The sequence below is a fragment of the Trinickia violacea genome, from assembly GCF_005280735.1.
GTDB lineage: Bacteria > Pseudomonadota > Gammaproteobacteria > Burkholderiales > Burkholderiaceae > Trinickia_A > Trinickia_A violacea.
The window spans coordinates 172,456-1,085,829 of record NZ_CP040077.1; the positions used below are offsets into that span (position 1 = coordinate 172,456).

General features: G+C 62.6%; 822 protein-coding genes, 4 tRNA genes, 1 other RNA gene, 22 pseudogenes and 2 riboswitches (2 of these 851 cut by a window edge). Of the genes and pseudogenes, 452 read left to right on the forward strand and 397 right to left on the reverse strand.

The genetic code is table 11. The annotated features are described in order from the left end of the window. The 5 genes from FAZ95_RS00730 to FAZ95_RS00750 all read right to left on the reverse strand — a co-directional run. On the reverse strand, window positions 1-13 hold the start of the coding sequence (locus tag FAZ95_RS00730) for a sensor histidine kinase (RefSeq protein ID WP_137330678.1). 878 nt of this gene lie to the left of the window's left edge; only the first 13 of its 891 coding nucleotides appear in the window; it begins with the start codon at window positions 11-13; its stop codon lies off the left edge, out of view. A gap of 515 nt (window positions 14-528) precedes the next feature. After that, window positions 529-1,299 (reverse strand): ferredoxin--NADP reductase, encoded by a 771-nt coding sequence (locus FAZ95_RS00735; protein WP_137330679.1) that lies wholly within the window; start codon window positions 1,297-1,299, stop codon window positions 529-531. Between the two features lie 156 nt (window positions 1,300-1,455). Further along, window positions 1,456-2,100, reverse strand: coding sequence for a LysE family translocator (locus tag FAZ95_RS00740; protein WP_175425485.1), 645 nt, complete (start codon window positions 2,098-2,100; stop codon window positions 1,456-1,458). A gap of 116 nt (window positions 2,101-2,216) precedes the next feature. Further along, complete coding sequence (locus FAZ95_RS00745) at window positions 2,217-3,026, reverse strand: endonuclease/exonuclease/phosphatase family protein (protein WP_137330681.1); 810 nt, start codon at window positions 3,024-3,026, stop codon at window positions 2,217-2,219. An 18-nt stretch (window positions 3,027-3,044) separates the two neighbouring features. Then, a complete protein-coding gene (locus FAZ95_RS00750; protein WP_137330682.1) occupies window positions 3,045-3,548 on the reverse strand; it encodes a hypothetical protein in 504 nt (167 codons plus the stop codon). Window positions 3,549-3,852: 304 nt separating this feature from the next. On the opposite strand from FAZ95_RS00750, the gene FAZ95_RS00755 reads away from it, so the two are divergent. The 3 genes from FAZ95_RS00755 (at window position 3,853) to FAZ95_RS00765 (ending at window position 6,743) form a co-directional block, all read left to right on the forward strand. Next, window positions 3,853-4,830 carry an AAA family ATPase gene (locus FAZ95_RS00755; protein WP_137330683.1) on the forward strand — a complete coding sequence of 326 codons (978 nt, stop codon included), beginning with the start codon at window positions 3,853-3,855 and terminating at the stop codon, window positions 4,828-4,830. Between the two features lie 304 nt (window positions 4,831-5,134). Beyond that, on the forward strand, window positions 5,135-6,253 hold the full coding sequence (locus tag FAZ95_RS00760; RefSeq protein ID WP_137330684.1) for an NAD(P)/FAD-dependent oxidoreductase: 1,119 nt from the start codon (window positions 5,135-5,137) through the stop codon (window positions 6,251-6,253). 175 nt (window positions 6,254-6,428) lie between these two features. After that, complete coding sequence (locus FAZ95_RS00765; RefSeq protein WP_137330685.1) at window positions 6,429-6,743, forward strand: high-potential iron-sulfur protein; 315 nt, start codon at window positions 6,429-6,431, stop codon at window positions 6,741-6,743. A gap of 114 nt (window positions 6,744-6,857) precedes the next feature. Here the strand turns inward: FAZ95_RS00765 and FAZ95_RS00770 are convergent, their stop codons facing one another. Beyond that, on the reverse strand, window positions 6,858-7,556 hold the full coding sequence (locus FAZ95_RS00770) for a dienelactone hydrolase family protein (RefSeq protein ID WP_137330686.1): 699 nt from the start codon (window positions 7,554-7,556) through the stop codon (window positions 6,858-6,860). A gap of 604 nt (window positions 7,557-8,160) precedes the next feature. Here FAZ95_RS00770 and FAZ95_RS00775 point away from each other — a divergent pair. Further along, complete coding sequence (locus FAZ95_RS00775) at window positions 8,161-9,309, forward strand: branched-chain amino acid ABC transporter substrate-binding protein (RefSeq protein ID WP_137330687.1); 1,149 nt, start codon at window positions 8,161-8,163, stop codon at window positions 9,307-9,309. Window positions 9,310-9,444: 135 nt separating this feature from the next. On the opposite strand, the gene FAZ95_RS00780 is transcribed toward FAZ95_RS00775, so the two are convergent. Next, entirely contained in the window at window positions 9,445-10,656 is a 1,212-nt protein-coding gene (locus FAZ95_RS00780; RefSeq protein WP_137330688.1) for an MFS transporter, read from the reverse strand. Between the two features lie 206 nt (window positions 10,657-10,862). Between FAZ95_RS00780 and FAZ95_RS00785 the strand changes: the two genes are divergently transcribed. The 3 genes from FAZ95_RS00785 to FAZ95_RS00795 all read left to right on the forward strand — a co-directional run bounded on the left by FAZ95_RS00785 (window position 10,863) and on the right by FAZ95_RS00795 (window position 13,719). Then, window positions 10,863-11,528 (forward strand): HugZ family pyridoxamine 5'-phosphate oxidase, encoded by a 666-nt coding sequence (locus FAZ95_RS00785; protein ID WP_137330689.1) that lies wholly within the window; start codon window positions 10,863-10,865, stop codon window positions 11,526-11,528. 398 nt (window positions 11,529-11,926) lie between these two features. Beyond that, complete coding sequence (locus FAZ95_RS00790; protein ID WP_137330690.1) at window positions 11,927-12,226, forward strand: H-NS histone family protein; 300 nt, start codon at window positions 11,927-11,929, stop codon at window positions 12,224-12,226. 299 nt (window positions 12,227-12,525) lie between these two features. After that, window positions 12,526-13,719 carry a cation diffusion facilitator family transporter gene (locus FAZ95_RS00795; protein ID WP_137330691.1) on the forward strand — a complete coding sequence of 398 codons (1,194 nt, stop codon included), beginning with the start codon at window positions 12,526-12,528 and terminating at the stop codon, window positions 13,717-13,719. Between the two features lie 20 nt (window positions 13,720-13,739). Here FAZ95_RS00795 and FAZ95_RS00800 read toward each other — a convergent pair whose 3' ends face one another. The 3 genes from FAZ95_RS00800 to FAZ95_RS00810 form a co-directional block, all read right to left on the reverse strand. Continuing rightward, the gene (locus FAZ95_RS00800) at window positions 13,740-14,198 is read right to left on the reverse strand and encodes an Lrp/AsnC family transcriptional regulator (protein ID WP_085228732.1); all 459 of its coding nucleotides are present in this window, start codon (window positions 14,196-14,198) and stop codon (window positions 13,740-13,742) included. Window positions 14,199-14,290: 92 nt separating this feature from the next. Continuing rightward, window positions 14,291-14,941, reverse strand: a complete 651-nt coding sequence (locus tag FAZ95_RS00805) for a 3'-5' exonuclease family protein (RefSeq protein WP_137330692.1) — start codon at window positions 14,939-14,941, stop codon at window positions 14,291-14,293. Further along, window positions 14,938-15,582: an MBL fold metallo-hydrolase gene (locus FAZ95_RS00810; RefSeq protein ID WP_137330693.1), complete on the reverse strand. Its 645-nt coding sequence runs from the start codon at window positions 15,580-15,582 to the stop codon at window positions 14,938-14,940. The genes FAZ95_RS00805 and FAZ95_RS00810 overlap by 4 nt, the downstream gene beginning before the upstream one ends. A 640-nt stretch (window positions 15,583-16,222) precedes the next feature. Between FAZ95_RS00810 and FAZ95_RS00815 the strand changes: the two genes are divergently transcribed. Then, window positions 16,223-16,810 (forward strand): septal ring lytic transglycosylase RlpA family protein, encoded by a 588-nt coding sequence (locus tag FAZ95_RS00815; protein ID WP_137334373.1) that lies wholly within the window; start codon window positions 16,223-16,225, stop codon window positions 16,808-16,810. A gap of 98 nt (window positions 16,811-16,908) precedes the next feature. On the opposite strand, the gene rsmI is transcribed toward FAZ95_RS00815, so the two are convergent. After that, complete coding sequence (gene rsmI / locus FAZ95_RS00820) at window positions 16,909-17,781, reverse strand: 16S rRNA (cytidine(1402)-2'-O)-methyltransferase (RefSeq protein WP_137330694.1); 873 nt, start codon at window positions 17,779-17,781, stop codon at window positions 16,909-16,911. On the opposite strand from rsmI, the gene FAZ95_RS00825 reads away from it, so the two are divergent. From FAZ95_RS00825 to FAZ95_RS00855, 7 genes are all read left to right on the forward strand, one after another. Continuing rightward, window positions 17,780-18,211, forward strand: a complete 432-nt coding sequence (locus tag FAZ95_RS00825; protein ID WP_137330695.1) for a YraN family protein — start codon at window positions 17,780-17,782, stop codon at window positions 18,209-18,211. The genes rsmI and FAZ95_RS00825 overlap by 2 nt on opposite strands. A gap of 136 nt (window positions 18,212-18,347) precedes the next feature. Next, window positions 18,348-18,935: a phosphoheptose isomerase gene (locus FAZ95_RS00830; protein WP_137330696.1), complete on the forward strand. Its 588-nt coding sequence runs from the start codon at window positions 18,348-18,350 to the stop codon at window positions 18,933-18,935. A gap of 44 nt (window positions 18,936-18,979) precedes the next feature. After that, the gene (locus FAZ95_RS00835; RefSeq protein ID WP_137330697.1) at window positions 18,980-19,786 is read left to right on the forward strand and encodes a BON domain-containing protein; all 807 of its coding nucleotides are present in this window, start codon (window positions 18,980-18,982) and stop codon (window positions 19,784-19,786) included. Further along, window positions 19,783-20,121, forward strand: coding sequence for a c-type cytochrome (locus FAZ95_RS00840; RefSeq protein WP_137330698.1), 339 nt, complete (start codon window positions 19,783-19,785; stop codon window positions 20,119-20,121). Before FAZ95_RS00835 ends, FAZ95_RS00840 begins: the two co-directional genes overlap by 4 nt. Window positions 20,122-20,197: 76 nt before the next feature. Continuing rightward, window positions 20,198-20,273, forward strand: a tRNA-Ala gene (locus FAZ95_RS00845). A gap of 165 nt (window positions 20,274-20,438) precedes the next feature. Further along, window positions 20,439-20,897 carry an Arm DNA-binding domain-containing protein gene (locus FAZ95_RS00850; RefSeq protein ID WP_137330699.1) on the forward strand — a complete coding sequence of 153 codons (459 nt, stop codon included), beginning with the start codon at window positions 20,439-20,441 and terminating at the stop codon, window positions 20,895-20,897. Window positions 20,898-20,899: 2 nt separating this feature from the next. Continuing rightward, window positions 20,900-22,120 (forward strand): tyrosine-type recombinase/integrase, encoded by a 1,221-nt coding sequence (locus FAZ95_RS00855; RefSeq protein ID WP_137330700.1) that lies wholly within the window; start codon window positions 20,900-20,902, stop codon window positions 22,118-22,120. Between the two features lie 263 nt (window positions 22,121-22,383). Here the strand turns inward: FAZ95_RS00855 and FAZ95_RS00860 are convergent, their stop codons facing one another. The 6 genes from FAZ95_RS00860 to FAZ95_RS00885 all read right to left on the reverse strand — a co-directional run bounded on the left by FAZ95_RS00860 (window position 22,384) and on the right by FAZ95_RS00885 (window position 26,288). Further along, window positions 22,384-22,863, reverse strand: coding sequence for a 3'-5' exonuclease family protein (locus FAZ95_RS00860; protein ID WP_137330701.1), 480 nt, complete (start codon window positions 22,861-22,863; stop codon window positions 22,384-22,386). A gap of 6 nt (window positions 22,864-22,869) precedes the next feature. Further along, window positions 22,870-23,142 carry a hypothetical protein gene (locus FAZ95_RS00865; RefSeq protein WP_137330702.1) on the reverse strand — a complete coding sequence of 91 codons (273 nt, stop codon included), beginning with the start codon at window positions 23,140-23,142 and terminating at the stop codon, window positions 22,870-22,872. Between the two features lie 15 nt (window positions 23,143-23,157). Continuing rightward, window positions 23,158-23,535: a helix-turn-helix transcriptional regulator gene (locus tag FAZ95_RS39825; protein WP_254699771.1), complete on the reverse strand. Its 378-nt coding sequence runs from the start codon at window positions 23,533-23,535 to the stop codon at window positions 23,158-23,160. 718 nt (window positions 23,536-24,253) lie between these two features. After that, window positions 24,254-24,937 carry a hypothetical protein gene (locus FAZ95_RS00875; protein WP_137330703.1) on the reverse strand — a complete coding sequence of 228 codons (684 nt, stop codon included), beginning with the start codon at window positions 24,935-24,937 and terminating at the stop codon, window positions 24,254-24,256. A 1-nt stretch (window position 24,938) separates the two neighbouring features. Further along, the gene (locus tag FAZ95_RS00880) at window positions 24,939-25,715 is read right to left on the reverse strand and encodes a hypothetical protein (protein ID WP_137330704.1); all 777 of its coding nucleotides are present in this window, start codon (window positions 25,713-25,715) and stop codon (window positions 24,939-24,941) included. 39 nt (window positions 25,716-25,754) lie between these two features. After that, a complete protein-coding gene (locus FAZ95_RS00885) occupies window positions 25,755-26,288 on the reverse strand; it encodes a hypothetical protein (RefSeq protein ID WP_137330705.1) in 534 nt (177 codons plus the stop codon). A gap of 1,858 nt (window positions 26,289-28,146) precedes the next feature. Here FAZ95_RS00885 and FAZ95_RS00890 point away from each other — a divergent pair. Then, window positions 28,147-29,508, forward strand: a complete 1,362-nt coding sequence (locus tag FAZ95_RS00890) for a phage integrase N-terminal domain-containing protein (RefSeq protein ID WP_137330706.1) — start codon at window positions 28,147-28,149, stop codon at window positions 29,506-29,508. Window positions 29,509-29,816: 308 nt separating this feature from the next. On the opposite strand, the gene FAZ95_RS00895 is transcribed toward FAZ95_RS00890, so the two are convergent. The 4 genes from FAZ95_RS00895 to tnpA are packed head-to-tail and all read right to left on the reverse strand — an operon-like array spanning window position 29,817 to window position 32,761. After that, window positions 29,817-30,413 (reverse strand): plasmid pRiA4b ORF-3 family protein, encoded by a 597-nt coding sequence (locus FAZ95_RS00895; protein WP_137330707.1) that lies wholly within the window; start codon window positions 30,411-30,413, stop codon window positions 29,817-29,819. Window positions 30,414-30,453: 40 nt separating this feature from the next. Continuing rightward, a complete protein-coding gene (gene tnpC, locus FAZ95_RS00900; protein WP_137330708.1) occupies window positions 30,454-32,037 on the reverse strand; it encodes an IS66 family transposase in 1,584 nt (527 codons plus the stop codon). 29 nt (window positions 32,038-32,066) lie between these two features. Beyond that, window positions 32,067-32,414 carry an IS66 family insertion sequence element accessory protein TnpB gene (tnpB, locus tag FAZ95_RS00905; RefSeq protein ID WP_137330709.1) on the reverse strand — a complete coding sequence of 116 codons (348 nt, stop codon included), beginning with the start codon at window positions 32,412-32,414 and terminating at the stop codon, window positions 32,067-32,069. Then, window positions 32,411-32,761, reverse strand: a complete 351-nt coding sequence (tnpA, locus tag FAZ95_RS00910; RefSeq protein ID WP_137330710.1) for an IS66-like element accessory protein TnpA — start codon at window positions 32,759-32,761, stop codon at window positions 32,411-32,413. The genes tnpB and tnpA overlap by 4 nt, the downstream gene beginning before the upstream one ends. 91 nt (window positions 32,762-32,852) lie before the next feature. Here tnpA and FAZ95_RS00915 point away from each other — a divergent pair, with 91 nt between their 5' ends. After that, window positions 32,853-33,185, forward strand: coding sequence for a cyclic-phosphate processing receiver domain-containing protein (locus tag FAZ95_RS00915; RefSeq protein ID WP_137330711.1), 333 nt, complete (start codon window positions 32,853-32,855; stop codon window positions 33,183-33,185). A gap of 441 nt (window positions 33,186-33,626) precedes the next feature. On the opposite strand, the gene FAZ95_RS00920 is transcribed toward FAZ95_RS00915, so the two are convergent. The 9 genes from FAZ95_RS00920 to FAZ95_RS00960 form a co-directional block, all read right to left on the reverse strand. Continuing rightward, window positions 33,627-36,263 (reverse strand): AAA family ATPase, encoded by a 2,637-nt coding sequence (locus FAZ95_RS00920; protein ID WP_137330712.1) that lies wholly within the window; start codon window positions 36,261-36,263, stop codon window positions 33,627-33,629. Beyond that, entirely contained in the window at window positions 36,260-37,375 is a 1,116-nt protein-coding gene (locus tag FAZ95_RS00925; protein WP_137330713.1) for a metallophosphoesterase family protein, read from the reverse strand. Before FAZ95_RS00925 ends, FAZ95_RS00920 begins: the two co-directional genes overlap by 4 nt. A 36-nt stretch (window positions 37,376-37,411) precedes the next feature. Beyond that, window positions 37,412-38,710: a hypothetical protein gene (locus FAZ95_RS00930; protein WP_137330714.1), complete on the reverse strand. Its 1,299-nt coding sequence runs from the start codon at window positions 38,708-38,710 to the stop codon at window positions 37,412-37,414. Between the two features lie 379 nt (window positions 38,711-39,089). Then, entirely contained in the window at window positions 39,090-39,296 is a 207-nt protein-coding gene (locus FAZ95_RS39705) for a hypothetical protein (RefSeq protein WP_137330715.1), read from the reverse strand. 123 nt (window positions 39,297-39,419) lie between these two features. After that, complete coding sequence (locus tag FAZ95_RS39135) at window positions 39,420-39,827, reverse strand: hypothetical protein (RefSeq protein ID WP_175425486.1); 408 nt, start codon at window positions 39,825-39,827, stop codon at window positions 39,420-39,422. Between the two features lie 38 nt (window positions 39,828-39,865). Beyond that, the gene (locus FAZ95_RS00945) at window positions 39,866-40,255 is read right to left on the reverse strand and encodes a hypothetical protein (protein WP_137330716.1); all 390 of its coding nucleotides are present in this window, start codon (window positions 40,253-40,255) and stop codon (window positions 39,866-39,868) included. Window positions 40,256-40,313: 58 nt separating this feature from the next. Then, on the reverse strand, window positions 40,314-40,499 hold the full coding sequence (locus FAZ95_RS00950) for a hypothetical protein (RefSeq protein ID WP_137330717.1): 186 nt from the start codon (window positions 40,497-40,499) through the stop codon (window positions 40,314-40,316). Between the two features lie 97 nt (window positions 40,500-40,596). Next, window positions 40,597-41,016, reverse strand: a complete 420-nt coding sequence (locus FAZ95_RS00955) for a hypothetical protein (RefSeq protein ID WP_137330718.1) — start codon at window positions 41,014-41,016, stop codon at window positions 40,597-40,599. Window positions 41,017-41,358: 342 nt separating this feature from the next. Beyond that, window positions 41,359-41,640, reverse strand: coding sequence for a hypothetical protein (locus FAZ95_RS00960; RefSeq protein ID WP_137334375.1), 282 nt, complete (start codon window positions 41,638-41,640; stop codon window positions 41,359-41,361). A 109-nt stretch (window positions 41,641-41,749) separates the two neighbouring features. Between FAZ95_RS00960 and FAZ95_RS00965 the strand changes: the two genes are divergently transcribed. The 8 genes from FAZ95_RS00965 to FAZ95_RS01000 all read left to right on the forward strand — a co-directional run bounded on the left by FAZ95_RS00965 (window position 41,750) and on the right by FAZ95_RS01000 (window position 56,464). Beyond that, window positions 41,750-43,846 carry an AAA family ATPase gene (locus FAZ95_RS00965; protein ID WP_254699773.1) on the forward strand — a complete coding sequence of 699 codons (2,097 nt, stop codon included), beginning with the start codon at window positions 41,750-41,752 and terminating at the stop codon, window positions 43,844-43,846. Between the two features lie 45 nt (window positions 43,847-43,891). Next, window positions 43,892-45,391, forward strand: a complete 1,500-nt coding sequence (locus tag FAZ95_RS00970) for a DUF2779 domain-containing protein (RefSeq protein WP_137330719.1) — start codon at window positions 43,892-43,894, stop codon at window positions 45,389-45,391. A gap of 48 nt (window positions 45,392-45,439) precedes the next feature. Further along, window positions 45,440-46,438: a helix-turn-helix transcriptional regulator gene (locus FAZ95_RS00975; RefSeq protein ID WP_254699774.1), complete on the forward strand. Its 999-nt coding sequence runs from the start codon at window positions 45,440-45,442 to the stop codon at window positions 46,436-46,438. Window positions 46,439-47,148: 710 nt separating this feature from the next. Beyond that, window positions 47,149-48,852: a DUF262 domain-containing protein gene (locus FAZ95_RS00980; protein ID WP_137330721.1), complete on the forward strand. Its 1,704-nt coding sequence runs from the start codon at window positions 47,149-47,151 to the stop codon at window positions 48,850-48,852. 22 nt (window positions 48,853-48,874) lie between these two features. Then, the gene (locus FAZ95_RS00985; protein WP_137330722.1) at window positions 48,875-51,184 is read left to right on the forward strand and encodes a DUF262 domain-containing protein; all 2,310 of its coding nucleotides are present in this window, start codon (window positions 48,875-48,877) and stop codon (window positions 51,182-51,184) included. Between the two features lie 342 nt (window positions 51,185-51,526). After that, a complete protein-coding gene (locus FAZ95_RS00990; RefSeq protein WP_137330723.1) occupies window positions 51,527-53,638 on the forward strand; it encodes a hypothetical protein in 2,112 nt (703 codons plus the stop codon). Beyond that, window positions 53,616-55,571, forward strand: coding sequence for a P-loop NTPase family protein (locus FAZ95_RS00995; RefSeq protein ID WP_137330724.1), 1,956 nt, complete (start codon window positions 53,616-53,618; stop codon window positions 55,569-55,571). Before FAZ95_RS00990 ends, FAZ95_RS00995 begins: the two co-directional genes overlap by 23 nt. Continuing rightward, window positions 55,568-56,464, forward strand: coding sequence for a hypothetical protein (locus FAZ95_RS01000; RefSeq protein WP_137330725.1), 897 nt, complete (start codon window positions 55,568-55,570; stop codon window positions 56,462-56,464). Before FAZ95_RS00995 ends, FAZ95_RS01000 begins: the two co-directional genes overlap by 4 nt. Before the next feature lie 85 nt (window positions 56,465-56,549). Here FAZ95_RS01000 and FAZ95_RS01005 read toward each other — a convergent pair whose 3' ends face one another. The 7 genes from FAZ95_RS01005 to FAZ95_RS01035 all read right to left on the reverse strand — a co-directional run bounded on the left by FAZ95_RS01005 (window position 56,550) and on the right by FAZ95_RS01035 (window position 61,399). Continuing rightward, on the reverse strand, window positions 56,550-57,191 hold the full coding sequence (locus FAZ95_RS01005; protein ID WP_137330726.1) for a hypothetical protein: 642 nt from the start codon (window positions 57,189-57,191) through the stop codon (window positions 56,550-56,552). Next, window positions 57,185-57,589, reverse strand: a complete 405-nt coding sequence (locus tag FAZ95_RS01010) for a hypothetical protein (RefSeq protein ID WP_137330727.1) — start codon at window positions 57,587-57,589, stop codon at window positions 57,185-57,187. Before FAZ95_RS01010 ends, FAZ95_RS01005 begins: the two co-directional genes overlap by 7 nt. Beyond that, a complete protein-coding gene (locus FAZ95_RS01015) occupies window positions 57,586-57,933 on the reverse strand; it encodes a hypothetical protein (RefSeq protein ID WP_137330728.1) in 348 nt (115 codons plus the stop codon). The genes FAZ95_RS01010 and FAZ95_RS01015 overlap by 4 nt, the downstream gene beginning before the upstream one ends. Window position 57,934: 1 nt before the next feature. Next, a complete protein-coding gene (locus FAZ95_RS01020; RefSeq protein WP_137330729.1) occupies window positions 57,935-58,855 on the reverse strand; it encodes an ATP-binding protein in 921 nt (306 codons plus the stop codon). 254 nt (window positions 58,856-59,109) lie between these two features. Next, window positions 59,110-59,295 (reverse strand): hypothetical protein, encoded by a 186-nt coding sequence (locus FAZ95_RS01025; RefSeq protein ID WP_137330730.1) that lies wholly within the window; start codon window positions 59,293-59,295, stop codon window positions 59,110-59,112. A 1,432-nt stretch (window positions 59,296-60,727) separates the two neighbouring features. Further along, window positions 60,728-60,898: a hypothetical protein gene (locus FAZ95_RS39710; RefSeq protein ID WP_217497417.1), complete on the reverse strand. Its 171-nt coding sequence runs from the start codon at window positions 60,896-60,898 to the stop codon at window positions 60,728-60,730. Window positions 60,899-61,021: 123 nt separating this feature from the next. Continuing rightward, window positions 61,022-61,399, reverse strand: a complete 378-nt coding sequence (locus FAZ95_RS01035) for a hypothetical protein (protein ID WP_137330732.1) — start codon at window positions 61,397-61,399, stop codon at window positions 61,022-61,024. Window positions 61,400-61,713: 314 nt separating this feature from the next. On the opposite strand from FAZ95_RS01035, the pseudogene FAZ95_RS39830 reads away from it, so the two are divergent. From FAZ95_RS39830 to FAZ95_RS01100, 13 genes and pseudogenes are all read left to right on the forward strand, one after another. Beyond that, a pseudogene (locus tag FAZ95_RS39830) lies at window positions 61,714-61,934 on the forward strand (DNA repair exonuclease); the annotation flags it as partial. A gap of 295 nt (window positions 61,935-62,229) precedes the next feature. Continuing rightward, window positions 62,230-62,544, forward strand: a complete 315-nt coding sequence (locus FAZ95_RS39835; protein WP_254699775.1) for an ATP-binding protein — start codon at window positions 62,230-62,232, stop codon at window positions 62,542-62,544. Window positions 62,545-62,646: 102 nt separating this feature from the next. Continuing rightward, the gene (locus FAZ95_RS01050) at window positions 62,647-63,375 is read left to right on the forward strand and encodes a hypothetical protein (protein WP_137330733.1); all 729 of its coding nucleotides are present in this window, start codon (window positions 62,647-62,649) and stop codon (window positions 63,373-63,375) included. A gap of 232 nt (window positions 63,376-63,607) precedes the next feature. Further along, window positions 63,608-63,814, forward strand: a complete 207-nt coding sequence (locus FAZ95_RS01055; RefSeq protein ID WP_137330734.1) for a hypothetical protein — start codon at window positions 63,608-63,610, stop codon at window positions 63,812-63,814. Between the two features lie 657 nt (window positions 63,815-64,471). Continuing rightward, a complete protein-coding gene (locus FAZ95_RS01060; RefSeq protein WP_137334377.1) occupies window positions 64,472-65,281 on the forward strand; it encodes an SIR2 family NAD-dependent protein deacylase in 810 nt (269 codons plus the stop codon). A 198-nt stretch (window positions 65,282-65,479) separates the two neighbouring features. Then, entirely contained in the window at window positions 65,480-69,082 is a 3,603-nt protein-coding gene (gene recC / locus FAZ95_RS01065; RefSeq protein ID WP_254699776.1) for an exodeoxyribonuclease V subunit gamma, read from the forward strand. Further along, window positions 69,079-72,879 carry an exodeoxyribonuclease V subunit beta gene (recB, locus tag FAZ95_RS01070; protein WP_137330735.1) on the forward strand — a complete coding sequence of 1,267 codons (3,801 nt, stop codon included), beginning with the start codon at window positions 69,079-69,081 and terminating at the stop codon, window positions 72,877-72,879. Before recC ends, recB begins: the two co-directional genes overlap by 4 nt. Further along, window positions 72,879-74,996 (forward strand): exodeoxyribonuclease V subunit alpha, encoded by a 2,118-nt coding sequence (gene recD, locus FAZ95_RS01075; RefSeq protein WP_137330736.1) that lies wholly within the window; start codon window positions 72,879-72,881, stop codon window positions 74,994-74,996. Before recB ends, recD begins: the two co-directional genes overlap by 1 nt. Window positions 74,997-75,030: 34 nt before the next feature. Then, the gene (locus FAZ95_RS01080) at window positions 75,031-76,584 is read left to right on the forward strand and encodes a hypothetical protein (RefSeq protein ID WP_175425489.1); all 1,554 of its coding nucleotides are present in this window, start codon (window positions 75,031-75,033) and stop codon (window positions 76,582-76,584) included. An 87-nt stretch (window positions 76,585-76,671) separates the two neighbouring features. Continuing rightward, window positions 76,672-77,076 (forward strand): hypothetical protein, encoded by a 405-nt coding sequence (locus FAZ95_RS01085; protein ID WP_254699777.1) that lies wholly within the window; start codon window positions 76,672-76,674, stop codon window positions 77,074-77,076. Between the two features lie 20 nt (window positions 77,077-77,096). Beyond that, the gene (locus tag FAZ95_RS01090) at window positions 77,097-77,915 is read left to right on the forward strand and encodes an SIR2 family NAD-dependent protein deacylase (protein WP_137330738.1); all 819 of its coding nucleotides are present in this window, start codon (window positions 77,097-77,099) and stop codon (window positions 77,913-77,915) included. 100 nt (window positions 77,916-78,015) lie between these two features. Beyond that, window positions 78,016-79,035: a helix-turn-helix transcriptional regulator gene (locus FAZ95_RS01095; RefSeq protein ID WP_137330739.1), complete on the forward strand. Its 1,020-nt coding sequence runs from the start codon at window positions 78,016-78,018 to the stop codon at window positions 79,033-79,035. 10 nt (window positions 79,036-79,045) lie between these two features. Beyond that, complete coding sequence (locus FAZ95_RS01100; protein ID WP_137330740.1) at window positions 79,046-80,680, forward strand: ATP-binding domain-containing protein; 1,635 nt, start codon at window positions 79,046-79,048, stop codon at window positions 80,678-80,680. Window positions 80,681-80,760: 80 nt separating this feature from the next. Here FAZ95_RS01100 and FAZ95_RS01105 read toward each other — a convergent pair whose 3' ends face one another. Beyond that, on the reverse strand, window positions 80,761-81,276 hold the full coding sequence (locus FAZ95_RS01105; RefSeq protein ID WP_137330741.1) for a hypothetical protein: 516 nt from the start codon (window positions 81,274-81,276) through the stop codon (window positions 80,761-80,763). Window positions 81,277-81,567: 291 nt separating this feature from the next. On the opposite strand from FAZ95_RS01105, the gene FAZ95_RS01110 reads away from it, so the two are divergent. Next, window positions 81,568-82,131, forward strand: a complete 564-nt coding sequence (locus FAZ95_RS01110; RefSeq protein ID WP_137334379.1) for a recombinase family protein — start codon at window positions 81,568-81,570, stop codon at window positions 82,129-82,131. A 30-nt stretch (window positions 82,132-82,161) separates the two neighbouring features. Here the strand turns inward: FAZ95_RS01110 and FAZ95_RS01115 are convergent, their stop codons facing one another. Next, complete coding sequence (locus FAZ95_RS01115; protein ID WP_137330742.1) at window positions 82,162-82,734, reverse strand: recombinase family protein; 573 nt, start codon at window positions 82,732-82,734, stop codon at window positions 82,162-82,164. Window positions 82,735-83,006: 272 nt separating this feature from the next. On the opposite strand from FAZ95_RS01115, the gene FAZ95_RS01120 reads away from it, so the two are divergent. From FAZ95_RS01120 to FAZ95_RS01145, 6 genes are all read left to right on the forward strand, one after another. Continuing rightward, window positions 83,007-84,239, forward strand: coding sequence for an EAL domain-containing protein (locus FAZ95_RS01120; RefSeq protein WP_137330743.1), 1,233 nt, complete (start codon window positions 83,007-83,009; stop codon window positions 84,237-84,239). A gap of 221 nt (window positions 84,240-84,460) precedes the next feature. Beyond that, window positions 84,461-85,561, forward strand: coding sequence for a coiled-coil domain-containing protein (locus FAZ95_RS01125; RefSeq protein ID WP_137330744.1), 1,101 nt, complete (start codon window positions 84,461-84,463; stop codon window positions 85,559-85,561). Between the two features lie 50 nt (window positions 85,562-85,611). Further along, complete coding sequence (locus tag FAZ95_RS01130) at window positions 85,612-86,697, forward strand: hypothetical protein (protein ID WP_137330745.1); 1,086 nt, start codon at window positions 85,612-85,614, stop codon at window positions 86,695-86,697. Beyond that, a complete protein-coding gene (locus tag FAZ95_RS01135; protein WP_137330746.1) occupies window positions 86,681-87,982 on the forward strand; it encodes a nucleotide sugar dehydrogenase in 1,302 nt (433 codons plus the stop codon). Before FAZ95_RS01130 ends, FAZ95_RS01135 begins: the two co-directional genes overlap by 17 nt. 207 nt (window positions 87,983-88,189) lie before the next feature. Beyond that, entirely contained in the window at window positions 88,190-88,693 is a 504-nt protein-coding gene (locus FAZ95_RS01140; RefSeq protein WP_137330747.1) for a glycoside hydrolase family 16 protein, read from the forward strand. Beyond that, complete coding sequence (locus FAZ95_RS01145) at window positions 88,690-89,907, forward strand: glycosyltransferase family 2 protein (RefSeq protein ID WP_137330748.1); 1,218 nt, start codon at window positions 88,690-88,692, stop codon at window positions 89,905-89,907. Before FAZ95_RS01140 ends, FAZ95_RS01145 begins: the two co-directional genes overlap by 4 nt. 474 nt (window positions 89,908-90,381) lie before the next feature. Here FAZ95_RS01145 and FAZ95_RS01155 read toward each other — a convergent pair whose 3' ends face one another. Beyond that, window positions 90,382-90,714 carry a cyclic-phosphate processing receiver domain-containing protein gene (locus FAZ95_RS01155; protein ID WP_137330750.1) on the reverse strand — a complete coding sequence of 111 codons (333 nt, stop codon included), beginning with the start codon at window positions 90,712-90,714 and terminating at the stop codon, window positions 90,382-90,384. 308 nt (window positions 90,715-91,022) lie between these two features. Between FAZ95_RS01155 and FAZ95_RS01160 the strand changes: the two genes are divergently transcribed. From FAZ95_RS01160 to FAZ95_RS01185, 6 genes are all read left to right on the forward strand, one after another. Then, window positions 91,023-91,703, forward strand: a complete 681-nt coding sequence (locus FAZ95_RS01160) for a hypothetical protein (RefSeq protein WP_137330751.1) — start codon at window positions 91,023-91,025, stop codon at window positions 91,701-91,703. Between the two features lie 154 nt (window positions 91,704-91,857). After that, window positions 91,858-92,238, forward strand: coding sequence for a hypothetical protein (locus FAZ95_RS01165; protein ID WP_137330752.1), 381 nt, complete (start codon window positions 91,858-91,860; stop codon window positions 92,236-92,238). After that, complete coding sequence (locus tag FAZ95_RS01170; protein WP_137330753.1) at window positions 92,235-94,727, forward strand: Hsp70 family protein; 2,493 nt, start codon at window positions 92,235-92,237, stop codon at window positions 94,725-94,727. The genes FAZ95_RS01165 and FAZ95_RS01170 overlap by 4 nt, the downstream gene beginning before the upstream one ends. A 140-nt stretch (window positions 94,728-94,867) precedes the next feature. After that, window positions 94,868-96,193 (forward strand): ATP-binding protein, encoded by a 1,326-nt coding sequence (locus tag FAZ95_RS01175; protein ID WP_254699778.1) that lies wholly within the window; start codon window positions 94,868-94,870, stop codon window positions 96,191-96,193. Window positions 96,194-96,287: 94 nt separating this feature from the next. Next, window positions 96,288-97,937, forward strand: a complete 1,650-nt coding sequence (locus tag FAZ95_RS01180) for a hypothetical protein (RefSeq protein WP_137330755.1) — start codon at window positions 96,288-96,290, stop codon at window positions 97,935-97,937. 3 nt (window positions 97,938-97,940) lie between these two features. Then, on the forward strand, window positions 97,941-99,527 hold the full coding sequence (locus tag FAZ95_RS01185) for a tetratricopeptide repeat protein (protein ID WP_137330756.1): 1,587 nt from the start codon (window positions 97,941-97,943) through the stop codon (window positions 99,525-99,527). A gap of 964 nt (window positions 99,528-100,491) precedes the next feature. Here FAZ95_RS01185 and FAZ95_RS01190 read toward each other — a convergent pair. The 3 genes from FAZ95_RS01190 to FAZ95_RS01200 form a co-directional block, all read right to left on the reverse strand. After that, a complete protein-coding gene (locus tag FAZ95_RS01190; protein WP_175425490.1) occupies window positions 100,492-101,982 on the reverse strand; it encodes an AAA family ATPase in 1,491 nt (496 codons plus the stop codon). A 481-nt stretch (window positions 101,983-102,463) separates the two neighbouring features. Then, window positions 102,464-102,793: a hypothetical protein gene (locus FAZ95_RS01195; protein ID WP_137330758.1), complete on the reverse strand. Its 330-nt coding sequence runs from the start codon at window positions 102,791-102,793 to the stop codon at window positions 102,464-102,466. Window positions 102,794-104,781: 1,988 nt separating this feature from the next. Further along, window positions 104,782-105,633, reverse strand: coding sequence for a hypothetical protein (locus tag FAZ95_RS01200; protein ID WP_137330759.1), 852 nt, complete (start codon window positions 105,631-105,633; stop codon window positions 104,782-104,784). 189 nt (window positions 105,634-105,822) lie between these two features. Between FAZ95_RS01200 and tnpC (FAZ95_RS01205) the strand changes: the two are divergent. Next, window positions 105,823-106,988, forward strand: a pseudogene (gene tnpC, locus FAZ95_RS01205) (IS66 family transposase); the annotation flags it as partial. A 305-nt stretch (window positions 106,989-107,293) separates the two neighbouring features. On the opposite strand, the gene FAZ95_RS01210 reads toward tnpC (FAZ95_RS01205), so the two are convergent. From FAZ95_RS01210 to FAZ95_RS01225, 4 genes are all read right to left on the reverse strand, one after another. Then, window positions 107,294-107,668, reverse strand: a complete 375-nt coding sequence (locus FAZ95_RS01210; protein WP_137330760.1) for a hypothetical protein — start codon at window positions 107,666-107,668, stop codon at window positions 107,294-107,296. Window positions 107,669-107,791: 123 nt separating this feature from the next. Continuing rightward, entirely contained in the window at window positions 107,792-108,940 is a 1,149-nt protein-coding gene (metK, locus tag FAZ95_RS01215) for a methionine adenosyltransferase (RefSeq protein ID WP_137330761.1), read from the reverse strand. A gap of 118 nt (window positions 108,941-109,058) precedes the next feature. Then, window positions 109,059-109,487, reverse strand: coding sequence for a DUF3293 domain-containing protein (locus tag FAZ95_RS01220; protein ID WP_137330762.1), 429 nt, complete (start codon window positions 109,485-109,487; stop codon window positions 109,059-109,061). A 28-nt stretch (window positions 109,488-109,515) separates the two neighbouring features. Further along, window positions 109,516-109,621: riboswitch (SAM-I-IV-variant riboswitch) on the reverse strand. 200 nt (window positions 109,622-109,821) lie between these two features. Next, complete coding sequence (locus tag FAZ95_RS01225; RefSeq protein WP_137330763.1) at window positions 109,822-110,475, reverse strand: NUDIX hydrolase; 654 nt, start codon at window positions 110,473-110,475, stop codon at window positions 109,822-109,824. 136 nt (window positions 110,476-110,611) lie between these two features. Between FAZ95_RS01225 and FAZ95_RS01230 the strand changes: the two genes are divergently transcribed. From FAZ95_RS01230 to FAZ95_RS01255, 7 genes are all read left to right on the forward strand, one after another. Then, on the forward strand, window positions 110,612-111,118 hold the full coding sequence (locus tag FAZ95_RS01230; RefSeq protein ID WP_254699779.1) for a YbjN domain-containing protein: 507 nt from the start codon (window positions 110,612-110,614) through the stop codon (window positions 111,116-111,118). A gap of 88 nt (window positions 111,119-111,206) precedes the next feature. Further along, complete coding sequence (locus FAZ95_RS01235) at window positions 111,207-112,115, forward strand: ADP-ribosylglycohydrolase family protein (RefSeq protein WP_137330764.1); 909 nt, start codon at window positions 111,207-111,209, stop codon at window positions 112,113-112,115. Window positions 112,116-112,370: 255 nt separating this feature from the next. After that, window positions 112,371-113,015 (forward strand): T3SS (YopN, CesT) and YbjN peptide-binding chaperone 1, encoded by a 645-nt coding sequence (locus FAZ95_RS40835; RefSeq protein WP_437437715.1) that lies wholly within the window; start codon window positions 112,371-112,373, stop codon window positions 113,013-113,015. Window positions 113,016-113,103: 88 nt separating this feature from the next. Continuing rightward, window positions 113,104-114,036 carry a metallophosphoesterase gene (locus FAZ95_RS01240; protein ID WP_137330765.1) on the forward strand — a complete coding sequence of 311 codons (933 nt, stop codon included), beginning with the start codon at window positions 113,104-113,106 and terminating at the stop codon, window positions 114,034-114,036. Between the two features lie 262 nt (window positions 114,037-114,298). Further along, entirely contained in the window at window positions 114,299-117,463 is a 3,165-nt protein-coding gene (locus tag FAZ95_RS01245) for an SNF2-related protein (protein ID WP_137330766.1), read from the forward strand. A 24-nt stretch (window positions 117,464-117,487) separates the two neighbouring features. Beyond that, window positions 117,488-119,185: a hypothetical protein gene (locus FAZ95_RS01250; RefSeq protein ID WP_137330767.1), complete on the forward strand. Its 1,698-nt coding sequence runs from the start codon at window positions 117,488-117,490 to the stop codon at window positions 119,183-119,185. A gap of 217 nt (window positions 119,186-119,402) precedes the next feature. Beyond that, complete coding sequence (locus FAZ95_RS01255) at window positions 119,403-123,131, forward strand: AAA family ATPase (RefSeq protein WP_254699780.1); 3,729 nt, start codon at window positions 119,403-119,405, stop codon at window positions 123,129-123,131. Between the two features lie 254 nt (window positions 123,132-123,385). On the opposite strand, the gene FAZ95_RS39840 is transcribed toward FAZ95_RS01255, so the two are convergent. Beyond that, window positions 123,386-123,634 carry a hypothetical protein gene (locus tag FAZ95_RS39840; RefSeq protein WP_254699781.1) on the reverse strand — a complete coding sequence of 83 codons (249 nt, stop codon included), beginning with the start codon at window positions 123,632-123,634 and terminating at the stop codon, window positions 123,386-123,388. Window positions 123,635-124,007: 373 nt separating this feature from the next. Between FAZ95_RS39840 and FAZ95_RS01265 the strand changes: the two genes are divergently transcribed. The 6 genes from FAZ95_RS01265 (at window position 124,008) to FAZ95_RS01285 (ending at window position 133,988) form a co-directional block, all read left to right on the forward strand. Next, entirely contained in the window at window positions 124,008-124,202 is a 195-nt protein-coding gene (locus tag FAZ95_RS01265) for a type II toxin-antitoxin system antitoxin (RefSeq protein ID WP_137330768.1), read from the forward strand. Continuing rightward, a complete protein-coding gene (locus FAZ95_RS01270; protein ID WP_137330769.1) occupies window positions 124,199-127,324 on the forward strand; it encodes an anti-phage-associated DUF499 domain-containing protein in 3,126 nt (1,041 codons plus the stop codon). The genes FAZ95_RS01265 and FAZ95_RS01270 overlap by 4 nt, the downstream gene beginning before the upstream one ends. A 2-nt stretch (window positions 127,325-127,326) precedes the next feature. Further along, window positions 127,327-127,959 (forward strand): anti-phage-associated DUF3780 domain-containing protein, encoded by a 633-nt coding sequence (locus FAZ95_RS01275; RefSeq protein WP_137330770.1) that lies wholly within the window; start codon window positions 127,327-127,329, stop codon window positions 127,957-127,959. Further along, window positions 127,956-128,111 (forward strand): hypothetical protein, encoded by a 156-nt coding sequence (locus FAZ95_RS39145; RefSeq protein ID WP_175425491.1) that lies wholly within the window; start codon window positions 127,956-127,958, stop codon window positions 128,109-128,111. Before FAZ95_RS01275 ends, FAZ95_RS39145 begins: the two co-directional genes overlap by 4 nt. Window positions 128,112-128,265: 154 nt before the next feature. Beyond that, window positions 128,266-131,223 carry an anti-phage-associated DUF1156 domain-containing protein gene (locus tag FAZ95_RS01280; RefSeq protein WP_137330771.1) on the forward strand — a complete coding sequence of 986 codons (2,958 nt, stop codon included), beginning with the start codon at window positions 128,266-128,268 and terminating at the stop codon, window positions 131,221-131,223. An 11-nt stretch (window positions 131,224-131,234) separates the two neighbouring features. Next, a complete protein-coding gene (locus FAZ95_RS01285) occupies window positions 131,235-133,988 on the forward strand; it encodes a phospholipase D-like domain-containing anti-phage protein (RefSeq protein WP_137330772.1) in 2,754 nt (917 codons plus the stop codon). Window positions 133,989-134,002: 14 nt separating this feature from the next. Here FAZ95_RS01285 and FAZ95_RS39150 read toward each other — a convergent pair whose 3' ends face one another. Beyond that, the gene (locus FAZ95_RS39150) at window positions 134,003-134,140 is read right to left on the reverse strand and encodes a hypothetical protein (RefSeq protein ID WP_175425492.1); all 138 of its coding nucleotides are present in this window, start codon (window positions 134,138-134,140) and stop codon (window positions 134,003-134,005) included. Between the two features lie 53 nt (window positions 134,141-134,193). Continuing rightward, on the reverse strand, window positions 134,194-134,835 hold the full coding sequence (locus FAZ95_RS01290; RefSeq protein ID WP_137330773.1) for a hypothetical protein: 642 nt from the start codon (window positions 134,833-134,835) through the stop codon (window positions 134,194-134,196). 1,203 nt (window positions 134,836-136,038) lie between these two features. Here FAZ95_RS01290 and FAZ95_RS01295 point away from each other — a divergent pair. From FAZ95_RS01295 to FAZ95_RS39155, 7 genes are all read left to right on the forward strand, one after another. Then, window positions 136,039-138,834 (forward strand): type VI secretion system Vgr family protein, encoded by a 2,796-nt coding sequence (locus FAZ95_RS01295; protein WP_254699782.1) that lies wholly within the window; start codon window positions 136,039-136,041, stop codon window positions 138,832-138,834. Window positions 138,835-138,856: 22 nt separating this feature from the next. After that, on the forward strand, window positions 138,857-141,043 hold the full coding sequence (locus tag FAZ95_RS01300) for a T6SS effector phospholipase Tle3 domain-containing protein (protein WP_137330774.1): 2,187 nt from the start codon (window positions 138,857-138,859) through the stop codon (window positions 141,041-141,043). 287 nt (window positions 141,044-141,330) lie between these two features. Next, complete coding sequence (locus tag FAZ95_RS01305) at window positions 141,331-142,662, forward strand: type VI lipase adapter Tla3 domain-containing protein (protein WP_175425493.1); 1,332 nt, start codon at window positions 141,331-141,333, stop codon at window positions 142,660-142,662. Window positions 142,663-142,797: 135 nt separating this feature from the next. After that, entirely contained in the window at window positions 142,798-143,175 is a 378-nt protein-coding gene (locus FAZ95_RS01310; protein WP_137330776.1) for a hypothetical protein, read from the forward strand. 100 nt (window positions 143,176-143,275) lie between these two features. Then, entirely contained in the window at window positions 143,276-143,536 is a 261-nt protein-coding gene (locus tag FAZ95_RS01315; RefSeq protein WP_137330777.1) for a PAAR domain-containing protein, read from the forward strand. 367 nt (window positions 143,537-143,903) lie between these two features. Beyond that, the gene (locus tag FAZ95_RS01320) at window positions 143,904-144,635 is read left to right on the forward strand and encodes a DUF3592 domain-containing protein (RefSeq protein ID WP_437437716.1); all 732 of its coding nucleotides are present in this window, start codon (window positions 143,904-143,906) and stop codon (window positions 144,633-144,635) included. A gap of 191 nt (window positions 144,636-144,826) precedes the next feature. Continuing rightward, on the forward strand, window positions 144,827-144,994 hold the full coding sequence (locus FAZ95_RS39155) for a hypothetical protein (protein WP_175425494.1): 168 nt from the start codon (window positions 144,827-144,829) through the stop codon (window positions 144,992-144,994). Between the two features lie 83 nt (window positions 144,995-145,077). On the opposite strand, the gene FAZ95_RS01325 is transcribed toward FAZ95_RS39155, so the two are convergent. The 3 genes from FAZ95_RS01325 to FAZ95_RS01335 form a co-directional block, all read right to left on the reverse strand. Next, window positions 145,078-145,524 carry an SRPBCC family protein gene (locus FAZ95_RS01325; protein WP_137330779.1) on the reverse strand — a complete coding sequence of 149 codons (447 nt, stop codon included), beginning with the start codon at window positions 145,522-145,524 and terminating at the stop codon, window positions 145,078-145,080. 119 nt (window positions 145,525-145,643) lie between these two features. After that, window positions 145,644-146,276 (reverse strand): Vgb family protein, encoded by a 633-nt coding sequence (locus FAZ95_RS01330; protein WP_137330780.1) that lies wholly within the window; start codon window positions 146,274-146,276, stop codon window positions 145,644-145,646. 41 nt (window positions 146,277-146,317) lie between these two features. Beyond that, complete coding sequence (locus tag FAZ95_RS01335) at window positions 146,318-147,538, reverse strand: helix-turn-helix domain-containing protein (RefSeq protein ID WP_137330781.1); 1,221 nt, start codon at window positions 147,536-147,538, stop codon at window positions 146,318-146,320. A gap of 141 nt (window positions 147,539-147,679) precedes the next feature. Between FAZ95_RS01335 and FAZ95_RS01340 the strand changes: the two genes are divergently transcribed. The 5 genes from FAZ95_RS01340 to FAZ95_RS01360 all read left to right on the forward strand — a co-directional run bounded on the left by FAZ95_RS01340 (window position 147,680) and on the right by FAZ95_RS01360 (window position 153,180). Then, window positions 147,680-148,477: a DUF2182 domain-containing protein gene (locus FAZ95_RS01340; protein ID WP_254699783.1), complete on the forward strand. Its 798-nt coding sequence runs from the start codon at window positions 147,680-147,682 to the stop codon at window positions 148,475-148,477. A gap of 310 nt (window positions 148,478-148,787) precedes the next feature. After that, window positions 148,788-149,855, forward strand: a complete 1,068-nt coding sequence (locus FAZ95_RS01345) for an SGNH/GDSL hydrolase family protein (RefSeq protein ID WP_137330783.1) — start codon at window positions 148,788-148,790, stop codon at window positions 149,853-149,855. 3 nt (window positions 149,856-149,858) lie between these two features. Beyond that, entirely contained in the window at window positions 149,859-151,016 is a 1,158-nt protein-coding gene (locus FAZ95_RS01350) for an amidohydrolase family protein (RefSeq protein WP_137330784.1), read from the forward strand. A gap of 39 nt (window positions 151,017-151,055) precedes the next feature. After that, complete coding sequence (locus FAZ95_RS01355; RefSeq protein WP_137330785.1) at window positions 151,056-152,885, forward strand: carbamoyltransferase family protein; 1,830 nt, start codon at window positions 151,056-151,058, stop codon at window positions 152,883-152,885. Then, the gene (locus FAZ95_RS01360) at window positions 152,878-153,180 is read left to right on the forward strand and encodes a hypothetical protein (RefSeq protein ID WP_137330786.1); all 303 of its coding nucleotides are present in this window, start codon (window positions 152,878-152,880) and stop codon (window positions 153,178-153,180) included. The genes FAZ95_RS01355 and FAZ95_RS01360 overlap by 8 nt, the downstream gene beginning before the upstream one ends. Window positions 153,181-153,190: 10 nt before the next feature. Here the strand turns inward: FAZ95_RS01360 and FAZ95_RS01365 are convergent, their stop codons facing one another. Continuing rightward, window positions 153,191-153,856 (reverse strand): TetR/AcrR family transcriptional regulator, encoded by a 666-nt coding sequence (locus FAZ95_RS01365; RefSeq protein WP_137330787.1) that lies wholly within the window; start codon window positions 153,854-153,856, stop codon window positions 153,191-153,193. Window positions 153,857-153,978: 122 nt separating this feature from the next. On the opposite strand from FAZ95_RS01365, the gene FAZ95_RS01370 reads away from it, so the two are divergent. The 3 genes and pseudogenes from FAZ95_RS01370 to FAZ95_RS01380 all read left to right on the forward strand — a co-directional run bounded on the left by FAZ95_RS01370 (window position 153,979) and on the right by FAZ95_RS01380 (window position 156,380). Then, window positions 153,979-154,404 carry a tautomerase family protein gene (locus tag FAZ95_RS01370; protein ID WP_137330788.1) on the forward strand — a complete coding sequence of 142 codons (426 nt, stop codon included), beginning with the start codon at window positions 153,979-153,981 and terminating at the stop codon, window positions 154,402-154,404. Window positions 154,405-154,681: 277 nt separating this feature from the next. Next, window positions 154,682-155,691: pseudogene (locus FAZ95_RS01375) on the forward strand (IS110 family RNA-guided transposase). Window positions 155,692-155,978: 287 nt separating this feature from the next. Continuing rightward, a complete protein-coding gene (locus FAZ95_RS01380) occupies window positions 155,979-156,380 on the forward strand; it encodes a GFA family protein (RefSeq protein WP_137330789.1) in 402 nt (133 codons plus the stop codon). A gap of 135 nt (window positions 156,381-156,515) precedes the next feature. Here FAZ95_RS01380 and FAZ95_RS01385 read toward each other — a convergent pair whose 3' ends face one another. The 8 genes from FAZ95_RS01385 to FAZ95_RS01420 all read right to left on the reverse strand — a co-directional run bounded on the left by FAZ95_RS01385 (window position 156,516) and on the right by FAZ95_RS01420 (window position 167,963). After that, window positions 156,516-157,313 carry a BPSS1780 family membrane protein gene (locus tag FAZ95_RS01385; protein ID WP_137330790.1) on the reverse strand — a complete coding sequence of 266 codons (798 nt, stop codon included), beginning with the start codon at window positions 157,311-157,313 and terminating at the stop codon, window positions 156,516-156,518. Between the two features lie 72 nt (window positions 157,314-157,385). Further along, window positions 157,386-158,537: a DUF1700 domain-containing protein gene (locus tag FAZ95_RS01390; RefSeq protein WP_137330791.1), complete on the reverse strand. Its 1,152-nt coding sequence runs from the start codon at window positions 158,535-158,537 to the stop codon at window positions 157,386-157,388. After that, window positions 158,534-158,884, reverse strand: a complete 351-nt coding sequence (locus tag FAZ95_RS01395; RefSeq protein ID WP_137330792.1) for a PadR family transcriptional regulator — start codon at window positions 158,882-158,884, stop codon at window positions 158,534-158,536. Before FAZ95_RS01395 ends, FAZ95_RS01390 begins: the two co-directional genes overlap by 4 nt. Before the next feature lie 254 nt (window positions 158,885-159,138). Continuing rightward, window positions 159,139-160,494, reverse strand: coding sequence for a sigma-54-dependent transcriptional regulator (locus FAZ95_RS01400; RefSeq protein ID WP_137330793.1), 1,356 nt, complete (start codon window positions 160,492-160,494; stop codon window positions 159,139-159,141). Beyond that, window positions 160,487-162,349: a sensor histidine kinase gene (locus tag FAZ95_RS01405; RefSeq protein WP_137330794.1), complete on the reverse strand. Its 1,863-nt coding sequence runs from the start codon at window positions 162,347-162,349 to the stop codon at window positions 160,487-160,489. The genes FAZ95_RS01400 and FAZ95_RS01405 overlap by 8 nt, the downstream gene beginning before the upstream one ends. Before the next feature lie 110 nt (window positions 162,350-162,459). After that, entirely contained in the window at window positions 162,460-163,803 is a 1,344-nt protein-coding gene (locus FAZ95_RS01410; protein ID WP_254699879.1) for a 2-hydroxycarboxylate transporter family protein, read from the reverse strand. Window positions 163,804-163,927: 124 nt separating this feature from the next. Then, entirely contained in the window at window positions 163,928-166,636 is a 2,709-nt protein-coding gene (locus tag FAZ95_RS01415) for a CoA-binding protein (protein WP_137330796.1), read from the reverse strand. Window positions 166,637-166,676: 40 nt separating this feature from the next. Further along, window positions 166,677-167,963, reverse strand: a complete 1,287-nt coding sequence (locus tag FAZ95_RS01420; RefSeq protein ID WP_137330797.1) for an ATP citrate lyase citrate-binding domain-containing protein — start codon at window positions 167,961-167,963, stop codon at window positions 166,677-166,679. A gap of 547 nt (window positions 167,964-168,510) precedes the next feature. On the opposite strand from FAZ95_RS01420, the gene rbsK reads away from it, so the two are divergent. The 8 genes from rbsK (at window position 168,511) to FAZ95_RS01460 (ending at window position 177,828) form a co-directional block, all read left to right on the forward strand. Then, window positions 168,511-169,398, forward strand: coding sequence for a ribokinase (rbsK, locus tag FAZ95_RS01425; protein ID WP_137330798.1), 888 nt, complete (start codon window positions 168,511-168,513; stop codon window positions 169,396-169,398). Further along, a complete protein-coding gene (gene rbsD, locus FAZ95_RS01430; protein ID WP_137330799.1) occupies window positions 169,398-169,796 on the forward strand; it encodes a D-ribose pyranase in 399 nt (132 codons plus the stop codon). Before rbsK ends, rbsD begins: the two co-directional genes overlap by 1 nt. An 18-nt stretch (window positions 169,797-169,814) precedes the next feature. Then, window positions 169,815-171,323: a sugar ABC transporter ATP-binding protein gene (locus FAZ95_RS01435; RefSeq protein WP_137330800.1), complete on the forward strand. Its 1,509-nt coding sequence runs from the start codon at window positions 169,815-169,817 to the stop codon at window positions 171,321-171,323. An 83-nt stretch (window positions 171,324-171,406) separates the two neighbouring features. Continuing rightward, window positions 171,407-172,357 carry an ABC transporter permease gene (locus FAZ95_RS01440; protein ID WP_217497419.1) on the forward strand — a complete coding sequence of 317 codons (951 nt, stop codon included), beginning with the start codon at window positions 171,407-171,409 and terminating at the stop codon, window positions 172,355-172,357. A 48-nt stretch (window positions 172,358-172,405) separates the two neighbouring features. After that, on the forward strand, window positions 172,406-173,350 hold the full coding sequence (rbsB, locus tag FAZ95_RS01445) for a ribose ABC transporter substrate-binding protein RbsB (protein ID WP_137330801.1): 945 nt from the start codon (window positions 172,406-172,408) through the stop codon (window positions 173,348-173,350). Between the two features lie 91 nt (window positions 173,351-173,441). Continuing rightward, window positions 173,442-174,455 carry a LacI family DNA-binding transcriptional regulator gene (locus FAZ95_RS01450; RefSeq protein WP_137330802.1) on the forward strand — a complete coding sequence of 338 codons (1,014 nt, stop codon included), beginning with the start codon at window positions 173,442-173,444 and terminating at the stop codon, window positions 174,453-174,455. A 256-nt stretch (window positions 174,456-174,711) separates the two neighbouring features. Then, the gene (locus tag FAZ95_RS01455; RefSeq protein ID WP_137330803.1) at window positions 174,712-176,376 is read left to right on the forward strand and encodes a methyl-accepting chemotaxis protein; all 1,665 of its coding nucleotides are present in this window, start codon (window positions 174,712-174,714) and stop codon (window positions 176,374-176,376) included. Window positions 176,377-176,520: 144 nt separating this feature from the next. Beyond that, a complete protein-coding gene (locus FAZ95_RS01460) occupies window positions 176,521-177,828 on the forward strand; it encodes a solute carrier family 23 protein (RefSeq protein WP_137330804.1) in 1,308 nt (435 codons plus the stop codon). Window positions 177,829-177,855: 27 nt separating this feature from the next. Here FAZ95_RS01460 and FAZ95_RS01465 read toward each other — a convergent pair whose 3' ends face one another. After that, window positions 177,856-179,529 (reverse strand): Na+/H+ antiporter, encoded by a 1,674-nt coding sequence (locus tag FAZ95_RS01465; RefSeq protein ID WP_137330805.1) that lies wholly within the window; start codon window positions 179,527-179,529, stop codon window positions 177,856-177,858. Between the two features lie 346 nt (window positions 179,530-179,875). Here FAZ95_RS01465 and FAZ95_RS01470 point away from each other — a divergent pair, with 346 nt between their 5' ends. The 6 genes and pseudogenes from FAZ95_RS01470 to FAZ95_RS01495 all read left to right on the forward strand — a co-directional run bounded on the left by FAZ95_RS01470 (window position 179,876) and on the right by FAZ95_RS01495 (window position 188,180). Beyond that, on the forward strand, window positions 179,876-181,159 hold the full coding sequence (locus FAZ95_RS01470; protein ID WP_137330806.1) for a sensor domain-containing phosphodiesterase: 1,284 nt from the start codon (window positions 179,876-179,878) through the stop codon (window positions 181,157-181,159). A 67-nt stretch (window positions 181,160-181,226) separates the two neighbouring features. Beyond that, window positions 181,227-181,946, forward strand: a complete 720-nt coding sequence (locus tag FAZ95_RS01475; protein ID WP_137330807.1) for a copper homeostasis protein CutC — start codon at window positions 181,227-181,229, stop codon at window positions 181,944-181,946. Between the two features lie 476 nt (window positions 181,947-182,422). Beyond that, a complete protein-coding gene (locus FAZ95_RS01480; protein WP_217497420.1) occupies window positions 182,423-184,216 on the forward strand; it encodes a B12-binding domain-containing radical SAM protein in 1,794 nt (597 codons plus the stop codon). A gap of 145 nt (window positions 184,217-184,361) precedes the next feature. Further along, window positions 184,362-184,473 (forward strand): annotated as a pseudogene (locus FAZ95_RS40840) (IS5/IS1182 family transposase); the annotation flags it as partial. Between the two features lie 630 nt (window positions 184,474-185,103). Further along, window positions 185,104-187,296: a penicillin-binding protein 1A gene (locus FAZ95_RS01490; protein WP_137330809.1), complete on the forward strand. Its 2,193-nt coding sequence runs from the start codon at window positions 185,104-185,106 to the stop codon at window positions 187,294-187,296. A gap of 389 nt (window positions 187,297-187,685) precedes the next feature. Further along, window positions 187,686-188,180: an LEA/WHy family protein gene (locus FAZ95_RS01495; protein ID WP_137330810.1), complete on the forward strand. Its 495-nt coding sequence runs from the start codon at window positions 187,686-187,688 to the stop codon at window positions 188,178-188,180. Window positions 188,181-188,236: 56 nt separating this feature from the next. On the opposite strand, the gene FAZ95_RS01500 is transcribed toward FAZ95_RS01495, so the two are convergent. The 5 genes from FAZ95_RS01500 to FAZ95_RS01520 form a co-directional block, all read right to left on the reverse strand. Next, the gene (locus FAZ95_RS01500; protein ID WP_137330811.1) at window positions 188,237-189,502 is read right to left on the reverse strand and encodes a leucine-rich repeat domain-containing protein; all 1,266 of its coding nucleotides are present in this window, start codon (window positions 189,500-189,502) and stop codon (window positions 188,237-188,239) included. A gap of 279 nt (window positions 189,503-189,781) precedes the next feature. Further along, entirely contained in the window at window positions 189,782-190,324 is a 543-nt protein-coding gene (locus tag FAZ95_RS01505; RefSeq protein WP_137330812.1) for a hypothetical protein, read from the reverse strand. 176 nt (window positions 190,325-190,500) lie between these two features. Then, entirely contained in the window at window positions 190,501-190,959 is a 459-nt protein-coding gene (locus FAZ95_RS01510; RefSeq protein WP_137330813.1) for a hypothetical protein, read from the reverse strand. A 551-nt stretch (window positions 190,960-191,510) separates the two neighbouring features. Beyond that, window positions 191,511-192,284 (reverse strand): maleate cis-trans isomerase family protein, encoded by a 774-nt coding sequence (locus tag FAZ95_RS01515; RefSeq protein WP_137330814.1) that lies wholly within the window; start codon window positions 192,282-192,284, stop codon window positions 191,511-191,513. Next, window positions 192,281-193,525: a D-amino acid dehydrogenase gene (locus FAZ95_RS01520; protein WP_137330815.1), complete on the reverse strand. Its 1,245-nt coding sequence runs from the start codon at window positions 193,523-193,525 to the stop codon at window positions 192,281-192,283. The genes FAZ95_RS01515 and FAZ95_RS01520 overlap by 4 nt, the downstream gene beginning before the upstream one ends. A 365-nt stretch (window positions 193,526-193,890) precedes the next feature. Between FAZ95_RS01520 and FAZ95_RS01525 the strand changes: the two genes are divergently transcribed. Genes FAZ95_RS01525 through FAZ95_RS01540 form a run of 4 tightly spaced genes read left to right on the forward strand, consistent with a single transcriptional unit; the run spans window position 193,891 to window position 198,569 of the window. Then, a complete protein-coding gene (locus tag FAZ95_RS01525; protein WP_137330816.1) occupies window positions 193,891-195,093 on the forward strand; it encodes a branched-chain amino acid ABC transporter substrate-binding protein in 1,203 nt (400 codons plus the stop codon). 36 nt (window positions 195,094-195,129) lie between these two features. Next, window positions 195,130-196,029, forward strand: coding sequence for a branched-chain amino acid ABC transporter permease (locus FAZ95_RS01530; RefSeq protein ID WP_137330817.1), 900 nt, complete (start codon window positions 195,130-195,132; stop codon window positions 196,027-196,029). A gap of 3 nt (window positions 196,030-196,032) precedes the next feature. Beyond that, a complete protein-coding gene (locus FAZ95_RS01535) occupies window positions 196,033-197,856 on the forward strand; it encodes a branched-chain amino acid ABC transporter ATP-binding protein/permease (protein ID WP_137330818.1) in 1,824 nt (607 codons plus the stop codon). Beyond that, the gene (locus tag FAZ95_RS01540) at window positions 197,844-198,569 is read left to right on the forward strand and encodes an ABC transporter ATP-binding protein (protein WP_137330819.1); all 726 of its coding nucleotides are present in this window, start codon (window positions 197,844-197,846) and stop codon (window positions 198,567-198,569) included. The genes FAZ95_RS01535 and FAZ95_RS01540 overlap by 13 nt, the downstream gene beginning before the upstream one ends. 17 nt (window positions 198,570-198,586) lie before the next feature. On the opposite strand, the gene FAZ95_RS01545 is transcribed toward FAZ95_RS01540, so the two are convergent. The 13 genes from FAZ95_RS01545 to FAZ95_RS01605 all read right to left on the reverse strand — a co-directional run bounded on the left by FAZ95_RS01545 (window position 198,587) and on the right by FAZ95_RS01605 (window position 214,443). Beyond that, the gene (locus tag FAZ95_RS01545) at window positions 198,587-198,877 is read right to left on the reverse strand and encodes a type II toxin-antitoxin system RelE family toxin (protein WP_137330820.1); all 291 of its coding nucleotides are present in this window, start codon (window positions 198,875-198,877) and stop codon (window positions 198,587-198,589) included. After that, window positions 198,864-199,106, reverse strand: a complete 243-nt coding sequence (locus tag FAZ95_RS01550; protein WP_137330821.1) for a type II toxin-antitoxin system Phd/YefM family antitoxin — start codon at window positions 199,104-199,106, stop codon at window positions 198,864-198,866. The genes FAZ95_RS01545 and FAZ95_RS01550 overlap by 14 nt, the downstream gene beginning before the upstream one ends. Before the next feature lie 270 nt (window positions 199,107-199,376). Continuing rightward, window positions 199,377-202,973 (reverse strand): indolepyruvate ferredoxin oxidoreductase family protein, encoded by a 3,597-nt coding sequence (locus tag FAZ95_RS01555; protein WP_137330822.1) that lies wholly within the window; start codon window positions 202,971-202,973, stop codon window positions 199,377-199,379. Between the two features lie 308 nt (window positions 202,974-203,281). Next, window positions 203,282-204,253 carry an ion channel gene (locus FAZ95_RS01560; protein ID WP_137330823.1) on the reverse strand — a complete coding sequence of 324 codons (972 nt, stop codon included), beginning with the start codon at window positions 204,251-204,253 and terminating at the stop codon, window positions 203,282-203,284. A 143-nt stretch (window positions 204,254-204,396) separates the two neighbouring features. Continuing rightward, window positions 204,397-204,642: a hypothetical protein gene (locus tag FAZ95_RS01565; RefSeq protein ID WP_137330824.1), complete on the reverse strand. Its 246-nt coding sequence runs from the start codon at window positions 204,640-204,642 to the stop codon at window positions 204,397-204,399. A gap of 62 nt (window positions 204,643-204,704) precedes the next feature. After that, the gene (locus FAZ95_RS01570; protein WP_137330825.1) at window positions 204,705-204,926 is read right to left on the reverse strand and encodes a hypothetical protein; all 222 of its coding nucleotides are present in this window, start codon (window positions 204,924-204,926) and stop codon (window positions 204,705-204,707) included. A gap of 117 nt (window positions 204,927-205,043) precedes the next feature. Further along, on the reverse strand, window positions 205,044-205,955 hold the full coding sequence (locus FAZ95_RS01575; protein ID WP_137330826.1) for a carbohydrate kinase family protein: 912 nt from the start codon (window positions 205,953-205,955) through the stop codon (window positions 205,044-205,046). Next, window positions 205,952-207,409: an AGE family epimerase/isomerase gene (locus FAZ95_RS01580; protein ID WP_137330827.1), complete on the reverse strand. Its 1,458-nt coding sequence runs from the start codon at window positions 207,407-207,409 to the stop codon at window positions 205,952-205,954. Before FAZ95_RS01580 ends, FAZ95_RS01575 begins: the two co-directional genes overlap by 4 nt. After that, window positions 207,406-208,434, reverse strand: a complete 1,029-nt coding sequence (locus FAZ95_RS01585) for a LacI family DNA-binding transcriptional regulator (RefSeq protein ID WP_137330828.1) — start codon at window positions 208,432-208,434, stop codon at window positions 207,406-207,408. Before FAZ95_RS01585 ends, FAZ95_RS01580 begins: the two co-directional genes overlap by 4 nt. A 163-nt stretch (window positions 208,435-208,597) precedes the next feature. Then, complete coding sequence (locus FAZ95_RS01590) at window positions 208,598-209,290, reverse strand: aspartyl/asparaginyl beta-hydroxylase domain-containing protein (protein ID WP_137330829.1); 693 nt, start codon at window positions 209,288-209,290, stop codon at window positions 208,598-208,600. A 214-nt stretch (window positions 209,291-209,504) separates the two neighbouring features. Further along, window positions 209,505-211,370, reverse strand: a complete 1,866-nt coding sequence (locus FAZ95_RS01595) for an EAL domain-containing protein (RefSeq protein WP_137330830.1) — start codon at window positions 211,368-211,370, stop codon at window positions 209,505-209,507. A 135-nt stretch (window positions 211,371-211,505) separates the two neighbouring features. Beyond that, window positions 211,506-212,684, reverse strand: a complete 1,179-nt coding sequence (locus tag FAZ95_RS01600) for a GGDEF domain-containing protein (protein WP_175425496.1) — start codon at window positions 212,682-212,684, stop codon at window positions 211,506-211,508. Window positions 212,685-213,417: 733 nt separating this feature from the next. Next, a complete protein-coding gene (locus tag FAZ95_RS01605) occupies window positions 213,418-214,443 on the reverse strand; it encodes a bile acid:sodium symporter family protein (protein WP_137330832.1) in 1,026 nt (341 codons plus the stop codon). A 579-nt stretch (window positions 214,444-215,022) separates the two neighbouring features. Here FAZ95_RS01605 and FAZ95_RS01610 point away from each other — a divergent pair. Together FAZ95_RS01610 and FAZ95_RS01615 are read left to right on the forward strand one after the other, a co-directional pair. Beyond that, complete coding sequence (locus FAZ95_RS01610) at window positions 215,023-215,502, forward strand: peptide-binding protein (RefSeq protein ID WP_137330833.1); 480 nt, start codon at window positions 215,023-215,025, stop codon at window positions 215,500-215,502. Window positions 215,503-215,982: 480 nt separating this feature from the next. Further along, window positions 215,983-217,095 carry a porin gene (locus FAZ95_RS01615; protein WP_137330834.1) on the forward strand — a complete coding sequence of 371 codons (1,113 nt, stop codon included), beginning with the start codon at window positions 215,983-215,985 and terminating at the stop codon, window positions 217,093-217,095. Window positions 217,096-217,213: 118 nt separating this feature from the next. On the opposite strand, the gene FAZ95_RS01620 is transcribed toward FAZ95_RS01615, so the two are convergent. Continuing rightward, window positions 217,214-218,581, reverse strand: coding sequence for an MFS transporter (locus FAZ95_RS01620; RefSeq protein WP_137330835.1), 1,368 nt, complete (start codon window positions 218,579-218,581; stop codon window positions 217,214-217,216). 279 nt (window positions 218,582-218,860) lie between these two features. On the opposite strand from FAZ95_RS01620, the gene FAZ95_RS01625 reads away from it, so the two are divergent. The 4 genes from FAZ95_RS01625 (at window position 218,861) to FAZ95_RS01640 (ending at window position 225,307) form a co-directional block, all read left to right on the forward strand. Further along, window positions 218,861-219,805, forward strand: coding sequence for a LysR family transcriptional regulator (locus FAZ95_RS01625; RefSeq protein ID WP_137330836.1), 945 nt, complete (start codon window positions 218,861-218,863; stop codon window positions 219,803-219,805). Between the two features lie 95 nt (window positions 219,806-219,900). Beyond that, window positions 219,901-223,320, forward strand: a complete 3,420-nt coding sequence (locus FAZ95_RS01630; RefSeq protein ID WP_137330837.1) for a methylmalonyl-CoA mutase family protein — start codon at window positions 219,901-219,903, stop codon at window positions 223,318-223,320. A 771-nt stretch (window positions 223,321-224,091) separates the two neighbouring features. Further along, window positions 224,092-224,697 (forward strand): hypothetical protein, encoded by a 606-nt coding sequence (locus tag FAZ95_RS01635; protein WP_137330838.1) that lies wholly within the window; start codon window positions 224,092-224,094, stop codon window positions 224,695-224,697. 217 nt (window positions 224,698-224,914) lie between these two features. Continuing rightward, the gene (locus FAZ95_RS01640) at window positions 224,915-225,307 is read left to right on the forward strand and encodes a DUF805 domain-containing protein (RefSeq protein ID WP_137330839.1); all 393 of its coding nucleotides are present in this window, start codon (window positions 224,915-224,917) and stop codon (window positions 225,305-225,307) included. Window positions 225,308-225,416: 109 nt separating this feature from the next. Here FAZ95_RS01640 and FAZ95_RS01645 read toward each other — a convergent pair whose 3' ends face one another. Next, window positions 225,417-226,376 carry an NAD(P)H-dependent flavin oxidoreductase gene (locus tag FAZ95_RS01645; protein ID WP_137330840.1) on the reverse strand — a complete coding sequence of 320 codons (960 nt, stop codon included), beginning with the start codon at window positions 226,374-226,376 and terminating at the stop codon, window positions 225,417-225,419. A 337-nt stretch (window positions 226,377-226,713) separates the two neighbouring features. Here FAZ95_RS01645 and FAZ95_RS01650 point away from each other — a divergent pair, with 337 nt between their 5' ends. After that, on the forward strand, window positions 226,714-227,613 hold the full coding sequence (locus tag FAZ95_RS01650; protein WP_137330841.1) for an alpha/beta fold hydrolase: 900 nt from the start codon (window positions 226,714-226,716) through the stop codon (window positions 227,611-227,613). Here FAZ95_RS01650 and FAZ95_RS01655 read toward each other — a convergent pair. After that, complete coding sequence (locus FAZ95_RS01655; protein WP_137330842.1) at window positions 227,610-228,182, reverse strand: Lrp/AsnC family transcriptional regulator; 573 nt, start codon at window positions 228,180-228,182, stop codon at window positions 227,610-227,612. The genes FAZ95_RS01650 and FAZ95_RS01655 overlap by 4 nt on opposite strands. 117 nt (window positions 228,183-228,299) lie before the next feature. Between FAZ95_RS01655 and FAZ95_RS01660 the strand changes: the two genes are divergently transcribed. Next, window positions 228,300-229,208: a DMT family transporter gene (locus FAZ95_RS01660; protein WP_137330843.1), complete on the forward strand. Its 909-nt coding sequence runs from the start codon at window positions 228,300-228,302 to the stop codon at window positions 229,206-229,208. Window positions 229,209-229,464: 256 nt separating this feature from the next. On the opposite strand, the gene FAZ95_RS01665 is transcribed toward FAZ95_RS01660, so the two are convergent. Genes FAZ95_RS01665 through FAZ95_RS01685 form a run of 5 tightly spaced genes read right to left on the reverse strand, consistent with a single transcriptional unit; the run spans window position 229,465 to window position 232,601 of the window. Continuing rightward, the gene (locus tag FAZ95_RS01665) at window positions 229,465-229,896 is read right to left on the reverse strand and encodes a MaoC family dehydratase (protein ID WP_137330844.1); all 432 of its coding nucleotides are present in this window, start codon (window positions 229,894-229,896) and stop codon (window positions 229,465-229,467) included. Further along, on the reverse strand, window positions 229,893-230,138 hold the full coding sequence (locus FAZ95_RS01670) for a DUF1289 domain-containing protein (protein ID WP_137330845.1): 246 nt from the start codon (window positions 230,136-230,138) through the stop codon (window positions 229,893-229,895). Before FAZ95_RS01670 ends, FAZ95_RS01665 begins: the two co-directional genes overlap by 4 nt. Continuing rightward, the gene (locus tag FAZ95_RS01675; protein ID WP_137330846.1) at window positions 230,135-230,653 is read right to left on the reverse strand and encodes a YbaK/EbsC family protein; all 519 of its coding nucleotides are present in this window, start codon (window positions 230,651-230,653) and stop codon (window positions 230,135-230,137) included. The genes FAZ95_RS01670 and FAZ95_RS01675 overlap by 4 nt, the downstream gene beginning before the upstream one ends. 46 nt (window positions 230,654-230,699) lie before the next feature. Then, window positions 230,700-231,623, reverse strand: a complete 924-nt coding sequence (locus tag FAZ95_RS01680) for a hydroxymethylglutaryl-CoA lyase (RefSeq protein ID WP_137330847.1) — start codon at window positions 231,621-231,623, stop codon at window positions 230,700-230,702. A gap of 36 nt (window positions 231,624-231,659) precedes the next feature. Then, window positions 231,660-232,601 (reverse strand): 2-hydroxyacid dehydrogenase, encoded by a 942-nt coding sequence (locus tag FAZ95_RS01685; protein ID WP_137334385.1) that lies wholly within the window; start codon window positions 232,599-232,601, stop codon window positions 231,660-231,662. 155 nt (window positions 232,602-232,756) lie between these two features. Here FAZ95_RS01685 and FAZ95_RS01690 point away from each other — a divergent pair, with 155 nt between their 5' ends. Next, window positions 232,757-233,359, forward strand: a complete 603-nt coding sequence (locus tag FAZ95_RS01690) for an RBBP9/YdeN family alpha/beta hydrolase (RefSeq protein WP_137330848.1) — start codon at window positions 232,757-232,759, stop codon at window positions 233,357-233,359. 130 nt (window positions 233,360-233,489) lie between these two features. Here FAZ95_RS01690 and FAZ95_RS01695 read toward each other — a convergent pair whose 3' ends face one another. The 14 genes from FAZ95_RS01695 to FAZ95_RS01760 all read right to left on the reverse strand — a co-directional run bounded on the left by FAZ95_RS01695 (window position 233,490) and on the right by FAZ95_RS01760 (window position 249,608). Further along, entirely contained in the window at window positions 233,490-235,631 is a 2,142-nt protein-coding gene (locus FAZ95_RS01695; protein ID WP_137330849.1) for a phosphocholine-specific phospholipase C, read from the reverse strand. Window positions 235,632-235,710: 79 nt separating this feature from the next. Next, window positions 235,711-235,998, reverse strand: a complete 288-nt coding sequence (locus FAZ95_RS01700) for a hypothetical protein (protein WP_137330850.1) — start codon at window positions 235,996-235,998, stop codon at window positions 235,711-235,713. A gap of 246 nt (window positions 235,999-236,244) precedes the next feature. Then, the gene (gene bioB, locus FAZ95_RS01705; RefSeq protein WP_175425498.1) at window positions 236,245-237,318 is read right to left on the reverse strand and encodes a biotin synthase BioB; all 1,074 of its coding nucleotides are present in this window, start codon (window positions 237,316-237,318) and stop codon (window positions 236,245-236,247) included. Window positions 237,319-237,353: 35 nt separating this feature from the next. After that, the gene (gene bioD / locus FAZ95_RS01710) at window positions 237,354-238,085 is read right to left on the reverse strand and encodes a dethiobiotin synthase (protein WP_137330851.1); all 732 of its coding nucleotides are present in this window, start codon (window positions 238,083-238,085) and stop codon (window positions 237,354-237,356) included. Continuing rightward, window positions 238,082-239,269, reverse strand: a complete 1,188-nt coding sequence (gene bioF / locus FAZ95_RS01715) for an 8-amino-7-oxononanoate synthase (RefSeq protein WP_137330852.1) — start codon at window positions 239,267-239,269, stop codon at window positions 238,082-238,084. Before bioF ends, bioD begins: the two co-directional genes overlap by 4 nt. Continuing rightward, window positions 239,269-240,612, reverse strand: coding sequence for an adenosylmethionine--8-amino-7-oxononanoate transaminase (gene bioA / locus FAZ95_RS01720; RefSeq protein ID WP_137330853.1), 1,344 nt, complete (start codon window positions 240,610-240,612; stop codon window positions 239,269-239,271). Before bioA ends, bioF begins: the two co-directional genes overlap by 1 nt. Window positions 240,613-240,989: 377 nt before the next feature. Then, entirely contained in the window at window positions 240,990-242,288 is a 1,299-nt protein-coding gene (locus FAZ95_RS01725) for a dienelactone hydrolase family protein (protein ID WP_137330854.1), read from the reverse strand. 353 nt (window positions 242,289-242,641) lie between these two features. Beyond that, window positions 242,642-243,100, reverse strand: coding sequence for a YchJ family protein (locus FAZ95_RS01730; protein WP_137330855.1), 459 nt, complete (start codon window positions 243,098-243,100; stop codon window positions 242,642-242,644). Window positions 243,101-243,115: 15 nt separating this feature from the next. Next, complete coding sequence (locus tag FAZ95_RS01735) at window positions 243,116-244,246, reverse strand: acyl-CoA dehydrogenase family protein (RefSeq protein ID WP_137330856.1); 1,131 nt, start codon at window positions 244,244-244,246, stop codon at window positions 243,116-243,118. Window positions 244,247-244,270: 24 nt separating this feature from the next. Continuing rightward, the gene (locus FAZ95_RS01740; protein WP_137330857.1) at window positions 244,271-244,948 is read right to left on the reverse strand and encodes an SDR family oxidoreductase; all 678 of its coding nucleotides are present in this window, start codon (window positions 244,946-244,948) and stop codon (window positions 244,271-244,273) included. Between the two features lie 65 nt (window positions 244,949-245,013). Next, on the reverse strand, window positions 245,014-246,207 hold the full coding sequence (locus tag FAZ95_RS01745) for an acetyl-CoA C-acetyltransferase (RefSeq protein WP_137330858.1): 1,194 nt from the start codon (window positions 246,205-246,207) through the stop codon (window positions 245,014-245,016). Continuing rightward, complete coding sequence (gene can / locus FAZ95_RS01750) at window positions 246,200-246,970, reverse strand: carbonate dehydratase (protein WP_137330859.1); 771 nt, start codon at window positions 246,968-246,970, stop codon at window positions 246,200-246,202. The genes FAZ95_RS01745 and can overlap by 8 nt, the downstream gene beginning before the upstream one ends. Before the next feature lie 68 nt (window positions 246,971-247,038). Next, window positions 247,039-248,859 (reverse strand): bifunctional isocitrate dehydrogenase kinase/phosphatase, encoded by a 1,821-nt coding sequence (gene aceK, locus FAZ95_RS01755; RefSeq protein ID WP_137330860.1) that lies wholly within the window; start codon window positions 248,857-248,859, stop codon window positions 247,039-247,041. A 317-nt stretch (window positions 248,860-249,176) separates the two neighbouring features. Continuing rightward, entirely contained in the window at window positions 249,177-249,608 is a 432-nt protein-coding gene (locus FAZ95_RS01760; protein ID WP_137330861.1) for a MerR family transcriptional regulator, read from the reverse strand. Between the two features lie 180 nt (window positions 249,609-249,788). Between FAZ95_RS01760 and FAZ95_RS01765 the strand changes: the two genes are divergently transcribed. Next, window positions 249,789-250,865 (forward strand): MBL fold metallo-hydrolase, encoded by a 1,077-nt coding sequence (locus FAZ95_RS01765; RefSeq protein ID WP_137330862.1) that lies wholly within the window; start codon window positions 249,789-249,791, stop codon window positions 250,863-250,865. Window positions 250,866-251,046: 181 nt separating this feature from the next. On the opposite strand, the gene FAZ95_RS01770 is transcribed toward FAZ95_RS01765, so the two are convergent. The 3 genes from FAZ95_RS01770 to FAZ95_RS01780 form a co-directional block, all read right to left on the reverse strand. Beyond that, entirely contained in the window at window positions 251,047-251,634 is a 588-nt protein-coding gene (locus tag FAZ95_RS01770) for a hypothetical protein (RefSeq protein ID WP_137330863.1), read from the reverse strand. 36 nt (window positions 251,635-251,670) lie between these two features. Beyond that, a complete protein-coding gene (locus FAZ95_RS01775) occupies window positions 251,671-252,231 on the reverse strand; it encodes a hypothetical protein (protein ID WP_137330864.1) in 561 nt (186 codons plus the stop codon). Between the two features lie 124 nt (window positions 252,232-252,355). Next, entirely contained in the window at window positions 252,356-253,978 is a 1,623-nt protein-coding gene (locus FAZ95_RS01780; RefSeq protein WP_137330865.1) for a hypothetical protein, read from the reverse strand. Window positions 253,979-254,259: 281 nt separating this feature from the next. On the opposite strand from FAZ95_RS01780, the gene FAZ95_RS01785 reads away from it, so the two are divergent. Beyond that, window positions 254,260-255,861: a methyl-accepting chemotaxis protein gene (locus tag FAZ95_RS01785; RefSeq protein ID WP_137330866.1), complete on the forward strand. Its 1,602-nt coding sequence runs from the start codon at window positions 254,260-254,262 to the stop codon at window positions 255,859-255,861. Window positions 255,862-255,909: 48 nt separating this feature from the next. Here the strand turns inward: FAZ95_RS01785 and FAZ95_RS01790 are convergent, their stop codons facing one another. Further along, window positions 255,910-256,284 carry a hypothetical protein gene (locus FAZ95_RS01790; protein ID WP_137330867.1) on the reverse strand — a complete coding sequence of 125 codons (375 nt, stop codon included), beginning with the start codon at window positions 256,282-256,284 and terminating at the stop codon, window positions 255,910-255,912. A 149-nt stretch (window positions 256,285-256,433) separates the two neighbouring features. Between FAZ95_RS01790 and FAZ95_RS01795 the strand changes: the two genes are divergently transcribed. Further along, the gene (locus tag FAZ95_RS01795; protein ID WP_137330868.1) at window positions 256,434-257,696 is read left to right on the forward strand and encodes an EAL and HDOD domain-containing protein; all 1,263 of its coding nucleotides are present in this window, start codon (window positions 256,434-256,436) and stop codon (window positions 257,694-257,696) included. Between the two features lie 36 nt (window positions 257,697-257,732). Here the strand turns inward: FAZ95_RS01795 and FAZ95_RS01800 are convergent, their stop codons facing one another. The 3 genes from FAZ95_RS01800 to FAZ95_RS01810 form a co-directional block, all read right to left on the reverse strand. Then, window positions 257,733-259,016: an RNA polymerase sigma factor gene (locus FAZ95_RS01800; protein WP_137330869.1), complete on the reverse strand. Its 1,284-nt coding sequence runs from the start codon at window positions 259,014-259,016 to the stop codon at window positions 257,733-257,735. 63 nt (window positions 259,017-259,079) lie between these two features. Beyond that, complete coding sequence (locus FAZ95_RS01805; protein WP_137330870.1) at window positions 259,080-259,499, reverse strand: YciI family protein; 420 nt, start codon at window positions 259,497-259,499, stop codon at window positions 259,080-259,082. Window positions 259,500-259,655: 156 nt separating this feature from the next. Further along, complete coding sequence (locus FAZ95_RS01810; protein WP_137330871.1) at window positions 259,656-260,009, reverse strand: YciI family protein; 354 nt, start codon at window positions 260,007-260,009, stop codon at window positions 259,656-259,658. Window positions 260,010-260,336: 327 nt separating this feature from the next. Here FAZ95_RS01810 and FAZ95_RS39160 point away from each other — a divergent pair, with 327 nt between their 5' ends. From FAZ95_RS39160 to FAZ95_RS01825, 4 genes are read left to right on the forward strand one after another with little or no spacing between them, the layout of a single operon-like run. Next, a complete protein-coding gene (locus FAZ95_RS39160; protein ID WP_175425499.1) occupies window positions 260,337-260,510 on the forward strand; it encodes a hypothetical protein in 174 nt (57 codons plus the stop codon). A 45-nt stretch (window positions 260,511-260,555) separates the two neighbouring features. Continuing rightward, window positions 260,556-260,723 carry a DUF6726 family protein gene (locus FAZ95_RS01815; RefSeq protein WP_367872586.1) on the forward strand — a complete coding sequence of 56 codons (168 nt, stop codon included), beginning with the start codon at window positions 260,556-260,558 and terminating at the stop codon, window positions 260,721-260,723. 27 nt (window positions 260,724-260,750) lie between these two features. Beyond that, window positions 260,751-261,482, forward strand: coding sequence for a hypothetical protein (locus FAZ95_RS01820; protein ID WP_137330873.1), 732 nt, complete (start codon window positions 260,751-260,753; stop codon window positions 261,480-261,482). Between the two features lie 17 nt (window positions 261,483-261,499). Next, window positions 261,500-262,168, forward strand: coding sequence for a flagellar basal body L-ring protein FlgH (locus FAZ95_RS01825; RefSeq protein ID WP_137330874.1), 669 nt, complete (start codon window positions 261,500-261,502; stop codon window positions 262,166-262,168). A 712-nt stretch (window positions 262,169-262,880) separates the two neighbouring features. Here the strand turns inward: FAZ95_RS01825 and FAZ95_RS01830 are convergent. From FAZ95_RS01830 to FAZ95_RS01840, 3 genes are all read right to left on the reverse strand, one after another. Continuing rightward, window positions 262,881-263,642, reverse strand: a complete 762-nt coding sequence (locus tag FAZ95_RS01830; protein WP_137330875.1) for a response regulator — start codon at window positions 263,640-263,642, stop codon at window positions 262,881-262,883. A gap of 126 nt (window positions 263,643-263,768) precedes the next feature. Further along, window positions 263,769-264,407 (reverse strand): hypothetical protein, encoded by a 639-nt coding sequence (locus FAZ95_RS01835; RefSeq protein ID WP_254699784.1) that lies wholly within the window; start codon window positions 264,405-264,407, stop codon window positions 263,769-263,771. A gap of 37 nt (window positions 264,408-264,444) precedes the next feature. Continuing rightward, the gene (locus tag FAZ95_RS01840; RefSeq protein WP_137330876.1) at window positions 264,445-264,930 is read right to left on the reverse strand and encodes a hypothetical protein; all 486 of its coding nucleotides are present in this window, start codon (window positions 264,928-264,930) and stop codon (window positions 264,445-264,447) included. A gap of 301 nt (window positions 264,931-265,231) precedes the next feature. Between FAZ95_RS01840 and FAZ95_RS01845 the strand changes: the two genes are divergently transcribed. From FAZ95_RS01845 to FAZ95_RS01850, 3 genes are all read left to right on the forward strand, one after another. Next, a complete protein-coding gene (locus tag FAZ95_RS01845; protein ID WP_137330877.1) occupies window positions 265,232-265,651 on the forward strand; it encodes a hypothetical protein in 420 nt (139 codons plus the stop codon). A gap of 115 nt (window positions 265,652-265,766) precedes the next feature. Further along, the gene (locus FAZ95_RS40475; protein WP_302674739.1) at window positions 265,767-265,901 is read left to right on the forward strand and encodes a hypothetical protein; all 135 of its coding nucleotides are present in this window, start codon (window positions 265,767-265,769) and stop codon (window positions 265,899-265,901) included. A gap of 226 nt (window positions 265,902-266,127) precedes the next feature. Then, window positions 266,128-267,708: a tetratricopeptide repeat protein gene (locus tag FAZ95_RS01850; RefSeq protein ID WP_137330878.1), complete on the forward strand. Its 1,581-nt coding sequence runs from the start codon at window positions 266,128-266,130 to the stop codon at window positions 267,706-267,708. 11 nt (window positions 267,709-267,719) lie between these two features. Here the strand turns inward: FAZ95_RS01850 and FAZ95_RS01855 are convergent, their stop codons facing one another. From FAZ95_RS01855 to argS, 6 genes are all read right to left on the reverse strand, one after another. After that, window positions 267,720-269,330, reverse strand: a complete 1,611-nt coding sequence (locus tag FAZ95_RS01855; protein ID WP_137330879.1) for an ABC transporter substrate-binding protein — start codon at window positions 269,328-269,330, stop codon at window positions 267,720-267,722. A 283-nt stretch (window positions 269,331-269,613) separates the two neighbouring features. After that, window positions 269,614-270,435, reverse strand: a complete 822-nt coding sequence (locus FAZ95_RS01860; RefSeq protein WP_137330880.1) for a helical backbone metal receptor — start codon at window positions 270,433-270,435, stop codon at window positions 269,614-269,616. A 4-nt stretch (window positions 270,436-270,439) separates the two neighbouring features. Beyond that, window positions 270,440-271,237: an SDR family oxidoreductase gene (locus FAZ95_RS01865; RefSeq protein ID WP_137330881.1), complete on the reverse strand. Its 798-nt coding sequence runs from the start codon at window positions 271,235-271,237 to the stop codon at window positions 270,440-270,442. A 19-nt stretch (window positions 271,238-271,256) separates the two neighbouring features. Continuing rightward, window positions 271,257-271,895, reverse strand: coding sequence for a thiol:disulfide interchange protein DsbA/DsbL (locus FAZ95_RS01870; RefSeq protein ID WP_137330882.1), 639 nt, complete (start codon window positions 271,893-271,895; stop codon window positions 271,257-271,259). Between the two features lie 150 nt (window positions 271,896-272,045). Next, the gene (locus tag FAZ95_RS01875) at window positions 272,046-272,870 is read right to left on the reverse strand and encodes an SPOR domain-containing protein (RefSeq protein ID WP_137330883.1); all 825 of its coding nucleotides are present in this window, start codon (window positions 272,868-272,870) and stop codon (window positions 272,046-272,048) included. Between the two features lie 61 nt (window positions 272,871-272,931). Further along, entirely contained in the window at window positions 272,932-274,716 is a 1,785-nt protein-coding gene (gene argS / locus FAZ95_RS01880) for an arginine--tRNA ligase (RefSeq protein ID WP_137330884.1), read from the reverse strand. A gap of 334 nt (window positions 274,717-275,050) precedes the next feature. On the opposite strand from argS, the gene FAZ95_RS01885 reads away from it, so the two are divergent. Further along, window positions 275,051-275,377, forward strand: coding sequence for a DUF1840 domain-containing protein (locus FAZ95_RS01885; RefSeq protein WP_137330885.1), 327 nt, complete (start codon window positions 275,051-275,053; stop codon window positions 275,375-275,377). Between the two features lie 153 nt (window positions 275,378-275,530). Here the strand turns inward: FAZ95_RS01885 and FAZ95_RS01890 are convergent, their stop codons facing one another. From FAZ95_RS01890 to FAZ95_RS01915, 7 genes are all read right to left on the reverse strand, one after another. Then, entirely contained in the window at window positions 275,531-275,974 is a 444-nt protein-coding gene (locus tag FAZ95_RS01890; RefSeq protein ID WP_137330886.1) for a hypothetical protein, read from the reverse strand. Window positions 275,975-276,201: 227 nt separating this feature from the next. After that, window positions 276,202-276,405, reverse strand: a complete 204-nt coding sequence (locus tag FAZ95_RS01895; RefSeq protein ID WP_137330887.1) for an acid-shock protein — start codon at window positions 276,403-276,405, stop codon at window positions 276,202-276,204. A gap of 193 nt (window positions 276,406-276,598) precedes the next feature. After that, window positions 276,599-279,316, reverse strand: a complete 2,718-nt coding sequence (metH, locus tag FAZ95_RS01900; protein ID WP_254699785.1) for a methionine synthase — start codon at window positions 279,314-279,316, stop codon at window positions 276,599-276,601. Window positions 279,317-279,397: 81 nt separating this feature from the next. Continuing rightward, window positions 279,398-280,465, reverse strand: a complete 1,068-nt coding sequence (locus tag FAZ95_RS39845) for a homocysteine S-methyltransferase family protein (RefSeq protein ID WP_254699786.1) — start codon at window positions 280,463-280,465, stop codon at window positions 279,398-279,400. 216 nt (window positions 280,466-280,681) lie between these two features. Beyond that, entirely contained in the window at window positions 280,682-280,939 is a 258-nt protein-coding gene (locus tag FAZ95_RS01905) for a BTH_I0359 family protein (RefSeq protein WP_137330888.1), read from the reverse strand. Between the two features lie 243 nt (window positions 280,940-281,182). Continuing rightward, entirely contained in the window at window positions 281,183-282,415 is a 1,233-nt protein-coding gene (locus FAZ95_RS01910; RefSeq protein ID WP_137330889.1) for a DUF3108 domain-containing protein, read from the reverse strand. Window positions 282,416-282,486: 71 nt separating this feature from the next. Continuing rightward, window positions 282,487-283,398 carry an IclR family transcriptional regulator gene (locus FAZ95_RS01915; protein ID WP_137330890.1) on the reverse strand — a complete coding sequence of 304 codons (912 nt, stop codon included), beginning with the start codon at window positions 283,396-283,398 and terminating at the stop codon, window positions 282,487-282,489. A gap of 170 nt (window positions 283,399-283,568) precedes the next feature. On the opposite strand from FAZ95_RS01915, the gene FAZ95_RS01920 reads away from it, so the two are divergent. The 7 genes from FAZ95_RS01920 to rfaE2 all read left to right on the forward strand — a co-directional run bounded on the left by FAZ95_RS01920 (window position 283,569) and on the right by rfaE2 (window position 290,904). Beyond that, window positions 283,569-284,561 carry a fumarylacetoacetate hydrolase family protein gene (locus tag FAZ95_RS01920; RefSeq protein WP_137330891.1) on the forward strand — a complete coding sequence of 331 codons (993 nt, stop codon included), beginning with the start codon at window positions 283,569-283,571 and terminating at the stop codon, window positions 284,559-284,561. Between the two features lie 47 nt (window positions 284,562-284,608). Continuing rightward, on the forward strand, window positions 284,609-285,790 hold the full coding sequence (locus FAZ95_RS01925; RefSeq protein ID WP_137330892.1) for an ABC transporter substrate-binding protein: 1,182 nt from the start codon (window positions 284,609-284,611) through the stop codon (window positions 285,788-285,790). A gap of 77 nt (window positions 285,791-285,867) precedes the next feature. Beyond that, window positions 285,868-286,695 (forward strand): enoyl-CoA hydratase/isomerase family protein, encoded by an 828-nt coding sequence (locus FAZ95_RS01930; RefSeq protein WP_137330893.1) that lies wholly within the window; start codon window positions 285,868-285,870, stop codon window positions 286,693-286,695. Between the two features lie 95 nt (window positions 286,696-286,790). Next, entirely contained in the window at window positions 286,791-287,612 is an 822-nt protein-coding gene (locus tag FAZ95_RS01935) for a PhaM family polyhydroxyalkanoate granule multifunctional regulatory protein (RefSeq protein ID WP_137330894.1), read from the forward strand. Between the two features lie 54 nt (window positions 287,613-287,666). After that, window positions 287,667-288,857 (forward strand): patatin-like phospholipase family protein, encoded by a 1,191-nt coding sequence (locus FAZ95_RS01940; RefSeq protein WP_137330895.1) that lies wholly within the window; start codon window positions 287,667-287,669, stop codon window positions 288,855-288,857. A 513-nt stretch (window positions 288,858-289,370) separates the two neighbouring features. Continuing rightward, the gene (locus tag FAZ95_RS01945) at window positions 289,371-290,246 is read left to right on the forward strand and encodes a ferritin family protein (protein ID WP_137330896.1); all 876 of its coding nucleotides are present in this window, start codon (window positions 289,371-289,373) and stop codon (window positions 290,244-290,246) included. Between the two features lie 172 nt (window positions 290,247-290,418). After that, window positions 290,419-290,904 (forward strand): D-glycero-beta-D-manno-heptose 1-phosphate adenylyltransferase, encoded by a 486-nt coding sequence (gene rfaE2, locus FAZ95_RS01950; protein WP_137330897.1) that lies wholly within the window; start codon window positions 290,419-290,421, stop codon window positions 290,902-290,904. Window positions 290,905-290,908: 4 nt separating this feature from the next. On the opposite strand, the gene FAZ95_RS01955 is transcribed toward rfaE2, so the two are convergent. The 3 genes from FAZ95_RS01955 to FAZ95_RS01965 form a co-directional block, all read right to left on the reverse strand. Continuing rightward, window positions 290,909-291,148: a hypothetical protein gene (locus FAZ95_RS01955; protein ID WP_137330898.1), complete on the reverse strand. Its 240-nt coding sequence runs from the start codon at window positions 291,146-291,148 to the stop codon at window positions 290,909-290,911. 122 nt (window positions 291,149-291,270) lie between these two features. Next, complete coding sequence (locus FAZ95_RS01960; RefSeq protein WP_137330899.1) at window positions 291,271-292,077, reverse strand: type III pantothenate kinase; 807 nt, start codon at window positions 292,075-292,077, stop codon at window positions 291,271-291,273. Further along, window positions 292,078-293,007: a biotin--[acetyl-CoA-carboxylase] ligase gene (locus FAZ95_RS01965; protein WP_137330900.1), complete on the reverse strand. Its 930-nt coding sequence runs from the start codon at window positions 293,005-293,007 to the stop codon at window positions 292,078-292,080. Between the two features lie 95 nt (window positions 293,008-293,102). Here FAZ95_RS01965 and FAZ95_RS01970 point away from each other — a divergent pair, with 95 nt between their 5' ends. The 9 genes from FAZ95_RS01970 (at window position 293,103) to FAZ95_RS02010 (ending at window position 300,586) form a co-directional block, all read left to right on the forward strand. Continuing rightward, the gene (locus FAZ95_RS01970; protein ID WP_137330901.1) at window positions 293,103-294,236 is read left to right on the forward strand and encodes an MlaE family ABC transporter permease; all 1,134 of its coding nucleotides are present in this window, start codon (window positions 293,103-293,105) and stop codon (window positions 294,234-294,236) included. Further along, the gene (locus FAZ95_RS01975; protein WP_137330902.1) at window positions 294,233-295,111 is read left to right on the forward strand and encodes an ABC transporter ATP-binding protein; all 879 of its coding nucleotides are present in this window, start codon (window positions 294,233-294,235) and stop codon (window positions 295,109-295,111) included. Before FAZ95_RS01970 ends, FAZ95_RS01975 begins: the two co-directional genes overlap by 4 nt. Before the next feature lie 97 nt (window positions 295,112-295,208). After that, a complete protein-coding gene (locus FAZ95_RS01980) occupies window positions 295,209-296,174 on the forward strand; it encodes an MlaD family protein (RefSeq protein WP_137330903.1) in 966 nt (321 codons plus the stop codon). A 33-nt stretch (window positions 296,175-296,207) separates the two neighbouring features. Next, the gene (locus FAZ95_RS01985; RefSeq protein WP_137330904.1) at window positions 296,208-296,858 is read left to right on the forward strand and encodes an ABC-type transport auxiliary lipoprotein family protein; all 651 of its coding nucleotides are present in this window, start codon (window positions 296,208-296,210) and stop codon (window positions 296,856-296,858) included. A 59-nt stretch (window positions 296,859-296,917) separates the two neighbouring features. After that, complete coding sequence (locus tag FAZ95_RS01990; RefSeq protein WP_137330905.1) at window positions 296,918-297,241, forward strand: (2Fe-2S) ferredoxin domain-containing protein; 324 nt, start codon at window positions 296,918-296,920, stop codon at window positions 297,239-297,241. A gap of 13 nt (window positions 297,242-297,254) precedes the next feature. Beyond that, the gene (locus FAZ95_RS01995) at window positions 297,255-297,899 is read left to right on the forward strand and encodes an alpha/beta hydrolase (protein WP_137330906.1); all 645 of its coding nucleotides are present in this window, start codon (window positions 297,255-297,257) and stop codon (window positions 297,897-297,899) included. Between the two features lie 204 nt (window positions 297,900-298,103). Further along, window positions 298,104-299,330 carry a D-alanyl-D-alanine carboxypeptidase family protein gene (locus FAZ95_RS02000; protein ID WP_137330907.1) on the forward strand — a complete coding sequence of 409 codons (1,227 nt, stop codon included), beginning with the start codon at window positions 298,104-298,106 and terminating at the stop codon, window positions 299,328-299,330. Window positions 299,331-299,343: 13 nt separating this feature from the next. After that, on the forward strand, window positions 299,344-300,276 hold the full coding sequence (locus tag FAZ95_RS02005; protein ID WP_137330908.1) for a D-amino acid aminotransferase: 933 nt from the start codon (window positions 299,344-299,346) through the stop codon (window positions 300,274-300,276). Between the two features lie 40 nt (window positions 300,277-300,316). Next, window positions 300,317-300,586: a DUF493 family protein gene (locus FAZ95_RS02010; RefSeq protein ID WP_137330909.1), complete on the forward strand. Its 270-nt coding sequence runs from the start codon at window positions 300,317-300,319 to the stop codon at window positions 300,584-300,586. Window positions 300,587-300,625: 39 nt separating this feature from the next. On the opposite strand, the gene FAZ95_RS02015 is transcribed toward FAZ95_RS02010, so the two are convergent. The 3 genes from FAZ95_RS02015 to FAZ95_RS02025 all read right to left on the reverse strand — a co-directional run bounded on the left by FAZ95_RS02015 (window position 300,626) and on the right by FAZ95_RS02025 (window position 303,692). Then, the gene (locus FAZ95_RS02015) at window positions 300,626-301,543 is read right to left on the reverse strand and encodes a hypothetical protein (protein WP_137330910.1); all 918 of its coding nucleotides are present in this window, start codon (window positions 301,541-301,543) and stop codon (window positions 300,626-300,628) included. A gap of 4 nt (window positions 301,544-301,547) precedes the next feature. After that, window positions 301,548-302,633, reverse strand: coding sequence for a type IV toxin-antitoxin system AbiEi family antitoxin (locus FAZ95_RS02020; protein ID WP_137330911.1), 1,086 nt, complete (start codon window positions 302,631-302,633; stop codon window positions 301,548-301,550). A 102-nt stretch (window positions 302,634-302,735) separates the two neighbouring features. Then, a complete protein-coding gene (locus FAZ95_RS02025) occupies window positions 302,736-303,692 on the reverse strand; it encodes a transcriptional regulator GcvA (protein WP_137330912.1) in 957 nt (318 codons plus the stop codon). A 101-nt stretch (window positions 303,693-303,793) separates the two neighbouring features. On the opposite strand from FAZ95_RS02025, the gene FAZ95_RS02030 reads away from it, so the two are divergent. The 3 genes from FAZ95_RS02030 to lipA all read left to right on the forward strand — a co-directional run bounded on the left by FAZ95_RS02030 (window position 303,794) and on the right by lipA (window position 305,995). Next, window positions 303,794-304,120: a DUF2917 domain-containing protein gene (locus tag FAZ95_RS02030; RefSeq protein ID WP_137330913.1), complete on the forward strand. Its 327-nt coding sequence runs from the start codon at window positions 303,794-303,796 to the stop codon at window positions 304,118-304,120. 74 nt (window positions 304,121-304,194) lie between these two features. Next, entirely contained in the window at window positions 304,195-304,995 is an 801-nt protein-coding gene (gene lipB, locus FAZ95_RS02035; protein ID WP_137330914.1) for a lipoyl(octanoyl) transferase LipB, read from the forward strand. Beyond that, window positions 304,988-305,995, forward strand: coding sequence for a lipoyl synthase (lipA, locus tag FAZ95_RS02040; protein ID WP_137330915.1), 1,008 nt, complete (start codon window positions 304,988-304,990; stop codon window positions 305,993-305,995). The genes lipB and lipA overlap by 8 nt, the downstream gene beginning before the upstream one ends. A 255-nt stretch (window positions 305,996-306,250) precedes the next feature. On the opposite strand, the gene FAZ95_RS02045 is transcribed toward lipA, so the two are convergent. Then, window positions 306,251-307,327: a hypothetical protein gene (locus FAZ95_RS02045; protein ID WP_137330916.1), complete on the reverse strand. Its 1,077-nt coding sequence runs from the start codon at window positions 307,325-307,327 to the stop codon at window positions 306,251-306,253. Between the two features lie 440 nt (window positions 307,328-307,767). Beyond that, on the reverse strand, window positions 307,768-309,594 hold the full coding sequence (locus FAZ95_RS02050; protein WP_137330917.1) for a methyl-accepting chemotaxis protein: 1,827 nt from the start codon (window positions 309,592-309,594) through the stop codon (window positions 307,768-307,770). A 226-nt stretch (window positions 309,595-309,820) separates the two neighbouring features. On the opposite strand from FAZ95_RS02050, the gene tauA reads away from it, so the two are divergent. From tauA to FAZ95_RS02080, 6 genes are all read left to right on the forward strand, one after another. Beyond that, a complete protein-coding gene (gene tauA, locus FAZ95_RS02055) occupies window positions 309,821-310,861 on the forward strand; it encodes a taurine ABC transporter substrate-binding protein (protein WP_137330918.1) in 1,041 nt (346 codons plus the stop codon). A gap of 50 nt (window positions 310,862-310,911) precedes the next feature. Further along, on the forward strand, window positions 310,912-311,709 hold the full coding sequence (locus tag FAZ95_RS02060; protein WP_137330919.1) for a taurine ABC transporter ATP-binding protein: 798 nt from the start codon (window positions 310,912-310,914) through the stop codon (window positions 311,707-311,709). Then, window positions 311,706-312,593, forward strand: coding sequence for an ABC transporter permease subunit (locus FAZ95_RS02065; protein ID WP_137330920.1), 888 nt, complete (start codon window positions 311,706-311,708; stop codon window positions 312,591-312,593). The genes FAZ95_RS02060 and FAZ95_RS02065 overlap by 4 nt, the downstream gene beginning before the upstream one ends. 379 nt (window positions 312,594-312,972) lie before the next feature. Next, a complete protein-coding gene (locus tag FAZ95_RS02070) occupies window positions 312,973-314,256 on the forward strand; it encodes a dicarboxylate/amino acid:cation symporter (RefSeq protein ID WP_137330921.1) in 1,284 nt (427 codons plus the stop codon). A gap of 78 nt (window positions 314,257-314,334) precedes the next feature. Beyond that, window positions 314,335-316,317 carry a sensor histidine kinase gene (locus tag FAZ95_RS02075; protein WP_137330922.1) on the forward strand — a complete coding sequence of 661 codons (1,983 nt, stop codon included), beginning with the start codon at window positions 314,335-314,337 and terminating at the stop codon, window positions 316,315-316,317. 36 nt (window positions 316,318-316,353) lie between these two features. Then, window positions 316,354-317,760, forward strand: coding sequence for a sigma-54-dependent transcriptional regulator (locus tag FAZ95_RS02080; protein ID WP_137330923.1), 1,407 nt, complete (start codon window positions 316,354-316,356; stop codon window positions 317,758-317,760). Between the two features lie 19 nt (window positions 317,761-317,779). Here FAZ95_RS02080 and FAZ95_RS02085 read toward each other — a convergent pair whose 3' ends face one another. Together FAZ95_RS02085 and FAZ95_RS02090 are read right to left on the reverse strand one after the other, a co-directional pair. Next, on the reverse strand, window positions 317,780-318,310 hold the full coding sequence (locus FAZ95_RS02085) for a TlpA disulfide reductase family protein (protein WP_137330924.1): 531 nt from the start codon (window positions 318,308-318,310) through the stop codon (window positions 317,780-317,782). Between the two features lie 189 nt (window positions 318,311-318,499). Continuing rightward, entirely contained in the window at window positions 318,500-318,958 is a 459-nt protein-coding gene (locus FAZ95_RS02090; protein WP_137330925.1) for a hypothetical protein, read from the reverse strand. 402 nt (window positions 318,959-319,360) lie between these two features. Here FAZ95_RS02090 and FAZ95_RS02095 point away from each other — a divergent pair, with 402 nt between their 5' ends. Continuing rightward, window positions 319,361-319,891 carry a hypothetical protein gene (locus FAZ95_RS02095; protein ID WP_137334388.1) on the forward strand — a complete coding sequence of 177 codons (531 nt, stop codon included), beginning with the start codon at window positions 319,361-319,363 and terminating at the stop codon, window positions 319,889-319,891. Between the two features lie 334 nt (window positions 319,892-320,225). Here FAZ95_RS02095 and FAZ95_RS02100 read toward each other — a convergent pair whose 3' ends face one another. Then, window positions 320,226-321,827: a YifB family Mg chelatase-like AAA ATPase gene (locus FAZ95_RS02100; RefSeq protein WP_137330926.1), complete on the reverse strand. Its 1,602-nt coding sequence runs from the start codon at window positions 321,825-321,827 to the stop codon at window positions 320,226-320,228. A 101-nt stretch (window positions 321,828-321,928) separates the two neighbouring features. Further along, complete coding sequence (locus FAZ95_RS02105; protein ID WP_137330927.1) at window positions 321,929-322,183, reverse strand: accessory factor UbiK family protein; 255 nt, start codon at window positions 322,181-322,183, stop codon at window positions 321,929-321,931. A gap of 440 nt (window positions 322,184-322,623) precedes the next feature. Here FAZ95_RS02105 and FAZ95_RS02110 point away from each other — a divergent pair, with 440 nt between their 5' ends. The 7 genes from FAZ95_RS02110 (at window position 322,624) to ptsP (FAZ95_RS02140) (ending at window position 330,378) form a co-directional block, all read left to right on the forward strand. Beyond that, window positions 322,624-322,962 carry a P-II family nitrogen regulator gene (locus FAZ95_RS02110; protein WP_137330928.1) on the forward strand — a complete coding sequence of 113 codons (339 nt, stop codon included), beginning with the start codon at window positions 322,624-322,626 and terminating at the stop codon, window positions 322,960-322,962. Window positions 322,963-322,993: 31 nt separating this feature from the next. Beyond that, window positions 322,994-324,484 carry an ammonium transporter gene (locus tag FAZ95_RS02115; RefSeq protein ID WP_137330929.1) on the forward strand — a complete coding sequence of 497 codons (1,491 nt, stop codon included), beginning with the start codon at window positions 322,994-322,996 and terminating at the stop codon, window positions 324,482-324,484. 238 nt (window positions 324,485-324,722) lie between these two features. Then, window positions 324,723-326,012: a glutamate--cysteine ligase gene (gene gshA, locus FAZ95_RS02120; RefSeq protein WP_137330930.1), complete on the forward strand. Its 1,290-nt coding sequence runs from the start codon at window positions 324,723-324,725 to the stop codon at window positions 326,010-326,012. 114 nt (window positions 326,013-326,126) lie between these two features. Then, window positions 326,127-327,083 (forward strand): glutathione synthase, encoded by a 957-nt coding sequence (gene gshB, locus FAZ95_RS02125; RefSeq protein ID WP_137330931.1) that lies wholly within the window; start codon window positions 326,127-326,129, stop codon window positions 327,081-327,083. 353 nt (window positions 327,084-327,436) lie between these two features. Next, a complete protein-coding gene (locus FAZ95_RS02130) occupies window positions 327,437-327,952 on the forward strand; it encodes a PTS sugar transporter subunit IIA (protein ID WP_137330932.1) in 516 nt (171 codons plus the stop codon). Between the two features lie 43 nt (window positions 327,953-327,995). Continuing rightward, a complete protein-coding gene (locus FAZ95_RS02135; protein ID WP_137330933.1) occupies window positions 327,996-328,265 on the forward strand; it encodes an HPr family phosphocarrier protein in 270 nt (89 codons plus the stop codon). A gap of 355 nt (window positions 328,266-328,620) precedes the next feature. Continuing rightward, on the forward strand, window positions 328,621-330,378 hold the full coding sequence (ptsP, locus tag FAZ95_RS02140; protein WP_137330934.1) for a phosphoenolpyruvate--protein phosphotransferase: 1,758 nt from the start codon (window positions 328,621-328,623) through the stop codon (window positions 330,376-330,378). 94 nt (window positions 330,379-330,472) lie between these two features. Here the strand turns inward: ptsP (FAZ95_RS02140) and FAZ95_RS02145 are convergent, their stop codons facing one another. From FAZ95_RS02145 to gpmA, 3 genes are all read right to left on the reverse strand, one after another. Beyond that, the gene (locus FAZ95_RS02145; protein ID WP_137330935.1) at window positions 330,473-331,231 is read right to left on the reverse strand and encodes a HesA/MoeB/ThiF family protein; all 759 of its coding nucleotides are present in this window, start codon (window positions 331,229-331,231) and stop codon (window positions 330,473-330,475) included. Window positions 331,232-331,379: 148 nt separating this feature from the next. Next, entirely contained in the window at window positions 331,380-332,957 is a 1,578-nt protein-coding gene (locus FAZ95_RS02150) for a S41 family peptidase (RefSeq protein WP_137330936.1), read from the reverse strand. Window positions 332,958-333,217: 260 nt separating this feature from the next. Beyond that, window positions 333,218-333,964: a 2,3-diphosphoglycerate-dependent phosphoglycerate mutase gene (gpmA, locus tag FAZ95_RS02155; protein ID WP_137330937.1), complete on the reverse strand. Its 747-nt coding sequence runs from the start codon at window positions 333,962-333,964 to the stop codon at window positions 333,218-333,220. Window positions 333,965-334,114: 150 nt separating this feature from the next. On the opposite strand from gpmA, the gene FAZ95_RS02160 reads away from it, so the two are divergent. The 4 genes from FAZ95_RS02160 (at window position 334,115) to FAZ95_RS02175 (ending at window position 336,417) form a co-directional block, all read left to right on the forward strand. Beyond that, a complete protein-coding gene (locus FAZ95_RS02160) occupies window positions 334,115-334,540 on the forward strand; it encodes a rhodanese-like domain-containing protein (protein WP_137330938.1) in 426 nt (141 codons plus the stop codon). Next, window positions 334,537-334,797: a glutaredoxin 3 gene (gene grxC, locus FAZ95_RS02165; RefSeq protein WP_137330939.1), complete on the forward strand. Its 261-nt coding sequence runs from the start codon at window positions 334,537-334,539 to the stop codon at window positions 334,795-334,797. Before FAZ95_RS02160 ends, grxC begins: the two co-directional genes overlap by 4 nt. Before the next feature lie 125 nt (window positions 334,798-334,922). After that, entirely contained in the window at window positions 334,923-335,399 is a 477-nt protein-coding gene (gene secB, locus FAZ95_RS02170; RefSeq protein ID WP_137330940.1) for a protein-export chaperone SecB, read from the forward strand. Between the two features lie 19 nt (window positions 335,400-335,418). After that, window positions 335,419-336,417, forward strand: coding sequence for an NAD(P)H-dependent glycerol-3-phosphate dehydrogenase (locus tag FAZ95_RS02175; protein WP_137330941.1), 999 nt, complete (start codon window positions 335,419-335,421; stop codon window positions 336,415-336,417). A gap of 81 nt (window positions 336,418-336,498) precedes the next feature. Here the strand turns inward: FAZ95_RS02175 and trmL are convergent, their stop codons facing one another. Together trmL and FAZ95_RS02185 are read right to left on the reverse strand one after the other, a co-directional pair. After that, window positions 336,499-336,969, reverse strand: a complete 471-nt coding sequence (trmL, locus tag FAZ95_RS02180) for a tRNA (uridine(34)/cytosine(34)/5-carboxymethylaminomethyluridine(34)-2'-O)-methyltransferase TrmL (protein WP_137330942.1) — start codon at window positions 336,967-336,969, stop codon at window positions 336,499-336,501. Between the two features lie 18 nt (window positions 336,970-336,987). Further along, on the reverse strand, window positions 336,988-337,653 hold the full coding sequence (locus FAZ95_RS02185; protein ID WP_137330943.1) for a ComF family protein: 666 nt from the start codon (window positions 337,651-337,653) through the stop codon (window positions 336,988-336,990). Window positions 337,654-337,883: 230 nt separating this feature from the next. On the opposite strand from FAZ95_RS02185, the gene FAZ95_RS02190 reads away from it, so the two are divergent. From FAZ95_RS02190 to FAZ95_RS02220, 8 genes and pseudogenes are all read left to right on the forward strand, one after another. Continuing rightward, window positions 337,884-338,861 (forward strand): methyltransferase domain-containing protein, encoded by a 978-nt coding sequence (locus FAZ95_RS02190; RefSeq protein ID WP_137330944.1) that lies wholly within the window; start codon window positions 337,884-337,886, stop codon window positions 338,859-338,861. Between the two features lie 235 nt (window positions 338,862-339,096). Beyond that, window positions 339,097-339,573, forward strand: a complete 477-nt coding sequence (locus tag FAZ95_RS02195) for a DUF2244 domain-containing protein (RefSeq protein WP_137330945.1) — start codon at window positions 339,097-339,099, stop codon at window positions 339,571-339,573. An 84-nt stretch (window positions 339,574-339,657) separates the two neighbouring features. Next, window positions 339,658-340,923: pseudogene (gene coxB / locus FAZ95_RS02200) on the forward strand (cytochrome c oxidase subunit II); the annotation flags it as partial. Between the two features lie 71 nt (window positions 340,924-340,994). Further along, entirely contained in the window at window positions 340,995-342,611 is a 1,617-nt protein-coding gene (ctaD, locus tag FAZ95_RS02205) for a cytochrome c oxidase subunit I (protein WP_137330946.1), read from the forward strand. A 113-nt stretch (window positions 342,612-342,724) separates the two neighbouring features. Beyond that, window positions 342,725-342,859, forward strand: a complete 135-nt coding sequence (locus FAZ95_RS39715) for a cytochrome oxidase small assembly protein (protein WP_217497421.1) — start codon at window positions 342,725-342,727, stop codon at window positions 342,857-342,859. Between the two features lie 53 nt (window positions 342,860-342,912). After that, window positions 342,913-343,518 carry a cytochrome c oxidase assembly protein gene (locus FAZ95_RS02210; RefSeq protein WP_137330947.1) on the forward strand — a complete coding sequence of 202 codons (606 nt, stop codon included), beginning with the start codon at window positions 342,913-342,915 and terminating at the stop codon, window positions 343,516-343,518. Window positions 343,519-343,537: 19 nt separating this feature from the next. After that, window positions 343,538-343,744, forward strand: coding sequence for a DUF2970 domain-containing protein (locus FAZ95_RS02215; protein WP_137330948.1), 207 nt, complete (start codon window positions 343,538-343,540; stop codon window positions 343,742-343,744). Window positions 343,745-343,898: 154 nt separating this feature from the next. Next, complete coding sequence (locus FAZ95_RS02220) at window positions 343,899-344,756, forward strand: cytochrome c oxidase subunit 3 (RefSeq protein WP_137330949.1); 858 nt, start codon at window positions 343,899-343,901, stop codon at window positions 344,754-344,756. 215 nt (window positions 344,757-344,971) lie between these two features. On the opposite strand, the gene FAZ95_RS02225 is transcribed toward FAZ95_RS02220, so the two are convergent. Further along, window positions 344,972-345,184, reverse strand: coding sequence for a twin transmembrane helix small protein (locus FAZ95_RS02225; protein WP_137330950.1), 213 nt, complete (start codon window positions 345,182-345,184; stop codon window positions 344,972-344,974). Between the two features lie 87 nt (window positions 345,185-345,271). Here FAZ95_RS02225 and FAZ95_RS02230 point away from each other — a divergent pair, with 87 nt between their 5' ends. Genes FAZ95_RS02230 through FAZ95_RS02250 form a run of 5 tightly spaced genes read left to right on the forward strand, consistent with a single transcriptional unit; the run spans window position 345,272 to window position 349,453 of the window. Continuing rightward, window positions 345,272-346,033: an SURF1 family protein gene (locus FAZ95_RS02230; RefSeq protein ID WP_137330951.1), complete on the forward strand. Its 762-nt coding sequence runs from the start codon at window positions 345,272-345,274 to the stop codon at window positions 346,031-346,033. A gap of 59 nt (window positions 346,034-346,092) precedes the next feature. Beyond that, window positions 346,093-346,764: an SCO family protein gene (locus FAZ95_RS02235; RefSeq protein ID WP_137330952.1), complete on the forward strand. Its 672-nt coding sequence runs from the start codon at window positions 346,093-346,095 to the stop codon at window positions 346,762-346,764. Window positions 346,765-346,813: 49 nt separating this feature from the next. Further along, entirely contained in the window at window positions 346,814-347,923 is a 1,110-nt protein-coding gene (locus tag FAZ95_RS02240; protein WP_137330953.1) for a COX15/CtaA family protein, read from the forward strand. A gap of 5 nt (window positions 347,924-347,928) precedes the next feature. Then, window positions 347,929-348,831, forward strand: a complete 903-nt coding sequence (gene cyoE, locus FAZ95_RS02245; RefSeq protein WP_137330954.1) for a heme o synthase — start codon at window positions 347,929-347,931, stop codon at window positions 348,829-348,831. Between the two features lie 7 nt (window positions 348,832-348,838). Then, entirely contained in the window at window positions 348,839-349,453 is a 615-nt protein-coding gene (locus FAZ95_RS02250; RefSeq protein WP_137330955.1) for an SCO family protein, read from the forward strand. Window positions 349,454-349,486: 33 nt separating this feature from the next. Here the strand turns inward: FAZ95_RS02250 and FAZ95_RS02255 are convergent, their stop codons facing one another. Beyond that, a complete protein-coding gene (locus FAZ95_RS02255) occupies window positions 349,487-349,774 on the reverse strand; it encodes a YciI family protein (protein ID WP_137330956.1) in 288 nt (95 codons plus the stop codon). Window positions 349,775-349,884: 110 nt separating this feature from the next. Here FAZ95_RS02255 and FAZ95_RS02260 point away from each other — a divergent pair. Both FAZ95_RS02260 and FAZ95_RS02265 read left to right on the forward strand, forming a co-directional pair. Then, window positions 349,885-351,363: pseudogene (locus FAZ95_RS02260) on the forward strand (methyl-accepting chemotaxis protein); the annotation flags it as partial. A 245-nt stretch (window positions 351,364-351,608) separates the two neighbouring features. After that, window positions 351,609-352,421, forward strand: coding sequence for a MetQ/NlpA family ABC transporter substrate-binding protein (locus FAZ95_RS02265; protein ID WP_137330957.1), 813 nt, complete (start codon window positions 351,609-351,611; stop codon window positions 352,419-352,421). A 157-nt stretch (window positions 352,422-352,578) separates the two neighbouring features. On the opposite strand, the pseudogene FAZ95_RS02270 reads toward FAZ95_RS02265, so the two are convergent. Next, window positions 352,579-353,007: pseudogene (locus FAZ95_RS02270) on the reverse strand (MarR family winged helix-turn-helix transcriptional regulator); the annotation flags it as partial. Window positions 353,008-353,530: 523 nt separating this feature from the next. On the opposite strand from FAZ95_RS02270, the gene nagA reads away from it, so the two are divergent. The 4 genes from nagA to nagE all read left to right on the forward strand — a co-directional run bounded on the left by nagA (window position 353,531) and on the right by nagE (window position 360,183). Beyond that, window positions 353,531-354,634, forward strand: coding sequence for an N-acetylglucosamine-6-phosphate deacetylase (gene nagA / locus FAZ95_RS02275; RefSeq protein ID WP_137330959.1), 1,104 nt, complete (start codon window positions 353,531-353,533; stop codon window positions 354,632-354,634). After that, complete coding sequence (locus tag FAZ95_RS02280) at window positions 354,627-355,634, forward strand: SIS domain-containing protein (RefSeq protein ID WP_137334389.1); 1,008 nt, start codon at window positions 354,627-354,629, stop codon at window positions 355,632-355,634. Before nagA ends, FAZ95_RS02280 begins: the two co-directional genes overlap by 8 nt. Window positions 355,635-355,647: 13 nt before the next feature. After that, window positions 355,648-358,248 carry a phosphoenolpyruvate--protein phosphotransferase gene (ptsP, locus tag FAZ95_RS02285; protein WP_137330960.1) on the forward strand — a complete coding sequence of 867 codons (2,601 nt, stop codon included), beginning with the start codon at window positions 355,648-355,650 and terminating at the stop codon, window positions 358,246-358,248. A gap of 171 nt (window positions 358,249-358,419) precedes the next feature. After that, window positions 358,420-360,183, forward strand: a complete 1,764-nt coding sequence (gene nagE, locus FAZ95_RS02290; protein ID WP_137330961.1) for an N-acetylglucosamine-specific PTS transporter subunit IIBC — start codon at window positions 358,420-358,422, stop codon at window positions 360,181-360,183. A gap of 341 nt (window positions 360,184-360,524) precedes the next feature. Here nagE and cydX read toward each other — a convergent pair whose 3' ends face one another. From cydX to rpoH, 5 genes are all read right to left on the reverse strand, one after another. Continuing rightward, window positions 360,525-360,641, reverse strand: a complete 117-nt coding sequence (cydX, locus tag FAZ95_RS02295) for a cytochrome bd-I oxidase subunit CydX (protein WP_137330962.1) — start codon at window positions 360,639-360,641, stop codon at window positions 360,525-360,527. A 60-nt stretch (window positions 360,642-360,701) separates the two neighbouring features. Further along, a complete protein-coding gene (gene cydB, locus FAZ95_RS02300) occupies window positions 360,702-361,838 on the reverse strand; it encodes a cytochrome d ubiquinol oxidase subunit II (RefSeq protein WP_137330963.1) in 1,137 nt (378 codons plus the stop codon). A gap of 34 nt (window positions 361,839-361,872) precedes the next feature. Beyond that, window positions 361,873-363,468 carry a cytochrome ubiquinol oxidase subunit I gene (locus FAZ95_RS02305; protein ID WP_137330964.1) on the reverse strand — a complete coding sequence of 532 codons (1,596 nt, stop codon included), beginning with the start codon at window positions 363,466-363,468 and terminating at the stop codon, window positions 361,873-361,875. After that, window positions 363,455-363,742 (reverse strand): cytochrome oxidase putative small subunit CydP, encoded by a 288-nt coding sequence (gene cydP / locus FAZ95_RS02310; protein WP_137330965.1) that lies wholly within the window; start codon window positions 363,740-363,742, stop codon window positions 363,455-363,457. Before cydP ends, FAZ95_RS02305 begins: the two co-directional genes overlap by 14 nt. A gap of 331 nt (window positions 363,743-364,073) precedes the next feature. Beyond that, on the reverse strand, window positions 364,074-365,009 hold the full coding sequence (gene rpoH, locus FAZ95_RS02315; protein ID WP_137330966.1) for an RNA polymerase sigma factor RpoH: 936 nt from the start codon (window positions 365,007-365,009) through the stop codon (window positions 364,074-364,076). Window positions 365,010-365,368: 359 nt separating this feature from the next. Between rpoH and FAZ95_RS02320 the strand changes: the two genes are divergently transcribed. Then, entirely contained in the window at window positions 365,369-365,932 is a 564-nt protein-coding gene (locus FAZ95_RS02320; protein ID WP_137330967.1) for an acyloxyacyl hydrolase, read from the forward strand. Window positions 365,933-365,977: 45 nt separating this feature from the next. Then, entirely contained in the window at window positions 365,978-366,361 is a 384-nt protein-coding gene (locus FAZ95_RS02325; protein WP_137330968.1) for a nuclear transport factor 2 family protein, read from the forward strand. Window positions 366,362-366,528: 167 nt separating this feature from the next. Here the strand turns inward: FAZ95_RS02325 and leuA are convergent, their stop codons facing one another. Continuing rightward, window positions 366,529-368,199 (reverse strand): 2-isopropylmalate synthase, encoded by a 1,671-nt coding sequence (leuA, locus tag FAZ95_RS02330; protein WP_137330969.1) that lies wholly within the window; start codon window positions 368,197-368,199, stop codon window positions 366,529-366,531. Between the two features lie 394 nt (window positions 368,200-368,593). Beyond that, a complete protein-coding gene (gene ybiB, locus FAZ95_RS02340; protein WP_137330971.1) occupies window positions 368,594-369,571 on the reverse strand; it encodes a DNA-binding protein YbiB in 978 nt (325 codons plus the stop codon). A gap of 178 nt (window positions 369,572-369,749) precedes the next feature. Here ybiB and FAZ95_RS02345 point away from each other — a divergent pair, with 178 nt between their 5' ends. Together FAZ95_RS02345 and maiA are read left to right on the forward strand one after the other, a co-directional pair. Beyond that, the gene (locus FAZ95_RS02345) at window positions 369,750-370,448 is read left to right on the forward strand and encodes a fumarylacetoacetate hydrolase family protein (protein ID WP_137330972.1); all 699 of its coding nucleotides are present in this window, start codon (window positions 369,750-369,752) and stop codon (window positions 370,446-370,448) included. Window positions 370,449-370,480: 32 nt separating this feature from the next. Next, window positions 370,481-371,125, forward strand: a complete 645-nt coding sequence (maiA, locus tag FAZ95_RS02350) for a maleylacetoacetate isomerase (protein WP_137330973.1) — start codon at window positions 370,481-370,483, stop codon at window positions 371,123-371,125. A 95-nt stretch (window positions 371,126-371,220) separates the two neighbouring features. On the opposite strand, the gene ftsY is transcribed toward maiA, so the two are convergent. Next, window positions 371,221-372,360: a signal recognition particle-docking protein FtsY gene (gene ftsY, locus FAZ95_RS02355; RefSeq protein WP_137330974.1), complete on the reverse strand. Its 1,140-nt coding sequence runs from the start codon at window positions 372,358-372,360 to the stop codon at window positions 371,221-371,223. A gap of 269 nt (window positions 372,361-372,629) precedes the next feature. Here ftsY and rsmD point away from each other — a divergent pair, with 269 nt between their 5' ends. The 3 genes from rsmD (at window position 372,630) to FAZ95_RS02370 (ending at window position 374,241) form a co-directional block, all read left to right on the forward strand. Continuing rightward, a complete protein-coding gene (gene rsmD / locus FAZ95_RS02360) occupies window positions 372,630-373,244 on the forward strand; it encodes a 16S rRNA (guanine(966)-N(2))-methyltransferase RsmD (protein ID WP_137330975.1) in 615 nt (204 codons plus the stop codon). 111 nt (window positions 373,245-373,355) lie between these two features. Further along, complete coding sequence (gene coaD, locus FAZ95_RS02365; RefSeq protein WP_137330976.1) at window positions 373,356-373,862, forward strand: pantetheine-phosphate adenylyltransferase; 507 nt, start codon at window positions 373,356-373,358, stop codon at window positions 373,860-373,862. A gap of 121 nt (window positions 373,863-373,983) precedes the next feature. Continuing rightward, on the forward strand, window positions 373,984-374,241 hold the full coding sequence (locus FAZ95_RS02370; protein ID WP_137330977.1) for a YfhL family 4Fe-4S dicluster ferredoxin: 258 nt from the start codon (window positions 373,984-373,986) through the stop codon (window positions 374,239-374,241). Window positions 374,242-374,332: 91 nt separating this feature from the next. On the opposite strand, the gene hisC is transcribed toward FAZ95_RS02370, so the two are convergent. The 8 genes from hisC to FAZ95_RS02415 all read right to left on the reverse strand — a co-directional run bounded on the left by hisC (window position 374,333) and on the right by FAZ95_RS02415 (window position 381,536). Beyond that, window positions 374,333-375,400: a histidinol-phosphate transaminase gene (gene hisC / locus FAZ95_RS02375; RefSeq protein ID WP_137330978.1), complete on the reverse strand. Its 1,068-nt coding sequence runs from the start codon at window positions 375,398-375,400 to the stop codon at window positions 374,333-374,335. Window positions 375,401-375,460: 60 nt separating this feature from the next. Further along, a complete protein-coding gene (gene pth, locus FAZ95_RS02380; protein WP_137330979.1) occupies window positions 375,461-376,063 on the reverse strand; it encodes an aminoacyl-tRNA hydrolase in 603 nt (200 codons plus the stop codon). 129 nt (window positions 376,064-376,192) lie between these two features. Beyond that, window positions 376,193-376,813: a 50S ribosomal protein L25/general stress protein Ctc gene (locus FAZ95_RS02390; RefSeq protein ID WP_137330980.1), complete on the reverse strand. Its 621-nt coding sequence runs from the start codon at window positions 376,811-376,813 to the stop codon at window positions 376,193-376,195. A gap of 163 nt (window positions 376,814-376,976) precedes the next feature. Further along, a complete protein-coding gene (locus FAZ95_RS02395; protein ID WP_137330981.1) occupies window positions 376,977-377,933 on the reverse strand; it encodes a ribose-phosphate pyrophosphokinase in 957 nt (318 codons plus the stop codon). 43 nt (window positions 377,934-377,976) lie between these two features. Then, window positions 377,977-378,053, reverse strand: a tRNA-Gln gene (locus FAZ95_RS02400). Window positions 378,054-378,106: 53 nt separating this feature from the next. Then, window positions 378,107-378,988: a 4-(cytidine 5'-diphospho)-2-C-methyl-D-erythritol kinase gene (gene ispE, locus FAZ95_RS02405; protein WP_137330982.1), complete on the reverse strand. Its 882-nt coding sequence runs from the start codon at window positions 378,986-378,988 to the stop codon at window positions 378,107-378,109. Between the two features lie 59 nt (window positions 378,989-379,047). Then, window positions 379,048-379,680 (reverse strand): lipoprotein insertase outer membrane protein LolB, encoded by a 633-nt coding sequence (gene lolB, locus FAZ95_RS02410; RefSeq protein ID WP_137330983.1) that lies wholly within the window; start codon window positions 379,678-379,680, stop codon window positions 379,048-379,050. Further along, window positions 379,680-381,536, reverse strand: coding sequence for a tetratricopeptide repeat protein (locus tag FAZ95_RS02415; protein ID WP_137330984.1), 1,857 nt, complete (start codon window positions 381,534-381,536; stop codon window positions 379,680-379,682). Before FAZ95_RS02415 ends, lolB begins: the two co-directional genes overlap by 1 nt. An 87-nt stretch (window positions 381,537-381,623) precedes the next feature. Between FAZ95_RS02415 and mutM the strand changes: the two genes are divergently transcribed. Both mutM and mutY read left to right on the forward strand, forming a co-directional pair. Further along, window positions 381,624-382,454, forward strand: coding sequence for a bifunctional DNA-formamidopyrimidine glycosylase/DNA-(apurinic or apyrimidinic site) lyase (gene mutM / locus FAZ95_RS02420; protein ID WP_137330985.1), 831 nt, complete (start codon window positions 381,624-381,626; stop codon window positions 382,452-382,454). A 23-nt stretch (window positions 382,455-382,477) separates the two neighbouring features. Next, complete coding sequence (gene mutY, locus FAZ95_RS02425) at window positions 382,478-383,578, forward strand: A/G-specific adenine glycosylase (protein ID WP_137330986.1); 1,101 nt, start codon at window positions 382,478-382,480, stop codon at window positions 383,576-383,578. 32 nt (window positions 383,579-383,610) lie between these two features. On the opposite strand, the gene FAZ95_RS02430 is transcribed toward mutY, so the two are convergent. The 12 genes from FAZ95_RS02430 to kdsD form a co-directional block, all read right to left on the reverse strand. Further along, on the reverse strand, window positions 383,611-384,246 hold the full coding sequence (locus FAZ95_RS02430; RefSeq protein WP_137330987.1) for an LON peptidase substrate-binding domain-containing protein: 636 nt from the start codon (window positions 384,244-384,246) through the stop codon (window positions 383,611-383,613). 36 nt (window positions 384,247-384,282) lie between these two features. Beyond that, window positions 384,283-385,176 (reverse strand): RNase adapter RapZ, encoded by an 894-nt coding sequence (gene rapZ / locus FAZ95_RS02435; protein ID WP_137330988.1) that lies wholly within the window; start codon window positions 385,174-385,176, stop codon window positions 384,283-384,285. Between the two features lie 84 nt (window positions 385,177-385,260). After that, window positions 385,261-386,229, reverse strand: coding sequence for an HPr(Ser) kinase/phosphatase (gene hprK, locus FAZ95_RS02440; RefSeq protein WP_137330989.1), 969 nt, complete (start codon window positions 386,227-386,229; stop codon window positions 385,261-385,263). 140 nt (window positions 386,230-386,369) lie between these two features. Further along, window positions 386,370-386,882, reverse strand: coding sequence for a PTS IIA-like nitrogen regulatory protein PtsN (ptsN, locus tag FAZ95_RS02445; protein ID WP_137334390.1), 513 nt, complete (start codon window positions 386,880-386,882; stop codon window positions 386,370-386,372). 11 nt (window positions 386,883-386,893) lie between these two features. Beyond that, entirely contained in the window at window positions 386,894-387,124 is a 231-nt protein-coding gene (locus FAZ95_RS02450; protein ID WP_137330990.1) for a hypothetical protein, read from the reverse strand. Then, window positions 387,121-387,492, reverse strand: a complete 372-nt coding sequence (gene hpf, locus FAZ95_RS02455) for a ribosome hibernation-promoting factor, HPF/YfiA family (protein WP_137330991.1) — start codon at window positions 387,490-387,492, stop codon at window positions 387,121-387,123. Before hpf ends, FAZ95_RS02450 begins: the two co-directional genes overlap by 4 nt. Before the next feature lie 169 nt (window positions 387,493-387,661). After that, window positions 387,662-389,170, reverse strand: a complete 1,509-nt coding sequence (locus FAZ95_RS02460) for an RNA polymerase factor sigma-54 (RefSeq protein WP_137330992.1) — start codon at window positions 389,168-389,170, stop codon at window positions 387,662-387,664. A 191-nt stretch (window positions 389,171-389,361) separates the two neighbouring features. Beyond that, the gene (lptB, locus tag FAZ95_RS02465; protein ID WP_437437727.1) at window positions 389,362-390,162 is read right to left on the reverse strand and encodes an LPS export ABC transporter ATP-binding protein; all 801 of its coding nucleotides are present in this window, start codon (window positions 390,160-390,162) and stop codon (window positions 389,362-389,364) included. A gap of 5 nt (window positions 390,163-390,167) precedes the next feature. Beyond that, window positions 390,168-390,848 carry a lipopolysaccharide transport periplasmic protein LptA gene (gene lptA, locus FAZ95_RS02470; RefSeq protein ID WP_137330993.1) on the reverse strand — a complete coding sequence of 227 codons (681 nt, stop codon included), beginning with the start codon at window positions 390,846-390,848 and terminating at the stop codon, window positions 390,168-390,170. Window positions 390,849-390,877: 29 nt separating this feature from the next. Continuing rightward, on the reverse strand, window positions 390,878-391,474 hold the full coding sequence (lptC, locus tag FAZ95_RS02475) for an LPS export ABC transporter periplasmic protein LptC (RefSeq protein ID WP_137330994.1): 597 nt from the start codon (window positions 391,472-391,474) through the stop codon (window positions 390,878-390,880). Between the two features lie 5 nt (window positions 391,475-391,479). Beyond that, window positions 391,480-392,019, reverse strand: a complete 540-nt coding sequence (locus FAZ95_RS02480) for a KdsC family phosphatase (RefSeq protein WP_137330995.1) — start codon at window positions 392,017-392,019, stop codon at window positions 391,480-391,482. Between the two features lies 1 nt (window position 392,020). Next, window positions 392,021-393,004, reverse strand: a complete 984-nt coding sequence (gene kdsD / locus FAZ95_RS02485; RefSeq protein WP_137330996.1) for an arabinose 5-phosphate isomerase KdsD — start codon at window positions 393,002-393,004, stop codon at window positions 392,021-392,023. Between the two features lie 148 nt (window positions 393,005-393,152). Here kdsD and FAZ95_RS02490 point away from each other — a divergent pair, with 148 nt between their 5' ends. From FAZ95_RS02490 to purU, 5 genes are all read left to right on the forward strand, one after another. Continuing rightward, window positions 393,153-395,156 carry a monovalent cation:proton antiporter family protein gene (locus FAZ95_RS02490; protein ID WP_137334392.1) on the forward strand — a complete coding sequence of 668 codons (2,004 nt, stop codon included), beginning with the start codon at window positions 393,153-393,155 and terminating at the stop codon, window positions 395,154-395,156. A gap of 124 nt (window positions 395,157-395,280) precedes the next feature. Then, window positions 395,281-395,847, forward strand: a complete 567-nt coding sequence (locus FAZ95_RS02495; RefSeq protein ID WP_137330997.1) for an adenine phosphoribosyltransferase — start codon at window positions 395,281-395,283, stop codon at window positions 395,845-395,847. Between the two features lie 44 nt (window positions 395,848-395,891). Next, window positions 395,892-396,506 carry a LysE family translocator gene (locus tag FAZ95_RS02500; protein ID WP_137330998.1) on the forward strand — a complete coding sequence of 205 codons (615 nt, stop codon included), beginning with the start codon at window positions 395,892-395,894 and terminating at the stop codon, window positions 396,504-396,506. A 24-nt stretch (window positions 396,507-396,530) separates the two neighbouring features. After that, window positions 396,531-397,376, forward strand: coding sequence for an NUDIX hydrolase (locus FAZ95_RS02505; protein ID WP_137330999.1), 846 nt, complete (start codon window positions 396,531-396,533; stop codon window positions 397,374-397,376). A 65-nt stretch (window positions 397,377-397,441) separates the two neighbouring features. Then, window positions 397,442-398,311 (forward strand): formyltetrahydrofolate deformylase, encoded by an 870-nt coding sequence (gene purU, locus FAZ95_RS02510; protein ID WP_137331000.1) that lies wholly within the window; start codon window positions 397,442-397,444, stop codon window positions 398,309-398,311. Between the two features lie 91 nt (window positions 398,312-398,402). Here purU and FAZ95_RS02515 read toward each other — a convergent pair whose 3' ends face one another. Together FAZ95_RS02515 and uvrA are read right to left on the reverse strand one after the other, a co-directional pair. Then, entirely contained in the window at window positions 398,403-399,491 is a 1,089-nt protein-coding gene (locus FAZ95_RS02515) for an AI-2E family transporter (RefSeq protein ID WP_137331001.1), read from the reverse strand. A 63-nt stretch (window positions 399,492-399,554) separates the two neighbouring features. Further along, complete coding sequence (uvrA, locus tag FAZ95_RS02520; protein WP_137331002.1) at window positions 399,555-402,416, reverse strand: excinuclease ABC subunit UvrA; 2,862 nt, start codon at window positions 402,414-402,416, stop codon at window positions 399,555-399,557. A gap of 157 nt (window positions 402,417-402,573) precedes the next feature. Here uvrA and FAZ95_RS02525 point away from each other — a divergent pair, with 157 nt between their 5' ends. Further along, a complete protein-coding gene (locus FAZ95_RS02525) occupies window positions 402,574-403,731 on the forward strand; it encodes an MFS transporter (protein ID WP_137334393.1) in 1,158 nt (385 codons plus the stop codon). 151 nt (window positions 403,732-403,882) lie between these two features. Beyond that, window positions 403,883-404,404, forward strand: a complete 522-nt coding sequence (locus FAZ95_RS02530; protein ID WP_137331003.1) for a single-stranded DNA-binding protein — start codon at window positions 403,883-403,885, stop codon at window positions 404,402-404,404. Window positions 404,405-404,537: 133 nt separating this feature from the next. On the opposite strand, the gene FAZ95_RS02535 is transcribed toward FAZ95_RS02530, so the two are convergent. After that, complete coding sequence (locus FAZ95_RS02535) at window positions 404,538-404,678, reverse strand: entericidin A/B family lipoprotein (RefSeq protein ID WP_137331004.1); 141 nt, start codon at window positions 404,676-404,678, stop codon at window positions 404,538-404,540. 236 nt (window positions 404,679-404,914) lie between these two features. Between FAZ95_RS02535 and FAZ95_RS02540 the strand changes: the two genes are divergently transcribed. The 9 genes from FAZ95_RS02540 (at window position 404,915) to FAZ95_RS02580 (ending at window position 415,632) form a co-directional block, all read left to right on the forward strand. Continuing rightward, window positions 404,915-405,493 carry a transglycosylase SLT domain-containing protein gene (locus FAZ95_RS02540; protein ID WP_137331005.1) on the forward strand — a complete coding sequence of 193 codons (579 nt, stop codon included), beginning with the start codon at window positions 404,915-404,917 and terminating at the stop codon, window positions 405,491-405,493. A gap of 203 nt (window positions 405,494-405,696) precedes the next feature. Further along, the gene (locus FAZ95_RS02545; protein WP_254699789.1) at window positions 405,697-406,335 is read left to right on the forward strand and encodes a response regulator; all 639 of its coding nucleotides are present in this window, start codon (window positions 405,697-405,699) and stop codon (window positions 406,333-406,335) included. A gap of 164 nt (window positions 406,336-406,499) precedes the next feature. Continuing rightward, window positions 406,500-407,180 carry a response regulator gene (locus FAZ95_RS02550; protein ID WP_137331006.1) on the forward strand — a complete coding sequence of 227 codons (681 nt, stop codon included), beginning with the start codon at window positions 406,500-406,502 and terminating at the stop codon, window positions 407,178-407,180. Between the two features lie 51 nt (window positions 407,181-407,231). Next, entirely contained in the window at window positions 407,232-407,876 is a 645-nt protein-coding gene (locus FAZ95_RS02555) for a response regulator (protein WP_137331007.1), read from the forward strand. Between the two features lie 187 nt (window positions 407,877-408,063). Beyond that, the gene (gene aqpZ, locus FAZ95_RS02560) at window positions 408,064-408,780 is read left to right on the forward strand and encodes an aquaporin Z (RefSeq protein ID WP_137331008.1); all 717 of its coding nucleotides are present in this window, start codon (window positions 408,064-408,066) and stop codon (window positions 408,778-408,780) included. A 10-nt stretch (window positions 408,781-408,790) separates the two neighbouring features. Next, entirely contained in the window at window positions 408,791-413,242 is a 4,452-nt protein-coding gene (locus FAZ95_RS02565) for an ATP-binding protein (RefSeq protein WP_254699790.1), read from the forward strand. Between the two features lie 129 nt (window positions 413,243-413,371). Beyond that, window positions 413,372-413,764, forward strand: a complete 393-nt coding sequence (locus FAZ95_RS02570; protein ID WP_137331009.1) for a surface-adhesin E family protein — start codon at window positions 413,372-413,374, stop codon at window positions 413,762-413,764. A 282-nt stretch (window positions 413,765-414,046) separates the two neighbouring features. Next, on the forward strand, window positions 414,047-414,481 hold the full coding sequence (locus FAZ95_RS02575) for a CHRD domain-containing protein (RefSeq protein WP_137331010.1): 435 nt from the start codon (window positions 414,047-414,049) through the stop codon (window positions 414,479-414,481). 191 nt (window positions 414,482-414,672) lie between these two features. Further along, window positions 414,673-415,632, forward strand: coding sequence for an alpha/beta hydrolase (locus tag FAZ95_RS02580; RefSeq protein ID WP_137331011.1), 960 nt, complete (start codon window positions 414,673-414,675; stop codon window positions 415,630-415,632). On the opposite strand, the gene FAZ95_RS02585 is transcribed toward FAZ95_RS02580, so the two are convergent. Further along, window positions 415,602-416,444: an EcsC family protein gene (locus FAZ95_RS02585; RefSeq protein ID WP_137331012.1), complete on the reverse strand. Its 843-nt coding sequence runs from the start codon at window positions 416,442-416,444 to the stop codon at window positions 415,602-415,604. The genes FAZ95_RS02580 and FAZ95_RS02585 overlap by 31 nt on opposite strands. 125 nt (window positions 416,445-416,569) lie before the next feature. Here FAZ95_RS02585 and FAZ95_RS02590 point away from each other — a divergent pair, with 125 nt between their 5' ends. After that, on the forward strand, window positions 416,570-418,162 hold the full coding sequence (locus FAZ95_RS02590) for an MDR family MFS transporter (protein WP_137331013.1): 1,593 nt from the start codon (window positions 416,570-416,572) through the stop codon (window positions 418,160-418,162). 29 nt (window positions 418,163-418,191) lie between these two features. Then, window positions 418,192-418,650 (forward strand): MarR family winged helix-turn-helix transcriptional regulator, encoded by a 459-nt coding sequence (locus tag FAZ95_RS02595; RefSeq protein WP_137331014.1) that lies wholly within the window; start codon window positions 418,192-418,194, stop codon window positions 418,648-418,650. 80 nt (window positions 418,651-418,730) lie between these two features. Here the strand turns inward: FAZ95_RS02595 and FAZ95_RS02600 are convergent, their stop codons facing one another. Continuing rightward, on the reverse strand, window positions 418,731-420,008 hold the full coding sequence (locus FAZ95_RS02600) for an amino acid deaminase (protein ID WP_137334396.1): 1,278 nt from the start codon (window positions 420,006-420,008) through the stop codon (window positions 418,731-418,733). 136 nt (window positions 420,009-420,144) lie between these two features. Here FAZ95_RS02600 and FAZ95_RS02605 point away from each other — a divergent pair, with 136 nt between their 5' ends. From FAZ95_RS02605 to FAZ95_RS02615, 3 genes are all read left to right on the forward strand, one after another. Continuing rightward, window positions 420,145-421,038 carry a MurR/RpiR family transcriptional regulator gene (locus tag FAZ95_RS02605; RefSeq protein ID WP_137331015.1) on the forward strand — a complete coding sequence of 298 codons (894 nt, stop codon included), beginning with the start codon at window positions 420,145-420,147 and terminating at the stop codon, window positions 421,036-421,038. Window positions 421,039-421,041: 3 nt separating this feature from the next. Next, window positions 421,042-422,523, forward strand: coding sequence for an N-acyl-D-amino-acid deacylase family protein (locus FAZ95_RS02610; protein ID WP_137331016.1), 1,482 nt, complete (start codon window positions 421,042-421,044; stop codon window positions 422,521-422,523). 102 nt (window positions 422,524-422,625) lie between these two features. Then, window positions 422,626-423,018, forward strand: coding sequence for a RidA family protein (locus FAZ95_RS02615; RefSeq protein ID WP_137331017.1), 393 nt, complete (start codon window positions 422,626-422,628; stop codon window positions 423,016-423,018). A 130-nt stretch (window positions 423,019-423,148) separates the two neighbouring features. Here the strand turns inward: FAZ95_RS02615 and queF are convergent, their stop codons facing one another. From queF to ilvA, 3 genes are read right to left on the reverse strand one after another with little or no spacing between them, the layout of a single operon-like run. Continuing rightward, window positions 423,149-423,976, reverse strand: a complete 828-nt coding sequence (gene queF, locus FAZ95_RS02620; RefSeq protein ID WP_137331018.1) for an NADPH-dependent 7-cyano-7-deazaguanine reductase QueF — start codon at window positions 423,974-423,976, stop codon at window positions 423,149-423,151. Further along, window positions 423,973-424,878 (reverse strand): 5'-nucleotidase, encoded by a 906-nt coding sequence (locus FAZ95_RS02625; RefSeq protein ID WP_137331019.1) that lies wholly within the window; start codon window positions 424,876-424,878, stop codon window positions 423,973-423,975. The genes queF and FAZ95_RS02625 overlap by 4 nt, the downstream gene beginning before the upstream one ends. Before the next feature lie 18 nt (window positions 424,879-424,896). After that, window positions 424,897-426,420 carry a threonine ammonia-lyase, biosynthetic gene (gene ilvA / locus FAZ95_RS02630; protein WP_137331020.1) on the reverse strand — a complete coding sequence of 508 codons (1,524 nt, stop codon included), beginning with the start codon at window positions 426,418-426,420 and terminating at the stop codon, window positions 424,897-424,899. Window positions 426,421-426,973: 553 nt separating this feature from the next. Between ilvA and FAZ95_RS02635 the strand changes: the two genes are divergently transcribed. The 18 genes from FAZ95_RS02635 (at window position 426,974) to FAZ95_RS02720 (ending at window position 449,543) form a co-directional block, all read left to right on the forward strand. Then, window positions 426,974-431,044: a DUF3683 domain-containing protein gene (locus FAZ95_RS02635; protein WP_137331021.1), complete on the forward strand. Its 4,071-nt coding sequence runs from the start codon at window positions 426,974-426,976 to the stop codon at window positions 431,042-431,044. 32 nt (window positions 431,045-431,076) lie between these two features. Then, window positions 431,077-431,505, forward strand: a complete 429-nt coding sequence (locus FAZ95_RS02640; RefSeq protein WP_137331022.1) for an HIT family protein — start codon at window positions 431,077-431,079, stop codon at window positions 431,503-431,505. A gap of 90 nt (window positions 431,506-431,595) precedes the next feature. Beyond that, entirely contained in the window at window positions 431,596-432,009 is a 414-nt protein-coding gene (locus FAZ95_RS02645; RefSeq protein WP_137331023.1) for a gamma-butyrobetaine hydroxylase family protein, read from the forward strand. A 128-nt stretch (window positions 432,010-432,137) separates the two neighbouring features. Beyond that, a complete protein-coding gene (gene ubiE, locus FAZ95_RS02650) occupies window positions 432,138-432,869 on the forward strand; it encodes a bifunctional demethylmenaquinone methyltransferase/2-methoxy-6-polyprenyl-1,4-benzoquinol methylase UbiE (RefSeq protein WP_137331024.1) in 732 nt (243 codons plus the stop codon). Window positions 432,870-432,905: 36 nt separating this feature from the next. Beyond that, entirely contained in the window at window positions 432,906-433,919 is a 1,014-nt protein-coding gene (locus FAZ95_RS02655; RefSeq protein WP_137331025.1) for a Tim44 domain-containing protein, read from the forward strand. Window positions 433,920-434,027: 108 nt separating this feature from the next. Further along, window positions 434,028-434,675 carry a ubiquinone biosynthesis accessory factor UbiJ gene (locus FAZ95_RS02660; protein WP_137331026.1) on the forward strand — a complete coding sequence of 216 codons (648 nt, stop codon included), beginning with the start codon at window positions 434,028-434,030 and terminating at the stop codon, window positions 434,673-434,675. A 15-nt stretch (window positions 434,676-434,690) separates the two neighbouring features. After that, entirely contained in the window at window positions 434,691-436,268 is a 1,578-nt protein-coding gene (gene ubiB / locus FAZ95_RS02665) for a ubiquinone biosynthesis regulatory protein kinase UbiB (protein WP_137331027.1), read from the forward strand. Window positions 436,269-436,310: 42 nt separating this feature from the next. Further along, a complete protein-coding gene (locus tag FAZ95_RS02670) occupies window positions 436,311-436,955 on the forward strand; it encodes a class I SAM-dependent methyltransferase (protein ID WP_137331028.1) in 645 nt (214 codons plus the stop codon). A gap of 158 nt (window positions 436,956-437,113) precedes the next feature. Next, window positions 437,114-437,491 (forward strand): FmdB family zinc ribbon protein, encoded by a 378-nt coding sequence (locus tag FAZ95_RS02675; RefSeq protein WP_137331029.1) that lies wholly within the window; start codon window positions 437,114-437,116, stop codon window positions 437,489-437,491. A gap of 103 nt (window positions 437,492-437,594) precedes the next feature. Beyond that, window positions 437,595-438,245, forward strand: a complete 651-nt coding sequence (locus FAZ95_RS02680; protein ID WP_137331030.1) for a DUF502 domain-containing protein — start codon at window positions 437,595-437,597, stop codon at window positions 438,243-438,245. Between the two features lie 59 nt (window positions 438,246-438,304). Further along, window positions 438,305-440,107, forward strand: a complete 1,803-nt coding sequence (gene aspS, locus FAZ95_RS02685) for an aspartate--tRNA ligase (RefSeq protein ID WP_137331031.1) — start codon at window positions 438,305-438,307, stop codon at window positions 440,105-440,107. A gap of 207 nt (window positions 440,108-440,314) precedes the next feature. Continuing rightward, window positions 440,315-440,791, forward strand: coding sequence for a dihydroneopterin triphosphate diphosphatase (nudB, locus tag FAZ95_RS02690; RefSeq protein ID WP_137331032.1), 477 nt, complete (start codon window positions 440,315-440,317; stop codon window positions 440,789-440,791). Window positions 440,792-440,844: 53 nt separating this feature from the next. Next, window positions 440,845-442,080 carry a phospholipase D-like domain-containing protein gene (locus tag FAZ95_RS02695; protein ID WP_437437728.1) on the forward strand — a complete coding sequence of 412 codons (1,236 nt, stop codon included), beginning with the start codon at window positions 440,845-440,847 and terminating at the stop codon, window positions 442,078-442,080. A gap of 212 nt (window positions 442,081-442,292) precedes the next feature. Next, a complete protein-coding gene (locus FAZ95_RS02700) occupies window positions 442,293-442,892 on the forward strand; it encodes a TetR/AcrR family transcriptional regulator (protein ID WP_137331034.1) in 600 nt (199 codons plus the stop codon). Between the two features lie 54 nt (window positions 442,893-442,946). After that, window positions 442,947-444,734, forward strand: coding sequence for an acyl-CoA dehydrogenase C-terminal domain-containing protein (locus FAZ95_RS02705; protein ID WP_137331035.1), 1,788 nt, complete (start codon window positions 442,947-442,949; stop codon window positions 444,732-444,734). 133 nt (window positions 444,735-444,867) lie between these two features. Next, the gene (locus FAZ95_RS02710; RefSeq protein WP_137331036.1) at window positions 444,868-447,300 is read left to right on the forward strand and encodes a 3-hydroxyacyl-CoA dehydrogenase/enoyl-CoA hydratase family protein; all 2,433 of its coding nucleotides are present in this window, start codon (window positions 444,868-444,870) and stop codon (window positions 447,298-447,300) included. Window positions 447,301-447,475: 175 nt separating this feature from the next. Continuing rightward, the gene (locus FAZ95_RS02715) at window positions 447,476-448,675 is read left to right on the forward strand and encodes an acetyl-CoA C-acyltransferase (protein ID WP_137331037.1); all 1,200 of its coding nucleotides are present in this window, start codon (window positions 447,476-447,478) and stop codon (window positions 448,673-448,675) included. 13 nt (window positions 448,676-448,688) lie between these two features. Continuing rightward, on the forward strand, window positions 448,689-449,543 hold the full coding sequence (locus tag FAZ95_RS02720) for an enoyl-CoA hydratase (protein WP_437437729.1): 855 nt from the start codon (window positions 448,689-448,691) through the stop codon (window positions 449,541-449,543). Window positions 449,544-449,581: 38 nt separating this feature from the next. On the opposite strand, the gene fdhD is transcribed toward FAZ95_RS02720, so the two are convergent. Next, complete coding sequence (gene fdhD, locus FAZ95_RS02725) at window positions 449,582-450,403, reverse strand: formate dehydrogenase accessory sulfurtransferase FdhD (protein ID WP_137331039.1); 822 nt, start codon at window positions 450,401-450,403, stop codon at window positions 449,582-449,584. 139 nt (window positions 450,404-450,542) lie between these two features. Between fdhD and FAZ95_RS02730 the strand changes: the two genes are divergently transcribed. Together FAZ95_RS02730 and FAZ95_RS02735 are read left to right on the forward strand one after the other, a co-directional pair. Then, the gene (locus FAZ95_RS02730) at window positions 450,543-451,025 is read left to right on the forward strand and encodes a nitrate reductase associated protein (RefSeq protein WP_137331040.1); all 483 of its coding nucleotides are present in this window, start codon (window positions 450,543-450,545) and stop codon (window positions 451,023-451,025) included. Between the two features lie 157 nt (window positions 451,026-451,182). Then, complete coding sequence (locus FAZ95_RS02735) at window positions 451,183-454,299, forward strand: sensor domain-containing protein (RefSeq protein ID WP_137331041.1); 3,117 nt, start codon at window positions 451,183-451,185, stop codon at window positions 454,297-454,299. Between the two features lie 79 nt (window positions 454,300-454,378). On the opposite strand, the gene FAZ95_RS02740 is transcribed toward FAZ95_RS02735, so the two are convergent. Then, window positions 454,379-454,774: an acyl-CoA thioesterase gene (locus FAZ95_RS02740; RefSeq protein WP_137331042.1), complete on the reverse strand. Its 396-nt coding sequence runs from the start codon at window positions 454,772-454,774 to the stop codon at window positions 454,379-454,381. 336 nt (window positions 454,775-455,110) lie between these two features. Here FAZ95_RS02740 and FAZ95_RS02745 point away from each other — a divergent pair, with 336 nt between their 5' ends. Then, entirely contained in the window at window positions 455,111-457,063 is a 1,953-nt protein-coding gene (locus FAZ95_RS02745; protein WP_137331043.1) for an ABCB family ABC transporter ATP-binding protein/permease, read from the forward strand. On the opposite strand, the gene murU is transcribed toward FAZ95_RS02745, so the two are convergent. Together murU and FAZ95_RS02755 are read right to left on the reverse strand one after the other, a co-directional pair. Beyond that, window positions 456,990-457,742, reverse strand: a complete 753-nt coding sequence (gene murU / locus FAZ95_RS02750; RefSeq protein WP_137331044.1) for an N-acetylmuramate alpha-1-phosphate uridylyltransferase MurU — start codon at window positions 457,740-457,742, stop codon at window positions 456,990-456,992. The two genes, FAZ95_RS02745 and murU, sit on opposite strands and share 74 nt — an antisense overlap. A gap of 6 nt (window positions 457,743-457,748) precedes the next feature. Next, entirely contained in the window at window positions 457,749-458,783 is a 1,035-nt protein-coding gene (locus tag FAZ95_RS02755; protein WP_137331045.1) for an aminoglycoside phosphotransferase family protein, read from the reverse strand. A gap of 228 nt (window positions 458,784-459,011) precedes the next feature. On the opposite strand from FAZ95_RS02755, the gene FAZ95_RS02760 reads away from it, so the two are divergent. From FAZ95_RS02760 to rsmA, 4 genes are all read left to right on the forward strand, one after another. Next, window positions 459,012-461,393: an LPS-assembly protein LptD gene (locus FAZ95_RS02760; RefSeq protein ID WP_137331046.1), complete on the forward strand. Its 2,382-nt coding sequence runs from the start codon at window positions 459,012-459,014 to the stop codon at window positions 461,391-461,393. 76 nt (window positions 461,394-461,469) lie between these two features. Beyond that, on the forward strand, window positions 461,470-462,840 hold the full coding sequence (locus FAZ95_RS02765; RefSeq protein WP_496543829.1) for a peptidylprolyl isomerase: 1,371 nt from the start codon (window positions 461,470-461,472) through the stop codon (window positions 462,838-462,840). Window positions 462,841-462,848: 8 nt separating this feature from the next. Continuing rightward, on the forward strand, window positions 462,849-463,847 hold the full coding sequence (gene pdxA, locus FAZ95_RS02770; protein WP_137331048.1) for a 4-hydroxythreonine-4-phosphate dehydrogenase PdxA: 999 nt from the start codon (window positions 462,849-462,851) through the stop codon (window positions 463,845-463,847). A 30-nt stretch (window positions 463,848-463,877) separates the two neighbouring features. Beyond that, window positions 463,878-464,708: a 16S rRNA (adenine(1518)-N(6)/adenine(1519)-N(6))-dimethyltransferase RsmA gene (gene rsmA, locus FAZ95_RS02775; RefSeq protein WP_175425502.1), complete on the forward strand. Its 831-nt coding sequence runs from the start codon at window positions 463,878-463,880 to the stop codon at window positions 464,706-464,708. Window positions 464,709-464,722: 14 nt separating this feature from the next. Here rsmA and FAZ95_RS02780 read toward each other — a convergent pair whose 3' ends face one another. Further along, window positions 464,723-465,655 carry a DMT family transporter gene (locus FAZ95_RS02780; RefSeq protein ID WP_137331050.1) on the reverse strand — a complete coding sequence of 311 codons (933 nt, stop codon included), beginning with the start codon at window positions 465,653-465,655 and terminating at the stop codon, window positions 464,723-464,725. Between the two features lie 229 nt (window positions 465,656-465,884). On the opposite strand from FAZ95_RS02780, the gene gloA reads away from it, so the two are divergent. Continuing rightward, window positions 465,885-466,271 carry a lactoylglutathione lyase gene (gene gloA, locus FAZ95_RS02785; RefSeq protein ID WP_137331051.1) on the forward strand — a complete coding sequence of 129 codons (387 nt, stop codon included), beginning with the start codon at window positions 465,885-465,887 and terminating at the stop codon, window positions 466,269-466,271. 16 nt (window positions 466,272-466,287) lie between these two features. Here the strand turns inward: gloA and FAZ95_RS02790 are convergent, their stop codons facing one another. The 7 genes from FAZ95_RS02790 to FAZ95_RS02820 form a co-directional block, all read right to left on the reverse strand. Beyond that, a complete protein-coding gene (locus FAZ95_RS02790) occupies window positions 466,288-467,154 on the reverse strand; it encodes a M48 family metallopeptidase (protein WP_137331052.1) in 867 nt (288 codons plus the stop codon). A gap of 45 nt (window positions 467,155-467,199) precedes the next feature. Continuing rightward, window positions 467,200-467,958, reverse strand: coding sequence for a lysophospholipid acyltransferase family protein (locus FAZ95_RS02795; protein ID WP_137331053.1), 759 nt, complete (start codon window positions 467,956-467,958; stop codon window positions 467,200-467,202). 48 nt (window positions 467,959-468,006) lie between these two features. Then, the gene (gmhB, locus tag FAZ95_RS02800; protein WP_137331054.1) at window positions 468,007-468,570 is read right to left on the reverse strand and encodes a D-glycero-beta-D-manno-heptose 1,7-bisphosphate 7-phosphatase; all 564 of its coding nucleotides are present in this window, start codon (window positions 468,568-468,570) and stop codon (window positions 468,007-468,009) included. A 10-nt stretch (window positions 468,571-468,580) separates the two neighbouring features. After that, complete coding sequence (gene glyS / locus FAZ95_RS02805) at window positions 468,581-470,710, reverse strand: glycine--tRNA ligase subunit beta (RefSeq protein WP_137331055.1); 2,130 nt, start codon at window positions 470,708-470,710, stop codon at window positions 468,581-468,583. 92 nt (window positions 470,711-470,802) lie between these two features. Then, the gene (gene glyQ, locus FAZ95_RS02810; protein WP_137331056.1) at window positions 470,803-471,810 is read right to left on the reverse strand and encodes a glycine--tRNA ligase subunit alpha; all 1,008 of its coding nucleotides are present in this window, start codon (window positions 471,808-471,810) and stop codon (window positions 470,803-470,805) included. A 190-nt stretch (window positions 471,811-472,000) separates the two neighbouring features. Next, complete coding sequence (gene lnt, locus FAZ95_RS02815) at window positions 472,001-473,728, reverse strand: apolipoprotein N-acyltransferase (protein WP_137331057.1); 1,728 nt, start codon at window positions 473,726-473,728, stop codon at window positions 472,001-472,003. A gap of 96 nt (window positions 473,729-473,824) precedes the next feature. Further along, window positions 473,825-474,718, reverse strand: a complete 894-nt coding sequence (locus tag FAZ95_RS02820; protein WP_137331058.1) for a CorC family transporter — start codon at window positions 474,716-474,718, stop codon at window positions 473,825-473,827. Between the two features lie 258 nt (window positions 474,719-474,976). On the opposite strand from FAZ95_RS02820, the gene FAZ95_RS02825 reads away from it, so the two are divergent. Together FAZ95_RS02825 and FAZ95_RS02830 are read left to right on the forward strand one after the other, a co-directional pair. After that, window positions 474,977-475,573 (forward strand): DUF4337 domain-containing protein, encoded by a 597-nt coding sequence (locus FAZ95_RS02825; RefSeq protein WP_137331059.1) that lies wholly within the window; start codon window positions 474,977-474,979, stop codon window positions 475,571-475,573. A gap of 307 nt (window positions 475,574-475,880) precedes the next feature. Next, window positions 475,881-476,075 (forward strand): hypothetical protein, encoded by a 195-nt coding sequence (locus FAZ95_RS02830; protein ID WP_137331060.1) that lies wholly within the window; start codon window positions 475,881-475,883, stop codon window positions 476,073-476,075. 54 nt (window positions 476,076-476,129) lie between these two features. On the opposite strand, the gene FAZ95_RS02835 is transcribed toward FAZ95_RS02830, so the two are convergent. The 4 genes from FAZ95_RS02835 to miaB are packed head-to-tail and all read right to left on the reverse strand — an operon-like array spanning window position 476,130 to window position 479,829. Next, a complete protein-coding gene (locus FAZ95_RS02835; RefSeq protein ID WP_137331061.1) occupies window positions 476,130-476,780 on the reverse strand; it encodes a gamma-glutamylcyclotransferase in 651 nt (216 codons plus the stop codon). A gap of 40 nt (window positions 476,781-476,820) precedes the next feature. Then, window positions 476,821-477,312, reverse strand: a complete 492-nt coding sequence (gene ybeY, locus FAZ95_RS02840) for an rRNA maturation RNase YbeY (protein ID WP_137331062.1) — start codon at window positions 477,310-477,312, stop codon at window positions 476,821-476,823. A gap of 51 nt (window positions 477,313-477,363) precedes the next feature. After that, on the reverse strand, window positions 477,364-478,428 hold the full coding sequence (locus FAZ95_RS02845) for a PhoH family protein (RefSeq protein WP_137331063.1): 1,065 nt from the start codon (window positions 478,426-478,428) through the stop codon (window positions 477,364-477,366). Window positions 478,429-478,458: 30 nt separating this feature from the next. Beyond that, a complete protein-coding gene (gene miaB / locus FAZ95_RS02850) occupies window positions 478,459-479,829 on the reverse strand; it encodes a tRNA (N6-isopentenyl adenosine(37)-C2)-methylthiotransferase MiaB (protein ID WP_137331064.1) in 1,371 nt (456 codons plus the stop codon). 285 nt (window positions 479,830-480,114) lie between these two features. Between miaB and FAZ95_RS02855 the strand changes: the two genes are divergently transcribed. From FAZ95_RS02855 to ribB, 3 genes are all read left to right on the forward strand, one after another. Next, window positions 480,115-481,290, forward strand: a complete 1,176-nt coding sequence (locus FAZ95_RS02855) for an MFS transporter (RefSeq protein ID WP_137331065.1) — start codon at window positions 480,115-480,117, stop codon at window positions 481,288-481,290. A 159-nt stretch (window positions 481,291-481,449) separates the two neighbouring features. Then, window positions 481,450-482,127, forward strand: a complete 678-nt coding sequence (locus tag FAZ95_RS02860; RefSeq protein WP_137331066.1) for a helix-turn-helix domain-containing protein — start codon at window positions 481,450-481,452, stop codon at window positions 482,125-482,127. 163 nt (window positions 482,128-482,290) lie between these two features. Beyond that, window positions 482,291-482,468, forward strand: a riboswitch (FMN riboswitch). 123 nt (window positions 482,469-482,591) lie between these two features. Beyond that, window positions 482,592-483,293, forward strand: a complete 702-nt coding sequence (gene ribB / locus FAZ95_RS02865; RefSeq protein WP_137331067.1) for a 3,4-dihydroxy-2-butanone-4-phosphate synthase — start codon at window positions 482,592-482,594, stop codon at window positions 483,291-483,293. 119 nt (window positions 483,294-483,412) lie between these two features. On the opposite strand, the gene FAZ95_RS02870 is transcribed toward ribB, so the two are convergent. From FAZ95_RS02870 to glpD, 4 genes are all read right to left on the reverse strand, one after another. After that, window positions 483,413-484,099 carry an HAD family hydrolase gene (locus tag FAZ95_RS02870; protein ID WP_137331068.1) on the reverse strand — a complete coding sequence of 229 codons (687 nt, stop codon included), beginning with the start codon at window positions 484,097-484,099 and terminating at the stop codon, window positions 483,413-483,415. 162 nt (window positions 484,100-484,261) lie between these two features. Further along, window positions 484,262-484,969, reverse strand: coding sequence for an MIP/aquaporin family protein (locus tag FAZ95_RS02875; protein ID WP_137331069.1), 708 nt, complete (start codon window positions 484,967-484,969; stop codon window positions 484,262-484,264). A gap of 113 nt (window positions 484,970-485,082) precedes the next feature. Further along, the gene (gene glpK, locus FAZ95_RS02880; protein ID WP_137331070.1) at window positions 485,083-486,582 is read right to left on the reverse strand and encodes a glycerol kinase GlpK; all 1,500 of its coding nucleotides are present in this window, start codon (window positions 486,580-486,582) and stop codon (window positions 485,083-485,085) included. 146 nt (window positions 486,583-486,728) lie between these two features. Then, window positions 486,729-488,318, reverse strand: coding sequence for a glycerol-3-phosphate dehydrogenase (gene glpD / locus FAZ95_RS02885; RefSeq protein WP_137331071.1), 1,590 nt, complete (start codon window positions 488,316-488,318; stop codon window positions 486,729-486,731). A 165-nt stretch (window positions 488,319-488,483) separates the two neighbouring features. On the opposite strand from glpD, the gene FAZ95_RS02890 reads away from it, so the two are divergent. Beyond that, window positions 488,484-488,867 (forward strand): hypothetical protein, encoded by a 384-nt coding sequence (locus FAZ95_RS02890; protein ID WP_137331072.1) that lies wholly within the window; start codon window positions 488,484-488,486, stop codon window positions 488,865-488,867. Between the two features lie 192 nt (window positions 488,868-489,059). On the opposite strand, the gene FAZ95_RS02895 is transcribed toward FAZ95_RS02890, so the two are convergent. Both FAZ95_RS02895 and FAZ95_RS02900 read right to left on the reverse strand, forming a co-directional pair. After that, window positions 489,060-489,257, reverse strand: a complete 198-nt coding sequence (locus tag FAZ95_RS02895) for a hypothetical protein (RefSeq protein WP_137331073.1) — start codon at window positions 489,255-489,257, stop codon at window positions 489,060-489,062. A gap of 385 nt (window positions 489,258-489,642) precedes the next feature. Next, the gene (locus FAZ95_RS02900; RefSeq protein WP_175425504.1) at window positions 489,643-490,422 is read right to left on the reverse strand and encodes a DeoR/GlpR family DNA-binding transcription regulator; all 780 of its coding nucleotides are present in this window, start codon (window positions 490,420-490,422) and stop codon (window positions 489,643-489,645) included. A 283-nt stretch (window positions 490,423-490,705) separates the two neighbouring features. On the opposite strand from FAZ95_RS02900, the gene FAZ95_RS02905 reads away from it, so the two are divergent. The 3 genes from FAZ95_RS02905 to FAZ95_RS02915 all read left to right on the forward strand — a co-directional run bounded on the left by FAZ95_RS02905 (window position 490,706) and on the right by FAZ95_RS02915 (window position 494,133). Further along, the gene (locus tag FAZ95_RS02905) at window positions 490,706-492,343 is read left to right on the forward strand and encodes a gamma-glutamyltransferase family protein (RefSeq protein WP_137331074.1); all 1,638 of its coding nucleotides are present in this window, start codon (window positions 490,706-490,708) and stop codon (window positions 492,341-492,343) included. Window positions 492,344-492,613: 270 nt separating this feature from the next. Beyond that, entirely contained in the window at window positions 492,614-493,417 is an 804-nt protein-coding gene (locus tag FAZ95_RS02910) for a ferritin-like domain-containing protein (protein WP_437437730.1), read from the forward strand. A 164-nt stretch (window positions 493,418-493,581) separates the two neighbouring features. Then, the gene (locus FAZ95_RS02915) at window positions 493,582-494,133 is read left to right on the forward strand and encodes a hypothetical protein (RefSeq protein WP_137331076.1); all 552 of its coding nucleotides are present in this window, start codon (window positions 493,582-493,584) and stop codon (window positions 494,131-494,133) included. 25 nt (window positions 494,134-494,158) lie between these two features. Here the strand turns inward: FAZ95_RS02915 and FAZ95_RS02920 are convergent, their stop codons facing one another. From FAZ95_RS02920 to FAZ95_RS02940, 5 genes are all read right to left on the reverse strand, one after another. Next, window positions 494,159-495,808: a DEAD/DEAH box helicase gene (locus FAZ95_RS02920; protein WP_137331077.1), complete on the reverse strand. Its 1,650-nt coding sequence runs from the start codon at window positions 495,806-495,808 to the stop codon at window positions 494,159-494,161. A 190-nt stretch (window positions 495,809-495,998) separates the two neighbouring features. After that, on the reverse strand, window positions 495,999-496,619 hold the full coding sequence (trhA, locus tag FAZ95_RS02925) for a PAQR family membrane homeostasis protein TrhA (protein ID WP_137331078.1): 621 nt from the start codon (window positions 496,617-496,619) through the stop codon (window positions 495,999-496,001). A 138-nt stretch (window positions 496,620-496,757) separates the two neighbouring features. Further along, a complete protein-coding gene (locus tag FAZ95_RS02930) occupies window positions 496,758-498,056 on the reverse strand; it encodes a c-type cytochrome (protein WP_137331079.1) in 1,299 nt (432 codons plus the stop codon). Window positions 498,057-498,077: 21 nt separating this feature from the next. Further along, window positions 498,078-498,812, reverse strand: a complete 735-nt coding sequence (locus FAZ95_RS02935) for a c-type cytochrome (RefSeq protein WP_137331080.1) — start codon at window positions 498,810-498,812, stop codon at window positions 498,078-498,080. Between the two features lie 237 nt (window positions 498,813-499,049). Next, entirely contained in the window at window positions 499,050-499,307 is a 258-nt protein-coding gene (locus FAZ95_RS02940) for a BufA1 family periplasmic bufferin-type metallophore (protein WP_137331081.1), read from the reverse strand. A gap of 379 nt (window positions 499,308-499,686) precedes the next feature. Here FAZ95_RS02940 and FAZ95_RS02945 point away from each other — a divergent pair, with 379 nt between their 5' ends. Continuing rightward, window positions 499,687-500,619 carry a CopD family protein gene (locus tag FAZ95_RS02945; RefSeq protein ID WP_137331082.1) on the forward strand — a complete coding sequence of 311 codons (933 nt, stop codon included), beginning with the start codon at window positions 499,687-499,689 and terminating at the stop codon, window positions 500,617-500,619. A gap of 42 nt (window positions 500,620-500,661) precedes the next feature. On the opposite strand, the gene FAZ95_RS02950 is transcribed toward FAZ95_RS02945, so the two are convergent. Then, window positions 500,662-500,964: a hypothetical protein gene (locus FAZ95_RS02950; RefSeq protein ID WP_137331083.1), complete on the reverse strand. Its 303-nt coding sequence runs from the start codon at window positions 500,962-500,964 to the stop codon at window positions 500,662-500,664. A 220-nt stretch (window positions 500,965-501,184) separates the two neighbouring features. After that, on the reverse strand, window positions 501,185-502,333 hold the full coding sequence (gene dgoD / locus FAZ95_RS02955; RefSeq protein WP_137331084.1) for a galactonate dehydratase: 1,149 nt from the start codon (window positions 502,331-502,333) through the stop codon (window positions 501,185-501,187). Window positions 502,334-502,496: 163 nt separating this feature from the next. On the opposite strand from dgoD, the gene FAZ95_RS02960 reads away from it, so the two are divergent. Together FAZ95_RS02960 and FAZ95_RS02965 are read left to right on the forward strand one after the other, a co-directional pair. Then, a complete protein-coding gene (locus FAZ95_RS02960) occupies window positions 502,497-503,210 on the forward strand; it encodes a FadR/GntR family transcriptional regulator (RefSeq protein WP_137331085.1) in 714 nt (237 codons plus the stop codon). Between the two features lie 98 nt (window positions 503,211-503,308). Then, window positions 503,309-503,905 (forward strand): class I SAM-dependent methyltransferase, encoded by a 597-nt coding sequence (locus FAZ95_RS02965; protein ID WP_137331086.1) that lies wholly within the window; start codon window positions 503,309-503,311, stop codon window positions 503,903-503,905. Between the two features lie 317 nt (window positions 503,906-504,222). Here FAZ95_RS02965 and FAZ95_RS02975 read toward each other — a convergent pair whose 3' ends face one another. From FAZ95_RS02975 to FAZ95_RS02995, 4 genes are all read right to left on the reverse strand, one after another. Further along, complete coding sequence (locus tag FAZ95_RS02975) at window positions 504,223-506,172, reverse strand: putative bifunctional diguanylate cyclase/phosphodiesterase (protein WP_254699791.1); 1,950 nt, start codon at window positions 506,170-506,172, stop codon at window positions 504,223-504,225. Window positions 506,173-506,588: 416 nt separating this feature from the next. After that, complete coding sequence (locus FAZ95_RS02980) at window positions 506,589-507,731, reverse strand: porin (protein ID WP_137331089.1); 1,143 nt, start codon at window positions 507,729-507,731, stop codon at window positions 506,589-506,591. Window positions 507,732-508,311: 580 nt separating this feature from the next. Further along, on the reverse strand, window positions 508,312-508,752 hold the full coding sequence (locus FAZ95_RS02990; protein ID WP_137331090.1) for a hypothetical protein: 441 nt from the start codon (window positions 508,750-508,752) through the stop codon (window positions 508,312-508,314). 29 nt (window positions 508,753-508,781) lie between these two features. Continuing rightward, on the reverse strand, window positions 508,782-509,567 hold the full coding sequence (locus FAZ95_RS02995; protein WP_137331091.1) for a COG4705 family protein: 786 nt from the start codon (window positions 509,565-509,567) through the stop codon (window positions 508,782-508,784). A gap of 246 nt (window positions 509,568-509,813) precedes the next feature. On the opposite strand from FAZ95_RS02995, the gene FAZ95_RS03000 reads away from it, so the two are divergent. Further along, complete coding sequence (locus FAZ95_RS03000) at window positions 509,814-510,887, forward strand: LpxL/LpxP family acyltransferase (RefSeq protein WP_137331092.1); 1,074 nt, start codon at window positions 509,814-509,816, stop codon at window positions 510,885-510,887. Between the two features lie 10 nt (window positions 510,888-510,897). Further along, window positions 510,898-511,236 (forward strand): annotated as a pseudogene (locus FAZ95_RS39860) (MFS transporter); the annotation flags it as partial. Window positions 511,237-511,470: 234 nt separating this feature from the next. Here the strand turns inward: FAZ95_RS39860 and FAZ95_RS03010 are convergent. The 3 genes from FAZ95_RS03010 to FAZ95_RS40620 form a co-directional block, all read right to left on the reverse strand. Next, window positions 511,471-512,376 (reverse strand): TIR domain-containing protein, encoded by a 906-nt coding sequence (locus FAZ95_RS03010; RefSeq protein ID WP_175425505.1) that lies wholly within the window; start codon window positions 512,374-512,376, stop codon window positions 511,471-511,473. Window positions 512,377-512,801: 425 nt separating this feature from the next. Continuing rightward, window positions 512,802-514,811, reverse strand: a complete 2,010-nt coding sequence (locus tag FAZ95_RS03015; protein WP_137331095.1) for a site-specific integrase — start codon at window positions 514,809-514,811, stop codon at window positions 512,802-512,804. A gap of 918 nt (window positions 514,812-515,729) precedes the next feature. Beyond that, window positions 515,730-515,969 (reverse strand): helix-turn-helix domain-containing protein, encoded by a 240-nt coding sequence (locus FAZ95_RS40620; RefSeq protein ID WP_137331096.1) that lies wholly within the window; start codon window positions 515,967-515,969, stop codon window positions 515,730-515,732. Window positions 515,970-516,317: 348 nt separating this feature from the next. Between FAZ95_RS40620 and FAZ95_RS03025 the strand changes: the two genes are divergently transcribed. From FAZ95_RS03025 to FAZ95_RS03055, 7 genes are all read left to right on the forward strand, one after another. After that, a complete protein-coding gene (locus tag FAZ95_RS03025; RefSeq protein WP_137331097.1) occupies window positions 516,318-516,776 on the forward strand; it encodes a hypothetical protein in 459 nt (152 codons plus the stop codon). Window positions 516,777-516,856: 80 nt separating this feature from the next. Then, window positions 516,857-517,336, forward strand: coding sequence for a hypothetical protein (locus tag FAZ95_RS03030; RefSeq protein ID WP_175425507.1), 480 nt, complete (start codon window positions 516,857-516,859; stop codon window positions 517,334-517,336). A gap of 557 nt (window positions 517,337-517,893) precedes the next feature. Next, window positions 517,894-518,382 (forward strand): HAD domain-containing protein, encoded by a 489-nt coding sequence (locus tag FAZ95_RS03040; RefSeq protein ID WP_254699792.1) that lies wholly within the window; start codon window positions 517,894-517,896, stop codon window positions 518,380-518,382. Then, window positions 518,379-518,588, forward strand: a complete 210-nt coding sequence (locus FAZ95_RS03045; RefSeq protein ID WP_137331100.1) for a BPSL0761 family protein — start codon at window positions 518,379-518,381, stop codon at window positions 518,586-518,588. The genes FAZ95_RS03040 and FAZ95_RS03045 overlap by 4 nt, the downstream gene beginning before the upstream one ends. Window positions 518,589-518,867: 279 nt before the next feature. Beyond that, entirely contained in the window at window positions 518,868-519,125 is a 258-nt protein-coding gene (locus FAZ95_RS40625) for a helix-turn-helix domain-containing protein (RefSeq protein ID WP_367872591.1), read from the forward strand. Between the two features lie 256 nt (window positions 519,126-519,381). Continuing rightward, the gene (locus tag FAZ95_RS40630) at window positions 519,382-519,630 is read left to right on the forward strand and encodes a type II toxin-antitoxin system ParD family antitoxin (protein WP_367872593.1); all 249 of its coding nucleotides are present in this window, start codon (window positions 519,382-519,384) and stop codon (window positions 519,628-519,630) included. A gap of 132 nt (window positions 519,631-519,762) precedes the next feature. Continuing rightward, the gene (locus FAZ95_RS03055; RefSeq protein ID WP_254699793.1) at window positions 519,763-521,061 is read left to right on the forward strand and encodes a type II toxin-antitoxin system HipA family toxin; all 1,299 of its coding nucleotides are present in this window, start codon (window positions 519,763-519,765) and stop codon (window positions 521,059-521,061) included. A 93-nt stretch (window positions 521,062-521,154) separates the two neighbouring features. Here FAZ95_RS03055 and FAZ95_RS03060 read toward each other — a convergent pair whose 3' ends face one another. Next, complete coding sequence (locus FAZ95_RS03060) at window positions 521,155-521,406, reverse strand: hypothetical protein (protein ID WP_137331103.1); 252 nt, start codon at window positions 521,404-521,406, stop codon at window positions 521,155-521,157. A gap of 313 nt (window positions 521,407-521,719) precedes the next feature. Here FAZ95_RS03060 and FAZ95_RS03065 point away from each other — a divergent pair. Further along, window positions 521,720-522,170, forward strand: a pseudogene (locus FAZ95_RS03065) (DNA polymerase ligase N-terminal domain-containing protein); the annotation flags it as partial. Between the two features lie 166 nt (window positions 522,171-522,336). Here the strand turns inward: FAZ95_RS03065 and FAZ95_RS03070 are convergent. The 4 genes and pseudogenes from FAZ95_RS03070 to FAZ95_RS03085 form a co-directional block, all read right to left on the reverse strand. Continuing rightward, on the reverse strand, window positions 522,337-522,573 hold the full coding sequence (locus FAZ95_RS03070) for a hypothetical protein (protein ID WP_137331104.1): 237 nt from the start codon (window positions 522,571-522,573) through the stop codon (window positions 522,337-522,339). A gap of 59 nt (window positions 522,574-522,632) precedes the next feature. Beyond that, window positions 522,633-522,932, reverse strand: coding sequence for a hypothetical protein (locus tag FAZ95_RS03075; protein ID WP_137331105.1), 300 nt, complete (start codon window positions 522,930-522,932; stop codon window positions 522,633-522,635). Between the two features lie 220 nt (window positions 522,933-523,152). Further along, window positions 523,153-523,389 (reverse strand): annotated as a pseudogene (locus FAZ95_RS03080) (NAD-dependent deacetylase); the annotation flags it as partial. Between the two features lie 844 nt (window positions 523,390-524,233). Continuing rightward, window positions 524,234-525,085 carry a hypothetical protein gene (locus tag FAZ95_RS03085; RefSeq protein ID WP_137331106.1) on the reverse strand — a complete coding sequence of 284 codons (852 nt, stop codon included), beginning with the start codon at window positions 525,083-525,085 and terminating at the stop codon, window positions 524,234-524,236. Between the two features lie 263 nt (window positions 525,086-525,348). Between FAZ95_RS03085 and FAZ95_RS40845 the strand changes: the two are divergent. Both FAZ95_RS40845 and FAZ95_RS39870 read left to right on the forward strand, forming a co-directional pair. Further along, window positions 525,349-525,459: pseudogene (locus FAZ95_RS40845) on the forward strand (hypothetical protein); the annotation flags it as partial. A gap of 133 nt (window positions 525,460-525,592) precedes the next feature. Next, entirely contained in the window at window positions 525,593-525,682 is a 90-nt protein-coding gene (locus FAZ95_RS39870) for a helix-turn-helix domain-containing protein (RefSeq protein WP_254699881.1), read from the forward strand. A gap of 2,092 nt (window positions 525,683-527,774) precedes the next feature. Here FAZ95_RS39870 and FAZ95_RS03095 read toward each other — a convergent pair. Beyond that, complete coding sequence (locus FAZ95_RS03095) at window positions 527,775-529,595, reverse strand: bifunctional diguanylate cyclase/phosphodiesterase (RefSeq protein ID WP_175425508.1); 1,821 nt, start codon at window positions 529,593-529,595, stop codon at window positions 527,775-527,777. A gap of 745 nt (window positions 529,596-530,340) precedes the next feature. On the opposite strand from FAZ95_RS03095, the gene FAZ95_RS03100 reads away from it, so the two are divergent. The 3 genes from FAZ95_RS03100 to FAZ95_RS03110 all read left to right on the forward strand — a co-directional run bounded on the left by FAZ95_RS03100 (window position 530,341) and on the right by FAZ95_RS03110 (window position 532,754). Further along, window positions 530,341-531,891, forward strand: a complete 1,551-nt coding sequence (locus tag FAZ95_RS03100) for a methyl-accepting chemotaxis protein (protein WP_137331108.1) — start codon at window positions 530,341-530,343, stop codon at window positions 531,889-531,891. A gap of 364 nt (window positions 531,892-532,255) precedes the next feature. Next, complete coding sequence (locus FAZ95_RS39875) at window positions 532,256-532,462, forward strand: DUF2442 domain-containing protein (protein WP_367872596.1); 207 nt, start codon at window positions 532,256-532,258, stop codon at window positions 532,460-532,462. Window positions 532,463-532,550: 88 nt separating this feature from the next. Further along, entirely contained in the window at window positions 532,551-532,754 is a 204-nt protein-coding gene (locus tag FAZ95_RS03110; RefSeq protein ID WP_137331109.1) for a cold-shock protein, read from the forward strand. Window positions 532,755-532,892: 138 nt separating this feature from the next. Here FAZ95_RS03110 and FAZ95_RS03115 read toward each other — a convergent pair whose 3' ends face one another. The 8 genes and pseudogenes from FAZ95_RS03115 to FAZ95_RS03150 all read right to left on the reverse strand — a co-directional run bounded on the left by FAZ95_RS03115 (window position 532,893) and on the right by FAZ95_RS03150 (window position 537,463). Next, window positions 532,893-533,102 carry an RNA chaperone Hfq gene (locus tag FAZ95_RS03115; RefSeq protein ID WP_367872044.1) on the reverse strand — a complete coding sequence of 70 codons (210 nt, stop codon included), beginning with the start codon at window positions 533,100-533,102 and terminating at the stop codon, window positions 532,893-532,895. Window positions 533,103-533,247: 145 nt separating this feature from the next. Then, window positions 533,248-533,457 (reverse strand): hypothetical protein, encoded by a 210-nt coding sequence (locus FAZ95_RS03120; RefSeq protein ID WP_137331111.1) that lies wholly within the window; start codon window positions 533,455-533,457, stop codon window positions 533,248-533,250. Window positions 533,458-534,079: 622 nt separating this feature from the next. Beyond that, window positions 534,080-534,484, reverse strand: coding sequence for an FKBP-type peptidyl-prolyl cis-trans isomerase (locus FAZ95_RS03125; RefSeq protein ID WP_137331112.1), 405 nt, complete (start codon window positions 534,482-534,484; stop codon window positions 534,080-534,082). Between the two features lie 632 nt (window positions 534,485-535,116). After that, a pseudogene (locus FAZ95_RS03130) lies at window positions 535,117-535,791 on the reverse strand (DUF429 domain-containing protein). 109 nt (window positions 535,792-535,900) lie between these two features. Further along, window positions 535,901-536,137 (reverse strand): type II toxin-antitoxin system Phd/YefM family antitoxin, encoded by a 237-nt coding sequence (locus FAZ95_RS03135; protein WP_137331113.1) that lies wholly within the window; start codon window positions 536,135-536,137, stop codon window positions 535,901-535,903. Between the two features lie 86 nt (window positions 536,138-536,223). After that, window positions 536,224-536,538, reverse strand: coding sequence for a hypothetical protein (locus FAZ95_RS03140; RefSeq protein WP_137331114.1), 315 nt, complete (start codon window positions 536,536-536,538; stop codon window positions 536,224-536,226). Window positions 536,539-536,733: 195 nt separating this feature from the next. Then, window positions 536,734-537,147: a hypothetical protein gene (locus FAZ95_RS03145; RefSeq protein ID WP_137331115.1), complete on the reverse strand. Its 414-nt coding sequence runs from the start codon at window positions 537,145-537,147 to the stop codon at window positions 536,734-536,736. Between the two features lie 97 nt (window positions 537,148-537,244). Then, complete coding sequence (locus tag FAZ95_RS03150) at window positions 537,245-537,463, reverse strand: hypothetical protein (protein WP_137331116.1); 219 nt, start codon at window positions 537,461-537,463, stop codon at window positions 537,245-537,247. A 310-nt stretch (window positions 537,464-537,773) separates the two neighbouring features. On the opposite strand from FAZ95_RS03150, the gene FAZ95_RS03160 reads away from it, so the two are divergent. Further along, window positions 537,774-538,172: an ADP-ribosylglycohydrolase family protein gene (locus tag FAZ95_RS03160; RefSeq protein ID WP_137331118.1), complete on the forward strand. Its 399-nt coding sequence runs from the start codon at window positions 537,774-537,776 to the stop codon at window positions 538,170-538,172. Window positions 538,173-538,383: 211 nt separating this feature from the next. Here the strand turns inward: FAZ95_RS03160 and FAZ95_RS39885 are convergent, their stop codons facing one another. Beyond that, window positions 538,384-538,647 carry a hypothetical protein gene (locus FAZ95_RS39885; RefSeq protein ID WP_137334399.1) on the reverse strand — a complete coding sequence of 88 codons (264 nt, stop codon included), beginning with the start codon at window positions 538,645-538,647 and terminating at the stop codon, window positions 538,384-538,386. Window positions 538,648-539,000: 353 nt separating this feature from the next. Between FAZ95_RS39885 and FAZ95_RS03170 the strand changes: the two genes are divergently transcribed. Beyond that, on the forward strand, window positions 539,001-539,189 hold the full coding sequence (locus FAZ95_RS03170) for a hypothetical protein (RefSeq protein WP_137331119.1): 189 nt from the start codon (window positions 539,001-539,003) through the stop codon (window positions 539,187-539,189). Window positions 539,190-539,700: 511 nt separating this feature from the next. Here FAZ95_RS03170 and FAZ95_RS03180 read toward each other — a convergent pair. Then, window positions 539,701-540,243 carry an arsenate reductase ArsC gene (locus FAZ95_RS03180; protein ID WP_137331120.1) on the reverse strand — a complete coding sequence of 181 codons (543 nt, stop codon included), beginning with the start codon at window positions 540,241-540,243 and terminating at the stop codon, window positions 539,701-539,703. 391 nt (window positions 540,244-540,634) lie between these two features. Between FAZ95_RS03180 and FAZ95_RS03185 the strand changes: the two genes are divergently transcribed. Further along, window positions 540,635-540,940, forward strand: coding sequence for an acylphosphatase (locus FAZ95_RS03185; protein ID WP_137331121.1), 306 nt, complete (start codon window positions 540,635-540,637; stop codon window positions 540,938-540,940). 244 nt (window positions 540,941-541,184) lie between these two features. Here FAZ95_RS03185 and FAZ95_RS03190 read toward each other — a convergent pair. Next, a pseudogene (locus FAZ95_RS03190) lies at window positions 541,185-541,427 on the reverse strand (branched-chain amino acid ABC transporter substrate-binding protein); the annotation flags it as partial. 135 nt (window positions 541,428-541,562) lie between these two features. Here FAZ95_RS03190 and FAZ95_RS03195 point away from each other — a divergent pair. From FAZ95_RS03195 to FAZ95_RS03210, 4 genes are all read left to right on the forward strand, one after another. Continuing rightward, on the forward strand, window positions 541,563-541,823 hold the full coding sequence (locus tag FAZ95_RS03195) for a DUF1289 domain-containing protein (RefSeq protein WP_137331122.1): 261 nt from the start codon (window positions 541,563-541,565) through the stop codon (window positions 541,821-541,823). Window positions 541,824-542,051: 228 nt separating this feature from the next. Then, window positions 542,052-542,630, forward strand: coding sequence for a hypothetical protein (locus FAZ95_RS03200; protein ID WP_137331123.1), 579 nt, complete (start codon window positions 542,052-542,054; stop codon window positions 542,628-542,630). Window positions 542,631-542,770: 140 nt separating this feature from the next. Continuing rightward, entirely contained in the window at window positions 542,771-543,223 is a 453-nt protein-coding gene (locus tag FAZ95_RS03205; protein WP_217497422.1) for a cupin domain-containing protein, read from the forward strand. Between the two features lie 174 nt (window positions 543,224-543,397). Beyond that, complete coding sequence (locus FAZ95_RS03210) at window positions 543,398-543,814, forward strand: H-NS family nucleoid-associated regulatory protein (protein ID WP_254699795.1); 417 nt, start codon at window positions 543,398-543,400, stop codon at window positions 543,812-543,814. Window positions 543,815-544,142: 328 nt separating this feature from the next. Here the strand turns inward: FAZ95_RS03210 and FAZ95_RS39720 are convergent, their stop codons facing one another. From FAZ95_RS39720 to FAZ95_RS03225, 3 genes are all read right to left on the reverse strand, one after another. Then, window positions 544,143-544,379: a hypothetical protein gene (locus FAZ95_RS39720; RefSeq protein WP_217497423.1), complete on the reverse strand. Its 237-nt coding sequence runs from the start codon at window positions 544,377-544,379 to the stop codon at window positions 544,143-544,145. Between the two features lie 53 nt (window positions 544,380-544,432). Further along, window positions 544,433-544,684, reverse strand: coding sequence for a hypothetical protein (locus FAZ95_RS03220; RefSeq protein ID WP_137331125.1), 252 nt, complete (start codon window positions 544,682-544,684; stop codon window positions 544,433-544,435). Window positions 544,685-544,942: 258 nt separating this feature from the next. Continuing rightward, the gene (locus FAZ95_RS03225) at window positions 544,943-545,224 is read right to left on the reverse strand and encodes a hypothetical protein (RefSeq protein WP_254699796.1); all 282 of its coding nucleotides are present in this window, start codon (window positions 545,222-545,224) and stop codon (window positions 544,943-544,945) included. Window positions 545,225-545,379: 155 nt separating this feature from the next. On the opposite strand from FAZ95_RS03225, the gene FAZ95_RS03230 reads away from it, so the two are divergent. Further along, window positions 545,380-546,090, forward strand: a complete 711-nt coding sequence (locus tag FAZ95_RS03230; RefSeq protein WP_137331126.1) for a lysophospholipid acyltransferase family protein — start codon at window positions 545,380-545,382, stop codon at window positions 546,088-546,090. Between the two features lie 78 nt (window positions 546,091-546,168). On the opposite strand, the gene FAZ95_RS03235 is transcribed toward FAZ95_RS03230, so the two are convergent. Both FAZ95_RS03235 and FAZ95_RS03245 read right to left on the reverse strand, forming a co-directional pair. Further along, window positions 546,169-546,369 carry a hypothetical protein gene (locus FAZ95_RS03235; protein ID WP_137331127.1) on the reverse strand — a complete coding sequence of 67 codons (201 nt, stop codon included), beginning with the start codon at window positions 546,367-546,369 and terminating at the stop codon, window positions 546,169-546,171. Between the two features lie 348 nt (window positions 546,370-546,717). Then, window positions 546,718-547,032 carry a hypothetical protein gene (locus tag FAZ95_RS03245; RefSeq protein WP_137331129.1) on the reverse strand — a complete coding sequence of 105 codons (315 nt, stop codon included), beginning with the start codon at window positions 547,030-547,032 and terminating at the stop codon, window positions 546,718-546,720. Window positions 547,033-547,119: 87 nt separating this feature from the next. Between FAZ95_RS03245 and imuA (FAZ95_RS03250) the strand changes: the two genes are divergently transcribed. The 3 genes and pseudogenes from imuA (FAZ95_RS03250) (at window position 547,120) to FAZ95_RS40995 (ending at window position 549,574) form a co-directional block, all read left to right on the forward strand. Next, complete coding sequence (imuA, locus tag FAZ95_RS03250; RefSeq protein ID WP_137331130.1) at window positions 547,120-547,827, forward strand: translesion DNA synthesis-associated protein ImuA; 708 nt, start codon at window positions 547,120-547,122, stop codon at window positions 547,825-547,827. After that, a pseudogene (locus tag FAZ95_RS03255) lies at window positions 547,757-548,665 on the forward strand (Y-family DNA polymerase); the annotation flags it as partial. The gene imuA (FAZ95_RS03250) and the pseudogene FAZ95_RS03255, both read left to right, overlap by 71 nt. A 327-nt stretch (window positions 548,666-548,992) precedes the next feature. Beyond that, window positions 548,993-549,574, forward strand: a complete 582-nt coding sequence (locus tag FAZ95_RS40995; protein WP_496543831.1) for a PKD domain-containing protein — start codon at window positions 548,993-548,995, stop codon at window positions 549,572-549,574. Window positions 549,575-551,258: 1,684 nt separating this feature from the next. Here the strand turns inward: FAZ95_RS40995 and hfq (FAZ95_RS03265) are convergent. Both hfq (FAZ95_RS03265) and FAZ95_RS03270 read right to left on the reverse strand, forming a co-directional pair. Beyond that, a complete protein-coding gene (hfq, locus tag FAZ95_RS03265; protein WP_137331132.1) occupies window positions 551,259-551,504 on the reverse strand; it encodes an RNA chaperone Hfq in 246 nt (81 codons plus the stop codon). Between the two features lie 77 nt (window positions 551,505-551,581). Next, a complete protein-coding gene (locus tag FAZ95_RS03270) occupies window positions 551,582-551,791 on the reverse strand; it encodes a hypothetical protein (RefSeq protein ID WP_137331133.1) in 210 nt (69 codons plus the stop codon). Between the two features lie 595 nt (window positions 551,792-552,386). On the opposite strand from FAZ95_RS03270, the gene FAZ95_RS03275 reads away from it, so the two are divergent. The 4 genes and pseudogenes from FAZ95_RS03275 (at window position 552,387) to FAZ95_RS03290 (ending at window position 555,392) form a co-directional block, all read left to right on the forward strand. Beyond that, window positions 552,387-552,944, forward strand: a complete 558-nt coding sequence (locus FAZ95_RS03275; protein WP_254699797.1) for a Uma2 family endonuclease — start codon at window positions 552,387-552,389, stop codon at window positions 552,942-552,944. A gap of 307 nt (window positions 552,945-553,251) precedes the next feature. Next, window positions 553,252-553,398: pseudogene (locus tag FAZ95_RS39890) on the forward strand (lysophospholipid acyltransferase family protein); the annotation flags it as partial. A gap of 255 nt (window positions 553,399-553,653) precedes the next feature. Beyond that, complete coding sequence (locus FAZ95_RS03285; RefSeq protein WP_137331134.1) at window positions 553,654-554,157, forward strand: hypothetical protein; 504 nt, start codon at window positions 553,654-553,656, stop codon at window positions 554,155-554,157. Window positions 554,158-554,852: 695 nt separating this feature from the next. Beyond that, complete coding sequence (locus FAZ95_RS03290) at window positions 554,853-555,392, forward strand: hypothetical protein (RefSeq protein ID WP_137331135.1); 540 nt, start codon at window positions 554,853-554,855, stop codon at window positions 555,390-555,392. 196 nt (window positions 555,393-555,588) lie between these two features. On the opposite strand, the gene FAZ95_RS03295 is transcribed toward FAZ95_RS03290, so the two are convergent. The 4 genes from FAZ95_RS03295 to FAZ95_RS03310 all read right to left on the reverse strand — a co-directional run bounded on the left by FAZ95_RS03295 (window position 555,589) and on the right by FAZ95_RS03310 (window position 558,861). Next, the gene (locus FAZ95_RS03295) at window positions 555,589-555,822 is read right to left on the reverse strand and encodes a hypothetical protein (RefSeq protein WP_137331136.1); all 234 of its coding nucleotides are present in this window, start codon (window positions 555,820-555,822) and stop codon (window positions 555,589-555,591) included. A 424-nt stretch (window positions 555,823-556,246) separates the two neighbouring features. Beyond that, complete coding sequence (locus tag FAZ95_RS03300) at window positions 556,247-556,705, reverse strand: HU family DNA-binding protein (RefSeq protein ID WP_137331137.1); 459 nt, start codon at window positions 556,703-556,705, stop codon at window positions 556,247-556,249. Between the two features lie 882 nt (window positions 556,706-557,587). Further along, a complete protein-coding gene (locus FAZ95_RS03305; protein ID WP_254699798.1) occupies window positions 557,588-558,145 on the reverse strand; it encodes a hypothetical protein in 558 nt (185 codons plus the stop codon). A gap of 128 nt (window positions 558,146-558,273) precedes the next feature. Next, a complete protein-coding gene (locus tag FAZ95_RS03310) occupies window positions 558,274-558,861 on the reverse strand; it encodes a hypothetical protein (protein WP_137331138.1) in 588 nt (195 codons plus the stop codon). Window positions 558,862-559,546: 685 nt separating this feature from the next. Between FAZ95_RS03310 and FAZ95_RS03315 the strand changes: the two genes are divergently transcribed. Then, window positions 559,547-559,819 carry a hypothetical protein gene (locus FAZ95_RS03315; RefSeq protein WP_137331139.1) on the forward strand — a complete coding sequence of 91 codons (273 nt, stop codon included), beginning with the start codon at window positions 559,547-559,549 and terminating at the stop codon, window positions 559,817-559,819. Window positions 559,820-560,221: 402 nt separating this feature from the next. Here FAZ95_RS03315 and FAZ95_RS03320 read toward each other — a convergent pair whose 3' ends face one another. Next, window positions 560,222-560,530, reverse strand: coding sequence for an acylphosphatase (locus FAZ95_RS03320; RefSeq protein WP_137331140.1), 309 nt, complete (start codon window positions 560,528-560,530; stop codon window positions 560,222-560,224). A gap of 344 nt (window positions 560,531-560,874) precedes the next feature. Then, the gene (locus FAZ95_RS03325; protein WP_137331141.1) at window positions 560,875-561,678 is read right to left on the reverse strand and encodes an alpha/beta hydrolase; all 804 of its coding nucleotides are present in this window, start codon (window positions 561,676-561,678) and stop codon (window positions 560,875-560,877) included. Between the two features lie 457 nt (window positions 561,679-562,135). Here FAZ95_RS03325 and FAZ95_RS03330 point away from each other — a divergent pair, with 457 nt between their 5' ends. The 8 genes from FAZ95_RS03330 to FAZ95_RS03365 all read left to right on the forward strand — a co-directional run bounded on the left by FAZ95_RS03330 (window position 562,136) and on the right by FAZ95_RS03365 (window position 566,421). Further along, window positions 562,136-562,681: a Uma2 family endonuclease gene (locus tag FAZ95_RS03330; protein ID WP_254699799.1), complete on the forward strand. Its 546-nt coding sequence runs from the start codon at window positions 562,136-562,138 to the stop codon at window positions 562,679-562,681. Between the two features lie 163 nt (window positions 562,682-562,844). Further along, window positions 562,845-563,081, forward strand: coding sequence for a DUF2442 domain-containing protein (locus FAZ95_RS03335; RefSeq protein WP_137331142.1), 237 nt, complete (start codon window positions 562,845-562,847; stop codon window positions 563,079-563,081). 272 nt (window positions 563,082-563,353) lie between these two features. Next, complete coding sequence (locus FAZ95_RS03340) at window positions 563,354-563,557, forward strand: cold-shock protein (RefSeq protein WP_137331143.1); 204 nt, start codon at window positions 563,354-563,356, stop codon at window positions 563,555-563,557. Between the two features lie 282 nt (window positions 563,558-563,839). Beyond that, window positions 563,840-564,136, forward strand: coding sequence for a helix-turn-helix domain-containing protein (locus FAZ95_RS03345; protein WP_137331144.1), 297 nt, complete (start codon window positions 563,840-563,842; stop codon window positions 564,134-564,136). 224 nt (window positions 564,137-564,360) lie between these two features. Then, window positions 564,361-565,101 carry a 3-ketoacyl-ACP reductase gene (locus tag FAZ95_RS03350; protein ID WP_137331145.1) on the forward strand — a complete coding sequence of 247 codons (741 nt, stop codon included), beginning with the start codon at window positions 564,361-564,363 and terminating at the stop codon, window positions 565,099-565,101. Between the two features lie 191 nt (window positions 565,102-565,292). Beyond that, entirely contained in the window at window positions 565,293-565,628 is a 336-nt protein-coding gene (locus FAZ95_RS03355; RefSeq protein WP_137331146.1) for a hypothetical protein, read from the forward strand. Between the two features lie 188 nt (window positions 565,629-565,816). Continuing rightward, window positions 565,817-566,089, forward strand: a complete 273-nt coding sequence (locus tag FAZ95_RS03360) for a DUF1488 family protein (protein ID WP_137331147.1) — start codon at window positions 565,817-565,819, stop codon at window positions 566,087-566,089. 104 nt (window positions 566,090-566,193) lie between these two features. Next, window positions 566,194-566,421, forward strand: coding sequence for a hypothetical protein (locus tag FAZ95_RS03365; RefSeq protein ID WP_137331148.1), 228 nt, complete (start codon window positions 566,194-566,196; stop codon window positions 566,419-566,421). A gap of 689 nt (window positions 566,422-567,110) precedes the next feature. On the opposite strand, the gene FAZ95_RS39895 is transcribed toward FAZ95_RS03365, so the two are convergent. The 7 genes from FAZ95_RS39895 to FAZ95_RS03405 all read right to left on the reverse strand — a co-directional run bounded on the left by FAZ95_RS39895 (window position 567,111) and on the right by FAZ95_RS03405 (window position 572,193). Beyond that, window positions 567,111-567,362, reverse strand: a complete 252-nt coding sequence (locus FAZ95_RS39895; RefSeq protein ID WP_137331150.1) for a hypothetical protein — start codon at window positions 567,360-567,362, stop codon at window positions 567,111-567,113. A 417-nt stretch (window positions 567,363-567,779) separates the two neighbouring features. Continuing rightward, complete coding sequence (gene phaP / locus FAZ95_RS03380) at window positions 567,780-568,346, reverse strand: TIGR01841 family phasin (protein WP_137331151.1); 567 nt, start codon at window positions 568,344-568,346, stop codon at window positions 567,780-567,782. A gap of 371 nt (window positions 568,347-568,717) precedes the next feature. After that, window positions 568,718-568,927: a hypothetical protein gene (locus FAZ95_RS03385; RefSeq protein WP_137331152.1), complete on the reverse strand. Its 210-nt coding sequence runs from the start codon at window positions 568,925-568,927 to the stop codon at window positions 568,718-568,720. A gap of 518 nt (window positions 568,928-569,445) precedes the next feature. Next, entirely contained in the window at window positions 569,446-569,967 is a 522-nt protein-coding gene (locus FAZ95_RS03390) for a hypothetical protein (protein ID WP_137331153.1), read from the reverse strand. A 235-nt stretch (window positions 569,968-570,202) separates the two neighbouring features. Continuing rightward, window positions 570,203-570,775, reverse strand: coding sequence for a TIGR01841 family phasin (phaP, locus tag FAZ95_RS03395; protein WP_137331154.1), 573 nt, complete (start codon window positions 570,773-570,775; stop codon window positions 570,203-570,205). Between the two features lie 885 nt (window positions 570,776-571,660). Then, window positions 571,661-571,906 (reverse strand): RNA chaperone Hfq, encoded by a 246-nt coding sequence (gene hfq, locus FAZ95_RS03400; protein ID WP_175425509.1) that lies wholly within the window; start codon window positions 571,904-571,906, stop codon window positions 571,661-571,663. Between the two features lie 77 nt (window positions 571,907-571,983). Continuing rightward, on the reverse strand, window positions 571,984-572,193 hold the full coding sequence (locus FAZ95_RS03405; RefSeq protein ID WP_137331155.1) for a hypothetical protein: 210 nt from the start codon (window positions 572,191-572,193) through the stop codon (window positions 571,984-571,986). A gap of 699 nt (window positions 572,194-572,892) precedes the next feature. Between FAZ95_RS03405 and FAZ95_RS03410 the strand changes: the two genes are divergently transcribed. Continuing rightward, a complete protein-coding gene (locus FAZ95_RS03410) occupies window positions 572,893-573,426 on the forward strand; it encodes a Uma2 family endonuclease (protein WP_137331156.1) in 534 nt (177 codons plus the stop codon). Between the two features lie 515 nt (window positions 573,427-573,941). Here FAZ95_RS03410 and FAZ95_RS03415 read toward each other — a convergent pair. Beyond that, window positions 573,942-574,142: a hypothetical protein gene (locus tag FAZ95_RS03415; RefSeq protein ID WP_137331157.1), complete on the reverse strand. Its 201-nt coding sequence runs from the start codon at window positions 574,140-574,142 to the stop codon at window positions 573,942-573,944. A gap of 348 nt (window positions 574,143-574,490) precedes the next feature. Continuing rightward, window positions 574,491-574,805 carry a hypothetical protein gene (locus FAZ95_RS03420; RefSeq protein ID WP_137331158.1) on the reverse strand — a complete coding sequence of 105 codons (315 nt, stop codon included), beginning with the start codon at window positions 574,803-574,805 and terminating at the stop codon, window positions 574,491-574,493. Window positions 574,806-574,892: 87 nt separating this feature from the next. On the opposite strand from FAZ95_RS03420, the gene imuA (FAZ95_RS03425) reads away from it, so the two are divergent. The 6 genes from imuA (FAZ95_RS03425) to FAZ95_RS03450 all read left to right on the forward strand — a co-directional run bounded on the left by imuA (FAZ95_RS03425) (window position 574,893) and on the right by FAZ95_RS03450 (window position 585,404). Continuing rightward, entirely contained in the window at window positions 574,893-575,600 is a 708-nt protein-coding gene (gene imuA, locus FAZ95_RS03425; RefSeq protein WP_137331159.1) for a translesion DNA synthesis-associated protein ImuA, read from the forward strand. After that, window positions 575,530-576,999, forward strand: coding sequence for a Y-family DNA polymerase (locus tag FAZ95_RS03430; protein WP_175425510.1), 1,470 nt, complete (start codon window positions 575,530-575,532; stop codon window positions 576,997-576,999). Before imuA (FAZ95_RS03425) ends, FAZ95_RS03430 begins: the two co-directional genes overlap by 71 nt. Before the next feature lie 6 nt (window positions 577,000-577,005). Next, window positions 577,006-580,155, forward strand: a complete 3,150-nt coding sequence (locus FAZ95_RS03435; protein WP_137331160.1) for an error-prone DNA polymerase — start codon at window positions 577,006-577,008, stop codon at window positions 580,153-580,155. A 75-nt stretch (window positions 580,156-580,230) separates the two neighbouring features. Next, the gene (locus FAZ95_RS03440) at window positions 580,231-581,190 is read left to right on the forward strand and encodes an SOS response-associated peptidase family protein (RefSeq protein WP_137331161.1); all 960 of its coding nucleotides are present in this window, start codon (window positions 580,231-580,233) and stop codon (window positions 581,188-581,190) included. A gap of 155 nt (window positions 581,191-581,345) precedes the next feature. Next, window positions 581,346-583,760 (forward strand): hypothetical protein, encoded by a 2,415-nt coding sequence (locus tag FAZ95_RS03445; protein WP_137331162.1) that lies wholly within the window; start codon window positions 581,346-581,348, stop codon window positions 583,758-583,760. Window positions 583,761-584,489: 729 nt separating this feature from the next. Further along, window positions 584,490-585,404, forward strand: a complete 915-nt coding sequence (locus FAZ95_RS03450; RefSeq protein WP_137331163.1) for an H-NS family nucleoid-associated regulatory protein — start codon at window positions 584,490-584,492, stop codon at window positions 585,402-585,404. A gap of 113 nt (window positions 585,405-585,517) precedes the next feature. On the opposite strand, the gene FAZ95_RS03455 is transcribed toward FAZ95_RS03450, so the two are convergent. From FAZ95_RS03455 to FAZ95_RS03470, 4 genes are all read right to left on the reverse strand, one after another. Further along, on the reverse strand, window positions 585,518-585,985 hold the full coding sequence (locus FAZ95_RS03455) for a Mov34/MPN/PAD-1 family protein (protein ID WP_137331164.1): 468 nt from the start codon (window positions 585,983-585,985) through the stop codon (window positions 585,518-585,520). After that, window positions 585,982-587,757, reverse strand: a complete 1,776-nt coding sequence (locus tag FAZ95_RS03460) for a ThiF family adenylyltransferase (protein WP_217497424.1) — start codon at window positions 587,755-587,757, stop codon at window positions 585,982-585,984. Before FAZ95_RS03460 ends, FAZ95_RS03455 begins: the two co-directional genes overlap by 4 nt. 7 nt (window positions 587,758-587,764) lie before the next feature. Beyond that, window positions 587,765-588,682 carry a cyclic GMP-AMP synthase DncV-like nucleotidyltransferase gene (locus FAZ95_RS03465; protein WP_137331166.1) on the reverse strand — a complete coding sequence of 306 codons (918 nt, stop codon included), beginning with the start codon at window positions 588,680-588,682 and terminating at the stop codon, window positions 587,765-587,767. Window positions 588,683-588,801: 119 nt separating this feature from the next. Then, the gene (locus FAZ95_RS03470) at window positions 588,802-589,923 is read right to left on the reverse strand and encodes a CBASS cGAMP-activated phospholipase (protein ID WP_137331167.1); all 1,122 of its coding nucleotides are present in this window, start codon (window positions 589,921-589,923) and stop codon (window positions 588,802-588,804) included. 132 nt (window positions 589,924-590,055) lie between these two features. Here FAZ95_RS03470 and FAZ95_RS03475 point away from each other — a divergent pair, with 132 nt between their 5' ends. The 3 genes from FAZ95_RS03475 to FAZ95_RS03485 all read left to right on the forward strand — a co-directional run bounded on the left by FAZ95_RS03475 (window position 590,056) and on the right by FAZ95_RS03485 (window position 593,431). Continuing rightward, complete coding sequence (locus FAZ95_RS03475; protein ID WP_137331168.1) at window positions 590,056-590,403, forward strand: helix-turn-helix domain-containing protein; 348 nt, start codon at window positions 590,056-590,058, stop codon at window positions 590,401-590,403. A gap of 76 nt (window positions 590,404-590,479) precedes the next feature. After that, complete coding sequence (locus FAZ95_RS03480; protein ID WP_137331169.1) at window positions 590,480-592,303, forward strand: hypothetical protein; 1,824 nt, start codon at window positions 590,480-590,482, stop codon at window positions 592,301-592,303. A gap of 57 nt (window positions 592,304-592,360) precedes the next feature. Beyond that, complete coding sequence (locus tag FAZ95_RS03485) at window positions 592,361-593,431, forward strand: COG3904 family protein (RefSeq protein ID WP_137331170.1); 1,071 nt, start codon at window positions 592,361-592,363, stop codon at window positions 593,429-593,431. Window positions 593,432-593,544: 113 nt separating this feature from the next. On the opposite strand, the gene FAZ95_RS03490 is transcribed toward FAZ95_RS03485, so the two are convergent. From FAZ95_RS03490 to FAZ95_RS39900, 4 genes are read right to left on the reverse strand one after another with little or no spacing between them, the layout of a single operon-like run. Continuing rightward, on the reverse strand, window positions 593,545-594,210 hold the full coding sequence (locus FAZ95_RS03490; RefSeq protein WP_137331171.1) for an HhH-GDP family DNA glycosylase: 666 nt from the start codon (window positions 594,208-594,210) through the stop codon (window positions 593,545-593,547). Beyond that, entirely contained in the window at window positions 594,207-594,827 is a 621-nt protein-coding gene (locus FAZ95_RS03495; protein WP_137331172.1) for a 7-cyano-7-deazaguanine synthase, read from the reverse strand. Before FAZ95_RS03495 ends, FAZ95_RS03490 begins: the two co-directional genes overlap by 4 nt. After that, window positions 594,824-596,155 carry a nucleoside 2-deoxyribosyltransferase gene (locus FAZ95_RS03500; protein ID WP_137331173.1) on the reverse strand — a complete coding sequence of 444 codons (1,332 nt, stop codon included), beginning with the start codon at window positions 596,153-596,155 and terminating at the stop codon, window positions 594,824-594,826. The genes FAZ95_RS03495 and FAZ95_RS03500 overlap by 4 nt, the downstream gene beginning before the upstream one ends. A 2-nt stretch (window positions 596,156-596,157) precedes the next feature. After that, entirely contained in the window at window positions 596,158-596,745 is a 588-nt protein-coding gene (locus FAZ95_RS39900) for a hypothetical protein (protein WP_254699800.1), read from the reverse strand. Between the two features lie 862 nt (window positions 596,746-597,607). Here FAZ95_RS39900 and FAZ95_RS03510 point away from each other — a divergent pair. Together FAZ95_RS03510 and FAZ95_RS03515 are read left to right on the forward strand one after the other, a co-directional pair. Continuing rightward, on the forward strand, window positions 597,608-598,381 hold the full coding sequence (locus tag FAZ95_RS03510) for a hypothetical protein (RefSeq protein ID WP_137331174.1): 774 nt from the start codon (window positions 597,608-597,610) through the stop codon (window positions 598,379-598,381). A 42-nt stretch (window positions 598,382-598,423) separates the two neighbouring features. Further along, window positions 598,424-598,717, forward strand: coding sequence for a histone H1-like repetitive region-containing protein (locus FAZ95_RS03515; protein WP_137331175.1), 294 nt, complete (start codon window positions 598,424-598,426; stop codon window positions 598,715-598,717). Window positions 598,718-599,435: 718 nt separating this feature from the next. Here the strand turns inward: FAZ95_RS03515 and FAZ95_RS03520 are convergent. Together FAZ95_RS03520 and FAZ95_RS03525 are read right to left on the reverse strand one after the other, a co-directional pair. Further along, a complete protein-coding gene (locus FAZ95_RS03520; RefSeq protein WP_137331176.1) occupies window positions 599,436-600,971 on the reverse strand; it encodes a hypothetical protein in 1,536 nt (511 codons plus the stop codon). A gap of 76 nt (window positions 600,972-601,047) precedes the next feature. Next, window positions 601,048-601,347: a hypothetical protein gene (locus tag FAZ95_RS03525; RefSeq protein WP_137331177.1), complete on the reverse strand. Its 300-nt coding sequence runs from the start codon at window positions 601,345-601,347 to the stop codon at window positions 601,048-601,050. Window positions 601,348-601,673: 326 nt separating this feature from the next. Here FAZ95_RS03525 and FAZ95_RS03530 point away from each other — a divergent pair, with 326 nt between their 5' ends. Next, entirely contained in the window at window positions 601,674-601,979 is a 306-nt protein-coding gene (locus FAZ95_RS03530; RefSeq protein ID WP_137331178.1) for a hypothetical protein, read from the forward strand. 449 nt (window positions 601,980-602,428) lie between these two features. Here the strand turns inward: FAZ95_RS03530 and FAZ95_RS03535 are convergent, their stop codons facing one another. The 6 genes from FAZ95_RS03535 to FAZ95_RS03560 form a co-directional block, all read right to left on the reverse strand. After that, window positions 602,429-603,550: a site-specific integrase gene (locus FAZ95_RS03535; protein WP_137331179.1), complete on the reverse strand. Its 1,122-nt coding sequence runs from the start codon at window positions 603,548-603,550 to the stop codon at window positions 602,429-602,431. A 1,063-nt stretch (window positions 603,551-604,613) separates the two neighbouring features. Next, window positions 604,614-606,320 (reverse strand): site-specific integrase, encoded by a 1,707-nt coding sequence (locus tag FAZ95_RS03540; protein ID WP_137331180.1) that lies wholly within the window; start codon window positions 606,318-606,320, stop codon window positions 604,614-604,616. 163 nt (window positions 606,321-606,483) lie between these two features. After that, window positions 606,484-606,560 (reverse strand) — tRNA-Met (locus tag FAZ95_RS03545). A gap of 112 nt (window positions 606,561-606,672) precedes the next feature. After that, the gene (locus tag FAZ95_RS03550; protein WP_137331181.1) at window positions 606,673-608,331 is read right to left on the reverse strand and encodes an MFS transporter; all 1,659 of its coding nucleotides are present in this window, start codon (window positions 608,329-608,331) and stop codon (window positions 606,673-606,675) included. A gap of 226 nt (window positions 608,332-608,557) precedes the next feature. Further along, complete coding sequence (locus FAZ95_RS03555) at window positions 608,558-610,189, reverse strand: sensor histidine kinase (RefSeq protein ID WP_137331182.1); 1,632 nt, start codon at window positions 610,187-610,189, stop codon at window positions 608,558-608,560. Window positions 610,190-610,198: 9 nt separating this feature from the next. Then, window positions 610,199-610,954: a response regulator transcription factor gene (locus tag FAZ95_RS03560; RefSeq protein ID WP_137331183.1), complete on the reverse strand. Its 756-nt coding sequence runs from the start codon at window positions 610,952-610,954 to the stop codon at window positions 610,199-610,201. A gap of 275 nt (window positions 610,955-611,229) precedes the next feature. Here FAZ95_RS03560 and recA point away from each other — a divergent pair, with 275 nt between their 5' ends. The 8 genes from recA (at window position 611,230) to FAZ95_RS03600 (ending at window position 619,661) form a co-directional block, all read left to right on the forward strand. After that, window positions 611,230-612,300 (forward strand): recombinase RecA, encoded by a 1,071-nt coding sequence (recA, locus tag FAZ95_RS03565; protein ID WP_137331184.1) that lies wholly within the window; start codon window positions 611,230-611,232, stop codon window positions 612,298-612,300. 7 nt (window positions 612,301-612,307) lie between these two features. Further along, a complete protein-coding gene (recX, locus tag FAZ95_RS40855; protein WP_254699801.1) occupies window positions 612,308-613,057 on the forward strand; it encodes a recombination regulator RecX in 750 nt (249 codons plus the stop codon). A gap of 138 nt (window positions 613,058-613,195) precedes the next feature. After that, entirely contained in the window at window positions 613,196-613,870 is a 675-nt protein-coding gene (locus tag FAZ95_RS03575; RefSeq protein WP_137331186.1) for a DUF2889 domain-containing protein, read from the forward strand. A 49-nt stretch (window positions 613,871-613,919) separates the two neighbouring features. After that, a complete protein-coding gene (gene sucC / locus FAZ95_RS03580; RefSeq protein ID WP_137331187.1) occupies window positions 613,920-615,086 on the forward strand; it encodes an ADP-forming succinate--CoA ligase subunit beta in 1,167 nt (388 codons plus the stop codon). A 28-nt stretch (window positions 615,087-615,114) separates the two neighbouring features. After that, entirely contained in the window at window positions 615,115-615,996 is an 882-nt protein-coding gene (sucD, locus tag FAZ95_RS03585; protein WP_136894786.1) for a succinate--CoA ligase subunit alpha, read from the forward strand. A 273-nt stretch (window positions 615,997-616,269) separates the two neighbouring features. After that, on the forward strand, window positions 616,270-617,010 hold the full coding sequence (locus FAZ95_RS03590; RefSeq protein ID WP_137331188.1) for a TerC family protein: 741 nt from the start codon (window positions 616,270-616,272) through the stop codon (window positions 617,008-617,010). Between the two features lie 109 nt (window positions 617,011-617,119). Further along, on the forward strand, window positions 617,120-617,731 hold the full coding sequence (locus tag FAZ95_RS03595; RefSeq protein WP_137331189.1) for a pilin: 612 nt from the start codon (window positions 617,120-617,122) through the stop codon (window positions 617,729-617,731). A 142-nt stretch (window positions 617,732-617,873) separates the two neighbouring features. Further along, window positions 617,874-619,661: a PglL family O-oligosaccharyltransferase gene (locus FAZ95_RS03600; RefSeq protein WP_137331190.1), complete on the forward strand. Its 1,788-nt coding sequence runs from the start codon at window positions 617,874-617,876 to the stop codon at window positions 619,659-619,661. Between the two features lie 71 nt (window positions 619,662-619,732). On the opposite strand, the gene moaC is transcribed toward FAZ95_RS03600, so the two are convergent. After that, window positions 619,733-620,209: a cyclic pyranopterin monophosphate synthase MoaC gene (gene moaC, locus FAZ95_RS03605; protein WP_137331191.1), complete on the reverse strand. Its 477-nt coding sequence runs from the start codon at window positions 620,207-620,209 to the stop codon at window positions 619,733-619,735. Between the two features lie 308 nt (window positions 620,210-620,517). On the opposite strand from moaC, the gene FAZ95_RS03610 reads away from it, so the two are divergent. Next, window positions 620,518-622,230 (forward strand): M48 family metalloprotease, encoded by a 1,713-nt coding sequence (locus FAZ95_RS03610; RefSeq protein ID WP_137331192.1) that lies wholly within the window; start codon window positions 620,518-620,520, stop codon window positions 622,228-622,230. A gap of 74 nt (window positions 622,231-622,304) precedes the next feature. Here the strand turns inward: FAZ95_RS03610 and FAZ95_RS03615 are convergent, their stop codons facing one another. The 6 genes from FAZ95_RS03615 to FAZ95_RS03640 all read right to left on the reverse strand — a co-directional run bounded on the left by FAZ95_RS03615 (window position 622,305) and on the right by FAZ95_RS03640 (window position 626,871). Next, window positions 622,305-622,886: a DUF2946 family protein gene (locus FAZ95_RS03615; RefSeq protein WP_137331193.1), complete on the reverse strand. Its 582-nt coding sequence runs from the start codon at window positions 622,884-622,886 to the stop codon at window positions 622,305-622,307. Further along, entirely contained in the window at window positions 622,879-623,919 is a 1,041-nt protein-coding gene (locus FAZ95_RS03620) for a YheT family hydrolase (protein ID WP_254699883.1), read from the reverse strand. Before FAZ95_RS03620 ends, FAZ95_RS03615 begins: the two co-directional genes overlap by 8 nt. A 78-nt stretch (window positions 623,920-623,997) precedes the next feature. Further along, on the reverse strand, window positions 623,998-624,450 hold the full coding sequence (locus FAZ95_RS03625; RefSeq protein WP_137331195.1) for a nuclear transport factor 2 family protein: 453 nt from the start codon (window positions 624,448-624,450) through the stop codon (window positions 623,998-624,000). 82 nt (window positions 624,451-624,532) lie between these two features. After that, on the reverse strand, window positions 624,533-625,567 hold the full coding sequence (waaF, locus tag FAZ95_RS03630) for a lipopolysaccharide heptosyltransferase II (RefSeq protein ID WP_137331196.1): 1,035 nt from the start codon (window positions 625,565-625,567) through the stop codon (window positions 624,533-624,535). A 127-nt stretch (window positions 625,568-625,694) separates the two neighbouring features. Beyond that, entirely contained in the window at window positions 625,695-625,889 is a 195-nt protein-coding gene (locus FAZ95_RS03635; RefSeq protein WP_137331197.1) for a zinc-finger domain-containing protein, read from the reverse strand. A 61-nt stretch (window positions 625,890-625,950) separates the two neighbouring features. Next, on the reverse strand, window positions 625,951-626,871 hold the full coding sequence (locus FAZ95_RS03640) for a branched-chain amino acid transaminase (protein ID WP_137331198.1): 921 nt from the start codon (window positions 626,869-626,871) through the stop codon (window positions 625,951-625,953). A 223-nt stretch (window positions 626,872-627,094) separates the two neighbouring features. Here FAZ95_RS03640 and FAZ95_RS03645 point away from each other — a divergent pair, with 223 nt between their 5' ends. The 9 genes from FAZ95_RS03645 (at window position 627,095) to FAZ95_RS03685 (ending at window position 636,804) form a co-directional block, all read left to right on the forward strand. Beyond that, a complete protein-coding gene (locus FAZ95_RS03645) occupies window positions 627,095-627,868 on the forward strand; it encodes an AzlC family ABC transporter permease (protein WP_137331199.1) in 774 nt (257 codons plus the stop codon). After that, a complete protein-coding gene (locus FAZ95_RS03650; RefSeq protein ID WP_137331200.1) occupies window positions 627,865-628,191 on the forward strand; it encodes an AzlD domain-containing protein in 327 nt (108 codons plus the stop codon). Before FAZ95_RS03645 ends, FAZ95_RS03650 begins: the two co-directional genes overlap by 4 nt. 334 nt (window positions 628,192-628,525) lie before the next feature. After that, window positions 628,526-629,719: a phosphoglycerate kinase gene (locus FAZ95_RS03655; RefSeq protein ID WP_137331201.1), complete on the forward strand. Its 1,194-nt coding sequence runs from the start codon at window positions 628,526-628,528 to the stop codon at window positions 629,717-629,719. A 467-nt stretch (window positions 629,720-630,186) separates the two neighbouring features. Then, window positions 630,187-631,623 carry a pyruvate kinase gene (pyk, locus tag FAZ95_RS03660; RefSeq protein ID WP_137331202.1) on the forward strand — a complete coding sequence of 479 codons (1,437 nt, stop codon included), beginning with the start codon at window positions 630,187-630,189 and terminating at the stop codon, window positions 631,621-631,623. Window positions 631,624-631,829: 206 nt separating this feature from the next. Continuing rightward, the gene (gene fba / locus FAZ95_RS03665) at window positions 631,830-632,894 is read left to right on the forward strand and encodes a class II fructose-bisphosphate aldolase (RefSeq protein ID WP_137331203.1); all 1,065 of its coding nucleotides are present in this window, start codon (window positions 631,830-631,832) and stop codon (window positions 632,892-632,894) included. Window positions 632,895-633,084: 190 nt separating this feature from the next. Continuing rightward, entirely contained in the window at window positions 633,085-633,975 is an 891-nt protein-coding gene (locus FAZ95_RS03670) for a phosphoribosylaminoimidazolesuccinocarboxamide synthase (protein ID WP_137331204.1), read from the forward strand. Window positions 633,976-633,992: 17 nt separating this feature from the next. Next, entirely contained in the window at window positions 633,993-634,514 is a 522-nt protein-coding gene (gene purE / locus FAZ95_RS03675; protein WP_137331205.1) for a 5-(carboxyamino)imidazole ribonucleotide mutase, read from the forward strand. 12 nt (window positions 634,515-634,526) lie between these two features. Continuing rightward, window positions 634,527-635,747 (forward strand): 5-(carboxyamino)imidazole ribonucleotide synthase, encoded by a 1,221-nt coding sequence (locus FAZ95_RS03680; protein WP_137331206.1) that lies wholly within the window; start codon window positions 634,527-634,529, stop codon window positions 635,745-635,747. A 16-nt stretch (window positions 635,748-635,763) separates the two neighbouring features. Continuing rightward, window positions 635,764-636,804, forward strand: a complete 1,041-nt coding sequence (locus tag FAZ95_RS03685; RefSeq protein WP_137331207.1) for an L-threonylcarbamoyladenylate synthase — start codon at window positions 635,764-635,766, stop codon at window positions 636,802-636,804. 125 nt (window positions 636,805-636,929) lie between these two features. On the opposite strand, the gene FAZ95_RS03690 is transcribed toward FAZ95_RS03685, so the two are convergent. The 3 genes from FAZ95_RS03690 to dacB all read right to left on the reverse strand — a co-directional run bounded on the left by FAZ95_RS03690 (window position 636,930) and on the right by dacB (window position 641,072). After that, the gene (locus FAZ95_RS03690; RefSeq protein WP_137331208.1) at window positions 636,930-638,120 is read right to left on the reverse strand and encodes an SGNH/GDSL hydrolase family protein; all 1,191 of its coding nucleotides are present in this window, start codon (window positions 638,118-638,120) and stop codon (window positions 636,930-636,932) included. A gap of 94 nt (window positions 638,121-638,214) precedes the next feature. Then, window positions 638,215-639,153 carry a sterol desaturase family protein gene (locus FAZ95_RS03695; RefSeq protein ID WP_137331209.1) on the reverse strand — a complete coding sequence of 313 codons (939 nt, stop codon included), beginning with the start codon at window positions 639,151-639,153 and terminating at the stop codon, window positions 638,215-638,217. A gap of 293 nt (window positions 639,154-639,446) precedes the next feature. Continuing rightward, the gene (gene dacB / locus FAZ95_RS03700) at window positions 639,447-641,072 is read right to left on the reverse strand and encodes a D-alanyl-D-alanine carboxypeptidase/D-alanyl-D-alanine endopeptidase (protein WP_137331210.1); all 1,626 of its coding nucleotides are present in this window, start codon (window positions 641,070-641,072) and stop codon (window positions 639,447-639,449) included. A 283-nt stretch (window positions 641,073-641,355) separates the two neighbouring features. Between dacB and FAZ95_RS03705 the strand changes: the two genes are divergently transcribed. The 6 genes from FAZ95_RS03705 to FAZ95_RS03730 all read left to right on the forward strand — a co-directional run bounded on the left by FAZ95_RS03705 (window position 641,356) and on the right by FAZ95_RS03730 (window position 647,054). Further along, complete coding sequence (locus FAZ95_RS03705; protein ID WP_137331211.1) at window positions 641,356-642,018, forward strand: response regulator; 663 nt, start codon at window positions 641,356-641,358, stop codon at window positions 642,016-642,018. Between the two features lie 13 nt (window positions 642,019-642,031). Then, window positions 642,032-643,330 (forward strand): ATP-binding protein, encoded by a 1,299-nt coding sequence (locus FAZ95_RS03710; RefSeq protein ID WP_137331212.1) that lies wholly within the window; start codon window positions 642,032-642,034, stop codon window positions 643,328-643,330. A gap of 142 nt (window positions 643,331-643,472) precedes the next feature. Next, window positions 643,473-644,960, forward strand: a complete 1,488-nt coding sequence (locus FAZ95_RS03715) for a DegQ family serine endoprotease (protein ID WP_137331213.1) — start codon at window positions 643,473-643,475, stop codon at window positions 644,958-644,960. A gap of 179 nt (window positions 644,961-645,139) precedes the next feature. Then, window positions 645,140-645,628, forward strand: coding sequence for a carboxypeptidase-like regulatory domain-containing protein (locus tag FAZ95_RS03720; RefSeq protein ID WP_137331214.1), 489 nt, complete (start codon window positions 645,140-645,142; stop codon window positions 645,626-645,628). Window positions 645,629-645,898: 270 nt separating this feature from the next. After that, a complete protein-coding gene (locus FAZ95_RS03725; RefSeq protein ID WP_137331215.1) occupies window positions 645,899-646,258 on the forward strand; it encodes a DUF427 domain-containing protein in 360 nt (119 codons plus the stop codon). A 34-nt stretch (window positions 646,259-646,292) separates the two neighbouring features. Further along, entirely contained in the window at window positions 646,293-647,054 is a 762-nt protein-coding gene (locus FAZ95_RS03730; protein WP_137331216.1) for an SRPBCC family protein, read from the forward strand. A gap of 62 nt (window positions 647,055-647,116) precedes the next feature. On the opposite strand, the gene FAZ95_RS03735 is transcribed toward FAZ95_RS03730, so the two are convergent. Next, on the reverse strand, window positions 647,117-648,115 hold the full coding sequence (locus tag FAZ95_RS03735; protein ID WP_137331217.1) for a helix-turn-helix domain-containing protein: 999 nt from the start codon (window positions 648,113-648,115) through the stop codon (window positions 647,117-647,119). A 153-nt stretch (window positions 648,116-648,268) separates the two neighbouring features. Here FAZ95_RS03735 and FAZ95_RS03740 point away from each other — a divergent pair, with 153 nt between their 5' ends. Beyond that, complete coding sequence (locus FAZ95_RS03740; protein ID WP_137331218.1) at window positions 648,269-648,925, forward strand: cysteine hydrolase family protein; 657 nt, start codon at window positions 648,269-648,271, stop codon at window positions 648,923-648,925. A gap of 72 nt (window positions 648,926-648,997) precedes the next feature. Here the strand turns inward: FAZ95_RS03740 and FAZ95_RS03745 are convergent, their stop codons facing one another. Beyond that, window positions 648,998-649,645, reverse strand: a complete 648-nt coding sequence (locus tag FAZ95_RS03745; protein ID WP_137331219.1) for a TetR family transcriptional regulator — start codon at window positions 649,643-649,645, stop codon at window positions 648,998-649,000. A 401-nt stretch (window positions 649,646-650,046) separates the two neighbouring features. On the opposite strand from FAZ95_RS03745, the gene FAZ95_RS03750 reads away from it, so the two are divergent. From FAZ95_RS03750 to FAZ95_RS03760, 3 genes are read left to right on the forward strand one after another with little or no spacing between them, the layout of a single operon-like run. Continuing rightward, window positions 650,047-651,267 carry an efflux RND transporter periplasmic adaptor subunit gene (locus FAZ95_RS03750; RefSeq protein ID WP_137331220.1) on the forward strand — a complete coding sequence of 407 codons (1,221 nt, stop codon included), beginning with the start codon at window positions 650,047-650,049 and terminating at the stop codon, window positions 651,265-651,267. A gap of 18 nt (window positions 651,268-651,285) precedes the next feature. Further along, the gene (locus FAZ95_RS03755) at window positions 651,286-654,477 is read left to right on the forward strand and encodes an efflux RND transporter permease subunit (RefSeq protein WP_137331221.1); all 3,192 of its coding nucleotides are present in this window, start codon (window positions 651,286-651,288) and stop codon (window positions 654,475-654,477) included. 1 nt (window position 654,478) lies between these two features. Next, window positions 654,479-656,050, forward strand: coding sequence for an efflux transporter outer membrane subunit (locus FAZ95_RS03760; protein ID WP_137331222.1), 1,572 nt, complete (start codon window positions 654,479-654,481; stop codon window positions 656,048-656,050). Window positions 656,051-656,217: 167 nt separating this feature from the next. On the opposite strand, the gene FAZ95_RS03765 is transcribed toward FAZ95_RS03760, so the two are convergent. Further along, window positions 656,218-657,591 (reverse strand): nucleobase:cation symporter-2 family protein, encoded by a 1,374-nt coding sequence (locus FAZ95_RS03765; RefSeq protein ID WP_137331223.1) that lies wholly within the window; start codon window positions 657,589-657,591, stop codon window positions 656,218-656,220. Between the two features lie 408 nt (window positions 657,592-657,999). Here FAZ95_RS03765 and FAZ95_RS03770 point away from each other — a divergent pair, with 408 nt between their 5' ends. The 3 genes from FAZ95_RS03770 to fghA all read left to right on the forward strand — a co-directional run bounded on the left by FAZ95_RS03770 (window position 658,000) and on the right by fghA (window position 661,612). After that, a complete protein-coding gene (locus FAZ95_RS03770) occupies window positions 658,000-659,421 on the forward strand; it encodes a xylulokinase (protein ID WP_137331224.1) in 1,422 nt (473 codons plus the stop codon). 220 nt (window positions 659,422-659,641) lie between these two features. Next, window positions 659,642-660,748: an S-(hydroxymethyl)glutathione dehydrogenase/class III alcohol dehydrogenase gene (locus FAZ95_RS03775; RefSeq protein WP_137331225.1), complete on the forward strand. Its 1,107-nt coding sequence runs from the start codon at window positions 659,642-659,644 to the stop codon at window positions 660,746-660,748. A 15-nt stretch (window positions 660,749-660,763) separates the two neighbouring features. Continuing rightward, complete coding sequence (gene fghA / locus FAZ95_RS03780; RefSeq protein ID WP_137331226.1) at window positions 660,764-661,612, forward strand: S-formylglutathione hydrolase; 849 nt, start codon at window positions 660,764-660,766, stop codon at window positions 661,610-661,612. A gap of 1 nt (window position 661,613) precedes the next feature. Here fghA and FAZ95_RS03785 read toward each other — a convergent pair whose 3' ends face one another. Genes FAZ95_RS03785 through FAZ95_RS03800 form a run of 4 tightly spaced genes read right to left on the reverse strand, consistent with a single transcriptional unit; the run spans window position 661,614 to window position 664,723 of the window. Beyond that, window positions 661,614-662,396 (reverse strand): metal ABC transporter permease, encoded by a 783-nt coding sequence (locus tag FAZ95_RS03785; protein WP_137331227.1) that lies wholly within the window; start codon window positions 662,394-662,396, stop codon window positions 661,614-661,616. Further along, a complete protein-coding gene (locus FAZ95_RS03790) occupies window positions 662,389-663,315 on the reverse strand; it encodes an ABC transporter ATP-binding protein (protein ID WP_137331228.1) in 927 nt (308 codons plus the stop codon). Before FAZ95_RS03790 ends, FAZ95_RS03785 begins: the two co-directional genes overlap by 8 nt. Then, complete coding sequence (locus FAZ95_RS03795) at window positions 663,312-664,232, reverse strand: metal ABC transporter solute-binding protein (protein ID WP_137331229.1); 921 nt, start codon at window positions 664,230-664,232, stop codon at window positions 663,312-663,314. Before FAZ95_RS03795 ends, FAZ95_RS03790 begins: the two co-directional genes overlap by 4 nt. Beyond that, complete coding sequence (locus FAZ95_RS03800; RefSeq protein ID WP_137331230.1) at window positions 664,229-664,723, reverse strand: Fur family transcriptional regulator; 495 nt, start codon at window positions 664,721-664,723, stop codon at window positions 664,229-664,231. Before FAZ95_RS03800 ends, FAZ95_RS03795 begins: the two co-directional genes overlap by 4 nt. A gap of 214 nt (window positions 664,724-664,937) precedes the next feature. On the opposite strand from FAZ95_RS03800, the gene FAZ95_RS03805 reads away from it, so the two are divergent. The 6 genes from FAZ95_RS03805 to FAZ95_RS03830 all read left to right on the forward strand — a co-directional run bounded on the left by FAZ95_RS03805 (window position 664,938) and on the right by FAZ95_RS03830 (window position 671,052). Then, complete coding sequence (locus FAZ95_RS03805; protein WP_137331231.1) at window positions 664,938-665,714, forward strand: L-iditol 2-dehydrogenase; 777 nt, start codon at window positions 664,938-664,940, stop codon at window positions 665,712-665,714. A 164-nt stretch (window positions 665,715-665,878) separates the two neighbouring features. Beyond that, the gene (locus FAZ95_RS03810) at window positions 665,879-667,204 is read left to right on the forward strand and encodes an ABC transporter substrate-binding protein (protein ID WP_137331232.1); all 1,326 of its coding nucleotides are present in this window, start codon (window positions 665,879-665,881) and stop codon (window positions 667,202-667,204) included. A gap of 188 nt (window positions 667,205-667,392) precedes the next feature. Further along, window positions 667,393-668,328, forward strand: coding sequence for a carbohydrate ABC transporter permease (locus FAZ95_RS03815; RefSeq protein ID WP_137331233.1), 936 nt, complete (start codon window positions 667,393-667,395; stop codon window positions 668,326-668,328). After that, window positions 668,325-669,188 carry a carbohydrate ABC transporter permease gene (locus tag FAZ95_RS03820; protein WP_137331234.1) on the forward strand — a complete coding sequence of 288 codons (864 nt, stop codon included), beginning with the start codon at window positions 668,325-668,327 and terminating at the stop codon, window positions 669,186-669,188. Before FAZ95_RS03815 ends, FAZ95_RS03820 begins: the two co-directional genes overlap by 4 nt. Then, a complete protein-coding gene (locus FAZ95_RS03825; RefSeq protein ID WP_254699802.1) occupies window positions 669,185-669,907 on the forward strand; it encodes an HAD family hydrolase in 723 nt (240 codons plus the stop codon). The genes FAZ95_RS03820 and FAZ95_RS03825 overlap by 4 nt, the downstream gene beginning before the upstream one ends. 29 nt (window positions 669,908-669,936) lie before the next feature. Beyond that, a complete protein-coding gene (locus FAZ95_RS03830) occupies window positions 669,937-671,052 on the forward strand; it encodes an ABC transporter ATP-binding protein (protein ID WP_137331235.1) in 1,116 nt (371 codons plus the stop codon). A gap of 71 nt (window positions 671,053-671,123) precedes the next feature. On the opposite strand, the pseudogene FAZ95_RS39905 reads toward FAZ95_RS03830, so the two are convergent. Beyond that, window positions 671,124-671,627 (reverse strand): annotated as a pseudogene (locus FAZ95_RS39905) (transposase family protein); the annotation flags it as partial. A gap of 280 nt (window positions 671,628-671,907) precedes the next feature. Between FAZ95_RS39905 and FAZ95_RS39175 the strand changes: the two are divergent. From FAZ95_RS39175 to FAZ95_RS03855, 6 genes and pseudogenes are all read left to right on the forward strand, one after another. After that, window positions 671,908-672,078, forward strand: a complete 171-nt coding sequence (locus FAZ95_RS39175; RefSeq protein WP_175425513.1) for a hypothetical protein — start codon at window positions 671,908-671,910, stop codon at window positions 672,076-672,078. A 252-nt stretch (window positions 672,079-672,330) separates the two neighbouring features. Further along, on the forward strand, window positions 672,331-673,518 hold the full coding sequence (locus tag FAZ95_RS03835) for a radical SAM protein (protein ID WP_175425514.1): 1,188 nt from the start codon (window positions 672,331-672,333) through the stop codon (window positions 673,516-673,518). Window positions 673,519-673,833: 315 nt separating this feature from the next. Next, window positions 673,834-674,940 (forward strand): hypothetical protein, encoded by a 1,107-nt coding sequence (locus tag FAZ95_RS03840; protein WP_137331237.1) that lies wholly within the window; start codon window positions 673,834-673,836, stop codon window positions 674,938-674,940. 13 nt (window positions 674,941-674,953) lie between these two features. Further along, the gene (locus FAZ95_RS03845; protein ID WP_437437717.1) at window positions 674,954-676,234 is read left to right on the forward strand and encodes an HlyD family secretion protein; all 1,281 of its coding nucleotides are present in this window, start codon (window positions 674,954-674,956) and stop codon (window positions 676,232-676,234) included. A gap of 15 nt (window positions 676,235-676,249) precedes the next feature. Continuing rightward, window positions 676,250-678,424, forward strand: coding sequence for a peptidase domain-containing ABC transporter (locus FAZ95_RS03850; protein WP_137331238.1), 2,175 nt, complete (start codon window positions 676,250-676,252; stop codon window positions 678,422-678,424). Beyond that, window positions 678,421-679,854: pseudogene (locus tag FAZ95_RS03855) on the forward strand (TolC family protein); the annotation flags it as partial. The gene FAZ95_RS03850 and the pseudogene FAZ95_RS03855, both read left to right, overlap by 4 nt. Window positions 679,855-680,017: 163 nt before the next feature. Here the strand turns inward: FAZ95_RS03855 and FAZ95_RS03860 are convergent. The 3 genes from FAZ95_RS03860 to dalD all read right to left on the reverse strand — a co-directional run bounded on the left by FAZ95_RS03860 (window position 680,018) and on the right by dalD (window position 684,048). Continuing rightward, window positions 680,018-681,007: a sugar-binding transcriptional regulator gene (locus FAZ95_RS03860; RefSeq protein ID WP_137331240.1), complete on the reverse strand. Its 990-nt coding sequence runs from the start codon at window positions 681,005-681,007 to the stop codon at window positions 680,018-680,020. Between the two features lie 33 nt (window positions 681,008-681,040). Further along, window positions 681,041-682,522, reverse strand: a complete 1,482-nt coding sequence (xylB, locus tag FAZ95_RS03865; protein ID WP_137331241.1) for a xylulokinase — start codon at window positions 682,520-682,522, stop codon at window positions 681,041-681,043. A 122-nt stretch (window positions 682,523-682,644) separates the two neighbouring features. Continuing rightward, window positions 682,645-684,048, reverse strand: coding sequence for a D-arabinitol 4-dehydrogenase (gene dalD / locus FAZ95_RS03870; RefSeq protein ID WP_137331242.1), 1,404 nt, complete (start codon window positions 684,046-684,048; stop codon window positions 682,645-682,647). A gap of 349 nt (window positions 684,049-684,397) precedes the next feature. Between dalD and FAZ95_RS03875 the strand changes: the two genes are divergently transcribed. After that, window positions 684,398-685,942: an FGGY-family carbohydrate kinase gene (locus FAZ95_RS03875; RefSeq protein ID WP_137331243.1), complete on the forward strand. Its 1,545-nt coding sequence runs from the start codon at window positions 684,398-684,400 to the stop codon at window positions 685,940-685,942. Window positions 685,943-686,011: 69 nt separating this feature from the next. Here the strand turns inward: FAZ95_RS03875 and kynA are convergent, their stop codons facing one another. The 3 genes from kynA to kynB form a co-directional block, all read right to left on the reverse strand. Then, on the reverse strand, window positions 686,012-686,998 hold the full coding sequence (gene kynA / locus FAZ95_RS03880) for a tryptophan 2,3-dioxygenase (protein WP_254699803.1): 987 nt from the start codon (window positions 686,996-686,998) through the stop codon (window positions 686,012-686,014). A gap of 10 nt (window positions 686,999-687,008) precedes the next feature. Further along, entirely contained in the window at window positions 687,009-688,259 is a 1,251-nt protein-coding gene (gene kynU, locus FAZ95_RS03885; RefSeq protein ID WP_137331244.1) for a kynureninase, read from the reverse strand. A gap of 83 nt (window positions 688,260-688,342) precedes the next feature. Next, window positions 688,343-688,978: an arylformamidase gene (kynB, locus tag FAZ95_RS03890; protein WP_137331245.1), complete on the reverse strand. Its 636-nt coding sequence runs from the start codon at window positions 688,976-688,978 to the stop codon at window positions 688,343-688,345. Window positions 688,979-689,116: 138 nt separating this feature from the next. On the opposite strand from kynB, the gene FAZ95_RS03895 reads away from it, so the two are divergent. Beyond that, window positions 689,117-689,608: an Lrp/AsnC family transcriptional regulator gene (locus FAZ95_RS03895; RefSeq protein WP_137331246.1), complete on the forward strand. Its 492-nt coding sequence runs from the start codon at window positions 689,117-689,119 to the stop codon at window positions 689,606-689,608. A gap of 38 nt (window positions 689,609-689,646) precedes the next feature. Here FAZ95_RS03895 and FAZ95_RS03900 read toward each other — a convergent pair whose 3' ends face one another. Then, the gene (locus FAZ95_RS03900) at window positions 689,647-690,156 is read right to left on the reverse strand and encodes a flavin reductase family protein (RefSeq protein ID WP_137331247.1); all 510 of its coding nucleotides are present in this window, start codon (window positions 690,154-690,156) and stop codon (window positions 689,647-689,649) included. A 217-nt stretch (window positions 690,157-690,373) separates the two neighbouring features. On the opposite strand from FAZ95_RS03900, the gene msrA reads away from it, so the two are divergent. Further along, complete coding sequence (gene msrA / locus FAZ95_RS03905) at window positions 690,374-690,925, forward strand: peptide-methionine (S)-S-oxide reductase MsrA (RefSeq protein WP_137331248.1); 552 nt, start codon at window positions 690,374-690,376, stop codon at window positions 690,923-690,925. A 46-nt stretch (window positions 690,926-690,971) separates the two neighbouring features. On the opposite strand, the gene FAZ95_RS03910 is transcribed toward msrA, so the two are convergent. The 3 genes from FAZ95_RS03910 to pdxH form a co-directional block, all read right to left on the reverse strand. Continuing rightward, on the reverse strand, window positions 690,972-692,183 hold the full coding sequence (locus FAZ95_RS03910; protein WP_175425515.1) for a DUF72 domain-containing protein: 1,212 nt from the start codon (window positions 692,181-692,183) through the stop codon (window positions 690,972-690,974). 39 nt (window positions 692,184-692,222) lie between these two features. Beyond that, entirely contained in the window at window positions 692,223-693,437 is a 1,215-nt protein-coding gene (locus FAZ95_RS03915; protein ID WP_137331249.1) for a class I SAM-dependent methyltransferase, read from the reverse strand. Window positions 693,438-693,634: 197 nt separating this feature from the next. Then, entirely contained in the window at window positions 693,635-694,273 is a 639-nt protein-coding gene (gene pdxH / locus FAZ95_RS03920; RefSeq protein ID WP_137331250.1) for a pyridoxamine 5'-phosphate oxidase, read from the reverse strand. 138 nt (window positions 694,274-694,411) lie between these two features. Here pdxH and tcdA point away from each other — a divergent pair, with 138 nt between their 5' ends. Further along, a complete protein-coding gene (tcdA, locus tag FAZ95_RS03925) occupies window positions 694,412-695,275 on the forward strand; it encodes a tRNA cyclic N6-threonylcarbamoyladenosine(37) synthase TcdA (RefSeq protein WP_137331251.1) in 864 nt (287 codons plus the stop codon). Window positions 695,276-695,306: 31 nt separating this feature from the next. Here the strand turns inward: tcdA and trxA are convergent, their stop codons facing one another. The 4 genes from trxA to tsaE form a co-directional block, all read right to left on the reverse strand. Beyond that, window positions 695,307-696,155, reverse strand: coding sequence for a thioredoxin (trxA, locus tag FAZ95_RS03930; protein WP_137331252.1), 849 nt, complete (start codon window positions 696,153-696,155; stop codon window positions 695,307-695,309). Between the two features lie 113 nt (window positions 696,156-696,268). Next, complete coding sequence (locus FAZ95_RS03935) at window positions 696,269-697,150, reverse strand: pirin family protein (protein WP_137331253.1); 882 nt, start codon at window positions 697,148-697,150, stop codon at window positions 696,269-696,271. 169 nt (window positions 697,151-697,319) lie between these two features. Further along, window positions 697,320-698,891, reverse strand: a complete 1,572-nt coding sequence (locus tag FAZ95_RS03940) for an N-acetylmuramoyl-L-alanine amidase (RefSeq protein ID WP_137331254.1) — start codon at window positions 698,889-698,891, stop codon at window positions 697,320-697,322. Continuing rightward, the gene (tsaE, locus tag FAZ95_RS03945; RefSeq protein WP_137331255.1) at window positions 698,873-699,421 is read right to left on the reverse strand and encodes a tRNA (adenosine(37)-N6)-threonylcarbamoyltransferase complex ATPase subunit type 1 TsaE; all 549 of its coding nucleotides are present in this window, start codon (window positions 699,419-699,421) and stop codon (window positions 698,873-698,875) included. Before tsaE ends, FAZ95_RS03940 begins: the two co-directional genes overlap by 19 nt. A 17-nt stretch (window positions 699,422-699,438) precedes the next feature. On the opposite strand from tsaE, the gene queG reads away from it, so the two are divergent. From queG to plsY, 5 genes are all read left to right on the forward strand, one after another. After that, entirely contained in the window at window positions 699,439-700,743 is a 1,305-nt protein-coding gene (gene queG, locus FAZ95_RS03950; RefSeq protein ID WP_137331256.1) for a tRNA epoxyqueuosine(34) reductase QueG, read from the forward strand. A gap of 113 nt (window positions 700,744-700,856) precedes the next feature. After that, the gene (locus FAZ95_RS03955) at window positions 700,857-701,330 is read left to right on the forward strand and encodes a methylated-DNA--[protein]-cysteine S-methyltransferase (RefSeq protein ID WP_137331257.1); all 474 of its coding nucleotides are present in this window, start codon (window positions 700,857-700,859) and stop codon (window positions 701,328-701,330) included. A gap of 8 nt (window positions 701,331-701,338) precedes the next feature. Beyond that, complete coding sequence (gene xerD, locus FAZ95_RS03960; RefSeq protein WP_137331258.1) at window positions 701,339-702,289, forward strand: site-specific tyrosine recombinase XerD; 951 nt, start codon at window positions 701,339-701,341, stop codon at window positions 702,287-702,289. Between the two features lie 39 nt (window positions 702,290-702,328). After that, the gene (gene ybaK / locus FAZ95_RS03965) at window positions 702,329-702,820 is read left to right on the forward strand and encodes a Cys-tRNA(Pro) deacylase (RefSeq protein ID WP_137331259.1); all 492 of its coding nucleotides are present in this window, start codon (window positions 702,329-702,331) and stop codon (window positions 702,818-702,820) included. Between the two features lie 164 nt (window positions 702,821-702,984). Then, window positions 702,985-703,620, forward strand: a complete 636-nt coding sequence (plsY, locus tag FAZ95_RS03970; RefSeq protein WP_137331260.1) for a glycerol-3-phosphate 1-O-acyltransferase PlsY — start codon at window positions 702,985-702,987, stop codon at window positions 703,618-703,620. 48 nt (window positions 703,621-703,668) lie between these two features. On the opposite strand, the gene FAZ95_RS03975 is transcribed toward plsY, so the two are convergent. Next, window positions 703,669-704,154, reverse strand: a complete 486-nt coding sequence (locus FAZ95_RS03975; RefSeq protein WP_137331261.1) for a YajQ family cyclic di-GMP-binding protein — start codon at window positions 704,152-704,154, stop codon at window positions 703,669-703,671. A 176-nt stretch (window positions 704,155-704,330) separates the two neighbouring features. On the opposite strand from FAZ95_RS03975, the gene murB reads away from it, so the two are divergent. After that, window positions 704,331-705,398: a UDP-N-acetylmuramate dehydrogenase gene (gene murB, locus FAZ95_RS03980; RefSeq protein WP_137331262.1), complete on the forward strand. Its 1,068-nt coding sequence runs from the start codon at window positions 704,331-704,333 to the stop codon at window positions 705,396-705,398. An 89-nt stretch (window positions 705,399-705,487) separates the two neighbouring features. Here the strand turns inward: murB and argF are convergent, their stop codons facing one another. Continuing rightward, window positions 705,488-706,417: an ornithine carbamoyltransferase gene (argF, locus tag FAZ95_RS03985; RefSeq protein ID WP_137331263.1), complete on the reverse strand. Its 930-nt coding sequence runs from the start codon at window positions 706,415-706,417 to the stop codon at window positions 705,488-705,490. A 431-nt stretch (window positions 706,418-706,848) separates the two neighbouring features. Here argF and FAZ95_RS03990 point away from each other — a divergent pair, with 431 nt between their 5' ends. Beyond that, entirely contained in the window at window positions 706,849-707,187 is a 339-nt protein-coding gene (locus FAZ95_RS03990; RefSeq protein ID WP_137331264.1) for a DUF3579 domain-containing protein, read from the forward strand. Window positions 707,188-707,380: 193 nt separating this feature from the next. Here the strand turns inward: FAZ95_RS03990 and rpsT are convergent, their stop codons facing one another. Next, on the reverse strand, window positions 707,381-707,656 hold the full coding sequence (gene rpsT, locus FAZ95_RS03995; RefSeq protein ID WP_137331265.1) for a 30S ribosomal protein S20: 276 nt from the start codon (window positions 707,654-707,656) through the stop codon (window positions 707,381-707,383). 368 nt (window positions 707,657-708,024) lie between these two features. Between rpsT and murJ the strand changes: the two genes are divergently transcribed. Together murJ and FAZ95_RS04005 are read left to right on the forward strand one after the other, a co-directional pair. After that, entirely contained in the window at window positions 708,025-709,641 is a 1,617-nt protein-coding gene (murJ, locus tag FAZ95_RS04000; RefSeq protein ID WP_367872599.1) for a murein biosynthesis integral membrane protein MurJ, read from the forward strand. A gap of 5 nt (window positions 709,642-709,646) precedes the next feature. Then, the gene (locus FAZ95_RS04005) at window positions 709,647-710,486 is read left to right on the forward strand and encodes a SirB1 family protein (RefSeq protein WP_137331267.1); all 840 of its coding nucleotides are present in this window, start codon (window positions 709,647-709,649) and stop codon (window positions 710,484-710,486) included. A 111-nt stretch (window positions 710,487-710,597) separates the two neighbouring features. On the opposite strand, the gene FAZ95_RS04010 is transcribed toward FAZ95_RS04005, so the two are convergent. The 5 genes from FAZ95_RS04010 to lpxK form a co-directional block, all read right to left on the reverse strand. Beyond that, complete coding sequence (locus tag FAZ95_RS04010) at window positions 710,598-711,356, reverse strand: 3-hydroxyacyl-CoA dehydrogenase (protein ID WP_137331268.1); 759 nt, start codon at window positions 711,354-711,356, stop codon at window positions 710,598-710,600. Window positions 711,357-711,627: 271 nt separating this feature from the next. Beyond that, on the reverse strand, window positions 711,628-712,290 hold the full coding sequence (gene adk / locus FAZ95_RS04015; RefSeq protein ID WP_137331269.1) for an adenylate kinase: 663 nt from the start codon (window positions 712,288-712,290) through the stop codon (window positions 711,628-711,630). A gap of 217 nt (window positions 712,291-712,507) precedes the next feature. Continuing rightward, complete coding sequence (kdsB, locus tag FAZ95_RS04020; RefSeq protein ID WP_137331270.1) at window positions 712,508-713,335, reverse strand: 3-deoxy-manno-octulosonate cytidylyltransferase; 828 nt, start codon at window positions 713,333-713,335, stop codon at window positions 712,508-712,510. A 24-nt stretch (window positions 713,336-713,359) separates the two neighbouring features. After that, window positions 713,360-713,566, reverse strand: a complete 207-nt coding sequence (locus FAZ95_RS04025) for a Trm112 family protein (protein WP_137331271.1) — start codon at window positions 713,564-713,566, stop codon at window positions 713,360-713,362. After that, the gene (gene lpxK / locus FAZ95_RS04030; RefSeq protein ID WP_137334412.1) at window positions 713,547-714,563 is read right to left on the reverse strand and encodes a tetraacyldisaccharide 4'-kinase; all 1,017 of its coding nucleotides are present in this window, start codon (window positions 714,561-714,563) and stop codon (window positions 713,547-713,549) included. The genes FAZ95_RS04025 and lpxK overlap by 20 nt, the downstream gene beginning before the upstream one ends. 442 nt (window positions 714,564-715,005) lie before the next feature. Here lpxK and xseA point away from each other — a divergent pair, with 442 nt between their 5' ends. The 8 genes from xseA (at window position 715,006) to FAZ95_RS04070 (ending at window position 728,766) form a co-directional block, all read left to right on the forward strand. Continuing rightward, complete coding sequence (gene xseA, locus FAZ95_RS04035) at window positions 715,006-716,409, forward strand: exodeoxyribonuclease VII large subunit (RefSeq protein ID WP_137331272.1); 1,404 nt, start codon at window positions 715,006-715,008, stop codon at window positions 716,407-716,409. A gap of 185 nt (window positions 716,410-716,594) precedes the next feature. Continuing rightward, complete coding sequence (sodB, locus tag FAZ95_RS04040) at window positions 716,595-717,176, forward strand: superoxide dismutase [Fe] (RefSeq protein ID WP_137331273.1); 582 nt, start codon at window positions 716,595-716,597, stop codon at window positions 717,174-717,176. Window positions 717,177-718,253: 1,077 nt separating this feature from the next. Further along, window positions 718,254-719,450 carry a reverse transcriptase domain-containing protein gene (locus FAZ95_RS04045; protein WP_137331274.1) on the forward strand — a complete coding sequence of 399 codons (1,197 nt, stop codon included), beginning with the start codon at window positions 718,254-718,256 and terminating at the stop codon, window positions 719,448-719,450. A 2-nt stretch (window positions 719,451-719,452) separates the two neighbouring features. After that, a complete protein-coding gene (locus FAZ95_RS39725; protein ID WP_217497425.1) occupies window positions 719,453-720,715 on the forward strand; it encodes an HNH endonuclease in 1,263 nt (420 codons plus the stop codon). Window positions 720,716-720,838: 123 nt separating this feature from the next. Continuing rightward, a complete protein-coding gene (locus tag FAZ95_RS04055) occupies window positions 720,839-722,674 on the forward strand; it encodes an AAA family ATPase (protein WP_175425516.1) in 1,836 nt (611 codons plus the stop codon). A 1,438-nt stretch (window positions 722,675-724,112) separates the two neighbouring features. Continuing rightward, window positions 724,113-725,024, forward strand: a complete 912-nt coding sequence (locus FAZ95_RS04060) for a PDDEXK family nuclease (protein WP_137331276.1) — start codon at window positions 724,113-724,115, stop codon at window positions 725,022-725,024. Next, complete coding sequence (locus FAZ95_RS04065; RefSeq protein ID WP_137331277.1) at window positions 725,021-727,294, forward strand: TnsB C-terminal domain-containing protein; 2,274 nt, start codon at window positions 725,021-725,023, stop codon at window positions 727,292-727,294. The genes FAZ95_RS04060 and FAZ95_RS04065 overlap by 4 nt, the downstream gene beginning before the upstream one ends. Beyond that, window positions 727,291-728,766, forward strand: coding sequence for an AAA family ATPase (locus FAZ95_RS04070; protein WP_137331278.1), 1,476 nt, complete (start codon window positions 727,291-727,293; stop codon window positions 728,764-728,766). Before FAZ95_RS04065 ends, FAZ95_RS04070 begins: the two co-directional genes overlap by 4 nt. Before the next feature lie 19 nt (window positions 728,767-728,785). On the opposite strand, the gene FAZ95_RS04075 is transcribed toward FAZ95_RS04070, so the two are convergent. After that, the gene (locus FAZ95_RS04075; protein ID WP_137331279.1) at window positions 728,786-730,255 is read right to left on the reverse strand and encodes a TnsD family Tn7-like transposition protein; all 1,470 of its coding nucleotides are present in this window, start codon (window positions 730,253-730,255) and stop codon (window positions 728,786-728,788) included. A gap of 105 nt (window positions 730,256-730,360) precedes the next feature. Between FAZ95_RS04075 and FAZ95_RS04080 the strand changes: the two genes are divergently transcribed. The 3 genes from FAZ95_RS04080 (at window position 730,361) to FAZ95_RS40640 (ending at window position 732,868) form a co-directional block, all read left to right on the forward strand. Continuing rightward, a complete protein-coding gene (locus FAZ95_RS04080) occupies window positions 730,361-730,717 on the forward strand; it encodes a helix-turn-helix domain-containing protein (RefSeq protein ID WP_175425517.1) in 357 nt (118 codons plus the stop codon). After that, window positions 730,707-732,266 carry a TniQ family protein gene (locus tag FAZ95_RS04085; RefSeq protein WP_137331281.1) on the forward strand — a complete coding sequence of 520 codons (1,560 nt, stop codon included), beginning with the start codon at window positions 730,707-730,709 and terminating at the stop codon, window positions 732,264-732,266. The genes FAZ95_RS04080 and FAZ95_RS04085 overlap by 11 nt, the downstream gene beginning before the upstream one ends. A 437-nt stretch (window positions 732,267-732,703) precedes the next feature. Further along, window positions 732,704-732,868: an ATP-binding protein gene (locus tag FAZ95_RS40640; RefSeq protein ID WP_367872601.1), complete on the forward strand. Its 165-nt coding sequence runs from the start codon at window positions 732,704-732,706 to the stop codon at window positions 732,866-732,868. Window positions 732,869-732,976: 108 nt separating this feature from the next. Here the strand turns inward: FAZ95_RS40640 and FAZ95_RS04095 are convergent, their stop codons facing one another. Further along, entirely contained in the window at window positions 732,977-733,270 is a 294-nt protein-coding gene (locus FAZ95_RS04095) for a hypothetical protein (protein ID WP_137331283.1), read from the reverse strand. Between the two features lie 330 nt (window positions 733,271-733,600). Between FAZ95_RS04095 and FAZ95_RS04100 the strand changes: the two genes are divergently transcribed. Together FAZ95_RS04100 and FAZ95_RS04105 are read left to right on the forward strand one after the other, a co-directional pair. Then, on the forward strand, window positions 733,601-733,783 hold the full coding sequence (locus tag FAZ95_RS04100; RefSeq protein ID WP_137331284.1) for a hypothetical protein: 183 nt from the start codon (window positions 733,601-733,603) through the stop codon (window positions 733,781-733,783). Between the two features lie 59 nt (window positions 733,784-733,842). Further along, window positions 733,843-734,898 carry an AI-2E family transporter gene (locus tag FAZ95_RS04105; protein WP_137331285.1) on the forward strand — a complete coding sequence of 352 codons (1,056 nt, stop codon included), beginning with the start codon at window positions 733,843-733,845 and terminating at the stop codon, window positions 734,896-734,898. Between the two features lie 44 nt (window positions 734,899-734,942). Here the strand turns inward: FAZ95_RS04105 and FAZ95_RS04110 are convergent, their stop codons facing one another. Next, entirely contained in the window at window positions 734,943-735,686 is a 744-nt protein-coding gene (locus tag FAZ95_RS04110; RefSeq protein ID WP_137334414.1) for a TetR/AcrR family transcriptional regulator, read from the reverse strand. Window positions 735,687-735,942: 256 nt separating this feature from the next. Between FAZ95_RS04110 and FAZ95_RS04115 the strand changes: the two genes are divergently transcribed. The 6 genes from FAZ95_RS04115 to FAZ95_RS04140 are packed head-to-tail and all read left to right on the forward strand — an operon-like array spanning window position 735,943 to window position 745,459. Next, entirely contained in the window at window positions 735,943-737,046 is a 1,104-nt protein-coding gene (locus FAZ95_RS04115; protein WP_254699804.1) for an efflux RND transporter periplasmic adaptor subunit, read from the forward strand. Then, complete coding sequence (locus FAZ95_RS04120) at window positions 737,043-740,216, forward strand: efflux RND transporter permease subunit (protein WP_137331286.1); 3,174 nt, start codon at window positions 737,043-737,045, stop codon at window positions 740,214-740,216. Before FAZ95_RS04115 ends, FAZ95_RS04120 begins: the two co-directional genes overlap by 4 nt. Further along, window positions 740,216-741,682, forward strand: coding sequence for an efflux transporter outer membrane subunit (locus FAZ95_RS04125; protein WP_137331287.1), 1,467 nt, complete (start codon window positions 740,216-740,218; stop codon window positions 741,680-741,682). The genes FAZ95_RS04120 and FAZ95_RS04125 overlap by 1 nt, the downstream gene beginning before the upstream one ends. A 19-nt stretch (window positions 741,683-741,701) precedes the next feature. Then, complete coding sequence (locus FAZ95_RS04130; protein WP_137331288.1) at window positions 741,702-743,057, forward strand: paraquat-inducible protein A; 1,356 nt, start codon at window positions 741,702-741,704, stop codon at window positions 743,055-743,057. Window positions 743,058-743,105: 48 nt separating this feature from the next. After that, on the forward strand, window positions 743,106-744,701 hold the full coding sequence (locus FAZ95_RS04135) for a PqiB family protein (protein WP_137331289.1): 1,596 nt from the start codon (window positions 743,106-743,108) through the stop codon (window positions 744,699-744,701). Next, complete coding sequence (locus tag FAZ95_RS04140) at window positions 744,698-745,459, forward strand: PqiC family protein (protein WP_137331290.1); 762 nt, start codon at window positions 744,698-744,700, stop codon at window positions 745,457-745,459. The genes FAZ95_RS04135 and FAZ95_RS04140 overlap by 4 nt, the downstream gene beginning before the upstream one ends. 62 nt (window positions 745,460-745,521) lie before the next feature. On the opposite strand, the gene FAZ95_RS04145 is transcribed toward FAZ95_RS04140, so the two are convergent. Continuing rightward, window positions 745,522-746,274 carry a TetR/AcrR family transcriptional regulator gene (locus FAZ95_RS04145; RefSeq protein WP_137331291.1) on the reverse strand — a complete coding sequence of 251 codons (753 nt, stop codon included), beginning with the start codon at window positions 746,272-746,274 and terminating at the stop codon, window positions 745,522-745,524. Between the two features lie 126 nt (window positions 746,275-746,400). Between FAZ95_RS04145 and FAZ95_RS04150 the strand changes: the two genes are divergently transcribed. The 9 genes and pseudogenes from FAZ95_RS04150 to FAZ95_RS04195 form a co-directional block, all read left to right on the forward strand. After that, window positions 746,401-747,501, forward strand: a complete 1,101-nt coding sequence (locus tag FAZ95_RS04150; RefSeq protein WP_137331292.1) for a VOC family protein — start codon at window positions 746,401-746,403, stop codon at window positions 747,499-747,501. Window positions 747,502-747,535: 34 nt separating this feature from the next. Continuing rightward, window positions 747,536-748,492: a fumarylacetoacetate hydrolase family protein gene (locus tag FAZ95_RS04155; protein WP_137331293.1), complete on the forward strand. Its 957-nt coding sequence runs from the start codon at window positions 747,536-747,538 to the stop codon at window positions 748,490-748,492. Continuing rightward, a complete protein-coding gene (locus tag FAZ95_RS04160; protein ID WP_137331294.1) occupies window positions 748,489-750,498 on the forward strand; it encodes an acyl-CoA synthetase in 2,010 nt (669 codons plus the stop codon). Before FAZ95_RS04155 ends, FAZ95_RS04160 begins: the two co-directional genes overlap by 4 nt. Before the next feature lie 659 nt (window positions 750,499-751,157). Beyond that, window positions 751,158-751,862 carry an OmpW/AlkL family protein gene (locus tag FAZ95_RS04170; protein WP_137334416.1) on the forward strand — a complete coding sequence of 235 codons (705 nt, stop codon included), beginning with the start codon at window positions 751,158-751,160 and terminating at the stop codon, window positions 751,860-751,862. Between the two features lie 92 nt (window positions 751,863-751,954). After that, the gene (locus FAZ95_RS04175) at window positions 751,955-754,933 is read left to right on the forward strand and encodes a molybdopterin-dependent oxidoreductase (protein ID WP_137331296.1); all 2,979 of its coding nucleotides are present in this window, start codon (window positions 751,955-751,957) and stop codon (window positions 754,931-754,933) included. Between the two features lie 10 nt (window positions 754,934-754,943). Next, complete coding sequence (locus FAZ95_RS04180; protein ID WP_137334417.1) at window positions 754,944-755,807, forward strand: 4Fe-4S dicluster domain-containing protein; 864 nt, start codon at window positions 754,944-754,946, stop codon at window positions 755,805-755,807. A 260-nt stretch (window positions 755,808-756,067) separates the two neighbouring features. Continuing rightward, window positions 756,068-756,790, forward strand: a complete 723-nt coding sequence (locus tag FAZ95_RS04185; RefSeq protein WP_137331297.1) for a TetR/AcrR family transcriptional regulator — start codon at window positions 756,068-756,070, stop codon at window positions 756,788-756,790. A 59-nt stretch (window positions 756,791-756,849) separates the two neighbouring features. Next, window positions 756,850-757,770, forward strand: coding sequence for a LysR family transcriptional regulator (locus FAZ95_RS04190; RefSeq protein ID WP_137331298.1), 921 nt, complete (start codon window positions 756,850-756,852; stop codon window positions 757,768-757,770). A gap of 3 nt (window positions 757,771-757,773) precedes the next feature. Then, window positions 757,774-758,136: pseudogene (locus tag FAZ95_RS04195) on the forward strand (Tn3 family transposase); the annotation flags it as partial. Between the two features lie 676 nt (window positions 758,137-758,812). Here the strand turns inward: FAZ95_RS04195 and FAZ95_RS04200 are convergent. The 3 genes from FAZ95_RS04200 to FAZ95_RS04210 form a co-directional block, all read right to left on the reverse strand. Beyond that, complete coding sequence (locus FAZ95_RS04200; RefSeq protein WP_137331299.1) at window positions 758,813-759,373, reverse strand: hypothetical protein; 561 nt, start codon at window positions 759,371-759,373, stop codon at window positions 758,813-758,815. 10 nt (window positions 759,374-759,383) lie between these two features. After that, a complete protein-coding gene (locus tag FAZ95_RS04205; protein ID WP_137331300.1) occupies window positions 759,384-759,575 on the reverse strand; it encodes a hypothetical protein in 192 nt (63 codons plus the stop codon). 63 nt (window positions 759,576-759,638) lie between these two features. Then, entirely contained in the window at window positions 759,639-760,793 is a 1,155-nt protein-coding gene (locus FAZ95_RS04210; protein ID WP_137331301.1) for a M48 family metalloprotease, read from the reverse strand. A gap of 915 nt (window positions 760,794-761,708) precedes the next feature. On the opposite strand from FAZ95_RS04210, the gene FAZ95_RS04215 reads away from it, so the two are divergent. Both FAZ95_RS04215 and FAZ95_RS04220 read left to right on the forward strand, forming a co-directional pair. Further along, window positions 761,709-763,418, forward strand: coding sequence for a hypothetical protein (locus FAZ95_RS04215; RefSeq protein ID WP_137331302.1), 1,710 nt, complete (start codon window positions 761,709-761,711; stop codon window positions 763,416-763,418). 264 nt (window positions 763,419-763,682) lie between these two features. Next, on the forward strand, window positions 763,683-763,946 hold the full coding sequence (locus FAZ95_RS04220) for a hypothetical protein (protein ID WP_137331303.1): 264 nt from the start codon (window positions 763,683-763,685) through the stop codon (window positions 763,944-763,946). 456 nt (window positions 763,947-764,402) lie between these two features. Here FAZ95_RS04220 and FAZ95_RS04225 read toward each other — a convergent pair whose 3' ends face one another. From FAZ95_RS04225 to FAZ95_RS04250, 6 genes are all read right to left on the reverse strand, one after another. Continuing rightward, complete coding sequence (locus FAZ95_RS04225; RefSeq protein ID WP_137331304.1) at window positions 764,403-765,293, reverse strand: bestrophin family protein; 891 nt, start codon at window positions 765,291-765,293, stop codon at window positions 764,403-764,405. Further along, window positions 765,290-766,000 carry a carbonic anhydrase gene (locus tag FAZ95_RS04230; protein ID WP_137331305.1) on the reverse strand — a complete coding sequence of 237 codons (711 nt, stop codon included), beginning with the start codon at window positions 765,998-766,000 and terminating at the stop codon, window positions 765,290-765,292. Before FAZ95_RS04230 ends, FAZ95_RS04225 begins: the two co-directional genes overlap by 4 nt. Before the next feature lie 184 nt (window positions 766,001-766,184). Continuing rightward, on the reverse strand, window positions 766,185-766,814 hold the full coding sequence (gene clpP / locus FAZ95_RS04235; protein ID WP_137331306.1) for an ATP-dependent Clp endopeptidase proteolytic subunit ClpP: 630 nt from the start codon (window positions 766,812-766,814) through the stop codon (window positions 766,185-766,187). A gap of 114 nt (window positions 766,815-766,928) precedes the next feature. Next, on the reverse strand, window positions 766,929-768,203 hold the full coding sequence (locus FAZ95_RS04240) for an EAL domain-containing protein (RefSeq protein ID WP_137334418.1): 1,275 nt from the start codon (window positions 768,201-768,203) through the stop codon (window positions 766,929-766,931). A 225-nt stretch (window positions 768,204-768,428) separates the two neighbouring features. Beyond that, on the reverse strand, window positions 768,429-769,880 hold the full coding sequence (mdtD, locus tag FAZ95_RS04245) for a multidrug transporter subunit MdtD (RefSeq protein ID WP_137331307.1): 1,452 nt from the start codon (window positions 769,878-769,880) through the stop codon (window positions 768,429-768,431). Between the two features lie 72 nt (window positions 769,881-769,952). Then, a complete protein-coding gene (locus tag FAZ95_RS04250; RefSeq protein ID WP_137331308.1) occupies window positions 769,953-771,389 on the reverse strand; it encodes an aminotransferase-like domain-containing protein in 1,437 nt (478 codons plus the stop codon). A 140-nt stretch (window positions 771,390-771,529) separates the two neighbouring features. Between FAZ95_RS04250 and FAZ95_RS04255 the strand changes: the two genes are divergently transcribed. After that, on the forward strand, window positions 771,530-771,835 hold the full coding sequence (locus FAZ95_RS04255; RefSeq protein WP_137331309.1) for a DUF2917 domain-containing protein: 306 nt from the start codon (window positions 771,530-771,532) through the stop codon (window positions 771,833-771,835). Window positions 771,836-771,849: 14 nt separating this feature from the next. Here FAZ95_RS04255 and FAZ95_RS04260 read toward each other — a convergent pair whose 3' ends face one another. Further along, window positions 771,850-773,088 (reverse strand): citrate/2-methylcitrate synthase, encoded by a 1,239-nt coding sequence (locus tag FAZ95_RS04260; RefSeq protein WP_137331310.1) that lies wholly within the window; start codon window positions 773,086-773,088, stop codon window positions 771,850-771,852. Between the two features lie 199 nt (window positions 773,089-773,287). Between FAZ95_RS04260 and FAZ95_RS04265 the strand changes: the two genes are divergently transcribed. Both FAZ95_RS04265 and FAZ95_RS04270 read left to right on the forward strand, forming a co-directional pair. Beyond that, a complete protein-coding gene (locus tag FAZ95_RS04265; RefSeq protein WP_137331311.1) occupies window positions 773,288-774,688 on the forward strand; it encodes a CoA transferase in 1,401 nt (466 codons plus the stop codon). 335 nt (window positions 774,689-775,023) lie between these two features. Then, entirely contained in the window at window positions 775,024-775,503 is a 480-nt protein-coding gene (locus FAZ95_RS04270; RefSeq protein ID WP_137331312.1) for a FapB/FapC family functional amyloid domain-containing protein, read from the forward strand. A gap of 123 nt (window positions 775,504-775,626) precedes the next feature. Here FAZ95_RS04270 and FAZ95_RS04275 read toward each other — a convergent pair whose 3' ends face one another. Then, a complete protein-coding gene (locus FAZ95_RS04275) occupies window positions 775,627-776,373 on the reverse strand; it encodes a GntR family transcriptional regulator (RefSeq protein ID WP_137331313.1) in 747 nt (248 codons plus the stop codon). Between the two features lie 186 nt (window positions 776,374-776,559). Here FAZ95_RS04275 and FAZ95_RS04280 point away from each other — a divergent pair, with 186 nt between their 5' ends. Further along, complete coding sequence (locus tag FAZ95_RS04280) at window positions 776,560-777,405, forward strand: aldo/keto reductase (RefSeq protein ID WP_137331314.1); 846 nt, start codon at window positions 776,560-776,562, stop codon at window positions 777,403-777,405. 62 nt (window positions 777,406-777,467) lie between these two features. Here FAZ95_RS04280 and FAZ95_RS04285 read toward each other — a convergent pair whose 3' ends face one another. The 11 genes from FAZ95_RS04285 to FAZ95_RS04335 all read right to left on the reverse strand — a co-directional run bounded on the left by FAZ95_RS04285 (window position 777,468) and on the right by FAZ95_RS04335 (window position 790,248). Then, window positions 777,468-777,908: a hypothetical protein gene (locus tag FAZ95_RS04285; protein ID WP_137331315.1), complete on the reverse strand. Its 441-nt coding sequence runs from the start codon at window positions 777,906-777,908 to the stop codon at window positions 777,468-777,470. A 265-nt stretch (window positions 777,909-778,173) separates the two neighbouring features. Then, window positions 778,174-778,944, reverse strand: coding sequence for a hypothetical protein (locus FAZ95_RS04290; RefSeq protein WP_137331316.1), 771 nt, complete (start codon window positions 778,942-778,944; stop codon window positions 778,174-778,176). A gap of 461 nt (window positions 778,945-779,405) precedes the next feature. After that, the gene (locus FAZ95_RS04295) at window positions 779,406-781,508 is read right to left on the reverse strand and encodes a dipeptide ABC transporter ATP-binding protein (protein ID WP_137331317.1); all 2,103 of its coding nucleotides are present in this window, start codon (window positions 781,506-781,508) and stop codon (window positions 779,406-779,408) included. Further along, window positions 781,505-782,368, reverse strand: coding sequence for an ABC transporter permease (locus FAZ95_RS04300; protein ID WP_137331318.1), 864 nt, complete (start codon window positions 782,366-782,368; stop codon window positions 781,505-781,507). The genes FAZ95_RS04295 and FAZ95_RS04300 overlap by 4 nt, the downstream gene beginning before the upstream one ends. Then, the gene (locus tag FAZ95_RS04305; protein ID WP_137331319.1) at window positions 782,365-783,375 is read right to left on the reverse strand and encodes an ABC transporter permease; all 1,011 of its coding nucleotides are present in this window, start codon (window positions 783,373-783,375) and stop codon (window positions 782,365-782,367) included. The genes FAZ95_RS04300 and FAZ95_RS04305 overlap by 4 nt, the downstream gene beginning before the upstream one ends. Window positions 783,376-783,443: 68 nt before the next feature. Beyond that, complete coding sequence (locus FAZ95_RS04310; RefSeq protein WP_137331320.1) at window positions 783,444-785,120, reverse strand: ABC transporter substrate-binding protein; 1,677 nt, start codon at window positions 785,118-785,120, stop codon at window positions 783,444-783,446. A gap of 260 nt (window positions 785,121-785,380) precedes the next feature. Further along, entirely contained in the window at window positions 785,381-785,881 is a 501-nt protein-coding gene (locus FAZ95_RS04315) for a cupin domain-containing protein (protein ID WP_137331321.1), read from the reverse strand. 108 nt (window positions 785,882-785,989) lie between these two features. Next, window positions 785,990-788,101, reverse strand: a complete 2,112-nt coding sequence (gene fusA, locus FAZ95_RS04320) for an elongation factor G (RefSeq protein ID WP_137331322.1) — start codon at window positions 788,099-788,101, stop codon at window positions 785,990-785,992. Between the two features lie 313 nt (window positions 788,102-788,414). Then, window positions 788,415-788,915, reverse strand: a complete 501-nt coding sequence (locus FAZ95_RS04325; RefSeq protein WP_137331323.1) for a DUF192 domain-containing protein — start codon at window positions 788,913-788,915, stop codon at window positions 788,415-788,417. Window positions 788,916-789,066: 151 nt separating this feature from the next. After that, window positions 789,067-789,267 carry a hypothetical protein gene (locus tag FAZ95_RS04330; RefSeq protein ID WP_137331324.1) on the reverse strand — a complete coding sequence of 67 codons (201 nt, stop codon included), beginning with the start codon at window positions 789,265-789,267 and terminating at the stop codon, window positions 789,067-789,069. A gap of 411 nt (window positions 789,268-789,678) precedes the next feature. After that, window positions 789,679-790,248 (reverse strand): pseudouridine synthase, encoded by a 570-nt coding sequence (locus FAZ95_RS04335; RefSeq protein ID WP_137331325.1) that lies wholly within the window; start codon window positions 790,246-790,248, stop codon window positions 789,679-789,681. 373 nt (window positions 790,249-790,621) lie between these two features. Between FAZ95_RS04335 and icd the strand changes: the two genes are divergently transcribed. After that, on the forward strand, window positions 790,622-791,878 hold the full coding sequence (gene icd / locus FAZ95_RS04340; RefSeq protein WP_137331326.1) for an NADP-dependent isocitrate dehydrogenase: 1,257 nt from the start codon (window positions 790,622-790,624) through the stop codon (window positions 791,876-791,878). A gap of 83 nt (window positions 791,879-791,961) precedes the next feature. Here the strand turns inward: icd and FAZ95_RS04345 are convergent, their stop codons facing one another. Further along, entirely contained in the window at window positions 791,962-793,767 is a 1,806-nt protein-coding gene (locus FAZ95_RS04345) for a hypothetical protein (protein WP_137331327.1), read from the reverse strand. 675 nt (window positions 793,768-794,442) lie between these two features. Between FAZ95_RS04345 and FAZ95_RS04350 the strand changes: the two genes are divergently transcribed. Together FAZ95_RS04350 and FAZ95_RS04355 are read left to right on the forward strand one after the other, a co-directional pair. Next, a complete protein-coding gene (locus FAZ95_RS04350) occupies window positions 794,443-794,835 on the forward strand; it encodes a hypothetical protein (protein WP_137331328.1) in 393 nt (130 codons plus the stop codon). Window positions 794,836-794,990: 155 nt separating this feature from the next. Continuing rightward, the gene (locus FAZ95_RS04355; RefSeq protein ID WP_137331329.1) at window positions 794,991-796,658 is read left to right on the forward strand and encodes a multicopper oxidase family protein; all 1,668 of its coding nucleotides are present in this window, start codon (window positions 794,991-794,993) and stop codon (window positions 796,656-796,658) included. Window positions 796,659-796,785: 127 nt separating this feature from the next. Here the strand turns inward: FAZ95_RS04355 and cspD are convergent, their stop codons facing one another. Continuing rightward, entirely contained in the window at window positions 796,786-796,992 is a 207-nt protein-coding gene (gene cspD / locus FAZ95_RS04360; RefSeq protein WP_017776809.1) for a cold shock domain-containing protein CspD, read from the reverse strand. 543 nt (window positions 796,993-797,535) lie between these two features. On the opposite strand from cspD, the gene clpS reads away from it, so the two are divergent. Both clpS and clpA read left to right on the forward strand, forming a co-directional pair. Then, window positions 797,536-797,850: an ATP-dependent Clp protease adapter ClpS gene (gene clpS, locus FAZ95_RS04365; RefSeq protein ID WP_137331330.1), complete on the forward strand. Its 315-nt coding sequence runs from the start codon at window positions 797,536-797,538 to the stop codon at window positions 797,848-797,850. Next, on the forward strand, window positions 797,847-800,144 hold the full coding sequence (clpA, locus tag FAZ95_RS04370; RefSeq protein WP_137331331.1) for an ATP-dependent Clp protease ATP-binding subunit ClpA: 2,298 nt from the start codon (window positions 797,847-797,849) through the stop codon (window positions 800,142-800,144). The genes clpS and clpA overlap by 4 nt, the downstream gene beginning before the upstream one ends. A gap of 110 nt (window positions 800,145-800,254) precedes the next feature. Here the strand turns inward: clpA and dut are convergent, their stop codons facing one another. The 6 genes from dut to FAZ95_RS04400 all read right to left on the reverse strand — a co-directional run bounded on the left by dut (window position 800,255) and on the right by FAZ95_RS04400 (window position 807,545). After that, entirely contained in the window at window positions 800,255-800,701 is a 447-nt protein-coding gene (dut, locus tag FAZ95_RS04375; protein WP_137331332.1) for a dUTP diphosphatase, read from the reverse strand. A gap of 21 nt (window positions 800,702-800,722) precedes the next feature. Continuing rightward, the gene (locus tag FAZ95_RS04380) at window positions 800,723-801,739 is read right to left on the reverse strand and encodes an LLM class flavin-dependent oxidoreductase (protein ID WP_137331333.1); all 1,017 of its coding nucleotides are present in this window, start codon (window positions 801,737-801,739) and stop codon (window positions 800,723-800,725) included. Between the two features lie 41 nt (window positions 801,740-801,780). Further along, on the reverse strand, window positions 801,781-802,995 hold the full coding sequence (gene coaBC, locus FAZ95_RS04385; RefSeq protein ID WP_137331334.1) for a bifunctional phosphopantothenoylcysteine decarboxylase/phosphopantothenate--cysteine ligase CoaBC: 1,215 nt from the start codon (window positions 802,993-802,995) through the stop codon (window positions 801,781-801,783). 27 nt (window positions 802,996-803,022) lie between these two features. Continuing rightward, on the reverse strand, window positions 803,023-803,523 hold the full coding sequence (lspA, locus tag FAZ95_RS04390; protein WP_137331335.1) for a signal peptidase II: 501 nt from the start codon (window positions 803,521-803,523) through the stop codon (window positions 803,023-803,025). Beyond that, a complete protein-coding gene (ileS, locus tag FAZ95_RS04395; protein ID WP_137331336.1) occupies window positions 803,523-806,360 on the reverse strand; it encodes an isoleucine--tRNA ligase in 2,838 nt (945 codons plus the stop codon). The genes lspA and ileS overlap by 1 nt, the downstream gene beginning before the upstream one ends. Before the next feature lie 180 nt (window positions 806,361-806,540). After that, a complete protein-coding gene (locus FAZ95_RS04400; protein ID WP_137331337.1) occupies window positions 806,541-807,545 on the reverse strand; it encodes a bifunctional riboflavin kinase/FAD synthetase in 1,005 nt (334 codons plus the stop codon). A 114-nt stretch (window positions 807,546-807,659) separates the two neighbouring features. Here FAZ95_RS04400 and purN point away from each other — a divergent pair, with 114 nt between their 5' ends. The 6 genes from purN (at window position 807,660) to nadC (ending at window position 814,755) form a co-directional block, all read left to right on the forward strand. After that, complete coding sequence (purN, locus tag FAZ95_RS04405; protein WP_137331338.1) at window positions 807,660-808,313, forward strand: phosphoribosylglycinamide formyltransferase; 654 nt, start codon at window positions 807,660-807,662, stop codon at window positions 808,311-808,313. After that, complete coding sequence (locus FAZ95_RS04410) at window positions 808,310-809,713, forward strand: RsmB/NOP family class I SAM-dependent RNA methyltransferase (RefSeq protein WP_137331339.1); 1,404 nt, start codon at window positions 808,310-808,312, stop codon at window positions 809,711-809,713. Before purN ends, FAZ95_RS04410 begins: the two co-directional genes overlap by 4 nt. 62 nt (window positions 809,714-809,775) lie before the next feature. After that, the gene (locus FAZ95_RS04415) at window positions 809,776-811,140 is read left to right on the forward strand and encodes a mechanosensitive ion channel family protein (RefSeq protein WP_137331340.1); all 1,365 of its coding nucleotides are present in this window, start codon (window positions 809,776-809,778) and stop codon (window positions 811,138-811,140) included. 204 nt (window positions 811,141-811,344) lie between these two features. After that, window positions 811,345-812,541, forward strand: a complete 1,197-nt coding sequence (locus tag FAZ95_RS04420; RefSeq protein WP_137331341.1) for a DesA family fatty acid desaturase — start codon at window positions 811,345-811,347, stop codon at window positions 812,539-812,541. A 166-nt stretch (window positions 812,542-812,707) separates the two neighbouring features. Continuing rightward, window positions 812,708-813,856, forward strand: coding sequence for a quinolinate synthase NadA (gene nadA / locus FAZ95_RS04425; protein ID WP_137331342.1), 1,149 nt, complete (start codon window positions 812,708-812,710; stop codon window positions 813,854-813,856). Then, complete coding sequence (gene nadC / locus FAZ95_RS04430; protein ID WP_137331343.1) at window positions 813,856-814,755, forward strand: carboxylating nicotinate-nucleotide diphosphorylase; 900 nt, start codon at window positions 813,856-813,858, stop codon at window positions 814,753-814,755. Before nadA ends, nadC begins: the two co-directional genes overlap by 1 nt. A 15-nt stretch (window positions 814,756-814,770) precedes the next feature. Here nadC and nadB read toward each other — a convergent pair whose 3' ends face one another. The 4 genes from nadB to radC form a co-directional block, all read right to left on the reverse strand. Next, entirely contained in the window at window positions 814,771-816,369 is a 1,599-nt protein-coding gene (nadB, locus tag FAZ95_RS04435) for an L-aspartate oxidase (protein WP_137331344.1), read from the reverse strand. A 166-nt stretch (window positions 816,370-816,535) separates the two neighbouring features. After that, the gene (gene rpmG / locus FAZ95_RS04440) at window positions 816,536-816,703 is read right to left on the reverse strand and encodes a 50S ribosomal protein L33 (RefSeq protein ID WP_004185395.1); all 168 of its coding nucleotides are present in this window, start codon (window positions 816,701-816,703) and stop codon (window positions 816,536-816,538) included. Between the two features lie 10 nt (window positions 816,704-816,713). Continuing rightward, window positions 816,714-816,947 (reverse strand): 50S ribosomal protein L28, encoded by a 234-nt coding sequence (gene rpmB / locus FAZ95_RS04445; protein ID WP_004186391.1) that lies wholly within the window; start codon window positions 816,945-816,947, stop codon window positions 816,714-816,716. Window positions 816,948-817,238: 291 nt separating this feature from the next. Then, complete coding sequence (gene radC / locus FAZ95_RS04450) at window positions 817,239-818,006, reverse strand: RadC family protein (protein WP_137331345.1); 768 nt, start codon at window positions 818,004-818,006, stop codon at window positions 817,239-817,241. Window positions 818,007-818,276: 270 nt separating this feature from the next. Between radC and FAZ95_RS04455 the strand changes: the two genes are divergently transcribed. From FAZ95_RS04455 to FAZ95_RS04495, 8 genes are all read left to right on the forward strand, one after another. After that, a complete protein-coding gene (locus tag FAZ95_RS04455) occupies window positions 818,277-818,732 on the forward strand; it encodes an FKBP-type peptidyl-prolyl cis-trans isomerase (RefSeq protein ID WP_137331346.1) in 456 nt (151 codons plus the stop codon). Window positions 818,733-818,734: 2 nt separating this feature from the next. Continuing rightward, window positions 818,735-819,694 carry a 4-hydroxy-3-methylbut-2-enyl diphosphate reductase gene (ispH, locus tag FAZ95_RS04460; protein WP_137331347.1) on the forward strand — a complete coding sequence of 320 codons (960 nt, stop codon included), beginning with the start codon at window positions 818,735-818,737 and terminating at the stop codon, window positions 819,692-819,694. Between the two features lie 322 nt (window positions 819,695-820,016). Beyond that, the gene (locus FAZ95_RS04470; protein ID WP_137331349.1) at window positions 820,017-820,790 is read left to right on the forward strand and encodes a type 1 periplasmic-binding domain-containing protein; all 774 of its coding nucleotides are present in this window, start codon (window positions 820,017-820,019) and stop codon (window positions 820,788-820,790) included. Between the two features lie 222 nt (window positions 820,791-821,012). After that, window positions 821,013-821,963 carry a branched-chain amino acid ABC transporter permease gene (locus tag FAZ95_RS04475; RefSeq protein ID WP_137331350.1) on the forward strand — a complete coding sequence of 317 codons (951 nt, stop codon included), beginning with the start codon at window positions 821,013-821,015 and terminating at the stop codon, window positions 821,961-821,963. A gap of 18 nt (window positions 821,964-821,981) precedes the next feature. Beyond that, window positions 821,982-823,151: an ABC transporter permease subunit gene (locus FAZ95_RS04480; protein WP_137331351.1), complete on the forward strand. Its 1,170-nt coding sequence runs from the start codon at window positions 821,982-821,984 to the stop codon at window positions 823,149-823,151. A gap of 67 nt (window positions 823,152-823,218) precedes the next feature. Continuing rightward, window positions 823,219-823,989: an ABC transporter ATP-binding protein gene (locus FAZ95_RS04485; protein ID WP_137331352.1), complete on the forward strand. Its 771-nt coding sequence runs from the start codon at window positions 823,219-823,221 to the stop codon at window positions 823,987-823,989. Then, window positions 823,989-824,702: an ABC transporter ATP-binding protein gene (locus FAZ95_RS04490; RefSeq protein ID WP_137331353.1), complete on the forward strand. Its 714-nt coding sequence runs from the start codon at window positions 823,989-823,991 to the stop codon at window positions 824,700-824,702. Before FAZ95_RS04485 ends, FAZ95_RS04490 begins: the two co-directional genes overlap by 1 nt. Window positions 824,703-824,818: 116 nt before the next feature. Next, window positions 824,819-825,943 (forward strand): branched-chain amino acid ABC transporter substrate-binding protein, encoded by a 1,125-nt coding sequence (locus FAZ95_RS04495; RefSeq protein ID WP_254699884.1) that lies wholly within the window; start codon window positions 824,819-824,821, stop codon window positions 825,941-825,943. 135 nt (window positions 825,944-826,078) lie between these two features. On the opposite strand, the gene FAZ95_RS04500 is transcribed toward FAZ95_RS04495, so the two are convergent. The 3 genes from FAZ95_RS04500 to FAZ95_RS04510 form a co-directional block, all read right to left on the reverse strand. Continuing rightward, the gene (locus FAZ95_RS04500) at window positions 826,079-826,543 is read right to left on the reverse strand and encodes a GNAT family acetyltransferase (protein ID WP_137331355.1); all 465 of its coding nucleotides are present in this window, start codon (window positions 826,541-826,543) and stop codon (window positions 826,079-826,081) included. Window positions 826,544-826,563: 20 nt separating this feature from the next. Further along, a complete protein-coding gene (locus FAZ95_RS04505; RefSeq protein ID WP_137331356.1) occupies window positions 826,564-827,748 on the reverse strand; it encodes an acetylornithine transaminase in 1,185 nt (394 codons plus the stop codon). Between the two features lie 300 nt (window positions 827,749-828,048). Then, complete coding sequence (locus FAZ95_RS04510; RefSeq protein ID WP_137331357.1) at window positions 828,049-829,080, reverse strand: CDP-6-deoxy-delta-3,4-glucoseen reductase; 1,032 nt, start codon at window positions 829,078-829,080, stop codon at window positions 828,049-828,051. A gap of 66 nt (window positions 829,081-829,146) precedes the next feature. Between FAZ95_RS04510 and FAZ95_RS04515 the strand changes: the two genes are divergently transcribed. Further along, on the forward strand, window positions 829,147-830,169 hold the full coding sequence (locus FAZ95_RS04515; protein WP_137331358.1) for an NAD-binding protein: 1,023 nt from the start codon (window positions 829,147-829,149) through the stop codon (window positions 830,167-830,169). Between the two features lie 77 nt (window positions 830,170-830,246). Here FAZ95_RS04515 and FAZ95_RS04520 read toward each other — a convergent pair whose 3' ends face one another. The 6 genes from FAZ95_RS04520 to FAZ95_RS04545 form a co-directional block, all read right to left on the reverse strand. Then, window positions 830,247-830,435: a hypothetical protein gene (locus tag FAZ95_RS04520; protein WP_137331359.1), complete on the reverse strand. Its 189-nt coding sequence runs from the start codon at window positions 830,433-830,435 to the stop codon at window positions 830,247-830,249. 178 nt (window positions 830,436-830,613) lie between these two features. Further along, window positions 830,614-831,318 (reverse strand): pseudouridine synthase, encoded by a 705-nt coding sequence (locus tag FAZ95_RS04525; protein WP_137331360.1) that lies wholly within the window; start codon window positions 831,316-831,318, stop codon window positions 830,614-830,616. Between the two features lie 86 nt (window positions 831,319-831,404). After that, window positions 831,405-832,226, reverse strand: a complete 822-nt coding sequence (locus tag FAZ95_RS04530) for a quaternary amine ABC transporter ATP-binding protein (RefSeq protein WP_137331361.1) — start codon at window positions 832,224-832,226, stop codon at window positions 831,405-831,407. Window positions 832,227-832,306: 80 nt separating this feature from the next. Continuing rightward, window positions 832,307-833,314, reverse strand: a complete 1,008-nt coding sequence (locus tag FAZ95_RS04535; RefSeq protein WP_137331362.1) for an ABC transporter permease — start codon at window positions 833,312-833,314, stop codon at window positions 832,307-832,309. 92 nt (window positions 833,315-833,406) lie between these two features. Then, on the reverse strand, window positions 833,407-834,450 hold the full coding sequence (locus FAZ95_RS04540) for an ABC transporter substrate-binding protein (RefSeq protein WP_137331363.1): 1,044 nt from the start codon (window positions 834,448-834,450) through the stop codon (window positions 833,407-833,409). A gap of 38 nt (window positions 834,451-834,488) precedes the next feature. Continuing rightward, window positions 834,489-835,625 carry a mandelate racemase/muconate lactonizing enzyme family protein gene (locus FAZ95_RS04545; RefSeq protein WP_137331364.1) on the reverse strand — a complete coding sequence of 379 codons (1,137 nt, stop codon included), beginning with the start codon at window positions 835,623-835,625 and terminating at the stop codon, window positions 834,489-834,491. A gap of 169 nt (window positions 835,626-835,794) precedes the next feature. Here FAZ95_RS04545 and FAZ95_RS04550 point away from each other — a divergent pair, with 169 nt between their 5' ends. The 4 genes from FAZ95_RS04550 (at window position 835,795) to FAZ95_RS04565 (ending at window position 839,240) form a co-directional block, all read left to right on the forward strand. Beyond that, complete coding sequence (locus tag FAZ95_RS04550; protein ID WP_137331365.1) at window positions 835,795-837,225, forward strand: aminotransferase-like domain-containing protein; 1,431 nt, start codon at window positions 835,795-835,797, stop codon at window positions 837,223-837,225. A 226-nt stretch (window positions 837,226-837,451) separates the two neighbouring features. Continuing rightward, complete coding sequence (locus tag FAZ95_RS04555) at window positions 837,452-837,835, forward strand: DUF2946 domain-containing protein (protein WP_137331366.1); 384 nt, start codon at window positions 837,452-837,454, stop codon at window positions 837,833-837,835. A 104-nt stretch (window positions 837,836-837,939) separates the two neighbouring features. Continuing rightward, entirely contained in the window at window positions 837,940-838,863 is a 924-nt protein-coding gene (locus FAZ95_RS04560) for a hypothetical protein (protein WP_254699805.1), read from the forward strand. 2 nt (window positions 838,864-838,865) lie between these two features. Continuing rightward, window positions 838,866-839,240, forward strand: coding sequence for a copper resistance CopC family protein (locus tag FAZ95_RS04565; RefSeq protein ID WP_137331367.1), 375 nt, complete (start codon window positions 838,866-838,868; stop codon window positions 839,238-839,240). 11 nt (window positions 839,241-839,251) lie between these two features. Here the strand turns inward: FAZ95_RS04565 and FAZ95_RS04570 are convergent. Continuing rightward, window positions 839,252-839,593, reverse strand: a pseudogene (locus tag FAZ95_RS04570) (porin); the annotation flags it as partial. A 47-nt stretch (window positions 839,594-839,640) separates the two neighbouring features. Between FAZ95_RS04570 and FAZ95_RS04575 the strand changes: the two are divergent. The 9 genes and pseudogenes from FAZ95_RS04575 to FAZ95_RS04615 form a co-directional block, all read left to right on the forward strand. Next, a pseudogene (locus FAZ95_RS04575) lies at window positions 839,641-839,835 on the forward strand (MFS transporter); the annotation flags it as partial. 176 nt (window positions 839,836-840,011) lie between these two features. Then, window positions 840,012-841,025, forward strand: a complete 1,014-nt coding sequence (locus tag FAZ95_RS04580) for an ABC transporter substrate-binding protein (protein ID WP_137331369.1) — start codon at window positions 840,012-840,014, stop codon at window positions 841,023-841,025. A gap of 102 nt (window positions 841,026-841,127) precedes the next feature. Next, complete coding sequence (locus tag FAZ95_RS04585) at window positions 841,128-841,925, forward strand: ABC transporter ATP-binding protein (RefSeq protein ID WP_137331370.1); 798 nt, start codon at window positions 841,128-841,130, stop codon at window positions 841,923-841,925. A 25-nt stretch (window positions 841,926-841,950) separates the two neighbouring features. Further along, window positions 841,951-842,811: an ABC transporter permease gene (locus tag FAZ95_RS04590; RefSeq protein ID WP_137331371.1), complete on the forward strand. Its 861-nt coding sequence runs from the start codon at window positions 841,951-841,953 to the stop codon at window positions 842,809-842,811. A gap of 117 nt (window positions 842,812-842,928) precedes the next feature. Next, window positions 842,929-844,311 carry a sensor histidine kinase gene (locus tag FAZ95_RS04595; protein ID WP_137331372.1) on the forward strand — a complete coding sequence of 461 codons (1,383 nt, stop codon included), beginning with the start codon at window positions 842,929-842,931 and terminating at the stop codon, window positions 844,309-844,311. Beyond that, window positions 844,308-844,982: a response regulator gene (locus tag FAZ95_RS04600; protein WP_137331373.1), complete on the forward strand. Its 675-nt coding sequence runs from the start codon at window positions 844,308-844,310 to the stop codon at window positions 844,980-844,982. Before FAZ95_RS04595 ends, FAZ95_RS04600 begins: the two co-directional genes overlap by 4 nt. A 193-nt stretch (window positions 844,983-845,175) precedes the next feature. Continuing rightward, complete coding sequence (locus FAZ95_RS04605) at window positions 845,176-846,306, forward strand: porin (protein ID WP_137331374.1); 1,131 nt, start codon at window positions 845,176-845,178, stop codon at window positions 846,304-846,306. A 111-nt stretch (window positions 846,307-846,417) separates the two neighbouring features. After that, window positions 846,418-848,043, forward strand: coding sequence for a methyl-accepting chemotaxis protein (locus FAZ95_RS04610; protein WP_137331375.1), 1,626 nt, complete (start codon window positions 846,418-846,420; stop codon window positions 848,041-848,043). Next, the gene (locus FAZ95_RS04615; RefSeq protein WP_137331376.1) at window positions 848,040-848,393 is read left to right on the forward strand and encodes a DUF3579 domain-containing protein; all 354 of its coding nucleotides are present in this window, start codon (window positions 848,040-848,042) and stop codon (window positions 848,391-848,393) included. Before FAZ95_RS04610 ends, FAZ95_RS04615 begins: the two co-directional genes overlap by 4 nt. Here FAZ95_RS04615 and FAZ95_RS39910 read toward each other — a convergent pair. From FAZ95_RS39910 to FAZ95_RS04640, 5 genes and pseudogenes are all read right to left on the reverse strand, one after another. Then, window positions 848,354-848,656 (reverse strand): hypothetical protein, encoded by a 303-nt coding sequence (locus FAZ95_RS39910; protein WP_254699806.1) that lies wholly within the window; start codon window positions 848,654-848,656, stop codon window positions 848,354-848,356. The genes FAZ95_RS04615 and FAZ95_RS39910 overlap by 40 nt on opposite strands. A 119-nt stretch (window positions 848,657-848,775) precedes the next feature. Beyond that, window positions 848,776-849,078 carry a hypothetical protein gene (locus FAZ95_RS39915; protein WP_254699807.1) on the reverse strand — a complete coding sequence of 101 codons (303 nt, stop codon included), beginning with the start codon at window positions 849,076-849,078 and terminating at the stop codon, window positions 848,776-848,778. 312 nt (window positions 849,079-849,390) lie between these two features. After that, a pseudogene (locus tag FAZ95_RS40860) lies at window positions 849,391-849,468 on the reverse strand (transposase); the annotation flags it as partial. Between the two features lie 436 nt (window positions 849,469-849,904). Beyond that, on the reverse strand, window positions 849,905-850,189 hold the full coding sequence (locus FAZ95_RS40645; RefSeq protein ID WP_137331377.1) for a hypothetical protein: 285 nt from the start codon (window positions 850,187-850,189) through the stop codon (window positions 849,905-849,907). Window positions 850,190-850,307: 118 nt separating this feature from the next. Continuing rightward, a complete protein-coding gene (locus FAZ95_RS04640; protein ID WP_137331378.1) occupies window positions 850,308-850,595 on the reverse strand; it encodes a hypothetical protein in 288 nt (95 codons plus the stop codon). Window positions 850,596-851,210: 615 nt separating this feature from the next. Between FAZ95_RS04640 and FAZ95_RS04645 the strand changes: the two genes are divergently transcribed. Both FAZ95_RS04645 and FAZ95_RS04650 read left to right on the forward strand, forming a co-directional pair. Further along, window positions 851,211-851,495 (forward strand): hypothetical protein, encoded by a 285-nt coding sequence (locus FAZ95_RS04645; protein WP_137331379.1) that lies wholly within the window; start codon window positions 851,211-851,213, stop codon window positions 851,493-851,495. A gap of 141 nt (window positions 851,496-851,636) precedes the next feature. Then, window positions 851,637-852,707, forward strand: a complete 1,071-nt coding sequence (locus FAZ95_RS04650; RefSeq protein WP_367872227.1) for a S1 family peptidase — start codon at window positions 851,637-851,639, stop codon at window positions 852,705-852,707. A gap of 95 nt (window positions 852,708-852,802) precedes the next feature. Here FAZ95_RS04650 and rpsU read toward each other — a convergent pair whose 3' ends face one another. Beyond that, window positions 852,803-853,015 carry a 30S ribosomal protein S21 gene (gene rpsU, locus FAZ95_RS04655; protein ID WP_137331380.1) on the reverse strand — a complete coding sequence of 71 codons (213 nt, stop codon included), beginning with the start codon at window positions 853,013-853,015 and terminating at the stop codon, window positions 852,803-852,805. Window positions 853,016-853,441: 426 nt separating this feature from the next. Between rpsU and FAZ95_RS04660 the strand changes: the two genes are divergently transcribed. Beyond that, the gene (locus FAZ95_RS04660; protein WP_137334423.1) at window positions 853,442-853,645 is read left to right on the forward strand and encodes a cold-shock protein; all 204 of its coding nucleotides are present in this window, start codon (window positions 853,442-853,444) and stop codon (window positions 853,643-853,645) included. Window positions 853,646-853,833: 188 nt separating this feature from the next. Continuing rightward, window positions 853,834-854,058: a hypothetical protein gene (locus FAZ95_RS04665; protein WP_137331381.1), complete on the forward strand. Its 225-nt coding sequence runs from the start codon at window positions 853,834-853,836 to the stop codon at window positions 854,056-854,058. Window positions 854,059-854,121: 63 nt separating this feature from the next. Here the strand turns inward: FAZ95_RS04665 and FAZ95_RS04670 are convergent, their stop codons facing one another. From FAZ95_RS04670 to infA, 4 genes are all read right to left on the reverse strand, one after another. After that, entirely contained in the window at window positions 854,122-854,337 is a 216-nt protein-coding gene (locus tag FAZ95_RS04670; RefSeq protein ID WP_137331382.1) for a hypothetical protein, read from the reverse strand. A 70-nt stretch (window positions 854,338-854,407) separates the two neighbouring features. Further along, window positions 854,408-854,647 carry a hypothetical protein gene (locus tag FAZ95_RS04675; RefSeq protein WP_137331383.1) on the reverse strand — a complete coding sequence of 80 codons (240 nt, stop codon included), beginning with the start codon at window positions 854,645-854,647 and terminating at the stop codon, window positions 854,408-854,410. 76 nt (window positions 854,648-854,723) lie between these two features. After that, on the reverse strand, window positions 854,724-855,014 hold the full coding sequence (locus tag FAZ95_RS04680) for a hypothetical protein (protein ID WP_137331384.1): 291 nt from the start codon (window positions 855,012-855,014) through the stop codon (window positions 854,724-854,726). A 324-nt stretch (window positions 855,015-855,338) separates the two neighbouring features. Beyond that, window positions 855,339-855,605 carry a translation initiation factor IF-1 gene (infA, locus tag FAZ95_RS04685; protein ID WP_137331385.1) on the reverse strand — a complete coding sequence of 89 codons (267 nt, stop codon included), beginning with the start codon at window positions 855,603-855,605 and terminating at the stop codon, window positions 855,339-855,341. A 639-nt stretch (window positions 855,606-856,244) separates the two neighbouring features. Here infA and FAZ95_RS04690 point away from each other — a divergent pair. The 6 genes from FAZ95_RS04690 to FAZ95_RS04715 all read left to right on the forward strand — a co-directional run bounded on the left by FAZ95_RS04690 (window position 856,245) and on the right by FAZ95_RS04715 (window position 861,607). Further along, a complete protein-coding gene (locus FAZ95_RS04690) occupies window positions 856,245-856,619 on the forward strand; it encodes a response regulator (RefSeq protein ID WP_254699808.1) in 375 nt (124 codons plus the stop codon). Between the two features lie 403 nt (window positions 856,620-857,022). Beyond that, the gene (locus tag FAZ95_RS04695; protein ID WP_137331386.1) at window positions 857,023-858,171 is read left to right on the forward strand and encodes a c-type cytochrome; all 1,149 of its coding nucleotides are present in this window, start codon (window positions 857,023-857,025) and stop codon (window positions 858,169-858,171) included. Window positions 858,172-858,184: 13 nt separating this feature from the next. Then, a complete protein-coding gene (ctaD, locus tag FAZ95_RS04700) occupies window positions 858,185-859,945 on the forward strand; it encodes a cytochrome c oxidase subunit I (protein ID WP_137331387.1) in 1,761 nt (586 codons plus the stop codon). Next, window positions 859,942-860,553 (forward strand): cytochrome c oxidase subunit 3, encoded by a 612-nt coding sequence (locus FAZ95_RS04705; RefSeq protein ID WP_137331388.1) that lies wholly within the window; start codon window positions 859,942-859,944, stop codon window positions 860,551-860,553. Before ctaD (FAZ95_RS04700) ends, FAZ95_RS04705 begins: the two co-directional genes overlap by 4 nt. Next, window positions 860,550-861,257 (forward strand): heme-copper oxidase subunit III family protein, encoded by a 708-nt coding sequence (locus FAZ95_RS04710; protein WP_137331389.1) that lies wholly within the window; start codon window positions 860,550-860,552, stop codon window positions 861,255-861,257. Before FAZ95_RS04705 ends, FAZ95_RS04710 begins: the two co-directional genes overlap by 4 nt. A gap of 8 nt (window positions 861,258-861,265) precedes the next feature. Further along, window positions 861,266-861,607 (forward strand): cytochrome C oxidase subunit IV family protein, encoded by a 342-nt coding sequence (locus tag FAZ95_RS04715; protein ID WP_137331390.1) that lies wholly within the window; start codon window positions 861,266-861,268, stop codon window positions 861,605-861,607. Window positions 861,608-861,870: 263 nt separating this feature from the next. On the opposite strand, the gene FAZ95_RS04720 is transcribed toward FAZ95_RS04715, so the two are convergent. Beyond that, entirely contained in the window at window positions 861,871-862,428 is a 558-nt protein-coding gene (locus tag FAZ95_RS04720; RefSeq protein ID WP_137331391.1) for a glycine zipper domain-containing protein, read from the reverse strand. A gap of 786 nt (window positions 862,429-863,214) precedes the next feature. On the opposite strand from FAZ95_RS04720, the gene FAZ95_RS04730 reads away from it, so the two are divergent. Further along, window positions 863,215-863,736 carry a hypothetical protein gene (locus FAZ95_RS04730; protein WP_254699809.1) on the forward strand — a complete coding sequence of 174 codons (522 nt, stop codon included), beginning with the start codon at window positions 863,215-863,217 and terminating at the stop codon, window positions 863,734-863,736. 12 nt (window positions 863,737-863,748) lie between these two features. Here the strand turns inward: FAZ95_RS04730 and FAZ95_RS40865 are convergent. Further along, a pseudogene (locus tag FAZ95_RS40865) lies at window positions 863,749-863,899 on the reverse strand (IS256 family transposase); the annotation flags it as partial. Window positions 863,900-864,376: 477 nt separating this feature from the next. On the opposite strand from FAZ95_RS40865, the gene FAZ95_RS04735 reads away from it, so the two are divergent. Then, the gene (locus FAZ95_RS04735; protein WP_175425520.1) at window positions 864,377-864,799 is read left to right on the forward strand and encodes a DUF2244 domain-containing protein; all 423 of its coding nucleotides are present in this window, start codon (window positions 864,377-864,379) and stop codon (window positions 864,797-864,799) included. A gap of 38 nt (window positions 864,800-864,837) precedes the next feature. Here FAZ95_RS04735 and FAZ95_RS39920 read toward each other — a convergent pair whose 3' ends face one another. The 4 genes from FAZ95_RS39920 to FAZ95_RS04755 all read right to left on the reverse strand — a co-directional run bounded on the left by FAZ95_RS39920 (window position 864,838) and on the right by FAZ95_RS04755 (window position 867,748). Further along, complete coding sequence (locus tag FAZ95_RS39920) at window positions 864,838-865,047, reverse strand: hypothetical protein (RefSeq protein ID WP_254699810.1); 210 nt, start codon at window positions 865,045-865,047, stop codon at window positions 864,838-864,840. A 262-nt stretch (window positions 865,048-865,309) separates the two neighbouring features. Beyond that, window positions 865,310-865,394 (reverse strand) — tRNA-Leu (locus FAZ95_RS04745). Window positions 865,395-865,534: 140 nt separating this feature from the next. After that, entirely contained in the window at window positions 865,535-866,692 is a 1,158-nt protein-coding gene (locus FAZ95_RS04750; RefSeq protein WP_137331394.1) for an ABC transporter substrate-binding protein, read from the reverse strand. A 114-nt stretch (window positions 866,693-866,806) separates the two neighbouring features. Next, entirely contained in the window at window positions 866,807-867,748 is a 942-nt protein-coding gene (locus FAZ95_RS04755) for a CysB family HTH-type transcriptional regulator (RefSeq protein ID WP_137331395.1), read from the reverse strand. Window positions 867,749-867,963: 215 nt separating this feature from the next. On the opposite strand from FAZ95_RS04755, the gene FAZ95_RS04760 reads away from it, so the two are divergent. The 6 genes from FAZ95_RS04760 to cobA all read left to right on the forward strand — a co-directional run bounded on the left by FAZ95_RS04760 (window position 867,964) and on the right by cobA (window position 874,214). Further along, on the forward strand, window positions 867,964-869,643 hold the full coding sequence (locus FAZ95_RS04760; protein WP_137331396.1) for a nitrite/sulfite reductase: 1,680 nt from the start codon (window positions 867,964-867,966) through the stop codon (window positions 869,641-869,643). 28 nt (window positions 869,644-869,671) lie between these two features. Beyond that, window positions 869,672-870,217, forward strand: coding sequence for a DUF934 domain-containing protein (locus tag FAZ95_RS04765; protein ID WP_137331397.1), 546 nt, complete (start codon window positions 869,672-869,674; stop codon window positions 870,215-870,217). After that, window positions 870,214-870,975, forward strand: a complete 762-nt coding sequence (locus FAZ95_RS04770; protein WP_137331398.1) for a phosphoadenylyl-sulfate reductase — start codon at window positions 870,214-870,216, stop codon at window positions 870,973-870,975. The genes FAZ95_RS04765 and FAZ95_RS04770 overlap by 4 nt, the downstream gene beginning before the upstream one ends. Before the next feature lie 81 nt (window positions 870,976-871,056). Then, window positions 871,057-872,022, forward strand: a complete 966-nt coding sequence (gene cysD, locus FAZ95_RS04775) for a sulfate adenylyltransferase subunit CysD (RefSeq protein WP_137331399.1) — start codon at window positions 871,057-871,059, stop codon at window positions 872,020-872,022. Between the two features lie 25 nt (window positions 872,023-872,047). Then, window positions 872,048-873,361 carry a sulfate adenylyltransferase subunit 1 gene (locus FAZ95_RS04780; protein ID WP_137331400.1) on the forward strand — a complete coding sequence of 438 codons (1,314 nt, stop codon included), beginning with the start codon at window positions 872,048-872,050 and terminating at the stop codon, window positions 873,359-873,361. Between the two features lie 85 nt (window positions 873,362-873,446). Continuing rightward, window positions 873,447-874,214 carry a uroporphyrinogen-III C-methyltransferase gene (gene cobA / locus FAZ95_RS04785; protein WP_137331401.1) on the forward strand — a complete coding sequence of 256 codons (768 nt, stop codon included), beginning with the start codon at window positions 873,447-873,449 and terminating at the stop codon, window positions 874,212-874,214. Window positions 874,215-874,298: 84 nt separating this feature from the next. On the opposite strand, the gene FAZ95_RS04790 is transcribed toward cobA, so the two are convergent. Genes FAZ95_RS04790 through lptF form a run of 3 tightly spaced genes read right to left on the reverse strand, consistent with a single transcriptional unit; the run spans window position 874,299 to window position 876,975 of the window. Further along, window positions 874,299-874,685, reverse strand: a complete 387-nt coding sequence (locus tag FAZ95_RS04790) for a sirohydrochlorin chelatase (RefSeq protein WP_137334426.1) — start codon at window positions 874,683-874,685, stop codon at window positions 874,299-874,301. Between the two features lie 40 nt (window positions 874,686-874,725). Then, entirely contained in the window at window positions 874,726-875,874 is a 1,149-nt protein-coding gene (gene lptG, locus FAZ95_RS04795) for an LPS export ABC transporter permease LptG (RefSeq protein ID WP_137331402.1), read from the reverse strand. Between the two features lie 3 nt (window positions 875,875-875,877). Further along, window positions 875,878-876,975, reverse strand: a complete 1,098-nt coding sequence (lptF, locus tag FAZ95_RS04800; RefSeq protein ID WP_137331403.1) for an LPS export ABC transporter permease LptF — start codon at window positions 876,973-876,975, stop codon at window positions 875,878-875,880. A gap of 139 nt (window positions 876,976-877,114) precedes the next feature. On the opposite strand from lptF, the gene FAZ95_RS04805 reads away from it, so the two are divergent. The 3 genes from FAZ95_RS04805 (at window position 877,115) to FAZ95_RS04815 (ending at window position 880,505) form a co-directional block, all read left to right on the forward strand. Continuing rightward, window positions 877,115-878,626 carry a leucyl aminopeptidase gene (locus FAZ95_RS04805; RefSeq protein WP_137331404.1) on the forward strand — a complete coding sequence of 504 codons (1,512 nt, stop codon included), beginning with the start codon at window positions 877,115-877,117 and terminating at the stop codon, window positions 878,624-878,626. A 259-nt stretch (window positions 878,627-878,885) separates the two neighbouring features. Beyond that, on the forward strand, window positions 878,886-879,302 hold the full coding sequence (locus tag FAZ95_RS04810; protein ID WP_137331405.1) for a DNA polymerase III subunit chi: 417 nt from the start codon (window positions 878,886-878,888) through the stop codon (window positions 879,300-879,302). A gap of 99 nt (window positions 879,303-879,401) precedes the next feature. Next, complete coding sequence (locus FAZ95_RS04815) at window positions 879,402-880,505, forward strand: DUF2486 family protein (protein ID WP_175425521.1); 1,104 nt, start codon at window positions 879,402-879,404, stop codon at window positions 880,503-880,505. Window positions 880,506-880,610: 105 nt separating this feature from the next. Here the strand turns inward: FAZ95_RS04815 and ilvD are convergent, their stop codons facing one another. Then, on the reverse strand, window positions 880,611-882,284 hold the full coding sequence (gene ilvD / locus FAZ95_RS04820) for a dihydroxy-acid dehydratase (protein ID WP_137331407.1): 1,674 nt from the start codon (window positions 882,282-882,284) through the stop codon (window positions 880,611-880,613). Between the two features lie 153 nt (window positions 882,285-882,437). On the opposite strand from ilvD, the gene FAZ95_RS04825 reads away from it, so the two are divergent. Beyond that, complete coding sequence (locus tag FAZ95_RS04825; protein ID WP_137331408.1) at window positions 882,438-883,430, forward strand: LysR family transcriptional regulator; 993 nt, start codon at window positions 882,438-882,440, stop codon at window positions 883,428-883,430. A gap of 89 nt (window positions 883,431-883,519) precedes the next feature. Then, window positions 883,520-884,425 (forward strand): prolipoprotein diacylglyceryl transferase, encoded by a 906-nt coding sequence (gene lgt / locus FAZ95_RS04830; RefSeq protein ID WP_137331409.1) that lies wholly within the window; start codon window positions 883,520-883,522, stop codon window positions 884,423-884,425. A 101-nt stretch (window positions 884,426-884,526) separates the two neighbouring features. Here the strand turns inward: lgt and FAZ95_RS04835 are convergent, their stop codons facing one another. The 5 genes from FAZ95_RS04835 to FAZ95_RS04855 form a co-directional block, all read right to left on the reverse strand. Then, complete coding sequence (locus FAZ95_RS04835; RefSeq protein WP_137331410.1) at window positions 884,527-885,258, reverse strand: SIMPL domain-containing protein; 732 nt, start codon at window positions 885,256-885,258, stop codon at window positions 884,527-884,529. A gap of 105 nt (window positions 885,259-885,363) precedes the next feature. After that, window positions 885,364-885,822 carry an EVE domain-containing protein gene (locus FAZ95_RS04840; RefSeq protein WP_137331411.1) on the reverse strand — a complete coding sequence of 153 codons (459 nt, stop codon included), beginning with the start codon at window positions 885,820-885,822 and terminating at the stop codon, window positions 885,364-885,366. Between the two features lie 65 nt (window positions 885,823-885,887). Further along, a non-coding RNA gene (gene ssrS, locus FAZ95_RS04845) (6S RNA) lies at window positions 885,888-886,069 on the reverse strand. 229 nt (window positions 886,070-886,298) lie between these two features. Further along, window positions 886,299-886,613 (reverse strand): cell division protein ZapA, encoded by a 315-nt coding sequence (locus tag FAZ95_RS04850; RefSeq protein WP_137331412.1) that lies wholly within the window; start codon window positions 886,611-886,613, stop codon window positions 886,299-886,301. Next, the gene (locus FAZ95_RS04855; protein ID WP_137331413.1) at window positions 886,610-886,966 is read right to left on the reverse strand and encodes an ATPase; all 357 of its coding nucleotides are present in this window, start codon (window positions 886,964-886,966) and stop codon (window positions 886,610-886,612) included. The genes FAZ95_RS04850 and FAZ95_RS04855 overlap by 4 nt, the downstream gene beginning before the upstream one ends. A 403-nt stretch (window positions 886,967-887,369) precedes the next feature. Between FAZ95_RS04855 and FAZ95_RS04860 the strand changes: the two genes are divergently transcribed. The 5 genes from FAZ95_RS04860 (at window position 887,370) to cobC (ending at window position 891,912) form a co-directional block, all read left to right on the forward strand. Then, complete coding sequence (locus FAZ95_RS04860; RefSeq protein WP_137331414.1) at window positions 887,370-888,404, forward strand: FecCD family ABC transporter permease; 1,035 nt, start codon at window positions 887,370-887,372, stop codon at window positions 888,402-888,404. Continuing rightward, a complete protein-coding gene (locus tag FAZ95_RS04865) occupies window positions 888,401-889,267 on the forward strand; it encodes an ABC transporter ATP-binding protein (protein ID WP_437437732.1) in 867 nt (288 codons plus the stop codon). The genes FAZ95_RS04860 and FAZ95_RS04865 overlap by 4 nt, the downstream gene beginning before the upstream one ends. A gap of 157 nt (window positions 889,268-889,424) precedes the next feature. Beyond that, window positions 889,425-890,480: a nicotinate-nucleotide--dimethylbenzimidazole phosphoribosyltransferase gene (gene cobT, locus FAZ95_RS04870; protein ID WP_137331416.1), complete on the forward strand. Its 1,056-nt coding sequence runs from the start codon at window positions 889,425-889,427 to the stop codon at window positions 890,478-890,480. A gap of 77 nt (window positions 890,481-890,557) precedes the next feature. Beyond that, window positions 890,558-891,316, forward strand: a complete 759-nt coding sequence (locus FAZ95_RS04875) for an adenosylcobinamide-GDP ribazoletransferase (protein ID WP_137334427.1) — start codon at window positions 890,558-890,560, stop codon at window positions 891,314-891,316. After that, the gene (gene cobC / locus FAZ95_RS04880) at window positions 891,301-891,912 is read left to right on the forward strand and encodes an alpha-ribazole phosphatase family protein (protein WP_137331417.1); all 612 of its coding nucleotides are present in this window, start codon (window positions 891,301-891,303) and stop codon (window positions 891,910-891,912) included. Before FAZ95_RS04875 ends, cobC begins: the two co-directional genes overlap by 16 nt. A gap of 86 nt (window positions 891,913-891,998) precedes the next feature. Here cobC and FAZ95_RS04885 read toward each other — a convergent pair whose 3' ends face one another. Genes FAZ95_RS04885 through cobU form a run of 4 tightly spaced genes read right to left on the reverse strand, consistent with a single transcriptional unit; the run spans window position 891,999 to window position 895,516 of the window. Then, the gene (locus FAZ95_RS04885) at window positions 891,999-892,937 is read right to left on the reverse strand and encodes a cobalamin-binding protein (RefSeq protein ID WP_137331418.1); all 939 of its coding nucleotides are present in this window, start codon (window positions 892,935-892,937) and stop codon (window positions 891,999-892,001) included. Beyond that, window positions 892,934-893,995 (reverse strand): threonine-phosphate decarboxylase CobD, encoded by a 1,062-nt coding sequence (gene cobD / locus FAZ95_RS04890; protein WP_137331419.1) that lies wholly within the window; start codon window positions 893,993-893,995, stop codon window positions 892,934-892,936. The genes FAZ95_RS04885 and cobD overlap by 4 nt, the downstream gene beginning before the upstream one ends. Before the next feature lie 22 nt (window positions 893,996-894,017). Continuing rightward, on the reverse strand, window positions 894,018-894,953 hold the full coding sequence (gene cbiB, locus FAZ95_RS04895; RefSeq protein WP_437437733.1) for an adenosylcobinamide-phosphate synthase CbiB: 936 nt from the start codon (window positions 894,951-894,953) through the stop codon (window positions 894,018-894,020). After that, a complete protein-coding gene (gene cobU, locus FAZ95_RS04900) occupies window positions 894,953-895,516 on the reverse strand; it encodes a bifunctional adenosylcobinamide kinase/adenosylcobinamide-phosphate guanylyltransferase (protein WP_137331421.1) in 564 nt (187 codons plus the stop codon). The genes cbiB and cobU overlap by 1 nt, the downstream gene beginning before the upstream one ends. A gap of 61 nt (window positions 895,517-895,577) precedes the next feature. Between cobU and FAZ95_RS04905 the strand changes: the two genes are divergently transcribed. Then, on the forward strand, window positions 895,578-897,113 hold the full coding sequence (locus FAZ95_RS04905; protein ID WP_137331422.1) for a cobyric acid synthase: 1,536 nt from the start codon (window positions 895,578-895,580) through the stop codon (window positions 897,111-897,113). Between the two features lie 163 nt (window positions 897,114-897,276). Then, window positions 897,277-897,693: a DoxX family protein gene (locus tag FAZ95_RS04910; RefSeq protein ID WP_137331423.1), complete on the forward strand. Its 417-nt coding sequence runs from the start codon at window positions 897,277-897,279 to the stop codon at window positions 897,691-897,693. Window positions 897,694-897,880: 187 nt separating this feature from the next. Here the strand turns inward: FAZ95_RS04910 and FAZ95_RS04915 are convergent, their stop codons facing one another. Next, on the reverse strand, window positions 897,881-898,300 hold the full coding sequence (locus FAZ95_RS04915) for a PaaI family thioesterase (protein WP_137331424.1): 420 nt from the start codon (window positions 898,298-898,300) through the stop codon (window positions 897,881-897,883). 178 nt (window positions 898,301-898,478) lie between these two features. On the opposite strand from FAZ95_RS04915, the gene FAZ95_RS04920 reads away from it, so the two are divergent. Further along, window positions 898,479-899,108: a ParA family protein gene (locus FAZ95_RS04920; protein ID WP_137331425.1), complete on the forward strand. Its 630-nt coding sequence runs from the start codon at window positions 898,479-898,481 to the stop codon at window positions 899,106-899,108. A gap of 3 nt (window positions 899,109-899,111) precedes the next feature. On the opposite strand, the gene panD is transcribed toward FAZ95_RS04920, so the two are convergent. The 4 genes from panD to FAZ95_RS04940 form a co-directional block, all read right to left on the reverse strand. Next, window positions 899,112-899,498: an aspartate 1-decarboxylase gene (gene panD, locus FAZ95_RS04925; protein ID WP_137331426.1), complete on the reverse strand. Its 387-nt coding sequence runs from the start codon at window positions 899,496-899,498 to the stop codon at window positions 899,112-899,114. 77 nt (window positions 899,499-899,575) lie between these two features. Beyond that, on the reverse strand, window positions 899,576-900,409 hold the full coding sequence (panC, locus tag FAZ95_RS04930; protein ID WP_137331427.1) for a pantoate--beta-alanine ligase: 834 nt from the start codon (window positions 900,407-900,409) through the stop codon (window positions 899,576-899,578). Between the two features lie 257 nt (window positions 900,410-900,666). Continuing rightward, window positions 900,667-901,539 (reverse strand): segregation and condensation protein A, encoded by an 873-nt coding sequence (locus FAZ95_RS04935; RefSeq protein ID WP_137331428.1) that lies wholly within the window; start codon window positions 901,537-901,539, stop codon window positions 900,667-900,669. A gap of 2 nt (window positions 901,540-901,541) precedes the next feature. Then, entirely contained in the window at window positions 901,542-901,727 is a 186-nt protein-coding gene (locus FAZ95_RS04940) for a DUF3460 family protein (protein WP_137331429.1), read from the reverse strand. A 399-nt stretch (window positions 901,728-902,126) separates the two neighbouring features. Here FAZ95_RS04940 and FAZ95_RS04945 point away from each other — a divergent pair, with 399 nt between their 5' ends. Next, window positions 902,127-903,848 carry an autotransporter assembly complex protein TamA gene (locus FAZ95_RS04945; protein ID WP_437437734.1) on the forward strand — a complete coding sequence of 574 codons (1,722 nt, stop codon included), beginning with the start codon at window positions 902,127-902,129 and terminating at the stop codon, window positions 903,846-903,848. Window positions 903,849-903,867: 19 nt separating this feature from the next. Further along, window positions 903,868-908,142 carry a translocation/assembly module TamB domain-containing protein gene (locus FAZ95_RS04950; protein ID WP_137331430.1) on the forward strand — a complete coding sequence of 1,425 codons (4,275 nt, stop codon included), beginning with the start codon at window positions 903,868-903,870 and terminating at the stop codon, window positions 908,140-908,142. A 93-nt stretch (window positions 908,143-908,235) separates the two neighbouring features. Here FAZ95_RS04950 and metG read toward each other — a convergent pair whose 3' ends face one another. Next, window positions 908,236-910,404 carry a methionine--tRNA ligase gene (gene metG, locus FAZ95_RS04955; protein ID WP_137331431.1) on the reverse strand — a complete coding sequence of 723 codons (2,169 nt, stop codon included), beginning with the start codon at window positions 910,402-910,404 and terminating at the stop codon, window positions 908,236-908,238. 486 nt (window positions 910,405-910,890) lie between these two features. Then, entirely contained in the window at window positions 910,891-911,556 is a 666-nt protein-coding gene (locus FAZ95_RS04960) for a YiaD family glycine zipper/OmpA-like lipoprotein (protein WP_137331432.1), read from the reverse strand. 317 nt (window positions 911,557-911,873) lie between these two features. On the opposite strand from FAZ95_RS04960, the gene apbC reads away from it, so the two are divergent. Together apbC and FAZ95_RS04970 are read left to right on the forward strand one after the other, a co-directional pair. Further along, window positions 911,874-912,962: an iron-sulfur cluster carrier protein ApbC gene (gene apbC, locus FAZ95_RS04965; RefSeq protein WP_137331433.1), complete on the forward strand. Its 1,089-nt coding sequence runs from the start codon at window positions 911,874-911,876 to the stop codon at window positions 912,960-912,962. Between the two features lie 218 nt (window positions 912,963-913,180). Continuing rightward, window positions 913,181-913,374, forward strand: the start of a protein-coding gene (locus FAZ95_RS04970; protein WP_137331434.1) for a superoxide dismutase family protein. It continues 346 nt past the right edge of the window; the window shows 194 of its 540 coding nt (coding positions 1-194); the start codon lies at window positions 913,181-913,183; its stop codon lies off the right edge, out of view.

Below are 913,374 nucleotides of genomic sequence, written 5' to 3' on the forward strand. Positions count from 1 at the left end.
TCGACGTGTCCATGGATTTCCCTACGGGTCACACAAGCAGGCTTCCGGCGCGTCTCAAAAGCCGCCGCCAAAGCGGTCAAAAAGACGAGGCGCGACGGACAAACGGTAACGGCACAGCGTAACGTTTTTTACATCTCGTAACAAATCGACGCTAACCCTATGATTGTTTCAAAACCTTCCCACCGCGCCGCGATGATATCCCAAAACAATTTAAAAGTCTGATGAGACAAGGCTTCCAGTGTTGTTTGCCATCAAAGATTCACATCTGGCGCGGGTTTTCGTGTAGGAAAAACACCGACATGAAAAGTGGCGGTAAGGAATTGATTTGTAACGTTAGGACAGGTTGGGCGGAACTGCGGCAATGAGCGGGACGGGCCGCGCAGGCGCATGCGGCAATCCGCTGTGCAGCTTTGCATGGGACCCGAGTAACCGCTGAAGCGCTAACTCGGGTCGACATAAAAAAACCGGAGCGCGCGGCTCCGGTTTTTAAGATATTCGTCAGACTAAATCTGCACTGATCGCCCTCGATCAGCCGACGAACGCCTTTTCGACGACATAGTGGCCCGGCGCATTGTTGCTGCCTTCCTCGAAGCCGAGACCGTCGAGCAACTCGCGCGTGTCGCGCAGCATGTGCGGGCTGCCGCACAGCATGACGCGGTCGTTCTCTTTCGAGAACGGCGGCACCTCGAGGTCTTCGAACAGCTTCTTCGTGTCGATCAGCTCGGTGATCCGGCCCCGGTTCTGGAACGTTTCGCGCGTAACGGTCGGGTAGTAGACGAGTTTTTCGCTCACCAGCTCGCCGATGTGCTCGTGCGCCGGCAGGTGATCGGTGATGTATTCGTTGTACGCGAGTTCGTCGACGAACCGGCAGGTGTGTGTCAGCACGATCTTTTCGTAGCGATCGTAGACGTCCGGATCTTTGATGATCGACATGAACGGCGCGAGGCCCGTGCCGGTCGACAGCAGCCACAGCGTCTTGCCCGGCAACAGGTTGTCGCACATCAGCGTGCCGGTCGGCTTCTTGCCGATCAGCACCTGGTCGCCCACCTTGAGGTGCTGCAGGCGCGAGGTCAGCGGGCCGTCCTGAACCTTGATGCTCAGGAATTCCAGGTTTTCTTCGTAGTTGGCGCTCGCCATGCTGTAGGCGCGGATCAGCGGCTTACCCTCGACCTCGAGGCCGACCATCGTGAATTGGCCGTTTTCGAAGCGGAACCCCGCGTCGCGCGTGCAGGTGAAGCTGAAAAGCGTGTCGGTCCAGTGATGGACGGAGAGAACGGTTTGAGAATTCAGGTTGCTCATGGCTTCTTGGAGATGCGCCGCTGCGCCGGGGCGCCGATGGCGCCGGACAGGGAGTCGCAAAACGACGGGAAAACGCGCATTTTAACGCGGCACGCGTTATGCGTCTTCGACACCCCTTACATATCGAAATAACTCGACGGTATAAGGGGGCGGGCTTTAGCGCTCGGCGACGAGCTTCGCGCCCAGGCCGACCAGCGCGGCGCCGCACAGGCCATCGATCGGCCGGCGCAGCTTGCGGTAGCCGCGCTGCGTGCGCTCGGACGCGAACATCAGCGCGACGCCGCCGTACCACCCGGCCGACAGCACGCCGATCATCGCGAGCACCACGCCGTAGAACCAGAGCGGCGGATGCGCGGGAAACATGGCCGCGAACACGCTGGTCCAGAACACGCAGGATTTCGGATTGGTGAGGCAGGTGACGAGACCGGACCGATACGCGCGCCAATAGGCTGCGACATCGTGTGCCTCGGGCTCGGCGGTGTCCGGGGCGGCGGCCGCCGCCGGTTCGGCCTTGGCGCTCGAGCGCAGCAGCTTGAGCCCGAAGTAGACGAGGTAGACCGCGCCCATGATCCGGATGCCGGTGTAGAGCCACTCGATCTGCTGCAGGACGGCCGCGAGGCCAAGCATCGCAAGCGTCGCCCACGTCACCGATGCCGTGCCGACGCCGAGCGCCGAAGCGGCGCCGAGCCCGCGCCGGCCCGAGAGCGAGAGCTGCGTGATCATGAAGAAGTTCGGTCCCGGGCTGATGGCGGCGACCAGGTAGACGACGGCGATTTGCAGCAGGATCGGCAGGTAATGCACTATGGCGTGCCTCGGGCTAGGCGGTGGCGTGAAGCCGCTACTGTATCTGCATGCAGAAAATCGCGAGCGGGAAATCCCTTATACGAGCGTTGCCACTGACACGACCGTTGCCGCGCTCATTCGAGCCGCAGCCGAGCCATGTACGGCAGATGGTCCGACAACCAAGCCGTTTCCTGCGCCGGCTGAATCCATTCGACGGGCCGCATGCCGCGCACGAACATCTTGTCGAGCGCGAGCGCCGGCGAGAACGCTGGAAACGTGCGGCCCGCTTCGCCGAGCCACGTCGCCACTTCGCGCAGGCCGAGCTCGCCGAAGAGCGGCACCGAATCGTTGCGCCAGTCGTTGAAGTCGCCCGCGAGGACGAGCGGACCGTCGGGCGCCTCGCGCGCGATCCAGTGGGCGATCCAGTTCATCTGACGCAGCCGCGCCGCGCGCGTGAGCGCGAGGTGCGCACACAGCAGCGTGACCGATTTCCCCGCGAACGCCGCCCGCGCGACGAGCAGCCCGCGGCGCTCGAAGCGGTGCGCCGAGATATCCCAGCGCCCGCCGAGATCGAGCGGATGCGGCGACAAAATCGCATTGCCGTGCCGCCACGACGGCTTGAACACATTCGGCCCGAGCGCGATATCGAGCTCGAGCGAGCGGGCGATTTCGGTCGCCTGGCAATGCCAGACGTCTTCGAGCGGATCGTGGATGACGGGCGAGCCGAAGCTCGTCGCGAGCACCGGGCCGGGCATGCGGCGCGCCATCGCTTCCTGCAGAAAGTAAGCGTCGGCGTGCGTCGATTCCACCCAGCGCTGCATCGCGTTCCACGCCGTGAAGCCGAGCGGTGAGCGGCCTTTGTGGAGGTTCCAGCTCACCGCCATGAAGTCCTTTTTCAGCGGACTCTCATGTTTCAGTTGTGTCAGTTCTTCGGGATTTCGCATTGCCGCGTCGTTCCCACTTCAATTCGTTTTCAAAGGCGGAACACTGGCGCGCACGCGGTATACCAGCGTCGGATTCTTATCGACGATCGTCCACGTTGCCCATTGACCGTTCGGTATCGTCAGTCCAGGGTGGCTCGCCGTGACTTCGCGCGGCTGCGGCGGCAGCTTGCAGCCTTCCACCGTTTGCGGCGCGCTGTCGTCTTCGAGCGTTTCCTGCGCTTCGATCGCGAGCGTCACGGAGTCGGTGCTCGCCTCAGTGGGCGAGACCGTCAGCGTGCGCGAGAGATCGATGTTGCCCGCCGGCTTGTCCTTGCAGCCGACGTCATGCGTGACGTCGTGATGATGCGTCTCGGTGTGCGCCTGGCCGACCGTCGTCGTGGCGTCGAAGGAATCGATCTGCTGCCCGTCGCGCATGATCTGCAGCTCCCAGTGCACCGCCGGCTGCGCCGCGGTTTGCGCGTGCGCGGCGATAGACAAGGTGAACCAGGCGGCTGACAGCACGGCGGCACGGGCTTTCCACATGCAGGGTCTCTCCACGGCGCTCTAAAAAGCATAGGCGCCCATCTTACGCTCTCTCGAAAATACGGTTTTCAGACTGCGCAGCGGGGGACGGGTTCAGTCGGCGCGAGCGCGGTCCGAACGCAGCCCGCCGTATCAGCAGCACAGCGCGTCGGCTGCTCGCTTGCGCATGAATATTGCGCCGTTACACTCAAATCACGGCGTGTCGGAATGTGCGCCAAATCGAGGTATCGCGCGTTATATCGATACCCGATCGGGCCGAGCATCAGGGGCCGACCGTCAGCACGCACGAAGAGCGAGGTGAGCGATGACAACCGCCATGGTCAAACAGGAACTCGCGTTGGCGTCGTTCAGCAAGGTCTACGATCTCGACGAGGTCGAAACCGCGCTGAACGAACTCGGGGAAGGCGCGAATGAAGCGCTGCGCGTCATGTACGAAAAGATGCTGAAGGTCGGCAATCTGCGATTTTGCGTGAAGCCGAACCGGATGCCGTCGATCGACGCTCTGATCGACGCGCTGCCCAACTTCGCGGAACCGCTCGACGACGTGCGCAAGCAAGTCGCGCTGTGCCTCGAAACCGACGACCGGCTCGAACTGATGCCGATTCTCTTGCTCGGCGACCCCGGCATCGGCAAGACGCATTTCGCGAAGCAGCTCTCGCGTTTGCTTGGCACATCGTATCAATACGTGGCGATGAGCTCGCTGACGGCGGGGTGGATCTTGTCGGGCGCGTCGTCGCAGTGGAAGAACGCGAAACCCGGCAAGGTGTTCGATGCGCTCGTGCACGGCAGCTACGCGAACCCGGTGATCGCGATCGACGAAATCGACAAGGCGAGCGGCGATTCGCAATACGATCCGCTCGGCGCGCTCTACGCGCTGCTCGAGCAAGAGACCGCGCGCACCTTCATCGACGAGTTCGCCGAGATCCCGATCAACGCCGGCCATGTGATCTGGATCGCGACCGCCAACGACGAGCGCGCGATCCCCGAGCCGATCCTCGACCGGATGAGCGTCTACGAAATCGCCGCGCCCGATCGCGACGGCGCGCGGCGCATCGCGCAGTCGATCTACGAAGAGATCCGCTCGGCACACGTGTGGGGCCAGCGCTTTCCTGCGGCACTCGCCGACGACACGCTCGACGCGCTCGCGCTGGCATCGCCGCGCGACATGCGCCGCGCGATATTGAACGGCTTCGGCGCGGCGCGCGTGGCCGGGCGCGATCAAGTGCGTCCCGGCGACATCCGGCTCGAACACGGCACGCGGCGCAAGCCGATCGGTTTTTGAGGCGCTCGGCTAGAGGCGCGCCGCGGTTTGGTGTGAAAAATCTCCCGATCGAGCGCAAATGCACGAGGTTTCACCAAAGCGATCCGACGCCAATGCCGGTTGGCGCACGATCGTCGCGCTTCTGTCACGTTCCTGTCACGCCGTCCGCAGTAGTTGTACGGATGTGGACGTTTGCGTGCTCCTCCAAGTCGTACAATTTATGTGAAGCGCGAAAGCGAACAGTGTGCGCAGCGAGCCTGGCGCACCCTGTGTCCAACGCGGGTGGAGAGGCGCAGTGCATGGCGCCGCAAGGACAAACACACATATGGATCAGATCGAATGCGTAGTGATCGGCGCAGGGGTGGTCGGTCTTGCCGTGGCGCGCTCACTGGCGGCGCGCGGACGCGAAGTGATCGTGCTCGAAGCGACCGAGGCCATCGGCACCGGCACGAGCTCGCGCAATAGCGAAGTCATTCACGCGGGCCTGTACTATCCGCGCGGCTCGTTGAAAGCGACGCTCTGCGTGCGCGGCCGCGAAATGCTCTACGAATATTGCGCGGCGCGCGGCGTGCCGCACGAGCGCTGCGGCAAGCTCTTGGTCGCCACGGCGCGCAACCAGATTCCGCAACTCCAGGCGATCGAGGCGCGCGGCAAGGAAAACGGCGTGCTGGACTTGATCCGCATGACAGGCGACGAGGCGCATGAACTCGAGCCCGCGCTGTCGTGCGTCGCCGCGGTGTTCTCGCCGCAGACGGGCATCGTCGACAGTCATCAACTGCTGCTCGCGCTGCAAGGCGATGCGGAGAACGACGGCGCGGTCTGCGTGTTTCATGCGCCGGTCGAATCGATCGATTGCCGCAACGGGCGCTTCATCGTGAGCGTCGGCGGCGCGTCGCCGACGACGATCAGCGCGGCGTGCATCGTCAACAGCGCGGGGCTGCAGGCGAACGCGATCGCGCGCAAGATCCACGGGCTCGATCCGCGCCACGTGCCGCCGCTCTATCTGGCGCGCGGCAACTATTTCACCGTGTCGGGACGCGCGCCGTTCTCGCGGCTCGTCTACCCGATGCCGAACGAAGCCGGACTCGGCGTGCACCTGACGATCGATCTCGGCGGACAGGCGCGCTTCGGTCCCGATGTCGAGTGGATCGATGCGATCAATTACGACGTCGATCCGCATCGCGCCGATTCGTTCTACGCGGCGATCCGCGAATATTGGCCCGCGCTGCCCGAGGGCGCGCTGCAGCCCGCGTATGCGGGGATTCGTCCGAAGCTCTCCGGCCCCGGCGAGCCGGCCGCCGATTTCGTCATCCAGGGGCCGGCCGCGCATGGCGTGCGCGGGCTCGTGAATCTGTTCGGGATCGAGTCGCCTGGCTTGACGGCGTCGCTCGCGATCGCGCAGCGCGTGTGCGAGGTGGCGGGGCGCGGTTTGTCGAGCGCCTGACCCAATGACTAACCGCAGGCCGAGCGCGCGGCCGAGGCAGCCGCGCTCCTCGCCAGCTAAGCAATCCCTTATCTCTACCATTTCGGGCGCCACACGGCGCCGCTTCGTTGCTATGCTCTGACACGGCCGTCGCTAGAACGGCGTCCAAGTTCATATAACGTGGAGTGAGTCCCCAATGAAATCATCTCGTCGGACGTTCTTGATCACGAGCATCGGCGTCGCGTCGACGCTCGCGTTGTCGCGCCAGGCCGCCTTCGCTGACGCGCCGAAAGTGACCGAAGCCGATCCCACCGCGCAGGCGCTCGGCTATAAGGAAGACGCGACCAAAGTCGACAAGGCCAAATGGGCGAAGTACGCCGCCGGCCAGGATTGCGGCAACTGCAGCTTCTACCAAGGCAAGGCGGGCGATGCGTGGGCGCCGTGTCCGATGTTCGGCGGCAAGCAGGTGTCGGGCAAGGGCTGGTGCAGCGCCTATAACAAGAAGGCCTGATTCATCCCGGTGCGGCCGCAAGCGGCGGCCGCCGGTCGAAGGACGGCCGCGCGGCTTCGCGCCGCGCGGCCGGGTCGTGCTTGCCGCGCAATGGGCAAGCCAGAGCGACAAGTCTTACAGATGCTCGCCGAGGAACGTCAGCGTGCGGCCGTGCGCGAGTGCGGCGGCGTGCTGGTCGTAGGCCGAGCGGTCCGTGCAATTGAAGCCGTGATGCGCGTTCGGATACAAATGGAACTCGACGTCGTCCCGGCCGACGAAACGCTCCTTCACTTGGCCGACCGCCTCGAGCGGAATGCCCGCATCCAGCTCGGCGTAGTGGAATTGAATCGGCGCTTTGATCTTGGCCGCTTGATCGAGCAGGTTCTGAATGCCGCCGCCGTAATACGCCACCGCGACGTCGATCGAACCCTGCGCCGCCGCCAGATAAGCCAGCCGTCCGCCGAAGCAATAACCGATGGCCGCCACGTTGCCCGCCACTTCGGGCATCGCGCGCAGCGCTTGCGCGGCCGCGCCAATATCGGCCACTGCGAGGTCGACGTCGGTCTTCTGCAGGATCTCGATGCCCTTGTCGCGATCCGCGCCTTCGTAACCGAGTTCGATGCGCGGCTGCGTGCGCCAGAAGATGTCCGGCGCGAGCGCCACGTAGCCGTCGAGCGCGTACTGATCCGCGACCGAGCGGATATGGCCGTTCACGCCGAAGATTTCCTGAATGATGACGACGGCCGGCCCCTTGCCGCCCTTGGGCAACGCCAGATAGCCAGGAAAGTGGTCGTTGCCGGTGGGGATGTCGATCCAGCGAGATGTGACGCTCACGTCGCTCTCCTATTAGAACGTGGGGGAGAAAATCGGGCCGCCAGTGTGCCACCAATCGGAGACTGTTGCAGAGGCGGTGCCAAGCGGCGGGGCTTGGTGCATGGAGTGAAACGATCGCGCTGCGCATTGGCCCGTCATTGACCTATATGGCGTGGCAAGTCCGCTTATCCGATTTGGCTCAATAGATGGAGCGCGGCAAAAGCCTCCGGAAGCCGCGACTTATAGCCGTCATATTCGTCGCGGCCAATGGTCTCAACTGCCTTCGCACACGCAAATCGCAGGCATCAGCAAAAACCCTGGTTTTGCCGAAAGCCGCATGGGACGGGCGTTTCGGGGCAATCTTCAAGTATGCGGATTGCGCTGCGAACGATCGCGCTATTAGTAGTCGTCCCACTTTCTCAAAAAAATCCCATAAATTAATTTGATGACCTACACTTGCGCGCAAGTACGGGATGCCACCTGCCAAAAACGAGTTGGCTCACGTGCTTAGCCAAGTGCATGACCGATGCATCCGGCGTGGTCGTCCAACGGGATCTATACGGATAAGACTGAAGCGGGGCACAGGGCGATTACGTTGTTTTTGGGACCGAAACTGGAGACTTACATGAATATTAAGATGCAAAAGCTGTTGCCGATCAGCGCTGCAGCCATGCTGTTTGCGACGATGGCGACGGGCGCCGCGGCGGATCAAGTCGTCAAGATCGGCCACGTCGCACCGCTGACTGGGCAAATCGCTCACCTCGGCAAAGATAACGAAAACGGTGCGCGCCTCGCGGTCGAGGAAATCAACGCGAAGGGTCTCACGATCGGCGGCCAGAAGGTCACGCTCGAACTCGACGCTCAAGACGACGCAGCCGACCCGCGTACGGCGACCCAAGTGGCGCAGAAGCTCGTCGACGACAAGGTCGTCGCGGTGGTGGGCCACCTGAACTCAGGCACGTCGATCCCGGCTTCGAAGATCTACAGCGATGCAGGCATCGTGCAGATCACGCCGTCGGCAACGAACCCGGCCTTCACGCAGCAAGGCTTCAAGACGACCTTCCGCGTGGTGGCGACTGACGCGCAGCAGGGCCCGGCACTCGCCAACTATGCCGCGAAGGAGTTGAAGCTCAAGAGCGTCGCGATCGTCGACGACTCGACCGCTTACGGCCAAGGTCTCGCTAATGAGTTCGAGAAGACCGCCAAGTCGCTCGGCATGAACGTGATGTCGCATGACGCAACCAACGACAAGGCCGTCGACTTCCGCGCGATTCTGACAAAGATCAAGGGCGAAAACCCGGACGCGATCATGTACGGCGGCATGGACGCCACCGGCGGCCCGTTCGCGAAGCAAGCGAAGCAATTGGGCCTGCGCGCGAAGGTGCTCGCGGGTGACGGCGTCTGTACCGACAAGCTGGCCGACTTGGCCGGCGAAGCAACCGACAACGTCGTCTGCTCGGAGGCAGGCAGGTCGCTCGAGAAGATGGGCAAGGCGGGTGAGGAGTTCCAGGCGAAGTTCCAAAAGCGCTTCGGCCAGCCGATCCAGATCTACGCGCCGTTCACGTATGACGCCGTGTACATCATCGTCGACGCGATGAAGCGCGCGGGCTCCACCGATCCGGCGAAGATCGTCGCCGTCATGCCGACCACCGACTACAAGGGTGTGATTGGTGAAACCACGTTCGACTCGAAGGGCGACCTCCAGCACGGCGTGATCTCGCTCTACAACTACAAGGCAGGCAAGAAGTCGCTGCTCAGCGAAGTGAAGATGTAATTTGCTCCGTTGGCTTCAGGGGCCGTCACAGCCCCTGGCAGCGACGAAAAGCGCGGATGCTTTGCCAGCATGCGCGCTTTTTCGTATGGGCTTTTGTGTGTTGTCATCGTTCACGCTATGCGGCGCGAGGACGCGTCAAATCCGGAGCCTCCCGAGCACCTTCGGCCCGACAAAAGCGACGAGCGCCGCGCATAGCGCGACGATCGAAAGGCCGATCGACAGGTTCGTCGCCTGCGTCACGCCGCCGATCACGACCGGACCGAAGAGCAGGCCGAAGTACGCCAGACCGGCGACATGCGCGAGACCTTCGGCGGCGTGAATGCCTTTGACGCGTGCCGCGGCGGCAAACAGCACCGGCATCATGTTCGCAAGCCCAAGACCCATCAGCGCGAAGCCCGTCAACGCGGCAAACGAATACGGCAGCAGCAATGCGCCGATCATCCCCGCGCAAGCGAGCGATGCGCTCGCCCGCACGAGCTGCGGCGCGCCGAAGCGGGCGCGCACGGTATCGCCTGCGAAGCGGCCCGCCGCCATGCCGCCGGAAAACGCCGCGTACGCCGCGCTCGCGAGCGCGGGCGTCGCCGCGACGACATCGCGCATATAGACCGTCGCCCAGTCGTACATCGCGCCTTCGGCGATCAGCGCGATCAGCGCGATGGCGCCGAGCGCCCACAGCACCGGCGAGCGCCAGCGGTTGGCGCGCGAGCCGTGGTGGTGAGGATCGTCGGCATGCGGCACGTGCGGCAGCACGGCGGGGCACGCGAGCAACAGGACGATCGCGCTCACCGCCGCCGCGAGCGCGAGGTGCAGCGCCGGCGCCATGCCGCGCGAGAGCAGCGCGCCGCCGACGGCCGCGCCCGCCATCCCGCCGACGCTGAACATGCCGTGCAGCGTCGACATGATCGGCCGCGCGAGCGCAGTCTCGACGGCGCTCGCTTCGGCGTTCATCGCGACGTCGAGCGTGGCCATGCCGGCGCCGAAGAGCGCAAGCACGGGAAGCAACAGCCAATAGAACGGCACGACGAGAATCAGCGCCGCGCAGAGCGACATCGTGAGTCCGCCCGCCAGACACGCGCGGCGCGTGCCGACGCGCGCGATCCATTTGGCGTTGGTCGCCATCGCCGCAATCGAGCCGCCCGCGACGGCGAGCAGCGCGATCGACAGCAGCGCCGGGCTCAAATGGAACTTGTCGCGCACGGTCGGCACGTGCACGCCCCACGACGCGTACACCATGCCGGCGATAAAAAAGAGCGCCATCGTTGCATTGCGTGCACGGTTGCGCGCCGCCGCCGGCAGGTTGCGATGCACGGCGGGGAGCGGGGCGAGTTCGGGGGAGTGGTCGGACACGGAGGGCTCGTCAAACGGCGGGTTGCGGGTGGATGGGCGGCGGATGAATGGCGAAGCGCTACGATGCGCCGCGTAGCCGCTGAGCCGTTGATTCTATCGGAGCGCCTGCCGCCTTGCTTGCGCGGTAATCTAAGCTGTCTGTGCAAGGCCAAGCCGTGGGGCGTGCCCCGGCCGGGCAAGCCAGCTCAATTCTCGAGGACCTCGACTTGAACATTCCCGCCCACGCTCCGCTTCACCTGCTCCATAGAACCGGCGTCGGAACGCTCGCGACGCATTCACGCGAGCCGCAAGGTTTCCCTTACCCAACCGTGCTGCCGTTCGCGACCGACGCACGGCATCGTCCGCTCGTGCTCGTGAGCCGGCTCGCCGAACATACGCGCAATCTACAGGCTGACCCGCGCGCCGGCTTTCTCGTCGTGCAAGCGCCGGACGGGGACGTGTTGAACTCGGAGCGAGTCACGCTGATCGGCCGCTTCGAGCCGCTCGAGCCGACTCCGGCTGTCGTCGCGCGCTATCTGCGCTATCACGCCAATGCCGAGCGCTATCTTGCGCTGGGCGACTTTTCGTTTTGGATCATGGCGATCGAGCGGCTGCGCTATATCGGCGGCTTCGGTGCAATGGGGTGGCTCGACGCCGCCGACCTGGACCCGCTCACTCCGCTGCCGTCCGAAGAAGAAATGGCGCTCACAGCATTCTTCACGCATCATCCGCGGCGCTCGGCTCAGCTCGAATTGGCGGGAGTGGACCGCTATGGCGCGGATTTAAAAGTCGGCGGCGTGCTCGAACGCGATGCATTCGACGAGCCGAAACAGACCATTGCGGAACTCGAAAGTGCACTGGCCGATTGCATCGAGCGCCGCGCCGCAAAATAGTGTCGTGTTTATCCTAATCGGGAAAACTCTGACTAGTTCGTTTTTAGTAAAGATGACCGCGAACCTCATCTCTGTTTAACCGCCAACCTTTCATCGCATGAGAGGTTTTTATGAGATGGTTTGATATTAATTTCATACCTTGGGAATTATGCCTGTTGGGCTAGTCCAACCTGTCTGATTTCAAGATATGCAACAAAACGTAAAAATGCCGTCTACGCTCATGCGCTCTGCGAGCTAATCAGTGAATTGAAATCCCCGTTTTTTATTTTTTTGTCTTTCAGCCTTTTCTTCGGTTTCTTGTTTGTGCTAATCTCGCTCCGAAATATCCGAGGCACCACGCATTGAAATGGCAAGCCGGCTTAAGACCTGCGTCATTTATCGAAACCACAAGGGAATGTATGTCTTCTTACAAGGAACTTCTCGCTCAACGAGAAAAGCTGGAGAAGCAGATCGAAGAGGCGAAGGCGCGTGAATACGCGGAAGTGCTTAACGAGATCAAACAAAAAATGGCCGACTACGGCATTACGCTTGCCGAACTCGGTGTAAGTCGCGGTAAGCATGCGAAAGTTGGCCGTCCGCGCGCCGGCGTCGCGCCGAAATATCGCGATCCCGAAAGCGGCAGCACCTGGTCGGGCCGCGGCAAACCGCCGAAATGGATTGCCGGCCAAGATCGCGATCAATTTCTGATTCAGAAGTAATCGGCTCAAAGGCCATCGGTACGAGCGGCTTGCTTAAGCCCGCGACGGCCGAAACAAAAAACCGCGCACTTCAGGGGGCGCGGTTTTTTTATGTCCATGGAAAGTCTGACTTCATCGCTTTACGCATGGCGTGAAACGATCGCCCGCTCTCACCTCGGACGCGCAGATATCGAAACACGAATACGTCGCGTTTCGATAAGCATATGATTTAAAACGAAAATGTAGGGCTATGCGACGGTTTGTCATGGTTGCGCTGCTAGAATTCGCGCATTCAAAACCAACAACGCTACGGTAGACCCATGTCGCAAAGTTTCGACAGTTTCGATGCCGATACGGCCGAAAAGCAGGTCGTCGCCCGCAAGACCACGTTCGTCAGCATCGTGGTGAACCTCGTGCTGACGACGCTGCAGATCTTTATCGGCGTCATCGCTCATTCTCAAGCGCTCATCGCGGATGGCGTGCATTCGCTTGCCGATCTCGTGTCGGATTTCATCGTATTAATCGCGAATAAAGCGAGCGGCGCGAAGCCGGATGCCGATCACAATTACGGACATAACCGCTACGAAACCGTGGCGTCGCTTTTTCTGGGCGCCCTGCTGATCGCTGTCGGCGTCGGCATGCTGTGGCGCGCGGGTGAACGGCTTGCGCATCTCGACGACATTCCCGCAGTGCACATCAGCGCACTGGCCGTCGCGATTCTCGTGCTGGTTTCGAAGGAAGGGCTCTTTCGCTACATGCTGCGCGAGGCGCAGCGCGTGCGCTCGGCGCTCTTGATCGCGAACGCGTGGCACGCGCGTTCTGATGCGGCGTCGTCGCTGGTGGTGGCGATCGGCATCGTCGGCAGTCTCGCGGGCGTGCGCCTGCTCGATCCGATCGCGGCGGCGATCGTCGGCTTCATGGTGGCGCGCATGGGCTGGACCTTCGGCTGGGATGCCTTGCAGGACTTGTCCGACCGCGCGCTCGATGAAGACGCCACCGACGAGGTGCGCAAGCTGTTGATGTCGACGCCTGGCGTGCGCGACGTGCACGAGCTGCGCACGCGAAAGATGGGCGACTTGGCGCTCGTCGATGCGCATATCCTCGTCGATCCGCTGATCTCGGTGTCGGAGGGGCACTACATCGCCGAGTCCGCGCGTTCGCGCGTGCTGACCGACAAGCGCGTGCTCGACGCGCTGATCCACGTCGATCCGGAGAACGATGCGCTGAGACACCCGGCCGCGAACTTGCCGCCGCGCGAAGCGGTGATCGAGGCGCTCGACGCCGAACTGGCGAAACGCGGCTTGCGCGCTGTCAGTCTCAATCTCCACTACTTGAGCAGCGGGCTCGACATCGAGGTGACGTTCGCGGTAGACGAGCGCGACGCCGACCTGGCAAACCGCCTGAACCTCGACGATCTGGCCGCCCGGCTCGAGGCGCGCAAGATTACCGTGCAACGCTTGCTCGATACGGCGAGCCGCTCGCCGGATCGGCAGGCGGCGGCGCGCGTCAGTTAAGCGGGAACAGGTTGCCGCGGCTACAGCGGCAACTGCGTATCGAATTTGATCTCGCGCAGCACTACGCTGGTGCGCACCTGCGCCACGGCAGGGATCTTGAAGATGCGCTCGTGCAGGAACGAGTCGTACGCTTTGATGTCGGGGGCGACGATTTTCAGAATGTAGTCCGCTTCCCCGGTCGTACTGTAGCACTCGGTGACTTCAGGACAGGTGGCGATTTCGCGTTCGAATTGCTCGACGCCGCCTTCCGTGTGTCTCGTCAGATGAATATGAGCCAGCGCGCAGACATGCAGCCCCAGCTTCTCGCGATCGAGCAGCGCGGTATAGCGCTGAATCACGCCTGACTGCTCCATGTCCTTGATGCGCCGCCAGCAAGGCGTGCTGGACAAGCCGACCTGATCCGAGATCTCCTGGACCGACCGTCGCGCGTCGAGCTGCAGCAGACGCAGAATTTTTTGAGAAAACGTATCGAGGGTCACGCGTGCCTCCCAGTTCGGCCGCAACATTTCCTAAATGTTAGAGGCGACGGAAAAGAAAGGCAATGTGAGACGCCAGCGCTGAGGGGATTTCCCTAATTTGCCGGGTTGCTCGCGGCGTTTTGTCCTGCGCCGTCCTCTGCGGCCGATTCAGGCGGGGAGGCGTTCGGAATGATGCCGAGCGCGGCTTGCTGGCTGCGCAATTCTGCCAGCATGTTGCAAAAAAGCGCGCCTTGCTCGATCGCATCGTCGAGCGCGACGTGCGTGTGAGGGTGGTCGTCGAACCAGCGCTTCGGCATGCGCGGCTTGATGCATTTGCGGTACGGCAGGTCCGTCATCGCGAACGCGAGCGTCTTGATGTCGAGCGCGGACCACGAGAACGGGCAGCGCCCCGCAAAGCGCATCATGTACCAGAACATGAAGGTGAAATCGAAGCCCGCCGGCATCGCCACGAACACGGGCTTGCCCGGCAGCGACTCGACCCATTCGACGTACGTGACGAGCGCCGTTTCTGGCTTTTGCAGATCGGCGCGGCATGCCGCCCACGCTTCCTTCTGGGTCTTCCACCAAGCCGCCTGGATCGGATGCGCCTCGGCGCCAGGAAGCGTTTCCAGATTGGCGGAGAACGTGCCGATCAGTTGCTTGTCCGCGGTGTAGGCCGCCGACGCGAAGCTGAGCATCGAGTGCGGACCGGGAATCGGGCCGTCCGCTTCGACGTCGGTGCTGACATAGATCTCGGCTGTCATGCGCCCACCCCGTCCGCCACGTACGGATTCGTGCGCCGCTCAGCGCCGAACGTCGACGTGGGGCCGTGCCCGGGGACGAACGTGATGTCGTCGCCGAGCGGCCAGAGCTTGCTGCGGATCGACGCGAGCAGGTCCGCGTGGTTGCCGCGCGGAAAATCGGTGCGTCCGATCGAGCCGGCGAACAGCACGTCGCCGACGAGCGCGAGCCGGTGAGCGTCGCTCACGAACACGACATGGCCGGGCGTATGGCCCGGGCAGTGGTAGACGTCGAGCGTTTCGTCGCCGAACTGCACGGTGTCGCCGTCCGAGAGCCAGCGATCGGGTTCGAACGCCTCCGCTGCCGGAAAACCGAAGCGCTGGCTTTGCGCCGGCAGTTGGTCGAGCCAGAAGCGCTCGTCCTGATGGGGTCCTTCGATGGGCACGCCGTAGTGCGCCGCCAGTGTCTTCGCGCCGGCGCAGTGGTCGATGTGCCCGTGGGTGAGCAGCACCTTCTCGACGCTCACGCCCAGCCGGGCGACCGCCTCCTGAATCCGCTCCAGATTGCCGCCCGGATCGACCACGGCGGCGCGGCCCGTGGCCTCGCAGACGAGCAGCGAGCTGTTTTGCTGGAACGGCGTGACGGGGATGATCGAGACTTTCATCGGCAATGCGGCAGGACGGCGAAAAGCTCGATTGTACCGGCGGCGCGAAGCCGTCGCTGATCGGCCGAACGGACGATGGCAAATCTCGATTTTTACATCCATAGTGAGAATCAATGGCTCCCATGTAGGTTGACAGGTGATTTAAAGGTCCTTTTGCTATAATGCGACCCATTGTGCGTGGAACACCCACGCTGCCAATTGACGATCCGGTCTCGTTTAAGGGCGAGCACAGCCGGGTCGCCGTCAAGTAAGTGTCCGTCGATTAGGACGGCACAAACCTTGCATCGGATAGGTTATTCGATGCACACGTCTTGCCCAGCCAGGCGCCGCGCGCCTGCAACGGCCTTGCTGCCGTGACGCTGGGTGGGGCCTACGCCGCTGTTCCTGTACGTCTTCGGACGTGCATAGAACGTGCAATTTACGTTCGATGGCGGCATGTGGGGTCTGGTCAGGCTGCCGGGGACAGGTTGCGCCAGACGTGAAAACTAACCGGGCGGAAAGCGGCGTAGATGGCCGCACCCGAGTGCCTGTGCACGACTCGCTGGATAGCGAGCGGAGCCACGTCGTGCCTCGGTCGCCCGAGCCGTAAGCGATACGAAAGATTTACGTGCTGCGGCTCGACACTGTTGGGTTACGTCTTATGAAATCTCGATTGCCTCGACTGGGGAGTCTGCTTGCCTTTTTTGCCTTGGCAGGCTGTGCGGTTCCTCACGGTCCGGCTGATCAGGCCAACGCCTCGCCGATGCGCACGCAGGGCGCCCTGGCAAACGCCGCGTCCGCGCCCCTCGGCTACGACGCGCTGGGCAAGCCGACCGCCGCCGACTCGAAAGCGAGCCTCGCCGATGCGAAGCCTCTCGAAGCAGGCCCGGATGTCTCCGATTTCCACCAGTCCGGCCGCGCCTCCTGGTACGGCATGAAATTCCACGGCCGCAAGACGGCGAGCGGCGAGCGCTACGACATGAATGCGCTGACCGCTGCCCACAAGACGTTGCCGCTCGCGTCCTACGTGCGGGTGACGAACACGACCAACAACAAGTCGGTCGTCGTGAAGATCAACGATCGCGGACCGTACGTGCGCGGGCGCATCATCGATGTGTCTTACGCCGCGGCTCGTCTGCTCGGTCTGCGCAAGGCCGGCACGGCGAGCGTGAAGATCGAAGGTTTGTCGCAGCAGGAAGCGAAGACCGAGCAGGCCGAAATGCTGGCCGACAATTCGCTCAACAAGTAAGCGCTGGACAGCAGGGGTGCGGTGCCGTGCTTCGCGCGGTTCGCCTCGCTACTGCGTAGAATCGATTCGAACCCTGAAGGGCCGTCGTGTGCGGCCCTTCAGTCTTTCTTGAGCTCGAGTGCGCGTGCGTACAGCGTGTTGCGCGCCGCGCCGGTGATCGCGGCAGCCACCTTCACCGCGCCGCTTACGGGCAATTCTTCGAGCAAGATATTCAGGAGTGCGTCGTGATCTTCGGCGCCCGGCTCCGCCTGCGGTGCGCCTTCGACGACCAGCACGAACTCGCCGCGCTGCCGGTTGGCGTCGGCGGCGAGCCACGTTGGCCCTTCGGCCAGGGTGCAGCGGTGAAGGGCCTCATGTAACTTGGTCAACTCTCGCGCGATCAAGAGGCGCCGCGCGCCGCCGAATGCATCGGCGAGCGCCTGCACGGTCTCGACGATGCGATGCGGCGCTTCGTAGAAGACCAACGCCTGCGTGTGCGCGGCCAATTGCTGAAGCTGGGACGCGCGCTGCTTGGTCTTGGTCGGCAAAAAGCCCAGGAACGAGAAGGTGCCGGTCCAGTCGCCCGCCACGCTGAGCGCGGTCGTCAGCGCGCTTGCGCCTGGCAGGGGAACGACGGCCAAGCCGGCTTCGCGCACGGCATCGACGAGCCGAGCGCCAGGGTCCGAGATGCCGGGCGTGCCCGCATCCGACACATAGGCGACGCGCTCGCCGGCCCGCAGGTGCTCGATCACGCGCGCGGCGGCCGCACGTTCGTTGTGCTCGTGCACGGCGATGAGCGGCTTGGCGATGCCGTAGCGGGCGAGCAGCTGGCCGCTGTTGCGGGTGTCCTCGGCGGCGATGCGGTCGACCGCCCCGAGCACGTGCAGCGCGCGCAGCGTGATATCGGCGACGTTGCCGATCGGCGTTGCCACCACATACAGAGCGCCGGCCGGGTACTGCTGCCCTTGCGCGAGTTCGAGGAGATCAGTCATGACGCAGAAAACGCGGAAAAGCGGAACAAGGCCGACATTGTGCCACGCGCCGGACGACAACTTTTCTGGCCGGTCCGGGTCGAAGAGCGTCGGCACGGCTTTCGAAGCGCGTGCGCTCGAGTATTTGCGCCGGCAGCGCATGCGACTCGTCGCTCGCAATGTGACTTGCCGTGGCGGTGAGATCGATCTCGTGATGCGCGATCGCGACGGCGCGCTGGTGTTCGTCGAAGTGCGCGCGCGTGCGGACAAACGCTTTGGCGGAGCGGCGGCGAGCGTCGGCTGGCAGAAGCGACGGCGCATCGTGCACGCGGCGCAGGTCTTTCTCGCCAGGAGCCGCGGCGCCGTGAGCGCGTGCCGCTTCGACGTCGTTGCGTTCGACGGCACCCGGCTCGTGTGGCTGCGAGACGCTTTTCGCGCCGATGACGTATGAACAGTGTTTCGGCGCTTGCCGAGTGCGGTAAACTTGCGCGCAAATGTCACCAGCACGCTCCACAATCGGCGCCGAAAGGCGCACCATGGATGCAGCGGCGAGGTTGCTCGACAACCTCGTTATTAGTTAGAGATCGATGTCAGTCGAACGCATTCAACAGCACTTCCGCGACAGCGCGGCAGCCAAGCTCGAAGCACTGGAAACCCTCTCGATGCCGATCGCCGTGGCGGTCGACACGATGTTCGCCGCGCTCGCGAACGGCAACAAGATTCTTGCGTGCGGCAACGGCGGATCGGCAGCCGACGCGCAGCGCTTCGCGTCCGAGCTGATCGGGCGCTTCGAGCGCGAGCGGCCGGGCTTGCCGGCCATCGCGCTCACCACCGATTCCTCCATCCTGACGGCGCTCGGCGACGACTACGCTTTCGACGAGATCTACTCGAAGCAAGTCCGCGCGCTCGGCCACACGGGCGACGTGCTGCTCGCGTTGAGCACGACCGGCAACTCGGCCAACGTGCTCGCGGCGGTGGCCGAAGCGCACGAGCGCGAGATGGTCGTGATCGCGCTGACGGGCCACGGCGGCGGAAAAATGAACGAGACGCTGACCGATATGGATATCCATATCAGCGTGCCGTCCGAGCGCCTCGCGCGCATTCAGGAAGTGCACATGCTGACGATTCATTGTCTGTGCGACGGCATCGATGCGATGCTGCTCGGCGAAGATTGACCACTAAATTGACGATTGAATTGACCACGAAAGGGAGTGCGTTGATGAGCGGAAATCGCGTCAAGAAGACGCTTGTGAGGACCACGCTCGTGGTCGGATTGGCGGCGGGACTCGCCGCCACGTTGCAGGGTTGCGTGCTGGCGCTGGCCGGCGCGGCTGGGGGCGGCGCGCTGATTGCGACCGATCGGCGGACGGTCGGCGCGCAGACCGAGGACCGTGAGATTCAGATCAAGGCCTCGACGCAAATCGCCCAATCGCTGCCGGACGACGCGCACGTCAACGTGACCGTGTTCAACCAGCGCGTGCTGCTGACGGGTGAAGTGCCGAGCGAGCAGAACAAGCAGCAGGCCGAGACGATCGTGCGCGGCATCGATAACGTCAGCCGGATCGTCAACGAGCTGGCGGTGCAGCCGAAGAGCACGCTGTCGTCGCGGGCGAACGACTCGTACCTCGAAGGCCGCGTGAAGACCGCGTTGATCGCGGAGAAGGGCATTTCGGCGAACGATTTCAAGGTGGTTTGCGAACGAGGCAACGTCTATTTGATGGGGCTCGTGACGTCGAATGAAGGCGATACCGGCGGCGATGCGGCGAGCCGCGTGCCGGGTGTCATGCAGGTCGTGAAGGTGTTCCAGTACATCAAGCCGCAGGAAGCGCAGGCGCTCGAGGCGTCCGCGTCGACGGCCGCCAGCGCGCCGGGTGCGGCGCAAGCGCCGGCGGCGGATTCGAGTGAGCCGACGGTGGGGGCCGTGCAGTCCGCGACGATCAGCTCGCAGCCGCTCGGTCAGCAGGCGCCTGCGCCGGTGACGAATTCGAACGCGGTTCATTCTGGCAACCCGAAGGCGATGCAATGAGTTTGGTTAGCTGGAAGTGGGGCGGGGTGGTTGTGTTGGCGGTAGCGTCGGCTGGTGCGTACGCTGCCGATGTGCCGGGTGGGCTCGAGATCGCCAAGAGCAACGCGTGCATGGGGTGTCATGCGGTCGATCGGAAGCTCGTCGGGCCGTCGTTTCAGCAGATCGCCGGGAAATATAAGGGCGATGCGCAGGCGCCGGCTAAACTCGCGGTGAAAGTGCGTGACGGTGGCTCGGGGGTTTGGGGCGCGATTCCGATGCCGTCACACCCGCGTATGAGCGATGCCGATATTCGCACCGTCGTCGCGTGGGTGCTGGCGGGGGCGCCGGGGAAGTGACTGCTGGGCGCCTGCGGCGGCGCGCTGGGGTGCTTGTCAAACGGTTCCGGCGCTGTGCTAGAATTGGCGCTTCGTTGGGGCGGTAGCTCAGCTGGGAGAGCGTCGCGTTCGCAATGCGAAGGTCGGGAGTTCGATCCTCCTCCGCTCCACCAACAAGATTCCTAGCAACACCAAAGTTTGACCAAAAAACCCCGCCGGGCTTGGCTCCGCGGGGTTTTTTGTTGCAAACTACCACTGGATTCTCCCAGTGATTGCAACCCCCACGCCGGGGTAACCCTGGGGGTCGCTCCCAAGCCTCCTGGACCTGTTACCCCAAAATGGCCAAAGCTGCTCGGACTCCTTTGACAGACGCGGCAATCCGCGCCGCGGAGCCGCACGTCAAGATCTGGCGGCTGTACGACAGCCTGGGGTTGATCCTCGAGGTCCATCCCTCGGGTGGAAAGTACTGGCGGCTCAAGTATCGAGTGGCGGGCAGGGAAAAGCGGGTATCGCTTGGCGTTTTTCCCGATGTGAACGTGAACGAGGCCCGCAGGCGACGCAACGAAGCGCGCGAGATGCTTGCAGCAGGCATTGATCCGTCGGAAATGAGGAGAAAGGAGCGCGCCGGCCAAGGGGCCGGACAGGAGCGTAGGGAGGTGGTGATGCGCTTCGCACTGGATAATGACGGAGCCTTGTCGCTGCGGCTGGGTAAACGATGCATGAACCTGACCGGCGCGGAAACCGCTGAGCTTCGAGCCTTTCTCGATGCGACACGCGCGGTCATTCCAAGGGGGTGACCATGGCACTTACTGATCTGAAGGTGCGCAACACCAAGCCCACCGACAAGCAGCAGAAGCTGTTTGACGAACGGGGGCTGTATCTGCTTGTTACCCCCGCCGGAGGTAAGTGGTGGCGACTGAAGTACCGGTTTGGCGGGAAGGAGAAGAGCCTGTCTATGGGCGTGTTTCCTGACGTCACGCTGAAGGAAGCGCGTGAGCGCCGGGACGCCGCTCGCAAGCTGCTGGCCAACGGCGTTGATCCAGGCATTGAGCGCAAGGTGCGGCGTGCTGGAGCGGCGGAGCGTGCGGCCAATAGCTTTGAGGCTGTCGCCCGAGAGTGGTTTGCGAAGTACAAACCGGGATGGGCAAAGTCCCACGCCGATAAGATCATGGGGCGCCTCGAGAAGGACGTGTTTCCGTGGCTTGGCGGTCGCCCCATTGCCGAGATTGCCGCCCCAGAAGTGCTTGCGGTACTTCGCCGGGTCGAAGCGCGCGGAGCGCTCGACACCGCACACCGCGTCCACCAGAATTGTGGCCAGGTTTTCCGCTACGCTATTGCGACCGGGCGAGCCGCGCGCGACGTCAGTGCGGATCTGCGCGGCGCGCTGCCGGCGGCGAGTCACACCCATTTCCCCTCCGTTACCGAGCCGTCCGAGGTGGCGGAGCTGTTGCGCGCGATCGATGGTTTTAAGGGTACGTTCGTCGTTCAGTGTGCGTTGCGGCTGGCTCCGCTGCTGTTTGTCCGGCCCGGTGAGCTGCGCACGGCCAAGTGGGCGCAGTTCGACCTAGACAAGGCACAATGGCGTTATACGGTCTCCAAGACCAAGACAGAACATCTGGTCCCGCTCGCCACACAGGCTGTCGTAATCTTGCGCGAGCTCCACGCGCTCACAGGCCGCTGGCAGTTCGTGTTCCCTGGCCGCGATCCAAAAAAGCCAATGAGTGGTGCTGCGGTGAACGCGGCACTAAGGCGGATGGGATTCGACACAAAGACGGAAATCACCGGTCACGGCTTTCGCGCGATGGCACGGACGATTCTGCATGAACATCTGCGCTTCCCGAGTGAAGTCATTGAGCACCAGCTCGCACACAAGGTACCCGACGCACTCGGTACGGCCTATAACCGGACAAAGTTCATCTACGATCGAATAAAGATGATGCAAGCGTGGGCGGACTATCTCGACGCCCTGAAGTCCGGGGCGGAACTTGTTCCAATCGATACGTTATCGCGAACGGCGTGATCCAGCGGACAGGCAGGCAGAAATTCCGCGCTGAAACCGTCGCCGGACCGCCGCGACGTGGCGTCCTTTTCTACGGATTTCGTGGCGGTCAACCGTAACCGTCCCGAATGGCCGACTGCAAGGTCTCCCTCGAATTCGCGAGCGCCGACTTCTTCTTGAAACACGACAAGCCCAACGTGGTACGTGCTGAACTCGGAAACCGGTAATCCGCGCTGTCGACTTTCAAACAGTCCCAAAAAGGGACTGTGAGCAGTTACAGGACATCAAATAAAGGCGCGGCAGTTCGCGCGGGCGTCGTGTAGCGCGTGATGCTCGTGGCCGTGCTCGGCAAAGTAGGCCGCAAGCCGTTGGTTATCGAGACGGGTGTAGACGTTTTCGGTCTTCCAGCCTTTCGGCAGTGGGCCGCCGATCAGATGTTCTACTAGATGAAGGTCGCCCACATAGTCAAAGCAGAGCACTGGCTTCGGCTTCGTGGGCACCTGGGCGAGCCAAGCGCGCAACTCGTGACGAAGCGCTTCGAAAGGCATTGCGCGGCCGGGAAACTGGCCGAGCTGCGGCAGCACCGTTTCACATACGAAGTCGCTGCACAGCGCGCACTCAAAGTCTGAGCGCTCGCCGTAGAACTCGCGGCCGTCCTCGCCAACGATCGCCACGCTGATGAGCTGACAGTCATCGAAAGAGGTGAACTCAGTATCGACGAAATAGCGGGGCTTGAACGGGGCACGCGGGCGATGGTTGATCATAAAGGCTCACCTTGCGGGGACGTGATGAAAACCGCCTGCTCGAGAAAATCGCGCGGTGTGGCAAGTGAGCCTAGCTAATAACTCGTGCTCGCCCCCGCCAGCTTGATGGACCGCGACGCACGAACCGAGGCAGTCTCGTTTGCGATAGCCGCCAGTGACGACTATCAGCTGTATCACGATCGCGATCGTTTTATTGAAGGCGGTTTCGTTGTCCTGCACGATAACGCGCGCATCAGGCGGCCTGGTTTTCAGGACGGCGATCAGTTGGGTGACGACCATGTGGACTTCCGGTCGTCAACTAGTCTTGTCGGTCTTCGCCGTCCGTGCCGGCTTCGAGATGACGCCTTTGAGGGCCGCCACGCCGTCAGCGGGAATTGCGTCAGCACTCGCCGATCGGCGCGCATCGGAATCTGCTTTTTCGGTGGTCACCTGCACTTGATATTCATTTGGATTTTTCATCCAGAGATGCACTTCCTCGTTCCTATACACTGTGCAACGTTGCGACCAGCGCTGCGGCTGGGGCGCACGACCCTGTTTCACCAGCTTGCGCCAAGTCTCGTGGGAGACCGGAATGAAGCGCTTCAATTGGCTCCACCGGGAAAATCCAACGGTCGGTAGAGTTTCAAGGGGCGCGTCGCCATCCGGTCGCCGATTAGCGGAATTGCTATTCATTTTTTTACCCCCTAACACTTTAAATTGAAGTTGAGTCAGTTTGCCTGTTTCAGTGGTCCTCTAGTGGTGGAAAAACGGGCTTTAATGGCGCACATTTAGTTGAAGTCGGGCGCATGAAGCCGCTATCAAGTAGCGATAGACGAAGCTGCGGCTGTAACCGAAGGCGTTCCGGCAGCATTCGAAGAAGGTCACGCTGTCGGGGATAACTCGATAAAGCTTTGCGGCCTTAGCTGGTTTAGGCATGTTCTTCCCGTTCCTTGCCTCGGGGCCTGGGAGCCGTTGCCAACTCGGACTTTGGCGCGTGGAAGCAATAATTTTGGAACGGGCGCTCTGAGGAAGTGAAGGCTGCGGGTAAAGCCGAGCTCGAACCGCAAATCCCACGTTTTGCGCCATCAACGCTTTGGCTTTTCTTTTGAAATCAAGGGTGTGCCCGTCCACTTTTGTCTCACGATGAGACGGCTCAGCCCGGAGGCGAATACCCAATCGGGCGCTGAGGGCGCGAGGGAGTTCAAGGGAGGTGCGGAGGGTGGCCGTCCCAGCAAGGAATGGCGCCGCGCGTGCTGGACCTTGGTCGGTTCTGGGGCTTCACGCCGAACGTTCGGGCGCTAGTATCGCGGGTACCGAGGGCGGGTTCAGTAGGGCAGGGCGCTGCGATCGCCGCATCGCGTCTCCCGAAAGCCGACGGCGGGAGGGACAAAGATGCGGTGGAGGCACGTCGTTATTGCGTTGCGTCTCGGAGGCGTAAAAGCAGAAAGCCAAACTCAACAATGGCCAAGAGCGTGATAGCTGGGGGCATGGCGTCAATGCACCACCGTCGAACGCGCACGAGGAGAGTGAGCACCCAAGTGAGTAGCCGCCGGGCGCGACTCGCGCCAGGTGGTGTGACTGGGATGGGGGGCTTACCGAGCACGGCGTCCTCCAGGTTGCGGGCCAAGACCTCACTGGCCGCGACCATGTCTGCGCACATCTTTGACGTACGCGACTCCGATTCCCTAATGAGCCTGGCTAGCTTGTCATCTGCCTTCGACGCATGGGCCTCCGAGTCTCGAACGAGCTTGATCAGTTTGTCCTCGGCAACGGACAAACGTCGATCGAGCCGCGTCGTTGCCGCCGTCAGCTCTTGAGTGACGAGCCGCTCCAGAGCGGCATAGCCATTTTCGTGGACCGCAGCAGATAGCTTCTCAATGACCCGGTCGAGCCGCACCCCTTCCTGCGCGGCAGCGAGATCGATGCGGGCCTCTGCGCCCGCCTCGCGGAGAAGCGCGATGAACTCCATTTGAGCGGCTAAGGCATGCTGATATTCGGTCAGGATCGCGCGTTGCTCCCGTTCGATCTGCAGAGTTCTGTCGAACAGGAGCGCTGTGCGAGCCTGCTCCTGCTCGGGTTTGGCCGGCGGATACATGCTATGCCACCCCCGACGGCTCGGTGGCCTTGGTCGGAACGACGATCGGACCAATGTTAAGCCGCTCATACACTCGGTCGAACACCCGGCTTGCTGCACGAGCCATCATCTGAACAGTGATCTTATTGACAATCTCAAGGCGCGCTGCGTCGAGTCTGCCTTCCGTCGCAGCAAGCTGGGCTTGATAGTCCGTCGTGTCGGCCATCAGCTCGGCCCACGACTTTCTCAACGAAACCATGGTTGAGAAGAGCGGTTGATTCTCAAGAAAGCATTCCGGGTCGACCTTAAGGCGAGGATCGGCGTCAGCCAGCGCGAAAAGGTAGTGAAACTGCATCTGGATGGGATTCACCTGCGTCGGCCTCGTCGCCTTGTTGAGGAGGATCCTCACGCGGTCGACGTCTAGGCCGGCGTCCAGCAGCGTGTGAATTGTCGTGACCGTTTCCGTTTGGGCACGCTGCGTGCGGTCGGTCGGGACAATTACATAGTCGAACATTTGCAAGGCACCCGTTTGCATCAGCCCATTCAGGAAAACAAGGAAACAGCTCGCGCCAACGTCGGTTACCGTGTTGCCCGGTGCCGCCGTCAGTGACGAGACATAGTGAGTGAAATGCTCAGGGTCAAAGCGCTTGACCTTCTGGCCAAACTGGGCGGCGTCCAGGTTCGTCGTCTCGACGGACAGCAGATCGCCTTCCCCCAGTCGGGGCATAAGCAGAACGCCGGCGAGCGCGCTCTTGCCGAGGCTGCCGCACGTGTGGATAACAAGAAAGCGTTTGGCCAATTTAGTTTTCCTTAGTGGTAGGGCTAGGCTGCGCCCGGGTCAAAGGGTTTCCTGGTACTGCTTCAGCAGGTAACGCGTGAATATTTCCTGGTTTTCCGGCGTGCTCCCATCACAAACGACCAGTTCAACCTGTTTAGGGAGAACGGGTGGAGCCGCCGCAGGGGGGGCCGCGGCGGAAGCGGTGTTTCCCCGACGCTTGTCGCCATCATAGAGTTGATTTTGGCTCGCATCGCCTTGAAAAGCAGCGCTTTTAAGGCCGTCATTCGATGCGTTGCTGACTTGCTTTTCCTTCGGGGTGGTCGGATGAACATCAAGATCAACAATCGTTTGATTCGTACTATCGACCTGAGGGCGATTGGAAATGCGCGTTTCATATTTGAGCGCCTCCCTTCGGAAGTGCTTTGCCACAGCCTGCTTTGAGACCCTGACTGACTCAAATGTCTCTAGGTACTCAGCGATGTCGGCACAGTTGTAGCCTGCCTCCCTCAACCTCTTCATCAGTTTGACGTACGGGCCCAACTTGCCAGTGCCAACGCGTGCACGACGTACTCGGAGAAATTCAACATCGTCCATTGCGTGATGACTCCGGTGGTGCTCGTCAACCGCGTGATTGCGAGCGTGTTAGTTCAGCGCAAGGAATTGTCGCCTCGTTTGACGCGATGTCGCAGACGAAAAGCGGCATGTTTGTACCTCGCATTCGCGAAACTCGGGCCGGTTGTAAACCGACGGAGACCCGCGGAAACCACAGGAAACCAGTGCGGCGGAATCTAATGGAGACCGCTGGCGGAACGGACGAAAAGCAGTGCCGCCCGGAGGAAAGCAATGGGAACCGATGTCGCCCGATGGAAAACACTCGACACCAACGAAAACCAATGGTGCAAAAGCACATCGGAAGGATCGCAGTACAGGCAGGCGGCGCCGATTGAATGCGTCGGAGTTGCTGGCCACTGGGGAGACCAGGTGATCCACCGTCGAAGGCCACCTGGAAGCGCGCGAACAACACGGTCCGGCAAGAAGTGGCTGCGGAACATCATGGACCATGGCTCATGGGACGATGAGCGTGCTCTGATGGCGGAAGGGGAATCGCGTGCGCAAAGAATTTCTGGCGGAGGCTCCGGTGAAGTCAAGGGAGCTTGGCGATTGGCATGAGAGACATGCGTGAACCATCGGAAACTGGCGGAACGCACAGGAAATATTCTGAAATTTAGATATGCAAACCGGACAACCTACGGAGACCTCAAATAACTAGCGACAACTTTTGGAAACCTGTCGAAACCTTGAGAAGCCGACAGCTCGCTCTGGGCATGAATCGAAAAGCTGATGGGTCAGACCAACCGTATCTACCCGTTGCGGGAGAAGCTACGTGAGCGAGAGAGAAGGAGTCGAACTGATATTCGCTTAAGGGAAGAAAGCAAAGCGCCGTTTCCAGACATATTTATTAATAAATCTTTAGGCGTTAGACGACAATTGGACACAGAGGTAAGGCAAACCCCTTGACCCGTGTGACTGAGCGCGAAGTTTTAGGCTACTAAACACACACAAACGCGTGGTCCAATTCTCTTCGTCGTCATATAGGAGCGGGCTGGAAGCGGCGCATAAGGGCGAGAGCGACGTTGCAAGTCCGACTGGACTGTGCTTTACTTCTGCCATCGCCACCCCCGGCTAGCCGGCATGCGTGTCGCGATACAGTATTTTCAACGAGCCGCCGATGCGGCAGCAGTACGTCCCTGAACTCGCACGGGACACCCTCAGATTCCGCGAAGCCATTCGCGCGAACGCTTTTTTGGAATCAACGCCCTGTGGGCGTTTTTTCAATCGATCGCGGTTAGACGACAATTGGACATAGAGGCAGGGCAATACCCTTGCCACGTGCAGCCGAGCGGGAAGTACTCGGCTACTAAACACACACAAACGTGTGGTCCAATTCGCACCCTAACCCATCCACAAACGGATGCCTCACCGTCCCAGCGACGGGCTGCGATTCATCGCGAGAGCGAGGGGATCGTGGGCGGCATCGCCTGCCTATCGGGGCGGGAGAATCAATCCAGCGAGCTACGTCGCGCTAGCTCTTAAACCACCGTCATCACGACGATGGACGCGCGCAGGTTGGCCAACCGTAATGGCCAGCGCCTAGTACGGCAACGTGCTGGGCAACTTGGTGACCGTAAGGGCCGAGCTGAGCAGGAAGAGTTGGTCCGCTTCCACTCGGAATCGAACATTTTAACGACGATCCGGCTTTTTCACGATGTGATATGCGGGAGTGCCAGCTCTCGGGTGCGCAGATTCAAGCGTACGAGCTCCGACCGACGGCGAGATCGGATTTGGGTGCCTGGTGAATATCGAGGCATGGGGTTCAAGGCGCGTGCGATGAACCAGCCACGCCAATGCCATCCCGGCACGGGCGTGGCACTTCACATTACGGGAGTGTGAGATGGCTAAGTATGAGCGCGAGATTGACGACCGTAAGGCGGGTGCCAGCAAATACGGTGGCGACAAAGTTGCAAGCGAAGCTAAGGGTTGGAGGGACCGAGTGCAAGAGATCATCACCGCGAACGTCCACAAACGAGTGAATGGCCGGGTTGCTTCGAACCGTACGATGGAGCACAACGCAACGGTGATCTTCTCTGCAATGAACACGCTGCACCGCCTGGGCTACCCGGTGAAAAACCCCTACAACCTGGGTGACAAGCATGTCAGGACGCTGGTTCAGCACTGGTACGAGGAGGATAAAGCTGCTTCAACGATGCGCAACGAGCTCTCCGTGTTGCGCAAGTTCTTCGGATGGTTGGATAAGCCCAATGTCGTGAAGTCGCTTGAGGAGTACTTGCCCGGCGCGAGCCCCGGACGCCTGACAGTCAGCTCGAGCGCAAAGGTGACGAAATCCTGGAGTGCGAACGGAATCAACGTCGAGGAAAAGCTCCAGCAGGCCTTCGAAATCGATGACCGCTTCGGGATGATGATCGGAGCCCAGTTGGCTTTCGGTTTGCGTCGCAAGGAGGTGATCTGTGTACGCCCATGGGTGTCCGATCAGCGTGACCTTGGTAAGGATGTGTTCATCTTGTTCACGCGCGACGGGACTAAGGGTGGCAAGCAACGACTCATCCCGATCGAGTTCCAGTTCCAAGTGCAAATCCTCGACTACATCAAGGAGCGAGTCGGCAAGCGAGACGCTATCGGCTGGAAGAAAACGATCCGCGGAGAGAACGCTGACCTAGAGAAGAACGTCAAGCGCTACAACTACTACATGTCCAAACTCGGCATCACGAAAGCAAGCTGCTCGGTGTGCGGGCATGGGCTGCGAGCAGAGTACGCCGAGAATTGCGCGCTGCTTGAAGGGTTCACACCCGCGACATTGGGCGGAATCGGTGACGAGATGACCCCCGACGAGCTGAAGATCGCGAAGATCCGCGTCAGCGAGCGTCTCGGGCACAGCCGTCCGCAGATCACGAACAGCTACTTCGGGTCCGCCAAGACCAACGCTAAAAAGGCCGCGGCGGCGGCCAAGGTAGAAGGGGCCGCTGAACCGGTGCCGCTCTTGCTCACTCATGCGAAGGCGGACGTACCGGCGGGGAACGAGCCGAACGAGACGCCGGGGATTACTGAGCCAGTCACGGAGGAAGTCGGGATGGCGGAGTTGAGGGCGAATATAGCGCCGCATGGGCTTGCCTTTTTCAACGGCTATTACCAGAACGCTCCGAAAGGCCGCAAACACCCGGACGATCTGGACACAATCCCGGCCAAAACCAAGGCAGCTGCTGACAAAGGGACATCCGACTGCGTCGACGGCGCGTAGCACCAAGCTCCGGTAAACAAGGGCAAAGAGAGTGCGAGTCGCCCACGTTGTCAACCATGTCACTCGGGAGGTGGTTAATCACGTGAGATGTCGTTCAATGTCGCGGTTACGGGAGGGTGAGGAGGGCGCGACGGAAGGACTATGTGCGGTCACGGTAAGGCGCCCTATGGCTAATGAGCGGGTGCTATGAGGGCGACGAACAAGTGACGATTTTCGTAGCGTATCCCAACTCTACCCGGCCAACGAGCCGGGACACGGAGGCGCTGGTCAAAAGTAAGCGTAGCGTCGACCGCGTCTTGACTGGGAATCTACTTTCCGCCCCAACGATTCCAAGCCATGCGTAAGAGCGTCGCGTTAGCGGCGCGCCGGTCGAACAATTCGGCATCGAAGTCGTGCCCAGCCCAGCGCTTATAGCCATTGGCCTCCTCGCTTTCGGGGTGTGCACGCAGCGTGTCGAGGAACGCCTGATATCCGAACGGACCGCCGACATCTTCGGGTGGGCATGCCCGAGCTCCGGCAATAACGTGTGGACAACCGCTCGGCTCGCCTTCGATGATCTCGACTTTCTCCACAACGATGTCGTGTTCCCAGCCGTCACCGAAGTCGTATTTGTAGACGAACCTCATGCCGGGGTAGGCAGCTTTCTCCAGCTTGGTCTTGCGATCATCGAAGGTGTTGTCCGGGTCCATCGATTCGAGCACGTCGTCGAGCTCGAACATGGCATAGGTCTTGTCGTCGATCTCGAACTCGTGCTGATGCGAGTCGGTCCAGCCGAATGCGGCCTGGAGGGTGTGATGTAGTCTGCGTAGCGAGTCGAATCCCTCGATCTGGATGCGGCGCCAGATGGGTGGGTTGATGTCGCGAATCTGAGCGTGAAGGGTATACAGTCGAAAGGACTTGGCCATGAGGTCAGCGAGAAGCGCAGGGGCGAACGGTATTATCGCCTCACTCCCCTTGAACCCTCACGTTCCATGGCAGCAGTTCACCGATGCGATTGATCGGGTGCTCTGCGATGCGCGCAAGCACGTGGCGCAGATACGCCTCGGGGTCGACATCGTTCAGCTTTGCGGTGCCGATTAAGCTATAGATCGCGGCGGCACGTTCACCACCGGAATCGGCACCCGCGAAGAGGTAGTTGCGGCGGCCGATGGCCACGCCGCGCAGGGCACGCTCGACTGGCAAATTATCGATCTCAAGTCGTCCGTCATAGCAATAGCGCGTCAACGCCTCCCAGCGATTGAGCGCATAGAGAATCGCCTTGCTCGTATCAGACTTGCGCGAGAGTGTAGCGAGCACCTCGCTCAGCCAGGCATGGAGCTGATCGAGTAACGGCCTGGCGTGCACCTGGCGATAGGCCCGGCGTTCATCGGGAGGCTTGCCGCGGATGGCCTCTTCGACTTTATAGAGTGCCCCAATTCGCTCAAGCGCTTCGGTGTTGAAGGCGTTTGGCCGAGCCGCGTGAAGTTCGTAGACCTGTCGTCGCGCATGCGCCCAGCAGGCCGCCTCGACTACGCGCCCCGTGTCGTATATCGCTTGATATCCGCTATACGCGTCGGCCTGCAGCGTGCCGGCAAATGACTCGAGATGTTGCTGCGGATGAATGCCTTTGCGGTCAGGCGTGTAGGTGAACCATACGGCAGCCGGCGTTGCATCGCCTGATGGCCGATCGTCGCGCACATACACCCATAGTCGTCCGGTCTTGGTCGTGCCGTTGCCGGGGGCGAGCACCGGTACGGGTGTGTCATCGGCGTGCAGTTTCGAGGCCGCCATCACGTGGCGCCGGATCGCTTCGACGAGGGGTTGCAGCAACGCAGCGCTATGGCCAACCCACCTGGCCAGCGTCGAACGCTCGAGCTCGACGCCTTCGCGCGCATAGATGACCGATTGCCGATAGAGCGGCACATGATCGCCGAACTTGGAAACGAGCACATGTGCCAGCAAGCCCGAACCCGCTAGGCCGCGTTCGATGGGGCGGCTCGGCGCGCTCGCCTGCGCGATGTGATCGCAGCACGTGCATGCGAACTTGGGCCGTACATGCCGGATCACCCTGAAGCTTGCCGGCACGTATTCAAGTTGCTCCGAAACGTCTTCGCCGAACTGCTTCATCGTGGCACCGCACTGCACGCACACTTCGGCTGATTCGGGGAGATATGTTCGCGTATCGCGCGGCAGATGTTCAGGTAGTGGTTTGCGTTGCGGTACCTGCGGCGCGCTGCGCGTCGTCTTCGGGATCTCGACGGGAGCGGCGCCTTCGTCGGCCTGCAGGTCCTCCAGGCGTAGCTCAAGTTGCTCGATCTGGCGATCCAACTTCTCCGACTTACGGCCGAACTGCATGCGGCGCAACTTCGCAATCAGCAACTTCAGGTGCTCCACTTCGGCAGCGCGCGAAGCGAGCGCAGCCTTCTGCGAGTCGACCGTCTCTTGCAGCGTGAGCACTTGCGCGTTGCGCTCGCGCAGCACCGCTTCCTGTGCGAGCAGCATGGCCTTCAGAACATCAATGTCGTCGGGAAGTGTGCTCGCGCGGGTCATGTCGGCAGTTTACGTGCCGGCCGAGAAGTTTACAACGCCGATGTGGGGCGTGCTGTCCGTACGGGCTGACGCCAGTCGATGCCTTCGAGCAGCATCGACAGTTGCGCCGGACTCAGACAAACGGTGCCGCTATCGGCTTGGGGCCATATGAAGCGTCCCTTCTCGAGTCGCTTCATCAGCAGGCACATGCCATCGCCACTCCACCACAGCACCTTGAGGAGATCGCCGCGCTTGCCGCGAAACACGAACACGTGGCCACAGAAAGGATCGCGCTCCAGCACCGTCTGGATCTTGGCAGAGAGGCTGTTGAAGCCGGCTCTCATATCCGTCACGCCGGCAGCCAACCAGACGCGCGTTCCGGCGGGCAGGCCAATCACGATGCTGACCGCAACGTCGCCAGCACCGTCCTGAGTACACCTAGGTCGAGCGGCCCGTCGAAGCGAACCCGCACGGCGCCGCACTCGACGATGAGACTTGACGTCACTTGAGCCGGCACGGGCAACTGCACGGGAATGAACGTTTCGGTGGGTTGAACTTGCGTGGTCGATTGGCGGCGCTCGTGCGCGCGACGCCAACGCGCGATCATGTTGGCATTCAAACTGTGCTCGTGCGCTACTTCCGCAATTGAGCGCGCCGGATCGTTCGCTTGCGCAACGACCATTGCCCTGAATTCCTTCGAGTAGTTCTTGGAGCCGCGTCGGCGTCCCGGTGCCTTCTCTTCCATCGTTCTAATTCCCACTAGATCTGGTGGGAATCAGATTGCCGACTTCCGGCCCTCACGAACAGACGGTGATGGCGCAACGCTTACGGTCAAAATGACAAACGATTGCTATCAACTATTCATCGACGACCTCCGCGACCCCGTATCATCTTCATGGGTAATTGCTCGCACGTCCGCGGAGGCCGTCGCGATGCTGGAAACTCGTGGATGTCCATGCGAGATATCTTTCGACGATGACCTTTGGGGCGACGATACGGCAATGGTCGTGGTCAAACGACCGATAGAAATCGACCTGGACGCCGCCGGTCGCTTCATTCCCGCCAACTTCGCATTTTCCGTGCATAACGCCAATCCACTCGGCAGGGAGAATATCGAGGGGCTGTTGCGTTCGTATCTGCATCACCGCGCTCATCAAGGTCCCGGCTAAACTCGAAGCAGTCAGAACACCATCTCTGGTTGCACTTGGGCAGTACCAGATCGTCGTCATGCCGTCGCGCACAGCACTCGCAAGATGCCAACGTCGGACTGCGACACCCCCTGGCAACGCCTCGATATGCTGAAGTATTGCGACGTCAGGTAGCAACCACATACTCCGCAGTGCCGATCGTCGAATGACGTTGACGTAACGCACCTCTCGCTCCCCTTTCTTTCGCCTCCGGAATGCTCTGTCCAGGCTAGGACCCGGGCTCAACCTCGACGCTTCCAGTCGGGTGGTAGCAGGTGCCGCGAACATTTTCCTTGTTGATTTGCGTCCTTCGCGTTGGGGTGGTGCTCAGCAGCGCGAACGCTGCCTGATGTGCGCCCTCCGCGCCCCGCCGATGATTGTACTCAGCGACGCGCGAAACCTCGGTCGGGTCAACGTCAACCGTCACGCAGCCGCCCGCGAAGCAGCTTTCAGGTCTTCCAGATGGCGTTGCTTCACGCCCAAATCATTCCAGGCGGACGGATGGCAGGTGAACACCAGAATCTGGTGACGCGATGCTGCGTCCAACAGCGCGCGCTTGATGGCGTCGCGTCGCGCGTCATCCGTATGCACCACCGCATCGTCGAAAAGCAGCAACGTCGGCTTGCCGGCAGACTGGAGAAGATCGGCATAAGCGAGCCGCGCCAGGAACCCCAACTGCTCCTGCGTGCCGTAGCTGAGCGAATCGAGCGTTTCGAACTGCGAGCCGCGAAGTAGCCCGACGGGCGTGAGGCCATCGTCGACCGTCATCTCGCCCGTCGGAAAGATGCGCTTGAGATAGTGCTCGATGCGACCTGTCAACGGCTTCCGTAAAGCAGCAACGGCCGCGTCGCGCTCTTCGACGAGGACCGATTCCAGCAGGTTCAGCGCATCCGCGCGCCTCCGCAGCTCGCCACGCCGGCTTTCCGCCTGGTCGATGGTCGCCACGGTCTGCGCCAACCGGTCGCCAAGTCCGGTCCCGCCGAGCGTTTCAAGCTGTACACGCAGTGAACTGATTTTCTGCTGCCGCGCGAGCTGCTCCGCTCGCATGAGCGTCGCGGACTGCGTGTACCGCTCCGCTTCCGTGCGCGGGTCGTCCAGCTTTGCAATGTCGAGCTGCTGCGTGGACATCTCCAGGTTGCGCTTGTACTCGCTGATATGTGATGCCTTGTCGACGAGGTCGGTCTGGCACCGCTGACGCCGCGCGACAAACTCCGGGTCCTTCAAGCGTGCTTCGCTCCCTTCAAGCCGCTCACGGATGCCGCTTGCGCCAGCAGCCGTCTGCGTCTTTGCTTCTGATGCGCTCATGAGCGTCGTGCGCGCGGCCTCGAGCTGAATGCGCGCGGTATCGAAGCTGGCCTTTGCGTCGGCGACCGGCAACGCGCTTGACACGTCAGGCAGCCCTTGGAGACGCTCCTGCGTCGCGGCAAGGCGGCCTCGCGCCTGCTCGAGCTCAGTTCGCAAGGCATCGAGTCCCTTTGGTGCATGCGCATCGAGAATCTTCGCGTGACTTGTCTTCTCCGCGGTGAGCGATTTCCAACGCGTGTGTCGCTCGACTGCATCCACAAGACTCGAAACCCCGAGCTCGAGAAGCAATTTTCCACGCTCGGTCTCGAGGTCTTGCAGCGCGGCAATGAGTTCGGACACATCCGAGACGCCAGGAATGATGACCAGCTCGCCGAGGCCTGGAAGACCAATCGTCTTCTGTCCGTCGAGCAGGACAACACCTTCCCCTTCGACGGGGGCGCCGTCGACCGTGATGGTTCCAGTCAGCCGGTACTCGATGCGTGTGAGGGCGGCATCCCTTCGCGCCTGGAGAGGAACCATCTGGTCGCAGACCGCCTGCAACGTCTTCATCTTCTCCGCATCGATTTCCGTCAGCGCCGCCTGCCGCGTCAGTTCGCGGACCACCTCGCTGGCCTCGGTTGCCTTCCCAAGCGCCTCTTCGATGCGGCTGATGTCGCTGCGCTGGGCCTCGAGCTGGCGCTTCAGTTCGTTCGCCAGCACCGCAGCATTCGCTGTCTCCAACAGCGCATTGGCTTCGTCATTGGCCTTCTGGGCGGTGGCGACGCAATCGGCTGCGCGCTGATACGCTTCGCCGGCCTGCCCGGCGGCAGCCAGTGCTGCTTCGAGGGCTTCGCTGTCATTTTTCGCCGACGTCTCGAGCTCGACTGCCAACTGTTCCTGCTGCAACAGGGCTTTGTGCTCCATGACAGCGATTTCAAGCTTTTGGGCAAGCTCCTTATGCTTGCGCTCCATCTGGTCGAAAGACTCCGCGCGCTTTAGCGCGGCCGCGGCTTTCTCCTGCAGTGCTTCCCAGGGACGCGACCTCTGCACTTCGCCGAACTCGGCCTGCAAAGTGCCCAGGCGGTTGATGTCCTCATCGAAGTTGCGCAATTGCTGCTCCAGCGTATCGCGCTCGTTTTGCAACCGACTCAGGTCGGCTTCCACCGCCGCCAGGGAGCCAGTCGGCTTTTTCGCTTTCTCCGTGAGCAGCTTGAAGAGCTCCCCTTGCACCTTATTAATAAGGGCGTCGTCGCCGCGGGATGTCTCGCCACCGGCAAGTTTCGAGAGCGCCTCGCGGATGTAGCCCGACGCGTGGCCGCCGGGGTCCCGCACGTCATTTGTCTGACCCTGACGGACCCAGAGCAGGCCCGGAATACCCGCATGTTCCGGGCGGCTGGCGCCACGCTCGGCGCGCGAGAAGCCGACGAGCTTCGCCAGCTCTTCTTCTGCCTCATCTTCTGTGAAGACTTGCGTACCGATACGAAGCTCACACCGCTGCTTTCGAACAAATTGCTTCTTGAGAGTATGCTTGACCCCGCGTATGTCGAAGCTGACTTCAACCGTCGGCTGACCGTCCGGGCGCGACTTCGGGACGAGTCCGCCAAGACCCGACACCTTGTAGCGCTCGAGAAACGCGATGCGTATCGCTTCGGCGATGGTGCTCTTGCCAGCTTCGTTTGGACCGCAGATGAGATTTAACCCGGGCGTAAGCTCATCGATAACAAGCCGGTCTGCAAGTTTGCGGAAATCCTGGATACCTATGCTTTCGAGAATCACGCTGCCCCCGTATCGCGTTGGAATCGTGCCAGCATCAGCAGCGCTTCGGATGCGACTGCGGCCTGCGTCGCGTCGCCCTGCAGGGCACGCAGCCGCTCGACCACTCTGGCCAGATAGCCGCTTTGCGCGCCGAGCGCTGCAAGGTCATCTTCCGTCGGCAGAACCTTGATGCCGTTAGTCGATGAACGCAGGGCACGCACACGGGCGCGCGTCTCCTCGATAAGGACGTTCACCGCTTCCGCATCGGCGAGTGCGAGGGCACCTGTGACTTCGATGCGAAGAATGTCTTTTTCACCCAAAGCCTCCAGCTGTGTCCGCAACTGCGCCACGTCGCTCGACACGTTGAGGGGCGGCTTCAGGAGATGCCACTGGTATTTGCCGACGCGCGTGCGCTGGACGATAGGCTCGACGCCCGGGGCAGGCAGCTCGACCTCGAGCACGTAGCCCGGCTCGTTGCTGCGAAAGCGGTCCTGTTCGTGTGTGCCGGAGTAGCAGATGCGCTCGTTCACCCGGTACTCGCCGTGCCAATCGCCAAGCGCGAGGTAGTCGAGCCGCGCCGTCTGCGCGCGAGTCGGCGCAATCGGGTTCTTGGAGTCGACTTCTTCCTGCAGGATGCCCGTCACGCTGCCGTGCGCGAGGCCGATTCGCAGGTAGCCTTCCGGAGTCTCAACGTTGTCGAAGAAGGCGGTCGTGTCTTCGTAGGTATTGCGCTGCGTGAGCGGTGCGCACAACAGCGCAGCCTTAAGCTCGTGGAGCAATGTGGCGCCAGGCTCGAGCAGAAGGTGCGCATTGGAAGGTACACATCCGACCCGCTGCGCGCGAGTCCAGACGCTTTCGGCAAGCGCCGCGTCGTGGTTGCCCGGAAGCAGATACCAGGGCCCTGCGTAGCCAGAGAGCGCTGCGAAGAGCTTGCGGATGAGCGTCTCGGACACCGTCTGCTGGTCAAATACATCGCCGGCGACGACCACGGCATCCACGCCACGCCCCGTCGCAAGGCTGGCGATATTGCGAACCGTCTCGAAGCGCGCTTCGGTCAGATGCGCGGCCTCCTCCGGTGTGAACTGGCCGAACTGAGTACCTATCTGCCAGTCTGCTGTGTGCAGAACTTTCATCTTCTATGTCCTCTCGTTGGCTTATCGGCCATCTTCTTACTTGAGGCACGCCACTGTTACGCATTCCTCGTTTATGAAGCTGGTCTGGCATAAGACGATGTCGCGTGGGTTCCGAGAGAGCTCGGCATTCAGAATGTTGACCCAACGTTCCTCGACCGCGTGGTGGCCCTCACCATGGGCTGTGGCCACGACGGCGGTTAGCCCTCGAACCTTCAATAGACCGAGCGCGCAGCCAGCGGTGACGCCGGGCTGAGCCACATCCCCGTTACCGGCAGGTAGTACGGAAACTTTCAACGTGCCCGCCACTAGCGTCCCGGGCAGTAACTTGTCGTCCGAGTAACGCAATTTGCGCTCGTCGATGGAAAACGTCCCGATTGCCATTTCGCTGGATAGGTTGACATCGCCGCGTACCACGCACGGCACTGTCCGCCAGAATGAAGTGACGTTCGTATCGACACACTCGAAGTCGCCCTTCACCTCCTCGAGGTCGAGCGGAAAGCGACCGCCTTCGAAACACTCCCCGATTACCTGCACGCGCTCGTCCACAGTCCAGCGCCCCGCGTTGGTCTGAAAAAATTTCGTAATACCCCATCGCCGAAACCAGTCCCGTTCTTTGCGCACGGCAAGGATACTGTTCAGGACAGGTCTGCTGTGAGACGCTATCTCGTGAACAGGACAGCCCCCTGCAAAATCTTCAGGCAAAGCGTTCGCCCATTCGGCCTGGTCAAAACGTAGTCCGTGGACCACCGACGCATAGCCATCGAGAAGTGCGGTCGACAGATATGCGCCGATGCGCCGTATGTCCCAGTGCCAGCCACGGTCATCGTCCGTCCAGCTCCTGAGAATGCTTTCGACCTCATCGGTCAGCCCGTTGGCGTTCGCCCATTCACGCGCACGGTGGACGACGTAGACCCGTTCAAAGTCGACGTGGCCCAACTGCCGTTTCTCGTGCTGGAAACCTTCGTAACGCCAACGGCCGAGCAGCCCCTCGCACGACATGGCATAGATGTCAAACCGGAAGTGCGCGTCTCCGCAGACGCGAAGAAACTCATTCGCAAGTTCATTTGCTCGCGCCGGGTCGTCGGTACGTGCGCAGAACACATCAGCGATGACATCACAACCGCCAGACAGGATAAAGATGCCCCACTTGCCCGCGTCGTCGCGGTTCCGGATGGAACTGTAGAAGTAATATTCCGGTCGACCGATGGTCGGAGCGTTGCTCAGGGAGCCCGGTTCAGGCCCGGGAGTTCGCTGCCCCTCCGGCGGAACAGATTCGCAAACGTCGCGCACACGGCGCTGCACTGCCTTCCAGAACGCCTCAACTCTGCCACCCACGAACGCCCCCGGATTTTGGTACTCGATGTCGTTTTCGACGATTCTAGCGGACTGCTATTGCGTCTTGAAAGAAACGCAACGCAGCCGCATGCGTTCCGGGGTTGCGCGCTCCCCGGTGAAAAAGTAACGTACCGACACAAGACGCGAATCTCGTTTTGGCAAAACTCTCCAGCCAGTCGGCAACGCTACCGACGCCCGGTCAGGGGAACACTTCGACCGCGATGCTGAGCAAAGAACTAATAGAGCATCGACGCCGGAGGAACCCGCCGCCCTCGCCTCTCCGGAGGTTGCCGTAGCAAACCTCGAGGTCGCCATTGTCTCGGAACGTCATCAAGAATTTTGTTTTCCCGCCCAGGCACTTGAGTTCCTCGCAACACGACTATTTGACCGTACGCCAAACCAGCCCGGCAAGCTGGTTTCCCGTACCGACAATCCGGAAGTGACTGTCCCGGGTCCTGTCTTCTCGCGGGTCGTATTCGCCGACACGGTTAAAATGGGCATCCCGCGCGACCTGTTTGCCGCTCGAATCCGTTTCGATGCTGCCTATGATCTTAAAGTGGTCGTTCCTCAGGTATTCCGTGCTCATTCAAGTCCCCGCAGTTGGTCAGGTATTGTGCTGTTTCTCGTTGGCCCCAATTCGGGACCGTCTTGCGCGCACAAGCCAGTCTACGTCTTGATTGAGACACTCCGTGTCCTGAAAAATGTCACCTCAGAAATTATCGGCCCATCGCTCCCAGAAACCCGGCTCGTCGTGGTGCGCATTCTTCATCGCGTCCTCCAGCGGCACGACGTAGAACTTCACGTCGTCGAAGCGCATGCTGCCGTCTGGATACTCAAGGAATTCCTGAACCCTCCGGTACTGAGCGTCGCGATCATCAAAAGGCACATTGATAAAAACCTCGCCGGCGTACGAGCGCGTGACCGTTTCCGAAGCATAGGGACCACACTCGCGCCACGGTATTGACTCATCGTCCAACCACTGCAGGATGCGTTTTCGGCTGGGCAGGGTCTTGAAGTCCTCGTAATATGGTCGCTCCGCGCGCACGAAAGCGAGATACAGGACGTCGCGCTTGAGCTGTCGGGCTATCGCGTCGATGTGTTCAAGTAGCTGCGGCATGTCTCCTCCCCCTGTTCTGGCACTGTCTGCAACACGCGTCAGTCGCACAGATAACCCACTGCCACGGCGCAGGGAGCACAGAGTGTCCGCATCCGCCCAGCACCCTTGCGCAACGTTCCCGGCGAGCCACAAAACTCGCAAGTGCGCATGCTATGGCATTCCGCACTGGCAACCCAATCCCGCACGGCCTCGGTCACTGCGCCTCGGCAATAGATGCGCAGCGCACCCAATTTCTCTTTGACCTGAATCACAGTCAGGTCGTCGCGGACCCTGCGCGCTTCGGCCTCAAGCTTTCCGGAGAGCTCGGCAATTATGTCGTACCAGCCGTCACCGCACTCGAGCCGCTCTGTGTTCGCGAAGCGCGACTCGAGCAGTCGGTAGATGGTCGGGTGCTCCAGAAGAAGGGCTTTTTCGCGCCACGGGCTCATCGTCGTCGTCCTTCCGTCGTTTCCGTGCACCGTCGGTCGCCGGCAGGAACCGGCACAATTACTCGGCGACCAGCGTCGCGTCGATTTTCGACGTTAACTCATACATGGCTTCGTCACGCTCCTCGAGCACTCGGATGAACTCGCGTGCAGCCACCGGCTCCGACAAGTTCGCATCGTCTGCAGCACCGTGAATCACTTCTACGAGCTCGTGCGCATCTTGAGGACCCGGAAATGTCGCTACCATGAAAGCGACTTCCACTTGATGCAAGCCGAAACCGAGGGTCGGCGATTACGGTTGTCACGCATTAGAACGATTCAATCAAATCGAAGCCAGAGGTTATTTAACCCGCCCAATACATTTCGCGTTGCTGTATCTGGATCACCTCAATTTGAAGCCCGCCAATCTGCAGCATCCTGTCCCAGTCCCCTCTGAGATGGTGGTCGAAAAGGTCGTGGAACAGCCAGCAGAAATGCATATCGGAAAGCGGGTGCGGCTCGCTCTCCCAAACTTCATTCCAGTTCCGACGGTCGAGCTTGTTCCCTTCAACCAGTAACAGGCCCGCATTGAGCGTGGCAATGATGTTGTCTTCATCCGGATTAAATTCGGGATGCGTTTCGTTGAGGATGCAGCAAACCTTTGCGTCCACTTCGACGTCCTCGAACGTCTGTTCGTCAAGCCTGCACCGTTTCAGTCCCCCGGACTTGTAATAGTCGAATAAGCATCGAGCTGCGCGACGATGAATCCATTGCTCGGTCTCCATGAGCCTGTCATTCAGAAATCGAAGTTGTGCGAGTTCCCGCACAGTCATATCGGTCAATTTTCGTCCATGTCTTGGCGGAGTTGGCATTGGTCATCCCGCAGGGTGGTCTGTATCGTCGTGGCTGCTGACCGCACAGCCGGTTGATATGCCGGCTTTCACGTGACACATCCTAGAGGTCGATATCATGGCCTGCCCGTAGGACATTTCATGTCTCGACTGCAATTGTGCGGCGCCGACTTTTCCGTGGAGGGCTGCCCTTGCATCGAAACTTCGTTCACGACGTTCCACGCGTATGCCCCCTCCGGAGTTCCGCGTGTCAAGGTGTTGGTGCTTGAAGGGAGGCTATGAGAGTATCGGTCGTTGTTGCGACGTAAGTGAACGATTCGAGGCGGATTGGCGCGCTCGAGGATAGAGAACTGATGAGCCTGGGAGTCCCCCAAGATGCCGATAATCCAGGCGACCGAAAGGCGAAATCGATCTTGTGGCAGCTTTCGATGAGAAGGTGGGCTCGACTGAGATCAGCGTGCACGGCATGCGGTGCACGGTCCCTAGCGTGAGGCCAGCGGCCCTCGCGAGTCGCGTCATCCTGTCGCCTTCCGGATGGCTCCCACCCAATGTGCGCATCACGGCGGACGCCCGCTGCAGCGTTAGCTAGAAGGCGAGGCCTGCACCGGCTGCGACACATCTTGCCGCAGGCATCCGTAGGATTCTCCTATTGAACAGGGAGATCCCCATGCCTTTGCGTCGCAGCCGTTCCCGCAATTCCGATCCTGCGTCGGACGTTCCGCCGTCGGTCCAGCGGTGGCTGCTCCGGATGCTCGTCCCGCTTGGCGGGCACCGCGCGTTCGTCAACCGCGCTGGCTTTCAGGACGACTCGCTGGCCGAGGTGCTCGGCCTTCAGGAGTGGCTCGCCCCCGAGGTGGACGACTTTAATCCCAAGACCGTCCGGATCCAGCTACGCAAGCTCCACAAGGAATGGGAGAACCAATGCTCGGGGGCCGGGCTTTCGGCCTGTCTCGACGCCAACGTCGCGCGCCTTGCGAAGCTCGTCGGGCTGTCCGCCACGGATTGCCGGATTCTCGAATTCGTCGCAATGCTCAAGAGCGAACGTCTCCTCGACGACACCGCTGACTGGCTCGGGCACCTGACGTCCGCCAAGGTTATTCATGTGTTGGCGGTGCTGCTTGATCTACCGGAGTTGGAGATCCGCGACGCGTTGAGCACGCACGGCGCGTTGGTGCAATCGGGCCTGGTCTCGCTCGACCGTGGTCACCCCGGGACGTTGAGCGGTAAGCTGGAATTGCTGTCCGACCAGTTCGCCGACCACATCGTCTCGTCGGAGGTCGACCCCGTCGTCCTTTTGCGGGACATGGTTGCGCCGGCGGCCCCCTCGCAATTGAAGCTGTCGGACTACAAGCACGTCAGGGCATCGTTGTCGGTGCTCCGCCCGTACCTGCGGCGAGCGCTCTCATCCGGCCGAACCGGCGTCAACGTCCTATTCCACGGCGCGCCAGGCACTGGCAAAAGCCAGCTTGCGAAGGCATTGGCAGCGGCTCTCGGCTGTGAGTTGTTCGAGGTCGCCAGCGAGGACGGCGACGGCGATCCGATCAACGGCGAGAGGCGGCTCCGCGCGTTCCGAGCTGCCCAGAGCTTCTTCGGACAGCGGCGCGCGATGATCGTCTTTGACGAGGTCGAGGACGTGTTTAACGACGGCGACAATATCTTTGGACGCAAGAGCACGGCGCAGACGCGCAAAGCGTGGATCAACCGGATGCTCGAGACCAACCGCGTGCCCACGCTGTGGATCTCCAACTCGGTCGGCTGTCTCGACGCAGCGTTCGTCCGGCGCTTCGACATGGTCGTCGAACTGCCGGTGCCTCCGAAAAGCCAGCGCACGAAGATCATCGAAGGCGCCTGCGGGGGCCTCCTCGACGCCCGCGCCGTGGACCGCGTCGCCGAGTCCGAAATGCTGGCGCCGGCTGTCGTCACGCGCGCGGCGTCGGTGGTGCGAGCCATCCGTCGAGACCTGGGCGCCGAGCGGGCAGCCGCTGCCATCGAGCTCTTGATCAGCAATACGCTGGAGGCGCAAGGGCACCGGGCCATCCGCAAGTCGGATCCTAACCGTCTGCCGGAGACCTATGACCCGGCGTTCGTTCATGCCGACGCCGATCTGACGGAAGTTGCCGCGGGCCTTGACCGGAACAAGGCAGGCCGGTTGTGCCTGTACGGACCCCCGGGAACCGGAAAGACCGCCTATGGCAGGTGGCTTGCCGAGAAACTGGGCGCCCCGCTCCACTTGAGGCGGGCTTCCGACCTAATGTCCAAATGGGTTGGAGAAAACGAGAAGAATATTGCCCGCGCCTTCCGGCAGGCCGAACAGGAGGGGGCGGTGCTCCTCATCGATGAAGTCGACAGCTTCCTCCAGGATCGCCGCGACGCTCAACGAAGCTGGGAGGTCAGCCTAGTGAATGAGATGCTGACGCAAATGGAGTCTTTCGCAGGCGTCTTTGTGGCCTCGACCAATCTCGTTGACGGCCTCGATCAAGCCACATTGCGGCGCTTCGATCTGAAGGTCAAGTTCGGATACATGAAGCCCCGACAGGTGTGGAATCTATTTCGCCGCCATTGCCGCGAGCTCGCGCTCGGCGCCCCTTCGCCGGATCTGCAGGCGCGGCTCGATCGGCTGCAGAAGGTCACGCCGGGTGACTTTGCGGCGGTGGCTCGCCAGCATCGCTTCCGGGCGCTGACGAGCCCTGTCGGACTGATTGCCGCTCTCGAGGCCGAGTGCGCAATGAAAGAAGGTCCGAAAGGCACGCTCGGCTTTCTTTGACGCTGGCTCGTGGAATAATCTTCTTGCCTGAGAACAAGACAACACATGCGCACATTGTCCAAGTCCAAATTGATCGCCTTCCGGCAATGCCCGAACCGGCTGTGGCTGGAGCTTCACCGTTCCGAATTGTGTGAAGACTCCGATGCAACTCAAGTCAGCTTTCAGGTGGGACACGAGGTGGGCGAGATTGCCCGGCGGCTCTACGACTCGAAGCAAAACGGCGTGCTGATCGACGCGCAGCAAGAGGGATTCGACTCGGCATTCGCTTGCAGCCGGGCGTTGCTTGGAACCGCGCAGCCGATCTTCGAAGCCGGATATTCCGCGGGCGGCGCGCTCGCCTTTGCTGACGTAATGCTGCCGGAGGGCACGCCGGGAATGCGGAGTTGGCGCATGATCGAGGTCAAGTCGACGACGCGCGTCAAGGACTACCAGCGCGACGACGTGGCGATCCAGGCCTTTGTTGCCAGGAGCGCTGGAGTGCCGCTTTCGTCGGTTGCGGTCGCGCATATAGACAGCGGCTGGACGTATCCTGGTGCGCAAGACTACGAGGGGCTGCTGACTGAGCACGACTTGACTGACGACGCGTTTGCACGGACAGACGAGGTGCAAGGCTGGATTGCCAATGCACATGCAGTCGCGAGGCAGGCTCGCGAGCCGGACAGACAAACGGGCCAGCACTGCTTGGATCCCTACGAGTGCGGCTTCCTCGGCTATTGCCAGAGTGGGGAGCCTCAGCCGGAGTACCCCGTGCAGTGGCTCCCACGCGTCGGGACGAAGCCGCTCAAGTCCCTTATCGAAGATGGCTTCGCCGACATGCGCGAAGTGCCCGACGATCTCCTCAACGAACGGCAGCTCCGCGTCAAATCGCACGCCTTGTCGGGAAGAACGTTCTTCGATGCTGCCGGCGCGATAGCCGACCTCGCCGGCCACAAGCTGCCCGCGTACTTTCTCGACTTCGAGACGATCCAGTTTGCCGTGCCGATCTGGAAAGGAACGCGCCCCTATCAGCAGATTCCCTTTCAGTTCAGCGCACACCGCCTTTCACGAACCGGCAAGCTCGAGCATCAGGCATTTCTCGACGTTTCGGGCGACGACCCTTCGCGCGCGTTTGCGCAAGCGTTGATCGCAGGTTGTGGGGAGTGCGGTCCTGTGTTCGTGTACAACGCCGGTTTCGAAACTACGCGCATCCGTGAGCTGGCCGACCGCTTTCCGCGTCTTGCGACCTCACTGCTGGCAATCCGAGACCGAATCGTCGACTTGCTCCCGATCGCGCAAGACCGCTATTACCATCCCTCGCAACAGGGCAGCTGGAGCATCAAGAGGGTCCTGCCGGCGGTCGCCCCCGACTTGCGATACGACGCACTCGATGAAGTCCAGGACGGCGGCATGGCCATGCGCGCTTATCAGGAGGCGATCCACCCGGGCACCGCCCGCGCGCGCAAGGAGCAGATCGAGCAGCAGCTGCTTGACTATTGCGGACTGGATACCTTTGCGATGGTGCGCCTCTGGCAGTTCCTCGCGGGATGCCACGACCTCGAACTATGATCCTATATGTCCAAGCGTCCTGACACGCCGGAGACCGTCCGGCTCGCCGTGGAGCTGCTGCGCCGCATTCCACGCAATCGTAAGGTTTCGGCAACCGAACTCCATGACCAGTTGACGAATGCCGGATTGGCTAGAGATCTCCGGACCATCCAGCGTCAGCTCGAAATGCTCAGCGAGCATTTCGACATCGAGCGCGACGACCGTAGCAAACCCTACGGTTACCGCTGGAAAGAGCGGGCATGCGGGCTGTCGATGCCTGGAATCAGCGAACAGGAGTCACTGTTGCTGACGCTGGCCGAGCAGCACCTGCATAATTTGTTGCCGGCCAGTCTGATGAAGTCGATGGCGGGATTCTTCGAGCAGGCGCGCATGAATCTCGGACCGCACGCGAATGCCAAGAGAGAACGAACGTGGCTGTCCAAAGTGCGCGTGGTGAGCACGACGCAGCCGCTCTTGCCGCCTCGGATCAAGCCCGGCGTGTTTGAGGCCGTGAGCAATGCTCTGTATGCGGATCGCTGGCTCAAGGTCGAATATGTGAATGCGGCCGGCAAGCGCTCAGCTGCCGACCTTATGCCCTTGGGGCTCGCGCAGCAGGGGTCGAGGCTGTATCTCGTGGGGCGCTACGAGGGCTACGGCGACGAACGCATTCTCGCGCTGAACCGCATCGTCTCGGCACAGGCTTCGACACGGACGTTCGAGCGGCCGGCGGACTTCGATCTCCAGCAATACGATGCGGACGGGCGCTTCGGGTTCGGGGAAGGTAAGCAGATCCGTCTCAGCTTCCGTATCCACAAGGAGGCGGGGTTGCACTTGCTGGAATCACCTCTGTCGCTGGACCAGCAAGTGAAGGAAGTCGGGAATCAGCTCGAGATTCGTGCGACCGTTGTCGATACGGCGCAGCTCGAATGGTGGCTGCGCGGGTTCGGCGACCAGGTGAGCAAGGTGCGGCGCGTGGCGGTGCGGGCTTCCCGAGCGCAGCGGCCGACGGACGACGTGCGAGCCGCCGACCCGCCTGCTGCTCTGGCAGGAAGGAAGGCCGACCACTGATGTCGCTAGCCGCTCACTCTTCGGGGCTCAGGAAGTCGTGCCGGGCGACGAAAACAGGAAAAGCGTGAATCGCTGGGCGATTCGGAATGCGGTGGTGCAGGGAATGCATTTCCATACCATAGGCGGGGAATCAAAATGGAACAGCCATCGATGAACTCAATTTACCAAGACGCTTTGAACATGTTGTATGACCGCCGTGCCTGGGTGCCGCGGGCACGCCTGGCTGCGTCGGCCCCCTAAGCGTGTCGTGCGCTGACCTTTACGAGATCCGTCACACTAACACGCGGCATGACTGCTCGACCCTGCCGGAAGCCACGGAAAAGGGGACTTCTTCCTGCGCGGACATCGAATGCCGGCCTTCCGGGCGAATAGGCCTTGACTAGCCGCGCATATGCCGCACGCAATACACCGACAGGAATGTCAGCTAGTGAGTGCGACCACCCTAAAGGTTTCGGCGGCTCGACCGATATCGCGTAGTGGGGCGTCAGCGCAGGGACCGTGCCCTGTGTCACGAGCGACTATCGTCTCGACTAACTTAGCGTCCGTGCACGCGACCCCGTGATTTGCTGGAAACGTCGTCCCCAGGCAATGTGCACGATTGCCCGCGAGGCGACGGATATGATCAGATAAGCGATTTCCCCAGAGAGAAATCAATGCCAATACCCAATTCTTCCTCCACAGCGGCGCCGGCCGGACCAGCATACGCGTTGATGCACAAAACGATAGGCGCAATACGCGGTCGGTTTTTTGTCCCCGGCTATCAGCGTGGTTACCGATGGGACAAATGCGACGTCACGCGCCTGCTTGATGATATCTGGGGCAGTAACGGCAGTGAGTATAGCCTGCAGCCGATCGTTGTGAAGTTGCACAAGCACTCGGAGGAACTCGCCAGTCAGGAATGGGAGTTGATAGATGGTCAGCAAAGGCTGACGACGCTTTATCTGATTCTGCAATATATGAGGCGGGATGCCTCGCAGGGCATAGGGGCGCCCTATTCCCTGCGCTACGAAACGAGGCAAGGCAGTGAGACCTACGTCGATACGCTCGATGAGGCGAAGCATGGTACCAATATCGATTTCTTTCACCTTTACCATGCGTACCAGGCTATTGATGAGTGGTTCAAACAGCATGGAGATGAATATGTACGCAATAGTGTAGCGAGCACACTTCACAACCACTTGTTCAAATCCGTGCGGGTGATTTGGTATGAGGCGCCTGCCAGTGTTGAAGCCATTCCCCTCTTTACGCGCCTCAATGTAGGCCGTATTCCGCTAACGGATGCCGAGCTGATCAAGGCAGCTCTTCTTTCGAAGGTGCGTAGTCAGTCACCGGATCGTGCCCTGGAAATCGCGGCACAGTGGGATGCCATAGAACGAGATCTACACCACCACGATATCTGGGCGTTCGTGGCCGGAGCGGGGGCCGGTGTGGGAGATGACAAATATCCGACACGTATCAGTCTGCTGCTAGACACCCTTGCGGACGAGCAGGGCGGCCCACCGGGCGTGCGCCCTCGCTACCACACGTTTGACGTCTTGCAGCGCCGTATTGAGCAGGACTTTTCAGAATTCTGGAAAGACGTTGTGGCGCTGCACGCACAGATACTTGGATGGTTTGACGTTCCCAAGATTTACAACAAGATTGGCTTTATTATCGCGAGTGGTCGCCCCTTCGGTGAACTCGCCTTTGAAGTCAAACACAAGAGAAAGAGTGAATTTGAGCAGGGCCTTATTGCGCGGATCAAGAAGAATCTCGGTGTGAACGACGACGACCTGGAAGATCTGAGCTATGAGGAAAGGAAGCGGGGCTATCCAAAATTGATGGATCTGCTTCTGCTCATGAACGTTGAGACATGCAGCCGTTTCGGAGTTCGATTTCCATTCTCGGAACACTTGGGGAATAAGTGGACGCTCGAGCATATTCACGCGCAAAATGCCGATGCACTAAACAAAGCGGAGCAGTGGAGGACTTGGCTCATCACTCACAGGAATGCGATCGACGCTGTGATTTCGGAGCACGAAGCTAAAAAGCAACTAAAAGACGAAATCCAGGCGGCCGTTGACGAACTTGTGGCGGAAAAGGCCGGCGGGTTCTCCGGCGAGAAATTCAATTTACTGAGCACGCGCATCTTGGAGCTGCTGAACCAAGATCAGCTACCTGACCACTCGATACGGAACCTCGCTTTGCTCTCTAGTAGTGACAATAGCCGATTGAACAGCTCTGTATTTGAAGTGAAGCGACAGATGATATTGGAACTTGATCGCGCGGGGAAATACGTGCCGTGCTGCACCCGAAACGTCTTCTTGAAGTACTACGCGGCAGCGGATGCCAGCCAGCCGCACTTTTGGGGCAAGCAGGACAAGGACGACTACCTCGAGGCAATTCGCGACGTACTCAAGCCCTACCTGAACTAACTCGTGCTGACACATCCTTTCTATGAACGCCCCCGTATCCATGACTCTAACGTCCCCTTCGCTTGCCAGCTTTGCTGATTTGTTCGGACGTGAAATATCGAATCTGGTTATTCAAGAGATTGAGATCCCGCTTATTCAGCGCGATTATGCCCAAGGTCGCAACACCGAATCGGTCAAGCGTATCCGAGATAATTTCATCCGCACCCTTTGCAGCGCAGTCATGCCCCGAGGTGGCACCGTCGACCTTGATTTTGTCTTTGGCGACGTAGAGAGTTCAGGTAAATTTTGCCCGCTCGACGGACAGCAGCGGCTAACGACGTTGTTCCTGCTGCATTGCTACCTCGCCTGGCGAACCGGCACCATCGGCAAGAATGAACCGTGGTCCAGGTTTACCTACGCGACTCGGCCCAGTGCGCGCGATTTCTGCTATTTTCTGGTCAGCTGTTTCCCGGACTTTTCTGCTTGTTTGTCTGAGTGGATTCGAGATCAGTCAGACTATCTGCCGACCTGGGAACACGATCCGTCAGTCCAGTCGATGCTGACCGTGCTAGACACCATACATCGTTCGTTTGAAGGGGCCGAACTATCTGATTTCCAGGCCGCGTGGAAGCGCCTTATCGACAAAGAGAACCCGGCGATTCGCTTTCATGTGCTCCCAATGGCGGCCAACGGTCTGACCGATAGTCTGTACATCAAGATGAATTCGCGCGGCAGGCCGCTCACTGCGTTCGAGAATTTCAAGGCGCACTTTGAGGCGCTTCTCAAACGAGCAGGACACAATGGAGTCGAATACTTTAGCAAGAATGTTGACACCGTCTGGTCCGACATCCTCTGGCCGTATCGAGGCGTGGACAATCTCATCGACAATGAATTCATGCGCTATTTCCGCTTCATAACGGAGATCAATGCATGGAGGGTGAACCTCGAATTCAAGGCCGGATTGCACGACGACTATCTTGCTGAACAAGTGTATGGTGTGGACGCGCCCGAAGCGGCTGATAGTGTCGACTTTCTCTTCAAGGCATTCGACGCCTGGAAGCAAGTGCACATCAAGCAGGAGTTCGCGAACGTCTTGACCAGTCAGAGGAGCGCTCAAAGCGGCGCGCTGCTGATCTTCAATTCCTTTGAAGAAGAGGATGTTGACCTCTTTCACGCGTGTTGCCGGCACTATGGAACGCGTAAATGGACCTTGGCACATACGCTTCTTCTTTACGGAATCCTTATTCACCGCATTCACCGAACCGAAGAGTTCCCAAAGAGGATACGGATACTTCGTAACCTGGTGGAAGCGTCAGAGGATGAGATCCGCGCTGGCGAGCGGAACAATATGCCGAAATTGCTGGATGAGACAAGCGCGGTTATAGTCCATGGTGACTTGGAGCAAGTCGCCACATTCAACCAGGTGCAAGTCGAGCACGAGCAATTGAAGGCTCAGATGCTGCAAGCTGTGAGGGGATTGGAGGCTGACTTGCACGCCGTGGAAGACCACGATTTAATGCGCGGCGGCCTGACCGTATTTGATCTCGCCCCCCAACACTTCGGGCAGCGGGCCAAGGCATTTCTCGCTATTTTCGATAAATCGGCCCATCCGCAGCAGTGGAAAACCTTGACCGCCGCCCTACTGACAAAAGGCGACTATTCGCGCAGAGAGGTTCGCTGGACAGGCCATCGCCTAGCGGATATCGGCGCCCCCAAAAACGACGAACCTTGGCGAGAGCTATTTCGCCGCCGGAAATTTGAAAGAGTCCATCCGGCATCCAATTCATTGATGGAGCTACTGGATGCAGTTTCCGTAGGCAAAATGGCACTCGGCGACCTGACGCAAATCTATTTGAACGCTGATACGACGCTGAAGGACTGGCGCTACTACTTCGTTAAGTACGATGTGATGCGCGACGGCGCGTCGGGCAGGTACACGATCAGCCCGAACGGAGGTTATCAGGTATGCATGCTCGACAAGGAACGACTGAGCAGTTATTACCGCGACCCGTATCTGCTCGCCATCGTCCATCAGAGCGGCATCGCGGGAAATAGAATTGCCAATCCGGGTTGGCCGTACAGCTTTTCGGGTTTAGAAACGGGCCCGAGAGTGCTGACTCTGGCGAGAAGCGGGATTCAAATCCAGTGTGTGCAGGAAGGTTGGAGAATTAGCTGCGAGCCGAGCAATTCAAATCAAACAGTAATACTGGACCAGATCTGCACCTCTCTCAACATCGCCACCGACGGGCCGAATCGCTTGTACTCGATCCCACAGACAGGCGGCGTGGATGACGTGGACCGTGTGCATGTCGGGGCCACCCTCTTGTACGAGATGGTGGCTGCTGGCCTGTAGCTTCCATGTGGTCGTCTGGAGCAGCATCCAAATCCCGGGAGACAGTCTCCAACAACCAATGGCGGGTATGGCCGCGCAGTATCCGGGATTCGAGAGCGTGATCGCCGAAATCAACGGCACCACACCGGATTTCGCGCCACCGGACGTTGGGCCGGAGGATCGAGCCGATCAGGATCTTTCGGGGGCACCCGCTGGCTTCTCGCTCCCGAATGTACGCACGTAATCCGAGTAGCCGCTGAGAACGAATGTGAAACGACGGTCGCACGGGGGATTTCAATAGACCGTCTGTTGCTCCGTAAAGGTCGAATCAGGCAAATCAAGCATATGACATTCAATAGCAGATTGATCGAACAGGTGGAACACGCGCTGACGCGAGTCTTGCGAGCCGGCGACGGCGCGATAAAGCGCAAGGATGTATCCGATGCGATAGTCGACGTGATCCGCAAGCTCCGGATCGCGCGTGAGCTCAATGAACGCTATTACATCGCGGTGGCGGGCACTCAAGGTGCCGGCAAGACGCGGTTGATCCGCGAACTGTACGGCCTCGACCGGACGTGGCTCGATGACAACGAAGGACGCGGTGAACGCCTGCCAGTTTTCGTCGTGGAGGAAGAGGGGATCGACGAACCATATGGCGTCGTCCAGTCCGTCAACAGTCAAGGCGACATCGTAGAGCGTCGGCTCAGCGGCGAGGACTTCCGCAACCGGATCGTCAGTTGGCGCGACGAGAAGGATGACAGCGACCTGCTGCCGATGCTGCTGGTGCCACGCAGATATTTCAATGGCAGCAAGGTGGGCTTCGTGCTGCTACCTGGCTACGAGGTCGAGAACGAGAGCAACTCCGTCTGGCAACGACTGATGCGCCGAACGCTGACGCTAGCTCTGGGGACGATCATCGTGACGGACGTGGGGAGGCTTGCGGAGAGCACTCAGCTCGACATTCTCCGAGACCTGTCCACGACCTGTCTCGAGGCGCGCAAGCCCGTGATCGTCGCCAGCAAGACCGAGAACGTCGATGCGAGCGAACGTGTCAGGATTGGCGATCGGGTCGCGGAAGTCTTCGGCGTTCCAGACGGCGAGCGAGACCGTATCGTGCCTTCCGGCGTCGGCAACGCGGACTACGTCGCCGGCTGGTCGCAAGCGCTGATCGACGGGCTGAATCGGTACGCGCTACATGCGGCCGAGTCCGACGAGCTGCGCGTCACGGATATGCTCGACTTGCTTGACGGCGAACTGCCGAGAGTGCAGGCCGCGCTTGAGCATGCGCTGGTCGACGAAGGTGTGGTGAGCAGCGTCGCCGAGCTGCAACGCGCGAGCATCGTCGAGAAATTCACGGCGGCGGTCGCGAAATACCGGCGCAGCTACGAGCGGGAACTGCGCAGGCAGATCCGCGACTACGCCAACCGCGCGCGAGACGCAGCCAAAAGACGCTACGCCGACGAGGAAACCGGGTTCAGGAACAAGGCGCGCCACGTCAAGGAGTTTCTGCAGCTTCGCTCGGGAGAAAGAGAACAGGCGCACATCGACCGGATAATCGACTGCTGGCGCGCGCCGGGCGGCCAGGAAGGCCCGACGAACCCGATGGAGACCGACTTTCAGGTTCTGTCGAGAATGGCGAAGACGCATCTGCAACTCGAATCTCAAGCCGGTGCGTTGTCTGAGAAAAGCGCGAATCTGCCCGCGCTGCTCGGCTATGAAGGCGGGGTGCCCGACGCGTTGGAGGATGCGCCGTGGGCCGCCCCGTACGTGCTCAGGGGATTGAAACACGTGTTGTCCGCCTCGTCCAAGGACGATGCCGACGTCAGCACCCACGAAGATCGAGAAGCGCTTCAGCGCGTAGTGCAGCTGATTCCTGCGATTACGATGGAGTTCATTCGCATCAATCAGGCCTTGCTGATGTCGGGACCGGGCATGAACGTGAGCTTGGTCCAGGCGGAAAAGCTGGGCGACCAGGCCGTGAAGCTGAGTGGCGCAATCGCGCTCAACAACTCGCTCAGGAACGTACTGCGAACGGTGGCATGCATCCTCGCCGTCGATGTGGCGATCGATGGCAGCCTGGATACGATCCCGAGCCTGATGAACGCCATCTTCGGCGCGGCTACCGCGGCCACCGGGATCGGGGCAACGCTCTCGCTCATTGCGTCCGGTGTCGTCGCCGGCGGCTTTCTTGCTTACGCGGCCATCAAGGAGGTTCACCAATACGACGCGGCAAGGCGCGGCTATATCGACACGGTAATGGATCATCTGGCCGCGGCACACGTCGACAGGCACCTCGAGATCTATGACGAACTGATGGAGTTGATCGAGGAGCGGATGCAGCGGGCGCTCGGCGCCGCCTATCGCCTCGACGTCTCGCTCGGCTTCCGGGACCAGTTGTTACGCGGTATCGCCGCGCTCGAACGCGCGCGGTTGAAATTGATGAGTGACGTTCGTGATCGACAAGTTCTGGCTTGACCTGCACGAGACGCGTCACCAGTGGGCGTACGATGCCTATTCGCAATTCGTCGAAGGCATCGACGCCGACTTGAAGGCCGACTACAACCGCTCGGACCAGGTGACAGTCGTAGTGTACGGATCTACCCAGGTCGGCAAGACCACGCTCATGCTCGATATGCTGGGCGTAGACCGGGCCCATGCTGCGGAAGTGAGCGGTGTGTTGCGTGGCGGCCGGACCGTCGGCAAGTCATCCACGGCGACAGCGATGCGCTACCGAAAGTCCGAAAGCGACGGATGGCGGATCGGCAAAACTGGCAAGGATCTGGCGGGCGGCGAAGCGGAAGCGTGCTTCGCCGCGCTTCGCGCAAAAGTGGAGTCGGGGTCTGACGAAGTACCGGATGTCGTCGATGTCTATATTCCTCGTTGCTTCTTCTCACCCGCGGCCATTACCTTAGCGGCGGAAATCCGTCTCCTGGACTTGCCCGGACTGAACGCTGCCAACCCGAACGAAGCGAATCACGTGCGACGCGTAGCGAGGACGTACGTACCCATCGCGGACCTGATCGTGCTGGTCGGTCGCGCCGACAATCTGGGCTTTGCCCATCCCGCTGCGCTGCAATTGCCGGAGTTGCAGGACTGGGCAAGCCACCCGAAGCGCTTTCGCGTCGTCTGCACGTATTCATTCTCCTCGGCGAGTTTTCGCGAATGGTTCGCGGAGCAGTCTCGCTCCGCCGACGATGTGAGAGCGCGGCTGATGAAGCAGCTGAGGTTGCACGACTATCCGCTTCCGAAAGCGCTCGGACGTTATGTCTATCCGCTCGAATTCGGCACGTCGTGGGTCGATCTGCAGCAGTCGAATGCCGAGTACTTCGCGAGCGCGAAAAGTGTCGTCGACGAGGTGTGGGCCGATTTCATGGACAGCGTGGGTCGTGCCTCCAATCCCTACTCTCGCGTGAAAATGGCATTTGAGATTCAGCAGATTGCTGACCGGAAAGTCAGCCAATTCCGGAAGGAGAACACTTCTCGCAGGGAGGTGCTGGCGAGCCGGATTGCGAGTCAATTGAGCGCGCTCGAAGTCTGCAAAAAGGAGATCGGTGGCCTTGATCGACGAATCGAGGAGCTCGACGAAAGGCTGGAAACATTGACCAATCTTATGAGTGGCGCATGGCTCGATTCGGCACTGGAGTCGGCTTTTCCGCAGTCCGAGATTGCGCCTGCGGTACCAGAAAGCACGCGGCCGTCGGTCTTGGTGGCCGTGGCGCAGGAAAAGCGCCGCAAGCTACGCGCTTTATGGGGGGCACTATCCGAGCGTGAGCTCATGATGGACACGCCACCGCTGCGTGAACCAGCCCTTTCCTCCGATCGGACGGTGGACGGCGACGTTGAGCGGGATAGCGGGTCGCCAGCCTTCATCCTCGATCTGGGGGCGCCCCCGACGATGCGGGCGATCGACGAGCACATCGATAGTCTCGAGGACCACTGGTTCGACTGGTATTCCCCTGTATTTTCGCGTTTCGAGAACGACTTCCAGGCGTTGGTAAAGACGGTGATGGACGTCCGCAGGACATTCATCGCCACGGCCCGCCGGAAGGTCACCGCTCAATTGACCACCGAGCAGGATCGCCTGCAAAAGGAGCGGGCACGATTCAAGAGCGCGCGTATTGCCTTCGCGTCGCGCCAGGAGCGGTTGTGCACAACGCTCGATGCGGATCGCGCCGCAATCGAAAAAGCGGCCCAAGCCCTCGAGGATTTTGAGGTGCGAATGCAACACAGCATCGAACACGGAAAGCGCTTTCACGACCACATGACGAGCGCGCACGCCACCGCGTTGTCGGATGCTGAGCGTCGTTTTCACAAGGAATCGGACCCGGTCAAGCGCTTTTATCGGTTGTTGTTCAGGAAGCTGATTGAGCCGGAGCTTCAAAGAATGATGGATGGGGAAAACGAATGACTACATCGGACATGACCAGTGCCGCCGAGGCTGACTTGGCGGAGTTGTTGGCCAACATGGTCAATCGGCCTGTTATCGATAAGCTGGACGCCGCAGTGAAGAAACTCGGTCACGATTTCAGGGCGGCGGCGGAAGGCGTCGGCACGGATGTTGGACGCAAGTTTCAATCTGTCCGCGATCTACAGGAAACGGTCGGCGACCGACTAGACGAGATATCCAATGCCGAGGCGCGCGCGGCGACCGCGATTCAGCGGATCCTCGAGGCATTGACGGCGAAGTTGTTGCCGAGCTTGACCTCGCTGATAGATGGTCAACAAGCGCTGAACGAAGCGCAGCGCGAATCGGCGCAGCAACATCGGGCATTGCAAGCGGCTGTTGACGAAGGCCGGGCTCGCAGCGAACGCCGCTTGGAGCATGTGGATGTGCGGCTCGAACGGCTAGTAGAATCCTGCGTTGCCTTTGACGAAAAGGCCCGCATTCGGTTCGGCGAGTTCACCGCAGACGAGAGGAAGCATCGGGCCGTGGCGGACACCCGCATATCGGCAATCGAAGCATCGATCGTCGAAAATGTTCGTATCATCAAGGGGATCATCGACGAGCGAGCGAGAGCGAGCGAACGTCACGTCGAACAGCTTGTCAGGCAGATCGAGCAGGTCAGCACGCGGTGCGACGAATTCCACGGGCGCGTGGAAACCCAGCTAGGCGCGATCGAGCGGAATTCCGCCGGATATCGTATCGCGGCGGAGCGGCAGCTTGGGGAAATTGAGGCGTCGATTGCGCGGATCGGCTCGCGTCAGGACAAGTTGATGCGAATCCTGTATGGCGCCCTTGGCATGTCCGCGATGGGCGTGATGGTGCTCTTGATCGAAGGATTGCGCTTGGGCGTGCACTAGTTGCGTGCTCTCGCTGAATTGCTTATCACCCAATGGACCTCACGCACTGAGGCCCATTGAGAAGACCTTTGCTCGAGGCTTTGTATCACTGATCGTCAAGATCAAACGACACGTTATCAAAGACGGACTGAGATTTGCTTAGTCTTATCAGTTCAACCCGCCCGCCGGACTTCTGATCGATCGGGTTTTCGGTCGAAACATGCCACTCCGGGTATATTTTCGATGAATTGCTGGAAATCCAGGCGAGGCTGAAATTCATTAATTCTCTCTTGCGCCATACCCTGTTTGCATAATTATCGAAGAGAGATCTTTCAAAAACATAGGGATCCTGGGAGCCTTGTTTCTTTGCGTAGTCGAAGAAGTCGTCAATGAAGACATGCTCGATTAGTCTAAGCCGATCGGTCGACAAACTTGACTGCAAAAAACTACTCACAATTTTCTCTTTGCTCTCCGTGGATTGCTTCGAGAAAATCGAAGAGAATCCGCTGGCGTCGAGGGACCGAGCTTTCTGATCGATTTCCTTTAAAACCTTGCGCTCATTGTACCAGCCAAAAGCCATTAGGACCAAAATGAGTATGCCGGCAGACCAAAAGAATTTCGCTCTGTAGTCATACGCCAGCCACGCTAAAAACCCGAGAAGTAACACGATACGGATATGTCTTATCACCTTCTGGAGTAGTCCCACCACGATGAGGCCGGCAATGACAACAAGAATCAAATCTAGCATGGCGTGGGCCTTTCGTAATCAAAAGTGATTTTCTTTTTCTCTTTTATGGCCTGCTGATACTCTTGAGTAAATGCCCACGCAATATTGATAGCCTTTCCACGAACGGCTTTTTTGACCCATTTGGCAGCCTTGTCTTTGAAGTAAAACTCGGCGTCCAGATAGAACTGGTCACTCTCGGCAAGCACGAGATGGACTTCGCCTGCCGCATAGGAAACGTCATCTCCCTTCTCAATAGCGAGAATGTAGTGATCCAGTTCCTTGGCCTTTTTATTGATGTAGTCTTCGAAGCTACCCTGGTCTTTTTGGATAATAAAGTCGCTTGCCTCAGCCGCCGCCTCTACTCCTTCTTGGATGAAATTAAACACAGGGATGCCGCGTAGCTTTGGATTCCTTTTCATGCTAGCTCCAGCTTAAGTTCTTCGGAAATGTCAATTTCTTTTTCGGTTTGCTCAAGCTTTCTCCGGATGTGCTCGGGCAGTTCATCCGCGGTGATGGTTTTGGTTGTGACGGTCTCTTGCCATTGACCGGCTTTGTCTTTTGAGTAAAATTTGTAGGCTACTCTAATTCCCTCTCGCCAGTCACCTGATTGAACATAGGCGGCTACGCCAACAATAGCTGCCGATATGATTTGTTTTACCTTCTCTGCCGCTAGCTGGAGATATTTTTTGATTTGATCCCAAAAGCTAACGGCAACGATGACTGCGCCTGCCAAGAGGCCACCCAGGAGGAGGAAAGGTATCATGCTAAATTCTCAATTGTTGTTCGACGTAGTCTTCAGGTACGTGTCGACTGGCTAAATTTGTGTGGTTTGATGCGTTTTGCCGCTTGCTCTCTTTAATGAGTGAAATCTGCTTATTGATATCATGTGTGGTAACACTGAGCCTGCTTTCTGACGCGGCAGAAAAGGCCGCCATGAGGGTGGAGTTTTCAATGTCGGCAGCACTTAGCCCTGCGGAAATCCCGGCAAGTTCATCGATGTCTATATTGTCGGACATGCACCCTGGGATATATTTTTCGAAGAGCTCTTTTCTGATTGCGTAATCAGGCAGGTTGAACTTTACATGCTTTGAAATTCTTCGCATGAAAGCTGAGTCATAGTTTGAGATGAAATTGGTCGCAAAAATGATATCCCCATCGAACTCGTTGAGAATATTCAGCATGACGGAGCGGGTCTGATTGACGCTTGTATCCGTGGAGCTCTGCATGCTTGTGACTCTCTTGCTTAGAATTGCGTCGGCTTCATCAAAAAAGATGACGCAACTCTCAAGCTTGGCGAAATCAAAAACCCTCTTGAGATTTTTCGGGGTGTCCCCGACATATTTGCTTTCGATTTGAGAGTAATCGATAAGCAGTATTTTCTTGCGGAACTCTTTTGCGATGGCATGAGCCGCAATGGTTTTCCCCGTGCCCGGCTCGCCGTAAAAATTCACGACAAAACGCTTTGAATATTTGTGGGTGGAGGAGAAGCCCATTCTCTCGAACACCAGCGTGTGATCTCTCTTGTGAGAAATGAGCGCGTTGATCTCGCTGCGCGTCTCCGTGTCGAGAATGATATCACCGAGAGAGTATTTCGGCTCGGAAAGCTCGAAGTCTGTCGCTTTGTCGCCAGGCGAATTATGGGCACTAGGCGCGGTGTAACTTTGCACCGGCTTACCAAGGGGCACGGGCATCTCCTTAAAGGCTCGCCTGCGGTCTGCGGGCATATAGAAAATTACCGATGGAAATCGATTTTTGCAAGAGTCACCTAATCCATACTTATCCATCGCAATACGTTGCAGCCTTGGCTAGCGGAGAGATGCTCTTGGGTCGTTCATTAGCAGCGCGGTCGACCCTTGATCATCTTCGTCTGAGAAATGACATGTCAGAAACGGACGTGAACGGCGTTCCGGCGCTAACGCGTCACTGCGGTTTGCGTGATTCAGTGGATCGGTTCGATGCGCCAGTCCAGACCCGGTTTCACGAGCCGCCGGTTTAAGATCCCCTCGGAAAGCAGCTCGTTCGCCTCGTTGGCGCTCGTGTTCGTCTTCTCTTCGAAGATTGCACTCGCACTCGCAGCCAAATATTCGTGTGCGGCTGCAACCATCTCGCCGTAGTTGTCCATCATGTCGTTCTCTGTTCAAACCGAATTCAAGGCCGCTACCCGAACTCGTTTACGTCCGCGCGCCGTGATTCCTGAACCCCAATTTTTGATGCTAGCCACCTTTCGGAGTGGCCGGCCTCCAAGGGCTGACGCTTGAGCAGCGTGCCGCGCGGCGAGGCGTTGTCGTCAAGGATCAGAGCGCATGTGCGCATATTTGTTTTTTTCTGGCTTTTGAGATTGAAGACGTGTGAAGAGCCTGTCGCGCCACCATAGGTGTCGACCTCAAAAGTCCCGCGATCCAGGTGATTCCGATTCCGACCCAACGGGGGGCCGGCTTGCGGGCGGGCACCTCCGGGAAGGCACATGCTGCCCGCAAGGCCCTCCTGGTCTCGTGAGCAGTCGGCCGGATCCCGGATGACCGCGCCGCAGGCGGAAGGAAGCTACTTCGCGCTGGTACTGCTTTTCTGACGACCTCTCTCATCGTAGGTAAAAGTGAACGAACCCCGACGAATGTTGACGGTGCCGGACGTATACCCTTTAAGGCCATACTGCGGGCCATTTCCCGCCGAAAGGGAGCGCAGCTGTCGTCCCTTTTCGTCATAGATGTAAACGAAACTACCCCGTTGCACTGCGCTGCCAATCGCCATTCCTGTTCTCCAGTCTGTACCGAAACTGCGCGACGTAGTTCCCTTTTACCACGCCACCACCGCACATTGTGTGAGTCGTTGCTTCGCGCTTGGCCGGCGGGTGTCGCCATGAGAGCCTGCGCCTGGTCCCAATCGGGGCGTTCACTAACGTGAACGCTATCCATTTAAGGGGCGACACCCGCGTCGAAAGTACAAAGAAATTGAGACAACTGGTGTCCCGATTGGATGGCAACGCAAGCACTTGGCACGCTAGCCGCTGCGGTCCGGAAATACACAATGTGACCGGCCGTTTCAGGACGTGTCCGGCGATTTCGGCAACGTAACCGAGCGGACGGGAAGACAGGATTGGCGTTGCTCATGACATCAACCACGCGAGCTGGCTGGCGGGCTTTTGCCGGAGAGCTGATGCCGGCGCATTAGATGAGCATGTGCAGGATCAAAGGGTCTAACAAGTCCAACGAAGACCGGGAAGTCCTTATCCCGCAAGGCTCCCGGCATTTTCTTGTCCAGACCTCTTCCACGTTTCGTGCAAGATCGTCCAACGTCCGCGCCTAGCATCCGGGCGCTCTTTGTAGCAGGATTACTGCGTGCCGGCGTTCAGGTACAGATGCGGCGCTCGAACTTGTCCGGAATGAACGCGACTGGAAAGCCAGCCGCAGGCCGAATGGACGATGCTTGGCAAGAGCTGAATGCTATCGCAACAAGAGGCAAGTTGCGAGGTGAACCCACCCGTACGGCTTGGCCGGTGGGACGGACCATTATTACTTTTCTGAGTGAATGCATTAATTTGGAGGGAGCGCCGTTTACGCTCATGGAATCTGAATGCTGCTCAAAGCTATCACCCCCAAAATGATAGCGGCCATAACTACAACGACAGCAAGAGTGCTTTTCAATAAATTCGCTGCAATGTGCCTTAAAACCCCTGTATTTCTGAACAGGATGGCGAGCAAAATAAGCGCGACAATCACAAATACGGGCATTCAATCCCCCTGTGGAGCCCCGTACACCACCGAACTAGTGGCGCCAGTATTTCTCCTGCTGTCGTATCACAGCAACCTCTACCCAGATGCCGCCGATATTGAGCACTCGACCCCACTCCCCGTTCAGGTGATGGGCATAAAGTTCGTGAAATAACCAGAAAACCGCATATCTCCGAGCGGATGAGTTTCCAAGTCGCGTACTTCATTCCAGCTTCCGTGCACGGCATGAGCGTCGGTCAGCAAGAGCCGACCTCCGTCGAGCGTAGCGATGACATTGTCCTCGTCCGACGCGAAATCATGATGCGATTCACGAAGAATGCAGAAAACGCTTACGTCAGTACGAGCATCCTCTTGCGTCGTCGTGTCAGTGTTGTCTGTATTCGCACCGCCAGACCTGTGGTAGTCAAAGAGGCTTCGCGCGGTCCGATAGCGAATCCAGTGCTCCGCCTGCGAAAGCCTCTTGTTCAGCATTCGAAGTGCCACCAGCTCAGATACGGTCATGTCGGCAAGTCGTCGACTGCAGTGTCCCAAAGCTGTCATCTTTCCCGGAGTCTCGATGTTCCATGACCCGCCCGATGAGCGTCGCCTTCTTCGCCGAATTCGGGCGACAGGGGAATTGTTCCGCAGAATCGGGACATTTCGCGTCCGGACAAGGCTTTAGTTTTCTGCGATACGGCCTGGGCTTTTCTATCGGGACGCAAGTTGTCCCAGCGGAAGATTTCGCTCGACGCTGAATCGAATTGGTTTCACTTAGAATTGGCGCTCGGTTGCCCCATTTGCACCGCAGCAGCCAATCGACATATCGAGGCGTCGACATGCGGTTCATTCACGCAGCGGATATCCGTCTGGATAGCCCACTTCATGTCTTGAGCCGCTATCCGGATGCGCCTGCGGTGATGCTGCGAAAGTTGACTCGCGAGGCCTTTTACGCCTTGGCGTCGACTTCGTGATTATCGCCGGGGACCTGCACGACGGAACCTGCCGGGACCACAATACCGGCATCTTCTCGTGTCAGGAGATGGGCCGCTTCCGTCAACGCGTGGCGAGATTGCAAACGAGCTTGCCGCGGGCCGCCAGCAGCTGGCGACCATTGTGGGTGGCGCAAACGCAGCGATCGCCGAGGTAAAGCGACAGGAGGCGCCCGCTGTCATGGCCGACGCGGCGGAACGCGTTGTCAAAGTGGAGACTGCTTCGACCTTACTGCGCTGGGCCTTCGGCCGTTACTGCGAACGTCGGCAGGGTCCGATGCTTTCTCTCGTGCGAGTGCGATCTTTTCAGAGCTGACGCTTGGGGCATTCGCGCGTCTCTCGGTCGACTACGATAGGCAGCCGATGGCCCTATCGGCGGTTCGCGCCAACGGTGAACGTGTGCAGATTTCAGGCATGAGCGAAGGTACGCGCGACCAGCTCTACATGGCACTTCGGCTTTCCGCACTGGAACTGCATTGTGAGCAGACGTCTCCGCTGCCGTTCGTTGCCGACGATCTTTTCATCTATTTCGACAACAAGCGCTCGCGTGCCGGTCTTCGCGTCCTGGCGGAAATCGCAACGCGTACGCAGGTGATCTTTCTTAGTCACCACGACCACATGGTCGATATCGTCAAGGAGATCTTCGGAACGGCGGCGAATATCCGGCATCTGGGGTAATTCGCGCATCGGGTGGTGGCAGGATTCAATCGAGACACAAAATGTCCGAATTGGATCGCACAATGGGGACCGCATCGTCCGACATTCAGGAAACTGGCACGCATGAACCAACTTTTTCTCAAACCCGGCGGACGACTGGAATACGTCAGGAGCGTCTTCAACGAAGACACGGAGAAGGCTGATGACGTTGCCATCGACGTAACCGAAAGTGCAGCTTCCTACCTGCTCGAACCCATCATATTCGAAGGCGAGATCCATGTACGCGACGTCTTCTTGTTGCTGGGCGCAAGCCCCGCGTTGCTCGAAGTATTCGCGCGACAGCACGCGATCGCGTACCTCGACGAAGCACGCAAGGGCAATGCGCGACCCTACACCGGCCAATACGATCCGAATGGCACTGAATATCTCGAACTGTTTTATGACTGGCAGGTTGCGTGTGAATGCGGACAACTTGACGGAACTCATCGGCTGTGGCTGCGCGGTGTCGGCTATGAATTGCAAGAGGACATCGAAGAGAGCAGCGGCTTCAAGTACAAGCGGGGAGCGCGGATTCATTGGAGTGTGATGTTTTCTCCGGTCGCTGACCTTTTGAATTTGCCACTGCGTGTCAATCCCGAGGTGTCCGTCACGCAATCCGATGGCGGTTACGAACGCATGAATCAGGCGCTGTACCGCTTCAATGTGACCCGACCGACACTGGCTCAGGTCATTCAAGGCCTGCTGTGGGAACTCTCCTTCGGTGGCGACCCTGAGCAGACTGATGAGATCGTCCAGGACCTGCTCGACGCGAGGAAGGAAATGGACCCGCTGGCCGGGCAGGACGAAACCTGAACGCCAGCGTTTTTTCGTTCTCGGCAACGGGCAGCGATTACAGGTCCGCAACGGGGCCTTTGGCTTTTGTCGGTCGATACCCTGGGCACTGATCTCAAGCTTGGGGGATGAAAGTCATCGGGACGCGAATTGTCCAGACTCCAGCCTATAGTCCCATTCTGACATCTGCCGGCGCAGCGCCGGGCTGTGATGCACGACACGAACGACTAGTCAACGCTACGAGGGGGCGCCCATGGCAATCGAATACCTGCGAGACGACCACTACCACATCATCGGCAGCATCGAAAATGGACCGGGCTGCAAGCAGATCGCACGTGACGCCCATTTCCATCGGGTTGGCGAGTACGATCCGAAATTCGATCAGACGCGTGACAGCAACTTCCGGATCGTGGGCACTGGCAATCAGCTTTCGGCCTTGATCTGGCGCACGGTCAAATAGCGCTGTCATGCAAGGAGTGCCCGTTGGCATGCCGCTTACATCAATGATTAAAGAATGCATGTGGCGTGCCGTAATTGAGCTGGAGCGGCCTGGGGCATGACGCCAGTCGCCCCGATTTTTAAATTCGCACTTCTCCGAAAGGATCGATATGGTGACCAATAACTCGCCCCTCGAAAGTCTCGCAGCATTCGCGATTGTCTTTGCCGCAGGTATTGTGTCGACGTGGGCGCTTGGAAAGTACGTCGAAAAGGTGCGTTGCGACGCGCAACACGCAGTAGTGTGTGCCGAATAGGCGGAGACGTTGCCACTGCTGCCCCCTTGTTGCTAAAACGCTGCGTCTATGCCATTTCCAGCCCGCCCGATGAAAATGACATGCCGCTCATGCGGCTGGCACCGTGTGTACAAGCAGCGCAGCGACGTATTGGTGCTGCCGAGCGCATGCCCGACGTGTGGCAGCGAGGACATGGTGCGGACCGTCGCGGGTCCGCTTGACGGTCCGGCAATGCTGCTCGACACCGCATTGCGCTGGATTAAGAGATTCCCGCACATGAAGCGGTAGCGACGGACCGCGACGCATTGATGGGACCATGCAGTCTGCGGCAGCACCGCAAACGGGGACGCGAGGGTTCGAACGTGACGAAAGAGCAACAACAGGCAATGCGGAAGGCTGTCGAATGGCTGCGCGAGGCAGACGGCCTGCTTGTGACCGCGGGCGCGGGAATGTGCGTGGATTCTGGGCTGCCCGATTTTCGCGGCAATGAAGGTTTGTGGCGCGCGTATCCCGCGCTGGGCGCGGCGCAGCGCAGTTTTCAGTCGATCGCGAATCCGGCCGCTTTCGACGAAGACCCCTCGCTTGCCTGGGGCTTTTACGGCCACCGCCTCAAGCTTTACCGCGAGGTTCAACCTCACGCAGGGTTCGCTGTGCTCAAGCGGTGGGCGGACGGCATGGAGCGCGGCGCGTTTGTCTTCACGAGCAATGTCGACGGGCAGTTCCAGCGCGCAGCCATAGCCGAAGACCGAGTCGCCGAATGCCACGGCTCGATTCACTTCCTTCAATGCAGTACGCCGTGCGGCTCGCACATCTGGCCTGCGACTGATTTCATCCCGCAGGTGGACGAGCAATCATGTCGTCTCATCGGTCCGGTGCCTCGCTGTCCCGAATGCGGCGGGGTCGCGCGCCCCAATATCCTTATGTTCTGGGACGCGGAATGGCTGTCCCGGCGGACGGATCAGCAGGAGTCACGTTTTGAGCACTGGATCGCGTCGGTGAGGCGACCCCTGATCGTCGAAGTCGGTGCGGGTACCGCACTGCCGACGGTGCGTCGCTTCAGCGAACGTCACGGGCCGCGCGTCATCCGCATCAATGCGCGCGAACCGCAGATTGATCCCGCATTCGGTATCGGTATCCAGGGCAGCGCTCTCGCGACGCTCACCGGGCTCGATCACATGCAACGCGCTCATCGATAATGACGGCGCACAGCGGGGCACGCGCGCTTACTCATCCTCAAACGCACATCAACGACAAGAACGAAATTCGGCCATGACGCCATCCGCGGACGTGCGTTCCACGACTCAACCCAAAACGACGCGTACGTCGAGAACGGACCTCGGCCACGCCTTAGCCGCGTGTGCAGAGTCACTTGGCGTGCACTTACGGAGCTTTCCTTGACCTCAAATTCCATTTCTCCGGGGCTGATGCTGATACACGGCAATCAATCCGAGCGGCTCCGCGATCTGCTTGTTGAATGGATGAAACGTTATCCACTCGCTCCGCTCGAGAGCGAGACGATACTGGTACAGAGCAACGGCATCGCGCAGTGGCTCAAACTCGCGCTTGCCGCCGACAGCGATCGCGTGAGTGGCGAGGGCGGCTGCGGCATCGCCGCCGCGCTCGAAATTTCGTTGCCGTCGAGCTTCATCTGGCAGGCGTATCGGGCGGTGCTGGGCGCATCGTCGGTGGCGGAAGATTCGCCATTTGACAAGTCGCGGCTCGTCTGGCGCCTGATGCGGATCTTGCCTGCAGTGGTCGATCGGCCGGTGTTCGAACCGCTCAGGCGCTTCATCAGTAACGACGACGACCGTCGCAAGCGTTTTCAGCTTGCGGAGCGCATAGCCGATCTGTTCGATCAGTACCAGATGTATCGCGCCGACTGGCTGGCAAGCTGGGCGCAGGGCGACGACGTTGTGCTTGACGCGCGCGGCGAACGTCATGCGTTGCCCGACGAACAGTGCTGGCAGGCGGCTCTCTGGCGCGAACTGGTCACCGACGTGGCGAACTCGAGGATTGGCGACGCGTCGCAGGAAATCTTGTCAAATGGCGGCCGTGCCGCGGTACACGACGCGTTCTTGCGACGGGTCAACGCATGGCAGAGCGACGAACGGCCAGCGGGACTACCGCGGCGAATCATCGTGTTCGGTATATCGAGCCTGCCGCGTCAGTCGCTGGAGGCGTTGGCTGCGCTTGCACGCTGGACTCAGGTGCTGATGTGCGTGCCGAATCCGTGCGCGCACTACTGGGCCGACATCGTCCCTGACAAGGAACTTCTGCGCGCTGAACATTCGCGCCAGCGGCGGCGAGAAGGCTCACCTGCTGAGCTGCACGCCGACGAGCTGCATCTGCACGCGCATCCGTTGCTTGCGTCGTGGGGCAAGCAGGGGCGCGACTTCATCGGCCTGCTCGACGAGTTCGACAGTGCCGAAGCGCGCGAGCGCTACCGCCCGCAGTTTGCGGGCATTGGTCAGCGTATCGATCTGTTCGAGGAACGCGACGCGCCCACACTTCTGCAGCAATTGCAGGACGACATCCGCGATCTGCGTCCGCTGCGCGAGACACGAGTCGAATGGCCTGCCGTCGATCCGGCGTGCGATGGTTCGATTCGTTTTCATGTTGCGCACAGTGCGCAGCGTGAAGTGGAGATCCTGCACGATCAGTTGCTCGCGGCGTTCAACGCGGACCCGAGCCTGCGGCCGCGCGACATTATCGTGATGGTGCCGGACATCGAGGCCTACGCGCCGAATATCCAGGCCGTCTTCGGGCTACTCGACCGGGACGATCCGCGCCACATCCCATATAGCGTCGCCGACCGCGGCCAGCGCAAGGCCGATCCGCTCGTCGGCGCGATCGAGACGCTGCTGGGCTTGCCGCATTCGCGTCTGACCATCAGTGATCTGCTCGACCTGCTCGACGTACCCGCGCTGCGCAAGCGTTTTGGCATCGACGAAGGCGACCTGCTGAAGCTGCGCGGGTGGATTCGGGGCGCGAACATCCGATGGGGGCTGCACGCGGAGCAGCGCGCAAGCGTCGGGTTGCCACTCGATGAAGACGCAGCTGCGCCGCACACGTGGGCGTTCGGCCTGCGACGGATGCTGCTTGGTTACGCTGTCGGCAGCGATGCGGGCGCATGGCGCGACGTCGAGCCGTTCGGCGAAGTGGGCGGACTCGATGCCGCGTTGCTCGGGCCTCTCATCAAGCTGATCGATGAACTCGACAACGCGTGGCGTACGCTGCGCGAGCCCGCGACAGTCCCTGAGTGGTGTGAGCGTCTGCGCGCACTGAAGAATGCCTTCTTCAGTAGCGACGACGCCGACGATGCCTACACGCTCGCCCGCCTCGACAACGTGCTGCACACTTGGCTCGACGCGTGTAACGAGGCGGGCTTGACAGACACTTTGCCGCTGTCAGTCGTCGGTGATTATTGGCTGACCCAGCTCGACGAAGGTGGGCTCTCGCAACGCTTCTTCGCGGGCGCGGTCACGTTCGCGACGCTGATGCCAATGCGCGCAATTCCCTTCCGTCGCGTGTACCTGCTTGGAATGAACGACGGTGACTATCCGCGTACGCGCGTGCCAATGGATTTCGATCTGATGCGCCGCCACTACCGGCCGGGCGATCGCTCACGTCGCGAGGACGATCGTTACCTTCTGCTCGAAGCCGTACTGTCGGCGCGCGATCATCTTCATGTGTCGTGGGTCGGGCGCAGTATCAACGACAACAGCGAACGTCCGCCCTCCGTGCTGATTGGTCAGCTTCGCGACCACCTGGCCGCCGGCTGGCGGCTCGCGGGCGCAACCGAGGTCGACCGTCATGCGCTACTCGAGGCCTTGACCGTCGAGCATCGCCTGCAGCCGTTCAGTGCCGAGTATTTCCCCGTCGATGCCAATGCGTCGCTGCTCTTCACCTATGCGGCCGAGTGGCGCACCGTACCGCCGGCGGCGAGGGAGCGCGCGCCCTCGGTGGACGCACCGCTGTCGGCCGTCGTGCGCGAGGAGCCACTGACGCTTCGAGAACTCACGGATTTCCTGAAGAACCCGGTCAAGGCGTTCTTCAGCCAGCGTCTGCGCGTCGCGCTCGACGCGGAGGAAGCCGCGAGCGACGATCAGGAGCCGTTCGAGCTCGATGCGCTTGAAAACTGGAAGTTGCAAGACGAGCTGATCCATGCGCAGGCCGCGCAAGTGCACGACGAAGCGGCAATAGTCGCCGCGCGTGAAGCGCGAATGGCCGTCATCCGTCGCCGGGGAGATGTGGCGACAGGTGGTTTCGGGGACCTCGCGAGCGAAAGGCTGCTCGAGCCGATGGACAAACTGTTCGAAGACTACCGGCAGCAACTCGCGCGTTGGCCTGTTGCAATCGAGCGCGAACAGGAGATCCGTTTTCAGACCGCTGGCCAGCATCAGCCGCTGGCGTTGGCCGATTGGCTCGGTCAATGGCGCGCCGATGCCGATGGCAATCAGTCGCGCGTCGTGCTGGAAACGAGCGCACTCGTTGAGGGGAGGGCGTATCGCTATCCCAAGCTGGTCGGTCCTTGGGTCCAGCATCTGGCGGCGAATCTCGCAGGTCGGTCAGTGACGACGGTGATCGTCAGCAAGAAGGGGACCGTCGAGTTGAAGCCGCTAAAGGATGGCGAGGCCGAGGCGCAACTCGCTACGTTGCTGCGCGCGTGCGAAGACGGCATGCGCAGACCGCTACCGCTAGCCTTGGAGTCGGCATACGAGTGGCTGTTCAAGAGCGGTGCCGCGGATGGCAATGGCGCGAAGTCCGAGCAGGCGCTAGAAGAGGCCGCGAGCGCAGCACGTTCGAAGTACGAGGGTGGCTTCAGCAGGGGCGAGGTTCAGAAGAGCGCGAGCTTGCGGCGCGCGTATCCCGACTTCAACGCTTTGTCCGCCAGCGGCGAGTTCGCTTTGCTCGCCGTGCTGCTGCTCGGGCCACTGGTCAGCGCAGTCAAGAAGAACGATAGGGCCGCGGCCAACGCGGCAGGAGTCAACGAATGAATTCGCCGACGTCCCCAGTGAACGCGATGCACACACCGCAGCCGCTCGACCCGCTCCGCTTTTTGCTGTCCGGCCGCAGCCTGATCGAAGCCAGCGCGGGCACCGGCAAGACCTTCACGATTGCGATGCTGTATGTGCGGCTGGTGTTGGGCCACGACCCGTCGAATGACGGCATGCGTCCTTTGACACCGCCTGAGATTCTCGTCGTGACCTTCACCGATGCCGCTACCAAGGAGCTGCGCGATCGTATCCGGGCGCGACTCACCGAAGCAGCAGCGTATTTTCAGGTCGAGCCGGACGCCGTGGAGCCTCTTGCGCCGGGCGAGGTGGACCTATTGCACGCTCTGCGAGGCGAATACCCGCCGCACGAGTGGCCCGCATGTGCGCGAAGGCTGCAACTCGCGGCCGAATGGATGGATGAAGCGGCTGTATCGACGATTCACGGCTGGTGTAACCGCATGCTGCGCGAACATGCATTCGATAGCGACAGCCTGTTCACTCAGACGCTCGAAACCGACCAGAGCGAGCTGCTGGCCGAAGTCGTGCGTGACTACTGGCGCACGTTTATGGCGCCGCTCGGCGCCGCGGACGCCGCAACGATTGCCGAGAGGGTGTCCGGCCCGCGAGACTTGCAGAAGAAGCTGCGCAATCTGATTGCTGTCGCGCCTCTGCTTTCGGACGCATCGGCACCTACTGCTGCGTTGGAAGAGGCGCGCGACAAACATGCCCGGGGCCTCGCCGAAATCAAGGCGCGGTGGCAGGTATGGCCCGTCGAAATGAAGGAATTGCTGGACGAGGCGCGGGCCGCTGGGCAGTACGTTGGAGCACATGTCGGGCAGGCCAACTGCGACCGCTGGCTGAAAGAGCTGAGCGCATGGGCCAATGATCCTCTGAAAATCGAGCCATCCCTGACCCCAACCGCATGGGGACGACTAACACCGGCGGAACTGGCGCAGTACTGCCAGCACGGCACGCCCCCCGCGCATCCCGGCTTCGACGCGCTCATGACGTTGCGCACGGAACTCGCCGCGCTGCCGACGGCCCACGGCGATGTCCTATCGCACGCTGCCCGATGGGTGGCCGAGCGCTTCTCCGCGGAGCAGGCGCGCCGCGCGCAGATGGGTTTCGACGATCTTCTGACGCGTCTCGACGCCGCGCTGCATGGCCCGAACGGCGAGCGACTTGCCGATATCATCCGCAGCCAGTTTCCGGTCGCGCTGATCGACGAGTTTCAGGACACGGACCCCGTCCAGTACCGCATTTTCAACGCCGTGTATCGTCTTGCCGATGAGCATGAGAAGAGCGCACTCATCCTGATCGGCGATCCCAAGCAGGCGATCTACGCGTTCCGCGGCGCGGACATCTATACCTACCTCGCCGCGCGGCGCTCGTGCGGCACGCAGCTTTACACGTTGGCGAAGAACTTCCGTTCGACCCACGCGATGGTCGAAGCGACAAACCATTGCTTCAATGTCGCCGAGCAGCGTAACGAAGGCGACGGCGCATTCCTCTTTCGCAGCGGCGACGGCAATCCTGTGCCGTTCATCAATGTAAGCGCACAAGGTCGTGACGATGCGTTCGTCGTCGACGGCGTACCGCTGCGCGCGCTGACGGCATGGTGGCTGCCGCCCGGCGACGACAACAAGCCGCTCGCCAAGACCGCATATATCGAGCAGATGGCAGCGAGCTGCGCGACCGAGATGGTGCGCCTGCTGAACCTCGGGCAACGCGGTACCGCCGGGTTTGTCGGCGACGACGGCCAGCGGCCGCTCCGTCCCGCCGACATGGCCGTGCTAGTCAACAATCGCCAGGAGGCCGACGCGATTCGCAAGGCGCTTGCGGCGCGCAACGTGCGCACTGTCTATCTATCTGACAAGGACTCGGTGTTTCAAAGCGCGCAGGCCGCCGAGCTGCAGCACTGGCTCGCCGCCTGCGCGGATCCGAATGATGGGCGGCTCGTGCGCACCGCGCTCGCGACTTCGACGCTCGGCCTTGGCTGGACTGAGCTCGACGCGCTGTATAGCAACGAAATGGCGTGGGAAGCGTGCGTGTTGCAATTCCGCGGCTATCGCGAATGCTGGCGCCGTCAGGGCGTGCTTCCGATGCTGCGTCGTCTCTTGAACGATTTTCGCGTTCCCGCGCGGCTCCTCGGCCTGCACGCGGACGGCGCGCAAAGCGTGCAAGGTGGCGAGCGGATCCTGACCGATGTGTTGCACCTGGCCGAGTTGCTGCAGCAGGCGAGCACGATGATTGAAGGCGAGCATGGCTTGATCCGCTATCTCGTCGAACAGCGCGAAGCGTCGGAAGACGGCAACGGCGGCGGCGACGTGCGTCAGATCCGGCTGGAAAGTGACGGCGACCTCGTCAAGGTTGTGACGATTCACAAGTCGAAGGGTCTCGAATATCCGCTCGTGTTTCTTCCGTTTGTGTGCGCGCATCGTCCAGCTGAAGCGAAAGACCTGCCACTCAAATGGCACGATGCGGACCGCATGCTACACGTCGCGCTTGCCGATGCAGACGGCGTGCTGCAAAAGGTCGACAACGAACGCCTCGGCGAAGACCTGCGCAAGCTCTACGTGGCGTTGACGCGCGCCCGTTACGCTACGTGGATCGGCATAGCGCCGCTCAAGGACCTTGAGCGCAGCGCGATCGGCTATCTGCTCAGCGGCAGGCAGCCCGTTGTAGCCGGCGAGTTGGAGCGCTGCCTGGAAAAGGGGCTCGGCGCATCGGCAAACATCGCGGTGATGCCAGCACCGGAATCTGGCGATGAACGGCTTGCACAGCAAGGAGCGGAGTTCCGCCACGGAAAGGCACGTGAGTCGGATTGCGTGGTGCGCGAACCATGGTGGGTGGCCAGCTATTCAAGCATGAAGACGATCGGCGGCGGCCAGCATGCCGCGCCGGACACGTCGAGTGAAGACGGGTTCATCGAGGCGCGGGACGCCGAAATCGAGATCGATGATGAGAAGGCCGCCTTGTTTGCGGAACCAGCACGCCGGGCTCCCGCGATGCAGTCGAACGCCCGCGCACTGCACGATTTTCCGCGCGGTTCGGACCAGGGCAGCTTCCTTCACGATATGCTCGAATGGGCCGCGAAACAAGGGTTCGACCAAGTCGCCACCGACGCCCAGTCGCTGCGCGAAGCGATCGCGCGTCGTTGCAGTGTTCGCGGCTGGGAGCGCTGGATCACGCCGTTGACCGAATGGGTCCAGCAGATCGTATCGACGCCGCTGGTGCTGAACGAGGGGCACGGCATCAGGGCTACGTCGATCAAGCTGTCCGAGCTACGGACCTCGATCGCCGAGATGGAGTTCTGGCTTGCGGTGCATCGCGTCGATACGGCAGCGATTGACCAGCTGGTGCGCGAGTACACGCTCGCCCGGGCAGAGCGCCCGGCGCTCGAATCGGCGCAGCTGAACGGCATGCTGAAAGGCTTTATGGACCTCGTGTTTGAACACGAGGGCCGCTATTACGTCGCAGACTACAAGTCAAACTGGCTCGGGTCCGATGACGAGGCGTATACCGCGGAGGCGATGTGCGCGCAAATTCTTCGGTCGCGCTATGACCTGCAGTACGTGCTGTATCTGCTCGCGCTGCACAGGCTTCTCAAGGCGCGACAGCCCGACTACGACTACGACAAGCACATCGGCGGCGCGGTCTATCTGTTCCTGCGGGGACTGAATGCATCGACGCAGGGCGTGTACGCCGAGCGGCCGCCACGTGAACTGATCGAACGGCTGGACGCACTATTTGCGGGCGACACCGACGCCCAGCTAGCTGATATGGAGGAAGCGTGATGGCAACCCTTTCGGATACGTCCGTCGCCGTGCCCCACGGCCCGGGAAGCTTTGGGCAGATCACGAGGCTACTCGCGGGCTGGGTAGAACGCGGATGGTTGCGCGAAATCGATGCCGCGTTCGCCGGATTTATCGCGCGCGAGGTGCCGGATGCACACGAGCTGCTAATCCTCGCCGCAGCCCTTGCAAGCCATCAGTTGGGTCGCGGCCATGTCTGCCTCGATCTTGCCGCGACGCTCGCCAATCCCTCCGTCGTGCTGTCGCTGCCACCCGATGGGCTTGCCGTGCAGGAAGTCGATGACCTCGATGTCATGGTCGCGCTGCCGTCGCAAGTGCTCGCGGACGTCACGCTGGAGCGCTGGCAGGCGGCGCTCACTCATCAGGAGATCGTTGGCGACGGGCCAGGTGAGACGCCGCTGGTGCTGACCGGCACTCGGCTCTATTTGCGGCGCTACTGGCAATACGAACAGAACGTATGCCGCGAGATTGGTCGGCGCCTCGAAGCGTCGGTGAAACTTGAAAGCGCGTTGCAAGGCGGTGGATTGAGTCAAGCGCTCGACACGCTTTTCCCGCCGCGCGCGACGGATGCCGATGCGAAGCCCGACTGGCAGAAGCTCGCTTGCGCGCTGGCGGTGCGCAGTGCGTTTAGCATAATCACAGGCGGCCCCGGCACTGGCAAGACGACGACCGTCGTAAAGCTGCTTGCGTTGCTGCAATCACTGGCACTCGAGACCAGCAAGGATGGACGCCCGCTGCGCATTCGCCTCGCGGCGCCCACTGGTAAGGCCGCCGCGCGCCTCAACGAGTCGATTGCGGGTGCTGTCGCGCGTCTACCGCTCGATGCTTTCGCTCAAGCCGAGGCGATACGCGCCGCGATTCCGGTGGTCGTTACGACGCTGCATCGTCTGCTCGGCACGCGCCCGGACTCACGGCGCTTCAGACATCACGCAGGCAACCCGCTGTCGCTCGACGTGCTCGTCATTGACGAAGCGTCGATGGTCGATCTGGAGATGATGAACGCGGTGCTCGATGCGCTGCCGGAGCGCGCTCGCCTGATTCTGCTCGGTGACAAGGACCAGCTCGCGTCGGTGGAAGCGGGCGCCGTGCTTGGCGAGTTGTGTCAGCGCGCGAGTAAGGGGAACTACATGCCGGAGACGCAGGCTTGGCTGCAGCAGACAACGGGCGAGCAGATCGATCCGACGCTCATCGATGCGACCGGAAGCGCGCTCGATCAGGCGATTGTGATGCTGCGGCATAGCCATCGTTTCTCTGCGGACAGCGGGATTGGCAAACTGGCTGAAGCAGTCAACAAAGGCGAGCCGAAAGACGTCGCCGACGTATGGGCGCATGGCTATGCCGATCTCGCGCTGCTCGAGTGCTCGGAGAAGAACGATACGGTGCTTAAGGCACTCATCGTCGACGGCGTGGTGCGCGATGCCGTGAACGTTCGCGGCCCTTCCGAGAGTGTGCGGCAAGGCTATCGGCACTATCTGAAAACGCTGCGTGACAAACATCCGTCGCACGACGCAAATCAAGAAGCGTTCGATGCGTGGGCGAGGGTCGTGCTGGGCGCGCATGGCAAGTTCCAGCTGTTATGCGCGCTCCGGCGTGGCGCGTGGGGCGTTGAAGGATTGAATCGGCGCATCGCGCGTCTGCTTCAGGAGGAGCGTCTGATTAACGCGACGGGCGAGTGGTATCTCGGGCGCCCGGTTCTCGTCACGCGTAACGACTACGAACTCGGGCTCATGAACGGCGACATCGGCATCACTCTTGAGCTGCCTGCGGCAAACGGCAGCTGGAGTCTGCGCGTCGCTTTTGCAGCGGGTGATGGGTCACACCGGATCAAGTGGGTGCTGCCTAGCCGTCTGCAAGCTGTTGAAACTGTCTTCGCGCTGACGGTGCACAAGTCGCAAGGCTCGGAGTTCACGCACGCCGCTCTGGTGTTGCCTGACTCGCTCAGTCCCGTGCTCACGCGTGAGCTTGTCTACACGGGCATTACCCGGGCGCGCAGCTTTCTGACTATCGCCAGCGTTGGTGGCAAGTCGATCGTCGAACAGGCCGTAAAGGCGCGCGTGCTGCGGGCAAGTGGCCTGTCGGCCGGCTTCGAGTCGCAGTGAACGTTTTGAACCTATGGAAAAGGGAGCTCGATTGATGGACCGGAAGGCGTTTCTCGCTCAGTCCCACGTGACGGGCTTTATTGCATGGCTAGTAGATCGTTTGCCGACGCTGCCAGTTTCGCTGCGTTTTTTGCGTAGCAAGTTCGTTCCCGACGGAATCGACGTACAGGTGGAAGGCATCGAATCAGTCCACTCGCACTACTGCTGGAGGACAAGCTGGATCGATCGGAGAACTGGTCAAGCGATCGAGTCCGACAATTGGGAGAGCACGCGGATGTCGCTTGAACAATTGAGCGCCTGGCTGCGTGCTAGCGTGGCAAGCGGCGACGAACAGGCCGCAGGCGCGGCGGCGCGCGAAGTGCTGCGCTGGGGTGGTGTGCGTGGGGCGATTCCGTTCATCGAATCGAAGGTCCGGCAGAATGCGCTTTGCAGATATTTGGGGGAGCTTGCGTCGCTGTTCACACTTGATGGTCAGCATCGGCTCGACGCATTGCATGCAGGCAACGTGCAGCGCTTCGATGCGGGGCTGACCAAGGTCCATGCGCTGCTCGACGTGACGGGCTCACCGATTTATGACAGTCGAGTCGGCGCGGCATTGGCGATGCTCTATGAATTGTTTCGGCGCGACGCCGAGCGCGACGGCATTCGACATGGCCGGCTTAGTTTCCCGTCCGGGCAGGCGCGCGGACTCCAGATTCGCGACCCCGGCGACTTCGGCTTTGCCCCCGCGCCGCAGTTCTACACGAATGAAGTTGCCCGGGAGGACTGGGCGCGCTGGCAATTGCGCGCGGGCTGGATCATTCGCGCAGTGCTTGAGGAGACGACATTGTTCGTAAGTGAGCGCGCTGGCGAAGCCGTGAGCCATATCGCTGCACGGTGCCACGCATTCGAAGCGGCGCTATTTATGCTCGGATATGACCTTCGATGCCTGATCGGCGATCGCGTGGCTCCGGTTGCCAAGGATGTCGACGGTCCACCACTGGATCCCGAGGGAGGTGGAAACTGGGTGCCCACAAGCCATCCGTTTAGCACCGTGCTGAGCGTGTATAACGAATATCGTGAGACATTGCCGGCCGATCCGGGTGCCGATGGTTTTGCGAACTGGCTACGGACGCTTCCGGAGGAGGAGCGCTGTCTCGGCCTCAAGAGGAATTTTCGGAGCTATACCTATCCATTTCGGGAGCGCGAGTTCAACCTCTTCGACCGTTCACCGGATGAGATTCGGCTGATCGAACAAGGTGGTGAAGATGGACTGTACGCGGCGAACAATGGTGAGCGGGAATTTATTGCCGGGGACGAGCGTGAAAAAGTCTGCCTGGTCTGTGCGGGGCTGGCCGGCTACTGCCAGCAAATTGAAGCGACGCCCGCTGCACGCAAGAATCGCCTCACCAAAAAAGCGTTTGCCGGGACAGAGAAATCAGCGAGCACGCTGTTATCGGTTGGCCGAAGCGTCGGCAGGCATTTCGGCTTGCTGGATGACAACGACAACCCTACAGCACTTTTCCACAGGTTCTTTGGCGATGATTTCAGCGATTTTCGTGATCGGCTTGGCATCGACCGGGATGGTCGCGACACGGACCCACGCTAATCGTTTGAGCGATGCCGGGACAGAAAACGTCCGTTCCGTCTGACGGAATCGTGGTCCATCCATTCCCTCAACGCGGCCATGCCCCAAATGATCGAACATATCGACGCCATCGCGCGTCGAAAGCAGCGCGACGCACTGTTCGTGACGTTCTTCGACGACCCGTCGGGTGAGCGTTCGCCCTACCGCTGGGTCGACCATCCCGCGAGAGCGACCATCATCGCGTGGCTTGACGCGCACGGTTACGCCTGGGAACCCTGCGGAGAAGTCGCAGATGAACGAGTCATGCGAAGCTATCGCGGGTCGATCTACATCGATGCTCCATTCGATCGCGGCGATTCGTTGTATCGCGAACTCGAAGCGTTCCTCGAATATCCGGACGGTTCGTTGCGTCTGCCCCATATGCGCTTCCTAGTAATCGGCCTTGAATACGCCCAAGAAAATGCTCACCACGACGAGCCGGGCTTTTGGGAGCGTTGGGCCGAAGATTTCTGAATGCACGGAGAGCAACGACAATGAACGATAACCCCGAAATTAGGCGTGCGGCAGATTGGGTCCGTAGCGCCGACGGTATTGTAATTGCGGCCGGTGCGGGCATGAGTGTGGATTCCGGTCTGCCGGACTTTCGCGGCACCGGCGGCCTGTGGACGTCGCTTCTGCCTGCCGGCATGACCGAGTGGGATGTTGGTTCTCTGACACAGGGTGAATGCTTCATAGACAAACCTGTTGACGCATGGCGCTTCTACGGACGCGCGCTGCAGGTATGTCGACAGGTCGCACCGCACGCCGGCTACGCGATGCTCCGGCGTTGGGCAGAGCGCGCGAGCCGCGGCGCATTCGTTTTCACGAGCAACGTCGATGGTCACTTTCAGGCGGCCGGCTTCGACGAAGCGCGAATTGTCGAATGTCACGGTACGATCAACTTCATGCAATGTGCCGAACCGTGCAGCGACGCAATCTGGGTGTCGGGCAGCGTCATGGATGGCGTTGATATCGATACCCTTACGCCTTCCGATTTGCCGCGCTGCCAGCATTGTGGCCGTCTCGCGCGTCCGAACTTTTTGATGTTTGATGACACGTCTTGGATCGGTACAAGAACGTCGCTGCAGTGGGAACGCCTGCGTACCTGGCTCGGCACAGTCGCCAAACCAGTGGTGATAGAGCTGGGCGCAGGAACTGTGGTGCTGAGCGTGCGTATGTTTTCTGAGTCCGTTCGCGGGGCGCTGATTCGTATCAACCTCTCGGAATGTGCGGTAGTGGGAGACGGCGTCGGTATTCGAGGCTCGGCGCTCCAAATACTGAGTGCGATCGATGAGGTAATGCGCAAAGCCTGAGTGTCAGCTAATGGGCCCGTAGCGATAGACCTCGATTAAAGAAGCCTTTAAAAACTGCCGATAAATTAGCGATTTTCCACAAAACGGGAATTTTCATTCAATGTCTGAGATCGACCGCGAAATCATGCGCGTGCTTCCCGATGGGGGCACGCAAGGCGAGTACATTAGCACCCCGGAGATTCACCGACGTCTGCTAAAGACAGTGCTCGACACGCCTTCATCAAAGACGGTTTACCGCCATCTTGAGAAGCTTGAGCAGGAAGGACTCGTCGAGATGGATCACCGCGGAACAGCGTCGGTGTGGCGAAGGAGGGCAGGCGCAAGCGGCATGGCGGCCAAGGCGGGGTCCATGATGACTTTCGACGAAGCCCTCGCACTGCAGACGCTAAGACGTTTTTCGTCGCGCCAGATTCCGGAGCTGGTGGCCGAGTCACTCTCCGCAATGTTTGATATTGCAGAAGCGCGCCTTCAAAAGATAAACAACGAAACGGAGCGGAAATACTCTCGCTGGGCGAGCAAGGTTGCAGTGGAGGGAGGTGGCTTCACACTACTCTACCCGATCATCGATCGTGATCTGTTCGCAACCGTATCGAGAGCGCTTTTCGAAGAGCGCAAGCTCGAGATTGTGTACAGGCCCCGGAACAACGCCGACAACGATCGTTCGAGGGTCATTCTGCCTCTCGGGCTAGTCGAAGTCGGTGGCCTGGTCTATCTGGTAGGGGGCACTGAAGGCAAGCCCGATCCGACAATGTACCGTATGGACCGCCTTTGGAGCGCCGAAGCGATGCTCGAGTCATTCGTCTATCCTTCGTCGTTCTCGCTTGACGCGTACGTCAAGCAGCAACGTCGGTTCGATTTTATGGTCGAGAAGGAGGTGCCGCTCAAGCTGAAATTCATCGAAGGTGCTGGCGATCATTTGCTCGAAGCACCAATGTCGACGGATCAAAAGAGCACACGCAAAGATGATGCGCTCTACGTGCAAGGGACCGTTATGCTCAGCCAGAGACTGCGCTGGTGGTTGCGCTCCTTTGGGCCAAACGTGGAGGTGCTGGGACCCGCGAACCTTCGCGCGGAGCTTACCGAGGAAGCGCACTCGCTTGCCAAGACTTACAGCAAATAGTTGACTTCGAATGGCTCAGATATTCCCAAGCGGATGGAACGATCAACTGGTAAGCGCGTCTGCCCAGCGGGAGATCGAGACGCTCAAGCTCTTGCAAGGGGGGCTGCCCGACACGTACGTCGTGTACCACGGCGTTCATTGGACGCAATTGAACAAAGGGTTTTCGATTTTCGGCGAAGCCGATTTCGTAGTGATCAGTCCGTCGGGGCGCGCGCTCGTCATCGAACAGAAATCGGGGGGGCTGGAAGAGACGCCCGATGGTCTAACGAAAGTCTATTTAGGCAAGACCAAGAGTGTTTCAGCTCAAATCGCAAGGACGATTGGCGGGATGCAGGGCCGCTTCAAGGCGGCATTTGGTGCACAGAACTACAAGCTCGAGGAGATGTTGTACTGTCCCGACTATCGGGTGAAATTTCCGGCCATATCTGGCGTCAATCCGGCGAGGATCGTTGACGCGACGCGCTGTGGGAATCTAGTCTCGATTATCGAGGCGATCTTGCCCCCTGACGAGCCGCCGCTGCCTTGTCTCGATCGCATTCACGCTTTTCTCGCTGATGAGCTTTCGCTTACCCCCGACGTTAGGGCGATGATCGGAGAAGTATCGAAATTCGTGACGCGGGTATCTGGGGGGCTTGCGACCTGGGCGCGTTCCATCGAGTTCAAGCCGTTCAGGTTGCGGGTGATTGGAACGGCAGGTTCGGGCAAGACACAGCTTGCGATCCGGGTTCTGGATGACGCCGTCAAAGCCGGGCAACGAGCATTGTATTTGTGCTACAACCGGCCGCTCGCCGATCACCTTCGACGCATCGCGCCGGCTGATTCGACGGTATTCACGTATCACCAGCTCTGCCAGCACGTAGCGACGCGTACGGGCGACGCGATTGATTTCGCCGATCCCAGCGCATTCGATACGCTTGAACACGCGTTGCTCGAGTGGCAGCCTGGCGATACGGATCGGTTCGATACGATCGTCGTCGACGAAGGGCAGGACTTCCGCCAGGAATGGGTGTCGCCGATCGAACGACTGTTGCGAGAGCACGGTCGATTCTGGTGGCTGGAAGACCCGATGCAGAATCTGTACATGCGCAAGAGCGTCGAGCTTCCGGACTGGGTGGAAGTGCGGGCAATGTCAAATTACAGAAGTCCTCGCGACGTGGTTCGTTTCATTGGAATGCTCGCAGGCACGCCGATGAAAATCGACGCGGCTGGACCGTACGACGCGTCGGATATTGGCATGATCACCTATGAGGGCAACAGCGCAGCGCAGGCAACGAAAGAAGCAGTGGCACAGGCGATTGCTGCGGGCTTTCAATCCACAGAAATTGCACTCCTGACGTTCAATGGCCGTGAAAAGTCGCTGTTTTCGGTGCTGGACCGACTAGGGTCGTACGCCCTGCGCAGCTTCGCGGGCGCCTATGACGCGAGCGGCGAACCAGTTTATCGTGACGGCGATATCACGTTCGAATCCGTATATCGCTTCAAGGGGCAAAGCGCGCCCTGTGTCATCCTGACCGAAGTGGATTTCGAGCAATTTGATGAGGCAATATTGCGGCGCCTCTTTGTGGGCGCGACACGGGCGACGATGAAACTGATTGTCGTGATGTCGGGTCGCGCGGCGGCGCGGCTGCTGGAGCGAGTCAGCTGAGGACCGCATCGTATCGATCTGCACGCGCGCGGCTTCGATAGAGGTGGGTGCGACACGCAAGCCGAAACCTGAGCTGGCACTCAGTCAACGTCAAGTTTCTGCGCGATCATCGAGAGCAGATCGCGTCGCACCGCGCCCGCTTCCATGAGATGAGTAGAGGACGCCGCAATCAAATGGGCAAGCCGGCCAAGTGCGACCCGCGGCGACAACCTGCCGGCTACCGCCCAATGTCCTGCGCGCGCGCGGGGCAACTGACGTTCATTGCCAGAGAACAAGACCAAATCAGTACGGCCCTCCGATAGCGACCGCATCAATGCGTAGTTGGCACCCGCGCAGTTCCAGCAAAATGCACTACCGGTCGCTCGTGACGGTTTGACGACGTGGACAACGATATCGGCGTCACTCGCAAGCTTTTCACGCAAGATCGCCCACGTGATCAAACCGTTCAGTCGAGGCAACTCGCCCATCCATGACTGAAAATGCGACTCTTCGAATCCCCAAAGCCTCAACGCGACGCGCAGCGTTTGCCGATCGTTATGTTCAGCGCGGTTGCACTGTGTTTCGTCAGTAAAATTCGTGCTCGTCGACTTTTCCATGGACCTCTCGTGCTCCCCATTCTTGTCTGAGTGATCAGTCTGCCCGGGCTTTGAGTCAAACCATGTCCCGAACTTAAGGCGCTACCTGACCCGAGTTAAGACATACATTGTCCGATTCGCCAACTACTGTCTCGTCCAATTCCTTGGCGGTCGAAGTGAGGATAGCTGTGCATCAGGAACTAGTTGTTGCTTCAACTTAGCGGGCAACTAGGCGCCGAATGATAGGAAAGAGCTGGTGCCTCCATTTAAGTCCGGTCGGCTGGCCTGATCGTGCAACACACACTTAGAAGAATGAGAATTGGATACGCGAGAGTTTCTACGGATGATCAAAACCTTGATTTGCAACTTGCGGCGTTGAAGGCAGCAGGATGCGATCACGTATTCACTGATCAGGGAATCTCAGGCGCGAAATTTTGTCGACCGGGTCTCGAGCGAGCAATGGCCGCGCTGTCGCAAGGTGACACGCTGGTCGTCTGGCGCCTGGATCGCCTCGGTCGATCGCTTAGCAAGCTTATTGAGCTAGTCGACGATCTTGGAGCCAAGTGTATTCAATTCGCTTCACTCACCGAGTCAATCGATACAACATCACCGGGCGGAACGCTGCTGTTCCACATCATGGCTGCACTGGCTCAATTTGAACGCTCGCTCATCGGAGAGAGAACGCGCGCGGGCATGCTCGCTGCCAAGGCACGTGGGCAGCATGTCGGGAGACGGCGCTCCATGAGCGAAAGCGAGTGCCTGGAAGCGCGTCGACTTCTGACCGATCACTCGACGGACGTTGTCGCTCAACACTTTGAAGTTCATCCGCGTACGTTGCTTCGTAGCGTGCGCAGATATGCTCTCGATGCTCAATAGCACCGTCTCGCGTGAATTCAAATACGATCTTCAATTTTCACCGTTGCCCAAATCGCTCGAGTCCCGCAGAATTCGTTGAACCGTTCGCGGATGGACATGGAATTTCGCCGCAACATCATCGATCGGTAAGCTACTTAAGAGGTGGAGCGCCTCTTGCCGCTGTGTTGATGTCAGTGATGGGCGCCGGCCGATGTGTTGGCCTCTTTCGCGAGCCGCCTTCATTCCACATCGGGTTCGTTCGCTGATTAAGGTCCGTTCAAACTGAGCCAAAGCGGCCATCATGTGGAAGATGAACATACCGCTACCTGAGCTGGTGCTAATTGCTTCGGTGAGAGACTGAAACTGGATGCCTCGAGCATCCAAGGTTTCGATTAGCTCGACGAGCTTCATCAACGATCTCCCCAATCTATCAAGACGCCATACGACAAGCGTATCGCCGCTATCCAGTCGCATCAGAGTTTCATCCAAACCCGGTCGTCGGAACGTCGCGCCGGAGACACCGTGATCGTGAAAGAGAAGGTCGCAGCCAGCGTTTGTCAGCGCTGAAACCTGCAAGTCGAGGTTCTGTTCTTCCGTCGAAACTCGAGCGTAACCGATCTTCATGGTATCGCCTTCTCAAAATCACGCTGCTCATTTGCCGCCTGCATGAGCGAATGAACAACACAAATGCAGTCTCACAAGAAGCACTGCCGGCAATTATTGACACAAAGGTTCCCTTTTGTCCGATCGGTTTTTGGCGATAGCCAGTGCTCCCGATCCATGATTTCCCTCTGGTTTTTTTAAAGATTCAGCCTATGCTTGAGCATGACACAAAGGAACCCTTTTGCACCGGCTCGTTGCCTCGTAACATCGAGGGGTGATGCGGGATCGGTAGCATGAGAACCACAAAGCCACAGTTGTCCGATTTCGGGCTGCTCTACTTTCGAAGGGACTCGGTCGCCGAGTCGGGACAGCACGGTGACTTGGGAACGTCGCTATGCATTGTTGCGACCATCGTCAACTTTCCGCAGATTGAACAGGCATACGGACACACTTTTGCGAGTGCGATGTGCCACCTTGTACACGAACGTGCGCGCGCGCTATCGGAGCACTGTTCGGCTACAGTGGCCGTAAGCCGTGAACGGATGCTGTTTGTCTTTGACAAATCCGGCAGTCTCGGCCAGGAACGCGGTGGATACGAAAGGCGGGGGGCAAAAGACCTGAACTGCGTTCTGACTAGTTTGAGCAGCAGCCCGATCACCTCCGGCGATACCGTTGCGTTTCCCGTCATCGAGGCCAGCGTCGCCACTCTCGATGACAAGCCGTTCAATATCGTCGACGCAGGATCGAGTCGCATGATATATGGCCAGCCAGGAACCGAATGGCGAGCCCAATACATTGCAGATACGAAAACGGCCTTGCGCATCTTCCAAGCCATGGCCGATGGGCGCATCGACTTCGACTATGAGCACGTGCGCGATGCCTCAGGCGCTCAATTGACGGCGTACCGTGAAGCATTGCTTTGCGAAATATCAGATAGGACGAGCGAGCACAGACGGATCGGTGTCGATGTGCACTCTTTAGAACGCATTGGACTTGTGCGTAGGCTCGACCAATGGGTAGTCGAGTCGATTGTCGCGAAGCTTCGTGCTGCGCCCGATGACAAACTTGGCTGCAACATTTCAGCACAGAGCGCGACGCTGGACGCGTGGTGGGCGCTGACCATTGGTGCATTGGCGGACGAACCGGACGTGGCGTCGAGGTTGACGCTGGAAATAACAGAAACGTCGCCCCTAGATGATTTCGAGAGGGCACGCGAGTTTGTTCGAACGCTTCGAGAACTCGGTTGCAGCGTCGCGCTCGACGACTTGGGAAGTGGCTATAGCAGCATGCGAAACCTAACGGAGCTCGGCGTCAACATCGCGAAGGTAGGAAGGTCGTTTGTAGCTGCCGGCCGTGCGGATTCGTTGGACGCCAAACGCTTGTCACAACTCGTTGGATTTGCCAAAGCCTTTGCCCCGTCCGTCGTCATCGAGGGAGTTGAGACGGAGATTGACGCACGACTGGCGTTGGCAAGCGGTGCCACGCATCTTCAAGGGTACTTCTACGCCCGCAACGGGACATCTTAAGCGCGCCGCAACAAGCTAGAAGATAAAAGAAGCAGTCCAAGCGCTTCATCCCTCATCACAAACGGTACGTCAACCTGCGATCGCTGTGCCGCCTGCGCACTGAAACCAGACGTACCAACCGGCTAAAAAAATCCGCGTGCCCCGCAATCACAAGGGACACGGATTGTCCCGAACACTGAGCAGAATGAAAGTCATGCAAGCAAATACCGGAGCGAGTGTCGATGCAAATGTATAGCGGGACGGCGAATGGAGGAACCCGGAAACTGAACTTCAAGCAATTTCAAAGCTACATCGTTCTAACCTATCGGCTTACGATGAGTGCGATTTTGCTGATCATTGTGATCGGCGTGCTGTCTTACCTGTTCCTGATGGGGTTCTATGCGGTCAATCGAAACTGGTCAGCGCCTATCGTGCTGTCGCCGACACAGGAAAAGGTGCTGGCTTACCAGCCCCAGGTATCGGCGCTTGAGGCGAATCTGCTCAAGAATCGCGTCGATCTTGCTGTCGCTGCCGAAAAGAAGCGAATCGTTAGCGAACAGATCGTCGAACTGCGCTCGCTGATCAGTCGGTTCGACTCGGCGGCGCGTAGTGAGTCGGGTGAATTTGCGAGAAACGAAGCGGAGATAAGCGGTGTGTTGAAGGAAAAGCGTATCGACACTGGCGAAGAGGAAGAGACACTTGACGGCCTCAACCCGCTTCTAGCGACGATTGACGCAGAATTGAAGGCGGGCTTGATCACGAAGGATGAAGCGATCTCGCGGCGTCTGAATGTCCAGTCCGCACGCAATGCGATTACGGATTCCCGTGTTAGCGAGATTTCGCTTCGGGAGCAAGCACGAGCTGCGGCGAACGCCGGCAAAACGCTCAATGGAAGCGAGAACTCGTCACTGGCAGCGCTGCAGTCGCTAGGCAACGAGGCGCAACTGAGAGCCACGCTTGCACAGGCTGAGCTTGACGCCGAGGCGGCGCGGCAATCGGTGGACCAATTGAGCGCGACGGTGGCCGACTCAGAGCGCGTGTTGACGGTCGCAAAGCTTTCACCGTATTACCAGGCGTTGACGGATAGCGTTCCGGTGGTTTTTGTTCAATACGACAACCTCGCGTATGCAAAGCCGGGTGCTCCGGTCTTCGATTGTTACCTGCAAGTTATCGTATGTCGCCGGGTAGGAACGATCGACCGCGTATACGACGCAGAGGAGTACGCGCGGCAACCGTTGTTCAAGACGGACATCAAGGGCAAGTTTGTCGGTGTCACCTTTAACGTGAAGGCCGCTGCGGAATCACCCATCGTGTTCATCGGACATAAGCCGCTGCTGTTCTAGGACGAGCCCGCTTCTGCGTGCGTTCTCTCTTCCACGTTACCTTCAAGTAAATGTCAATTAAACGCAACACGTTTCTGATCGCAACACTGTTGTTCACTACGAGTTCGGGTGCAATTGCACAAACCAGCTTGGACAGCGAAAGGCAAACGTACTGTCAATATGTAGAGGACCAGGCCGATGCCGAGCGGACTCTGGACAGCGGTGTGACCGGATTCGGTAATTTTGGCGAGTCGGATACGAATCCCGGATTGAAGCAGGTAGTCGTTGGTCTGTCCAAGAGTCTGTCGAAGCATCTTCAGGGCGATTCGGCCACACGGTCGGCCGCACTGCAATGTCAGTTATACGGTCTCACGCTCGAGGTTGATCGCAACGTGAAATACGCCATGGCAGCGTTGGACAAGCGAGTTGCGGCTGAGCAGGTGACGGACCTTAAACATGTACTCGATGTCGTCAACGAGGAAATCGGTCGCGCGGAAAGTCGGCGGCGTTCGGGCAACGCCACCTTGGCGGATGTGCTGCAGCTGAGTCAGCAGCGCGACGAGATTTACACACAGTACATGTCTGCTCGAAACGCGGCCGAGGCACAGACGGTCCCTGACGTTCCTCAAATCGATCTGCGACAGGCGCTGCAACAGATCGACGACGTGACAATGTCTCTCGAGGATGAGCTCAATCACAAAGAGAAGTTGCAAGCGTGGGATGTCTCGCTGGTCGGCGGGGTACAAAAGCCGGTGTTCGGCGAGCCGGATAGCACACCGACGCGGTTTCAACCGTTTGTCTCGATCGTGTTCACCTACAACTTCAACGCGGCTTCGTATGGGCGGAAGCTGGACAGCGCGACTCACTCGCTGCTGAACATGCGCAGCCAGTCGAACGACGATCTTTCCGAGCAGGTCGACATGCTGCGAAAGGATGTCGCTGCCCGGCTCCAGGTACAGCGCGAGAGTCTGCAACGGCTGCTCGAGGAGCAAGACATGCTGAGCGCGGAATCCGACCGTGTGCGCGACCTGGACACGTCTGAGGCTCTCCGAACCAAATCGCAGATTCGGATCGGCCTCACGATAGCCACGATGAAGATCGATCTTTCACGTTTACAAATTGCCCTTTTGACCGATAGCTATGCGCAATTTCAATAGGATAGTCGTGGTGGGGCTCGGGTATGTGGGGTGCCCGCTCGCTTTCGAACTATCGCGGCATTTCGAGGTGACCGGCTTCGATATCGACACCGGCAGGATTCTCGAACTGTCCGACGGATTTGATCGAACAGGAGAGCTCCTTGAGCGCGAACTCAAAGCGGCGGCGTGGCGCCTGTCGAGCGACCCGGAAGCGGCAATTCGCGAGGCAGATGTCATCATCGTGACAGTGCCGACGCCAGTTACCGATGCGAATGTTCCCGACCTCGAGCCGGTGATGGGTGCAACAAGAACGATTGCCAAGCACATGACAGCGGGCACGACGATAATTTTCGAAAGCACGGTTTACCCAGGCGTGACCGAAGATATCTGCGTACCGTTACTCGAACAGCGGGGGGAATATACCGGGGCGGCTCGTCTGCAACATGGCGTCGACTTTTGGGTTGCGTATTCTCCGGAGCGCATCAATCCCGGCGACCGGGTTCATACGCTCACGACCACAACCAAGATTGTGTCCGGAGACAGCGTAGAGACGCTCGAGCTTGTTGACCAAATGTACTCGAAGATCACCAATACCTATCGGGCACGCAGCATCAAGGTTGCTGAGGCGGCAAAGGTCATCGAGAACACTCAGCGAGACGTCAACATAGCGCTGATGAATGAACTCTCGCAGATTTTCTCGCGGCTAAATATCGACACGCATGATGCGATTGACGCCGCGGCGTCAAAATGGAACTTCCATCGCTACGTCCCAGGGTTCGTGGGCGGCCATTGTATCTCGGTGGACCCCTACTACCTGACGTATCGGTCCGCGCAGGTGGGATACATCCCGTCACTGATCCTCGCGGCGCGGGAAGTCAACGACAGGATGCCCGCCTTGCTTGCCGAGAAGACGCTGAAGGCGATGCGCCATAGTGGATTGCCTCACGACTCCAGAATCACGGTCCTCGGGATTACCTTCAAGGAGAACGTGCCCGACATCCGCAATTCGAAGGCGGCGGCCCTGGTCAGGGAACTCATGAGTTGGGGCATTGACGTGCAGGTCATCGACCCGCTTGCGGATCCCGACGAAGTCTGCCGCGAGTACGGAATCACGCTTACGCCTGCCGAGCGGCGACAGAAGGCTAGCGCGGTGGTGCTGGCCGTTGCCCACGACGAATTCGTTCGATGCGGGTGGAGGATGATCGAGGAGCACATCAATCCGCGGTACGCCGCGGTCGTGACAGACGTCAAAGGTGTGCTTGAACGTGGCTGCGAACCCCCTAATGTGAATCTCGTGCGTGTGTAGCCGTGCATTGAAGATGGTGAGCAGATGAGGAAAACGTGGTGCGCCGCATTGGCGCTATCGTGCCTATTGACCTTTTCCGCAGCGTCGGCTCGCGATTTGGTCTGGGCGGGAACGGCGTGGCACCTTCGAAGCGGCGGGGGGCAGCCGTGTGCGTCCGGCGTGTGGAATGAGCGTGGGGCGTGGGTTGATGACCGAGGATGGCTCCACGTGAAGATCACGCAATTGCAGGACGGGAGATTTGCGTGCGTGGAGCTGGAGTCGCTCAGGCAATTCGGGTTCGGCCGATACGCGTTCGAGGTTCGCGGTCCGATCGGTGCGATCGATCCGAACGTCGTCCTGGGTGTTTTTCTCTACCCGCCCAAGGATGTCGGCCCCGATGGTACCAACGAAATCGACGTCGAATTGGCGCGATGGGGCATTTCGGATGGGCCACAAGTCAATTACACCGCCTGGTATCGCAGTCACAAGGGCAATCGCCACAGTACGATGCGAGTGCCGAGCGGATTAGATGACGCCAGCTTTGAGCTTAACTGGCAGCCGGAAGAGGTCGATTGGGATTCTTCCTTGCAAGCAGACGGCAAAGTAGGCTTTCGTAAAGATCTCGCCGAGAAGCCACAGACGCTGGTGATCAATCTCTGGTTGTACAAACGTCCACGCCCCGTGAGCCAGGGGAAGTTGGAATTCTTGATCAAGTTCAGGGGACCGTTGTGATCGACACGTTCGTGCAACTCATCTTCGCTCTGCCGTTAATTGTCATGGTAATGAACTTTGGCGTGACGTTGTTGTTGCGCATCGGTGCAAAGTCCACGTTCATGGAAAAGAACTATGCGCTTCAGCCGCAGGTGAGCGTGCTGCTACCTTGCTTCAACGAGGGGGAGCACGTGTTTCGCACGATTGAAAGCATTCTTGCGAGCGACTATCCGATGGAGAAAGTGGAGGTCATCGCCGTTGACGACTGCTCTGCGGATGACACATTCGTATGGATCGAACGTGCGGCGCAACGCTGGAACAACGTGCGCGCGTTCAAGAACCCGGTGAATTCCGGCAAGCATCAGACGCTGTCGCGTGCGCTTTCGCATTCTTCGGGCGAAATTCTTATCTGCATTGATTCCGATTGCATCTTTGATAAACGGGCGATCGCGGAGCTTACCGCGTGCTTTAATGACGACTCGATTGGAGCCGTGGGTGGCCGCGTAGGTATCAGCAACGCGCGGGAAAACGTGCTCACCCAGTGTCAGACGGTGGTTTACTACTACAGCTTCCAGATCATGAAGATGTTGCAGAACTGGACAAGAAACGTTATCTGCATCTCAGGGTGTCTCTTCGCTATCCGGCGAGAGCACTTTGAAGCGATCGAAGAGCAGGTAAAACATAGAAACTGGTTCGGCGTCGGCGTGCGCGATGGTGAGGATCGTTACATGACGCATTTGTTGTTGCTGAAGGGGTTAAAAACGTACATCAATATCAGCGCGCAATGCTGGACGGCAGCGCCCAATAACTTCAAACAGCTTTTCATGCAACAACTTCGCTGGCGGCGCAGCGGTCTGCGAGATTTGTTCTGGACGCTTCGGCAGTTTGGACGGAATTTGAAGATCTTGCATCCATTGTCGATGGTCAACCTACTTGTACCTGGTGCGCTGCAGGTGCTCTGGCCGGCCATGTGCATATACGGCCTCGCGACTGGCTGGCTTGCCGAGCATTTCTTCCGCGACATGCAGTTCTATTTTGGGCTGTGGGTTGTCGTTGGCTTGCTTTTCAATTTTTATGTGCGTAGGCGCAATCCTGAGCAGAAGGTGAGCCCCTTGCTTATAGGCGCGCTAGGAATGTGGTTTATCGCGGATTCTTTTTTGATTACGCTTGTCGCGCTTTGTACGTTCGACGTGGGTGAGTGGGGCACTCGCGGCACGTCGGTGAGAAAGGTGTGAAATGATCGTCTGATCGGCGTTCCGTAAAGGGACTCGGACTCACGATGACGATCAAGTTCTCGCCGTTCCATCGAGAAGAGCCAGCAGGCGCTGCAATCGCTGCCGTTGCGAATTGGTAAGCCCAGGTGTCACGGTCACTTGCATGATCCGTGTGCGCCAGTAATTTGCGCTGAATACCACGAGGGCTTCGTACGTAGAAAGCGCTTGTTCCAGGTGCGCGATTGCGTCGTCTACGTTTTGAAGCGTGTACGGGCTGTGGGTGGATTCGGCTTTCCCGCTAGGGGTTTTCATTTGTTTGGCTGGCCAGGAGGTTCGGTGCGTAGTGCGTCGTTCCCCTATGGCGCGTGGCGGACGCCAGTTATTGTTTATTCGCGCTGAGACAAACGATGTCTCAATGCCGAAACATTCGATCCGGGCTATAAGCGGAACGCTGTGTAGAGCGATGTCAGGGCGGTGTTGGCGCTTTGAAGAGCGTCAAGTTCTCCCTTGTCGTGCACGGTGCTGCAGGTAGGCGCGCAAGAGGCCTACGATATTGTCTCTGCCAACGGGATTGGCACTATGCACGGTGAATGCGAAGTCGTCAGGTATGAAGTGGCCACCCGCGTTTAGATCCATTTCGATCAGCTGTTTGACCACCGCCATTGCGGTATCGTCATCGCCGAGGTCGTGATCGAACGATATCTCGGAAGGGCATCCGCGCGTCGCCAGCAGGGCAATCGCCTGCTTGGAAGTGCGGGCGACAACCCAGGATGGCGATGCGGGCTCGCGTAGGTCGTCAATAAAAAGCCTATATCGATCCTTTGTCATTCCTGCCCCGCTGCATGTGTTCTTGAACCTGCTGATCCGTGCGGGAGGAGAGGGCTCCCCGGCGCGCAAGTGTCTTAAACTTGAATTGTCCAACCGTGTCAGGACAGTGCGCGTCCCGAGGGTAGCCTGCTCACAATCCGCAAGTCGCGTTCCCGTTGAGACAAAAATTTTCCAAAATGCGGTTTAGACTAGATACATTTCCAGCTTGACTTAGAATTCATGCGTTTGCGTCGCACGGTTGGCGATAGGATGAGGTGTGCTGGAGTCTCTCGCAGCAAACTACAAACTAATACGAACGGGGTATTCGAATGATCGAACGCCAAGCCAAGGACCTTCACTTCTCGCGGTCACGCGAGCCGATTCCCACCGTCGAGGTGGATATGAACAGCATTCCGGACGACCTCTTTGGATACAGTGAGACGGTGGTGACGTCGCTTCGAGCGCTCGCCGCCGCGTCCCCGGAGCTGCGGGCGACGATCTATGTTTATCAGGGCCAGAGCATCAATTTTCACACCCCTTCCTGGTCGGCCTTTATCGGTGTTGATGGACCGGTTTCTTTTCTCAAGTTGATCCATCACGAGTTCGAAGGCATCCCTGGGGTAAAGGTTAGGATGAGCGACTACATTCACCCGTCGCAGGGGTTGTGTGAGTTCCACATCGAAGATGGAAAGGTGTGGCGGCCCGTCGATGCAGTGACCTGGCATGCCGAGGATGCCGCGGTAAAAAATGTCGTCGAGGACGAGTGGGGAAACGAGCCAGAGGCGGAGCAGGCGGAGTCGGATGACGAGGGCCCGGAGGGTGTCGGGGCTCGAGCCAGGACTCCAGGTCGGCTCAGGGCAGCGCGCGGAGATGCGAGCGTGGGCAGAATCCGCCGAAAGATCGAGGAGGTCTTCGGCCTCCCGGAAGGATCGGTTGCACTTTGCGGCCCCGATGGCCAAGCGCTCAGAGCAGACGCGCGGATTGCAACCCTGAGAAAGCGTTGGGGCTGAGCTGCCGGCACGGTGAAGGGCGATGACCGGATAAGCGCGAACCGGACGTTCTGATATAGTCACAATCGACCAAATGAGGGGCCCTAGAAACTTATGCGCCAAATGGCGAGGCCGCCCCCATGCATTTTAAATATCACAACCGGCCGGGGAAAGCATGGACGAGATACGCCGTGACGTGGGCGAAAACGCCGAGAGGAAGGCGTTAATCGACATTTCGGTAGAAGGGTGGCGTTTTACCAAGGTATTTGGCCGATTGCTTGATAAGCTCGACTCGGGTGAGGCAACACGATATGCCAATCAAGCCCGCTATTTTCATAAAAAGATCGACGATGGGCTGAGCGCTTTCGGTCTTCGTCTTGTCACTCTTGAGGGCCAGCCCTACGATCCTGGCATGGCCGTCTCAGCCTTGAACATTGCTGACTTCGGCCCCGACGACTTCTTGGTTGTCGACCAGACGGTTGAGCCCATCGTCATGGGCCCCGAGGGTTTGGTGCGCAGCGGCACGGTGATGCTTGCGAAGGCAGAACGCCAATGAAGAACTACATCGGAATCGACCTGGGAACGACGAACAGTGCAATCTGCGCGTATGACGGTGAAAGTCTGCGGTTGTTCAAGAGCCCTGAGCAGAACAACGTCACGCCGTCGGCCATATTCATCGACAAGCGCAACAACAAATATTTCGGCAAACGTGCATACGACAACGCCGCTCGCAATCCAGAAAACGCTGCGACCATATTCAAGCGCTTAATGGGCACCAGCACGCCAGTCCGCCTGCCAGGGCTTGATTTGACGATGACCCCGGAAGAGTGCTCCGCCGAAATCCTGCGCGTGCTATTCGGATACCTGCCCGAGGAAATCCGCAATGCTCCGGATACCGGGACAGTGATTACTGTTCCTGCGGCCTTCAATCAGATGCAGAAGGACGCAACGATGGCTGCTGCTGAAAAGGCTGGGCTGGGAAGCGTCGCCCTCATGCAGGAGCCCGTCGCCGCCGTCATGAGCGTCATGCGCCACCGCAAAAGCGACGGAATGTTCCTGGTCTACGATTTAGGTGGCGGAACCCTTGACATCGCCATCGCTGAGAGCATCAGCGGGCGAGTCAGTCTCTTATCACACGGCGGCATTGCGATGTGTGGCGGACGGGATTTCGACCGCCTGTTGCTCGACAATGTTGTTAAACCTTGGCTTCTCGCGAACTTCGACTTGCCGGAAAATTTCTCCACCGACAAACACTACGCGACCCTGCGCCACCTGGCCATTTGGGCGGCCGAGAAAGCGAAGATCGAGCTTTCGTCTAGCGATGAGGCGGTGATCGCGCTCGACGACAGCGAACTGCGAGTGCGCGATGAGTCCGGAACGGATATCTACCTTGACATCGCCATAACCCGGGAGCGCTTCGACGAGTTGATCTCCGAGAAAGTCGGGGAATCTATCGCCGCGGCACGCGAGGCAATGGTCAAGGCCGGACTGAGTCCCCATGACATTGGACGCGTAGTATTCGTAGGAGGGCCGACCCAATACAAGCCGCTTCGCGACAAGGTGGCCTTCGAGCTGGGTATCGCGGCATCCACTGATGTCGACCCGATGACAGCCGTGGCCGAAGGCGCTGCTGTATTCGCAGAATCGATCGACTGGGCAAGCCAAAACCGAGGCCGAAAAAGTGGACGCGGGTCGCTGGCTGCCGGCGGTGCGCTCGATTTGTCCTTCAACTTTCAGGCACGCACGCCCGACTTAAAGGCCAAGTTGATTGCCAAGGTAGGTGGCAAGGCGGCGGACGGCACCGCCTTCCAAATTGACAGTCTGGATACTGGGTGGACCTCGGGTCGAGTCGTCCTCAGAGATGGCGCGACAATTGAAGTCCCGCTCGCTAAACCCGGCGAGAATCTGTTCAAAGTGTTCGTGTTCGATGCCGCAGGCGGGTCGGTGAAGTTGCCTGAGGACAAACTCGCGATTTCGAGGACTGCAGCGCAGATTGATGCGATTCCCGCCTCCCATTCCATAGGAGTGGAAGCCCGAGAGAAAATCGGCGGTCGGGTCGTCTTGGACTACCTGGTTCGTGAGGGCGACCAGCTCCCTAAAAGCGGCAGCAAGACCTTCAAGGCCGAGGAGTCCCTGCGCGCCGACGCAGCTGGATCGATCAAGTTCAAGCTATGGGAGGGGGCGATCGAGGATCCAGTTTCGGACAATGAGTTTATTGGCATGTTCGAGATCAAGGGAACGGACTTCTCCGATGGTGTGATCGCCAAGGGCGCTGATTTACTGTGCGAATACGAGGTGCTTGACTCCGGCAACATCGTTCTCGAGGTTACCGTCCCCTCCATCGGCGGCTCCTTTCACAGCGGCCGCAACTTCTATTCGCGCCAGGAAGGGCAGATCGACTATAGCAAGGCGGCCAAGCGCATCGAGGACGAATCTGAGCGCGTCGGTCGCCGGCTCCAGGAAATCTCACTTCAGGTCCACGACTCGCGCCTCGATCAGGCAAGCAACCGGCTAGAACGGGCATCTAGCTTAGGCGGCGAGAGCGATCCCGAGTCTGCCAAGCAAGCAATGGACGACGTCCGGGAGGCAAAAAAACTTCTGGCGCAAGCGCGCAAGGAGCACCTTGCGGTCATCCGTCGGATGGAGCTGGACAAAGCTGTCGAATTCTTCGACTCGGTCATTCGGAAATTCGCACGGCCCGCGGAGGGCGGAGCGTTTGACAACCTCGCTAAAACAGCTCAGCGCGCGATCGACAACAACAGCGGCGATTTCGAGTCGCTCCTTGATGAGATGCGTGGAAGAAACTTCTCAATCCTCTGGCGTCAGGACTGGTTTGTCATCGACCGACTCAAATGGTTTTCAGAGCGCGCATTCGAGTTTTCCGATGCCGCACAGCATGACCAGCTGTGCCGTCTCGGACGTGAAGCTCGGGAGTCAAATGACATCGACAGGTTGCGACAGATCGTCGGTCAGCTCGACTTGATCCGGGTTGTCACCTCGAACGAGGATGATCTGCTCGCGGGATCGAACATTCTGGTGGGGTAATTGTGGCACTCGAGAGCTGGTTGCCAATCGGATACATACTACCGGACGGCGCGAGTTGCGGGCGCCCGCTCCACGCAGCCGCAAACTGGCAAATCGTCGAGACTCGCGGCGGCGGAAATGCATTGATCTCTCGGGAGGACTTGTTCACCAAGTGGTTGTCCTCCGGACTGATTGAGCTCGGTGACTTCTACCGGTTCACGTTCGGGGCCGAGACCTATCACGAGGTTTCCTCCGGCCCGAGCCAACTGCTTGCGCCACTGTCCGATTGCCGCTCACCCAACAATAAGAATGAGGCCCTCACGTTCGCTACTGCCCTGCGCGAGACTCGCGCGATCGACCCGGACAGCGCTCTTCACGACTCCATCTACGTCGAAAGATTCAGCCGCCTGCTACCCACCTATCGGACCATCTCACGCGTAGAGGACGACGTCGTGCTCGGCTCTTTGCTGACCGGCGGCGCGCAGGTTTCCGCCAAGTCGTTCCGGCGCCTGCACCAGATGCTCACGTGGATCGGAGCCGGGAACCTTCGCGAAGTCATCGCAGCGGCGCGAATCGACATTGCCGATGACGACTCGCCTACCGATGCGGTCAGAGTCGCTAATCTTCCGGATTCCCGGAAACACGAGACTAAGCCAGAGGAGAACGCTGCTGCTGGCTCCATTGTGAAGCGCGAGGCTGGCATGAGCTTGGGTAAACCGTTCGAATTAATCGGACGCCCGCAGCTCGAGTCCTTCTTCAATGAGCACGTCGTCGATATCGTTCGTTACAAGGACCGCTACCGCGCGCTGGGCATCGATTTTCCCTCGGCGACTGTGCTGCACGGCCCGCCAGGGTGCGGAAAGACCTTTGCGGTCGAGCAACTGGTTGAGTATCTAGGATGGCCGAGTTTCCAAATTGATGCATCCTCCGTTGCGAGCCCCTACATCCACGAAACCAGCCGAAAGGTTTCCGAGATGTTTGACAAAGCAATGCAAAACGCGCCGTCAGTGTTGGTGATTGACGAAATGGAGGCGTTTCTGGCCGACCGGGAAATTGGCGGAGGCGGGGGCCACCACCGGGTCGAGGAGGTCGCCGAATTCTTGCGGCGCATCCCCGAGGCTATCAAAAACGAGGTTCTGATCATTGCGATGACTAACCGGGTGGAGATGATTGATCCCGCGATCATGCGCCGCGGTCGGTTTGACAATGTCATCGAGGTCGCCTATCCGGACGAGGTTGAGGTGGCGGCATTGCTCGTAAAGTTGCTGGCAACCCTACCGAAGGACCAGACCGTCGATCCACTGCTTTTGGCCAAGGCGCTCGCGGGTCGTCCACTTTCAGACGCCGCGTTTGTGGTTCGCGAAGGTGCGCGGCTATCTGCGCGCGCTGGGAGCGACATGCTTGGCCAAGACTTCCTCCTCGCCGCACTCGAAGCCGCGCCGTCACGCACCGGGGAGGACTCCGAGCGGCGCATCGGATTCGTCTGAATCGGCGCCGAACTCCACTATCGGCAACTACGAGACACAATATGCACTGCGGCTAGTGGCGATTTGACCCAAGGGACGAAGAAACGAGATTGAGATGAGCAAGAAAACGAACGAGACGTCCCTGCACGCTAGCCCGTTCTGTGTCCTTGGTGTCACCACTCGCGATGATCGACGGAAGATCGTCGCGATGGCCGAAGAACGCGCCCTGCAACTAGATGATGACGTTTGTCAGAAGGCTCGCTCCGACTTGACTAATCCTAGGACGAGGCTCTCAGCGGAAATGGCTTGGTTGCCTGGGGTCGCGCCGAGGGTCGCCGAGAACATGATTCGCGCCCTTTCCGAAGATCCCGAGGGTGCCAGGTTCACACGGGGGCTCCCCGGCCTGCCGCGAGCAAACCTTATGGCGGCTGCCTGCGAATTAGTTCCGGACAACGAGCCCGTCTCGTCCGTGGCGGAGTTCATTCGAGATTTTGCCGAAATTGTCGAATCCATCGATCCGGAGAAGGTGCTCCGCGACGTAAACGAAGATCGCAGCGTTTCCGGATTTCCTCAGGTTCAGGGAGCGGAAATAATCGAGCAGGAGCTCTCTGCGCGGCGCAGGGCATACCGGGTGGCCCTGAAGAACCTTCTTGACACGATGGAGCCGGCAAGATTGATTGAAACGATGACTGAGGTCGTGCGTAGAACCACTGATGGCGGGAGGACGCACGCACCCATGCTGATTGACGACCTTGTTGACAGCTACGAGGTAGAGACCCAAGGCTTCCTGCAGAAGGAGGCGCAGAACGTCTCAGCCCTGATCAAACAGGCTCGCGAAGCAGCGCCGAGAGGAGCCTTGGCAGTCGATCCGATCCTCGACCGGCTCGAAAAGGTGGCTCGCAATTGGCACGGCGTCGCGCTACCGATTCTGACTAGCGCAATGTCCCGCGGGACGGTCCACCGCCCGAGTCAGGACACCGCCTGGGAGATGCGGGGCTTGTCCCTCACGTTGAACAACGAGCACGGGATGCTTAATCAGGCCGACCGGATGACCCATCTGTTGCGCCAATTGTTCGCTGAGCTCCCGGACGTCGCAGAGAAGCTCGGTGAGGATGCTGAGGCGCTTGATGGATTGCGACGGCAGGCCGACGAGCAAGCTCGTAATAACGAGCAGTGGGAACGCGAGATCACCTTTCGCGCCGACGTTGGACTGCTATTCAAGGAGGAACTTGCGATTTCGCCGCGCGGCATCCGCTGGAAGGGAGGCCACATTCCCCTGGATTCGGTAACGCGGGTCCGTTGGGGTGCCGTGCGGAAGTCGGTCAACGGCGTCCCAACCGGAACTGACTACACGATCGGCTTCGGCGACAGCCGCTCCGACCAGCGCGTCGAGCTGCGCAATGAAGCTACCTACTCAGGCTTTACGGGAGCGTTGTGGCGGGCCGTCTGCGTACGGCTGATATTTGAGACGATTGCCGCTCTCGAGAAAGGGCAATCCTTTTCCTTCGGGGACATCGTGGTGGAGAACGACGCCGTCACGCTGGTCCGGCACAAGTTCATGGGGTCCGAGCGTGTGCGCCTTGGGTGGCATGAAGTCCATGTTTGGAGTGCCAATGGCAGTTTTCTGATCGGTAAGCGGGATGACAAGAAGGTCTACGGGTCGGCGTCCTACATCAACGGGTGGAACACGCACATCCTCGAGCACCTCGTCCGCGGCGGCTTCAAGAAAGGTGTCCGGAAGCTAAGCGACTACCTCAAGGATTGATAGATGATGGCGAACGATAATGGAAAGAAGGGATTTGCAGGGCTGGACTCGATGATTTCAGACGTCGCGTCCGCGCCGGAGTCTTCCGCGCCGGCGAATCCCCCAGAGACCGCGGAGCCTTCCCAGATCTTTACGGGATCGCCGGTAGCAGGCTCTAGATCTGGTGGCTCCCGTGAAATGTGGGGTGTCGCAATTGCTGTTGCGATCGCGCTCTTCGCCTGGCTGGTGATCTCAAACAAACCGCCGCAGCCGCGTCCACCGACAGCCTACGAAGCGACTGCCCCGAGCACAATGGCGGCCCCCACCACCGACGAGGCCGTCTCACCATCAACGGTTCCATCCAATGGCAACGCGCTCACCGTGGCGCAGAACGGAACAGTGCCTTCTTACTCCTCATACGAGGAAACCGTGCCACCTGTAGGCACTGGGCTGACGCTGGAGCGGCCACAGATTCGTTATTGCCTCTCGGAAAGAATCCGGATGGAAGCGTGGCAAGGACAGCTAAACATAAATTCACAGACTTCGGTGGATGCGTTTAACGCGTCGGTGAACGATTACAACGCCCGCTGCTCGAATTACCGCTACCGCAGCGGTGATCTTGAAAGTGTCCGCGCGGAGGTCGAGTCGAACCGTGCGGCTCTGGCGCAGCAGGGAGTGTCCAGGGCCGCGAGCGTGAATGCATCAGCGCCTGTCGAACAGAATTTACCGGCTATCAGAACGAGCTTTGATTGCACAAAGGCGCGTTCGGACGCAGAGCATCTTATTTGCAACGACGCGCAACTTGCGGCGGCCGATGTCGATCTGGCAAATCTCTTTGCCAGTGCAAAAGCGGTGGCTGCAGACCAGGTTGCGTTTAAGGAGCACACGCGGGAGCAATGGAACTACCGCGAGCGTAATTGCCACGACCGTGATTGCCTCGTTCAGTGGTATGCAGAGCAGCGGCAGTGGCTAACGAACGTCGTGAGTAATTCAAATGTGCCCACTCAGCCGGAGGAGACGGCAAGCTCGCCGTCGGTCGCCGCGCCAGCAGGAAATTGTGTGACCACTGCCGAATGCGCAAAGGCAATGCTGGTATTTGCAGGCTCCGAAAATCTTGCGGGTGCAATGGATGCAGCAAGGACGATCGATTTACTACCCAAACCGCAACGGGGCGACCGCGCAACAGCTCGGAAGCTCAATCAAGATGCGCTTTCCGCGCTCAATGCATCTAGGCCCGACGACGCGGTGAAACTGCTCGAGCAGGCAAATCAGGCAGACCCCGGCGATGAGGAGATTGCTAGCAACCTCGCTTATGCATATGCTGCGGATGGCCAACTGGCAAAGTCCGAGGACACTGCTGTTCTCGCGCTGTCGCTTAATCCGCGGCGAACGGCCGTTTGGGCGCCGTTGGCAGTTACGCTAGCCAAGGAAAATCGCCTCGACCAGGCGACAGAGGCAATGTGGCTCGCATATCAATTCTCAGCCGATAAACAAAAGACGCTGAATTTCATTGATTCCCGTCTTGCCCTGGAGACGGATCCAGCGGTGGTGAAAATGTATTCCTCAAGTAAAGATTGGCTTATGAAAAATACAAAGCCGACTTTTCACTGAAAGTCGCTGGAATGGCGGTCGAAGGCAGCTGAAAGCACCAGGTCGCAAGGCTCTCTGCTCCCACAGCGGTGTCGAAGCTTGACCGGCTTGGATGCGAGCCATCGGCTATCGATGTGCTTGCATCACATGCGGGGTTGTATGGAGTGGCAGCTCGGGCACCTCGACCACTGGATGGCGGAAATCGAAACACTGGCAGTCATCGAACTGGGGGCGGGCAAGCAAGACCATTCCGACTGTACGTCACCGCAGCAAGCGAAGCGGTCCGCGCGTCGTCGGCATCAATCCAGGCGACTTCGCCATCGCTCTGCACATCGGGGTCGGACTGGCCGGCATGCGCTCCAGATGCGTCGGCATATTGATTCGTTGCTGGCAATGTGAGACGTCGCCCGCGGCGTACTGCGGCGGCGTCCGGCTGCGGCCTTGGCGCAGAAGTCGGCCTGCCTGGACAATGCAGTAATACTGAACACTTCAGAGACCGGGCAACACAATGAGCGCCGTCCGCCGATGGCGGGGAGGACGCGTCTGCATCGATCATTGACGTTGCTGGCGCGAGCATCTGATGCCCCGCATCCTGCCCGAAAGCTGGCAGGCCGTGCAGCTAATCAGCGGCATGCAGCGGGAAATCGAGACGCCGCACCTTCTCGAATAATCCCTTCCCGATGCCTACGCGGTATACCATTCGGTTCACTGGACGAGACTCGGGAAAGGCTCGTCCGTTGTCAGCGAACTCGATTTCGTCGCGGTAGCGACGTCGGGGCGGATCCTGGTCATTGAGCAGAACTCAGGGTTGCCGGTAGAGACCGCAGCCGGCCTAACCGAGGCCTGCGTTGGCACCACCAAAAGTGTGGCGATCCAGCTGTCCCGTTCGGTGCATGCCCCGCAGTGGCGGCTGTGGGGCGCATCCTCGGGCGGGAACCGTATCCCGAATTCAGCCGCGATTCGCATCGCGAGCGCATCCGGGGGCTCAGGCGCCGGTGCTCTTGGCGGCAAGCACGGATCGTGCGGCCGCCGCGACATCGGCTGGCCGGATCTCAGCGATGTTCTCTCGAATGGCCCGGGTGGCGGCACGGTTTACGGCTTCAGAGATCACCGCGTCCGCGTCCGCAATCGAGCGTCCGGAGAGCTCGGCCATGCATTGGGCGAATGTGCCAAGTATCACCGAATAGCGTCGCTTGGCGATTCGCCCCAACGTCGCGTTGATGTAGCGCCGCAGGTCCGCACTGTCCGGCACGTCAAACCGGACCTTCTCACTGAACCGGCCACCGCGCAGAGCCGCAGGATCCATCCGGTCTTGATGATTCGTGGCCGCAATGAAAATGACGTCCCGGATGCCCCCGCCGGCACCGTCGAGGGTGGTGAGGATTTTGTTGGTCAACGACACGACATTCGAGTACCGACGATCAACAAGAATGTCGTCAGCTTCGTCGATGAACGCGATCGCCGGGCGGATATCACGGGCCTCCCGCACGAGGCGCTCCCAGGAGTCGGGCCGCGCAATGAGGTCGGCGCCCGTAGTCTTGAGGAACGCATAGCCGGACGCTTTCGCGAGCGCCATTGCGGCCTGCGTCTTGCCGGTCCCGGGCGGTCCGTAGAAGAGCAGGCCCCGCGGCAGGCAGCCGCCGAGTCGCTCGAGCCGGTGCACCTCACGCATCCGGTAAGCGAGGTCGTGCAGCACGTTGCGGGAAGCCGTGGGCATGACGATATCGTCCACCGCCTTGACGTTTTCAGGCAGCTGGCCGCGGCGCCCCTGAAGCAGGCGCATAGCCCGCATTGCGATGTCGAAGGTGACCAGACCGCTGAACTCACCGTCGCGATGCATATCCCGTAACTGGCGTCCTAGCGAACTCAACCGTGATGCGCTGAATCCCTCCCATCGACCGGCTAAAACTTCTGCGGTGGCGCGTGCGACGGTTTTAGGACCCAAGTGATTGCAGATAGAGTGGCCGATCAGGTTGACGCGTGCCTTCAGGTCGGGCGGCGGAATCTCAATCTTGAAGTCGAAACGTCCCTCACGGATGCCGGCGGTATCCAACTGGTCGATGAAGTTGGTCGCCGCTACCAGGATCACCTTCGATCCACGCAGGTTCACGATTTCCGTAAGCATCGTGTTCACGATATCCCGATCCATCGAGTGCACGTTGGCGCCGTTATCGCGGGGTTTGAGGAACGAGTCGATTTCATCGATCAAGAGCACGCAGGCCCCCGCCTCGAGTGAGGTACGGAAGACAGCCTTGATTTTCTCCGGCGTCTCGTTGATCCATTTCGACGCCGTGTCGCCAAAGGCGATCGGCAGGAACGGTACCGCGAGTTCACCGGCGAGTGCCTCGGCAAAGAGCGTCTTGCCGTTGCCCGGTTCGCCGAAGAGGAGAATGCCGTTGCGCGGCTCGTCGTTCCCATCGTCGCCCTCGAGAATGTCCAGCGCGGCGCGCAGCAGTCGCCGCTTGGTCTCTGCCATCCCCACCACGTGCTCGAACGTACGCCGTGGCAGACGGACGCTGCTGCCGAAGTCGTGCTCCGACTTTGTCCGAGGGACAGGTGTCGGTGGCTGTTCAGTGACTACGCGTCGCTTCGGGACGGACTTTCGGATGGCCGGCTCCTTTGAGGCTACCGAGACAGCAGGGGCGGCAGGGTCAGCAGGAGCCACGGACGTCACTGTAATGGGGGAAACCGTTGGCGCCGCGTCAACCGGCTGCGGGACTGCGCGCTTAGTGACAGTGGGCGCGGCGCGCGTGATCTTTGCGTCGACCGTAACCCAGGCACGGGGCCCGTCGAGGATGAGTTGTTCCTGTTCGTGACGCGAGCGATACAGCTTCTGAAAGACGGAGAGATTCATGTGCTCCTCGAATCCAAGAAAGGGATGGGGCGAAGTTAGTCGCGCTTGACTTCTGGTGTCCAGTTTCTCGCGAGACGTCGCCGACACAAGTCCAGTGGCGTAGTCAGGTCATGTGGGACGTCCACACCGGAATGCCCCATCGGCGGCGATAAAAACCGCGTGCTCCGCGACGCCGATAGCGCGGTGCGCGTACTGGCACGTGACGCTCCACGCGCTGGCGTCCATGGAGTCGCTTCGTGCGTTCGCGAAGCCCTTCACGCGCCTCGCGGCGCTTCCATGCTACGGGACGTGCGATCCGGTCTTGGATCCGGTGTAGGAAGTGCTCGATCACTTCAATGGGAACCTCGGTGGGCGCCAAGAACTTGGCGCGGCCGTCGGTTACGGCGACGACTTCCCGGTTGTTGGCAGCAAAGGTGAAGCGGTGGATTTCCATTGCGTATCCTTCAGTTCATTGAGCGCGGGGCTACGACATCCAACGCGCGTTAAGTTCATTTGAAGCGCTGCCTGATCCAGCGGACGATCAAGATCAGGGGCTGAATGCAATCAAGAAAGAAGTCGCGGCACTCATTCACGAAGACCTTCCATAGTGGTTGATGGTCCATTCTTTCTTCTCCATTGATAGAAAGCGGGTAGGGTGGCCAAAGCCGAGCGTCTGAGCGGATTGGGTGCGGCCCGATGTGGCGGGGACAGCGCGACAGCGACGCCGATCCAGGCGACGTCATCTGCAACAGTCGTCGTGGGGGCGAGATTCAACGAGGCGGTCGTCGCCAATACTTGTACCTGCGCCAACGAGGGCATCCCTTAGCGAACGACATGGCCATCCTCCATGCGCGCTCTGCGGTCCGCCGTCAGAGCGGAGGATGTCGATGGCGTCGCTTGGTTGCGTTGTCCACAATCGGCGCTCGACTGTAGGTATCCTCGGACAATCCAGTAGTACGTTGCCGAGGTCATCAAGCGCAGATGTAACGATTTGCTGAAGCAGGAGCTCGTCATGCGAAGGCGGAACTTTGGCCCAAGGGATAAGGTTGACCGGACTGGGGCTGGTGTCGGTGGGGCAATCCCGGTGGGCCTCAGGGCAGTCGCATCCGTTCTGGTATGCGTATTGGCCGAATGCCGGACAGCTGCAACAGACACGGCGTGACGGACCATCGATTGATTCATAAGAGTTTCCCTTGAGGTTAAGGGCCTAGAAACCTGCAAGCAGGCCGACGCACATGCGTGCCGTGGGGCAGGCGGGGCAACCGGCCCGCTAACCCATCACCGGCCTCTTCCTGTCGCCGCGTACTTCGTTGTGGCGACAACACCAGGTTCTCACGCGACTTTGCGAACGCAAGTCGACGCAACCGGGGCAGGGGCGGGATGAGAGGCCAGAATCGGCGCGAGAAGAGACTTGGTGCTGCCCCGGGGCCTGGTAGTGTCCCTTGCGCAAGTCGATCGACGGGAACGCTTTGGTAAACGAGCTCTTGTTTCCGAAGCCGCCGAATAAGATTTGCGGGACGACATTGACGAACCCCCACAGCTTGCTTGGCTCGTCTTTGAAATAGCCGACCACGAATGCCTCCATTCCCCCTCGAAGTTGGCGCAGGCGAGCCGGGGCGCAGCGTAGCGGTTCGTATCCGGCAAACAGCTCACGGCCCAGAGGGCGAACTCCCTGCGACGCGGGACCGGAATGCGTGCGACCGCATACAAGGGGAGCAGCCCCAAGGCGGGCGGGGACACGGGGTGCCCGCGAAACTTTTCGAGCTTCACCGCGGACCGTTGAACCTGCCCCGCCGACAAGACGATTCGATCGCCGACGTCCCGACGGTTGAACGATTCCGGCGACGACTCCCACTCGCTCTACTCTTGGGGCGGCAGGACCAAGTAGAACTTCGTGTCGCAGATGACGTTAGACGCTTGGGCAGTGTCCAGGATCACCAGCCTCATTTGCTCAGCTCGATGGATGAGGCCCCGCTCCGTCTTTTTGAAGGTTGCTCGCAGTTTCGAAAAGAAGGCGAAGCCGATGATGTAGTCGTGGTTCCGACAGTGCGCTGCAAATCTGTGGAGACGTCGATCGGCTGGCCAAGAGATATCTTCTCGCCGGGAAATTCCAGCAGGCGGAATCCGCAGTGACTCCTTTGCGCCGCCGCTCACGCAGCTTGTGCGGCGCCGGAGAAGAACCGACAGGTAAGCCTGCCCGCATTTGCGCGTCAGCAAAACCATGACCTGGTGCGCCTGAAGGGCATTGGCGAAGTGGGCGCGTCGCGTCTCGGGCTCGAACTGTTCTGGCGACCGTTCAGCAACCCGCGCCAGATGGGGGCGTGCGTCGTGGCTGGAGCCGCAGTCCTACAAAAGCGGCAAGATCCACGTAGATCAGTGCATTGGCAAGCGGGGCAACCGACGAAGGCGAGCCCCACCAGTCGAGCGCTCTTGAACATGTTGCTAGAGCAGCGACTCCAAGTCCTTAAAGCTGGCAAGCACCGAAGCGGCCAACGCGCGTTGATCAAGCTCGCGAGGTCTGCCATCAGAAGGCGCGCTGACGGGGACAACGGAGAACCGATATTGCCAGATTGGTAGCCTCGAATTAATCAGCTGCTGCTTGTCGCGATAGTTCATCTGTCGAGATAGTTGAAGCGCTTCGTCACTCATGCCCAGCATCGACGCCGCAGTCAGGTCGTTCGAATCGCGTAAGGAGTCCATTGCTTCGACGACTGCCTTGTTGGCCAAGCGAATCTTCTCCGCAGGAATCGCTCCGACTTTGAAGACGAAGTCATCGAAGTCCGCCATTGAACCTTGCGCAGGAGGCCTACGATTAGCGCGGGGTAGCAGGCCGCCCAGCGTGAACCGCACATTCCGGAAATGTTCGTAGGTCTTAGGGGATACCTGAGCGAGCTGATCGACGTGGGTTTGGAGTTCGTCCAGCATCGACATGAGTTCCTTCATCTGCTCGATTCGAACACTCAGTTGTACTTGCCCGACGTTAAGTTTGTCTTCGATGCTGTGAAGGTCGGCCTCGGCGGCGTCTCTTTGTTCTGTCATGCGCCGTAGCGACGTCTCACACTCGCTTAACAAGCGCGCATTCCGGTCCGCCCTTGCAGTTTCTTCGGCTATCTTGCGCGTTGCTTCCTTTGATTCCACCTCGAGGCCGGAAAGGCTGGCATTGGCGGCGAGGAGCTGGGCCGTGATTTCGTCGACTTCCTTCTGTAGCGACGTGGGCGATTTGGTGGCCCCGTGAGCGGCTATGTTCGTTTCTGCCGGGGGGGTGCCTGGTGCCTGGTGACGCTTTGTTTCCACTGGCTTTGTTGTAGTTCCTTTCCTAGGGCTTGACATTCGACCTCCGATGGACCGGGATATTTTGTACGCCGGGCTAGGTCGCCAAAACTCGCGTTCTGGTGTTCCCAAGTCGGCTCCTATATCTCTGGTTGTCGGCCTTGAGTCGAGGAAATTTAGTGTGTCAAAGCAAATTCTCGCTGGCTTGAATAGATGTCCGAGCAACTCGCCCGGATCGCGGCGATATTCAAGGTGATTCGCACGATCCGGCGCAAGATAGTTTGTCCGTGCGGCAACCACTTCTCGCAACCGCCCATGCCCGGCCTGCCGATCACGCGCGGCATCGCCCATCCAAGCCTGCTGGCCGACATCCTCGTCTCGAAGTACGCTGACCACGCCCCGCTGTATCGGCAGTCGCAGATTGCCGCGCGCGATGGCGTCAAGCTCGACGCGGCCAGTATGGGACGCTGGGGCGGCCAGTGTGAGGCCCTTTGCGAAGCGCTGACCGAGGCGCTGCGCCGCTACACCATGGCACCGTCGAAGGTGCACGCAGACGACACGCCGATCCCGGTGCTCGCGCCGGGCAACAAGAAGACGAAGACTGGGCGACTCTGGGTGTACGTGCGCGACGACCGCCGGTCGGGCTCGGCGGAACCGGCCGCGGTGTGGTTTGCCTACTCGCACGATCGCAAAGGCATCCATCCCCAGACCCATCTGGCCGGATTCGAGGGCATCCTGCAGGCCGACGCCTACGACGGCTTCAACGAGCTGTACGAGAGCGGCAAGGTCCGTGAGGTCGGACGCAGGGATCATGCCAGGCGGTACGTCTGCGACGCTCACGCCCGCATGCCTACAGAAGCGACCCGACAGGTGCTCGAACTGATCGGAGAACTTTACGGCATCGAGGCTGGCATCCGTGGCAAACCAGTTGCTGAGCGGCTGCGCGTGCGGCAAGAGAAAAGCGCGGCGCTGCTCGTGACCATCAAGACGTGGATGACGGACAGACTCGCAACGCTGTCAAAGAAATCCGAACTGGCCAAAGCGATCCGTTACTCGCTCAACTAGCGGGACGCGCTCGCGCTGTACTGCGAAGAAGGCCGTGCCGAGATTAACAAGGCCCTAGCCTAAAACGCGCTGCGCTGTGTGAGTCTGGGGCGAACTTCCTGTTCGCCGGCTCCGATAGCGGGGGCGAACGGGCTGCCGCGATGTACGGTCTGATCGGAACGTGCAAACTCAACGGGATCAACCCGCACGCCTACCTCGAATACGTCTTGACCCATATCGCTGATCATCCCATCAACCGCATCGACGAACTGTTGCCCTGGAACGTTGCCGGGAAGCTGTCCCGACAGTCCGGCCCACCAACGTCTGCTGCCTGACAGCTAGCCAGTGAGAGTCCGGTAGGCCGCTTCCCGATCATGCCTCACGCGGGCGTCGCGTTGCGGATGGCCGTCGCGAGGTGCATATGTTGCTGCTGAGATGTGCCGCGCCTATCAAGCGGCAGGTCGAGCGCGACCTGCCTTACTCGCAGATCTTCACGCGAACTTGCTCGTCGCGAAAGCGTGCATTCTTCGAGGGGCTTGACGTCAGGGCTTCGCCGAGGCGGCCCGATGGTACCGGCGCACGCCTGAACCGGGACAGGCGGTTGTCCAATACAACGTGGGCCGTCGCTATCGGATAGGGGCTATATTGGCGCGGAGAGTCGTTCAAGCGCTTTCATCGTTCGCTCTGGCGACTCGGCGTAGTAAAGCTGGAAATTTGATGACATTCCAGGTCCGTCTTCAAAGGTCCAATACCTCACGGCGTCCGCAAGTTCATCGACTTCCGAGAGAAGTTGGTCAAATCTATCCGAACCGTCGCAGCTGGGGTTCCCGCCGTTCTGTTCGGCTGCGCTCAGCAGACGGGCGTTGAAAGCGTCAAAGAGGACCCCGCTCTCGACCGTTCTAAATGTCACTTCCACGTTCAGCAGAAGGTGGGGGCAGCTTCCAAGCTCGTCACAGTACGGACAAACCGGCGGCTCCTCGCTGTAGATATTGACTTCGTCATAATCGTTATCCATTTTTCGATCCTGTGGTGTGTGTAAGCGAAAGCTGGAAGGTCGACGACGGTTCGGACACTTTGGTATATAGCCTATAGCCTTCATGAAACTGAAGCGATCGGCGCTTCCCCACACGCCGCCATGTCAGGTCACCGATTCCCACGGTAGTCTCAGATCGTCGCGTCCAAAATGCCCGTATGCGGCCGTTGGATAGTAGATTGGCCGCAACAGGTCGAGCGTGTCGATGATCCCTTGCGGACGAAGGTCGAATTCGCGCGCGAGTTGGACGGCGATATCCCGTCGCGTATCCGTGGCGGTTCCGTAAGTCTCCACGACGAAGCTCACGGGCTCGGCGACGCCGATTGCATAGGCCAGTTGAACCAGCGCCCGTCTGGCCCAGCCACGCGCCACGACTTGGCGCGCGAGGAAGCGGGCCATGTAGGCGGCCGACCGATCCACCTTCGACGGATCCTTGCCCGAGAAAGCGCCACCACCATGGGGCGCCGCGCCGCCATAGGTGTCGACAATGATCTTGCGGCCGGTCAGTCCAGCATCGCCTTTGGGGCCACCGGTCACGAAGCGTCCTGTCGGGTTAATTAACGTGCGCAAAGACTTCGAGCGTAACGCTTCGGGAATCACCGGATTGATGACGTGCTTTTGCACGGCGTGCCGCAAATCTTCGAGATCGATGCCGTCATCGTGCTGGGTCGACAGGACGACGGCCTCGATGGCCACTGGGCGCCCGTCTACATAGCGGAGCGTGACCTGAGACTTCGCGTCGGGCTGGAGCCAAGGAAGTGCTGCGGTCTTTCTAAGCTCCGCCTGCCGACGGACGAGCCGATGCGCGTACACGATCGGCGCGGGCATCAACTCAGGCGTTTCGTCAGTCGCGTAGCCGAACATCAGTCCTTGATCGCCCGCTCCCAGTACGCCATCAGCGCGGTCGACGCCCTGACTGATATCCTGCGATTGGCCGTTGAAGCGGATCTGGATCTCGCACCGGTCCGGCGAAATGCCCGTCTCGGCATCGCGGTACCCGGTTTCGCGCAGCACGTCGCGGACCAGGGATGCGGCAGACTCGCGCACGGCGTGAAAATCGTCGATCCGCTTCGTTTTAAATTCACCTGCGACGATCACGCACTGGTCGGCAAGCAGCGTCTCGCAGGCCACCCGTGCGTAAGGGTCTTTGGAGAGGAATGCATCGAGGATGCGGTCGGAAATCCGGTCGGCGAGCTTGTCAGGATGTCCCTCGGAAACGGATTCTGAAGAAAAAAGCCCGTTTTGAATTGTCATCAGCAACTCCTGTTTAGCCGCGTTCGACAAATGTCGGGGGCGGCAATCTGGAACAAATCCCCCCGGTCCTTTCCCACATGGGCGGCAGACCAGCCGTACGTCATGCATTGAGCGCGGGTCAGCGCAAGAGAATCAGCTGAGGCACGGCATCGGCTCCGCACCAGATGATCGCGTTCTGCCCGTGTCTTGAGCCCAAGGTCTTCGCGACGTCGACATTCGCGCCCAGCACAAGGAAGCTCGCTTCGGCAGGCCAGTCATTTGAGGGATGTTTGCCGACACCCTCGATGAACGTAAGGCCTTGTCCTTCCAGGTCGCGTGCCAGCTCCTCGTGCCGAGCGGCATTGGCCTCTGGGTCTAGGCTCTGGCTGAACGGATTGCAGGCAGTGACAAACGCGCTCGCCGTGACTCGACGGGCTTCATGAAGGACGGCGAGGGTGGCGTTGAACTGGCCGACGAGCAACGTCGTCGGCGTGTCGCCTCTCACGTGGTAGTGGGTTTCCAGGTAAGCCTGGATAGTGTTGCGTGGGATGTCTGAGTCTGGAAACAAAAAACCCTCCGATAAAGGAGGGTCGACGCGTTGCCCGCTTGGTTGCTCCCGTAGGAGCCACATCCGCTTTCGCGATCCACCTTGCCCGGGAAGGCAGGTTGGCTTGGGCGTCGACCCAATTCAGAATGCGCCGCAATTTAAGCACGTCGCCTCGAAACATGTCAATCATCATTCGCGTTGGCGAAAATTCGTCGCTACGGATGCCTCGCGAGAGCGGTCAGACTTGGTGCGGGGAGCGCTACCAGGCTGCCTGCGGCTCAGCGACCATGGCCGTTGAATCGAGCAAGCGCGTCGGATGTCATGCACTTTGACGCGGCGCGAGGGCGGCACAGGATCAAAAGCGAAATCCATCGTCTGCGCGATACAACTGCGCTGGCCGCTGGGCACCGCGCAAAAACTCACCCTCAAGCTCGATCAGACCGGGCTCGTCTTTTAGGCGCCTTCGGAAGGCGCTCTTATCGAGCGGCCGACCGAGGATGACTTCACACGTTCGCTGCAAGTCGGTGAGCGTGAAGCGCGCAGGCAACAGGTGTAGCGGTAGTGCGGCGCGCTGCACCTTGTCACGCAATCTCGCGTGCGCCGTTGCCAACAGGTTAGCGTGGTCGAATCCGAGCGGGACCGCAGGTGTGAAGGCTTCGACCCATTTGATTTCTTCGGTCTTCTCGCCCGCCACTGCGGGAACTTGATCGCGCGGCAATAGCGCGTAATAGAGCACGCTTAGCGACCATCCCCGAGGATCTCGCTTGGCGCCGCTGAACGTCGCGACTTGCTCCAGAAAAGGCACATCGACGTGGGTTTTCCCTGAAAGCACCCGTCGAGCCGTGTCATCAAGGCTGCAGTCCTTTCCCGGATCGAGCACGCCGCCGGGCAGGGCCCACGTGCCTTGCTCGGGTTCGTTCGCGCGCTTGACGAGCAGCACTCGCAAGCTGTGGTCTTCGATCGTAAATAGCGCGACGTCAGCCGTCACGAGAGGGAACAGTTTTTTCATCGACTCTTAGTTGCAATTTGCCACTATCATGACTACACTAGTAAGTAGTGTACTGCAACTAAGTTACGCGGCGACATGGATGGCGCGAGCGGCTGGTACTCACGGACTGCGACACGACGTTTGACGGGGAGATAGCATGCAAAAAATCTGGACGGAAAAAGACATCACACTTGAAACCCTCGCGGCTCACATCGAGGATTCCGGCGTGTCGTGCAAGCTGGAGCAAGCGAGGATCGCGCTGCATACGGCGGCCGGAATCGGATATCTCGTCGTGCTCGACGAGGACAGGAAATTCGTTCGATTCATTACCTATCTACCGGTGGCAAAGGACGCATTCGAAGAGCAAAAGCGTGAATTCGAGCACCGCTTGAACGCGGAAGTCTTCATGGCGTCGTTCTGGCTAGACGATGACAATGACTTGGTGGTGGACTACCCCATGACGTATGTTCACGGCCTCATCGCAGGCCAGTTCATGGTCAACTTGCATCGGTTCGCGTCGATGCTCGAGTACGTCACGGGTTCAAAGAATGAGGACGGCCTCATTACTCTTGACCAAAAAAACGAGCAGCAGGAGCAAGTAAATGACGGCGAGCCGACCGACTCCTGTCGCCTGACAAGCCACGCTGCGAGGCTGCTGAATTGATGGCTTTTCCGCGCGCGATCACGCTACCGTGATCGACGCGTATGACGCATCTGGCGATAACTGACCAATATGGCAGAACGGGGTGGAAATGAACAAAGTGGATCGCTTTCGTGGGTGTCTTCTCGGTTTGGCGTGCGGGGACGCCGTTGGAACAACGGTTGAGTTTCGGCCGCGGGGGACATTCAAGCCCGTCGTCGATATGACGGGCGGTGGCCCGTTCAATCTGAAGCCCGGGGAGTGGACCGACGACACCTCCATGGCGCTTTGCATGGCTTCCAGTCTTGTTGAACTCGACAGATTCGATGCGCGGGACATGATGGAGCGCTTTTGTCGATGGATGGACGAGGGATATCTAAGTAGCAATGGTTCGTGCTTTGACGTCGGTGGCACAGTCGACGACGCCCTATGGCGATTTAAGGAAACGGGCGAGCCGTTCAGCGGATCGACGGACCGCTTTGCCGCGGGAAATGGTTGCCTCATGCGATTGGCGCCAATACCCATGTTCTTTCACCACGACCTCGAGCAGGTCATCGAGAGGTCCGGGCAAAGCTCGCGTCTGACACACGGCGCACGGGAGTGCGTGGAAGCGACCCGGCTTTTTGGCGCGATGCTCTTTCGGGCACTAAGCGGCGAAACGAAAGAGGCGATTATGGCTACGAGCGGCTTGCCAGTCGGGGATTGTGAAAGCGTGAGAGCGATCGCTGCCGGAAGCTATCGCAGCAAGACCGAAAATGGAATTCGGGGCTCGGGATACGTCATCGATAGCCTTGAAGCGGCGCTCTGGTGTTTTGCCAATACCTTTACGTTCGAGGAGGCGATCCTGCGCGCAACCAACCTCGGTGACGATGCGGACACAACTGCCGCGATCTGCGGGCAGCTCGCCGGCGCTCACTATGGCATGGCGGAAATTCCTCAACAGTGGCTAGACACATTGGTGATGAGAGACGAGATCCGCGGGTTAGCCGACAAGCTCGCTCGTCCAAAAGACGTGCAATGAATCGGCTACAAGTTGGAACTCGATTTCGATCGCCATTGCATACGGTCGCGTGACGTTTTGAAGCGACTTATCGGCCTACGCGCCGTCCCGAAAGGCATGAGAAATGAAGCACGATAGTGCTGAAAACCTTGCCCGACGGGCCGCTGGACGTCGTTGGACATATCCACCCCGAGTCCGAGTGGTATTGCAATGGGGCCGCACGTTAGTGGCGTTCATTTTCAACCGTTAGCGACCCAGAGTGCCATGTAACACAATGTGGAGCGCTGCACGGTTACCGCGCTGAGGCAGGCGACCAGCACCGAGGACCTCGAATTCGACGAAGATCGGGATGTCGCGATCGGCTGTCGCAGCGCCGTAGTGTTTGTCCGACTGATCGGGGATCAACAGCACGTTCGCCTAGATTCGCGGATCCTTAGTGACGTCGCAGACGATCCGAGGATTTTTTCTCGACTGGATGATATCAATGCCAATGAGGCGCTAGTTCGCCTCATTTTCCGAAATCAGACGATCTATGGTCTCGCTGAGATATCCTCTGCGCCGTTTGTGCCTGCGCATGTCGTTCAGCTACTTCATCATTTTTGTACGGTAGCAGACAGTATGGGCGCGTTGCTGCAGGGAGAGTTCGGTGGTCGAACGGCGTTAGCTGAATCCGCAAACAGTTTAACAAAACATTACGTTCATTCCGAGAACGGAACTTTAGCCTCACCCGCAAAGGGTCTCCATGACCTGTGGGACAGGCGACTGACGCCTTGTAGTTGCCCGATGACAACTGGAAGCAGCTCCCGGACCGGCGCGAGCCCAAGGCTTGACCTATCGTGGCTGAAACACCTGTCGCTCATCCTGCGGCTTGAGCGGTCGCTCCTGGGTCAAGGGCGGTGTGCGGCGGCAGTGGCAGGTTAGGGTAAATGTGGAGGCGAACCTCCACCCACGTTTGCTAGGTTGGTCTGTGGTGATTCCAAACGTACGACAATGACAATACGGGGGGCGTGTGAACTACGACATCATCGGGGATATCCACGGCCAAGTCGGCAAACTCCGAACATTGCTGGAGAAACTTGGCTACCGCGAGCGCAATCGCACTTGGTGGCAGGCTGGCCGCCAAGCGATCTTTGTCGGTGACTTCATCGACCGCGGACCGCACCAAGTTGAAACGCTCAAGTTGGTTCGTCGCATGATCGACGCAGGGAATGCACTGGCGGTGATGGGAAACCACGAATTCAACGCCATTGCCTGGTCTCTGTCAGATCCTTCCGTCCCGGGTGATTTCCTGCGCACGCACCAAGGCGCGCAGGGAGCGAAGAACCTCCACCAGCATAAAGCCTTCCTCGAGGAAGTGAAATCAAGGCCTCGGTTGCACAGACATTTCATTGACTGGTTTCTGACACTTCCCCTTTGGCTCGATTTGCCTGGGCTGCGCGTGGTACACGCATGTTGGCATCACGGCTATATGGCCGAAGTCGCGCCGCGCCTCAAGCCGGGCCAAACGCTTGATGAGTCGCTGATGGTCGCTGCAAGCCGGGAGTGTTCGATGGAGTTTCGTACGATCGAGGGGCTCACCAAGGGACTCGAGATCGATCTACCCGACGGCCACGTGTTTTTCGACAAAGACGGGATCGAGCGCTCGCGAGTGCGCTTGTGCTGGTGGGATACGAATGCAGCGACATACAAAGCGGCGGCCATGATCGATGCCGAGACGCGCGCGCAGTTGCCCGAGATGCCCATTCCGCGGGGATCGATTCCCGGCTACACGGCCGACAAGCCGGTGTTTTTTGGTCACTATTGGCTGACTGGCACGCCGAAGCTTCAGTCGTCCAAGGTCGCCTGCGTCGATTACAGTGCTGGCAAGGGCGGGCCGCTCGTCGGGTACCGCTGGGACGGGGAGGCCGAATTGGACGCAGGCCATTTTGTATGCTCCAACTAGTGGAGAGCTTGATGTCGTCAGAAATCAAAGCCGAGTTCGAATGGGCAAGCCAGGGGATGCGAAGGCGCAATTTGCACTGCCACAAGCGCACCAAACGGGTGACCGGACCGACCAGTTTCGCCTAAGCGCTGCGCTGTTGCGCACGGCTTGTTCGGTCAATATTCCCTCGGCTCGTCTGCGGTTTCTCGCAAGAGGCCGAGCTGAATTGCTCTAGCAGTTACTTTTTAACCGGAATTCTCTAAAAGACGCGGTGACTTCTGGCATGGAAAATTCAGCCGAATTAACTACTTCGGGATGCAATCTGACCACTTGGGCACCTGGAACGGACGTCCGGCGTATCGATAATCCCGGCAAGATCGGAGCGACCACCGGGCAAATTCGCAACCGGGGAAGCGTGCACTATCACGGGGTGCGTTGGCAGGACGGCTCTCTCGATTACGTTGCTGAAGACCAACTCGAAGAAGTGTGCGTCATCGCTTCGAAGGACCGATTCGAGCTGATCGAAACAGGTCGCTATGGGCGTTCGGAGGATTTGCGCCGCAGTTTGACGCACGTGCACCTTTCTGGTCGCCTGGCAAATCTCGTGTATTCGATGGGCGTGACCAATACCGATTTTTATCCCCACCAGTACAAGCCGCTGTTGACGCTGCTTGAATCTCCGGCAGATGGCTTGTTGATCGCGGACGAGGTTGGTCTTGGCAAGACGATTGAGGCAGGAATCATCTGGACGGAACTTCGCGCGCGCGAAGACATGCGCCGCCTACTGATCGTTTGTCCGGCAGTGCTTCGCGAAAAATGGCGTGACGAATTGAAGCTTCGATTCGGCATCGACGCGACCATCGTTGATGCGAGGACTTTAGCAGATGAGCTAGCGCATGCTTCCGGCACCGGAGCTGCCAAAGCCTGGATAGCAAGTTATCAGGCGCTCCGGCCGCCGAAAAGCTGGCGACCTGGCACTGAGTCCCTCGCCAGAAAAGCTTCTGGAAGACAGATTCTCGCAAATTTGCTTGATGAGCATGGGGAGGAAGAGCCACTGGTGGATCTCGTGGTCTTTGATGAAGCGCATTACATGCGCAACCCAGAGAGCGCGGTACACCACTTAGGGGAAATGTTGCAGAAAGTTTCACATCAGCGGGTGCTCCTGTCGGCGACGCCGATCAATCTGCATAACGATGATCTGTTCCACCTGCTACAGTTGTGTGACCCGGATCACTTTCAATATCCTTCGAGCTTTCAGGAACTGCTAGCGGCCAATCAGCCATTGGTCGGGGCACGCGACGCGGCACTCAACCCCGCTTCAAGCGCGTCGACAATCATTGAGTACATCCGGCAGGCAGCCGACAGTGACTTACTGCGTAATTCGCGACAGTTAGCAACCCTATTAGAGAACCCACCTACCGACGAGCTACTGACTAAGTCCGATTATCGCGCTGAACTTGCCGCTAGCTTCGAGCGAGTCAATCTTCTCGGGCATGTACTTACGCGTACACGCAAGCGTGACGTTCAATTAGAGCGCCCGCTGCGCAAAGTCTACCCAGAAAAGGTGCCCATGACGCCGGCCGAGGACGCCTTTTACAAGTACGTGACAGAGGTAACTCGCGACTATGCATGGCGACGCGGCATTTCTGATGGATTCCTGCTGGCGACACCGCAACGGCAATTTTGCAGCTGTCCGGCAGCCTTTGCCCGTGCCTGGCTTGGTGGCGACAATTCCTTGGTAGAGGACTTGGCGGACCAAGCCGCAGAGGAGTATGAAGAGACGGACGAGGAAAAGGAGCTAGAGGACATCAGCCTCTCCCTCAAAGAGTTCCTATTGGCTCAACGGCCGCGCGATTTGGACGTGGAAGCCTTAGAGCGTACGGATTCCAAGCTACGGCGTCTTGTCGCGGTGCTGAAAAGCTACTTCGCCAAGAACCCGCGTGAGAAGGTGATTCTCTTTACGTCGTTCCGAGTGACTGCGCGGTACCTAAGTGAGCGCCTGTCTTCGCTTGGCATGCCGAGCAGGTTGCTGTGGGGGAATATGGCGGAATCAAAGCAGGACATAATCAACGAATTCCGCGAGCGTTCGGACCTCCGCATTCTAGTTGCGACCGAGGTGGCTTCCGAGGGTGTTGACCTGCAGTTCTGCCGCTTACTGGTCAATTATGATCTGCCGTGGAATCCCATGCGTGTGGAGCAGAGGATTGGACGTATTGATCGCTTGGGACAGAGCGCGCAAGTGATTCACATCTGGAATCTTTTCTATCAGGAAACGATTGACGAGCGGATCTTCAGCCGATTGTTGGCGCGCCTGCGAGTATTCGAGCAAGCTCTCGGCGAGCCAGAGCCGATCATCGGTGAGACCATCAAGCGGTTGGAGTCGAGGTTACTGACTAGCCGACTGACCCCCGCGCAAGAAGAGGAAGAAATTCAGCGAGCAGCTCAAGCGCTAGAGAATGTGCGCAAGCGACAAGAGGAACTCGAGAGGAACGCATCGCAGATGATGGCACACGGTGGCCTGGTGTTAGAACGTATCGCCGCTGCCCAGGAGCTCTCCCGCCGAGTAACGGAGCGCGATCTAGTCATATATATCCGAGACTTCCTGAATCGCCATGCACCGGGGCATCAATTCCAACAATTGGAGGCGACCACCGAGTTTTCGATCCGACTGCCCGCAAGTACGGCGGCAGATTTGGATGACTTTTGTCGACGAAAGGGTATTGTCGGGCAAACCTTGCTTGGCAACGGGCTACCGCGGCAGTGCCGGTTTCTGAACAACCTCACTAGTCCAAGCAGCAACGCATGGGAGAGCATCCATCAGTTTCATCCCCTGATCCGCTTTGTGAGTGAGCGCCTTAAAGAGCTAGACGAGGCATTTTTTCCGCTGGTCTCAGTAAGGGTTTCAGCGTCAAATGCTGGAGGTACTCCACCGGGCGACTACGTGTTCGCTCTGCGGCGATGGACCTTCAGCGGGGTACGCGATGAGGAGTGGTTGCAAGCTGCTGTGTGCGGAATTGCTGACCGTATTCCGCTAGGCGACGATCAGGCTGAAGCGCTCATCAACCTTGCCCGACTACAAGGGTCGGACTGGATCGAGGCTCCCAATATCGTGTCGGCGGAGATAGCGAGCGCGTGCCTTGATGTGTTGGAAGTCCACTTGAACGAAGCCTACCTACGTGCGAAAAAGCGCAAGCAGGATGAGAACGCCGATCGCCTAATGTTTCAGCTTCACGGAATCGATCAACACCTGCAACGAAGGTTGCAGACTTTAGAGGCGGTACTAGAGCAGCACGCATCTTTGGGTAGACAAGGACTTGTCCGGGCCACGCAAGGTCGTATTGACAAGCTTCGCGCCGTCGTGGACCTGAAGCAAGAACAGATCCGTCGCAAAGAACGCATGCAACCGGACGACGCACCGGTATGTGCTGGAGTGATTCGCATCGAATAAGAAGGCCGGCAAAGGGGGGGCGCAATGAACGACTGGAAGAGCGCATTACGCGCGATCAAGAAGCAGTCGCTAACCGCTAAGACGAAGGAAGAAAGGCGCAGGCAGGATGCGGACTCCAAACCCAGAGAAATTAGGGGTATTGACGCGACGACCTGGCTCGAGTCACTAAAAAAAAATCCTAAGTCCGGACCGCACGAAACATCAGCATGCAAATCGCCACCCACAGTGCATTCACAACAGAATTCGGAGAATCGACTTCGAGCGGCTACTTCGACGCCGATAGCAAAGACGCGAAGCATTTGCACCCTCAAAAGAAATGCCGAATCGGAAGAGCTGAAAGGCGTTCCAGAGACGCTTGACCAGCAGCAGCGCGGCGCGCTGACAAGGCGATCGTTTTATAAGTCACCTGAGCCCTGGGTTACAGCGGGGGCTCGGAGTCAATATACTCCATCGCCAAGTAGCCGGCCGCTGGACATTGTGATCGGACTGGATTTCGGCACCTCATACACGAAGGCCGCCGTGGGAATGAGAGATCAGATCTTTCCAGTTGGCTGGGAAGGCATATCCGCGGCGCCAGATAAGTATCTTCTGCCAACTGAATACAGCGAGCTGGACGACGGAAGTTGCCATATTGGACAGGCACCCGGTGTACCCTTCGAGCGAGTGCGTCAGCGCCTTAAGCAGCCGTTTATCGAACCAGCTGTGTCCGCGGAGTCGATTGCGACGGCAGCCGTATTTGTGGCGATCGTACTTCGCTATGTACGTGCATGGATATATCGCCACCATGGGAGCAAGATCGGTTTGGGCCATATTCGCTGGCTGCTAAACATTGGCGTGCCGAGTAACGGTCTCGAGACTGAGCGGATGGAGGTCACGTACAAGAAACTGGGCAGTTTGGCGTGGTCTCTGAGTCTGGGAGAGGCGGATATCCATCTGAAGCAAGCGCGAGAAGGCGTCTTGGCCGGGAAGCTGAATACTGGATCGAACGATCTGATCGATCTGCGAGCTCTGCCGGAATTTGTGGCTCAAATTGCAGGTTACGTTCAATCGCCGCAGCGAAAACTAGGCCTCCATGCTCTAGCCGACGTCGGAGGTGGTACCTTTGATCTCGTGACTTTCATCGTTCACGAAAGAGATGAGGAGTCCGTTTTTCCTTTTCTCGTACCTGAAGTTCGACTGCTCGGTACACAAATGCTTAACCAGAACAGGCTGGTGGGGGCATCACCACCCGACAACGCGACTCTTCCTGATGAACTTCAGCCTGTGCCCAACGCGAAAGAATATGCCGAGGCCAGTGGCATCTCCGAAGATCAAATCCGTCTGCGCGATGGAATCTTTTGGAAAGCGGTTAGTGGCATGGTTGAGAACGTACTATGCCGAACCAAACAGCTACGCTACCGGTTATCCCCCGCGTGGCACGACGGTCTGCCAACATTCCTGACGGGTGGCGGTGCCAAGGTGGATGGTTATGCCGTCTCTGTACAGGCAGGCGGACAACGGTCGGCGCGGGTAGTCAATTTGATGCCCTTGCCTTTGCATCCACGCTTGGCCGATTTTTCAGGAGAGCGCGACGAGTACCAACGAATTTCGGTGGCGTGCGGATTGGCATTGGATGCGTTTTCACTTGGCCAGATTGTACCGGCCAAGGACGTGGAGGACGATGTCCCCATCCGTAGTAAGCCAATAGAACGGCCTGATCGCGACGAGCTTTATCCGGACTAGAAAGATTGGTTCCGCAAACGGACAGGCGGACCGACACTCGCTTTAAACTCAGTACGGTGTCGAAAGCGGCATCATCGAGACATTCCACGGGGGATACGAAATGATTCAAGGCGCACGCGTTCTACCGGTCCAACATCTAACTATTCGGGTACCTTGGCACGACTCCGGCTGGAAGGGCACTTTTTGTCAAGGTTGCACTGCAAACACCAGTTGTACAGTGCTTCCGCGTATTGCGACAGGGCGTGACGACGCCTTTGAACTGCTGCATGCCGGCGAAAGCTTTGAGTCGCTGGATCGCTTCCAGCATCCGCCATGTGTTGATGAGCATGGAACCTTCATGGCGAAGTTTCCGCTGTCGATGCAGAAGAAGCATCCCTATTCAGAGAGTGCCAAGCTCACGCATGGGCATTTCGCTGACACGCCCTACACAATCCGCCCGTACTCGGTCGCAGCCATTCCGTTTCGCTGGATGTTGCGCGAGCAGGTGGAAGGCAATAAGAAGTGGGGCGTACCAAGTCTGAAAGAAATCCTGCAGTTGGGCTACCAGACCGAACGCGAGCCGGATCTCACTGTCAACAAGGGTTGGGAAAAAGACAAGAAGACCTGGGTTCAAGAAGGCACCAACCAGCGCGTCATCCTTGACACGTTTTTTAGCGTGGCCAAGCCGAATGAGTCTCTGGTGTTCTTCTATGCCAAGCGCACACCGCTGATAGAGGATGCGCGTCGCGTGATCATCGGTGTGGGACGCGTTAAGTCAGTGAGTGCGCCGATCGAGTATCACTACCTAGGTGGTCAGAAACCGAAGGATAACATCAGCGGGTATCTTTGGGAACGTAACATTGAGCACTCGATCCGACCGAAAGACTCGGACGGTTTCTTGCTGCCCTACCAGGATTTGGTGCAAGCTGCGGAGACAGATGAATCCATTGACCTTGCTGCTTGTACCGCATTCGCTCCAGACGAATACTTTGGTAGCTACTCCTACGGCACCGAACATCTGGCACACGACGGCGCCATTTCTTCGTTGCTGGCCATCGAGAAAGCCATTAAGACGATGCGCCAGTACTTGGCCGACGAGCCCTGGGAGGAACATCTGGCATGGATCGATGCGGAGCTGAACCGGCTCTGGGAAGTGCGTGGCGCCTTCCCTGGATTGGGCGCCGCCCTGAACGCGTTCGGCTTTCCTCACGGCAACTTGTTGGCCTGGTATCTGGCTAGTCAGGGCGACGAGAAATTAGACCCCTGGCCAGCCTTGGCAGAACTGCTCAAAAAGCCAGAAGGTCTACCTGCTTACCTGCGCGATGGCATCGGCGACACTCTCAGAAAGAAGTGGGAGAAGCTGCAGCCCGAGCGGCGTGCACTGTTGATGTTGTTAGCACGGTTCAATCTGACCGATGCTCAAGCTCTGCGCTGGTATCAGCCGACGGAGCGTACGAAAGCCGGTATTGATCTGGGTGATGCAGCAATCCTAGCGAATCCTTACTTGGTCTATGAAGAAGACCGGTTGCAGGCCGATCCGGTGGCTTTTGAGATCGTGGATCGTGGCATCTTCCCCCCAGAGTCGATCCGTACGGCATTTCCGCTGCCCGAGCCAAGCCTCGTGCGCGAAGCCATCGATGAGCGACGTGTACGCGCGGCAATGCTCCTGACGCTGGAAGAGGCAGCTCGAACGGAGGGGCATACCTATCTCATGGCCACGTGGGTGGTTCAGCGAATTCGTGACCGCGCCCTGCAGCCCGACTGTCCGTTGGACATGGACACACTCTCGATTCTTGAAGACGGGCTGGCACCCAAGATTGAAAGCATCCAAGTCAAGGACGGCCTCCAGGCGTTTCAGTTGGATCGCTATGTCGAGACTTCGACCCTGATCAGGGCGAAGATTAGTAAGCGCAGATCCCGCAAGGCCAACACCGGAGAACACAACTGGGCAGCGCTGGTCGATGCAGCAATTGATTCAACGAAGGACAAGGGCGCCGCCAAGTCGAACCCGAACAACCGGGACGTAGCTGCGCGCAAGGAAAAGTCGGCGGCTTTGGAGGTGCTCTACAAGTCCGGAGTCTCTGTGCTCATGGGAGCAGCTGGCACGGGAAAGAGCACCTTGCTGAAGGCATTGTGCACTATTGATAGCGTAAAGAACAAGGGAATCCTGCTGCTTGCGCCAACTGGAAAAGCTCGCGTGAGGCTGGAACAGGCGAGCGGTATGCCCGGCCAAGGAAAGACAGTCGCCCAGTTCTTGAATGGATTCGAGCGGTACGACGGTAAGACCGGGCGGTATTTCGTCAATGAGGATGCGGACCGCTCGGCCGTGCATGCCACAGTCATCATTGATGAATGCTCCATGCTAACCGAAGAGCAACTCGCAGCACTTTTGGATGCGGTTGAAAGCGTAGATAGGCTAGTTCTGGTGGGTGACCCCAAGCAACTGCCACCGATCGGTGCGGGTCGGCCCTACGTGGACATCGTCAATTTCTTGAAGCCGGCCAATATCGAGAGCTTGCGAACACGCGTCGCAGGGTGCTTCGCAGAACTGACCGTTACGATGCGCCAAGGAGCTGAGGACGGCGATGTTCGCGATGACGTGCTGCTTGCTCAGGCTTTTAGTGGCAGACCACTGGATGCTGGCGCCGACGAGATCTGGCAGACCGTGGCGTCCGGAAAGTCGAACTTTGTGAAGCTGGTTCGGTGGAACAAGCCGGATCAGCTTCAACAGTTACTGCTCGATGAGCTGAAGGCTGAGTTGAAGCTGAAGTCGATCACTGATGAAGTGACTTTCGAAGAGTCACTGGGCGGCGTCTTTTCCGAGTTCGACGGCGGCTCAACCGTGTTCTTCAATACCCAGTACAAGGATCGGCCAGGAGCATCCAAGAAGGCCGAAGCGTGGCAAATCCTCTCGCCAATCAAGCAGTACCAAGCGGGTGTCACCGGAATCAACCGCGCGCTGCAGCAGCAGTTTAGGAAGTCCTTCCTCAAGATGGCTGCTCAAACCGGCTGGACCAAGAAGATCCCAAGCCCTGCGGGCCCAGAGGGAATCATCTACGGCGACAAAGTTATCAACGTCATCAACAAGAGCGGGCGCGAGACCTATCCGGAAACGGATGATGCCTATGTTGCGAACGGCGACATCGGCATCATCACAGGGCACCGCAAGACCAAGGCGAGAAATTGGTCGCCCTACGAAGTCGAAGTTGAGTTGGCCTCGCAGCCCGGGGTTTCCTACAAGTACAAGCCGTGGGAATTCGATTCGCAGGAGAGTACACCACCGCTTGAACTGGCCTATGCTCTGACCGTGCACAAGACGCAGGGGAGTGAGTTCGGCAAGACCTTCGTTGTGGTTCCGAACCCCTGCCGCAACCTGACACGTGAGATGCTCTACACCGCCCTGACGCGCCAGAGGGACAAGATCATCATTCTCCACCAAGGGGACTTCCGGGATCTGCGGCACTTCAGCCAAGAGGCAGCATCGGAGATCAACCGGCGGATGACAAATCTCTTTGCACCGTCGGCGCCGGTAGAAATCAAGGTACGAAACAAGTCTGTCTTCCTGGATGAGAAGTTGATCTACCTGACGGAAAACGGTGAATTGGTCCGGTCAAAATCCGAATGGATCATCGCCGACAAGCTGAAGGCTGCAGGAATCAAATATCAGTACGAGCAACCACTCGTTTTGGATGGCATTGAACGATCGCCTGATTTCACGATTCGCGACGAGGATGCCGGCACGGTCTGGTACTGGGAGCACAACGGGATGCTCTCCGATGACGAGTACAAGAAACGTTGGGAGCGCAAAAAGGCTGCCTACCGTAAGGCAGGGATTCTTCCTTTGCCGTTGCCTGAAATGGACGATAAAAGGGTGGGGACTCTGCTAGTAACCGAAGAACACGAAGGTATGGGATTAGACCTGAACGCGATTCTGGCCAACATCAAACTCATACTTGGGCGAGACTGATTGATTTGCTTGACATCCCACCATGAGATTTCGGATCGTCGGCGGAATCTGTGGGTGAATTGGTGTGCGCGCCTAGCCAAGTGGAGCTTGATTCAGATACTGATAGAGCTTGCGACAAGTTGCATCAAAGGCATTTTGTGCGGACTCGGAGATCGCTGGCCAGATTAGGGGGCCGCCGTCTTCCTCGATGAGTTTGTCCAGGAGGGTTGCCACCGGAAGGGTAAGGAGATCGGGATCTTCGTGGCGGCGCCGGATCATTTCGCCGCCGGCATCCAGATGTCATCGCGGTGCCGAAGCAATGTGTTGCGTGCATATCCCAAGGTTACGAGATGCTCAAGGAAAGGCGTGAATATGGCCACGATTGCCTGTCCAGTCGGAATATCATCGTCGGCGACTCGCCACGACGCAGGCCAGTTATGCAGATCTGGGACGTACTGCGCAAGCGCTTGCTGTTCGGGGACAACGGCGGCTCTGTCCTTGCCGGTTCTGGGCTTGTTGACCATGTTGCTGACCCGTCTGCTTGACGCCTGCCATCATTTTCCCGGCTTTGTATACGAAGGGGCGCGGCTGTGCGAGGCAACTCAATCCATCGAGATCGACGCCTTATAGAACAAAGCACCTCGATCGTCTCGTCATTGGCATGCATTCATCGAGAAACGCTACTTCAGACTTGGCTTACGGCAGAAATTCCGCCGTCATGTCTGGAAAGCATTTCTCTGCCACCAAGTCTCCGATTCGCTCTTGCCGTGCATCTTTCAGCTACGTGCCCTCACCCGACTCCTACAGCGTCCATCCGTCTCCTCGCCGCATTGTGGGAAGTCATTCAATGCTGTAAAGTGCAGTACATTTACAGTGACAACGGTTTCCGGAGAGGCTATGGCCGCAAGCAAGAGTGCCACGCTGACATTTCGTATCGACCCCGGATTAAAGGAAGCGCTTCGTGTTGCGGCGGATTTGGAACATCGATCCATTGCAAACATGGTCGAGGTTCTGATTCGGGATTATTGCGAGCAACGCGGCATTGCGATTTCGCTCTCCAACACCAAGAACAATCACGGGGTGCGTTCATGATCAAGACGGTCAAGCAGGCTTGCAGGTTCAATCCCATCATCCGCGACTACCGGATGAGCCAGGGAATTGAAAACCTTGCAGAGCTCATCAAAGACGAAGGTGACGGGAGCGAATTTTTCTCGCGTAATTTCGTCACCCATGGCATGGATCAGCTTTTCCGTGAGGGGCTGCTGCGCCTGTCCGGCAAATCCGACCAGGCCGTCTTTGAACTGACCCAAGCGATGGGCGGCGGTAAGACGCACATGATGATTGCGCTCGGTCTGCTTGCCCGACATCCTCATTTGCGCAACGACGTCCTGCCTGCCGATCTGGCGTCTCGAGCTGAGTTCGGTCAGGCGCGCATTGCCGCATTCAATGGTCGCAATAATCCGGAAAACTATATCTGGGGCGAGATTGCGACCCAGCTTGGCGCAGCAGAAGCCATCAAGCAGCACTGGGTCAATGGGCCAAAGGCCGTCGATCAGCGTCAATGGAAAGAAATCATCGGTGACCAGCCGACACTGATCCTGCTCGACGAACTCCCGCCCTATCTGGACAACGCCAGCACGCAGGTTTTCGGGCAAGGCACCCTCGCCAATATGGTGGTTTACAGCCTGAGCAGTTTGATGAGCGCGGCACTGGAGCTGCCCAACTGCGCCATTGTCATCGCCAACCTCTCGGGCAGCTACAAGGCGCAAACCAAGGCGCTAGGCGACGCCATCTCTAACCTGCAGCAGGAAACTCGTCGTCAGGCTATGACTATCACGCCGGTGCAACTGGCGGGTAATGAAATTTACGAGATCCTCAAGAAGCGGCTCATCGACGAACTGCCGGACGAACGTGTTATCTCTGATATCGCAGAAGAGTACGCTCAGCAGATCAAGAAGGCCGAAGATGGCGGCTACATTGTGGCTAGCAGCATTGAGCAAATTGTGGAGCAGATAAGGGAGACCTATCCCTTCCATCCGTCCTTCAAGCATCTTGTAGCGCTATTTAAGGAAAACGAAGGTTTCCGACAGACCCGTGGCCTGATGCAGTTCACTGCGCGTCTGCTAAAGAGCGTGGAAGAACGCGATGCGGACGACATCTTTCTGGTCGGCACGCAGCATCTCGACCTCAATGACAATCAGGTCAAGGATGAGATCGAGCGCATTGCTCCAAAGCTGATGCCTGCAGTAACGCGTGATATTGCCGACAAGAGCAACGCTATCGCCGAGCACATTGATATCGAACTAGCAGGGGATGCCGCACAGCAGGTGATGACCTTGCTGCTCGCATCCAGCCTGTCGCGTGCCGTCGGCGGACGCATCGGTTTGTCCGAAAGCGAGTTGATCGAATTCCTTGCTGCGCCGCAACGCAAGCCGGACGAGTTTCTACAGGCATTGCAGCGCCTGCGCGAATCGGCGTGGTATCTCCATCGCGAAGAGCAACGCTTCTTTATCAAGGAAACCGAGAACCTGTCGCGTCAGATCGAGCGCAATGCCAAGGAAGTTCCTCAACCCAAGGTTGATCAGGCGCTCATCAACCGCCTCGCAGGCATCCTTGATCCAGTTCGCAAAATTGCGTATCAGGACGCGCAAGTGCTGCCCAAGCTGGACGAACTCAAGCTTGGTGGTCCGCGCACACTGATCGTCGTCAAGCCCGACGGGAAGATGCCGCCCAGCGAATTGCAGAACTTTTTCGATTACCAACAGGAGAAGAACAATCTGCTTGTGTTGACAGGCCAAGACAGCCTTTTGGCCGACGTGGTCGAGGAGCGACTACGTGAGTTGTACGCTATCGAACAGATTCACAAACGACTCAAGCCTAACGATACCTTGTTCGAGGAGGCACGAGATCGCCTCGAAGAATCAGAGGATCGCTTCGGAAAGGCGCTGTCTGCAGCGTACAACCGTCTTTACTTCCCCGCCAATGACCCCGTAGACGGTCGTGACGTACTGGCCGGGGTGACCATTGATCAGGGTCTTAAAATCGGAAAAGATGATCAGTCAGCCGAAGTGCAGGTCGAAAAACTGTTGGCGAGCCCGCGCGCCGATTACAAGCTCGTACCCGAACTGATTAAGGACAACCTCGACGAGTATTTCGCGCAGGCCGAGGAGTACCTGTGGCCGTCCGGTAAGGACAACCGTCGCACTCCTTGGAAGGATGTTGTCACCCGAGCCAAGTGCTCGCCTATCTGGCCTTGGATGCCGGGCTCAAGCGGGTTAGATACGCTCAAGACCGAATCACTGAAGCAGGGGCGCTGGCGTCTGGGCGAGGACGGTTACATCGAGAAGGGACCGTTCCCCAAGGACAAGGCGACCGTTAACGTCTCCGTAATCAACGTCAAATCAGACACCGGCGAAACGGTATTGAGCCTCACGCCGCGCCATGCGGGTGAAAGCCCGGTTATCTATTGGTCGACCAAAGCCGATGTATCGGACAAGGATCACAAAGTAGATGACCTAGAGAACTTTACTACGTCTGAAGGTACGCTGTATTTCTGGGTCAAGGACACTACCGGCCAGCACGAGAGCGCAGCGGCCACGCGCTGGCTCGCTGATCTCAAGGTACGTCATCAGGTCGAGCCTGCTGCAGACAAACGCCGCGTCACTCTAGCTGCCACACCACATGCCGAGCTTTTCTACACTTTCGACGGCTCGAATCCCAAGGGCGGAAACCGCTATGAGGCGCCGTTCGAGATCGATTCTGCGAGCTGCCGTTTGCTGGTATTCGCCCGAGCGGGTGAAGCCAATAAGACGGCGGACTTCCAGATTCCCGCCAGCGGAGACAAGACGGTTCAAATCGTCGACAGCAAGCCCGCGCGCCTGCAAAGCAAACGTGTCACTCTCGATACGACTGATCGTGTATTCGGCATCATCAATCGTTTCCGTGATCAGCCGGGCACGCGCTTTAAGGGTGTACGTGTCGAAATAGGCGAGGGCGAGAACACCGTGACTATTCGATTCCAGGAGCGCGAGGTTACGGCGACGATCATCGAGGGCATCGTCAACAGCCTGCGCGAAGTGCTGGGCGAGCCCGAGGCTCTAGTCAATATTGCAATTGCAGATGGAGTGCAGTTCGATACAGGTTTCGCACTGAAAGAATTTGCCAAGCTCGCAGGGATTGAATTGAAACCCGGTGAAGTTATTCAGGAGGATTGAAAATGGCGAAAGCCAAGTTCGTAGCCAATACCGAATTGCCACAGGAGCGTGCACAGGTACAGCACACACTAGGCTTCGGCGTGCCGGCGACCTCCGACCCTCACCACTTCACGGTCGTGATTCCCAGGGGGAGCACGAGCAAGGTTCAGATCAGCGAACATCTTGGCTTGCAGGCCGCTAGTGTGGACAGCGTGGTGATCGACCGTGTCTTGCTGGATCGTCCACGCTGGACCGCCATTCGTGCGGAAGTGCAGCGTGCCTTCAATGCGCGCTTGGCGACGCACGGCTTGAAATCCAGCGCATGGAAGGTCGGCGACAACCGTGTGGACCGCTTACTCGGCAAGGAGCTGTGCGTGCTGGCGTGGGCAGTCGAGCAGATGGACGCGGAGAAGATCCCGGTCGCCGTCCGCAACTGGCTGGCATTGCGCCCGGAAGAACGGTGGTGGCTTTTCGGAATGACAGCGATAAGTACGGGCGGCCTCATGGATGCGGACAGGGGCTGGCGCGTCGCGCTCAAGCACGCCTTGGGCGATGTCGCGCAAAGTGACTTGTTGGCTCCACGCTCGCGCCGTAGCGGGCGCGGTAAGGATGACATTCGGACCTCACTCGACCTGTTTGGGGACGAGACTTCATGAATGCTTTGCTCGCACCGCCGCAACCGAAGATCGACCACATCGCTTACGTGAACCGCTTGGTCGAAGACTTTGAGTCCCGCTGCAGTCTCGAATTGCAGGTCACCGTGCATTGGGCACTGAGCTGCGAAGGCACGGCCCAACATGACGCGTAACGCGTCAGCTCCATGCCTGGACCATGCGCAAGCGGGAGCTTAAGGCAAACAAACTCACCATCGCGGAAAACGACTGAGGTCACAGGGCTGGTTCGCGCCCGAAACCGCCACGGCTCATTGAACAATTACACACACAATGCACGCAAAAACACACATGGCAACGCTCACGCCCCTGGCTCTCAAAGATGCGCCTGCGCTGATTGAATCGGTATTCCCGGCGCAGAAGGTGTCATTTGAGGCGCAGAAGGAACGCAAAGCGGGAGCTGGTCAAACCTTGACTGCACTCGGATCGTACTGGAAAGGTCGCAAACCGCTGATTCTTGTGCGCGCCATTGTGCTGGGCAGTCTGCTTCCTCCCACCGGTGACGGGGAAGCCGATCTAGCCATTTTCGAAAAGCTGATGGCCTTCGATGATGAGGGTCTTGCCCGCCGTGCACTGGCCGCCAACGCCTACTCGGCGGCGAAATTGCAGGAGCTGATCCCGATTTCTGATCCGGAGCGCTACTTTAGCGGGCGCGGTTGGCGGCGGGACATAACTGATGACGAGAAGCTTGTGCTTTACCGCCGTGCACTCGCCACGCTTCCCAGTTACGAGGAGAAAGCAAGTCTCTGTAAACGTCCAGAGGAAATGGATCAGGGATGGCTGTACGCTCCTGTATGGCCAGTCGTCAATCAGCACTATGGCGACCTCGGCCTCAATGCATGTTCCTTCGCTGACTTGGTCGAGCAACTGGGTATCTTGCGTTATGGGAAGCGTCCGAGAGTGGGTGACACCTTTAGTGGCGGTGGCTCCATTCCTTTCGAGGCCGCGCGTATTGGTTGCGACACCTATGCGTCGGACCTGAATCCGATAGCTTGCATGCTGACTTGGGGCGCACTCAATATCGTTGGCGCAAGCCAAGAACATAGAGCTGAAATTGAGAGCGCGCAGCGTGCGGTGGCTGACGCTGTAGACCGAGAGATCAGCGGCTTCGGTATTGAGCACGATGCTAATGGAAATCGTGCTAAAGCATATCTCTATTGCTTGGAGACGCGCTGCCCGGAAACTGGATGGCTAGTTCCGATGGCACCCTCATGGGTTATATCAAAAGCACATAATGTCATCGCCCGCCTGAAGCCCGATTCCGCGAACAAGCGCTTCAATATTGAGATTCTTGCTGATGCATCCAACGCGGAATTAAAGGCCGCTGAAAATGGCACGGTACAGGGCGGTGATCTGGTGTATGAATTGGCTGGCAAGCTCTACCGCACGCCCATAAAGACGCTACGTGGAGACTACCGATTGCCTGACGGTGGCACTGGCAATAGGCTCCGGCGTTGGGACGTGAGCGACTTCAAGCCCCGTCCAGATGATGTTTTCCAGGAGCGCCTCTATGCGATCATGTGGATATCCAATGAATCGCTGGGGAAATCACGACCTGATGTCTTCTTGGCAGCCCCGTCGGAAGCAGACTTTATTCGTGAAAAGCAGGTCGACGCCATTGTTTCCGAAAATCTCACGGAGTGGCAGGCAAATGGACTTATTCCGGATATGGCGATCGAGCCGGGCGACAAGACCGACGAGCCTATCCGGACACGCGGTTGGACGCACTGGCATCACCTTTTCTCCCCTAGGCAGCTGCTAATGTTAGCGTTGCTAAGGAACGAGGTTCGAAAATTAGAGGGAAGACTTCAAAGCGAAGTCAGTGTATTTCTCCCGGACGCGATTCAGCGATCCGCAAAACTATGTATCTGGGACTCGTTTCCCGGTCCGGGGCGGATGCCAAAAATCGCGCAAGTATTTAGCGATCAATCGCTGAGTACGCCAATGAATTGGGGAGTTAGGGCTTGGAATTATCTCGCGCCTGTATTCATTGGAATTTCAGATATCCATGACCGCCCCCCTGTTACACGAAGCGGCTTCGTGCAGTCATCCGAGGCGTCTGCCATTTCTGAAGAATGTGAGCTTTTTATTTCTGATCCGCCATATGCAGACGCGGTGATCTATCACGAAATAACGGAATTCTTTATTGCTTGGCTTCGCAAGAATCCACCTCAGCCCTTTGATGAATGGGTGTGGGATTCCAGGCGGGCGTTGGCAATCAAGGGTTCCGGTGAGGATTTCCGTCGAGGTATGGTGGCTGCCTACAAGACAATGGCTGAGCACATGCCGGATAACGGCACGCAGTGCGTGATGTTCACGCATCAGGATACTAGCGTCTGGGGCGATCTAGTAGGCGTCTTCTGGGCCGCCGGACTGCAGGTCGTAGCTGCTTGGTATATTGCAACAGAGACCACATCTGGAAAGGTTGGGGCGTTCGTTCAAGGCACTGTCATCCTGATGCTTAAGAAGCGCACCGCTGGTGAACGTACTGGCTTCAAGCAACGTCTGTTGCCCGCTGTACGGCAGGAAGTGGCCAGCCAGATCGAAACCATGATGCATCTGAACGACACGGTGAAGGCACATCATGGTGAGCCGGTGTTTAACGACTCCGACTTGCAGATGGCCGGTTATGCAGCGGCGCTCAAGGTCCTGACTGCTTACACCCACATCGGTGGCGAGGATGTCACCAGCTTCGCACTGCGTCCTCGTGCGCGGGGCGAAGTCACGGTGGTGGACGAAATCGTGCAACAGGCGGCAGAAACTGCGTCCAGTCTGCTGGTGCCAGAGGGGTTGGCGGCTGACACTTGGGCCAAGCTCACTGGTATCGAACGATTTGTCCTGAGAATGCTGGACATGGAAACCACCGGGGCAGCCAAGCTGGACAACTATCAAAATTTCGCTAAAGCCTTCCGTGTCGAGGACTATACTCGCGTGATGGGCGACATGCGGCCCAACCACGCGCGCCTGAAGCGTGTAAGCGAATATGCCTCGCGCGATCTGACTGACACAACCGAGATCGGTGCGACCCGGCTGGGGCGCCTTATCATCGCCGTGCAGCAACTACTGAAGGACACCGAGCCGCAGGTCATCGTTGATCAGATGCGCGGCGAGATGGTCGACTTCCTCGAAGTTCGCTCTCTGCTGACTGACATGCTTGCCTTCATCGAGCGCAAGTCACGCGAGCCGGAAGCACGACACGCCGCGGAGGTGTTGGGTGCACGCCTGAAGAATCTGCGCTTTGGCGAGTGAGGGATCTAAGGATGAGCATCCGGCGATTTTCTTCGCGTACCCACCCGCTGGATGCGAGCTTCCTGATGCAGCATTTGATCGGCGCGAAAAGCTACAAGCGCATCGCGGGCTACTTCACCAGTTCCTTGTTCGAGGTGGCAGGTGAGGCTCTGGAACAGATTCCAGAGGTCAAGATCGTCTGCAACGTGGACATCCACCCGGACGATTTGAAGATTGCGCAACTGCGCGAGAGCAAGATGCTGGGCCGCTGGAACGAACGCGGTCTAGAAGCTGAGGCGCTGTTGAACCGTGAGCGTTATCGGCGCTTAGATTCCTTCCTCCAAAAGCATGGGCCTGCAGTGCGTGTCGCGCCTGACGACATCTGCGGTTTCGTGCATGGCAAGGCGGGCGTGATCGAGCTAGCAGATGGGCGTAGACTCGGATTCGTCGGCTCGATGAACGAGACGCGCAATGGCTGGCAACGCCACTACGAGATCCTATGGGAAGACGAGTCGCCGGACGGCGTAGCATGGATCGAGGAGGAATTTGACTTTCTCTGGAACGCTGCCAAGCCCCTGCCGCAGGCAGTAATCCGCGAGGTGCATCGGCGCAGCTATCGGCGCGAGATCGAGTTTACTGAGATCGAAGACGATGAGAACCTTGCACCTGCGGCGCTGATCGAGTCACCGCTGTATCGTGAGGGCCAACAACTCCAGCCGTGGCAACAAGGTTTCCTGACTGAATGTCTGCGGCATCAACGCTTGTACGGAACAGTACGCCTGCTGCTAGCTGACGAGGTAGGCTTGGGTAAGACGCTCTCTCTAGCCACCGCAGCACTGACGCTGTGCCTGCTATCCGACAAGGAAAACGGCCCGCGCCGTCCGGTGGTGATCTTCGCCCCCGCCACACTAACCGAGCAATGGCAGACCGAGATGCTAGACAAGCTCGGCGTTCCAACCGCACGTTGGGATACGGTAGGCAAGGTTTGGCTGGACGCAGAGGAGCGCATCATTTCCCCTGCGGGGCGCGAGCAGATTGCTCATTGCCCGCTGCGGATCGGCATCGTCTCCACCGGTCTGATGATGCGCGATTCGCTGGAAAAGTTGCACCTGCTCGGTATGCACTTCGGCGTCGTCATTTTAGACGAGGCTCACAAAGCGAGAACCCGCCAAGGCTTCGGCACGGAGGCTGGGACACCCAACGAGCTGTTAGCCTTTATGCGTGAAATTGCCGCACGCTCAGATCATGTGCTATTGGGTACGGCAACACCGATTCAGACCAGCCCCGCTGATCTGTGGGATTTGCTAGGCATCCTGCATCAAGGTCCCGGGCGCTTTGTGCTAGGTCATGACCTCGCCCCGTGGAATCGTCCTGACGACGTGCTCGATATCCTTTCGGGCCGTGTGGAAGTAGCGACACTCGCCCATGCTTGGGAGTTGCTGCGCTCACCGCTGCCGCGCACGGAGTCGACCATAGAACCCCGCGCTCGACGCTTGTTCTCTGCTATCCGACAAGACTTAGGTCTACAGAACGGTGGATGGCAGACTGACCGTTCACTTGCTAACTTAACGGAAGAAACGCGGGAAATTCTAGAGGAGGAATTGGAGCGCCGCATTGCTGGCGCTACCTTTTTCCAGCGTGAAAATCCGGTGGTACGGCATGTCGTGCTGCGCAAGCGCCAACAGCTCGAGGAAACAAAAGACAAAGACGGTAAGCCTTTGCTAACCCCAGTGGGTGTGGATGTCCATCCCGAACGCGAGCAGATCACCGAACAGCGTGCCTTCGATGCGTTGTTCGAGGGCAAGGCGCTACGCACCTCGGAGAACTTCCGCCAGGCGTATGGAGAGGCCCGCGCTTTTGGCAAAGCACTGGCCAAACGCGGCAAGGGCAGCGGCTTCATGAAAAACCTGATGGAGCAGCGCATCTGCTCCAGCGTCTATGCGGGCTTAGCAACTGCGCGGCGCCTGCTAAAAGGCGACGCCGAACATGAAGAAAACGAAGAGCAAGAAGCGGACGTCAAGGTCGAGACAGGCGAGGAGCGCGAGGTGCTGCAACGCCTGATCGACCGACTGGAAAGACTGGATGCCGACCCGAAGATGGAGGCAGTCGTTCACTTCCTCGATAAAGAGAAGTGGCTGATCTTGGGCGTCATCATCTTCAGCCAGTACTACGACACCGCAAAGTGGCTGGCCGATTCTCTGGCGGCGCGTTATCCCGAAGAGGCGGTCGGCCTATACGCGGGTGCGGACCGCAGCCGCCTGTACCAGCGCGGCGACAGCGTGACCGTCGAACGCGAAACGCTCAAGCGCATGGTGGCCGAACACCAGATCCGTGTCATGGTGGCGACCGACGCCGCTTGCGAGGGCTTGAATCTGCAAACCCTTGGCACGCTGATCAATATCGATCTTCCGTGGAATCCGACGCGTCTCGAACAACGCATCGGCCGCATTAAACGCTTCGGGCAGCGGCGAGCAACCGTGGACATGCTGAACCTCGTGTTCGAGCAGACCGTAGATGAGAAAATTTACGAGCGCCTATCCGAGCGCATGAAGGACCGCTACGATCTCTTTGGATCGCTGCCGGACACCATCAAGGATGAGTGGATCGATGACATCGAAACGCTCGGCGAAAGGCTGGATGAGTATATCAATGCGCAAAAGAAAGCAACGGGCTTCGATTTACGCTACACCGGCATGATGATGCCACTGGAGAAAGATTGGCGAGAATTTACAGAAGTTTTATCGCGACGAGATCTTGCAACATTGATGAGTGCAGCGTGGGGATAAGGGCGATGATCTGACTATTGAGTCGTCAGCGCTGCCGACAGCGCCGTCTGAAACACGATCAGCCCAGCCTGCACACCGAGCCGCGTCTGATCATCGAGTGGGAGATCGTTGACGATCGTCAGCGGATCGTTTCGCTGAAAAGCGTTTGCCACGATGAACCGTCGCCCGGCACTTCGTAAAACCAGTTCGTCGCGTCGCTACGGATTCACATCCATTCAGGAATGGCACCGAGATTCGTCGAGAAAGCGTTTCCGCCCCACGACGAGAAATTGCTGAAGTTGCCGACCCAGTAGCCGAGCTGTTTCAGATACGCGAGCTCGAAGAGTTTCAACTTTCCGCTTGCGCTGTCGTACGGGCACGGGCCAACGCAACCGTAGTTGGCATTCAGCGGCGCCGCGCGCAAGCGCATAGCTACCTGAAATGCGCCCAATGGAATCGGCTGCGTTAGGACAAGTGCCTGAGCGCTGCTTGAATGCGGTGCGACAATGCCAATGCCCCACGGATATTGCGTGGCGATGGCGCCCGTCACTCCCTGATTACGCGGTGTGAAGCCGGACAGTTGCGGGACCGTGTCCGTCGCGCCATGCGATGCGTTCCGTGTAATCGTTGCGCCTGAACCTGCCACCGCCACATTCGCGTTCATGAAATTCAGCGACCCCGGAGCCACGGCCTTGATGATGTCGCCCTGTTCAACAGCGCAGAGTGTGCCGACAAGAGACAACCCTGCTCCAAGCTTGCCGCCTTCGATCACCTGCAGGTTCGCGCCGCCCGAGAGCGACTTGAAGACGAGTAATTGCGCGGTCGAATTCTCTGCGTCGAAAATCGGAGCGCCACTGACTTCATTCAATGCCCCGGTGACCGTGCCACCGGGCCAGGTCAGCGCCAGACTTCCTGCGCCGTTGTCCGTGATGGAGGTGCGTCAAGTCTGATGATAGTGCGACTGCTGCTTCAGCGCGACTGAGCTTGCGCCAACAATGCAGGGTTGGGGGGTAGTTTTGGGGGTATCTAGGGAAGCGTATAAGAAGAAAAATCTTTAAATATTGGACATTAGACGTTTTGTTCGATTGTCCTCCGCACCATTAAGTATTCCACGAAGATCCGCAGTATTCCGCAAACCCCGCGTCCCGTAAGGCTCGCGGGGTTTTTGTTTCCATGTCGGAATTGTGGTTTCCGTTGACAGCCAGGCTCCCCGCTTTAGGCCACTGCCTGGCCAGAATTCTTTTTGGTTGCGATCGGTGCCAACGTAGGCACTAAAGTCGCAGGCAGTGGCGTCGGCTAGATCGCTGATTGCCAGCTAGAACGTGCGGTAATCTTCCACGTCAACACAGAAATCAACGGTCGCTTACCCCACTGTCCCGCGCTGAGGAAAAATGCATGTCACTTCGAATTCAATCGGCACTTGCTCTCAGTCATCTTTTATTGACTTCATCAACTCTCCTCGGTCATTCGGGGATTCAGAGGCTGTTGCGCATCGATCAAAGCCAACCTTTCTTTATTCTCGTTATCCGAGTTGCATTCCCAGCTGCGCTCAGCGTTGAATGGCGACAAGTAATCTAAGTTGAAAGAAGGGTTTGGCTGAGTAAAGTAGCGCGATCGACTGTCGTCAAAGAGCCCGCTCAAATTGCCTGAGTTGGAGGGCTTTATGAAACGTCTGTGCAGAGCTCTTGATTTTCGTATCGGGGCCGTACATTAAGCGCTTATGCCTAGTGGCGCGAACTTCCCGGTGATACTGGAATTGATTGCGTGTGACAGACCCATGCGTCGGGCGGCGTAGCGGTCTGAACTCCCGCAGTGATGGACGGTGCACTAGCGCGCTGATCCGCCGGGCGGTGAGTGAGATTCGGCAACAATTCCCGATGCATGCATTATCGAGAAATAAATGCTGCAATTTATTCTCATATTTGACAGCACGAAAGCGCCCTGATATTTTCGCGCGATTTAGTCCGAACAACGTAAAACTCAGCCTGCATCAAATTGGGTAGTTTTTTGCAAATTTTTGCGGGCGACCCGTTTTGCGTAAATCTGTATTCCGAATTCGGGGGAACAGGACGTGAATTATCCCGCCATAACACGCGTATTTGTCGGAGCTCTGCCATCGCAGGACAACCGCCCTTTTCGTTTATTCTGGAACAGTTCCCAGAAAGACTTGGCAGGTTTGCTGCTGATTCAGCGCATCGACATTCGCGAAGAACTGTGCGGTGGTATCGAAGGTCGCCTTTCCTGTATTTCGACCAGCATCGGCGTACAACTCGAAACATTCCTCGGCCAGCCTGTTACGGTCCAACTGGTCACCGATCAAGGTGGGCTGCATTCGATCTGCGCGATTGTCACCGACGCGCATGAAGGCGAATCAGACGGCTCGCTGGCGACATACCAACTGGTTATCCGGGACGCGCTCTCAATAATGGAGCGGCGCATCAACACCCGCATATTCCGTCAAAAGAGCGTTATCGACATTATCCAAATGCTCGTGCAGGAATGGCGGCGCAAAAGCACCACTCTGGCCGGCACCTTCGATCTGGATGTCTCGAACCTTGATACCTCAAAATATCCGGTGCGCGAGCAGACGTTTCAGTTCAACGAATCGGACGCAGATTTCATTCGGCGGCTGTGTCGCCGTGATGGTATTGCGTGGTTTGTGCGAGCAGGCAGCAGCCAGGGGAATACGGGCAACGGCACGCAGCCGTCCCACACGCTGGTGCTGTTCGACGACTCGATGAAGCTGGCGCAGTCGACGGCGGGCACGGTTGATTACCACCCGGACGCAACCACCGGCACGCGAGATTCAATCACGCTGCTGTGCATGGGACGTCAGCTTGTGGCTGGTTGGGTTCGGCGGGCTAGCTGGGATCTCAAGCCCAGCCGAATCGACCAGACCGAGGGGGCCACGGGCGTCGAGCAGGGCCCGGCGGGCAATGACCTCGCACAACTGCTCTCGGACGCGCGCATCGATTCGCCGCACATGGCCGATTCTTGGGCGGACTACGATCGGCTGGGCCAAGCTCGCCAGAATGCGCACAGCGCCCGAGCAGCCCGGGTCGACGCGGCAAGCGGTGTCCGTGATCTCGCTGTAGGTTACTGGATCAGCGTGTCAGGACATCCGGAACTGGGACGGCTGCCGGAGGATAAGCGCCGCATTGTCGTTACCGTGTTGCACCATCGCGGCGAGAACAATCTGCCGAAGGACTTGAACGAACGCTCTGAGGCCCTCTTTACCGCAAGCCGCTGGTCGTTCGAGACGCCGCCAGTATCGGTCAATACACGGGCACGTCCGGCTACCATCGATGGCTCAACTCCGAGCCGCTATGAGAACACCTTCAGCGGCGTGTCGCGCGATACGCCGCTTACCCCTACCTATGATCCGCGCAGTGATCTGCCGCCTGTCTACCCGATCATCGGTAAGGTGACGGCGCCCGAAGGCGAGGAGGTGTACTGCGATGAGTATGGTCGCGCCAATGTCCAAATTCAGGGGCTAGACCCAGCCGACCATGAGCACGCGAACGGCGCCGGCACCAGTGGCACGCATGCCGATAGTGCTTCTGTGCGCGTGCTGACCGGCTGGGCGGGCGACTCGTTCGGCGAGCACGTACCGCTGCGTGTAGGCATGGAAGTACTGCTCGATTTCGCAAATGGCGATCCGGACCGCATGTATGTGGCGGGCGTATTCAGCAACAGCAAGAATATGCCAGCAACGTTCAGCCGCACGGGATCACTACCTGGCAACCGCTACCTGTCGGGCCTGCGGTCGCGAGAAGTGAAAGGGCAGCGGTATAACCAACTGCGGCTGGATGATTCGCCGGGGCAAATCAGTGCGCAGTTGGCGAGCGAGCACAGTTATTCACAGCTGAATTTGGGTTACCTCACGCAGCCGCGGGAAAACGGGCAGGGCTCGGACCGTGGAGAGGGGGCGGAGCTGCGCACGGACGCGGCGGCGGCGCTACGGGCCGCGCAGGGCATTCTGCTCACCACCTACGCGCGGTCCCAGGCGAGCGGTAACCAGCTCGACCGAGACGAACTGCTCCAACTGCTTGGCGAGTGCACGGAACTGTTTAAGTCGCTGGGGGACTATGCCGGACAGCACGGCGGTCAGGCGACCGATGCGACGGGGCAGCAGGCCGTTGCCTCCGCGTTCAAGAGTTGGTCTCCAGGCAGTGGCACGTCGGAAACCGGTGCTGCATCAGCGTCCAGTTCGCATGCGCTAATGGCGTTCGGTGCGCAGGCCGGGTCCGTCAACGTGACGCCGAAAACACACGTGACCTATGCGGGCGAGAACATCGACCAGGTCGCGCAGCAGCACCTTCAATTGGTCAGCGGCCAACGCTGGGTGGCACATGCAGGCCAAGGCATGCAGTTGTTCGCGATGGCCAATGGGCTCAGCGCCGTAGCGAATCAGGGCGATGTCCAGGTCCAGGCCCAGGCGGGCGATGTAGTCATACAGGCGCAGAAGGATCTGCACCTGGCCGCCACCAAGGACGTCTATATCACCGGAGAAAAGATTCATATCGTGGCGGCCGACGGCAGCTACTACACCATCGGCGGCGGCCACGAAATCGGCTCCAACGGACGTCTCACTGTGAAGACGGCAGGTCACTCGTTCAACGGACCTTCGACGCAACAATCTTCGCCACCGAACTTCGGCAAGGATGGCACGAAGCAGCGTTATCAGCTGCATTACCCGGGACACACCGAAGACACGCCAATGCCAGTAGCAAATCAGGCTTACAAGATCACCATGAGCGACGGGCGCGTGATTCAGGGTACTTCAGACGCGAAAGGCTTGACGGATCTGATGCAGGACGACGTGATGCGTATCGCCAAGATCGACATTTTGAAATCGCAACTTTGAGTCTCCGACAGGATGTACCGATATGACGGACGCTAAACAACACGTTGTCGCTAGCGCTACAGCGGTCACCGACCCGAATTACAACGATCAACCGCGACTCGTTGAGGTCCCGCCGGATCGACCTGGGATCGTGATCTTCCTGCACGGCGTGAACGACCCGGGGGCGACCTATGAAAATGTCGAGCGCGGCATTTGTGAGGGGTTGAACTGGCGATTGAATCGCACGGATCTTAGAGCCGGGGAATATGGCGTCGCATGGCGTGACGCCAAGCAGAAGCAGGCGGAAGCGGCGAAGAGCGGGGCCAAACTCACGGAGGACGTCAAGGCCATCGTCTACGATCCGGATACGCAAATATATAAACGTACGGAATCGGAAAAGAGCAATAGCGTTTTTATCCCTTTCTATTGGGGATACAGAGCGGCGAACGGCGAAATCGCCAAGGACCGACAAGGAAACCCCATCAAGCTGCGCAGTCAGCATCAGGACACCAAGGGAAATCGGCTGGATGCTAATTTTGCGAAGGAGGGGGGGTACTTCGATAACGCGACCAACAACATCCCCGATATGTATGGCGAGGGATTCAAGACGGGCGTGAAAGAAGGCGCAGTCAACCGTCTTGCTGATCGATACACCTACATCGGGGATAGCCCGGTGCGACTCTATTTTGTACTGGCGGCACATCGGCTTGCCATGCTGATCCGGCAAATTCGCGAAGCAAGCACGGGTCAAGGTACCGCAGACGAAACGATAACGGTGATCGGTCATAGCCAAGGCACCATCATAACCTTGCTCGCTCAGGCGATCTTGGCCAAGGAGAATGTGCGGCTTGCTGACAATATGATCATGGTCGACAGCCCGTACGCGGTATGGGAAAACGATGATGAGCACCAGACGTCGCAGGCTAAGCTGAAGACGCTTGCAAATATCGTTGAGGCAGTGACCAGCGCCCGGCATCAGCAGCCTGCTATGACTGAGCTCGCTTGCACCGACCAGAACCCGAAGCACGGAGGGCGTACGGGTCCCAAGTGGTCGCCGACTCAGGGCATACGACCCCTTGGGGCGGGCGGGGCAGATGTTGGCTTCAACGAGCGAGATAACCGCGGCAAGGTCTATTTGTATTTCTGTACAGACGACACGGTGGTTGCGCTGGACAACATCCGCGGCATAGGAACCTACGGTCTGCCTAACAGTGTGACTGCAGTGGCGTTGGGCTCGACTGCAAGCGCTTGGGGGCAATACGTTCAGTTGGCTGCGATGGATGCCTTCAAGAAGGCCCCCGGCCGCTTCGCGTTCTATCAACGCCTGTGGACCAAATTGAAACGCGATGGCAAGCCGGTATATGTCGGGCTTGCTCCGCAAACGATTTCCGCACGCACGTCGAACGAGCCGCGCTTCCCGGGGGGCTCAGGCGCTACGGAGATAGCTTCTCAGCACCCCTACCGCACGGCTTGGTCGGGAGCCCCAGTGGACGGAAGTCTTGATCGTTGGATCAACGGCGAGCAGATCGACCCAGCTTATGCGCCCAATCTGTTCGGTGGCGAGACGCATGACAAAAAAAGGACCCCCACGGGTCAAATGCCGGCGGATGATGTGGGCGTCGACGTCGCGCTGGGGAATCCGCTCGCAGGTTACGGATCGAAGTTAATTACCGGTATTCCTGCTTCTGTTTTGGCGCAGGCCAATCAACAGAAAACCGATGCGGCTTCGGCCGCGGTGGTCAAGCAGTGGTACAACGGTCAGCATGACGATGAAAACGACCAAACGAGCAACGTGACGGCGCTCGACGGGACTAATTTCGTGCGCGACGAGACGCCGAACGAAGTTCGGGCACGATTGGCCGGGAAAGACGCGACGGACAACAACTACCACTCCGGCATCTTGAACGATGCGGCAAACGTGCGCGCGATCGCCGCAATGGATGTGGCGGTTGGCCAGGCGAAGACACTGGACGATCCCGTTTGGCGCGCAACCTTGATAGCGTTTGCGAATTGGCGCACGAACTGGGAAAAGGTTTCCCCCCAAATCAGCGTCTGCTTTAATACCTTTGGCAAGGATGCTAAGGATCTCGCGTACGCAACCCAACAATACTACTTTAGCGGGAAATTTCCCGAAGAGAAGTGTGTACCTCGCACCTGGCCCCCTCTCGTGAAAAGCCAAACCCACGATGAGCGAGCGAGTGGAAAGAATGACCCAGGGGTTGTCGCGTGAAAGCTGCGATGCATCCGCGTTCGGACCGTTATTTGGCGTTGTTCGCCACTTGGTCCGTGGGCTGGACGGGATACACCATGTATTACGATGCTTGGTCAAAAAATCAATTCGAGGCAATAGGGATGGCGAGAACGATTATGTGGGGAATATTGGCGGGCGCAGCATGTTTGACGATTGTGTTCTTTGGCGCATGGCGGCTACGCGCGGGATCTATGTCGACAGGGAGCGGTACCGCTGCCACAGCGTCCCGGGCGGCTGTGCCTGCAGCTGCGAGTGGCGTGCCGGCAGTGGCCGCTGCAGATCCTCGTCCACAGATACTGGAACTGCGTGGCGTTGGAATGCGGGTGGACGCATGGGCGCAAAGCCAAGTGTGGGATTTGGTAAAGGAGCAGAAAGACGCCTATCGCAGCGCGCTTTCGGACAATCCCAAGGATTACCCAAGTAGCTCAGACGGTGTCAACGACAAGGCGTCGAGAGGTCTTGGGTCGTCCTTCAAGTACAGCGCGGGCGAGGGCGTTGAAAGATGGCCGATTCCGGTGATCATTTTCGGTCCTCCCAGGGGCGCAGATCGGGAAACCCATGTAGCCAGTTTCATCACGTCCAATCGTCAGGATGCAAGCTTGGCGCAGCACATGTTCCTCTCCGTGCAGGCGGTTAACGTCGATAACCCGCAGGCCCAGATCGACTACGTGTTCGATTTCTTCGACCGGAACCCGACCGTTCCCGAAGTGCTCGTTTACGGCTTCGATGGCATGCCCGCCCGTATGTGGTTTGGGGATACTGATCTGCCTGCGGGACAGTATGTACCATCACAATTCGATGCAATGGTCGGCCTGCTGGTCTCCCGATCGGACCGCGTGAACCACTACATGCGCCCCTACATCAACAACGATCCTGATGGTGCGGGTCCCGATGACCGGCAGTACGACACGATCAAGCTGGCTAATTTCTTTTGGAACGTAGACGCCGAGCCCAAGGAGGGCTTCGACGTTTCTCCTCCGTCGGTCTCGCACTGGCAATCCAAGTTGCCGCTCTTGTGGCAATCGCTGAACAACAAGGGGCCGGGTTCGTTCAAACCGGATAACTGGTTCCCGGCGCGTTGGGCACAGTGGCAACTAAAGGAGTTTGACGACGCACCCATGCTTGGGTATCTGTATCGCCCGGTGACGGTAAGCCTCAAGGACGCTGACGGTCATCCGCTGCGAGGCAAAGCTCAAGCGGACGCGTTGCGCGAGGGCTGGCAGAGGGTGCAGACCCAACTCCCCAAAGGGGACAACGTCGCAAGGTTGTTCTACGACAGTGTCGCGACTCCGCCAGTCCTGCCGTTGCTGCACACACTGGACGCCGATAACCGCTTGGATCCGACCAGTCTCACGGAGGGCTTCGACGTTGGTCATCGTCTGGGCAATCTGGGGATCATGGGGCCGATGGTCGGTCTCGCGCTGTCCGCGATGGCGAGCTACGACGCCGGGCACGGCAGCGTCACTGTCAACATGACAGCGGACGGAGACCTGCATTTCATGCTCGTTACACCTCCCGATGCTGCGGAAAAAGCAGCCAATACCCAGGTCCGTGGCCTGCCGGCCGATCCCTTCAATCATCTGATGCCTGGAGGTTAGGCCATGTCGTTCTGCAAGTTGCGACCTGTGGCGCTTGCCACGCTCACGGCTGGCACCGTCCTATGCTCGACTGCGTACGCCGAAGGGTTGGCGGGTACGTATGAGATATGTCGAACAAAGATCGATGAGCGGCTTATGAACCCAGCAAATCGAGATTTTCGAATTCGGATCGACGAAGAAGCAGGGAAGTACGCAGTCACTGTTCAGCTCGAAGCAAATGGTCCATGGGGCTCGTTTTCTTCTGGCGATGAGGCAATACCGGGGTCGCAATTCAAGGAACTCCTCGGCTCGCCCTATCTTTCGCGACATGATCTTCCCGACGGCGTCAGACCGTCAAAAACCGTGCCGGTGGCGGCCCTGCTCGTACCGGGCAAGGCCGGGTTCATTTTGATGCCGCCGCGATGGTTCCAACGGAACAAAGAGACGAATGTCTCCTATAACGCGGAGCTCATCATGATCGCCGGTGCAACTTATGGCGGCGGCTCAAAGCCGGCACTGCTCTGTCGCGTTTGATGTCAATACGGGACCGGGGTGTGCCGTCTTGCTACATGCAAGTGAGTAACGAACCAGGTACAAGCGGATTTTCTATGCTCTTTGGAAGAAGGACGAGGCGATGGCCCGCCGATTTATTTGTGTAGGTGACAAGCATAGTCATGGAGGCAGGGTCGTCAGTGGAGCTTCTCAATCGGACATAGATGGCAAACCGATTGCCCGCGTTGGCGACAAGGCGGTATGCAATGTCCATGGCTCTGTCGACATTGTCTCTGGAGACGCCAACGTTACCTTTGACGGAAAGGCCGTCGCGCGCGAAGGCGATAAGCTGAGCTGCGGCGCGGTATTAACCGCGGAGCAGCAATCAACGGGAAGCGAGTGATGGGGAGATTGGTGCGAGGCGAATCAGGGTATGCGCGTAAGGGCGGAAATTCAGTTTTTCCTGATGCGTCTCGACGGACGGATCTTGGGTTCCGGGGCGTATTTAACCAAACTGAACCGGTTGGCCAGTGACCATCGGGCCTGATTCGACCCGTGTTGCCGCGGCTAGCTCGCTCGAACGTCTGCCACTCGGCACACTTACGAAGATTGCTTTCACGCTTAGTGTTGCACTGTTAACGCTGGTACTGATTTGGATTGGATCATCGCTATTTGCGACGCGGGGGATGATACGAACCGACGGAACCGTCGTTCGGTTTGCCGAAGATCCTCGTCACGCGCCGTCCTTCCAGCTCGTTATCCGATATCCAATGGCTGACGGGACATTTGCGGAAGTGACGGGCAAGACATCGTCAATGCAGCCGCCGTACGAAATCGGGCAAGTTATGCGCGTCTATTGCGACGCGAGTCGTCCGAATAAAGGAGCGATTGTCGACGACTTCTGGCAACGATGGTTTCCGGTGAGCATCGTGACCTTGCTTGCAGTCGCCTGCATGGGTTTCGGGATTGTTCTACATCTAGGTGATCGCGGCGTTGCTCGATCTGGAGAGAGGCCCACCATCGTCTCGTCCTATGCGCAACGCCGGCGACATCGCAGTCGACAGATGCTTTTGATTGGCGCAATCCCGATAGTGCTGGGGAGCGGTTTTCTGTTCGGCGCTGCCGCCTCTGTAGTCCACGAGATCAGCATCATCAAGAACTTTGTTCGCACCACGGGCACAGTTGTCAGCATTCAAGAGCGCGAGAGACCGTACGAGGCTCATTCGCATATGTTTTCCGCGGTCGTCGTGTTCAAGACGGACGCAGGCGGAGACGTCACCTTCGTACAAGGCTCGTCTTCATTGCATAACGGCTTGCGAGAGGGGCAAACCGTCAATGTTCTTTACGACAAAGGGACGCCAGAAACAGCAATGATCGATAGCTTTGGGGAGCACTGGGGCACAGCAGCTATTCTGATAGCGATTGGGCTTCCTCTCTTTGCCGCAGGCTTATTCATTTTGATCACCGTGGGTTCGTCTGCAGAGAGTCGACGACGGCGTTGATTGCGCACTCGTTGACGGCAAGTCCGTCGCGCGTCCGTGTACGGATTGACTGGGCAGAGCTTGTTAAATGCAGCCCCGGTTACTACGGAATCGGCGGAACGGACCTGATTCTCGTGAAGGAATCGGGTATATGGCCGATCGACGACGCGTACGCTTTCGGGGCATCTGGAGGATTGCCAAAGCAGTTCGATATGTCGATCGACGACTTCGACGGAATGCCCGGTATGGTTCATCTTGAGACCGACAAGAAGTATCTCGTCTACCGGTACGTTTCCGGAAAAGGCCAGCCCAATGAGAGCACGGCAACCGATCAGCTGCCTGCGTCGATTCATGCGTTGCTTCCTGTGCGGCCGCGGTGATGCTTTGCTCACTCAGCGCTGGTAACGCGCTGTACCAGCACCCCCTCGAACTCGCAGTGAGCGGGCCGTAAGCCCGCCCCTCATCACCCCGGAATCTCCGCCTCCACCAACAACGCCAGCAACGTCAACGACTCCTGCCACCCCAGATAACAAGCCTCGACAGGAATCGCCTCCGGCACACCCTCCTGCACCACGGTCAACTCAGTCCCACAAACCACGGGCCGCAGCGTTACCGTCGTCACCATCACCCCGGGCAAATTCGGATCATCAAACCGGTCCGTGTGCCGAATAAGCTCATTCGGCACCAACTCGAGATACTCGCCGCCAAACGAATGCCCGCCGCCCGAGCTGAAGTTCGTAAACGACATCCGATAGCTGCCGCCCACCTTCGCTTCCAGCTGATGAACCTTGCAGGTGAACCCGTTCGGCGGCATCCATTTGGCGATGGCGTCGGGGTCCAGGAACGCGCGATAAACACGCTCAGGCGTGCAACGCAGCACGCGATGAAGCCGGATAGTGCCTGTAGTCATGAGATCAACTCCAAGAGCAGAGGAAAAGCCCTCCGATCCTATACGACGAACGCGGCGGATTGAAATTGACATGCCGACGCTCAAAATCGCGGCTCAAATCGCCCCAACGGCGCACCACTTCACCGAGGCCGCCGAACCGCTCTCACCTTCCCACTGCTCCCACCACCACAAAAGAACTGATCCCCGCCATCCGACTCAAGTCCCGACACCCCAATCCCCGCCGGCATCTCAAGACTCTCCAGCACTTCCCCCGTGCTCGGATCGATGTGCCGCAATTCGCTCGCGTCATCTTCCCACGTCGCGTGCCAAAGCTCTCCCTCGACCCAGGTGACGCCAGTGACGAACCGGTTGGTCTCGATGGTCCGAAGCACCGCTCCCGTCTGCGGATCGACCTGATGGATCTTCCGCTCGCGATACACCCCCACCCAGAGCGTCCCTTCGGCCCATGCCATCCCCGAGTCGCCGCCGCCGCCCGGCGCCGGGATCGTCGCCAGCACCTGGCCGGTTTTCGGATCGATCTTCTGAATGCGATCCTCGGCGATCTGGAACAGGTGCTCGCCGTCGAACGCGGTGCCCGCGTGCGAGGCGACGTCGATCGAGCGCACGGTCTTGCCGCTCGCGGGATCGAGGGCCTCGAGTGTGTCGCCGGTGGCAAACCAGACCTGCTGTCCGTCATAGGTGACCCCATTCACCCTTTCGACGCCGGGGAAGGGGCCGTATTCACGAACGACTTCGGCCGCTGATCGTTTCATGTTTCCTCCGTCCTGATCACTTGGTAGTGGTGCGTGTCATCCTAATCGCCCGGCAGCGGAGCGGGGAGTAACAAGGTCGTCGCGAATCCCGGCACGGGCGGGGTCATCCAGCGCAGCGCGCGTCCGCGGCCGTACGACTGCACCTTGCCTGCCTCCGCGAGCGAGTCGAGCGAGCGCTGCACGGTGCGCTGGCTCGCTCCGAGCGCAAGCGCCAGCGCCGAGCTCGTCCACGATTCGCCGTCGCTGAGAAAGGCCAGCACCGCGGCGTGTTTTTCTTCGACGGGGCGAGCCAGCACTACAACTTCGCGCGCGCCGCTGGGCTCCAGCGCAAACCCCCGCGGCGTCGCGTTCACGCTCGCCAGTGCCTGTATCTCGCTGCGCAACCGTCCGACTTCGACGCGCAACCGCGCGCGATGCGATTCGTCGGCGAGCTTCAGGCGGAAGGCGCGGGCGACGAGCGTGTCTCTCGGCACGTCGTGCGGCCACGCTTCGGCGAGCGCGCGTGCCAGCGTGAACAGAACCGGCCGCGTGGCAAGCGAGACGACCGTGCCTGCATCGCGAACCACGTAGCGGCACGCGTCCACGACGAGCGCGTCCGTCGCCAACAACGCTTCCACCTCTTCGAGCAGGACAAGCCGTTCTTCGCCGCGCACGATCAGGCGCGCCGCGGGCGTGCTCATGACGCGAGAGGCGCTTTCGACCTCCGCCGTCAGCGCGGGGATGCCGGCGTGGCGCGCGGCGAACGTGGCGCGCTCGAGCGCGGCGCGCGCGGTCTTCGTCTGGATGCGCCGCAGCGCGACGCCTGCGACGACCAGTTCGTGGACAGCCCGCAACGCGGGCGGAAGCGGCATGGGGGCGAGGGCGGCGAGCGTCCGCTCGGTTTCGTCGAGGCGGCCGACAAGGAGAAAGCGCCGGAGTTCGAGATACCTCGCATGCGCGGCGTTGACCAGGTCGCCGTGCGCTTCGAGCGTGGCGCGCGCGGCGTCGAGCGTCTTGGCGGGCCAGCCGAGGTCGCGTGAGGCGAGCGCGATCTCGGCCTCGGCGACGATGCACCGCGCGCGGGCCACGGCCTCTTTAGGACCGAACGCGCGCGCCGCGTTTCGCAGCAGCGCCTTGGCCCGCACGAAGTCGCCGAGCTGCGCCATCGCGATGCCGCGCAGCGCAAGCGCGGGCGCGTCGTCGCGCAGGGCGACGCGCTTGAGCGCGCCGAGGGGATCACCGGCCGCGAGCGCGCGCGCCGCGGCCGTGATCAGTGAGTCCATCCGAATCCCGCCACACTTGTCACTCCCGCCGTTCCGAGGTCCGGACCTAGTCTATCTCACAACATCAACCGTTTCGTCGCACCGCGAACCGATCGCACCGGACGGCGAAGCGCTTCTGAATGGCATGGGATGGGCTTAGTCATGATTTCCGAACGAACCACGTCGCAGCGCGCCTTCATCGGCGTCATGTCGCTGCTCTTCGCCGCGAGCACGGCGGCGACGATTTACTGGTGCGCGTCGATGTCGTCGATGCATGGGATGTCGATGCCCGGTGGCTGGACGATGTCGATGACGTGGATGCTCGCGCCCGGGCAGTCGGGACCGCGCGCGGCGGTGTCGTTCCTGCGTATGTGGGTCGTGATGATGGTGGCGATGATGCTGCCGTCCCTGATGCCGATGCTGATGCGCTATCGCAAGTCCGTGGCCGGCGCAGAAGCGGCGCGCCTCGCTTGGCTGACCGCACTGGTGGGCTTCGGCTACTTTGCCGTGTGGACCGCGTTTGGCATGGCCGCGTTTCCAGCGGGCGTCGCACTCGCGGCCGCCGAGATGCAGTTGCCGGCGCTGGCGCGCGCCGTGCCGAGCGCGGTCGGGGTAGTGGTCCTCATGGCGGGCGCGCTCCAGTTCACGGCGTGGAAGGCGCATCACCTCGATTGTTGCCGGGCGCCGTCAGGGCGCGGCCAGTGCCGCACGCTGCCGGCGGACGCCGCCACGGCATGGCGGCACGGGCTGCGCCTCGGTCTCCACTGCGGCTATTGTTGCGCCGGCCTGACGGTGGTCCTGCTCGTCATCGGCGTCATGGACTTGCGTGCCATGGCCGTCGTAGCCGCGGCCATCACTGCGGAACGCCTTGCGCCGGGCGGTGAGCGCGTGGCGAGAATCATCGGGGGTGTCGCTGTCGCAGCGGGGGTGTTCCTTATCGCGCGGGCGGCGGGGTTCTGAGGGCTCGAAAAAGACGGTGTGCCTCCGCACGCACGGTTGCCGAATTCAACTAGGTGATGGCGTTTCGTCACGATGCCGCCGCGTTACCTTCTCAATCACTGGCGGTACGAGCCGTTGTTCTGGCGGTTAGAGGCGCGTATGTAAGCAGTCCGTCGGCACCGAGCCGGCCGCCCGGCGCGCCTCTGGGCGCGGCGCATTAAAACGAGAAGGGATTGCCTCGTTCATTAGGATGACGATAGAAGCCATGCGCGCATTGGTGAGACGAAATGCGCGACGAACGGCAATCAAGAATCAGGAGACCGAGACGACCATGGATGCGCGCACGGAGGCGCCTGCGCTGCACAGGCGGCTGATGCAATACGACCCGGTCCTGGGCTATCGATTTGCGGCCGGGCTCAAAGTCCGGATCCCGCACGAGGGCGGCGGGTATCTCGTGAAGAGCAACCGCGACGGCTTTCGCTGCGATCACGAAGTCACGCCACGGAAGAACGGCCGGCACCGTGTGCTGGTATTCGGCGATTCCTACACGGCCGGTGACGGCGTCAGCAACGGGAAACGCTACTCGGACGTGCTCGAGCAAAAGCTGCCCGACACCGAGGTGCTCAATTTCGGGCTCAGCGGCAGCGGCACGGATCAGCAGTACCTGATTTATCAGCAGTACGCGGACCAGATCGACTATGACGCGGTGGTGATCAGCGTGCTGGTGGAGAACATTCAGCGCAATGTGCTGAAGGACCGCGGCTGGGCGGACCGCGAGGGTGGCGCGATTCGCGTGCCGAAACCCTGGTTCGAACTCTCCCGCGACGACGAGCTGACGCTGAAAGGCGTGCCGGTTCCGCAGCCCTATAAGGCCGATTTGACGTCCGAGGCGCAAGGGGGCGTCAAAGCGCTGGTTCGTTCGGGCATCCACAAGATGGCCGGCCGCCTCGGGCCGGAATACAAGGACCTGTGCCAGAAGCTGACGAAGTTCCAGCCGCTTCCGGAGTACCACTCCGCCGACAACTCGAGCTGGAAGCTCATGCAGGCCATCCTGAGAAAGTGGGTGTCGGAGCTCAAGGTGCCGGCCGTGATCGCGGTCGTGCCCGTCTACCAATACGTCGAGGAAACGGCCAGCTACAAGGACGTCAGAACGCGCTTCGGCGAACTCGCCCAATCGATCGACGTGCCCGTCTATCACGTCGTCGACGACCTGGTGCGGCACCCGGCCGAAGTCAGACGAATGCTTCGCTTCGAGAAGGACGTCCACTTCACGCCGTTCGCGCACAAGCTGGTAGGGGAAGCGCTCGCGAAGGTCGTGGCGCCGTTGCTGGACGGCGGCGCCTCGGAAGCGAACTCGATGCCCCACGCCGCCGCCTCGATTGCGATGCATGGACGGTGACCTATGGGCATGGTCGATATCGGCGCTTGCGAAACGGCTCGATGGGCGATCGTCGATACGCTGTACTTCGATTCGCTCCGGCATCGCTTCGTACGCGGCGACATCGAAATAGACGATTCGCGCATCGCGCGCATCCTGCCGCCTCGCACGTCGGGGCGCGCCTGCACACTCGCGGGCGAGGCGACGGTGTGTCTTCCCGGGTTGATCGATTCCGATGCCGGGCCGGGGCAACCAGACTGGAACCGGCACTCACGCGAACTCGCGGCGCTCGGGGTGACGACGGCGGGCGTGTTCTGCCGCGGGCTGGCCGAATGTGCCGCGTTCGCCGCGGCGGAAGGCGTGCGCCGCCTCCTATATGTCGAGCTTGGCGAAGGCAGCGGCGCGAATGCTGGTGCCGCCGCGAGCCCGCCCGTGCTCGAGGGCTTCGCGCGCGTCGCAGCGTCGCTCGCGCTCTCCCGCTGCGAGGTGTTTCCCGCCGTCGTGCCGAGCGAGATATGGTCGGCGGCGACGCTGCTCGCCGCCGCGTCGATTGCCGAGACCGTCGGCCGCCGGCTGTGCGTGCGCCTCAGCGCGACGCACGGCGATGCCAAGCGCTACAAGGAAACGCGCTTCTTCACCGAGGTCGGGCTGTTGTCCTACTTGTCGCTGCTGTCGCAGGTGACGATCTTCAACGTCTCGCAATTGACGCGCAGCGATGTGGGGATGCTGAACGATTCCGCCGCGAACCTCGTATGCGCGCCGGGGGCGGTCAGCGAGTCGCTGCTCGAGCAGCACTTCGCGCGCTTGTCGCTAAAGGACCGGGCACTGGGCTTTTCGATCAACGGCCATGCCGTGACGGAAGCGGAGCGCTACGAATCGCTGGTGGTGTTGTCGATGACGCTCATCCACCAGGCGGGGGACGCTGCCGCCACGTGCGACGTCGTGGTCGACGCCTTGACGCGTTCGGCCGCGCTGGCGCTCGGCATCGCGAACATCGGCGCGATCGCGGCGGACATGAAGGCCGATCTCTGCCTTTTCGAGCGGCCCGGCGATTTCGCCGAGAACGGCGACAGCCGCGACTTCATCAAGCTGCTGGCCAACACGAAGCCGCGTGACGTGTTGATAGACGGTTCCCCGGTGGTGCTCGACGGAGCAATCGTGCGCGAGCCGGAACAAGCGTAGTTCAAGACGACCCATCATTCATCGTCGCGGGGGTAAGCAATGACCAGGTATGTGCTAGGCGTGTCGGCCTTCTATCACGATTCGGCAGCTGCGATCCTGAAGGACGGCAAGATCGTTGCGGCAGCGCAGGAAGAGCGCTTCAGCCGAAAGAAACACGACCCGCGTTTCCCGCGCGGCGCGATCAACTACTGCCTCGAAGAAGCGGAGATCGACGGCAGCGATCTCGCGGCCATCGCGTTCTATGACGACCCGGCGCTGACCGCCGACCGCATCATCCGCTCGTCGATCGCGTTCGCGCCGGATGCCGAAGCGTTTTTCACGCGGGCCGTCCGCTCGTTCTTCGGCGTCAAGCCTTACTTCAAGGAGCTGATCGAAGCGATGCTCGCGTGCGACGTCCCGATCTATTACGCGCGGCATCACTATTCGCACGCGGCGTCGGCGTTCTTTCCGTCGCCGTATGAAGAGGCCGCGGTGCTGTGCGTCGACGGCGTCGGCGAGTGGTCGACGACGAGCCTCGGTATCGGGCGCGGCAGCCACCTCGAAATCTTGCGCGAAATTCGCTATCCGCATTCGCTCGGCCTGCTCTATAGCGCGTTCACGTTCTTCTGCGGATTCAAGGTCAATAGCGGGGAATACAAGCTGATGGGGCTCGCGCCCTATGGCCGGCCCCGCTACGCGGGCAAGATCAAGGAGCACCTCATCGATATCAAGGAGGACGGGTCGTTCCGGCTGAACCTCGACTTCTTCGATTTCCATCAAGGGCTCACGCTGACCAACGAGCGCTTCCATCGGCTCTTCGACGGGCCGCCGCGCGTGCCGGAATCGAGAATCACGCAGCGCGAGATGGATCTGGCCGCGTCCATTCAAGCCGTGACGGAAGAGGTCATGCTGAAAATCGCGCGCACGATGCGGCAGCTGACGGGCGCAGCCAACCTGTGTCTTGCGGGGGGCGTCGCATTGAATTGCGTGGCCAATGGGAAGATCCTGCGCGCTGGCATCTTCGACGACATCTGGATCCAGCCGGCCGCCGGCGACGCGGGCGGCGCGATCGGCGCGGCCTATCTCGCCGACTTCAACATGCTCGGCGGCAGCCGTCCCGCACTGGCCGGCGCCAAGGATTCGCAGCAAGGGAGCTTCGTCGGCCCCGAGTACAGCGACGGCGAGATTCTCGCGTTCTTGTCGGACACGGGTGCCCAGTATCACGCGCTGGACGGCGCCGATGCGGGCGCCGCGCAGATCGCGGGCCTGCTCGCCGAGCAAAAGATCGTCGGCATGTTCGCCGGCCGCATGGAGTTCGGACCGCGCGCGCTCGGCGCCCGCTCGATACTCGGCGATCCGCGCGCGGCATCGACGCAATCGCGCATGAACCTGAAGATCAAGTTTCGCGAGTCGTTCCGGCCGTTCGCGCCGATCGTATTGAAGGACCGCGCGGCGGACTATTTCGAGCTCGGCGCCGACAGCCCGTACATGCTGCTCGTCGCGCCGGTGAGAGAAGCGCATCGGCAGGTTCCGGACGCGCCGTCCGATCCGGAAGACATGCTGGAGATCGTCAACGCGGTGCGCAGTTCCGTTCCGGCGATCACGCACGTCGACTACAGCGCGCGCATCCAGACGGTGGAAGAGGACGTGAACCCGCGGATGTACTCGGTATTGAAGGCATTCGAGGCGCTGACCGGATGCCCGCTGCTCGTCAACACGTCGTTCAACGTGCGCGGCGAGCCGATCGTCTGCACGCCGGAGGACGCCTACCGCTGCTTCATGCGCACGGAAATCGACGCGCTCGTGATGGGCAACGTCATCCTCTATCGCGACGAGCAGGCCCCGGTCGAAACCGACGACTCATGGAAGAAGGAGTATCAACTTGACTGACGCCGACCTTGGAAAATTCTTCCGCACGAAGCTCGCGCCCGCGCAGCGGCAAGTCGCGCCGTTCATGCTGGCGAACACCGATCCTGCCTGCACGTCGTATTTCCTGCATGTCTTCGAGCCGGAACCGATCGTCGCGCATGAAGACATGATCGGCGCGCTGATCGAGATCTGGCGCGAGCTTGGGCTCGACGCGCTGGTGGCGCTCGAGCCGGACCTGCGCAAGATGGCAAAGGCGCTTCGCGCGCCGGCCGAAGAAAGCGAAGCGGTGTCGCAGTTCGTGTACGCGATGTACTGACGCGCGGCTTTCAGCGCTTCTTGGGCGTTGCTGAGGCGGACGATCGCGAGCCGGCGCGGGGCGTTGCGCGCTTCGCGCGCGGCGGCTTATCCGCCACGCCCGCCGCCGTCATCGCCGCCGCCATCTTGCCGACCGCCTGCGCGATGCGCTCCGACAGCGCCGGGTCCGGCACCGCGCGCGCCAGCGTGACGCCGCCCGACAGCATCGCAAGCAGCGCGATCGCTTGGTCTTCCTGATCGGTGCCCGCGCCGGCCGGCATGCCCGAACTCACCTCGTCGATGAGCCGGCGCAGTTCCGCCTCGTACGCCTCGCGCGTTTCGTCGTCCGCCCGCACCATCTCCGGCGAAAAGCTCGGTAGCGCGCAGCTTTCCTCGACGGCGCACGTGCGCTTGGGGCCCAGGTAGAGCTCGATGAACGCCTTGATCCATTGCGTCCCGCGGCTCGCCTTGAGCCCGGCGACCGCGAGCCGCAATTCTTCGAGGCCCGAGAGCACCACCGTGCGGAACGCCTCGCTCTTCGATTTGAAGTGTCCGTAGAACGCGCCGTTTGTCACGCCGGCGGCTTTCGTCAGGCCATCGATGCCCGAGCCGCCATAGCCGTCGCGGCGGAACAGCTGGCCGGCTGCCTCGAGGATGCGGCTGCGGGTTTCGGTCTTGTGTTCGGCTGAGTAACGCATGACTCACTCACTTTGAGAGCGATCACTCTTTTTTCTTGAAAAGAGAGTGATCAGTGTCTATACATAGAGAGCAGTTGATATTTATACCACCACGAGTCGTTGCTCACCTTAGAGGATCTGCCATGCCGATTACGCTGACCGTACCCGAAGGATTGCTTTCCCCTGAAGCCGAGGCCCGTGCTTTCTCCCAGTTGACCGAGGCGCTCTTGAAGGTCAACCAGCTCGACGGCAACCCGTTCATGGAGCCCAACGTCGTCGGGACATTGAACGTCTTGCCGAAGCAGCACGTGTTTTCGGGCGGCAAGCCCGCCCCGGCGGTGTTCATCGAACTCAAGCTGCCGCCTATTGCGCTTGCGACTCCGGAAGCCAAGCAGGCTTTTACCGAAGCGGCTACATCGATTCTGGAAAAGGCCGCGGAAGGGCGTGTCAAGCGGGATCACATCTGGACCAACGTCGTCTATGCCGCCGAGGGGGCGTGGGGGATAGGCGGTCGCGCCTATAGCAATTCGGAGCTCGTCGACGCGATTCAGCACGCTGCTGCGCGCTGAGGGGGGCGCTCGCGAAAACGGTACGCAACGGTCATGCAGCGGAGCGCCGCCCGACGAATGTCGCCCGGCGAAACGCCGGTCAGCAAAACGGCGTTCGCAAGGTGTCCTCTCGCTTATGATCGTTGCATTCGCGACGTCTCACGGAGAATGAAATGAACGCGTCCCACCCGAGAACGTGAGAACAAGAGAAGGTGGATCCTCACGGGCCACGGCATCGATGTACCCAGGTGGAAAATGCACGCATTTCCCGGCAACCGGAGGATCCACGATGAACAGTATGGCCGTGGGCGTCGATATCGCCAAGCAGGTTTTCCAGGTGCATTACGTCGATCAGGAAACCGGACAGATCGTGAACAAGCCGATCAGGCGAGCCAAGTTTTTGGAGCACTTCGCGAATCGAGGGCCCTGCCTGATCGGAATGGAAGCATGCGGTGGAGCGCACCACTGGGCTCGGCAACTGACGCAAATGGGGCACGTGGTCAGGCTGATGCCGGCCGAGTTCGTGAAGGCATTCAACATTCGCAATAAGAACGATGCGGCGGACGCGCGGGCGATCTGGCTGGCGGTGCAGCAGCCGGGCAAGCCGGTGGCAGTGAAGACCGAGATGCAGCAGGCGATGCTGGCGCTGCACCGGATGCGCGAGCAGTTGGTGAAGTTCCGCACGATGCAGAGCAACGGACTGCGCGGATTGCTGGCGGAATACGGCGAGGTGATGAGCAAGGGACGGGCGAAGCTGGACAAGGAAATACCGGCCGCGCTGGGCCGAATCGCGGAGCGCCTGCCCGCGGTGCTGATCGATACCTTGCGGGAACAGTGGAACGGGTTGACCAAGCTCGATGAGCAGATTGCGCAGATCGAGCAACGCATGCGCGAATGGAAAAGCAAGACTTAGCAGTGCAAGCGATCAGCGAGATTCCCGGTGTCGGGCTGCTCACGTCAACGGCGGCGGTGGCGATGATGGGCGACCCGAAAGCGTTCAGTTCAGGGCGGCAATTTGCTGCTTGGACGGGGCTTGTGCCCAAGCAGACCGGGTCGGGCGGTAAGGTGAACCTGCACGGGATCAGCAGGCGGGGCGACACGTATCTGCGCACGCTGCTGATTCACGGTGCGCGAGCAGTGTTAGCGCATGCGAAGGAACCCGGCGAGTGGGTCGAGCAGATGAAGAAGCGGCGACCGGCCAATGTCGTCATCGTCGCGCTGGCCAACAAGATCGCGCGGACGATCTGGGCGGTGCTCGCTCATAACCGGCCGTACCGCAAGGACTACGTGAGCGTGAAGCCGACCTGATCGGCTCACGCGAGGTAGAAGATCAACGTTTAAACACAGGGTGAACGTCGAAAGGTTGCGCAGCTATCGAGTGTGATGACAAGCCAGGTAAGACCGGGGCCCGCTAAACCTGAATCGCACCAAGAGCTTTGAGCTCGTCAGGAGAATGAGGCGCGGGTCAGCGAATTTCATAGAGGCCCGCAGCAGCAGTACCGGCTGCATCAAGGCCGGATATAGAGCTGCAGCCCACCCTGTCCGTCAGAACACACGAGAACTGTTGCAAACGGGACGCGTTCATATAGAGTGCGATGCTCACAGGCGGCTGCTTTTGCGGAAACGTTCGCTATGAAGTGTCCGGCGAAATTGTCGATTCCACGATTTGTCATTGCGCCGATTGCCGGCGCGTCGCGGGGGCACCTTTTGTCGCTTGGTTTACCGTGAAGCGCTCGGCGTTTCGTTTTGTCGATGGCGAACCCAGGACCATCGCTTCCAGCAAAGCGGTATTGCGTATGTTTTGCGCCGATTGCGGGACGCACCTGACCTACCGGCACACGGATTTCGCCGACGAGATCGACGTGTCGACGTGCAGTCTCGATGCGCCCGAACAGGTGCCGCCGAGGCATCACACCTGGAAGGCGCAAAAGCTGCCTTGGGTTCATTTGCCCGATGCCTTGCCGCAATATCGAGGCGCGTATCCGAATGCCGATTGAACGCTTCGTTTGCATGGTCTGTGCGATAGCGCTGGCGCGGGCGCGTTGTTCATCCTGCTGATCGTGACGGGCGTGAGCGCCATGACACCCAGCTAAGCCGCGCGACGCCCGAAACGCTTCAATCGCCCCTATCGCTCAACGCCCGACGAATACGTCGCGATACCCGCCGTACATCGAGAGCAGCATCAGCGCCGCGAGCGCAGGCGTCACGACGAGCGCGAACGCCGTCAAATGCATCATCGGCGCGACCCATGCGGCGAGCGTCAGCGCGATGAGGTAGACGAGCGCCATCGGCCAGTTGCGCAAGACACCCTTGATGCTGGCTGCGATCGCATCGAGCGGCGTCATGTCGTGCAGCATCGCGAGCGCGGGAGCAAACCAGGCCGCGGCAAGCGCGAGCGCAAAGATCGGCACGCCGGCCATCGAACCCATCACGCCGCGCCAATCCTGTCCGCCGACGTAGGCGATCAAGAGACCATGCGTGCCGTTCGCCATCGCAGCCGCCTTCATCGATACGTGGAGCGTCGCGAACAGGATCGCGTAGCCGGCGACGACGATCGCCGCGCTGGTGAGCCCGATCGCGATCAGCGCGTTGCGGTGTTGCGCGACTGCCTTGAGCACCTCACTCAGCGTCGCGGGCTCACCGGTGCGCGCACGCGCCTGCGCAAACACCAGGGCGCCGATGACGAGCGGCGCGAGCAGCACCGCAACCGGCCGAAACATCGGAAACAGATGGAGAAGCGTGGCGAAGTCGGCGCAGCCGAGGATCGCGGCGAGCCACATCACGGGTTGGACGCGCGCCGCTTGAAAACCACTTGCAAGCCACTTGACGACGGCGATAGCGCCGACTTCCTGTCCTTCGGGATACCGCAGCGCCGGAGCGCGTTGAAGACGGACAACAGGTGAAGCGCTGTTCAGGCAATCGGTGTTCATGGCGATTCCTTTGTCTTAGCGATAAGTCAATGGGCCCGCGACAGCCTCGACTCGAGGCCGACCGCCGGCGTTTCAAGTGGCCTGCTCGCGGTCGAGGCTGGCCGTTACGATGTCGATCTGGTGCTTCACATAGCGAGCCAGCGCACGCCACGTGAAGCGGGTCAGCCAAACGCACAGCACCAGACCGAGGATGCCGAACGCGAGCATGGCGAGCGCGTACCCGAAAGCCATGCCGTGGTTTGCCGAATTGGCGAGCAAGCCGCCTGAGTTGCTGATCTGCACGTGGTCCTTGCCGTTCGCGATCGCAATCTTGGTGCCGTCGATGGTGACCGAATCCTCGCCGCTCTTGATGACGAGGCGGCTCGTGTGGCCGTTGGGGTCCTGCTCGAACGACACGTTCTCGTCGTCCTCACCCCGGATGTGCCATGCCGATTTTCCATTCGGACCGGTGCGCGCGAACGAAACGCGGTCGCCGTCCTCGTCGCGCAGGTCGAGCACGGTGACGTCGTCGCGGGCGATGCTGAGCGTGCTGTCCTGACCGTTGGTGAGCAGGGCGCGTGCGGCGTCGCTCGGCGCCGTGATTTCGAGCTTGTCGTTGTCTTTGCGGATGGCGAGCGGCCCTGCGCGCGTGACGAGGTTCACCTTGCCGCCGTCTTGCAAATCGAAGACGAAGCGGTTGCCGACGATCTTCAGGTCCTTCATGTCGCTGAGCGCGTCGGCGGCTTTTTCATCGGCGCTCGCGGCATCGCCGGAGAGGGCAGCGTTGGTGGATGCGTCGTTGCTTTCGGTCAACGAAAAGGGCAGGGCGTCGAGCGCGGGCTTGCCGAAGAAGTGATGGCTCGTAATCGCGAGCACCGTGACGAGCCCCGCAATGGCGAGGGCGCTCGAGATCACGTAGCCCAGCGTCAGCACGAACAGGTAAAGCAGGAACGGCACGAGCAGCACCAGTTGCAGGAAGCCGAGCCCGGCGACCGCGCCGACCACACGCATCAGGTTGCCGAACGAGCGGCGCTTTTCCCACTGGCGGTAGTTCGCCTGCGCCTTCAGTTCGCGAGCGAGCTTGACCGGGTCGCCGAGCGCGGCGATCACTTCTTCTTCCTGGCGGCCGGCGGCGAGCGCGTCGCCGATGTACTCGCGATAGTCGGCGACGATTTCATCGACGGCTTCTTTCGGCAGGCGGCCTAGCTCTTGGCGCAATTGCTGGATGAATGCGTCCTGCTTCATTGCTGTTCTCCTTTGTCCTGCTTGTCCTGCCTCGTGCCGGGCAGTCCCAGCACGCCATTGACTTCATCGACGAAGCTCTTCCATTCCTCTTCCATCTCGGCGAGCGCTTTGCGCCCTGGCCCGGTCAGCGAGTAGTACTTGCGCGGCGGGCCCGAGGTCGATTCGACGAGGTAGGTCGACACCCACGCCTCCGCCTGCAGCCGGCGCATCAGGGGATAGATGGTTCCTTCGCTGATCTCCATCGTTTCCGAGAGTGTCGAAACGAGCTCGTAGGCGTAGCTGTCGCCGCGGGCCAGCACGGCCAGCACGCACATGTCGAGCGTTCCCTTTTTCAGTTGAGTCTTCATGCCATTCCAAGTTAGTGCGCGCCGGGCCGCCCCAAGCGCACTAACCGCCCCCGCGGGGGGCAGCGAACGCAGTGAGCGTGGGGGCAGTTCCGTCTAGTGCTGTGCTTTGCAAGGTACTTTGCTATGCACTGTCGGCGGATGGACTAAGGCCCTGGCCAACGTGAAGCGAAGGATAGCAGCCGGTATTGTTTTATGCAAGGTACCGTTTTATGCACGCTATACCGATCCGGCTAGCGGCGGGCGGCGCCTGCTGCTTATTCCATCCCCGCCGACCCATCGCCCGCGGCGAGCTTGAACTGCCGCATCTTGTGATAAAGCGTCTTCTTCGGCATGCCGAGCGCGGCGCTCGCGTCGCTGACATTGCCGTGGTGGCGGCGCAGCATTTCTTCGATGAGCACGAACTCGAAGTGCGCGAGCTGCTCGGCGAGCGTGCCGGCGGGCGCCGCGCGGCCTTCGTCGGGCACCAGCGTGTCGCCGGCGAGGCCGAGCACGAAGCGGTCGGCGACGTTCTGCAATTCCCGCACGTTGCCCGGCCACTGATGCGCCATCAGCTCGGAGACCTGCGCCGCCGAGACGATCGGCGCGGTCTGCCCGAAGCGCTGCGCGGCGGACAGCACGAAGTGCTCGAATAACAGCGGCACGTCCTCGCGGCGTTCGCGCAGCGGCGGCAGCTCGATCTGCGCGACGTTCAGCCGATAGAGCAGGTCCGCGCGAAAACGCCCGTCTTTCGCGAGTTCCCCGAGATCCGCCTTCGACGCCGCCACGATCCGGCAATCCACTGAAATCGGTTCGTTCGTGCCGAGGCGCTCGATCTGCCGCTCCTGCAGCACGCGCAGCAGTTTGATCTGAAGCGGCACGGGCATCGTCTCGATCTCGTCGAGAAAGAGCGTGCCGCGATGCGCCCATTCGACCTTGCCCACGCGGCTTTTCACGGCGCCTGTGAACGCGCCGGACTCGTGCCCGAAGAGCTCGCTCTCGAACAGCGGCTCCGGCAGACCGCCGCAATTGAGCGCGACGAAATGATGGTCGCGCCGGTTGCCGAACTCGTGGAGACCGCGCGCGATCAGCTCCTTGCCGGTGCCGGTTTCGCCCGTGATCAGCACCGACACCGACGTATCCGCGAGCCGGAGAATCTTCTTGCGCACCTCGGCCATCGCGGGCGACTTGCCGAGCACCGCTGCCTCGATGCCGCGCCAGTTGTTGAGCGCGTCGCGCAGGCCCTGGACTTCGAGCGTGAGCCGCCGCTTCTCCACGGCGCGCGCGACGCGGCTCGCGATGTGTTCGGAGGAAAACGGCTTCTCGATGAAGTCGTATGCGCCGACGTGCATCGCGCCGACCGCGGTCGAAATGTCGGCGTGTCCGCTGATCAGCACGACGGGGATCTGCGGATCGGCTGCGAGCACGCGCGCGAGGAGTTGCAGGCCGTCGATTTCCGGCATCCGCACGTCGGAAACGAACACCACGGGCGCGCCAGGCGCGGCCTCGGCGAGGGCCGAGGCCGCGGACGCATACGCACGCACCGGAAAACCCGCCAGCGCGATCGCCTGCTCGACGCCGAGCCGCACGTTCTCGTCGTCCTCGACCACCACCACGCTGATTTCGTTACCCATCGACTACCCCTGTTTCCGTCATGCTCATGAATTCGATCGTGAACTGCGCGCCCCCGTCGGGCCGGTTCGATGCCGAGATGCGCGCGCCGAAGCCGAGCACGAGCCGCGACGTGATCGCGAGGCCGAGCCCTAAGCCGCGTCCGCGCGGCTTGGTCGTGACGAACGGCTCGAACAGATGCGCGAGGACGTCGGGCGCGATGCCCGCGCCGCTGTCGGCGATCGAGAACAGCACGCGGCCCGGTTGCTCGGCGGGCTGCGCCTCGATCGAGATGTGGCGCTGCGGCTCGGAAGCGACGGCGTCGAGCGCGTTGCCGAGCAGGTTGACGAGCACCTGCTGCAGCTGGCTCGGCTCCGCGCAGACCATCGTGCCGGCCGGAATGCGAACGTCGACCTGCACCTCGTCCGTGCGCATCCGCGCTTCGTAGATCAACAGCGCGTGGGCCACGGCATCGTCGAGCGAAACCGCGACGCGTTCGACGTCGGACTTCCGCGCGAACGTCTTCAATTCGCTCGTGAGCACCGCCATCCCGTCGACGAGCTTCGAGATGCGCTCGAGATTCGCGATCGCGAGCGGCTGCTGACCGCGCTCGATAAACGCGCGCGCATTGTCCGACAGCGTGCGGATCGCGCCAAGCGGCTGGTTCAGCTCGTGCGTGAGACCGGCCGCCATTTGCCCGAGCACCGCGAGCTTGCCCGCGTGCACGAGCTCCTGCTCGGTGCGCGCGCGCTCCGCGATTTCGCGCTGCATGCCGACGTTGGCCGCCGTCAGTTCCGCGGTACGCGCTTCGACGGTCGCTTCCAAGCGATCGTTTGCGCGGCGCAGTGCGTCTTGCCCCTTGAGCTTTTCGGCGATCGCGCGGCGGCGCTGGATCGCATACAGCGTGTACAGCCCGGCGATCATGAACAGCGCGGTGACGAAGGCGAATGCGGTGCGCTGCTGTCGCATGGCCGGCTCGACGTCGAGCAGCACCCGGATCGAGTCGCCGGCCTGCGGCGCGGGCCGCGACAGCTCGAGATAGCGTGTGTCGTGGCCGGGCCGCGTCCAGTCGGGATAGCGCGCGAAACGCGCCGACGCGTCCCAGTCGTCGAGCCGGCGATGCGGCAACAGCGGCACGGCGCGGCCCGCGTATTGCTTGGATGCCTCGATCTGCCGCTGCCGGTCCGGCGTGATCGGCGTGAGCGCGGTGAACTTCCACGCGGGCACGGTCGAGATCACGATCACGCCGTTGCCGTCGACCACCATCGCGGCCTCGCCCGGCGAACGCCACGCCGATTCGAGGGCGTCGACGCTCACCTTCACCGCCACCGCGCCGATCGGCTTTCCGGCATCGAGCACGGCGCTTGCGAAGTAAAGGCCGGGCATCCCGGTGTTCGTGCCGATGCCGAAAAATCGACCCGAGCCGCGAGCCAGCGCGTCCTGAAAGTACGGCCGATAGGACACGTTGGTGCCGATGAACGAGAGCGGCTGGTTCCAGTTGCTGGCGGCGATCACCTCGCCGTGCAGGTCGATCACGTCGACCGCGACGCCGCCGGTGTCGCCGTTCACGGCTTCGAGATAGTGATTGACGATGGGCAGCAGCGCTGCGCGTGCCGCGTCAGGCTGAGTGCGCAACAACGCACGCACGCTGTCCTGCCGCGCGACGATGCCGGGCACGGTCTCGTAGCGTCCCAGCTCGCTTCTGAGCGCAGCGGCATAGAGGTCGAGCCGATGGCTGCCGACCTCGGCGATCGAATCGATCGACCGCTGCCATGCAATGTCGACGGCGAGCCCCGCTGCAACGACATACAGCGCGGCTGCCGCCATCCATCCCCATAGGGGAATGCCCCGCACTTTGATGCGCGCGAACGACCTCATCGATGCCCCGCCGGCGTTAAACGTCGGCTCATTTTGGCAAATCGGCGATGCGGCGTACAGCTTGCCGAACCGGCGCGGGGCTCCGCCAAGGCGCTCGGCGTGCCGCCGGATCATCCGACGTGCGCGAGCACGAGCAGCGTCAGCGTGACGACGATCGCGCCGCCGATGCGCGTCGCGATCTGCGCGAACGGCATCAGCTGCATGCGGTTCGCGGCCGTGAGGATCGCGACGTCGCCGGTGCCGCCCTGGCCGCTGTGGCAGGCGTTCACGATCGCGGTGTCGATCGGGTACATCTTCAAGAGACGCCCGACGACGAAGCCGGTGCCCATCAGCGTCGCCACGGTGACGACGATCGTGATCACGTTGGCGAACGTGAACGACGCCACGAGCTTGTCCCACGGCGTCATCGCGACGCCGATCGCAAACAGCAGCGGATAGGTCACGGCGGTCGAGAAGAACTTGTAGACGACGAACGCGCCTTCCTGCAGTTGCGGCGAGACCGCGCGCGCGAGCTTCACGAACACCGCGATGAACAGCATCGCGACCGGCGCCGGCAGGCCGAACAAGTTGCGGCACATGAGGCCGAGCAGATACAACGTGATCGCGGTGATGCCGGCGGCGGCGATATGGGTGACATCGACGTGACCGGTGATCTCTTCCTTACCGGTCTCCGGCTCGTCTTGCTCGCCCACTTGCAGACGACCCTGGCCGGTGAGATGCGGCAGGCGCTTGCCGAGCATGTCGAGCGCGCCGGACAGCACGATCGCCGTGAGGCTGCCGAGCATCACGGGCGGCAGCACGGCTGCGAACATTTCGCCCTGCGGCAGATGCAGGATCTCCGAATACCCGACCGACAGGGGAATCGCGCCTTCGCCCACGCCGCCCGCCATGATCGGCACGACGATATAGAGGAACGTGTGGCGCATGCCGAGCCCGAGCGCGGTGCCGACCGCCGTGCCGACGATCATCGCGGCGATGGTGCCTGCCGCGAGCGGCACGAAAATCTTGATGAAGCCGCGGATCAGCACGCGCCGGTCCATGCCGAGAATGCTGCCGACGATGATCGAGGCGATGAACAAATAGAGGAAGTTGGTCTGCTTCGTGAACTCCGTCGTCAGCGACAGAATGGGCTTCGGCAGCAAGTGGTAATAGGTGAGCGCCGACGGAATGAAGGTGGCGAAGATCGCCGCCGCGCCGATATGGCGGACGATCGGCAAGCGCTTGCCGAACTCGGCGCACGTGAAGCCGAAGAAGGCGAGCACGGCGATCGCCATCGAGATCTCGCCCGGCACCTTGCCGGAAATCGCGAAACCGCCGATCAGCAAGAGCAGCATCACGTAGACCGGCAGCGGGATGATCCCGATCCGGTATTCCATCAGCTTCCACCAGCCTTCGGGCCAGAATTTCGGTTGAGCGTCGAGCCGTTGCGCCGGTTGAGTTGGCTGCGCCGGCAGCGGGGTTGCGGACGAGGTGCTATGCACGGCATGTCTCCTGACAAGGGAAGGCCGGTGGTCCCACGCCGCGGTTTTGCGGCCCGGCCTTCTGATTTGAGTTAAAGGTTGGTTTGAGGTCCGTTGGTTAGGCGACGAAGCGCACCTCGGATTGCGGCGTTCGCGTATCGAGGTTGCGGCCCCGGTTCATGTGGTCGTCGATCTCCGCCGCGCAGCCGATCATCCGGCCGTACAGGAACACCGTGAACGCAGCGGTTTCGAGCGCCTTGTCGGAGATGTCACCCGAGCGGTAGCGCGCCCACAGCATCTTCAAGAGCAGCGAAGCGATGACCGCATCGACGTTGACCGCGAACACGTTGCGCGTGACGTTCTCGTCATAGAGCGCCTGCACCAGCGTGCGGTAGTAGTCGTGGAAGATGTTGTACTCGCCGCGCGCTTCGAACAGCTCGCGCACGAACGCTTCGCGCGGATCCACGTTGACGGGCTTGCCCTTGAACACCGGGTGGTTGATGCAGGGCAGCGCGCGGGCTTGCTCGGCGCCCACCTCCTTGCGCTCGGTGCGCTCGGCCCCGTAGGCGCGCGCGAACTCGGCGGCCATCGTCTGCAGGTCCAGGCCGTGCGCGCGATCGCCAGGGTTGGCAAGCGTCACGCCCTTGAAGCGTTCGAGCAGGAACGAAACGCCCTCGTAGCCGTTGCCGCCATGCGCGTAACCCGCATGCGTGAGGAAGCCGACCATCGCCTTGTTCAACTGGATGCGCTCCGGCGTCTCCGGGCCGTCGGCCGATACCGCGCCCTTCGCGCCTTGCGCGGAAATCGCGCCCGGTCCGTTCGTGAGCAACAGGCCCACGAGCGTCTGGAATCCGAACAGATCGGTCTCATTGGGCACGGCTCCGATCAGCGCGGAACAGGCGACTTCGGTGAGCGAGCGCTCGCCGAGGAGCTCGTCGGTGGAGATGCCGCAGAAGCGGTGAGGCGTGTGCCGCTCGGCATCGACCGACGCGCCGATCAACGTGCCGAAGAGGCGCATCCACCAAGGCAGGTTTTCGACGGTGAGGCGGCATACGCGCTTGCGCATCAAAGGCCCCCAGCCGATCGTCGTCGTGATCGCAGCGAGGACGGCGTCGGCGGTAGGGTGGCCGTCGAGCGTTCGCAGGTAGCGCACGAAGACCGACTTCGCTTCGCGCTTGGCGAGGCCCGCGAGCATCGCTTCGGCTTTTTCGTCGGGTGTGGCGCTTGTGAGCAGCGCGCGCGTGTCGGCATCGGTTGCTTCGAATGCTGAGGTGTCGAAGCCTTCGTCAAGCGCGTCTTGCAAACCCGCCGCCGCGCCGAGCTCGATCAGCGCTTTCGCTGCGCGTCGTGCGCCGTTCGCTCGGCCCGGTCCGACGATGCTCAATGCCGCGGCCAGCACGCTGTTCGGTGCGTTGCCCGCCTCGCGCGCGGCCTGCGCGGCGACGAGCGTCGCATCGCCTGCGAGGTTGACTTCGGCGCCTACCGCGACGCTCGCGAGCTTCGCGTCGTTCACGCCGCCGGGCTCGTGCAACAACGCGAGGCACAGGTTCGCTTCGAGCGGGTACTGCGCGGCTTGTAGCATCGTCACGCCGTGCAGGCTCGTGACTTGCGTCTTCGGGTCCATCTGCGAGGCGCCCGAGGCGTCCTTCATGTTCTGGCGCGGCAGCACGACGCCGATTTGGCGGTTCAATCCGGCGATCTGCGCGTCGTAGGGCGGCATCGCCGTGACGGCCGGCAGATCGAGTTCGGGCGGCAGCGCGAGGGCGCGCGTCGAGCGGAACCAGGGCTTCAGCGCCAAGCTGCCCTCGGGCGCGAAGTCGGGTCGCGCGCCGTTCTCGCGCATCACGGCCGTGAGCGCCGCGGGAATGTGTGCGATGTTGGTCACGACCGCGCCCTTCGCGCTCACGACAGGGTCTTCCGGCGTGAACACGCGGTCAACCTCGAACTTCTCCATGAACCAGCGTTCCTTCGCCGACGCGTCGTCGTCGCCGCCCGCGAGCGCGCCCGCGTGGCCGACCGCGCGCGTGAGCTTCTTCTTCCAGCGCCCGACGACGCATGCCACCACCGGCTTCGTGAAGTCCGCGTCGCGCTCGTAATAACCGCCTGGCTCCGAATAGAGCACAGCGGCCTTGCTGCGTGCGTCGTTGGCGAGCGCGAACGCGAATTCGGGCGCGGCGAAGTGGATATAGACGTCCTTGCCGCTCGACATCAGCGTCGTCGTGCCCCAGCCGGCCATGCGCAGGTAGGTGGCGATCGTCGTCGTGAAGTTGCCCGAGTTCGAGAAGATCGCGATCGAGCCTTTCTTGAGCGCCTCGTCGGGGCTGTCGCCGCCGAGCGCGCCGCCGATGCGCACGCGGTTCCATGCATCGGCGATGCCGAGGCTGTTGCCGCCAAAGATGTCGATGCCGTTGTGCTGACCCATCGCGCGGATCTCGCGCGAGTCGTGCACCGAGAGCTTTTCGGTGACGATGAAGATCTTCTTCAGCTCGGGATTCACGCGGATCAATTCCGCCACGCCGTCGCGCGCAGCCGACGGCGGCAGATAGATCACGCCGCAATTGAAGCGGTGCCCCGCTTGCAGCCCTTCGAGCACCGTGTTGTAGACGGGGATGTTGCCCGCCGCGGTTTCGAGCACGTGCCCGCGCCGCCCCGGCGACGTGCCGAACACGACGTTCCCGCCCGAATAGGCGTGGCCGACGGGCGTCACTTGCTTCGATTCGCCGCCGAGGATGTTCAGCACGCACACGCGGTCGTCGCGCGTCGCGGCTTGCGCGAGCGAGCTGATGCCGACGTAGTACTTGAATTGCCCTGCGCCTTGCTTGTCCATTGTGTTCCTCCGACTCCGTTCTTTGCCGTTTGCGCGACGTTCAAGCCAGCGCGGCCGGGGCCGCGTTGATCATCGCCGCGACCTGCTCGCGTCCGCCCGCTTTCATCCACGCATCGGCCGCCTTCGCGTAGTGGATGACCTCGCTGATGTCGGAGTCGAAGCCGAAGATGCTGTAGGGCAGGCCGAGCGCGTCGCAGGTGTCGCGCATCGCGCCCATGCCGCGGATCAGGTTGGGACCGCCGCGGCCGACCACGACATAGAGCGGCGTCGGCCCGTGCTGGCTGAAGTGCTCGCGCAGCGCATCGGCCATCGCGCGCAGCGTCTCGAAGATGTCGGTGTTGTTCGACTTGCCGCCGATGATGAACAGCACGTTCGCCTGCTTGAGCCAGTGCTTGAAGCAGATGCGCGCGACCTCCTTCATCTTTTCGTAGGGCGGGTTGCCGCCGAAGTCCGACGAGATGATCGCGTCGTCGCCGAGCATTTCGGAGACGAGCGAGTTGGCGCCGCCGCCGAACGTCGGCGCGAGGATCGTGCCGCGCTCATTGATCACGTAGACGTCGCTTTGGCCCTGGTAGGTGCGCAGCTGGTTGATCTCCGATTCGAAGTCGGAGAAGTCGACGGCAAAGAGGTGGGCGGGCAGATTCAGGCGCTGCCAGCGCGGGTCGTCGCGATCGAACCCGCATTTGAAATCGCAGGCGACGGGTGTCAAGCGCCCGTCCTTGCCGGGCTGCATGCGGATCGGATTCAGCTCGAGCGTGGTCATGCCGAAGTTGTGATACAGCTCCCAGAGCTTCGGCAGATGCTGGACGAGCGGCGAGATGATTTCCTTCGGCGCGTTCAGCTGCGAGAGCGCGTTGGCGACGACGAACGCCTTCAAGCCCGTGAGCGGATCGAACGGCACTTGCGCGATCATGCCGGGCTCGAGCTCTTCGATGTCGACGCCGCCGTGATGCGTGAGCGTCATCGTGGGCGCGCGAAAGTGCGTCGAATCGGAGATCGAGAAGTAGACCTCGTGCTCGGCCGGCACCGCGCCTTCGAATGTCACGCCGTTCGCCTTCGCGCACTGATTGCCGTGGCGGTGCTCGACGAAGTAGAGGCGCTCTTTTTCCTTCAAAGCGGTCCTTAAGTCGCTCGCGCGGCCCACGAGCCCGGCCTTGCCTTTCTTGCCCACGCCGCCTTTGAACACGGGCTTCACGAACACGGAACCGTGGCGGTCGATCAGCGCCTTGATCTGCTCTTCGCTGGCATCGGGGCCGAGCACGTCGGCGGTCGGAAATCCGCCAAATTGCAGCAGTTTCGAGCCGTACAGCATTCCGGTGACTTGCATAGCGTCTCCTTGCGGGGCGTTCCCTGACGGATGGGTTGATGCGGGTGTCGAGGCTGTTGCCGACCTGCGCCGTGCGGCGGCGGGCGCGGCTAAGCCAAAGGAAAAGGGGCGACTAGCGAAGGGCGGTCGCGTAAGCGGGGCGGCGTGGGGTCACGGTTGTCTCCATAGAGCGGCTCGGACGCCGCGTGTCGTTCATGCTGTGCCGGCGGCAACGAGGCGTTGCGCGCGGGACGGGTTTGTCGCGGGAGACAACGCAATGTGTATGCCATGCGCACGAGGGCTTTGTCGCGAGGCGTGCGCCTTTGATTTGATTGAGTTTTTTGTGAAGGAGCCGGAGGCGGGTGAGGGCCTCCGGCTTAAAACTCAGAATCGGGACGTTTGCGTGGCCGAAATCTCGGCCTCGGAGGATCAGTCAGGTAATTCCCTAGTCCCACTTCCATCCATGTGCGGCCTCTGGTATAACTCCGCCCCAAGCTGATTACGTTTTAGCTGAGAGAATAACGATGCCGCAGCAGGTACGGCGTCAAGGGCACCCAAGGAGGCTGCGATGGCACGCGTTGTGGTGGTGGGCAGCATCAACATGGACCTGGTGACGGAAACCGATACGTTTCCGCGCCTCGGCGAGACGCTGTTCGGCAAGCGCTTTGCGCAATATCCGGGCGGCAAGGGCGCGAACCAGGCGGTGGCGGCGGCGCGTCTCGGGGCCGAGGTCACGATGATCGGCTGCGTCGGCGCCGATGCGTTCGGCGACGCGATGAAGGCGATGCTCGTGAACGAGGGCGTCGATACGCGCTGGGTGTCCACTGGGCGCGAGGCCACGGGAATCGCGGCGATCACGCTGTCCGCGGGCGACAACGCAATCGTCGTGGTGCCGGGCGCGAATCACGAGCTGTCGCCGGCCGACGTCGATCGCGCCGAGCAAGCGTTTCACGATGCCGACGTCGTGCTCGCCCAGCTCGAAGTGCCGCTCGCGACCGTGCGCCATGCGGCGCGCGTCGCGCACGCATACGGCAAGCCGTTCTTCCTGAACCCGGCGCCTGCCGTGGCGCTCCCCGACGAGCTGCTCGAGCTGACCACGCTGCTCACGCCGAACGAACACGAGCTCGCGACCGCGCTGCAGACCCACGGCGCCGACTGGAAGGCCGTGCTGCAACGCATGCCGGGCCGCATCGCGATGACGCACGGCAAGGACGGCGCGTACTACACGACCGACGACGGCGACCTGCAACATCAGCCGGGCTTTGCCGTGCAGGCGGTCGATACGACCGGCGCCGGCGATACCTTCAACGGTGCGCTCGCGGCGTTCTGGCATCTGGGCGTCGCCGAGGCGATGCGCCGCGCAAACGCGGCCGGCGCGCTGTCGGTCACGCGCGCAGGCGCGCAAGGCGGCATGCCTACCCTTTCCGAACTCGAACGGTTCCTCACGAATCCCTGATGAAAAAACTCGGACACCTGAATCGCGACATCGCGCGCGTCCTCGCCGGCATGGGCCATACCGACAGCCTCGTGATCGCCGACTGCGGCCTGCCGATTCCCGATGGCGTCGAATGCATCGATGTCTCGCTGAAGATCGGCACGCCCGGCTTCTTCGACGTGCTCGATACCGTGCTCGCCGACTTCAAAGTCGAGCGCGCGGTGTTCGCCAGCGAAAGCCTCACGCAGAACACCGCGGTCGCAGGCCGCGCCGGGCAATTCGCGAAGACGGGCGTCGGCATCGAATACGTCGCGCACGAGGACTTCAAGCGCCTGTGCAAGCACGCCAAAGCGGTGATCCGCACGGGAGAGTGCAGCCCGTACGCGAATGTGATCCTGCATTCGGGCGTGATTTTCTAAGTTTCCAAGAGGCGAGCGATGCAAGTCACCCTGCACGGCATCTGCAAGGCGTTCGGGCCGGTGCGCGTGCTCGAAAACGTCGACTTCAACATCGGCGCCGGCGAGATCCATGCGCTGATGGGCGAAAACGGCGCGGGCAAATCGACGCTGATGAAGATCCTCTCCGGCGTCTACCAGGCCGACGCGGGCGAGATCGCCATCGACGGCAAGTCCGTGCAGATCCGCCATACCGTCGACGCCGAGCGCCTCGGCATCGCGATCATCCACCAGGAACTGAATCTGATCCCGCAACTGACGGTGATGGAGAACCTGTTCCTCGGGCGCGAGCCGCGCCGCTTCGGCGTGGTCGACACGGGCGCGATGCGCCGGCAAGCGCGGAAGTGGCTCGACATGCTCGGCGCCGCGCGCATCGATCCGCACATGGAAGCGGGGCGGCTGTCGATCGGCCAGCAGCAGATGGTGGAAATCGCGAAGGCGCTGTCGCTCGACGCGCAGGTGCTGGTGATGGACGAACCGACCGCCGCGCTGACCGACCGCGAAATCGAGACGCTCTTCAAGATCATGCGCGACTTGAAGGCGCGCGGCGTGGCCATCGTCTATGTGTCGCATCGGATGGAAGAGATCTTCCAGATCTGCGACAAGCTCAGCGTGCTGCGCGACGGCAAATTCGTCGGTGAGCGGGCCATCGCGGACACGCATTTCGAAGACGTGGTGCGCCTGATGGTGGGCCGCGAAATTGGCGAGCGCTTTCCGCGCCGCGATACGACGCCCGGCGAAGTGCGCTTGAAAGTCTCGAACCTCGCCGACGACGGTCATATCTCCGGCATTTCGTTCGACGTCCGCGCGGGGGAAGTGCTGGGCGTCGCGGGCCTGATGGGCGCGGGCCGCAGCGAAATCCTCAAGGCCCTGTTCGGCGCGAGCCGCAAGACGGCGGGGCAGATCACGCTCGACGGCCGCGCGCTCGACATTCGCGATCCGTCGAGCGCAATCGGCGCCGGTATCGGCTTCGTCACCGAAGACCGCAAGAGCCAGGGGCTCGTGCTCGGCATGTCGGTGCGCGAGAACGCCACGCTCGTTCACTTGAACCGATACGCGCGGCTTGGCGTCGTGAGCGATTCGGCGGAACGCGCGGCCGTCGCCGGTCTCATCAAGCAACTGCGCATTCGCACGCGCGACGCCGAACTCGACGTCAAGGCGCTCTCCGGCGGCAATCAGCAGAAGGTGGTGTTCGCCAAGTGGCTCGCGGAACCGCCGAAGGTGCTGCTGCTCGACGAACCGACGCGCGGCGTCGACGTGGGCGGCAAGGCCGAGATCTACACGATCGTCAACCAGCTCGCGGCGCTGGGCGTGGCGATCGTGATGGTGTCGTCGGAATTGCCGGAAGTGCTCGCGATGAGCGACCGCATCCTCGTCATGCACCAGGGCCGCCAAAACGGCATCTTCGCCGCCGCCGACGCCACCCAGGAATCGATCATGACCGCCGCCACGGGCGGCACGCCGGCGCAAGCGGCGATGGCCGCCGCTTGAATCCCATGAGAGTCGCATGACCGAAGCCGCGCCATTGTTCATTCAACCGGCGGCCGCTCCCGCCGCTACCGAGTACCGAGACCGTGCAATCCATCCTGACACCCAGTAACAAGGCCACGCTGCAAAAGCTCGGGCCGTTCATCGCGCTCGTGATCGTGGCGGTCGGCCTGTCGCTGACGAGCCCCGATTTCCTCACCGTCGGCAACTTGCTCAACGTGATGCGCCAGGCGTCGATCAACGCGTTGATCGGCTTCGGCATGACGCTCGTGATCCTGCTCGGCGGCATCGATTTGTCGGTCGGGTCGATCCTGGCGCTGTCGTCGGTGACGATCGCGAGCCTGATGCAGTCGGGCATGCCGCCGATGCTGGCCACCGCGCTCGGCATCGTCGCCGGCGGTCTGATGGGCCTCGTCAACGGTCTCGTGATCAGCAAGGGCAAGGTCGCGCCGTTCATCGCCACGCTCGGTTCGATGACCGTGCTGCGCGGCCTCGCGCTGGTGGTCTCCGACGGCAGCCCGATCAGCAACTTCAACAGCGATGTCTTCTCGATGCTCGGCGGCGGCTACGTGGCGCGCCTGATCCCGATTCCCGTCGTGCTGATGCTGATCATGTTCGGCGTGTTCTGGTTCGTGCTGCGCAAGACCGTGTTCGGCCGCCACGTCTACGCGACGGGCGGCAACGCCGATTCGGCGCGGCTGTCGGGCGTGAAGGTCGATCGCGTGCAGCTGTGGGTGTACTCGATTTCCGGCGTGATGGCGGCGCTCGCGGGCGTGGTGCTCACCTCGCGCCTGAATTCCGCGCAGCCGACCGCGGGCACCGGCTACGAACTCGACGCGATCGCCGCCGTCGTGCTCGGCGGCACGAGCCTGACGGGCGGCCGCGGCTGGATCTTCGGCACGCTCGTCGGCGCGCTGCTGATCGGCGTGTTGAACAACGGCCTGAATCTGCTGGGCGTCTCGTCGTTCTATCAGCAAGTCGTCAAGGGCGGCGTGATTCTGCTGGCCGTGCTGATCGATCGCGCGAACAAGAAGTAAGCAAGAAGCAGTTCATCACTCTACATAGACATGAATAGGAGATCACCCATGAAACGAATCATTTCGCCGCTCGTCGCGAGCCTGCTGGTGCTCGGCATCGTCGCGTGCTCGAAGCAGGGCCCGGACAGCACGGCCGCATCGGCCGGCGATCAGGCATCGGGCAGCGCGGCCAACGGCGCCATGACCGTGGGCTTGTCGATTTCGACGCTCAACAATCCGTTCTTCGTCTCGCTCAAGAAGGGCGCCGAGGACGAAGCGAAGAAAGAAGGCATCACGCTCATCACCGTCGACGCCCAGAACGACCCGGCCAAGCAGCAAGCGAGCGTCGAAGACCTGATCCAGAAGAAGGTCAGCGTCATCCTGATCAACCCGACCGACTCGTCGGCCGTCGCCAACGTCGTGAAGGAAGCGACGGGCAAGGGCATCAAGGTGGTGTCGCTCGACCGCAGCGTGAACGGCGCGGATGTGAGCTCGCACATCGCGTCGGACAATACGGCAGGCGGCAAGATGGCAGCCGATTTCATGCTCTTGAAGCTCGGCGGCAAGGGCAACGTGGTCGAGCTGCAGGGGATTCCGGGCTCGTCGGCCGCACGCGAGCGCGGCGCCGGCTTCGATACGGCCATCGCTGCCGGCAACGGCGTGAAGGTTGTCACCAAGCAGCCGGCCGACTTCGATCGCGCGAAGGGGCTGTCGGTGATGGAAAACGTCATCCAGGGCAACAAGGACATCCAAGGCGTGTTTGCGCAGAACGACGAGATGGCCCTGGGCGCGGTCAAGGCGATCCAGGCGGCGGGGCTCAAGAACGTGATCGTGGTCGGCTTCGACGCCACCGATGACGCCGTCGCCGCCGTCAAGGCCGGCAACATGGCCGCGACCGTGCAGCAGCAGCCGGAGCTGATCGGCCAGTACGGCGTGCAGACCGCGAAAAAGCTCGTCGACGGCCAGCCGGTCGACAAGTTCATCCCGGTCCCGCTCAATCTCTACAAGCCGTAAGAGAGCAGGCAAAGCGAGTATTTTGCCCATCACGCCGGCGTAGTACTATCGGGCCCTGACATCTGCCTGTCTGCCGAGAGGAAACGCCAGCGTGACCCAGTTCGAGCGCCTGACCATCGACGATATTGCCCGCCTCGCGAAAGTTTCGCGCACGACGGCGAGCATGGTGCTCAATGGCTACGCCGAACGCTACCGCATCTCGGCGGCCACCGTCGAACGCGTCTTGCAGGTCGCGAAGGAACATCACTTCACGCCGTCGCAATCGGCCCGGGCGCTGCGCTCGCGGCGCAGCAACACCATCGGCCTCGTCATCCCCGATCTCACCAACTCCGCGCACGCGGCGCTCGCGCAGTCGATGGAAACGCTATGCCGTGACGAATACGGCTATCAGCTGGTGGTCGTGACCAGCGACGAAGACCCGACGCGCGAAACCGAAGGCATCGCGCATCTGGTCTCGCATCAGGTGGACGGCATGATCGTGGTGCCGTGCACGGCCGACGCGAAGCGCTATCAAAAGTGGGTGAAGCGGCTGCCGCTGGTGTTCGCCGACCGTCGCGTCGACGATGCCGATATCCCCTACGTCGTGACCGACGCCACCGAAACGGTCGCGACGCTGATCGGCGATGCGCTGACGCAGGGCGCTCGCGAGGTTGTGTACTTCGGCGGCCAGCCGGAGCTGTCGGCGAGCCGCGACCGGCTGGCGGGCTACCGCCAGGCACTGGCGGCGCACGGCGTGACGGAGCACGACGATTGGGTGTTCCAGCGCGACTACCAGCGCGAATCGGGACACGCGCTGATGGAGGCTTGGTTCGCGGCTCACCAGCGTTATCCCGAGGTGCTGTTCGCGGGCTCCATCACGTTGCTCGAGGGCGTGCTGTCGTTCATCAATCAAGCGCATAAGCTCGGTCAAGCGCCGGGCCGGCTGATGGTATTCGACGATCATCAACTGCTCGACTGCCTGCCGCTTTCCATCGACGCCATCGTGCAGGATAGCCAGCAACTGGCGGCTCAAAGCTTGCGACGGGTGCTCGATATGCTCGAAGGGGCGGGTAAGCCGGAGTCGCTGCAGGTGCCGGCGCGGATTCACTATCGGCGCACGCGATAACACCGGGCACAGCGATGGGCTTCATCGCGTGGCGGGTCGATGCTGACCAGCACACCTGATCAAACGACAAGCGTCGCCGAAAAATGGCACGCCCGATCTTTTCATTCCGACCATTATTCGCCGGGCCTTATGCCCGATATCCGGCACATCAAGAGCGGATAACGCGTGCCGTAAACGCAAGCTGAGCGCATTCCGGAGCGGCGGGAGACACCGCGGCATGCGCGACACAACTCAATTGCGTAATAAGGATGGCGAAATGAAATGGTTTGACAATTTGACTGTCCTGAGAAAGCTGCTGTGCGCGTTCGCCGTCGTCATCGGCTTCGGCGTGCTCGTGGGGGTGGCGGGGTTGCGGAGCCTGTCGTCGATGCACCAGATCGCCGACGACATCGGCAACCGTCACATGGACGGCCTCTACTGGATGGAAGAGGCGAACAAGCACAAGCTCGATACCGATCTCGCCGCCGCGAACATGAGCTTTGCGCCCGATGATGCCGCCCGGCAGCAACTGAAGGACGGCATCGCCGCTTCGCTCAAGGAGATGCACGACGGGTTCGACCACTATCGGGCGACGCTGTCCACCGACAAAGGCCAGGCGCTGTTCGACGAGGTCCTGAAGAAGAACGCCGTCTGGGAAGGCATTGTGCGAGTCGAGGTCGGTGTCGACCCGGCGCCGGCCGGCGTCGATCATGCGGAGCTCGTGCGCCGGGCGATTGCGGCGAGTGTCGCGCTGCGCGACACGATCGGCACGCTGATCGAGTATCAGCGCTCGCTTGCGACCGACGCGCAGAAAAACGCGATCGCGACCTTTCAGTCGATGCGGCGCGTGATGATCGCGCTGCTGCTCGCGTCGATCGCCGCGGGCGCGCTGCTGGCGGCGCTGATCGCACGCCGCCTGTCGCGCCAGCTGGGCGGCGAGCCCGGCTACGCGATGGAGATCGCCAGCCGGATCGCGGCGGGGGACTTGGCGGTGCGCGTCGATACGCGCGCCGGCGACAGCACGAGCCTCCTCTATGCGCTCGAGGACATGCGCGACAAACTGGCCGGGATCGTCGGCGGCATCGGGGAGTCGAGCGAGTCGATTTCGCTGGCTTCCCACCAGATCGCGCAGGGCAACGCCGATTTGTCGCAGCGCACCGAAGAGCAGGCGGCGTCGCTCGAGGAAACCGCGTCGAGCATGGAAGAGCTGACCTCGACCGTGAGGCAGAACGCCGACAATGCGCAGCAAGCGAGCGGGCTGGCGCATGGCGCGTCGGAGGTCGCCGCGAAGGGCAGCGTGCTGGTCGGCGAGGTGGTCGAGACGATGCGCGAGCTCGCGAGCGGCTCGAAGCGGATGACTGACATCATCGCCGTGATCGAGAGCATCGCGTTCCAAACCAACATCCTGGCGCTGAACGCGGCCGTCGAAGCGGCGCGCGCGGGCGAGCAGGGGCGCGGGTTCGCGGTCGTGGCGGGCGAGGTGCGCTCGCTCGCGCAACGCAGCGCGGTGTCGGCCAAGGAGATCAAGGAGCTGATCGAAAGCTCGACGGAGCGGGTCGGCAGCGGCGCGGCGCTGGCCGAGCGGGCCGGCGAAACGATGGCGGAGGTCACGCAGGCCGTGCGGCGCGTGACCGACATCATGGGCGAGATCTCCGCGGCTTCCTCGGAGCAGAGCAAGGGTATCGAGCAGGTCAGCCTGGCGGTCGCGCAGATGGATCAGGTGACGCAGCAGAACGCGGCGCTCGTCGAGGAGGCGGCGGCCGCGGCGGGATCGATGGCCGATCAGGCGCGGCAGTTGAAGGCCGCTGTCGCCGTGTTCGATCTCGGCCGCCGGGAGCGGCGCGGCGTAGGCGCGCGGCACATTGAGCGGCACGTCGAGCGGCACGTCGAGCATCCGGCGGCCGCCGGCTTGGCCGCGACCGCCGAGTGGGCGCAATTCTGATCTGCTTGTCAGCGCCGGTGGCGCTCCTTAAACTCGCGCGTGATTCCAATACCCGCGCCGCATCGATCGTGCGCCGCGCCCATGCCCGGCGCCACGACGCCCGGTGCATTCACGCCGACTAAGAGCTAGAGGAGAACCCCCGCAATGGCCGATTCCTATTTCCCGCGCTGGCGCGAGCAGCCGCGTGCCGTCGAAGGCCGGGTCGTCAATACCGACGAGCGCCTGCCGTGGCCGCAAATGCTCGCGATGGGCGTGCAGCACGTCGTCGCGATGTTCGGTTCGACCGTGCTCGCCCCGCTTCTGATGGGCTTCGACCCGAACCTCTGCATCTTCATGTCCGGGATCGGGACGCTGCTCTTTTTCGTGCTCGTGGGCGGGCGCGTGCCGAGCTATCTCGGCTCGAGCTTTTCGTTCATCGGGCTGGTGATCGCGGTGACCGCCTATTCGGGCCACGGGCCGAACCCGAACATTCCCGTCGCGCTCGGCGGGATCGTCGCCTGCGGCGTCGTGTACGCGATCATCGGGCTCATCGTCTCGGCGGTCGGCACGAAGTGGATCGAGGCGCTGATGCCGCCCGTCGTGACCGGCTCGATCGTCGCGGTGATCGGCTTGAATCTCGCGCCGATCGCGGTCAAGGGCGTGAGCGGGTCGAGCTTCGATTCGTGGATGGCGGTCGTGACGGTGCTGTGCGTCGGCGGCGTCGCGGTGTTCGCGCGCGGCATGCTGCAACGGCTCTTGATTCTGGTCGGTCTCTTGATCGCTTACGTGATCTACGCGATCGTCACGAACGGGATGGGGCTCGGCAAGCCGATCGATTTTGCGATCGTCGCGAACGCGGCGTGGTTCGGTCTGCCCCACTTCATGGCCCCCACCTTCGACCCGCACGCGATGACGCTCCTCGCGCCGATCGCGGTGATCCTCGTCGCCGAGAACCTCGGGCACATCAAGGCGGTCAGCGCGATGACGGGGCAGAATCTCGATCCGTACATCGGCCGCGCCTTCATCGGCGACGGCTTGGCGACGATCGTTTCGGGCTTTTCGGGCGGCACGGGGGTGACGACCTACGCGGAGAACATCGGCGTGATGGCCGTCACCAAGATCTATTCGACGCTGGTGTTCGTGGTGGCGGCCCTGATCGCGCTGCTGCTCGGCTTCTCGCCGAAGTTCGGCGCGGTGATCCAGACGATTCCGGGGCCGGTGCTTGGCGGCGTGTCGATCGTCGTGTTCGGGCTGATCGCCGTGACCGGCGCGCGGATCTGGGTGGTCAACAAGGTCGATTTCTCGGACAACCGCAATCTGATCGTCGCGGCCGTGACGCTCGTGGTCGGCGCCGGCGACTTTTCGCTCAAGCTCGGCGGCTTCGGGCTGGGCGGGATCGGGACGGCGACCTTCGGCGCGATCATTCTGTACGCGATTCTGCGGCGCGAGGCCGTGCGCGGGCCGGTGCTGTAGGCGCCATCGAACGGCGGCCGTCCGCGCTCACGCCGGCGACCGCCCCTTCCCCCGCGTCACCACCGCCGTCTCCGACAAATCCACCTCCCGCATCAGCTTGTTCAGCGTTTCGTCGTTGATCTTGTGTTCGGCGAGGAGCTTGAGCAGCACCGCGCGCTCGGCGCGCATCGCAGCGATCCGCATCTGCTGCTCGAGCGCTTCCATGCGCCGCGCGACGTCGCTCGACGTCTTGCCGTCGCTGCCGAGCGCCGCGAGCCGGCGCCGGTAGACCTCCATCACGCGCGCCGTGACGTCCGCGAGCGACGCCGACGCCGACTCGTCGAGATCGGCCACGAGCTTGTCCTGCGCGTCGTGAAGCGCGCGGATCGCGGTCTGGGCTGCGAGGATGCGTGCGTTGCGCTCCTCGCCTGCGTGCGGGTCGAGTCCGATGCGCAGGCCGCGCAGCAAGAGCGGCAAGCCGATCACCGCAATCAAGAGCGAACCGAGAATCACGCCTGACGCGATGAAGATGGCCATCTCGCGTCCCGGCAGCGGCGCGCCGTTCGGCAGCACCTCCGGCAGCGACAGCACGGCCGCCAGCGAGATCGCGCCGCGCACGCCGCTCACCGTCGTCACGGCCGCCGTGCGCAGCCCCGGCACGGCGTTCGCCACGCCGTGCTTCGCCGCGCTGCGGCTCGCGAACCAGCGCAAGAGCCACACCCACGCGAAGCGGATCGCATAGAGCACCGCGAGCATCGCCGCGACATAGCCGACCAGGAGGATGACGAGCGCGTCGCTTTCGTGATGGGCGCTGATGAGCGCGCTGCCGATGATGTGCGGCAACTGCAGCCCGAGCAGGATGAACACCATCCCGTTGAAGACGAATTCGATCATCGTCCAGGTGCCGGCGGCGCGAACGCGCGCCGACACCGGCACTTTCTGCGAGGCGGCCGCGACGCCCATCGTCATGCCCGCGGCCACGGCGGCGAGGACGCCCGACCCGCCGAAGTGCTCGGCGAACAGATACGACGCGAACGGCACGAGCAGGCTCAGCACGATGCCGGGCGCGGGGTCGCCTTCGTCGCTGGACGGCAGAAATCGCCCGGCTATGAACGAGAAAATCCAGGCCACGGCCACGCCGGTCGCGAGGCCGCCCGCCGCGATGAACAGGAAGCTCGTCGACGCCTCGCGCAGCGAGAACACGCCGGTCAGCGCGGCGGCGATCGCGAACTTCAAGGCGACGAGACCGGACGCGTCGTTCATGAGCGCCTCGCCTTCGAGGATGTGCATCAAGTGCGGCGGAAGCCGGTTCTTGCCGGTGATGGCGCTGAGCGCGACGGCGTCGGTCGGCGACAAGACCGCCGCGAGCGCGAAGGCGACCGGCAGCGGCAGGCCCGGAATCACGAGATGCGCGAAGTAGCCGACCGCCAGCACGGTCATGAAGACGAGCCCGAGCGCGAGCATCAGGATCGCGCGGCGCTGCATGAAGAACTCGCGTTTCGGGATGCGCCAGCCGTCCGCGAAGAGGAGCGGCGGGATGAACAGCAGGATGAAGAGCTCGGGATCGAACTTGACGTGCAGGCCGAGCCGGGGCCAGGCGAGCAGCGCGCCGATCGCGATTTGCATCAGAGGCAAGGGCGGCTTGAGCGGCAGCAGGCGGGTGACGATGCCGGACACGGCAACGGCGAGCAGCAGAATCAGAACGGTGAAGACGATTTCCATCGACAGCATCAGTGAGGCGGGACCGAGAGTTCCGCAGTGTAGCGTGTTGCAGTGCGGCATCGCCCTAGATTGCGATGGCCGCGCTGCACCGATTCGGCGCATCCGCGGAAGGCGCGGCAAGGGCGGCTTGCACCGCGGCGGTGCGGGTGAGCTGACGCGCTGCGCGCTCCACCTTGCGTGGCATGCAATCCATGCGATGAGCATGCGATAAGCCGCCGCGCCGGCGTGCGTCGCCGCGCGCATGGACCTTGCTTAAACGTGCCCTGAGACTACATTGTGAAATTCAGAGGCCGTCGATGACGACACCCGTCTTCCGTTCTTACATAACCGTTGCGCCGAGGGCGACATGGTAACTGCGCTGCAGGAGACAAAAACCATCCCGGCGCTGCCGCCCGGATTCGAATTGAGCGTCACGTCGGGGCTGCAGCGCTATGCCGTGCAGCACGACGACTTGACGCTCACGAGCGCGTTTCAGCCGATCTTCAGCGTGTCGCACATGCGCGCGGTCGGCTACGAAGGGCTGCTGCGCGCGCACGATGCGCTCGATCGCGTCGTGCCCGCGCTCGACGTGTTCGGCGAGGCGGCCCGCCACGGCGAGCTGCACCTCGTCGACCGGCTCGCGCAGGCGCTGCATCTCGAGAACTTCAAGATGCTCGGCGCCGAGCGCGAGTGGCTGTTCCTCAACGTCCATCCCGAAGCGCTGACCGATCCGTATCATGCGGCGGCGCTGTTCGCGAACCTGAAGCGCCTCGAGCTCTCGCCGCGCCGCGTCGTGCTCGAAGTGCTCGAGCAGCGCGCCGGCGACATCGAAAAGCTCGCCGAGGGCGTGCGCCATTTCCGCGAAGAGGGCTTCCTGATCGCGCTCGACGATTTCGGCGCGGGCCACTCGAATATCGAGCGGATCTGGCAGTTGAATCCCGATATCGTGAAGCTCGACCGCATCATGCTGTCGCACGCCGCGCACCGCACGGACATGGCGACGATCCTGCCCGGCCTCGTCGCGCTCTTGCACGAGGCGGGCAAGCTGGTGCTGATCGAAGGGATCGAGACCGAGCACGAGGCGCAGCTCGCGCTCGCCTGCGATGCCGACTTCGTGCAGGGCTTTTTCTTCGGCCGGCCGAACCCCGGGCTCGCGGACGGCACGCAGGCGGCGGCCTGCATCGGCGAGCTGACCGAGCGCTACCGTGCGCAGGCCGAGGCGCGCGAGCGGGCGACGGCGAGCCGCCTCCAGCCGTACGTGCGTGCGTTCGAGCGCGCGGCCGAGCGGCTCGCGGCGGGCGAGCCGCTCGAAGAGGTCTGCTGGAATTTCCTCGCGCTCGATCACGCGGCGCGCTGCTTCCTGCTCGATTCGAACGGCCGGCAGGCGGGGCGCAACGTCGTGCTGCGCGCCGACCGCGCCGCCAAGGACACGGGTTTCCTGCCGCTCGCCGACGCGCAAGGCGCGAACTGGCTGCGCCGGCCGTATTTCCGCGACGCGATCAATGCGCCGGAGCGCGTGCACATCACGCGGCCTTATCTGTCGATCAACGAGGCGACGCCGTGCGTGACGTTGTCGATCGCCACGCGCGTGGGTTCGCAGATGTGCGTGCTGTGTGGCGACATCGATTGGATCGAGGAGGCGTCGGGTTAAGCCGGGTTGAAGGCGTAGCGTCTCCCATCGCGTACGATGGGCGCATTTTCGTTAGCGGGCAGAGAAGATGCGCACACAACCGATTTTGCTCGAAGTCATCGCGACGACGGTCGCCGATGCGAAAGCCGCCGAGCGCGCCGGCGCCGACCGGCTCGAACTCGTCACCGCGGTGGGCGAAGGGGGCTTGACGCCTAGCGTCGGGCTGATCGAAGCGGTGGTCGATGCGGTGACGATTCCAGTCAACGTGATCGTGAGGCCGCACAGCCGCTCGTTCGTGTTCGATGCCGACGACTTTGCGGTCATGGCGCGCGACGTTCGCGCCGTGGCGGCGGCTGGCGCGAACGGTGTTGTGACCGGCATGCTCACTTCAGAGGGAGAGATCGACCGCGAAGGGTTGCGGCGCTTGACCGATATCGCGAGCGAGGCCGGCGTGGCGGTCACGTTTCATCGCGCGTTCGATGAGGCGCGCGATCTCGCGGAGGCGTTCGATGTGCTGCTCGGGTTCGATGCGGTGACGACCGTGCTGACTTCGGGCGGCAAGCCATCGGTGCTCGACGCGCGCGAGACGATCGCCGAACTCGTGCGGCGATCGCGCGGCACGCGGTGCACGGTGCTGGCGGGCGCGGGGCTGACTATCGACGCGGTGGCCGGCTTCGTGCGCGATACCGGCGTCGATGCCGTACATTTCGGTAGCGGGGTTCGGATCGGCGGCAGCGGCTTGGGCGCGGTCGATGAGGCACGCGTCGTTCAAGTGTGCGCGGCGCTGGATGCGGTGGCTGGTGCGTAAACGTAGAGGGCGGCCGCATTGCGCAAAAAAGCGGGTCGTGAGTGTTGGTAGCACTTGCGGCCCGCGCTGCGTTTACGGCATCAGATGCGTGCGTGCCTCCTGTGTAAGCGGTTGCGTTTAGCGGAAGTCATCGAATCACTGTATGGATAATCAGTTGTCCGATCAACTTATCCGTTCGGCAGAGGGTAAATGCAGGGAATCGGAATTGGTGAGACTGCGACCGGGGGTGTGGGACTGCAATTATCGATCGGCGCGGCAACTCGCCACGAAGCCCGCCGTGTCATAGTTGTTGCTGGCCCCAACAGGATCCCCATCCTCGAAACTTGGCGCCTGCGGCATTGTAAACACAGCAGGGGGCCAGGCGGGTAGGATGCGGGTTGTTGTACTGCTTGCCAGTTCACGATCCATCTCCGTTTTTCTGAAGACGGACGACCTTCGCGGTTTTGTGACTTCCAGACAGGGCTACAGAGCACACCATGGACACGATGTACTCGATTCCTGACAGCTTCCGATTCTCTCTCGTCCTCATCAAACCGACCCATTACGACGACGACGGCTACCCGATCCAGTGGCTCCGCTCGGTCATGCCTTCCAATACACTCGCCTGTATGTATGCGCTCGCTGATGACGCGCGAAAGCGAGAGCTGCTGGGCCCTGGCGTCGATTTCGAGATCGAAACATGCGACGAGACCAACCAGCGGGTGTGGCCAGAGCGCATCATTCGTGACCTGAAGGCAAAGGGCGGGAGATCGATGATTGGTCTGGTCGGTGTCCAGTCGAACCAGTACCCGCGCGCACTCGACCTCGCCCGCCAGTTCCGTGCCGCAGGCTTGCCGGTTGCGATCGGTGGCTTCCACGTTTCTGGCTGCATCTCCATGCTGCCCGAGATGCCCGCTGAGCTTAAGGAAGCGCAAGCAATGGGTGTGGCGCTCTTCGCTGGGGAGGCTGAGGAACGGCGTCTTGATGAGGTTCTTCTCGACGCGTGGAATGGTGCAATGAAGCCCTTGTATAATTTCATGGACACGTTACCTTCGCTCGAAGGTACTCCCCAGCCCTTCTTGCCGCGCAAGCATATCGAACGCACGGCCGGTACCTATACCTCGGTTGACCTCGGTCGTGGTTGCCCGTATCAGTGCTCGTTTTGTACCATCATCAACGTGCAGGGGCACAAGAGCCGCTTTCGCACCCCCGACGATCTCGAGAAAATCATCCGCGAGAACGCAAAGCAGGGCATCGACCGGTTCTTCATCACGGATGATAATTTCGCCCGCAACCACGACTGGGAGATCCTTCTCGACCGCGTCATCGAACTTCGGGAAAAACAAGGCATTCACTGCGGCTTCACGATCCAGGTCGATACGCTCTGTCACAAGATTCCAGGCTTCATCGAGAAGGCAACGCGCGCGGGTGTGCGTCGCGTGTTCATTGGGCTTGAGAATATCAATCCCGAGAATCTGATCGCGGCGAAGAAGCGGCAGAACAAGATCACCGAATACCGCGCCATGCTGCAGATGTGGCGCGCCCACGGCGCGATTACTTACGCTGGCTATATCATTGGATTCCCGGCGGACACGAAAGAATCGATCCTGCGCGACATCGAGATCATCAAGCGTGAATTGCCAATCGACATTCTCGAATTCTTCATGCTCACGCCGCTTCCAGGCTCCGAGGATCATCAGACGATGGTAAGGAACGGTGAATGGATGGACCCGGACATCAACAAATACGACACCAACCACCGGGTCACGCACCACCCGAAAATGTCGGACGCTGAATGGGAAGAAGCGTATCGGTGCGCCTGGAGCGCGTTCTACTCGTACGAGCACATCCGCACGATCGTCAAGCGGGCAGCGCAGATCCCGAACGGTCGACCGAAGACGATCATGCGCACAATCGCCTGGTTCAGACTGATGATCGAACACGAGGGTGTGCATCCGCTCGAAGGGGGAGCCCTGCGGATGAAACGCCGCCGCGACCGCCGGTGGGGACTACCGGTCGAATCGCCGCTTCGCTTCTATCCGCGCTACTGGAGTGAGACCGTTGTCAAGCTGACAAAATATCTGCGCTTCTACCTCAGGACAGAGGCTACCCTCCGGGAAGTCTTGAAGGCACCGGAACGTTACACCTACACGGATATCGCCATCACGCCGCTGCAGGAAGAGGAGTTCGAGCAGCTTGGACTCTTTCACGCCACGAGCGGCGGCGAGGCAGCGCTGGCTGTCCACCACCGGCGTATTGCCATCCGGTCATCGGGCCCGTCTGCAGCGTGATATCGTTGACAATGTCACCCAGTTTTCTTGGGAAACTACCTATTTTCTGGTCTAGCAGGCTGTTGAAATAGCTCCCGCCGCCGTCATCGGAGCGGGAGCGGTAAACGTTGAAACAGGGGGAACGGAAAGCACTGAGACCGAAACGATGCGCGGAGCGGACGGTTTCACCGAGGCGATGTTCACAATGGCGAAGCTGGATGACTTCGTTCCTGCCAGCCATCCCTTGCGCCCGATTCGTATCTGGCTTAAGGACGCTCGGCATCAATTCGACACGAACCAAACCTACGCGGCGGCTCTTTGGAAAAGCGTGCCGCGCATCGGTGAGGTGTATTTCACCAGCCTGCCAGGTCACCGGCAGTCGATAGCTTCAACCACTATTGCTCGTGCGTCGAAATGCGGACGTCTCTTGTGCGTACGAATTCGACATTCGAATGACCGCACTCGCGCATCTACCAAGGTCTGTTTTTGGCCGGACTCGGCCTGACGCGTTCGGCTGAGTTCGACCCTGAACTACCTGTCGACCCAGCGCAGACTCAGCGGCGGCCTTTAAGTGCAGAACCCCCACCCGGTTTGCTGCAGCCGCAAGCCATCACACGTTCGGTCCGATGTGGTGTGCCTCCCTATTTGCGCCCGACGCGCTCACGAGGTGCAGTACTTGGACGCTGTCCAATCGCGTTCGATCATTTTTACCGCGCCCCGATCGCACGCAGACGACCACCGCAAAACCGGTGGCAAAGGTCGCGAACGTTGTCCACACGAAACAAATGTAATCGTCTGTTAATGCCGCCTGGCGCAGCCCTGTTTGACGACAGAAGCGCCCTTCCGTTTTGATACGATCCGGCCTTTTCCGTCATCGCCCCTCCACCGTGAATCGCCGATACGTATCGTTGCTGCGTGAACATTGCGCACGGTGGCTCGCCCGCATCCGACCGTTGGCCGCCGCCGGCAGCACGAAAGCCGGACTCGTTTTCAACAGCGCGTCGCGCCCCCTTCGCCACCCGACGCGACGCGGCATCACGCTGACGCTTGCCGCGTTGCCGACGCTGTTCCTGCTGTACGTGCTCGCGCTCGTACCATTTACGCCGGGCATCGGCGACATCCGCAAAGCCCGCGTCGATCGGCCAGCGCTGATCGTGTCGGCCGACGGCAAACTGCTTGCGGAATTCAAGGCGGTCAATCGCGAGTGGGTGTCGCTCAAGCAGATCTCACCGTATATGGTGGATGCATTGATTGCAACCGAAGACCGCCGCTTCTACGAGCATCACGGCATCGACTGGAAGCGCACCACGTCGGCCGCGCTGCACACGTTCTCCGGCGACCGGCAAGGCGGCTCGACGATCACGCAGCAGCTCGCACGCAATCTCTATCCCGACGAGATCGGCCGCGCGCCGACCCTCACGCGCAAGCTCAAGGAAGCGATCACGGCATTCAAGATCGAAACCGTGTACAGCAAGGATCAGATCCTCGAGACGTACCTGAACACGGTGCCGTTCCTGTACAACGCCTACGGCGTGGAGATGGCCGCACGCACCTACTTCGGCAAATCGGCCGATCAGCTCGACATCCTCGAAAGTGCGACGCTCGTGGGCATGCTGAAGGCCAACAGCGCCTACAACCCAGTACTCAATCCCGAGCGCGCAGTGCAGCGGCGAAACACGGTGCTCTTGCAGATGAACAAGTTCGGAAAGCTCACGCCCGACGCCTACAACTGGTTGAAACGACAACCGCTCAATGTCGATTTCGAATTGCAGACCACGCCACTGGGCGCCGCGCCGCATTTCGCGGCCCAATTGCGCAAGTGGCTGATCGCATGGGCCGATCGCAATGGCTACAACATCTATGCCGATGGGCTGGTCGTGCGCACGACCATCGATTCCCGACTGCAAGCGATGGCGACGCAGGCGACGGACTGGCAGACGAACCAGTTGCAACGGATCGCAAATGACGCATGGAACGAAGCCACGGGCTGCGGGCCAGGCAACGACCTGTTCCGCACGTTCATCCGGCAGACGCGCGACTACCGCGCCGCGCGCGATGCCGGTCAATCGGATCAGGCCGCGCTCGTGAAGCTAGGCGCAAACACCACGTTCGTCCGTGCGCTCTGCCGGAGCAAGACGCAGATCCAGGCGGGATTTGTCGCGATCGATCCGCGCAACGGAGATATCAAGGCATGGGTCGGCAGCCGCGATTTCAGCGACGAACCGTTCGATCACGTGCAGCAGGCGCGGCGTCAGCCGGGTTCGACGTTCAAGCCGTTTGTCTACGGCGCGGCCTTCGCGGATGGCGCGCAGCCGAGCGACACAATCGTCGACCGGAATGTCGCCATTCCGCTTTCCGCGCATGCGATTTGGCGCCCGACCGACTCGGAACCGCCCACCGGCCGACCAATGACGCTGCGCGACGCGCTCGCGTATTCGCGCAACCGCGTCACCGCTCAGCTCATGGAAAAGGAAGGCCCCGAGAAAGTCGCGCGGCTCGCGCGCGCGATGGGCGTACGCGAGAGTCCGCTCGAAGCGGTGCCGTCCCTTGCGCTCGGCACGAGCCCGGTCACGCTCAAGGAAATGGTCTCGGCGTACAGCACGATCGCGAACCACGGCGCGTATATCGAGCCGCGCATGGTCACGCGCATCGAGGATCACGACGGCAGGGTGCTCGCCGAATTCGCGAGCGCATCGCCGGAACAGGCGCTGCCCACCGGCGCAGCGCAAACGCTCGTCGACGTGATGCGCGACGTCGTGAACCGGGGCACGGGCGCGGGCATCAGGACGCGCTTCGGGATTCGCGCCGACCTAGCCGGCAAGACGGGCACGACGCAGGACAACACGGATAGCTGGTTCATCCTGATGCATCCGCAACTGGTCGCGGGCGCGTGGGTGGGTTTCGACGATGCACGTGTGACACTCGACAACGACTATTGGGGCGAGGGCGCGCACAGCGCCTTGCCGATGGTGGGCGCGTTCTACGACATGGCGCTGCGCGCGAGAGTCATCGATCCGCGCGCGCAGTTCGGCCCCGAGAGTCGGCCTTCTCGCACGGTCCATGCACGACGCCATCGACACTTCCTCTTCTGGCAGTTCTGATGTCGGCGCTGGCGGATGCGACATTCGCATTCGGCAGCGCTGCCGGCGCGGCATCGCAATCCGAGCCGGCCGGCCATGGCCCGCTTAGCGTACTCTCGATCCGGATCGCTCTTTTCCCACAGCGGCGTCCAGTTCCCGTGCTCGCTCACGACAACGCGCGCAAAAAGACGCGCGAACTGCGTGCATGAAGCAACGTTCGTCTTCCGCACGTGAATGGCCGTTTGTCGGTGCGGAGCCGTCGTTTGAACGTCCGACCGATGGTACGGGCGAATGACGCCTCATGGCCGGCAGGCGACCAGCAACTGGACCAGCCGCCATATCGCAGATAACCACGCACGAGACCCGGTACACTAATCGGCACACGGACTCTCTCCGGTGAGGTGCCTGCCATGCCTTCTTTCGATGCGGGGCGCTCAGTCCGCCTCTTCTACACAGTCCTTTGCCTGGTCATATCGTTCAGCGGCTGTGCGTCATGGATGGGACAAGAGCCGTTGCGAGTCAACGTAGCGGGTATTGAACCGCTCCAAAGTGAAGGGATGGAGATGCGCTTCAACGTCAAGCTCCGCGTCCAGAACCCGAACGCTTCCGCGGTCGAATACGACGGTGTGTCGTTAGAACTCGAACTGAATGGCAACTCGTTCGCCAGTGGCGTCAGCGATCAGCGCGGGGCTGTACCCCGTTTCGGCGAAGCACTGATCGACGTGCCATTGACTGTGTCCGCGTTTTCCGCCGTGCGCCAGGCCTTCGCAGTCGCGGATAGCGCGCAAGCCGGCCGCTTCCCGTACGTGCTGCGCGGGCGACTGGCGGGCGGTATCGTTGGCGGCACACGTTTCATCGATCAGGGCACGCTGTCACTGCCGGCGGGCAACATGATGGACCAATGAACGAGCCGTTGCTCAATGTATTGCGCGACGTTCAAAGAGCGAGTTCGGGGCGTTGATCACCACACGATTCGCGTTTTTGGCAGCGCCGCTTTGAGAGCGTCGACGTTCCTGGCCTGGGTGCCATATAGAACGAGCTCTCGCAGGCCAGTGAGCCCCTTCAGCGCGTCGACGTCTTCGACAGGGGTGTTCGCAAGGTAGAGTTCCTGCAAACCGGTTAAACCTCGCAGTGGGTCGATGTTTCGAACCCTGGTGCGAAAGAGATTGAGCATGCGCAGGCTTTTCAGGTCTGTCAGCGCATCGACGTTCTCGACCCGGGTGTCCGCGAGATTGAGCCTTTGCAGACGGGTGAGCCCCTTCAATGCATCAATGTTCGACACTTGCGTGCGAGCGAGCACCAGCGTGTCCAACTGGAGCATGCCCTGCGCCGCGTCGATATCATCCACTTTCGAGCCGTCCAGCACGAGCGTCCTGAGCGAGGACATGCCCTTTAGTGCGTCAATGTCTCGCAACGGCGTGTTCGCGAGATAGAGCGCTTGCAGACCGCGGAGTTTTTTCAACGCACTGACGCTGTCGACCTGGGTTTCGTTGAGGTCGAGCGTCTGCAAGGCGGCGAGTTGGCTGAGCGCGTCGACGTCCCGGACGTTCCTCGCGCCCCCGAGTTTGAGCGTTTCCAGATGCGGCAAATCTTCGAGCGGATCGAGATCGCGAACCTGTGTATCCCGCAGGTCGAGTGCTCGCAGATCGCGCAGGTTCTTGAGCGCGTCGAGATTCGAGACGCGGGTATCCCAGAGGTTCAGCGATTGCAGACCGGTCAGCCCTTTTAGCGCGGCGATGTTTTCGACTTGGGTGCGATGGAGCACGAGCCTTTTCAGCGAGTGCATTTCCTTCAGGGCGTCGAGGTTCCAGACTGGCGTGTCCGTCAGGTCAAGCGATTCCAGATCGTCCAGTCCATTCAGCGAATCGAGGTTATCGATCTGGGTGCCTGCCAGATTCAGTTCGATCTTGCGGTCGGAATTCTTTAGATGTGGCAAAGCGGCCGCGACCTGAGATGCCGTCATTGTCGGTTTCGCCCGCAACGCCAGGCATTCCGAGTCGGGCGTGGCTGTCGACGCGTCGCTGTCGTTGCAGGTGCCTTTGATGAATCCCAGTTCCGTCAGCGCCCGTTCATCCGGGCTCTTGTGGATCGGGTTGAAGATCAGCAGCAAAATGCCGAGCAACAGCACGATTGCGCCGCCGACGGCCCACGCCTTGGTGATTCGCGGCACGGACGGGTTCGGATCTTCAGCGGTTGAGTTCGTGGTTGACGGCGGGGTTTCGGGCACGGCGGGCTCCCGTAGTACAGGCTGCCTCCTTTATACACGAAGAGCGGGGCGCATTCCGCCCAGGCAATGTCGCTCTTCGCGCTACGCGTGAGAGCCAGCGACACCTTCTGCCAGCTTGACGTCGTAGCTCGAATGAATGTGCACGCGCTAGACTGATTACTGACGGTGGCGGCGTCGAGTAGCCGAACGTCAGCTTCCGGCATCAGCGAACTCACGTTCCCGACCCATTAGGGACGTTCGATTTCACCGAAAGCAGCCGTCCAGTGTGGAGCAAAGCTCCTAGCTAACCCTTGCTTCGCCAGTCGCGTAGTCAAGCCGATACACAGTTCGATTGAAATCCACGGCTTCGATGTGGTCTGGCAGCAAACGAAAGCCTTCAGAGAACACGTCGGCGCCAGATGTCTGCCAAATCAGCTCTCCCTCTAATGACAGGCGAGAAATCTCCAGTTCCCCATGTGAAATGAGGGCACCCCGACTATGTTTCCAGTAGATACCGAAGCACGTGGCCATATCGACCTGCGCGGACCAAACCAACCGATGGGGCAATGATAAAGAAAGGCAGGCGACATGATCGCCGACCGCTAGGTAAAGCTTGTCGTCGAGCACTAGCGCAGAATGATCATGTACCGATGAGCAGCCTCCGCCCGCGCCGACGACCATTATTCCCCTACCGTTCAACGCTATCCCGTAGATGGATGTAAGCCGGTCTCGCGTAAGCAGTACTTCGAGCTCGTACGACTGCACATTGTCCTGCGACTCGAACGAATACGCGGGCGCGTTCACAACGTTGAGCAAGCCAAATTGCGTGTCTATTTCTTGCACTTGAAATTGTCGTCCGTCGTGGTAGGTAGGATTGTCGTCGATTCATGCATCGACATCGAACGTCCGATTGTGGCCGAAGCCGGTCCGATGGCGTCGTGCGCTGCTTCAAGTGCCTTCCTCGGACTCTACTGCTTTGTCGCCTGGTGTAGGGAATACAGGAGATCGTCTGTCATGTCTCAGCGCACCGGTTCGATCTTGAAAGCATCGACCGCTACACCAAGGTCCACGCCTTCACCGCTGCCGCTCAACGCCATCGACGTAGTTCCCTTGGTCAGCACCTGGGCAGTACCGCTCCTCCCTGCGCCGGCAGAAGCGCCGGCCTGCGCGTAGCTGCCGTACACCTCCCTGATGCTGTAGACGTTGGTGATCTCGCCGCGGCCGCTGACGCGGAACTTGCCGGCGGTCAGGCCGCCGCCGTGCACGCTGATCGTGACCGCGGCCCTTTGCCCGTTACTGCAGCTGACTTTGCCGCGTCCTTCGGCATGCTGATAAATCGCCGACCATCCGGACATGCTGAAGGTTAGATGGCATTTCACCGGCGCGCTGCCTGCCTGAGCCGAGTTGGCGGTCAAGCCGGCCAGGGCACCCGCGCACAGCAACTTGGTGGCAGTCGATACAACGATATGCTTGCTCATCGAAGGCTCCTTGCACATGAACATGGGTTATCCAGTGTAGCTGTCATTCGCAGTGGATCGGCTGACGGACACCCGAACGACCCGTTGCGGCCGCCCGATTTGCTCCAAAGCGGTCGCTCATGTGTCGAATGTCCGGCCTGTTCACGATCATCAAGTGGGTGAATGGGTCGACGCTCGACGCGTCAGGGCTTGAGCTTGATGCATGAGCATCGGACTGTGGGGCGCGAGGGTTTGAGGCTGACGTGCGACGGTCAAACGCGCGGCGTGCGAGGGTTTGAGGCTGAAGCGCGAGGATCAAACCGTGGGGCGCGAGGGTTTGAGGCTGGCGCAAGAGGGTCAGACTGTGGCGCGCTGTGGTTTGAGACTGGCAATTCCAGGACCGCTTATCCGCTCAGTATTTGCTCAAATTTGAGCGGATACTGAGCGGATACGACAAATTTGAGCGAATACTGAGCAGATTGTCGGACGTGAGCGGTTTGAGCCGTTACCCCTGCGCTAACTGACGCGCACGCATGGCGCGGGCTTAGGCGCCCGTGGGCAGCGCGCCCAAATTAAACCGTGAACAGCCGCCCGAACTCCGGCAACGCATCCGCAACCCCCGCGAGCCGCAGCGCGTGCCAGGCCATCGCATGATTGCTCGAGGTCACCGGCTTGCCGAGCTCCGCCTCGATCTCAGTGACGGTGTCCGCGATCCGCAGGCTCGTGCACGACACGAACACCGCTTCGACATCGGCACGCTCGCCGAGCGTGAGGATCGCGCGCCGGATCGACTCGGCGTCGATTCGCGCGACTTCGTTGTCGTCGCTGTGCTCGAACGAACCCATCCGTACGACCTCGAGGCCGCGAGCCTGCAGATAGGCGCGCATCGCGTCGTTGATCCGGCGCACGTACGGTGTCAGGAGCGCGATCTTGCGTGTGCCGAGCGCTTCCATACCGGCGCGCGCCGCGGTGATCGGCGTCGTGCACGCCACGCCGGGCCGCACTTCGCGGATGCGCGCGAACACGGTTTCCTCGCCGAGCACCATCGATGCCGACGTGCAGCCGAACGCCACCACGTCGAGCCGCTGCCCCGGCCGGATCACTTCGGTGCCGGGGCCGATGCGGCCCTCCATCTCGACGAGCGTTTCGGGCGTGATCTGCGCCGGGCTCGCCACGCGGCTTTCATAGAGCGCGACGCCTTCGAGCGCGAGCCACTTGCGCCACTCGTACTCGATCGTGTTGTCCGTCGCGAGCACGATCAGGCCGATCGACGCGCGCCGCGCCGTGCCTTCGTCGAGTGTGAAGCTCAGATGCAGGTAGTCGTCGGAAACGTCGGTTGTGCTCATTTCAATGTGAGTCCCGTCATATCCAGCTCCGGCGTGCGGCCTTGCATGATGTCAGCGAGCACGCGCGCGGTGCCGCACGACATCGTCCAGCCCATGTGTCCGTGGCCGGTGTTGATGAAAAGGTTGCGATGGCGGGTCGCGCCGATGATCGGCGTGCCTTCCGGCGTCATCGGCCGCAGGCCCGCCCAGTACGACGGCCGGCTGTAATCCGCGCCGTTCGGAAAGAGCCCGCGCGCGGTGGCCAGCATGTGCGTGAAATCGGCCGGCTTGTGCCGCGTGTCGTAGCCCGCGAACTCCGCCGTCGCGGTAAAGCGCAGACGGTCGCCGAAACGCGCCCAGGCGACGAGGTTCTTCTCATCGACGCCGCCGAGATCGGGCGGCGTGTGCCCGCTCTCGACCGGCAGCGTCACCGAGTAGCCCTTCACCGGATACACCGGTATCCGGTAGCCGAGCGTGCGTCCGAGAAACGGCGAGTAGGAGCCGAGCGCGAGCACGAAGCGGTCGCCTTTGATCGGGCCATGCGAGGTCTCGATCTGATCGATGCGGTCCGCGCTCGCGCTCGCGCGCTGGATCTCGGTGTTGAACTGGAACGTCACGCCGAGCGCGACACAGCGTTCGTAGAGCGCCTTCGTGAACAGATACGCGTCGCCGCTTTCGTCGGTCGGGCAGTAGATCGCGCCGGCCAACGCGTCGCGGGCGGACGCGAGCGCGGGCTCCTTGGCGATCGTGTCCTGCGGGGTGAGGGTTTCGAGCGGCAGGCCGTTATCGGTGAGGATCGACATGTGCGCGACGCCGCTCGCGAATGCGGCTTCGTCGCGATAGAGATAAAGCAGGCCGCGGCTGATGCGCTCGTAATTCAACTGTTCGGCGGCCGTAAGCGCGTGGAGCTGCGCTTGCGAATAGCGGCACAGGCGCACCTTGCGCGAGGTGTTCAGGCGCGCGCGCTCCTCGGTGCAGTTTTGCAGGAAGAGCCAGCACCAGGCCCACATGTGCCAGTCGGCCGTGAGCCTCAGGCGCAGCGCCTGACCCTCCTGGAATAGCGACTTGAGCATGATCTTCGGCGCGCGCGGCGACGCCCAGGTGTACGAATGGCCGGGCGCGACGAGGCCCGCATTGGCGAAGCTCGTCTCGAGCGCGACGCCCGCGCGCCGGTCGACGACGGTGACGTCGTCGCCCGCTTTCGCCAGGAAATAGGCGGACGTGACCCCGACGATTCCTCCGCCCAGCACGATCGTCTTCATGGAAGCGTCTCCGGTCGACCTGATCCCAGGATAGTACGGAACGCGCCGTCCTTCAGGCGCCCGCGCAGGCGATCCCGGCATGCCGGCGACGGACTCCAGGAGAGCAGACGAATCGCGAGAAAGTCGGCACTCGCTCCTGGCGCACTGTGGGATGACGCACAGTGAAAGCCCTGAAAAAACCGCACGCTCATCGAGCATGGGTCGCTGCGCGCCGTCGTACGTGTTTCCACGTCCTTCATATCAGGGGGAACGAGACCTATCATGAATCGAGCGCTTTCGGGGTAGCACCTTATGAACCCGATAGCCGGCCCCCGCCCCTCCTCGCCCGAAACGCGCCGATCCTTCTTAAAACAAGGAGAAACGAAATGACCAAAGGAAATGATGGCGCGCGTCGCGCGAAGAAACTGGTGTTGCGGCCGCTCGCGCTCGTGCCGCTCGTCGCCATGGCGGTGGCCGCCGGCCTCGCGCCGGGCGTCGCGCAGAGCCAGGGCGACACGATCAAGATCGGCGTGCCGGTGCCGCTCTCCGGCAGCTCGGCGAACGCCGGCCAGGATATCGTGAACGGCGCCAAGCTCGCCGCCGCGAAGATCAACGCGGCGGGCGGCGTGCTCGGCAAGCAGATCGAGCTGGTTCCCGAAGACGATGCCTGCGACGCGCAGACGGCAGTCCAAGCGGCGCAGAAACTCGTCGACGCGGGCGTGGTTGCGGTGGCGGGCGGTTATTGCTCGAGTGCCGCGCTGCCGGAGCTGACCGCCTTTCACCGCGCGGGAATTCCCTATGTGCTCGACGCCTCGACCAATCCTCAGTTGACTGAGATGGGGTGGGACAACGTGTTCCGCACGATCGGCCGCGACGACGAACAAGGGCCGTTTGCCGCCGGTTTCATGAAGAACTTCCTGCACGCGAAGAAAGTGGCCGTGATCGACGACAACACGACCTACTCGAAGGGCCTCGCGCAGAACACGGTGTCGGCGCTGAAGAGCCAAGGGGTGGACGTGGTCTACGCGAACTCGATCACGCCGGGCCAGATGGACTATTCGCCGACGCTCACGCGCGTCAACTCGCTCTCCCCCGACGTCATCTACTACACCGGCTATTTCGCGGAAGGCGGGCTGATGGTGAAGGAGGCGCGGCAGCTCGGCTATAAGGCGACGTTCATGGGCGGCGACGCCAACAACGACCCGACACTCTTCAAGACCGCCGGCCCCGCGGCCGAGGGCATGATCATCACGACGGCGCCGCTCGCGCAGTTCCTGTCCACGGCGCACGGCTACGTCGACGACTACACGAAGACCTACGGACAAGGGCCGGGACCGTATTCGGTCTACGAGTACGACGCCGTCGGCGTGACCGCGAAGGCGATCGCGGACGCGAAATCGACGAACCCCGCCGCGATCGTCGCTGCGTTGCACAAGATCACCGACTACAAGGGCGTGACCGGCTCGATCGGCTTCAATCCGAAGGGCGACCGCAGCCGCGCGGTGTACGTCACGGTGATCGTCAAGAACGACGAGTTCGTGCCGTATCAGTCGTTGAGCGCCAGCGGGAAGTGGGTGGCGATGAAGTAGGGCGCGTGAGCTTGGGGCGGCCCGGCGCGCGCTGACATGAGCACCTTCTTTCAGTACGTCGTCGAGGGGCTGACGATCGGCTCGTTCTACGCGCTCGTCGCCCTCGGCTACACGATGGTCTACGGGATCATCCGTCTGATCAACTTCGCGCATGGCGACTTGTTCATGGTCGGCGCCTTCATCGGCTGGACCGCGTTGTCGGCGCTCGCGGCCTCGAATATGCCGTGGCTGCTGGCGCTCGGGCTCGCCCTGCTCGCGGCGATGCTGGCGACCGGCGTGCTCGGGCTCGCGATCGAACGGCTCGCGTATCAGCCGCTCCTGCGCGCGCCGCGGCTGTCGATCCTGATCACGGCGCTGGGGGTCTCGCTCGCGCTCGAGAACGGCGTGCTCCTGATGTTCGGCCCGGGCTTCAAGACCTATCCGCATCTGCTCACGCAGACCGGCTTCTACCTCGACGGCGTGCAGATCACCTATGCGCAGATCGGCATCGTCGCCTGCAGCTTCGCGCTGATGCTGGCGCTCTATTTCTTCGTTCACCACACGTTCATCGGCACCGCGATGCGCGCGCTCGCCATCGATCAGGACGCGGCGCGCCTGATGGGCATCGACGTCGAACGGATGATTCAGCTGACGTTCTTCCTCGGCTCGATGCTGGCGGCGGTGGCCGGCGTGATGGAAGGGCTCTACTACACGCAGATCAACTTCTTCATGGGCTTCGTTTTGGGCTTGCGCGCGTTCACGGCGGCGGTGCTCGGCGGCATCGGCAACATTCCGGGGGCGATGGCGGGCGGCATCCTGATCGGCCTGCTCGAAGCGTTCGGCGCGGGCTACGTGTCGTCGCAATGGACCGACGTGTTCGTGTTCGGCGTGCTGATCGCCGTGCTCGTCGTGAAGCCGACCGGGCTCTTCGGCGAGCGCGTCGTCGAGAGGATGTAGGCCATGAGCACCGTCACCGCTTCCGCTTACAAGCGCGGTTCGATCGGCGTGGCGCTGTTCGCCGCGGCGGCCGCGCTGCCGGTGATCGCGAGCAACTACATCGTCGATGTCGGCCTCACGATCCTCACGTATTCGATCCTCGGGCTCGGGCTCAATATCGTCGTCGGCTATGCGGGGCTGCTGGACCTCGGCTATGCCGCGTTCTTCGCGATCGGCGCGTACACCACGGCGCTGATGGAAACGCTGCTGCATTTTTCGTTCTGGGAGACGCTGCCGTTTTCGATTGTGTTCGCGGGTGCGTCGGGGATCGTGATCGGCTATCCGACATTGCGTTTGCGCAGCGACTATCTCGCGATCGTCACGCTGGGTTTCGGCGAGATCGTGCGCATCATCGCGACCAACCTCGACATCACCGGCGGTCCGAACGGCATCTTCGGAATCGAGCCCCCGAAGTTGTTCGGCTACGAGATCGCGTCGCCGCGTGCGGTCTATGAGCTCGGGATCGTGTTCGCGGGGTGCGTGCTCGTGTTCGCGATCCGGCTCGGACAATCGCGGCTCGGCCGGGCGTGGACCAGCATCCGTGAGGACGAGGCCGCAGCCGAGGCGGTCGGCGTGCCGACGCTACGCACCAAATTGCTTGCCTATGTGATGGGCGCGCTGATCGGCGGACTGGGCGGCAGCCTCTTTGCCGCGCGCTTCGGCACCATCGATCCGACCGGCTTCACGTATCTGCAGTCGGTCACGATCCTGATCATCGTCGTGCTCGGCGGGCGGGGCAGCATTCCCGGCGTGCTGATCGGCGCGGCTATTGTGGCGGGCCTGCCCGAGATGCTGCGGTTTCTATCGCTGTGGCGGATCTTCGGCTTTGCGATCGGGCTCGTGATCCTGATGCTGCTGCGGCCGCAAGGGCTGTGGCCGGCCGCACTGCGCCGCGTCGCGCCGCCGAAGCAGACGGCGCTCGGCGAGGCGACGCCCGCGCCCGCGCCGGCGCCGCGCGAGATCGCCGCCGGCGAGACGCTGCTCGACGTGAGCGATATGACGAAGCGCTTCGGCGGCGTGCTTGCGGTGGGCGGCGTGAGCTTCACCGTGAAGGGCGGCGAAATCTTGAGCGTCATCGGGCCGAACGGCGCGGGGAAGACGACCGTGTTCAATTGCCTCACCGGCGTGATCCGTCTGACGAGCGGCCAGGTGCGCTGGCTCGGCGCGCCGCTCGCGGGCGGTGCGCCGCATCGGATCGTCCATCGCGGCATCGCGCGCACGTTCCAGGGCATACGGCTCTTCGGCAACATGACCGCGTTCGAGAACGTGCTCGTCGGCATGGACCACCGCTTCAAAGCGCCGATCGTCGCCGAGCTGGTGGCGCTGCCGTTCGCGCGCACCGAAGCGGCCAGCCACGCGGCGGACGGGTTGCGCTGGCTCGATTTCGTCGGCCTGCGCGCGCGGGCCGGCGAGCGCGCGGCGGACTTGCCGTATGGCGATCAGCGGCGGCTCGAGATCGCGCGGGCGCTCGCGAGCAACCCGCGGTTGCTGCTGCTCGACGAGCCGGCCGCCGGCATGAACCCCACCGAGAAGCAATCGCTGATGGAGTTGATCCACCGGATTCGCGACTACGGCGTGACCGTCCTTCTGATCGAGCACGACATGATGCTCGTGATGGGCGTGTCAGACCGCATCATCGTGATGGACCACGGCGTGATCATCGCAGAGGGCAAGCCGGCCGAGATCCAAGCCGACCCGCGCGTGATCGACGCGTATCTCGGCACCGCGGAAAAAGACGAAGCCGCCGAGGACGGCAAAGCCGGGGAGGCATCGCTGTGGGACTCCTAGAGATCCGCGATCTGCACGTGAGCTACGGGAAGGTCGAGGTGCTGCACGGCATCTCGCTCGACGTGGGCGCGGGGGAGATCGTCGCGCTGCTCGGCAGCAACGGAGCGGGCAAGACCACGACGCTGCGCGCGATTTCGGGGCTGGTCCGCGCGCGCGCCGGGCAGATCACGATGGACGGGCAGCCGCTCAACGACTTGCCCGCGCACCGCATCGTCGCGCTCGGGCTCGGGCATGTGCCGGAGGGGCGGCGCATGTTCGGGGCGTTGACGGTGGAGGAGAATCTGCGGCTCGGCGGCTATTTGATCCGGCGTGAGGCGGGCTCGATCGAAGCGCGCTTGGAGACCATGTTCGAGACGTTTCCGCGGCTTCGCGAGCGGCACAACCAGCTCGCGGGGACTTTGAGCGGCGGCGAGCAGCAGATGCTCGCGATTGCGCGTGCGCTGATGGTCAAGCCGCGGCTCGTGGTGCTCGACGAGCCCTCGATGGGGCTCGCGCCGAAGCTCGTGCGCGCGATCTTCGCGATGATCGCGAAGATCCAGAGCGAGGGGACCGCGATTCTGGTCGTCGAGCAGAATGCGCGGCAGGCGCTCAGGATTGCGTCGCGCGCGTACGTGCTGGAGAGCGGAAAGATCGCGCTGTCCGGGCAGTCGCAGGAGCTGGCGCAGGATAGCCGGGTGAGGGCGGCGTATTTGGGGGGGAGTGCGGGGGCTTGATGCCGAAGCCGTTCATGTCAATTGAGCCGTTTGAATGCGGCGCTATACGCCGCATTCCGCTCGCGCTTCCCAATGGCGATGACCACTACCGTGACCGTACCGTCGTCCACCTGATAGACCAACCGATACCCCAGGGCAAGCAACTTGATCTTGTAGCAGTCCGGCATATTGCGTAGGCGTGCGGACTCGACGCGTGGATTCCGGAGCCGCTCGGCGAGCTTGCTCTTGAGCTGCTCGCGCACGGTTCTGTCGAGTCGTTCCCACTCTTTTAGCGCGGACGGCAAGAACTTCAGTTCATAGGTCTTCAAGTTTCACGCTCACGGCTTGTTCGCCGCTGCGCGCCCTGACGATCTCAGCCAGCTCGAAATCCTCAAGTCTTTCGCAAATCGCTTCCCACTCGCGGGCGGGAATCAGGTACGCGACCGGCTTGTTGCGGTTGAGCACCGCGATTGGGCCGTCAGCTTGCTCAATGGCGGCGGTCGGGTTGACTTTGAGTTCGCTGATGCCTATCGAGGCGCGGGCAAGAATGCTTTCCATGGGGTGACCCCTCGGCGTTCAGAACCGGACAAGGGCACGCGGATGCCGTCGTCTGGACCTTCGTATGAGAACCTGGTGGCGAGAGTTTTGAAACTAGGCCCAATGGCCGGGGAGTCAACGACTGCCCGGCCATTCTGAGTTCTAGTTGGTCAACTAGAAGACCAAATATTAGGTTAATTGATTGGTCTCGTCAACGCTGGCGGGACTTAGGCGAATCTCAGTCTGCAGATCAAGACCATCGCCCCGTCGCTACGGGCAAAGCCGCCTCCCTCACTTCGCCACCACCACCGGAATCCCCCGCAACGTCCCCGCGCCCTTCGCTTCATCGAGCGCCTTTTGCACGTCACGGCTCGTCGCCGCATCGACGCCGAGCTTCACCGCAAGATCGCGTTCGCTGCGCTTCACGCCCGCGAGGTTCGCGAGCTTCACGTGCCCATAGCCGCGCACACGTGCGTGCAGCTCGGCGAGCTTCGCGGCATCGTCGGCATTGGCTGCGTTCAACACCGCGAACGCACGCCCCATCGTCGCCTCGTAGTCGCCCGCCAGCGCCCGCTCCATGCGCCGCTCGACCGTGCGGCCGAACGGATCGAGCGCCGTGCCGCGCAGGCCGCGCCATTTCGCGAGCGTGCCGAGCACCGGCCAGAACCACTGGCCGAACTCCTTCTTGCGCGGCACGCTGCCGTGCTCGGGCTTGGCGATGGTCGGTGGCGCGAGGTTGAACTTCACCGTGAAGTCCTTGCCCGCCGTGCCTTCGAATTGCGCTTCGAGCGCTTCGCGGAACGCCGCGTCCGTGTGCAGGCGCGCGACTTCGTATTCGTCCTTCACCGCGAGCAGTCGATAGAAGGTCGTCGCAACCGCGCGCGAGACGCGCTCGCCGCCGATGCCCGCTTCCGCACGTCGCGCCGCGTCGACGAGCGCGCGATAACGCGTGACATAACGCGCACCGCCGTACGCCGCGAGACGCGTTTCGCGATCGGCGATCAGCGCATCGAGCGATTCGACCGCCGCTGCCGCCGCCGAAGCCGTAGGCTTGGCAGCATGACGCGCCGCCCACAGCGCATCGAGCGCAGCCGGATCGCCCGCCGCAAGCCGCCCCACCGCGAACGCAAGCTGATTCATCGGCACCGCGACATTGTTCAGCTCGATCGCGCGCATCATCGCCGCGTGCGACACCGGCACGAGCCCCAGCTGCCACGCGAAGCCGAGCATCAGGATGTTCGCGCCGATCGTGTCGCCGAGGAACTTCGTTGCGAGCTTCTGCGCGTCGCAGGCCGACATGAAGTCCTCGCCGGCGGCGTGGCGCATCTTGTCGATGAGCGCGTCGGCGTGCAGGCTCGCATCGGGGTTCTGCACGAACGACGCGTTCGGGATCGCGTGCGTGTTGACGACGATCCGCGTGCGGCCGTGCCGCACCGATTGCAGCGCCTCGGCGCTCGCGCCCACCACCATGTCGCACGCGAGCAGCACGTCGGCCTGCTGCGTGTCGATGCGCACTTGGTTCAGCCATTCGTCGCGCGCCGCGAAGCGCACGAACGACAGCACCGAGCCGCCTTTTTGCGCGAAGCCCATGAAGTCGAGCACGGAGGCGCTCTTGCCTTCGAGGTGCGCCGCCATGCTGATCAGCGCGCCGACCGTCACGACGCCCGTGCCGCCCACGCCGGTGACGAGGATGTCGTACGGCGCGGCGTCGAGATGGGTGGCCGGGATCGGCAGCGCATCGACGCGCGCAGCGAGTGCCGCTTCATCGAAGGCGGCGCCCGCCGCCTTCTTGAGCTTGCCGCCTTCGATCGTCACGAAGCTCGGGCAGAAGCCGTTCACGCACGAAAAGTCCTTGTTGCACGACGATTGATCGATGCGGCGCTTGCGGCCGAGCGGCGTCTCGACGGGCTCCACCGACAAGCAGTTCGACTGCACGCCGCAATCGCCGCAGCCTTCGCAGACTTCCTCGTTGATGAAGAGGCGCTTGTCCGGATCGGGGAACTCGCCTTTCTTGCGGCGGCGGCGTTTTTCGGCGGCGCAGGTCTGGTCGTAGATCAGCACCGTGACGCCTTCGATTTCGCGCAGCTCGCGCTGGACGGTATCGAGCTCGCTGCGATGGTGGAACGTCGTGCCGTTCGGGAAGAGGCCGTGATGGCCATCGTATTTCTCGGGTTCGTCGCTCACCACGACGAAGCGCGACACGCCTTCGGCCTCGACCTGCCGCGCGATTTGCGGCACGGAGATGCTGCCGTCGACGGGCTGTCCGCCCGTCATCGCGACCGCGTCGTTGTAGAGGATCTTGTAGGTGATGTTCGTGCCCGCCGCGACGGCCTGACGGATCGCGAGAATGCCCGAGTGGAAATAGGTGCCGTCGCCGAGATTCTGGAAGACGTGGCGCGTTTTCGTGAACATCGAGTGCGAGGCCCAGTCGACGCCTTCGCCGCCCATCTGGATGAGGCCTGTCGTATCGCGCTCCATCCACGACGCCATGAAGTGGCAGCCGATGCCTGCCTGCGCGATCGAGCCCTCCGGCACTTTCGTCGACGTGTTGTGCGGGCAGCCCGAGCAGAAGTAGGGCGTGCGCCGCACCGCGTCGGCGGCGTTCGAAAGAATTTGCGGCGCGACGAGATCGACCACGCGCTCGCGCCGATCGAGCGCGGGCTTGTGGCGCGCGAGCCAATTCGCGAACACGGGCAGGATGCGCGACGGGCGCAGCTCGCCGAGGTCGGACAGCAACGGCGTGCCGTCGATGTCGTGCTTGCCGATCACCGCGGGGCGCGTACCCGTGCTGCGGTTATAGAGGGCGTCCTTGATCTGCTGCTCGATAACGGGGCCTTTCTCTTCGATCACGAGCACTTCCGAGAGACCTTCGATGAACGTATCGATACGCGTCATCTCGAGCGGGAACGACAGGCCGACCTTGTAGATCCGCACGCCGGCCGCCTCGAGATCGGCGACGCTCAAGTCGAGACGCCGCAGCGCTTCCATCAGGTCCAAGTGCGCCTTGCCGCACGTGATGATGCCGACGTTCGCCTGCGGGCTCGGCGCGATCCATTTGTCGATGCTGTTGGTGCGCGCGAAGCGCCGCACGGCGTCGAGCTTCGCGTGAAGCCGCGACTCGATTGTGAGACTCGGCAGATCGGGCCAGCGGTTGTGCAGGCCTCCCGCGGGCGCCTGGAAATCGTCGGGATCGGTCCAATTCGTTTTCAGCGCGTCGAGGTCGACCGTCGAGCCGGATTCCACCGTTTCCGAGATCGCCTTGAAGCCGACCCACGCGCCCGAAAAGCGCGACAGCGCCCAGCCGTAGAGGCCGAACTCGAGCATGTCGGCGATGTTCGACGGATTCACCACCGGCATGTGCCACGACATCATTGTGAAGTCGCTCTGATGCGGCATCGACGACGACACGCAGCCGTGATCGTCGCCCGCCACCACGAGCACGCCGCCGTGCGGCGACGAACCGTAGGCGTTGCCGTGCTTCAGCGCGTCGGCGGCGCGGTCGATGCCCGGGCCCTTGCCGTACCACATCGCAAACACGCCATCGACGGTCTTCTCGCCATCGGCCTCGACGCGCTGCGTGCCGAGCACGGCCGTGCCGCCGAGCTCTTCGTTGATCGCGGGCAGAAAGCGCACGTCGCTCGCGTCGAGCAGCTTGCTGGCCTTCCACATCTGCTGATCGACCATGCCGAGCGGCGAGCCGCGATAGCCGGACACGAAGCCGGCCGTGTTCAGGCCGCGCGTTTTGTCGAGCGCGCGCTGCGAGAGCATCAGGCGCACGAGCGCCTGGGTGCCGGTGAGGAAAATGCGGCCGCGCGTGGCGGTGAGGTTATCGGTGAGGCGGTAGTCCGACAGGGCAGGCGTGTCGAGCGACGGCGGGCGGGCGGTCATGAGGGGAGTCTCCGGTTCTTATGCCATCCGCGGCGAGTTGGGGAACCAAGCGGATCGGGCGGATGGAGCGGACGTGCGACGGTTTGTCCGCGGAGACTCTATTTTTCAGCGGCAATAAGGGAAGATTTTTGCTATCTCGTGATCGTTGCGCCGCTGGCGAGCAAATTGTTCTCGAACGTATGAATGACTTGAGTAGTAACTGCTTTTGTGTGCTGCGGTGTAGTGCGGTGGCGAACCCGCGAAGGCCACGCGCGAGCCCGCGCGATCGAAGAGCGCGAAATCGCGGCGCTCGTCAAACCGCATTAGCCTTAGCAAGGCCGCGCGCCGGACTGAACCTCCTCCAGTGTGGGCTCCTTCCCGGGAGCTTCCATCGGCACGACCTTGTCGAAGTTCCGGTAGTCGATGTGTGTGACGCCGTCCTCGTCGTCGCGCAGCAGGTCGGCGAAGCGATGGTGCCAGAGGACGTCGCTGTGCGACCACTCGTAGCGCGCTTGCATCGTCTGCGCAGTGGTTTCGTCGGAGCCCTCGATCATCACCATGAACGACGCGTCGGACTGCGCGAGGGTCTCCGCCGTTTCCCCGTAGAGGGGGCTCGTCTCGTCGATCACGTGCACGAGAAGCCATCCGAGCAGGAAGATCGGATGCTGATCGCGCACGAGGTCGAGATCGCGGATGCGCCATAGCGTGTCGCCTTCGGGCGTCGTTTCGCGGCGCACGAGCCGCAGCTTCGCGTGCGCCTCGGCGATCACGTTCTGCCGCGCGTTGGCGGCGCGCACCATCAGGGTCATCCGGCCGTCGTACAGCCGCACCACGGTGCGGCGCGCAAAGATGATCTTGGCGCGCGGCCTCGAGAAGCGCGCGAATATGAGACCGGTGGCGAGCGCGATCCCCGACATCCCCGTGAAGATCTCCAGCGTGGCGATCATGTGCGCGTAATAAGTCTTCGGATGCATGTCGCCGTAGCCGACCGTCGCGAGCGTCTCGACGCTGAAGAAGAACGCGCCCGGGAAGCCTTTCGGATACTGATTCGCGATCGGGTCGGTGCCGAGCATGTAGAGGCTCGCGAACACCATGTTCAAGATCAGGAACATGGCGGCGAGCGCGCCGAAGAAGGTCGGCCAGTTCAGGTTCAGCGCGCGATGGTAGAGATCGAACCACGCGCGCGCCGGCATGCCGTGCGCGATCACGGTGCCGGAGCTGGTGGTGAGCTTGCGGCCACGGGGGACGTGCCGCTCGGCTTCGGGTTTGTGGTCGGAGGTCCAGGGGGATCGGGTTGACATGGGCGGTAAGCGCGCGGGTTCTTATCGCTTGGAGCGTAGCACGCCGCTCGCGCTTTTTTGTCCGCAGCAGTACTGAGCAAGGCCGCTTTCGGCCTGGCTTGCCCTGTTTCGCTGATTTACCTGCTTACTGGATTATTGCCGGCTCACGGAAACGAGCGCGGCTTCGGCACGCCGGCGCCGTGGTCGATATCGGCGACGGCTTGCTTGTGCGCGGCATCGACCGCCGCCGCTACGTCCGCGTAGCCGCTGTCGCCGCCGACCGTCGTCCACTTCTGCACCGGATGGTCGCGGTGGCGGATTTCGTACTCGGCATCCCAGCGTGCGCCCTGCAGTTCGAGCGGGCGAACGTGGATCGAATACACCCCGTAGAGAAAGAGTTGCTCGGCCATTTCCGCCTCCGGTCGTGCGTGATCGATCAGGCTTGTTGTTCTTTTAGAGGTGCGCCTGACATCTACAGTTCGATTTCGCCGAGAATGCGGTGCGCGAGCGCCTTGGCTTCGTCGAGGGCTTCCTGCTCGCTGGCGCTCGTCGTTTCCACTTCGTAGACCATGTTTTCGGGGTCGTCCGGGTCGTCGCGATCGAGCGATACGACGCCCTGGAACTGTCCGCCGTCCAGCGGGCGCGCCGTTGCGGTCGCCGTGTAGATGCCCTTGGTGTAGGTGACGTCGTCCATGATGCCGCTCCGCTAGAGAGGGAGATTTCATCCTAGCACGCGCTTTGCGAACTTACCGTGTCGGCCGGCGCACGGTTCGAGCACGGTTTCTCAAGCAAAAACGAGCAAAAAGCGGCCTTAATCGGTCAGCAGCGACACCACCTCGTCGAGCGTCGGCGAATGGGCGCCGGAATGGCGGCATGCCGCCGCGCCCGCGGCCAGCGCGAACGCCAAATGCTCGGCGTAGCTGCGTCGCGGCGATTGCATCAGGCTGAACAGGAAGCCGCCGATCGACGCGTCGCCGGCCCCCACCGTATCCGCCACCTCGACGCGCGGCGGCTTCGCTTCGAACGTCTCGCCGCCGGCAAAGAGCGTCGCGGTTTCCGAGCCGCGCGTGACGAGCACCATCGCCGCCGGATTCATCGCGCGCAGTTCGGCGATTGCTGCGGCCTCGTCGGTCTTGAAAATGAGGCGCAGGTCTTCGTCGGAGACTTTGATGAGGTCGGCGAGCGCCGCCATCGTTTCGAGCGTCGGGCGATAGCCCGTTTCCATCAGGTTGCGGTAGTTCGGGTCGAAGCTGATCTTCACGCCGTGCGCGCGCAGATCGGCGGCGAGCGTCGCGAGCGTGGCGCCGAGCGGCTGGCGCACGAGGCTGATGCAGCCGAAGTGCGCCCACTGCGCCGCCTTCATCCAGCCTTCCGGTAGCAGCTCGGGGTCGAACGCGAGATCGGCGCCGTTTTCGCCCATGAAGAAATAGGTCGGCGGATGCGTCTCGTGGACGACCGCCAGCAGCGGCGGCCGGTTAACGCGCTGCATGAAACGCATGTCGAGACCGGCGGCGACGCTCGCGTTCCAGAGTTCGTCGGAGAAGTAGTCGGTGCCGAGCGAGCCGGCGCTCGCCGTCGGAATGCCGAGCCGCGCAACCGCGCGCGCGACGTTCCAGCCCGCGCCGCCCGGACGCGACAGCCAATGCGAATCGCTGGTGCGCACGAGGTCGGTCAGGATGTCGCCGGCGGAAACGAAGAGCGGGAAATCGGTCGGGGCGGTCATGATGCTTCTCGCGGCTTGCTGTGGCTGTTGGATTTGGGGGCTCGCTTGGGGGCGTGCCCCCCAGTGGCCGGTTTTGCCGCGTGGGCGGTGGCGGGTTTTGACGACGCTGCAGCGCGCTCGAGTGCGGCAGCGGCGACGTCGGCGGCCGCGCCCGCGCCTTCGCCCGAATTCGCCGCGCCGTGCGCGAGCGGCGACAGCGCGTTCAGCACCTCGTAGCACGCGCCCATCGTGTGATAGTCGGTCTTCCCGGCGGGGCTCTTTTCGTCGCTGTACTTGCGGTTGTCGCACGTGAGGATGCGATACCACGCGCCGTGGCGGTGGTCGACGAAATGCGCCCAGCTATAGCGCCAAATCTCCTCGTACCAGTCCCAGAAACGCTCGCTGCCAGTGCGCTGCGCGAGCAGCGCGGCGGCGGCGAAGGTCTCGGCCTGCACCCAGAAATATTTGTCGTGATCGCAGATCGTGCCGTCGGGGCCGAAGCCGTAGCAAAGGCCGCCGTGGTCGTCGTCCCAGGCGTGGGTGAGCGCGGCGTCGAACAGTTCGATCGCGCGCGGCAAGAGCCACGGCAGCGCGCGATGGCGCTCGAGGATCAAGAGCAGCTTCGCCCATTCCGTCTGGTGTCCAGGCTGGAAGCCCCACGGGCGGAAGATGTTCGAGCTGTCCTCTTCGTTGTAGTGCCAGTCGACCGACCAGTCCGCGTGGAAGTGCTCCCAGACGAGGCTGTGCGAAAGCTGCGCCTGACGCATCGTGATGTGGGTCGCGACGCGCTCGGCGCGGTCGAGATAGACGAGATGGCCCGTCGCCTCGTACGCGGCCAGCAGCGCCTCGGTCGTGTGCATGTTCGCGTTCTGGCCGCGATAGCCGGACACATGCCAATCGGCTGTCGCTTCGTCGGCGTAGAGGCCGGCGGCGCGGTCCCAGAAGCGGTGCTCCATCAGCTCGAACGTCTGCGCCACCAGCGGACGCGCTTCCTCGACGCCCGCCATCACCGCGTGCGAAGCGGCGAGCAGCACGAACGCAAGGCCGTAGCAGTGGCGCGTGCCGTCGAGCGTGCGCTTCTTGCCGTCGCGCCACTCGATTTCCCAGTCGTAGCCTTGATTGTCGGCGTCCCAGTGCGCGTCGCGCAGGAACTCGAGGCCGTGGCGCGCGTATTCGAGGTGCTGCGCGTCGCCGAAGTGGCGGTACGCCATCGCGTAGTTGAAGACGAAGCGGCAGCTGCTGACGAGGTGGCGCGTCGTGCGGTCGTAGACCGAGCCGTCGTCCTTGAAGAAATGGAAGAAGCCGCCGGACGGATCGAACACGGTCGGCGCGTAGAAGCGCAAGGTGTCCGCGACGTGCGAGAGCAGGAACGCGCGGTCGCGGAAGTCGTCGACGGGCGGGATGGCCTCGTTCGTGTGCACGGTGGCGAGAACGGCGCGGGCTTGTGATTTTGCGTGATTAGGCAGCTTCGTCATGGTGTGGTGATTCCCAGGAAGGTGCTGGCGGTGCTGAAAGCGTCGAGCGAAACGGCGGTGCTTGCGCGCGGGATCAACTGCACGGGTAGCCGCACCTCGAGCTCGGCGGGCGCATCTTCGAGCAGCAGCTCGACGCCGCGTGCGCCGAGCGCTTCCTTGTCGACGGCGATGGTCGTGAGCGGCGGCACGGAATGGGCGGCGGCGGGGATGTCGTCGAAGCCGACGATCGCGATGTCGTGCGGCACGGAGAGGCCGCGCGCGAGGCACACGCGCATCGCGGCGAGCGCGGCCGCGTCGTTGTAGGCGAAGACGGCATCGGGCGCGGGGCCGGGCGCATCGAGAATGCGCTGCATCGCGCGCGCCGCGCCGGCGTCAGGATCGAGCCCGGCGTCGATCGTGACTTCGAGCGACGGATCGAACAGGAGGCCCGCTTCGAAGAACGCGCGCCGGTAGCCGAGCGCGCGCTGCGCGATGCTGTAGTGCGCGAGCGACCCGCCGATGAACGCGACGCGCCTGCGCTTCAATGCGAACAAGTGCTGCATCGCGAGCGCGGCGCCCGCGGCGTTGTCGAGATTCACCGAGCGCAGGTTCGGCGCCCACAGGTCGATCAGCACGAGCGGGCGCTGCAGCGCGACGAGCGCCGCGAGCGTTTCGGGTTCGACGAAGCCGGCCACCGCGATCGCATCGGGCGCATGCAGGCGCAATTGATCGACGATGTCGTCGGTCGGTCCCGCCGTGAGCAGCGACGGCACGATGCCGCGCTCGCGGCACGCGTGCTCGACGCCGTGCAGCACGTGCGAAAAGAATGGGCTCGCCGCGACGTTGTTGTGCTGGCGATGCAGAAGAAAGGTGAGGCGCCGGATGCGCGGGCGCAGCTGCGCCGGGTCGTAGCCGAGGCGCCGCGCGGCCTCGACGACGCGCAGACGCGTCGCTTCCGATAAGCCCGGCTGGTTTTTCAGCGCCCGCGATACGGTGCCGATCGATACGCTCGCCGCCCGTGCGACGTCGCGAATGGTGGTCGCCATCGTCTCCGATTCTGTCGATTCTGGTTCGGCCGATTGTATAGTAAAAATCGACGGAATCGGCCGGAAAACGCGCGGCCAGGCACGCGTAAATACCCGTAGAATCAGGAGAAAGCGAACAAAAGCGTGTTTAGTAAAATTTACTAAACACTACGGCCTGCGCTCGCTAAACTGCAATTTTCTCGCCACGCAGACGAATGCCGAGCCGCACGATCGAGATCACCGCGTTCGACAGAATCCGCATGTCGAACGGCATCCTGCGGCGGCGGACGTCGAGCAGCAGCACGATGCGGACTTGGTCGCTCGCGTTCAGCACTTCGTGTTCGAAGGTGTCGTCCCACAGCATGAATTCGCCTTCGTGCAGACCGTAGGCATGGCCGTCGACGGTGAGCGTGGCGGCGGGGTTGCCGTTCGCGTCGAGCGGCATCGACAGCACGAGATAGCCGCGCAAGATGCCGCGAAACGGCCCGTGATGCGGCGGGATGTGCTTGCCGGGCGCGAGAAACGAGAACGACGCCGAGAGCACGTCGGGCGATTGCTCGACGATCGATGCCAGCGTCGGGCAGCGCTTCAGGTTGCGCTGGAACGCCACGCCGTACGCTTTCATGATGTACATGCGCCAGTCGCGCGCGTCGTTGGCCGAGATATCGGCCTGCTCGCGCATGATGTCGTGAAAGCGGGGGATGTTGCGCAGATTCGCCGCAACGTCGAGCGCCTCGGCGCGGATCGCCTGCCAGTTCGCGACGAAGCGCGCCGCGTCGGGAAAGTGGCGCGTCGCATCGAGCACGGGCGCGTCGTCGATGCGGCTGTCGAATACGCGGCGCATCAGCCGCACACTGCTGTCGTACAACCCAAACATCCGGACCCTCGTTGCCGCGATTGATGTCGGCGCCGGGGCGGCGCCGTGTGCAGTTTAGACTGGGACGAACGAAGGAGTTCGGCGGCGCGCTCCCCACGCGCGTGTTTAGCTGCGCATGTCGGTTATGGGAGATTACAAGGCGTCAGTGCCGCGTAAATAGTGGAAAGGCAACCGCAAGACTGGGGTGCTACGGAGGCGTCGCGGCGTTTCCGCGCTAGTTGAGGGTTCGCGCCTCGGTCTCCGGCTGCTGTGGCGTCGCGGCCATATGCATGATCGATTCGCCTTCCTCGACGTCGATCAGGAAAAAGCCCGCCGGCTCTTGTTTCGCGCGGCGCTTCGCGAGCGCCGCCGCCGACGCGATCATCTCGCTGCTGTAGACGTGGCTGTGATCCGGCTGCGACTTCACGCGCACGCAGCCGATCGCCATCGTCACGAAGCCGAAGAAGGTCGGGTTGCCGCGCCGGTCTTCGCCGTGGATGCCGCCCGCGGCGCGGTCCGCATCCGCGTAGAAGCGCTGGGCGCCTTCATTGAACGTCGCGATGGCGTGGTGGACGCGCGTGCGCCAGTCTTCGCTCTGAAAGAGGATCAGGAAGTCGTCGCCCCCCACATGCCCGAGAAAGTCGCGGGTCGGGTCGCAGATGTCGGCTAGCACGGCGGCCGCGAACTTGAGCACTTCGTCGCCTTGCCAGTAGCCGTACTGGTCGTTGAACGGCTTGAAGTGATTCAAGTCGACATAGCACGCGAAGAACTCGGCGTCGTGGCCGAGCAGGCGCGCGATGTGCGAGCTGATCGGAATGTTGCCCGGCAGGAACGTGAGCGGGTTCGCGTAGCGCGCCGCTTCGATGCGCACTTCGGTCACCGCGCGCACGAGGCTCTCGCCGGTGCCGAGGCCGAGGTACTTGCCGTTGTCGGTGATCACGAAGCCGTCGGCGAGGTAGCGTTGATCGTCGCTCGCGAGCAGCTTCGCCATTTGCTCGACCGTCATCGACTTTTCGATGATGACCGGCGATGCGTTCGCAAACTGCAGACACGGGCGCTTGCCGAACAGCTCGCGGTGATAGGGCAGCGCGTAGCGGTCCATGAACGCGCGGCGATTGATCAGCGCGACGGGCTCGCCGTTTTCGACGACCGCCACCGCGTGCAGATTCGGCATGTGGTTGAAGAGATCGAGGACGTCGTTGTTGGTCGCTTTGCGCGGCAGCGCGGGCGCGGTCACCAGCATCTTCGCGGCCGCCATGCCGCCCGAAGGCGACGCGGAGACGCTGCGGGTCTGGCCGGGAAAGACGGCGATGTGCTCGGCGCGGATCGATTGCTTGGCGTCGTCGGTGATGCTTGTCGCGGGCGAGGCGTTCGGGCGGCCAAAGAAGTAGCCCTGGCCGCAGCCGATCCCCATGTCGCGGATCACGATCAGGTCCGCTTCGTTTTCGATGCCTTCGGCGACGAGCCGCGCGCCGCTCGAATTCGCGAAGTGCTGCATGGCGCGGACCGCTTCGAATTTGAGCGCGTCGCTCGCAATGTTGTCGATGAAGAAGCGGTCGATCTTCACGATGTCGGGCTGCAGGCGCACCCACAGGTTCATGCTCGCGTTCGCGGTGCCGTAGTCGTCGAGCGCGAATTGCGCGCCGGTTTCGCGCAGGGCCGCGACGATCGGCATGAAGCCGGCAATATCGGCGATCGCGCACTGCTCGGTCAGCTCCACCACGAGGCGCTCGACCGGCAGGCCGAGGCGCAGGAGCCACGCGAGCGTGGCGTCGCGCGTTTCTTCGAGCTTCAGGATCGCTTCCGCGCTGAAATTCAGGAACAGCTTGCCCTCGCAGCCGAGCTTCGCGAACGCCTGAATGCAGGTGCGCGCGGCGGCGTGCTCGAGTTCGGTCGTCATCCCTTCTTTTGCGGCGCGCGAAAACAGCGCGCCCGGCGACTCGAGCGGCGAGCCGGACGGACCGCGGATGAGCCCCTCATAACCGAGAATCGTACCGCCGTCGAATTCGACGATCGGCTGAAAGACCGCGAAAAGCGCGTGCTGCGCGATCAGATCGGCGATCCCCGGGGCAGAGGCTGCCGATGACGAACGAAGTGACATGACTGAACGGCCGACGAGCCGACGTTTGTTTGACAGGACGTTCGGGTTATCGACGCGGGGCCTTCAGAGTTGAATGAATTTTTTGTGACTCAGTGCACCGATGTCGTGCGAGAAATGGCGCTGAGGTCTCACGATTCAATCTGGCTGCCACTCGCGCGAAAACGGTTCGATGCCCGGTTCTTCGTGCGGCGCTTTGGCGAGGGGGGCCTGGGCGGTCTGCGTCTCGTGCGCCGGTTGCGCGGGCGCGGCGTCGTCGCCCGCGGGACGTCCGGCGATGACCACCCGATTGCGTCCGCCGCCTTTCGCGTGGAGAAGCGCGCCGTCGGCGCGGCGGATCACGCGGTCGATCTGTTCACCGCGAATATGCTGCGCGACGCCGACGCTGATCGTCAGCGTGACTTCGAACTGACGGATGTCCTCGATGCGCTTTCTGAGCCGCTCGGCGACGCGCGCGGCGTCGATCTGGTCTGTGCCAGGCAGAAGCGCCACGAACTCCTCGCCGCCGAAGCGCCCCGCGACGTCGGACGAGCGCATGCTGTCCTGGATGTGGTGGGCGATGAGGCGCAGCGCGCGGTCGCCGGCGTCGTGGCCGAAGCGGTCGTTGACCGACTTGAAGTGATCGGCGTCGATGTAGAGCACCGAGAACGGCTGCCCCGCGCGCTCCGAGCGCTGCAGGATGCGGCGGCCGAGTTCGAACACGCGGCGGCGGCGCGGCAGTTGCGTGAGATCGTCGATGTCGGCGAACGCGCGCAACTGATGCTCGAGCCTGAAGCTCTTCCGCTTCGCGCGGCGCGCGAAGTGGTTCGTGACGAAGCTGCTGGCGAGCGCGAAGAACATCGACAGCATGATGCCGATCTGCGTGTCGCCCGGCAGCCGGCGGATGGCGAGCAGGGCGAGCGGGCCGGTGAGGGCCAGCATGGCGGCGAGCGGGAAATCCCAGCCGCGCTGCAGGACCGGGCTGAACATCAGCGGAATCAGGACGAAGGCCGGCAGGACGATGAGCGCGCTGCGCTGCCAGTGCAGGCCGTGCAGCACGATGCCCGTTTCGAGCGCCGCGATGAAGACGAGCGCGGCGAGGCTCGAACGCATGCCGCTGTCTTTGCGCGCGGCCAGCGCGAGCGCCGCCGCCATCGGCAGCACAGGGGTGGCGCAGACGAGCGTCAAGCGCGTGAAGAGCTCGCCGTGCAGCCAGGCGTCGCCCGCGAACATGACGACATAGGCCGCGAGCGCCGTCGCCAGCTGCGCGCAGAGAAACGACCACAGCCGGTCGGCTGCGTAGTCTTCGAACGACAGGTTGTCTTCAGGCGCGTCCACGCTCTTGATCCGGCGCCCCCGCGAACGCCTTTTCGACCGCTTGCCGCCTGCCACCTCGTGACGATCCTCGTGGGACCGGTCTTGGCTGCTCATTCTTATTCTCTCTTCGCATGCAAATCCGGGGTACAGCTGAAACACGGGCTCTCAGTTCCGTGGCGTCATTCTAATATCGCCAAATAGTGCAGACGCTGATTTTAAAGAGATTTGAATTTGATGCGAGAGGTTATTGCAGGCGCCTGCGTCTTTTGGAATAGACCGGTGGTTGTCGAGAGCGCCGGTTGGCTCGTTTCGTAGAAAGTGGGCGAGAACCCACCGCATATCTCACCCTGGCTTCGAGATAATCGCCGAAGTGCAAACGTTTGCCTTGGCGCCTTATTTAATCTGGACGTCCGAAATAAGCGAAGGGATCAAAGTTGCCGGTTTCGTATGATTAATTGTTCGCGTCGCAGCAGATTATTTCGGAATATTACGGGTGGGCTCGGAAAATGTTGGCTCGATTAAATGCGGGATTGGCTGGCGGCGGCGCCAGCGCTCGCTGATCCCGATTGCAGTCTCGCCAAGCTGTGGCCCGGCCTATGACTTCCGGCCGACGCGACGCGCCCGCGAAGCTCGCGTCAAATGACAAAAACGCCGCGCGAGGCGGCGTTCCGTGTCCGACAGGCTTGGAGGGAAGATCGTGGCCCGTTCCTTTGTATCGCCGCGCGCGGCTGTTGATTGCGCTGATTCCGCGGAATCAGCGGCGCGCCGCAGCGGGCGCCGCCGCGTTGCGCGAGGCGGCGGCATGGCGCTCGCGGCTCATGTCGCGCGCGCCCCAGCGCTGCGCGAGCGCGGCGCAAACCATGAGCTGAATCTGATGGAACAGCATCAGTGGCAGCACGACCGCGCCGGCGTGCGACGCGAAGATGACCTTGGCCATCGGAATGCCGGCGGCGAGGCTCTTCTTCGAGCCGCAGAAAATGATCGTGATCCGGTCTTCGCGGCTAAAGCCCAGGCGCTTGCTGGCCAAGGCCGTGAGGCCGAGCGCCACGGCCAGCAACACCGCGTTCACGACCACGAGGCCCCCGAGCGCCAGCGGCGGAATGTGGTGCCACAGGCCCTCGTTCACGGCTTCGCTGAACGCGGAGTAGACGACGAGCAGGATCGAACCCTGGTCGACGAACTTGATCACGCCGCGGTTGCGGTCGAGCCACTTGCCGATCACCGGCCGCAGCAATTGGCCGGCGACGAACGGCACGAGCAGTTGCAGCACGATGTTGCCGACCGTGTGCCAGGCCGAGCCCGAACCGGCCGCGTGGTTGACGAGCATCACGCTCACCAGCGCGGGGGTAATGAAGATGCCGAGCAGGCTCGACGCCGACGCGCTGCAAACGGCGGCGGGCACGTTGCCCTTGGCCATCGACGTGAACGCGATCGACGACTGGACGGTGGACGGGAGCGCGCAGAGGAACAGGACGCCGGTATACAGCGCGGGCGTGACAAGCGGCGAAAGCAGCGGCTTGAGCGCGAAGCCGAGCACCGGAAACATCACGAACGTGCTGAGGAGCACGACCGCATGGAGGCGCCAATGCGTCGCGCCCGCCACGATCGCTTCGCGAGACAGTTTCGCGCCGTGCAGGAAGAAGAGCAGGCCGATCGCGATGTTCGTGATCCAGTTGAACGCGACCGCCGCTTCGCCTTTGCACGGCAGCACGCTCGCGATGATGACGGTGCCGACGAGCATCAGCGTGAAGTTATCGGGGAGAAATTTCGGGCGGGCCATCGTTGACTCTCAATGCGGCGATTGCGGTAAAGGGTGGCGTGGCGGGCGCGGACTTCGCGCCCCCGGAGCATTGGCGCTATTGTCGGTCTGCGCTATTGAAAATACAAATTCATTTAAATTGTTGATTGATGACCCGCGCACATGAGCCCTGGGGTTGCGGCGAAGCGGGCGGTGCTTCCGCGCAGTGTGCCCGCCGTGTGCCTGCGGTGTGCCTCTTCGCAGGGCATCAGCCGCCGCATGCGTCGCTCGCAAGCAACAAGCATGACCACACCGATCCTGCTCGCCGGCGACGGTAACAATGACCTCTTTCGCACAGAATTCGAGCGTGCAAAAGGCGTCTCGATATAGGGAAAACACTGCAAATTCAGCGCAGTAACAAGGCGTTACAACCCTGGCCCGGGTCTAACATTTTTTGCCTCGACACGTTTTCGCGCGGCCCATAAATTACTGCTGGAAGGCTCTTCGAAGCACAGTTGTGTGAGCAATACAAGTCAGTATGACGGTGGTTTTCCGCTGCTGTGCACCCTGCTTGTGCAGGCGTAGCGGGAAGGGTTGGCAGGCAAATCGATCATGGCGGAAATGGGTTCTCGAAACGTTGGGCGTTGGGCAGCGGGCGCGTTGTGCGCGGCCATGCTGTCGTTCGCCCACGCACAGCCGCCGCGATCGGATCACGGCGGGGGCGGATACCACGCGGGCGGCATGCGCGCCTACGGCGGACCCGCCGCGCATGCGCCCCGGGCCGATTCGCGCGGTTACGCATCGCAGCGTCGCGCGGCAGGCCCCCGTCAGGATCCACGTGCGGCGGCCGGCGGCTCGGCTTGGATGGGGCCCTCCGGCATCCCGGGCGGCCACGACCCGGTGTACGGCACGCCCATTCGCACCGTCAGCGAGGTCACGCGGCCGTTTCAACGCCAAGACCCCAACCCGCCCTATATGAGATCGGGCTCGATTCGCGCGGACATCACCCGCTATAACGAAGAGCGTGAATCGTCGCACTTCGTGCCGCGTCCGCCTAACCAAGTCCCGCATCCTCCCGAGCCGTCCCCCTACCGCAACTGACGGCGGCGCGCAGCGCGCAGTCGATGGCTGCCGAGCGGCGGCCGTCTATCTCTCCCGCAAGCCGCGACGCGGCATCCAAAGTGACGTAATCACGCCACACTTTTCGGCGTCCCCGGCGGTTCCGCACCGTTGATCGCCCCCCCTTTTTCAAAATAATATTGCGACCTTGCGGCTTTCGGCGACGATGGCGCTGCGCCCGCATGCCGGCCAGATCGGCGGCTGACATGGCATTGCGGGCCATTGGCTTCGATGTTCTTCGCAAGCCGCGCTCGATAAGCAAAACAAATCAACGGGCAACTAATGGGTTAGCTATACCCGCAATAAGCGAACCCATTTTTGTCCAGAAAAATGGTCCGTAAAGATGATCTTCGCCCGCAACCGGATCGACTGATCGACAGATCGAACGGCCAACCAAACAGCTCGCGCGAACCGCCCCCCCGCGCCCGTCAACGCTTAACTTTGAAAAAGACAGGAGATCATATGAAAGCAATCGTCAGCCGCACGCTGAAAACAAGCTTCAAGTGCGCGGCCGTGGCCGGCTTGCTCGCCGCGGGTACCGCAGCGCACGCGCAGTCGAGCGTCCAGTTGTACGGTCAGGTCGATACGTGGGTCGGGAATCAGAAGTTTCCCGGCCAGCAGAATGCGTGGCAAGTTTCCGGCGGCGGCATGTCGACGTCGTACTGGGGCTTGAAGGGCTCGGAAGACTTGGGCGGCGGCTACAAGGCCATCTTCACCTTGGAAGACTTCTTCCTGCCGCAAAACGGCAACTACGGCCGCTTCACGGGCGATACGTTTTTCTCGCGCAACGCGTATGTCGGCATCGAGTCGCCGTACGGTACCGTGACCGCGGGCCGCCTGACGACACAGCTCTTCATCTCGACGATCCTCTTCAACCCGTTCAGCGATTCGTACGAGTTCTCGCCGATGGTGTGGCACACCTTCCTCGGCAACACGGCAATTCCGACCGGCGCGACCTATACGACGGATACGGGCGTGGTCGGCGATTCGGGCTGGAACAACGCGGTGCAGTACTCAACGCCTGATTTCAACGGTCTGTCGGGCAGCGTGATGTACGGGCTCGGCAATACCGCCGGCGACAACGGCGCGAAGAAGTGGAGCGCCCAGTTCCTGTACTTCCACGGCCCGTTCGCGGCGACCGGCGTGTTTCAGTACGTGAACTTCAACAACGCGCCGGGCGATTTGGTGAATCCGCCGTCGGTGGCGTTCGGCGGCAGCGTGGTGCCGTTCAAGAGCCAGTATGTCGGCCAGTTCGGCGCGAGCTACGACCTCAAGTTCGTGAAGTTCTACGGCCAGTACATGTACACGCATAACGACCAGATCGCCGGCAGCAGCTGGCACGTCAACACGGAGCAGGGCGGCGTCACGGTGCCGGTGGGTCCGGGCACGGTGATGGCGTCGTTCGCGTACTCGCGCGATGCGGGCGGCCTCGACCAGACCCGCAAGACCTGGGCGCTCGGCTACGACTACCCGCTGTCCAAGCGCACCGATATCTACGCGGCCTACATGAACGACCGCTTGAGCGGCCTGTCGGACGGCAACACCTTCGGAGCGGGCATTCGCGCGAAGTTCTAAGCGCGGGTTGCCGGCTTCGCCGGCGGACGGCGCTCGTGCCGTTCGGTCCAGGTTACCGAACGGCCTAGCGTAGTGGTCTGGATTGGACGGCCCGGTCGCATTGGCGGCTGGGCCGTTTTCAGTTGACGAGCACCCGGCTGGAAAGCTGAACTCGCTTGATGTCTTTCACGATCACGAGATAGCTGAACACCGCGAGAAGCGCGTGAGCGGCGACGAAGATCAGCGCGCCTTCGAACGAGCCGCTCGCGCTCACGATGTAGCCGATCGCGATCGGCGTGACGATGCCGGCCGTATTGCCGAACGTGTTGAAAATGGCGCCCGACAATCCGATCGCCTGCTTCGGCGCCGTATCGGCAACGACTGCCCAGCCGAGCGCGCCGATGCCCTTGCCGAAGAAAGCGAGCGCCATCAAAGCGACGACGACCCAGTCGGCGCTCACGTAGTTGCATCCGATGATGCAGACCGACAGCAGCATGCCGCCGACGATCGGCACCTTGCGCGCGACGGTGAGCGAGCAGCCTCGCTTGATCAGCCAATCGGACAAGACGCCGCCGAGCACGCCGCCCGTGAAACCGCAGATCGCCGGAATCGACGCGACGAATCCCGCTTGCAGGATGGACATGTGGCGGGCCTGCACGAGATAGAGCGGAAACCAGGTCAAGAAGAAATACGTGAGCACGGTGATGCAGTATTGGCCCAGATAGACGCCGAGCAGCATGCGGTTGGCGAGCAGCTCCTTGAGGATCTGCCAGCTCGCGACGCTTGCCGTGCTGCCGACGGCGGTCGGTCCCGCCGATTTCCCCGCCGCGCGCACGACGCCGCCGCCCTGTTCGATGAGATCGAGCTCCGCCTGGCTGATGCGCGGATGATCGGCGGGGCTTCGCACGAACTTCAGCCACACCATGGCCAACGCGATACCGGCCGCGCCCATCACGAGATAGACCTGCCGCCAGCCGAATGCGTGGGTGAGCCACGCCATCAGCGGCGTGAAGATGACGGCGGCGAAGTACTGTGCCGAGTTGAAGATCGCCGACGCGGTGCCGCGCTCGGCAGTGGGGAACCAGGTTGCGACGAGCTTGCCGTTCGCGGGAAACGCCGGCGCCTCGGCGAGGCCCACCGCGAAGCGCAGGACGAACAGCGCGGCCACCGTGGCCGCCGCGCTGCCCGCGATCCCGATCGCGCTTTGAAGCAACGTGAAGACCGACCAGAAGAAGATGCTGGCCGCGTAGACGCGGCGCGCGCCGAAGCGGTCGAGCAGCCAGCCGCTCGGCAGCTGCGCGAGCACATAAGCCCAGCCGAACGCCGAGAAGATGTAGCCCATCTGCACCGCGTCCACGCCGAATTCCTTGCGGATGACCGAGCCGGTGATCGAGAGCGTCGCGCGGTCCGCGTAGTTGAGCGTCGTGACGATGAAGAGCATCAGCAGGACGCCATAACGGACGTTGGTTCTGACGGCGATGCGGGCGGCGGTGCGGCTCATATCCATCGTGGTTCCTGATCTCTCGCGGGCTGGCGAGGGTTGGGACATCGTTGCGGATCGAATCGGATGCGTGTTGTAAGACAACATGGCATTTATAGCGCAATGTTGTCAGTCAATGGGGGTCTATCTTTTAGGTATTTACCCTGCGTATAGCGGGCCTCTGGACTGGGTGCCGATATCCGTGGCGGCGCTTTGGCTCGTCACTCGCGTCGTTCTTCTTTGCCTACGCAACTTTGATAAAGTGCGGGCAACCCGGTCGATTCATTCTTATTGCGAGCGATTGCCATGGATACCCTCGTCAGCATGAAAGTGTTCCGCTATGTCGTCGAGGTGGGCAGCTTCGTCGGCGCGGCCGAACGCATGGAGATGTCCGCGGCGATGGCGAGCAAGCACGTGATGCACCTCGAGCAGCAGCTCGGCGCGCGGCTTCTGAACCGGACCACGCGCCGTGTCGCGCCAACCGAGGCCGGCCGCGAGTACTACGAGCGGCTCGCGCAGGTGCTCGCAGAACTCGACGAGGCCGAGCAGGCGGTCAGCGCCGCGAGCATCGTGCCGCAGGGGCGGCTCCGGGTGTCGTCGCTATCGGCGTTCGGCTTGCGCTACCTGATGGCCGCGGTCGCCGACTATGCGGCGAAGCATCCGCAGGTGACGACCGAAGTCGAGCTGTCCGATCGCGTCGTCGAGCTGATCGAGGAGGGTTTCGACGTGGCGATCCGCGCGTCGCCGTTCGGGCTCAAGTCGTCGTCGCTGATCGCGCGGCAGCTCGCGACCGCGCACATCGTGCTGTGCGCGTCGCCGGAGTACCTGAGCCGTCACGGCACGCCGCGAACCATCGACGACCTCGCGAAGCACAACTTCATTCAGTACCGGAACATGCCCGCCGTCGACTGGCTGCCGAGCGGGCCCGATGGGTCGCGCGTGCCGATCGCGGGCAATCTCGTCGTCGCGCATCTCGAGGCACAGCGCGTCGTCGTGCTGTCGGGCGTGGGCATTGCACGGCTCGGCACCGAAGTGATCGGCGACGACCTGGCGCAAGGGCGCATCGTGCCGATCCTCGTGGATGCGCTGCCGCCGCGCGAGCTGCCGATCCATGCCGTCTATGCGAGCCGGCGTCATGTGTCGGCGAAAGTGCGCTCGTTCGTCGACTTCCTGGCGGAGCGGTTTGCCGGCAAGCCGCTGTGGCCGTCGCTCGAGGAGATTCGCGCGGCTGCGGCCCGCTTTTCGTCTTGACGGTCTTGACGGCTTGACGCGAACGTCAACCTCCCCCGGACGTTTGCCTATACTGCGAAAAACACCCGCTTGATTCAACGATCCTCGGGGGAGACATGACCGACCTTTCGATGCCGCAGCGCTCGAGCGGCCACAGGCCGCCGTCGGCGCCGCGTCTGCGTTTCGTGACCGCCGCCGCGCTGTTCGACGGCCACGACGCGTCGATCAACATCATGCGCCGCATTCTTCAGGCGAGCGGTGTCGAGGTGATCCACCTCGGCCACAACCGCTCGGTCGCCGATGTCGCGAACGCGGCGCTCGAAGAGGACGCCGACGGCGTCGCGGTGTCGAGCTACCAGGGCGGGCACGTCGAGTATTTCGAGTACCTCGTCGACATGCTGCGCGAGCGCGGCGGCGAGCGCATCAAGGTGTTCGGCGGCGGAGGCGGCGTGATCGTCGCCGATGAGATCGACGAGCTGCAGCGCTACGGCGTCGAGCGCATCTATTCGCCGCAGGACGGCCAGCGGCTCGGCTTGCAGGGGATGATCGACGACATGATCGCGCGCGCGTCGAAGTCGCCGCGCGCCGCCGTCAACGCACTCGGCGCCGATGTATTGGCGCAACTCGGGCAAGGCAGCGCCGGCCGTTTCCGCCAGCTCGCCCAGCTCATCACCGCACTCGAAAGCGGACAGGCCGACGCCGCCACGCGCGCGGCGCTCGCGGAACGCGCGGCGGCCGTGCAGGTGCCGGTGCTCGGCGTGACGGGGACGGGCGGCGCGGGGAAGTCGTCGCTGACCGACGAGCTGGTGCGGCGCTTCCGCCTCGACTACGACGACGCGCTGACGATCGCCGTGCTCGCGATCGATCCGTCGCGCCGCAAGTCCGGCGGCGCGCTGCTCGGCGACCGCATCCGCATGAACGCGATCGGCGACTGGGGGCGCGGGCCGCGCGTCTTCATGCGCTCGTTCGCGACGCGCGGCGCGCCGATGGAGATCGCCGAGGCGCTGCCCGACGCGATCGTCGCTTGCAAGGCGGCGGGCGTGGACTTGATCGTCGTCGAGACCTCGGGCATCGGGCAGGGCGATGCGGGCATCGTGCCGCACGCCGACCAGTCGCTCTACGTGATGACGCCCGAGTTCGGCGCCGCGAGCCAGCTCGAAAAGATCGACATGCTCGACTTCGCCGATTTCGTCGCGATCAACAAGTTCGACCGCAAGGGCGCCGCCGATGCGCTGCGCGACGTGTCGAAGCAGGTCCAGCGCAATCGCGAAGCGTGGGGCACGCCGCCCGAGGCGATGCCGGTGTTCGGCACGATCGCGTCGCACTTCAACGACGACGGCGTGACCGCGCTGTATCAGCAGGTCGCGGCGTCGCTGGGCGCGCACGGCTTGCGCGCGGGCGCCGGCAGGCTGCCGCGGACGAGCGTGCGTTATTCGAGCGAACGTCATGCGATCGTGCCGCCTTCGCGCGTGCGCTATCTGTCGGAGGTGGCGGAGACCGTGCGGGCGTATCGGACGCGGGCCGAAGCGCAGGCGCGCGTCGCGCGCGAGCGCTGGCAATTGCGCGAAGCGCGGCGGATGTTGATCGAAGCAGCGCAGGCATCGAGCGCCGCCAATGAACCGAAGGCGGCCGGCGTGCCGGAAGCGGTTGCGGCATCCGTCGCGACGGACGCGATCGATACGCCGGAGAACGCGCACTCCCCGAGTCAGCAAGCCATCGCCTCCCTCGACCTGTTGATCGCCGCACGCGATTCCCAGCTCGGCGAACGCGAAAAGGCGCTGCTCGCGGCATGGCCGAAGACGGCCGCTGCCTATTCCGGCGACGAACACGTGGTGAAGGTCCGCGACCGCGAGATCCGCACCACGCTTTCGATCACGACGCTCTCGGGCACGTCGATCCGCAAGGTATCGCTGCCGAAGGTCGCCGACCCGGGTGAGCTGCTGCGCTGGCTCTCGCTCGAGAACCTCCCCGGCCATTTTCCGTTCACGGCGGGCGTGTTTCCGTTCAAGCGCGAAAACGAAGACCCGACGCGGATGTTCGCGGGCGAGGGCGACCCGCTGCGCACCAACCGGCGCTTCAAGCTGCTGTCCGAGGGGATGCCCGCGAAGCGCCTCTCCACCGCGTTCGATTCGGTGACGCTCTATGGCGAGGAGCCGCACGAACGGCCCGACATCTACGGCAAGGTCGGCAATTCCGGCGTCTCGGTGGCGACGCTCGACGATCTGAAGACGCTCTACGACGGCTTCGATTTGTGCGCGCCGGAGACGTCGGTATCGATGACGATCAACGGCCCCGCGCCGACGATCCTCGCCATGTTCTTCAACGCCGCGATCGACCAGCAGATCGAACGCCTGGCGACGCGCTGCGCCGCCGAAGGGCGCGAACCCAAGCCGGACGAAGTCGCCGCGGCCCGCGCCCATGCGCTGCAGAACGTGCGCGGCACCGTGCAGGCCGACATCCTGAAGGAAGACCAGGGACAAAACACCTGTATCTTCTCGACGGAGTTCAGCCTGAAAGTGATGGGCGACATCCAGGCGTACTTCGTCGAGCACGGCGTGCGCAACTTCTATTCGGTGTCGATCTCTGGCTATCACATCGCCGAGGCGGGCGCGAACCCGATCTCGCAGCTTGCGTACACGCTCGCGAACGGCTTCACCTATGTCGAGGCGTATCTCGCGCGCGGCATGCGCATCGACGATTTCGCGCCGAATCTCTCGTTCTTCTTCTCGAACGGCATGGAGCCCGAGTACACGGTGCTCGGCCGCGTGGCGCGCCGCATTTGGGCCCTCGCGCTGCGCGACAAGTACGGCGCGAACGAGCGCAGCCAGAAGCTCAAGTACCACGTGCAGACGTCGGGCCGCAGCTTGCACGCGCAGGAAATCGACTTCAACGATATCCGCACGACGCTGCAGGCGCTGATCGCGATCTACGACAACTGCAACTCGCTGCACACCAACGCATTCGACGAAGCGATCACGACGCCCACCGAAGACTCGGTGCGCCGCGCGATGGCGATCCAGTTGATCATCAACCGCGAATGGGGGCTCGCGAAGAACCAGAACCCGAATCAGGGCAGCTTCATCGTCGAGGAGCTGACCGATCTCGTCGAAGCGGCGGTGCTCGCCGAATTCGACCGGCTGACCGAGCGCGGCGGCGTGCTCGGCGCGATGGAGACGGGCTATCAGCGCGGGCGCATCCAGGACGAATCGATGCTGTACGAGCATCGCAAGCACGACGGCTCGTATCCGATCGTCGGCGTGAACACGTTTTTGTCGGCGCATCCGCACGAGGCGCCGCCGCCGATTGCGCTGCAGCGCTCGACGCAAACCGAAAAGCAGAGCCAGCTGGCGCGCCTGCGCGCGTTCCAGGCACGGCATCAAGGCGAATCGGCTCAGATGCTGCAACGCCTGCAACGCGCAGTGATCGACGACGAGAACGTGTTTGCGGTGCTGATGGACGCGGTGCGGGTCTGCTCGCTCGGGCAGATCACGCATGCGCTGTTCGAAGTGGGCGGGCAGTACCGGCGGAATATGTGAGCGTGTGCGTCGTGGCAATCGGCCGGCAGAGGCGGCGCTTAAAGGGCTGCATCACCAATCAAAATTGCGCTAGCTCTGCCGGCTTGACAGCATCGTGCGATTTCCCGTGACCTGAGTCATTCCGATCTGATATTTCAGAATTTTCCGATAGCTCGCGATTTCCGCTGCCGATAGGGTCGACGGTTTCCATTCGAATAGGAGGAGACCGTGCCGGGTTCGATCGCCAATATCGCACGTGGGCAAGCTAGCAACGTTTGCCGCTCGCTTCAGCAATATCGCAGCACGTTGCCGCACAATTTGACGCCGTATTACGGCATCGCGGTTTGCTATAGCTTCAGCGCGGAGTCAGAGTGGGAATTTTGTGGGGCTTACGGCTTTCTCCGCAGCTACAGTAGCTGTGGCACTTTTTGCTCCCACGCTGGCAGCTAGCGCTATCGTAATAGTCGTCTCACTGGGGGTTGGCTTTCTTGCTCAACTTGCTTGGGGCTGGAGTGGATCTGCGCAAGACACCGAAGCAGCTGTCTGGAGAATGCTGGAGAAATAATGTGCTGACAAATATTGAGGGTGTGCGTTCAATACTATCTAAGGTGCCGATAATTTTCTGTGGAGCGAATCTGACTTGTATTTGCTTGCCAGTAGGGGTTGTATATAAATTCCGCGAAATGCCTGGTTCGGCTATTTTGATGTTGATTGCGACTGCGGCATTGGCCGGCTTTGCAATGGGGGGGGCTGATAAAATATAGAGCGGATTTTTCCGTTAAATTTTCGCTGATGGCTATTGGTTATTTTGTCGTTGTTTTTTTGATTTTTTTGGGAGGGGCGGGCGCGATTGTATTGGCGGAAGTCGTCCGTGCGCGCGAGTATAGGTTTTTCGCGTTGGGTGCTTATCTTGCTTCAGTTATATTGCCGCTCTTGTTTGGGGTGTTGCGGCAGTTTGCAAAATTAGGTGCTTTCCGAGCGAATCGTGAACGCGATTGGATGGTGAGCTTGAGTCGCTGTGTTGATTTCGATCGTTATATTATCACTCCTGGAAAATATAATGAATCAGGTGGGCGTGATATGGGTGCGGTAATTTTTTCGACCGGAGCAATGGTGACTAATATTCCGATCTTATTTCAGATTTACACGGGCTCTAGAGACAACGTGATTTTTGTTGCTCTGCCTGTTTTCGTTGGCGTCTTGAGCTATCTTAACGTCAAGGTGATTGGCCCTCAAATCGCCAGTTTGCTGCTGCTGCGCAAATACGAAAAGCAAACCGGCCGCCACTTCGTCAACGCCGACTACGAAAAAATCCAAGACCTGCGCCGCACCTTCTTCCTCTCTCGCTGGTTGATGAAGGACTACCGCCCGGCAACCGATACCCCCCAAGCCGGCTAGTCACGCCATTCGACGCTTGCCAGAGCGGTAAGCACCGTCCGTCAAGGGCCCCGCCCCCTGCTGCCCATCACTTTTTAGAGTGCCTTCGTTTGGAAATACAATTGGCCCCACATTGATTCAAATTTATCGAACGGTGTTGCAGATTTGCGAGTTGAACGATACCTATCTAGACGGCGAGCTGATTGAGGCTCCAGATTGCTTTTGAAGAGGAGAGGGGATGCATAGGAAAGCGCTGCGATCGGTTATCGGGGCCTGGCTGAGAGGCTATCGAAATATATTTCGATTCTCCGGGCGTGAAACGCGCGTGGATTTTCTTGTGTTTTTGGTAGTCCATTATTGCGTTTTCTATGCCGCTACCAGGGGTGTGCTGTGCTTTTTATCCGGTGAAAATGCGAGCTATCAAGTGGCGCTATTTATTATCGGTTTGTTTTCATTGCTAGCCACGCTGTCTTATAACGTAAGGAGGCTGCACGATAGCAACCGGTCTGGCCTTTTGTGCATCGGTTATTTCTTGTTCGCAGCGCCCATTGTGATAGTGGTCTCTTTGGCGCTTCCTCCTCAAAATGCCACCAATCTCTACGGCCCTGACCCACGGGAAGGCCGTGAATAGTCAACGATAGGCCCGCCCGAGCGGCGAGCCTATCACTATCAATTTCGTCTGCAGCATGGCTTGGGACATACGCAGCAACCAGCAGCGCCGTAACCAACTCCGGCTAAGCTCACCGCCCGATCGCCAGCCGCGCCTTCGCTTCCTCATACTCGCGCTTCAACCGCGCAACGAGCTCATCCACCGACGGCACGTCGCTCATCAAGCCGACGCCTTGCCCCGCGCCCCAGATGTCTTTCCACGCCTTCGCCTTGTCGCTCGCGAAGTTCATCGCGGACTTGTCCGACTCGGGCAGCGCATCCGGATCGAGCCCGGCGCTCACGATGCTCTCGCGGATGTAGTTGCCGTGCACGCCGGTGAAGAGGTTCGTATAGATGATGTCGGAAGCGTTCGAATTGATGATCGCCTGCTTGTAGCCCTCGACCGCGTGCGCTTCTTTCGTCGCGATGAAGCGCGTGCCCATGTAGGCGAGATCGGCGCCCATCGCTTGCGCGGCGAGGATCGAGCCGCCGTTGGCGATCGCGCCCGACAGCACGATCGGGCCGTCGAAGATGCGCCGCACTTCGCCGACGAGCGCGAACGGCGAGGTCGTCCCCGCGTGTCCGCCCGCCCCCGCGGCGACGAGAATCAGGCCGTCGACGCCCGCTTCGAGCGCCTTCTGCGCATGGCGGATGTTGATCACGTCGTGCAGCACGATGCCGCCGTAGCTGTGCACGGCGTCGATGATTTCCTTGGCCGGCGCGCGCAGGCTCGTGATGAAGATCGGCACCTTGTGCTCGACGCACACACGCACGTCGTGTTCGAGCCGCGCATTCGACTGATGGACGATCTGGTTCACCGCGATCGGGCCGATGGCGGCCCCCGGGTTCGCCGCCTTGTGCGCGGCGAGCTGTTCCTGAATCTGCGTGAGCCACTCGTCGAGCAATTCGGCCGGGCGGGCGTTCAACGCCGGGAACGAGCCGACGATCCCCGCTTTGCACTGCGCAAGCACGAGTTCCGGATAGCTGACGATGAACATCGGTGAAGCGACGACGGGCAGCGCGAGATTTTGCAGGGCGGCGGGCAAGGCCATGACGCAGTCTCCTTTAGGGCGCCGGCACGCTCGGAAATGTGCGCGGCGATATGAGTGTAGCGATGCGGGACTCGTGACGCAGCCGGCCGGGTTTCATAGGAAGAAAGCCATCGACAGCATTTAGAAAGCTGCCGATCCCATGCCTGCCGTTGCGTCGCAATCAATCGCCATCAAAATGAACGGTCGTTCGATTATAGGGGAATTCGGAAGACGAGCAGAACCGTTTCAACTTGGAATGAGTGCTCTGGTTCTACGGTTTCGTGCCCCATCGAACGGCCCGGCGTCATGAGCCGCTCATAGAATGCGAAGGGCCTACTACGACAATCGGGGGGACGTCATGGGCTTTCCGGATTTCACACCGTTTCACGTCAACGTTGCGGGTGTCGATATCTACGGGGTCAAAGGCGGATCGGGGCCGCCGCTGCTGTTGCTGCACGGTCATCCGCAGACGCACATGATCTGGCATCGCTGCGCGCCGCAGCTCGCGCAGCATTTCACGGTAATCGCCACCGACTTGCGCGGCTACGGCGCCTCGGCCAAGCCGGCTAGCGACGCGGCGCATGTTCCGTATTCGAAGCGCGCGATGGCGGCGGACCAAGTCGCCGTGATGCGCCATTTCGGCTTCGATCAGTTTCTCGTCTGCGCGCACGATCGCGGCGCGCGCGTCGCGCACCGGATGGCGCTCGATTTCCCGGACGCCGTCGAACGCCTGATGCTGCTCGATATCGCGCCGACGCTCGCAATGTACGAGCGCACCGATCGCACCTTCGCGACCAAGTACTTTCACTGGTTCTTCCTGATCCAGCCCGAGCCCCTGCCCGAAAAGCTGATCGGCGCGGACCCGGATGTCTATGTCGAGCGCGTGATGGGCAGCCGCCACGCGGGCTTGACGCCGTTCGCGCCCGACGCGCTCGCGGCCTATCGCGATGCGCTGCGCCAGCCGGGCGCGGTGCATGCGATGTGCGAGGACTACCGCGCGTCGGCGACGATCGATCTCGTCCACGACCGCGCGGACGAGGAGTGCGGGCACAAGGTGAGCTGCCCGCTGCGCGTGCTGTGGGGCGAGGAGGGCGTGATCGAACTCTGCTTCGATCCGCTTGCCGAGTGGCGGCACGTGGCGCGCGATGTCAGCGGCCGGGCGCTGCCGTGCGGGCACTACATCCCCGAAGAGGCGCCTGACGAGCTCGTCGCGGAGATGCTGTCGTTCTTCGAGGCGAACGAGCCCGCCGAAAGCTAGCGTTTGCTGCGCCCGCGCACGGACGGCGCGGGCGTTGGCGTTGCCGAGGGCGCCGGTGCTCCCGTTGCCTCGAGCTCCGCCGGAGCCGCTTGCGGCGGCGCGAGCGGCGGCAGGCGGCGCGGCACCGGCGTCGACTTGATGATCGCCGTGCTCGTTTCGGCGCGCTCGGTCACCTTCGACAGAATCTCGTCGAGCTGCTCGATCGAGCGCAGCACCAGACGGCAGACGAAGCAATCGTCGCCGGTGACCTTGTCGCATTCGACGAACTCGGGAATGCGGCGAATCACGTCTTCGACCAGATGCAGCTGTCCCGGCAGCGGCTTCACGCGCACGATCGCCTGAAGCGTGTAGCCGAGCGCGCGCGGGTCGATCTGCACGGTGAAGCGCTCGATGACCCCGAGCGTTTCGAGCCGCCGCAGCCGCTCGGCCGTGCTCGGTGCCGACAGCCCGACCTGCCGGGCCAACTCGCTCACCGCGATGCGCGAATCTTCGGCGAGCGCCGACAGCAGTTCGCGATCGGTTTCGTCGAGGGTGGCGGGCGCCGTCGAGGGGTAAAGGCGTTTTGGCATTTTCACCTTCGATAATTAGCCGACATTGCGTCGTGACCTTAGTTTAGCCATGTATTGCGGCGATTGAAATGTCTACACTCGGGTTCATCGAGGTTGAACCGGGAAAGAGAAATCGCCATGGCTAACCAGGAAATCCGGCGCGGCGCAGCCGAAATGACCGCCGCCATGCTGATGTCGGGCACGATCGGCTGGCTCGTCGTCTCGTCGCAGCAATCGTCCATCAATGTGGTGTTCTTTCGCTGCGTGTTCGGCGCGGCAACGCTCTTCGCCATCTGTCTCGCGCTCGGGCTGATACGGCGCCAATGGTTCTCGTGGCGCATGCTCGGGCTCGTCGCGCTCGCGGGCGCGGCGATCGTCGGCAATTGGCTGCTGCTGTTCGCGGCGTATTCGCGCGCGTCGATTTCGATGGCGACCGCCGTCTACAACACGCAGCCGTTCATGCTCGTCGCGCTTGGCGCGATCGTGTTTCGCGAGCGCGTGACGGCATCGACGATCGCGTGGCTCGTCGTGGCGTTCGTCGGTCTCGTGTTCGTCGTGCGCGTGGAGCCGGCGGTGCTTGCGGTACCGGGCGAATATCTCGAAGGCGTGGCGCTCGCGCTCGGTGCGGCTTTCCTCTACGCCATTTCGTCGATCGTCACCAAGCGCTTGAAGGGCACGCCGCCGCATCTGATCGCGCTGATCCAGGTCGTGCTCGGCGCGCTGATGCTCGCGCCGCTCGTGCACTTCGACGCACTGCCGACGACACCCGCGCACTGGCTCCAGCTCGGGACGCTTGGCGTCGTTCACACCGGCGTCATGTATGTGCTGCTGTACGGCGCCATTCAAAAGCTGCCGACGGCGATGACGGGCGCGCTGTCGTTCATCTATCCGATCGTCGCGATCATCGTCGACCGTGTGGCGTTCGGACAATCGCTCGCGTGGATTCAAGTCGCGGGCGCCGTGTTGATTCTGCTGGCGGCGGCGGGCGTGAATCTCGGCTGGCGCATCGTGCCGCAGCGGCGGCTATCGTCGTGTAAGTCAACGTAAGTGTTTCGGGATTTGATTCGGATATCGAAGTAAATTGCCGAGGCCTTACGTTGAGACAGAGCGTTTCGTCGCCAATCCGATTGTGCCGTCACTGCGCAAAGCCTGGATAAAAGACGCTGGCCGACAAAATGTCAGCAGTCTGTAGGGAAATTACCGATGCGATTCGAGTGAGCCGGCCGGTATCATTCAAATCGACGCTGATCACGTCAAAAAAATTCCGCCGCACGCCACCCAAGGCGCGCGGCTTTCTTTTTTGTCAGTTCGCCATCACGAGAATGGTCGCGCGGCCCGTCAGCGCGATCTCCCCGCGCTGATTGATCACGGTGCCCTCGAGCGTCACGAGGTCGCCGTTCAGACTCGGCTTCCAATACGCGTCGGCGACACGCCACGAGAGCGTCAGCGTATCGCCCGCCAGCACCGCTTTCTTCAACTTGATATCGAATTCGAGGCCGAGCGATTGCGCGTAGCTCGAAAAGTGCGTCGCGACGAGCGCCATGAAATGCGCGGCCGGCTGCGTGCCCGACGCGATGATCCCGCCGAATCGGCTTTGCGCGGCGAATGCATCGTCGTGGTGCAGCGGGTTCAAATCGTTGACGAGCGTCGCGAACGATTTGATCGATTCCACCGGCAGCGTGAGCGTGCTGCTGCACGTTTCGCCGATCTGCACGACGCGTGCCGGCTCGCTCATGGCGCGGCCGCCTTGCGCTGTTCCATTAGCGACGCGTGCCGCAGATCGAGTTCCGCCCAGATGGCGCGCTTGCCGTCGTCGTCGAGCTTCGACCACGCGCGGATCTCGTCGATCGTGCGCAGGCACCCGTCGCACCATTGCGTGTCGGCATTCATCTTGCACACGTTGATGCACGGCGACGGCACGGCGGGCGTCTGCGGCGCGTCCTGAGTTTGGAGTGGGGTGGCTTCTGAGGTCGTCATGCTTCGCGCAGCGCCACGTCGGCCACGGGCGCGCCCGTCAAAGCGACGAGCTCCTGCGGCGAGAGATTGAACACCGCGTGCGGATGGCCGGCCGCGGCCCACAGGCTGTCGAGTTCGAGCAAGTCGGCGTCGATCAGCGTGACGGGCGGCGTGGCGTGCCCGATCGGGCAGACGCCGCCGATCGCATAGCCGGTTTTCTCGCGCACGAACTTCGCGTCCGCGCGCGCGATTTCGCCGACTTGCTGCGCGACTTTCTTTTCGTCGACGCGATTCGCGCCGCTCGCCACCACCAGCACCGGGGCATCGTCTTCGCGGCGCCGGAACAAGATCGATTTCGCGATCTGCGCGACCGAGCAGCCAAGGCCCGCGGCCGCTTCGGCCGAGGTCTTGCCGGTTTCCGGCAGCATCACGACGGATTGGGTGTGCCCGCGCTCGCGCAGCAGTTGCGCGACGCGGCGGGCGCTATCGGGGAGCGTCTGGTCGCCGCTCGATTCGGTAAAAGCTTCGTCCGACATAGGGAAGGGGGTTATCGCTGAGTGAATGACGGCGCGCGTGAAGCGCCTACGAGCATGCGGCCTGGCTGCGCGCTTTCGCGAGCAAGGCCTTGCCGGCGCGCGAGACGTTCGCGCGGCCGATCGACGTCGAGATGAAATCGCCGATTGCGACCACTTGGTCGAGATCGACGCCGGTTTCGATGCCGAGGCCGTTCATCAGGTACAGCACGTCTTCGGTCGCGACGTTGCCGGTCGCGCCCTTCGCATACGGACAGCCGCCCAGCCCCGCCACCGACGCGTGATAAATCTCGATGCCTTCGAAGAGCGCCGCGTAGATGTTCGCGAGCGCCTGCCCGTAGGTGTCGTGGAAGTGGCCGGAGAGCCGTTCGCGCGGGAACGATTGCGTCACGGCGCTGAATACTTCGCGCGTGCGCTTCGGCGTGCCGACGCCGATCGTATCGGCGATATCGATCTCGTCGCAGCCGAGCGCGGCAAAGCGCTCGACGACGTCCACCACCGACGCCACCGGCACCTCGCCCTGATACGGACAGCCGAGCGCGCACGACACGCTGCCGCGCACGCGCACGCCGTGCTCTTTCGCTGCCGCGACGACCGGCTCGAAGCGCGCGATGCTTTCCGCGATGCTGCAATTGATGTTCTTCTGCGAGAACGCTTCGCTCGCGGCGCCGAAAATCACGATCTCATCGGCACGCGCGGCGAGCGCGCCTTCGAAGCCTTTCAGGTTCGGCGTCAGCACCGAGTAGATCGTGCCTGCGCGGCGTTCGATGCCGTTCATCACCTCGGCGCCGTCGGCCATCTGCGGCACCCACTTCGGCGATACGAACGACGCCGCCTCGACATTCTTGAAGCCCGCTGCGGCAAGCCGGTTGACGAGCTCGATCTTGACCGGCGTCGGCACGAAATCCTTCTCGTTCTGCAGCCCGTCGCGCGGGCCGACTTCGACGATCTTCACTGCGCTGGGAATGGACATGGTTGTCTCCTTGATATTGGGTTCCTGTGCGCGCGGTCAGTACCCGCGCGCCAAATCGACGATGCCGCTGATCGCTTCGCCGCGCTCGAGCGCCTCGATCTTCTGCGCCACCTGCTGCAGGCTTTCTTCGCGCAGCGTTTCGGCGGAGCTGTGCGGCGTGATCGTGATGCGCGGCTCGTTCCAGAACGGATGGTCGGCGCTCAGCGGCTCCTTGCGGAACACGTCGAGCGTAGCCGCCGCGATTTGACCGTCTTTCAACGCTTCGAGCAGGTCTTCTTCGACCAGATGCGCGCCGCGCGCGACGTTCACGAGATACGCGCCGCGCGCGAGCTTCGCGAAGGTGTCGCGGTTCAGCACGTCGTTCGTATCGGGTGTGCTCGGCAGCAGATTCACGAGCACCTTCACGCCGTCGAGAAACGCGTCGAACTGCTCGGCGCCCGCATAGGCGGTCACGCCGTCGATGCGTTTCGCGCTCCGGCTGTAGCCGCGCACGGGCAGGCCGAACGACGCGAGCGTCTTCGCGACGTGCGTGCCGAGCACGCCGAGACCGAGCACGCCGACGGTGAACGTCCTGCGCGCATGGGGTTCGAGCACGTGCCAGCGGCGCTCGGTTTGCTGGCGCGCGTACTCGTCCAGGCGGCGCAGGTAGCGCAGCACCGCGTGCGTGACGTATTCGGCCATCTGCGCGGCCATGCCGGTGTCTTCGAGCCGCACGAGCGCCGCTTCGCGCGGCAGCGTGCCCGGATGCGCGTGCTCGAGCGCGAGGATCGCATCGACGCCGGCGCCGAGATTGAACACCGCGCGCAAGCCCGGACGGTGAGCGAACAATTCACGCGGCGGACGCCAGACGATCGCGTAGTCGGCGGGCGCGGTGTCGCCCGGCTTCCATACGCGCAGGTCGGCGCGCGGCAGCGCCCGGGCCAGATCGTTGAGCCATACGGACGGATCGTCATACGACGAGTAGAACAGAATCTTCATATCGTTCGCGTTAAGAATAGGCTTCATTCTACTTTTTCAGCCGCCGCCGCGCGCAGGGGTCCCATTTCCGCCGATAAACAAAGCACGAAAAATTGGTTCGGCGCCAAGCGGGCGCGCGCGAGAATGCCTGCTCGAATTCCTCTCCGGGAGGGCAAATGCTGGCATGCACCAAATCGACGTGGCCGCCGCGCCTCGTGACGGTACCGGGCCTCCATGGCAGCGAGGGCGGCCACTGGCAGACCTGGCTCGAGCGGCAATTCGCGCGTTCGCTGCGCGTCGAGCAGGCCGATTGGGATGCGCCGCATCTCGCGACCTGGTCGCAGGCCGTGCGCGACTTGCTCGCGCGCGAGAAGGGGCCGTTCGTGCTCGCCGCGCACAGTTTCGGCTGCCTCGCGACCGCGCACGCGTTGGCGCACGGTTCGCATGCGTCGAACGTGGCGGGCGTGCTGTTCGTCGCGCCGGCGAGTCCGAAGAAATTCGCGTTTGCGGGTGCGTTCGATGCGCGGCGCCTCGGCGTGCCGTCGATCGTGATCGGCAGCGAGACCGATCCGTGGATGCCGCTTGCCGACGCGCGCGAGCTGGCGCAGCGCCTCGGCAGCGCGTTCGTGAATCTCGGCGACGCGGGGCATATCAACGTCGCGGCGGGTTACGGGCCGTGGCCGCGCGCGAAGTACTTCGTCGATACGCTCGTGCATTGCGCGGCGCCGCTGCGGTTTCGCGACGAGCCGGTCGAGCTTGCGCCGCACGCGCTGGTTTGAGGGGGCCAATGATTGCGGCCGGCGCGTGGGTCACGGCCGGCCGCTGTTGCATCGAATCGCCATTGAATCGCGTCAGTGAGGTTCGGCCCCCGCGCGCTTGGCGAGGGCTTTCCGCGCCTATTTTCCGCGCTTACCCCAGGCTGCCGAGACTCGTCACCGGCGCAACCGCTGCCGGGTCCGAGAAGCTCGGACGGCCGGTCTCGATGTGGCCGGCGAGCCGCCGCAGGAACGTGCCGCCCGTGCCGTCCGAGATCGTCAGGTCGTACCAGTGATGGCTCGAGCGCAGCTCCCAGCGTGCTTCGACTTCGTCATGCGCGCCGAGCTTGAAGCTGCGCGTTTGCGCGCCGTACGCGTTGTCGACCGCGGTCAGTTCGATCGCGGCCTTGCCGTGGTTCACGATCTTCAGATAGAGATTGCCGTTCGCGACGTCGTAGCCCGCTTCGACTTCCGGGTTCGCGACATGCGCGTGAGCGCCGCCTTGCGTGCTCGCTGCGGTCGTGCCCGCGAACTGACGCACGAAGCCGTTCGGACCGTAGACCGTGAACTCATAGACGCCGGAAGTCGCCGACAGATCGAACGTATCGTGCAGCGACTTGTGCGCTTCGACGGTATAGCGCCACGGGCCGTCGGTGCGGTTCGTCGAGTAGACGTAGAAGTGCGCGCCGTGCTCGCCCGTGTTCGCGAGCGAGAGATTGAGCGTGTTCTCTTCGGCCTTCACGTGTGCGTTCACGTGCAGCTCGTACGGCAGCGGGCGCGCGTAGCGCGTGCCCGGCTCCTGCGGATCGACCACGCCGGGCGTCGACGGCACCGTGGGCTTCGGATTGTTCGCGCACTGGTTATCGGCGATCGACTTGTAGCCGCTCGTGTCGGGCAGCGGCGGCATCGTCGAATCGGGCGTGCGGAAATCGAATGCCGACGTCAGGTTGCCGCACACGACGCGGCGCCACGGCGTGATGTTCGGCTCGTTGACGCCGAAGCGCGCTTCGATAAAGCGGATCACCGACGTGTGATCGAACACCTGCGAGCAGACGAAGCCGCCCTTGGTCCACGGCGAGACGATCGTCATCGGCACGCGCGGGCCGAGGCCGTAGGGGAACCCGTCGGCGGTGTAGCTGCCGCCGCGCAGCGGGTTCACGACGTTGTGGATCTCGCCGTCGACGGTCACCGTCGAGAGGCCCTGCGCGCGCGTCGTCGGCGGCTGCGGCGGGACGATGTGATCGAAGAAGCCATCGTTCTCGTCGTACATCACGAACAGGACGGTCTTGCTCCAGACGTCGGGGTTCGACGTGAGCGCGTCGAGAATGTTCGAGAGGTACTCGGCGCCGTAGGCGGGGGTGTACTGCGGGTGCTCCGAGTACGCGGCGGGCGGCAAGAGCCAAGACACTTGCGGCAGGTTGTTCGCCTGCACGTCGGCTTTCAGTTGGTCGATCGTGCGCACCGTCATCGCACGGTTGTACAGCGACGAGCCGACCGGCGCATTGATGTACTGCTGGAAGTTCATCAGCACGTTGGTGCCGTAGTTGCCGTTCAGCGGATCGGCGCCGGTCAGGCCCTGCTGGTAGACCTGCCACGAGATGCCGGCCGCGTCGAGGCGCTCGGGATACGTCGTCCACGACAGCAGCGCGTAGTTGGGCGGCCCGTCGCCGTCGACGAAGTCGCTGTTGTCGAGGAGCGGCCCGCCTTGCGTGCCGGTCGGGTCGACCATCCCCGTCATCAGGTACGAGCGGTTCGGGTGCGTCGGGCCGGGCAGCGAGCAGAAGTAGTTGTCGCAGACGGTGAACGCATCGGCGAGCGCGTAGTGGAACGGAATGTCCGAACGCAGGTAGTAGCCCATCGTCAGGTCCGTCTTGTTCGCGGGCCATTGGTCGTAGCGGCCCGCGTCGATCGCGGCTTGCGTCTTGTACCAGGAGTGGTCGAGGTCACCGACGCATTGCGCGCTCGTCGTCTGCGTGTTCAGGTGAAACGGCACCACGGGCTGCGCGGGGTTTTCCTTCGACGGCTGGTTCCACACCGGCAGGCCGCTCGGCAGCGGGATCGGGAAGCGGTCGTTGTAGCCGCGCACGCCGCGCAGGTGGCCGAGGTAGTGGTCGAACGAGCGGTTCTCCTGCATGAACACGACGATGTGCTCGACATCGCGCAGGCTGCCCGTGCGCGACGCCGCGGGCACGGCCAGCGCCCGGCGGATCGATTCGGGGAAGACGGTCATCGCGGCGGCGGCGCCCGCGGATTGCGCTACGGTTTGCAGAAAACGGCGACGGCTATTCAAGGTCATTTGGTTTCACCTTCTGCTTGGGGGAGGTGCGGGCGCAAGGAGCGGCTTGCCCCGCGGTTGGGTTGCTGTCGGGTTGCGGTCAGTCGCTGCTGGACTCCGGCGGATAGTGCACGACGGGCGGCGCCGGAGGCGGTTCGTTCGGGAACGTGTCGGGCTGGGCGGCGGCGAGGCGGGTGGTGTTCGGGCCTGCGTTGGCCGTGGCCTTGGCGCTGGTGCTTAGGCTGACTGCGGCATCGGCATTCGCGGCCGACAACTGAGTCTTGGCTGCCGGCGCGGCGATCGAGGAAGCGGAGTCGTCGTCAGGGCCGCAGCCCATGAGGCCGATGCTTGAGAGTAAGGCGAGCGTAACCGTCGTCCGAAGGCGCATGCGTCGTTTCCACGTTAACGGGGGGACATTGCTGCGAGCCGCGGCTGGCGGTTGCTCGGGATTGCGATGGCGCCGGCTCGTTCGAAGTCGGCTAAGTGTGAATAAACGGTAAGAAAATTACGTGAAACGTTTGCGGCGGGAGTGTGATTACGGATGGCTTGCGGGGGAGACGCGCGGCCGAGGGGGACAGCCGCGCGCAACATGACGCCGCGCGAAAGCTCACGCGGCTGATTTCGCTTAGTTCGTTTAGTTCGCGGACGTCGCGCGGTCGCACTGCTGCGCCGTTTCCACCGGCATCTGCTGCGCCGCCTCGGCGCGCATGCCGAGCCGCGCGAGCAGCTTGCGATCCTTGTCCGCCTGCGGGTTGCTGGTCGTCAGCAACTGGTCGCCGTAGAAGATCGAGTTTGCGCCGGCCAGGAAGCACAGCGCCTGCATCCCGTCGTCGAGCTGCTGGCGGCCGGCCGACAAACGCACCATCGCCTTCGGCATCGTGATGCGCGCGACCGCGATCGTGCGCACGAATTCGAGCGGGTCGAGCGGTTCGGTGTTTTCGAGCGGCGTGCCTTCGATCGCCACGAGGTTGTTGATCGGCACCGACTCCGGATACGGGTTCATGTTCGCGAGCTGAGCGATCAGGCCCGCGCGCTCGCGGCGCGACTCACCCATGCCGATGATGCCGCCGCAGCAGACGTTGATGCCCGCGTCGCGCACGCGTTCGAGCGTGTCGAGACGGTCTTGGTAGGTGCGTGTCGAAATGATCTGTCCGTAGAACTCGGGCGACGTGTCGAGGTTGTGGTTGTAGTAGTCGAGCCCGGCGTCGGCGAGCTGCTTCGCTTGCGCGTCTTCGAGCATGCCGAGCGTCATGCAGGTTTCGAGGCCCATGTCCTTCACGCCGCGAACCATCGCGGTGAGCGGCTCCATGTGGCGCTCCTTCGGATTGCGCCAGGCCGCGCCCATGCAAAAGCGCGTCGCGCCGTTGGCCTTCGCGGCGCGCGCCGCTTCGAGCACGACGTCCACGTCCATGAGTTTCTCCGCCTTCAGGCCGGTGTCGTGATGCGCGGATTGCGAGCAGTAGCCGCAATCCTCTTCGCAGCCGCCGGTCTTGATCGACAGCAGCGTCGAGAGCTGCACGGCGTTCGCGTCGAAATGCTCGCGGTGCACCTGTTGCGCGCGCAACAGCAGGTCGTTGAACGGCAGTTCGTACAGCGCGGCGACATCGGCCACGCGCCAGCGCGCCGGCGTGCCGCCGGCATTCGCGGCTTGAGTGGCTTGCGTGACGGTGGCGCTCGCAGTCTCGGCGGCAGGTTGGAACTGAGTCATGTCGTCAATCCTTGTAGGCAATGAGTCGAAGGGGTTCAGCGCTGCGTGGTGCGCAGCGTCTGCAATAGCTTGGCGGTGTCGATGCAATCGGCTGCGGCATCGGCGATGGAGTCGGACGCGGTCGACGCGAGATGCGGCACGACGCCGAGGAGCGGCGCGCGGTGCTCGCGTTCGAGCCAGGTGCGAATCGACTCGATGTTCTCGTCGGCGAAGCGCATCGCCGGGTCGACGCGATTGGCGACCCAGCCCGCGATGCGCAAGCCGCGCGACGCGATCGCGTCGGCCGTGAGCAAGGCATGGCTGATGCAGCCGAGCCGCATGCCGACCACGAGCACGACCGGCAGGTTCAGTGCGAGCGCGAGGTCGGCGGTGTCGTGCGTATCGTCGAGCGGCACGCGAAAACCGCCGACGCCTTCGACGACGACGATATCCGCTTGCTCGCGCGCTTGCGCATGGCAAGCGACGATGTGCGCGATATCCAGCGCAACGCCTTCTTGCGCCGCGACGATATGCGGCGCCGCAGGCGCTTTCAGCAGATACGGGGTGCGGATCTCAGGGGCAAGCAATACGCTCGCCGCGGCGTCGAGCCGATCGGCGTCTTCATTGCGCCATTGGCCATCGCGTTCGTAGGCGCCGGCGGCGATGGGTTTCATCGCGGCGGCGCGCAAGCCCGCCCGAGTCAAGCCGCGCAGCAGGGCGCAGGAAACGAGCGTCTTGCCGATTTCCGTGTCGGTGCCGGTGACGAAGAGTGAAAGCGGCGTGCTCATGCGTGATTCACCTCGTCGAGCTGCGCCAGCGCCATTTCCAGACGCGCGAGGTCTTCATGAGAATGCGCCGCCGACAGCGAGATGCGCAATCGCGACGTGCCCACCGGCACGGTCGGCGGACGAATCGCGGGTACCCACAGGCCCGCCTCGTCGAGACGCGCGGCGACGGCCAGCGCGGCTTCGTTCGAGCCGATGATGAGCGGCTGCACGGCGGTGTGCGAATCGACCGGCTGCCAGCGCGTGGCTTTGAGCATCGCGCGCGTGCGCTCGATGAGCGTCGCGAGGTGCGCGCGCCGCGCGTCGCCTTCCTGGCCCGCGATGATCTTGATGCTGGCCGAGACCGCGTGAGCGACCGCAGGCGGCGACGCCGTCGTGAAGATGTACGGACGCGCGCGCTGCAGCAGCCATTCGATCACCGTCTCGTGCGCGATCACGCACGCGCCCGCCACACCCGCGGCCTTGCCGAGCGTGCAGATGTAGACGAGATGCGGCGAACGCAGCGCGGCGGCAGCGAGCGCGCCGCGGCCTTGCGGGCCGAGCACGCCGAAGCCGTGCGCATCGTCGACGACGAGCCACGCGCCGTGCCGCTCCGCTAGCGCGAGCAGCGCGGCGAGCGGCGCGATGTCGCCGTCCATGCTGAACACCGTGTCGCTGACGATCACTTTCACCGCGGCGTCGGACGCTTCGAGCATGGCGGCCAGCGCTTCGGCGTCGTTATGCGGATAGATCTGCACGTCGGCGCGCGCGAGGCGGGCGCCGTCGATCAGCGAGGCGTGATTGAGCGCGTCGGAGAAGAGCGTGGTGCCGCGGCCCGCGAGCGCGGTGAGCGCCGCGAGATTCGCCATGTAGCCGGTGGAAAACGACAGCGCGCGCGGCGCATCGACGAAGCCGCCCGCAAATTCGGCGAGGTCGTCTTCGAGTTGTTCGTGCGCGCGCGAGTGCCCGCCGAGCAGGTGCGAGCCGCCGCTGCCCGCGCCGTAGCGCGCGGCGCCCTCGGCGAGCGCGGCAGCGAGCGCGGGGTGGCCGGCGAGGCCGAGATAGTCGTTGCTCGCAAAGCCGACGATGTCGCGACCGTCGACGCGCATGTGCGCGCCGCAAGGGGTATCGGCGATGCGCCGGCGGCGGCGCAGGCCGCGCGCGTCGAGATCGGCGAGCCCTTCTTTTAGCGTGTCGAGGATGAACATCAGGATGCCTCCGCCAGCGTCGCCTCGAACGTCTCACGCGTGCGAGAGGCGAGCAACGCGATTTCTTCGGCGTCCAGAATATATGGCGGCATCAGGTAGACCGTCGTGCCGATCGGACGCAGCAACAGTTCCTTGGCGAGCCCGGTTTCGAAGAAGCGGCGCGAGAAGGTTTTTCCAGCCTGGCCTTCGAGCACGGCATCGAACGCGAAGATCGTTCCGCATTGACGGAAATTGCGCACGGACTCGTGCGTCGCGAGCGGATTCAGCGCTTCGCGGAGCTGCGCCGATTTGCTTGCGTTTGCGGCCAGCACGTTATCGCTGGCGAACAGATCGAGCGTCGCCAGCGCAGCGCGGCATGCCAGCGGATTGCCGGTGTACGAGTGCGAATGCAAGAAGCCGCGCGTGGTGTCGTCGTCGTAGAAGGCCGCGAAGATGTCGTCGCGCGACAGCACGATCGACAGCGGCAAATACCCGCCGCTGATGCCTTTCGACAAGCACAGGAAGTCGGGCCACACGCTCGCTTGCTCGCTCGCGAAGAACGTCCCGGTGCGTCCGCAGCCGACGGCGATTTCGTCGGCGATCAGGTGCACGCCGTATCGATCGCACAGCGCGCGCAGCCCCGCTATGTACGAGGCATCGTGCATCGCCATGCCCGTCGCGCATTGCACGAGCGGCTCGACGATCAGCGCGGCGATCTGTGCGGCGCGCGCTTCGAAGAGCGTGCGCACGGTGTCGAGCGCACGGCGCGCGACATCGGCCGCGCTTTCGCCATCGCGCGCGTGGCGCGCATCGGGCGAGGCCACCACATGCGCGTGACGGATCAGCGGGTCGTATGCGTCCTTGAACAACGCGACATCGGTCACGCCGAGCGCGCCGATCGTCTCGCCGTGATAGCTGTTTGCCACGCAGACGAACTCGCGCTTCTCGCTCTTCCCGTGATTGCGCCAATAGTGAAAGCTCATCTTGAGCGCAATCTCGACGGCCGATGCGCCGTCCGACGCAAAGAACGCATGACCCAGCGTGTTCTGCGTGAGTAGCGACAACCGCTCCGCGAGTTCGACCGCAGGCTCGTGCGTGCAACCCGCGAGCATCGCGTGTTCGAGCGTATCGAGCTGAGCTTTGAGCGCGTCGTTGATGCGCGGATTCGCGTGCCCGAACAGATTGACCCACCACGAGCTGATCGCGTCGAGATAGCGGTGCCCCTCGCGATCGTAGAGCCATGCGCCGCTGCCTCGCGCAACGGGAATGAGCGGCAGCCGCTCATGGTGCTTCATCTGCGTACAGGGATGCCACACGGCTTTGAGGCTGCGTGCGACCCAGTCTTCGGTTGCTGATGCTTTCAAAACCACTCCGTAGCATGAACGTTCGTCGATGTGCCTCTGTTGGCGCACATCGGCCCGTGTTCATGCAGAAACACATGACAGGTACCCCGATTGCGAATCGACACGCAGAAAACGATGAACGTCTCGCCGCCAATCGGAAAAACGGCAGTGAGAGTAACGCGTTCTGCTCGCCGATGCACTAGGCAACGCAGGTCATGCATCCAGGCCGCGTCGACGAGCTAAGCGGCTGTTAAGCGCAGCTCGCGGCGTTTCGCATCAAATCGGGAAAATTCGATGCGGTTGACGACGGCAAAGTCGTGCGACTCGCCGGACGATATTCAGCCGCGGCAGCGGGTTTGACGCGAGTTTTCGTCTGCGTATTGGAGTATTGGAGGAGGTCAGCGGCTCGCGAGCGCGTGGCTCTCGCGATTGTCGTCGGCAGGGGGCGCATCGTTCGCGGCTTGCGCGGTCGCAGCCGAGTGGCCGTCTTTCCACACCACCGAATCGTTGACGGCGTAGAGATGGCACTTGCCCGCGCCTTCCTTTTCGCAGTTCTGGACCGCGAGCGCCATCGGGTTGTCGCCGCCTTCGGCCCACGACCACGCGCCCGAATCGGACACGGCGAACGCGCGCGTCGGATACTGCTTGAGGAAGTTCAGATAGCCCGCGCGGCCTGCGGCATCGAGGAACGGCACGGCATTCACGGCATCGAGCGCGGCGTAGCCGGACGCCTTCGGCATCGACGGTTCGTCGACGCGGTACTGGATGCTCGTCGGCATGCCGATGTGCGCGAGAAACGCCTCGACGGGCGGCCACCAGACGCCCACGCCATCGTGATCGACGACGAGCCGGTGCGCGTCGTTCTTGTAGTCGCCGAAGTCGACCAACTGCGCCTTCGCGCCGTGCGCGACGTAGGCCGCATACATTTTCGCGGAGAGCGCCGGCGTCCAGACCGAATCGTTGTCGCCGTAGAGCCACAACGACGGCACCCGCGTGTTTTCGCCGTAGGTTTCGAAGGCTTGCGTGAGGTTGTTTTGCCAGCCGCTGCACGCATCCTGGCGCAAGCCGCCCGAGAAATTGACGAGGCCGCGCACACCGGGCGCGGCGTTGGCGCCGTATGCGATCGTCGTGAGGCCGCCATGCGAGGAACCCGCCACGACGATGTGCTGCGCATCGACATACGATTGCTTCGACATGAAGGCGATCGTCGCGGCGACATCGTCGGCTTGCGCGACGCCGTTGCGTTCGACGTCGCAGCCGGCTTGCTGATACGTGCCGCCCGAGTCCGCGAAGCCCTCACGATTCGGCGCCACGACGATATAGCCGCGCCGCACGAATTCGCGAGCGAACGCGATCGGCCGGCTGCGCGTCTGTTCGCGCGGATCGCCCTGGATCTTGCCGTGGTTGAACACGACCATCGGAAAGGGGCCGGGACCGTCCGGCTTGAAAATCGTCGTTTCGAGCGTGACGGAGCCGGATGCATCGACGGGGATCCGGATGATCTGCTCGTTCAGATCGGCGCCGACGTTCGGCTGATAAGCGTCGTGGTATTCGAGGTTCGGAACGTGGGCTTTGGAAAGCGGCCCGGCAGCAGCGATGTTCGCGATTGCGAGCGGCTCGGCACGGCCCGTCTGGGGATGGGCGACTGACAGCGCGCACGCTGCCAGACATCCGATCAAAATCTTCTTCAAACTCATTCGCTACACCTGCCTGCTATGAAGTGAATCCTGAATAGCGCGCTGCTTCCCACGCGCCGGAGTAAAAAAGACATCCGGGCGAAGCCAATCGAACGACTTTAGAAAGCGCACTGCAAGGGAGGCGATGCTGGCGCGCATCACATTTCGCGGCAAACGTGATGCGGCAAAACGTGGGCTCATCCTAGCGCGACAATTTTTCGTTGTGCAATGCAGGAGAACCCCCATCTTTCGGACGGGGTGAACAATACGAGGCGGTCTACGTAAGGAGAAACCTGGGCGGCGCTTGTTCGAGTCAGTTTTCTAGCCGCCCGGCGATTGTTGGGCACCACCAACAATGCTGTGGAAAGTGGTGTTCAGCGCTCGCTTACATCGCCATCGACGTAGCGCCAGCGCGCATCGGCGCCGCGCATGAAACGGCTGATTTCATGCAAACGCTGCGCACGTCCGCCGACTTTGTATCGTGCGACGAATTCGACGATGGCGTGGGTATCGTCGAGTGTTTCGAAGCGTTTGACTTGCAGGCCGAGCCAGCGCGGGGCGTCGGCGGCGGTTGTATCGATGTCGAGATCCGGGGGACAGGTCGCAGGGTCCCAGGTGCCGCGCAGGTAATCGGTCGCGCCGAGCACGTACGCGCTGTAGCGCGAGCGCATCAGTTCGAGGGCGGTGGGCGCGGATTCGCCGCCATCGATGAAACGTCCGCAGCAGTCTGCAAAGCGCGGCGCTTTGGCGGCGGACGCCTTGTCCGGCGCCGTGCCGCCGCAAGGGCATTCAAGCGGACGGGCGGCGGGCGTCGTCGATACGCGGTTCGTCATGCGTGAGGGTGGTTTTCAGTTGAGACCGCGTGCGATCAGGATCTTTTGGATGTCGCTCGTACCCTCATAGATCTGGCACACGCGTACGTCACGGTAAATCCGCTCGACGGGGAAGTCGCTCAGGTAGCCGTAGCCGCCGTGCACTTGCAGCGCCGCAGAGCAGATGCGCTCGGCGGCTTCGGAGGCGAACAGTTTTGCCATCGCCGCCTCGGTGAGGCAGGGCTTGCCGGCGTCTTTGAGCGCCGCCGCGTGCCAGATGAGCTGACGGGCGGCTTCGAGTTGCGTCGCCATCTCGGCGAAGCGGAACTGCATGGCCTGATGCGCGAAGAGCGGCTGGCCGAAGCTCTCGCGTTCCTTCGCATACGCGAGCGCCGCCTCGAACGCCGCGCGCGCCATGCCGACGCTCTGCGCCGCGATGCCGATGCGTCCGCCTTCGAGACCCGACAGCGCGATCTTGTAGCCTTCGCCTTCCGCGCCGATCAGGTTCGCGGCCGGCACGCGGCACTCCTCGAACACGATCTGGGCGGTGTCGGACGAATGCTGGCCGAGCTTGTCTTCGACGCGCGCGACGAGGTAGCCGGGGGTAGTCGTCGGCACGATGAACGCGCTGATGCCGCGCTTGCCCGCGGCTTTGTCGGTGACGGCCATCACGATCGCGACGTCGCCGTTCTTGCCGCTCGTGATGAACTGCTTGACGCCGTTGAGCACGTACGTGTCGCCGTCGCGCGTTGCGGTGGTGCGCAGCGCCGAAGCGTCGGACCCCGCTTGCGGCTCGGTCAGGCAGAACGCGCCGAGCATCTCGCCGCGCGCGAGCGGCGTGAGCCAGTCGCGTTTCTGCGCGTCGTTGCCATAGGTGAGCAGGATGCTGCACACGGGGCAGTTGTTGACCGAGATTGCCGTCGACGTGCCGCCGTCGCCCGCTGCGATCTCTTCGAGGATCACGGCGAGCGCGAGCGCATCGAGCCCCGCTCCGCCATAGGCCTCGGGCACGAGCACGCCATAGGCGCCGAGTTCGGCGAGCTGCCGGTGCACGTCCTTCGGGAACGTGCGGTCGCGGTCCCACTGCGCGGCGTGCGGCGTCACCGCCTCGCGCACGAATGTGCGCACCGCGTCGCGAATCATCTGGTGGTCCTGATCGAGCACCATGTCTTCCTGTCTCCTAGAGTCGCGCTACCACTCGATGGCGATGCCGTCGTATTGAAAGAAGCGGCCATTGAACGACGCATGCGCGGCAGCCGCTTGCGCGAGCACGTCGCGCATGCCCGTCACGCTGCGCTCGGGATCGATGGCCGCCTGTGCGCCGCCCATGTCCGTGCGCACCCAGCCGGGATGCAGCGCGATGCAGGTTGCGCGGCGCGTCTGCAGCGACGCGATCTTCAGCGCATCGTTGAGCGCCGCCTTGCTCGCGCGATAGAGCCAGCCCGTCGTGCCCGTCGCTTCGCTGATGCTGCCCATCTTGCTCGACAGCACTGCGAGCACGCCTTGCGCCTCTTCGACTAGCGGCAGCAGGGTCGGCATCAGCTGCATCGGGCCGCGGACGTTGGTTGCCATCACGTAGTCGAAATCCTCGGCCGTGATGGTCTCGACGCCTTCGGTGCGCGGACCGTACACGCCGGAGACAATGACCGCGGCGTTGAGCCGTTCGCCATCGAGCTTCCAGCCGAGCGCGGCGATTTCCTCCGGCTCCGTGATGTCGAGCGAAAACGTCTCGCAGCCGAGTTCGGCGAGTGAATCGAGCGCGTCGTCATCGCGCGCCGTCGCGAGCACGCGCCAACCCGCACGCTTGTATTGACGCGCGAACTCGCGTCCGATGCCGCGCGACGCGCCTACGATCAATGCGGTCTTCATTCGCTTTCCTCCGTCGGGCTATGACCCATCGCGCAATGGTACGACGATGGGTCCCGCGAGCGCCGTCAGACGAGCTCGATGCCCATCGCCGTCGCTTCGCCGCCGCCGATGCACAGGCTCGCGACGCCGCGCTTGGCCGCACGCGCTCGCAGCGCGCCGATCAGCGTGACGAGAATGCGCGCGCCCGAGGCGCCGATCGGATGGCCGAGCGCGCACGCGCCGCCGTTCACGTTGACCTTCTCGTGCGGCAGGTTGTGCTCCTTCATCGCGGCCATCGTGACGACGGCGAACGCTTCGTTGATCTCGTACAGATCGACATCGCCCGCGCGCCAGCCGTTCTTGTCGAACAGCTTCTTGATCGCGCCGACCGGGGCCGTCGTGAACTTCGCGGGCTCCTGCGCGAACGTCGAGTGGCCGACGACACGGGCAAGCGGCGTGACGCCGAGGCGTGCGGCCGTCGATTCGCGCATTATCACGAGCGCGGCGGCGCCGTCGGAAATCGACGACGAATTCGCGGCCGTGACGGTGCCGGTCTTGCTGAAGGCGGGCTTGAGCGTCGGGATCTTGTCGAGGTTCGCCTTGAACGGCTGCTCGTCGCGCTCGATCGTCACGTCGCCCTTGCGGCTTTCGACTTTCACCGGCGCGATCTCCCACGCGAACGAGCCGTCTTCGTTCGCGCGTTTCGCGCGCGTCAGCGATTCAATCGCGAACGCATCTTGCGCCGCGCGCGTGAAGTCGAACGACGCCGCGCATTCCTCGGCGAACGTGCCCATCAGACGGCCCTTCTCATACGCGTCTTCGAGACCGTCGTAGAACATGTGGTCGATCACCTGGCCGTGGCCCATGCGCATGCCGCCGCGCGCTTTCGGCAGCAGGTACGGCGCGTTCGTCATGCTTTCCATGCCGCCCGCAATCATCACGTCGACGCTGCCGGCCGCCAGCATGTCGTGCGCGAACATCGCCGCGCGCATGCCGGAGCCGCACATCTTGTTGACTGTCGTGCAGCCGGTGGCAAGCGGCAGACCGGCGCCGAGCGCGGCTTGCCGCGCGGGCGCTTGGCCTAAGCCCGCGGGCAGCACGCAGCCCATTAGCACTTCTTCGATTTGCTCGGGCTTGAGGCCCGAGCGTTCGAGCGCGGCCGCGATGGCGGCCGCGCCCAGTTGCGGCGAGGTCAGCGCGGCGAAGTCGCCTTGAAACGCAGCCATCGGCGTGCGCGCCGCTGCTGCGATGACGATGGGATCTTTCGTTGTCTCACTCATGTTTCAGCTCCTTGATAACACCGTGCACGATCGCCGGGACGTCGCCGAGTTGGGCGGCGTCGGCGGCGACCACGTCGTTTTGCGCCGAGCGGGCGCCGCTTGCCGACAACGCGTCGACGCAGCGCTTATAGGTCGATTCGAGCATGCCCGGCTCGGAAATCGTCATGCCGAGATCGCGCACGCGGCCGTCATGCAGCCCGTACACCCAGCCGTGAACGGTGAGTGGCTGGCTGCGCGCCCACGCGTCGTTGATGATCGTCGTGCGGCACACGTTCATGACCTGCTCGATCGCATTCAGTTCGACGAGCCGCCGATGGCGCGCGTCGCCGATCGGCCATTCGTCGAGCAGCCCGGCGTGCTTCGCGCGCACATCCTGGATGTGATGCAGCCAGTTGTCCGCGAGGCCGACGCGCCGGTCGAACAGCGCCGCGCCGACGCCCGAGCAGCCATAGTGGCCGACCACCATGATGTGCTTTACCTTCAGCAGATCGACGGCGAACTGAAGCACCGACAGGCAGTTCAAGTCGCTATGCACGACGACGTTCGCGATGTTGCGGTGAACGAAGACTTCACCCGGCGGCAGGCCGATGATCTCGTTGGCGGGCACGCGCGAATCGGAGCAGCCGATCCACAGGTATTCGGGCGTTTGCTGGTCGACGAGGCGCGAGAAATACTGCGGGTCCTCGGCGAGCTTGCGTTCCACCCAGGTCTCGTTGTTCGCGAACAAGTGGTCGAGCGAATGCGGACTATTTTTGGTGCTCATGATGCGTAGCTAGGTTAAACCGATAACGGGTTGTTCGGATGCGCTGAGCGCGGCTGGTTTCGCGCCTTTCACGCGGCGCGCGCGCTGCCTCCGTGATTGCCGGGGGCATCGTCCGAGTCCGTAAAGCGCCCGGGGTAGCGGACGCAGAACCGGATGTTCTGGTCATAGGGAAAGAAGTCGGGCAGTTCGCCCTTGAGCAAATGATCCTTATGCCGCTGCCATAACGCCGGATTGAAGAAGTCTGCGTGATGGCGCATGAAGTGCTTGCGCACCGACGGGTCGCCGAGCAGGAAGGTGCCGTACGTCTCCGGAAAGATGTCGTGCGGCCCGACGGTGTACCAGGGTTCGGCGGCCATCTCGTCCTCCTCGTTGCGCGGCGCCGGCACGTGCCGCACGTTGCAGTCGGTCAGGTACTCGATTTCGTCGTAGTCGTAGAACACGACGCGCCCTTGGCGCGTCACGCCGAAGTTCTTGTACAGCATGTCGCCGGGGAAGATGTTCGCTTGCATCAGCTCCTTCACCGCGTCGCCATATTCCTTGATCGCGTGCTCGACGTCCGCTTCGCTGCCGTTTTGCAAGAACACATTGAGCGGCACCATGCGGCGCTCGATGTATACGTGGCGGATCACGAGATTGTCGCCCTCGTATTCGATCATCGACGGCGCTTCTTTCTCGAGCTCGCGAATCAGCGCTTCATCGAGGCGCGAGACCGGCAGCGCGACGCTCGAATATTCGAGCGTATCGGCCATGCGGCCCAAGCGGTCGTGCCGTTTGACGAGCAGGTACTTCTCCTGGATCTTCTCGCGCGTGGTGTCTTTCGGCGGCGGGAACGAGTCTTTGATCAGCTTGAAGACATACGGAAACGACGGCAGCGTGAACACGATCATCACGAGTCCCTTGATGCCGGGCGCGATGATGAACGGGTCGCTCGAATGCGACAGGTGATGGAGCAAGTCGCGATAGAACAGATTCTTGCCCTGCTTTTGCAGCCCCAGCGACGTATAGATTTCCCCCTTCGGCTTGCCCGGCATGATCGTGCCGAGAAATTCGACGTAGGCCGAAGGCACTTCCATGTCGACCAGAAAGTACGAGTGCGAGAAGCTGAAGATGATCAGCAGCTGTTCGCGCTTGAGCAGCACCGTATCGAGCGCAAGCAGGCCGGGCTTCACGTGACGCACCGGTATCGCGAACGGCAGCACGAGCTCGCCGTTGATGATGCGGCCGATGATGTACGCCGCCTTGTTGCGGAAGAACAGCGACGAGAGCACGTGCACTTGGAAGTTGGCCGCTTCGGTGAACGTGCCGTACGTTTCGTGAATCGACTGCATCGCGCACTCGACGTCGCGCGTCAGATTCTCGAACGGCGGTTCGAGCTGAAAGTTGGTGACGATGCGCTCGAGCGTGGCGGCCAGGCCATCCTTGCCGGGGTAGTACGCGCGGAACGTCGGCTTCGCGGCGGGCTCGTCGTTTTCGAGGTATTCGGTCGAAATGACCGGCCGCACGAAGATGAAATCGTTGTTGAAATACGAGCGATGCAGAATCTTGCAGCAGACCGAGTTGAAGAACGTCTCCGCGCATTCCGGCTGATGGTGATGCGTCAGAAGCCCGATGTAGTGCAGCTTGATCTGCTGCCAGACTTCGTCGCCGATGTTCTCCGCGTCGAACTCGTCTTCGAGGCGGATGACACATTCCTTCACGCGATCGTCGTACGACGCGATGCGGTCGCGCGCGAGCTTTTGCAAGCCATGCCAATCGCCCGCTTCGAACAGCGTCTTCGCACGGATCGCCGCGTCACGGAAATTCCGGTAGTGACGGTCGAATCCTTCGAGCAGCGTCTCCGCGACATCGAAGCCGATTTGCGACGAGAGCAGTTTCGGAAAGTGATTCATGTCAGTGTGCGCCGGGCCGCCCCAAGCGCACTGACGGCCCCCTTGGGGGGCAGTGAATGCAGAGCGCGTGGGGGCTGTTTCATTTCTGCCGTTGCATCCGTTCAGACTCGTGAAAACGCTTGCAATTGTATCGTCGGCATAGCGCTGTCAAGCGCCTTCGCGCCTGATAGGCGGGCTTTGCCGTGCGATGCGTTAGCGTGCGTTTGGCGACGTTCGGACCATCTCCTTGCAATGCTGCGGTTATGCGTTCGATCTTGCTGCGAAATATTTTTTCGCCTGGTTTTGCTGAGTACGTGGTTAGCGCAACCGGCGCTCGATCAAGCCTTGACGCGCTTGCTTCCCGTCCGCGCAGGTTGCGCCACCCCGTTCTCCTCCAGCATCGCGCGGCACTGCGCTTCGTATTGCGCGAGATCTTCGAGCGTCGCGTTCAGGTCCTCGAGCTGGCGCTCGAGCACGTCGCGATGCTCGGCGATCGTCGCGAGGAAGGCATGAAGCTGGGGGACGGTATCGGTCGGCGATTCGTACAGGTCCAGCAAATCGCGGATCTCCGAGAGCGTGAAGCCGAGCCGCTTACCGCGCAGCGTGAGCTTCAGGCGTGTGCGGTCGCGGCTCGAATACACGCGCCGCAGACCGCTCGAACCCTCGCGGCTTGGCGAGAGCAGGCCCTGGTCTTCGTAAAAGCGGATCGCACGGGGCGTCACGTCGAATTCGCGGGCGAGTTCCGTGATCGTGAATTGCTGCTGGTTCATGGCTTTTGCGACGTTCGCTTGCGCGCCACGGGCGGCCGGCTCGGCAAGAGCGGCGAAGACGGCGGCGCGCGGACGCGGATTGGAGATAGAATCGACGTTTACGTTATCGTCAACTTAAATAAAGCGCAACTGGCTGCCGCGCAGGCTTTCAGTCAGCGCGATGCCAGCGAGATCCCTCCGATGAATGCGCTCGAACACCAACTCGACTATCCGTTTGCCGACACGCTGCCCGAGCCTGGCCACAAGCTGGAGGTGGCGCCGGGCGTCTTCTGGCTGCGGATGCCGCTGCCGTTCGCGCTGGACCATATCAACCTCTGGTTGCTGCGCGATGAAATCGACGGACATCAGGGCTGGACGGTCATCGATTGCGGAATCTCGGACGAGACGATCAGAAGGCACTGGGAGCACGTGTTCGAAACGGGGCTCGATGGCTTGCCGGTGCTGCGAGTGATCGTCACGCATTGCCATCCCGATCACTTGGGGCTCGCGAACTGGATTTGCGAGGGCGGTGAACGCGGGCGCTGGAGCGTGCGGCTGTGGATGACGCTTGGCGAATACATGCTCGGGCGCGTGATGGCGGCGGGCGATGGGTCGAATGCGGGCGGCGAGGGGGCGGCTCGGCATTTTGCTCGACATGGTCTTGCGGACCAGGAGGCGATCGAGAAGCTGCGCAATCGGCGCGACTATTACTCGAAGCTCGTGCCGTCGATGCCCGCGCGGTACCGGCGCATGCGCGAAGGCGACGTGGTGACGATCGGCGGCAAGGCATGGCGCGTCGTGACCGGGTTCGGCCATTCGCCTGAGCATTGCGCTTTGCATTGTGAGGCGGACGGTGTGCTGATTTCCGGTGATATGGTGCTGCCGCGAATCTCGACGAATGTGTCCGTGTTCGATATCGAGCCGGAAGGCAATCCGCTTGCGCTGTATTTGGAGTCGCTTGGGCGGTATGAGGCGATGGCTTCAGAGACGCTCGTGCTGCCGTCGCATGGGAAGCCGTTTCGCGGGCTGCATACGCGGATTACGCAACTGCGTGAGCATCATGATGCGCGGCTTGCGGAGGTGCGCGCGGCTTGCGCGGAAAAGCCTCGTAGCGCCGCCGATATCGTGCCGATGATGTTCAAGCGGCAACTCGACGTTCATCAGATGACGTTTGCAATGGGCGAGGCGCTTGCCCATTTGCATTTGCTTTGGCTCAAGGGGGAGTTTGAGCGCGAGTTGGGCGCGGATGGGGTGGTGAGGTTTGGGAAGAGGTCTTAACTGGTATTAGAGCTCGCACGGGGCCTGTTCTCACGCGTCTGTTGCTGGCCACGATAAATGCACGGGCGAAACGACGCGCCCGTGCATATTCAATTTGCGATGCATCTAAAGCTAGTCCGGTTTAGCCAAAACTACAAATCGTCAGCTGCGACCGATGTAGGACTGCCGGACTAAAAATCAGTTATTGACGCAGTTCCGGAGCGTTGGCCAACGCTTCCTGCAATTTCGATATCGCCTCGGCAGTCGCGCGCTGTCCCGCCACGCTGAAATTGTGTTTGATATCACTCCACTCAGCGTGCCCGGCGCCAGTCACAGTCGGGGCGACAACAGTCTGCCCGCTGGGGTCGGCAACAGTACACGACAACGTGATGGAAAAATCGGTCGGCGGCCATGTCATGAGACTCTTTGATGATGACGTCGTCTTAATAGTGGGCGTGACGATATAGTCCAGCTTCTCTTTCTGAATCGTGGCCGCATCGGGCGTACTCTTCAGCTTAGTGACGTCCTTGAAGACGCGACTCAAGGCCACGTACATTGGCACCTCCAGGTCGCGGTAGGGCCGGTAGCTGACTTTATCGCCTCCTCCGCCCGGCGTCGTGAACTCGGTAGACGACTGCTCCTCGGTGATGACTAGGGCAACGTGTTTATCGAGCGGTGCAGTTTCAAGAGCCGGCAACTTTGAGACATCGTTAGTCAACGTGATCTGGTGGGCGCAGCCAGAAAGAGCGGCAAGAATGCTTATCGTCGCAATCATGCGAAGGAAGTTCATGGTGCAATTACCTGTGAAGATGATTTCGAAGGGGTGTTATTGAATTGCGGCTATGAATGCAGGGTCGGCATATAGCTCGCCAAGCAGCTTTTGGAAAACGGTGGGATATGCCGAGACTGCATTGGGTATAGCGATCATTGCCGCGAAAGCCGAGTCCCATTCGACTCGAGCAGTCTTGACCTGATCGTAATGCGTGGTACCTGACCGGGTCACAACAAAGCGCGCCGATACCGTCGCGTTCCCTTTTGCGATACCGACACTCACGTCGTTTTCGAGCAGTGTGCCTTTTACTTCCACGTCGGACTGAGGCGAGAGCTTGCCGGCCATGGTCAATTCTTGAGTCAACGCACTCGCGAGATAGTCACCGAAAGAGTGGCCCACAGGTGAGCGCATCGAATCGACCCGCAAAGGAATAGGGTAACGATTCTTAGAGCCAGAGACCGATTCGAAAGAGCCAGCTTTTGTCGGCGAAACCGCAGCCGTTTTGAGTGTCTGCACGTTGTCCAGGGACGGAGGATAGGGTGGTGCGACTAATGAGCAGGCGCTCATGGATAGGGCCAAACCGGCTAGGCCCAGCCCACGGGTAAAGATGGTCATGGTGAAAGCTAACTTCGTTGCTGGCGCAATCGCGTTTGCGCGCTTTTAATATCGCACCGTGTCCCTCTGCACAGCGTGCAGGCGGGACAGGGTGCGCATGTTTGGACCTCAGGTGAGCTAGGCGCTACAGCGCATATGCGAAGAGGCTACTCACGCTGCAGTCGTTAACGTTCTGCGTGATATCGCAGTTACGAAATTGATATGTCACCACGGCATTACCGGTGCTATTGATCGCGGCATCGAGACGGATGGGGTCGTCACTAATGCCCGCGGTGCGAGCGATCTGTGTCACGGGGCTCCATCCGTGTTGAAAGTCGAACCGACCATAAGCGACGCTGCGCTGAAAAATCGTTCTGCGGCCGTTAGGATCGAGGCCATCCATCGTGTAGGCGAGAACTGCTTGACCTTTATCATTCATCTTGATGGCCAGTCGAGACAAAGTGCTATTGCCAAAATCGATGGAGGACGAAATATTCGCAGGCGTGGTCCAATTGCCGTAAGCAACGGACTGACTCCACATGTAACGCGGAGTCCGGAAGTCATCGGTTTTTTCCCGCCACACTACAAGCGAATTGCCATTTTCATCGGTCATCAGTTGCGCCCACTCAACGGATGCGTCGCGCGCGCTCAGCGCATCGTTTTTCACATTGTTGGATTGAGCAAACCGAGCGATGCGGGTCGCGTTCAGGACACATTTCGTACTGTCCGCGGAGGGCAAACCGCCTGACAACACGACCGCATATCGATCATCGACCGAAGTAGCCTTTAAAAGACCCTTGGCGCAACCTACGTCGCTGTTCCATTTTTGCTTCGGGAGCGAATACAGCATGGTGGCGCTCATGGTGACGGCCGGTCGCTCGATGAATGTGCCGAGTGCGCCGAGAATTACGTTCGATCCCGTGTCGGGTGTGTTACTAACCACATCGTTTTGCCATAAGAGGTAGCCGTGACTCGGCATTTCCCCGCGTCGCGGCGCAACGGCAAACACGGTTGACAGCGGTCCCCATTGGCCCCAGGTAAGTGGAGCTCCGGATGGCAACAGAGGAATGACGCGTTGCAAAGACTTCCGTGTGCCATCCGGGTAAATCCGAGACGCCTCTTCGTACATCGTGTTGCTCGGATCAATGGACAGCGTTGCAGTGCCGTCTTCGAGCACCGTCAAATCGGAGTTGGCCGGGTCGTTTGCGGTTTGGCCGTTGGCAATGGGTACCGGTGCAGACCATCCCTTTTGCGCGCTGTAGAAATAGAGCCTCAATGTCGCTCGGCTCTCGGAGGGGCGACGGTATTGTTCCAATGCGACGCGTTGCCCCGCACCATTGGTTCGAATATCAAAGTCCGACTGCCAGCCTTCACCGACGATCTGAGGGGCGTTCCACCGCTGTCCGGTTTCGTCGGACTCTACCGACATGAGCCGCGTGTCGTGCTTGCTCAGCCACATCGCGACTGCCTTACCGGAATCGTCGAGCGTGACTTTGTGATCGACGGATATTCCTTGTCGATTGATGTTGTCTGCAATCTTCACGGTGCCGTCAGCTTGGAAAAGCTGCGAATTCGTGCTGTTGCTTCCGCTTGACGACGAACTCGATTGGCCGTTGTCGACAATATTTGTCGACCCTGCATCGCCCCCGCCCCCGCCGCATCCTTGCAACGCTGCCACACAGCAAGCGCTCAACAAGCTCAATCGGAAACGAACCATTTTTTTCATTACATGACCGTCCTGTTTTTTTTGTAGAAATCTTTTGGGCATCGCACGCTCGTTCTTCGCGATTCCCTCCCTGCGTTTTGATGTTCACGCCATAACAAGCGATGCGTGAAATGCTTTGTAATATTTATGTAAGGACGCAAGCTTAAGTGAGGATGTGGCAACAATAAATCGGACTACTCTTAAAACGTACGCGTCCGTCATCGTTTCGGAACCGCTCCCACCTCGTTTCCCCTGACTCAAGTCGTCGCTACTTGCTCCCGTCAAATAAATCAGACGCCCGCACATCGGCGCACGCATTCATCTGAAGTATTCCCGGGAGTCACATGAACATCCGCCGCAAGCTGCAAGTTTTCTCGTTGGTCACCATCGTCTCGATGGCAGGCGGTATGTTCGTCACGGCGACGGGGCTGAGCATTGCGATGAAAGCGGAAGACGCGTCTCACGCGAGAGAAAAAGAAGTCCAGGGCATCACAGAAATCAAAGCGAGCGCGTTGTCGACGATCCAGCTCGACCCAACCTCCGACGACACCAAGAAAATCTTTGCCGACGCCGAGCGCAACATCAACACGTGGTCGGCGACCTTGGGCTCGATGTTCACGGAGTCCGAGCATGCCGATAAACTCCGCTCGCTGATCGCCAAGTGGAACGCCTACGATCAGAAGTCGCACCAACTGTTCGATCTCGCGACGCACGACGCCAAGACCGCAAACGATCAGACCACCGCGCTCTATCACTCCGATTTCCAGCCCTTCCAGACCGACCTTGAACAGATGGCAGCCGAATTCAATCAGCTTGCCGCCGAAGAAAACGATCACGCGCACTCGATCGTCGATCGGCTCTTCGTGACCGTGATCGCCGTCATGCTGCTCGGCATGGCGATCGTCTGCACGATGATCTACTTCCTCGCGCGCTCGCTGAATCGCGGCATCTCGGGCCTGCAAAACACGATTCAGCAAGTGAGCGGCACGCGCGACTTCACGTTGCACGCGCCGGTGCTCGGCGCCGACGAAATCGGGCAGACCGCGCAAGCGTTCAACAGTCTCGTCGAAGGCATGGCCACCGCGCTGCGTGAAGTGCTGAACGCGTCGGAATCGGTCGGCTCGGCGACGCGGCGGATCGCGGCCGGCAACGCCGATCTGTCGTCGCGCACGGAAGCACAGGCCGCTTCGCTCGAACAGAGCGCGGCGAGCATGGAGCAGTTGACCGCCACCGTCGCGCAGAACGCGGAGAACGCGAAGGCCGCGAAGGCCGCGAGTTCGCTTGCGGGCAGCGCATCCGCGGTCGCGGAGAACGCGCATCAGGTCGTCGAATCGATGGTGGAGACGATGGGCCGCATCAGCGAGAACTCGTCGCGCATCGTCGAAATCACGACGCTCATCGAAGGCATCGCGTTTCAAACCAACATCCTCGCGCTGAATGCCGCCGTCGAAGCGGCGCGCGCGGGCGATCAGGGCCGCGGCTTCGCGGTCGTCGCAGGCGAGGTGCGCAGTCTCGCCCAGCGTTCGTCGAGCGCGGCGAAGGAGATCAAGGAGCTGATCGACCTGTCGGTGAGCACGATCGCGACCGGCGAAGGGCAGGCCGCGCAAGTGCGCGAAACCATGGCAGAGATCCACAGCGAGACGACCAAGGTGTCGGACGTCATCGGTGAAATCTCGGCGGCGTCTCACGAGCAAAGCCGCGGCATCACGCAGGTCAATCAGGCGGTGAGCCACATGGACGAGGTCACGCAGCAGAACGCGGCGCTCGTCGAGGAGCTGTCGGCGGCGGCGCAATCGAGGGCCACGCAGATGAACGCGCTGCGCGAGGCGGTGACGGTGTTCAAAGTCGATGGGAGCGTCACGGCGGATTTCGGCGGCGCGCGTGCGTTCGGCGCTAAAGCGGTTCCCAAAGCGGTTCGTTATGCAGCTGAACCGGAGTTGACGTGACCGTGCAGACGGCGTGTTGGCTCCCGTCGATCGCGGTTGAGTCCTGCCTCAAACGAAGATCGAAATAATCCCGCCCACAGTCAGCGCGGCGGCCAGCCATTTCCCCGCGCTGTAGTACTCGTCGGTGTCTTGTTTCTGCTCCTGCGGATGTTCGAGGCCGAGCGTGCCGTAGACAAACGATTTGACCGGCGAGGCCGCTGGGTCCGCCGAGCCGGCGCTGGCGGGTTTGTCGGTGCCGTTCGAGTCGGTATTGGCGCTGGCGGGTTTGTCGCTGCCGTTCGAGTCGGTATTCGCGTTGCCGAGTGTGTCGCCGTCGCCCGAATCGGCATTGGCGTTGCCGGCTTGCACGCCAGCCGTCTTCCCATTCCCAGCGGTTCGATCGAGGGCAGGATAGTATGCGTTGCTCGCACCGTTGATCTGCATGGCGGCTTCTCCGGTTCGTGTCCACGAGCCGTGATTCTCAATGCCGGCGCGGCCTGGCGCACTGCACCGTAAGGGTGCGCAAGGATTTCGCGCTAAAGGATGGCTGGGCCCGTCCGTAAGCAGTGGTAGGACACTCTGACCTGAGCACCATGAACGACGCCGCTTCACTGTCTTTGATCGCACTGACTTCCTATCTCGGCCGCCAGCCGATCCTGAATCGTCATGGCGCGCTGGTCGCTTACGAACTGCTGTTTCGTGCTCTCCCCGACACGGACGCCCGCTCGGTGGACCCCACGCGCGCGACCGCCGACGTCGTGATCGGCGCGCTCTGCGAGCAGGGCGTCGATCGCGCGCTGGGCGGACATGTCGGTTTCGTGAATGCCGGCCGCGACTGGCTCATGAGCGACATGCTGAACGTGCTGCCGCCCGAGCAGTTCGTGATCGAAATCCTCGAAACCGTGGAATACGACGAGCGCCTGGCCGAGCGAGTCAGCACGCTGAAAGAGGCCGGTTATCGTTTTGCAATCGACGACGTCAGCGAACAGACGCAACGGCGCGGCCGCACGTTCGTCGAGGCGGACTATGTGAAGGTCGACGTGCAGTTGTGGGAGCCGAACGCACTGGTCGGCTTCGTTTCCTCGATGCACGGCGCGGGCAAGCGGGTCGTCGCCGAGAAGGTCGAGACGCCGGCGCAATATTTCACGACCTACGAGGCAGGGTGCGACTATTTCCAGGGGTTCTACTTCGCGCACCCGCAAGTGCTCGCGACGCGCAAGATTCCGCCGCAGCGGCAAAGCCTCGTGAAGCTCATGATGCTGCTGAACATGGAGCCGTCCATCGCGGACGTCGAAGAGGAGGTCAAGCACAACCCGACGCTCACGATGCACCTGCTGCGCTTCGTGAACTCGGCGTCGTTCGGGCGGGCGGAGCGCGTCGCGTCGGTGCGCGAGGCGATCGCGATCGTCGGCACGTCGTGGCTCAACCGCTGGGCGCTGCTCACGCTCTACGCGGACGGTGGCACGACGTCGCGCGCGTCGAACGCGCTCGTGCAATTGGTCGGCACGCGGGCGCGTTTCATGGAGCTGGCGGCCAAGCGCATCCGCGAGGGCGACGACGCGTTCGCCGATGCCGCATTCATGACCGGCATGTTCTCGCTGCTGCATTTCGTGCTCGAGCGCAGCGCCGCCGATCTCGCCGACGAGCTGCGCATCGCCCAGCCGGTGGCGGAGGCGCTTCAGGGCGGCCCGGGCGAGCTGCAGGCGCTGCTCCGCTGCGCGGAAGCCATCGAAGCGCCCGAGGACGAGGCCGAGCTCGAATACGTATGCGGTGAGCTGGCGCCGCTCAATCCGGCGCTGGTGCGGCTGCTCTTTGCCGCTGCGGGAAATTGGATGGCGGAGTACGGCGCGTTCTAGGGCCTGTTGTTCGCGTGAAATTAGCGTGACCAGGCCCTAGCGTGAGCACGCGCCGGCTTGCCTCGCCCGCTCGAGCAGCAGCGCCTGCTCTTTCGTGTTGCGCGTCATCGCTGCCGCTCGCTCGAACTCCGTGCGGGCCTCGTCCATGCGTCCGAGTTTGAGCAGCAGATCGCCGCGCACGCTTGGCAGCCAGTGATAGTTCGCGAGCGACGGCTCGGCGGTGAGCGCGTCGACGATTTCGAGCCCCGCCGCGGGGCCGAACGCCATGCTGAGCGCGACGGCCCGGTTCAGCTCGACGACCGGCGACGGGTTGATCTGCGCGAGCGCATCGTAGAGCGCGACGATCTGCGCCCAATCGGTATCCTCGGCGCTGCGGGCACGCGCGTGACAGGCCGCGAGCGCAGCCTGCAGCGCGTAGGTTCCGAGTGCGCCGCCAAGCGCGCGCGAGCGCTCCAGCGCGGCGAGTCCGCGCCGGATCAAGAGCGGGTCCCAACGCGAGCGGTCCTGATCGGCGAGCAGCACCGGCTGGCCGTCCGCGTCCACGCGTGCATGGATGCGCGACGTCTGAATCTCCATCAGCGCGACGAGGCCGTGCACTTCGCTCTCGTCGTGCGCGAGCTCGGCGAGGATACGTCCGACGCGCAACGCTTCGTCGCACAGCGCCGGGCGCATCCAGTCGTCGCCGGCCGTGGCCGAATAGCCTTCGTTGAAGATCAGGTAGATCACTTCGAGCACCGACGCGAGGCGCGCCGCGCGCGCCTCCTTCTGCGGCACTTCGAACGGGACACCCGCCGCGCGCAGCGTGCGCTTCGCGCGCACGATCCGCTGCGCGATCGTCGGCTCGGGGACGAGGAAGGCACGGGCGATTTCGTCCGTCGTGAGGCCGCCAAGCAGGCGCAGCGTCAGCGCGACCCGCGCGTCGGTCGACAGCACCGGGTGGCAGGCCGTGAAGATCAGCCGCAGCAGATCGTCGCCGATGTCGTCCGCGCGCGCGGCGTCGAGCGAGTCGACGAAGTCGGGCACGATGTGCGTTTCGAGCGCATCGAGTTCGCGGCCGAGCTCCTCGTGCTTGCGTGCGTGCAGCGCGTCGAGCCTGAGCTTGTCGAGCGCGCGGTTCTTGGCCGTCGACATGAGCCAGGCGCCCGGGTTGTCCGGCACGCCGTCCACGGGCCAATGCTCGAGCGCGGCGACGAACGCGTCCTGCGCGAGTTCTTCGGCGAGGCCCACGTCCCGCACGACGCGCGCCACGTGGGCGATCACGCGCGACGATTCGATGCGCCAGACCGCTTCGATCGCTTGTTGCGTCGCCGCCAGCGTCATCGCGAGCCTCGCGTGACGCCGGCGGCCTCGCTTTGTGCGCGCGTGACACGCACGTCGCGCATGTCACTCATCGCGCCGCGCGGCGTCGAGATCGCGGAAGCGCTCGACCGCATCGCTCGGCTCGAAGTCTTCCAGTTCGAACAACGGGCGCACTTCGATCTCGCCGTCGGCCATTTCGCCGAACGGCGCCGGAAAACGCCGCGCCCATTCCATGGCTTCCTCGCGCGAGCGCACCTGGATCAGCGTATAGCCCGCGATCAGCTCCTTCGTTTCGGCGAATGGGCCGTCGACGATCGTGCGCTTGCCGCCCGAATAACGGACGCGCCAGCCTTTCGAGCTCGGCTGCAGGCCCGTGGCGTCGAGCAGCACGCCGGCCTTCGCCAGCTCTTCGTGATAGGTCGCCATCGCGGCGATCAGCGATTCGTCCGGCATCGCGCCGGATTCGCTCGTCGCAGTGGCTTTCACCATGATCATGAATCGCATTGCAGTTCTCCTTTGAATAAAAGCGGGTGGGAAGGGCGGAATCGCGCTTCTGCCTGAACGACGAACCATGCGCGCGCGGATCGACATTTGCGCATGCGGATCAGGGTAAACACTGATTATCCCGTGCGCAGCCCGCATGGGCCTCGCCCTATTCCTTCACTCGTAGCAAGGCGCGATCTTGCGGACTTCCACGGTGCACCAATGCGCGGCCGGACACTCCGCCGCGATCGCGACCGCTTCGTCGAGGCTCTCGCAGTCGAGCAGGTAAAAGCCGCCGATCATTTCCTTCGCTTCGGCGAACGGCCCGTCGACGAACCGGGGCTCGCCTTCGCGCACTTGCACTCGCACGGCTTGTTCGGTGGACGCGAGCGATTCGACGGCGCGCAGCACGCCGCGCGCCTTGAGGTCTTCGGCGAAGCGCGACATGGCGTCATAGAGGGCGCGTCCATCTTCGACGGTGCGGTGGTTGCGCTGATCCGGCGACTCGACGATTAGCAACAAGTAGGGCATGGCGTCTCCATTGGGTGAGGGGGCGGCACGGATGCGACGGGACGCGCCGCTCGAACCGTCTCAGGATAGTGCAGGCTGGCCGTGTCCGCCATTTGTCGCTTCCGGCACCGGGCCGCGAAAGACTTTGTGCTGCCCCGTAACACCTCGTAAGAGCTGTCGAAAATCGCTCGCTTCTTGCGTCATCGCGTTCTCGTGCGCGGCGGGATCATTCGTTGCCAGGCGTGTATTTGCGTCCACTCAGCGCCGGCAAAACGGCAGTTTCCATGGACTCCTATGCAACTGCCCGATCTCAATGCCAACCTCAAGCAACCCCCAGCGAGACCTTCGATGAACATCAACGGCAATCACAACCCCGCTACCGAAGCGACCACCACCCACAACTGGCCCAAGCCTGCGGCACAGCGCAACACGAGCGACCCGCTGGTCCCGCTGCCCGAAACGCCGACGCAGCCCTCGGCGCCGGGCGGCCTGATCGGCAACACCATCAACACGACCGCCTGAGCGCCGGGAGCCGCCGTGCGCACCTCTCCATTCTTCAAGCGCTGCGTGCGCGGCGCCGCGTGGCTCACGCTCTGCGCCGCGCTTACGCAGCTCGCGGGCTGCGGTCTCGCCGCCTTGCCGTGCCGTTTGACGTCGGCCACGCTCGACATCGTGCCGGTCGTCGGTCACGCCGCGGCGACCCCGTTCGAAGCCTGCGCGTCGGCGATCGATTAGCCGGCGCGATCAAGTCACGAGTCAGCGATGAAAATCCCACAGTCCGCTTGTGCATTGGCCGTCGCTTGCGTGGTTTTCGCGAGCGTATCGCCCGCGTTGCGCGCCGACCCGGCGCCGGCTGCCGCGCAACACGCCCGGCTCGCATCGAAGACCGCAGCGGCCGGCGCCCGCGGCAAACCCGCGGCGGCTCCCGCGCCGTTCAGTTTTCGCGGCATCGCGCTCGGCGAAACGCTCGAGGCGTTTCGTACGCACGAAGCCGCGCGCGCGGTGCCGGTCGGCAGTGTCGCGATCTGCGAGACGGACATGGCGGCGGCCTCGCTCGGCATGCGCTTCAAGACGAGCGATAGCCTAACGATCGCGTGCCGCTGGGGGCACGCGGTGCACGACGGTTGGGAGGCGTCGCAGGCCGTCGTCGACGGCGTGCCCTCGCTCGATCACGTGCTGCGTTTCGCGAGCCCCGACGGGCAGGGCCCGCTGCGGCTCTACGAAATGTCGTTCGTGATCGACGAAGCCACGGCCGCGGATCTCCGCCAAGGGCTCGGCTTGAAGTACGGCGCGCCGCGTCTCGACACCGGCTGGGACCCGTCCGCGAGCCATGCGGCACCCGTGTACGTCTGGGAGAACGCGGTCAGTTCGATCACGCTGTGCTTCCTGCCGGCAACCCGCAACGCCACGCTGACGTATCTCTTGAAGCGTCCGGATGCGCAATTGAAATCGGTCGAGCGCCAATGGCAAGCCAGCAACTCTGATTCCGGCTGACTTGTGCGAGGGAAAACATGAATACTTCACGCATGGCGCTGCTGGCCGCCGCCACCGCCTGTCTGGCCGCTTGCTCGACGGATCAGCATTCGATCGTCGAAACGCCGATGTACCCGCCGCTTCAAACGGCGCCGCTGAACGTCAACACACAGGGCTCGATCTATCAGACGAGCACCGCGCTGTTGCTCTACGAGACGCCGCGTGCGCAGCACATTGGCGACGTGCTGACGATCCGCTTGGCCGAATCGTATTCGGGCACCGACGTCGCGGATGCGGCGGCGAACCGTTCGAGCTCCATCACGGCGGACGCCGCGGACCACTCCACGAGCGCCGCCACTACGCTCGCGCGGCTCTTCAATGTCGGCTCGGCCTCGACCGACTACAAAGGGCACGGCAACATTTCGAACACGACCGACATGAACGGCACGCTCGCCGTCACGGTGATCGGCACGCTGCCGACCGGCAATCTGCTGGTGTCGGGCGAGAAGGTGATCGCGATGAGGGACAATCGCGAGCGCTTGAGGCTGTCGGGCGTGGTCAACCCGAAGGATATCGATCAGGGCAATTACGTCGCGTCGAACAAGGTCGCGAATGCGCGCATCGAGCAGGCGGGCGTGGGCATGCTCAACGATGCGACCACCGTGGGCTGGCTGCAGCGGATGTTCTTGAGTGTGCTGACGTTCTGAGATTCTGCTTGAAGGGGGGGGAGGTTTGGGTTGTCGTGCAACTTTGAATTTGCGGTGGGTGCTGGGGTTGTGGCGTTTTGCTTGGGTTTGTGGTGCAACTTTGATTTCGCGGCGGTTCGTATAGTCCGTCCCTCCCCGGGACCGGGGTTACTTTTGTCCTTGCCAAAAGTAACCAAAAGCGCGTCCTGGGCGGACGGCCTAGCCCGGAGGCACTCAACCCTGTTAGTACCGGCGTTCCAAGCGCAACCGTGGGAAACCGTTATTGCTCGCCGTAAGTCCCGTTAGTACGAGGCACAGAATTGTGCAGAGCCGAACCAAATCGAAGCTACCGATTTGGCCGCGCCCCACGTTGCCTGCGATTGGGAATGAGCGTGAGCGCATGGGCCCACCGCAAGACAAGCACTTTCAGGTCTTTCCTGACCTCCATCGCCGATTTGACGCGAACGGACGAGATTCTGTGCCGCATGCAAACGGGACTAAAGGCGAGCGACAACGGTTTCCCACGGTTGCACTCGGAACACCGGTACTAACAGGGTTGAGTGCCTCCGGGTAGGCCGTCCGGCGAGGACGCGCTTTTGGTTACTTTTGGCAAGGACAAAAGTGACCCCGGTCCCGGGGAGGGACGGACTATACGTACCGCCGCGAAATCAAAGTTTTCACGAAAACCCGAACGGCAAGAACAAAACCCCAAAGCCATTTTAGATAGCGAGTCTCAGTGCGCCTGCAGCGTCTGCACCGCGTGTTCTTGCACGAACCGCTCGGCCGCGCCGAGCTCGCCGTGGGGCACGAAGATATACCCCTGTCCCCACACGGTTTGCACATAGCGCGGCTCGGACGGGTCATTTTCCAACAGACGCCGCAAACGCCAGATCGACACATCCAAGCTGCGGTCGCGATACGTGACGCCGTGCCCGCGCAATTTCTCGTTGAGCTGCGCGCGCGAGAGCACCGTCATCGCATGCTTCACGAAGATCTTGAGCGTGGCGAATTCGCCGGAGCGCAACATGATGCGTTCGCCGTCGCGAAGCAGCTCGCGCGACGAGAAATTCACTTCGAAGCGGCCGAAGCGATACGGCGGCAGATTCTCCGGCGCACCGGGCACGATGGCGCCATGGCGGCGCAGCACCGTGCGAATCCGCGCGAGCAGTTCGCGTGGATCGAACGGTTTGGCAACGTAGTCGTCGGCGCCGAGTTCGAGGCCGACCACGCGGTCGATCACATCGGCGCGCGCGGTCAGGAGGATCACGGGAATGTCGTCGCCGGCCACGCGCAGCTCCTTGAGCGCGGAGATGCCGTCCTTCTCCGGCATCATGATGTCCAGCACCACGAGCGTGGGCCGCTCGACCTGCAAGCGGCGTTTCAAGCCCTTGCCGCTGTGCAGGACGGAGACGTCATAGCCTTCCAATTGCAGGAATTCGCGCACCAGGTCGCGCACGACGGGGTCGTCTTCTACAAGCAGGATGTGGTGTGTCATGCCATCGATTCTAAAAGTCGAAAATGCGATTGGTATTGCCGGAGTCTTTCGCTTTCTTTCTCTAGACGAATGCTGGAGCGCCGCAGCGCCGGCCGCCGGCCGGGCTGCCGGATGACGGCCGGCCCCTCAATCATTGGGCGAGCTTTTGGCGACTTGCGTTACCTCGGTCGAGCGTTCGAGCACCATCCGGTCGATCATCCCGCGCAGCTTCGTCGACGCGCTCGCGAAGCGGTCGCTGCTCAAGCCTTGCGTCGTGTAGCGCGCGGAAACGGCGATCCGGCCGTTCTGGATCAGCGTGAGATCGATCGCCGACAGATAGGGCGCGGCGTCGCTGCTGAACGCGTCGCGGCCGTAATCGACCGCGGCGTTATAGACGAGCCGCGCCTCGCAGCCCGGCGGCGACGCGCCCGGATTGTAGACATCCGAGCGCACGCCGCGGCGGAAGAGCGCGAGCTGCAGCGCGGGCACGAAGTCGCTGACCGATACGGTCTGATTCCATTCGATGCACACGTTATGCAGTGCGACGGGGTCTCCATTGACGAACGTCGGCGACGAGTAGTGCGACGAGACGGCGAACCCCGCCTGGACGAGCGAGCCGGCCGCGTCGGCGGCCGTGATCAGCGTCCACGCGCAGCCGTTCAGCACGAGCGCCGCGGCAGCGGCGCAGGCGAGCCGCACGCCGCTGCCGATGCTCGAAAACCGCGCCTGTTTAGTGAACGGACTGCGCGTTTCGTGAGGTTTCATCGGGCGCGTGGGCGTTGGCATGCGTGACGGTTCCAGCGGGGTTCGGCCGTCATCGCCGTCAACGCGTGATGCGCAGGCGCAACTCGTCTTGTCCGACCACGCTTGCCGTGACGTTCACGCGGCGGTCGTCGTCCTTGACGATGAAGTGCTGGCGCGTCGGCGTGTTGACGTCGTGCACGACGTTCGGCAGACAAGCGGCCACGTCGGCGCCCAGTTCCTCGAGCGGATCGTTGACGAACCCGTCGGCCTGCCAGTGCGCGCGCCAGTGGCAATCGAGCACATGGGCGCTCGTGCGGCAGTCTTGCGCGGCATCGATGCCGGGCAGCCGCGCGGCGGTTTCCGAGCGCAACTGCGCGAAGTCGCTTGAAGCGACGATCGCCTTCAGGGCGGGACAGATATCGGGCGGCTCCGGCGTTTCGCCCGCGTGCGCCGTCGTGATCGCGAATGCGGCGGCGGTGCACGCGAGCACTGCGCGGGCGAGCGTTGAGAGAGGTGATTGCGCCAAGCGCTTGGCAGCGTGGCGTGCGCGCTGATCGAATGACATGTGCGGAATCCGGTAGTGGAGAGTGGGTAGCAAAGGGTTGCAACGGGCCGGCCTTCTCCAGCCGGCACCATCATCCTGATTCACGCGAGCGGTTTTCAAAGGAGTGAACAAGGCGCCCGGTTCGCAATTGCTCACCGAGTCTTTGGGCGGCTTACCGATTATTTCTTCCTCGCGACGCTCTTCTCGATGCGATGTAAGGCCTAGTGAGGACTCCGTCATCGTGCGGAGGGAACGGAAACGCTATCGTCTGTCCGCGTTGCACCACGACTGCATCGACCGCTATCGCATGGAGATCCGACACATGAAAAAGCCATTCCTGACCGCCTTGACGTTCGCTGTGCTGACGAACGCCGTCTCGCTCGCCTCGGCGCAAGACGTGCCCAACGTGCCGTTGCCCGGCCGCGAGCGCTTCGGGCCGCTGCACGACATCAGCCTTGTGCCGCCGATGTTCCCCGGCACCGTGGTCATCAACGATCTGGAGCAGCTGCATCGCCTCTATGCCATCACCGGCCGCGAAGACGAAATGATCGGCATCTATCACGACGTGCTGAAAACGACGCAGGACCCGATGATCCGCAACTACGTGTACGACTCGCTCGCGCGCGCGCAACTGAAGCCCGCGCGCACCGACGACGCGATCGCGACGCTGCGCACGAGCCTCGCCGAAGACCTTGCCGAGCTGCAGCGACATGCGCCGACCAACCTCGCCGACAAGAACTGAGGATTGCTGATCGAATGGGAAAGAGTCGGTGAGAATTTTCCGGGCAAGCGATGCTCAAGCGCGGCTGCAGGCTTGTCGATAGCCCGGATATCTCACTACTCGACGGAGGAAGATCATGATCAAGATTCTGATTGCCATCGCGATCGCCGTGGGTTTGCAAGGTTGCGCGACGACGGCCGAGACCTTTGCGGCGGGCGCGGGGATCGGCACGCTCGCGTTCCTTGGCGCGGAAAGCATGTGGCACAAATAGGGCGATTCGGGCGATGCGAGTCCCGGCGCGAGAGCCCTTGTGCGCATCGAAAGGCAGCCGTGGGGGAACTGGGCGTCATCGATCCGTTCATCAACCGGATTACGTTTTGCGAGGCTCATGCTTAGCGAGGGCCTAGCGATCGGCTTGGCTTGGGCGCTTCCGATAAACTGCGCATCGTTTGCGCGGTCATCGAGCCGCGCGTAACCCATCTGAAAGCAATCATCCGATGAGCCTGTCGATCGCCGCCACCCTGGATGCGGCTCAACAACATTTTCACGCTGGCCGGCTCGACGAGGCGGCGCAACTGCTGAGCGAAGTCGTCGAGGCCGATCCGGCCAACGGCGACGCGCTCGAGGGCCTTGCCTACATCGCCGCGAACCGCCGCGACGCCGCGCTCGCCGCCGATTACTTCGATCGCGCCATCGCGCATTTGCCGATCACGCCCGAGCGCTTGCGCGACGCCGGCGCGGCGAGCCAGGCGGCGGGGCGCCATGCGCGTGCAGTCGAGCTATTCGAGCAAAGCCTGCAGCTCGCGCCGCGCGATCTCGTGACGCTCAACGCCGCAGGGATGTCGCTCTCCGAGTTGGGCGAGCACGAGGGTGCGCTGCAGATGCTGATACGCGCCCGCGACGTCAGCCCCGGCATGTGGCAGATCCACTACAACATGGGCCGCGCGCTCGGCTTCCTCGGACGCTACGACGACGAGATGGCCGCGTACCGGCGCGCGATCGAGCTGAAGCCCGATTGCGTCGCAGCCTACGTGAACCTCGGCGTCGCGCTGCGCGATCTGCACCGTTTCGACGAAGCCTTGCGCGTGTTCAAGAAGGCCGTGCAGCTCGATCCGAACGATGCGGGCGTGCGCACGAACCGCTCACACACGAACCTGCTGCTCGGACAATTCGAGCATGGCTGGCGCGAGTACGAATGGCGCTGGCGCGACGGCAAGCAGCCGCTCGAGTTCGACGGGGAGCGCCTCTGGCTCGGCGACGCGCCGCTTGCCGGCAAGACCTTGTTCGTGCACAACGAGCAGGGCTTCGGCGACACGCTGCAATTCGTTCGCTACGTCGAGGCATGCAAGAAGAAGGGTGCGCATGTCGTGCTGCGCGTGCAGAACGAGTTGTTGCCGCTCATCGCCAGTTACAGCGGAGCGGACGTCGTCATCGGCATGCGCGACGAGGTTCCGCCGTTCGACTATCACTGCCCGCTCTTGAGCCTGCCGTTTGCGCTGAAGGCGCACGCGTCGCCGATACCTTCAGCGACGCCGTATCTGCATGCAGACGAGGCGCGACGCGAGCCATGGCAGCAGCGGCTCGCGGACGAGCTGCGGCCGCGCATCGGCGTCGCATGGAGCGGCAGCCGGACCCATGTGAACGACCGCCGCCGCCGTTCGATGCAGCTTGCTGAATGGGCGACGCTGTTCGAGGCCGATGCGAGCTTCGTGTCGCTGGTGAAGGATGTTCGGGAAGACGATCGCGAGACGCTGAGCAGCTTGAGCGCTTCGGGAACGGTGCAAGACGTGTCGGACTCGCTCGCATCGTTCGCGGACACCGCCGCGCTGATCGCCGAACTCGATCTCGTGATCTGCATCGACACGGCGGTCGCGCATTTGGCCGGCGCGCTCGGCAAACCCGTGTGGATCTTGCTGCCGTACTCGCCGGATTGGCGCTGGCTGCTCAATCGCACCGACAGCCCGTGGTATCCGAGCGCCCGCTTGTTCCGTCAAGCGGATCGCATCGATTGGGCGCCGGTGATCGCGCAGGTGCGTGCCGCGCTCGACGAGTTTGTGGGCTCGATCGAACGCGGCTGACCTTCACTCGCTTACTGCACGGCTACCGCTGCGTAGTTCTGCCGCCCAAACGGGCTCACCTGATACCCGCTCACGTTCGCACGCGTGATCGCGGCGGCGGTCGGGTAGCCCAGCGGAATCCACAGCGCCTGATCGTGGATGATCTGCTGCGCGTCCTGGTACGACTTCACGCGCTTGGTTTGATCCGGCGTCGCCTTGCCGTCGGCGATCAGCTTGTCCAGTTTCGGATCGCAATAGCGCGCAAAGTTGATGCCTGAGGTCACGGCGTTGCAACTGAAGAGCGGCGACAAGTAGTTGTCGGGGTCGCCGTTGTCGCCCGCCCAGCCCATGAAGAGCAAGTCGTGCTGGCCTTGCTTCGCCTGCTTGATGAGCTCGCCCCATTCGATGACCTTCACATCGGCCTTCACGCCGATCTTGGCCAAGTCCGCTTGCAGCAGCTCGGCGCCGGCCTTCGGGCTCGGGTTCAGTACGCTGCCGTTCGGGCGCACCCAGATCGTCGTCGAGAAGCCGTTCGGATAGCCGGCGTCGGCGAGCAGCTTCTTCGCCTTGGCCGGATCGTAGGGATAGGCGGCGATCGACTTGTCGTAGCTCCACGTGTTCGGCGGATACGGGTTGTTGGCCGGCAGCGCGGTGTTGTCGAACACGACTTTGAGGTACGTGCTGCGGTCGAACGCCATGTTCAGCGCCTGGCGCACCTTCGCGTTATCGAGCGGCTTCTTCTGCGTGTTCAACGCGACGAACGCGGTCATGAATGCGGGGGTCTGCACGACCTTGAGCGACTTGTCGTTCTTCGCATCGGCGACGTCCTGCGGCTTCGGCGACAGCGCGATCTGGCATTCGCCCGCCTTCACCTTTTGCGCGCGCACGGACGCGTCGGGCGTGATCGCGTAGATCAGCTTGTCGATCTTCGGCTTGGCGCCCCAGTAAGTCGGGTTCGCGTCGTAGCGGATGATCGCGTCCTTCGTGTAGCTCTTCAGCACGAATGGGCCGGTGCCCACCGGCTTCGCGTTCAGATCGGCTTGCTTGCCGGCCTTCGCCAGCTGGTCGGCGTACTCGGCCGAATAGATCGACGCGAAGCCCATCGTCAGGATCGGCACGAACGTCGCATTCGGTTCGTTCAGCTCGAACTTCACGGTGCTGTCGTCGACCTTCGACACCGACTTGATCAGCTTCGCGAGGCCCATCGATTGCGCATGCGGGAAGCCGCTCGGGCCCGCGATCTTGTGCCAGGGGTTGTTCTCGTCGAGCATCCGGCTGAACGTGAAGACGACGTCGTCGGCGGTCAGCGGCCGAGTCGGCTTGAAGTCATCCGTGGTCTGGAACTGGACGTTCGGGCGCAGATGGAACGTGTAGGTGAGGCCGTCGGCGCTCACGTCCCAGCGGTCGGCGAGCGCGGGCACGACTTTCTTCTGCTGCTCGTCGTAGGAGACGAGCGAGTTGAAGATGACGTCCGCCGACGCGTTCGTCGTGACGAGCGAGTTGTACTGGACGACGTCGAAGCCATCCGGGCTCGCTTCGGTGCAGACGGTGAGCGGCTTGGCGAGCGCCGCGAGCGGTGCGGCCGAGAGCGTGGTGAGCGCGGCGGCAAGCAAGGCGTAGCGCGGTTTGAAACTGAAGCGCATGTGATCTCCCATGGCAAGCGTGGTGACGCAATTCGTTCAAGTTTTGATTCGGCGCGTCGTTCGGCGCCCGGTGCTCGGGCGACGGAACGCGCGGTGCGGCATGCTGGCCGCTTTATTCTGATCCGTTTCGAGCCGCCGCGCAGCGCGAGGCTGGCGATCGATGCAAGGCGCGGCGAGCGACCCGGCGCCGGGGCACTGTATCGAAAGCGCGTAGCAAGGCCAACGAAACAATCGGAATATCGTTATGCCGCGTGGGCGCCTGCGGGTGCCGCCGTTCGGTGCGCTAAATCGCGGCGCGTGCTATCTGCATCAAGTAATCGATCCCGGCAATCGCCCGCGATCCGTACCACGACACCATTTCGCCGTCGATCAGTTCCACCTTTTTGCCGGCGAGCCACGGGTCGGCGGCCAGCGCGTTGCGGTGCGCATCGGTGAAGCGATACGGCTCGCTCGACAGCAGCACGCGCTCGACATTCGCGAGCCACGGCGCGTCGAAATCGAACGACGGGTAGCGGGCCGCGCCCGTCGCGCCGCCCCTCACCGCCGGCCACGTGTGCCAGTTGACGAGCCGCAGCATCGCCGAGATGTAGGTATCGCGCGCGACCGTCATCCACGGCTCGCGCCAGATCACGTAAAGCACGCGCCGCTCCGGCCACGCTTCCAGCGCGAGCGCGCGCAGCCGCGCTTCCAGCGTATCGGCGAGGTGCCGGGCGGCGTCGCGGCAATCGAAGATCGCGCCGAGGAGCGTGTAGAGCGCGATGTTGTCGCGCGGCGTGAGCGGATGGGTGACGACGATATTCGGCACGAACGCGCGCAGCAGGTCGACCGTCGCGGGTTCGTTTTCGTCGATATTGACGATCACATGCGTGGGTTTCAGTGCGCGAACCGCGTCGATCTTCACGGCTTTCGTGCCGCCTACCTTCGGCACCGCGCGCACGCGCTCGCGAGGATGAATGCAAAACCCGGTGCGCCCGACGATCCGTTGCTCGAGCCCCAACGCGAACAGCAGCTCGGTGATGCTCGGCACGAGCGAGACGATGCGCGCGTTCGCGCCTGCGGGGGCGTGCGCGACGCCGGCGGCATCGACGGCAGGCGCAGCACGCATCGCGCTACTCCGGGGCGTCCGAGACGTTTTTGGCGTCCGCCGCCCGCGGTTTGCGCGGCGCCTTTTCGAGCGTGCGATCGTAGATCCAGCGCGGCAGGATGTGCAGCAGAAGCGCTGCGATGCGCATCTGCCACGGGAAGATCGCGAAGCGCGTCTTGCGCGCGATCGCATCGGCCGTCTTGGCGGCGAAGCGGTCGGCGTCCATCAGGAACGGCATCGGATACGGATTGTGCTCGGTCATCGGCGTACGGATGTAGCCGGGCGCGATCGTGACGACCGCCACGCCGTGCGGACGCATTTCGACGCGCAGCGATTCCAGATACTTGAGCGCCGCCGCCTTCGACGCGCTATACGCGCCAGACCCGGGCAGTCCGCGCACGCCCGCCACGCTCGCGACGCCGACGAGCGTCCCGCGCCGCGCTGCGCGCATCTGCGCGGCGAACGGCTCGAAGGTGGCGACCATGCCGAAGTAATTGACCTCCATCACTTCGCGAAACGCGTCGAGGTCGCCGTGGCCAGTGATGACGCCTTTGCTGATCCCCGCATTGGCGATCACGACATCGGGCATGCCGTGCTGGGCGATGAACTGCGACGCCGCGTCGGCGAGCGCGTCTGCATCGCGCACGTCGGCGGGATAGATCGAGATGGAAGTCTTGGGGAAGCGTTGCGCGAATTCGGCGAGCTTGTCGCCGCGGCGGGCAACGAGGCCGAGAATCGCGCCGCGCCGCGCGTATTCGCCGGCGAGCGCAAGGCCGATGCCGCTCGAGGCGCCGGTGATGAAGACCTTCAATGACGAATTCATGCCGGCGCCCTCGGGGGCATTACATCTTCTTCGCGCGGACTTGCGAGACGAGGTAGTCGAGCACCTGGATCGTGCCGGGCAGGCTGTTGGTCTCGGCCGGGCCGGTTTCGTACTTGCCTTGGACCGCGATCGTCGGCACGCCGTCGATCTTGTAGTCGGCGACCTTTTGCTGGTCGCGCTTCAACGCGCTTTCGGTCGAGAACGAGTTATAGGCGGCGAGGAACTTCTGCGTGTCGACGCCCTTCGTCGCGAGGAACTTGGCTTGGTCTTGCGGCGTCAGCAGATAGTTTTTCTTGACGTGGATCTCATTGAACACGTCCGGCGTCAGCTGCTGCGCGAGGCCCAGCGAATCGAGCGCGTAGTAGAGCTTCGAATGGGGAATGAAGTCGTCGCGGAACGCCACCGGCACGCGATTGAACACGACATCGGGGCCTTGCTTCTTGATCCACGCTTCGAGGTAAGGGTCGAATTCATTGCAGTGCGGGCAGCCGTACCAGAAGAATTCGGTGACTTCGATCTTGCCGGCCGGCACGTCGACGGGCTGCGGCGCTTTCAGTGTCGTGTAGTCCTTGCCGGCGACCGGAGCGGCCGGCGCCGCCTGGACGACGCCCGCGGCGAGGCCCAGGGAGAGAAAAAGGATACTGATCAGTTTTTTCATGTTGGTCCGTAAATGCGAGTGATCGTGAACTGCCGCGCCGGTTGAGCCTGTTGCACGTTTTGCGCGTGGTTTGCAACGGTAGCGGCTGCCAAACTCAGACTTTCGCCGCGCGCCATTGGTTCAGCGGCGCGCGGCGAGTGAAGTTTCCGGTTACTGCTTCGTGAAGCGGATGACGGCAGTGTCGACGCCGGCATCGGAGAGCCGCTGGCGCGCCGAATTCATGTCGTCGAACTTCGAGAACGGCCCGATGCGCACGCGGAAGTACGTGACGCCGCCTGCGTCGCGCTGCGACACCTTCGATTCGAACCCTTGGAACGCGAGGCGGGCGCGCTGCTGCTCGGCGTCCGCTTCGGTCTTGTACGCGCCCACTTGCAGGAAGTAGCCGGTGTTCACGTCGTTGTTCGCGGTCGCGGCGGCGGGCGAGCCCGGCTTGGCGGCCGGCGCGGCGCCTGGCGTCGCGCTGCCCGGCGGCGTGGCGCGCGCGGTGGCAGCCGGCTCGTTCGTCGACTGCGGCTTCTTCGCTTGCGCCGTGGCGCCGCTGCCGCCCGTGGACGGCTGCGGCGCGACCGCGACGCCGTTGTTCGCCGGCGGAACCTGGATGATCTCCGGCTCTTCGAGCATGCCCGACGACTGCGTCTGGTTGTTCGACTGGCCCGGCGCGGTATTGGGCGGCGCGGGCTGGGCGGCCTGCGGCACCGGCTGGCCCGGCGTCTTGCCCTGCAGCGCCCGGTTCGGATCGTACGGCGCGCTTCCGCTGGCCGCGCCGTTATCGGGGGTGGCGGGCGGCGCCACCTTCGAGACGAACGGCGTCGGCGCCCGCGTGATGTAAAGCGCGACGACCACCGCAATCGCGAGACCGACGATCAGGCCCAGCACAATGCCGAGAAACGTGCCCCCGGACTGCTTCGACTGCTTTGACGTGCTGCGGCTTGACGAACTGCGGCTGGGTTTTGCCATCGTATGAATCACCTGCAAAGAGAAATCGGGACGACCGTCGATTATAACGACGGTCTATCGCACTTTATGGCGAGCGAGATCACATCTTGACGGGAGCGGACACGCCGATTGTCGAAAGACCGTTCTCGAGCACCTGGCGTGTCGCCGCGAGCAGCGCGAGGCGCGCTTCACGCACGTCCGCCTCGTCGACGAGAACGCGCTCGGCATTGTAGAACGAGTGAAATTCGCCTGCGAGGTCGCGCAAGTAGAACGCGATCGCGTGCGGCGCGAGTTCGTCGGCTGCGTGCGCGAGCGCGTCCGGGAACTCGGCGAGCTTTTGCAGGAGCGCCATGGCGCGCTCGCTCGTGAGCGCCGAGAGGTCGGCTTTCGGCAAGGCGGCTGCGCCGCTGCCGTAGCGCGACTTCGCCTCGGCGAGCACCGAGCAGATCCGCGCGTGCGCGTACTGCACGTAGTACACCGGGTTCTCGTCGTTCTGCTTGAGCGCGAGGTCGATGTCGAACACGAACTCGGTGTCGGCCTTGCGCGAGATCAGGAAGAAGCGCACGGCGTCACGCCCGCGCGTGATGGTCGCTTCGTCGATCAGGTCCGGCGACGTTTCTGTGCCGGGTTCCGTGCCGCCCGACCACTCGATCAGGTCGCGCACCGTCACATAGCTGCCCGCGCGCTTCGAGAGCTTCACTTCCTGGCCGTCGCGCATCACCGTGACCATCTTGTGCAGCACGTAGTCGGGGTAGCCCTGCGGAATGCCGACGCCAACCGCCTGCAAGCCCGCGCGCACCCGCGCGATCGTGCCGTGGTGGTCCGAGCCCTGGATGTTGATGACCTTCGTGAAGCCGCGCTCCCACTTCGTCACGTGGTAGGCGACGTCGGGCAGGAAGTACGTGTAGGTGCCGTCGGACTTGCGCATCACGCGGTCTTTGTCGTCGCCGTCGTCGGTGGTGCGCAGCCAGAGTGCGCCGTCTTGCTCGAAGGTCTTGCCGGAGGCGAGCAGCGCCTCGACCGTCTTCTCGACGCGGCCGTCTTTGTACAGCGACGACTCGAGGTAGTACTGGTCGAACTTCACGCCGAGCGCCTGCAGGTCCATATCCTGCTCGTGGCGCAGGTAGGCGACGGCGAATTCGCGGATCGCCTCGAGGTTTTCGGGGTCGCGCGCGCCCGTGACCGGGACGCCGTCCTTCGCCGCGACCGTGGCGCCGTTCAGGTAGTCGTTCGCGATTTCAGCGATGTACTCGCCGTTGTAGGCGGCTTCCGGCCAGCCTGCATCGCCGGGCTTGAGGCCGCGAGCGCGTGCCTGCGTCGAGACGGCGAGGTTCTGGATCTGCACGCCCGCGTCGTTGTAGTAGAACTCGCGGTGCACGTCGTAACCCTGGCTTTCCATCACGTTCGCGAGGGAATCGCCGAGCACGGCCTGGCGGCCATGGCCGAGGTGGAGCGGCCCGGTCGGGTTCGCCGACACGAATTCGAGCAGCACGTGCTTGCCGGCGTCGCGCCTGGAGCGGCCGAACGCGCGGCCCTCGGCGAACACGGCGCCGATCACCGCCTGCTTCGCGGCGGGCGTCAGGCGCAGGTTGATGAAACCCGGGCCCGCGATTTCGGCGGCTTCGATCAAGCCTTGCGCGCCGGGTTGCGCGAGCAGGGCGTCGACGATCTGCTGCGCGAGCTGGCGCGGGTTCGCCTTCAGCGGCTTCGCGAGTTGCATCGCGACGTTGCAGGCAACGTCGCCGTGCGCGGCCGCTTTCGGGCGTTCGAGGGTGATCGAGGGGGCGGCGAAGGCGGCTTCGGTCGAACCTTGTACCTGGGTTGCGGCCTGCTTCACGCTGTCGGCGAGCAGGGTTTCGAGAGTCTGTTTTTGTGCGGGCAGCATGCTGGTCCGTTGAAGTCGAGTGAGGGGTCCGGTCGGGCGGACCTGAGCGCGGCGGCGTCGGGTCGGATGGGCGTTCGACGTGCGAAGCGCCGATCCGGTTCTATGTAAGCGCTGAACGCGGGCGCTCGCGCCTCGCGTTGCCGGCCACCGGCCCGCCAGTGCGGGTGGTAGCGCGCTTTTTTCGAGCTAGGCAGATTTTAGCAGGTGCTAATATGTCCAAATAGCGCGACGGCTGAACCTGCCGGTCGGCGCGTGCCCCGTCCAGCGGGGCGCGACGAGGGTTCGACGCTCCGCCGTCGCATGGATCGATCAAAACGAAAAAAGGGAGTTGATTATGATGGTTACTTTCAAATGCCATGCCGCGCCTGATGTGATCATGCTCGAGAATCTCGCGCAGTATCTCGTCGGCATCGTCGGCAAGCAGCTCGGCAAGCGCGGCGTGATCACGCATGATGAACTGGGCACCGCGATCTCGAAGCTCGAAGCCGCGATCGTCACCGACAAGAAGGACCGTGCCGAGCACGAAGGCCACTACCATGAAGGCGAAGACGGGCACTTGCATCACGAGCTGCCCGTCGGTCTTGCGCAGCGCTCGTTCCCGTTCCTCGACATGCTGCGCGCCGCGCAGAAGGAAAACGTCGACGTGCTGTGGGGCGTTTGACGAGGGTGGCGGGCGGACCGGTCCAGGCCGTCGCGTCGAACGTCTGCCCGCCTTCGGCCGAATGACCGGCGGCAGGTGCCGTGACTGAATGAGAACGAGCCCGCTGCAAGCGGGTTCTATCTTTTTCGACGCCTGATTTGCCTGAGTGAAGCGCTATTTCAAATGCGTTTTTCCACGGCAAAAGCGTTTTGCGATCCACCCGAAAAAAACGCTTCCCAATAAAGCGCCGCCTAATAGATACGGTAGTGCGGCTTCATAGGAAAGGTCGGGAAATAATGATCCGAGAATAAAGACGCCTGCGTAGAGAAAAGCAAGAAAACCAACGAGCGTGGCTGCTAGCAAGATCAGCATTATTCCCACCGCGTAATTGGGCAATTCAACAGGTTGCTGTACTTGGAACCGCCTGCGCGAAAGATTTCTTCGACGTATGATGCGCAGTTGTGAGGTAGAACAAGCCACCGCCAACGTTTTGCCGAGAGTTCCTCCAGCTTCCGTTGGGCGCCCTTCGGGTTGGGAAGCGGCACGTGTGTTCGCTGCAACTCTCGTTTTAAATGGAACTGCCCGACAAATCATCAATCTTTCGCCAAGGTAGTTCATCGCATTTTCCCTAATCTATTTGAAGTGGAATTCAGGCATGCTGAAGGGACAAGTGCGAAGGATATTTTTGGTGCGTAGCGTAGGTCTATAAGATATTGCCTAAATGGAGCCTGGGTTTGGCCTGATTCACGTGTTTTTATGCCAAATGAGAAAGAGCCCGCTAAGCGGGCTCTTTCGTCTTCGACACCTGGGCGATACTTCGAATCGCCGCAGCGCACCCATTGCCTTTACTGACTGGCGCCTGCCGGTGCCGCTGTCTCCGAGCTGGCGCCTTTTTTCTGCTTCGCCTTCTTCGGCTTCTTGTGATGCTCTTCCTTCGGGGCCGAGTAGGAGCTCGTCGCGCTCGCTTCGGACGCTCCGCCCTGAGCCCAAACGACCGACGATCCCCCCACCAGCGACAGCGCAACACACAGCAACGTCAGCTTCTTCATACGATTTTCTCCGCAACGATTGAAGGAAAGGCCGGGGGACGCGCGACGCGGCGGCGTACCCGGCTTGAGGTGCTACCGTCCGCTAGTTTAGAAAGGTGAAAAAAAGCTCACCGAAAATCTTTGTAATAACAAAAACCCGCCGTCGGCCTATAGCCATGGCCTTTTTGGCGGGCATGGGCCCGCCCGCCGAGCCTTACAGCAAAGGCGCCAGGGCACGCTCGGCGTCGGTCGTCGACAGCGACATCCGCTGCGCGAAGTCGTCGAGCTGGTCGCGGCCGATCTTGCCCACCGAGAAATACGTGCTGTCCGGATGCGCCATGTAGAAGCCCGACACGCTCGCCGCCGGCAGCATCGCGAGCGATTCGGTCACGCTCATGCCGATCTCCTCGGCCTGCAGCGCGGCGAACATGTCGCGCTTCACGAGGTGATCGGGGCACGCCGGGTAGCCCGGCGCCGGGCGGATGCCGGCGTACTTTTCTGCGATCAGGGCGTCGTTGTCGAGCGTTTCGCCGGCCGCGTAGCCCCACAGGTCGCGCCGCACGCGCGCGTGCATCGCCTCGGCGAAGGCTTCGGCGAAACGGTCGGCGAGCGCCTTGAGCATGATCGCGCTGTAGTCGTCGTGATCGGCTTCGAACTGCTTTTCCTTCACGTCGACGCCGATGCCTGCCGTCACCGCGAACATGCCGATGTAGTCGGCGACGCCCGATTCCTTCGGCGCGATGAAGTCGGCGAGCGACCGGTTCGGCCGCATCACGCCGTCCACCACCGGACGCACGCTCTGCTGGCGCAGATTGCGCCACGTGAGCGCGACTTGGGAGCGGGTCTCGTCGGTGTAGATCTCGATGTCGTCATCGTTGACGGTGTTCGCCGGCAAGAGCGCGATCACGCCGTTCGCGGTGAGCCAGCGGCCCTGGATCAGCCGCGCGAGCATCGACTTCGCGTCGGAGAACACGCGCCGCGCCGATTCGCCGACGATCTCGTCGTTCAGGATCGCCGGGTAGGGGCCGGCCAAGTCCCAGGTCTGGAAGAACGGACCCCAATCGATGTAGTTCGCGAGCTCGTTCAGATCATAGTTCTTGAACAAGCGGCGGCCGATGAACTTCGGCTTGACCGGCTGGTATCCCGCCCAATCGATCTTCGTCTTGTTCGCGCGCGCCTCGGCCAGCGTCACCATCGGCTGCGCCTTCTTGTTCGCGTGCTGATGGCGAATGCGATCGTAGTCGGCCTTGAGCTCGTCGAGATACTTCGCGGCGCCTTGGTCGGACAGCAGGCTCGACGCGACCGACACCGAACGCGATGCATCCGGCACATACACCACAGGGCCTTCGTAGTTCGGCGCGATCTTGACGGCGGTATGGACGCGCGAGGTCGTGGCGCCGCCGATCAAGAGCGGAATCTTCTTGACGCGGAAGTAGTCGTCGCGCTGCATTTCAGCGGCGACGTAGGCCATTTCCTCGAGGCTCGGCGTAATGAGGCCGGAGAGGCCGATGATGTCCGCACCTTCGACCTTCGCTTTCGCGAGGATCTCGTTGCACGGGACCATCACGCCCATGTTGACCACTTCGAAGTTGTTGCACTGGAGCACGACCGACACGATATTCTTGCCGATGTCGTGCACGTCGCCCTTCACGGTGGCGATGACGATCTTGCCTTTGGCACGCACGTCGCCGCCCGCTGCCGCGAGCTGCCGCTTCTCTTCCTCGATGAACGGGATCAGGTGCGCAACCGCTTGCTTCATCACGCGCGCCGACTTCACGACCTGCGGCAGGAACATCTTGCCCTGCCCAAACAGGTCGCCGACGATGTTCATGCCGTCCATCAGCGGGCCTTCGATCACGTTGATCGGGCGTCCGCCTTCCGCTGCGATCTTCGCGCGCACTTCCTCGGTATCGTCGACGATGAAGTTCGTGATGCCGTGCACGAGCGCATGCGCGAGACGCTTCTCGACGGGCTGGTTGCGCCACTCGAGGTTCTCTTCTTTCTTCGCGGCGCCGGTCTTGAACTTGTCGGCGATCTCCAGCAGGCGGTCAGTGGCGTCGTCGCGGCGATTGAGGATCACGTCCTCGACGCGCTCGCGCAGCTCGGGATCGAGATCCGCATACACGCCGAGCTGGCCCGCGTTGACGATGCCCATGTCCATCCCCGCCTGGATCGCGTAGTAGAGGAACACGGTGTGGATCGCTTCGCGCACCGGGTCGTTGCCGCGAAACGAGAACGACACGTTCGACACCCCGCCGCTCACCTTGGCATACGGCAGGTTCTGCTTGATCCAGCGCGTCGCTTCGATGAAGTCGACCGCATAGTTGTTGTGCTCTTCGATGCCGGTCGCGACCGCGAAGATGTTCGGATCGAAGATGATGTCTTCGGGCGGGAAGCCCACTTCGTTGACGAGGAAGTCGTAGGAGCGCTTGCAGATCTGGGTCTTGCGCGCGAAGGTGTCGGCCTGGCCTTGCTCGTCGAACGCCATCACGACGGCCGCGGCGCCATAGCGGCGAATCAGGTTCGCGTGGTGCCGGAACGCCGCTTCGCCTTCCTTCAGCGAGATCGAATTGACGATCGCCTTGCCCTGCACGCACTTCAAGCCCGCTTCGATCACTTCCCACTTCGACGAGTCGATCATGATCGGCACGCGCGCGATGTCCGGCTCCGATGCGATCAGATTCATGAAGCGCACCATCGCCGCTTTCGAATCGAGCATCGCTTCGTCCATGTTGACGTCGATGACCTGCGCGCCGTTCTCGACCTGCTGGCGCGCGACGGCGAGCGCCTCGTCGAACTGGCCGTTGAGGATCATGCGCGCGAATGCCTTCGAGCCGGTCACGTTCGTGCGTTCGCCGACGTTGATGAAGAGCGTTCCGGAAGTGACGTTGAACGGCTCGAGGCCGGACAGGCGCATCGTGTGATCGGTCATGGCGAGTGCGTTTTTAAAGAGGTTTCGTGTGGCGCGGGACGATTTCGTTTCGGGCTCGCGTTCAGGCGGCGTGAACGACGTTCAGGCCGCGTCGCGATACTGGCTCGGCCACTTGCGCGGCTTCACTTCGGCGAGTGCTTTGGCGATGGCCGCGATGTGGTCCGGCGTCGTGCCGCAGCAGCCGCCCGCGATGTTCACGAGGCCCGCCTGCGCGAATTCCTTGAGCAAGCCGGAGGTGACGTCGGGCGTTTCATCGAAGCCCGTGTCGCTCATCGGATTCGGCAAGCCCGCGTTCGGATAGCACGACACATACGCATCGCAGAGCTTCGACAATTCGGCGATGTACGGGCGCATCAGCGCTGCGCCGAGCGCGCAGTTCAGGCCGAACGTGAGCGGCTTCGCATGACGCAGCGAATTCCAGAACGCCTCGACCGTCTGCCCCGACAGAATGCGGCCCGAGGCATCGGTGACGGTGCCCGAGATCATGATCGGCAGGCGCTCGCCGGTGTCTTCGAAGAGCTCGTCCAAGGCGAACAGTGCGGCCTTGGCGTTCAGCGTGTCGAAGATCGTTTCGACGAGGAACAAGTCGGCGCCGCCGTCGAGCAGCGCCTTCGCCTGCTCGTAATACGCCGCACGCAATTCGTCGAAGGTGACGTTGCGCGCGCCGGGATCGTTGACGTCGGGCGAGATGCTCGCCGTCTTCGGCGTCGGTCCGATCGCGCCCGCGACGAAGCGGGGTTTGTCGGGCGTCGCGTATTTGTCGCACGCGGCGCGCGCGAGCTTCGCGGACTCGACGTTCATTTCGACCGCGAGCGATTCCATCCCGTAGTCGGCCTGAGCGACCGTGGTCGCGCCGAAGGTGTTGGTCTCGATGATGTCCGCGCCCGCCGCGAGATACTGCTCGTGAATCTCGCGGATGATCTGCGGCTGCGTGAGCGACAGCAGTTCGTTGTTGCCCTTGATGTCGCGTCCATAGTCCTTGAAGCGCTCGCCGCGATAGCGGGCTTCGTCGAGCTTGTAGCGCTGGATCATCGTGCCCATTGCGCCGTCGAGAATCAGGATGCGCGATTCGAGCAGCGCGGGCAGCGCCGCGCCGCGCGTGTAGTGTGTCGCGCGAGGAGCGGCAGCGGTGGAGGCGGGCTGGTTCATGTCAAACGAGGGCTTGCGCCGGCATGTTCGGGAAGTTTGACATTGTAGCGGTTGCGAGCGGCGCCGGCTGGCGAGGGGGCGCCGTGGTTGCGCCCTCGGGGGCGGACGCTTAGAAAAGAAAAACCCCGTTCGACAACGAACGGGGTTTCGGTTGCGGCCGCCATGCTTGGCCGCCTGATTGTGAGGTACGTGCGCGACGTACCTTGGCGATGCACCTTAGTGGAGCACCACCGGCTGGTTCATCAGACTGTCGAACTGCCCCAGAAACTCATCGACCTCATCGAGCGAGGGCTCTTCCTCGATCAAACGTTGGACATGCTCGCGAAAGCGAGCGGCCATTGCGCCTTCGATAAAAATTTCACGCTGCGCGTTCTTGTCGACGATCTCATAGCCACCCGCCCGCATTGCGAGATGGCCGTCCTGCGGCGGAAATTCGACGACGCAGTAGTTCGGGCTGTTGTAGATCATTTGCATGGCGACACTCCTTATTCCGGTTGGCTCCTGGCCTTTCTGCCGCCTACATGGAGCAGGTAGTGTGGAATTTCAAGGGGTGGGCCCGGCATGACTTTGCAAATTTTTCCGGGCCTGGAAGTTAGACCGGGGTTGCGCGAATCGTTCGTGCGGCGTCTCAAAAGAACTCGGGCGGCCTGAGTTGGCTACCGAGTTGGCTCTCGCCGCTTGCTGCTCAACGATCGGCCGAGAACGGCGCGTGCTCGATCAAGGCTTCTCGTGGGTGAAGACCACGCCGCTGTTCGCGAAAGTTCCCGGGCTGACCGTACTGTTCGCATCATCCGTGCCTTGCGTATCTTGCGCATCTTGCGTGCCGGCGGCGCCCGGTTCGGCGAGCTTGCCGCGCCACAGCAGCTCGAACTGCGTGCCGTTCGGTTCCGTTTGCAGGATGCGCACCGGCAGCCAGCCGAGCGACGGCGCGAGCCACACGTCGATTCGCCGCTTGTCACCGTCCTGGCGCGGCAGGCGCATGAAGTGGCGGGCGGCGACGAAGCCGCCGCGGGTGTGGACCGTCTCGTCTCCGATCGTTTCGATCGGCCAGATCTGTCCGCTGTCGTTGTCCGCCACGTAGAACTGGCGGGTGACGCCTGGCTGATACGTGTTCGGGGCGCCGCGCACGAGGCTCGCGAGCTGCATCACGAGGCTGAAGCGGTCCTGCGCGCCGTCGGGGAGCGCGAGCGTGGCCGGCGTCTTTGTGAAGGCGATTTGTTTCGTCGTGTGATTGAAGATCGTGACGTCTTCGGGACGGCGTCCGCGTTTTTCGATGTATTGCTCGGGGGCGAGACCGAAGGCGTCGATGCGGCCGTGGCTCGAATACGAGAACGTGCCGACGAACGGCAGCGGCACCGCGACCACCATCTCGTAACTCTGGCCGTCGCTCGACCAGTGGATCGTGCCCGGTTGATTTTGCACGCCGTTGTAGAAAGTGTCGTAGTTCAGGTCACCCGATGGCGGGACGGAGAACTTGAGACCCGGGCTCGGCTGCGCGGCGACAGCGTTGCTTGGGTGGGCGTTGCCGGCGGCGGTGCCGCTGGCGGCCGTTGTGGCGGCGGCCGTTGCCGTGGCGGGAGCGCTTGCCGCCGTGGCATCCGACGCTACTGCTGTCGTTGTGGCTTTCGGCGTTGCGTCCGGATGGATCGCGCTCAGCCCATGCTCGCCCGCTGAGCGCGGTTTGCTCGCGTGCGCGGCTGGCGCCGGACGCGGCGCCTCGCTCGCGGGTTTGCGCTCGATGCGCTGCGGTGTCAGCAGTGCGACTTGAACCGGGGCATGGGCCTCGTCCGTCGAGTTGAACGTGTCGCGATGATGCTCGAACCACTCGCCCGCGACCCAGTGCATCGCGAGCACCGCGACCAGCACCGCGGCCCAGCGCCAGCCGCGCGGCGACGGCACGCGAGGCTCGCGCGCAGCGACGGTATTGGGCTTGGTGAGAGTGGACGACATGGAAACCGGCAGTTTTTACTGAAATCGATCGAAGCGTCAGTGCTGGAAGCCGCGCAGCAACGCGTTAGCGGCTACCGTGGCGTCGGACTATACCCGAGTTCATAGGACAGTTTTTTCGCGCAGGCGTGCAGCTCGACGGCGATTTCGCCTTCCCAGCGGATATCGAACACGCCTTCGTGTCCAAGCGCGATCAGTCCGAGCGCGAGGTCGCCTTCGGCATCGAACACCGGCACGCAGAACGCGTGGATTGTCGGCAGCAGCATGCCTTCGACGCGTGCGCCTTCATGTTCCCGCACTTCGGTCAGTGCGCGCTCGAGCTCCTCGGCCGTGCGCGGCCCGTTGCCGTACGCCGTGTGCCGCGAATCCGCGAGCTCGCGCTCGATCATCGCGTCGGTTTTGCTGCGCGGCAAATACGCAGCGAAGAGGAGACCGGTCGCGGAACCGAGCAGCGGCATCACATCGCCGAGCTTCAGCGACGCCTTGGCCGGATGGCTCGACTCGGTCCAGTGCACGACGGTCGGCCCCTGGTTGCCCCACACCGCGATGCCCAGGGTCTGGTCGAGCCGATCGCGAAGGTCGGCGAGCGCGAGGCGCGCGAGCTTCACGCCGTCGACGCGCGCAAGACGCGCAAGCCCCATCTGCAGCGCGAAGCCGCCGAGTTCATAGCGCCCGGACACGGGATCTTGCGCGACCGCGCCGAGCCGCTGGAAGCTCACCAGATACCGGTGCGCCTTCGCAGGACTCATTCCCGCGCGCTGCGCGAGGTCGCGCAGCATCATCGCGCGCGGCTCGCGGGTGAGCACGTCGAGCAGACGAAAGCCGACTTCGATCGATTGAATCCCCGAGCGGACTTTTTCTTCGGCGCTTTCGTCCGTCGAGTCGGCCGAGTCAGCCGAGTCGACGAGATCGTCGTCGGCCGGATCGGCTGCGGAGGATGGGTCGAGCGTGGCTTTGGCGGTGCCGAGGCGGGTGGAGGCGGACATGAGCGAGGCGCGCAGGCGCGGAAGTGGTGCGGGGCAGGGCTGGGGTCGATAGCGTGTCAGGCGAGCGTCGGACGAAGATCGTACGAAATGCCGGAGCAGCTTTGGCCCCATGGATTCACCATCGTAAAATAGATTCCCTCTATCGTCACTACAACCGCCCCAATCCTCCTATGAAACTTGCCACGCTGAAGGACGGCTCGCGCGACGGCCAACTGATCGTCGTCTCCCGCGACTTGCGCACTGCCGCCATTGCCGACGCGATCGCGCCGACGCTGCAGCGCGCGCTCGACGACTGGCCGTTCTACGCGCCGCAGCTCCAGGATCTGTACGACGCGCTGAACCAGGGCCGCGCGCGCAACACGTTCTCGTTCGACGCGAAGGATTGCATGGCGCCGCTGCCGCGCGCGTTCCAGTGGGCCGACGGCTCCGCCTACGTGAACCACGTCGAGCTCGTGCGGCGCGCACGCGGCGCCGAGATGCCGCCCGAGTTCTGGACCGATCCGCTGATGTACCAGGGCGGCAGCGATGACTTCATCGGCCCGAAGGACGACATCGTCTGCGCATCGGAGGCATTCGGCATCGATTTCGAGGCGGAAGTCGCGGTGATCACGTCCGATGTGCCGATGGGCGCGACGCCCGAGCAGGCGCTAAAGGGCGTGCGGCTCCTGATGCTCGTCAACGACGTATCGCTGCGCAACCTGATCCCGGCCGAGCTCGCGAAAGGCTTCGGTTTCTTCCAAAGCAAGCCGGCGACGTCGTTCTCGCCGGTCGCCGTGACGCCTGACGAACTCGGCGAGCACTGGCGCGAAGGGCGCGTGCATCGTCCGATGATCGTCCACTGGAACGACAAGAAAGTCGGCCAGCCCGAGGCGGGCGTCGACATGGTCTTCCACTTCGGCCAACTGATCGCGCACGCGGCGAAGACGCGCAACCTGCGTGCCGGGGCGATCGTCGGCTCGGGCACGGTTTCGAACCAGGACGCAAAGCGCGGCTACTGTTGCATCGCCGAGAAGCGCTGTCTCGAGACGATCGAGCACGGCGCGGCGCAGACCGAATTCATGAAGTACGGCGACACGGTGAGGATCGAGATGTTCGACGAGGCGGGCAAGTCGATCTTCGGTTCGATCGAGCAGTCGGTCGCGCCGCTGGACGGCGCGGGCTGAATTCCACGCAATTCCACGTAATAACAACGATGAAATAGGAGACTGGGATGCAGCGATTTCCCTCTGTAGCACTTGGCCTTCCGCGCTTGGCCATTGGATGCGCGGCCGCTGCCGCGATGTTGGCGCCGGCGCTGGCGCTCGCTCAAGTCAAGATCGGCCTGGTGCTGTCGCTGACGGGGCCCGCTGCATCGCTCGGCATTCCCGCGCGCGATACGGCGCTGATGCTGCCTCGCGAAATCGCCGGGCAGAAAATCGAATACATCGTGCTCGACGATGCGTCGGACACGACGCAAGCCGTGCAGGACACGCAAAAGCTGATCTCCGAGCAGCACGTCGACGCGATCATCGGCTCGTCGACGACGCCCAACTCGCTCGCGATGCTCGACACCGTGGCGAGCGGCGAGACGCCCGCGATCTCGCTCGCCTCGTCGGCGAAGATCATCGAGCCCGTGGACGCCAAACGCCACTGGATGTTCAAGACGCCGCAAACCGACGCGATGATGGCCTCGGCGATCGCCGAGCACGCGAGCAACCATGGCGTGAAGACGATCGCCTACATCGGCCAGGCCGACGCGCTCGGCGAGACGTTCTACGCCGAAGTCGCGAAGTTCGCGCAGATCCATCACATCGAGATCGTCGCGAACGAGCGCTTCAACCGCACCGATCCGAGCGTGACCGGCCAGGTGCTCAAGATCATGGCGGCGAAGCCCGGCGCGGTCGTGGTCGGCGCGGCCGGCACGCCTGCCGCGCTGCCGCCGAAGACGCTCGTCCAGCGCGGCTACAAGGGGACGATCTATCACAACCACGGCGTCGGCAATAACGACTTCCTGCGCGTGTGCGGCGCCGACTGCAACGGCACGTTCCTGCCCGCGAGCCCCGTGCTCGTCGCCGCGCAACTTCCCGGCGACCATCCTTCGAAGCGCATCGCGCTCGATTACGTCGCGCGTTTCGAAGCGCAGCATGGCGCGGGCAGCGTGTCGGCGTTTGGCGCGTATACGTGGGACGCGGGGATGCTGCTCGCCAACGCGATACCGGTTGCGCTGAAGAGCGGCGCGCCCGGCACGCCGGCGTTCCGCCACGCGCTGCGCGACGCGCTCGAAGCGACGCACGGGCTCGCCGACACGAACGGCGTCGTCAACATGAGCGCGACCGATCACCTCGGGCTCGACCAACGCGCCCGCGTGATGGTGGAGATCGTCAACGGCAAGTGGGCGTACCAGGCGCGGTGAGCGCCGCTCTCGACATTCGATTAACGCCTACCATGCATGCATCGACACCCGGTCGCAGCGACCCGAAGGACACGGCCATGAACGACGCTCCCTTCTATGCCCACTACAAGTCATTGCGCCTGCGCCGGCATCCGCACGGCATCCTCGAAATCGTGATGAGCGGCGAGGGCGCGAACAAGAGCAACCTCGCCACCGCCGACGAGCAGATGCACCGCGAGCTCGCCGAGATCTGGCGCGACGTCGACCGCGATCCCGAGACGCGCGTCGCCGTGATCCGCGGCGAGGGCAAGGGCTTTTCGGCGGGCGGCGATCTGCACCTCGTCGAGCAGATGGCGACGCATTTCGAGGTGCGCGCGCGCGTCTGGCGCGAGGCGCGCGACCTCGTCTACAACGTGATCAATTGCGGCAAGCCGATCGTGTCGGCGATGCATGGACCGGCGGTCGGCGCGGGGCTCGTCGCCGGGTTGCTCGCGGACATTTCGATCGCGGCAAAGAGCGCGCGCATCATCGACGGCCATACGCGCCTGGGTGTCGCGGCCGGCGATCATGCCGCGATCGTCTGGCCGCTGTTGTGCGGCATGGCGAAGGCGAAGTACTACCTGATGCTGTGCGAGCCCGTGAGCGGCGAGGAAGCGGAGCGCATCGGGCTCGTCTCGCTCGCGGTCGACGACAACGATCTGCTGCCGAAGGCGTTCGAAGTCGCGACCAAGCTCGCGAACGGCTCGCAGACCGCGATCCGCTGGACCAAGTACGCGTTGAACAACTGGCTGCGCATGGCGGGGCCGTCGTTCGATACGTCGCTCGCGCTCGAATTCATGGGCTTTTCGGGGCCGGACGTGCACGAAGGCGTGAGTTCGCTGCGCGAGCGCCGCGCGCCGGATTTTCCGGGCGGCGATCCGTTCTGACCGCTCCGGCGCGAAGCGCGGTTGCCGGCGGCGTGCCGCTTGCGCAAGGTATGATCGATTGAGTCACTTGAATGAGTCCACAGGGAGAGATGCACATGACCGACAACGCCGGCGCCATGCCGCCCTTTCCGGGTTTCCCGGGTTTTCCGCCTGCCGAAATGCTCGACAAGATGTGGGACATGATGCGTCTCACGCCGTTCGGCTCCGCGTTTCCGGGCATGCAGCCCGGCGCCGCTCAGGGGTTTTCGCCGTCGCTGTCCGCGGTGTCGGACATGATGTCCCCGCTCATGAGCGTCGAGGAGCTCGACAAGCGCATCACCGATATGCGCGCGGTCGAGCAGTGGCTCAAGCTCAATCTGAACATGCTGCAATCGGCGATCCAGGCGCTCGAGGTGCAGCGCGCCACGCTCGCGACGCTGCGCGCGTTTGGCTCGTTCGCGCAGGCGTCGATGGCGCAGGCGGCTCAGGAAGCGCAAGGGGCTGCTGCGAAGGCGGCGGAGACGGCGTCGTGGGCGCGGTCGTCCGCGGCGGCGCCGAATGCGCAGCCCGACGCGACGGCGAGCAACGCGGAGGCGCCCAAGGAAGAGCCCGCCGCCGAGGGCGCATCGGGTGCCCCGGGTGCGGCGCCGTTCGATCCGTCCGGCTGGTGGAATCTGCTGCAAACGCAGTTCAACCAGCTCGCGCAGTTCGCGATGGCGCAGCCGGGCGCGGCGCCGGGGGCCGAGCACGCGGAGGCGTCGGACGTGGCCGAATTCGCCAAGGATGCCGAAGAGGAAGCGCAAGCTGCCGCAAAGGCGGCCACGGACAAAACGGCGGGCGAGGCCGCCAAGCCGGCGGCGGCCAAGCGGCCGGCGGCGAAGCGCGCCGCGCCCAAGTCCGGCGCCAAGGCGGCGGGCACGCCGCCCGAGGACAAATAAGCACGGCGGGGGCCACGTGATCGGAGCCGGCGCCAGCCTTTCGATTGTCGAATCGTGCGGCTCGCGCTCGTCCTGATGGGCGGCGGCGCCCGCGCCGCTTATCAGGTCGGGGCGCTCAAGGCGCTCGCCGAAATCGCCCGCGGCGTCGATCCGGCGCGCCGCGCGACGCCTTTCACCATCATCTGCGGCACGTCGGCGGGCGCGATCAACGCGACGTCCATCGCAAGTCACGCCGACGATTTCCAGCATGGCGCCGATCGCCTGATCGAGTTCTGGTCGACTATCCGCGCGCGCCACGTGTATCGGACCGACTGGCCGGGCGTCGCCGCCGCCGGCGCGCGCTGGCTGGCCGCGATGAGCTTCGGCTGGGCCGTGCGCCGCTCGCCGCGCGCGCTCTTCGACAACGCGCCGCTCGCGCATCTGCTGCGCGGCGCGCTCAGCTTCCATCGCATCGAGCAGATGCTCGACACGCGCGCGTTGCATGCGCTGTCGATCACGGCGCTCAGCTATTCGACCGGCCGGCATCTGACCTTCTACCAAGCGGACGAGCCGATTCACGCGTGGCGGCGCGCGCAGCGCACCGCGCGGATGGTCGCGCTCGATTCGGCGCATTTGCTCGCGTCATCGGCGATTCCGTTCATTTTCCCGGCGGTGCCGCTCGAGCTCGACGGCCAGACCGAATTCTTCGGCGACGGCTCGATTCGCCAGATCGCGCCGCTTTCCCCGGCGATCCACTTCGGCGCGGACCGCATCGTCGTGCTCGGCGCGGCCGCGCCGCGTCCCGAGGTGCCGGCGGCGGCCGGTGTCGAAAGCGGCTACCCGTCGCTCGCGCAGATTGGACAGCAGGTGCTGGCGAGCGTCTTCCTCGACTCGATCGGCGCCGATATCGAGCGGATCGAGCACATCAACGGCATGGTCCGGCATCTGCCGCATCAGGTGGAGCCGGAAAGCGGCTGGCGTCACGTCGACGTCTTGGCGATCGCGCCATCCGAGCGCATCGAAGTGATCGCGGCGCGCCACTTGAAGCGCCTGCCGCTGACGGTGCGCGGCCTGTTGGGCGCGGTCGGCGGCAATCGCGCGGCGGGCGCGGCGTTTGCGAGCTATCTGCTGTTCGAGGCCGAGTTCGCGCGCGAGCTGATCGAGCTCGGCTACCGGGATACGCTCGCGAGCCGCGACCCGCTGGCGCAATGGATCGAGACGGCGGAGCACGCGGGCGGCAACGGCGGCGGTCCAAGGGAGTACTGACTTTGCGGCTGGAAATCACGAGCGACAAGCGCGCCCGGCACGGCCGAGCGCCTTTTGGCGCAAGGCCGGCGTGCTATTATTATGAAAGCTCTCGGCCCGCTGTCGTGCATTGACAACAACTCTTCCGGCAGGGCCGCTTACGGCAACTGGTCCAGGCAGCCTGTCGCGCCGCCGTTCAACGGTCGCCGCTTGGCTCCCACAATATGCAGCCGGCCACGCAAAGCCGGCGCTATCACAGGTACAAGGCATTCCGCACCGTGATTTGTGCCCGTCTGCTCGAAGTGTCCGCTTCCTGCAACGGGGCAAAGAGTCGCGGAGGCTTCTTCGGACGACATGCGTCCGACGGCTCAATTACCGCGTAAAATTGAAATCTTGGCTGCAATGGCGGGTGGATTGCCACGTTTGCAGCAACAGTTAAGAGTTAAGAACAGGCGTCGCAATGTTGTTGCGCTGCATGGGACCGGAGTAAGCGCCAAAGCGCTAACTCCGGATCGACAGATCAGGGGTGGGACGATGAACACCATGCTTTATCCGGAACTTTACAAATCGCTCGAGTCCGTCCGATGGGACATGGAGAAAGACATTCCCTGGGACAAGTTCGACGCGTCGCTGTTGACCGACGAGCAGGCGGCGACGATCAAGATGAACGCGATCACCGAGTGGTCCGCGCTGCCCGCAACGGAAATGTTCCTGCGCGACAATCATCACGACAGCGATTTTTCGGCGTTCATGAGCGTGTGGTTCTTCGAAGAGCAGAAGCATTCGCTCGTGCTGATGGAGTACCTGCGCCGCTTCAAGCCCGAGATGGTGCCGACCGAAGCGGAACTTCACGCGGTGCGCTTCGAATTCGATCCGGCGCCGCCGCTCGAAACGCTGATGCTGCACTTCTGCGGCGAAATCCGCCTCAATCACTGGTATCGCCGTGCCGCCGAATGGCACACCGAGCCGGTCATCAAGCACATCTACGAAACGATTTCGCGCGATGAAGCGCGTCATGGCGGCGCGTACCTGCGCTACATGAAGAAGGCGATGGGCAATTTCGGCGACGTCGCGCGCGCGGCGTTCGCGAAGATCGGCGTGCTGATGGCGTCGGCGCGCCGCACCGAAAAGCCGCTGCACCCCACGAATCTGCACGTGAACCAGTCGCTGTTCCCGCGCGACACGATCCAATCGCGCCTGCCCGATCCCGAGTGGCTCGAGCGCTGGCTCGACGAGCAGATCCGCTTCGACGACGGCTGGGAGAAGAAGGTGGTCGAGCGCATTCTGCACAACATGTCGCTCTTGTTCGAGCGCACGTTCACGACGGCGCAGGAACTGAACCGCTATCGCAAGGAAGTCGTGGCGCGTCTGCAGACCGAACAAGGTTCGGCTCAACAGCAGCCCGCTTGAGGTTTCAGAGTAAAAAGCCCGCCGGCGCAATCCGGCGGGCTTTTTTTGTCGACCGGAGTTAGTGCTTCAGCACTTACTCCGGTCCCACGCTGTGGTTGCCTGAAGTTGGCGCTTTAGCGCTTACTTCAGGCCCACAGTGAGTCGACCGGATTAACGCTTTCGCGCTTACACCATGCCAGCCACTTTCGAACGCAAGCTCGTCACGCGTGAAGCGCTCGTCCAGCTTCGCCCGACGCTCAAGGGGCCCGTCGTCTTCACGAACGGCGTTTTCGACATCCTGCATCGCGGGCACGTCACCTACCTGGCGGACGCCAAGGCGCTCGGCGCGTGTCTGATCGTCGGCGTGAACAGCGATGCGTCGGTGCGGATGCTCGGCAAGGGCGACGATCGTCCCATCAACCAGCAGGACGACCGCATGGCGCTGCTTGCGGCGCTGGAAAGCGTCGACTGGGTGGTGCGATTCGACGAGAAGACCCCGATCGAGTTGATCGAGGCGGTGCACCCCGACGTGCTCGTGAAGGGCGGCGACTACGACATGGACGCGCTGCCGGAATCGGTGCTCGTGCGCGGCTGGGGCGGCAAGGCGCTCGCGATTCCGTTCGAGCACGAGCGCTCGACGACCGCCCTGCTCAAGAAGGTGCGGACGTCTGGCAACTAGCTGCTTATTGCGTGAGCGTCGACGCCTGAATCGGCGCGAGCGGGGTCGGGCCGCCGACGACGGCCTGATCCGTCGCATCAGCTGAGGCGACCGGCGTCACCGTCAGCCAGTCGGGATGAATTTGCCGGTTCAGATGGCTCGGCTCGCGCTCGCCGGAGGCGGGCAAGGCGCCGAGCAAGCCGCTCGCGAGCACGAACGCGAGCAGATTGGCGAGAACGAGAATGGCGATCAGCCAGCGCAACATCGTGGGGCTCTCCGTCAAGTTCAAGTAAGTGAGACGTTCATCGGCCCGGCGCCGTATGCCGAGCCACGCTTGTCACCGCGCTTGCCACATTACGCGCGAAGCCGAAACGGTCACGCGCGGACTCACACATCATCGCCTGCCGCCGCGATCAGCGCGAGCCCGGACAGCACGAGACCGTCATGCCGCGTATGCGGAATCGCAAGCGCGAGCGCGATTTCATCGGCCGCGCCACCGCCCAGCACGAGCCGCACGGGCGTGCTCCACGCCTCGCTCAATTCGCGCCACGCGCGTTCGATCAACCCCGCCTGCGCGAGCAGGCACCCCGCCGACAACGCATGCGGCGTGTCCGTCGCGAACCAGTCGCGCTCGCTTTTGCCGTCGATCAGGCCGCGTGCCGATTGAGCCGAGAGGGTCGGCAACTGCGCCGTGTGCTGGCCGAGCGAATGCATCATCAGCGACCAGCCCGGCGCGATCAATCCGCCCGCGAACAGGCCGTCGGCGCGCAAGGCTTCGAGCGTCGTCGCCGTGCCGAGCGTCGCGATCAGCAGCGGTTCGCCCGGAAACGCCGCGCGTGCGCCGATCATCCCGGCCCAGCGGTCGCTGCCGAGCCGCTCGGGCTCGGCGTAGCTGTTCGTGACACCGCATTGCGCTTGGGCCGAGCGGATCGTCGTGCGCGGCAGGCCGGGCCAATGCTGGTCGATCAGCGCCGCGAGCCGCGCGGCGACGGCGTCGCCGGCCACGTTCGAGATCCACGCGCTGCCGGGCGCCGGCAGCGAGGACCACGCGGGCTCGTCGGCAAGCGCCGCTTCGGCGGAGGCCGGCTCGTGGGCAAACACGCCGCTTTGCGTCAGCGCGCCGCTCGCATCGGCGAGCGCCCACTTGACCCGGCTGTTGCCCGCGTCGATCAGCAGGAACGGTGCGCCGCGCATCTAGGCGTTCTCCGCGAGACGCAGCGAGACGTCGCCCGTTGCGATCGGCCGCACGCCGTCGGCGGTGTCGAGCAGGAGCTGGCCCAGTGCGTCGACGCCGAGCGCGATGCCGCGCGCCACTTCGGCGCCCTGTTCGAGCAGCACGACTTCGCGTCCCGCGTACGCGTGATACGCGGACCAGCGTTCGGCAAAAGGCGCGAATCCTTCTGACGAAAATTGCGCGAGCGCACCATCGAGCGCGTTGAGCGCGGCGACGAACGTATCGGTGAGATTCGCGCCGGGCCACGCTTGCGAGAGCGCCGCGGGCTGCGTCGCGCGCGCCTGCGCCGCTACACCGGATTGCAGCGCATCGACTTGCGCGGCGAGCGCTTCGGCGCCTTGCACGTTGATGCCCGCGCCGATCACGACGGCGCTCGCGCCGGGCGTGCTCCACGCGGTTTCGATCAGGATGCCTGCGAGCTTGCCGCCGTCGAGCAAGATATCGTTCGGCCACTTCAGCGCGACCTTTGTCTCACCATTGCCGTCGCCCTCGAGCGGGAGCGTGCGCAAGCCCTCGACGAGCGCGGTCCCGACGGCAAGGCTCAATCCCGCGAGCCCTTCGAGCGGCTGTGGCAGCACGCAACCGAGCGAAAGCATGAGTGCGTTGCCCGGCTCGCCGAACCACGGGCGTCCTTGGCGTCCGCGGCCGGCGGTCTGGCGATACGCGACGCGCACGGCGGGCGAGCGAAGTGCCAACGCGTCGCGCGACAGGCTTTTCAATTCCGCCATCAAGTCGGCATTGGTCGAACCGGTTTCGTCGACGATCTCGATCGTCCAGTTGTGCACGGCGGGGACGAAGCGCTCGGCGGCGCGTTCACGGTCGATGCGCCAGGCGCCGCTGGTTCCGGCGGACGCGCCGCTCGAAGCAAAAAGGGAGTGGGTGTCATTCATGAGGCGTATTGTAGCCACAGGGTGCGACCTGACGGCCCAAGCACAGCGGCTTCGCTACAATGGCCGCTGTCCCTATTTGCATCGATGCCGAATCCTTGAACTTCGATACCCCACCTGGCCTGCGCGTCGATAGCGGCACTGCGGGCAAGATCATCCGGCTGTCCGGGCAGTGGACGGCGCTGGCGCTCGCGCGCGATCGCGACCGCGCCAAGGGCGCCATGGCGCGCCTGCGCGCGCAACGCGATCCGGGACGCGGCCAATGGGACTTGTCGGCGATCGAGCGGATGGATCACGTGGGCGGTCAGGCGCTGTGGAGCGTGTGGGGACGCCAGCTCCCCGAGCGCATCGAACTCACCGATACGCAGCGCGACATCTTCGATCGCATCGCCTTGCTCGACAGCCAGCGCGAGGAGGCGGAGCCGGTCGAGCACACCGATCCCATCACGGGCCTGGGCCTTTCGATCTTCGCGTTCTTCGAGCATTTGCAAGGCGGTGTCGCGCTGTTCGGCCGCGTCGTGCTCGACGTGATCTCGGTGGTCAAGAAGCCGAAGACCATGCCGTGGACCGAGATCTCAGCGAACATCTACAGCACCGGTACGCAGGCGCTGCCGATCACCGCGCTCGTCGCGTTCCTGATCGGCATCGTGCTCTCGTACTTGTCCGCGCAGCAGCTGCGCCTGTTCGGCGCGAACCAGTACATCGTCAACATCCTCGGGCTGTCGGTGATTCGCGAGCTCGGGCCGGTGCTCTCGGCGATTCTCGTCGCGGGCCGTTCGGGCTCGGCGATCACCGCGCAGATCGGCGTGATGCGCGTCACCGAAGAGCTCGACGCGATGCGCGTGATGGGCATCCCGCATGGTCTGCGCATCATCCTGCCGCGCGTGATCGCGCTCGGCGTGGCGATGCCGCTCCTCGTCATGTGGACCAACATCGTCGCGCTCGCGGGCGGCGCGCTCGCCGCGAAGCTCGTGCTCGGCATCGACATGTCGTATTTCGCGCGTGCGCTGCCGGGCGTGGTGCCGATCGCGAACCTGTGGATCGGGCTCGGCAAGGGCGTCGCGTTCGGCATGCTGATCGCGATCGTCGCGTGTCATTTCGGTTTCCGGATCAAGGCGAACTCGCAGAGCTTGGGCGAGGGCACGACAACCTCGGTCGTCACCTCGATCACGGTCGTGATCCTCGCGGACGCCGTGTTCGCGATCCTCTTTCAGAACGTGGGGCTCGGATGACCGCACCGCTCGCACCCGCCGTTCGCAACCAGCCGCCGCCTTGTATCGCCGAGCCGGTGATCGAGGTGAGCGATCTGACCAAGCGCTACGGCCGCAACATCATTCACGAGAACCTCAATTTCGACGTGCGGCGCGGCGAGATCGTGTCGATCGTCGGCGGCTCGGGGTCGGGCAAGACGACGCTCGTGCGCCAGATCCTCGGCCTCGAGAGTCCGACCTCCGGCACGATCAAGGTGTTCGGCGAAGACATCTCGAAGATCGACCCGGAGGAAGCGCACGTGATGCGCAGCCGCTCCGGCATGCTGTTTCAGCAGGGCGCGCTGTTCTCGTCGCTCACGGTGTTCGACAACATCGCGCAGCCGATTCGCGAGCTCGGCAAGGTGCCCGCCGGGCTGCTGCGCGACATCGTCATGCTCAAGCTCGAGATGGTCGGCCTGCCGTGCAAGCATGCGTCGAAGATGCCGGCCGCGCTCTCGGGCGGCATGGTCAAGCGCGCGGGCATCGCGCGTGCGCTCGCGCTCGAACCCGAGCTGCTGTTTCTCGACGAGCCGACCGCGGGGCTCGATCCGCGCGCCTCGGATGAATTCGTCGAGCTGATCGCGACGCTGCATCGCGCGCTCGGTCTCACCGTCGTGATGGTCACGCACGATCTCGACACGATGGTCGCGCTGTCGAGCCGGGTTGCCGTGATCGCGGATCGCAAGGTGCTCGTGGCGGCGCCGGTCGAAGAGGCGGCCAACGTCGATCATCCGTTCATCAAGGAATACTTTCTCGGCCTGCGCGGCCGCCGGGCGCTGCAAGCGCTGCCTCCCGAGCGCCGCGCGAAGCTGCCGCCGGCGGCGCTCGAGCCGGCGTCGGCGGAAGTGCCGCTGTGAGCCGCCGCGCCGCGCTTGGCTGACCGCGAAGCCGCCGAGAACACCGTAACCGCAATACTGCAGGACTGCGCGAAGCCGCCTGCAAGGGAACCCGCGAATGGAAAACAAATCACATGCGTTCTGGGCTGGGCTCTTCACGATCGGATTGGCGGTCGCGATAGCGTTGACCGTGTTCTGGTTCAACATCGACCGCTCGGTGCGAATCCCGTATGACCTGATCGCACGCACGAACGTGACCGGGCTCTTTACCGACGCCGCCGTCCGCTATCGCGGACTCGACGTCGGCAAGGTGCAGTCGATCCACTTCGATCGCGAGCATCCGGGGCAGATCGTGATCCGCATCCTCGTCGACAAGACCGCGCCGATCACGCACTCCACGTACGGCAGTCTCGGCTTCCAAGGCGTCACGGGGATCGCCTTCGTGCAGCTCGAAGACACCGGGCGCGATCTGACGCCGTTTCCGTCGTCGGCGAAGAGCGTCGCTCAGATACCGATGCGCCCCGGGCTGCTCGATCAGTTGCAGGAGCGCGGCGACGTGCTGATGCGCGAACTCGAAAGTGTCGCGAAGCATGCGGACAATATGATGTCCGACGATATGCGCGACCGGTTGAAGGCGACGCTCGCGAGCATCCAAGGCGCGGCCGACAACGTGGCGGCGCTGTCCAAGGCGGCCGCGCCGGTCGCCGCGAAGCTGCCGGGCACGCTCGATCAACTCGACAGCACGCTCGCGTCGACCAACGCGCTGATCTCTCGTGTGAACGGCCAGAACGGGCCGCTCGTGACGAACCTGAACAAGATCGGCGCCGCGGCCGATCGGGCGGGCGCGGCGCTGACGGCGATGGATGCTTCGCTGCAGGATCTGAGCGCGCGCGTGAACTACGAGACGCTGCCGCGCATCGATGCGTTGAGCACCGATGTCGGCAGCGCCGTGCGCTCGGTGGATCGCGCAGCGGACCTGTTCAGCACGAGCCCGCGAAGCGTGCTGTTCGGCGCGCCGGCGGCGGCCCCCGGTCCGGGCGAGCCCGGCTTCGCGTGGCCGAAGGCAGACGCTGCCGCTCATTGAACGAATTTGAAAATCCAAGTCAGGAATACTGCAATGTCACGCTCGACTGACCGACTACTTTTCTGCCGCACGCCGTTGCTCGGCGCGCTCGCGATGATCGTGCCGATCGTGCTTGCGGCCGGCGTGCTCGCCGGCTGCTCGCTCGGCACGCCTGCCGCCGTCGCGAACATCCGCTACGATCTCGGCCCCGTCACGCCGGCGGCCTCCCCGGGACCGCTGCCGCCGTTCAAGGTGCTCGACGTCGGCGCGCCGCAGATGCTCAACAGCGACGGCCTCCTCTATCGCCTGAGCTACGCGGACAGCCAGCGCACCGCGACCTACGCGAACAGCCATTGGACGATGCCGCCCGCGCAATTGCTCACGCAGCGCTTGCGCGCGGCGTTGTCGTCGCACGGCACGGTGCTCACGGGCGGCGACGGCGTGCATGCGCCGATGCTGAAGGTCGATCTCGAGGAGTTCGAGCAGGTCTTCGACGGCGAATCGGAAAGCCACGGCGCGCTCACCGCGCGCGCGACGCTGATGCTCGACGGCAAGGTGCTCGGCCAGCGCACGTTCGTTGCGCGCGCGCCCGCGAGCACCGCGGATGCCGCCGGCGGCGCGCGAGCGCTCGCCGCCGCGAGCGACGATTTCGTCTCGCAGCTCGTCGTGTGGCTCGGCATGACGCCGATCGTCGCGGCGAAGTGATCGGAGCGTTTTTGCCGCGCTCGCTATAATCGCCGGGACCTCTCCACACCTCCGACACCATGGATTCCTTCTACAAGTACCACGTCTTCTTCTGCCTGAATCAGCGCGAACCGGGCGCCGAGCGGCCGAGCTGCGCGAATTGCAATGCACAGGCGATGCAGGAATACGCGAAGAAGCGCGTGAAGCAACTGGGCCTCGCCGGCCCCGGCCAGGTCCGCATCAACAAGGCGGGCTGCCTCGATCGCTGCGAGGAAGGGCCGACTGTCGTCGTGTATCCGGAAGGCACCTGGTACACCTATGTCGACGAAGCGGACATCGATGAGATCGTCGACTCGCATCTGGCCAACGGCAAGGTCGTCGAGCGCTTGTTGATCGACCGTTGATCCGCGCAAAGCAATGAACGTTCACACCCAGAAATTTCTGATCGACGGACCTGTCGGCAAGATCGAAATGGCGCTCGATGTGCCCGACGCCGTGCGCGAAGAAGGCGCCGCGCCGCGCGGCATCGCGCTCGTCGCGCATCCGCATCCGCTCTTCGGCGGCTCGATGGACAACAAGGTCGCGGTCACGCTCGCGCGCACGCTCGTGCAGCTCAACTACGTGACGTACCGCTCGAACTTCCGCGGCGTCGGCGAGACGCAAGGCGAGCACGACAACGGTCACGGCGAGCGCGACGATCTGCTCGCGGTCCTCGACTATATGCGCGCGCAGCCGGGGCAGGCCGATCTGCCGCTCGTGCTCGCCGGCTTTTCGTTCGGCACGTTCGTGCTTTCGCACGTCGCGAAGGCGCTCGCCGAGGCGGGCAAGGAGATCGAGCGGATAGTGTTCGTCGGCACGGCGGCGAGCCGCTGGGAAGTCGCGCCGGTCCCCGAAAACACGCTCGTCATTCACGGCGAGACCGACGACACCGTGCCGATCGCCTCGGTCTACGACTGGGCCCGGCCGCAAGAATTGCCGGTCGTCGTGATCCCCGGCGCGGAACATTTTCTGCATCGCAAGCTGCACATCCTGAAGCGGATCATCGTCGACGCCTGGCGCTGATTTGTATTTTCCGGCATACAGGTACGCACAAAACGCAAAAACGCTACAGCCCGGCGCGTATAATGGGCCCAATTTTTTGCGCGAGTGCCGCCGTTTGATGTGACCCCGAGTGTGTGAAAAATGGGTCGCGGTGACGCGCTCGTGATCGCTCTTCCAACGGCGCGCCCCCCGCGTGCATTGCTCACTACCGTCCGAACCGATCCTATGCGTTTTTCCTCCTCCGGCCTCTCGTCCGTCGCAACGTCTTTCGTTCCCCAATCCGTCAGCCGCGCGGTTTCTCTCGGCCTGTTGCTGCCCGCCACGCTCGTTGCGAGCACCGCGTTCGCGCAGGTGCCGCCGCCGGGCGTGAACGCGCGCTCGTGGGTGCTCGTCGATGCGACCAGCAACCAAGTGCTCGCCTCGGCGAATGCCGATGAGCGCGTCGAGCCCGCGTCGCTCACCAAGCTGATGACGGCGTACCTCGTCTTCGAAGCGTTGCAGACGAAGAAGATTTCGATGGATCAAGTGGTGACGCCGAGCGAAGCCGTGCGCCGCGTGGGCACCGACGAATCGCGCATGTTCATCGAAGCGAACAAGCCGGTGACCGTGCACGACCTCGTCTACGGCATGATCATTCAATCGGGCAACGACGCGGCGATCGCGCTTGCCGAGCTCGTCGGCGGCAGCGAGGGCCAGTTCGTCAGCATGATGAACACCGAAGCGCAGCGTCTCGGCATGAAGGGCACGCACTTCGCCGACGTGAACGGCATGCCCGACCCGAACCACTACACGACGGCCGCCGACTTGGCCACGCTGTCGACGCATCTGATCCGCGACTTCCCCGACTACTACAACATCTTCTCGGTCAAGGAATTCACGTACAACAAGATCAAGCAGCCGAACCGCAATCGTCTGCTGTGGATCGACCCGAGCGTCGACGGCCTGAAGACCGGTCACACGCAAGCGGCCGGCTACTGCCTGATTGCATCCGCGAAGCGTTCGCTGCCGGGCTCGCCCGATGTGAACCGCCGTCTCGTCACCGTGATGATGGGCGAGCAGAAGGAACACGACCGCGTGCAGGACAGCATGAAGATGCTGAGCTATGGCTATAGCGCGTACGACACCGTGCGTCTGTACAAGGCGAATCAGGTCGTGCAGACGCCGCGCGTCTTCAAGGGTGCGGCCGATTCCGTGCAAGTCGGCGTGAAGGGCGACCAGTACATCACCGTGCCGCGCGGCATGGGCGACAAGATCAAGCCGCAGGTCACGCTCAGCGAGCCGCTCATCGCGCCGATCGCCAACGGTCAGCAGGTCGGCACGGTGCAGATGGTCGCCGACGGCAAGCCGGTCGCGCAATTCCCGGTCGTCGCGCTGCAGGCGGTGCCGCAGGCGGGCGTCGTCGGCCGCATCTGGGATTCGCTGCTGCTGATGATCAACAAGAAGAAGTCGTAATGCTTTCAGGACCATGACCGAACAGACGCCAGACCCCGTCGTCTATCTGAACGGCGAGCTCACGCCGCTCTCCGAAGCGCGCATCCCGGTGCTCGACCGTGGCTTCATCTTCGGCGACGGCATTTACGAAGTCGTGCCGCTCTACGCGGGCGAGCACGGCCTCACGCCGTTTCGCTTCGCGTCGCACCTCGCGCGGCTCTCGCGCAGTCTTGCGAAAGTCGGTATCGAGAATCCGTTCGACAACGACGGCTGGCGCGCGCTGCTCGCGCGCGTGGTCGCGGCGAATTACCCGGAGGGCGGCAACGCCGCCGATTCCCGCGCCGGCGGCCACGCGCTTGCCTATATTCAGGTTACGCGCGGCGTCGCGAAGCGCGGGCACGCGTTTCCGGCGGGCATCCGGCCGACGGTGTTCATGATGGTCAATCCGTTGCGTCTGCCCGACGACGCGGTGCGTGCACGCGGCGTGCGCTGCGTGAGCGCGGAAGACCGGCGTTGGCTGCATTGCGACATCAAGTCGGTGTCGCTGCTCGGCAATGTGCTGATGGCCGAGCATGCGGCGAAGAACGATGCGTTCGAGACGATCCAGTTGCGCGATGGGATGCTGACCGAGGCGTCGTCGGCGAACGTCTGGGTGGTGAAGGGCGGCGAGCTGTTTGCGCCGCTTCGCGATCACAAGATCCTCGAAGGCATCCGCTACGGGCTGATCGAGGAGCTGGCGCGCGAATGCGGCATCCGCTTCACCGCGCGCGACGTGACGGAAGCGGAGCTGCGCGCGGCCGATGAGATCCTGATCAGCTCGGCGACCAAGGAAGTGCTGCCCGTGACCGATCTGGACGGCGCGCCGGTCGGCGACGGCAAGCCCGGCCCGGTGTATGCAGCACTATATGCAGCGTATCAGCGCGCGAAAGCGCGCGAGGCGCAGATTGAACGCGCCTGGGCCTGTTAATACGGCGAAAAGGCCCCATATGGGCTGCATGGAGAGAAATATGAGCCCGGTCAACGAATCCCTGTTTGAATTTCCCTGTGACTTTCCTATCAAGGTGATGGGAAAGTCGCACCCCGATTTCACCGACACGATCGTGACGGTGATCCGCCAGTTCGACAACGAGTTCGACGCCTCGCGCATCGAGACCCGGCCGTCCTCGGGCGGCAACTACACCGGGCTGACCGTCACGGTGCGCGCGTTGAGCCGCGAGCATCTCGACGATATCTACCGGGCGCTGACCGGGCACCCGATGGTCAAGGTGGTGCTGTAGCAGCTTCGGGGCGTGCACCTGCACATGTCGGGCGCTGCGTCAGCCGGCTTGGCTCAGTGCCTTCTCAATTAGGCGGATGAACTCGCCTACAAGCCCTGCCACATAACGCTGTTCAAGCGTCCGCTCTTCTTCGAGAGCCGGATCTCTGCCGAACGCGAAATGTGCGCAGGCAACAGGCCCGTCCCGCAGGTGCGCCTCAATCCCGTCTGTCTCGCAAAAGCGTCTGCGCAATGCGGATAACGCGGAATCGAGCGCCACGCGATGGCGGTTGGCGCGAAGCCGATCGATGAACTGCTGTGCCAATGTGTTTATGGAGCCCGCGTAGCGAAGCACGTGAACAAGATCCGCGGCGTCCTTGTTTTCTGCTCGGTCATCAAAGGCCAGTGCCTTCAGTACGATGAACGCAGTGACATCGGCAAATCGGATCGTCTCGGTTGCGATGCCTCCATCATCGAGCAATTCGGTCGTGATTTCCTTCTCCAGATACCATTCGTGCACGATGCCGGCGTGATTGATCGCCAGCGCCGATACGCCTTCACCTTCGACCGAAGCGACTTTTCCACCGGGCAGCTTGTCGTCGGCGTCTCTCAAAAACTCGACAAGAACCACCTCGTGTTCCGACACTCTGCGTTGCCAACGCCAACTGCTGGAGTTTCCCTTGTTGTTGACGTGGCGCTGGAAACCTCTGTTTTTCAGCTGGTCGGCTAAATCTGCATAGGCGTCGTCGTTGGCGAGGACCTGCAGGTTGAGCACGATGTCGACGTCAGACGTCCCTGCATGAGCAGGTACCTCGGGCGGACTTTCCGGTGTGAGATATCGCGGCACGAGTCCGCCGATCAGCCTTAACGTGCCTTTGAGCGTACCGAAACTTCGCAGCAGCGTGACGAGCGTGCGTTCACATGCGATCGTGTGTTCGGCGTCATAGCCATCGGCGGTTTCGGGTTTGCTGGAAGCCATACGTTCAGATTTTCAAAACGGTGGATCGAAGCGCGTCTGCCAGTTCCTTGTTCCGGCCGCGGCCGTCTTGTAAGTCGAGGTACTGGATATAGGGGCTGGCAAACCAAGCCGGAAGATCGGGGGGCTGCTGGCGAAAGAGGGTGCTTGCACCGTCGCGCTCAACGAGTGTTACGTTCGCGCCCTTGTCTACAGGCAGTAGCCCCAGCGCTAAGGTGTAGTTCACGGTGCTGCCACGCGGAATGATCAGATCGATCGTGTCAACGCTGGTGAGTAATGGCGACAAGGCATTTGCCGCGGCAGCCCCCGTCAACGCCCAGTTTTCGAGACTAGCTTCGCTAAGTCTTTCCGCGACCAGCGTGAGGATTTGTTTTGGGTTCGCCGCGAACATGAAGTAGCGCGTTTTCGTTTGTTCGCGACTCGTCCAGCTCTCCGACCAGGCGTCCAGCAGCTTCCCTGGCTGCGCAAGGTGGCGGCGTTGTTTGCGGCCATTTCCTTCAGACACGATCCACTCGAGCTGTTCCAGCTCGCGCAGGGTTTGCGAAACGGTGTAGACGCTTGTTGCCGAGCGTTCTGCTATTTCCAGCCCGGTGAGCCAAGCGTTTCCCTCGTGCAGGAGCGTGTGGACGACTTGCTCACGCGCCCCCCTGAAAATCGACGTCACCCTGGTTGTCCGTGACATTTTTTGCGGTCGATCGATGTCGATGAGCCGGTCGCCGATTTTCATGTATAGGCTGCCGCTCGAATCGAAGTAACCGATTCCGTGCTCTCGGAGTACTTGACGGGCCCCGGGACTCAGCGCTTCCGCGACGACGAAAGCGGCTATGCGGCCGCGGTCTTTTGCAAATAGCTGATACTCACTGAGTTGCCAGACGGCGTTGCGTACATCGCGCGGGTAGCCTTGGCGCAATATTTCGACTGCGAGCGTCAGATCGCAGTCGGGCATCCTGACGTCTAGCAGAAGATCGAGACGTCGCTGGCCGTCAGGACGTTCGAAGCCAACCTCGAACTGCCGGTCAATCGAAATTGCTGCTCCTGTCGCGTTTTCGAATGTTCTGACGAAGTGGTCAACAAGAGTGAGGGGAGATCCCATTTTGATTTAGCTGGGCAGCTAAGTATGGATATTGGCGATTAGTTTAGCAGTTTTTGCTAGTTTAGCTGTGCAGCTAAACTAGCTATTTCACCTAAAGTAAAGCTAGCCTGCCGACCTCAACACTTGCGCTGCACCATCCCTTCCTGCCGCGCAGGCGAGGCCGTAGAGCGCCTGAAATTTCTCGACCTCCTCGAATAACCAGTCCCTGAACGCCCGGACGCGCGCGGTCTCCAGCGACCGCGGCGGGCACACGAAGTAGTAGGCCCAGGGGCTCGGCCCATCGATATTGAACAAGCGCACGAGCCGCCCCGCGGCGATTTCATGCATGGCGATCGAGCGTCGCACGAGCGCAATGCCCTGGCCGTCGGCTGCCGCTTGCAGCAGGTTCGACGAATCCTGAAACAACACGCCGCGTTTCGGTTCCGAGGCGCTGATTAGACCGGCTGCGGCGAACCACGGGCGCCATAGCTCGTCGTCCGAGCGCAGGAGCGTGTACTTCGGCATATCGGCGGGCGTGGCCGGCAGCTGTCCGCCGTTGTAGTTCGGCGAGCAGACCGGAAAGAACACCTCGTCGAGCAGCGGCTCGACGTGCAGCCCCTCGTATTGGCCGAAGCCAAAGCGGACGGCCGCGTCGACGTCGTCGCGCGCGAAATTGGCCAGCGCATTGGTCGACAGCAATTCGAGGTCGATTTCGGGGTATCGCTCGATGAAACCGCCGATGCGCGGCGTGACCCAGCGCGCCGCAAACGACGTCAGGATCGACACCACCAGCCGCCGCTCGCGGTCGCCGGCCCGCACCGCGCGGGTGGCTTCCGCGAGCGCCATTAGCGCCGCGCGCACTTCCTTCGCGTAGCGGCCGCCGACCTCGGTGAGCCGCACGCGCTTGCCCTCGCGCTCGAAAAGCGCGATGCCGAGTTCGGCTTCAAGCGCGCGGATCTGGTGGCTGACGGCGCCGTGCGTGACGAAAAGCTCGTCGGCGGCGCGCGAGAAGCTCTCGTGGCGCGAGGCCGCTTCGAACGCCTTGACCGCGTTGAGCGCAGGAAGTTGTCGGAGGTCCATTGTTAATATTTCTCACAACGACGTGAAAATTGATCGTTTGGGGTAATCCCTTGCTGCATCTACGATTCTAGTCACGGAACAGCACTTTGACGGAGCGGATCATGCAAGAAATTTCTTCAAGCATCACGTTCGAAATCAATCCTCGTGAAACCGTGCCGATGATGGTCATGAAGAGCACGCGGCTCACGGTGCAGGGCGCGAGCATGTGGGTGACGCGCAGCAACGACATCGAAGACTATTGGCTCGAGCCGGGCGATTGCCTGCGTTTGCGGCGCGGCGAGCGGCTTTGGCTCAGCGCGGAAGGCGCTCAGCCGGCGACCGTCGCGTTTTGGGTCGCGCCCCGCCCGAAGGACGGCCTGCGCGATTGGCTGGCGGACCTCGGCACTCGCCTGGGCCTGCGGATGCGCAGCGGTTGGCGGACGGTTTGACGCGGTGGTCTGGCCGATTCAGCTGATGATTGTGTCCGGCGGGGTACGCGCGATTTCGGTAAACTACCGCGATCATGTGTGCCACGCCGGTTTCCCCGCTTTCCCGTTCTTCCGATCTGCCTGACGCCGACCCGCTAGAGGCGGCGGTCCTCACAGGCACGGCCGACGCGCCCGACCTCCTCCTGCGCTGGCGCGGTCTCGAACCCTACGAAACGAGCTTCGACGCGATGCGCGCGTTCACGGACGCCCGCACCGACGACACCGCCGACGAGATCTGGCTCGTCGAGCATCCTCCCGTTTTCACGCTCGGCCAGGCCGGCGACCCGTCCCACCTGCTCGCGGCCGACGCCGGCATCCCGCTCGTCAAAGTGGACCGCGGTGGACAGATCACCTATCACGGTCCGGGCCAGATCGTTGCCTATCTGCTTTTGAACTTGCGCCGCCGCAAGCTCATGGTGCGCGAGTTGGTCACGAAGATCGAGGAGGCCGTGATCGAGACCCTCGCGGCGTATAATCTGGCGGGCGCTCGCAAGGCAGGCGCGCCCGGCATCTACGTGGCGCCGGGGCCGCAGGCCGGTGCGCACGAGGGTGCGAAGATCGCGGCGCTCGGCCTCAAAATCCGCAACGGTTGCAGCTATCACGGCGTGAGCCTGAACGTGAAGATGGATCTGCAGCCGTTCCTTGCGATCAATCCGTGCGGCTACGCGGGACTCGAAACGGTCGACATGGCGACGCTGGGCGTCGCCGCCGGCTGGGACGAGGTGGCCAGGACCCTCGCGGCTCGTTTAGCCGCCAACCTCGACGGCGCTCCCGCGCACCGTGCTCAACCGCAGGCCGGCACTGCCGCCGTCCGACTGGATCAATCGAATGACTGACGTTACCGCGAACTCCGCCGGCGCTTCCGCCGATTCCGCCGCCAACGCCGCCCCGGCCGCCTATGACGCGACCGTCAAGCAAAAGGCCGAAGCCAAGACGGCGCGCATTCCGATCAAGATCGTCCCGATCGAAAAACTGAAGAAGCCCGATTGGATTCGCGTGAAAGCCGCGACCGGCAGTTCGCGCTTCTACGAAATCAAGCAGATCCTGCGCGAGCACAACCTGCACACGGTGTGCGAGGAAGCGAGCTGCCCGAACATCGGCGAGTGCTTCGGCAAGGGCACGGCGACGTTCATGATCATGGGCGACAAGTGCACGCGGCGCTGCCCGTTCTGCGACGTGGGCCACGGCCGTCCCGATCCGCTCGACACCGACGAACCGGCCAATCTCGCGCGCACGATCGCTGCGCTCAAGCTCAAGTACGTGGTGATCACGAGCGTCGATCGCGACGACCTGCGCGATGGCGGCGCGGGCCACTTTGTCGAATGTATCCGCCAGGTGCGCGAGCAGTCGCCGGAGACGCGCATCGAAATCCTCACGCCGGACTTCCGCGGCCGTCTCGATCGCGCGCTGACGATTCTGAACGCCGCGCCGCCCGACGTGATGAACCACAACCTCGAAACGGTGCCGCGCCTGTACAAGGAAGCGCGCCCCGGTTCGGACTACGCGCATTCGCTCAAGCTCTTGAAGGACTTCAAGGCGCTGCATCCCGATGTCGCGACGAAGTCGGGCTTGATGGTGGGCCTCGGCGAAACCGAGGAAGAGATTCTGCAAGTGATGCGCGATCTGCGCGCGCACGACGTCGACATGCTGACGATCGGCCAGTACCTGCAGCCGTCCGAGCACCACCTGCCGGTGCGCGCCTACGTTCATCCGGACACGTTCAAGATGTACGAGGAAGAGGCGTACAAGATGGGCTTCACGCACGCGGCCGTCGGCGCGATGGTGCGTTCGAGCTATCACGCCGATCTGCAGGCGCACGGCGCGGGCGTGGTCTAAAGCCGTATGCGCGTTGTAGTTGACGATTCCAACGCTAAATCGTACTGAACATCGCTAGCTTGTACTCAACAACGCTAAATGCTGCTGAGGGGCGGCCATGGGAAGGACAATTCCAAGGATCAAGGAATTTCCCGACGATGGCCGCATTTGGCGAATTGACTAGTTTGGTAGCGTAGAACGGAATTCCCAACTTCCCCTCGTTACCGTCGGCTCGCTCTGGCCGACCGCGACCGGGCTTGGGATAGCGAGGCTCAATCAGTGCGCGGGACCAGGCCCAGGGGCATCCCTCCATGCCAATAGACTGTTTGGGTTATCGGCAGGTCCTTCCAGATCTGCCAGGTCCGCATAATTGCCTCCTGCGGAACCATTGAATAAAGCTTTTGCAGACTCACCCGCATAAGCCATGCCTTCCCACTTTGGCCGATTACCCGCTCCGGATCCGTGCGGGCGGATGAGCGCCTCTATTTCATGTGTGTATTCGTTTGGCAAAATCAGTTTCATGCTAAACCACTCTTTAATCCATTTTCTATAGTGATCCATCCATGCTTTACACCAAAGGCAAGTATTTTTCGAGCCTCCCAAATAAACTGTTTGCCCATAGAATTTGTCAGGACTATCCACAACAGCTCTTGTTAAAAAAGATAGAAGTACCAATTCTGCATGCACTCCTTTCTCGCTTTTCACAATATTCACATCTTTGCTTTCAGAAAAGCTGCCAACGTAACCGTGAGGGCCTCCAGTTGCTTTGACTGCTCCCAAGGATTCGGCAACACCAAGGAAGCGGCGCAAAAACCACGATAATTTTTCATTGCGATTGGGTTGGTCCTTTCGTGGTTTTGCCAGTAAATCCATGATGGCCCCAATTTTATCGTCACCAAATGCTTCCATCAGAAAAACAGGTTTGCTTTCGGCGAATCCATGAATAACTAAATTGTCTTGGCCGCTATATTTTGGCATGGTGTGCACGTCAATTTTTATTTTTTTTAAATTGAACGTCGCATCGTCAGTTTCTTTTTTATTTTGAATTTTCAGCCACCGCTCGTTGTTCATCGTGAGCAATTCATGGCTATACTGCATACATGATTCGAAATCGTATCTATTGGTGATGCCAAAACTGGACAAATAAGATTTGATTGCTGCGCCTTCGTCGATCCGATAGAAATTGCCTGCGATAAATAACTGGTCTTTTATCTGCATGCATTGCACTTCCTGCACCTTGCCTGCTTTATTATTGCCCAATGCCGCGTCCCAGTCTGTAATGGCAGCGGCTGATTTAATTATGGTTGAAATGTAACAAAGCTCGTTCCCTCGCAATGGGGAAATTGATTCCATGGGCATCGCAATACTCCTGGCATGAGTGTCGGCTTTGCAAATCCGCGAACATGGCATTGATCCGACAATTATATAGACCAGTTACGCTGCATATGCAATGCCAGGGTGGTGAAATAGCGGGCGACGTGCTGCGGGTTTTACCATTGTTATCCGTCCAGTCCTGCACCAAAGGCTGCACCTCGAACGATTCAACATTCCGTTCGAACTTCAGCAGGACTGGTGAAATCACGCTCCAGCGTCGATTCGAACATTGCACGTTGCACGGAAAAGCAATGTATGCCAGTCGCGACGAATGATGTAAAAAGTGAAAAATATTTGCTCGCCAGTACAGTCGAGCGTTAGAAGCGAGAGTAGTCAAAGAAAATCGGGCGGCCTAGGCCGCCCGATTTTTTTATCGCGCACGATGAGGTGCGCGCCTCCCTTTCTTATCGTGCCTGTCGTTAAGCCGCTGTCATCGCACCGGTTCGCGCGAGCTTGAATGCACCGACGCTCTGCGCGAGCGTTGCCGCCTGCTCCCGCAACTGGCTTGCTGCTGCAGCCGATTGCTCGACGAGCGCCGCGTTCTGCTGCGTCACATTGTCGAGCTGCGACAGCGCCTGATTCACTTGCCCCAGCCCCGTGCTCTGCTCGGAAGTCGCGACGCTGATTTCGCCAATCACGCTCGCGATGCTGCGCACGCCGTCGACGATTTCGTTCATCGTCGTGCCGGCCGTCTGCACGAGTCCCGAACCCGCCTCGATCTTCTCCACCGATGAGTTGATCAGCTCCTTGATCTCCTTCGCGGCCTGGGCGCTGCGCTGCGCGAGCGCGCGCACTTCGCCGGCGACGACCGCGAAACCGCGCCCGTGCTCGCTGGCCCGTGCGGCTTCGACGGCCGCGTTGAGCGCGAGGATGTTGGTCTGGAACGCGATGCCGTCGATCACGCCGATGATGTTCGCGATCTGCGTGGACGCCTGCGTGATCTCGTTCATGGTCGCGACCACCTCGGTGACGACCTGGCCGCCGCGCGTCGCGACGCTCGACGCCGATTCCGCGAGGCGGCTGACTTGATTGGCCGAGTCGGCCGAGTTGCGCGCGGTGCCGGCGATCTCTTCGAGCGCGGCCGCCGTTTCCTGCAGGCTCGACGCGGCGTGCTCGGTGCGGCTCGACAAGTCCTGATTGCCCTGCGCGATCTCGGCGCTCGCGACGTTCACCGACTCGCTGATCGCGCGGATCTGCAGCAGGATGTCGCTGATCTTCTCGGCGAAGACATTGAACGCGCGTGCGATTTGCGAGGCTTCGTCGTCGCCGTCCGCGGGCAGGCGGTGCGTGAGATCGCCGCTGCCCGAGCTCACGTCGACGAGCGCGTCGCGCACTTGCAGCACGCGTTTGAACGCCGCGTTCGTCAGCGCGCCGACGAGTGCCGCCGCGATCAGCGCGACGATGATGATCGCGATCACGGTGGTCGTCGCCACTGCGCGCATGCCGGCGGTCACGTCGGACTTGTCGAGCGCGAGGACGAAGCGCCAGTCGGTACCGGGAATCGGTTGCGACTGCAGCAGCTTGGTGGCGCCGTCGACCTTGGCCGCCATTGGCTCGGCCGCGTTCGAAAGCGCGCCGAGCGCGTCGGTCGTCAAATCGGGCGACAGGTCCGTGGCGGGCTTCATGATGAGGTCGCTCTTGGCGGTCGCGAGCAGCTTGCCGGACTGGTCGACGAGGAAGGCGAAGCTCGCGGGCGTCGGGTGCACGGCGGCGACGACCGAGCTCACGCCGTCGAGGTACACGCTCGCCGCGATGATCCCTTTGAGCGCGCCATCGCGCATCACGGGCACTCCGAAAGACACGGCGTACTTGCCGTTCGAGGCGTCGGTGAACGGCGCGGTCACGATCAGATGGCCGGCCGCCAGCGTCTGCTTGTACCAGGGGCGCGCCGTCGGATCGTAGCCGGGCGGCAGCGACGTGCCACCCGTGAACGCCGTCTTGTCGGGCAGGCCCAGCGTCACGACCTGGAAGTCGCCGGACTTGGCGAGCAGCTTGAGCGCATCGGTGGGGTCGCCTGCGCCGACATTGATCGTGTCGGCCAGCGCCTGGGCGACACGCGCCTTCCCCGAAACCCATTCTTCGATCGCCGTCGCGTTACCGGTCGAAATGGATTTCAGGTTTTCGTCGATCGTCTGCTCGTTGTCCTTCTTGACGACGTAGTAGACGAGCCCCCCGGTTACCGCGAGCGCGGTGACGACGATTGCGACACAAGTCGCCAGAATCCGCGTGCGAATCGATGCAAACATTGCGCTGTCCGTGAGTGTGGTTGGCTTGCCGGAGAAGAACGTATCTATGCGTTATCGGCAGGGGAGTCGAGGAACTTGAAGCCGCGTTGTAAGCGGATGTGTGGTTTGGAAAGGAATGCGCGGCCGTTGTGGATAGCAATCGAGGATTTGTTAGAACGGCTCGCATCCGAAATCCCTATAGTCGGAAGCCTTACAGACAACTTCGCTTATCGACTGGGGCTTGGGCATGATCCGACTGACTTCTTCATTCGCCGCAACGCGTGCGGCCGCTGCCGCCGCCGCGCTTATCGCACTGTCTGCCGTGCTTGTTCCTCACGCTTTCGCCGAAACCCGCGAAGTCGTGATCGCCTATCAGGACATGGTCGTGCCGTGGCGCTACGCGCAGGCAACCGGCGAAGTCGAAAAAGCAACGGGCTACAAAGTCACTTACCGTAAGCTCGCGAGCGGCGCCGACGTCGTGCGTGCGCTCGCGTCGGGCTCGGTGCAGCTCGGCGAGGCGGGCTCCAGCCCGATCGCGGCGGGCCTTTCGCAAGGTGTCGATATCTCGCTCTTCTGGATTCTCGACAACATCAACGATGCGGAAGCGCTGGTCGCTCGCGACGGCTCCGGCGTGACGAGCGTGGCGGGCCTCAAAGGCAGGAAGATCGGCGTGCCGTATGTGTCGACTTCGCATTTCCATACGCTCGTCGCGCTGCAGAACGCGGGCATCAATCCTTCGGACGTCAAAATCGTCAATCTGCGTCCCGCCGACCTCGCGGCTGCCTGGGATCGCGGCGACATCGACGCAACCTATATCTGGGACCCGGTACTCGCGAAGGTGAAGAAGAACGGCCGCGTGCTGATTACGTCGGGCGAGGTCGCGAGAGCGACGGGCAAGGCGACGTTCGACGGCTTCGTCGTCGACCGCAAGTTCGCGCGCGAGAACGCCGAGTTCGTGACGCGCTTCGTGAAGGTCCTGGCGGCGACAGATGCGAGCTATCGCGATCACCCGTCGGCCTGGAATGCGGCCTCGCCGCGGGCTGCCGCGGTCGCGCAGGAGTCGGGCGCGAACGCGCAGGACGTGCCCGCGAGCCTCGCGCTCTACGCGTTTCCCACGCTTTCCGAACAAGCGTCGCCTGTGTGGCTCGGCGGTGGTGCGCAATCGGGTGCGGCGAAGTCGCTGGCGGCCACGGCGACGTTTCTGAAGGCCCAGGGCACGATTCAAAACGTTTTGCCCGACTACTCGACAGGTGTCGATCCGCAGTTCGTGCAACGTGCGCTGCGTTGAACGCCGCCGTGTGGCGAGAGATTCGGATATCGAAACGTTGAGGCTTCGACATGAACCGGCTCGAGATTCGACAGCTGCACGTCGCGTATGACAGCGCGCGGGGCCGCGCGGCGAACGTGGCGCTCGCCGACGTCAACCTGATCATCGACGCAGGCGAGTTCGTCGTCGCGCTGGGCGCTTCGGGATGCGGCAAGAGCACGCTCCTCAACTGCATCGCCGGTTTCGTTCAGCCGACCGAAGGCGAAGTGCGCATGAATGAGCAACGGATTCGCGGTCCCGGCGCCGAACGCGGCGTCGTGTTCCAGAAGTACGCGCTGATGCCGTGGCTGAATGTGCTCGACAACGTGGCGCTCGGTTTGCGCTTCAAGGGGCAGGGCAAGCGCGAACGTGAACGCGTTGCGCGCGACACGCTCGCGCTGGTCGGCCTTGAACGATATGCGCGCGCGAGCGTGTATGAGCTGTCGGGCGGGATGCAGCAGCGCGTCGGCATCGCCCGCGCGCTCGCGAACGATCCGCAGGTGCTTCTGATGGACGAGCCGATGGGCGCGCTCGATGCGATGACGCGCGAGTCGATGCAGGAACTGGTGCTCGACGTCTGGGGGCGTACGCAGAAGACAGTGTTCTTCATCACGCACAGCGTCGAAGAGGCGCTGTTTCTTGCGACGCGCCTCGTCGTGATGACGCCGAGCCCGGGCCGCATCGCCGAGACGTTCGACTTGCCGTTTGCGCGGCGCTTTCTGCAATCGCGCGATGCCCGGGCAGTGAAGTCGTCGCCGGAATTCATCGAGTGGCGCGAGCGGCTGGCGGCGCTGCTTCACCACCGCGTGTCGAATGAGGTCACGGCATGAGCAGTCACGAATCGTTTGCCGAATCGGCACGCGGCGCTCAACGAGCCCCGGCGCCTTCTAGGCCTCGTCGCAGGCGTCGAAACGCGACGCCTGTGCGTTCCTATCGCTCGCCGGGCGAAGGACCGACTGCGGCATTGAGCGCGGCCTCCGTCGCCGTCCTGGTTGCGATCTGGTGGCTCGCCACGCATCTGCATTGGGTCGCGCCGCTTTTCTTGCCCTCGCCCGAATCCGTTTGGGCGGCGTTCATCGACGCGTGGCACGGCCGGATACAGGGCGGCTTGCCGCTCCCCGAGCATCTCGCATGGAGCACGCTGCGCGTATTCGGCGCGTTCCTGCTGGCGGCGTTGACGGCGGTGCCGGTCGGCATCCTGATGGGCGTGAGCCGCATCGCGCGCGGCTTGCTGGATGCGCCGCTCGAGTTCTATCGACCCTTGCCGCCGCTTGCGTATTTGCCGCTCGTCGTCATTTGGTTCGGCATCGACGAGACCGCGAAGATCGTCGTGATTTACCTCGCGTGCTTCGCGCCGATCGCGATGGCGGCGCGCGCGGGCGTGAAGAGCGCGACCGTCGAGCAGATCCATGCGGCGTATTCGCTGGGTGGCGGGTTCTGGCAGGTCGTGCGCTTCGTCGTTTTGCCGCCTGCGTTGCCGGAGATACTGACGGGCTTGCGCATCGCGATCGGCTTCGGCTGGACGACGCTGGTCGCCGCCGAGATGGTGGCCGCAACGGCCGGGCTCGGGCAGATGGTGCTCGATGCGTCGAGCTTTCTGCGCACCGATGTCGTGGTGATGGGCATTGTGCTGATCGGCGCGATCGCTTGGGGTTTCGATCTGGCGATGCGCGGGCTCGAGCGCCGGCTCGTGCCTTGGAAGGGGCGGGGCTAGGCAAACAGGCAAGACAACGCCGGCGATCTGGATCTCTGGACGCCGCCCTTCTGGAATTCCGGAAACCCGGAACGGCGGCGCCCCGGCGCCTGAATAAATCCCTTAAAAATCAATCCTCTCCCGCCGCGTATCGACTTGGCATCGCCCTTGCAATGTAAGACCCGCGGCCGCAACGGCCCGCCTACTTACAAAGCAAGGAGACAGCCGATGATCGATTCCCCTGCCTGGCATTTCTGAACCCGTCGCTCGAGGCGACCTTTCGCGCCCTTTAGCGCCATTGCGCGCCCACGCCAAGCGACCGGCCTTCATTCGTTCGCGCCGTGCGCGGGATCGTACCGGCCACCGGCCCTTCGGCCCATCCATTCAGTCTGGAACCATCGTGAAGAAACCGTTCTATAAAGTCCTCTATGTCCAGGTGATCGCAGCGATCATCATCGGCATCCTCTTCGGCCATTTTTCGCCTGATCTCGCAATCGACATGAAGCCGCTCGGCGATGGCTTCATCAAGCTCATCAAGATGGTGATCGGCCCGATCATCTTCTGCACGGTCGTCACCGGCATCGCGGGCATGCAGGACATGAAGAAGGTCGGGCGCGTGGGCGGCAAGGCGCTGCTTTACTTCGAAGTCGTCTCGACGTTCGCGCTCGTGCTGGGTCTCATCGCGACGCACGTGCTCAAGCCCGGCGTCGGCTTCAATGTCGATGTCGCCACGCTCAACGGCAAGGAAGTCGCGAGCTACGCGGCGAAGGCGCATGGCCAGAGCACGGTCGACTTCTTCATGCACATCATTCCGAACACGGTCGTCGACGCGTTCGCGCAAGGCGAAATCCTGCAGATCCTGCTGGTCGCGATGCTGTTCGGCAGCGTGCTCACGCAGCTCGGCGAGCGCGGCCGGATCGTCACCGATTTCATCGAAAGCATCTCGCACGTGTTCTTCGGCATCGTGCGCATCATCACGAAGCTCGCGCCGATCGGCGCGTTCGGCGCGATGGCGTTCACGATCGGCAAGTACGGCGTCGGTTCGCTGTTGCCGCTGCTCAAGCTGATCGGCACGTTCTATCTGACGTCGGTCGTGTTCGTGGTCGTGGTGCTCGGCATCATCGCGCGCCTGGTCGGCTTCAACATCTTCCGTTTCGTCGCCTACATCAAGGAAGAACTGCTGATCGTGCTCGGCACGAGCTCGTCGGAAGCGGCGCTGCCGCAGCTCATGCAGAAGCTCGAGAAGCTCGGCTGCTCGCGCTCGGTCGTGGGCCTCGTCGTGCCGACCGGCTACTCGTTCAACCTCGACGGCACCAACATCTACATGACGATGGCCGTGCTCTTCATCGCGCAAGCGACGAACACCGATCTCACGCTCACGCAGCAGCTCACGCTGCTCGCCGTGACGATGATCACGTCGAAGGGCGCGAGCGGCGTCACGGGCGCGGGCTTCATCACGCTCGCCGCGACGCTCGCCGTGGTGCCGACGATTCCGCTCTCGGGCATGGTCCTCATTCTCGGCATCGACCGCTTCATGAGCGAGTGCCGCGCGCTGACGAACATCGTCGGCAACGGCGTGGCGACGGTGGTCGTGTCGGCTTGGGAGAAGGAGCTCGACCGCGCCCAGCTCACGCGTGCCTTGCGCCGCGGTGACGTGACCGTCGACGAGACGGCCGCAGTCTAAAGCGATCAGCGGGACGGCGTCGCGCGGTGCGCGGCGCCAGATCGCGACACCACGCGGCACCCTGATCCACTCGAAGCAATGAGCACCGCGGAACGAGGCGCCTACGAGCCGGACCGCTTCGCGCGATATGCCAAAATAGTCGATCCCCATCGACTGGAATCCGCCACCGTGACGCGCCGCCTGATCGTCGTTATCGCGCTTCTCGCGACGCTCGCGGCGGCCTGCGCGCTGACGTGGAGCATCACGTGGCAACGCGGCGCCGACGAGCTGCGGCGCAACGCGGCGGTCCGCGCGGACCGCACGACGAACGCGCTCAAGAGCACGCTCGAGCGCTACGAATCGCTGCCTTACCTGCTCTCCGAGCATCCCCTTGTGCAAGACGTGCTCGCCGATCCCACAGCGGACGGCGTCGCGCGCGCCAACCGCTACCTGGAAGACGTCAACCGCCACGCGCGCGCGACGCAAACCTACATCATCCGCGCCGACGGCTTGTGCGTCGCGGCGAGCAACTGGGACCGGCCGGACAGCTTCGTCGGCGTCCAATATCTCTTCAGACCGTACTTCGTCGATGCCGTGAAAGGCGGCGTCGGCCGCTTCTTCGGCATCGGCACGATCTCGCACGATCCCGGCTACTTCATCTCGCAGCCGGTCTATCGCGACGGCAAGATCGTCGGCGTCGTGGTCGTCAAGCTCAACCTCGAATGGTTTCCCGGCACCGATGCGTTCGAGCCGCTCGTCGTCACGGACGATCACGGCGTGATCTTCCTGTCGTCGGTGCCGGCGTGGAAATATCACACGGTGCGGCCGCTGTCCGGGTCGGTCACGACGTCGATCTTCGAGACGCGCCAATACGCTCAGCAGACCATCGCGCCATTGCCGATGACGATCGAGCGAACGCTCGAAGACGATGCGCGGATCGTGCGCATCGGCGGCGGGCGGCTCGCGCCGCGCTATCTCGAGACGCGCCGCTCGGTCGGCGTGCCGGACTGGCATCTGATCACGATGGCGTCCGTCGATGCGGTCGACGCCGACGCGCGCAACGCCACGGTCGTCACCGGTTTCGGCTTTGTGTCGCTCTGTCTGCTCGGTTTCTATTGGCGCATGCGCCGCGCGCGCGTGCGCGAGATGGTCAAGAGCCGCGCGTTGCTGCAGAAGGCGTATGCGGAGTTGAACGAGCGCGTCGCGGAGCGGACCGCGGACTTGTCCGAAGCGAATGAGCAATTGCAGAAGGAAGTCGGCGAGCGTACGCGCGCCGAGCAGGAGCTGCGCGCGGCGCACGACGAACTCGTGCAGGCCAGCAAGCTCGCCGCGCTCGGCCAGATGGCGGCGGGCATCACGCACGAATTGAATCAGCCGCTCGCTGCGCTGCGCGGCTTTTCGGATAACACGCGCGTGCTACTGGAGCGCGGCGATCAGGCGGCCGCGCGCGAGAACCTCGAGGCGATCGCCGCGCTCACCGAGCGCATGGGCAAGATCACGAATCAGCTCAAGTTGTTCGTCGGACGCGCCCGGCCGCGAAACGAGCGCGCGCCGGTTGCGCGAGCCCTGCGCAATTCGCTGACCCTGCTGCAAAAGCGCTTGCACGGTGTCGTGCTGGATGTCTCGCTGACGACGGCCGATCGCCCGGAGTTTGCAGACGTTCCCTCGACGCATCTCGCGTTCGACGTGAACGACGAGCACCCGACGCTCGTCGCGCGCTGCGACGACCTGCGTCTCGAACAAGTGCTCATCAATCTGATCGGCAACGCGCTCGACGCGGTCGCCGGGCTGGCCGAGCCGCGCATCGCCATCGAGATCGAGGCGGCTGTCACGTCGCTCTCGATCACCGTGCGCGACAACGGCCCCGGCATCGCCGCCGACGCGCTGCCGCGTCTTTTCGAGCCGTTCTTCACGACGAAGGAAATGGGGCAGGGGCTTGGCCTCGGCCTCGCGATCTCGTCGTCGATTGCGCGCGATTGCGGCGGCTCGCTCACGGCGAAGAACGCGGACGAAGGCGGCGCGGTCTTCGTCTTGACGCTGCGCCGCGCGCGCACGCATAGTCCCGACACGCTTCCTTCGTGAATGGAATGCGCCCTTTCAAGTGACAAGTGACAAGCGATGGCGAACGGCCTGCAAGTGATCTATATCGAGGACGACGAACTGGTGCGCCGCGCCAGCGTGCAGAGCCTGCAATTGGCCGGCTTTGACGTGGACGGTTATGCGTCGGCCGAAGCGGCGCTGCGCGCGAGCGGCGCTTCCACCGGCGAGGGCGGCGCCATCGGCAGCGACTTTCCCGGCGTGATCGTCAGCGACATCCGCTTGCCCGGGATGAGCGGTCTGGAGTTGCTTGCTCAATGCCGTGCGCGCGCGCCGGACGTGCCGGTGATCCTCGTCACCGGCCACGGCGACATCTCGATGGCTGTCCAAGCGATGCGCGACGGTGCGTATGACTTCATCGAGAAGCCGTTCGCGTCCGAGCGTTTGATCGAAACTGTGCGGCGTGCTTTGGAGCGCCGCATGCTCGTGCTCGAAAACCTCGCGCTGCGACGCGAGCTGGCCGGGCAGAACGCGGTTGCGCCGGGCATCATCGGCCGCAGTCCGGCGATCGAGCAGGTGAGAAAGCTGATCGCAAACGTCGCGCCCACTGATGCCTCGGTGCTGGTCAACGGCGACACCGGCGCCGGCAAGGAATTGATTGCGCGCAGTCTGCATGACATGTCGCCGCGGCGCGCGAAGCCTTTCGTCGCGCTCAATTGCGGCGCGCTGCCGGAGCCGATGTTCGAATCGGAGATGTTCGGCTACGAGCCAGGGGCCTTTACCGGTGCGGCAAAACGCCGCATCGGCAAGCTCGAGCACGCGTCGGGCGGCACGCTTTTCCTCGACGAGATCGAAAGCATGCCGCTCTCGCTGCAGGTGAAGCTGTTGCGCGTGCTGCAGGACGGCGTGCTGGAGCGGCTCGGCTCGAACCAGCCGATTCGCGTGAATTGCCGTGTGATCGCGGCGGCCAAGGGCGACATGGCCGAGCACGTGGCGGCGGGCACGTTCCGGCAGGACCTGCTTTATCGGTTGAACGTCGTGACGATCGCGCTGCCGCCGCTCGCCGAACGACGCGAAGACATCGTCCCGCTTTTCGAGCACTTCCTGCTCGATGCGGCCGTGCGGTATGGGCGTCCGGCGCCGATCCTGACGGACGGACAACGGGCTGCGCTCATGCGGCGCGACTGGCCCGGCAACGTCCGCGAGTTGCGAAATGCCGCGGATCGCTTCGTGCTCGGCATCGCCGACGGGCTCGGCGAGGCGGCGCACGGCGCTGCGGGCGAAGCGGCGACGGCATCGCTCAAGGAGCAAGTCGAACAATTCGAACGCGCCGCTATCGCGCAAGCGCTGGAGCAGGCGGGCGGGGCAGTGGCGCAGGCCGCCGACCGGCTGCAGGTCGGCAAAGCGACGCTCTACGAGAAGATCAAGCGGTACGGCCTCGCGGACCGAGGCGACGCCGGCAAAGAGGGCGACAAGGAAGCGGGCTGAAGATAGGGCGGCGGGCGCTTCAGGTCGTGCTCAACGCCTTCGAAAGCAGCTGATCGAGCTCCGCGAACTCCGGCTCGCCGACATAGCGCTTCAGGATCTTGCCGTCTTTGTCGACCAGGAACGTGGTCGGCGTGAGCTGCACGTTGCCGAATTGCTTGGCGGCGCTGCCGTCGTCCATCGCGACCTTGAACGGCAACTGGCGGGTTTGCGCATAGTTCACCACATACATCGGCGCGTCGTAGTTCATCGCCACCGCCACGAACTCGAGCCCCTGGCCCTTGTAGCGGTTGTACGTGTCGATCATCTGCGGCATTTCCTTCATGCAGGTCTCGCAGTTGGTCGCCCAGAAGTTGACCAGATAGACCTTGCCTTTGAGATCGGCCGTCGAAATCTTCTGCCCGGAGAGCAGCGTGAAAGTTGCGTCGGGCACTTTTTGCTGGCTGCCGAACGCAAAATAACCGGCGACGGCGATGGCGGCAGCCACGATTGCCATCGCGACATAGCGGATGGGATTCGGGCGGCGCGTCGTGGAAGCGGGAGTCTGACTCATGGATCGAACCTCGGAAGCGCTCAAGCGTGGAAAGCGCGGCAAAGAAGCGCAACTATTGTACAGTCGCGTCGCGGATTTCGCATGGGCGGCGGTACGGCCGGATTGCTGAGCTTCGGTATAACGGAGACAGATCCGGTCGCCCGCCACAGCCGCTTATTTTGCTTTTCCTCTTGTCGCCGGCGCCTTGGCTCAGTCCTCGTAGTGCTTGTGATGCTTGTACTTCTTCTTGTAGCCGTGGTCGTAGCCGTGGTCGTAGCCGTAGCCGTGGTCATCGGCATACGAATTGTTGCGCGAGATATTGCCGCCGAGGGCCGCACCCGCGCCGCCGCCGAGCGCCGCGCCGACCAGTCCGCCCGTGGTGCCGCCCATCGCATTGCCCGCCGCAGTGCCGGCCCCGCCGCCGAGCGCGCCGCCGACGATGGCGCCCGTGCGCTCGCGCCTGTTCGACGTCACCGCGCCACCGGCACCGCCGCCCACGGCGCCACCGATCACCGCGCCGGTGCTGCCGCCAATCGCGTTGCCGACCGCCGCGCCGGCAACGCCGCCAAGCGCGCCGCCGAGCGCGTTATTCATGTCGCCCGCCACAGCAGGCAGCGAAGCGGCAGCCGAGACTGCGACAAGCGAAATCCCCACAATTTTCTTCAGCATCTGGTTTACCCGTGGTTTTGAGATAGCGGGCGCCAGTGTAGCAGTCGGTCCGAAAGAGATCTGTAAAAATATGTGAGGATTACGCATGGGTTTGATACAGGTTGCGCAGAGGGCAAGTTGGCCAGCTTCGTTGTTATTTGAGGCTCGATAGAGCCGGTGCGCCTTGTGCGGAGCGGGTCGTATCGGCGGCGGTTTGCCCCATAAGATAAGATCGCGGCGACCCGCGTTTTGCCTCGTTCCCGTTTTCAGGTCATCCGTCTTATGTTTCGGTCCGCTTTTAATCTTCTTGCGCCGTTGCCTGCCGCCAAGCGCGTGATTTCCCGTGCTGCCTTCGGCTTCGGCTTCGGCTTCGGCATTCGTTCATCGAGCCACGGCTCCGCCCTCGCCAGCCCAGGCGCAGCCGTGCTGCGAGCGTTTGCCGGCGCCGCCATCTTGGGCTGTGCGCTCACCGCATGTTCGCCGGACTACGATTGGCGCACGATCATGAACAGTGCGGACGGCTACACGATCGACCTGCCGGCAAAACCGCTGAACGATGAGCGCGATGTCGATATCGGCGGCGCGCGTATGAAGATGAAGATGCAGTCGGCGCATGCCGAGGGTGTGGTTTTCGCGGTCGGCACGGTGATACTGCCGAGCGACGACCCGCAACTGCGGCAAGCGGTGCTCGACTACCTGCGTACAGGATTGGCGCGCAACCTGGGCGCGGCCCCCGAGGCGCGTACTACCCAAGTCCCGCTTGCTGCGGGCGGCATGGTGCCGGGCCTCGAGATGAGCGTGAGCGGCGACGCGGGCGAGAAGCGCGAGCACAGGACGATACAGGTGCGTCTCGTTGCCCGCGGCAAGCATGTGTACCAGGCGGCCATCATCGCCGACAAGGCACCGCCCCAGGAGCAAGTCGATCAGTTCTTCCAGTCGTTCAAGCTCTATTGATCGTCGGGACGCTGAGGGCGCGAAAAGCGCGCCTAAGATCGAGCCTTAAAGTGAAAGTTCCTTCATAGGATGTGTCGCTAATTGCCGGATTTTGCGGCGGTTTTTTTAGCTATCCACAGCTGTTGTGGATAACTTTGTTGAAAACTCTTTCGCACGAGCCCCAGAACCCCGTCCTGCGGGCCTTTCCTTAAATTGCCCCGAAAGGCGGCAACGGGGAAAATTCAAATAAATCAAAGGGCTGCGAATAATCCTTCGGGCGATCCCTTCAAACGAGCAATTGAAGCGGCGATGCCGGGAAATGTGCATAAGTCAAGTCTTGACAGCACCGGCCGGCCTACGACGGTGAGAAAACGCGACGATATTGCACCGCTTCGGCGACCTGCGCGGCGTTCGGGGTGTCGTTCCCGGCGAGATCGGCAACCGAGCGCACGACCTTCAACACGCGGTAGTAGGCGCGCGCCGACCAGCCGAACCGCTCGCCCGCCTCGCGCAGCAACGCCTCGCCCGTGGCATCGGGGCGGCAGACTTCGTCGACCTCGCGCCCGCTCAACTCGCGGTTCATCTTCCCCTGCCGCATGAGCTGGCGCTCGCGTGCCGTGACGACACGCGCGGCGATCGACGCGCTCGATTCCCCATCCGCCGACGAGCGCGCCGCCAATTCCGCCGGTGTCAGCGCGGGGATTTCGATTTGAATGTCGATCCGGTCCAAGAGCGGCCCCGAAAGCTTGCGCAGATAGCGCGTGGCGATCTCCGGCGTGCAGCGGCAGCGGCCGTTCGGATCGCCCCGCCAGCCGCATGGGCACGGATTCATCGCCGCGATCAATTGGCAGGCGGCCGGGAAGTCGGCTTGCAGCGCGGCCCGCGAGATCGTGATGCGGCCGGCCTCGAGCGGTTCGCGCAGCGTCTCGAGCACGTGGCGGTCGAACTCGGGCAGCTCGTCCAAGAAGAGCACGCCGAGGTGAGCCAGCGTGATCTCGCCGGGCTGCGGCGGGTTGCGTCCGCCGACCAGGGCCGCCGCGCTCGACGAATGATGGGGTGCGCGAAACGGCCGCTGCCGCCATTGGGCCGGCGAGAACCCGAGCATGCTGGCCGATAGCAGCGCGGCGGACGTGAGCGCTTCGTCGTCGCTCATGGGCGGCAGCAGGCCCGGCAGACGCGCCGCGAGCATCGACTTGCCCGCGCCGGGCGGCCCGACCATCAGCATGTGATGACCGCCGGCCGCGGCGACCTCCAGCGCGCGGCGCGCGCCGCTCTGGCCGATCACATCGGCCATGTCCGGTTGTGCAGCGGGCGTCGCACTGCCGATCGAAGGCGCCGCGACCGGCGAGAGCCGCCCGTCTTCAGCGCCGGCGAGGTGAGCGCAGAGCGAAGGCAAATCCGCTGCGCCGTAGACGTCGACGCCTGGCACGAGAGCGGCTTCGCTGGCGCTGTCGAGCGGCAGATAGAGCTCGGGGGTGCGGGAGTGGCCAGGATCGGGGAGGGCGGCCCTTAAGACGCTGTCGGCGTCGGCTGACGAGCGCTCATCGCGGCCATGCCCATGACCGCGCGCCGTGCCGCACGCCATGGCGAACGCGCCGCGCATCGGCCGCAATGCGCCGGTCAGCGATAGTTCGCCCGCGAATTCGCGGTGCGCGAGCGCTTCGGCCGGAATCTGACCGCTCGCGGCCAGGATGCCGAGTGCGATCGGCAAATCGAAGCGCCCCGATTCCTTCGGCAGATCAGCCGGCGCGAGATTGACGGTGATCCGCCGCACGGGAAACTCGAAGCCGCAGTTCTGCAGCGCGGCGCGCACGCGCTCGCGGCTTTCGCGAACTTCGAGATCGGGCAAGCCGACGATCGAAAACGACGGCAGCCCGTTGGCGAGATGGACTTCGACGGTCACTTCAGGCGCACGGCCAGCGGCCGGCGCGCGTGAGCGCACCACGGCAAGCGACATGTTTTCTCCCTGCTAAAGAGGCGCCGCTGCTGCCGCCGCCCCTTCGTTTCTAACGACTTCTCGGCTCGCTTGCCGGTGAGGCTCAATAGACGATCAGGACATCAGGAGTCTTGCGAGGTGGAAAGCTTTTGCTCGAGCTCGGCGACGCGCCGCTCGAGCTCCTCGAGCCGCGCGCGGGTCCGCACGAGCACCTGGGTCTGCGTATCGAACTCTTCGCGCGTGACCAGATCGAGCTTCGAAAAGCCTTGCGACAGCATGGCCTTCACGTTGCGCTCGACATCCTTGGCCGGCGAGTGCTTGAGCAGCTCGCTCATGCGGTTCTGAAAGTCGTTAAAGACATCGTTCGGTTGCTTCATAAGTTCCCCTTGGCTGCACGAAAAACGTGCATCTATCGTTTCGGCCGCGCATCGCATGCATGAATGAGCGAATTTGGTGCGCGCCCGGCTTTCTTTGCCACGCCCGTGAGCGCGTTTGGTGCGTGCTTCGGCGTGTAAGGCGTCTGAACACTCTAGCAACGATCCCGACACCACGCCAGCGAGTCGGCCCGGCGTTAGCCATCAGGCCGATGCAGCACGCCGCCACCTCGATTTGCATCTTTGTTCGCGCCAATCGCAACACATGGCACGCGAGTTGCTGTTGTTAGCCGGCACTCGCTGGCGCGCATTGTAGCGGCGCTTAGCGAATCGGCGTGGCTAACGGGTACGGAAGCGTACTGAACGGGAGCGGCCACGGCCGACGCACAAGGCATCCGCACGGGTTACGCAAATAAGGTTACGCAAACTAAAGCGAGGATTCTATGAAGCTCATTACCGCAATCATCAAGCCGTTCAAGCTCGATGAGGCGCGCGAAGCCTTGTCGGCCATCGGCGTCTCAGGGATCACGGTGACCGAAGTGAAGGGGTTCGGTCGCCAGAAGGGGCACACCGAGCTGTACCGCGGGGCCGAGTACGTGGTCGATTTTCTGCCGAAGGTGAAGATCGAGGCCGCCGTGACGGACGATCTCGTCGAACAGGCGATCGAAGCGATCGAGCGCGCTGCGCGCACCGGAAAGATCGGCGACGGGAAGATTTTCGTCACCCCGATCGAACAAGTGGTTCGGATCCGCACCGGCGAGACCGGCGCGGACGCCCTGTAAATAATTAGACAGCGACTAGAGGAAACGAAAGATGCGCAAATTATTGATGTCCTTGCTGATGGCCGGGTCGCTGCTGGGTGGCGGCATCGGGGCCGCTCTCGCGGACGACGCGTCCGCGCCTGCCGCCGCCTCGGCGGCCGCCGCTTCGGACACGACGGCAAGCGCCGCAGCCCCGGCTTCGGCGCCTGCGGCAGAAGCTTCGGCCGCTCCGGCTGCGAGCGCCGCTGCCGCGCCTGACGCGTCGGCGGCATCGGCCGCGGCCGCGCCCGCTGCGCCGACCGCGCCGTTCTCGGTCGACTCGTCGAAGATCAACTCGGGCGACACCGCCTGGATGCTGACCTCCACCGCGCTCGTGCTGTTCATGACGATCCCGGGCCTCGCGCTCTTCTACGGCGGCATGGTCCGCAAGAAGAACGTGCTCGCGACCGTCATGCAGAGCTTCGCGATCACCTGTGTCGTCACGGTGGTCTGGACGATCATCGGCTACAGCCTCGCGTTCACGCCGGGCAACTCGTTCATCGGCGGCTTCTCGCGCATCTTCCTCGCGGGGATGAACTACATCCACGGCGACAAGGCGACCACGCTGACGGTGAGCCACCTCGCGCCGACCATCCCCGAGACGGTCTACTTCGTCTACCAGATGACGTTCGCGATCATCACGCCGGCGCTGATCACCGGCGCGTTCGCCGATCGCATGAAGTTCTCGTCGATGCTGGTGTTCATGACGCTGTGGTCGATCATCGTCTACTCGCCGATCGCGCACATGGTGTGGGAACCGACGGGCTGGCTGGCCACGGCAGGCATCCTCGACTTCGCAGGCGGCACGGTCGTGCACATCAACGCCGGTATCGCGGGCCTCGTGTGCTGCCTGGTGCTCGGCAAGCGCGTCGGCTACGGCAAGGAAGCGATGGCGCCGCACAACCTGGTGCTGACGCTGATGGGCGCGGCCATGCTGTGGGTGGGCTGGTTCGGCTTCAACGCCGGTTCCGCCGTGGTGGCGGACGGCCGTGCGGGCTTCGCGATGCTGACGACGCAAGTCGCGACCGCGCTCGCCGCGCTCGCCTGGATGTTCGCGGAGTGGATCGCGAAGGGCAAGCCGTCGGCGCTGGGCATCGCTTCGGGCGCGGTGGCGGGTCTCGTGGCGATCACGCCGGCTTCGGGTTACGTCGGCGTGACGGGCGCGTTCGTGATCGGCATTGCGGCAGGCGTGATCTGCTTCTGGTCGGCCACGTGGCTCAAGGGCAAGCTCGGCTATGACGATTCGCTCGACGCGTTCGGCGTGCACGGCATCGGCGGTATCGTCGGCGCGATTCTGACCGGCGTGTTCGCGGTGAAGGACATCGGCGGCGCGGACGGCAGCGTGATCCTGCAGGCAAAGGGCGTGCTGACGACGCTGATCTACAGCGGCGTGGTGAGCTACATCCTGCTGAAGGCGATCGATATGGTGATGGGCCTGCGCGTGGCCGAAGAAGAAGAGCGCGAAGGCCTCGACGTGGTGCTGCATGGCGAGCACGTCGAATAACGATTGCATGATCGCTAGCGACGATTACGGGAGTTAAGCGCAGCGACTTTGGCCCGCCTTTATGGCGGGCTTTTTTGTCCCATGCAAAGCACTAGGCGGCCGACGTGGCCATTTAACCTTGTTGTCTATCAGGTCAATAGGAAAATCGCATATAGACACCGCTTGCGAATGGAGAAAGCGTCCCCAAATCGGCGGGGTATTTGCTCTACAATCTTTCTTCTCCATCTGCGAGTGATCAATGGTTCCGCACCTAGTTACGGCGTTAAACGGCCCTCTGCTTGATCTCGAGCGGAAGATCCTCGACGCCACGCCCGCCATCGAACGCTGGTTCCGCCTCGAATGGCAGGAGCATACGCCGCCGTTCTATTGTTCGGTGGATCTGCGCAATGCCGGCTTCAAGCTCGCGCCGGTCGATACGAACCTGTTCCCGGGCGGTTTCAACAATCTGCCGCACGAAGTGCTGCCGCTCGCCGTGCAGGCGGCGATGGCTTCGATCGAAAAGATCTGCCCCGACGCGAAGAATCTGCTGATCATTCCCGAGCGTCACACACGCAACGCGTTTTATCTGGAGAATGTCGCGCGCCTCGCGACCATCATGCGGCAAGCGGGGTTGAACGTGCGCTTCGGCACGCTCGACGAAAGCATTCAAGGCCCGGTGACGATCGCGCTCGCCGACGGCCAGAAAATCGTGCTCGAGCCGCTCGAGCGCACGCCGCGCCGTCTCGGCCTGAAGAATTTCGATCCGTGCTCGATTCTGCTGAACAACGATTTGTCGGCGGGCGTTCCGAGCGTGCTCGAGAATCTGCACGAGCAGTACTTGCTGCCGCCGCTGCACGCGGGCTGGGCAGTGCGCCGCAAGTCCACGCATTTCTCGTGCTACGAAGACGTCGCGAAGAAGTTCGCGAAGATGGTCGAGATCGATCCGTGGATGGTGAATCCGTATCACGCGCACGTCGAAGGCGTCGACTTTCCGGCGCGCACCGGTGAAGAGGCGCTGGCCGATGCGATCGACGGCGTGCTCAAGAAGATCGCCCGCAAGTACCGCGAATACGGCATCACGGAGCGGCCGTACGTCGTCATCAAGTCCGATGCCGGCACCGATGGGCGGGGTGTGATGACCGTGCACGACGCCGCCGAGGTCGCGAGCCTCACGAAGCGCGAGCGCGAGCGGATGTCGGTGACGAAGGATGGCCTCGAAGTGCACGACGTGATCGTGCAAGAGGGCGTCTATACGTTCGAGCGGGTCGGCGACGAAGTGGCCGAGCCGGTCGTGTACATGATCGACCGCTATGTGGTCGGCGGCTTCTATCGCGTGCACGGCAGCCGCGAGCGCGATCAGAATCTGAATGCGCCGGGCATGCATTTCGTGCCGCTCGGCTTCGAGCACACCGCTTTGCCGGACGCGCACGCGAAGCCGGGCGCGGCGCCGCCGAACCGCTTCTACATGTACGGCGTGGTGGCGCGTCTGGGCTTGCTCGCCGCTTCGGTGGAGCTCGAAAAGACCGATCCGGAAGCGATTCAGGTCTGACGCGGGTTCAGCCGAGTGCCGCCGGTTCGCCGGCGGCGCGCCCCGCGCTCGCATTGCTGCGCCTCCGCATCCATCACGAACAAGACAAAGCCCGCACAGGGCATCAGGGACTCCATGGACATTCTCTTTATCGCCGACCCGCTCGATCGCTTCAAGATCTACAAGGATTCGACCTACGCGATGATGGCCGAGGCCGCGCGCCGAGGTCACGTGATCTACGCGTGCGAGCCGCGGCATCTCGCGTGGACCGGCAGCAACGTCGAAGCGAACGTGCAGCGCGTGACGCTCGTCGGCGATGAAGCGGACCGCCATCGGCATCCGTGGTACGAAGCGTCCGCGCACGAAACGCGCGCGCTCCGTTCGTTTGGCGCGGTGGTGATGCGCAAGGACCCGCCGTTCGACATGGAATACGTGACGTCGACGTGGCTGCTCGAGCTGGCGGAGCGAGCGGGCGCGCGCGTCTTCAACAAGCCGCAGGCGATTCGCGACCACTCGGAGAAGCTCGCGATCGGCGAATTCGCGCAATTCGTCGCGCCGACGCTCGTCACGCGCGATGCCGCGCGTCTGCGCGCGTTTCACGCCGAGCACGGCGACGTGATCCTGAAGCCGCTCGACGGCATGGGCGGCATGGGTGTGTTCCGCGTGAAGGCCGACGGCATGAACCTCGGCTCGATCGTCGAAATGCTGAGCCACGACGGCGCGCGTTCGGTGATGGCGCAGAAGTTCATCCCCGAAATCTCGGCGGGCGACAAGCGGATTCTGCTGATCGGCGGCGAAGCGGTGCCGTATTCGCTCGCGCGCATTCCGCAGGGCAACGAGGTGCGCGGCAACCTCGCGGCGGGCGGCGTCGGGGTTGCGCAGCCGCTGACCGCGCGCGACCGCGAGATCGCTGAAACGCTGGCCCCGGTGCTCGCGGCGCGCGGCCTGTTGCTCGTCGGGCTCGATGCGATCGGCGACTGGCTGACCGAGGTGAATGTCACGAGCCCGACTTGCTTTCGGGAAATCATGGACCAGACCGGCTTCGACGTCGCCGCGATGTTCGTCGACGCGCTGGAGCGCGCCGCAGGCTAAGGCGCTCCTGGCCAGGCGCGCTCTGCCGGCCGCGCGCCGCCGCCCGTTGCCGGGTGTGGCGCAGCGTCACGAACCCGGCATAGCGCGAAAAAGCGCGAAAATGGCCTGATACAATGCCCGCTCTTTCAGGCAGGACGACCGATCCCGGCAAGGGCGGCGCGTCAGGCGAGCGGACTTCGAGCCGGGCACCGCATGGCCGGAACCGATCCGGCGCGCGGCGGCCCGACGACCGGCGCCACCGCCCCGATGGCGGCCGGCCGTCTGCTCCGACCAGCATGAAGGGGCATGTGCCGGGCGCGGGCCGCGACCATTCCGGTTCCGCGCTTCGGGCCGCTTTTCGTTGCAAGGCTGACATGGCAGGCATTTTGATCATTGCGCACGCTCCGTTCGCTTCCGCGCTACGCGAGTGCATCGCTCACATTTACGGCGGGCTGCCCGCGCGCATCGGCGCGATCGATGTGATGCCCGACTGCGATCCCGCTCAGGTCATCGATTTCGCGCAGTCCGAACTCGACCGCTTGCGGGAAGACAACGGCGCCCTCGTCCTGACGGACATGGTCGGCGCGACGCCCGCGAACATCGCGAGCCGCCTCGCGACGCTGCCGTCGGTGCGCGTCTTGGCCGGGGTGAACCTGCCGATGGTCGTGCGGGCCGTCTGCTACCGCACGACACCGCTCGACACGCTAGTCGACAAGGCGCTGGCAGGCGCGGCCAAGGGCGTGCAGGCGATCGGACCGTCGGCGGCGGAGCAAGCCGTCGAGGACAGCCATTGCCTGCCGGCACGAACCGGCGTGGATTGCCCGAGCGCAACGGCAGGCGGCGCGGTCAGTTGCGCGGCGGCGCCCAACCCCAACCCGGCCGGCTCCTGACCGAACGGCCATTCCTCAGACATCATTCGCGCATCGGAACATCATGCTGCAACAAGAAACAACTATCGTGAACAAACTCGGCCTGCACGCGCGCGCGTCGGCCAAACTGACTCAGCTTGCCGGCAACTATCAGTCGGAAATCTGGATGAGCCGCAACGGCCGGCGCATCAACGCGAAGAGCATCATGGGCGTGATGATGCTGGCGGCCGGCATCGGCAGCACGGTGACGATCGAAACGGAAGGGCCGGACGAGGTGGACGCAATGCAGGCACTCCTGAAATTGATCGCCGATAAGTTCGGCGAGGGCCAATGAGCGAAGGTGCAGACTGAGATCTCTGTCTCCACATGAACGCCGCGGCCATCCGCGGCGTTTTTTTTGATCAAAGAGAATCGGATTGGGCAGTGCGCCGGCCGGGCATCCGGCGCACCCGCGTAAGCCGCTGTAACCGCCGACGATGCTGCGCCGCATGCAGTCAGGCATCAGGTGCGGAATTTATAATCGGTGTTTAGGGTCACAGACCCATTGCGGCGGCTTTGCATGAGACCGGAGTAAGCGCTCTGCATGGGGCCGGAGTAAGTGCTGAAGCACTAACTCCGGCCGACAGCTAAAGCGCCAACTCCGGATCGACAGCTTTTCGCGGCATCACACACAACTAGAGGAGGTGCGCGTGTCTTTCACGCTGCATGGAATTCCCGTGTCACGCGGCATCGCCATTGGGCGAGCCTATCTGATAGCGCCGGCCGCGCTTGACGTCGACCATTACCTGATCGAGCCTCCGCAGATCGAAGGAGAGCTCGAGCGCTTTCGCGCGGCTTTGAAAGTCGTGCACAACGAACTCGAACTGCTGCGCGAGGATCTCGCCGCAGACGCGCCGAGCGAAGTCGGCGCCTTCATCAACGTCCATACGATGATCCTGAACGACGCGATGCTCGTGCAGGAGACGATGGATCTCGTGCGCGCGCGCCGTTACAACGTCGAGTGGGCGCTGACCGAACAGCTCGAGCGCCTGTCGCGCCATTTCGACGACATCGAAGACGAGTACCTGCGCGAGCGCAAGGCCGATATCCACCAGGTGGTCGAGCGCGTGCTGAAGGCGCTGGCGGGCGCGCCGTCGGCGGCGGCGCTGCTCAGCCACGGCATGCATCCGCATGCAAGCGATGAAATGATCGTGGTCGCGCACGACATCTCGCCCGCCGACATGATGCAGTTCAAAACGCAAACGTTTCAGGGTTTCGTGACCGATCTGGGCGGGCGCACGTCGCATACGGCGATCGTCGCGCGCAGCCTCGGCATTCCGGCCGCGGTGGGCGTGCAGCAGGCCAGCTCGCTGATCCGGCAGGATGACCTGATCATCGTCGACGGCGACCACGGCATCGTGATCGTCGATCCGGCGCCGATCGTGCTCGAGGAGTACTCGTATCGGCAAAGCGAGAAGGCGCTCGAGCAGCGCAAGCTGCAGCGCCTGAAGTTCTCGCCGACGCAAACGCTGTGCGGCACGAAGATCGAGCTGTGCGCGAACATCGAGTTGCCCGAGGATGCACAGGCCGCGGTGGACGCGGGGGCGGTCGGCGTGGGCCTGTTCCGCACCGAGTTTCTGTTCATGAATCACCGCGACCGGCTGCCGGAGGAAGAGGAGCAGTTCGCCGCGTACAAGCGCGCGGTCGAGCTGATGAACGGCCTGCCGGTGACGATCCGGACGATCGACGTCGGCGCCGACAAGCCGCTCGATTCGATCGGCAGCGAAGGCTACGAGACGGCGCCCAATCCGGCGCTGGGCTTGCGGGCGATCCGCTGGAGCCTGTCCGAGCCGCACATGTTCCTCACGCAGTTGCGCGCCATTCTGCGGGCCTCCGCGTTCGGGCAGGTGAAGATTCTGATCCCGATGCTCGCGCACGCGCAGGAAATCGATCAGACGCTCGATTTGATCCGCGAGGCGAAGCGCCAGCTCGACGACGCCGGCCTGCCGTACGATCCGAGCGTGCGGATCGGCGCGATGATCGAGATCCCCGCCGCCGCGATCGCGCTGCCGCTGTTCCTCAAGCGGCTCGATTTCCTGTCGATCGGCACGAACGACTTGATCCAGTACACGCTCGCGATCGATCGTGCGGACAACTCGGTCGCGCATCTCTACGATCCGCTGCATCCGGCGGTCCTGCACCTGATCGCGTTCACGCTGCGCGAAGCGAAACGCGCGGGCGTGCCGGTGTCGATCTGCGGGGAAATGGCGGGCGATCCGCAACTGACGCGTCTGTTGCTCGGCATGGGCCTCACCGAGTTCTCGATGCACCCGAGCCAGTTGCTCGTCGTGAAGCAGGAGATCCTGCGCTCGCACTTGAAGACGCTGGAGAAGCCGGTCGCGGACGTGCTGGCGTCGTTTGAGCCGGAAGAAGTGCAGGCGGCGCTCAAGCGCGTCACCGAGTGTTGAGTTTGACCGACGGGCCGGTACACGGCCTGCCATGATAAAGGGCGGCGGTTCTACGAACCGGCCGCCCTTCGCATATTCAGAAGGCTTAAGCGCCTCAATGTGCGTGCGCTTCTCCGCAAACCGAGCAATCGGGCTGACGCGCGATCTTCATCGTGTTCCATTCCATCCGCAGCGAATCGAGCATCATCAGCCGGCCGCTCAGCGTCGTGCCGACGTTCGCGATCACGCGCAGCGCCTCGGCCGCCTGCATCGCGCCGATGATGCCGACCGTCGGCGCGAACACGCCCATCGTCGAGCACGCGACTTCCTCGAAGGGCTGATCCTCGGGAAACACGCACGCGTAGCACGGCGAAGCATCGTTGCGGAAATCGAAGGTGCTGATCTGGCCGTCGAAACGCAGTGCCGCGCCCGACACGAGCGGCACGCGATGCGCGACGCACGCGCGATTGATGGCGTGGCGAGTCGCGAAGTTGTCGGTGCAGTCGAGCACGACCGTCGCGCTTGGCACGGCTTCGTTGAGCCACGCATCGTCGACGCGTTCCGCGATCGCATGCACGACGACCTCGGGATTCAATTGCGCGATCGCATCGCGCCCCGACTCGACCTTCTTGCGCCCGACCGAGGCCGTCACGTGCAGGATCTGCCGCTGCAGGTTCGTGAGATCGACGGTATCGGCATCGACGAGCGTCAGCGTGCCGACGCCCGCCGCCGCCAGGTACATCGCCGCCGGCGAACCCAGGCCGCCCGCGCCGACGACGATCGCGTGCGCGTCGAGAAACAGCTGCTGCGCCTCGATGCCGAGTTCGTCGACGAGGATATGGCGGGAGTAGCGAAGGAGTTGGTCGTCGTTCATGGGGCGGCGCGTCGTGGGGCGGGCGGCACGCTCGCGGCGTTCGTGCGGCGTGCTGCGCGATCAGTCGTTCTCGTTATTCTAATCGCGCAAAAGACAATGCCTTCGCAGCGTTGAGGCTGCGAAGGCATCTGAGCTCGAGCGAGAAGGCTTACTTGCTCTGCGAGGCGGCCGGTTGCGGGGCCGAGGCCGGCGCCGGGTCCGAGCCCGGCGTGACCGGCAGCGCGGGCTTCACGGCGACCGGTGCCGAAGCCGAGCGTTCCGGCTTGTTCTCGGCCAGCGTGCGCTCGGCGATCGACTTCGATACCACGACAGTCTTGCCTGCGAGCTTGTTCAGCGCTTGCTGGAGCATGAAGTCGTCAGACGTGCCGAACTCGACCGGCTTGCGATCGCGATCCTTCTGGCGCTGCTCCGGCGTCTTCTTGTCGTTCTGCTCCTCGAGCTGCTGCAACTGCAGCATGCGCTGCTGTTCGCGCTCTTCCTCTTCCTTCTTCTCGTTCGGGTCCTGCGTGTTCGCGAGGTGGTTCGAGTAGTCGACTTCGCGCGTCACGAGTGCGTCGTCCGGATCGCCGTCGGCGTATTGATCGACCGCGATGTCAGGGCGGATGCCCTTGTTCTGGATCGAACGGCCGGTCGGCGTGTAGTAGTACGCGGTCGTCAGGCGCAGCGCCGTATCGGCCGTCAGCGGACGCACGGTCTGCACCGAACCCTTGCCGAACGTCGTCTTGCCCATGATCAGCGCGCGGTGCTGATCCTGCAGTGCGCCCGCGACGATTTCCGACGCCGACGCCGAGTACGCGTTCGTCAGCACAACCATCGGCACGGTCTTGAAGACGGCCGGCAGGCCCTTCAGCGGATCGGAATCGAACGACGGCAGACGGTAGTTATCGTACGTATCGCGGTAGATCTCCTTCGAATCGGGGATCTGGCCGTTGGTCGAAACGACGACTGAATCCGGCGGCAGGAACGCGCCCGCGACGCCGACCGCGCTTTGCAGCAGGCCGCCGCCGTTGTTGCGCAGATCGATGACGATGCCCTTCAGGTTCGGCTGCTGGCGCGCGGCGTCTTCGAGCTTGGCCGCGAGATCCGGCACCGTGCGCTCCTGGAAGCTCGTAATGCGGATGTAGGCGTAGCCCGGCGCGAGGATCTTCATCTTCACGCTCTGCACCTTGATGATGGCGCGCGTCACCGTGACCGGGAACGTGCGGTCGTCGCTCTTGCGGAAGAGCGTGAGCGTGACCTTGGTGCCCGGGTCGCCGCGCATCTGCTTGACCGCCTGGTCGAGCGTCATGCCGCGCACAGGCTTGTCGTTGATGCGGGTTATCAGGTCGCCCGGACGGATGCCGGCGCGGAAGGCCGGCGTGTCTTCGATCGGCGAGATGACTTTGATCAGGCCGTCTTCCTGCGAAATCTCGATTCCGAGGCCCGCGAAGCGGCCCTTGGTCTGCTCCTGAAGCTCTTCGTAATCGGTCTTGTCGAGATACGACGAGTGCGGGTCGAGGCTCGACACCATCCCCTTGATCGCGGCGGTCAGGAGCTTCTTGTCGTCGACCGGTTCGACGTAGTCATGCTTGATCTGACCGAACACTTCGGCGAAGAGGCGTAGTTGATCCAGCGGCAGCGGCGCCGAGGCGGCCTGCTGGGCGGATGCGGACAGTTGCAGCGTCGCAAAGACGCCGGTAGCCAGGCCAGCGGCGATCAGGCCGATGTTCTTGAGTTTCGTTCGCATAGAGTCTGTTGCGGTCGGGAGCGTGTAGGTGCGCCGGTAGCGGGGACGAGCAAGTATAACTGCAAGCCTTGCGAGCGGTAGATTTGAGAGGGTATTCGCCGTTCGACAGCGAACGTAAGGCAGGGTTCGCTGCTTCCCGTCACGCGCAGGAATCGGGCCCGAAGTGCGGAGAATATTGCGTGGCGCGGTGTGCCGGCTCAGGATGCCGGCACACGCGGCGCCGTTTTGGGATATCTCCCCGCAGGGGGATTGTCAGCCTGTCAGCCGGCCTTGCCTTGTTTCGCGACGGCGGCCTGCGCCTTGGCGATCGCTTCGGGGTCCCCCAGATATTCGTGGCGGATCGGCTTCAGGTTGTCGTCGAGTTCGTAGACGAGCGGTACGCCGTTCGGGATGTTCAGGCCGACGATGTCGTCGTCCGAAATGCCGTCGAGGTACTTGATCAGGGCGCGCAGCGAGTTGCCGTGCGCCGAGATCACCACTTTCTTGCCCGCCTTGATGGCCGGCGCGATCGACTCGTTCCAGATCGGCAGCACGCGTGCGACCGTGTCTTTCAGGCATTCGGTGAGCGGCAGCTCGGCGCGCGGGACCTTCGCGTAGCGCGGATCGTTGTACGGCGCGCGCTCGTCGCTCGGATCGAGCGCGGGCGGCGGCGTGTCGTAGCTGCGGCGCCAGATCAGCACTTGCTCTTCGCCGTATTTGGCGGCGGTTTCTGCCTTGTTCAGACCGGCGAGCGCGCCGTAGCTGCGCTCGTTCAGGCGCCACGAATGGACGACCGGGATATACATCAGGTCCATCTGATCCTGCACGTGCCACAGCGTGCGCACCGCGCGCTTGAGCACCGACGTGTAGGCGATATCGAACGTATAGCCCGCTTCTTTCAGCAGACGGCCAGCCTGTTGGGCTTCGCGGTTGCCTTGTTCCGTGAGGTCGACGTCGACCCAGCCGGTGAAGCGGTTTTCCTTGTTCCACGTCGATTCGCCGTGGCGGATGAGGACGAGCTTGTGCATGAGAGAGGTATGGTCGGTAGTGAGGAAGCCGCTTGCGTGCGTCAGGGCGAAGCGGTCGTCTAGGACGGCGCTCGCCATCGCGTCAGACGGATATTTTATAATGGCGGGATTGTCATTTTCGATTTCTCTCATTTTTTGGCGGATTCTTTCGTGACGTTCTTCACCGATTACACGAACCTTGTACTCATCGCAGCCGTCCTCATCTCCGGAGGGTTACTGCTGTGGCCGACGATCAGCCAGCGCGGCCGAGGCGGGCTCTCCGCTGCCGAAGCGACGCAGCTGATCAACCGGCGTAACGCCGTGGTCATCGATTTGCGGTCCGCCGCCGACTACGCGGGCGGACATCTGCCGCAGGCGCGCCAAGTCGAGTTCGCGGAGCTGCAAGCGAAAATCGGCCAAATCGCCAAGAATAAGGGCACGCCGGTGTTGCTCGTCTGCCAGACCGGTCAGCAGTCGCACAAGGCGGTGCGGATTGCCGAAGAGGCGGGCTACACCGAGGTCCATGTGCTGCAAGGCGGGGTCAACGCTTGGCAGCAGGCCGGCATGCCGGTCGTCAAACAAGGAGTGGCTAAGTGAACAACGTCGTCATGTACAGCACGCAGGTGTGTCCGTATTGCCAGATGGCCGAGCGTCTTTTAAAGTCGCGCGGCGTTCAGACCATCGAGAAGGTGCTGATCGACAAGGACCCGGCGCGGCGCGAGGAAATGATGACGCGCACCGGCCGCCGTACCGTGCCGCAGGTGTTCATCGGCGACACGCATGTCGGCGGCTACGACGACTTGTCCGCGCTCGATCGTGCGGGCGGGTTGATGCCGCTGCTGGAACCGGCTTGAAGCAGGATCGGCGATTGCAGCAGGCTTAAGGTGCGGGCTGCCGCGGTCGCCTCAGTCCGATGCATGAAATACACATTGGTGGCGGGATCGAATCCCGCTACCTCGAATTTATCTAGGGAGTCACCATGTCGGACCAGAACAACCAGCCGTTCTTCAACATTCAGCGCATTTACCTGAAGGATTTGTCGCTCGAGCAACCGAATTCGCCGGCGATCTTTCTCGAGCAGGAGATGCCGTCGGTTGAAGTCGAAGTCGACGTGAAGGCCGAGCGTCTTGCTGAAAACGTCTTCGAAATCCTGGTTACCGGCACGGTCACGGCCAAGGTCAACGACAAGATCGCGTTCCTGATCGAAGCCAAGCAAGCAGGCATCTTCGACATCCGCAACATTCCGGCAGAGCAGATCGATCCGCTCGTCGGCATCGCGTGCCCGACGATCCTGTTCCCGTACCTGCGCTCGAACATCGCCGACGCCATCACCCGCGCGGGCTTCCCGCCGATCCACCTGGCGGAAATCAACTTCCAGGCGCTCTATGAGCAGCGTCTCGCGCAGCTCAACGCGGCCCAGACGGGCAACGCGCAGAACGGCGCAACGCAACACTGACGCTAGAGCGGTGCCGGGTATGAAGGTCGCCGTCCTCGGCGCCGGTGCATGGGGCACCGCACTTGCCGGCCATCTGGCCGCACGCAACGATGCGGTCCTGTGGGCGCGCGACAGCGCGCTCATCGCCGAACTCTCCTCCAGTCACGAAAACACGCACTATCTGCGCGGCGTCGCGCTGCCGGATGCGCTTCGCTACGAGGCCGATCTGGCCGCGGCGCTCGCGCATGCGGCAGGCGACGACGCGTTGTGCGTCGTCGCGACACCCGTCGCGGGATTGCGCGCCTTGTGCCGTGCGATGCGTGACGCGCAGCAGGTGCCTGCGCATATCGTCTGGGTCTGCAAAGGCTTCGAGGCCGACACGCAATTGCTGCCGCATCAGGTGATCGCGGCCGAGCTGGCCGGGCATCCGAGCAACGGCGTGCTTTCCGGGCCGAGCTTCGCGCGCGAAGTGGGATTGGGCTTGCCGGTTGCGCTGACCGTCGCGAGCGCGTCGCAAGCGTGCCGCGAGCGGACGCTCGCCGCATTCCACCACGGGGCGATGCGGATCTACACGGGCGATGATGTCGTCGGCGTCGAAGTCGGCGGCGCGGTGAAGAACGTGCTCGCGATCGCCACCGGCATTGCCGACGGCCTCGGGCTCGGGCTGAACGCACGCGCTGCGCTCATCACGCGCGGTCTCGCAGAAATGTCGCGCCTCGGCGTGACGCTCGGGGGCCGTGCCGAAACGTTCACCGGGCTGACCGGTCTCGGCGACTTGATCCTGACTGCAACGGGCGATTTGTCTCGCAACCGGACCGTGGGCTTGCAGCTCGCCGACGGACGCACGCTCGACGATATCCTCGCCGCCCTCGGCCATGTCGCGGAAGGGGTGCGCTGCGCGCAAGCCGTGCTCGCGATCGCCCGCGCGCACGCGATCGAAATGCCGATTACGCAGGCTGTCTGTGCGGTGCTCTTCGATGGTGTCGCGCCGCGTGATGCCGTCAGCGCGTTGCTGCGGCGGGACGCCCGGGCGGAGTGAGTGCTCTGCATGGGATCGGAGTAACCAACGCGCTAAAGCGCGAACTCTGATCGACAGCTAAAGCGCTAGCTCCCGCCTGCATCACGCGCCGCCTTCGAACCCCGCCTGGCGCCAAGCCTCGAACACGACGATGGCCACCGTATTCGACAGATTCAGACTTCGGTTGCCAGGCCGCATCGGCAGCCGCACGCGCTGCTCGTTCGGAAAGCGGTCGAGCACTTCAGCCGGCAAGCCGCGCGTCTCCGCACCGAACACGAACCAGTCGCCCAGCCGGAACGCGTGGTCGTGAAAGCGTCCCGAGCCGCGCGTCGTGAACGCGAACATGCGCGCGGGATCGGGTGTCTCGGCGGCGACGAACGCATCCCAATCGCGATGCACCTGCATCTGCGCGTATTCGTGATAGTCGAGGCCGGCGCGGCGCATTTTGGCGTCGTCGAGCGGGAAGCCCAGCGGCTCGATCAGATGCAGCCGCGCGCCCGTGTTCGCGCACAGCCGGATGACGTTGCCGGTGTTCGGCGGAATTTCGGGTTCGACGAGAACGACGTTGAACATGATTCGATCGATACAAAACTAGTTTTTCGGGGTGCGCAGCACGACGAAGTTCGTCACGCGCCGCGCGCCGGCCGCCTTCAGCGTGCGGGCGAGCGCTTCGAGCGTCGCGCCGGAGGTCATCACGTCGTCGACGATCGCCGCGTGCATGCCGCGCACCGGCTTCGCCACAGTGAACGCCGTATCGACATTGTGCCGGCGCGCCTCAAGGTCGAGCCGCGATTGCGGCGCCGTATCGATGTCGCGTCTGATCAATGCCGCGTCGCCCGGAATATGCAACGCACGTGCAAGCGGCCTCGCGATTTCCCAAGCCTGGTTGAAGCCGCGCTCGATCAGGCGCTTCCTTGCGAGCGGCACCGGCGCGAGGACGTCGGGCCGGTCGACGGTGTCGAACAGGTCGTCGGCTAGCCGCGCGAGGCGATCTGCGAACTCGCGTCCGAGCGCCAGACGCGCGCGAAACTTGAGGCCGAGCGCGAGGCCGTCGAGCGGTGCGCGATAGTCGGCAAGCGCGAGCGTCGCATCGAACGGCGGCGGTGCGCTCGCGCAGTCGCTGCACACATAACGCGCTTGCCCGTTCGGGCGCCTGCGGCTCGAAGACGGCAGCGGCAGGGCGCAACACACGCACCGCAAGCGCGCCTCGTTCCAATAGACGCCGTCACATTCGACGCAAATCGTTCGCTGCGACATATTGCCGCATAAGACGCACAGATTGGGCAGCGCGACGTGCGCCAGCCGCGCAACGTGTGTCGAAGCGTGATCGAACCAAGTCCGCAAGCGCTTTTCGAGACAACCGACGCGCGACGACGCGCATGCTGAAAGCGGCTGCGATTTCACTGCGCGCGTCACGCCAAGGCTACCTACGCTGAAGGGATCGGAGCGAGCGAGTATACTTCGGGCTCTTCGCCAGTTCGAACGTCATGTCCCCAACTCCCGCAAAGGCTAGCCGTCCGGCCTACGATTCCCGGCGTTTGCGGCAGATTTTCGACCGCCGCGCCGCCAAGTTCGGCGACGTCGCCTTTCTGCCGCGCGAAATCGCGCAGCGCATGCGCGAGCGTCTTGACTACATCAAAGTGAGCCCCGCGAGCGTGCTCGACGCGGGCTGCGGCGCAGGCGACGACATGCCGGCGCTGCGCGAGCGCTTTCCCGAGGCGCCGGTGTTCGGCACCGATCTCTCCCATGCCATGCTCACGCGCGCGAAGGGCCAAGACGCCGCCGACACCAGTTGGCGCCGTTTTCTGCCCGCCACGCTGGGCAAGGCGCTCGGCGCGCGCGGCCCCCGCGTCGCCCAAGCCGATTTCTCCGCGCTGCCGTTTGCAGCCGGCGCGTTCGATTTCATCTGGTCCAATCTCGCGCTGCATTGGCACTCGCGTCCCGATCTCGTGTTTCCCGAGTGGCAGCGCGTGTTGAAGGTGAACGGCCTGCTGATGTTCAGCACGCTCGGCCCCGACACGCTGCGCGAGCTGCGCGGCGCCTACGCGGAAGTCGAGGCGACGCACGGCGTGGCGACGCGTGCACATGTGATCGACTTCGTCGATATGCATGATCTCGGCGACATGCTCGTCGAAAGCGGATTCGAGATACCGGTGATGGACCAGGAAACACTGACGATCACCTACCGCTCGCCCGAATCGCTGCTCGCCGATGTGCGCCGCTGGGGCGCGTATCCGTTCGAGCGCGACGCAAACGGCGATACGCGCGGCCCGGCATCGGCGCGCCGCCTTCACGCTGCGCTGCTCGCCGCGCTGGAAGCCAGGCGCCGCGCCGACGGCACGATTCCTCTCACGTTCGAAGTGATCTACGGGCACGCTTGGAAAGCCGTGCCGCGCACGACCGCCGAAGGTCACGGAATCGTGCGTCTCGAGGACATTGGAAGGGGGCGGCCAAAGAATCTTTGACGCGGTAAAGATGGCAACTGTTATGTCTGAAATTACCGCTTCAAAGCGTAGCAAAAATATCTGTCAAAAGCGCGCTGAGGCTTGTCGTGCTTGGGTTGTCGGCCGATAGTCGTTTGCTTGTGGATGCCATTGAACGCGCCTATAATGCGTCAGTTTGTCGCCCGGCGGTCCCCACAAAACGGCGCGGCAAGCCCGATACGCGGCGCGCGGCATGGCAACTCGCGGGGAGGCAGCGATGGACGCAACTGATCTGCCGATGGATGCGGAGCCGGTCGTCAAAGACTGGCTGATGAAGCGCAACTGTTCGGTGTCGCCGCGCCAGTTCGTCTGCTTTTATGCTTCGCTCGCGCTGTTTTCCTTGGCGATCGCGTTATTGCTGGTGTTTTGCGGCGCCTGGCTGGTGCTGCCGTTTACCGGCATCGAATTGCTGGTCGTGGGTGCGGCATTTGTCGTTCATGCGCGGCATGCTGTCGATTACGAGCGTATCCGGCTCTTTCCGAACCGGCTCGTCATCGAGCAAATGAGCGCCGAGCAGTTGACGCAGTTCGAATTCAACCCGCGCTGGGTGCGGGTCGAACCAGGCGAGACGCTGCGCGACCCGATCAAGCTCGTGTCGCGCGGGCAGACGGTCATGATCGGGCAGCATCTCGCGCAGTACCGGCGCAAGCAGTTCGCAAGCGAGCTGCGGATGTCGCTGATGCGATGCGGTTAGATGAGATGCGGCGCGTTCCGTTCCGGCAAGATGCGGGGCAACGGTCGGAACGCGGGCGCCAGCGAGCGGGAGGCGAGGGTTTGAATGGAAATTTTGGGTAAGGAAGCTATGAAAACAATCAAGCGAGCCCTCATGGGCGTGCTGGCGTGCAGCGGGTTGCTCAGCGCCCACGCCGCCTTGGCGGTCGGCGACAGTCCCGGCGGTCCGGCCGTCAACGAGATCAATCTCCAGCCGCCCGTGACGAAGATCGCTGAGGAGCTTTATCACCTCCACACGTTCATGCTGATCCTCTGTACGGTGATCTTCGTGGGCGTGTTCGCCGTGATGTTCTATTCGATGTTTGCGCACCGCAAGTCGAAGGGCCACAAGGCCGCGAATTTCCACGAAAGCACCACCGTCGAAATCATCTGGACCATCGTGCCGTTCATCATCGTCGTCCTGATGGCGCTGCCGGCCACCAAGACCGTGGTCGCGATGAAAGATACCTCCAACGCCGATGTCACCATCAAGGTGACCGGCTATCAATGGAAGTGGGCCTACGACTACGTGAAGGGTCCGGGCGAAGGCATCAACTTCTTCTCGACGCTCACGACGCCGCGCAGCGAAGTCGACGGCTCGACGCCGAAGACCGATACCTATCTGCAGGAAGTCGACAACCCGCTCGTGGTGCCGGTCAATCAGAAGATCCGCATCATCACCACCGCCAACGACGTCGTGCACTCCTGGTACGTGCCCGCGTTCGGCGTGAAGCAGGATGCGATTCCCGGCTTCGTGCGCGACACCTGGTTCAAGGCCGAGAAGGTCGGCACCTTCCGCGGCTTCTGCACGGAGCTGTGCGGCAAGGAGCACGCGTTCATGCCGGTCGTCGTCGAAGTGCTGTCGCAAGACGACTACGCCAAGTGGGTCGACGACCAGAAGAAGAAAATGGCCGCCGGCGCCGACGATCCGAACAAGACCTACACCCTCGCGGAATTGATGGCTCGCGGCCAGCAGGTCTACACGTCGAACTGCGCGGTCTGCCACCAGCCGACCGGCAAGGGCGCGGGCGCGTTCCCGGCGCTCGACGGCAGCAAGATCGCCAACGGCCCGATCGCCAATCACGTGAGCATCGTGCTGCACGGCAAGAATGCGATGCCGTCGTGGGCGCCGACGCTGAACGACGTCGAAATCGCGTCGGTCATCACGTTCGAGCGCAACTCGTGGGGCAACCAAACGGGCGATATTCTCCAGCCGCGTCAGGTCGCCGACGCCCGCAACGGCAAGATGCCGGAAGGCGGCGATCACCTGACCGGCGCAACCGCGGCGAGCGGCGCAGAGGCGGCTTCCGTCCCGGCGCCGGCGTCCGGGGCCTGATGTGCCGCTAAGTGTCGCTGTGTTCGTCACAGTCAAGAATGCTGCTGTATTCGCTTTAGGAGATTCTCATGTCGTCTAGCATCGGACACGATGTAGCCGCGGGCCACCAACATGTGCATGGCGATCATGCGCATGAGACGCCGCACGGCTGGCGCCGCTGGCTTTTCGCCACCAACCACAAGGACATCGGTACGCTGTACCTGATCTTCTCGTTCGTCATGTTCCTGTCCGGGGGCGTGATGGCGCTGATGATCCGTGCCGAGCTGTTCGAGCCGGGCCTGCAGATCATGCGTCCCGAGTTCTTCAACCAGTTGACCACCATGCACGGCCTCATCATGGTGTTCGGCGCGATCATGCCGGCTTTCGTCGGCTTCGCGAACTGGATGATTCCGCTGCAGATCGGCGCGTCCGATATGGCGTTCGCGCGGATGAACAACTTCAGCTTCTGGTTGCTGCCGGTTGCGGCCGTGTTGCTCGTCGGTTCGTTCTTCGCACCGGGCGGCGCGACCGCCGCGGGCTGGACGCTGTACGCGCCGCTGTCCACTCAAATGGGCCCGGGCATGGACTTCGCGATCTTCGCGGTCCACTTGATGGGCGCCTCGTCGATCATGGGCGGCATCAACATCGTCGTGACGATCCTGAACCTGCGCGCTCCCGGCCTCACGCTGATGAAGATGCCGATGTTCGTGTGGACCTGGCTCATCACCGCGTACCTGCTGATCGCCGTGATGCCGGTTCTGGCAGGCGCGATCACGATGGTGCTGTTCGACCGCCACTTCGGCACGTCGTTCTTCAACGCGGCAGGCGGCGGCGACCCGGTCATGTACCAGCACATCTTCTGGTTCTTCGGGCACCCCGAGGTGTACATCATGATCTTGCCGGCGTTCGGGATCGTGTCGCAGGTGATCCCGGCGTTCGCGCGCAAGCCGCTGTTCGGCTATAGCTCGATGGTGTACGCGACGGCGTCGATCGCGATCCTGTCGTTCATGGTCTGGGCGCACCACATGTTCGCGACCGGCATGCCGGTGACGGGCCAGCTGTTCTTCATGTACGCGACGATGCTGATCGCGGTGCCGACGGGCGTGAAGGTGTTCAACTGGGTCGCCACGATGTGGCGCGGTTCGCTCTCCTTCGAAACGCCGATGCTGTTCGCGGTCGGCTTCCTGATCGTGTTCACGTTCGGCGGCCTCTCGGGCCTGATGCTGGCCATGGCGCCGCTCGACATCCAATACCACGGCACCTACTTCGTGGTGGCGCACTTCCACTACGTGCTGGTGGCGGGGTCGCTGTTCGCGCTGTTCTCGGGCTGGTACTACTGGTCGCCGAAGTGGACTGGCTGGATGTACAACGAGACGCGCGGCAAGATCCACTTCTGGGGTTCGATGATCTTCTTCAACCTCGCGTTCCTGCCGATGCACTTCGTGGGTCTCGCAGGCATGCCGCGTCGTTATGCCGACTACCCGGCACAGTTCACCGACTGGAACCAGGTCATCACGATCGGCGCGTTCGGCTTCGGTCTGAGCCAGGTCTACTTCCTGTTCGCGGTCGTGCTGCCGGCCTACCGTGGCGGCGGCGAGCACGAGAAGGCGGCCGACAAGCCGTGGGATGGCGCGACGGGCCTCGAGTGGACGGTGCCGAGCCCGGCTCCGTTCCACACGTTCGAACACCCGCCGACGGTTGAATAAAAGCTAGGCGAGTCGGGGAGCTCCGGTTCAGGCAGAAGCCGGACCGGGGCTCCGCGAAGCGGCAACCACCACGCCGCGACGCTTGTCGGCACAGCATCTCTAGAAAATTCGGAATGACCCGGAATCCACAAGAAAGGCGTACTCCCGAGCAAATTCGGGCGAGCAGCGTGAGGCTCGGTTTGATCCTGCTGGCCATCGCAGCCGCTTTTTTTGTGGGTATCTTTATCAAGCAGTGTTATTTCGCCTGATCCTTTTGATCGGATCGGGGCTGAAGGCTCTGAAGGCTAGTTAAGGAAGTTCGATGTCGACGCAACCACCGGCCAAGGCCGATCGTTCTTTTAACCGTTCGATGCGGTTGAAGCTCGTGGTCGTCGCATTTCTGATGTTTGGCTTCGGTTTCGCGTTGATCCCGATGTATCGCGCGATCTGTGAGGTGACCGGCATCAATAACCTGGTGCAGCGCGATGCGACGGCGCGCGACGCGAAGAATACGCAGGTGGACATGTCGCGCACGATCTCGATCGAGTTCGATGCGAACGCGCGCGGTCCGCTGGGTTTCAAGCCTGAGCAGTCGTATATCGACGTGCACCCGGGTGAAGTGACGACGGTGATGTACCAGGTGACGAACGAGCAGGGGCGCACGATCCACGCGCAGGCGATTCCGAGCTACGCGCCGATGCAGGCGACCGAGTACTTCAAGAAGATCGAATGTTTTTGCTTCACGCAGCAGACGCTCGCTGCGAACGAGACGAAGCGGATGCCGGTGGTGTTCGTCGTCGATCCGAAATTGCCGAAGGATGTGAAGACGATCACGCTGTCGTACACCTTCTTCGAGTTGAACACGCCTGCGCCGACGGCGCGCGGGACAGCGGGAGATGGAGCGAAAGCGCCAGCCAATCCCGCTTGAGCAGCTTAGGGGAGGCGGTATGGCCGAGGGCGGCAGCAAGGGCTCGTTCATCAAGACGATGAAAGCGGTGATGTGGTCGTTCTTCGGAGTACGCAAGCGGCGCGATCTGGAAGCGGACGCGACGCAGCTGAATCCGGTGCACGTCGTCATCGCGGCGCTCTTGGGCGCGGCGATCTTCATCGGTGTGCTGATTTTGGTCGTGCATGCGGTGGTAGGCAGTAAGTAGCGCATTGAGAAGGGCGGCGCGGCGTGAAGCGCGGCCCTGGCATTAGAGAGAGCGGTGCGGTATCCCTCAAGGGGGTTTCCTGCGGGGCGTCGAAGCATCGCCGAAGATACAGCCGGGAAAACCGGAACAACTGGACTGAAGTGGAGAATCAAGAATGAGCGGTCAAAACGAGAGCCCGTACTACTTCGTGCCGCATCCGTCGCGGCACCCGATTAGCGCGGCCGTGGGCCTTCTGGTCATGCTCGGATCGGTCGCGTTTTGGATCAACGAGGCATCGTGGGCGCCCTTCACGGCGCTCCTCGGCTTGTTGTGGCTTCTCTACACGCTCTGGCACTGGTTCGGCGACGCCATCGGCGAGTCCGAAGGCGGCATGTACGGCAAGCGCGTCGACGTGTCGTACCGCTGGAGCATGAGCTGGTTCATCTTCTCCGAAGTCATGTTCTTCGGCGCGTTCTTCGGTGCGCTGTTCTACGCGCGCGAAATCGCGATGCACCAGCTGGGCAGCCTCGACTACAAGCTGATTTGGCCGGATTTCTCCGCCGTGTGGCCGAACATCGGGCCCGCTGAGCTCGTCGGCCACTTCAAGTCGATGACGCCGTGGCCGGTGCCGACCTTGAACACGGCGTTTCTGCTGTCGTCGGGCGCGACGCTCACCGTGTCTCACCACGCGCTGCGCGACAATCACCGCAACAAGGCGATCGCCTGGCTTGCCGCCACGGTCGTGTTGGGTGTCTGCTTCCTCTTCATGCAGGGCTTCGAGTACTACCACGCGTACAACGAACTGAACCTGACGCTGGCGTCCGGTGTGTACGGTTCGACGTTCTTCCTGCTGACAGGCTTCCACGGCTTCCACGTGTTCCTCGGCGGCACGATGCTGACGGTGGTGCTGGTGCGCATGATTCGCGGCCACTTCACGGCGGAGCATCACTTTGCTTTCGAAGGCGCGGCTTGGTATTGGCACTTCGTCGACGTCGTGTGGCTTGGCCTCTACGTCGTCGTCTACTGGCTGTAATGGAGTCGAGCCTGCTGCCTTCGTGGTGGCGGGCCTCGGCGCATCCCGCTTGAGCGGCGGGGGCGCAATGGAAATGATGATGCAAGACCCGCACGCCGCCCTCGACTACGTCCGGGCGGCGTTTTTACTTGCGGTGTGCGGTGGCTGTGGCGAATTGACGCATCGCGAAGGCGATGCCGTCTGATTTGATGCGGGGCGGGCTGAAAGCGCGCCGCTCAGCGGCCGAGCGGCACCTGGGAATACTGAATCCAGCCCATCCAGTGCGCGAGCCACAGCAGAAGAAACAGTGAGATCGACAAGCCGACGCGGGTCGCGAGCGACCACACCATCCGCTTGGTTTTGCCTTGATCGTGCATCATGAAATACAGCGCCGAACCGAGGCTGGTGATGATCAGGACGAAGGCGATGGCGACGAGAAAGTGAAACATGGAACGTACTGAAACTTGGGAACAAGAAGGGATGAGCGACATTATCGCATCGCGCGTTCCCGGCCGTGCGATCGCGGGATCCGCGGTATGAAGATTCGTCTCGTGCCCGCGCTGCTGATCCTGATCGTGATGGCGGTGACGATCCGGCTGGGCTTCTGGCAGCGCGATCGCGCCCACCAGAAGGAGGCGTTGGAAGCCAGCATCGCGCGGTTCGAGAATGCGCCGGCGCAGACTGTCACCGCCGCGCCGGTCGCGCTGAAGGCGATCGAGTTCCATCGCGTGCGCGCCACCGGACGGTTCGTGCCCGATTTGGCCGTGTATCTCGACAATCGCCCGTATAACGATCAGCCGGGTTTTTATGTCGTCATGCCCTTTAAACTGGCCGATGGCGGGTACGTGCTCGTCAACCGGGGCTGGCTGTCGCGCAATTTCAGCGATCGCACGACGATTGCGCGCTATGTGACGCCGCCCGGCGATGTCGAGATCGAAGGCATTGCGCGTGCCGATGCCTCGCGCGCCTTCGAATTGGGGCAGGGCGGCTCCGCACCGCATCAGAAGATTCGGCAGAACCTCGATGTCAAAGAGTACGCTGCCGAAACCGGCTTGCCGTTGCAGCCGTTCGTGATTCAGCAGACGAGCGACGACGGCGACAAGCTCGTGCGCGACTGGCCGGCGCCTGCGCTTGGTGTCGAGACGAACTACGGGTACATGCTCCAGTGGTGGGGCATGGCCGCGGCGGCGCTCGGGTTCGGGCTCTACGCTGCGCGGCGTGCAGCGAAGAAGGAACAAGCGGGGGGCGCCGAGGCTCCGTCGCAGGAAGGCCAGTCCGGCCGCACTCAGCCAAACTAGACGCATCCACGGCGGCGCGGCGCCTTGCTTCCGCGCGCTATTTGAAGAGGTCCAACGTTTTGTCGACGCAATCTCCCCGTTCGCCGCGCGCTCGGTCGAGCAACCGCCCCGCCGCCCAGAATGCCCCGGCGGCAAAGCCTGCCGGGCAAGGCTCGTGGCAGCGTGGCCGCTGGACGCTGCTGCTGCTCGCGCTGATTTGCGCGGCGCCGATCGTCGTTTCGTATCTGACGTACTACGTGATCAAGCCGGCTGGCGGCAAGACGAACTACGGCACGCTGGTCGAGCCGCAGCGGCCGATTCCCGACTCGCTCATCGTCACCGACGAAAACGGCAAGCCGATCAAGTTCGATTCGCTGCGCGGCCGCTGGCTGATGATCTCCGTTGACGGCAGCGCTTGCGACAAAGGCTGCGCGACGAAGCTGTACTTCATGCGTCAGGTGCGCGCGACGCAAGGCGCCGAGCGCGAGCGCGTCGTGACGGTGTGGCTGCGCACCGACTCCGGCGCCGTGCCGGATGTCATCGCGCACGCGTATCCGGACACGAAGATGCTGGCCGCCGATCCGGCCGCCGTCGCCGCTTGGCTGCCCGCCGAGACCGGCACGCAGGACACCGATCACATCTATTTGGTCGACCCGAACGGCAACCTGATGATGCGGTTCCCGAAGAATCCGGACCCGAGCAAGATCAAGGGTGATCTAACTAAGTTGCTGAAATGGTCGAGCATCGGCTGACCGGTGGTATGGTTCGCGTGCGCGATTTCCCGCGAAAAGAGATTTCGAGATGTTCGTATTGCAAATCGGCCTGATCGGCTTGTGCATCGCGTTGTTGCCGCTCTCCTACGTGTGGGTCAAAGCGGACGACAACAAATTCCGCAAGCTCGTGTGGCTCACCACTTTTCTCACGCTCGACCTGGTGATGTTCGGCGGCTTCACGCGCTTGACGGATTCCGGGCTCGGCTGCCCGGACTGGCCGGGCTGCTACGGCACGTCGTCGCCGTTCATCGCGCACGCGCAGATCGCCGCCGCGCACGCCGCGCTGCCGACCGGCCCCGTCAGCATGTCGAAGGCGTGGATCGAGATGATTCACCGCTATTTCGCGACGGCCATCGGCGTGTTGATCATCGCGCAGACGCTGATCGCCTGGGTTGCGCGCATCAAGCGCCGTCCGCTGCATGTGTCGCCGTGGTGGCCGACCGCGCTGCTGCTCTTGATTTGCGTGCAGGGCGCGTTCGGCGCGTGGACCGTGACGATGAAGCTGCAGCCGATCATCGTGACGACGCACCTGTTGCTCGGCCTCGCGCTGCTCGGCGCGCTCGGCTGGCTGGCTGCGCGCCAGACACCGGTTCCCGCGTACGAGCCTGAAGCCGCGCGATACCGGACCGCAGCGATCGCGGGCTTGATCCTCTTGATCGCGCAAATCGCGCTCGGCGGCTGGGTCAGCACGAACTACGCGGTGCTCGCCTGCACGGACTTCCCGACCTGCAACGGCCAATGGATTCCGCCGATGGATTTCACGCACGGCTTCCACCTGTGGCGTGCGCTCGGCATGACGAGCGACGGCGACGTCATCACGCAGGATGCGCTCGTCGCGATCCATTGGACGCACCGCACGTTTGCGATCGTCGTGGTCGCCTATCTGGCTTGGCTCGCGCTGAAATTGCGCCGCTTCGAGTCGCTGCGGCGGCCGGCGAACGCGGTGCTGCTGGTCGTCGCGATCCAATTCGTGACGGGCTTGTCGAACATCGTGCTGCAATGGCCGCTGCCGATCGCCGTCGCTCACAACGGAGGCGCCGCGATCCTGCTGCTGCTTGCCGTTATGCTAAACTTTCGAATCGCTTATAGCCGTCCCGGCCGCGCCACTGTTCCCGCGCGCGATGCCGCGCCAGCGTGACCCACATGGACAGCACACTCTCCCAATCCCCCGGTTCCCGAATCTCCCAGTACCTCGCGCTCACGAAGCCGCGTGTGACGCAGTTGGCCGTCTTCTGCGCGGTGATCGGCATGTTTCTGTCGACGCCGGGCATGGTGCCGTGGACGGTGCTGATCGGCGGCACAGTCGGCATCTGGCTGCTTGCGGGCGCAGCGTTTGCGATCAACTGTCTCGTCGAGCAGAAGGTCGACGCGATGATGCGCCGCACGGCATGGCGTCCGTCGGCGCGCGGCGAAATCACCACCGCGCAGATTCTGATTTTCTCGGCCATTCTCGGCGGCCTTGGCATGTGGACGCTCTACACGTTCACCAACGCGCTGACCATGTGGCTCACGCTCGCGACGTTCGTCGGCTACGCCGTGATCTACACGCTGCTGCTCAAGCCCGCGACGCCGCAGAACATCGTGATCGGCGGCGCATCGGGCGCGATGCCGCCGGCGCTCGGCTGGGCCGCGGTGACGGGCCACGTGCCCGGCGACGCATGGATACTCGTGCTGATCATCTTCGTGTGGACGCCGCCGCATTTCTGGTCGCTCGCGCTCTACCGCCGCAAAGACTATGAAAACGCCGGCCTGCCGATGCTGCCGAACACGCACGGCGAGCAGTTCACGCGGCTGCACATCTTTCTCTACTCGGTGATCCTGCTGGCGGTCTCGCTGATGCCGTTCATCTCCGGCATGAGCGGGGTCTTTTATCTCGCGTCGGCGGTGCTGCTCGGCGCCGTGTTCCTCGCCTACGCGTGGAAGATCTACCGGGAATATTCCGACGCGCTCGCGCGTAAAACCTTCCGTTACTCGATCGTTTATCTGTCGCTGCTCTTCGCGGCGCTCCTCGTCGACCACTATGCGCGCGTCCTGATCGGCGCGTAATTCTTCGATGCTGACGAACAGAATCGCGCGCGTGGCGCGCCTTGCGGTGACTCTTTGCGTGCTCGGCGGCGCGGTCTTCTTGTCGGCATGCGGCAAGGATCAGCCGGCGTTCACGAATCTCGACATCACCGGCAACACGCAATTCGGCAGCGATTTCTCGCTGCCCGATACGAGCGGCAAGCTGCACACCCTGGCCGACTACAAGGGCAAGGCCGTCGTGCTGTTCTTCGGGTACACGCATTGTCCCGATGTGTGTCCGACGACGATGGCTGAGCTTTCCCAGGCGATGCAGCAACTCGGTCCGGACGCGCAGCGCGTGCAGGTGCTGTTCGTGACGGTCGATCCGGAGCGCGATACGCCGGCGCTTCTTTCGCAATATGTGCCGGCGTTCAACCCGTCCTTCGTCGGCCTGCGCCCCGCCGACGACGCGCAGCTCGCCAAAGTCGCCAAAGACTTCCGCGTCTACTACGCGAAGGTGCCGGGCAAGACGCCCGACAGCTACACGATGGACCACACTGCAGCGAGCTATGTCTTCGATCCGTCCGGCAAGCTGCGTCTATTCGTGCGCGATGGCCAGGGCGTCACGCCCTGGGTCCACGATCTCAAATTGCTGCTCGGCTAAGAGCGGCGATCTTCCTCAAACGGTCAAACGCATTCACGGGGCCGGCAGGTTGAGCCCCGGTGCGAGCCGCGTCGCTTTGAACTCCGTCACTACATAACGGGCCAGCCCTTCGATGGCGAACGGGTCGGTCGCGAGGATCGCCTCGAGCTCGTCGCGATCGACGCCGTTCGCCAGCATGATCCCGCCCATGCGCGGCACCTTCGGGCCGGCCGCAATCAGCACGCCCGCGTCGAAGTGACGCGTTAAGAATGCGCGATGCGCTTCGAGCGATTCGTCGATGCGATCAAGCGGGACGGTGTAGGTCAAGTCGATGACAAACATAAAAAACCTCGGGTTCGATTCGAAGGCAAGCGCCGATATTTAACACAATCGTCAGACCAGTGCCGACTCCGGGTTTACCGTTGCGCTGAGGTCTCAAGCCGTCGCCCTTCCGTGCCGTGTTCGTATCGATTGTCGATGCCGCGAAGGCGACCGGGCATGGCTTCACGCAATACGTGGGGCGCTTGCCGCACAGCGAGGTGAAGGCACGCAAGCTTACCTACGCCTCGCATTTCGCGCCGTGGGATTGGACGCTCGCCACGGGCGTGTACCTGCAGGATGTGGACGCCGCCTATTACTCGACGCTGCTGGTTCATCTCGGCGTCGTGCTGGCGATCGGCATCGTGATTACGCTCGCGATGCTGCAAATCATCCGCAGCGTGCGCAGCAGCTTGGGCGGCGAGCCGGAGCTTGCCGCGGCGCTCGCGGCGAGCATTGCCGAGGGCGACCTCACGCACGCCGTGGCGCTGCGCGGGGACGACTCGACGAGCATGATGGCCGGCATGCAGCGGATGCAGGCGCGCCTGCAGCGGACCATCGGCGAGATTCGGCACTCGTCGGAATCGATTGCGTCGGCGACGCAGCAGATCGCATCGGGCAATAGCGATCTGTCGCAGCGCACCGAGCAGCAGGCGGCGTCGCTGCAGGAGACGGCGGCGAGCATGGAAGAGCTCACGGCGACAGTCAAGCAGAACGCCGACAACGCCCGCCAAGCGAGCGGCTTGGCGAACAATGCGTCGGAGATCGCGACGAAGGGCAACGACGTCGTCCATCGCGTGATCGGCACGATGGGCGAAATCAACGACAGTTCGCAGAAGATTGCCGACATTATCGGCGTGATCGAAGGCATCGCGTTCCAGACCAACATCCTTGCGCTCAACGCGGCGGTTGAGGCGGCGCGCGCCGGCGAGGAAGGGCGCGGCTTCGCGGTCGTGGCCGGCGAGGTGCGCAATCTCGCGCAACGCTCGGCTGCGGCGGCCAAGGAGATCAAGGCGCTGATCGGCGATTCGGTCGAGCGCGTGAACAACGGCATCGCCCTCGTCAGCCAGGCGGGCACGACGATGGGCGAGATCCTGCAGGCGGTGCGCCGCGTGACGGACATCATGGGCGAGATCGCGGCAGCGTCCGAAGAGCAGGCGAGCGGTATTACCCAGGTTGGGCGCGCGGTCACGCAGATGGACGAAGTTACGCAGCAGAACGCGGCGCTCGTCGAGCAGGCGGCGGCCGCGGCGGCCTCGCTGCAGGATCAGGCGGCGCGGCTGCGGGATACGGTTAGCGCGTTCCGGGTGACCGAGGCGGCCGCAGCGGTGTCGGCGAAGCCTGCGGCCGTTGAGGCGCGACCGGCGGCGAAACGGGCGACGTCCGCGGGGGCGCGCCGGGCATCGCGCAGCTCGGCTAACGCGGCGTCGAGCACGACGACTGCGACGTCATCGAATGCAGGGGTGGCGCGCAAGCCGTCAGCCGCCGCTGCGCGCGCCGAATCAAAAGCGTCTTCCGGGCCAGCTGTCGCTGCGCCGGCTCCGACTCCGGCACCGGTGGCCCGGCGAGCAGAGCCCGTCGCGGCCTCCGACGACGACTGGACGACTTTCTGATCGAGCGCGGAGTAAAACGCTAAGGACCTTGCGAGACAACGTTACGTCGGAACGTCTGGGGGCTGGATGGCGGCGCGGCGCGCCGCGCTCTTCAATGCGCCGCCTTTGTGCATATCGATATTCCATTAGGGTATTTCCTATAGCGTCGGCGATATGACACCATTGCGTTCCCTTGCCCGGGGCGCAGCCACGAACACACGCCCCCGGGTTGAATTCCCCCGCCTCAGCAAGAAAGCGAGTCCTCAATGCAGCGCAGAACCCTTCTCAAAACCCTTTCCGCAATTGCCGCCACCGCGGCGCTCCTCACGAGCGCAGCCGCGCACGCCGAAGACAAAGCCATCAAGGTCGGCACGATCAGCGGCCCGGATGCGCAAATCTGGGCGGTCGTGACCAAGGTGGCGAAGCGTGAAGGGCTCGACGTGAAGGTCATCGAGTTCAACGACTACGTGCAGCCGAATGCCGCGCTCGACGCAGGCGACCTCGATGCGAACAGTTTTCAGCACCAGCCCTATCTCGACAGTCAAGTAAAGCAGCGCGGCTACAAGATCGTGAGCGCCGGCCTCACCTATATCTCGCCGCTCGGCATCTACTCGAAGAAGCTGAAGTCGGTGAAGGATCTGCAGCCGGGCGCGAAGGTCGCGGTGCCGAACGATCCGTCGAATGAGAACCGCGCGCTCTTGCTGCTGCAAGCGCAAGGCGTCATCAAGCTGAAGGCCGGCGCGGGCACGAACGGCAGCAGCGCGACGCCGCTCGACATCGCCGAGAACCCGAAGAAGATCAAGCTCGTCGAGCTCGACGCCGCACAGTTGCCGCGCGCGCTTGGCGATGTCGACGCGGCCGCGATCAACACGAACTACGCGCTCGCCGCCGGCCTGCAGCCGACCCAGGACGCGATCGCGCTCGAAGACATCCACAGCCCGTACGCGAACTTGATCGCCGTGCGCGCGCAGGACAAGGACAAGCCGTGGGTGAAGAAGCTCGTAGCGGCGTACCAGTCGGACGACGTGCGTCAGTTCATCAAGACGCAGTTCAAGGGTTCGGTCGTGCCGTCGTTCTAAGCATCGGCGGTGAAGTGGCCGTCGTCGTGCACGCCGCGCAACTTGCGCGTGCGTCGATGATGGCAGCGATGTGAGTGCCAGATAAAAAAGCGTCCCGGTGCAGTTCCGCCGGGACGCTTTTTTTCGCGGTTGCCGCTCGCAGCGGCCGCTATCGATTCAAAAGCGCCTCGATCGCCTGCATCGCCGCGATCAATTGCTCCTGTTCCGCGTCGCTCAGGCGCGTGAGCACGGCGCACACCTCCTCGATGGCGGCTGCATCGAGGGGTTCATAGGCCGCGCGGCCTTCGTCGGTTAACGTGAGCAGCGATTGCCGCGCGTCGGCATCCGACTGCCGGCGCGTGATTAGTCCGTGGCGCTCGAAGCTCGTCAGGAGCCGGCTCAGATAGCCGCTGTCGAGGCCGAGGTTGCGCGCGACTTCCGTCGCCGTCGTGGCCGTGCCGTGCAACAGCTCGCGCAGCACGCGCACCTCGGTCAGCGAGAACGCGCTTTTCTGCAGGCTTTCATGCAGCGCGCCAATGTGCTTCGTATAGAAGCGGTTGAAATGGCGGACGGCTTCAGCGCGTTTGAGCAGGGTCGAGTCTGTCAACGAGAGCACTCCCTGAGAATCTTCCAGTTATTAATGACTTAAGTAGCAACTATATTAGATCGGGCACGATATACAAACGGATATAACGCGGTGGTGTGCGTAAGTGGTGCTAAACAGGTATCACATAGTGGGCTCTTTCCTGAAAGGCATGCAGACCAGTGGAGCCCATCGAGCCGCGTTTCGGGCTCGAATCCGGGTAAATCCCGATCCCGCAAAACCCAATAAAACAAGGCGGTAAAGGCGCAGAAACGCGCGCCAGCAAAGGCTTTGCGACGATTTTACCAGCTCAGGAATCGGTCAATTGACTGGTGCTATTGTGGTTATATAATGGGCTCCGACGTGGCAGCCGAAGCAAGCACGCCGAACCTCCGGATTCACGAAAATTTCGTCCCCGCTCACCTAATCTGAACGATGGCATGCGCGATATTTGCGACGCATTCCTGCGCGCGGCTCCCGATGAGCTCGAGCGCCATGCCAACGGCTTGCTAGCCCGACCCCGCACTACGCCATATCAGAGATATTCATGCTGACCGGAAACATACTCACCTCAGAAGGCTGGATCCACGGCACGCTCGAATACGAAAACGGGCGCATCCAGTCGATCGACGGCACCCATGCCGACCCGTCGACGAACGACGCACCGTACATCCTGCCGGGCTTCATCGACCTGCACGTGCACGGCGGCGGCGGCGCCGACGTGATGGAGTCGGGCGATGCGATCGAAACCATCACCCGCACCCACGCGCGCTACGGCACGACGAGCCTGCTCGCGACCACGATGACCGCGCCGCGCGACGAACTGATGAGCGTCGTCGCCGAGCTGGGCGAGGTCACACGGCAGCGCACGCCGGGCGGCGCGCGCGTGTTGGGCGTGCACCTCGAAGGGCCGTACATCAATCCCGGCAAGCTGGGTGCGCAGCCGGACGCGGCGGTATCCGCCGTGCTCGACGAAGTGCTGAAGTACTTGTCGATCGCGCCGATCCGCGTCGTGACGCTCGCGCCGGAAATCGCAGGACACCTCGACATCATCTCGGAGATGGCCGCGCGCGGCGTGCGCGTGCAGCTCGGCCACTCGCTCGCGACCTACGACGATGCGGTCGCGGCGATGAAGCGCGGCGCGTGTGGCTTCACGCACTTGTTCAACGCGATGTCGCCGATGCATCACCGCAATCCCGGCCTTGTCGGCGCAGCGCTCGCGCATGCCGAGTTCGCCGAGATCATTCCCGATCTGCTGCACGTCCATCCTGGTGCGATCCGTGCCGCGCTGCGTGCGATTCCGCGCCTCTATGTCGTCACCGACAGCACCTCGGCCACCGGCATGCCCGACGGCGAATACCGCCTCGGCAGCCAGCACGTGACGAAGTGCCTCGGCGGCGTGCGCCTCGCCGACGGCACCCTCGCGGGCAGCACGCTGACGATGGATCAAGCGCTGCGCAATCTCGTGTCGCTCGGCTTGCCGATCGCGGACGTCTCGAACCGCATGTCGCGTCACGCCGCCGACTACCTCGGCATCGAAGACCGCGGCCGCATCGTGCGCGGCGCGTGGGCCGATCTCGTCGTGTTCGATCGCGAGCTGGCGCTGACCGCCACCTATGTCGAAGGAGAATCGATTGTCGAATATGCTTAACGAGGCGCTGGCCTGTCCCGAGGCGGTCGCCGCGCAGCTTGCGGATACGGCGCGCGTCGAGGCGCTCGCCACCACGCTTGCCGCCGGGCCGCGCCACGTCGCGCTGACGGTTGCGCGCGGCAGCTCGGACCACGCCGCGAGCTATTTCGCGAGCCTCGTGATGAGCCGTATCGGCTTGCCGGTCGCGTCGCTGCCGATGTCGGTCGCCACGCTCCAGCAAGCGCCGCTGCGCGTACAAGGCCAATTGGCGCTGGCGTTTTCGCAGTCGGGCAAGAGCCCGGATCTCGTCGGCACGATGACCGCGCTGCGCGAAGCGGGCGCGTTGACCGTCGCCGCCGTGAACGTCGACGGTTCGCCGCTCGCGCGGGCTTGCGAATGGCAGCTGCCGCTCTTGGCCGGCCCCGAAATTTCCGTTGCCGCAACGAAGAGCTACATCGCGATGCTGTCGCTGTCGGCACAGCTCGTCGCGTTCTGGCAGCGCGATCCCGAATTGCTCGGTGCGCTGCGCGCCTTGCCCGACACGCTGCAGCGCGCGGGCGCGCTCGACTGGTCGGCCGCGATCGACGAGCTGCGCGACATCGAACGGATGATCGTGATCGGCCGCGGGCTCGGCCTTGCGATTGCTCAGGAAGCGGCGCTCAAGCTCAAGGAAACCTCCGGCATCCAAGCCGAAGCGTTCTCGAGCGCCGAGGTGCGGCACGGCCCGATGGAGCTGATCGACCGCGACTACCCGCTGCTCGTGTTCGCGCCGCGCGGCCCGGAACAGGCGGGTCTCATTCAACTCGCGCACGACATGCGCGAGCGCGGTGCGCGCGTGCTGCTCGCCGCGCCTTCCGACGTATCCGAGGCGACCTTGCCGCTCGTGCCCGCGAACCACGCTGCGCTCGATCCGGTCGCTGCGATCCTGTCGTTCTACGTGATGGCCGCCGGCCTTGCCGCCGCTCGCGGACGCGACCCCGATGCGCCGCGCCATCTGAACAAAGTCACCGAAACCCACTGAAGCGAGAAGTCGAATGGAGCGTGTCGAGGAGTCCCGTTTGATGAGTCATTCCCAAGACCAGATCGTCTTGCTGGCGCCGCTGACCGGTCCGGTCGTGCCGCTCGCGGACGTGCCGGACCCGGTGTTCTCGGGCGGCATGTTCGGCGACGGCATCGGGATCGATCCGCTCGAAGGCAAGCTCGTCGCGCCTTGCGACGGTGTGGTCATGCATCTCGCGCGCACCGGCCATGCGGTGACGATCCAGACGCCCGAGGGCGCCGAGGTGCTGCTGCACATCGGCATCGACACGGTCGAGCTGAACGGCAAGGGCTTTGCGCCGATGGTCGAGCAGGGCGCGCAGGTGCGCGCGGGCGACGTGCTGATCGAGTTCGATCAGGACATCGTCGCTCAGAGCGCGCACAGCCTGGTTTCCGTGGTGGCGATTGCGAATTCGGATCAGTTCGACGTCGTCGAGCGCGCCGGGCGCGGGCTCGCGAAAGCGGGCGCAACCCAGCTGCTCGTGCTGCGGCCGAAGGCGGGGGTTCAGACGCGTGCCGTCGACGCTTCGTCGATCGTGCAAGACGAGGCACGCCGTCAGATCACGCTGTCGCAGGCAGGCGGCCTGCATGCGCGGCCGGCTGCGCGTGCCCGTGAAGCGGCGCGCGGGATCGATGCGCGCGTCGAGGTTCGCTATGACGGCAAGCGCGCACCGATCGAGAGCGTTGTCGGCCTGCTCGGACTCGGTGCGGGCGAAGGCGCGACGGTCGAGATTCTCGCCGTCGGTCCGCAAGCACGGCAGGCGATCGATGCGGTCGCCTGCGAGCTGCTGCGCGAAGTGCATGGCGAACTCGAGGAAAAACCGGCGCGCGCGGTCTCGCCCGCACCGGTCCAAAAGGCGCGCCCGGCCGGCGCGCCGCTCGATGGCGAGCCCCTCGACCCGAACACGCTCGCCGGCGTGTGCGCGGCGCCCGGCATCGCGGTCGGCAAGCTCGTGCGCTGGGATAACGCCGAACTCGCGCCGCCCGAGGCCGCGAATGGCACGCCGGCGGCGGAAAGCCGCCTGCTCGACAAGGCGCTCGCCACGGTCGACGCCGAACTGAACACGACGGTGCGTGACGCGTCGCAGCGCGGTGCGGTTGGCGAGGCGGGCATTTTCGCGGTGCACCGCGTGCTGCTCGAAGATCCGACGCTCGTCGACGCCGCGCGCGACCTCATCAGCCTCGGCAAGAGCGCGGGCTACGCGTGGCGCGAAGCGATCCGCGCACAGATCGCACTCCTGATGAAGGTCGAAGACATGCTGCTCGCCGAGCGTGCCGCCGATCTGCGCGACATCGAAAAGCGCGTGCTGCGCGCACTCGGCTACTCGAGCGCGACGACGCGCACGCTGCCCGAAGAGACGGTGCTGGCTGCGCAGGAATTCACGCCGTCCGATCTGTCCTCGCTGGACCGCACGCGCGTGACCGCGCTCGTGATGGCGGGCGGCGGCGCCACCTCGCATGCGGCGATCATCGCGCGGCAAAGCGGCATTCCGGCGCTCGTCGCGATCGGCGACATGCTGCACGCGGTGCCCGAAGGCACGCAGGTGGTCGTCGATGCGAGCGCGGGGCGCCTCGAATACGCGCCGACCGAACTCGACGTCGAACGCGCGCGGCTCGAACGCCAGCGCCTGGCCGGCGTGCGCGAAGCGAACCGTCGCACGTCGCAGGAAGCGGCCGTGACGAGCGACGGCCGCGCGATCGAAATCGCGGCCAACATCGCGACGCTCGACGACGCGAAGACCGCCGTCGACAACGGCGCCGATGCCGTCGGCCTGTTGCGCACCGAACTGCTCTTCATCCACCGCCAGGCGGCGCCGACCATCGACGAGCATCGCCAGAGCTACCAGTCGATCGTCGACGCGCTCGGCGGGCGCACCGCGATCATCCGCACGCTCGACGTCGGCGCGGACAAGGAAGTCGACTACCTGACGCTGCCGCCGGAACCGAACCCGGCGCTCGGCCTGCGCGGCATTCGTCTCGCGCAAGTGCGCCCGGACCTGCTCGACGATCAATTGCGCGGGCTCATCGCGGTGCAGCCGCACGGCGCCGTGCGCATCCTGCTGCCGATGGTGACCGACGCGGGCGAACTGATCGCACTGAGAAAACGCATCGACGAGTTCGCGCGCGCCGCGGGCCGCACCGATCCGATCGAGGTGGGCGTGATGATCGAAGTGCCGTCGGCGGCGCTGCTGGCCGATCAGCTGTCGCAGCACGCGGACTTCCTGTCGATCGGCACCAACGACCTCACGCAATACACGCTCGCGATGGACCGCTGCCAGCGCGATCTCGCCGCGCAAGCGGATGGTCTGCATCCGGCGGTGCTGCGCTTGATCGACATGACCGTGAAGGGCGCGGCCAAGCACGGCAAGTGGGTCGGCGTCTGCGGCGCGCTCGGCGGCGATCCGCTCGCGGTGCCGCTGCTGGTCGGCCTCGGCGTGACGGAATTATCGGTGGATCCGGTCTCCGTGCCGGGCATCAAGGCGCGTGTACGCCGCCTCGATTATCAACTGTGCCGCCAGCGTGCCCAGGATGCCCTGGCGCTCGATTCGGCACAGGCGGTAAGAGCAGTGAGCCGCGAAATCTGGCCGCTCGACTGAGCGCTCCCGAAACCTGGCGCATCGCGCCATGCTCCCCAAGGCCGTAAAAAGCCTTGGGGCAGGGCAGGTGTTTGTCCAAGAACGCTTCAGTCAGGCTGGAAATCGCAAGATTCAAGTAGAGCAATCGACTTAACGACCCAACGACGAGACACATTAGGATTGGAGGAATCAATGGACGCGAATCCATTTTTGAAAGTGCAGCGCCTAGGGCGCGCGCTGATGCTGCCGATTGCGGTGCTGCCGGTCGCAGGCATTCTGCTGCGGCTCGGCCAGGCCGACGTTTTGAACATGAAGATGATCGCGGATGCGGGCGGCGCGATCTTCGACAATTTGCCGTTGCTGTTCGCAATCGGCGTGGCGGTGGGTTTCGCGAAGGACAATAACGGCGTGGCGGCGCTGGCGGGGGCGATCGGCTACCTCGTCGAAATCGCGGTGATGAAGGACATCAACGACAAGCTCAACATGGGCGTGCTGTCGGGGATCATCGCCGGTATCGTCGCGGGGACGCTCTACAACAAATACAAAGACATCAAGCTGCCTGACTACCTCGCGTTCTTCGGAGGGAAACGCTTCGTGCCGATCATCACGGGGCTGGTCTGCGTGGTGCTCGGGATCGTGTTCGGCTACGTCTGGCAGCCCGTGCAGGCGGCGATCGACGCAGCCGGCCACTGGCTCACCACGGCGGGCGCGATCGGCGTGTTCGTGTTCGGCGTGCTGAACCGGCTGCTGCTCGTTACCGGGCTGCATCACATCCTCAACTCGCTCGCATGGTTCGTGTTCGGCACGTTCACGCCGGCGGGCGGCGGCGCTGCCGTGACCGGCGACCTGCACCGCTTCTTCGCGGGCGACCCGACCGCGGGCGGCTTCATGACGGGCTTCTTCCCGATCATGATGTTCGGCCTGCCGGCCGCGTGCCTTGCGATGCTGCATGAAGCGCCGAAGGAGCGCCGCGCGATGGTGGGCGGCCTGTTGTTCTCGATGGCGCTGACGTCGTTCCTGACCGGCGTGACCGAGCCGATCGAGTTCAGCTTCATGTTCCTCGCTCCGGTGCTCTACGCGATCCACGCGGTGCTGACGGGGCTGTCGCTCGCGATCTGCTCGGCGCTCGGCATCCACCTCGGCTTCACGTTCTCGGCCGGTGCGATCGACTATGTGCTGAACTACGGCCTGTCGACGAAGGGCTGGCTCGCGATTCCGATCGGGATCGCCTACTCGGTCGTCTACTACGGCTTGTTCCGCTTCTTCATCCGCAAGTTCAACATGGCGACGCCGGGCCGCGAGCCGGCCACTGCCGACGCGCAAGTCGAATCGTTCGCTTCGGGCGGCTTCGTTGCGCCGGCAGCCGGTGCCGCCGTGCCGCGCGCTCAACGCTATATCGCGGCGCTCGGCGGCGCGGCGAACCTGACGCTCGTCGATGCTTGCACGACGCGTCTGCGTCTGCAGGTGGCCTATGCGGACAAGGTCTCGGAAGCGGAGTTGAAGACGATCGGCGCGCGCGGCGTGCTCAAGCGCGGCGCGAATGCGGTGCAGGTGATCATCGGACCGGAGGCGGACATCATCGCCGACGAAATTCGTGCGGCGATCGGCAGCGGCGACGCCGGTGCGACCGTGGCGGGCGGTGCCAAGGCGGCAACTGCGGCGGTGCCGGTGGCGTCGTCGGAGGCGGGCCCGCTCGATCCGGAACCGGCGCGCTGGCTCGCGGTGTTCGGCGGCGCGACGAACGTCGTGTCGCTCGACGCGGTGGCGTCGACGCGCCTGCGCGTCGTCGTGCGCGATCCGTCGGCAGTCGACCGTTCGCGCCTCGCGTCGCTCGATGTGGCGTGGGTGTCGGCCGATACATTCCACATCGTCTGCGGCCAAGCGGCAAAGCGCTATGAGGAGCACCTGACGGCGCGCCTGCCGTCGACGGGTGGCGCCGCGCCTCAGCCGGCGTAATGTGATCCGCCAGCCGCCCTCGGGCGGGAGCGAAAAGGGGGCGTTCTGCGCGGCGGTTGGCTTGCCGGGTAGAACGCCCTTGTTGTTTCCGCGCGATATCGGCGGATTTTCAGCGAGGCCGGATTAACGCGATTTTCGCGCGATTTAATCGATGAAATAGCGGTCGAATCGCTGGAATATCAGTGGCTGAATTAGCCGAGCTTGTTGTTTTAGATTAACCGATGGCGGATTTTCACGGCATGAAGAAAAAAGCCCTCGTCAAATACGAGGGCTTTTTATTGCTAAGACGATAACGACGCCTCGATGCTGCTACGCGCGTTCTGTCCGGAAAGGCCGATACGTCATTTCACCTTGCGTTTGGAAGGCTCGCTACCTTGCTCCGATTCGAGCCACATCACGTTGATGACGCCGAACGCCAGCGCCACGCCAATGCCGAGAATCCAGCTGAAGTACCACATGATCCACTCCTCTTTGATCTGATGTCCGGCGCGCGCGGCGCGGGGCTGCGCGCTGCGGTCTCAATACATCGAATGCTTGTTCTGCTCGAGTGCCTGATGCGTGACCTTGCCGCGCATCACGCGATACACCCAGCCGGTGTAGAGCAGCACGATCGGCAGGAACACGATCACCGCGCCGAGCATGATCTCGAGCGTCAGATGGCTCGACGTCGAATCCCACACCGTGAGGCTGCTCTTCGGATCGAGCGACGACGGCATGATGAACGGAAACATCGAGAAGCCCGCCGTCAAAATCACGCCGGTGATCATGAGCCCGGTTGAGATGAACGCGGTCTTTTCGAGGCGCGAGCCGGCGAGCACGAGCGCGAACAGACCGCCCACGATGCCGGCGACCGGCGCGACGATCATCCACGGATAGTGCGCGTAGTTCACGAGCCACATGCCTGCGCCGGCTTCGGCATTTTTGAGGAGCGGGTTCGCGACGGCATCGAGCGGCGCCGGGTTCGTGATCTCATAGCCGCCGATGACCGTCGCCACCAGCACGCCGGCGATCATGAAGAACACGACCGCCGCGAGCGACGCAATGCGCAGCGCGACAGAGGCGCGCCGCGCAATCGCGCCGTCGCTCTTCAGCTTCACGAACGCCGCGCCGTGCGCCACCAGCATCGCGACGCTCACGAGCCCGCACAGCACCGCGAACGGATTGAGCAACGCGAAGAAGCCACCGTGATACGTGACGCGCAAGTCGTTGTCGAACGAAAACGGCACGCCTTGGAGCAGATTGCCGAACGCGACGCCGAACACGAGCGCCGGCACGAAGCCGCCGATGAAGAGTGCCCAGTCCCACGCGCTGCGCCAGCGCGGATCGGCGCGCTTGCTGCGGTAGTCGAAGCCGACGGGCCGCAGGAACAGCGAGAACAGCACGAGCAGCATCGCGAAGTAAAAGCCCGAGAACGACGCCGCGTAGACGAGCGGCCAAGCGGCAAACATCGCGCCGCCGGCGGTGATGAGCCATACCTGATTGCCTTCCCAGGTCGCGCCGACCGTATTCACGACGATGCGCCGTTCCTCATCCGTCTTGGCGATGAAGGGCAGCAATATCGCGGCGCCCATGTCGAAACCGTCGGTGAGCGCGAAGCCGATCAGCAGCACGCCGATCAGCGCCCACCAGATCAGCTTGAGGGTTGCGTAATCCATGATGATTCTTTCCCTTGGTTAGACGCGTGACGCGTTACGCCGTGGTGCGGCCCGAGAGTGCCGCGCGATCGTGCTCGCTGAGTTCGTGGTGGTAGCGCCCCGTATGCAGCGACGACGGGCCGAGGCGCGCGTACTTGAACATCAGCGTGATCTCCACGATGAAGAGCGCCGTGTAGAACACCACGAAGCCGGCAATGCTCAGATACAAGTCACTGGGGGCAAGGCTCGACGCGGACAAGTGGGTCGGCAGAATGCCGGCGATCGTCCACGGCTGACGGCCGAGCTCGGCCACCACCCAGCCGAATTCCGCGGCGAGCCAAGGCAGCGGAATCGCCCACACGGCCCAGCGCAGGAACCAGCGCTTGTTTTCCTGCAGCAGCGTGCGCCGCGCGCAGAACCAGAACGCGGCGATGAACGTCGCGAGGAACAGCATCCCCAGGCCGACCATGATGCGGAACGAGAAGAACACGGGCGCCACAGGCGGAATCGTCTTCTTCGCGGCCTCTTGGATTTGATCCGGCGTCGCGTCCGTCACGTTCGCTGTGAACTGCTTGAGCATCAGGCCGAAGCCGAGGTCGTCCTTGTACTTGTCGAAGGTGGCGCGCGTGGCGTCGGTCGTATCACCTTCCTTGATCTTCTGCAGCGCGCCGTACGCGATCATCCCGTTCTTGATGCGGCCTTCGTGGTCCGCGATCAGGTCCTTGAGGCCGATCACTTGCTCATCGAGCGAACGCGTCGCGATGATCCCGAGCGCGTACGGAATCCGGATCGCGTAATCGGTGCGCTGCGCCTCCTGATTGGGGATGCCGATCACCGTGAACGCCGCCGGCGCGGGCACGGTTTCCCATTCGGATTCGATCGCGGCGAGCTTGACCTTCTGCACTTCACCGGTGTTGTAGCCCGATTCGTCGCCAAGCACGATCACGCACAGCGTCGACGCCAAGCCGAAGCCCGCGGCGATCGCGAACGAGCGGAGCGCGAACTGGGTGTCGCGCTTCTTGAGCAGATACCACGACGAGATGCCGAGCACGAACATCGAAGCCGTCACATAGCCCGCCGACACCGTGTGCACGAACTTCACCTGTGCGACCGGATTGAACACCACCTGGAAGAGACTCGTGAGCTCCATCCGCATCGTTTCGTAGTTGAACTCGGCGCCGACCGGATTGTTCATCCAGCCATTGGCGACGAGAATCCACAGCGCCGAGAGGTTGGAGCCGAGCGCCACGAGAAAGGTGACGATCAAGTGCTGGACTCTCGACAGCCGGTTCCAGCCGAAGAAGAACAGGCCGACGAAGGTCGACTCGAGGAAGAAGGCCATCAGCCCTTCGACGGCGAGCGGCACGCCGAAGATATCGCCGACGTAGTGCGAGTAGTACGACCAGTTCGTGCCGAACTGGAATTCGAGCGTGAGGCCGGTGACGACGCCCATCGCGAAGTTGATCCCGAAGAGCTTGCCCCAAAACTGGGTCATGTCCTTATAGATCTGCTTGCCGGTCATCACGTAGACCGCTTCCATGATGACGAGCAGCCAGGAAAGGCCGAGCGTCAGCGGCACGAACAGAAAGTGATACAGCGCCGTGATGGCGAACTGCAGCCGCGACAGGTCGACGACTTCACTGCTGAGCATGTTGAGCTCCTTGGGACGAAGGGGACGCCGGCACGGCGAGCAGCGCCTGTGCGACTGCGGCGGGAGACATCGACATGTGCTCCGCCTGCGGGTGATTGAAGAAAGCGTATTTGAGCGCCATCAGGAGCACGAACTTGATCGCGAGCACGACGGTGATGTCGCGTGCGAGCGTTGGGCCATGCACCCAGGCGGCGATGCGTGCCCTGATGCCACGTTTCGGCGTGGGCGGACGCGCTCCATGCGGCGGATTTTGATTGGAGAGTGTGGTGGTCATGATTGTTTAGGGACGATGCTGCATTGCCTTTTCAATCGGAATTGCCTAACGCCGCTCGCATTCTTTTTAAACCGGACGAGATATGTTCACTGACAGATTCGGCTAAACCCTTGGGAAATATTACGGTATGCGGAGGATAACCCTTAGGGGGCAGATGCGACAAACGGTCGCGAAGCTTTCATGGTTGCTGCGGTTTTTTCGGGGATTGTTGTCGCAGAGCAAAGGCTTCCTGTGGTAGAGCAAGAGACAGACGAAAAAAAGCCCGCCGTCGGAAGACGGCGGGCTCTCTACCCTCGAACCGGAAGCACGCCTGATCCGGCGCCCCGGTGGATTATGAGTATGCAGTCAGCGCCGCGCGCATTTTCTTCATTGCGCTCGCTTCGATCTGACGAATGCGCTCAGCCGAAACGCCGAATTCGTCGGCCAGCTCGTGCAGCGTCGAGCCGCCCGAACCGTCGTCTTCGACGTTTAGCCAGCGCGCCTCGATGATGCGGCGGCTGCGCGCGTCGAGCGATTCGAGCGCTTGGGCGATGCCGTCCGTCTGCAGCTTGTCGCGCTGTTGCGCGGCAAGCACGGTGGTCGGCTCGTTGTGCGAGTCGGCCAGATAGGCGATCGGCGCGAACGATTCCTCGCCGTCCTCGACTTGCCCTTCGAGCGCGATGTCGCCGCCCGAAAGCCGCGTTTCCATTTCCGTGACTTCCTCGCGCTTCACGTTGAGCTCTTTGGCGAGCCCTTCGATTTCTTCCGGCGTGAGCGAGTTCAAGCCTTGCTTATGGCTGCGGAGGTTGAAGAACAGCTTGCGCTGCGCCTTGGTCGTGGCGACTTTCACCATGCGCCAATTGCGCAGGATGTATTCGTGAATCTCAGCCTTGATCCAGTGCATCGCATACGAGACGAGGCGCACATTCTGTTCGGGATCGAAGCGCTTTACTGCCTTCATCAGCCCGATGTTGCCTTCCTGGATCAAGTCGGCGTGCGGCAGGCCGTAGCCCAGATAGTTGCGGGCGATCGACACGACGAGCCGCAGGTGCGACAGAACGAGCCGGCGCGCCGACTCGAGATTGTTTTGCTCGCGGAATTCGGTGGCGAACTGACGCTCTTCCGCAGCGGTCAGCATGGGAATCCGGTTGACGGCCTGGATATAGGCGTCGATGTTGCCGAGCTGGCCGGGCAGCATCGAGGATTGCGCGAGCGTCAGCGCACCTGCCGAATCGGCCTTGGCAGGCGCCGGGCTCAACATGCTCGGAAGGGTCATTGCGTTGCTCACTGGCGAAACTCCTTTGGAATCAGACAAATGCTTACTCAGAAAAGACTCCACGGTGGATGTTAGCACTCCGGGTCACCGAGTGCTAATACTTAGAGCGAGTAGGGTTGTCCGAGTTCCTATCGAAAATTAAATTTGATAGCTGATGTTACACCCGATTGTGGCCTGGAGTGCCTCGTGCAAATTGGGTGAGGATCGTTTGACGTCGCGGCAAAAGCTACTGTTTTTTCGGCTTTGAAGGAATTTTATTCTCAAAATGACGCATGCCAGGAATCTCCCGTAACATAAGATCGATTTCCATTGGAAACCGTCGCCGCAATATCCCTCGGAACGCATGTTCAACTAATTAGTTGGAGTGTTCGATGAAAAAAAGAAAGCCCTGGCGAGGCGCGTTGGCGCTCAAGGGAGCCGTACTTCTGACCCTTTGCGGCGCATGCTCCGCCGCGTCCGCCGACCAGTTCGGCGTGCAAATCGGGGGCGGGATCGCTGACCACGATGTGAAGAAAGCCGATCTCGGATTCGTCTGGGACCCGAACCTGACCTGGTGGTACATCGGCGGCTACCACTTCACGGTGGTCGGCGAAGCGCACGTCGAGTATTGGCACGCGGACGGCGCGAACATCAACAGCAACATCTACGCATTCGGCGCGACGCCCGTGTTCCGCTTCATTAAGGATTCCGGTGCGATCCGGCCGTTTTTCGAGGTGGGCGTCGGCGTGCGATTCCTGTCGCATCCGACCATTTCCAGCAACTACACGCTCTCGACGTCGTTCCAGTTCGCGGACATGGTCGGCATCGGCGCTCAGTTCGGCAGCCGCCAGCAGTACTTGGCCGGGTTTCGTTTTCAGCACATTTCCAACGCCGATATCAAACAGCCCAATCCTGGTATAAATTTCAGCCAGATTTATCTGCAATACAACTTCTGACGAGCGTGCCCGCTGAGCGGCGCCTCGAGGTATGGGAGCTGAGCGATGGCGGCAAAAGTGATCGAGGCGATTCGCGGGCTGGAGCGCGACCGGTTTCGTGCGATGGTCGACGGCAACGGGCAGTTGCTTGAAGAGTTGCTCTCGGAGAGCGTGAGCTTCGTTCATACGAACGGAAAGCGCGAGACGAAGCAGCAGTTCATCGACGCCATCACGGCGGGCCGTCGCCGCTATCGGCAGATTGAAGTCCAATCGCAGGATGTCGTGGTGGTCGGCCGCGAAACGTGCGTGGTGACGGGGCGCGCGCTGATCGAAATGGAAGCGAACAATGGGGCGCTGCTGTTTCCGATCGCCTATACGTCGATTCAGACGCAGCAGGATGGGCAGTGGCGGCTTGTCGCGTGGCAGGCCACGCGGTGCGCTGTCGAGTAACCCGGAGTGTGAGTTCGCTCGAAAAGCGGTCTTCTGGACCGCTTTGCCAGTTGGATCGCTGACTGGGGCGTTTTGCGCATCCCCAATCCAATTTCATCCCGGCGGCATGTCACGCCGCCGGGATGTATCGCACCGCTTGCCGCCTGTCTTGCTGGATGACTCTGTAATTACGCTGCGGCTCGTTCGTCGCCGGAATGCCACTCGCCGGGGCGCCGGCCGGCGCGATTCACGGCGCTGATGACGGCGTCGGCGATGGCGGTCATGGCGTCTTCATGCACGCCGACGCCATAGCGCACCGCTTGCTCCCCGACGCGGCACCCGACGAACACCGCCGTGCGCCCATCCGCCGCCGTCATGCTCTCGTACGACGACACCTCGATAGCCTGGCCCGCGGCCGTTGCCATCGCGCTCGCGATCGCCCGAGCGCGCGCCTCACCGTCGACGCTCGTGCCATGCTGCGCCGCGCCGGCGATCTCGCGATGCTGCCAATGCACGGCCGCTGCGCCGACGCGCGCGGCCGGGCCGCGCGTGTCGAAATACTCGCGCGCAAACAGCGCGCAGATCGCATCGCCCGACACTTCTTCACCCGACCGATCCGCCATGTCTTGCACGGCGTGGCTGAACTCGATCTGCACGCGGCGCGGCGGCGTGAAACCCATGCCGCGCTCGAGCAGATACGTGGTGCCACCCTTGCCGGACTGGCTGTTGACGCGAATCACGGCGTCGTAGCTGCGGCCGAGATCGGCGGGGTCGATCGGGAGATAGGGCAATTCCCACATCGCGTCGGGCTTTTGCTGCGCGAAGCCTTTGCGGATCGCGTCCTGATGCGAGCCCGAGAACGCGGTGAAGACGAGGTCGCCCGCGTACGGATGACGCGGATGCACCGGAATCTGGTTGCAGCGTTCGACGACGCGGCGCACGGCGTCGATATCGGAGAAGTCGAGGCCCGGGTCGATGCCTTGCGTGTAGAGATTCATCGCGAGCGTGACGAGGTCGACGTTGCCCGTGCGCTCGCCGTTGCCGAAGAGGCACCCTTCGATACGGTCGGCGCCCGCGAGCAGCGCGACCTCAGCGGCGGCCACGGCCGTGCCGCGATCGTTGTGCGGATGCACCGACAGCACGATGCTGTCGCGATAGCCGAGGTTGCGGTCCATCCATTCGATCTGGTCGGCGAACACGTTCGGTGTCGCGGCTTCGACCGTCGCGGGGAGATTGACGATCATCTTGTGATCAAGCGTCGGGCGCCAGACTTGCGCGACCGCGTCGCAGACCTCGCGCGCAAACGGCAGCTCGGTCATGCTGAACGTCTCCGGCGAGTATTGGTAGATCCAGTGGGTGCCGGGGCGCTTGGCCGCCTGTTCCTTGATAAGCCGCGTGCCCTCGACGGCCAGCGCCTTCACCTCGTCCTTCGACGCGTTGAACACGATGCGGCGGAACGACGGGCAGATCGCGTTGTAGAGGTGGACGATCGCACGCGGCACGCCTTCGAGCGCCTCGAACGTGCGCGCGATCAAGTCTTCGCGCGATTGCACGAGCACTTCGATCGTGACGTCGTCGGGAATGCGCTTTTCCTCGATCAGCTTGCGCACGAAATCGAAGTCGGTCTGCGATGCGGAGGGGAAACCGACCTCGATTTCCTTGAAGCCTATGGCGACGAGCATCTCGAAGAATTCGAGCTTCTGCGGGATGGTCATCGGTTCGATCAGTGATTGGTTCCCGTCGCGCAAATCGGTGCTCATCCAAATCGGCGCGCGCTCGATCGTTCGGCTCGGCCATTTTCGGCCGGTCAAGCGCACGGACGGGAACGGACGGTACTTTTCGGCAGGGTTGCGGAGCATGGTGAGCCTCGTTCGTCGGGTCGTCTGCGGGAGGCGGCGGGTCGAGCGGCTGGCTGACTCGGCCGGTGCGTCGCAACAGCGTTGCGCGGCGGTGGGTCTCGCGATCCGTCCGAACGGTATTCGGCCGAATGCTGACGACTACAGGTTGTAAAGGGACTGCGTTTGGGGTGAAACGGAAACTGCGGAGAAACTGCTGGGAGGACCGCGCAGGAGGCGCGCGGCGCTACGCCTGGCTTACGCTAGACGTAGCGATAGCGACCGCGCTAGGCGGCCGGAAGTAATTCGGAGGGAGTTCTGGAGGGAACACATAGTGCAGCCACTTTATGTCAGCGTGCTGCAGTGTGTCAATCCTTTGATTCGTCGTAAAAAATTTCCGGGGTGAGCCGGCGTGTGTTCAATCGCCGCGTTTCGCGACGCCCGCGATCACGTCGATTTGCTTGGCGACGGCCGACGGAACCGGCGTTTCGCCGCGCAGCACCGATTCGATCCACACCGCCGTCGTCGCCGCATCGCGCGCTTCGGGCAGGTCGACTTCGGGGGCGTCGGACGATGAGCGCTCCGGCGCGACGAGCATTTCGCAGACGCCGTCGTGCAGCCAGTCGATCTGCACTTGCCGGCGCGTATCGGCCACCGCCTCGCCTTCCGTGCCGCGCGCGAGCAGTGCGCCGCCGGTTGCCGCCTCCGGATGTCCGCTGAATAGCTTGGTGAGGCTTTCGCGATAGGGCGGATGCGTGTAGTTCACGAGCCGCAGCCCGGCTGGGGCGAAGGGCTGGAGAATCTTGACGAGCGTATGCGTCGAGTTGCGCACGCCCATGATCTGGCGCAACGCAAGCAGACGAGCGAGCTTCGGCGCGAGCGTCGCGATCGGCGCGAACGCGACGCGGCGGCGCGCGACCGCATCTTCGATCTCGCCATGCGTGCGCGCGGGCTCGATGCCGAGCTGCGCAAAAATCTCGGCGCTCGTGACGCGGCCCGGGTCGGCAGTGACGCCATGCACGAGCACCGGCACGCCTTCGCGTGCAAGCAAGAGCGCGAGCAGCGGCACGAGGTTCGGCTGTTTGCGCGCACCGTTGTAGCTTGGAATCGAGACGGCGACATGCTTGCTGTCGTGTACGTGCACCGGCTCGAACGACGCGTGCGCGGCGGCCAGCATCGCGGCCAGCTCGTCGGCGCTTTCGCCCTTCACGCGATAGGCGAGCAGGATCGCACCGAGCTCGAGGTCCGACACGCGGCCATCGAGCATCGCGCTGTAGAGCGCGTAGGTGTCCTCGGTCGACAGCGCCCGCGCGCCGTTCGGTCCGCGGCCGATCTCCTTGATGAAGCGGGCGCACGGAAAGGGGGCGGTGAGAGCGGTGTCGGCGGTATCGGTCATCGGGAAAGAAACGGCAGGGCGGCCGGCGGAGTTTGCGAGTCCGGCCACTGCTATGTGGCGCTATGCGGGAAGTGGGTCGAGTATCGCATGCTCACAACGCACTCGCACGATAGTTATAAACTTCCTCTTTCGCCGCCGTTCGTGCGGCGCTTCTTACTCAAGAACGACGGAGAACGGAATGAGCTACGTGTTTGCGCCCGCGCCGGTAGTCGCGGTGCCGATCGCTGGGTCCAGCGAGCAATTCGCGGTGCGCCGCATCTATTGCGTCGGCCGCAACTATGAGGCGCACGCGCGCGAGATGGGTCACGACCCCGACCGCGAGCCGCCGTTCTTCTTCAGCAAGCCGGCCGACGCGGTGCTGTATGTCGCGCCTGGCGCGACAGGCGAGTTTCCGTATCCGCCGCAATCGAAAAACGTCCACTACGAGATGGAGCTCGTGGCGGCGATCGGCAAGGCGGGCAAGGATATTGCGGCCGAGCGGGCGCTCGAGCACATCTATGGCTATGCCCTCGGCATCGACATGACGCGGCGCGATCTGCAAGCCGAAGCGAAAAAGCTCGGACGTCCGTGGGATACCGCGAAGGGCTTCGATCACTCGGCGCCGCTCGGTCCGATTCATCCGGTGTCCAAGGTCGGCCATATCGACCACGGCGCGATCTGGCTCACCGTCAACGGCGAAGAGAAGCAGCGCTCCGACCTTTCGCAGCTCATCTGGTCGACGGCTGAGACGATTGCGTATCTGTCGACGCTGTTCGAGCTGAAACCCGGCGACCTGATTTTTACGGGCACGCCGGAAGGCGTCGGCGCGGTCGTCAAGGGCGATTTGATGAAGGGCGGGGTCGACGGTCTGGGCGATTTCAGCGTGCGCGTCGTTTGAGCGCGCGTCCAGACCAGACCCAGGGAGACTCGATGAAGCTATACAGTTATTTCCGCAGCTCGGCGTCGTATCGCGTGCGCATCGCGCTGAATTTGAAGAATCTGCCGTACGACTACGCGCCGATTCATCTCTTGCGCTCGGGCGGCGAGCAACTGACGCCGGAGTACCGCAAGCTGAATCCGGATGCGCTCGTGCCGACGCTCGTCGATGGTGATGCCGAGATCCAGCAGTCGCTCGCGATCATCGAGTATCTCGAGGAGACGCATCCGAATCCGCCACTCCTGCCGCGCGCCGCGCTAGACCGTGCTTACGTGCGCGCGCTCGCGCTGCAGATCGCCTGCGAGATCCATCCGCTGAACAACCTGCGTGTGCTGAAGTATCTGAAGCACGAGCTCAAGGTGGACGAGGAGCCGAAGAACGCGTGGTACCGGCATTGGATCGAGGCGGGCTTCGGCACGTTCGAAGGACGGATCGCGAACGATTCACGCACCGGCAAGTTCTGCTTCGGCGATACCCCGACGCTCGCGGACCTCTGCCTCGTGCCGCAGGTGTTCAACGCGCAGCGCTTCAACGTCGATACGCAGCGCTATCCGACGATCCAGCGTATCTACGATCACGCGATGCAGCTCGAAGCGTTCGCGAAAGCGGCGCCTGGGCAGCAGCCGGACGCGGAGTGACGCAACGCTGACAACACGTTTCTCGCGGGCGTGGACGTAAAAAAGGCCAGTTCGATGTGTGAACCGGCCTTTTTCGTTTCGGCAATCGTGCGCGATCAGCCAAGCAGCGCGTCGGCGAACTCTTCGGCGTTGAACGGCTGCAGATCCTCGACCTTTTCGCCCACGCCGATGAAGTACACCGGCACCGGCCGCTGACGCGCGATCGCCGCGAGAATGCCGCCCTTCGCGGTGCCGTCGAGCTTCGTCACGATGAGGCCGGTCAGGGTGAGCGCGTCGTCGAACGCCTTCACTTGCGCGAGCGCATTCTGGCCGGTGTTCGCGTCGATGACGAGCAGCACCTCGTGCGGCGCGCCGTCGAGCGCCTTGCCGATCACGCGCTTCACCTTGCGCAGCTCTTCCATCAGATGCAGCTGAGTCGGCAAGCGGCCGGCCGTATCGGCCATCAGCACGTCGATCTTGCGGGCGCGCGCCGCGCTCACCGCATCGAAAATCACCGCGGCCGGATCGCCGCTTTCCTGCGCGACGACCGTGACGTTGTTGCGCTGTCCCCAGATCGCAAGCTGTTCGCGCGCGGCGGCGCGGAACGTGTCGCCCGCGGCCAGCAGCACCGATTGGTCGAAGCGCTGAAGATGCTTCGCGAGCTTGCCGATGCTCGTGGTCTTGCCCGCGCCGTTGACGCCCGCGATCATCATCACGAGAGGCTGCGCGCGGCCGAGCATCAGCGATTTTTCGAGCGGCTTCAGGAGGCTGACTAGCAGCGAGCGCAAAGCGGCCTTCACTTGCATCGGGTCGGTGAGACGCTCGGCGCGAACCTTTTCGCGCAGCGTCTCGAGCAGATAGGTGGTCGCTTCAACGCCGGCGTCCGACATCAGGAGCGCAGTTTCGAGCTCCTCATAGAGATCATCGTCGATCTTCGCGCCGACGAAGATGCCGGTCAGTCCCGCGCTGGTCTTCGACAAGCCGGACTTCAGCCGATCGAGCCAGGATTTCTTGGCAGCAGGCTCGGGGGCCGGAGGCGGAACGATTTCGACGCTCTCGACCGCGGCTTCGGCCTGCGTTTCCGGCTCGGCGTACAGTTCGTCGCTGGGCTCGCCAGGCGGCTCGAATTCGCTGCGGCTCGATGGCGACGCGGGCGCTTCCGCTTGTTCGGCGTCGGCTTCCTGGGTAGCTAGAGACTCGTCCTGCGCGGTTTCGGGCGCTTTCGAGCCCTTGAATCGTTTAAAAAAACTGAACATGATCGATGGTGGTGAGTGCGCTCGACGGAGTGTGCGCCTGGCGGCGACGGGCGGTCGCGAACTGCCGGATGAGGCTCGAAGGCCGCTATTTTATCAGGGGCGTCCGCAGGCGTCGGCGTGAGTGCGGTTGTGCGGCCGGACGCCGGCGTGGCAACGTGTCTGCGACGCTGTGGTAACGTTGATTACCTTGAACGCAGGCGGTATTTGCGCAGCAGGATGTCCGCCGCCGGATACCCGCCCTAGAAAAAACTTCCCCAATTCGAATCTGCATGTCCCGTTCTTCCCCTTCGCGCGCACCGGCTTCGACCTCGAACCGCGGCAAACCGCACACGATCCGCATCATCGGCGGCGACTGGAAACGCACGCCGCTGCCCGTGCTCGATCTCGACGGCCTGCGCCCCACGCCCGATCGCGTGCGCGAAACGCTCTTCAACTGGCTGGGCCAGCGTCTCGACGGCCAACGCTGCCTCGATTTGTTTGCGGGCAGCGGGGCGCTCGGTTTCGAGGCGGCGTCGCGCGGCGCGGCGCGCGTCGTCATGGTCGAGCGCAATGCGCGCGCGGCACAGCAGTTGCGCGCCAATCAGTCGCGCCTGCGCGCGGCAACAATCGAAATCGCCGAAGCGGACGCGTTGCGTCTCGCGGCGAGTCTCGCGCCGGGCTCGTTCGACGTGGTTTTTCTCGATCCGCCGTTCGGCGACGATATCTTGGGCCGGGCGATCGAGCTGGCCGCGCCGCTCGTCAGTGCGGACGGCTTTCTCTACGTCGAATCGGGCGTGCCGATCGAGCCCGGCGAAACGGAAGCGCTCGCGGGCTGGACGCTCGTGCGACACGGCAAGGCGGGGGCGGTCCATTATCATTTGCTGCAGCGCGAAAATGATGAATAATGCGCGTTCCAAAACAGGCGCCGGGCGGTTTGCCGTCACGTGCGTCGCTGCGGGCAGCGGCTTTTCATCGCGAGCCCGCACCCCAATCTGCGTGAAGAGAGGAGATGCTCCATGGTAGTCGCCGTGTACCCGGGTACGTTCGATCCCTTGACTCGCGGTCACGAAGACCTCGTGCGGCGCGCGTCGAGCATATTCGACACGTTGGTTGTCGGTGTCGCCGACAGCCGCGCCAAGAAGCCGTTTTTTTCGCTGCAGGAGCGTCTCGACATCGCGCGCGAAGTGCTCGGGCACTATCCGAATGTGCAAGTGATGAGCTTCAAGGGGCTCTTGAAGGACTTCGTGCGGACCAACAACGCGCGCGTGATCGTGCGCGGTCTGCGTGCCGTGTCGGACTTCGAATACGAGTTCCAGATGGCCGGGATGAACCGCTATCTGCTGCCCGACGTCGAGACGATGTTCATGACGCCGTCCGATCAATACCAGTTCATTTCGGGGACGATCGTGCGTGAAATCGCCCAGTTGGGCGGCGATGTCAGCAAGTTTGTGTTCCCGTCGGTCGAGAAGTGGCTGAAGGAAAAGGTTGCCGAGATGGCGCAGCCGTCCGCGGCGCAACCTTGATGCATGCTGCGAAGGCTGGGGCCCGGTGGGCGCCGGCCGGAACGGGGGCCCCGCATCCATCGTTGCGCATCAGGCGAGCGAGTACACTTGGGGAGAGCCCGGCGTTTTTTGTGAGTGAAGTATGGCTTTGATGATTACCGACGAGTGCATCAATTGTGACGTCTGCGAGCCCGAGTGCCCGAACGACGCAATCTCGATGGGCCCGGAAATCTACGTGATCGACCCGAACAAATGCACCGAATGCGTCGGCCATTTCGATGAGCCGCAGTGTCAGCAGGTGTGTCCCGTCGAATGTATTCCGCGCGACCCTCAGCATGTCGAAACGCCGGAGGGGCTCATGGCGAAGTACCACGCGTTGCAGGCCGCGAAGGGCGCGTAACGCGCGCTAACGGCGCTTGCTGCGCGAGAGCGCCGGCCGGCGCTCTCGCCATGCCGCTCGTTGCGAGCGGCTCGCTCATCTCGTCAGCGATTTATCCGACATAAGTCCGCAGCGCGTCGAGCAGGGCGTCGCATTGGGCGTCCGTGCCGACGGTAATGCGCAGATACGCGTCGATCCGCGGCAGCTTGAAGTGCCGCACGAAGATTTCTCTCTCGCGCAGTCTCGTGGCCAGTTGCCCGGCGTCATGTGCCGGATGCGTTGCCAAAACGAAGTTCGTGGCCGACGGCACGACACCGAAGCCCAGTTCAGCCAGTCCCGCAGACAAACGCTCGCGGCTCGCGATGACCTTCGCGCAGCTTGCGCGGAACCATGCGTCGTCCTCGTAGGCGGCCTGCGCCGCGGCTTGCGCGAGCCGGTCGAGCGGATAGGAATTGAAGCTGTCTTTCACGCGGTTCAGCGCGTCGATCAACGTGGCGTCCCCGAACGCCAAGCCTACCCGCATGCCGGCGAGCGAGCGCGCCTTCGACACGGTCTGCACGATCAGCAGATTGGCGTACTTCGCGATCAGCGACACCGCCGACTGTGCGCCGAAATCGACATACGCTTCATCGACCACCACGACCGATTCCGGATTCCCCGCGACGAGCCGCTCGATCTCGGACAGCGGCAGCGCACGCCCCGTCGGCGCGTTCGGGTTCGCGATCAGCACGCCGCCATTCGGCCCAAGGTAGTCGTCGACGCGAATCGCGAACGCTTCGTCGACCGGCACGGTCTGGTAAGCGACGTCGTAGAGACGCGCATACGTCGGGTAAAAGCTGTACGTGATGTCGGGGAAAAGAATGGGCGTGTCGTGCTTGAGCAGCGCTTGAAAAGCATGCGCGAGCACCTCGTCCGAGCCGTTGCCGACGAACACCTGGTCGGCCGAGATGCCGTGATGCGCGGCAACCGTCTCGCGCAGTTTGCGCGCGGTCGAATCCGGATAGAGGCGCAGCGTCTCGCCGCTATCGCCGAGTTCACGCCGAATCGCCTCGACGACGCGCGGCGACGGCGGGTACGGGTTCTCGTTGGCGTTCAGCTTCACCGGGTTCACGAGCGGGGGCTGCTCGCCGGGCACATACGGGGTGAGGTGCTGAACGATATCGCTCCAATAGCGGCTCAAGGGGGGGCTCCTAGGGTTGCCGGCGGGGGATATGACGTGGAACGCTTCGATCGACGAATGTCAGGCGTTGCGATGCAACTGCATCATCGCGCGCTCCAGTTCGCCTTTGACGACATGCGGCATCACGGCGAGCGAGCGCTCGATCGAGGCATCGATCGTATCCTGTTCTTCTTTGCGCGGAGGCTTAAGCACATAGTTCGCGACATCAGGTTTCGCGCCGGCGCGCGCGGACTCGGGAATCAAATCACGCGGATGTCCGATGCCGATCCGCAGCCGCCAGTACTGCTGCGACGACAGATGAGCGGTGATGTCCTTGAGCCCGTTGTGTCCGCCGCTGCCGCCGCCTAGCTTGAGCTTCACGGCGCCGGGCGGCAGATCGAGTTCGTCGTGGGCAACGACGATCTCATCCGGCAGGATCTTGAAGAAGTGCGCCACTGCGACCACCGATTGGCCCGAGCGGTTCATGTACGTCTGCGGTTCGAGCAGATGGACTTCCTCGCCGAAGAGCCGCGCCTTGGCATAAAAGCCGTGAAAGCGCCGCTCGTCGCGCAGCGTTGCGCCCGCTTCGCGCGCGAGTTGATCGACGAGCCAGAAGCCGGCGTTGTGACGGGTCGCGGTGTATTCGGCGCCCGGATTGCCGAGCCCGACGATCAGCTTGATCATGGTTCTTGTGTGGCGGCCGCGAAGCCGCTCAATGCCGAAAAGCCGAAAAAAAACCCGCCGGGCAAGCCGCGGCGGGTCACGTCGACCGTTCCAAAGAACGGATCGAGAGGATACCGATTGTTTTAGCGCTTAGGCAGCGGGCGTTTCGCCTTCTGCTGCACCAGCTTCACCTTCAGCTGCGACAGCGCCAGCCGGGATCGCCGCGGATGCGACCACCGGGTTTTCGCTTTCGACGTGGGCCACGAGCGACACGCCCTTCGGCAGCGTGATGTCCTTGGCGTGCAGCGATTGACCCGCTTCGATCTTCGCCAGATCGAGTTCGACGAACTCCGGCAGGTCAGCCGGCAGGCACTCGATTTCGACTTCGTTCAAGACGTGGGCGATGATTGCGCCGCCGGTCTTAACGGCCGGGTTGGTTTCCTGGTTCATGAAGTGAACCGGAACCTTCGTGTGGAGCTTCTTCTTCGGGTCGACGCGCTGGAAGTCCACGTGCAGCACGAGCTGACGGAACGGGTGGTATTGCACGTCGCGCAGCAGAACTTGTTGCGACTTGCCGGCCACTTCCAGGTCGAGGATCGACGAGTGGAACACTTCCTTCTTCAGGGCGTGCCACAGGGCGTTGTGATCGAGTTCGATCAGTTGCGGTTCCGAACCGGCGCCATACACGATCCCCGGGGTCTTGCCGGAAATACGCAGGCGGCGGCTCGCACCCGTACCTTGCAGATTGCGCTCAAAAGCGACGACTTTCATGTTTTTCTCCATACACTGCCCGCGACCAGGCAGTAAAAACTAAGGGCCTACACGCTCATCGCGCTGGCCCTGGACCATGCGGCATGAACCCGAATTAGCTCATGCCGATTGTGCCGACGGCGTTGCATCGGGCAACGCCGCCGGCAAATACTTTACGTTTGCTTCAAGCTTCGGCGAACAGCGACATCACCGAATCGCCGCGGCGAATCCGCGAGAACGTTTCGGCGAGCAGCCCCGCGCACGACAGCGAACGGATCTTCGAGCAGCCGCGCGCTTCGTCGGAGAGGGGAATCGTATCCGTGACGACGAGCTCGTCGAGTGCCGAACCGGCGATACGCTCGCCCGCGCCGCCCGACAGCACCGGGTGCGTCGCATACGCGAAAACCTGTTTTGCGCCGCGTTCCTTCAGCACTTGCGCTGCCTTGCAGAGCGTGCCGGCCGTGTCGACCATGTCGTCCATGATCACGCAGGTGCGGCCTTCGACTTCACCGATGATGTTCATCACCTCGGCAACATTCGCCTTCGGACGGCGCTTGTCGATGATCGCGAGATCGCAGTTCAACTGCTTCGCGAGCGCTCGGGCGCGCACCACACCACCGACGTCCGGCGACACGACGAGCAGATTTTCATAGTTCTGCTTGCGCAGATCGCCGAGCAGAACGGGCGTTGCGTAGATGTTGTCGACGGGGATGTCGAAGAAGCCTTGAATCTGGTCGGCGTGCAGATCCATCGTGATGATCCGCTCGACGCCGGCAATCTCCAGCATGTTCGCGACGACCTTCGCCGAAATCGCGACGCGCGCCGACCGCGGGCGGCGATCCTGGCGCGCATAGCCGAAGTAGGGGATGGCGGCGGTGATCCGGCCGGCGGATGCGCGCTTGAGCGCATCGACCATGATCATCAACTCCATCAGGTTGTCGTTCGTCGGTGCGCACGTGGATTGCAGGACGAAGACATCCTTGCCGCGCACGTTTTCCTGAATCTCGACCTGGATCTCACCGTCCGAGAAACGGCTGACCATCGCTTTACCGAGGGGAATACCGAGGATTTTGACGACTTCCTGAGCGAGCGCGGGATTCGCGTTGCCAGTAAAAACCATCAGGCCGTCATGGCTGCTCATCGTGCACCTGCTTCAGCTGGAGGCGGGAAATGCGAAGAATATTTGGCAGGGGAGGAAGGACTCGAACCCTCGCATGCCGGAATCAAAATCCGGTGCCTTAACCAACTTGGCGACTCCCCTACACTAACTTTGAGCTTCACCGGGTGTGTAGGACATCCCGATGATGCGAAACCTTATGCCGCGAAAGCAAAGAGTGGATGCGTATCCAGACTCGCTGTTACTGCGCTTGCCCAATCGGACGGCAGCTTGGCTTGCGCCGCTTCTGCTTCGCCGAGACTTGGGAACGCGGCAAAAACACTAGAGCCGGACCCGGTCATCCGCGCGGGGGCGATGTCAGCAAACCATTCGAGCACCCGGGCAACTTCCGCGTATTTTCCCACGACAACTTGCTGCATGTCATTTCGACCGAAACCGTCTGGCCAATTTTCGCTGCAGTTATGCTGTGCAAGAAAGTCCGTAATTGTGAGGGCTTTTGAATCCCTTGTCAACGATTTATCGGAAAAAATCGCAGCAGTCGGAACATGCACCCTCGGCGTCACCACGAGAAAGTAACGCGGCGGCAATTGTACAGCCTGAAGCGCTTCTCCGACACCCTCCGCGAATGCATTTTTTCCAAATACGAAGAATGGAACATCGGCGCCGAGCCGGAGCGCGAGACCTTGCAGCACGTTGCGCGGCAAGTCGAGCTTCCAGAGGCGGTTGAGCGCGAGCAGCGTCGTTGCGGCGTCGGAGCTGCCGCCGCCCAGGCCCGCGCCCATCGGCAGGCGTTTGTCGATCTCGATATCGACGCCCGCGCCGGTGCCGGTCTCCTCTTTGAGGAGCGCAGCCGCGCGCACGACGAGGTCGCTCTCTTCCGGCACGCCGGGAACGTCGGTCTTGCGGTGGATGCGTCCGTCGAGGCGCAGCGTGAAGTGCAGACGGTCACCCCAATCGAGCAGTTGGAAGACCGTTTGCAGTGCGTGATAGCCATCGGGCCGGCGGCCCGTGATGTGCAGAAAGAGATTGAGCTTCGCTGGAGCCAAGCAATCCCGCAGGGACTGGTTCGTTTCGATCATGCGTTAAAGCGGAAAAAGCGGCAGAAAGTGCGGCGAATCATGCCACGACGAGTGCGCGATCATTGGTCGAGCACGAGCTTGATATCGAGCGGAGGATCCTGGCGCATCAGGTTAAGTCGTTTGACGCCAGTGGCCGGCGCATCGGCGTACGCGAGATAGCTGATCGTCCAGCCGTCCTGATCGATCTCCTTCAAGCGCGTGGCCTGCTGCGGATCGGGCACCGTCGTTGCCCTTGATGTAGGTGCCGGCGACGGCTGCAGCCAATAGCGCAGGCCCTCGACCGGCAGCGCAAATCCGAGCGCATTCTGCATCAGGGTGGCGACATTGTCGGCCGTCATCGGCTGACGATTCGGCAGCTCCAACGTCGCCGAAGCCGGCGACGACGTGACGATCGCCATCGTTTGCCCAAGCGGGTTGAGCAACTGCAGTGTCACTGTATCGCCGTGTTCCTGCCAGTCGAAGTTGCCGTAGGCGTTGCGCTGCTTACCGTATTGATCGACGTATTGAATCGCGAAGCGGCCGTGGTAGGCGCGCGTGGTTTGCGTCGAAAGCGCGGTGGCCGCGTTGGAGGTCGACGGCCCGTGCGGAGTGACCGAGGCGCAGCCCGCGAGCGCGACAACGGCGGCCGACGCCAGCGCAAACGCCGCGCCGCGCCAGCGCACGGTGCCGACGGTTAAACGTGAGACATGCATCAGAGATCGTTCACCTGGAAGCGTTTGAGCGTTTTGACGAGCGTGTCGTTATCGGGCTCGAGCTTTTGCGCGTCGCGCCATGCGGCGCGCGCTTGATCTTGCTCACCGCTCTTCCACAGCACTTCACCGAGGTGCGCGCCGATTTCCGCGTTCGGCTGCAGGTTGTACGCTTTGCGCAGCAGCTTTTCGGCATCGCTGGTATCGCCCAGGCGGTACTTGACCCAGCCGAGGCTGTCCATGATGAACGCATCGTTCGGCGCAAGCGCCGACGCCTTCTCGATCAACTTGTCCGCTTCCTGGAGACGCTGATTGCGATCGGCGAGCGAGTAGCCGAGCGCGTTATAGGCCTGCGGGTTGTCCGGCTGCGCGCGGATTAGCAGACGCAGCTGCGATTCCATCAAGTCGTAGTGACCGTTCTTCTCGGCCGCCATCGCGTAGTCGTACACGATGTCCGGATCGTCCGGGTAGTCTTGGGCTGCCTGCTGCAAGCGGGCTTCGGCTTCCGGATAGCGCTTGGCGTCGAACAGAATCGCGGCGTCCGTGCGCGCGATCACCGCTTGATCACGCGGGTCGGAAGATTGCAGATTGGCGAGCACCTTGCGCGCATCGTCGGTCTTGCCCTGCTTCGCGAGCAGTTGAGCGCGCGTGATCTGCGCCGGAATGTACTGCTGGCTCTTCGGCGTGATCTTGTCGAGCCATTGGCCAGCAGCCGCTTCGTTCTTCTGTTCGAGCGAAAGCTGCGCCAGATAGATGTACGCCTGGCCCGCATCTGCGCCGGGCGTGTTTTCCGCAAGCTGTGCGTATTGCGACAGATACTTCTGCGCGTCGTCGTATTTCTTTTGCTGGACTTTGATGAGACCCAGGGCCATCAGCGGCGTCAGATCCTTCGGGTTGTCGGCGCGCATGATTTCGAACTGCTTTTGCGCGTCGTCGAGGCGATCGCTCGCGAGATACAGCTGCGCCAGCGCGAGCCGGGCATCGTGCGATTTGGGATTCTGCTGAACGTACTTTTCGAACGACGCGATCCCTTCGTTGCGTTCGTCGGGGCCCATCTGCGCGAGCGTGAGCGCGGCCGGCAGATAGTCGGGCTTCAGCTTGAGCGCTTGCTCGAGCGAAGCGCGCGCACCGGGCTGATCGTCCGCGACGAGCTGCTGACGGCCGATCGCGAGCTGCGCTTCCGGACGGTTGAGGTCGTTCTTCAGCAGGTCTTGCAAGACATGCAGGCCGCCGACCCGGTTGGGGCCGCGCGACAACAGCACTTGCAGCGCGAGAATCGCAGTGCTGCGGCTTTCCGCCGGCACTTTCGCGAGTTCGCGGGCGAGCAGCGGCGAGGCGTCGTCGGGCTTGCCCGACAGCACGAGCAGCGAGGCGTCGAGCTGCGCCGCGCGCTCCGAGCTCGGCGCGTACTGCTGCCAGAGCTGCGCCGCGGCGAGCGCGTCGGACGGGCTTTGCGCCGTCAGCGCGATTTCGGCGGCACGCTCCGCCATGCGGGGATCGCGCGTATCGCGTGCGAGCGCAAGATACGTCTGGAAGGCGGGCGCCGGCTGGTCGCGCTGCAGCGCGATTTCCGCGGCGAGCACCTGGAAGACGATCTGGCTCGTCAGCTGAACGTCCGGCAGATCCTTTTTCTCGTCGGCCGATGCAGGCGCGAACATATCCGGCGCGGAGACCGAGTTGTCGTCCGAAGTGGCCGACGGGTCTTGCGCGTACGCGGGATTCAAGGCGAGCGCCCAGGCTGCGAGGACCGTGGCGCCGAGGAGGCGGCGGGCTGGCAGCGCGCGCTTCGCAGCGTGCTCGGCAGGCCGGGCGGATGCTGCGGCCTGGCGCTTCGAAAACAGCTTCAGGGACAAGATCATGGAAATCCGTTCAATGTTTCGGTCGATTGTAACGCGCTCGCTACAATACACGCACAATCGACCACGCAAGTTACACACCAGTCAGACATGCCCGAGCTTCCAGAAGTTGAAGTCACCCGGCGCGGAATCGAGCCGTACGTTGCCGGGCGCCGCGTCGAACGAGTCGACGTGCGGACTCGGGCGCTGCGCTGGCCGGTGCCCGCGGATTTCGCGAGCACGCTGGCCAGGCAGTTGATCCGCAAAGTCGAGCGGCGCGGCAAGTATCTTCTGTTCGAAATCGATGACGGCTGGTTCATCGTCCATCTCGGCATGACTGGCACCCTGCGCGTGTTGCGGCATATGGCCGAGCCGCCCGCGCCTGCGAAGCACGATCACATCGACTGGATTTTCGACGAATTTATTCTGCGCTTCCGTGACCCACGCCGCTTTGGCGCAGTACTTTGGCATCCGCGCGAGGCGGGCGATGTGCTCGAGCATCCGCTGCTTGCCGCGCTGGGCGTCGAGCCGTTCTCGCCCGAGTTTTCCGGAACCCTGATGCACCGGCGCACGCGAGGCCGAAAGGTTTCCGTCAAGCAGGCGCTGCTAGCGGGGGATATCGTGGTCGGTGTGGGCAATATCTACGCGTCCGAAAGCCTCTTTCGCGCGGGCATCCGGCCGACGACCTCCGCCGGGCGAGTCTCGCTCGCGCGCTACGATTTGCTTGCCGCCGCAGTGCGTGCAACGCTTGCCGCCGCGATCGACAAAGGCGGCAGCACGTTGCGCGATTTCGTCGGCAGCGACGGCGAAAGCGGATATTTTCAGCTCGACTATTTTGTCTATGATCGCGCAGGTCTGCCGTGCCGCGTGTGCGGCGCGCCGATCAAGCAAATCGTCCAAGGGCAGCGTTCCACTTATTTTTGTCCTCATTGCCAGCGTTGATGCCGGCGCCGAACTCATTCCTCATGTCTCATCCTTTCGCCTCGTCCGATTCGCGCCTTCAATCCGATTTCGCCGTGCGCCTGATCGCATGGCAGCGCGAGCATGGGCGTCACGACCTGCCGTGGCAGAACACGCGCGATCCGTATCGGATCTGGCTCTCGGAGATCATGCTGCAGCAGACGCAGGTCTCGACAGTGATTCCCTACTACACGCGTTTTCTCGCGCGTTTTCCCGACGTTGCGGCGCTCGCCGCCGCTCCGCTCGACGATGTGATGGCGTTGTGGGCCGGCCTCGGCTATTACTCGCGCGCGCGCAATCTGCATCGCTGCGCGCAGGCGGTCGCCGAGCAACATGGCGGGTCGTTTCCGACGACCGTCGAAGCGCTCGCCGAGCTGCCCGGAATCGGACGCTCGACGGCTGCGGCGATTGCGTCGTTTGCGTTCGGCGCGCGCGCGCCGATTCTCGACGGCAACGTGAAGCGCGTGCTCGCGAGGGTGTTCGGAGTGGAAGGTTTTCCCGGCGAGAAGCGCATCGAGAACGCGATGTGGACGCTGGCCGAATCGCTCTTTCCAATGGACGGCAGCGACGACGACATCAGCGCGTACACGCAAGGCTTGATGGACCTCGGCGCCACGCTGTGCGGACGCGGGCGGCCCGAGTGCGCGCGCTGTCCTTTCGCGGCGGATTGCGTCGCGAATGTGAGCGGCAGGCAGCGCGAGTTGCCGGCGGCGCGTCCCAAGAAGACGGTGCCGACGCGCCGCACGTGGATGCTCGTGCTGCTCGACGGCGCTTCGGTGCTGCTGGAGAAGCGCCCGCCTGTCGGCATCTGGGGCGGGCTGTGGAGCCTTCCGGAAGCCGCCGACGAAGCCGCGCTTGCGAAGCGTGCTCGCGCGTTCGGCGGCTCGCGCGCGCCGGAACATCTCGCGCCGTTCACGCACACGTTCACGCATTTCAAGCTCGAGATCGAGCCGCGCGTGGCCGATGTCGATGCCGGTCATTCGAGCGCACATCTCGAGGCCGGCGACAGCGAGACCTCATGGGTGCCTCTTGCGGATATCGACGCATACGGTCTGCCCGCACCCGTGCGCAAGCTGCTGGATTCGCTTCAGGGATCGTTGCTATAGCTTCGCGAAGCCGTGTTGGCTGGCGTCGACGCTTATAGCAGTTGATGCTGCTGCATGTAGTGATGGACGACGTCGATGCGCGCGCCCGCGTCGCGAAGCTCCATTAACTTCTGACGCGCACGCAGCGGAATCTGCAGCACTTCCGACAAGCGGTTCGACACCCACGTCGGATCGTCGAAACGAAACGGCTCGCCAAATGGCAGGCTTTGCGGCTCGCGCTCGCGGATCGTATCGATGATGCGTTCGAGCACTTCCGCGCATGCGCCGAATTTCGCGAGCGCCTCGGTGCCTTCAAGCGGAATGTCGTCGGGCAGCGGCTCCGCCATGCCGACGAGGAGCCCGCTCGGTTCGACTCGATGCGACAGCAGCCGAAAGCGCTGCGTGCCGCGCGCACGAATCAGCAGCATGCCGTAGGCATCGACGTCGCATTGTTCGATTTTGGCGAGGCAGCCGATCGCCTCCGGTACCGCCGGTTCGTCAGGCCGCGCGACCTCGGCGCCGCTTTTGAGCAGGCAGACTCCGAACGGCGTCACATCGCGCAGACAGTCTCGCGCCATGTCCAGGTAACGCGCTTCGAAAATCTTCAAGGGCAAGAGCCCGTCAGGGAAGAGCACCGTATGCAGCGGGAAGAGCGGCAAATCGGCAAGCACGGCAGGAGTAGAGGACATGGCGCAACGCTAGAAAAGGCCGCGCAATGCGGCAAGTTAGGCCACCAGGCGCGACGATTCTCCAACGTCGATCGGCGCATCTCGATGCCGCACAATCACGTTTGCCTCACTCGCGAGACGCGCGGCAAGCGTCTCGGCGATGAATACGGAACGATGCTGTCCTCCGGTGCAGCCGATCGCGACGGTCAGATAGCTGCGATTGTCGTCGCGAAAGTGCGGCAGCCACTTCCTCAGAAACACCTCGATGTCGTCGATCATCTCGTGCACGACGGGCAACGCGTCGAGAAAATCGATGACAGGTTGGTCGAGTCCGGTGAGAGGGCGCAACTCGTGGTCGTAGTACGGGTTCGGCAGCGTGCGCACATCGAAGACGAGATCGGCGTCGAGCGGCACGCCGCGCTTGAAGCCGAACGATTCGAACATCAGCATCAGGCCCGCATGCTCCTGTTCGATGAAACGCTTGACCCATGCGCGCAATACGTTCGCGCGCAGATTGCTGGTGTCGATCTGATGGCCGAACTCGGCGAGATCGGCGACGAGCTCGCGCTCGCGCTCGATCGCCTCTTCGAGCGAAGTCATGAGACCCACGTCTGCGTCGTGCGCAGGCGAGCCCGATAGCGGGTGACGGCGGCGCGTTTCGGAAAAACGCTGAATCAGCGCTTGCGTGCTCGCGTTTAGGAACAACACCCGGACGTCGTGATCGCTCGCCAGATTGCGGATGATGGCGGGCATGTCGCTTAGCGACGCGCTCGAGCGCGCGTCGATGGCGACCGCGAGGCGCTCCTGACCGTCGTTCGCCAGATATTCGGCGAGCGCGGGCAGAAAACGCGGCGGCAGATTGTCGACGCAGTAGTAGCCAGAGTCTGCGAGCGCGTTCAAAGCAACAGACTTGCCGGAGCCGGAAATGCCGGTGATCAGAACAATGCGCATGGAGAAAAATCCGTTCGTTTCATCATAGCACCGGACCCAGCCTGCCGCGCCCCCATGACAGCGTTGTTGGCCGCCGCTCCGGCGTCAAATCAGCTTGCCGGGGAACTGGCTTTCCGGGTCCTGCATCGCGAGGCGCTGGCGGTCCATGAAGTCGCGCAAAGTATCGATGCCGCGCAGCTGCAGGATCGTGTTGCGCACCGCGGCCTCGACAAGAACCGCGAGGTTGCGGCCCGCCGCCACCTGGATCGTGACCTTGCTGATTGGCAGGCCGAGCACGTCGACCGTCTGGCTTTCGAGCGGCAGACGCTGGAACTCGCCGTCTGGCCGGCGCACCAGTTGCACGATCAGCTTGAGCTTCATTTTGCGGCGTACCGCGGTTTCACCGAAGATCGTCTTGATGTCGAGGAGGCCCAGCCCCCGCACTTCGAGAAGGTTCTGCAGAAGCGGCGGGCAGCGGCCTTCGACGAAGTCCGGGCCGAGTCGCACGAAGTCGACGGCATCGTCCGCTACGAGGCCGTGGCCGCGGCTGATCAGCTCAAGGCCGAGTTCGCTCTTGCCGAGACCCGAGTCGCCGGTGAGCAGCACGCCCATGCCGAGAATGTCCAGGAACACGCCGTGCAGTGTCGCGCGCGGCGCGAGAATGCGCGACATGTAGAGCCGCAGATTGTCGATGACCGCTGCCGCCGACATCGGCGTCGTGAAGAGCGGCGTCGACGAGCGCGTGCAGCGCAGGACGAGCTCAGGCGGCGCCGCGATGCCGCCCGCGACGACCAGGAACGGCGGCTCGAGCGCGATCAGCTCGGCCATGTGGCGCGAACGGTCTTCGTCGGTTTGGCGCTGATAGTAGTTGATCTCGGCGTCGCCGAGCACCTGGATCCGGTTCGGGTGGATCAGGTTCAAGTGGCCGACGAGGTCGGAACTGGCGGTCGCCGTGGCGACGGTTTCGGTCGAAAAGCCGCGCTCCCAGCCTTCATGGCCCGTCAACCAGCTCAGTTTGAGCATGGAGGCGTTGTCGTCGAAGATGCTTTGGGCGTTGATGCTGGACGTGTCCATGAATCCGTGACTCCAAGTTGCCAGGCCGCTTTATCGATCGACCTCCTGGCGGCCGGTTCGGTCGGCTAACGTAACGGTTCCGGGTGCGCCCGCTCGCGCATCGCACCGGCCGGCGCAATGCGCATTGCTCTGTTACACCCTCAAGGGTGCCACTGGGTGAGCAGCCGATGCAACTCCGCGGCGCTAGGCTCCGAATGCAGGCGTTCGCGCGCTTCGCGGTCGGACAGCAATTGCGCGATTTCCGAGAGGATCTCCAAATGTTGCTGCGTGGCCTGTTCCGGCACGAGCAGGAAGATCAGGAGCGAGACCGGCTGGCCGTCCGGCGATTCGAACGGAATTGGCTGCTCGAGCCGCACGAAGGCGGCGAGCGGGTGCTTCAGCCCCTTGATGCGGCCGTGCGGAATCGCGACGCCTTCGCCGAGTCCCGTCGAACCGAGGCGTTCGCGCGCAAACAGATTGTCGGTGACCGTGCTGCGCGCGATCCCGTTTTGATTTTCGAAAATCAGGCCCGCTTGCTCGAATACGCGCTTCTTGCTGGTAACGGATAGTCCGACGACGACGTTTTCGAGGGGAAGGAATTTGGCTAAACGATTCATGTTGGCAGGCGGACGCGTGGCCTGGATTCTCCTCGCGGCAACTGACTGGTTGTCCATATTCGCAGTGCTCACACGGAATTGCGCGCGAGACTGAATTGTTCCGAACGTCTGGCGACCCCGATAATAACCGGGACATTATAGAACAGCGCGAGCGTCGATGGTGCAGCGCGCCATCCGTTGCCGCGCGGTGTCGTTTCGCTGCCGAAAAGCGCGACTTCGAGCGCGGGTTCGGCGCGCCGCCAGACGAAAAAACCGCCCGGAAACGGGCGGTTTTTCAGGGGTGACGAATGCTTCTTCAAGAATTCGCTACTGCGGGCGGCAGCTCGATGTGGGACGCCTCCGGATGATGCTTGATCGCGTGGTGTTGATGCTCTTGGAGACGATCCTTGTGCCGGATGACTTGCCTGTCGAGCTTGTCGACCATCAGGTCGATCGCGGCGTAGAGGTCGCCGTCTGCGCTTTCGATAAAGATGTCTTTGCCCTTCAGATGGAGATTGATTTCGACCTTCTGACGCTTTTCCTTTTCCTTGTGATTGTCGACCGAGAGGACCACATTGCCATCGATCACCTGATCGAAATGTCTTAGCACCTTGTCCAGTTTGGTGATCACGTATTCCCGCAACGCTGGCGTTACTTCGAGATGGTGTCCACTGATCTTCAGATTCATAGTGCTCTCCAAACGAATGGCCGCCTGACACCGATTGGTGCGGCAGTACCGGTCGGGAGCGGCCCGCTCGAGTCATCACCCCGTGACTGACGAGCGGCGGGTCGTATCGGCCGGCCTTCTCCGCCAACAGCATCGCGGCCGGAAAATGCCCACCGCAAAAAGCAGCGAGCTACAAAGACTTGCGCAAATTCACTGCGGGAATCTTGAGGGCTTCGCGGTACTTGGCAACCGTGCGGCGTGCGACCACGAATCCTTGTTCCGCCAGCAGTTCGGCTATGCGGCTGTCTGAAAGAGGAGATTTGGTGTCTTCAGCTCCTATCAGTTGCTTGATGAGTGCGCGAATGGCCGTTGATGAGGCCGCGCCCCCCGTATCGGTCGAAACGTGAGATCCAAAGAAGTACTTAAATTCAAGCGTCCCAAACGGGGTAAGCATGTACTTCCCGGTTGTCACACGCGAGACCGTTGACTCGTGTAGCCCCAGCGTATCAGCTATTTCCCGCAAAACCAAGGGGCGCATCGCAATTTCGCCGTGCGTGAAAAAGTTCTTTTGACGCTCCACAATGGCTTGCGCGACCCTGAGAATCGTCTCGAATCGTTGTTGAATATTTTTGATCAGCCAACGCGCTTCTTGCAGCTGTTGACGCAGCGAGCCACTGCCGGGATCGCCCCGGCTGTTGCGCAAAATATTCGCGTAAAGGTGATTGATGCGCAGCCGCGGCACCACCTCGGGATTCAGTTCGGCCTGCCAGCCTTGTGCAGTTCTTCTCACCATGATGTCCGGCACGACGTAGTCGGCCTCGGCCTTGCCGTAGGCGGCGCCGGGGAAGGGTTCGAGCGAGCGGATCAGCGCGTGGGCGTCGCGCAGGTCGTCGTCATTGGCCTTCAGTTGTTTGCGCAGGCGCGTGAAATCGCGTGCCGCGAGCAGTTCCAGATGATGGGCGACGATTTCGAGTGCGAGCGTGCGCGTAGGAGATGCGTCGAGGCGATGCAGTTGCAGCTTCAGGCATTCGGAAGCCGTGCGTGCACCGACCCCGGCCGGATCGAAGCTGTGCAGCAGTGCCAAGGCGGCGTTCAATTCGTCGAGATCGACTTCGAGCTCTTCCGGCAAATCGGCGAGCACTTCATCGAGCGAGGCGGTCAAGTAACCGTCGTCGTCGAGCGATTCGATCAGGAACGTGATCAGCGCGCGGTCACGTTGGCTCGCTTGCGTGACGCGCAGTTGCGCCATCAGGTGGTCGCGCAGCGTGGTCGTCGATTCGTGGATTTGCAGCGGCGGCAAGTCGTCGTCATCCGACGCGTTGCCGGAGCGGCCGTAGTCGTCGAGATTCCATTGGCTCGCGTCGGAGCCGCTGTCCGAGGCTAGACCGTTGTATTCGTCGACGCTTTGCGGTTCGCCGCCGTCGGCATTTTCGGCAGGGCTCGAGGAATTCGACGCGCCGGGCATCGGCTCGGGACTGCTCGCGTTCGGCGTTTGCGCAATCACCGACCCGTCCGCCGCGACGCGCAGCGGACTCGCGATCCATTCGTCTTCGCTTTCGAGCAGCGGATTTTGCGCGACCGCCATCGCGACTTCTTGTTGCAGTTCGAGCGTAGACAACTGCAGCAGCCGGATCGACTGCTGCAGTTGTGGCGTCAGCGCGAGATGCTGCGATAGGCGGAGTTGGAGGCTGGCTTTCATGGCAAGTTGAATTTCATTGTAGAGAGTTTGCCACGCGAGCGAAACCTCGCGACGCCTGGAAATAGCGTATTGACGGTTTGCGTTCGGGAAGGCGGGGCGCGAGCCCCGTAAAAATTGCTGATCGCGGGCCTAAGCCCGGCGGGGAGGCGGTCGGCGTGGCGGCTGCCGCGGCGGCGCGGTGCGCGCCGCCGTTACATCCGGAAATGTTCGCCGAGGTAGACGCGGCGCACGCTTTCGTTTTCGATGATGTCGCTCGGTGCGCCGGCGGCCAGCACGCTGCCGTCGCTGATGATGTAAGCGTGGTCGCAAATCCCGAGCGTTTCGCGGACGTTGTGGTCCGTGATGAGCACGCCGATATTGCGCTGCTTCAAGAATTTAACGATCTTCTGAATTTCCAGAACGGCGATCGGGTCGACGCCCGCGAACGGTTCGTCGAGGAGAATGAAGCTCGGGTTCGTCGCGAGCGCGCGCGCGATTTCGACACGGCGGCGTTCCCCGCCCGAAAGCGACAGCGCCGGATTCTCGCGCAAGTGCGAAATCTGGAGTTCGTCGAGCAGCGCTTCGGTGCGTTCGGTGATCAGCGCTTTCGACAACCGTTTGCCGTGCTCGTCGAGCTGCAGCTCGAGCACGGCGCGGATATTTTCCTCGACCGTGAGCTTGCGGAAGACGGACGCTTCTTGCGGCAGATACGAGAGCCCGAGCGACGCTCGCTTGTGAATCGGCAGCAGGCTGATCGAGTTGCCGTCGAGGACGATTTCGCCGGCGTCGAGCGGCACGAGGCCGACGATCATGTAGAACGACGTCGTCTTGCCGGCGCCGTTCGGCCCGAGCAGGCCGACGACTTCGCCGCTTTTCACGTCGAGCGAGACGTCCTTGACGACTGTGCGCGACCCATACCGTTTTTTCAGGCTGCGCACCACCAGGGAGCTCGTCGTGCCTGGCGCGTTGCGGTTGGGCAGCGTGTGAGTCGCGGCAGCGGCGGGAGTTGACAGGGTGTTCACTGCGGCAGAGTTCCTTGAATCTGGGGCGACGGCGCGAGCGTGGCCGACGCCCCGTTGAGCGGCGCGGCGCCGCCCGACTTGGGCGACAGCATGGCACGCACGCGGCCGCTCGGGTTGCCGGGGCCTGCTACGTCCTTGCCGGCCTTCGCAGTATAGAAGTCGTTTTGGCCGTCATAGGTAATGACGCTGCCGTGGACTTCGTCCATCAGCGTCGAGAGGCCCTGCAGGCGGCGCACCGTCGCGTTGGTGGTGAGCGTGGTCAGGTCCTGCTTGCCGTCGTAATTGATTTGCACGGCCGTGCCTTCGATGTATTCGTCGACACCGTCGCGCTTCTGGCGGAAGTACGAGAGGTTTTTGCCGGACGACGTGCCGACGGCGTACTGATAGCCCTGCGGGTCCTGCGTCACATCGACCCGGTCGGCGCGGATCACGATCGTGCCCTTGGTGGCGACGACGTGCCCCGTGAAGATGTTGATCTGCTTCAGATCGTCGTAAGTCATGTTATCCGCTTCGATATTGAGCGGTTTGTCGCGATCGGCGCGCTCGGCGTGCGCGAGCGGGGCCACGCCGAAGCAGGGCAGCGCGACGAGCGCCGCCGTCAGTCCAGCGCGTACCGCGCGGCGCGCGAGCGACGCGCGTGCGCGGCCGAGGTCAAAACGAGAGAACGATTCGTTCATGCAGTCACGCTAGGATTAGATGGCCCGGGTTACTTGGACGAGCCGCCGCCGACGTCCGACGCGGCAATCGCGCCTTTGACGTTGCCGAAAAGCTGCATCACCCGGGTGACGTTGTTGTAATGCATGCCGTTTGCCGTCGCCACGGAAAGGCCGCGCCGAAGTTTAACCGGCTTTTCGGTCTCGATCACGTCGTCGTTGACGAGCACGCGGAAATGTGACGAGTCGGCCTGCATTTCCGGGTCGCCGTTGCCCGGCGCGCGCAGGATGCGGGCATTGTCGTACAGATCGACGATCGAAGCGTCGCCGTTGACCGTGCCGCGCAGGCCCGTGGCCGTCACGATCGGCTTGCCGGGCTGGAATGCGCGGATGGCTGGCATCGTCAGATCGCTGTTTTCGTCGTCTTCATAGTGGACCATTTTCGTCGCTGTCAGCCGGTACTGCGTGCTGCCGGTCTGGTCGAGCTCGGAGACCGAGAAGTTGTCGGCGAAATAGTCGGGCGAATGGCCTTTGGGCTTTTCGGGCTGCGTCGCCGGCGTTTGCGTGGCTTCCAGCAGCCAGTATGTGACACCCGCCAGCAGCGCCATCGCGAAGAGGGCGACCAGAGACGTGATTCGGGACTGATTCATCCGGGTCAGGCTCCGCAGGCGGCCGCGAGCAGCGCGTCGTAGCGGTTTTGGGCGCGCAGGATCGTCTCGCAAAGCTCGCGCGCGGCGCCGTGGCCGCCGCGTGCGTGGGAGACCCAGTGCGCGCGCGAGATCACCTCGGGGTGCGCGTTGGCCGGCGCGGCCGCGAAGCCGCACTGGAGCATGACCGCGAGATCGGGCCAGTCGTCGCCCATATAGCCGCATTCTTCACGCGCGACGCCGGTCGCCGTCAAGAGATCCGCGAATGCGCGGCGCTTGTCTTCCACGCCTTGATACAGATGGTTGATGCGGATTTCCTGCGCGCGGACCTGCACGATGCCCGACTTGCGGCCCGTGATGATCGCGGTGACGATGCCGGCTTCGCGCAGCAGCTTCAGGCCGTGGCCGTCGAGCGAGTTGAACGACTTCATCGTGTCGCCCTCGGCCGTGAACAGCAGGCCGCCGTCGGTGAGCACGCCGTCCACGTCGAAAATCATCAGCTTGACGCGGCTCGCGCGTTCGGCGACGGTCAGGGGCGATGCGTTCATCTCAAATCACCTTCTTCGAAAACAGGTCGTGCATGTTGAGCGCACCAATCAGCTTGCCCGCTTCGTCGACGACGAGCATCTGGTTGATCCGATGGCGCTCCATCAGTTCCACCGCTTCGACGGCCAGATGATCGGCGCCGATCGAGCGCGGGGCGCGCGTCATCACCTCGGCGATCGGCAGCTCGCGGAAGTCGCCCGTGCGTTCCAGCACGCGGCGCAGGTCGCCGTCGGTGAAGATGCCTTCGACGCGGTCGTGTTCGTCGACGATTGCCGTCATCCCCATGCGCTTCGCGGTCAGCTGGAAGAGGGCGTCGCGCACGGTGGCGTTGTCGAGCACCTTCGGCAGCTGGTCGCCCGTGCGCATCACGTCGCGCACGTAGGTGAGGAGGCGCCGGCCGAGCGCACCGCCGGGGTGCGAGCGCGCGAAATCGTCAGCGCCGAAGCCGCGCGCGTCGAGCACCGCCATCGCCAGGGCGTCGCCGAGCGCGAGCGCGGCCGTCGTGCTGGACGTCGGCGCGAGGTTCAGCGGACAGGCTTCCTTCGAAACGCCGGCGTTCAGGTGCACGTCGGCGAGCTTCGCGAGGCTCGATTCGGGGCGGCCGGTAATCGCGATCAGCTTGGAGCCGAGGCGTTTCAGCAAAGGCAGAATCGAAATCAGCTCTTCCGATTCGCCGGAATTGGACATGGCGATGAACACGTCGTCGGCGGTCACCATGCCGAGGTCGCCGTGGCTCGCTTCGGCCGGATGCACGAAAAATGCGGGCGTGCCGGTGCTTGCCAGCGTAGCGGCGAGTTTTCGGGCGATGTGGCCGGATTTGCCGATGCCTGATACGACGACGCGTCCGCGGCAACTCAAGAGGAAATCGACTGCGCTGACGAAGCCGTCGTCGAGTTGATTGCGAAGCCCGCGCACGGCGTCAGCTTCGATGTCGAGCACGTCCCGGGCGAGCGCCAGCGCCCGGTCGCCATTGATTTTCGCTATCATTCGCGGAGTATAGCAAAAGGCGTTTGTTCGCCGCGTCAGGCCCCCTGTGCCTGTCTGCTGCCTTCCCCGGCTCCAACATCCCGTCCCGAATGCGTGATTTCCGCGCCCGAGACGGGTTCCGCTGACGAACGAGGACGCTTAGCCCGTGGTGATTTCGCCGCTCGAGATGACGCTGTTTCTGCTGCTCGCTTCGGTGGCAGGCGTCGTCCTATTCCGTTTCCTGAATCTGCCGCCGATGCTCGGCTATCTGACCGTGGGGATCCTGGTCGGCCCGAACGCGCTCGGCATTGCTCCGGATACGGTTCGGGCACAGCATCTCGCCGAGTTCGGCGTCGTGTTCCTGATGTTCTCGATCGGGCTCGAGTTCTCGCTCACGAAGCTGCGCTCGATGCGCACGCTCGTGTTCGGGCTCGGCTTGCTGCAGGTGATCGGCACGGTGGCGATCGCGGTGATACTCGGGCTCGTCTTCGAGCGCTGGGTCCATATCACGTGGCAGGGCAGCGTCGCGCTCGGCGGCGCGCTGGCCATGTCGTCGACGGCGATCGTCAGCAAGATGCTCGCCGAACGGCTGGAGATCGAGACCGAGCATGGCCGCAACATCTTCGGCGTGCTGCTGTTCCAGGATCTGGCGGTCGTGCCGCTCCTCATCATCATTGCCGCGCTCGGCGGCGATTCGAAGAGCCTCGTGGCGACGCTCGGCGTCGCGGCGATCAAGATTGTCGTCGCGCTGTCGCTGCTTCTGATCGTCGGGCAGAAGTTCATGACGCGCTGGTTCAACGTCGTCGCGCGGCGCCGCTCGCAGGAGCTGTTCGTGCTGAACCTGCTGCTCGTCACGCTCGGCGCCGCGTTCATCACCGACAAGTTCGGCCTCTCGCTCGCGCTCGGCGCGTTCATTGCCGGGATGCTGATCGCGGAAACGCCCTACCGGCATCAGGTCGAGGAGGACATCAAGCCGTTTCGCGACGTGCTGCTCGGTCTCTTCTTCGTGACGACCGGCATGCTGCTCAATCCGCGCGTGCTCATTACGCATCCGTTCGTCGTGCTGGCGTTCCTGATCGGGCCGATCTTGCTGAAGGCGGTCATGATCACGGGCCTCGCGCGCGTGTTCGGGGCGACGCCGGGCGTCGCGATGCGCACCGGCATCGGGCTCGCGCAGGCCGGCGAATTCGGCTTCGTGCTCTTGAACCTGATCCTCGACAAGCACCTCGTCGACGCGACGCTCCTGCAGGCGATTCTCGCGTCGATGCTGCTCTCGATGCTCGCGGCGCCGTTCCTGATCCAGAACGCCGATCGCATCGTGCTGCGCTTGTCGTCGACTGAATGGATGATGCAGTCGCTGCAAATGACGCGCATCGCCACCCAAAGCCTAAAGCAAAGCGGCCACGTGATCATCTGCGGCTATGGCCGCGCGGGGCAGAACCTAGCGCGCATGCTCGAGCACGAGGGCCTCTCATATGTCGCGCTCGACCTCGACCCCGATCGCGTGAGCGCCGCGGCCACCGCCGGCGAATCGGTCGTGTTCGGCGATGCGGGGCGGCGCGAATCGCTGCTCGCGGCCGGTATCCACCGGGCCGCCGCGATCGCGATCACCTACGCGAACACGCCTTCCGCGCTGCGCGTGCTGCACAACATCCACGAACTCGAGCCGACGCTGCCCGTCATCGTGCGCACCGTCGATGACGCCGACCTCGAAAAGCTCCTCGCCGCCGGCGCAACCGAGGTGATTCCCGAGATCGTCGAAGGCAGCCTGATGCTGGCGTCGCACACGCTCGTGCTGATGGGGGTGCCGATGCGGCGCGTCGTGCGGCGCGTCGAGGAAATGCGCGACGAGCGCTACAGTTTGCTGCGCGGCTATTTCCACGGCGCCGACGACCTCGGCGACGAGGACGGCCACGAGCAGGTGCGGCTACAATCTGTGCCGGTCGACGAGAACTCGGATGCGGTCGGGCGCTCGCTCGAAGAACTCGGTCTTGCCGACATCGGCGTCGAAGTGACGGCCATTCGCCGGCACGGCATTCGCGGTGTCGAGCCTGGCCCCGAGACGAAGCTGCGCGCCTCCGATATCGTGGTGCTGCGCGGGCTGCCCGAGGCGCTGGCGATCGCCGAGGAGCGCATTTCGCGTCATCGCCGCGCGGGGGCTTCCGCCACTTGACGCGGCGCCGGGTGCACGCCGTCGACTCGCTTTCCTACCGGCCTTGCCGGTTTTTTATCGTTTTTCGGGCCGTCGCGTCGCGCGCAAAGCACGAGCGACAGGCCGTTTTTTCGCGGAGACATCCATGTCCAACGCACGCACCGGTGCGCCCATCGACGCGGCCGAGTTCATCAAGAGCCAGATTCGCACGGTCCCGGACTGGCCCCAGGCCGGTGTGCAGTTTCGCGACATCACGCCGCTTTTGCAGCGGCCCAAGACGCTGCGCATGCTGACGGACCTGCTGGTCGAGCGCTACGTCGAGGCGAAGCTCGACTACGTCGCCGGGCTCGATGCGCGCGGCTTCATCATCGCGCCGATCATCGCCTACGAACTGAATCTCGGCTTCATTCCGATCCGCAAGATCGGCAAGCTGCCGTACCGGACGGTGTCCGAGTCGTACGAACTGGAATATGGCAGCGCAACTGTCGAGATTCACGAAGACGCGTGCCGCGCGGGCGATCGTGTCGTTATCATCGACGACTTGATCGCGACAGGCGGCACGATGATGGCCGGCAAGAAGCTGCTCGAGAGGCTGGGGGCCGTGGTCGTCGAGGGCGCGGCGATCATCGATTTGCCGGATCTCGGCGGCTCGAAGCTATTGCGCGGCAACGGTTTGCCGCTGTACACGATCACCGAATTTTCCGGCCATTGATTTCCTGGCTTTTCATGTCGTGTTTCGCACGGAGCGCTTGAGCGATGCCTAACTTCCTGCTGTTTCTCGCCACGTCGGTCGCCATCACGATGGCGCCGGGTCCGGACAATCTTCAGGTGCTCGCACGGGGCATCTCGCAGGGGCGTGCCGCGGGCTTCGTCGCCGCGCTCGGCTTTGCCGCCGGCATCACGTTTCATACGACGCTTGCTGCGTTCGGCGTGGCCGCGCTGCTGCGCTCGTCGCAGGTCGCGTTCGAAGTCGTCAAGCTCGCGGGCGCCGCGTATCTGATCTGGATCGGCATCAAAGCGTTGAGAAGCCAGGGGCTCGCGACCGCGCATGAGCGTCCGCCACAGGCGCTTGGCGTCGTGTTCCGGCAGAGCGTGATCGGCAACATGATGAACCCGAAGGTGACGCTCTTCTTCGTGGTGTTCCTGCCGCAATTCGTCGAACCGCACGGCGCGCAGAGCGTGATGGTGCAGATGCTCGAGTTGGGTGTGTTGTTCATGCTGCAGACGGTCGTCGTGTTCTCGGCGTTCGGTGTCTGCGCAGGCATGATCGGCAACTGGCTGAAGCGCCGGCCGCGCGTCGGCGTGTGGCTCGACCGGCTTGCCGGCGCGACCTTCATCGCGCTCGGTCTGCGCATCGCGTTGCGCGACTGACGCGGCAAGCAGGAGCCTTCGTTCATGACTTTGTCTTGCATTGCCGCCGCGCGGCGCTTCGATGCGCGTGCGCATCGGCCGTTCTGGATCGACGGACAGCGTGTCGGCTGGATTCGCGAAGCGGACGTGCCGCTGCTCACGCGCTGGCCCGATGTGTTCGATATCGATGCGGCGCGCGTTGCGCTCGCGGCGCGCTTCGACAGCAGCGTCGATTCGCGCTCGGCCGCGCTCGGCGCGGTGATCGGCGCGCTCGCAGCCGACGGCCGCATTCCCGGCTGGCGCGACGAAACCTACGCGATCCGCAATGCGTTCGGCGACGCGCCGCTCGCCTTCATCGAGCGCGCCGCGTCGCGTTTCTTCGGCACGATGACCTACGCGGTGCACCTGAACGGCGTCGTAAGACACGCGGACCGTGCGCCGCAAATGTGGATCGCGCGCCGCAGCGACACGAAGGCGACCGATCCCGGCATGCTCGATAACGTGGTCGCCGGCGGCATCGGCTGGGGCTTTGGCATCGCCGAGACGATCGTCAAGGAGTGCTGGGAAGAGGCGGGCATTCCCGAGGAAATCGCCGCGAAGGCGTTGGCCGGGCGCACCGCTCACGTGCTGCAGTCGATTCCCGAAGGCACGCAGGCCGAGCAGATCTTCATCTACGATCTGCCGCTGCCCGAGGATTTCGTGCCGCACAACCAGGACGGTGAAGTCGGCGAGCATCGGCTCGCGCGCATCGACGAAGTCGCACAATGGATCGACGACGGCGCGATGACCGTGGACGCGAGTCTCGCGACGCTCGATTGCCTGTTGCGTCATCAATGGATCGATGAAGAGGCGTGCGTGGGCATTGATGTGTTGTTTGCTCCGCCGGCTTGATCGTGCGGCCCGCGCGCCAATCACCGAACTACTGCTTATAGCGTCTAGAAGGGAGTTCCAAGGTCATGTCGACCGAACACAGCTTTATTTTGAAACTGTCGTGCCCGGACCGGCCCGGCATCGTTCATGCCGTCTCGGGCTTCCTGTTCGAGCGCGGCAGCAACATCCTCGATTCCGCGCAATTCGGCGACAGCCGCACCGGCGAGTTCTTCATGCGCGTGCACTTTCAGCAAGTGGGCGGCGACCCGGGCCTCGACGCGCTGCGCGAATCGTTCGCGGCGCTCGCCGAGCGGTTCACGATGCGCTGGGAGCTCCATGACGCGTCGGTGAAGCCGCGTGTCGTGATCATGGTGTCGAAGATCGGTCACTGCCTGAACGACTTGCTGTTCCGCAACCGCACCGGTCAATTGCCGATCGAGATCGGTGCGATCATTTCGAACCACACCGATTTCTATCAGCTTGCCGCGAGCTACAACATCCCGTTTCACCACTTCCCGCTGACCGAATCGACGGCGAGCGCGAAAGCGGCGCAGGAAGCGCGCGTGCTGGAAGTGATCGAGCAGCATGAGACCGATCTTGTCGTGCTTGCGCGCTACATGCAGATTTTGTCGCCGCAGCTGTGCGAGAAGCTCGCGGGCCGCGCGATCAACATCCATCATTCGTTCCTGCCGAGCTTCAAGGGGGCGAAGCCGTATTACCAGGCGTTCGACCGCGGCGTGAAGCTGATTGGTGCGACCGCGCACTACGTGACGACGGATCTCGACGAAGGTCCGATCATCGAGCAGGAAGTGGAGCGGGTGGATCACAGCATGACGCCGGATCAACTGACCGCGATCGGCCGCGATGTGGAATGCGTGACGCTCGCGCGCGCCGTCAAGTGGCATGTCGAGCACCGTATCGTGTTGAATGGGACGAAGACGGTGGTGTTTCGCTGATCGGTCGCGCGCGGTTGCGCGTTCATCGATAGCCAATGTGAAAAGCCCGCGAGAAGCGGGCTTTTCGTTTTGAGGTGCAGGAGCCGACCGCTCAAATCAACCGCAAATAAATCAATTCCCGCTTGATATACGCGTAGAAAATCGGCGCCGCAATCACCCCCTGCAAGCCGAACGCAGCTTCCATCACAAGCATCGCCAGCAACAGCTCCCACGCGCGCGCCTCGATTTGCCCGCCGATGATGCGCGCGTTCAAAAAGTACTCGAGCTTGTGAATGACCACGAGAAACACGAGCGACGCGACCGCCGTCGGAAAGCTCACCGACAGCGACACCGCCACGATCAGCGTGTTCGAGATCAGGTTGCCGATCACCGGCAAGAGGCCGGAGATGAACGTGACCAAGACGAGCGTCTTCGACAGCGGCAACTGCTCATGAAACGCCGGCAGCGCCACCAGCAGATAAAGCGCCGTGAACACTGCATTGATCGCCGAAATCTTGACCTGCGCGAACACGATGCGCCGGAACGCGTCGGCGAAGCGCGCGACGCGCGCGGCAAAGGCCGTCGAAAGCGGTAGGCGCTGTGTGTGGCGCTGCACGGTGATCGCGATCATCGCGCCGATGACCATGCCGAACAGCACGTGTCCGAAGCCGCGCGCAAAGGTCTTGCCGCCTTGCGACAGTGTCCCCATGTGCGAGTGCATCAGCGTCGCGGCCCTCTCCTTCATCTGCGCGACGTCGACGGGCAGCGCGGAAGCGATCCACTGCGGCGTGCGTACGCGTGCCTGATCGACCATCTGCATGACCTGATCGAGCAGATTCTGGATGTTGGGCACCGTATTCTCGAAGTGCTCGATGAGACCGATCGTGAGCCCCGCGAGCCCTCCGACGACCGCGATCGACAGCAGCACCACCGCTAGCCAGCGCGCGCCGTGACTCGACGTGTGCCGCTCGATCGCCGGCGCAATCATATGCACGAGCTGATAGACGAGCATGCCCGCCAGCAACGCGCCCAAGAGCTTCAGCTCCAGCACGACCACCATGCCGATGAGCATCAGCGCATAGCTGCCGATTTCCACTGCGGACAGCTTCGGCAGGCTCATATCGCTCGTCAGCCGAACGTGGCGAGGTTGCAGGTCCCGAACCTGCGCGTCTTCCGACGACGCCTCGTTGCGCTTAGCCATGACTTATTCCCGTCTCCGACCTGGTTCCCAACTATTGGTGTTTTCTGTCATGCATTCGTTCAATCAGCGGCGTTTGAGCAACGCCGCCAGATACCTGCCGGTAAAGCTCGCCTTCGATTTGGACACCTGCTCCGGCGTGCCTTGCGCGATGATCTGGCCGCCGCCCGCGCCGCCTTCCGGGCCGAGGTCGATCAGCCAGTCAGCGGTTTTGATCACGTCGAGATTATGCTCGATGATGACGACGGTATTGCCCTGATCTCGCAGCCGGTGAATCACTTCGAGCAAAAGCGCGATGTCGTGGAAGTGTAGGCCGGTCGTCGGTTCGTCGAGAATATATAGGGTGCGACCCGTGTCACGCTTGCTCAGCTCGAGCGAGAGCTTCACGCGCTGGGCCTCGCCGCCCGATAGCGTCGTCGCCGACTGGCCGAGCCGGATATAGCCGAGGCCGACGTCGAGCAGCGTCTTGAGCTTGCGGGCGACCACGGGCACGGCCTTGAAGAACTCGTACGCGTGTTCGACGGTCATGTCGAGCACTTCGCTGATGTTCTTGCCTTTGTACTGGACGTCGAGCGTTTCGCGGTTGTAGCGCTTGCCGTGGCAGACGTCGCACGGCACATAGACATCCGGCAAAAAGTGCATCTCGACCTTCAGCACGCCGTCTCCCTGGCACGACTCGCAGCGGCCGCCTTTTACATTGAACGAGAAGCGGCCCGGGTCGTAGCCGCGCTCCTTGGCGGCCGGCACGCCCGCGAACAGCTCGCGGATCGGCGTGAAGACGCCCGTGTAGGTGGCGGGATTCGAGCGGGGCGTGCGGCCGATCGGCGATTGATCGACGTTGATGACCTTGTCGAAGTGTTCGAGGCCCTCGATCGCCTCGTAGGGCGCGGGCTCGGTCGCCGAGCCGTACAGGTGGTGCGCGACGGCCTGATACAGCGTGTCGTTGATCAGCGTCGACTTGCCCGAGCCGGACACGCCCGTCACGCAGGTCAAGAGCCCGACCGGCAGATCGAGCGTCACGCGCTTCAAGTTGTTGCCGTAAGCCTCGACGATGCGTAGGCGGCGCTCGTCCGGCTCCTTGCGTTCGTCCGGATACTCGATGGTGCGCGCACCGGAGAGATACTGGCCGGTCATCGAAGCCGCGTCCTTCTCGACTTCCTTCGGCGTGCCTTCGGCGATCACCATGCCGCCGTGCTCGCCCGCGCCCGGTCCCATATCGACGACGTAGTCGGCCATGCGGATCATGTCTTCGTCATGCTCGACGACGATCACCGAGTTGCCGAGGTCGCGCAGGTGCTTGAGCGTCGAGATGAGGCGGTCGTTGTCGCGCTGGTGCAGGCCGATCGACGGCTCGTCGAGCACGTACATCACGCCGGTCAGGCCCGAGCCGATCTGCGATGCGAGGCGGATGCGCTGCGCCTCGCCGCCCGACAGCGTCTCCGCGCTGCGCTCGAGCGAGAGGTAATCGAGCCCGACGTTGTTGAGGAACATGAGCCGCGCGACGATTTCCTTGACGACTTTGTCCGCGATGTCGCGTTTCGCGCCGTCGAGGCGCAGCGTCTGGAAGTAGCCGAGCGTGTCGCGCAGCGGCCAGCCGCTCACTTCGAAAATCGCGCGCGCGTCGCCGTTGGCGCCGAGGCGCACGAAGCGCGCTTCGCGGCGCAGCCGCGTGCCTTCGCACGACGGGCAAGCCTGGTTGTTCTGGTATTTCGCGAGCTCTTCGCGAACCGCGACCGAGTCGGTCTCGCGGTAGCGTCGCTCGAGGTTCGGGATGATCCCTTCGAACACGTGCTCGCGGATCGACGTGCGGCCGCGCTCGTTGATGTAGGAGAACGGGATCGTCTCCTTGCCCGAGCCGTACAGCAGCAGTTTTTTGACTTTCTCCGGCAGATCGTCGAACGCGGTGTCGATATCGAATTCGTAGAACGCCGCGAGACTTTGCAGCATCTGGAAATAGAACTGGTTGCGCCGGTCCCAGCCCTTCACGGCGCCCGCCGCGAGCGACAGCGACGGATGCGCGACCACCCGCTTCGGATCGAAGAACGTGATCTGGCCGAGCCCGTCGCAATCGGGGCACGCGCCCATCGGATTGTTGAACGAGAAGAGCCGCGGCTCGAGTTCCTGCAGCGAGTACGAGCAGATCGGGCACCCGAACTTCGAGCTGAACAGGTGCTCCTTCTCCGTATCCATCTCGAACGCGATCGCGCGGCCGTCGGCGAGACGCAGCGCCGTTTCGAACGATTCGGCGAGGCGCTGCTTCATGTCGGCGCGAACTTTCAGGCGGTCGACGACGACGTCGATCGTGTGCTTGTCGTTCTTCTTGAGCTTCGGGAGCGACTCGACCTCATAGATCTTGGCGACACCCTCGTTGGCCGTGCCGCCGCCCGAGCGGACGCGGAAACGCACGAAGCCTTGCGCCTGCATGTCCTCGAACAGCTCGGTGTGCTCGCCCTTGCGGTTCGCCACCACCGGCGCGAGGATCATCAGCTTGGTTTCTTCGGGCAGCGCGAGCGCGGCGTCGACCATCTGCGAGACGCTTTGCGCTTCGAGCGGGATCTCGTGGTCGGGGCAAAAGGGCGTGCCGACGCGCGCGTACAAGAGCCGCAGGTAGTCGTGGATCTCGGTGACGGTGCCGACCGTCGAGCGCGGGTTGTGCGAGGTCGCCTTCTGCTCGATCGAAATCGCGGGCGAGAGGCCCTCGATCAGATCGACGTCGGGCTTTTCCATCAACTGCAAAAATTGCCGGGCGTAGGCCGACAAACTCTCGACGTAACGGCGCTGCCCCTCCGCGTAGAGCGTGTCGAACGCGAGCGACGATTTGCCCGATCCCGACAGGCCGGTGATCACAATCAGCTTGTGACGCGGCAGGTCGAGATTGACGTTTTTCAGGTTGTGGGTGCGAGCGCCACGGATGCGAATCTGTTCCATGAAACCTGGGCGGGGAAGGGGGCCAAACCTGCTACTATAACGACTTTTCCAGACCGCCGTTACGGCGACCTTACACCGCGCGGCAGGCGCGAACAGGCGCCGATTTCCAGGTCCTCCTTCGCCGCCGATGTCCAATCCTTCTGCCACCTCTTCGCGCATGAGCGCGCCCGAATTGCGCGCGACCGTGTCGCTGGCCGCGATCTTCGCGCTGCGCATGCTCGGCCTCTTCATGATCATGCCGGTGTTTTCGGTCTACGCGAAGACGATTCCCGGCGGGGATAACGTCCTCTTGGTCGGCATTGCGCTCGGCGCCTACGGCGTCACGCAATCGATGCTCTACATCTTCTACGGCTGGGTGTCCGATCAGATCGGCCGCAAGCCCGTCATCGCGACGGGGCTCTTGATCTTCGCGATCGGCAGCTTCGTAGCCGCGTTCGCCCACGACATGACGTGGATCATCGTCGGGCGCGTGATTCAGGGGATGGGGGCGGTGTCGTCGGCAGTGATCGCGTTCATCGCCGATCTCACCGCCGAAGAGCACCGCACGAAGGCGATGGCGATGGTCGGCGGCAGCATCGGCGTGTCGTTCGCGGTGGCGATCGTCGGCGCGCCGATCGTGTTTCAGTGGGTCGGCATGAGCGGCTTGTTCGCGCTCGTCGGCGTGTTCTCGCTGCTGGCGATCGGCGTCGTGTTGTGGGTCGTCCCCGATGCGCCGAAGCCCGTGCACGTGCGCGCGCCGTTTGCCGAAGTGCTGCACAACGTCGAGCTGCTGCGTCTGAATTTCGGCGTGCTGGTGCTGCACGCCACGCAGACCGCGCTCTTTCTCGTCGTGCCGCGCATTCTCGAAGCCGGCGGCTTGCCGGTCGCCTCGCACTGGAAGGTTTATCTGCCCGTGATGGGTCTCGCATTCGTCATGATGGTGCCCGCCATCATCGCCGCCGAGAAGCGCGGAAAAATGAAGCCGGTGCTGCTCGGCGCCATCGCGCTTATCCTGATCGGCCAATTGCTGCTGGGCACCGCACCGCATACCATTTTGACTGTCGCGGCGATCCTCTTCGTCTACTTCCTCGGCTTCAATATTCTCGAGGCGTCGCAGCCTTCGCTCGTGTCGAAGCTCGCACCGGGCCAGCGCAAGGGCGCGGCGGCGGGCGTCTACAACACGACGCAGTCGATCGGCCTCGCGCTGGGCGGCGTGGTCGGCGGATGGCTGTTGAAGGTGGACGGGCAAAGCGCCGTGTTCTATGCCTGCTCTGGCCTCGTATTTGCGTGGCTTATAATCGCCGCAAATATGAAGGCCCCGCCCCGCAGGGCGTGATCGCACATTGGCGTGTGCGGTGCTGGGCGCGTGCTCGTTGCGGTTGCGTCCGGTGTGCTCGCGCCGAGCGGCGAAGCTGCGAGACAGGCTGCAATGAGCAACGAAGCGCGCGTCGCTGCGCCGCACGATATGGAATCAACTGGAGAAACACATGGCATCCGTCAACAAGGTCATTCTCGTCGGCAATCTCGGCGCCGATCCTGAAGTGCGTTATCTGCCGAGCGGGGACGCCGTCGCAAACATCCGCCTCGCGACCACCGATCGCTACAAGGACAAGCAGTCCGGCGAATTCAAGGAAATGACCGAGTGGCACCGCATTGCGTTCTTCGGCCGTCTGGCCGAGATCGTGAACGAATACTTGAAGAAGGGCTCGTCGGTTTATATCGAAGGCCGCTTGCGTACGCGCAAGTACCAGGGCCAGGACGGCACGGAACGCTACTCGACGGAAATCGTCGCTGACCAGATGCAGATGCTCGGCGGCCGTGGCGGTTCGAGCGGCGGCGGTGACGACGGCGGCTACAGCCGTGGCGAACCGTCCGAGCGCGGCGGTGGCCGCGTGGCTGGCGGCGGTGCGGCACGCAGCGCTGGTGGTGGCGGTTCGAGCGGTTCGAGCCGTCCGAGCGCGCCGGCAGGCGGCGGGTTCGACGAGATGGATGACGATATTCCGTTCTGATTTCCCGTATCCGAAAACTGCAAAGATAGAACCCCGCCCTAGGCGGGGTTTTTTCATCCGGCTTGCCGTCCTGGCGCTCACGCGCCTATCCGGCCCTTCACGCCGCCGCCGCTGCGCCCACGTCTCTCTCGCGCTATTGCGATTGGGCTTTCTCCGCACTGTTGGTGATGGCGTGCCCGCCATTCGAGATGTCCTGGCCGGCGCCGGCCACGGTGTTACACGCGGTCAGCCATGCGGTGCAGCTCAGCAGCACCAAAGCGATCAATCGGTTCACGATTTTTCCTCCTGTGCGGCGATTTCTTGAATAGGGGTAAGACGCCGCTAAAGTCAGGCTGCCGCTCGCGATAGAGTCGGTTTGCCTTCCCGCAGGAGTCGAGCCGCAAACTGCGCGCCTGGCCGCAGGCGAGCAGCGGTGAGGCGTCCGCTTGCCGCTCGGCACGCCGTTCCGGCCGCCGGGAGTTTCCCCTGACAAAAGCCGCTATAATGCGGCACCCATTTCCGTTTTCCGCCATGAGCCGACTTCTTTGCTTGCTAGTCGTTTCGCTGGGCCTGATGCAGTGCGCGGTCGCGCAGGATCGGGCCCAGGCTGACGCATTGGCGAGCGGTGTCTCGGTCATGGCGAGTGCGCCGGATGCGGCAAGCGCATCGACGGCTCCGCAGATCCACGCGATATCGGAAATGCTCGCGCAGAAGTTCGGTCTCGCGCGAGCCAAGGCGGAGCAGATTTCAGCCGCGGTGATGTCGTCGGCGTCGAAATATTCGTTGCCGCCCGCGCTGGTGCTCGCGATCATTTCGATCGAGTCGCGCTTCAAGGAAAAAGCCAAGGGCTTGCACGGCGCGACCGGGCTCATGCAGGTCGTGCCGGCGGCGCACAAGCAGCTCGTGAAGAATCTCGACTTGACCGCGCCTGAAGACAATATCGAAGCAGGCTCCGCGATTCTGCACGGCTACCTCCAGTCGGCGCAGGGCGATGTCGGCGCGGCGCTGAAAAGCTACGGCGGATCGAAAGCCTACGCGACGAAAGTCAGCCTGCGCGCGAAGGACTTCCAGTTCGACACCGCCGCAAGCGATCCTGCCGGATCGCGCTAGTCCGCACACTGCCCGCCAAGCGGCACATCTCGTTGACCCTGTCGACACGCTCGTGCAGCGCTCGGCGCTGAATCAGAAACGTCCTATTCTCGGTTGCATTTCGCCGTGGTTTTATCGACGTGTTGTGGCGCACGTGCAATAGCGCGCTTGCCCTATGCGTAACGCGTCCCGCGAAAGCGCGGATCATCCGAGAGAGCCCCACCGTGAACATTCGCGTCATCCTGGCCGACGATCATCCATTTGTACTGCTTGGCATTAGGGCGGCTCTGGAAAGAGACGCGAGCATCAAGGTGGTCGGAACGGCAAGCACGCCGAGCGAATTGCTCGACATGCTGCATTCCACGCCGTGCGACGTGCTCGTCACGGATCTCGCCATGCCGGACCCCGACAGCATCCACGAAGACGGCCTGCGACTCATACGCCGCATTCGCCGCGAATGGCCTCAACTCGGCGTCGTCGTGCTGACCAGCCTGACGAACGGCGTGATCCTGCACTCCCTCGTGACGGACCAGGCGATCAGCGTCGTCAACAAAGCGGAGTCGATGGAGGACGTGGCCGTTGCCGTTCGCCTGGCGGTCCAAGGCGAGGCGCATGTCGGCGACACGATCGCCGGCGCGCTTTCCAACGCAGGCGCGGAAGCGTTCAAGTCAGCCAACCTCTCGCCGCGCGAAACGGAAGTCGTGCGACTGTTCGCGGGTGGCCATTCGCTAACCGAAATTGCACGCATGCTCGATCGAGACGTTCGCACCGTGAGCCGCCAGAAACGCGATGCAATGGTCAAGCTCGGTATCCACAATGATCCTGGGCTCTTTGCGTTCGCTCATGCGCACGGTTTGATTTGAGCAGGATCAAGCGATAGGTCGGCGGTAAGGAAATTCCCTACCCTGCATTCTGTTTTTTTCAGACTATTCCTATGTCGTAGTGCTAATGAATATTCGATGCTCTCTCGGGTACCCCAATTTCCGAGAATATTTGCCGGGATGAGGTAAAGCCGGAGGCAATACAGATGACAGATATCGACACCGTAGTGCCGATTAGAACCCTCATTGCGGATGATCACCCGCTAATGCTGCTGGCGCTTGAAAATGTCGTCGCGTCGCTGCCCGATTTGCGTATTGTCGGTCGTGCAATCGATTCGACGGAGCTCTTCAACGCGCTCGGCCAGCTCGAATGCGATGTCGTCGTGACTGACTTGTTCATGCCGGGCGGCACGCAGGGCGACGGCATCGAAATCATTCGGCGTTTAAAGGCGCGCTATCCGAATCTGCCGCTGGTCATACTCACGATGTCGACGGACGTCGATGTGCTACACGAAGCCATCGCGCTTGGCGCCAATGCCATCCTCAGCAAGCGCGACCGTATCGATCTCGTGCATGTCGCGGTAGTCACGGCGCTCGCACGCGAGTCCTATCTCGGTCCCACCATCCGAACGTTGCTTGCCGATGCGAAGCTGGCGCAAAGGCTCGAGCGCGTGCGTCAGCTGTTGTCGAAGCGAGAGCTCGAGGTGTTTACCCATTACGCGTCGGGACTCGGTATCACGGAAATCGCGAGGCAAACCGGTCGCAGCGTGAAGACGATTAGCGCGCAGAAGTGCACGGCAATGAAAAAGCTCGCTTTGCAAAACGATGTCGACCTCTATCGTTTTGCGATCGAGCATGGTCTCGTCGCGCGGGGGCGTTCCACATAGCGCCGCAGAGGATGCGAAAGGGCGGTGGCAACCAGCACAAGCAAAGTCAAGATGACAATTCCTATCCGAATCATCGTTGCAGATGACCATCCGAGCGTTTGTCTTGGAATGACCCGTCTCTTGTCGTCCGCACCCGGATTCGCCGTTGTCGGGCAAGCGTCGGACGCTCAGTCGCTTGCCGCGTGTCTCGATGCCTGCCCGTGCGACGTCATCGTCTCCGATATCGGCATGCCGGGCCTGAACGGCGAAAGCAATGCCATCCCGCTGCTGCGCAAAGTGCTGCGCCAAGGGCCGCGACCGTACGTCATCGTCATCACGATGATCAATCACGGCCAAATGCTGACTGATTTGCTGCAAATGGGGGTGTCGGCCATTGTCGACAAGCGCGATGCCGCCGATTCGCTGACCTTGGCGATCGAGTCGATCGGCACGGGGCAACCGTATCTGTCCCGTCATGTCATCGAGACGATCGGCGCCATCGATGGATTTCCGGCGTCCCGAGCGGGTTTCCTGAGCTGCCGGGAATGGGAGGTCTTTCAGCTCTACGCAAAGGGCATGGCAATCCATCAAATCGCCGAGCGCCTTGGGCGCAGCGGGAAGACGATCAGCACACAAAAGCGCAGCACGATGCGCAAGCTCGGTCTCGATACGGAGGCGCAGTTGATCGAATATGCCCGTCAAATCGGGCTGACCTAGTTCGGCCTACGTACTTTAGGACTAGTCTGATTAGATTTTCATCGTCTTCGCCCGATACTAGCCGACGGCGCACGAATCGGTAACCGCCGCTTGGAGGCGGCACTCCGCGATCCGGACGGCGCGGAAATCGGATAAGCCGAGATCGACGTCGGGCGGCCCCCACGGCGCGACGGGCGATGGAGGTGAGATGTCGAATCTAAGAAGACGGCTGATGGCCGAAGCCGCGGGAACGGCCTGGGTGGTGTTCATTGGTTGCGGCAGCATGGTGCTGTCCGCCAATTTCTGCGCTCAAGGCTTGGGTCTCCTTGGCGTATCGCTTGCCTTCGGGCTCAGTTTCACGACGATGGCTTACGCCATTTGGCCGGTGTCCGGCGCACATATGAACCCTGCGGTGACGGTGGGTTTTGCGGTCGCGCAGCGATTTTCGATTCGCGAGCTCGTGCCGTATCTCGCAGCGCAGATCGTCGGCGCAACGTTCGGCGCGTGGCTGCTCGCCTACATCGCCGGTGGCCGGCCGGGCTTCGAGCTCGCTGCCGCGGAGTTCGGCGCCAATGGGTACGGCGACCACTCGCCGTTCGACTATCGCTTGCATGCCGCTGCCGCGCTCGAGTTTGCGATGTCGTTCGCGCTGGTCATGGTCAATCTGCTCGTATCGGGCCGGCGCGTGTCCCGCGTCATCGGACCGCCGACGATCGGAACCTGCATCGCCTTGATCTACATGGTTTCGCTGCCTGTCACGAACGGCGCAGCCAATCCCGCGCGCTCGACCGGGCCGGCGCTGCTCGTCGGCGGCTGGGCACTCGATCAACTCTGGCTTTTCTGGGCGGCGCCGATGGCCGCGGCGATCCTCGCCGGCTTGTTGTTCCCGCTTGTTCAACGCCGGCCGCGCACGGCCGGCCGGTAAGCGTGTCCAGATGAGTATCGCGACATTGGTCAAAACGCGATTCATTGCGCGCTGGATGTCCTATCTGCAATGCGCGTTCGCGCTGGTTTTTCTCCTTGCAGCACCTGCCGCCGTTGCCACGACCGATCCGGCTCGACCGGCGGTGTCCGCCCCGGCCAGCTCGACCGCGGCGTTGCCGCCGCCTCCGGAGACGCTGACGGTCGGCATGCTCGTCGGCGGCTGGGCGCCGTTCGACGATTGGGTCGACGGCAAGCCCGCCGGCCTCAGCATCGACTATCTTCATCTAACGCTGCCCGATCACGTCGCGCTCGACGTCAAGATGTTCCCCGACATGGCCGCGTTGCTGAAGGCGGCGTGCGAGGGCCAGGTCGACATCGTGCCGAGCGTTGCGCGCACGCCCGAGCGCGAGCGCTGCCTCACGTTCTCGGCGCCGTACTTCCGCGGCGCGACGGCCGTCGTGACCCGTACGAGCGACAACGCCTTCTTGGCCTCGGCCCGCATGGGCAACGCACGAATCGCGGTGGAAAAAGGATTTTCGCTGGAGCGGCAGTTGATCGACCGCTACCCGCGTGCGCAAATCGTGGCGCGGCCGGATACGTCGGCCGCGCTGCGCGCCGTCGCGGACGGCAGCGCCGACGCCTACTTCGGCTTTGCGCCGGCCGTGCGGTACGCGCTGGCGGCCGGCAACTTCGGCAATTTGCACATCGCGGTCGAGGAAGCGAACCGGGTGAACGAGCTGCGTTTCGCAATGCCGCGCACTCGGGCGGCGCTGCGCAACCAGATCGACGCCGCGCTTGCCCGCCTGCGTCCGGTCGACGAGGACGCGATCCGCGCGCGCTGGATCGGCTCCAGGATCGACGCCCGGAGCGGGGAGCCGGGGGCGGGCCTGGAGCTCGACGCGCGGGAGCAAGCCTATCTGCGCGCGCTGCCGATCATCACGATCGGGTTCGACGCGTCCTGGGCGCCGTTCAGCTACATCGATCAGGAGGGCCGGCGGAGCGGCATCGCGTCCGACTACCTCGACTACCTGAGCCGCACGCTCGGCGTGTCGTTTCGCCGCTCGCCGGACGCCGACTGGGCTGCCGCACTCGATTCGTTCGAGCGCGGCAACATCGCGCTGCTCGCGACCGCGACCGCAGGCGATCCGCGCCTGCCCGGCGCGCAGTTCACCGATGCCTACGAAAGCTATCCGATCGTCATCGCCGCCCGGCACGACGAGCCACCCGCCCAAAGCCTCGCTGATTTCGCGAATCGCCGCGTCGTCGTGACCGAGCATCTGGTCGATCCGGAGCGGCTCTTGCGGTCTGCGCCGCAGGTGTCATTGATCGTGGTGCCCACCGTCGAGGCCGCGCTGCGCAAGTTGGCAGCGGGTGAAGCCGACGCCTACGTCGACAACGTCGCGACGATCGACGCTGCGATTCACGACAAATACGCAGGAATATTGAAGATTGTCGGCACCGTCGACGCGACCGGCCAGATCGCCTTTGCGCTCAGCCCGGACCTCAAGCCGCTGGCGGGGCTCATCGACCGCGCGCTGCGCGCGATGCCGCAGTCCGAGAAGCTGCGCATTCGCCAGAAATGGCAGGGCGATGCGGCGCACGATCACACAGCGCAGGTGACGTCGCTGCGGCTGTTGCCGCTCTTGATCGGGATCGGCGCCGTACTGTTCGTGACGCTGCGCGCATACGTGCTGCTGCAGCGCGAGGTGCGGCGGCGCGAGCAGATCGAGCGCCGGCTCGAGTCGCAATTGAATTTCCAGCAGACCATGATGGAGACGGTGCCGTATCCGCTGCTCGCGAAGGATTCCGCGAATCGCTACGTCGCGGTCAACCGGGCGTTCGAGCTGATGCTCGGCGTCGATCGCAACGATGTGATCGGGCGCACCGGCGCCGAGGCGTGCGCATGGGGTCGTCAGCATAGCGAAACACTCGACCGTCTCACGGCCGAAACGCTGCGCATGGGCGCGCTGCGCAGCATCGAACTCGACTTCACGAACCGCGCGGGCGACTTGCGACACGGCCTGTTCTGGGTCGGCGCGTATGAGGGCCTCGACGGGGCCGGGCCGGGGGTCATTTGCACGATGGTCGACATCACGGAAATCCGCCGCGCCGAGCGCCGCGCCCGCGAAACCGAGCGGCGGCTGTTCGATGTCACGCGCTCGCTGCCCGCCGTCGTGTTCCAGCTGCGGCGCGACGCGCATGGCGAGTACTCGCTGCCCTATATCGGCGGGGATACGCTGCACTTGCTGGGGGGCGAAGCGACCGCGCTGTTCGAAGACAGCGTGTTCACGCTCGTCTGCGACGAAGACCGCGCGCGCGTCCAGGCGGAGCTCGAACGGTCGGCGGTGACGGGCGAGCCGATCCTGGCCGAATTCCGCCACCGCGGCGACGCGCCGGCGCGCTGGGTCAGGGCCGAACTCGTGCCGCGCAAGGAGCCGGACGGCAGCGTCGTGTGGAGCGGCTATTGGGCCGACGCGAGCGCCGAGCGCGCACGCGCCGACGAGCTTGCGCACGCGCGCGACATCGCCGAAGCCGCATCGAAGGCCAAGGACGATTTCCTCGCGATGATGAGCCACGAAATCCGCACGCCGATGAACGGCGTGCTGGGTCTCGTCGAGGTGCTGGGCACCACGCCGCTCGACGTCGATCAGCAGCAGATGCTCGGCATGATTCACGATTCGGCGGGCGCGCTGCTGCAGATTCTCGACGACCTGCTCGACTACTCGAAGATCGAGGCCGGCGCGCTCACGATCGAGGCCGAGCCGATCGACATACGCGAGCTGGTCGACGGCGCCGTTGGCCTCCTGGCGGGGCGCGCGCACGAAAAGGGGCTGCGCATGCGCGTCGACGTCGAGCCTGAAGTTGCGGCGACGCTGCGCGGCGACGGTGTCCGGCTGCGGCAGATTCTCTTCAACCTGCTCAGCAACGCGATCAAGTTCACGCTGACGGGCGAGGTGTCGGTGCATGTCGCCGTCGTCACGCAGACCGAGGAGGGGCAGAGCATCGACATGTCGGTCGAGGATACCGGCATCGGGATCGCGCCCGACGTCCAGGCGGGCCTGTTCGATCCGTTCGTGCAGGCGGAATCGTCGACGACGCGGCGCTTCGGCGGCACGGGTCTGGGCCTCGCGATTTGCCGCAAGCTCATCGACCTGATGGGCGGCACGCTCACCCTGCACAGCGCGCCCGGTGCGGGCACCACGATGATGGTGCGGCTCGTGATGCCGGTTGCGCAGCAGAACTATGCGACCGGGCGTCTGCGCGGCAAGCGCGGGATCGTCGCCATCGACGACTTCCGCGTTGCGCGCTCGCTCGTGCATTTCGGCCGGGCGCTCGGCATGGATCTGCGGCGCATTTCGCCGGACAGCGCGGAACTCGACGACCCCGCCAAGATGGCCGAGGTCGACCTGATCTTCGTGCGCGACGATTTCGACGTGCAACGGCTCGGGCGCGGCAAGCCCCGCATCATCCACGTGACGGAGAAGAGCAAGGCAACGGGCTACCGCGTGCTCGAAAACGACATTCGCGTGAGCGTCAATCCGATTTCCTGGCACGGTCTGGGCGCCGCCTGCGTGGCGGCGCTTTCCGACGCCGCGCAGCCGACGGCGAAGGGCGGCCCTTTCGACGAGCGCCACGCGCCGCCCGATCGCGACAGCGCGATCGCGAACGGCCGTCTCGTGCTGGTGGCGGAAGATCATCCGGTGAATCAGGAGCTGATCCGCCATCAGCTCGAGCTGCTCGGCTTTGCGTGCGACGTGGTGGACGACGGCGCCGAGGCGCTCTCGGCGCTCGACCGTCACCCGTACGGCTTCCTGATTACCGATTGCCACATGCCGAACCTGTCCGGCTACGACCTGGCCCGGCAGGTGCGCGAGCGGGAAGGGCGCATCGGCAACGTCGCCCGCCTGCCGATTCTGGGCGTGACGGCGAGCACGGCGCCGGAGGAGCTGCGCTTGTGCCGCGAGGCGGGCATGGACGACTGCCTCGTCAAGCCGACGCGGCTCGCCACGCTGCGCGATCACCTCGAGCGCTGGTTCGGCGCGGAGGGCGAAGGCAACGTCGCCGTCGCCTTCGCGGAAGCTCGCCCGGCGCCTGCCAAGTCTTCGGGCGCCGCCGGCGAGTTCGGTCCCGGCGATCTCGCCTATATGCGTCAGTTGTGGGGCAGCGAATCGACGGTCAAGGCGCTGCTCGATTCGTTCGTCGTCTCGCTGCACGAGGATTTGCGCAAGCTGCCGCCGCTGTTCGAGAGCGGGGACGTGATGGAGCTACGGCATTGGCACCATCGCGTGTCAGGTGCCGCGAGCGTGCTGCGCTATCAGCCGCTGCTCGACATGCTGGAAGCCTTTCGCAACGCTATCGCGACGAAACCGCACGACGAGCTGCGCGCGGCGGGCCGTTTGCTCATCGAGCGCTGCACGGCGATGCTCGAGCGCATCGAGGAGCAGGCGTCGCGTCTTTCGTAGCGGGCCGCCGGGCCCGGCGTGCGCGCAAAACCACGGGTTCTGGCGTTGGTGCCCTCTGCTACACTGAAACCCGAGTCGCATAAAAATCAAATCGACCTAGCTGGGCGTTTTCGACTACAGGAACTAGAAATGAAATTGCTCCGTCGATTGTTGATGATCGTGCCGGCGCTCGCGGCGATCGGCTACGCGCAGGCCACCAAGTGGACCAACCTGTCGAGCGCGAGCGATCTTGTCTACGCGATCGATACCGACAGCATCGCGAAGAACCCCCAGGGCTACATCGAATATCTGGCGAAGACCACCTGGACGTCGCCTTCGCCGCTGCCGGGCTCGACGGCGCCGGTGTCGGTGTCCGTCACGCGCTATCAGATCGATTGCGGCAACAAGCAATGGCGTGCGCTCGATACGCACTATCAGGCGGCGGACGGTTCGTCCGTCGGCACGTATTCGGCGGCACCTGCCGATTGGGCATCGATCGCGCCGGGCACTGTCGTCGACGCGATGTTTCAGAAGGTCTGCTGAACAAACGCGTCGAGTGGGCTTGCGCGGAGGGCCGCGTGCGAAAGGCAAAAAAAAACGCGGCCGAAGCCGCGTCAAACATTGGAGACTGCCTTCGAAGAAGGAGTCACTTCTCGCAAAAACAAGTGTAGTCAAAGTGCATGAAGGAATTGAGTCCGATATTTGCAATGGACTGTTTTCAACGAGGTGAAGAACTTTCGCCATTTGCACTAGGATGAAAGCCCGCCGCTCACCGCGCGACTCGTCTCAAGATTGCATCGGCGGCCTCAACGTTCTGGAGAGAATATGTTTTCAATTCGTAAGCTGAATGTTGCCGTACTGTTGTGGGCAGTAGCGATGGGGGCGGCCTATGCCGATACGGTTGCGCTCAAGGCGGATCTCGAGCCGTCGAGCGAAGTGCCGCCAAAGGTGAGTCAAGGCCATGGCGCGCTGACCGCGACGTTCGATACGTCGTCCAAGGCGCTGAAATGGCACATCACGTACGAAGGGCTCTCCGGCCCCGCGATCGCCGCGCATTTCCACGGCCCTGCGCCGGTCGGCCAGAACGCGGACCCCAAGGTGCCGATCCCGAAGAACAAGCTCCCGAGCCCGATCGATGGTTCCGCGACGCTGACCGATTCGCAGGTCGCCGAGCTGATGGCCGGCAAGTGGTACTTCAACATCCATACTGCGGCGAATCCGAGCGGCGAGATTCGCGGACAGGTTCTGCCGGCGAATTGAGGCGGACTGAGCTGAATTGAGCGCTGCGTAATGAGCCCCCGCTCCGAGGCGGGGACGTTTTAAGCGAGAGTGGCGTGCCGCACGGCTTGCGGCGCACCGCTCTCCTCGTTGTTTAGGTGCGCGCGCCCACCGCCGCGCCGGGATTTGCCCTTACCATGAAGCATTAAATCAATAAGAGGGAGGGCGCTGCGATGAGTTGGCAAAGCGCAATAACATGCTGGTTTCTGCGCCGTCAGTTCAGGCCGGAGACGCTGAAGCCGGAGATTAGCGTCGAGCGCACGCGCGAGCATTCGGACAAGCGGCTCTGGTCGCCGAAGGTGCCGCGCGGCTGGCGTCTAGTCGAACGATACCGGCCCGGCGACGCGCCCTTGCGCGGCGAATGGCTCGAGCCGCCGGCAGCCATGCCGGCCGTGGCGCCAACCCGCACCCTCTTATATATCCACGGCGGCGGCTACTACTTCTGCTCACCCAAGACTCACCGTTCGCTCGTGTTCGCGTTGGCCGCGCGCTGCGGCATCCGGACATTCTCGCTCGACTACCGGCTCGCACCCGAGCAACCGTTTCCCGCCGCGCTCGACGATGCGCTCGCGGCATACCGTCAGCTGCTGGCCGAAGGCACGTCGGCCGATTCGATCGTGCTGGCGGGCGATTCCGCCGGCGGCGGCCTCGCCCTGGCCACGCTGGTTGCGCTGCGCGACGCAGGCGATCCGCTGCCGGCCGCCGCGCTGCTGTTTTCGCCGTGGACCGATCTCGCCGCAACGGGCGCTACGATCGCGACCAACGATGGCCGCGATCCGATGTTCTACGGCGTGGCGATCGAGCGGGCAGCGAAGTTCTATCTCGCCGATACCCCCGCGACCCATCCGTATGCGTCGCCCCTGTATGCCGACTTTGCGGGCCTGCCGCCGCTATTCATCCAGGCGGGCAGCACTGAAGTGCTGCTCGACGATTCGCGCCGCGTGGCCGAAAAGGCGCGCGCTGCCGGGGTGCCGGTCGACCTCGAGATCTGGCCGGACATGCCGCACGTCTGGCAGATTTACGCGCCGTTCGTGCCGGAAGCCGGGAGGGCGCTCGATCGCGCCGCCGCTTTCGTGCGCCGTGCGGCGCGCGGTGAGCCCGTTCACGCGTCGAGCGATACGTCGATGGTCTGATACGCGGCCTTGACGGCCTCCTGGCCGTAGCGGTGCTCGAGCCGGCGCACGGTGAAGTGCCCGTGCGCCATTTGCTGAAAGTGGTCGATGAAGACGGTGTTGACCATCGCGCCGAGCACCGCGCCGATCGCGGGAATCGACTTCGCTGCGACCTGTTCGCTCACCTGCACCGAGAAGCGCGAGGCGATCGCGTTCACGAGCCGCACGAGCGCCGTCGAGCTGTGCGCCGTGAAGCCTTTTGCCGCAATCTCCGAGCTCGCTTTCGAGACCTGCTGGGCCAGTGCGCCGCGCACGATGAAGTAGCCCAGTTCGGCGTCTTCGCCGGCGCTGCCTGCCTTCGGCAGGCTGCCCATGGCGAGCACGGCGAGGCACTGCAGCTGCGAATCGATCGCGGTCAAATCCTCGCCTTCGCTGCGCGCGATGTCGCAGATCGAGCGGAACATCAGCGTGGTCGTGACCGGCAGCTCGACCGGCAGCGCGAGGAACCCGAACGCGCCGCCCGCGGCGCCCGTGGTCGCGACGGCCAGTTTGTGCAGCAGGTTGCTGGGCTTGTCGAAAGCGCCGGACGACGGCTCGGCCTTGCCAAGCGTGCGCAACGCGATTTGCAGGCATTTGCGCAGCGCGATCTGGGTGGCGTCCGCGATCTTTTCGTTTGCGACGGCCGGCAGGCTCGAAATGAGCTTTTCGACCGGCGAGCCGACCATCCCGGCGAGCTTCATCGTCAGCGACGGGCTTTCCAATTGCGTTTTCGCAACGCGCAGCGCCCTCAGGTCGTCGGCGGACAAGGTGGCGGTGAGGGGAATCGGCTCCATGAGCGTCCTTTGATCAGACCAAACGAGGCGAGCAGTGTGTACGCGGCTTAGTTGTAAGACAAGAGATTACCCGCCATGCTATGATTTCGCATTCTTTGACTCGTCAACCGTTGCAGTAGCAAAAAATGGCCGTCCATACCGCAGCCCACCATTCGAGCGGGCAGGTGCTTCCGTTCCGGGAATCGCTCCTCGCGATGCTCGGCATTTCCTTCGTGACGATGCTCGTCGCGCTCGATCAAACCGTCGTCGGCACCGCGCTGCCGACCATCGTCTCCGAACTCAAGGGTTTCGAGTTGTACGCGTGGGTCGCGACGTCGTACCTGCTGACGTCCGTGATCACGGTGCCGATCTTCGGTCGGCTCGGCGACTATTACGGGCGCAAGCCGTTCGTGATCGCGTCGATCGTGCTCTTTACCGCTGCGTCGGTGCTGTGCGGCGCCGCCAACGACATGCTCTTTCTCGTGCTCGCGCGCGGCCTCCAGGGGATCGGCGGCGGGATGCTGGTCGGCACGGCGTTCGCGTGCATTCCCGACCTTTTTCCCGATTCCGTCGTGCGCCTGCGCTGGCAGGTGATGATGAGTTCGGCGTTCGGCATCGCGAACGCGGTCGGACCCTCGCTCGGCGGTTTCCTCACCCAGTACTACGGGTGGCGATCGGTGTTCTACGTCAACCTGCCGGTCGGCTTGCTCTCGCTTTTCTTTGTCTGGCGCTATCTGCCCCATTTGCGCCATATCGAGCATCGCGGCAAGATGCGGCTCGATTGGCCAGGCGCGGTCCTGATCGCCGTGGCGCTCGGCTGCCTGCAGCTTTTCGTCGAGTTGCTGCCGAAGCACGGCGTCACGCCCGGCGTCGCGGCGCTCTTGGCCGTCACGGCCGTTTCGGCCTGGGCGTTGTGGAATTGGGAGAAGCGTTTCGAGCACGCCATTCTCCCCGTCGACATGTTCCGCAACAAAGCCCTCGCCGCGCTCTTCACGCTCGCGGTGCTCGGCGGATTTTCGATGTTTTCGCTGCTGTTCTATGCGCCGCTCCTGTTCCAAGGCGGCTTCGGTCTCTCGCCGAAGGACGCGGGCCTCGTCATCACGCCGCTCGTCGTGTTCATCACGATCGGCAGCATCGTGAACGGACGCATCGTCACGCGCATCCGCAATCCGAACGCGATGCTGTATGTCGGCTTTGCGCTCCTGGCGTTGTCCTGCCTCGGCGCGGTGATCGCGACGCACAGCATGCCGCGGCCGCTCCTGATGACGTTCATGGTGCTGGGCGGCGTCGGGCTCGGCTTTGTCATGCCCAACCTCACCGTGTTCGCGCAACAGACCGCCGGCCGCGAGCACCTCGGCATCGCGACGGCGCTATTACAATCGCTGCGCATGATCGGCGGGATGATCGGCACCGCGTTGACCGGCACGCTCGTCACGCACATGTACGCAAGCGGCGTGCGCAATGCGCTTTCCGCGGACGGCGCCGAGCATTGGTTCAGCCAGATGGGCGACCCGCAGATTCTCATCAATCGCGACGAGCAAGGCACGCTGCTCGGCCAGCTCGCGCAGGCGGGGCACAATGGCGCCGCGCTGCTCGAAGCGGCGCGCGAATCGCTGGTCGGCGCCATTCACGTGGGTCTGGCGGTGGCGGCGGTCGTGGCCGTCGTGTCGGTGTGGCAGTCGCGGCGCGTGCCGCATGTGAAGATTCGGCGCGTCGAGCCGGTCGTGCACGCCGACTAACGTTACACATCAGGGTTTCGGGTTACAGCATGGAAGAGCAGGATCGCGTCGCCATCGTTCAGCAGTTCGGCCGGACTTACCGGGTTTTCATGTCGGCGTTCGAGGCGCATGTCGGGCACCCGTTGCCGCGCTGGCGCATTCTGCGCGAGCTGCACGATCAGAAGGGCGAGTCGTCGCAAAAGCGGCTGGTGGAGCGCTTGCGTGTCGACCCGGGTGCGCTCACGCGGCAATTGAAGTCGCTCGAAGCGCTCGGCTGGATCGCGCGCAGCACCGATGTGCGCGACAACCGCATCACCAACGTGAGGCTCACCGAAGCAGGACGCGAAGCGATCGAGGCGAGCTTGCCGCGGCGCAATGCGTTCCTGCACGATACGATGTCGGCGCTGCCGGACGATGTGCTGTCCGCGCTCGGCAGCGCGTTGAGGATGCTCGAGATTCGGATCGGCGAGGTGGGTGCGCCGATGCCCGAGGAGATTGTCGAGCGCTGAGCGTGCCGCGACCTGTTTAGCCCACCCGATGTGATGACGGGATTCGCGCGCCGCTTGCAGCGCACGAATCCCGATTTCGCTTAAAAGAACGTCTCGATCACTTCTGTCACGCGATACTGCGGATCGACGACGAGCACCTGCCGCCACTTGTCGAACGTGAGGCACGGATGCGAGATATCGAACGCGATCATGTCGCCCACTTTGAGATCGGCGCCAGGCGGAATCCGCAGATAGGCGTGCTGATCCATCATGCCAAACACTTCCCAGCCCTCGTCGGCGCCGATATTGCGCGGCTCGCTCGTGCCGGGGCGATAGTGGCGCGCGGGCTCCGGAAGGCCCGCATCGAACGCCGAGTCGCGCTTGCCCATGCCGATGATCGCGCGGTCCGGCTCGGGAATCGACTGCACGTACGCCCATAGCTGCAGCGCAGGCAACAGCCCTTCGCCCATTTTCCTGGCGATCGGGTTGCGCGCGAAAATGTCGGTCTGCGCCTTCTTGTAGATGCCGACGTCGTGCGTCAGATAGCAGCCCGGCCGCAGCACGACTTCGATCTCGCCCGCCGCCGACGCCTGGGCGAACTCCTCCGCCACCACGTCGTACCACGCGGACCCCGCACCCGACAGAATCGCCGGCGTGCGCGCGAAGCGGCCGGCTTTAAATAGCTCGCGCGTCGTCGCGACCGCGCCGCGCAGGAACTCGCGCACTTCCGGCTCTTCCTTCAACACCCCTTCGTAAAGCTCGATACCCGCGAGCTCGAGCGCGCGCGGATAGCGTGCGATCGCGGCGAGGACGGCGTCGCGTTGCGCGGCGTCACGCACGCCGGTGCGCCCGCCGGGCACCCCGAGTTCGATCAACACTTGCAGCGTCTTTCCGACCGAGCCGAAAAATTCGCCGAGTTGCTCGACGCCTTCAGCCGAATCGACGAGACAGAAGAATTCGAAATCCGGATCGGTGAGTAGCTCGGCGATCATCACCATGTTGTGCCTGCCGACGAGCTGGTTCGCCATCAGCACGCGCTGCACGCCGCCGAGATACGCCGCGCGCACCTGATGCGCGGTGGCGAGCGTGATGCCCCAGGCGCCGGTCTCGATCTGCCGGCGAAAGAGCTGCGGCGCCATCGTCGTCTTGCCGTGCGGGGCGAGCTTGACGCCGTATTCGGCGACGAACGCCTGCATCCATTTCAGGTTGTGCTCGATCCGGTCCGCGTACAGCACCGCTGCCGGCAGACTGACATCCTCGTTCAGCAGATTCCACTCGAGGCGCGCCGCTTCGTCGAGCTGGACGCTCGCGCTCGGCAACATGCCGAGTCCCTTGCTGTAGGGATCGATCGTCGCGGTCTGATAGTTTGTAACTTTCAGCATCTCTGCCTCATCGTTCGGTTAAATAGAATCGAAAGTTGACTTTGCCATGGTACAGAAAGTACGATCGGTGCGGAAATGTTATTTAGTACCAAGGCGCCTCTGCAGGGCGGCCTGGTGCAATGCGCGTGAACGGATGAACACGACCAGCGAACCGCTTTCCTTCGATATCGTCGCACGCATCGCCGAATGCGCGCCCGAGCTGCGCTCGGCGGAGCGCAAGGTCGCGGCGCTGATCCTCGACGACCTGACCGGCGCGTCGCGCGCCAGCATCGGCTCGCTCGCGAAAGACGCCGAAGTCAGCGTCGCTACGGTCACGCGCTTCGCGAAAGCCGTGGGCTGCCGCGACGTGCGCGAGCTGAAGCTGCGTCTCGCGCAGGCCGCCGCGGTCGGGCAGCGTTTTCTCAAAGCCGATGCGGGCGGCGACGATACTCCCGAGCCGCTCGCCACGCGCGTGTTCGACGACGTGCAGACCGCGCTCGCTCACAACCATCAACTGCTGCGCCAGGCGCCGATCGCCGAGGCCGCCGCCACGCTGCGTGCCGCGAAGATGATCTACGTATTCGGCATGGGCGGCGGCTCGACCGCGCTCGCCGACGAGATGCGTTTTCGGCTCGTGCGGCTCGGGCGTCCGGTCGCGACCTATCAGGACGGCCTGCTGCAGCGCATGGTAGCGAGCACTTTGTCACGCGATTGTGTCGTGATTGCGTTGTCGGCGACCGGACGCGTGCCCGAGATGGTCGAAAGCTGCCGGATCGCGCAGCGCTACGGCGCGACGCTCGTTGCGATCACCGCGCCCGCTTCGCCGCTCGCCAAGCTCGCCGACTGGCTGATCCCGATCGTCGCGTTCGAAACCGATTTCATCTACAAGCCGTCGTCGTCGCGCTACGCGATGATGATGGCGCTCGACGTGCTCGTCACCGAGCTCGCGCTCGCGCAAGGCGACGAGAGCCGCGAACTGCTGCGCCGCATGAAGCACGCGCTCGACGCGCATCGCGGCGGCGGCGAACGCCAACCGCTAGGAGACTGACTCATGCACTCGCATCCCGAAGCTGCCGATACGCTGATCGTCGACGTGCAACTCTACGACGGCACGGGTGCGCCGCCCGTCGAGCGCGACATCGCGTTGCGCAACGGCAAGATCGCGGCGATCGGCAATCTGTCGAACTGGCTCGCGGAAGAAGTGATCGAGGCGAACGGGCAGGCGCTCGCACCTGGTTTCATCGACGTGCACACGCACGACGACACCCACGTGGTCCGCGCGCCGCAGATGCTGCCGAAGCTCTCGCAAGGGGTGACGACGGTGATCGTCGGCAACTGCGGGATCAGCGCATCGCCGGTCACGTTGAAGGGCGATCCGCCCGACCCGATGAACCTGCTCGGCGAGCGCGACGCGTTTCGTTATCCGACGTTCGCCGCTTATGTGGAAGCGGTGAATGCGGCACAGCCGGCGGTCAACGTGGCGGCGCTCATCGGCCACACGGCGCTGCGCAACAATCAGATGGACCGGCTGGACCGGGCGGCGAGCGCGAGCGAAATCCAGGCGATGTGCGCGCAGCTCGAAGAAGCATTGAAGCATGGCGCGCTCGGCCTCAGCTCGGGGCTTGCGTACGGATCGGCGTTCGCCGCGCCGGCCGAAGAAGTGATGGCGCTCGCCGAGCCGCTTGCCGCGGCCGGCGCGCTCTACACGACGCACATGCGCACCGAGTTCGACGCGATCCTCGATGCGATGGACGAGGCGTACCGCATCGGGCGGCATGCGCGCGTGCCGGTCGTGATCTCGCATCTGAAATGCGCGGGGCCGTCGAACTGGGGGCGCAGCACCGAAGTGCTTGCCTCGCTCGAAGGCGCGCGGCGCATGCAGCCGGTCGGCTGCGACTGCTATCCGTACAACCGCAGCTCGTCGACGCTCGATTTGAAGCAGGTGACGGGCGATATCGACATCACGATCACCTGGTCGACGCCGCATCCCGAGATGGCGGGCAAGCTCGTGAAGGAGATCGCCGCGGAATGGGGCGTGTCGCAACAGGAAGCGGCGGCGCGCCTGAAGCCGGCGGGCGCGGTCTATCACAACATGTCGGAAGAGGACGTGCGGCGCATCCTGTCGCATCCCGCGACGATGGTCGGCTCCGACGGCTTGCCGAACGATCCGCTGCCGCACCCGCGTCTGTGGGGCGCGTTTCCGCGCGTGCTCGGCCACTATGCGCGCGACGCGCAGCTGATTCCCCTCGAGGAGGCGGTGCGCAAGATGACGGGGCTCTCGGCGCGGCGCTTCGGGCTCGCGCAGCGCGGCGAGATCCACATCGGCTATCACGCCGACCTCGTGCTATTCGATCCGGCCCGTGTGCGCGATGCCGCGACGTTCGACAACCCGCAGCAGCCGGCGGACGGCATCGAAGCCGTGTGGGTGAACGGCGTGCTGTCGTACCGCAGCGGGCAGGCGACCGGCGAGCGCGCAGGCCGCTTCGTCGCGCGCGGCGCGCGGTCGTTGGGCGATGCGCACGGAGCGTTCTGAGGGACACGCCGCGCTGGCGAAATGGATCAACTGTGAAGGCGCCGCCGCTCGGCATGGCATGGGACGATGCGCGCCTAAACCCACCAAAAGGAGTGAAGGACGATGAAGCGATATGGAGTTGGCGATGCCAAGGGCACTGGCGGTCAGGTGATGCCGTTCGCGCGCGCGGTCGAGGCGGACGGCTGGCTGTACGTGTCGGGCCAGACGCCGATGGTCAACGGCGAAGTGGTCGAGGGCGGCATCGTCACGCAGTCGAAGCAGGCGATCGAAAACGTGATGGCGATCCTCAAGGAAGCCGGCTACGGCCCGGAGCACGTCGTGCGCTGCGGCGTGTGGCTCGACGACGCGCGCGATTTCGCGTCGTTCAACAAGGTGTTCCTGTCTTACTTCGGCGCGAATCCGCCGGCCCGCGCATGCGTGCAGTCGAGGATGGTGATCGACTGCAAGGTCGAGGTGGATTGCATCGCGTATAAGGCGCCGGCGGGGAAGGCTTAGTACGCTGCGCGGCATTGCTTGCGCAATAAAGCAAGAGAGCGGCTCATTGGCCGCTCTCTTTGTTTGTGTCGACCCGAGTTAGCGCTTTAGCGGTTACTCCAAGCCCTCAGCGGTCGACGCGGGTTCGCGCTTACTGTCGCGCCAACCTCGCGTTATCCGGCATCGGCAGGTTATAGCTCGTGCGGAACGGATTGATGTCGAGCCCGCCGCGCCGTGTATAGCGCGCGTACACCGCGAGTTTCACCGGCTGGCATTCGCGCATGATGTCGATGAAGATCCGCTCGACGCATTGTTCGTGAAAGCCCGTGTGGTTGCGGTAAGAAATGATGTAGCGCAGGAGCCCCGCATGATCGATCTGCGGGCCGACGTAATGAATCTGGACGCTGCCCCAATCGGGCTGTCCGGTTACCGGGCAGTTGGATTTCAGCAGGTTCGAAAACAGCGTTTCCTCGACCGGGGCTTCGTCCAGCGCGGCCTTCAGCAAGGCCGGATCGGGATGGTAGACATCGGCATCGAGATCGAGCCGATCGAGCGACAAGCCCTCGAATTCCTCGATCTTGAGCTTCGCGAACTCCGACGACGGCGTCGCCAGGCGCACCGACACGCTTGCGCCGCACGCCGCCGAGACATCACGCTTGAGCATCTCGCGCAGCGCATCGAGCGACTCGACTTGCGTCTGGGCAAACGAGCCGAGATACAGCTTGAACGACTTCGACTCGACGATGTTCGGCGACTCGGCCGGCACATAGAACGTCGCGATCGCGATCTGTGGCTTGCCGCGCGGATTCAGCCACGAGAGCTCGTACGCGTTCCAGATATCGGTGCCGAAGAACGGCAGTTGCGCGCCGATGCCGATCGTCTCGCGCGCCTTGTTGCGCGGAATCGGAAAGAGCAGCGACGGGTCGTACTGCTCGGTGTACGCGGCGGGTTTGCCGAGAGGGGATTGTTCGGGTGTCATGATCCGTTCACGATGCCGCTCACCACGTGGCCGGTCGCCGTGACGACGCGGGCCGATTCGCAGTGGCGAATTTGATCGTCGAAGAAGAAATCGGGCTCGAACTCGCGCAGGAATGCGCCCTTGTCGAGTCCGCCGAGGAACATCGCTTCGTCGATTTCGATGTTCCAGGCCATCAAAGTACGGATCGCGCGCTCGTGCGCGGGCGCCGAGCGCGCGGTGACGAGCACCGTGCGAATGCGCGGCCGCACGCCGCCGTCCGCGAGCTTTTGCAGCTTGTGCAGCGCTTCGAGCAGCGGTTTTAAAGGACCGTCGGCGAGCGGCAGGTCCTTGTTGTCGAGCTCGTGGCTCACGAACGCCTCGACGCCGTTCGCCTGAAAGACGCGCTCGGCTTCGTCGGAGAACAGCACGGCGTCGCCGTCGAACGCGATGCGGATCTCGTCCGGATAGGTGCTCGCCATGCGCGCCGATTCCGGCAACACGCGCGCGGCGGGAAAACCGGCGGCGAGCGCGTCGCGCACGTCGTCCTGATTCGCCGACAAAAACAGCGACGCGTTCAGCGCATTCAGATACCCAAACGGCGCGCGTCCGCGCGTGAAGACGCCGCGCTCGATCGCGAGCCCATGCTCGGCGCACGAGCGAAACGCGCGCAGGCCGCTGATCGGATCGCTGCGCGACAGCAGCACGACCTCGACGCGATGATGCTCGCCGACATTGAGCGCGAGCAGCTTGCGGATCAGCGCGAACGCGACGCCGGGCTTCGCGGCGACGTTCAGCCGCGAGCGCTGCAGCGTCTCGTAAGCCTTCAAGTCGCCCTCTTCGAAGACGCGGTTTTCCTCCTCGAAGTCGAACAGCGCTCGCGACGAGATCGCCACAACCAGCTTGTCATCGAGCGAAAAAGGCATGCGCGTGCTCCTGCCGGCTCACGCCAGGAACAGGCGATAGACCGGATTCTGGCTCTCGTCCCAATACGGATAGCCGAGCGTCGACAGGAACTCTTCGAATTCGGCGTTCTCCGCTTCGGGCACCTGGATGCCGACGAGGATCGAGCTGTAGTCCGCGCCCTGGTTCCGGTAGTGGAAGAGGCTGATGTTCCAGTCCGGCGCCATCGACGACAGGAACTTCATCAGCGCGCCCGGCCGCTCGGGAAATTCGAAGCGGAACAGGCGCTCGTCGTGCGCGAGCGGCGAGTGGCCGCCGACCATGTAGCGGATGTGCTGCTTCGAGAGTTCGTCGTTGGTGAGGTCGACGGCGGGGAAGCCATGCGCCTGGAAATTCTCCGCGAGCGCATCGGATTCGCCGCGGCGCTTGATTTGCACGCCGACGAAGATATGGGCCGAGCGCGCATCGGCGATCCGGTAGTTGAACTCGGTGACGCTGCGCTCTCCGACCAGTTCGCAGAAGCGCTTGAAGCTGCCGCGCTCCTCGGGGATCGTCACCGCGAACACCGCTTCGCGCGCCTCGCCGACTTCGGCGCGTTCGGCGACGAAGCGCATGCGGTCGAAGTTCATGTTCGCGCCGGAGGTGATCGCGATCAGCGTCTCGTTCTCGATGCCTTCGCGCTCCGCATATAGCTTCGCGCCCGCGACGGACAGCGCGCCCGACGGTTCCAGCACGCTGCGTGTATCGAGGAAGACGTCCTTGATCGCGGCGCACAGCGCGTCGGTGTTCACGGTCAACACTTCATCGAGATATTCGCGGCACAGGCGGAACGTCTCCTCGCCCACGAGCTTCACCGCGGTGCCGTCGGCAAAGAGGCCGACTTCGGCGAGCGTCACGCGCTCGCCGGCCTTGATCGACTGCGCCATCGCGCACGAATCGTCGGACTGCACGCCGATGACCTTGATCTCAGGACGCACCGCTTTCACATAGGCCGCGACACCCGCAGCGAGCCCGCCGCCGCCGATCGGCACGAAGATCGCGTGGATCGGCGCCTGGTGCTGGCTCAGAATTTCCATCGCGGCCGTGCCTTGGCCCGCGATCACGTACGGATCGTCGAACGGATGCACGAACGTCATGCCGCGCTCTTCTTGAAGCTTGACGGCGTGGGCGTAGGCGTCGCTATACGATTCGCCCGCCTGCACGACCTCGACGGTCGGCCCGCCGTGGGCGCGCACCGCATCGACCTTGACCTGCGGCGTCGTCACCGGCACCACGATGACCGCCTTGACGCCCATCTTCGCCGCCGAATACGCGACGCCTTGCGCATGATTGCCCGCCGACGCCGTGATCACCCCGCGCGCGAGCGCCTCGGCCGGAATGTGCGCCATCTTGTTGTACGCGCCGCGCAGCTTGAACGAGAAGACGGGCTGGTTGTCTTCGCGCTTCAGATACACACGGTTCTTCAGCCGGGCGGACAGGTTGCTGGCGGGCTCGAGCTCGGTTTCGCGGGCGACGTCGTAGACGCGCGCCGTGAGGATCTTCTTCAGGTAGTCGTGTGGGGCCATGGGGGGATGCGCGATGCGCTCGGCAGTACGCAAGAATCAAAGAGGAAAAGATCAATGATAGCGCCAACGGCTTCGATTCCGGCCGGTACGGCCACTTGAGTTCGGGCCGGTACGCGTATTTTGCCAACCGTCCGTTCGGTAAATTTTTGTGCGGAAAATTCGCCTCCTAACGCGGCTTTCGATCGCCGAAACGTCCGTTTCGGCAGATTTCCAGCGTCAACGCGTATCGAGATCATGGGGTAGAATTCCGTTTTGAAACAAGGATCGAAAGATGCACTGGCAGCCTCGGACCGCCCATTTGATGCCGATTTCGCGCGACGCATGTCCCGCGGCGCAGCGGCACGTCCGATGCGCACGATCGTGTAGCTGCATCTGATTCGCGAAGGCCCGCGCTCGCGCTTTGTCCGCATTGTCCGCTTCGTCATTCGGACTCGCGCTCGAGCCGCGGTTTGCGCTTCGCCCTCATAGAAGAATCCCTAGAATTGCGCCCCATGCGCATGCCGTCCCGGTGCTCGTAAATGAGCGACGCGGCGGCAAATAGAGTCGTCCGACCATGAACGCACCTCAAGTTTTCGATCCGCACGGCGCCGCCGCCGCTCTGGCCGCCGAACCCGAACCGCGCTTGCGCGAAATCCCGTACAACTACACGTCGTTTTCCGACCGTGAAATCGTCATCCGCCTGCTGGGCGACGACGCTTGGGCCGTGCTCGACGAATTGCGCGCCGAACGCCGTACCGGCCGCTCGGCGCGGATGCTGTACGAAGTGCTCGGCGATATCTGGGTCGTGCGCCGCAATCCGTATCTGCAGGACGACCTCCTCGACAATCCGAAGCGCCGCGCGCTGTTGATCGAAGCGCTGAACCACCGCTTGAACGAGATCGAGAAGCGCCGCCGCGCCGATTTGTCGGAGCATCGGGAGGATGCTGGCGGCGTCGAGCGTGCTGCGCGCGTCGAGACGCTCGTGATCGCGGCGCGCCGCGCAGTCGAAGCGTTCGCGGCCGAATTCGACGCCTCCGCCGAACTGCGCCGCCGCGCGACCAAAGTGCTCGGCCGCTGCACGCAGAAGGACAACATCCGCTTCGACGGCCTCTCGCGCGTGTCCCACGTGACCGATGCGACCGACTGGCGCGTCGAATACCCGTTCGTCGTGCTGACGCCCGATACCGAAGCCGAGATCGCCGGCCTCATAAAGGCGTGCTTCGAGCTCGGTCTCACGGTGATTCCGCGCGGGGGCGGCACGGGCTACACGGGCGGCGCGGTGCCGCTCACGCCGTTCTCGGCCGTCATCAACACCGAAAAGCTCGAACAGCTCGGCGCCGTCGAATTGACGGAGCTGCCGGGCGTCGCGCGCAAGGTGCCGACGATCTTCTCCGGCGCGGGCGTCGTCACGCGCCGCGTGACCGAAGCGGCCGAAGCCGCGGGCTACGTGTTCGCGGTCGATCCGACTTCGCTCGACGCCTCGTGCATCGGCGGCAACGTCGCGATGAACGCGGGCGGCAAGAAGGCCGTGCTGTGGGGCACGGCGCTCGACAACCTCGCGTGGTGGCGGATGGTCGACCCGCAAGGCAACTGGCTCGAAGTCACGCGGCTCGATCACAACCTCGGCAAGATCCACGACATTCCGGTCGCGCGCTTCGAACTGAAGTGGTTCGACGGCGAGCACGCGCCCGGCGAAAAGCTGTTGCGCTCCGAAACGCTCGAGATCGAAGGCAAGCGCTTCCGCAAGGAAGGGCTCGGCAAGGACGTCACCGATAAATTCCTCGCGGGCCTGCCCGGCGTGCAGAAGGAAGGCTGCGACGGGCTCATCACGTCCGCGCGCTGGGTGCTGCACAAGATGCCCGCGCACACGCGCACCGTCTGCCTCGAATTCTTCGGCCAGGCGCGCGAAGCGATTCCGAGCATTGTCGAAATCAAAGACTATCTGTTCGAAACGTCGAAAGCGGGCGGCGCGATTCTCGCGGGCCTCGAGCACCTCGACGAGCGTTATCTGCGCGCGGTCGGCTATGCGACGAAGAGCAAGCGCAACGCGTTTCCGAAGATGGTGCTGATCGGCGACATCGTCGGCGACGACGCCGATGCCGTGGCTACCGCCACGTCCGAAGTCGTGCGCATGGCGAACGGCAAGAGCGGTGAAGGCTTCGTCGCGGTGAGCGCCGAAGCGCGCAAGCGCTTCTGGCTCGACCGCAGCCGCACCGCTGCGATCGCGAAGCACACGAACGCGTTCAAGATCAACGAAGACGTCGTGATCCCGCTCAACCGGATGGGCGAGTACACCGACGGCATCGAGCGCATCAACATCGAGCTGTCGATCAAGAACAAGCTGCAGCTCGTCGACGCGCTGCAAGCGTTCTTCAAGAGCGGCAAGCTGCCGCTCGGCAAGAGCGACGACGCGAACGAAATTCCGAGCGCGGAGTTGCTTGAAGATCGCGTGCAGCACGCGCTCGAGCTGCTGCAGCGCGTGAAGGTGCGCTGGGAGTTTCTGCGCGACCACCTCGACATGCCGCTCGCCGAAGCCCAGCATCACCTCGTGCGGCTCGGCTACGAAGCGCTCGCGGAGAAATTCGCGGACCGCGTCGACGCCCAGCCCGGCGCCACCGTCTTCCACGTGGCCCAGGACCGCACGGTGCGCGTGTCGTGGAAGCAGGAGATCCGCGCGGAGCTGCGCCAGATCTTCAATGGCGGCGAGTTCAAGCCGATCCTCGAGGAAGCGCAGGCCGTCCACAAGCAAGTGCTGCGCGGCCGTGTGTTCGTCGCGCTGCACATGCACGCGGGTGACGGCAACGTCCACACGAACATCCCGGTCAACTCCGACAACTACGAGATGCTGCAGGACGCCCATAAGGCCGTCGCGCGCATCATGAAGCTCGCGCGCTCGCTCGACGGCGTGATTTCCGGCGAGCACGGCATCGGCATCACGAAGCTCGAGTTCCTGACCGACGCCGAGATCGGCGAATTCCGCGAGTACAAGAAGCGCGTCGACCCGGAAGGGCGCTTCAACAAGGGCAAGCTGCTCGAAGGCGCGGACCTGCGCAACGCCTACACGCCGAGCTTCGGCCTCATGGGCTACGAGTCGCTGATCATGCAGCAGTCCGACATCGGCGCGATCGCCGATTCGGTGAAGGACTGCCTGCGCTGCGGCAAGTGCAAGCCGGTGTGCGCGACGCACGTGCCGCGCGCGAACCTGCTCTACAGCCCGCGCAACAAGATCCTGGCCACGTCGCTGTTGATCGAGGCGTTCCTGTACGAAGAGCAGACGCGCCGCGGCGTGTCGATCAAGCACTGGGACGAGTTCAACGACGTCGCCGACCACTGCACGGTCTGCCACAAGTGCGCGACGCCGTGCCCGGTCAAGATCGACTTCGGCGACGTGACCATGAACATGCGCAACCTGCTGCGCAAGATGGGCAAGAAGAAGTTCAACCCGGGCTCGGCCGCGGGCATGTTCTTCCTGAACGCGACCAATCCGCAGACGATCAACCTCGCCCGCACGGCGATGATGGGCGTCGGCTACAAGGCGCAGCGCCTCGCCAACGACATGCTCAAGAAGGTCGCGAAGAAGCAGACCGCGCACCCGCCCGCGACTGTCGGCAAGCCGCCCGTCGTCGAGCAGGTGATCCACTTCGTCAACAAGAAGATGCCGGGCAACCTGCCGAAGAAGACGGCGCGCGCGCTGCTCGACATCGAGGACAACAAGATCGTGCCGATCATCCGCAACCCGAAGACGACGACCGTCGACTCGGAAGCGGTGTTCTACTTCCCGGGCTGCGGCTCCGAGCGGCTGTTCTCGCAGGTCGGGCTCGCGACCCAGGCGATGCTGTGGGAGGCCGGCGTGCAGACGGTCTTGCCGCCGGGCTACCTGTGCTGCGGCTATCCGCAGCGCGGCGCGGGGCAGTACGACAAGGCCGAGAAGATCGTGACGGACAATCGCGTGCTGTTCCACCGCGTCGCGAACACGCTGAACTATCTCGACATCAAGACGGTGGTCGTGTCTTGCGGCACGTGCTATGACCAGCTCGCCGGATACGAATTCGAGAAGATCTTCCCGGGCTGCCGGATCATCGACATCCACGAATTCCTGCTGGAAAAGGGCATCAAGCTCGACGGCGTGACGGGCACGCGCTACATGTACCACGACCCGTGCCACACGCCGATCAAGACGATGGACCCGGTGAAGCTCGTCAACGAGCTGATGGGCGCCGAGAAGGACGGCTACAAGATCGCGAAGAACGAGCGCTGCTGCGGCGAGTCGGGCACGCTCGCGGTGACGCGTCCGGACGTGTCGACGCAGGTGCGCTTCCGCAAGGAAGAGGAAATCAGGAAGGGTGCGGCGAAGCTGCGCGCGATTCCGGTGGTGGCGGGCGGCGCCTCCGAAGCGGCGCCGAATGGCGCGGCAAATGGGGCGGCAAGCGGTACGGCCGCCTCGGCGGCCAACGGCGCGCCCGACGTCAAGATCCTGACGAGCTGCCCGTCGTGCCTGCAAGGTCTCTCGCGCTACAACGAGGACGCGAACATCGAAGCCGACTACATCGTCGTCGAAATCGCGCGCCACCTGCTCGGGGAAGACTGGATGGCCGACTACGTGCAGCGCGCGAACAATGGCGGGATCGAGCGAGTGCTGGTCTAATACCGGCACTTATATTCCGCTAGGGGCCGACGATGGAATGCGTTTTCTGCCGTGAAGAAGGGGGCGCCGTGCTCTGGCAGGACGACGCGATGCGCGTCGTCCTCGCCGACGAACACGATTACCCGGGCTTTTGCCGGGTGATCTGGAACGAGCACGTCGCCGAGTTTTCCGATCTCGACGATTCGGCCCGCGACCGTGTGATGCGCGCGGTCAACGCGGTCGAGCGTGCGATTCGGCGCGTGATGCAGCCGGTCAAGGTGAACCTCGCGTGCCTCGGCAACCAGGTGCCGCACGTGCACTGGCACGTCATCCCGCGCTTCACGAACGACGCGCATTTTCCGTTGCCCGTGTGGGCGCCGCGTCAGCGTACCGTCTCCGAGGCGCTCCTGTCCCAGCGGCGCGCGCAGGCCACGCTGCTCGCCGAAGCGGTACGCCACGAAATCGAACGCGCTTTTGCTTGATCGCCTGGGCTCGATGATGGCCGGCTGCGCCTGTCAGCCGCGCGCATTCGGCGCTGCGATCGCCACACTCTTTTGCCAGACGAGGTTGCGATGCCCGGACTGACCCCAGCCACGCCGGTGCCGACCGGCGTCGTCGTGCACGCCAAATCGCGCGTGCTCGAACTTCAATATGCGGACGGCAAGACCTACCGGGTCCCGTTCGAACTGCTGCGCGTCTTTTCGCCCTCGGCGGAAGTGCGCGGCCACGGGCCGGGGCAGGAGACGCTGCAGACCGGCAAGCGCGACGTGTCGATCGTGTCGCTCGAGGGCGTCGGCAACTACGCCCTGCAGCCGACTTTCTCCGACGGCCATTCCACCGGCATCTACTCGTGGGATCTGCTCTACGACTTCGCGATCCGGCAGGATGAACTCTGGCGAGAGTATCTCGACAAACTGGCAGCGGCGGGCGTTGACCGGGACGCGCCGATGGCCGCATCCGACACCCCGCACGGCCACCGTCACTGATATGAACGCCCCCTGCGGGGGCGCACCCGTTCGCTTGGGGCGGCCCGGCGCGAACTGATACGATCCGGCTGACTGCCGCCAAAATCGTGCGGCGCAACAAAATTCAAGATAAATAGAGGACGAGCGCGATGAGCAAGACCCACTTCGGCTTTCAGACAGTCGACGAACAAGACAAGGCGAAAAAGGTTGCCGGCGTGTTCCACTCGGTGGCGAGCAACTACGACCTGATGAACGACCTGATGTCGGGCGGGCTCCACCGGATTTGGAAGACCTTCACGATCGCGCAGGCGAACGTGCGGCCGGGCTACAAAGTGCTCGATATCGCGGGCGGCACGGGCGACCTGTCGATGGCGTTCGCAAAGCAGGCGGGGCCGACGGGCGAGGTCTGGCACACGGACATCAACGAATCGATGCTGCGCGTGGGCCGCGACCGGCTGCTCGACAAAGGCGTGATCACGCCGGCACTGCTCTGTGACGCCGAGAAAATCCCCTTTCCGGACAACTACTTCGACGTGGTGACGGTGGCATTCGGCCTGCGCAACATGACGCACAAGGATGTCGCGCTTGCCGAGATGCGACGCGTGCTGAAGCCGGCCGGGCGCCTGCTGGTGCTGGAGTTCTCGAAGGTGTGGGACCCGCTGAAAAAAGCGTACGACGTCTACTCGTTCAAGGTGTTGCCGTGGCTCGGCGACAAGTTCGCCAAAGACGCCGAAAGCTACCGCTATCTGGCGGAATCGATCCGGATGCATCCGGACCAGGAAACTTTGAAGACGATGATGGAACAAAGCGGCCTCGACGCCGTCAAATATTACAATTTGTCAGCTGGCGTGGTAGCCTTGCACGTCGCGACAAAGTATTAGTTCCCTTAAATCGTTGTCTTTAAAAGGATTTAGTCCATGACCGCTCCGCTAGCGTTGACTTTCAAAAAGCCAACAGTTTCGCTGGCAAAGCGAATCGGACGGGCCGCCGTGGTCGCATTGATCGTCGCCGGCACGTTCTCAGCGCTCGATGCCGAGGCGAGACGCATGGGTGGCGGCCGCAGCGTCGGCCGCCAATCGCAGACTGTCCAGAATCAATCCACTCCGCCGGCTCAGCAGCCGATGCAGCAGCAATCCACGCAACCGTCGCAGGCTCAGCGCGCAACGCCGGCACAGCCGACGCCGACGCCGGCCGCCGCGCCTAACCGCTCGCGCTGGCTGGGGCCGATCGCCGGTCTGGCCGCAGGCTTGGGCATTGCCGCGCTGCTGTCTCACTTCGGGCTTGGCGAAGCATTCGCCGGCGCGATGGCGAACTTCATCGTGATCGCGCTGATCGCCATGGTTGCGATCTGGCTGATCCGCAAATTCATGGGGCGCCGCCGCCAGAACGAGCCGGCTTACGGTGCGGCAGGTTCGGCTTCGATGAACGCGGGCGGTTTCGGCTCGGGTTACTCGCAAGAGCCGCGCTACACGCCGCCGGCAGCGGCTGGCGCGTTCGGCTCGCCGTCGGCGGGCTTCGACGCGGCGCCGGAAGCGAACGCGGCACCGTCCGTTCCGGCCGGCTTCGATACCGAAGCCTTCCTGCGTAACGCGAAGGTGAATTTCGTGCGGCTTCAGGCCGCCTGGGACGAAGGCAACATCGCCGACATCCGCGAGTTCACGACGCCGGAAATGTTCGCCGAGGTGAAGATCGACATCGACTCGCGCGGCGCCGAGCGCAACCAGACCGACGTCGTGCAGTTGGACGCCCAGATGCTCGGAGTCGAAGATCGCGGCAGCGAGTACCTCGCGAGCGTGCGCTTCAGCGGCTTGATCCGGGAAACGGCGGGTGCGGCTGCCGAGCCGTTCGTCGAGGTGTGGAACCTGTCGAAGTCCTCGCGCGCGGGCGAAGGCTGGTTGCTGGCGGGAATTCAGCAAGTTTCCTCGCACTGAAACCGCGTCGCGTAGTCCGTTCGGTCTAGATAAGCCGTAGGCGAACGGACGTTACAATAGAAACCCGCGCAGGCCGTCGCCTGCGCGGGTTTTTTCATCCCACGTCCGATGACCCTCGCTGCCAAGCCTTTTTCCGCTGCTGTCAATCATCTGCTCGCCCGCGAATCGTGGGCCCGCGAGCGCCTCGCTCCTTATGCCGGCAAGACTGCCCGGCTGGCCTGTCCTCCTGTCGTCATGGTGCTGCTCGTGCAGCCCGACGGTTATCTGCAGGCCGTTGAAGAGAACGAGGCGCAGCAATGCGACGTCGCCATTTCGGTGCCGGCCGATGCTCTGCCGGCATTCGTGCAAGGCGGACAGGCTGCGGTGATGAAGCACGTCAAGATCGAGGGCGATGCCGAGTTCGCGACGCAAATCGCGAAGCTCGCCGAGCATCTGCGCTGGGAGCCGGAAGAGGATCTGGCGAAGCTGATCGGGGACGCTCCGGCCTATCGCGTCGCGACGCTGGCCAAGACCGTCGGCGAACGGGCGATGCGGACCGGGCGCAACCTACGCGATTCGGTTGCCGAATATCTGCTCGACGAGAACCCGCAGCTCGTGCGCCGCGCGGCGCTGATCGATTTCGACGCCGAGCTTGCGCGCGCACGCGACGCGCTCGCACGCGTCGAGAAGCGGATCGAGCGCGTCGAGCAAAAAGTAGAAGCCCGCGAGAGCGCCAATGCGCCGGGCGGTGCCGCCACATCGCGCGGCACGCGCTAGTCACCGGGTCCATTCATGCGTTTTCTGCGCTTCATCAAGATCGTTTTCACTGTCATCCGTTTCGGTCTCGACGAGATGATGCTTAGCCGCATCAACGACCGCCGCGTGCGGCTGTTGCTGCGCGTCACGACCATCGGCCGGCGCTTCAAGCAGCCACCCGCAGTGCGGCTGCGGCTCGCGCTTGAAAGCCTCGGTCCGATCTTCGTCAAGTTCGGGCAAGTGCTGTCCACTCGCCGCGATCTGCTGTCGGTCGATATCGCCGCCGAGCTTGCGAAACTGCAGGATCAGGTGCCGCCTTTCGAATCGGTTGTCGCGATCGGCATCATCGAGAAAGCGCTAGGCGCCCCCGTCGACGAGCTATTCGACGAGTTCGAGCGAGTGCCGGTGGCGAGCGCGTCGATCGCGCAAGTGCATTTCGCGAAGGTCAAGGCCGGGCAGCACGCGGGCAAGGCCGTGGCCGTGAAGGTGCTGCGGCCGAACATGCTGCCCGTGATCGACTCCGACCTCGCGCTCTTGCGCGATATCGCTGTCTGGGCCGAGCGGCTGTGGGCGGACGGCAAGCGTTTGAAGCCGCGCGAAGTCGTCGCCGAATTCGACAAGTACTTGCACGACGAGCTCGACCTCATGCGGGAAGCCGCGAACGGCAGCCAGCTGCGGCGCAACTTCGTCGGGCTCGATCTGTTGCTCGTGCCCGAGATGTATTGGGAGTTCTGCACGGCGAACGTGCTCGTGATGGAGCGTATGGTCGGCGTGCCGATCAGTCAGGTCGACACGCTGCGCGCCGCCGGCGTCGACATTCCGAAGCTCGCGCGCGAAGGCGTCGAGATCTTCTTCACGCAGGTGTTCCGCGACGGCTTCTTCCACGCGGACATGCACCCCGGCAACATTCAGGTGAGCCTGAACCGCGAGCATTTCGGGCGCTATATCGCACTCGATTTCGGGATCATTGGCGCGCTGTCCGACTTCGACAAGAACTACCTCGCGCAGAACTTCCTCGCGTTCTTCAAGCGCGACTACCACCGCGTCGCGACGCTTCACCTCGAGTCCGGCTGGGTGCCGCCGACCACCCGGGTCGAGGAGCTGGAGAGCGCGATTCGCGCCGTGTGCGAGCCGTACTTCGACCGTGCGCTGAAGGACATCTCGCTGGGCCAGGTGCTCTTGCGGCTTTTCTCGACCTCCCGTCGCTTCAATGTCGAGATCCAGCCGCAACTCGTGCTGCTGCAAAAGACGATGCTGAACGTCGAAGGGCTCGGCCGGTCGCTCGATCCGGAGCTCGATCTCTGGAAGACGGCCAAGCCGTATCTCGAGCGCTGGATGAACGAGCAGATCGGCCTGCGCGGCTGGGCCGAGCGACTCAAAGTCGAAGCGCCGCAGTGGAGCAAGACGCTGCCCCAGTTGCCGCGGCTGATCCATCACGTGCTGTCCGATCGACACGACTCGTCGCGCGCGGCGAACGAAGAAGTGATGCGGATGATTCTGCTCGAACAGAAGCGGACGAATCGGCTTCTGCAAGGCCTGCTGGTGTTTGGGCTCGCCGTCGGCGTCGGGGCCGTGGTTGCCCGCGTGTGGCTCGCCATTGCATACGGTGCCTGACGGTAACGGAAGACGGGCAAGCAACCGAAGGAGGACGTCCCGATGAGCGATTCGAAGAAGCCGTCCGGTCCGGAGAAATCCAATCCGCAGACTCCCAATTTCAGTGCGCGGGACCCGAATACCGCGGCCTTCTGGGACGAACGCTTTCAAGAGGGATATACGCCGTGGGACCAGGCGGGCGTGCCCGATGCTTTCCGCGCCTTTGTTGCCCGCCACGACACGTGTCCGGTTCTGATCCCCGGTTGCGGCAGCGCCTATGAAGCGTTGTGCCTCGCGCAGGCCGGCTGGCCCGTGCGCGCGATCGATTTCGCCGCGCAGGCGGTCGATGCCGCTCGGGCGCAGCTTGGCGACCGTGCCGACCTCGTCGAGCAGGCTGATTTCTTCACGTATGAGCCGCCCTTCGCTCCCGGCTGGATCTATGAGCGTGCCTTTTTGTGCGCGCTGCCGAAAGCGCGTTGGGCCGGCTACGCCGAACGCATGGCGGCGTTGTTGCCGTCGCAAGGACTGCTCGCCGGATTCTTCTTCCTGGGCGCGACGCCGAAGGGACCGCCGTTCGGCATCGAGCGCGACGAACTCGATGCGTTGTTGACACCGTATTTCGAGCTGATCGAGGACGAACCGGTGACCGATTCGATCGCGGTTTTCGCAGGCCGCGAACGGTGGCTGACGTGGCGCCGCCGGCCGTGATTCAGCCTTGATCAAGACGCCGCCGCCCTTATCTGGGAGTGCGGCTCTGTACTCCGCCGTAATCCCGGAAATCAAGGTAGGCCATTGGTTTCCAGCTATAATTCAACGCTTTGCAAGCGCTTAATAGTTTTTTGTCGGGAAACGCCGGGAAGGGAATCATGCCGATCTATGCCTATCGCTGCGAGTCGTGCGGCTTCGAAAAAGATGTGCTCCAGAAGATGAGCGACGCGCCGTTGACGCAATGCCCGGAGTGCTCGAACGACACGTTCCGCAAGCAGGTCACGGCCGCGGGCTTCCAGCTGAAAGGCTCGGGCTGGTATGTCACCGATTTCCGCGGCGGCTCGAACGGCGCCGGCGCCAAAACCGGTGCGGCAGCGGGTGCGGCGACCGGCAGCGAATCCGCGAAGGCCGATGGCGGCGGGACGGGCGCGGCGTCGAACGACAGCGCAAGCTCGGCACCGGTTTCGGCCGCCTCCGAGGCGTCGGGCACCAGCACCGCGGCGCCGGCCGCGGCGGCCAGCAGCACCAGCGCCTGACGGCGCGCCGCAACCGGGCGCGTCCAAGCTCGCGCCCAAAATCGGTACTGAATAGGGCTATCCCGCGCCGACTGTTTTCCGGCGCGGTTTTCTGGCGGTACACATGAAAAAGACGACGCTCAAATCCGTGTTTCTGACTGGCCTCCTGGTCCTCGTACCGTTGGCGATCACGTTGTGGGTGCTCGGGCTCGTCATCGGCACGATGGATCAGACCCTGCTCTTGCTGCCCGAATCGTGGCAGCCCGAGCGGCTGCTCGGGTTCCATCTGCCCGGTATCGGCGCGGTGTTGACGCTCGCGTTCATCTTTATCGTCGGCCTGTTCACCCAGAACTTCGTCGGCCAGAAGCTCGTCAAGTGGTGGGACGCCGTGCTGCGTCACATCCCGGTGGTCGGGCCGCTTTACACAAGCGTAAAGCAAGTGTCGGACACGCTGCTTTCCAGCAGCGGCAATGCGTTTCGCAAGGCGCTCCTGATCGAATATCCGCGCCGGGGTTCTTACACGATCGCGTTTCTGACGGGCATTCCCGGCGGCGACGTGGTCAATCACCTGAAGGACGAGCACGTAAGCGTCTACGTGCCGACGACGCCGAACCCCACGTCGGGCTTCTTCCTGATGGTGCCGAAGAGCGAAGTCATCGAGCTCGACATGTCGGTCGACGCCGCGCTCAAGTACATCGTCTCGATGGGCGTCGTGGCGCCGTCGGTGCCGCACGTGACGTCACCGGCACGCCGCCCCGTCGAGCCTCCGCTCTAACCGGGACCGCTTGCAAAACGAGCGCTCCCCTTGATCAAACTAAACGATAGACAAATACCATGTCGATGAGATCTGAATACTGCGGTCTGGTGACCGAACACCTGCTGGGGCAAACCGTGTCGCTGTGCGGCTGGGTGCATCGCCGGCGCGACCATGGCGGCGTGATCTTCATCGATCTTCGCGACCGCGAGGGCTTGGTCCAGGTCGTCTGCGACCCGGATCGCGCCGAGATGTTCAAGACCGCCGAGGGCGTGCGCAACGAGTTCTGCATCCAAGTGACGGGCGTCGTGCGCAACCGTCCGGAAGGCACGACCAACGCCGGTCTGAAGAGCGGCAAGATCGAAGTGCTGTGCCACGAGCTGGCTGTGCTGAACGCATCGGTCACGCCGCCGTTCCAGCTCGACGACGACAACCTCTCCGAAACCACGCGCCTCACCCACCGCGTGCTCGACCTGCGCCGCCCGCAGATGCAGCAGAACCTGCGCCTGCGCTATCGCGTGGCGATGGAAGTGCGCAAGTACCTCGACGCGCAAGGCTTCATCGACATCGAAACGCCGATGCTCACGAAGAGCACGCCGGAAGGCGCGCGCGACTACCTCGTGCCGTCGCGCGTGAATGCGGGCCAATTCTTCGCGTTGCCGCAGTCGCCGCAGCTCTTCAAGCAGCTCTTGATGGTCGCGAACTTCGATCGCTACTACCAGATCGTCAAGTGCTTCCGCGACGAAGACTTGCGCGCGGACCGTCAGCCCGAATTCACCCAGATCGACTGCGAGACGTCGTTCCTGACGGAACAGGAAATCCGCGATCTGTTCGAGAAGATGATCCGTCACGTGTTCAACGCGACGATGGGCGTGCAGCTCGACGAGACATTCCCGGTGATGCAGTACTCGGAAGCGATGGCGCGCTTCGGTTCGGACAAGCCGGACCTGCGCGTGAAGCTCGAATTCACCGAGCTGACCGACGCGATGAAGGACGTCGACTTCAAGGTGTTCAGCGCGCCGGCCAATACGAAGGACGGCCGTGTCGCGGCGCTGCGCGTGCCGAAGGGCGGCGAGCTGTCGCGCGGCGACATCGACGGCTACACGGAATTCGTGCGCATCTACGGCGCGAAGGGCCTCGCGTGGATCAAGGTCAACGAAGCGGCGAAGGGCCGTGACGGTTTGCAAAGCCCGATCGTGAAGAACCTGCACGACGCGTCGATCGCGGCGATCCTCGAACGCACGGGCGCTCAAGATGGCGACATCATCTTCTTCGCGGCGGATCGCGCGAAGGTCGTCAACGACAGCCTCGGCGCGCTGCGCCTGAAGATCGGCCATTCGGAATTCGGCAAGGCGAACGGCCTCGTCGCGCCGGGCTGGAAGCCGCTGTGGGTCATCGACTTCCCGATGTTCGAATACGACGAGGAAGAAGCGCGCTACGTCGCCGCTCACCACCCGTTCACGAGCCCGAAGGACGAGCACCTCGAGTACCTCGAAACCGACCCGGGCCGTTGTCTCGCGAAGGCGTACGACATGGTGCTCAACGGCTGGGAAATCGGCGGCGGCTCGGTGCGGATCTATCGCGAAGAGGTGCAGAGCAAGGTGTTCCGCGCGCTCAAGATCGGGCCGGAGGAGGCTCGCGCGAAGTTCGGCTTCCTGCTCGACGCGCTGCAGTACGGCGCGCCGCCGCACGGGGGTATCGCGTTCGGTCTAGACCGCATCGTCACGATGATGGCGGGCGCCGATTCGATCCGCGACGTGATCGCGTTCCCGAAGACGCAGCGCGCGCAATGTCTGCTGACGCAGGCGCCGAGCGCGGTCGACGAGCGCCAGCTGCGCGAGCTGCACATTCGCCTGCGCCAGCCGGAGCAGCCGAAGGCGTAAGCGTCGAAACGCGCGCGTTTGAGGCGCGCGTTCGGCGGTAGTTTGGCCATCACCCGCAACGGCACGATGTAGTACGAGAAAGGCGCGTCATGCGCCTTTCTCGTTTTCGTGCCGATCCGAGTCATGCAAAGCTGCTACAGTCGGTCGTTCCACCTTTTTCTTCGACGTCATCGATCGATCCGCGCGCGCGGCGCGCCGTCCCGAACCATGCCGAAACCGCCGAAAATTCCGGAATCCGTTCTCGTCGTCATTCATACGCCGGAGCTCGATGTGCTGATCATCGAGCGCGCTGATCGCCCGGGATTCTGGCAGTCGGTGACCGGCTCCAAAGACAGGCTCGACGAGCCGCTCGTCGAGACCGCGATGCGTGAGGTGGCGGAGGAAACGGGAATCGTCATCGGCGGCGAGCAAGTGCCGGAGCGCGGCTTGCTCGACTGGCGCCATCAAATCGACTACGAGATCTATCCCGTGTGGCGGCATCGTTACGCCGAGGGCGTCACGCGCAACACCGAGCACTGGTTCAGCCTCGAAGTGCCGCATCGCGTCGAGGTGACGCTCGCGCCGCGCGAGCACACGGCGTACTTGTGGCTGCCGTATGAAGAGGCGGCGTCTCGCTGCTTCTCGTGGTCGAACCGCGAAGCGATTCTCCAGTTGCCGCGCCGCGTGCGCGGACGCGCGGCATGAGGGCTGCCGATGCCGGCGCCGCCACGCGGCCTTTCGCGCGGCTTCGGCAGACGATTGCATCGGGGCGGTCTTCGCGGCTCCTGCTCACGGCCGGCAATGCGGTGCGCCTGCTGCGCGGCGGCGCGGATTTCTTTGCGGCGCTGATCGAGCGCATAGACGGCGCGAGCGAAACGATCGCGCTCGAAACCTATATCTTCTGTGACGACGCAGCCGGCCGCCCGGTTTCCGACGCGTTGATGCGCGCCGCCCGCCGAGGCGTGGACGTGCGCGTGATCACCGACGGCATCGGCACCGACCGTCTGCCGATGTTCAACGACTGGCCCGCGGCAGGCGTCGAGCACCGCATCTTCAACCCGCATCTGTTCGGCCGCTTCGGCTTTTCGCGCACGCACCGCAAGCTCGCGGTCGTCGATGGCCGGTTCGCGTTTTGCGGCGGCATCAACATCGTCGACGACTTCGCTCAGGACCGCATTCGCCTGCCTTATCCGCGCTGGGACTTCGCGGTCGAGTTGACCGGGCCGGTGGTCGCGCAAGTCGGCGAGGCGTTCGACTTGCAATGGCAGCGTATCGAGCTCGGCCACCGGCCGCATCCGCTCCAGACGCTCGGTTCCGAGGCGCGGCTGTCGTTGCCGGAAAGCGCCGTCGCGTCGGCGTTGATGGGCCGCTCGGCGCGTGCGCGCCGCCGGGCCATTGCGACGGCGCGGGCGACGCGCGAGCCGAGCGTCGCGTTCGTCGCGCGCGACAACGTGGTCAACCGGCGTGCAATCGAAAAGGCGTATCTCGCCGCGATCGGGCGCGCGCGCCACGAGGTGCTGCTCGCCAATCCCTACTTCATGCCGGGCCGCAAGCTGCGGCGCGCGCTCGTGCGGGCGGCTCGGCGAGGCGTCGACGTGCGCATCCTGATCGGCCGCAAGGAGTTCGCCGCGCTCGACTACGCGGTTCCTTATCTCTACCGCACGTTGCTCAATGCCGGTGCGCGCATCGCCGAGTACGAAAAAACGATGCTGCACGGCAAAGTTGCCGTGATCGACTCAAATTGGGGTACAGTCGGTTCCTCGAATCTCGACGCGTTGAGTCTCGTCTTGAACAACGAGGCCAACGTGGTGCTCATCAAGCACAGCGAGATCCGATTGCTGCGCGACGCGATCCTCGCCGCATTCGGCGAAGCCCGGCCGATAGACGTTGCTCACTACGCCGCGCGTCCGCTCGGCGAGCGGCTCTTGAACTGGTTCGCGTACCTGTCCTACCGTACGGTCATGAAACTGCTGACTGTCGGCGGCTACGACTGATCCGCTGCGCCGCGCCATGCGCGTGCCACGCCGGAGGCGCCCAAGGCAATCGGCAAAAAGCCCGCTTCCTGGGCTGCGGCAACGCCGCAAGAATAGAAAAGGCCGGTTAGATACCGGTGTCTAATAAATTCCTTGTTTCGTCAGCGGCTGCACTCAATAATAGTACGGCCGTTCGATTTTCGATTTCGGTCACATAAGAACGGTACAAAGCTATGCGAAAAGGCGAACAGACGCGCGCCGCAATTCTCGACGCTGCATTGGACTTGGCAAGCCGCGACGGGCTCGAGGGCCTGACGATCGGCTTGCTCGCCGAGCGCATGCAGATGAGCAAGAGCGGAGTGTTCGCGCATTTCGGGTCGCGCGAGGATTTGCAAGTCGAGGTCGTGCGCGAATATCACCGTCGTTTCGAAGACGAGGTGTTTTTCCCGAGCTTGCGCGAGCCGCGCGGTTTGCCGCGTTTGCGCGCGATGCTCTCCCGCTGGATAGAAAAGCGCATCCAGGAAGTGACGACCGGATGCATCTACATCAGCGGCGCGGTCGAATACGACGACCGCGGGGACAACCCGGTGCGCGAGCAGCTCGTGCTGAGCGTCACGACGTGGCGCTCGGCGCTTCTGAGGGCCATTTCGCAGGCGATGGAAGAGGGGCATCTGCGCAAGGACACCGATCCGAACCTGATGCTCTTCGAGGTTTACAGCTTCACGCTCGGCCTGCATCACGACGCGCGCTTCCTGCATCTGCCGGATGCGGTGCGTCTTACGTGGGCCGCGCTGGAAAAACTGATTGTTTCGTATCAGAGCGAAAGCCGCTAGCGTTCGACACAAAGCGCGCGGCCGACCTCGTTGCCTCAACCTTTGGAGAGAGTCATGGGACAGTACGCCGCGCCGCTGCGCGACATGCAATTCGTGTTGCACGAGCTGCTCAACGTGGAAGCCGCAGTCAAGGGGATGCCGAAGCACGCGGATCTTGACGCCGACACGATCAACCAAGTACTCGAAGAAGCCGGCAAGTTCTGCTCCGAAGTGCTGTTCCCGCTGAACCAGAGCGGCGACAAGGAAGGCTGCACCTATGCCGGCGACGGCGTCGTGACGACGCCCAAGGGCTTCAAGGAAGCGTACCGGCAATACATCGAGGCGGGCTGGCCCGCGCTCGGCTGCGATCCCGAGTATGGCGGCCAAGGGCTGCCGGCGTTCGTGAACAACGCGCTCTACGAGATGCTCAACTCGGCGAACCAGGCCTGGACGATGTACCCGGGCCTGTCGCATGGCGCCTATGAGTGCCTGCATGAGCACGGCACCCCCGAACAGCAGCAGATCTATTTGCCGAAACTCGTATCGGGCGTCTGGACCGGCACGATGTGCCTGACCGAGCCGCACTGCGGCACCGACCTCGGCATCCTGCGCACGAAGGCCGAGCCGAACGGCGACGGCTCCTACTCGATCACCGGCACCAAGATCTTCATTTCGAGCGGCGAGCATGACCTCGCCGAGAACATCGTGCACCTCGTGCTGGCGCGCTTGCCGGATGCGCCGCCGGGAACCAAGGGCATTTCGCTGTTCATCGTGCCGAAGTTCGTGCCCGACGCCTCGGGCGAACCGGGCGAGCGCAACGGCATCAAGTGCGGCTCGATCGAGCACAAGATGGGCATCCACGCGAACGCCACCTGCGTGATGAATCTCGACAACGCGAAGGGCTGGCTCGTCGGCGAAGCGAACCGCGGCCTGCAGGCGATGTTCGTGATGATGAACGCGGCGCGTCTGGGCGTCGGCATGCAGAGCCTGGGTCTCACCGAAGTCGCCTATCAGAACTCGCTCGTGTACGCGAAGGAGCGCCTGCAGATGCGCTCGCTGACCGGCCCGAAGGCGCCGGAGAAAGCCGCCGATCCGATCATCGTCCATCCCGACGTGCGCCGCATGCTGCTCACGCAGAAGGCGTATGCGGAAGGCGCGCGTGCGTTCTCGTACTGGTCCGCGCTCCATATCGACAACGAGCTGTCGCACGACGACGAAGCCGTGCGTAAAGAGAGCGCCGATCTCGTTGCGCTGCTCACGCCGATCCTGAAAGCGTTCCTGTCGGACAACGCGTTCGAGTGCACGAACCACGCGATGCAGATCTACGGCGGCCACGGCTTCATCGCCGAGTGGGGCATGGAGCAGTACGTGCGCGACGCGCGGATCAACATGATCTACGAAGGCACGAACGCGGTGCAGTCGCTCGATCTGCTGGGCCGCAAGGTGCTCGGCGACATGGGCGCGAAGATGAAGAAGTTCGGCAAGCTCGTGACCGACTTCGTCGAAGCCGAAGGCGTGAAGCCCGAGATGCAGGAGTTCATCAACCCGCTCGCGGACATCGGCGACAAGGTCCAGAAGCTCACGATGGAAATCGGCATGAAGGCGATGGCGAACCCGGACGAAGTCGGCGCCGCCGCCGTGCCGTATCTGCGCACCGTCGGCCATCTCGTGTTCTCGTACTTCTGGGCGCGCATGGCGCGCATCGCGCTCGACAAGGAAGCGTCAGGCGATCCGTTCTACAAGTCGAAGCTCGCCACCGCGCGTTTCTACTTCGCGAAGCTTCTGCCCGAAACGGCCTCGACGATCCGCGCCGCGCGCGCCGGCTCGAAGACGCTGATGGAAGTCGACGAAGCGCTGTTCTAAGCGACTATTGATTCATGCGCCACGCCGATGAGAAGCGTGGCGCGTTTTCCTTATCCAGACACCTGCAACTCATGTGCGATTCGCAGGCGCTTAGAAAACAGCGCCGCAAACCCGCAAACTCCGGAGGAAAGACGTGAGCAATCTGATCATTCGCAAGGTGGCCGTGCTCGGCGCCGGCGTGATGGGCGCGCAGATCGCCGCGCACCTGATCAACGCCAAGGTGCCGGTGCTGCTGTTCGACCTGCCCGCCAAGGAAGGCCCGAAAAACGGGATCGCGCTCAAGGCGATCGAGAACCTGAAGAAGCTGTCGCCCGCACCGTTCGGCGTGAAAGACGACGCGGCCTACATCGAGCCGGCCAACTACGAAGACGACCTCGCAAAGCTCGCCGAGTGCGATCTCGTGATCGAAGCGATCGCCGAGCGGATGGACTGGAAGCACGATCTGTACAAGAAGGTGTCGCCGCATCTCGGCGCGAACGCGATTTTCGCGAGCAACACGTCGGGCCTGTCGATCACGACGCTGTCCGACGGTTTCGCCGATGAGCTGAAGGCGCGCTTTTGCGGCGTGCACTTCTTCAACCCGCCGCGTTACATGCACCTCGTCGAGCTGATTCCGACGTCGCATACGCGTCCGGACATTCTCGACCAGCTCGAGTCGTTCCTGACGAGCGTCGTCGGCAAGGGTGTCGTGCGCGCGAAGGATACCCCGAACTTCATCGCGAACCGCGTCGGCATTTTCTCGATCCTGGCAGTGGTCGCCGAAGCGGCGAAGTTCGGCCTACGGTTCGACGAAGTCGATGACCTGACCGGCGCGCGCCTCGGCCGCGCGAAGTCGGCGACGTTCCGCACGGCGGACGTGGTCGGCCTCGACACGATGGCGCACGTCATCAAGACGATGCAGGACAACCTCGCCGACGATCCGTTCTTCCCGGTCTACGAGACGCCGGCCGTGCTGGCCGGGCTCGTAAAAGCGGGCGCGCTCGGCCAGAAGACGGGCGCAGGCTTCTACAAGAAGGAAGGCAAGGCGATCAAAGTGCTCGATCCGAAGACGGGCACGTATGTCGAAGGCGGCGCGAAGGCCGACGAACTGATCGGCCGCATTCTCAAGCGCCCGCCGGCAGAGCGCCTGAAGCTCTTGCGCGAATCGGAACATCCGCAAGCGCAATTCCTGTGGGCGATCTTCCGCGACGTGTTCCACTACATCGGCGTGCATCTCGAGTCGATCGCCGACAACGCGCGCGACGTCGACCTCGCGATCCGCTGGGGCTTCGGCTGGAACGAAGGTCCGTTCGAAGGCTGGCAGGCGGCGGGCTGGAAGCAGGTCGCCGAGTGGGTGCAGGAAGACATCGCCGCAGACAAGGCTTTGTCGAAGGCGCCGCTGCCGTCGTGGGTGCTCGAAGGGCCGGTCGCCGAGCAGGACGGCGTGCATACGAACGAAGGCTCGTGGTCGCCCGCGTCGAAGTCGTTCGTGCCGCGCTCGAAGCTCGCTGTCTACGACAAGCAAGTGTTCCGTGCGCCGATCATCGGCGAGACGGTCGATCCGAAGACCTACGGCAAGACGCTGTTCGAAACCGACGCGGTGCGTGCGTGGGTCGATGACCGCGCAGGCGAGGACGACGTCGTCATCGTGTCGTTCAAGAGCAAGATGAACACGATTGGACCGAGCGTGATCGATGGCCTCGTGCAGGCGATCGATCTGGCCGAGAAGGACTACAAGGGCGTCGTCGTATGGCAGCCGACCTCGCTCAAGCTCGGCACGCCGGGCGGCCCGTTCTCCGCAGGCGCGAATCTCGAAGAGGCGATGCCCGCGTTCATGATGGGCGGCGCGAAGGGCATCGAGCCGTTCGTGAAGAAGTTCCAGCAAGGCATGCTGCGCGTGAAGTACGCGAACGTGCCGGTGGTGGCGGCCGTGTCGGGCATCGCGCTCGGCGGCGGGTGCGAGCTCGTGCTGCATAGCGCGAAGCGTGTTGCGCACGTCGAGAGCTATATCGGGCTCGTCGAAGTCGGCGTCGGCCTCGTGCCGGCCGGCGGCGGTCTCAAGGAAGCGGCGTTGCGCGCGGCAGAGGCGGCGAATGCGGTCGGCTTGACGAGCGAATTGCTCAAGTTCGCGACGAAGTCGTTCGAAAACGCGGCGATGGCAAAGGTCTCGGGCTCGGCGCTCGAAGCGCGTTCGATGGGCTATCTCAAGCCGTCCGACACGATCGTCTTCAACGTGTTCGAGCTGCTCGACACCGCGAAAAAGGAAGCGCGCGCACTGGCTGCGGCAGGTTACCGTCCGCCGCTGCGCGCCACGCAAATCCCGGTCGCGGGCCGCTCGGCGATCTCGACGATCAAGGCACAGCTCGTGAACATGCGCGATGGCGGCTTCATCAGCGCTCACGACTACCTGATCGCGAGCCGCATCGCCGAAGCGATCTGCGGCGGCGATGTCGAAGCGGGCAGCCTCGTCGACGAAGAATGGCTGTTGACGCTCGAGCGCCGTGCGTTCGTCGATCTGCTCGGCACGCAGAAGACGCAGGAACGGATCATGGGCATGCTGCAAACCGGCAAGCCGGTGCGCAACTGATCAGGTGCGCTTGTGACCGACCGCTGAGGGCTTGGAGTAGGTGCTAAAGCACCAACTCCAAGCAACCACAGCATGGGATCTGAGTAAGAGCTTTGCATGGGACCCAAGTAAGCGCTGAAGCGCTAACTTGGGTCGACAGCTGAAGCGCTAACTCAGATCGACATAGGAGCTACAAATGAGCAAACAATTGCAAGACGCATATATCGTCGCAGCGAGCCGCACGCCGATCGGCAAGGCGCCGCGCGGCGTGTTCAAGAACACGCGCCCGGATGAGCTGCTGGTCCACGCGATCAAGTCGGCCGTGGCGCAGGTGCCGGGGCTCGATACGTCGGTGATCGAAGACGCGATCGTCGGCTGCGCGATTCCCGAAGCGGAGCAGGGCCTGAACGTCGCGCGCATGGGCGCGCTGCTCGCGGGCCTGCCGCAGTCGGTCGGCGGCGTGACCGTGAACCGTTTCTGCGCGTCGGGCATCACCGCGCTCGCGATGGCAGCGGACCGCATTCGCGTCGGCGAAGCGGAAGCGCTGATCGCCGGCGGCTGCGAATCGATGAGCATGGTGCCGATGATGGGCAACAAGCCGTCGATGTCGCCGCATATCTTCGATCGCAGCGAAGACTTCGGCATCGCGTACGGCATGGGCCTGACTGCCGAGAAAGTGGCGGAGCGCTGGAAGGTGAGCCGCGAGGCGCAGGACCAGTTCTCGGTCGAGTCGCACCGCAAGGCCATCGCCGCTCAGCAGGCCGGCGAATTCAAGGACGAGATCGCGGCGTACACGCTCGCCGAGCGCTTCCCCGATCTCGCGACCGGCGAGATCAAGGTGAAGGCGCGTGAGATCGCGCTCGACGAAGGTCCGCGTCCCGACACCTCGCTCGAAGGTCTCGCGAAGCTGCGTGCGGTGTTCGCAGCGAAGGGCTCGGTCACGGCGGGCAACAGCTCGCAGACCTCGGACGGCGCGGGCGCGCTGATCGTCGTGTCGGAAAAGATCCTCAAGCAGTTCAACCTGACACCGCTCGCGCGCTTCGTGAGCTTCGCAGTGCGCGGCGTGCCGCCCGAAATCATGGGTATCGGCCCGAAGGAAGCGATTCCGGCCGCGCTCAAGGCCGCGGGCTTGAAGCAGGACGACATCGACTGGATCGAACTGAACGAGGCATTCGCGGCGCAATCGCTCGCCGTGATTCAGGACCTCGGTCTCGATCCTTCGAAGGTCAACCCGCTCGGCGGCGCGATCGCGCTCGGCCACCCGCTCGGCGCGACGGGCGCGATCCGCGCGTCGACGGTCGTTCACGGCCTGCGCCGCCGCAACCTGAAGTACGGCATGGTGACGATGTGCGTCGGCACCGGCATGGGCGCGGCGGGCATCATCGAGCGTCTGTAAGCACGGCATTGCACTGACTACGGTTCGCGTGCGTCGGGACGAAACCCGGAGTGCGCGAACCGTTTTTTATTCAGCAGCGGAAACCGCAAGCAAGGAGGCAACGATGGACATCCTGATCGAACACGCCGAAGGCGTGATGACGATTGCGTTCAACCGGCCCGACAAGAAGAACGCGATCACGGCCGCGATGTATCAGACGATAGCCGACGCGCTCGCCGGCGCGGAGGACGATCCGACGGTGCGCGCGATCCTGATCCGCGGCAGCGTGGGCATCTTCAGCGCGGGCAACGATCTCGAAGACTTCATGAAGCAGCCGCCCAAGGGCGAGGACGCGCCGGTGTTCCAGTTCCTGCGGCGCATCAGCACGATGGGCAAGCCGGTGGTGGCGTCGGTGGCGGGCGCGGCGATCGGCATCGGCACGACGCTGCTGTTGCATTGCGACCTCGTGTACGCGGCCGATTCGGCCGTGTTCTCGCTCCCCTTCGCGCAGCTCGGGCTGTGCCCGGAAGCGGCGTCGAGCCTGCTGCTGCCGCGCATCGCGGGCTACCAGCTCGCCGCCGAAAAGCTGATGCTCGGCGAAGCGTTCGACGCGAAAGAAGCGCACCGCATGGGAATCGTCAACCGCGTGCTGCCGGCGGCGGAAGTCGATGCGTTCGCGCTCGCGCAGGCCGCGAAGCTGGCCGCGCTGCCCGCGTCGTCGCTGCGCGTGACGAAGTCGCTGATGAAGCACGCGAGCGGCCGCGAGATCGCCGTGCAGATGACCGACGAAGCGGTGCATTTCGCCAAGATGCTGCTCGCGCCCGAAGCGCGCGAGGCGTTCAAGGCGTTCTTCGAGAAGCGCAAGCCGGATTTCAAGCAGTTCGACTGAGCGCTCGACCGAGACTCGCCGGAGCGCAGCGGAGGGCGTTACTGGGTGTCGTAGTCGACGTAGCTCGTCTCGCGGCAAAAGCTCACGAGACGCACGCCCGCCTGCCGCGCGATGGCAATCGCGAGCGACGACGGTGCCGAAATCGTCGCGACCATCGGAATGCCGACGCGCGCGGCCTTGCGCACCAGCTCGTAGCTCGCGCGGCTCGACAGGAACACGAAGCCGTCGGTCGTATCGGCGCGCTCGAGCACGAGCTGGCCAATGAGCTTGTCGAGCGCGTTGTGACGCCCGACGTCCTCGAACGCGTGGCGAATCGCGCCCTCGGCGTCGCACCATGCGGCGGCGTGCAGGCCGCCCGTGAGCCGCGTGAGCGCCTGGTGCGCTGGCAGCTCGCGGGCCGCGCGCGCGATCGCATCGGGCGCGAGGCGCGCGAGAAAGCCGGTGTCGGGCACGCGTTCCGGCGCGAGATCCAGCAAGTCGATGCTTTCGATGCCGCACACGCCGCAGCCGGTGCGCCCGGCAAGCGCGCGGCGTTTTTCCTTGAGCGCGGCGAATGCCTGCTGCACGACCGTCAATTGCACTTCCGCATGCGGGATCTCGCCCGTGCGCTGCGTGACCTCGATGTCCTGAATATCGCTGCCGCGCTCGACGATCCCTTCTGAGATCGCAAACCCGACCGCGAACGCTTCCAGATCGCGCGGGGTCGCCATCATCACGGCGTGGGAGATGCCGTTGAAGACGAGCGCGATCGGCCATTCCTGGCCGATCTGATCGGTGACGGATTCGATTGCGCCGGACTGATGCCGGCGCACGTTCTGCTCGATGACGCCGGGCTGCTCGGCGGCTTCCAATGGGTCCAAGTTCACTCCTCGCGCGGCGCGGCGGTGGGTCGCGGCGGCCGTGCCAGTGGCCCGCTTCGTCCGTTATGCGCCGGATAAGGTTCTAAAATACCCCAAGCAGGCAACGCGTGCCGCGTGCGCCGTTTATGAGGACACCGCCATGGGATTGCATGACAAGCCGCTTCTCTTCGATTTCGAAGTGATTTCATCCGAGAACCTCACCTTTATGCCGATGTCGGTGCGCTTCAATCTCGACCGCTTCGGCCTGCGCATCTCGCTCGCGCAATGGCAGATGCTGCCGCTCGAGGACCGCGCATTGCTCGCGCGTTTCCCCGTCGAAGAGGACGACGACTCGGCGATCGAGCCGAACTTCGACCACGCGCTTTTCGAGATGATGCGCACGCACGCCAACGTCGAGCCCGACTGGTTCTCGCCGGACGGGGCGCCCGCCTGGCGCAATACCGAAATCGTGCCGGAAGGCGTGCTCAACCAAAGCAGCATCGCGAGCCTCATCGCGCCGACGCCGGAAAAATGGGCGCAGCTCGACCCATTCAAGCGCTATGTGCTGACCAAGCTGTCGCGCAAGCCCGAGGGCAATCACGATTTCATCCCTGCGATGAAGGAGTTCGGCCTGGCGCCGTGATTTTTTATATCAGTTACCCCTTCATCTTTCCCGAACTGCGCCGTTATCCATGAGTTGGCGCGCAGAGAGCCCACATTCGTCCGATGAAATGCGAACGTGGGCAAGCCGAGAACGATAGCCGCGCCTGCCTCCCAGAACGAACGGCGTTCGGTTATCCATGACCTTTTCCTTTTCGAAGCGGCTGCTGATCAATATGGCAGTCGTCGCCGCGGCGGTCGGCGCGAATGCGTTTGTCGCGTACACGCAGATCCGCAGCCAGCGCGCAGCCGATGAGCGCACGATGCGCTCGATGAGCGTCAAGCACGATCTCGACGCCTATCGCTCGACGCTAGGCGAAGGGCTCGCCGCGCTCGGCAACTTCGAATCGTCGGGCGTGCTGGTGCCGGACGGCTGGCGCGAGAGCGCGAGGACACAGGAGCTGACCACCCTCGCGGCTTCGTTGCGTTCCCAACTGACGGGCGAGCCCGACACGGCCGCGCCGCTCGACTGGCTGCTCGCGAGCGGCCAGAGCTTCGAGCGCGACGCGCAGGCAGCGCTGGCCCACGCGGCGACGCTGCCGGATACCCCCGCGCGCGCCTGGGCGGCATCGGCGTACACGCGGCTCGGCTCGGAGCTCGGCGGCGTCGATACGGCGCTCGCTTTGCTGCGCCAGCGCGAGGACGAAGCGCTCGAAGCCTCGCTCGCCGACTCCGCGCGCTCCACCCGGCGCGCGACTTGGGTGCTGATCTTCACGATGATCGTCGGCAGCGGCTTGCTGATCTACACGTTCGGCATGCGCGAAAGCGCCGCGCGCGCGAAGATTCGGGTCGCGCGGGCGATGCGCCGCAGCGACGAGCGTTTCCGCGAACTGTTCGACGCTCACCCGGTGCCGATGTGGATCTACGATCGCGAGACGCTGCGCTTTCTCGCGGTCAACGCCGCGACGATCCAGCAATACGGGCACGCCGAGGAAGAGTTTCTCGCGATGACGTTCCGGGATATCTGTCCCGCCGACGAAATCCCCCGACTCGAATCCTATTTGGCGCGCAGCGACGCGTCGCCGCGCCGCGGACGAGTGAGCGCGGGCGTGTGGCGGCATCGGCGCCGCGACGGCTCGTTGCTTTCCACCGATGTCTCGATCCACGCGCTCACGTTCATGGGGCGCCCGGCGACGTTCGTGCTCGCCGACGACGTGACCGACCAGATCAACGCCGAAGCCGAAGCGCAACGCTCGACGCAGATGCTCGAAACGGTGATCGACAACATCCCGCAGCGCATCTCGTGGAAAGACCGCGAGCTGCGCTATCTCGGCTGCAACATGACGTTCGCGCGCGACGCCGGGCTGGCGTACCCCGAGCAGGTGGTCGGCAAAACCGACTTCGACTTGCCGTGGAAGGAGGTGGCAGTCGAGTTGCGGCGCGCCGACGAGGACGTGATCGCGACCAGCGTGCCGAAGATGAACGTCGAGTTCGACCTGCTGATCGACGGCGCGCACCACGTAGCGGTGGCGAGCAAGATTCCGCTCACCAATGCCGATGGCGAAGTGATCGGCGTGCTGAGCTCGTACACCGACGTCACGGACCGCAAGCGCTCGGACCTCGCGCTGCGTTTGCAAAGCCGCGCGCTCGACGCGAGCGTCAACGCGATCCTGATCACCGGCCCGGCGGAGGGCGGCCATCTGATCGAATACGTGAACCCCGCGTTCAAGCGGATCACGGGCTACGATCCCGCCGAGGTGATCGGCCAGGACTGCCGCTTCCTGCAACGCGACGACCGCGACCAGGAGGGGCTCATCGTGATTCGCGAGGGGCTCGCGGCGAACCGCGAGGTGAGCGCCGTGCTGCGCAATTACCGCAAGGACGGCGCGTTGTTCTGGAATCAGCTCTTCATCGCGCCGGTGCCGAACGCCGACGGCGAGACGACGCATCACATCGGCGTGATCAACGAAGTGACCGACCTGATCCGCTATCAGGAGCAGCTCGAATACCAGGCCAACTACGACGGCTTGACGCGCCTGCCGAACCGCAACCTGCTGCGCGAGCGGCTGCAGCAGGCGCTCTCCACCTCTCAGCGGCGCAACAAGCGCGTGGCGGTGGTGTTCATCGACCTCGACGGCTTCAAGAACGTCAACGACAGCCTTGGCCACAGCGTCGGCGACCGCTTGCTCGCGGTGGTGGCCGAGCGTCTCGCGAGGAGCGCGCGGGCGAGCGATACCGTCGCGCGCCACGGCGGCGACGAGTTCGTGACCGTGCTCACCGACGTCGCCGACGAGCAATCGCTGATCGCGTGGATGGAGCGCGTGCGCGCGGCGATCTCGGAGCCGGTGGTGCTCGACGGCACCGAGCTTTACGTCGGCTGCAGCATGGGCGCGAGCCTCTTCCCGCAAGACGGCGAAGACGCCGAGACGCTGATGAAGAAGGCCGATCTCGCGATGTACCGCGCGAAGGACATGGGCCGCAACACGTTCCAGTTCTATCAGCCGGAGATGAACACGAGCGTCGGCGCGCGTCTGAACCTCGAGCGGCGCTTGCGGCGCGCGCTGCGCGACAACGAATTCCTGCTGCACTACCAGCCGCAGGTCGATATCGCGACGGGCAAGATCGTCGGCATGGAGGCGCTCGTGCGCTGGCTCGACCCCGAGGTCGGACTCGTGCCGCCGTCCGCGTTCATTCCGGTCGCGGAGGAGAGCGGGCTGATCGGGCCGCTCTCCGAATGGGTGCTGCGCGAAGCCTGCCGGCAGAACAAGGCGTGGCAGGACGCGGGGCTGCCGCCCGCGCGCGTGTCGGTGAACTTGTCGGCCCGGCAGTTTCAGCAGCGCGACATCGCCAAGCTCGTGATGTCGATTCTCGAAGAAACCGGGCTCGCGCCGCAGTATCTCGAGCTCGAGCTGACCGAAAGCATGATCATGCGCAACGCGGAGGAGGCCGTCGTGATGCTCAACGAGCTGCACGCGCTCGGCATCAGCATCGCGATCGACGACTTCGGCACCGGCTATTCGAGCCTCGGCTATCTCAAGCGCTTCCCGGTCGATCGCTTGAAGATCGACCGCTCGTTCGTGTCGGACATCGGCGCCTCGGACGACGACGAGACCATCACGTCGGCCATCATCGCGCTCGCGCACTCGCTGGAGCTGCAAGTGATCGCGGAGGGCGTCGAGACGTCGTCGCAGCTCGACTTCCTGCGCGAGCGCTCATGCCACGAAATGCAGGGCTTTTTCTTCGCCAAGCCGATGCCGCACGACGCCATTCCGGGGTTGCTGCAGCAAGGGATGGCGGCGGAGGAGCAAGAAGCGTAAGACTGCGAAGCAGGAGGGCGCAGGCTGCGGCGCGCGGTGAGTCCGTGCGCGCGCCGTACTGAGGTGGGCTTAACGTTGTTTAAGCGAGGTCGGGCAGCTTGCGCGGGCGGCGGTCGAGGTCGGTCGCGACGTAGGTGAGTTCGGCTTCGGTGACCTTCACGGTCTCGTTCGCGAGGCTCATGCGCTGCGCAAACACCTCGACCGACACCGTCACCGACGTATTGCCGGTCTTCACGATCTCGGCGTAGAAGCTCAGCAGGTCGCCGACGAACACCGGCTGCTTGAAGATGAACGAGTTGACCGCGATGGTCGCGACGCGGCCGTTGGCGCGGCGGCTCGCCGGAATCGAGCCGGCGATGTCGACTTGCGCCATGATCCAGCCGCCGAACACGTCGCCGTGGACGTTCGCGTCCGAAGGCTGCGGCACGACGCGCAGCGCGCACGGTTTTTGCGGAAGCACGGGGGTGGTGGTCATCGAGGGTTCCATGTGAAAAGAGGCGCTGGCACGAAGCGCTTGGCGCGGTGAGCGTGCTTTGCGGGAAACCGGGCAATCGGGCAAGGCGTCGTGCCGGACAGGGCGCATCGCTCGGCCCGAGGCCACGGGAAGCGGCGCCAGTCGGCTTCTGCGACAATAGCAGAGGGTTGGAATTGTACGGGAAACCATGCGTTCCGACTAAGGCGGCACGCCGCGCAAACTCTATCTGCCTGCTCGTCCTGGACGGGCATCGTCCCCACGTCAATTGAACCCGGCTGGCGCTCAAGAAGTTCGGCCTTCTCCGCCGCCTTATTTGCCGCCCGCTTTCTTCCGATCATGCGCCGCTACTCCGCCCCCTCCGAACCCGCGCCCGTCTCGGCCGGACCACGCAACGACTGGCAGACGATCGTCTCGCTCATGCCGTATCTCGCGACGTACAAGTGGCGCGTCGCGCTGGCGCTCTCGTGCCTGATCGGCGCGAAGGTCGCGAACCTGGGCGTGCCGATCGTGATGAAGCGGATCGTCGACAGCCTCGCTTCGATCCGGCACTTGGCCGCGCTCGGCCGCGCGCAGCACGATCCCGCGATCGTGCTCGCGGGGGGCCTCGGGCTTCTCGTCGTCGCCTATGCGGTCGTGCGGCTGTCGACATCGATGTTCACCGAGCTGCGCGAGATCCTCTTCTCGAAAGTGACCGAGAGCGCGGTGCGCCAGCTCGCGCTGAAGGTGTTCCGCCATCTGCATGCGCTGTCCCTGCGGTTTCACCTCGACCGGCAGACAGGCGGCATGTCGCGCGATATCGAGCGCGGCACGCGCGGCATCCAGCAGCTCATTTCGTATTCGCTCTACAGCATCCTGCCGACGCTCGTCGAAGTCGGTCTCGTGCTCGGCTTCTTCGTCGTCAAATACGATGCGTACTACGCGATCATCACGGGCATCGCGCTCGTCGCGTATATCGCGTTCACGATCAAGGTCACCGAGTGGCGCACGCACTTTCGGCGCACGATGAACGAGCTCGATTCGCGTGCGAACTCGCGGGCGATCGATTCGCTGCTCAACTACGAGACGGTCAAGTATTTCGGCAACGAGGAGTGGGAAGCGCGGCGCTACGACGAGAACTTGAAGCGCTATCGCGCGGCGGCGATCAAGTCGCAGAACTCGCTGTCGTTCCTCAACTTCGGGCAGCAGGCGATCATCGGCACGGGGCTCGTATTCATCCTGTGGCGCGCGACGCAAGGCGTGATGGCGGGGCATCTCACGCTCGGCGATCTCGTGCTGATCAACACGTTCATGCTGCAGCTCTATATCCCGCTGAATTTTCTGGGCGTGGTCTACCGCGAGCTGAAGCAAAGCCTGACCGACATGGACCGCATGTTCACGCTGCTCGGCGCCGCGCGTGAAGTGCCCGATGCGCCGGGCGCGCCGGCGCTCGCCGTGAAAGGCGGCGAAGTGCGCTTCGAGAGCGTGAGCTTTGCCTATGAAGCCGAGCGGCAAATCCTCTTCGACGTGAGCTTCACGATTCCCGCGGGCACGACGACGGCCGTGGTCGGCCATAGCGGCTCGGGCAAATCGACGCTCGCGCGGCTCATGTTCCGCTTCTACGATTTGGACCGCACGACAGGCGGCGCAATCGAGATCGACGGCCAGGACATCCGCGACGTAACGCAGGATTCGCTGCGCGCTTCGATCGGCATCGTGCCGCAGGACACGGTGCTCTTCAACGATTCGATCTACTACAACATCGCCTATGGCCGGCCGACGGCCACGCGCGACGAAGTGATCGCGGCGGCGCGCGCGGCGCACATCCACGAGTTCATCGAGGGTCTGCCGAAGGGATACGACACGGCGGTGGGCGAGCGCGGCTTGAAGCTGTCGGGCGGCGAGAAGCAGCGTGTCGCGATCGCGCGCACGATCCTCAAGAACCCGCCGATTCTGCTGTTCGACGAGGCGACGTCGGCGCTCGATTCGCGCTCCGAGCGCGCGATCCAGCAGGAGCTCGACCATATCGCGCGGGAACGCACGACGCTCGTCATCGCGCACCGGCTGTCGACGGTCGTGCACGCGCAGCAGATCATCGTGATGGATCGCGGCAGGATCGTCGAGCGGGGCACGCACGCGGAGCTGTTGCGCGCGGGCGGGCTATTCGCGCAGATGTGGGCGCTGCAGCAGCAGCGCGCGGCGTCGCAAAGCGAGGCGATGCCCGGTTCGGAGCCGCCCGTTAGTGCGGAAAACCCGGCGGAAAACCCCGCGGAAGACCCGCTCGAGAGCGCAGCGACTCGTCCAGCGCCTTGAGCTGCGCGGGCGTGCCGACGTTCTCCCACGGACCTTCGTACAGTTCGCCGCTCACGCGTCCCGCGCCGATGGCCTCGCGATAGTAGGGCGTCAGCGCCCGCCGCGTGCCGCGCGGCAAATCGCGAAACATCCGCGTGTCGTAGAGCGCGATGCTGCCGAATGTGTAGCGCGGGGCACCGTCGAGCGACACCGTGCCGTCAGCGAGCACGAAATCGCCCGCCGGATGAAACGCGGGGTTCGGGACCATCACGAGATGCATGCCCGGCTCGTCGGCAGAGGCCATGCGCGCGGCGTGCTCGCGCAAGCGCGCGTAGTCGAAATCGCAATACACGTCGCCGGCCACGCCGACGAAAACCCGCGGCTCCCCGGCGTCTTCGAGAAGCGGCAGCGCCTGTGCGATGCCGCCGGCCGTCTCCAGCGCTTCACCTTCCGCCGAATAGACGAGCCGCACGCCCCAGCGCGAGCCGTCGCCGAGCGTGCTTTCGATCTGCGCGCCGAGCCACGCGTGATTGATCACGATCGTGTCGAACCCGGCGCTGGTCAGGCGTTCAATCTGCCAGACGATCAGCGGTTTGCCGCCCGCTTCGAGCAGCGGCTTCGGGCAGGTGTCGGTGAGCGGGCGCATCCGGTCGCCGCGCCCGGCCGCGAAGATCATCGCTGTGTTCAGGGTGTGCGCCATCGTTGTTTAGAACGTGTAGCCGACTTCGGTTGCGCGATCTTCGAGGTCGTCGAGCAGCTTCGCGAAGGCGCTGAGCGGGCGATAGCGCTCGCTGACCTTGCGTGCGTAATCGAGGAAGCGAGGCAGATCGGCGAGGTAATGCGGCTTGCCGTCGCGATAGTTGATGCGGGCGAAGAGCCCCAGCACTTTGATGTGCCGCTGCAGGCCCATCCATTCGAGCTGCCGGTAGAACTCGCCGAAGTCGGCGTCGACAGGAAGCCCTGCCTTTCTCGCGCGCTCCCAGTAGTAGGCGAAGCAGTCGAGCTCGAACTCTTCGTCCCAGCTGATGAACGCATCGCGCAGGAGCGACGCCACGTCGTAGGTGATCGGGCCGTACACCGCATCCTGAAAGTCGAGCACGCCGGGGTTCGGCTCTGCGATCATCAGGTTGCGCGGCATGAAATCGCGCAGCATATAGACTTGCGGCTGCGCGCGTGCGCTCGCGATCAAAAGCGCAAACGTGCGGTCGAGCACCTCGCGCTGGTGCGCATCGAGCGTGCGATTGAGGTGCCGCCCCACGTACCACTCGGGCATCAGCTCCATTTCGCGGCGCAGGAACGCTTCGTCGAACGGCGGCAGCACGCCTTCGCGCGACGCGAGCTGCCAGCGGATCAGCGTATCGAGCGCCTCGCGCATGAGCGGCCGCGCGGCCGTCGTGTCGTCCGAATCGAGCGTCGCGATGTACGACTGCGTGCCCAGATCGGTCACGAGCATGAAGCCTTGCTCGAGATCGCATTCCAGCACGGTCGGCACGTGCACGTCAGCCGTGGCGAGCAGGTGCGCAACGTCAACGAATTCGCGGCATTTCTCGGGCGGCGGCGCATCGACGGCGATCAGCGTTGCGCCGTGCGCGCCTGCGCTGTTGAGCCTGAAATACCGGCGAAAGCTGGCGTCCGACGAGGCGGGGGCTAGCGAGTTGACGTCGAGAAGGTAGCGTTGATTTAGCGAGGACAACCAGTTCGTAAGGTGTTCGCGGCGGGAATCGGCTGGAGTCGGCGTCATAAAATGGGGGAGCAAAACATCTTGCAATATAATACCCCACGACTTTTTTGACGCGCCCCGTGTTCGGCCTTCGCACGGTTCTCACGATGTCAGTTTGACCGCCCGCTGTATCGCCCGATCGATCACCTCTCTTTCGTGCGCACTCAGACCGCCGCGTCCTCGCCGGGCGGGCGGCTCTTCGTGTGACCGTGCAATGCTTGGCTGCCGGGCCGATTCGCCAAACAATACATGCCGCCAAGACAGTTTTTCCCAACGACGAACCCTTCCAGCGACGCGCCGCCTCGCAAAAGGCGGATCGTCGCGGCGTTGATCGCCGTGCCGGGCCTGCTGCCGTCGGTATCGAGCGCCCAGCTCTCGGGCGCCGCCGCTCAGCCGCAACAGATCGACGGGCCGTGGAGCCTGCGGCTCGCCCCGCAGCTCGAGGAACGTGCGCTGACGCCGGGCGACAAGCCCGCCACCTTCGTGCTCGGCGACCAGGCGAGCGGCACCACCGATCAGGACATGGCCGCGAAAGGCTCCGCCGAGATCCGCCGCAATGTGACGGTGATCAAGGCGGACGCGCTGCACTACGACGAAGACACCGACATGGCCGACGCCTACGGCACGGTGCGCGTGATCAACAACGGCGTGTCGTTCGCCGGTCCGGAAGCGCATCTGAGGGTGGATTCGAGCCAGGGCTACATGCCGACGCCGAAGTACCGCTTCAACCTCACGGGCGGGTCGGGCAGCGCCAAGCAAGTGCAGTTGCTCGACAGCGAGCGGTCGATTTTCCAGGACGCCACCTATACGGCGTGCCAGTGCGCGAACCCGGCGTGGTACATCAGGGGCAGCGAGTTCGAGTTCGATACGGGCGCGGATGAAGGCGTCGGCCATAACGCCGTGGTGTTCTTCCAGGGCGTGCCGATTTTCGCGAGCCCGTGGCTGTCGTTTCCGCTTTCCGACGCGCGCCGAAGCGGCATCCTGCCGCCGACGTGGTCGACGGGCGGGAGCAATGGCTTCGAGCTTTCGGTGCCTTACTACTTCAACATCGCGCCGAACCGGGATCTGTTGCTGACCCCGACGATCATCTCGAAGCGCGGCCTGGAGACGGAGGCGCAGTTCCGCTATCTGTCGCCGACGTATTCCGGCTCGATCACGGGCGTCTTCCTGCCCGACGACTCGATCACGAAGACGAACCGCTACTCGATCTCGATCAACCACAATCAGAACTTCGGCAACGGGTTCGGCGGGTACATCTACTACAACCGGGTTTCGGACAACACGTTCCCCGAGGATCTGGGCTCGTCGACGGCGCAGATCATCAACGGTACGCAGCTGCTGTATCAGCAGGAAGCCGGGCTGACCTACAACAACGGTCCGTGGTCCGTGCTGACGCGCGTGCAGGACTGGCAGACGCTCTATCCGTCGACGGCGCCTTACGGGCGTGAGCCGGAGCTGAGCGTCAAGTACCAGAAGTACAACGTCGGCGGCTTCGACTTCGGCGCTGCGGCCGACTACACGCGCTTCACGATCACGTCGCAGGACACGACCCAGGGCGATCGTTTCACCTTCGATCCGTACCTGTCGTATTCGATCGTCGGCCCCGGCTACTTCGTGACGCCGAAGGTGCAGTGGCACTTCGCGTCCTACCAGCTCAGCACGATCGGCTTGAGCCAAACCGGCCAGGCCGCGCCCGCTGGGCAGCCGAAGAACTTCACCGAGCAAATCCCGACGTTCTCGTTCGATTCGGGGCTGATCTTCGAGCGCTCGGTGCGGCTCTTCGGGGATGACTACATCCAGACGCTCGAGCCGCGTCTGTACTATGTCTACACGCCGTACCACAACCAGAACTTCGCGCCGCTCTTCGATACGGCGGAAGCGGACTTCGGGCTCGCCGAAATCTTCACGCCGAACACGTTCGTCGGTGGCGACCGCGTGGCCGACGCCAATCGCATCACGGCGGCGGTCACGACGCGCTTCATCAATCCGGCGACCGGCGACGAGCGGGCGCGCTTCGTGCTCGCGCAGGAATACTATTTCCGCGATCAGCAAGTCACGCTGCTGCCGGGCGAGACGCCCACGCAGGCGACGCGTTCGGATCTGATCGCCGGGGCGTCGATCAAGCTCGGCAGCGCTTTCGCGTCGGAAACGGCCGTCCAATATAATGCGGACAACAATCAGCTCCGGCAGGCCGTCGCGGGTTTCGTGTACAGCCCGGCAGCGGGCAAGATCCTCAATTTCGCGTACCGCTATACGCGCGCGGACACTACGCTCAACTTCACGCCTGTCCGGCAGATCACGGTTTCCGCGCAGTGGCCGCTCACGCATCGCTTTTTTGGCGTCGCTCGCATCAATTACGATCTGGCCGGGCATTCCTTAGTCGATAGCCTGGTCGGGTTGCAGTACGATGCGGACTGCTGGACGCTGGGTTTCGGCGTTCAGCGCTACGCGAACGGCGTGAGTTCGAACGGGAACCCGACTCAGGGAACGAAGTACCTGATGCAGCTCACGCTCAAGGGCTTGTCCAACGTCGACAGCGGCTTGGTCCAGTCCTTCCGCGCAGCCGTGCCGGGGTACACGCCGCTGCCGCCGCCGCCGCCGCCCGAGGCGCGGTTCACCGACTATGAATGAGCATGGTCCGACACGGGCCGACATGCGAACGAACGGGCGGGACGAGCCCGATATCATTGGAGTAGCTGTGGCAATCATGAAGAATCTTCGTTTGGCAACGCTCGCGGCCAGTCTTGGCCTTGCCGCCGCGGCCACCTTTTTGCCGGTGTCGAGCGCATCCGCTCAAGCGTTGAGCCCGACGAGCGGCGAGACGGCGGATTCCGTCGCTGCCGTCGTCAATAACGACGTCATCACGCAGCGCGAGCTGGATCAGCGGGTCGGTTTGATCACGCGGCGTCTGCAGCAGCAGAACGCGCCGGTGCCGCCGCTCGACCAACTGCGCGTTCAGGTGCTGAATCAAATGGTGCTCGAGCGCATCCAGATCGAGAAGGCCAATGAAGACGGCATCAAGATCAGCGATGCCGACGTGCAGACCACGCTGACGAAGCTCGCGGCGGCGAACAACATGCCGCTGGAGATGTACCGCGCTCGCCTCGAGGCCGAAGGGGTGCCCTGGTCGGTGTTCACGCGTGACGCGCGCACCGAGCTGACGCTTTCTCGTCTGCGCGAGAAGGAAGTCGACAGCAAGATCACGGTCTCGGACGCCGAAGTCGCGAACTACATCGCGAGCCAGCGCGGGCCGTCCGCGAAAGTGCAGCTCGATCTGCACCTCGATCACATTCTGGTCAAGGCGCCGGCTAACGCGCCCCAAGCCGATATCGACGCGGCGCAGAAGAAGGCTCAAGCGATCCTGCAGGAAGCCACGGCGTCCAGCGCGAAGTTCGAATCGCTCGCGAAGGACAACTCCCAGGCCGACGACGCGAAGAAGGGCGGCGACATGGGCTTCCAGCCGCAGTCGAAACTGCCGGCCGATTTCGTCAGTGCGGCGTCGCAGTTGCGTCCCGGCCAGGTGAGCCCCGATCTGATCCGCACCGGCGACGGCTTTGAAATCGTGAAGCTGGTCGATCGCCGCGCAGGCCAGGGCGGCAACGCCGCCGATGCGCCGAAGCTCGTGCAGACGCACGTGCGGCATATTCTGCTGCGTGTCGGCGATGGTTTGTCCGAGCCGGAAGCGCGCCGGAAGCTGCTCGATATCCGTCAGCAGGTCGAGGCCGGCGGGGATTTCGCGAAATTCGCGCGCTCGTACTCGCAGGACGGCTCGTCGTCGCAAGGCGGCGATCTCGGCTGGATCAGCCCGGGCGAGACAGTGCCTGACTTCGAACGCGCGATGAACAACCTCAAGGACGGCGAGATCAGCGAACCGGTGCGCAGCGAATACGGCTATCACTTGATCCAGGTGCTCGCCCGTCGCGAAGCGGAAGGGTCGGTCGCGCAGCAAATGGACCTCGCGCGTCAGGCGATCGGCCAGCGCAAGGCCGAACAAGCCTACTCCGACTGGCTGCGTGAACTGCGCGATTCCGCGTACGTGCAATACAAGGGCGATCTCGCGTCCCTGCAACAGCAATAATCCATTCGATGACCGCCGCCTCCCGCAAGCCCCTGCAAATCGCGATCACGACGGGCGAACCCGCCGGGGTCGGGCCTGAGCTGACGGCCCAGGCGCTGGCGGCTGCGGCGGCGCATTGGCCCGACGCACAATTCACCGTGCTCGGCGATGCGGGGCTGCTCGAAGCGCGCGCCAAGGCGGTCGGTGTCGATTGGGCTCATCTCACGGGCGGCACGCGCGTGCGCGTCGCGCACCGGCCGTTGGCGGTGGCCGCTCAGGCCGGCAAGCTCGACGCCGCGAACGGCCGCTACGTGCTCGGCCTGCTCGACGACGCAATCGACGGCGCCGTGGCCGGCACCTTCGACGCGATCGTGACCGCGCCGCTGCAAAAGAGCACGATCAACGACGCCGGCGTGCCGTTCACCGGCCACACCGAATATCTCGCCGAGCGCACGCGCACGCCGCGCGTCGTGATGATGCTGGCGGGCACCGGCGCGCGTCCGCTGCGCGTCGCGCTGGCGACGACGCATCTCCCGCTCAAGGACGTCTCCGCGGCGCTGACGATCGACGGCTTGCTCGAGACGCTAGCGATCATCGACCACGACTTGCGGCGCGATTTCGGCCTGCCGGTGCCGCGCATTCTCGTGACCGGTCTGAACCCGCACGCAGGCGAAAACGGCTACCTGGGCCACGAGGAAATCGACGTGATTTCCCCGGCGCTCAAGCTCGCCGCCGAACGCGGCATCGACGCGCGCGGCCCGTACCCCGCCGACACGCTGTTCCAGCCGCGCTACCTCGAAGGGGCCGACTGCGTGCTCGCGATGTTCCACGACCAAGGTCTGCCGGTACTCAAGTACGCGACCTTCGGCGAGGGCGTCAACATCACGCTCGGTCTGCCGATCATCCGCACGTCGGTCGATCATGGCACCGCGCTCGATCTCGCGGGCACGGGGCGCGCCGATGCAGGCAGCCTGATCGCGGCGATCGACGCGGCCGTCTCGATGGCGCGCAACCGTCGCGGCGCCTGAGTTTTCCTATTCCGTTTTTCTTCGATTTCGATGTCCACTAGCAGACAGCACCAAGGCCATTTCGCGCGCAAACGGTTCGGGCAGAACTTCCTGGTCGACCTGGGCGTGATCGATTCGATCGTCGACGTCATTCGTCCGCAGCGCGGCGAACGGATGGTGGAGATCGGGCCGGGCCTGGGCGCGCTCACCGAACCGCTGATCGAGCGGCTCGCGACGCCGGAAGCGCCGCTGCATGCGGTCGAGCTGGACCGCGATCTGATCGCGCGCCTCAAGAAGAAATTCGGCGACTTGCTCGAGCTGCACGCGGGCGATGCGCTCGCATTCGATTTCGGCTCGCTCGCGGCGCCCGTCGATAAGCCGACGCTGCGCATCGTCGGCAATCTGCCCTACAACATTTCGAGTCCGCTGCTGTTCCATCTGACGACGTTCGCGCCGGTCGTGATCGACCAGCACTTCATGCTGCAGAACGAGGTGGTCGAACGGATGGTGGCCGAGCCGGGCAGCAAGGAGTTCGGACGGCTTTCGGTGATGCTCCAGTATCGCTATGTGATCGACAAGCTCATCGACGTTCCGCCCGAAGCGTTTCAGCCGCCGCCCAAGGTGGATTCGGCGATCGTGCGGATGATTCCCTACGCGCCGCACGAACTGGCGCCGGTCGATCCGGCCGTGCTCGGCGAAGTCGTGACGGCGGCGTTCTCGCAACGGCGCAAGATGCTGCGCAATACGCTTTCGGCTTACCGCGATGCGGTCGATTTCGAGGCGCTCGGTTTCGATCTCGCCCGGCGTGCCGAAGACGTGCCGGTGGACGAATACGTGCGCGTCGCGCAGGTGGTGGCGGCGGGCGCAACGCCCGCGGCGTAGACGCTGGCGGGCGCTTAGCGCTTGCGCGGCGCCGGCGAATTCACAATCAAAATCCCGATCAGCACGAGTGCGGCCGCAACCAGAAATCGGCCGCTGAACGACTCGCCGAGCAGCACGACTCCGAAGCTCACGCCGAACAGCGGCGTCAGAAACGAGAACACCGAAAGCCTCGACGCCATATAGCGTTTGAGCAGCCAGAACCACGTCAGATAGCTGACGAACGCGACGATCACCGCTTGATACGCGAGGCTCGCGAGCGCGATCGGCGAGACGTGATCGACATGCCCCTCACCGAGCACGAACGCCAGCGCGAGCAGCACGATCGCCGACACGGCCAGTTGATAGAACAGCGTCTTGCTCGCGCTCGAATGCGACAGCGACGTGGCGCGCACGACCACCGTCGTCGCAGCCCACAGGATGCCCGCGAGCACGCCGAGCGCATCGCCGATCAATCCCGTCAGCATCGACGAGCCGGGCGACGGCGCGCGCGCGAAACCGTCCGCGAACGCGAGGGCCATTCCCGCGAATGCCATGCCGATGCCGAGCCACTGCGCGCGGCGCATGCGCTCGCCCGCGACGAACGCGTGCAGCCCGAGGGCGGTGAAGCAGGGTGCGGTGTAGAGGAACACGGCCATGCGAGAGGCGCTCGTCAAGGTCAGGCCGATGAAGATGCAGATGAATTCGCCCGCGAACAGCAGGCCCGCGAAGAGTCCTGCACCCAGTGTGCCGTCGTCGCGAAAGAGCGGCGTGCGCTGCGAGCGCGCCCAGGCCCAGACGAGCACGGTCGCGATCGCCGATCGCAAACCGGCTTGGAACATCGGCCCGAGCGCCGCGTTCGTGCTCTTGATGGCGACTTGCTGGAATCCCCAGATCGCGCACAGCACGACCATCAGAATGACGGCAAAGCCGTCCAGCGGACGGCGGGTGGAGATCGCAGCAGTGTTCATCGATGGATTGTCGTAGTGGAGCAGGTGCGGATCAGTCGTGCCGGGTCCTTCCGCGAGCCCGCATGAGCGGCCTAGTACGATAGCAAATCGATGCGCGCCTGGGTCAAAGCCCCACCGGTATCAGGGCCGCGCGACGTGGGCGGCGTCATGGGATCCGTCGCAGCCGCAAGCGGCGCTGCGGCTTTCTTGATACATTCGTCTTTTTTGACGAACCGAATCGGAGTGCAAGATGCGTTTGCTTCACACGATGCTGCGAGTCGGCGACATGGATCGCTCGATCGCTTTCTATACCGAACTGCTCGGCATGAAACTGCTGCGCCGCCATGACTATCCCGAAGGCAAGTTCACGCTGGCGTTCGTCGGCTACACCGAGGAGAGCGAAGGCGCGGTGCTGGAGCTCACTTACAACTGGGACACGAGCGCCTACGATATCGGCACGGCCTTTGGCCATCTCGCGATCGAGGTCGAGGATGCGTACGCCGCCTGCGAAAAGATCAAGGCCCAAGGCGGAACGGTCGTGCGCGAAGCGGGCCCGATGAAGCACGGTACGACGGTGATCGCCTTCATCACCGATCCCGACGGCTACAAGATCGAGTTCATCCAGAAGAAGCGTTGAACGGCGAACTCCGCGCTCAAAGCGCGGGCAGCAGCTCGGGCGGATGATGCTTGAGCGTATGCCGCGCTTCGCGGAACTCGGGGAAGATCGACTCGACCGTCTGCCAGAATCGCGGGCTGTGGTTCATCTCGCGTAAGTGCGCGAGCTCGTGCGCGACGACGTAATCGATGATCGACAGCGGAAAGTGGATCAGCCGCCAGTTGAGCCGGATCTTCCCGTCGCTCGAACAACTGCCCCAGCGCGTCGCCGCCGACGATAGCCCATACGCCCTGAAGTTCACCCCGAGCTTGTCTGCGTAGATCGCGAGGCGCTCGCCGAAGAGACGCTTCGCTTCTCCTTGCAGCCAGCCTTGCACGCGGTCCTTGATCTGCTGCTCTTCCGCATGCGCGGGCAGTGGGAGCGCAAGCGTTGCGCGCTCCGCATCGAACGCCAGCGCCCCATGCGGCGACGCGAGCGTGAGGCTCACCGGCTTGCCCAAGTATGGAATTTGCGCGCCTTCCTTCCAGTCGATGCGCGGCAGCGCGCGCTGCTCGACGCGCGTTTGCCATTCGGCGAGCTTGGCGAAAATCCAGCGTTCCTTTTCGACGATCGCCACTTCGATATCGGCGAGCGTGACCCAGCGCGGCGCGGTGATCGATAGACCGCTGCCGTCGATCGAGAAGCCGATCGTGCGGCGCGACGAGCGCTTGAGCCGGTAATCGAGCGTGCGGCCGTTGATCGTGAGGCGCCGCATGCGCGAGCCGTCAGGTGCTGGCGGTGCTAAGGACGAGGGAGGCTTCGTTGAAGGCGAGGGCAAGTCGGCGGCCGGCTCTCCGAAGAGCGGCAGGTCGAGTTGCCGGCTGTCGAGCGCTGCGGCGGGCCGCGGCGTGGAGGGCTTGTGCATCGATTTTGCTTCGCGCTAAAGCGCGCCGCGAGCGGCGCGGGCGCGTCAGATCCGGGCAGTGGCGGCCGTGCTGGCCGTGTCACGGTAGGCGGCGGGATCGATGCGGCGCATTTCCGTTTCGATCCACGCTTCGACGCGCGTGTTGACTTCGTCGGGCGTGAGCCCCGTTGTCTCGATCGGCTTGCCGATCGACACCGTGACTATACCCGGATATTTCATGAACGAGTTGCGCGGCCACACATGTCCCGCATTGTGCGCGATCGGCACGACCGGCACACCCGCTTCGATAGCAAAACGCGGGCCGCCCGTCTTGTACTTGCCTTGCTTGCCGACCGGAATGCGCGTGCCCTCGGGGAACATGATGACCCACGCGCCTTCGTCCATGCGCAGGCGCCCTTGCTTGATCACGGACACGAACGCGTTCTTGCCTTCCTTGCGGTTGATGTGAACCATCTTCAGCATGCCGAGCGCCCAGCCGAAGAACGGCACGTAGAGCAGCTCGCGCTTGAAGACGTAGCACAGCGGCCGCGGCATCAGGGCCGGAAACGCGAGCGTCTCCCACGCCGATTGATGCTTGGAGAGGAGCACGGCGGGGCCGTCAGGCAGGTTTTCGAACCCTTCGATCCGATAGCGGATGCCGTTCAGATGCCGCACCACGGCGAGCGTCGTGCGGCACCAGCCCACCGCCATCCAGTAGCGCCGGTCCGCGTGCATGAACGGGAACGCGATGAAGCACGCGGTCGCGTACGGCACGGTGAAAACGATGAAGTAGATGAAGAGCAGTAGGGAGCGGAGAAAGCGCATCGGTATGACGAAATCGGTGTGACTACGTGAAATAAGCGCGGGTCCGCGTTACTCGTGTTCTTCGGAGAGGAAGTCGAGCGCAAACGACTTCAGGTCGTTGTGGATCTTCGTGCCTTCGGGCAGGCCGCCGGCGGCGAGCGTCCCTTTGCCCTTACCGGTCAGCACCAGATGCGTCGGAAAGCCGAGCGCCGCGCCGGCTTGCAAGTCGCGCAGCGAATCGCCGACGACCGGCGTGACTGACGGCTCGATCTCGAAGCGCTCGGCGATCGCCTTCAGCATGCCGGGCTGCGGCTTCCTGCATTCGCAGTTGTCGTCGGCCGTGTGCGGGCAGAAGAACACCGCGTCGATGCGTCCGCCCGCCGCCGCGACGGCTTTCTGCATCTTCACGTGCATCGCGTTGAGCGCGGCCATGTCGAACAGGCCGCGCCCGATGCCCGACTGGTTCGTCGCGACGGCCACACGGTAGCCGTGCTGATTCAGCCGGGCGATCGCTTCGAGGCTGCCGGGTATCGCGACCCATTCGTCCGGCGATTTGATGAACGCGTCCGAATCGACGTTGATCACGCCGTCGCGATCGAGAATCACCAGCTTCCTGCTTGCGCTCGTAGGCATGTCTTCGGTCTCAGGCCGCGAGTTTGGAGATGTCGGCGACGCAGTTCATCTGCGAGTGCAGCGCGCCGAGCAAGGCCAGACGGTTCGCGCGCAACGCCGGGTCTTCGGCGTTGACCATCACGTCGTTGAAGAACGTGTCGACCGGATCGCGCAGCGCAGCCAGCGCGGACAGCGCGCGCGTGTAGTCGCGCTGCGCGAGTTGCGACTGGACGTGCGGCGTCACTTGGTCGAGCTGGGCGTTCAGAACCTTTTCCGCTTCTTCGACGAGCAGCGAGATCTGCACCGCGCGGTTGCCCTTGCCGTCGGCGGCCGACTCCGTTTCCACTTCCGACTTCTTCAGGATATTCGAAATCCGCTTGTTTGCCGCGGCGAGCGCGCTCGCTTCGGGCAAGGCCGCGAATTCGCGCACGGCGTCGAGGCGCGCGACGACGTCGTCGAGGCGCGTCGGGTTCAGGCTCAGCACGGCGTCGATTTCGCCCGCCGCGTAGCCGCGCTCGCGCAACAGGCCGCGCAGGCGGTCCATGAAGAACGCGTAGAGTGCGTCGACCGGATCGGCGACTTGCGATTCGCCCGCAAAGCGCGCGTACGCAACGCGCAGCAGCGAGACGATATCGATCGGCAGTTGCTTCTCGACGAGGATGCGCAGCACGCCGAGCGCGTGGCGGCGCAGCGCGAACGGATCTTTTTCGCCCGTGGGCTGCAGGCCGATGCCCCAGATGCCGACGAGCGTCTCGAGCTTATCGGCGAGCGCGACGACGGTGCCGGTCGGCGTCGACGGCAGCGCGTCGCCGGAGAAGCGCGGTTGGTAGTGCTCGGCGCACGCGAGCGCAACTTCTTCGTGCTCGCCGTCATGGCGGGCGTAGTAGGTGCCCATCGTGCCTTGGAGCTCGGGGAATTCGCCGACCATGTCGGTCAGCAAATCGGCCTTCGCCAAATGCGCGGCGCGCGCGGCGAGCGTGGCATCGGCGCCCGCGAGCGGGGCGATTTCGCGTGCGAGCGTTTCGACGCGCTCGACTCGCTTGAACTGCGAGCCGAGCTTGTTGTGATAGACGACGTTCGTGAGCAGCGGCACGCGCGCGGCGAGCGGCTTCTTCTTGTCTTGCTCGAAGAAGAACTTCGCATCGGCCAGGCGCGGACGCACGACGCGCTCGTTGCCTTCGACGATGTCGCCCGGCGTCGCGGTCTCGATGTTCGAGACGATCAGGAAGCGCGAGCGCAGCTTGCCGGCTTGATCGGTGAGCGCGAAATACTTCTGGTTGGTCTGCATCGTGAGGATCAGGCATTCCTGCGGCACTTGCAGGAACTCGTCCTCGAAACGGCACGCGTACACGACCGGCCATTCGACGAGCGACGTCACTTCGTCGAGCAGGGATTCGGGCATGACGACTTCATCGCCGTCGGCCTGGGCGAGCAGTTGCTCGCGGATCGTCTGCTTGCGCTCGCCGAAGTTGGCGATCACGTGGCCCTTCGTGCGCAGCGTGGCGGCGTAGTGCTCAGCGTGCAGGATCGCGACGAGCCCTTCCGACAGGAAGCGGTGGCCGAGCGTCGTATCGCCGGCGTCGATGCCGAACGCGGTGACGGGCACGACCTTCTCGCCGTGCAGCACGGTCAAGCGCTGCACCGGACGCACGAACTGCACGTTTGCACCGTCCGGGCGCTGGTACGTCATGACCTTCGGGATCGGCAGCTTGTTGATCGAGGTGGCTTCGTCGAGCGCGGCCTGCAGGCCGTCGGCGAGCGTCGCGCCAGGCGCCGCGTAGTGCAGGAAGAACGCTTCGGCCTTGCCGTCCGATGCGCGTTCGAGATCGCTTACCGCGACATCGGGAAAGCCGAGCGCCGCGAGCTTCTTCGCGAGCGGGGCAGTGGGCTGGCCGTTCGCATCGAGTGCGACCGACACCGGCAGCACTTTTTCGCGCACTTGCTTCTCCGGCGCGAGCTCGCGCACGTTCTTGACGACGACGCCTAAGCGGCGCGGCGTGGCGAAGCTCTCGAACGACGGCTCGCCGTCGATCAGGTCGCGCGCGGCGAGCCGCTCGACGAGGCTCGAGGCAAACGCATCGCCGAGGCGCGCGAGGGCCTTCGGCGGCAGCTCTTCAGTCAGCAGTTCGACGAGCAGGGTGGCTTGATGGGCTTGAGTCATGTCAGTATGCGCCGGGCCGCCCCAAGCGTACTGACACCCCCTCGGGGGGCAGCGAACGCAGAGAGCGTGGGGGCAGTTAATTGGTTATCTCGTCAGTCCTGGTCGATCTTGCGTTCGACTTTGAGCGGCGGCGCCCAGGCGGGCATCGCGGCGTCCTGTGCGTCCGTGGTGAGGCCGGGCACGCCGTGCACGGGGTTGCCGAGCATCGGGAAGCCGAGCTTCTCGCGCGAATCGTAGTAAGCCTGCGCGACGAGGCGCGACAGCGCGCGAATGCGGCCGATATACGCCGCGCGTTCGGTCACCGAGATCGCGCCGCGCGCATCGAGCAGGTTGAACGTATGCCCGGCTTTCAGCACGAGCTCATAGGCGGGCAGCGCGAGCGACGTTTCGATCATGCGCTTCGCTTCCGCTTCGTAGCTCGCGAACTGCGAGAACAGCAGCTCGACGTTCGCGTATTCGAAGTTGTACGTCGACTGCTCGACTTCGTTCTGATGGTAGACGTCGCCATAGGTGAGGCGGCGCAGCTCGTTGCCGTTCGGGCCTGCTTCTTCCCATTCCGTCCACACGAGGTCGTAGACGTTCTCGACCTTCTGCAGATACATCGCCAGGCGCTCGAGGCCATACGTGATTTCGCCGAGCACCGGCTTGCAGTCGAGGCCGCCGACTTGCTGGAAGTAGGTGAACTGCGTCACTTCCATGCCGTTCAGCCAGACTTCCCAGCCGAGCCCCCACGCGCCGAGCGTCGGGTTTTCCCAGTCGTCTTCGACGAAGCGCACGTCGTTTTGCTTCAGGTCGAAGCCAAGCGCTTCGAGCGAGCCGAGGTACAGGTCGAGGATGTTTTCGGGCGCGGGCTTGAGCACCACTTGATATTGGTAGTAGTGCTGCAGGCGGTTCGGATTGTCGCCGTAGCGGCCGTCCTTCGGGCGGCGCGACGGCTGCACGTAGGCCGCGCGCCACGGTTCCGGGCCGATGGCGCGCAGAAACGTGTGAACGTGCGACGTGCCGGCGCCGACTTCCATGTCGATCGGCTGGAGCAGCGCGCAACCCTGTTTGTCCCAATAGGATTGCAGCGTCAGGATGATTTGCTGAAACGTGAGCATGTAGTGCCTTCAGGCGGAGACGGCATGAGGAGCGGCCGCTGAGCCTCGCGTTCGGATGCAAGGCGGGCGGCCTGCGCGCATTCTTTGCGCGGCTCGGTGCTAAAACGTTGAATTTTACCGGATTGGTGCGCGATTGCGATTTTTGCGGAGGTGACCCGGCGCTTTCGAGCGGCGTGAGCCGCCGCCCGGGTTAGCTTCGTGCGCTGCCGTTCTTGCCGGCGTTGCCGTTTTTCTTGCTGACGCGCCCCGGCGAGAACGCGAAGCCGAAGGCGAGCAGGATCAGCGACACCGCGAGCACCGTGTTGTTGCCGCTCGTCACGTATGGCGTGTTGCCCGAGGTGCCCTGGATCGCCACGTCGAGCGAGCCGACCGTGAACACCGGCAAGCGGCCGATCACTTTGCCGTGAGCGTCGATAGCCGCAGTCGCGCCCGTGTTGGTCGCGCGCAGCATCGGGCGGCCGGTTTCGAGCGAGCGCATCCGCGCGATCTGCAGGTGCTGGTCGAGCGCGATCGTGTTGCCGAACCATGCGAGGTTCGTCGTGTTGACGAGCACCCCTGCCGGCACCGCGTTCTCGCGCAGCGAGCGGGCGATCTCCTCGCCGAAGATGTCCTCGTAGCAGATGTCGACGTCGACCGGCTGGTTGTGGACCATGAACGGCTTTTGCACCGGCGCGCCGCGCGCGAAGTCGCCGAGCGGGATGCTCATCAGGTTGACGAACCAGCGGAAGCCCCACGGCACGAACTCGCCGAAGGGCACGAGATGGTGCTTGTCGTAGCGGAACAGGTCGCGCGAATTGGGCGTGATGCCGTAGAGGCTGTTCGTGTAGTCGACGACTTGGCCTTCGGGCGTGATCGTGCCGCCGATCGCGCCGAACAGGATCGACGTGCCGGTCGTGTCGGAGAACTGGCGCACCGCGCGCGCGAACTCTACGGGCACCTGCTGGACGAGCACCGGGATCGCCGTCTCGGGCGTCACGATCAGGTCGGCGGGCTTCTCGGTGATCATCTGCTGGTACATCGCGATCGCCGCCGTGATGCCGACCGGATCGAATTTCATCTCCTGTTTCACATTGCCTTGCAGGAGCCGCACGGCGAGCGGCGCGTTGGCGGGCAAGGTCCAGGTGACTTGCGATAGCAGCACGCCGATTGCCATGACGGCAACCGCGACGACAGCGGGCAAGATGGCGCGAGCCGGACGGACGCGCTGCGGCGCCGGGTGGGGGGACGACTGCGGGGACGGCGCCGCGAGCGGGCCGCCGCGCAGTTGTGCGAGCGCTTGCACGATGAGCCCGCCCACGAGCGCGAGCACCCAGCCGACGCCATAGACGCCCGCCACCGGCGCAAAGCCCGCGAGCGGCCCGTCGACTTGCGCGTAGCCGCTCGCGAGCCACGGAAAGCCGGTAAACACGGTCCCGCGCAGCCACTCGCCGAGCGCCCAGGCGCTCGCGAAGGCGAACGCGCCGTGCCAGGTCGACGAGAACGGCAGGTCGGAGGCGTTGCCGTTGCGAGCGTGCCCTGCGCAGAACGACCACAGCCCGGCGGAAAACGCCGGGTAGACCGCGAGATAGAGCGAGAACAGCACGAGCGCCGCGCCCGCGAGCGGCGCGGCCATGCCGCCGTAGTCGTGCATGCTCACGTAGAGCCACCAGACGCCCGTCACGAAGTTGCCGAAGCCGAACGCGCCGCCGGTCAGCGCGGCGCTTTTCCAGCCGGTCGTGCGTGTGAGCCACGCGTACAGGAACACGAAGAGGGCGATTTCGAGCCAGCCGCCGTGCGGCGTCGGCGCAAACGAAAGCGTATTGAGGGCGCCTGCAGCGAGCGCGGCGAGGTAGTGCCACAGCGGCAGCGCACGGCCGCTCGAGTCTGCTGCGGCGGGCGTCACGCCGCGGCGCAGACGGGAGGAAATCGGTTCAGCCATGGGTTCGCGGGTTTGCCCGATGGGCGTCAAGCTGGGTTCGACAAAGCGGCGCGCCCGCCGAGGCCGGACGCGCTAACGCCGATGCGGCTAGAGGGCTTACGTCTCCACGTGCTGCGCTTCGCGCTCGCGCTGGCCGGCGAGCGGGTCGCGCCGCACGAGCAGCATGTGGATCTGGCGCGCGTCGCCGCGCTGGATTTCGAAGATCAAGTCGTCGATGCGGACTTTCTCGCCCCGGTGCGGCACGCGCCCGAAATGATGCGTGACGAGCCCGCCGATCGTGTCGACCTCTTCGTCCGAATAATGCGTGCCGAATGTTTCATTGAATTGTTCGATCTCGGTGAGCGCGCGCACGCGATAGCGGCCGTCCGGCGAAGCGATGATGTTGCCGCTTTCCTCGTCGAAATCGTATTCGTCCTCGATGTCGCCGACGATCTGCTCGAGCACGTCCTCGATCGTGATCAAGCCCGCGACGCCGCCGTATTCGTCGACGACGATCGCGATGTGGTTGCGGTTCACGCGGAAGTCGTGCAGCAGCACATTGAGGCGCTTCGACTCGGGGATGAACACCGCCGGGCGCAGCATGCCGCGCACGTCGAACTCTTCTTCGGCGTAGTAGCGCAGCAGGTCTTTCGCGAGCAGCACGCCGATCACGTTGTCGCGGTTGCCTTCGTACACGGGGTAGCGCGAGTGCGCTTTTTCGAGCACGAACGGAATGAATTTGTCAGGGCTTTGCTCGATGTTGATCGCGTCCATTTGGGCGCGCGGAACCATGATGTCCCGTGCGCAGAGGTCGGAGACCTGGAACACGCCTTCGATCATCGACAGCGAATCGGCGTCGATCAGATTGCGTTCGTGCGCGTCTTGAAGGATTTCGAGCAACTCGGCCCGCGAATCGGGCTCGGGCGAGATGAAGTCGGTCAGGCGCTCGAGCAGCGAGCGCTTTTCTTGCGGTTTGTCGGTGTGTCGTCGACTGGGATAAGAGTCGTTCATGGTGATGCGCGCGGCGGCGCCGGGCGCGTTGTTGCAGAAAGTTAAGGATACACCAGGCGCATTGCGCGTCCGTGTCGGCTGGACCGCATAGGGCGCACGACAGGGGGACCGCTGAGGTGACGGTTCAGCTGAGAACTAAGGTACTAAGGGGCCGCAACAGCTGCCATTCGGAAACAGATCCTGATAAAGTCCCGCGGCAGAGCGGCCGCACAACGGCGCCTGAGCATCCATCCTAACTTATTCTTGCGCGAAGAAAGTATGTCGGACGAATTTGAAGTGCGCGGCCCGCACGACGAGGCCCTCGAGCACCCCGAGCACGGCGGGCACGAAGCGCATAGAGACGCGGACCCGTTTGCGAGCCGTATCGCGGTGATGACCGCGATTCTCGCGACAATCGGCGCCGTTTTTTCCTATCAGGGCAGCTCGACTGAGGGACTCGCACTCTTCTACAAGAACGAAGCGGCGATTCGCAAGACCGAGGCGGCGAATCAGTGGAGCTACTACCAGGCGAAGGGCGAGAAGGAGAATCTCGCGGAGCTCGGTGCGGCGCTCAGTGCAAGCGATCCGAAAGCTCACGCGAAATTTGCGGCCGACGTCGACAAGTACGTGCAGCAGAAGCACGAGATTTTCGCCAAGGCGCAGGCGCTGGAAAAATCGGTCGAAGAGGCGGACAAGATGAGTGAGGAGCAACTGCATCACCATCATCGCTGGGCGCAGGCGACCACCCTGACGCAGATCGCCATTTCGCTGGCGGCGATCACCTTGCTCACGCGGCGGCGGTGGCTGCAGATCGCCGCTTATGGCGTGGCCGGTTTTGGCGCGCTCGTGGGCGTTGCCGCGTTCCTCGGCCTCTGATCATCCGCGATCGCCCGCGCGCGCCAATTTCGAGCGTTTGGTCGCCTTCATGCGGGCTGTCGGCGTTTTCCGTCCCGCTGCCTGCGTATAAATAGAAATAAAACACGCAGGAAAAGAGACCACCTTGGGGCGCGATCCGCGCGGCTTCGCGCCGCGAATCGCCGGGACTCGGCGGCGATGCGGTCGCAACGTCGTTCGTGCTTCCTTCGAAGCGACGTCTTCCACGATGGGCATGACAGGCCGCGCGCTTCGCTGCCGTGGCCGGTGCACTGCGGCCGTCCGCGGGGGATGCGTTGCGGAGGAAACCATGGCGACTTTCGTGGTGATGCTGGCCGTTTGTCTCGCGATCCCGTTTGGCGGCGGGGCCGCTCAGAAGGCGGTGCAGCCGCATGAGGCGCAGGCGGTGGCGGCGGAGCAGACCGCGCCTGCTACGACGCTGGCTGGCGCGGCGTTGCCGACGGCCTCGGCGGAAGCCGGCGACAGCTCGACGCCTGCTAGATAGGGATAGGCGCCTGAGCGTGCTCGGCGCTTGGGTTGCGCGGGCGGCGGCCGTGCGTTACCGGCAGCGCTCGAGCAGCGCCTCGAGCGCGCGGTCCGGCATGCCGCTTTCGCGCAACGCTTCGACGGTTCGGCTCACGTAGTCGAGCGTCGTGCCGTAACGGCCGCGCGCGCAGCCGAGCACGGTCTTGACGACCGTATCGGACAGCTTGCCGGTATAGGTCGCCACGTCGCGCCGCATCACGAACGACAGTGCCGAGACGCGCTGTCCGTCCGCCAGCGCGCATGGCAGCCACGACGGGCGATACGAGCCCATCGGCATTTCGCGCCGCCAGAGTGCTTCGAGATGGGGCATGGCGCCTGCCGCGGCGAGGCGGAACGCGATGCCGCTGCACGAACCGCCGCGATCGAGCGCGAGCACGAGGCCGGGCTGCTCAGGCGTGCCGCGATTGACGCGCGACCACAGGTACAGCCCGCGGTGATAGCCGTGCACGCGAGCGCGCACGGCTTCGACGGTCGGCAGACCCGGGTTCCAGATCAGCGAGCCATAGCCGAAGAGCCAGAGATCGTTCGATCGGTCCCAGCCTTGCAGCGTATCGGCGAGCGATGCCGCCATCTCTTCCTCCGACAGATACCGCGCGACACCGAGCCTCGGCGGATAGCCGGGGCAGGCGGCGGGGAGATCAGGGGCGAGGTGCGAGTCGTTCACGAGGGGCGGGCGGTCGGCTTATCGGCGGGCGTTCGGACGATTATCGGCCATCGTTCCGCTCGCTCCCATCGTTTCGATAGGGATCGGGAAAACCCAGCGCACCGAGGATCTCGGTTTCGAGCGCCTCCATTTCTTCCGCTTCTTCTTCGACTTCGTGGTCGTAGCCCTGGGCGTGCAGCGTGCCGTGCACGATCAGGTGCGCGTAGTGCGCTTCGAGCGGCTTGTTCTGCTCGGCGGCCTCTTTTTCGACCACCGGGCAGCACAGGATCAAGTCGCCCGTGACCGGATCGTCTTCCGTCTCGGCGTAAGCGAAGGTGAGGACGTTGGTCGCGTAGTCCTTGCCGCGATAGGTGCGGTTGAGCGTGCGGCCTTCGTCGGCGTCGACAAAGCGAACGGTCAACTCGCCGCCGGCGAACAGCGCCGCCTTGATCCAGCTTGCGACGGTCGCGCGCGGCAGCAGCGCCTTGTGCTCCGGATAGGCTTTCGCCGCCGGAAATTGCAGGTTGAGCGTCAGTTTGGGCGCGCGGGTCATGCGATGGGCTGGGTCTGGTTTGGCTGTTGCGTTTTTTTGTTCGCGTGGGGATCAGCGGCCGTCGGGCTGGTGATGATCGTCCTTGTGCGAGTGCGCGTCGTACGCTTCGACGATGCGCGCGACGAGCGGATGCCGCACCACGTCCGCGCTCGTGAAGCGCGTGAGCGCGATGCCGCGCACGTTCGCGAGCACCTGCTGTGCTTCGATGAGCCCGCTCTTGTGCCCGCGCGGCAAGTCGATCTGCGTCGTGTCGCCGGTGACGACCGCCTTCGAGCCGAAACCGATACGCGTCAAGAACATCTTCATCTGCTCGGGCGTCGTGTTCTGCGCCTCGTCGAGAATGATGAACGCGTGATTAAGCGTGCGGCCGCGCATGTACGCGAGCGGCGCGATCTCGATCATCTGGCGCTCGAACATCTTCGCGGTCTTGTCGAAGCCGAGCAGGTCATACAAGGCGTCGTAGAGCGGACGCAGATACGGATCGACCTTTTGCGCGAGATCGCCCGGCAAGAAGCCGAGCCGTTCGCCCGCTTCGACGGCCGGACGCGTGAGCACGATGCGCTTGACCTGGTCGCGCTCGAGCGCGTCGACCGCACAGGCCACGGCGAGGTAGGTCTTGCCGGTGCCCGCCGGCCCGACGCCGAGCGTCACGTCGTGCGACACGATCTGCTTGAGGTATTCGCGCTGTGCCGGCGTGCGGCCGCGCAGGTCGGCGCGGCGCGTGTAGAGCTTCGGCCCGAGTTCTTCGAGGTTCTCCTCATCGCCCACGCTCGCGGGTTCGTCGAACGGATGATCGGGATCGCCGCGGAACCGCACGTCGATCTCGGCGCCGCCGTTCGGGCCTTTGTTGCCGGGGTGGCGCGCTTCGACGAGCGCTAGCTGAATGTCGTCGACGGACAGCGGCTCGAGTGCGCGGTTGTAGAAGTCTTCGAGGGCGCCTAGCGCGACTTTCGCGCCGCGCCCGCGGATCGCAATCCGATGGCCGCGGCGCTGTAGCGTGACATCGAGAGCCTGCTCGATCTGCCGCAGGTTTTCGTCGAGCGGGCCGCAGAGGTTGGCGAGACGCGCATTGTCTTCGCGCGGTGCGTTGAATTCCAGTGACTGGGCGACTTTCAAGGCGAGGATTCGATCCTTAGCTTAACGGGCTTAATGCGTCGAAGTGGCGATTTCCGGCGTGAGCACGAGTTCGCCGCGCAACGAATGCGGATACCAGTGGACGATCTTCACGTCGATCATCTGGCCGATGAGGCGCGCATGCGACGCGACAGGCGCCGGGAAGTTGACGACGCGGTTGTTCGCAGTGCGTCCGGCGAGCTCGTTCGGGTCTTTGCGCGCGGGGCGTTCGACCAGGATGCGCTGCACCGAGCCGACCATCGATTCGCTGATCTTGTTGACGTTAGCGTCGATCGTCGCTTGCAGATGTTGCAGGCGTTTGAGCTTGACCTCGCGCGGCGTGTCGTCGTGCAGGTTCGCCGCCGGCGTGCCGGGACGCGGGCTGTAGATGAACGAGAAGCTCGTGTCGTAGCTCATCTCGTGCACGAGGGACATCGTCTTGTCGAAGTCTTCGTCCGTTTCGCCGGGGAAGCCGACGATGATGTCCGTCGACAGCGACAGGTCCGGGCGGATCGCGCGCAGTTTGCGGATCACCGACTTGTATTCGAGCACCGTGTAGCCGCGCTTCATCGCCATCAGGATGCGGTCGGAGCCGTGCTGCACGGGCAGATGCAGGTGCGAGACGAGCTTCGGCACCTTCGCGTAGGTATCGATCAGGCGCTGCGTGAATTCCTTCGGGTGCGACGTGGTGTAGCGAATCCGCTCGATGCCGGGAATCTCGGCGACGTATTCGATCAGCGTCGCGAAATCGGCGATCTCGGTTGCGCCGAGCGTCAGCGCGCCACGGTAAGCGTTCACGTTCTGGCCGAGCAGCGTGACTTCGCGCACGCCTTGGTCGGCCAAGCCCGCGATTTCAGTGAGCACGTCGTCGAGCGGGCGCGACACTTCCTCGCCGCGCGTGTACGGCACGACGCAATAGCTGCAGTACTTGCTGCAGCCTTCCATGATCGACACGAACGCGCTCGGGCCTTCCACTCGCGCGGGCGGCAGGTGATCGAACTTCTCGATCTCCGGAAACGAAATATCGACTTGCGCACGGCCGCTCGCGCGGCGCGCATCGATCATCTGCGGCAGGCGGTGCAGCGTCTGCGGGCCGAACACGAGGTCGACGTACGGCGCGCGCGCGACGATCGACGCGCCTTCCTGGCTCGCGACACAGCCGCCCACGCCGATCAGCAGATTCGGATTCGCCTCTTTGAGCTCGCGCACGCGGCCCAAGTCGGAGAACACTTTTTCCTGCGCTTTTTCCCGCACGGAGCAGGTATTGAAGAGGATGACGTCCGCGTCTTCCGGGGAGTCGGTCTTGATGAGCCCTTCGGCAGCGCCGAGCACGTCGACCATCTTGTCGGAGTCGTACTCGTTCATCTGGCAGCCAAAGGTCTTTACATAAACTTTCTTGGTCATGAAGTTCGCCGTTCGCAGTGGTTGACCTGGGGGCGTCCGTCGTCAGTGGGGTTGAAAAGAAAAAGGGCGCAAATGTGCGCTGATCAGCCCTTTATTATAGCCTTTCAGACTTTTCGAGCCTTGGCTGCGCGGCTTCCACGAAAAGCCTGATATCGCCAAGCCGATCCATTCGAGCGTCGATTGTTCGATTTCGTTTGAAAATGATTTAAGTGCCACGCCAATTATCAAAAGCATATGGCTCCGGGAGAATGCGTCCTGTCCAAATCCCGTTCCAAGGGGCCTCACATGCCAATTCCATTGCTGGCGCTCGCGATGAGCGCATTCGCGATCGGCACGACCGAGTTCGTCATCATGGGGATCCTGCCCGATGTCGCGCGTGATCTCGGCGTGACGATTCCGTCCGCCGGGCTGCTCGTCTCCGGCTACGCGCTCGGTGTCACCGTCGGCGCGCCGCTGTTGGCCGTCGTGACGAGCAAGCTGCCGCGCAAGTTCGCGCTGCAAATGCTGATGGTGATCTTCGTGATTGGCAACGTGCTGTGCGCGCTTTCCCCGAACTACACGGTGCTGATGGTGGCGCGCGTCGTCACGTCGTTTGCGCACGGCTCGTTCTTCGGGATCGGGGCAGTCGTCGCCGCCTCGCTCGTGCCGCAGGAGAAGCGCGCCAGCGCGATTGCGATGATGTTCACCGGGCTCACGCTGGCGAACGTGCTCGGCGTGCCGTTCGGGACCTTCATCGGTCAGGAATTCGGCTGGCGCATGACGTTCTGGGTGGTCGCCGCGATCGGCGTGCTGTCGCTTGCAAGCGTCGCGGCGCTGGTTCCGAACCATCATGACGCGGGCCCCGCCGGGCTCGGCCACGAAGTGCGCGTGCTCAAGGAGCCGCAGGTGTGGCTCGCGCTCGCGATGACGGTGCTCGGCTTCGGCGGCGTGTTCATTGTGTTCACCTATGTCACGCCGATTCTCGAGCAGCTGGGCGGCTTCTCGCCGCGCTCGGTGACGCTGATTCTAGTGCTGTTCGGCGCGGGGTTGACGATCGGCAATACGCTCGGCGGCAAGCTCGCGGATCGTGCGCTGATGCCGTCGCTGATGGGCATCCTCGCAGCGCTCGCCGTGGTGATGGTGATCTTCGCGAAGACGAGCCACTCGCCGGTGCTCTCGGCGGTGACCGTGTTCCTGTGGGGGATCGCCGCGTTCGCGACGGTGCCGCCGCTGCAGATGCGCGTCGTCGAAAAGGCGAAGCACGCGCCGAATCTCGCTTCGACGCTGAACATCGGCGCGTTCAACTTCGGCAACGCGGCGGGCGCATGGCTTGGCGGGCTCGTGCTGACGCATGGACATGGGCTCGATACGCTGCCCCTGGTTGCGGCTGCAGTCGCAGTTGCGGCGCTCGTGCTCACGTGGGTCGCGGCGCGGCTCGATGCGCCGGCGGTCAAGCGCGTCGTCGAGCGGGTTTCGTCTTGAAGCGTGCCACTTGCGCGGTGGCGCTGGTTAAAGCCCGCGCCGCCTCCGCACGTGATAACAGTGTGACGATTTCTTCGTTTGAGCGCCGCCCACCCGATGCTAGCCTTGCTTCCATTCGAGTTTGAGCGCCGCGTCGCGGCGACCACGGAGGCAACTGACATGCATTCCCCCTTAGCGCTGGTCCGCGAACCTGCCGAAGAGGCGCAGCTTCGCAGCCGTTTGAACGAACCGTTCGATGCGCTCGAACACGTCGTCGGTGTGAACCTCGCGCGCTTGCGCGCCGAGCGGCAGCTCTCGCTCGATGCGCTCGCGCGGGCATCGGGCGTGTCGCGCGCGATGCTCGCGCAGATCGAATCGGCGCGCAGCATTCCCTCGATCAAGGTGCTGTGCAAGATCGCGCTGGCGTTGAAGGTGTCGGTGGCGGCGTTCTTGCGCCGGCATGCGGTGAACGGCATCGAGCATCTGCCGGCCGAGCGCGCGCGGCGTGTCATCAGTTCGAATGGGCGCTTTTCCGTGCGCGCGCTCTATCCCGACGCCGAGCCTGCCAGCACCGAATTCCACGAGCTGCGGATCGCGCCGCTGCACACCGAAAAGGGCGCGCCGCGCGCGCCGGGCACGACGATCAACCTCGTCGTCAGCGACGGCACACTCGAAGTCAGCTTGCACGACAGGCGGCAATTGCTCGCGACGGGCGATGCGATCGTCTTCGACGCCGACCAGCCGCACACGTTGCGCAACCCGGGCGACACCGAGGCGCGCGCGTACCAAGTGACCGTCAACGCGGAAACGCCGCCGCGCTGGGACATACCGCTTCCGCACGACGGTTCGCGCGATTAGCCGGAGACGGGGTGATCGGTGCAACCGAGATCTTGCGCTTGCTAACGGCGTGACCCGGCCCTAGAGGAAAGCTTTCATTTCAATCTTGTCAGCTCGCTACGCACCGCCCTGCAAGCGGCGCTTAGCTGTTGTATGCTTCGTCCGCCGGTCGAACCGGCAATCAGTGCGTCTTCAGGGCGGGGCGAAATTCCCCACCGGCGGTATGCCGGCGTAAAGCCGGCGAGCCCGCGAGCGCCCGCACTTTTATGGCGCGACATCGTCGCGTCGCCAAGAGAGCGGGGTCAGCAGATCTGGTGCGATGCCAGGGCCGACGGTCATAGTCCGGATGGAAGAAGATGTGCAGATAGTCACGTCCGTCTCGCTTGCGGCGTGCGGCTCAATGCTGCGCGGCGCGTGCGTCGTTCTGTCTGTTTGCAATGCCCTGGAACGTTTTTCGCCCATTCTCATTGCGAGGAGCGTTTCACATGTCTCAATCTGCTGTTTCCACGGCGTTCGCCGAACTTCCGCTGCTGTCCACCGAAGCCGTTCCGCCGCGCATCGACGCCGCGCTCAAAGCGCTGCGCGAAGGCCGCGCCGTCGTGCTGCAAGACGATCACGACCGCGAGAACGAAGCCGACCTGATCGTCGCCGCCGAGCGGCTCACGGTCGAAACGATGGCGCTCTTGATCCGCGAATGCAGCGGCATCGTGTGCCTGTGCCTGCCCGACGACAAGATCCGCGCGCTCGAATTGCCGCCGATGGTCGCGCAAAACGAAAGCCGTCACGGCACGGCGTTCACGGTCTCGATCGAGGCGCGCCACGGCGTGAGCACGGGCGTCTCGGCCGCGGACCGCGTCACGACGATCCGCGCCGCGATCGCCGACGACGCGAAGCCCGCCGATATCGTCCGTCCTGGCCACGTGTTCCCGCTGCGCGCCGCACACGGCGGCGTGCTGACGCGTCGCGGACACACCGAAGGCACGGTCGATCTCGCGATTCTCGCGGGCTTGAAGCCGGCCGGCGTGTTATGCGAATTGATGAATCCGGATGGGACGATGACGCGCGGCGCAGATGTCGAGCGTTTCGCGGCGAAGCACGATCTGCCGATGCTGACGATTGCCGAACTGGTGGAATTCCGCACCGCGCTGGCGGCTGCGGCGAGCGAGTGTGTCGCCGACGCGGTTTGACGCTAAGCGATGGGTCTGCCGACGGGCTTTGAAAACGCTCGTCGGCAGCCGGTACAAATACGACGCAAGAAGCGAGCGGCGGTTAATGCCCGCTGCGGCCCGCTACGGCCCGCTACGACTTACGACTGCACATCCCCGAACTCCCCGCGCGCCCCGGCGGCGACGAGTTCCGGCAACTGCTCCATTCGCTCCATGATGCGAGTCACGCCGAGACTGCGCAGCACCTCGGCATAGCCATCGGGAATATGGCTCGCGCCGACGAACGCGATCGTCTTCATGCCCGCCGCGCGTGCCGCGTGCAGGCCCGACACGCTGTCTTCCACGACCACGCAGCGCGCCGGCTCGATGCCCAATTGCTGCGCGGCATAGAGATACACATCGGGAAACGGCTTGGGCCGCGCGACCTGTTCGGCGCTGAACACGCGCGGGCCGAAGACGTCGGTGAGCCCGGCGCGCTTGAGCGACGCGCCGACCCGCGCGAGGCGGCTGTTCGACACGACCGCGGCGGGCAGCGTCACGCGGTGCAGCGCATCGCGCACGCCGGCGATCGGGCCGAGCGACTTCGCGAGCGCGGCTTCGATATTGCGGTCGATCGTATCGAGGAAATCGGCGGGCATCGTGATGCCGAATTTCGTTTCGAGGCTCGCGAGAAAGCGTGAGGTCTGCTGACCGAACGCGGTTTTCGCGACCTCTTCGAAGTCGACGCCGGGAAAGGTGGCCGACAGCGTTTCGACGAGCACGCGATCGGCGATGATTTCGCTGTCGACGAGCACGCCGTCGCAGTCACAGATGAGATGGTCGAGCATGGGAGCCAAGCGAGAGTGCGGCGCAGCGTTTTGAATTGACGAAAGCCCGCGTTTATCCGCAACTTTGCGGGCTTTCCGTCCGAAAGCATCATGATACGTGCATTGCCGCCGCGCCAAAACTCCCGATCGCGCGATTTATGCTCAACGAGTGTTGCGTGTGCCTCAATGCACGTGGGCGTAGAACAGCGCGGCCATCGCGCCGCCCGCGAGCGGCCCGGCGACCGGAATCCACGAGTAGCGCCAATCGCTGTCGCGCTTGCCGGGAATCGGCAGCAGCGCGTGCATGAGACGCGGTGCGAGATCGCGCGCGGGGCTCATCGCGTAGCCGGTCGGGCCGCCGAGCGAGATGCCGATGCCGAGCACGAGGAGGCCGACCGGCAGCGCGTCGAGCGAGCCGAGGCCCACTTGCGGCGACGCCAGATACAGCACGCCGAGAATCAACACGAACGTACAGATCATTTCCGTCAGCACGTTGTGCGGCACGCTGCGGATGGCCGGCGCGGTGCAGAAGCACGCGAGTTTGAGATCGGCGTCTTCGGTGTTCGAAAAGTGCTGCCGATACGCGAGCCAGACGATGAAGGCGCCGAACATCCCGCCGAGCATCTGCGCGGCGATGTAGCCGCCGACCTTGCTCCATGCGAACTTGCCGGCGAGCGCGAGGGCGATCGTGACGACCGGGTTCAAGTGCGCGCCGCTGAACGAGGCGGTCATGTAGACCGCGATGAACACGGCCATCGCCCAGCCCCAGACGATGACGATCAGATCCGCGCCTTTGCCTTTCGTGCGCGCGAGCAGGACGTTGGCGACCGCGCCGTTGCCTAGCAGAACCAGCACGGCCGTGCCGATGAATTCCGCGATATAAGGGGACATTGCTTTGTTCTCCAAAAGATTTTTCTTGCGAACCCGGCGATGCCGGGCTCGCTTTTGTTTCGTATCGGGAGTGGCTCGAATGGCGGCCTGGTCCGCCATTCGCGTCGGTTGCGTCAGTTCGAATCGGCCCAGGCTTTCGCCGCGGTGACCGCCCGCTGCCAGCCGGCCAGGCACTGCGCGACTTCGCGTTGCTCCAGCTTCGGCGAGAAGCGCTTGTCGAGCTGCCATTGGCTTTGCAGTTCGCCGACGTCCTTCCAGTAGCCCACGGCGAGACCGGCCAGATACGCCGCGCCGAGCGCCGTCGTTTCGCTGACTTGCGGACGCACCGCATCGACGCCGAGGATCTCGGCCTGGAATTGCATCAGCAGGTTGTTCGCGCAAGCGCCGCCGTCCACGCGCAATTCGCCGACGCGAATGCCCGAATCGGCTTCCATCGCTTTGAGCACATCCACCGATTGATAGGCAATCGACTCGAGCGCCGCGCGCGCGATATGCGCGTCGGTCGTGCCGCGCGTCACGCCGAACAGCGTGCCGCGTGCGCGCGGGTTCCAGTGCGGCGCGCCGAGGCCGGCGAACGCGGGCACGAGGTAGACGCCGTCGCTATGCGTGACGCGGGCTGCGAGCGCTTCGACGTCCGGCGCGCTCTTGATGATGCCGAGGCCGTCGCGCAGCCATTGCACGACCGCGCCCGCGATGAAGATGCTGCCTTCGAGCGCATAGTTGACCTCGTCGCCGATCTTCCACGCGAGCGTCGTGATGAGGTTGTTCTTCGATTCGATCGGCTTGTCGCCGGTGTTCATCATCAGGAAGCAGCCGGTGCCGTAGGTGTTCTTCACCATGCCGGACTTCGTGCACATCTGGCCGAAGAGGGCGGCGTGCTGGTCGCCCGCGATGCCGCCGATCGGAATCTTCGTGGCGAACACGGTGGTCACGGTCGAGCCGTAGATCTCCGACGAGCCGCGCACTTCCGGCAGCATGCTGCGCGGGATGTCGAGCAACTCGAGCAGCTCGTCGTCCCACTTGAGCGTGTGGATGTTGAACAGCATCGTGCGCGACGCGTTGGTCACGTCCGTCACGTGCAGCGCGTGCTTCGTGAGGTTCCAGACGAGCCAGCTATCCACCGTGCCGAACGCGAGGCGGCCTTGCTTGGCTTTTTCGCGCGCGCCTTCGACGTTGTCGAGAATCCAGCGGATCTTGGTCGCGGAAAAGTAGGCGTCGATCGGCAGGCCGGTCTTCGCGCGCACTTTGGCTTCGAGATCCTGCGCTTTCAGTTGATCGCAGAAGTCGGCGGTGCGCCGGTCCTGCCAGACGATCGCGTTGTAGACCGGCTGGCCGGTTTCGCGGTCCCAGACGATGGTCGTCTCGCGCTGATTCGTGATGCCGATCGAGGCGATCGACGAGCCGTTCATGCCCGCGTGCGTCACGCACTCGGCCGCGACGCCGGCTTGCGTCGACCAGATTTCCCACGGGTCGTGCTCGACCCAGCCCGGCTGCGGATAGATCTGCCCAAATTCCTTTTGAGCGACGGATACGACACTGCCCTGCCGGTCGAACAGCATCGCTCGCGAGCTGGTGGTGCCCTGGTCGAGCGCTAGGATGTACTGATCCTGCATTGTCTCTTCTCCATGTGTAGTCGATTCGCCTCTGCGGACAGCGGGGCGATGGGGGTACAGCGTTTTTCTAAAGGGACTTCGGGGCTGCGGGTGCTGATGTGCTGCAAACGCGTCTAAAGCTGCATAACGCAATGTCGAAACGGTGTTCAGCCAGCCATGGGCGACGCGGCGCGCGGTGCGCCGGGCGCAGGCGCCGCGGCGGCAACAGGCGCTTGAACGAACCATCGGTCGATATCGGCGCATACGGTGTCGAGCGTGCCCGCCTCGAGATGCAGGCCAAGCTTCGAGCGCCGCCACAACACATCTTGTGCGCTCTTCGCCCATTCGTTGTCGCGCAGGTAGCGCAATTCGCTTTCGTAAAGACCCGGAGCGAATGCGCGGCCAAGGTCGGCCAGCGACTTCGCGTCGCCGATCACGCGCGCCGCGCGCGTGCCATACGAGCGCGCATAGCGGCGCGCGAGTTCGGCGGGCAGCCATGGGTGTTCCGCCGCGAAGCGCGCGGCGAACGGTTCGAACTTCGCCTGCGCGATGTCGCCGCCGGGCAGCGGCACGCGCGCGGTCCACGCGTGCGCGTCGATGGCGAGCGCGCCGGTGAGGATGTCGGTGGCTTCTTCCGCGAGCTTGCGGAACGTCGTGATCTTGCCGCCGAACACCGACAGCAGCGGCGCCAGGCCGGGCTTCGCATCGAGTTCGAGCTTGTAGTCGCGCGTGACGGCGGAGGGGTTGTCGGCGCCTTCCTCTTCGAGCAGCGGACGCACGCCCGAGTATGTCCAGCAGACGTCTTGCGGCGAAATCCGGCGCTTGAAGTAGCGGTTGATCGATTCGCAGAGGTAGCGCGTTTCGTCTTCGGTGATCGCGACTTGGGCGGGGTCGCCGCGATATTCGATGTCGGTCGTGCCGATCAGCGTGTAGTCGTGTTCGTAGGGGATCGCGAAGATGATCCGCTTGTCGGGGTTCTGGAAGATGTAGGCGTGATCGTGCTCGAACAGGCGCCGCGTGACGATGTGGCTGCCCTTGACGAGCCGCACGCTGTGCTGCGCTTCGCGCCCTAACGCGCCCGAAAGCAGCTGGCCGACCCACGGGCCCGCCGCGTTGGCGATCGCGCCGGCGCGGACGTCGATAAGCCGGGCGTCGCCACGCCTGCCGTCGTCCTTGGATTCGAGCTGCGCATGCCATTCGCCGCCCGCGCGCACGGCGCTCGCGAGCTTCGTGCGCGTCATGACGGTCGCGCCGCGTTCGGTTGCGTCGAGCGCATTCAGCACGACGAGGCGCGCGTCGTCGACCCACCCGTCGGAATAGACGAAGCCGCGCTTGATCGAATCGACGAGCGGCGCGCCGGCAGGATGGCGGCGCATGTCGATGCCGCGCGAACCGGGCAGCAGTTCGCGCTTCGCCAGATGGTCATAAAGGAAGAGCCCGGCGCGGATCAGCCACGCGGGACGCAGGTTCGGCATGTGCGGCATCACGAAGCGCAGCGGCCACATGATATGCGGCGCGGCGTAGAGGAGCGTCTCGCGTTCCTGCAACGCCTTTCTGACAAGACCGAACTCCTTGTACTCGAGGTAGCGCAGGCCGCCGTGAATCAGCTTCGTGCTCGATGACGACGTGTGCGCCGCCAGATCGTCCTGCTCGACGAGCAGCACCGAGAGGCCGCGCCCGGCCGCGTCGCGCGCGATGCCGGCGCCGTTGATCCCGCCGCCCACGACGAGCAAATCGTATCTCGTGCCTTGCGTCACTGACTCTGTCCCTTGAGTTTTAAGTTCGTCGATGGAAAATGAGACGAACCAAAAATGTTCGTTTGCGAAATTTAGCGAACAAAATCGAAAAAGTAAAGTTCGATATTGGGTTCGGAAGATTCGAAATCTGCCGCGCGCTATCATGGAAAAAATGGTGAGGTGGACATGCGTGGACTGTTGACGTTGGGTGCGGCGGCTAGTGCGGCGGCGCTGCTGGCCGGCTGCGTGGGAACGCCTAGTCTGAACGGCGGATTTGGCGCACCGTCGCTGGTCGCGTTGCAGGAAATGTGCGGCGCGCAGGCGGCGAACTACGGGGACGATGCGCAACTCGTGTATTCGGCGCTCTTCGATGCGTACGTCGCGAGCCGCCACGGCAAGATCTCGAAGCCGGATTTCTGTGCGTTCCAGGCGTCGATTGCACAACACTATGCGGCGCTCGGCTCCGGAGGCGGTGAAACGCGCGGCCAGTGGGCGACTTTCTTCAATGAACAGCGCGCCAAGGCGTTGAGCTGGCGGGCGGCCGTCGATCCGACGTTGAGAAGCGGCTGAGCAGACTAGCAGGGGTCTCGCGGGCGATTGTCGGCCGGAGCAGGGCCCGCGTCAGCGCAAGAATAGAAACGGGTCCGCGCAAGTGCGGACCCGTTCGCGCTCGAAACGAATCTGAAGGTTGTGACAGGTCTTCGCACCGGCGGTGCGAAGACACATTTCGGATGCGCGGCCTTTCAATCGTCGGCCGCGGACTTAAGAAAAACGCTTGATCGCTTTGAGCGCGGAGTCGCCGTGCTCGGTGATGCGCCATTGCTGGAGGCCGGAGGCCAGATTCTCGAGCTGCACGAGCTGATGTTCGAGCAAAGCGTCGAGTTCTTCGCGGTCCATGTCGACCTGGTTGGGAGCATCCTTTACGAGCATCAATGTGGCGAATTCGTGCGGGCTCAGCATCGTTCTCTCCATGGCAACCATAACTGTCAAGGAACCGGCAGCGTCTGCGGCCGGCGCGCGCTAACCTTTTGGGTCGGTGCGGAAAAACTGCCACCTGTGGCGCTCGTTGGCGAGCGTCGGGGAACTGGAGTGTAGTCAAGCCCGCGTTCTTCTCCAAACAGCCTCGCGAAAATTTTCCATTTGACAATTGAGCGCCCGAGAGGCGGTTGGGTCTCGGCGGCAAATCCTTGATTTCACTCGAGGTTTTGCGTGCGGTGCAGCACGCGGCGCGCGTGTTTCGGCGGCTTTGGCTAGGAGAATGGCTAAAACGCGCTTAGCACCTGGCGCGATTTTTCAGGGTGCGCGTGTGTGAGTACACGCTATTCAGCGGCTAAACCGGCACATGTCATTCGGCTACGAATACCTGCGTACCGGCTTTCGCGAGCGTCTCTTCCATTTCGGGCGGCGTGGGTGCGTCCGTGAAGAGCGCGTCGATCTGATTCAGGTGCCCCTGGCGCACGAGGGCCGGGCGGCCGAATTTCGAATGGTCGGCGGCGAGATAGACGGTGCGCGCGTGTTCCATGATCGCTTCGGCCACGCGCACCTCGCGCGTGTCGAAATCGCGCAGCGTGCCGTCGGTCTCGATGCTCGACGTGCCGATGATCGCGAAATCGACCTTGAACTGCTTGATGAACTCGATCGCGAGCTCGCCGACGATGCCCTTGTCCCACGGACGCACGATGCCGCCCGTCACGAGCACCTCGCAGTCGGGGTAGCCGCTCATCATGTTCGCGACGTTCAGGTTGTTCGTGATGACGCGCAGACCGTGATGGCGGTTCAGCGCGCGCGCCACTTCCTCAGTCGTCGTGCCGAGGTTGATGAAGAGCGACGCCTGGTCGGGAATGTGCGTCGCGACCAGCGCGGCAATGCGGCGCTTTTCGTCATGGAACATCCGCTGGCGCGCGGCGTAGGAGACGTTCTCCGAGCTCGTCGGCAGGCTCGCGCCGCCGTGGTAGCGGCGCAGCAGGTTCATGTCCGCGAGCCAGTTGACGTCGCGCCGGATCGTCTGCGGCGTCACGTCGAAGTGGGCGGCGAGATCGTCGACGGTCACGAAGCCGTCGCGCTGCACCCATTCGAGCAATTCCTGTTGACGCGCGTTGAGGGTCAGGCGTGGATCTCGGGTCATGGTTTGGCGATCGGCGGCGCTTGGCACGCGGCGGTTGGAGTGAGCGTATTGTAAAACCTGCGGCGGCCCGCTCAGGCGGCTTCTGCGATGGATTGTCGCAATCGGGGCCATAGTATTCGGCCGGGGCCGCGTGGACCTGCCGGGCTGGCGAGGCGGCCTGGCGTGCCCGGTTTCATGGCAATCCGTGGCGTGAAAAGCGCGATTCCCGCCTTGTATTCATAATGCAACTCTGCAGTCAGTCAGGCTTTTCCATCTCACCCGACATCCGCCGAGAGTTCACGACATGACCCGCTTCAACTGGCAAAACCCGTATCCCACGCAGCGCCTGCCCGTCTTCGCCCGCAATCTCGTCTCGACTTCGCATCCGCTCGCCGCTCAGGCCGGCTTGCGCATGCTGTGGAAAGGCGGCAATGCAGTCGATGCGGCGATTGCCGCGGCTGCCGCGATCACTGTCGTCGAACCGGTGTCGTGCGGCCTCGGCAGCGATGCGTTCGCGCTGGTTTGGGACGGTGCGAAGCTGCACGGACTGAACTCGTCGGGCGTCGCGCCGGCTGCTTGGAACGTCGATTATTTCAAGCGCAAATACGGCGAGGAGCATGGCCGCGCGTTGCATCCGAAGCGCGGCTGGGACTCGGTGACGGTGCCCGGCGTGATCGCCGGCTGGGAGGCGCTGCACGGCAAATTCGGCTCGCTGCCGTTCGCCGACTTGATGGCTCCGGCGATCGAAATCGCCGAGCGCGGGCATGCGCTCGCCTCCATCGTCGCGTACAAGTGGGCGGCGGCCGTGCCCGAGCTGAAAGACCAGCCGGGCTTTGCCGAGACGTTCATGCCGCGCGGCCACGCGCCGGAAGTGAGCGAGCTGGTGCGCTTCCCGGGTCATGCCAAGACGCTGCGCCGCCTCGCGGAGCAAGGTCCGCGCGCGTACTACGAAGGCGAGATCGCCGAGCGGATCGCGGCGTTCGCGCGTGAGGGCGGCGGTGCGCTCACCGTTGACGATCTCCGTAACTACCGCGCCGAATGGGTCGAGCCGATCGGCAAGGACTATCGCGGCTACACGGTCCACGAGATTCCGCCGAACGGGCAGGGGATTGCCGCGCTGATCGCGCTCGGCATCCTCGAGAAGTTCGATATCGGTTCGTTGCCCGTCGACGGCATCGAGTCGCAGCATCTGCAAATCGAAGCGATGAAGCTCGCGTTCGCCGACGTCTATCGCTACGTCGCCGATCCACGCTCGATGGAAGTGACGCCCGAGCACATGCTCGACGACGCCTACCTCGCCTCGCGCGCCAAGCTCATCGACCCGCGCCGCGCGACGCATTTCGATTTCGGCATGCCGCGTGCGGGCGGCACGATCTATCTGTCGGCGGCGGACGAGCGCGGCATGATGGTGAGCTTTATTCAGTCGAACTACATGGGCTTCGGCTCGGGCGTCGTCGTGCCCGATACCGGCATTGCGTTGCAGAACCGCGGCTATGGCTTCTCGATGGACCCGGCGTCGCCGAACGTGGTGGAAGGCGGCAAGCGGCCGTTCCACACGATCATTCCGGCGTTCCTGACGCAGCGCGTCGGCGGGAAGCAGGAAGCGGTGATGAGCTTTGGCGTGATGGGCGGCGACATGCAGCCGCAAGGGCATCTGCAGACGATTGTGCGCATGCTCGACTACGGCCAACAGCCGCAGGCTGCTTGCGATGCGCCGCGCTGGAAGGTCAATAGCGACTTCACGATCGATATCGAAGCGACGCTCGACGTGAATACCGCGCGCGCACTCGAGGCGCGCGGCCACACGATTCAGTCCATCGACGACCCGTATATGGATTTCGGTTCGGGCCAATTCATCTGGAAGCTCGATCGCAACGATCCCGAGCGCGGATATGTCGCGGCCAGCGACAGTCGCCGGGATGGGCTCGCGGCAGGATTTTGAAGACGGCGGTAATGCACGTTTGAGAATGCGGTCTAAATTTGAGGTGGGAAGCCACGGAACCGCAGGCACGCGGCATGGTCTGTGCTACTTACCGGCAGCTTCGCGAAAGTCCGGCTAAGATTCCGAATAGAAAAGGCTTAACAAACTCAATTGCGCTGTATTCAACGCGGATTCGGCAACGCGCTTCGAATGAAGACGCGGTATGCGCAGGACACAGAATTGAATGCAGCTTTGGGAGTGCAACATATGCAACCTGACTCCAACCATGAGATGCCCTGGCGTATCGAGGACATCGATCTCACGCGGATCGATCGTCAGCGTGCCGCGGCAAACGAGGATCTCTTGCTGTTGCTCGTCGCCGCATCGTTTATCGAAAGCGGCTCCGACCTCTACACCAGCAATCTCACCACGTTCTTCAACGGCGATCCGGAAGTGTCCGCGTGGCTCAACAACGAATGGGAGCCCGAGGAGCTGCAGCACGGCCGCGCATTGAAGGCATATATCCACTACGTGTGGCCGGAATTCGACTGGGACACGGCCTTCCATAATTTCTTCGAAGAGTATTCGAAGACCTGCTCGGTCGAACAGTTCGAGAAGAGCCGCGCGCTCGAGATGGTCGCGCGCTGCGTCGTCGAGACGGGCACGGCCACGTTGTACCGCGCGATCAACGAGTGTTCGGACGAGCCCGTGCTCAAGGAGCTCACCGACAACATCCGCACCGACGAAGTGCGCCACTACAAACATTTTTTCAAATACTTCAAGAAGTACAACCAGACCGAGGGCAACGGCCGGCTCGCGGTGCTCGGCGCGCTGATGCGGCGAGTCATGGAAATCAAGAACGAGGACTCGGAAATCGCGCTGCGGCATGTGTTCGCGATTCGCTACCCCGAGCGCGTCAACGATTCGAACTACAACAAGGATCGTGTGGCGCGCGTCAATGCGCTGGTGAGGCGCAATCTGTCGGCCGATATGTGCGTGAAGATGCTGCTGAAGCCGCTCGATCTGCCCGCGAAGATTCAGCCGGGCGTGCACTATCCGCTTGCGAAGATCACGCAGCACGTCTTCTTTCGCTAGGCAGATGGCGTGATGCACGCCGCTCGTTTGTGCTACAACGAAATGGCCCGCTCGATGCGGGCCATTTTCATTTGTCGACCCAAGTTGGCGCTTCAGCGCTTACTTGGGTCCCATGCAGAGCGGCACCAGTTCCGCACGAAATACGCTGATGAGCGAGGCAAGCCATGTCCGATCCCACTTCTCGCGAAACCGCGCTGGAGCAAAGCGCTTTCGATGAATGGCCGCCCGAATTGCGCGCCCTGTTCGACGGTACGGCGCTCGCCGCCAAGGCGGGCTTGACGGCGTCGCTGGTGACGATCGATGCGAACGGTCATGTGCGCACGTCGCTGTTGAGCGCGGGCGAATTGTACGCGCCCGATTCGCGCACGCTTTGCTTCGCGCTCTGGCCGAGCTCGCGCGCGGCACGCGCGTTGCATGAGCGCGCTCAGGCCGCGCTGACCTTCGTCCACGACGAGGCGTTTTATCAAGTGCAGCTCGATGTGCAGCCGCTAACGAACGACGATGACGCGGGTGAGGACGATAAGCGCGCCGCGCCGGGATCGTTGGCGTGCTTCGCCGGCTCGATCGATACGGGCGAATCGCAGAGAGTCCGCTACGCGCGCTTGACGAGCGGCATCACGTTCGAATTGGACGAGGGGAGGGAGGCGGTGCTCGATCGATGGGAACGGCAGATCGAGCACCTGAGACAAGCCGCGAGCGGCGCAACGGGCCGCTAACGGCAAACGGGTGATCGCGACGCGATCAACGGCCGCGCTGACCGTTGCGCGCGGGGTGTCCGCGGCGTGACGTATCGCTGCGCGGTGCGCCGCCGAGCAGCGCGCCGGGGTTGCTTGGCGGCTTGCGGTTGCCGGCATGGTTGTTGTTTGCGGAAGCGTTGTCGTGCTTCGGTGCACGCGCTTCGCCTCGGGCCGAATCATGGCGCTGCGTGTTTTGCGATTGCGGCTTCGCTGCCGATGCATTGCGCGCGGGGGCGCGGCGTGTATCTTGACGCGGCTGCGCCGATGCCGCCGGTGCGCTCGCGCCTGCCGGTGCCGAACGACCTTGGCGCGCTCCAGCCTCGCTGCCGCCTTCACGGCGAGGCGCTGGCTGAGTACGCTGCCCTTGCTTCGCAGCCGACGGTGCCGCGCCTTCGCGTCGCGCTGCGCCGCCTTGTTTTTGCCCCTGAGCTTGCCCCTGACCTTGACGCGGCTGACGACCACCGCCGCCGCCACCTTGTCCGCGACGTTGAATCGGCTCGGGCTTCGCATCCGGATCGGGCTCGAAGCCTGCGATCACTTCCTGCGGCACGCTGCGCTTGATGAGCTTCTCGATGTCCTTGAGCAACTGCAGTTCGTCGACGCACACGAGCGACACGGCTTCACCGCTCGCACCCGCGCGCCCCGTGCGGCCGATTCGGTGCACGTAATCCTCGGGCACGTTCGGCAGATCGTAATTGACGACGTGCGGCAGTTGATCGATATCGATGCCGCGCGCGGCGATGTCGGTTGCGACGAGCACTTGCAGCGTGTTGTTCTTGAACTCCGCGAGGGCGCGCGTACGCGCCGATTGGCTCTTGTTGCCGTGGATCGCGAGCGCGCTGATGCCGTCCTTCGTCAACTGCTCGGCAAGACGGTTCGCGCCGTGCTTCGTGCGCGTGAAGACGAGCACCTGAAACCAGTTGTGCTGACGGATCAAATGCGTGAGCAGCTCGCGCTTGCGGTCGCGATCGACCGGATAGATCTTCTGCGCGACCGTCTCGGCCGTCGTATTGCGGCGTGCGACTTCGATCAGCGCGGGCGAATCGAGCAGGTTGTCGGCGAGCGCCTTGATCTCGTCGGAGAACGTCGCCGAGAAGAGCAGGTTCTGGCGCTTCGGCGGGAGCTTCGCGAGCACGCGCTTGATGTCGTGGATGAAGCCCATGTCGAGCATGCGGTCGGCTTCGTCGAGCACGAGGATCTCGAGCTGCGACACGTCGATCGTCTTTTGCTGCATGTGATCGAGCAACCGCCCCGGCGTCGCGACGACGATATCGACACCGCGCTTCAACGCGTCGATTTGCGGATTGATGCCGACGCCGCCGAACATCACGGTCGACTTCAGCTTCAGATACTTGCCGTACGCGCGCACGCTTTCTTCGACTTGAGCGGCGAGCTCGCGCGTCGGCGTGAGGATCAGGGCGCGCACTGCGCGCTTCGCGTTGTGCGCGCCGGGCTGCCTCGATTCCAGGCGTTGCAGGATCGGCAGCGTGAAGCCGGCGGTCTTGCCGGTGCCGGTCTGTGCACCGGCGAGCAGGTCGCCGCCGTTGAGGACGGCCGGGATCGCCTGTTTCTGGATCGGAGTGGGGGACGTGTAGCCTAGTTCGTGAACGGCTCGCACCAACGGTTCGGACAAGCCGAGGGAATCAAAAGACATAGTGGATCTTCTAGCAATTCGGGTAGTGACGACCGTCGCTTCACGCAGCCCTGGGGCGCGAACGGCTGACGGCCGGGTAAATCGGCGGCGCAGTGGTGCGCCGCATAGCAGGCACGTGCATTCAAGACACGGTGCTGCGCGTTTAGTTGCATCGCCAAGCGATTACGCGGCGATGGGTTGACCGGACGCGTTACGCGACATACGCCGCGACGCTGACGAATTGACACAGGCTGCCGGCCAGCACGAACAGATGCCAGATGCCGTGACCATGTCGAATGCGCTCGTCGTTGATGAAGAAATAGATGCCGGCGCTATAAATGATTCCGCCGGCAACGAGCCATGCCAGGCCCGCCGGCGGAAGCGCCGCGATGAGCGGACGGACGGCCACGAGCGCGAGCCATCCCATCAGCACATAAAGCACCATCGATACGTTGCGCGTGCGGCGCCCGAGCGTGAGCTCCTGCACGATACCGACCGCCGCCAGCCCCCAGCTCACGCCGAACAGCGACCAGCCCCACGGCCCGCGCAGCGTGACGAGCGTGAACGGCGTATAGCTGCCCGCGATCAGCAAATAGATCGCCGCATGATCGCATTTTTGCAGGATTGCCTTGACGCGCGGATGACGGATGCTGTGATAGAGCGTCGAAATCGTGTAGAGCACGAACAGCATCGAGCCGTAGACGCTGAAGCTCACCACCTTGTACGCATCGCCGTCGAGCGCGCCCATCGTGACGAGCGTCGCCAGCCCCGCCACCGCCAGCACAGCGCCGACCAGGTGACTGATGCTGTTGAAACGCTCACCGATATGCACGGCAAAACCCCCTAAATGCTTGTCTGCGCTCGTGGCGCGAAGGCAAGGCCGACGGTCCGGTAAAACCTCCAGCCCTGAAAATGCGAAAGGCGCAGCCGCGGTTTCCCGCAGGCCGCGCCCTGTTGCGTCAGGCCGCGCTTAGTCGAGCGGCGCCGAACGCAAGTCGCTCACTTGCTGCGGCGACACCGCGGTGCCGTGGTTGCCCCACGTCTTCCGGATGTACGTCACAACCGCAGCCACTTCCTGATTCGACAGCGATTGAGCGAACGGTGGCATGCCGTGCGGCGTCGGATTGCCTTCCGTGCTCGGCGGGTAGCCGCCGTTCAGCACCATGCGGATCGGATTGACCGCCGACGGCATCTGAATCGACTGGTTGTTCGCGAGCGGCGGGAAGGCCGGCGGGAAGCCAAGACCGTTTTCCGCGTGGCACTTCGCACACTGACTGGTATAGATCTTGTGACCCTGATCCAACAGTTCGCTGCCGAACTGTTCGGACGTTTCCAGCTGCATCGTTTCCGGTGCTTCGCTCTTCTGCGGGATCGTCTTCAGGTACGTCGCCATCGCCTTGACGTCGTCATCGGACATGTATTGCAGGCTGTTGTGCACGACTTCGGCCATCGGACCGAACACGGCACCGCGCTGCGACACGCCGGTTTTCAGGAGATCGGTGATGTCCTTAGTTTCCCAGTCGCCGAGGCCGGCTTCCTTGTTCGACGTCAACGACGGCGCATACCAGTTCTGGAGCGGGATCAAACCGCCGGCGAATGCCGCCGAGTTGACCGGGCCGCCCATCGCGTTGATCGACGTGTGGCACATGCCGCAGTGGCCGAGACCTTCGATCAGGTACGCGCCGCGGTTCCATTCGACCGACTTCGTCGGATCAGGCTTGTACTCGCCTTCGCGGAAGAACAGCGTGCGCCAGCCGATCAGCAGGTTCCGGTTGTTGAACGGGAACTTGAGCTCTTGCGCACGGCTCGGCAGCGAGACCGGCTCGACCGAGCGCAGGTAAGCGTAGATCGCGTCGGAATCGGCGCGCGTGACTTTCGTGTAGCTCGCGAACGGGAACGCCGGGTAGAGCAGGCTGCCGTCCTTCGAGCGGCCCGTGTGCAGCGCGCGGTAGAAGTCGTCCGAGGACCACTTGCCGATGCCGAATTGGTCGTCGGGCGTGATATTCGGCGTGTACAGCGTGCCGAACGGCGTCAGCATCGGCAGGCCGCCGGCGAAGGTCTTGCCGCCGCGCACCGTGTGGCACGCGATACAGTCGCCGGCGCGGGCAAGGTATTCGCCGCGCTTGATCAGCGCAGCCTGGTCTTCCGGCGTGGCCGCCATGGCCGTGCCGTTGTGCAGGTGGTCGCCGCCCGACCACAAGACGGGAACGAGCGCGGCCGCCGCCACGATGACAACAGCCGAAAGTGCGAACAGGGACTTGCGTTTCATTTGAATGTCTCTCCTCGCGCCTTATTGCGGTTCGCTGCCGCAGGCAAGCGGGGTCTTCAACGAGCTGGCCGGGGCCGGCACGGGGTTTTGCGGGGCCGGCTGGGTGGACAGCCACGAAGCGACGGCGTTGACGTCGTCGTCCGTCAGGCGGATCGCGACTGCATGCATGCAATCAGGCTCGATCGCGTGACGCGAGCCCGAGCGCCAGGCGCCGAGCTGGGCACTGATGTAATCGGCGTGCAGGCCGACGAGGCCCGGAATGGCCGGCTGCATGCCGGTCAGCTGCGAGCCGTGGCAGGCCGCGCAGGCCGGCACGTTCTTGCCCGGGATGCCGTTCAGAACGATGTCTTTGCCGCGCGCGAGCGTGGCCGGCGAGACAGTCGGCGTGGCCGGCGGCGGGTACGGCGGACGCTGCTGCGAGAAGTACGTCGCGATCTGGTGGAGGTAGTCGTCCGAGAGATACGTGACGAGGTAGTTCATCGGCGGGTACTTCCGGCGGGCTTCGCGGAAGTTGACCAGCTGGTTGTACAGGTAGTCGGCCGGCTTGCCCGCCAAGCGCGGGAAGTAGTCATTGTCGGTGCCCTGCCCGTGCGTGCCGTGGCATGCGGTGCAGCCTTGCACTCGCGATTCCATCGTGTCGACCGGGGGATTGGGTTGAGTCTGCGCTTTCGCAGCGCTATAGACGCCTGCTGTGCCGATCAGCAAAAGGGCGAGCAGCGGGCGGAAAATGCGTCTTGAAGACACGCGTAACTCCATGTTATTCGGGGACCTGACCGGGCTTCGATCGGCTCGGTGCAATGAGGCAGCCGGGCGCTAGCCGGGCGCTGCGACGCAGCATTCTATCATCGATGGGTGATGGCGGCTATTTGGCCTACACCGTTCCGGTTCCCGTAGGTGCGACGCCGCGACAATATGCCGCGCGGCGGTTTTTCTCAGGCGGATTGGGCGTACCCCGGGCGTAACCCGTGCGCCGCGATCGGCGCTCCATGCCGCTCAGCTTTTGATCTTGCCGCCCAGCTTTTCGCAGGTGCCGCGGGGCATCGTCTTGAAGTCCGATGGGTCGTTGCTTTTCGTTGATTGGCCGGCACAACTGTGCGCGTCGGTTCCGCAGTCGTTCTGGCCGGCCTTCGAGACGCCGTAGCAATTGACCTTCGCGTTGGCGTCGTCGGCGTGCGCGGCGAGCGGCGCGGCGCTCGTGACGGCCGCGAGTGCGGCGGCGAACAGGGCATGGCGGGATACGGACTTGTTCATGATCGATCGTTTCCTGTCGGTGGCGAAGTGACCGGCGTGGCTCTGCGGTGGCCGCCTCGCGTGAGGAGAAAAAGCGATTCATTGTGCAGTATGGACGGCCATTCGCCAACGCCGGTTGAACCGTCGCGAGCGAGGGGCATCGAAGCGTACACTCTCGCCTGCGCATGCGGGCGGACCGTGCCGTGATGGCGCGCGCCATGCATATGTTGCGCTCCTCTTTCTGACTTCATCCTTTCGATTGCCTTCCGATGAATTATTTCGATCTGTCCAATCCCTTGCCGCGCGCCGCGTGGATGCGCGCAACCGCTTCGAGCTTCGACGCGTTTCCGTCCCATTCGGCGCCACGTCATGCGCCGAAGGCAGCGGAGCGGGTCGTCCGATGAGGATCGATGGATTGTGGGTCGGCCAGGTCGCGATGGCCGCGTTGATGAACGTCGCGTTCGCGTTTGCCATCGGCTCCGCGCTGCTCGACGCGTGGCTCGCGAAAGAAGGCGGCCGCGCGATCGCTGCGCCTTCGCACCACGCATGGTTGCGCGCACAACGATCTCTGGTGGCCGCTGCCATTGTGCTCGTGCTGACCGATGCCGGCTGGCTCGTCTATCAGGCCGCCTCGATGAGCGGCTCGGACGTGATCTCGGCGCTCGGCGTCGTACCCACCGTGCTTGCGCAAACGCACGTCGGCCAGGCGTGGTGCGTGGCGTTCGGAGGCGCGGTGGTGATGCTGCTCGCGGCGCTCTTGGGACGCAACGGCACGCTGGGTCATGCGTTGTTCTGGCTGGCGGTCATCGTCGTTGCGGCAGGCAAGGCGTTGCTTGGGCACGCAGCCGACGCCGGCGTGTGGTCGGCGTCGGCTGCCATTCACACGCTTCATATCCTGGCGACGGGCGTATGGGGCGGCGTCGTGCTGGCCGGCGGATTCGGCGTGCTGCCCGCGCTCGATACGTCGGTGGCGCGCGGCGCGCTGATTCGCGTGGCGGGGCAGGTGTCGCAGGTATCGCTGCTCGCGCTCGGGTTTGTCGTGATCACGGGCGCGCTCAATGCGGAGCGCGGACTCGGCGGGTCGCTCGCGCCGCTTCAGTCGAGCACGTGGGGTCATGTGATCTCGCTCAAGCTCATGCTGGTGGCGCTTGCGCTCGTGCTGGGCGGGATGAACCGCATGTCGGCGCTGCCGCGTCTGCGCCGTACGGCGTCGACGGTGGACGCGCACACGTTCAACAACGTGCTGCATCTTGAGGCGCTGGTGATGATCGGCGTGTTCATCGCGGCGGCGGCGTTGGCGCACAGCGCGCCGGGGTATCTCGCGGCGGGCTGAGTCGCGCTGTCTCGGTGGCCGCCGTTGTCTCAATCCTGAGACTCACTCGTAGCCGAGCTTATGGCTGACGATCGGCGCGCAGAACAGCGCAATGGCGCAGCCCGCGATTTTGCCCTCGAGCTCGGCCGACGCGACGCGCGCTTGATACGCGTAGGCCAGCACGTCGAAGAGCTGCGGTGCGCAGTAGATCAGCGCCGCGCCGATGCAGCACTGGCCGATCGCCGAGATGCGCCAGCCGCGTCCGTAGCCAATGGCCGCGGCGATCACGCGCAGCACGCCGAAGGCGACCAGCGTGCCCACGGCCATTTGCTCGCGAATCAGATAGTCCGGCAGGAACTCGCCCATTTGCTGCCCCCTGTTTGTCGTTTGCAGGGGAGACAGCAAGGAGCGGGCCAATCGTGCCGCGAGCGCGCCTGGTGAGCGCGCAAGCCCCAGGCGGCAAGGCTCGCGCGATATTGATGGGCGTCGCGTGCGAGCCGCTCAAGCGACGCGCGCGACCCATCCGCCCGTAACGTTACATAACTGAGACGCCGCCCGCGTAACGCGGGCGCGCGTCACGCCGCGCTCACCATTCCGCGACGCTGCCGTCCGCATGACGCCACACCGGGTTGCGCCAGCGGTGGCCGGCCTTCGCCATCTCGCGCACTTTCTCTTCGTTGACCTCGATGCCGAGCCCGGGGCCCTGCGGAATCGACACGAGCCCGTCTTCGTAGCGGAAGACCTCGGGATTCTTGATGTAGTCGAGCAGGTCGTTGCCCTGGTTGTAGTGGATGCCGAGGCTTTGCTCCTGGATGAACGCGTTGTAGCTGACCGCGTCGATCTGGAGACACGTCGCGAGCGCGATCGGGCCGAGCGGGCAGTGCAGCGCGACGGCGACGTCGTACGCCTCCGCCATCGACGCGATCTTGCGGCATTCGGTAATGCCCCCCGCGTGCGAGGCGTCCGGCTGGATGATGTCGACGTAACCGCCCGCCAGAATGTGCTTGAAGTCCCAGCGCGAGTAGAGCCGTTCGCCGAGCGCGATCGGCGTGCTCGTCTGATTGACGATGTCGCGCAGTGCCTCGACGTTTTCCGACAGCACCGGCTCTTCGATGAACATCAGCTTGTACGGATCGAGCTCCTTCGCGAGCACCTTCGCCATCGGCTTGTGCACGCGGCCGTGGAAGTCCACGCCGATCCCGACGTGCGGCCCGACCGCTTCGCGCACAGCAGCGACGTTCTCGATCACTTTTTCGACTTTGTCGAAGGTGTCGACGATCTGCAGCTCTTCCGAGCCGTTCATCTTGACCGCCTTGAAACCGCGTTCGACGACCGCGCGCGCGTTGTTCGCGACGTCGCTCGGACGGTCGCCGCCGATCCACGAATAGACCTTGATGCGATCGCGCACCTGGCCGCCGAGCAGCGCATGCACGGGCACGCCGTGGTGCTTGCCTTTGATGTCCCAGAGCGCCTGATCGACGCCGGCGATCGCGCTCATCGAGATCGGTCCGCCGCGATAGAAGCCCGCGCGATACATGACTTGCCAGTGATCTTCGATCAGCAGCGGGTCTTTGCCGATCAGGTAGTCGGCGAGCTCGTGGACGGCGGCTTCGACGGTGTGCGCGCGCCCCTCGACGATCGGCTCGCCCCAGCCGACCACGCCTTCGTCCGTCTCGATCTTGAGAAAGAGCCAACGCGGTGGAACGACGAAGGTTTCGAGCTTGGTGATTTTCATGGGCGGGTGTCTCCTGTTCCTGAGAGTGACGGTGGAATGCCGAGCGTCTATCCTATCGCAAATCGCGGCATTCCATAGTATTAATAGTATTATTCGGAGTGAAGGCTTCGAGGTCAAGTGCTCGGGGCTGCGTCCCGATACCTGATAATCGCGGTCCCGGCGAGTGAAAGCAGACGCCGGCCCACCACCGGAGGACACCATTCAGCACGATCTGCACGGGCGCGTCGCCCATCTGCTCGCCACGGCGATCCTGCGCGGCGACTACGCGCCCGAATCGACGCTGCCGCGCGAAGCCGAACTGATGGAGTCGTTCGGCGTGAGCCGTACCGTGCTGCGCGAGGCGCTGCGCACGCTGACGTCGAAGGGGCTCGTCGAATCGCGTCCGAAGGTCGGCACGCGCGTGCGGCCGCGCATCGCGTGGAATTTGCTCGATGCGGACTTGCTCGATTGGTACGCGCGCGTCGCCGAGCCGATGGCGTTCGCGCTCAAGCTCCAGGAGATGCGCGAAATGATCGAGCCGTTCGCGGCCGAACTGGCGGCGCGCGCGCATTCCGAGGAGACGCTGAGCGTCATCGAAAACGCGCACGCGGCAATGGCCGCGGCGCAGAACGTCGACGAATGGGTGCGCGCCGATTTGCGCTTTCACTTGAGCGTGCTGAACGCGTGCAGCAATGAGTTGCTGCTGCCGCTCGGCGCGTTGATCGAGCGCACGCTCGAAGGGCAGCTGAGGCTGAACGCGAAGCGAGCGGACGTGTTCAACGCGTCGCTTGCCGAGCACACGGCCGTGTTCGACGCGATCAAGGTACGCGACGCGCAGGCCGCGCGCCGCGCGATGGCCGATCTGCTCGGCACGACGCGCGGACGGATCGAAGGCTGACATTCGCGCCGGAATAGGCGGCCGCGTCGAGCATGGCAAATTGATTTCGCCGACAATCCGCCGAGATCCCCCTCGAGACCCCTGAAGAGAGCCCGACGATGGACAAGAAAACTTTGGCGGCCTACGACGACGCCGCGGCGTCGTTCGCCGACGATTGGCTCGGCCAGCCCGCCCCGGACGACATGTACCGGTTGCTGAGCCAATACTTCAGGCCGGGACCGACCGCCGACATCGGCTGCGGAGCGGGGCGCGACGTCGCGTGGCTGGCCGCGAACGGCTTCGATGCGTGCGGCTACGACGCGTCCGAAGGCTTGCTGAGCGAGGCCAGGATGCGCTATCCCAAGCTGCGCTTCGATATCGCCCGCTTGCCGGAGTTGGCGAACATCGCGCCGGGCACGTTCGAAAACGTGCTGTGCGAGACCGTCGTCATGCATCTCGATCCCGAACGCATCGGGCCGGCGGTGCGGCGTTTGCGCGACATCCTGAAGCCGGGCGGCACCTTGTATCTGAGCTGGCGGGTGACCGAAGGCGAGTCCGAGCGCGATAAGCGCGGCCGCCTCTACTCGGCATTCGATAAACGCCTAGTAATGCGTGAAATCGGCGCCGGCGATACGGTGCTGCTCGATCGCGAGGACGTGAGCGCGTCGTCGGGCAAGGTGATTCATCGCCTCGTCGTGAAGCGGTCGGATCGTTGAACCGGCTTTTTACAGCACGGTTTACGTGCGGCAGACCCTGGATCGTTTTACTTACAGCATCGGCACCGTACGCTTGGCAACAGCGCGATGTCTGCGGTTCGTGAAAAGATGCGTGCCATCGCGAACAGACCGCGAATCAATAAAACAGTTGAACTACAAGCGCTGACGCGCGATAGGTAGCCGACGATGGACCCTGGATCAGCAGAACCCCAAACGGCGAAGCCGCCGGCAAAGAAGGGCCCGTCCAAGCGCATGCTGAACGTGCTTTCGGTGCTGGTCGGGCTGGCGACGTTTGCCGTTGGATTGGCGTGGATGATTTACGCCGAGTTGCCGATCTTCGCGATTCCGCTCGTGGTCTGCGTGCCGGTGATTGCGGCCGTGGCGTTTCGGAACTGCTGGGACTGAACGGTTTCGAACGGGGCCGGCTTGCCGAAGTGATAGCCCTGCATGAACGTGCATCCGAGCCGTTGAAGCACGGCCACCTGTTCGTCCGTCTCCACGCCCTCGATCACGCACGTGAGCCCCAGGTTGCGGCACAGCTCCACGATGCTGCGCACGATGCCCTGCGCAGCGGTGTCTTGTGCAATATGCTCCACGAAGCTCCGGTCGACCTTCACATTGTTCAACGGCAACTGGTGGATGTAGTGCAAGCTCGAGTAGCCGGTCCCGAAGTCGTCCAGCGAGATTTTCGCGCCTAGCGCCTTCAGCTCGGATAGCGCCGCACGCCCTTGCTCGAAGTCCTGTACCACCGCCGTCTCGGTGATTTCGAACGTGAGCCTGCCGGCATCGACACGGCTTTTCCGCACCGTCTCCCGAATCTTCTCCACCGCCTCGGGAGACGCGATATCGCGAGCCGAAAGATTGAATGACACGTGGATGCGCCGGTCGCGCTGCGTCATGTAGGCGAGGGCCTTGCCGAGCAGCACGGCCGTCACTTGATGGATCAGATCGCTTTTCTCCGCGACCCGGATGAACAGATTCGGCGCAACGTCGCCCAGCACCGGACTGTGCCATCGCGCGAGCGCTTCGTAGGCCCTGATTTCGCGCGTCCTGACATCGACGATCGGCTGATAGTGCAGGACCATTTCCTTCTCGAGATCGGCTTGACGCAGTGCCTGCTCGACGCTGCCGAACTCGCGGATGCGGCTTTCATGCTGCCCGGAGAAGATCGTGGTGTGTCCGCGCCGATTTTCCTTGCCGTAGTAAAGGGCGTAATCCGCGCGCTCGAACAGCTGCTCCGAGGTTCTGCCTGCCTCCGGAAACATGGCGATGCCGATCGACGCGGAAATTCGCGCCGTCGCGCGCAGCAGCTCATAGGGCTTGCGCAACGCATGGCAGATCGCCGAGCCGACATCGAGCAGCTGCTGCTCCGTGTCGATGCTCCGGATCAGCAAGCCGAACTCATCGCCGCCGAGGCGCGCGATCAGCAATTGCGCGTTCGAGAAGGCCAGAAGTCTACGACCGACTTCTTCGAGCAGGCTGTCGCCGGCGCCATGGCCGTGCAGGTCGTTGACCTGCTTGAAGCCGTCGAGATCGATGATGCCCACCGCGAAGCGGCTTTCCGGCAGCGGGCCGCTTTCGAACCGGTCCGCCAGCAGGCTGAGGAAGTGACGCCGATTGGGGAGTCCGGTCAGACTGTCCGCATTGGCGAGCCTGTGGTTTTCCGCGTTGAGGGCTTCGAGTTCGTGTTGTTTTTGCTCGAGCGCGATCTGCGAGCGCGCCAGGTTGGAGAAGTCTCGATAGTAGGTCAGGAGAACCTTGATCATCGCTATCGACACCAGAACCATGTTGACGGCGATCGCGATAAGCACGGGATTGCCGGTCGTGGAAAAGTACAGCGCGAACGGGATGAGCACGATTCCCGTCAAGAGCAGTGCCGCCGTGCGCATGTGCATCAGGCAGAAGATGCAGCCGATCACCGTGATCGACATGTAGAACGCGACATGGGCCTTCTCGTACGCGTCCCCGTAGCGGTACAAGCTCAGTCCCCACGCCGTGAACAAGCCGCCGAGCAAGACGATCAGCCAGATGGTGTTCGTCAGACGCCGGGCGATCTGGCGATCGTTCAAGGAGGCAATCAGCTTCCTGCGCCGCGACCAGATCCACAGACGCACCACGCATGCGACGCAGAGCGTGAACGGGATGTACTCGCAGAGCAGCGCGGGCGCTTTCCCGATGTGGGTGAAAGCGACCGCGAGGCTGTTGATGACGAGAATCAGATAAAGCAGCGGCAACTGCCTCGAAAATGCCTCGAACTGGGAGCGCATGAGTACGCTGTGCTCCCCTCGGCTTTTCGGCATCAATCTGGTAAGACGCATTTCAGTGACCCGGCTTGAACCTAATCTGATGCGGCGCGGCTGAAATCGGGGGCGCGCGAAGCCGCGCTTCTCGCAAAATCTTTCCCCACCTTTTTCTCGCTAGCCGGAAGTTTCGACTACGGGGCTTGCCTGGGGCTGGTCACGCGGGGTGTCCGCCGATGGCAGGCGCCGATTCGGGTCATACACAACGGCGTATACGGCAGCCGGGCGGGGCGACTAAAGGGCGGGTTTGTATCAGGATTGCCTGAATTTGATGTCAGGAAATGGGGCGCAGGTCGCTGTGGGCGGACGTGGCGGCAGGTGCGGGAAAGTCAAAACCCGGCGCGTGGCCGGGTTCCCATGCTTCAGGCGCAGCGAGACCGGCGTCAGAAGCGATGGCGCAAGCCGATCGTCGTGGCCACCTGGCTGTCCGTCGACGACCGGCTCAAGCCGTTGATATCCGCCGTGATACCGGAATTGCCCGTGTCGCTGACGTGCTGGTACACGGCCATCAGGTAGACGTCGGTACGCTTGGACAGCGCGTATGCCGTCTGCAGGCTGACTTGGTTGTATTTCGGGCTCACGCCGTCGAGGCGCGCGTCGGTGAACGTATAAGCACCTGAGACCGACCACGCCGGCGTGATGTTGTAGCGCGCGTTCGCTTCGTAGTTCGTGAAGCGCGCGCTGCCGCCCGTCAGCGTCAAGCCGCTCGACGTGCCCGAGGCCGATGCGCCGATGCCGGTGGCGTTGTCGAGGTGGGTCTGCGTGAACACGAGGCCGACGACCGCGGGGCCGAACGTGTAGTTCAAGCCTGCGCCATAGGTGCGTTGCGTGCCGGCCGTGAACGTGCTGTCGGCGGTGACTGCGCCGCTCGAATTCAGCGAGGTGCCCGAGTTGTTCAGTTGCAGATAGCCGGCCGCGAAATTTAACGGACCGTAGTTGTAAGACGCACCGAAGCTGTACGCGCGGTTCGTCGCGAAGCCGCCCGATTCGTTCGAGAAGCCATACAGCGCGCCGAGCTTGAGGCCGCCGAAGTTCGCGCTCTGGTACTTGACCGAGTTGTTGATGCGGAAAGAATTGTCGAGGTTGTCGTTATCGAACGGGTGCGCAGCCATGGTGCCGCCGTAGCCGGTGCCGGTCAGCGCGAGGGGGCCCAGGTAATCGACGACGGAATCGTACTGGCGGCCGAGCGTGACGGCGCCGTACTGGTCGCTCGACAGTCCGACGAATGCCTGCCGGCCAAACTCGAGACTGTTCTGGCCGAGCTTGCCGTTGGTGATGCTGAAGCCGTTTTCCAACGTGAAGATCGCCTTCAGGCCGCCGCCCAGGTCTTCCGAGCCGCGCAGGCCCCAGCGGCTGCCGTTCACCGAACCGCTCGTTTCCTGGAAGTTGTGCGAGCCGCCCTGATTGCTGGTGTAGGTGATGCCGGCGTCGATCAAGCCGTACAGCGTGACGCTGCTCTGCGCATGCGCCGCACCGGCCGTGCCGAGGATGGCCAGCGAGAGGCTGGACAATGCGATCTTTTTCATCTTTTCTCCGTTAACCGTCAAGCGGTTGTTATCGAGTTGCGGAGAATATCTCAATACTTTTATTAAATTGATTTGGTGTTGCTTTTTTGCTGTTTTCAGATTCTTTCTTTGTAATATTGCGATTAAAAGGATGCGAATGGGATGCAAAAAACGGGGCGTACCTGCTTTCGCGGGTACGCCCCAACTGGCTGATTCAAAGACTCTTCTGGTAAATCAGCGCGGCCAGAATAACACGGATATCGGCGTATCGTGTTGATGTAATATCGAATAATATTTCTCTAACTTTCTTTGGAAATATTGTTGCAGGTTAATTGTTGAATTTAGATTGATGGCAATGCAATTTTTATAATTGACGTGCCTATACGATTTTCGGCCAGTCATTGTTAATTGAAGTTACGCGGGCTTTCATCGGAGAAATGTGCCGCCCGCCGGAAGGCGCATCACGCCCACAGCCGAAACACCCGGAAAGATTTGTCCTCGGTGAAGCGCTGCAGGAACTCGCTCGGGGCGAAGCCCGTGCTGCGCTTGACCTGACGGGGGCTATGCGTGCGCCGCCATCCCGTTGTCACCCCTTGATTGTTTATCCGACGGTGTCGAAGGTTTTCAGCAGATCCGACATGGCCTTTTTGCAGTCGCCCTGTGTGGGGGCGTCGGCGCGCAGCGCGGCCAGTGCGCGATCGATGGCCTTGTCGACGGTGTGCCAGTCCTGCGGCGAGCGCGGTTTCAAGCCGGCTTCGGCCGAGTCCCATGCGACCTCCAAGTCCTTGATCCGTGCCTTGGCTGCAGGAAGGTTGCCCTTGTCGACTGTGGCGGCGACGTCGGCGGCAATGCTGCGAAACGCGGTCAAGTCGCCCAGTCTGGAGGCGGTCTTTGCCTCGACGGCTGAGCTGGTTTGAGGTGCCGCAGAAGCTGTGCTTTCCGCAACCGTGTTTGCTGACTTGGAGCATCCCGCCGCGAGGGCCAGGAACACGATGGCCGACGTTGCGGCAATGGGACGGACGAGCGTAAGAAGGTCGCGCATGACTTTTTCCTCGAGTGATGGAAGGGAGGTTATTGAATGGCTTGCGCGTTGCGGCGGCCACCGGTGCTGAACTGCTCGACGGCCACCAGCATCACGATCACGGTCAGGAAGAGGGCGCTGGTGCACATCGCGCCCATGCCGACGCCGCCGTAGGTCTTGGCCTGCGTCAGCAAATCGCCGAGCGCGGCGCCGAAGGGGCGCGTCAGGATGTAGCCGAGCCAGAAGGTCAGCACGGCATTGCCGCCCATGCGCCAGGCCGCATACGTGAGGGCAATCAGCGCGCCGAACGACACGGCGCCCCAGGCGAAGCCAAGGCTCAGGGCTTCGGTCGCCAGGTCGCCTGCCGCCGTGCCGAGCGCAAACGTGCAGAGGATGGCGGCCCAATAAAACAGCTCGCGGCTGCGCGTGACGATGTCGTGAATGGAGAGCGTGCGCTCCACGCGAAACCAGACCGCGAAGATGACGGCGAGCGCCAGGGCAAACGCCGATGTGCTGACGTACAAGCTGACGCCGAGACCATCGGTGAGCAAGTCGGTGATCTGGGTGCCGACGACGCTAACCAGGACGACCGTCAGCCAGTAAATCCAAGGTGTGTAGCGGCGCGTGCGCAACTGCGCGAAGAGGGCGGCGGCCAGCAGTGCGCCCATGACCGCGCGAGTCATGCCTTGGCCCCAGCCGGCATTGACCGCCAGAAAGTCGGCGCCCGTTTCGCCGACCGTGGTGGACATGATCTTGATGATCCAAAAGGACAGGGCGATTTCGGGGACTTTGCTTGGCCAGCTTGTCGGTGGGGATGTCGTCGATAGCGCGTTCATCGTGGTCTCTCTGTCGAGATGATTGGGATGGGCGCAAGTGTGGCAAGACAGGCTTAGGGCAGTCATAGGGCGATGACTGCGTTTGGGGATTGGGTGGGCTTGTATCAGGATTGCCTGAATTTTTATGTCAGCGAATGTCGCGCAGCCTCGCTTTGCACGAAAAGCCGGCGTTAGCAGTCAATATGCGATTTCGCGACGCACTCGACTGAGAATCCCGAATTCGGTGTGTCACGCAAGGAAAAAGGAATGATCAGCTCCACAATCCACGAGCCCGTGCTCGTCCCACCGATCCGCACCGACGCTATCACGCCACTGCCGCGTGGGCGCGGAGACATCCAAACCGCAGTCGTGAACCTCGTCGACCGCCTGGCGCCGGCTGTCCCCGTGGCACGTCAGCCATCTCTCGCGCGAGACATTGCTGAAGTCATCGCCAGCGGGCCGAGTTCAATGGTCGACAACATGTTCCTTCGCCAAAGCATCATCCGCGGTGGCACCGCGACAAATGACCATGTGATCGAGGGGCTGGCAGCCTGGGTCACCGTCCTCTTCGATCTCAGCAACTTGCGCCACGACAGATGCAGAGCGCTGGACGTCGAGGTCGATATCCCCGACGAGGCTCTGGACCGTCTCGCTCGGGTTCTGTCGAAATCATGTAACGGCTGCATCCTTGCGGTCCCCCACATAGGCAGCATCGAACTGTTCGTGGCGCATCTCATCGATCGAGGATTCAACATCGGCTTCGTCTATTCGATCGGGCATAAGCCGACGCCCACCGAACGCTGGATTTATGCAGGTCGGCATGCCGCTCGCGGAACACCGATAGCGATTGGGCGAAGGCACACCGGAGCCGAGATTTCGAAGGCTCTGAAGAACAATGATGTCGTATTGATGGTCGTGGATGTCTACCCAAGCGCCAAATACAAAGGAATCGTTGCCATGGCGCATGATGCCGAGTTCAACTATCCGCCTGGACCCGCGAGGTATGCGCGGTCCGGAACGCCGATCCTTGCGGGCTTTGCAACGCGCCGGGACGCGCAGGGCTTTTCGATGAACATTCTCGATCCGATCGAGTACCACGCATCGATGCCTAAGCATTCTGCGGCTTCCGATCTCACCCAAAGGCTCGCCACCACTATCGCCGAGTTCACTGCAGAGCGGCCGGAGGCGTATTGGCTCTGGCATCCGATCCCCCATGATCCGTTTCTGGCCGTAGCGCAACGTCAGCGGCCTGACCTCCTGAACTCGGCGGCCGCGACGATCGAGGACGACGAAGCGACCGCGTTGGAGGTGGATGCGGTGAACTCGACGTTGATGGTGTGACCCGCCGGACATGAGCCGGCCGCTGGTCGTGATCTTTGCCACCGTCGCGCTCGACGCGGCGGGCATCGCGCTGATCTTTCCGATCCTGCCGAGTCTGCTCCGCTCGATGAGCGGCACGGACGAGGTGTCCTCGCTGTTCGGCGCGCTGCTCGCGCTGTACGCGTTGATGCAGTTTGTCTTCGCGCCCGTCCTCGGTGTTCTGTCGGATCGTTACGGCCGCCGGCCGGTGCTGCTCATGTCCCTCGCGGGCGCGGCCGTGGACTATTTGATCATGGCGTTCACGCCGCATCTTTGGATGCTGTTCGCCGGCCGTGCTTGCTGTGACAGAGGCATAACGCGGCCTGGCGGGGTGCCGCGAGAAGCGAGCCCGGAAAAGAAAAAAGCCGCTGAACCTTTCGGATCAGCGGCTTTTTGCATTTGGTGGCGAATCAGGGATTCGCGGCTCGTGAACTGGGAGCCATGTCCAGTCTGGCTTTGCGGCTGCTACACAACTTCAGCATAGCAGGTCCGGGTAGCAGCCGCGCCTGGATTTACAATCGGTTTGAGAGATACTTCTCGCGGCGCTTCCGGCGTCGGACGTTATTTACATCTTCTCACGGTATTCGCGGGGCCGACCTCCGTCCCACGCGCACGAATAGGTCCACGTCGCGAGCTTGTCGCTTGTCGCAAGTGCATTGAGCTGAGTTGCGTGCGTGACGGGGTCGGTATCGGGCTCGTATGCAACCCACGCATTCACGGATTCACCGGGATAGAGGTGACAGACAGATTTGTAGTCGTCCAGCGTTCTGTCGTGTTTTACACCCGTGTGAAACTCCGGCTTGTGAACGCTCGCACCGCGCTTGCCATAGATGTTGGCAAGTTTGCACGGCACATGCTTACCAAAGTCAAATTCGAGCGACTCGACGACCACCGGCCAGTTCGTATTGTTAGAAACGTTGAAGAACAGCTTCGTTTTATACGTGATATTCACGCCCGTATCTGATTTATCCTGGAAGAATACCTTCTTGCCCGTTATATCGAGTCGCTGCGTGGACCAATCAGTCTTCTGGATGGCCGACTTGATGAGAAACGCCGGGTTAGCCCCCGCTGCAATGCTCTCGTCTTTTGCCCAGTCGTGGTCGTAAGCTATGGACGTAAAACCAAGAAGGTCACTAGCGATGTGGAAGGGCTTCTCCGTGCCGCGCGGGGTAACGATAAACACTCGGTTCCGCCCATGCACGCCCATGAACAAACCGGCTTCAAAAAGCACATTGTCGCGCGCTACCGCGTACTCCGTTTCTCTAATTTTGGCAACGTCGTCTGGTGAAAACACGAATACCGCGAAATCCTTCCTTGCGAACTCTTCGAGCAACGAGTCAATTGTCATTCCGCTGGCAGGAAAAGTCGCCGGCCAAGGGACCGCATGCGCAGCGTAGTCCAGACTAGCGGCAATTCCTTGAGCGAAATCAAGGCCCTCAACCGAGGAACCGATAAAGACTTTGGGCTTCAAGACGGCTTCTCTCCTTCGTTTATTGTTGCTTTCGATTTTCGGAGGCGTTGCAAGCCTCTCGTAGCTTGTGGCGTAACCGGATGCATTTTGCCACGGAAAGAAGTCGAGCCCTGCGGGCAACAGGGGAGGAACGTCGGTGACTTGCTAGGACCTTCGGAGTCTTGAGACCGTGTGACGTGGGGCCCGTCGAGGAGGGTTGCTTCGAATGCCAGCAACCGAGCCGACGCGCTACGTCGCCTCGACGTACGTGCTGCGTGAGAATGCACGGAGGTGAGCAGCCGCGGCTGTTACACATTCTCTGTATAGCGGCCCGGGGTGGTAGCGTCCAGGAAATCAAGCAAAAGCCGTCCGTTCTGCACGGAACAGACGGCTTTGGGTGACAACATCTAGACAGGCGAAGCGCGCCACATGCGTGAATGGCCGCTTCAGTTCTTCATCGCGTGGCCCACTGCATTTAAATGCTCCTCGAAGCGGGCGAAGGCTTCATCCTGTCTAAGGTGAGCGTAGTCCTTCAAGACGGTTTCGAGTTTGTCATGAAGGAGTTGGGCCGCCGTGAGAAAGTCATTGGGGTGCGTCCGCAACCAGTCGGTTGCCACAAGGTGACGAACCGCGTGCGGGCCAAAGCCAGGCGTTTCCGGTATGTGACGCTGCGTAATTTGAAATACGTGCTTGTTCAAGCCGTGAAAGGTATTGCCTGTTTGTCCGGGGAAGACCTTGGCACACGCAGGATTATCTCTCACGAGACGTGGCCGGTAATCGAACAGGTATTCCTCGATTCGGTCACTCAAGGCACTGGGAAGCGGCGCGTCGTAATCTGTTTTTTTGGCGTGCCGGTCATTCTTGAAATCGCCGGCACTGAATCTCAAGCGCCATTGTCCGTTCTCACGTTGATAGAGCGAGCCCGTGCCGTTTTCGTTCCACGTCATCAGTTTGAAGTTGCGTGACCGAAGCGGATTCGCCATGAGCATTGACAGAAGAAGTGCATCCCGCTTGTATCTCGCTTCGGCCAAACTGCCAGGCGCCGCTTGGGCTGCCAGTTGGTCGAGTTCATCGACGGCACGCACCAGAGGCCCAAGCGGCTCGGCCAGATTGAGCAGGCCCTGGATAGGCTCGTAAGGCTTACGGGAAGTATCTTTGGCATCTTGCATCCAACGTCGGTAAAGCCGATAAGCGTTGGCACAGGTAACTCCCCAACTGTCGCTGAGTGTTCCGTCGGGCAGCTTTTTCGCGAAGTCTGGTTGTTGGGTCAGATACCCTGTCTGCGGGTGGGTCATAGACGCGCCCATCTTGCAAAAGTTTTCGTGACCTTTATGAATCAGGCCACCTGAGCGGTCGCTTTTGAAATCGAGGTAGCTGTCGATGGCTTTGGGAACAGCCAGCCACGCGAGCGTTTGCGCATCGTTAAGCGCAACACCGCGGCCACCCCGGTCTTTGGGGAGCGCCAGAAAGCCGTCAAAACTGCGAAACATGTTCATCGTGATTTTGGCGGCTACGCATCCCCTGTTGCCACGGAGTGCATAAGGCGGAAGCTTCTCTACAATCTTCTCAAGGGGGAGCACTCGCCAGGACCCTCGGGTTGAGCGCTCAAGGCGAGGGGTTCGTTCGGTCTTGTAGTCGTACAAGTCGTCCCACTCCTTGAGGCAATCTGTCGTCAACTGGCTCCCATGCAAGATGTATTGATTCTTAGTGTTTTCACGCTGCCGTTCTCGGTAGGCAATCTTGATTTTGTGAATCTGAGAACTTCGAGCCTGTGCTTCGCGCGATATCTGTGGGACCAAGGCGAGTAGTGCGTCTCGCGGCATCCCCAGTTCAGCCTCGATGCGATGAACGGATGGAAATGCCCGGCGGTTCGGGAACGCACCCTTCATCCAGCGTTGGATGGCCGGCATAGACGCGCCGGCTCGCCTGGCGATTGTCTTGGGCGCAAGTCCTGAAGCGGAGATTGCTTCGCGAAGTTTCAGGTGGAAGCTGCTGGACGACGTCGCGGCCACCGATTCCAGGGCTGCGGCGTCGAGTGAAATGGGTTGGCGGGCATCCATCAGACTACGCTGCCAGGCACGAAGATGGCTGCGTCGGTCGCTTTTGGTTCGAGGCGCCACGCTCAATGAGTCCAAATACGCTTGAAGTTTGTCGTCGAAGCTGTGCAGCATCTCCCGTCCAACCGATGAATCTTCGGTTTTGCCGAAGAAGGCGAGAAACGAGTGAAGCGTGGAGAGATGGTTTCTGAAGACTTGAGTCTCCGTCGAGTCGGGCGAATCGATGCTTCCAAGTAACTCGTATTTCCGGCGGGTGATGACTTCGCGATAGGTTTGTTGCATTTCCGGTTCAGGTTGACCCTCGAAGAGCTGCCATGAGTCGCTTTCGCCTTCGTTATGGCATAGCTTGACGTGGTAACGAACATTATGTAAGTCACTGAAATTGCGGTGCTTTTTCATACCGCCTCCGTCCACTTGGGTAAAAGCCTAGTGGCGACCCGTCCGTTACACTGGTTTTGCATTCGAGAAGATGTTGATGGTCACCTGTTTACCTACGTCGTTTATATTCACAGGGCGAACTGGCCCTTCAAACGGCGTCGACTCTCTGAGCGTCGAATATGACGAGGCAACACAGAGGATTACCCCATCCGCCTCACGTCTCTGCGCTCGACCGTCGTCACCATCAATCCAGGACAGCATTGAGTGCGGCGATGGTAGCTACAAAGGATTGTGAGAAGGAGCCGCAGACCGGCAATGACAGGAGATGTCTATTGAGAACTCGCGATGCCGCGTGTATTACTGCCGCGCGCTCGATTTAGCCGACGGAAACTTGACCCGCTGCGCGGGCATAACCGTCGTTTGATGTCTCCGAAACTCTATGCTGGTGTGTAAGCTGAAAACAGCCTCGCGTAATGGCCTTCAATTACGGGGATGGTTGGCTTTGTGATGACTTTGGCGAGAGAAGAGCTTTAGCGTTTGAACCAAGTGCTATACGGCGGATGACTTCAATCAGATATCATGCCGGCCACACTTTCCTCGACGCCAACGACCTCGGCAAACTCCTCGGCCTGTCGGTCCGCACCGTCCGCTTGCGAGCAAAACATCGCCCCTGGTTGCTTCCACCGCGCGCGCAACTATACGACCGCGAACTCTTTCGCTGGCGCCAGGACGTTGTCGAGGCCTGGCTTGCGACCTCGAACGCCTAGTTATCAAGGAAGCCAGCTACCGGCGCCCCAACGCACGAACGCCACCACTCACGACGAGTGACGACAACTGTCGGTCGCCCGTGGTGCAAAACCTAAGTTAATGGACCCACTGTCCGTTGAAAAGGAAACCATTTCGTGTGTCTTGCCAATGCGACGGCGGGACGCGGTCGGACTAGCGGCTGGGATTGGTCTCCAGCAGGTCTTCGGCTCGGCGAAACAGAATAGATAGCGGAACTCCGAGAGCTTTCGACACAGTCTCCATAGTATCCATGTTGGCAGGCCGTAAGCCGCGCTCAAGTGCGCTCAAGGCGGACAAGTGAACGTTAGCCAACTCGGCGAGCTCCGCTTGCGTCAAATTTCTCGCCTTGCGTTCCGAGCTTACTGAGAGGCCGAAGGCCTTCCTTAACAACATGCAATTTTTTAGAAGATTCTGTGGTGCGCACAGTTTTCCGTCAAAAGGTACTTGCGTACAGAGCGCAAAAGATTAAAATGTGTCGTAAAAGACGTATTTCAGTTCTCGGGGCCGTGTCTTGAGGTACTCGATGCCCCTCAAAAGTTGACTGAAAGTTTTGCTGTGTCCTGCTGCGCGACAAGCTCAGCGAGTCAATGGAAGGGGCGAAACGAATTCGGAAAGTGCTTCCCCGCTTGCCAGCGGAGAGGTCAAGCAAATCGAAGACTCCACGAATCTGAAACGGAGAGCTGGATGGAACCCGTGTGTCTAAATTACGCGCCTGCCACCACGCGAACAAGGATGTCTCGCGTGGGCGCCTATATCACCGTCGATATCGACGGCGAAAAGTACCGTCTCTCCCCGCACGAGATGCCGGGTGAAATAGAGTGGCGCATCGACCTAATTCGCTGGCTCATCGCCAGAACCTTCCACCGTCTCTCGACCTTGCCCTCAGATGGTCGGATTAAGGCTCTCGTCCAGATTGAAGACGAGCTAATCCGGAAGACAAATCTCCATCCGATTGAAGCTCGTGCGGTCGCGGAAGGTGCGCTACTTACCTTGGACGATGTGGACGCGGAAGACATGCCGGCACTTAAGGCGGGAACACCGCTGTTCGATGCACATGTGAAAAGCGAAGGCGACATTCTCATGGGCCGCTACCTGTCGCTAGTAAAGCAGTACGGTCGAAGCAAGGGGCCGGAATCCCAGGAGAAGAACCCAGGCGCGCTGGCTACGGACTGGAACTGGGCACAGTTCCTCGACTGGTAGCGCTGAGCGGCAAGAACGCACTGTCGCCTCCATGGCGATGTGCTCCAACGGGCACCGAACAGGAAGGAGTCCTTGAGCACATGGACCACTTCCCTTTCGGGAGCAGACATATGCTCGAGCGGCTAGCACCGATGCTCTACATCCCCGTGGGATTTGCGCTGGTAGGGTGGTTGCTCGGTCAGCTAATACGCGGCCGCCGCCCGCGGATTGAAAAGGAGCGGCCTCGCCTTGCTCTAAGCACAGCGTATTTGCGTGATGCACACAATAGACAGCTTTCGAACCACACGCGGGTCCGATGCACCTTCGAATCGGTCTATTTTTGCTGCTGCGAAATCGCCGACACGCATGGGCTGAGCGTAGCGGGCATGGAGCATCCAAGCAACGATGTGGTGACGGTTGCCCTGTCAGCAATGAACGCATCGAACGACGACCGCCAAGCGGTCAAACTGCTCGCCGATTGGGCTACGGATGCAAATCCTTCGCTACCCAGCGTTACGGTGAAAGATGCTTGCAAGCTCGCTGAGCGCGTACACGCAAAGACCGTTTCCATGCTTTCGTGATTGAACGTTATGGCGTTTTCGAACTGGGAAAGACAGGCATGCTAAAGGTAACGGTTGAGCTGTGGCCAAACGGCCGAGAAAGTGGTCGCCGCGTAATAGCGACAGCGGACATCGGCCGAGTAGCAGATGGCGCGCACGCGGACTACAAAGTCAGACTCTCCGAAGTCGGCGTTGGCACCGCCGGCACGGGACACGTACGCGCGTACCCGAGATGGAGCGCGTCGGTTTGGGACCTTGTTGCGCGCAGTATCGCAACGGCGCTTGGTGGCAATGCCGACGAACTGCCACCGCGTCCGACGCTGCCGGATGTTCCTCTGCACACAACAGTCGATGGCACTCAATATGTGCGACTTCGCGAAATACCCGAGCCTGCCCGGACGCATTTTGCGCAGAGGCGCGAAGGCAGTGCGTGTCCATTGATAGCAGAGGACGCGGAGCCTCGGGGCTGCGCGTACGCGCATGATTGGTTTCACTTTTTGCAAGGTTAAATGCCGACAGGACTACCGAGAACAATGCTGTCCTTACCACCACCGCGGCGGACTGGCGGCGTAGTCCTCATGCTTGACTTTGACGGTGTTTTGCATCCTCAATCCGTCTATTTTTACTACAAACGCGGGCCGGTTTTGGCCGACGCACCCGGCCACGTGCTGTTCGAGCACATCGAGTTGCTGGAAAGCGTGTTGGAGCCATACCCGCAAGTGCGCATCGTGCTTTCAACGAGCTGGGTTCGCCGGTACCGAGGAAGCATCGCTCGGGTGTCGCGTCGGCTGACGCCGGCTCTGCGGTCAAGAGTGATTGGCGCCACGTATCACTCACGAATGGACCGGACTGCATTCGGCGAAACACCGAGAGGTATGCAGATATGGCAGGACGTTCTGCGCCGAAAACCGTCTGCGTGGCTCGCGCTAGATGATGACGATGAGGGATGGCCTTCGTGGTGCCGAGACAACTTGGTGCGCACCGACGAGATGCTCGGTATCAGCGAGCCCCGCGTGCTTGCAGAATTGCAAGCGAAACTGGCGGCGATGCACAGGGAGCGAGAATGACCGTCCCTTACGAACGCACCCAAGCAGTACTTCGCTCGCGCGACTTGCTCAGGAAGTTGGCTGCTGGTGAACACATTGATGCAGATACGCTGCGCCGCCGCGCATCGTCGTTGCTTAGGCACTTCCCCACGCCCATCGACATCGCCGTATCCGCTGATGCCTTGCCATCGGTCTGGGCAGCCGTGGACGCAAAGTGGTACGAGTAACCTTCATGCGTATCACTGCCTGGCGGGATGTCGAACGATGCGCCTGCCGTGCACGCTGAAAGCTCGCGCTCATGGGCGTGTTTCTGTCGCGCAACGCGTTCTGCCGGAAAAGAGGAATTTCCCACGCGAAACTCGTCCAAGACGAGCGGAAAGGCACTGTATTCGCAGCGCAAGTTGGCGGCAGGCGGCTCTATCCCGCAGTCCTCGCTAACAGGTCGCTTGACCGGCGCCGTCTTATCAGCTCACCGCATCTACTCGACGAACTCAGAGCGAAATTATATGAGATGCACGTGCAAGCAGGGTGATTGGCTTTCGGTGGCAGACGTCGCGCGGTTGCTGAACGTATCGCGAGGCTATGTGCGCAAGAAATTGATGCGCAAGCACGTACTGCGTCCGGTCATCGTGCGACGCGGCCGGAAGTTTGCATTGCGAGGAACAGTGGAGAGGTACCACCGCATGCACCAGCGTATTGGGCTCAAAGCGCTACGCGAGATGGCGTGTGTGCAGCAAGAGGCGGGAGCGTATGACATCAACTGACCGCGTTTTGCGGCAGAACTCCGAATGGCGCGGACGTCGAAGGCGGCGCCAGTTGGTACGCCGTGGAGAGCTTTTGTCGCCAAGGCTGTTTTGTCGGAGGTCGGGCATCTCGCGCAGCCGTCTGCTGCAGCTCTGGCGGCGACGCGAGGTATTTTCCGTTGTTGTTGGCAAGAAACAATATCTGCCTGCTGCTCTTGCGGACAGGTCACTGGACCGGCACCGTGTAGGGAAGCTTCTTCGACGACTGCCATCGGGCATGTCACCAATTGCGAGATATCTTTTTATTGTCGGTCGTCGTGGTTCGCTTGGCGACAAATCGCTACTGCAGTCAACGCGCCGGGCAAAGCGGTTTCGTGTCGCCCTGAGGATTGCCGACAACGAGGCAGATGCAGATAGGCTGCAGAGGGCGCTAAAGGCCGGCGAAAGGTCCGGACCGGCTTCGCCGTTCGACGGCCAGTCTTTCTTGCGGCATACGCGGGCTATCCATGTTTCGGAAGCCCCTTGATGCCAATCCCCCTCGCGGCGACTAATACCACCGTCTACTTGCACGCAGGTCAGTACCTGGCGCATGACCTTTTGTCGGCGATGTGACGTATTTATCCGTACGGCGATGACGCTTTGCTCAGGGAAGCGAAGCGTGAAGACTGGTGAGGTAAGTGTGCCAAATACGGCTGCTACGCGATTTGACGAGTTATTCCTCTGGATGCTCGAGGCCCCGACCTTGCCACGCCTGGTCGGAACACTCAGATTCGTCAACAATGGGGTCTCGCTGCGGTATGCGCAGCCCTGGCTGGAGCACGGATTTCCGCTAAGCGAGGACCTGCCGCTCGTTGACATGGAGTATCTGCCGCGCGACAAAGGCACGGCAGTCGGCGCGCTCGACGATGCGCATCCGGACCAATGGGGCGAACGCGTACTTCAGTTTATTGACCGGCCTAGTCGTTTGTCCCTGATGGAGTACCTGTATTTTGCCGGTGATGAGCGCTTTGGTGCCATGTCCGTCTCCACGTCTGCAACAGAATACCTACCCCGACGGGTCGGGCCACTTCCGGGGCTTCAAAGCGCGCAGCTCCTGAGTGAAATTGTCGCGAAGATAAACGCGAAAGAAGCAATCTCGGATATCGAACGCAAGCTGGTCACAGCGGGAGGTAGCTTTGGCGGAGCAAAACCCAAGGCACTGATTGAAATCGGCGGCGAGCAATGGCTCATCAAGTTTTTCAACAACGAGCCTATTGATGTGCCGCTTGTCGAGCACGCCACAATGACGCTTTGTGCAAAAGCAGACATCACTGTCGCCGAAACGCAGGTCATACCGCTGATTGGCGAAAATGCCATCGCTGTGTGGCGATTTGACCGCAAAGGTACTGCGCGAATCCACTGCATTTCGGCCGGAACGGCCTTGAAAGCGGCGGCGCCTGACACGCAGCCTGACCTAAGCTACCCTGCGCTAGCCCAACTCCTGCGTCGATTGGGCCCTGTCACCGAAGACAGAAATCTACGCGAGATGGCCGAACTGTTTCGTCGAATGGTCTTCAACATTCTGGTCGATAACACCGACGACCATGAAAAAAATCATTCCCTCTTTGTCACACCCAAAGCGGGTGAGGACGTTGCGGAAAGACGCGTAAACCGGCTTAGCGTGACCCCTGCCTATGACGTGGTTCCCACGAACTCAGGGCAAGGCAGACACGAATTCGGCATCGGCGACGATGGTCGCGAGGCGACGCTCGCCAACGCGATGTCTCAATGCAACCTGTTCGGACTCTCATCCGCTGAGGCAGCGGCCGAAGTGTTGAGGGTCATCGCGGTGGTGGATGGCTGGAAACAACATTTCATCGCCTGCGGCGTCACTCAGGCGGATATCCAGGAACTCGAGCAGCGCATCGACGGCGACGACTTGTTCTCGCAGCGACGCAGCTTCAAGGTTGACGAGTAGGCAGGCGAGCATTTGGAACTCATCGAAGCGCCAATCTTGGGAACCGATTTTGGGGAGAGTCTCGGCGGCGGCTGCCCGCTTGGCGCAGCACCTTCACACGCCAATGCGTTCTGCTGTCAACTTCCGACTGTTGGCGGCAGGGGGAAACACCCACCACGTACCGTCATGGTGGCGAAAGAAGAACAGTGCGCGCGTGCCACCCCATGATGATGTCTCGACGCAGGCATAACGTGTTCCGCTCCAACGCGTCCGGCCGAAATCGGTCACGTGAACGGTTGCTGCGGGAGCGGGTGCGAGCCATTTTTCGACCTGGCAGCGAAGCGACATGTCACGCATAGTCTTCATGTTCCGCTCCAGCAAATCTAGGAACGACACCCATACGGCACCGTGCGGGCTGTGAGTGGGCTCAGCAGCGTAGCTCGATAGACGCGAGTGTAGCGTTGGGGGGCGCGATGTGATTTGGCGAATCGAAGCCGACTTGCGGTGCTGTTCAACGAATTGCACTCGGCCCGCTGCGTCGGTAGATGAGCGATGCGAGCGTTGCGTCAGCAGTGCACGAAAGCCTTACACCGAATCACGCTGTTTGCTGAGCGTCAGACGAACTCGCGGCGCAACGCCGTCGCCGACCGTCGAGCACGCACGGCGTTACACTGGGACCATGGCCACCACTTCCGACCGGACACTCCCGCCATTGTTTCGCTACCGGGACAAGCGTGATTTCAATCTCACGCCAGAGCCGGCGCCAGCGACCGAACCCGAATCGCCCATTGGCGAGCATCGGGCATTCGTGGTGCAAAAGCATTGGGCTGGCCGACTGCACTATGACTTCCGACTCGAACTGGATGGAGTCCTGCTGTCCTGGGCCGTTCCGAAAGGTCCCTGCTACGACCCGAAGGAGAAGCGGATGGCGATTCACGTCGAAGACCATCCGGTCGACTACGCGAGCTTTGAAGGCACGATTCCTCCGAAGCAGTATGGCCGGCACGGTAATCGTGTGGGACCACGGTACGTGGGAGCCGGTCGGTGACCCGCACGATGGGATGAAAGCGGGCAAGCTCGTTTTCAGACTCCACGGTGAAAAGCTGGCCGGCCTGTGGGAGCTGGTGCGTGGCTTTCTGCCTACGCTGCTGACTGCGCGGTATACCCGTGGTGCATCAAGCACCTACGATGCGTGTCCGCGGGTCGTCCACAGCCTTGCCACAAAATCTGGGGGTACGTCGCTGGTGGTCGCACGGTGTTAGTCGTTATGCAGGCGAGGTACAGCCGGGCTCGTGGTTATTCCTGACGTGTGGGTGTTACCTGACGCTGCGCCGCCTGCTCCTCGGCGTGTTTCTTCGCTAGGTGGTGTCCGACCACGCAGCCACCGACCGCGCCGACAACCGCATGATGCCCGGCGTAGTGCCCAGCCACGCCACCGACCAGCGCCCCTTTCAGGCAACCGGCGGCGTTTGCTGTTCCGATTGTGGCCAAGACCAGCGCGGCGGCCGCAATGGCAATTTTGATTGGGTTCATGTTTATTCGAGGAAAGTCGGAGTTTGAATACGCGGGATGTGCCGCCTATTGTTGGCGCTTCAATCCCCACCCCAGCGGCCACGGTCGCGCCACTCGCGCTCATGCTCTCGCCATTCATGACGGCGCCATTCATGTTCACGCCACTCCCGCGCGCGCCAGTCGTCGTAGCCGCCGTAGCCGACTTCGACAGGCGCTGGCGCATACACAACAGGGGGAGGCGCGACGTAAACCGGTTCCGCCGGGGCATAGACGCCGACGGGCACTCCAATGCCGATACCTACGTCAACATGAGCCGACGCCGCAGTCGATGCTGCAAGAATGGTGACCCCGAGTACCGCGCCAAGAACCTTTTTGTTCATTCTGCTACTCCTTGCACGTTGAGTGCATTCATGGTGAACACGGCTTGGAGTGTAGGCGGTGGGTCCGGACACAGGTGAAACGGTCGTGCGAGATTGGTAACAGGCGATTACCCCCTCAGCGTTGCATCCAGCACAGCGCCTTCTGCCAGAGTTCGGTCGTCATCGAATCAAACCAACCATCGTGGTCAGCGTCGGGCAACAAGAGAAGTTGCGCTTGCGGATGGCCATAGAAACCCCACCAAAGCGTGGGCATGCGTCGCCTCGCCCATGGCGAGGCAATCTCTTCGAAGGTCATGCCGGCGAGCTTGAGCGCCGGATACGCGCGCCAAAAGCCTTACGTGCCGCGAAAGTCGGGCAACCCGGAGTCGACGCCCATCCCGGCGCCGGCGGTAATCAAGAGCCCGTCGGCGTCACGAAGCCAGTCGACTGCGCGCTGCAGTTTGTCATCCAAGTCCATCTTGCGCGCCTTGCTCCAATTTCCAAGAAGTCTACCGTCTCGCTGCGCCTTCGCAGTATCGCTACTAGCACTCACACCGGATTTGTTGGCAAAACCAATGAAAAATTTAGCAAACATGTCGCAGAGCCAAGCGCTCGGCTCGTCGTTTTTCGCTCCCGAAAAGAGCGGCAGCCCCCCAAAGCCTGGGCTTCATTGAACTGCCACGTCGCCTCGTGTTCCACCTCGAAGGCGCTCATGCTTTGGCCCGGCCGGCTGGTTGCCCGGCAAGGTTCGAAGCCAACAGTCAGACATTGGGCCCTACAGCCGATTTAGCGGGGGACGAAGTCGGGCAATGAGGTGTCCCTCAAGTGGTTTGCTTGCCGGCATTTCCAAAACCTCGCCCGTCGGCAGAACCAAGTGAGAAACCGGTTGGGCTACCCATATCTGTACCTCGGCTCGGCTCATCAATGCTCGCGTGATTCCCAGCTTTACGCGATTGTCCGTATCCCTTCCATACGGATTTCCATAACGGAAACCGTTGAAGCGAAATACCATGCCCGCGCCTGTTTCGCCAACATACACGACAGAGCAGTCGGTCACGAACGCATAGACCACGTTGCACCTTGTTAGCCATTCTTGATGCAACTCGTAACTGATGCCAAACGGACACTCACTTCTGAGATGAGCACCCGATTTGTGGTTGCTTGAGACCCAACGGCCCACTCTGGTGAGTCCGTAACTCTCCAATATTGCTTGCATGGCTCTCTCGCTTTCGATGTCGAAGTTGAGAAGTTGGCGGCCTCACCGGCCTTTGGCTACGCGCGAGATGAGGACGTTGCGCCCTTTGCGTGGGGTGACTGCTGCCTCACGCGAACCGGACCGGCAGCAGTACCAGCTGCTCGCGCCGGCGCGCCGCATCCAGGGCGCCGCCCGTCAGCAGCTTCGGCTTGAGCCGCTCGACCTCCGAGGCGAGCGCGTCCCGCGTCGCAGGGTCCTCATTCAGAAGCGCCCGGAACTCCGCGTACCGCTGCCAGATATGCGCGCTGTCGGGGCCCTGCTGCGGCAGGGATGCGTACCAGCGCGTGAACATGGTCGGCTCCACGACGTCCCGGGCGCGGGACTCGAGCGACGGCACGTAGGGCGCCAGTTCGGACCACGGACACGACAGGTCCATCGACTCGGCGTCGTAACAGAATTCGATGCCCTCTCCCGACTGGCCGTCGAGCGCCTGGTGCCAGACGGCCCTGCGCTGCGACCACTCTTGCGGGGAGACCGCACGGTCCGGCGCGCCGGCATTCCAGAACGCGTAGGCAGTCGCAAGGCCGGCATCCTTGAGCAGTCCCAGGATTTCCGGGCCGAACGCGCCGACCACATAACCAATGACACGGTCGAGCAGCTGCGAATGCCAGCACCTGAGCACCACGCTGAGGTCGACGGCCGAGTCGCGCTCGCGAGTCGCGCGGGCTCGGGCTTGCCGCCTGAGAATGGCTTCCCGGGCCAGCGAGCCGGGCTTCGCCATCACCATGCCCTGCAGCTGCCCGGCTTCCCGGGCCAATTGCGTGCGGTCCAGCATCGAGACGAGGATGCAGGCATAGGCCGCGACATACCGCCTGTGCTGCAGCTGCTCGATGCCGCTCCTGACCACCTCCATCAGGCTGGCGATACTGCGCAGCTGCTGCGCGACGAACTGGAAACCCATATCAACCTTCGTGCTCATGGTTGGCTCCCATCTGCAGGCGGCGCCTTCGTTGCTGGTGACGAGGCGACCTCGCTGGAAAAAACTGTACGACTCGTCCGGCCAGGTCAATGGCACGAAAAGCGGTCGAAAGCCCCGCCAATCCTCGCGATGGCCGGCGCGGCGTGGCCGCATCCGGCAACTCTTGTCGAACGTCCCGGCACTTCCGACGCGCTGGCCGAAACAAAGCCTCCCCGGAGGGGGCTGGTGGAGGATGAGGGGAACGGGTCAGTGCGGCTCTTGGAATGAGAAACTGGGTGTCCGCACGACCGGGACGTCACACGGTCGAGCAGACCCTCGACCTGCAGCGAGACGCGCTGCAGGAAGGGGGAGCATCCAGCATTCACGAAGACAAGGCGAGCGGCAAAACGGCCGACAGGTCGGAACTCGAACATTGCTTGAAAGCCCCGCGAGAGCTCGTGGCCGAAACGGCGGCCGGCTCAGGCTTTGGACCCGAAGCAGCGCAAGGCTGCACTGGCGATGATGGACATGTCGATAGCGGAAATCAGTCGACACTTCGGCGTGTCGCGCTCAACGCTGTACAACATCAGAGCGTCGCAGCCGCATGCAAGCGAGTAGCAGGGAAGTCCTGACGGGCAGCCGGCTCGCGCCGGTAAGCAAGGATTCCAATTTTCCGCCGCTTCCTTCGACTCACCTTGCAACCTCTCGGCAACATGGCTTATGGACTACAAATCCGGTGCTTTGGCCAAGGCCGTCAAGGAAATCCGCCTGCTGATGTGCCGTACGGAACGGGTGGTGACCGCCCAGAGACATGCTGCGCGATGGTGAGTGCGCATCCTTTCCTATAGCTGTAGTCCATCCGCGAATGTGGATAATCTCTCTGGCAGTGAGCCCGAGCATTTGACTCGCACGAAGAGAGACATGGGCGGCAAAGGGCGCGTTTTGCGACTCGCCCGGCCGGCGTGAAACCCGCCAAAGCGCCGGCAAATGGCCGCACGGAGCGCGCATGGTATCGAGGCGCAATACGTATGACGGGTTGTGCACCGAAAAGGCGGATAAGCCTGTGAATAATCTCATGGGCAATTAGCCCAAGCCCATGATTCGTATGAAGAGAGGCATGCGCAGCAAAAGGGCCTCATTGATTACTACTCTGCCTCGAAGGAGTGGGAAAAGTTGATGCGCTTGTATTGCAGCGAGGCCCGTAATACGCAAGCGTTAAGACGTAACCGCCGGGCGTTGTGTTCGCAGCAGCGCAAGTTTATGGTTGAGCATCCTGGTGACAGCCGACGCTGGTAGCGGATTTGTCGCAGTGAATAACGTGGGCTATCGCAAACGTTCACGCGGATGGTTAATGGCCTATCGAAAGCGGCACAGTTTGTCGTCGCGCCAGAGCCGCGACAGGAAAACGGGAACGCCACGTAGGAAGTGAAGCAGGGACCAAAGGCAGGTATCGACACAACCTGGCCATGGGGCGTGCTGGATTCGTCGCCTCGGGATTGTCCTGTCAATCAGTGCCTTTGCGGCCTATAACATAACGGCAGCACGACTCTTATTGGCCAGCGGACGTACAACGTCCTGTCACCAGCGCATGCATTGCGCACCGTTCTGCCCCGCCCGGTACCAGCCCCGCGTTATTGCCCATGTAGTCATCCAACGGCTGTCGGCACAGCGCTGCCTGCGGCCGATTTTTCATTCGCTCATCTGAACGGCACTGGCGTCAGCGCCGAGTGGCCATTTTGGGAGCTGAAGTTGCAAACCAGCAATAAGCCCGAAAAGTCCCAGGCGGTTTGCGCATGAATTATGGAGCTGAGATGAATTCACGTCTGATTTTGGCGGCGGGCGCTGCATGCCTGGTCGCGACGGCAGGAACGGTCCACGCGCAAGGCGCGTCGCAACAGGCAACGCCTTCGGCACAGCCAACGATGCAGCAGAACGCCGAAGCACCTGCGCAAGCTGGCGCTGACACGTCTTACGGCGGGGCTCCGTCGACTAGAACTGCAGCGGGCAAGATGAACCCTACGACCTGTACGCCAAAGCCTCAGTGCGATGTTTACTTCGGCAATTGAGCTAACAAAGAGCGTCGGGCGCACCGTCGCAGTTTCTTGTCCAGTGGCCACTGCTGCGGGGTGGTGGCATCGCGCTCGTCATGTCCTTCCGGCCGAGCCGAAGCATCGACGTAAATTGCCCAACTTAATCGAGGTATCGACATGAAAGCCGTATTGATGGTAGCGGCAGGCGTGGTCGCCTTGCTGACCGCACCTGTAGCCGCATATTCGCAGGACGCACAGCAGGCACCGTCGCCCACGAGCAATCAGTGGTCGGCACAGCAGCATGCGGCCCCGATGGATGCGAAGGCGCGTGACTCGGCCGTCGGTGGAGCGCCGATGCCTGGAACTCAGTCGGGTGAGCGAAGCCAGTACGTCCCGCCTTGCATAGTCGGACTGTCGTGCGATATTTACCGTGGCAGCTAGAGCGCGGGCCAATTGCGGGGATTTCGCGGACTCGGTTGGCTCGTTCGCGAAATCCCCGCCCGGCTGTTGCCGTTCTGAACGGCAGCGCGACAAGGATAAACCACGTGGTCTGGGGTACGTCCTGCGGCTTCGGGGCGCGAACCTCGCATGCGTCAGTGCGTTGCAAGGAAGGCGCGGCCGGTTACATGCGTTTGCGGTAGCGGAGAGTTGACCGCTGTACCGTTTGCGGTCGACGATGATTAGCCTCGCTTGACGCGCAATTCAGACTCTGTCGGCTCCCGCTCATCGACGTCTGCAACGCATATGCAATTCCTGCCTTGGCGTTTGGCAGTATACAGTGCGCGGTCGGCGGCTCCGACGAGCATCGCAGGGTCGCTATCTTGCCCGCTCTGCGTTACGGCGACGCCGACGCTAATCGTGACGACGCCCGAACTGCTCGCCTCGTGTGGAATGCCAAGGCACTCTACAGCCCGTCGGATACGTTCGGCCACAATCAGCGCACCCTCGCCGTCAGTATCCGGAAGGATGAGCGCGAACTCTTCTCCGCCATACCGGGCTACAGTATCAGTCACGCGCGAAGCGGAAGACAAAATTGCTGCCGCAACTGTGCGCAAGCAATCGTCACCCCGCTGGTGACCATAGCAATCGTTATAGCTCTTGTAGGCATCCACATCGGCCATGATAACCGCGAGAAATCCGCGCCTGTCTGTCCGCGATTCGTGTTGCCAACGACGCCCCAACTCGCGGTCGAAATGCCGCCGGTTGAAGAGACCCGTCAACCCGTCCCGGAAGGCGAGCCCCTGCAGTTCCGCGCGCTCGTCGGCAATTTGTTGCTCCGTCAATTTGCGTTCGGTAATGTCGCGAACGGTGGCCGTGAGTCCCTCAGGCTTGCCGGAAAGCGGGTCGATGATTGAACGTATATGCGTTTCCGTCCAAAGGGTGCTGCCATCCGACCGTCGGAGGCGACTGGTCTGAGAGACTTCGGTCCCGCCCGATACCGCGCTTGCGATGGCGGCGGCGAGGGCATCGCAGTCTTCGGGCAGACCAAGCTCCGCAAAGTGCGTTCCGATAAGGTCGGCCGGCGCGTAACTAAGCAACGCGCTGACCCGTGGTGACACGTAGCTGAGTCTACCGTCGAGTCCCATGCTCATGACGATATCCGTGGCATTCTCAGCGAGCACTCGGTACCGTCGCTCACCTTCTCGGAGCATTGCAAAGAGTCGGTTTCGCTGTGCCTGAGTGGCGCTGATTGGCAGGGCGATACCGAGCGAGGCTACCAGAAAGAGTTGGAGGGCGAAGATGCGCCCCTGCATGGCCTCATACGGGAAAACCCAGAGCGGTCCTGTCCCTCGCAAAGTGAAAGACACGGCTATAGCGAGACACAGGAGTAGACCGACGAGCACGCCGGCGAGGTCAGCTTGAAATGCCAGCAGAACAATTGGTGGAAGCGCCCAGTAAAGAAGGGGAAATCGGCTTTGCCCGAAGACGCCCATGGTCACGATGAATACCAGCAATAACAGAAAACCCGTCTTCCTGCGTTGGTCAGCACGCAGGAGATGGGCGACTTCGCCCGTCCAGAAAACCAGAGCGGCCGGAGTGAAAATAGCAAGACTCAAGGCGTCCGAGACGAACCAGTTGGCGAGGTTGGGCAGCAGGTATCCGCCGAGTTGCCCACGCAGAAGCGTCGTCGCAAGGAGGCCGGATACGACCGGTGCGAACAGGACGCCTCCAGCCAGAAATCTTGCGAGCGGTTGCGGGCGAATCAATTCGGAAACAGTGGAGATGCGCGGCGCGAAGGCAAGTGCAATCAGGACCTCGACGATATCGGAGGAAGAATACGAACACGACACTCCGAGACTCTCGCCGACGTAGAGGTTCGCCACAAGGTTCCCTAATACGCCGCCAACCAGCACCCAATATCGTCGACGACGCGACGCGACCATCATCTGGGTGAGCAGGACCGCATTGGTCAGCCAAATTGGCGCGATTTCGCCCGCCATGGTCTTGAGTGCCCCGCTGGCTAGGCAGGTGAGAGTTGTCACCACGAGAGCGAGCAACATGTGCCACATATCCGGAAACCACGCAGAGGAACGTGACTCGTCAACGCACGCTTTCGTGTTAGGCGATGGTCGGGTGGCCGGATTCCCCATTTTCACTCTCGGTTCTTTTTCATTTCACGCCGGTCGCCTCGCTTGTGACGAGGTCCTTGGCAACGGTCGCGTCTCTTATGAAGCGTAAGACGAGACGTTGTGCTATCCCGGAACCAGGTTTATCGGCTGTGGTTTGTTAAAACTTTATAGCGAGATGCAAACCTCCGCAATGGCGTTGAGTCAGTCAAGCGTGACGACGAGTGAATCGACAGTCGGTGTCGCACGATATTGAACATCGCAATCGTTTGCGCGCCAAAAACACTCGCGTGATATTGCAACCGACTCTACCGAACGGCTTTTGACATCGAGCGGGGTCGATTGACTTCTCATCGCGGTAAGCAATTCGCCACTACGTGGCACTTGATTGCAGCCGGGTACTGGGAGGCTTTACATTAACACTTCAGCTTTCGTTCTTTGTATCGCTAGCGCGGCATTGGAAGTGAATTGCCGGGACATTGCGCCGTCACGCAGCCTGCTCCCAAGCTGCGTGTTCGCTGGTTTCGTGGAGGATTGTCAGTCTTTCGATTACCGGCGCCGATTTGCGATTACGTTGAGGGCGCGCGTGCACAATTCTTCCATCGAAGCCAAATCGAAGCACATCGTGCTGCTCCAATAGGACAGCATATTCAACAAGAACGCATATCGCGGGGGGCTCATGTTTAGCAATATTTCGTTGAAGTTCAAGTTGTGGCTTGCGTTAGGACTCGTCTGGCTGGGGTTGATATCGTTGGGCACATACAGTGCTATAGACGCACATACCCGCTTGCTGGATGAACGATTCGCTGCACTGGACAATATTCTGGACGTTGCCGTCAATATCGCGGGCGCGTACAGGGCCAAGGCAGCTAACGGCGAGATGTCCCCTGAGGACGCACAGAAGGCGACGCTTACACAATGGAACCTGCTGCGCTATCGCAACAACGGCTACGTGTATGCGGCCACGATGTCGCAGGTTTCGCTCGTCAATCCGGGGCGCCCTGAACTTGTTGGCAAAGACGCGTCCGGGATGACCGACGCGAAGGGCAATCATCCGTATGCTGACCTCACGGCACTCGCCCGTACCGAGGGTCGCGGTTATATCAGCGCCTGGAGCAAGAAGCCGGGCACGCAAGACATCACCGAAAAGATTTCCGCACTTCGGCTCGTTCCTGGGTGGGATTGGGTTGTTGCCGCCGGCCTTTACGTTGATGATGTGGAAGCTGCCTACAGGGCTATCCTGATTGGGCATCTGGCTTTTGTACTGGCGGCAGGGCTGGTGTCCAGTCTTGTGATGGTTCTCATTATTCGCAATATCGAGAGAAGTCTTGGTGGCGAGCCGGCGTTCGCGGCCAAGGTCGCCAATCGGATTGCGGACGGAGACCTTGCGTTTCAAGTGAAAGTCAAGGCTGGTGACCAAGGCAGCCTGCTTTTCGCCATGGCTAGGATGCGCGCGAGTTTGGAGGACGTTATCCGGCAATTTCTCGAGAGTGCGGAAACCATATCCAGTAGTGCATCGCAGATTGCTGCGGGTAACTCAGACCTTTCCGGACGGACTGAACAGGCCTCATCGTCGCTGGAGCGTACGGCAGGCCGCATGAATGAGCTAACCGAGGCGGTGGAGCAAACGGCTGGCAACGCGCGTGCGGCGAACACGCTGGTAACCAATGCTGCTTCACTGGCGCAACAGGGGCAGCAAGCCGTTGAACAGGTGGTCGGGGCGATGGCAGGCATCGAAGAGGCCTCTGCGAAGATTGGCGACATCAGTTCGACGATTGAGGGCATCTCGTTCCAGACCAACATCCTCTCGCTCAATGCGGCTGTGGAGGCCGCGCGGGCCGGCGAACAGGGCAAAGGATTTGCCGTCGTCGCCAGTGAAGTTCGGACTCTCGCTCACCGAAGCGCAACCGCAGCCAAGGAAATCAAGGAACTGATTGATACGACGGTACGACGCGTCCAAACGGGGGCGGGCCATGTTTCCAAGACCGGCGAGGTGATGTCGGAAATCGTGTCCGGCGTGCAAAGGGTGACCGGCATCATGGCCGATATCGCTGCGGCGTCCAGCGAACAGAGCCAAGGAATTACCGAGGTCAACCGTTCGGTCACGGAAATGGATGGGGCAACCCAACAGAACGCGGCGCTCGTTGAAGAGGCCGCTGCTGCCGCGGCAGCGTTGAATGAACAGGCTCAGCGGCTTCGGGAAGTGGTTGCTGTCTTCCGGATAGCTTGATGGCTCGGTCCAACTGAGCGGCTATCAGCCTGAAGGGACCGCATGATTCGAGAAGACTGGTAGTCCAGATGCCGCGGGTCGGCTCGCGGCCCGCCGCGTAGGCAGATGAGCGCTGCGAGCGTTACATCAGCCGTGCACGAGAAGCTCACTGCATATCGCGCTGTTTTCTGTGGAGACAAAGGCTATCAGACGAATCGCAGTTACATCGCGACTTCGGCAGCGGCGATTTTTTTGCAATCAACGCTGCTCGTTCTGGTCGACCTCGACCAGCCGCGACTGTCTGTGAATCCCGATGACACGAAATTGGACGAGGGGCGTGCTAGTCGTGCAATCGGCCCTTTGCTGCTTCAACAGAAGTCCGACTATTGGCGTAGTACGGATGCGAGGTCTTCAAGCGACGGCAGCAGAGCGCGAACACTTCGCCATCTCGATGGACCGCCAGCAACTTTTCTGGCCGGAAATCGATGAGGACGTGAACGTTCTCGCGCTGCTTGCATATCGGCCGGAAATCGACGAGGACGCGAACGTTCGCGCACTGCTTTCATATCAGCCGGAAACTGTGCGTCAATAGCATTGCTCACCACCGCTTCATGCGGGAACCGCTACCACGAGCGGTTGGCGACTATACAAACCTGCCTGTTTCAATTCTGGACACAACTATGGCGACCGGTACTGTGAAGTGGTTCAACGATGCAAAGGGCTTTGGCTTCATTACGCCGGATGATGGCGGAGAAGACCTGTTTGCTCATTTTTCGGAAGTAAAGGCAGAGGGATTCAAAACTCTTCAGGAAGGGCAAAAGGTGAGCTTCGAGGTCAAGCAAGGACCAAAGGGCAAGCAGGCTGCGAACATCCAGCCGCTGTAGGCACAAGGGGCTCGTCTGTCGCCGCGTTTTCTAGTGGGTGACGCTGCTCGGCGACTTTCCGTCTGTTACATGAACGCCGTATGGTTGACGGCTACGCGCAGGTCAAGCGCAGGCGACAGCATGTCATGGCAGTTCTCATCAACCGCGAGCTCGCAAGTGGTTCGGGTTGTCGCGACTCGTCGGCGCCTCGGTCGGGTCGCGAGCCGGGCTCCTGCCATTGACCGGCATCACGGTCGAAATGGCATGTTTGAAAACAAGTTGCACGCCTAGACCAGACTCAAGCAGAACTGCAAACTGGTCAAAGCCGGCCAGTTGACCGGTCAGTCTGATGCCGTTCACGAGGAACACGTTTACGGTGGTCCTGTCCTTTAGGAGTGCCTGCAGAAAGTCGTCTTGTACGCATGGGCGTGCGGTCATGTTCTGAGGTCAAAGCGATAGGTCCTTCGATTGTACCGGCGATACCTGACGCTCCCGCCAGTCCAGAGGGAGTGCGTTACTGCGACTCGAGGGCGTCGAGGCGCGCTTCCGCTATCTCGCCCGGGTGGTGGTCGCGGTACGCGTCAAACAACTGTGAGCACAACTGAGCAAGTGAAGACAGGTCCATGGCCTGGTCTGCGTGCTCGACCTCTCCTGCGTTGAGCACGTCATCGAGAACCGGAGCCAGACGGCGCAGTAGCCGGAAAGTGGCGTCGTCAAGTTTCATGTTGGAACTCCTGCGACCAGACTGTGGAGCGCACCCCGAGCCGACCAGCCCCAAGGCGATGCTTACCCTTCGGTTGCTTGGCTCGAGCTTCATGATATCTCTCCTTAGATTGGGAACACGAGACGCGGCACCGGCCGGAGGGGCGGCGCCGCGCTAGTCTGCAAGTCTATGTCCCAATCGTGGCCTTTCAAGCTTGACGCTCTGCTGACCCGCAAATTACAAATTTGCAATCTATGCCTGATTGCGAATCTGTAACTCCACGGTCACTCCGTCAATACGACGCGCGGTCATCGGAAGTTGATAGCCGGCCGAGTTAGTTCGCCCGGTTTCCGGCACTACACCCAAATCGCCCTGACCATTGATGAGGTGGCCATTATGTGCGTAGATGTGAACGGAGATGCCGAAAACGAAGGACAAGAGGGGCCAATTGTTGCGGCGATGCAAGAGGCGGTGGAATTGCTGGCAAGGGAGTGGCCGGATGACTACCCGGCCGGGGTGGTGGAGCGGGTAGTAGTCGAGAGCGCTGCCGGTCCCAAACAGAACAAAGCGATAGCTCTCCGCCCCGCGATGTCGGCGGCTCGTGCATCTAATTTGAACCCGTTGGCGACCGCACGGCAGGGCCCTACTTGACGATATCGACGAGTTCGACCTCGAAATTCAGCGTGCTATTCGGCGGAATCGGTCCGACGCCTCGGCTACCGTACGCCGTCTCTGGCGGGCAGGTGAGCTTGGCCTTGCCGCCGACCCTCAGCTTTTGCATGCCCTGGGTCCAGCACGGGATAACCCGATTGAGCGGGAATGTGGCCACGTCACCATGCTTGGCCGAATTGTCGAATTCCGTCCCATCGGCAAGTGTCCCGCGATAGCGGACCTTAACCACGTCTGTGGCGCTTGGCTGGGGACCGGTTCCCTCTTGCGTAATTTCCACTTTGACGCCCGACGGTAGGGTTTCAACGGAACCAGCAGCGTGCGCGGCCAAGGCACGTATAGCCAACATGCTGCCGACAACTACGAGCGATGTCTTCATGTGCCCTTCCATGGTGGTTAGTCTCAAACAATCGGAACTCAATTATGAAGCCGTTGGGACGATGTGCGAGGTAGGGCCGGCGCGCGCATGTCGATTCATCAGCAGCGCTGCAATCTGCTGCACCAGCCCCCCTGCGCGGCCATGTTTCCCTCCTCATGGAGGTGAAGCTCCAGTCAAAAATGGGGAGCGGACAGACTTCTCCGATGGACCTACCCCGCATATCAATAGCTCCAGTATGCCGCCAAGAGCTCGGTATCCCAAGCAGTGTCGTTACGTCGAGCGCGGCTTCCCAGCCGCGACAAACACCCTGAGCTGATTTCGAGATAAGTTGGCGCTCACATCCTTGAAGATGGGCGGAACCGGCGAAAGCGTTGATGCGGGAGGTGGCCGGCAGCGGCTTTCATTTTCCGCGAAAGCGCGACGCAACCGAATCCGTGCCGGTATAAGCGCGGTACAGATACTGCAATATGTCGAGCGGCATGCACTGGTTCGGTGGCTAGCAATAGATAACTGCGCCGACGGTTTTAGCAATGAGCTAGCTCATCTCGTGCTCTGTGACGAGGACCAGGGACTTGGAGACCGGTACCCAGAGGGCTTTTCGCGATGCCTTGGCCGAACAGTTTGGAGACGGCTCACATCGTCGCTAACCACCCGTTAACGTATTGGCGACGAGTGGGGCTAGGGACAAAAATGTGTCCACCCTCGGCATCGCCATAGGACTCGGTCTGGCGTGCGAGCAGGTATCCGGCGGTCAATGCACAAAGAGCGGCATCGATGTCGTCAATCGACTTCAAAGCTGTGGTGTCAATGCCCGCGTTCTCGAGCACTTGTCGGCGCTGAACTCGCTTTTTCCGCGCCGAAGTGTTTTCCTTGCCGCGGACCGCACACGTAATTGCATGCGGAAACGTTTCAAAACTGACGTTCCCTTACGAATAGTTTTGGGCCGTAAGAAGTGGATAGGTTGCGGCAAACGCGTCATAGACTCGCTCACCGCTCAACATCCAGTTGTAGAAGCCGCTCGGACTGGACACCGCCCGCTCTCGTGTTGGTGTTGCAAAGCAGACGATGCCTCGTCGCGCGAGGTATTTTTCAGCGAGTCGACCTTTATCCGCCATCGCCCATCGGCATGGGGCGTCTATTCCGACCGCCCGGACGTCAAACTCATGACACTTCTCGAGCATCTGCTCAGGTACTTTGTAGCTGCGGTTCCATAGGATGCGCGTGCCGCGCAGAACGACGAGATGGCACCCCTTCCGGTCACCGCCGATATCAATGCCGGCAACTGCTTCTTTATTCACCATTACCATCGAAGGTAACCACCCGGCTTAGTTTCTGTTAACAGGGCTGCTCGCGAGTACCGCTACTTGGCGAAACGGGAATAGCAGATGCTGGCGCTGCGCCGAAGGACGACCTTTCCTAGGAGGCGCTCTCGCCCCGAAACAACCTTATCGTCTCAATGTTATTAGTGTCGATGCTTTCAGGCACCTCAAATAAGCCCTTGGCTATTCCAATGCGCTTGGTTGCGCGGGCCTCGACGGGCATCAGCCTGGCAACAGGATGACCATCCTGCGTGATAACGATTTCCCGCACCTCTGCAAGTGACGCAACCAAGGTGAGCAGTGACTCTGCGGCTACCTCGATGTCAACGTTCATGCTTTTTCTCCGGAAGACAGGGGTGCGGGTTATCACTGCGCGTTGAGATACACGCGACCGGCTTTGCTGTGCGACGGTGGCCAGCATCATATCGGCGTGAAGACTGTCGCCGGAATCTCTTCCAACTGCGCGTAGGTGCGCATGAACCGATATGTCTGACCGCCAACGACAATCTGATTCCAGCCGGGGCTTGTCTGCTCGAGAATCGCGAGTGCTGTTGCAGCCGCAATGTTCCCACGGGTCCTCATATCACCCAGGGAGTCCATCATGTCGCCGATATATACGGTAAAGGACTGCTCACTGGTTCGCGCGAGAATCACCAGGCCGCCCTCGTCGAGCGACAGCTCGAGATATTCCGCAAGAGTGAGCAAGGGCTCGGACTGATTGTCTACGTTTGCCATATCTTCACGCTCGTATCTGCTGCGCCGCGCTCAGTGCACAGGCAGGCGCTCCACTGCGCGGCGTTGCCACCGCCTGCGGGCGATAGACTCGCTCTTCCAAGGGGCCGGTTCACAATTGAAAGTGGTGATGCCGGACGTGCTTTCGGCAGCACGAACACGCTGCTCCAACACTTCAGGCGAGTCTGACTAACGCTACTACGCTGGGTCGAAGATATTCGCCATACCAGGGTATGTCGATACGTCGAACTCCGCGTTACCAAGCTTTCGAACTGCATTGTGATGACGGTCATTTACCCAAGCGTCGGCTCCGGCATCGCGAAGCATCAGTCGGAAATCGCGCAGGTCGCTCTTGCTCGCAAAAAGCTGTTCGATGTAGCGGTCAGCATCCAGCCGTCCTGCCTCAGCCGCGGCTGCGAGACTATCCAGCACCCATGTAAGCGCGGGCGCTCCCGGCATTCTCGATAGCGCCTCCACATGGATAGGCGCCAAGCTCTTTTCGCGATGATTCCAACCACCAAACTCAATGCATCCACTAGCCACCCGTTGACCTTCGTCGGTCTCAAACATCAGTTGTGTGGGCTGGGGAATGTATGCGTTAACCATCGCCATCAGGAAGTCCTCGTCGTGTTCGATTCGTTGTATTTCTGTGCCAGATAAGTGGCCGCCAAATAGTGATACGGTACGGCGGTAGCGTCGGGCGCCCGTTTCACAGGTGGTTATCGACCCACGCGCGCGCCCATTGCAGTCCCGCGAACTGAGCCTCTTCTTCCGTTTCGAAATAGCCGAGAACGCCCGAGGCTTCGACGAGCTCGTTGTGTTGCGTTATGGTCCCGCTTGCGGCGTAACGCTCAGGCCGAAGGATGTCTTTCTGCTCGGCGATGGCATGCCCCCAGATGCGGCACCCCTTGTAGTTTTCCGCTTCCATCAGCGGGCGACCCTTACTGCGCTGCCATCGGCGCCGACGCGGAGCACGTTTCCATCTGAAGTGGTGACTCGTGGGACGTCGGGTACGTCCCGAGCGACGCGTGGCGCACCGACATGTGCGGCGCGCGCCTTAGCAGTCAGCTTCGTTTTGGCGGTCGCCGGTTGATGTGCCCGCGTCTTGACCAGATGGGGTGCGGGATGCTGGCGTTTCACCTGTTTCGGGGTGGTCCGAGCCTGATGCAATCCACCGCGTGCCTCTGGCGGATTCCACACTTCGACGTAGTGGTCGGCCGCGAACGCGGAGGAAGTAAATGCCAATACCAGCAAACCGCATCCAGCTATTCTCACCCGCTCTTCTCCATATTGCGCCGCTTGAGCCACTCGCTACAGCGGACTTCCTGTCCCACACACGTGCCATCGCAGCCGGGGCAAAAGTGCCGGTCGAGAACGGAATCGTCAACCCGCCATGCGCTCCCGCCCTTCGAACTGGCCGTGCCGACAGCACGACCATTTTCGCATGCGAAGAACGCTACCCGCCGCGAATTCGCGCCGACGAAACTCTCGAAGACGTGCTGTCGTGTCTCAGGAATTCCGACAGCTTCGAATCGTTGATGCGGGAATGTCTTTTTCATGGCGGTGACACGGAGACCATTTGTGCAGTGGCCGGTCCGCTTGGAGAGGCGCTATGGGGCACCGCTTCCACTGCTTGAGGAATCCCTAACCCACGTACCGGCGCGGCTAACAGCAGTTCTAGCTCGAGAATACGACCGGCTCTCGCAAATACATCCGCGTCTGGGCTAATGCATTCGACTCCCGTTTTCGGGTCGCGATACGAGGGCAGCCGGCCATGTCTGCAAGTAATCCACGTTATCTGCATAATCCTGCAACGTTCATGGCTATAGCAGTGATTTGTTGTGGCGGTTAGTCAGTGATGCCAGCAAAGGTGATTTCGCGCCGCATGCGGAACCTCCGCGCGTCAGCCGCCGGCGGAAACACACGCCAGCAACCATCGTCGTGCCGAAAGAAGAACAATGCGCGAGACCCGGCCGGCTGCCGGGTCTCAATGCATACGTAGCGTCCTCCGTCCAAGTGGGTGCGGCCGAATGCGGTGACGTGCACTTGTGTTGTAGGGGTGAGCCATTTTTCCACTTGGCACCGTAGGGACTGCACCTTCGTGTTGTTCATCTGCGCCCCCTCGCACCGATACTTGTTCGCGGCCAATTCGCCGGATACGGCGCAAGCGCCGCGCACGCAGCAGCCGCGTTCGATGCTCGACGCCATTTTTCCGCGCTGCATCGATGGCTTCACAAACTACTTTAACTCTAGTGGCAGAACGCAGCAACGGCACACGCTTAGGCAAAATAGCAACAGAAAAAGTTTAGTGCGGAAAGTGCGGTTTGGCGGGTCTGAGTGGCGATAGCTGGTGCACCGCACCACACAACCTGGGCGATGGGCGGCGAACCTAGTTCGTTCCCCCGCCGGCGGCCATTAGGCGACGAAATTTTCTCTGTCGGTCCTGCTATGCAGGATGGCTTTCGGTGCTGGATGTGAAGCCATTGAAAGAGTATCTTGTCTTTTACTCTCCGCCATTGACCGGCTTGGAGGTTACCGTGAAGAAATTCCTTTGCTTGCTTGTTGTCGCGTGCGCGACGCTGGCTATCAGCGCGCCGGCCAGTTATGGCTGTGACGAAGGTAGTTACAACAACCAGAGCGGTACCGGAAAATAGCCACATCTAAGTCTGCCAGGCCCCGTGCTGACGGGAGCTCGGCCGGCCGACACATTGCGAGCTCGTGCCGTCGTGCGATACGCCGCCCGTGAAAGGACGGCGTATCAGTTGTGAGCGTTTGAGAAAAAACGGCAAGAAACCACCGCATTGGCGGACTGGCGCGGCCGGAATCCTCGCCGCGCTCGCACAGGCGGTCGGCTTTGCCGCGGTGCTGAGGGCAATCGAGGAGCACGGGACAAGCGACGTGCCAGTGCCGCCGGGACCACCTTTTTTCCGGTTCAGCGATTGGGAAGAATCGGAACGAGCGTTGCTTGATGCCGGGTTCATCCAACCGGCCGTGCAGGAGGTGGACCAGACCCTGGTGCTTCGTGCGCCGGACACGCCTTTTCACATGCTCACGCGCGGTGGCGTCCGAGTTGCCGCGATGCGCTCAAGCGCTTCGGTGTGCAACTCCGATGCCGTTATCGCGTACCGTGATGATGACCTGCCGGAAAGACGACGGTTGCGCGTGTCAATGGATGAGGCGCACCTGCCGACTACGGTCAGCCGACAGACGGCAGTGCAATTCCGAAAAGCTTGGCTCCGTGCCGCCCATGGATTTTGGGGCAGAGGTAGAGGGCCGCGGCAATGAGATGAAAAGATTGACCCGCCGCAGAATCTGCCAGAAGACACTTTTGAACAAGCGAGCGCGCTCAGCATCGGTCACCATTACTGCAAGTGGGTCCGGGATGTTCCACTGACAACATTCGGGCCGTCCCGGAAACGCAGGCGCGTGGTATTCGGCAACCTGCTCACCCATCGCAATGACGACGTCCATCCTGGGGGCCCACTCGCCCGTGAATTCCAGCCAGCTCTTTGGATTGAGTCGGTCGAGGTCGGAAATGCCCGGGCGCAACTGCGCCATGGCGAGCGAATGAACGCGGGATGCCGGTTTGGCCCCGGCACTGAAAGCCTCGAACCGGTGACCGCCCAGCTCGCGCAGCAATGCCTCGGCCATGATGCTGCGTGCTGAATTGTCACTGCCGAGAAACAGCACTTTGTATTTCTTGGTCACTCCAGTCCCCGTACCTGATGGCGCCAAAAAACAGCCCGCGCGGTGGCGGGCTAACCCATATCATCATGGATATGAAAAAGAAGACTCCAATCTAGGCGTGCACCGAATGCGATGCAACATCGCAAAAATCCCGCCGTCGCGTTCGAGCAACGCGGATTGCTTGGTATCTAACGTGAAACGACGGAGCCCGCGCGCGACACGAGCCGGCATTGATTCCTCTTCAGCTTACCCCCAATTGCTTTCCCGTCACGCGTATGCTGCTCTGTGCGAGACGCGTGGGGACCGGCAGGGGCTGATTCGGCATTAGAGTGCTTATCGTATGCTGACTGAGTAGCAGGAAGTGGCGCCGGATGTCCCGTTCTGCGCCTCACCAAACCTCAGGGGACATGCGATGACGCCCGAAAACGATAGCGACCTGCAGACTCGAGTGGTCAGGGTCTACGGCCGCGTGCAAGGCGTAGGTTACAGGCAGGCTTGCATCGAGGAGGCCATGGCTGTGGGTATCACCGGTTGGGTGCGAAACCGCATGGATGGCTCTGTCGAGGCGGTGTTGCAGGGTAATCTCAAGCAACTCGACCGAATCTGCGATTGGCTGGTCGACGGTGCGCATGCGGCGCTGGTCGACCGGCTCGAATTCAAAGAGCTGGCTCCGCCAGTTGCTAGGTTCGATGAATTCAAACTCGCCGCGACGGTATAGCCGATATCAGGCGCCGTCTGTCATCGAGGCTAGGCAACCTCGACTTATCTCATTTGAATCCATCGCGAAGCGCCGAGCATGGTCGAAGGAAAACACCGGATGAGATTCGGACTGCGTTGGTGTCACCGGAGAGGCGAGGAAGTCCGCTCGTAGCGATACGGAGCACCTCGCCGCCGGCATGTACTTCAACTGTCGAAATAGCGAGCGTAATTTTCAGGAATGCTTCGTGACTACTTTATTGACGTCACTGGCCATACGGCACAGGCAGGCCGTCTTTGATGGTGTACACGGTTGTCGGTGCTCCCTTCAGGTCACCGTCGTCGTCGAAGGAATAGGTGCCTGCCACGCCCTTATAGTCCGTCTTCGCCAACTGAGCGATGATTTTTCCTTTGTCGGTTGTGGTTCCAGCTTTGACCATCGCGTCGGCGAGCAGTTTTACGCCGTCGTAGTAGCTGACCGCATATACCTGCGTGTCTGTATTGAAGGCGGCCTGCGTTCGCTTACGCCGGCGGAGGCGGGGCAAAACGTATGAATAGTCATGCCCCCAACCGCCTTGAAGCGCTTCAAGGGACTTTCACGTGTGACGGTGGACGTGAATCCAACCCGCATTGCGGTCTGAACCATGGCCGTCAATTCGCCGTGCATCGATGTGTGCAATCTTGATGGCAAGACGCGCCTCTGCGTAGGATGCTTTCGCACACTGGAGGAAATCCGGGGCTGGATGAAGATGACCGACCACCGGCGTCATCAGCTTATCAGTGACAGGTCCAGACGACAGGCAAAATTGATGCGGGAGCGCTGGACAATCGAAGGCAGATTGAGTGGCGACAATATCTCGAACAATCCGCCATCCTATGCGCCGGTTTCCGTTTTATCGGCTTAAATCCAGAGCATCCCATCCACGACGTGAGACGGTGCAAGCGCCTCCTTAATGGAGCTGTCGTGAACAGGAAAAATCGCTCTTTGTTCGGACTTTTGGTGCGGGTCATGACCGCCTGCATGGTGCTCATGGCATTCCTCAGTAATCGTTCCATCCAATAAACCCAGACACCCTTTGTCTTGCAGAAAGACAAAGAACCTTGCCGTATCCCTCGGAAACATGGAGGTTAAAATGAAAAGGTTGTCGGTCGCGATTGGATTGTCAGTGATATTAGCCTATGGAGGCTTGGCAATAGCAGAAGACTCTGGCCCATATCTGGTTGGGCACTGGAAGCTCGATGACAGCTTTTCGGATTTTAAGCCCCCATCATCAGCAATAACGACTGCTAATACAGAGTTTGTTTTCATCAACCCCACGTCGTTGACACTCGCGCTCGAATACGCTTTCTTTGATTCGCAGGGTACTTTTTGTGGCTGCGACCACGACACTCTCAAGCCCAATGGGCGCGTCCGCTACACCATGCTAGGGGAGTTGCAGGGTGGTCAGTTCAGTAGAAAGTTATGTCCCGGCACGAACGCGACGAATCCGCAGACCGACGGCGTGATGAAAACCATAGTCTTTACCAGTGGGTCTGCGAACACAGTTTACGTGGGCGATGCGGTACAGGCGGGTTACCAAATTGATTTGTTCGGGGGAGGGAGAACCGAAGCCGACTTGAAAGCTGTCGTTCTGAACCAGAACACACAGAATGAAATCAATTCGATTCACCAACAGTGCGCTGCTTTCACTCCAGTGCCTCCAACGAAGTAAAAAGAGATGCTCTCCAATAAGCCTGGACAAATCAAGCACTGGACATGGCGGGCTGTGGGTTCAGATGTCCTTCCACGGTATTGATGGCCTGGCTAGTTGCCAGGACAAGAGACAACGTAGTCAATAGGAATTGCCATGCCTTGACCGAAAAATTGGCTGATTACCGGAGGCGAAAAATGGGAACCTCATCCAAAGCGAAAGTAGGCTGCGTCGTTCCTAGTGGAGCCAGTTATACGTCCCAGCAAGGGTCTGTGTACGCCCCCGGTATCAGCAATGAGACGGTGGGCTCCGAAACGCTATTTCTCGGTGTGGTGACCATCCCGCCCAGCGGCAGAACAAAGGCTCATATTCACGAACGCCACGATTCAGCGCATTACATGCTTAGTGGAAGTGAAGTCGAGTTTTACACAGGCGAGGAACTTGAAGACCGGCAAGTGGCCCATCCTGGCGACTACATCTTTACTCCTGCTGGCGTTCCGCATGTGGCCGTCAACCGTGGCTCGACGCCCGCCGTCTTCGTTACCGCACGCAACGAACCCACGGCCCAGGAAAGCGTTGTCATGCTTCCAGAACTCGATGCCAAAGTTCCCTGATGCCGGTCCCTCGTTATTTGGCGGTCGACATGATGTGCGCTAACGAAGGGCACGGAGAGGCGCCGAGCTGTTAACGAGGAGCGGTCACCCAACCTGAATTGTCGCGTGCAGCGGCTAGTCCTGCGACAATTCTGCCCCGCGAAGACCAGCGCAAGTACTGCAGCCGACGCCGGTGTGGTGAGCAAGTCTAAAGCAGCGCTCAAGGCAGTTAGCAAGAGCGCAACGAAGGGCAGGTTTCCAGCGAAATACTGCAACCCGAAGACTGGCGAAACATGGAGCGGTCATGCTCGGCCGCCCAAGTGGATTGCTAACGTCAAAGACCGCTCGATTTATCTGATTGCAGGGGCCGGGTCCGAGGTGGCGACGGAACCAGCCGCTGCGAGCAAGAAGAAAACTGCGACCAAAAAAGCGGCAGCGGCGAAAACGCCTGCTAAGAATGTTGTCGCGAAGAAGGATGCAGCCAAGAAGGCGCTGAGCGCGAAGACAGTTGCGAGCACGAAGGCGCCGGTGAAGAAGGCGTCGTTGAGGGAAGCCGTGCCGGTCGCAAGCAAGAAGGCATCAGCGAATGGAGAACCGGTCGCGGAAGCGTAACGCCCGTTATGCCGGATGCTACCGTCGAACCCAGCACCACCTCCGCGGCCTAAAACGGCTTTTAATCTTCCGGCGGAACGACGAATATTTCGTTCCGCCGAGTGACTCGAGCCACCCGGGTCATGCCACTGCATCGGCTCAAACATGTCGGCGGGCTTAGTGAAGTGACATGAGCTTGTGTCTTCGCTGGCTCTTGTGCCAGTGACAAGAATGCCTATTGCATCAATCACTTATCGCGGCTGCCCGCATCTTGTTCACAGCCTTGCCAACAAAATCTGGGGATAAGTGACGGCCTCGCAGATGTGGTGCTCGGCCTTCGCTTCGCCCGCTACTGCGCGCGTGGCGCCTGACGTTGTGCAGCTTGCTCTTCAGCATGCTTCTTTGCCAGGTGGTGTCCCACAATGCAGCCGCCGACGGCTCCGACAACTGCGTGGTGTCCTGCGTAGTGGCCGGCTACGCCGCCGGCCACCGCGCCCTTCATACAGCCTGCTGCGTTTGCTGTTCCGGCTGTCACGAGTGCTACCGTGGTAACCGCCGCGAGCATCTTGAGTCGGTATTTCTTCATGGAATGTCAGTCGTCGTTGGTATGCGCTGGATATGCGGCCTATCGGCGTCGCATCAATAACCCCGGTGGTCACGGTCGTGCCACTCTCGCTCATGCCATTCGTGTTCACGCCACTCCCGCGCGCGCCCGTCATCGTAGCCGCCATAAGCGACCGCGACGGGGGCCGGAGCGACGTAGACCGGCTGCGGAGCATAGACAACGCCAGGAACACCAACACCGATTGCCACATCAACGTGGGCGGACGCTGCAGTCGAAACTGCCAGGACGGCGACTCCCAATACTGCGCCGAGAATTTTCCTGTTCATTTCGCTACTCCTCGCACGTCGCGTGCATTCATGGGGAACACGGCTTGGAGTGTAGGTGGTGGGTCCGGACACAGGTGAAACGGTCGTGCGAGATTGGTAACAGGTGATTACCCCCCTCAGCGTTCCATCCAGCACAGCGCCTTCTGCCAGAGTTCGGTCGTCATCGAATCAAACCAACCATCGCGGTCAGCGTCGGGCAACAAGAGAAGTTGCGCATGCGGATGAGCACATTGCAGTTGAAGCTCTTAGCTGCGCCTTTCATGTGGCGGGCAAAAGCGACCGAGCCTGCGTAAGAAGCGCGTGCGACGCGGCAAACTCATTACGCCCAGCCATGGTGAGTGCGGCCTCGCCGGTGCGCGCGAAAAGCTCGTCGTCGGACGTCTCGACCGCATTCAATCCAAGACCAAGTTGGTCGAATCGGCGAAAGAACGCGAGCATTTGGAACGCATCGAACCGCCAGTCTTGGGGGCCGGCCTTGGCTAAAATCTCGGCGGCTGCTGCCAGTTGCCGCGTGGCTGCGAGGAATTCAGAGCGCTCCACGATGGTCTCCTCATAAGTCGGCGTCACCGGTTCTTCTGAGAGACTATGCTCAGGTCTTCAACTGCGCCAGACGCGCGAACGTACCGCCTACCGCGCAGTCTCTATTGGTAGCGACGAAAACCTCCTGCTGCCAGGCCCTCCTCATTCGGCTCACCATGCGCTCCACATTCATCAAATGGCTGTTCATTGTGTACTTGCTCGGCAGCGGAACGTTGTACTCGATAGGGATACTGTTGCTCTTCCCCTTCGTCGGGAGGTCCGGACGCTACTGGCTGGCGGCGCAGTGGTGTCGCGCAATGGTTGTCGTGATGCGCTGGCTGCCCGGTATCACATGTTCGGTGGAAGGGCTCGAGCATCTTCCGGAAGGACCTTCAATAATCTTGTGCCGCCATGAATCGACGTGGGAGACCTTGGCGTTCCTCGCTGTGTTTCCACGACGCATTAGCTTTGTGTTCAAGGAAGACCTCCTGCGGATTCCGTTCTTCGGATGGGTGCTGCGTGGCCTCGACATGGTCAGCCTGAATCGAGGCTCGCCGCGCCAGGCGCATCTGGCCGTGACACAGGAATGTGCCGAGCGGCTGGCAAAGGGCGACGTCGTCGTCATATTCCCGGAAGGAACCCGGGTGCCGCACGGTGCGCCATTGAGACTGACGTCGGGCGGAATTCGTCTGGCATGCGCGACTGGCACTCCGGTCGTCCCTGTCGTCCACAACGCGGGAAGAGTTTGGCCCGCGAAGGGGTGGCCTGACGGGGTGGGTCACATCCGGGTGGTTGTTGGTCCCGCACTTTCACCTCAAGACACGTCACAACAGGAATTGAGCCGGGCAGTTCACGACTGGATGAAAACGGCCTTGCGGCAGCTCTGACGACCTCCGCTGCCAAGCGGCTTCACCCCTTAGGGTACAGGTCGTGCCGAATATTGATTGCGGTTTGCTCCCGCGAACTCAACCGTGGCTGTCTACCCACGCACGGCACCAGTCGAGGCCAACGAACTCCCCTTCGTCCTCGCTTTCAAAACTGCCCAACACGCCCGACGCTTCGACGAGCTTATTGCTGCGCGTAATGGTGCCGCTGGCGGCGTACCCGTGGCTCTGCCGGATGGCGTGTCCCCAGATTGAATATCCCTTGTAAAGCTCCGCGTCCATCAGCGGGTCACCTCTGGGAGGGGACCATGTGAATCGACGCGCAGGACGTTACCTCCGGGTGTCAGCAACGGTGGGAGATTCTGCACCTGGGGTGCGGCGTTGACAGGAACGGTATGCGCCACGTGTGCGTGCTTCATTGGTTTCGGGGCGCTGACCATGACGCGGGTTGGTTTCGACTTCGTCGCGCGGCTTGCCGATACTCGGTGTGTCGCCGGCCTGTGAGGTGTGTGGCTGTTGGCGTGCGGCGTCTGCCTGGCCTCCGGCGGATTCCAGACCTCCGAGTAGTGTTCGCCGGCATTGGCAATCGAGGCTCCCGCCAGCAACATCACACTCAGCACTCGCAACATCTCATCTCCCAACCTTCGAGGCAAATTCGGCTACTTGGCTGCACTGGATGTCTTGGCCGACGCATGCGCCGTCGCAGCCTGCGCAATAGTGCCTGTCGTGCAATGTTTTGTCGACACGCCAGACATTGTGCTCGGATGTGCTGGCTGTTCCGACAGAGCGGCCATTTTCGCGGGCATAAAAGGTCGGCTCGCCCGCCTTCCCGCGCCGAATAGCCTCGTCAATGACCGCGTCGCCGAATGCCGCTTTCAGCTCGGCGACGAAGGCGGCTATCTCCGGCATCGGATGACCAACCGGTTTGCGAACTCGGGCGTCCATGGCGCGATGCTCCCAAAAAGTGCCAGTTCACTACCGGCGATTTTGGGATAGGATACTGTATAAATATACAGGTGTCTTGCGCTACCTATGGTCGCAGTTCCAGTCCGTGCCGAAGAGATTCACCCGTCCCTGTGGCGAGCCTCGCAGCTCGCGCGGGGGCGCGGTCGCATCGTGGAAACGGGCTATCCAGCGCTATCGGCGGAGCTGCCCGGTGGTGGCTGGCCAGTCGGCGCGCTGGTGGACCTGCTGGTGCAGCAAGCCGGCGTGGGCGAGCTGCGTTTGCTGCGGCCAGCGCTCAGCGCCGTCGGGAATCGGCCGGTTGCATTCGTGCAGCCGCCACATAAGCCGGACGGTCTTGGGCTGAGCTACATCGGTCTCCCCATCGAGCAAGTGCTGCGCGTGAAAGCGCATAAAACTGCGGACGCGCTCTGGTCAGCGGAGCATATTCTTCGAGCGGGTAGCTGCAGCGCACTGATTTTCTGGACGCAGTACGCGCAGGCGTCATCACTTCGACGTTTGCACCTTGCAGCGCAGTCGTCGGAAACGCTTTTTGTGATGGTGAGGCCCCTCTCCGCCGCACAGGATTCGTCACCGGCGCTTTTGCGGTTGGCGCTAAGACCATCGGCCGACGGCTTGACTGTCGATATCGTGAAACGACGAGGGCCCTCTCGCGCAGAGCCCCTATCGATTCCCCTCCAACCAACCCCGGTTTTGCTTTCCCGACATGCGCGTCTTTCTCGCCGTTCATCTGCCGAAGCTGCCGCTCGAAGCATTCCGACCGAAGTGGTCGCCTGAGCCAGCTCACGGCAGTGCTGTGCTTGAGAAAGACAAGGTTGTCATCGCGGACAGCGCGGCTCGCGCGGCCGGCGTGCGTGTTGGGTTGAAACGCGGTGGGGTGCTCACCCTGTCTCCTGATACAGAGATGTACGAGCGTGACCCTGGTCGCGAAGCGGCTGCACAACTTGAGGTAGGAGTGGCCTTAATGCGATTCTCGCCGGAGGTTGCGTTGCTTGAAGAAGCGACAGTCGTTGTGGAGGTCGGTGCGAGCCTGCGTCTGTTCGGAGGACTGCTCGCGCTATGCCGCGAAGCAAAGGCTGTGCTGGCGACGCTGGGATTTACCGCGCGCGTCAGCGCGGCTCCTACCGGTCAGGGCGCATTGCTGCTTGCGAAATACGGGAACCGTCGAGTGCTGAAATTGGCATCGCTCGAACAACGGCTGTCCGTGTTGCCGATGATGGCTGTGCCGGAGGTCCGCCCGTTCGGAGAGTGGTTCTCCGGGCTCGGCTGCGAGACCATCGCCGACGTAAGACGCCTGCCACGCGCCGGCTTGCAGCGGCGATGCGGTGAACATCTGCTTGATTCGCTCGACCGCGCGTTCGGCACGGCCCCGGAACTGTTCGACTGGCTCGAGCTGCCGCCAACTTTCTCAGCGCGCGTTGAGATGCCCGACCGGCTCGAGCATGCGGACGGCGCAGTCTTTGGTGCTCATCGACTAATTGTGCAGTTGTGCGGATGGCTTTGCGCGAAGCAGCTTGCGGTTACAGCGATAAAGCTGCTACTGGAACACGAGCGTGGGCGCAACGCCATCGAACCAACGACCATCGACATTGCGTTGGGGGCGCCGACATGGCGATGCACGTCACACGACGCCGTGCGAAGCCGGTTGTTATCCCGCCACAACCCCTTTCCTCAAAGGAGTCCCGCCGTGTGCAGACATCTTATGTTCCTATTGGGCGTGGTGTCGCTTTTGATGGGACTGGGTGCAGCGCAGAGTGCGCTGGCAACGACCACGCTGACTTTCGATGAATTTCAAACGGGAACCGGTGTTACGAACCAATACGAGAATCTCGGGGTGTTGGTTTCTGGCGCGACCGCTTTAGCTGCCGCAGCTTTAGCCGCCACATCTCGCCCTTGGCCTGCCAACACCCCGCCGAACATAGCCTACTCACCACTTGGCCTGATGACGTTTACCTTGAACCCCACCGTCACCGGCAACGTTCAATCGGTGTCGGCGTACCTCTCGGAGGGCGCGGGCGTCAATGTCGGCATCTACGCCTATGACGCTTCGGGGACCCTGGTTGGGCAGGCGATTGCGCCCGCCAATGCCGTTAATACGTTGGTGTCCGTCACCTCCACGGGCAACCCGATTGCTACGGTCCAGATTCATGACGGCAGAGGCGCCTTCTTCGAAGTCGATACCGTGACGTTCACCACTGCGGCCGATGTCATACCGGTAGCCAATGCCGGCCCCAACCGGGAAGGAGAGGTTGGGGAACGCGTCACGTTAAATGGCACCAAGAGTTACGACCCGGACACCCCGCCGCAGCCAATGACGTACCTCTGGACGCAAGTCTCGGGGCCGGCCACGGTGACGCTCACGGGCGCTAGCATGGCCACGCCGAGCTTCAAGCCGACTGTCGTCGGCGTGTACGTGTTCTCGCTGGTCGTCAGCGACGGTGTGAGCAGCAGCAAGCCCGCGACCGTGAAAGTCTACTTTGAGCCAGCCAACAGTTGCGCGCATTGCAATCCGATGACGAAGTAACTCACTGGAGGCGCGTGGGCGGCACAACCCCGACAGTTCGTCGAATTCGATGACGTGTGTGGCCAGACCGAGGCGCATGGCGGGCGTCTTCCGGTCCTTGCCGGCCCGGCATTAGTTGTAGGTAGACGCGGAAGATGTGGAGGACCTATTCCGCATTCTGCGGCCGTTCTGAAATAACGTCTTTAACAACGAGAGTGAAGTGAAAATTCTAACCTGGGTTGTGATATCAAGCCTTCTCTACAGTGCGTCGATTTTCGCTGAGGTGCCGTATCGCCAACCATCGCCTTCCAGCATTTTGCCGGCCAGGCGAAAGAAGATGTCAAGATTGGCTCGCTGGGCTTCTGTCCCGCCGGAGTCACGAATCTGGACATAAAGGAGGCGCTCAGCGAACGTCTCGTTGTCGCGTAACAATTCTCGGATGTGCCGTCGCGTTCGGCCCGGCTTGATGTTTCAGTCTCACGAACGATGCTGGATGACCCTCCGCCGTTGTGGTGAGGGCAGGTCAACTGCGCAGTTAGGAACCCATCAGCCAGTATGGCAGCCCGTTCTTGGTTCTGCGGGAAAGTCCGGCGCGGTCATCCACCGGTGTCGGGGTGCGGATGACATAGTGCAGGTCCGTGACCACCGGCCGATTCGCAAAAGCATACGAGTGGTTCAGGTGGCCAATTCCGTGGCCGGTAGGCATTGAGACACTCGCCGTGCCATAAGTCAAGCTGCGCCAACGGTGACGAACTGATGAAGCGCGTCGTCTGGAAGCCCCGTGTCGGCGTGCATCTTCGGCACCGGCTCCGCAGGCGTATTGGTCTCAGCAGCGATTGCCTGTACATCCACATCAGCGTTGGGTTGCGCGATGCTGTCCCTCCGAGCGTCGACAGACGCAGGCGGTGCAAACGGCGAAGATTTCATTACAGGACGGTGGCGGTTGGGATGCCAATTGAGTCGGCCTATCACGTGACACTCTGTGTAGAAGCGTATTTCCTCGCAGCGACCCACTGGATTCGTTTGCACCATTCATTGCGATGGGGCTTTCGCCCAGCGGTCATCATCGCGATATGTGACGAAGTCGCGGAACAGCACGTCCCTCTGTTTCCAGGGAAGCCCGTATTCTGACAGTGGAACTTCCTCGACCCGAAGGCGACAAAAGCGGTTGACGCCAAAGAGGAGCGGGCCTTCGAGCAAGTGTTCCGACAGAGTCTTCGTCGAGTGAGGTGTTTCGACGCGCCTTTGCTCACACGCGAACGACACGCCTTGCGGGCACTAGCTTTCGACCGCAAGCATCAGCTTCTTTGCCGCGTCATACATTCGTAGCTTGAAACACATACGCTTGGTCGGGATGGAGTCACGCGGAGCATTGCACGCCATGAATCGTCACCAGAAGTTAGATGCACATCTGGAGAGCACTCACAATAACAACGGTTCCAGGCGGGCCTTCGCAGCACGGCTGGATATGACCATCAAGCGCGCGAAGGTTACTTCCGGTCGGGTGGCCAAGTCACTCGGTGTACCGGAACGCGACGTGACCCTTTGGCGTGCCGGAGTTACCGTTCCGAAGAGTACGGATTGTGAGCGCCTTTCTGAACTTCTCGACGTGGACGTCGCGTGGCTATGCGCAAGTGAAGCGTAGGCCACAGCATGTCATTGCGGTTCTCATCGGGCGGGAGCTCGCAAATTGTTCGGCTTGTCGCTATTCACCGGCGCGTCCGCTCGGGTCGCGAGCTGGGCTCCTACCATTGACCGGCATCACGGTCGAAATGGCATGTTTGAAAACAAGTTGCACGCTTGGACCAGACTCCAGCAGAACTGCAAACTGGTCAAAGCCGGCCAGTTGACCGCTCAATCTGATACCGTTCACGAGGAACACGTTTACGGTGGTCTTGTCCTTTACGAGCGCCTGCAGAAAGTCGTCTTGTACGCAGGGGGCGGCGGTCATGTTCTGACGTCAATGCGATGGACGCCTCGATTGTAGCGCCGATACCTGAAGCCACCAGCCAGTCCAGAGGGAGTGTGTTACTGCGACTCGAGGGCGTCGAGGCGCGCTTGCATAGTGTCGTCCGGGTGTTGGTCGTGGTACGCATCGGACAACTGTAAGCATAACTGAGCAAGTGATGCCAGGTCCATGGCCTGGTCTGCGTGCTCGACCTCTCCTGCGTTGAGCACGTCATCGAGGGCCGGAGCGAGACGGCGCAATCGACGGAAAGTGGCGTCGTCAAGTTTCATGTTGAACCTCCTTTCGTCGGCCGGTAGAGCGAATGCTCAAGGGCACCTCCCCACGGTTTTTTGGCTGCGCCCGGCCTGCTGCCTTGCCGGTCGGACCTGCTGGCGCGGACCCAAGGAATTATTTGAATGTCTCTGCCCATGAGGGACGCATAACATCCGGGCAGGCCTATGGAGCCAGTATTCATATGCCAAGGTTCGAGGCACGCACGCCAAAAAAAGGGTGCGGATTGCCCGCTCGGGCGCCGCCATGGTCCGTATATTCAGACCCGATGCTTCCTCTGGCGGCCCGGTTTTCACCTCTCAGTCAATCGACTGCTTGACATCGTAAAGCATCAAATTGTTAGGCGCTCGAATGCCCCTCTCATGTGCGGATGTTGCTGCTTCGCACAATAAATCTGAGAAACTAGATGAACATCAGACTGCGAGTGGATACAGCGTACGGGGACGAGCCGCGCCAGTCGGTGCCGGCGACGTAAAAGCGCGTTTGTTTGCATCTCGACTAGCATAGCCTAAATTGTGCGCCGCACCATTACATACCAATTGTCAAGCCCCGACCAGAGGGTTTACGCTTACGTCACTTACCTGCGAGACAACTATGGGCACACCTGCACTTCTGGACCGCCACGAACTTCTCGCCGCGTGGCATCGCCTTGTTCCCGAAGCAGAACCTGCCGGGCGCCACCGATATGAGCTAGACGAACTCGGCGAAGCGATACTGAATCGCGCCCCGTCAGCCAGGCGCCAGATAGTGCTCACCGACGTCTACTGCCACCTCACCGAACAGATTGGTCACCTTGCCGCCATGTCGGTGGCAGTTACGACCTTGTCATTTGGCATCAGGGTTCCGGACGTCGTGTGGATGCCGTGGGACAAGTGGGAAAGTTTCGACCGCGACGACCCGGCGCCGTTTGTCCCAGACCTGTGCGTCGAGGTGTTGCTGGATAGCGACCGGACGCAGGACATCGACCGAAGGGTAAAAGGCTATCTGGAAGGCGGTGCCTCTGAAGTCATTGTTGTCAGCCAGCGGAGACAGATTGAATTCTGGGGAGCCCGGGGCCAGCGGCAAGCTTCGATGTTCGGGATAGCGCTATCACTTGACCGCATGTATTTCGAAGAAGGCAATGTAGCCGCCGTACCGGATGTTCGGTCTTGAAAACATGTCGTCCACATGAGGTTCACATATGGCGAACCGCGGCGACTCGTTCGCATGAATGCCTGGCGCAATCATCGTTCGACGCGCCGTCGACTCGGCGTGAAACTGGGGTGCCGGTGATGCAACGACCGGCTCCCAGGTATGCGCAGAATCGACGCCGCTCAATTGCCGGGTCCAAGCCGCTTCGGCGATGCCTGCTGCGCCAGGCCACTGCCGAGATGCCAACGCGCGAACGTATAGCCTACCGGGCAGTCGCTATTGGTAGCGACGAAACCGCCGCTGCCAGACCCACTTCATTTGGCTCACCATGCGCTCCACGTTCAACAAATGGCTGTTCATTGTCTACCTGCTCGGCAGCGGGACGTTGTACTCGATATTGATACTGGCGCTATTCCCGTTCGTCCGGAGGTCCGGCCGCTACTGGCTGGCGACGCAGTGGTGTCGTGCAATGGTTGGTTCATGGCACCTGCGACATCGCTGAGGATGACGACGCCCATCTGAGGAGGGAGCAGCGCAGACGTTGAACGCGACGCGTGCGGCGCGTCGGGCATCCTTGATGACAGGGACCGGCCGTACTACGAGCATCGGATGGCAGCATAACGGTGTGAACCATTTCGAACCGGTCCGTGCTCGATAAAAGCGGCTTCTAGTAACATTGCGACATTGATTAAGCACCGCAGTGAACCAAGCATCGAATAGCAGACACCGAATGGACATTTTCTACTACTGGCAGAAGCTCGAGCAGAACCTCAAGAACAACCAGGTTGGCTACTTTGGCTCCAACAATACGAGAGTCATTCAACTCGCAGAGCGGTTGCCAAAGCGCATTTGGGTATTCAAAACCCCGAAGGGGATGAAAGGGTCTATCCAGTTGGTCGGCTCGCTGCTTGTCAGTGATGCCCCATGCGTAGCTGTGGCTACCGACTACCCCAATGTCATCTACTACGACCCGTTCTCGCCTGAATCCGTGATGTTCACGGACTCGGGTACGCAAGAGCGCATCCACGAGGTCTCTGCCTACTTCCAGTATCGCTTCCACTCTGCGTTCAGCGCCAATTTCAATGGCGATGCCGGTGTGCAAGCCATGGAATCGGATGTCGTCCGCGGGTTTGAAGCGCTGGTTTCTGATTGGGGCACATGCCAGATGCTGGAGCGAGTCAAGGACCGCTGGAAGGTTCAGCCCATCAATCCGTTTGCGAAGCAATCAACTTGACGTCACGGAACGGCTTTCGTTGCATGTGGGCAATGAGCCAATCCGTCGAGTTGTCATCGATTGTAGAAACCGGTTGGGTAACTGAATGGTAGATTTTTCCATGAGGAAGGTCGTACCTGCCGCTGTCCTCACGTTCGTTGCAGGTAAACGGCCATGCGAAAGGGGGTTTGAAGCTGCCGGTCCCGCACACGGCCGCAAGCGAGGTAGCAGCGACGGCGACGAGTGAATAACGCGAGTCGCGTTGGATTTGGCCACACCCAGCAAGATGCTCATGACGGCAACCTCCTGTTGACGCAGCTACCCGTTGCAACGACCGTGCCGATGGAGATAGGCCTTAACCCCTGCATTGTGGCTAGGGGCTGCGCACAGGGCTGCCTCAATTGTGCCCAGCGTGCGGCGGGCGAAAGAACGACGCGATGTTGGGTTCAGACTAACACTTCACCGTATTCGCTCCGCCCGAAGCCAACGCCTACGCTCCGCACGTGTTGTCCGGCGCCCCGGTTTGGAAGTCGTGACGCTTCATGCTTGTGGACGAGCCCGACAAGCTGATTCAGCGCCGCGGTCGCGTCATCGATTCCAGACAGTTCGTCCTCCACGTAGCCGAGACACTCAGGAAAATTCGAAGATGCCCTTGACTTCCACAAGGACGTGATGCGTCTTATATTTATCGTACCTGGCGGCCCGAGGAGGGAGGAATGGGACATTTTCGAAAGTGGTCGGCGGTGCTCGCACTGGCGTCAACATGCTGGTTATCCATGGGCCCGTCGGTGCAGGCGAAGGCGTTTTCGGCCGAACTCCGGTTTGATATCAAAAAGGGCGAGCCCGGCCAGCCAAATGAATACACAAAGCTAGAGTTCCTGGATGGCAGCAACCGATATGTCGCACTAGTCCGGCGAACGGGGCGGGTGGTGGACAGCGGGATGCTTCGCGGGGCGATGGTGCAGGAATGGGGGTTCCACGAGGTAACGCTCGGACCGAACGCCAATGGTCGAGGAACCGGCTATCTCGTTATCACCCGTGGCCCGGGCAACTTGTTGTATCTCAAGACGCAACTGCGGCAAATCTCTGTGTCAACCAAAGCCGGCGAACCGCACTCTGTTTTCAATGGCCTCTGGGAAATCAGCGGCGCGACTGGAACATTTAGCGGGCTGCAGGGAGCTGGCACGCTCCGAATCAACCGGCTATCTGAAAGTGAGCGTCAATGGCTGTTAGACGGAGAGATTTCCGAGCCCTAGCTCAGGAAGGACGAACACTATCGGCCGCAGAATCGGTGGCGACTACTTCGCCATCTACGGTCGAGTCGGGCGCTCGGCGGCCTAAAGGTCGCGGTCACTTGCCCGGTGGCACCTCGAATGTCGAGTCCGCTGGGCCATCCGGACCGCGACGTGTTTTGGGCCGGTGTCGCGCGGACTTTATAGCTATCGACGGAACTCAATAGCCGCCCCAGCGAGCACGCTCGCGCCATTCATGCTCCCGCCACTCCCGGCGTTCGCGCCATTCCCTCGCGCGCCAATCGTCGTACCCACCGTAAGCCACTGCTACCGGCCGTGCATAAACCGGGCCGGAAATTCCAACACCCACAGGTACGTCATCACATGCTGACGCCGCTGTCGATAGCGCCAATACAGCAAAGCCGAGTGCTGCACCAAGTACCTTCTTGTTCATCTCATACTCCTCGCACGTCGAGTGCAATGTTAGTGACTACGGCTCGAAGTGTAGGCAGCGATGCCGGACACAGGTGCAACGGACGCGCCAGAGTCGTAACGCCGCATTACGGAAGTCAGCGCAGGGTGTGATAGTCGGCGGTCATGTCAGGAAAGCGGGCGCACGGCTGGGGATGAGATGCGTGCATCCAGTGTCACATGCGACAACTCGAGTCCCTCATAGCAGACCCTATCGATTGCCTCGGTGAGAACCCGGCCTGAAAAGACGCGGCGGTTCAAGCGATGAGTGACGCGTCATGGCGATTTGGGCGCGACCCATCAACGCACGCCGGACGTCCTCTGCTAACTGCCCGATAGTGACGGCATAGAAGCAAACAAGCCCCTCAGACTTCCGTCTAGAGGGGCTTCCTTCCAAGCGGCTCGGTTTAGAGCGCGGCGTCCTTCAGCTTCTTCAGCGGGCGCACTTTCAGACGCACCGAAGCGGGCTTCGCGGCGAACCACTTGTCTTCACCCGTGAACGGGTCCTTGCCGAAACGCTTCTTCTTTGCCGGCACGTCCTGAGCAACAACCTTCAGCAGACCGGGCAGCGTGAACTCCTTCGCGCCCTTCTTGTGGACCGACGCGAGCACCGTTTCTTCCAGTGCGGCCATCAAAGCCTTCGCGGCTTTCGGCTCGACACCTGCGCGCTCGGCAAGGTGGAGGGCGAGCGAAGCCTTCGTGAACGAATCCTTGATGGGCTTCAGCGGCGCAGCGGTGACCGCCTTCTTCGTCACAGGAGCCGCAGCCTTTTTCACCGTCGGCGCCTTCGCCTTTTTCTCGACCGGAGTCACCGCTTTCTTCGGAGCCGGCTTTGCTGCAGCTTTCGTTGCACTCGTTGTTGCCATAGATTCCACGTCATTGGTCAAAGGTTGACCTGAGACCTTTGCCTTTGCGTAGTCACCGACAATGCGCAAAGGTCCAAATCCTCAGGTTGGCGCTAGCGTAGCAACTCGGATTTGAATCCGCAACGGGCGAGGTCCTTAAACAAGGGGTTTGGCGCCGACGTGACGCAAAAACAGCGACCTGTACGCCTCCAGAGAGGGCTACGCCCACGTAAACGGCTATGCGAAAGGGTTTAAAGCACGGGCAGGAGGAGCAAACCTCTCGCGCGAGTCCAACCTCGGGTGTCTGGGAGCGCGCCGAGGGCAGCAAAGCGACGATTCCGAAGGCGATGGAAGATGCGCTTCCGGAGCCACAGTCCGATAACGAGCGGGGGTAAAAGCACTCATCGACAAGTTCAATGTCGAGCAGGTGAGTGAGACGCCCGAAGATGCAGGGCCGGGAGGTGGCGGAGGGCGAAAAAGACGAGAATATTGCTTTGAAGTTTAGGCCGACTGCCGCGCGACATGATGGTTGCTTTCGGCACCACGGCGGACGAGTCGGGAGACTGTGGATTGGCGCGATGACCCGTTTGCGGGCAGCCCGCTCGCACGGCAGGAAGACCATTCGCGTTAGGCGCGGTGCAGCATCCTGCACGAAGTGCCGATAACGCCGGATTGCGCGGAGATGGGTTGTTGTAGTCGCGTAGCGGTTGGGGGCGGTGTATTTCCAGCGGAAGTCGCCTCTGCGAGGAAGCGCGGGAAATGAGTTTTCATGTTCTGCTCGCCGTGTGCGGCAAGTGGCAATGCGGGGGCGAGGTGCGGCACCTCGTTGCGCAGCGGCCTCGATATGTCGCATCTGCTGACAGGGCGGATAACGTCCAACGTCACGAAGCTTTGGACTCGACATTATTCTTTTTCCATCCAGTACTGGCCTTCGCACTTGGTGTCATTCAACCCTTTCGAAATGTCGACATCGGTTAATACGCGCAACGTGCCACGAATCCGGCGCAGCTTGCCTGTCCCACCTGTGAACACAAGGTTACCCACGACAGTTCGAGTGGTGGACGACTGGCCAGCCGCTTGAGCTACGTCTTCGAACTTGCCAAAAATCTTCTCGCCATTTGCCATGTTGAAGACGTAATAGGCCAAAACGAGACCATTGCCGCCCATAGTGTCACTTTCGCCTCGAGTCCAGTAGTTTTTGACTTGCACGCCGGCAAAGCCAGGCGGGTTCTCAGGAAAAGTTCGAAGAATTTCGAAAAGCCGGACGGTATGACCCGGCACATCGCCGACATCCAACGTGAGTTGCTGGGTGAACTTCGAGTTCTGTGCATGCACTTCAAAGGAAACCTTGGTGGGCGGCGCAGACTGTGCCAAAGTTTGTTGGCTTCCAAGCGACGCCACGCTAAAGGCAATGAGCAAAATTGCGAGGCTACGCGCGCGGGCTTGAATCGACTGAGCCATGGCAATCCTACATTCATCAAAATTCAATGTTCAGTTATCCTGATATAGTGAAGCCTTCGCATACCGGCCGCCGTACCAAGTGGCGGCCGGGGGCGCCCGACCGCGGCGCCGGCTAAAATCCCGTGGACTCAGTGCGCTTGCTCGTGCCCCTGTCTGACTCTGACAGAATGAGCGCTTGCCTGGATGGCTATGTCGCAACCGCCGGTGGTGCTGTTGCAAAGTGTCCCATCTTGCGCGGGAGCGCCACTTGTAAGATGCTGTGAGCTCGTGACACCGAAGATTTCGTTGCCGTTGTCGACGACAACGATTTGTTGCGTGAGCGTGTTGCCATTGTTCACAAAAGTGACGGTCAGTTGGCCGGTGCAATCCGAACTCACACTGTAGGAAAGCGATTCGTTGGACGCGAAGGAATCGGGCGGCGAGCCTGGCCTTACCATGCCGTTGAACATTGCAAAGTCAACCTGCGAGCCTCCTCCGGCACCATCAAATGTCGGCAGGGCAACGGCGTCGATAATAACGGGAGCGGCATAGGGGTGGAGCACCTGATTTGGGGCGGTCCCTGTGAGGATTCCGAGCGACTGCGCATGAATCGACGTGCCGTATGCGCCTTTCAGGGTCGCGGTTGTGCATGCGTTGTCCTCTGCCAGGGCTAGGCTGTTCAGTGACAGCAATACAATCGCGGCGGCCGCCGCTTTCTTGAATAATCCGCTAGACATGTTCATCTCCTGTCTACAATCGGTTAGCGAAATTGTTAAAAAATCTCGCACGTCCTGCTGCTCAACCCCTGTTCTGCTTGCCTCCCTTTGATAGAGCCTCTATTGAGCGTCGCGACTTCGCGGTTAGGGATGGGCGTCGGAGCCCTAACGCGTCCTATCCCCCATTGGCCGGCGTCGACGAAGCCGCATCATGGGTGGCTGCCGCACCGGCACTCTCGCCACCGCCACCGCATCCAGCTAACGCCGTTCCAAGGAAGGTGACGATTGCTGCGGTCTGCAAAGCTTTCTTAATGAACGGGACCAAATCATTCATGACAAACTCAACGAACCAAAGCGCGTTCTTGGTGGAGAAACGAAATCGCGTGGAGCAAGAGCGAGCGAACAATGACCAACGCGATGCCGGGCAGCAATGGCGTAATAAGTTGGCCGAAAATATTTTGAGACTGCTATTCGGGCGAATCGATACCTTGGCTCCGTGTTCAGACTTGAGCCAACTGACGGGGCAAGCTACGCGATTTCGAAGCACAAGCGTCCGCGCTCACGCTTTAGCTTGCCCAATGCCTGCTAAAACGGTCGTTTGGTCGAGTGCGACTCGTGGTGACCTTTTGAGTCTGCATCCGCATTAAGATTGCGCGGCCTTAGTTGTTATAGACACGGCCTGAAAGGACCGGCAGACAAAAACACGGTGGAATTTGCCAGTATTTGGGCTTCGCGCAATAAACGGGCTGAATTACAAAGCGACGCAATTCAAACCCTGCTTGGCAAATACGAGGAACAACGGTGCCTGCATCTGCTGTTTAACCCAGATGGTTTTCCACGTATCTACGTTTACAAGGGCGATGGTTTTCCCCTTGTAACGCTGCAACACAAGCACTTGAGACCCGAGGCACCGGCCTGCTCGTGCAAGGAGGCAAACGAGCGTTTCAAAAAGCACAAATCAGGCTTCAGACAAGCGTGAGGAGAGTCGTTACTTCTGCTGTATCGTGCCGACGTCAACTGTTCGATTTGCCGGACGAGATGTCTCTCCCCAGATTAGGAACGCGAGACGCGGAACCGGCCGAGGGGGCGGCGCCGCGCTAGTCTGCAAGACTATGTCCCAATCCTGGCCTTTCAAGCTTGACGCTACGCTGACCCGAAGATTTCGGATTTGTAATCTGGGCGCGGCGACAGGCCAAGCTGCAGCGCGAATCTCCAGTGTTATCGTCCGAACAACCGCTAACGCAGGACACCTGAGTCGACGGGAAGCGCCGCCAACGATTAGCAACTCTGAGTCTCCCTTGAGTCGAACCATCAACAGGAATGCCGCGAGTGCAGGGACGGTAGAAAAGCGAGTCCTCCAAGAGTCGCTACTTGTTATCACTCACTGGGTGGGCAGCCGCTCGAAGGTGTCAAAACGAGCAAACGGCGGCTGCACCTCGGTTACCTCGAGCGCGTCGACAAGCGCTGCGGACATCCCCTCGCTGAGCCAGGCACACATGGTCGCCAACTGCTCCGGAGAGCCCTGCAGCATCGCCTCCACCGAACCATCCATCCGGTTGCGAACCCAGCCTGTTACGCCAATCGCTTTGGCGCGGCGTACGCACGCTTCCCGATAGCCGATACCCTGTACTTCACCACGCACCTGTACCAGCCGGGTTTCGAGCGGCTCGTCCTTATCGCCTGATTCCATGCGCGTACTCCATCATGATGAGGTACCTGCGAAGGCGCTTAGATGCAGCGGCTCGCATGTCCCGGGGGGAAACGGATAGCAGAGCTGCCATTGTCCGGAAAACGAGGTATCGTTTTCGCCCGAGTTACGCGACTGCTGCCAATTTTCAATCGCCTCGTTCGCCACGTATACGCATGATGGCATGCCTTGGTTCAGGTCTGGCAACAACGAAGTGCGCACTTTGGAGCATCGAATTAGAGCCGTGCCGGTTGGCCGTGAGGTCCTTCACATGATGCACATTCGTGCCGGCAAGTCTTCGGTTTGCCGGGAGCGGTAGCCAATGACACCGAGGATGTCGCCTACCATCAGCGTTGCATCCAATTCAGCACCATCTCCCAGTTTTCGGCCGTCATCGATTCAAACCAACCGTCGTGGCTCGCGTTGGGCAATGAGAGAAATTGCGCATGCGGATGAAGTCGTGCAAGCCGTTCGGCGTGCCAGACCGGAATGACGGTATCGTCCGCAGCGCCGACTACGACGACGGGGCCTTCGAATCGTTTCAGCGCGTCGACTGAGTCAAACGGGTCATGCAATATCCAGCGAACTGGAAACCATGTCAGCCTTTCAGCTGCGACGCTGGCGAGCGAATCCCATGGCGTGATGAGCAGCACGCCGGCGACGGACGACTCCTGGCCGGAGATAGCTTGCGCAGCCATACCCGCACCGAGTGATTCGCCAACAAGAAATATGGGGCCCGCCCACTGGGCGTTGGCGTCGGAGAGCGCACTGCGCGATGCTGCCAGAGCGGCTTTCATTGTCCGCGCTCCCTCTCGCCTGCCGTAGCCGGGATATTCGACCAGCAATGCACGATAGCCGGCATGGACGAATACCGAGGCAAGCCGCAGCTTGTCCTCGGCAGACTCGGCATTGCCGTGATAGATAGCGACAGTGCCATGAGGCGATTGGTTGGCTGGGTTGACGACATATCCCGCGAATCGCCCGTTAGATTGCCAAGGCTGCACTTGAAAGTCGCCGTGACGTCCAACTTGGAGAGCTGTTGCTCGAGGCGCTGGAGGGAGTATCAGGCGGTCTTGAAAAAGGTAGAGAGCAGCTATAGCCACCAAGTAGACGATGATGGCGACGCGGAGGGCAGACCAGAGTAACGACATATCGATTCCTAGCCTACGGGCTGTTTCTAAATTTGCTTTGGCAAGCGCGAGCGCGGCCTCTTCGCAGTCAAAGGCGATGTGCTGTGATTTTCCTGCGGGTTCCGGATACGCGCTCCTGCGTATCCATAATTTCGTGGCGAGGCAATTCGTCCCCCTTGCAGTGTTGGGTGGTCCTACGTTGTACCGTCGACCTCTCATGCAAAGGCCAGCGCGATATCCGCTGCTGACTCAGCGCTCTGGATTTTCGACGCACCTTCCTCTGACGATTGGCTTCTCGACTGCACCGTCTGGCGGCACAAGCTTCGCGCCGGTCGTTCCGCAAACGAACCCCATCCACGGCGCGCTTTTAAGCTAGGTCGATTGTGCGGTGCACACATACATAATTTGCGAAGTCCGTTGTGCAACCCGTTCCGGAGGGTATACGCTTAAGCAAATCCCCTACGAGAGGTGTGTGTACTTGACTACTCTCCTGGAACGCGATGGATTGCTGGCGACGTGGCGCCGCCTGACCAACCGAGATGAGTTTGGTCAATGCAACGGCAACGAGTTGGACGAGCGCGGCGAGAAAGTGACGAATTCCCAACCGTCAGCGCGTCGCCAAATCGTGGTCACGGACGTGTTTTGCCAAATCACCGAGCAGATGGGGCATCTCGCTGCGATGTGCGTCGCTGTGACGACTCCGATGTTTGGTATCCGCGTGCCGGATGTTGTCTGGATGCCGTGTGAAAGGTGGGAAAGCTTCGACCATGACGACCCGGTGCCCTTTGTCCCGGACCTTTGTGTTGAAGTGCTGCTTGACACGGACAGGACGCAGGAGCTCGACCGGAGAATCGCAAGCTACCTGGGCGGCGGCGCCCGCGAAGTCATTGTGATTGACCGGTGCGGGCAGGTTCAATTCTGGGGGCTGGAAGGCCGGCGACCAGCTTCAGTGCTCGGCGTGTCGCTATCGCTCGAGCCCATGTATTTTGACGAAGGGACGTCCTCCGCGCCCGTTGTTCATTGAGTGTTGCAGGTTGTCCCGAATACAGACCGGGCGTTCAAGGCAATTCGTGGTGATGGCTTGTCCTGTTGGCACCCGCGTCTCTCGGTCGGCCGGGGCAATTTCGCTTGGATGGACCTTAGCAGCGGCCTATGCTTTAAGCCGCCATCAGGTCAAGGAGACGGCCATGCGTGTCGACGCGGTTGACGTGCATTTTGATAGCACGCACCTATTCCTCGAACTGTCTGACGGGCGGAAAATTCGTTTGCCGTTGCGTTTGTTTCCTGTACTCGACGTGGCCACTGCGGCCGAACGCGAACACTTCGCGATTTCTATTGACCATCAACAGCTGCTTTGGCCTGAGCTTGACGAAGAGATGAGCGTCGCAGCTCTCATGCGTACGGTACCGGAGTCCAAGCATTAGCTGGATGTTGTCGCTAAGAGCCGCCGTTTCCGGTAATAAAAACTCCAAAAGTTTTGGATTCGGTCACTTTTTCTTAGACGTTTGAACGCTTAGCAAAAATGTCCAGCCTGTATGTCGAAAAGGTCAATTGTGACAAGGCTAAGTCTTGTCACATCGGCGTAAACTCGCATGTCTTATACTCATTTCCTTGTGTTACAAGTAGTCTCTCGCAGCCGTCGCCGCTTCGGCGACGTGTAGTCAATACAATAGAACGATTGTTTTAAATCCAGGAAATGGCAACAGGTAAAGTCAAGTGGTTTAACGATGCAAAGGGTTTTGGGTTCATCACGCCGGACGATGGCGGCGAGGACCTCTTTGCGCACTTCTCCGAAATTCAGGCAAAAGGCTTCAAGTCCCTGCAGGAAAACCAACCGGTGACGTTCGACGTCAAGCAGGGGCCGAAGGGTAAGCAAGCGGCCAATATTCAGCCGCGGTAATCCGTCGCCTCTCATCACGCTTTATCAAAGACAAATGGCTCTCTACGAGCCATCGAATTAGCTTGCCGTCGGGTCGAGGCCTGTTCGTGCGTAACGACGATACGCATGGACATGCCGCGAGCCGCCATCTTGCATGGCCGTGCTAGATACGTTTTAGCGATAAAGACATTGGGTTCGTTTGTGTCAATCCGCGTGTCCGGACTTGAAATTGCCAAGACGAGTGGCTAGCGTTAGCCGGTGCGCCGGCAACTACAACAACATTCCTGAGAGATATCGAACAACATGAATCGACGCGCTCAAACCATCGAGCACCTCGAGCGTAGCGGCGAGGACAGCAGCCTGAGGCGTGCGCTTGCTGCACGCCTTGATACTGCCTTTAAGCGTGCCGGCATCAGCTCCGCTCGGGCCGCCAAGTGGCTCAATGTGAGCGAGAGCGAGGTGCAGTTCTGGCGCCAAGGCATCACGGTTTCACCGCTCAATGTTTTCACGCGGATTGCCGCTTTTCTCAATCTTGACGTCTACTGGCTTTGCACGGGCCACACACCGGGCGCTGCCGCTGCCTTTGAAGGTGCCGCTTAGGCGGGCCGAGTTCGGCGACCTTTAGTCTAATGCCGGGACACGCTCGCTGCTCGAAGAGACGTGCTTGAACTGAAGCGCTTTGGAGTCGCTGCATGGACCGTCATCATGTACCTCGAACTGAAGCAGAAAGGTAGTAGTGCTACGAAATGGTGTGAATTCCAGGACCTTACCGTTGAATGTGCACGAAAATCTTGGACGCAAACCCTAACCGAGGAGTAAGAGACATGACGAAGCGGATTGCATATGTAACCGGAGGCATGGGGGGAATCGGAACGGCAATATGCCAGCGTTTGCACAAGGATGGATTCACGGTGGTGGCGGGCTGTGGAGTGAACTCCCCGCGACGGGCTCGCTGGCTGGCAGAGCAAGCCGAACTGGGTTTCTCCTTTGTCGCGTCGGAGGGCAATGTCGCCGACTGGGAATCGACTGAGGCGGCCTTTGCGAAGGTGAAGAAGGAGGTCGGCGACATCGACGTGCTCGTGAACAACGCCGGCATCACGCGGGACGGCGTGTTTCGCAAGATGTCACGGGAGAATTGGAGCGACGTCATTGCCACCAACCTCACCAGCCTGTTCAACGTGACCAAGCAGGTCATCGAGGAGATGGTCGGTAAGCAGTGGGGCCGAATCATCAACATCTCGTCCGTGAACGGGCAGAAGGGGCAATTTGGCCAGACCAACTACTCGACGGCCAAAGCGGGCATTCACGGCTTTACGATGTCGCTTGCCCAGGAGGTTGCGACCAAGGGCATCACGGTAAACACGGTTTCCCCTGGGTATATCGGGACTGACATGGTTCGTGCAGTGCGTCCGGAAGTATTGGAGGCAATCGTTCAGAGCATTCCGGTGCGCCGTCTGGGAGAGGCATCTGAGATAGCGTCGATTGTCTCTTGGCTGGCTAGCGATGAAGCGGCATTCGCGACGGGAGCCGACTTCTCGTTGAACGGTGGCTTGCACATGTGCTAGCGATTGCCGGCACCTGAAAGACGATGCTAAGCCGATGAACTCCGGCGCTTGCAATGGGCGCCGGACTTACTACGACGAACAGGTATTCAAGCACGCCGCCTGCTGGACCCGCACCGCATTTGCGCTGCGAAACCGTACTTGCCGACCAGCCTGGGTGTCGCGAAGCTCACTCGAAATACACGGAGACATACATGCGCGATGTGCCATCCATCGAACCATCCTTTTATCTTGTCGGCGAAAGGACGCTGCGTTTTCTTGCGCGCGATGCCGGGGACCCGGGCGCTGCGCTCGCTTATTGGTTGGAGGTAGAGGAACCGTCGTGCGAACCCAACTTCTTCGACGCCACGCAAGCGTTGAGTCCACTCATGCAGCTCGTTCTTCCCGACGAACGCCCTGGCGTCTTTGTGAACCGAAGCGCGGTAGATACCGTTCTGGATTTCGGCGTCGTGAAACGGATTGTTTTCAAGGACGGGTCGTGGCTTGATGTTCGATACTCCGGCCCAAGCAGCGACCTCTACTACCAGTAATCGGCGCCGCCGAACATCTGAACATTGCGCGAGAACCGCTGCGCCAGCCGTGACTATCTCTCGCATCAACACGCTCCGTTTGAGCATCAGACAAAAGCCGGTGATATTCCGCTCCTTTCGTTGAGATTTTTATGGGGTCTCCAGTACGATATGGGTAACCCGATAATCAAATTTGACGAGTCGTGACCGTGGAAGCCCTCGAAGCACCGCCGAGCCTAGCACCGGACAATCGGAGCGTGATATTTACCCTTTCGATTCACGGACGTGAAGCCGAGTGTTCTGTCTTACGTGAGGCACTTGAACAGCACTTCTGGGTGCAACCAGGAGCCGGTGACGCACGCATTCTCAAAGCGTTCGCAGATGGCCGCAAACGTATCACTGCCGTAGCAGAAAGGAAGCTGCGCGCACACTCCGACGAACAGATTGTGTTGACCTCTGCTGATTTCGAGGTGCGGACGTAACGCGCCGAAGCCGCCAGGCTGTGTGTGCCCTGGAAACGAAACCACGACGGTGATGTCAATATTGGCCAGGACGTTGCAGTGAGGGCTGCGCTGGTGGCAGAGGCATGACGACACGAAACGGGGTTTCGCCGGAAGCCATTGCGCTCGAGCGAATTGCCACTGCGGCGCGTGAAGTGCAGGCCGCGTCGGCTGTACTAGAACAGCGCATCGGCAGCACGCCACGCGCACAGCCATCGACGCTAGAACTCGCGCGCTTCGCGGCGGCGATGCAAGAACTGCTTAGTGCGCGCGAAGAATTCGACCGCGTCATGGTCAACTCGCCGCCTCATTAACGGGCCGGCAACGGGGAAGTCCGTCGTGCTTTTCGGTGTGTGCCTCGAACGCGACATCGGATTCCGCGCGAGAGCGGCGTTGCATCGCTAACGGTCTGTTACCGAATGCATACGTTGGTTTCAGCTATTCACGAATTCCGTCCGTAGACTCTAAGCTTTCCGTCGCCATGGCGAATCTTGACGCCAGACTGGGGCTGCGATTCCCATGCTGTCAGTCGTTGTGCAGCCGGCCGGTCCGTCACGTCGCACACGATAGGAGTGACTGATGACACAAACACGTTGCCTGCGAGTCATCGCGCAAGTGAGGGGTATTGAAATGTGCGTCGACTATAGCTCGGCGACGGGTCGCCTTCGCCTTCTGCGCGATGGCGCTATGCTTCACGAGTGGTTTCCGCCGAATTCGTGGATTGCCATCGCCTCGGTGAGCGGAGCTCGAAACTGGGGAACACGTCCGAATTCTGATGAGCTTCGTGCGCTACTCGAGAGTCATGTGTCAATGTTGTCGACCGGCGATGCCTAGAGCGCGGATTGAGGCACGGTCCACATATCAGCGGTGGACCCAAATTCCTGGATTCCGGACTATCGTGCCTTTGCGGCGGCCGCACGACACTCGACGACCCAGCCTGCTTCGGTTTGCCGCGTCGCACGCGCTTCTCTTATCCTAGACGAAGCCACTGGGTGCAGCACCGTCACACGCCAATGCGTCCTGTGGTCGATTTCTGCATGTCGGCCGCGGGTGGAAACACGTGCCAAGTGCTGTCATCGTGCCGAAAGAAGAACAGCACGCGCAAACCGGTCGGTGAGGATGTCTCGACACACACATAACGCGTCCGGCCCCAACGTGTTCGGCCAAATTCGGTCACGTGAACTGCTGAAGTGGGCGCCGGCGCAAGCCATTTTTCGACCTGATAGCGAAGCGACCTATTGTCCGTACTCCTCATGTTCAGCTCCAGCGAGTCAGAGGCAGCACCAGTTAGACCCGGTGCAGGCCGTGACCGAATACGGATAACTTCCGTGCAGGCCCCAGACTTTTTCAGTTGAAACAGTGATGAAGGTCCAGCATGAACTTGCGCGTCGGTGCGTCGCGGTCGCGTTACAAACGCCGGAAGGCGCCGGTCTTGTCGCAGGTTCTCGCTGTCATTTCCTCAAGGTCGACCGCAACTACAAAGGTGACCTTTGGCTTGTGAATTCTGAAATTGGATATTTCGGCAAGCGTGAACTCCAGAATGTGTCATGCTGAGGCCGATAGCTTCGCGACGTTGTCTGCGGCGCGTTGGTTATCGCTAAAGAAGGAACACTCGAAAAAGCGAGCTGGGCTCGCTTTCAACATTTGAAGGCGATGGACGACGTCAGCTACGCTACTTTTTCTCATCCGTTTCGGTTTGTTCAACGTCCGGCCTGGCGGACCTTGTTGGAGCATCGAGCGCGGCACTGACGTTGTTTTCAGCAGTCTCCACGGCCAACTTCGCGGCCTTCCGTGCCGCTTCCGACGCCGAACTGACAGTTTCCATAACAGACCTCGACGCAGACAGGACGGCTTCACTCCCAGTCGGGGCGTTCTTTGCGAGGTTGTCGATGAACGCTTGGACATCGCGCGGGTATCGGTTGAACTGGGCTTCAATAGTCTCAGTGAATTCGGCTTGGGCGATGGCTGTGATTTCGTAAACGTGCCGCCAGTATGACTGCGCTTTTTCTACTGCTAGTTGCACCTGACTTGCCTGCAGCGCAAGCAACTCTTGCAGGTCTTTCACCGATAACGCCTTGGCTGCGATTTCCTGATTTTCAGCAAGGGTTGATTTAAATTCCTGTCGGTTCAGACTGACGAACTTTTGAAAGCCTGCGATAGCTTTGTTAAGGAGCCCAAACGTCCTATCGAGACTCGCTTTCTGCGTGGCTACGGTTTGTTCGAGGTCGAGACTGCTCATCACTAACTCCATCGGGGTGGGTGGTGAATGTCCGAAAGACCGCTGAACGGAATGACGAACGACGAGTTAAGATACGAACAATTGGTGCAATGCAGCGAAATCCCATTCTAGAGCCGGGACTGCGAATGTCAATCGCTTGTTGCGCACGGGTGCTAAGCGGAGTGCGAGAGCAACCATGAGAACCCCGCCAGTGTTGAGGCTCGGCCATATTCGGGGGAAACCCTGCTACCCGTCAATCTGTCGAAGTTGACGGTGAATTTATTTCTCTGGATTGTGCGATGCGGCAAAAAATGCAGGTGCCGGACTGCAAAAGCCGCTTCGGAGCGCTGTGGCGCTGAACGCCGAGACGCGTTGTCTTTGTGAACAGGTTCTTAGGGTGCGGTCAACCCGAGACGTTGAAGTAGCGCCTCGCCCTCGGAGGTCAATCTCAATTCGGCATCGGTGGAAGTCGTTCGCACGACTTCCACCAAACGTTCCTGCCGAAGCGTGAGCGCTTCGGGGTCAGCGAGCGCCACTTGCGCGGGCGCGCTGAACAACACCAACAGCATTGCAATCTCGTGGTGACTGAGCGGTTTCTTCATCAGGCGTCTCCATGATAGCTGCGCACGCAGCCTATCGTGCTCGCGCGATGGCGAGCGACGGCAGAAGATAAGCGCAATACGGGGAACGCAGGACTATAGCGTCGCCACATGACATTGGAGTGACCTCTGTGTATCCGGGCACCCGAAAACCGCTCTGTTTTTGCCGACATCAGAATTGGCGTCTGAGTCAGTCGCCCACAGGGACATCAACCGTCGGGATTCCGCGTTCGGGGCCAGTCTGTACCCGTGTACGACGTGTGCCGGCGCAGACAGCTGGTCGGGATAGCAGGGGGCGGGAGAAATGAAAGAAGATGACTGCAGCGATTTATGGTTGATGGTGCGGCTCAGTCTCCCGCGGTGCGATGTCCGAGGTATGAATTCAATAATCCGCTGATGTTCTGTGTTCCGACGAGATTGGCGCTATGCACGGAGAAGAAGAAATTCGGCGGAATGAATCGCAGGAGTTCGTTCATCGAGCTTGCGGACATGATGCTGGGAACTGATTAGCAGGAGTCGCTTCAGGACGTCGAGCCTGGCTGAGGCCAAGGCCACCCTTTCTTTTCGTCGGCCGCATCCCACTCTGTAAGCGGAGCAGCTTCGACCGACGCGTCGACCGGACTTGCGTCGTCAGCGCCAGCGGGCACCGGTTCTTCTGAAGTTCCGGGTTTCATCTCGGGAAGTCCGGTCCCAAACCAGCTTACCTTCGTCTGCATGTTGGCGACGTACGCCTTCCAGCCTGCTGGATTACCGTCAAACAGGTCGTGCTGAATGGTCGACGCAAGCACATTGCGGTTGAGCTCCGTCTCGAGCAGTTCCTTTGGCCACAGGAAGAGCGCGCTCGCGACCCGTGTCCCGAACTCGGCCATGGTCATTTGCGGGGCAAGCGCCTGGAGATACCCGAAGTCCTGCAACGAATCCTGCTCCTTCGCAAGTTGAGCCACCGGCGCATCCGGCCGCCCCGTCTTGGTCAAACAGCTCAAAGCTTCGAGCATGTCCCCGAGGTGAAGCAGCAGTTCTCGTCTATCGAATCGGTCATCCATCGCAGTTGCTCCATTCATTGGGCCCCTTCAGCCATGCGCCGTGACACGGTCTCCCTAGGTGTGCTGGTTTCGGACGTGAACCGGGTAACAGACGTGGACGGACATCACGTGCGCCGGAATGAGCGGCCGGCGCTCTCGAGAGTTGGGCTCGTCCGGTAGCGGCTACAGCGCAGTGTGGCCAGGCGGGTAAGCTGGCTGCGCTGTGCGACGACGTCGGGTTCGACGTTCCTTCAAATTATTGCTTCGCCGCCTTCGCCGCTTTCTCGACTACCTGGTCGGCCGCTTCGGTCACCTCCGATGCGGCTTTCGTTGCGGCCTTCACGTTACTTTGCGCGACTTCGACGGCCTGCTTCGTTGCCCTTTGCACGCTTTCCTGAGCAGTGTCGGCCAGCGTGATAGCTTGTTTCAGAAATGCGATTGCGGCTTCCGAGCCGACCGGGGCGTTTTGAGCGAGATTCTCGACGAACGATTGAACCTGGTGACTGACCTCCTGGTACCGCGCATTGACGACCTCTGCCAGTTGCGTTTGGGTGGACGACGCAATCTCGGCAACCTGACGTTCGTACGCCAGGACCTTCTCCGCCGAGGGCAGCGCGAGCGCGTCTTGCAGACCAGTAACTTCCTGGCTGTTCTGTTTCGGCAGCCCGTCTTGCACGCGTTGATACCAATCGGCAAGCGCTGTTTTCGCCGTATCCAGATTCAGTCTCATGAGCTTTTCCTCGCCCTCCAGCATGCTACCGGCCAGGCCGAAGAAGAAGTCAAGATTTGCTTGCTGGGCTGTAGCAGCCTGTGCCTGAAAATCAGCCATGTTCGCCTCCTGAAAATGTGTGCCCAACGCCCGGCATGTTCGGCAACGGTGACCAACTGATGAAGCACGTCGCATGGAAGCTCCAGTGTCGGCTACATTTTCGATACCGGCTCAGCAGGCGTATTGGTCTCGGCCGCGATTGTCCGTACAACGTCCTCGGCGCTGGGCTGCGTAAGGGCCCTCCGCGGACGTCGACAGATGCAAGAGCTGCAAACAACGAAGATTCCATTACAGGACGGTAGCGGTCGGGATGCCAATTGAATCGGCCTATCCGGAGCATCCTTGACGAAGTGTTTCTTTTCTCGCCGCCACCCACTGGATGCGCTTGCGCCCCTTATTGCGATGACGCTCGCCCGGCGACCATCATTGCGATGTGTGACGAGCTCGCGGAACAGCACGTGGCTCTTTTCCACGCAGGCCGATATTCCGTCGTTGGAACTTCCCGGACCGCCTGGAGACCAAAGCGAGATGATGCCAAACAGGACCGAAATCGTGTCACACCTACGTAGCTCGAAGTACTTACGTTTGGCCGGGACGAGTTACGCGGAGCATTGCACTCCATGAATCGACGTCTGAATCTTGATGTACATCTGCAAGGCACTCTCAAACACAACGGCTCCAGGCGGGCCTTTGCGGCACGGCTGGACATGACCATCAAGCGCGCAAAGGTGACCTCCGGTCGGGTGGCCAGGTCACTCGGCGTCGCGGAACACGAGGTGACCCTTTGGCGCGCCGGAGTTACTGTCCCGAAGAGTACGGATTGTGAGCGCCTTTCTGAACTTCTCCACGTGGACGTCGCGTGGCTATGCGCAGGTCAAGAGTAGGCCACAGCGATGTCATCGCAGTTCTCATCGGGCGGGAGCTCGCAAATTGTTTGGCTCGTCGCTATTCACCGGCGCGTCCGCTCGGGTCGCGAGCCGAGCTCCTACCATTGACCGGCATCACGGTCGAAATGGCATGTTTGAAAACAAGTTGCACGCTTGGACCAGACTCCAGCAGAACTGCAAACTGGTCAAAGCCGGCCAGTTGACCGCTCAATCTGATGCCGTTCACGAGGAACACGTTTACGGTGGTCTTGTCCTTTACGAGCGCCTGCAGAAAGTCGTCTTGTACGCAGGGGGCGGCGGTCATGTTCTGAGGTCAATGCGATGGACCCCTCGATTGTAGCGCCGATACCTGAAGCCACCAGCCAGTCCAGAGGGAGTGTGTTACTGCGACTCGAGGGCGTCGAGGCGCGCTTGCGCAGTGTCGTCCGGGTGTTGGTCGTGGTACGCATCGGACAACTGTAAGCATAACTGAGCAAGTGATGCCAGGTCCATGGCCTGGTCTGCGTGCTCGACCTCTCCTGCGTTGAGTACGTCATCGAGAACCGGAGCGAGACGGCGCAGCAGCCGGAAAGTGGCGTCGTCAAGTTTCATGTTGGAACTCCTGTAGTCAGCGGGCAGAGCGCGCCCGACCCGCACCAATGCGTTGCCCGGGCGTGTTTCGCCGGGCAAAGTTGCAACGAATTCCTGGTGTGTAGCGGCGTGAAGGGCGCACAATACGCCGCACTGGCACGATGGTAGGCGAGCAGCGGAATTCAAGATTGTCGCGGGCTCAGGCAAGGGTCCTGTTGCTGGGTGGACTCCCGCTCACTCGCGGGCGTCTCCCCCTAGCTCAGTCGAGCGTTCGCTTCGGCCTTCGCAGGAGACGAATCTCCACCGACGGCGCACGCGACTGGACGCGCTGGGCGTCCGTTGGTACAGCCGCCTCCATAGCGGCTTCCTCTGCTGCCAAGCGCATTGTATTCCGGGTCGCGACCGCCCTCGACACCCCGCAGTCACGGGTGCGATTGACGCCGCCCAATGTCCTTCCGAGACCTCGTGTATCGGTTTTCATCACTTTACTCCTGTTGCAGTGCACACTGAATCTAAGAAACCACCTCAGCATTAGGGAAAAGAGCCCCATAGAGCAAGGACTTGACCGCATGCATGTGGGGTCCTCAATGCTCGACGATGGATGCTAGCCCTCGTAAATCCTGGCTCCAATTGTGCGCTGCACAGCGAGAAACAAGTGTTTTATGTTGTTAAACGGCAAATAGAGGGTATACGCTTAGGTAAATTCCCTGCTAAACGAATATGGACACACCCATCGTGCTGGACCGCAACGGATTGCTTGCTGCATGGCATCGCCTCGTCCCGACAGCGGAGGGTGCTATGCGCGACCGGTACGAGTTGAACGCGTTCGGTGAGGTGGTGGTGAATGGTTGCCCGTCGGGCACGCGCCAGTTGGCCTTCACGGACATTTACTGTCAGCTGGCCGACCAAATGGGTCATCTGGCCGCCATGTCAGTGCCTGTTGTGACGCCGTCATTTGGCATCCGGGTCCCGGACGTCGTATGGATGCCGCCCGAAAAGTGGGACGGTCTCGACCGGGACGGCCCGGTGCCGTTTGTCCCCGACCTCTGTGTTGAAGTGCTCCTCGATAGCGACCTGCCGCGCGAGATGGGACGTAGAGTCGCGTCGTACCTGGGAGGCGGCGCCAAGGAGGTAATTGTCGTCAGACAGGATGGGGCGATTGAGTTTTGGGGACCCGAGGGGCGTCGTCAAGCGTCCACGTTCGCGATAACGCTGTCGGTCGAGCCCGTCTATTGCCAAGCAAGTGTAGGGTGAGCGCCGTCGATTTATGCCATCGAGCGGCGGAACGGATAGCGACAGAGGCCCGGGACGCCAGACGCTGGGGCGAAGCAGTGAGAGCCGAGGCAAGCAACCACTAACCAGGCCGCCCAACAATCGCGTGGCGTTGGCTCAGACTGATTTTAAGGGAATTTTAAAGAGGGGCGGTTCGCAAAGTCTTGTCGGGCTTGGGCCGGCCTACCCCTATATACCGAAGTGCAACAGCAAAGACATTTTGCCGGGTTGCGGGCGGAAAACATAGGGTTTATACTGATTTCGTCTCCTCCATGTCTCCTCCTGATATGGATTCAACCCGCCGCTTGGCGGGTTTCTTTTTTTCACCAGATTTCGCGCGCGGGCCCAGCCCACTTCCGACATCAGCGGCGCGGCTCGCAATGCGCTCAGTATCGTCATCCCGAGCGTCAGCGTCGATATCGATTCCCGAAGATGCTGTTCCCGCCAAGACACCGGTCGTGCCGAATGCAGCTTGCCGACGGCTCTCTCCGTCGAACTCAACCGTGGTTGTCTACCCAGGCGCGGCACCAGTTGAGACTAACAAGCTCTGCCTCGTCCTCCGTCTCGACAACGCCCAGCACCCCCGACGTCTCAACGAGTTTGTTGTTTCGTGTGATGGTGCCGCTGGCGGCATACCCGTGGCCCTGCCGGATGGCATGGCCCCAGATTGCATATTCCTTGTAATGCTCCGCTTCCATCAGCGGGCTACCTGCGGCTGAGCGCCTTGTGTCCCGACGCGCAAGACATTACCTTCGGGCGTCAGCAAAGGCGGGAGGTTCTGTACCCGGGGGGCTGTACTGATGGGAACGGTGTGTGCCACGTGTGCATGCTTAATCGGTTTCGGGGCGCTGGCCATGTTGCAGGTTGGTTTCAACTTTGCCGAGCGGTCTACCGACACTCGGCGTGATGCCGGCTTGTGAGACGTGTGGCTGCTGGCGTGCGGCGTTTGCCTTGCCTCTGGCGGGTTCCAAACTTCGACCACATGTTCACCAGCATTGGCGATGGAAGCGCCTGCCAGCAGCGTCACACCCAAAATTCGCCACATCTCAGCTCCCTACCTTCAAGGCAAATTCAGTTACTTGACTGCACCGGACGTCCTGGCCGATGCATGCGCCGTTACAGCCCGCGCAATAGTGCCGGTCATGCAAGCGATTGTCTACCGGCCAGGCATTCTGACTAGGTGGGCTGGCGGTTCCTACAGACCGCCCGTTTTCGCGTGCGAAAAAGGTCGGTTCGCCCGCCTTCCCGAGTTGCACCGCTTCGTCGATGGTCGCATCGCCGAACGCGGCCTTCAGGCCCGCGATAAATGCCGCCAACTCAGGCATCGGGTGACCAACCGGCTTGCGAACACGGGTATCCATGAGGACAGGCTCCCAAAAAGTGCCAGTTCACTACCGGCGATTTTGGGATAGGATACTGTATAAATATACAGGTGTCTTGCACTACCTATGGCCGCAGTTCCAGTCCATGCCGAAGAGATTCACCCGTCGCTGTGGCGAGCCTCGCAGCTCGCACGCGGGCGTGGGCGCACCGTGGAAACGGGCTATGCCGCCCTGTCCGCCGAGCTGCCCGGTGGTGGCTGGCCAGTCGGCGCGTTCGTCGACTTGTTGGTCCAGCAGGCGGGCGTCGGCGAGGTGCGGCTCCTGCGGCCGGCGCTCAGCGCGCTTGGCGAGCGGCCCATCGCGTTGGTCCAGCCGCCGCACCTCCCGGACGGACTGGGCCTGAGCTATATCGGCCTGTCGCTCGAGCGATTGCTGCGAGTGAAGGCACCGAAGACGTCCGATGCCCTTTGGTCCGCCGAGCAGATTTTGCGTGCGGGTAGCTGCAGCGCACTGATTTTCTGGACACAGTACGCGCAGGCGTCATCACTTCGACGTTTGCACCTTGCAGCGCAGTCGTCGGAAACGCTTTTCGTGATGGTGAGGCCTCTTGCCGCCGCCCAGGATTCGTCGCCGGCGCTTTTGCGGTTGGCGCTAAGACCATCGGCCGACGGCTTAACTGTCGATATCGTGAAACGACGAGGGCCCTCTCGCGCAGAGCCCTTATCAATTCCCCTCCAACCAACACCCGTTTTGCTTTCCCGACATGCGCGTCTTTCTCGCCGTTCATCTGCCGAAGCTGCCGCTCGAAGCATTCCGACCGAAGTGGTCGCCTGAGCCGGCTCACGGGAGTGCTGTGCTTGAGAAAGACAAGGTTGTCATCGCGGACAGCGCGGCTCGCGCGGCCGGCGTGCGTGTTGGGTTGAAACGCGGTGGGGTGCTCACCCTGTCTCCCGAGACGGAGATGCACGAGCGTGACGCGGGTCGCGAAGCCGCTGCGCAGCGTGAGGTAGGCGTGGCCTTGATGCGATTCTCGCCGGAAGTTGCGTTGCTTGATGAAGCGACAGTCGTTGTGGAGGTCGGCGCGAGCCTGCGTTTGTTCGGCGGCCTGCTCGCGCTATGCCGCGAAGCAAAGGCGGTGCTGGCGACGCTGGGATTTACGGCGCGCGTCAGCGCGGCTCCTACCGGTCAAGGCGCATGGTTGCTTGCGAAATACGGGAACCGTCGAGTGCTGAAATTGGCTTCACTCGAGCAACGGCTGTCCGTGTTGCCGATGATGGCTGTACCGGAGGTTCGCCCGTTCGGAGAGTGGTTCTCCGGACTCGGCTGCGAGACCATCGCCGACGTAAGACGTCTGCCACGCGCCGGCTTGCAGCGGCGATGCGGTGAACATCTGCTTGATTCGCTCGACCGCGCGTTCGGCACGGCCCCGGAACTGTTCGACTGGCTCGAATTGCCGCCAACTTTCTCGGCGCGCATTGAGATGCCCGACCGCCTCGAGCATGCGGACGGCGCAGTCTTTGGTGCGCATCGACTTGTTGCACAGCTGTGCGGATGGCTTTGCGCCAAGCAACTTGCGGTTACAGCGATAAAGCTCCTGCTGGAACACGAGCGTGGGCGCCATGCCATCGAACCAACGACCATCGACATTGCGTTGGGGGAGCCGACATGGAGAGAGGTGCACCTCATCCGGCTACTAAAGGAACGGCTGCATCGCATCGAGCTCACTGCGCCAGTTATCGCATTGCGTCTCGATGCATCCAAAGTCGAACCCGCAGCACCGGCTTCCGACACGCTTTTTCCGGAGCCGGGAGGGTCCAGCGAGGACCATGCGCGGTTGCTTGAGTTGCTCGTCGCGCGGCTCGGTGAAGAGAATGTGCTTCGGCCCGCACCGACGGCTGACCACCGGCCTGAGATAGCCAATCGGTGGGTGCCGGTGACTCGGCAATTGAAGCAAGAAGCGCTTCCTGAAGGTCTTCCCAGGCCGACCTGGATGCTGGACAAACCGGTGCGCCTATTGATGCGCCAGCACCGCCCGTTTTACGGTTCGCCGTTACGCATGGTGTCGCCCGGTGAACGCATTGAGGCCGGGTGGTTCGGCGGCGAACTGGTTACGCGCGATTATTTTGTCGCTCAGGCGGAGGACCAGAGCTGCTACTGGATTTATCGTGAACGCGTAAGCAGCCGGGACGTGGAGGAAGAGCCGCGCTGGTATTTACATGGCCTCTTCGGATGATGTGTCATGGACACGACCTTCAATGTTCTGCCGGCGTACGCCGAGCTGTTTTGCTTTTCCAACTTCACTTTTCTGCATGGAGCCTCCCATGCGGAGGAACTGGCCGAGCGCGCGGCTCAGCTAGGCTATTCGGCGCTGGCCGTGACCGATGAATGTTCGCTGGCGGGCATTGTGCGCGCGCATGTTGCTGCCAAGGAAGCGAAGCTACCGCTTATCGTCGGCTCCTATTTCCGGCTGGAGAACGCCGACGGGTCGCCCGCCTTCGGGCTCATTCTGCTCGCTAAGAATCGCGAAGGATACGGCAATCTCTGCGAGTTGATTACGTTGGCCCGCACGCGCGCGCCGAAGGGTGAATACCGCCTCACTCCGCAGGACCTCTCCCGACCCGACAAGGAAAACCGGCACCTGCTCGGGATGCCAGATTGCATCGCCATTCTCGTGCCGGACTTTCCTGCGAAAGAAGATGTTCTCGCGACGCAAGTCGAATGGCTCGATGACACGTTCACGGGCCGAGCTTGGGTGGGGCTGGTGATGCATCAGCGCGCGATGGATGACATCCATCGAGGCTCAGTCGAATTCGTCGCCCGCAACCAGGACGTCCCGGTCGTAGCGTTGGGTCATGTGGTTATGCATGTGCGCTCGAGAAAGCCGCTCCAAGACACTATGACCGCTATCCGCGTCGGCAAGCCTGTACATGAATGCGGCTATGACCTCGCGCCGAACGCCGAGCAGCACTTGCGTTCGAGGTTAAGGCTTGCCAATTTGTACCCGGACGAAGCACTCGCAGCAACAGTCGATATCGCGAGTCGCTGTACGTTTTCCCTGGATGAGTTGCGCTATGAGTACCCAGATGAACTCGTGCCACTGGGCTTCACGCCGGCGGCGTACCTGCGGCAAGAGACGTACATCGGTGCACAGCGACGTTTTCCATCGGGCATCCCGAACGCGGTGCAGGAACAGATTGAGCACGAGCTCGAGCTAATAGCGGACCTACAGTACGAGCCGTACTTCCTTACCGTATATGACATTGTGCGGTTTGCGCGCAGCCAGCACATCCTGTGTCAGGGCCGGGGCTCGGCCGCCAATTCTGCGGTGTGCTACTGCCTGGGCGTGACAGAGGTCGACCCGGCGCGCGGCAATATGCTTTTCGAGCGTTTCATTTCGAAGGAGCGCGGCGAGCCGCCCGATATCGATGTTGACTTCGAGCATCAACGGCGAGAAGAAGTAATCCAGTACATCTACAAAAAATACGGTCGTGACCGCGCCGCAATCGCAGCGGCCGTTTCGACGTATCGGCCCCGCGGCGCTTTGAGGGAGACCGGCAAAGCGCTGGGCGTCGACCCGCAAATTGTCGATGCGGTAGCTAAAAGTCATCAATGGTTTGATGGCAAGCGGGACCTCCTCAGGCGTTTTACTGAGTCCGGCCTCAACGCGGAGACGCCGCTCATTCAAGCGTGGGCATCGCTCGCGTCGCAGTTGCTCGGATTTCCGCGTCACCTGTCCCAACACTCCGGCGGCTTTGTTATCAGCCGGGGCAAGCTCACGCGTCTCGTACCGGTTGAGAACGCTGCGATGGTGGACAGGTCGGTCATCGAGTGGGACAAGGATGACCTCGAGTCACTTGGCCTGTTGAAGATTGACGTACTGGCCCTTGGGATGCTGTCAGCAATTCGTCGCACGCTGGACCTGGTATCAGACCAGCGTGGCGAGCGGTTCGAGATGCAGGACATACCTGCCGAGGACCCGGAAACGTACGAGATGATTTCGCGTGCGGACACCGTCGGCGTGTTTCAGATTGAATCGCGCGCGCAGATGAGCATGCTGCCAAGGCTCAAGCCTCGCACTTTTTATGACCTCGTCATCGAAGTTGCCATCGTGCGTCCTGGACCTATTCAGGGCGGTGCAGTGCATCCCTACCTTCAGCGTCGCCAGGGATTTGAACCGGTGACATATCCTAGTGATGCGCTCAAAACTGCGCTGGGAAGAACATTAGGTGTACCAATTTTTCAAGAGCAAGTCATGCAGGTTGCCATTCTGGCTGCAGGTTTCACCGCTGGGGAAGCAGACCAACTTCGAAGGGCTATGGCTGCATGGAAGCGCAAAGGTGGCCTGGATAAATACTATGACCGCATAGTCAACGGCATGCTCGAACGCGGGTACGACAAGACATTCGCGGATGGTATCTTTCAGCAGATTCTCGGCTTCGGTGAGTATGGGTTCCCTGAAAGTCACGCGGCCAGCTTCGCACTGCTCGTTTATGCCAGCAGCTGGCTAAAGTGCCACGAGCCGGAAGCGTTTCTCGCAGCGATGTTGAATTCGCAGCCGATGGGCTTTTACTCGCCATCACAACTGGTCCAGGATGCGAAGCGGCACGGAGTCCAGGTACTGCCGGTGGACGTCACGATAAGCGGGTGGGATTCATCGCTCGAGCGCATGGGCGGAGCTGAGAAGCCTGCCGTCAGGCTTGGCTTGTCGTTGCTGCGAGGTATGCGGGACGGCGCCGCGGAGCGTATTGAGAATGCGCGAGCCGTGCGACAGTTCACGACGGTGCTAGACCTTGCAAGACGTGCTCAACTGGACCGTCACGACCTGCAGGTGCTTGCCGCGGCGAACGCGCTGTCTTCTCTTGCAGGCAATCGACGCGAGGCTTTGTGGCAGTCGGTCGCGGCCGTACCCGACAAGGACATGCTCGCGGCAGCGGTTTTGGAGGATGAGACACCGGAGCTCGGAGCACCATCGGAAGCCCAAGACATCGTCGGCGACTATCAGTCTATGGGGCTTACACTCGGGCGGCATCCGCTGGAGCTATTAAGGCCGCAGTTGCAAGCAATGCGGCTAATGCCAGCAGCGACGCTGAATACATACCGCAACGGCCGGCTTGCACGAGGCTGCGGCATCGTCACGGTGCGGCAGCGTCCCGAGACTGCAAAGGGCGTCATCTTCCTCACGATTGAGGACGAGACGGGAAACGTGAACGTTATAGTGTGGCCAAAGGTGCTAGAACGGTTCCGCAGAGAAGTCCTCGGCGCCTCGTTGCTTGGGGTATTGGGCGTCTGGCAGTGCGAGGGCGAAGTTCGGCACTTGGTGGCGCAACGACTCATTGACATGTCACACCTGCTCGGGGAACTCCCGGCTGCCAGCAGGAATTTCCACTGACGTTTTCTATGGTGCAGCCCGACTCAGCGTAAATCAGTGCGCGAGTATCATGGAACTCCGAACACGGAGGTGCGTATGTGCTACTCGGCTCAAATTCAGGCGGACTACCGCAAGTACGTAAGAATGTTCGGTGCTCATATGGGCATTCACGAATTCGCACAGTTGTTCTTTGAGCGCGCAGAGGGTAGCAAGACGAAGATACCGAAAGCGATGGAGGATGCTTTCGCCAACCCTCAGTCGGACGAGGAGTGTGAAATCAAGGCTCTCATCGACAAATACAACACCCAGCAGGTAGCGACGCTAGAGCGGGACTTGTTTAAACAACGGGCACGCCTTGCCGACGCGGAACGCTCGTTGCAAACCAAAGTAACGAAAGCCGCGACTGAGAGCCAGCGCATCGCAACAGACAAAATCGAATGGACCCTCGGCAAGCTTGAGGACATCCGACGTACGTCGCCCAAGGCACGCGATTCGCGCATCTTTCCGGGCCACTACGCCCCGATTCTTGTAGTTGAAAATGGCCAGCGCGTCGTGAAACCGATGCGTTACCAGTGTCGCATTGCTGGCAAGCCGGCGAACTATGACGTGAGATTTCCAGGCACCTACAATGCGCGTCGTGACAATCTGGGCGGCTTTTGGAAGCCACTTTTCGGCTACTCGCATGGGATTCTTGTCGTCAGTTCGTTCTATGAGAACGTGAGCAGAGCGAAGATGGAGGGACGAGAACTCGCGGATGGCGAAAAGGACGAGAACGTCATTCTTCAGTTCGAGCCCCAACCGACGCATGACATGCTCGTTGCGTGCCTCTGGTCCTGTTGGACTGGAAAAGGCGAACCCGACCTGTTGTCGTTCGCCGCAATCACGGACGAACCACCGCCAGAAATTGCAGCCGCAGGACACGACCGCTGCATCATTCCCATCAAACCGGAGAACGTCGACGCGTGGCTGAATCCGGATGCGTCGGACTTGGCGGCACAGTATGCGACTCTTGATGACCGGGACCGGCCATACTACGAGCACCGACTGGCTGCGTGAGGGCCGTCTCCAGCCGTCTTTGATTGAATTGAATTGAAGCGTGAAAATCTAATAGGCACCGAGGGCTGTCAGGCAGTCGCCTTATAGTTCGCCGCCGCTGGAAACCGGCATCACGGAATAGAATGAAGGCCGCGAAAAGCTAGACCGGGGGTTTGATGACAGGCATCGAAGAGGCCGCAACACGGCTGGGTACGAAGCCTTGGACCGCAGAAGCGATTCGGTCGGAGTTGCCCGTGCTTCGGCCGCTCGTTGCCGCGGATTTAGCGTGGCTTAAGAGGACCATTGAAGATTGCTTCAAATCGGGCAACGCCAGGCGAACCGAGGACCTGCTATGTCTGGCACTGCTGCACGCGGAGGAGCTTGTCCTTGGGAAAATAAGAAGTTGGGGGCATTTTCGTGCGAGTCGATATGGGTATGACGGCGCGTTTCTAATGCGAGTACTGACCAAGGTCACGAGCCGGGTCGGTGGAGACATGACCGCTGATGGCCTTGCATATTTGCAATCAATCATCGCTCTTACTGTGCTCTCGAAAGAAGCGGTGCATGTAAGGACTAGGCTGACGGCGACCCTCCGCGAAAAAAAATCGATAGCCCTTAAAAGCGCATACGCTGAACTGGACCTAGCGTTCCAGATACTGGAGATGAGCGGGCGAGACCCAACATCGACCGACCACAGCATTGAGGAACTCGGCGAGGGGCTGTCGCTCCTCACGTACCTGTATTTCGAGTGTGTGACAGTTGAGCCGTACAATTTCGGGCTGGTAGATGAAGATGGATTGAGGTCTGGCTTGTACCGCCGGATGCTCGAGGACGCAATGTTGTTGCGGCAGATAGGTGAAGCCGAGACGCTGGTTGATGCCTATGGGTATGTGGCAAGCGCGAGCGACGGGAGAATAACCGTCCGTGCACGTGACGAGCGACTTGAGCAGAGTATCCGACTCGGCTATATTCAGTTCGCGCTTTCGAGTATTTTGATATCGCAACAATGGCGGGCGGTCCACGCAGACTTACCGTCTTGTGGCGAGTTCGTCGACGCTTTGCGGGCTCGCAGCAGCCGACGTTGGCTGCGGCTTCTTATGCATCCTATCCCCCGTTACGCCCTGATGGTTCCAGGCTCCCCCTCGCTGCGGGAACAGTTGAGTGCAACTCCGTTCAGGGAGGAGGTGGTTCAGGTCGAAACCACTGCGTACAACATGTTCTGCAAGCCGGAGGAGCTGCTCGGTCTGAAGCTGAAGAATGGCTTACCGGTTGAAGAAGCACGGCAGGTGCAGCGTTACGTCGATATCTTGAGAACGCTGTTCTGGAGAGAGCTTGGCGGATTGCACGCACTTGACGAGCCGATTTCCATGCGAAGCCGCATTCCCGTTTTCAGCCGGGAAGACCTCAAAAAACTCCTGTCGACTTGCGTCCTCCCCGAGTACGTGGACAGGGTCATTGACGCGTTATCTCATTCCCGACAACGCGAATACTTCTTCGACATTCAGTACCGGCCGATTCTTGAAGTAGACGGGCGGTACATTGTTCCGCTGAACATACTTGGGATGTCAAATGTCTTCCGCAACCTGCTCCAGAGCACGGAGACACGAATCCAGTGGCCGAACGACAGGGACCCGGTTCAAGTCATGCTTGGAGCAGCGCTGAAGACTGCCGGCTTCCGGGCGCTCGCGCCATTGAAGACGAGACACGAAGGCCGTGAGCTCGACATCGATGTATTGGCGATGAGGGGTGACACGCTCTATCTTTTCGAATGCAAAAATCCCATTCATCCAACAGGCATTCATGAACTCCGGAGGTCGCTCAACTACGCGCAGGACGCGGCGGGGCAACTGGACCGGGCGGCAGCGGCATTCCAGGACAAGGAAAAGCGAGCCCAATTATTTCAACGGCTTGGCTGGGTGTGTCCACCGCAGCTGCGCATCAGGACTTGCGTGATGATGGGAAACCGGATGCTTAATGGCTGGACAGTAGGAGGTCATCCGGTTCGCTCCGTCCGCGAGGCCGTGCGCCTGCTTGAGACCGGAACTGTCGGCATATTCGACCGAGAGTATCGAACCTGGAAAACGCGACACGCAACGAAAGTGGACCTGGATGAGTTCCTGTCAGAGGATTCGTTCGCGGTGCAGTCGCTGCGACTGATGGAGTCAGTACAGCGTAGTTATCAAATCGGTAAGGCATCGTTGACGTTCAACACATTCGCGCTCGACCTCGTCAAGCTCACCTTCGCCACAGATTCCACATTGCCGAGGGCCAACCTTCGGGTTCCTTCGTTGCGACGCGCTCGGCATCCCGAGCGGACCAACATCCGCCGACGCCCGTCGATACGCAAACCACCGCGGCATTACTTTGGCGTCACTGAGTTGGCGACCTGGTTGGGCCGTCCCGCACGAACCGTGCGAAGGGATGCGAATCGCGAGCCTTTGCGGGTTCCGCCGATGGCCGGTCCTCATGGGCGCCGCGCGTTGCGATGGGACCGCGCTGTTGTCAGGAAGTGGTTCGGGATTGAATCCGACGACGCGTTCCAGCGAGAGCTGGCGCGCAAATTCCGGGACGCCAAGGCGGCAAGGTCATAGACATGAGCAAGAAGGTAACGCCAGGCCGCCGTTGCTAACTTGAGGCTTGCATCCAAGGATGCGGCCACGCCGTGGTGGCCGTCATCCGCGGTCTCGGTAAAACGTCTAGCGCGCACGACTAATGGCTTCTCCTGGGCAGGCCGTGAGACTCCCCGCTCATGACAAGTGAGTCCCATGATGCATCAACTCAGCCATCAGGCTCCCACGTGCTGTCCATCATCCATACGGAATCCATGCTTCGTCGCCCCTAAAGATGAAGATGGGGGTGCCGCCTGGGCGTTCACTATCGAATATGTTGGGGAAAACAAATGACCGATGCGGCGTCCGGGTCGGGAGAATGAACAGTCGTTCGGCGTGTACGTCAACGACTGCAATTTTCCGCTCGTATTTGACTTCCATCCATTCAACTACGAAGAAACTCGAGCATGGGGACCATGCGAAGAGTCCAGCCCAGGCAAGGCCGGGAACGCGAGTCCCGTTCACCAATATCTGGTGATACGAGTCTCCGTGCGGCGGCTCTCCTGCATAGGGAAGAAGCACAACAACTTTGCCGTCGGGGGAATGGATTTCGAAATCGTCGTAACCGAACCATACGCCCGTACCGTCGGCTGGCATTCTATTTAGGGTGGTCGTCATTGAGATGAGTGGCCTTTCGCTCAGCAAAGTTATGCGCGTGCCATGGTGCCTATGGCATAGTGCGGACATTCATCACCCACACCGGGAGTCCATATGGCAACACTAGAACAGATTCAGGCAAAGATGAAACAATTGCAGGCCCAAGCCGATGCTCTGATTTCAAAGAAAGCTCAGGCGGTGGTCGACCAAATCCGAGCGCTGATGCTCAAACATGGTTTGACCACGGAAGATATCGAAGCCAAAGCGAAGGCAAAGCGGGCGGCAAAAGGGCTGACGGTCGGCGCGGCCGCGAACAAGACGAACGCCGCCACAGGCGAAAAAGCCAAAGTCGCACCTAAATATCAGCATCCCAAAACCGGCGCTACTTGGACTGGCCGCGGACGGGCTCCCGCATGGATTGCTGAGGCTAAAGACCGGAATAAATTCTTGATTGCAGGCAGTGCTGAAGCGACTGTCGCGGCGACCGCCGGAACAGCGAACAAGGCAAAGACTGCGGTCAAGAAGACGGTGTCGAAGGCTGTTGGTTCGGGTGCTGGAAAGGGGCAGCCGAAAGGTCGGCAGCCGGCGCTCTACCGTGACCCCAAGTCCGGTGCGGAGTGGAGGGGACGTGGACGTGCGCCGGCTTGGCTGGCTGGTGCCAAAGACCGTTCGAAGTTTTTGATTGATTCCACCGCTGCGGTTGCGGCCGATGCAACTGTTGCGAGCAAGACGAAGCAAGCGACCAAAAAAACCACGCCGGTTGCGAAGAAGGCGTCCGCCAAGACTGTAAAGGCGACCACGGCTCCGGCGGCGAAGAAAGCTGGCGCCAAGAAGGCTGTCAGCGCAAAGCGGGCTGCGCCTCAAAGCGCGGCATCCAAGAAATCGGCTGCCAAGAGAGCGGCGCCGACCGTAAAGAAGACTGCGACCAAGAAGGCATCGGCGACGCAGGCTGTTGTCGCCAATGGCACGGTCGCGAAAGCGGAAGTCGCCACAGCGCCGGAAAATCTAGCTGCTCAAGTGACGGCATAAAGGAGCAGTGAGAAGTTGATGAGCGGTTCCATCGGTTCTTAGACTCCGCAGGTCTTGTTCCAATGACACTGGCCGGCACAGTAAGACAGTCGCGACCTGCCGCGTCGCGACAATCACTCGACCAGCTTAGCGGGATGCAGACCATCCTCCGAGACGCTGCCGAACCAAATCCCTTCTGCTGTCTCGCTCGTTCCCACAATGAGCATCATCATGCAGTTCAAGTCGTGCTTTGAATTGCCGTATATCCCCTGAATCTTATCGATATCGGCTGACGACGGCTCAGGGAACGACTCAGGATGCGAATGCCAGTCGCCGACGTAGTGTAGCCCGTCGGCAAACAGCGCTTCTATCTCCTGCTGCTCATCACGCCGGGAAGGCCAGAAGAACGTCCTCCCACGCCGCGACTTCGTCGTCGGCTCTGTCGCGCATAGAATGACCATCCGGTCGGCGTCAAAGCGCGCGAACAGTTGGCCACCCGCTTCACTTGACGTGGCCTTTATTTGACGATAACGGTAAAGCGTATCCAGCACGTCGTCGGTCAGTTCAACGTGCCCGAAGGCTGTTAGATAGCACTTACTCATTGCGGGCTAACAGCCTCATTCGACGGCGGGACGAGTTGATGCCGGTACACCTTCTGGAAGCCCGGGCCGTCGAAGACCAGCGGACGCCAGAACGGCTTAATTTCGGCGCCCGTCTTCAACAGATTTTCGTACTGTCCAATCCACGTCCATGTTTGCCCGGTCGTGACCTCGCTCGTCGCAGTTGCAATGGCCAGACTGACAGTCATCGCAGCAACCTCAGCTGAGGCTGCCGCAGAAAATGGTTGATAGAACGCACCACATGCCGCCTCTCGCGGCGTGTCACCCGTCACCTTCGCCACCTGGTAAATCGCTTCACCATACTCATTCAGCGCCCACTGCAGCGATGCGTCAGCCGACACGAAAGTGGCGTGGCCTGCGACCCCATATCGTTCGAGCCACGCGAAGATGGTCGGTGGGACTTCCGCTTCTTCGAGCAAAGCGTTCAGTTCAGCCTCGGAAATCCAGTCGCCGGTCGCACTAATAACGAGGTCAGCCTTCTCAAAAAGCCTTGCGTTGCTTTCCCGCGCGAGCTGCCATTTCGACGCAAGTGCGAGAATTGAATAGTCCACGTATCTCGCAATGATTTCATCGCGCAACGCCTCCGCCTTATTCCTTCCGATGTAATGGGCGCCCAATATGTGCCTGCCGACGTTCTGGTAAGTGAGAGCGTCTCCGTCAATGAGGGTCATCTTGCGCACGCCGGCCTGCGCCAGCAGCATGGCCACCGTCGCGCCCAGCGCGCCACAACCCACCACGACCACATTGAGGTTTTTCACCGCATCAACAGCTTCTCCTGCCGTGCGTCGGACAAGGAAGTCGCTGTCAACTCGAACAACAGATGCGCGCTTGCTAGGAAACCTAGCTTGCGACAGCCTGTTCGTCAGGACGTTCGCTGGAACCCTTACACGGTTGCGCCCAGACAAGAAAGCTTGGCCGCGATTGGGCGGATGCGGGAATTGATGTTGGACCTGCGTGATTGTCGCGCCCATCACCGGCTGACCGTCATGCTCAAAACACCATACAACTACGACGTCTTCGCCGAGGCGAACCGACGTCAATACCATCTCCACTGCTTCCGGGCATCGTCGGAACAGGAGGCGGAGAAGTTCCGCCGAGTTCGACGGATAGTCTTCCGGATAGAGAGGCTCTTTCAAGCGCACGAACGTTGCTTTGCGGACGCTTTGACGCCTGACCGGACGCCCCAGCTTCTTCATCCAGTCTTCAACGCCCTCGGTAGAGTCGGCGACCATCACGCTCTTCGCCACGTTCACGGTGTAGACAGTCCGCGTCTGCACAAAATCGCGAAGCCAGACATAGACGCCGCGCCCTTCCGCGCAGTCCAAGGTCCAGTACGTACCAAACTCGTCGAGATAGTCTTTCCGGTTTGCACCAGTCAGCGCGTCCGAATAGACTTTGACGGCTTCCTCTACGAGATAAACCGCCAACTCGCCCGTGACGGGCAGCCTAATCGGTGTCGACGACGGCAGCAAACAGAACACACCATCGCCTTCGAGATGAGGCATCTCGCACGGTTCAGGGCGCCGCTCGACCGCAATGCGCGGCACCCGGAAGGCGCCCTCCCGCTCCAGAGCGACGATGAGTGGTTCCGGCAGCCCCAACTCTGCTGCCGGAATCCGCCATCCGAGAGTGAATCCCCGATTAGGGTATAGGCGCGCGAGTGCTGGCTCGGTGAGTTCCGAGGTGCCAGGCCAACGTCCGACGAGGGTCTCGAACGTTGGCGACAGAACGCCTTCCGTCACCACCATTGCCATTGCGCTATCAGGCATAGCGTCCTTCGCCGCCCGACTTCACGACCGGCCCAGAGGGTTGACGCGACTCCGTCGAAACGAACTTCGCACTCGCCTTCGCGGCTTCCTCGAGCGATTCAATCTCTTTGTCGAAGTAGTCGGTGCAGAAGAACCACTTCAACGCCTTGAGCGCTTCAAGGTCCGTCGCCTTCGCGTCGCCGAGCGGCGCGAGACCATCAACAGCTTCGTTCAGTTTGTCTCGGAGATTGACCATATTGGCGTCGGAGGCCGTCTTCGTCACGTTCTCGTACTCCGGGACCGGCCGGCTAACTATCAGGTTCCAGCGCAGCCGATTGTGCATCTGCTGCACCGTTTGATAGAGCGCGTGGTCTTCACGGTCTGGATAGCCGCCGTACGGATAGACCTCATTCGTCAGAATCGACAGGACGAAGCCGCTAGGCAAGGACCAGGACGCGCGGCTCTTCGACCACGCCTTCAGCAGGCGCACCAGGCGGCGCATCTGGCGCCCATCGACGACGTCAGGACTCTTCTGTGTGACGTTGTCCTGGAACCATTCGGTGACCGCCTCCGGGTCGGAATGCTTCCAGTCTGCGGCGGCGAGTTCGTACTTCGCCTCGTCGCCCTCGCCAATTTCGCGGTACACGGGCATGTCGATTGTGAAGCCATCCGCGTAGAAGACGCGCACGCAGTTCTTCAGCACTTCCGGAGGACGCTCGAACGCATTGTCGTAGTTCAATGCGTCGCGCACCATGCACTTGGCGTCATAGGCATTGAACTTGCCGCCGCGGTCGCCAACAAGCTTGTCTTCATGAAAAACGACACCGTTGTCGATGTCCGAGGTAATGGAGTTCGACTGGGTCATCGTGTGCATCGCGTATGAACCTTGCTTGACGAACCTGTCGACCTTCGGCTTTTTGTTCCGTTCCAATCCACGCTCCAGCCGCTCTTCGCAGCTGCGCCGGCGATTACGCATATCCGACTTGGTCTCCTCGGTGAGCGCGACCTCACACTTAAAGAAGGCAAGAAGCTGCTTGTTAACATTCGCCATTATTTCTCTCCAGATTCGGTTACGTTCGATGCGACAAGTGGTCGAATACCGCGGAAGAACTCGCGTATGAGTGGCTGTTCCGGATTCTTCTGTGCGGTAGCCGCAGAAATGTTCAGGTCCGCCGCGTCGTGCGCGAGTTTGGTCAGCAACTCCAGCGTTTGCCGACTGGGGTTGTCGAGACTCAGGTGCTTTGCCTGGCCAGTGGGGACATCGGGGTCAATCAGGCGAACATAGCGGACGGGCCGATTCGCTGTGTCCGCAACGGCTTTCGTGACGTAGTGGTACGCGAAGGATTGCGCGTCGAGCGCAACCTCCACAATGCCAAGGCCGCCTTTCCAGCCGAGGAGCCCACGACTCCCATCATGGTCACGAAGCGTCTTACCCTTGAAAGGCGGGCAGGTACTGACCGCCATCAGCTCAATCGGTCGCTCGGGCTCCGCCATCGTGAGCGCCTCGGTCAACGCCACGAGCGAGGGATTGTTCGCCCACAGGCCGCCGTCGGTGAACCAGTTCACCTGGGCCTTGTCTTCCGGCTTTTCGACGCGTTTCAGCGGAAAGACAATCGGCGCCGCGGCCGACGCCATACAGACATCAACCAACTTGTAGTTGTCGTCGCGATGCAGGCGGTTTTCCTGGCGGTCGTGCGGCGTCTTGAACACCCAGGCCTTGTTCGTCTCGACGTTGACCGTTGGAATGCAAAGCGCAATGCCCCGGCGCTCGTACATCTCCTTGACCGTCTCGTCCTTAAGCACGTCGGCTAGTGCTGCTCGAAGCGCCTCAGGTGCGTTTGCGGGCTTGCGCAAATGCCTGTAAATCCAGCTTAACAACCCCACGCCGCCATCGGGGACCGGGTGCTGGAAGATACCCGCCGCCTTGTCGCGAAACAGTCGCGCCACTTCGGTAAGGGAGACGCCCGCTGCCAAGGCGACCGCGAGAATCGCCCCAGTGCTCGTCCCAACAATCATGTCGAACTGCGCACCCAAGTCGAAGTCCGGCACCGGGGCCGCATGGTCCTGGGCTGCAAAGCGGCGCGACAGTTCCGCAAGAAGAACAGCGGTGTACAGGCCCCGGACGCCACCGCCGTCGAGCGAAAGCACACGGTAGGGATTACTTTCAGTCATTCTTCTTATCGTCGGCAGTTTCGACCGTAAGGACTTTAAGCTGAAGGAAGGTTGACTGTCAATTAATCACCGTTACAGCGCCAAATATGGCGTGTTATCGTGCCTGATAAACGTTATCCACAGGTTTTCGCCATGAGCAACTATGAGATATCCAGCTTCGATAGTATGAGCGACATAGAGATAACCCTGGCAATCGGCGACCGTGTACGCGCTGAGCGCATCAGGCAGAACAAGTCCCAGTTGGAGTTTGCGAGGGTGGCCGGCATCCCACTGAGGACCTACCAGCGATTCGAGCGGGACGGCTCGGGCACCATCGAGACGTTGGTAGCAGCGCTACGTGCGTGTGAACGCTTACGAGGGCTGCAGGTCGCGTTGCCACAGCCAACATTGCCGGAGCGGCAGACGCCGTTATCTCGACTGACGCCACCTCGCGTACGCCGCAAGCTCAAACTCGAAGGCGAGGATGATGTAGACCGCTAGTGTGTGACGCGCAATAACCAGGGCAATGAATTCATCGCGAATTCATTGCGTGCGCTCTAGTCTATGGACAAAAACAATGCTCCAAATCAGCACTGGCAAGTTCTTCAACACTGAAGACACGTACAACACGATTCATCGAGGTGTGCTGTATTCGAACTTCCAGATGCTGCCTGGCGATTGCATCACGACGCAGGCAGGAAGTTTGTCTCCAGCAGCGCGCTGGGGAGATATCGGAACGCTCGTTTGTGAGGTCATAGAACGCCAGCCGAATGTTCGCGCTGCAGGCGTGATTCTGTCGGTCGGCCCGGATGCATTCATTCACGACTTCGCCGCTGTATCCTCGTTTTCTCTGCAGCGCTTGCTGACGCCCGACCATGACTTGGCGATGCGCCTGCTCACCACCCAACGACCGCCGTTAGGTATTCCCAAACTTCCCAGGCAATACGTATCAAAAATATTTGATATGTCATTGCCGTACGACCACCAGGCTGGCGCGCGACTCTCCACTTTCTTCGGCGACCTGCTCAAGCTCGAGCGCAAATCATTCTCCGGCGCAATGAAAGCGATTCGACGATTCGTAACGGCAACGCATCGTTTAGCAGATGACCTGGACCTTGCTTACGCCCTGCTGGTTGCTGCAATCGAATCGCTCGCGCAGGAGTTCGACCGTTTCAGCCCTGAGTGGGATGACTACGACCAGAAGAAGCGTAAGCCGATTGACCACGCTCTTGAAGGTGCGCCAACTGAAGTCGCGCTCGCCGTTCGCGACGCAATCCTCGGCGCAGAGCATGTCGCTATCGGTCGGAGGTTTCGCGAATTTACCTTGGCTCATCTCGACTCCGATTTTTTCCGGCGCGAAACCGAAGGACGAGTAGCGCCAGCAGGTAGAGGCGACCTGGAAGTCGCATTGAAGAATGCATACAACGTTCGTTCAGGCTACGTTCACACGCTTAAGTCGATACCTCGCCTGCTGGCATCGCCTATGGCACTGACCGACTTGATGCACGTAGACGGGGTACCGCTCCTGACATTTGAAGGGCTCGCGCGAGTCGCTCGCTCCGTGATTCTTGAGTTTATTTGTCGCGCCCCGAAGACCGAATACGAAGAATTCGCGTATGTGGACGACTTCCCCAATCTACTGCGCGCACCACTTGCCCCCAGCATGTGGATACATAACGCGGAAGGATATTCCCTCCAGTCTGCCTATTTGTATTTGAACGGATTCTTGCAGCAGGTCGAACAAGCGCTGCTGAATGCTACGCCAGTCACTGACATCCGCAATGTAACGGCAAAAATCGAGACGCTGTTGCCATCAGTGGCAAAACCTGAGCAACGGCGTCCACTAATCGCGCTGCACTTTTGGTTCTCTCACTTCCTGGCAGAGGAGGAAAAATCTCACTCGCGTCAGCGCGTTTCTCATTTCATTAGCGAGTTGCAAACGGAGTGCCCCGAAGGATTCTTTATGTACGTCTATGGAGGTCAATTGCCGCCTTGGACAGCAAGAAGCTGCGAAGCGATTTTCGAGACATACGTCCGACGTCGGTACGGAGAAAAGAAACTTAACGTCGGCGCCGTTCTCGGTGCAGCGGGCGCGCTCACCATAGCTGAGATGTATAGACTCGCCGGCGACGATGGTTCTGCACGCCGCCTCATAGGCCGGGCGGTCGAAGAATTTCCGGGTATAGCACGGTTGCGAGAGTACGAAGCAAGCCTCGATGATTCAATCTCGCCCATATCATGGTGGAAGATTCTGTGGCCTGAGCCGCAGTCGAGCACGAGTCCGGCTGCGAGCGAGCGGGCAAAGAAGCTAGCCAAGCTAAATCGACGACTACGACATGCGAACCCGGTCGTCGACAATGTACTGCGCCGCTCCTCACCGTCCGTGAAGAAGAAGGGTTAGTTAAAGGTATCGCCGCCGCTTAGAGCGCCATTCGAGGGAAATACGGGGAATAGAACTATGAAAACGCTGAGACTAATCTTGCTGGTTTTCGGCTTCGCGAGTAGTTCCGCAAACGCGATGACGTTCACTGCACCCAAGCACAACGTCCCAGACGTCGTGACCTGGATTGACCAACACGGAGACACCACTCGAATCTATGCGGACGGGGAGATAACCGCAACGAGCGCCAACGAATTGGAACAGTTTGTTCGCGCGAATCACATCGAGAGTGGCATGGTGTTGTTCAACTCCGCTGGCGGCTCGCTTATGGGCGGCGTGGCGTTAGGCGACACCATCAGGAAGCTCGGATTCGATACCGGCATCGCTACGTACGCTCACGGGGGGATGGTCGCAAGCGGCATCTGCGCGAGTGCGTGCGCCTATGCTTTTGCCGGCGGCCGCGGCCGATATTATTCTGGCGGCAACACAAGGCTCGGCGTTCACCAGTTCTATTCACAGGGCAATGATATTAGCAACGGCACGAGTCAGGAAGTCAGCGGCATGCTGGTCGCCTACCTTCAACGAATGGGCGTCGATGCGTTGGCATTCTCGGCCTCAACTTCGGTTCAGCCCAATGACATTCTTTGGCTGAGCGCAGCGGAAGCCAGCAGGCTTCACTTCTCAAATAACGGTATCGAGCAAACGACCGCAGAGTTGAAGCAGGTCAAAGGTTCGACGTACCTCCGCGTCGAGCAGAAATACACCACCTACAGCGCTCGCTTCATATTCAGCTGTGCTCGCGACGGCCAGTTGCTATTGATGGGGGGCATTGTCACCAATCCCCAAGATTCGAAGCAGAAGTATGACTGGGCGACGCAGTCCTTCTTCACTTTCGACGAGCAGACGATTCAAACTAAGCGAAAAGGCAGCGCGAACGATGGCCTTGCCCCGAATGACTCAACTATCTGGGTAACGCGCGTTCTCGCGCCCGCGGAGGTCCAGAAGCTATTGACCTCGAAGACCATAACGACTTGGGTGGCGGCGGACGGAGCCGTTGGGAACGCAGGCGCCGTGGATATCAGTGGAGTTCGCGACAAAATTCGGGATTTCGTCAGCAACTGCAGCTTCTATCCGCAAGTGGGCCAATAGTCGCGCATTCCGAAACGACGTTCATCACGCACAGCCGCGCGTAAGCCTCGCCAGGTAGCTTGACGTGCTGACACCATGACTCTCGCCGTAAACCGCTACTCCGCCAAGCGTGCCTAGACTTCGAGGGTCAGCTGCACCTGAGCCGGCGCCGCAGCCCGACGCCATAGCCAAGCGTCGAACTCTCGTCGCGGTAATGAAAGAAGGTCGGCTGCGCAGCAGAAGGATTTGCGCAGGAAGTGATAGTCGTCGTTCTTAACCCCAACCGTCTTCGCAAACGTCCTTACGTGACGGTCCACAGCGATGGCGTCGATACCAACGAGACACGCCATGTAGTCCACGGTCTTCGGGCCGATTCCGTTGACAGTCTGAATCGCATCGCAAAACTCCTCAGATGCCAGACCGGCGCGCAAATCCTCAACGTCTTCGATTCCCCACCTTTGCAAGAAGATGACCAGCGCTTCGAAGCGAGTCACCTTCTCATGGTGGCGCCAGTTCAGGAACTCACCTGTCTTGCCGTCTTGAATCAGCGCGACCAACGAAGAAATCGTGAGGCGATTCGGATGTGCCCGCAGGATGGCCAATACCCGCGGACGCACAACAGTCGTGTAGTTGAGCCCCGCCTGGAGCACGGAATCTGCGAGAACGGCTCCCAGGTGCTCGCACGTAGCACGCGGGTGTTTCTCCTCGAAGAGCGCGCCTTCATCCTTCGCATGGTCGGCGATACGACGCGCTGCGAGCAACACCTCGATGGCGGCCCCTTTAGCTCCGGTCCTGCTCATACTAACTTCGCCTCTTTCAATGCGTTCAGGCGCTCGACGCAGTTCGGACATGCGCCGCACGGAAACTGTGCAGACGCCTGGCACGAGTAGGTTCGTCCGATAGGCACGCCAAGCTCCGCGGCCACCAGCGCCACATCGGCCTTGGATGAATCGCGGAACGGCGAGTGAAAACGAACGGGGCCGATGCTCGATGTGAGTCCGTCGAGACTGTTCATAAATGCGGCAGTACAGTCAATTTCTTTGGCGTGGTTGCTGTTGATGAAGCCAGTATAGACATCCAGAATACCGACAGTCTGTGCGCGCGCCGCAGCAGCGGCGAAGAACAGCATCGTTCGGTACGGGATGTACAAGTCGTCGTCCTTGACCTCTTCACTCCAGAGGTCAGCCTCGCGAATCAGCCGTGACTGCGAACCTCTGAAGATGTCCGATATGTTGAAGCGCTCAGGCCGCTGCATATCGGCGGGCAAGACTTCGTTAACGCGACTCCACTCGACTTCTACGCAATGTTGCCCGTAGTCAAAGAAAATTGGTACGACTTCGACGCCGGTTGCCGCAAGCTGGAACCCAACGGTCGTTGAATCGAGCCCTCCGGAGGCCAGGAGAAGCGCTTTTTTCATTGCGATTCCGCCCTCAATTTGGCAAGCGCGACGAAGGTGCCGTTGAGGCACGCATCAAGGTCCGCGGAGTATACCGAACTTCCGACGACGACCATCGTGTTCTCATTTTCCTTCCGAGGGTCGTAGGTGACGACAGGCTTCCCGAGCGCGATTGCCATGCCGATTTCGACCAGCGTTCCCGGGTCACGACCGAGAGGAACTGCGAAGACAGCGTCGCATTCCTTCAGCAGCGCGTAGTCCACGTGATACGCGCGATGCAGGTCCGCCATACCCGCGGGGCGCTTCAGTTCTCCGTTCTCCTGTATTGGCCGCCGCACGCTGAAGTTATGGTATGCGAGGCTCGCCGTAGCGCGGTCAAGTTCCGGCTTATCGACATACGAGAAATCCGGGCCTGCCAGATAAATGGAGTAACGTGGTCGGTCGTGCCACGGAAGTACGGTCCCACCCAGCGCTTGCAGCACATCCAACGAAAGCAGGAACCCGCGCTCCACATCGCGCTTGATGTCATCAGGAAACGTCGTCTGCGAGTACACTGTCGCAGCCTGGCACCCGCGCCACGCCGCTTCAGTCCATCCCTTGTGAGAGAGACCCACCATCACAGCGGAATAGACGTCGCCCACCCCGACGGAGTTGATGGTGTTACCTAGCGTTGCAGGTATCTCTTCGACGCGGCCATCGCGCAAATCAAAGAGCCGGCTGCCGCCACGATTCTCCTTGAGCAGGAACACCTCCGGTGACAGCGTCTTCACCGCGTCCATCAACCCATCAACGTAGTCCTTACCTAGCTTCTCGAACAGCGAAGACGATGTCGAGATGATGACCGCCTGCACGCGCCCTCTGAACACCTCGAGCGACGACAGGTCCTCGAGGTCGTATGCGATGTCGAACGAAAAACGAGCGTCCCTGGAAAACGTGCTGGCAAGTGTGCCGATATCGAATCGGCCGGGGAAGACGACAACCTTCTGGTAAGCATCGAGGCTCGGCAGCGGGTCGTGGAATTGCACTACCTTGGTGTCGCGCATCAAGTCTTCGTAGCCTTGATGCGAAACCTCCGTCGCGTCACCAATGAGGATGACGTTCGGAGCGCCGATGACGTCACCAAGCCATATGAACTCATCGCACCCGCATTCCGCTAGATAGCGCTTCGCTTCGTCAACGAGGTATTGCGGACAAAACGCCGCCACGGAGTAGTTGAGCCCTGCGGCCCATAACCCCCTCGCGGCATGACCTACACCACCCAAACGAAGCTTGCACTTTGCACCGTGCTGAGCGAGCGTGAAGTCAACAACTAGCTCGCCAACAATCAGAACTGCATCCGCTTGGGCCATGGCTATTGCGGACCGAAGTCAGCCTCCACGGTAGGAACCGGCTTCTCCGCCGACGACTTCACGAGGCCGACATACGTAATGCCGCTTGCTAGACATGCGGCGAGATAATTCAACGCTGTTGGTAGCGCTCCGACTTTCACACCGTTCACATCGACCGCGAAGATGCGCTTCTTGTCAAAGACGATGCCCAACTGGTCGCCTGCAGCAGGAACTTTCTTAAACTGAGAATAGAAATCGCACTGACCGACATCTTCCAACAGAGTCGCGAAGGCCTGTTTGCATTTGTCGACGCCGCTCGCGCCGCCTGCCATGCCAGTTCCGTCCCCCGCGACTTCCTTGGCCTTCGTACCAGGATAGTCCGAAAAATTACCCGAGCCTGAGCTTCCCATAGTGCCCCCGTTCCGTGGTCGATAAAGTGTTGTCTTGCGGCGTATGCGCTCTATTCTCCGAAAGAAGTGTACAAGGAGCTGAAATTTAGTTTCAGCGATTTCGGCACGCTTGTCGCAATCTACACCTTGTACATAGCGATTATTGAAAAGCCGCTCGAATGAGAAACAAAAAACCGATTGTGCACTGGCGAATGCGTCCATGGTTGTTGGTCACGACATCCTCATGACCGGCGCACGCTACTTCGCGGAAATCGCACGCCTCGAACTCCCGGCGCACTGAAGTAACTGTAGGCGGTACGTGCCGCCGGAAACAACCGCAATCGGACCGGCAATGCGGTCGCTCTGGCGGAGCACACTAGACATGAGCGCTCAGCCTTCCTAGGCACGTAGGGCCTGGTGCTGGGCCACTTGTCCAAAGCCTTTCTAGTTGAAGGAGTGCCTCAGGCAGCGCGCTTCCGTGAACGCCCGTCCTGCGAGCAACAACGCTTTCGCGTGAGACCTCAGTTTCGTGTGTGTTCGCCGCCATCATGTCCGAGCTCTACCGCCCTTGATTTCGGTCAACGTGGAAAGCTTCGGGACCAGCCTCATCGAGGGGCCATCCATGCGGTCGAACGTAACTCGCAGCTCGGAAGTTCAAGAGTCTTTAGTGACGTTAACTTATTTGTATGTATACGTAGTAGCAGTTAACAAGGGAGCTGCTGTTCTGTGGACAACTTGGTCTTTCGTTTACGTGACAACCCTTTACGGAATGGACATGTGCTCCAAGAACTCTCGAAGATGTGCCGCGAGCTTTGAACAACTTTGCAGCGTCGCTGTGCGGCCGCAAGTTGTCAAGAAACTGTCTACAGCTAATGCCGACCGCTATACCGAGGTTTTCCAGAGGTAGCTGTGGACAAGACGAACTCGAGCTCCGCCGTATCGAAGACGTCGTGGACGGTTGATGGTGAGGCAGGACCAACTGAGATTAGAAGTCTCCGGTTCAAAGAGCTAGCTTCTCCACAATTCAACGAAATATTGTCCGAACACCGCTATAGTCACGGCATTACTTCATTCTTCAACTTAAATGTCCAACACCGCTTCCAACATGGGCCACTCCGGCGAGTCAACTGCGGTACAGCTAACTCCAAAGCAGATAAAATTTATCGAAGACGAAGCCAAACACCTAGATGCAGTTACCGATAAAGACGTCTTAAAGCACTTCACCGAGACATGGTGGAATCTGTGCCAGTGGGAAAAGCAGCGACTGGACATACTGGATACGAAGGCACAGATGCTGTTGGGACTGTCAGGGCTCGCAACTGCAATCCTGGGTACCGGCTTTGCGGAGCAGTCACACTTCCTTCGAGCCTTCGCAGCGTTCGGTTTCCTTCTCACGATGGCTTGCGCACTCTTCGCGCTACGCGTCAGGAATGTGGGAGGTTTTATCGACGGTGAGGTTTTCGGTGCTCTCTCGGCAGCCACGACGCCTGTCGGAAACACGCCGCCATTCACCGACACAGACGTCACTAAGTGTTACTACCGAGAAACTGCACTGCAGCGATGGCTTGTCTACGACCTGTACAAGAAGGCCAGCGCATCCAAGTCAATTTGGGTCAGACGCGCTCAAGTCGTCGCGGTCCTAGCCATTGTCTTGGCCGCTGTAGCTGTGATGATTCCCACGCCCCAACCTCAAAGTCGGAGGCCGACGAGCGCGGAAGCCGCACTCGCACCTACATCGTCAACCGCGTCATCATCTGCATCGAGCCCAGCCGCCGCCTCAGGGGCAGCCGCCGCTTCAGGGCAAGCCTCGACGGTTATGCCTGCATCAGCCGCCAACGCGCTACCGGCACACCCATAAAGAAGTCCCTCCATTTCCTCCACCAAAGCCACAGGAGTGTTCATGCCCGCACCCGCGAAGAAAGCCGCTGCCAAGAAGGCCGCTGCTAAGAAAGTCGCCGTGAAGAAGGTCGCCGCAAAGAAGGTCGCCGTGAAGAAGGTCGCCGTGAAGAAGGTCGCCGCAAAGAAGGTCGCCGTGAAGAAGGTTGCCGCGAAGAAGGTTGCCGTGAAGAAGGTCGCCGTGAAGAAGGTCGCCGCGAAGAAGGTTGCCGTGAAGAAGGTTGCCGCGAAGAAGGTTGCCGCGAAGAAGGCAGCAGCTTATAGGACGCCGGGCGGCGGTGGTGACGGTACCCGCTGAATTCCCGCGGCATAGGTATGCCGAACAAGGTACCCCGTGCTCGAAAGCGCTGGGTGCCCTGCGGGTTTCAATGGAGGGCGGGGGCGATGACCGCTCGGCTCCATTTATTATCCAAGGCCGGAGGTCGATAGCGAGCACGAACCCACAGGTGTTAGCGTTCGTCCGCCGGCTGAAACTCAGAGCTTGTCAGAGCACGTCGGGCGCGTGCACCCTCCGGGCCAGCTACTACTGAGCGGGCGCCTTCACCTCGGGCTTCCTGTCGAGGGTACCGGACAGGTCGGATGGTCGATGAACTTGATGAAGTCAGGAGTGACGCTTTCGTCGACGACGCGCCCTCGGCGGAGGGCGTTTTGATGCAATTGCAGCCTCTTCCGCTCGAATCGATTGGGGTGCTTTGTCCGGCCAGTGTAGTGCGCTTTGCCGGCAACGTGACCTTCCCGTATGTCCTCAGTTGCATCGGGCTTGGGCGACAATCCATACATCGCGAGGTCACATCCCAGAACTCGTCCGATTTCATTGCTGTGTTCCACCTGCCGCCCTCTTTGTCGTTCTCGCCCAGACACGGTAACGGCCGAGACCTTCGAAACTTGACGGCGGGCGAGGACCCAATGGGTTGCAGGTCCCCACCGGACAGTCTCTTGAACCCGGCAACGCGTCGAAATCAGTTCGAGCGGCTCGGAGTCTGCAACACCAGGAACGCGAGCCCCAAGCGCGTCAATCAGTGGGACGCAAAGAGCTTGTTCAGTAGTGAGTAGGTGAAAAATATGCTTGTGCCGGAGACCCCATTGCCGAACGGAATCGTGTAGGCACCTGTACGAGTACGACAGTACGCCTCGATTCTCGCCTTCCTTACTCGCTCCAGCTGATTAAACAGGACGAGAAGCTCAGGCGCTGTACGTTTCTTAACAGCGAATGCGAGCAGTTGTTGCAAATGCCATCGCTTGACGCGTGCGGTCTGTGCGTACGTCCGGACGCGAACGGCGCTCAACTCTTGTTCGCGGTTGGCGACGGCAATCATGCCGTAGGATTGCATTAGGACCTGTGCTGCATGAACAGGCGGCTTCTCACGCTGCGTGCCTCGGTCTGGAAACACCGCGTACGTCCGATTATTGTGACCTTTAAACTCATGGTCAGTCTTCGCGCGCGCAAAGAAACTACCAACCATCGCCAAGGCGAATAGGAAGAGATTATGGGGGCGCCCATGCTCGCGGTCTCCACCGAATACGCCGCGACCAAGTATGTATTGCTGACGGAGTTCGACACTCCATCTCACCACAGTGTCAATGTCCGAGTCATACATGGGGCGATTGAAGTATCCGCCCTTCTCCAGGATGATGCCCTCATGCCCAAACCAGTGATGAAGCAGGTTTGCCAGTTTTTCCTGCTCATTAGCAGCATTCCAGTGGTCAATCTCTATCGGAACTTCACAAATACCTTTTCTGTTTAGTTGGTCAAGGAATTCGACCGTCATGTCTGCTGCTTCAAGCCCGCGCTCATCGGACGAGGCATACTCAAGCAGCGCGCGGTTGACTGAAAGGTTGGCGCTGACACGTGCCAGTAGGCTGTCGGGCACCCCGTCCACATTCGCGGCGTTGCGCCACCAACTGTCCAGAACGTCCTTGAAATATTGCAGATTGTCTTCCGAACACTTCCTCGTGACTTCGAAGGGAGTACTCACACTGTCCGAAAGCGCTGAATCTTTGCGCCATATCTGCTCATCGAGCTTGACACGTTCATTGAAGACTTCCTCGAGGACCAGAAGCTTGTACCCAAAGGCAGTGTCACCGCTCAAGGGGAATCGGGCGACGTTTGGGTCTTCATGTTCGTCGGCCGAAACCCAACACAGCATGTCACGATAAGCCGCCCGATAGCTGGGTGGCATCTCATTTACCAGTCGCTCCATCAGAGTTTGACGGGCGCTCAGCAACTTGTGAGCTTCTTCCGATTCCTCATCAGCCAAGTCGTTGGAAAGGTAGCGCATTGACGAAGCGCTGCCGGCCTTGATGTGCATCTGCCCGCCTTCATCTCGTTCCCATGCAGACTCAGGCAGCTTCGCCAAGACTGCGCCCGCCCACTTGGCGTGCAGAATCTCGGTGATTGCCTGCAAAGTTGCGACTATCGAGAGAACCTCATTCGGATGATTCCTACGCGCTAACGCCGAAACCTCACTGTGGTCTAGAGTCAGGATATCCGCGAGGTTTCTCTTGACGAATTCGAGCTCTGCCGTACCGTACGGTGTTCTTGGGCGGCCCATGATGATATTCCGCGTCAAAGTTCGGGAACGGCTGACTGCCGAAGGCCGGTCAGCCGCTTTTGCACGGCTGACCGACTTACGAAGTTGCAAGGCGCGGGCGCACGCTGCTCGGCTCCTGTTCGCTTTCTTGGCGCAGTTCGTAGCGAGCCATCCGATTGCCTTGGAAGCCCTCGGCATGCCAACGCAGGCGCTGAACTTCAAAGTTTGCGATGGAGAGAGCTTCCTCTTCGGTTGCAACTTTGCCTTCGCGCAGCAGGATACGAGCATATCGATTTGCGTGGGCAAGAGCGCCGTGCTCTTTGACGGACATGACCCCGTGATACTGGTCGTTTCCAGCGGCAAATACGCCGCGGACTGTGCTTGAGTTGCTCGCCATGGATTTCTCCTTTACTTGGCTGGGTTGATATCAAGCACAGTCTCCCACTGAGCGCCTTAGTTTTTTACGAACAACTTCCCGAAGTGCTCTCAAGTCGCAGCCGCCTGGACATTGGCCCTGTCCAGTTCGTCCGTGTCGCTGTTCGCCCGTATCGAGCGGATGGCCGTCTCGCCCCCACGGACAGGACACAGCAAGGCAGCCAAGCTTGGATTCGTCTAGAGCCACTATAAAACGATGGGCCTAGACGTCAGATGAATAAGTTATTTGTCTGCACACACACGGACCGACCAGCGGTCAGTCTCCCCGTTAAAGGAGTCGTTCGGCTTTTGGAAACGTTGCTGGCAGACACGTCGACGGATGTCGAAGTGGTCGCACGAGAACTCGACCTGAGCGATGAAATGCGTGAACGGCTGAGGCGTGCACTGGACCGCTTAGGATGCGCGCAACGTGTTTTGGAGGCAACGGATGGAAGACTGGAAGAAAACGCGCCGGATGAGCGTGCCTTCAACGGGCGGGCGGCAATGGAGCCGGTCGGGGGTGCCGTGAAATTGCTCGCAGAGGGGTGGCCACAGGACTACCCCGAGGGGGCAGTCGAGTGGCTATTACTTCAAGACTTGGGCGGGCCGAGGTGACTGTGTTCCGAGACGACAGGCCGTGTCGGTGTTGGGAAGCAGGTGGTCCGCCAAGCGCGCCTTCGAAGTCAGCGTCCTCGGCCTAGCGAGCAGAACAAGGCGGGGTTTCCCTCCGCCCGCTGGTCGTCAGCCGTGCCAAAACGTCCTTGGAATAATTTCACTTAAGCCCCACCCTGCTTGGGTTTGCGGGGAATCGATGGGTCGTTAAGTGGAACTTTCCGTGCGCTTTAAGTGGAACTATTCGAAGTTGCTACAAGAGCGCACGAATGAAGTGCTGCGACTCCACCGTCACCGACTTCGCCAGATTCCGCAGGTTGTCGACTCGGGAGTGAGACGGCCCATAAAGCGCCGGCCCTTACTTTAAGCTTTGACGAAAACGGCCGGCGCCGCCCAGCCAGGGAGGCCACCGGCCCATGTGCTGCACTGTTTCGCGAATGCTGCGTCGGGACTCAACGGTCCATGCGGCGCCACCGGACGAGATGGTCAAGTTCGAGTCCGGGAAATTCCAGCCGGTTCATCGCCTGGACGAGAAGCTCGAATGACAGGTCCTCCACTGCCGCTTCTTTTCCTTCGGCCGTGATGCCTGACGCGAACCCAAGGAATTGCCGTACCGCATCGTCGCAAAGGCCAGACCGTTTCGCGAAGGCGGCGAAGGTGCTCCGGAAGCTGTGGAACGTCAGGCGTCGGCCGCCCAGTCCCGAGTCGTCAAGATATGATTTGAACCACATAGCGAACGTCGCGCTGCGTCTACCGTACGAATTCACGCAAAGGTCGGGGAACAGCCAAGCGGCGTTGTCAGAAAGACGTCCGGTCCTGACGAAGTCCAGCCAACCTAGCTCCAAGAGGGTGCTATGCAATGGCACCTTCCGGACTTCCAAGGGGTGGTGAAGACGCTGCACGCGTAGACACAGACACCAGACGCCGTTGTGCTGCACGACATCGCACCGGCGAAGATGACATAAACGTTCCAGTCGGATGCCCGTAAATTGACCGAGCAGCGGCAACCAGAACGCTGCTTCAAGTCCGCCCTTGCGGGGGAGTTGGCCCTGAACGTAGAGGGGAGAGGTGTAAAGCTGGTTGAGTTCGTCCGTTGAAAATGCGTGACCGAACGGGTTGGTGTCGTTCGTGACCGGCGCAAAAGACTTTAGCGCAGTGGTGAACGGGTTTTTCCTGAGGGGGGTGACGCGGCCTCGTATGGCCGTGCTTACGACTGAAGCCAGTAGTACGACGGCCCCGCGCACACGCCTCGGGCTCGTTTTCTCCCTGACGATGCAGGTCTCGATGAAGTGCCTGACGTGCGCTTCCGTGAGGCCCGAAAGCGGATGGTTTCCGATACAGGCCTCGAAGCGCTCAACTTCGCGTCTGACCGCGCTCAACACCGCCGCGTGAGGCATACGGGCCGCCTGCCAGCGATGTACGGCAGCGTTCCAGGTATCGTCGCTATCCACCGACGATGTCAGGGAAGCTTTCTGCGGATTCGCGAGCGGAACAGGCTGCAGCGCCTGGTCATAAGGGCCATGGGCGAGGCGGGAAGGCTGTTGCGAAAAGTTGTCGACTTGATGATGAGACATGTGGATTGCTCCTCGGGTTGATGTGCTGATTCCGTGTAGCAATCTCGTTGTCCGAGCGGCATTTTCTAAAATTTTAGGTTCACTGGCCGAGCGTTCGCCCACAGGGTCTCGTGCCGCGAGCAGCTCAATGCGCGCCCCTGGAACCCGTCAGGAGTATCTGCACACCCTGTCCATTTCCAGGGTGCGCCCGGCGGGCGCGACCGCCAGAATGAAAAGGGGGGATGTCCGGCGGGATGGAAGGTGGCTGGGTCTCGGGACGGACCCGCAGGTGCCATCGCGGGAAATATCATGGCGCGTCCGTTGGCTACGTAACCGCGGAGCTGCAACATCAGCTCCTTGCGCAAATCATGGGTGAGGACGGCGGGAGCGCCCCACTGCGCGATACGTCCGAAACGCTTTCCCGTAACACGCGCGCCTCCAGCAGGGCCTGACCTCTGGCGACCAGTTACCGGTGTGGGACGGTGCAGTCCCTCCTGACAAACATGAGCCGCTACTTTTCCAGCGAGCGCCCGCAGTTCAGTGCTTACCTGGGCCGAGAATGGCCTTGGCAGAGAGGAGCAGGCGCGGGAGCCTCCCAGTGGTTCCGAACTTCTGCTGAGGGTGTTGAAGGTGCGGGGCTGGTCGGAGCCATCGGTGTGACCATGACAATCGTGAATCGTAGGCGTGCCACGAAGCAGACTAGATTCGGATAACCGATTAATTATATAACCGCTTTACGCGACTTGTTCGTGCGCAGCGCTGCTTCCGTCGGTTCTGTCCGGAAGCCCTTTGCCTGACTGGTCATCGCCTGAGAGTCCGCAGCACTGCGAGGGTGGGGCCAATAGCGCCATTGGTGTCCGGCACGGTTCCGGCTGGTCCACTGACGCTTGAGAACCTGGCTCTTCCTCCTAAAGAGGCTCTCTTTTCAGGGTTTTTAAAGAAGCTCCTTGGTCTTACGAAAACTCTCTTTTAAAGACTTTAGGGAGCTGGTTTTATATTTGCTGTGGCTCACGCAAGGAAAAGCCGGCCGTAGGTACGGCCGGCCTGCGCCAGGGAAGGTCACCGACTCGCATCGACGGCGGAATTACGCCCGGCCGGCGTAGGGCAGATGCGCCAATTGGAGACCAGGGAAGGTCAGCTTTTCCATCCCCTGCACCAGCAGCTCAAAGGGCAGTCGCCGCTCGCCATCTTGATTGCGGCCGTACATGCTGGTCGGCGCATGCCCGAGCAGTTCTTCAATCACGTCATTGTCGATACCGGACAACCGGCCAAAGGTCTTGAAGGTGTGACGGAAGCTGTGGAAGTCCAGACGGGCATCATCGAGGCCCGCATCGACATCGAGGTAATCGCTAAACCAGTTGCTCCATACCGCGCTGAGCTGACCATACTGGTTTTCATTCAGGTGCGGGAACAGCAGCCCGTCGCGGTTCTGGCTCGCGACATAGTCGAGCCAGCCCAGTTCGAGCAGCGTGCGGTGAATGGGTACGTAACGCATGATGCTCGCCTCGCCGCTCTGATGCTCCCGCTTGGTGTCGTGCAGGTGCAGACACCATACGCCGGCATGCTGCACCACGTCCCGCGTGCGCAGCAGGCACAGGTCCTCGAGACGCGCGCCCGTATGCGGGCCGAGCAGGGGTAGCCAGAACGCCGCTTCGCGCGCCCCTTTTCCTGGACGGTGGCCGTGAACGAAGACGCGGGACGCGTACAGACGGTTGAGTTCGTCGACCGTGTAGGCATCGCGCTGGGCATCCGGGTCGGCATCCTTGCGCACGGCCTTCCTGCTGAATTTCGCGCGGGCGAACGGGTTGGCGCTGAGCGTCGTCAGCTTGTTGTTCATCGCCACGTTGATGACCGGCGAAAGCAGCGCAACGATGGTATTGACGCGGCTCTTGCTGACCTTTTCCTGCTCGAGGCACGCGGCCTTGAAATGCGCGACATGCGCGGGTGTCAGCGCGGAGAGTGGCATGGCCCCAACCAGACGTTCGAAGCGCGCGACCTGCGTCCTGACCTCGTCAGCGGTCTTGGCCCGCGGGGCCGCCTCGTCGACCCAGGTCCGTACGGCGGCCTCCCAGGTATCGTTGTGGTCCACGAGGGGAATCAGCTCGGGCGTCTCGCAGAAGTCGCCCTCGAGCCGCCGCAGTTCCTCCTCGACCACCGCCAGGTGCGCATCCGTCATGGCCTTCAGCAACTGCAGATATTCGTCTGACGCCGCTGGCAGCCACACGCGCTCCCACATCAGGTGGTCTTCGACGCACTCACGCATAGCCGAGAAGTCGTCCGCGGCGCGCGCCCGGCGCAACTGGCGGCGGGTCTCAAGCAGGAGGGCCCTATGTGCCTCTTCGTCGTGACCGTCGTCGTCATGGGCGTCGGGGTGGGGTGCCACGAAACAGGTCGGGCGATTTTCGTCGTCGTTCGCCAGCGCATTCGCCCTGTAGCGCTCAACCAGCCGCGGAATCTGCACGGCAGAAAGGCGCGTGGTGCCGGGCGGCTGCACGGTGGGGTGATACGGGTGGGGTTCGTTGTCGACGGCACGCATGCCGCGCGGCAGCCAGGCGTCCGCAGCGGGCGTGGCCGAAGCCAATGCGGTGGCCGCCGCGCGGGCCGGGGCGATGAGACGCTCGTATTCGAGGGCCGCCGCCGGCAGGCGGGCGACGGCCGCCTCCTTGCAGGGTGTTTCGAGGCTGACCCAGATTTCGGTCTTCTCGAGCAGGGCGCGCAGCTTGAGCGGCACCTTGCGGCGAAAGTAGTAGCTCGTCGAGTCGGCGCGGGTGGTCAGGTAGGGGTGTTTCACGGGGTGCTCTCCTCAGGAAGGTAACAGAGGCGTGTAGCACCCGATGCATCGAAAACGCGCTTATCTAAAATTTAGATGAGTAATGCGCCTGTTCGGGCGCATTGGCGGCGTTTCAGAACAAAAAAGCCGCTGTCCTTGGCAGACAGCGGCTTTTTCTTGAAGCTGGTGGCGAATCAGGGATTCGAACCCCGGACCTGCGGATTATGATTCCGTCGCTCTAACCGACTGAGCTAATTCGCCAAAGAAGGCAAATTATGACGACAACAAGGCAGCCTGTCAACCCCACCAACTCAGTTTTTCGACTGCCTCGCCATCTAGCGGCCAAGGGCCGCCTCCGTCCGCCAGTTCGAGCTCAATCCCGCGAATAAATATTCGAGTCCTTGGTCTCCTTGACGAACAGCATGCCGATCACGAACGTGATCAGCGCCACCACGATCGGATACCAGAGCCCCGAGTAGATATCGCCGCGCGCCGCGACGATCGCGAACGCCGTCGCCGGCAGGAAGCCGCCGAACCAGCCGTTGCCGATGTGATACGGCAGCGACATCGACGTGTAGCGAATCCGCGTCGGGAACATCTCCACGAGCATCGCTGCGATCGGGCCATACACCATCGTCACGAAGATCACGAGGATCGCCAGGATCACGACCGTCATCGGCCAGTTCAACTGCGACGGGTCGGCCTTCGCCGGGTAGCCCGCGCTCTTGAGCGTCGTGGCGAGGGTCTTGTCGAACGCCTTGCCCTTGTCCTTCGCGTCGGCGGCCTTGCCGTCGTAGGTGTCGATCACCGTGTCGCCGACCTTGATCTGCGCGAGCGAGCCCGCCGGCGCCGCCACGTTCGTGTAGTTCAAGCCGGCCTTCGACAGCGCGCTCTTCGCGATGTCGCACGAGCTCGTGAACTTCGCCGTGCCTACCGGGTTGAACTGGAACGAGCACTCGTCGGGATTGGCGACGACGACGATCGGCGACTTCAGCGTCGCGGCTTCGAGCGCCGGGTTCGCGAAGTGCGTGAGCGCCTTGAAGAGCGGGAAGTACGCGAGCGCCGCGATCAGGCAGCCGGCCATGATGATCGGCTTGCGGCCGATCCGGTCCGACAGCGAGCCGAAGAACACGAAGAACGGCGTGCCGATCAGAAGCGCCAGCGCGATCAGGATGTTGGCGCTCGCGCCGTCCACCTTCAGCGTTTGCGTCAGGAAGAAGAGCGCGTAGAACTGGCCCGTGTACCAGACCACCGCCTGCCCGGCCGTCAAGCCGATCAGCGCCAGAATCACGACCTTCAGGTTCTTCCACTGGCCAAACGCTTCGGTCAGCGGGGCCTTCGAGGTCTTGCCTTGCGACTTGATGCGCAGGAACGCCGGCGATTCGTTGAGCTGCAGCCGAATCCAGACGGACACCCCGAGCAGGATCAGCGACGCGACAAACGGGATGCGCCAGCCCCAGGAGCCGAACGCTTCCTCGCCCATCGAGGTGCGCACGCCGAGAATCACGAGCAGCGAGAGGAAGAGGCCGAGCGTCGCCGTTGTTTGAATCCACGACGTGTAGTAGCCGCGCCGATTGGCGGGCGCGTGTTCGGCGACATAGGTCGCGGCGCCCCCGTACTCGCCGCCGAGCGCCAAGCCCTGCAGCAGCCGCATCGCGATGAAGATCACCGGCGACGCCATGCCGATCGCCGCGTAGCCGGGCAGGAAGCCGACGATGAACGTCGACAGGCCCATGATGACGATCGTGATCAGGAACGTGTACTTGCGGCCGACGAGGTCGCCGAGCCGTCCGAACACGATCGCGCCGAACGGCCGCACCGCGAAGCCGGCGGCAAAGCCGAGCAGGGTGAAGATGAACGCCGCGGTTGGATTGACGCCGGAAAAGAAGCTCTTGCTGATGTAGATGGCCAGCGAGCCGGCCAGGTAGAAGTCATACCACTCGAAAACGGTGCCGAGCGACGACGCGAAGATCACCCGCTTCTCGTCGCTTGTCATCGGCGCGTGTGCAATTTGACCGCCTACGGTTGCCATGTGCTGTCTCCAATTTTGATATACGCGCGGGGGCGCTGGGTAAGGCGGCCCCGTCGACGATTATTGGAGCGGAAACTTACGGCGTACTGACGCGAAATCTCAAAATGGGGTCTAGTGCGCAAAGGCGCGATTTGCGGCGTTTTTCATCTAATTTCTCGCTTCACGCATCCAACGTCGCTTATATGCATTTAGGGTTGCGCTTGATGATGGGCGAAAGCCGGCGCACTCAGGGTAAGTCCCGAATCGCCTCGGAGGTCCTCAAGCTGACGCGTACGAGCGTACCGGCCAGGCGCGGCTCGGTTTGATAGACGTTGTCGTCGATCGCTAGCGTGCCGCCGTGCATTGTCGCGATCTCGCGGACGATCGCGAGCCCGAGCCCGCTGCCGTCGCCCTCGCGGCCGAGAATCCGATAGAACCGCTCGAGCACCCGGGCGCGCTCGGCGGGCGGAATGCCGGGCCCAGTGTCCTCGACTTCGAGGTGCACTTCTTGATTCGGCTCATCGGGCCGCACGCGAACCGTAATGCGGCCGCCTTGGGGCGTGTAGCGGATCGCGTTGTCGATCAGGTTCGAGAGCATCTCGCGCAGCATGACCGGGTTGCCGTCGACCGTGACCGGTGCGTCGGGGCCTTCGTAGCCAAGATCCATCTGCTTGGCGAGCGCCGGCTCCACCCAGTCGCGGACCGTGAGCCGGGCCAACTCGGACACCTCGACCGCCGCGAACGCTTGCCCCGACATGCGGTTTTCCGCTCGCGCGAGCGCGAGCAGCTGCGTGACGAGGCGCGCGGCATGCTCCGAGCTCGTCGCGATCTGTTCGAGCGAGCGGCGCACCTCGGCCGATACGTCCTGCCGCAGCGCCAGCTCCGCCTGCGTGCGCAGGCCGGCGAGCGGCGTCTTCATCTGATGCGCGGCGTCGGCGATGAAGCGCTTTTGCAGCTCCATGTTTTGCGAGAGACGCGTCAGCAAGTCGTTGAACGACGTGACGAGCGGCTCGATCTCGGGCGGCGCGCGCCTCGCTTCGAGCGGCGAGAGATCGTCGAGCCGCCGCGCGCGCAGATTCGATTGCAGCGCGGTGAGCGGCGCGAGGCCGCGCGACAGCCCGAACCAGACCAGCACGATCGCAAGCGGCAGGATCACGAACTGCGGGAGGATCACGCCTTTGATGATGTCGTTGGCGAGCTGGCTGCGCTTGTCGAGCGTCTCGGCGACTTGCACGAGCACGGGCGCCCCGCAGCCCGCCGCCCCGGCGGCGCGGACTTCGGCGTCCTCGCAGGCGGCCTCGTGCGGAAACTCGACCGTCGTGTACGCGACGCGGATGTCGTTGCCGTGCAGCATGTCATCGCGGAACTCGACGATGCCGGGCTGCGGGCGGTCGTCTTCGTGCGGCAGCGGCAGGTCGGCGTCGCCGCCGACCAGCTCGCCGCGCGTGCCGAGCACTTGGTAGAAGACCTTGTCGACGTTGTCGGCGGAAAGGAAGTCGCGCGTCGACGCGGGCAGCGACAGTTCGGCGACGCCGTTCACCGGCTGGATCTGCCGGGCGAGCACGTAGACGTCGGTTTCGAGCGCACGGTCGAACGGGCCGTTGGCGATCGTCTTCGCGACGAGATAGGTCACCGCGATGCTCATCGGCCAGAGCAGCAGGAGCGGCGCAAGCATCCAGTCGAGAATCTCGCCGAAGAGCGAGCGCGGGCGCGCTTCGGGCGTGGACTCGGTCTCGTCGGGCGGCGCGAAGGGGTTGGCGTAGGTGGCGTCGCGGACCTCGTCGGGATCTGCCGCGCGCGTGGCCGCAGGCTCCGGCGGCGCGTGCCCCGGACGCTCTGCGGGTGCCGCGGCGCCTTCCGCGGAAGCTGGCGAGGCCATGTGACGCCTCTACTTGGACGAGTGATTCGCCGGCGACTTGGCCGCGCCGTTCGAGGCCGGGTCCGAAGCACCGGGCGAGGGCGCCGTGCCGGCGGCCGGGGCGGCTTTCTCGAGGCAATAGCCAAGGCCGCGCACGGTGATGATCCGCACGCCGCTCGGCTCGATCTTCTTGCGCAGCCGGTGCACGTAGACTTCGATCGCGTTGTTGCTGACTTCCTCGCCCCATTCGCATAGATGGTCGACGAGCTGCTCTTTCGACACGAGCCGGCCGATCCGTTGCAGCAGCACTTCGAGCAGGCCGAGTTCGCGTGCCGAGAGGTCGATCACCTGATCGTTCACGGTGGCGATGCGGCCCACCTGGTCGAATGCGAGCGAGCCGTGCCGCACGACGGTCGGCCCGCCGCCCGCGCCGCGCCGCGTGAGCGCGCGCACGCGCGCTTCGAGTTCGTTCAAGTCGAACGGCTTTGCCATGTAGTCGTCGGCGCCGAGATCGAGACCCTTCACGCGTTCCTCGATGCTGTCGGCGGCGGTGAGGATCAGCACGGGCAGGTTCGAATTGCGGGCGCGCAGGCGCCGCAGCACTTCGAGGCCGGACAGGCGCGGCAGCCCGAGATCGAGGATCAGGAGGTCGAAGGCTTGCACCGAGAGGGCGGCATCGGCTTCGGCGCCGCCCTTCACGTGATCGACGGCATAGCCCGATTGGCGGAGTGATCGGACGAGACCGTCCGCGAGTATGCTGTCATCTTCAGCAATGAGAATTCGCATGATGTGCCGCTGCCGCGTTGCTGTTGCCGCGGCACCGCGCTGTGCCACAGCATCGCCCGGCGTGCGGCGGTCTCCGAATGTCGTGTGGTGTTGGCTGCCCGGGGGCGTGCCCGGTTGTAAATCCGCACATGCGACGCCAAAACGCGTCGCCTCGGGCTTGCAAAAACCACTGTTTTTTTATACAGTGTCTGCGTTTCGTGCGCTAGCTCAGCAACTCACTGCTAAGGGCCTGCGCACCCACCTCAGACGCCGTTCATCATAGCAAAGGACGATTCATGGAAGAAAGCAAGAAAGGCTCGGCTGGACTGACTGCTGAAAAGAGCAAGGCACTCGCTGCGGCGCTCGCGCAGATCGAAAAGCAGTTCGGCAAAGGGTCGGTCATGCGGCTCGGCGACGGCGAGGTGGCCGAAGATATTCAAGTGGTGTCGACGGGCTCGCTCGGCCTCGATATCGCGCTCGGCGTCGGCGGTCTGCCGCGCGGCCGCGTGGTCGAAATCTACGGGCCGGAATCGTCGGGCAAGACCACGCTGACGCTGCAAGTCATCGCCGAAATGCAGAAGCTCGGCGGCACGGCCGCGTTCATCGACGCGGAACACGCGCTCGACATCCAATACGCCGGCAAGCTCGGCGTGAACGTGTCCGATCTGTTGGTCTCGCAGCCGGATACCGGCGAGCAGGCGCTTGAAATTGCCGACGCGCTGGTGCGCTCGGGCTCGATCGACATGATCGTGATCGACTCGGTCGCGGCGCTCGTGCCGAAGGCCGAAATCGAAGGCGAAATGGGCGATTCCTTGCCGGGTCTGCAAGCGCGTCTGATGTCGCAGGCGCTGCGCAAGCTGACCGGCACGATCAAGCGCACGAACTGCCTCGTGATCTTCATCAACCAGATCCGCATGAAGATCGGTGTGATGTTCGGCAACCCGGAAACGACGACGGGCGGCAATGCGCTGAAGTTCTACGCATCGGTGCGCCTCGACATTCGCCGCATCGGCTCGATCAAGAAGAACGACGAAGTGATCGGCAACGAAACGCGCGTGAAGGTCGTCAAGAACAAGGTGTCGCCGCCGTTCCGCGAAGCGATTTTCGACATCCTCTACGGCGAAGGCATTTCGCGCCAAGGCGAAGTCATCGACCTCGGCGTGCAAGCGAAGATCGTCGACAAGGCGGGTGCGTGGTACAGCTATAACGGCGAGCGCATCGGCCAGGGCAAGGACAACGCACGCGAATTTCTGCGTGAGAATCCCGACATCGCGCTCGAGATCGAAAACCGCATCCGCGAATCGCTTGGCGTGAACGCGATGCCGGCTGGCGCTTCGGAAGGCGTCGAAGTCGCGGACGAAGAGTAAGCATCGCGTGATGCGCAAGGACCGGGCGGCGTCGAATTCGGGGCGCGGTAAAGCAGGGCGCGAAGCGGCTCGGCCCGATCCGCTCGATCCTTTCGATCCATTTGAATCATTCGACGCGCACGATCTCGCAGCGGGTCGTCGCTCGTCTACAGCAGATGCGACCGGTTCTGACGCGGCGAATGCCGGGTCATCGACCGCCGGGTCATCGACGTCATCAACCGGTCAATCGAACGAAAGCACCTATACCCGCTCGCGTCGAGAGCCCTCGGCCTCATCCGACGAGTCTTCCGGGCGCTCGAAAAAGCCAGCCCGCTCTTTGAAGGCTCGTGCGCTCGACTATCTGTCGCGACGCGAATACAGCCGCTCCGAACTCTCGCGCAAGCTTGCTCCCTTTGTCGAAGAGGCAGATGCGCTCGAGCCGCTGCTCGATGCGCTCGAGAGCGAAGGCTGGCTGTCCGATTCGCGCTTTGCCGAAAGCCTCGTCCATCGCCGCGCGGCGCGCATGGGGACGAGCCGGATCGTCGGCGAACTGCGCCGTCACTCGGTGGGCGACGCCTTGATCGAAGAAGTCGGCGCGCAGCTTCGCGAGACCGAACTGGCTCGCGCGCAAGCCGTTTGGCGCAAGAAGTACGGACACCTTCCCGAAACGCCGGCCGAGCGCGCCAAGCAAGCGCGCTTTCTGGCCACACGTGGTTTCTCCAGCGCGACGATCGTCAAAATCCTGAAGGGCGGCGACGAGGATTGGGACGGCGTGTAACGACGGCCTGCAACGACGGTTGCGACCGGTGCAACCGTCCACGTCCGCCACCGCCTCGGCTTGTGGGGACCTCGGTCTATCCGAAATACCCAGTATGCTAAAATCCACCGGTTTTCCTATTCAGCCGTCTCCTCTCGCATGCCGCTTTCCCCGCCCGTGTCCCGCAAGTTGCGCCATCGCCGCGCAATTCGAGCGGAAGCGTTCGAGCGTGAAGACGGCTTGTGGGACATCGAGGCGTGCCTGACCGATCATAAGCCGCGTGACGTGGCGCTTGCGCCCGGTGTCCGGCCCAACGGCCTGCCGATTCATGAACTCTGGCTTCGCATCACGATCGATCGCAAGCTCAACGTCGTCGACGCCGAAGCGTCGTCCGACTGGGTGCCCTATCCCGGTCACTGCGAAGCCGCCAATCCCGCCTACCGCGCCCTCATCGGGCTCAACCTGTTCCAGAATTTTCGCCGCGAAGCGAACCGCCTGTTGGGCGGCGTCGCGGGATGCACGCACCTCACCGAGTTGTGCGCGATCGTGCCGACCGCCGCCATTCAGGCTTTCGCGGGCGATGTCTGGAACACGCGCGGCGATTCACCGGGCGAAGCAAGTCAAGGCGGCAACGGTGAGGCTGCGAACGCCAAGCCGCCGTTTCAACTCGATCGCTGTCAGGCATTGCGGTTCGACGGCGAAGCGGTCCGTCAGTTTTATCCCCGCTGGTACGGCCACGCGCCGCGTGCAGCGGAACGCCAGGATGCGGCGCTAGCTGCCGACGCCGAGGAAGGCGGCACCCATACCAAAGTCGAGGCGCTTGCCTCGAAATAAATTAGCGTCATCGAAGTTCAATCCAACTCTCAGACTGAAGGAATCACGCATGAAGATTCACGAGTACCAGGGTAAGGAAATCCTGCGGAAATTCGGGGTCGCGGTACCGCGCGGCAAGCCGGTGTTCTCGGTGGAAGATGCGGTCAAGGCCGCTGAAGAGCTGGGCGGCCCGGTGTGGGTCGTCAAGGCTCAGATCCACGCAGGTGGTCGTGGCAAGGGCGGCGGCGTGAAGGTCGCCAAGTCGCTGGATCAGGTGCGCGAATACGCGAACCAGATCCTCGGCATGCAGCTCGTCACGCACCAGACCGGCCCGGAAGGCCAGAAGGTGAATCGTCTGCTGATCGAAGAAGGCGCCGACATCAAGAAGGAACTGTACGTTGGCCTCGTGATCGATCGCGTGTCGCAGAAGGTCGTCGTGATGGCTTCGAGCGAAGGCGGGATGGACATCGAAGAAGTCGCCGCCAATACGCCGGAAGCGATCCACAAGGTGGCAGTCGACCCGGCGAAGGGTCTCCTGGATTCGGAAGCCGACGATCTCGCGAAGAAGATCGGCGTGCCCGATGCTTCGATTCCGCAAGCGCGCGCCATCCTGCAGGGTCTCTACAAGGCCACGTGGGAAACCGATGCATCGCTCGCCGAAATCAACCCGCTGATCCTGACGGGCGACGGCAAGGTGATCGCGCTCGACGCCAAGTTCAACTTCGATTCGAACGCGCTGTTCCGTCATCCGGAAATCGTCGCGTATCGCGATCTGGATGAAGAAGATCCGGCTGAAGTCGAAGCGTCGAAGTTCGACCTCGCGTACATCTCGCTCGACGGCAACATCGGCTGCCTCGTGAACGGCGCCGGCCTCGCGATGGCGACGATGGACACTATCAAGCTGTTCGGCGGCGAGCCGGCCAACTTCCTCGACGTCGGCGGCGGCGCCACGACCGAGAAAGTGACCGAAGCGTTCAAGCTGATGCTCAAGAACCCGGACCTGAAGGCGATCCTCGTGAACATCTTCGGCGGCATCATGCGCTGCGACGTGATCGCGGAAGGCGTGATCGCCGGTTCGAAGGCGGTGAACCTGAACGTGCCGCTCGTCGTGCGCATGAAGGGCACCAACGAAGACCTGGGCAAGAAGATGCTCGCCGAATCCGGCCTGCCGATCATCTCGGCGGACAGCATGGAAGAAGCGGCGCAGAAGGTCGTCGCGGCTGCTGCCGGCAAGTAAGCGCGCTCAACGAACAGAGGTCAAATACATGTCGATTCTGATCAACAAAGACACCAAGGTCATCACGCAGGGCATCACCGGCAAGACCGGCCAGTTCCACACGCGCGCATGCCGTGAATACGCGAACGGCCGCGAAGCGTACGTCGCGGGCGTGAACCCGAAGAAGGCCGGCGAAGATTTCGAAGGCATTCCGATCTACGCCAGCGTCAAGGAAGCGAAGGCTGAAACGGGCGCGACCGTATCGGTCATCTACGTGCCGCCGGCAGGCGCCGCTGCGGCGATCTGGGAAGCGGTCGAAGCCGATCTCGATCTCGCGATCTGCATCACCGAAGGCATTCCGGTTCGCGACATGATCGAAGTGCGCGACCGCATGCGCCGCGAAAACCGCAAGACGCTGCTGCTCGGACCGAACTGCCCGGGCACGATCACGCCGGACGAGCTCAAGATCGGCATCATGCCGGGCCACATCCACCGCAAGGGCCGCATCGGCGTCGTGTCGCGTTCGGGCACGCTGACGTATGAAGCCGTGGCTCAACTGACGGCGCTTGGCCTCGGCCAATCGTCGGCGGTCGGTATCGGCGGCGACCCGATCAACGGTCTCAAGCACATCGACGTCATGAAGATGTTCAACGACGATCCGGACACGGACGCCGTCATCATGATCGGCGAGATCGGCGGCCCGGACGAAGCGAACGCGGCGTACTGGATCAAGGACAACATGAAGAAGCCGGTGGTTGGCTTCATCGCAGGTGTCACGGCGCCTCCGGGCAAGCGGATGGGCCACGCCGGCGCGCTAATCTCGGGCGGTGCCGACACGGCCGACGCGAAGCTCGAAATCATGGACGGCTGCGGCATCAAGGTGACGCGTAACCCGTCGGAAATGGGCCGCCTGCTGAAGTCGATTCTGTAATCGACGACGCGACTCAAGCCTCAAACAGAAAACGCCGGTTCGCCGGCGTTTTTTGTTATTCTTGCGAAACCCTTTCGTAAGATGGCGGCTCTGAAGCGAGGGAGCAAATAGTGCTTCCTCGCTTTTTTTGTCGATCCGGACTTGGCGCTTTAGCTGTCGATCAGAGTTCGCGCTTTAGCGCGCTACTCTGATCCCATGCAGAGCGCGTAGTCCGGTCCCATGCAAAGCTGGCCGCATGATCGTCGCCCTCGGCGGCTTCCTAACCGACTCACCATGCTCGAATTCTTCGCGACGCTCCACTGGGGTGCGGTCCTTCAGATCGTCATCATCGACATCCTGCTCGGCGGCGACAACGCAGTCGTGATCGCGCTCGCGTGCCGCAATCTGCCGCAAGAGCAGCGCGTGCGCGGCGTGCTGTGGGGCACAGCGGGCGCAATCCTCTTGCGGGTCGCGCTGATTTCGTTTGCCGTAGTGCTGCTCGACGTGCCGCTCTTGAAGTTCGCGGGCGGCTTGCTGCTCTTGTGGATCGGCGTGCGTTTGATGGCGCCGGCCCACGATGTTCACGAAAACATCAAGCCCGCCGACAAGCTGTTGTCCGCGATCAAGACGATCGTCGTCGCCGACGCGGTGATGAGCCTCGACAACGTGATCGCCATCGCCGGCGCGGCCGAAGCCGCCGATCCGCAACACCGGGTCGCGCTCGTGATCTTCGGCCTCATCCTCAGCATTCCGCTGATCGTGTGGGGCAGCACGCTGGTGCTGAAGCTGCTCGATCGATTCCCGATCATCGTCACGATCGGCGCGGCCCTGCTCGGCTGGATTGCGGGCGGTCTCATCATCAACGATCCGGCAGGCGACCGCTGGCCGTTGCTCGATACGCCCGCTGCCGAATACGGCGCGCATATTGCGGGCGCGGTGTTCGTGGTCGTCGTCGGCTATTGCCTCAAGCGGCGGGCCGTGCGGCGCGCCGATGCGAGTGCTTCCTCCGGTTCCGGCTCTTCCGGGGCACACTGACTGCCCACACGTTGGCTGTCCGGCCGAGTGCCGCGCGCAATCCCCGCTGGCTACGATGAGGACGCCTGCCCAGTTTCCGGCCAGGCGTTTTCATTCAGGGAGCCTGCCGATGTTCGTTTTTTCTCTTGTCCGCTTCTCGAGCCGCGGTGGCGGCTTGCTCTTGTCTCTCTCCGGGCAATGGGGCGCCCGCATCGCGCGCACGTGCCGCAAGGCCGGGTTCACGCTGATCGAGTTGATGATCGTGCTCGCGATCGTCGGGGTCATCGCCGCGTATGCGATCCCCGCTTACCAGGACTATCTGGCGCGCAGCCGGGTGGGCGAGGGCTTGTCGCTGGCGTCGTCGGCGCGGCTTGCCGTCGCCGAGAACGCGGCCAGCGGCAACGCGCTCGCCGGGGGCTACTCGTCGCCGCCGGCCACGCGCAACGTCGAGTCGGTGCGTATCGACGACGACACCGGCCAAATCACCGTGAGCTACACGACGCGCGTCGCGCCCGAGGGCTCCAATACGCTCGTGCTGGTGCCGTCGCTGCCCGACAACGCGGATACGCCGACGGCGCGCATCGCGCTTTCGAAGGGCGCAGCGCCCGCCGGTTCGGTGACGTGGGAGTGCTTCTCGGGCGGCAAGAGCGCGTCGTCGTTGCCGGCTCCGGGAGCGGGACCGCTGCCGTCCGAAGCCCCGACGCTGCCCGCGAAATTGGCGCCGCCCGAGTGCCGCGCGTGATCGCACAGGGGGAGGGCGGTCGCTCGCCGGATGGCATTGCCGCAACACGCGGCTCGCGAATTCGCTGATATTCCCGTCGTCCGGCGCACAGTGAAAGGATTTTTTTGTATAGTGCGCCGGTTGCAGACGCCCTCGGTCCCTCATGCCTTCCCCATTTGCACGTTATTTGTCGCTGGTTTTGCTGGCTTTCGCGTTGATTCTTCCCTACGCGGTCACTAACCATACCTATCCGATCCCGACTTTCTACGCGGAATTCACCGCGCTCGCGCTGTACCTGCTGGTCGGCGCCGGCGTTTTGTTTCTCGTGACGAGCGCGCGCCCGCGAGTTCCCTACGCTTCGCCCGTTGTCGCGCTCGTGCCGCTCGCGTTCGGCCTGTTGCTCGTGGCGCAGACATTCCTGCTCCCCGTCGCCCAGCCGTCGATGAACTGGCTTGGCGCCGGATTCCTGCTCGCCGCCTTCGTGACCGTGCACGCGGGCTATGGGTTTGCCCGCGCGAACCTGTCCGAGGACGCGTTGCGCTGGGCGGCGGGCGCGCTGATCGCCGGTGCGCTCTTCGCTGTCCTCTGTCAGCTTGTTCAGCTTTTTCACGCTGAGGTGCGTTTCTCGCCGTTCGTCGTCGCGTACAACATCACCGTCGAGCGTCGGCCGTTCGGCAACATGGCGCAGGCGAATCACCTCGCCACCGTGATCGCGTTCGGCATGGCAGGCGCGATGTACCTCGCGCAAACGCGACGCCTCAACCTGGTTCTGTGGGCGTTGGTCTCGGCGATCTGCGCGCTCGGGCAGGCGCTCACCGTGTCGCGCGGGCCTTGGCTGCAGACGGGCGTGATCGTCGTCGCGGGGTTCTGGATGGCGGCAGCCGAATCGCGGCGGCACAGCGGCGTGCGGCGTAATACGCGCGAGTGGCTGATTCCGTTCGCGCTCGTCGCGATTTTCCTCGTCGTGAACGTGGCGGTGCGCTGGGCCAACGTGCATTACAACCTTGGTCTGGCCGTATCGGCAGCGGACCGCTTCAAGGACGAAGGTCAGATCGCGCCGCGCATCGCGCTGTGGAAATACGGCTTGACGATGTTCAAGTCGCATCCGCTCCTCGGTGTCGGCTGGGGGGAGTTTCCGCGTTTTCAGTTCGCGCTTGCGAATGCGCTTGGCGGCGTCGAGATCGCGAACAACTCGCATGACATCTTCATCGACCTGCTCGCGAAGTCCGGCCTGTTGGGCCTCGGCATTCTGCTGATCGGCCTTTTGGCGTGGCTCGTGCGCGTGGTGGTCGCACCGCAGAGCGCGCCGCGCGTGTTCGGTCTTGCGCTCATCGGCGCGCTGCTGATGCACGCGCTCGTCGAATATCCGCAGCAGTACATGTTCTTCCTGCTGCCGGCGATGTTCATCTTCGGGCTGCTCGAGACCAAACCGCTGCGCTTCGTGCCGAGCGGGTTGTCGCTCGGCATCCAGGTGGTGCTCGTGGTCGGCGGTCTGGCTGCGCTGTATCCGATCTACCGCGACTACCAGCGCTCGGAAGTGCTGTATTACGGCGAACATCCCGCGGAGGAATATCGCGCCGATCCGTCGTTCCTGTTTGGCGCATGGGGCGAGTACGGGATGGCGACGCTGCTGCCGATCGACCGCAAAGATCTGCCGATGAAGCTCGACATGCACAAGCAGGCGATTGCGCTATTGCCGGGCGAGACCGTGTTGCGCCGCTACGCCGTGCTTCAGGCGCTCGACGGGCAGCAGAGCGCCGCGTTCGATACGGTGGCGCGTCTGAAGATCTTCGCGGAGGAGCTGCACGACTGGCCGTCGCAACTCGCTTCGCTCTACGCGCTGTGCGACGAGCAGCAGTCGGTGCTGGCCGGCTTCAAGGCCGAGCTGGTGAAGAAGTACGGCTTGCCGCCGAAGGACGCCAACCAGGACGATGACGATAGCGACGATTGATCGTATCGCCGCAACGGCTCTAGTGACGCGCCGGCGCAAGTACGCCGCCGGCGCGCCCGGGTTGCCAGCCGTTACGGCGCGACCCAATCCCCTGACTTGCCGCCGTGCTTCTCGAGCACCTTCACTTCGGTAATCGTCATCCCGCGATCGGCGGCCTTGCACATGTCGTAGACCGTCAGCAAGCCGACCTGCACGGCCGTCAGCGCTTCCATTTCGACGCCGGTGCGGCCGAGCGTCTCGACCTGCGCGGTGCAGACGACGCCCGGCAGTGCGTCGTCGAGTGCGAAATCCACGGTGACGCGCGTCAACGCGAGCGGATGGCACAGCGGAATCAAATCGGCGGTGCGCTTCGCGCCCTGGATCGCCGCGATGCGCGCGACACCGAGCACGTCGCCCTTCTTGGCGTTGCCGCCCCGGATCAGCTCGAGCGTTTCGGGCAGCATGCGGATCGAGCCGCGCGCGAGCGCGATGCGCTTCGTTTCCTGCTTGCCGCCGACGTCGACCATATGAGCCTGGCCGGCTGCGTCGAAATGGGTGAGTTCTGGCATGTCGGGTTCCTTTGTCGGCGGGATGTCGATTCGGACCTGGCGCCTTGGCGCTGAGTCCGGTCTCATGCAAAGCGGTTGACGCTTTAGGGCCTGCTTCGGTCCCATGCATCGCTAAGAGGGCGCTCATCATAGCAGCGGCGGCGTCGCGGCAGGCGGCCTCGCTTCATTGCCAGCGCGAAAGCGGATGTCGGCGTTTTGTAAGCGATCTGTACAATGGCGCGATGCTTTTCTGGCCGAGCCTTTCCTGGCCGGGCGCTTCCGAATTGCGGGGGCGATCACTAACCGCGTCTTCCGCCTTCGCTTCACGAATGCTTTGTTTCAATCGATTGGTCGCAGCAGCGCTTGCTGTGGCGCTCGCCGTGCCGCCGGCGGCGTTCGGGCAGCAACTGTCAGACGCTCCGCCGTCAGATGGCCCGCCCCTGGAAATCGGCCCGCTCAATTCGAGCGTGATCTCGCTCGTGCCGCCTGGCATCGCATCCGGCGTGTTCGGCCCATATGGCAGCAAGGACAGCCGGCTCGCGGGCGGAAACGGCACCGCTAACGGCAATGCCAGTTTGCGCGCACCGCTTACCGCCGTGCAATTGCCGGATCTCGGCGACGGCTCGGGCGGCGCGCTCACGCTGCAAGAAGAGCGCAAAGTCGGCGAGCGCGTGATGCGCCAAGTCCGGCGCGGCCCTGGCTACCTTGCCGACTGGCTCACGCGCGACTATCTGAATTCCGTGGCCGCGCGGCTCGCCGCCGCAGCGAGCGCGCAGTACATCGGCGGCTACAAACCTGATTTCCAGCTATTTGCGATTCGAGATCCGCAAATCAACGCGTTCTCCATGCCGGGCGGTTTCATCGGCATCAATACCGGGCTTTTCGTCACGACGCAGACCGAATCGGAACTCGCCTCGGTCATCGGGCACGAGATGGGGCATGTGCTGCAGCGGCATATCGCACGGATGATCGCGGTCAATGAGCGCAGCGGCTATGCGGCGCTCGCGGGCGTGCTGTTCGGGATTCTCGCGGGCATGATCGCGAACAGCGGCGACTTGGGCAGCGCGATCGTGCTCGGCGGGCACGCGTATGCGGTCGACGAGCAGTTGCGCTTCTCGCGGGCGGCCGAGCACGAGGCCGACCGCGTCGGGTTCCAGATGCTCGCGGCGGCCGGCTACGATCCGTACGGCATGCCGTCGTTCTTCGAGCGGCTCGAGCGCGCGTCGATGAGCGACGCGGGCGTGCCGGCTTATGCGCGCACCCATCCGCTGACCACCGACCGTCTCGCCGATATCGAAGACCGCGCTCGCCGCGCGCCGTACCGGCAGCCACGCCAGTCGCCGGAATTCGGCTTCGTGCGCGCGCGCCTGCGCGTCTTGCAGGACCGCTCGCCGAGCGAATATGCCGGAGACGTCAGGCGCTTCACCGCCGAGATCGAAGACAAGACCGCGCCGAACGTCGCCGCGAACTGGTATGGCATCGCGGTCGCGCAAATGCTGATTGGCCGCTACGACGCCGCTGACGCAGCGCTCGACAAGGCGCGCCGCATTTTCACTGCTGACGAAGTCCAGGAGGGAGAGGTGGCGCGCAGCTCGCCGAGCCTCGATGTGCTCGCGTCGGACATTGCCCGCCGCGCCGGCCGCGCCGACGACGCGGTGCGCTTGGGCGAGATTGCGCAGCGCCGCTGGCCCGGCTCGCATGCGGCGATCGATATCCATCTTCAGGCGTTGCTTGCGGCACGCCGCTTTGCCGATGCGCAGGCGCTCGCCCTGCAAGCAACGCGCGCCGATCCGGACGAACCGGCTTGGTGGCGCTATCTGGCGCGTGCGAGCGCGGGCGCCGGCGACGCGCTCGCGCAGCATCGCGCGACGGCCGAGGCGTTGGCGCTGGAGGGTGCGTGGCCGTCGGCGGTCCGGCAGCTGAAGGCGGCGCGCGATATCGAGGCGATCGACTTCTACGACCTGTCGATCGTCAAAGCGCGGTTGCACGAATTCGAAGCGCGCTACAAGGCAGAGCGGGAAGACGAAAGGAATATGCGGTGAGGGTATTTTTATTTCGGAGTGAAGATTATGCAGCATGACGAAACAGAAGGAGGGCGAGTCATGCTTAGTGTTCCTCAATTAGCTGCGGCCGCCGGACTCGCGACAAACCCGAAATGCGCCGCCACCTCTGCGCGCCGCATCATCCGCAGCGGCAGATCGACGCCCACACGCCAGTGGAACTGCCCGCTGAGCCCATCTTCGGCGAGCGTCGAAACGTCGGAGAACAGATCGAGGTCGTGGTCGTGCAATGCCGCGACGCGCGCCGGTTTCGACGCATCGGCGAACAAGATGCCGCCTTCATCGTCGGCAAACACAGCTGAGGGGGCGAACACGCCGCCGGTCTGATCGGTCAGCGTCAGTGCACCACCGCCCGCCACATCGCGCGCCAGCCGCACGATCCACGGCGTATAAGCCAGCTCGACGTACACGCGCTGCGGCCCGTTCTGAAAGAACCACTGGCCGCGCTCGTCGGACTCGTAGTTGCGGCAGATGAAGCCGATCAGCGCCGGATGACGGATCGGCGTGCCGCTCGCACCGGCCGCTTGCGCCGCTTCGTCGCGCATGCGCCAGGCGCCGCGCCGATCGAGCAGGAGCCATCCGGTGCAGTGCGGCACGTTCGGCCATTTGGCGAGCGCCTGTTTGACGATTTCATCCATCGATAGCGAAGGGCGTGAGGTAGGAGAACACGCGGCGCGACAGCCAGTCCAAGCGGCCCGGGAACGGCCCCGTCATGAAGCCGACGTGACCGCCCGCGTCGGGCTGGTCGAGTTCGATCGCTGCCGAGACGTCCGCGCGCGTCGGCAGCGCCGTGTACGGCAGGAACGGGTCGTTGCGCGCGTTGAGGACGAGCGTCGGCACGGCGACGTGCGGCAGAAGCGGGCGCGTGGTCGCGCGCGTCCAGTAGTCGTCGGTATCGCGAAAACCATGCAGCGGCGCGGTGACGACGTTGTCGTACTCGTACATCGTGCGGCTCGCGAGCATCGCGTCGCGATCGAAGAGGCCCGGGTATTGGTCGAGCTTCAAGAGCGCCTTGTGCTTGAGCGTCTTCAGGAAGCTCCTCGTGTAGACCTTCGAGAAGCCCTGCGACAGCGCGTGCCCGCCCGCGTGGACGTCGAGCGGCGCCGAGATGGCCGCCGCCGCCGCGATGAACGACGCATCCTCGCGCCGCTCGCCGAGCCAGCGCAACAGCACGTTGCCGCCCAGCGACACGCCCGCGACGACGATCGGTCCCTGATGCGCGTCGCGCAAGCGGCGCAGCACCCAGTCGACTTCGTTGCTGTCTGCGAGGTGATAGAAGCGCGGCAGCAGGTTGAGCGGCCCGCTGCAGCTGCGGAAGTGGGGTACGACGCCGTGCCAGCCGCGCGCGTAGGCCGCCGACATCAGCGTGCGCGCGTAGTGCGAATCCGAATTGCCTTCGAGGCCGTGGAACAGCACGAAGAGCGGGGCGGTCGCGGCAGGCGTGGCGGCGGCGCCCCGTGCGCCGGGTGCGCGGTAATCGAGCCAGTCGAGATCGATGAAATCGCCGTCGGGGGTGTCCCAGCGCTCGCGCCGGTAGTCGACGGAAGGGCGGCGCCCGAACAGCGCGGGAACGATGGTCTGCGCGTGGCTCGTCGGGAGCCAGAGCGGCGGGTCGTACAGCATGTCGACGAGCGCGCTTCTGTCCTTTGCGGACCTTTCGGCCGCCGGCATCGACGCCGAGTTCTTATGCGCCGTACTCATGCCATCCCCCCACAAACCCAATCTCTACCCATCGAGCGCAAGGCTCGCTCAGTGCAGCGGCCCCTGTCCGTGCCGCAGCTTCGCGGCAAAGTGCGTGGCCGTATCGTCCGGCATCGGGCTCGCGTGAATGTGCGCGATGCGCCATTCGCCGCGCTCGTGAACCATCACGTACGTCGAGAACACCATGCGCGGCGTCTCGAGCGGATCGGCCGGCTGGTGCGCTTCGGCGATCGCGTAGACGACGGTGCCGAGGCTGTCGTAGACGCGAATGTCGAGCGGCTCGATCGATGCCGGCAACGCTCCCGCTTCCAACTGCGCCGCGAGCCCCGCGCGAATGTGCTCGAGACCGTGCCAGTGCGAGCCGTCCGCGCAGATGTAGCTCGCGAAGTCCTCGTCGATCCACAGGCTCATCATGCTGTCGATGCTGCCATCCGTGACGGCCTGGTAGAACGCGTTGAGGGAATCGGCTGCGGCTTCGAAGAGGCGGGCAAAACGTGGCATGGCTCGTTAGTCTCTTGCGCGCTGCGGCGCGCCGTTTCGGTCAGTGATATTGAACGCACAAACGATTCGGGGCTTCCGTGCGTCAGCGCTCGCCGAGCAGCATCCCGCGCAGGTCGCCGAATACCTGTTCCGCGCTCAATTCGCGCAGGCAGTTCAGATGGCCCAGCGGACATTCGCGCTGAAAACAGGGACTGCATTCGAGATGCAGCCATTGTACCTTTGCGAGCTCCGACAATGGCGGCGTGTGGCGCGGATCCGTCGAGCCGTAGACGGCCACGAGCGGGCGCCGCAGGGCGGCCGCGACGTGCATCAGGCCCGAATCGTTGGTGACGACGGCGCTCGCGCGCGAGATCAGCGCGCAGGCTTCGCTGAGCGAGGTCTGTCCGCACAGGTTGCGCACGCTCGGCGCGCGCTCGGAGATCTGCTGGGCAATCGGGCTGTCCTTACCGGAACCGAGCGCGACGATCTGCGTGTACGGGAACGACTGTCCGACGATCTGCGCGAGCGCCGCGAAATGCTCGGGCGGCCAGCGCTTGGCGGCGCCGTATTCCGCCCCGGGGCAGAACACGACGAGCGGCACGCGCGTGTCAAGGTTGAAACGCGCCGACACGCGCGACGCCTCGTTGAGGTCGGATTCGAGCCGCGGCATCGGCAGGCTTTCCTGCAGCTTCGGCACGTTGGCGCCGGGCGCGTAGGCGAGGGCGGCGTAGTGGCCGCTCATCGGCGGCCGCTCGTCCTTGCGCGGATTCGCGTGACGCACGTTCAAGAGGCCGAAGCGGTTCTCTCCGGTGTAGCCGATGCGCAGTGCGATTCCCGCCAGCCACGGAATCAGCGCCGATTTGAGCGAATTCGGCAGCACGTAGGCGGCGTCGTAGCCGACATCGCGCAGGTCGCTCGCGAGCTGCCAGCGGCGCAGCAATTGCAGCTTGCCGTGGGCGAGATCGGTCGCGTAAACATCGTGGATTTCCGGCATCCGTTCGAGCACGGGCGCGACCCAGCCGGGCGCGACCGCATCGATGGCGATGCGCGGATGGAGCGTCTTCAGGAGCGCAAACAGCGGCTGCGCCATCAATGCGTCACCGATCCAATTCGGTGCGATAACCAACGCGCGACGCATCAGTAGGGATTCCGATGTCGTGAGAAAACGCGGCGCGCGGGAGCGCGTCGCGTTCGGGTTGTGGGGGAGAAAGGGTGACGGCGCCGGCGCGAGCGGCCGGCGGGCACCGGGCGCAGTCCGCGCGGGCTCAATGGCCCCGAATGACTTCGCCGTCGCGCAGCTTGTAGCGCGTGCTGCAGTACGGGCAGCGAGCTTCGCCGTGCGTCACGTCGATGAACACGCGCGGATGCGTCATCTTGCGATCCATATGCGGGTTCGGGCAGTACGCGGGCAGATCCTTCGCCGTCAGTTCGACCAGCGGCATTTCCTTGATTTCGCTCATGAGGACAATTTCTCGTTGTATGCGTGTGCGCGCCGCTCGTCTCTCGCGGGCGGCGCCGGAATTAGATTTTAGTCAGCCAATGCGCGTATTTCGGGTTCTTGCCGGCGACCACGTCGAAGAACGCCGATTGCAGCTTCTCGGTGACCGGGCCGCGCGCGCCGTTGCCGATCGTGCGGTTGTCGAGCTCGCGGATCGGCGTGACTTCGGCGGCGGTGCCCGTGAAGAAGGCTTCGTCGGCCGTATAGACTTCGTCGCGCGTGATGCGCTTTTCGATCACTTCGATGCCGGCGTCCTTCGCGAGCGTGATGACGGTGTCGCGCGTGATGCCGTCGAGGCACGACGACAGATCAGGCGTGTACAGCTTGCCGTTGTTCACGAGGAAGAAGTTCTCGCCCGAGCCTTCCGAAACGTAGCCGTCCACGTCGAGCAGGAGCGCTTCGTCGTAGCCGTCGGCGGTGGCTTCCTGGTTCGCGAGAATCGAGTTCACGTACCAGCCGGACGCCTTCGCGCGCACCATCGACACATTCACGTGATGGCGCGTGAACGACGAGGTCTTGACGCGGATGCCCTTGGCGAGCCCGTCTTCGCCGAGATAGGCGCCCCACGGCCATGCGGCGATGGCGACGTGGATCGTGTTGCCCTTGGCGGACACGCCGAGCTTTTCCGAGCCGACCCAGATGATCGGGCGCAGGTAGCACGATTCGAGCTTGTTCTCGCGGACCACTTCGCGCTGCGCGCCTTCGATCGTTTCGCGATCGAACGGCACGTCCATCTGGAAAATCTTGGCGGAATTGAAGAGGCGCTTCGTATGTTCTTTCAGACGGAAGATCGCGGTGCCGCTATCGGTCTGATAAGCCCGCACGCCTTCGAAAACGCCCATGCCGTAGTGCAGGGTATGAGTCAGGACGTGGATCTTGGCGTCGCGCCATTCGATCAGCTTGCCGTCCATCCAGATCTTGCCGTCGCGATCGGCCATTGACATACGTTTCTCCTAACGGGGTGGGGCGTTCCAGGCGATAAGGGGCACATTTTAGCGTCTTTTGCACCTGGACCGGGCGTTTGAGCGCCGCCGCATCTTATAATTTGCCGCTCGCCCAAACCGGCGGGCCAAAGCGGTCACGCGGCCCGAGACACGCTCAGACTGCCCGGTCCGGTCCCGATTTTCGCCCTCACCTCTCCCGGTGTTCCGCCGTCACTGCCACGCCATGCTCGCTCGCCTGTCCGAAACCGATCGCGCCGCCTTCAAGCAAGGCGTCCGCGCGATTTCGCCGACCCTGACGGCGATGTTCTCGTGGGGTCTCGTCACCGGCATCGCGATGAGCAAATCGGTGCTGACCGTGCCGCAGGCGCTCGCGATGTCGCTCCTGGTCTACGCGGGGTCGTCGCAGCTCGCCGTGCTGCCGCTCCTGGCGGCCAAGCTGCCGGTCTGGACCGTGCTGCTCACCGCGGCCATGGTGAACATGCGCTTCGTGATCTTCAGCGCCGGGCTCGCGCCGCATTTCTCCTATTTGACGCTGCCGCGCCGGCTGGTGCTCGGCTACTTCAACGGCGACCTGGTCTACCTGCTGTTCCAGAAAAAGAGCTTCGCCACCGGCCACGTGCCGGGCAAGCAAGCCTACTTCTGGGGGATGTCGTTGACGAGCTGGGTCACGTGGCAGGTCTCGTCGATCATCGGCATCCTGCTCGCGAGCCTCTTTCCCGACAGCTGGGGCTTGGGCCTCGCGGGCACGCTCGCGCTGATTCCGATCATGATCTCGGCGATCGTGAGCCGCTCGACGCTCGTCGCGGTCGTCGTGGCCGGGATCGTCGCGCTGCTCGCCGACGCGCTGCCGTATCGCCTCGCGCTGCCGCTCGCCGTATTCGCCGCGCTCGCCGCCGGCAGCGCGGCCGATCTGCTCGCCGAGCGCGCCGATTTGAAGCGGGTCCGCGCCGGGGGCAAGGCCGGCGACCCTCGCAACCATGCGGAGGACGCGCAATGACGACGACGCAAATCTGGCTCGCCATCTTCGGGATGCTCGTCGTCACCGCGCTCACTCGCGCGCTGTTTCTGATCGGCGGAGAGCGCACGGTGCTGCCCGAGCGCGTGCAGCGCGCACTGCGCTACGCGCCGGCGGCCGCCCTGATTGCCGTGGTCCTTCCGGATGTGCTGGTGACGTCGGACGGGGTGGTGTCGTTCAGCCTTGCGAACCATGCGTTTTACGGCTCGCTGGCCGGTCTCGCGTGGTTTTTGTGGCGCCGCAGCATGGTGGAGACGATCGTTGTCGGCATGCTGGTTTTTACCGCGATGCGGTTTCTGGTCTAGCGGATCGGCGTTCGCACGGCGGGCCGATACCACGTCCGATGCTGCGTTGCAGCATATTGCGATGCCGTCAAATACGAGACATTCGCTCCCGGACGGGTCAGTCCGACATGGGGATCGGCTAAAATGCTCGTTTTCTGTTGCGGTGCGCTCGTGGTGCCGCGGCGCGGCTGAAGCCGCGACGCGCGCGGCGGGCCAAGCCTTTCGGGCCGCTTCCGGATCGTTTTGGGGCTGCCTTCGAGCCCTTCGCAGTCCGGAACGGAGACCGGCCCTGGAGACAAGCCGGCGGCGCATCGCGCAAGACTCGCCTTCCAATCAACCCGCAAAATCGATTCCTATGAGCCAAGTACTGCGTCTCTCCGATTTGATCTCAGAAGGCAAGCTATCCGGCAAACGCGTGTTCATTCGCGCCGACCTCAACGTGCCGCAGGACGACGACGGCAACATCACCGAAGACACCCGCATCCGCGCCTCGGTGCCGGCCATCCAGGCCGCGCTCGACGCCGGCGCCGCCGTGATGGTCACCTCCCACCTCGGCCGCCCGACCGAGGGCGAATTCAAGCCGGAAGATTCGCTCGCGCCGGTCGCGAAGCGCCTGGCCGAGCTGCTCGGCCGCGACGTGCCGCTGGTCGCGAATTGGGTCGAGAACGGCGTGAACGTCGCGCCGGGCTCGGTCGTGCTGCTCGAAAACTGCCGCGTGAACAAGGGCGAGAAGAAGAATTCCGACGAGCTTGCGCAGAAAATGGCGAAGCTCTGCGACGTCTACGTCAACGATGCGTTCGGCACCGCGCACCGCGCCGAGGCCACCACGCACGGCATCGCGAAGTACGCGCCGATTGCTTGCGCCGGCCCGCTGCTCGCGGCCGAGCTCGACGCGCTCGGCAAGGCGCTCGGCAACCCGAAGCGCCCGCTCGTGGCGATCGTCGCGGGCTCGAAGGTGTCGACCAAGCTCACGATCCTCAAATCGCTGGCCGAGAAGGTCGATCAGCTGATCGTCGGCGGCGGCATCGCGAACACGTTCATGCTCGCGGCCGGCCTCAAGATCGGCAAGTCGCTGGCGGAAAGGGATCTGGTCGACGAAGCGAAGGCGATCATCGAAGCGGCCCGCGCGCGCGGCGCGTCGGTGCCGATCCCGAGCGACGTCGTCACCGCGAAGGAATTCGCGCCGACGGCCGCCGCCGTGACCAAGCCCGTGAGCCAGATCGAAGACGACGACATGATCCTCGACATCGGGCCGGAGACCGCCAAGGCGCTCGCCACCCAGCTCGGCAGCGCGGGCACCATCGTCTGGAACGGCCCGGTCGGCGTGTTCGAGTTCGACCAGTTCGGCAACGGCACGAAGACGCTCGCCGAGGCGATCGCGAAGTCGCCCGCGTTCTCGATCGCCGGCGGCGGCGATACGCTCGCGGCGATCGCGAAGTACGGCATCCACGACAAGGTCAGCTATATCTCCACGGGCGGCGGCGCGTTCCTCGAGTTCCTCGAGGGCAAGAAGCTGCCCGCGGTCGAAGTGCTCGAAGCGCGGGCCTGATCGTGGCGGCGCGCGCTCCCTCGGGTAAGCCGGCCAAGCTTGTACGGCCGGCTAAGGCGAAGTCCGGCGCACGTGTCGCGCCGGGCGCAGAAGCAGTTGCAAACGCCACCGCAATCGCATCGGCCGCGGCGTCAGCCCGCCCGGCCGATGTGACGGAAAACCCAACCACAGCTTCGGCGATTGACCCCCCCACCGCGCGCCCCCGCGGTCAGTCCGCCGAGCAAGCAGTCGATTCAGCCGTCCCGGCAGCCGCGCAAGCGGCGGCCGTTGCAGTGTCCCAACCGGCGGCGCAGCGCGGTGCGAAAGCACCGGCTGAGCCTGCTGGCGCAGCAGCTCCCTTTCTGACCGACCATGAGACGCCGGCCCGTACCGGCGCAATCCAGCCGGCTGCACCGTCCGCGGCGCAGCCATCGCACCCGACTCGCAGCGTTGTTAATCCCAGCGATTCCACTCAGACGAGGAGACTCATGCATCGCGCCACCAAGATTGTCGCCACCATCGGCCCGGCATCCAGCACGCCGGAAATTCTGCTGCAGATGATTCAAGCCGGGGCCGACGTGGTGCGGCTCAATTTCTCGCACGGCACGGCCGACGATCACCGCCAGCGCGCCGAATTCGTGCGCGAGGCGGCGCGCATCGCGGGCCGCGAGGTCGGCATCATGGCGGACCTGCAGGGGCCGAAGATCCGTGTCGGCAAGTTCGAAAACGGCAAGACCACCCTCGTTCCGGGCCACCCGTTCATCCTCGACGCCGCCTGCGAGCTCGGCAACGACGATCGCGTCGGCCTCGACTACAAGGATCTGCCGCGCGACCTGAAGGCGGGCGACGTCCTGCTCCTGAACGACGGCCTCATCGTGCTGACGGTCGAGCGCGTGATCGGTGAAGAGATCCACACGATCGTGAAGGTCGGCGGCGAGCTGTCGAACAACAAGGGCATCAACCGCCAGGGCGGCGGCCTGACCGCGCCGGCCCTGACCGCGAAGGACATGGAGGACATCAAGACGGCGATGTCGATCGGCGTCGAGTTCATCGCGGTGTCGTTCCCGAAGAACGCGACCGACATGGAGATGGCGCGCCAGCTTTCGAACATCGCGGGCATGCCGTATGGCATCAAGCCGAAGATGATCGCGAAGATCGAGCGCGCCGAGGCGATTCCGGTGCTGCAGGGCATTCTCGACGCGTCGGACGGCATCATGGTCGCGCGCGGCGATTTGGCGGTCGAAGTCGGCAACGCGGCGGTGCCCGCGCTGCAAAAGCGCATGATCCGCATGGCGCGCGATTCGAACAAGTTCGTGATCACCGCGACCCAGATGATGGAATCCATGATCCACGCGCCGGTGCCGACGCGCGCCGAAGTGTCGGACGTCGCCAACGCCGTGCTCGACGGCACCGATGCGGTGATGCTGTCGGCCGAATCGGCCGCGGGCAAATACCCGGTGCAGACGATCGAGACGATGGCCGCGATCTGTGTCGAGGCCGAGAAGTCGGAACACGTCGAGCTCGATAAGGATTTCCTCGACCGCACCTTCACCCGCATCGACCAATCGATCGCGATGGGCGCGCTCTTCACCGCGTACCACCTCGGTGCGAAGGCGATCGTCGCGCTCACGGAATCGGGCTCGACCGCGCTGTGGATGTCGCGTCACTGGACTCACGTGCCGATCTTCGCGCTCACGCCGCGCATCAACAGCCAGCGCGCGATGGCGCTCTACCGCAACGTGACGCCGCTGCCCGTCGAGTCGAACAACGACCGCGACGCGGCGCTGCAGCGCGCGCTCGAAGTGGTGGTGTCGAAGGGCCACGCGTCGCGCGGCGACATGGTCGTGCTGACCGTCGGTGAGCCGATGGGGCAGGCCGGCGGTACGAACACGCTGAAGATCGTGCGCGTCGGCGAGGCGTTCTGAGCGTCTGTCGAATGCCGCATTTTTTCGCGCTTTTTTTGCCGCATTTGCCGTGATAGGAACGAAGTTTGCGGCGCCGGCCATGAGCCGGCGTTCGCAAACGCACCGGGGCGCGATGCGCTTCGCGATAAAATTGCGCCTAACCGCACCGGCGCCGCACCTCGGCCGCCGCCAAGCAAAAAGATTCGTTCAATCCAAGGAGTACAAGCATGCCTCTCGTATCAATGCGTCAACTGCTGGATCACGCAGCCGAAAACGGCTACGGGCTGCCCGCGTTCAACGTGAACAACCTGGAGCAAGTGCAGGCGATCATGGCCGCCGCCGACCAGGTCGGCGCGCCCGTCATCATGCAGGCGTCGGCCGGCGCGCGGAAATACGCGGGCGAGCCGTTCCTGCGTCACCTGATCGAAGCGGCGATCGAGTCGTACCCGCACATCCCGGTCGTGATGCACCAGGACCACGGCCAGTCCCCGGCGGTGTGCATGGCGGCGATCCGCAGCGGTTTTACCAGCGTGATGATGGACGGCTCGCTGGAAGCCGACGGCAAGACGGTCGCGTCGTACGAGTACAACGTCGAGGTCTCGCGCAAGGTCATCGAAATGGCGCACGCGATCGGCGTGACGGTCGAGGCTGAGCTGGGCGTGCTCGGCTCGCTCGAAACGATGAAGGGCGACAAGGAAGACGGCCACGGCGCGGAAGGCACGATGACGCGCGAGCAACTGCTGACCGACGTCGAGCAGGCCGCCGACTTCGTCCGCCAGACCCAGTGCGACGCGTTGGCGATTGCGATCGGCACATCGCACGGCGCCTACAAGTTCACGAAGAAGCCGACGGGCGATATCCTCGCGATCGACCGCATCAAGGAAATCCACGCGCGCATCCCGAATACGCACTTGGTGATGCACGGTTCGTCGTCGGTGCCGCAGGAGCTGCTCGCGGAAATCCGCGAATTCGGCGGCGACATGAAGGAAACCTACGGCGTGCCCGTCGAGGAAATTCAGGAAGGGATCAAGCACGGCGTGCGCAAGGTCAACATCGACACCGACCTGCGCCTCGCGATCACCGGTGCGATCCGCCGCTACCTGGCGGAAAATCCCGGCAAGTTCGATCCGCGCGACTACCTGAAGCCGGCGCGCGAAGCGGCGAAGAAGATTTGTGTCGACCGTTATCTGGCGTTCGGCTGCGAAGGCCAAGCGGGCAAGATCAAGCCGCTGCCGCTCGACAAGATCGCCGAGAAGTACAAGTCGGGCGAACTCGCACAAGTCGTGCGCTGAGCCTGACAGGCTGCTCGTGCCGCCGGAGGCTTAGCCTGGCGGCCGAGTTGTCGACCGATCGCCGTTCCCGCATCATTTGGGGAACGGCGTTTGGCTTTTGTTTCGGACCATTTTTTAACGTTGTTTTGCCCGATTTCGGTTCTGATTTAGCTCGTTTTTCACCCCAACTCACCTCACACGGCCCACGACGATGTCTACCCTCTACGAATCCACGCTCCGCTCGCTGCCTCTGCTCGGCCGCGGCAAGGTCCGCGACAACTACGCCGTGGGCAACGATCGCCTCCTGATCGTCACGACCGACCGCCTGTCCGCGTTCGACGTCATCATGGGCGAGCCGATTCCGCGCAAGGGCCAGGTGCTGAACCAGATGGCGAACTTCTGGTTCGACAAGCTCAAGCACATCGTCCCGAATCATATGACGGGCGTCGCGCCCGAGACGGTTGTCGCAGCGGACGAAGTCGAGCAGGTGAAGGGCCGCGCGGTGGTCGTGAAGCGTCTCGAGCCGATCCTCGTCGAAGCCGTGGTGCGCGGTTATCTGGCCGGCAGCGGCTGGAAGGACTACCAGGCGACGGGCGCAGTGTGCGGCGTGCAACTGCCGCCGGGCCTGCAAAACGCGCAGAAGCTGCCCGAGCCGATTTTCACGCCGGCCGCGAAGGCCGAGATGGGCCATCACGACGAAAACATCACCTACGATGAGATGGAGCGCCGCATCGGAACCGAGCTGTCGGCCACGATCCGCGACATTTCGATCAAGTTGTACAAGGAAGCCGCCGAATATGCGGCGACGCGCGGCATCATCATCGCCGACACGAAGTTCGAATTCGGCCTCGACAATCACGGCGAGCTGTATCTGATGGACGAAGCGCTGACCGCCGATTCGTCGCGCTTCTGGCCGGCGGATCAGTATCAGGTCGGCACGAATCCGCCGTCGTTCGACAAGCAGTTCGTCCGCGACTGGCTCGAAACGCAAGACTGGAAGAAAGAGCCGCCCGCGCCGAAGCTGCCGGACGACGTGATCGCGAAGACGAGCGAGAAGTACCAGGAAGCGCTCGAGCGCCTCACCGGGCAGAAGCTCGCTTGACAAAGGAAATCCCCACGATGACCGAAGCCGTCCAGACCGCCCACACGCATAGCGCGCCGCTCGTCGGCGTCCTGATGGGGTCCAGTTCCGATTGGGACGTGATGAAGCACGCGGTCGCGATCTTGCAGGAGTTCGGCGTGCCGTACGAAGCGAAGGTCGTGTCCGCGCACCGCATGCCCGACGAGATGTTCGACTACGCCGAGCGCGCGCGCGAGCGCGGACTGCGCGCGATCATCGCGGGCGCGGGCGGTGCGGCGCACCTGCCCGGCATGCTGGCCGCCAAGACCACCGTGCCGGTGCTCGGGGTGCCGGTCGCGAGCAAGTACCTGAAGGGCGTCGATTCGCTGCATTCGATCGTGCAGATGCCCAAGGGCGTGCCGGTCGCCACGTTCGCGATCGGCGAAGCGGGCGCGGCGAATGCGGCGCTGTTCGCCGTCGCGCTGTTGAGCACGACGTCGGCGGACTATGCGAACCGGCTCGCGGCATTCCGCGTTCGGCAGAACGAGGCCGCGCACGCGATGGTACTGCCCGAGCTTTGATCCTTTATTGACATGAATTCAGACAACACCCCGGTTTCTCCGATTCTGCCCGGCGCTTGGCTCGGCATGGTCGGGGGCGGCCAGCTCGGCCGCATGTTCTGCTTTGCTGCCCAGGCGATGGGCTATCGCGTGGCAGTCCTCGACCCCGACGAGACCAGCCCGGCCGGCGCGGTGGCGGACAAGCACCTGCGCGCCGCCTACACCGACGAGGCCGCGCTCACCGAACTCGCGCGCTTGTGCGCGGCGGTCTCGACCGAGTTCGAAAACGTGCCTGCGACCAGCCTCGATTTCCTCGCGCGCACGACGTTCGTGAGCCCGGCGGGGCGCTGCGTCGCGATCGCGCAGGACCGGATCGCGGAGAAGCGGTTTATCGCCGGCTCGGGCGTGGCGGTGGCCCCGCATGTGGCGATCGAGTCGTCCGATGCGCTCGCGGCGATCGGCGACGCCGAACTCGAAGCCGTGCTGCCCGGCATTCTGAAAACCGCGCGGCTCGGCTACGACGGCAAGGGCCAAGTGAGCGTGCGCAATGCCGACGAAGTGCGTGAGGCGCATGCGTCGCTCGGCGGCGTGCCGTGCGTGCTCGAAAAGCGCTTGCCGCTGAAGTTCGAGGTGTCGGCGCTGATCGCGCGCGGCGCGAATGGCGCGTCGGCGGTGTTTCCGCTCGCGCAGAACGCGCACCGCAACGGCGTGCTCGCCCAAACGGTGGTCCCGGCGCCCGATGCGACGCCGGCGCTCGTCGAACAGGCGCAGCAGGCCGCCTTGCGGATCGCGGACGCGCTCGGTTACGTCGGCGTGCTGTGCGTCGAATTCTTCGTGCTGGAAGACGGCTCGCTCGTCGCGAACGAGATGGCGCCGCGTCCGCACAACTCCGGGCACTACACCGTCGACGCATGCGCCGCGAGCCAGTTCGAACAGCAAGTGCGCGCGATGACCGCGATGCCGCTCGGCGACACGCGTCAGCACTCGCCGGCCGTCATGCTCAACATCCTCGGCGACGTGTGGTTCCACGAAGGGCCGAAGGGTTCGCCGGGAGCGGCGTCGAAGGGCGCTCCCGTGACGCCGCCCTGGCATGAAGTCGCCGCGATGCCGGCTGCGCGCCTTCATTTGTACGGCAAGGAGGACGCCCGTCCCGGGCGCAAGATGGGGCACGTGAACTTCACCGCCGCGACGCTCGACGAAGCCCGCACGGCCGCTCGCGACTGCGCGCGGCTGCTGCATATTCCACTTGGCTGACGCCGGCTGCCCATCGATGTCCATTCGTTCGAATTTCCCTTCGGCCCCCGCCGTGACGGGCGAGCAGATCGCGCATGCCGCCGAGCTGCTCGATGCCGGCCAGCTCGTCGCCTTTCCGACCGAGACGGTCTACGGTCTCGGCGGCGACGCCGAGAGCCCGGAGGCCGTCGCGCGCATTTATGCGGCGAAGGGGCGTCCCGCGAATCATCCGGTGATCGTCCACCTCGCGCCGCACGGCGACCCGAACTACTGGGTCGAGCATTTGCCTGCCGATGCGCAAAAACTGATCGACGCGTTTTGGCCCGGGCCGCTCACGCTGATCCTGAAGCGCGCTGCGCATATTCCTGCGGCGGTCAGCGGCGGGCAAGATTCGGTGGGGCTGCGCTGCCCGTCGCATCCGGTCGCGCAGGCGCTGCTCGACGCGTTCAGCGCGCGGCGCGGCGGGCATGGCGGTGTCGCGGCGCCGTCCGCGAACCGCTTCGGTCACGTGAGCCCGACCACGGCCCAGCACGTGCGCGACGAATTCGGCGACGCGATCCACGTGCTCGACGGCGGCCCGTCGGATGTCGGCATCGAGTCGACGATTCTCGATTTGTCGCGCGGCTTTCCGGCGCTGCTGCGCCCGGGTCACGTCACGCCACAGGAACTCGCCGACGTGCTGGGCGTCGCGCCGCGCCTGCCCGACGGCAGCGACGCCACCGCGCCGCGCGCGTCGGGCACGTTGAAGGCGCACTATGCGCCGCGCACGCCGCTCGCCCTGTTGCCGTTCGAAGCGTTGGAGCCGATCTTGAGCGCCGCACGCGATGCCGGCGAACGCGTGGCGCTCGTTGCACGCAAGTCGCGCGCGGGCCGCTGGGCGAGTGCTGACGGCGTGCATTTCGTCGCCGCGCCGGAAGATCCGCATGCGTACGCTCGCGAGCTTTACAGCTTGCTGCGGGCGCTCGATCGCGCGGACGTCTCGCGCATCTTGATCGAGAAGCTGCCCGATACGATCGAGTGGATCGCGGTCAACGATCGCCTCGGGCGCGCGGCTGCGGCGTTCGAAGCGCAGGGCTGAGCGCGCCGCCACGCACCTTTCCGATCGATCGACAGCGCCTCAAAAGCAAAACGCCCGGCTCGCATTAAGCCGGGCGTTTCTCTTTGCCATCCTGATCGAACAGCTATATCACGTCGACCGCGCGATCAATGCCCGATGCCCGCTGCCGCAATCTTGCTCTCGACGAATTGAGCGAAAAGCGCGTACGTGTGCGTAGTCGGGTGAAGCGAGTCCGCGAACACATAGGTCTGGTCCGCGCCCGCGACCGTCAGCGTCTGCGGCGAGCAGAACAGCGACGAGGCGAATTGCGCGCCGAACTGCGCAGGCGTCAGGCCGTTGAGCGCGGACGGGTTCTGTTGGCCATACTGAGTGGCGTTCGCCTGCATCTGCGCCAGATTGCACGCGGTGCCCGTGTTCCCGACTTGGAAGCCGAGCGACGCATTGTTCGGCAGAAGGGTTTGGTCGAACCATGTGAACGCGTCAGCGTAGATCACCTTCGACGAAAGGCCCGCTTGGGCCAGTCCGGCCTGCACGATGCCGTTGAAGGTCTGCGTGATGCCGCTCAGGAGCGCTGAGCCCTGCGCGCCTTCGGCGATGCCGAGCGGCGCCTGGCCGATGTCGGGAACGTTGACGACCACGACCTTGGTTGCGCCGGCGGCGAGGATTGTGCCCACTTGTGTGACGAACGCCTGCGCAGCCGGTCCGAGTGTCGCCAAGGTGACTGCCTGGACCGCGACCGAGAGGCTCGGATAGGTGCCATTGGCTACGCCGGTTTGCACGGCGGTTCCGATGGCCGTCGCGTTCGACAGGATGTCGTTTGAGCCGCCTTCGACAAGCACGAGCTGGTTCGAATTGAAGCTGCCGTGCGCCTTCAGATAATTGGTGACCTGGTCGACGACCGGCATCGTGGTTGCCGCGGCGTCGTTCGGCGCCCAGCCGATGCCGTGTTCCCCGCTAATGAGCGCGCCGCCTTCCCCATAACCGAGACCGCCGGCTGCGGCGAGTTGCACGCTGAAGCCGCCGAGATAGGCCGGCGTGAGGGTGCCGCCATAGTAGTTCGCGACGTTTTGCGTCCAGATCTGGCCAGGATTGGTCGTGAACTTGCCGCCGCCGAAGCTCGGCAGGATGAACGGGGAATAGGTGCCGACATCCGAAAGGCTCGTGCCGAACGACACGACCTGCAGCGATACGCCGCCCGCCGGCGTGCTGGCGTTGGTGCTCGACGAACTGCTTCCCCCGCCGCCGCATGCCGCCAGAAGCGCGAACGCGGCGCAGGCGACGGCCGTTTGCGCGGTGCGCAGCAGGCCCTTGGGCTGTGTTTTTTTACTTTGTTCCATCTATCTCATCTCCTCGAATGTGCAGCTTGGCCGTGTGTTGCAGGCAGCGCCCGCCGCTTGTCATGCGCGGCGTGGCGACAGCTTACAGAATCTGTCATGTCTTGCGCGATGCTGGAAATGCCTGGGTGTCGGGTTCGCGCAACCCGGCTTCTTGTATTGGCGAGCCCATGCGAGCATCGCTCGCGCCATGAAACGCCGCAGCCCATTCGGGCGGTCCGAACAAGGCGCGCAGCTTGTCGGCGAAGCGCTCGGCCCGCATGGCGTCAGCGGCCATCGACGCCCATTCGTGAAACGTCGCCTTGAGCGGGTTGTAGCTGCGCAGCGGCTCGACGATCCCGTACTCGGGGGCTACGCGCGGGTCTTCATCGACATAGCTGCCGAAGAGGCGATCCCAGACGACGAGCACGCCCGCGTAGTTGCGATCGATATAACGCGGGTTGCGGGCGTGATGCGCGCGATGGATCGACGGCGTGTTGAACACGTATTCGAGCCAGCCGAGCCGGCCGATCGCCTGCGTGTGGACGAAGAACTGGAACGCGAGATTGACGAGGACGATCGCGACGATCTGCTTGGGCGGAAAGCCGAGCACGGCGAGCGGCGTCCAGAACGCCCACATGCCGGCGATCGGATACATGAGGCTTTGGCGGAACGCGGTCGATAGATTCAGCCGCTCGGAGGAGTGATGGACGACGTGGGCGGCCCACAGCCAGCGCACGCGATGACTGCAGCGGTGGAAGACGTAGTAGAGGAAGTCCTGAGCGACGAACAGCACGGCGAACGACAGCCATCCGGCGTGCCACGTGATGAGCCGGAAATGATCGTAGACGTAAGCGTAGACCGGAATGACCGCGAGCCATGCGAGCTTATCGGCGGCTTGATGCATCAGGGCGAGCGACGCGTTGCAAAGCGTGTCGGCCCATCGGTAGATCTGCGCGTTCGGCCGTGCGCGCCGCAGGTGCCACGCCTCCCAGCCGATGCATGCGAGAAAGACGGGCGCCATCGCGAGCAGGAGCAATTCGGCATCGAATTGCATGGGCGTCTCCCTCCGTGTCTCGAGTTGGTCTTGTTGCAGCGTGAACGCTGTCGAGTTGTACCGAGTTTCGCGTCACGCAATCGAGCGTGATTCCGCGCTTCGGACATTGCCCGACAGCGTACACGGTCGCGTCACGCGCCGCGCCATTCTTCGTAGAAGGATTATTCGATGCAGGTGCCGTCTGGAAAGGCGGGTGAGGGTTTCTCCCAGCACGCGGGAGCGGCTGGGAGAAATGGGGATGGACGGAAGCGGGAAGGCGCGCTCGGCGCGCCGGATTGAGGCTTAATTGACGCTTAGCGCGCGCCTTGATAGATCCATTCGAGCAGTGCATCGTGCGCCTCTCGCGCCGCTTCCGCGTGCGGGTCGTTGATGATGCTGACGACCACATAGCTCTGTCCGTCCGCCCCCGCCACGTAGCCGGCAATCGCGCGCACATCGCGCAGCGTACCGGTCTTGATGTGCGCATTGCCGAGCACGGGTGCGCTTTTCAAGCGGTTGCGCATCGTGCCGTCGACGCCCGCTACCGGCAGCGATTCGACGAACACTTGCGCGACGGGGCTCGCGTTCGCGTGCTGCAGCAAGTCGGCGAGCGACAACGCGGAAATATGCTCGTCGCGCGACAATCCCGAGCCGTTTTGGAGCGCGAGTTCGGGCATCGGCAGACCGTTCGCGTTCAGAAACGAGCGGATCGTGTTCGCCGACTTCTCGGGCGTCGCGGGCGGCTTTTCCTTGACTGCGCCGATCGTCAGGAACAGGTTGCGCGCCATCACGTTGTTGCTGAACTTGTTGATGTCGCGAACGATATCGGACAGCACCGGGCCTTGGTGGACCGCGACGAGGCGCGCATCGGCGGGCACGGGACCTTCGCGCGTCGTGCCGTTGAAGGTGCCGCCCGTCTGCTGCCACAGCGCGAGGAATCCGCCTGCGAAGAACTGCGAGTGGTCGAGCACCGCGAGGTTGATCGAGCGCATTCCGCAGCGCACCGGGTAGTCGCCCGAGAACAGCGCGGCAACGGTGCCGCTCGCTTCCGGCGTGACGGTCGGCGTGACCGCGGATTCCGCGCCGACGCACGCGCCGCGCGTCGCGTGCAGTTCGTTGTCGATTTGCAGTTGCGACAGCGTGGGCAGCACGTCGATCGCGACGGTGCCGTCGGGCGATGGCGTCAGCGTAAACGTCAGCGACTTGAAGGCATACAGCAGCGGGTCGGGGCCGACGTTGTACGGTGCGGTGGCGTCGTCGTCGAACGGCGGGAGATCGCGCGTCGACGGATCGAAGAAGCGCTTGTCGAGCACCAGCGCGCCGTCGATGCCTGTGATGCCGGCCTTGTGAATCTTGTCGACGAGATCGATCAGCTCTTCCGGCACGAGCTTCGGATCGCCCGTCCCCTGGATGTAGAGGTTGCCGTGCAGGACGCCATGCTCGTCGACGGTGCCGTCCGCGTAGGCGTTGGTGCGCCAGCGATAGTCCGGCCCGAGGATCGACAGGCCCGAGTAGGTGGTGACGAGCTTCATCGTCGAGGCGGGCATCATCGGCTTGCCGGCGTTCAACGCGAGGATCGGCGTGCGATCGCCGATCTTCTCGACGACCACGCTCATCGACGTCAGCGGCACGTGCGCCTTTTCGAGTCCCCTCATGACCGGCGCGGGCAAGACGGTCGTGACGTTGACAGCCGGATGACGCGCTTTCTTGCGCGCCTCGGCCGGCGCGGCGAACACGAGCGCCGTACAGGTCAACAGAGCGACGGCGGTGCGCGCGAGTGTGTTCGAGCGATGAAAACGATTCGGCTGTTGCGATTCGTTGCTCGATGACGTGATCGACGAGGTGAACGATGACGAAAGCGATGACAAGAGCGAAGCAGGGCGAGACGCACGTCGCGCCAGCGCGCGGCGTGCCACTGAAGAGAGAAATGCGTTCGTCATGGACGGCGGGTTCTGTGAATCAAGTCGATCGTTGCCATCGTTACGACAGTGGCGAACGCCGTGGCGGCATCGATCGCGGCAAGCGGGCAGGCAACACGTTTAGCGCCTGCGCAATAACGGGGCAATAGCGCTGCGGCTACCGCGCAATTCCGCCATGCCGCGCCAAAAGCGCTCATTGTAGAGACATGCTGCGGCGCTGCGGAAAAAAGCGCGCGCGCCGCGTGGTGCCGGCGAGACGTTAAAATGGGTTCATGACACATCTTTGCCGCAGGATCGAATAGCGATGCGCATATTGCTTGTCGAAGACGACCGGATGATCGCCGAGGGCGTGCGCAAGGCGCTGCGCGGCGAGGGTTTTGCCGTCGATTGGGTGCAGGACGGCGAGGCCGCGCTGACCGCCGCGACCGGCGAATCTTACGATCTCGTGCTGCTCGATTTGGGCTTGCCGAAGCGCGACGGCCTCGACGTGCTGCGTACCTTGCGAACCCGGGGCCATGCGTGCCCGGTGCTGATCCTCACGGCTCGCGATGCGGTCGCGGACCGCGTCAAAGGTCTCGACGCCGGCGCCGACGACTATCTCGTCAAGCCATTCGATCTCGACGAACTGGGCGCGCGGATGCGCGCCCTGATCCGCCGTCAGTCGGGGCGCAGCGAATCGGTGATGCGTCACGGCGCGTTGACGCTCGATCCCGCTTCCCACCAAGTCACGCTCGACGGCGCGCCGGTCGCGCTGTCCGCGCGCGAATTCGCGCTGCTGGAAGCGCTGCTCGCGCGTCCCGGCGCAGTGCTCTCGAAGAGCCAGCTCGAAGACAAGATGTACGGCTGGGGCGAGGAAATCGGCAGCAACACGGTCGAGGTCTACATCCATGCGCTGCGCAAAAAACTCGGCGCCGATCTGATCCGCAACGTGCGCGGTCTCGGCTACATGATCGCGAAGGAAGCGTGAGACCGCTCTCTCCATGAGTTCGATACGTCGTCAATTGCTGTTCTGGCTCGTCGCGATCGTCATCGCGGGCGTGGGCCTCGCGGGCTGGCTGATCTATCGGCAGGCGCTGGCCGAAGCCAACGAGCTGTTCGACTACCAGCTGCAGGAGATCGCCGCTGCGCTGCCGTCGGAGCCATTTGCGCAAATCCTCGGCGCGCATTCGGACGCCGACGAGGGCGTCGTGATCCAGATCTGGAATCGCAACGGCGCGCTGATGTACTACTCGCATCCGCGCGCACCGCTCGCGCCGCGCGCCGAGCTGGGCTTTTCGACGGAGCGCACCGACCGCGGCGAATGGCGCGTGTACGGCGCGATCGTCGGCGATAACGTCGTGCAGCTCGCGCAGCCGCTTTCCGTGCGCAACCGGCTTGCGGCGAACGTCGCGCTGCGCACGCTGTGGCCGTTGATCGTCGTGTTGCCCTTTCTCGGTCTGGCCGTATGGGGGATCGTCGGACGCGGCCTCGCGCCGCTCGCGCGCGTGACGCGCGCGCTGGAAACGCGCCGCCCCGAGGCGCTCGAACCGCTTCCGGACGAACGCTTGCCGCTCGAAGTGCGGCCGCTCGTGCGCGCATTGAACGGGCTGCTCGCGCGCCTTTCGGCCGCGCTCGATACGCAAAAAGCGTTCGTCGCCGACGCCGCTCACGAATTACGCACGCCGCTCGCGGCCGTGCAGATCCAGTCGCAACTGGTCGCGCGCGCGCACGACGACGACGCGCGCCGCGAAGCGCTCGCCGATCTGCAGGCCGGCGTGACGCGCGCCACGCGTCTTGCCGAGCAATTGCTCGCGCTCGCGCGTGCCGAGCCGGATGGCGCGGGCGCGAAACAGTCGGTCGACCTGCGCCAGCTCCTCACCGATTGCGTGGCCGCGCACGCGCCGCTCGCGCAGCGGCGCGCGATCGATCTCGGCTTCGAAGAGGCGGAGTCCGCGACCGTGGCGGCCGATGCGGAAGCGCTGCGCGTGATGTTCGGCAACCTGCTCGACAACGCCGTGAAATACACGCCGGAGGGCGGCCGGATCGATGTATCGCTCGCGCTCGATCCCGACGGCCATCCGCGCGTGGGTATTGCCGACAGCGGCCCCGGCATTCCGGAGGACGAACGCGAGCGCGTGTTCGACCGCTTCTATCGCGACACCTCGGCGCGGGCGCGCACCGACGTGTCGGGCAGCGGCCTGGGGCTCGCGATCGTCAAGCGCATCGCGGTCCAGCACGGCGTCGAGATCGAATTGGACGACGCACCGCTCGGCGGCCTCCTCGTCAGCGTGCGGTTCTGAGCGGCGCGCTCAGTGCGCGCGCGATTGCGTCCCGCCGTGTCCCAGATGCGGCATTTTGGCCATATTTCTGCCGCAATTCGTCGTTAAGACTCCTTTAAGACAGCACCCTTACTCTGCGTACGTCACCCAGGAGGTTCCTTCGATGAATACCAAGATTCTGTCTCGCAGCGCAGTCGCCATCGCGGTCGCCGTTGCGTTGTCGGCGGGATACGTCGCCGGCACCCGCCATACCGACCCGCAGATCATCCAGTCCGCCCAGGCTGCGGCGCTGATGCCCGCCGAAGCTGCCGCGAAGACCGGCATCCCCGATTTTTCCGGTCTGGTCGAAACCTATGGCCCGGCCGTCGTGAACATCAGCGCCAAGCACGTCGTGAAGCAGGTGTCGCAGCGCCAATCGATGCAGCAGTTGCCGATCGATCCGAGCGACCCGTTCTACCAGTTCTTCAAGCACTTCTACGGCCAGATGCCGGGCCAGGGCGGCGATGACGGCGGCCAGGGCGACCAGCCGAGCGCGAGCCTCGGCTCCGGCTTCATCATCAGCCCCGACGGCTACATCCTGACCAACGCGCACGTGGTCGACGGCGCGAATGTCGTCACCGTCAAGCTGACCGACAAGCGCGAATACAAGGCGAAGGTCGTCGGCGCCGACAAGGATTCGGACGTCGCGGTGCTCAAGATCGACGCGAAGGACCTGCCGACCGTGAAGATCGGCGACCCGCGCCAGAGCAAGGTCGGACAGTGGGTCGTCGCGATCGGCTCGCCATACGGCTTCGACAACACGGTGACCTCGGGCATCATCAGCGCGAAGTCGCGCTCGCTGCCTGACGAGAACTACACGCCGTTCATCCAGACCGACGTGCCGGTGAACCCGGGCAATTCGGGCGGTCCGCTCTTCAACCTGCAGGGCGAGGTGATCGGCATCAACTCGATGATCTACTCGCAGACGGGCGGCTTCCAGGGCCTGTCGTTCGCGATTCCGATCAACGAGGCGATGAAGGTCAAGGACGAGCTCGTCAAGACCGGCCACGTGAGCCGCGGGCGCCTTGGCGTCGCAGTGCAGGGCCTCAACCAGACGCTCGCCGACTCGTTCGGGCTGCCAAAGCCGAACGGCGCGCTCGTGAGCTCGGTCGATCCGGGCGGCCCGGCCGCGAAGGCGGGCCTGCAGGCGGGCGACGTGATCCTCGCCGTGAACGGCACGGCGATCAACGATTCGACCGATCTGCCATCGATGATCGCGGGCATCAAGCCGGGCAGCAAGGCCGACGTCCAGATCTGGCGCGACAAGTCCAAGAAGGACGTGACGGTGACGATCGGCGCGCTCACGGATACGAAGGTGGCCTCGAACGACACGCAGGCGCAGGAGCAAGGGCGTTTGGGCGTGGCGGTTCGTGCGCTGACGCCGCAGGAAAAGAGCGGCGCGTCGCTCACGCACGGGCTGCTCGTGCAGCAATCGTCGGGGCCGGCGGCAACGGCGGGCATCCAGCCGGGTGACGTGATTCTCGCGGTCAACGGCCGTCCGGTGTCGAACGCGGATCAACTGCGCGAGATGATCGCGAAGGCGGGCAATAGCATCGCGCTGCTGATCCAGCGCGACAACGCCCAAATCTTCGTGCCGGTCGATCTCGGCTGATTGCCGGAAACCGTTGCCTGCAGGCATCGGAGGCTGTTCCTAACGCGCCGCACCGTCCTACCATGGACGGTGCGGCGCGTTCATTTCAGGCGCGCAAATTGCTGCTATTGGAGCGAATCACGCCCAATGGCGGCTATCGGGCAACCCCTTCGAATCCAATCACGACGAAAGGAGACGCAATGAACACGCCAAGCAACAAGCGAGCGGCGATCGCGGCGGTTGCCGCCGCGCTCGCACTCGGTGCGGCGGGCGGCGCGTTTGCGCAGTCGAGCGCGGTGGGCGGCACGACGACCGACAACAGCAGCGCCGGCAACGCGAACGGCGGCGGCATGCCGCAGATTCAGCAGCAAGGCGATGTGTCGTTCGTGTCGGGCGGCGTGGGCAGCGACGAGTCGGCCGCGCTCAGGCGGGCCCAGCACGACTGGCCGCTGGCCATGCGCTTCACCGGACCGAGTTCGGAATTTCTGGCGGACGTGCACGTGAGGATCGTCAACGCGCACGACGGCGAAGTGCTCAATGCGCAATCGCGCGGGCCGTATATGCTCGTCAAGCTGCGTCCCGGCCGCTACACTGTGCACGCGACGTATAACGGCCAGGATCAGAAGAAAACGGTAACGATTTCGGGCAGCGGCAGTACCAAAGCCGACTTCTATTGGAACGCCCTTTAGGCGCCAGCCATAGGGAATTTCCAGTAGCGATCGGAAGCGCGCACAAGCGATACGAGTTTCGCCCATAATAAAAGCCACGGACGCCGTGGCTTTTTTGTCGACCCGAGTTAGCGATTAACGTCTTACTCGGGTCCCACGCAGAGCGAGCGCTGCAAAAAAAGCCGTCGGCCCACGCACCGGCCGTATCCAAACACACGCCCTTGGCCGTCGCACACGACGCGGCGGCACATCGGCTGCACAGGCCGCGCACGAGATGTACAGGGGAACGCAATGACGAACGTCGACGACCGTCGGATTGAGATCGTGCCGAACCGCCATCGGGTGCGGGTGATCCACTATGGCGTCACGGTTGCCGATACCCTGCACGCGCTCACGCTTCGCGAAACGGGTCTTCCCGACGTCATTTATTTCCCGCGCGAAGATGTCAACATGGCGCGTCTCAAGCGTTCTGACCACACGACGTTCTGTCCCTACAAGGGGCATGCAGCGTATTTCCATTTGCAAACCGAGGACGGCCTCGTCGAAAACGCGGTTTGGACCTATGAAGAACCGCTCGATATGGCCACCAAAATCAAAGGGTATTTGGCGTTTTATGCATCGCGAGTCGATCGCATCGATCAGACGTCTTGATCCCGCGACCGCGCGTTCATAGGGGGAAATCGCCATGGAACTGAACGACGCGTTACGCATTCCGCTTGCACCGTCCGCGGTCTGGGACGCGTTGCAGGATCTCGCGCTGTTGCGCGCGAGCCTCGAAAACTGCGAATCGTTCACGCGCCTCGTGGGCGGCGAGTATGCGCTGACGCTGACGGTGCCGCTCGGTCCGCTCAGGGCGCGCTACGACGTGCGCGCGCACGTGGCGAGCCAGAACGGGACGGTCGTCGACGCGCCGCATCGCACGCTCAACTTCAAGGCGCGCGCGCCGGGTGTCGGCGCCTTGCGAGGGCAGATCGACGTCGCGCTGCGGGCGGATGCGCAGAGCGGCGCTGCGTCGGCAGACGCTCGCCAAGCCGAGCCCGCCACGCGGATCGACTACTCCGTCTGGGCGACGCTCACCGGGCCGCTTGCCGAACTGCCGCCGCGCCAGATCGAAAACGCGATGCACGAACTGGCCGACGATTTTTTCACGGAATTCTGCGCGGTCGTGCAGGCGAAGCACGGGCAGGGGCCGAACCGGGCGCGCGGCGAGCATGGCCGCCGTCAGCACGTCTTTCTGCGGCCGATCAATCTGGCCGGCATCGCTCGCCGCGCCTACTCGCACGGCGCCGGCGGGACCCTGACCGGCCGCGCCGCCGGCGCGCTGGTCAGCACCCGCGCTCACGGGCTGCATCGCGGACATGAACCGCACGCGATGCCCGCGTGGGCGTGGGCGGCGATGGTCTTCTTCGTCGCGGTGCTGCTCTATGCGTCGCGCTGGTTCGGCTGACGCGCCGGCCCGTTTCTTTTAGCGCGCCGGGCAGTCGATCCGGCGCGCGTCCCCTCCGATGTTCAGGCGCCGCGGAACTCCCGCCGGTACGCCGATGGCGACGTTTTGAGCGTGTCGGCGAAGTGCTGGCGCATCGATACCGTCGAGCCGAAACCCGCTGCTTCGGCGATCGCGTCGACTGATTGCTCCGTCATCTCCAGCATTTGCTGCGCTCGCGAGAGGCGTGTGGCGAGGAGCCACGCGCTGACCGTCGTCCCCGTTGCTTGCCGGAAGCGCCGCGTGAACGTGCGCCGGCTCATCAGTGCGCGATCGGCGAGCGAGTCGAGCGTATGCGGCTCGCGCAGATTGGCGCGGACCCAGTCGAGCAGCTCGGCGAGCCGGCCGTCGCGCGCGTCCGCAACGATCGGCTGCTCGATGAACTGCGCTTGCGAGCCTTGCCGATGCGGTGGCACGACGAGCCGCCGCGCGGTGTAGCTCGCCGCCTGCGTGCCGCAGCGCTTGCGCAGCACGTGCAGACAGCAGTCGATGCCTGCCGCGGTGCCGGCCGATGTCAGGATATTGCCGTCATCGACGTAGAGCACGCCCGGGTCCAGCTTGACGCTCGGGTAGCGGCGGGCGAACGCGTCGGCCCAGGCCCAGTGGGTCGTGGCGGGGCGGCCGTCGAGGAGGCCCGCTTCCGCCAGCACGAACGCGCCGAGGCATAGGCCGACGAGTTGCGCGCCGCGCGCGTGAGCGGCGCGCAAGGCGTCGAGGAGGGCGGCGGGCGGCGCTTCGCCGGTGTCGCGCCAGCTCGGAACGACGACGATATCGGCGTCGTCGATCGCATCGAGACCGTGGGGCGCGGTGATCGTAAAGCCGACGGTCGTCGTCAGCGTGCCGGGTTCGGCGGCGCATACGCGCAATTCGAAGGGCGGCACGCCGCCGGCGCTGCGGTCTTCGCCGAAAACGAGGCACGGCACGGACAGGTGGAAAGGGCTGATGCCGTCGAATGCCACCACGGCAACGACGTGCGTCGCGGCGGCCTTCGCTCCTGGCCTGGCAGTGGAAGTCTCTTGCGGCATCGCTGACGCTCCGTCAATGGTGTTGGCCCGATTCTAGCGAATATTGTCATTCGGGCCGCTATCTGCCACGCGCGTAAAAGCGAAGAATGGCTTCCGTCGCTGCTTTGGCGAACGAAGCGAAAACGAACATCAACCTCGAAAAGGAGCCGCACCATGTCCCAAGCCACCCCGCGCCGCGCGCTGATCGTGATCGACGTCCAAAACGAATACGTGACCGGCGATCTGCCGATCGAATACCCGGACGTCAACGTGTCGCTGGCCAACATCGGCCGCGCGATGGATGCCGCGCACGCCGCATCGGTGCCGGTCGTCGTCGTGCAGAACTTCGCGCCGGCCACCGCGCCGATCTTTGCGCGCGGCTCGGAGGGTGCGGAACTGCATCCGATCGTCGGGTCGCGCCCTCGCGCCCACTACCTGGAGAAGTCGCTGCCGAGCGCGTTCACCGGCACCGATCTCGCCGATTGGCTGAAGGCCAACACCATCGACACGCTGACCGTCGTCGGCTACATGACCCACAACTGCGACGCGTCGACGATCAATCACGCGCTGCACGCGGGCTATGCGGTGGAGTTTCTGTCGGACGCGACCGGCTCCGTGCCGTATGAGAACGCGGCGGGATTCGCGAGCGCCGAGGAGATCCACCGCGTGTTCAGCGTCGTGCTGCAATCGCGCTTTGCGGCGGTGCTCGGCACCGACGAGTGGATCGCCGGGCTCGCGTCCGGTGCGCTGCCGCAGCGGGGCTCGATCTACGCATCGAACCAGAAGGCTCGCGAGCGGCGCCTGCGGCAAAAGGAAGCGGAGCAGGCGTAACGCCAAGCGGCGAGGCGCTTGGCGGACGACAGTGCGCCAGGTGCCGCCGCGACGGACGCGCGTCCTCGCGTGTTATGCGTCCGGCGCCGGCCCGCGCAAGGCGGGGCTATAGCGCAGCATGTCGAAGCACGCGTCGACGAGCTGCTCGGAATGCGTCGCGATATCGAACTTGTCGGGCAGGACCAGCATATCGCGCAGGAATCCGCCGACGAACGCATGCAGCATGGTTGCCGCCTTTTGCGTGTCGAGGTCGGCGGGCAATTGGCCTTTCGACACGGCGTTCTTCAAGCCGCCTTCGATTTTCTGGAGACCGTCGCGCATGTTCGTCTGATGACGCGCCATGACGGGGCCCATGTCTTCGACGAATTCACACTTCAGCAACAGGATGTCGAACACACGGCGCTGTTGCGGGTCGGTGGCCGTTTTGCGCAGGCACAGGTTGACGATCTCCTTGAGCCGGCCGAGCGGATCGGCTTCCTGCGGATCGAGCGACGCCGCGCCGAGCTCGTCGAGCGGCAGCAGCACGCGGTCGAACATTTCCGTGAACAGGTCACCCTTGTTGGCGAAGTGCCAATAGATGGCGCCGCGCGTCACGCCTGCGTACTGCGCGATGTCACCGAGCGATGTGCGCGATACGCCCTTTTCGAAGAATACGTGTTCCGCGGCATCGAGAATTCGATGCCGTGTTTCCTGGGCTTCTTCCTTGGTTCGTCTGACCATTTTGCGTTTTGACTCTCTACCAGATGGGGCGGTGAGGTCTTTCTCAATTTAACTATATAGAGAACGGTCTGTGAGCAGTTTCTACTCGTCCTGATCGTCCCAACATGCGAGTGTACTTTTACGTACATTCGTGATTGTATATATAATCATGCCGACGATCGAATAGCCTAGCTGTAAACCCGGGTAATATCCGTCCCTGTTGCCTGCCCCAAAGGCAAATCACCGCGCCTTGTCACGGCGGTGTCATGCGGCGCTTTCTTGGCGCGGCGCACTGCGCCGTCGGCCCTGACGAGCGCATCCGGGCTATCGATCCAACGTCTCACGACGTATTTGTGCTGCGCGTTCCGCGGGGGCAGAAGCGCGGGCACACATTTTTCTCAGTCATTGACAGAGGTCGCTCCATGCGCGTCGAACGGGTTCCACACCGCTTAATTAGTGTCGCGACTGCTGCCGTATTTCTCGCAGCATGCGGACAAAAACAATCGGCACCGCCGCAGCAAACGCCGGAAGTCGGCGTCGTCACCATCCAGCAATCGGCCGTACCGGTCGTCACCGAGCTGCCGGGCCGCACCAACGCTTTCCTCGTTGCGCAAGTGCGCGCGCGGGTCGACGGCATCGTGCTGTCGCGCGACTTCACTGAAGGCAGCGAAGTGAAGGCCGGCCAGCGCCTGTACAAGATCGATCCGGCGCCGTACATCGCCTCGCTCAACAGCGCGAAGGCCACGCTCGCGAAGGCCCAGGCGAACCTGGTGTCGACCACCGCGCAGGCCAACCGCTACAAGGTGCTGGTGGCCGCCAACGCGGTCAGCAAGCAGGACTACGACAACGCCGTCGCATCGCAAGGCCAGGCCGAAGCCGATGTCGCCGCCGGCAAGGCGCAGGTGGAGACCGCGCAGATCAATCTCGGCTACACCGACGTGATTTCGCCGATCTCCGGCCGCACGGGCGTGTCGCAAGTCACGCCGGGCGCCTACGTGCAGGCGAGCCAGGCGACGCTGATGGACACGATCCAGCAGCTCGACCCGGTGTACGTCGATCTGACGCAATCGAGCCTGGACGGCCTCAAGCTGCGCCGCGACGCGCAGGAAGGCCGCCTGAAGACGAGCGGCCCGAACGCCGCGAAGGTCTCGCTGATCCTCGAGGACGGCCGCACGTACTCGGAGCCGGGCAAGCTGCAGTTCTCCGACGTCACGGTCGATCAGACCACGGGCTCGGTCACGGTCCGCGCGATTTTCCCGAACCCGAACCGCGTGCTGCTGCCGGGCATGTTCGTGCGCGCGCACATCGAAGAGGGTGTGAACGATAAGGCGATGCTCGTGCCGCAGATCGGCGTCACGCACAACCCGAAGGGTGAGGCGGTTGCGCTGGTCGTGGGTCAGGACAACAAGGTCGCGCCGCGTACGCTCGTCACGTCGGGCATGCATGGCGCGGACTGGGTCGTCGAAAGCGGCGTGCAGCCGGGCGACCGCGTGATCGTGCAGGGCACCGAAAAGGTCCGCCCGGGGATGGAAGTGAAGGCGGTGCCGGCTCAGCTGCCGGCCAGCCCCGCATCCGGCGCAGCGGCAGGCGCTGCCCCCGCGGCAAGCGGCGCGCAGCAGGCACAAGGCGCATCGGGCGCGTAATAACAGGGAGCCTGCTTCATGGCAAAGTTCTTTATCGATCGCCCGATTTTTGCGTGGGTGATCGCCATTATTTTGATGCTCGCGGGTATCGCGTCGATCTTCAATTTGCCGATCGCGCAGTATCCGACCATCGCGCCGCCGTCGATCCAGATCACCGCAAGCTATCCGGGTGCGTCGGCGAAGACGGTGGAAGACACCGTCACGCAGGTGATCGAGCAGCAGATGAGCGGTCTCGATCACTTGCTGTATCTGTCGTCGACTTCGGATGACTCCGGTACCGCAACGATCACGCTGACGTTCGCCGCCGGCACGAACCCGGACATCGCGCAGGTGCAGGTGCAGAACAAGCTGTCGCTTGCCACGCCGCTTCTGCCGCAGGTCGTGCAGCAGCTCGGCACCACGGTGACGAAGTCGAGCAGCAGCTTCTTGCTCGTGCTCGCCTTCAACTCCGAAGACGGCAGCATGGACCGCTACGACCTCGCGAACTACGTGGCCTCGCACGTCAAGGACCCGATCAGCCGTCTCGACGGCGTGGGTACCGTGACGCTGTTCGGCACGCAGTACGCGATGCGGATCTGGCTCGACGCGAACAAGCTCAACAACTTCGGCTTGACGCCCGTCGACGTGACGAACGCGATCGCGGCGCAGAACGTGCAGATTGCGGGCGGGCAGATCGGCGGCGCGCCGGCGAAGCCGGGGCAGATGGTCCAGGCGACCATCACCGAAGCGACGCTGCTGCGTACGCCCGAGCAGTTCGGCAACATCCTGCTGAAGGTCAACCAGGACGGCTCGCAGGTGCGTATCAAGGACGTCGCGCGCGTGGACCTGGGCGGCGAAACGTATAACTTCGAGACGAAGTACAACGGCCAGTGGACCGCGGGTCTCGGCATTCAGCTCGCGACGGGCGCGAACGCGCTTCAGACGGCGAAGGAAGTGAGGGAGAGGGTCGACGAACTGTCGAAGTACTTCCCGCACGGCCTCGTTGTGAAGTACCCGTACGACACGACGCCGTTCGTGAAGCTGTCGATCGAGGACGTGGTCAAGACGCTGCTCGAAGGCATCGTGCTCGTCTTCCTCGTGATGTACCTGTTCCTGCAAAACCTGCGCGCCACGCTGATTCCGACGATTGCGGTGCCGGTGGTGCTGTTGGGCACGTTCGCGATCATGGAGTTCGCGGGCTTCTCGATCAACACGCTATCGATGTTCGGTCTCGTGCTCGCCATCGGTCTGTTGGTGGACGATGCGATCGTGGTGGTCGAAAACGTCGAGCGGGTGATGGCCGAAGAGGGCTTATCGCCACGAGAGGCGACCAAGAAGGCGATGAGCCAGATCACCGGCGCGCTGGTCGGCGTGGGGCTCGTGCTGTCGGCGGTGTTCGTGCCGGTGGCGTTCTCGGGCGGCTCGGTCGGCGCGATTTACCGGCAGTTCTCGCTGACCATCGTGTCGGCGATGGTGCTGTCGGTGCTGGTCGCGTTGATTCTGACGCCGGCGCTGTGCGCGACGCTCCTGAAGCCGATTCCGCAGGGCCATCACGAAGCGAAGAAGGGCTTCTTCGGCTGGTTCAACCGGACCTTCGAGAAGAGCCGCGACAAGTACCACTCGGGCGTGTATCACGTGATCAAGCGCTCGGGCCGCTGGCTCATCATCTATCTCGCGGTGATCGCGGCGGTCGGCCTGTTGTTCGTGAAGCTGCCGAAGTCGTTCCTGCCCGACGAAGACCAGGGCCTCTTGTTCGTCATCGTGCAGACGCCGTCGGGCTCGACGATGGAAACCACGGCGAAGACGCTCTCGAACATCTCGGACTACCTGCTCACGACGGAAAAGGATGTCGTCGAATCGGCGTTCACGGTGAACGGCTTCAGCTTCGCGGGCCGCGGCCAGAACTCCGGCCTCGTCTTCGTCAAGCTGAAGGACTACAAGCAGCGCCAGCACAAGGACCAGAAGGTTCAGGCGATCATCCAGCGGATGTTCATGCACTACGCGGGCTACAAAGACGCGATGGTGATCCCGGTCAATCCGCCGTCGATTCCTGAACTGGGTACCGCATCGGGCTTCGACTTCGAGCTGACCGACAACGCGGGTCTCGGCCACGAGGCGCTGATGGCCGCGCGCAACCAGTTGCTCGGCATGGCTTCGAAGGACCCGACGCTCGCCCTCGTGCGTCCGAACGGCCTGAACGACACGCCGCAGTACAAGGTCGACATCGATCGCGAGAAGGCGCAGGCCTTGGGCGTTTCGGCGTCGGCGATCGACCAGACGTTCTCGATCGCGTGGGCATCGCAGTACGTGAACAACTTCCTCGATACCGACAACCGGATCAAGAAGGTGTACGTGATGGCCGATGCGCCGTTCCGGATGAATCCGGACGACCTGAATGTCTGGTACGTGCGCAACGGTTCGGGCGGGATGGTGCCGTTCAACGCGTTTGCGACCGGCTACTGGACCTACGGCTCGCCGAAGCTCGAACGTTACAACGGCATCTCGGCGGTCGAAATCCAGGGTGCCGCCGCGGAAGGCAAGAGTACCGGCCAGGCGATGAAGGCGATGGAAGCGATCGCGGCGAAGCTGCCGCCGGGTATCGGCTACTCGTGGACCGGCTTGTCGTACCAGGAAATCCAGTCGGGCTCGCAGGCGCCGATTCTGTACGCGATCTCGATCCTCGTCGTGTTCCTGTGCCTTGCGGCGCTCTATGAAAGCTGGTCGATTCCGTTCTCGGTGATCATGGTCGTGCCGCTCGGGGTGATCGGCGCACTCTTGGCCGCCACGCTGCGCGGGCTCGAAAACGACGTGTATTTCCAGGTGGGTCTGTTGACCACCGTGGGTCTGTCGGCGAAGAACGCGATTCTGATCGTCGAATTCGCGCGGGAGCTGCAGCAGGGTCAAGGGATGGGGCCGGTGGAAGCCGCGCTCGAATCCGCTCGCCAGCGGTTGCGGCCGATTTTGATGACCTCGATGGCGTTTATTCTCGGCGTGACGCCGCTCGCGATCAGCAACGGCGCCGGTTCGGCGAGCCAGCACGCGATCGGTACGGGCGTGATCGGCGGGATGCTGACGGCGACCTTCTTCGCGATCTTCTTTATCCCGATGTTCTTCGTCGTGGTCCGCTCGAAGTTCTCGGGCGAAAAGGAAGATCCGGATGAGGCGCTGCGGCTGTCGGATGCGTTGCATAAGGACTCGAACGGCAACGGTTCGAGTAACGAAGGACATTGATATGCGAAAACTTTCTTTGATTGCCATCGCAGTCGGCGTTTTCGCGGCCGGCTGTACGATGCAGCCGCACTACAATCGTCCGGCCGCTCCGGTGCCGGCGTCGTTCCCGACCGGCGGCGTCTACCAGACGCAGCCGGGCAGCGGCGCCGCCGAGCGCTCGGCGAACGGCGCGGCCGCCACCGACATCGGCTGGCGCGAGTTCTTCGCCGACCCGCGTCTGCAGCAGGTCATCGCGATCGCGCTGAAGAACAACCGCGACTTGCGCGTGTCGATGCTGAACGTCGAGGCGTCGCAGCAGCAGTACCGCATTACGCGCGCGCAGCTGTTCCCGACGCTCAACGCGGTGGGAACCGGCAGCGTCCAGCGCACGCCGAAGGACCTGTCGTTCTTCAACCAGACGATCTCGCGGACTTACAACGTCGGTCTGCAGACGTCGTGGGAAATCGACTTCTGGGGCCGTATCCGCAGTTTGAAGGACCAGGCGCTCGCGCAATACTTGTCGACGGCACAGGCACGCAAGGCGGCGGAAATCTCGCTCGTCTCGCAAGTCGCCGACCAGTACTTGACGATGCTCTCGTTCGACGACCTGCTGCGGATCACCGAACAAACGCTGAAGACTGCGCAGGATTCGTACAACCTGACGAAGCTGCAGTTCGAGAACGGCACCGGCTCGGAGCTCGATTTGCGTCAGGCGCAAACCGTGGTCGAGCAGGCGCAGGCGAACATGCAGGCGGAGGCGCGCGCTCGCGCGCAGGCCGAGAATGCGCTCGTGGTGTTGATCGGCGAGCCGTTGCCGGCGGATCTCGAACCGGGTTTGCCGCTTAGCGATCAGAACATCCTGACCGATGTTCCCGCGGGCCTGCCGTCGGATCTGCTCACGCGCCGTCCCGACATCATGGAGGCCGAGGAGAACCTGCTCGCGGCCAACGCGAATATCGGCGCGGCTCGTGCGGCGTTCTTCCCGAAGATCTCGCTGACGAGTTCGGCTGGCACGGCGAGCCCGACGCTCGGCGGGCTCTTCAAGCCGGGTTCGTTCGCGTGGACCTTCGCGCCGACGATCGACCTGCCGATCTTCGAGGGCGGCAGCAATATCGCCAACCTGAATCTTGCGAACATCCAGAAGAAGATTCAGATCGCGCAGTACGAGAAGTCGATTCAGTCGGCGTTCCGCGAGGTCGCCGACGGGCTCGCCGCGCGCGGCACCTACGACGAGCAGATCGCGGCGCTCGAGCGCGATGTGTTCGCCGAGCAGCGTGCGCTCGATCTGTCGGAGCTGCGGTATCACAACGGCGTCGACAGCTATCTGGCGGTGCTTGCCGCGCAGACCGCGCTCTATTCGGCGCAGCAGTCGTTGGTCAACGCTCGCGTGAACCGGCTCACGAGCCTTGTGAATCTGTACGTCGCGCTCGGCGGCGGCTGGATCGAGCACACGGGCGATACGCCGCGTCCGGCCGACGATACGACCGGCTACGGTTCGGCCGATCAGCCGGCTGGGGCGTCCGCACCGGTTGCCGCCGCTTCGGCTCCGACCCCGGCTGCGGCCGTGCCGGCGACGGCGGCGAAGGCGGGGTGATTCGGACAACAGCGGAAGCAGCGGGGCGATCTCGCTGACTCCGCTGCCCTGTTGTCGATTGGTCGATCGCCGCTTCACAGCAGCAAAGAAAAATGCCACGGGAGACCGTGGCATTTTTCTTTCAGGTGGCGCTTGCTGCGAGCGCCAGCACCTCGCATCGAATCATCTCAATGCGCCGCGTCAGCATGCCGTTCGAGATCGCGGCCAGCCTGTCGAATCTCCTTCTTCGCATCCTTCTCGCCCTTCACGCCATTGAAGATCAGGTTCAGCACGACCGCCGACACCGACGCGAGCAGGATGCCGCTGTGCAGAACCGGCGACAGCGCGCTCGGCAGTTGCTGGAAGAAGTGCGGCGAAACGACCGGCACGAGACCCAGGCCGACGCTCACCGCCACGATGAACAGGTTGTTGTGGTTCTTCACGAAGTCGACGCGCGACAGCACCTTGATCCCGTTGGCCGCGACCATCCCGAACATCACGATGCCCGCGCCGCCGAGCACGAATGCCGGCACCGACGCCACGACTTGGGCCATCTTCGGAAACAGGCCGAGCAGCACGAGGATCACGCCGCCCGTGGCGCAGACGAAGCGGCTCTTCACGCCGGTCACGCCGATCAGGCCGACGTTCTGCGAAAACGAGGTATGCGGGAACGAGTTGAAGATGCCGCCGATCAGCGTGCCGAGGCCGTCGACGCGCAAGCCGCGCACGAGCGTCTCGCGATCCACGGGACGTTCGACCATGTCGCCGACCGCGAGGAACATGCCCGTCGATTCGATGAACGTGACGAACATCACGGTGACCATCGTCGCGATCGCGAGCGGGTCGAAGTGCGGCAGGCCGAAGTGGAACGGCATCACGAAGCCGACCCACGGGGCGGCCGTCACGCCGTCGGTGTTCACGTGGCCCGTGACGAACGCGATCACAAAGCCCGCGACGATCCCGAGCAGCACCGAGATATTGGCGATGAAGCCGCGGCCGAACTTGTTGATCAGGAGGATCAGCGTGAGCACGACGAGCGACAGGCCGATGTAGAGCGGATTGCCGTAATCCGGATTGCCGACGCCGCCCGCTGCCCAGTTGATGCCGACTTCCATCAGCGACAGGCCGATCACTGCGATCACGGTGCCGACCACGACCGGCGGGAAGAATCGCAGCAGCTTGCCGATCATCGGCGCGAGCACGATGCCGATGACGCCGGCGGCGATCGTCGAGCCGAAGATGTCCAGAATGCCGAGATGCGGGTTGGTGCCGATCGCGACCATCGGACCGACGGCGGCGAACGTGCAGCCCATGATGACCGGCAGGCGGATGCCGAAGATCCACAGGCCGAGGGTCTGGATCAGCGTGGCGATGCCGCAGGAGAACAAGTCGGCGCTGATCAGGAAGGCGATCTGGTCTTTTGGCAGGTGCAGTGCGCCGCCGACGATCAGCGGCACCGCGACCGCGCCGGCGTACATCACCAGCACGTGTTGAATGCCGAGCGTGAGCAACTGCCCGAAGGGCAACCGCTCGTCGACCGGATGGACCGTATTCGCTTGCATGTGTCTCGCTCCAATATCTCGTTTTTAGGTGCCTCCAAGGTATGCGGAACGAAAAACGCCAACAAGAGCGCTGGAGGCTATTCCGTACTTTCCGGCATCGATATGGGCTGCATGCGAAAAAACGTATGAGCGACGCCGCATGCACCGCGTCGCGCGGACGGAGCCCCGTGCGGAGCGTGTTGCGGGAATCCGTCGGCCGCGATGGCGGATCGTGACGTGTCGATGCGGCTATGGGGTGTATTTCGTTTCGAACATAGTGGTGTTTTGGCGTCGCGGCGCGGGTGGGTGGGTAAACCCGCGCCAGGCGCCATTCTTCAGCCTGCAGTGAAGAATCGAGCCGGGGCGTCGAGTCCGAATTCGCGGTGCGGTTATCATCGATGGCGACTCCACCCGATCACACTTTTCGCTATGCGTTTTCTCGGCATCGACCTCGGCACCGGCTCCCTGAAACTCGCGACGATCGACGGCGACGGACGCGAATGCGCAACCGCGAGCGTCGCGTACGCCGTCGAGACGCCGCAGCCGGGCTGGGCGGAGATGCGCGTCGAGGTATGGTGGCGCGCGCTCATCGAAGCGGCGGCGCGCTTGCCCGCGCAGGAGCGCGACGCGGTGTGCGCGATCGGTTTTTCGGGGCAGATGCACGGCGTCGTGCTGACGGCCGAAGACGGCAGCGCGGTGCGGTCCGCGCTGCTTTGGCCCGATACGCGCGCGGCTGGGTTGCTCGACGCGTGGCCCGAGCCGCAGCCGAATCCGGTCGCGCCGGGCATGGCCGGGCCGCTGTTGCGCTGGATCGTGCGCAACGAGCCGCAGTCGGCGGCCGCGACGCGGTGGGCGTTGCAGCCGAAGGACTGGCTGCGCGCGGCGTTGGGCGGCGTCGTCGCGACCGATCCGTCCGATGCGTGCGCGACCGCGCTCGCCGGCACGTCGGGCGCATGGAACCACGCGCAGATCGACGCGCTTGGCTTGCCGCAGGAATGGTTCGCGCCGCTCGCGCCCTCGTATGCGGCGGGCGGCACGCTGTCGGTGGAGGCGGCTCGCGCGCTCGGTCTGCGCGAAGGCATCGTGCTCGCGGTCGGCGCGGGCGACACGCCCTGCGCGGCGCTCGGCAGCGGCCTCGCGCACGACGGCGACGCGCTCCTGACCACCGGCACCGGCGGCCAGATCGTCGTGCTCGCGACGGCCGTGCCGCAAGCGGCGCGCGGCCTGCACGCGTATCGCGCGGCGACCGACCATGGGTACCGGATGGCGGCGATGCAGAACGTCGGCGTCGCGCTCGAAGCCGTGCGGGGCTGGCTGTCGTATTCATGGGCCGACGCGTATCAGGACGCGTTCGGCGTCGACCCAACGACCACGCTGACGTTCTTGCCCTACCTGACCGGCGAGCGTTCGCCATGGATGAACCCGGCGGCGCGCGGCGGCTGGCTCGGCCTTGCGCTCAACGATTCGCGCGCGACGATGATGCGCGCCGCGTTCGAAGGCGTCGCGTTCTCGCTGCGTGCCGGGCTGGACGCGATCCGCGCGAACGGTGCGCCAGTAGCGTCGCTGCGTCTTGCGGGCGGCGGCTCGGTCGATGCGCGCTGGCGGCAATTGCTCGCGAACGCGTTGGAGGCCGAGCTGTATGCGCTCGATTGCCCGAACGCCGCGGCGCGCGGCGCTGCGATGCTCGGGGGGCTCGCGAGCGGCCACTGGCATGCCGCCGATCTCGCGGCGCTCACGCCGGCGGCGACGCTCGTGGCGAGTCCGCAGCGCGACGCTGCGCTCGCCGCGCGTCACGCTCGCTTTATCGATTTGTACCGGCGCACGGAAAGCTGGTTTTCGGTATCCGCTTAAGCTAATAAACTAACGCGCGACAGTCGGCAGTCGACGATGACGCAAATTGGCAAGCACGCGGCCGACCGCCGAACGACAGCCGCGCGCATTCGGGCGATCATCGGCCGAAGCCGGACGGCACGCATCAACGGTGACGCAGTCAGTCGCCGCCGCATCGAGCGATCGAATTGACCCTGAGTCGATTCGACGTCTGAACTCAAAGCACGAAGGAGCAATCACGATGAAGACGAAAGCAGCGATCGCATGGAAGGCGGGCGCCCCGCTCACGATCGAAGAGGTCGATCTCGAAGGGCCGCGCGCGGGCGAGGTGCTGATCGAAGTGAAAGCGACGGGCATCTGCCATACCGATTACTACACGCTCTCGGGTGCTGACCCGGAAGGGATCTTCCCGGCGATCCTCGGGCATGAAGGGGCGGGCGTCGTGGTCGATGTCGGGCCGGGCGTGGGCACTTTGAAGAAAGGCGATCACGTGATTCCGCTTTACACGCCGGAATGCCGCGAGTGCAAGTTCTGCCTGTCGCGCAAGACCAACCTCTGCCAGAAGATCCGCGCGACGCAAGGCAAGGGGCTGATGCCCGATGCGACCTCGCGCTTTTCGGTCGGCGGCAAGCCGATCTTTCACTACATGGGCACGTCCACCTTTTCGAATTACATCGTCGTGCCGGAGATCGCGGTCGCGAAGATCCGCGAAGACGCGCCGTTCGACAAGGTCTGCTACATCGGCTGCGGCGTGACGACGGGCGTCGGCGCGGTGGTGTATACGGCGAAGGTCGAGGCGGGCGCGAACGTGGTCGTGTTCGGTCTGGGCGGCATCGGCTTGAACGTGATTCAAGGCGCGAAGATGGTCGGCGCGGACAAGATCATCGGGGTCGACCTCAACCCGGGTCGCGTCGAGCTGGCGAAGAAATTCGGCATGACCCACTTTGTCAATCCGAAGGACGTGGAGAACGTCGTCGACCATATCGTGCAGCTCACCGATGGCGGTGCCGACTACTCGTTCGAATGCATCGGCAACGTGAAGACGATGCGTCAGGCGCTCGAATGCTGTCACAAGGGCTGGGGGCAGTCGATCATCATCGGCGTGGCGGCGGCGGGCGAGGAGATCAGCACGCGGCCGTTCCAGCTCGTGACGGGCCGCGAGTGGAAGGGCTCGGCGTTCGGCGGCGCGCGCGGGCGCACGGACGTGCCGAAGATCGTCGACTGGTACATGGAAGGCAAGCTCAACATCGACGACCTGATCACGCACACGCTGCCGCTCGAGCAGATCAACGAGGGCTTCGAGTTGATGAAGAGGGGCGAGTCGATTCGCTCGGTCGTCTTGTACTAAACGGGAGGCATCGCGATGCTTGAACTCGTCGAAGAACACGTCTGCCACGGCGGCGTACAGCGCATCTATCGTCACGACTCGCGTGTGATCGGGCTGCCGATGCGCTTCTCCGCGTATCTGCCGCCCCAGGCGTCGCACGGTCGCGTGCCGGCGCTGTTCTATCTCGCGGGCCTCACCTGCACCGAGGAGACGTTCGCGATCAAGGCGGGCGCCCAGCGCTTCGCCTCGCAGCACGGCGTCGCGCTGATCTCGCCCGACACGAGTCCGCGCGGCGCGGGCGTGCCGGGCGAGAGCGCGTCGTGGGACTTCGGCGTCGGCGCGGGGTTCTATCTCGATGCGACGCAAGAGCCGTGGTCCAAGCACTATCGGATGTATTCGTATGTCGTCGACGAGCTGCGTGAGACGGTGCTGGCCGAGTTGCCGCTCGAGCGCGACAAGCTCGGCATCTTCGGACATTCGATGGGAGGTCACGGCGCGTTGACGATTGCGTTGCGCAATCCTGGTATTTATCGATCGGTGTCGGCGTTTGCGCCGATCGCCGCGCCGATGCGTTGTCCGTGGGGCGAGAAGGCGTTTTCCGGTTACCTGGGTGCGAATCGCGAAACGTGGAAGCAGTACGACGCGAGCGAGCTGGTCGCCCATGCGGGCAGCGCGACATTCGATGCGGGGATTCTGATCGACCAGGGTCTGGCCGATCAATTTCTCGCCGAGCAGCTCAACCCTGACGTGTTCGAGGCCGCATGCCGCGCGGCGGGCCAGCCGCTCACGCTGCGCCGCCATGCGGGGTACGACCACGGGTATTACTTCATCTCGACGTTCATCGGCGACCACGTCGCGCATCACGCGAAGGTGCTGTGCGCGTGATTTACCGCCGTGCCAGTAAGCTCAAGCCATAGACGACCGCGGCGAGCGCAGTGATCCAGAAGCTCGTCGGCCAGTCGGTGTAGAAGGCGAGCGTGACGCCGAGCCACGCTTGCGCGAGCGCGAAGAGGGCGGCGAGCAGAAGGCCGAGCGAGAGCCGCGTCGACAAGTTTTGCGCGGCCGCCGCCGGTCCCACCATCAGCGTGAACACGAGCAGCACGCCGACGATCTGCGTGCAGGCGGCCACGGTCAGCGCGGCAATGATCAGGAACAGCACGGACACGAGCCGCAGCGACACGCCTTTTGCCTCGGCCAGCTCCGGTTGCAGCGACGCGAACATGAGCGGCCGCATGATCGCGCCGAGCGCGATCAAGCTGACCGCGCCGATGCCCGCCAGCACCGCGAGCGTCTCCGGATTCACGCCGAGCACGTTGCCGAAAAGGAGCGCGGTGACCTGCGTCGCGTACGCCGTGAAGAAGTGCAGAAACAATAGCCCGAAACCGAGCGACAGAGACAGGATCACGCCGATCGCCACATCGCGCCCCGCGAGCTTTTCGCCGAGCGCGCCCATGCCGACTCCGGCCGCGACCGTGAAGCCGATCATCCCCCAGATCGGCGAGATGCCGATCAGCACCGCGCCCGTCGCGCCCGTGAAGCCGACGTGCGACAGCGCGTGTCCCGCGAACGTCTGTCCGCGCATCACGAGAAAGTAGCCGACGATGCCCGCGAGCACCGCTACGATCCCCGACGCGGCGAACGCGTTGATCATGAAATCGTATTCAAACATCGTGCGTGTGTCCGTCGCGAGAGGTGTGCGCGGTCTTCGCCGCAGGGTGGTGGCCGTGAGCGTGACCATGCTCGTGCTCATGCCCGTGGTCGTGCGCGTGGTCGTCTTCGTGCTCGTGGTCGTGCTTTTCGACCTCGACGTCGCCTGACATCACGAAGATGCGGCCGTTCACGCGCATCACGTCGATCGGCGAGCCATAGAGGCGCGAGAGCACCGGCTTCGTGATGACTTCGTCGACGGTGCCGAGCGCCGCGACGCCGCTGCCGAGATACAGCACGCGGTCGAGTGAGTTCAAGAGCGGATTGAGTTCGTGTGCCGAGAACAGCACGGTGATGCCGAGCTCGCGCTGCACGTTGCGCACGAGCTCCACGACGCCGCGCTGGTGATGGGGATCGAGGCTGATGAGCGGCTCGTCGAGCAGGAGCAGGCGCGGCTCGCCGAGCAGGCATTGCGCAAGCAGCAAGCGTTGGCGCTCGCCGCCCGACAGCTCCGACAAGGGCCGCTCGGCAAGCGAGCGGCCGCCGACGAGATCGAGCACGCGCTCGACGTTCGCGCGCGTCGCCGCATCGGCATGCGGGAGGCCCCAGCGATGGCCGTCCGCGGCCATCGCGACGAAATCGCGGCCGCGCACGCGGCGGCCGGCGAGCGCGCTGCGCGTCTGCGGCATGTAGCCGATCGCGGGATTGCCCCGCGCGACGGGCGCGCCCGCCACGCGGATCGTGCCGCTTGTGGCGGGCACGAGGCCGAGCACGGCGCGCATCAGCGTCGTCTTGCCCGCGCCGTTCGGCCCGAGCACGCCGATGAATTCGCCCTGGTTCACCGAGAGGGTGGTCTCGGTGAGGATCGTGCGTCCGCCGAGTTCGAGCGTCACGCGCTCGAGTTCGAGCGCGTGACGCGGTTTGCCGCTTGCGAGACTCATTGCCCCTTCCCTTCAAGCGCCACGGACAACGCATCGAGCTGCGAGGCCATCCATTTCTGGAAGTCCTTGCCCGCCGGCTGGGTTTCCGTGACGCTCACCGTCGGCACGCCCGAATCGCGGGCGAGCTTGAGCATGCGCTTCGTGAGCGCTTCAGTCGCCTGGCTGTTGTAGATCAAGACGCGCACTTGCTTCTCGCGCAGGTCTTTCTCGAATGCGGCAATGTCGGACGCGCTGGGTTCGGTGTCGTTCATCACCGCGAGCTGAAACTTCGGATTACGCATCGCGAGGCCGATCGCGTCGGACATATAGCCGAACACGGGCTCGGTCGCCGTCACGGGCACACCTGTGTATTTCGCCCGCAGAGCCGCAACCTTCGCATCGATCGGCTTCAGCGAGTCGAGGAACTTCGCGAGGTTGGCGTCGTAATCGGCCTTGTGCGCCGGATCGGCCGCGACGAGCGCGGCGTTCACCGCGCGCGCGACCGCGGGCATCGTCGCCGGATCGTACCAGAGGTGCGGGTTGTCGCCGGCTTTCTTGCCGACGAGATCCGCCGCGACGATCACGGTGCGCTTCGCGTTCTTCGATGCGCCGAGCAGCTTCGCCATCCAGGGGTCGTAGTCGGCGCCGTTGTAGACGACGAAAGTCGCGTGCTGCAGCGCGCGCGCCGTTTTCGGGCTCGCTTCGAAGAGATGCGGGTCTTGGTCAGGATTGCTCAGAATGCTCGTGACGTCGACATGATCGCCGCCCAACTGATGCACGACGTCACCATAGAAGTTTTCCGCCGCGACAACCGGAATCTTTGCGTTTTGCGCGAACGCCGCATGGCTGACCATGAGCGCCGCGGCGCCTGCCGCAACGAACGTCGGCAATTTCAGCACGTGACGTGCGATGGCCTGCATCGATCCAATGGCCTTCATTCTTCGTGTTCCTTATCTGGATTGTGATCTTTGGTCTTGCAATCGCCGCACAAGCCGGTGAGTTCGACCACTTGCTTGTGCACTTCGAAACCATGCGCGGGCGGCGTTGCCGAGAGGCGCTCGGCGAGTTCCTCGCCCGGAATTTCGACGGTGTCCCCGCAGCGCTCGCAGATCAGGAACTGGCTCTGATGCGGCTTGCCAATCTCGCAGCACGCGACGAACGCGTTCCTCGATTCGATCCGGTGCACGAAACCGTTCTCGACCAGAAAGTCGAGCGCCCGGTAGACCGTGGTCGGCGGCACGCGGCCGCGTTGCGGCTCGAGCGCGGCGAGCAGGTCGTAGGCGCCGATCGGCCGCGCGGCCGTGACGATCAACTCGTAGACCTGGCGGCGCAGCGGCGTGAGCGTCAGATCGTGCTCGACGGCGAACGCGTCGGCGCGCGCGAGGCGTTCGGCAAGGTCGTGGGCGGGATGGACGTGGTCGGCGGACATGGCAGCAATTCCCGAATCGCGAAAGATCAGTGAGTTCGGGATGATATAACGTATCGCGATGATATAACGTATCACGGACTTCCGCACCGCACCATCGAAATCCACCGCATTACCTTGACAGTGCTGTACGCGTATCCGATCATTCGATCAACAAACGAGCAATTGCTCAATCGCTGGGCGTTCGCTCACCGCGACAACAAATCGGAGACACGCAGTGAAACTGCAAGACAAGGTCGCCATCCTCACAGGCGCCGCCAGCGGCATCGGCGAAGCGGTGGCCATGCGCTATCTCGACGAAGGCGCCAAGTGCGTGCTGGTCGACGTGAAGCCCATCGGCAAATTCGCGCAGCGTCTCTCCGAAACCCACCCCGAGCGCGTCCACGTGGTCAGTGCGGACGTTACGCGCCGCGAGGACATCGAGGGGATCGTCGCGATCACCGTCCAGCATTTCGGCGGCGTCGATATCCTCTTCAACAACGCGGCGCTCTTCGACATGCGCCCGCTCCTCGACGAATCGTGGGACACCTTCGACACGCTCTTCGCCGTCAACGTGAAGGGCATGTTCTTCCTCATGCAAGCGGTCGCGCGCCGGATGGTCGAGCAAGGGCGCGGCGGCAAGATCGTCAATATGTCGTCGCAAGCCGGCCGGCGCGGCGAGGCGCTCGTCTCGCACTACTGCGCGACCAAGGCGGCGGTTCTGAGCTACACGCAGTCGGCCGCGCTCGCGCTTGCGCCGCACAAGATCAACGTGAACGGCATCGCGCCGGGCGTCGTCGATACGCCGATGTGGGATCAGGTCGACGCGCTGTTCGCCCGCTACGAGAATCGGCCGCTCGGCGAGAAGAAGCGGCTCGTGGGCGAAGCCGTGCCGCTGGGCCGCATGGGCGTTCCCGCCGACCTGACGGGCGCCGCGCTCTTTCTCGCATCGGCCGATGCCGACTACATCACCGCTCAGACGCTGAACGTCGACGGCGGCAATTGGATGAGCTGATTTCCCCGCAACATCGCGCAGTTCCGCCTACGCTTAAAGAAGCGCTTCAGTTACATAACGCACAAGAGAAAGGAGACGAAATGAACTACCCCCATGCTCACAGCAGTTCGCTGCCCCCCGAGGGGGCCGATGCCTTCCTTGGGGCGGCCCGGCGGAAGGCATCGATGAAACGAACGTTTAGACCCGCGCTCAACGCGCTATGCGGTGGTGCGCTGGCTTTTGCGGCGTTTGGCGCCCATGCGGCGCAGACGATCACGATTGCGATGTTGAACAACCCGGACATGATCGAGCTGAAGAAGCTCTCACCCGCGTTCGAGCAGGCCAATCCGGACATCAAGCTCAACTGGGTGGTGCTCGAAGAAAACGTGCTGCGCCAGCGCGCGACCACCGACATCACGACCAACAGCGGCCAATTCGACGTGATGATGATCGGCACGTACGAAACGCCGCAGTGGGGCAAGCGCGGCTGGCTCGCCCCGATGACGAACCTGCCCGCCGACTACGACCTGAACGACGTCGTGAAGACGGCGCGCGACGGTCTCTCCAATAACGGCACGCTGTATGCGCTGCCGTTCTACGTCGAAAGCTCGATGACGTACTACCGCAAGGACCTGTTCGCGGCGAAGGGCCTGACGATGCCCGACCAGCCGACCTACGACCAGATCGCGCAGTTCGCGGACAAGCTCACCGACAAGGCCAACGGCGTCTACGGCATCTGCTTGCGCGGCAAGGCGGGCTGGGGCGAGAACATGGCCTACGTGACGACGGTCGTGAACACGTTCGGCGGCCGCTGGTTCGACGACAAATGGCATGCGCAGCTCGATTCACCCGAATGGAAGAAGGCGGTCACGTTCTACGTGAATCTGCTGAAGAAGGACGGCCCCCCGGGAGCGAGCTCGAACGGCTTCAACGAGAACCTGACGCTGATGTCCTCGGGCAAGTGCGGGATGTGGATCGACGCGACGGTGGCGGCCGGCATGCTGTACAACAAGCAGCAGTCGCAGATCTCGGACAAGGTCGGCTTTGCGGCCGCGCCGACGGCGGCCACGCCGAATGGCTCGCACTGGCTGTGGTCGTGGGCGCTCGCGATTCCGAAGTCGTCGAAGCAGCCGGATGCGGCCAAGAAGTTCATCACCTGGGCGACCTCGAAGGGCTACATCGAGATGGTCGCGAAGGATGAGGGCTGGGCATCGGTGCCGCCCGGCACGCGCGAGTCGACCTATGCGCGTCCCGAGTATCAGCAGGCCGCGCCGTTCGCGAGCTTCGTGCTCAAGGCGATCCAGACCGCCGATCCGACTCATCCGACGCTGAAGCCCGTGCCGTACACCGGTGTGCAGTTCGTCGGCATCCCTGAGTTCCAGTCGTTCGGCACCGTGGTCGGACAGAGCATCGCCGGTGCGTTGGCAGGCCAGATGGGCGTCGACCAGGCGCTGGCCGCGGGCCAGGCGACCGCCAACCGCGCGGTGCAACAGGCCGGCTATCAGAAATGACGTAACGCATTTCCAGGCGGCGCGTCCCCCGCGCGCCGCTTGGGAGCTTCGCAGCACAGCGGGCCGCGTTCCCTGCGCGGTTCGCGCATGAGACAGAGAGCCCCCAAACCTGGCGCTGCGCGCCAGGCCCCCCGAGGGGGTCCGCAAACTTGGGGCGGCCCGGCGTTTTCTCAAGAGGTGTTCCGATCATGCGTCATCTTCATCTCCCTCTCACTCACGCCCCCGCGCAGACCGAGCACGAACGCGAAGCGCGGCGCGCCTCGTCGACGCGCTGGCTGGTTGCGCCGTCCGTATCGGTGCTGCTGCTATGGATGGCGATCCCGCTTGCGATGACGATCTGGTATTCGTTCTCGCGCTACAACCTGCTGAACCCGGACATGAAGGGCTTCGCGGCCCTCGACAACTACCGGTTCCTCGTCACCGATCCGTCGTTCGTGCCGTCGATCGTGCATACGATCGAATTGATCGGCTCGGTGCTGATCATCACGGTGGTGGGCGGCGTGCTGATGTCGGTGCTGTTCGACCGCAAGTTCTATGGGCAGGGGGTCGCGCGCCTGCTGGCGATCGCGCCGTTCTTCGTGATGCCGACCGTGAGCGCGCTGATCTGGAAGAACATGATCCTGCACCCGGTGTACGGTCTCGTCGCCGATGCGATGCGTGCGGTCGGCTTGCAGCCGATCGATTGGTTCGCTACGTATCCGCTCACCGCGATCGTCGTCATCGTCGCGTGGCAGTGGCTGCCGTTCGCGTTCCTGATTCTGTTCACGGCGATCCAGTCGCTCGACCAGGAGCAGAAGGAGGCCGCGAAGATCGACGGCGCCGGCCCGTTCTCGATGTTCTTCTTCATCACGCTGCCGCATCTGAAACGCGCGATCGCCGTGGTCGTGATGATGGAGACGATTTTCCTGCTGTCGATCTTCGCTGAAATCTATACGACGACGGCTGGTGGCCCCGGCAACGCGACGACCAACCTGTCGTACCTGATCTACGCGGTCGGCCTGCAGCAATTCGATGTGGGTATCGCTTCGGCGGGCGGCATTCTCGCCGTGGTGCTCGCGAACATCGTGTCGTTCTTCCTGGTCCGCATGCTGGCGAAGAACCTGAAAGGGGAGTACGAGAAATGAGCAGCCCGACCTTGCAAACCCCCGTGCAGTATCGCGCGCCGTCGCCGGTCATCAGCGCGATCAAGCGGATCGTTCCAGGCGTAGTGGCCTGGCTGATTGCCGCGGCGCTCTTCTTCCCGATCTTCTGGATGACGATCACGGCGTTCAAGACCGAACAGCAGGCGTACTCGTCGTCGCTGTTTTTCACGCCGACGCTCGAGAGCTTCCGCGAGGTGTTCGCGCGCAGCAACTACTTCGGGTTCGCGTGGAACTCGGTGCTGATCTCGGTGGGCGTCACGGTGATCTGCCTGCTGTTCGCGGTGCCGTGCGCGTATGCGATGGCGTTCTTCCCGAACAATCGCACGCAGAAAGTGCTGCTGTGGATGCTGTCGACGAAGATGATGCCGTCGGTCGGCGTGCTCGTGCCGATCTATGTGATGTGGAAGAACGCGGGCTTGCTCGACACGGTGTCGGGGCTCGTCATCGTCTATTCGCTGATGAATCTGCCGATCGCGGTGTGGATGGCGTTCACCTACTTCAACGAGATTCCGAAGGACATCCTCGAAGCCGGACGCATCGACGGCGCAACGACGCTGCAGGAGATCGTCCATCTGCTGATGCCGATGGCGGTGCCCGGGCTCGCATCGACGGCGCTTTTGCTCGTGATCCTGTCGTGGAACGAAGCGTTCTGGAGCATCAACCTGTCGAGCTCCAATGCAGCGCCGCTGACCGTGTTCATCGCGTCGTATTCGAGCCCTGAAGGCTTGTTCTGGGCGAAGCTGTCGGCGGCGTCGCTGCTGGCGGTCGCGCCGATTCTGATCGTCGGCTGGCTGTCGCAGAAGCAGCTCGTGCGCGGCCTCACGTTCGGGGCGGTCAAATGACGGACCACGCGAAGCGCGCGATGAGCGACGGCGTCAACGGCAAGTCGGTGCTGATCTGCGATTGCGACGGCGTGCTGATCGACAGCGAAGCCGTCGCCGCGCGGATGCTGGTCGCCGAGCTGGAGGCGCGCTGGCCCGACGCCGACGTCGAACCCGTCGTGCTGCCGCTGCTCGGCTTGCGCATCGAGCGTGTGCTGGCCGGCGCCGCGGCCAAGCTCGGCCGCACGCTGACCCCCGGCGACATCGAGGCGATCCGGCGCGCGGTCGAAGGGGCCGCGAAGGATGCGCCGATGGTCGACGGCATCGAGGAGGCGCTCGCGCAGGTCAATCTGACGAAGGCGTGCGCGAGCAACAGCTATACGGACTACGTCGAGGCGGTGCTGGCTCGCACCGGGCTCGTGCGTTTCTTCGGCGATCGCGTGTTTTGCGCCGACAACGTCGAATTGCCCAAGCCCGCGCCCGACGTCTACCTGGCCGCCGCGCGCACGCTCGGCGCGGCGCCGGAGGCGTGTCTCGTCATCGAGGACAGCGTGACGGGCGTCACCGCTGCGAACGCGGCGGGGATGACGGTGCTGGGCTTCATCGGCGGCGGTCATGCGACCAGCGCGCAGATCGACGCGCTACGCGGCGTCGGCGCGCGGCACGTATTCGACGACATGCGCTCCCTGCCTGCGCTCGTCGAGCATTGGCGCATGAGCGGCGCGCTCAATCTGCATTGAAGCGGTAGACAATTGAACGGAGACAGATCATGGCAAGCGTGACATTGCGCAACGTGGCGAAGCGCTACGACGAGACCGAGGTGCTGCGTAACGTGAACCTCGACATCAACGACGGCGAGTTCGTCGTCTTCGTCGGCCCGAGCGGCTGCGGAAAGACGACGCTGATGCGGATGATCGCCGGTCTCGAAGACATCAGCGCCGGCGACCTGAACATCGACGGCTCGCGCATGAACGACGTGCCGCCCGCCAAGCGCGGCATCGCGATGGTGTTCCAGTCGTACGCGCTCTATCCGCACATGACGCTCTACGACAACATGGCGTTCGGCTTGAAGCTCGCGGGCGCGAAGAAGCCCGAGATCGACGCGGCGGTGAAGAACGCGGCGAAGATCCTGCACATCGATCACCTGCTGGACCGGAAGCCGAAACAGCTCTCGGGCGGCCAGCGGCAGCGCGTCGCGATTGGCCGCGCGATCACGCGCAAGCCGAAGGTGTTCCTCTTCGACGAACCGCTGTCGAACCTCGACGCGGCGCTGCGCGTGAAGATGCGGCTCGAGTTCGCGCGCCTGCACGACGAACTGAAGACGACGATGATCTACGTGACGCACGATCAGGTGGAAGCGATGACGCTCGCGGACAAGATCGTCGTGCTGTCGGCGGGCAACGTCGAGCAGGTGGGCAGCCCGAACCGGCTCTATCACGCGCCGGCGAACCGTTTCGTCGCGGGCTTCATCGGCTCGCCGAAGATGAACTTCCTGGGCGGCGTCGTCGATTCGGTGACGACCGATGGCGTGCTCGTGCGCTTTGAGACGGGCGAGACGCAGCGTGTCGCGGTCGAGCCGGGCAAGGCGAAGGTGGGCGATAACGTGACGGTCGGCATTCGGCCCGAGCACCTGCATATCGTCGGCACGGCCGATTACGGCATCGCGGCGCGGACGATGACGGTGGAGTCGCTCGGCGACGCGGCGTATCTGTATGCTGAGTCGTCGGTCGCGCCGGATGGGCTCATCGCGCGCATTCCGCCGCTCGATCACCACGACAAGGGCACGACGCTCAAGCTCGGCGCGACGCCGGATCATTGCCATCTGTTCGACAGCGATGGGCGCGCGTTCGAGCGGAAGATCGTGGAGGTGAGGTCGGCGGCGTGAGGGGGGCGACCTGTGGGCGATCTTTGGAAATGGTTTCGCAGGGCCAGCGGGTGTGATCACGCGCGCTGGCGGTCGCTCTTGACCTCGGCGTGAATCGCCTTGACGTGCGCCAGCAGCACATCGTCGCTCACGCGGCTTCGGTGCGGCTTGTCCTGCACGGCACGTTGCCGACTTTGATGAAAGCCGCTCGGCCTGACTTCCACCACTCGGCATAACACCGAAACAGGCCAGTGAATGTGGTTGCGTTCGATGAACGCGTACTTCGTGTCGAGTCCTTCGCGAAGTACGCTGCGGCTTTTTTAGGACGTCGTGCTCCATCTTCAGCCGTGCCACCTCGGCACGCAATCTCGACAGCTCAATCTGCTCTGGGCTCACTGGCTTCGTGCCTGCGCCTCCAAGCCGGCCGACCTGTTCGGCCTTGAAACAGTCAGAAATCGTTTGCGCCAGCACCCCCAACATCGCACCCACCCCAGATCTGCTTTGGCTGGCCTTGACTAGAGCGGTACAGCTTCCAACTCGAATTCGTGCGTGCCGCTGGCCTTGTGGCGCTGGCTTTCGCATGAATGGTCGAGGATTTCTCCGGGGCGCTAGAAGAAGACGGCATGCGCCAGCGAATTATGCTTTTCGCGTTATGCGCTTCTCCCTTGGCCAGTCGGTGGCATGGCATCGTCTGCCGATTTTCTTCAAAGTAAGTTGACCGAAATGTGATTGAGATGATAGTGTAAGGTGCCGTTTGGAAATGCTATGTACTCCTATAGACGGTAATCGAGCGGGCAGTGGCAATTCTCGTTCTTATGGTGGATTAGCTCTGCCTGGAATCGCATGTCTTGTGTCGTTGATTAAAAGGAAAATCAAATGGATCTGCATGTGTTCAAAAAAGAAATGATGGCTGGCGCACAACAAGAGGAACGTGAGCTGCTCGCCGAGATCGATCCGGAATTGCTTGCCCTGGTCGGTGGCGGCGCTGACTCTCAACCCAAGGCGCGTGCTTGGTTTGCCAATGCTTCCTTTTCGAAGCGCTTCTAAGTAATTTACATCCTGTTGCCTTATTAAGGTAGCGTCTGGCGCGATACGCCTTGGTGGCGTATCGCTACTGATCGGGCTGCGCCGCGTGGCACTAATGTATTCACTGAGAATGGTGTGTTCATTTGCATCGGCATCTAAAAATTAGATGCCGCCTCGTCTGCAATGTGAAAAGTTGTTCCACTCATCGGTGTTTCCCTAAGTGCATTGAGCCTGAATCAAGTTCGTGTGTTTTGGCCAATAATGGGCGTCGAAATGATTGAGCACGATAAAATCAATAGGCTTGAGGTGATACTCAAGGTGACTGAAAGGTGCAACATTGATTGCACTTATTGCTATTATTTCAATGGAAATAATCGTGATTACATGGGGCAACCTCCTTACTTGACGGTCGATACAGCGAAATCTCTTGCTGTTTATTTGCGCAATGCCGCTTGTTCTCATTCGATCGATGAGATAAGAATTGATTTGCATGGTGGCGAGCCTCTTTTGATGAAAAAGGCGAAAATGAGCGCCGTTCTTGAAATCCTCCGGAGCGGCGTCGCAGATTTCACGGATTTAACAATTTGCATCCAGACTAATGCAACATTATTGGATGAAGAGTGGATTTCTATTTTTGAAAAATATAGCGTATCCGTTGGGGTAAGCCTGGATGGTTCGCCGGACGAGAATGATCTTTATCGAGTTGACAAGAAAGGGAAAGGCACTCATTCGGTGGTCGTAAAGGCCATTGAGTTGTTGAAGGCGGCAAACAAAAAAAGCGAAGGGATATTTGCCGGAATTATTTGTGTGGTAAATCCGGATTTTGATGGGAAAAAAATTTACCGCCATTTTGTGGATGACTTGGGGGTTGAAAGGATTCATTTTCTAAAGGCAAATCAAACAAGGGATGGGGCAGACATAAAATTGGTGGCGGGCACTCGTAAGTTTTTGCTCGGCGCGTTGAACGAATGGATCAATGACGGAAATTTCAATATCTATGTAAGGCAATTCACCGAGCCGCTTAAGCAACTCTGTACATCCAGCGCACCAAGTCCTTGTTCCGATCGATATGTTGCCATGACGGTTAGGGCGAACGGTGACATAGCTATCGATGACGACTTTCGCAATACGCTGCCATCACTTTTTAATCTCGGATTGAATATCTCGGATAGCGCATTGGCAGATTTTCTCGATCGGCCGGGAGTGGCTGATTTTCACCGGGCTTGTGGTGAAGTTTCGCCGTCTTGTTTGCAATGCGGGGCAAGAGAAATATGCAAAAATGGCACTGGACTTGCTGAGTCTGTCCTTCACAGATACAGCTTCATTAACAAATTTCGCAATGCCAGTCTGTTCTGCGAAAGTCATCAGGCTATCATAATTCGGTTGGGTCAATTTGCCATTTCACGTGGCGTGCCATGGTCGACAATTGAGAGAAATATGGCTGGTATTCGCAATAATTAAGCGATGCTATTCTTTGCTTTTACTCATCGCCTTACGCAGTATTCGCGAAGTATTGCGAGGATTTGGGGTGCGTGCTGCGCCTTATTCGGTTAACAGTGGGCGATCACGATTCATCGGGAGATCGACGCAGTCCGCTGTAACGGTTTTAGGACGAAGTGTGCGAGCATTGGATGAAATTGTGCGTGAGTTTGTCGGCTTTGTCTGGGTTGTGCTGATCGATTTCTTATTTGTCGATAGCTTTGTACGAATTTTTATCCAATCTCGCGCGACAAATCCATGTGATATTGCCGTGATTTTTTTAAGGTGCTTAATAGCATGATTCGCAAACTATTTCTCGTCATCCTATTTGCTTTGCCAATTGGTGTGTGCGCCGAAAATCTAGGCGTGGAAACTGGGTCGCACGCGTCCGGCCTCAGAAGTGATTTTATAGTTCCAACAGCCGCCTCAGCTGAGTTTCCATTTTCTGGCACTGAGATCACGATGCCTGACGGGAATCGACTGCGCTACTATTCTTCGGATACATCGATGCGCGAAAAACCATTGGTCATTTTCATTCCGGGGAGTGAATGTAACGGTGCCTTTCCAGCGTTTCCAGATGGGCAACGCTCCATGGGGTCAGAGGGATTCGCCCTGAAATTCAAGGGAAAAGTCCGCTTAGTTGTGGTTGAGAGCCCAGGTATCGAGGATCGTTTCGCGCGCGAAACTGCATCCGGGTGTTCATTGGAATTCAAGAAAATGGCAAATATGCAAGCACGATTGGATGCATTGCGAACCATTATCGATGACCTCCGCCATCGCGGCTGGATTAATAGTCATCCATTTATGATTGTCGCCAGTTCTGAAGGCGTTTCTATAGCATCACGTTTTGCAATGTCGACGAAGGAAGTGTCTCACCTTCTGCTAATTTCTGGGTTTGGGACTGGGCAAACATTGGCGACACTCCACGCCGCACTCACCGGCTGGGGAAACTGGAATTTCTTGGCCGAGGTTGAACCAAATGATCCACTTGATCGATTGCAATCGACTTTAACCGGTTGGGAACAAGTGCGCAGGAGTCAGGTAAAGGAGTCAAATGTAACCATTGCAGGGCACGGTGAAGCCTATTGGCGAACTATAGGCATGGCATCGCCTGCGGAAAACGTGCTCGAATCCAAGACACAGCTTTATTTGGTCCAAGGAGGACTCGATCAAAGCGCGTCAGCAGTCGACTATGAGGCTGGGATTGCATATCTTGTGGCACATGATCGCCCCTTTGTAACGGAGTACATTCCATGTGGGGACCATTTTTTGGTGTGCCCAAAGGACAATGGAGAACCTAATAATCTTCAAAAGGTCATTGAGCGTGGTATGGAATGGTTCCTGACCGGTCGGGTGCAAAGCGCCTTTGCTGCATCGTTTAATCCTTCCGCGACGTTGCAGTAGCTTGTCGACTGACGTGGCAAACGGCATAGAAAAATCACCGTTCCGGCAGGCCGCTCTGGCGGCGCAGGGTGCACAGACGCTCGGAGAGATCGTTCTGGTGCGTCCCGTATCGTTCGCGGTGCTCGCGTCCGCTATGACCTTCATGGCGGCCTGTGTGGTGCTGCTGTTCGCATTCGGCAGCTACACGCGCCGCACCACGGTTGAAGGCGTGATCGAGCCCGACACGGGCCTCGTCAAGGTGTATGCACTGCAACCGGGCGTCGTGGTGAGCAAGGCGGTGGTCGAAGGCCAGCATGTCACGCGCGGGATGGTGCTCTATACGGTCTCTGCTGATTTACAGAGCGCTACGGAGGGCCGTACGCAGACCGCGTTGATCGAACAGACGCGTCAACGCCAGCATTTGCTGCAGCAGGAAATCGACAAGACGAGCGCGCTCCAGCGGGACGAACGCGACACACTGCAAGCGAAACTTGCCAGCCTGCGCTCGGAACTCGCGCGTCTCGACGATCAACTCGCCAACCAGCGTGAGCGTGCTTCGATTGCTGCAGACGGCGTTGCCCGCTATCGCCGTTTGTTGGATCAGGACTATGTCTCGACTGACCAACTGCAGCAGCGGCAGGCCGATATGCTCGAACAGCAGTCGAAACTGCTCGGCCTGCAGCGTGAGCGCGCTAATGTGGCTCAGGCACTCAAGGAGACCTCAAACGATCTCTCCGGCCTCGCTCTCAAGCAGCAGAATCAACTCTCGCAGATCAACCGCAGCGTGATCGACATTAGGCAGGCGTTGATCGAGAGCGAAGCACGGCGCGAATTTTTAGTTACGGCGCCCGAAACCGGCGTCGCGGCAGCCGTGATCGCAGAGCCGGGACAAACGATCGATACCACACATCCGACTGCGAGCATCGTGCCGGACGGTGCACGCTGGAAAGTCCACCTGTTCGTGCCAAGCGCGGCCGTCGGCTTCATACACGCCGGCGATCCTGTGCGGATTCGCTATCGGGCCTATCCGTATCAGAAATTCGGTCAGTACCACGCGCGCGTATCTTCAATCGCGCGCACTGCGCTGTCAGCGGCGGAACTGTCGACGAGCGGGATGCCGACCGTCGACGGCCGTGGGGGCGACGGCTCGTTTTATCGCGTCACAGCCACGCTCGATGCGCAGACGGTGAACGCATACGGCAAGCCGCAACCGCTGCAAGCCGGCATGGCGCTTCAGGCCGATATCCTGCAGGAGCGCCGGCGTCTATACGAATGGGTGCTCGAACCGCTCTACAGTGTCACTGGTAAACTTTGATTCCGCTGTCTTCCCATGTCCTTTCTCGAACGTCTCTCGTTTGGTGTCGGCCGCAAATTGCCGATGTTGCTGCAGACCGAAGCGGCTGAATGCGGACTCGCGTGCCTCGCGATGATTGCTGGCTATTTGGGCCACCACGAGGATGTCGCAACATTGCGCAGCCGCTTTCCTGTATCGCTCAAGGGCACCAGCCTCTCCCGCCTGATCGAGATTGCTCAGCAACTTGGTCTCGGCGCTCGCGCGTTGAAGCTCGATCTCGACCAGCTCGACCAACTGCGCGTGCCATGCATATTGCACTGGAACTTCAACCACTTCGTGGTGTTAAAGGAGGTGAGCGTTCGGAGCGCAGTGATCCACGATCCCGCACAGGGCACCCGCAAGCTGCCGCTCAATGTGCTGTCACGCTCATTTACCGGCGTCGCGCTGGAGCTGTGGCCAACGAGTGCCTTGGAGCCGCGCGAAGCAGCGCCTTCGATCAAGCTGCGCGCGCTGCTCGGACCGGTGGCGGGGCTGTCGCGTGCGCTTGCTCAAGTTCTAGTGCTTGCCCTCGCGCTCGAGGTGTTCGTGCTGGTGCATCCATTCTTCCTTCAGTGGGTCATCGACGAAGTGATCGTCAGCACAGACCGCGACTTGCTCACCGTGCTCGCACTCGGTTTCGGGCTGTTGCTGATAATGCAGCAGGCGACGAGCGCCATTCGCGCGTTGGTGTTGATGTACTTCGGCACGACACTCAATTTGCAGTGGCGCGCGAACGTGTTCACACACCTGCTCAATCTGCCTCTACGGTACTTTGAGCGGCGCCATCTCGGCGACGTCGTGTCGCGATTCGGTTCAATTGAAACGATCCAGAAGACACTCACCACGTCGTTCCTCAGTGCGGTAATAGACGGTTTAATGACGGTCGTCACGCTCGCGATGATGTTTGTCTACAGCCGCCTGCTCGGCTGCGTCGCGCTCGGCACAATGGCTCTCTACGCTCTGATGCGGTGGCTCTCATATCAGCCGCTGCGCCGGGCGACCGAAGAGCAAATCGTGCGTGCCGCCAAACAGGAAAGTCATTTTCTCGAGACCGTGCGCGGAATAAAGACGATCAAGCTATTCAACCGGCAGAACGAGCGCCGTTCAGGCTGGCTATCGCTGCTCGTTGAGCAAATCAACGCCGGATTACGCATACAGAAGCTGCAACTGCTTTACCAACAGCTTAACGGGCTGTTGTTCGGCATCGATGGCATTTTGGTCATCTGGCTCGGGGCGAGGATGGTGATGGACGGCCAGTTCACGGTCGGCGCGCTGATGGCGTTCAATGCATATAAGGGACAGTTTGACAATCGCGTCGCGAGCCTAATTGACAAATACTTCGAAGTCAAAATGTTGCAGCTACAGGGTGAGCGGCTGGCCGACATCGTGTTCCAACAGTCCGAACCTGGCGCAAACCAGCGCCACGTGCCAGGCGAGTTGGACAACTTGGCGGCCAGCATCGAATTCGACGCGATCGGCTTTCGCTATGCCGACGGCGAGCCGGCTGTGCTCGACGGCATATCGCTTGTGATCGAGCCGGGCGAATCAGTTGCGCTCATCGGGGCATCGGGCTGCGGCAAGACGACACTCGTCAACGTGCTGCTCGGGATGCTTGAACCAACAGCTGGCAAGGTGAGGATCGGTGGAGTCGACGTCGACCGGCTTGGCCTTGACCGGCTACGTTCGCTCGTTGGTACCGTGCTTCAGGACGACGTGCTGTTCGCTGGCTCGATCGCCGAAAACATCAGCTTCTTCGATCCGGATTCCGATACTCAGTGGATTGCTGAGTGCGCGCGGCTTGCCGCTGTACACGACGACATCACCGCAATGCCGATGGGCTACAACACGTTGGTCGGCGACATGGGTACCGTGCTGTCGGGCGGGCAGAAGCAGCGGGTCCTGCTCGCCCGCGCGCTCTATAAGCGCCCGAAAATTCTCGTGCTCGACGAAGCGACAAGCCATCTCGACTTGCAGCGCGAGCAGCAAGTCAACTCGGCAGTGAATGCGCTGCGGATGACCCGAGTGATCGTCGCGCATCGACCGGAGACGATTGCGTCGGCCGAGCGTATCGTGATGTTGAAGGAGGGGCGGGTCGTAATCGATCGGCCTGCGACAGCTCTTTCCCGCTCGATAGCCGATTCGCCTGACTTCGCAGAACAGGTGGGTCGATGAAATACTTTCTTCCACTCGCCGTCTCTGCTACAGCCCTGGCTGGTTACCCCCACGCCGAAGCGCAGATGCGCGATGTGTTCCGCACGCGCGGCGACGTGTCGGCAACGCCCACCATGCAGTTATTGCATGGGACGTCGTGTCGCCCTCTATCGGACGCGCGTTCACTCGAACTCGAGGACGCGATCCTGCAGGCGATCTGCGCGAACCCGCGGGTACACCGGGCTTGGGCCGATGCGCGTGCTCAGGCTGCTGCGCTCGGCTTCGTCGATGCGGCGTACCTGCCGACGCTTCACGCGACGGCGGGTATCGAACGCGACACGTTATCCACCACCTACGACTACAGTGCGCTCCGCGCGGACTCGATCAGCCAGTCGCAAAACACGTCTAGCAAGTACGCAATGCTGAACCTGAGCTGGGTGCTGTTCGACTTCGGCAAGCGCGGCGCTGCGCAGCGGCAAGCGCGCGCGCTGCTCGCCGCCGCCAACGCATCTCAGGACGACACGCTGCAGACTGTGCTCTTTAACGCGGCGCGGGCATTCTACGCGCTGCGAGACGCGCAGGCGTTGCTCGCCGCCGCGCAGCGCAGCGAGGCAATCGCGGGTGAGAGCGTCGCGGAAGCGAGCGCGAAACACAAAGCTGGCGCTGGCACGCTTGCCGACGAACTGCAGGCGAGTACCAGTTTCCGTCGCGCAGTGCTCGATCGCGTCAGCGCGGAAGGCGACGTGCGGGCGGCGGCAGGTGCGCTCGCCATCGCGATTGGGCTCGACGCGAATACGGCATTGCAGATTGCACCGCAGGAGCGCGACCCGGATGCGCTGGCCGAGCTCGGAGCCGGCATCGACCAATTGATCGACGAGGCGAAGCAGCACCGGCCGAATCTCATCGCCGCACGCGCCAAGCTTGATGCAGCCCGTGCGAACGTCGATGCGGCGCGTGCGCAAGGTCGTCCGACCATCTCGCTGGTCGGCAGTCTGACGCAAAACAACCCGTCATACCAACAGCAGCCACAGTCGATACCTATCACGCGCAGCCGGGGCAGCATGATCGGCATGCAGGTGACGATTCCGATGTTTGAAGGCTTTGCATCCGGCTATCGCGTCGAGCAAACACTGGCACAGGCCGATGCGCAGGAGGCGACGCTGCGCGACACAGAACTCCAGGCGTCGCTCGACGTATGGACTAGCTATCACGGCGTGCAGGCCAGCGCGATCAATCTCGCAAACTCGCGGGACTTGCTTAACGACGCGCAGCGCGCGCTCGACATCACGCGGGGTCGCTACAAGGAGGGTGTCGGGACTTTCACTGAGTTGCTGAATGCTCAGACGGCGTTCGCCGATGCGCAGAAGCAGCGAGTTCTTGCCGTATCGAAATGGCGGGCCGAGTGCCTCAAGCTCGCAGCGAGCCTTGGCAGACTAGGGATATGGAGCGCAACCCGTAGAGATCCCGAATCTCTATCCCGCCTATTGGATCGCGAAGGGATATCGGAATTTGGAAGCCTACCAGGGCGATAGCACGGATTTCTTGGGCTGCAGTTTGGAGAGGCCGGAGAGGTGATCTACGTGGCAGGGCCGACGCCCTGCCATCGAACGCGGACTAGTCGCGATTGCCAGCCTTCGTCGCGGCCCGCACGTCCACGTCCCCCTCCAAAGCGGCCCGCGCGCAAACCTCATCGGTGACGAGCCCCGACAGCCACCCGCCTTTAAGCGCCGCGATCACCGCATCGCGCTTCCTCTCGCCACCCGCAAAGCCGATCGTCGGCCGCTTCGGCGGCGAGTCGAGCGGGACGCTCGTCACGCGCCGCCCAGTCGGCGATTCGATGCGCCTGCCGTCGGCATCGATCGGCAGCCCGAGCGTCTCCGCCACGGCGCCGAGCGCCATCAGCTCGTTCAGTTCCTCCGTGGTGATAAAGCCGTCCTCGTGCAGCGGACAGCGCGGCCCGATATTCCCGATCCCCACGAACGCGACATCCGCTTCACCGGAGAGCGCCTCGACGATCCGGTACAAACGATGGTTGCACCACTGCGCCCGTTCCGTTTCGTCGTCCGCGATCAACGGTGCGGGCAGCAGAAAATGCTTGCCGCCTGTCTTCTCGGAAATATGCAGCGCGACGTCGTAGCGGTTCGACGAGCCATCCTGTGCAATCGCGCCGACCATCGACACGAGCCGATGCTGCGGGCGCTCCAGTTGCGCGATCTGATCGACCGCGGCCTTCAGCGTCCGGCCGCTGCCGATTGCGATCACCATCGGCTTCTCTTCGATCAGGTAGCGCTCCATCACCTGCGCGCCCGCCACCGCGAGCTTGCGATCGACGGCTTCGGGGCTGTCGTCGTCGATCGGCACGACCTCGCACATCGACAACCCATAGCGCGCCGACAACTGGTCGGCGAGCGCGAGGCAGTCGGCGAGCTGGTGGTCGACGCGCACGCGAATCAGGTTCTTCTCGACCGCGAACGCGACGAGCCGCTGCGCGACCGGACGCGACACCTGGAGTTTTTCGGCGATCTCGTTCTGCGTGTTGCCGGCGACGTAGTAGAGCCACGCCGCGCGCGTCGCGAGATCGAGTTTTTCGTTGGATTTGGGCACGATGCCGCCGGAGTGAGAGAGGAATGAGAACGATTAGGCGAGCCGCTTGCGAGAGGGCTCGAAAAGCGGCTGGACGTGGCGGTACAGCTCGCGATAAGCCGTGAGCCGTTCGCGCAGTTGTGCGTGACGTTCGGCATTCGGCGTGAACTCGGCCTGGACCGGCGGTTTGGTCAGCACCTGCGCCGGGTCGCCGCCCGCGGCGAGCCAGCCCAGGCGCGCTGCGCCAAGCGCGGCGCCCGTTTCGCCGCCGCCGTGCTTGCGGGTTTTCGTCGCGAGCGCGTCGGCGAGCAATTGCGCCCAATACGCGCTGCGCGCGCCGCCGCCGATCATCGACAGCGCGCTCACTTCGGTGCCGGCCGCGGCGAGCGCATCGAGGCCGTCGGCGAGCGCGAGCGTCACGCCTTCGAGCACCGAGTAGCCGAGCAGCGCGCGGTCGGTCGCGTGCGTCATGCCGAAGAAAACGCCTTGCGCGTACGGGTCGTTGTGCGGCGTGCGCTCGCCCGAGAGATACGGCAGAAAGAGCGGCGCGCCGGACAGCGTCCTGCCGTCGAGCGCTTCGACTTCGGCGAGCAGCGTCGGCTCGTCGGTGCCGGTCAGCTTGCAGACCCAGCGCAGGCAGCTCGCCGCCGACAACACCACGCTCATCTGATGCCAGCGGTCCGGAATCGCGTGGCAAAACGCGTGGACGGCGGACGCCGGATTCGGCCGGAAGCGGTCGCCGACGACGCACAGCACGCCCGACGTTCCGAGCGACACAAACCCGTCGCCCGGCTGCGTCGCGCCGATGCCGATCGCGCTCGTCGCGTTGTCGCCGCCGCCTGCGGCGACGACAACCTCGCCTGAGAGACCCCACTCGCGCGCGAGTTCGGCGCGCAGCACGCCGGACGGCTCGCTGCCTTCGGCCAGACGCGGCATCTGCGAGCGGCGCATGCCGCAGGCGGCGAGCAGGGTATCGGACCAGTCGCGGCGCGCGACGTCGAGCCATAGCGTGCCGGCCGCGTCGGACGGATCGGAGACTTTGCCTCCCGTCAGTTGCAGCCGCAGGTAGTCCTTGGGCAGCAGGACGCAGGCGGTTTGCCGGAACAATTCGGGTTCATGGCGTGCGACCCACAGCAACTTCGGCGCCGTGAAGCCGGGCATCGCGAGGTTGCCGGCGATCGTGTGCAGATCGGGCGCGCGTTCGGTCAGCTCCGCGCATTCGTCGACGCTGCGCATGTCGTTCCAGAGGATCGCCGCACGCAAGACGCGGTCTTCGCTATCGAGCAACACCGCGCCGTGCATCTGCCCCGACAGGCCGATGCCGCGAATCTGCGCGAACTCGGCGGGGTGGGCGTGGCGCAAGGCCGCGATGGCGGCGCGTGTGCCGCTCCACCAGTCGGCGGGATTCTGTTCGGCCCAGCGCGGATGCGGACGGGAGACGGTGAAGGGCGTTCCCGCCGTGCCGACCACGCGTGAGTCAGGGGCGAGCAGCAGCACTTTCACTTCGGACGTGCCGAGGTCGATGCCGAGAAACATGGGCAGGGATCGCGTCGTTGAGAAAGCGCTACTTTAGCCGCGCGGGGCGCGATGCGCCAATGGGCGCTGGACCTGAGAGGGCGGCACCATGTGCCGCCCTTCGTGTCACCTCGCCTGCCGCCTCATTTGCCACGTTCAGCGAGCCATGCGTCGACACGTTCGAGCGCCGTGCGTACGGCGTCCTCGAGCTGCGCGGTCCCGGCCATGCTGCCCCACAGCAGCCGCTCGGCGCAGAAAGCCGCGAGCGGGTCCGTCGACGCGAAGCATGCGCGGACGGCGCGCTCGTCCATGACGCCGTCCTGGTATGCGTACGGCAGCGAGCCGCGCTGCCAGCGGTCGAGGAAGCGGAAGAACAGCGCCGGCAGTACCGCCGTCGCCATCGGTTTGACGCCGCGCTTGAAACACTCGCTGAGCGTCGGCGCGATGAAGCCGGGGATCTTCGAAAAGCCGTCGGCGGCGACGCGCTGGTTCGTGTCCTGGATATACGGATTGCTGAAGCGGTCGAGCACGACGTCGCGGTAGCGCGCGAGATCGAGCGGGCTCGGCGTGAGGCACGGGATCACGTCTTCGGTCACGTAGTCGTATGCGAAGCGGCGGATATCGGCATCGAGCGTGCCCTCGTGGATGTAGGAGAGGCCGACGAGCGTGCCCGCCCATGCGATGCAGCTGTGCGTCGCGTTGAGGATGCGGATCTTCGCCTCCTCGTACGGCAGCACCGATTCGACGAGCTCCGCGCCGACCCGCTCCCATGCCGGGCGCCCCGCGCAGAAGCGGTCCTCGATCACCCATTGGATGAAGGCTTCGCCCATCACCGGACACGCGTCGTTAAAGCCGGTCGCGGCAAGGACGCGTTCGCTCACGTCGCCGGTCGGGCGCGGCGTGATGCGGTCGACCATCGAGTTCGGGCAGGCGGTGTTCGCGTTGACCCACGCGAGCAGAGCCGTTTGCCCGCGCTGCTGGAGAAACGCGCGCATCCCGGCGTGAAAGCGCTCGCCGTTGCTGCGCAGGTTGTCGCAGCTTTGCAGCGTGACGGGCCCCGCGTGGCGCTCCATCCGCGCTTCCAAAATCGCGGCGAGCGCCCCGTAGATCGTGGTGCGCGCGCCGGCGAGATCGGCGGCGAGATCGGGGTTCGTCGCGTCGAGCCGGTCGTGCTCGTCGAGGTAGTAGCCGCCTTCCGTCACGGTGAACGACACGATCTTGCACGCGGGATCGGCGCCCGCCTCGACCAGTTCGGCAAGCGACTGCGACCACGGCACGACGCGCTTGATCGCGCGGATCGTTTCGTAGGCGCGCTCGCCTTGCGGCGTCACGGTTTCGAGCGTGTAGACGCCGTGCTGCGCGGCGAGCGCGTCGAGCACCGCGTTCATGTCGCCGCGGATGTTGCCGACGGTGAGCGACCACTGCGGCTCGTCCGGCCCCGACGCCTCGTTCAGCCGGTGCAGATACCACGCCTGATGCGCGCGGTGAAACGACCCCGCGCCGATGTGCAGGATCACGTTCGTAGCGGCGCCGCTGGGGGTGTTCATGGGGTGTCTCCTGCTCGAATAGGGCGCGCGCCTCTCTTTTGGCCTGCGCCTTTTTGTATGTCGATGTCCGTCGTTGTTGCAATGAGCATTTGCTCGTTTGATGAACGAATGATCGTATTCGGGTTGGGGAAAGTCAAGGCGAGCGCGAGGGGATTTCGATGGCGCGTTGCGGCGTGCGGAGCAGGTTTGCGCGGGGTGCGGGAGCGCTCGCGCCTTGCGGCGTCACATCGAGATACGACTGCTGCGGTGCACCAATGCCGAGCCGACGGAATGCGAGGCCGCAGCGGGCGGCGAGCCGGCTGCTCTATCATCGGCGGCACAGGAAAACGCAGTTGGAGGAGACACCCACATGGATTACGTCATCGGCGTCGACATCGGCACGCAGAGCACGAAGGCGCTCGTCGTCGACACGCACGGCGCGATCGTCGCGCAGCACGCGAGCAGCTATCAGCCGGACACACCGAAGCCGCTGTGGGCCGAGCAATGGCCGTCGGTGTGGTTCGACGCGGTGACCGAATGCATTGCGCGCTGCGTCGACAAGGCACGGGCGGCGGGCGTGGCGAGCGCGTCGATCAAAGCGGTCTGCGTCAGCAGCCTGTACGGCGGCTCCGGCATTCCAGTCGACAGAGAGATCGAGCCGCTCTCTCCGTGCCTGATCTGGATGGACCGCCGCGCGACTGCGCAGGTGCAATGGGTGCGCGAGAACGTCGATGTCGCGCGGTTGCAGGCGATCACCGGCAATGGCGTCGACAGCTACTACGGCTTCACGAAGATGCTGTGGCTGAAGCAGAACGCGCCCGAGGTGTGGGCGAAGACACGCTACTTCCTGCCCCCCAATGCCTACATGATTTACCGCCTGACCGGCGAGATCGCCGTCGATCACAGCTCGGCATGCAATATCGGCGGCGTCTACGATGTCGCGCGCCGCGAATGGTCCAGCGAAGCGCTGGACAGGCTTGGCATCCCCGCCGCGATGATGCCGCCGCGGCTAGTCGATTCGTCGGAAGTGGTCGGGCCATTGCTGCCGCAGTGGGCCGCGCAGCTCGGCCTCGAGGTGGGGACGCCGATCGTGGCGGGCGGCGTCGATGCGGCTGTCGCGACGTTCGCCGCCGGCGCAACGCGCGCCGGACAGCACGTCGCAATGATCGGCACGAGCATGTGCTGGGGCTACATCAACCAGAGCGTCGATGCGCGGCATGGGCTCGTCGCGATGCCGCACGTGTTCAACGGCGCGCGCGACCTATACGTGTTCGGCGGCGCGATCACGGCGGGCGCGTCGATCACGTGGTTTCGCGAGCAGTTCTGTCACGAGGAGAACGAAGCGGCGCGCGCGACCGCGCACGGCGATCCACATCGCTTGCTCGAAGACGCCGCCGCTCGCATTCCCGCCGGCGCCGACGGCGTGCTGTTCCTGCCTTATCTCATGGGCGAGCGCAGCCCCGTCTGGGATGCGCAGGCGAGCGGGGCGTTTGTCGGCTTGAACCTCTTTCATACGCGCGCGCATTGCTATCGCGCGGTGCTCGAAGGCGTGTCGTTTGCGCTGAAGCACAACATGGAGGCGGGGCGTCTTGGCGCGCAGCGGCTCGACGACAGGCTGATCGTCGTCGGCGGCGCTGCGCATTCGGACCTGTGGATGCAGATCATCGCGGACGTGACAGGCTTCCCGGTCTACACGATCGAGCAGGACGTCGAGGCGGCGATGGGCGCGGCCTTGCTTGCGGCGCTCGGCGCGGGGCTCGTTTCGAACGAGGACGCCGCGCGCGGCTGGGTGACGCTCGTCGAGCGCGCGCGGCCCGACGCCGGGCGGCAGGCCCTGTACGCGCAGCGCTTCGGGATCTACGCGGATTTGTATCCGGCGCTCAAGCCGTTGATGCATCGCTTGCAGACCGGGTGATCAGAAAACGCAGAGCGCAGTCGCGACGCGGTCCGGCGGCCCAGCATTGCCGCCGGGCCGCCCGGATCCTCAAAGCACCGTTCGCACGTGCCAAAGCTCCGGAAACAGCACGACGTCCAGCATCTTGCGCAGATACGGCGCGCCGCTCGTGCCGCCCGTGCCCTGCTTGAAGCCGATGATCCGTTCGACTGTGGTGACGTGCCGGAAGCGCCACTGACGGAACGCATCTTCGAGATCGACCAGCTCCTCGGCCATCTCGTACAACTCCCAATGCTGCGTCGGATTGCGATAGACCTCGAGCCAGGCGGCTTCGACCGAAGCGTCGTGCGTGGTCGGCTGCGACCAGTCGCGCTCGAGGCGCTCGGGCGCGATGGCAAAGCCGCGCCGCGCGAGCAGGCGCACGACTTCGTCGTAGAACGACGGCGCTTCGAGCGACGCCTTCACTTCGGCATATATCTCCGGACGATGCGCGTGCGGCTTGAGCATCTGATCGTTCTTGTTGCCGAGCAGAAACTCGATCTGCCGGTACTGATACGACTGAAACCCCGACGACTGTCCGAGGTACGGACGCATCGCCGTGTACTCGGACGGTGTCATCGTCGCCAGCACGCTCCACGCCTGCACGAGCTGTTCGAGGATGCGCGACACGCGCGCCAGCATCTTGAACGCCGGCGGCAGGTCGTCGCGATGCACGCAATCGAGCGCCGCGCGCAGCTCGTAGAGCGCGAGCTTCATCCAGAGCTCGCTCGTCTGGTGCTGGATGATGAACAGCATCTCGTTGTGATCGGGCGACAGCGGATGCTGCGCCGACAAGATGGGCCCGAGCGACAGGTAGTCGCCGTAGCTCATCGACTTCGAGAAGTCGAGCTGTGCGTCGTGCCAGCCTTCGTCGGCTTCGGGCACGTGCGAGGCGTGCGCCGGCGCGTGCGTGGCGTGTGATGCGCCTTCGCCGCCGTGTCCGAACGGGCAGCCTTGCGCGCGGTGGTCCGCTTTCGCGGGGGCCGCCTCTGCGGCGTCTGCCTTGGCGTCTTCCGGCAATTGCATATGGTCGGTCATCGCAGCTCCTTTAGGTCACCGAGCCGCGCGCGGCGAATTCGGGGGCTCGCCACGCGTCGGTCGCGAGCACGTCGCGCAGCGTCTCGACGGCATCCCACACATCGACGAAGCGCGTATAGAGCGGCGTGAATCCGAAGCGCAGCACATGCGGCTCGCGATAATCGCCGATCACGCCGCGCGCGATCAGCGCCTGCATCACTTCATAGCCGTGCGGATGCTCGAAGCTCGCATGCGAGCCGCGCTGACCATGCGCGCGCGGCGTGACGAGCTTGAGCGACATCCCCGCGCAACGCGTCTCGACCAGCTCGATGAAGCGGTCGGTCAGCGCGAGCGACTTGCGGCGGATCGCGTGCATATCGGTCTGCAGGAACACGTCGAGGCCGGCTTCGACGAGCGCCATCGACACCATCGGCTGCGTGCCGCACAAAAAGCGCCCGATGCCGTCGTCGGGACGATAGATGGGGTGCATCTCGAACGGCGCGCGATGCCCCCACCAGCCCGAGAGCGGCTGCGAGAACGCGTTCTGGTGCCGGTGCGGCACCCAGACGAAGGCGGGCGAGCCGGGGCCGCCGTTCAGATACTTGTACGTGCAACCCACCGCGTAGTCCGCGCCGACGCCGTTCAAATCGACCGGCACGGCACCCGCCGAATGCGCGAGGTCCCACAGCGCGAGCGCGCCCGCGTCGTGGATCATCTTCGTCGTCGCAGCCATGTCGTGCATGTAGCCGGTGCGGTAGTTCACATGCGTGATCATCGCGACGGCCGTATCGCTGCCGATCGCCTCGGGCAGCTCGGACGGATCGTCGACGAGACGCAGCTCATAGCCGCGGTCGAGCTGTTCGATGAGGCCCTGCGCGATATAGAGATCGGTCGGGAAATTCGAGCGCTCGGAGACGATCACGCGCCGTTTCGGATCGCGCTCGTTCGCGAGCTTGAGCGCCGCCGACAGCAACTTGAACAGATTGATCGAGATCGTATCGGTGACGACGACTTCGTTGTCCGCGGCGCCGATCAGCGGCGCGAGCTTGTTGCCGAGGCGGCGCGGAAGCGCGAACCAGCCGGCGGTGTTCCAGCTGCGGATCAGGCCCTCGCCCCATTCGCTGCCGATCACGGCTTGCGCGCGGGCGGCGGCCGCGGCGGGCGGCGCGCCGAGCGAGTTGCCGTCGAGGTAGATGACGCCGGGATGCAGCGCGAACTGGTCGCGCAGATGGGCGAGGGGATCGTCGCGGTCGAGCGCGAGGGCTTCTTCACGGGTTTTCATGGCTGGGTCGTTCCTGTGAGTCGGGGTATGGCGTAAATATGGGCGACCGGCTGCGGGCGGCCGGCTGCGGGGGCGATGCTCGATCAGGAGCCCGGCAGTGCGCGCAGCACTGCGCGTACCGGGCTCGCATCGAGCGTCGCGAATTTGAGGGGCAGGGCGATCAGCTCGTAGTCGCCGGGTGCGACCGCGTCGAGCACGACGCCTTCGAGAATCGCCATCCGATGCGCGCGAATCCGGCGGTGCGCGTCCATCGTCTTCGATTCCTGCGGGTCGAGCGACGGCGTGTCGATGCCGACGAGCTTTACGCCGCGCGCGGCGAGCAAGTCGATCGTCTCAGGGGCGACCGCGCAGAACGCGCTGTCCCAGTCGGCGAGCGGCGCACGCTCGTAGGTGCGCAACAGCACACGCGGCGGCATGTCGGCGAGGCTCGCGGCGATATGCTCCGGCGTCACGACAGGCGACGCGCCGATGCAGTGAATCACGCGGCAGCGCCCGAGGTAGGCGTCGAGCGGCACCGCGCCGATCGCCGCGCCTTGTTCGTCGTAGTGAAGCGGCGCGTCAGTGTGCGCGCCGGTGTGCGGCGACAGCGTCACGCGCGCCACGTTGACCGGCGAACCGGCCTCCATCTTCCAGACGCGCTCGATGCCGATCGGTGTGTCGCCGGGCCAGACGGGCGTCGCGGTGTCGATGGCGGGGGTGATATCCCAGAGCATCTCCATGTCTCCTCGGTCTCTCTTGTTCAATGTGCTGATGCACCGATGATAGGCAAGACCGAGTAGAAAGTGCTTGCGAAATAGTCGCCCGCAGACGCCCCGACTAGAACATAATTCGATATAAGTCGAAAAGGGAGACCAAAAATGAATGCGATCTCACTTGACGCCACCGATTGCCGTATCCTCACCGTCCTCCAGAACGAGGGGCGGATCAGCAACCTCGACCTGGCCGAACGGATCGCGCTCTCGCCGTCGGCGTGTCTGCGCCGGTTGCGGCTGCTCGAAGACCAGGGGGTGATCGAGCGCTATCGGGCGTGTCTGAACAAGGAGGCGCTCGGCTTCGAGCTGGAGGCGTTCGTGCAGGTCTCGATGCGCAACGACCAGGAAAACTGGCACGAGCACTTCGCCGACGCGCTGCGCGAATGGCCGGAAGTGGTGGGGGCGTTCGTGGTGACCGGGGAGAGCCACTACGTGCTGCGCGTGCTCGCGCACAACCTCAAGCACTACTCGGACTTCGTGATTTCGAAGCTCTACAAGGCGCCGGGCGTGATGGACATCCGCTCGAACATCGTGCTGCAGACGCTCAAGGAAGATACCGGCGTGCCCGTAGGGCTGACGCCGGAAGCGGAGCGATAGCGGCGGGCGTCAGCCTCGCGGCTCGCCGGGCCGCTTGCTCAAAGCGGATCGAGTCCGTGGAATTCGCCGCCCTGGAACACGAGCGGCTTCAGATCGGCGGCATTTTCATGCACGCCGCAGCGCTCGACCTCGCCGACGAAAATCACGTGATCGCCTTCTTCGTAGCGGCTGCGGTTATGGCATTCGAACCAGGCGAGGGCGCCCTCGAGCACCGGCATCCCCGTATTGCCCGCCGCATGCGACACGCCGGCGAAGCGGTCGCCCTTGAGCGTCGCGAAGCGCTGGCACAAATCGAGCTGCGACGCCGCCAGCACGTTGACGACATAATGACTGTTCGACTGGAACACCGGCATCGATGCCGATTTGGTCGCGAGACTCCACAGCACGAGCGGCGGGTTGAGGGAGACCGAGTTGAACGAGCTCGCGGTGATGCCGATCAATTGGCCGGACGACGCGCGCGTCGTGATGACGGTGACGCCGGTGGCGAACTGGCCTAGCGCGGCTTTGAACGCGCGGGTATCGAAGTTCGGCGGGCTGGCGCGCTTCATGCGGGAATACCTTTGAATAGAGGCGTGAATGCGGCGCGCTGCCGGGGAATCGGAAAAGCTGAATCGAAAGTCATGTAGAAGATCGGCAAGTTGTTCGGATTTTAACGGAATCTCTCATCGGTTCGCTGGCGGACGCCGCGGTGCCGGGGCGTTGCGCCGGAATGCCGAAAAACCGCTAAGCTGAACGGCTAAGCGCGCCATTCAACGAGGAGCAGGCATGACTCAAGCAAGCGAGACCGCCACGCTGGGCGGCGGTTGTTTCTGGTGTCTCGAGGCGGTGTATCTGGGCGTCGACGGCGTCACCGCGGTCGAATCGGGCTACGCGGGCGGTACGGTCGAGCATCCGACCTACGAGCGCGTCTGCGACGGCCATACCGGGCACGCCGAAGTCGTGAAGGTCGATTTCGATCCGGCGAAGATCGGCTACAAGGAGATTCTCGAGATCTTCTTTGCGATCCACGATCCGACGCAATTGAACCGGCAGGGCAACGACGTCGGCACGCAGTACCGGTCGGTGATCTTCACTCACTCGGAGGCGCAGCGCGAGACGGCGCTGCAGGTGATTCGAGAGATTGCCGCCGAGGGGCTCTACGACGGGCAGATCGTCACGCAGGTCCTGCCGCTCGACGGCAACTATTGGCCCGCCGAGGCTTACCACCAGAACTACTTCGCGCAGCATCCCGATCAAGGGTATTGCGCGTTCGTGGTCGCGCCGAAGGTGGCCAAGTTCCGCAAGAAATTCGCGCACCGGATGAAGCCGGGCGTGTGAGGGCGGCGGCGCGCGGCGTGGCCCGCGCGCACGTCTCGTCTAACGACTACGGCGTTTCGTCCGTTTCTTCAGCCTTGGCCGCTTCGTCGCGCATCTGGGCAAACGCCGCACCGATTTCTCGTCCCAGTTCGACGCACGACAGCGGCGCCGAACCTTCCGCTTTGTTGTTGATCGTGATCAGCACCGGCTGCCCGGCCAGCGCGTAACGCGCCGCCAGTTCGGCGAGCGCCGAGCGCGTGTTCGGGTCTTCGTCGACGAGGCGGTCGAACGGGTCGTACTTCGCTTTCGCCTGTTCGTACTTGAAGCCTTGATGCAGGCTCCAGCGCACGATGAGCGGACCGCTCGGCGTGTCGCCATCGAGCAGCGCGAGCGCCGCCGCCTGGCGCAGCGGATCGGGCATGCGCGCGTGCAAGCCGACGCAATAGCGGACGCCGCATGCGCGCAGCATCCGAATGAAGCGCGGCGTGAGCAAAGAGGCGTCGCGAATCTCCACCGCATAACACGGCCCCTCTGGCAGTGGCGGCAGCGCCGCGAAGAACTGCGCGAGGCGCTCGATGAACTCCGCCGGCTCGGCGAGCATGGCGTCGGGCAGCGGTGAAAACTGGAAGACCAAAGCCCCCGCCTTTGCGCCCAGCCCTTCGAGGCATGGCCGCACGAATTCATCGACGGCGAGCTGCGCATTCAGAAAGCAGGGATTCGGCGCGACCGGCTCGCCGCGCTCGGCGCGCACCGTCGCGTCGGTCACGGACGCGGGCGCTTTCACGATGAAGCGAAAATGGTCGGGCACCTGCTGGGCGTAGCGCAGGTAGTCGGTCAGCGTGAGCGGCGCGTAAAACGAGCGGTCGATGCTCACTGTCCGCAACAGCGGATGCGCGCCGTATGCCGCGAGGCCGTCGCGCGCGAGTTTCGTGTTGCTGTAGTCGTCGCCGTAGACGATGCCGCGCCAGCCCGGGAACGACCACGACGATGTGCCGAGGTGCACGTGGGGCGGCAATGCGCCAGCGGCGTCGAGCACTTCGGGGGAGGGGGGTGCGGGCAGCACCTCCCGAGCACGGCGTTTGGGTTTGGGTTCAGCGGGTAAGGCCGAAGTCGGCGGCGCGGAAGGCTTGGCGCTGCCCTCGCGCTTCGACGACAACCCGGTCGTTGCGGGAGACGGCACCGGCGCACCGAACAGATCGAATTGCTCGCCCTCGGATGCGCCGGTGTTTGCTTCGTCGTGCGCTTGTCGCGCCAGGTCGCGCGGCCTGCCTTCGTCCATCGATCGCTTGTGATTGACCCGCGCGACGCGCGGGGCGCATCACAGCGGTTTTTCGTACATATAGCGCCGCGACCACGGCAGCGTCGTTGCGCTGCGGCCGGCCTTGCGGCACACCACTTGGTAAAGCGACACGTCGTCGTGCTCGAACGCGTAGGCGCAGCCCGCCAGGTACACGCGCCAGATGCGGAATTTCTCGTCTTCGACGAGCTGTTTCGCCTCTTCGGCCTTCGCTTCGAAATTGTCGGCCCAGATGTCGAGGGTGTGCGCATAGTGCCGACGCAGGCTCTCGACGTCAACTGCCTCGAGTCCGCCCATTTGCATCGATTCGAGCGCGAGGCTGATGTGCGGCAGCTCGCCGTCGGGGAACACGTAGCGGTCGATGAACTCGCCGCCGCCCAGCGCCGTCTCGCCGCTGTTGTAGTCGGTCGACGTGATGCCGTGGTTCATCGCGATGCCGTCGTCGACGAGCAGATCGTGGATCTTGCGGAAGTACTCGGGCAGATTCTTGCGGCCGACGTGCTCGAACATGCCGACGCTCGTGACGCGGTCGAATTGGCCCGGTACGTCGCGGTAATCCTGCAGACGAATCTCGATCTTGTCTTGCAAGCCGGCGTCTTTCACGCGCTGGGTGGCGAGATCGAACTGGTTCTGCGATAGCGTGACGCCGACGCACTTCGCGCCGAACTTGCTCGCCGCGCGCAGCACGAGCGCGCCCCAGCCGCAGCCGATATCGAGCAGGCGCTGGCCCGGCTGCAGCTGGATCTTGGTGAGGATGTGGTCGATCTTCTTCAACTGCGCGGTGCCGATGTCTTCGTCGCCGTTCTCGAAGTACGCGCACGAATAGACCATGTTCTCGTCGAGCCACAGCTTGTAGAACTCGTTCGAGACGTCGTAGTGATACTGGATCGCCTTCTTGTCCGACGCTTTCGAGTGATTGAAGTAGCGGCGCACGCGAGCCAGCTTGCTGGCGCTCGTCACCGTGCTCCGCGCAAGCGAATAGCCGATGTTGATGATGTCGGAGAGCTTGCCTTCGATATCGATCTTGCCCTTGACGTACGCTTCGCCGAGATTGTCGAGGCTCGGTTCGAGCAAGAGCGGCAGCGCCGATGCGCTATTGACCTTCAGCGTGACCTGCGGCGCCGCGAAACTCCCGAAGTCGAGCTGCTGGCCGTCCCACAACACCAGGCGCGCAGGAATGTTCGCCTTCTCCCGCACATCCTGCACCCACTGCGCCAGCTTTTTCTCCCAGAACATGTTCTTTCTCCGTGTCCGATGAAATGAAAGGCAAAGCAACCATTCGACCGTTACGCAAGCTCGCTCGGAGACTGGCGGAGCGGTAAAAAGAGGCAAGGCGTCGCGGCAACAGTAGGCCGTCCGCTTAGGCCGCGCTCGAATCGGCTGACGGGGCGGTGCGCCGTATTCGCACAGCCCCGCGCCGACGCATCAAAGCGTCAGGGCGAAAGCCGCGAAATGCGCCAATCGCTGCCGGGTTCGCGCGTGTACAGCACGCGGTCGTGCAGGCGCGAGGGGCGTCCCTGCCAGAATTCGATCGTGTCGGGAACGAGCCGGTAGCCGCCCCAATGCGGCGGGCGCGGCGGGTTTTCGCCATAACGCTCGCTCATTTCGCGCTCGCGCGCTTCGAGCACCGTGCGGTTCGCGATCACTTGGCTTTGATCCGACGCCCAAGCGCCGATGCGCGAGCCGAGCGGCCGCGACGTGAAATACGCATCGCTTTCTTGCGCGCTCGTTTTGACGACGGCGCCCTCGATGCGGACTTGTCGCTCGAGTTCGATCCAGTAGAAAAGGAGACTGGCGTGCGGGTTATGTGCGAGATCGCGGCCCTTGCGGCTCTCGTAGTTCGTGAAGAACACGAAGCCACGTTCGTCGACACCCTTGATAAGCACGATGCGTGCCGATGGACGGCCGTGTTCGTCGACGGTGGCGAGCGTCATGGTGTTCGGTTCGGGCAGTTTGGCGTCGACTGCCTGCTTGAACCACAGGTCGAATTGGCGGATCGGATCGCGATCCACGTCTGATTCGTCAAGCGACCCGAGCGCGTAGTTTTTGCGAAGTTCGGCAAGTGTGCTCATATTCTTATGCGAACACTTCAATTGATTCAGTATAGCGAAGGCGTAAAAAACTTGCGTCGGCGCGGCATGATTCGCGAGCGTTTGGCGACGATCAGGCAAAATATCGGCTTCGAATTCCGCCTGTTGGTCCACATCGCCATGTCCAGCCCCCGCGCCTCCGCGACGAGTCCCGATCTTACTACCAGCCGCGCAGACGAGTTTGACGCGGATCGTGCGCGCCGCTTCGGCGGCGTGTCGCGCCTCTACGGCGCGCCCGCGCTCGCGGCGTTCGAGCGCTCGCACGTGGCGGTGATCGGGATCGGCGGGGTCGGCTCGTGGGCCGTCGAGGCGCTTGCGCGCAACGCGGTCGGCAGTTTGACGCTCATCGATCTGGACAACGTCGCGGAAAGCAACACGAACCGGCAGATCCACGCGCTCGACGGCAACTTCGGCAAGCCGAAGGTCGAGGCGATGGCCGAGCGCGTTGCGCTGATCAATCCGGCGTGCGACGTGCGGCTCGTGGAGGACTTCGTCGAGCCGGACAACTTCGCCGCCTTGCTCGGCTGCGGCTTCGACTACGTGATCGACGCCATCGACAGCGTGCGCACGAAGACGGCGCTGATCGCATGGTGCGTCGAGCGCGGGCAACCGCTCGTGACGGTGGGCGGCGCGGGCGGGCAGCTCGACCCGACGCGCATCCGCATCGACGACCTCGCGCTGACGATTCAGGACCCGCTGCTTTCGAAAGTGCGCGCGCAACTGCGCAAGCAGCACGGCTTTCCGCGCGGACCGAAAGCGAAATTCAAGGTGAGCGCCGTGTATTCCGACGAGCCGCTGATCTATCCGGAGGCGGCCGTGTGCGATATCGATGAAGAAGCGCAGCACGTGAGCACATCGCCGGGCCACACGGGCCCGGTCGGGCTGAACTGCGCGGGTTTTGGCTCGAGCGTGTGCGTGACGGCGAGCTTCGGGTTCGCGGCCGCCGCCCACGCGTTGCGCGCACTGGCGAAAGCGGCCGCTTGAGAGGCGCTTGATCCGCGCGAGATCTGAAGACTCAGTTCAGTGCGGCACTGAGCTTGCGTCGCCACTGCGACACCAGCTCCGGCTGGTGTGCCGCAAGATCGAAAACCGAGAGCATGGTCTTGCGCCCGATGTCTTCGCGGAACGACCGGTCGCGTTGGACGATTTCGAGCAAGTGCCCCAGCGCACCCGCGTAGTCGCGGCGTGCGATCAACGCATTGGCCAGATCGAAGCGCGCTTCCAGATCGCCCGGATTCGCGGCGACCCGGGCTTCGAGCGCATCGGTGGGCGGCAGGTCGGTTGCGACATCGAGCGCGTCGAGCCGCGTTTTCAGCGCGTTATAGCGCGGATCGACCCCTTGCTTGACCTTCGGCGACAACAGTTCGGCTTCGGCGCGCGCATCCTCGACGCGATCATGTGCGATCAGCAGCTCGATCAGGTCGAGGCGCGCATCGTCGTAGCCCGGATCGAGCGCGAGCGCGGCCTTCAGGTGGTCGAGCGCCTCGCCCGTTTGACCTTCCTCGAGCGCGAACTGTGCGGCGCGGCGTTCGGCCTGGGCCGGGTCCGGCACGAGACGATCGATGAATTCGCGCAATTGCCCTTCAGGCAGCACGCCGATGAATTGATCGACGGCCTGCCCTTCGGCGAAGGCGATCACATGCGGAATGCTGCGCACCTGGAAGTGCGCGGCGAGCTGCTGATTCTCGTCGACGTTCACCTTCACGAGCTTCCACTTGCCCGCATGCTCCTGCTCGAGCTTTTCGAGCATTGGGCCGAGCGACTTGCACGGGCCGCACCACGGTGCCCAGAAATCGACCAGGACCGGCTGCATCAGCGACGCCTCGATGACGTCTTTTTCGAAAGTGGCTAGGGTGGTGTCCATCGCATCCTCGTCAAATGGTGTCCGGTGAGCGCTTCGGGAGCGGCTCGACGCTTGCTTGCGAGATGGGGGCGGAGCAACGGCTTTCAATGGTGCCTTTCAACGGCGCGTTCCGTTCACCGCGCCGCGCGCTCCGGCAGCGGAATCCATTCCGTCTCGCCTGGAATCTTGCCCATCTCTTGCCGCATCCACGCTTCCTTGGCGTGCGCGATCTTCTCGCGCGAACTCGCGACGAAATTCCATTCGATGAAACGCTCGCCCGGGAGCTTCTCGCCGCCGAGCAGCATCACGGTCGCGCCTGCCCGGCTCGCGAGCGTGGCCGTCTCGCCCGGTGTGAGCACCGCCATTTGCTCGACAGCGAGGGGCTCGCCGTCGATCGACAGGTCGCCCTCCACGAGATAGACGCCGCGCTCGTCATGCTCGGGCTCGAGCGCGAACGCGCTGCCCGGCGCGAAATGCGCGGCTGCATAGAGCGTGCCCGAGAACGTCGTGACCGGCGAAGTCTCGCCGAACGCGGTGCCGGCGATCACGCGCAGCGTCACGCCGTTGCGCTCGATTTGCGGCAACGTGGCGGCGGCGTGATGCTCGAAGAAAGGTTCGTCGTCCTCGTGCTCGAGCGGCAGCGCGACCCAAGTCTGGATCCCATGCATCGTCAGGCCCCGCCCGCGCTCTTCATCGGGCGTGCGCTCCGAATGGACGATGCCGCGCCCGGCCGTCATCCAGTTCACGTCGCCGGGAACGATCTTCTGGACCGAGCCGATGCTGTCGCGATGCATGATCGAGCCTTCGAACAAATAGGTGACCGTCGCCAGCCCGATATGCGGATGCGGGCGCACGTCGAGACCGGTGCCCGGCGTGAGTGTGGCGGGCCCCATGTGGTCGAAGAAAATGAACGGGCCGATCAGGCGGGCGGCCATGGCCGGTAGAACGCGCCGCACGGCGAGGCCGCCGACGTCGCGGACATGGGGCTTGAGGATGGCTTTGATCGAGTCGGGCATGGCGGTGTCCTGTGTCGACGGGCGCTTGCGCTTCGGAGCGAACGCCCCTCACATGCAGCGTTGGTGCGCTGCGTTGAGTGGAACGGAGAGCGCCCATTCTACTGCGCTGTGGTCGGAGGGACAGGCCGCCGACCACAGCATTAGCCGTTCGGACGATGCCCGCGGCGCGTTAGGCCATGCGATTCTTCGCTAACGGCGGATTCGCCGCGAAATAGCGCTTGATGCCCTTCAGGATCGCGTCGGCCATCTTGTCGCGATAGGCTTCGTCGTTGAGCTTCTGCTCTTCTTCGGGGTTACTGATGAACGCGGTTTCCACGAGGATCGACGGAATGTCAGGCGCTTTCAGCACCGCGAAGCCCGCTTGTTCGACCGAGCCCTTGTGCAGCTTGTTGATTTCGCCGACCTCGTCGAGCACGAAGCCGCCGTAGCGCAGCGAGTCGCGGATCTGCGCGGTGGTCGACATGTCGAAGAGCGCACGGTTCACCGACTCGTCCTGCGTCTTTACGTTGATGCCGCCGATCAGGTCCGACGAGTTTTCTTTGTTCGCCATCCAGCGCGCAGCCGCGCTCGACGCGCCGTGGTCCGACAGCGCGAACACCGAAGAGCCGCGTGCGGCCGGCGTCGTGAACGCGTCTGCGTGGATCGAGACGAACAGGTCCGCGCCGACGCGCCGCGCCTTCTGCACGCGCACGTTGAGCGGCACGAAGAAGTCGGCGTCGCGCGTCATCATCGAGCGCATGTTGGGCTGGGCGTCGATCTTGGCGCGCAGGCGCTTGGCGATGTCGAGCGCGATGTGTTTCTCGTAGGTTCCCGCGCTGCCGATCGCGCCCGGGTCTTCGCCGCCGTGGCCCGGATCGATCGCCACCGTCAAGAGCCGGATCGTATTGCCGGTGCCGGGTTTCGAGGGCGTCGTGAAGCCGTAGGCGTCGCCGTTGCTAGTGTCGTCGCTGTTGTTGCGCGCGATTGCCGGCGGGGCAGCGGGCGGAGCCGCGGGCTTGGCCGGTGCGCGCGATGAGGCGGCGGGTGCGGCTGGTGCAGTCGGTACGGGCGGGCGCGGCACGTCGGAACCGGGCGTGTTCTGCGCATATTGCTGAAAGAACGCCTCGCTGTTGTCGGCCGTGGCCCCGGCCGGGGGCGGCGCGGCGGGCCCCGCGAGCGGGGCGGGGGTGAACGCCTGGTTGCCCTGGTTCAGACGCTGCTCCTTGCGCTCGGTCTGCGCGAGGAGGTCCATCAGCGGGTCGGGTGCGACGGCGGGATACAGGTCGAACACGAGCCGGTACTTGTAGCTGCCGACCGGCTGCAGCGAGAACACCTGCGGCTTCACCTGTCCTTTGAGGTCGAACACCATCCGCACCACATGCGTCTGATACTGGCCGACGCGCACGGCTTGAATCTGCGGATCGTTCGGCGTGATCTTCGAGACGAGGTCCTTGAGTTCCTGGTCGAGATCGAGACCGTTCAAGTCGACGACAAGGCGATCCGGCGCGGCCAAGAGCGTCTGCGTGGTTTGCAGCGGCTGATCCGATTCGATCGTCACGCGCGTGTAATCGCGCGCGGGCCACACGCGCACGCCGAGCACGGAACTCGCCCAGGCCATGCGCGGCGCGATGAACGGCGCGGCGAGCCCGAGCACGAGCGTCGACGCGCTCGCGCGCAGCACCTGCCGGCGTCGCCAGTTGTGCGTTGCGGTCGCGGCCGATTCGATCGATTGGAACGGCTTGATTAACATCTTTCTAGACATGCTTTTCCTGATTCGCTGTACGCGCGCGCATCGAGCGTGCGGCCGTCGCCGGCCACGTCCAGCGATAGAACGAGATCCGGAACGCCGAGCAAGCCCCCTGCCTGCTGCGGCCATTCGACGAGGCAGATCGCAGCGGAATTGAAATACTCGCGAAATCCCGCGTCGGCCCATTCGGCCGGATCGGTAAAGCGGTAGAGATCGAAATGGTAAAGCTCGAGTTCCCCATCGGGCCTCTCGAGCGCGTACGGCTCGACGAGCGTATAGGTCGGGCTGCGCACGCGGCCCGTGTGGCCGAGCCCGCGCAACGTCGCGCGCACGAGGGTCGTTTTGCCCGCGCCGAGTTCGCCGATCAGCTGCACATGCAGCCCGTTGAACGGACGATCGCTGCGCGTTTCGCTTCGCACGCTCTCGATGGCGGCCCCGAAGCGCGCGCCGAATGCGTCGGTGGCGGCTTCGTCCGCGAGCGCGAAACGGCGCTCGAGTAGCGGGCTCGCGGTTACGTGAGTCGAGAGATCGGGCTTGACGGGCATTCTCGTAAAATAGCGTGATGAACCGATGTCCGGAACATTCCGTGTCCCACGCGCCTTTGTCCGATGACGACCGCCGTGCATCGCGCTGCTTCGACGAAGCCGCGTTGGCGGCGCTCGCGCAGCGCATCAAGGAGTGGGGGCGCGAGTTGGGTTTCGGTGCGGTCGGTATCAGCGATATCGACCTCTCGGATGCCGAGGCGGGCTTGGCCGCGTGGCTCGAGGCGGGCTGCCACGGCGAGATGGATTATATGGCCAAACATGGCCTGAAACGCGCGCGCCCGGCCGAGCTTGTGGCCGGTACGCTACGCGTGATTACCGCGCGGATCGCCTATCTGCCGGCTTCGACGCTCGCGGGAAAGGCGGACGAAAGCGCGGCGTCAGCCGGCGGGGCGGACGCGTTGCCGGGTGCGCCGGAGGCGTTGTCGAACCGTCTCGCGGGCGGCGCGCCAAGCGCGAAAACCGGCAGCTGGCGCGCGCATGAAATGGCGCGCCTGACCGATCCGTCCTCGGCTGTCGTCTCGATCTACGCTCGCGGTCGCGACTATCACAAGGTCATGCGCAACCGGCTGCAACAGCTCGCGGAGCGCATCGAAAACGAGATCGGTGCATACGGTTATCGCGTGTTCACCGATTCGGCGCCGGTGCTCGAAATCGAGCTCGCGCAGAAAGCGGGCATCGGTTGGCGCGGCAAGCACACGTTGCTGCTGCAGCGCGATGCCGGTTCGTTGTTCTTCATCGGCGAAATCTATGTCGACGTGCCGCTGCCGACCGACGCCGAAACGTCGCCCAAGCACGCGCCGGAGACGCCGGGTGCGCATTGCGGGCAATGCACGCGCTGCATCGACGCGTGTCCGACCGGCGCGATCGTCGCGCCCTATCGAGTCGACGCTCGGCGCTGCATTTCGTATCTGACGATCGAATTGAAGGGCAGCATTCCGGAAGACTTGCGGCCGCTGATCGGCAATCGTGTCTACGGGTGCGACGATTGTCAGCTCGTGTGTCCGTGGAACAAGTTTGCGCAGGCCGCGCCCGTCGGCGATTTCGACGTGCGGCACGGCCTGGATCGTGCGACGCTCGTCGAATTGTTCGGCTGGAGCGCGGACGAATTCGACACGCGGATGCAGGGCAGCGCGATCCGGCGTATCGGTTACGAGCGGTGGCTGCGCAACATTGCGGTTGCGATGGGCAATGCGTTGCGCGCGGAGGCTTCATCGATCGACGCAGCGGCGCGTGCGGATATCGTTGCCGCTCTGAGGCGCCGCGCCGATGATGAGTCGCCGCTCGTTCGTGAGCACGTGCAGTGGGCGCTTGCGGCCGCATGACGAGCGGTCGCAAGCACATTGGGAGAGAATATGAACGACCCCTACACTCACTATCGTTCGATGCCCCCCGAGGGGGCGGCTGCCTCCCTTGGGGCGGCCCGGCGGGAGGCAGCATGTTCAATGCAGTGATCGACGCGCCGTTCGGCAAAATCGGCATTCGGACCGACGGCGTGAAAGTGCGCGAAATCATTTATCTGCCGGACACGGCGCCGCGCGTCGAGCCGGATTCGCCGCTTGCGGCGCGCGCCGCGCTTCAGATCGAGCGCTACTTCGAAGACGCGCGCGCAACCTTCGATCTGCCGCTCGCTGCGGTCGGCACCGAATTCCAGCGACGCGTGTGGAAGGGCATTTGTGCGATTGCGCCGGGCGAAGTGCTGACCTACGGGCAGCTCGCGAAGGAAGTCGGCAGCGTGGCGCGCGCGGTGGGTCAGGCGTGCGGGGACAACCCGTTTCCGCTCGTGATTCCGTGCCATCGCGTCGTGGCGGCAAGCGGTATCGGCGGCTTTGCGCACGAGGCGGAGGAAGGCTACTTGCGCCGCACGAAACGCTGGCTGCTCGCTCACGAAGGGTTGCTTCAATACGCATGAGCCGCGATATGACCGATGCCACCCATGTCACCGTTTTCGCTGAAGACGCTCCGCCGCCATCGCCGTCGTTCACGGCGAGCACCGATTCGATCGATGCGTTCTGCGACGCGCTGTGGCTCGAGCACGGCCTCTCGCGCAACACGCTCGACGCCTATCGCCGCGACTTGCGTCTGTTTGCCGAATGGCTCGCGAGCACGCATTCGGCGTCGATCGACGGTGCGAGCGAACTCCATTTGAACGGCTACATCGCCGCGCGCCGCGGCGACAAGGCGACTTCGGCGAACCGGCGGCTCTCGGTGTTTCGGCGCTTCTACGCGTGGGCGGTGCGCGAGCGCCGCGCCGCATCCGACCCGACGCTCAAGATCCGCTCCGCCAAGCAGCCGCCGCGTTTCCCGTCGACGCTGACCGAAGCGCAAGTCGAAGCGCTGCTCGGCGCGCCCGATATCGATACGCCGCTCGGCCTGCGCGACCGCACGATGCTCGAGCTGATGTACGCGAGCGGCTTGCGCGTCACCGAGCTCGTCACGCTGAAGACGGTCGAAGTCGGCCTGAACGAAGGCGTTGTACGCGTGCTCGGCAAGGGTTCGAAGGAACGGCTGATACCGTTCGGCGAGGAGGCGCACGGCTGGATCGAGCGCTATCTGCGCGACGCGCGGCCCGCGTTGCTCGGCGCACGCGCGGCGGACGCGCTCTTCGTGACGAACCGCGGCGACGGCATGACGCGTCAGCAGTTCTGGAACATCATCAAGCGCCATGCGCGCGCGGCGGATGTGCACGCGCCGCTGTCGCCGCACACGCTGCGGCACGCGTTCGCGACGCACTTGCTCAATCACGGCGCGGATCTGCGCGTCGTGCAACTGCTGCTTGGGCACACCGATATCTCGACGACGCAGATCTACACGCACGTGGCGCGCGAGCGGCTCAAGTCGCTGCACGCGGCGCATCATCCGCGAGGGTGAGGGTTGGATCCGAGTCATGGGCGCCGCTAGAATGCGCCCATGAGCAAATCGAAACACGTTTCCGAAACCCCCGCCACGCAGTTTCTGCGACGTCACAAGGTGAGCTTCGGCGAGCATCCCTATGAGTACGTGGAGCATGGCGGCACGTCCGAGTCCGCGCGGCAGCTCGGCGTCGACGAACATCGCGTCGTCAAGACGCTCGTCATGGAAGACGAGCACGCGAAGCCGCTGATCGTGCTGATGCACGGCGACCGCACCGTCTCCACGAAGAATCTGGCGCGGCAGATCGGCGCGAAGCGCGTCGAGCCCTGCAAGCCCGAGGTGGCGAACCGGCATTCCGGCTATCTCGTCGGCGGCACGTCGCCGTTCGGCACCAAGAAGGCGATGCCGGTGTATATCGAATCGAGCATCCTCGAACTCGACACGATCTATCTGAACGGCGGCAAGCGCGGCTACCTCGTGAGCCTGGCGCCCGGCGTGGTGACGGCGCTGCTGGAGGCGAAGCCCGTGCAGTGCGCCAGCGTCGATTGAATGTTTGCGGCGGCGGCCTGCCGCGATGGCGCGGCGTCGGCGGCGGACAGGGAAAGCAAGGATCTTCTCCGCGACGGCGCTTCGGTAGAATGAGCGCCGGTTCGCCACGGGCTTTCGGCTCGCGGCGCAGTCCTCGATAACGATACGTTGGAAGAGTCCCTTACATGGAAATCCTGATCGCCACTGTTGCTGCCTATCTGATCGGATCGGTGTCGTTTGCCGTGATCGTCAGCGCTGCAATGGGGCTGGCCGACCCGCGCTCGTACGGCTCGAAGAACCCCGGCGCGACGAATGTGCTCAGAAGCGGCAACAAGAAGGCGGCGATTCTCACGCTGATCGGCGATGCGTTCAAGGGCTGGCTCGCGGTGTGGCTCGTCGCGCAATACGGCCCGCGCTTCGGACTCGACGATACGGCGATCGCGCTCGCCGCAATCGCCGTTTTCCTCGGTCACCTGTATCCGGTCTTCTTCAAATTCAAGGGCGGCAAGGGCGTGGCGACGGCGGCGGGCGTGCTGCTCGCGATTCACCCTGTGCTCGGTCTCGCGACCGCGCTCACGTGGCTCATCATCGCGTTCTTTTTCCGTTATTCGTCGCTGGCTGCGCTGTGTGCCGCCGTGTTCGCGCCGCTCTTCGACATCTTTTTGTTCGGCGAAAACCGCGTGGCCTGGGCCGTCTTCGCGATGAGCGCGCTGCTCATCTGGCGCCATCGCGCGAATATTTCGAAGCTGATTGCCGGGCAGGAAAGCCGGATCGGAGAAAAGAAGCGTGACGCCGGCGGTGCGCCGGCTCGCAAGCATTGATGGCTGCGGCCGGGCTTCGAGCCTGGCCGCTTGGCTCAACGATTCAAATCAATCGCGGAAGTTGTTGAAGTCGAGCGGCGTATCGGTCACGTCCTTGCGCAGCATCGCGATCACGCTTTGCAGGTCGTCGCGCTTGGCTCCCGAGATACGCACCGCGTCGCCCTGGATGCTTGCCTGAACCTTGATCTTGCTGTCCTTCACGAGCCTGACGATCTTCTTCGCGAGATCGCCCGACACGCCTTTCTTCACGGTCACGACCTGCTTCAGCTTGTCGCCGCCGATCTTCTCGATCTTGCCGTAGTCGAGGAAGCGCACGTCCACATTGCGCTTCGCCATTTTCGACAGCAGCACGTCTTTCACTTGGCCGAGCTTGAAGTCGTCGTCGGCGAACAGTGTGAGTTCGCCTTCCTTCTGCTCGACACGCGCGTCGGACCCCTTGAAGTCGAAACGCGTCGAAATTTCCTTGTTGGACTGCTCGATCGCGTTCTTGACTTCGATCATGTTGGCTTCGCAAACGACGTCGAACGATGGCATTGCTTTCTCCCTGTATAGAGCGGCGGTGCCTGCGCCTTTGGCGTCGCGCCGCGGCTCTCGCGGCAGGCACTCGCTATAATCACGAACCGAACGCCATTCTACCGACCCCTTCATCTTTTGCCCAAGGCCGCCGCGCTTCGCGATGCGGCGGCGTTGCGGCATGAAAGCGATTCCCGATGTCATTGCCCGATTGTTCGCCCGGCCATTCGCCCGATTCCGTCTCGTTCGTTCCGGACGCGTCGCTGCGCCCGTACAACACGTTCGGTATCGACGTGCGCGCACGCCTGCTCTGCAAGATCGAGCGCGAAGATCAATTGATCGGCATCGCGCGCGATTCGCGCGTGGCGGGCGAGCGGATGCTCGTGCTGGGCGGCGGCAGCAATGTGGTGCTGACGCGCGATTTCGACGGGCTGGTGCTGCTGATCGAACTGCGCGGCAAGCGCATCGTGCGAGAGGACGATGAAGCCTGGTATGTCGAGGCGGCCGCGGGCGAAAACTGGCACGACTTCGTCGCCTGGACGCTTGCCGAGGGATTGCCTGGCCTCGAAAACCTCGCGCTGATTCCGGGCACGGTCGGCGCGGCGCCGATTCAGAATATCGGAGCGTACGGGCTCGAGATGTGCGAGCGCTTCGCGTCGCTGCGGGCGGTCGAGTTGGCGACCGGCGAAATCGTCGAGTTCGACGCGGCCGCGTGCCGCTTCGGCTATCGCGACAGCTTTTTCAAGCGGGAAGGGCGCGATCGTTTTGCCATCGTTTCGGTGACGTTCAAGCTGCCGAAGGCGTGGGCGCCGCACGCCGACTATGCCGACGTCGCCCGCGAACTGGCGGCGCGCGGCGGCGCTGCGGGCTTGGCCGTGACGCCGCAGGCGATTTTCGACGCGGTGGTCGCGGTGCGGCGCGCCAAGCTGCCCGATCCGCTCGTGCTCGGCAACGCGGGCAGCTTCTTCAAGAACCCGGTCGTCGATGCCGCTCAGTGCGACGCGTTGAAGGCAAGAGAGCCGGAACTGGTGTCGTATCGACAGCCGGATGGGCGGGTCAAGCTCGCGGCGGGCTGGCTGATCGACCGGTGCGGCTGGAAGGGCCGCGCGATGGGCGCGGCGGCCGTGCATGAGCGTCAGGCGCTCGTGCTCGTCAATCGCGGCGGTGCGACCGGCGCGGAAGTCTTGGCACTCGCGCGGGCGATTCAGAAGGATGTGCTCGAGCGCTTCGGGGTCGAGCTGGAGGCGGAGCCGGTCTTTCTATAGGCTTGCCGGTGCGTGCGTAAGTACAAACGTAAGCCACAAAAAAGCCTCGCCAGCCGGCGAGGCTTTTTCACGCTGAGCGGCGCGCGAAATCAGTGATTCAGCTTGCCGAGCATCAGGAACTCCATCAGCGCTTTTTGCACGTGCAGACGGTTCTCGGCTTCATCCCACACGACGCTTTGCGGACCGTCGATCACCTCGGCGCTCACTTCCTCGCCACGGTGAGCGGGCAGGCAGTGCATGAAGAGCGCGTCGGGTTTCGCGCGGGCCATCATTTTTGCGTCGACGCACCAGTCGGCGAACGCGGCCTTGCGCGCCTCGTTCTCGGCTTCGAAGCCCATGCTGGTCCAAACGTCGGTCGTGACGAGGTCGGCGTTCGCGCACGCTTCGTTCGGATCGCCGAACTCTTCATAGAACGGCGCGCTTTCCTTGGCGACGAGCGCGTGATCGAGCTTGTAGCCCGGCGGCGTCGAAATGTTCATCTTGAAGCCGAGAATCTGCGCAGCTTCAATCCACGTGTAGAGCATGTTGTTTGCGTCGCCGACCCACGCGACCGTCTTGCCGCGAATCGGGCCGCGTTGCTCGTAGTACGTGAAGATGTCGGCCAGCACCTGGCACGGGTGGTATTCGTTGGTCAGGCCGTTGATGACCGGCACGCGCGAGTTTTCGGCGAAGCGGCGGATGATGTCCTGGCCGAACGTGCGGATCATGATGATGTCGACCATGCGCGAAATCACCTGCGCGGCGTCTTCGATCGGTTCGCCGCGGCCGAGCTGCGTATCGCGCGTGCTCATGAAGACCGCGTGGCCGCCGAGCTGGAAGATGCCGGCTTCGAACGAGAGGCGCGTGCGCGTCGAGTTCTTCTCGAAGATCATCGCGAGCGTGCGGTCGTGCAGCGGGTGATAGGTCTCGTAGTTCTTGAACTTGCGTTTCAGGATGCGCGCGCGTTCGAGCACGTACTCGTATTCATCCAGCGAGAAATCGTTGAACTGCAGGTAGTGGCGAATGTTCTTGGCGGTCATGAAACGAAATACGGCGGTTTCACCCGGCCGGAAAAGCCGGACGGCGCCGCCGTCAGATGTGGTAACTCAAGGCAGCATAAAGGATTTTTAACGGTTTGACGAGTCAGTACAAAGGTGGCGGAATGCCCGTGCAGGCGTCGTTCATACAGGTTCGTTCCCGTCTTGGGCGGTGCTTGGAACCGTTCTATGTGCAGTGCGGAAAAATGTTCGCTGCGGTATAATTCCCGGGATTTTTCACGCCCGGCAGGCCGGTTTTGTGCTTGCGGGACACCGGTGTCGCAACCGGGGCTCGAACCCCGTCAGTCGTACCGCGCAGATTGCGATCGCGGCCCTCTTCAGGTGCTGGTTCGCCCTCAATGCTTCGTGTTCATCGTGTTCAGGCGGTCTTGTTCGCCGGCACTTCGCTGGGCTAGATACTTGGGTATTCCTACATGGCCGAAGCCCCCTTTACCGAATATTTCATTCAAGGCATCACGAAGGACGGAAAGAAGTTTCGGCCGAGCGATTGGTCGGAGCGCCTGGCCGGTGTGATGTCGTGTTTCGGGCCCGGCGCGCAGGGCCCCAATGCCCGTTTGCAGTACTCGCGCTATGTGCGGCCGACGCTGCTCGGCGATCTCAAGTGCGTGATCCTCGATTCGCGGCTGCGCGAAATCGAACCCATGGCGTTCGATTTCGTCCTGAACTTCGCCAAAGACAACAATCTCGTGGTGACGGAGGCTTGCGAGCTGCCGGCGAATCACGGCACCCAGCAGCAACAACGCACCGGCTAAGGCCGGGCGCCATTTGCCGGTCGGCGGCGCTGGCCGGCATGGATGAAGGGTGATGTGCCGACGTCGCTCGCCGCAAGCAGATCGAGACGGATCGTATAGACGAAGAAAAGCCCGCGAAGGCCATGCCAACGCGGGCTTTTTTACGTCGCAGCGGAAACAGGAGGTGGCCCGCCGGTAGGCAGGCCGACCAGATTTACTGCGCGGGAGCTTGCAGGCCCTTGATGGCTGCAGCCAGGCGGCTCTTATGGCGAGCTGCCTTGTTCTTGTGAACGATCTTCTTGTCAGCGATGATGTCGAGCGTCTTTGCCGACAGCTTGAAGACTTCAGCGGCCTTGGCTTGATCGCCGGCTTCGATTGCCTTGCGAACGGCCTTGACTGCGGTGCGGTACTTCGAACGCAGCGCGGAGTTGTGCGAGTTGGCCTTGGCGGCCTGGCGGGCGCGCTTGCGTGCTTGTGCGGAGTTAGCCATGAGGGTTCCTTATCCTGTTCCTGTTTCCAGTGCTTGACCGAATAGGCCGAGGCAGCGAGGCTGCGGGCTAGTCGGTCAAGCGCTGCTTTTCGATCCAAACCCCTGGGAGCGATTGCCCAGGAGCGCAAAAAACCTGAATCACATTGGCGAAGCCGGCTCAAAAACGGCACGGCCAAGCTTCGAAACGGGCGATTATAGCAACAAAATCAGACACGTGGCAACCATCGAGACGGGGTTGCCGACTGGGCTGCGCCGGAACCGCTCAGCGGCGTGCCGGTACGGACGGATGCCAGGAAATTGCGCAATCGACGCGTGCCGCAGAGGCGTGCGGCGAACCCCGGCGCGAGGCGGCGAATCAATAACGGGCAATCAATCCAATCAATCGGGAGGCGAGCGGGTCCGTGACCCGTATCGACCCGTATAATAGGCGCCCCATGAATCTATTCCGAGCCCTGCTGACGGTCAGCGGCTTCACGCTGCTGTCGCGCGTGACCGGACTGGCCCGCGAGACGCTGATCGCCCGCGCGTTCGGCGCAAGCCAATACACCGACGCGTTCTACGTCGCGTTCCGTATCCCCAATCTGCTGCGGCGGCTTTCCGCCGAAGGCGCGTTCTCGCAAGCCTTCGTGCCGATCCTCGCCGAGTTCAAGAACCAGCAAGGCCACGATGCGACGAAAGCGCTAGTCGACGCCATGTCGACCGTGCTCGCGTGGTCGCTCGCGATTCTTTCGATCGTCGGGGTCGCGGGGGCGTCGTGGGTCGTGTTCGCGGTCGCGTCGGGCCTGCGCGCCGACGGCCAGGCATTCCCGCTGGCCGTCGCGATGACGCGGATCATGTTCCCGTACATCATCTTCATCTCGCTGACGACGCTCGCGTCCGGCGTGCTCAACACTTACAAGAGCTTTTCATTGCCCGCGTTCGCGCCGGTGCTGCTCAACGTCGCGTTCATCGCGGCGGCCGTGTTCGTCGCGCCGCACTTGAAGGTGCCGGTCTATGCGCTGGCTTGGGCGGTGATCGTCGGCGGCTTGCTGCAGTTTCTCGTGCAGTTGCCGGGCTTGAAGAAAATCGACATGGCGCCGCGCATCGGCTTCAATCCGCTCGGCGCGCTCGCCCACCGCGGCGTCAAGCGGGTGCTCGTGAAGATGGTGCCGGCGACCTTCGCGGTCTCCGTCGCGCAATTGAGCCTCATCATCAATACGAACATTGCGTCGCGGCTGGGGCAGGGCGCGGTGTCGTGGATCAACTACGCCGACCGGCTCATGGAGTTTCCGACCGCGCTCCTCGGCGTCGCGCTCGGGACGATCCTGCTGCCGAGCCTGTCGAAAGCGCACGTCGATGCCGACGCGCACGAGTACTCGTCGCTGCTCGACTGGGGCTTGCGCGTCACGTTCCTGCTCGCGGCGCCGAGCGCGCTCGCGCTCTTCTTCTTCGCCGAGCCGCTGACGGCGACGCTCTTTCACTACGGCCGCTTCGACGCGAACTCGGTCGTGATGGTCGGGCGCGCGCTCGCGGCGTACGGCATCGGCCTGATCGGCCTCATTCTCATCAAGATCCTCGCGCCGGGCTTCTACGCGAAGCAGGACATCAAGACGCCGGTGAAGATCGGCGTCGGCGTGCTGGTCGTGACGCAGCTCTCGAACTACGTGTTCGTGCCGATCTTCGCGCACGCGGGGCTCACGCTCTCGGTCGGGCTTGGCGCGTGCGTGAACGCGTTGCTTCTGTTCCTCGGCTTGCGCAAGCGCGGCATCTATACTCCATCGAGCGGGTGGCCGCATTTCTTCGTGCAGTTGCTGGGCGCGTCGCTGGTGCTGGCGGGCACGATGCACTGGTTCGCCGTGAACTTCGACTGGATCGGCCTGCATCACCGTCCGGTGGAGCGGATCGTGCTGCTCGCGGCTTGTCTTGTCCTGTTCGCTGCGCTTTACTTCGGTATGTTGTGGCTGATGGGTTTCAAATACGCCTATTTCAGAAGACGAGTGAAGTGACCACGATGACACGCGTTCTCGACTACTTCAGCACGCTCGTCGCCGACGACGACAGCCTCCCGCTCACCGAGACGGCGCTTTCGCTCGCGCAAGATGCGTATCCGGATGTCGATCTGCAAGGCACGTTGGCCGAAATCGACGAACTGGTGTTGCGCCTGAAACGGCGCCTGCCCGACGACGCCGATTTGCGCGAAAAGGTCAGCACGCTGAACCGCTTCTTCTTCCGCGAGCTCGGTTTCAGCAGCAATCTGAACGACTACTACGATCCCGACAACAGCCATCTGAACATCGTGCTCAAGCGCCGGCGCGGCATTCCGATTTCGCTGGCGGTGCTGTACCTCGAAATGGGCGAGCAGATCGGCGTGCCGGTGAGGGGCGTATCGTTTCCCGGGCATTTCCTGATGCGCGTGAGCCTGCCCGAAGGCGACGTGATGCTGGATCCGACCACGGGGCAATCGCTTTCCGAAGCGCAGATGGTCGACATGCTCGAGCCGTATATCACGCGTTCGGGCGAATCGATCGGCAGTGCGCTGCGCGTGCTGCTGCAGCCCGCCTCGCGCCGCGAGATCGTCGCGCGCATGCTGCGCAATCTGAAAGCGGTGTATTTGCAGACGGAGCGCTGGCAGCGCCTCTTGGCGGTACAGGAGCGGCTCGTGATCCTGCTGCCGGAGAACATCGAAGAAGTGCGCGATCGCGGCTTCGCTTACGCGCGGCTCGATTATCTGCGGCCGGCGCTGGAGGATCTCGAGCGCTACCTCGGCGATTGTCCCGATGCGGACGATGCGACGGTTGTCGAATCCCAGTTGCACGAGCTGCGGCAACGCACGCATCAAGGCGACGACTGATTGTCGCGAGGTTGCGGCTGATTGACGAGATGCCGCATCAAAAGTAAAAGCCTGCGAGGCGCTTACCGCGCACCGCAGGCTTTTTTTTCGCGCCGAAGTCAGATCGATGCGTTACTTGGGTTGCATCCGGATTGCCCCGTCGAGACGAATCACTTCGCCGTTCAGCATCGTGTTGTCGAGGATCTGCTTGACGAGCATCGCGTACTCGATGGGTTTGCCGAGGCGCGGGGGGAACGGCACCATCGCGCCGAGCGCGTCCTGCACTTCCTGCGGCATGCCGAGCAGCATCGGCGTCTCGAAGATGCCGGGAGCGATCGTCATCACGCGGATCGCGTTGCGCGACAGGTCGCGTGCGATCGGCAGCGTCATGCCGGCCACGCCGCTCTTCGAGGCGGCATAGGCCGCTTGGCCGATTTGCCCGTCGAACGCCGCGACCGACGCCGTGTTGATGATCACGCCGCGCTCGCCGTTCGCGTTCGGCTCGTTCTTGGCCATCGCCGCCGCTGCCAGGCGCAGCACGTTGAAGGTGCCGATCAGATTGATCGAGACGGTCTTTGCGAAGGCGTCGAGCGGGTGCGGGCCGTCCTTGCCGACGGTCTTGATCGCGGGCGCGACGCCCGCGCAGTTCACGAGCCCGGAGAGCGTGCCGAGCTGGGTCGCCGCCGCGACGGCCTGCGTCGCGTCTTCTTCGCGCGTCACGTCGCATTTGACGAACACGCCGCCGAGTTCCTTCGCCAGCGCAGTGCCCGCACTTTCGTTCAGGTCGGCGATCACGACCTTGCCGCCGTGCTCCGCCAACAGGCGCGCGGTGGCTGCGCCGAGGCCGGACGCGCCGCCGGTAATCAGAAATGCGTTGCCGCGAATCTCCATCTTGCTGCTCCTTTTCCTGGGTAAAGAATGGGTTGCTTCGCCGTTTTCGTTGGTATTGCGAAAGCGACGATTGTAATGGCTCGATGCGCCCGGGCATAGGATGGTTGCCGCGAGGTGCGACGTTTTGGCGCTTGGGTTCGCGCAGCCGTTCGTCGAGCCGGATTGAGCGCCGGTATTGTCGCTTGCCATAAAAAAACCCGCCGGTTCAGGGCGGGTTTTTTGTGCTGCAACGTGTGCAGCATGGGTCGAGGCAGAAGTGAAGCGGGTGCGATCACTTCAGCGCATCGAACACGCGCTGACGAATTTCATCGACCGAACCGATGCCCGAGATGCGGCGGTATTCCGGCGCGTTCAAGCCGTTCTCGGCACCGCGCTGCGCCCACTGGTTGTAGTAGTCGATCAGCGGTTTCGTTTGCGCAACGTACACGTCGAGGCGCTTCTTCACCGTCTCTTCCTTGTCGTCATCGCGCTGGATCAGCGGCTCGCCCGTCACGTCGTCCTTGCCCTCGACTTTCGGCGGATTGAACTTCACGTGGTACGTGCGGCCCGATGCCGGGTGCGTGCGGCGGCCGCTCATGCGGACGATGATCTCGTCGAACGGCACGTCGATTTCGAGCACGTAATCGATCGCGACGCCCGCTTCCTTCATCGCTTCCGCTTGCGGCAGCGTGCGCGGAAAGCCGTCGAACAGATAGCCGTTTGCGCAATCCGGCGCTTGCAGGCGTTCTTTGACGAGATTGATGATGAGTTCATCCGTGACGAGCTCGCCCGCGTCCATGTAGCGCTTCGCTTCGAGGCCGAGCGGCGTGCCCGCCTTGACCGCCGCGCGCAGCATGTCGCCGGTGGAAATCTGCGGAATCCCGAATTTTTCCTTGATGAAGTTTGCCTGGGTGCCCTTGCCCGCGCCGGGCGCGCCCAACAGGATCAAACGCATGGTGATATCTCCGAATCGTATGTGAATTCTGCGTCGCGAGGCCCAAAGGCGTCCGCAAGACTCGTTGCTCCAGTCGCGCAAAAAGGGCGGCCCGCCTTCCGGCAGCGCATCCGTGGGACGGCGCTCAGAGGCGGGTGGCAGGGCAAACGAGAGGGAAACCTAATGGCCGAAAGTTTCGGATGGCTCGCGCAATCGAAACTGATTATGCCATGGGTTGTTAGCTTTCAGACCGAAAAAGGGACCTTACGCGTTCCAGATCGGCCGGCGTATCGACGCCCGGTGCGGGTGCTTCATGCGTGACGAGCACCGCAATGCGCTCGCCGTGCCACATCGCGCGCAATTGCTCGAGCACTTCGGTGTGCTCGATCGGCGCTTGCGCGAGCGTGGGGTAGGTGCGCAGGAAACGCGCGCGATAGGCGTACAGGCCGATGTGGCGGAACACGGTGTCGGCCGGCGGCGCGGGCATGGCAGCGAGGTCCGCGACGTTCGGTTCGGCCGCCGACCAATGCGGTTGATACGCGTCGCGCATCCAGGGGATCGGCGCGCGCGAGAAATACAGCGCGACGCCGCGCTTGTCGAGCACGACCTTCACGACGTTCGGGCTGAAGACTTCGGCGGGATCGGAAATCGGGTGCGCCGCGGTGGCGATCGCGCAATCGGCGTTCGCAGCGAGGTGCGCCGCTACGCCGCGCACGAGCGCCGGGTCGATCAGCGGTTCGTCGCCTTGCACGTTGACGACGATCGTGTCGTCGCTCCAGCCGAAGTGCGCGGCGACTTCGGCAAGGCGGTCGGTGCCCGACGGGTGGTCGGCGCGCGTCAAAAGCGCGTCGATCCCGTGCGCGCGGGCGGCGTCGAGCACGCTGGGGGCGTCGGTTGCGATCAGCACTTGCTCGGCGCCCGACTCGCGCGCGCGCTCGGCGACGCGCACGACCATCGGCTTGCCGCCGATGTCGGCGAGCGGTTTCTCAGGCAGGCGCGTGGACGCGAGGCGGGCCGGCACGACGGCCACGAAGGGCGGTACGTTGGAGCGAGCGGTAGCGGTCATCGAAGGGAAGCGCAGCAGGGAGAGTCAGGACCCGGACGACGGATTGAGCGGCTCGACCGGCGTGCCTTCGACCGTCTGGCGCGCTTCGTCGACCAGCATCACCGGGATGCCGTCGCGGATCGGATACGCGAGCTTGTCGGCATTGCAGATCAGTTCCTGCGCGGAGCGGTCGTAGCTGAGCGGCCCCTTGCAAATGGGGCAAACGAGAATTTCAAGCAGGCGAGCGTCCACGGAGTTTCTCCACAACTAGGGCGATGAGGCGAGGGTCCAGCGCGGCTTCGACGGGAACGACCCAGATCCGCGCGTCGCGCCAAGTCCCTAATTTTACCGCATCCTTTTCGGTTATCAGGATGGCATCGGCGTCGGCATCGACGAACGGATTGTCGTGAAACGCGTAGTGGTCGGGCAACGCGCGCGTAGCCGGCGATAGGCCTGCCGCGCGCAGCGTCGCAAAAAAACGCTCGGGCGAGCCGATGCCCGCTGCCGCCAGCACGCGCTGGTTCGCGAACTGCGTAAGCGGGCGCCGCAGGGCCGGGTTGGCGAGGTGCCAGGCGTCGCCGGGCGTGAGATTCAGTGCGTAGGTGTTCGGCCACGCGGGCAGCGTGCGCTGATACGGGCTGTTGATGAGCGTCGCGTCGCGCCGGCGCGAGAGCGGTTCGCGCAGTGGCCCGGCCGGCAGCAGAAAGCCGTTGCCGCCGAGGCGCTGATCGAACACGACGAGCTCGACATCGCGCGCGAGACGGTAGTGCTGGAGGCCGTCGTCGCTGACGATCACGTCGATGTCGCGATGGGCGGCGAGCAGTGCGAGGGCCGCCGCGACGCGGTCCGGGCACACGAATACCGGCGCGCCGGTGCGGCGGGCGATCAGCAGCGGCTCGTCGCCAGCCTGATCCGGGGACGATGACGGCGTGACGGCAGCGGGCCCCTTGATTTTCGCGCGATAGCCGCGCGATACGACGCCGGGCGTGAAGCCGGCCGAGCGCAAGGCTTCGACGAGGGCAATGACGGTCGGCGTCTTGCCGGTTCCGCCGACGGTCACATTGCCGACGATCACGACCGGCACGCCGATCGGCACGCGCTTTTGCCACCCGAATGCGAAGCTCATGCGGCGCAGCGCGGCGACGGCGCCGAACACGCAGGCGAACGGGAGCAGCGCCCACGCGAGCGCGCCGCGGCGCTGCCATTCGCGCGTGAGGCGCGCTTCCAGACGGGAGGCGAGGCGGTTCATCGACGCAGTGTGTTGCATGCTGGATTCAGTGAAGGCGGCCGTCGGGCTTCGGGCACGCATCTGGCACCCAAACGGCTTCGGAACCCGGCACTCTAGCGCGGCTGGCTTTGATCGGGCAAGTCGCGCCGCGGCTCGCACGCCGCGGGTCGCACGGTGGTCGACGCGCTCGCGTGCCTGTGGATAACTCTGTGAAGAACTTTAGCCCGAAAAGGCCGCGAGCCCGGAAAATCAAGCCTTTCATCGGCAAGCGCTTTGGTCCTACGAATGTTAAATCGTTGTAAATCAATGGCTTGCGACGAGCGTGCTTGCTGCGGCAATGAGTCTCGCCGTTTTGCTGTTGCCGCGCATCAATGTGGAAACTTCCCATCATTTGCTCCGCCGCTCTGGACGCGGGTTACCGGCCGGTCTATTGTCTGTCCGGTCAGGAATTTCATCGTTCTCCATGCAATCGGATACCCCTTTTTCTTCCCCCGGACAGCGCGCCGGAAGCTCGGCCGGCCCGTTTGGAAGCGACGCCGTCGTGCCGGTTTCGGCGCTCAATCGCGCGATCAGCACGATGCTCGAGCGGACCTTTCCGCTCGTCTGGGTGTCGGGCGAAGTGTCGAATTTCACGCGTGCGGCGAGCGGTCACTGGTACTTCTCGATCAAGGACGCGCAGGCGCAGATGCGCTGCGTGATGTTCCGCGGCCGCGCGCAGTACGCCGAGTTCACGCCGCGCGAAGGCGACAAGATCGAGGTGCGCGCGCTCGTCACGATGTACGAGCCGCGCGGCGAACTGCAGCTGAACGTCGAGGCGGTGCGGCGCACCGGGCAGGGGCGCCTGTATGAAGCGTTCCTGCGGCTCAAGGCGCAGCTCGAAGCCGAAGGACTCTTCGCCGCCGAACGCAAGCGCGCCTTGCCGGCGCACCCGCGCGCGATCGGCATCGTCACGTCGTTGCAGGCCGCGGCACTGCGCGATGTGCTCACGACGTTGGCGCGCCGCGCCCCGCATATTCCGGTGATCGTCTATCCGGCGCCCGTGCAGGGCGTGGGCGCGAGCGAGAAAGTCGCGGCGATGGTCGAGACCGCGAATGCGAGGCGCGAGGTGGAGGTGTTGATCGTCTGTCGAGGGGGCGGGTCGATCGAGGACTTATGGGCGTTCAACGAAGAGGCGCTGGCGCGGGCGATCGCGGCGAGCGAGTTGCCGGTGGTGAGCGGCGTCGGCCATGAGACCGATTTCACGATCGCCGATTTTGCCGCCGACGTGCGCGCGCCGACGCCCACCGGCGCCGCCGAACTCGTCAGCCCGCAGCGGGCGCTCCTGCTGCGCGATCTCGACCATCGACACGCCACGATCGCCCGCAGCTTCGGCCGCATGATGGAGCGCCGCGCGCAGCAGCTCGACTGGCTCGCGCGCCGGCTCGTGAGCCCGGCGGAGCGTTTGCAGCGGCAGCGCACGCACTTGCAGCAGTTGCAGGTGAGGCTGGCGTCGGCCGGGGCGCGTCCGGTGCGCGATGCGCGTGCGCGTTTCGCGCTCGTGCAGTTGCGCTGGCAGCGCTGGCGGCCCGATCTCGCGATGCATCGCAATGCATTGGCGGGGCTCGCGCAGCGGCTCGAAAGCGCCGCGCTTCGGCATCACGAACGGCAGACCGCACGCGTCGAAACGCTGGCCGCAAGACTCGAAGTGCTGAGCCCGAAACGCACGCTCGAGCGCGGCTATGCGGCGCTGCTCGATGCGCAGAACGGCCGTGCGGTGCGCTCGCCATCTGCGCTGAAACTCAACCGCCGTCTGACAGTCCATCTCGCAGAAGGGTCGGCCGACATCGCGCTCGCCGACATTCAGCCGCGCCTTTCCGATAGCCTTTGACGCAGCCGTTTTTGCAAGGTCCGCGTCTGCTCGATGAGCACTATTTACGCTTCATCCCCAGCAGGCGCGAACGATGTTCGCTATAAAAGACCACTGGTTTGCGGGGTTATTCCAAGTCGCCTACAATCCAGTGCTCCAAAGCGTCAGTCGCCAATCCCCACAAACTCGATAGAAGGAACAGCATCATGGAACATACGCTCCCGCCGCTGCCGTACGCGAAGAACGCACTCGCCCCGCACATGTCGGAAGAGACGCTCGAGTTTCACTATGGCAAGCATCATCAGACTTATGTGACCAACCTGAACAAGCTGATTCCGGGCACCGAGTTCGAGAGCCTGTCGCTCGAAGAGATCGTGAAGAAGTCGTCGGGCGGCGTCTTCAACAACGCAGCGCAAATCTGGAATCACACGTTCTTCTGGAACAGCCTCTCGCCGAACGGCGGCGGCGCACCGACGGGCGCGCTCGGCGACGCGATCAACGCGAAGTGGGGTTCCTACGACAAGTTCAAGGAAGCGTTCACGGCAACGGCAGTCGGCACGTTCGGCTCGGGCTGGGCATGGCTCGTGAAGAAGGCCGATGGCTCGCTCGATCTGGTTTCGACCAGCAACGCCGCCACGCCGCTCACGACCGATGCGAAGCCGCTCCTCACGATCGACGTGTGGGAACACGCTTACTACATCGACTACCGCAACGCGCGTCCGAAGTTTGTCGAAGCGTTCTGGAACATCGTGAACTGGGACTTCGCTGCGAAGAATTTCGGCGCGTAAGCCCAGTGTAGCGTGACAATATAGTTTGGAAAGTGCAATAAAGATTGGAAAATCCGAGCTAGACGCCGCAATAAAGTTTGGAAACTGCAGTGAAAATGAAAGCCCTCGAGTACGAGGGCTTTCTGCTTTCTGGCGCCCGATGGTTGCCGAAGCCGTTCGCTCTTAATCGGTTCCGTGTGATGTACGCCGCAGTGGGCAGTCCAATGTCAGCGCAAGATTGGCAGCAATTCGATTAAGACGCTCAAGCTGCTCGGTTAGGCATCGGAGCTAACGGGATACACCGTGTCGGACCATTCGAGCCGCTGCGATTAACAGGGACTACTACAGAATACCGTCAAGCCATGAAACGGATGACGGCAGTGAAGTCACGCGTCAGGATCAGTGTTGACTGCCGGCGTCAACGTGCTGTCCTGAAAGGTATACAGAGCTGCAAATATTGTCGGGTACGGCCCTTTCGGGCACAATTTGCGGGTTTGGTAGCGCCCACGGGCTTCTCTGCGGGTTGCGCTGCACGTTACCAATCGGCCCTCTGGCGCAAAGGCGAGCGATCGCGTGAGCGTGAACGGCGGAATCAGGGGCGGGTCCGAGTCGCAAGATGCGGTCCGCAACGACGATGCCGTTGGGGCCTTGGGGTCGCCTTCTATCCCCGGTCAAGTTGGGAAGGCGGTTAAGCAACGTGTGGTGCACCCCACGGGCAGGGAGGCGGGCGCGCCGGCAACGTCGCGACAAGATGCTTTGAAGAAGTGCATCCGGCGCGCCGGGAAGAAACTGGCCTGCGCGGCCCTCGCGGCCGTGGCCTTTGCAACCGGTTTCAAACCCTGTGAAACGGAGCTAGAAATGAGAAGCGTTTACATCTCGGCGGCCGCTTCGGTCGACATGCTGCGCCCACGGGCTTCTCTGCGGGTTGCGCTGCACGTTACCAATCGGCAACCTGCGCAAAGGCGAGCGATCGCGTGAGCGTGAACGGCGGAATCAGGGGCGGGTCCGAGTCGCAAGAGGCGGTCCGCAACGACGATGCCGTTGGGGCCTTGAGCCGCTGGTCCGGGGGAACTATCAACGCCAGCGCAGCACCGGAAGATGCCAAGTAACGCCTTCTCCACAGTGTTCTCGCAAGGCGCGCTACGTGACGCGTGGCGGTATCTGCTTAGCGCGACCTCACGGCAGTCTCGAAATACGGTCGGAGTTGATGACGTATCCATCAATGATTTCCTTTCCGACGAAAAAGGACAACTGAATCGATTGGTGCGGGATGTGCGTCAGCAGAGCTTTCGTTTCAGTCTCCTGCGGCCTCATCTGATTCCTAAGTCGAACGGCAAGGATCGCTTGATTTGCGTTCCGACTGTGCGAGACCGCATCGTTCAGCGAGCGTTGCTCGACTTTATCGCGACGCGCTACGCGGACAAATTCGCGAACAATGTGAGCTACGGCTTCGTCAAGAAGCGCGGCGTCAAAAAGGCGGTTGTCGATGCTTGCGCGCTGCGCGCCGAGCACCCGTGGGTCTTCAAGACCGATATCACATCCTTCTTCGATCGTATCGACCGTTCGCGACTAACGTCGGCGATTCGGCGATCGATTCGTGAGCGCTCACTACATGAGACCCTCCTTGGTGCGGTCTCGTGCGAGATTCAGCCGGCCGGAGGAAATACTGGGCGGCGGATCAAACAGCTTGGCATCCGGCGGGGCTTAGGTGTGCGGCAGGGTATGCCGCTCTCGCCGTTTTTTTCCAACATCATGCTGGCCGACTTCGACCGGTCTATCGAAACGCGCGGCCTCCGCGCTGTGCGCTATGCGGATGATCTGATCTTCTTTGCCGACTCGCGCGATGCATGTGAAGCCCTCGCGGCCTTTTGTGCAGAGCAGTTAGGTCGCATCGGCTTAGAGATCCCCCCGGTCGCCGCCGGTACGAAGTCAGTTATCTATGCGCCAGAGCAGCCAGCAGAGTTCCTCGGAGTGAGTTTGGTACCCATTACGGCAGGCTATCGAGTCGAATTAACTCGGTCGCAGATTGATCGCGTTCGGGATCAGTTGCTCGCGCTGGGCTCAATCAACGAGCTGGTCGCTCGGTGCATAACGCTGCCAAAGATCGGACAGGTTCTCACTGCTCGGAAGAATGGATACTTGGCCGCCTACGATATATGCCACAACATAGATGCTCTAGAGCACGGGCTTGCCGACCTGGAGCAGCGAATATTGAGGCAACTCTATCGGGACGGGCTTCACATCGACCTGGGTAGACTTTCAAACGTCGCCCGCACGTTCCTCGGACTACGTTAAACATGACAATGCTGACTCAGACACAAACTGCAACTCTCTTGCGTTGGCTGAAGGAGCAAGCGGCAAGAAATAGCGGCTATATTCCGTCGTTTGCGAATGCTGATACTGCGCGCGTCATGGGCATGGACGATATGAAGCGCTTCGGCCAGCAGTGCGGCAATATTCAATCGCGGATTGACTATGCGTGCTTCCTCTGCAATTTGCCTCCACTTGGTTGTGCCGCTGTTGCGCCGTTCAGTCAGGCATGGCAGCCGGAAGGCCGAGACTGGGTCTTCCCTGTTGATCAGATGCAGGCTGCCGCACAAGGGCGAGTATGGCTGCCAACCGACTTCGACAACGTATTGAGCGAGACCGAGCGGCTACCTGGGCGAGCGCGCCTTGTGTGGGACAAAGTCTTCGCCAATGAAGAATCTAAGGTTAAAGCTTGGGCAGCAAGTTTTGGCGAGGTAGCTCAGCTAACCCAAACTGACGATGCAGAAAGGGCTCGGACGAGGCGCAATCCGCCATGGATGCGCGACGAACTTATCCTCGCCCTTGAACTCTATCTTCAACATCGCGCATCACCACCAGGGAAAGACAGCCCCGAAGTGGCAGAGTTGTCGTCGCTTCTAAATGACATGGGGTGCGCGCTTGGGCTCGACGAACCAGACACTTATCGTAATCCGAACGGCGTCTACATGAAGATGATGAACTTTCGTCGCTTCGATCCCGAGTACACAAAGGAAGGTAAAGTTGGACTAACGCGGGGCAACAAAGATGAAAAAAAAGTGTGGAACGAATTTGCGAGTGATTCCGAGCGCCTTGCAATAGTCTGCTCGGCGATAAAACTTGCGATTCAACGGTACTCCGCCGACGCCGAGCTTAGCGGTGCTGATGATCCCGCTATTGCAGAGGCCGAAGAAGGTCGAATCTTGACACGACTGCATCGGGTACGCGAACGCAGTCGCAAACTCGTTGAGCAAGCTAAGACGGCCGCCCTAAAAAAACACGGTCGATTGTTCTGCGAGGCATGCGGATTCGATTTCCGAGAAAAGTATGGGCCGATTGGTGAGGGGCTAATTGATGTTCACCATACCAAACCCGTTCACACGCTTACAGAGGGAGATACAACGAAGCTAGAAGACCTCGCTCTGTTGTGCTCGAACTGCCATCGGGTCGTGCATTCTTCGCGACGCTGGCTTAGCGTTGAACAAGTGTCTGATCTCGTTCGACGGGTGTTCCGTGACATACGTGCCTCGCCCCTTCATCCTAGCGGAAAACTTTGATATCGCCGCTTGCAACCGGTTGCCAAATTGCGTCGGAATGGTCCGAGCTCTTCGACGAGCTGATCCGGCAACTTCGAGCCATGAGTCAAAGCACTAACAAAACCAATGAGGAGCATGCACTCCATGCGCATAGCAAGCTTTCGCGTACAGAACTACAAGTGCTTTGTCGACACGGGGGAAATCAAACTAACTCCCGGGTTTAACGTCTTTATCGGACGTAACGATGCTGGGAAGAGCGCACTCATGGAGGCATTGAGTCTTCGGCACACGCACAACCCTCATCGCAGCCTTGAGACAGTGCGAACGCCAACTTCTGAGCCACCATCGTCCGCGCCTACAAGTGTTGCTTACGACCTCTCGCCGGAAGAGCTGAGACAGCATCTCACGGCCCTGGCGAGTTTTTTCTTGCCCACAGGCCCAAATGCTTCGGCCTCGGTGTTTGCTACTTTTCGGAGTCTTCTTGAAACCGGAGACCGATTCAATGCGGACTGGGCCAATGGAGTAGTGGTCAAGGCGGATTTGGCGGGCCTCGGTGGGTTACGGCGTGACGCTAACCGATATGCGTCAGTTCTGAATCTTGCACATCCGAGCGATGTACAGCTTGCGCTGCAAAACGAGATAACTGGCTCATATTCGAGTTACGGAGTAGTCCTCGCAAATTGGCTACGTGACAAGGCATATGCGTTTCGTGCGGAGCGCTTGGGACTAGGAAGGTGTGCAGCCGGCCCGGACAAGGTTCTTAGTCCGAATGCGCAGAACCTTGCTGCAGTGCTTAATGTGCTGAGTTCCAGTAACCCGGCGCGTTACAAGCGACTGGTAGAGCATGTCAGGATAGTATTCCCGCATATTTCGGGAATTACATCAGTAATAGTCGAGGGAAGCAGCGTCGAAGCACGCGTGTGGAGTATTCCCCTTGAAAGCGAACGAAGCGATCTTTCGGTACCCTTAAATCAAAGCGGAACCGGAATCGGCCAAGTCCTCGCGATCTTGTACGTGGTGGTGACGTCTGATCTTCCGTCGGTGATCCTTATCGACGAACCACAAAGCTTTTTGCATCCCGGAGCGGTACGGAAGCTGCTGGAAATATTGCGCTCGTACAGTCAACACCAGTACATCATCACCACGCATTCGCCGACCCTTATCACGTTGACAGAAAACGACCAGCTATTTGCTGTGCGCCGCCAGGAGGGCACTAACGTCAGTACCGTCGCGCTGATTGATCCCAACCGCCAAGACGATCTTCGAATGTCGCTCGCAGACGTTGGTGTCCGCCTCGGAGACGTGTTTGGAGCGGACGCGATCTTGTGGGTAGAGGGAAAGACGGAAGAGACATGTTTTCCGGAATTGCTGCGGCAACTCACCAAGACCCCACTGCACGGAGTGCAAATTCTGGGCGTTGATAGTACGGACGAGTTGGGAGCGAAGAACGCACAACGGGTTTTTGAGATTTATTCTCGCTTGGCGGGCACGGCATCGCTTCTTCCGCCAGCGGTGGCCTTCATTCTTGATAAGGAGCAGCGCTCCGAAACTGAGATTGCCAACATAGAGCGTATGGGCAGAGGCATGGTCCGCTGGCTGCCGTTCCGCATGTACGAAAATTACCTTCTGCAGTCAGCGTGCATTGCAAATCTGCTAAATGCTGAGGACGCCAGTAGCGGTAAAGCGGTGTCTTCGGAAGATGTGCAAGCGTGGATGGAGCGTCACGGCGGGGAGAAGAAATACTTCGCTCCCCGTGAGCCGACGGCTTATTCGGATGCTGATTGGCCGCAGCACGTGCACGGGGCCAAATTGCTGCATGACCTCTTTAACGAATTTACTGACGCGCGGGTCAGCTATGACAAGGTTAAGCATGGGGTCTTATTGACGCGGCAGCTTCTCCCGAATCCCAGCGGAGCCCTGAGTGAACTCTGCAAGATATTGGACGAATTGATTCGCGGCGCACCGAGTTATACCGAATAACTGCGATGTTGCCTCGTAGACGCCAAATGTATGGCAGTTGGCTCCAATTCGTAAGCGCTCGGACCATACGCACTCAGTTTGCATTTGCTGACCATCGCGCTGTCCGGGAGCGTCTCTGCCTCGACAGCGGCGGTGAGGGTGGCGCAGACGCAAACGGGTCACGCATCGATGTGTTCTGGTTCGTGCGCCGCCCGTGCGTTCCTCGGACTTTGCCAGGCAGGCGTGCATTTTCGCGCTTCGGTGAAACCGGTTGCAAAACTTCACTGGTACACACTGGCTGGCACACTCACGTACGAGATGGAGTCGGAAGTCATTGACTTGAAATCGGTTAGATGTCTTCGGCAGCCTGTCCTCCTCTCTCCCCCGCTGCCTTGAATCCTACTTCCGGCGACCGCAACACCCCCTTTCTTACTCACGTAAACCACCTGACAGCGGCCATTGCTGATTCCCACGTCTGCTTCGTGAAACGTTCGTCGAACTCGAGCAATCGACCGCGATAGTTATCGATCGAGCGGCGCATTGACTCAGGTTATTTGTTACCGCGCCATCGTCGTTGCCTCATGTAGTTGGCCTGGCCAGACTGAAGCATTGGCATTTTGACTTCATGCAAGTAAATATTAAGAAATTTAAAGATTTCATTGTGATATGGATAACTAATCGTTTAATAATAATTTATGGACTGAATATCTGTGTAAGCGTATGTTTTCGATGCATGTCTTTATTGCAGGCGAAATTAGAAGGGGGGCGGCTGACACAAGCTGTCCGTCGCCCGGCTATTCGTTCTTCAGGAGACGTATGGTCGGCTTGGTCGACAACTGTTCCGTTGCCGGCCTTGGGGAGATCTAGCTACTGTTCCCGCGATAGATGCCGCTTGCGCGGGCGCAGGGTAAGTCTGGACATGCAGTGCGTAAGTCGGAGTAATTCCAACGTTTGAAGTCAGTGATCCATCCAACGAACTGGCAGCCGTCGTGTCGTAGCTTACGAACCGACACGCTGGCGCGCATCCGGATGTTTCTTGGAAGTTGGGAAGTCTTGGTTGCCGTCCAGCCCAATGAAGATGTGGGATTAATCGGTCATCGGCGCATTCACCACCGCGTCGTACGAGCAAGGGTGGAGCACCCGCCTACCTAACAGTGGCTTACTTGTGACCCAACTCAGGAGGTGTGACATGTAGAAAACAAAAAAGCCAATCGAGGACGAATGGCTTTTTCTCTTGGCTCTTGAAGAGCGCGGTGCTGCAGGACTGGACATCCTCAGTATCGTTCTCCGAATCGGCTAAGTCAAGCCCTTTTTGTCCCTGCGTTTTCGATGCGCCCAATGTTCGTGACCTTTCCTGGTCGCGCGCCGGCGCTCGCCAATTAACCGAACGGATCGCACAGAGCAGCAACTGCTCGCAGCACTGACGACTGTGTGGTCGACATCGCGCAAAGGTGCAGACATGGCAAAGGCAATGACATGGGAAAAGCTGAGACGAATGATCGAAGAGGGCTACGGACAAGGGCACGGAGAGTCGTACCGTCCTTTCATTCAGATCCGTCGAAAGAACTGTTCTCCGAAAGGGAATCAATCAGTGGGTCCACTACCGGGATACGCGAGAGCCTTCCACGCGCTGACTCGGGTGGAGCGGCAGTTCGGGATGCTGTGCCACTGGCTGGGCGCCGCAGACGTTAGAGAGCAATTGCCGGCGTGGCCGTTTCCGCACCCTCATCCGCTTGTCGGCGCGAGGGGAGCATCGGAATTTGACGGATTCACTGCACCCGGGTTGGTTGAACTCGCCGCTGAGGCAGACATAGAGCACGGCGTGTTTCCGGGAAGTGATGTGCCCTATGTGGCGACCCTGGACGTTGTCGCGACTGTGCCGGGAACCGCCGCTCCCCGAATGGTGGTGATCTCCTGCAAAGCGGGAACCGACCTGAAAAAGGCGCCGCTCACCTCCCGGATGATTGAGCGCCTCGAACTTGAACGCCGCTATTGCAATGCGATCTCGGCGAGATATCACGTAGCCCATGAACTCGCGCTATCGAGTTATCTGCTCTCTAACCTCGAAGTCTGCGGCGTCTCGGTCTCGCAGGAGTCTCGTATATCTGCTGCCGCAGGATTTGAAACGTTCAAGGTCATCCTCAAGGAAACGATCCTACAAACTTCGATGCGCCATGCCGTCAAGGCGGCAGCAGACCGATCTGGCTTCGATCTGTCTCTAGCATGGCCAGCTTTTCACCTGCTTGCCTGGCAGTTGGAAATCGATATCGATCTCTCGCACCCCAAAGTCACCTCTCAACGAGCCGTTCCGGGCGGTCGTCTGCTCCGTGAGACGTTGTGCCAGAGACTACTGTCAGAGGAAGCAGCATGAACTATATCCAGGCAAACCATGTTCTTCGATCGACTTCAGAGTGTGGACCGTTCAGCGGTACCTACCGTGTGGTCCTCGTCAATCAGCAAACTGACAGGCTTTGGATAATCCAGTTCACGTACGCCGACGGAGGCGCCATTTCCCATCTTCGAATGCCGCGGTGCTACTCGGTTCGTGCAATCGAGTTACTCATCAGGCAGCTGTCCGTCGACATCGTCGAAGACGCTGCCCCCGCCGAGTGGCTGCAGTCGGATGCGCAGATTCAGGCGCGTTATGGACGGTTCAATGATGCGCAACGATGTAGTCAGCTAAGGAGGCGCGATGTCCGATGGTCGGTAATTGAACCCATCGTCACCCGACACACGCCGTTTGAATTGCTGGAGTGCGGCTTGTATCAAGGGGTTGTTGGATCACGTGCAGCGGAGCTTGGTGTGTGCGTCAAGAAGGTGGCCGGCATACTGAATTTATATTGGGCGGGGGGCGGCAACGTAAATGCTCTCCTGCCGCGCTTTCACAACTCGGGCGCGCGAGGCCAAATCCGCATTCAACGAAAGAAGCTTGGGCGGCCTAACATTGCGGCCCGAAACTCGATGCCGGAATTGGAGGGATTCCTGATAGGGGAGGAGGATCGCCAGCGTCTTCGCTTCGGTTGGGAAACATTTGTCCGACCCGGGAAGACGGTGGGCTCTGCATACCGAAGAACCATGGAAGCCTTCTATCGAGCTGAGACTGCATCAGAGGAAGGTGAGCAGGTTCCAATTCTCAAGCCCGCACATGAGCGGCCAACACTCCGACAGTTCCGCTACTGGGGAAACGGCGGCAACACCCGTAAATCGGCCACATATCTTCAACTTTTCGACGGGGATTTTGAAAGAAACTTTCGCGCGTTACCCGGAACAGCTCGCGATGGAATCAACGCAATCGGCCAAATCGCGTATTGCGACGCCACGTCGAATGATGTGCATCTGGTATCGGCCGTTTCAAGGATAAAGCCTGTTGGCACCCTGAGCCGAATCAAGATCGTCGACGGACTCACCGGGCTGTGGGCCGGGATCTATTGTGGTTTCGATTCACCCTCCACCAAAACGGCACTCATGGCGGCTGCAAATGCAGCAATGGATAAGGTCGATTTCTGTGCTCGTTTTGACGTTGAAATCTCCTCGGATATGTGGCCGGCAATCGCGTTCGCCCGATATCTCGGGGACAACGGCGAGTTCAGATCTGAACCGTGCAAGCAGAGCATCTCTGGAATTGGCAGTACGCTCGAATTTGCTCCGGCGGGACGCGCGGATAGCAAAGGGCCGGTGGAATCAAGCCATCGCCAGTTACATTCACGACTCGACCACAAGCTGGAAGGAACGACGTATGGAAGAGCGAGGCGACGCGGTGAAGATCATCCTGCACTCGATGCAGTATTGACGTACTTTGAGTACATGCGACATTTAATTCGCCGCATTGTCCACTACAACAACTACGAACGTTGCGAGCACTTGCTTACCACAGAGATGCGTCGGGACGGCGTAACACCGACCCGAATAAGCATCTATTGGTGGTGTGTGGAAAACGGATATATCGCAGGCGCGCCTCCGTCTGCAGATGCTATCCGGGCGCATCTGCTCCCGGCGTTGCCTGCAGTACTAACAGGATCGGGAATCTATCTCGTTCGGCCGGACCGCGGTCGAAAAATTGAACTGATCAGTGGAGCCCGGTTCGTCGGCGAGGTACTTCTCAAGAAGGGTTTGATGTTGCGGGCGCGAGGACGACATGAACAGGTCGAAGTGCGGGGTGATCCCCAGGACTTGCGCCGGATATGGCTGGTTTTCGAGGGCATTCATGAATTAAAGAACGTCTCGCTTGACTCCCTCGCAGTGCGGGAGTGGACGTTGGCGGATCACCTTTCTGTTCAGGATGGCGACGCGCTGGCCAGACATCTTGCCAAGACCGAATTAGATCAGGATGAGTCTGCTCTTGATTCCGCATTGTTCGCGGATATAGACAAGGCGAAGCAGGAAAAGAGACGTGAGCTTGACCGGCAAGTCGAACCACTCTCCAAGAAGCAGCGTACCGCCAATATTCGACGGAATCGTGATGAGGAAAAGGAATTGATGTGGCGAGGAGACGACAAACCAGGGAAGAGTCCTAATGCTGAGCCCGCTGTGGGCGGCGTATCTGAATCCTTGCTCCCTCCGCGATCTTCGCCTCGTCCGAAATCGCACTCGCCGGCGCTCGATCTGTTGCGAAATTTCGGGAAGAATAGGAGAACGAAATGAAAGATTATGCAAAATCGAATAATCCACTTCTTGATTCGCTTCCGTTACCGGTAAATTTCGACGCTCTGCCCACGCTGCTACTGAACGAACCATTAAATGCGGAAGTACTCCGGTCCCTGCCTGCACAGGACCGGGCTTCTCTTCTTGCCAAAATTAGCAGCCATTTCGTTCCGACGTCAATGGCGATCGACATCGCGGACGCGATATTGACGGCTATCTTCGCAGGCTATGAGGAACGCAACCCGTGTCTCGCGCAAATCAAAAAGCAGCGTTACCTTGTGGGTGGCTGGCAAGGAAAATTCGACGGCGGTTGGCCAGGCTTCATCACACGAAATGCCCGGTGCGTGACGATCGATGGCATAACCGGTCTAGGAAAGTCCGCGATTGTCGACCGAACATTGAGTCTCCTGCCTCAGGTTGTCAAGCACGGACCAAGCGAAGCGGCGGGCTGGACCATGCAGAAGCAACTGGTGTGGGTCAAAGTTGATATGACCTCGGATGGCAGTCGTCTCGGTTTTTTGATGCAACTTTACAGACAAATCGATGCAGCATTGGGGACCGACTACTTTTCTCAATTTTCTGCAAAGAGGTGGTCCGTTGAGCATCATATGGTTTCAGTTTCCAAGATTCTGTACAACTGCTTCTGCGGTGCGCTCATCATTGAGGAAATACAGGAACGAAACTTCGCTCAAGCCGCATCCCGGGACCTGATGGTTCTGTTTTTCCTCCGCCTGGCAAATCTCGGTATTCCCATTGTTCTCATTGGTAACCCAAAGGGTTTCGAGGGGTTCAATGATTTCACGCAGGATGTCAGGCGTTTTACCTCAGGTGGACTCTTCAACCTTTGGCCCGCGCTATTCCCCCGTGACCCGGATTGGGCCGAGTTCCTGGTGCCCGGAATGTTGCAGTTCAACGTTATGCGCAATCCACCGCTTATAAGGGATTCAGCGCGGTTGCTCTTCAGGTGTACCGGCGGTGTTTGCGACTACCTCGCGAAGCTGCTGGCTCAGGCGCAACTCCTTGCATTGAGGCGAGAACAGGAATTTATAACTGACGCTGATGTGTTGGAGGCATACGAGGGGCCTACGATCAAGGCTTCGCACCCGCTAATCCGCGCGCTTGCCGATAGAGACGTGAACGCGCTGAATCAATTTCGTGATATCCCGGTTATGTCATTCGTAGCACGGTGGGCGGAATCAGACGGGTTAACCGGATCGTCGGCTATCAACAAGACGCGTGTATCGCCTCCGTCAGGCGCTGCAGCATCTGAGCCCGAGAAGAAGCCGAGACCGCGCTTTCAGACCGCCGAGAGTATGTATAAGCGGAAAGTCACTGCTGGGATTCGCCAGCAGCTAAACGGAGCTGAAAAACGAAAGCGACTCTCTCAGGACGATCTGCGCGCAGAGGGGCTCAAAAACGTGCTGCTTGATAACTTCGAAAAGATGAAGCTGGCGAGGGGGCGTAAGTCGTAAGTAGGTAGATCGCTTGAGTTCAGGATGCCGGCACCCGGTTATCGGTGCCGGCGCGAATCTGTTCGGCAATCTCTGATAGTTTGGCACAAGATTTCGGCATCTTTTCCAGCTGGACAGAAAAGGGAATGGGCCCCAGGTTACGGAGGACAGTCTTCGGGGTAATTCGTGCATTTTTGGGGAAAGCGGTGATACGGTCCTCCCGCTCGATCAACTCAACGAGCGCCGCGTCGCGCTTTTGCCAGTTCACCCACGACAGATATCGGCGCCGGCGTGGGAGCGGCTCCGGGGCATTGGCGTCGAGCCATTCCCGATCGTTCCGGTAAAGCCATCGCCACGATCCCCCGCAGGCCTTGACAAGCTGCGAACGTGTGCAGTCCGGCTGCTCCTTCATGTACCGGAGAATGGCCGTAGTGCACCGATCCCAACGAGACTCCATTTGCAGCGTGTGCGAACGTCGAGACCGAACTTCCAAAGGTATGCGATCAGCAGATAAGCCGCCGTGAGCGTTGACCTTCGCGTTCATCGCGTGCTCCCATTCGTACGTTGACACGAAGTGATCCCACGATTCAAAGAGGAAATCGATCAGAACGAGATGAGGAAGCGTGTTAAATGTTTGCTGCCTCGCGCGAAGAATGGTCAGGAGACTGTTGGTCTCTCTGGATAGCTCAGGACGGCACAGGCGTATGGAGGCAGGAAGCTTGCCGACATGTGCATCCAAAAGCCGTTCCAGTGAGGCGAGCCGTAGGCGGTTCCCCCGTGATAGGAAGCCCCCAGCCTTGAGCCCGTGCCGATATGTGTAATAGAGCGCTAACGGCTGGAATCCTCCTGGCAGTGCGTAGGACAGTGCTGCCGCAGCCAGATTGGCGAGCCTTAGCGAACATTTATATGTCGCCGCTTCTTGGTTTCGAGTAATAGGGTACGTCCACCGCAGTTCATGTGGAAGGAACAGCGCCCGCTGTTTGCCCTGCCGAACCGGTGCCGATTCGAGCAATGGGACGCGATGTATTGGGCACACGGTCACGCCTGGCAATTGCAGGATGCGATGCCAATAAGCTATTCCGTGCGTGGCAGTGTCCTCGGCCATACAGTCTGGGCAGGCCTTTACCGTCGATTGAGGGCCAGCAGCGCTGGCGCGAAGGCCGAGGTCGTCCTTCAAGGCGGCGACAGATGGACCGCACATTTTTTGAATTGCCCGCTCCTCAACCGATCGGTCGCGAAACCGTGTAAAGAATGGTAGGCAAGTAGCGTTGATTGCAAGTGCGGCAGGATCAGACAGCCGTCCAGGCATGAGGCGCCCCAGTGCCTCCAACCTCCGTGGGAAGTCGAAGAGCAGCGCAGCCCTCTCGTCGCCCAGAATGGCGCGACTCGCGGCGACGGCACTTTCATATCCGCCAAGGCAGTGAGCTCGAGCCAGCATGCTGAACACGGTCTCGTCCGGAGCAAATTCCGGAAACGCGATCGGTTCGATGGCTGTATCAGGTTTGTCCATGGCCGCTAAATCTCTTCGGACTGTCTTCGTTATCTTGGGTCATTGAGGCGAATTCAACAAACGCACATGTTGCATGGAAATATGCAAATATGCATAATCCGAGAAATGAACGCAGACGAAGAAAAACTTCTTGCTTGGCTCCGGGCCGCAATCGCCGATCGCCGCTTCACGCAGTTCGAGGTGGCGCGCTCGACTGGCGTTGACCAATCGCAAATCAGCCGGATTCTGAACGGACAGGCGAAGCGGTCCTCGGCAAACGTCAGCGCGCTTTGTCGATTCGCCGCGGAGGCTTCTCGCCACACTTCTATCCAACTTGAGATACCTGCGGTCGCGAGGGCGCGCGCGTTGCTTGACGAGCTTATGGACGGAAGTGCGGAGGAGCAGCGATCTATCGCTGAGTTACTTGCCCATCTTGTGGTCGCGCGGAATGCGTCGCGGCGAGGGAGAAGAGGTGAAAAGTAGCGCAATGTGCATCCCCGCCACACCGCGAGGCGTCACTCTCTTTTCGATCACCGTCGCGGCCCACATGCTTTCCGGAAACGGACTAAAGATATCGACGCTCCTGCAATTTTTTGGTCGCGCGGACGCAAACATTGTGAGTTGCTTAGGCGCTAGCGCATGTCTCGCGGAATCGATGGGGATAGTCGAGGATGCCAAGGATCTTATGTGCCACGCAGGTTTGTTTGGCTTCTACGCATCAGCGATGTCGGAAGCGCGAGCAGAAGCCTGGTTGACGGAAATGCGGAGCAAGGCGTTCGACGGTCCCAAACCGCAGCAGTTCATTACCGGTATGCCGCAGCAGAAACTGGTGAAGCGAGATATGTATTGCTGCCGGCTGTGTATGCAAGATGACGAAGCTCAGTTCGGGCTCGCGTTTTGGCACACAGTCCACCAGATTCCGGGTATCTACCATTGCCCTACGCACCGGGAACAGTTGCTAGGGGCTTGTCTCGGTTGCGGGCGCAGCCAAGGATCCGAGCGCGAATGGAATCTTCCAGCGTCGAGCTGCCCGCATTGTGGGTCGCGCGGTTTTGCAGCGGTTCCACACAGTGGTTCGCTGGGCTACGCTCGTCATCTCTCGCTGGTGCAGCAGGTGTGTAATGGGGATGGCGAGTTCCTTCGGCCAGCAGCCAGAGCCAACCTATTTACCAACGCTTTCGGTCGAGACGCAGATTGCAATGTAAAAGTGATTACTCACAGGTTGCTTGGGATGTGGGAGTGTACGAGTCTCGAAGAACTCTCGGCTGCACTAGGTACAAAAATTACATCGCGATTTATCGATAAGGCCGTTCGTGGAGCGCACACGGGCGTCAACCCAATTGCACAGCTCGCGCTGGTTGCCGTCGCCGAGACAATGATCGACGCTCAGCGCCGACAAGATACTGAAACATGCCGACCAGTTGATGTGATGTCGCAGACGGCATTCACGTACTCACTCGCAGGCCTGGAGGCAGCACTGGAGGTCTCCGGGTTGCCGGTCGCGTTAGCTGACAAGCTCAGTCGCGGCTTCAGTCTCACGAAGATGAGCGCTGACGAGGGCATCCCCTATCCGCGTCTGAGGAGACAGCTGGGTCGGGTGTTCGAACGAAGTATTGACGAGCTAATTGTGGCGGCAAACGATGACGCCGTGGCGCAGGCACTCAAGGGGAATTTACAAGCCGTGGCAAACAAGCTTTGTGGGCCTCTTCGCCGTAACAACGTATTTCGCCGAAGAGATAGCGCGGAAGGCTTGGAAGAACTTCGCATCATGAATCGCTCCAAGGTCGAGCGCTACCTGGAACAGGGCGTTCGAACCCGGAAGCAGCTTCACTACAAAAACTCCGACCTGGGCGACTGGTGTCGGCAGTTTGATTCCGAGTGGTTCCAGGCAGTGTTGCCGGCAATTCCTCAGTCGGAGCGTAGAGGAGTCGGAAGACGGAAGGGCGGGCGCAATTTGGTCACACGGTCTGTTAGACGAAACTCGGAGGGTAAGCTTGTAGATAAGTGTTCCGATCCTCCTAATCTTGAATAGGTCACAACAAAGTCGATGCCGCGACTGTACTGCGGTCGCCGACAGAGCTTGTTCGCGCATACACGCGAATTTTAGGCGCTCCGTGCCGCCTGGGCCAAACATGAATTCTCCTCGCGGTCGGAAGTCGACCAGGCAACCTTTCTTCAGTCAACGGCTTCGCGAGTGCTTTCGCACCGTTGATTGAAGACCCCCAAGCCAATTCGGTCTCCAGGCCATGATGGGGCAGTCTGCCAAGGTGTTGCACTTGCAGTTTGAGGCCGCCCTGGCAAACATCCGGTGTTCGCCTTATGGGGTGTCCTCGATAAAGCCGTCAAGTACACGCCCGATGGTGGACACATTTTCGTTCGATTGCAGCGTGCGGACAGGCACATTTTGATCGTGGTACAGGACGATACGGCATCGGAATGGGGCCGGCCATCATTCCTTCTATGTTCCAAATGTTTGAGCAGGCACACGAGGCGAGCAGGCGTCGAAAGGGAGAGCTTGGTATAGGACTGTCAGTTGCGCGGTCACTGATAGCCACGCACGGAGGGACCATCGAGGCGAGCGGCGACGGACCGAGGCGAGGGAGCCGTTTCATCATTAATCCTGCCCCTGTGTGACGGATCGGTCAGGCCGCAGGAAAGAACGTCCCCCGCAGAGACGCCCGTGATATCACGGCGCTGCTGATCGTAGTCGACAACCGCGACACAGCGGAGTCTTTTGCGCTGCTAGGCAGTCGTTAGGCTGTCCGCTTCATCGGCCGCCTGGCGGCTCAGCGCGTTCAATTCGAGTAGCTGCGCGTCGCTCGTCGCGCTGGATGCGCGCTGCCTGATCCCCTCTTCCCACGTCTGAAGTGCGCCGAGCGCCTGCGATACGTCCGTTTCGACGCGAGCGTAGCCCGAAACATGGGCGATGCCGTCGGCTTCCGGGCTCGTCGGCGGGGCTGCCCATGCGGCGAACGGGGCAAGCGCTAGCAGTGCAACGACGATGAGGCGAAGGAGGAACGGAATGACGCGTCGCACGGCGCAGACTCAATGAGGCGAAATGATCCAGACGCTGGGAGCTGCGCTCAGATGGCAATTGCCTGCCCATATCGCTTTGCCGGCACGTCCGCGTCGACAGGAAAGCGTTGAAACCGCTTTCTAATCAAGATTGATTATTATATCATTTATGATGTGTGTAGCAATGAGACGGTGTGTGGGGTGTCCTGGTCGTGCAGTGGCGCCTTGCAGTGCCCCATTTCGCAACAACGAATTGCGCACGTGTATCCGCCTGCTTGCACACCTATACTCGGCGCCGGCGCCAGTTTCCCCATCAGGTGTCCGACAGTTTTTTAACCAACAGGAGAACTTATGGAAAAGCGACGCATCGCCAAAGTCGGTCAAGCGAAAACCGAAAACCTCCACCAGATAGTGCAACAGGCTCTTCGCGGCGCGGCCACCGCGTCCACACCTGATAGTGCCATCGACCTGCTCGGCGAAGCCTTGCTCAAACTGGAGCGCCTCGTTGCGCGAACCAGCGCACCCATACACTGAATGCATCGGATCGAGTTTGCCCCGACGCTTCACGCGAACACGCAACAATAGACGCAACCATGACTGCCTATTATCGCCAATCGTTGTTCTGGGGCGCCGTCGCCTTGTCGGCCGGCGTGCTGCTGTGGAGCCTGCGCTCCGTGCTGACACCTTTTCTGCTCGGCGCGATGATCGCGTATGTTCTCCAGCCGGGCGTGGAGTGGCTGGTACGTCGGCGAGCGCCGCGTGGTCTTGCCGCGCTGGTAATGATGTCGCTTTTCGTGGCGCTCATGGCGCTGCTGGTTCTGCTGGTATTCGTGGTTGTTCGGATGGAAGGCCCCGAGCTGACCGGACAGATCCCTTCGCTCGCGTCGAAACTCGAAGCCGCCGGCAAGCCATGGCTTGCTTCCGTAGGCATCGACTTTTGGACCGATTGGACGAGTCTGCGTGCCGCAGTGGCCACGCGCCTGACGGCAAGCGAGCACGATGCTGTCCTCGCCGTCTGGCGATATCTGCGCACGGGCGGCAGTGCGGTGATCGACGTAGCGGGAAACCTCGTGATCTTGCCACTCGTGCTGTTTTATTTGCTGTATGACAGGCCCGAAGCACTGGAGCGGATCGAAAGCTTCGTGCCACGGCGCTGGCTCGCACAAACGCGGGTTTTCGTCGCCGGAGTCGACCACATGATGTCGCAGTACCTGCGAGGGCAGCTCGCCGTCGTCGCGGTGCTGGCCGTTTTCTACCCGGCCGCGCTGACGATCGCCGGATTGCGCATCGCGCTGCCTGTCGGTGTCCTCACGGCACTGGCCGTCGTCATTCCGTACATCGGATTTGCGACAGCGCTGGCATCCGCGCTTTTCGCCGCTGTTCTGCAATTCGGTGACTGGTACGGCGTGGGAGCGGTGGCGCTCGTGTATGGAGTCGGCCAGATCCTCGAAAGCCTTATTCTCACACCCCGGCTCGTCGGCGAGCGTATCGGTCTGCATCCGCTTGCGGTCATTTTCTCGCTGCTGGCGTTCGGGAAGGTATTCGGGTTCTTCGGCGTTCTGCTCGCACTGCCGGCCAGCGCCGCGTGCGCTTTGGCGTTGCGGGAGCTGCGCCGTCACTACCTGAGCACCGCGCTTTATCGGGACTGATCTCGCTGCCGGGAGCACGCCGGGCGGCACGCCGCCGGCGCTCATCACACGCTGGCGGTGCCGGGTGGCATGGGTCGCCGGGCGATCTTTTCGGCCTCCATGCGCTTGAGGCCAACGGCCTGCAACACGACTGTCGCGATGTTCTCGACGAACCGTTCCTCCCGGGGTCGAAGGACTTTTCGCGACAGGCGGCTCCGCTTCGAAGACGACGAATGAAGTTCGGCCGCGAGTCCGGCCAGGACGGTGCCGATCGCTGAGATGGCACATAGCAGTTCGTCCGCGACCGTGAAGCGTCTTTGCGCAATGCCTCTGCGCATGTCGCGCAACAGGCGCTGTCCAAGTCCCGTGCTGAGCGCACGCGCGGATAGCCCCTCGCGGATCAGCAACTGTCCCCACACGGGATCGCGACAGGCGCGCAACAGCGTATGGCGTACCGACACGGCAAGCACTTCAGCCGGGTCGGACAGGCCGCCGACGATGCCATCGAGCGTATCCGCGAATTCCTCGAATAGCCATTCAATGAGTGCCGTAAAGAGTCCTTCTTTTGAGTCGAAGTGGTTGTAGAACGACCCGGATCCCACATCGGCAGCGTCGGTGATCTCGTTGATTGTGACGCTATCCATTCCCTTTTTCGCGACCAGGACGAACGCGGCATCGAGAAGACGCACGCGCGTTTCGCGCTTGCGCCGCAAGCGCCGAGACGACTGCTCTGCGACGCACTCGCGCGACGCAAGCGGCTCCTCGACTGCCTCCCGACGACTCGTGCGTGGACTGCGGACCCCTGACATGTTGCCTCCCCGGTCATAGTTTGTTGCGATATTAGTTGATATTGTCATCATTGACAATATCATCAGTTATGGGTTTAATCTCATCTTCGCGCCGATCGGTGCCACTGGTCCGCAACAACCGCCCGCGCGGCTGGCCTCAGTCAGCGCGGATGACTTTCTATCTGGATTCGTCAGCTTCCTTGTGAACATCGTGAAACACTCCGGTCCTGTCGCGCCGATGCGGGCGCGCTCCCTATTACTTTCCTACGCGCGGTCGATGCACCGGGCACCCGCCGTCATCGCGGCGTGCAGCGCAATCCTCATTTGCGGATGCCATCACGACGAAGCCGCTGTGCAGGAGGCCAAGCCTGTGGTCGCGCGTGCCGTTAACGCAGAGGGGCATATCGCGGGCGACTCGTTGCCGGCGCAGGTGCAGGCGCGTTACTCCACGCCTCTTTCATTCCGCGTGGGAGGCAAAATCATCGAGCGGCGGGTGCGGATTGGCGACACGGTGAAAGCGGGGCAGACGGTCGCGCTGCTCGATCCGACCGATCTGCAAAACAACCTCGTCAACGCGCGCGCCCAACTCGATGCCGCTGAACATCGCCTCGTCTTCGCGAAGCAGCAGCTTGATCGCGACGAGGCGCAGGCACGTGCCAACCTGATTTCGACCGCGCAACTGGAGCAGACCCAGGACGCCTACGCTTCCGCGCTCGCGCAGCGCACTTCCGCGCTCGCGCAGATGGCACTTGCCACGGATCATCTGCGCTATGCGACGCTGGTTGCCGACCACGATGGCGCGATTACCTCGGAAGACGCCGATACCGGCCAGAACGTTCAGGCAACGCAAGCGGTGTATCACCTCGACTGGACCGGCGACATCGATATTGCTTGCGATGCGCCCGAAGCGACGGTGAATGCTCTGGCAGTCGGCAGCAAGGCGCACGTCACGCTGCCCGCGCTGCCGGGCAAGACTTTCGATGCATCGGTGCGCGAGGTGTCCGCCGCCGCTGATCCGGAAAGCCGCACCTGGCGGGTCAAGCTGACGCTGACTTCGCCGGGCCCGGAGGTGCGTCTCGGCATGACCGCGAACGTGACCTTCGATACCACTGGCAATGCCAGCAACGGACAGTCGTACACGTTGCCCGTCACGGCGCTGTTTCACCGGGGCGAGCAACCCGCCGTATGGGTGGCGCGCACGGGTAGCGACACGCTCGAACTGCGTCCGGTCACCATCGCGCGTTACGACGAACGCTCGGTATCGGTCAGCTCGGGCCTCCACGATGGCGACCGGGTCGTGCTGCAAGGCGTGCATGCGGTCAGCGCCGGCGAGCACGTGCAGGTCGTGCCGCCGCTGCATCCAGGGGACTTTCCGTCATGAACGCACGCGACCATGAAAACGCGCGCGACGACGTGCGCATCAGTACTGGCGACGGCTCGAGCGCTGACGCAACGGGTTTTAATCTGTCTGCGTGGGCGTTGCGGCACCAGCAACTGGTGATATTCCTGATTGGGCTCGCCACGCTGTTCGGCGTGATTGGCTACACCAAACTCGCGCAATCGGAAGATCCGCCGTTCACGTTCCGCACAATGGTCATCAAGACCTACTGGCCGGGCGCAACGGCCAGCGAAGTGCAGGAGCAGATCACCGACCGGATCGGCCGCCAGTTGCAGGCGGCGCCGTATGTCGACAACATCAAGAGCTACTCGCGGCCCGGCGAGTCAATGATCTTCTTCGCAATGAAGGACTCGGCACCGGTCAAGGAAGTGCCCGAGACCTGGTACCAGGTGCGCAAGAAAGTTGGCGACATCCAGGCGACGCTCCCCAAGGGAACGGTGGGGCCGTTCTTCAACGACGAGTTCGGCGACGTCTATACGAACGTCTACGCGCTCGAAGGCGACGGCTTTTCGCCCGCGCAACTGCACGACTACGCGGACAAGTTCCGCACCGTGCTGCTGCGGGTGCCCGGTGTCGCGAAGGTCGACTACTTCGGCGATCCCGATCAGCACATCTTCGTCGAAATTTCGAACGCGCAACTCACGCGGCTAGCCATGACGCCGCAGCAACTCGCTCAGGCGATCGACGCGCAGAACGCCGTTGCGCCTGTCGGTACCATCACGACAGCGGATGACCGCGTGTTCGTGCGGCCAAGCGGCGCATTCAAGAACGAGCAGGCGCTCGCCGACATGCTGATCACCGTGAACAAGCGGTCGTTTCGCCTGGGCGACATTGCGACGATCCAGCGCGGCTATGACGATCCGCCCGTGACGCAGATGCGGGTCGGCGGCCAGGCTGCGCTCGGCATCGGTGTGACGATGCAAAAGGGCGGCGACGTGATCGACCTCGGCAAGGCGCTCGACGCCAAGACGGCAGAACTTCAGGCTTCGCTGCCGGCGGGCCTGAAGCTCTCGGCCGTGTCGAGCATGCCGCACGCGGTGAAGCATTCGGTCGATGACTTCGTGGAGGCGGTCGGAGAAGCCGTGGCCATCGTGCTAGTCGTGAGCCTCATCTCGCTCGGTCTGCGCACCGGCATGGTCGTGGTGATCACGATCCCGATCGTGCTCGCGGTCACGGCGCTGTGCATGCATCTGTTTGGCATCGGTTTGGACAAGGTATCACTCGGTACGCTCGTGCTCGCGCTGGGGCTGCTGGTCGACGACGCGATCATTGCCGTCGAGATGATGGCCGTGAAGATCGAACAGGGCTGGAGCCGCCTGCGTGCGGCGGCCTTCGCCTATACCAGTACGGCTTTTCCGATGCTGACCGGCACGTTGGTCACGGTCTCGGGCTTTCTGCCGATCGCGCTCGCCAAATCGAGCACCGGTGAGTACACGCGATCGATCTTCGAGGTGTCGGCTATCGCGCTGATCGTTTCGTGGTTCGCCGCGGTCGTGCTGGTGCCGTTGCTAGGCTTCCACCTGCTGCCGGAGCATCAACGCCACGGGAGCGATGTGCATGGCCACGAGCACGACGTGTACAACACGGCCTTTTACCGGCGTCTGTCGGGCTGGGTCGGCTGGTGTATCGACCGCCGCTGGGCCGTGCTCGGCGTCACGGTCGTGCTGTTCGCGATCGCGATGGCGGCGTTCACGCGCGTGCCGCAGCAGTTCTTCCCGAACTCGGAGCGGCCGGAATTGCTGGTTGACCTGCGGTTGCCGGAGGGCGCCTCGTTCGAAGCGACGCTGCGTGAAGCGAAGCGCCTCGAGAAAGTGCTCGACGGCAAGCCGGAAATCGAGCATTTCGTCGACTTCGTGGGCACCGGCGCGCCGCGTTTCTACCTTCCGCTCGACCAGCAGCTTCAGCAGCCGAACTTCGCGCAGTTCGTCGTTACCGCGAAAGACGTCGAGACGCGCGAACAGCTGATGCACTGGCTCGACGCGAAACTGGAGAAGGACTTCTCCGGAGTTCGCACGCGCGTCGCCCGCCTCGAAAACGGGCCGCCCGTCGGCTTTCCGATCAAGTTCCGCGTGAGCGGCGACGACATCGCGACCGTGCACGCCATTGCGGAAGCGGTCGCAGAAAAGACCCGCGCCGACTCGCGCACGCGCAACGTCCAGTTCGACTGGGACGAGCCCGCTGAACGGTCAATCTCATTCGAGATCGACCAGAACCGCGCGCGTCAGCTTGGCGTCACGTCCGAGGACGTCTCCAGCTTCCTCGCGATGACGCTGTCCGGCTACACGGTCACGCAGTACCGCGAGCGCGACAAACTGATCGACGTCGACCTGCGCGCCCCCAGGAGCGAGCGCGTCAACCCCGCACAGCTCACGAGCCTCGCCATGCCGACGCCGAACGGCCCGGTGCCGCTCGGCTCGCTTGGAAACGTGCGCGACGCGCTGGAATACGGCGTGATCTGGGAACGCGACCGCCAGCCGACCATCACGGTGCAGGCGGACGTGCGCGGCGACGCGCAGGGCATCGACGTCACGCGCGACATCGACCGTGCGCTCGCGGCCGAGCGCGCCACGCTGCCGGTCGGCTACCGGATCGACGTGGGCGGTGCGGTGGAGGAGAGCGTGAAAGGCCAGACATCGATCAACGCGGAAATGCCGCTGATGATCATCGCGGTGCTCACGCTGCTGATGATCCAGCTCAAGAACTTCTCGCGCACCTTTATTGTCGTGCTGACCGCGCCGCTGGGCCTGATCGGTGTGGTGACTGCGCTGCTGCTGTTCGGCAAGCCGTTCGGCTTCGTCGCGCTGCTGGGCGTGATCGCGATGTTCGGCATCATCATGCGCAACTCCGTGATTCTCGTCGACCAGATCGATCAGGACATTGCGGCCGGGCACGCGCGCTTCGACGCGATCATCGGCGCGACGGTGCGGCGTTTCAGGCCGATCATGCTGACCGCCGCCGCCGCCGTTCTCGCACTGATACCACTGCTTCGCTCGGGCTTCTTCGGCCCCATGGCGACCGCGCTGATGGGCGGCATCACCGTCGCCACGTTGCTGACGGTGTTCTTTCTGCCGGCGCTCTATGCGACCTGCTTCAGGGTCCGGCGCGACGAACGCGGAACGCAACCGCTCGTCGCCGAGCATACGGAGGTTTGATGAAGAGCTTTACCTATAGGACTTCCGTGCTGGCGGTGGCTGCCGCACTGAGCATCGCGGCTTGCTCGTTTGGGCCGAGCAGCGAAGCGCCAGCGATGCCTTCGCCGGAGCATTACGGCGCGCAGACGCAGCCGTCGAAAACCGTGACGGCCGGTGGCGTCGCGCAGACATTCGATGTCGGCGCAACCGCGGCCCCCCAATGGTGGCGCATGTACCGTTCCGACGCGCTGGATGCGCTCGTCGACGAGGGCCTGCGCGACAGCCCGAACCTCGCGGCAACCCAGCGCACGCTCGCGGCCGCGCAAGAGCAACTGCGCGCGCAGGTCGGCGCATCGACGCTGCCGTCGATCGACAGCGCCGTGCAGGTCGAGCGCGCCCGCGCGCCCGTCGTGCCGGGAGTCGGACCGGAGCAGGTGCAATACAACTTCTTCGCCGGTCAGGTGTTCGCGCATTACACGTTCGACCTGTTCGGCCAGACGCGTTACACGAACTCGGCAAGCGCTGCGCGTGTGCACGTGCAGGCATTCGAACTGGAGGCGTCGCGGCGCGCGCTTACCGCCAACATCGTCGCGAGCGTGATCAATGTCGCGTCTCTCGACCGGCAGATCGCGCTCACCGAGCGGCTCGTGGAAGTGTCCAATGCCACCGCGAACGAGGACGAGCAGCGCTTCGCGCTCGGGTCGGTCTCCCGCGCCCAAATGCTCGAATCGAAACAGAATGCGGCGTCGATCGCCGCGACGCTGCCTGCACTGCGGCAGCAACGCGCTTGCGCGGTCCATGCGCTGGCGGTGCTGATCGGCCGCACGCCGGATAACGCGCCGAGCGTGCCGGATCTCGACAGTCTCGCGCTGCCCGTGAACGTGCCCGTCGCGGTGCCTTCGGACCTGTTGCGTTCGCGCCCGGACATCCAGGCAGCGGACGCCGCCGTCAAGGCCGCCGCGGCCGACGTCGGCGCCGCGACGGCGCAGATGTTCCCGAGCCTGTCGCTCACGGCCGCGATGGGGCGCGGCGGCTTCAGCTGGCCGGCGGTGTTCTCGGGCGCGGGCGGCCTGTGGGCGCTCGGCGCGGCGATGTCGCAGCCGATCTTCCATGGCGGGGCTTTGTTCGCGGAGCGTCGCGCGTCGATCGATGCATACGACGCCGCCGTGCTGCACTACAAGTCGACGGTGCTCTCCGCGTTCCAGGATGTCGCGAATTCGCTGGCCGCGCTGGATAACGACGCGCAGACGCTCACCTCGGCGGACGTTGCCGCGGACGCCGCGCACGCCGCGTTCGACGATACGGCGTCGCGCCATCGCATGGGCGCGCTTCCGTCGTCGGCAACACACGCCAGCGAGTCCCGCTATCTCAACGCGCAGATCGGCTCGGTACGCGCAGCGAGCCAGCGCATGAGCGATACGGCGGCGTTGTTCCAGGCGATGGGGGAACTGCCCGTGGCGCAGCAGACGGCAGCGTCGACGCAATGATCGCGCGCGTATGACAAGCATGGAACATCGCAGACTGATTGCCTGTCACGAATGCGATCTGCTGATGCGCAAGCCAGCGGACGTCGGAGCGCGCGTCGCGAGCTGCACGCGATGCGCAGCGAAGCTGGGCGCATTGGCGGGCGTCGGCGCGTCGCTCGACCGCATCTGCGCCGTGACGCTCGCCGCGTTGATCACGTTCTGCATCGCGCAGGCTTTCCCGGTGATCGAGCTGAATGCCAACGGCATGACGTCCGAAGCGACGCTCGTTGGCGCGGTGCGCTCGCTTTGGACAAGCGATATGCGCTCGGTCGCGGCGATGGTGTTTTGTTCATCGATACTCTTTCCGCTGATCGAGCTGATCGCCTTTCTTTATCTGCTGGTGCCGCTTCGCATCGGCAAGGTCCCGCCCCGTTTCAACCGGGTGTTGCGCGTCGTGCAACTGGTGCGTCCGTGGTGCATGGTCGAAGTATTCATGCTTGGCGTGCTCGTGACGATCGTGAAGATGGTCAGCATCGCCGACGTGATCGCGGGGCCTGGCCTCTTTGCATTGGCTGGGTTGACCGTGATGCTGGCCGTCGTCGCATCATTCGATCCTGGCCGGCTGTGGGCGGTCCACGAGCGGCTCACGTCTGCCCGCAAGACCGATATTCACTGGAAAAGAGTCGCTGGTCGACGCGAGCGCTTTCTGGGGGCGCAGCGAACGCGCGAACAGGCGCGTTCGTCCGCCATGACCGCACAGCGCGCAGGACTGGTCGGCTGTCACGCATGCGGTCTGGTTCAGGCGCACGCAGCAGGCCGGACGCACCAGCGCTGCTCGCGATGCGGGCACCCGCTACACCAACGCCGTGCAGACAGCCTCACGCGAACCGCCAGTCTGCTGCTTGCTGCCGTGTTCGCCTATCTCCCGGCCAATTTGCTCCCGATCATGCATGCGTCGTCGCTCGGCCGCGCCGAGGACGACACGATCCTGGGCGGCGTCGCGTACTTCTGGACTTCGGGCGACTGGCCGCTCGCCGTGGTGGTATTTGTCGCGAGCGTTCTCGTACCGATGCTCAAGCTGGCCGTTCTCACGCTTCTCACGCTAACCGCTCGTCGAGGCTCAGCCTGGCGGCCTCGGGAATGCACCGCGCTTTATCGGCTCGTCGAGCGTATCGGCCGCTGGTCGATGCTCGATGTTTTTGTCGTCGCACTGACCGTCACGCTCGTGCATTTCGGCTCTTTTGCGGTCATCACGGCAGGACCGGCCGCGCTCGCTTTTGCGGCGGTGGTGATCCTCACGATGCTCGCGTCGCATCAATTCGATCCACGGCTCATCTGGGACGACGTCGATGCAGACAAGCATTGCGCACGAACCGATCGGCGAAGCGTGCACTGACTGCGGCGCTGGCTCTCAACAAACCGGACTCTCTGAAATACCCGTACGATGCATCTTCCCAATCTGCCCAGCCCCGAAGTTCGGCCGCGCAAGCGCTGGCTGCCGTCCCTAATATGGTTAGTTCCCCTGATCTGCGCATTGATCGGCATTGCGCTCGTGGCGAAATCGGTCGCTGAAAAAGGGCCCGTCGTAACCGTCACCTTCGATAGCGCGGAAGGCATGGAGGCGGGCAAGACCAAGGTCAAGTACAAGGACGTGGACATCGGCCTCGTGCAAGCTATCACGCTGTCGAAGGATTTGCGGCGCGTAATCGTGAGCATCCAGCTCGGCAAGGACGCCGCGCGATTCGCAACAGAAGGCACACGGTTCTGGGTCGTGCGTCCGCGCGTCGGTGCCAACGGGATCTCGGGCCTCGGTACGTTGCTCTCGGGCGCCTACATCGGCGCGGATATCGGACGCTCGGCCGACACGCAAACCGCCTTTGTCGGACTTGAAAACCCGCCCATCGTCACGACGGGCCAACGGGGACATCAGTACACGCTGCGAGGCGAATCGCTCGGCTCGATCGATATCGGCGCGCCGGTTTTCTACCATCGTATCCAGGCCGGGCAGGTGGTCGGCTTCTCCCTCGACCCTCACGGCGACGGTGTGATCGTCAATGTGTTCATCAATGCGCCGTTCGATCAGTATGTCAGGACCCACACGCGCTGGTGGCACGCAAGCGGCGTCGATCTGCGTCTCGATTCGAACGGTCTGAAGCTCAATACCCAGTCTCTTGCGACCGTCGTGGTCGGCGGGCTGGCATTCCAGAGTCCGCCCGGTCAGGACAGCGGAGCGCTCGCAGCGGACAAGGCCGAGTTCCGGCTCGCGGCCGACGAGCAGGAGGCAATGCGCGAGCCTGACGGCCAGCCGCTCAATATCGTGATGCGATTCGACCAGTCGCTGCGAGGACTGTCCGTCGGCGCGCCGGTGGATCTTCGCGGGATCGTGCTGGGAGGGGTGACCGGCATCGGTATCGAATACAGCGAAGCGCAGAAGAGTTTCAGCATGAAGGTCTCGATGGCGCTATATCCCGACCGCCTGAGCCGACGCTCGAATGACGCGCTGCCCGACCCCAACACGCCGGGTGGTCACGAGCTGCTTCAGCACCTCGTGACGGAGGGGCTGCGCGGACAGTTGCGCACCGGCAGCCTGCTGACCGGCCAGCTCTACGTCGCGCTCGACATGTTCCCGAAGGCCCCTCGCGCGGGTGTCGATGTGAGCCGCAATCCGATCGAACTGCCGACCGTGCCGAACACGCTCGACGAGCTGCAGGTGCAGGTCGCGGACATCGCCCGAAAGCTGAACCAGGTTCCGTTTGACAAGATCGGGAACAACCTGAATGGTGCGCTCGAAAACGCCAACAAGCTGTTCGGTCATATGGACACCGAGGTCGTGCCGCAAGCGCGCGACACGCTGGCGGCCGCGCAAAAGACTTTCAGCACCGCCGAAACGACGCTTCATCAGGCTGCGCCGATGCAGTCCGACATTCAGGACGCGATGCAGCAACTGACGCGTACGTTGCAATCGCTGAATGCGCTTGCTGATTACCTCGAGCGCCATCCGCAGGCGCTGTTGTTTGGCAAGAAGGGAGACCAGCCATGATCCGGATCTTACGCCCCTCGTTACGTGGGTTGCCGCGCGCAGTGGCCGTCGCGGGCCTCGTCTTCGTGGGGGCTTGCGCTTCGCCTTCAGCGCGCTTCTATACGCTCGCAACCGACTCACCGGCGATGCCCGCGACCAGTAGCGCAACCTCTGCCTGGCGCATCGACGTGCGGCCTGTGAAAGTGCCTGCCGCCGTCGCGAGAAGTCAGCTTGTCGTGCAGGTCGATGCGGCGCAAGTGAAGGTGTTGGAGGACGATCGTTGGGCTTCGTCGCTTGCGGACGAGATCCGCTCCGCGCTCATTGCCGTCGTCAGCCGACAGGCCGGCATGGCCGGACCCGGCGCGCTGGTGAACGGGGCAGACGTTCCCGTTTATCAGATCGCCGCCGAGGTCCAGCGTTTCGAATCGTGGCCTCGCTCGCATGTGCTGGTCGACGTCGTATGGAATGTGCGACGGTCGGACGGTGCGGGCGCACTGACCTGCCACAGCGTATTGAGCGAACCCGTGTCGAACGGCTATCAGGCGATCGTCGACGGTCACCGGCGCGCGATCGCCATCATCGCCGCGCAAATCGCCGAGGTGGTACGCGGGCTCGCCGCGAGTACGGCGGACAGCCCGTCAAGGCAGGCGGTGGCATCGCGCAAGAGCGCACCGAACGCCTTGTCCTGTCCTCCTGTCCCCGGCGTCGCCCAATTGACCGACGCCGCATTCGTCTCTCAACGAGCAGCAAGCAAATTTCCTCCGCGCGCCGTTGACTGAGCGCCAATGGGCGTCGCGGTTCTGCGCATGTGCGCAGGATCGCGGTCCACGCGTGCTTTCCGTCAGTCTTCCTCGACGGTTTCCTCTGCCGCCGGCAGCGGACGCGCTGCGACCTTCTCCGCTTCTGCGCGCTTGAGCCCGAGCGTCTGCAGGAGCATGGCCGCCGTACGCTCGGGAAGGTGCTCGCCATTGAAGCCGAGTTCTTCAAGGACGCCCGCTGCGGTTGCGCCCGGCGCGACGTAGTTCAGTTCGGCCGAGATGGCGGACAGTACCGTGCCGCCTACCGCGAGAAATCCAATCAAGGGATCGGCGACGACGAATCGCTTCGCCTCGATACCGTTGCCGATGTCGCGCAGCAGCCGCTGGCCTAGCCCGCGGCTCAACATGCCTGCGGAAAAACCTTCTCGGATCAGGAATCGGCCCCAAACCGGATCATGCCGCGCACGAAGGATGGTATGACGGACCGAAACCGCCACGACCTCTGCGGGATCAGGGATACCGCCCGAGAGGCGGTCGAGCATGTCCGCGAATTCCTCGAACACATTGTCGACGAGGGTCGAATAGATCGCCTCTTTCGACTCGAAGTGGTTATAGAACGAGCCGAAGCCGACATCAGCGGCCTCGGTGATTTCGTTGATTGCGACGCCTTCCATGCCCTTCTCGGCCATCAGCCTCAGCGCGGCATCAAGCAGACGGGCGCGGGTTTCACGTTTGCGGCGAGCACCGCGCGGCTCCCGCTCTTCGACAACGGGGGCCGGCGAGGGCGCCGCACGCGGCGAGCGTTTTGGGGTCCGACGATTGGTCGTGGTCGTCATGATCGAGTCACTTGTGGTCCTTTTCACAGTATAGATTCGAACCTCTATATTGACAAAACTATCAGTGATGAGTTTAATGTCATTAACGGCGCCGGACGCCGGTCTAATGAAATAAATGGAGGGACTATGGAGACGACCACCGAAAACGGTGCCGCCCCGGAGCTGACGACTGAGCAACCGGCGCGTCATCCGAATCCGACGGCAAAAGCGACGGCTTTGGCCTACTTGATGTTCGATCGGCCCGACCTGGGGAAAGCCGAGCGTTTTCTCAGCGACTTCGGGCTACAAACCGTTTCGCGTGGCGAAACCTTGCTGCTCCTGCGCGGCGCGGGTGCCTCGCACTTTTGCTATGTCGTTCGCAAGGCGTCCAAATCGCGGTTCGTGGGGTTCGGCTTGCAGGTCGGCAGCCGTTGCGAGCTCGACGCACTGCAAAAGCTGCCGGGCGCCAGTGGAGTCGATCATTCGGCATTGCCGGGCGGTGGTTACCTGGTGACGCTGAGCGATCCTTCCGGTTTTCAGGTCGATGCGATATGGGGTCAGACCGCGGCGGGGAGCTTGCCTCACCGGCTGCCGTTGCCCTTCAACTCGGTCGATGCGACGGTCCGCGTCAACGGAACTCAGCGACCACCCGGACACGCGCCGGAGGTCGTCCGCCTAGGGCACGTGGTGCTCGAACTTGCCGACTATCAGAGAACCTGTGCGTGGTACACGCAGCACTTCGGCTTCATTCCTAGCGACGTGCAGGTGCTGCCCGACGGCTCTCCCGCCGTCGCCTTCATGCGTCTCGATCTCGGCGGCGAGCCAGCCGATCATCACACCCTTGCCCTCGCTCAGGGGTTTGTCGCGAAGTACAGCCACAGCGCATATGAGCTCGTCGACGCGGACGCGGTCGGCATGGGCCAGCGCGTTCTGCGCGAAAACGGCTGGACCCACGCGTGGGGAATTGGCCGACATATCCTCGGCAGTCAGATCTTCGACTACTGGCAGGACCCTTGGGGCGACAAGCACGAACACTACTGCGACGGCGATCTGTTCACTGCCGACGTGCCGACCGGAATCCATGGCGTGAGCCGCGAGGCGATGGCGCAGTGGGGACCGACGATGCCGCGCAGCTTTACCAAGCCGAAACTGACGCCTATGAGCCTCGCCGGACTGATTCGCAATCTGCGCCGCAGCCCCGACCTCACGCTGGCCAAGCTGAAGACGCTCGCCAGCATTTTCGCCTGAAGCAACACCTGTTCATCGAATCCGGAGATTGGAAATGGCAGTTCACGTTCTGCATTATCTGCATGATGGTCACGCCCAGTGGGGCGTCGTTGCCGATGGCGCGATCACGCCGATACCTGGCGAGTTCAGATCGACCGCCGAATTCGTTGAGGCGAATCCGGTCGAACGGCTGCTTTCACTGGACGGCCCGACGATTCCCGAGTCGCAGGTTCAATGGCTGTCGCCAGTGACAGCAAATCAGCAGTTCGTCTGCCAGGGAGCGAACTATCGCCAGCATATGATCGAGTCCGGCATGGACCCGGACGCGAAGAAGTTCAATATGATCTTCACGAAGGCGACGAGCTGCATCGTTGCGGCAGACTCGCCGCTCGTGAAGCCGAAAGAGGTGCGATTCCTCGACTATGAAATCGAACTCGGTCTTGTCCTGAAGCGCGACATCACCTCCCGCGTCACCGTGACGGACGAGAACCTGCACGAGTTCGTCGCGGGCGCCGTGATCGTCAATGATTACTCGGCGCGCGACATTCAGATTCCGCAGATGCAGTTCTACAAGGGCAAGAGCTACCGGACGTTCGGGCCGGTCGGTCCGTACCTGTGCCTGCTGCAAAAGGAAGAAATTGCGAAGCTGGGCGAGCTCGTGCTGACGCTGACCGTCAATGGCACCGTTCGGCAGAACGACACCACGGCCGGTCTGGTCTATGGTCCCGCAGAGACGCTGACCGAGCTTTCCGGCGTACAGGATCTGCACACGGGCGACCTGCTTGCGACCGGCACGCCGTCCGGTTGTGCGTTGATCATTCCGTCGCCCGAAAAGCAGCGCGCTGCCGCACAGTTGCCTGAAGCGGAAAAGTGGCGTCTGTTCCTGAATCTGCAGGCTGAGCGGACCCAGTACCTTCAGGTCGGGGACGTCGTGGAGGCGCGTATCGTCAGCCACGACGGCTCGATCAATCTTGGTGTGCAGCAAAATCGAGTGGTCGCGGAGGCACCATGAAAGGTGTCGCGAACATCCAGGACATCGACGCGATCGAAGCCCACGGACAACCCGCGGATCTCCCCACGAACACGTACGAGATGATCTGCAGCGGCGCGGTCATTGATCCGTTGGCACCGGCGCTATCGTTCTTCGCAACCGCGGACAACTACGCGAGCCCGGAGCGCTGGACGTACAGCGAACTGGTGCGCGACATCACGCGCACTGCGAACATGCTGTCGCGCCTGGGTGTACAGCGAGACACGGTCGTCGCCTATGTATTGCCGAATCTGCCCGAAACGCATTTTGTGCTTTGGGGTGCCGAGGCCGTCGGCATTGTCTGCGCGATCAATCCACTGCTCGAAAGCGACGCGATCGGCGAGCTGCTCAATGCCTCGGGCGCCAGCGTCCTTGTCACACTGGCGCCGTTTCCCGGCACGGACCTGTGGCCGAAAGTGCAGCCGGTCTTGCACAAGGTTGCCTCGCTCAAGCATGTCGTGCTGGTCAACCTCGCCGACCATGTGCCAAGCGACCAGCGATCTGCGGCCAGCATGCTTCAGCGTGACGAATGTGCTCGGTTGCACGGCGAGGAAGGTGTGCGAGGCGCGGTTCCCTCGCAGGTCGCCATCCACGACTTCAGCGAAGGAATTGCAGGGGAGCCTGGCACAGCGCTCTCCAGTTCGCAACGGACGAGCATGGACGATGTGTCGTCCTATTTCTGCACGGGGGGTACCACAGGCTTGCCCAAGATCGCGATGCGCCGGCACGGCAACGAAGTCGCGAATGCCTGGAGCGCCGGGCAGTTCTTCGGTGAAAGCGTCGGTCCGGGCAAGACTATGTTCTGCGGATTGCCGCTATTTCACGTCAATGCCGTGATGGTGACGGGACTGCTGCCGTTTTCGCGCGGCGCGCATGTCGTTTTGGGCACGCCGCAAGGTTATCGCGCAGAAGGCGTCGTCAAACGCTTCTGGGACATCGTCGAGCATTACGGCATCAATTTTTTCAGCGGCGTGCCGACGCTTTATGGGTCACTGCTGGACGTTCCCGTTGGCGGTCGCGACGTCAGTTCGCTGGAATACGGGCTGTGCGGAGCCGCACCTATGCCGGTGGAGTTGCTGCGTGCGTTCCAGACTCGAACCGGTATCAAGGTCCTCGAAGGCTATGGCCTCACGGAAGGCACCTGCATTAGCAGCGTCAATCCACCGCTCGGCGAACGGCGGGTCGGCTCAATCGGCCTTCGCCTCCCGGGCCAGGCCATGAAAGCCGTGGTGGTCGATGAGGCGGGCCATTATGTCCGGGAGTGTGTTGCGGATGAGGTGGGTCAACTGCTGATCTCCGGTCCGAACGTGTTCATCGGCTATATGCATGCGGAGCAGAACAGCGGCATCTGGATGGACCTGGCGGATGGCCGCAGATGGCTCAATACCGGCGATCTGGGACGCCGCGACGCAGAGGGTTACTTCTGGCTCACCGGCCGAAAGAAAGAGCTGATTATCCGGGGTGGACACAACATCGATCCTGCAGCGATCGAAGAAGCTCTCCATCGCCATCCCGCGGTCCAGATTGCCGCAGCAGTCGGGCGTCCCGATATGCACGCGGGTGAACTGCCGGTCGCCTATGTCCAGCTAAAGCCGGGCACAACGGCGAACGAAGCACAAATGGCCGAGTTCTTGCGTGACGAGATCAGCGAGCGTGCGGCGTTCCCCAAAGCGATACGCATCGTCGATGCGATGCCCCTCACGGGTGTCGGCAAGATCTTCAAGCCGGCGCTCAAGCGGCTTGAAACGGTAGACGCTTTGCAGTCGGCGCTCGTGGATGCCGGTGTCGAGGGCGCAAAAGTCAGCATCGGGCAAGACACCTTGCGTGGGATTTCAGTTCACGTCGAACTTCCGGACGCGGAACTCGAATCATTGGCGACTTCCGCGCTCGGGCGTTTTCCGTTCGCATTTTCCGTCGCTGTCGCGGCAAGTCTCGGGAGCAACGTTGCCGGCGTTGCAGCTTCAGAGACACATAGCGCATCTAAGTGACGCGATTTCTGACATCGACGCAGGCGTTCAGTCACTCGCATGCGCGTCGATATCCCGCCGGAATTGCAAATGTCACCGGTTAGTTTGGTTGGGAAAGAAGATGGGTATTGCGTCAGAGAGATCCTTGCGTTCGCTTGTTGAAAAATGGTTTGCGCCAACTTCCGAGACCCCGTTGCGCGTTACCCGACTTGGTCGTGCGCAATCGCATCAGGGAACCTGTGTGCATATCGAGCTACTTTTGTCGACAAGGCCGGTTGGGCTGTTCTTTTTCCGGCACCGCGATGGTTCGTGGTGCGTGTTCCCGCCTGAGGCCGAGCGACTCGTGATGCGCGTTCACTAGTATGCCGGCCAATTGGTCAAACGTTGCAACTGAACGATAAGGCAAAGGGAAGCAACAGACGTTCGCAGTACAGGACTCGATAGGGTACGGCGACAGGAAGTGGGGAAAACATCTGCAAATATGATCATTGTATTTAGTGCAACTACGCGAATGTTGAGCAGATGATTTGAGGATTCGGTCCGGAAATATGAGGGCCGACCCCACGATCCGGCGCAGTGGGCGGATCGCTTCAGGTGTGTGCACGATAAAAAAGATAACCAACCGATGAGACAGGAGAAGACGCGTGAGGAATAACAGGAGATATGTTCGCTCTGCCGTTATGGCGGGGTTTATCTGTTCGGCTGCGCTTGCTGGAAATGCGAATGCCCAGTCGGCCGGAAGTTTTACCCTGGCGACAGGGTGGCTTCACGTAGCGCCACAGGGTCATGCAACGCCGCTCACCGTGGAAAGCGTTGGTGGTATGGCTGTCAATCAGGAATTGTCGGGTACTGGCGCACACGCGACGTCAACGAATACGCTTGGCATCACCACCGAGTACTACGTGACCGACCACATCGGCATCGCCACACTCTTCGGCCTGCCATTGACAGTGAATCTGCAGGGCGATGGGACGCTCGCGAAGTACGGCAAACTGGGTACGACGCGGCCGATGCCGCCCGCCGTCGAGCTTCGATATCACCTGTTTGACGCTCAGTCGAAATTTCGTCCTTTCGTCGGATTGGGCGTGAACTACACGTGGTTCACCCAGGTTCGCGCAACCAACGGCCAGTTCATCAGCGATAGCGTGGGTCCGGGCGGTTCGGTACGCGCAACCCTCAGTGCATCGTGGAACCCCGTGTTCGAGGTCGGGGCAAGTTACGCGTTTTCCAAACACTGGTCGGTCGGAGCGTCTGTCGGCTACATCCCGCTCAAGACGCACATGACTTTATACGGACAGACCGCAACCGGAACGCAGATCGTTTCCAAATCGACGCTCCGGATCGAACCCATTAACGTCTTTTTGAACGTCGCCTATACGTTCTAACAGGTACGACCGGCGTTCCGTGAGTCAATCGCGGCGGCGGTCCGTATTGCCGTGATGCTTGCATACGCGCAGCCCTTCCACTGGATAAAAAAGTGAAACGACAGATCCTCAAGACCATTCTCCTTGCCATGCCCAAGGTCCTTGATCTGACAGCACGCCGCTTCCCCGCCTATCGCGATCGTCTGAAGGAGCGCGACCTCGTCGCGTGGATCGGGCTCATGGATGAAAGCATTGGTCGAGTCATCAAGCTCAAGAACGGCCGCATTCGATCGTCCGCCGGCACGCATCCGATGCCCGACGTGCGCATGCAGTTCAAGGATGTCGCCACCGCCCTGAAATTCCTTTCGCCCAGTCCGGACTACTTGGATATCATCCACGCGGCGAAGAATTTCAAGGTCGTCACTGAAGGCGACGATGAGCTGCTGGTTTGGTTCATGCAAACGCTGAGCATGATGCAAACCATCAGCCTGTCGATGGGCACGCCCATGCGGGATGGCACACACCGCTATACCACCTGCACCAACGGCGGGCCATTGTTCGTCTACGTGAAGGATGGACGAATCGTTCGCGTCACGCCCATCGATCTCGACAGCAAGGATGCGCCGAGCTGGCAGATCGAGGCGCGCGGACGCCGATTCAGCCCGCCACGGCGCGGCCTCGTCGCGCCGCATGCGCTGTCGATCAAGTCGCTTGTCTACTCGGACAAGCGCATCCTCCATCCGATGAAGCGGGTCGATTTCGATCCCGATGGGGAACGCAACCCGCAGAACCGTGGCAAGTCCGGATATGTGCCGATCAGCTGGGACGAGGCGTTGGACATCGTCGCCCGGGAAATCAACCGGCAAAAGCGTGTCCACGGCCCGGGTTCCATTACCTTTCCGATGTCGTCGCACCATCAGTGGGGCAATATCGGCTATTACCTCAGCGCACTGACCCGCTTCGCCAATCTGATCGGCTTTACACGGGTGGCCGCGAATCCGGACAGCTGGGAAGGATGGTACTGGGGTGCCATGCACCACTTCGGCAACTCGATGCGCGTTGGGGTGCCATCTGGCTATGGCGGCATCGAGGACTGCCTTAAGGAAGCCGAAATGATCGTTTTCTGGTCCTGCGATCCGGAAAGCACGAACGGCGCCTACGCGGGATTCGAAGGCACACCGCGGCGTCTATGGGCCAAGGAGCTGGGAATCGAGTTCGTCCATATCGATCCGCATTGCAATCCGACCGCGCAGTTGCTGGGCGGCCGGTGGATTCCCATCCGGCCTCAAACGGACGCAGCCCTCGCCACTGCGATCATGTACGTGTGGCTCGAGGAGGATCTGTACGATAAGGAGTACGTCGCGAAGCGGACCACCGGGTTCGATGAGTGGCGGGCCTACCTGTCAGGCAAAACGGACGGCATACACAAGACCCCCGAGTGGCAGGAGCTGGAGACGGGCGTGCCTGCCAAGGACGTTCGTGCGCTCGCGCGTCTCTGGGGGAAGAAGAAGGTCTATCTTGCCGTCGGGATGACGGGTGCGGGATTCGGCGGGGCGGGACGCGGGGCAACAGGGGCCCAGTGGGCGCGCTGCATGATCATGATGATGGCGATGCAAGGCTGGGGCAAGCCAGGCGTGAATTTCGGCTGTCTGCAGCTCGGTGCGCCGCATGACTTGCATTTCTACTTTCCGGGCTACGCGGACGGTGGCATGTCGGGCGACCTCGCGTGGACCGCGAACGCCGTGAACAACTATCAGCGCATGCCGCACATACTGACCATGAATCCGGTCAAGCAGATGGTCCCGCGGCAGCAGCTGCCGGATGCCATCATCGACGGGCACGCGACAGGCTATCTCTGGGACGGTATGTCTCAGGAAGCCCAGTTCGCGCCATTCAGCTACCCGATGCCGGGCTACTCGCCGATCCACATGATCTATCGCTATGGCGGGTCTGCCTTCAGCACGGTCACCAAATCCGGACGCTGGGTGGACGCCTACCGGCATCCCAGCATCGAATTCGTGGTCAACCAGTCGATCTGGATGGAGGGCGAGGCCCAGTTCGCCGACATCATTCTGCCGGCGTGCACGTCGCTGGAGCGATGGGATATCGGTGAATGGTCGAATTCCGGCGGCTATGCGCATCATGGCTTCAACACCGTGAATCACCGCATGATCACGATGCAGCACAAATGCATCGAGCCTCTCGGCGAGTCCCGCTCCGACTACGACATCTTCACCGCTATTCTGTCGCGTCTTGGCCTTGGCGGCGTTTTCACCGAGGGATGCAGTGAACTCGACTGGGTCAAGCGCGTGTTCGCATCGTCCGATCTGCCGGATCACATTTCGTGGCGCCAGTTTTGCCGCAAGGGCTATTTCGTCGTTTCGCCCGAAAAGCCGGAATTACGGCACCCGGTGGACATGCGCTGGTTTGCGGAAGGACGGCGCAAGGACTTGCAGGAACCGCATCCGATGCCGTCGCAGTACGCCGAAAAGTTCGGCATGGGGCTGCAGACGCCCAGCGGCAAGCTGGAGTTCGTGCCGGAGTTGCTGAAGCGGCACACGGCGGACAACCCGGAGCGGCCGCCGCTGAACCGATACATCCCGTCCTGGGAGGGGCTGCGATCAGAACTGGCTCAGCGCTTTCCGCTGCAACTGATCGCCACTCACAGCCGGTACAGTTTTCACACGCATTGCGACGGGAAGAACTCGTCGGTCAATAGTGTCGAAGATCATCGCGCGTTGATCGGCGGTCATCGCTTCTGGCTGCTGCGGCTCAGCCCCGCCGACGCGGAGGCCCGGGACATCGCCCATCGCGACCTCGTCAAGGTGTACAACGACCGGGGCGCGGTCATCTGTGCGGCTGACGTATCGCAGCTTGTCACCGCCGGTGTCGTCAAGTCGTACGAGGCCAGCGCTGAATTTCAGCTGGTCGAAGTCGATGGCGAGCGCGTTGAAATAGGCGGCTGCATGAACCTGCTTACCCCAGACCGCTCCCAGACCGCGGGCACAAGCAGCATGAGCCCGAATTCATGCCTCGTGCAGGTTGAAAAATGGAAAGGCGCCGAAGCTTTCTTGCTCGGCCGCACAGCATGAGGAGCAGATGATGAGCAAGTGGAGTCTGATTATCAAGGTCGGGCAATGCGAGAACTGCAACAACTGCGTCATCGCGGCACGTGATGAGCACGTTGGAAACGATTTTCCCGGTTACTCCGCGCCCGCCGCGGCCGGCGCCGAAAGCCCTATTCGCATCCTGCGCCGCGTGCAGGGCGATGCTCATATGGTCGAAACGACGTACCTGCCAGTGATGTGCAATCACTGCGACGAACCGCCATGCATGCGCGTCGGCGGCGACGCGATCCGAAAGCGCGCCGACGGGATCGTCATCATCGATCCGACCAAGGCACGCGGCCGCAAAGATATCGTCAACTCCTGCCCGTACAAAGCGATTGTCTGGAACGAGGAACTGCAGGTGCCGCAGACCTGGATCTTCGACGCTCACCTGCTCGATCAGGGTTGGCAGCGTCCGCGATGCGAACAGGCTTGTCCCACTGGCGTATTCGAGGCCGTCAAGCTCGATGACGCTGCGATGGCAGAAAAGGCCCGGCGCGAAGGGCTCGAGGTTTTGCGGCCCACTCTCGGCACGAGGCCTCGCGTGTGGTACAGCGGCCTCAAACGCTGGCAAAGCTGCTTCGTAGCAGGCAGTATCAGCGCCCAGGTGAACGGGGTGGTTGAGTGCGTCGCTGGTGCTGCGGTTGTCCTGTATACGGACGATCGGCGGGTTGCGGAAACGGTCTCTGACGCCTTCGGCGATTTCCGGTTCGGCGGGCTCGCGAAAGGCAGCGGCAAGTACCGGATCGATATTCGTCATGCACTCGGCGAAACATCGCGGGAATGCAAGCTGGGCGAAAGTGTGTTCCTGGGCGAAATCAGCCTTGGACGCTCGACCAGCTCGGTCGGGCTAGTCTGAGGCTGCAGAAGGCGCCGTTGTATGAATGGGCAGACCGGTTGTGCTGTCGCTTTCTTTGGCAGGCCGCAAGCGGCCTTGGCGGAGCTTACTTGCAACCGGCTGTAACTATAATTGACAAAAATATCATCGATGAGTTTAATGTCAATATTCAGTTGGATCGCAGCCTGAGCAGAGGTCGACGGTGCTGATGTGAAACCGCCATCTGACAGTCTCGCCTAATTCTGCGAGTTGAGACGCCAACTTCACCCGTAAGCTACGCCATGAATCCCGAACGCATGACGCGCGACCGCAGAAAAGAGCAGACGCGCGAGCGACTGCTTGACGCTGCCCGACAGATGTTCCTCGAGAAGGGTGTTGCGGCAACGAGCGTCGAGGATATCGCCGGGACGGCCGGTTACACTCGCGGCGCGTTCTACTCGAATTTCCAGTGCAAGCAGGAACTGCTGGTCGAGTTGTTGCGGCGCGATGACGATAAGGCGCGCGCTGCTTTACACGGGGTCATCGAAGCGGAGGAGGGGGCGTCGCAAGAGGCGAAGGTGCGCGCGTGCGTTGGTTACGGTCGCCATTTAATGCAAAGCGATACCTTTGCGCTTTGGATGGAAGCCGGACTTCACGCCTGCCGTGACAGTGAGTTCCGGGAGCACATCAACGGGTTCCAGCAACACAAACTGGAAAAGATGGCGGCCTGCATCCGTTCATGGATGCAGTGCGACGAACACGGGTTGCGGCCACCACCGGAAAGACTTGCCCTCGGGCTAGTGAGCCTTTGCGACGGCCTGCAATTGCGCAGAATCTCCAACCCGGACGAAGTGAACGACCAGGTAATTCAAGAAACGCTATCCGGTTTTTTGTCGAGCCTCTTCAGACTTCCTCTCGCCGCGGACGCAGGACCTCCGTTTCCTTCGGCGGTCGGGTCTGACTCTGCAGGACTGACCGAGGCTCTCTCGCGCACGGCGAAACAGATATCAGACGCGCAGCGGTAATGATCGGGCCGGTCCACGCTGTTGCTTAGGCGGAAACATGATGGACGAGAAGTCGGAAGATGGAATATTTCGCTAGCTTGCGCCTGTTTCGCACGATCGTGGAGGTCAAGAACTTCAGACGTGCCAGTGAGATGTTGGACCTGTCGCCATCAGTCGTTTCGAGGGCGATCGTGGCTCTCGAGGAGCGGCTGGGCGCTCGATTGTTCCATCGTTCTACCCGCCAGTTTTCGCTGACCGACGCGGCGGAGCGCTTCTATAGCGGATGTTGTCAGATCCTCGACGACCTGGACAATCTGGAAGCTTCAACGGCGGGTCACGGCCGGGTACCAACGGGCGTATTGCGCTTGGTCGCTCATACGACGGCTGCGCTGACCTGGCTCGCGCCGCTGATCGCAGCGTTCAGGAAAAAGCATCCTAACGTCACGTTGGATATCACGCTGACGGAGCGCCCCGTTGACCTTACGGCCGATGGCTATGATCTCGGCATCGTGCTGCCGTTCATGCTGGCGACCGACCTCGCCGTAACACGGCTGCTGCGGCGGTTGCCGCTGGCTATCGTTACCACGGAAGCTTATCTCCAGGGGCGTCGCCGGCCGCGACACCCCGCCGACCTCGCTGAGCATGTGTTTGTCGCCGTTCCCCCATCGATGCACAAACCATCCGTCACTTTCCGCGTCGGCCAGCAAGACGTTGCTGTCCCGACCAACTACGAGATCGCGTCAAATAACCCGATACTCAATCGCGACATCGTGCTAGAGGGAGTCGGTATCGGCTTGCTGCCGATCACGCTTGTTGATGAGTACATTCAGACCGGGCGGCTCGTGCGCTTGCTCGAAGACTTCGAGATCAGTGACGACGCAGCGGAGATCAGATTGGCGTACATCGGTCGCGCACTGTTGCCCGCGAAGGTCAGGGCATTCATCGACCACTGCACCGGGTTCTTCGAGGCAGGCATGCAGGGGTGTGCCGCTGATCGCTGATAGCAGCATGTGTTGAACCGCTGAGAAGCCGTACATAATGTTCAGCGCGCGATCCATATCGGCAAGATTCCCGTCGAACTGGCCCGACGCCAGGAACCACTGTCGGCGGTTTCCTCCGCGCTGACACTTCTCTCCAATATCCTGATGGCGTGGAACACCACCCACATGCAACGCGTCGTGGACGAGTTACAGGTTGCCACGGGCCAGCTACTGCAATTTGAACAGTTAAGGCGAATCGCGCCGACCCACCTCGATGGCATCAACCTGCGTGGGACGTTCAACTTCCCGGTAGCTCGGTACGCGCGACGAATCCTTCCAAGTCTCCCGAGTGATCTGCCCGCTGCGACAGCCAGTCGTCATGCATAAACAATCGAGTTCTGGCGATTGAATCGATATTGCAAACGACGTTTGCAATGTCGGCTTGTCCTTGCGCTTTGCGGAAAGAACCATCGGGCTGCCAGGTCATCCACGCAAATGTGGGGCCCTCGAAGGGGCAGTCAGCAGGTGATTTGATTAGAAAGACAATTTAAACGGGGCCGCAAGGCAGACTCGTGCCATGCTCAGGTGCCCCTAACCGGAAAAACGCATGGAAATCAAATGCACCCCCTTATGTGGAGCTAGACATAGGCCGACGAGCGGTGACTTTCTTCCGTGACATCGAGCTGTGCAACGGCGACTAGTGAACGGGCCGACTGCACCGAATCGGCGGGCAACTGTGCCCATGCGTCAAATAGCGACGCCGCTAAGGGCAGCCTCGTTGGCCAAGCCAGCCAAGGCGGCCTGTTCGAATGCGGTTAGCTTGCTGACGGACATCTCGGGGCATTTGCTTAGACAGCGATCATGACTTGCCCCGCTGGGGGCGTACGCCACATTGTTCGACCAACCCGAGCAATGCGACCAAGCGTCGAATGGCCCGGTCCTCTTCAAGGAAACGGAAATCGTTGGGTTGCCGCGGCGCTGGGCACTGCGGAAACTGACGCAGGAGGAGGTTCGGCGAAGGCACGAAAATGCCCGCAGTTAGCGGGCTTTGGGGCAGCGCTGACTACGTGAAAATCTCGGACTGTTCATGCCTCAGTTCGTTGATCTTGTCGTGAAGCCGGATTTTCTCGTCGGCTTTTCTCATGGCTGGTTCAGACATAAAGCCGACCAGGTTTTCGAGCTGCGCCACGTCGCCGACAGTCTGAAACTGCTTCGCCTTGTTTACGAAGACAACTGATTTTTTCTTTTGGCGAAGCAGTTCGATGACGTTCCGGAGCGTTCCAGTACTCTTGGCGTCCCAAATCATTAGGCCAAAGTCAGCAGCCTTCGCCATCTCGATGTCCTTCGCTGTGAAGAATGTCCGAGAACCCGGCGCCGCGTGCTTAGTCTGAACGCACTTGACGGGCCAATGACCAATGTTGTTGCGTGGCTTATCGCCACTGCAATAGACGACGGTAAGACTGGCACCCTTTTTAAACAGGTATGCCTGTATCGAGCTGTCGGCGCCGTCAGCATCTCCGACGATGACGGTATGGTCCGCTTCGATGATGTTGTCGATACGCTCGCGTACCTTGGGGTCCAGATGTTTGATGCTGATCGAACCAGCGATGAAAATCTTGGTCATTCGTCGGCCCTCACCATGTCGCGGTTGCGACGTAGACTTTTCCCACCTTCGCATAGGTGCGAAGAACAGCGCAAGCGGCTTCCAACGACGCGCCGGCATCGTACCGAGCATCCATGAGCAGCACATTCCATCTACCATCGCCCGTGATCGCCTCGTTGAGCACGATCTTGCGCTCGAGCGCTTTGACCACTGCGGCGATCATAGACGACTAATCGCAACATACGAAACATCGCTTGTCCCGCCGGCTGCGCCGCGGTAGCACTGATCAGCGCGGCAACCACTCGACCGTTCGTTCGATAGGTCGGACACCGAACACATGCTGCTCGGCAAGACGTTTGGCAGCGACGTTCCACGTCGTGGCAACAATCCGGTAGTACAGATTCTGTAGTGAAATGAACTGATAAGAGGTTCGTGGGCTCGACAGACGTTCTGTTAAGAAGCTGATCGCGCGCCGGCGTTGATATATGCCTGGATGGCTATCGCGCGTACTGCCAGGTAAAGACTTCCCGTTCTTGAGTATCTGATTTCCCTTGCGAATAAATTCCAGCGTTGCAAGAAGAGCCACCGCTCCGGCGTTTGCCAATGCAAATACATTGTTTCGAGGTTCCGAGTTGCCTGCCTCCATGCAGAGCCACGTGGCTAGCATGTCAGCTTCCAATTCCATACCATGTTGTCGATCTCGATCTTCCCCTTCTGCACTCGCAATTCCGCCGCTACCATGCTTCATGATGTGGTGGCCGTATTCATGACCGACCACAAACCACATCATCGATTCCGAGATGTCGTCCTGCACACTGAACTCACGCTCCCCCGGAATACTTATAAAGTCGCCACGAGCAGGGGTGGTTGGATTATGCGAATAATCGTAGTAAAGCGAATACCATTGAGACATTAGATTTTCGTTTTTGAGAAGCTTCTTTTCAATCCTTCGGAAATCCTTTTCGATCGTGAATCCTTCTCGCTTATTTTTCAGTGGAACGCTCAGGGCAAGCAGTTTCGACAATCGGTGAACCAGCAAAAGCAAATTCGACGTTAGCATCACAAGGCTTGTTTCCGTCCCGAATACTGGAGCCTGCATTGCCTCGCTACCCTCGGCAAACAGAGCCCCAAAGGAAACGCCATTCCGAAGGTTGAAGCCGATATTTTCTGCCGCCGTTTCGATTTTATCCACGGCTGCTTTCACCAATGAGTGCGACAATGGCTCGTCTAACGCAGTCTTCACGTCGCCTGGATCATCCAACGCGCGCTCAACCATATCTAGGTCGGCTGTCGGAAGCGCGTTCAAGGTATGCGCGATAGCGGCATGTCGCAAGGTCTGCAGTTTTTGGAGGGCTTGCTCGGCGGAACTCCCGTACCTCACCTGCTGCTGATGTCGATAGTCGTCAGCAGCGGCCATTTCCTCGGCTTTCTCATTGTCCATCTTCGTCCTTTTATTCGTTGCCCTTGTTATCTGGCACGGCAGCGTCGACGCATGCAAACCGGCATTACAGTTTAATCAAATTGGCGCCCTCTATGATAGCGGTTACTGGCGGCAGTGCTAATTCTCTCGACTTTCTGGTTCTCCGTTGACCTCTCGCGCCCAAACACGATCCAGAAAGCTCATGACCAACGGAAAACCGTATCCGGAAAGAGTCTTGAGAACACCTGGTTCTTTCGTCTATTTTTCAGCCCCTTTTACCCCACGCTCGGCGAGAACAAGCCAGTTATAAAAAATGCGTTGCAGAGCAAATCTAGCCGTGAAGTTTGGCGAAGCTGCGCTTCTCGAGACTGCTTGCCTCACCAGTTGTATATCGCCAGTCTTTGGTATTCCACGAAATTCGGACATATTTTCTCTTCGCTTCGTCCTTCATGGCGGCGTTCCTCGCGTCGACTCTTCGTGAATGAACCACATCTCAATGTTGCCCCGCTGGCCTGTACGGCGGGAGGGCGTGTTGATGTATGGCGCTAGGTTCCTGACCCGGAATCGCAATGTTCGGCATTTTCGATCAAAAACCCTGAGGGAGTTTTCGACTTTTTGCTGAGACCCTAAAGCAAATGTCAATGTTGACGATATCAGAAAGGAGATTTCTTTTTTCGTCACAGGTGTACATTTTCTTGTGAGGTCGCAATGGGTAAATCAAACGATAAGATGCTCTTGATCAGAAGCGGTATCAGCTTGCGGGACGTCCGAGACGAAGAAGAGGAGTACCTTGCCAGACGTCGGAATTCCACTGGAGTGGAAAAAACGGCAACTTTGGGGGTTGCGCTATCGGGCGGGGGCGTTCGAGCAGCGTGCTTTGCGCTCGGGGTAATCCATTGGATGGAGAGATCAGGCCACTGGGAGAGGGTGGATTACGTGTCCAGCGTGTCCGGTGGCGGTTACGCAGCGGCCGGCGTATTAGCGGCGTCAAATGACAAGGGAGCAGAAGTTGACAGTGTTACCAGGGCAGAAAGAGTTTTGGCGGAGCTAAACCGCGATGACAATGGATATATCAAAATTTCGGCGCTAACAATCTTGGTGATGCTCTCGCTTTGGGGCATCTCCATGCTGTTGTCCCTGTCTTGGCTTCTGCTTTTGGTGGGGCAGTCCGGGCCGCTTGTAATGGAGATGTTTCCGATACATCATGCGATTGACCGATATGTGCCGGGAGTCGGCTGTCTTGGCTTTCTGCTGGTCGTGATATACCAACTCGTGGCGTCCCGCGTGAGAAAGCGGGCTTCACCAGATGGTCAGGTCTGGTTCTTCCTCGCGATGATCTTCGGTGCCATACAGATGGCGGATCTGGCAGGGCACCTATCAATAGGGCATTCGCCGAGAGCGCTGTATTGGCTGACGTGCGTAGTAGCTGGCCTGATCTGGTTGTTCGTCGGAATTGCCTTGAGCCTGCGTCCTAGTCATCCATCCATCGTCAGGCTGCACGGCCGCGCAGGGTACGCCTTTGGGTTTGCTTTCATTCTATCTGCAGGATTGATCATGCAGGCGTTCATGCGCGATTTGACGCATCACGCTATCGCTGAGGGCTTAAATCTTCTTTATTTCGCGTCCCTGCTGATTGTGCTCTTTGCAATGGTGACGAATCCGAACTGGCTATGTTTGCCTGCGAAGATTTACTACGAAGGACTGAGACGGAAATTTGGTGGCGGTACGGATCAGGCGATACATAAGGTTCATGGCTATGAACGTGCGCCTATCCACCTGATAAACTGCTTCTCACAGTCGCCTGTTGCACGTGACGACGAAAAGAAGCAGCGACGGGGTGGAGAAAATTTCTGCGTTAGCCGTCGTTATTGCGGATCGGCATCCAGTGGGTATTTCCCGACTAAGGAATGGTATGTTGGGAACAAGCGAAAAAGCTGGAAGCATCAGTTTATCTGGCGACTGGTAGCCACTTCAGGGGCGGCGGTCGACATCCACCCGGTCAGGCAGAGCCCGCTACGTAATTCGCTTCTAACGGTGTTCAACATGGGACTTGGGGCGTGGGTGATCAATCCAGCGTTCAATCCCGAGCGTCGGACGTGGCGCCCGTCGTTTTTTCTCAATTCAATGGCGGCGCTGAATGTGCACAACAACCGCACGAAATGGATGCGCCTCAGTGATGGCGGGCATTTTGAGAATCTGGGGATATATGAACTGGTTGCTCGCGAATGCATGGATATCGTAGTGGTGGATGCCGGGCATGATCCGAACTATGAATTCTCGGACCTTGCGTATGCGATCGACAGATGTCGCGAGGACTTTGAGGCTGTGATCGACGTTCCGAACCTCTTTCCGCGTGAGACGCAGAATCGCATTCAGGAGGTGAACCTGACGGGAACGATTCGTTATAAGGGGAAGACCGAGCTCGGCAAGATCACATATATCAAATTGGGGGTGGAGAAATGGCATTCGCTCCCGCTACGGCTGCGGTCTTCAATCGACCGCCATTTTCCCCACGAGCCGACTACAAATCAATTTCCCACGCGGGATTTTATCAACGCCTACTACCGGCTCGGCGTGGAGACGGCATCAAGGGCGTTGCCAGTGGTGATTAGTGAACAAGCTTCCGTTGATGTCGCTGTCGCGTGAGTGCTGCCAGTCCATTTGTTCGCTCACGTGTTTGTCCAGTAGGGGTGGGAGGGACGTGTGAGCGTATCGTTTTCGGTGATCATTTTGGACCATCGGCGATGCACGCGCTTGGTTCGCAGAAGGAATCAGTCCAACGCCGAAATGTTGATACGATAGCTCATGCCGCTTGCCGGTCGAGGGAATCCGCGATGGATATCCTTCGTTCTCGACGAAGTGACAACAGTGATTAGGGGCTGGTGCCCTAGAGAAGCTAAACAAACCGCTATGAGCGACGGTGGATACATGCGCGCCCGCGTCGTCTACGACTATCCGAGAGACGAATTGATAGGGACATTGCTGGCCACGGGCGAGACCTTTGTTACGAGCGATCCGAAACAGATGGCCGAGTTGCTTTTCGCTGCGGGTGTTCGGCATGGTCAGGTACAGATGCCCGATTGGCGCGAGGGAGACATTGCCCCGGCCACTGGCGACAAGATCGCGCTGAATTTTCGCCTAGTCCAGCTCGGACGACAGGAGTCAGGGGAATGAAGCGGTAATCGCGATCGCCTTGACGTTCTATAGAGTGCTTGGTTGATTAGATCCGCGAGTGATTACCGCGCACCGCTCAATGTGTCGAGGCATCGCCCATTGATCGAAACATTGTTAGAAGATCGAGATGTCAGTTGGCGCTAAAGTTCAGAAACCATCTTTCGTATCGCTTTCACGACACGGAACGCTGAACATTGAATCGACTCATATTGCTCTATCAAGTAGTATGGTCATGTCAGCATGACAATTTTTTATATTAACGGCCGGTTCATAGGATTAGCGAGCAAGAAGGCGGGCGTGACTGGTCTGATACTTTGGCGCGCTCGATTTCAAACTTTATTGTGACGAGACACCCAGTCTGGTTTCAGCAGTAAAAGCAGAAAGCCCTCGAATTCGAGGGCTTTCTGCTTTTCGCGCGTCACGTTTTTAAATCGGCGCACGCTCGACGCATTCGACTCACCACAACACGCCTTTCTCCGGCTGCACCGGTTTCAATTCGTGGGCCTCGCCCAGGCTGTCCCGCAAGTCGATCTCGATGGTGCGCGTGATCGCGGTGAGCGGCACGTCGTTCGCCGTATTCGAGAACGGATGTTCCATGTCGTTGCCGATTTGCAGTAATGCGAGAAACAGAAAGCCGACGCCGGTCGAGCCGAGCGGCGTGAAGATGCGGAGCGATTCGACGAGACCGAGCGGCAACAGGATGCAGAACACGTGCGTGAATAGCGCAGGGTAGGTCGCATATTGCTGAGGAAAGGGCGTGTTCCGGATGCGCTCCATGCCGCCTTGCGCATTCAGCAGTTCGCGCATCGTCTGTTCGATGGTGGTCAGCCGGATGCTGTCGAGCGATGCTTCGCGCGCGATGATTCGTGCCGTCTCGTTGAGTATCGTGTTTGGCACATTCGCGACTTGCTGCAGGCGCGCGATCTCGTCTTGCGGCAGACGGGGCGCGAGTTCGTCCCATGGCGTCTGGCGGCGCAGATGCAGGCGCAGCGCGTGAACGTAGGCAACGTGCCGGAGGATCAGCAAGCGCTGCAATGCCGTTGCTTCGAATGGCAGCAGCGTCTGCATTTCGCGTCCGAAGCTGCGCGAGTAGTTGATCATCGCGCCCCACAGCGTGCGCGCTTCCCACCAGCGCGCGTAGGCTGCGGTGTTGCGAAAGGCCAGGTAGATCGCGATCGCGGAGCCGAGCAAGGATAACGGCAGATGCGGAAACGAGATGTACCGGTTATCGATGCCTTTAATGAAATACGCGATGGTGACGAGCACGTCCCAGAAGAACAACAAAGCCAGCGGGCGCCCGACATAGAAAACGACTTGTCCGAGGCGAGCGCGGCCCGGAACGATCACGGCGCGGCCTTGTTCTGCGGATTCTGCAGACGCTCGCGCGCTTCTTCGAGCGTCTGGTACTGGCTGCCCTGTTCGTCGAACACGGAGATCTTGCCGTGCCCGATGTCGTACACCCAGCCCTGCACCGCGAGCCGTCCAACGGCCAGACGCGCCGCGACGGCCGGGTGGGTGCGCAGATGCATCAACTGCAGGCGTACGTTTTCCTCGACCAGCGCCTCGACGACGTGATCGTGCTCGATCTTGCGCGTACGCACGACGCTGCGCGCGGCTTCGGCATTGCGCAGCCACGCATGGACGGTCGGCATCTCCTCGGCAATCGATACGTCCGCCGCAAGCCCCTTCATCGCGCCGCAATCGGTATGACCGCACACGACGACTTGCCGGACATTGAGCGCGAGCACCGCATACTCGACGACCGCCGAGACGCCGCCGAGCATCTCGCCGTACGCGGGCACGATGTTGCCGATATTGCGGCACACGAACAATTCGCCGGGACGGGTCTGCGTGATCATTTCCGGCGACACGCGCGAGTCGGCGCACGTGATGAACAGCGTGTGCGGGTGCTGCTGGTGCGCGAGGCTCTTGAACAGGTCTTCGTTGCCGGGGAAGACGTCGCGGCTGAACTCGTCGACGCCCGACAGCAGGTAGAGCAGATCCGGCGTGTCGGAGCCCGCACGCCCACCGTTGACAGGGGAGTTGCTTGACATGGCGCGCCTTCGTTTCGTGAGTGGAGGGTGGCCCGACGGGTAGCCCGAAAAGCGCGCCGGGACCGCACAGCGGAAGTTTATGCCGCCGATGTGTCCGGCGTATAGCGGACCGCGCGCCGTGCTAGACGTTGGCGCGATTTACACCGACGAATGCCGCGCCGCCTCGATGCCACACCCGCGCCGCTCAAAGCAGATTGCGGCTCGCGGCTGACGGCAGCGAAGTGCGCTCCGTCAGCACGTCGTCGATCAAGCCGTACTCCTTGGCGGCGGCCGCGGACATGAAGTTATCGCGATCGGTGTCCTTCGCGATCTGCTCGACGCTTTGGCCCGTGCGCTCGGCGAGCACCTTGTTCAAGCGTTCGCGCAAGAATAAGACTTCCTTTGCCTGGATCTCGACGTCGGCGGCCGTGCCTTGGCTCCCGCCCGAGGGCTGGTGAATCATGATGCGCGCGTTCGGCAGCGCGAAGCGTTTGCCTTTTGCCCCGGCGGCGAGAAGGAACGTGCCCATGCTCGCGGCGAAGCCCGTGCACAGCGTCGACACGTCCGGCTTGATGAACTGCATCGTGTCGTAGATCGCGAGGCCGTCGTACACCGAGCCGCCCGGCGAGTTGATGTAGAAATAAATGTCCTTGTCGGGATTCTCCGATTCGAGGAACAGCATCTGCGCGACGATCAGGCTCGCCGTCTGTTCCTCCACCGGTCCGACCAGGAACACGATGCGCTCCCGCAAGAGGCGCGAATAGATGTCGTAGGCGCGCTCGCCGCGTCCCGATTGTTCGATGACGGTCGGTACGAGCTGGTTGTATGGCTGCATGACGTTCCTCGTAATCGGCGGGGGCCATCCGGCGCTCCGGGTGCCGGCCCTCCGGCAAACCCAGTGCACAAGATAGTCCTTTTTCGCTTCGCCTGCCGAGGGGGGAGGTCGCCGTCAAACGCGATGCAGGGCCGCTTCCCAGTTGATGTCGGCGCACAGCACCTGCAGGCCGTGCGCGGTCTGCGCCGCGATCGACGCCGTCACGCACAAATGCGCCTCGTTGATCGATAGATACGGCGCGGTCAGATGCGCGCGCCCCGGGGCGCGCATCGCTTCGATGAAGTAGGGACGGCGCTCCCAGCTCGCGCCTTCCGAATGCAGGAGCGGCGAGAAGCGCTTCGCGCGCCGCGACACGCGCCCCGGCGGCACGACGTTGTCGCCGATCTGCCGGCCCGACGCGTCGAGCAGGAAGCAGCGCGCGGTCTCGCTCAAGGCAAGCAGCGGCGCGGCGGCGTGCTCGACGTCGTCGCCCGCGACGATGCGCGCGCTCGCTTCTTCCAGCGCGCGGACATACGGTGCGAGCCGCGCGTGCTGCGCCCGCTCGCGCGCGGCGACGCGCCGGCGTAGCGCGGCCGACAGCGCGTCCATCACGCCCGCGGCCGTCTCCGGCTTGACCGGCTCGACGCTCGGTCCGGCGAAGAACGTGCCTTGCACGAAGTCGACGTCGCATTCGAGCGCGATCAGCGCGTCGCGCTCGGTCGCGAGGCCGCCCATCAGCACCAGCTGCCCCGACTCGTGCAGCAGCGACACCAGCCCGGGCAGCACGCGCTCGATGTGCGAGTGCTCGCTCGCTTGCGCGAGGATGCAGCGGTCGAGCGTGACGATATCCGGATGCAGGTGCCAGACGCGGTCGATATTCGAATGCTTCGCGCCGAAGCCGCCGAGCGCGATCAGGAAACCGGATTTGCGCAGCCCGTCGATGATTTCAGCGAAGCGCGTCGTTTCGCCGCCCGCCTGCTCGGGCACCTCCAGCACGACGCGCTGCGGAGAGAGTCCGAGCGCCTTGAGGCCGGCGAGCAGGGCGTCGCCGTAGCTCGTGTCCATCAGCGCGGCCGGGTGCAGGCTCAGGAAGAGCCACTCGTCGTGGCTGTCGAAGGCGTTGAAGTTGCCCAGGTGCAGCGATTCGGCGAGCCGCCCCAGCTCCAGCAGGTCGCCGCGCCGCGCCGCCTGCGTGAACACCTCGTGCGACGGCGCGTGCACGCCTTGTTCGTCGTGCGCGCGCAGCGACGCGTGGTAGCCGATCGCGCGCCGGTGCGACACCGAAAACACCGGCTGGAACACGCTGAGCACGGTGTAGCCGCCATACAGAATGGTGCGCCGGGCGCCTTCGTCGCCGGCCATCGGCCGCGGCGGCTGGAAGCCGGGTGGATCGAGATCGATCATGCTCATGTCGGTCATGGAGTCAGGCGGTGCACGGTTTTCGAGGTGGGCAGCGGCAAAGTTTACAGGATCGGCACGCAAGAAGCATGCGCGGGACATCGGGTGTTCCGGCCGCAGCAAGACACGTTTTAGCGCGCTTTGGCGCACTGTCGTAGTGCACCGCGTGCCCCGCCGCGGGTCGAGGCCATGCCTGCGCTCCGCGGCTGGCCGTGCTCCGAGGCAGGCCCGGTGTCGTCAGGTCCGCTCGGAAGGATCCGTTTTCCTCGCCGTCGTCCGGATATCCGGTGCCAATTGCGCGAAGATCCACGCCGATCCCGATGTAATGATCCCGACGCACAGGAACGTCGCGTGGAACGCCGGCAGCGGGTTGGCCGTGCTCGCGCGCGGGATCAGATCCGTGAAGGTGGTCAGCAGCGCGCCCGCGACCGTCACGCCGAGGCTCATCGACAGCATCTGCACGAGCGAGAACAGGCTGTTGCCGCTGCTCGCGCCGCCGGTGCCGAGGTCTTTCAGCGTGAGCGTGTTCATGGCGGTGAACTGCATCGAGTTGACGCTGCCGAAGATCGCGAGCTGCACGAGCCGCAGCCACATCGGCTGATGGAGGCTCGTCAGCAGGAAGCTCGCCATCATGAGCCCCACGAGCACCGTGTTCACGACGAGCACCTTGCGATAGCCGTGCTTCATGATGAGGTTCGTGACCAGCCGCTTCGAGAACATGCCCGCCGCCGCGACCGGCAGCATCATCAGGCCCGCTTCGAACGCGCTGTAGCCGAGGCTTACCTGCAGCAGCAGCGGGATCAGGTACGGCATCGCGCCGCTGCCGATCCGCGCGAACAGGTTGCCGAGCAGGCCCACGCTGAACGTATGGATCTGGAACAGATCGAGCGGGAAGATCGGCCGCTCCGCGCGCGTCGCGTGCAGGCCATACGCGACGAAGCAGGCGAGGCTCAGGATCAGCAGCACGAGCACTGTCGCGTGCTGCAGGCCGAGCTCGGCCAAGCCGTCGAGCGAGAACGTGATCGCGACCATGCCGAGCGCGAGCAGCAGGTAGCCCTTGAGATCGAAACGGGCGGTGTCGGGATTCTTCGCGTCGGGCATGTAGATGAAGGTGGCGATGCAGCCCGCCACGCCGACCGGCACGTTGATCAGGAAGATCCAGTGCCACGACGCGATCTTCACGAGCCAGCCGCCGAGCGTCGGGCCGATCAGCGGACCGATCAGGCCGGGGACGGCGACGAACGCCAGCGCAGACAGGTAGCGTTCGGCCGGAAACACGCGCAGCACGGCCAGCCGTCCGACCGGCAGCAGCATCGCGCCGCCCACGCCCTGCATCACACGCCACACGACGAGCTGCGAGAGCGTGTGCGCGTTCGCGCACAGGAGCGAGCCGAGCGCGAAGATCAGGATCGCGCTGAAGAAGACGCGCCGGATGCCGAGCTTGTCTGCGAGCCAGCCCGAGACGGGGATCATCACCGCCATCGTCAGCGAGTACGCGATCACCACCGATTGCATCCTGAGCGGCGATTCGCCGAGGCTTCGCGCCATCGACGGCAGCGCCGTGTTGACGATCGTCGAATCGAGCGTCTGCATGAAGAAGCCGGTGGCGACGAGCCACAGCAGCACGTTCAGCGACTTTGGGGAGTAGGTGCGGGCAGGAGAGGAGGCAGTGGTCGGTGGATGGGACATGGGCTGGGCGTGGCGCGCCCGCCATGAAGCGGGCGCGTAATGAACCAGTTGGTGAAATCGACGCCCGCTATTCTATTCCGCCGTCACGCTTTCCCGCGCGGGTTCCAGCTCGACCGCGCGCGCGAAGAAGGTGCGGGCGCGTGGATCGTTCGTGTACGCCGTGTTGATGCGGATCCACGGGGAGGTTTCCGAGTGTGGCCGGAAATAGCTTCCCGGCGCCACGTTGACTCCGCAGGCCGCGCCGCATTCCACGAGCTGCTGCGAGTCGTCGATGTGCGGTACGCGCGCCCAGACGAACTTGCCGCCCGCCGGCTTCGCGAACACTTCCCAGCCCTGTGCTTCGAGCGTCTGCACGGTGGCGCCGAGCGCGTCGTTGATGCGCCGGCGCAGGCGATCGAGGTACTTGCGGTACGCGCCGCGCTCGAGCAGCGCGAGCGCCACGCTCTCCGCAAAGAGCGAGCCGCTGATGCTCGTGAGCGCCTTGATGTCGGCGAGATCCTTGATGACCTTGGGGTTCGCCGCGACGAAGCCGATCCGCAGCGACGACGACATGGTCTTCGACAGCCCGCCGATATAGATCACCTGTTCGAGCTGGTCGAGCGTGGCGAGGCGGTCGGTCGGCTCGGCCTGGAAGTCGGCGTAGATGTCGTCTTCGAGGATCGTGAAGCCGTGCTCGCGCGCAAGCTGCAACAACCGGAACGCGACGGGCGGCGTGACCGTCGTGCCGGTCGGATTGTGGAACACGGTGTTGATGAAGAAGAGGCGCGGGCGATGGCGCTTCAGCTGCTCCTGCAGCACGTCGAGATCGGGTCCGTTCACCGTGCGCGGAATGCCGACCACATTCACCCCGTGCAGCTTCAAGAGCCCGAACAGATTGTAGTAGCCGGGGTCTTCGACAAACATCGTGTCGCCGGCCTTGAGCATGTAGCGGATCACGAGGTCGAGCGCCTGGCTCGCGCCGTTCGTGATCAGAATCTGCGAGACGTTCGTGTGGATGCCGACGAGGGCGGCGCGCGCGTGGAGGTGCTCGCGCAAGGCGGGATGACCGAGCGGTGTCGCGTAGTCGATCATGCTCAGCGGATCGCCTCGCGACACTTGGCGAACCGCTTGCGCGAGGCCGTCGATGTCGCGCCATGCCTCGGGGATGAAGCCGCCGCCGAGCTTCAGGTGCTCTCCCGGGTAGTTGAACTGCTGGAGGATGTGAATCGACTCTTCCTCGGCGCGGCGCGGGTCCGTGGTGCCCTGGCATTCGTCGTTGGCCGGCGCGTGCCGCGACACGTAAAAGCCCGAGCCGTGCCGCGAATCGACGTAGCCCAGCGAGACGAGCCGGTCATAAGCCTCGATGACGGGGAAGCGGCTCACGCCGTAGTCGGCCGCGAACTGGCGGATCGACGGCAGCTTCGTGCCCGCATGCACGTCCCGCGAACGAATCCAGCCCTGCACGCCGGCCACGATTTGCTCGGTGAGCGGCACGCCGCTTTCGCGGTCGAGATTGAGATCGGGTTTCATGCGGCGTCACCTCACTGTTCGGTAATTCGCCTGAACAGTTTCAGTGAAACTGTTCGGAACTGTGCATGTGATTCTAGTCGCCGCGTCTCAATAATGAGGCTACGTAGTTTCCCTAGGACGCCTCTTCAAGGAGCACAGCGATGCGTGAAATCCGGACTTTTGAACTCGAGCACGGCGAACCGGCTGCCGCTTGGCAGATCGACCGGGCGGCCATGCTCACGGTGACGGAAGGCGAAATCTGGCTGACGGCCGAGGGCGATTCCGAGGACTACTGGCTCAAGCCGGGCGAGCCGTTCGTGCTGCCCGAAGGCGCGCGGACCTGGGTCAGCGCCGGGCGCGGCGGGGCGAAGTTCGCGCTGGCGTTCTCGAGTGCGGGGCGCGGCGTGGCGGCAACCTCGGCTCCGGCGGCGCGCAGCTGGATGCCGCGCTGGCTGAATGCGGCTTGAGCGTGGCTTGACCGTTACGCCGTCTCCGGATGCGCGCCGATATAACGCGCGCGCGGCCGGATCAGGCTGCCGTCCGCGGTCTGCTCCATCGCATGCGCGATCCAGCCGGTCACGCGGCCGAGCGCGAACAGCGTGAACGCCGCGCCGGCAGGCAACCCCAGCACGCGCTCGAGCGAAGCCAGCGCGAAGTCGACGTTCGGCGCGAGCCCGGTTGTGTCCTTCACCGCGCGCACGATCGCGCCGATCTCCGCCATTGCCGCTATTTCCGCGCGCGTACCGGCGCGCTCTGCGAGCCCATCGAGCAGCAGTTGCGCGCGCGGATCGCCGTGCGGATAGAGCGGATGCCCGAAGCCAGACACAGGGTGGCGGCGCGTGCCGTCGTCGTCGCGAGCGAGGCGGCCGGCGAGATAGCGGTCGATGTCGCCGGCGCGCGCCGCTTCGTCGAAGAACGCCGCGACGCGCGCGGTCTCGCCGCCATGGCGCGGACCCGACAGCGCGGCGAGACCGCCCGCCACCGCGCCGAACAGATGGGTGCCGGTCGACGTGATGCAGCGCACGGTGAACGTCGACGGATTCAGCTCGTGGTCGGCGCAGACGACGAGCGCCATGCGCAGCAACTCCGCGTGCCGCCGGTTGCGCACGCCCCACGTCGTGGCGAGCTGGCGGTGCAGCGGTTCGTTCGACGGCGCCGCCGAGATCATCGCGGCGGCCAACAGGCGCATCAACGCGCAGGCGGTGTCGAGCTGCGCGTCGCGGCCGAGCGCCCAGACGCGCGGCATCTGCGCGGCGGCGGCCGGCAGCAGCACGAGCGCGCGATCGAGCGGCGCACTGTCGCTCCATAACTTCAGCCATGCGGACCATTGCGCGCCGGTGATCGGCGCGGCGGGCGCCTCGGCGATTCGACGCGCGCTGCATTCCCAGAGCAGCGCGGCGGCTTCTTCGAGCGTCGCGCTTCTGGCTAGCTCGATCGCATCGTGCCCGCGGTAGAAAAGGCGGCCGTCGGCAACCAGCGTGATCCGCGATTCGAGCACCGGAACGCCCCAATCGAGCACCTTTTGCGCGACCTTGCCCGCGCGTTTGCCGTCCTCTTTTCGGCGCGCGAGGCGGCGCACTTCGTCGGCGTCGTAGAGGCGGCGCTTGCTGTCGGCGTCCGGCGACGAGCGCAGGATGCCGCGGCTCACGTACGCGTAGAGCGTCGGGACGCTGATGCCGAGCGCGGCGGCGGCTTCGGCGGCGGTCAGATGGCTGGGCATCGATCGATCTCTTCCGGTTCTATTCGAGAAATGGGTACAGGCTTCAGACGAGAAACCAAACAAATCGATATATGTTGATTATTTGAATCAAGATTGATCACGATTGAGGCCGATTCTAGACTCGTCTCAACGTCTCAGCCATTGCTATTCAGCCATCGCTGTTTAGTCACCCTCTCTCTGCCACCGCCTCTCGCCGATCATGACTCCGCTCATCGCTCTGGAACACCTCTGGTCGGTCGCCGAATGCGATCCTGCCGCGCTCGAATCGATCGTCATGGATGGCAATGATCCGGGGCTGCCTTCGGTCTATCGCGTCGGCACGCTCGCGTCGGCGACGATCGGCGCGATGGCGCTTGCCGCGGCCGAATGTTTTCGTCTGCGCACGGGGCGCCGGCAACGTGTCGAAGTCGAGATGCGCCGCACGCTCGCGTCGTTTCGCAGCGAACGGTATTTGCGTCTGAACGACGGGCCGGCGCCGGAGCTGCGCGGTCCGCTCACCGGCTTCTACGAGACGCGCGACGGGCGCTGGATTCAGCTGCATACGAATTTCGAGCATCACCGCGACGGCGTGCTCAAGGTGCTCGGCTGTGCGAACGACCATGACGCGGTGGCGGAAGCGATTCGCGGCTGGAACGGCGCGGCGCTCGACCAGACGCTCGCGGATGCGGGGCTGTGCGCCGCGTTGATCCGCACGCCGCGCGAGTGGGCGGCGCTGGAGCAGGCGGCGGCGATCGCCAATTTGCCGCTCTTTCAGATCGAGCGGATCGGGCAGCAGGGCGATGCGCCGCCCGAGCCGGTGGGCAGCGGCGCCGAGCGGCCGCTTGCCGGGACGCGCGTGCTGGACCTCTCGCGCATCATTGCCGGGCCGGTGGCGGGGCGCGCGCTCGCGCAGCACGGCGCCGAGGTGCTGCTCGTGAACGGCCCGCATCTGCCGAACATCCCGCCGCTCGTCATCGACAATGGGCGCGGCAAGCGCTCGGCCACCGTCGATCTGCGCAGCGCCGACGGCTGCGCGACGCTGCAAGCGCTGGCCGCCAAGGCCGACGTGTTTCTCCAGTCGTACCGGCCAGGCGCGCTGGCCGCACGCGGCTTCGCACCGGAAGACGTGGCGCGCATGCGGCCGGGCATCGTCTACGTGTCGATTTGCGCGTACGGGCCCACGGGACCATGGGCGGACCGGCGCGGCTTCGACAGCCTGGTGCAGTCGGCGAGCGGAATCGCCTGGAACGAGACACAGGCGGCGCAAGCGGCGCGCCCGCAGCATCTGCCGTGTCAGGCGCTCGATCACGCCACGGGCTATCTCGCCGCGTTCGGCGCGATGGTGGCGCTCGCGCGGCGCGCGACCGAAGGCGGCAGCTGGCACGTGCGGCTCTCGCTCGCGCAGACCGGGCGCTGGCTGCAATCGCTCGGTCAGATCGAAGGCGGCCGGCGCGCGCCGGACGTCACGCTCGACGACGTGCGCGATTGCCTCGAGACCGTCGAATCGCCGTTCGGCAGAGTGCTCGGGACTTCACCCGCTGAGCGGCTCTCCGAAACGCCGCCGTTCTTCGCCCGCCCGCCGGTGCCGATCGGCACCGACGAGGCGCGCTGGATCGCTTAGCCGCTTCTTAGTCGCTTCTTAGTCGCTTAGGAAGCGCTTGCCGCGATTTGTCGGTTTTGACGGAGGTCCAGACGGCGGCGCGTAGCGAGACTCTGGCGGTTAGCGGGGGCGGTGTCGGGCGTGCCCGGCTCAAGTGCGCGGCGTATCATTTTTTTATAAGAACAGCGGACCGGCGCAAACGTTGCTGCGGCAGGTTTTGCGGCCGTTCCGGCCGTTTCCGCCTTCTCGTGCGCAGGATGGCTGAATTTGACGGTATGTCATCCTCAACTTTTTCCCGGCGCGGTCGTTAAACCTGCGTAGCTAGCTATCCAATCTGGAGTCGTCAGGAGCTACGCATGAAAATCCATCCCTTGGCTGCCGCCGTGTGCTCGTTCGCCATGGCCGTCTTGCCTGCGCTTGCGGCGGGTCAGGCGTCGTCGTCCGATCCGGATTTGAATGCCGTCTTCGGCTCCGTCAAGCTGACGTCGACGCAGACGGTCGGCGGTTCGGCCAGCATCGGCCCGTCCTCCTCCTCCGCCAAGGGCGCCTCGTTCGACGCCTCGATCGGCGCCGACGCGATGAAGAACGTGAGCGGCAACGTCGGCGTGAATGTCGCCGCCGGCGCGCTCAACGTGCAGGCCAATCAAATCGCGCTCATCGACACCCCGGCTGCCGATATCTCGTCGAACCAGACGGTGGCGGCCGCCGTGCATCTTTCCGGCAGCGGCAATGCGGCACTCGGGTCAGGCGCGCTCACGGGCGTGTCGGGCAATGTGGGCGTGAATCTCACCGCCGGCGTGGGCAACGCGCAATACAACGGCTTCATCATTCACTGACATGTTCGAACACTTCTGGTCGTTCACTGCCTGGTTGACCGCCGGCGTCGTCTATGGCGTGCCGTGCGTGGCCCTGATCGTGAGGCAGCGCACGTCGGCGCGCGTGCGCCGACGCCATCGCGCCTACTTGCGCAGCTCCGCGACGAAGTCATAATAGTCGTTGCGGCAGTAAGTGTCGGTAAGTTCGATTGCGCGCTGCTCGGCGGTGTAGCCGACGCGCGTGATCAGCAAGAGCGCATCGTGCGGCGCAATGCCCATCTGATGCGCAATCTCGTCGCTCGCGTTGACCGCGCGAAAATGCTGCAGCGCGCGCACGATCGCGAGCCCGCGCTGTTCGAGGTAGGTGTAGAGCGAATCGCCGATCGCCTGCGGATCGGGCACCACCGACGAAGGCAGCGTCGAATTCTCGACCGCCATCACGATGCCGTTGGCGAGGCGCAGGCGTTTCAAACGCGTGACCGCCGCCGCCGGCGACAGTCCCAGCTGAATCACTTCTTCCCGATTGGCCGGCTGAATGTCGCGCGAGATCCACTGCGAGCTCGGCGTGAAGCCGCGCCGCCGCAGCATTTCGCTGAAGCTCGACAGGCGCGACAGCGGATCGTCGTAGCGCGGCGTGATGAAGCTGCCCGCGCCTTGCGTGCGGCGGATGAGCCCCTGTTCGACCAATAGCGCGATCGCCTTGCGCGCCGTGATGCGCGAGACGCCGAGCGCCTCCGACAGCACGCGCTCGGACGGCAGCGCCTCGCCCGCGTTCCAGCGGTTTTCGTGGATCGCGTTGCCGAGCTTGCGGGCGAGTTGCAGATAAAGCGGTGTGTCGTTGTCCGGGTCCGGGCGCAGATCGCGCCAGCGGTCTTCCGTGGTTGGGCTCATGAAGTGAAAGCGGCGAAGGGCAAGCGGCAATTTTATGTCATTGGCGCGCGGTGTTATAGCGGGGTTTTGCCAATCGTTACGATCGACGGTCCGGCGAAGGGCTAAACTCGGCGGCATCCATCGCACGAATCTTGCGCGCTTATCTTGCAAGCGTCGTTCGCGCGTACCTTCCGCAAAGGAGATGTCATGACCGCTGACCCAGCCTACGTCAGCTTGCCCGACGGAGAGCGCATCGCGAAGCTCGGACAGGGCACCTGGGAAATGGGCGAGCGCGCTTCGCGACGTGCGTCGGAAATCGCCGCCTTGCGCGAGGGCATCGAGCTCGGCATGACCGTGATCGATACCGCCGAAATGTATGGCGAAGGCGCGACGGAGACGCTCGTCGGCGAGGCGCTCGCGGGCCTGCGCGAGCACGTGTTCCTCGTGAGCAAGGTCTATCCGCACAATGCGAGCCGGCGCGGCGTTGTCGCGGCTTGTGAGGCGAGCCTGGAGCGCCTGAAGACAGACCGGCTCGACCTGTACCTGCTGCACTGGCGCGGCGGCGTGCCGCTCGCGGAGACGATCGAGGGCTTCGAGGCATTGAAGCGCGCGGGCAAGATCCGCCATTGGGGCGTGAGCAATTTCGACACCGACGACATGGAAGAACTCGTCTCGGCGCGCGGCGGGCAAGCGTGCGCGACGAACCAGATCCTCTACAACGTCGCGCGGCGCGGACCGGAATACGATCTGCTGCCATGGCTCGAGGCGAACAAGATGCCGGCGATGGCATACAGCCCGGTCGATCACGCGCGCCTGCCGAAGCGCACGCCGCTCGACGAGATCGCGCATGCGCGCGGCGTGTCGTTGGTGCATATCGCGCTGGCTTGGGTGCTCGCCCAACCGAACGTGTTTGCGATTCCGAAGGCGGGCAGTGTCGAACATGTGCGCGAGAATCGGCGCGCACTCGATCTGCGCTTCACCGAGCACGAACTCGCGGCGATCGACGCGTATTTCAAGCCGCCGCGCGGCAAGCGCCCACTCGAGATGCTCTGAGCGCAACGGGGCGCGTCACGTTGCATGCGTCACGGGCGCGCCCTCGCGCCATGAATGGCCGGTCAATTGCACGCGTGATGCATATGGACGGAGCCGAGCACGGCGATTTCAGCGGGCGTGCGCTTGAGCGCGTCTTCATCGACTTGATGGGTATCGGCGACGAACTCGTCGACGATCGTCGCGACCGGCGTGCCGGAGAGGCACAGCGCGACGTGTTGCACCGCCTCATTGGGCACGGCGGCGCGCTGGCCGAGAAACAGCACGCCGTATTGATAGCCGTGGATGATGCCGCGCACGGCGCCCACGCATTGGCCTTGGGCGCCGTTGTCGGTTTTTTGCTGGCAGAGCTGGGAGAGCGTGTAGGCCGAGAACGATGGATCGGTGTGCGGCGCTTCCGCTGCGGCCGCTTGCTGCGCATGCGCTTGAGAAGCCAGCGCGAGCGCCGAGGCGGCGAGCAGGGCGCCGGCGGCGCGCGCTGCCGGGGTGGAGAAGTTTCGCTTCATCTTGATCGCCTCTTCTCGAATGTCGAATTCGATAGAGGAATTCGTGCCCGTTTGGTTCCGCTTGGTTCCTGCGCGCGGGTTCGTTAGCGCACGGATACCCGTGCGCGATACCGTAGCCGCTTTCCACTTTCTGCATTCCAGGTCCGCGCCACGAGCGGTGACGTTCGACCGGGGGATCGTGCCGTCACCGCCACATGACGCTCGGAAGCGCTTGGTTGGGATGGGTGTGCCGGGTGCGATGGCGTCGAGATGCCATCTCCGGAATCTAGCGTCCCTTGCCGCCCGAACCGTGTCCGCCGGAGCCACCGCCGAAACCCCCGCCGAACCCGCCACCAAAGCCACCGCCAAATCCTCCTCCGATGCCGCCCATTCCTCCCATGCCGCCGCCGGGGCCGCTAGGACCGCTCGGGCCGCCGTGGCTGCTGCAGCCACAACCGCTACTGCTGCCACCGCTGCTGCCGCCACCACTGCTGCCGCCACCACTGCTGCCGCCACCACTGCTGCCGCCACCACTGCTGCTGCCACCGCCGTTGCTGCCACCGCCGTTGCTGCCACCGCCGTTGCTACCACCGCCGTTGTTACCACCGCTATTGCCCCCACCAACGCCATTACCGCTTGCACTTGCGCTCCCAACACCACCTCTACCGCCCGATCCTGTCCCGCTGTTCGACGTACCCGCCGGGTCGCCTCCGCCTAAGCCGCTCGAACCGGCCGCGCCGTTCGCGGCAGGACCGCCGCCTCCGCCCGCGTGCTCGTTGCACGCGCCGCGGTTCGGATCGTCCCGGCAAGTCCTGACGAGGAAAACCGAGGACACATCGTCGGCGCTCGTCGCGGCCACCGTTAAGCGCTGGACGTTCGGAGCCGCGGCGGCCGGCTCCGTTGCGGCCTCGGCATCGACGAGCCACCCCGGAATCACATCGCCGGAAGTCGCCGCGTGCACGCCGTTTGCCATCTGCATGACCGCGATGCCGGCTGTCAGCGCCACGGCGCCACGCGTCATTGAATGGCAGTACTTATTAAATGATCTGGTTTTCATGACGCATCTCCCGAGGCAACGGCCAGTCGCGCGTTGTTGTCGTACCGTTTGGCCATTCGCCCGCACGGCTTGCGTGACCGCGAAGCAGGCGGTCCTCGGACCGATGGTGCAAAGCACGCGCACGCGTCCGAGCCGTGATGCAAACGGCGGATGCTGCGCCCGCGAGGCCGGTGTTCTATTGGCTGCTCGTCGATCGAAAGGCTATGCATCAGCACGATCGGCGGCCCGGCCGTATGCGCCTTCTTTAGCGATAAGCGTGCCATTGAGCCGAAACCCCCGCCGCATCTGCGGCGGGCGCCGCGTGCTTGGTACCGCCTCGAGTGAAAATCGTGAAAACGTTTCGAGCGTGAAACGGACGGGAGAATTTGCGCCGCTTCGCGTTACATCGGGAATTGCGCAGCACAGCGCCTGTCAGCCGATGCGAACCTGTGGCGAGGAAGGGCGGCGCGAATGCGGCGGCCCTACGCGCGCTGCGGCTTGCGCTGCAATTCGCGAAGTTCGTTGATCGGGATATGGCAGCGAATGCGATGTTCGCCGCCCGCGTCGACGAACGGCGGGTCTTGCTGCTCGCAGATCGCGCCGAGCTTGCGTGGGCAGCGCGTCTGGAACATGCAACCCGAAGGCGGTTCCGCCGGGCTCGGCAAATCGCCGGAAAGACGAATGCGCGCGACCGTGCTGCCGTCGCCGTCGAGCGTCGGCACCGACGAGAGCAGCGCCTCGGTGTACGGATGGTGAGGACCGTCGAACACCGCGCTCGCCGGACCGATTTCCATCAGGCGGCCGACGTACAGCACGGCGATCCGGTCGGAAACATAGCGCACCACATGTAAGTCATGCGAAATGAACACGTAGCTCACGCCGCGTTCGCGCTGCAAGTCGGCGAGCAGATTCAGAATCGCGGCCTGCACGGAGACGTCGAGCGCCGAGGTCGGCTCGTCGCACACCACGACACGCGGGTCGCCCGCGAACGCGCGCGCAATCGCGACGCGCTGCTTGAGTCCGCCCGACAACTGCCGCGTGCGCACGCCGAGATAGCGTTCGGGAAGGCGTACCGCGGCGGTGAGCGCGGCGAGCCGCGCATCGTGCGCGGGGCCGCGCAGCGCGCCGAGCTTCGACAGCGCGCGCCCGATCAGCCGCTTCACCGAATGCGCGCGATTGAGCGCGGAATCCGGGTTCTGAAACACGATCTGCAGCGACTTCACCTGATCGTCGTTGCGTCCCGTCACGCGCGGCGGCAACGGTGTGCCGTCGAGTTCGAGCACGCCGCCTTCATCGGGGGCGACGAGTCCGAGCAGTAGTTTCGCGAGCGTGGTCTTGCCGCTGCCCGATTCGCCGACGAGGCCCAGCGTTTCGCCGGCGGCGAGATCGAGCGAGACGTCGTCGACGGCGCGCAGCGGGCCGCCCGAAACGTGGAAGGTCTTCGACAGATGCGCGGCGCGCAATGCGAGCGGGCTGCCGTTCATTTTCGCGGCGGCAATCGCGGGGCTTGCGCCGTTGGCGGCGGCAACGCTCGCCACGCGCGGCAATTCGATCGCGCGCTCGTGGTAATGGCAACGCGACATCTGATCGCCGTGCGCGGCGTTCACGCGATAGGGCGGCGGCGCCTCGCGCCGGCAGCGTTCGTCGGCGAGCCGGCAGCGTTCCGCGTACACGCAACCCTGCGTGACGGACCCCGGCGGCGGCAGGCTGCCCGCGATGGTGTCGAGCCGGTCGATGTCCTTGCTGCGTCCCGGGCTCGGCAGGCAGCGCAAGAGACCCACCGTGTACGGATGGCGCGGATGCTCGAACACGTCTTGCGTCACGCCTTCTTCGACGAGCTTGCCCGCGTACAGCACGCCGACGCGGTCGCACATGCGCCCGATCACCGCGAGGTTGTGGCTGATGAAGAGCACCGCCGTGCCGAGTTCGCTGCGCAGTTGCGCAACGAGATCGAGCACTTCCGCTTCGACGGTGGCGTCGAGCCCGGTGGTCGGCTCGTCGAGAATCAGGAGCGCGGGGTTCGACGCGAGCGCCATCGCGATCACGACACGCTGCTGCATGCCGCCCGACAGTTGATGAGGATAGCTATCCATCACGCGCTCGGGCGCCGCGATGCGCACGCGCCGCAGCATCTCGAGCGTGCGCGCGAGCGCTTCGGCGCGCGTCGCGCCGGCCGCCTCGAACGCTTCGGCGACTTGCCGCGCGATCGTCATGGAGGGATTCAATGCGCGCGACGGGTCCTGATAGACCATCGAGATCGCATTCGCGCGCAGCCGCCGCAAGGCGTCGGCGTCGAGTGCCGCGATGTCTTGTCCAGCAATGGAAATGCGCCCGGCCTTGACCTTGCCGTTGCGCGGCAGATAGCGCAGCGTCGCCATCGCGACCGTCGACTTGCCGCAGCCCGATTCGCCGACGAGCCCATACGCCTCGCCGCGCCGCACGCGAAACGACACGTCTTGCAGCACTTCGCGATCGCGTCCGCGCATCCGGTACGTGACGGTGAGGCCGACGACAGTCAGCGCGTCGGCCTTGTCGCTCTTGGAAACTTCGAACGCCGGGAATTTGGCGGGTGGGGGGCCATTCATCGGTCGAGCACCCCCTGCACGCTGTCGGCGATCAGGTTCACGCCGACCACGAGCGTCGCGATCGCGAGCGCATCGAACACGACGGTCCACCACGCGCCGCCCGCCATCAGCGTGTATGACTCGGAGAGCGCGAGCCCCCAGTCGGCCGAAGGCGGCTGGATGCCGAAGCCAAGGAACGACAGCGTCGCGACGGCGAAGATCGCGTAGCCGAGCCGCACGTTCGCTTCTACGGCGATCGGCGGCAGCACATTCGGCAGGATCTCCGCGAACATGATGTAGAGCGCGCTTTCGCCGCGCAATTGGGCAGCGGCCACGTAGTCGAGATGGCGCTCGGCGAGCACGGCCGCGCGCACGGTGCGCGCGGTGATCGGCGTGAACGTGATGCCGATCACGAGAATCACGGTCGCGTTCGAAGCGCCGACGGCCGCGAGCGCGAGCAGCGCGACGATCACGAGCGGCAGCGCGAGCAGGGCATCGATCGCGCGGCCGACGATGTTATCGACCCAGCCGCCGAAGTAACCGACGAAGAGGCCAAGCGCCGTGCCCGCGAACGTGCCGAGCAGCGTGGCGAGCGGCGCGATCGTGAGAATGTCGCGCGCGCCGACGATCACGCGCGAGAAGACGTCGCGCCCGAGCTGATCGGTGCCGAACCAGTGGACGTGGTCGGGCGGCGTCAGCGAATTGAGCGGATCGGATGCGTACGGATCGAGCGGCACGACGAGCGGGCCGAAGAGCGCGCATAGCACCCAGAACGCGACAATCAGCACGCCGACGACGAAAGCCGGCGAGCGCAGCAGCACGCGCAGCGTTTCGAGGTACGCATGCTTGGGCCGCGCGGCGATATCGAGGGCGGTGCTCATTCGGCGCCCCTCACGCGAAGACGCGGATTCAAAGCGACATAGAGCGCATCGGCGGCGAGATTGGCGACCGTGTAGACAACGCCGATCGTCAGCACGCCGGCTTCGAGCATCGGAAAATCCTTCGATTTCGCGGCGTTGTAGATCAGCGAGCCGATGCCTTGGTAATGAAACAGCGTCTCGACCACGACGAGCCCGCCGATCATGTAGCCGAGCTGCGTCGCGGCGACGGTGATGGTCGGCAAGAGCGCATTGCGCAGCACATGCCGCACGATGACGACGCGCTGCGGCAGACCCTTCAGGATCGCGGTGCGCGTGTAGTCGGCGTCGAGCGCCTCGACGGTGCCCGCGCGCGCCATGCGCGCGATATAGCCGAAGAACACGAAGACGAGCGGCAGCACCGGGAGGATCAAGTGCTTGAGCTGTTCGAAGAATCCTGCGCCGGCTGGGTAGTTGGCTTCGATCGGCAGCCAGTCGAGCCAGATGCCGAACACGAGGATCAGCACGATCGACGACACGAACTCGGGCACCACGGTGGCCGACAGCCCCGTGATGCTGATCGCGCGGTCGAGCCAGCGTCCGGCGTGCATCGCGGCCCACACGCCGCCCGCGATGCCGAGCGGTACGACGACGATGAACGCGAGCGCGCCGAGCTTCGCCGAGTTGCCGACCGCGCTCGCGATGAACGGCGCGACGGGCGCGCGAAACGCGTACGACATGCCCATGTCGCCCTGTACGAAGTGCGTGATCCATTCGACGTACTGCACGAGGAGCGGCCGGTCGACGCCGAGCTGATGATCGAGCGCGGCGACCGCGCGCGCGTCGGCGAGCGGGCCGAGAATGGCGCGGCCGACGTCGCCCGGCAGAAGCTGGCCGCCCGCGAACACGATCACCGACAGCAGCCACAGCGTGACGAGCGACAACGCGAACCGCGTCGCGAGAAAGCGTGCGACGCGGGCCGCATTGCCGTTGATGGCCCGCCGTTGGGGAGAAGTGACCGTGGTCGACATCGTTGGTTCGTGAATGGCTCGCTTGAATGCCGCGCGTAACGCTGCGTTATACCGCCGCTTTTGCCAAATTAAGCCGTGAGCGTCGCGCGATCGAAGTACAGCTGCTGGAGCGCCGAAAAGCGCACCCCGTTGACCGTCTTGCGTGTCGCAATCAACTGATCGAAGAAGTATGGGATCACGACGGGCGTCTCGTCGAGCAAGAGCGTCTGGATCTGACCGGAGATCTTCTTCTGCTGCGCGATGCCGAGCGCGCCGACGAACTGCGCGACGAGCGCATCGTACTGCGGGTTCTTGAAGTGCGCCGCGTTCCAGGTGCCGCTCGAGGTGAGCGGCGCGCTCAGGAACACGTTCGGCACGCCGCGGTGGCCGTAGTCGGTGATGCCGAGCGGCGAGTCGAGCCAGTCCGATTTGCCGGGCGTGCCCGCGCCGTAGTAAAGCTCCTGGCTCTCGACCTTGAGCGATGTGTTCACGCCGATCGCTTTCGCCGCGTTCTGGATGACGACCGCCAGATCGGGAATCTCCATGAACTTCTCGGTGGTGAGCGTGACGTCGAAGCCGTTCGGGTGTCCCGCCTGCGCCAGCAATTGCTTGGCCTTCGCGAGGTCGAGCTTGCGCTGTGGGATCGCGGTGTCCGTCGAGGGAAACACCGGCGCAAACGGGCTGTCGTTGCCGAGTTCCGCGCGGCCGTGGAAGAGCCCGCGCACCATCACGTCGCGATTGATCACGAGAGCGAGCGCCTGGCGCACGCGCTTGTCGGTGAACGGCGCGAGATCGTTGCGCATGTGGACCTGCCGATGCGCGCTCGACTTCACGCCTATCACCTTGAAGCTGGGATTGTTCACGATGCCGGCGCCGCCCTGAATCGTGAAGGCGACCATCACGTCGGCCTGCCGGCCCTGCAGCGCGAGGATCTGCGCCTGCTGGTCCGCGTAGAACGAAAACTGTACGCGCTCCGGCAACGCTTTTTCGCCCCAGTAGTCGGGGTTGCGCACGAACGAGGCACCGACCTTCGGCGTGTACTTCTCGAGCTTGAACGGACCGGTGCCGACGAAGCTCGCTTCGTAGTTGCCGCTGAAGTTCGCCGGCAGCATCACGGCGTTGTAATTGTCGGAGGAAACGTAGTAGGGGAAGTTGCCGTTGGGCGCGTCGAGATGGAACGCGACCGTGTGATCGTCGACGACCTGCGTGCCGCCCTTCGACAGCACGCCCTTGAACACCGACAGCGCCGCCGAGCCGCTCGCCGGGTCGGCGAGGCGGTCGAACGTGGCCGCGACGTCTTTCGCCGTGAACGGCTGGCCGTCGTGGAACTTGACGTTCTGGCGCAGCTTGAAGGTCCACACGTCGCCCTTGTCGTTCGGCTGCCACGACAATGCGAGCGACGGTTTCAGCGCCAAGTGCTCGCTGTCGTCGTCGACCAGGAACTCGCCCGTCTGGGTCAAGAGCCCGGCGCCCGAGGCGTCCGACACAGTCAGCGGGTTGATTGCGCCGGCCGGCATCAGCTGGGCGACGCGGATCGTCGCGTTGGCGCCGCTCGCGCCTTGCGCACGCGCCGTGCGCGGCACGAGGAGCGCGCCGCCGCCGGCAGCGACCAGCAAGCCTGAAAGCCCCATCACGCTGGCGTGGCGCAGCAGTTCGCGGCGCGTCACGCGGCCCGCGAGATATTCGTCGATGGCGTGATTGCCCAATTCGCCGGCATCGCGGCGGGCGGCTTCGAGAGCCAAGCGGAGTTCCGCAGGAGTCTTCATCGATGAGTTTTCCGTTTCGTGGAGGGGCGCGCCTCCTGGGGCGCGTTTGAGACGAGCGGTACTGCGATGATGAAAGCGGTTTTAGTGTAAGCGATTGGACCCGTTTGCGTCGCGTTCGTGCGTGCTGCGGGCGGCCCGCGGGACGGGAAGCCCGCCGATGTGTGTCATGCCGACAACGGGGCGTTCGCCGTGCGTCGCTGCGGCGCAAAAGCCGCTGCTATGGCTGCGCTATCGGGCGGCCAGCAAGCAGCGTTCCCGATTCAATCATCGTGCGGATGCTTGTGGATGGGATCGACCCAATAGACGGTCTCCGGCGATTCGACGGCATCGATATTCAGGTTCACGACGACCGCCTCGTTGTCGCTGCGCACGACCACGCATTCGAGCGGCTCGTCGGTGCTCGCGTTGATCTCCTGGTGCGGCACGTAGGGCGGCACGAAGATGAAGTCGCCGGGGCCCGCTTCGGCCGTGAATTCGAGGTGCTCGCCCCAGCGCATGCGCGCCCGGCCGCGCACGACGTAGATCACGCTTTCGAGCGCGCCGTGGTGATGCGCGCCCGTCTTCGCGTTCGGATGGATGGTGACCGTGCCGGCCCAGATCTTCTGGGCCCCGACGCGCGCCGCGTCGATCGCCGCCGCGCGGTTCATGCCAGGCGTCTGCGCGGTGTGGGTGTCGAGCTGGTCGCCGCGGATCACTTTCACGCCGTGCTCGCGCCAGTCCACGTGGTCATGTTCGCCTGAAGTGCCGGGTTGCTCGCTCATGACGTCTCCTTGCATCGCTTGAAGAAAAAACCCATCCGAAACGGTGTGCTTCGGATGGGCCGTATCGCTTGCCGGAAGCATCGGGCCGGGACCCTGCCCGGCCCGCGTTCACCTCGTCGACTTCGAGTTGATGATCGCCTCCGACACATTCCCCGGCGTCTCGGCGTAGTGCTTGAACTCCATCGTGTAGGTGGCGCGCCCTTGCGTGAGCGAGCGCAGCGACGTCGAGTAGCCGAACATTTCGGCGAGCGGCACCTCGGCGCGCACGAGCTTGCCGCCGCCGCCGGCGATGTCCTCCATGCCCTGCACGATGCCGCGCCGGCTCGACAGATCGCCCATCACGTTGCCCATGAAGTCTTCCGGCGTCTCCACTTCGACGTGCATCATCGGCTCGAGCAGCACCGGCTTCGCGCGGCGCATGCCTTCCTTGAATGCCATCGAGCCGGCCATCCGGAACGCGTTTTCGTTCGAGTCGACGTCGTGGTAGGAACCGAACGTGAGCGTCGCCTTGATGTCGACGACCGGATAGCCCGCGAGCACGCCGGACTTGAGCGTCTCCTGAATGCCCTTGTCGACGGCCGGAATGAATTCGCGCGGCACCACGCCGCCCTTGATCGCGTCGACGAATTCATAACCGCCGCCGGGCTTCTGCGGTTCGAGCTTGAGCACGACGTGGCCGTACTGGCCGCGCCCGCCCGACTGCTTGACGAACTTGCCTTCGACGTCTTCGGCCGTGGTGCGGATCGTCTCGCGATACGCGACCTGCGGCTTGCCGACCGTCGCTTCGACGCCGAACTCGCGCTTCATGCGGTCGACGAGAATTTCGAGGTGCAGCTCGCCCATGCCCGAGATGATCGTCTGGCCGGATTCCTCATCGGTTTGCACGCGGAACGACGGATCTTCCTGCGCGAGACGATTGAGCGCGATGCCCATCTTTTCCTGGTCGGCTTTCGTCTTCGGCTCGACGGCCTGCGAGATCACCGGTTCGGGGAAGATCATCTTCTCGAGGATGATGATGTGGTCCGGGTCGCAGAGCGTATCGCCGGTCGTCGCTTCCTTCAGGCCGACCGCCGCCGCGATATCGCCCGCATACACTTCCTTGATTTCCTTGCGCTCGTTCGCGTGCATCTGCAGGATGCGCCCGAGCCGCTCCTTCTTCGACTTCACCGGGTTGTAGACCGTGTCGCCCGAATTGACGACGCCCGAATAGACGCGGAAGAAGATCAACTGGCCCACGAACGGGTCGGTCATGATCTTGAACGCGAGCGCGGAGAACGGCTCTTCGTCGCTCGGATGGCGTTCCGCTTCCTTGTCGTCCTCGTCGTGGCCGAGAATCGCGGGCACGTCGACGGGCGAGGGCAGATAGTCGATCACGGCGTCGAGCATCGCCTGCACGCCCTTGTTCTTGAACGCGCTGCCGCACAGCATCGGCACGATCTCGTTGGCGATCGTGCGCTTGCGCAGCGCGGTCTTGATGTCTTCTTCGGTCAGCGAATGGTGATCCTCGAGGTATTTCTCGAGCAGTTCCTCGCTCGCCTCGGCGGCGGCCTCGACCATCTTCTCGCGCCATTCCTGGGCAGTAGCCTTGAGGTTGTCGGGGATGTCCTGATACTCGAACTTGACGCCCTGGCTTTCCTCATCCCAGATGATCGCCTTCATCTTCACGAGGTCGATCACGCCCTGGAAGTGATCTTCCGCGCCGACCGGAATCTGGATCGGCACGGCGACGCCTTTCAGGCGCTCGCCGATCTGCCGCTGCACGCGGAAGAAATCGGCGCCGACGCGGTCCATCTTGTTGACGAACGCGATGCGCGGCACCTTGTACTTGTTCGCCTGGCGCCACACCGTTTCCGATTGCGGCTGCACGCCGCCGACCGAGTCGTACACCATGCACGCGCCGTCGAGCACGCGCATCGAGCGCTCGACTTCGATCGTGAAGTCGACGTGCCCCGGGGTGTCGATGATGTTGATCCGATGCTCGGGGTAGTTGCCGGCCATGCCTTTCCAGAAAGCCGTGGTCGCAGCGGACGTGATCGTGATGCCGCGCTCTTGCTCCTGCTCCATCCAGTCCATCGTCGCCGCGCCGTCGTGAACCTCTCCGATCTTATGGCTCACGCCGGTGTAGAACAGAATGCGTTCGGTGGTGGTGGTCTTGCCGGCATCGATGTGAGCGCTGATGCCGATGTTCCGGTAGCGCTCGATGGGGGTCTTGCGGGGCACGTGAGCCTCCTTGGAGTTAGGCGCCGCCGACGTTACCTGACGGGCGGCGCTGGCGGACCGCGCGGCCGGAAACGCCGGATCGTGCGGCTTGGCCGGACGACCGGGCGCGGCGCTTGCGGTGACAGACTACAAGAATAGCGCTTGGCGAAGGCTTTTGCAGGAATCTTGCCAGTCCCGGGAAGGGCTGGCGCGGCGGGCGTAAGCGCCGGAAAAGCACGCCCGGCGCGGCGGCGGGGAGCGCGGCCTGGCGTGGGGTTGGCGGATCGAGTTCGCGTGGCTAGAGCGTCTCTTCGGGGCGCTCCGAAGCGCAGCCTTATTGCGGCTGCGGCAAGCCTTGAATCTTCATGCCGGGCTTGATGCCCTTCGCGGCGAACCACCCCTTGCTCATTTCCAGCGCATAGACGCCGTTGTTCGTCGGGCAGTGGTTGTTGGTGGTCTCGGCCTGCATCTCGTCGATGTCGGTGACCGTGCCGTCGGCGCGCATGAACGCGATCGACAGCGGGATCAGCGTGTTCTTCATCCAGAAGCAATGCACGGCGTTCTCGTTGAACACGAACAGCATCCCTTCGTTCGGTTCGAGCTTCGTGCGATACATGAGGCCCTGTTCGCGGTCGGCGTCGTTCGCGGCCACGGCGGCGTCGATCGCATACATGCCGATCGACAGTTTCGCGCGCGGGAAGTCGCCCGGCTGTTTGGCGCCGGGAGGCATTTGCTGCGCGTACGCGGCGCTCGATGCGGCGAACGACAGGGCGGCGACCGGCAATGCGACGGCAAGCGCCACGCGCGCCATCAACGAGCTCGGGGAAAATCGCACGACACTACTCCTTGCTGATTGGAACCTGCGCATGTTACGCGAGCGGCCATCAAACCAAAAGAAAAAGGCAGATCGCCTTGCGGCCATCTGCCTTTCAACGCCGTAAAGAACGGCAGGACTGCTAGTTCTTGACTGCGTTGTTACGACAAACTTACTCCGAAGCTGCCGAAGCGGCTTCTGCCTTCTTAGCGTGCTTCTTAGCGTGCGACTTGTGCGTTGCCTTCTTAGCCGTCGAAGCAGCAGCGGCCGGAGCAGCCATTGCGCCCGAAGCAGCCGGAGCCGGAGCCGAAGCTTGTGCGAAAGCAGCCGTTGCGAAGAGGCCAGCGACCAGAGCGGCGATCAGTTTGTTCATTTTGTAAATCCTCAGCTTTAGTTAATTAACCAAATGACCCGGTCATTGAGTCAAGTCGGTAAACGTGCCATCCACCTTTCGGTTGACAGCCGCATCAAACAATTTTGCTGACGCGTCTGCGAGCTGTGGGACCGCCTGTTCACACCGCCGTAACGGCTAGGACAAACGACCTTGAGGCTAATGCCGGATAGCTTTCGGCGGCATCTGCGTCGAATAACGCGTGGGTTTGCGAGTCGGTTGACGAGATTTTTCGCGAATTCATATTCGAGATAGTGGGAAGCCGCTATTCTTCGGCGATAGATGCGTTCGCAACCAATTTGGGATAGCCGAAGAGGTGCAAAAAAACTTTTCGGTACAACGGCTTAGTGGGAATCAGGTGCGGCGGTGCGAGTGTGAAACATTCGTGAAACGTCAGGCGATGCCGTCCCACGGCGCACGCGGCGGCAGCGTCGTGGTCTGACCTGGCTCAAGGCCGAGCGCAAAGATATCGAGCGCGCCGATGCCGACGCGCACGAGCCGCAGCGTCGGAAAGCCGACCGCCGCGGTCATTCGCCGCACTTGACGGTTTTTGCCCTCGGTGATCGCAAGCTCGATCCACGTGGTCGGAATCGCCGCACGATAGCGGATCGGCGGCGTGCGCGGCCAGAGGGTCTCGGGCGGTTCGACGAACTCGGCGCGGCACGGGCGCGTCACGTAGTCACCCAGATCCACGCCGCGCGCAAGCGCTTTTAGCGCCGTTTCGTCGACGGCGCCTTCCACCTGCGCCCAATACCGTTTGACAAGTTTGTGACGCGGCTCGGCAATGCGCGCTTGCAGTGCGCCGTCGTCGGTCAGGAGCAGGAGGCCCTCGCTGTCGGCGTCGAGGCGTCCAGCCGGATAGACGCCCGGCGTCTTCACCCAGTCCGCGAGCGACGCGCGCGTGTCGTGCTGCGAGAACTGGCAGATCGTGCCGAAAGGTTTGTTGAGAGCGATCAAGGGCATACAGGAATTTCCGCTAACTCGAGCACGGCCACGCTTATCCGGCTTATCCGCCGAAGCGCTTCGGCGCGCCGCCGGTGCGCCTCGGATAAGGTGCCGGGCTCAGGTGGCGTCGATGGCAAATGGCGGAATGTTAATGCATAATACGGTGCGTGAAGTCTTATGTCTTATATAAGACTTGCTCGGTGTCGTGCTTGCTGCGCTCTGCTGCGCGCGGCACCCGGCAGTTCTCCCTGCCCAGCCCGCATAAGCCGCGTGGGCTAGAATAGCGGTCTGGCCGCTCGTGGCGTCCGGCGTTGCTTGCAGTGAGATAGCGCCCGGTTTTGCAGTTCCCCTCTGCTTCCTATACCAAGCTCAGCCAACACTGGAGTCGATCATGCCGTATCAGCACATCAAGCTCCCGATCGGCGGTGACAAGATCACTGTCAACGCCGACTTTTCGCTCAACGTTTCCGACCAGCCGATCATTCCGTACATCGAAGGCGACGGCACGGGCTTCGACATCACGCCGGTAATGATCAAGGTGGTCGACGCCGCCGTCGAAAAAGCCTACGGCGGCAAGCGCAAGATCCACTGGATGGAAATCTACGCGGGCGAGAAAGCGACCAAGGTGTACGGCCCGGACGTGTGGCTGCCGGAAGAAACCCTGCAAGTGCTGAAGGACTACGTCGTATCGATCAAGGGGCCGCTCACGACGCCGGTCGGCGGCGGCATCCGTTCGCTCAACGTCGCGCTGCGCCAGGAACTGGATTTGTATGTGTGTCTGCGTCCGGTGCAGTACTTCAAGGGCGTGCCGTCGCCGGTGCGCGAGCCGGAAAAGACCAACATGGTGATCTTCCGCGAGAACTCCGAAGACATCTACGCCGGCATCGAATGGCAGGCCGGATCCGAGCAGGCCAAGAAGGTCATCAAGTTCCTGCAGGAAGAGATGGGCGTGAAGAAGATCCGCTTCCCGGATTCGTCGGGCGTCGGCGTGAAGCCGGTGTCGCGCGAGGGCACGGAGCGTCTCGTGCGCAAGGCGATCCAGTATGCGATCGACAACGACCGCCGCTCGGTCACGCTCGTTCACAAGGGCAACATCATGAAGTTCACGGAAGGCGCGTTCCGTGACTACGGTTACGCGCTCGCGGCGAAGGAATTCAGCGCGGAGCTGGTGGACGGCGGCCCGTGGATGAAGATCAAGAACCCGAAGACGGGCAGCGACATCGTCATCAAGGACGTGATCGCGGATGCGTTCCTCCAGCAGATCCTGCTGCGTCCGGCCGAGTACGACGTGATCGCGACGCTGAACCTGAACGGCGATTACATCTCCGACGCCTTGGCCGCGCAAGTCGGCGGTATCGGCATTGCGCCGGGTGCGAACATGTCGGATTCGGTTGCGATGTTCGAAGCGACGCACGGCACGGCGCCGAAGTACGCAGGCAAGGACTACGTGAACCCGGGTTCGGAAATCCTGTCGGCGGAAATGATGCTGCGTCACCTCGGCTGGACCGAAGCGGCCGATATCATCATCGCGTCGATGGAAAAGTCGATTCTGCAAAAGCGTGTCACGTATGACTTCGCGCGCTTGATGGAAGGCGCGACGCAAGTATCGTGCTCGGGCTTCGGGCAGGTGATGATCGAGAATATGTAGTGAGTGTTCGAGCCTTCACGGGCTGAAATGAAAACCCCGGTCGAGTCAGAGGCTCGCCGGGGTTTCTTATTGACGATCGGTGATCAATCGTTGTACTTCCACTCGTTGTAGTACGCCGTCTTGCCGACGGTCCAGTACAACTCGGCAAGGCGCGAACCGCCGACGATCAGCGACGGGAACGCACACGTGCTCGTGCATTGCTGCACGTTGTTCTGCGCCACGCCGGCCGTCACCGACTCCGTGTACTGACCATTGGCCGCGAACGGCGTCGGCCCGACCCACCACCCATCGACTTCCGTCGACGGCGTCACGCCCGTGCCCGGCATGGCCTGAATCTGCGCTTTCGCCACCAGCGGTGCGATGTTCTGATTGTTGATCAGGTTCGACCACGACAAGCTGATCGAGGTCTGCGCAGTGGTGGCGAGCGAGCCGCCAGGCATCAGCGCGGAGATCAGCGTGCTGGGCGTCAGCGACTGCCACGGCACGCTCGCGCCCGCCGATGCGGCGGCTGTCGGCGTGATGTTCATGACGCTCGTGCTGCCGAGCTGATTGCCGCTGGCGTCGTAGAACGTGACCGTGTACGTCGCGAATTGCGGGACGCTCGACACCGCGATCGGTTGCGGCGTGTAGAAGCCGAGACTGTTCGTCCCCGGCGTGAACGTCGAGGTCGCGCCGGGCAGCGCTGCCCACGACCAGCGATAGAGGCTGGTGTTCGAGTTCGTCGTCACGCCGCCCGTCGGGACGCTCGTGAGCGCCTGGCTCGTCAGCCCGAGCGTGGTGTTGCCCGTTGCATTGCGCGGCACCAGATAGATCGTGCCGTTGATGCCCGGACCCGTCACCGATGCCGAAGCGAGATTCGCCGGGTTCGGCGTACCCGTTGCGCCCGCCGGGATGCTGATGCCGAGACCGGATTCGTAGCGTCCGAACGGTGCATCGGCGCTGTCGACGAAAATGCGGCGGCTCACGTAAGACGTGATCGTGACGTTGTACTGCTGCTGATTGCCGATGATGTCCCACGTGCCGCTGCTGGTTTCCTGCGCGACGGTGACGTCTTCGCCGTTCGCGCCGTTCAGCGTGTAGGGCAGCGCGATGAGCGCCTGTTGCTTGCCGTTGGTGCCCGTGAAGAACTTGACCGTGTGCGGCATGCCGAGCGTCGCGCCGGACGCCGTCAGCGACGGATGCGCCGTCGCGAAACGGGTGAAGCCGTTTTCGAGGTAGCTCGAATCGATGGCCGAGCACGACGTCGACGAGGCCGACAGGCACTGGCTGAGCGTGGAGATCAGCGAGGTCAGGTAGTTGGCCGGAGCGGGCGGTGCGGCGAGCGGCGCCGAGACCGAGCTGCCCTGAACCAGCGGAAAGCCGGCCGACGGATTGGCGCTCGACACCAGCTCCGTGCCGCCCGAAGGATTCGGCACGATCTGCACCGAGTCGATGACGGCGTCGGGGCCGGTCTGGTTCGGCGTGAACGCGGTTCCGATCGGATCGAACGAAGCGCTGAGGCCGTTGGCGCTCAAGATCGGAGCCAGCGCGCTATCGAGCGTCGCGACCGCGCTGGAAACAGACGATGGCGTCACGAGCGATTTGAGGCTGCCGCTTGCCGAGAGGTCGAGCGGGTTGCCGCTCGTCGTCAGCAGAGAGGCGACGGCGGTGGTCAGCGTCGTGACGTTGGCGACGACGGGCGCGCTCGTGCCGCTCGGCAATTGGGACACCACCGAGACCAGCGTCGGATTCACGCCCGACGGATCGGCCGCCACGACCATGAACGGCGCGGTCAGGCCGCTCAACGACACCGTGTAGGTTCCCGAGCTGTTGCTGGTGGCGGTCGTGCTGTTGCCGTTCACGTCGATCACCGTGACGTTGGCGTTGGCCACGGCATTGCCGACTGCCACGGTTCCCGTCATCTGCGTGGGAGTTGCGGAATTATTCGCGGAAGTGGCGGCGCTGCTACCGCCGCCGCCTCCGCAGCCCGCGAGAATAGAAAATGCCAAAGCGCCGGTAACGGCAAGTGCCAATCTCGATTTGGCCGGATTGAGTGATTTAACGTTAAGTTTGGTCATATCTCGGAAATATTGTTTATTGTGATTCGCCACCCGTGGTATGGGGATGCACCTTCTTGAAGCAACGTTTCGCGCCGATTCACCGGCTTTTGCAGCTTCTCCTCGACGCTTTCGGCTTGCCGCTCGGATTCCATGTGAAATCGGAATCATTGAATTACTCGCGGAAGTGAAAGTAATTTGCAAGATTAATAAAGCTGAATTTAGGTTTGCAAATGGTTCGCCGAGTTGTCTTTCTTGTGCTGCATAGCTATTAACGGTTCGGCTTCTGGTTTATTGAGCGCATTGAAGATCAATCGATTGGCTTGCGAGATAACTCGTTGATATTTTTATGGATTGGTTTTTATCTCGAGTTTGCTTCCGGGGGTATCGAGTTTCGTGCGTTTTGCTCGAGTTAGTCGGCGGCACGGCCGAGTGCGCGGAGCGCTTTGCGATATCATTCGATTGATCCGGTTTCATTCGCCCGAGCGTGAACAAGTCCGTTCGGCGGCTTTGCTTTTTGGTGCATTCATGAAGTGGATGTCGCGCATTCTTCTGGTTTTCCTGCTGTCGGCGCTTCCGATGACGGGCGCGTTCGCACATCAGGTGGGTGCTGCCGGAAGTGAGCTTTCCGTCTTGCCCGCAACGGGCGATTTCTTCGCAGCGCGTCACGCCGATGCGGCGCTCTCGACTCTAGTTGCACTACCGCCTCGCGACACGCACTGCGCCACGGGCAACGATGCCGCCGGCCATGACTGTGGGCACGCTTGCTGCACCGTCGCGTGCGGACTTCACTGCGGCGCATTGCCGAGCGCGTTTCATTTCTCGCCGAATGCGGCGGCGGCTTGCGCACCACCGGTCCCGACCGACGCCGCACCCGCGAGCCTCACACACGCGCCGCCTTGGCGTCCTCCTATCGCCTGACCGTTGCGCCAATCGATGGGGCAATCCGAAGCCTTCATTGGCACGACTGCTGTGGACCGACGCGCATCGCGACGCGTCCGCACGTTGCCCCTTTCGCAAACGGTCAATCGCGAAGCGCGGTTTGCACGCGCTTCGCTTGCAATGAGGAACCCTCGATGATTCGCAGAGAATTTCTGGTCCGCACGCTTGGCGCGGCGGCCGCGTCGCTGTTCGCTCGCGACGTATTCGCCCAGCAGCATGCGCACGGCATGATGGAGATGCCCAACATGCCAGCCATGCCGTCGATGCCCGCCGGCAAGATGCCGATGATGTCCGCGGCGCTCGCGCCCGCCGATGCGCTGCCTGCCGGCGCATCGTTGCCGGCCTTGCGCACGCTGGTCAACCAAAGCGGCGAGCGCGGCGTTTTTCGCGCGACGCTGGTCGCGAAGCCGCATTCACTCGAGTTGCTGCCGGGCACGACGACATCGTTTTGGCTATATGGCGACGATCCGTCCGCCGTATCCGGAAGCCCGATCAATGGTCCCGTCGTCGGTCCGTTGATCGACGTGCGAGAAGGCGACACGGTCGAGATTGCGTTCGTCAACGGCTTGCTGCAGCCTTCGACGATTCATTGGCACGGCATGCCCGTGCCGCCCGATCAGGACGGCAACCCAATGAACCCGGTTGCACCGGGCGCGACGCACGTCTATCGCTTTACGCTGCCGCGCGGCAGCGCCGGCACGTACTGGTATCACCCGCATCCGCACATGGTGACGGCTGAGCAGGTCTATCGCGGTCTCGCGGGGCCGATCATCGTGCGGGCCGCCGACGATCCGCTCGCCGAGTGGCCCGAGCGGCATCTGTTCATCAGCGATCTGAAGCTGGCCGCGGACGGCACGGTAGCGCCGAACGACATGATGGACTGGATGAACGGCCGGGAAGGGCAGTTCGTGCTCGTCAATGGCGTGCGGAGGCCGCGGATCGTCGTGTCGCGAGACGAGCGCTGGCGCGTGTGGAACGCGAGCAGCGCGCGCTACGTGCGTTTGACCTTCGACGACGGCCGCCGCTTCGCCCAAGTCGGCACCGACGGAGGCTTGCTCGAAAGTCCGCGCGAGGATTTGACGGAGCTGCTGCTGGTGCCGGGCGAGCGCGCAGAGCTGATCGTGCGTGCGGGGAGTGGGGAGGGCGCGGAGGGCGCGCGCACGGCGCCGTCGCGCGCGGTGCTGACGGCGGCCGTCTACGACCGGAGCAAGATGGCGATGACGCACGGCAGCTTGCCGCCCGACCCGTCGCGCGCGCTCGCGGACGTCGAATTCACACCCGCCGCAGACGCGAACGATGTCGAGGCGTCTAGCGCCAACATTCAGGCGCAGCGCCTGCTGCCGACGCATTTACGCACGATCACTTCGCTGGGCAAGCCCACGGCGCGCAAATCCGTCGTGTTCTCCGAGCAGATGGACATGGCCGCGATGCACCGTCCTGGCGCATCGAATCACGGCATGCCAGCGGGCATGAGCTTCCTGATCAACGGCGCAACCTACGACCCGAACCGCACCACGCTGACGAGCCGCCGCGGCGAGGTCGAGCTATGGTCGATCGAGAATCGTACCGATATGGATCATCCGTTCCATCTACACGGCACGCAATTCCAGATAGTGGAGCGCGAGTCCGACGGCAAGACGATTCCCGAGCCGTTTCGCGCCTGGCGCGACATGGCGAACGTGAAGCCGGGGGAGACCGTGCGAATCGCGACGATGCAATCGATGCGCGGCGAACGCATGTTTCACTGTCACATTCTCGAGCACGAGGATCTCGGCATGATGGGCACGCTGAAAGTCATCTGAAACAAAGTCAGCGCGCGTTTTCTATATGGTGGGATTTGACGCGGCTTCGAGATCTTTGAGATATCAATAAGCCAAAAAGAAACCCGGCACGAGGCCGGGTTTCCAAAGCTCAGCGAATCGAACGTTATCAGGCAGCGGCCTGGATGTTCGATGCCTGTTTGCCTTTAGGTCCTTGCACGACTTCGAAGCTGACCTTCTGACCTTCCTTGAGCGTCTTGAAACCGTTCATCTGGATGGCCGAGAAGTGTGCAAACAGATCCTCGCCGCCTTCGTCGGGCGTGATGAATCCGAAGCCTTTCGCGTCATTGAACCATTTGACCGTACCAGTTGCCATACCAACTTCCCCTGTAACTCATGTCCTACCACGAGCACGCTCGAAAAGCTCAGCGGCCACGGAACGCAGCCGCCCCCTCCTCACTAGCTCACCTCGGCATTTTTTCGTACCTACGCACCTGCTGCGGCCAGCTGAAAAAAAGTGCCAGCTTGATTGTTGGATCTCTTTATTCGAGTGTCAAGTGAATTTTGAGACGTTGTGTGGAGCGTTGTATCAAACGCATTTCTAGGGTTTTTCCTGCTTTTCTTGTGTGCGCCAGCGCAAGCGTCGAGTCTTGAAAAGACGCATAATCGACGCACATAGGGTCACGGGCCGCGCCGGGACGGGCTCTCAGCCCGTCGGCACGCGATGTGCGATACTCGACTCGACTCTGCCAAGGGGCAGCAACGAACCCCGGCGATGTCGAAGGCCGGCGCCGCGATCGGCCGCGAGAATGCGAGCGTGCGCGATGGGGGACCGTCGGGCGGCAGCGATTGAGCCACCGGCCAGGCGGTCGGGTTTTGACAGGATTGCGGGCCTGTCCGAGTTGTTTAGAATGGGTGTATGGCGATTATTCCGGACAAGCAAGACAGCACCGTACTGGAGCGGCAGGAAAAGAAGCTGAAACCGCCTTCCATGTATAAGGTGGTGTTGCTGAACGACGATTTCACGCCAATGGAATTTGTCGTGATGATCGTGCAGGAATATTTCAATAAAGACCGCGAGACCGCGACGCAGATCATGCTGAAGGTCCATCGCGAGGGGCGGGGAGTTTGTGGGGTCTACACGCGAGACATCGCGTCGACCAAGGTCGAGCAAGTCGTTACCCACGCAAGGCAGGCAGGGCATCCGCTGCAGTGCGTGATGGAGGAAGCATGATTGCCCAGGAACTGGAAGTGAGCTTGCACATGGCGTTTATGGAAGCACGCCAGGCGCGGCACGAGTTCATAACGGTCGAACATCTTTTACTGGCCTTGTTGGACAATCCGACGGCAGCAGAAGTGTTGCGTGCGTGCGCGGCCAACATCGAGGATCTGCGCCAGAACCTGCGCAATTTCATCCACGACAACACGCCTACTGTTCCCGGCACCGACGACGTCGATACGCAGCCGACACTCGGCTTTCAGCGAGTGATCCAGCGCGCGATCATGCACGTCCAGTCGACCTCGAACGGCAAGAAGGAAGTGACGGGCGCGAACGTGCTGGTCGCGATCTTCGGCGAGAAGGATTCGCATGCGGTCTACTACCTGCAGCAGCAGGGCGTGACGCGCCTCGACGTCGTCAATTTCATTTCGCACGGCATTGCGAAGACGAGCAGCAGCGACGCCGCCAAGGCGAGCGACGCGAACGCCGAGGCCGACGAAGCCGCCGCGCAGAAGGAAACGCCGCTCGCGCAGTTCACGCAGAACCTGAACCAGATGGCGAAAGACGGCCGCATCGATCCGCTGATTGGGCGCGAACTGGAAGTCGAGCGCGTGGTACAGGTGCTGTGCCGCCGTCGCAAAAATAATCCGCTCCTCGTGGGCGAAGCCGGCGTCGGCAAGACGGCGATCGCCGAGGGGCTGGCCTGGCGCATCACGCGCGGCGAAGTGCCCGATATCCTCGCGGACGCGCAGGTCTATTCGCTCGACATGGGCGCACTGCTCGCGGGCACCAAGTATCGCGGCGATTTCGAGCAACGTCTCAAGACGGTGCTGAAAGAATTGAAAGAGCGTCCGCATGCGATTCTGTTCATCGATGAAATTCATACGCTGATCGGCGCGGGCGCCGCGTCTGGCGGCACGCTCGATGCATCGAATCTGCTGAAGCCGGCGCTGTCGTCGGGCACGCTCAAGTGCATCGGTGCGACCACCTTCACCGAATATCGCGGCATCTTCGAAAAGGACGCGGCGCTCTCGCGGCGCTTCCAGAAGATCGACGTGACCGAGCCGACTGTCGAGCAGACGGTGGCGATCCTGCGCGGCCTGAAGTCGCGCTTCGAAGAGCACCACGGCGTGAAGTATTCGTCGGGGGCGTTGTCGGCGGCGGCTGAGCTGTCGGCGCGCTTCATCACCGATCGTCATCTGCCGGACAAGGCGATCGACGTGATCGACGAAGCCGGCGCCGCTCAACGCATCCTGCCGAAGTCGAAGCAGAAGAAGACGATCGGCAAGAGCGAGATCGAGGAAATCATCTCGAAGATCGCACGCGTGCCGGCGCAGAGCGTGTCGCAGGACGATCGCAGCAAGCTCCAGACGCTCGATCGCGACCTGAAGAGCGTCGTGTTCGGGCAAGACCCGGCCATCGACGCGCTGTCCGCTTCGATCAAGATGGCGCGCGCGGGCCTCGGCAAGACCGACAAGCCGATCGGCGCGTTCCTGTTCTCGGGCCCGACGGGCGTCGGCAAGACCGAAGTGGCGCGTCAGCTCGCGTTCACGCTCGGCATCGAGCTGATCCGCTTCGACATGTCCGAATACATGGAGCGTCACGCGGTGAGCCGCTTGATCGGCGCGCCGCCGGGATATGTCGGGTTCGACCAAGGCGGTCTCCTGACCGAGGCCGTCACGAAGAAGCCGCACTGCGTGCTCCTGCTCGACGAAATCGAGAAGGCGCATCCGGACATCTTCAACGTGCTGCTGCAGGTGATGGACCACGGCACGCTGACCGACAACAACGGCCGCAAGGCGGATTTCCGCAACGTCATCATCATCATGACGACGAACGCGGGCGCCGAGTCGATGCAAAAGGGAACGATCGGCTTCACGAGCCGCCGCGAAACCGGCGACGAAATGGCCGATATCAAGCGGATGTTCACGCCTGAGTTCCGCAACCGCCTCGATGCGACGATCAGCTTCCGTTCGCTCGATGAAGAAATCATCATGCGCGTGGTCGACAAGTTCCTGATGCAGCTCGAAGATCAACTGCACGAGAAGAAGGTCGACGCGCTCTTCACCGACGCGTTGCGCAAGCACCTCGCGAAGCACGGTTTCGATCCGTTGATGGGCGCGCGTCCGATGCAGCGTCTGATTCAGGATACGATCCGCCGTGCGCTGGCCGACGAGTTGCTGTTCGGCAAGCTGATGAACGGCGGCCGCGTGACGGTCGATGTCGACGAGAACGACAAGGTGCTGCTCACGTTCGACGAGAACGCCGCACCGCGCAATCCGAATCCGGAGACGGTCGAAGCCGAGTAACGAGCGAACGCGATTCGCAGGTAATGGAAGCAAAACGGCGCGGGTTGATTCCCGCGCCGTTTTGCTTTTGGAGCCTCCGGTTCAACAGGGCGCTAAACCCTGCCGCAGCATCAATGCTTGCCCGTGCTTCCGAAGCCGCCGGCGCCGCGGTCGCTCTCGTCGAACTCGTCGACGATATTGAAGTGCGCTTGCACGACCGGCACGATCACGAGCTGCGCCAGGCGCTCCATCGGATTCAGCGTGAACGTGGTGTGTCCGCGGTTCCACGTCGAAATCATCAATTGGCCCTGATAGTCCGAATCGATCAGCCCGACGAGGTTGCCGAGCACGATGCCGTGCTTGTGCCCGAGACCCGAGCGCGGCAGGATCATCGCCGCGTAGCCCGGATCGCCGACGTGGATCGCGAGGCCGGTCGGCACCAGTGCGGTCTGGCCCGGTTCCAGCGTCAGCGGTTCGTCGAGGCACGCACGCAAATCGAGGCCGGCGCTGCCGGACGTCGCGTAGGCGGGAAGCTGGTCGCGCATACGCGCATCGAGAATCTTCAGGTCGAGTTTCATGCAGACTTGGTTGAGTGAGGGTCAAGCGGTTGGGTTGTCGCGCCCGAGCTCGAAAGCTTGAGCGAGGAGTTCGTATGAGCGCAGCCGGGCACGATAACTGCCGGCGACGGTCAGGATGATCAATTCGTCGGCGTCGAATAGGTCTCTCACTTCGGTGAGGCGCGCCGTCACCGATTCCGGCGTCCCGATGATGCTGCGCGGCTTCTCGCGATCGATCACGAGCTGGTCGCGCTCGGCGAATTCCTGCAGGCGGCCTTGTTCGATCGACGGAATCGGCGCGTTCAAACCGTACGCCATTTGCACGCGGCGCAGGTCGACGGCCCGTTCGAGGTCGGCGGCCTCCTTTTCCGTATCCGCGCAAATCACGAAGACGGACGCGGCAAGGTAGGGCTTCTCTTCGTGGCCCGGCGTGAAGCGATCTCGATACGCTTCGCCGACGTGATGCCCGAAGTGCGCGTTGATGAAATGCGCAAATGCAAATCGCATGCCGAGCCGCGCCGCGAGCATGCCGCCGAAATCGCTCGAGCCGAGCATCCACAGTTGCGGACGCGTCGCGATTTGCGGCTGCAGCAGCACGCCTTGCGCGAGGTGGTCGAGCGGCAGCTTGCCGCTCATCAGCGCGACGAGATCGGCGACTTGCTCGGCGAAGATTTCGCCGCGGTTGTATTGACCGGCCGCCACCGCCTGAGCGGTGCGCATGTCGCCGCCGGGCGCGCGTCCGACGCCGAGGTCGACGCGGTTCGGGAACAGCGCTTCGAGCATCAGGAACTGCTCGGCGACCTTGAACGGGCTGTAGTAGGGCAGCATGATGCCGCCGGAGCCGATGCGGATGCGTTGGGTGAGGCTGCCGAGCCGGGCCAGCATCACTTCGGGGCAAGGGTTCGAAACCCCTCGCAGGCCGTGGTGCTCGGCGCACCAGTAGCGCGTGTAGCCGAGATCGTCGGCGAGCTGCGCGAGCTCGAGGGTGGCGGCAATGGCGTCGGCCACCGAGTGCCCGTCGATCACGGGCGTTTGATCGAGCACGGAAAGTAGCGTCATGGCAGTACCGCTCCGAGTTAAGCCGCTAGTCCAATCCCCGATTAGGAAATCAGGCTCGTGTCCGGCAATCTGCGAGCGATCTCGCCGATCAGCGTTTGCGCGAGCGTCGTTTTGTCTGCGCGCGGCAGCTTGGTCACGCCGCCGGCTTCGAACAGCGCCACTTCATTATCGTCGCGGCCGAACGTTTGCGGGCCGAGATTGCCGATCAGCAGCGGCACGTTCTTGCGGACGCGCTTTTCTTCGCCGTTCACGTCGAGGTTGCCGCTTTCCGCAGCGAAGCCAACGCAGAACGGCGGATGCGGCAGCTTTGCCACCGCCGCGAGGATGTCCGGGTTCTCGACAAACGTAAAGCTCGGCATCTTGCGGTCGGCCGTCTTCTTGATTTTATGCACGCTTACGTGATCCACACGCCAATCCGCAACGGCGGCGACCGCAATGAAGATGTCGCAATCCACCACTGCCTGCATGACGGCGTCATGCATTTGCTGGGCCGTTTGCACGTCTTCCCGGAACACGCCCCAGGGCGTATCGAGCGCGACCGGGCCGGCCACCAGATGCACGTCCGCGCCGGCCTGCTGCGCGGCGCGCGCGAGCGCAAAACCCATCTTGCCGCTGGAGAGGTTCGTGATGCCGCGCACCGGATCGAGCGGCTCGAAGGTCGGGCCGGCCGTGATCAGCACGCGCCGGCTAGCCAGCACCTTCGGCTGAAAGAACGAGGCAATGGCCTCATAGGCCGCTTCCGGCTCGATCATGCGGCCGTCGCCCACTTCGCCGCATGCCTGCGCGCCGGAATCCGGGCCGAGCACGAGCACGCCGTCGGCGCGCAGTTGCGCGACGTTGCGCTGCGTCGCCGGGTTCTGCCACATCTGGCGGTTCATCGCCGGGACGACGAGCAGCGGACAATCGCGCGCGATGCACAGCGTGGAGAGCAGGTCGTCGGCCATGCCGTGGGCGAGCTTCGCGAGGAAATCGGTCGACGCGGGCGCGATCACGATCGCGTCCGCTTCACGCGACAGGTCGATGTGCGGCATGTTGTTGTCGATGCGCGCATCCCACTGGCTCGTGTAGACCGGGCGCCCCGAGAGCGCCTGCATCGTGACCGGCGTGATGAACTGCGTGGCCGCTTCGGTCATCGCGATTTGCACGGTCGCGCCGGCCTTGGTCAAGAGCCGCGTCAGCTCGGCGATCTTGTAGCAGGCGATGCCGCCCGTCATGCCCAGTACGAGGTGTTTTCCTGCGAGTTCTGCGGTTGCCAACGAGGGTCTCCGAAAGCGAAGGCGCGTTTAGCGCGCGCCGCGCACGCGCCGCAATTCGTCGAGCACAAGCAAGATCGCGCCGATCGTGATCGCGCTGTCGGCAAGATTGAACGCGGGCCAGTGCCAGCCGCCGACGTGGAAATCGAGGAAGTCGATCACGTGGCCGTACACGAGCCGGTCGATCACGTTGCCGAGCGCGCCGCCCATGATCAGCGCGAGCGACGTGCAGAAGAGCCGCTGGTTGCCGTGGCGCTTCATCAAGTAGCAGATCACGGCCGCGGCGGCGACGCCGAGCAGCGTGAACGCCCAGCGCTGCCAGCCGCCCGCCATGGCCAGGAAGCTGAACGCCGCGCCGCGATTGAACACGAGAAAAAAGTTGAAGAAAGGCGTGATCGCGTACGGCACGGCGTAGGCAAACACCTTCGACACCGCGATCTTCGTCAACTGATCAGCCAGGATCACGATCAGCGCAATGCCCAGCCACGGCGCGAGGGTTCCGCTTGCTTGCTTCGACATGGTTTTTGCCATTATGCCGCGCTCCGGGTCTCGCCGCTGCCGAACAGGTTGGAGACGCAACGGCCGCAAAGCGTGGGGTGCTCGGCGTTCGCGCCGACGTCTTCGCGGTAGTGCCAGCAGCGCTCGCACTTGAGGTACTTCGAGGTCACGACTTGGACGCCTTCGTCGGCTTCGGAGTCGACCTTGACGACGGTCGCCGCCGACGTGATCAGCATGAACTTGAGGTCGTCGGCGAGGCTGGCGAGCGCGTCGTAACGCGCGCCGCTCGCGCGGATCTCGACTTCGGCCTGCAGCGACGAACCGATCTGGTTCGCGACGCGCGCCTCTTCGAGCGCCTTCGTCACGTTGCCGCGCACCTCGCGCAGGAGCGACCACTTGTCGAGCAGCGCTGCCGCGTCCGGCACTTCCGGGTACGCGTAATACGTTTCGGTGAAGATCGTGTCGCGGCCCGGCTGGAACACCTTCCAGGCCTCTTCCGCCGTGAACGACAGGAACGGCGCCATCATCCGCAGCAGACCCTGCGCGACGTGATAGAGCGCCGTCTGCGCCGAGCGGCGCGCGGCCGAATCGGGGGCGCTCGTGTAGAGGCGGTCTTTGAGCACGTCGAGGTAGAAGCCGCCCAGGTCTTCGGAGCAGAACGTCTGCAGTTTCGCGACGACCGGGTGGAATTCGTACTTCTCGTAGTGCGCGAGCACGTCCTGCTGCAGCGTCGCGGTGAGCGCAACCGCGTAGCGGTCGATCTCGAGCCACTCGCCGATCGGGCGTGCGTTCTGTTCGATGTCGAAGTCCGACAGGTTCGCGAGCAGGAAGCGCAGCGTGTTGCGAATGCGCCGGTAGCTTTCCGTCACGCGCTTCAGGATTTCCTCGGAGATCGCGAGTTCGCCCGAATAGTCGGTCGACGCGATCCACAAGCGGATGATTTCCGCGCCGAGCCGGTTCGCGACTTCGTGCGGATCGACGCCGTTGCCGAGCGACTTGCTCATCTTGCGGCCTTCGCCGTCGACGGTGAAGCCGTGCGTGAGCAAGGCGTCGTACGGCGCGCGGCCGTCGAGCATCGATGCCGTCAAGAGCGACGAATGGAACCAGCCGCGGTGCTGATCCGAGCCTTCGAGGTAGAGGTCGGCCGGGAATTGCAGCTGATCCTTGTGCGAGCCGCGCAGCACGTGCCAGTGCGTCGTGCCCGAGTCGAACCAGACGTCGAGCGTGTCACGGTTCTTTTCGTACATATTGGCGTCGTCGCCGATCAGCTCGCGCGGATCGAGCGTCTGCCATGCCTCGATGCCGGCTTTCTCGACGCGTTGCGCAACAGCCTCGAGCAGCTCCAGCGTGCGCGGATGCAGCTCGCCCGTTTCCTTGTGGACGAAGAACGCCATCGGCACGCCCCATTGGCGCTGGCGCGAGAGCGTCCAGTCCGGACGGTTCGCGATCATGCTGTGCAGGCGCTGCTTGCCCCACGACGGGTAGAACGCGGTCGCGTCGACGGCGGCGAGCGCCGTTTCGCGCAGCGTGCGGCCGCCGTCTTGCGGGGTGACGTCCATGCCGGCGAACCATTGCGAGGTCGCGCGATAGACGATCGGCGTCTTGTGGCGCCAGCAGTGCATGTAGCTGTGCGTGTACTTCTCGGTGTGCAGGAGCACGCCTGCCGAGCCGAGCGCCTCGACGATCTTCGGATTCGCCGACCAGATCGACAGGCCGCCGAACAGCGCGAGCGATTCGATGTAGCGGCCGTCGCCCATCACCGGGTTGATGATGTCGGAGTCGGCCATGCCGTGCGACTTGCACGACTCGAAGTCTTCCACGCCATAAGCGGGCGACGAGTGGACGATGCCCGTGCCGGACTCGGTCGTCACGTATTCGCCGAGATACACCGGCGCCGTGCGCTTGTAGTCGGGGTGCGAGGACGCGAGCGGATGATGGAAGCGCAGGTTCACGAGCTTGGCGCCCGTCGTGGTCGCGACGACGCGGCCTTCGAGCTTGTATTGCTTCAAGCACGCTTCGACGCGTTCTTCCGCCAGGATCAGGAGGCCGCGCGGCGTATCGACGAGCGCGTAGACGATCTCCGGGTTCACGTTGAGCGCCTGGTTCGCGGGGAGGGTCCACGGCGTCGTGGTCCAGATCACGATGCCGCCTTCCTGGCGCGGCAGCGCGGTCAGGCCGAACGCTTGAGCGGTCTTGTCCGCTTCGGCGAACGGGAACATTACGTCGATCGTCGGATCGGTCTTGTCCTTGTACTCGACTTCGGCTTCGGCAAGCGCCGAGCCGCAGTCGAAGCACCAGTTCACCGGCTTCAGGCCGCGGAACACGTAGCCTTTCTCGATGATCTTCGCGAGCGCGCGGATTTCACCGGCCTCGTTCGCGAAGTTCATCGTCTTGTAGGGGTTGTCCCAGTCGCCAAGCACGCCCAGGCGGCGGAAGCCGGCCTTCTGCTTTTCGATCTGTTCGGTCGCGTAGGCGCGCGCCTTTTGCATCACTTCCGCCGCCGGCAGCGACTTGCCGAACTGCTTTTCGATCTGGATCTCGATCGGCATGCCATGGCAGTCCCAGCCCGGCACATAGGCCGCGTCGAAGCCCGCCATGTTGCGTGACTTGACGACCATGTCCTTCAGAATCTTGTTCACCGCGTGCCCGAGGTGGATGTCGCCGTTCGCATACGGCGGGCCGTCGTGCAGGATGAACTTCTTGCGGCCAAGGCTGGCCGCGCGGATCTTCTCGTAGACCTGGTTTTCCTGCCATTCCTTGACCCATTGCGGCTCGCGCTTGGGCAGGTCGCCACGCATCGGGAACGGCGTGTCGAGCAGGTTGACCGGATACTTGGCCTGGGGTTTCGAATCGGCTTTCTTGTTGCTCATGGTGAGATCGCTGGAAAACGGTGGACGCCCGGCTGTGGGCGTCGTGTTGGGCGTGGCGTCGTGGGCGTCGGGCTCTGTCGCGGGTGTTTCCCGAGTGTCCGACGCGACGCCGTGTACGGTGCTTGCTGCGTTTTTCTGGCGGTGCGGGTGCGGGCTTCGGCATCGGCGCGCACCGCGCGGCTACCTAATTCGATCGGTGGCCGAGGTCGAGAAGCCCGTCGTGCGGCTGCCGGGCGCGCTGCCGCCCGAGCCGCCGAGCGCCGCGAAATAGTCGCGCGCATTCACGACGTCGCGCGCAATCGCCTTCGACAGCGTTTCGAGGTCGACGAATTTCTCCTCGTCGCGCAGCTTCTTCAGAAATTCGACGCGCACGAGTTTGCCATAAGCGTCGCCGTGCCAGTCGAGCAAGTGAACTTCGAGCAGCACGCGGCCGGAATCGTCGACGGTCGGGCGCAGGCCCAGGCTCGCGACGCCCGGCAGCGGCTCGGGGCCGATGCCGTGCACGCGCACGACGAAAATGCCGGAGAGCGCCGGCCGCTTGTGCGCGATCGGCAGGTTCAGCGTGGGAAAGCCGAGATCGCGGCCGAGCTTCAAGCCGTGCACGACGTGGCCGCTGATCGCATAGTCGCGGCCAAGCGCCAAGCGTGCGGTATCGAGATCGCCCGCGATGAGCGCCGCGCGCACGCCGGAGCTGGAAATGCGTGCACCGCTCGGATCGGCCACGGTCGCCATCTGCTCGACTTCGAAGCCGTGCTGCTCGCCGGCGGCCTTCAGCGACGCGAAATCGCCCGCGCGCTTCGCGCCGTAGCGGAAATCGTCGCCGATCATCACCCAGCGCGCGTGCAGCCCGTTGACGATGATCCGCTCGACGAATGCATCGGGCGTCTGACTCGCGAACGTGTGATTGAAGTGCTCGACGACGACGCGGTCGACGCCGTTCATCCGCAGCGATTCCAGCTTGTCGCGCAGCATCGCGATGCGCGGCGGCGCGCCGGCCGGATTGAAGAATTCCCGTGGGTGCGGCTCGAAGGTCATCACGCAGACGGGCAGGCCGCGCGCGTCGGCCGCCGCGCGCACGTGGGCGAGCAGCGCCTGGTGGCCGCGGTGGACACCGTCGAAATTGCCGATCGTCAGCGCGCAGGGCGCCCGGCTTTCGGCGTTGGGAAGACCGCGGAAGACTCTCACGATAGCGGATGGTGGTGGGCGGGCGGGTGCCGCAAAGCAGAAGATTATAAACGCTCGGGGCAAATGGCGGCTCTCCCCGGCGGTTTGGCGCTTCCCGAATGATAAAATCCGCGGATGAAAAAAATCGTCATCCTGATTTCAGGACGAGGCAGCAACATGGAAGCGATCGTGCGCGCCTGCGCGCACGAAGGCTGGCCGGCGCAAGTCGCCGCCGTGATTGCCAACCGTCCCGACGCCGCGGGTCTTGCGTTCGCCGCGTCGCACAATATTGCCACGCAAGTCGTCGATCATCGCGCTTATCCCGACCGTGAGCGTTTCGACGCCGCGCTCGCCGCCGCCATCGACGGTTACGGGGCCGACCTCGTCGTACTCGCCGGTTTCATGCGTGTGCTGACGCCGGGCTTCGTCGATCGCTACGCCGGGCGGATGCTGAACGTGCATCCGTCGCTCTTGCCGAGCTTTCCGGGTCTGCATACGCATCAGCAGGCGCTCGCCGCCGGGGTGCGGCTGCACGGCGCGACCGTGCACTTCGTCACGTCGCAGCTCGACCATGGGCCGATCGTCGTGCAGGCGGCGGTGCCCGTCGTCGATGGCGACGATGCGGCGGCGCTCGCCGCTCGCGTGCTGACTTACGAACACGTGATCTATCCGCGGGCGGTACGCTGGTTCGTCGAGGGGCGGCTCGCGCTCGACGGCTTGCGCGTCAGCCTGACGCCGCCTGAGCCGCAATGGCTCTTTTCTGACCAGCTCGCCGGGGAAAAAGCATGAAAGGGAAGGAAGGAAAGGGATCCAACGGAAAAGGGCAAAACGGCCAAAAACGCTCGCGGGGCGCCGAGGGCGTGCGTGCCCCGGGCGCTCGTGCCCCGGGCAATCGCGCATCGTCGGGCCGCGGCGGCGCGGACGGCGGGCCGCGCGTGCATGGCTTTTTGATCGGCCAAACCGAATCGCTTCTGGCGGAGGTCCTCAAGCTCACCGGCCCGGCCGACGCCACGACGAGCCGCTTTTTCCGCGCCCATCCGAAGCTTGGCCACAATGAACGCGGCGTGATCGCCGAAGCCGTGTTCGCCGTGTTGCGCCGGCGCATGGAATTCGCCCATCTGGCCGAAAGCGGCAGCGGCAGCCCGGCGCGGCGCCTGACGCTGCTCGGCCTGATGCAGACGATGGGGTTGTCGGCGCTCAAGCCGTTCGTTTCTCCAGACGAACTCGCGTGGCTCGAGCACGTGTCGAAGATCGATCCGCAGAGCTTGCCCTTGCGCGTACGCACGAACCTGCCCGAGTGGATCGTCGAAGCGCTCGCGAAGCGTTTCGACGCCGACGAGCTGGCTCAACTCGCCGCCGCACTGAATTACCCGGCGCCGCTCGATTTGCGCGCGAATCCGATCAAGGCGACCCGCGACCAGGTTCTCGACACGCTGAAAGCCGCGGGTATCGACGCCGGCGCCATGCCGTTTGCGCCGTTTGGCGTGCGTGTCGCCGGCAAGCCCGCGCTCACGAAGCTGAAGGCGTTCGAAGACGGCTGGATCGAAGTGCAGGACGAAGGCAGCCAGCTGCTGTGTTCGCTGGTCGCGCCCAAGCGCGGCGAGATGATCGTCGACTTCTGCGCGGGCGCGGGCGGCAAGACGCTCGCGCTCGGCGCGATGATGCGCTCGACCGGGCGTCTGTATGCGTTCGACGTGTCCGATCGCCGGCTTGCGAAGTTGAAGCCGCGTCTGGCGCGAAGCGGGCTGTCGAACGTGAACCCGGTGCTGATCGACAGCGAGCACGACGCGAAGATCAAGCGACTCGCGGGCAAGATCGACCGCGTGCTCGTCGACGCGCCGTGCAGCGGCCTCGGCACCCTGCGCCGCAATCCCGACCTCAAATGGCGCCAGTCGCCGGAATCGATCGCCGAGCTCGCGCCCAAGCAGGCGTCGATCCTCGAGAGCGCCGCGCGGCTCGTGAAGAAGGGCGGGCGCCTCGTCTACGCGACGTGCAGCGTGCTCGAAGCGGAAAACGAAGCGATCGTCGCGCAGTTCCTCGCCGAGCATCCGGAGTTCGTGCTCGTGCCCGCGGGCACGGTGCTCGCGGAGCAGCGCATCGAGCTGGAAATGGGCGATTACCTGTCGCTGTGGCCGCATCGCCATGCGACCGACGGCTTCTTCGCCGCGGTGCTGGAGCGGCGCGGTTGAGGCGCCTTAAGCACGTTAAGCACGTCGAGCACGTCGAGCAGGTTGGGTAGCGCAGGTTGCGCATGGCTTTGACTGAAAACCGCATCTTTTCGCACATGCTGGGCGGCATCGTTCGCGACTTCGGCCAGCCGGTGATGATCTGGCAGGCCGGCGCGCTCATCGGCGCGCTGGGCGTGGCGTGGCTCCTCGCGCGTTTCGTGCGCCGCAAGCTCGATTTGCGCCGGCAGACGCGCTATCAAGCACTGCGCTCCGGCGCCGAGAGTCTCAACAAAGCGATCTTTCCGCTGCTGGGCGGTGTGCTCGTGTGGTCGATCGAGGAGGTGCTCGGCGCCTATATGTCGACGTCGCTGCTCGAGCTCGCGGTCGTGCCGCTGTTCGGTATCGCGCTGATCTACCTCCTGTTCTTCATTGGACGGCGCGTGTTCAGCAGCGGCGGCCAGACGCACGCGTGGCTGTTCGTCGCCGAGAAGGGCGTGTCGGTGCTCGTCTGGATCGGCATGGTGCTGACGGTGCTCGGTATTCAGGATGACGTGATCCAGTGGATGAGCACCGTGCGCTTCCATGTCGGGACCGCGCACATGACGCTGCTGTCGCTCGCGACGGGCATCGTCTGGGTCGGCGTGACGCTGATCGTCGCGATGTGGCTCGGCTCGGCGCTCGAGGACCGCGTGATGCGGGCGAGCACGATCGACGCGAACCTGAAGGTGGTGCTCGCACGCGTCGGGCGCGCGGTGCTCGTGCTCGCGGCCGTGCTGATCAGCTTGTCGCTCGTCGGTATCGACATTACGGTGCTCGGGGTGTTCGGCGGCGCGCTCGGCGTCGGCCTCGGCTTCGGTCTGCAGAAGATCGCGAGCAACTACGTGTCAGGCTTCATCATCCTGATCGACCGGTCGCTGCGGATCGGCGACACGATCAACGTCGCCGGCCTGCAGGGCATGGTCACGCAGATCCGCACGCGCTACACGACGGTGCGCGGGCTCGACGGCATCGAAACGCTGATCCCCAACGAGAAGCTCATCACCGACGTCGTGCAGAACCACTCGTCGTTCCTGACCCGCGGCTACGCGAAGGCGGCCGTGCAGGTCGCCTACGAATCGGACATCGAGGCGGTGCTGCTGCTGCTCGCCGACGCCGCGAAGGACGTCGAGCGCGTGCTGCAGGACCCGGCGCCCAGCGCCTTTCTGGTCGGCTTCGGCGCGGACGGCATCAATCTCGAGCTCGGCTTCTGGATCGAAGACGCGGCCAAGGGGACGGCGGGCGTGCGCTCGCAGGTGAACCGCAACATCTGGCGGCTTTTCGCCGCACATGGCGTGTCGATCCCGTTTGCGCAGCGGGAAGTGCGTATCATCGGCGGGGTTCCGGAGGGCTTCTCGAAACCGGCAGAAATGGCCGATTCCGTGGAGGGCGAGGCGGCGCCTGGCTCGTAAAGGAATCGCAATATAGGGTGCCAGATCCGGATGTCGTTTTTTGACGACGCGTCGCCTGTCGGCAAGCCCACAGACAAAAAAATCTCCATTTGTTACAAACACTTGGAACCGACGAGGTAAAATGCCGTCCAACCTCGCCTTATGCTTTCACTTTCTTGACATCCGCCGGTCGGCGGACGTTTCTCGATCCACGGATAAACTGCCTTGCTGAACTCCCTGTTCGATTTCCTCGCGAATGGCCTGCTCCGCTTTACGTGGTGGCAAATTGTGCTGTTTGCGCTCGTCGTCACGCACATCACGATTATCGGCGTCACGGTCTATCTGCACCGCTGTCAGGCGCACCGCGCACTCGATCTGCACCCGGTCGCGAGCCACTTCTTCCGTTTCTGGCTGTGGATGACGACCGGCATGCTGACCGGCCAGTGGGCCGCGATTCACCGCAAGCATCACGCGAAGTGCGAAACCGAGGAAGATCCGCACAGCCCGCAAACGCGCGGCATCTGGAAGGTGCTGCTCGAAGGCGCCGAGCTCTATCGCGCCGAAGCGAAGAACGAAGAAACGATGCGCCGCTTCAGCCACGGCACGCCGAACGACTGGATCGAGCGCAACGTGTACTCGCGCTACCCGATTCTCGGCATCAGCCTGATGATGGTGATCGACGTCGCGCTGTTCGGCATCGTCGGCCTGTCGGTGTGGGCCGTGCAGATGATCTGGATTCCGTTCTGGGCGGCGGGTGTCGTCAATGGCCTCGCGCACTTCTGGGGCTACCGCAACTTCAACTCGGCCGACGCCAGCACGAACATCTTCCCGTGGGGCATCATCATCGGCGGCGAAGAGCTGCACAACAATCACCACACGTACGCGACGTCCGCGAAGCTGTCGAACAAGTGGTTCGAGTTCGATATCGGTTGGATGTACATCCGCATTCTCTCGGCGTTCAAGCTCGCGAAGGTGAAGAAGGTCGCGCCCACGCCGCGTCTGTCGAAGGGCAAGCTCGTGCTCGATCAGGAAACCCTGCAGGCCGTGCTCTCGAATCGCTATGAAGTGATGGCGCGCTACGGTAAGACGGTCAAGCAGGCGTACCGCCAGGAATTGGCGCGCTTGAAGGAAGTGGGTGCGCGCGAGAAGTACCTCGTGATGCGCAACGCACGCAAGTGGTTCCACAAGGACGAATCGGGCCTCGACGAACCGCAGAAGCGTCAACTGCCGGAAATTTTCGCGAACAGCCAGAAGCTGCGCACGTTCATCGAGCTGCGCAACGACCTGGCCGCGATCTGGGAGCGCTCGAATGCTTCGCGCGAACAGTTGCTGGTGCAGCTGCAAGATTGGTGTCATCGTGCGGAACAAAGCGGCATCAAGGCCCTGCAAGAGTTTGCGATGCGCCTGCGCCGCTACGCCTGATCTCGAAATCCTTTAAAATTTAGAGACGTCACAAAACCCCGCGCTGGCGGGGTTTTTCTTTTTGTCGACCCGAGTTGGCTCTTACTCGGGTCCCATGCAACGCTAGGCGTCCGGATCGCGCTATATAGGGGTTGCGACGCCAGTGGGTGAGGCAGAGGAGATGAAAATGGAATCAGCGGTCAAAACGGTCGAGTTCGACCAGCCGCTCGTCGCCGGGGGCGCCATGGGCGCGACGTGCGGTGTCGGCCACGCGTGGGCGAAGGTGCCTGCCGCACCGTCGGCGGAGGAGCGCATTGCGTTGAAGGCGCGGATTCGTTCGTTGCTGGCGCGCGAAAAAGCGGTGCTCGTCGCGCACTACTATGTCGATCCGGAGCTCCAGGAGCTGGCCGATGAAACCGGTGGTTGTGTTGCGGATTCGCTCGAGATGGCCCGCTTCGGGCGCGATCACGATGCGCAAACGCTCGTCGTCGCCGGTGTGCGCTTCATGGGCGAAACGGCGAAGATCCTGAGTCCGAACAAACGCATCCTGATGCCCGATCTCGACGCGACATGCTCGCTCGACCTCGGTTGCCCGGCCGACGAATTCTCCGCGTTCTGCGACGCGCATCCCGATCGCACGGTGGTGGTGTACGCCAATACGAGCGCAGCAGTGAAGGCGCGCGCCGACTGGATGGTGACGTCGTCCATCGGCCTCGAGATCGTCGCCGATCTGCATGCGCGTGGCGAAAAGATCCTGTGGGCGCCGGATCGGCATCTCGGCAGCTACATCCAGAAGAAGACCGGTGCGGACATGTTGCTGTGGCAAGGCTCGTGCCTTGTGCACGACGAATTCAAGGGCATCGAACTCGACTTGCTGCGCGCCGAATATCCGCATGCGAAGGTGCTCGTGCATCCGGAGTCGCCGGAAAGCGTGGTTGCACAGGCCGATGTCGTCGGGTCGACGACGCAGTTGATCGACGCCGCGCAGAAGCTCGACGCGACGCACTTCATCGTCGCCACCGATCTCGGCATCTTGCACAAGATGCGGCTCGCGGCGCCCGGCAAGACGTTTATCGAAGCGCCGACCGCCGGCAACAGCGCGACCTGCAAGAGCTGCGCGCACTGTCCGTGGATGGCGATGAACGGTCTCGTGAATCTCGCCGAAGTGCTCGAGCGCGGACATAACGAAATCCATGTCGATCCGGCAATCGGCGAGCGTGCGCGTCTGCCGATCGATCGGATGCTCGACTTCGCAGCGGCGCGCAAGAAGCGCGTGCAGGCAAGCGGCGATCTCGCGCGCGATACGGCGCTGTTTGCGAATGTGGGGGCGGCGTAATGAGGGCTTCCGAGTTGACGCCGGTCGAAGCGGTGTCGCCGCTGTTCGAAGAAATCCGTGCGCAATACGGCGTCGCGTTCGACGCGGCGCTCGCGCGCAACGTGACCGATGCGCTTGCCGAGGATGTCGGCAGCGGTGACCACACGGGACGCCTCGTTCCGGCTGGCGAAGTGCGCAATGCGCGCATCATCGTCCGCGAAGAAGCGGTGCTGTGCGGCGTGTTGTGGTTCACCGAAGTGATGCGCCAGGTCGACCCCGCGATCACCGTGCGATGGCGCTACCGCGAAGGCGACCTCATGGGCGCGGATACACCGGTGTGCGAACTGCGTGGCCCGTCGCGCTCGCTGCTGACTGCGGAGCGCAATGGGCTCAACTTCCTGCAACTCCTGTCGGGTGTCGCGAGCGCGACGCGCCGCTATGTCGAGGCGGTAGCAGGCACGCGCGCGCGTATCGTCGATACGCGCAAGACGCTGCCGGGGCTGCGGCTCGCGCAGAAGTACGCGGTGCGCGTGGGCGGCGGTGCGAACCAGCGGCTCGCGTTGTACGACGGGATTCTGATCAAGGAAAACCATATCGCCGCGGCAGGCGGTGTCGGGGCGGCGATGGACGCGGCCTTGGCGCTCGATGCAGGTGTTCCGATCCAGATCGAAGTCGAGACGCTCGAACAACTCGAGACGGCTCTGGCCCATCGCGCCGAGTCGATCTTGCTCGACAACTTCTCGTTCGACGCGATGCGCGACGCCGTTCGTTTGACGGCTGGGCGCGCGGTGCTCGAAGCATCGGGTGGCGTCAATCTCGATACCGTTCGGACGATCGCCGAAACCGGCGTTGATCGCATCTCGATCGGCTCGCTGACGAAGGATGTTCGAGCTACCGATTATTCGATGCGTATTGTTTGACGGATTGCGCTTCGCTCAAACGTTCCGATTGCGCACGTGCTCTGGCGACAGCACGGTCGGCAGCGCCTTCGGCAACGCGGCTGGCCAGTCGCGGCTGTAGTGCAGCCCGCGGCTTTCCCTCCGCGACCTGGCGCTCTCGACGATCAGCGACGCCACGTCGACCAGGTTGCGCAATTCGAGCAGATCGCGGCTCACCTTGAAGTTCGCGTAGTACTCGTGGATCTCGTCGCGCAGCATCGCGACGCGGTGCTTCGCGCGTGCGAGCCGCTTGTCGGTGCGTACGATGCCGACGTAGTTCCACATGAGCCGCCGCAACTCGTCCCAGTTGTGCGCGACGACGACCTCTTCGTCCGGGTCCGACACGCGGCTTTCGTCCCAGTCCGGCAGTGGCGCGTGAGCCGCCGCGCTGAAGCCTTCTTTCTCGATCGCAGCCGCAGCCGAGCGACCGATCACGAGACACTCGAGCAGCGAGTTGCTGGCGAGCCGGTTCGCGCCGTGCAGTCCGGTGCACGACGTTTCGCCGACCGCATATAACCCGGCCAGGTCCGTACGTCCTGCCAAATCGGTAACGACGCCGCCGCACGTGTAATGCGCAGCGGGCACGACCGGGATCGGATCTTTCGTGATGTCGATGCCGAACTCGAGGCAGCGCGCGAGAATCGTCGGGAAGTGCTCGCGGAGGAACGCCGCGGGCTGGTGGCTGATGTCGAGATAGACGCAGTCGATGCCGCGTTTCTTGATTTCGAAATCGATCGCGCGGGCGACGATGTCGCGCGGCGCGAGCTCGGCGCGCTCGTCGTGGCTCGGCATGAAACGCGTGCCGTCGGGGAGTTTCAGCAGGCCGCCTTCGCCGCGCACGGCTTCGGAAATCAGGAACGACTTCGCGTAGGGGTGGAACAGGCACGTCGGATGGAACTGGATGAACTCCATGTTCGACACGCGGCAGCCTGCGCGCCATGCCATCGCGATGCCGTCGCCGGTCGCGGTGTCGGGGTTGGTCGTGTACAGATAGACCTTGCCGGCGCCGCCGGTCGCCAGCACCGTGTGCGGCGCTTCGATCGTGACCGTGCGGCCGTTCGCCAGATTGAGCGCATAGAGCCCGTGGCAGCGGCGGCCCGGCAGGCCGAGCCGATCGGAGGTGATGAGATCGATGGCGTAGTGATCTTCGAGCAGCGTGATGTTCGGATGCCGCTGCACGCGATCGCTCAACGTCGCGACCACGGCGTGACCGGTCGCGTCGGCCGCGTGGATGATGCGCCGATGGCTGTGGCCGCCTTCGCGCGTCAAATGGAAGCCGAGTTCGGCCGCGTCGTCTTTCGTGAAAGGGACGCCTTGCTCGATCAGCCATTCGATCGCCGAGCGCCCGTGCTCGACGATAAAGCGGGTCGCCGTCTCGTCGCACAGGCCGCCGCCGGCAACCAAGGTGTCCTCGACGTGGTTTTCGATGCTGTCGGCCGAATCGAGAACGGCGGCAATGCCGCCTTGTGCCCAGTCGCTCGCGCCTTCGGTCATCGATCGCTTGGCAATGACCGCGACGCGGCGCGTTTCCGCCAAATTCAGCGCGACCGATAGCCCTGCCAGCCCGCTCCCCACGATCACGACGTCGAAATTCATCTGCAGTCCCTCTAAGTCTTTTTTCTACACTTGAGCCGAAGCCGCGCCGCAGCGCGCGTCGCGTTAAACGAAAGAGGATACCCCGTTGCGAGGCGTGGGGGACGGCACAAAAGCAAAAGCCCCGCGCAGAGGCGGGGCTTTTGTCGTCTTCAGGCTCGGAACCAGATTACTTGATCTTGGTTTCCTTGTACGCCACATGCTTGCGGGCGACGGGATCGAACTTCATGATCTCCATCTTTTCCGGCATGTTGCGCTTGTTCTTCGTCGTGGTGTAGAAGTGACCCGTGCCTGCGGTCGATTCCAGCTTGATTTTGTCGCGTGCGCCTTTCGCCATGATTTACTCCTTAGGCTTCACCGCGTGCGCGCAGGTCTGCGAGCACGGAGTCGATACCGTTCTTGTCGATCAGGCGCAGGCCGGCGTTCGAAACGCGCAGGCGCACCCAACGGTTTTCGCTTTCAACCCAGAAACGGCGGTTCTGCAGGTTCGGGAGAAAACGACGCTTGGTCTTGTTGTTCGCGTGGGAAACGTTGTTGCCGCTCATCGGCGCTTTCCCAGTTACTTGGCATACGCGTGCCATATGAGAGCACTCCTAAAACGCTTAAATTCGGGTTCGAGCCGGGAAGGTTGCTCTTCCTAGAAGAGCTGGCCTCACAGTGGTAGCTGCCACAGCTACGATTGAGACCCGAGCCGTTCTTTTAGGAATGGCCCTTCGCTGGCACTGAACAGGGTTGGAAACAGAGGCAGACGGCGATTCTAGCAGAAAAAGCTCAGAAAAATCAAACCCTATTTGCGAACGGCCGGCTGGCCGTTGCAGAACGCCGGCATGGGGCGCCGAGCGCGTCGGTCAGGGCCCCAAGCAGGGCGGCCTTCACATCCATCCCGCCTGGGCGAACGAAAAAACCGTGTCGCTGCCGACGATCAGGTGGTCCATCAGCTGCACGTCGATCAGCGCAAGCGAGTCGCGCAGCACGCGCGTGAGCCGGCGATCGCTCGCGCTGGGCTTGGCGGCCCCAGACGGATGATTGTGCGCGACGATGAGGCCGGCCGCGTTGAGCGTCAGCGCCCGGCGCACGATTTCGCGCGGATAGACGGCCATCCGGGTCAAGGAGCCGCGCGAGCTTTCCTCTGTATGGAGAAGGCGGTGCCGCGCGTCGAGAAACAGGCAGACGAACACCTCATGGGGCCGCGCGCCGATCAGAAGGCGCAGGTAGTCTTCGACGGCGCCGGGCGAATCGACGAGCGGCCGCTCGCGCGCTTTCTCCGCCAGTGCGCGGCGCGCCATCTCGACGACAGCCAGCAGCGTGGCGCTCTTTGCCGGCCCGATGCCGCGCAATCCCTTGAAATCGGCCGGCGTCGCGTCCAGCATGGCGCGCAGCGAGCCGAAGCGCGCCAGAAGTGAGCGCGCGACGTCGAAAACGTTGTGTCCCGGCAGACCCGAACCCAGAAACAGGGCGATGAGCTCGGTGTCCGACAGCGCGGCGGGCCCGGCTTCGATCAGGCGCTCGCGCGGCATGTCGCGCGCCGGCCAGCCGCTGGGACTGGACGGCTCGTTCTGATCGTGCGCCGCTTCCGGCGGTTCGGGCAGGTAGGCGGCGAGCGGATCGGCAGGCTGTGCGGCGGTGGAACTAACGGACATCGATTTATCTCCGAGAGGCGTAGGCGGCGGATAAGCGGCGCACTTTCGAAAGGCGGGCCGTTTAAGGGGCGGTTCCACGAGGCTCGACGGCCGGGGCTAAGTGCGCCGTCAGGGCGCATTTGCGCAATATGCTGTCTACGCTTGTCCCATCTATGTGGCTTACAATACTGAGCTTGTGCCGGGCGCAGCCGCGCTTGCGCGGGGCGCCAAAGCGCCAAGCAACGTTTCCTTTTTGCGCGCGAAAGGCGCGCGGACTCAACGAGCTATTTCATGAGCATCATCGATATTTCCGAAGTGAAGCCGGGTTCGCATGTGACGCTTCACTACCGGCTTTCTCTCGCCGATGGCTCCGATGTCGTCAACACCTTCGGCGACAAGCCGGCTACGTTGCTGCTCGGTGCCGGTCAGCTCGCGCCGCCGCTGGAAGACATTCTCGTCGGCATGAAGACCGGGCACCACTCGACCTTTCAGCTAGAGCCCGGCCAGGCGTTCGGTCCCCGCAATCCGGAATTGATTCAGCGCGTGTCGCTCGCCACGCTGCGCGAAAACGGCATGTTGGGTGAGGAATTCACGCCGGGCGATCTCATCGAGTTCAACGCGCCGAGCGGCGGCCGCTATGCGGGCGTGCTGAAGGAAGTCGGTGAAACGTCTGCGCTGTTCGACTTCAATCATCCGCTTGCCGGTCAGGCGCTGACGTTCGAAGTCAAAATCATCGGGATTCTGTAAACATGAGCTTCACGGACACCTCCCTGGCAGACGCAGAAATCCTGCTCGCACAGCCGCGCGGTTTTTGCGCGGGCGTCGATCGCGCGATCGAGATCGTCGAGCGTGCGATCAAGCTGTTCGGCGCGCCGATCTACGTGCGTCACGAGATCGTCCATAACGCGTACGTCGTCGAGGACTTGCGCAAGAAAGGCGCCGTGTTCGTCGAGCAGCTCGACGAAGTGCCGGCCGGCAGTACGGTGATCTTCAGCGCGCACGGTGTCTCCAAGGCGGTGCGCGAGGAGGCGGAAGTGCGCGGCCTCCGCATCTACGATGCGACGTGTCCGCTCGTGACGAAGGTCCACATCGAAGTCGCGAAGATGCGCCAGGACGGCATGGACATCGTGATGATCGGCCACAAGGGGCACCCGGAGGTCGAGGGCACGATGGGGCAGACCGCGGAAGGCATGTATCTGGTCGAAAGTATCGAGGACGTGAACGCGCTCACGCTCGCCGATCCCGAGCGTGTGGCCTTCGTCACGCAAACCACGCTTTCCGTCGACGACGCATCCGAGATCATCGCTGCGCTCAAGGCGCGGTTCCCCGCGATTCGAGAGCCGAAGAAGCAGGACATTTGCTACGCGACGCAGAACCGCCAGGACGCCGTGAAATTCATGGCGCCGCAATGCGACGTGGTGATCGTCGTCGGCAGTCCGAATAGTTCGAATTCGAATCGTCTGCGCGAAGTCGCGGAAAAGCGCGGCATCCCGGCCTATATGGTGGATTCGCCTGATCAGATCGATCCCGCGTGGCTCGAAGGCAAGCGCCGCATCGGCGTGACGGCCGGCGCGTCCGCGCCGGAAGTGCTCGCGCAAGCTGTGATCACGCGCTTGCGCGGTATGGGTGTGCGCAACGTGCGCGCACTCGAGGGGATCGAAGAGAATATTGCGTTTCCGCTGCCGCGCGGGCTCGGTCTGCCCGCCTGATTTATTTTTAATTGGCTGATTAATAAAAGCGCGCCTTGGGCGCGCTTTTGTTTTTATGTCGACCGGAGTCGGCGCTTTAACGCTTAATCCGGTCCGATGTGGCGCGAATTACAAATATCCCGGTTGCTATACAAATAAGCAAGGATATTGCAACCTGGTTGCGCCCGCTCCGATTATGGGTCTCAAAAAAAGGTTGCAATGCAGGAAAACCCTGGCGAATTCTCAATATTGGCCGTCCCATAATTAGAGTTACAATGCGCCCGTTCTCAAGGCCACAGGGCCTTCTGGCAATGGATTTAGCAAGGCGCAGGAGACCTACTTAATGCAATTCCAGTTTGCTTACGCCGTGTCCACCGCGGCCGCGAACGCCAAGGCGGACGCAGCCAGCAACAGGAACGACGGCGGGGCGAGCGTCGGCGAGTCGGTCGCGGCTGCGAAGGAAGCGAACGATGCCACTCTTGTCGGCAGCGGCAAAAACGGGGGGCGATCGGGACCTAAGCTTGGACTGGGCGTAACGGCGTCGAAAGCGCGTTACGCCCGGACTGGCGAAGGCACTGGTGACTGGGCATCGGACTTCAAGGCCATCCTCAAGAAGATCAAGAATATTCAGCCGGACGTGAGCATGTACGGTGGAATGAACCGAACGGGCGGACTGCTTGCAAAGCAGGCTCCGCTTGGCAACAGAGCAGCAAACCTTGGCGGCGACGGCGTGCGTGCCGGCAAGGTGGCCGAACTTGCGCCTCGCGCGCAGGGACGCCGGACCTCGTCGAAAGCGGGCCTCCCGCCGACGCCGGGGACTATCGATGCGGGCTTCGCATTGCAGGACCAAGGGCAGTACGAAGACCGCTTCTGCACGCCGGCGCAGGTTGTCGCGCACCCCGCGTATGAAGTCATGCACGCGGATGCCGACACACTGCAGCGCGCCGTTTCTATCGATGCGCCCAAGGTGCTGGAAGCGAAGCCGTCGGACCGTTTTCGGAACGGATCCGTCGGCGCTGTCGCATTCGACGACAAGGGTGATTTGAAAGAAGGCGCCATTACGGTTCACGACTTCAAGGACAGCGGCATTGCGGTCCTCGAAGCCGTGGGCATGTAGTGACGGAGCAAAACCTGACGGCACCGCGCACCCGACGGTGCCGTTTTTGCATCCGCCTTTAACGAGCCGGTCTTTGCATCACAAAGGCGCGACCCGTTGGAAGACGGCTAACCCTTACCGGTCTTTTACATCAGTACCCGCAGTGCCGTTGCGATTCCGTCACTCACCGCCTACCCGCCGGGGAGCTACGCGAATCCAGTCGCACGGGCTAAGGAGCTTTAAATGGATATCTTCATCCAGCAGATCATCAATGGTCTGGTGCTTGGCAGCGTCTACGCCATCATCGCACTGGGCTATACGATGGTGTACGGCATCTTGGGCATCATCAACTTCGCTCACGGCGACGTGTTGATGGTAGGCGCGATGGTGGCGCTCTCGGCCATCACTGTGCTGCAGAATCACTTCCCCGGTCTAGGCCATGTGCTGACGCTCGTCATCGGGCTGCTGATCGCGGCAGGGGTTTGCGCGTGTGTCGGCTACACGATTGAAAAAGTCGCCTACCGGCCGTTGCGCAAGGCGCCGCGTCTCGCCCCGCTGATCACCGCGATCGGCGTGTCGATTCTGCTGCAGACCATGGCGATGATCATCTGGGGCCGCAATCCGCTGGCATTCCCGCAGCTGCTGCCGACCGATCCGATCAACGTGATCACCGCCGGCCCGAACAACCCGGGCGCCGTGATCTCGATGACTGAAATCGCGATCATCGTGGTGGCCTTCGTGATGATGGGCGCGCTGCTGCTGCTCGTGCACAAGACCAAGCTCGGCCGCGCGATGCGCGCGATCGCGGAGAACCCGAATAACGCGAGCCTGATGGGCGTGAACCCGAACTTCGTGATCTCGGCGACCTTCATGATCGGCTCGGCGCTCGCGGCACTGGCAGGCGTGATGATCGCGTCGGAATACGGCAACGCGCACTTCTACATGGGCTTCATCCCCGGCATGAAGGCGTTCACGGCGGCGGTGCTCGGCGGGATCGGCAACCTTGGCGGCGCGATGGTGGGCGGCGTGCTGCTCGGTCTCATCGAACAGCTCGGTGCGGGCTACATCGGCGGCCTCACGGGCGGCGTGTTCGGCAGTAACTACCAGGACGTGTTCGCGTTCATCGTGCTGATCATCGTGCTGGTGTTCCGTCCGTCGGGCCTCTTGGGCGAACGTGTCGCGGATCGCGCGTAAGGGAAAGGAGCTAGGAAAATGACTTCAATTCAACCGATCGAGCCGTCCACGACGCTCGTCCCTGAAAAGAACGCGACGAAGACCGCGGTCGTCACCGTTCTGACTGCGATCTTCGTGATCGCCGCGCCGTTCGTCATCGGCGCAGCCGGCGGCAACTACTGGGTGCGCGTGCTCGACTTCGCGATGCTGTACGTGATGCTCGCGTTGGGCCTGAACGTGGTGGTCGGCTTCGCCGGCCTCCTGGACTTGGGCTACATCGCGTTCTACGCGGTGGGCGCCTACACGGCCGCGCTGCTGACCTCGCCGCACCTGGCGACGCAGTTCGCCTGGATCGGCGCGATGTTCCCGGGTGGCATCCACGCACCGTACTGGCTCGTCGTGCCGCTCGCGATGGCGCTCGCGGCGGGGGCCGGTGTCCTGCTTGGCGCGCCGACCCTGCGTCTGCGCGGCGACTACCTCGCGATCGTGACCTTGGGCTTCGGGGAAATCGTGCGGATCTTCATGAACAACTTGGATCGTCCGCTGAACATCACGAACGGCCCGCAGGGGGTCACGGGTGTCGATCCGATCACGGTGGCCGGATTCAACCTGTCGCAGACGCATAACTTCTTCGGCTTCCAGTTCACCACGGTGTACATGTATTACTACGTGTTCGTGCTCTGCGCGCTGCTCGTGGTCTGGGTCTGTACGCGTCTGCAGCACTCGCGTATCGGCCGTGCATGGGCCGCGATCCGCGAAGACGAAATCGCCGCGAAGGCGATGGGCATCAACACCCGTAACGTGAAGCTGCTCGCGTTCGCGATGGGCGCGTCGTTCGGCGGTCTGTCGGGCGCGATGTTCGCGGGCTTTCAGGGCTTCGTGTCGCCGGAATCGTTCACGTTCTGGGAATCGGTCGTGGTGCTTGCCTGCGTGGTGCTGGGCGGCATGGGCCACATCCCCGGCGTGATTCTCGGCGCCGTGCTGCTCGCGGTGTTCCCGGAATTCCTGCGCTCGACGATGGGTCCGCTGCAAAACGCGATCTTCGGTCATCAGATCATCGATACCGAAGTGATCCGTCAGCTGCTGTACGGCCTGGCGATGGTGATCATCATGCTGTATCGCTCGGAAGGCTTGTGGCCGGCGGCGAAGCATGAGGACAAGATCGCGAAGCTGGCCAAGCGCGCCAGCAAGAAGCCTGTACGCGCCTAAAAGCGCCTTGCATGAGACCAGAGTAAGCGCTGAAGCGCTAACTCTGGTCGACACGGGAGAACATTCAATGAGCAAAATTCGTTTGTCCGTCAAGGGCGTGAACAAGCGGTTCGGCGGCCTGCAAGCGCTGTCGGACGTGGGTCTTCAAATCGAGGAAGGTACGATCTATGGACTGATCGGCCCGAACGGCGCCGGCAAGACGACCTTCTTCAACGTGATCACGGGGCTGTACACGCCTGATTCGGGCGAGTTCAAGCTCGACGGCACCGACTACACGCCGACCGCGGTGTACCAGGTCGCGAAGGCGGGCATTGCCCGCACGTTCCAGAACATTCGTCTGTTCGGCGGCATGACCGCGCTCGAGAACGTGATGGTGGGGCGCCACGTGCGCACCAAGCACGGTCTGTTCGGCGCGGTGTTCCAGACGCCGGCCGAGCGCCAGGAAGAGCGTGAAATCAAGGAACGCGCGCTCGAGCTGCTCGAGTACGTGGGCGTGCTGCAATACGCGGACTACACGTCGCGCAACCTGTCGTACGGTCACCAGCGCCGTCTGGAAATCGCGCGTGCGCTCGCGACCGATCCGAAGCTGCTCGCGCTCGACGAGCCGGCAGCCGGCATGAACGCGACCGAGAAGGTCGAGCTCACGAAGCTGCTCGACAAGATCCGTTCGGACGGCAAGACGATTCTCCTGATCGAGCACGACGTGAAGCTCGTGATGGGATTGTGCAACCGGATGACGGTGCTCGATTACGGCAAGGTGATCGCCGAAGGTCTGCCGCACGACGTGCAGCGCGACCCGAAGGTGATCGAGGCTTACCTCGGTGCGGGGGTCCACTAATGGCTACAGTTCTGAAAATCAAGGGCCTGCAGGTCAACTACGGCGGCATCCAGGCGGTCAAGGGCGTCGACATGGAAGTCCAGCAGGGCGAGCTCGTCACGCTGATCGGCGCCAACGGCGCCGGCAAGACGACGACCATGAAGGCGATCACGGGCCTGAAGCCGTACTCGGCAGGCGACATCGAGTACATGGGCCAGTCGATCAAGGGCGTCCCGGCGCATGAGCTGCTCAAGCGCGGCCTGGCGATGGTGCCGGAAGGGCGCGGGATCTTCGCGCGCATGTCGATCGTCGAAAACATGCAGATGGGCGCGTACTTGCGCAACGACACCGACGGCATCAAGAAGGACGTCGATCGCATGTTCGGCTTCTTCCCGCGCCTGAAGGAACGGGCGACGCAGCTCGCGGGCACGCTCTCGGGCGGCGAGCAGCAGATGCTGGCGATGGCGCGCGCGATCCTGTCCAAGCCGAAGCTGCTGTTGCTCGACGAGCCGTCGATGGGCCTCTCGCCGATCATGGTCGAGAAGATCTTCGAAGTGGTGCGCGAGATCTCGAAGGAGGGCATCACGGTGCTGCTCGTCGAGCAGAACGCGCGGCTCGCGTTGCAGGCGGCGAACCGCGGCTACGTGATGGATTCGGGCACGGTGACGATGTCCGGCGACGCGAAGCAGATGCTTGACGATCCGAAGGTGCGCGCGGCGTATCTCGGCGAATAAGCCTCCGCAGCAAAAAACGCGGTGCTTGCGTGGAGAGCGCAAGCACCGCGTTTTGTTTTACCCGTAGTTCACAAAAACTAGTCTAAACAAGGAAGTCAGTCGTGAAAGTTAGCGCTTTGAAGCATTCCGCAGTAGCAGCATTGGCATTGTTTGCAGTGTGCAACGTCGCATCGGCCGACACGGTCGTCAAGATCGGCCACGTCGCCCCGCTGACGGGCGGCTCCGCTCAGCAAGGCAAGGACAACGAAAACGGCGCGCGCCTCGCCATCGAAGAAATCAACGCGAAGGGCCTCGTGATCAACGGCCAGAAGGTGACGCTCGAACTCGATCCGCAGGACGACGCAGGCGACCCGCGCACGGCGACCCAAGTGGCGCAGAAGCTCGTCGACGACAAGGTCGTCGCCGTGGTCGGCCACGAGACGTCGGGCACGTCGATCCCGGCTTCGAAGATCTACAGCGATGCGGGCATCGTGCAGATCTCGCCGTCGGCGACCAATCCGACCTACACGCTGCAAGGCTTCAAGACGACGTACCGCGTCGTGGCGACCGATGCGCAGCAAGGCCCGGCGCTCGCGAACTACGCGGCGAAGGTCATGAAATTGAAGACGGTCGCGGTCGTCGACGATTCGACTTCGTATGGCCAGGGTCTCGCGAACGAGTTCGAGAAGAGCGCGAAGGCGCTCGGCTTGAACGTCGTGTCGCATGACGCCACGAACGACAAGGCTGTCGACTTCCGCGCGATTCTGACGAAGATCAAGGGCGAAAACCCGGACGCGATCATGTACGGCGGCATGGACGCCACCGGCGGCCCGTTCGCGAAGCAAGCGAAGCAGCTCGGCATGCGCGCGAAGATCCTCGCAGGCGACGGCGTCTGCACGAGCAGCATCGCGGCGCTCGCAGGCAACGGCACCGACAACATCGTCTGCTCGGAAGCCGGCATGGGCCTCGAGAAGATGGACGGCGGCGCGGCCTTCGAAGCCAAGTACGAGAAGCGCTTCGGCCAGCACATCCAGCTCTACGCGCCGTATACGTATGACGCGGTGTACATCATCGTCGACGCGATGAAGCGCGCGAAGTCGACCGATCCGGCGAAGATCGTCGCCGCGATGCCGGCCACCGACTACAAGGGCGTGATCGGCGAGACGACGTTCGATGGGAAGGGCGACCTGAAGCACGGCGTGATCTCGCTCTACGGCTACAAGGACGGCAAGAAGGCGCTGCTCGACGTCGTCAAGATGTAAAGACGGGCGGCACCGGCGGCGTGCAGTGCGCTGCCGGTGCGGCCAATGCATGAAAAAGGGTTCTTCGCGGATGAGAGCGAAGAACCCTTTTTGCTTTCTTGGCCAAGCGGATGTCGATCGGTGAGGAGTACGCAGCTAATTTCGCAGTGGCGGCGTCTCGAGCCGCTTGCCTAGACTCACGACGGCATCAGCGCGATAACCGATCGCTTCGTAGAAGCCTTGGATATCGCTCTTTGCGCTCAGCACCTGCAGATTCACCTTGAGGCAGCCGAGCGCCGCGAGCGCTTGCTCCGCGTGCACGACGAGCGCGCGCCCGAAGCCGAGTCGGCGCGCTTCCCGCACCACGGCGAGCGAATACAGCCAGCCGCGGTGTCCGTCGTAGCCGGCCATCACCGTGCCGACGACGCGCCTGTCATGCAGCGCGACGAAGAACAGCTCCGGCTGCATTGCGAGCTTGTTGGCGATCGAGACACGCGGATCGCGGTGCGGCCTCGACGGATCGCCATACTCGGGAAACGCTTCCAGCCATAGCGCGAGTACGGCGTCGGTATCGGTCGAGGCGTCGAACGGGCGGATCGACAGGGCAGGGGATGTCGTCATGGCGTTGTCGCAAGCGCTGATCAAAGCGAATCGAGCACGGTCCGAAGCATCGCCATCATCTGATCGATCTCTTCGCGGCTCACGTTCAGCGCCGGCATGAAGCGCAGCAGGTTGGGGCGCGCCGCGTTGAGCAACACGCCGTCCGGCTGCATGAGGCGCGCCTTTTCGACGATCTGCGGGCCGATGTCCTTGCCGAGCAGCAGTGCGCGCAACAAGCCTTCGCCGCGCTCGCCTTCGAAACCGCGTTCCTTCGACAATTCGAGCAACTGCGCCTTCAGGTATTCGCCGCGCTCGCGCACGCCTTCGAGAAAGCCCGGTGCCAGAAGCTGCGAGATCACCGAATAGCCGACGGCCGTCATCAGCGGATTGCCGTTGTAGGTACCACCCTGATCGCCCGCCTCGAACACGGCGATCTCGGCCTTCGACAGCATGGCCGCGAGCGGCACGCCGCCGCCGATGCCTTTGCCGAGCGTCATGATGTCCGGCTCGATGCCTGACAGTTCATACGCAAAGAGCGTCCCGGCGCGGCCGCACCCGCTTTGCACTTCGTCGACGATCAAGAGCACGTTATGGCGCTTCGTCAATTCGCGCAGCTGCTGCATGAATTCACGCGTCGCCGGAATCACGCCGCCTTCGCCTTGGATCGGCTCGAGCATCACGGCAACGGTCTTCTCGCTGATGAGCTTCTCGACCGACGCGATGTCGTTCAGGTCCGCCTTCGGAAAGCCCGGCACTTGCGGTGCGTAGATCGTGTCCCAGCCGGCCTTGCCGCTCGCCGACATGGTCGCGAGCGTGCGGCCGTGGAAGCTATGGTCGAACGTGATGATCTCGTAGGCGCCGTGCTTGAATTTCTTGCCCCACTTGCGCGCGAGCTTGATCGCGCCTTCGTTCGCTTCGGCGCCGCTGTTGGCGAAGAAGACCTTGTCGAAGACGCTGTGCTGCGTGAGCAGCCCCGCGAGTGTCGCCATCGGCTCGTTGTAGAAGGCGGGCGACGGGTTGATGAGCAGGCGCGCCTGCTTCTCGAGCGCCTCGATCATCCCTTCGTTGCAGTGCCCGAGACTGTTGACCGCCCAGCCTTGGATGAAGTCGAGGTAGCGCTTGCCCTCGTTGTCGTAGAGCCACGAGCCCTTGCCGTGCGTGAAAACGATTTCGGGGCGATTCGTGATGTACATCAGCGACTGCGTCGGGTACTCGGTGAATTGCATGGCGGCGGGCTCCAGGAGGTGCGAAAGAAACAGACGAAAAAGCGATGGGGCTTTGCATGGGACCGGAGTAGGCGCTAAAGCGCCAACTCCGGTCGACACGAAAAAAAGCCACGGATTTCCGTGGCTTTTCATGTTTCAACCGATTGGCGCTTGCGGTGTTGCTGCAAGGCGCGAACCCATGACTAGCCGACGGCTTCCCAGGCGGGCAGCGCGCGTCGGCGTCGGAGTTCGGTCAGGATGCGGTTCATGCGCGACAGAATACGATATCGAGATGGCCGGTGTAAACCACTAAGCCGCGCATCACACCGCGTTCGCGAGATCGGCCTCGCTCGTGAACGAGTCCGCGTAGAACTCGTCTTCCGGCAGGCTGTGATGGCTCGTGAAGTCGCGCTGCGCCGATTCGACCATGACCGGTGCGCCGCAGGCGTACACCTGATAGTTCGACAAGTCTGGCAGATCCTCGATGACGGCGCGATGAACGAAGCCTGTGCGGCCCGTCCAGGCGTCGCCCGCGTCCGGCTCCGACAGCACCGGCACGAACTTGAACTGCGGGTGGTCTTTCGCCCATTGCTCGGCGAGATCCAGCAGGTACAGGTCTTTCTTGCGGCGCGCGCCCCAGTAGAGCGTCATCGGGCGGTCGATGTTCTTGAAGAGCGCGTGCTCGACGATCGCCTTGATCGGTGCGAAGCCGGTGCCCGAGGCGAGCAGGATGATCGGCTTGTCGGAATCTTCGCGCAGGAAGAACGTGCCGAGCGGGCCTTCGAAGCGCAGGATGTCACGCTCCTTCATCGTGTTGAAGACGTGGTCGGTGAAGACGCCGCCCGCCATGTGGCGGATGTGCAGCTCGATCGGGCCTTCCTGGTGCGGGGCGTTCGCCATCGAGTAGCTGCGGCGCTTGCCGTCCTTGAGGATGAACTCGACGTATTGGCCGGCCAGATATTGCAGGCGTTCGTTGGCCGGCAGCTGGAGCTTGAGCAGCATGACGTCGTCGGCCTTGCGCTCGAGCGCGTTCACGCGGCACGGCAGCTTCTTGACTTGCACGTCGCCGACGCCCGCCACTTCGCGCACGTCGATTTCCAGATCGCAGTTCGCGGTCGCACAGCACAGCAGCGCCATGCCACGCGTCTTCTCATCGTTCGACAGCGCCGACGACGAGTGCGCGCGCTGCTCGATTCCGCCCGCCACGATCGTGCCCTTGCACGATCCGCACGCGCCGTTCTTGCAGCCGTACGGCAGTCCGACGCCTTGGCGCAAGGCGGCGGTCAGGATGGGTTCGTCGGGTTCTACTTGAAACTGCCGGCCGCTTTGCCGGAGGGTTACGTTGTATGCCATAGCTCCATCGAAACGAAGAATAGGAAACCGGTGGGCATTGCGTGCGACCGCTACAATGCGTCCACTATGAATGCGACACGAATTTTGCGCCGGCCGCGTGTGCTGATCGTCGGATGCGGCGATGTCGGCATGCGCTGCGCGGAACGCCTGCGCGCTCGCGCGCGGATCGTTGCGCTCACGAGCCACCGTGAGCGGGTGGCCGAGCTGCGTACCGCGGGCGTGACGCCGATCGTCGGCGATCTCGACGTGCCGCGCAGCCTGCGGCGCCTGAGGGCAATCGCGCCGACCGTCCTGCATCTCGCGCCGCCGCAAAAGGCCGGCGACGACGATCGCCGCACGCGTGCGCTGATCGCTGCCCTCTCGGCGCCGCGGCGCCTTCGGCCCGCTTTTCAGGGCATTGCCGCGACGGGGCGCCTTCGGGCCTCGCGCTCGCAATACGCCGGGATTTCTGTCAGCGAAACAGCGCGTATTGTACCCGACCGACCTTTCCCGTCCGTGCGGCGAGGGGCCTCCGTTCGCGTGGTTTACGCGAGCACGACGGGGGTCTATGGAGATTGCGGCGGGGCGCTGATCGACGAGACGCGGCCGGTCTTTCCCGCCAACGAGCGGGCCAAGCGCCGGGTGTCGGCAGAGCGGCAGTTGCGGCGCGCGAGCGCGCGTGGGTCGCTGGCGGCAAGCATCGTGCGGATTCCTGGGATTTACGCGGGCAACCGGCTGCCGCTGCTCAGGCTGGAAAGGGGCACCCCGGCGCTCGTCGCCGAGGACGACGTCTACACGAACCACATCCATGCGGACGACCTCGCGGCGATCCTGCTGCGGGCCGCAACGCACGGGCGGGTGGCGCGCGTGATCCACGCGTCGGACGATAGCGCGCTGAAGATGGGCGAGTATTTCGATGCGGTGGCGGATGCGTTCGGGCTGGCTCGCGCGCCGCGCATCACGCGCGAGGCCGCCGAGCAGGAACTCGAACCGATGCTGCTGTCGTTCATGCGCGAGTCGCGGCGTCTCTCGAATGTGCGGCTCAAGCGCGAACTGCGCTATCGGCTGCGCTATCCGAGCGTCGGCGATTTTTTGCGAACTGTGCGCTGACTTCGGGCGCTAGGCTACGGGGCTACGGGGCTACGGACTACAGCGGCGCGGCTCGCTTATCGCGAACCTGGCGCGCGTCAGGTAATCGCCGGCAGCGCTTCGATCAGCAGAAAGCACAGCAGCGCGCCGATCAACGCCCCGATCAGATTCGGGTGATATTTGCGCTTCATGTGCATGGTCGTGAGCAGGGTGCCGATGATGATCGCGCCCAATGCGGCGAACGCCAGTACGAGGTATGAGATTTCGAAAGTGTCGCTGATCGCCATGATCCGTCTCCCTTGCAATATTTTGTAATAAATGGCTTAAGGGCAGTATAGAGCGGTTTGGGGCCAGCGAGATGCTGCGGTGCGACGGGTAAAACCCTTACGTGTTGTACGGCGCACAAAGGGCCAAATAGGCTCACTTGCTGCGCTTGGCGCCCGGCGCGGAACGTCTTTGGCGCGGCTAACCGGCGCGCAATGCCTGCAAGTCGGCTTCGTCCAGCCATTGCCATTTGCCGGGTTCGAGCGACGCCGGCAGCGCGAGTCCACCGACCCGCTCCCGATGCAGCGCTTCGCAGCGGTTGCCGACAGCGGCGACCATCCGCTTCACCTGGTGGTATTTCCCTTCCAGCACGGTCAGTTCGAGCAGCCTCTCGTCGCGCGCGTGCGCGGCGACGGCCGCGATCGGCTTGCTCTCGCCGTGCAGCAGTACGCCGTCGCGCAGCGCCGCGAGCTGGGCGTCGTCGAGCGGATGCTTGGTGGTCGCGAGGTAGACTTTCGGCACCTTGCGCTTGGGCGAGGTGTAGGTATGGACGAACTTGCCGTCGTCGGAGAGGAGCAGGAGGCCCGTCGTATCTTGATCGAGCCGGCCCACGCATTGCACGCCGCGCGTCGCGAGCTGCGCGGGCAGCAGACCGAAGACGCTCAAGTGATGCTGCGGTTCGCGTGAGCATTCGTAGCCCGCGGGCTTGTTCAGCAGAATGTACGCGTGCTCGTGATAGCGCCATGCGACGCCGTCGACTTCAAAGGTGAGGGCGTCGGTATCGAACGGTGCGTCGGGATCGGTGCAGAGCGCGCCGTTCACGGCGACGCGCGCGTCCGCGATGATCGCGCGGCATTGGCGGCGCGCGCCGAAGCCTTGGGTGAAGAGAATGCTTTCGAGATCCATGCGCGCGGCGGGAACGGAGGGAGGATGCTTAAAACCGCCCGCATTCTACCAAGCGCGCCGCGCGCGGCCTCAGTGCGTTTGGGTTGTCACTGCACGCTCGCGCGCCGCTCGACGAAGCGGCGGACGTACTCATCGGCGGGGCGATGGACGATGTCGTCGGGCGTGCCGACTTGCACGAGCTGGCCGTCCTTGAGGATCGCGATGCGGTCGCCGATGCGCAGCGCCTCATCGAGATCGTGCGTGATGAACACGATCGTCTTGTTCAGCTTCTCCTGCAGCTGCAGCAGCTGGTCCTGCATTTCGGTGCGGATCAGCGGGTCCAGCGCGGAGAACGCTTCGTCCATGAGCAGCACGTCGGTGTCGGCGGCGAGCGCTCGCGCGAGGCCCACGCGCTGGCGCATGCCGCCCGACAATTCATCGGGGTAATGCTGCCCGTAGCCGTCGAGGCCGACGCGGCCGAGCCAGAGCTGCGCTTTCTCGAGCGCCTCGGCCTTGGCCTCGCCGCGCGTCTTGAGCGCGTAGGCGGTGTTGTCGATGACGGTCTGATGCGGCAGCAGCCCGAAGTTCTGGAACACCATGCTGATCTTGTAGCGGCGCAGCTCGCGCAAGCCCTTGGGGTCGAGCTTGATGACGTCGTTGCCGTCGATGACGATCTCGCCGGCGGTCGGCTCGATGAGGCGGTTGAAGTGCCGCACGAGGGTGGACTTGCCTGAGCCCGAGAGGCCCATGATCACGAAGATCTCGCCGGAACCGATATGCAGGCTCACGTCGTTCAGGCCGACGTTGCAGCCGGTCTGCGCGAGCACTTCGGCTTTGCCTTTGCCGCTTTTTAGCAGGTCGAGCACGCGCGCGTGACCGCTTTCGTGGCCGAAGAGCTTGTAGACGTGCTTGACTTCGATCGCTGCCATGAGGAACTCCTTTGCTTCGGATTACTTGCGGCTGCCTGTGGCGTAGTGGCCGCTTCTCTGCCTGACTGCTTGCCACCCGCTTATTTCGCGGCTTTCGTCGTGTAGCCGCTCGTGGCTTCCGTATCGGCGCCTTCTTCGCTCTCCGCCGAGGTCTGAGTCGCATCGATGTTCGCGCCGGCGGCCGCGTTGTGATACGGCACGCGCGAGGCGGCTTTCGAGCGCTTCTTCATAGCGAGCAGGCGGCGCGTGCGGCGGTCCTGGCCGTAGCCTTGGCTGATGCGGTCGATGACGATCGCGAGAATCACGATCGCGATACCGGCCTGCATGCCCTTGCCGACGTCGAGCGTTTGAATGCCGGCGAGCACGTCTTCACCGAGCCCGCGCGCACCGATCATCGATGCGATCACGACCATCGACAACGCCATCATCGTCGTCTGATTGATACCGGCCATGATGCTCGGCCGCGCGAGCGGCATCTGCACGTTGATCAGCAATTGCCAGCGCGTGGTGCCGAACGCGCGAGCCGCTTCGACGACTTCCGCGTCCACGTGCCGGATGCCGAGGTCCGTCAGGCGAATCAGCGGCGGCAGCGCATAGATGATCGTCGCGAAGATGGCCGGCACTTTGCCGAGGCCGAACAGCATCAGGACCGGAATCAGGTACACGAAGCTCGGCAGCGTCTGCATGATGTCGAGGATCGGCAGCAGGATGCGCCTGAGCCACGCGCTGCGAGACGTCAGAATGCCGAGCGGCACGCCGAGCGCGACCGACAGCACGGTCGCGACCGCCATGATCGCGAGCGTCTGCATCAGCTTTTCCCACAGCCCGAAGCAGCCGATCACATAGAGCAGCAGCACGAAAAACGCGGCGATGCCGATGCGCCGCGTCGCATTCCATGCGAGCAGACCGACCGCGATCAGGATCAGCCACGGCGGCACCGAGCGCAGCGCCATTTCGATCGGCACCAGCACGTAGCGCAGGATCAGCGTGCTGAAGTTATGGAAGCTGTCGCCGTAGGCCGTGACGAACGACTGCACTTTGTCGTTCACCCAGTCGGCAATCGACAGGTGAAGAAAGATCGAATTCATGGTGTTACCTCCCGGGTGCTCGGGCCCGCCCTAACCATGCGATGGACGGCGGGCCCGCGCAGATGCTCATCGGCCGCTCGCTGCAGACTCGCTTACGACGAGCTGGCGAGCGCAGCCTGCACCTTCTGGGCGACGTCGGCCGGCACCCACTGCTTCCACATGTCAGGATGATCCTTCAGGAACTGGCGTGCCATCGCCTGGCCGTCGATCTTCTTGCTGGTCATCTCGAGGATGGTCTTGTTGAGGAAGTCCATCGGGAAGCTGACCTTCGAGTAGGCCGTCATCAGTTCCGGCTCGGCTTGATAGAACGGCGTCGACACGCCGATCTTCAAGTGTGAGACCAGGTAGGACGACGCGCATTGCGACGAGCTGTTGTCCGCGCGCAGCGTTTCCCAGCACTTCTGGTCGAACGGCGGCATCTTCAGTTGCACGAACTTGTACTTCGCCATCAGCGCGGCCGGCTGCCAGTAGTAGAAGACGATCGGCTTGCCGCGCTCGTAGGCCGAGGTGATCGCCGCGTCGAGCGCCGCGCCCGTGCCGGGGCGGAAGTCGGTGTAGCTGTCGTCGAGCTTGAGCACTTTCAGAAGACGCGTGTTCACGCGCTCGCAATCCCAGCCGGACGGGCAGTTCAGGAAGCGGCCCTTGCCCGGTTCTTCGTCATCCGGGAAGACGTCCTTGTATTTCGGCAGATCGCTCACCGACGCGAGGTTGGCCGCGACCGGCTTGATGTTGCGTGCAGGGTCGCCCTTGATCACGTACTCAGGCACATACCAGCCTTCGTTCGTGCCGCCCGGCAGCGTATCGCCGATCAGCTTCACGTTGCCGTCCTTGACGGCCTTCGCGATGATTTCGGAACGGCCGGTCCACTGCTCGGCCCACACTTGAAGATCGTTGCGCGACAGCGCGGTTTCGGTGGCGGCGGTGTTGCCCGGTACGGTGTCGGTCTTGCAGCCGTAACCCTTTTCGGTGATGAAGCGCAGCACTTCCGTCGTGAACGAGCCGCTTTCCCACGTCACGCCGGCAAAGCGCACCGGCTTGCCAGCCGAGCACCACGTGCCGGCGTGCGCGACGGCGGGCATCAATGCGCCCGCTGCCAGCGCGATGCACGACGCGCGCATCCATTGTTTGACTTTCATGCTTGTCTCCTGGTGGTGTTTTTACGGGGGGCGCCTTCTCAGGCGTAGGTGCTGCGCTTGGCGAGCGTGGCGTCGAGCGCGGCTTCGTCGATCGCCAGGCCCAATCCTGGTGCATCGGACAAATTCAGCCACCCTTCGCGGTCGATGTCGATAGGGTGTTCCAACATGAAGTCGCGACGCTCGATCGACCATTCGGGCGGGTCATACGGAAACTCGATGAACGGCGCAGATGCGGCGCCGGCCGTCAGATGCAGGTTGGCGGCAAGGCCGATGCCGTTGCCCCAGGTGTGCGGCGTGAACACTTTGCCGTGCGCCTCGACGGCCTGCGCGAGCTTGCGCAGTCCTTCCATGCCGAGCGTGCAGGCAACGTCCGGCTGCACGACGTCGAGACATTCGCGCGCGAGCAGCTGGTCGAACTCATAGCGCTCGCGCGTGAGCTCGCCGCCCGCGATGCGTACCGGCGTTTGCCGGCGCAGCTTCGCGTAGCCGTCGTAGTCGCCGCGGTGCAGCGGCTCTTCCATCCAATACACGTTTTGCTTTTCGAGTTCGCGGGCGACGGCGAGCGCTTCGTCGACGGTCCACGGCGCCTTGGTGTCCCACGGCATGCGCCATCCCTGGTTGCAGTCGACCATCAGTTCGAGCTTGTCGCCGACGGCGCCGCGCACGGCGGCGAGCGTGTCGAGATCGTCGGCGAGGCGCGTGCGGCCGAAGCGAATCTTGAGCGCCGGAAAGCCGCGCTCGATCACGTGGCGCGCCATCTTCGCCATGTCATCCGGGTGCCGGTGCACGCCGCTCGACGCATACGCGCGCACGCGCTTCGCGCGGCCGCCCATCATCTTCCAGCACGGCTCGCCACGAATCTTGCCGGCGAGGTCCCACAGCGCGATATCGAGCGGCCAGGGCCGGCCGGCGTGAAAACCGATGTTGTCCAGCACGGCGCTGTGGCGGGGGAGATCGAGCGGGTCGGCGCCGATGAACAGGTGCTCGTAGTCGTCGAAGCCGTACATCGCGTCGCCGGAGCCGATGCCGACATGGCCGGCGTCGTCGTGGACGCGGACGATCGTGGCGGGAAATTTGCGGCGCGGCTGGCTGTCCCAGGACGCCGGGAACGGCGGGTCGAGTTCGAGCTGGTGGTGCGTGATGTCGATCCGGGTGATGCGGGGGGTGTCCGTCATCTCGGCCTGTCTCCAAGGCGGGAAGTCGTCGGGCGACGCTTCCCCATGTGTATTGAGTGCATCCTATGAGGGCTAAAGCCGCAACTCAATCGCTTCAATCGAAGTAAATGACTGCATTCATTCCGGCCAAAGGCACGCGCATAATGCGTCAATACATAAGGAGCTGCCCATGGCAATGAACACGTGGCTGCCGAAACTGGAGACAGGAAGCGACCCCAAATATCAGGTGATCGCGCGTGCGTTTGCGCAGGCCATTCTCAACGGTCAGTTGCCCGCCGGCGAGAAGCTGCCGCCGCACCGGTCGCTTGCGAGCGAGCTGCGCGTGACGACCGGCACGATCAGCCGGGCCTACGCCGAGCTGGAGCGGCAGGGGCTCGCGAATGCGCGCGTCGGCGACGGCACCTATGTCGCGCAGGCTCGCGCGAGAGAGGTGTCGGCGGCCGCGGCGCCGTCCGTCGTGCGCGGCTCGGCGCCTGCGTCGTCGACGCTGATCGATCTCGGACAGAACGTGCCGCAGCCGACCGCCGAAGCGCAAGTGCTCGTCACGGCCTTGCGCGAGATCGCGAGCGATGAGGCGCTCGCCTCCGAATTGCTGCAATACGTGCCCGAGGCCGGGCTCATGCGCCATCGCGAAGCGGGCGCGACGCTGCTTGCGCGCGCCGGCATGGCGGCTGCGAACCCCGCTCGCGTGCTGGTCACGCAGGGCGCGCAACATGCGCTGGCGTCGGTGCTGCGCGCGGTGACGCGCCCGGGCGACACCGTGCTCGCCGAGATCGTCAGCTACCCCGGCATCATCGGGCTTGCGCGGCAGTTGCGTCTGCATCTCGTCGGCGTCGAGGTCGATCACGAAGGGATCGTGCCCGCCGCGCTCGACCTCGCGTGCAAGTCACTGCATCCGCGCGCGATCTTCTGCGTGCCGACGATCCACAATCCCACCACCGCGACGATGTCGGCCGAGCGGCGCGATGCGGTTGCGTCGATCCTCGACCACTACGGCGTGCTGCTCATCGAGGACATCGTCCCGGCCATGCTCCTCGAAACGCCGCCGGCGCCGATCGCGGCGCGGCTGCCCGAACAGTCGTTTCTGCTCACGGGGCTCGCGAAGTCGGTGGCGCCCGGCTTGCGCGTGGGCTACGTGCAGGCCCCGCAGGCGTGGTGCTCGAAGATCGCCGCCGTGCTGCGGAGCGACTGCTGGATGACGGCGCCGCTGCTCGCCGAGATCGCGGCGCGCTGGATCGGCAACGGCGAGATCGAGCGGCTCGACGGCCTGCAGCGCGCGTATGTCGAAACGCAGCAGACGGTCGCGCGCGAGGTGCTCGCGGGCGTTCCCTACCGGCACGCGGAGACGAGTTCGCATCTGTGGCTGCCGTTGCCCGAGCCGTGGCGCGCGGCCGAATTCGCCGCGGCGTTGCGGCAGGAGGGCGTGCTCGTGAAGACGGCCGACAGCTTCGTCATCGGCCGCAATGCGGCGCCGCACGCGGTGCGGATCTGCATGACGGGGGCGCGCTCGATCGCGTCCCTCACGCGCGGGCTGTCGATCATCCGCGCGACGCTCGAGCACGGGCTGGAAGGCGAGGTGGCGGCGCCTTATACGCCCTGACGCCGCGAGTGGGCGGAGGTTTCGCTGGCTGCCGGGAATACCGAGCCGGTCAGCTGCGTTTTTCACCTAAGCCGGTTGCGATCGCGGCTGATCCGCGACATCTGTCTACGCCACTTGTGCGGAGCGGGTAGCGTGTTTCATAATCCGGGCCTCATCGTCGCCCGTCGACGTTGCCCGCCGCTGTCCATCGTCGACCCTTAGTTGAGCCTTCGCGCTCGCCGCCCGCATGTTCCGCCGCCGTCTGCAGAAGATCGGAAGCCTCCTCGGATTGCTTGCAATCCTGATGAGTGCGCTCGCGCCGACGGTGTCGCAGGCGCTGGCCTCGCGCGATCCCGTCGAGCTCGCGCTCGCCGCGTATTGCACGGCGCAACCGGCATCGGCCGCGGATACGGGCGACGGCCAGTCGCCCGAGTCCCATGCGCTGCTGCATTGGCAAGCGTGCGCGTATTGCGGCTTGCTGGCTCACGTGTCGGTGCTGCCGGGCGTGCCCGCCACGTTCACCCCCACGCTGACGGCTACGCGCGCGCCGGTCTTCGCCCAGCGCGAGGAAGTGCGTGCCGCGCCGCTTTTCACGGCCGCGCAGCCGCGCGCGCCGCCAGTCCGTTCCTGATTCGAATCGATCCACTTCACCGATAAATCTCGCGACGCTTGACCGCGTTGCGGTATCGTCGCGCGAGTGAGCGGCGATACGTCATATGGTTCGAAAGGAACATCATGCGCACGTTTCTCAAACGGAGGCCGGCGCGTCTGCGCACGGCCGTCTGCTCGGCCGTCGGCGCGGCCGCCTGCCTCGCGGGTTCGCCGGCGGCCGACGCTCATGCGGTCGTCGGCGACCGCGTCTTTCCGGCCACGATGGCCGTCGACGATCCTGGCGTCGGCGATGAGTTCAACCTGCAGTACGGCCACATCAAATCGCCGGACAGCAGCGGCAACGACATGAACGTCAACACCGTGTCGTATGAGTGGGACAAGCTGATCACGAAGAATCTCGCGTTCAGCATCGCGAGCAACTACACGAGCCAGAACTCGCCGGACGGCAACGCGAAGGGCTGGGATAATTTCACGCTCGGCGCGAAATATCTCGTCTACGCGAATGCGAAGCATGAATTCATGGCGTCGGTCGGGCTTCTTGCGACGCTCGGCGGCACCGGCTCGAAAGCGATCGCGAATTCATTTTCGACGTTCACCCCGACCGTTTATTTCGGCAAGGGCTTCGGCGACTTGCCGGCGTCGCTTGGGTACCTGCGGCCGTTCGCCATCACCGGCACCATCGGCCCGAACTTGACGACCGCGTCGTCGGACCAGGGACCGAACTCGCTCGGCTGGGGCCTGACGCTGCAGTACAGCATTCCGTACCTGCAGCAGCAGGTGAAGGATCTCGGATTGCCGCAGCCGTTCGCCAATCTGATTCCGGTCGTCGAATTTCCGATGAGCACCTGCACGGCAGGCGCGTGCGCCGGGCAGACGACGGGCACGATCAACCCGGGCCTGCTTTGGCTGAACCGCTATGGCCAATTCGGCGTGGAAGCGCAGATTCCCGTGAATAACAGGACCGGCACGCACACGGGTATCTTGGTGCAAGCCCATATCTACTTCGACGACATCTTCCCCAACTCTGTGGGCAAACCGCTCTTCTGACCATGAAAACGTCTCTGATCTCGCTTTCGATGCGCGGCGCGGCCGCCGCGCTCACGTTGACGCTCGCGCAGCTTGCGCACGCGCACGCCTATCCGACCAAACAAGTGCCGGGCGCCGGCGCGACCGTCACGACTTCGCAAAAAGACGTCGCGATCGACTTCGACGATGGGCTCGAGCCCGCGTTCAGCTCGATCTCGGTGACGGATGCGTCGGGCAAGTCGGTCGTGAACGGCAAGTCCGTGGTCGACGCGTCGAACAAGAAGCACATGTCGGTTGCGCTCAATGCGTTGACGCCGGGCGTCTATACGGTGGCCTGGGTCGCTGTCGCCGACGACGGGCATCGCACGCAAGGGCACTACACGTTCACTGTGAAGTAACGTGGATGCGCACGGGTGGCCAATTGCGACTGCCCGTGCGGTGAAGGCACGGTGTTGAACGGCGTGAATTGATAGTTCGCGCCGGCGTCGTAGCTCTGGTACGTGTCCGAGAAGCCGTTCGTCTGCAGCTTCACGCGCGTGTAGAGACCGTGCACGAGCAGGTTGCCGAACTGGTAGGAGAGGCCGGCGCCCATGTTCTCGACCTTGCCGGCGGTGTACGTCGTGGCGGGCATGCCTTGGAACGTCGTGAAGCCCATCGTCGAGATCGACATCGCCTGATCGTGCTCGTTCGAATACACGGCAGCCGTGGAGAACGGCCCGTGGGTGTAGTTCGCGCCGAAGCTCATCGTGCGGCTTCGCGCCGACGTTCGCCGTGTTCTGCGCGTTGCGAATCGTGCAGGGGCTCGGTCTCGGCGGCGCGTGGCTCAAAGTCGCCGCGATTTTCTCGCCGGCACTCGTCTCGAAGACGATGGTGGGCGGCGATCTGAGCGTGGCGTTTTATATTCTCGCGGCAGTGCCGTTTCTTGCCGCGGAGGCCGTGCATCTGCTGGGGATCGAGACGAAGGGGCAGGTGCTCGAACGCCTCGAAGCGTAGTCGCGAGGACGCGCGGCCGCTGGCGTCAGGGGCACGCCAGGCCGCGCCCTCATGGAAATCCCGTACGGAAGGTACCGCTTCATGAAAGCATGAAGAAGGGTTCGCGTCTCTAGAATCTCGCCATCGATACCGATAGCCGGCATTGGGCCGGCTCCCGACAATAACGGAGACAATCGATGCGACCCACCTTCCGCGCGTTTCGCCATATCGCTCTCGCTTCCAGCCTGTTGTTCGGCATTGCATCGCAACATGCGATGGCCGACGACTCGGGGAAGATCACGATCATGGTCGGTGGAATCACGAAGCTGATCTATCTGCCGGCGCGCTTGACCGAGCAACTCGGCTATTTCAAGGATGAAGGGCTCGACGTCGAGCTGCTGTCGCAGCCGGCCGGCGTCGACGCCGAGAACGAACTGCTCGCGGGCGCCGTCCAGGGCGTCGTCGGCTTCTACGATCACACCATCGACCTGCAGACCAAGGGCAAGGAAGTCAAGGCGATCGTCGTGTTCGGGCAGGTGCCGGGCGAAGTCGAGATGGTGTCGACGAAATCGGCCGACGCGATCAAGTCGATGGCCGACGTCAAGGGCAAGACGCTCGGCGTGACGGGCCTCGGTTCCTCGACGAGCTTCCTCACGCAATACCTCGCCGGCCAGCACGGCATCCAGTCGACCGAATACACGATGCTGCCCGTCGGCGCCGACGCGAGCTTCATCGCCGCAATCAAGCAAAACCGCATCGACGCGGGCATGACCACCGAGCCCACCGTTTCCGCGCTGGAAAAATCGGGCGAGGCAAAGGTGCTCGTCGACATGCGCTCGGTCGAAGGCACGAAGGCTGCGCTCGGCGGCACGTATCCGGCGTCGAGCCTCTACGTACAGGCCGCCTGGGCCGACGCGCACAAGGCGCAGGCCGCCAAGCTCGCGCACGCGTTCGTGCGCACGATGCAGTTCATCCACACGCACAGCGCGGAAGAAATCGCCGCGAAGATGCCCGACGACTACCAGAAAGACAAAACGCTCTACGTGAGCGCGCTGAAGGCGTCGCTGCCGATGTACACGGCGGACGGCAAGATGCCCGCCGACGGTCCGGCCACGGTGTTGAAGGTGCTGTCGGCGTTCAACCCGTCGGTCAAGGGCAAGCACGTGGATCTGTCGAAGACCTATACGAACGAATTCGTCAGCGCCAAATAAATCGGTTTCAACCGATCGCGTTGATGCGTCAGGCGCCGCCTGACTTCATTGCGCCTGCCGAGCCGCTTCGCGCGGCCCCGGCTTAATCCAGGAATGTCCACGATGAGCTCAGTCCTATCCAAAGACGCACCGGTAATCGAATTCCGGTCCGTGTCGTGCCGTTTCATTTCTCCCGACGGCAAGGCCACCGTCGCCCTGCGCGATTTCAGCATGTCGGTCGCGCAGGGCGAATTCATCGCAATCGTCGGCCCCACGGGGTGCGGTAAATCCACCACGCTCAGCATGATCACGGGGCTCTTGAAGCCCACGGCCGGCGAGGTGCGCGTGATGGGGGCGCCCGTCAACGGCATCGATCCGCGCATCGGCTTCGTGTTTCAGGCGGACGCGGTGTTCCCGTGGCGCTCGGTGCTCGATAACGTCGCGGCCGGCCCGCTGTTTCGTGGCCGTTCGAAATCGGCGGCCTACGACGAGGCGAACCAGTGGCTGCGCCGCGTCGGTCTCGAGAAGTTCGGCAAGCACTATCCGCATCAGCTGTCGGGCGGCATGAGAAAGCGTGTCGCGCTCGCGCAGACCTTCATCAACAAGCCGGAAATCCTGCTGATGGACGAGCCGTTCTCCGCGCTCGACATGCAGACCCGCACGCTCATGCAGGACGAGCTGCTGCAGCTGTGGTCGGCCAACGCGGGCTCGGTGGTGTTCGTCACGCACGACCTCGAGGAAGCCATCGCGCTCGCCGATCGCGTGTTCGTGCTGACCGCGCGCCCGGCGACGCTCAAGAAGGTCTACGAGATCGATTTGCCGCGTCCGCGCGTCACGTCGGAGATTCGCTACGACCCGCGCTTTATCGAAATTTCGCGCGATATCTGGCACGACTTGCGCGAGGAAGTACAAATTGCTTAACACGACGGCACAACGGAATACACTCATGGCATCTCGTGATAGCTCAGTGAAGATGGAGTTCGACGGCGAATCGGCCGCCAAGATCGAACAGATCGCCCAACGCAAGATTCGGCAGCGGTACGCGTTGATCGTCGGTTTGCGGATTCTCGTGCTCGTCTTCGTGCTCGGCGGCTGGGAACTCTCCGGACGCCTAAAATGGATCGACCCGTTCTTTTTCTCGATGCCGTCGCTGATCTTCCTGCAGATCGTCGACTGGTTCCAGAACGGCACGTCGCAGGGGCCGCTGCTCGTGCAGGTGTGGGTCACGCTCGAAGAAACCCTGCTCGGCTTCTTTATCGGCTCGATCGCCGGCATCGTGTGCGGCGTCGTGCTGGGCCGCAACAAGCTGCTTGCCGACGTGTTCGACATCTACATCAAGATCGCCAACTCGATTCCGCGCGTGGTGCTCGGCTCGGTGTTCGTGATCGCGCTGGGCCTCGGGATGGCCTCCAAGGTGGCGCTCGCCGTGGTCATGGTATTTTTCGTCGTATTCGGCAATGCCTTCCAGGGCGTGCGCGAAGCGGACCGCTACATGATCGCGAACGCGCAGATCCTCGGCGCTTCGAAGCGCCAGTTGACGACCTATGTGGTGATTCCGTCGGCGCTGTCGTGGATTCTCGCGAGCCTGCACGTGAGCTTCGGCTTTGCGCTGGTCGGTGCGGTGGTCGGCGAGTTCCTGGGCTCGAAGCAGGGCATCGGCCTGCTGATTTCGACCGCACAGGGGGCATTCAACGCGAGCGGCGTGTTCGCGGCGATGATCGTGCTCGCAGTGGTCGCGCTCGCAACGGACTATCTGCTTACCACATTGGAAAAGCGTCTGCTGAAGTGGAGGCCCGCCGCGTTCTGAGGCTCGTCAGTCAAAGACAACCGTCCTTGCCGGCAAAGGCAAGGACGGTGTCGCATTTTTGCCGGCCAGCTGAGTGGCTCTTTAGCGGCCCGGCCGGATCACGTTGGAGAGTGTGCAATGTTGCTTAGCTTGCGTGCGCGTCTGCTGTTGTGGTTGCTGCTGCCGCTCGCGCTCTTTGTCTTCGTGACCGGCAGGATGTCGTATGACGCGGCGCGCCAGACCGCCGACCTGCTGCAAGACAACGCATTGCTGTCTTCGGCGCGGACCATCATCGAAGACGTCGACTGGGAGAACGGCGCGCTGACCGCGAATATCCCGCCCGCCGCGCTGGAGATTTTCGAGTCGCCGTATCAGGATCAGGTGTTCTACAAGGTCATCGTGGGCCGCGACCGGCTGCTCGGCGGCAGTCCCGATCTCGCGCTGCCTGCGGGCAACGCCACGTTTCCGGTGTTCTACAACACCAGGCTCGGCGACCTGCCGATTCGCGCGGTCGCCTACGAGCGGCAACTGTACGACTCGGGCAGAGCCGAGCAGGTCACCGTGATCGTCGGCAAGACGCAGGCGTCACGGCAAGCGATGGTCGAAGATTTGTGGCGTCCGCAGCTGGTTCGCCAGTGGCTGATGCTGGCTTTGGTGGTGGTGCTCGTGCCGTTCGGCTTGACGATGGAATTGCGGCCGCTGATGAAGCTCAAGGACGAGGTCGCCGATCGCGAGCCGATGGAGCTCGAACCGATCCGCGTGCACCATTTGCCGTCGGAGCTGCGGCCGATCGTCGATGCGATCAACCAATGCATCGCGCGCCTGAAGCTGCATACGACGACGCAGCGCCAATTCATCGCTGACGCGGCACACCAATTGCGCACGCCGCTGACGTTGCTCGACACGCAGGTGCAATGCGCGAGCCAATGCGATCTGCGCGATCCGGCGTTGACGGAAGCGTTGACGGGCATTCGCCGCACGAGCCAGAAGATGGCCGATATGACGAGTCAATTGCTGCTGCTCGCGCAGGCGGAGTCGGTGTCGTTGCCGCGTATGCCGACGAGGGTGGATCTCTCGGCGGTGGTGTCGTCGGTGCTGGAAGAACTGGTGGTGTCGGCGCAGCGGCGCCAGATCGATCTCGGCGCCGAACTCGACGACGGCCTCGAGGTGGCGGGCAGCGAGAGCCTGCTCGCGGCGCTCGTGTCGAATCTGGTCGACAACGCCATCCGCTACACGCACGAAGGGGGGAGCGTGACCGCGCTGTGCCGGCGTGACGGCGACGAGGTGGTGCTGCAGGTGGTGGACAACGGCCCCGGCATTCCGGCCGAGGCGCGCGCGCATGTGTTCGAGCGTTTCTACCGGGTGTCGAGCGACGTCGAAGGTTCTGGGCTCGGTCTCGCGATCGTCCATCAGATTGCGCTATCGCACGGCGGTACGGTTACCATGACGCCCGGAGCGGGACGGGTCGGGCTTGTCATGACGGTCCGCTTGCCTGCGTGGAGGACTGAGGAAAAGGTATGAAGCTGTTGCTTGTTGAAGATAACGTCGAACTCTCGCATTGGATCGTCAACTTGCTGCGCGCGGAGAACTTCGCTGTCGATTGCGTGCCCGACGGCGAAGCCGCGGACTCGGTGCTGACGACCCAACGCTACGACGTCGTGCTGCTCGACATGCGTTTGCCGCGCATGAGCGGCAAGGACGTGCTTGCGCGCCTGCGCCGCCGGCGCGACAACGTGCCGGTGCTGATGCTGACCGCGCACGGCTCGATCGACGACAAGGTCGACTGCTTCAGCGCGGGCGCGGACGACTACGTCGTCAAGCCCTTCGACGGCCGCGAGCTGGTGGCGCGCATCAAGGCGCTGATCCGCCGGCAGTTGAGCGACAAATCGGGCTGGCTCATGTGCGGCGACCTGCAATACATCTCCGACACGCGCGAGTTCCGGCACAACGACGTGCCGCTGAACCTGCGCCGCCGCGAGCACGCGATCCTGGAGACGCTGATGCTGCGGCAGGGCAAGACCGTTTCGAAGACGACGCTGATGGACAGCGTATACGGCCTCGACGACGAGCCGAGCGCGGATGCCATCGACATCTACATCCATCGATTGCGCAAGCATCTCGCGAGCTCGAGCGCGCAGATCATGACGCTGCGGGGCCTTGGCTACATCCTTCGAACGAAGGATGCGTCTTAAGTGCATGCGGGACTCAATGTCCTGTATCAGTGATATCACTAAGTTGTACGAATCAGACACGAAAGGAGCGTGAAGGATTGAGGTAACTAGGATTCGTCTCATCCGTTGTTCGTCGTGGCGACCGGGCAACCGGCAGGCAGTAACCGGCAGCGGACAAATCAGAAATTCAACGCAGCAATCTGAGGAGACAATCTTGAAGCAAAAGTACCTCGCGTTCGCCGTCGCAGCCGGCGCGTTCGCAGCGAGCAACGCACACGCGCAATCGAGCGTGCAGCTCTACGGTCTTATCGACCTGTCCGCCGTCGCCTACACGACGAACGCCGATAAGGCCGGCAATCACGTGATCGGCATGGGCCACGACGGCGAGCCGTGGTTCAGCGGCAGCCGCTGGGGCCTGCGCGGTGCTGAGGACATCGGCGGCGGCTCGAAGATCATCTTCACGTTGGAGAGCGAATTCGTCGCCGCGAACGGCAACATGGAAGATCCTGGTCAGCTCTTCGACCGTGACTCCTGGGTCGGTATCGAGAACCCTGTAATCGGCCAGATCACGGCCGGCTTCCAGGACACCGTTGCGAAGGACTTCTCGGGACTGTACGGCGACCCCTACACCAGCGCGGAGTTTTCGACCAAGGAAGGCGCCTACACCAACTCCAACAACTTCAAGCAACTGATCTTCTACGCGGCTGGCCCGACCGGCACGCGCTCCGAAAACGGCATCCAGTGGCGCAAGCTCTTCAGCAACGGCATCTATGCAGCCGCCGACTATCAGTTCAGCAACTCGACGCAGTTCGCCAACGGCTCGGGCTACCAGGCCGCGCTCGGCTGGAACCTTGGACCGGCCTCCTTCGGCGGCTTCTACAACCACACGAACAACGGTGGCTTCACCGATCAGACGTACTCGGTGGGCGGCGACTATCGTTTCGGCATCGGCCGCGTCAATGCCGGCTACTTCCATTACACGGGCAAGCAGGGCTCGCTGCCGGACCGGGTGGACAACGCGTGGACGGTGTCGTTCAAGCTCGCGCCGAAGGGCCCGCTGGACTATGAGCTCGGCTATCTGCAGATGCACACGAAGAACGCTGCCTACGACAGCAACGGCAACATCCCGAACGCCAACTCCGGCTTGTTCGACACGTCGGACACGACGGTGAACAACGGCTACAAGGAGACGATCTACGCGTCGACGTTCTATCACCTCTCGAAGCGCACTGAGGTGTACTTGGCTGCCGACTACATGAAGCTGCACGGCGGCTACACGGTGTCGGGAACGTTCGGCCACAACACGCAGCTCGAGGTGGCGACGGGCATCCGCACGCGCTTCTGATCCCAGGATCATCCTCCTCGCGGCACACCTCGACGGGAATGTGCTCCGATTTGCGGCGGCGGACTTGTCCGCTCGCCGCTTTTTTCTGCTCGATGCATCGAGAGGGCAACCATGTTCAGGAACGCTACCGTCCGCATGGCGCTGACGCTGACGATCGCCGGCTTCGCGGCGGCGCTGATGCTGGTGATCGCGGTGTCGGTCGCCGGCTTGCAGACCGCCAACGGCGCGCTCAAGAAAATGTATAGCGAAGAGACCGCCGCACTGCGTCACCTCACCGCGAGCAGCGAAGCCCTGCTGCACGTGCGGGTCGACCTCGGCGCGTATGAGACGCTCGTCGCGCAAGGCAAGCCCACCGCGCCCGTGCTGGCCCGCGTGCATGCGGAGCTGGCCGACAGCAATCGCGAGCTGGCGGACTATGTCGCGCTGAACCGCTCGAGCGAGGCCGAGAAGGCGCTCGCCGACGCGCTGCACACGAAGCGCAACAAGCTGTTGGGCGACGTGCTGAATCCCGAGATCGCGGCGCTGGACCAAGACGATTTCATGACCTTCCGCACGACCGAGCGGCAAGCGCCCGATGCCGTGTTCAGCGACTACAAGCGCGCTGCGCTCGCGCTCGAAGACTTCCAGATCCAGCATCAGAAGGCACGCTTCGAATCGGCGCAACAGAATTTTCAGCTACTGCTCTGGCTGTTCGGCGCGATCGGCGCGGGGGCGATCGCGCTCGGCCTCTTTGCGCGCCATGCGCTCGCCACATCGATCGTGAGGCCGATCGATGCCGCGATTCACCATTTCGAACGGATCGCTGCGGGCGACCTGACGAGCACGATCGATACGCAGCGCTCGAACGAAATGGGCCGGCTGCTCGCCGCGCTCGCGCGCATGCAAGCCGCCCTCGCAGCGGCGGTGGCGCAGGTGCGCCACGGGACAGCTGCGATCACGCATGGCGTGCGCGAGATTGCGAGCGGCAACGCGGACTTGTCGGCGCGCACCGAGCAGCAGGCGGCCACGCTCGAGGAGACCGCCTCGAGCATGGAAGAGCTGACGGCGACGGTCCGCCAGAACGCCGACAACGCGCGGCACGCCAGCGCGCTAGCCGAAAACGCCGCGCAGATCGCGGCGCGCGGCGGGGAGGCGGTGGCGAAGGTGGTCGAGGTGATCGCGGACATGTCGTCAGGCTCGATCCGCATCGTCGACATCATCGGCGTGATCGAGGGGATCGCATTCCAGACCAACATCCTCGCCTTGAACGCGGCCGTCGAGGCGGCGCGCGCCGGCGAGGAGGGACGCGGCTTTGCGGTGGTCGCGGGCGAAGTTCGCACACTCGCGCAGCGCTCGGCCGCGGCGGCGAAGGAGATCCGCGAGCTCATCGGCGATTCCGTCGCGAAGGTGCAAAACGGCTCGGAGCTCGCGGCGCGCGCCGGCGCGACCATGGGCGAGATCGTCAGCGCCGCGCGCAGCGTGACGGGTATCGTCGGCGAAATCAGTGTGGCGTCGGAGGAGCAGTCGCGCGGTATCGACCAGATCAACCGCGCGGTCTCGCAGATGGACAACGTGACGCAGCAGAACGCCGCGCTCGTCGAAGAAGCCGCAGCGGCTGCAGCGTCGCTCGACGAGCAGGCGCGCGCGCTCGACGAGGCGGTCGCGGTGTTCCGTCTGCACGACACCGGCGCGCCGGCTGCCGTCACGAATGAGCAACAGAACGGCCAGGCGTTCGCGCCGTCGCCGGCATACGCATGACGACAGCGCCCGACAACATCGAAACCTTCTGCATCAGGGGAATCACGCATCAGGGCAAGACGTTTCGTCCGGGCGACTGGGGCGAGCGCCTGATGGGCGTCATCACGCTTTACGTCGGCGAGCGGCAGCCTGGGCTGCACGTCGCGTCGACGCGGCTGGCGATGCCGGTCGTCGAGGCCGGCGTCAAATGTCTGATCGTTTGCGGCGAATTGCGGCGTGTTTGTCCCGATGCTTTCGACTTCGTCATGCGCTTCGCGCGGGATAACGCGTTGCCGGTCGAAGTACGCGTCCGGCCTCGCGATGAGGCTCCTCAGTCGGCGCTCGCGCAGATCACATTCGGTGCGGTATAGGGCGACGGATAGAAGGATTTGGGGCCGCTCAAAACGCGCAGGCGCTGCGTCGCCAGCACGTCGGCTTCCGTTTGCTCGCTGCGGGTGAGCGCGGCCGCGACGTCACCCTCTGGAAGCGATTCATTGACGGCGCATCGCAGCGTCTTGCCGGTGGCGAGCTGCACCGTCGTCACGTAGGCGTAGTCGGGTTGTGCCGCGGTCGAGCCGCCAGCCCAGAACGCGCCGACGCTCAACAGTGCGCAGGCGAGGATTTGGATTTTCATGACCTGCTCCTCCTTGGTTTTCGTCCCTGTCCATTTGACAGCGGCGGGAGCAATCGAGATCTGGCGAGCCCCGAAAATCAATTCCGCAACGTGCGACGCGTTGAGCGGACCGGCCGGCCTTAGACGGCGCTCGCGCAAATCACATTCGGCGCGGTATAGGGCGACGGATAGGCGGATTCGGGGCCGCTCAGGACGCGCAGGCGCTGCGTCGCCAGCACGTCGGCTTTCGTTTGCTCGCCGCGGGTGAGGGCGGCCGCTACGTCGCCCTTGGGAAGCGGTTCATTGACGGCGCATTGCAGCGTCTTGCCGCCGGCGAGCTGCACCGTCGTCATGTAGGCGTAGTCGGGTTGCGCGGCCACGCCGTCGGCCGCCCAGAAAGCGGCGACGCCCAGCAGTGCGCAAGTGAGGTGTCGAATCTTCATGACGTGCTCCTTATGAATCGTCTCCGCCATTTGACAGCGGCGGAGGCTTTAGAGATATGGCGCATCCTGAAACTCTCTTTTTCCGGAAATGCGCTGTTTCATGGGTAAACACAGGTTCACGAGGGGATATTCCCGGGGCGCGCGCCGAGGAAAATCGGCGGACGTCGATCGGAGGGAGTGGGATGCGGCGAAGCGTTTTTGGGGCCGGGACAGGCGGAAAGAATGGAGTCAAAAAGCAAAAAACCCGCAAAGCTTTGCGCTATCGCGGGTCGACAGGTGCTGCTGTGTTTGGTTTTGCAGCCCCATCGATGCCAGCCTGCGCTCCGACCGGATGCCGAAGCAATTGCCCACAATCAGCATACGGATCATGAGCTCTGGATCAGCCGATGGCCAAGCCATCGGCTGTAGAACCGCGTTCGAAGAGGGACGTACCTCTTCGAACGCCGCCATCGACGATTTGTCTGACTGAACGCCTTCGCAAACAGACCTCGTTTCGAATAAGCCGCTGGCCTCGGCTGTGGCGATCACTGAAGAATAGAGCGCTATTAAAGTTTCTAGCGCGGACAAATAGCTGTCCGCAATGGGGGTGACGTTCGAGAAACACGATGAGTAACCCCGCTGCGCCTTGTCTGCACATATAGGCGTTGCGCAACAGACAAAGCAACTCCTGTCGTTGTGTGCTCACGATGAATCGCCGTATCGTAAATGCGATGAGCAGCAAAAATCATCGTCGTGGCAATAAAGAAGGACAACGAATGAATCTATAGAACTTCCTTGAGCTAATGGATGAGCTCGCCGTCCGCAAGGAATGCGCACGTTGGTGCAGTCAGAGAGCGGCCAGTAACCGGAGTTGATGTTCGCTTTCGGCCCCGCGAATCAGTGCGTAGGCTCGCATCTCCATGCGCTCAAGGAGCGATATGGATTCCGAGCCGGAAAAGTCGTTCCACGCGTCGTCCGCGATTGAGGTCGGCGCGCCGCGGGCTCTCGCGAACGTTCGCAGGATAGGGCTTGCCTCGCGGCGCAGGACATGGCGGTCAGCGTTCAGAACATACGGCGGACAGCCAGCGCGTAAAACGAGATAGTACGGAAGCGCATTGCGATCACTTTGCATGGAGGCGATACCCGTGCGGAAGAATGCGTGCGTTCAGTTTCTCGCGTCGCCGTGGGCGACCGCTGCGTTTGACCGAACGAAGAAAGGCGCCGAAGGATGCTCTCTGCCAGTGGCCTTTTCACATGTCCATGACCGAAGCTCCGCTCACCTTTCCGTCGATGATGTCCATTCCCTGCTGCCGGGCGGCACGCCTTGCCATACCGAAGTCGGAGAATGCATGCGGTTGGTTCAGCCTGAAAACACGGCTTGCGGCGGAGGTTGCTATTGCGCCCGGGCGACATATCCGCACCGCAATGTCATACCCTTCGGAATAACGGGAATGTCCGTCAAAGCGACTGAATTTGCGGGCGAAGACGAGGGGATGAAGTTCGTATCCCTTATAGAGAAGAAGCGGGTGTGTCGACATATTGGTCACTCCACAGGGGACGACTCACTATACCCTGGAACGAGCAACGTAGGGCGGCGCGGAGACTGTTACCAGAATTAAATTGACCGAAGGTGACCTCGCGCGTATGTTGGATTAGGAGGTTTGCAAAGCGGATCGCTGCCCGTACATGGCGACGGCTATCGGCCTCGTTCCTCCCCCACTGTAAGTGGCGACCTCTTCAAGAACATCCACCGACAACCCCACCTGCTTGCCGCGCGATGAGGCGGACCCAGAATGCAGGCTTCGTCGCACAAGCGACGGATGCGGCCCCTATGATGTCGCGAATGTAAGGCGAGGCTGGGCAGTAACCCGCTTCGGGAGTTCAGGGCAGCGCGGTGTCGATCCAGCAGACGTAAGCGGAATGCCGGTTGAGCGAGCACTTGCCGATGTGAAGCACTAAGCTCGCTGGCGGGGCCGGCGCAAAGCCACTTTAATCACTGTCTTGCCCGTGTGCCGAGTTTCTTGCCGAGAAACCTGGTTCGGGTCTCTTCGCCTCGTTGGCGCGGCTCGTCAGGCGTTTCGGATATCGCCTTCGGCCAAATCCGCACGGCGATCAAAAAACGGCTGCGTGCCGCGGCCAGAAGGAGTTACCTGATGACAACCATTTGCCATTATCGAGGTCTCGATATTACCTTGCTCGTGTATCCCCATCGCGCGACCCAGACGGGATATGGTCACAATTACGAGGAGGGGTTCGATGCTTCGATTCGTATCAGCGAACCGGATTCCGTGATGGGCAGCCCTCGGACCCGCATATTCCGCGTGCCCGGCAAGAATCCTTTCGTGAATGCCGGCGACGCACGGCGCGCGTCCATGGCCTACGCCGAAATGTTGATCGACGGTGACGGGTCTGATCGCACCATCTTTGAATCCGCCTGAGTGGTCCAACCACAGCGGACCACGCGCCAGGATGCGCTCGCGGGCCAGCGAACAGGATGATCGGGGCAATTCGATCGTGTCTTGGAGTCGTGACTCGCGATTCCATCGGGCATTGAGATCACGGTCACATCGGGAGTGTCGATGAATTCTTACCTGACCGAGCCGGATCCCGAAGCTGGAATGAGCGAAGACGCACTTGAATTCCATCGCAGTTCTAACGGAGATAGATGGCTTCTGTGCCGCGGCGAGCACAAAGCTAACGTCGTGCGCCACGTGCCGAACGCGGCGTCGGCGGGCGTCGTATCGGAACTTGCGGTTGCGGCGTTTCTCTCATCGGAGAGGTACGGTCCCGAGCACAATGCCCTGGTTGAACTGCTCTCCGAACTCATACCGCCCAGCAGAGATCCTGCTCAGCCACATGGCGTGTCGGCGGAGTCTTCGCTATGCCCTGCGCAGCCTCAGGAGTCGCATCCCCCAGAGGCTGCCGACGCGCTGCTTCTCGCCGTGACGCGCGTGTGTACGTTTGCGCAGGAGCGTCGGCTGACCAATGCAAGCGGCTTTTTTTTCCAGCAGGGGGGACGCCTGTTTCTCGTGACCAGCCGGCACGTCATGATTGACGTGTACGGTGAGCATTTCCCCGATCGGCTGGAGATCGAGTTCCATGTCGACGCGGAGAATCTGGCTGCCGCCACGTGGGTGGCCGTTCCGTTATATGCCGCGGGGCGTCCTCTCTGGCGTCAGGGAACGGATGATGGTGGCGAGGTCGATGTAGCCGTAGTGGAGCTCGATAGGGCTGCGTTGCCGCCGGGTGCGATATTTCACGCATTCGGCCCCGGTCATCTGCCGCGTCCGGGAGATGCGATGCCGATCGGGGCGTCCCTGCTGATCGTCGGTTTTCCGCTCGGATTCCACGATTCGCTGCACCATTTGCCTGTCGTTCGGCAAGGCGTGCTGGCGTCGGCTTTTGGCCTGCGTTTTCAGGGGAAGGGCTGTTTCGTCACGGACGCACGAACCCACCGTGGCACCAGTGGAGCACCTGTTGTCCTGAGAGCACCGTCAGAAGGGAGGACGCCCGATGAACTGCCGTGGCTGCTTTTGGGCGTCCATTCTTCGAGCATTGATATGGGCGGAAGGGATGCGCATCTGGATGAGTCGCTCGGACTGAACAGCGCATGGTATGCGGATATTTTGATGGTCTTGACGGCTCACTAGCCGTGCATCTTGCTCCTCTGCCTGCCTCGGATGATGAGCGAAATTCGATTGGGCATTCGACAGGCGCGTCGGTGTGCCCGCACGACAACTTCCGGTCAGTACTGCTTTTTCGGCGGCATCGATCGTCTTATCTGTTTTCGCAATCTAGCCACAGCCGCTGCTTTTTTCCGCTTGCGCTTCGCAGTCGGCGTTTCATAAGCCATCCTGGCCCGCAGTTCCTTTATCAGACCGGTGTTCTCGATCGAACGTCGGAAGCGGCGCAACGCGACTTCCAACGGTTCGTTCAGCTTGGGCGTTACGGTAGTCAATTCTTTTCCTGGTTGTAAGTTTGCGTCGTAAATCGTCCGGACGTCCGCGGTGGTGTTCGCTGCTCTCTTCCGTCGAAGATGAATGGCATCGGATATCGTTCGACTTCCCAATCGGAGTGGTGAAGCACAGCGGTCTGCGAGCGGCCACTATACGCGTGATGCCCCGCTGCGTAACGACATTTCTCCCTCAATCCCTCCATGACGGAAGAACTCCGTGTAATTCATGCTGTTACGTCTGGTATCACGAAATCGGTTGACCAAGTCGAGCTATACGCGTATCGTCCGCCGTTGAAGTATTCAGGAAGTTCAATTGGTTCTCGTCTCATGTCCGCCACTTGCGCGGAGTTCGTTGTCCTCTTTATCCCTCTTGATGCTTCCCCGTCGCCATGTGGCGCGGGAATGAACAATTTTTTTGAGGGATTCTTCATGGATACCGGTATCGTCAAGTGGTTCAACGAAAGCAAGGGCTTTGGATTCATCACTCCGGACGCGGGCGGCGACGACCTGTTTGCGCATTTTTCGGAAATCTCGGGTGACGGATTCAAGACGTTGACTGAGAACCAGAGGGTCAGCTTCGAGACGAAGCGTGGCCCGAAGGGTCTTCAGGCATCTAACATCAAGCCGCTTTAATTCATTCAGGCGTCCGCTGTCTCAGGCATCGGACGTCGCCCAGCCGCGGGAGCGCACCGCCGGCTTTTTCAGTTCCTGCAGCGCTCCCCAGTCTGCATTCATCCCCGACTTGCTACGGCATCCAAACGAATCAGTGTCCCCGTTCCGGACAGAGGAGTCTTGCCTTCATTTCAATTCCAACGGTAATCATGCAAATTCCTGTCACCAGCCAATACCGCGGTTATGCGGTTCGGCCGTCTGCTCACTGTCTGCCGGACGGCTGTTTTTCCTCTAACGTGATGCTCAAGCGGTCCGATACCCGTTCCGGACCCATGCTTTACGAGTTTTATTCGCTCGGATATTTCAGCAGCAAAGAAGACGCGCTCGGTTATTCCGACCGATGGGCGCGCGACTGGATCGATGCGCGCGGCTGACGGCGGCCCCATCGGTTTCGAAGCGGATCACACGCTCCTCGCGCTTCGATGTATCGAGGCTCCTCAACCAAAGCGTGCGTCCAGCCACTCCTGCGCCCAGTTTTTCGCATAGGCAATGGCGTCCTCGCGGACGTTGAAGCCCGCCAGATCACCACTTAGATGAATGTCATACTCGCTGCCATCCGCACGGCTGGTGCTGATGCGGGCATGGGCCAGGTACTCGTCGTCGGCCCTGCGCGGCGTGGGGTCGATGATGAATCGGGTCGAATTGAAGTGCATTGTCTTTCCTTGCTCGGTTGCCGCGCGGCCGTGACCCTTACGAAGCGTCTGGTGGATGGGAAGCGCTGCGTCACGCGTTCAGAAGGGCCATGATCTGTCCGGCCTCACGGTCCGACTCACAGCTTGCCATGCCGCCTTTGCTCAGTAGTGCGCGAATTGACACGAACATCAGATAGGCATCCGCATCGACCTCCTGACGGCCGTCGCGGATGACGCCCTCCAGCTCGGCACGGGCGCCCAACGGCAGAAAGCTGTCGACAATGCCGGAACCGTCGCGTCGAATCCACTTCAACAGGTCATTCCTGTCCATATCAAACCTCTAATGTTGCCTGCGTGCCCTACCGCAGACGTGCGCTGATCGAGTCCGGCGTGGAACGAACCGCGAATCACAACTCCAGATCGAGGACGCTCGTGTCCTGAGAGCAGGTGTCGATGAGGTGTTCCGCATAAGCAGTCGATGCGCGCCGCGCGTCGCCTGCGTTTTGGAAGGGCTTGGCCATCGCAAGCCTGAATACTCGGCTGCGAGGCATCCCCTCTGAGCTTTCCGGCTCCTGAATACGCACGGCGGCGTCGAACCCTTCGTCGTAGTTTCGCCCGCGCCCTGGCTCGGCGGCACGATGCGGATAGACCAGCGGATACACTTCCAGTCCACGGTAGAGACGGAAACCAGTTGTCATGGGAAACCTTTAAGACCGCATCGCTGCGCGGCGGAACGGAGAAGGAGTGCGAGCGACTGAAATCAGTCGCCACACGATCGGCCGAGTTGTTCGGCCTGCGATGAAAGTGAGCGGCCCGATTCCGTTGGGAAGGGCGACGGGGGAGGCGCCGGGAGCGGTCGTGGGACAATCAACGATTCGATGCTACGCCCATTGCCGGATTTGTACAGCGAAAGTTTTCTGACTCCTGCATTGGTCGCGAAGTGGCGAAGTGAATCGACCGCGGGCATGCGCATAGTGTCATGACGCAGGCGGGGCCGCAGCCGACGTTCGCATGCCGCCGCTTCAACGACGGCGAAATGCGGGTCTTTGCGTTGCGCCACCGCTCCGCTCGTCCTTGTGTCGGAAATTGATTCTTCCTTTCGTCAAGTCATACACCGAGAGTTCCAGCGTTACGCGATCGCCAGCAAGGATGCGAATGTGATTCTTGCGGATACGGCCGGATGCGTATGCCCCTACCACCACGCCATTGTCGAGCGTGACGCGGTAGCGGCTGTCTGGCAGCACTTCGTCGACGATACCGTCGAGTTCCAGCAATTCTTCTTTTGCCATTCAAGGTTCCTAATTAATTGGCGGGACATCAGTGCGCAATGCCCCGCAGAGGAAGAAGCCACGAGCGTCGATCGACACACGCTCGCACGATAGTGGGAAGCACGTGGGGTGGTGGGCGGCCCCCGCGGCCTGGAAGTCATGGATACCGCCCTATCCGGGCGATGCGTCATTTACGCGAGGGGATTGGGTCAAACACGGCGGCCCGCAATACCGATCCGATGGGACTTGGGGCGTGTAGTGCAAGGGGCGCTTCTATCGCCGGCCTTACTGGGCGATCAGTCAAGGGAGGATTCGCTACAAACCAACGCGTGTCCTGTCGGCTTTGTGCGAAGAAGGGTAAGTGCGTATTGTAACCGAAGGCCGCCATCTGCACAGGCGCGGCCGACCGGGCCAGAAAGATCGGCTGTTGTCGCCCACACGTGCCGACGATGTGCAGTTTGGAATGTGTCAGAACGCGTGCCGGCACTGGCTAGCTTCACAGGTGTCCCCATACTGTCGCAGATGCGAATCGATGCTCGTGCTCGCAGTGCAAACGGGCGTTGGGCATGGCCCGATCAGGGAGTACATGGGAGTCCACCTTGACTGCCGGGAACGGTACTTGCGCGTTCTTCAAGTTACGCCCCCGAGCTGGCCACAGATGTGGAAACGATCCTGCTGGTTGACGATGACGCAAGAATTCTTGCTCCCCTGCAGGTACTGCTGGAGGCGGAAGGCTATCGTGTTCTTCTTGCCCTGAATGGAGAGGCGGCTGTCAGCGTGACGGATATTGAACATCCGGATCTGATTGTTACCGACTGGATGATGCCGGTGCTGGACGGCGTTGCCTTCTGCCGACGTCTTAAGGCAAACAGGGCCACCGCCCGCATTCCGGTCGTGATGCTCACCGCTGTCGTGCCGCCGGCGTCGGCAGAGGTCCTCTGGAACGCGCTGCTGAGAAAGCCGGCACCGATAGCACGTCTGATCGATGTGATTCGTGACCTCTTGGCGCTCTCAAGGAGCAGAAGGCCCCATTGAGTGCGACACTGTGATTCGCGAGGACATGGACATGTCGCGATGTGATCCGCGCCGGCAGCAAGTCGTCGTACGCACGTCGCACACGTGAACAGACCCTAAACACTCGGCGCCTTTGGGAGAGGGCCGCCTCGGCAACCAATGCTGGAGGCGGCCGTTTTGCATTGCATCGCAGCAAGTGACGCCTCCATTCGCGCGATCCGTATATGGGGCGCGCTTCCCGCTGGCGCTGTCTTGCACGATGCAGAGGAGAGGACTACCTTTGCTTTAGGGCCACTTACAATGCGCAGCGAAGCGGTCCTGGCAGAAGTGCCGGCGCAGGCAGTACGAAGTACGGCAAGGCGGCACAACGACGCCAGGAGCTTTTTTTAGCGGCCCCAGCGAGTGACGCGCAGCGAGGTGACCTATGTCGCTTGCGATTGCCCTGTTCCTGATCATCGTATTGGCGGTGGGGTTTCACTTTGCCAGTCCCTGGTGGATCACGCCGATCGCCTCGAACTGGGTGCGCATGGACGACATGCTGACGATCACGCTCGTCATTACCGGCGTGTTCTTCATCGCGATCAACCTGTTCATCGTGATCGCACTGGTGCGCTACCGCCACCGCAGGGGGCATCGCGCTGCTTACGAGCCGCACAACAGGCGGCTGGAATGGTGGCTGATCGGCCTGACCGCTGTCGGCGTGGCAGCGTTGCTGGCACCGGGGCTCTTCGTCTACGCCGACTTTGTACGGCCGCCGCCCAACGTGCTGCAGATGGAAGTGTTCGGCCAGCAATGGCAGTGGCGCTTCCGCTTTGCCGGCCCCGGTGGCAAGCTGGGCACAACGGACGTGCGCTACATCAGCGACGACAACCCTTTCGGCCTGAACCCCGCCGACCCCAACGGCCGTGACAACTACCTGATCGACACGCCCGAGGTGCACCTGCCGCTCAACCGGCCGATCCAGGTCCTGACACGGTCGCGCGACGTGCTGCACGACTTCTACGTACCGGCGTTCCGTGCGCGCATGAACATGGTGCCCGGCATGGTGACCACCTTCTGGTTCACGCCGACCAAGGCAGGGCGGTACGACATCCTGTGCGCGCAGCTTTGCGGTATCGGGCACTCCAACATGCGCGGCGTGGTGGTGGTGGAAGACGAAGCATCGTTTTCGCGCTGGCTGGCGCAGCAGAGCACGTTCGCGCAGCGGCAGCAGGCCAAGGTGCAGGCCGCATCCGCCGCTGCAGGCGGCGGCGCCAAGGCGCTTGCTGACCAGGGCAAGACGCTCGCAGAGGGCAAGGGCTGCTTCGCCTGCCATACCGTGGACGGCAGTCCGCGCGTGGGCCCCACGTGGAAGGGCCTCTACGGCAAGACCGAAACGATGGCCGACGGCAGCACCGCGAAGGTGGACGAAGCCTATCTGCGCGCCTTCATTCGCAACCCGAAGGCACGCGTCGTGAAGGGCTTCGCCCCCATCATGCCGACCTTCGACCTGAGCGAGCAGGAGCTGACCGCGCTGGTGGCCTACATCGAATCGCAAGGCGGCCCGGCCGCCAGCAGCGCAGCCAATCCCTAGCGGAGCAGACGCAATGCCTTACGCCCACACCGACCACGGCCCACAAAGCTTCTGGACCCGCTATGTCTGGAGCCAGGACCACAAGGTCATCGCCGTGCAGTATTCGCTGACGGCCATCGTCATCGGTCTCGTCGGTCTTGTGCTGTCGGACCTGATGCGGTTGCAGCTCGGCTTTCCGGGCAAGTTCAGTTTCATCGACGCCAGCCACTACTACCAGTTCGTCACCATGCACGGGATGATCATGGTGATTTACCTGCTGACGGCGCTGTTTCTGGGCGGCTTCGGCAACTACCTGATTCCGCTGATGCTGGGCGCGCGCGACATGGTGTTCCCGTTTCTCAACATGCTGAGCTACTGGGTCTACCTGCTGGCCGTGCTCGTGCTGGTGGCGAGCTTCTTCGTGCCGGGCGGGCCGACCGGCGCGGGCTGGACGCTGTATCCACCCCAGGCCATCCTGCCGGGCACGCCGGGCGTGGAATGGGGCATCATTTTGATGCTGGTGTCGCTGGCGATCTTCATCGTCGCGGCAACGATGGGCGGCTTGAATTACGTCACCACCACGCTGCAGGCTCGCACGCGCGGCATGACGCTCATGCGCATGCCGCTCACGGTGTGGGGCATCTTTACCGCGACCATCCTGGCGCTCCTGGCGTTTCCGGCGCTGTTCGTGTCGGCGGTGATGATGCTGCTCGACAGGACACTCGGCACCAGTTTCTTCATACCGGCCGTGGTGTCGATGGGGCAGACCCTCAAGCATGCCGGCGGCAGCCCGTTGCTGTTCCAGCACCTGTTCTGGTTCTTCGGGCATCCGGAGGTCTACATCGTCGCGCTGCCGGCCTTTGGCATCGCGTCGGACCTCATCAGCACGCACGCGCGCAAGAGCATCTTCGGCTACAAGATGATGGTGTGGGCGATCGTCGCCATCGGTGCGCTGAGCTTCGTGGTCTGGGCGCACCACATGTTCGTCGCCGGAATGAATCCGTATTTCGGCTTCTTCTTTGCCACCACCACGCTCATCATCGCCATCCCGACCGCCCTCAAGGTCTACAACTGGGTGCTGACGCTGTGGCGCGGCGATATCCACCTGACCGTGCCGATGCTGTTTGCCATCGGCTTCATCAGCACCTTCGTCCTGGGAGGGCTGACCGGGCTCTATCTCGGCAACGTGAGCGTGGACATTCCGCTGTCGAACACGTACTTCGTGGTGGCGCACTTCCATATGGTGATGGCCGTGTCGCCGATTCTGGTGGTGTTTGGCGGCATCTACCACTGGTATCCGAAGGTGACGGGCCGCATGCTCAACGACACGGTCGGGCGCGTGCACTTCTGGGTCACCTTCCTCGGCACCTATGCGATCTACTTCCCGATGCACTATCTCGGCATCCTGGGCATGCCGCGGCGGTATTACCAGTATGAGGGCTACAGCTTCATTCCACACTCGGCACAGACGCTCAACACGTTCATCACCGTCATTGCGCTGATTGTTGCGGCGGCGCAGTTGCTGTTCTTGTACAACCTGGCGTCGAGCCTGGTGCGCGGCAAGCGTGCCGACGGCAACCCGTGGCGGGCCACCACGCTGGAATGGCAGACGCCGCAAACGCCGCCAGTGCACGGCAACTGGGGCGCCGCGCTGCCCGTCGTCTACCGCTGGGCGTACGAATACAGCCCGCCGGGGCACGAGGAAGACTTCGTCCCGCAAAACCAGCCGCCTGAGACGGCGCCTGAACCGGCACCGGCCAACCCGATGCTTCAACCCGGCGAGGCACGCGAATGACCACACTGCGCCGCTCCTTCGTTCCTGACGCGCCACCTGTCTTGCCGAATGCGAGCCGCATCGGCCTTATGGTCTTCATGGCGGTGGCAACGACATTGTTTTCGCTGCTGCTGCTCGCCTATGCAATGCGTATGCGTGAGCCCGACTGGCAGCCGATCCCGCATCCGGCGCTGCTGTGGTGGAACACCGGCGCGCTGGTGCTGGCAAGCATCGCCATGCAGCGTGCCCGGCAGATCACCTCACACCGCGCGGCGTGGCTGGTGTCCGGCGGTGTGCTGGCGGCCGTGTTCGTGATCGGACAACTGACCGTCTGGCGCATGCTGTCGGCGGCCGGGCAGACCGTCACCATCAATCCTTCCAATAGCTTCCTCTACGTGCTCACCGGCCTGCACGGGTTGCATGTGCTGGGCGGGTTGGTGGCCTGGGCGGTGACGATCGCGCGTCTCCAGCGCGGGGACCCCTTCCGGGCCCAGCGCGCCATCGCGCTGTGCGCCATCTACTGGCATTTCCTGCTGGCTGTCTGGCTCGTGCTGCTGGCGGCGATGTGGTGGATCACCCCTGGGTTCGTCGCAGCCATCTGCGGGCCGCTCTATGGAGCTGCGCCATGACCACGCCCACGCTCCCGACCGAATCCGCTGTCACCACGCCCACCGACGCTGGGCCTGACGGCTGGCACGGCATCGTCATGGACTGGTCGGCCGACCGCCAAGCCTTCAAGGTGCCGTGGGGCAAGGCGATGATGTGGATCTTCCTGCTCTCGGACACCTTCATCTTCAGCAGCTTCCTGATCGGCTACATGACGGTGCGCATGTCGACCACGGTGCCGTGGCCTGACCCTTCCAAGGTGTTCGGGCTTACCGTGTTCGGCGTGGATGTGCCCTTGCTGCTGATCGCCATCATGACGTTCATCCTGATCAGCAGCAGCGGCACCATGGCGATGGCTGTCAACTTTGGCTACCGACGCGACGCAAAGCGCGCCGCCGCACTGTTGCTGGCGACCGCGCTGCTGGGCGCGACTTTCGTGTCGATGCAGGCCTTCGAATGGACCAAGCTGATCGTCCATGAAGGTATCCGCCCCTGGGGCAACCCGATAGGCGCGGCGCAGTTTGGCGCGTGCTTCTTCATGATCACCGGGTTCCACGGCTTTCACGTGAGCTGCGGTGTAATCTACCTGCTGCTGATCGCACGCAAGATCCTGCAGCCGGGGTTCACCGAGCACGGCAACTTCCAGATCGTAGAGATTGCTGGCCTGTACTGGCACTTCGTCGACCTGGTGTGGGTGTTTATCTTTGCGCTGTTCTATTTGTGGTGATGCAGACCATGGACTACACCGATCCCGCCCATCAACCCGACGCCGCGCACGGCCAGCAGCATCCGATCGGCATCTACCTGAAGATCTGGGGCCTGCTGTTCGTACTGAGCACGATGTCGTACATGGTGGATTACTTCCACGTGCAGGGCCTGCTGCGCTGGGTGCTGATCGTCGTGCTCATGATCGCCAAGGCCGGGCTGATCGTGTCGATCTTCATGCACATGATGTGGGAGCGGCTGGCGCTGGTGTACGCCATTCTGACACCGCCCCTGTGCCTGCTGGTGCTGCTGGTGCTAATGGCTGCCGAAGCGCATCACACCTTCGGCATGCGGGAACTCTTCTTCCACTGATCCGTGCGCCGTCCACCAGCTCGAAGCTCAACAGCAGCCGTAGTGGCGGAACAGCTCGGTTGCGCGCGCGTGCTCGGGGTGCTCCGGCAGACCCCTGACTAAACGGCCAGTCACGTCTCAAGAATCTCGATGCCGTTTTCGGCACACCTATTCGCATGGGGCATGCCTGGAACGCACCGCTCTGAATACAAAACGACCCGACAAATGCCGGGCCGTTTTTGTTTCCTGGCTCGCTGAAAATCTCGACGAAAAACACCTTCAAATCAGGCGTGCTTCTCACTGAATTCGTTGAGCGGCACAGGCTGCTTGAGCGGATCGAAGTCGGCCCACCGCCCTTGTTGCCAGCGGCCGGTCGCGCGTTCGATCGCCGCGCCTCCCGCATCGCGCAGCACCCGTGCGGCGTCCAACTGGCTGTCCGGCGACACGTGTACGGCCACCAGCACGCCGGAATCACGGGTTTCTTCGTTGCTGACTTCACGCGTGCGCATCATGGCGCCGACCAATGAACCGACATATGCACTCACCCCGGCCGCGATCAGCGACATGATAAGCGGCGCCGAAAACGCCGCGAAGATCCCGACGCCGAACACGGCGCCAACCGCTGCGCCAATCGTGATGCCCATCTCGGCACCCTTCGGCGCCTCCCTCGCGTTTGCGTCGGCGCTGACATCGCCGCCGGGCCGAAAACGTGCGTGCTGGCCGATCGGATTGACGAAAAACAGTGTGACGTCCTCCTCGACAAAACCGGCATTGAAAAGCCGTTGCGCCGCGTCTTCAGCGGCGGGGAATGTCGTAAAGCGTGCTGCGACGATGAGTGACATGTGTCCTCCTTCCATCGTTGACTAGCGGTTACAGACTACGCCACCCCACCGTACCCGCGCCGACACAGAGGTGCATGCGGTGGCACGCGCCGGCACTATGCCGTGGTGCCGCGATCGGGTTCCATGCCGTCCACCCTGGACAGTCCGCTATGTAACACTACTCCTTTGCCGCCGTTCTGGTCGATCGCTTCCGCGCAAACCGAACGGATAGGATTGCGGCCGTTGTCGAAAGCAGCCATTAAGGCGGATTCCGGCGCGGAAAGCGCCGCGCCGGTTGCCGCCAGATGACCGTCGAAGAAACACTTTGGTTTCTCATCGTCGGCGCTGTGCTGGTCCGGAGCATTACCTCAGGGGAACGAGCTTCCAGTGTCCTGTACTTCCAGCAGCATGTCGTCGACGTCGAGCTAGATCGAGCAGTCGCTTTCTAACGGAGGCGGCTTGTATTGTTCGTCAAAGCGTCGCCTGACGGAAGCCCTAGCCGGTCCCGGAACGTCCTGCGTTGGGCCGTGTCCATCGCGGCGTAGCGAAGGATCCGTGGTTTCGCAGGCATTTGATCCTCCACTGCGAACTAAACGATTAATTATCGATCCGCTGACATGTCTGCCGCGACCAACAACTGACGTGCCTCAAGGGTCTCTTGCACATACAGTTCATCACGCCACGTCGTCGCCAGAACGAGGATCATCCGTCGGGGTGGCGATAGCCATGCGGCGCTATCAGTCTCGCGAGATGGAGGACTAGAATGAATTATCCGCATCAATCGGGAGAGAAATTGTGGAACTTCACATGGATTCCCATCATTTCACACGCGGCCAGCCTGACTGGCGGGCCGCCGTGCTGGCTGGCGTCATCGCGGGCGTCGTGTTCCTGGCGTTAGGGGTTATCCTGATGGCACTGATGGCGGGCGCAAGTCTGCTGGAGCCTCCACGCATGGTCGCCGCGATCATGCTGGGACGAGGCGCATTGCAATCGCCGCAAGCATTCTCAATTGGCATCGTGCTCGCGGCCTTTGTGGTGCATTTTGCCCTTGCCATCGTATTCGCGCTTATCCTCGGTCTGATCATGGCGTCATTCAACCTTGACTCGAGCATGGGGATGGCTTCACTGACGGGTGGCGCTTTCGCTGCAGCCGTTTACCTGATTAATTTCTACGGCATGACAACGTTTTTTCCGTGGTTCGCAGAAGCACGCAACTGGGCCAGCCTGTTCTCTCACATCGTCTTCGGTATCGTGGCGGCGAACATGTACATGAGACTGGAGCGCAACACATCCCGCGGGGTCAAGGCGGACGCGGGCGGCCCATCGTAGTCCGGTGCCGTGTTGATCGACCGGTCTCCAGAGCAGAAAAGGCTCGCCGTCTCTGAAGGCAATGCCTGCGAGCAACGGCTTGATCTTTTCGGGGCCGTCGATGGGGTGCCACGTTTTTCTCCCATTTGCGCGTGCGCGTGGTTCGATGACGGACGATCGCGAACACAAGGAAATGCGGCGCCAGGTTTTCTTGGGTTCCTCGATCAGCTTGAATACCAGCCGTCCAAACGCTTGACCGGCCTGAAGTCGTCACGCGGATTTTGCCGAACCGGCTTTCGACCGACGAAAGCGACCGGTTGGGGCGCAACAGGCGACGCGCAAGGCGGCGCTGGAGAACCGCGGCGCGGCGGCGCAAGCCGCCGCGCTGAGCCGCATTCTCGGGGCGTTGGCCGACCGGATCGCCGCGTCGGTCGTCGCGCGCTGACAAGCTGGGAATGCCGATACATCCCGTCATTCGACGAGGGGCGGCGTCTCGAACGTGTGATACTTACGGAGGCAGAGCGGGCAGCGCGGCACGCCCATTGCGCGTCACGAATGGCTCCACGACGCGGGACTTTCGATCATGTACGCATACTTCAGGCGGTCGTACGGGCCTGGCTCTTTCGGCGGCGAGGGAGGTGTGCCGAGTCGCGAGTGGCGCATGAAGCGCAACTGCTCCCTCACGCCGCGGCAGTCGCTCGCCGCGACTGTGTTCCTCATGGCGCTCGGCCTCGCGATCGGCGTGATAGCGGCATTCGCATTCGGCGCGTGGCTCGCGCTGCCCTTCTCGGTGCTTTGCGCCGTTTCCGTCGGCATCGCCTTTATCGCCTACTCCAGGCACGCGACGGACGGCGAAGTGCTGACGTTCGCGCCCCCGTTCGTGATCGTCGAAGTACACGAGCGCGGACGCCGCACGTTGCATCGGATGAATGCTGCCCGCTTGGCCGTGTCTCTCGGCGACAGCGACGGCGCCGTCTACCTTTGCGACGGCTGGCAGCGTATTCCCGTCGGAAGGCAACTGCCTGCCGCCGCCCGCGCGGAGTTCGTGCGTCAATTGCGCCGCTATATCGTGGCCGGCTGTTGACATGCCGGCCGATGATCGCCCGGCATGTCTGATCGGCCTCACAGCAACACGCCGAGCGCCCCGACGATGCCGATGCCGCACGCGATGCTCACGCCAATGATCGGCGCCACGCGAAATGCGCCGCGCACTCGCTCTGCAGCGGGCAGCACAGTGCCGCTCGCCAGCGCGATCAGCTGTCCTGCAACCAACGGCAGCAGCAAAGCGTTGAGCACCTGGGCGGCGATGTTGAGCGACAGAGGGTCCGGCACGCGCGCAACGAACACCGCACTGCGATCACCGTTGACCCGGTAGAACCATCGCGCCTCGAACGGATGCAGGACCAGTGAACGGCGCTAGCCCGCGATTTCACCGAAGCCCCACGCGAGGGCGAGGGACGACACAAGCGCCGCCACCATCGTGGCGCCGAGCGCGCGCATACGTCGGCGCGGATTCTCAGGGAATAAAAAACCCCGTAAGACCTTGATCTTACGGGGTTTTTTGGAATGCTGCGGCTCTTGCCGGAACATTTTCTGGTGCCCAGGGCCGGAATCGAACCGGCACGCCTTGCGGCGGGGGATTTTGAGTCCCCTGCGTCTACCAATTTCACCACCTGGGCTTATTCTCGATCGCCGTGCTTATGGACCACGCTTACGGTCGCGCATGACGGAAGACGGCGATTATGTCGGAAAACGGCGAAACGAGCAAGTTCGCCGGTTTGCACCCTCCGGCGCGGGGCCGAAGGGCGCTCGGGCCCACTCACTGGCTCAAGTAGACAAACTTCCCATTCTTGATGACACCCATCACGCTCGCGCGCTGATCGAGCCCGACGTGATCCTTCGCGCTCGTATTGACGACCCCGTTCGGCGCCACGAGCTCATGCGCGTTCTCGAGTTCCTGGCGCAACGCGACGCGAAACGCGGGCGTGCCGGGCTGCGCGGTTTTCAGCGCCCGCGCGACCGCGTCCTGAAGCCGCGGATAGACGCCCGCCGCGTCCCCGGCGAACTGCGTGACGGTGTCGGGCCCGTACTTCGCCTCGTAGGCATCGACGAACGCGAGCGCCGCCTTTTTCGCCGGATGATCGGCCGGCAGCGTGCGCGCGACCACGACCGGCTGCGTCGGAAACAGCGTCCCTTCGACATCCTTGCCGCCCAGCTTGATGAACTCGGGCGTCGCGATGCCGTGCGTCTGATAAATCGGCCCCTTGAAGCCGCGCTCCACGAGCGTGCGTTGCGGCAGCACGGCCGGCGTGCCCGCGCCCGCGATCAGGATCGCGTCGGGCTTCGCCGCCATCAGCTTGAGCACCTGCCCGGTCACGCTGGTATCGGTACGGTTGAAGCGCTCGCTCGCGACGATCTTGATGTGCCGCAGCTCAGCGAACTTCGAAAACTCGTTGAGCCAGCTATCGCCGTAGCTGTCGGCAAAACCGATGAAGCCCACGGTCTTCACGTTGTGGTTCGACATGTAGCGCGTCATCACGTCGGCCATTGCGCTGTCGGTCTGCGCCATCTTGAACGCCCACATGCGCTTGCCTTCCTGAGGCTCCACCACCGACGCCGAGCCGATCAGCGTGATCATCGGCGTCTGGTATTCGGAGACCGGATCGAGCGCTGCAAGCGCCGCCGGCGTGACGTTGGGCCCGACGATCACGTCGACCTTGTCTTCGGTCACGAACTTGCGGATGTTGCGCACGGCGGCGCCCGGGTCCGAGCCGTCGTCGAGGATCAGGTATTGCGCGTTCTGGCCGGCGATCGTCTTCGGCCACATCAGCATCGCGTTCTTGCTCGTGATGCCGATCGTGGCGGCGGGGCCGGTCGTGGACAGGTCGATGCCGACTTTGATATCGGCGTGCGCGGCAGCGCTCAGTGCGAGCGCGGCCAGCGCGAGCGCACCGCGCAGTTTCTGGGACAACGCCATGTAGGTCTCCGGACTAAGGATGCGAAAAGGATGCGAAACGCGGGAAATGAAAGCAGAAGACAAAAAGCGCTGCATTGAGGCCGCAACCCCCCCGGAAGCCGCGGCCCTCGAGCCTCAAAGCTCGTAGCTTTCGTGCTCGCCCTTCAACGCCTGTTCGATCAGCTTGCGATTGAGCGTCGGCGACAGCAGCTCGACGAGCGTATACACATAGCTGCGCAAATACGCGCCCTGCTTGAGCGCGACGCGTGTGACGTTGCTGCCGAACAGGTGGCCGACCGGCATCGCCCGCAGGTGCCGGTCGCGCTCGCCGTTGAACGCGATGTCGGCCATGATGCCGACGCCGAGCCCGAGCTCGACATAAGTCTTGATGACATCGGCGTCGATCGCCTCGAGCACGATGTCCGGCACGAGGCCGCGCAACTGGAACGCGTGGTTGATCTTCGAGCGGCCCGCAAACGCGTTGTCGTAGGTAATCAGCGGAAACTGCGCGAGATCGTTCAGCGACAGCAGCTTGCGCTCGAGCAGCGGGTGGTCGGCAGGCATGACCGCCACGTGGTGCCACTGGAAGCAGGGCAGCGACACCAGCTCCTTGTAGCCCGCGATCGCCTCGGTCGCGATCGCGAGGTCGGCCTGATCGTGCATGACCATTTCGGCGACCTGGGTCGGGCTCCCTTGCAGAATCGAAAGGTGGACCTTCGGGAAGCGCTTCTTGAATTCGGCGATCGCGGCAGGCAGCGAGTAGCGAGCCTGCGTGTGGGTGGCGGCGATCACGAGATTGCCCTGGTCCTGCGCGGCGAAATCCTTGCCGACGCGTTTCAGGCTCTCAACCTCCTGAAGAATGCGCTCGACCGACGCCAGGATGATCCGCCCAGGCTCCGTCAGCGACCGCACGCGCTTGCCGTGGCGCGTGAAGATTTCGACGCCGAGCTCGTCCTCGAGCTCGATGATCGCTTTCGACACCCCTGGCTGCGACGTATACAGCGCCTTGGCCGCTTCGGTCAGGTTGAAGTTCTGGCGGACGGCCTCGCGGACGAAGCGAAACTGGTGCAGGTTCATTTATAACCCTTCCGCATATGCAAACAAGTTTTTAGTCGTTTGAAATATAAGGCCAGTTTATTACGATCACCGCAGGTTTTTCAATATCGATATCTGTATTTGTCATTAGCAAATGAGCAGGCGGTCTAAACGGCCGACGCGTTTGCGAATCGACAGCTGTTTCGGACGCTGCGTGGCTAGGACGCAGCGTGGCACATAGACACTGGGGTCCCCGAATGTACCAATACGATCAGTACGACCAGACACTCGTCGACGAGCGCGTCGCGCAGTACCGCGACCAGGTTCGCCGCCGCCTGTCGGGCGAATTGAGCGAGGAAGAGTTCCGTCCGCTGCGCCTGCAAAACGGCCTGTACATGCAGCGCCACGCGTACATGCACCGCATCGCGATTCCTTACGGCAACCTGCGCAGCGACCAGCTGCGCATGCTGGCGCGCATCGCACGCGAGCACGACCGCGGCTACGGCCATTTCTCGACGCGCACGAACATCCAGTACAACTGGATCAAGCTCGAAGAAACGCCGGAGCTGCTCGCGAAGCTCGCGTCGGTGCAGATGCACGGCATCCAGACCTCGGGCAACGACATCCGCAACATCACCGCCGACCAGTTCGCCGGCGTCGCGCCCGACGAAATCGTCGATCCGCGCCCGTGGGCCGAGATTCTGCGCCAATGGTCGACGTTCCACCCCGAGTTCAACTGGCTGCCGCGCAAGTTCAAGATCGCGGTGTCGGGCACGAAGGAAGACCGCGTCGCGGTGCAAATCCACGATTTGGGCGTCTATCTGTCGAAGAACGAAGCGGGCGAAGTCGTCTGCGCGATTCTCGCGGGCGGGGGCCTGGGCCGCACGCCGGTCATCGGCTCGGTGATCCGCGAAAACCTGCCGTGGCAGCACCTGCTCACGTATTGCGAAGCGGTGCTGCGCGTGTATAACCGCTTCGGCCGCCGCGACAACATGTACAAGGCGCGCATCAAGATTCTCGTGAAGGCGCTGGGGCCCGTGAAGTTCGCGCAGCAAGTCGAAGAGGAATGGCAGCACCTGAAGGACGGCCCGTCGACGCTCACGCAGGAAGAGTACGAGCGCATCGCGCAGTACTTCCAGCCGCCGGAATACGAGAAGCTGTCGGACACCGACGCCTCGTTCGAAAAGCATCTGCTCGAAAGCAAGCCGTTCGCGCGCTGGATCGAGCGCAACCTGCGTCCGCACAAGGTGCCGGGCTACGCGGCGGTGACGCTGTCGCTGAAGCCGGCAGTGGGCGCGCCTGGCGATGCCACCGACGTCCAAATGGAAGCCGTCGCCGACTGGGCGGACCAGTACTCGCTCGGCGAAATCCGCGTGTCGCACGAGCAGAATCTGATTCTCGCGAACGTGAAGAAGCGCGACCTGTACGCGCTGTGGGAAGACGCGAAGCAGCACGGTTTCGCAACGGCGAACATCGGCCTGCTGACCGACATCATCGCGTGCCCGGGCGGCGATTTCTGCTCGCTCGCGAATGCGAAGTCGCTGCCGATCGCGCAGGCGATCCAAGACCGCTTCAGCGATCTCGACTACGTGTACGACCTCGGCGACCTGTCGCTGAACATCTCGGGCTGCATCAACTCGTGCGGCCACCACCACGTGGGCAACATCGGCATTCTCGGCGTCGACAAGGACGGCTCCGAGTGGTACCAGGTGACGCTCGGCGGCGAGCAGGGCACGGGCGCCACGGGCGCACATCTGGGCCGCGTGATCGGGCCGTCGTTCTCGGCGGAGGAAATGCCGGACGTGCTGTCGAAGGTGATCGATACGTTTGTCGAGCACCGCGTCGACGGCGAGCGCTTCATCGACACGTACAACCGCATCGGCGTCGCACCGTTCAAGGAACGCGTGTACGCATCGCGTCAACCGGCGCACGCCTGATTCGCGACTGAGCTAAGGATTTTTGCAGATGACTTCGATTATCAAGAACCGCTCGGTGGTCAGCGACGACTGGACCGTCGTGCGTGCCTCGGAAGACGGCGCGCTGCCCGGCGTGGACGCGCTGCCGGCCGGCAAGGTGCTCGTGCCGCTCGCGTTGTGGCAGGCCGCGCGCGACACGCTGGTGGCGACCAAGAGCAAGGCCGAGCTTGGCGTCTGGCTCGCGCCGGACAGCGAACCGGCCGACATCGTGGCCGATTTCGACAAGATCACGCTGATCGGCGTCGATTTCCCGGTGTTCCGCGACGGCCGCGGCTACAGCACCGCGTACTTGCTGCGCAAGCGCCACGGCTGGACGGGCGAGCTGCGCGCGATCGGCGACGTGGCGCGCGACCACCTGCACCACCTCGCGCGCTGCGGTTTCGATGCGTTCGCCGTGCGCGCCGACAAGGACATCCACGACGCGCTGCGAGCTTTCACGGAGTTTTCGGTGCTCTATCAGGGCGCTGTCGACGACCCGAATCCGCTGTTCCGCCGCCGTGCGGCTGCGGCGGCTGCGCAAAAGGCTTCCGCATGAGCACAGCGAATACGTCCGCGGTCATCGACGACGCGCTCGCCGCGAAGATCGAGCGCCTGAACACGCTGATCGATGCGATCGCCGCGCGCCACGCCAAGGTCAAGCTCGCGAGCAGCCTCGCGGCGGAAGACATGCTGCTCACGCATGCGATCCTGTCGCGCGGCGCCAAGATCGGCATCTTCTCGCTGAACACGGGGCGCCTGCATGCCGAAACGCTCGGCATGATCGACCGCGTGCGCGAGCGCTACGGCTACGAGATCGAACAGTTCCACCCGCAGGCGGATGCGGTCGACCAATACGTCGCGGAGCACGGCCTGAACGCGTTCTACGAGAGCGTCGATCTGCGCAAGCGCTGCTGCGAAATCCGCAAGGTGGAACCGCTCAATCGCGCGCTCGCCGACGTCGAGGCCTGGGTGACCGGCCAGCGCCGCGAACAATCGGTAACACGCGCCGAGCTGCACGAGGAAGAAAAGGACGCCGCCCGTCAAATCGCTAAATACAATCCTTTAGTGGATTGGACTGAGGCGGACGTGTGGGCGTACTTGAAGGCGTTCGACGTGCCGGTCAACCCGCTGCATGCACGCGGCTACCCGAGCATCGGCTGCGAGCCCTGTACGCGTGCGATCCGCCCCGGCGAGGACAGCCGGGCAGGCCGCTGGTGGTGGGAGTCGCGCGACACGAAGGAATGCGGCTTGCACATCACGACGATCCCGATCGTCCCAGCCGCCGAAAACGCCGAGAACGCAACCGCCCGATAGCATCATCCGACGAATACTGCCGCAGCGCCGAGCCCACCGGGCGACACCGCTTGCGACGTGACGCTGAGAAGGACCCAGAACATGAGCACGACGCTCGAACCCACTACCGCCGCCCAACCGCTCTCCATCACGGCCAATCGTATGGATCACCTCGACTGGCTCGAAGCGGAGTCGATCTACATCCTGCGCGAACTGGTCGCCGAGTGCAGCAAGCCTGCGCTGCTGTTTTCGGGCGGCAAGGATTCCGTCGTCGTGCTGCATCTGGCGCTGAAGGCATTCGGCCTCGGCGCGAACCGCAAGACTTCGCTGCCGTTCCCGCTCGTGCACATCGACACGGGCCACAACTACGGCGAAGTGATCGACTTCCGCGATCGCCGCGCCGCCGAGATCGGTGCGGAGCTGGTGGTCGGCCACGTCGAAGACTCGATCAAGCGCGGCACGGTGCGTCTGCGCCGCGAGACCGATTCGCGCAACGCCGCGCAAGCGGTCACGCTGCTCGAAACGATCGAAGCGCACGGCTATACCGCGATGATCGGCGGCGCGCGCCGCGACGAAGAGAAGGCCCGCGCGAAGGAGCGTATCTTCTCGTTCCGCGACGAATTCGGCCAATGGGACCCGAAGGCGCAGCGCCCGGAACTGTGGAGCCTCTACAACGCGCGCCTGCACAACGGCGAGCATCTGCGCGTGTTCCCGATCTCGAACTGGACCGAACTCGACGTGTGGCAGTACATCGCGCGCGAAGGGCTCGAATTGCCGTCGATCTACTACGCGCACCACCGCGAGATCGTGCGCCGCAACGGGCTGCTCGTGCCGGTGACGCCGCTCACGCCGATGCGCGAAGGCGAGACGAGCGAGACGGCGCTGGTGCGCTTCCGCACCGTCGGCGACATCAGCTGCACGTGCCCGGTCGAAAGCGACGCGGACGATCTCGCGAAGATCATCGCCGAAACGGCCGTGACCGAAATCACGGAGCGCGGCGCGACGCGGATGGACGACCAGACCTCCGAAGCCGCGATGGAACAGCGCAAGAAGCAAGGGTATTTCTAAGCACACGAACGAGGGCAGGACAATCATGAGCATTCATCAAGCAGAAGACCTCGGCGTGTTGCGCTTCATCACCGCGGGCAGCGTCGACGACGGCAAGAGCACGTTGATCGGGCGCTTGCTGTACGACAGCAAGGCCGTGCTGTCGGATCAGTTGTCGGCGATCTCGCGCGCGAAGAACAAGCGCACGGCCGGCGACGAGATCGACCTCTCGCTGTTGACCGACGGCCTCGAAGCCGAGCGCGAGCAAGGCATCACGATCGACGTCGCGTATCGCTACTTCGCCACCGCCAAGCGCAAGTTCATCATCGCCGATACGCCGGGCCACGAGCAGTACACGCGCAACATGGTGACGGGCGCGTCGACGGCGCACGCGGCGATCATCCTCGTCGACGCGACACGCGTCACGTTCGAGAACGGCGCCGCCGTGCTCCTGCCGCAGACCAAGCGCCACAGCGCGATCGTCAAGCTGCTCGGCCTGCAGCACGTGATCGTCGCGATCAACAAGATGGACCTCGTCGAGTACAGCGAAACGCGCTTCAACGAGATTCGCGATGCGTACGTCGAATTGGCGCGCCAGCTGGGTCTCGCCGGCGTGCGCTTCGTGCCGGTGTCGGCATTGAAGGGCGACAACATCGTGACGGCGAGCGAGCGCATGCCGTGGTATGCGGGCGAGCCGCTGCTCGACGTGCTCGAGGCGCTGCCGGTCGAACCGGCCGCAAGCCACACGCTGCGTTTCCCGGTGCAATGGGTCGCGCGTCAGGACGGCAGCCAGGCCGACGACTTCCGCGGCTACATGGGCCGCGTCGAAGCGGGTGAAGTGAAGGTGGGCGACACCATTGTCGTGCTGCCGGCCAACCGCGAAGCGACGGTCGAGGAAATCATCGCGCCGGTGCCGGGCGGCACCGCGCAAGTCGATCGCGCGTTCGCGGGCCAGACCGTGACGATTCGCCTGGCGCAAGACGTCGACGTCTCGCGCGGCGATACCTTCGTGCTGCGCGAGCACGCGCCGCAACCGGCGAAGAAGCTCGACGCGGACCTCTGCTGGTTCGACGAGGAGCCGCTCTCGACGCAGCGCAAGTACCTGCTCAAGCAAACGACGAACACCGTGTTCGCCCGGATCGGCGCGATCAAGGAAGTGCTCGACGTGCATACGCTCTCGCACACGGGCGATGTGCACAACCTCAAGATGAACGACATCGGCCGCGTCTCGCTGACGCTGCAAAAGCCGATCGTCTGCGATGCGTACGACGCGCATCCCGGCACGGGCGCGTTCGTGCTGATCGACGAGGCGACGCACCATACCGTGGCGGCGGGGATGATTCGCGCGTACTCCGCGTGAAGCGCAGCGATCGATCGGTTTGGCACGCATTGGCAAACGTCGGCACAATTCGGGTTTAGACCGTAGACCAACGGGACGAATGCAAATGGGCAAGGTGTATCTGATCGGAGCGGGGCCGGGCGCGGCGGATCTCATTACCGTGCGCGGCGCGCGCCTCCTGGCGCAGGCGGAGGTGGTGCTGCACGACGCGCTCGTCGAGCCCGAGATGCTCGACTACGCGCCGCACGCGCGCAAGATCGCGGTCGGCAAGCGCTGCGGCAAGCGTTCGACCGCGCAGCAATTCATCAACAAGCAAATCGTCGATGCCGCGCGCGAGCACGCCGTGGTGGTGCGCCTGAAGGGCGGCGACCCGATGCTGTTCGGCCGCGCGGACGAAGAGATGCGGGCACTCGAAGAAGCCGGCATCGACTATGAAATCGTGCCGGGCATCACGGCGGCGCTCGCGAGCGCGGCGGCGATCAAGCGTTCGCTCACGCTGCGCGGCGTGTCGCGCAGCGTCGCGCTCGCCACGCATAGCCGTGCAGCCGACACCGAAGCGATTCGCGAGCAGGTGAACGCCGATTCGCTGGTCTTCTACATGGGCCGCGACAGCGCGCCCGATATCGCGCAGCAACTGATCGACGCGGGCCGCGCGGGCTCGACGCCCGTCGCGATCGTCGAGGCGTGCAGCACGCCGCGCGAGCGCATGCTGACGCTCACGCTCGAAGCGCTTGCGATGGGCGAGGCGCAGTTGTGGCTCGATCCGGCGCAGCCGAGCTTGCTGATGATAGGCGACGCATTTGCCGAGCGCGCTAGTGCCAGTGCCGGCACGAAGGAAGATGAGGCGCGCGCGGGGATGCTGCACGCGGCTTGAGCGAACGCGCTCGATGTGTCATGAAGCTCGGGTGATATCTGCCGCAGCGCAACGGGCGGCAGACGCGCGCCTAGTCTGTCGGACCTAGCCTGCGTTTCCCGCTTCCTGCAGGCAATACTGGACGATGGCGTCGAGCACGGCGTCGTCTTCACCCGCCGCCCCCGCGCAACGAATCTCCACCCCCGGATGTGCCGCCCGGCACACGTCGATCACGTTCGGCAGATCGCGCCGGACATGTCCTCCTTGACCGAAGAACACTGGTACGACCGTAATCTCGACGCAGCCCCCTGCCACCTGCTCGGCAATCGCCGTGGGCAAGTCCGGCGTCATCAGTTCGAGAAACGCGAGCGACACCGGCCCCGCCGTGGCTCCGCGCGCCGCGCGCAGCTTGGCGGCGAGCCGCTCGAACGGCTCGGCCCAGCGCGGATCGCGTGCGCCGTGGCCGAACAGGACGATGCCGTGCGTGCCCATCATGTGCTCCTCTCGCTGCAGACGTTGCCTGCAACGCGCGCTAGTGCCGGTCCACCCATTTCAAGCCGACGAGCCCGAGCACCAGGTAAATCAGGCCGGGCGTCGCCGCCGTAATCGGCGCGGGCCAGGTATTCAACGTGCCGATGTGCGAGAAGAGCGTGTTGAACAACTGGAAGCTCATGCCGAGCATGATGCCGCCGAACACCTTCACGCCGACCACGCCCGCGCGCGTATGGAGATACGCGAACGGCAGCGAAAGCACCAGCATCACGAGCACCGCGAACGGGTAGAGCAGCTTCTTCCAGAGCGCGATCTCGTAGCGCTGCGTATCCTGATGGTTCTCCGTCAAGTGCTGGATGTAGCGGAACAGATTGAACATCGACATCCGATCCGGCGACACCAGCAGCACCGACAGAATCTGCGGCGTCAGCTCCGAGCGCAGCGAGTATTCGGGCACGACGATCTGATTTGCGCGATAGACGGGGTTGAGCGCATCGGCCGGCTTGCCGTTCGCCGGCGCGATATCGGTCAACTGCGTATCGGTCACGCCGGTGAGCAGCCAATGCCCCGGCGACTGGTAGCGGCCCGTTTCTGCGATCCGCACGTTCGACAGACGGAACTTCGAATCGAACTCGTAGATGCGCACGTTGCTGATCGTCGAATCGGGCATCAGCTTGCCGACGTTGACGAAGCGCGTGACCTGCTCGCCGTCCTCGCGCTGGCTGAGCGTGTCTTTCACCCACACGCCCGATTCGAAGTTGGTCGACACGGCCGAGCCGAGCGCTTCGAGCCGCACTCGCTCCGAAAGCTGATCGGTGTACGGGCCGACCACTTCACCGATGAAGTACGTGACCGCCACGAGCGGAATGCCGATCTTCAAGAGCGAGCGCAGCGCCTGCCCAGTGGACAGTCCCGAGACGCGAAAGATCGTGTACTCGGAGTTCGCGGCCATCTGAGCGAACACATAGATCGCGCTGATCAGCGCCGCGACCGGAATGATTTCGTAGAAGCGCGACGGCGTCTGCAAGCCGACGCGCAGCACCGCGTAGCCGAACTTGTAATTGCCCTGGCCGACCGTGTTCAGCTCGTTGATGAGGTCGAAGAAGAAGAACAGGCCCGAGAACGCGAACAGGATGAAGACAAACGCGATGTAGACCTGACGCGCGAAGTACTTTTCGTAGATACGCATGTGTCAGGCCCCTTGCGAGCGCGTGAACATCGCGCGCGAAATCAGCGGCCGGTTGCGCACGCGCAGCCAGAACAGGAACACGACGAGCGCCGCGATGACGATGTGCAGGCCGACCAGGCCCACCGCGAACGACAGCTTGCCTTGCTCGATATACGACTGGACGATGTTGAGCAGGTTCGAGTACGTGAAGAAGATCAGGACGGCCATCACCAGGTTGATCGTGCGTCCGCGGCGCGGGTTCTGGTAGGCGAGCGGAATGCCCAGCAGCATCAGGTTGATCGCCATCAGCGGCAGGCCCGTGCGCCACGCGAATTCGGCGAGCTTGTCGGGGTTCGGATGGCGGAACAGGGCGGGCGTGGACATGCCGCGCGTCGTCTGCTGATTCACGACCGGCGTGCTCGTGATCTTCACGCCGTAACGCTCGAACTCCATGATGCGGAAATCGGGCTTGCCGGGCTCGCCATCGTAGCGGCGGCCGTTATCGAGCACGACGAAGCGGTCGCCGTTCTTCATCGTTTCAGTGTGGCCGCGGTTCGACACGACCACGTTGACCTTGCCGTTCTCGGTGCTCGTCACGAAGACGTTTTCGACGCGGCTCTGGTCGGGTGTCATCTTCTCGATGAAGAACACGCGATGGCTGGCGGGCGATTCGCGGAACTGGCCCGCCGCCAGCAGGGAAACTTCGTCGCGCTGCTGGAAGCGCTCGCGGATCAGCTTGCTCTGCGCGTTCGACCACGGCCAGCCGACGTACGCGAAGAACGCGACGAGCAGGATGATCGGCGCGGAAAACGTCGCGATCGGTTTGATGAAGCGCACGAGGCTCACGCCGGAGGCGAGCCAGACCACCATTTCGGAGTCGCGGTACCAGCGCGTGAGCACGAAGAGGATCGAGACGAACAGCGTGACGACGAGCATCACGGCGAGATAGCCGATGATCTGCAGGCCGATCAGCACGACGACGTCCTTCGGATCGACCTCGCCGGACGCGGCGAAGCCGACGATGCGGATCATCAGCGTCGTCAGGAAGATGGTGAGCAGCACCATGAATACGGCACCGGCCGTATACGCGAGTTCTCGCTGCAGGGAGCGTTCGAAAATCATTCTTGAGGCAGAGTGGGCGGGGTGCCAGACGTTGCAATAAAGGCGATTGGAACGCCTCGCCAACTTCCGTCGCGGGAAAAATAGCGGATAATTGCGGCTTTCATCCTAAGCCTAGATATTTTATCCGAGGACAAGCGCGATGGACTTTAGCATAAAAGCCTGTGATTGGACCAAGGGCACAACCAACGTGTTCCTGACCGGGAAATCCGACTGTATCGTGCTCGGCATCTTCGAGTCGCAGACCCTTTCGGGCGCGGCGCTCGAAATCGATACCGCGACCAAGGGCCTCATCACCCGCATCATCAAGGCGGGCGACATGGACGGCAAGAGCGGTACTACGTTGTTTTTGCACGAAGTTTCCGGCATCGGGGCCTCGCGCGTCCTGCTGGTGGGCTTGGGCAAGCAGGATGCTTTCGGACAAAAGGCTTACGGCGAGGCCGTGCGCGCCGCGTGGCGCGCGCTGCTCGGCACCAAGGTCGTCCAGGTCACGTTCACGCTCGCGCAACTGCCGGTGCAGGAGCGTTCGGCCGACTGGGCCGTGCGTGCCGCGATCCTCGCGCTGCGCGGCGAGACCTATAAGTTCACCCAGATGAAGAGCAAGCCCGAGGCCACGCAGCGGGCCTTGAAGCGCATCGTCTTCAGCATCGACACCGCCGACGAGAAGGCCGCCAAGGTCGCCGCGAAGCAGGGCGTCGCGCTCGCGAACGGCATCGACTTGACGCGCGACCTCGGCAACCTGCCGGGCAACGTCTGCACGCCGACCTACCTCGCGAACACCGCGAAGAAGCTCGCGAAGGACTGGAAGCTCAAGGTCGAGGTGCTCGGCGAGAAGCAGCTCGAAGCGCTCAAGATGGGCTCGTTCCTGTCGGTGACGAAAGGTTCGGTCGAGCCGGCGCAGTTCATCGTGCTGCAGTATCAGGGCGGCGCGGCGAAGGCGGCGCCTGTGGTGCTGGTCGGCAAGGGCATCACGTTCGACACCGGCGGTATTTCGCTCAAGCCCGGCGAGGGCATGGACGAGATGAAGTACGACATGTGCGGCGCCGGCTCGGTGCTCGGCACGCTGCGCGCGGTCGCCGAAATGGGCTTGAAGATCAACGTGGTCGGCATCATCCCGACCTGCGAGAACATGCCCAACGGCAACGCGACGAAGCCGGGCGACATCGTCACGAGCATGGCCGGTCTCACGATCGAAGTGCTCAACACCGACGCCGAAGGCCGCCTGATCCTGTGCGATGCGCTGACCTACGCCGAGCGCTTCAAGCCGGCCGCCGTGATCGACATCGCGACGCTGACGGGCGCCTGCATCATCGCGCTCGGCCACCACAACAGCGCCCTGTACTCGAAGGACGATGCGCTTGCGGGCGAGTTGCTCGACGCGTCGCGCGAGGCGTCGGACCCGGCTTGGCGCATGCCGCTCGACGAGGAATACCACGAGCAGCTGAAGTCGAATTTTGCGGATCTCGCGAACATCGGCGGCCGTCCGGCGGGCAGCGTGACGGCGGCGTGCTTCCTGTCGCGCTTCACCGAAGCGTACCCGTGGGCGCACCTCGACATCGCCGGCACGGCGTGGAAGAGCGGCGCAGCGAAGGGCGCGACGGGGCGTCCGGTGCCGCTGCTCGCGCAGTTCCTGATCGACCGCGCCGCGCAATGATCGATCGCGGTATCGCTTGCTGCGTCATCGGCGGCGCCCGTGAGGCGCGCCGCCGAGCTTTGCATGGGGCCGGAGTCAGCGCGAAAAGCGCCAACTCCGGATCGGCAGCTTTGCATGGGACCGGAGTAAGCGCTAAAAGCGCTAACTCCGGATCGCTAGCTTTGCATGGGACCGGAGTAAGCGCTAAAAGCGCTAACTCCGGATCGCTAGCTTTGCATGGGACCGGAGTCAGCGCTAAAAGCGCTAACTCCGGATCGCAATGACGCGGATCGACTTTCATACGAATGTCGGCGATTCGCTGCTGTACGCGTGCCGGCTCGCCCGCAAGGCTTACCAGGCGGGCCAGCCGCTCGTGGTGCTCGCCGAGCCCGCGCGCCTGCGCGCGTTCGACGAGCGTCTGTGGACGTTCTCGCCGCTCGATTTCATTCCCCACTGCATGGCGGACAACGCGCTCGCCAAAGAGACGCCCGTCGTGCTGACGAGCGATCTCGAGAGCGCGCCGCATCATCAGATCCTGCTGAACCTCGGCGCGACGGTGCCCGCGCAGTTCGCGCGTTTCGAACGCTTGCTCGAAGTGATCGGCAACGCACAAGACGAACTCGTTGCCGGCCGCGAACGCTATCGTTTCTATCGCGACCGCGGGTATGCTTTGAACAACTATAAGCAAGGCGCCTGACGCTCGAATCGTCTGCCTTTTGGTTGACCTCGCTTGGGCGGGATGCGGCACGACGATTGCTGCATCTCCCGTCAGCGCAATCATCGACGGAGTTCACCCGTGCCCGATCCCAACGACGACAACGCGTTTCCCGTGCTGACCGACGTGCTCGTGCAGGGCAAGCCGGAGCCAAAGCCGGCCGAAGAGAAAAAAGTACCGGCGCCAAGCGGTGAGCCCCTTCCCGATGACGCATCGATTCCGACGCTCAACGAAGTGCTGACGCCAGGTCTCGCGGGACACGCCCGCAGCGAGGCGCCACGGCCGAAGGAGCCTGCTGCGGAGCCGGGCGCGAGCGCGCCCGCCGCCGTGCGCGAGCCGGTGCCGGTGCCGGCCGCTACGCCGGATGAAGACTCGTTTCCAGTGTTGACCGACGTGGTCGCGTCCGGCATTGCCGACTGGGCCGCAAGCGTCGCGGAATCCGATTCCGATGAAGCGGCGGGCAGACACGCCGCGCCTACGCACGAAAGCGCGCCATCGGCTCCGATCGAGCCTGCCGGGCACGAGGCTGCCGCGCGGGGGATCGCGGCGCACGAGCCCCCCGTTGAGCACGACGCCGACGCGCAAGCCAAGGCGTCGCGCGTACAACCGGAGGCGAGCGCATCGCATGCCGCCGCCGAAGTCGTCGAGGGTGCGCCGGCCTCGCCCGTTGCCGCCGATGAGGAAGACAAACCGGCGCCTGCGGACGAAGCCCACGCTCATCACCACACAGGGCGCAGCAGCCATCACGCCAAGTCGCAGACGCAGCCCGAGGAGACGCACGACGAGGACGAGCAGACCGAAACGCATCGCGCGAAATCTCACGCGCAACACGCGTCCACGGACGAGCAACATGTGGAAACGCCTGCTCACCATCGCACCAAGTCACACCGCGCGACGGCTCATTCGAAGGCCCATCACCCGGACGATGCGCATGACGTTGCCGTCACGGCGTTGGACGCGGACATCATCGCAGAGCGCCTGCGCGGACGTTTTGCGAGCTATCTGATGGGCGAGGGGCGCGGCTTCATCGAGGCGCGCTGCCGCGACGCGCTGCAGGACCAGACGAATTGGCTCGTGAACCAGATCACGCGCGAAGTCGCGTTGGCGCTCGAAGTGGAAGTGGCGGGCTGGGTTCGCGAAGCGGTGCGGGAAGCGCTCGCGAAGCACGCCGATAACGCTTCTTGAGCTGATTTCAGCGTCTTTATTTCAGCGTCCTCATTTCAGTCATTACCCAGGCGGCGAGCGCGTCGTTTGCTTTTTTCACCATCGCTCGCCGTCGCTGAAAGACCCTCAACCCGTCACCGCCCCCTTGTTCGCCGGGCGCGCCAGTGCCGCGTATTTCGCCAGCACGCCGCGCGTATAGCGTGGCGCCGGCTGCTTCCACGCGGCGCGGCGGCGCTCGAGTTCGGCATCGTCGACATTCAATTGCAGCAGCAGCTTGTGGGCGTCGATCGTGATCGAGTCGCCTTCCTGCACGAGACCGATCATGCCGCCGACGAACGCTTCCGGCGCGACGTGTCCGACCACCATGCCCCAGGTGCCACCGGAAAAACGTCCGTCGGTGATGAGGCCGACCGATTCGCCGAGCCCCTTGCCGATCAGCGCCGACGTGGGCGCGAGCATTTCCGGCATGCCGGGGCCGCCTTGCGGGCCGAGGTAGCGCAGCACGAGCACATCGCCCGCCTGGATCTTGTCGTCGAGGATCGCCTGCAGCGCGCTTTGTTCGTCGTCGAATACGCGCGCCGGGCCGGTGATCGCCGGATTCTTGAGGCCCGTGATCTTCGCGACCGCACCTTCCGGTGCGAGATTGCCCTTGAGGATCGCGAGGTGGCCTTCCTTGTAGAGCGCCTGGTCGATCGGGAAAATCACTTGCTGGTCCGCGCGCGGCTTGCTCGGCACGTCCTTGAGCTCCTCGGCGAGCGTCTTGCCGGTGATCGTGATGCAGTCGCCATGCAGAAGGCCCGCGTCGAGCAGGATCTTCATCACCTGCGGGATACCGCCGGCCTTGTGCAGATCGGTCGCGACGTAATCGCCCGAAGGCTTCAGGTTGCAGATCACCGGCACTTTCTTGCGCATGCGCTCGAAATCGTCGATCGACCATTCGACTTCGGCCGCGTGCGCAATTGCCAGGTAGTGCAGCACGGCATTGGTCGAGCCGCCCGTCGCCATGATGACGGCCACGGCGTTCTCGATCGATCGCTTCGTGATGATGTCGCGCGGCTTCAAGTCCTGCTTCACCGCTTCGACCAGCACGCGCGCCGATTCGGCGGCCGAGCCGACCTTCTCGTCGTCGGGGTTTGCCATCGTCGACGAATACAGAAGCGACATGCCGAGCGCCTCGAACGACGAGCTCATCGTGTTCGCCGTGTACATGCCGCCGCACGAGCCCGTGGTCGGGCACGCGTTCTGCTCGACCCCTTCGAAATCTTCCTGCGTCATGCGCCCGGCCGTGAATTCGCCGACGGCCTCGAACGACGACACGATCGTCAGGTCGCGGCCTTTCCAGTTGCCCGGCTTGATCGTGCCGCCGTAGACATAGATGCCCGGCACGTTGATGCGTGCGAGCGCGATCATGCCGCCCGGCATGTTCTTGTCGCAGCCGCCGATCACGACTACGCCGTCCATCCACTGGCCTTGCACGCAGGTCTCGATGCAGTCGGCGATCACTTCGCGCGACACGAGCGAGTACTTCATGCCTTCGGTGCCCATCGACATGCCGTCCGAGATCGTCGGCGTGCCGAAGATCTGCGGGTTCGCGTCGGCGCCTTTGACCGCGGCGACCGCCGCATCGGCCAGGCGCTGCAGGCCGGCGTTGCAGGGCGTGATGGTCGAGTGGCCGTTGGCGATGCCGATCATCGGCTTGTCGAAGTCTTCCTTCTGGTAGCCGAGCGCGTAGTACATCGAGCGGTTGGGCGAGCGCGCGACGCCCTGCGTGACGTTTTTCGAGCGACGGTTGTAAGGCATGGGGGACTCCGGTGGGGGTTGATCCGGCGTTTCTGGGGTGGCGCTCGAACGAGCGCTCAGGGTGTGTCGGCAAAGAATGCGGTTTCTCTTGACGAGTGTCCAATATATTATTGATCGCCTATTAGGTCGAAATACATATCATTGGATCGAGTCGTGACACCGGATCTGCGCCAATTGCGCTACTTCGTGGCGGTTGCCGAGGAACGGCACTTCGGGCGGGCTGCGGCGCGGCTCTCGATGACACAGCCACCGCTCTCGCAGGCGATTCGCGCGCTCGAGGAGACGCTTGGCGTCGAACTTTTCGCGCGCACGAAGCGCTCGGTCGAGCTGACCGCGGTAGGCGCCGATTTGCTGCCCGAGGTCCGCAGGCTGCTCGCGAGCGCCGACGGCTTGAGGCCGCTCGCGCAAAGTCTCGCGCGCGGCGAAGCGGGCGTGCTGTCGCTCGCGTTCGTCTCCACGGCCGATTACGGGCTGCTGCCGCGTCTGTTGCGCGATTTCGGCACGCGCTATTCGCGGGTGCGGCTGCAACTCGCCGAGGCGACGAGCGACGTGCAGATCGACGAGCTCGTGGCGGGGCGCATCGATGCCGGCCTCGTGATTCCACCGCTGCCGCCGCGCCACGCGGCGCAGCTCTCGTATCTGCCGATCGCGCGCGAACCGCTCGTGATCGCGATGTCGACCGAAGCCGCCGAGCAGGCAGGCTGCCGCCGCGATCGCGGTCAGCTCGCCGATTGGGACGACGAGCCGGTGAGCCTCTCTGCGCTCGCCGACGCGCCGCTCGTGATTTTCCCGCGCCGTCTCGCGCCGGGCTTCTACGACATCATCATGGATTGCTACGACGCGGCCAAACTCACGCCCCGCATCGGGCAAGAGGCCATCCAGATGCAGACGATCGTCAGCTTGGTCTCCGCGGGGATGGGTGTCGCGCTGGTGCCGCAATCGTTGCGCAACCTGCGGCGCACCGGGGTGGTGTACCGGCCGCTCGTGGGGGCGGTGCCGGTCGTCGAGACGGGGCTCGCGTGGCGCACCGCCGAGGTAAGCCCCGTGTTGGCTGGCTTCATCGACATCGTGCGCGCCCATGCGGCGGCCTTCGTCGACGAGCCGGGCCAGCGGGGCGGGGCAAAGCGGCGTGCCCGCTCGCGCTAGCGAGCCAGCGGCAGTGCCGGTGATGTAAGGCTTTTATGACATCATTACGGGCGTCCTAGCTCGATCCCCTTTCTGATCCACACCGATTCATGTTTATCCACCCCAATTTCGATCCCGTTGCGATTCATCTCGGTCCGCTCGCCGTGCGCTGGTACGGCCTCATGTATCTGGTGGCGTTCATCATGGCGATCGTCGTCGGCCGCCTGCGGCTGCGTCTGCCGCATGTCGCCGCGCAAGGCTGGACCCCGAAGGACATCGACGACATGCTGTTCTACGGCGTGCTCGGCACGATTCTCGGCGGCCGTCTCGGCTACGTCCTGTTCTACAAGGCGAGCTATTACTTCGCGAATCCGCTCGACATCTTCAAAGTCTGGGAAGGGGGCATGTCGTTTCACGGCGGCTTTCTCGGCGTGACGTTCGCGATGATCCTGTTCGCGTATCAGCGCAAGCGCACGTGGCTGCAAGTGACCGATTTCGTCGCGCCGATGGTGCCGACGGGGCTCGCCGCGGGGCGTCTCGGCAACTTCATCAACGGCGAACTATGGGGTCGTGTGACCTCGCCGGATGCGCCGTGGGCGATGATGTTCCCCACTGCGGCGAACGAGGATGCCGGGTGGCTCGCGACGCATCCGCAGCTCGCGGCGAAATGGAATCTGGCCGATGTGTACGCGCACTATCACATGCTGCCGCGCCATCCGTCGGAGCTGTATGAGATCGCGCTCGAAGGCGTCGCGCTCTTTCTCGTGCTGTGGTTCTTCACCCGCAAGCCGCGCCCGGTCGGGGCTGCGTCGGCGGTATTCTTGATCGGCTATGGCCTCGCGCGCTTCACGGTCGAATTCGCGCGCGAGCCCGACGATTTTCTCGGTCTGCTGGCGATGGGCTTGTCGATGGGGCAGTGGCTGTCGCTGCCGATGATCATCGCGGGCGTGGGCCTGCTCGTGTGGTCGTACCGGCGCGCGCGGCGCATGCAGTCGCAGACTGTGAACGCGAGTTGATGCACGCAAGAAGGCGTGACTCGATCCGCGCCTGAATGCGAAAACGCCGGCATGTGCCGGCGTTTTTTTTCGGCTAGGAGCGCGGTGTGTTTCGCGCGCGCTCAGCGCGTCATCTGCACGGAGCCCGACACGTTGACGGTGACCGTCGTCGTGCCGCCTTCGATCGGAACCGGCGCGGACGACTTTGCGCTGGCGCCCATCGGCGCCGCCATGGCCATCATGACGGGCCGCGGCGAGATGCCGTTGTGGCCGACGTTGACGTCGCGAATCGTATAGCCGGTGTAGCCGAACGCTTGCGCGGCCGCAGTCGCTTGCTGGCGGAACGACGCGATCGCCTGGCCGCTCAGCTTTTCTTCCGCCGCGCGCTGGGCTTCCGGCGACAGCGAGAATGTGACGTTGCCCACTTGCATGTTCGCGCTCATTTGACCGGCGAGCTTCGAGGCCGCGGCGAAATCGCGCGATTCGAGCACGACCTCGGTGCGGCCGCGCCATGCGGAGATGCGGCCGTCACGGTCAGTCGACGGATAGATCGAGAACGAGCCGGTGCGCGCCGTCACGCCGGACACGCCTTTCGCTTGCTTCAGCGCCGCGTCGGCGCGCTGGTTCAGCGCGTCGGTGAGCGAGGCCGGATCTTTCGCTTCCTGCTCGTAGAAGAGCGTGATGTTGACGACGTCTTGGGCTACCTCGCTGCTGGCCTGCGCGGAGAGCGACAGCACGCCGGACGGCTGGTTTTGCATGACGATCGTATCGGCTCGCGCGGCAGGCGCAAGCGAGAGCGCGACAGGCAACGCAAAAGCGGCAGCGGCGAGCGCCACCGCGGTTTTCCTTTTCATGGTCTGACTCCTTCGATATGGCACAACGCTTGCGAGCCCGTTAGTCGGGCGCATCGCTGCCTTAGTTCCCTAATTGGAATGCGCGCTCGGCGCAGCCATCACGCGTTAGACGAGCCGCTTCGTGATGAAGCGCCATTCGGTGTCCGTCACCGGCGTGATCGACAGACGATTGCCTTTGGCGAGCACGCGCATGTCGGCGAGTTCGGCATGTTCGCGCAGCGCCGCGAGCGAAATCAGCGGCGTTTTCTTGACGAAACGCACGTCGACGAGCATCCAGCGCGGCGTTTCCTGCGTCGACTTCGGATCGAAGTAATCGCTCTTCTTGTCGAATTGCGTCGGGTCGGGGTAGGCGGTGGAGATGACTTCGGCGAGACCGGCGATACCGGGTTCCGGACAGCTCGAGTGATAGAACAGGACGCCGTCGCCGATTTGCATCGTGTCGCGCATGAAGTTGCGCGCCTGATAGTTGCGCACGCCGGTCCACGGCAGCGTTTGATTGGGGGCGTTGGCGAGATCGTCGATGCTTGCTTCGTCCGGTTCGGACTTCATCAGCCAGTAGCGCATGGTATCGCCCTCGTTTTTACGGCCCCAAATGAAAACGGCACCGGAGGGTATCCGATGCCGTTAAATAGGTCCCCGCCATAGCCGCTAGGCCGGCATCCTGAACCTGAGGTTCAGAATTGGTCGCAGTTAGCAGCACTTCGGGTACATCAGACAGAGTGACGCGCACACCCGTGCTACAAATTTCCGCAACCGTGCACATGGCATTGGTTCAAGGAATATATGACCTTGGCGAACCAGGCAGGGAAGCTGCTAAAACTATTTGCAACTCAGCGCTGCTTTAACGACAACTCGCGAAAGGTCTTCGCACAATCATTAAAACGTTTGCCGAATTGCGACTGGCGTTGCCGCCAGTTGATGATCGAAACTCTATTGGAAGCACCGCCCGGTTGGCAAGCGTTTTGATTCATTCGCTTGCGATGGCGCATGCTGTTACTACTGTTGCATTTGCCACGGCCGCTACTGCGGTTGCCGCGCGGTTACTGCATTCCGTGCTGCTCGATGACTGCGTTGAGCTGCTCGTTCATTTGGCGCATTGTACGCCGGATTTCCTCGGCGGGAAACGCTTCGCCGTGGCGAATGCTCTCTTGCAGCTTAAGCAATTCCGATGCGAGCGAGAGCGCGGCCATCACGGCGATGCGGTCCTGGCCGCGCACGGAACTGTGCGTGCGGATCTTCGTCATTTCCGAATCGACGCGCGCCACCGCTTCGAGCAGCGCGGCTTCGGTTTCGGGCGAGCACGCAAGGCGATAGGGCTGGCCAAGAATCGAGACTTCGATCTGCTTGGTCGTCATGCGTTTTCTCCGTGTCGGTTGGATTCGCCGTGTTCTTCATCCTCTTGTTGCGAGGAGGCGAGGAGATCGAGCTGGCTATCCGGTTCGTACTGCCCCTTCGCGCGCGGCAGCTTTTCCAAAATGGCGTTCAAGCGCACCTGGGCGTCATCGATCTTCGCGGACAGCGCGTCGCGTTCCGCTTGCAGCGTGTTGCGTTCTTCGCGCAGCAGTGCAAGCTCCGCACGGGCCACTTCGTTTTCCGCGCGCAATTGCGCGAGTTGTTCTTCAAGCGCGTGACGGGCCTGCAGATGGCGCTCATTGATCGCGACCAGCCGGCCTATATTCTGTGACAATGTTTCGAGTTCGTTGAGCATGTGCTGCGTCCTCTAAAGACCCCGCATTTTAGCGCGGATTAAATGCGTTTCCGATAATTGTCTCGTTTCTAGACGTAACAGCATCGCTTCTTGCCGCCAAAACGCGTGCGAGCATCATCGCGAGCGGGTTTTCGCGGCGCAATCGTCGCACAGAAAACCCCTGCAAAATACGGGTTTGATGATTCTTGACGCTTCCTGGCCCCGCTCCTACACTTCCCGGCCGCGCGCGCCCGACTATCGGCGCGAGAGCGGTCTGTCCGGCCAGTGCGGCGCTTGCCATGCGCCGGCTCGAGGGGAGTGCGGTCCGGGCACGCCACTTCATGTTTCTGAACCCAGTGGACGAAGACAACGATACCGATCTCGTGCGGCAACGAGCCGTGTCACAGCGCATGAGCGACGCGCGATGAGCCGGGCTGCGCTCGTGTCGCCGCATGGCATGACCGCAAAGCGCGCGGCCGCGATCTGGCTCGTGCTGGGCGCGCTCGCGCTCGCGGTGTTCGTCGTCTCGCTCGGGCTCGGCAGCGTCGCCGTTTCGCCGCAGCGAGTGTTGTCGGCGCTGCTGCATCGTCCCGGCAATGAGGGCGACGTCGCGGGCGAAATCGTGCGCACGCTGCGCCTGCCGCGCGCGCTGGCGGGCTTCGCATGCGGTGCGCTGCTCGCCTTGGCGGGCGCGCTCTTGCAAGTGCTGTTGCGCAATCCGCTCGCGGAACCCTACGTGCTCGGCGTCTCGGGCGGCGCGGCCACGTTCGCCGTGATCGCGATGATGGCGGGCTTGGCGTGGTGGTGGGTCGATGCCGCGTCGTTCGCGGGAGCGTTCGTGTCGATCCTGCTCGTGCTCGGTCTTGCGCGCCGCGAATTGTGGCGCGGCGAGCCGCAGGATGCGTCGCCGCGTTTGCTGTTGACGGGCGCCGTGATCGCGGCGGGGTGGTACGCCTGTATCACGCTGCTGCTGTCGCTCGCGCCCGAGAGTCATTTGCGCGGCATCCTCTTCTGGCTCACCGGCGACTTGAACGGCGTCGGCACGGCGTGGCCCGCGTTGGCTGCGCTCGCCGTCGCGCTCGTGGCGATCGTGCCGGTGGCACCCCAGCTCAATGTGCTGTTGCGCGGCGATTCGGCTGCGCTTGCGCTCGGCGTTCCCGTCGTGCGATTGCGTTTGCGCGTCTATCTGGTCGCATCGCTCGCGGCGGCCGCGGCGGTGACCACCGCCGGCACGATCGGCTTTATCGGGCTCGTCGTGCCGCACGCGTTGCGGCTTTCGTGCGGCAACGATCAGCGCATGCTGCTGCCCGCGTCGGCGCTGGCGGGCGGCGTCGCCGTGATGGGCGCCGACCTGGTCGCGCGCACCGTCGTCGCGCCGGCGCAATTGCCGGTGGGCGTCATCACGGTGCTGATCGGCGTACCGGTGTTTCTGTGGATGCTCTTAGCGAGGCCGCGATAACGATGCGCACCGCTCCGACTCCCGCTTCCCGCTTCGACGCCGCCGGCCGCGCACCGCAATTGTCGGCGCAGCGTCTGACGCTGCGCGCAGGTTCGCGCACGCTGCTCGAAGACTTCACGCACACGTTCTATCCCGGCGAGATCTGGTGCATAGCCGGCCCGAACGGCGCGGGCAAGACGACGTTGATCTCCACGCTCGCGGGTTTGATGAAGAGCGCGCACGGGCACGTCGAAATGGATGGCGTGCGCCTCGCGGACTGGCCGGGCGTCGAGCTCGCGCAACGTCGCGCGCTGATGCCGCAAAGCATTCGCGATGCGTTCAGCGCACGCGTGCTCGATATCGTGCTGCTCAATCGCTTTCCGCATCTGACGGGCTGGGGCTGGGAACGCGACGACGATCGCGCGGCGGCGCAGGCCGCGCTCGACGCGCTCGGCCTCGCACCCCTCGCATCGCGCGACGTGCTGTCGCTGTCGGGCGGCGAGCGGCAGCGCGTGGCGCTGGCTGCCGCGCTGTGCCAGGACGCGCCGCTCCTGCTGCTCGACGAACCGCTCGCGCATCTGGACCTGCATCATCAGATCGATTGCTTCGAGACGCTCACGCATTGGACAACGGGGGCGCACGCCGCGTCGCGCACGGTCATTTTGTCGTGTCACGATTTGAATCTGGCACGCCGCTTTGCGACGCATGCGCTGCTGATGGACGGCAACGGAGCGGCGCATGCCGGCCCGGTGCGCGATGTGTTGACGCCCGCGCTCGCGAGCCGTGCGTTCGGCTATCCGCTCGTGCTGATCGAGGACGCGGGGTACGAGGCGCTGGTGCCTGCAGTGCGGGGCGGGCCGGCGAGCGCGCCGAAACTTTTGTAAGGCGCATGCGGTTTTACCGAATTAACAGGCTGTGCCACTCCAGGTAGGGTGGTCACAGTGTGATGGCAGGCCGCATGTGCGCGCTATATGGCCTATAGGGCCTATATGACATTCGCAGCGCAATGTCGGCCAGATGCGAATTTATCCGGACATGAATATGAATGCTTCAACCCCTCTTCCCATTGTCGAGCCGCTCGACCTTGCATTGCGCGCCGAGCTGCAGCACATCATCGACACCAAGACGAAGCCGCCCGGCAGCCTCGGCTTGCTCGAAACGCTGGCGCGACAGATCGGTCTGATCCAGCGCACGACGCGTCCGAGCGTCGAGCGTCCTGTGATGATCGTGTTCGCGGGCGATCACGGCATCGCGCACGAAGGCGTGAGCCCGTATCCGCAGGCCGTCACCGCGCAAATGGTCGCGAACTTTCTCGCGGGCGGGGCGGCGATCAACGTGTTCAGCCGCCTCGCCGGGCTCACGCTCGAAGTCGTCAATGCAGGTGTCGCGACGCCACTGCCCGATGCGCCGAACCTCGTGAACATTCCAATCGCACCCGGTACGCGCAACTTCGCGCACGAGCGCGCGATGACGATCGACGAAGCCCGCGCCGCGCTCGCGGCGGGAGCGGCGCGCGTGCGTCATCACGCTGCGCTCGGCACCAACGTGATCGGCTTCGGCGAGATGGGGATCGCGAACACGTCGTCGGCGGCGTGCGTGATGAGCCGCCTGTGCGGCGCGCCGATCGACGAATGCGTCGGGCGCGGCACCGGGCTCGACAACGCGGGGCTTGCGAAGAAGCGCAACGTGCTGGCTTCGGCGCTGGCCTTCCATCCGGCGAGCAGCGATCCGCTCGAGGTGCTCGCCACGTTCGGCGGTTTCGAGATCGCGATGATGGCGGGCGCGTACCTCGCCGCCGCCGAAGCGAAGATGACGATTCTCGTCGACGGTTTCATCGCGACGGCGGCGCTCGTCGTCGCCGATTCGCTCGAGCCCGCGGTGCGCCAGTACTGCGTGTTCGCGCATGCGTCGAACGAAGCGGGGCATCGCCGCATGCTCGATCATTTCGGCGCGAAGACGCTCCTCGCGCTCGACCTGCGGCTCGGCGAAGGCACGGGCGCGGCGCTCGCGCTGCCGGTCGTGCGCGCGGCCGTCGCGTTCCTCAACGAGATGGCGAGCTTCGAATCGGCGGGCGTCGCGAACCGCGATGCGCGATGACGCGCGATGAAAGTGTCGAGCGGCGAGGAGAGGCGCGGACTGCGGATCTGCCCGCGAATCTGCCCGAGAAACCGCCGGTGAATCTGCTCGCCGAAGTCCGCTATTTCTTCACGGCGCTCGGCTATTTCACGCGGGTTCCGGTGCCGCGCTGGGTCGGCTTCGAGGCGAACTATCTAAGCGCGTCGGCGCGCTACTTTCCGCTCGTCGGCGTGCTGGTGGGCGGCTTGGGCACGGTGACGTATCTCGCCGCGCTGCGGGTGTTTCCGGTTGGGATCGCGGTGCTGCTGTCGATGGCGGCGACGCTCGCCGTCACCGGCGCCTTTCACGAAGACGGTCTCGCTGACTCCTGCGACGCGTTCGGCGGCGGCTATACGCGCGAGGACGTGCTGCGCATCATGCACGACTCGCGCATCGGCGCGTTCGGCGCGATCGCGCTCGTCATGGCGCTCGCGCTGAAGTGGCAAGCGCTCGCCGCGTTGCCGCCGATGCGCGCGGCCTGGCTGATGATCGCCGCGCACGCCGCGAGCCGTGTCGCGGCGATCAGCTATCTCGTGACGCTCGACTACGTGAGGCCGGAAGGCAAGGCGAAACCCGTCGCGCAGCGCATGTCGCCGCTTGCCTTCGCGTGCGCGGCGGCGTTCGGCCTGCCGTGGCTTTTTTGGCCCGATTGGCGCGCGGGCTGCACGGCGCTTGCTGTGCTCATCGTGTTGCGCGTGCTGCTCGGCCGCTACTTCGTGCGGCGCATCGGCGGCTACACGGGAGACTGCCTTGGCTGCGCGCAGCAGATCTTCGAACTCGCGATCTACCTGGTCATGCTCGGATGGATCTCATCCTGATTCGTCATCCGGCGCCCGCGATCGATGCGGGTGTGTGCTATGGCAGGACCGACGTGCCGCTCGCGGGCCACGCGCCGGCGTTAGCCGATGCGCTCGCCGCGCGCCTCGAGACGCTGAAGGCGCCGCGCCCGCTTGCGCTGTGGTCGAGTCCGCTGACGCGTTGCGCGAGCATCGCCGCTTTATTGGCGCAACGCTTCGGCTGCGCGCAAACGCTCGACGCCCGTCTGCAGGAAATCGACTTCGGCGCCTGGGAAAGCCTGCGCTGGGACGACATCGACCGCGCGGAACTCGACGAATGGGCGGGCAATCTGCAGCACGCGCGCGTGCACGGCGGCGAGAGCGTTGCGCAGTTCGATGCGCGCGTGCGGGCGTGGTTCGATGCGTGCGTCGATGAGCGCGTTGCCTCGTTCACGCCGACGGAGCGCGCGGCGTGCCATGTCGTGACGCATGCCGGCGTGATGCGCGTGATCGCATCGATCGCGTTGCGCATACCGCTCGAACAATGCCTGCAATGGACGCTCGATATGGCCGGCATCGTCTGGCTGCGGCGCGATTCCGTCTCGGGCGGGTGGGCGCTCGTGCGCTGGAACGTCTAGCGCCTGTTTGCGTCAAGAGCCGGCTTTTCTCTCGTTGAGCGGACGCACGCTGCTATCGCTGGCGTGTCTTTAGTGTCTTTCGTGTCTTAGCGCCCAGCGTTCTGCGGCCGCCGCGAGCGGGCCAGTTCCAAGTCTTCGCAAAGCTGCGCGGCGCCTTGCGCGATGCGCGGCGCGGGCCGGTTGATGAGGTCGCCGTCGATCGCAAACAAGTTGTTGCGCTCGACCGCCGTCAAGCCCGGCCACTTGCGCCAGGTGTCGAGGCTCGGCAGCGGCTTGCCGGGAGCGGTTGCGCCGGCGCTTGCCGTCACGATCGCTTCCGGATTCGCAGCCAGTACCGCTTCCGTCGACACCGTCGGCACGAGCGGTCCAAGCTGCGCGAACACGTTGCGTCCGCCGCATAGCTTGATCACATCGCTCACCATGTGCTCGCCGTTGAGCGTCATCAGCGGCTGGTCCCAGACCTGATAGAACACGCTGACCGTGGGCCGCGCGGCGTAGCGCGATTGCAGTTGCGCGATATCCGCGCGATACGTGCCGGCCGCCGCGTTCGCGATTGGCGAGGTGGCCAGCAGTGCGCCAAGCCTCACGAGATTCGTCGCGACGTCGTCGAGCTTGTGCGGCTCGCTGACGAACATCGGCACGTGCAGCGCGCGCAGCTTGTCGAGCTGCTGCTGCGCGTTGCCGTGCCGCCAGACGACGATCAAGTCCGGCTTCAGCGCGACGATGCGTTCGAGGTCGAGCGACTTGTTGTCGCCGATGCGCGGGATGTTCTTCGCCTCGGGCGGATAGTCGCTGTACGACACCGCGCCGACCAGCCTGGCGCCGCCGCCTGCCGCGTAGATCAGCTCGGTGACGTGCGGCGCGAGGCTGATCACGCGTTCGGCGGGCGCTGTCAGGGTGACGGTGGCGCCGGCGTCGTCGGTGACGGTGATCGCTGCGTGCGCGCGCGAAGCGAACGTCAGTGCGAGCAGGAGCGCGATCAGCAGCGGCTTGGCCGTGCGGCCGCAGGAAGCTAGACGGATCATGAAGCGGGTTTCGTGTTCTGGATTTCAGCGACGCATTCGCGCAACGCAAGCGCGAGGCGCGCCCATTCGGCTTCGTTCGCGGGCAGGCCGAAGCGCACGCTCGACGGTGCCGCGAAGTAACGTGTCCAGATGCCGCGCCGCGCGAGCGCTTCATGCAGCGCTTGTGCGCGCGAATCGGCGGTCCAGGCGAAGAGCGGCGTCGCGTGCACGATAAATCGTTGCTCGCACAACAAATCGGCGAGACGGCCGCTATCGTCGGCGAGCTGGGAACGCATTGCTTCCTGCCAGTCGCGATCGGCGAATGCGGCCATCACCGCATGCCGGGCCGGTCCGCTGACCGTCCATGCGCCGAGCATGTCGCGGAGTCGGTCGAGAAGTGCGGGCTCGGCGAGCACGAACCCCGCGCGCACGCCGGCAAGGCCGAAGAATTTGCCGACCGAGCGCAGCACGACGAGGCCGCGCCGATGAGCATGGGATGCCAGCGATTCACCCGGCGTCGCATCCGCGAACGCTTCGTCGACGATCAGCGTGCCGCCGCGCGCGGCGAGCTGCGCGTGCCAATCGAGCAGTTGCGCCGCGCTCAAGCGTTCTGCCGTCGGGTTATTCGGATTCGCGACAATGACATGCGTGAGGTCCGTAGGCAGCGTCGGGCAACCGGCATCGAGCGGCGTGACACGATGGCCGTTGCGCTCGAAGGCAGGCGCGTACTCGCCATACGTGAGCGGCGCGACCCCGACGCTCGCGTGCGGCAGCAGCGCGGGCAACGCTCGAATCGCGGCCTGACTGCCGGCAACGGGCAGCACGTTTTTGACGGCAGGTAACCCGTCGACAAGCGCCCCGTAATAACGCGCCGCGCACTCGGCGAGCGCATCGCCTTCGTCGGGCAACCGCCGCCACGCATCGGCGGGCACGGGCGGCACGGGATAGCCATGCGGATTGATGCCGGTCGACAAGTCGAGCCACGCGTCGTACGCCATGCCGTAACGGCGCGCGGCCTCGTGCAGATTGCCGCCGTGGACGATCGCGCGCGTCGCGCGTTGTGTGTCGAGCTCAGTCATGCTTAGTTTTGCTCAGTTTTGCTCAGTTTTGAATGGACACGCCTAACAGGGCCATCACGATCAGCACCGCGAGCCACAGAAACACCGCGCGCTGCACGAGCATCAGCGCCGCGCCGACATGAGCGGGCGACGCGGGCCGTCCTTCGCCCAGCGTCGGACGTTCTTCGATCGTGCCGTGATAGACCGCCGGCCCGCCGATCAGCACGTTCAGGCTGCCGGCGCCCGCGGCCATCACCGGTCCCGCGTTCGGGCTGTCCCACAAGCGCGCTTGATTGCGCCAGCAGCGCCACGCGGCGAACGTATCGCCGAGCAGCGCGTAGCTCATCGCGGTGAGGCGGGCGGGAACCCAGTTGAGGACGTCGTCGAAGCGGGCGGCCGCCCAGCCGAAGCGCAAATAGCGCGGCGTGCGGTAGCCCCACATCGCATCGAGCGTATTCGCGAGGCGGAACGCGAGCGCGCCCGGCCCACCCGCGATCGCAAACCAGAAGAGCGCGCCGAAGATCGCGTCGTTGCCGTTCTCGAGCGCCGATTCGACGGCGGCTCGCGAGAGCGCCGCGGCATCCGCATGCTCGGTCTCGCGCGAGACGATGCGCGCGGTCAGCTTGCGCGCCTCTGGCAGATCTCGCGCGATGAGGGCGCGCGCGATCGGCTCGATGTGATCGCGCAGGCTGCGCGCGCCGAGCGCGAACCACAGGAGCGCGATATGCACGAGGCAGGCGAGCGCGAACGGCAGCACCGCGACGAGCCAGGCGGCGACGGCGACCGGCGGCACGACTGCCGCGCACCACGCCAGGATGCCGAGCGGGCGGCCGCGCCGGCCCGTATTGAGGCGTGCTTCGAGCCGCTGCGCGACGCGTCCGAAGCCGACGAGAGGGTGCGCCGTGCGCGGCTCGCCGAGCCACTGGTCGAGCGCGACGGCGGCGGTGGCGAGGGTGGCGGTGAGCGACAGCGAGAGGATCAGCACGTGGGTCCGCTCGCGGGTTTGACGATCATCGGCAGCCCCGCGACCATCAGCGTGACCTGCGCCGAGAGCGCCGCGATGCGCTGATTGAGGCGTCCGAGTTCGTCGACGTAGTAGCGAGTCTCGGCGCCGAGCGGCACGACCCCGAGCCCGATCTCGTTGCTGACGACGATCACCTTGCCGCGCGCATCGGCGAGAGCGGCTTCGAACGCGTTCAGATGCGCGGCATAGGCATCGTGGGAAAGCGCCGCGGCGTCCGGCGGACAAAGCAGACCCGCGAGCCACAGCGTCAGGCAATCGATGAGGATGCAACGATCGTCGCCGTCGGCGCGGCGTAGCGCGCCTGCGAGATCGGCGCTGGCTTCGATCAGATCCCAATGCTCGGGACGCCGCGCGCGGTGGTGCTCGACACGCTGTGCGAATTCATTGTCGCCGGCCGCGACGAGGGCCGTGGCGATATAGGTGACGGGCCGCGCGCTCGAGGCTGCGAGCCGTTCGGCGTAGGCGCTCTTGCCGGAGCGTGCGCCGCCGAGGAGGAAGGTGAGGTCGCGCGAAATCATCGCGTGATTGTACCGGCGCGATGGGATAATGCGAGGTTTGCGCCTGCCGCCCTTCCACGCAATGTCCGCCTCCAAGCCTGACTTTTCCGACGATGTTCTGCCCGCGCCGCACGGCACGCTGATGATCCAGGGGACGACTTCGGATGCCGGCAAGAGCACGCTCGTCGCGGGCCTATGCCGGCTCGTGCGTCGCGCGGGGTTGCGCGTCGCGCCGTTCAAGCCGCAGAACATGGCGCTCAACAGCGCGGTGACCGTCGACGGCGGCGAGATCGGCCGCGCTCAGGCGCTGCAGGCGGTCGCAGCCGGCATCGACGCGCACACCGACTTGAACCCCGTGCTCCTCAAGCCGACGAGCGACAAGGGCGCGCAGGTCATCATCCACGGCAAGGCGCGCATGAATCTCGATGCGCGCGCCTATCACGAGTACAAGCCCGTCGCGTTCGAAGCCGTGCTGCAGTCGTATGCGCGTCTGCGCGCGGGGTTCGACGCGGTCGTCGTCGAAGGGGCGGGCAGTCCCGCCGAGATCAATCTGCGCGACCGCGATATCGCGAATATGGGGTTTGCCGAGGGCGTCGATTGCCCGGTCGTGCTCGTCGCCGATATCGACAAAGGCGGCGTGTTCGCGCATCTGATCGGCACGCTCGCGTGCTTGTCGGAGAGCGAGCGCGCGCGCGTGCGCGGCTTCGTCATCAACAAGTTTCGCGGCGACGTGAGCCTGCTCAAGCCCGGGCTCGACTGGCTCGAAGCGCAGACCGGCAAGCCCGTGTTCGGTGTCGTGCCGTACCTGCATGGCTTGACGCTCGACGCCGAGGACATGCTGCCGCGCGAGCTGCACGCGTCGTCGTTGGCGGGGGGCGCCGCGCGGACGCTGCGGGTCGTCGTGCCGGTGCTGCCGCACGTGAGCAACCACACGGATTTCGATGCGCTCCGCGCGCATCCCCAAGTCGATTTCCACTACGTGCGCGGCGGGGCGCTGCCGTCCGCCGATCTCGTGATCCTGCCGGGCTCGAAGAACGTGCAGGGCGATCTCGCGTGGTTGCGCGCGCATGGCTGGGACGAGGCGCTCAAACGCCACTTGCGTTACGGCGGACGCGTGATCGGCATCTGCGGCGGGATGCAGATGCTCGGGCGCGAGGTGGCGGACCCGCATGGCGTCGAAGGTACGCCGGGAACGATGCCCGGCTTCGGCCTGCTCGATTTGTCGACGACGCTTGCGCGCGAGAAGACGCTCGTGAACGTGACGGGGCATCTGGCGCTCGCCGGCGCGGCGCCCGTGGCCGGCTACGAGATCCATATGGGAGAAACGCACGGACCGGCGCTGGCGGCGCCCGCTCTGCGGCTCGCTGCTTCAAACACGCAAGGAAACGGCGACCCGCGTCCGGACGGCGCGCTTTCCGCCGACGGACAGATTCTGGCGACCTACGTCCATGGCCTCTTCGACACGCCGCAAGCGTGCGCGGCGCTGCTCGGCTGGGCGGGGCTCGCCGACGCCGAAGCGCTCGACTATCCGGCCCTGCGCGAAGCGTCGCTCGAGCGGCTCGCCGATACGCTCGCCGAACATGTGGACTTGCGGCGCCTGTTTGCCGAGTTCCGCTGAATTTTCTAAAGCGCACGACTTCCCGGTCCCCACATGGGGTTATTGCTTCCCAATAGGAAATAATTAAAGCGCCGCAGGCGATTTATCGCCGCATTCGATTCGAATACAGTCCGTTCCACCAGGTGGCGCTGCCGCCATCCTTCTTATTTCAAGGGAACCGACCATGAACTCGAACCGCTCGGCCGACTACGCCGCCACCCTCCTGCGCGTCGCGCTAGGCGTGCTGTATCTCGCGCACAGCTTGCAAAAAATCTTCGTCTTCACGCTGCCGGGCACGGCGCAGTTTTTCCAATCGCTCGGCCTTCCGGGCTGGCTCGGCTATGTGACGGCCTTCGTCGAGCTGTTCGGCGGCATCGCGCTCTTGCTCGGCGTGCAGGTGCGCTGGGTGGCGCTCGTGCTGCTGCCGTTCATGCTCGGCGCGATGTCGGCGCACTTGCACAACGGCTGGGGCTTCGCGTCGCCGAACGGCGGCTGGGAATACCCCGCGTTCTGGGCGGTGACGCTCGTGGTTCAGTCGTTGCTGGGCGGCGGGGTGTTTGCCTTGGCGCAAAGCCCGGCCCCGCGGGCTGCGGCTGCTTGAGGCGCTGAATTGCCTGAGATGACTCGACTAGCGGTTGTGTCGTAGTGGACCGACCGGCTGAACCGGCGGCAAGGCCAAGGCCAGAACCAGCCGGCTGAATGAAAAAAGCGCGCGGAAGCGAATTCCGCGCGCTTTTTTGTTATCCGCACCGCACGCCGTAGAGTCGGCGCGCCGGCGCGCCAAACCATCAAGTCAGAATCATCTGCGTGCACCGAAAGAGCGCCATCGTGCGGCCGTTCGGATCGAACACGGTCGCGTCCCACACGTGCGTGCTGCGGCCCAGGTGGACGGCCGTCGCCACGGCCCGGATCGTGCCCTCGCGGCTCGTGCCGAGAAAGTTGCTTTTGAGTTCGATGGTCGTAAAGCTGCGGGCGTTCTCGGGCAGGTGCGCGATGCAGGCGTAGCCGCAGCACGTATCCGCGAGACCGATGACCGTGGCCGCGTGCAGGAATCCGTTCGGCGCCAGCAGTTCGCGTCGCACGGTGAGCTCGCCGGTCAGCGTGCCTTCCGCGAGGTCGGTGATGCGGATGCCGAGCAGCTCGGGCAGGGTGCCGCGCTGCCGTTCGTGCAGGCTCTCGCGGGTGACTTCCGGACGCAATTTGGACATGAATGGGGCTCTTGCAAAGGGGATGGCGGCCGGGCCTCGCCATACGGAGGGCTTCGGCCGGGACGAATTTGCCGATATTATCAAGCGGTTTAAAGCGACGCACGGCAAACCGGCCGGCGGCGGCGTGTCCCGTCATACGGGGCGGGCCGCCTGGCGGGCCTTCTTACCGGGAGAGTTCATGACGGTGATTGTGGTGGCGAATCCGAAGGGCGGCGTGGGCAAGAGCACGCTATCGACGAATCTGGCAGGGTATTTTGCGGCGAACGGCGAGTGGGTGGCGCTCGCGGACCTCGACCGGCAGCTGTCGTCACATGCGTGGCTGGACCTGCGGCCGGCGGGCATGCCGCCGATCGAAGAATGGCAGATCGATATGGATGCGCCTGCGAAGCCGCCACGGGGGCTCGAACATGCGGTCATCGATACGCCCGCCGGCCTGCACGGCAACCGGTTCGACGTTGCGCTCGAACTCGCGGACAAGGTGATCGTGCCGTTACAGCCGTCAATGTTCGACATTCTGGCGACGCAGCACTTTCTGGAGCGGCTCGCGAAGGAAAAGGCCGTGCGGAAGGGAGCGATCGAAATCGGCGTGGTCGGGATGCGGGTCGATTCGCGCACGCGCTCGGCGGAGCAACTGCATCGATTCGTCGAAGGATTGAAGCTGCCGGTGCTCGGGTTTCTGCGCGATACGCAGAACTACGTGCAGCTCGCCGCGCATGGCCTCACGTTGTGGGACGTCGCGAAGAGCCGCGTCGAAAAGGATCTCGACCAGTGGGGGCCCATCATCGAATGGGCGGACAAGAAGGGCTGACCATCAGGTCCAGTTCTGGACCGGCACGTGGCCGCGGCTTCCCTTGATCTTGTTGTTCTCGTCGACGAACACCAGGTCCGGCGTCCAGCCGGCCTTGAGTTCCGCTTCGTCGACCATCGCGAACGCGGCGATGATCACGAGATCGCCCAGTTGCGCACGCCGTGCCGCCGACCCGTTGAGCGAGATCATCCCGGTGCCGCGCTCGCCCTTGATCGCATACGTCGAGAAACGCTCGCCGTTGTTGATGTTCCAGATGTCGATCCGCTCGTTCTCGACGATGTTCGCCGCTTCGAGCAGGTCTTCGTCGATCGCGCACGAGCCTTCGTAGTGCAGCTCGCAGTGCGTGACGGCGGCCCGGTGAATCTTCGACTTCAACATATGGCGCTGCATGATCTTTCCTTCGGACTTCGTTGGGCTTGAGAGCGGGGGGCGGCGGCGGATCGGTGCGTGATGCCCGGCGCCGCCCGTCAGATTTCGAGGTTGTCGATGAGGCGCGTCGCGCCGAGCTTGGCGGCGGCGAGCACGACGAGCGGCGCCTCGATTTCGTGGGCGGCCGGCGGCAGCAGGTTCGAGCGCTTGCGCACCGCGATGTAATCGGGCTTCCAGCCGCGCGCGGCGAGGCTCGTCATCGCGTCCTTCTCGATCGCGGCGAAATCGCGGTTGCCGGAGAGCACGGCCTCGCGAACGCGTCCGAGCGTGATGGCCAGCATCGGCGCCTCGGCGCGTTCCGTCTCGCTCAAGTAGCGGTTGCGCGAGCTGAGGGCGAGGCCGTCGGTGTCGCGCACCGTTTCGGCGGCGACGATGTCGGTCGGCAGCGCGAACTGGCTGCACATCTGCCGCACGATCATCAGCTGCTGGTAATCCTTCTTGCCGAACACCGCGACGCGCGGCTGCACGCACGACATCAGCTTCATCACGACCGTGCAGACGCCGGTAAAGAAGCCCGGCCGGAACTCGCCTTCGAGGATGTCGCCCAAATCGGTCGGCGGATGCAGACGGTATTCCTGCGGCTCCGGGTACATGTCGCGCTCGGTCGGCGCGAACAGCACGTAGACGTTTTCCTTCTGAAGTTTCTCGATATCGGCTTCGAGCGTGCGCGGATATTTGTCGAAATCCTCGTTCGGGCCGAATTGCAGGCGGTTCACGAAGATGCTCGCGACGACCGGGTCGCCGTGCTGGCGCGCGAGCCGCATCAGCGACAGATGCCCCTCGTGGAGATTGCCCATCGTCGGCACGAACGCCGTGCGATTCTGGCCGCGCAACTGGTCGCGCAATTCTTGGATCGAGCTGATGACTTTCATGATGCCTCCCGCCGGGCCGCCCCAAGGGAGGCATCGGCCCCCTCGGGGGGCAGTGAACGAAAGTGAGCGTGGGGGTAGTTCATATTCGGCTGTGTGTTCGTCGAGCGGTGACGCGGGCAGGCAAGGGCGCGGTTTTCGTCGTCCGTGCCGAGAGAGGGCTCGGAGCGCGGGATTGTAGTGGATTTTCGCGGCTCAGGGCCTGTAAATCACGGAACTGTCCCTCAAGCGGTCAATTGAGCAATCGGCTCATCGGTCAACTAAGCCGGCAAATACGCAAGCCGCACATAAATGGGCGCAAACGGTTCGGCCTGCGTGATTTCGATCAGCGATTCGCGCGAGAGCTCGAGCATCGCGATGAAGTTGACGATCACGACCGGCACGCCGCGCATGACGTCGAACAGCTCGGAAAACTCGACGAAGCGCACGTTCTGCAGCCGCCGCAGGATCACGCTCATATGCTCGCGCACCGACAATTCCTCGCGCGAGATCTTGTGGTGCTGCACGAGCTTCGCGCGCTTGATGACGTCGGCCCAGGCGGCGCGCAGGTCGTTGGTGTCGACGTCCGGAAAGCGCGGCGTGATGCTTTGCTCGATGTACACCTCGGCGCGCAGGAAGTCGCGGCCGAGCTGCGGGAGTTGATCGAGGCGCTGGGCGGCGAGCTTCATGCGCTCGTATTCGAGCAGGCGCCGCACCAGCTCGGCACGCGGATCTTCCGCTTCGTCGCCGGTATCCGCCTTCTTGACCGGCAAGAGCATGCGCGACTTGATCTCGATCAGCATGGCCGCCATCAACAGGTACTCGGACGCCAGCTCGAGATTCGTCTTGCGAAGCTGCTCGACATACCCGAGATACTGCGCGGTCACATCCGCCATCGGGATGTCGAGCACGTTGAAGTTTTGCTTGCGGATCAGGTAGAGCAGCAGGTCGAGCGGGCCCTCGAACGTTTCGAGGAACACCTCCAGCGCATCCGGCGGGATGTAGAGGTCCTGCGGCAGCTTGAAGAGCGGTTCGCCATACAGGCGTGCGAAAGCGATGCCGTCGACGGTGTCGGGCGTCGTGTCCGTGACAGGCGCGGCGAGCGCAGCGCTCGATTCCTGCGCCCGACGGGCTTCGTCGGCGGCCGTGGTCACGCTCAGAAGTTCTGGTAGTAGACGTAGGGTGTCTGCTCGACGCGCGATTCCTTTTGTTCGGCGCGTTCTTCGAGATCGATCGGCTGCTTGTCCCACAGCAGCGAGCGGCCGCGGCGCTGCTCTTCTTCCAGCTTCGGTTTTTGTTGTTTCAACTGGTTCAGGAATTGCGTGATGTCTGACTGATACATGGCTCGACGGTCTCGGAAATGGGGCGGCGAGCCTTGGGGGACGGCCGCCGCCGTTTGATCAGCCGCAATTTTACAGCAAGCGCGCGAGCCGACCTATCCATGTCTGCATCCGCGCGGAACGTCTCGAAATTAGAGCCGTCCAAGGCGGGCGCACCGGCTCGCCGGGTGCCGGAATGCCTGGAGCCGGCGGGTCCCGCCAGGCGGCGCGCGGCGCGCGTAGACAGGTCGGCCGCGCCCGTATGGTCAAATATGCGGTTTTAAGCAACTCAACAACAAGGCCGGAGGTCCCGTTTGCCGGGGTATGTGTCCCACCCGTCGCGCGGCTCGCGCGCAGCATCCGATTGCGCGGGCAGTGCCTCGCCGCGTTCGCGCCATCGCGCGCGCGCGTCGCGTGGCGCGCTGACCGCGATCGTCGGCTACCTGCTGCTGATTGTCGCGATGCCGGCGAGCGCGAAATACGACGTCGATATCGACGCGCCGCGCTCGATCAAGAAGCTGCTCAAGGAGCATCTGGACATTTCCCGCTTCGCCAAGCGCGACGACATCAGCGACGACCAGTTCACCTTCCTCATCACCGCCACGCCCCAGCAGGTCCGCGACCTCGCCGCGACGGCCGGCTATTTCTCGCCGGTCGTGCGCACCGACGTCCGTACGGTCAAAGGCAAGAAGGATGTGAAAGTGAGCGTCGACCCGGGGCCGCGCACGATGGTCTCGTCGGTGACGCTCTCGTTCAAGGGGCCGGTGCTGACGGAAGACCCGAAGCAGGAAACCGCGACGCGCTTCGCGTTCTCGCTGCACGACGGCGATCCGTTCACGCAATCGGATTGGGACGATGCGAAGAACGCGGCGCTCAAGCAATTGCAGTCGCGCCGTTACCTGGGCGCGAAGATCGTGCGCTCGGAGGCGCGGATCGATCCGCGCACGAAGAGCGCGGGACTTTCCGTCACCTTCGACAGCGGCCCGACCTTCACGCTCGGCCCGCTCGACGTGAGCGGCGTGCGGCGCTATCCCGGCGAGATCGTCACCAACGTGAACCCGCTCCACACGGGCGAAATCTACGACGTGCAGCGCATCGCCGAACTGCAGCGCCAGTTGCAGAACACGCCGTATTACGCGAGCGTCGCGATCGATGTCGGCGACGACGTCGACAAGCCGCAAGAGACGCCCGTGCACGTGAAGGTCAGCGAGTATCCGTACAACAGCGTGCGCGGCGGCGTCGGCTATGCGACCGATACCGGCGCGCACGTGCAGGGCTCGTACACCTACCTCAACACGTTCGGGGCGGCGTGGCCGCTTTCGGTCCAGGGGCGGCTCGACCAGATCCAGCAGTACGGCCAGATCACGCTCGCGATGCCGCCCGGCATGCGCGGCTGGACCAATAGCGCGCTCGCGTCCTATACGAGCACGAATGTGTCGGGCACGACGATCTACAGTGCGCGCCTCGGCCTGCAGCGCGCGCGCACGAGCCAGAACATCGACTACGCGTATTCGATCCTGTTCTACGACGACCGGCTCGATCAAAACGCGGTCGGCCCGCAGACGAGCCGCGCGCTCGTGCCGCAGTGGTCGTGGACGCGCCGCAATACCGACGATCCGCTGTTCCCGCGCTCCGGCAACCTGATCCACGCCGAGGCGGGTTTCGCGGTGAAGAACGCGCTGGCGGACCAGACCTTCATCCGCGGCTACGCGCGCGGTCAACAGTACCTGCCGGTCGGCAGGCGCGATTTGTTCGTGTTTCGCGCGGAGTTGGGCGGCGTGTTCACGAGCGGGCCGTCGAGCGGCGTTCCGGCCTCGCTGCTGTTTCGCGCGGGCGGCTCGAACTCGGTACGCGGCTACAGCTTTCAGAGCATCGGTAACAACGTCGACGGCTCGGTGCTGCCGACCAAATACCTCATGACCGGCTCGGCCGAATACCAGCACTGGTTCAATCACGACTGGGGCGCGGCCACGTTCTTCGATATCGGCACGGCCACCGATACCTGGGGCGAGAAAGTGTTCTACCCGGGCGTGGGCTTCGGCGCGCGCTGGCGCAGCCCGGTCGGCCCGGTCAACATCGACCTCGCCTACGGCTTGCGCGACAGGAGCGTGCGGCCGTATTTGACGCTCGGCATCGCCTTTTAATGAATCTAGACAACGCAGCATGACGACGGACGACTCCGCCACCCCGCCTACGACGCCGCCCTCCGGCCCGCCTCCCGACGAGCCGGGTACGCCCGCGCCCGCTCCGCGCGAGACACCGCCGGAGCAGCCGAAGAGGCGCCGCCGGCATCGCGTGCTGACGGCGCTCGCGCGCACACTCGTCTTCGTCGTGTTTCTCGTCGTGCTGGCGGGCGGTTTGCTGTACGGCGCGATCACGACCGAGCGCGGCACGCGCCTCGCGTGGCAGACGGCCGTCTCGGTGCTCGGCGGGCGGCTCGCCGGCACGGTCGAGGGCGGTTCGCTGGCGACCGGCGTGCGCTTGAAGGACGTCGCATGGCGCAGCAGCCTCGACAGTAAAGGGGCCGATAAGGGCGACGAGATCAAAATCGACCGCATCTCGGGCCGCTGGGGGCTCACGCGCTCGCCGTGGCGCTTTACGGTCGACTACCTGCATCTCGGCACGATCGACGCGCGCATCGTCCCGTCGCCCCCGAGCACCGAGCCGACCGTGCTGCCGCAGGACCTGCAACTGCCGATGCAGCTCGACGTGCGCGATCTGCGCGTCGAGAAGCTGGTGCTGCACGAAGGGACGTCGACGAGCGAGTATTCCCGCCTGATCTTCCGCGGACGCAGCGACGGCCGGCACCACGAGGCGTCGGTCGAGCGGCTCGACACGCCGTTCGGCGCGCTGACCGCCGAGGCCAGGCTCGACGGCGTGCGGCCGTTCGCGCTCACCGGCAACGCGGGGTATTCCGGCAAGGTCAACGAGGAGCCGGTGCAGGTGCGCGCACGCGTCTCCGGCACGCTGGAGGCGCTCGTCGCCGATCTGGACGCGACCGGCATGAAGCTCGCCGGCCAGGCGCGCGTCGAGGCCGCGCCGTTCTCCGACGTCCCGCTCACGCGCGCGACGCTTGCGTTCGATCACGTCAATCCGCAAGCCTTCAGCCCCGGTGCGCCGTTCGCCGATCTGGCGGTGCGCGCGAACTTGGCGCCGGTGACGGGGCCGGGGGCGGAGAAAGCGTTGGCGAGCGGAACATCCGGGGCGTCACCGGCTTCGGGTGCGGTCGCCGCAGGGAAGGCTCCGGCTTCCTCGAGCGACTTCGTCGTCGCCGGCCAGGTGTCGATCGTCAACGCGAAGCCCGGCCAGATCGGCGAGCAGCTGCTGCCGCTCATCGACGCGCATGCCGACGTCCGGCTCGACGCCCACGAGCAGCGCATCTCGAACCTGAACGTGCGCCTCGTCAAGAGCGCGACGTTGACGGGCGGCGGCGCGCTCGCGGGTGGCAAGGGCAAGTTCGACCTGCGCGTGGCCGGGCTCGACCTGAACACGTTCGAGGCGAGCGTGCGGCAGACCGCGCTTGCCGGTCCGATCGGCATCACGCTCGACGGCGCCAAGCAGGCGATCACGTTCGATCTGGCCGACCCGAAGGCTGCGCTGCGCGCGCAGGCGCAGGTGACGCAGGACTCCGCACAGATCGCGTTCAACAACGTCCGCGTGAGTTCCGGCAAGGGCCGCATCGATCTGTCGGGCGCGCTCAAGCACGACGCGCATTCGAGCTATGACGTGAAGGCGACGCTGACCGATTTCGATCCGCTATCGCTGATGGCGCCCGGCAAGGTGTCGGCCGGCAAAGCGGCGGCGGGCAAGGCGGGTAAGCAAGCGGGGAAGCGGGCTTTGGGCAGGTCAGGCACTTCGGGAGCGGCGGCATCGAAGCCGGGGAGCCGTGAGACCGGCAAACCGGCAACGGCTGCCGAGCCTGCTACCCAAGCCGCCGCGCCGGCCGAACGCGTCGCCAAGGGCCCGATCGAGGCGCGCGTGAACGGCACGCTGACCGCCACCGGCGTGCTCGGCCCCACGCTGACGACGAAGGCGCAATTCAAGCTCGGCGAAAGCGTCTACGACGGCATGCCGCTCACGGGCGCGGGCACCGTGCAGCTCGCCGGGTCGCGCATTCTGCCGAGCAGCGTGAACCTGTCGATCGCGGGCAACCAGGTCGATCTGAACGGCAGCTTCGGCACGCCGCGCGACCGGCTCAAGTTCCACGTCGACGCGCCGCAACTCGACCGTCTCGGCTTCGGCCTCGCCGGTTTCGTGCAGGCGGACGGCGACATCACGGGATCGTTCGCGCATCCGAACGTCGAGCTTGCCTACCAAGCGGACAACGTCGCGTTCGGCGACAACCGCCTCGGCCACGCGGAAGGCCGCGCGGAACTGCGCGACGGCGCGCACGGCGCCATGATGTTCACGACCGACGCACGAGATCTCTCCAGCAACGGCGTCGAACTCAAGACGCTCACCGCCCAGCTCACCGGCACGCGCGCGAAGCACACGCTGCAAGCGGCGGCGGCGGGCAGCGTGCACGGACGTCCGGTCGATCTGACGCTCGCCGCCGACGGCAGCCTCACCGACAGCCGCGAAGGCACGCGTTGGGACGGCACGGTGACGCGCCTCGCGAACAAGGGCATGCCCGCGCTGAACCTCGAGTCTGCGCTCACGGTGAGCGCCGGCCCGCAGCGCGTCGTGCTCGGCGCCACGCGGCTCGCGCTCGAAGGCGCGACGCTCGACCTGAAATCGTTCGCGCTCGATCACGGCAACATCCGCACGGCCGGGTCGTTGTCGAACGTCTCAGTCGCGCGGCTCTTGGAAATCCAGCAGGAGCTGACCGGCCAGCGTCCGCCCGTCAAAACCGATCTCGTGTTCGACAGCGATTGGGATCTGAACGTCGGCCAGACGGCGAGCGGCTATTGGCAGCTCAAGCGCCGCGTCGGCGACGTGACGCTCGACACCGGGCGTGGCGTCGCGTCGCTCGGCATCACCGATATCGCCGCGCGTGCCGAGTTCGGCGACGGCCGGCGTCTTTCCGCGAAGGTCCACGCGCAGGCGAGCCGCATCGGCACCGTCGACGCGAACGTCGCCGTGCCGCTCGCCGTGCGCGACGGCGTCCTCGCGATCAGCGAAGACGCGCCGCTCTCCGGCGCGGTGAATGCCGACGTGCCGTCCTTGACCACGACGGGCGGCCTGTTCGGCCCGAGCTACCTGCTCGACGGCCATCTCGCGCTGAAGCTCACCATCGCCGGCACGGCCGCCAAGCCGAATCTGTCGGGGTCGCTCACAGGCGACAACTTGTCGGCGACGCTGGTCGACCAGGGCGTCCAGTTGAAGAACGGCGTGATCCGCATCGCGCTGTCGGAGAATCTCGTCGAGTTCCAGAACGTCGAATTCCACGGCGGCGACGGCACGCTGCGCGCGACCGGACGCGTGCGTCTCGACAGCGCCGAGCCCGATCTCACGGCGAGCATCGTCGCCGACAAGCTCGAGCTGTTCGCGTCGCCGGATCGGCAACTGTCGCTGTCGGGCAGCGCGACGGTCGCCAACGGCGGCACGGCGGGTATCGACATCAACGGCAAGTTCCGCGTCAACAAGGCGCTCTTCGACATGCCCGAGCAGGCCGCGCCGCATTTGGGCGACGACGTCGTGATCGTGCGCTCGGACGGCACCGTGCGCGGCCAGGCGCAGGAGATCGATCCGACCAACAAGCCGGTCGGCCGCTTCGCGCCGCGCGCGGATGTCGACCTCAACCTTGGCGACAACTTCCGCTTCCGCGGCCAGGGTGCCGACCTCGGCCTGCGCGGCACGATCACGGCGCTGTCCGCGCCGAACCTGCCGCTGCGCGCGATCGGCAACGTTCGCGTGACCGAAGGCTCGACCTATACGGCGTTCGGCCGCAAGCTCGCGATCGAGAACGGTTTCTTCACGTTCAACGGGCCGGTCGCCAACCCGGGCATCAACATCCTGGCGATGCGGCGCAATCAGGAGGTCGAGGCGGGCGTGCAGGTGACGGGGACGATCCAGTCGCCGGTCGCCAAGCTCGTCTCCGAGCCGAACGTGCCGGATAACGAGAAGCTCTCCTGGCTGTTGTTCGGCCACGGCACGGACCAGGGCAACAACCTCGGCCAGCAGAGCACGATGACGACCGCGCTCGCGCTGCTCGGCAGCGCGACCGGCAAGCGCGTCGCGCAGACGATCGGGCTCGACGAGTTCACGGTTGGCCGCAGCGAGGTGGGGCTGACCGATCCGCAAGTGGTGATGGTGTCGAAGGCCATCAACGAGTGGCTCGTGCTCGGCTACGAGCAGGGGCTGCAAGCGGCGGACAACGCGGTCAAGGCGACGCTGAACCTGACGCGCTTCTGGTCGGTCTCGCTGTATGGGGGAACGTTCCAGGGGATGGATCTGAACTTTACGAGGCGCTTCGACAGTCTCTTCGGGGGACGGTGAGGATCGCAGTCCTTCGGGCATAAAAAAAGCACGCTGGTTAAGGCGTGCTTTTTTGCTCCGGCGTGCCGTAACGGCGAACCGTGACGGCGAGCCTTACTTCACCCGCATCCCCGGCTTCGCGCCGCTATGCGGCTCGAGCACGTAAAGCCCCGGCTCGGCCTTCTCATCGGCCGCCGACGCCGCAAGCACCATCCCTTCGGACAGCCCGAACTTCATCTTGCGCGGCGCGAGGTTCGCGACCATCACAGTCAGCTTGCCGATCAGATCCTCCGGCTTATACGCCGACTTGATGCCCGAGAACACGTTGCGCGTCTTGTCTTCACCGACGTCGAGCGTGAGCTGCAGCAGCTTGTCCGATCCCTCGACCGCCTTGCAGTCGACGATCTTCGCGACGCGCAGGTCGATCTTCGCGAAGTCGTCGATCGAGATGATGTCGGATGAGTCGGCGCCGGCCTTGTCGACGGCTGCGTTCGACTCGCCGTTGGCGGCCGCTGCCTTGGCTTTCTTCTTCGCATCGGCAGGCGCCGCGGCCTGCGCCGCTTGCAACGAATCGCGGTTGGCGGCGAGCAGCGCTTCGAGCTGCTTCGGATCGACGCGCGTCATCAAGTGCTGGTACGCGTTGATGCGGTGCTCGGCGCTGAGCGGCACGTTCGCGTCGGCCCACGTGAGCGGCTCGATGCCGAGGAACGCCTCGACGCCTTGCGCGAGCTTCGGCAGCACCGGCTTCAAGGCGAGCGACAGCAGGCGGAATGCCTCGATGCTCACGCTGCAGGTTTCGTGCAGTGCGACCGCGTTTGCCGGATCTTTCGCCTGATCCCACGGCTTGGCGGTATCGACGTACGCGTTGACCGCGTCCGCCAGCTCCATCGTCTGGCGCAACGCGCGGCCATATTCGCGCGCCTCGTAGTGCGCGGCGATCTGCGGAATGGCGGCGCGCAGCGTGCCGAGCAGCGGGTGGTGCATCGCGCTCGCCTGGATGCGGCCGTCAAAGCGCTTGATCAGGAAGCCTGCGGCCCGGCTCGCGATGTTCACGTACTTGCCGACGAGGTCGCTGTTCACGCGCGCCTGGAAGTCATCGAGGTTCAGGTCGATGTCTTCCATCGTGCTGTTGAGCTTGGCCGCGAAGTAGTAGCGCAGCCACTCGGGGTTCAGGCCCACGTCGACGAAGCTCTGCGCCGTGATGAACGTGCCGCGCGACTTCGACATCTTCGCGCCGTCCACCGTCAAGAAGCCGTGCGCGAACACGTTGGTCGGCGTGCGGTGGCCGGAGAACTCGAGCATCGCGGGCCAGAACAGCGTGTGGAAGTACAGGATGTCCTTGCCGATGAAGTGATACTGCTCGGCCGTCGAGCCGGGCTTGATCCACGCGTTGAAATCGAGGCCGACGCGCTCGGCGAGGTTCTTGAAGCTCGCGTAGTAGCCGACCGGCGCGTCGAGCCACACGTAGAAGTACTTGCCGGGCGCGCCGGGAATTTCGAAGCCGAAGTACGGCGCGTCGCGCGAGATGTCCCAGTCGGCGAGCTTCGATTCACCCGCGTCGCCGAGCCACTCGCGCATCTTGTTGGTCGCTTCCGGTTGAGCCAGGCCGCCCACCCAGGCGCGCAGGAAGTTCTCGCAGCGCGGGTCCGAGAGACGGAAGAAGTAGTGGGTCGACGTCTTGCGCACGGGCGTCGCGCCCGACACCACGGAATACGGGTTCACCAGCTCGGTCGGCTGATAGGTCGAGCCGCACACCTCGCAGCTGTCGCCGTATTGATCCTTCGCGCCGCACTTCGGGCACTCGCCCTTGATGAAGCGGTCCGGCAGGAACATCTCCTTGACGGGGTCGTACGCCTGTTCGATCTCGCGCGCGTCGATCAGCCCGGCCGCCTTGAGCGCGCCGTAGATCTCCTCGGACAGCACGCGGTTTTCTTCGGAATCGGTCGAGTAGTAGTTGTCGAACGAAATGCCGAAGCTGTCGAAATCGCGCTTGTGCTCGTTCCAGACGCGGTCGATCAGCGCCTTCGGCGTGATGCCCTCGCTTTCGGCGCGCAGCATGATCGGCGTGCCGTGCGTGTCGTCGGCGCCGACGTAGTAGACCTCGTGTCCGTGCATTCGCAGCGCGCGCACCCAGATGTCCGTCTGGATGTACTCGACCAGGTGGCCGATGTGAATCTGTCCGTTCGCGTACGGCAGGGCGGACGTGACGAAGACCTGGCGGCGGCCCGTGGTGCTCGAGGCCGCGCCGTGTTGCGCGTGGGAATCGGTGGAGGCTGCTGTCATGGGGATTTCGTAGGACTGCGGGAGAAAAGAGTATTCGATTTTAGCAGGCGCGCGGTCCCGGGGCGCCGGGCGTACGACCCAAGCAGGAAAGCGAGGGCGCCGGCCAGGAGGGTGCGGCTTTGTTGGGAACGATTCTCATTGGCCGCGCCGGGGGAGATGATCCGCTGGCAGTAGACAGCTCAGGCTGCTGCGCATTGTCGCGCCCGACTTTCGCGGCGGGAGAAACGTCCATCGCGCAAGAAAACGCGGGCAAAAAAAACCGGGGCTATGGCCCCGGAGCAACAACGACAAGAGGAGAATGGTGACGCGGCTGCGTCTGCAGTCGCGTACCGTATAAGAAGACAGCGATTCTTCCGCCGAGTTCGAAATATTTTTGATTTGTTGACCGCCGGATTTCTGACGGCTTGCCGGACGGGGCTCCGAGCGAAGTTTCCGGCGCCCGGCCGCAAGCTGCGCGGGCGCTCCGAAACGATTCGCGTCAAACCCTTATTGGTACTGCGGCGTCTGGCCGTGCTGCGCCGTGGCGCGCAGATAGATCTCGACGCGGCGGTTTTGCGCGCGGCCGGCATCGGTGTTGTTGTCGGCGATCGGATTCGACGGGCCCATGCCCTGCGCCGTCAGGCGCGCCGGCAGGACGCCGCGCTGATTCAGGAAGGTCACGACGCTCTGCGCGCGGTTCTGCGACAAGGTCATGTTGTATTGCTGGCTGCCGGTGCTGTCCGTATAGCCGATCACTTGCGCGATCAGCTCGGGATTCTGCTGCAGCGTTTGCGCGACGGTGTCGAGCACCGGCTGGAACGACGGCATGATCGCGTAGCTATCGGTCGCGAACGAGATCGAGCTCGGGATGTTGACCTTGAGCGAGCCGTCCGGCTGCTCGGTGACCTGCGCGCCGGTGCCCTTGGTGGCGCCCGTGAGCTTGTTGTGGATCGCCGTCCAGTTGTAGCCGACGATGCCGCCCGCCGCCGCGCCGGCAGCCGCGCCGATCGCCGCGCCCTTGCCGCCGCCGAAGATCGCGCCGAGGCCGGCGCCCACGGCCGCGCCGGTGCCCGTGCCGACAGCCGTATTGGTGCCTTGCTGCGTGGCGCAGCCACCGAGCAGTGCGCCGGCTACGGCGAAGACGGTGAGGCGGGTCATGATTTTTGCGTTCATATGGGATTCCTCTTCAGTAACGTGTTGGACGAGCGAGTAGACCGTCCTGGCTGGCCCATGCCGGGCGCATTTTCGAATGCGACAAGCACCCGGATGAAAAAGGGTCTTCCGGCGACGCCGTGCGCGAGCCACTACAATGATGCATGGCGCGGCAGCGATGCAGCCCTATAGCTTGCAGCCGGCGAAGGGTGCCCGGCAAGTTGATTTTTGGCAATGGCAAGCAACAGAATCTTTCAATTTCTCAACTTTGCAGGCAAGCGTTTCGGACTCGTCAGGCCGATCGCGGTCAGCCGCAGACAAATCCCCTCGGAGTTTCGATGAGCATTGATCGGGCATTGGTCGACGCCGCCCTGGCAGCCGTCATTGACCCCAACACGGGCCGTCCGTTCGCGACGGACAAAGGCGTCAGGAACGTGACGATCGACGGCGCGACGGTCGGCGCCGACATCGTGCTCGGCTATCCGGCGGTGAGCCAATACGCCGCCGTGCGCACGCTCGTGGAGGACGCGCTGAAGCAGGTGCCGGGCGTCGAGCACGCGCGTGTGGGCGTGTCGCAATCGATCGTCGCTCACACGGTGCAGCGTGGCGTGAAATTGCTGCCGAGCGTGAAGAACATCGTCGCGGTCGCATCGGGCAAGGGCGGTGTCGGCAAGAGCACGACGGCCGTCAATCTGGCGCTCGCGCTCGCCGGCGAGGGCGCGCGAGTCGGGATTCTCGATGCCGACATCTACGGGCCCTCGCTGCCGATGATGCTCGGGATCACGGGGCGCCCGGAGTCGCCGGACGGTCAGTCGATGAATCCGCTCACCGGCCACGGCGTGCAGGCGAATTCGATCGGCTTTTTGATCGAGCAGGACAACCCGATGGTCTGGCGCGGTCCGATGGCGACCTCCGCGCTCGAGCAGCTGCTGCGGCAGACCAACTGGACGGATCTCGACTACCTGATCGTCGACATGCCGCCGGGCACCGGCGACATCCAGTTGACGCTCTCGCAGCGCGTGCCGGTGACGGGCGCGGTGATCGTCACGACCCCGCAGGACATCGCGCTGCTCGATGCGAAGAAGGGTCTCAAGATGTTCGAGAAAGTCGGCATTCCGATTCTGGGCATCGTCGAGAACATGAGTATGCATATCTGCTCGAACTGCGGCCACGAAGAACCCATCTTCGGCGCGGGCGGCGGCGAGCGGATGGCGAAGGAATACGGCGTCGAGGTGCTCGGCAGCCTGCCGCTCGATATCGCGATTCGCGAGCAGGCGGACGGCGGGCATCCTACGGTCGTTTCGGACCCGAGCGGGCGCATCGCCGAGATCTACCGCTCCATCGCACGCAAGGTGGCGATCCACATCGCCGAGCGCGCGCGCGACATGACGTCGAAATTTCCCACCATCGTGGTTCAAAACACCTGATCGACTCTTTTCGGGAGCGGATTCGCCGTGTTTTTCGCACGGCGGCTCGCGGTATCATGTCGGCTTCGCATGGTCTGGCATGGCGGTCGCAGGGGCGGCCGCCGCCGGACTGCTTTGCATGGGATCGGAGTAAGCGCTTTGCATGGGACCCAAGTAAGCGCTAAAGCGCTAACTTAGGTCGACAGCTAAAGCGCTAACTCTGATCGACAGAGGATCGCATGAAACAACGAATCGACGGGCAGGCGGTGCGCCGCTTCATCGTCGTGGCTGCCGCCAGCCTGCTCGGCCTATCGCTCGCCGGCTGCGCCGGCTTTTTTGGCCCCCACGAGAAACGCGCCGACGCGCAGCTGGTGCCGACCATGGGCAGCGCGGCGCGCGGCACGGTCACGTTCAGCGAGCGCTCGGACGGCGT

Bases quoted from the DNA above. Each gene is read 5' to 3' on its own strand.
- panD (WP_137331426.1), bottom strand. From the start codon at position 899,498: ATGCAGCGCCATATGTTGAAGTCGAAGATTCACCGGGCCGCCGTCACG.
- FAZ95_RS01985 (WP_137330904.1), top strand. From the start codon at position 296,208: ATGTCACGCTCGACTGACCGACTACTTTTCTGCCGCACGCCGTTGCTC.
- FAZ95_RS03740 (WP_137331218.1), top strand. From the start codon at position 648,269: ATGTCCCAAGCCACCCCGCGCCGCGCGCTGATCGTGATCGACGTCCAA.
- argS (WP_137330884.1), bottom strand. From the start codon at position 274,716: ATGCTGCCCGCACAAAAACAGACTCTCGAAACCCTGCTCGCCGACAGC.
- can (WP_137330859.1), bottom strand. From the start codon at position 246,970: ATGAGCACCAAAAATAGTCCGCATTCGCTCGACCACTTGTTCGCGAAC.
- FAZ95_RS01810 (WP_137330871.1), bottom strand. From the start codon at position 260,009: ATGCCCTACTTGTTGCTAATCGTCGAGTCGCCGGATCAGCGCAACCAC.
- FAZ95_RS01795 (WP_137330868.1), top strand. From the start codon at position 256,434: ATGAACGACGCCGCTTCACTGTCTTTGATCGCACTGACTTCCTATCTC.
- FAZ95_RS02185 (WP_137330943.1), bottom strand. From the start codon at position 337,653: ATGTCGCAGCGAACGATTTGCGTCGAATGTGACGGCGTCTATTGGAAC.
- FAZ95_RS01155 (WP_137330750.1), bottom strand. From the start codon at position 90,714: ATGACAAAGGATCGATATAGGCTTTTTATTGACGACCTACGCGAGCCC.
- FAZ95_RS01015 (WP_137330728.1), bottom strand. From the start codon at position 57,933: ATGATACCTTTCCTCCTCCTGGGTGGCCTCTTGGCAGGCGCAGTCATC.
- FAZ95_RS00950 (WP_137330717.1), bottom strand. From the start codon at position 40,499: ATGGTAGCGACATTTCCGGGTCCTCAAGATGCGCACGAGCTCGTAGAA.
- FAZ95_RS00980 (WP_137330721.1), top strand. From the start codon at position 47,149: ATGCACAAAACGATAGGCGCAATACGCGGTCGGTTTTTTGTCCCCGGC.
- FAZ95_RS01495 (WP_137330810.1), top strand. From the start codon at position 187,686: ATGCCTTCTTTCGATGCGGGGCGCTCAGTCCGCCTCTTCTACACAGTC.
- FAZ95_RS02495 (WP_137330997.1), top strand. From the start codon at position 395,281: ATGTCCAACGCACGCACCGGTGCGCCCATCGACGCGGCCGAGTTCATC.
- FAZ95_RS04265 (WP_137331311.1), top strand. From the start codon at position 773,288: ATGACTCCGCTCATCGCTCTGGAACACCTCTGGTCGGTCGCCGAATGC.
- FAZ95_RS04710 (WP_137331389.1), top strand. From the start codon at position 860,550: ATGACCACGCCCACGCTCCCGACCGAATCCGCTGTCACCACGCCCACC.
- FAZ95_RS04125 (WP_137331287.1), top strand. From the start codon at position 740,216: ATGAAGAGCTTTACCTATAGGACTTCCGTGCTGGCGGTGGCTGCCGCA.
- FAZ95_RS02085 (WP_137330924.1), bottom strand. From the start codon at position 318,310: ATGAGTCAGACTCCCGCTTCCACGACGCGCCGCCCGAATCCCATCCGC.
- FAZ95_RS04485 (WP_137331352.1), top strand. From the start codon at position 823,219: ATGAGCAAAATTCGTTTGTCCGTCAAGGGCGTGAACAAGCGGTTCGGC.
- FAZ95_RS04100 (WP_137331284.1), top strand. From the start codon at position 733,601: ATGGAAAAGCGACGCATCGCCAAAGTCGGTCAAGCGAAAACCGAAAAC.
- FAZ95_RS04810 (WP_137331405.1), top strand. From the start codon at position 878,886: ATGACGCGGATCGACTTTCATACGAATGTCGGCGATTCGCTGCTGTAC.
- FAZ95_RS02045 (WP_137330916.1), bottom strand. From the start codon at position 307,327: ATGGAATCAATTTCCCCATTGCGAGGGAACGAGCTTTGTTACATTTCA.
- ilvA (WP_137331020.1), bottom strand. From the start codon at position 426,420: ATGGCCCCACACGACTACCTGAAGAAGATCCTCACGGCGCGCGTCTAC.
- FAZ95_RS01660 (WP_137330843.1), top strand. From the start codon at position 228,300: ATGGCTAACCAGGAAATCCGGCGCGGCGCAGCCGAAATGACCGCCGCC.
- FAZ95_RS01190 (WP_175425490.1), bottom strand. From the start codon at position 101,982: ATGGCAGAGACCAAGCGGCGACTGCTGCGCGCCGCGCTGGACATTCTC.
- FAZ95_RS01035 (WP_137330732.1), bottom strand. From the start codon at position 61,399: ATGACCGTATCTGAGCTGGTGGCACTTCGAATGCTGAACAAGAGGCTT.
- ispH (WP_137331347.1), top strand. From the start codon at position 818,735: ATGAGCTTCACGGACACCTCCCTGGCAGACGCAGAAATCCTGCTCGCA.
- FAZ95_RS04950 (WP_137331430.1), top strand. From the start codon at position 903,868: ATGACGACGGACGACTCCGCCACCCCGCCTACGACGCCGCCCTCCGGC.
- panC (WP_137331427.1), bottom strand. From the start codon at position 900,409: ATGAAAGTCATCAGCTCGATCCAAGAATTGCGCGACCAGTTGCGCGGC.
- FAZ95_RS03900 (WP_137331247.1), bottom strand. From the start codon at position 690,156: ATGAAGCGCGCCAGCCCGCCGAACTTCGATACCCGCGCGTTCAAAGCC.
- FAZ95_RS01310 (WP_137330776.1), top strand. From the start codon at position 142,798: ATGAACCCAGCAAATCGAGATTTTCGAATTCGGATCGACGAAGAAGCA.
- FAZ95_RS04835 (WP_137331410.1), bottom strand. From the start codon at position 885,258: ATGAAAAGGAAAACCGCGGTGGCGCTCGCCGCTGCCGCTTTTGCGTTG.
- FAZ95_RS00755 (WP_137330683.1), top strand. From the start codon at position 3,853: ATGACAACCGCCATGGTCAAACAGGAACTCGCGTTGGCGTCGTTCAGC.
- FAZ95_RS03990 (WP_137331264.1), top strand. From the start codon at position 706,849: ATGGCCGAAGCCCCCTTTACCGAATATTTCATTCAAGGCATCACGAAG.
- FAZ95_RS04230 (WP_137331305.1), bottom strand. From the start codon at position 766,000: ATGTCAAGCAACTCCCCTGTCAACGGTGGGCGTGCGGGCTCCGACACG.
- FAZ95_RS01535 (WP_137330818.1), top strand. From the start codon at position 196,033: ATGAGCACCGTCACCGCTTCCGCTTACAAGCGCGGTTCGATCGGCGTG.
- FAZ95_RS03485 (WP_137331170.1), top strand. From the start codon at position 592,361: ATGAAAACGCTGAGACTAATCTTGCTGGTTTTCGGCTTCGCGAGTAGT.
- FAZ95_RS03680 (WP_137331206.1), top strand. From the start codon at position 634,527: ATGAATTCAGACAACACCCCGGTTTCTCCGATTCTGCCCGGCGCTTGG.
- FAZ95_RS01270 (WP_137330769.1), top strand. From the start codon at position 124,199: ATGATCAAGACGGTCAAGCAGGCTTGCAGGTTCAATCCCATCATCCGC.
- adk (WP_137331269.1), bottom strand. From the start codon at position 712,290: ATGCGTTTGATCCTGTTGGGCGCGCCCGGCGCGGGCAAGGGCACCCAG.
- FAZ95_RS39895 (WP_137331150.1), bottom strand. From the start codon at position 567,362: ATGAGGAGTACGGACAATAGGTCGCTTCGCTATCAGGTCGAAAAATGG.
- FAZ95_RS03645 (WP_137331199.1), top strand. From the start codon at position 627,095: ATGCTCGCTCGCCTGTCCGAAACCGATCGCGCCGCCTTCAAGCAAGGC.
- FAZ95_RS00850 (WP_137330699.1), top strand. From the start codon at position 20,439: ATGGCCAAAGCTGCTCGGACTCCTTTGACAGACGCGGCAATCCGCGCC.
- FAZ95_RS02585 (WP_137331012.1), bottom strand. From the start codon at position 416,444: ATGGAGCCGATTCCCCTCACCGCCACCTTGTCCGCCGACGACCTGAGG.
- metK (WP_137330761.1), bottom strand. From the start codon at position 108,940: ATGACAATTCAAAACGGGCTTTTTTCTTCAGAATCCGTTTCCGAGGGA.
- FAZ95_RS02145 (WP_137330935.1), bottom strand. From the start codon at position 331,231: ATGAACGACGACCAACTCCTTCGCTACTCCCGCCATATCCTCGTCGAC.
- FAZ95_RS04585 (WP_137331370.1), top strand. From the start codon at position 841,128: ATGAGCTCAGTCCTATCCAAAGACGCACCGGTAATCGAATTCCGGTCC.
- FAZ95_RS04765 (WP_137331397.1), top strand. From the start codon at position 869,672: ATGACTTCGATTATCAAGAACCGCTCGGTGGTCAGCGACGACTGGACC.
- FAZ95_RS39710 (WP_217497417.1), bottom strand. From the start codon at position 60,898: ATGCCCGTATTTGTGATTGTCGCGCTTATTTTGCTCGCCATCCTGTTC.
- FAZ95_RS39840 (WP_254699781.1), bottom strand. From the start codon at position 123,634: ATGGTCAACAAGCCCAGAACCGGCAAGGACAGAGCCGCCGTTGTCCCC.
- imuA (WP_137331159.1), top strand. From the start codon at position 574,893: ATGGCCGCAGTTCCAGTCCATGCCGAAGAGATTCACCCGTCGCTGTGG.
- FAZ95_RS02975 (WP_254699791.1), bottom strand. From the start codon at position 506,172: ATGCGCTCCCAGTTCGAGGCATTTTCGAGGCAGTTGCCGCTGCTTTAT.
- FAZ95_RS01120 (WP_137330743.1), top strand. From the start codon at position 83,007: ATGAGAACCACAAAGCCACAGTTGTCCGATTTCGGGCTGCTCTACTTT.
- FAZ95_RS04555 (WP_137331366.1), top strand. From the start codon at position 837,452: ATGTTCCGCCGCCGTCTGCAGAAGATCGGAAGCCTCCTCGGATTGCTT.
- FAZ95_RS01090 (WP_137330738.1), top strand. From the start codon at position 77,097: ATGAACGATAACCCCGAAATTAGGCGTGCGGCAGATTGGGTCCGTAGC.
- clpA (WP_137331331.1), top strand. From the start codon at position 797,847: ATGATTGCCCAGGAACTGGAAGTGAGCTTGCACATGGCGTTTATGGAA.
- FAZ95_RS03390 (WP_137331153.1), bottom strand. From the start codon at position 569,967: ATGGATGACCGATTCGATAGACGAGAACTGCTGCTTCACCTCGGGGAC.
- FAZ95_RS03635 (WP_137331197.1), bottom strand. From the start codon at position 625,889: ATGAGCGAAATCAAGGAAATGCCGCTGGTCGAACTGACGGCGAAGGAT.
- radC (WP_137331345.1), bottom strand. From the start codon at position 818,006: ATGTCCGTTAGTTCCACCGCCGCACAGCCTGCCGATCCGCTCGCCGCC.
- FAZ95_RS00750 (WP_137330682.1), bottom strand. From the start codon at position 3,548: ATGTGGAAAGCCCGTGCCGCCGTGCTGTCAGCCGCCTGGTTCACCTTG.
- FAZ95_RS01560 (WP_137330823.1), bottom strand. From the start codon at position 204,253: ATGTCAACCCGATCCCCCTGGACCTCCGACCACAAACCCGAAGCCGAG.
- FAZ95_RS02565 (WP_254699790.1), top strand. From the start codon at position 408,791: ATGAGTATCGCGACATTGGTCAAAACGCGATTCATTGCGCGCTGGATG.
- FAZ95_RS01465 (WP_137330805.1), bottom strand. From the start codon at position 179,529: ATGGAAATCGTCTTCACCGTTCTGATTCTGCTGCTCGCCGTTGCCGTG.
- FAZ95_RS02280 (WP_137334389.1), top strand. From the start codon at position 354,627: ATGCTTAACGAGGCGCTGGCCTGTCCCGAGGCGGTCGCCGCGCAGCTT.
- plsY (WP_137331260.1), top strand. From the start codon at position 702,985: ATGGAAATCCTGATCGCCACTGTTGCTGCCTATCTGATCGGATCGGTG.
- FAZ95_RS03365 (WP_137331148.1), top strand. From the start codon at position 566,194: ATGACGACACGAAACGGGGTTTCGCCGGAAGCCATTGCGCTCGAGCGA.
- rsmA (WP_175425502.1), top strand. From the start codon at position 463,878: ATGTCCACTAGCAGACAGCACCAAGGCCATTTCGCGCGCAAACGGTTC.
- FAZ95_RS03560 (WP_137331183.1), bottom strand. From the start codon at position 610,954: ATGCGAATTCTCATTGCTGAAGATGACAGCATACTCGCGGACGGTCTC.
- FAZ95_RS04860 (WP_137331414.1), top strand. From the start codon at position 887,370: ATGAGCCGGGCTGCGCTCGTGTCGCCGCATGGCATGACCGCAAAGCGC.
- cobU (WP_137331421.1), bottom strand. From the start codon at position 895,516: ATGATTTCGCGCGACCTCACCTTCCTCCTCGGCGGCGCACGCTCCGGC.
- FAZ95_RS04790 (WP_137334426.1), bottom strand. From the start codon at position 874,685: ATGGGCACGCACGGCATCGTCCTGTTCGGCCACGGCGCACGCGATCCG.
- nadA (WP_137331342.1), top strand. From the start codon at position 812,708: ATGGAATCAGCGGTCAAAACGGTCGAGTTCGACCAGCCGCTCGTCGCC.
- FAZ95_RS03040 (WP_254699792.1), top strand. From the start codon at position 517,894: ATGCTTGACTTTGACGGTGTTTTGCATCCTCAATCCGTCTATTTTTAC.
- rpmG (WP_004185395.1), bottom strand. From the start codon at position 816,703: ATGGCGAAAGGCGCACGCGACAAAATCAAGCTGGAATCGACCGCAGGC.
- FAZ95_RS03825 (WP_254699802.1), top strand. From the start codon at position 669,185: ATGACGGACCACGCGAAGCGCGCGATGAGCGACGGCGTCAACGGCAAG.
- FAZ95_RS02195 (WP_137330945.1), top strand. From the start codon at position 339,097: ATGGACGCAACTGATCTGCCGATGGATGCGGAGCCGGTCGTCAAAGAC.
- FAZ95_RS02700 (WP_137331034.1), top strand. From the start codon at position 442,293: ATGCGAAAAGGCGAACAGACGCGCGCCGCAATTCTCGACGCTGCATTG.
- FAZ95_RS01820 (WP_137330873.1), top strand. From the start codon at position 260,751: ATGAAAATCCCACAGTCCGCTTGTGCATTGGCCGTCGCTTGCGTGGTT.
- FAZ95_RS02265 (WP_137330957.1), top strand. From the start codon at position 351,609: ATGCAGCGCAGAACCCTTCTCAAAACCCTTTCCGCAATTGCCGCCACC.
- FAZ95_RS04080 (WP_175425517.1), top strand. From the start codon at position 730,361: ATGAACGCAGACGAAGAAAAACTTCTTGCTTGGCTCCGGGCCGCAATC.
- FAZ95_RS01935 (WP_137330894.1), top strand. From the start codon at position 286,791: ATGACCGACAACGCCGGCGCCATGCCGCCCTTTCCGGGTTTCCCGGGT.
- FAZ95_RS02190 (WP_137330944.1), top strand. From the start codon at position 337,884: ATGTCCCCAACTCCCGCAAAGGCTAGCCGTCCGGCCTACGATTCCCGG.
- cobC (WP_137331417.1), top strand. From the start codon at position 891,301: ATGGATCTCATCCTGATTCGTCATCCGGCGCCCGCGATCGATGCGGGT.
- FAZ95_RS03895 (WP_137331246.1), top strand. From the start codon at position 689,117: ATGAATGCGATCTCACTTGACGCCACCGATTGCCGTATCCTCACCGTC.
- cyoE (WP_137330954.1), top strand. From the start codon at position 347,929: ATGGACAGCACACTCTCCCAATCCCCCGGTTCCCGAATCTCCCAGTAC.
- FAZ95_RS04120 (WP_137331286.1), top strand. From the start codon at position 737,043: ATGAACGCACGCGACCATGAAAACGCGCGCGACGACGTGCGCATCAGT.
- FAZ95_RS01180 (WP_137330755.1), top strand. From the start codon at position 96,288: ATGAGCAAGAAAACGAACGAGACGTCCCTGCACGCTAGCCCGTTCTGT.
- FAZ95_RS01655 (WP_137330842.1), bottom strand. From the start codon at position 228,182: ATGCCAAAACGCCTTTACCCCTCGACGGCGCCCGCCACCCTCGACGAA.
- FAZ95_RS02780 (WP_137331050.1), bottom strand. From the start codon at position 465,655: ATGAACACTGCTGCGATCTCCACCCGCCGTCCGCTGGACGGCTTTGCC.
- aqpZ (WP_137331008.1), top strand. From the start codon at position 408,064: ATGTCGAATCTAAGAAGACGGCTGATGGCCGAAGCCGCGGGAACGGCC.
- bioF (WP_137330852.1), bottom strand. From the start codon at position 239,269: ATGTTCATCCTCGACACGCTAAAAGAAGGGCTCGCCGATCTCGACGCG.
- kynU (WP_137331244.1), bottom strand. From the start codon at position 688,259: ATGAAAACCCGTGAAGAAGCCCTCGCGCTCGACCGCGACGATCCCCTC.
- FAZ95_RS03320 (WP_137331140.1), bottom strand. From the start codon at position 560,530: ATGGAATCAGGCGATAAGGACGAGCCGCTCGAAACCCGGCTGGTACAG.
- FAZ95_RS03495 (WP_137331172.1), bottom strand. From the start codon at position 594,827: ATGAAAAAAGCGCTTCTCCTGGCCTCCGGAGGGCTCGATTCAACGACC.
- FAZ95_RS03295 (WP_137331136.1), bottom strand. From the start codon at position 555,822: ATGAACAAGAAGGTACTTGGTGCAGCACTCGGCTTTGCTGTATTGGCG.
- cobD (WP_137331419.1), bottom strand. From the start codon at position 893,995: ATGACTGAGCTCGACACACAACGCGCGACGCGCGCGATCGTCCACGGC.
- FAZ95_RS39915 (WP_254699807.1), bottom strand. From the start codon at position 849,078: ATGAAGATTCGACACCTCACTTGCGCACTGCTGGGCGTCGCCGCTTTC.
- FAZ95_RS01635 (WP_137330838.1), top strand. From the start codon at position 224,092: ATGGCTATTGGTTATTTTGTCGTTGTTTTTTTGATTTTTTTGGGAGGG.
- ubiE (WP_137331024.1), top strand. From the start codon at position 432,138: ATGAGCAAGACCCACTTCGGCTTTCAGACAGTCGACGAACAAGACAAG.
- FAZ95_RS01775 (WP_137330864.1), bottom strand. From the start codon at position 252,231: ATGACCATCTTTACCCGTGGGCTGGGCCTAGCCGGTTTGGCCCTATCC.
- FAZ95_RS01670 (WP_137330845.1), bottom strand. From the start codon at position 230,138: ATGACGACCTCAGAAGCCACCCCACTCCAAACTCAGGACGCGCCGCAG.
- FAZ95_RS03185 (WP_137331121.1), top strand. From the start codon at position 540,635: ATGACGCCCGAAAACGATAGCGACCTGCAGACTCGAGTGGTCAGGGTC.
- FAZ95_RS03285 (WP_137331134.1), top strand. From the start codon at position 553,654: ATGGACATTTTCTACTACTGGCAGAAGCTCGAGCAGAACCTCAAGAAC.
- FAZ95_RS00970 (WP_137330719.1), top strand. From the start codon at position 43,892: ATGCGCACATTGTCCAAGTCCAAATTGATCGCCTTCCGGCAATGCCCG.
- nadB (WP_137331344.1), bottom strand. From the start codon at position 816,369: ATGAATTTCGACGTCGTGATCGTGGGGAGCGGGCTGGCAGGGCTATCG.
- FAZ95_RS01080 (WP_175425489.1), top strand. From the start codon at position 75,031: ATGGACCGGAAGGCGTTTCTCGCTCAGTCCCACGTGACGGGCTTTATT.
- FAZ95_RS01695 (WP_137330849.1), bottom strand. From the start codon at position 235,631: ATGACCTTGAATAGCCGTCGCCGTTTTCTGCAAACCGTAGCGCAATCC.
- FAZ95_RS02000 (WP_137330907.1), top strand. From the start codon at position 298,104: ATGCGTTTTTCCTCCTCCGGCCTCTCGTCCGTCGCAACGTCTTTCGTT.
- FAZ95_RS03000 (WP_137331092.1), top strand. From the start codon at position 509,814: ATGATCAGCTCCACAATCCACGAGCCCGTGCTCGTCCCACCGATCCGC.
- FAZ95_RS03720 (WP_137331214.1), top strand. From the start codon at position 645,140: ATGAACACGCCAAGCAACAAGCGAGCGGCGATCGCGGCGGTTGCCGCC.
- ptsP (WP_137330960.1), top strand. From the start codon at position 355,648: ATGGAGCGTGTCGAGGAGTCCCGTTTGATGAGTCATTCCCAAGACCAG.
- FAZ95_RS03975 (WP_137331261.1), bottom strand. From the start codon at position 704,154: ATGCCATCGTTCGACGTCGTTTGCGAAGCCAACATGATCGAAGTCAAG.
- FAZ95_RS01340 (WP_254699783.1), top strand. From the start codon at position 147,680: ATGATTTCCGAACGAACCACGTCGCAGCGCGCCTTCATCGGCGTCATG.
- lpxK (WP_137334412.1), bottom strand. From the start codon at position 714,563: ATGAACCGCCTCGCCTCCCGTCTGGAAGCGCGCCTCACGCGCGAATGG.
- FAZ95_RS01845 (WP_137330877.1), top strand. From the start codon at position 265,232: ATGAAAAAGCCATTCCTGACCGCCTTGACGTTCGCTGTGCTGACGAAC.
- dalD (WP_137331242.1), bottom strand. From the start codon at position 684,048: ATGAACACCCCCAGCGGCGCCGCTACGAACGTGATCCTGCACATCGGC.
- FAZ95_RS02610 (WP_137331016.1), top strand. From the start codon at position 421,042: ATGCACTCGCATCCCGAAGCTGCCGATACGCTGATCGTCGACGTGCAA.
- gshA (WP_137330930.1), top strand. From the start codon at position 324,723: ATGGTTCCGCACCTAGTTACGGCGTTAAACGGCCCTCTGCTTGATCTC.
- FAZ95_RS01780 (WP_137330865.1), bottom strand. From the start codon at position 253,978: ATGCCCAAAAGATTTCTACAAAAAAAACAGGACGGTCATGTAATGAAA.
- FAZ95_RS01610 (WP_137330833.1), top strand. From the start codon at position 215,023: ATGGGTTCTCGAAACGTTGGGCGTTGGGCAGCGGGCGCGTTGTGCGCG.
- FAZ95_RS03810 (WP_137331232.1), top strand. From the start codon at position 665,879: ATGAAACGAACGTTTAGACCCGCGCTCAACGCGCTATGCGGTGGTGCG.
- FAZ95_RS02935 (WP_137331080.1), bottom strand. From the start codon at position 498,812: ATGGAGTTACGCGTGTCTTCAAGACGCATTTTCCGCCCGCTGCTCGCC.
- cysD (WP_137331399.1), top strand. From the start codon at position 871,057: ATGAGCACGACGCTCGAACCCACTACCGCCGCCCAACCGCTCTCCATC.
- FAZ95_RS01920 (WP_137330891.1), top strand. From the start codon at position 283,569: ATGAAACTTGCCACGCTGAAGGACGGCTCGCGCGACGGCCAACTGATC.
- FAZ95_RS01095 (WP_137330739.1), top strand. From the start codon at position 78,016: ATGTCTGAGATCGACCGCGAAATCATGCGCGTGCTTCCCGATGGGGGC.
- FAZ95_RS03955 (WP_137331257.1), top strand. From the start codon at position 700,857: ATGTTCAATGCAGTGATCGACGCGCCGTTCGGCAAAATCGGCATTCGG.
- FAZ95_RS03150 (WP_137331116.1), bottom strand. From the start codon at position 537,463: ATGGAAGCGGAAAACTACAAGGGGTGCCGCATCTGGGGGCATGCCATC.
- FAZ95_RS01925 (WP_137330892.1), top strand. From the start codon at position 284,609: ATGCAGCGATTTCCCTCTGTAGCACTTGGCCTTCCGCGCTTGGCCATT.
- FAZ95_RS01385 (WP_137330790.1), bottom strand. From the start codon at position 157,313: ATGAACACCGATTGCCTGAACAGCGCTTCACCTGTTGTCCGTCTTCAA.
- ribB (WP_137331067.1), top strand. From the start codon at position 482,592: ATGTCTCAATCTGCTGTTTCCACGGCGTTCGCCGAACTTCCGCTGCTG.
- FAZ95_RS03030 (WP_175425507.1), top strand. From the start codon at position 516,857: ATGGACCACTTCCCTTTCGGGAGCAGACATATGCTCGAGCGGCTAGCA.
- FAZ95_RS04455 (WP_137331346.1), top strand. From the start codon at position 818,277: ATGAGCATCATCGATATTTCCGAAGTGAAGCCGGGTTCGCATGTGACG.
- FAZ95_RS02855 (WP_137331065.1), top strand. From the start codon at position 480,115: ATGCCAATTCCATTGCTGGCGCTCGCGATGAGCGCATTCGCGATCGGC.
- FAZ95_RS04045 (WP_137331274.1), top strand. From the start codon at position 718,254: ATGCCAAGTAACGCCTTCTCCACAGTGTTCTCGCAAGGCGCGCTACGT.
- FAZ95_RS03410 (WP_137331156.1), top strand. From the start codon at position 572,893: ATGGACACACCCATCGTGCTGGACCGCAACGGATTGCTTGCTGCATGG.
- FAZ95_RS03435 (WP_137331160.1), top strand. From the start codon at position 577,006: ATGGACACGACCTTCAATGTTCTGCCGGCGTACGCCGAGCTGTTTTGC.
- rsmI (WP_137330694.1), bottom strand. From the start codon at position 17,781: ATGACTGATCTCCTCGAACTCGCGCAAGGGCAGCAGTACCCGGCCGGC.
- FAZ95_RS01915 (WP_137330890.1), bottom strand. From the start codon at position 283,398: ATGTCCGCCTCCACCCGCCTCGGCACCGCCAAAGCCACGCTCGACCCA.
- FAZ95_RS04850 (WP_137331412.1), bottom strand. From the start codon at position 886,613: ATGACGACCAAGCAGATCGAAGTCTCGATTCTTGGCCAGCCCTATCGC.
- FAZ95_RS04190 (WP_137331298.1), top strand. From the start codon at position 756,850: ATGGAATATTTCGCTAGCTTGCGCCTGTTTCGCACGATCGTGGAGGTC.
- FAZ95_RS03615 (WP_137331193.1), bottom strand. From the start codon at position 622,886: ATGGATGAAATCGTCAAACAGGCGCTCGCCAAATGGCCGAACGTGCCG.
- FAZ95_RS03610 (WP_137331192.1), top strand. From the start codon at position 620,518: ATGCTTTGTTTCAATCGATTGGTCGCAGCAGCGCTTGCTGTGGCGCTC.
- purE (WP_137331205.1), top strand. From the start codon at position 633,993: ATGACCGAAGCCGTCCAGACCGCCCACACGCATAGCGCGCCGCTCGTC.
- FAZ95_RS02860 (WP_137331066.1), top strand. From the start codon at position 481,450: ATGCATTCCCCCTTAGCGCTGGTCCGCGAACCTGCCGAAGAGGCGCAG.
- kynA (WP_254699803.1), bottom strand. From the start codon at position 686,998: ATGACCGACCATATGCAATTGCCGGAAGACGCCAAGGCAGACGCCGCA.
- FAZ95_RS03595 (WP_137331189.1), top strand. From the start codon at position 617,120: ATGTTCGTTTTTTCTCTTGTCCGCTTCTCGAGCCGCGGTGGCGGCTTG.
- dut (WP_137331332.1), bottom strand. From the start codon at position 800,701: ATGAAACTCGACCTGAAGATTCTCGATGCGCGTATGCGCGACCAGCTT.
- FAZ95_RS03550 (WP_137331181.1), bottom strand. From the start codon at position 608,331: ATGGCAACCGTAGGCGGTCAAATTGCACACGCGCCGATGACAAGCGAC.
- FAZ95_RS02745 (WP_137331043.1), top strand. From the start codon at position 455,111: ATGCGCCGCTACTCCGCCCCCTCCGAACCCGCGCCCGTCTCGGCCGGA.
- FAZ95_RS01475 (WP_137330807.1), top strand. From the start codon at position 181,227: ATGCGCACACAACCGATTTTGCTCGAAGTCATCGCGACGACGGTCGCC.
- FAZ95_RS02390 (WP_137330980.1), bottom strand. From the start codon at position 376,813: ATGAAAGTCGTCGCTTTTGAGCGCAATCTGCAAGGTACGGGTGCGAGC.
- FAZ95_RS03070 (WP_137331104.1), bottom strand. From the start codon at position 522,573: ATGAACCCAATCAAAATTGCCATTGCGGCCGCCGCGCTGGTCTTGGCC.
- gloA (WP_137331051.1), top strand. From the start codon at position 465,885: ATGCGTTTGCTTCACACGATGCTGCGAGTCGGCGACATGGATCGCTCG.
- xseA (WP_137331272.1), top strand. From the start codon at position 715,006: ATGCAATCGGATACCCCTTTTTCTTCCCCCGGACAGCGCGCCGGAAGC.
- FAZ95_RS02345 (WP_137330972.1), top strand. From the start codon at position 369,750: ATGAGCTACGTGTTTGCGCCCGCGCCGGTAGTCGCGGTGCCGATCGCT.
- cobA (WP_137331401.1), top strand. From the start codon at position 873,447: ATGGGCAAGGTGTATCTGATCGGAGCGGGGCCGGGCGCGGCGGATCTC.
- FAZ95_RS01130 (WP_137330745.1), top strand. From the start codon at position 85,612: ATGTCAATTAAACGCAACACGTTTCTGATCGCAACACTGTTGTTCACT.
- FAZ95_RS04520 (WP_137331359.1), bottom strand. From the start codon at position 830,435: ATGGCGATCAGCGACACTTTCGAAATCTCATACCTCGTACTGGCGTTC.
- FAZ95_RS04705 (WP_137331388.1), top strand. From the start codon at position 859,942: ATGACCACACTGCGCCGCTCCTTCGTTCCTGACGCGCCACCTGTCTTG.
- FAZ95_RS03830 (WP_137331235.1), top strand. From the start codon at position 669,937: ATGGCAAGCGTGACATTGCGCAACGTGGCGAAGCGCTACGACGAGACC.
- FAZ95_RS04350 (WP_137331328.1), top strand. From the start codon at position 794,443: ATGAAGTGGATGTCGCGCATTCTTCTGGTTTTCCTGCTGTCGGCGCTT.
- FAZ95_RS03500 (WP_137331173.1), bottom strand. From the start codon at position 596,155: ATGGCCCAAGCGGATGCAGTTCTGATTGTTGGCGAGCTAGTTGTTGAC.
- FAZ95_RS02580 (WP_137331011.1), top strand. From the start codon at position 414,673: ATGAGTTGGCAAAGCGCAATAACATGCTGGTTTCTGCGCCGTCAGTTC.
- FAZ95_RS01365 (WP_137330787.1), bottom strand. From the start codon at position 153,856: ATGCGTTACTCAGCCGAACACAAGACCGAAACCCGCAGCCGCATCCTC.
- FAZ95_RS00890 (WP_137330706.1), top strand. From the start codon at position 28,147: ATGGCTAAGTATGAGCGCGAGATTGACGACCGTAAGGCGGGTGCCAGC.
- FAZ95_RS01085 (WP_254699777.1), top strand. From the start codon at position 76,672: ATGATCGAACATATCGACGCCATCGCGCGTCGAAAGCAGCGCGACGCA.
- FAZ95_RS04055 (WP_175425516.1), top strand. From the start codon at position 720,839: ATGCGCATAGCAAGCTTTCGCGTACAGAACTACAAGTGCTTTGTCGAC.
- FAZ95_RS03935 (WP_137331253.1), bottom strand. From the start codon at position 697,150: ATGCCCGACTCGATCAAAGCCATCCTCAAGCCCCATGTCCGCGACGTC.
- FAZ95_RS01105 (WP_137330741.1), bottom strand. From the start codon at position 81,276: ATGGAAAAGTCGACGAGCACGAATTTTACTGACGAAACACAGTGCAAC.
- FAZ95_RS03075 (WP_137331105.1), bottom strand. From the start codon at position 522,932: ATGAACAAAAAGGTTCTTGGCGCGGTACTCGGGGTCACCATTCTTGCA.
- FAZ95_RS04310 (WP_137331320.1), bottom strand. From the start codon at position 785,120: ATGAAGACTCCTGCGGAACTCCGCTTGGCTCTCGAAGCCGCCCGCCGC.
- FAZ95_RS02135 (WP_137330933.1), top strand. From the start codon at position 327,996: ATGCTGCAACAAGAAACAACTATCGTGAACAAACTCGGCCTGCACGCG.
- FAZ95_RS04060 (WP_137331276.1), top strand. From the start codon at position 724,113: ATGGCAAAGGCAATGACATGGGAAAAGCTGAGACGAATGATCGAAGAG.
- FAZ95_RS01435 (WP_137330800.1), top strand. From the start codon at position 169,815: ATGCAAGTCACCCTGCACGGCATCTGCAAGGCGTTCGGGCCGGTGCGC.
- FAZ95_RS03765 (WP_137331223.1), bottom strand. From the start codon at position 657,591: ATGCAAGCGAATACGGTCCATCCGGTCGACGAGCGGTTGCCCTTCGGG.
- FAZ95_RS03450 (WP_137331163.1), top strand. From the start codon at position 584,490: ATGGCAACACTAGAACAGATTCAGGCAAAGATGAAACAATTGCAGGCC.
- cspD (WP_017776809.1), bottom strand. From the start codon at position 796,992: ATGGCAACTGGTACGGTCAAATGGTTCAATGACGCGAAAGGCTTCGGA.
- FAZ95_RS00925 (WP_137330713.1), bottom strand. From the start codon at position 37,375: ATGAAAGTTCTGCACACAGCAGACTGGCAGATAGGTACTCAGTTCGGC.
- FAZ95_RS01530 (WP_137330817.1), top strand. From the start codon at position 195,130: ATGAGCACCTTCTTTCAGTACGTCGTCGAGGGGCTGACGATCGGCTCG.
- FAZ95_RS03760 (WP_137331222.1), top strand. From the start codon at position 654,479: ATGCGAAAACTTTCTTTGATTGCCATCGCAGTCGGCGTTTTCGCGGCC.
- FAZ95_RS03590 (WP_137331188.1), top strand. From the start codon at position 616,270: ATGCTCGAATTCTTCGCGACGCTCCACTGGGGTGCGGTCCTTCAGATC.
- FAZ95_RS04960 (WP_137331432.1), bottom strand. From the start codon at position 911,556: ATGAACGCAAAAATCATGACCCGCCTCACCGTCTTCGCCGTAGCCGGC.
- FAZ95_RS04110 (WP_137334414.1), bottom strand. From the start codon at position 735,686: ATGTCAGGGGTCCGCAGTCCACGCACGAGTCGTCGGGAGGCAGTCGAG.
- purN (WP_137331338.1), top strand. From the start codon at position 807,660: ATGAAAAAAATCGTCATCCTGATTTCAGGACGAGGCAGCAACATGGAA.
- FAZ95_RS04205 (WP_137331300.1), bottom strand. From the start codon at position 759,575: ATGATCGCCGCAGTGGTCAAAGCGCTCGAGCGCAAGATCGTGCTCAAC.
- FAZ95_RS04915 (WP_137331424.1), bottom strand. From the start codon at position 898,300: ATGTCCAAATTGCGTCCGGAAGTCACCCGCGAGAGCCTGCACGAACGG.
- FAZ95_RS04560 (WP_254699805.1), top strand. From the start codon at position 837,940: ATGCGCACGTTTCTCAAACGGAGGCCGGCGCGTCTGCGCACGGCCGTC.
- phaP (WP_137331151.1), bottom strand. From the start codon at position 568,346: ATGAGCAGTCTCGACCTCGAACAAACCGTAGCCACGCAGAAAGCGAGT.
- FAZ95_RS03750 (WP_137331220.1), top strand. From the start codon at position 650,047: ATGCGCGTCGAACGGGTTCCACACCGCTTAATTAGTGTCGCGACTGCT.
- FAZ95_RS01100 (WP_137330740.1), top strand. From the start codon at position 79,046: ATGGCTCAGATATTCCCAAGCGGATGGAACGATCAACTGGTAAGCGCG.
- FAZ95_RS00745 (WP_137330681.1), bottom strand. From the start codon at position 3,026: ATGCGAAATCCCGAAGAACTGACACAACTGAAACATGAGAGTCCGCTG.
- clpS (WP_137331330.1), top strand. From the start codon at position 797,536: ATGGCGATTATTCCGGACAAGCAAGACAGCACCGTACTGGAGCGGCAG.
- FAZ95_RS03915 (WP_137331249.1), bottom strand. From the start codon at position 693,437: ATGTTCTGGGAGAAAAAGCTGGCGCAGTGGGTGCAGGATGTGCGGGAG.
- FAZ95_RS03200 (WP_137331123.1), top strand. From the start codon at position 542,052: ATGAAAAGGTTGTCGGTCGCGATTGGATTGTCAGTGATATTAGCCTAT.
- FAZ95_RS02950 (WP_137331083.1), bottom strand. From the start codon at position 500,964: ATGGGCGAGTTCCTGCCGGACTATCTGATTCGCGAGCAAATGGCCGTG.
- FAZ95_RS04415 (WP_137331340.1), top strand. From the start codon at position 809,776: ATGGCTTTGACTGAAAACCGCATCTTTTCGCACATGCTGGGCGGCATC.
- FAZ95_RS00965 (WP_254699773.1), top strand. From the start codon at position 41,750: ATGCCTTTGCGTCGCAGCCGTTCCCGCAATTCCGATCCTGCGTCGGAC.
- metG (WP_137331431.1), bottom strand. From the start codon at position 910,404: ATGACAGCAGCCTCCACCGATTCCCACGCGCAACACGGCGCGGCCTCG.
- tsaE (WP_137331255.1), bottom strand. From the start codon at position 699,421: ATGCCCGTCAAGCCCGATCTCTCGACTCACGTAACCGCGAGCCCGCTA.
- FAZ95_RS01420 (WP_137330797.1), bottom strand. From the start codon at position 167,963: ATGCAAGTCACCGGAATGCTGTACGGCTCGAAACTGCTGCAATTTGGC.
- FAZ95_RS04940 (WP_137331429.1), bottom strand. From the start codon at position 901,727: ATGTATCAGTCAGACATCACGCAATTCCTGAACCAGTTGAAACAACAA.
- FAZ95_RS03140 (WP_137331114.1), bottom strand. From the start codon at position 536,538: ATGGCAAACGTAGACAATCAGTCCGAGCCCTTGCTCACTCTTGCGGAA.
- mutY (WP_137330986.1), top strand. From the start codon at position 382,478: ATGTCTCATCCTTTCGCCTCGTCCGATTCGCGCCTTCAATCCGATTTC.
- FAZ95_RS04070 (WP_137331278.1), top strand. From the start codon at position 727,291: ATGAAAGATTATGCAAAATCGAATAATCCACTTCTTGATTCGCTTCCG.
- gmhB (WP_137331054.1), bottom strand. From the start codon at position 468,570: ATGCCTACGAGCGCAAGCAGGAAGCTGGTGATTCTCGATCGCGACGGC.
- FAZ95_RS01455 (WP_137330803.1), top strand. From the start codon at position 174,712: ATGAAATGGTTTGACAATTTGACTGTCCTGAGAAAGCTGCTGTGCGCG.
- FAZ95_RS02760 (WP_137331046.1), top strand. From the start codon at position 459,012: ATGCCGCCAAGACAGTTTTTCCCAACGACGAACCCTTCCAGCGACGCG.
- FAZ95_RS04500 (WP_137331355.1), bottom strand. From the start codon at position 826,543: ATGACGACATCCCCTGCCCTGTCGATCCGCCCGTTCGACGCCTCGACC.
- FAZ95_RS04550 (WP_137331365.1), top strand. From the start codon at position 835,795: ATGGCAATGAACACGTGGCTGCCGAAACTGGAGACAGGAAGCGACCCC.
- FAZ95_RS39835 (WP_254699775.1), top strand. From the start codon at position 62,230: ATGGCCCTATCGGCGGTTCGCGCCAACGGTGAACGTGTGCAGATTTCA.
- FAZ95_RS04750 (WP_137331394.1), bottom strand. From the start codon at position 866,692: ATGGCGTTGTCCCAGAAACTGCGCGGTGCGCTCGCGCTGGCCGCGCTC.
- hfq (WP_137331132.1), bottom strand. From the start codon at position 551,504: ATGACCGCCGCCCCCTGCGTACAAGACGACTTTCTGCAGGCGCTCGTA.
- FAZ95_RS03095 (WP_175425508.1), bottom strand. From the start codon at position 529,595: ATGTTGCTCGCTCTCGTGGTGACAACTCTCACCTGCCTAGCCAGCGGG.
- FAZ95_RS04760 (WP_137331396.1), top strand. From the start codon at position 867,964: ATGTACCAATACGATCAGTACGACCAGACACTCGTCGACGAGCGCGTC.
- FAZ95_RS01110 (WP_137334379.1), top strand. From the start codon at position 81,568: ATGAGAATTGGATACGCGAGAGTTTCTACGGATGATCAAAACCTTGAT.
- leuA (WP_137330969.1), bottom strand. From the start codon at position 368,199: ATGCTCCGCAACCCTGCCGAAAAGTACCGTCCGTTCCCGTCCGTGCGC.
- FAZ95_RS02920 (WP_137331077.1), bottom strand. From the start codon at position 495,808: ATGTCTTTTGATTCCCTCGGCTTGTCCGAACCGTTGGTGCGAGCCGTT.
- FAZ95_RS02100 (WP_137330926.1), bottom strand. From the start codon at position 321,827: ATGTCGCTTGCCGTGGTGCGCTCACGCGCGCCGGCCGCTGGCCGTGCG.
- FAZ95_RS02740 (WP_137331042.1), bottom strand. From the start codon at position 454,774: ATGACCACCACCCCCGTGCTTCCGCAAAAACCGTGCGCGCTGCGCGTC.
- FAZ95_RS02320 (WP_137330967.1), top strand. From the start codon at position 365,369: ATGAAAAAAAGAAAGCCCTGGCGAGGCGCGTTGGCGCTCAAGGGAGCC.
- FAZ95_RS39885 (WP_137334399.1), bottom strand. From the start codon at position 538,647: ATGAACAACACGAAGGTGCAGTCCCTACGGTGCCAAGTGGAAAAATGG.
- FAZ95_RS02755 (WP_137331045.1), bottom strand. From the start codon at position 458,783: ATGACGCCGACTCCAGCCGATTCCCGCCGCGAACACCTTACGAACTGG.
- FAZ95_RS00885 (WP_137330705.1), bottom strand. From the start codon at position 26,288: ATGGACGATGTTGAATTTCTCCGAGTACGTCGTGCACGCGTTGGCACT.
- FAZ95_RS01630 (WP_137330837.1), top strand. From the start codon at position 219,901: ATGACCGACCTTTCGATGCCGCAGCGCTCGAGCGGCCACAGGCCGCCG.
- FAZ95_RS03725 (WP_137331215.1), top strand. From the start codon at position 645,899: ATGACGAACGTCGACGACCGTCGGATTGAGATCGTGCCGAACCGCCAT.
- FAZ95_RS03340 (WP_137331143.1), top strand. From the start codon at position 563,354: ATGGCAACAGGTAAAGTCAAGTGGTTTAACGATGCAAAGGGTTTTGGG.
- FAZ95_RS02105 (WP_137330927.1), bottom strand. From the start codon at position 322,183: ATGAAGCAACCGAACGATGTCTTTAACGACTTTCAGAACCGCATGAGC.
- FAZ95_RS03235 (WP_137331127.1), bottom strand. From the start codon at position 546,369: ATGGACGCGGAGCTTTACAAGGGATATTCAATCTGGGGACACGCCATC.
- hpf (WP_137330991.1), bottom strand. From the start codon at position 387,492: ATGAATCTGAAGATCAGTGGACACCATCTCGAAGTAACGCCAGCGTTG.
- FAZ95_RS04355 (WP_137331329.1), top strand. From the start codon at position 794,991: ATGATTCGCAGAGAATTTCTGGTCCGCACGCTTGGCGCGGCGGCCGCG.
- FAZ95_RS40620 (WP_137331096.1), bottom strand. From the start codon at position 515,969: ATGTTGTTAAGGAAGGCCTTCGGCCTCTCAGTAAGCTCGGAACGCAAG.
- FAZ95_RS39715 (WP_217497421.1), top strand. From the start codon at position 342,725: ATGACCCGGAATCCACAAGAAAGGCGTACTCCCGAGCAAATTCGGGCG.
- FAZ95_RS01895 (WP_137330887.1), bottom strand. From the start codon at position 276,405: ATGAAGAAGCTGACGTTGCTGTGTGTTGCGCTGTCGCTGGTGGGGGGA.
- FAZ95_RS02370 (WP_137330977.1), top strand. From the start codon at position 373,984: ATGGCTTTGATGATTACCGACGAGTGCATCAATTGTGACGTCTGCGAG.
- FAZ95_RS02590 (WP_137331013.1), top strand. From the start codon at position 416,570: ATGGCCGTCCATACCGCAGCCCACCATTCGAGCGGGCAGGTGCTTCCG.
- FAZ95_RS04410 (WP_137331339.1), top strand. From the start codon at position 808,310: ATGAAAGGGAAGGAAGGAAAGGGATCCAACGGAAAAGGGCAAAACGGC.
- FAZ95_RS01245 (WP_137330766.1), top strand. From the start codon at position 114,299: ATGGAAAATTCAGCCGAATTAACTACTTCGGGATGCAATCTGACCACT.
- FAZ95_RS02945 (WP_137331082.1), top strand. From the start codon at position 499,687: ATGAGGATCGATGGATTGTGGGTCGGCCAGGTCGCGATGGCCGCGTTG.
- FAZ95_RS04665 (WP_137331381.1), top strand. From the start codon at position 853,834: ATGCAAATTCCTGTCACCAGCCAATACCGCGGTTATGCGGTTCGGCCG.
- FAZ95_RS04715 (WP_137331390.1), top strand. From the start codon at position 861,266: ATGGACTACACCGATCCCGCCCATCAACCCGACGCCGCGCACGGCCAG.
- FAZ95_RS01025 (WP_137330730.1), bottom strand. From the start codon at position 59,295: ATGATGGACAACTACGGCGAGATGGTTGCAGCCGCACACGAATATTTG.
- FAZ95_RS01115 (WP_137330742.1), bottom strand. From the start codon at position 82,734: ATGAAGATCGGTTACGCTCGAGTTTCGACGGAAGAACAGAACCTCGAC.
- FAZ95_RS01275 (WP_137330770.1), top strand. From the start codon at position 127,327: ATGGCGAAAGCCAAGTTCGTAGCCAATACCGAATTGCCACAGGAGCGT.
- FAZ95_RS03690 (WP_137331208.1), bottom strand. From the start codon at position 638,120: ATGGAACAAAGTAAAAAAACACAGCCCAAGGGCCTGCTGCGCACCGCG.
- ispE (WP_137330982.1), bottom strand. From the start codon at position 378,988: ATGATCGAAACGAACCAGTCCCTGCGGGATTGCTTGGCTCCAGCGAAG.
- FAZ95_RS00960 (WP_137334375.1), bottom strand. From the start codon at position 41,640: ATGCGCACATTGGGTGGGAGCCATCCGGAAGGCGACAGGATGACGCGA.
- FAZ95_RS03220 (WP_137331125.1), bottom strand. From the start codon at position 544,684: ATGAACAGGAAAATTCTCGGCGCAGTATTGGGAGTCGCCGTCCTGGCA.
- FAZ95_RS02250 (WP_137330955.1), top strand. From the start codon at position 348,839: ATGCTGACGAACAGAATCGCGCGCGTGGCGCGCCTTGCGGTGACTCTT.
- ybaK (WP_137331259.1), top strand. From the start codon at position 702,329: ATGAGCAAATCGAAACACGTTTCCGAAACCCCCGCCACGCAGTTTCTG.
- FAZ95_RS02715 (WP_137331037.1), top strand. From the start codon at position 447,476: ATGAGCAAACAATTGCAAGACGCATATATCGTCGCAGCGAGCCGCACG.
- lptF (WP_137331403.1), bottom strand. From the start codon at position 876,975: ATGATTTTCGAACGCTCCCTGCAGCGAGAACTCGCGTATACGGCCGGT.
- FAZ95_RS03575 (WP_137331186.1), top strand. From the start codon at position 613,196: ATGCCGCTTTCCCCGCCCGTGTCCCGCAAGTTGCGCCATCGCCGCGCA.
- FAZ95_RS04065 (WP_137331277.1), top strand. From the start codon at position 725,021: ATGAACTATATCCAGGCAAACCATGTTCTTCGATCGACTTCAGAGTGT.
- FAZ95_RS02075 (WP_137330922.1), top strand. From the start codon at position 314,335: ATGAGCACCGCGGAACGAGGCGCCTACGAGCCGGACCGCTTCGCGCGA.
- FAZ95_RS03790 (WP_137331228.1), bottom strand. From the start codon at position 663,315: ATGAGTCTCGCAAGCGGCAAACCGCGTCACGCGCTCGAACTCGAGCGC.
- FAZ95_RS01345 (WP_137330783.1), top strand. From the start codon at position 148,788: ATGGATGCGCGCACGGAGGCGCCTGCGCTGCACAGGCGGCTGATGCAA.
- queF (WP_137331018.1), bottom strand. From the start codon at position 423,976: ATGACACCCGAACAATCCCCTCTCGGCAAACCCGCCGCGTACACCGAG.
- FAZ95_RS03490 (WP_137331171.1), bottom strand. From the start codon at position 594,210: ATGAGCAGGACCGGAGCTAAAGGGGCCGCCATCGAGGTGTTGCTCGCA.
- FAZ95_RS01930 (WP_137330893.1), top strand. From the start codon at position 285,868: ATGAACGACGCTCCCTTCTATGCCCACTACAAGTCATTGCGCCTGCGC.
- pdxA (WP_137331048.1), top strand. From the start codon at position 462,849: ATGACCGCCGCCTCCCGCAAGCCCCTGCAAATCGCGATCACGACGGGC.
- FAZ95_RS03520 (WP_137331176.1), bottom strand. From the start codon at position 600,971: ATGGGCCGCCCAAGAACACCGTACGGTACGGCAGAGCTCGAATTCGTC.
- ileS (WP_137331336.1), bottom strand. From the start codon at position 806,360: ATGAGCAACAAGAAAGCCGATTCGAAACCCCAGGCCAAGTATCCGGTC.
- FAZ95_RS00840 (WP_137330698.1), top strand. From the start codon at position 19,783: ATGAGTTTGGTTAGCTGGAAGTGGGGCGGGGTGGTTGTGTTGGCGGTA.
- FAZ95_RS03755 (WP_137331221.1), top strand. From the start codon at position 651,286: ATGGCAAAGTTCTTTATCGATCGCCCGATTTTTGCGTGGGTGATCGCC.
- FAZ95_RS03655 (WP_137331201.1), top strand. From the start codon at position 628,526: ATGAGCCAAGTACTGCGTCTCTCCGATTTGATCTCAGAAGGCAAGCTA.
- FAZ95_RS02870 (WP_137331068.1), bottom strand. From the start codon at position 484,099: ATGCTCGACCATCTCATCTGTGACTGCGACGGCGTGCTCGTCGACAGC.
- FAZ95_RS03290 (WP_137331135.1), top strand. From the start codon at position 554,853: ATGGGACATTTTCGAAAGTGGTCGGCGGTGCTCGCACTGGCGTCAACA.
- FAZ95_RS03840 (WP_137331237.1), top strand. From the start codon at position 673,834: ATGATTCGCAAACTATTTCTCGTCATCCTATTTGCTTTGCCAATTGGT.
- FAZ95_RS03735 (WP_137331217.1), bottom strand. From the start codon at position 648,115: ATGCCGCAAGAGACTTCCACTGCCAGGCCAGGAGCGAAGGCCGCCGCG.
- FAZ95_RS01325 (WP_137330779.1), bottom strand. From the start codon at position 145,524: ATGACTACAGGCACTATCCGGCTTCATCGCGTGCTGCGTTGCACGCCT.
- FAZ95_RS02090 (WP_137330925.1), bottom strand. From the start codon at position 318,958: ATGCTGAAGAAAATTGTGGGGATTTCGCTTGTCGCAGTCTCGGCTGCC.
- dgoD (WP_137331084.1), bottom strand. From the start codon at position 502,333: ATGAAAATCACCAAGCTCGAAACCTTCGTCGTTCCACCGCGTTGGCTC.
- aspS (WP_137331031.1), top strand. From the start codon at position 438,305: ATGTCGATGAGATCTGAATACTGCGGTCTGGTGACCGAACACCTGCTG.
- FAZ95_RS04185 (WP_137331297.1), top strand. From the start codon at position 756,068: ATGAATCCCGAACGCATGACGCGCGACCGCAGAAAAGAGCAGACGCGC.
- FAZ95_RS01830 (WP_137330875.1), bottom strand. From the start codon at position 263,642: ATGACACACCACATCCTGCTTGTAGAAGACGACCCCGTCGTGCGCGAC.
- argF (WP_137331263.1), bottom strand. From the start codon at position 706,417: ATGACCGCCAAGAACATTCGCCACTACCTGCAGTTCAACGATTTCTCG.
- FAZ95_RS02890 (WP_137331072.1), top strand. From the start codon at position 488,484: ATGCGTGGACTGTTGACGTTGGGTGCGGCGGCTAGTGCGGCGGCGCTG.
- FAZ95_RS00735 (WP_137330679.1), bottom strand. From the start codon at position 1,299: ATGAGCAACCTGAATTCTCAAACCGTTCTCTCCGTCCATCACTGGACC.
- FAZ95_RS00795 (WP_137330691.1), top strand. From the start codon at position 12,526: ATGTCGCAAAGTTTCGACAGTTTCGATGCCGATACGGCCGAAAAGCAG.
- tnpC (WP_137330708.1), bottom strand. From the start codon at position 32,037: ATGACCCGCGCGAGCACACTTCCCGACGACATTGATGTTCTGAAGGCC.
- FAZ95_RS02875 (WP_137331069.1), bottom strand. From the start codon at position 484,969: ATGTCCCCTTATATCGCGGAATTCATCGGCACGGCCGTGCTGGTTCTG.
- FAZ95_RS01605 (WP_137330832.1), bottom strand. From the start codon at position 214,443: ATGGCCCGCCCGAAATTTCTCCCCGATAACTTCACGCTGATGCTCGTC.
- FAZ95_RS04115 (WP_254699804.1), top strand. From the start codon at position 735,943: ATGCACCGGGCACCCGCCGTCATCGCGGCGTGCAGCGCAATCCTCATT.
- FAZ95_RS00915 (WP_137330711.1), top strand. From the start codon at position 32,853: ATGACAAACGATTGCTATCAACTATTCATCGACGACCTCCGCGACCCC.
- hprK (WP_137330989.1), bottom strand. From the start codon at position 386,229: ATGGACACGTCCAGCATCAACGCCCAAAGCATCTTCGACGACAACGCC.
- FAZ95_RS01320 (WP_437437716.1), top strand. From the start codon at position 143,904: ATGGCTGACGGGACATTTGCGGAAGTGACGGGCAAGACATCGTCAATG.
- FAZ95_RS00945 (WP_137330716.1), bottom strand. From the start codon at position 40,255: ATGAGCCCGTGGCGCGAAAAAGCCCTTCTTCTGGAGCACCCGACCATC.
- lptG (WP_137331402.1), bottom strand. From the start codon at position 875,874: ATGCGTATCTACGAAAAGTACTTCGCGCGTCAGGTCTACATCGCGTTT.
- FAZ95_RS03275 (WP_254699797.1), top strand. From the start codon at position 552,387: ATGGGCACACCTGCACTTCTGGACCGCCACGAACTTCTCGCCGCGTGG.
- FAZ95_RS03405 (WP_137331155.1), bottom strand. From the start codon at position 572,193: ATGAAACTTGACGACGCCACTTTCCGGCTGCTGCGCCGTCTCGCTCCG.
- FAZ95_RS01685 (WP_137334385.1), bottom strand. From the start codon at position 232,601: ATGAAGATTCTGTTCTACTCGTCGTATGACGATCCGTCCGTATGGCTC.
- FAZ95_RS00895 (WP_137330707.1), bottom strand. From the start codon at position 30,413: ATGGCCAAGTCCTTTCGACTGTATACCCTTCACGCTCAGATTCGCGAC.
- waaF (WP_137331196.1), bottom strand. From the start codon at position 625,567: ATGCGTCGCGCGTTGGTTATCGCACCGAATTGGATCGGTGACGCATTG.
- FAZ95_RS01770 (WP_137330863.1), bottom strand. From the start codon at position 251,634: ATGAACTTCCTTCGCATGATTGCGACGATAAGCATTCTTGCCGCTCTT.
- FAZ95_RS01790 (WP_137330867.1), bottom strand. From the start codon at position 256,284: ATGCAGATCAACGGTGCGAGCAACGCATACTATCCTGCCCTCGATCGA.
- nagE (WP_137330961.1), top strand. From the start codon at position 358,420: ATGGACGCGAATCCATTTTTGAAAGTGCAGCGCCTAGGGCGCGCGCTG.
- FAZ95_RS01060 (WP_137334377.1), top strand. From the start codon at position 64,472: ATGCGGAAGGCTGTCGAATGGCTGCGCGAGGCAGACGGCCTGCTTGTG.
- FAZ95_RS02910 (WP_437437730.1), top strand. From the start codon at position 492,614: ATGCCCTGGCGTATCGAGGACATCGATCTCACGCGGATCGATCGTCAG.
- cydB (WP_137330963.1), bottom strand. From the start codon at position 361,838: ATGGATTACGCAACCCTCAAGCTGATCTGGTGGGCGCTGATCGGCGTG.
- FAZ95_RS00760 (WP_137330684.1), top strand. From the start codon at position 5,135: ATGGATCAGATCGAATGCGTAGTGATCGGCGCAGGGGTGGTCGGTCTT.
- FAZ95_RS39145 (WP_175425491.1), top strand. From the start codon at position 127,956: ATGAATGCTTTGCTCGCACCGCCGCAACCGAAGATCGACCACATCGCT.
- FAZ95_RS00765 (WP_137330685.1), top strand. From the start codon at position 6,429: ATGAAATCATCTCGTCGGACGTTCTTGATCACGAGCATCGGCGTCGCG.
- FAZ95_RS01870 (WP_137330882.1), bottom strand. From the start codon at position 271,895: ATGAAAAAACTGATCAGTATCCTTTTTCTCTCCCTGGGCCTCGCCGCG.
- FAZ95_RS01565 (WP_137330824.1), bottom strand. From the start codon at position 204,642: ATGGCCGAGCAACTCTTTCTCTACGGGGTGTATTCGATCCACGTTCGC.
- FAZ95_RS01230 (WP_254699779.1), top strand. From the start codon at position 110,612: ATGCAAAAAATCTGGACGGAAAAAGACATCACACTTGAAACCCTCGCG.
- FAZ95_RS01050 (WP_137330733.1), top strand. From the start codon at position 62,647: ATGAACCAACTTTTTCTCAAACCCGGCGGACGACTGGAATACGTCAGG.
- FAZ95_RS01890 (WP_137330886.1), bottom strand. From the start codon at position 275,974: ATGAACTACCTTGGCGAAAGATTGATGATTTGTCGGGCAGTTCCATTT.
- dacB (WP_137331210.1), bottom strand. From the start codon at position 641,072: ATGACGAACGCATTTCTCTCTTCAGTGGCACGCCGCGCGCTGGCGCGA.
- FAZ95_RS02570 (WP_137331009.1), top strand. From the start codon at position 413,372: ATGAAATTGCTCCGTCGATTGTTGATGATCGTGCCGGCGCTCGCGGCG.
- FAZ95_RS02080 (WP_137330923.1), top strand. From the start codon at position 316,354: ATGGCGAACGGCCTGCAAGTGATCTATATCGAGGACGACGAACTGGTG.
- icd (WP_137331326.1), top strand. From the start codon at position 790,622: ATGCCGTATCAGCACATCAAGCTCCCGATCGGCGGTGACAAGATCACT.
- FAZ95_RS39910 (WP_254699806.1), bottom strand. From the start codon at position 848,656: ATGAAAATCCAAATCCTCGCCTGCGCACTGTTGAGCGTCGGCGCGTTC.
- FAZ95_RS04770 (WP_137331398.1), top strand. From the start codon at position 870,214: ATGAGCACAGCGAATACGTCCGCGGTCATCGACGACGCGCTCGCCGCG.
- rapZ (WP_137330988.1), bottom strand. From the start codon at position 385,176: ATGCGCATTGTTCTGATCACCGGCATTTCCGGCTCCGGCAAGTCTGTT.
- queG (WP_137331256.1), top strand. From the start codon at position 699,439: ATGAACCGATGTCCGGAACATTCCGTGTCCCACGCGCCTTTGTCCGAT.
- FAZ95_RS40625 (WP_367872591.1), top strand. From the start codon at position 518,868: ATGAGATGCACGTGCAAGCAGGGTGATTGGCTTTCGGTGGCAGACGTC.
- FAZ95_RS00805 (WP_137330692.1), bottom strand. From the start codon at position 14,941: ATGACAGCCGAGATCTATGTCAGCACCGACGTCGAAGCGGACGGCCCG.
- FAZ95_RS01840 (WP_137330876.1), bottom strand. From the start codon at position 264,930: ATGTCATTCGATCAGCGCGCACGCCACGCTGCCAAGCGCTTGGCGCAA.
- kdsD (WP_137330996.1), bottom strand. From the start codon at position 393,004: ATGATAGCGAAAATCAATGGCGACCGGGCGCTGGCGCTCGCCCGGGAC.
- FAZ95_RS04675 (WP_137331383.1), bottom strand. From the start codon at position 854,647: ATGGACAGGAATGACCTGTTGAAGTGGATTCGACGCGACGGTTCCGGC.
- FAZ95_RS03775 (WP_137331225.1), top strand. From the start codon at position 659,642: ATGAAGACGAAAGCAGCGATCGCATGGAAGGCGGGCGCCCCGCTCACG.
- FAZ95_RS02550 (WP_137331006.1), top strand. From the start codon at position 406,500: ATGACAGATATCGACACCGTAGTGCCGATTAGAACCCTCATTGCGGAT.
- FAZ95_RS02110 (WP_137330928.1), top strand. From the start codon at position 322,624: ATGAAGCTCATTACCGCAATCATCAAGCCGTTCAAGCTCGATGAGGCG.
- FAZ95_RS03510 (WP_137331174.1), top strand. From the start codon at position 597,608: ATGTCCAACACCGCTTCCAACATGGGCCACTCCGGCGAGTCAACTGCG.
- FAZ95_RS04170 (WP_137334416.1), top strand. From the start codon at position 751,158: ATGGCGGGGTTTATCTGTTCGGCTGCGCTTGCTGGAAATGCGAATGCC.
- FAZ95_RS04300 (WP_137331318.1), bottom strand. From the start codon at position 782,368: ATGAGCACCGCCCTCGATATCGCCGCGCGGCCCAAGCATGCGTACCTC.
- ptsN (WP_137334390.1), bottom strand. From the start codon at position 386,882: ATGGACAACCAGTCAGTTGCCGCGAGGAGAATCCAGGCCACGCGTCCG.
- msrA (WP_137331248.1), top strand. From the start codon at position 690,374: ATGACTCAAGCAAGCGAGACCGCCACGCTGGGCGGCGGTTGTTTCTGG.
- FAZ95_RS02830 (WP_137331060.1), top strand. From the start codon at position 475,881: ATGGCGACTTTCGTGGTGATGCTGGCCGTTTGTCTCGCGATCCCGTTT.
- FAZ95_RS39155 (WP_175425494.1), top strand. From the start codon at position 144,827: ATGTCGATCGACGACTTCGACGGAATGCCCGGTATGGTTCATCTTGAG.
- FAZ95_RS04885 (WP_137331418.1), bottom strand. From the start codon at position 892,937: ATGATCCGTCTAGCTTCCTGCGGCCGCACGGCCAAGCCGCTGCTGATC.
- FAZ95_RS03475 (WP_137331168.1), top strand. From the start codon at position 590,056: ATGAGCAACTATGAGATATCCAGCTTCGATAGTATGAGCGACATAGAG.
- fghA (WP_137331226.1), top strand. From the start codon at position 660,764: ATGCTTGAACTCGTCGAAGAACACGTCTGCCACGGCGGCGTACAGCGC.
- cydP (WP_137330965.1), bottom strand. From the start codon at position 363,742: ATGACCACCACACTCTCCAATCAAAATCCGCCGCATGGAGCGCGTCCG.
- FAZ95_RS04380 (WP_137331333.1), bottom strand. From the start codon at position 801,739: ATGACGCTACTTTCCGTGCTCGATCAAACGCCCGTGATCGACGGGCAC.
- bioB (WP_175425498.1), bottom strand. From the start codon at position 237,318: ATGACTCAGTTCCAACCTGCCGCCGAGACTGCGAGCGCCACCGTCACG.
- glpK (WP_137331070.1), bottom strand. From the start codon at position 486,582: ATGCAGGATCAGTACATCCTAGCGCTCGACCAGGGCACCACCAGCTCG.
- FAZ95_RS03335 (WP_137331142.1), top strand. From the start codon at position 562,845: ATGCGTGTCGACGCGGTTGACGTGCATTTTGATAGCACGCACCTATTC.
- FAZ95_RS04505 (WP_137331356.1), bottom strand. From the start codon at position 827,748: ATGCAATTCACCGAGTACCCGACGCAGTCGCTGATGTACATCACGAAT.
- FAZ95_RS03620 (WP_254699883.1), bottom strand. From the start codon at position 623,919: ATGCCGGCGGCCGAAAGGTCCGCAAAGGACAGAAGCGCGCTCGTCGAC.
- FAZ95_RS03085 (WP_137331106.1), bottom strand. From the start codon at position 525,085: ATGAGCACGAAGGTTGATATGGGTTTCCAGTTCGTCGCGCAGCAGCTG.
- FAZ95_RS02735 (WP_137331041.1), top strand. From the start codon at position 451,183: ATGACCTTTTCCTTTTCGAAGCGGCTGCTGATCAATATGGCAGTCGTC.
- FAZ95_RS40640 (WP_367872601.1), top strand. From the start codon at position 732,704: ATGTTTGAGCAGGCACACGAGGCGAGCAGGCGTCGAAAGGGAGAGCTT.
- FAZ95_RS01585 (WP_137330828.1), bottom strand. From the start codon at position 208,434: ATGGCGACCACCATTCGCGACGTCGCACGGGCGGCGAGCGTATCGATC.
- FAZ95_RS01945 (WP_137330896.1), top strand. From the start codon at position 289,371: ATGAACACCATGCTTTATCCGGAACTTTACAAATCGCTCGAGTCCGTC.
- FAZ95_RS39725 (WP_217497425.1), top strand. From the start codon at position 719,453: ATGACAATGCTGACTCAGACACAAACTGCAACTCTCTTGCGTTGGCTG.
- FAZ95_RS00830 (WP_137330696.1), top strand. From the start codon at position 18,348: ATGTCAGTCGAACGCATTCAACAGCACTTCCGCGACAGCGCGGCAGCC.
- FAZ95_RS02225 (WP_137330950.1), bottom strand. From the start codon at position 345,184: ATGTTTCACTTTCTCGTCGCCATCGCCTTCGTCCTGATCATCACCAGC.
- FAZ95_RS02460 (WP_137330992.1), bottom strand. From the start codon at position 389,170: ATGAAAGCCAGCCTCCAACTCCGCCTATCGCAGCATCTCGCGCTGACG.
- FAZ95_RS00810 (WP_137330693.1), bottom strand. From the start codon at position 15,582: ATGAAAGTCTCGATCATCCCCGTCACGCCGTTCCAGCAAAACAGCTCG.
- FAZ95_RS04260 (WP_137331310.1), bottom strand. From the start codon at position 773,088: ATGCCCAGCCATCTGACCGCCGCCGAAGCCGCCGCCGCGCTCGGCATC.
- apbC (WP_137331433.1), top strand. From the start codon at position 911,874: ATGAGCATTGATCGGGCATTGGTCGACGCCGCCCTGGCAGCCGTCATT.
- FAZ95_RS03650 (WP_137331200.1), top strand. From the start codon at position 627,865: ATGACGACGACGCAAATCTGGCTCGCCATCTTCGGGATGCTCGTCGTC.
- FAZ95_RS01400 (WP_137330793.1), bottom strand. From the start codon at position 160,494: ATGGGTAACGAAATCAGCGTGGTGGTGGTCGAGGACGACGAGAACGTG.
- FAZ95_RS04680 (WP_137331384.1), bottom strand. From the start codon at position 855,014: ATGACAACTGGTTTCCGTCTCTACCGTGGACTGGAAGTGTATCCGCTG.
- FAZ95_RS04695 (WP_137331386.1), top strand. From the start codon at position 857,023: ATGTCGCTTGCGATTGCCCTGTTCCTGATCATCGTATTGGCGGTGGGG.
- ctaD (WP_137331387.1), top strand. From the start codon at position 858,185: ATGCCTTACGCCCACACCGACCACGGCCCACAAAGCTTCTGGACCCGC.
- FAZ95_RS03125 (WP_137331112.1), bottom strand. From the start codon at position 534,484: ATGAAGACATCGCTCGTAGTTGTCGGCAGCATGTTGGCTATACGTGCC.
- lipB (WP_137330914.1), top strand. From the start codon at position 304,195: ATGTGTGCCACGCCGGTTTCCCCGCTTTCCCGTTCTTCCGATCTGCCT.
- FAZ95_RS02415 (WP_137330984.1), bottom strand. From the start codon at position 381,536: ATGATCTTGTCCCTGAAGCTGTTTTCGAAGCGCCAGGCCGCAGCATCC.
- FAZ95_RS01010 (WP_137330727.1), bottom strand. From the start codon at position 57,589: ATGAAAAGGAATCCAAAGCTACGCGGCATCCCTGTGTTTAATTTCATC.
- FAZ95_RS04130 (WP_137331288.1), top strand. From the start codon at position 741,702: ATGGAACATCGCAGACTGATTGCCTGTCACGAATGCGATCTGCTGATG.
- FAZ95_RS01135 (WP_137330746.1), top strand. From the start codon at position 86,681: ATGCGCAATTTCAATAGGATAGTCGTGGTGGGGCTCGGGTATGTGGGG.
- FAZ95_RS04305 (WP_137331319.1), bottom strand. From the start codon at position 783,375: ATGTCGACCACGGTCACTTCTCCCCAACGGCGGGCCATCAACGGCAAT.
- sucC (WP_137331187.1), top strand. From the start codon at position 613,920: ATGAAGATTCACGAGTACCAGGGTAAGGAAATCCTGCGGAAATTCGGG.
- aceK (WP_137330860.1), bottom strand. From the start codon at position 248,859: ATGAATCACTTTCCGAAACTGCTCTCGTCGCAAATCGGCTTCGATGTC.
- FAZ95_RS02900 (WP_175425504.1), bottom strand. From the start codon at position 490,422: ATGACCCGAGATCCACGCCTGACCCTCAACGCGCGTCAACAGGAATTG.
- glyS (WP_137331055.1), bottom strand. From the start codon at position 470,710: ATGACTCAAGCCCATCAAGCCACCCTGCTCGTCGAACTGCTGACTGAA.
- rfaE2 (WP_137330897.1), top strand. From the start codon at position 290,419: ATGCCAGCCACTTTCGAACGCAAGCTCGTCACGCGTGAAGCGCTCGTC.
- ybeY (WP_137331062.1), bottom strand. From the start codon at position 477,312: ATGACCCGCGCGCCCAAACTGACGCTCAACCTGCAATTTCCGGCGGCG.
- FAZ95_RS01480 (WP_217497420.1), top strand. From the start codon at position 182,423: ATGGACACGATGTACTCGATTCCTGACAGCTTCCGATTCTCTCTCGTC.
- FAZ95_RS01525 (WP_137330816.1), top strand. From the start codon at position 193,891: ATGACCAAAGGAAATGATGGCGCGCGTCGCGCGAAGAAACTGGTGTTG.
- FAZ95_RS04730 (WP_254699809.1), top strand. From the start codon at position 863,215: ATGGATTCCCATCATTTCACACGCGGCCAGCCTGACTGGCGGGCCGCC.
- FAZ95_RS03795 (WP_137331229.1), bottom strand. From the start codon at position 664,232: ATGAAGGCCATTGGATCGATGCAGGCCATCGCACGTCACGTGCTGAAA.
- FAZ95_RS02325 (WP_137330968.1), top strand. From the start codon at position 365,978: ATGGCGGCAAAAGTGATCGAGGCGATTCGCGGGCTGGAGCGCGACCGG.
- FAZ95_RS03480 (WP_137331169.1), top strand. From the start codon at position 590,480: ATGCTCCAAATCAGCACTGGCAAGTTCTTCAACACTGAAGACACGTAC.
- FAZ95_RS03355 (WP_137331146.1), top strand. From the start codon at position 565,293: ATGCGCGATGTGCCATCCATCGAACCATCCTTTTATCTTGTCGGCGAA.
- FAZ95_RS03710 (WP_137331212.1), top strand. From the start codon at position 642,032: ATGAGTTCGATACGTCGTCAATTGCTGTTCTGGCTCGTCGCGATCGTC.
- FAZ95_RS04270 (WP_137331312.1), top strand. From the start codon at position 775,024: ATGAAAATCCATCCCTTGGCTGCCGCCGTGTGCTCGTTCGCCATGGCC.
- FAZ95_RS39720 (WP_217497423.1), bottom strand. From the start codon at position 544,379: ATGAAGAAATACCGACTCAAGATGCTCGCGGCGGTTACCACGGTAGCA.
- FAZ95_RS01965 (WP_137330900.1), bottom strand. From the start codon at position 293,007: ATGAATGACACCCACTCCCTTTTTGCTTCGAGCGGCGCGTCCGCCGGA.
- FAZ95_RS04155 (WP_137331293.1), top strand. From the start codon at position 747,536: ATGGCAGTTCACGTTCTGCATTATCTGCATGATGGTCACGCCCAGTGG.
- FAZ95_RS02640 (WP_137331022.1), top strand. From the start codon at position 431,077: ATGGAATGCGTTTTCTGCCGTGAAGAAGGGGGCGCCGTGCTCTGGCAG.
- FAZ95_RS04335 (WP_137331325.1), bottom strand. From the start codon at position 790,248: ATGCCCTTGATCGCTCTCAACAAACCTTTCGGCACGATCTGCCAGTTC.
- FAZ95_RS39845 (WP_254699786.1), bottom strand. From the start codon at position 280,465: ATGAACCAGCCCGCCTCCACCGCTGCCGCTCCTCGCGCGACACACTAC.
- FAZ95_RS01835 (WP_254699784.1), bottom strand. From the start codon at position 264,407: ATGCCAACGCCCACGCGCCCGATGAAACCTCACGAAACGCGCAGTCCG.
- FAZ95_RS01520 (WP_137330815.1), bottom strand. From the start codon at position 193,525: ATGAAGACGATCGTGCTGGGCGGAGGAATCGTCGGGGTCACGTCCGCC.
- FAZ95_RS01825 (WP_137330874.1), top strand. From the start codon at position 261,500: ATGAATACTTCACGCATGGCGCTGCTGGCCGCCGCCACCGCCTGTCTG.
- FAZ95_RS01740 (WP_137330857.1), bottom strand. From the start codon at position 244,948: ATGAAGACCGCATTGATCGTAGGCGCGTCGCGCGGCATCGGACGCGAG.
- FAZ95_RS02505 (WP_137330999.1), top strand. From the start codon at position 396,531: ATGACTTTGTCTTGCATTGCCGCCGCGCGGCGCTTCGATGCGCGTGCG.
- trmL (WP_137330942.1), bottom strand. From the start codon at position 336,969: ATGTTCAACGTCGTTCTCGTCGAACCCGAAATTCCGCCGAACACCGGC.
- FAZ95_RS01955 (WP_137330898.1), bottom strand. From the start codon at position 291,148: ATGTTGCGCTGGCTGATCGCCATTCTCGTTCTCGCCAATCTGCTCGCG.
- FAZ95_RS02305 (WP_137330964.1), bottom strand. From the start codon at position 363,468: ATGCTCAGCAGTGAAGTCGTCGACCTGTCGCGGCTGCAGTTCGCCATC.
- FAZ95_RS01905 (WP_137330888.1), bottom strand. From the start codon at position 280,939: ATGCAAATGATCTACAACAGCCCGAACTACTGCGTCGTCGAATTTCCG.
- FAZ95_RS04650 (WP_367872227.1), top strand. From the start codon at position 851,637: ATGAATTCTTACCTGACCGAGCCGGATCCCGAAGCTGGAATGAGCGAA.
- clpP (WP_137331306.1), bottom strand. From the start codon at position 766,814: ATGCAGCCATACAACCAGCTCGTACCGACCGTCATCGAACAATCGGGA.
- FAZ95_RS01355 (WP_137330785.1), top strand. From the start codon at position 151,056: ATGACCAGGTATGTGCTAGGCGTGTCGGCCTTCTATCACGATTCGGCA.
- FAZ95_RS03625 (WP_137331195.1), bottom strand. From the start codon at position 624,450: ATGCCACGTTTTGCCCGCCTCTTCGAAGCCGCAGCCGATTCCCTCAAC.
- FAZ95_RS04610 (WP_137331375.1), top strand. From the start codon at position 846,418: ATGTTCAGGAACGCTACCGTCCGCATGGCGCTGACGCTGACGATCGCC.
- FAZ95_RS01330 (WP_137330780.1), bottom strand. From the start codon at position 146,276: ATGAAACGATCAGCGGCCGAAGTCGTTCGTGAATACGGCCCCTTCCCC.
- nagA (WP_137330959.1), top strand. From the start codon at position 353,531: ATGCTGACCGGAAACATACTCACCTCAGAAGGCTGGATCCACGGCACG.
- FAZ95_RS01005 (WP_137330726.1), bottom strand. From the start codon at position 57,191: ATGCTAGATTTGATTCTTGTTGTCATTGCCGGCCTCATCGTGGTGGGA.
- FAZ95_RS03325 (WP_137331141.1), bottom strand. From the start codon at position 561,678: ATGTCGTTACTCTGGTCTGCCCTCCGCGTCGCCATCATCGTCTACTTG.
- FAZ95_RS03800 (WP_137331230.1), bottom strand. From the start codon at position 664,723: ATGTCCGCCGACCACGTCCATCCCGCCCACGACCTTGCCGAACGCCTC.
- FAZ95_RS01415 (WP_137330796.1), bottom strand. From the start codon at position 166,636: ATGGACAAGCAAGGCGCAGGGCAATTCAAGTACTACGTCGGCATCAGC.
- FAZ95_RS02905 (WP_137331074.1), top strand. From the start codon at position 490,706: ATGACCCGCTTCAACTGGCAAAACCCGTATCCCACGCAGCGCCTGCCC.
- FAZ95_RS03440 (WP_137331161.1), top strand. From the start codon at position 580,231: ATGTGCTACTCGGCTCAAATTCAGGCGGACTACCGCAAGTACGTAAGA.
- FAZ95_RS03445 (WP_137331162.1), top strand. From the start codon at position 581,346: ATGACAGGCATCGAAGAGGCCGCAACACGGCTGGGTACGAAGCCTTGG.
- FAZ95_RS01315 (WP_137330777.1), top strand. From the start codon at position 143,276: ATGGCCCGCCGATTTATTTGTGTAGGTGACAAGCATAGTCATGGAGGC.
- FAZ95_RS02980 (WP_137331089.1), bottom strand. From the start codon at position 507,731: ATGAAAAAGATCGCATTGTCCAGCCTCTCGCTGGCCATCCTCGGCACG.
- FAZ95_RS01785 (WP_137330866.1), top strand. From the start codon at position 254,260: ATGAACATCCGCCGCAAGCTGCAAGTTTTCTCGTTGGTCACCATCGTC.
- FAZ95_RS02230 (WP_137330951.1), top strand. From the start codon at position 345,272: ATGAAGATTCGTCTCGTGCCCGCGCTGCTGATCCTGATCGTGATGGCG.
- lptC (WP_137330994.1), bottom strand. From the start codon at position 391,474: ATGAATCAGTCCCGAATCACGTCTCTGGTCGCCCTCTTCGCGATGGCG.
- rsmD (WP_137330975.1), top strand. From the start codon at position 372,630: ATGTCCCGTTCTTCCCCTTCGCGCGCACCGGCTTCGACCTCGAACCGC.
- FAZ95_RS01195 (WP_137330758.1), bottom strand. From the start codon at position 102,793: ATGGAAATCCACCGCTTCACCTTTGCTGCCAACAACCGGGAAGTCGTC.
- FAZ95_RS02660 (WP_137331026.1), top strand. From the start codon at position 434,028: ATGACCCTCGCTGCCAAGCCTTTTTCCGCTGCTGTCAATCATCTGCTC.
- FAZ95_RS03305 (WP_254699798.1), bottom strand. From the start codon at position 558,145: ATGGCTCAGTCGATTCAAGCCCGCGCGCGTAGCCTCGCAATTTTGCTC.
- xerD (WP_137331258.1), top strand. From the start codon at position 701,339: ATGACCGATGCCACCCATGTCACCGTTTTCGCTGAAGACGCTCCGCCG.
- FAZ95_RS00825 (WP_137330695.1), top strand. From the start codon at position 17,780: ATGACGCAGAAAACGCGGAAAAGCGGAACAAGGCCGACATTGTGCCAC.
- FAZ95_RS03715 (WP_137331213.1), top strand. From the start codon at position 643,473: ATGAATACCAAGATTCTGTCTCGCAGCGCAGTCGCCATCGCGGTCGCC.
- FAZ95_RS01395 (WP_137330792.1), bottom strand. From the start codon at position 158,884: ATGAAGACTCAACTGAAAAAGGGAACGCTCGACATGTGCGTGCTGGCC.
- FAZ95_RS01675 (WP_137330846.1), bottom strand. From the start codon at position 230,653: ATGTCGGACGAAGCTTTTACCGAATCGAGCGGCGACCAGACGCTCCCC.
- lipA (WP_137330915.1), top strand. From the start codon at position 304,988: ATGACTGACGTTACCGCGAACTCCGCCGGCGCTTCCGCCGATTCCGCC.
- FAZ95_RS01700 (WP_137330850.1), bottom strand. From the start codon at position 235,998: ATGCGCCTTCGGACGACGGTTACGCTCGCCTTACTCTCAAGCATCGGC.
- FAZ95_RS02540 (WP_137331005.1), top strand. From the start codon at position 404,915: ATGAGCCGACTTCTTTGCTTGCTAGTCGTTTCGCTGGGCCTGATGCAG.
- FAZ95_RS03730 (WP_137331216.1), top strand. From the start codon at position 646,293: ATGGAACTGAACGACGCGTTACGCATTCCGCTTGCACCGTCCGCGGTC.
- FAZ95_RS03515 (WP_137331175.1), top strand. From the start codon at position 598,424: ATGCCCGCACCCGCGAAGAAAGCCGCTGCCAAGAAGGCCGCTGCTAAG.
- rpmB (WP_004186391.1), bottom strand. From the start codon at position 816,947: ATGGCACGCGTATGCCAAGTAACTGGGAAAGCGCCGATGAGCGGCAAC.
- FAZ95_RS04105 (WP_137331285.1), top strand. From the start codon at position 733,843: ATGACTGCCTATTATCGCCAATCGTTGTTCTGGGGCGCCGTCGCCTTG.
- FAZ95_RS04580 (WP_137331369.1), top strand. From the start codon at position 840,012: ATGCGACCCACCTTCCGCGCGTTTCGCCATATCGCTCTCGCTTCCAGC.
- FAZ95_RS02175 (WP_137330941.1), top strand. From the start codon at position 335,419: ATGAAGGTCGCCGTCCTCGGCGCCGGTGCATGGGGCACCGCACTTGCC.
- uvrA (WP_137331002.1), bottom strand. From the start codon at position 402,416: ATGGAACAGATTCGCATCCGTGGCGCTCGCACCCACAACCTGAAAAAC.
- lnt (WP_137331057.1), bottom strand. From the start codon at position 473,728: ATGGCTGAACCGATTTCCTCCCGTCTGCGCCGCGGCGTGACGCCCGCC.
- FAZ95_RS01690 (WP_137330848.1), top strand. From the start codon at position 232,757: ATGCTGGCATGCACCAAATCGACGTGGCCGCCGCGCCTCGTGACGGTA.
- FAZ95_RS00835 (WP_137330697.1), top strand. From the start codon at position 18,980: ATGAGCGGAAATCGCGTCAAGAAGACGCTTGTGAGGACCACGCTCGTG.
- FAZ95_RS04590 (WP_137331371.1), top strand. From the start codon at position 841,951: ATGGCATCTCGTGATAGCTCAGTGAAGATGGAGTTCGACGGCGAATCG.
- FAZ95_RS04735 (WP_175425520.1), top strand. From the start codon at position 864,377: ATGAAGCGCAACTGCTCCCTCACGCCGCGGCAGTCGCTCGCCGCGACT.
- murB (WP_137331262.1), top strand. From the start codon at position 704,331: ATGTCATTGCCCGATTGTTCGCCCGGCCATTCGCCCGATTCCGTCTCG.
- FAZ95_RS00775 (WP_137330687.1), top strand. From the start codon at position 8,161: ATGAATATTAAGATGCAAAAGCTGTTGCCGATCAGCGCTGCAGCCATG.
- fba (WP_137331203.1), top strand. From the start codon at position 631,830: ATGCCTCTCGTATCAATGCGTCAACTGCTGGATCACGCAGCCGAAAAC.
- FAZ95_RS01235 (WP_137330764.1), top strand. From the start codon at position 111,207: ATGAACAAAGTGGATCGCTTTCGTGGGTGTCTTCTCGGTTTGGCGTGC.
- FAZ95_RS01645 (WP_137330840.1), bottom strand. From the start codon at position 226,376: ATGGCCTTGCCCGCCGCCCTGCAAAATCTCGCGCTGCCCGTCGTCGCT.
- FAZ95_RS02930 (WP_137331079.1), bottom strand. From the start codon at position 498,056: ATGAAACGCAAGTCCCTGTTCGCACTTTCGGCTGTTGTCATCGTGGCG.
- FAZ95_RS02575 (WP_137331010.1), top strand. From the start codon at position 414,047: ATGTTTTCAATTCGTAAGCTGAATGTTGCCGTACTGTTGTGGGCAGTA.
- FAZ95_RS01760 (WP_137330861.1), bottom strand. From the start codon at position 249,608: ATGAACCAGCAGCAATTCACGATCACGGAACTCGCCCGCGAATTCGAC.
- FAZ95_RS02595 (WP_137331014.1), top strand. From the start codon at position 418,192: ATGGAAGAGCAGGATCGCGTCGCCATCGTTCAGCAGTTCGGCCGGACT.
- FAZ95_RS01800 (WP_137330869.1), bottom strand. From the start codon at position 259,016: ATGACGCTGGCGGCGACGCAACAAGCGATCGAAGCGGTCTGGCGCATC.
- FAZ95_RS04490 (WP_137331353.1), top strand. From the start codon at position 823,989: ATGGCTACAGTTCTGAAAATCAAGGGCCTGCAGGTCAACTACGGCGGC.
- murU (WP_137331044.1), bottom strand. From the start codon at position 457,742: ATGGCGCACACCCTGAACACAGCGATGATCTTCGCGGCCGGGCGCGGC.
- FAZ95_RS03815 (WP_137331233.1), top strand. From the start codon at position 667,393: ATGCGTCATCTTCATCTCCCTCTCACTCACGCCCCCGCGCAGACCGAG.
- FAZ95_RS04140 (WP_137331290.1), top strand. From the start codon at position 744,698: ATGATCCGGATCTTACGCCCCTCGTTACGTGGGTTGCCGCGCGCAGTG.
- FAZ95_RS01390 (WP_137330791.1), bottom strand. From the start codon at position 158,537: ATGAAGCAGGACGCATTCATCCAGCAATTGCGCCAAGAGCTAGGCCGC.
- FAZ95_RS39175 (WP_175425513.1), top strand. From the start codon at position 671,908: ATGGATCTGCATGTGTTCAAAAAAGAAATGATGGCTGGCGCACAACAA.
- FAZ95_RS04295 (WP_137331317.1), bottom strand. From the start codon at position 781,508: ATGAATGGCCCCCCACCCGCCAAATTCCCGGCGTTCGAAGTTTCCAAG.
- ftsY (WP_137330974.1), bottom strand. From the start codon at position 372,360: ATGTTCAGTTTTTTTAAACGATTCAAGGGCTCGAAAGCGCCCGAAACC.
- FAZ95_RS02395 (WP_137330981.1), bottom strand. From the start codon at position 377,933: ATGAGCAGCCATGACGGCCTGATGGTTTTTACTGGCAACGCGAATCCC.
- FAZ95_RS03695 (WP_137331209.1), bottom strand. From the start codon at position 639,153: ATGCAATTCGATGCCGAATTGCTCCTGCTCGCGATGGCGCCCGTCTTT.
- FAZ95_RS04240 (WP_137334418.1), bottom strand. From the start codon at position 768,203: ATGAGCATGATCGATCTCGATCCACCCGGCTTCCAGCCGCCGCGGCCG.
- FAZ95_RS02645 (WP_137331023.1), top strand. From the start codon at position 431,596: ATGCCCGGACTGACCCCAGCCACGCCGGTGCCGACCGGCGTCGTCGTG.
- maiA (WP_137330973.1), top strand. From the start codon at position 370,481: ATGAAGCTATACAGTTATTTCCGCAGCTCGGCGTCGTATCGCGTGCGC.
- FAZ95_RS01185 (WP_137330756.1), top strand. From the start codon at position 97,941: ATGATGGCGAACGATAATGGAAAGAAGGGATTTGCAGGGCTGGACTCG.
- FAZ95_RS01575 (WP_137330826.1), bottom strand. From the start codon at position 205,955: ATGACCGCCCCGACCGATTTCCCGCTCTTCGTTTCCGCCGGCGACATC.
- FAZ95_RS03350 (WP_137331145.1), top strand. From the start codon at position 564,361: ATGACGAAGCGGATTGCATATGTAACCGGAGGCATGGGGGGAATCGGA.
- lptA (WP_137330993.1), bottom strand. From the start codon at position 390,848: ATGAACGAATCGTTCTCTCGTTTTGACCTCGGCCGCGCACGCGCGTCG.
- gshB (WP_137330931.1), top strand. From the start codon at position 326,127: ATGGACATTCTCTTTATCGCCGACCCGCTCGATCGCTTCAAGATCTAC.
- FAZ95_RS04010 (WP_137331268.1), bottom strand. From the start codon at position 711,356: ATGGAGATTCGCGGCAACGCATTTCTGATTACCGGCGGCGCGTCCGGC.
- FAZ95_RS01960 (WP_137330899.1), bottom strand. From the start codon at position 292,077: ATGCGCGGCGCACCGTTCCTGCTGATCGACGCGGGCAACAGCCGGGTC.
- FAZ95_RS03345 (WP_137331144.1), top strand. From the start codon at position 563,840: ATGAATCGACGCGCTCAAACCATCGAGCACCTCGAGCGTAGCGGCGAG.
- FAZ95_RS02675 (WP_137331029.1), top strand. From the start codon at position 437,114: ATGCCGATCTATGCCTATCGCTGCGAGTCGTGCGGCTTCGAAAAAGAT.
- FAZ95_RS04330 (WP_137331324.1), bottom strand. From the start codon at position 789,267: ATGAACAAACTGATCGCCGCTCTGGTCGCTGGCCTCTTCGCAACGGCT.
- FAZ95_RS03015 (WP_137331095.1), bottom strand. From the start codon at position 514,811: ATGAAAAAGCACCGCAATTTCAGTGACTTACATAATGTTCGTTACCAC.
- FAZ95_RS02965 (WP_137331086.1), top strand. From the start codon at position 503,309: ATGGACAAGAAAACTTTGGCGGCCTACGACGACGCCGCGGCGTCGTTC.
- FAZ95_RS02215 (WP_137330948.1), top strand. From the start codon at position 343,538: ATGGCCGAGGGCGGCAGCAAGGGCTCGTTCATCAAGACGATGAAAGCG.
- FAZ95_RS01510 (WP_137330813.1), bottom strand. From the start codon at position 190,959: ATGAGCAAGCATATCGTTGTATCGACTGCCACCAAGTTGCTGTGCGCG.
- FAZ95_RS02795 (WP_137331053.1), bottom strand. From the start codon at position 467,958: ATGCGCTTTCTCCGCTCCCTACTGCTCTTCATCTACTTCATCGTTTTC.
- FAZ95_RS02025 (WP_137330912.1), bottom strand. From the start codon at position 303,692: ATGGACCTCCGACAACTTCCTGCGCTCAACGCGGTCAAGGCGTTCGAA.
- FAZ95_RS02500 (WP_137330998.1), top strand. From the start codon at position 395,892: ATGCCTAACTTCCTGCTGTTTCTCGCCACGTCGGTCGCCATCACGATG.
- recB (WP_137330735.1), top strand. From the start codon at position 69,079: ATGAATTCGCCGACGTCCCCAGTGAACGCGATGCACACACCGCAGCCG.
- FAZ95_RS02635 (WP_137331021.1), top strand. From the start codon at position 426,974: ATGAACGCACCTCAAGTTTTCGATCCGCACGGCGCCGCCGCCGCTCTG.
- FAZ95_RS03310 (WP_137331138.1), bottom strand. From the start codon at position 558,861: ATGTCTAGCGGATTATTCAAGAAAGCGGCGGCCGCCGCGATTGTATTG.
- FAZ95_RS03060 (WP_137331103.1), bottom strand. From the start codon at position 521,406: ATGAAGACTATGCGTGACATGTCGCTTCGCTGCCAGGTCGAAAAATGG.
- FAZ95_RS03230 (WP_137331126.1), top strand. From the start codon at position 545,380: ATGCGCTCCACATTCATCAAATGGCTGTTCATTGTGTACTTGCTCGGC.
- tnpA (WP_137330710.1), bottom strand. From the start codon at position 32,761: ATGGAAGAGAAGGCACCGGGACGCCGACGCGGCTCCAAGAACTACTCG.
- gpmA (WP_137330937.1), bottom strand. From the start codon at position 333,964: ATGCACAAGCTCGTCCTCATCCGCCACGGCGAATCGACGTGGAACAAG.
- FAZ95_RS01745 (WP_137330858.1), bottom strand. From the start codon at position 246,207: ATGAGTGAGACAACGAAAGATCCCATCGTCATCGCAGCAGCGGCGCGC.
- FAZ95_RS01665 (WP_137330844.1), bottom strand. From the start codon at position 229,896: ATGAGCGAGCCGGCACGCGTCGTGCAGATCGGCGAAACGTGCAGCAGC.
- FAZ95_RS01805 (WP_137330870.1), bottom strand. From the start codon at position 259,499: ATGCGATTCATGATCATGGTGAAAGCCACTGCGACGAGCGAATCCGGC.
- FAZ95_RS02670 (WP_137331028.1), top strand. From the start codon at position 436,311: ATGAGCGATTCGAAGAAGCCGTCCGGTCCGGAGAAATCCAATCCGCAG.
- FAZ95_RS02480 (WP_137330995.1), bottom strand. From the start codon at position 392,019: ATGAACGCATCGCCCCTGACCGTCGCCGAACGCGCGAGCCGCGTCAAG.
- FAZ95_RS01650 (WP_137330841.1), top strand. From the start codon at position 226,714: ATGGGCTTTCCGGATTTCACACCGTTTCACGTCAACGTTGCGGGTGTC.
- FAZ95_RS03415 (WP_137331157.1), bottom strand. From the start codon at position 574,142: ATGGAAGCGGAGCATTACAAGGAATATGCAATCTGGGGCCATGCCATC.
- coaD (WP_137330976.1), top strand. From the start codon at position 373,356: ATGGTAGTCGCCGTGTACCCGGGTACGTTCGATCCCTTGACTCGCGGT.
- FAZ95_RS04515 (WP_137331358.1), top strand. From the start codon at position 829,147: ATGAATGCGACACGAATTTTGCGCCGGCCGCGTGTGCTGATCGTCGGA.
- sucD (WP_136894786.1), top strand. From the start codon at position 615,115: ATGTCGATTCTGATCAACAAAGACACCAAGGTCATCACGCAGGGCATC.
- rbsB (WP_137330801.1), top strand. From the start codon at position 172,406: ATGAAACGAATCATTTCGCCGCTCGTCGCGAGCCTGCTGGTGCTCGGC.
- FAZ95_RS01730 (WP_137330855.1), bottom strand. From the start codon at position 243,100: ATGACGAACCGCGTATCGACGACGCCCGCCGCCCGTCCGCTTGAATGC.
- FAZ95_RS03135 (WP_137331113.1), bottom strand. From the start codon at position 536,137: ATGAACGTTGACATCGAGGTAGCCGCAGAGTCACTGCTCACCTTGGTT.
- FAZ95_RS39160 (WP_175425499.1), top strand. From the start codon at position 260,337: ATGAACATCAACGGCAATCACAACCCCGCTACCGAAGCGACCACCACC.
- FAZ95_RS04905 (WP_137331422.1), top strand. From the start codon at position 895,578: ATGTCCGCCTCCAAGCCTGACTTTTCCGACGATGTTCTGCCCGCGCCG.
- ctaD (WP_137330946.1), top strand. From the start codon at position 340,995: ATGTCGTCTAGCATCGGACACGATGTAGCCGCGGGCCACCAACATGTG.
- FAZ95_RS04805 (WP_137331404.1), top strand. From the start codon at position 877,115: ATGGACTTTAGCATAAAAGCCTGTGATTGGACCAAGGGCACAACCAAC.
- FAZ95_RS40630 (WP_367872593.1), top strand. From the start codon at position 519,382: ATGTCACCAATTGCGAGATATCTTTTTATTGTCGGTCGTCGTGGTTCG.
- bioD (WP_137330851.1), bottom strand. From the start codon at position 238,085: ATGAGCACGCCGCTTTCACTCTTCGTCACCGGCACCGACACGGAAATC.
- FAZ95_RS00815 (WP_137334373.1), top strand. From the start codon at position 16,223: ATGAAATCTCGATTGCCTCGACTGGGGAGTCTGCTTGCCTTTTTTGCC.
- FAZ95_RS04290 (WP_137331316.1), bottom strand. From the start codon at position 778,944: ATGAAAACCAGATCATTTAATAAGTACTGCCATTCAATGACGCGTGGC.
- FAZ95_RS02530 (WP_137331003.1), top strand. From the start codon at position 403,883: ATGGCATCCGTCAACAAGGTCATTCTCGTCGGCAATCTCGGCGCCGAT.
- FAZ95_RS02825 (WP_137331059.1), top strand. From the start codon at position 474,977: ATGTCGGACGAATTTGAAGTGCGCGGCCCGCACGACGAGGCCCTCGAG.
- FAZ95_RS02515 (WP_137331001.1), bottom strand. From the start codon at position 399,491: ATGGCTAAGCGCAACGAGGCGTCGTCGGAAGACGCGCAGGTTCGGGAC.
- FAZ95_RS01470 (WP_137330806.1), top strand. From the start codon at position 179,876: ATGGTAACTGCGCTGCAGGAGACAAAAACCATCCCGGCGCTGCCGCCC.
- FAZ95_RS04530 (WP_137331361.1), bottom strand. From the start codon at position 832,226: ATGGCAGCGATCGAAGTCAAGCACGTCTACAAGCTCTTCGGCCACGAA.
- FAZ95_RS03670 (WP_137331204.1), top strand. From the start codon at position 633,085: ATGTCTACCCTCTACGAATCCACGCTCCGCTCGCTGCCTCTGCTCGGC.
- FAZ95_RS03685 (WP_137331207.1), top strand. From the start codon at position 635,764: ATGTCCATTCGTTCGAATTTCCCTTCGGCCCCCGCCGTGACGGGCGAG.
- FAZ95_RS01855 (WP_137330879.1), bottom strand. From the start codon at position 269,330: ATGCGCTTCAGTTTCAAACCGCGCTACGCCTTGCTTGCCGCCGCGCTC.
- FAZ95_RS03940 (WP_137331254.1), bottom strand. From the start codon at position 698,891: ATGTCTAGAAAGATGTTAATCAAGCCGTTCCAATCGATCGAATCGGCC.
- ubiB (WP_137331027.1), top strand. From the start codon at position 434,691: ATGCGTTTTCTGCGCTTCATCAAGATCGTTTTCACTGTCATCCGTTTC.
- infA (WP_137331385.1), bottom strand. From the start codon at position 855,605: ATGGCAAAAGAAGAATTGCTGGAACTCGACGGTATCGTCGACGAAGTG.
- FAZ95_RS02790 (WP_137331052.1), bottom strand. From the start codon at position 467,154: ATGCACAAGCCCTCCACGCCGCGGCCCGCCGCAGCGCTCGACAGCCGG.
- FAZ95_RS01995 (WP_137330906.1), top strand. From the start codon at position 297,255: ATGAACGTTCACACCCAGAAATTTCTGATCGACGGACCTGTCGGCAAG.
- FAZ95_RS02210 (WP_137330947.1), top strand. From the start codon at position 342,913: ATGTCGACGCAACCACCGGCCAAGGCCGATCGTTCTTTTAACCGTTCG.
- FAZ95_RS02940 (WP_137331081.1), bottom strand. From the start codon at position 499,307: ATGAACAAGTCCGTATCCCGCCATGCCCTGTTCGCCGCCGCACTCGCG.
- imuA (WP_137331130.1), top strand. From the start codon at position 547,120: ATGGTCGCAGTTCCAGTCCGTGCCGAAGAGATTCACCCGTCCCTGTGG.
- FAZ95_RS04470 (WP_137331349.1), top strand. From the start codon at position 820,017: ATGCAATTCCAGTTTGCTTACGCCGTGTCCACCGCGGCCGCGAACGCC.
- FAZ95_RS04220 (WP_137331303.1), top strand. From the start codon at position 763,683: ATGAGCGACGGTGGATACATGCGCGCCCGCGTCGTCTACGACTATCCG.
- FAZ95_RS01615 (WP_137330834.1), top strand. From the start codon at position 215,983: ATGAAAGCAATCGTCAGCCGCACGCTGAAAACAAGCTTCAAGTGCGCG.
- FAZ95_RS03910 (WP_175425515.1), bottom strand. From the start codon at position 692,183: ATGGACGAAGGCAGGCCGCGCGACCTGGCGCGACAAGCGCACGACGAA.
- FAZ95_RS01680 (WP_137330847.1), bottom strand. From the start codon at position 231,623: ATGTCCATTCCCAGCGCAGTGAAGATCGTCGAAGTCGGCCCGCGCGAC.
- FAZ95_RS01580 (WP_137330827.1), bottom strand. From the start codon at position 207,409: ATGACGAAGCTGCCTAATCACGCAAAATCACAAGCCCGCGCCGTTCTC.
- FAZ95_RS04535 (WP_137331362.1), bottom strand. From the start codon at position 833,314: ATGAATTCGATCTTTCTTCACCTGTCGATTGCCGACTGGGTGAACGAC.
- FAZ95_RS02010 (WP_137330909.1), top strand. From the start codon at position 300,317: ATGAGCCCGGTCAACGAATCCCTGTTTGAATTTCCCTGTGACTTTCCT.
- FAZ95_RS03745 (WP_137331219.1), bottom strand. From the start codon at position 649,645: ATGGTCAGACGAACCAAGGAAGAAGCCCAGGAAACACGGCATCGAATT.
- FAZ95_RS04510 (WP_137331357.1), bottom strand. From the start codon at position 829,080: ATGGCATACAACGTAACCCTCCGGCAAAGCGGCCGGCAGTTTCAAGTA.
- FAZ95_RS01570 (WP_137330825.1), bottom strand. From the start codon at position 204,926: ATGGACGACGTCACCTACACCAAGGGCATCTACACGGCGACCGCAACG.
- miaB (WP_137331064.1), bottom strand. From the start codon at position 479,829: ATGACCAAGAAAGTTTATGTAAAGACCTTTGGCTGCCAGATGAACGAG.
- FAZ95_RS02220 (WP_137330949.1), top strand. From the start codon at position 343,899: ATGAGCGGTCAAAACGAGAGCCCGTACTACTTCGTGCCGCATCCGTCG.
- FAZ95_RS04920 (WP_137331425.1), top strand. From the start codon at position 898,479: ATGACGGTGATTGTGGTGGCGAATCCGAAGGGCGGCGTGGGCAAGAGC.
- kynB (WP_137331245.1), bottom strand. From the start codon at position 688,978: ATGGAGATGCTCTGGGATATCACCCCCGCCATCGACACCGCGACGCCC.
- FAZ95_RS01460 (WP_137330804.1), top strand. From the start codon at position 176,521: ATGGCCGATTCCTATTTCCCGCGCTGGCGCGAGCAGCCGCGTGCCGTC.
- FAZ95_RS04160 (WP_137331294.1), top strand. From the start codon at position 748,489: ATGAAAGGTGTCGCGAACATCCAGGACATCGACGCGATCGAAGCCCAC.
- FAZ95_RS02050 (WP_137330917.1), bottom strand. From the start codon at position 309,594: ATGTTTGCATCGATTCGCACGCGGATTCTGGCGACTTGTGTCGCAATC.
- FAZ95_RS01640 (WP_137330839.1), top strand. From the start codon at position 224,915: ATGCATAGGAAAGCGCTGCGATCGGTTATCGGGGCCTGGCTGAGAGGC.
- FAZ95_RS04480 (WP_137331351.1), top strand. From the start codon at position 821,982: ATGACTTCAATTCAACCGATCGAGCCGTCCACGACGCTCGTCCCTGAA.
- FAZ95_RS02895 (WP_137331073.1), bottom strand. From the start codon at position 489,257: ATGCTGAGCCCGCACGAATTCGCCACATTGATGCTCGTAAAGGATGCT.
- FAZ95_RS03835 (WP_175425514.1), top strand. From the start codon at position 672,331: ATGATTGAGCACGATAAAATCAATAGGCTTGAGGTGATACTCAAGGTG.
- FAZ95_RS03045 (WP_137331100.1), top strand. From the start codon at position 518,379: ATGACCGTCCCTTACGAACGCACCCAAGCAGTACTTCGCTCGCGCGAC.
- FAZ95_RS01725 (WP_137330854.1), bottom strand. From the start codon at position 242,288: ATGAGTTTGAAGAAGATTTTGATCGGATGTCTGGCAGCGTGCGCGCTG.
- FAZ95_RS00955 (WP_137330718.1), bottom strand. From the start codon at position 41,016: ATGGAGACCGAGCAATGGATTCATCGTCGCGCAGCTCGATGCTTATTC.
- FAZ95_RS40645 (WP_137331377.1), bottom strand. From the start codon at position 850,189: ATGCAAAGTGATCGCAATGCGCTTCCGTACTATCTCGTTTTACGCGCT.
- FAZ95_RS02765 (WP_496543829.1), top strand. From the start codon at position 461,470: ATGAAGAATCTTCGTTTGGCAACGCTCGCGGCCAGTCTTGGCCTTGCC.
- FAZ95_RS02015 (WP_137330910.1), bottom strand. From the start codon at position 301,543: ATGGCTTCCAGCAAACCCGAAACCGCCGATGGCTATGACGCCGAACAC.
- FAZ95_RS04250 (WP_137331308.1), bottom strand. From the start codon at position 771,389: ATGAAACCCGATCTCAATCTCGACCGCGAAAGCGGCGTGCCGCTCACC.
- lspA (WP_137331335.1), bottom strand. From the start codon at position 803,523: ATGGCAAAAACCATGTCGAAGCAAGCAAGCGGAACCCTCGCGCCGTGG.
- pth (WP_137330979.1), bottom strand. From the start codon at position 376,063: ATGATCAAGCTGATCGTCGGGCTCGGCAATCCGGGCGCCGAATACACC.
- trxA (WP_137331252.1), bottom strand. From the start codon at position 696,155: ATGGACACCACCCTAGCCACTTTCGAAAAAGACGTCATCGAGGCGTCG.
- FAZ95_RS00790 (WP_137330690.1), top strand. From the start codon at position 11,927: ATGTCTTCTTACAAGGAACTTCTCGCTCAACGAGAAAAGCTGGAGAAG.
- FAZ95_RS03100 (WP_137331108.1), top strand. From the start codon at position 530,341: ATGTTTAGCAATATTTCGTTGAAGTTCAAGTTGTGGCTTGCGTTAGGA.
- FAZ95_RS04615 (WP_137331376.1), top strand. From the start codon at position 848,040: ATGACGACAGCGCCCGACAACATCGAAACCTTCTGCATCAGGGGAATC.
- FAZ95_RS01280 (WP_137330771.1), top strand. From the start codon at position 128,266: ATGGCAACGCTCACGCCCCTGGCTCTCAAAGATGCGCCTGCGCTGATT.
- FAZ95_RS01380 (WP_137330789.1), top strand. From the start codon at position 155,979: ATGCTCACAGGCGGCTGCTTTTGCGGAAACGTTCGCTATGAAGTGTCC.
- FAZ95_RS00855 (WP_137330700.1), top strand. From the start codon at position 20,900: ATGGCACTTACTGATCTGAAGGTGCGCAACACCAAGCCCACCGACAAG.
- FAZ95_RS39705 (WP_137330715.1), bottom strand. From the start codon at position 39,296: ATGAGCACGGAATACCTGAGGAACGACCACTTTAAGATCATAGGCAGC.
- FAZ95_RS01285 (WP_137330772.1), top strand. From the start codon at position 131,235: ATGAGCATCCGGCGATTTTCTTCGCGTACCCACCCGCTGGATGCGAGC.
- secB (WP_137330940.1), top strand. From the start codon at position 334,923: ATGTCGGACCAGAACAACCAGCCGTTCTTCAACATTCAGCGCATTTAC.
- pdxH (WP_137331250.1), bottom strand. From the start codon at position 694,273: ATGAGCACACTTGCCGAACTTCGCAAAAACTACGCGCTCGGGTCGCTT.
- FAZ95_RS40995 (WP_496543831.1), top strand. From the start codon at position 548,993: ATGACGTTTACCTTGAACCCCACCGTCACCGGCAACGTTCAATCGGTG.
- FAZ95_RS01125 (WP_137330744.1), top strand. From the start codon at position 84,461: ATGCAAATGTATAGCGGGACGGCGAATGGAGGAACCCGGAAACTGAAC.
- FAZ95_RS03600 (WP_137331190.1), top strand. From the start codon at position 617,874: ATGCCTTCCCCATTTGCACGTTATTTGTCGCTGGTTTTGCTGGCTTTC.
- FAZ95_RS04540 (WP_137331363.1), bottom strand. From the start codon at position 834,450: ATGAAAGTCAAACAATGGATGCGCGCGTCGTGCATCGCGCTGGCAGCG.
- purU (WP_137331000.1), top strand. From the start codon at position 397,442: ATGTCGACCGAACACAGCTTTATTTTGAAACTGTCGTGCCCGGACCGG.
- FAZ95_RS39135 (WP_175425486.1), bottom strand. From the start codon at position 39,827: ATGCCGCAGCTACTTGAACACATCGACGCGATAGCCCGACAGCTCAAG.
- FAZ95_RS03430 (WP_175425510.1), top strand. From the start codon at position 575,530: ATGCGCGTCTTTCTCGCCGTTCATCTGCCGAAGCTGCCGCTCGAAGCA.
- lgt (WP_137331409.1), top strand. From the start codon at position 883,520: ATGTTTATCCACCCCAATTTCGATCCCGTTGCGATTCATCTCGGTCCG.
- FAZ95_RS03300 (WP_137331137.1), bottom strand. From the start codon at position 556,705: ATGGCAACAACGAGTGCAACGAAAGCTGCAGCAAAGCCGGCTCCGAAG.
- FAZ95_RS04200 (WP_137331299.1), bottom strand. From the start codon at position 759,373: ATGACCAAGATTTTCATCGCTGGTTCGATCAGCATCAAACATCTGGAC.
- FAZ95_RS03160 (WP_137331118.1), top strand. From the start codon at position 537,774: ATGCCAATACCAGCAAACCGCATCCAGCTATTCTCACCCGCTCTTCTC.
- FAZ95_RS03820 (WP_137331234.1), top strand. From the start codon at position 668,325: ATGAGCAGCCCGACCTTGCAAACCCCCGTGCAGTATCGCGCGCCGTCG.
- FAZ95_RS02130 (WP_137330932.1), top strand. From the start codon at position 327,437: ATGGCAGGCATTTTGATCATTGCGCACGCTCCGTTCGCTTCCGCGCTA.
- FAZ95_RS03770 (WP_137331224.1), top strand. From the start codon at position 658,000: ATGCGTTTTCTCGGCATCGACCTCGGCACCGGCTCCCTGAAACTCGCG.
- FAZ95_RS04145 (WP_137331291.1), bottom strand. From the start codon at position 746,274: ATGACGACCACGACCAATCGTCGGACCCCAAAACGCTCGCCGCGTGCG.
- ybiB (WP_137330971.1), bottom strand. From the start codon at position 369,571: ATGACCGATACCGCCGACACCGCTCTCACCGCCCCCTTTCCGTGCGCC.
- rbsD (WP_137330799.1), top strand. From the start codon at position 169,398: ATGAAAAAACTCGGACACCTGAATCGCGACATCGCGCGCGTCCTCGCC.
- ilvD (WP_137331407.1), bottom strand. From the start codon at position 882,284: ATGCCTTACAACCGTCGCTCGAAAAACGTCACGCAGGGCGTCGCGCGC.
- FAZ95_RS02555 (WP_137331007.1), top strand. From the start codon at position 407,232: ATGACAATTCCTATCCGAATCATCGTTGCAGATGACCATCCGAGCGTT.
- metH (WP_254699785.1), bottom strand. From the start codon at position 279,316: ATGACCGATCACACGATGCGCCTGTCCGGCCTCGAGCCGTTCAACGTC.
- FAZ95_RS01980 (WP_137330903.1), top strand. From the start codon at position 295,209: ATGGAAAACAAATCACATGCGTTCTGGGCTGGGCTCTTCACGATCGGA.
- FAZ95_RS03535 (WP_137331179.1), bottom strand. From the start codon at position 603,550: ATGTCTCATCATCAAGTCGACAACTTTTCGCAACAGCCTTCCCGCCTC.
- FAZ95_RS02115 (WP_137330929.1), top strand. From the start codon at position 322,994: ATGCGCAAATTATTGATGTCCTTGCTGATGGCCGGGTCGCTGCTGGGT.
- FAZ95_RS03785 (WP_137331227.1), bottom strand. From the start codon at position 662,396: ATGTTTGAATACGATTTCATGATCAACGCGTTCGCCGCGTCGGGGATC.
- FAZ95_RS39825 (WP_254699771.1), bottom strand. From the start codon at position 23,535: ATGAATAGCAATTCCGCTAATCGGCGACCGGATGGCGACGCGCCCCTT.
- FAZ95_RS04595 (WP_137331372.1), top strand. From the start codon at position 842,929: ATGTTGCTTAGCTTGCGTGCGCGTCTGCTGTTGTGGTTGCTGCTGCCG.
- FAZ95_RS01735 (WP_137330856.1), bottom strand. From the start codon at position 244,246: ATGGTGCTCGATCAGGACCACCAGATGATTCGCGACGCGGTGCGCACA.
- FAZ95_RS02030 (WP_137330913.1), top strand. From the start codon at position 303,794: ATGCAAGAAATTTCTTCAAGCATCACGTTCGAAATCAATCCTCGTGAA.
- FAZ95_RS39900 (WP_254699800.1), bottom strand. From the start codon at position 596,745: ATGGACGCATTCGCCAGTGCACAATCGGTTTTTTGTTTCTCATTCGAG.
- FAZ95_RS01885 (WP_137330885.1), top strand. From the start codon at position 275,051: ATGATGGTTACTTTCAAATGCCATGCCGCGCCTGATGTGATCATGCTC.
- mutM (WP_137330985.1), top strand. From the start codon at position 381,624: ATGCCCGAGCTTCCAGAAGTTGAAGTCACCCGGCGCGGAATCGAGCCG.
- FAZ95_RS01595 (WP_137330830.1), bottom strand. From the start codon at position 211,370: ATGTCACTTCGTTCGTCATCGGCAGCCTCTGCCCCGGGGATCGCCGAT.
- FAZ95_RS04660 (WP_137334423.1), top strand. From the start codon at position 853,442: ATGGATACCGGTATCGTCAAGTGGTTCAACGAAAGCAAGGGCTTTGGA.
- FAZ95_RS03525 (WP_137331177.1), bottom strand. From the start codon at position 601,347: ATGGCGAGCAACTCAAGCACAGTCCGCGGCGTATTTGCCGCTGGAAAC.
- FAZ95_RS04005 (WP_137331267.1), top strand. From the start codon at position 709,647: ATGACACGCGTTCTCGACTACTTCAGCACGCTCGTCGCCGACGACGAC.
- FAZ95_RS01975 (WP_137330902.1), top strand. From the start codon at position 294,233: ATGACCGCACCGCTCGCACCCGCCGTTCGCAACCAGCCGCCGCCTTGT.
- FAZ95_RS03640 (WP_137331198.1), bottom strand. From the start codon at position 626,871: ATGTCAATGGCCGATCGCGACGGCAAGATCTGGATGGACGGCAAGCTG.
- FAZ95_RS01405 (WP_137330794.1), bottom strand. From the start codon at position 162,349: ATGAGGTCGTTCGCGCGCATCAAAGTGCGGGGCATTCCCCTATGGGGA.
- FAZ95_RS01210 (WP_137330760.1), bottom strand. From the start codon at position 107,668: ATGGATAACGATTATGACGAAGTCAATATCTACAGCGAGGAGCCGCCG.
- FAZ95_RS01350 (WP_137330784.1), top strand. From the start codon at position 149,859: ATGGGCATGGTCGATATCGGCGCTTGCGAAACGGCTCGATGGGCGATC.
- FAZ95_RS04720 (WP_137331391.1), bottom strand. From the start codon at position 862,428: ATGTCACTCATCGTCGCAGCACGCTTTACGACATTCCCCGCCGCTGAA.
- FAZ95_RS04640 (WP_137331378.1), bottom strand. From the start codon at position 850,595: ATGTCGACACACCCGCTTCTTCTCTATAAGGGATACGAACTTCATCCC.
- FAZ95_RS01160 (WP_137330751.1), top strand. From the start codon at position 91,023: ATGATCGAACGCCAAGCCAAGGACCTTCACTTCTCGCGGTCACGCGAG.
- FAZ95_RS02150 (WP_137330936.1), bottom strand. From the start codon at position 332,957: ATGCGAACGAAACTCAAGAACATCGGCCTGATCGCCGCTGGCCTGGCT.
- FAZ95_RS00985 (WP_137330722.1), top strand. From the start codon at position 48,875: ATGAACGCCCCCGTATCCATGACTCTAACGTCCCCTTCGCTTGCCAGC.
- FAZ95_RS03460 (WP_217497424.1), bottom strand. From the start codon at position 587,757: ATGGCAATGGTGGTGACGGAAGGCGTTCTGTCGCCAACGTTCGAGACC.
- nudB (WP_137331032.1), top strand. From the start codon at position 440,315: ATGCCGAAACCGCCGAAAATTCCGGAATCCGTTCTCGTCGTCATTCAT.
- FAZ95_RS02525 (WP_137334393.1), top strand. From the start codon at position 402,574: ATGAGCGCGCCCGAATTGCGCGCGACCGTGTCGCTGGCCGCGATCTTC.
- FAZ95_RS02430 (WP_137330987.1), bottom strand. From the start codon at position 384,246: ATGTCCTCTACTCCTGCCGTGCTTGCCGATTTGCCGCTCTTCCCGCTG.
- FAZ95_RS03470 (WP_137331167.1), bottom strand. From the start codon at position 589,923: ATGACTGAAAGTAATCCCTACCGTGTGCTTTCGCTCGACGGCGGTGGC.
- FAZ95_RS01850 (WP_137330878.1), top strand. From the start codon at position 266,128: ATGAGCCTGTCGATCGCCGCCACCCTGGATGCGGCTCAACAACATTTT.
- FAZ95_RS01250 (WP_137330767.1), top strand. From the start codon at position 117,488: ATGAACGACTGGAAGAGCGCATTACGCGCGATCAAGAAGCAGTCGCTA.
- FAZ95_RS04545 (WP_137331364.1), bottom strand. From the start codon at position 835,625: ATGACGGACACCCCCCGCATCACCCGGATCGACATCACGCACCACCAG.
- FAZ95_RS04475 (WP_137331350.1), top strand. From the start codon at position 821,013: ATGGATATCTTCATCCAGCAGATCATCAATGGTCTGGTGCTTGGCAGC.
- FAZ95_RS03110 (WP_137331109.1), top strand. From the start codon at position 532,551: ATGGCGACCGGTACTGTGAAGTGGTTCAACGATGCAAAGGGCTTTGGC.
- FAZ95_RS04670 (WP_137331382.1), bottom strand. From the start codon at position 854,337: ATGCACTTCAATTCGACCCGATTCATCATCGACCCCACGCCGCGCAGG.
- FAZ95_RS00860 (WP_137330701.1), bottom strand. From the start codon at position 22,863: ATGATCAACCATCGCCCGCGTGCCCCGTTCAAGCCCCGCTATTTCGTC.
- FAZ95_RS02255 (WP_137330956.1), bottom strand. From the start codon at position 349,774: ATGTTTGTCATCGACTTGACCTACACCGTCCCGCTTGATCGCATCGAC.
- FAZ95_RS04600 (WP_137331373.1), top strand. From the start codon at position 844,308: ATGAAGCTGTTGCTTGTTGAAGATAACGTCGAACTCTCGCATTGGATC.
- FAZ95_RS01370 (WP_137330788.1), top strand. From the start codon at position 153,979: ATGCCGATTACGCTGACCGTACCCGAAGGATTGCTTTCCCCTGAAGCC.
- tcdA (WP_137331251.1), top strand. From the start codon at position 694,412: ATGTCCAGCCCCCGCGCCTCCGCGACGAGTCCCGATCTTACTACCAGC.
- FAZ95_RS01860 (WP_137330880.1), bottom strand. From the start codon at position 270,435: ATGCGTGCTGCGCCTGCCGTCGATGCCGCCGGCGTCGCGCACGCCCCC.
- FAZ95_RS01990 (WP_137330905.1), top strand. From the start codon at position 296,918: ATGGATTCCTTCTACAAGTACCACGTCTTCTTCTGCCTGAATCAGCGC.
- FAZ95_RS03850 (WP_137331238.1), top strand. From the start codon at position 676,250: ATGTCCTTTCTCGAACGTCTCTCGTTTGGTGTCGGCCGCAAATTGCCG.
- FAZ95_RS01765 (WP_137330862.1), top strand. From the start codon at position 249,789: ATGAATGCGCTCGAACACCAACTCGACTATCCGTTTGCCGACACGCTG.
- sodB (WP_137331273.1), top strand. From the start codon at position 716,595: ATGGAACATACGCTCCCGCCGCTGCCGTACGCGAAGAACGCACTCGCC.
- FAZ95_RS03555 (WP_137331182.1), bottom strand. From the start codon at position 610,189: ATGGCCTCGCCAGCTTCCGCGGAAGGCGCCGCGGCACCCGCAGAGCGT.
- recD (WP_137330736.1), top strand. From the start codon at position 72,879: ATGGCAACCCTTTCGGATACGTCCGTCGCCGTGCCCCACGGCCCGGGA.
- FAZ95_RS01225 (WP_137330763.1), bottom strand. From the start codon at position 110,475: ATGAAAAAACTGTTCCCTCTCGTGACGGCTGACGTCGCGCTATTTACG.
- rbsK (WP_137330798.1), top strand. From the start codon at position 168,511: ATGGCACGCGTTGTGGTGGTGGGCAGCATCAACATGGACCTGGTGACG.
- FAZ95_RS02005 (WP_137330908.1), top strand. From the start codon at position 299,344: ATGACCGAACAGACGCCAGACCCCGTCGTCTATCTGAACGGCGAGCTC.
- FAZ95_RS03875 (WP_137331243.1), top strand. From the start codon at position 684,398: ATGGATTACGTCATCGGCGTCGACATCGGCACGCAGAGCACGAAGGCG.
- FAZ95_RS02820 (WP_137331058.1), bottom strand. From the start codon at position 474,718: ATGAACGACTCTTATCCCAGTCGACGACACACCGACAAACCGCAAGAA.
- cobT (WP_137331416.1), top strand. From the start codon at position 889,425: ATGAATGCTTCAACCCCTCTTCCCATTGTCGAGCCGCTCGACCTTGCA.
- FAZ95_RS04280 (WP_137331314.1), top strand. From the start codon at position 776,560: ATGACCGCTGACCCAGCCTACGTCAGCTTGCCCGACGGAGAGCGCATC.
- FAZ95_RS04180 (WP_137334417.1), top strand. From the start codon at position 754,944: ATGAGCAAGTGGAGTCTGATTATCAAGGTCGGGCAATGCGAGAACTGC.
- FAZ95_RS03385 (WP_137331152.1), bottom strand. From the start codon at position 568,927: ATGAAGAAACCGCTCAGTCACCACGAGATTGCAATGCTGTTGGTGTTG.
- FAZ95_RS04210 (WP_137331301.1), bottom strand. From the start codon at position 760,793: ATGGACAATGAGAAAGCCGAGGAAATGGCCGCTGCTGACGACTATCGA.
- FAZ95_RS39870 (WP_254699881.1), top strand. From the start codon at position 525,593: ATGTCGATAGCGGAAATCAGTCGACACTTCGGCGTGTCGCGCTCAACG.
- FAZ95_RS04645 (WP_137331379.1), top strand. From the start codon at position 851,211: ATGACAACCATTTGCCATTATCGAGGTCTCGATATTACCTTGCTCGTG.
- FAZ95_RS02065 (WP_137330920.1), top strand. From the start codon at position 311,706: ATGAGCAGTCACGAATCGTTTGCCGAATCGGCACGCGGCGCTCAACGA.
- FAZ95_RS03420 (WP_137331158.1), bottom strand. From the start codon at position 574,805: ATGGATACCCGTGTTCGCAAGCCGGTTGGTCACCCGATGCCTGAGTTG.
- FAZ95_RS04285 (WP_137331315.1), bottom strand. From the start codon at position 777,908: ATGAAGCGAAACTTCTCCACCCCGGCAGCGCGCGCCGCCGGCGCCCTG.
- FAZ95_RS04755 (WP_137331395.1), bottom strand. From the start codon at position 867,748: ATGAACCTGCACCAGTTTCGCTTCGTCCGCGAGGCCGTCCGCCAGAAC.
- FAZ95_RS02615 (WP_137331017.1), top strand. From the start codon at position 422,626: ATGAAGCGATATGGAGTTGGCGATGCCAAGGGCACTGGCGGTCAGGTG.
- tauA (WP_137330918.1), top strand. From the start codon at position 309,821: ATGATCCGACTGACTTCTTCATTCGCCGCAACGCGTGCGGCCGCTGCC.
- FAZ95_RS04315 (WP_137331321.1), bottom strand. From the start codon at position 785,881: ATGAGCGAGCAACCCGGCACTTCAGGCGAACATGACCACGTGGACTGG.
- FAZ95_RS00875 (WP_137330703.1), bottom strand. From the start codon at position 24,937: ATGTATCCGCCGGCCAAACCCGAGCAGGAGCAGGCTCGCACAGCGCTC.
- FAZ95_RS03455 (WP_137331164.1), bottom strand. From the start codon at position 585,985: ATGAGTAAGTGCTATCTAACAGCCTTCGGGCACGTTGAACTGACCGAC.
- FAZ95_RS01625 (WP_137330836.1), top strand. From the start codon at position 218,861: ATGGATACCCTCGTCAGCATGAAAGTGTTCCGCTATGTCGTCGAGGTG.
- FAZ95_RS00865 (WP_137330702.1), bottom strand. From the start codon at position 23,142: ATGGTCGTCACCCAACTGATCGCCGTCCTGAAAACCAGGCCGCCTGAT.
- FAZ95_RS03145 (WP_137331115.1), bottom strand. From the start codon at position 537,147: ATGGCGATGGTTAACGCATACATTCCCCAGCCCACACAACTGATGTTT.
- FAZ95_RS01000 (WP_137330725.1), top strand. From the start codon at position 55,568: ATGACTACATCGGACATGACCAGTGCCGCCGAGGCTGACTTGGCGGAG.
- FAZ95_RS40475 (WP_302674739.1), top strand. From the start codon at position 265,767: ATGATCAAGATTCTGATTGCCATCGCGATCGCCGTGGGTTTGCAAGGT.
- FAZ95_RS04780 (WP_137331400.1), top strand. From the start codon at position 872,048: ATGAGCATTCATCAAGCAGAAGACCTCGGCGTGTTGCGCTTCATCACC.
- FAZ95_RS01590 (WP_137330829.1), bottom strand. From the start codon at position 209,290: ATGTTTGGGTTGTACGACAGCAGTGTGCGGCTGATGCGCCGCGTATTC.
- phaP (WP_137331154.1), bottom strand. From the start codon at position 570,775: ATGGCTGATTTTCAGGCACAGGCTGCTACAGCCCAGCAAGCAAATCTT.
- FAZ95_RS04855 (WP_137331413.1), bottom strand. From the start codon at position 886,966: ATGCTCAACGAACTCGAAACATTGTCACAGAATATAGGCCGGCTGGTC.
- FAZ95_RS04525 (WP_137331360.1), bottom strand. From the start codon at position 831,318: ATGGATCTCGAAAGCATTCTCTTCACCCAAGGCTTCGGCGCGCGCCGC.
- moaC (WP_137331191.1), bottom strand. From the start codon at position 620,209: ATGCCAGAACTCACCCATTTCGACGCAGCCGGCCAGGCTCATATGGTC.
- FAZ95_RS02625 (WP_137331019.1), bottom strand. From the start codon at position 424,878: ATGCCTTTTTCGCTCGATGACAAGCTGGTTGTGGCGATCTCGTCGCGA.
- FAZ95_RS02020 (WP_137330911.1), bottom strand. From the start codon at position 302,633: ATGGGATCTCCCCTCACTCTTGTTGACCACTTCGTCAGAACATTCGAA.
- FAZ95_RS03705 (WP_137331211.1), top strand. From the start codon at position 641,356: ATGCGCATATTGCTTGTCGAAGACGACCGGATGATCGCCGAGGGCGTG.
- xylB (WP_137331241.1), bottom strand. From the start codon at position 682,522: ATGTTTCTCGGCATCGACCTCGGCACGTCCGAAGTGAAAGTGCTGCTG.
- FAZ95_RS01865 (WP_137330881.1), bottom strand. From the start codon at position 271,237: ATGAATTCGTCATTGAAGGTCTTCATCACCGGCGCCTCGAGCGGCATC.
- FAZ95_RS02915 (WP_137331076.1), top strand. From the start codon at position 493,582: ATGTCCGATCCCACTTCTCGCGAAACCGCGCTGGAGCAAAGCGCTTTC.
- FAZ95_RS04135 (WP_137331289.1), top strand. From the start codon at position 743,106: ATGCATCTTCCCAATCTGCCCAGCCCCGAAGTTCGGCCGCGCAAGCGC.
- recA (WP_137331184.1), top strand. From the start codon at position 611,230: ATGGAAGAAAGCAAGAAAGGCTCGGCTGGACTGACTGCTGAAAAGAGC.
- nadC (WP_137331343.1), top strand. From the start codon at position 813,856: ATGAGGGCTTCCGAGTTGACGCCGGTCGAAGCGGTGTCGCCGCTGTTC.
- FAZ95_RS01555 (WP_137330822.1), bottom strand. From the start codon at position 202,973: ATGACCGCCCGCCCGCCGTCGCTCGACACGCCTGCCCTGTCGGACTAC.
- FAZ95_RS01170 (WP_137330753.1), top strand. From the start codon at position 92,235: ATGAAGAACTACATCGGAATCGACCTGGGAACGACGAACAGTGCAATC.
- FAZ95_RS04565 (WP_137331367.1), top strand. From the start codon at position 838,866: ATGAAAACGTCTCTGATCTCGCTTTCGATGCGCGGCGCGGCCGCCGCG.
- glyQ (WP_137331056.1), bottom strand. From the start codon at position 471,810: ATGCTCACGTTTCAGCAAATCATCCTGACGCTGCAATCCTATTGGGAC.
- FAZ95_RS01165 (WP_137330752.1), top strand. From the start codon at position 91,858: ATGGACGAGATACGCCGTGACGTGGGCGAAAACGCCGAGAGGAAGGCG.
- rpsT (WP_137331265.1), bottom strand. From the start codon at position 707,656: ATGGCTAACTCCGCACAAGCACGCAAGCGCGCCCGCCAGGCCGCCAAG.
- FAZ95_RS03270 (WP_137331133.1), bottom strand. From the start codon at position 551,791: ATGAAACTTGACGACGCCACTTTCCGTCGATTGCGCCGTCTCGCTCCG.
- FAZ95_RS04840 (WP_137331411.1), bottom strand. From the start codon at position 885,822: ATGCGCTACTGGCTGATGAAGTCCGAACCGGACGAAGCAAGCATCGAC.
- FAZ95_RS04910 (WP_137331423.1), top strand. From the start codon at position 897,277: ATGAACTCGAACCGCTCGGCCGACTACGCCGCCACCCTCCTGCGCGTC.
- kdsB (WP_137331270.1), bottom strand. From the start codon at position 713,335: ATGACCGCTACCGCTCGCTCCAACGTACCGCCCTTCGTGGCCGTCGTG.
- FAZ95_RS01550 (WP_137330821.1), bottom strand. From the start codon at position 199,106: ATGGAAAGCATTCTTGCCCGCGCCTCGATAGGCATCAGCGAACTCAAA.
- FAZ95_RS03120 (WP_137331111.1), bottom strand. From the start codon at position 533,457: ATGAAACTTGACGACGCCACTTTCCGGCTACTGCGCCGTCTGGCTCCG.
- FAZ95_RS03195 (WP_137331122.1), top strand. From the start codon at position 541,563: ATGGCCGTCAATTCGCCGTGCATCGATGTGTGCAATCTTGATGGCAAG.
- FAZ95_RS02655 (WP_137331025.1), top strand. From the start codon at position 432,906: ATGACCGCTCCGCTAGCGTTGACTTTCAAAAAGCCAACAGTTTCGCTG.
- FAZ95_RS01335 (WP_137330781.1), bottom strand. From the start codon at position 147,538: ATGGACTCACTGATCACGGCCGCGGCGCGCGCGCTCGCGGCCGGTGAT.
- mdtD (WP_137331307.1), bottom strand. From the start codon at position 769,880: ATGTCCCATCCACCGACCACTGCCTCCTCTCCTGCCCGCACCTACTCC.
- FAZ95_RS01265 (WP_137330768.1), top strand. From the start codon at position 124,008: ATGGCCGCAAGCAAGAGTGCCACGCTGACATTTCGTATCGACCCCGGA.
- FAZ95_RS02995 (WP_137331091.1), bottom strand. From the start codon at position 509,567: ATGAACGCGCTATCGACGACATCCCCACCGACAAGCTGGCCAAGCAAA.
- FAZ95_RS02680 (WP_137331030.1), top strand. From the start codon at position 437,595: ATGAAAAAGACGACGCTCAAATCCGTGTTTCTGACTGGCCTCCTGGTC.
- FAZ95_RS01300 (WP_137330774.1), top strand. From the start codon at position 138,857: ATGACGGACGCTAAACAACACGTTGTCGCTAGCGCTACAGCGGTCACC.
- FAZ95_RS02240 (WP_137330953.1), top strand. From the start codon at position 346,814: ATGTTCGTATTGCAAATCGGCCTGATCGGCTTGTGCATCGCGTTGTTG.
- FAZ95_RS02605 (WP_137331015.1), top strand. From the start codon at position 420,145: ATGAACACGACCAGCGAACCGCTTTCCTTCGATATCGTCGCACGCATC.
- FAZ95_RS01515 (WP_137330814.1), bottom strand. From the start codon at position 192,284: ATGAGCACAACCGACGTTTCCGACGACTACCTGCATCTGAGCTTCACA.
- FAZ95_RS01055 (WP_137330734.1), top strand. From the start codon at position 63,608: ATGGCAATCGAATACCTGCGAGACGACCACTACCACATCATCGGCAGC.
- FAZ95_RS01620 (WP_137330835.1), bottom strand. From the start codon at position 218,581: ATGGATATGAGCCGCACCGCCGCCCGCATCGCCGTCAGAACCAACGTC.
- FAZ95_RS02705 (WP_137331035.1), top strand. From the start codon at position 442,947: ATGGGACAGTACGCCGCGCCGCTGCGCGACATGCAATTCGTGTTGCAC.
- FAZ95_RS04075 (WP_137331279.1), bottom strand. From the start codon at position 730,255: ATGGACAAACCTGATACAGCCATCGAACCGATCGCGTTTCCGGAATTT.
- hfq (WP_175425509.1), bottom strand. From the start codon at position 571,906: ATGACCGCCGCCCCCTGCGTACAAGACGACTTTCTGCAGGCGCTCGTA.
- FAZ95_RS02990 (WP_137331090.1), bottom strand. From the start codon at position 508,752: ATGCGCGACCTTCTTACGCTCGTCCGTCCCATTGCCGCAACGTCGGCC.
- cydX (WP_137330962.1), bottom strand. From the start codon at position 360,641: ATGTGGTACTTCAGCTGGATTCTCGGCATTGGCGTGGCGCTGGCGTTC.
- FAZ95_RS03245 (WP_137331129.1), bottom strand. From the start codon at position 547,032: ATGGACGCCCGAGTTCGCAAACCGGTTGGTCATCCGATGCCGGAGATA.
- FAZ95_RS02060 (WP_137330919.1), top strand. From the start codon at position 310,912: ATGAACCGGCTCGAGATTCGACAGCTGCACGTCGCGTATGACAGCGCG.
- FAZ95_RS02730 (WP_137331040.1), top strand. From the start codon at position 450,543: ATGGGATTGCATGACAAGCCGCTTCTCTTCGATTTCGAAGTGATTTCA.
- FAZ95_RS04275 (WP_137331313.1), bottom strand. From the start codon at position 776,373: ATGAGCCCAACCACGGAAGACCGCTGGCGCGATCTGCGCCCGGACCCG.
- lolB (WP_137330983.1), bottom strand. From the start codon at position 379,680: ATGCATGTCTCACGTTTAACCGTCGGCACCGTGCGCTGGCGCGGCGCG.
- pyk (WP_137331202.1), top strand. From the start codon at position 630,187: ATGCATCGCGCCACCAAGATTGTCGCCACCATCGGCCCGGCATCCAGC.
- FAZ95_RS01910 (WP_137330889.1), bottom strand. From the start codon at position 282,415: ATGTCGTCCACTCTCACCAAGCCCAATACCGTCGCTGCGCGCGAGCCT.
- FAZ95_RS04255 (WP_137331309.1), top strand. From the start codon at position 771,530: ATGCGTGAAATCCGGACTTTTGAACTCGAGCACGGCGAACCGGCTGCC.
- FAZ95_RS04150 (WP_137331292.1), top strand. From the start codon at position 746,401: ATGGAGACGACCACCGAAAACGGTGCCGCCCCGGAGCTGACGACTGAG.